This is a genomic window from Pseudomonas macauensis (assembly GCF_047902425.1).
Lineage (GTDB): Bacteria > Pseudomonadota > Gammaproteobacteria > Pseudomonadales > Pseudomonadaceae > Pseudomonas.
On the sequence record NZ_CP138377.1, the window covers coordinates 2,583,717 to 3,506,462 of the forward strand.

A 922,746-nucleotide genomic window follows, 5' to 3' on the forward strand; every position below is an offset into this window, starting at 1 on the left:
GCATCCATGTGGAGTTCTCCCACGCGCGCCTTGCCGCGCTGGGCGTCACGCCGCAGGTCATCGCCGACAGCCTCAGGAGCCAGAATGCCATGCTCCCGGCGGGCCAGATCGACACCGGCGGGGATCGCGTGGTGGTGCGCGTGAGCGGCCAGTTCTCCAGCCTCGACGACATCCGCAACGTGCCGATCGTGGCGGGCGGGCGGACGATCAAACTGGGCGATTTCACCACCATCAGCCGTGGCTATGAAGACCCGCCAAGCTACACCGTGCGCCACAACGGCCAGCCGGTGCTGATGCTTGGCATCTCGATGAGCGACGACGGCAACATCGTCGAGCTCGGCAAGGCGATGGACGTCGCCGTCGCGAAGATCCAGTCCGAACTGCCCCACGGCGTGGAACTGGAGCGCGTGGCCGACCAGCCGACCACGGTCAAGGATGCCATCTGGGACTTCGAGCGCTCGCTGATGGAGGCCCTGATCATCGTGATCGCCGTCAGCTTCGCCAGCCTGGGCTGGCGCACCGGCATCGTGGTCGCCACTTCGGTGCCGCTGGTGCTGGGCGGTGTCGCGCTGCTGATGCTGGCGATGGGCTGGAACCTGGAGCGCATCTCCCTCGGTTCGCTGATCATCGCGCTGGGCCTGCTGGTGGACGACGCGATCATCGCGATCGAAATGATGGTGGTGAAGATGGAGGCCGGCTGGGATCGGGTCAAGGCGGCGTCCTTCTCCTATCAGTCCACCGCCATGCCGCGGCTGACCGGTGCGCTGATCACTGCGGCGGGCTTCATGCCCATCGGCCTGTCGAAATCGACCACGGGCGAGTATGCCGGTGGCATCTTCTGGATTGTCGGCGCCGCCGTGCTGTTGTCCTGGATCTGCTCGGGCATTTTCACGCCCTACCTTGCGGTGAAGATGCTGCCGCAGGATTTCGGTCACCAGCAGCATGCCGGCGATCCCTACGACACGCGCTTCTTCCGCGCGCTGCGAAGCCTGATCGACCTGGCCATCGCGCGTCGCTGGCGGGTCATCGGGGTGACCTTCGGTGCCCTGGCGCTGGCGCTGGCGGGCCTGAAGTTCGTGCCGCAGCAGTTCTTCCCCAGCAGTTCGCGACCCGAACTCGTCATCGACCTGCGCATGAAAGAGGGCGCCTCTTTCGCGGCCACGGCCGAGCAGGTGCAACGCCTGGAAGGGGTGTTGGCGAAGGACGAGGACGTCAGCTTCTACACCGCCTATACCGGCGCCGGCGCTCCGCGTTTCTACCTGGCGCTCAATCCCGAACTGCCCAACCCGGCCTTCGCCCAGTTCGTCGTCATGACGAAGGATCTGCAGGCCCGGGAGCGCGTGCGTTCCCGTCTGCTGGCTCAGGTGGATCAACAGTTCCCGCAGGCCTGGGTGCGTGTCACCCGGCTGGAACTGGGCCCGCCGGTGGGCTTCCCGGTGCAGTTCCGTATCGTCGGCGCCGACACCCAGGTGGTCCGCCGCATCGCCGGCGAAGTGGAGAAGGTGGTGGCTTCGAGTCCGAAGGTGCGTGATGTCCAGCTTGACTGGAACGACCCGGTGCGGGCCTTGAAGGTGGTGCTGGACCAGGACAAGGCCCGTGCGCTGGGGCTCACCCCGGCCGATGTATCGCTGGCGACCCAGACCCTGATGAACGGTGCCACCCTATCGCATCTGCGCGAGCATGAAGACCTCACCGACATCGTCGCCCGCGCGGTGCCCGAGGAACGCCTGGATCTGGAGACGCTGAAGGACATCAACCTCTACACGCGGAAAGGGACGGTCGTGCCCCTCTCGGAGGTGGCACAGGTCCGCTACGAGCTGGAAGAGCCGGTCCTGTGGCGCCGGAACCGCGACATGGCGATCACCGTGCGCGCCGACGTGAAGGACGGCGAGCAAGGGGTATCGGTGACCCAGGAAATCCGCCCGCTGCTCAAGGACATCGAGGCGAAGCTGCCCTCGGGCTATCGCATCGACGTGGGCGGCGCCGTGGAGGAGAGCGACAAGGCCAACCGGGCGCTGCTGGCCGTGGCGCCCTTGATGCTGATCACCATCCTGACGCTGCTGATGCTGCAGTTGAAGAGCTTCTCGCGCATGGCGATGGTGGTGCTGACAGCGCCGTTGGGACTGATCGGCGTGGTGCCGGCCCTCCTGGTATTCCAGGCGCCGCTGGGCTTCGTCGCGATCCTGGGCATCATCGCCCTGGGCGGCATGATCATGCGCAACGCGGTGATCCTGATCGACCAGGTGCAGATCGAGATCGCCGAAGGACGCGACCCGTGGAATGCGGTGCTGGATGCGGCCATCCACCGGACGCGCCCGGTGATGCTGACGGCGTTGGCAACGGTCCTCGCGATGGTTCCGCTGACGCGCAGCGTGTTCTGGGGGCCGATGGCGATCGCGATCATGGGCGGCCTCACCGTGGCGACGCTGTTGACCATCTTCTTCGTGCCGGCGCTGTACGCCGCATGGTTCAGGATCCGCCGCCAGCCGGTTGCCGCTGCCCGGGAGGAAACGTCCAGCGTCGAAATCGCGCACTGAGTAACCAACCTACGGCGGGGCGTCCTGCCCGCATCGACGCCTGAGGTCGGATCGAGGGGAGGGCTCGTTTCCATGGGGGCGTCGGCGATGAGGCCTGGCAAGAATGAGTCATTGCGGTATTGCTGACAGGAAGACAGCAAATCGGAGCCGGGATTCAAGTTCGGGCTCCGTAATCGTCATGCGCAAGGAGCGCATGCCGCCGTCGGTGTCACCAGCACCGCATGGCGCCATTACCCTGCGCCGAGCCTGGGCGGTGTCGGTCACGAGCCGACGCCGCCCAGCTCATGTCAGCGGCAGCTATTGGCCGATTGCAGCCTCTGGAGAGCGCCAGCTACCGACCCATAGCGGCCGTTCACAAAAAGCCGCTATCGGCCAACCAGGCGTAGCGTCGCGCGAACAGGCAGATGCGCATGCTTTCGCAAGTCAGCGCCTGCACGACGCCGAAGCCAGGTCCGGAGCAGCCTCCCCGGATCAGGGCGCCGCAATTTTCGAGCAGGCGTTGCATGAAGTGGGGCCTTCCGTGGCCATCCGCGCCGGCGGTCCTCTGGCCGCCGGCGCGGTGGCGTCAAGCGCTGAGTACGCGGCAGGCATGTTCCGGAATGGTCACCGACACGGCCTGACCTACACGCAGACCAATGTCCTGGCAGGGCGTGCTGAGGGCGGTCAGGGAGACGCCGGAACACTCGACAGTGGTCTCGATGGTCGCGCCGATGTCGCGGATGAAGGTCACGGTAGCGTCCAGGCGATTGGCCGCCGGTGCCTGTGCCGTCGACAGTTGCAGGTCCTCCGGGCGCACCAGCATGCGCACGCTGGCGCCCGGTTGGATGCTGGGGCAATGGGCGGCATGCAGTGCCGCGCCGCCCGGCAATTCGACCCGGCCATGGCCCAGCACGGTCGCCGGGAAGATGTTGCCCGAGCCGATGAAGTCGGCGACGAAGGCGTTGGCCGGGTTGCGGTAGATCTCGATCGGAGTGCCGACCTGCTGGATGCGGTGCTCGCCCAGCACCACCACGACATCGGCCATGGTCATGGCCTCGCGCTGGTCGTGGGTGACCATGATGGTGGTGATATTCAGGCGTTGCTGCAATTGGCGGATCTCCACCTGCATCGACTCGCGCAGCTTGGCGTCAAGCGCCGACAGCGGCTCGTCGAGCAGCAGCAGTTTGGGGTGCGAGGCGATGGCGCGGGCGATCGCTACGCGCTGGCGCTGGCCGCCGGACAGCTTGGCCACCGGTCGGTCGACCATCTGCTGCAACTGGATCATCTGCAGCAGCTCGGCGACGCGCGCCTGCTGCTCGGCCTTGCCGACACCGCGCAGCTTCAGCGGATAGGCGATGTTCTCGCCGACGGTCATGTGCGGGAACAGCGCCAGCGACTGGAACACCATGCCGAAGTTGCGCTGGTGCGCCGGGACGAGGCTGATGTCTTCGCCGTCCAGCAGGATCTCGCCGCCGCTGAGGCTTTCCAGGCCGGCGATCATGCGCAGCAGCGTGGTCTTGCCGCAGCCGGAGGGGCCGAGGAAGCAGACCAGCTTGCCCTGCGGCAGGTGCAGGTTCACGTCCTTCACGGCGCAGGCGGTGCCGTAGTGTTTCTCGACGTTTTGCAGATTCAATCCATTCATTTTTTCACCTCGAATCAGAACGACACGCCACCTTCGCCAACCAGCTTCTCCAGCGCCCAGATGAGGACGAAGTCGATCAGCACGATCAGCACGGCGAACGAGAAAACGGTGGGGTCAAGCGAGGACACGGTGCGGCTGTACATCCAGATCGGCACGGTCATCACGTCGATGTTGTAGAGGAAGTAGGTCACGGTGAATTCGTTGAACGAGACGATGAAGGCCAGCAGCATCCCGGCGAGGATGCCCGAGCGCATCAGCGGCACGACCACATCGACGATGGCGCGCAGCGGCGGGGCGCCGAGCATCTGCGCGGCTTCCTCGACTTCGCTGCCGATGGCGACCATGGCCGCCGTGCAGTTCTTCACCACGAAGGGCAGGGCGAGGATCACGTGGGCGATGATCAGGCGCGAGGTGTCCAGGTGCAGCGGCAGGCTGTCGAACACCAGCAGCAGCGCCAGGCCCAGCACCACCATGGGGAACACCAACGGCAGCGACATCAATTGCAGGGCGACGGCCTTGCCACGGAACTCGCAGCGGGTCAGTGCGTAGGCCGCGGGGACGGCGACCAGGGTGGCGAGGACCATCGTCAGGCAGGACACCAGCAGACTGGTGGTGAGCGCCTTGCCGAGGCTGAGCACGTCGCTGGCGTCGGGCGAGACGAAGGTGTGCCAGGCGGCCTGATACCACTGCAGGCTGTAGCTGCTGGGCGGGAAGTCGAGGTTCGCCGCGCCGCTGAAGGACATCACGATCATGGTCAGGATCGGCAGCACGGCGAGCAGCAGGATGATGCCGGAGAGCACCAGGGCGAAGCGGCCGGTGTCGCCCGGCAGGGTCGGTTGGCGACGGGACAGGTTGCTCATTGCGAGGCCTCCAGGATGCGTCGGCGACGGCCGGTGACGACTTCCGACAGGGTCATGATCGCCAGGGTGGTGACGATCAGCACCACGCCGGCGGCGGAGGCGGCCGGCCAGTTCATCAGCGGGGCGATCTGGTCGTGGACCATCACCGCGAGCATCGGCACGCGCCGCCCGCCCAGCAGCAGCGGAACCACGAAGCTGCTGGCGTTGTAGGCGAACACCAGGGTGGCGCCGGTGAGAATGCCGGGCAGGCTCATGGGCAACACCACCTGGCGGAACACCTGGAAACGGCTGGCGCCGAGGGTCGCGGCCGCTTCTTCGTAGCTGCGCGAGATGCCGCGCATGGCGCTGGCAATGGGCAGCACGGCGAGCGGGAACGCGGTCTGCACCAGCCCCATGAGCACGCCGTTCTGGTTGTACAGCAGCATCACCGGACGCTTGATCAGACCCAGGGCCAGCAAGGCTTTGTTGAGCATGCCCGCCGGGCCGAGGATCACCAGCCAGCCGTAGCTCTGCAGCAGCAGGTTGACCAGCAGCGGCAGCAGCACGGCGGCGAGGAATATCCGCCGCAGCAGGGGCGATTGCAGGCGCGACATGCTGTAGCCGACCGGGATCGCCAGCAGCACGGCGATCAACGCACTGAAGAAGGCCAGGCGCAGCGTCAGCAACAGCGATTTGAGGTAGTACGGCTGCAGCAACTGGGCATAGCTGGCCAGGCTGAAGCCGGTCCATTCGGCGCCTTTCTCGCCGACGCTCATGCGTACCACCAGCAGGCTGGCGGCGATGAGTACGATGAGGAAACACAGGGACGGCGTGAGGAAAAGCCAGGCACGCGCCGTCGGTGAAAACGCCCGGGCCGGGCGCAGCAGCGCCACGCCGACCGGGCGGGTCGGATTGCTCGATTGCATATCGCGTCTCTCGTCAGAACGGAGAATGTCCGCATCGAGCGCAGGTGGTTCCGGCCACTTGCGCGCGACGATTCATGGCCGCCGTGGCGGCCATGGCTGCATCAGGAAGAGAAGATTTCCGTGTAGCGGCGGATCCACTGTTCGTGGACGGTGGAGAGGAAGGCGTTGTCGTGCATGATCGCCTTCTCTGCGATCTGCTCGGGGGTGAGGATGTAGGGGCTCTTGCGCGCTTCGGCGGAAATGACCGCCTTGGCGTTGACCGGGCCGTTGAAGATGTCCTCGGCCATCTTGCCCTGCACGTAGGGGTCGAGGGAGTGGTCGATGAAGGCGTGGGCCAGGTCGCTGTCGCCCGGTCGGTTCTTCGGCAGCACCGAAAGCATCAGGTCGGTGTAGAAGCCTTCCTTCATGCCGAAGGTGGCGCCCAGGCCGTAGTTGGGGTCGCGGATCTGCTTGGGGAAGAACGCCGGCGCGTAGAGGCCGCCGATATCCAGCGAGCCGGTGCGGAACAGTTCGGCGACCTGGTTGGGGTTTTCGCCCAGGGTCATGACGCGGTCCTTGAGCTCTTCGAGCTTCTTGAAACCGGGTTCGATGTTGTGCTCGTCACCACCGGCCAGCTTGGCGGCGATGATGATCAGATCCATGGCCTCGGTCCAGTTCGGCGGCGGCAGGAACAGGCGGCCGGCGTAGTTCTCATCCCACAAGGCCGCGTAGCTGTCGGGTACGTCCTTCACCGTGCGGGTGCTGTAGACCAGGCTGTTGCACCACAGCAGGTAGCCGATGCCGTGGCCGTCGGCGCCGGTCTGGTATTTGGCTGGAACGTCCTTGAGGTTGGGGATGCGGTTGAGGTCGGGTTTTTCCAGCAGCCCGGCGCTGGCCAGGCCTTCGGCGCCGACGCCGGCCAGGGTGATGACGTCGTACTGCGGGCGGTCGCCGCCGGCCTTGAGCTTGGCGACCATCTCCGAGGTGCTGCCGGTACGGTCGGCGATCACCTTGGCACCGGTCTTGGCCTCGAAGGTCGCGGCGATGTTGCGCAGCGCCGCAAGGCCGGTGTCGTCGGACCAGGTGAGCAGGCGCAGGGTCTTGCCCTGGAAGCGATTATCGCTGGCGCTGGCCCGGATGAAAGGCATGGACAGGGCAGCCGCGGCCACCGAGGCAGCGCCTACCGTTTTGATGAATTGCCTTCTGCTGAAATCACGCTCGCCCATCGGGGACTCCTTTGCTCTTATCGCTTTTGTTTAGGAAGGTCGCGGGTGTGCGGCGGGAGGTCGGGGCTGTCGCCCCCCGCCTGCCGGATATGTCTGGCGGTCCCGGAATCCGGGGGGCGCAGGCTGTTCGGCGGGGTCATCCTGCGACCTCGGCGTGGTGCCAACAATCGAAAAAATGTCATCGAAGCCATGTTCTGCATGCATGGCTGGCGTGCGCCCATGCGCGGGCCGCAGACCTTCCCTGAAAGGCCCGCAACAGAGCGGTTCAACAAAAAAAGACGCGCCGTGAAGCCGGCGTGTGGCGGGGAAAGTTCCCCGGAAAGATCCCTGCCGCCCGGGTGCGGCAGGGAGAGGGACGTGTCAGCCCTGGCTGCTCATCCAGGTCGCCTGGTCGATCTCGATCAGGGTCGGCAACGAGCTGGCGCTGGCTTCGCGCAACGCGGCGCGCAGTGCCGCTTCGTCGCTGGCGCGATGTGCCTTGCAACCCAGCGCCTTGGCCGCGCCGACAAAGTCGGGGGTGTAGATGTCGACGCCGACCGGCTCGATGTCGCGGTTGACCATGTAGCGCTTGATTTCCTCGTAGCCGTGGTTGTTCCACAGCAGGACGATCAGCGGTACGTGCGCTTCTACCGCACTGGCCAGTTCCGGCAAGGTGAACTGCAGTCCGCCGTCGCCGATCAGGCACAGCACCGGGCGTCGCGTGGCGTCACCCAGCCAGGCACCGATGGCGGCCGGCAATGCATAACCGAGGGTGCCGTAGCCGGTCGAGGAGTTGAACCAGCGTCGCGGCTTTTCAAGGTCCAGGGTCAGGTTGCCGGTGTACACCGGTTGGGTCGAATCGCCGACCAGTACCGCTTCGGGCAGCTCCTCCAGCGCAACATGCAGGAAGCGGGTCTGGCCGCGCAGCGTGTCATCCAGGGTGGAGAGCACTTTCTCGCGCAGTCTGGCGGCGCGGCTGCTGCCCCAGTGCGGCGTTTCGACGGCCAGGCTCCGGCCTTCCAGGGCGCCCAGCAGGGCTTCCAGAGCCAGCCCGGCATCGGCCACCAGTGCGGCTCGGGGCGGATAGTTGCGTACCGTCTGATCCGGGTCGATATCGATGCGCAGCAGGGCGCCCGGAATCTTGAAGCCGCCGGCGAAGGTCACGTCGTAATCGGTTTCGCCCAGCTCGGTGCCAACCGCAAGCACCACGTCGGCCTCGTTGACCAGTTCGCGGGTGGCGTCGGTGGACTGCGTCGAGCCAATCAGCAGAGGATGTTGCGCGGGCAGCAGGCCCTTGGCGTTGATCGTCAGCGCCACCGGCGCCTGCAGGCGCTCGGCCAGTTGCTGCAGGGCTGGCCCTGCATCGACGGCGCCGCCGCCGGCGAGGATCAGCGGACGCCGTGCGCCTGCGAGCAGGTCGGCCATTTCGGCCACAGCCTCGGGCGCTGCGCCAGCGCGGGCTACCTTGACCGGCTGGCTCGACAGCAGCGCGTCGGCGTTTTCCACCAGCACGTCGAGGGGAATCTCGATATGCACCGGGCGCGGCCTTCCAGCCTGGAACAGGGCGAAGGCGCGGGCCAGTACCGCCGGCAGTTCGTCGGCGGACATCAGCGTGTGAGAGAAGGCGCTGCAACCGGCGATCAGGCCACTCTGCGACGGCAGCTCGTGCAGCTTGCCGCGCCCGCCGCCGAGCTGGCTGCGCGCCTGCACGCTGGAGATCACCAGCATGGGAATGGAGTCTGCATAGGCCTGGGCCATGGCCGTGGCGATATTGGTCATGCCCGGGCCGGTGATGATGAAGCACACGCCGGGCTTTCCACTGGTGCGCGCATAGCCGTCGGCCATGAAGCCGGCGCCCTGTTCGTGGCGCGGCGTGACGTGGCGGATCTTCGAGCGGGCGAGCCCGCGATAGAGTTCCACGGTATGCACGCCGGGGATGCCGAACACCTGCTCGACACCGTAGCCTTCGAGCAATTTCACCAGTACTTCGCCGCATGTGGCCATGGACTTCATCCTTATTGTTGGTCGTCGGTCTGGCGCGCCATCCCGGTGTATCCGCCAGGGAAGCCGGGGCCGAGCATGTACAGGCGAGGTGCGCGCTGGGAGACGGCATTGGACCTGCCGGCGGAGGGCGCTGACAAACCAAAATTTGTCATACTAGGTATGTCTTCACCTCATGCCTGAGCCACGATGAAGCGCTTACCTCCTTTGCCTGCCCTGCACACTTTTCTGGTCACCGCGCAATGCTGCAACTTCACCCGCGCGGCCGGTCTGCTGCACATCACCCAGGGGGCGGTGAGCCGGCAGATCGCCGGTCTGGAAAGCCATCTGGGCTATTCGTTGTTCCAGCGTCAGGCGCGAGGCTTGACCCTCACGCCCCAGGGCCGCGATCTGCTGCCGCGTATCCAGCAGGTGTTCGCGCTGATCGAGGAAGCAGTGGAAGAAGTCGGCGGCAAGCGTGAGGCGCTGCAGCTCAAGGCTCCCACCTGCATCATGCGTTGGCTGTTGCCGCGCCTGTTGCAATGGCAGGCGGAGCGCCCGGACGTGCCGGTGGAGCTGACCACCACCATGCAGCACTCCGTGGATTTCCGTAGCGAGGAGTTCGACGCCGCGGTGGTCTACAGCCTGCAGAAGGAGGAGGAGGGCCCGGCTTGCCACCGTCTGTTCTACGAACAACTGACCCCGGTTTGCGCGCCGCAACTGCTCGACGGTCCGCTGCCGCTGAGCGCGCTGGCGGACCTGGAGCGGCATATGCTGCTGCACCCCACTCGCGACCAGCGCGACTGGGAGGCCTGGTTGCGTGTGGCCGGCACGCGGGTCAGCAACATGGGCAAGGGCCAGCATTTCGACACCCTGGACCTGGCCGTTTCGGTGGCCGCCCAGGGAGCCGGCGTGGCCATGGGCGACTGGGCGCTGATCGGTGACGACCTTCGCGCCGGGCGCCTGGTCACGCCTTTCGAGCTGAAGGTGCATACCGGTGCGGCGTACTACCTGGTTTATCCCGAACGCCGCGAGACGTCGCCGCAATTGCGCGAGCTGATCGACTGGCTGTTGCTGCAAGCGGCCGAGCCACAGGAGCAGCCGGCTGCCTGATGTCGCTTCGGCGTCAGGCGCTTTCCGCCTCACCTTGTGCGGCTCGCCACCATGACGAGCCGCGACTTAGAGAGCCTGTTCGTCGTTGCTTTCGACTGAGCGAATTTTCCACGTCATATAAGGGAAATTACTTTTGAAAAATCTGAAGTAATTATTTGCATCGCGCTATTTTTCCTATCGCACCAAGCTGCGAAAACTGCACCCACACCAAGCCGCAGAGGTCTTGGTTTACGCGGACCGGAGGGTCTGAAAATCTCCGGCCGTGCTGCTGTTCCTTACTGCCAAAGCCCGATGGCGACACGCCAGGGCACACAACAACAATCGGCGAGTACAGGCCCGCGAAGCTGCGGTCTGTCAGAGGAATATCACCATGCCCATCCTTGCGCAGTTCTCCCGTTCGACATCCTCCCCAACGTCCGCTGATTCGTTTCGCCGCCTGACGCTCTCAGCCGTCGCGCCCGTGCGCTGAACTTCCCGCCGAATGCTTCGCCGTGCCTGACGGCGCGGCGCACCCTGCCCGGAGTTCGTTCATGCGACTCGAGATCTTCCGCACCCTGTGGGGCTACACCCATGGCTGGCCGCAGGCCATCGCCGAACTGCGCGAGGCCGGCTTCGACGGCCTGGAAGCGCGCCTGCCGCTGGATCCCGCCCTTCGTGCCGAATACGCACGGCTGCTGGCCGCGGAGGGCGTGCCCTATATCGCGACCCTGTTCACCGCCCACGATGTGCTGCCCGACCAGTCGGCCAGCCCGCAGGTGCATCTGGATGACCTGCAGCGCAAGCTGGGCTACGCCGCCGAGCTGTCGCCGCGCCTGGTCAACACCCTGGCCGGCAACGATCGTTGGCCATTGGCTGCGCAGGTCGACTTCTTCGGCCGCGCCCTGGAGCTGGCCGCCGCGCAGGAGCTGACCTGTCTCTTCGAGATTCACCGTGCGCGCTCGCTGTACAGCCCCTGGGTGACCCTCGAGCTGATCCGCCAGGTTCCCGAGCTGCGCTTCACCACCGACATCAGCCACTGGGTGGTGGTCTGCGAGCGCCTGCTCGACGACCCCGCCGACGACCTCACGCCCTTCGTCGAGCGCGTGCAGCACATCCAGGCCCGCGTCGGCTACGACCAGGGGCCGCAAGTGCCGCACCCCGGCGCGCCGGAATACAGCAACGCACTGGCCTTCCACCAGAAGCACTGGGAAGCCGTATGGCGCGCCCAGCAGGCTCGCGGCCAGCAGATCACCACCCTGACCCCGGAATTCGGTCCGGACGGCTACTTGCATCACCTGCCTTTCACCAATGCCCCGATCGCCGATCTGTGGGCGCTGAACCGCTGGATGGCCGACGAAGAGCGTCGCCACTTCCAGCGGTTCCTCCAATCCGGATTCTGAACTGATGGAGCCATCGAATATGCAGGAGCACGCGAGCAGGGCCTTCACCTCCATTCCCGTCATCGACATCGGCGGGCTGTTCAGCGCACGCCTGGAAGAGCGCCAGGCGGTGGCGGCCGAACTGGGCAAGGCGGCCCGTGAAGTGGGCTTCCTCTATATCCGCAACCACGGTCTTGATCCGAAGCTGATCGAGGGCCTGCAAGCGGCCGCGCGGGCCTACTTCGCCCAGCCGCTGGAAGCCAAGATGCGCCATTACATCGGCGTCTCGGAAAGCCACAAGGGCTTCGTCCCGGAGGGCGAGGAGGTCTACGCCAAGGGCAAGCCGGATCACAAGGAAGCCTTCGACGTCGGCTTCGAAGTGGCCGCCGAGGATCCGCTGGTGCTGGCCGGCACGCCGCTGCTGGGGCCGAACCGCTGGCCGGAAGTGCCCGGCTTCCAGCAGCAGGTGAGTGCCTACTACCAGGCGGTGTTCGCCCTCGGCCGCAAGCTGTTCGACGGCTTCGCCCTGGCCCTGGGCCTGGAGGAGGGCTACTTCGACCCGCTGGTAAGTCGGCCGCCGTCGAAGTTGCGCCTGATCCATTACCCCTTCGATGGCGAAGCGCAGGACGCACCGGGCATCGGGGCACATACCGACTACGAGTGCTTCACCATCCTGCATGCCACCCAGCCGGGCCTGGAAGTGATGAACGAGGACGGCGAGTGGATCGACGCACCGCCGGTGCCGGGTGCCTTCGTGGTGAACATCGGCGACATGCTGGAGGTGATGACCAACGGCGCCTTCGTGGCCACCGCGCACCGCGTACGCACAGTGCGCGAGGAGCGCTACTCGTTCCCGCTGTTCTACGCCTGCGACTACCACACGCAGATCCGTCCGCTGCCGCAGTTCGACAACGGCAGCCGGGAGTACGAAACCATCGCCATCGGCGAGCACATGTGGAGCCAGGCGCTGCAGACATACAGCTACCTGCGCCGCAAGGTCGCCGACGGCGAACTGGCACTGCCGGAGCGGGCGCGCAAACCGTCCAGCTTCGGCCACCTGAAAAAACAGACGCAGCCTTACTGAGCCGCGCGCAACCCTAGACTGGAGCAATCACCATGCTGAAAACCACCCGCACCCTCCTGGCCGCAGCCGTTGTCGGCGCCACCCTGTTGTGCACCCTGCAATCCGCCAGCGCCGCCCTGACTGCCACGCCGGGGCAGTTCAAGGTCGGCATGGAAATCACCTATCCGCCCTTCGAGTCCTATGACGGCGACAAGGTGGTGGGTTCCGACCCCGAGCTGGCCGAACTGCTGGCCAAGCACATGGACCTCAAGACGAGCTTCGTGAACACCAAGTTCTCCGGGCTGATCCTGGGCCTGAATGCCGGCCACTTCGACGCGGTGATCTCCGGCATGTACGTCACCCCCGAGCGTGCCACCCAGGCCATGGCGATCCCCTACGCGCAGACCGGCGCAGCCATCATGGTCCCGGCCGACAGCAAGGAGCGCCCGGCGAAGCCTGAAGACCTCTGCGGCAAGAAGATCGGCCTGGAGAAGGGCACCACCTGGGTGCCGAAATTCGAGGAGTTGTCCAAGACCTACTGCGTACCCAACGGCAAGGGTGCCATCAGCGTGAGCGAATACCCGTCCGCGCCGGAAGTGACCCAGGCGTTGCTGTCGAAGAACGTCCAGGCTCAGGTGGAGATTTCCGGCGCCGCGCACATGATCGCCGAGCGCTCCAAGGACCGCGTGGTGGTCAGCTCCACCGAGCTGATCTACAAGCAGACCCTGGGCATGTACGTGAAGAAGGGCAACCAGGAGCTGTACGACGCACTCAAGACCGCCTTCCAGAAGACTAAGGACAGCGGCGAATTCGCTGCCCTGCTGAAGAAGTACGCTCTCGAAGACGCTCCGGCAACCGAGTGATTCCGCTTTAACGCAACATGAAAGACGGGGCTGGCCTCGCGCCAGCCTCGTTCGCCGAGGTCTCCATGCAATTCGACTGGTCCTACTTCTTCTCCCTTTTCTCCTTGCCGGATTTCTGGAAGGCCTGCGTCACGGTGATCGAACTGAGCGCCCTGACCTGGCTGATCGGCATGGTCCTGGGTTTCCTCCTCGCCTGTGCCAAGCTCTCCGGCTCGCGCTGGCTGCGCATGCCCACGGCCTTGTACATCTGGTTCTTCCGCAGCGTGCCGCTGCTGGTGCTGGTGGTGTTCGTCTACAACCTGCCGCAGCTCTTCCCGGCCAGCGGCGCGCTGCTGTCCGATCCGTTCATTTCCGGCCTGCTCGCCCTGGTGCTGACCGAAGCGGCTTACATGGCCGAGATCCATCGCGGCGGCCTGATCTCCGTGGCCAAGGGCCAGAAGGAAGCCGGTCGCGCCCTGGCCATGGGCGGCATTGGCATCCAGCGCCTGATCGTCATTCCGCAGGCGTTCCGCATCTCGCTGCCGACGCTGATCAACGAGTACGTCACCGTGGTCAAGCTGACCTCGCTGGTCTCGGTGATCTCCCTCACCGAGCTGCTGCAGGTCGGTGAGCGCCTCTATGCGCAGAACTTCCTGGTGATGGAAACCCTGTCGGCGGTCGCCATCTACTACGTGCTGATCGTGACCCTGTTCGGCTGGGGCCTGCAGTACCTGGAGCACCGCCTGGACCTCAACGCCCGCAAGCCGGAAACCCTGGCCGGCGAGCGCCTGGAACGCCTGCGCAAGAACCTCCCGGCAACTCCCGTGGCCAGCCGCGAGGCCGCCCCGGCCGGTGCACCGCCCGCGTTGCAGCTCAAGGGCATCCGCAAGAGCTACGGCACCCACGAAGTCCTCAAGGGCGTCGACCTGAGCGTCGGCAACGGCGAGGTGGTGTCGATCATCGGCCCGTCCGGCTCCGGCAAGACCTCGCTGATTCGCACCGTCAACGGCCTGGAAGGCATCGACGGCGGCGCCACCCAGCTCTTCGGCAAGCCCTACATCGAAGCCGGCAGGCCGAACCCGGCGCGCCTGCGTGAAGGCGTGCAGCACATCGGCATGGTGTTCCAGAACTTCAACCTGTTCCCGCACCGTACCATCCTCGACAACGTCACCCTGGCGCCGCGCTTCCACGGCCTGGCCGGGCGCGACATCTGCGAGCAGAAGGCCCTGGCGCTACTGGACAAGGTCGGCTTGCTGGCCCATGCCAACAAGTACCCGCACCAGCTCTCCGGCGGTCAGCAACAGCGTGTGGCCATCGCCCGCGCGCTGGCCATGGCGCCGGCGATCATGCTATTCGATGAGCCGACCTCGGCGCTGGACCCGGAACTGGTGGGCGATGTGCTCAACGTGATCCGCGACCTGGCAAAGGAAGGCATGACTATGGTGATCGTCACCCACGAGATGGACTTCGCCATGTCGATTTCCGACCGGGTGCTGTTCATGGAGCACGGCCAGGTGCAGGTCGATGCCGCACCGGCAAGCATCCGCAATGGCGAATGCGGCGAGCGGGTGATGCGCTTCATCGGCCTGGAGCGCCAGGTCGAGCAGGACGAGGCGCAGCGCCGGGAGTTTCTCGCCAGCTGACGTCACGCCTGACTGACGGGTGTTTGCCGGGCTGTGCCGGATCGATGTCTGCAACGATGTAAAGGAGCGCGCCCATTCTGGGCGCGCTTTTTCATTCGAAGCGGAAGGACGCGCCGTAAGCGCTCTGTGGCAGGCGATCACTGCGATCGGCACGCAGGCGTGAACGGAAGGTCCCGCTTTGCGCGTTGGTGCGATAGAGACCGCGCTTCTGCAGTTCGGGGATCACCAACTCGGCGAAGTCATCGAAGGTGCCGGGACTGATCAGCGGATTGAGCATGTAGCCGCTGGTGCCGGAGAGGCGGGCGTGCTCTTCGATGCGGTCGGCCACCTGCTCCGGGGTACCAACCAGGATCAGGTCGCTGCCCCGGGTCACCTGGGCGAAGCGCTTGCGCACATCGCCGGCGGTGAGCGGCTGGCCGCTGCCGTCGGGGCGCATGACGTAGGACGTCAGCCCCTGGGTCTCGGTGGTCAGCGGCTCGTTGTCGGCGTAGCGGTCGAGATCGATGCCAGTGTCCCCGGCATAGCTCACCAACTGCGCCTGCAGGTGATAGTTGCTCTGCAACTGGTCGTACTTCTTCTGCGCCTCGATGGCTGTGCGGGCAGTGACGATGCGCAGCACGGTCAGCGATTTGATGTCATCCTGGGCACGGCCACGTGCCTCGGCCTGGGACCAGATGTCTTCCAGGCCGGCGCGGATTTCTTCCGGACGCGACTTGGCGATGAAGATCAGTTCGGCATGCTTGGCCGCGAAGGCGCGGCCGCGCTCGGACCAGCCGGCCTGGATCAGCACCGGCGTGCGCTGGGGGGAGGGTGCGCAGAGATGCGCGCCCTGCACCCGATAGTGCTCGCCGTGGTGTTCGATGGCGCGAACGCGGTCGCCGCGGGCATAGGTCTGCCCGCGCTTGTCGGCCACCATCGCGTCATCCGCCCAGCTTCCTTCCCAGAGCTTGTACACCACATCGAGGAACTCCTCGGCACGGGCGTAGCGGTCGCCATGGCGGATCATCTCATCGAGGCCGAAGTTGCGCGCCGCGCTGCTCAGGTAGGAGGTGACGACGTTCCAGCCAACGCGGCCGTTACTCAGATGGTCGAGGGTGCTCAAGCGCCGGGCGTGGCTGAACGGGTGTTCGTAAGTGGTGCTGATGGTCACGCCGAAGGCCAGGCGTTCGGTCACCGCAGCAAGCGCTGGCAGATGCAGCAGCGGGTCGTTGGCGGGCGCCTCGACTGCCCACTTCAGCGCGGCCTCGTGGGAGCCGCCATAGACGTCATACAGGCCGAGCACGTCGGCGAAGAACAGCATGTCGAGGTTGGCCTGTTCGGCACTGCGGGCCAGGTCGGTCCAGTAGCCGAGGGTGTTGATGCGCAGGCGCTCATCGGCCGGGTGGGTCCAGAGGCTGGGCGCGCCGCCGCAGCCGACGCTGGCTTGTTCATAGAGGGCGAAGAGCAGGGGTTTGGGGTCGGACATCCGGATTTCCTGAATAACGATGGTCGGAGGTGCGCGCGTGGATTCAGCGGCGTGTGTCGTAGGCCCGGCCGTAATGGCGCTCCAGCCGGGCCTGGATCAGCTCCAGCCCGATGGACATCAGCCAGTAGAGCAGGGCGGCGGCACTGAGCATTTCGATGTAGCGGTAGGAGGCGCGGCCGTAGGACTGGGCGAGGAACATCACCTCCCAGACACCCATCACCGAGACCAGCGACGAATCCTTGAGCATCGAGATGAACTGGTTGGTCGTCGGCGGAATGATGGTGCGCATGGCCTGCGGCAGGACGATGCGCCAGAAGGTCAGGGTGCGGTTCATGCCCAGGGCTGCCGCGGCTTCACGTTGCCCATGGGGCACGCCGATGATGCCTGCGCGGAATATTTCGCTCAGGTAGGCGCCGTAGTTGAGCGACAGCGCCAGGATGCCTGCGCTGATGGCACCCGGAACCACACCCAGCTGCGGGAGGCCCAGGTAGATCAGCAGGATCTGGATCAGCAGCGGCGTCCCGCGGAAGAAGGACGCGTAGAAGCTGGCCACGCCGAAGGCGACGGCGCTGCTCGACAACCGGGCCAGCGCCGTGACGAAACCCAGCAGCAACGAGACCCAGATCGAGCAGAAGCTGAGGAACAGGGTCAGCGCCGCCCCCTGCAGGAAACCGTTGGGCGCGAGGTTGACGCCCACCAGGTTGCGCCACTTGTCGAGGATGATCGCCAGCTTCAGGTCGAAGCTGAGGAAAAACGCCACGCACAGGAGGAGCATGACCGCCCAGGTCAGGTACAGCCGGGCACGGAAGCCGAACAGGCGCGCCAGCAGCGGCTCTGCCGGCGCGTCGCGCAGTCTGGAGGGAGGATTCTGGAACGCGCTCATTGGGTGATGTCTGTACCGATCCACTTATTCGAGATGCGGGCGAGCGTGCCGTCCTGGCGCAGCTGGCCGATGATCTCGGTGACCTTGGCGTTCCACTGCGGGTCGCCTTTCTCGATGGCCACCACGTTGGGCTCACCATAGAGCGGCTGGCCGACGATCTTGAAGCGTGGGTCCTGGGCGATCCGTTCGCGTGCCGTCACCAGGTTGGTGACCATGGCGTCCAGGCGCACGCCGCTACCCAGGGCGAGGTCCTGGAAGGCGACGGTCTCGTTGTCGTAGGGCGCGATCTCAACCTGCTCGAAGGGGTAGCTCAGCGGCTTGTCTTCCGCGCCCTCGATGACCAGGTCCTTGCGCAGGTAGCTCTCGTAGGTCGAAGCGCTGATCACACCGACTTTCCTGCCGTCCAGATCCTTGGCCGAGGCAATGCGCGAGTCCTTGGCATTGACCACGATCACCGCCGGCGACTCGTAGTACTTCACCGGGAAATCGAAGACCTGGGCGCGCGCCTGGCTGGGCGTCATGGAGCAGACGCAGACGTCGTATCGGCCGCTCCAGTGGCCGGCGGCGATCACGTCCCAGGATGGCGTTTCCAGGCGCAGCTTGACGCCCAGGCGCTCCGCCACGGCCCTGGCGATGTCGACGTCGAAGCCATCGAGCTGGTTCTGGGCATTGAGGAAGGAAAACGGCGGGTAGTTCTCCATCAGCACGCCCACCAGTTCGCCCTGGTGCTGGACGCGATCGAGGGTAGTGCCGGCGAAGGCGGATGCGCAGCTGGCGGCCAGAGCAAGGCCGAGAACGGGGAGGGACAGTTTCAAAACGGGCTCCAGGATGGGCGGGGAATCGGTAAAGATTAAAACGACATAAAAATTATTTTTCTAATATCTTTGTGGAATTTATTGCTCCGTTCGAGCTATATCTCTCCGTCGTGAGCGCAGTGGAGGACTCGATTGGCAGAGGTGTCCCGATCCTTGCCATGCGAGGGCGTACAAGGTCCTGTCCGACTTCGTACGGCTTGACCCGGAGCCATTAAAAAAAACGCCTCTCAGACCCGGATTCCATCGTTTTTCAGATCCGGAGCGCGTCCCTATAGTCCCCGCAGACCGATCCCGGATCGGTGTAGTCAACTCAGTCGTGCGGGAACTGGATATGAACAAGAACGAAGATGTCGAGCGCAGCAGCGGTGCCGGAGTCGGTACCCGGGTGGTCTGGAGTGGAGAGCAGGTCCAGCACCCCTACAATGCGACTCAGACTCCGATCGTGGTAAGCGCCGCCTACGGCTACCAGGACATCGATGCCTGGTACGACGTCGCCCTGGGTAAACTGCCCGGCTATATCTACAGCCGCATGAGCAACCCGACCGTCGCCACGCTGGAAGCCAAACTCTGCGAGCTGGAGCAGTCGGAATCGGCGGTTGCCTTCAGCAGTGGGATGGCCGCCATCAGCGCGGTGCTGCATACCTTCCTGTCGAGCAGCAAGCGGGTGGTCTCGACCCGTGACAGCTACGGCGGCACCAACAAGATCTTCGAGGAGTTCCTGCCGCGCATGGGCGTGCAGGTGTGCCTGTGCGACACCCTGGATACCGAGGCCATCGAGCGCGAGATCGCCGCCGGCTGCGATCTGCTCTACCTGGAAACCCCCACCAATCCCACGCTCAAGGTGCTGGACATCCGCCGCCTGGTCGCGGCGGCGCGGAAGGTCGGCGCCCTGGTGGTGGCCGACAACACCTTCGCCACTCCGCTGAACCAGAACCCGCTGACGATGGGCGTCGACGTGGTGGTGCACAGCGCGACCAAGTTCCTCTCCGGGCATGGTGATGTACTGGGTGGCGTGGTCTGCGGTGCGGAGTCGCTGATGTCGCAGGTTCGCCATTACCGGGAAATCAACGGGGCGTCACTGGACCCGTTTTCCGCCTACCTGATCATCCGCGGCATCAAGACCCTGGCCGTCCGGCTGCGCCAGCAGCAGGCCAGTGCGCGGGCGTTGGCCGAATACCTGTGCACCGAGCCCCTGGTGGAGGCGGTCAACTATCCCGGTTTGCCTCAGCATCCGAGCCACGCGATAGCCCGATCGCAGATGCGCGGCTTCGGCGCCATCGTCAGTTTCGTGCTCAAGGGCGGCATGGAGACCGTGGCCCGCCTGCTGCCGCGCCTGAAGTACGCCCACCGCGCCGGCAACCTGGGCGCCGTGGAAACCATCTACGGTCCGGCGCGCACCACCAGTCACGTCGAGAACACCCTGGAGGAGCGCCTGGCCCTGGGCATTTCCGAAGGGCTGGTACGCATCTCCGTGGGCATCGAGGACACCGATGACCTGCTGGCGGACCTCGCACAGGCGTGCGCCGCGGTTCGCCGGGAACAGGCCAGGGACGGCGAACCGGAAGGGCACGGCGACGTGGCCAGCCGGTCGATCGAGCTGCAGGTCTGAGACCTGCGGCGTGGCGCTCGCCGATCGCGGCGGGCGTCACTTCATGAAATCGAACAACAACAAGACGCAAGGCAACTCGATTCGCTCTGCCCAGACGAGGTCGTAGCAACGTCCTTGCCCGCCAACTTTCATGAGAGTCCAACCATGTCCGTGCAGACAACAACAAGCAAAAATGCTTCGGCGCATTCCTTCAAGCAGGATATGCAGACCCGCCACATCGTCATGCTGGCGCTGGGCGGTGTCATCGGTACCGGCCTGTTCCTGACCTCGGGCTACACCGTCAACCAGGCCGGTCCGCTGGGTGCGGTGATCGCCTACATCATCGGCGCGGTCATGGTCTACCTGGTCATGATGTGCCTGGGCGAACTGGCCGTGCAGATGCCGGAAGTTGGTTCCTTCAGCAGCTATGCGACCCGCTACCTGGGGCCGGGCACCGGCTACACGGTGGCGTGGATGTACTGGCTGACCTGGACGGTTGCCATCGGCTCGGAATTCACCGCCGCCGGCATGCTCATGGTGCGCTGGTTCCCGGATACGCCGGTGTGGATCTGGAGTGCGCTGTTCGGAGCGGCCGTGTTCATCAGCAACATCGTCTCGGTGCGGACCTTCGCCGAGACCGAGTTCTGGCTGTCGCTGGTCAAGGTGCTCGCGGTGATCGCCTTCCTGATCGTCGGCGGTGGCGCCATCCTCGGCGTCTTCGAAATCAAGCAGGCGCACAGCATCGGGCTGGGCAATTTCACCCGCGAGGGGCTGTTCCCGACGGGCTTCTGGTCCATCGCCATGACCCTGCTGGCGGTGTCCTTCGCCTTCTCCGGCACCGAGCTGATCGGTATCGCCGCCGGCGAGACCCGCGATCCGGAGAAGAACGTGCCCAAGGCCATCCGCACCACGGTGCTGCGCCTGGCGCTGTTCTTCATCGGCACCATCTTCGTGCTGGCGACCCTGCTGCCGCGTGAGCAGGCTGGCGTGGTGGAGAGCCCGTTCGTGATGGTCTTCGAGATGATCGGCATTCCCTACGCCGCGGACATCATGAACTTCGTCATCATCACCGCGCTGCTGTCCGCCGCCAACTCCGGGCTTTACGCCGCCGCGCGCATGCTCTGGACGCTCAGCGACCAGGGCAACATGCCGCGCAGCTACGCGTCGCTGTCGCGCCGGGGCACGCCGTTCAACGCCATCGTCCTGAGCATGGCCGGCGGCATGGCGTCGCTGCTGAGCAGCGTCTTCGCGCCGGACACCATCTACCTCGCCCTGGTCTCCATTTCCGGACTGGCCGTGGTGGTGGTGTGGATGAGCATCGCCGCCAGCCAGATCGCCTTCCGACGTCACTATGTGGCCAACGGCGGCAAGGTCGAGGACCTGAAGTTCCGCGTGCGCGGCTATCCCTTCGTACCGCTGGCGGCGCTGTTCTGCTGCGTGCTGTCCTGCGTCGGCATCGCCTTCGACCCGGCCCAGCGGGTGGCCCTGTACTTCGGCTTGCCCTTCATCGCCTGGTGCTACTTCGTGTTCTGGCTGACCCGCAAGGGCCGGGAGCGTCGGCAGATGTCGCTGGAAGTCGTGGCGCGTGGTTCCGAGGCCGCCTGAGCAGCGCGATACTAGGCCGCTTGAACAGTTGCCATGAGGATCCGCCGTTGAGCCAGAAAGCCTTGCCCCCACTGAACTGGCTTCGAGCCTTCGAGGTGTCGGCGCGTTACCTGAACTTCACCCACGCGGCGGAGGAGCTGCACCTCACGCAGGGGGCCGTGAGTCAGCAGATTCGCCAGTTGGAGAGCCAGCTCGGGGTGGCGTTGTTCAAGCGCCTGCCCCGGGGGCTGGGGCTGACGGAGGAGGGGCAGTCCTACTTGCCGGTCGTGCAGGACGCCATCAGCCGGCTGGCGGTAGGCACCAACGAAATCTTCGGGCAACGCCAGCGGCGGCCATTGAAGGTGCGCGGCAGTCTCTCGTTCCTGCACTTCTGGCTGGCGCCCCGGCTGGCCGAGTTCCGTCGTGCTCATCCGCAGGTCGATATCCGCTACATCAGCAACCTGTGGGTCAAGGAGCTCGATGCCGAGGACGATCTGGAGATTCGTTGGGGCAGCGGGCAGTGGCCGGGTGTCGAGGCGCAGCGCCTGACCTGGGACCTGCTGGTTCCGGTCTGCTCGCCCGCGCTGATCGCCGACCGGCCCTTGCGCGAGGCGCGCGACCTGGCGCACCTGCCGCTGCTGCATGTGCTGGGCTACGAGGAGGGCTGGGGCTACTGGCTGAAGCGGGCCGGCGCCGATGATGTCGATTATTCGAGCGGCCTGCAGTTCGACACCCTGGTCTCCACCCTGCGCATGGCGGAGTTGGGCTTGGGTGTTGCCCTGGCGCGCTCGTCACTGGTCGAGGACCTCCTGCGGGAAGGGCGCCTGGTGGCGCCCTTTGCCCAGCGCATCGAGGCCAGCGAGTCGTTTTACCTGGTGCGCGGTTTGGGGCAGGCGCTGTCCCCGGATGCCCAGGCCTTTTCCAACTGGCTGGTGACCTTGGTTCACCGCCAATCATGAGTACCCACCTGGAGTGACGATGCAGTACACAACCACCCGTGGCGCCGAGACAAGCGTGGACTTCCGCACGGCGCTGCTTTCCGGGCTCGCCGGGGACGGCGGGCTCTACGTGCCTTCGTCGCTGCCGCTGTTCAGTCCGCAGGAGATCGCCAGCTGGTCCTGGCTGCCGTTCGACGAACTGGCCTGGCGGGTGATTGCTCCCTTCGTCGGCGACACGCTCGACGAGCCGAGCCTGAGGGCACTGGTCAGCGACAGCTATCGGGGGTTTCGCCATCGCGCGATTGCGCCGCTGCAGCAGATCGGCCACAACGAGTGGGTCCTGCAGTTGTTCCACGGCCCGACCCGCTCCTCCAAGGATTTCGCCGCGCAATTACAGGCCCGGCTGATCAGGCACTTCCTGGGCCAGGATTGCGAGCGGGCGGTATTGGTCGGGGCCAGCAATGGCGATACCGCCGTGGCGGCCATCGAGGCCCTGGGGCACTGTCCCACGGCTCGCCTGCTGGCGCTCTATCCGCTGGCCGGCACGCCGGCGGATCGGTCGGAGGTCATGCGCAGGGCGGATTCCGATAGTGTTTACAGCGTCGCCGTGGAGGGCAGTTTCGACGATTGCCAATCGCTGGTTTCGCGATTGCTGCGCGAATGGCCCTGTCCCGAGCTGATTCCGATCAGCTTCAACTCGACCAACTGGATCGGCGTGCTGGCGCAGATCGTCTTCTACTTCCATGCGGCCCTGCAGTTGGGCGGCGGCATCCGCCCGGTCGGCTTCAGCATTCCGGCGGCCAGCTTCGCCGAGATCTACGCAGGTTTCATCGCGCAGAAAATGGGGCTGCCGATCAACCAGATCATCGTCTCTACCAACCGCAACGATGCCTTGCACCGGTTCATCCATTGCAATCGCTACAGCAGGGGTTCCGCCAGCCGCACCTTGTCGCCGGCGATGGACTTCTCGCTGTTCTCCAACCTCGAACGCTTCGTCTGGGAGCTGTATGAGCGTGACGGCGAAGCGACGCGGACGCTGATGGAGCACTTCGACGACTGTGGCGAGCTGAGCATCGGTAACCGCCAGTGGTTGCAGGCGCGCATGCTGTTCGACTCCTATGCCGTGGACGATGCGCTGATCCGCGAAGAGATCATCACGCTGTTCCGCGAGACCGGCAGTGCGGTGGACCCCCATACCGCGACGGGCGCCTACGCCGGGCGGCTGCACCGGCGCAACATCGGCGCGCCCATCGTGACCCTGGGGCAGTTCGCGCCGGAGAAGTCGGCGGCGCTGCTGGCGGAGCTGGGGGCCTGGCACGGTGCAGTGCCGTCGCCCACAGGCGGCGAGGCCACTGGACCCGTGCTGGCGCGCGATGACCTGGCGGGGTTGCACGAGGTACTGATGCAGATGCGGGCCGGCCGATGAAGCGCATCCTCGACCCCCTGGACGAGCGCATCCTCGCCGAACTCACCGCCAACGCGCGCATCGCCCATGCGGAGCTGGGGCTCAAGGTCAACCTGTCGCGCAACGCGGTGCGCCAGCGCATCGAGCGCCTGGAGCGTGACGGCGCCATCCAGGGTTACACCCTGCGGGTGGGCGAGGGGCGGCGTCCCTCGTCGCTGATCAATGCGGTGATCTTCGTCTACCGCTACGATCGCATGCGCGGCGAGGAGGTGCTGGCCGCGCTGCGAACGATCCCGGAGATCGTGCAGTGCGAAGTGCTCAGTGGCGAGTTCGACCTGATGCTCCGTGTCGAGGCCGCCAGCCCGGAACGCGTGCACCACGTCTGGCGGGAGATCGCGGCGATGCCGGGGGTCGAGAACACGGTGACATCGTTCGTGCTGTCCACCGTGATCTGAACCGCCCAACGCGGCCGTACCCTGCTGCCAAAGCCTGCGGGAATACCGACGCCGCCCGGACCTTCGTCCGGGCGGCGTTTTTCATTCTGCGCCCAGGTATTGCGTCGGTCCGGCACTGGTCAGATTGCCCAATAAATACAGCGCTTTGCCATATTCAACTGGCATGGGACGACTCTTAGGCTGAGCGACATCGAACAACGCCTGAGAAGGAAGGCAAACCATGACCGAATACAAGATCGCCCTCGTTGGCTTTGGCGGTGTGAACCGCGCCCTGGCTCAACTGATCGCCGAGCGCAACGCTCGTTGGCAGCAGGAGCTGGGTTTCAGCCTGAAGATCGTTGGCGTCACCGATCTCTTCCTGGGCTCGGTGATCGACCGCAATGGCCTGGATGCGGCCAGTCTTGCCGCGCTGCCGGCCGTCAAGGGCGCCTTCGCGCAGATGCCCGAAGGCACCGCGCAAGCCTTCAACGAGTCGGTGATCAAGCAGTCCGGGGCCGACATCATCGCCGAAGCCACCTTCACCAATCCGAAGGACGGCGAGCCGGCGGCGACCTTCTGCCGCTGGGCCCTGGAGGCGGGCAAGCACGTGGTCACCACCAACAAGGGCCCGATCGCGCTGCACGGCGAGGAGCTCAAGCGCCTGGCCAAGGCCAATGGTGTGTCGTTCGAGTACGAAGGCTCGGTGATGAGCGGCACGCCTGTGCTGCGCCTGGCACGGCAGACCCTGGCGGGCTCCGGCGTCCAGGGTTTCGAAGGCATCCTCAACGGGACCTCGAACTACGTGCTGACGCGCATGGAAGAAGGGCTCGGCTTCGCCGAGGCCGTGGCCAAGGCGCAAGAGCTGGGCTACGCCGAGGCGGACCCGACGGCCGACGTGGAAGGGCATGACGTGCGCCTGAAGGTCGTGATCCTCGCCAACGAATTGCTCGGCGCGCACCTGCAGGTCAGCGATGTCGCCTGCAGCGGAATCAGCGGCATCAGCAGCAGCGATATCGAGAAGGTCCGCGAGTCGGGGGCGCGCTGGAAGCTGATCGGCTCCGCCCGCCGCGAAGCCGATGGCGCGGTGAGTGCCAGCGTGGAGGCCCGCCTGCTGCCGAGCTGGCATCCCCTGCTGGGCATTTCCGGCGCCACCAACGCCGTCGCCTTCGACACCGAGTTGCTGGGTGCGGTGACGGTCTCCGGCCCCGGTGCCGGCCGTGTCGAGACGGCGTTCGCCCTGCTGTCGGACATCGTCGCCATCCATGCGTCCGGCCGTCAGGCCTGAGGAGTGAAGTGCATGAGCCTGACTTCCGTATCCCTTGTTCCCGAGGCGACTCAGATCGACGTGTTCAGCCCCTTCGACGGCACGCTGGTCGGCAGCGTTCCGAACCTGGGCGCCCAGGACGTCCCCCGACTGCTCACGCTCGCTCGCCAGGGCGTGCGTGACAGCGCCGCGCAGCCCCGGCATCGCCGCGCCAGCATCCTCGAACGGGCTGCACAGCTCATCGAGCGAGACGCTGCGGATTTCGCCGGCCTGATCGTCGATGAAGCCGGCAAGACGCTGCGCCAGGCGGAAAAGGAGGTGAAGCGCTGCATCAACACGCTGAAGCTCTCCGCGGAAGAAGCCCGCCGCAACGCCGGCGAGGTGGTGCCCTTCGATGCCTACGAAGGCTCGGAATCGCGCCAGGGCTGGTTCACCCGTGAACCCCTGGGGCTGATCCTGGCGATCACCCCGTACAACGACCCATTGAACCTGGTGGCTCACAAGCTGGGGCCGGCCATTGCCGGCGGCAATGCGGTGATCCTCAAGCCGTCGGAGCTGGCGCCGCTGTCCGCGCTCAAGCTGGTGCAGTACCTGGTCGAGGCCGGTCTGCCCGAGTCCGTGGTGACGGTGGCGACTGGAGGCGTGGAGCTGGGCAAGGCCCTGGTCGCCGTGCGCGAGATCCGCATGATTTCCTTCACCGGCGGCTTCGCCACGGGCGAGCAGATCGCCCGCAATGCCGGCCTTAAGAAACTCGCCATGGACCTGGGCGGCAACGCGCCGGTGCTGGTGCTGGAGGATTGCGACCTCGAGGCCACCGTGGAGTCCTGCGTTTCCGGCGCCTTCTGGGCCGCGGGGCAGAACTGCATCGGGACCCAGCGGATCCTGGTCGATGCGTCGATCTATGCGGCCTTCCGCGAGCGCTTCGTCGAACTGACCCGCGCGATGGTGCTGGGTGATCCGGGGCGGCGCGAGACCGACATGGGGCCGATGATCACCGAAGCCTCCGCTCGCCGGGCCGAGCATCTGGTGAACCAGGCGCTGGGCGAGGGTGCCCGCCTGCTCTGCGGCCACCAGCGCCAGGGAGCCGCCTATGCCCCCACGGTGCTGGAAGGTGTCGACCACGGTAGTCAGCTGTGGCGCGAGGAAGTGTTCGCGCCGGTGGTGATGCTGGCGCCGTTTGAGGATCTGGAACAGGCGATTTCCCTCGCCAACGCGCCGGAGTACAGCCTGCACGCAGGGCTGTTCACCCGTGATCTGTCGAAGGCGCTCAGCCTGTCGCGGCGCATTGAGGCCGGCGGGGTGATGGTCAACGACTCGTCGGACTATCGCTTCGACGCCATGCCCTTCGGCGGCTCCAAGTACGGCAGCCTGGGGCGCGAGGGCGTGCGCTTCGCCTACGAGGACATGACCCAGCCCAAGGTGGTGTGCATCAACCAGCTGGGATGACGTTTCGGGAGACGACCCTTCACGGCCGTCATTTTCACCGGGTGGGTCGCTCGCCGCGCCGCCCGGTGCTTTTTTCCGCTACTTGATGGATAAGGGAGTCGTCGATGATCACGCGTTATGCGTCGGGCAACAGGATGTCCATGGCGGTCAGCTACGGCGCCATGTTCGAGACTGCCGGGGTGGCGGCGGACGATACGCGCGAGGATGTTCAGGGGCAGCTGCGGCAGGTACTGGCGACTATTGACGCGCTGATGGCCGAGGCCGGCGTCAGCAAGGAGCAACTGACCCGCGTACAGATCTGGATCGCGGACTACAGCCACTTCGATCGGGTCAACGAGATTTACGACGCCTGGCTGCAGGGCTACCCGAAACCGGTTCGCGCTTGCGTTGGCGCTGACCTGGGGGAGGGGTACCTGGTCGAGGTGCAGGTGTTTGCGGTTCGTGGCGGGTCGATTGCGAAGCGGGGATAATGCCGCCTTCAATCGGGTGAGTTGATCACCCTGCACCCGCAGCCGTCCGGATACGGCTGCCAGCACTCCAGGAAGGAACGCTCCTATGTCATACCGACTTGCCATCTTCGACTTCGACGGCACGCTCGCGGATTCCTTTCCTTTCTTTGTCGCGGTGTTCAACCAGGTCGCTGACAAGCACGCGTTCAGCCGGATTCACCCGGAAGAGTTGGACTCTTTGCGCAAGCAAGGGGCCCGGGAGATCATGTCCCATATCGGAATGCCGCGCTGGAAGCTGCCTCTGGTGGCGCGAACCTTCATGGGCCTGATGAAGAGGCATCGAAGCTCCATCCGGCTTTTCGAGGACATTGCCGATACCCTGAGCCATCTTGATGAGAAGGGCGTGATTCTCGCGGTGGTGTCCTCCAACTCCAGAGAGAATGTCACGCAGATTCTGGGCTCCAGCTGTCGGCATATCCGTGCCCTCGAGTGCGGGGTTTCCATTTTCGGCAAGGCATCGCGCTTGCACCGGGTCATGCGGAAGTTTGGCGTGGCGCGAGAGGAGGTCATCTACATCGGTGACCAACCGACGGATGGGGAAGCGGCATCAACGGCCGGTATCGCGTTTGGCGCGGTTGCGTGGGGATATGGGACATATGAAGCATTCCGCACGCTTCAATCCCATGAGTGGTTCGCCGATGTGAGCGAATTGCGGCGGTTGGCGGGCAGTCATGAAGGCCTGGAGTCATCCCCACGCTGATGCCCCATTGCAGTGTTCTGCCGTCCCGTCGCGGGGCGATTGGGGGCTGGCCTTCTGATAGGCGATTACACTGGCCGTCTCCCATCCATTACAGAGTGCAGCAATGGTTCCCCAATCAAGCGTACGGCTCGCCCAGGGCGACGACCTCGATGCTCTATTTGAACTGGACGCGATCGCCCGGCGCGAACCGGGGCGACGGACATACATTGCACACGCGGTAGCCAATGGCCAATGCTGGGTAGCAGCGGATGCAAGCGACGCCACAGTACTGATGGGGTACGGCGTACTGAACGACTCCTTCTTTGAGCAGCCCTTCATCCCGCTCGTCGTAGTGAGGGACTCGGCGCGGCGTCATGGTGTCGGGTCCGCCATTCTCCGCGTACTGGAGTCGCAGTGCAGGGGGCCGAAACTGTTCACCTCGACGAACCGCTCGAATGAGCCGATGCAGGGGCTGCTTGGGAAGCTCGGCTTTATCAGGAGCGGCCAGATAGAGAATCTGGATGAGGGCGATCCTGAACTTGTTTTTGTGAAGTTCCGATCCTGAATCCGAGACGGGACTGAAGACGACTGGCGTTGGTCGCGCTGTTGCCGCTCGTCGCTTGAATGCTGGCTCAACGCCAGTTCCTACATTCCTGTCTAGACTGCGATGCAGGGCCTTATCGAGCCCCGCCTTAGCCGCCATCCCTCATCCCCAGAGGCGCGGCCGCCAGGGAAAGGACAGGAGACTACATGGACGGACGTCAATTCCCACCATCCCGCCAATACCTGCTGCCATTGCTGGTAACCCTCGCCCTGATGCTCGTTTTCGGGGGGCTGGTGCTCTGGCAGTGGCTGGATCTGGAAGCGCGCAACCGTACCGAGTACGAGCAGCGTTTCAAGCTCGAGGCCGAGGAAATCGCCCATCGCGTCAGCAACCGGATGCGCTCCTACGAGATGGTTCTGCGCGGTATGTCCGGCCTGATCGTCGGCACTAACGCGGTGTCGGCCGAGGACTGGGCGCGGGCCACTGACCAGTTGCAGTTGCAGGACCGCTATCCGGGCATCCAGGCGCTGGCGTGGGCGCGCTACCTGAAGCGCGAAGAAGCCAACGAGTTCGTCAGCGAGATCTGGGAGCAGGGCCGCCGCGATTTCCGCATCATCCCTCCGGAGCCGCGGGACGAGTACATCGTGGTGCAGTACAGCAGCCCCATGGACTGGCGCAACCGCCGCACCCTGGGTTTCGACATGCTCACCGAGCCGGTGCGCCGGGCGGCTCTCGACCTCGCCCGGGAAAGCGGCGAGGTGAGTCTCACCGGGCCGCTGAAACTCCGGCAGGAAACCGAGCAGCAGGCGCAGAGCGGTGTGATCCTCTATATGCCGGTGTACCGCCCGGACGCGCCCAGCACCTCGGTCGACGAGCGCCGCACCGCGCTGCTTGGCATGGTCTGCGGTGCCTTTCGAATCAACGACCTGATGGCCGGCATCCTGGGGGCCCAGAGCAACCTCTATAGCATCGATCTCAGGGATGTCGGCAGTTCCGAGTCCATGCTGCAGGTATCCGACAAAGGTCACCAGCCACGCTTCCACCAGGTCGAGGAGCTGAAGCTGTTCGGCCGCACCTGGGCCCTGGGAGTGGGCAGCACGGCCGAGTACGAGGCCATGCTGAGCAACAATCGCATCACCTTCAGCCTCTGGACCGGCCTGTCTGCCGCGCTGTTGCTGGCCCTGTTGGTCGGGGGCTATCTCTACCAGCGAGAGCGGAGTCTGCAGCTCAGCCTGTCGGCGACCGCCGAACTGACCGAGCGCGAGGAGCGTTTCCGCCTGCTGCTGCAGCATCTGCCGGTGGCCACCCTGACCTGCGGGGAGAATGGCCGCATCGAGATGGCCAATGCCCGCGCCGGAGAACTGTTCGCCTGCGCGGCGGAGAGCCTGGTGGGGCAGAACCTGCGCCGGTTCGTGCCGAGCCTGGCGGACCTGCCGCAACAATTGGCCAGGCAGGCTCCCACCGACCTGACGGAGATCGAGGCCTTGCAGGAGGATGGTGAGCGGGTTGCCGTGGCTTTCAGCCTGAGCACCTTCAACCACGGCAATGACCGGCGCTACCTGCTCAGCCTTGTGGACCTGCAGGCGCGCAAGAGCGCCGAGGAGCGTTTCCGCCTGGTGGTCGAAGCCTCGCCCAACGCCATCGTCCTGGTGGATGCCCGTGGTCGGATCGCCATGGTCAATCGCCAGACCGAACAACTGTTTGGCTATAGCCGTCATGACCTGCTCGAATCGTCTGTGGAAATGCTCCTTCCCGAGGCTCTTCGCGAGGCCCATGTGGCATTGCGCGAAGGCTTCCAGCGCAAGCCCGAGCAGCGGCGCATGGGCAGCAACCGGGAGCTGTTCGGCCAGCATCAGGACGGCCACATGATCCCCCTGGAGGTGGGCCTGTCGCCGATCCGCGCCGGCCGCGAACGGCTTGTGCAGGCAGTGATCATCGACATCAGCGAGCGCAAGGCCGCCGAGCAGCGACTGCGTGACCAGGCCGAGCAACTGATGCTCGCCAACCGCTACAAGTCGGAATTCCTCGCCAACATGTCCCATGAGTTGCGCACGCCGCTGAACAGCATCCTGATCCTCAGCGATCAGCTGCGACAGAACATGGCTGGCAACCTCACCGAGAAGCAGACCCGCCACGCCGATATCGTCCACCGCGCCGGCAGTGACCTGCTGCAATTGATCAACGACGTGCTCGACCTGGCCAAGGTCGAGGCAGGGCGCATGCAGCTCAAGCTGGAGCCACTCAATGTGCAGGACATGCTCGCCGAGCTGGACGGCAGCCTGCGGCCCATGGCCGAGGTCAAGGGCCTGCGCCTGTCCACCCATGTCCAGGCCGGCGTGCCAAGGGTTATCCATAGCGACCGGGTGCGCATGCATCAGATCCTGCGCAACCTGCTGTCCAACGCCCTCAAGTTCACCGAGCAGGGCGAGGTGGAGCTGTCCGTGGAGCTGGACCCGGCGGCGGCGGTCGATGAGCGCGAAGTGTTGTGCTTCGTCGTCCGTGATACGGGCGTCGGTATCCCCGAGGACCAGCACGAACGCATCTTCCAGGCCTTCCAGCAGATCGATGGTTCCACCAGCCGGCGCTTCGGCGGCACCGGCCTGGGCCTGGCCATCACCCGTCAGCTGGTGCTTGCCCTGGACGGCACCATCACCCTGGAAAGCGTGCCGGGGCAGGGTTCGAGCTTCAGCGTCCGGCTGCCGGTGGCTGTGGGTGCGAGCCAGCCGAAGGCCGATGAGCCCCCCGCACAACCGGTGCGTGGCGGCCAGGGGCCGGCGGTGCTGATCGTCGAAGACGATGTCAACTTCGCCTCGGTGATAGCCGAGGAAGCCCAGGCCCGTGGCTTCTCCAGCGTCCATTGCCGCAGCGGTAAGCAGGCTATCGAGTTGCTGCAGAACGAGCGCTTCGCTGCCGTCATCCTCGACATCCTGCTGCCGGACGTCAGTGGCTGGCAGATCTACCGGCGTGTGCGTAGCCATTCGAACCACCGCGCGACCCCGGTGAATATCATTTCCTGCGTGCCCCAGCCCCAGGACTGGAACGAGGACGCTACCCGCTACCTGGTCAAACCCATCGCCCGCGAGGACCTGGAGCAGGTGTTCCAGGACCTGGAGGGCGGCCGTCCGCCGGCGGAGCACAAGCTGTTGCTGGTGGAGGACGTGGACGTGGAGCGTGAGCACTATCGCGAGCATCTGGAGCAACTGGGCTTCAAGGTGGTGGCCAGTGCCAATGGCGAGGGTGCCCGCAAGGCCTACGCGGAGGACAATTTCTCCGCCCTGGTGATCGACCTCGACCTGCCTGACCAGGATGGTTTCGAGCTGCTCGACAGCCTTCACCGCGAACGCCCGCTGGATGGTTCGCGGGTGGTCATCAACACCGGTGTCGACGTCAACCAGCAGAACCTGCAACGCTTGCGCCGCTATTCGGCGGTGGTTGTGCCCAAGGCGGGCGGGGACCTCAAAAACCTCAGCTCGGCGGTCCAGGGATTCCTCGCTGGCCTGCGCGAACCGCAGACCAGCTCGTGGTCGGACCCGCTGGAAGGCGGCCGCGTCCTGCTGGTGGACGATGACGTGCGCAACATCTACGCCCTCAGCGCCCTGCTGGATGAAACCGGCTTGAAGGTCACCGCCGCCCGCGACGGGCTGGAGGCCATCGACTGCTTCCAGCGCGAACCCTTCGACCTGATCCTGATGGACATGGCCATGCCCAACATGGACGGCTACACCGCCACCCGCGTGCTCAAGCAGGAGCACGGCTGCAGCATCCCGATCATCGCCCTGACCGCCCATGCGATGAAGGGCGACCGGGAGAAATGCATCACCGCCGGCGCCGACGATTACCTGGCCAAGCCGGTGAGTCGCCAGGAATTGCTGGACATGCTTTACCGCTGGCTGGAACAACCGGGAGCACGCCATGGCGCACCTGCAGCTTAAGGAGGTCCCCGCAGCCAACACCCTGCTGGTGGTGGATGACCGCCGGGAAAACCTCGCCGCCATGGAAGCGTTGCTGGACCACGGTGAATGGCAGGTGCTTACCGTGGATTCCGGCGAGGCAGCGCTGAAATGCCTGCTGGAGGAGGAGGTCGGCCTGGTGCTGCTGGATGTGCAGATGCCGCACATGGACGGTTTCGAAGTGGCGCGGCTGATGCGCAGCAGTCCGTTGACCCGCTATACGCCGATCATCTTCATTTCCGCCATCGCCCACACCCATGAAGCCGTGCTGCACGGCTATTCGTCCGGGGCGGTGGATTTCATCCTCAAGCCCTTCGACCCTGAGGTGCTGCGCCTCAAGATCCAGTCCCTGCTGGCCCATGAGCGCAACCGGCGCGACCTGCTGCAGCTCAGCCAGCAACTGGACAGCGCCCGCGCCTTCAACGCCTCGGTGCTGGAGAACGCCGCCGAAGGCATCCTGGTGGTCGGCGAGGACGGCCTCATCAGCTTTGCCAACCCGGCCTCGGCGCAAATGTTCCAGGGCTCGGTGGGGGATCTGGAGGGCAAGCCGCTGCTGAACCTGATCGCCCACCCGGAGATGAGCGGCGAGTGGAAACTGTCGGATTTCTACCGCCACTGGAAGCGGAACGAGACCTACCGCCTGCACGACGCCAGTCTCAAGACCATGAGCGGCGAGCGCCTGCCGGTGGCGCTGTCGGCGTCGCCCCTGCCACGGCTGCAACGCTCGATGGTGGTCATTGCCCTGGATATGTCGGTGGTGCACCACCTCCATGCGCAACTGGAATCCCAGGCCATCACCGATGCCCTCACCGGGCTGCTCAACCGCCGCGGCTTCCACAATGCTCTGGAAGCGTCCCTGGCTCGCGTCGAGCGCAATGGCAAGCGCATGGCGGTGCTCTACCTGGACCTGGACGGCTTCAAGCTGATCAACGATTCCCTCGGCCACGAGGCCGGCGACCGTGTGCTGCGGCGGGTAGGGGAACAGCTGAAGAGCTGCCTGCGCCCCTATGACATCCTGGCGCGCATGGGCGGCGACGAGTTCACTGCGTTGCTCGACAGCCTTGACCACCCCGAAGACGCCGCGCGGGTGGCGGAGAAGCTGATCGAGATGGTTTCGGTGCGTCATCGCATCGAAGGCATCGATGTCACCATAGGTGCCAGCGTCGGCATCGCCAGCTTCCCCGAGTGCGGGCAGAGTGTGGACGGCCTGTTGCGTGCGGCGGATATTGCCATGTATGAGGCCAAGCGCGCCGGCCGCCAGCAGTACCGCTTCTACTCGCCGGAAATGAACGGCCGCGCCCGCTCCCGATTGATGCTGGAAGAGAGCCTGCGCAATGCCATCGAGCAAAACGACTTTCATCTGGTCTACCAGCCCCAGATCCACCTCGAGACTGGCCGCCTGCGTGGCTTCGAGGCGCTGCTGCGCTGGGAACACCGGGTGGCCGGCACGGTGGCGCCCAATGTGTTCATTCCGCTGCTGGAGGAAACCCGCCTGATCAACCGCCTGGGCGACTGGGTGCTGCGGGAGGGGGCTAGCCAATGCAGTGCCTGGAGGCAGAGCTTCGGCGACGACCTGGTGGTCAGCCTCAATGTCTGCCCGCTGCAGTTCGGCATGCCGCAACTGGTGGACGACCTGCGGCGGGTGCTGGACAACTTCAGCCTGCGGCCCTCGCAACTGGAAGTGGAGGTTACCGAAAGCGCATTGATGCAGGACCTGGAGCTGACCCGCGAACAACTCCGGCAACTGCGCGCCCTGGGCGTGCGCATCGCCATCGACGACTTTGGCACCGGCTATTCGTCCCTGGCCTACCTGCGCCATTTCGAGCTGGATACCCTGAAGATCGACCGCCTGTTCATCTCCAACATGCTGGAATCGCGGCGCGATGCCGCGGTGGTCAGCACCATCATCGACCTCAGCCGCCACCTGGGCCTGGAAGTCATCGCCGAAGGTGTGGAAACCGCAGCCCAGCGCGACTGGCTGCTGGAGCATGGCTGCACCTACATGCAGGGTTTCCTGGTGGCGCCGGGGCTGCCCGTGGCCGAGGCCGGGGCCTTTCCTCGCATAGTGGACTGGCGCGCTTTGCAGGAAGCGGCCCTCGCTCCCAGCCGCTCTCCCTGAAGTGGAGAGGGGCGTTCTCTTCAAGCGTGGTGCCAGTCTTTCCCCGGCTTCTACCTTTACGCTTCAGCCACGGCGCAATTGTCGTGGGGTCGCGTTCAGCAGGCGGCGCAGCAAGCGCCGGAGAGCCGTTGGATCCTGATAGCCGACCTGCGCCGCAACCGCTTCGACAGAGTACTGGCCGGATTCGAGAAGCGCTCGCGCCTTGTTCAGCTGCACCCGTTGGATGAGCTGCCGAGTGGAGTGCCCCGTCGCCTTGTGGACGTGGCGCGACAAGGTCCGCTCGGACATGCCGACACTCGCGGCGAGCGCCTTGACTCCCGCAAGCTCCGGCAGCGATTCCTCGATCTGCGCGGTCAGGCGCGAGATCAGGGCATTCCCTTGCACCAGCATGGCGGGGATGACGAAGGGCGACTGCAGTTGCCGACGGTCGAGCAGCAGCGCCTTGCTCACCGTGTCGGCGATTTCAGGGGAAAGGCGCCGGCGTAACAGGTGCAGCATGAGGTCGGTCTGAGCGAAGGCGGCACCCGCCGTAGTCAATGGTGGGTCGGCCAGCACCATGAAGTCCGGGTCTACGCGGCAGCCCGGTGCGAGTGTCTGCAGGTGCGGTGCCAGCCACCAGGAGGTTGTCGCCCGCCTGCCATCCAGGAGCCCGGCTGCATGCAGAAGAAAGACGGCCGAGCATGACGCGGCAACTTCCTTGCCGTTCGCGATGTGGTTGCTCAGTGCCGAGAGGAAGGGAGCTACCCATGGTTCCGCAAGGCGTCGCTCGAGCTGGTCGAAGTCACTGACGCCAATGCCCGGTATGACCCAGCAGGAGCTGTCCTCAACGCCTGGCTCCATGGGGGCCACGTGCAGCAGCAAGCCATGACCCAGCGTCACCGGTCCCGGTTGAGGACCGCAAATCCGCCAGCGCGGTGTGGCCAGGCCGCGTCGCTCGCCGACGTTTGCCGCAGTGGCGAGGATGTCCAGGGTGGAGGCCACGCTCGAGGCGAATGCTCCTGGTATGACCAGAATGGTGAAATCATGCATTGGCTGATTATGCTCGAAAGAGGACAGATCGGACACTTTTGCAGGAAGCGAACGCCAGGCCCAATAGTGATCCAATCCATCGCCAAGGTTTCAGCCATGCCCAACATCCTGATCAAGGTACCCACCGGAGCTTTCAGCGAGCCGCAACGTGAGCGCCTGTTGAAGCGCGTCAGCGAGGCAGCCATCGCGCATGAGCGCATAGGCAGCGATCCACGGCAGCGCAGCCTGTGCTGGGTGCTCATCGAGGAGGTTCCGGCTGCCGATTGGCTATGCGGCGGCGCGAACGTGCACGCTCAGGCCATTCCCTGCATCGTCATGGTCAAGGTGCCTGCCGGCGTCCTCGATGAGCAGATGCGCAAGGAATACGTGCTGGGCCTGCACCAGGCCATCGAGCAATGCGCAGGGCCGGATGATGGGCGGATGTTGATGACGTCGATACAACTGACGGACATCGCCGATGGCACATGGGGTGCGAACGGAAGTCTCTGGCGCCTGGCCGATTTCACTCGCGCTGCCGGTTATGGGCATCTTCTCCCCAGCATCTAGAGGACATGCCAGGCCGGAGCCGGGAGCGAGGAACGGTTTCGACCCTTCCTCTCACAGAAGTCCGCCTCTGGCCGTTGGCTGCCCTCGACCAGTGGCTGCTACCGACCCGGAGCGGATGTCTCCCGCTCCAACTGGCGTGGAGTGCTACTCATCTGCCGCCTGGTTGAGTCGCTGTTGCTGGACAGGCAGTGCATTGCCATGTCGAGCAGATGGTTTTTAGTATATGCATAAATAATATTAAAAATATGTTGATTCGATTCATTTAGAAATAAAAGAATCGCCGGGAATTCCCACGGCGAAGCTCTGAAACGGCGCTCTCGCTCTTGTGTGTCGCAGCGAGATCTCCATGCCCGGCCAGCCCGACTCCACTGTGTTTTTCCGCCTTCAGAATCTGAGCAAGGCGTTTGCGGGCAATCGGGTACTGGACGAGGTGAACCTGGATATCCGTCAAGGCGAGGTGCTTGCGCTGCTGGGCGCCAACGGTGCGGGCAAGTCGACCCTGGTGAAGGTATTGGCCGGCTCCCATTCGCATGACGCCGGGCAGCTGTGCATCGACGGCCAGGTTGTGCGCTTCACCTCGCCTCAGGACGCCAGGCGCCACGGGATAGTCGCGGTGCACCAGCAGGTCGAGCAGGGCGTGGTGCCTGGGCTGAGCGTGGCGGAGAACCTCCTGCTCGACGAGCTCTGCGGCGCATCCGGCTCGCTGCTGTTTCGACCGCGTACGGCCCTGCAACGCGCCGCCGAAATTGCCGCCGGGCTTGACCTCCAGTTGCCGCTGGAGGCGCCCATCGAAACACTGGGGACCGCCGAGCGGCAATTGGTGATCCTGTCCCGCGCGCTGGCGCTCAGGCCACGTCTGCTGATCCTCGACGAACCCACCGCATCGCTCTCGACCCACGAAGCCGAGCGCCTGTTCGCTCTGATCGACCGGCTGCGCGAGCGCGGCGTGGCGATCCTCTACATCTCCCACCGGCTGTCCGATCTGCAACGCGTGGCGGACCGTGCGCTGGTGCTGCGCGACGGCCGTCTGGTGGGCGAATTCACGGCGCCGTTGGACCTTGCTGCCGCCGTGGAATCCATGCTCGGCGCTGCGTTGGGCGAGGTGGAATTGCAGCCTCTGGAGCGGGGCGAAAGCGTGCTTTCCCTGCGCGGCTGGCAGCTCGAAGCACAGAGCGCGGCCTTCGACCTGGACCTGCATGAAGGCGAAGTGGTTGCCCTGACCGGCCTGCTCGGTGCCGGCAAGAGCGAGATCGCCGAAGTACTGTTCGGCCTGCGCAAGCACCACGCCGGATCGATCCGCCTCGACGGGCGCGATTGGCTGCCGCGCACCCCGCGTGAAGCCATCTCCGCCGGCGTGTTCTTTGCCGCCGAGGACCGCGCGCGCAACTCGCGAGTGCCGGGATTCTCGGTGCGCGCCAGCATGACGCTGCCGCTCCTGCGCAGCTTCACCCGTTTCGGCTTCATCGACCGTGACGCGGAGCGCGCCAAGGTCGCCGAGCAGATCGCCGCACTCGACATCAAGGGGCCTGGTCCTGAACACCCGCTGGATCTGCTCTCCGGCGGCAACCAGCAAAAAGTCATTCTTGCCCGCTGGCTGCTGGGGCGGGGCCGCGTGCTGATCCTCGACGAACCCTTCCAGGGCGTCGACGTTCGCGCCCGCCGCGACATCGGCCAGCGCATCCGCGCCAGTGCTACAGGCCGCGCGACGCTTGTGATCTGCAGCGATCCGGACGAGGCCCTGGAAATCGCCGACCGCATCCTCGTCGTGCGCGACGGGGCGGTGGTCGCCGAACTGCCTCGGCAGAACCTGCAGCGCAGCGAGATCGTCGCCCATCTCACCCCGTCCATTCCCTCACGCCAAGGAGCCGTGTGTGTCTAGAACTGCCGTGGGCAGCCCGGCGACGTCACCCGTCGCACGCTTGCTCGACTTCCTCATCCACTACGCGCTGCTCCTGCTGCTGGCCCTGCTGGTACTGGTGTTCGCACTGCTGGAGCCGGCCTTCCTGCGGGTCGGCAACCTGTTCCTGGTGCTGCAGTCGGTTTCCATCGTCGCGCTGCTTGCCCTGGGTGTGACCCTGAGCATGGCCGTGGGCGGGCTGGACCTGTCCATCGGCGCGGTCGCCGCGCTGAGCCTGATGACCGCCAGCTACGTGATGGTGGTGCTGGACTGGGGCCCGCTGGCGGCGATCCTCATCAGCCTCGGCCTCGGCACCCTGGTCGGGCTGCTCAATGGCTGGCTGATCGTGCGCATGCGCGTGCCGGACATCCTCGCCACCCTCGGCAGCATGTTCCTGGTGGTCGGCGTGCAACTGATCCCCACCGGCGGCCGCTCCATCGCCGTTGGCATGACCCTGCCCAACGGCGATGAAGCGCCGGGTGCCTTCGCCAGTTGGTTCCTCGCCCTCGGCCGCGCCCAGCTATGGGACCGCGTGCCGGTGCCGGTGGTGATCATGCTCGGCTGCGCACTGCTGGTCTGGCTGTTCCTCGAACGCACGCGGCCTGGGCGGTTGTTCTACGCCATCGGCGGCAACGAACAGGCCGCGCGCCTCGCCGGCGCGGCGGTGGAACGCTACAAGCTGCTCGCCTACGTGCTTTCGGCGCTGCTCGCTTCGCTGGGTGGACTGCTGCTGGCAGCGCGCCTCGGTCGCGGCGACGTCAGCTCCGGCAACGGCCTGGTTCTCGACGCCCTCGGCGCCGCGCTGATCGGCTTCGCCGTGCTCGGCGCGCAGAAGCCCAACGCCTTCGGCACCCTGGTCGGCGCGGTGCTGGTGGCGACCCTGCTCAACGGCCTGACCATGCTCAACGCGCCGTATTACGCGCAGGATTTCGTCAAAGGCGCCGTGCTGGTTTCGGCCCTGATGTTCACCTTCGGTCTGGCCCGGCGCGGGCGCTGATCGTCACCTTATTTCGGAGATTCAACGGATGAAGTTCACCCCCGCCAAATCCCTGCGCGCGCTGTTCGCCGCCGGCCTGCTTCTGTCCAGCGCCGTCTCGGCCGAAGCGGCCGGGCTGCCCGGCGCGCCGGCACCCTTCGACAAGGGCGGCGTGCAGATCGCCCTGGTCGGCTACCTGTTCTCCGGCGACTTCCCCGAGGCCTATCTGCGCGGGGTGGAGAAGCAGGCCAGCGCGCTGGACGTGAAGCTGCGTGTGTTCGATGCGCGCCAGCAGGCGGCCACCCAGCGCGAGATGCTGGAGCAGGCCATTGACCTGGGCGTGGACGGCATCATCGTCCAGCTCGGTCTCGCCGAAACCCTCAAGGATTCGATCGACAAGGCGTTGGCCAAGGGCATCAAGGTCGTGACCTTCGACGTCGACGTGAACGACCCGCGCATCACCCGCGTCGAGCAGGATCACCGCGAGCTGGCGCGCCTGGCGCTCAAGCAGGTGCTGCAGGACAACGGCACCGCCTTCGAGGCCGGCTACGTGTACATCGACGGCTTCACCCCCATGGAGCGCCGCGACGAAATCTGGCGTCAGGTGAAGGCCGAGAACCCCGGCATCGTCGAGAAGGCGCGCTTCGGCACGCTCAACGCGCCCATCGCCAACTCGGTGGCCGACCAGGCCAGCGCGGTGCTGCGCGCCAACCCGGACATCACCGTGTTCTTCGCGCCCTTCGACGAGTTCGCCAAGGGCGTGAAGATCGCCGTGGACGAAGCCGGGCTGGGCAAGAAGGTGAAGATCTACAGCGCCGACATTTCCACCGCCGACATCCAGATCATGAAGGAGGAGGGCAGCGCCTGGAGCGCCACCGCGGCGGTCAATCCGGAAGTGGCCGGCGCCATCAGCGTGCGCAGCCTGGCGCTGCGCATCGCCGGTGAGAATCCGGGCGAGCAGGTACTGGTGCCGCCGACCCTGATCACCCGCCAGCAGCTGCTGGACCTGGACGTGAAGAACGTCCGCGACCTGGCGCACAAGGTGCCGGCCTTTGGCGAGGCGCAGAAGGTGGCGCAGGCGCCGTGGATTCCGCTGGCGAACTGAAGGGGCAGGGTATGCACGACAAGGCCGGGCGCCTGAAGAAGGCGCGCTCGCCCAAGGGCGACACGCGTTACGGCGCGCGCCTGCCTCCGGGGCAGGTGCTGACCGAGCGCTTTCCCATCCTCCATGAGGGCGAGGTGCCGGACTATTCGCGCGAGACCTGGCGTCTGCGTCTCACCGGTGCTCTGTCGCAAGCGCTGGAGTTGAGCCTGGACGACCTGCTGGCGCTGCCGCAGCGCGAACTGGTCTGCGATATCCATTGCGTCACGCGCTGGTCGAAGTTCGATACCGCCTGGCGCGGCGTGCACCTGTCGGACCTGCTCGAACACTACGGCGTGAAACCGTCCGGGGCGTTCGTCATGGCCCACGCCGACCACGATTACCAGACCAACCTGCCGCTGGAAGACCTGCTGCGCCCGGATAGCCTGCTCGCTACACATTACGCCGGAGAGCCACTGACCCCGGTGCATGGCTGGCCGCTGCGGCTGGTGATCGCCGGGCGCTATTTCTGGAAGAGCGCGAAGTGGCTGCGTGAACTGGAGTTCAGCGAGGTTGACCGCCCCGGATTCTGGGAGCGCAACGGCTTCCACAACGAGGCCGACCCTTTCCGCGAGGAGCGTTTTTCCGGTGAGGCGCTGGCTATTCCTGAGGACGAATGGACCCGCAAGGCGTTCGATTGAGCGTCGCGCTGTTGCTGCCGAGACAGCAGGCACTGTTGCGCTGGAAACACTGGGGACTGGTTATAACCAAAGCATTTTTTATTCGTTTAAAAGCATTCTGCCACTGGCTAGGATGACGCCTTCCCCATCTGGTCAGGGATGACCGGCGATACCGAGAAGCCGCGCCTTTTCGCACGAAGAGTGACCGGCCATGACACCTGGAGCGCTTTCCCGAGCACTGTTTTCTCCAACCTGAGGGGAACAGTCGCTCGCGGTTTCCGGACTTCCGACACCAACCGCTCGAGCCAAAAAATATCCCAAGCGGAGTTCCGGACTCGCCGCCAACGGCGAGTGGCGCTCTTTAAGCGAGACAGGAGTATTTCGCGTGTTATCCCGTTCCCTTATTGCCGTTGCGGTGGCCTCGGTCATCGCCCAGGCCTCCGCACGCGCCGAGGAAACCCCGGCGACCCCCGAGGCCACCACCAAGCTGGAAACCGTCCTGGTCACCGGCGCCCGCGGTAACCACCGCACCCTGTTGGATTCCCCGGTGCCGGTGGACGTGCTCACCGCCGATGACCTCAAGTCCACCGGCGCGGTGGGCGGCGAACTGGGCCAGGCCCTGGCGACGCTGCTGCCGTCCTTCAACTTCCCGCGCCAGTCCAACTCCGGCGGCGCCGACCACGTGCGCGCCGCGCAGCTGCGCGGAATGAGCCCGGACCAGGTGCTGGTGCTGATCAACGGCAAGCGCCAGCACACCTCGGCGCTGGTCAACGACTCGTCGAAGATCGGCCGTGGCACCGCCCCGGTGGACTTCAACTCGATCCCCATCAGCGCCATCAAGCGCATCGAAGTGCTGCGCGATGGCGCCGGTGCGCAGTACGGCTCCGACGCCATTGCCGGGGTGATCAACATCATCCTCGACGATGCCCCGGAAGGCGGCGAAGTCTCCACCAGCTATGGCGCCTACCATACCCATCAGGACGCCATCGACCGCACCACCACCGACGGGCAGAACTCCTACACCAGCGCCAAGGCTGGCACCCAGCTGGGCGAGGAAGGCTTCATCCGCGGCGGCGCCGAATACATCGACCGCAACCCCACCAATCGCGCCGGCTTCGATGGCTTCGCCGACACCCCGGGGCAGCGCAACTACGTGATGGGCGATGGCGTGGCACGGGACGTCAACGCCTGGTTCAATGGTGACCTGGCATTGGGCAACGGCAAGGCCTACGCCTTCGGCCTGTACAACGAACGCCACACCACCGGCGCGGAGTTCTACCGTTACCCGGACGAACACCCGGAGATCTACCCCAACGGCTACCTGCCGCAGTCCCTGGGGGACAACCTGGACCTCTCCACCAGCCTCGGCTACAAGGGCCTGATCGCCGACACCTGGGACTATGACGCCAGCGTCACCCACGGTCGCAACCGCTTCGAGTCGTCCACTCGCCGTACCCTCAATGCGTCCCTTGGCGAAGACACGCCGACGAAGTTCGACACAGGCGACTACGAACTGCGCCAGAGCGTCGCCAACCTCGATCTCAGCCGCGAGCTGAGCCTTGCCGGGCGGCCGTTCGTGCTGGCGCTGGGCGGCGAGTACCGCTACGAAAACTACATCACCACCGCCGGCGATGCGGCCTCGTACTACGGTGTCGGCGCGGACGGCGCCGCCGGCCTGCGCCCGAGCGAGGAGGTGGACATCGACCGCAACGTCTTCGGCACCTATGTCGATCTCTCGGGCGACATCACCGACCAGTTCTTCGTCGATGCCGCCGCGCGTTGGGAGCGTTACGACGACGCCGGCAGCAAGCTTACCGGCAAGCTCAGCGGGCGCTATCAGCTGACCCCGGTACTGGCCCTGCGTGGCGCGGCGTCCACCAACTTCCGCGCACCGTCGCTGGCCCAGGTTGGTTTCCAGAACACCACCAGCAACTTCGGTGACGGCGGCACGCTCACCGATATCCGCGTGCTCTCGGTGAACGATCCCATCGCCCGCGCGCTCGGTGCGGAAAGTCTCGACCCGGAAACCTCGAAGAACTTCAGCCTGGGCCTGACCGCACAGCTGAACGACCGCTTCGATCTGTCCTTCGATGTGTTCCGCATCGACGTCGACGACCGCATCACCCTGTCCCAACGCATCGGCAGCGATGCCATGGAGCAGTTCATCCAGGACAACTTCGGCGTGGCCGGTGTGCATGACGTGAACTTCTTCACCAACGCTGCCGACACTCGAACCGATGGCGCGGAGCTGGTACTCAACTACCACCAGCCCTTCGTCGGCGGCCAGCTGGGCGTGACCACCGCGTATACCTACAACCACACCAAGGTACGCAGCACCAAGGGCACCCCGCAGCAACTGACGGACCTGGGGATCGGCGAAGACGCGCTGGTGGGCGTGGAGGAGCGCAACACCCTCACCGATGCCGCGCCCAAGGACCGCTTCATCTTCACCACCACCTGGAGCAATGCGCAGTGGAACCTGCTCGGCCGCCTGACTCGGCAGGGCGAGACCACCCGCGTGTTCGACTTCGGCGACGGCTACCACCCGGAGCAGACCTATGGCGCCGTGTGGCAGCTGGATACCGAGGTGGCCTACAAGTTCACCCCGCAGTTCAACCTGGCAGTGGGTGGCAACAACATCACCGACAACTACCCGGAACGTTCCAGCTCGGAGATCAACTACGGCGGCAACCTGCCGTACGACGTGCTTTCGCCGATCGGCTCGAACGGTGCGTATTACTACGCCCGCGCCACTTACTCCTTCTGATCTGACGCAGGGGGCCGCGTTGCGGCCCCGCTGCTTTCCGGAGTCGATTCATGGCTGACAACGACGCCGGCCCGCGCCGGCACCTGGGCGCCATTCACGCGCTGCTGCTGACGCTGGGCATGGTGATCACCAGCGACATTCTGAAAACCGCGCCCACCGTGGCGCTCAACGTCGGTCAGGAGCACTTCTACGGGGTCTGGATTCTCGGCGGCCTGCTGTCGATGGTCGGCGCGCTGTGCTACGTGGAGATGGCCTCGGCCTTCGCCCATCCCGGTGGCGACTACCACTTCCTCGAACGTGCCTACGGCCAGCGGGTGGGCTTTCTGTTCGCCTGGTCGCGCTTCGCCATCCTGCACACCGGGTGGATCGCGCTGATGGCGTTCCTGTTCGCCGATCACTTCAGCGCCTTGCTCGGCCTCGGCCAGCTCGGCAACGTGCTGCTGGCGGGCGGGCTGGTCGCCGCGCTGGTGGCGCTCAATCTCATCGGCTGGCGCGTTAGCCTCGGCACTCAGGCCGGATTGGTGGCGCTGGTGGCGGCCGGTTTCCTCGGCATCGTCGGTGCCGGCCTGTGGCTGGAGTGGCGCGGCTTCGTCCCGTCCCCTGTGGCGCCGGTCGAGCCGGAGCAGGTGGGTGTTGCCGGTTTCTCCGCTGCGCTCATCTATGTCTTCCTCGCCTTCGGTGGCTGGAGCGACGCGGCGACGCTGTCGGCGGAGTTGCGCGACAGCCGCCGGGGCATCTTCACCGCCATGCTCGGTGCGCTGGCGGCGTTGTTGCTGATCTACCTGGCGCTGAACTGGGCGTTCATTCGCGGCCTGGGCTTCGACGGTCTGGCCGCCAGCGGAGCGCCGGCGCTGGAGTTGCTCGGGCTGGCCTTCGGCGCGCCGGGTATCGGCCTGATCATGGCGGTGGTAGTGGTGTCCGCCGTCGCCAGCATCAACTCGACGCTGATCGTCGGCAGCCGCACGACTTATGCCGCGGCGCGGGATGTTCCGGCACTGCGCGCCCTCGGCCGCTGGGATGTGCGTCACGGCGTACCGCGCGCGGCACTGCTCGCCGAAGGCGTGGTGGCCTTGCTGCTGGTCCTGGTGGGTGGCTGGAGCGGCCATGGCTTCAACACCATGGTGGAGTACATGACGCCGGTGTACTGGCTGTTCCTCAGCCTGAGCAGCGTGGCGCTGATCGTCCTGCGCCGCCGCCATCCGGACGTGCCCCGGCCGATCCGCGTGCCACTCTATCCCTGGTTGCCGCTGGGCTTCCTCGCGGTGTGCCTGTACATGCTGTATTCCAGCGTCGCCTACGTCGGCTGGGGCGCCTTGCTGGGCCTGGCGGTACTGGCGCTCGGCGGGCTGCTGCAACTGATCCTGCGCCCGCGTACGGCGCAATCCGAAGACTGGCAGGGAGAGGGTGCCTGATGCGCGCGAAGCGACTCTGGCGCAACGGCGCCGTGACCGTTTTGCTGGCGGCCCTGGTAGGGCTTTGGCTGAACGAGCCTACGCTCAGTGCCAGCGGTGAGGCGAGCGGCCGGCGCATGCTGCGCACGGAGCTGTACCTGGAGGCGGTGGAGCTGTCGCAGTGGGAGGACTTCCTCGCCCGCGAGGTGACGCCGCGCTTCCCCGATGGCCTCAGCTGGCTCGATCTGCACGGCCAGTGGCGCGGCCCCAGTGGCGGGCCGGAGAAGCTGCCGTCGCGGATGCTGATCCTCATCCATGCCGACAACCCCTACACGCGCCAGGCCATCACGCAGATCGGCGCGGACTTCAAGAAACGCTTCGGCACGGCGGTGCTGCAGGTCAGCAGTCCGGTTCGCGCTCGCGACCCGGACTGGACGCCGCAGCGCCTGGGCAACCCTCAGCTGTCGCGCTGAAGCCCTGCCTCGATCAGGTCGAGCATGTAGCGCGGCAGGGCGAACGCCGCCTGGTGTACCTCGGGGGTGTAGTAACGGGTCACCAGGCCGCTTTTTGCGAAGCGCTGGCGCAGGGTTTCCAGCGCGGTGCGGCGGGCCTTCTCGCTGTTGGACGCCCAGCCGAACGCCATGCTGCCGCCGATGTAGGTCGGCACCGCCGCGTGGAAGAAGCCCCAGTCGGCGAAGGACTCCGCCAGTCGCCGCGCCGTGCCGCCCAGTTCCTCCGGCTGGAGGAAGGGCACGCCATTCTGCGTGGCGAGGATGCCATCGCCGCCCAGGCGCTGCTGGCAGTTGCGGTAGAAGGCGTCGGTGAACAGGCTCGCCGCCGGACCGCCCGGGTCGGTGGAGTCGCAGAGGATCAGGTCGAAGGTTTCGCGGCTCTGCGCGAGGTACTCCAGGCCATCGGTGTAGATCAGCCGCAGGCGCGGATCGTCCAGCGCGCCGGCCGAATGCCTCGGCAGCAGCTCGCGGCACAGCTCGACCACCTGCGGATCGATCTCCACCGCGATGATTTCCTCGATGCCGGCGTGGCGCACAATCTCTCGCAGGATGCCGCCGTCGCCCACACCGATCACCAGCACGCGGCGCACCGCACCATGGGCAAGGATCGGCACATGGGCGAGCATCTCGTGGTAGACGAACTCGTCGGCCTCGGTGGTCTGCACCACGCCATCCAGGGTCAGCACGCGGCCGAAACGGCGGTTGCGGAATACCTGCACGGCCTGCTGGCCGGTGTGGCCCTGGTAGATCGGCTCATCGATGGTCAGCGCCTGCGCGTAACCGTCGTGCAGCGTCTCGCGGAACATCAGAACGACACCTGCGCCGGTTGCGACAGCCGCAGCACGGAGAGGTCGCCGGTGATGCGCTTCCACGCCAGGCGAATGGCCTCGATGTCCTTGTCGTGCGCGGCGCTGTCTTCATGCAGGATCACGATCACCTTGGTGCTCAGCCGTTCCGGCGCCGGCGCGCCGTGGTCACGCCACTGGCCGTAGGCGTCGTAGGCGGTGAAACCGTCCGGGAAGCGCGGCGTCACTTCCTGGTCGAGGAACTGTCGCCAGCGCTGCTCGCTGGTCCTGTCCTTGCCGTCCTCCTGGCCCAGCGCGAAGTACAGCTCGGTACGCAGCCACTGCGCCTGCGCCGGCCGGGTCGGGTCGCCCTGCAGGGTCGAACTGGAAGGGTTGGTGGTATGAACGGAAGGGGCGGGCGGGGTGGCGCAGCCGAACAGCGCCAGGGCGAGGCTGGCGGCGAGCAGATGGCGGAACATGGGACTTCCTTGCGGTGATGACAGTTGAACCAAACCGCCACTATAGAAGGTCGCCTGTTATTTCATTAAATATTAAAAACGCATTCTCATATGCCTGATTTTGCATTCATGGAATGTGCATCGAAGCGCTCTAGGCCGTGGGTTATGGCCAGCCACGAAGTTTTTGCGAGTTGGTTAGATTCAATATTCACTACGGTTCTTTGCTAAGCACTGGATGAGATATCCATATCGCCGAAAAGATCGCTCTTGAAGTGTTGGAATTCGTTATCGCGACGAAAATGAAACCATAACGAACATCCCCGGCATCATCGAGACAGAATCGCGAGTTGATGCAGCGAAACCCGCCGCTCCCTCGCCATCTTGTTCCGCCGCTGCGCATTCCTAGAATCGGCCCCATTCGCAGTCACTCAACTCTATCGATTCAGGGAGCTCCACCATGATGAACGCCATGCAGATGCCGATGAACAGCAACGCCATGATGCCGATGATGGGCATGCCGATGATGATGGCGACCATGGAATGCGAGATGCTCGACGACGGCATGATGTGCAAGATGAAGCCGGCCATGGGCATGGAAATGGCCATGTTCCGCAACAGCGCCGAGATGATGGCGATGATGATGAACTGCGGCATGCCGATGATGATGCACTGCGGCAACATGATGATGATGGGCATGTCCCAGTCCGCCATGGCCATGATGCCGATGATGGGCATGATGAACCTGCCGATGATGATGGGCATGAACATGGGCATGCCGGCCATGAAGTGCATGATGGAGTGCTCCATGCAGGGCGACATGATGATGTGCAAGATGATGCCGATGCAGGGCATGAACATGGAGATGTTCAAGAACTGCTGCATGCTGATGAACAAGATGATGGAGTGCGGCATGCCGATGATGATGAGCTGCAACGGCATGCCGATGATGTGCTGCACCTGCTGATAGCGGCGCACTGAAATGAAAAGGCCCGGTGGGGAAACCCGCCGGGCCTTTGGCTTTTTGACGGTTGGAATCAGTCCAGCCGTTCGGCGTAGGTGGTGACGAGGTAGGCGACCGCGTCGCTGTCGGCGGGGTTGCGGTAGCTGTGCGGCTGGTCGGCGAAGAACAGGATGGAGTCGCCAGTGCCGAGGAGGAAGCGTTCCTCGTTGACGCTGATCTCCAGCACGCCCTGGGCGACCACCAGGTTTTCCTGGGTGCCCGGCGCGTGGCCGGTGGAGTGCTCGATGGCCAGGCCCTGCAGGCGCAATTCGTAGAATTCCACCTGGCGCGAGACGTCGAAGGGAAACAGCGCGCGGCTGACGAAGGCGCCGTCGCCGCTGACCAGGCGTTTGCTCTCCCGTGCCGGCAGCACGGCCACGCCTTCGAAGGCGCGGTCGTCGAGGAAGGCGGCGACCGAGACTTTAAGGCCCTGAGCGATCTTGCACAGCACCTTGATCGACGGAACGCTGCGGCCGGATTCGATCTGCGCGAGCATGGTCCGGCTCACGCCGGAGAGGCGCGCCAGGCCGTCGAGGGAGAGGTTGCGCTTGGCGCGCAGGCGCAGCAGGTTGCTGGCGACCCGTTCGCCGATGGGGTCGTCGGGCGTGCCGGTCGTGGCGTCGAACGCCACGGCAGGCAGCTCCGTGGCGAGCGGCAGGCCCACGGCTCAGGCCTCGTGGCGGCCGCTGTCGCGGCTCTGCTGGACGATCTGGAAGGCGTCGTAGCCGGCGCGCTGCGCGTACATCATCCACATCAGCTCGGCTTGGCGGCGTGCCTGGCGGCGCGTGCGGTGGCGGGCGAGGTCGATGACGTTGTCGGTGCGGTCCATGGCGGCTCCAGAAGGCTTTCAGACAAGCCGGTTGCGGTGAAGTTGGAGCTAGCCTAGCCGCGATCCTGTTAGAACCAGAAATACTGAATTAGCATTTGGTAATTACTTATTCAGCTATAACGGCCGCGACGGGAAATCCGCCTGCACCGCCACGGATACCGCGTCCGGCCGCCAGAACTCCTGGTCGAACTCCACCAGCAGGCCGTCCTCGGCGTAGTTCAGCCGTTCCAGCACCAGGTTGCTGGCGCCGGAGGCCAGTTGCAGCAACTCGGCCTGGTCGTCGTTCACGGTGCCCAGGCGCAGGTTGAGCGTGCAGCGCGTCTGCACCTTGCCGAAGCGCTCGCGCAGCACGGTGGTCAGCGAGCGATCCAGGCGTGCGTCGAGCAGGTCGGGGCACCAACTGGCGAGCAGGGTATTGATCTCCACCAGCACCGGGCGGCCGTCGATCAGCCGGCGGCGGTGCAGGCGGAAGACGGGTTCGTCCGGTGACGGCAGGTTCATTCGCGCGGCCAGCCAGGCGCCGGCGCGGCAGCGTTCGGCGCTGAGGCACTCGGTGAGGGGCTCGCGGCCCTGCAGGCGCACGTAGTCCATGAAGCTGACCAGCCGCGTCGGGTCGTAGTCGATGCGCGGCGGGCTGAGGTACCAGCCGCGACGGTTTTCGCGGTAGATCAGGCCTTCGGTTTCCAGTTGCTGCAGGGCCTGGCGCAGGGTCACACGGGTGCAGTCGAAGCGCTCGGCGAGGTCGCGCTCGGGCGGCAGCTTTTGCCCGGCGAGGAAGCGCTTCTGGGCAATGTCCGCGGCCAACTGGTCGCGGATGCGCGCGTAGTGCGGCGGGATGGCCTGGTAGAGCATGGCGGCCCTCAGTTGCCGGTGGCCAGCGCCGGCTGCTCATCGCGCAGTTCGCGCTGCCAGGCCAGCAGGCCGTAGATCGCCAGCACCACGAAGCCGGCGTAGAGCCCGGCAGTGAGGTACAGCGCCTTGTAGAGGAACACCCCGGTGTAGATCACGTCGAGGATGATCCACAGCCACCAGCTGGCGACGTACTTGCGCGCGGCCCAGAAGCTCGCCACCAGGCTGAAGGTGGTCAGCGCGGCGTCCAGCCAGGGCAGGGCGGCGTCGGTGTGGGTGTGCATTGCCCAGCCCAGGGCGAGGGCGCCGACGGCGCCGGCCAGGCAGCTGGAGACGGCGGTAGAGAAGGGCAGGCGTTCCACGCGCACCTTGTCGTGGTCGCTGCCGCCCTGGCTCCATTGCCACCAGCCGTAGAACTGCAGCACCACGAAGACCAGTTGCAGGAGCATGTCGGAGTAGAGCTTCACGCTGAAGAAGATCCACGCGTAGAGCAGCACCGCCACCACGTTCACCGGCCAGCACCAGCGGATGCGCCGGGCGGTGAGCCAGACGCCGAGCACGTTGACGATCACCGCGATGATTTCCAGAGCAGACATGTTGCGCTTACCTCAGAAGTTGACGCTCGCCGTCAGACGAGCCGTGCGCGGCGCACCCTGGAACAGGTAGCCGTCGCCGAAATATTCACCGACATCGCGCCAGTAGCGCTTGTCGAACAGGTTGTCGACGCTCAGCCGCAACACGGTAGGGTAGCCCCCGATCTGCGTGCTGAAGCGCGCGCCGGCGTCATACAGGGTGTAGCCGCCAACCTCCACCGCGCCGTCGCGGTCGGCGTACTTGGCGCCGCTGTAGCGCGCCGCGCCGAGCAGCGAGAGCCCCGGCACGCCGGCCAGAGCGTAGTCGGCCTGCAGGCTGGCGCGCAGACGCGGGACATTGATCGCCTGGTGGCCTTCGTAGTCGTCCGTGCCGCTGTTCACCACCCGCGAACGGATCGCCGCGAGGCTGCCGCTCAATTGCAGCGCGGAGGTTACCCGGCCACTGGCCGACAACTCCAGCCCGCTGTTCTTCTGTTGGCCCTGCTGCACGTAGGTAAAGGTGCCGTCGCCGTTGGGCCGGGCGAACTGGTACGCCTGGTGGATCTGGAACAGCGCGGCGCTCCAGTCGAAGCCGGCCAGCTCCTGCTTGATGCCGAACTCCACCTGGCGCGAGGAGGTGGGCGCCAGGGTGTCGCCGGCGTTGCTGGCGAACCAGGGGGCCTCGCCGCCCAGAGAAAGCCCCTTGCTGTAGCTGCCGTAGATCGAGATGTCCTCGCGCGGCTTGAAGATCACCGCGCCGTTGGGCAGGAACTCCGAGCGGCGGGTGTGCCGGGTGGTGTTGCCTTCGCTGTCGAAGGTGCGCTCATCCAGGCGTACCTGGCGCCCGCCAAGGACCACTTGCCACTGGTCATCGAGGATGAGGCGGTCGCTGGCGAACAGGCCGTACTGGCGGCTGTCGAGGTGGCGATAGCTGTGGCCGGGCTCGCCATCGGCAGGCGCCACGGCGCCGATGCCGGTGTAGATGTTGCCGGTGCCGACCCACTCGTTGAGTTCCGGACGGCTGTCCAGCACGCGGCGGAAGGCCGAGGTGCCGACGGTCAGTTCGTGGCGCAGCCAGCCGGTGGCGAACTGGCCGTGCAGCGCGGCCTCCAGTTCGTCGTTGCGGCGCGTGTCGTCCGGGCTGCGGAAGTCGTAGAGGTCGTAGTCGCCTTCGGGGCTGAAGTAGTTGGGCACGGCAGAATCCGCACAACTGGGCACGCCGTAGCAGCCCCAGGGGAAGGCGCTGTAGTCGTCGATCACCACGCGGCTGCGCGAGGCGCTGAGGGTGCTGGTCCAGGCGTCGTCGAAGCGGTATTCGAAGCGCGTGTTGAGGTTCAACGACTCGATGCGCACCGGGTCGGCCCAGCTCTGGTAGCCGATGCGGTCGTGTGGGTCGATGCCATGGGGCAGTTCGGTCCCGCCGAGCAACTGGTAGCCGGGTGCCGAGGGCTGGCGGCGGTTCTGGTATTCGGCGTCGAACTGCCAGAGGGCGTTGGGCGAGAGGTTCCAGTCCAGCGCCAGCGAGGCGAAGTCGCGATTGCCGTCGGTGTGGTCGATGTAGGAGCGCAGGTCCTCGTGGGCGAGGTTCACCCGTACGCCGACGCTCTGCTCACTGTCGAGCCAGGCGCCGACGTCGGTGGCGACGTAGCGGCCGCCTTCGTCGTCCGTGCCCAGGGTTACCGAGCGCACGTCCTGGGGGCGCTTGGTGACGTAGTTGATCAGGCCGCCCGGTTCGGACACGCCGCTCTGCAGGCCGGAAAGCCCCTTGAGCACCTCGACCTGCTCCTTGTTCTCCAGCGCCACGTTCTGCTCGCCGGTGATGGTGCGGCCATTGATCTTGTAGCTGCTCGCGGCGTTGAGCGAATAGCCGCGAATCTCGAAGTTCTCGTAATAGCCCACCGGCGCGTAGGCCTCGCCGGTGGAGGCGTCGTTCTTCAGCACGTCGCTGAGCAGGCGCGCCTGCTGGTCCTTGAGCAGGGCCTGATTGAACACCGAGATGGACGCGGGCGTGTCCAGCAGCGGCGCCTCGCCGAAGCCACCGACCGAGGCGCGGTTACTGGCGTAACTGTCGGTGTCGTGGCCGGTTACCGTGACGGTGTCCAGGGTGGTGTCCTCGGCATGGCCGGGACTGCTGGCCAGCAGCACGGCCAGGGTCAGCAGGCTGAGGGGAAATCGCGTGCGCGCGGGGCGCGGCAGGTACTGCATGGAACGCTCCTGAAAATCGCCAGGGCGTGCGCCGGGAATGCACGGGGCCGAGCCCCTCCCGCGCGAAACGGATGGCCTTGGGTGTTGGTCGTGATCGCCCGCTGACGGGGTCTCAGGCCGGAGCTGCTCCGGTGGTCAATGGCAGGGAAGGCTCTGCGGCCCACTCCTGCAGCGAGCCGTCGTAGATCGCGACTCGGGTTTCCCCCGTCAGGGTCAAAGCCAGGGCGAGGGCGGCGGCGGAGATACCGCCGCCGCAGTACAGCAGCAGTGGCGGCTCGGCCCCACGCAGCCCGGCGAGGGCTTCGTGCAGTGCCGCGCCACGCCGGTAGCAGCCGTCGTCGTCGAACAGGCTGCGTGCGGGCAGGTTGCGGCTGCCGGGGATGTGCCCACGGCGGGCATAGCGGGTGACGGCGCTGCCGTCGAACAGGGCGGCGGACAGCGCGCAGACCAGCGTGCCGCCAGCTTCGCCCGCCACGACGTGTTCAACGTCGCGGCGGTCGATCCAGAAGCCATTCCGGTACTGCGCCGGCGCCGACAGTTTCCCGCGTCGGGCAGCGGGCGATTCGCCTGCTTCCAGCGAAAAACCGGCTGCGATCCAGGCGCGCAGGCCGCCATCCAGCACCGCCGCGTCGATGCCCAGGCTGCGCAGCATCCACCACAGGCGCGCGGCCCAGAAACCGTCGCTGCGGTCGTAGATCACAATCAGCGAGTCGTCATGGATACCCAGTCCCTGCAAGGCATCCAGCGCTGATTGCGCCTCCGGCAAGGCGAAGCTGAAGGGCGCATCGGCAGCGGCCAGATCGTCCAGCAGATCGGCATGGCGCGCACCGCGAATGTGCCCGGCGAGCCAGCCGGCGTATCCGCTTTCAACGCGGTAGTCGCCATCGAACTGCGGTGCGGCGAGTTCGACGCTGGCATCCAGCAGGCACAGGCGCGGGTCGTCCAGCGCGGCAGCCAGCCAGTGCGCGGTGACCAGGGGTTCGCTCATCTCAGTTCACCTTCGCCGCAAGGTGGCGAACGTGATTCAGCAGGCGCTGGCCTTCGCTGTCGAGGAACCAGCGGGTGTGGCCGATCAGGTAGTTGTCGTACGCCAGCGAAGCGCTCTCGGCCGAGCCGAGGATGCCGTGGAAGTAGATGACTTCCGACAGCGCGAAATCCGCGTGCACCAGCGGCAATAGCGCGGCCAGCGCGAGCAGGTCGTCGCGGCTCAGCGGGCGCACGCTGGCGTAGCCCTGCAGCAGGGAGTCCAGTGCATCGAGGTCGGCGATGGCGGCGCGGCCCTGGTCCAGCTCCAGCCAGGGCACCAGGTTGCGTTCGATGGCGGTGGCCAGGTCGAACAGCGCGAAGCTGCGGTCGCTCAGGCCGAAGTCCAGCACCGAGACCACCTGCGCCTGCGGGCCGTCCTCGCTCCACAGCAGGTTCGAGGCGTGCCAGTCGTTGTGGGTCCACAGCGCTGGCTGGCGCTGCAGGTAGGGCAGCAGTTCGCGTTGCAGCGGCAGGTGCAGCTCGCTGAGGGTTTCCTTCCATGGGCGCGCCTGCAGGTAGTCGGCGAGGGCGGGCGCCTGGGGGAAGGTCGCCTCGATGGCGGCCAGCGGGTCCGCCGCGCCGAACAGGTTCAGGTTGCTCAGCAGCACACCTGCGCTGCGCGAGGGGGCATCGAAGCCTTCGGCGGCGCGGTGCAGTGTTGCCAGCGCGGCGCCGGCGGCGAAGGAATGGGCGTTGTGCTGGAACGGCGTCCAGGACAGCGCGTCGCGGTACGGGTCCAGGCCCTCGGCCTTGCGGTGCACTTCGTAGGTCCAGCCGTCGCGCTCGATGGCGCTGCGGCCCTGGCCATCGCGCAGCACCTGGGCGACCGGTGCGCCACGGCGCGCCAGGTGGTCCAAAAAGGCATGCTCCTCCGCCAGCCATTCAGCCGTGCGCACGCTCGGGTGGTGGCGTTTGACGAACAGCGGGCCGCTGCCGGTCTCCACCAGCACGGCGGCCGAGAAGGGCCGGGGGCTGTGCCAGGTCAGGCGGGCCTCGTCGCCGGCGGCCGGAAAGTCAGCGAGCAGCGCGCGGACTTCCGCTTCGGTCAGCGCCGGCCAATCGGGCTCCACCGGGTCCAGGCCCATGCCGTGGCTCAGGCGTTTCGTCATGCTGGGTTCTCCACTTGCCAGGCGTTGCTGGTGGCGCCGCGCCAGATTTCCGGGTCGCGCAGCACGCCGTATTCATGCAGCCACTGGGCGTAGGGCTGCAGTAGTTCCTCGCGCTGTTCGCCCCAGCGGCCCTGGTGCAACCAGCTGGGCGCGATGCGCCGCAGGGATTCTGCCAGCATCTCGTGGGGAAAGTAGGGAATGGTGCGTTCGTAGACCGGCAGCGCGGCTTCGGGATCCGCCGCTGCCGCCAGGAAACCGCGTGCCGTGGCGGCGAGGAAGCGCCGCGCGATGTCCGCATTGGCGTCCAGCCAGTCCTCGCGAGCACCCAGCAGGTAGCTGTGATAGGGCGGCGCGCCGATCTCGTCCACCGGCAGCACCACGCGGCGTTCGTTGGCGATGGAACTGGGCAGCAAGGCTTCCCAGGCCCAGTAACCGCCGAAGCTGGCGTCGGCGAGGCCGGCGGCCAGGTCCTCGGGGCGCAGCTCGCGGAAGCCGGCATCCACCAGCTCCACTGCATCGGGATCGCCGCCGTCCTGGCTTACCAGATGGCGCACCATGGCCAGGCCGCGCGGTGTAGGGTTGAGCGCCAGGCGCTTGCCCTGCAGGTCGCGTGGCCGTTGGATGCCGCTGTCGGTGAGGGTCTGGATCGACTCCAGGCCACGGTGGTTGATCGCCGCCACGCCAATCAGCGGCTGGCCCAGCTCGCGGCGCACCAGCAGTCGGTTGCTGGGGAACACGCCGAACGCGGCGGCGCCACGCGCCAGGTGGTCGAGGGTGTCGCCGTGGTAGGGGTCGTGCACCACCAGTTCTACGTCCAGCCCCGCCTCGCGGTACCAGCCGCGTTCACGGGCGAGGTAGAAACCGGCCGAATTGGGCCAGGGGTGGAAGTATTCGAGCATGACCCGCAAGGCAAACATGGAACCTTTCTCCGATACGGCCAGCGGCCGGCAACTGCGATGGGGCGTATTGAAGGGGAGAGTATTTGGTATATACCAATATGATTTTTACTGGTTTTTATAATTGAAAGGAATAAAAAGGTCGCCGGACGCTCGTGCTGATCAACACGCTTCGCAATGCAGCCACTGCCATGCTGAACGGCAAGGATCGCTCTGGCTCAGGCCTTCTGGCCTCCCGCCGGGTTATTACCTCATGCGATTAAGGTATTTAGGGTTGTGCAGGGTCGTCGATAGAGTGGCGGCCTATTCCACTCCAGCAGCCTCTGCGACCTTTCATGACCGATACCCGCGACGCACTCACCCAGCAGATCATCGAAGCCGGGCGCTTCCTCTACGGCCGCGGCTGGTCGCCGGCCACCAGCAGCAATTATTCGGCGCGCCTGGCGGCCGACCGTGCGCTGCTCACCGTGTCCGGCAAGCACAAGGGCCAGTTGGGTGTCGATGACCTGCTGGAGACCGATCTCGCCGGCAACAGCCTGGAGCCGGGGAAGAAGCCCTCGGCGGAAACCCTGCTGCATACCCAGCTCTATGCCTGGCGCACGGAGATCGGCGCGGTGCTGCACACCCATTCGGTGAATGCCACCGTGCTTTCGCGTCTCACGCCCGGCGATCGCCTGGAGCTGGAAGACTACGAACTGCAGAAGGCCTTCGCCGGCGTCACCACCCACGAAGGCCGCGTCACCGTGCCGATCTTCGACAACGACCAGGACATCGCCCGCCTGGCCGCCAAGGTGCAGCCCTGGCTCGACGCCCATCCCGACTGCCCCGGTTATCTGATTCGTGGCCATGGCCTGTACACATGGGGGCCGCGCATGAGCGACGCGCTGCGCCAGATCGAAGCCTTCGAGTTCCTCTTCGAGTGCGAGCTGAAGGTGCTGAGCCTGCGTGGCGCCCGCTGAACAACCTTGAGAATCGAGTAGCCCGACCATGAGCAGCCTGACCGTCTACCACGAATCGAGCCCCGAGCAGCCGCTGAAGCTGCTGACTCATGCCGAGGACATCGCCTCGACCCTGAACGCCGTCGGCGTGCGCTTCCAGCGCTGGCAGGCCAACGCACCCATCGCCCCCGGCGCCAGCCAGGAGGAGGTGCTCGCCGCCTACCAGCACGAGATCCGCCGCCTGCAGGAGGAGGAGGGCTACGTCACCGTGGACGTGGTCAGCCTGAATGCCGATCACCCGCAGAAGGACGAGCTTCGCGCCAAGTTCCTCGACGAACATCGCCACGGCGAGGATGAGGTGCGCTTCTTCGTGGCCGGTCGCGGGCTGTTCACCCTGCACATCGAGGATCACGTCTATGCCGTGCTGTGCGAGAAGAACGACCTGATCTCGGTGCCGGCCGGCACCCGCCACTGGTTCGACATGGGTGAGCGCCCGCACTTCGTGGCGATCCGCCTGTTCAACAACGCCGAGGGCTGGGTCGCCACGTTCACCGGCGATGACATCGCCAAGCGTTTTCCGTTGCTCGGTCTCTGAAACAGGAGAGGTTGCGGACGCCATTGGCTGCTCCAATGCGGGTACTGGCGATGGGGGATCCCGTTCCGTCCGACATCGAGCGGTAAGGATCAACCATGCCGCCGACAATCCTTTCTTCTCGGTCTTATACGTCCGCTCCTGGCCGGAATCTGCCTTTGCTCGGCGTGGCCCATGGCGAACTTCAGGAGAGCCACATAACAAGAAGGCCGCATCGATAGGTGCGGCCTTTTCCATTTCTGGAGGATCAAGCCTCCGGCTTTTTCTTGCCTATGGTCCACTCGGCCCGCTTGAACGGCTCCTTGCGGCCGTACCTGCCGGCGGGAATTTCCTGAATCTCTCCGCCTTTAGAAAGAAATGCTGAAATTTTCTTATCCAGCTCCGAACGCTCGGTTTTAATTTCTGAATTGGACATCAGTTCACCTGAGGTGATGAGCCACCACGTTGGTGGCTAGCGACCCACTATACGCACATATTGTGCTCACTCCCGACCGTCCGACCGATATCGGCAAATTCCTGAGATTTCCCTATCTATTCCATGCAAAGTCTGTATGGTGATCTCCCTGCCTGCTCGGTTTAGCGGCACCGATCGATGTTTTGTCTTCGTGATTCTCCATCTTTGCGGCCCCTCTTCACTTCGCATCCAGTCGTGCCTTGCATGTTGCATGGCATGAACTTTTTGGAGATTCATCATGACTACTCGTCAAACAGGTACCGTAAAGTGGTTCAACCCTGAAAAAGGTTTTGGTTTCATCACCCCTGAAAGTGGTGCGGACGTCTTTGTTCATTTCCGAGCGATCGAGAGTACCGGTTATAAAACGCTGGACGAAGGTCAGCGCGTCAGCTTTTACGTGACTAACGGCGCGAAAGGCCCTCAGGCCGATCAGGTGCAAGCTTTGTAACGGCCAAGCCCATGTCGAAAGCCCCGCTAATGCGGGGCTTTTTCGTTTCCAGGTCGGTTGGATTTCATCCAGCAAATACACCGCCGCCATTTTGATGTCGAATGTGTGATCTCTCCTGCTCGGTCTGCGTCAAGGATGCTGCCCCGTGCCGTCGTCTGGGGTCTTATAACAGGGCCTTCCATGCAAACGCTGTTGAACGAGATTCTCGAAGAAGTACGTCCCTTGATCGGCAAGGGCAAAGTGGCTGACTACATCCCCGCGCTGGCTGATGTCCCGGCGCATCAGCTGGGCATCGCCGTTTATGGCAACGATGGCAGCTATTACTGCGCAGGCGACGCGTTGGTGCCGTTTTCGGTGCAAAGCATTTCCAAGGTGTTCAGCCTGGTTCAGGCGATTGGCCACTCCGGTGAGGCCATCTGGGAGCGGCTGGGTCATGAGCCGTCAGGCCAGCCGTTCAACTCGCTGGTGCAGTTGGAGTTCGAGCGCGGGCGCCCGCGTAATCCCTTTATCAACGCGGGGGCGTTGGTGATCTGCGACATCAACCAATCGCGTTTCGCAGCCCCCATTCTGTCGATGCGCGATTTCGTGCGGCGCCTATCGGGCAATCCCCACATATCGATCGATACCCGTGTAGCCGATTCGGAGTATCAGTTCCGCGCGCGCAACGCTGCCATGGCCTACCTGATGCAGTCCTTCGGCAACTTCCATAACGAGGTCGAGACCGTACTGCGCAGTTATTTCAGCTACTGCGCGCTGCAGATGAATTGCCTCGATCTGGCCCGAGCCTTCTGTTTCCTGGCCAACGATGGTTTCTGCAAGCACAGTGGCGAGCAAATCCTGACCCGGCGCCAGACCCAGCAGGTGAATTCGATCATGGCCACCAGCGGGCTGTATGACGAAGCAGGGAATTTCGCCTACCGCGTGGGACTGCCAGGCAAGAGTGGCGTGGGCGGCGGGATCGTGGCGATCGTGCCGGGTCAATTTAGCGTATGCGTGTGGTCGCCGGAGTTGAATGCCGCGGGTAACTCCTACGCCGGGATGGCGGCGCTCGAGCTGCTTAGTTCGCGGATTGGGTGGTCGGTGTTCTGATCAGCGGACTGGCCCATGGCGCGCGCCAGAACAGAAGAGGCCACCGCGTTGGGATTTACGGGCGCAGCCTTCGTACTCTGGCAGGTATCTGCGTGCCCCTCCAAGTGGGCTTGCAAGCAGCCTACGCCCCCGACCGGCTGGCGTGTTCGAGCAACGCCAGGCTTTCGCCATCAAGCTTCAGGCGACTGGCGCGAACCAGGGCGGCCAGCTGGGTTTCGCTGGTGGCGCTGGCGATCGGCGCGCTGACCCCCGGTTTTTGCCGCAACCAGGCCAGGGCGACCTCCGCAGGGCTGGCGCCATGCTCATTGGCGACCCGGTCCAGCGCCGTGAGGATATGCATGCCGCGTTCATCGAAGTATTTCTCCAGGTCTTCGCGGCGGGCGCTGTCGCCGAGGTCGGCGAGGCGGCGGTACTTCCCCGAGAGGAAACCGGAGGCGAGGCTGAAGTAGGTGACCACCGCGCAGCCCTGGTCGATGGCCATCGGCCGGATGTCGGACTCGAACCCGGCGCGGTCGTAGAGGTTGTATTCCACCTGCAGCGCCGAGTAGTGCGGCAGATTCAGCTCGTCGGCGGTTGCCCTGGCCGCCTGCAGTTGCGCCGGGCTGAAGTTGGAGGCGCCGATGGCGCGCACCTTGCCGGCGGCGATCAGCTCCTCGTAGGCGCGCAGGGTTTCCTCGTGCGGCGTTTCCGGGTCCGGGTAGTGCGAGAAGTAGAGGTCGATGTAGTCGGTCTGCAGGCGCCGCAGAGAATCCTCTGCGGCCTGCAGTATCCAGCGTCGCGACAGGCCCTTGCGGGTCGGCGAGAGTTCGGCGCCGACCTTGCTGAACAGCGTGATGCGGTCGCGCTGGCCGGGGTGGCGTGCGAGCCACTTGCCGATGATGCACTCCGACTCGCCGCCGCTGTGGCCCGGCACCCATGCCGAATACATGTCCGCGGTGTCGATGCTGTTCAGGCCGGCGTCGATGAAGGCGTCGAGCAGGCGCAGCGAGCGGGTCTCGTCGATCGTCCAGCCGAACACGTTGCCGCCCAGGACGAGCGGGGAAATGGCCAGTTCGCTGGCCGGCATGGCTTTGAGGGTCATGTTGGCTCCTGGCCAATGGCTGTCAGCAGACCGCGATATGCGAGTCGGCCCTGGGTTCCGTACCGCCGCAGAGCACGCCGGTCTCCGGGTCGCGGACGATGATCTGGCCGCGTCCATAGTCGGTCAGGTCGCAGGTCACCTCTACCTGGTGGCCGCGGCGGGCGAGGGCGAAGGCCAGGTCGCGCGAGGCTGTCTGCTCGATGCCCACCTTCATCCCGCCCAGCCACTGCCAGCGCGGGGCATCCAGTGCGGCTTGCGGGTTGAGGCCGAAGTCCACCAGGTTCATCACCATCTGCACGTGGCCCTGGGGCTGCATGTAGCCGCCCATCACGCCGAACGGGCCGACGGCCACGCCGTCCTTGCTGAGGAAGCCGGGGATGATGGTGTGGAAGGTCTTCTTGCCCGGCGCCAGGGCGTTGGAATGCGCCGGGTCGAGGCTGAATTCCGAGCCACGGTTCTGCAGGCCGATACCGCTGTCGGGCAGCACCACGCCGGAGCCGAAGCCGTGGTAGGCGCTCTGGATGAAGGAGACCATGTTGCCTTCGCCGTCGGCGGCGGCGATGTACACGGTGCCACTGGCGTGTGGGTCGCCGTGCCTGGGCTCGGCGGCCTGTTCGCCGATCTCGGCGCGGCGGCGCGCGGCGTAGTCGTCGGAGAGCAGCGCCGCGGTGCTGACGCGCATGTGCTCGGCGTCGGTGATGTAGTGCAGGCCGTCGGCGTAGGCCTTCTTCATCGCTTCCAGCTGGCGGTGCCAGGTGAGCTGGCTGTCGCGCTGGTCGAAGTCGTAGCCCTGGAGGATGTTCAGGGTCATCAGGGCGATGAGCCCCTGGCCGGCGGGTGGGATTTCCCAGACGTCGTAGCCACGGTAATTGGTCTTGATCGGCTCTACCCACTTGGGCTTGTAGCCGGCCAGGTCCGCCGCGCTCAGCTCGCCACCGGTGGCGGCGGAGTGCTCGGCCAGGCGCGCGGCGAGGGCGCCCCGGTAGAAGCTTTCGCACTTCGTCTCGGCCAGTTCGGCGAGGGTTTTCGCCTGGGCCGGGTTGCGGAACAGTTGGCCGGCGCGCGGCGCTTCGCCGTTGACGGTAAAGGTGTCGAACCAGGCTTCCAGCGCCGGCACGGCAGCGCGGCTTTCCTGGTATTCGCGGCGGGCGATTTCCCACTGGTGGGCGACCACCGGGGATACCGGGAAACCGTCGCGGGCGAGGGCGATGGCCGGTTGCAGCAGATCGGCGAAGGGCAGCTTGCCGAAGCGCGCGGACAGCTCGGCCCAGGCCGAGGGGATGCCTGGCACCGTGACCGGCAGCCAGCCGTGTACCGGCATCTTCTCAAAGCCGGCGGCTTTCACCTTGTCGATGGAAATGGAGGCGGGCGCATGGCCGCTGGCGTCGAGGCCGTGCAACTGGTCCTTGAACCAGACCAGGGCGAAGGCGTCGCCGCCGATGGCGCAACCGGTGGGTTCGACCACGGTCAACGCGGCGGCGGTGGCGATGGCGGCGTCGATGGCGTTACCGCCGGCGCGCAACATGGCGATGCCGGCCTCGGCCGCCAGCGGCTGTGAGGTGGCGACCATGCCGTTGCGGGCAAAAACGCTCTGGCGCTGGGAGGCGTAGGGGTATTCGTGGGCAGAGAAGCTCAGCATGGAAAACTCTCTTTGGTTCAGCGGTCAGTCTTGATTCGGGTCCATTCGCGGGTGATCACGCGCTGGATTTTCGGCGGCAGGTCGGCGGAGACGTAGAGCTTCTCGATCACTGCGTCGCTGGGATAGATGCCGGGGTTGTCGCGCACCTTCGGGTTGAGCAGCGGGGTGGCGTCCGGGTTTGGGTTGGCGTAACCGACGTAGTCGCTCACCGGGGCGATCACTTCCGGGCGCAGCAGGTAGTTCACCAGCTCGTGCGCGCCTTTGGAGTTCTTCGCGTCACGCGGGATGGCGAGCATGTCGAACCACAGGTTGGCGCCTTCCTTGGGGATCACGTAGCGCACGTCGATCTTCTTGCCAGCCTCCTGGGCGCGGGTCTGCGCCTGCATCACGTCGCCCGAGTAGCCGACCGCCACGCAGATGTCGCCGTTGGCCAGATCGGTGGTGTACTTCGAAGAGTTGAAGTAGGTGATCGACGGACGCAGCTTCTGCAGCAGCGCCGAGGCCCTGGTGTAGTCCTCGGGGTTGCTGCTGTTCGGGTCCAGGCCCAGGTAGTGCATCGCCTGCGGAATGATCTTCACCGGCGCGTCGAGAAAGGCCACGCCGCAGCCGTGCAGCTTGGCGAGGTTTTCCGGCTTGAAGATCAGGTCCCAGGAATCCAGCGGGGCGCTGTCGCCCAGGGCGGCCTTGACCTTGTCGAGGTTGTAGCCGATGCCCACGGTGCCCCACATGTAGGGCACGGCGTACTGGTTGCCCGGGTCGGCGGCTTCCAGGCGCTTCATCAGGCGCGGGTCGAGGTGCTTCCAGTTGGGCAGCTGGGCGCGGTCGAGTTTTTGATAGACACCAGCATTGATCTGTTTGGTGAGGAACTGGCTGGACGGCACCACCAGGTCGTAGCCCGAGTGGCCGGAGAGCAGTTTGGCCTCGAGCATCTCGTTGGTGTCGAAGACGTCGTACTGGACCTTGATGCCGCTGTCCTTCTCGAAGTTCTTCAGGGTGTCCGGGCCCATGTAGTCTGACCAGTTGTAGAAACGCACCAGCTTGTCGTCGGCGTGCGCGGCGGTGGCGCAGGCGAGCAGGGTGAACAGCAGAACTCCATTACGCATGAGCTTTCCTTTCATCATTCGTTAGAGAACACGGCTGAGGAATTCCCGCGTACGCGGGTGGTGCGGATTGCCGAAGACCTGCGCGGGCGGGCCTTCCTCGATGAGTTCGCCCTGATGCAGCACCACCACGCGGTCGGCCACTTCGCGGGCGAAGCCCATCTCGTGGGTGACCACCACCATGGTCATGCCTTCGTCGGCCAGCTCCTTCATCACCTGCAGCACTTCGCCCACGGTTTCCGGGTCAAGGGCGCTGGTGGGTTCGTCGAAGAGCATGGCCTGCGGCTTCATCGCCAGGGCGCGGGCGATGGCCACGCGCTGCTGCTGGCCGCCGGAAAGCTGGCCGGGGTAGTGCTCGGCCTTGTCCGACAGGCGCACGCGGGCGAGCAGCCGGCGCGCCTGCTCCAGCGCTTCGCTCTTGGACACGCCGAGCACCTGGGTCGGCGCTTCGATGATGTTCTCCAGCACGGTCATGTGCGGGAACAGGTTGAAGCGCTGGAACACCATGCCGATGTCGCGGCGGCGGCGGGCGATGTTGCTTTCCGAGTCGCGCACCAGCTTGCCGTCCGGGCGCTCGCGGTAGCCCATCAGCTCGCCGTTGACGCGGATGCTGCCGCCCTGGATGTCTTCCAGGTGGTTCATGCAGCGGATGAAGGTGGTCTTGCCCGAGCCCGAGGCGCCGATCAGCACCACCACTTCGCCACGGCGCACTTCCAGGGAGACGCCCTTGAGGATTTCCAGCTCGCCGAAGGCCTTGTGCACGTCGCGGGCCTGGATCACCACGTCTTTCATGTCCGGGATCATCTCAACGCCCCCTCAGCAGTTTCATCGCCTGGCGGCCGAACATGCGGTTCGGTGCGGCGGCCTGGCCGTCGGATTTGCCGAAGCGCGCTTCCAGCCAGCGCTGGAAGAAGCCCCACAGCGTGGTCAGGGCGAGGAAGTAGATGGCCACGACCAGGTACAGCTCGAACACGCGGAAGGTCGCCGAGGTGACCATCTGGGTGCTCAGCAGCAGTTCCTGCACGCCGATCACGCTGACCAGCGTGGTGTTCTTCAGCATCACGTTGAACTCGTTGCCCAGCGGCGGAACGATCACCCGGAAGGCCTGGGGCAGCACAATGCGCCGCATCAGCTTGGGGAAGGTCATGCCGAGGGACTTGCCGGCTTCGTACTGGCCCTTGTCCACTGCGCCGATGCCGGCGCGGATGATCTCGGCCATGTAGGCGCCTTCGTTGAGGCCCAGGGCGATGATCGCCGCCTGGATGTTGCCCGGCAGGATGAACAGCCCCAGGTCCAGGTCCTCGAAGCGGAAGATGCCGCCGGCGGCCAGCGCGGTGTAGAGGAAGACGATCTGCACCAGCAGCGGCGTGCCGCGCATCAGCCACACGTAGAAGCGCACCGGGTATTGCAGCAGCGGGTTGGAGGACAGCCGCATCAGCGCCGCCAGCAACCCGAGCACGCAGCCCAGGAGCATGGCGCTGACGGCGATCACGCAGGTCAGCCACAGGCCGTAGAGGTAGATGTCGCTCGGCCGCAGCAGGTACTGCCAGAACACGTCCCAACTGAAGTTCATGTCTCGTTACCTCAGTCCAGTTTGTCGCCTTCGATGTGCCACTTGGCCAGGAGCGCCGCGTAGCTGCCGTCGGCCTGCATGTCCTTGATGACCTGGGTGACGGCTTCGCTGAGCTGTTTGTCTTCCTTGCGGATGCCCAGCCCGGTGAGGATGCGCGCGAAGGCCGGCACGCCGATCTCGAACAGGTCCGGCGCCATGCTCTGGTAGTAGCCGGCGGTTTCCACGGTGGTGCCGTAGGCGTCGGTCTGGCGGATGCGCAGGGACTGGAAGGCGTCGGTGTCGGTGTTGTAGACCACCACCTTCATCGGCGGCTTGCCGGCCTTGGTCAGTTTCTCGTTGTGGGCGTCGAGCAGGGTGCGGATGGTGGAGCCGTTGAGCACCGCGACTTTCTTGCCGGAGAGGTCGTCCAGGCTGCGAATGCCCTCGGGGTTGCCCTTGGCGACCACCACCGCCTGGCTGGAGTACATGTAGTTGACCATGTCGATCACTTCGCGCCGTTCGGGCTTGTCGAACAGTTGGTCCACCAGCATGTCGCACTGCTTGGCCAGCAGCGCCGGGATCAGCCCGGAGAAGGGCGTGATGCGCCATTCGATCTTCTTGTCGCCCAGTCGCTTGGCGATGGCCTCGCCCAGGTCGATGGTGACGCCGGTGAGCTTCTGGTTGGCGTCATAGAAGCCCATGGGCGGGGAGTCCATGCCGCCGCAGAATGTCACCTTGTCGACGTTCTGCAAGCGATCGGGAATCTTCACATCGGCATGCGCCAGTGGGGCGGCCAGGCAAAGGGCGAGAAGGCACTGCGGGATCCTGCGTTCGAACATGTTGCTCTCCGGGGTGGGTTGCCAGGGGCAGTTCAGGGACACAGAAGTACGGGTCTAGGCGCCCGTTGCTTCGAAGGACTTGCTCGGTTTTCAGAAGGCTTGCGCCTCAGGAGGTCCGCGCCTCCAGGAATTTCGCCAGGGAGGGAATGGTTCCCTCGATGTGATCGCGGATCACCCGCTCGGCCTCGCGGGCATCGCCCGAGCGCAGGGCTTCGAGGATCACGGCGTGCTCCTCGCGGGCGCTCATGGGCTTGTCGACGTGCTGCAGCCACAGGCGCATGTGCGGTTCGATCACCGAGTACAGCGCGGTGATCTGGCGCATCAGCCGCGGGCGTCCGGCGAGGCTGCACAGGTATTCGTGGAAGGCGCGGTGACGGCTGACCCACTGGGCGCTGTCGTCGCGGTAGTCGTCCATCTCGTCGAGCATGCGCTCCAGGCGCGAGAGGTCACGGTCGGTCAACTGCGGCGCGGCGATGCGGATAGCCAGGCCTTCCAGGGCGCTGCGCATCTCGAAGACTTCGCGCATCTCCTCGATGTTCAAGCCGCTGACGATGGCGCCGCGGTTGGGCCGCAGGGTCACCAGGCCCTCGGCATCCAGGCGCTTGAAGGCACCTCGCACCGGCATGCGGCTCATGCCGATGTCGTTGGCGATGTCTTCGGCAACGAGGCGGTCGCCCGTCTTGAACCGGCCGGTGCAGATGGCCTCGAGGAGGTAATCGTAGGCCTCGTCTTCGGCACTCATGGGTTGGCGCGGCGTGGGTACCAGGCGCATGGGATCGCTCCTTTGGATTTTTGGATCCAATTATCCATGGATTCAAAAAGCACGAGCCGTGCCAGGTGCGAGAAACACACTCAAGTAATTGATTTGAATGAGATAGGCAGGGAAGGGCGGTGATGCGGGGTCGGTGCGGCCTGGGGCGGAACGTAACCGCGCTGCCTTGTTCCGGTGCGCGGCGAGCGCCTTCGTAACACCGGCCGATTCCCAGTCTGAGCTCACCCGACCCCATCGGCCGATACCTGCTGTGCATGAGCGACCGTTTGGGGGAAGTAGCGGGTTCTGGCCAGGGACAGCCTCCGACCCGAAGCTGGTGGAGGCTATTCAAGGGAAGACGAACCGCTGTTCGCATGGGTCGTTAGTAGCTACGAGGTGTTCGTAGTCGGGCCGAAGAGCTCTCGATCGTCACCTGATAATCGTTGGGATAAATCAGGAGGCGGTCGTGAAGCTTGAAAAGCGAAGTATTGAGTTTGTCCCTCACTCTGAGCGCTATGGCACGCCCAGGCGGTTGTTCACTATCTGGTTCAGCTCGAATTTCCAAGTGACTGCTCTGGTCGTCGGCACCCTGGGTATCGCTTCAGGGTTGAGCTTCGCCTGGACATTGCTCGGCCTGCTGATCGGCAATCTCGTCGGCACCATCTTCATGGCCGCACACTCCGCCCAGGGCCCACATTTGGGCGTCCCGCAGATGATTCAGAGCCGCGCGCAATTCGGTGTCTACGGCGCTGCGATTCCCTTGCTGGTGATGGTCACGGCGGCGGTGCTGTTCCTGGCCGCCAGTGGCGTCCTGATGCGCGATGCCTTGAAGGCACTGGTCCCCATCAGCGATGACCAGGCCATCGTGGTGGTGGGCATCCTGACCTTCATCATCGGTTTCGTAGGCTATGAGCTGATCCACCGCCTAGGGGCGTGGATGAGCCTGATGTCGACTCTGGTATTCGCCAGCGCGCTGGCATTGATCCTGTTGCACCCCAGCGATGCGATATCGACAACGGCAACGGGCGCGGGATTTTCGCTGACGGCCTTCAACCTGGTTGTCGCCCAGGCGGCATCCTGGACGCTGGGTTACGGCCCCTACGTCGCGGATTACTCGCGTTACCTTCCGGCCAATGTCAGCACTCGCGCCACATTCTGGACAACCTACTGCGGCTGCGCGCTGGGCTCTTTCGCCATGATGGCCCTCGGCGCTCTAGTGGCCGTTGCGATCCCGGCGGCGCTTGGGCATGACCCTGCAACCGCAATTGCCACGCTGTTCGGCCCCTGGGCGCCATTGGCGTTGGGCGTGATTGCCCTCGGGGTGATCCAGTACAACGTGCTCTGCCTGTACAGCGCCTACATGTCTTCGGTGACGATCTTCGGAGCCTTTGGCGGGCTGCGATACGTCACCGCTTCTGCAAAGGCGCTGGTGATGGCCGTGCTGACCATAGCCGCAACCCTGATCGCCATCGCCACCCAGTATCGCTTTGACACCTTCTTTGCGGACATTCTGATTGGACAGCTCTATCTGCTGATCCCCTGGAGTGCGATCAACCTGGCTGACTACTACTGGGTGTGTCGCGGTCAGTATGAGGTGGGCGAGCTGTACCATCCCAAAGGTCGGTATGGGCGCTTCAATCGGCGAACGCTAATGGTGTATGCCGTCTCGATCATCGGCACGGTCCCATTCATGAAGCTTTCGTTCTTCACCGGCTTCGTAGCGGACTGGCTGGGGGCGGACATCAGTTGGGCGGTGGGCCTGGTACTCGCAGGGGCGCTCTACTGCATGGTGAACAGCCAGCCTTCGATCAAGCCGCATCAATTCCAATCTCCTGTTCCGGACTGATTCCAAAGTGGCGTGGGTGATACGGAGATGATGAAGTCGATGGCAGCTTGCCCATGGTCTGTTTCTGCCAGGTTCGTTCGGACCATGGCAGGCCGTGGATCGTCCATGGGGCTCCAGACGTCTGGATGGGGCAGCCATTGATTCGCTGTTGCGCCGGCCTGGCGGGAGCCGGCGCAACAATAGATCGATCCGCTGATCGTGGCAGCACACCCGTGGGCGGCGACCTCGACAGGTCGAGAAGGGGCGTGGCGTTATCCGCGACGTGTTAACCACGCCCGCCAGCCACCGAAGCGGCTGATGTCCTCGGCGCCATCCAGTCCCCAGGCGTCGCAGATGAATCCGGTCTCCCAGCTGCCATCCTCCAGCTGCACCTTGCCCAGCCCCAGCGGCGCCGGGATGCCGGTAAGGAAGGAACCCAGCTCGGCGCTGGGCAGTTCCCAGACTTCCACTTCGATGGCCACGCCACCTTCGGCCACGCGCAGCATGCCGGGGCGTAGCGGCGGGCCGCCGGCGAGGGCGTAGAGCTTGTAGGCCGGCGCGCTGTGAGTGGCGCGCAGCAGGCGAGCGCCGCGCTGGCGCAGTTGCCCGTTCAGCGCCAGGCCATCGAGGTGCGCGCCGCATACCACCAGTCGCGCGCGGTCATTGCGCGCAGGGTTGGCGGAAGAGGCGGGGCAGACCGGGTTACCGCCGGTGAGCGGCAGGTTGTGCTGGCGCTGCAGTGCGTCGGCCACGCCGAGCAGGTACTGGTCGGTGAAGGCGCGGCCGAACAGCGTCACGCCCCAGGGCAGGCCGTTGTCCATGATCGCGCTGGGCACGGCGACGGCGGCGTAGTCCAGCAGGTTCATGAAGTTGGTGTAGTAGCCCAGCTCGGAATTGCGCTTCACCGGTTCGGCGTGCAACTCGTCCAGCGTCACCGGGCGGCCGATGGTGGGCGTCAGCACGCAGTCGAGGTCGGCGAGGATCGCGTCGCACTGCGCCTTGAGCTCCTGCAGCCGGTACTGCGCGCGGAAGGCCTGCACGGCGGTGGCGCCGGGGGCTTTCGCCAGTACGTCGCGGATCACCGGCAGCACCGCCTGCGGGTCCCGTTCGATCAGCTCTCCGGCCACGCTGTAGCGCTCGGCCACCCAGGGGCCTTCATAGAGCAGGCGCGCAGCTTCGAGGAAGGGCGCGAAGTCGATTTCTCGCGCCTCGCCGCCGAGGGCCTTGAGCTGATCGAGGGCGTCGGTGAACAACACCGGGCCTTCATGGCAGCCGAAGAACTCCAGCTGGTCGGCGCGGGGGACGCCGAAGCGGAAGGGCCTGGGCGCACCGAAGGCGCTGGCGTCATTCCAGGCGGGATTGGCGCGGCTGTACCCGTCCAGCGGGTCGGGCCGGGCGGTGAGGGCCAGCAGTTCGCTGGCCTCGGCGGCGCTGGCGGTGAAGTAGGTGATGCAGTCCAGCGTACGGCAGGCCGGCACCAGGCCGTGGGTGGACAGCAGGCCCTTGCTCGGCTTGAGCCCCAGCAAGCCATTGAGGGCTGCCGGCACGCGGCCGGAGCCGGCGGTGTCGGTGCCCAGGGCGAAGCTCGCCACGCCCAGCGCCACGGCCAGCGAGGAGCCGGCGCTGGAACCGCCGGACGGGTACTCCGGCAGCACGCTGTTGCGGCATTCGCCGTAGGGCGAGCGGGTGCCGTTGAGGCCGGTGGCGAACTGGTCGAGGTTGGTCTTGCCCAGCGGGATGGCGCCCAGGTCGATCAGCTGTTGCAGCAGCGTCGCGGAGGTTGCCGGCGTATAGGCGAAGGCGGGGCAGGCGGCGGTGGTGGGGATGCCGGCAAGATCGATGTTGTCCTTGATGGCGAAGGGGATGCCGTAGAGCGGCAGGCTGTCTGGGGATTGGTTGTCCAGCGCGGCGAGGTAGGGTTCCAGTTCGTCCAGGGTCAGCAGCTGGATGAACAGGTGATAGTCCGGGTTCAGCGCGGCGGCCTTGTTGCGCAACTCAGCGATCAACTGGCGCGGCGTGGTGCGGCCTTCGCGGTAGGCGGTGCGCAGGGTGGCGAGGCGGAGGTCGAAGGTGGTGGACATGGTCGGGATTCCTGTGCTGGGCGGATACCCTCTCCCCGGCCCTCTCCCTGAAGGGAGAGGGGGAAGAGCGCTCCGGCGCGGTGTCGGGGTCGATCCACAGCTTGTCTCTTGGCGCAGCTGTAGTTTCCGGTTGCTTCGAAAGGTGCCGCTTGCTCCGGACTGCTCCCTCTCCCTTCGGAGCGGGGCGCGTAGCCAGGGCTGGGGAGAGGGCGCTCTTCAGTTTTTGATCACGCCTCCTCCATCACCACCACCCGCTGCCCGGCACGCACCGGCGACCCGGGCTGCACGCGGACCTCGCGCACCACGCCGTCGCGCGGGGCGGTGAGGGGGATTTCCATCTTCATGGATTCGAGGATCACCAGGATGTCGCCGGCCTTCACGCTGGCGCCGGCTTCCACCTGCACCTGCCAGAGGTTGCCGGCGATGTGGCTTTCGACGGCGTGCTGGCCGGCGCCGAGCGGGGCGTCCTCGCCGCTGTCGATGGCGGCTTCCTCGCTCTCGAAGTGCGCCTGGCCGGAGGCAATCCATCGTTCGCGCTCGGCGTCGAAGGCGGCGCGCTGGTGGCTGCGGAAGGCGGCGATGCTCTCGGCTTCCTCGGCGAGGAATTGCTGGTAGTCGGCCAGGCGCAGTTCGCTTTCTTCGATGCGCAGAGGGTAGCGCCCCAGCGGGAAGTCGCGGCGGATGCGCAGCAGTTCGTCCGCCGACACCGGGTAGAAGCGGATCTGGTCGAAGAAGCGCAGCAGCCAGGGCTTGCCGTTGAACGCAGCGACTTCGCGGTAGCGGTTCCACATCTGCAGGGTGCGGCCGACGAACTGGTAGCCGCCGGGGCCTTCCATGCCGTAGACGCACATGTAGGCACCGCCGATGCCCACGGAGTTCTCCGCCGTCCAGGTGCGCGCCGGGTTGTACTTGGTGGTCACCAGGCGGTGGCGCGGGTCCAGCGGCGTGGCCACCGGCGCGCCGAGGTAGACGTCGCCCAGGCCCATCACCAGGTAGCTGGCCTCGAACACGGTGCGGTATACGGCTTCCAGGTCCGGCAGCTCGTTGATGCGGCGGATGAACTCCAGGTTGCTCGGGCACCAGGGCGCGTCCTTGCGCACGGTAGTCATGTATTTCTCGATGGCCAGCTGGCAGGCCGGGTCGTCCCAGGACAGCGGCAGGTGGACGATCCGTGACGGCACCTTGAGGTCCTGGGCGGCGCACACGGCATCCCACAGGCCGGCGACGGTTTCCAGCAGCACTTCCAGTGGCAGGGTTTCCGGCTGGTAGTGCACCTGCAGTGAGCGGATGCCGGGGGTGAGGTCGATCACGCCGGCCAGGGCCTTCGCTTCCAGCGCCTGCATCAGGGCGTGGGCGCGGAAGCGCAGGACCAGGTCCAGCTCGGGCTGGCCGATTTCCAGCAGCAGGTGGGTGTCGCCGGAGAGGCGGGCGACCAGGCGGGTGTCGTCCTGGCCGAGGTCGAGGACGATGGGGGAGGTGAGCCAGGTGCTCGGGCTACCCTCACCCCCCGCCCTCTCCCGCAAGCGGGAGAGGGGGCTGTCCGTGCTGCCGGAAAACACCGTGCTCGCCGACAACGCCGAACTGCTCCCTCTCCCTGAGGGAGAGGGTTGGGGTGAGGGGAAACCGGCGGCGCCGGAGCTGGTCTCTCCTGTAGGAGCGAGCTTGCTCGCGAACCCGCCCAGCTCCTGGACCGCCGGCAGAAAGCGTTCGCGAGCAAGGGCTGAGGCGCCCCCCTCGGTCCTACGAAGAGCCGCTAGTTCACGGGCTTCGAAGATGGAAGCGGGCACGAACCGCACCTTGTCCCCCGCCTTGAACTGGCCAAGTTGCCAGAGGTCGGCCTCGATCACCGTCACCGGGCAGACGAAGCCGCCCAGGCTCGGGCCGTCCGGGCCGAGGATCACCGGCATGTCGCCGGTGAAGTCCACCGCGCCGATGGCGTACGGATTGTCGTGGATGTTCGAGGGGTGCAGGCCGGCCTCGCCGCCGCTCTCGCGGACCCATTCCGGTTTCGGGCCGATCAGGCGCACGCCGGTGCGGCTGGAGTTGAAGTGCACTTCCCAGTCGGTGGCGAAAAAGGTGTCGATGTAGGCCGGGGTGAAGTATTCCGGCGCACCGTGGGGGCCGTAGATCACGCGGATCTCGCGCACTAGCGGCAGTTCGGTGCGCAGGTGCGACGGCAGGCTCGCGCCGTGGCTGTCGTCGGCCAGCTCCGCGAGATGCAGTACGTCGCCGGCGCGCAGGGCGCGGCCGCCGTGGCCGCCGAACTGGCCGAGGGTGAAGGTGCTCTTGCTGCCCAGATAGTCCGGCACTTGCAGGCCGCCGCGCAGGCACAGGTAGCTGCGGGCGCCGGCGCCGCCGACGGTGCCTAGGCTGAGCGTAGAGCCGGCGGCGATGAACAGTGCGGTATCCATCGGCTGTTCGACGCCGTCCAGACTGACCGGCAGCGCTGCGCCGGTGACGGCCACGACCGCGTCAGTGTTGAAGCGCAGGGTCGGGCCGCTCATGGTGATTTCCAGCGCGGCAGCGCCTTCGGTATTGCCAAGAAGGACGTTGCCCAGGCGCAGCGCGCGGTCGTCCATCGGCCCGGACGGCGGCACGCCCACGGCCCAGTAGCCGAGGCGGCCAGGGTAGTCCTGCACGCTGGTCTGGGTGCCGGCGCTGAGTACTTCGAAAGTCTGCGCGCGGTAGCGCAGGCCTTCCAGGCAGCGCGTCCAGGGCGAGCCGTTGGCGAAGGGCGCGTCTGCGAGGATCTGCCGCAGGTAGTCGCGGTTGCATTCCACGCCATAGAGCTGGCTGCCTTCGAGGGCGCGGTCGAGTCCGGCGCTGGCCTGCTCGCGGGTCGGCGCCCAGGCGATGAGCTTGGCGATCATCGGGTCGAAGTAGGGCGGAATCTCGCAGCCGGCCTCGACCCAGGTGTCGATGCGCAGGGTCTTGCCGTCGGCCGCCGGGAACTGCACGGCGGTGAGCAGGCCGGGGCAGGGCTGGAAGTCGCGGCCGGGGTCTTCCGCGTAAAGGCGTGCCTGGATGGCGTGGCCGCTGGGCTTCAGCGCGGCGGCCAATTCGGCCAGGGGCGGCAGGTCACCGGCGGCCAGCTCGATCATCCAGCGCACCAGGTCGACGCCCCAGACCTGTTCGGTGACGCCGTGCTCCACTTGCAGGCGGGTGTTCACTTCGAGGAAGTAGAAGCGCTGCGCCTGGCTGTCGTAGACGAATTCCACGGTGCCGGCGCTGCGGTAGCGGACGGCTTTCGCCAGCTGGATCGCCGCCGCGCACAGGGCCTCGGCCATGCCGGCGGGCAGGTTGGGCGCCGGGGTTTCTTCCAGCACCTTCTGGTTGCGTCGTTGTACCGAGCAGTCGCGCACGCCAAGGGCGATCACATCGCCCTGGCCGTCGCCGAACACCTGCACTTCCAGGTGGCGGGCGCGCTCGATGTACTTCTCGATGAACACGCCCGAATCGCTGAAGTTGTTCTGCCCCAGGCGCTTCACCGCGTCGAAGGCGTCGCGCAGTTCGTCTGCCGAGCGGCACACGCGCATACCGATGCCGCCGCCGCCCGCGGTGCTCTTGAGCATCACCGGGTAGCCGACCTGTTCACCGGCGCGGAGGGCGGCTTCGAGGTCGGGCAGCAGGTCGGTGCCTTCGAGCATCGGCACACCCTGTTCGCGGGCCAGGGCGCGGGCGGTGTGCTTGAGGCCGAATACCCGCAGTTGCTCCGGCGTCGGGCCGACGAAGGCGATGCCGGCGGCTTCGCAGGCTTCGGCGAAGGCGGCGTTCTCGGAGAGGAAACCGTAGCCGGGGTGGATGGCCTGGGCGCCGCTGTAGCGGGCGGCGGCAAGTATCTTCTCGACCATCAGGTAGGTGCTGGAGGCCGGGCCATCGCCGAGGCTGATGGCCTGGTCTGCCTGCTGGATGTGCAGGCTGGCGGCGTCGGCTTCGGAGTAGACGGCCACGCCGCCTATGCGCAACTCACGAAGAGTACGCAGGATGCGGCAGGCGATGGCGCCGCGGTTGGCGATCAGGAGCGTGTCGAACATGAGGGCGTCCCCATGGGGTGGCGGGCCGTCCCGCCATGATTCGGTGTGCACCACGGTCGTCCATGGCGCTGAAGCGCTTTTCGTAGGAGCGAGCTTGCTCGCGAACCCGCTTAGCGCCGGCGTGCCAGGGGATCTTGTTCGCGAGCAATAACGATGGCGTCCCCCTCGCTCCTACAGGTTCCGGTCACACGCAGCGTCGGGCTGCATTGGGCGCTGCGGCTCTGGCTGAGGGCGAACAGCCAGCGCCGCAGCGCCTGCAGCCCAACGCCTGCCGCCTGCCGCCGATTCAGTCCCATACCAGCAGCTCCGCCGGCGTCGGGTTCCAGCCGTTGCAGGGGTTGTTGAGCTGCGGGCAGTTGGAGATCAGGACGATGACGTCCATGTGCGCGAGCAGCTCGACGTACTTGCCGGCGCCGGAAATGCCGTCCTCGAAGGTCAGGCCACCCTCGGCGGTGACCGGCACGTTCATGAAGAAGTTGATGTTGTGGCTGATGTCGGCCTTGGTCAGGCGACCGTCGTGCAGGCTGGCGCGCAGGAAGTTGTCGCGGCAGCTGTGCATGTAGCGCTTGTCCAGGGCGTAGCGCACGGTGTTGCTTTCCTGGGCGCAGGCGCCGCCGAGGGTGTCGTGGCGGCCGCAGGTGTCGGCGGTGATGGTCAGCATCGGGTTGCCGAGATTGGACCAGAGCACGCTGCCGGCGCTGAGGTAGACCTGCCCCTGCTTGCGCAGGGTGCGCTGCACGTCGTAGCGCTCGCGCGGGTTGGCGGCACTGAAGAACAGCGTGTCCACCGCCTGGTTGCCTTCCAGGTCGAGGATGCGCAGGGTCTGCCCGGCTTTCAGTTCGGTGAGGCTGGGTTCGCCGGCGGGAATCAGGGTGCGCGAAACGCAGGCTTCGGGATGTTTGTCGCTGGGGACGATGGGCATGCTCGCGCTCCTTACAGGTACTGGCGTTCGGTGTTGTGGAAGCCGCGGCTGTTCTCTGCGCGGGACGTACGGCAGAGCACGCTGATGCCGTCGGACGCGACCTGCTGCCAGGTCAGGCCGATGGGCTTGGGGGCGTACTGCGGGTTCGGGTCCAGCGGATGTTGCAGGGCGGTGAGGACGACGAGGGTGTCCATTGGCGCGTAAAGCTCCACGTAGTCGCCTGCCCTGGAGTTATCGGGGCTGAAGCGGAAGCAGCCGTCGGCATCGACGGCCACGCGGCTGAACAGGTTCAGGCACATCAGCAGGTCCTGCAGGCGCATGTCCCACTTGCCCATTTCCACCAGCAGGTTGTCCGCGCCGTTGCGGTAGAAGCCGTTGCGCAGTTCCTGGTAGCGGCCCGCGCCGTATTTTTCCTGCACCTCGGCGGCGTTGAGCACGCCGCCGAAGCTGTCGTGCCAGCCGCAACTGTCGGCGGTGATGGCGGCCAGCACGCGGCCCATGTCCGAGTACAGGCAATGGCCAGCGGTCAGCCTGGCGGTGTGCTGGCACTTGAGGCTGTCGGGCAGGTTCAGCCGCTCGCTTTTCTCGGCGGCGTTGAACAGCAGGAGGCTGACGTTGCCGCCGCCTTCCAGGTCGGTCAGGCGTAGAACCTGGCCGCGCTTGAGGACGAAGGAGGTGTGGCCGCCGCCGGGGACGGTTTCTTCATAGAGAGTGGTGCGCAGGTCGTTCATGTCGGTTCCTCAGTAGGCCGGCGTGAGCAGCGGCGCGGCTGTTTCCAGGCGCGCGGCGAGCGGTTCGGGCAGGGCGGCGCGGGCGGCCTTGCGGTCGGCGTTGAGCGGGATGTCGTAGGTGATGCGGGCGCCATAGGCGGTGGGCGCCTGCGGGTCGTGGCGGACCTTGTCGAAGACCAGCAGGCGGGTGCCCAGACTGAAGCCCTCGGCCAGGTCATGGGTGACCATGAACACGGTGAGCCGGGTTTCCTGCCAGAGCTCCAGCAGCAGAGCGTGCATGTCCTTGCGGATGCCCGGATCGAGCGCACCGAACGGCTCGTCGAGCAGCAGCACGCGGGGCTTCATCACCAGCGCCTGGGCAATCGCCAGGCGTTGCTGCATGCCGCCGGAGAGGGCGCTCGGGTATTGCTTGAGCGCATGGCCGAGGCCGACGCGTTCGAGCAGCGTGGCGGCCTGTTCGCGGGCCTCGCGCTTGGCGCTGCCCAGCAGCCGGCCGAGCAGCGGCGAGCGCGGCAGTTCCAGGCCGAGGGTGACGTTGTCCAGCACGGATAGGTGCGGGAATACCGAGTAGCGCTGGAACACCACACCCCGGCTCGGATCGGGTTCGCCCGGCAGCGGCTGGCCTTCGAGCAGCAGTTCGCCACGGCTGGGGCGCTCCTGGCCGAGCAGCAGGCGCAGGAAGGTGGACTTGCCGCAGCCGGAGGCGCCGACCAGGGTGCAGAACTCGCCTTCGTTCACCTCGAGATTGAGGCGTTCGAGCACCACGTTGCCGTCGTACTCCTGCCAGACGTTGCGGACCTGAATGAAGCTCATGCCTTGCCTCCTTCGTACCAGGGGAAGGCGCGGCGGGTGAGGGCGCGCAGACCCCAGTCCATCAGCCAGGCCAACGCGGTGATCCACACCACGTAGGGCAGGATCACGTCCATGGCCAGGTAGCGGCGTACGAGAAAGATGCGGTAGCCCAGGCCGTCGGTGGAGGCGATGGCTTCGGCGGCGATGAGGAACAGCCAGGCCGAGCCGAGCATCAGGCGCAGGGAGATGAGCAGGCGCGGCATCAACTGCGGCAGCACCACGCGCAGGATCAGCGTCCAGGTGCTGGCGCCCAGGGTCTGCGCCTTGATCAGCAGCTCGCGGGGGATTTCCCGGGCGCGCTGTTCGATGTCGCGGGCGATGCAGGGGGCAACGCCGATAACGATCAGCACCACCTTGGACAACTCGCCGAGGCCGAAGACGATGAACAACACCGGCAGGATTGCCAGTGGCGGGATCATCGACAGCACAGTGAGCAGCGGCGAAAGCGGCGCGCCGAACAGCGGAACGCTGCCGGCAGCGATGCCCAGCACCAGGCCGAGCAGCGCGGCAATGCCAAGACCCACGCCCAGGCGTTGCAGGCTGGCGCCGGTGTCCTTCCAAAACAGTACGTCGCCGGTGCGCTTGTCTTCGCTGAAGGCCAGGCGATTGACCGCGTCGGCCATCTGCGCGGCGCTGGGCAGCAGCTTGTCGTTGGGGTTCTCCGCCAGCCGTGACGCCGACCCGGTGAAGTAGGCGAACAGCAGCAGGGCGAAGGGCAGCAGCACCAGGAACAGGCGGCCGCTGCGGTCGGGAGTTCGGTTGATCAGGCGCATGGTTAGTACCTGTGGATTTCCGTGGGAAGCGTTCCCTCTCCCCCGCCCTCTCCCTGAAGGGAGAGGGAGCTGTCCGTGCCGGCTGACGCCAAGATTTCAACCTGCACCGAACGAGTCCCCTCTCCCTTCAGGGAGAGGGTTAGGGAGAGGGCGCTTCGACTACGAGCAAGGTCTTGTCCGAAGGCGCCTCAGAGCTTGCCGTCCGCCGCCATCTGCACGTACGTCGGGTCGAAGCGCAGCTTGAGGTTCTTCGCATCCCCGGTGGACAGCCCACCGGCGAAGCTCATGCCCACCGCTTCGGCGCTCTTGGCGCCTTCGCCGAGCAGGCCGTGGGCGAAGGAGAAGGCCGCGACCTTGTCCATGGTCGCCGGCAGCTTCGGACTGGTGGCGAAGGCCAGCGCCTCCTGCGGCGTGGCAAACAGCCTGGTGGTGGCGAGCTGGCTCTGATAGCCGGCGAGGTCCGTGCCCGAGGCCTTGGCCATATGCTCCAGTGCGGCGCGGGTCTGGGCGCTGTCGCCCTGCATCAGCGCCACGGTTTCGAACCAGGCTCCAGTCAGGGCTTTGCCCAGCGCCGGGTTGTCCTTCAGCACGGCGCTGTTGACCACCATCATGTCCATGATCTCGCCGGGGATCTGGCTGGAGTTGAACACCTCGGTGGTGCCCGGCTTGGCGCGGGCTTCGGCGAGCATCGGGTTCCAGGTGGTCACCGCCTGCACGTCCTCGGTGTTGAAGGCAGCGGCGATGTCGGCGTCGGAGGTATTCACCGTCTTCACGTCCTTCTCGGTCAGGCGGGCGTTTTCCAGCGCGCGGGCGAGCAGGTAGTGGGAGACCGAGAGTTCCACCAGATTGACGTTCATGCCCTTGAGGTCGGCCAGGGATTTGCCTTCGCCCTTGAGGACGATGCCGTCGTTGCCGTTGGAGAAGTCGCTGACGATCAGCGCGGTGGAATCGACGCCGCCGGCCGCGGGAATGGTCAGGGCGTCCATGTTGGTCATGGTGCAGCCATCGAACTGGCCAGCGGTGTACTGGTTGATCGACTCGATGTAGTCGTTGAGCTGGGTGACCTTGATCTCGATGCCGTACTTCTTCGCCCACTTGTCGACGATGCCGTGGCTGGCCGCGTATTCCCATGGCATCCAGCCGGCGTAGATGGTCCAGCAGAGGTTGAAGCTGTTCTTCGCGGCGGCGCTGGCGCCGAGACTGAAAGCGGCGAGACCGGCGGCGAGCAGAGCGGTCAGAAGGGGCTTGCGCATGGACAATCTCCAGGTCGGTTGTCGGGCGGGCAGGAGTCGGGCGGCACGTGTCGCTCTCGTCTCCCGGGCTTTTGTCCCGCCGTGTAACCTCGTTGGAGGTCGATGACTCTCGGACCAGCCGCTCGCTGCGCGAGCCGGAACCCTAGTCATCCATTGTCAGATTGTGGTGCCGCTTTCCGGTGGTCCGGATGACTCCTGCACGCATCGGTAAAAGCGAATGCCGTGCCAACTCCGGAAAACCGCCATTGCAGCGCAGCTGCAATGCGCCCAGGTGGATTGCGAAGAGCTTTTTCCTGTGATCTGCGCTCCTGAAAGAGGCATTGCGCTGCTTTCTGGTGCATGAGTGGCTGCATTGAGTGTCTGAGCGCCCGGACAGCTCGCTCACTGGCACATCAGCTCCCGTAGCGGCTCAGGACGTCAGAGCAATCCTGTGTAGGAGTCGCAAAGCGAACTACGCTCCATCAGTCGACACCCCGGAGATGCCACGATGATTCGCACCCTGCTGAGCGCTTCGCTGCTGGTGACCCTGAGCATTCCGGCCCAGGCCGGGGTAGTTGCGTTCCCGGCCTCCTTTCGTACCCAGGACGTTGCGGTAGAGGGCGCAACCCTTCACGTGCGCGTTGGTGGAGCCGGGCCGGCCGTGGTGCTCCTTCATGGGTTTGGCGATACCGGCGACATGTGGGCTCCGCTGGCCACGGATCTGGCCAAGGATCACACCGTCGTGGTCCCGGACCTGCGCGGCATGGGCTTGTCATCGATCCCGTCCGGCGGCTACGACAAGAAGACCCAGGCAGGCGATGTCCGCGCCGTGCTGGCGTCGCTGGGTATCGAACATTCGGTGGTCATCGGCCATGACATCGGCACCATGGTGGCCTACGCCTATGCGGCGCGTTATCCGCAGCGGACCGAGCGGCTGGTGGTCATGGACGCTCCGGTCCCCGGAATCCCGCCGTGGAATGACATCGTCCGTTCCCCGCTGCTCTGGCACTTCGACTTCGGTGGGGCCGATATGGAGCGACTGGTGGCCGGGCGCGAGCGGATCTATCTGGATCGCTTCTGGAATGATTTCGCCGGCGATCCGCATAAGGTGGATGAGGCCACTCGCGAGCATTACGCGAAACTTTACGCCCGCCCTGGTGCGATGCACGCCGCCTTCTCCCAGTTCCGCAGCATCCGCCAGGATGCCGTGGACAACGAAGCGTCGAACAAGAAGCGCCTGACAATGCCGGTGCTTGCGGTCGGCGGTGAGAAGTCCTTCGGCGCCAACGAAGCCATCGTCATGCGCAATGCTGCCGATAACGTCACCGAAGTGGTGGTGCCCGGCGCCGGGCACTGGCTGATGGAGGAGGCGCCTACTCAGACGATCCAGGCGATTCGCAAATTCCTGTCACCTTGATAGGCGTTCCCTGTCGGTTTCAAGCGCACGCGGGCTGATGGAGGCTATACAGCAAGGCCTCCTCGATGCCCCATTTTGGGGTGATGAGGTCTTACAGATGCCATTCCAGGTTCAGGAACGGTGTATTGGCCTCGGTGCCGGGCGTATTGGCGGAGTTGTTGCCGAACTTGTTTTTCCAGTATTCGTAACCCACCCCGGCGAAGAGGGTGTTTTTCTTGCCGAACGTCAGCTCGCCCACGTCTACGAGCACGGCAGCGTGTACCAGTGTCTCGCTCACGGTGTCGTGACCGAAGCCGTCCTTGCCCTTGGGCGGGACGAAGTTGGCAAAACCCTTGAATTTGAGGGATACCGAGCCGAGCTGGAAGGGAGTGTCCCAAGCGGTTTCCACGTAGTAGGTATCGTCGAAGCGGATATCGTGCTCGCGGGCGAAGGGCAAACCATTGTGGTTCTTCTCGGTGCGGTACATCAGGCTCAGGTCCCAGAAACCCGGTACGTCGAAATTGATGGTCGGGCCGACGACGAACATGCGTTTCTCTGGCGCGAAAGCGGTGTTCTTGGTGTTCCAGTCGAGGCCGGCCGATAGCGACCAGTCCCGAACAGGTCCCCACTTGAAGTCCCGGCCGGAAATTTTATTGAGCGACAGTTGGTGGCGATAGACCACATACACTTCCGTGGCGCCGTCGTCGCTATCTTCGGCGGGATCGTTGCTGTCAGAAAACAGCGCCTGTATGTCGAGAAAGTTGCCGCCGTACTGGTACCCATCAACATAGGTGAATTCGACGATGTTCTTGGCGATCGAATCATCGATGCCCGGCTCGGCAAAGCGAGTGCCGTACAAGTAGCTGATAGAGCTGTCGCTCCACTCGGACGCCTGCGCTGAACTGGCCGCAGCCAACGACAGAACACCGACGGCAATGGCCTGCCAGGCAGGTAACGTGCATTTCTGCATCTTCTGTTTTCCTTGAGTCATCACCCCGTTCGACTCGGGGAATTTCTTGTTCTTCTCGGTGAGGCTTTGCGCAGGACGTGCGTCTACTGGCACGGCGCAGGGAGCCGGACATATCGAGTTGTCCCGAGGGGGAGCGCCGTAGGAGTCCGGCCTGAAGGCCAGCCAGCGCTGGCAAGCCGGCTCCTACGAGGGAGTGGATCAGTCGTCGATCTGCATCAACTGCTGCACCCCTTCCCAGGCCTCGGCGCGCATGCGCTCCAGGTCCAGGCCAGGAATAACGCCGTCGTCGACCACCAGCCGCCCCCCGACCATGCTGTAGCGCACGGTAATCGGCTCGCCCGCGGCCACAGGTGCCAGCGCGGTATCGTGGAAACCGAAGAAGCGCGGGTGATCGAGGCTGTAGATCACCAGATCGGCCGCCTGCCCGACTTCCAGTGTGCCAACCGAGCCCAGTCCCAGCACCTTCGCCCCCCCGGCCGTCCCCCAATGGATGACATCCTCGGCCGTGGTGGCCGATGCCCCTTGCTCGGCGCGATGGATCAGCCATGCGGTATGCGCTTCGCCGACCATGCTCCCGGACTCGTTCGAGGCCACCCCGTCCACCCCCAGGGAAATCGGTACGCCGGCCTCGTACATCTGTGGCACCGGGGCGACGCCGCTGCCCAACCGCGCGTTGCTGACCGGGCAGTGGGAAATGCCGGTGCCGGTCTGCGCGAGCATGCGGATCTCCGCCGGCTGCATATGCACCGCATGGGCGAACCAGACGTCAGGGCCAAGCCATTCGTGTTCGGCGACGAATTCGACCGGCAGGCAGTTGTACTTCTCGCGGCAGAAGTTGACGTAGTTCTGCGTCTCCGAAAGGTGCGTGTGCAGCCGCAGACCGAGGCCGCGTGCCGAGTGGGCCAGTTCGCGCAGCAGTGTCGGCGGTAGCGAGAAGGTCGGCGTGGTCGGCGCCACCACCACCCGGCGCATCGCATCCGAGGTGTCCTGGTGATACCGCGATTTGAGGCGCTCGATGTCGCCGACCATCTGGTCCAGTGTCTCCGGTTGCAGCGCTGTTTTCGAGAACCCCGGATGGGCGCTTGCCGACTCCAGCGCGCCCCCCCGGCACAGGACGAAGCGCATGCCGAACTCGGTGGCCATGTCGAACAGCAGGTCGCCGGACTCGGTGGTGCCGTTGGCGTGGTAGAGGTAATGGTGATCGGCGCAGGTCGTCACCCCGGAGAGCAGCAACTCGGTCATGCCCAGGCGCGCGGCGATTCGCGCCAGTTGCGGGGTAAAGCGGTTGAGGCGTGGATAGGGCACGCTGGCCAGCCAGCCTTGCAGGTCCTGGTTCAAACCCTCCGGCACCGCCTTGAGCAGGTTCTGGAACAGATGATGGTGGGTGTTGATCCAGCCCGGATACACCACCGATCCACGGGCGTCGATCACCCGCTCGCCGGGTTGCGCCGTCAGGCCTTCCGCCATTTCGGCGATGCGCCCGTCGATGATGCGGATGTCGACGTTGCCTGCCCGGGCGAGCGGGCCGCGCAAGCCGGTCATCACCGCCTGCGGGTTCTTGATCAGGGTGTTCTGAAGTTGAGTCATGGGCTTCTCCAGTCAGAGGGTGTGGGAGGCGGACTTGCTGGCTGTACTGTCGGGGGCGCTGACGCCGTTGAGCGCCGCGTTGAGCAGCACCGACACCAGGCAGGCGATCACCACGCTGCTGTGCAGGAACGGCTGAGACCACTCGGGCAGTTGCTTGAACAGGGTCGGCGCCATCACCGGCACCAGGGCGGCCACGATGGTGAAACCGACGATCAGGACGTTGTAGCGGTTGCGTTCGTAATCGACCTTGGCCAGCGTCTGGATCCCGGCTGCCGCGACCACACCGAACATGGCGACCCCGGCGCCACCGAGGGCTGCGGTGGGCATCGAGGCGATGATCGCCCCGGCCTTGGGCACCAGCGCCACCGAGCACATCAGCAGCCCGCTGATCGCCACCACCCAGCGGCTGCGCACCCCGGTGAGGATCACCAGCCCGACGTTCTCCATGAAGGCAATGAAGGGAAACGCTGCGAACATGCCGGCGATGGTGCTCGCCAGTCCGTTGGCCCGCAGGCCGCCGATCACCTGTTTCTCGCTCACTGGCTTGTCGACGATGTCGCCGATGGCGACGAACAGCCCCATGGACTCGACCATCTGCACGATCATCACCACCACCATGGTCGCGATGGGAATCAGGCTGAAGGTCGGCAGGCCGAAGTGGAACGGGTAGGGCACGGTCAGCCAGGGCGCTTCCTGAACGCTATGGAAACTGCCCATGCCCAGTCCGTAGGCGAGCCCCGCGCCCACCAACATGCCCATCAGCACCGCCATGTTGCGCATCAGCGGGCCGCCGTAGCGGTTCACCAGCAGGATGGTCGCCAGCACCACCACGGAGACGACCAGGTAGGTCGGCGCGCCGAAATCGCTGGCGTGGCGGCCGCCGCCGATCCATTCATAGGCAATCGGGAAGAGTTGCAGGCCGATCACCGTGACGATGCAGCCGGTGACCACCGGCGGGAAGTACCGCCGCAATCGACCCACGAGCGGCGCGGCGAGCAGGGTGAAGATCCCCGCGCCGATCACCGCTCCGCAAACCCCGGCGAAACCTACCTGCGGGTCGCTACCGATGGCGATGACCGGGCCGACGCTGCTGAACGCCACGCCCTGGAGGATCGGCAGGCGCACGCCGAATTTCCAGAAGCCGACACACTGCAGCAGGGTGGCGATCCCGGAGCAGAAGAGTGTGGTGCTGATCAGTACCACGGTATCGGCTTCGGACATTTTCAAGGCGCTGGCGACAATCAACGGCACGGCGATGGCGCCGATGTACGAGACGGCCATGTGTTGCAGGCCGAGGGTGAGCATTTGGCGGACCGGCAGTATCTGGTCGACCGGGTGGACGGTGGAGACGGTACTGGCTGACGACATGGGGAATCACCTCTTGCTGTTTTTATTGGGTAGAGAGGGGTATTCGTTCTGCGTGCCCGGAGCCGCCATCCACCGGCGCCGATGCTTTTTTCTCAGCCGGCCAGACAGGCCGCGAATCCTTGGTTCAGCGCCGCACGATCCAGGTCGCGGCCGATGAACACGATCTTGCTGGAGCGCGGTTCCGCGCCCCATGAGGTGGAGGCGCGGAACTCGATGAGGCTGTGCACGCCTTGCAGCACGTAGCGCTGGTCCTGATCCTCGACCGCCAGTACGCCTTTCATGCGGTAGAGGTTGTCGGCCTGCTGGACGCGCAGTTCGCTGATCCAGCGGTGGAAGGCGCCCAGGTTCACCGCGCCATCCACGGCGATGCCGACGGAGGAAACGCTGGGATCATGCTCATGCGCCAGATCGTCGTGATCGTGATCGTGATCGTGATCGTGGTCGTGATCGTGATGATGCTCATCGGCGTGGTGATCGTGGTTGGAGCCGATTTCCATCAGCTTCTGGGTGGCTTCGAACGCTCCGACGCCGAAGATCTTCGACAGGTCGATTTCGGCGTAGCTGGAGGTCACCAGATCCGCGGTGGCATTCAAGCCGCGAATCTTTTCGCTCAGACTCGCCACTTCGGCATCGCTGACCAGATCGATCTTGTTGATGACGATCCGATCGGCACAGACGATCTGGTCCACGGCCTGGTTGTCGGCGCCGTCGAGTTGCAGATCTTCCAGGTGCTGGGTGATGTGCTTGGCGTCGACCATGGCGACGATGGCGTCCAGCTCCACTTCTTCGGAAATCGGGTCGTTGATGAAGAAGCTCTGCGCTACCGGGTACGGATCGGCCAGGCCGCTGGTTTCGATCAGGATGTGATCGAGCCGCACCGGGCGTGCCACCAGTTCGCGGACGATGCGCACCAGGTCCTCGCGGACCTCAGCGGTGCAGCACACGCAGCCGTTGACCATCTCGTAGATTTCTTCGGTTTCGGAGCTGAGCACCAGGTCGCCGTCGATGCCGACTTCGCCGAACTCGTTTTCGATTACGGCAATCTTGCGACCGTGGTTTTCCTTGAGGATGTAGTTGAGCAGCGTGGTTTTGCCGGCGCCGAGGAAGCCGGTGAGGATGGTCACCGGAATCTTGCGGTTCGGGGTCGGTTGCTGGAGTGGACTGTTCATGCGAGCTCCTTCGATGGGGAGAAATGGCCAGTGGGCGCTGGGCCGGGTTCACCCCAGCGCAGCGTGGTACCGGCGTCTAGGCCGAACAGGTCGAGGACACGGCCAAGGCTGTGATCGACCATTTGCGAAAGGGTCTGCGGACGGGCATAGAAGGCGGGAACCGGCGGGGCGATGATTCCGCCCATCTCGGTGACGGCGGTCATGTTGCGCAGGTGCGCCAGGGTCAACGGCGTCTCTCGGGCCATCAGCACGAGAGTCCGGCGTTCCTTGAGGGTGACGTCGGCGGCGCGACCGATCAGGCCCGTGGAGGTACCGGTGGCGATTTCCGCGAGGGTACGCATGGAGCAGGGCGCGACCACCATGCCCAGGCAGCGGAACGAGCCGCTGGCGATGCCGGCGGCCACGTCGTCGGCGCGGTGGTAATGGCTGGCCAGTGCCGTGACGTCCGCCAGTTTGTAGTCGGTTTCATGGGCCATGGTCAGCAGCGCGGCACGGCTGATGATCAAGTGGCTTTCGATGTCCAGCTCGGCCAGCAACTCCAGCAGCCGCACGCCGTAGATGAAGCCCGACGCACCGCTGATGCCGACCACCATCCGCTGGCGGTTCATGACTGGATGCTCCTGAGCAGATCATGCGCGCGCTCGACCACCTTCTGGTCCAGTTGCGCCTTGATTCCGTCGAATCCCGAACCACGGGTGGCATCCAGGCCCATCCGCGACGTGGTGCCGTTGACGGAGGATGAGGGATCCAGCGGGCTGCCGGGCAAACCGTCGACAACGAAGATGTCCTGGTGGGGCTGGAAGTGCGTGGCCAGCGCCCACAGCACCTGGCTGTCATCGGTGATGTCGATGTCACCGTCTACCGCGATCACGGTTTTCAGGTACGGGTCCCAACCCAGCAGTGCGAGCATGATCTGCCGCGCTTCGCCATCGCGGCTTTGATCCAGTGCCACGTAGCAATGAAAGTGAGTACCGGAGTTGGGGTAGTGCACCGCAGTGACGGCGGGGAAGCGCGCCTTGAGTTTCTCGCTCATCTCCGCTTCCCGCGGCAGCCTCGCCAGGGTCAGGTGCTCGGCATAGCGCCCTCCGACCACGTCCACCAGCCAGGCGTCCTTGCGGCGCATCAGGGTGTCGACCCGCAGGACGTTGTTGGTCGAGCGGTCCGAGGAGTAGCCGCTGAACTCGCCGAATGGACCTTCTTCGGCATACCCGGCCGGGTCTATCGCGCCTTCCAGCACGAACTCGGCGTAGGCCGGCACGCCGATGCCATAGCGCGGGGTCTTGACCAGTTCCAGCGGCGCACCGAACAGTCCGCCTGCCACTGCGCGTTCGTCGCTGCCAAACGGCAGCCGCGCGGCGGCGGCCAGCATGAACAGCGGGTGAGCGCCGACCACCATGGCCACGTGCAGTTCTTCGCCGCGCTCACGGGCGCTTTGCAGCATGCGCCACAGGTGGCCACGGGAATGCAGGCTGGTGGCGAGGGTCTGCCGGGCGTGGCGCATCGAGCGGTGGTAGCTCATGTTGGCGATGCCGGTGACCGGGTCTTCGGCGATGATGATCGCGTTGGTGATGTACGGCCCCCTGTCACTGTCGAAATGCTTGAGCATCGGCAGCAGCGCCAGGTCCAACGCTTCGCCCTCGAAGATCTCGTCGAGTACCGGACCGGTTTCGACGTAGCGCGGCGGGATCGGATGGTTGGCGCGGTTCTGAAAGGTTTCGTGCAGCTGCGCCGGGCTAACGCCGAAGATTCGTGCGATGCGGGTCCTGGACGCGAACAGGTTGGTGGCCACCGGCACGCCGAGCGTGCCGACGTTTTCGCAGATCAACAGCGGGTCGCGGCCTTGCGCGGCCAGGGCATCGACCAGGGCGGTGACCTCCTGGTCGGCGGAAAGGGGGGACTGAACGGTGAGTACATCGTCCGGATACTGCCGGCGATAGGTATCGATGAAGGCGTGGAAGTCCTGGGTATCGCCGAGCGTTGAGAGGGGCATAGCTTCACCTCTTGAAAAAGCAGGCGCGCAGGGCTGAGGGCGACGTTTGATCGAGAGGCCGTCGGCCTGCTCGATCGAACGCCGGTTCATCTGTGCGCCTGGAAGTTGCCGCTGTGTTACAGGTAGGTCGTGCTCAGACGGAGGTCCGCCTCGATCAGGTCCTTGGGTGGCGGTGTAGGCTCGATGCCGCACAACCGGGCGATGTTGTTGCCCAGGTAGTCCTCAAGGTGGTCCTCGTCGATCCCCAGGCCCTGGGGAGCAGGCGAGCACAGCACTTCCAGTTCTCGCAGCCACATGCCGGGCTCGTTCGGCGGTGAGTCGGTGCCGAACACGATCTTGTTGCGCGGCAGGTCCTTGGCGAACTCGACGATGCGCGACTGGAAGCACCAGCCGGACTCGCAGTAGACGTTCGGCGTGTCCATCGCCATCCAGAACGCCTCGAACGAGTAATTGCCGCCGGTCTGGATACCGAAGTGGCCGATGATGAAGTTGACCATCGGGAACTCGCGGATGATCGGGTAGAACATCGTCGGGATGGTGTAGGGCCCGTCGCCGGTGTGGATCAGCACCACGATGTTGTACTTGGCGCAGACCTTCATGGCCGGGCGCAGCCAGTCGAGTGCGCGGTCCGGGCGGTAGCCGTGCATGTTGGCGTGCAGCTTGAGCATCTTGAAACCGTATTCCTTGACGTGGAATTCCAGCTCCGCCGCACCGTTTTCCGGGCCCCAGCGCGGGTTGAAGGTGAAGTTGCCGATGAAGCGGTCCGGGTACTTCACGCAGAGTTCGGCGACATAGGACATGTAGTCGCGCACGCCTTCACGGCCCCGGCGGTTGCCGTCGCGATAGCCGGTGTTGCCCGGTGGCGGCTGGATGAAGCCCATGTCGATGCGGCGTGGTTTGCCGTTGATCATGTAAGGGCCGTCCATCAGCTTGAGCATGCGCTCGCCGGTGAAGGGTTCGCCGGTGTGGCGCCAGGCCTCGTCGACCAGGTTGGTGGGGTGCAGATGGGTATCGATGATCATCGGTTCAGCTCCTGGCCAGTTGAGTGGTGACAGGGCGCTTGAGTTGCGCCTCGGCTTCGGAAACGGAACGCGGCGGCGGGGTCGGTTCGAGCCCGATCATCCGTGCGGTGTTGTTGCCCAGGTAGTCTTCGAGGGTGTCCTCATCGAGGTTCAGACCTTGGGGCGGCTCATGGCAGAGCACTTCCAGCAGGCGCAGCCACATGCCCGGCTCGTTCGGCGGCGTGTCGGTGCCGAAGAGGATCTTGTGCGTCGGCAGGACCTTGGCGAACTCGACGATCCGCGATTGCAGGCACCAGCCCGACTCGCAGTAGACGTTGGGCAGTTCCATCGCCCATTGCATCGGCTCGAACACGTAGACCCCACCGGTCTGCACACCGAAGTGGGCCATGATGAAATCGACGTTGGGGAACTCCTTGATCATCGGAACCCATTCCGATGGGATGCTGTAAGGCCCATCGCCGGTGTGCAGCTTGACCGGGATACCCAGTTCCGCACATTTCTCGAAGGCCGGGCGCACCCAGTCCAGCGCACGGTCCGGACGATAGGCGTGCATGTTGGCCTGCATCTGGACCATCTTGAAGCCGTGTTCCTTGACGTAGCGCTCGATCGCTTCGACGCCGTTTTCCACGCCGCAGCGCGGGTTGTAGACGAAGCAGCCGATGAAGCGGTCCGGGTAGGTCTGGACCATCTTCAGGGTGTAGGCCATGTAGGCGTCGATGGATTCGCGACCGCTGAGTTCGCCGTCGGTCCAGGTGTAGATGGTGTTGCCTTGCGGCGGCTGGATGAAGGCTTTGTCGATGCGGCGAGGCTTGCCGTTGACCATGTACGGGCCATCCATCATCTCCAGCAGACGCTCGCCGGTGAACGGGTCGCCGTCATGCCGCCAGGCTAGGTCAACCTGATCGGTTGGATAGCAGCTGATATCGATGATCATTGAAGTCGATCTCCTGATAGCGGGAAGGGAACCTTGCGGTTCGCAGCAACCACGTCCCGGAAAATCGGCCGTTTCTATGCGCAAGAGACGTGCGCATTCCCCCGCCTGGTCGCATCCGACGTGGGACGCTGGCTGCTGGGGGGGGAGTATTGGAAGGCGGTGAGGCGTTCGTACAATATTAATTGGGAGGGGTGTTGATATGCGCTCGATATGGGGAAGGCCGACCCGGGGAAAGCGTCGCTTCCCCGCCATGGAGAAGCGGCGTTTTCGAGGGCAGCCTGGGAGCGAGTGTGCTCGCAACCTGCAAGGAACACGCTGCCATAGGGGGCACCAACCGATGGTGTCCGCCCATTCCGGCTGATGGGGTTCTTGCTTTCGTGGTTTTGCCGCCGGCCGCTGGCGTGCCGGCGACGGGGTCAGCGCCGTGTTTGCGAAGCCAGCTGCTTGATCGCCTCGACCACCGGCGCCACTCGCTCGGCTTGCCCCGGCGGCCATACCGCATACAGGTTGTAATGCGCTGGAATTTCGGCCGCGTTCAGTTTCACCAGACGCCCGGCGCGCAATGCGTCCGCCGCCAGCAGGCCGCGTACCAATCCTGCGCCGACCCCGGCCTCGGCTGCTGCGATCAGGTTCGCCGCATTGTCGAACACCACCCGTGCGCCCGGTTCGACCGGCGCCATCCCTGCCGCATCCAGCCATGGAATCCACGAGCGTCGCGTGTATCCCAGCAGCGGCAACTCCAGTACCTGGGCCGGCGTGATCGGCAACTGCAGTCCATGGCGCTCGATCAACGCAGGGGAGGCCACCGCCATGACCCGATCACCGCAGATCTGCGTCATCTCGCAGTCTTCCCAATCGCCATAGCCGTAGCGCAATGCCAGGTCCACTCGCTCGAAGGCGCCGCGATCCGTGCGCGGCTTCGAGAGCAGCACCACCTCATGGTCAGGCAGCGAGTCGAGCAATTCCGGTAGCCGTGGATTGAGCCAGCTCTGGGCCAGCTCGCTGTCCACATCGAGGGTCAGTCGTTGCGCCACCCTTCGGTTCTTGACCGAAGACAGCGCCCGGTCGATCTGCGCCAATCCGTCTGACAGGACACTGGCGAACAACTGCCCGGCGTCGGTCAGCTTGCTGCCGCCGCCTTCGCGCACGAACAGCGGCTGGCCAACGAAGTCTTCCAGGGTCCGGATCTGCTGGCTGATCGCGCTGTGGGTCAGGTCGAGTTTGCGCGCCGCGCTCGAGAAGCTGCCGCTGCGCGCGGCCTGGATGAACGCGCTCATGGACTGCACCGACGGGTATCGCTTGTACATGCTGTTAGTCCTGCTTACAGACGATGGCAGAAATCGTTGCTGGCCCGAATTTCCTCGGGTTCCCACTATGCGGTCACCAGGCCCGCGCAAAGACGGGCCGCTCTCCTGGAGCCTGACAATGATCGAACTGACGGTAAACGGCGAACGACACGAGCTGGCGGGGACATCGCCTTCCATGCCGCTGTTATGGGTGTTGCGCGACCACTTGATGCTCACCGGCACCAAATTCGGTTGCGGCATGGGCCTGTGCGGCGCCTGTACCGTGCACCTGGACGGTGTCGCGGTGCGTTCCTGCCAACTGCCGGTCGCCGCCGCGGCGGGACACAGCATCACCACCATCGAGGGCCTGTCGCCGACTGGCCAGCATCCGTTGCAGCTGGCCTGGGTTGCCGAAGATGTCCCGCAATGCGGTTACTGTCAATCCGGCCAGATCATGTCCGCTGCGGCGTTGATCAACACGGGCGCGGCAGTCACCGATGACTCGATCCGCAACGCCATGTCCGGCAACCTGTGCCGCTGCGGTACCTACGGGCGGATCAACAAAGCCATCAAGCGTGCGGCGTCCGCGCCGAAGGAGGCGTGATGAGACTTGTCGACGACATGCCTGTCGAACCGTCGCGCCGGCGTTTTCTCAAGCAGGCGGCCACCGTCGCTTCCGGTCTGGCGATTGCGCTGTATCTGCCCACGGACGCGGCGGCGGCCCCCAAGGCCACGACCGGTGAATTCGAGCCCAATGCCTGGGTCCGGGTGCTGCCCGACGGTACGGTGAAACTGGTGGTGCACAAGCACGATTCCGGCACCGGAACCCAGACCGCCCTGGCCGCGTGCGTGGCGGAGGAACTGGACGTCAACCCGATGACCGTGCAGGTGATCACGCCGGAAAATCCGTTCTTCGAGGCCTACATCCATCCGATCTGGAAGGTTTACTCCACGGGGGGCAGCACCAGCGTTTCGCTGGAGTACGAGCGCTTGCGCATGGCTGGCGCGACCGCCCGCGCGCTGCTGATCGCCGCGGCGGCCAGGCAGTGGGGTGTCACTCCGGACAGTTGCTCGACCGAAGACGGACGGGTGCTGCATGCCGCCAGTCAGCGTAGCTGCGGTTACGGTGAACTGGCGGGGCTCGCCGCGCAATTGTCGGCACCGGCCAAGGTCACGCTGAAGGATCCGAAGCAGTTCAAGTACATCGGCAAGTTGCGGCACAAGCGGGATGCGGCGGCCAAGGTCTGCGGGCGATTCACCTACAGCATCGACGTGACGCTGCCGCAGATGCTGGTGGCGGTGGTCCAGCGCGCGCCGGTGATCGGGGCGAAAGTGCTGAAGCTGGATTCCAGCGCGGCGCTGCAGGTGTCAGGCGTGCGCAAGGTCATCGCGATTCCGGGCAGGCCCGATGTGCTGGGCGGCAACCAGGAAGGTGTCGCTGTCCTGGCCGACAACTACTGGGCTGCCCGCCAGGGGCGCGAGTTATTGCAGGTGCAATGGAGCGATTCGCCCCTGGGCGGGTTCGACAGCGATCAACTGGCGGCCGCGCAGGCAGCGGCCATCGACGACAAGGCCGCGCAACGGGTTACCGCACTGGCGGCGGGGGACGTGACGGCGCAATGGCCGAAAGCCGCGAAGCTGCTCGAAGCCGACTATCGCATGCCGTACAAGGTGCAGAACCCACTGGAGCCGGTGTGCATCACCGCACAGGTATCGAGCGACGCCATCACCTACTGGGGCGGGGTGCAGGTACCGTCGTCGGCGTTGGAGGCCGCGGAAAAGGTATGTGGGATCGCCAAGGACAGGGTCACCATCCATGAGCTGGTGTCCGGCGGCAGTTTCGGTGCGCGCGAGTCCAAGTACTGGCTGTTCGAGGTGGCGTATCTGGCGAAACAGGCCGGGGTGCCGGTCAAGCTGATGAACAGCCGCGAAGATGAAATGCGCGCGCTGTTCATGCACCCGGCCACCTTGCACCGGGCCAGGGGCGCTCTGGACGCTGACGGACGCCTGACCGCCTTGCAACTCAACGCGGTATCGCCGGCCTCGCCGGAGCAGTGGGAGCCGGGCTATTTCGAGCGTCCGGACCACATGGACTACAGCACCACCGAAGCCATTACTGCGTGGGATTTCGCCTATCGCCCGGCGAACCTGGACCTGGCCTGGGTCAGGCATGAAAGCGGAGTGCCCAGCGGCTGGTATCGCTCGGTGAGCTTCATCCCCAACGTGTTCGCCGTGGAAAGCTTCATGGACGAACTGGCCCATGGGGCCGGGCAGGATCCGCTGGCGTTTCGCCTGGCCAACATGCACGAACGGCCCCGGCATGTCGCGGTGCTCAAACGCGCCGCCGAGCGTGCCGGCTGGGGCCAGCCATTGCCGGAGGGAACGGCACTGGGAATTGCCACCAACCAGGGCTACACCAGCTTTATTGCAGTGGTCGCCAGGCTTTCCAGAAAGGACGGGGCAATCAGCGTCGACAAGCTCACCTGCGTGGTCGATTGCGGTCTGGCGGTGTCGCCGGCGGGTGTCGAAGAGCAGATCTACGGTGGCCTGATGTGGGGCCTCGGCCACGCGCTGTTCGATCGCATGGACATCAGGCAGGGGCGGGTGGTGCAGAGCAACTTCCACGACTACCGGGTGGCTCGCATGTCGGACATGCCGGCCGTGGACATCCTGGTGCTGGACGGCGAGCCGGGCAGGCCCGGCGGCGTCGGTGAGCTGGGCAGCCCGGCGGTGGCGCCGGCCATCGCCAATGCCCTGTTCAGCCTGACCGGCGTGCGCCAGCGCTCGACACCACTGACCCTGGGGTAACCTTCATGGACCTGCGTTTGCTGCGGTATTTCATGGCCCTGGCCGAGGAGCTGCACTTCGGGCGCGCTGCCGCGCGTTTACACATCTGCCAGCCGCCGCTGAGCCAGCAGATTCGGCTGCTGGAAGAGGAACTGGGGACGCCGCTGTTCGAGCGCAGCCACCATCGGGTCGAGTTGACAGCGGCCGGGCAGATGCTCAAGGAGCAGGCGCCACTGGTGTTCGAACAACTTGAGCGTGCACTGGCCTTGACTCGCCAGACCGGTCGAGGCCAGGTGGGCGAGCTGGAAATCGGCATGATCAGCTCGGTGATGATCGGCGTGCTGCCACGGGCCCTGCACCTCTTCCGCGAGCGCTATCCGCAGGTGTCCTGGCGCCTGCATGAAATGACCCCCGCGGCACAGGTCAAGGCGTTGAAGGAAAAACGCATCGATGCCTGCGTGTTCCGGGTCGGTTACGACGATCCACAGTTGCGTAATGAATTGCTGCTCTACGAGCCGATCCGGGTGGTCATGCCGGCCGATCATCCCTTGGCCCGGCGCGACAGCCTGGCGCCGGCGGACCTGGCGCAGGAGCCCTTCGTGGCGCTGGAGCTCAAGCAGTCGCGCTTTGCCGACTTCCTCTATCAGTGCTGCATCAAGGCTGGGTTCACACCACAAATCCGCCAGCAGGTGATCGAGGTGCAAACCTTGCTCAGCCTGGTGCGGGCCGGTTTCGGCGTGGCGCTGTTGCCAGCGTCCATCGAGCCGATGGCGCCCGCTGGGCTGGTGTTTCGACGTCTGACACCCGCGCTGCCGGAAGTGCCCCTGTATGCCACCTATCGTGCGGACGACGACTCGCCGGTGATCAAGCTGTTTCTTGATACGTTGCGGGAGTTGGTCACCGAGGATGAAAGCAAGCTCAAAGGGGCGTGCCCGCCGGTGGAAGCATCAGCATAAGCAGCAATGTGACGACGCTTTTCCCGGCAATGGCAGGCAGCGCGGTGAGTTCGGCAGCAGTGGCTACCCTCGGTGAGGGAGGGTGGGGCGGCGCCTGAGCAGGTAGATCCGCGCTGCACGCCGCTTCCGGCTCCTGTATCCGGGGCGCTGTCGATGAAGCAATCCTTCAGTACTGTCAGGGTGACGTTGAACAGGCTGAGGGCATCGCGTAATCCCGTCGCCAAAAATACGACAGTTGCCGTATGGGGTGGCCCTGTGCGTCTGGGTATCTTGCGGTGGCTCATCCCATGCCATCGCGGACAAAAGCGGCTGTTGAAACTGTCCTGCGTGATTACGGAACTGCACGCCCTCCATCAGCGTTTTCTTGTGAATCTTTGGGGGCACTCGAACCGCTCCAGGGCAGCATTCCCGAAAAATGGCCAAGTGATATCAAACAGGCGTTGATTTGATCTGCCCTGGCGCTCCGCGACGCCAGCCCATCCCGTTGCGGTGGGAAGTCGTTTCAAGTCACAAGGAAGTGCACGCGATGAACCATGTTTTCGCCTTGGTCTGGAATGCCTCGTTGGGTTGCTGGACTGTCACCCACGAATACAGCAAGCGCTGCCGCAAAGGCACTCGACCTCTCGGCAAGCTGGCGCTACCGGTCTTGCTGCTGGGGGCCTCACTCACCCAGCCGGCGCAAGCCACCTGTTCGACCGCCGGCATTACTGTCACCTGTACCGGCGTTCCGAGCCTGCCGCTGTTTCTCAACGATTTCAGCAGCGCTACGAGCGGCCTGACGATCAACGTCAACTCCGGTGCGCAGATGAACGCGGCGGCCGGTAGCAAGGTGCTCAACCTGACTGGCGTCAACATCAGCCTGAACAACTCCGGCACCATCGACCCGGCGCTGCTGGGCCTGGTGTCCGAGCTCAGTGGCGGCGCGTTCATCGGAACAGGGGCCGCCAGCGCAGTCAGTGTGACCAACAACGTCAGCGGGATCATTCGCGGCACCGGCATGCTGCTCGGCCAGAGCCTGACCAGCATCGATGGGCTGGCGATTGGGGTAAACAACGCGGCGGGGGGCGCCACCAACATCACCAACGACGGTACGATCACCTCGACCGGTTTGTCGGTGGGTGGAATCACCCTGGCCGATACCCCGGTGGTCGGCGTGTACGGCGGCTCGCAGGTCAACATGAGCAACAGGGCCAACGGCACGATCAACGGCCGGGTGGCGTTCGAGACCTCGGCTGCGGGCAACACCTTTACCAACGCCGGTAACATCAACGGCGGCGTGTCGCTGGGCGCGGGAAGCACCAACACCTTCTACGCCATAACCGGTTCGAGCGTTAACCTCGGAGACGGCGTGCAGACCAGTCAGGGCCTCGGTGGCCTGAACGGCGTCGGCCTGACTTTCGCTCCCACCGGGACCATCGACGGTGGTGCGGGCGGCAGCAACACCCTGATACTACAGAACCCGCTTGGAGTCGTCGGAGGTACCTCCGGCACCGGCACGGCGTCCAGCGCCACCTACGTCAACTTCAACAACCTGACCCTCAACAGCGGCACCTGGACATTGCTGGGGCCGTTGGTCAGTGGGGCGACCACGCTCAATGGCGGCATCGCGCTGTTCAACAACGATGGCGCGTTCGGCAGCGGTGTGCTGACCTCCAACGGCGGGATCCTCCAGGCCAGCAATGCCGGTTTGTCGCTGTCCAACCCGATCAACCTGGGCGCGGGCGGCCTGACCCTGCAGGGCACCAATGGCCTGACCCTGTCCGGCGTGCTGTCCGGCACTGGCGCCCTCGTCAAGAACGGCCCCTCCAGCCTGACCCTGAGCGGCAATAACACCCACAGCGGCAGTACGGCACTGAACGGCGGCAGCTTGTTGGTCGGCAGCAACACCGCTCTCGGTACGGGTACTTTGAATGCGGCGGCTGGCACCACCCTGGATGCGGCCACCGCAGTGGCTCTGGCCAACCCGGTCGCATTGGCGGCCGACCTGACCGTTGGCGGCACTCAGGCGCTGGGCCTGAACGGCGTCATCAGCGGCGCCGGCAAACTGATCAAGAACGGCACCGCGAACCTGACCCTTGGCGGCCCCAACACGTTCTCCGGTGGCACCGAGCTGAATGCCGGGACGCTGACCCTCGGCTCCAACACAGCGCTGGGTCTCGGTGGGCTGACCACGGCGACCGGCACCACGCTCGACGCGAGCACCACGGTGGCGCTGGGCAACGCCGTCAACCTCGGCGGCAACCTGAACGTCTCCGCCAGCAATAACCTGACCCTGGGTGGCGTGGTCAGCGGCAGCGGCGGGCTGACCAAGAACGGCACGGCCAATCTCACTCTCAACGGCGCCAACACCTACTTCGGTGGCACCACACTGAACGCCGGTACTCTGATCGTTGGCAACGCCGGCGCACTTGGCAGCGGTAACCTGACCGTCGCCGGCGCCGCGACCCTGGACAGCAACACCGCCGTCAGCCTGAACAATAACGTCGCGCTCAATGGCAACCTGCACCTCGGCGGCAGCAACGGCCTGAGATTGGGTGGCGTCATCAGTGGCGCTAGCCAATTGGTCAAGAACGGCACGGCCAACTTGACCCTCGATGGCGTCAACTCCTTCACCGGTGGCACCGCGCTCAACGCCGGCAGCCTCACGGTCGGCAACGCTGCAGCCCTTGGCAGCGGCACGCTGACAGTGGGAGGTTCGGGCGGCACGCTCAACAGCAGTGCCAACTCAACGCTGAACAACGCCATTGCGCTGAACGCCAACCTCACCGTCGGCGGGGCCAATCCGCTGGCCCTCGGCGGCGTGATCAGTGGCGGCAGCAACCTGATCAAGACGGGGTCCTCGATCCTGACCCTGACCGGCCACAACACCTACACCGGCCCTACGACGGTGAACGCCGGGACACTCGTCGTTGGTTCCGACACCGCTCTCGGCACCGGTGTGCTCAATGCAGCCCACGGCACCACGCTGGACGCCAACATCGCATCGAGCCTGGCCAACAACGTCAACCTTGGCGGCAACGTGACCCTCGGGGGCAGCAACGAACTGACCCTTACGGGTGTGATCGCCGGTGTCGGTAGCTTGATCAAGAGCGGCCCCGCCGACCTGGTTCTCAACGGCGCCAACACCTACTACGGCAACACCGCCTTGAACGCCGGCAAACTGGTCGTCGGCAACAACACCGCCCTCGGCTACGGTGTGCTGAGCGCGGCGACCGGCACCACGCTGGATGCCGGCACTGCCGTCAGCCTGGGCAACCAGATCAACCTCGCCGGCGCGCTCAATATGGGCGGCAGTGCTGACCTGACCCTCGTCGGAACCGTCGCCGGAGCCGGCAGCCTGGTGAAAAACGGCACGGCGAATCTGAGCCTCAATGGCACCAACACCTACGTCGGCGGCACCACCCTGAACGCTGGAACCCTGACCGTCGGCAATAGCGCGGCACTGGGTAGCGGAGCCTTGACGGTCAACGGTGCGGCGAGCCTGGACAGCCGATCAGTGCTGGTCAGCCTGGGCAACTCTGTCGTCCTCAATGCCGGGCTGAACGTCGGTGGCACTCAGGATCTGATCCTCGGTGGCGTGATCAGCGGCACAGGTCCGTTGACCAAGACCGGCGCGACCAACCTGACCCTCAGCGGCGCCAACACGTTCAGCGGCGGCACCGTGCTCAATGCGGGCACGCTGACACTGGGCTCGGCCGGGGCCTTGGGCAGCGGCACCCTGACTGTCGGCGGAGCCGGTACACTGGTCAGCGGCGGCGCCTACAGCTTCGGCAACAACATCACGCTCAACGCCGATCTGACTGTGGCCGGCAACAATAACCTGATGCTCGGCGGCGCGATCAATGGTGCCGGCAACCTGGTCAAGAACGGCCTGAATGATCTGACGCTCAGCGGCAACAACACCTTCACCGGCGCGCTGGACATCCTCTCGGGCAGCGTCATTGCCCTGGGCAGCGGTGCGCTGGGCAATACCTCTGGAGCCTATATCAATGCTGGCGCCAGCCTTGGCCTGGGCGGCAGCGTCAACCTCAAGGCACTGAGCGGCAGCGGTAGCGTGCAGATCGCCAGCGGTAGCACCCTGACCGTGGGGGGAGGGAGCAGCACCAGCACCTTCGACGGCGACCTCCGTGGTGGCGGGGGCCTGACCAAAGTCGGCAGCGGAACGCTGAACCTCACCGGTATCAATGGTCTTACCGGCAACACCACCGTCAACGGCGGCACGCTGAATCTTGCCGGCTCCCTGGCCAGCGCCCAGATCAATGTCAACAACGGCGGCACCGTTAGCGGCAACGGATCGGCGCTGGGCGCGATGACCATCAACGATGGTGGTCGCCTGGCGTTGTCTTCGGGCGACACCTTGTCCGCCGCGTCGCTGGTGCTCAGTGCCAACAGCAATGTCGACACCAGTCTCGCGGCGCCGTCGACATCGTCGCTGATGGAGATCGGTGGCCACCTGACCCTCGATGGCAACCTCAACGTTACCGATGCCGGCGGTTTCGGCGTGGGTGTCTACCGCCTGTTCAACTACACCGGCTCGCTGATCGACAACGGCCTGATCGTGGCCAGCGTGCCTGCGGGTTATGGCATTGGCGATATGGTGGTGCAGACCTCGGTCGGCAACCAGATCAACCTGCTGGTGTCCGCGCCGAATGCCCCTATCCGCTTCTGGGATGGTGGCGAGACAATCCCGAATGGCGTGGTGCAGGGCGGCAGCGGCACCTGGAGTGCCATCGGCACCAACTGGACCAACGTCGACGGTACGCTGAACCAGACCTGGGCCGGTGATTTCGCGGTGTTCCAGGGCTCGGCCGGCACGGTATCGGTCAACGGCACGCACCTGTTCACCGGGATGCAGTTCCTCACCGATGGCTACAACGTGGTGAGCGGCACGGCGGGGCAACTGACCGCCGTTAACGGCAGCGGCGGTACCACGGCGCTGCGGGTCGATCCAGGCGTGACTGCCACGCTCGGCGTGAACATCAATGGCCGCGGCATCCTCAACAAGCTCGACAGCGGCACCTTGGTGCTCAACGGTGCCAACAGTTACAGCGGCGGCACGCAGCTGGATGGCGGCACGCTGGTTGTCGGTAATAACAGCGCGCTGGGCACCGGCACGTTGGTCGCCAATGCTGGCACGCAGCTCGACAGCAACACCGCTGTAACCCTGGCCAACGCCACCATGCTCAACGGCAGTCTCACCGTACTGGGTAGCAATGCGCTGGCCCTCAGCGGTGTGCTCGACGGCAGCGGCGGGCTGATCAAGAATGGCGCGGCCAACCTGACCCTCGGCGGCAACAATACCTTCCTCGGCCCAGTGGCGCTGAACGCAGGCGGATTGATTCTGGCGTCGAACTCGGCGCTGGGCTCCGGCACCCTCAACGTCGCGAATGGCACCACCCTGGATGCCAACGGTGCCTTCAGTGCGAGCAACGCCATCAACCTGGCCGGCAACCTCGGCATCACCGGCAGCAACGACCTGACATTGAACGGGACGATCAATGGCGCTGGCAGACTGACCAAGAGCGGTGCGGCCAGGCTGACGCTCTCCGGCGCCAACAGCTTCCTCGGTGGCATTACCCTCAATGCCGGCACCCTGGCCACCGGCAGCAATGGCGCACTTGGCCTGGGCAACCTGACCGTGGCTGGCGCCTCGTCGCTGGAGAGCGACACTGCAGTGTCGATGGGCAACAACGTAGTGCTCAACGCCAACCTGACCAATACCGGCACCAACGACCTGGTTCTGAGTGGCGTGCTCAGCGGTAGTGGCGCGCTGATCAAGAACGGCGCGGCCAACCTGACCCTCAACGGAAGCAGTAACTATTCGGGCGGCACGCGGCTCAACGCCGGCACCCTGACCCTCGGCACATCGTCAAGCATGGGCTCCGGCGCGTTGACCGTGGCTGGCAATTCTACCCTCGGTACCAGCGCGCCGCTGGTCCTGGCAAACAAGGTCAACGTCAATGCCAGCCTCAATGTGGCAGGCAACAACAACCTGACCCTCGGCGGAGTGATTGCCGGGGGCGGCACCTTGACCAAGAGCGGCCTCGCCGACCTTACACTGAGCGGAGACAACACCTTCAGCGGTACCTTCGACGTGCAGGCCGGCAGCCTGACCACGCTGGGCAACTCGGCGCTGGGTAGCAACGCCGGGGTCAATCTCGGCAACGCCGCCACCCTCAACCTGGGTGGTTCGGGCAGCGTGGCCAGCCTGACCGGCGGCGGTACCGCACTGATCGGGTTCGGCAACACCCTTAGCATCGGCAGCACCAACGCCAGCAGTATTTTCGACGGTGTCCTGGCCGGCAACGGCTTCCTTGGCAAGTTCGGCACGGGCACACTGACCCTGGCCGGCAACAATACCCTTGCCGGCGGCACCACCGTCAACGCCGGCACGCTGCGAGTCAACGGCTCGCTGGATAGTGGCATAGTCCAGGTCAACAACGGTGGCACGCTGGCTGGTAGCGGCTCGCTCGGCGGAGCAGTGACCATCGCCGACGGCGGTCACCTGGCGGGTGCCAGCGGTAGCACGTTGTCGGTGAACTCACTGGTGTTCAACGCCAACGCCAGCTTCGATGCCGGCCTTGGCGCGCCGCGCTCCGGTGGTGGTAGCGCGCTGGTCAATGTCGGCGGCGACCTGACCCTCGACGGCACCCTTAACGTCAGCGACGCCGGCGGTTTCGGCAGCGGCGTGTACCGTCTCTTCGACTATGCTGGCGGCCTGACCGACAACGGCATGCTCCTCGGCAGCCTGCCCGGTAGCGTCACGTCGGGCGACCTGAGCCTGCAAACCGCACTGGCCAACCAGGTCAACCTGCTGGTGTCCATGCCGGGTACCACCGTGCAGTTCTGGGACGGCAACCTGTTGACCGCCAACGGTTCAGTGGAGGGCGGCAGCGGCACCTGGAACAGTGGCAGCAACAACTGGACCGACGTCAACGGCACCACCAACCAGGCGTGGGCCAACAGCTTCGCGGTGTTCCAGGGCGCTGCGGGCACCGTGACCGTGAATGGCACGCAAACCACCAACGGCCTGCAATTCGTCACCAACGGCTATCGCCTGCAGAGCGGCACGGCAGGGGGGCTGAACCTGGTCAACGGTTCGCTGGGCACTGCCGCGATTCGCGTCGATCCGAACGCCACGGCCATCCTCGACGTCACCCTCGGCGGCAGCGCTACGCTGGGCAAATACGACAGCGGCACCCTGGTGCTCAACGCGGCCAACAGCTACTGCGGTGGTACGCAACTCAATGGCGGCACGCTGGTGCTTGGCAACGCCGGCGCCCTGGGCAGCGGCGGCCTGATCGCCGCCAACGGCACCACGCTGGACAACAGCGCAGCGCTGGCCCTGGGCAATACGCTCAGGCTCGATGGCGGACTTGGCGTGGCCGGCAGCCACGACTTGACCCTGAACGGCGACGTCAACGGGAACGGCTCTCTGACCAAGAACGGAAGCGGCACCCTGGCGCTCAACGGCGCCAACACCTACAGCGGCGGTACCCTGCTCAATGGTGGCAAGCTGGTGCTGGGCAACGCTGGCGCCCTGGGCAGCGGCAAACTGATTGCTGCGAGCGGCACTACGCTGGACAACAGCGCGGCGCTTACTCTGCACAATTCCGTCACGCTCGCCGGTGAACTGACTCTGGCCGGCAGCAATGACCTGAGCCTGGCCGGAGTCGTCAGCGGTAGCGGTGCGTTGACCAAGCAGGGCGCCAGCAACCTGACCCTGAGCGGCGACAATAGCTTCAGCGGCGCGCTGAACATCCTCGACGGCAGCCTGACCCTGAGCGGCGACAATGCCCTGGGCAATGTCAGGCTGAACGTCTGCGATGCCGCTACCGTCAGTGTCGGCGGCATCACCGTCCTGGGCGCCTTGAGCGGCGAGGGTGATCTCGCACTGGGCTCCGGCAGCGAGCTGCAGGTCGGCAGCAATAACGCCAACAGCCTCTACGACGGCAGCCTCAGCGGCGCCGGCGGCCTGCGCAAGACAGGCAACGGCAAGCTGCTACTCAACGGCCAGTCCCGCGTCGCCGGTGGCACCCAGGTCAACGCGGGCAGCCTGATCATCGGCGGCCACAGCGGCAGCACGGCGAGCCTCACCAGCGACGTGCAGGTCGCCAGCGGCGCGCTGCTCGGCGGCCACGGCAATATCATCGGCCGCGTCGACCTCGCCAGTGGCGCCACACTCAGCCCGGGCAACTCCATCGGCACCCTGCATGTCGACGGCAACGTCAACTTCGCCGCCGACTCGAACCTGGAAATCGAAGCCAATCCCGACGGCCGCTCCGACAAGCTGATCTCTACCGGCACCGTCAGTGTCGCCGGCGCCAACCTCAAGGTTCTCGCCGGCGCGGGTGACTGGGCGCCCAGCACCCCCTACGGCATCATCCAGGCCGAGGCGCTCAACGGCACCTTCGCGAGCGTCAGCAGCAACCTGGCGTTCCTCACGCCGGAGCTGGCCTACAGCGCAAACGGTGTAGAACTGACCCTGGAGCGCAACGAGGTCAGTTTCATCGCGGTCGGCCGCACCTACAACCAGCGCTCGGCCGCTGCCGGCGTCGAATCGCTGGGCTCGGGCACGCTGTACAACGCCGTCAGCGCGCTCACCGTCGAGCAAGCGCAAGGCGCCTACGACAGCCTCTCCGGCGAGCTGCATGCCAGCACTCAGGGCGCCTTGTTCGATGACAGCCGCTATGTGCGCGATGCCATTGGCCAACGCCTGCGCGCGGCCCAGGGACAAGCGTCGACCGATGCCATCCTGCACACCGACGCCGACAGCGGCATGACCTTCTGGCTGCAAGGGTACGGCGGTTGGGGGGACAACGGCGGCAACAGCAACACCGCGCGCCTGGACCACGACAGCCGCGGCACTCTGCTGGGCATCGATCTGCCGGTGGGCGATAACTGGCGCGTCGGCGTGGCGGCGGGCTATGGCTCCAGCAATCTCGACGTCGACGCTCGCAGCTCCTCGGCCGAGATCGATAGCATCTCGCTGACGCTGTTCGCTTCCGGGCAGTGGGATGCCATCAACCTGCGCCTGGGCGCCTCGCACGCCTGGAACGACATCGACAGTAGCCGTCACGTCCAGGCTGGCGGCCTTGTCGAGCACGAGAAGGCGAGCTACGACGCTAACACCGCGCAGCTCTTCGGTGAGTTGGGCTACGCCATCGCCGCCGGCGACTTCACCCTGGAACCCTTCGCCGGTCTGGCGTACGTCAAGGTCGACAGTGACAGCTTCAAGGAACACGGCGGCAGCACAGCCCTGCGCGGCGACAGCGAGAAGGACGAGGTGACCTACGGCACCCTCGGCCTGCACGCCTCGACGGCGCTGACCACGGTGGGCTCGGTTCCGCTTGCGTTGCAAGGCACGCTCGGCTGGCAACATGCGTTCGACGACCTTGACCCGAAGCGCCAACTGTCGTTTGCCGGTGGAGACGCGTTCACCGTCAAGGGCACGCCGCTGGCTCAGGACACTGCGTTGGCGCAACTGGGCGTAACCGCGCAGGTTGCCAGCGGCACCACGGTGGGCTTGGGTTACTCCGGGCAGTTCGGCGACGGCTACAAGGACAACGGCCTGCGCCTGGGGCTCAACGTGAGCTTCTGAGCCTGATCCCGTATCGCCAATCCGTGGCACCTGGCATTGGAAATCCCAGAGGCTCTCGCGTAGTCGCGAGAGCCTCTGGGCGTTTGGCTATCCAGCGTCGCAAGGCGCAGTTCCGGTGACGCAGAACGACCTCTACTGCTGAATCGACGCCCGTTTCCGACCTGAAGCGGACGTATCGCACGAAAACTCAGCGGTCGATTGGAGCTCTGGTTGTTTTGCAGTTGCACCTGCGAAGTCAGAGCCAACTCATCGCGCATCGAGGTTACGGCAGCCCCGCGTCAAGCATTGCGGGCCATTGATGCGCGCCGAGAGCATGGCCAGGCCTGGCCCGCTCTGGAGGCTTACTACTCAGTGTCGAGCTTGCCGCCGGACTCGGGTCTCACTGCGTCGGGGTGTCGTCTTTGAGTCGGGGTGGAAGTGGTCCGAGGAACATTTTCCTGAGTCGCTCATGACCGATCACGCGCGCCAGTTCCGAGATGACGCAGTACATGAAGATCAGGGTGACGAGCAGTATCTGGACGGCCCAGAAGCGCGGCCAGTTCATGGACGTCCATAGCATTGAGTTGGCGTCTATCAGGCTGGGGGCTTCTTTCCAATATTCGTAAAGCCGCTCCAGGTAATGCACGAACAGGGCGACCAGGGCGTACATCACGGTCTTCCAGGTGACGTTCCAGATCAGCGGCTTTTCGGGAAAGCGATTGATGAAAGGCAGCATGTCCGCCACCAGTACCGATTTGCCGAGCACCAGGGAGGCGATCAGAACCGAGGCAGTCACCGGCAGCGGAACACCGGAGCCCTTGAGCATGAGCGCGCGAATGGCGGCAACGATGTGCAGGATGACAAAGAAGAAGATCGTCGGCGGCAGCGCCTTGATGAACTCGTGCTTTACCTTGAGCAGTATTGATGTCATGGAGTCCCCCTCTGGTTGTCGGATTCTCGGGCCTGAGTGCGTTGGTAGAGCATTCCGGCTCAATGTCCGACGCCGGCCGGAAATGCCTTGCTGCCAAGCAGCACGCCATCGACGGATTGGCCGTAGTAACCCTGATCGGAGCCATGGAAGCGTTTGGCCGTGCTGGCGACATCGCCGTCGAAGCGCGGGTCCTGTGGCCGTTCCCGGCTGTTCAGGTAGGCTGCCACGTCCCAGGCTTGCTGGACGTTCAGTTGCACGGCCTTGCCCAGCGGCATGTTTTCGTAGATGAAGGTGGCCGCCGTGTTGACGCGGTGCATGCCCGCGCCCCAGTTATACGAGTCGGCTCCCCATAAGGCCGGGATCACCGGCACGTCAGCCATCTTGCGCCCTTCGCCCTGCTCGCCGTGACAGACGGCGCAGTGCTGTGCGTAAACCTGTTCGCCGCGCTGCGGCGAGTAGGTCTGCGGTGGCTCGGGCAGGGCGGCAAAGGCGCGTCCGGGCATCCGTTCGCGCCCTTCCATCTTCACCTTGCCGGTCAGGGGGCCAGGCAGCTTGAAGGATTCGTCGCGGCCACCGTGTTGCAACGCTTCATCGCTGAGCTCGGGTACCGGCTTGTCCTGCATGCCATACATGTCCAGCAGGCCGCCCATCAGCAGCCAGTAGGAGTAGGCGGAGATAGCCACCAGCTCGGGCGAGCCCAGCTCGGGAGCCTTGCCGTTCATGGAGTAGTTGAAGCAGCCCTGGACGCGCTCGGCGAAATTGTTCACCCGATTGTCTTTCTTGCGGAAGGCCGGATAGGCCAGGTAGGCCGCCCACAGAGGGGCGGCATAGGCCTTGGTGCCAGCATCGAGGTGGCAGTTGGTGCAATTCAGCTGGTTGCCGACATAGCGCCCCTTGAGCTGCTGGGTATTGACGATCAGCTGATAGCCGAGGCGAATCTTGTCACCAAAGGCACCGTCCGGGATTTTCGAAAGGTCCCGCGGAGTGAAGTAATGGGCGTCCCTGGCCTTGGGGTGCGCGGCGATTTCTTCCATGGCGGTGGTCACTGCGTCGGCCGCCTGGACGGGCAGCGCGATGCATCCCGCGAGCGACAGGTAGAGTATGGGCCTGTTCATGAGCGTTCCTCAGCGAATCGCCGCCAGATAGCTGGCCAGCGCAGTGATGTCCTTGTCGTTCAGGCGCTGGGCGATGGCTGCCATCATGCCGTCGGGATCGCCGCTGCGTTCACCCTTGCGCCAGGCGTGCAGCTGGGCTTCCAGATAGGCCGCCTGCTGTCCGGCGAGTCTGGGGAAGGGCCCGCCTCCGATGGCGGAGGGGCCGTGGCAACTGAAGCAGGCTGGAATGTCGCGCGCCATGTCGCCCTGGTAATAGAGCTTTTCCGCCGGAGTGGCAGCGAGGTTCTGGCCTCGCACCTGCAGCATGGGTGGTGGCTTGCCCTGAGCCGCAAAATAGATTGCGGCAGGCTGCAGCAGATCGGCCGAGGCGTAGGCTTCAGCCATCGGCCCCATCAGCGAGTTGCTGCGCCGTCTTGAGTTGAAGTTCGCGACTTGTGCGGAGATGTAGCTGGCCGATAGCCCGGCCAGCACCGGACCTTGTGCGGTCCCCTCGCCATGCACTCCATGGCAGACCGCGCAAGCTTGAACGGCATTCGGTACGTCGTCGGCAATGGCCGCTGCGGCAATAGATGAAAGAAGTACGACAGAAGGCCATCTGAGCATCGAGTTTCCTGCCTCTACATGCTGTGACTGCGCTGAGTGTAGACGGCCTGATCCAGCTTGAAATGATTCTCTTTGGGACTGTGGTTCATCTATCTAGGACGAAACCTGATCACGGTCAGCTACCGACCCGAAGCGGCCACTTGTGAGGAGCAAAAATCGGCCTGAAGCAGACTCTCAGCCTCGTCGCTGGTTAGTGAACGCGATGACTGTAGCCATGCACATAGATAAACCCGTCTTTTTCTTCGAGCGGTAGGACACCAAGTAGCGATGCTTCCGCTAGGAATTGGTCGCTTACTCCAGTGCTCGGTAACCTCTCACCCGTTTTGGGATTCTGAATCAGCGATATTTTCGGAATACGTATGGAGTAAATATCCGAATATTCTGTCGGGCCACCAGCCAGGCCTGGATCAGCGATGTAGGTATTTTTCAGCAAGCTCTCGGGGGGAGCGTATGCGGTCTGGAAGCGCTCCTCGCCTACGTATGCCACCTCAAACTGAATGCCAATACGACGAATGAGGCTCAGTAGCTCGCGCCACTTTGTGTTGTTCATGAACGCGGCTGAGTAATTAGGACGGCGCATGGTGATCTCTCACAATTCAGTAGGTTGAATAGCAGATTTTCGCTTCGCTAAGCAAAGTCCGCTCCTGGCCGATTGTTGCCTCTGAGGAGAAGCAGCTACCGACCCATAGCTGACATCCGGATTTTCAGGACATTGAGTAGACTTGGCTCCCACGTCATCTATTTCGAATACAAATGAACAGCGAGTCTTCCCGAAGCAAGGCGTGCGTCCGTGCTCAGGCACATGGTTCCGGGCCACTGTCTGTTGAGGGCTATCAGCAGACTGTGGAGGTTTGCGGCCGTCTCCCCAGCGGCTGGCTGTTCCGCTACCGGACCGTTTGTAGCTTGAACATACCTGCACATGAGCAGGAGTTGTTTGCCGGCGCTGCAGGTTGCCTAGTCGCTGATGATGGGCAGGTACATGATTTGTCGTACCCGATGTTCATGGACATGCTTCGCTCGCTGGAATAGCTCACGCGTCTGCTTCCAGGCTATTAAAAATTGCCGCGTTGACTCATGCCTCCCTGAACGCAGGGTAGCAATTCAGATGATGGAGGAGCTCATGTATACGGTGGTGGTCGTTGCAGATCGTCCAGACTTCAGGTGCTTTCTGGATCTACTTTTTGGCCCTGGACGAAACGTGGACACAGAAGGTGATTCGTACCCTGTGAACAGTCGCTCTTGGACGTTACTGCATATGAAAGACAGAGAGAGCGATGCCCCTTCCGTAGAGATCCATGCCTGTGAGGTAGATGAATCGCGGTTCAAGGTGCAATCCGAGTCGTCAAGACTCGAGGAGTTAGCTGCGTTGTACCTGTACCTGACTTGTGGTGAGACGATCTCAAATTCGGATCAGGCGCTTGATAAAGCAGTTATCGAGTCGCTTTGCAAAAGATACGATGCAGAGCTTGGTCGAGCTCGTGATTCTATTTGGCACCGGTCGACAGATGACTTGCCTTATCCACATGAGTGAGCGAAAGGTTGTTTCTGTCCGGCGAGCGTCCGCTTCTGGCTGTGGATTCAACCAATTGCAGCCCTTTGCAGAATCATCGCTTTGGCATTTCAGGTTCTTGCGATACAAACTGAACCGCTGACCGCAGGGAATAAGGCGAAATGAGTCAGCTGAGCCCTAAGCTACATGCAGACCTCTGCGAAGTGTTGAATGAGGTCTCTGCATTGATGTCCGCTGCCTATGCGCAACTCGGCCCCATACCTGATGACCATCCACTGGCTCAGGCGGGTCTTGAGAATGGGGCAGAAATCGTTCTGGACTACCTTGCACACGGCGAGGCGGGCATCGCCATTGATCATCTGTTCTACATGATCAAAGAGCCGCCTCTCGCTATTTCTGCCAAGTCCGCTGAGAAGCTGGCTCGTGTTGCAGAAGCGTTTGGAATGCCTTTGAGCTGGTGTCCTTGAAGCTGGTTGTACAACGAAATACGTACTCGCTGCGAGAGGCCGCTTCTGGCCGATTGCAGCCTCTGGAGAGCGCCAGCTACCGACCCCAAGCGGTCGTTCGCAAAATGCCGCTATCGGACAAAGCAGCCGCTCCAAGGCGGAAGCTCCACCCTGTGAGGCGTTTCTTCAAACCAACCGAGATACCCAAGCACGGCCGAACTCCTGGAGTTTGGATTGCTCAATCCAGGCGAAGGTTTTTCGAATACTCAGTGGAGTTAGGCCAGTGGGTGAAAGCCTCACACGGCCCTCTTTGTCGGGTTTGTTGCACGACAGGCAGGCCCAAGAAAACCTGCCGGGTTTCCACCAAACGACGCTTCCGGCGCGTGCTTCGCATAAAAAGCTGGCCACCTGTAATGCATATTGGTGCTGGACGTTCAATTTCCAATTGCCTGCCGTGCCGATCTCGATAGAAAACAGATAACCACCTGGGGTGCTTTGCACGTACATGTAGGTCGGGAACCATTTTCCTGCACTGCACGCAGTGACCAAAGCGGGTGACGTTTCCATTTTTACCTCCATCCCTTGTGGTCACTGCAGCGTAGCGAGTCAGCGCGAGCGGAAAACCCTTCAATTCTGGCTAATGAGAACGTGGCACCCTGCCTCGTGTGTGAGTTTCTGATGGACAACTACCGACCCGAAGCAGACGTCATGTTCAGATTCAGGCCCGTCGCTGACGGGCCTTTTCATTCCATGGCTCAGCAGCTCTGCGGCATCTCGCCCCGCGCCAGGCGGGCGTTGATGTCGATGATCACCGCCGGCAGATCGGCGATGGCGTCGATCAGGTAGTGCGGGCGCGAGCCTTCGAACATCTGCCCGATGCGCTTACGTTCCTGTTCCAGCTGGTGCGCCGGCAGCGCCTTGTACTGCTCATAGGTCAGACCCAGGGCGTTGCCCGAGCAGGTCAGCGCCACGGTCCACATGCCGGCGCTGCGGCCTTCGAGGATGCCCGGCCAGGTGTCGTCGACCTTCACGCAAGCCGCGACATCGTTGACGCCCAGGGCGATCACGTTGGCCAGCGCCTGTGCCGGGTGCGGACGACCATTGGGCACTTCATCGGTGGCGACGACATGGTCGGCGATGTAGCCGTTGGTCTTCGCCAGGGCGACGACCTTTTCCATGACCACCGCCGGGTAGCCGGAGCAGGAACCGATCTTGAGTCCCTGTTTGCGCAGCGTGGCAATCGCGTCCAGCGCGCCTGGGATCAGCGCCGAGTGCTCGGCAATCTTCTCGATCTGCAGCGGCATGAAGCGTTCGTAGATGGCGGTGACGTCGTCGTCGGTAGGCAGATGACCGAACGCCGCGCGGTAGCGTTCGCCGATGGCGGGGATGTCGCACAGGGTGCGGATGTGGTCCCACTTGCCCATGCCCATCGGGCCGCGCGCTTCTTCCAGGCTGACCTGGACGCCGAATTCGGCGAAGGCTTCGACGAAGATCTGGGTCGGGGCGAAGGAGCCGAAGTCGACCACGGTGCCGGCCCAGTCGAGGATGGCGGCTTGCAGTTGCTTGGGTTGCTGGTAGTGCATGGCAATACTCCAGTGAGGGGTTTATTCGTTAAGAGGCAGCAGGATGAGCGAGGCCCGGCCGGCGAGGCGCGGGCTCGCCGGTTCATGGGGTCTTGAAAGTGAGCGTCAGGCCGTGGAGTCGAACAGCTCGGCGATGATCGGCCGGTTGCGGCGAATGCCCAGGCAGCACAGGTAGTAGCTGATGTGGAACGGGTCCTCGGCGAAGGCGATGGAGCGTGTGCCGGGCCGGTCGGCGTATTCCACCGCCGACACGAAGCCCACGCCGATGCCGTGCACCACTGCATGGACGATGGCTTCGCGGCTGTTCAGCTGCATCGCGCAGTCCAGTTCCACGCCGTGCCGCCGGCAGCCTTCCTCCACCAGTTGTCGGGTGCGCGAGGCCGGTTCGCGCAGGACCACGCGCTCCTTCGCGATCTCCTGCACGCTGACCGAGTCCTGCTGCGCCCACGGATGGTCGTCGCGCACCACCGCGAGGATCGGGCAGGTGCGGTAGAGCTGCGTGCTCAGACGCTGGTCGAATTCCGAGAGGGCGAGGATCGCCACGTCGATGTCGAAGTTGTACAGCCGCTCCAGGGTGCCGGCCTCGCTGGTGAAGGAAGTTTCCAGCTCGATGTCCGGGTAACGCTGCATCAGCGAGTAGGTCAGGCTCATGGCGATCGGCGGCGACACCGCACCCAGGCGCAGCATGCCCTGCTTGCGCTGCTGGAAGCTCTGCAGCAGTTGCAAGGCTTCGTCCTCCTGGCCGAACAGGCCCTGGGTGATCGCGTAGAGCTGCTCCCCAGCCGGGCTCAGCTCGATGAAGCGTCCCCGCCGGTGAAACAGCTCCACCGAAAAGCGCTTCTCCAGGCCGCTGACCTGCTCGCTGATGGTCGGCTGGCCGACGCTCAGCAGCGCCGCCGCCTGGGTGAAGCTGCCGGTGCGGGCCACGGCATGAAAGGAGCGCAACCACTTGTGGTACTGGTACATGAAGGTTCTCTTTCAGGAAGGCTTGCCGCATGGCCGTGCCCTCAGCGTCGGACGAACAGGGCAACCACTGCGCTGCACACACAGGCCGTGGTGACCACGATGAAGATCAGTGAAGTATTGCCGGTCGTGTCCAGCATGCGACCGATCAGGGGTTCGGCCAGACCCGCAAAGAGGTACGAGGAGAAGTTCATGATCCCGGTGGCGGTGCCAGCGCGGCGCGCGCCGACCAGGTCAGGGCAGAGCGCCCAGAAGCTCGAGGCCGGGCCGTAGACGAAGAAGCCGCAGAGGAACAGCGCGAGCAGGCCGACTCCGCTGTGCGCCGGCAGGCTCCACATCCACAGGCTGGTGAGGGCGCCCAGCACCATGTAGAGCATGATCGCGCGGTAGCGCTTGCTGCCGAACAGGCGGTCGGACACCCAGCCGTTGCTCAGCGCGCCGACGGCCATGCCGACGGGCAGGGCGATGGTGATCCACTTCGGGTCGATGAAGCTCTGGCCTTTCTGCCAGTTGGCGCCGAGGAAGTGCACCGGCACCCAGACGATAAGCCCGTAGCGCGCGGCGTTCTGGAAGCCCAGGGACAGCGCCGCCACCAGCAGGCGCGGGTTCTTCAGCACGGCGAGGTAGCGCTGCGTCGAGGATTCTTCTTCACCGTGAGCAGCTTCGCTGGCGCGGTCTTCGGCGTTTGCCACGCCGGTGTCTGTCAGCGGTTCGAAGCCCATGTCCTGCGGGCGTTCGCGGGCCACCAGGTAGAACACGATGCCGCCGGCGAGCATCAGCAATACCGGCAGGCGGAAGATCCAGCGCCATTCCAGGTGCAGGACGTCGATCACCACCACGGAGGTGACGTAGGACAGCACCGAGGCGCAGCCGGCGGCGAACACATAGAAGCCATAGACCTTGCCGCGCTCGGCGGCGCTCCACCAGTTCGACAGCAGGCGGCTGCCCGGTGCCCAGCCCAGGGCCTGGAAGTAGCCGTTGATGCCCCAGGGCAGGACCAGGCTGGCGAAGCCGCCGGCGAAGCTGGTGACCCAGTTCGCTGCACAGGACAGCGCCGCGCCCAGGCTCATGATGCGCCGTCCGCCGAACTTGTCGGCGAGGTTGCCGTTGATTGCCTGGCCGATGGCGTACATCCACAGCATGGCGCTGGAGGCCCAGCCGAGGGTTTCCTTGCTCAGGCCGAATTCGGCCTGGATACCGGGAATGGCGAAGCCGAAGGTCTGGCGGCCGGTGTAGAAGAACAGGTAGCAGAACATCGCGGCCAGCAGCATGCGCCACTGGGCGACGCGGAACGGTGTTACGGCGGAGACGGGACCAGACAGGGTTTGTGCACGGTTCATGGCGGTTTCCTTCTTGTTCGCTCGCGCCGGCGCAAGGCTCGGCGTGTCGGCACTCTTGTTCGGTGCAACAGGAAATGGCGGCGCTGGGGCCGCCCGTTGGGGGACGGCGTCAGGCGGCTTGCGAGCCGATGAAGTTGCGTCCGCGCGCGCCCTGCATGGCGAAGTCGATCATCGCTTCGGCTTCGGCGGCAGTCACGCCGTAATCGCCGAACTCGGTCTTGACCCCGAGGCGATGGAGGAATTCACGCAGGCGCTGCTGCGCGCCGGCGCGGTCGCTGCCGAACACCCGCTGCAGGGTGTGGTCGCGGTCGGCGTCGCGGCCCCAGGCCAGGCCGAGCACCAGCGGCAGGGTGAAGGAGCAGGCGATGCCATGGGGCAGGCCGTGGCGCAGGGTCATTTCGTAGGAGATGGAGTGTGCCAGCGCCGTCTTGGTGTTGGAGAAGGCCATGCCGGCCTTCAGTGCGGCCAGCGCCATGCGCGAGCGCAGTTCGCGGCTGCCCAGGTCCTGCTGCAGGCGCGGCAGGCAGTCGAGGATGTCCTCGATGGCGGAGACGGCGAAGGTGTCGGAGATCGGGTTGGCGTTGTGATTCCAGATCGATTCCAGCGCGTGGGACAGCGCGTCCAGCCCGGTGGACACGGTCACCCCGGCGGGCACGCTGAGCATCAGGTCCGGATCGATCAGCGCCACCTTCGGCCAGGTGCAGTCCAGGTGCAGGGAGTATTTCTTCTGCTGCTGCGCGTCCCAGATGGTCGCCCAGGGTGTCACTTCGCTGCCGGTGCCGGCGGTGGTCGGCGCGGCAATCAGCGTCTTGTGCCGCGCCGGGACGAAGGGCTTGCCGGCGGCCAGCAGGTCGAGCAGTTCGTCGAAGCGGCCGGAAGCGGTGCCGACGATCAGCGCCTTGGCGGTGTCGATAGCGCTGCCGCCGCCGAGGGCGAACACGGTGGTGCAGTCCGCCGCTTCGCGCCAGAAACGTTCGTGCACATCACGCAGCCAGGCCACGTCGGGGTTGGGCTGCACGTCGTCGATGACGTAGGCGAGGCGTTCGCCAAGCAGGCCACGGACGCGCTCGATCAGCCCCAGCTGCGCGGCTTCAGGGAAGGTCACCAGGGCGACCTTGCCCTGGCAGAGGTCGGCGATGCGGTCCAGGCTGCCGCCGCCGAAAACGGTGGCGACCGGATTGTGGAATCGGGCAGGCATGGGCAGTTCCTTGTTGTTGTTTGAACGTGCGGCCATGCTCGGGGTCTTGTCGTTTTCGTTCCAATCGATTGATCGCAGGTGGGCATCGGCCAGGCCGATAACGGCGGGTGCGAGCGCAAGGCTTGTCTTGCGGGCCGGGTACCGGGTTATCCTGCGGGCCCCGTCGCCGTCACGAGACTGTCATGTCGTCCGCTGCCGAGCTGGCGCCGCTGCGCCGCGCCGACCGAGATTCGCGCAACTCCGCCCAGGTGCTCGGCCTGTGCCTGCCCGCCGACGTGCTGCTCTACCTGCTGCTGCCGATGTACGCCGCGGACTTCGGCGTGACCCTGGTGGAAGCGGGCATCCTGCTGGCGGCGAATCGACTGGTGCGCATCGTCGGTTATGGCTGGGTGGTGCGCTTCTACGGTCGCCATGGTGACCGCACCGCCTGCAGCCTTGCCGCGTTCGCCACGGCCCTTTGCGCGCTGGCCTCGGCGACGCTCTCCGGTTTTGCCGTGCTGCTGGTGTTCCGCCTGGTCTGGGGCCTGTGTTTCGCCACCTTCAACCTGAGCACCCAGACCCTCGCCACCGCCGAGGCCCAGGGCGCCGCACGCCGCGCCGGGCGTTCGCGGGCGACCCTGTCCATCGGGCCGATGCTGGCGTTGCCGCTGGGCGCGGTGATGGCCCAGGCCTTCGGGCCGCGCAGCGTGTTCTTCGTGTTGTGCGTGGCAGCCCTGTGCGGGCTCTGGCGCGCCCGCGCGCTGCCTGCCACGGGCCACCAGATTCCGGTCAGTAACGGGCGCCGCCTGCGCCTGCCGGACAGCATTGCCACCTGGTCCTTCATCGAGGGTGTCACGCTGGACGGCCTGTTCGTCTTCGGCCTGTCGCTGTACGCGCAGACGCACCTGGGCGGCACCGGCGTGCTGGTAGCCGGCATCCTGATGGCGGTGCGTTACCTCAGCGAGATGCTCTTCAGCCCCTTCGGCGGGCGCCTGGCCGATCGCTTCGGCGCGCTGCGCATGCTGGTGGTGCTGTCCCTGGCTACCTCGCTGGCGTTGCTGATGTTCGGCAGCTACTGGCTGTTCGTCGGCGCCTTCTTCGTGCTGGTGCTGCGCGCGCTGCAATTGCCGCTGGTGGTGACGCTGGTGGCGCAGCGCAACCCCCAGGCGCGCATCCAGGCATTGGCTGGCAACGCCGTGTGGCGGGACATCGGCGCGGGACTCGGGCCAATCCTCGCCGGTGTATTGTTGCCGCAGGTGCCGGCGTTCTGGGCCTACGCGGGCGCGGCGCTGATCCTGGCGCTCAGCGCGTTGGGGTGTGCCTGGCGGCGCTGAGCAGGGAACATGCGCGGATTGTTCAAGCGCGGCTGACGGCGCGGCGGCAACACTGGCGACTCCCACTGCACTGGAGTTGCCCCATGCGATACCTCTACGCCCCTGCGTTCTTCTTCGGTTTCATCGGCCTTGCCCTGTACCTTGTCGGCGAAGGCGTGTCACTGATCTGCCTGCCGGCGCTGTTGCCGCTGGCGATCCTGCTGGCGTTCCTGGCGGAGCGGCTCCGGCCCTATCGAGCCGCCTGGAACGAGAGCCACGGGGATGGTGGCCGCGACCTGTTGCATGCGCTGGTCAATGAGACGCTGAACGCCCTGGGGATTGCCGCGATCCCGCTTGTCGCCCTGTGGCTGCCGCACTTCGGGTGGTGGCCCAGCGGCTGGCCGTTGGCGTTGCAGTTGCTGGCGGCGCTGTTGATCGCTGATCTCGGCATCACTCTGGTTCACTACGCCAGCCACCGTTCGCCGCTGCTGTGGCGCCTGCATGCAGTGCACCACAGCGTCGCGCGGATGTACGGCTTCAACGGGCTGATGAAGCACCCTCTGCACCAGGCGCTCGAAGCCTTGGGCGGCACGCTGCCATTGCTGTTGCTGGGGATTCCCGTGGAGGTTGCGGCGCTGCTGGCGTTCGCCATCGCCATCCAGTTGCTGCTGCAGCACAGCAACGTCGACATGCGTATCGGCGCATTGCGACACCTGTTCGCCTGGGCGCCGCTGCATCGTCTGCACCACCTGAAATACGGCACGGCGGGGGATGTGAATTTCGCGCTGTTCTTCAGCTTCTGGGATCGCCTGCTGGGTACCGCGCTGTACCTGCCGGACTACCGGCTGGCGGAGGACGACCTGGGGATCGGCGACCGCCCCGACTATCCGGTGGGGTACCTCGCGCAACTCGCCGAGCCGTTTCGCCGTGTCGATGCAGCACATCAGGCGGCAGCGTTGCCCCCGCAATTGTCGGCAGAGCTGCGTCGCGCGCTAATCGAGTAGGCGCAGCTTCAACTGGCGCAGCGTCAGGTCGGCGCGAATGCCGAACTGGCTGCGCACGCTGCGGGAGAAGTGCGCGGAGTCGGCGAAGCCCGCCGCGATGGCTGCGCTGGTCAGGCTGTCGCCGGCCATGGCCAGCCGCAGCGCCTGGCGTAGCCGCTGCCAGAGCACCAGGCGACGCACCGACAGACCCAGCGTGCCGCTGAACAGCCGCTCCAGCTGGCTCAGCGAGAGTGAGGCTTCCTCGGCCAGGGACTGGGCGGGCAGGGCGCCGTCATCCAGCGCGCGGAGCCGTTGCAGCGCCTTTTCCAGGCGTGGATCGAGCTCGCGCCGGGGCAGTGCCCGCAATTGCGCGGCGAGGGCTTCCAGGTCCGGTCCGGTTTGCCGGCAGACGCTTTCAAGGTCGTCCAGCGTGAAGGCCAGCGGCTCGGCGAACAGCGTGACGGCGTGCTGGTGGCTGTCGAGAATTGCATGGCGCTGGTTCGAGGCGATGATCAGTAAAGGCCCCTGCCAGGGTTGCTCATCGATCAGCACCTTCACATCGCCCGCGCGGGCCATCAGCACCTGGTGAGCATAGTGGGCGTGGGGCCGCGCGTGGCCGGTGGTGCCGGCGACGAGGCAGAAGTCCGCACCCAGCCAGAGTTCGCCCTGCCAGGCCTGTTCAGTCGGCTGCATGGCGCGCCAGCCACTCTTCGCGGGTCAGCTCCCAGGTTTCCCGTGGCAGCACGCCACTGACGAAGTGACCTTCGTCGCGGCCCACCCGGCGCATGCCTTCGCGCTCGGAGATACGCCTCGACCCTTCGTTGACGATGGCCTTCGGCACTTGCATCAGCGGCCGCCCCAGCGTCACGAACCAGAAGCGATTGACCGCTTCGCAGGCCTCGCTCATGTAGCCCTGGCCCTGCCACGCTGGCGCCAGCCAGAAGCCGCGATGGTTGCCGGGCTGATCGAAGAGCGAAATGCTGCCAATGGCGCCTTCCGGCTCGCTGTCCAAGCGAATCATCCAGTGCCACTCCTCGCCACGGGCCATGGCTGGCAGCACCACGTCGCGCACATAGACCCGCGCGCCGTCGTCCGGATAAGGCCAGGGCACGCGGCGGTCCAGGTAGCGCACTACTTCCCAGTGCGGGAACAGGCGCTGGATGGCTGGCGCATCGGTGAGTTGAATGGGCGTGAGCAGCAAACGCGCGGTGCGCAGGGTGGGCGGGCTGTGGCTGTCCATGGCGGGCTCCTGGAACTTCATGGACAGTCTGCCGTTTCCTGGCGGCCGCTGGCCAGCCCTCGTCACCCGCGGTCATCGACCCGAAGGGGCACTTGCTTGTCCTGGCGAATGCCCCGTGGTGGTTCGCAGCATTCGGGATCAGTGGGCGTGTGCGCCGCGCACTTCGCGGGCGGTGCAGCCGAACCGCTGGCGGAAGGCCCGAGTGAACTGGGCCTGATCGTTGAAACCCCAGTGATACGCCAGTTCGCCGATGGAGAGGTGGCAGTGCGGGTCGCGCAATTGGCGATGCACGGCTTCCAGGCGTTGCTGGCGCACCCATTCGCCCAGGGTGTAGGGCGTGGCGGCGAAGAGCTTGTGCAGGTAGCGCAGCGACAGGCCGCAGGCGTTGGCGATGGATTGCGGGGAGAGGTTCGGGTCGCCCAGGTTCTGCGCTACGAACTGTTCGACCCGTTGCAGGTGCAGGGCGCTGAGGCTGGAGCTTTCGCTGTTGAGCACGCGCTCGTCCTGTTGCAGCGCCAGCAGCAGGATGGACAGGGTCTGTTCCAGCAACAGGTGGTGGGCGGTGGGCGGGCAGGCGTCGAAGTGGGTGGCGCACAACGCCAGCTGCTCGACGAACAGCCGGCCCAGGCCACGCTCGGCATCGAAGCAGTAGCGGGTGTAACGCTCGGGCCCGCGCAGTTGGCCCTTGAGCGCACGTTCGGGGAGCTTGAGCACCCAGAGATCGTTCTGGGCAGCGTAATGGAAGCGGTACGGCGCATCGCCGCGTTCGACGATGAAGCCGCCAGGGGAGCAGCTCAGCTGTCGGCCGTCCTGTTCGAAATGCACGTCGGTACAGCGGGGCACGGTGACCAGGTAGAAGGCTTCGCGGTCTTCGCCGGCTTGCACCTTGCTGCGCGAATAGCCCAGCGTGCTGGAGCGCAGGCGGGACAGACTGACGGGGCTGCTGGGGGTATCCCACACCTGCAGGTGGCCGTCGAAGGGCTGGTCGCCGTCGAACTGCAGCGACAGCGGGAAATAGGTACTGCTGATTGCCTCGGCCCAGCGCGCCTGGCGTTCATGCTGCGACCAGCGGGCGGTCGACAACTCATGGGGCATGGCGTGTCCTCGTGCTTATTGCTCTTGTGAGGACAGCGCGGCAGGTCGAGCCTGCCGCGCTGTGTATCGGCCAATGATCCGCGTGATTCAGGACTGCATCAAGCGCAGCGCGTCACCCGGTAAGTGGCGGAAGGTTCGAGCGTCGCCTGCCAGAGCGGTGGAACCACGATGTTGGTGGTGTCCTCCTCGATCACGCAGGGGCCCTGGACCGTCTGGCCCGGCTGCAGGCGGTTGCCGTTGAACACGGCGGTTGACTGGAACTCGCCGTCGGCGCTGAACAGCATCGGACGCAGGCTGTCCGGAACCGCCGGCGGCGGGTTGGTCGGGCCTTGCAGTTCGAGTTGCGGCGGACGCGGCAGGTGGCCGATCACCGAGCACTCCAGGTTGACCAGTTCCACCGGGCTTTCGCGTTCGCTGTAGGAGAACAGCTTCTGGTGGCGGTCGTGGAAGGACTCGCAGAGGGCGGCCAGGCCGGCCTCGTCGAGCTGGTGCGCCTCCAGCTCCACGCTGCACTCGTGGATCTGCCCGAGGTAGCGCATTTCCAGGGTGTAGTGGCAGCTGCTGCTTTCGTCGCCGAAGCCGTCGTCGCGCAGGTTGACCAGGCCTTGCTGGCGCAGGTCGGCCAGGGCGCGGTTGAGCTGCTCCAGGTCGACGTGCCCGGCGTCCAGGCGCATCGGCAGGGTGGTCAGCTGGTCATAGCGCACGTCGGAGAGGATCTGGCCGAAGGCGCACAGACCGGAGGCGACCTTGGGGATCAGCACGGTCTGGATGCCGATTTCCTCGGCCAGGCGCACCACGTGCATGCCCGCCGCGCCGCCGGCGCCGATCAGGGCGAAGTCGCGCGGGTCGTGGCCACGTTCGATGGACACCCGGCGGATGCCGTTGACCATGTTCAGGTTGACCAGGGTGGTGATGCCGAAGGCTGCGCGTTCGATGCTGATGCCCAGTGGATCGGCGATCTTCTGCCGGATGGCGTCCAGCGCGGCCTGGCGGTTCAGGCGGATGGTGCCGCCGAGCAGGGCGCCGTCCGGCAGGTAGCCCAGGGCCAGGTTGGCATCGGTCACGGTCGGTTCGCTGCCGCCCTTGCCGTAGCACACCGGGCCCGGCTTGGCGCCGGCGCTGCGCGGGCCGACCTGGAGCATGCCGAACTCGTCGAGGTGGGCGATGGAGCCGCCGCCGGCGCCGAGGGTTTCCACCTGGATCATCGGCACGCCGATGCGCTGGCGGAGGAAGTCCACGTCCTTGCTGAAGTTGGTGCGCCCGGCGTTGGTCAGGGTGATGTCGAAGGAGGTGCCGCCCATGTCCACGGTGATGATGTTGTCGATGCCGAAGGGGCGCGCCACCGAGAGGCCGGCCTGGGGCGCGGAGGCCGGGCCGGAGTTGATGGCGTTCACCGCCCGCTCGCGCATCACGTTGCCCGGCGCCAGGCCGCCGTTGGACTGGAAGTAGCGCACCGGCTGCTGGGTGCCGAGCTCCTCGAACAGCGCGTCGATGCGTTCGACGTAGCGCGCCATCACCGGGCTCAGGTAGGCGTTGACCACGGTGGTGGATGTGCGGGTGTACTCGCGGATCTGCGGGAAGACTTCGTAGCCGGTGCAGATGAACACGCCCGGCAGCGCGGCGCGCACCAGTTCGGCGGCGCGCTTCTCGTGGCTGGGGTTGCGCACCGACCAGACGAAGGAGATGGCCACGGCCTCCACACCCTCGGCGCGGAAGTAGTCGATGGCGTCGTGTACCGCGCGTTCGTCCAGGGGGCTGTGCTCGCGGCCGTCGCCGAGGATGCGGCCGCCGACGGGGCGGCGCAGGTGGCGCGGCACCAGCATGTCCGCCGGCGGGTAGTGGGCGTCGTAGCGGTGGCCTTCTTCCTTGTGGCCGAGGCGGATTTCCAGGCTGTCTTCGTGGCCGGCGGTGCAGAGCAGGCCGACTTTCACGCCGGTGCGTTCGATCAGCGCGTTGAGGGCGACGGTGGTGCCGTTGATGCACAGGTCGCAGTTGGCAATGATCTCCGCCGGGGTGCGGCCGGTGGCGTCGGCGATCTGCGCCAGGCCGGCGCGGATGGCCAGGGTGCCGTCCTGCGGGGTGGAAGGTGCCTTGAACAGCTGCACGCCGCCGTCGCGGTCGGCCAGGATGAAGTCGGTGAAGGTGCCGCCGGCGTCGATGCCCAGGCGATATTGGTTGCGCATGTTGGATCTCCGGTCAGAACTGGCCGCGGGCGGCGCGGGTGGCGGTTTCGTCGAGGTGGCCTTCGGCGTCGAGGATCACGCCGTACTCCAGGGCCGCGCCCTGGGGCGAGACCAGGCCATTGCGGACGTCCTGCAGGACCGCCGCCACCGGGCGGCGCAATGGGTCGCCGTAGCCGCCGCCACCGGGGTTGATGTTGATGATCCGCTCGCCGGGCTGGATGGTGAGCATCGGGTTCTGTACGTAGTGGTCCTCTTCGCCGTCGGCATGGCGATGGATCAGGCGGCCCAGCTTGGGTTCGGGCATCGCGTTGCGCGCCCCGGCGGCGCCGGCGGTGGGCAACTGGCGGCCTTCGCCGAAGCCGACCACGGTCATGGCGTGCTCCAGCGGTTCGATCTCCAGGCGGGTGCCGGAGCCACCGCGGAATTCACCGGCGCCACCACTGTCGGCCATCAGGCTGTAGCGGTGGATCAGCACCGGGTAGGCATGCTCCAGCAACTCGATATCGCCGCTCATCAGGGCGCCGAAGCAGCACAGCGGGCCGCAGGCGTGCCAGCCGTCCATCACCTTGTTGGCGCCCGCGCCGGCGATGATCGAGGCCAGCACCATGGTCACGTATTCGCTGTTGGCGTTGCGCGGGTCCAGGCCGGCGATGTTGATGCCGCTGGCATGCCCCCAGGAGGCGGTGACGCGCTGCGGCGAGGCCTGCTCCAGCGCCAGGCGCACGGCGTCGGCCAGGGTTTCCATCGGCGTGGTGGTGCAGTTGACGTGGGGTGCGGGTTCCTGGGCGTTGCACAGGGTGCCCCGGGGGCCGACGTCGACGCTGACGCAGCGGTACAGGCCTTCGTTATAGGGCGGGGCGACCTGGGCGAACATCATCAGCCCGAGGTAGACGCCGGAGACCGAGTTGCCCTCATAGGAGTTGATGAAGTAGGGCACCTGGGGCGGGCTCTCGATGCGGATGCGAGCCTCGTCGCCGCGGATTTCCACGTGGGCGGTGATGGCCAGTTCGCCCAGGCCGTGGCCGGAGTCTTCCAGCACGGCGGTGCCACTGTAGTGGCCGTCCGGTACGTCGCGCAGCAGGGCGCGCATGTGACGGTCGGCCATGTTCTTCAGCTCGGCGATGCAGGCGCGGACCTGTTCGACGCCGTACTTGTCGAGCAGCTCCAGCAGATGGCGCTCGCCGACCTTGCAGGCGCCGTACTGGGCGTTGAGGTCGCCTTCCTGGTAAGGACGGGCGCGCATGTTGGTGAGCATCAGGTTGATCACGTCTTCGCGACGCTTGCCCTTTTCCCACAGCTTGACCGGCGGGATGCGCAGGCCCTCGGCGTAGATTTCCTTGGCGTCGGGGTTGTAGCCGGCCGGCACCGGGCCGCCGATGTCGGTGAGGTGGCCCTTGCAGACGGTCCAGAACACCAGTTCGCCCTTGTAGAACACCGGCTTGTACATGCAGCAGTCGAGGATGTGGCTGCCCTTGTAGGCCGGGTCGTTGTGGTAGATCACGTCGCCTTCGGCGATGTCGTCACCGAAGAAGCCGGCCACGCACTTCATGGCGGGAATCAGCGAGCCCAGGTGGATCGGGATGTCCTGGCCCTGGAGGATCATCTCGGGGAGGTGGTCGAACAGGGAATTGGAATAGTCATGGGCCAGGTTGAACACACTGGATCGGCCGGTCTTTTCCAGGGTCAGGGTCATCTCGCGCTGCGCTGTTTCCAGCGCGCCGCGAACGACCGCGAGAGTGATGGGATCAACTGTTTTCATGGGGCACCAACGCTTGTTTTTATGTTTCGGGTGAGGGTCGTTCTTGTACGACCCTTGCTGCATACGCTACGGCCGGCGGGGGCGGCTGGCTTGTCGCTGGGTGCACTGGTTGTTGCGTTCTGGCGCACTGCGCAGGCGGGCGATCAGTCAGCAAGGGGATGCCCCCGCGAGGCGGGGGCGAACGCGCGGATCCAGGCGCGGGACGGGCGCCGACATCGCTTGTGAAGGCGCATGTCAGCTGCCCGGGCGCACCTCAGAAGTAGTAACCGATGTTGCTGTACAGCTGGTTCTCCCAGTGGTCGGTGCCGCCCGCACCCAGGCTCTGGGTGTAGCTGCCGCCGCCGATGTACGGGTCGTTCCTGCCGTGCAGCCATTCCAGGGCGATCCACAACGGGCCGAGGGTGAAGGAGCTGCCGGCGATGAAGCGCTGGGAGTCGCGGAAGTCCGACTCGTCCTTGTCGAACAGGCTGTAGTTGGCGTAGAGCTTGACGCCCGAGAACCAGCCGTACTGGCCGGGCAGGCTGTAGCTGAGGTCCGCCACGTAGAGGTTGCCCTTGGCGGCGACGTTGAAGGTGCCGTCGAAGCTGCCGAAGCTCACCAGACGGTCGTCGCCGGGATTCTCCGGGGTCATCTGCTGGCGCGCGGCCTGAACCTGGAAGCCCCAGGGACCGTTCTGCGCGGTAGCGTGCAGGGCTGCGGCGGTGCGATGGCCGTCGCGGCCAGTGTCCTGGTTGTCCAGGGTGGAGGCCAGCAGCGAAACGCCAGCCTCGCCGCTCCAGTCGCCGGCCTGGTAGGTCCGCGCCAGGCGGCCGACGAGGATGTCCTGCTCGTGGTTGTCGCTGCCGTCCACCACGTAGTCATCGGCGCTGGCGACACTGGTGCCGTAGGTGCGACCACCCCGGCTGGTGCCGCGGCCCTGCTCGGCGGGAATGGGGTAGTACGCCGCCTGCAGGTCCCAGCTGCCGTGCCGGGCAAGGTACTTGAAGCCGATGTCCTGGGTGTCTTCCAGGCCGATCACGTTGCCCAGGGTCTCGAAGAAGGTGCTGCCGAAGTAGGGCGCCAGGCCGAAGGGGATCGCGGTCTGGCCGACCTGCAGCTGCTGCTCGGGGGTGAAGCGGTAGCCGACCCAGGCGTATTCGGCGAAGGCGATATCGCCCACCCGGTCGGTGTAGTCGTAGGGGTAGTCGCCACCGTAGAAACGGTACTTGGCGGCCGCTATCCAGCTGTCGGAGTGGTAGTCGGCGGTGAGGAAGAAGGTGTCGAAGCTGAACTCGGAAATGTCGCGGTCGGGGTCATGGTCCAGACGCCCGCGCAGGGCGCCGCCGAGGTCGAGGTTGTCGGTGATTTCCACGGCGTCGGCGGGCTGCCCCAGGCCGAGGGCGAGGACGGACAGCGTGGCGAAAATCGAGATAAGCCGAGTGCGTTGCGGGTGCATGAACCGCTCCAGATGTTCTTGTGGTTGTAGAAACGTTCGCTTGCAGGGAGGGGCCGCCCGGCGGGCGGCCGAAGATCAGCCCAGGTCGCCCTGGGGCTGGGCACGGCGCGACAGCAGGGGCGCGAGATAGCCGAGGAAGGCCACGAGGAAGGCGGCCGGCGCCGAGGCGGTGGCGAGCTCGGCGATGCCGCACAGGTGCAGCCCGATGCCCACGGCAGCGGAAGCCAGCCAGGCGAACAGGCCCCTGGCCCGGAAGGCGGGAAGACCGTCGAGCCGATAGCGGGTATTGCGGGTGACCAGCAGGTGGGCGAGGGCGATGGCGACCCAGCCGACGATCAGCAGGCTCTGGTAGGCCAGCGCCTGGAGGATGTAGCTGAATACGTCGAACAGCATCAGCAGGTAGACCAGTGCGCCGGTCAGCAGCGCCCAGGCCACGTAGGGAACCCGAGCCAGGCCGAGGTGACCGGCGAACGCCTGCAGGTTGGTGGCGGCGAGGAAGAAGTTGCCGGTGTTGATGCGGGTCTGGCTGATCCAGACGAAGAGCAGGCCGCCCAGCCCCATCAGCTGGATGATCGCCAGTACCACCGAGACCTCGCTCAACCCGCCCTCGGTGGGGATGGTCGCGGCGAGGAAGATGCCCACCAGGCCGTTGAGCAGGAAGGCCACGCAGTAGAAGGGCATGCCGAAGTTGATTCGCGCGTGGTAGCGGCTGTCTTCCTGACGGCCGAAGCGGGCGTAGTCCCAGGTGTACATCATCAGCACCCAGACGCCCATGAAGTAGGTGAAGCAGTTCCACCAGCCGTGGGGCACCGGTCCGCCCTCGGGCGCCAGGGCCAGCCAGGCGGAGGAGTAGCCGTATTCGCCGATGGCCATGACCACCGCCGCCACCAGCCCGAGCAGGTAGAAGGGCAGCAGTACGCCGTTGAGCTTGTCCAGCCAGCGCAGGGCATTGCCGAAGATCAGCAGCACGCTGTAGACCACTACCAGCAGGAATGCGGCATGCAGTTCGAGGCCCGGCAGGTAGCGATGCAGCGCTACCGCCATCACCGAGCCTTCGAAGACCGCGTAGTAGATGGCCGTGGCGCTGAACACCAGCGTGGCCAGCGCGGCGCCGGTGCGGCCGAACAGCACCTGGGAGAACTGCGCCACCGACAGGCCGGTGGCGATGGCGTGGCGGCTGATGACGGCGTTGATCAGGCCGTAGCTGATCACCGACAGCACCAGGCCGATGATGGCGTTCAGCGTGCCGTAGCCCATGGCCAGGGCGGCGGCCACCACCAGGTAGAACATTGCGCTGCAGATGCCCCACCAGGCCATGGTCAGGGAGCCGCGGCCGAGCCGTTGCGAGTCCGGGACCGCGCCTTGGGAATGGGACTGTTCAGGGGATGATTCGTGATTCGAGAGTGCTCCAGCCATGACCGTACCTTTCTTGTTGTTGGAGTTGGGAGGCTCCAAGACGGTAAGGAAAGTCGGTCGGGCGGGATTGCCGTTGGGTGTACGGCTTTTTGCGCCTGGATGCACAGGCGCTCTGGGACGCGGATCGGGCGAAGGGGCGTGGTTTCAATCGCGATGCGAAGCGGCGCCTCGAGCTATCGCGATTGAGCGTGTACCCAGCCCGCAGGGGCTCAGCGTGTGCCGTTCGCCTGCATGATCTGGGCGATGATCGGCACCGGGGTCATCAGGTGGGTGCGCATCATCTCGCTGGCGCGCTTGGCGTCGCGGGTGAGGATGGCGTCGACCAGCGCGGCGTGCTCCTGGCGCTTGAGCTCAAGGGCCTGTTCGGAGAACACCGTCTGGGTCAGCCACAGATGGCGATAGCGCTCGGCCTGGTCGAACAGGTAGGTGCGCGCCTGCAACAGGTGCTTGGAGCCGCAGCCGGAGGCGATGGCGGTGTGGAAGGCCTTGTGGCGCTGGTCCCAGACGTCCAGACGCTGCTCGCGGGTCTTCACTTCCATCACCTTCGCCAGGGTGTGGGACTGGGCCAGCACCGAGGCTTCCCAGGCATCGTCGCCGCGTTCGATGGCGAGGCCGACGATCATCGCCTCGAGATTGGCGCGGGCATCGTAGATGTCCTGCATCTCTTCCAGGGACATGGGCGCCACGCGGTAGCCCTTCTGGCTGATGGCGACCACCAGTTTTTCCGCTACCAGCTGCGAAAGGGCTTCGCGCAGGGGGCCGACGCCCAGGTCATAGCGCTCTTTCAGGGCGCTCATCAGCAGCTTTTCACCGGGCTTGAACACCCCGCGGATGATGTCCTGCTTGAGCCACTCATACCCGCTGAATGCCGAGTTTTGACGGGGAGCGAGAGCTTCCAAAGTCCTGTTCCTCAAAGCGTTTTGCGGATCATACCGAAACGTCGTATGGACGAAAAACAATAGACAGATTAGAGAATTGAATTTGTTTTATAAAAATGTAGACATTTTGTTTTGATGGCGATATTTTTTGATCGCCCGCCTGATCCAGGTCATTGCTGGACGGCCCAATCCATCCCCTATGCCAGGACACCGCCATGAACGCCTTTACGAAGATCGAGGACCTTGTGATGCCGCTGCCGCACGAGACCCGGGGTTACACCGTCGCCCCCTCGAAGCAGTCGCCCCGCCTGTTGGAGTTGACCTTCGCCCGCGAAACCGTCGACGCCTTCGTCAAGGCCGTGGCCGAGTGGCCGGTCCAGGCGCTGGAGTACAAATCCTTCCTGCGCTTCCGTTTCGGCGAGATCCTCGACCAGCTTTGCGAAGGCACCCTGCGCCCGGTGCTGCTGAACACCATCCTCGGTCGTTCTACCGGCGGCATGCTGATCAAGCCCGTCGGCCTGGATGACGTGAGCCAGGCCGAGGACATGGTGAAATTCACCACCGCCTGCGCCCACCTGATCGGCCGCTCCAACTACGACGCCATGAGCGGCCAGTTCTACGCACGCTTCGTGGTGGTCAACACCGACAATTCCGACAGCTACCTGCGCCAGCCGCACCGCGTCATGGAGCTGCACAACGACGGCACCTTCGTCAACCAGATCACCGACTACGTGTTGATGCTGAAGATCGACGAGAAGAACATGGAAGGCGGCAACTCCCTGCTGCTGCACCTGGACGACTGGGAGCAGTGCGACGAGTTCTTCCGCCACCCGCTGGCCCGCCGCGACATGCGCTGGACCGCGCCGCCGAGCAAGAACGTCACCGAGGACGTGTTCCATCCGGTGTTCGATACCGACGCCGAAGGCCGCCCGACCATGCGCTACATCGACCAGTTCGTGCAGCCGGCCAACTTCGAGGAGGGCATCTGGCTGAACGCGCTGTCCGAATCCCTCGAGGGCAGCGCGCAGAAGCTGTCGGTGCCGGTGCCGGTGGGTAGCTTCCTGCTGATCAACAACCTGTTCTGGCTGCATGGCCGCGACCGCTTCACCCCGCACGAAGGGCTGCGCCGCGAACTGATGCGCCAGCGTGGCTACATTAGCTACCAGAAGCCGCGCTACCTGCGCGGTCAGTAATCAGGCAAGCAGGCTGGAGGGCCGCCCCGGGCGGCTCTTCGCCGTGTCCGGAAACGTCGGCCCCGCCATCGAGGCGGCTGGGCCGATGCGGACCGCGTATCGATTTGCAGCGCCCCGGCGCGAGGTAATGGCTGTGTACGATTTCATCATCATCGGCGGCGGCATCGTGGGCATGTCCACGGCCATGCAGCTGACCCAGGTTTACCCGGACGCCAGGATTCTCCTGCTGGAGAAGGAATCCGGCCCGGCCCGGCACCAGACCGGCCACAACAGCGGCGTGATCCATGCCGGCGTCTACTACACGCCGGGCAGCCTCAAGGCGCGCTTCTGCCTGGAAGGCAACAAGGCCACCAAGGCCTTCTGCAACAAGCACGGCATCCGTTTCGACGAATGCGGCAAGCTGCTGGTGGCCACCAACGAGCTGGAAATGGAGCGCATGAAGGCGCTCTGGGAACGCACCGCCGCCAATGGCCTGGAGCGTTCCTGGCTGTCCGCCGCCGAACTGCGCGAGCGTGAGCCGAACATCGTCGGCATGGGTGGCATCTTCGTGCCCTCCAGCGGCATCGTCAGCTACGCCGAAGTCACCGCCGCCATGGGCCGCGAGTTCCAGGACGCCGGTGGCGAGATCCGCTACAACGCCGAAGTCACCGGGCTCGACGAGCGCGCCGACGAAGTGGTGGTGCGCACGGGCAGCGACGAATTCCACGGTCGTTACCTCATCACTTGCTCGGGCCTGATGGCCGACCGCGTGGTGCGCATGCTCGGCATCGAGCCGAACTTCATCATCTGCCCGTTCCGCGGCGAGTACTACCTGCTGCCCAAGCAGCACAACCAGATCGTCAACCACCTGATCTACCCGATTCCGGACCCGTCCATGCCGTTCCTCGGCGTGCACCTGACGCGGATGATCGATGGCACCGTCACCGTCGGCCCGAATGCGGTGCTGGCCATGAAGCGCGAGGGCTACCGCAAGTCCGATATCTCCGTCGCCGACCTGTTCGAGACCCTGACGTCCCCCGGCATCCTCAAGGTGCTGGCAAAGAACCTGCGCCCCGGCCTGATCGAGATGAAGAACTCCCTGTTCAAGGGCGGCTACCTCAAGGAAGTGCAGAAGTACTGCCCGAGCATCACAAAGGCCGACCTCACTGCCTACCCGGCGGGTGTTCGCGCCCAGGCAGTGTCCCGCGACGGCAAGCTGATCGACGATTTCCTCTTCGTGAACACCCCGCGCAGCATGAACGTGTGCAACGCACCGTCGCCCGCTGCGACCTCGGCGATCCCCATCGGCGCCTACATCGTTGGCAAGGTTCGCGAGCAGATCGACGGCAGCCAGGCCGGCTTCACCGTCAAGGCCACCGATAACAAGCAGCGGGCCGCCGGCTGAGCCGACGTCACCGCCGTCCAACCCCGAGGATGACACGCGTGCAACTCAAAGATCCCACTCTGTTCCGCCAGCAGGCCTACATCGATGGCGCCTGGGTCGATGCCGACAACGGCCAGACCGTCCAGGTCAGCAATCCGGCCACCCACGAGATCATCGGCAGCGTGCCGATGATGGGCGCCGCCGAGACCCGTCGCGCCATCGAAGCCGCCGACAAGGCCCTGCCGGCCTGGCGTGCGCTGACCGCCAAGGAGCGCGCCAACAAGCTGCGCAAGTGGTTCGACCTGATGATCGAGAACCAGGATGACCTGGCTCGTCTGATGACCATCGAGCAGGGCAAGCCGCTGGCCGAAGCCAAGGGCGAGATCGCCTACGCCGCCTCCTTCCTCGAGTGGTTCGGCGAAGAAGCCAAGCGCGTCTACGGGGACATGATCCCCGGCCACCAGCCGGACAAGCGCCTGATGGTGATCAAGCAGCCGATCGGCGTGACCGCCGCCATCACCCCGTGGAACTTCCCCTCCGCGATGATCACCCGCAAGGCCGGCCCGGCCCTGGCCGCCGGCTGCACCATGGTGCTCAAGCCCGCCTTGCAGACCCCTTACTCCGCCCTGGCCCTGGCCGAGTTGGCCGAGCGCGCCGGTATTCCGAAAGGCGTGTTCAGCGTCGTCACCGGCAATGCCGGTGCAATCGGTGGTGAGCTGACCGGCAACCCGATCGTGCGCAAGCTGACCTTCACCGGCTCGACCGAAATCGGTCGCCAGCTGATGGCCGAATGCGCCAAGGACATCAAGAAGGTGTCCCTGGAACTGGGCGGCAATGCGCCCTTCATCGTGTTCGACGATGCCGACCTGGACGCCGCCGTCGAAGGCGCCCTGGTGTCCAAGTACCGCAACAACGGCCAGACCTGCGTCTGCGCCAACCGCCTGTACATCCAGGACGGCGTGTACGACGCCTTCGTCGAGAAGCTGCAGGCCGCCGTGGCCAGGCTGAACATCGGCAACGGCCTGGAGCAGGGCATCACCACCGGTCCGCTGATCGACGCCAAGGCCGTGGCCAAGGTCCAGCTGCATATCGACGACGCCGTTTCCAAAGGCGCCAGGGTGGTCGCCGGCGGCAAGCCGCACGCCCTGGGCGGCACCTTCTTCGAGCCGACCATCCTGGTTGACGTACCGAAGAACGCCCTGGTGGCCAAGGACGAGACCTTCGGCCCGCTGGCGCCGCTGTTCCGCTTCAAGGACGAGGCTGAAGTCATCGCCCTGTCCAACGACACCGAGTACGGCCTGGCCGCCTACTTCTATGCCCGTGACCTGTCCCGTGTGTTCCGTGTCGGCGAGGCGCTGGAGTACGGCATCGTCGGCGTCAACACCGGGATCATCTCCAACGAAGTCGCCCCCTTTGGCGGCATCAAGGCCTCGGGCCTGGGCCGCGAAGGTTCGAAGTACGGCATCGAGGACTACCTCGAGGTCAAGTACCTCTGCCTCGGCGTGTAAGCACGGCCAACCATCCACCTTCCCTGCATGGGCCGTGGCCCGTGCAGGGCGATCGCACTACCGGAGTCAACGATGAATACCAACCAGAGCCTGCAACAACGCCGCATGGACGCCATTCCCCGTGGCGTCGGCCAGATCCACCAGATCTTCGCCGAGCGCGCCGAGAACGCCACCGTGTGGGATGTCGAGGGTCGTGAGTACCTGGACTTCGCCGGCGGCATCGCCGTGCTGAACACCGGCCACCTGCACCCGAAGGTGATGGCCGCCGTGCAGGAGCAGCTGGCCAAGCTGACCCACACCTGCTTCCACGTCTTCGGCTATGAGCCCTACGTGGCCCTAGCGGAGAAGATCAATCAGCTGCTGCCGGGCAACTTCGAGAAGAAGACCCTGCTGGTCACCACCGGCGCCGAAGCCGTCGAGAACGCCATCAAGATCGCCCGCGCCGCCACCGGCCGCAACGGCGTGATCGCCTTCACCGGCGCCTATCACGGCCGCACCCAGTACACCCTGTCGCTGACCGGCAAGGTGGTGCCGTACTCCGCGGGCCTGGGCCTGATGCCCGGCGGCGTGTTCCGCGCCCAGTACCCGAACGCGCTCCACGGCGTGTCGGTCGACGAATCCCTGGCCAGCATCGAGCGCATCTTCAAGAACGACGCCGCACCCCGCGACATCGCCGCGATCATCCTCGAGCCGGTGCAGGGGGAGGGCGGCTTCAACGTGGCGCCGAAGGACTTCATGGCCCGCCTGCGCGCCCTGTGCGACGAGCACGGCATCCTGCTGATCGCCGACGAAGTACAGACCGGCGCCGGCCGTACCGGTACCTTCTTCGCCATGGAGCAGATGGGCGTCGCCGCCGACCTGACCACCTTCGCCAAGTCCATCGCCGGCGGCTTCCCCCTGGCGGGCGTGGCCGGCCGCGCCGCGGTCATGGACGCCGTGGCCCCTGGCGGCCTGGGCGGCACCTATGCCGGCAGCCCGGTTTCCTGCGCCGCCGCCCTGGCGGTGATCGAGGCCTTCGAGAGCGAGAAACTGCTGGATCGCGCCAAGTCCGTGGGGGAAATCCTCAGCAGCGGCCTGCGCCAGATCGGCGAGCGCCACAAGAGCCTGGTGGAGGTACGCAACCTCGGCGCCATGGTCGCCGTGGAACTGTTCGAGGGCGGCGACCTGAACAAGCCGGCCGCCGAGCTGACCGGCAAGGTGGTGGCCAAGGCGCGCGAGAAGGGCCTGATCCTGCTCTCCTGCGGCACCTACTACAACGTCCTGCGCATCCTGGTTCCGCTGACCGTCAGCGATGCCGACCTGCAGCGTGGCCTGGCCATCATCGGCGAGTGCTTCGACGAGTTGGCATAAGGCTTTAGAGCGTCACCCCTGGTCCCCTGCTCAACCCGTTTCTGCCCCGGCTACCGGCCGGGGCAGGGCGGGCTTTTTGGGCTCGCGCCAGGTGATCACGGAGAGCCGCGCCGTTCTCCGGGCACGACAAGAACAAAGGTAATGCCATGCAGACAGACAAGAACAACCTGAGTCACGGGCTGAAGTCCCGCCACGTGACCATGCTTTCCATCGCCGGTGTGATCGGCGCCGGCCTCTTCGTCGGTTCCGGCCGCGCCATCGCCGAAGCCGGCCCCGCTACCATCCTGGCCTACATCTTCGCCGGCGCCCTGGTGGTGCTGGTCATGCGCATGCTGGCCGAAATGGCCGTCGCCTCGCCGGATACCGGTTCCTTCTCCACTTACGCCGACCATGCCATCGGCAAGTGGGCCGGCTACACCATCGGCTGGCTGTACTGGTGGTTCTGGGTACTGGTGATCCCCATCGAAGCCAACATTGCCGCCACCATCCTCAACTCCTGGATACCCCAGCTGGATATCTGGGTACTGTCGCTGGCCATCACCCTGCTGCTCACCGCGACCAACCTGTTCAGCGTGAAGAACTATGGGGAATTCGAGTTCTGGCTGGCCCTGGTGAAGGTGGCGGCCATCGTCGGCTTCATCATCCTCGGCGCCTGCGCCATCCTCGGCCTGCTGCCCAATACCGGCGTGAGTGGCGTTTCGCGCCTGTGGGATACCGGCGGCTTCATGCCCAACGGCTTCGGCGCCGTGCTCAGCGCCATGCTGATCACCATGTTCTCCTTCCTCGGCGCCGAAGTGGTGACCATTGCCGCCGCCGAATCCGACGCGGCCGAAAAGCAGATTTCCAAGGCCACCAATTCGGTGATCTGGCGGATCACGCTGTTCTACATCCTGTCGATCTTCATCGTCGTCGCCCTCGTGCCCTGGACCGACCCGCGCCTGGCCAGCGAGGGCTCCTACGCGACCGTACTGGAGATCCTCGGCGTGCCCCACGCCAAGGCGCTCATCGATGTGGTGGTGCTGACCTCGGTCACCAGTTGCCTGAACTCCTCCCTCTACACCGCCTCGCGCATGCTCTATTCCCTGAGCCGCCGTGGCGATGCGCCGGCGTGCGTCCAGGCGACCACCAGCAGCGGCACGCCGATCTACGCCGTGCTGTTCTCCACCGGTGCGGCGTTCCTGACCGTGATCGCCAACTACCTGGTTCCATCCAAGGTGTTCGGCTTCCTCATGGCCAGCTCCGGCTCCATCGCCTTGCTGGTCTACCTGGTGATCGCGATTTCCCAACTGCGCATGCGCAAGCGCCTGACCGCCGAGGGCAAGGCCATCCAGTACCGCATGTGGCTGTTCCCGTGGCTGACCTGGGGGGTGATCGCCTTCATCCTCAGCGTGCTGGTGGTCATGTTCTTCCGCCCCGACCACCGCATCGAAGTCATCGCCACCGGTTTGCTGACCCTCGTCGTGGTCTGTTCCGGCCTGCTCGTCTCCCGCCGCAGGGCTCGGGAAGAGCTGGCCGGGAAATCCGGTGGATTGGCGCGCATCACGGACATCTGAACGCGGGGCGCACGGCTGCTTCGGGGAGAAGAAGCAGCCGTGCGGCCGCGATCGACCCGAGGCTGACGATTGCCCGCAGGCCAGAAGGCGGGTTGGCTGCGCTCATGTGCCCAGCAACCCTTGTTTGTCATAGAGGCGGGGGCGGCGGTCCTGGTGGAGATGGTTGTGGCGACTGATTCGCTTGTTTCGTGCTTCTGCCAGGTTCAGCGTGGCCAGTAGTATCTGCTCGCCGCCGTCCTCTGCCGGACCCGCTTGCGGGAAGCCATCCGCATCGACGATCACCGAGCCTTGTACCCAGTCCACTCCGCGTTCGTTGCCGTGTCGGTCGCATGCGGCGATGAACAGTCGGTTGACCGACGCGTTGGCCTGTACGCGAACCACTTCCGCCGGGCGCTCCTGGTTCGGGCGAGGACCCCAGGGCCAGTTCACCGGGGCGCACAGCAGTTCGGCACCGGCCAGGGCGGGCAGGCGCACCCATTCGGGAAACTCCAGGTCGTAGCAGATCATCACCGCGATTAGCCCGAAGGCCGTTTCAACGACCGGCGGCGCGTCATTGCCAGCGGTGAAGATGGCGTTTTCGCCGTCCCACAGATGAGCCTTGCGATAGACCGTACGCACGCCAGTGGCATCAACCAGTGCTGCGCTGTTGGCTACCCGGTCACCATCCAGCCGCTCGCAGAAGCCGCCAACGATGACGATGCCCAACTCCCGCGCCAGTCCCTGCCACAGCTGTAGCGTCGGACCTTCCTGCGTTTCGGAAAGCGCAAGCGCCTCGGCCAGGTCGCGGAACACGTAGCCGCTCTGCGCCAGTTCGGGCAATACGATCACCTGTGCGCCCCGCAGTGCGGCGGTGCGTATGGCCCGTTCGCTGGTGCGTCGATTGTGGGCGGGGTCCCCCACGCTCGGCGCCAACTGGCAACAGGCCACGGTGACAGGTTTCGAAGCAATCATGGATGAGGTTCCTGCTGTTGGAGTCACTGGCGCTCGCCGGCCATGGCGAGGATGTCAGATTCGCTGATGGCGTCGACCACCCGGCGCTCCGCGTCCAGGTCCAGGGAGCGGCTGAGCATGAAATAGGTCAGGCCGGATACCAGCAGGCCTACCAGCCAGGCCACGTCCACGCCATCGAGCATCCGCGCGATGGGGCCTACGAAGACCTCCTTTCCGGCTGCGGCGTCGTAGATGTAGAAGAACGGGATCATGCAGACGAAACCCACCACATAGGCCAGGATGCCGCGCATCTGCCAGGCGCCATAAATGCCGTTGGGGGTGAAGAAGTGAGGGATGGCGTAGCGGCCCTTGCGCACGCCGAAGTAGTCCACCAGGTTCACCGCGGTCCAGGGCACCAGGAAGTACAGCATCAGCACCAGGAAGGTATTGAGAATGGAAATGCCGTTGCCGCGAATCGACAGGACGCACGCCAGGAGGACCAGGGTAATGACCAGGATCGACAGCACCCGGACGCGTGGCGTGGGAGTGATTCGACGCACGGAATCAACTCCGGTGAGCAGGGTCAGCATGGCGCTGTAGGTATTCAGGGCGATCACCGGCAGGAATCCGGCCACCGATACCAGCACCAGGACATGGCCCAGCCCTGGCAGCAGCGAAGACCCGACCCGATCCAGCGCCACCAGCGCATCGGATGCTTGCAGCAACTGCGCCAGCCAGGCGCCCAGACCGATCATCCAGGCCCCCGACAGCGACGCGCCGAGGAACACCGCGGCAATCAGCCTGGCGCGGCTGGTGTGCCTGGGCAGGTAACGCGAGTAATCCGACACGTAGGGTGCGTAGGAGATGTTGTAGCTGGCGGCAATGGCGAACTGGGTGGCGAAGGCGACCCAGTTGAAGCCCAGGTGGCTCGATTGTGCGGCCGGTACATCGCTTTGCCCGGCGCCGAACATCAGCGCAAGCGTCACCAGCGAGTAGAGCGGCAAAGTCAGTATCAGCGCCCACTTGAATGCTTTGTGCATCAGGTCGTGGCCATAGATCGACAGCAGGGCGCCCACGGCAATGACGGTACAGGCCACCGGCACAGGTTCAAGGCCGAAGACATTGTGCAGGCCGTCCATGATCAGCGAGACGTTGACCACGTTGAAACCGACGAATACGAAAAGCGTGGCCAACAGGGCCAGCACGACTCCGCGATAACCGAACTGGGCTCGCGACTGGATCATCTGCGGCAGCCCCATCTCCGGTCCCTGGGAACCATGGAATGCCATGAACAGGGTGCCGAACATGATTCCGAGCGCACCGGCCAGGGTCGTCCACAGTGCCGAAAGGCCCAGGCCCGGTCCGACGAAACCGATGGAAATGGTGAAGAAATGGAAATTGCCCAGGAACCAGAATGGCCCCTGGCTGGAGAGTCGGGCATGGCGCTCGGACTGCGGGATGTAATCGATGGAATGGCCTTCGATGGCCAGCCCTGTGCCGGTTTCGGCAGTATGGGCGGTATGGCTGGACCCGGACATGGGAGCGCTCCTGCTAAACGCAATATTGTTCTTGTGGAGGATTCGATACGGTCACTTACATATGGAGTCCATCTATGCTGCGCGTCTAGCGGCTGGCAGCGACGGGGAATGGCGCGCGCGTCGTGCGCAGCCGAGCCTGAACCGCCGGTGACAGCTGCCTTTTGCGTCCCTACACTTGCGCAAATCCGTGCCGTCGAAGTCAGAATCTAGGCGTAGTCACCGCGCCATAAAATAACGCGCACCCACTGTTCACATAGATCGCTGTCTATATAAGCCGCCTGAGGTTCGAGATGCTGGGTAACGTATCGGAACTGGATATCCGCCTGATCCGGGTGTTTCTCGCCGTGGTCGAGGCGGGCGGTATCTCCGCCGCGCAAGGGGCGCTCAATACCACTCAACCGACCATCAGTGCCCAATTGGCATCGCTGGAGACACGCCTTGGCTTCCGGCTCTGCCAGCGCGGTCGTGCGGGCTTCGCCCTGACGCCCAAGGGCAGCCAGTTCCTCGATGCGGCGCGACGTCTGCTCGCTGCCGCCGAGGGCTTTCGGCTCGAAGTGCAGCAGATCAACCGTACCCTCAGTGGCACCCTCAATATCGGCCTGCTGGGGCAGATCGACCCGCAGGCGAACAAGCAGATCGCCCTCGCTGTCGCACGCTTGCGCGCGCGCCATCAGGGCCTGTTCTTCCAGTTCACCGAACTGTCCTCGTCCTTTCTTGAAGAGAAGCTCATCAACGGGCATCTCGACCTTGCCATCGGCTACTTCTGGCGCCGCCTTGACACCCTGGACTATCAGCCGTTGTTCCGTGAGACCCAGATCGCCTACTGCGGCGTCACCCATCCCCTGTACCGGTCTGCTGGCGAGCTGGGCCACAGCGATGTCGCCGAGCACGAATGGGTCTGGCCCAGCCATCCGCTTCCGGAAATGCCGGCTCCCACGGCACTGGAGCGACTCACCGCGCTGACCGACAGCATGGACGGTGCAGCCCTGCTGATACTTTCCGGCCAGCACCTGGGCTTCTTGCCCGAGCATTACGCAACCAGGCACGTCGAGCAGCAGCAACTGTGTGCGTTGAATCCTGATCTCCTGCGTTATGAAGTGGACTTCCAGGCCGCCATGCGTCGCTCATCCCGTCCTGGTGAGCTGGTAAGCGCCTTTCTTGAGGAGTTGATGGAAGTGTTCGGCGTGCAGAAGGCGCGTCCCGGCGACCGATAACCAGTCCCAGTTCATTGCGTAGGCGTTGGCTTGCGCAATGAATTTCCGGGCTACCCTGGGGAACTGGCCAGGATTGTTCCTGGCCGATTACAAGCGCTGGGCATGAGGCCTTCCTGCTGGCTCTACGAACAGTCCGCGCGCAGCAGCGGCTCCAGCAACGCCCGCATGCTGCGCCAGTGGGAGCCTTGCCAGAACACCTGGTCACAATGGTCGCAGGACAGGAACCGCGCATGCCGCTCGGCCACCTTCGGCGGCACCCGTAAGCGTGCCTGTTCCGCCGGCAGTTCGCGCAGCGGGTGGTTGCAGCGCAGGCAGCGGCTGAAGGGGCGGGCGCTGCGGGCCAGGTCCAGTCGTTCGAAGAGCTCCGCCAGTTGCTCCCGTGACTTGCGCGCGTGCAGGTAGCAGCCGTGGCTGATAATCCGGCGCTTGAGCAGCTCGCGGTCGCGGGTGAGCACGATGCGTCCCTGGTGCGCGCTGATCTCGGCGATCTCGCCGTCGTCGAAGGCGTTCTCGTACAGGGTGTCGAAGCCGCTCATGCGCAGCAGCGCCGCCAGGCCGCCCAGGTGGGCGTCGGCGACGAAGCGCAGGACTCGCAGGGGGCTGGCCCGCACGCGCAGCAGCGGGCTGATGTCCAGGCGTTCGAACATGGGGTAGACCGCCAGGCGGTCGCCATCGAGGATCGCGCGGTCGAAGTTCACCGATTCGCCATCGAGCAGGATCAGCTCCACCTCGGTGTGGGGCACGCCCAGGGCCTCGATCATGTGCTTGACCGTCGCCCCGTCCGGGCAGGCGCAAGCGAACTCGCACCGGCGGCGGTCGGCGGGCAGGAAGTCGTTGAGCTCCTCGTAGAAGCGGAAGATGGCGCGGTTCATGCCATTGAGTATGGCAGCCGCGAAGGGGCGGAGCCTGGGCGCCGCCCGGAGTGCGACGTTAGAGCGTGTACTGGCTGGTGAGCACCACGCCCAACTGGTCGAAGTCGATGAAGCGCTGGCAGCTGTCCATCATCATCGCGAGGTTGCGCTGGAACTTCTCCTCGTCGCCCGGAGCGTCGAAGAAGGCCATCGGGTCAGTCATCGCTGCCGGCGGGAAGCATTCCTCGACGATTGCCGCCAGGGGCGTGGCGCCGGGGGTGAGTACCTGCACCACCAGGTTCTGTACGTAGAGGAAGTTGTCCTGGGTATCGATGGCGACCCGCATGTGGTGGTTCTGCCAGATGTCCAGCCAGGCCGTGTGCGTCAGGCGCGGCGGCAGTTGCAGGAAGGCCAGCTGGGAGAAACCGTGGGTGCGCTGGCCGGCCTGGGCGGGAAAGCGGGTATTGGGGATCGGCACCGATTCGCAGACCAGGTAGCCGGCGATCCGTGAGCAGGCAGCCTGCAGCGCCTCGTCGTACGGGCGGCGGAATTCGCCCACGGCGCTGTCGAGCCAGAAGCTCACCACCGCGTGCGGCAGCGCGCCGGCCTGTTCCTGGCGCAGGCCGTCGGCCGGGCGCACGTCGGCGTCATCCAGGTTGAGTTGCACGTTGTGCGCACCCAGGCGGACCAGACGATCGGTCAGCTCCGTGCGCAGCTGCCGGAAGAAATCCTCGGCGTCGGTGCGACTGTCACGCCAAAGTAGATAGATGACCTTCTGCATGGCAAAGCTCCTCGTTCTCGACATGACCCGTTCGGGCGAAGAGTTGCAACCATGCATGGGGTGCCGGCCGGCGCCATCGTCTGTGCGGACTAGCCGGCCGGTGAAGCGCCTTCCTCCCGCTTCCGGGAGGGCCGAGGGCGTCACTTGGGCTGGGCGACCACCCGCAGATATGGCTTGAGGGTCTTGAAGCCTTGCGGGTACTTCTTCTGCGCGTCTTCGTTGGACACCGAAGTCGGGATGATCACATCGTCGCCCGGCTTCCAGTTCACCGGCGTCGCCACCGTGTGCTTGGCGTTGAGCTGGATGGCGTCGAGCAGACGGAGGATTTCGTCGAAGTTGCGTCCGGCGCTCATCGGGTAGGTGAGCGTGGCCTTGATCTTCTTGTCCGGGCCGATCAGGAACACCGAGCGCACCGTCGCGTTGTCCACCGCCGTGCGCGGGCCGCCGCTGGCGTTGGGGTGGATCATGTCGTAGAGCTTGGCCACCTTCAGGTCATCGTCGCCGATCAACGGGAAGTTCACGGCGTGGCCCTGGGTTTCGGCGATGTCGCCGACCCAGGCGAGGTGATCGCTGACCGGGTCGATGCTCAGGCCCGCCACCTTGGTGTTGCGCTTGTCGAATTCCGGCTTCAGGCGGGCCACGTAGCCCAGTTCGGTGGTGCAGACCGGGGTGAAGTCCTTCGGGTGGGAAAACAGGATCGCCCAGTGATCGCCGATCCACTGGTGGAAGTTCAGGGTGCCTTCGGTGCTGTCTGCGCTGAAGTCGGGGGCTTCATCGCCTATTCGTAGGGACATTTCCGTTCTCCGTGTGGGCTTGGGGTGTCTGGACCGGCCGCGGGAGCCAACGGCCGGTCCCTGGGCTGAAAAGTATAGGTGGGCGTTCGGCGCTCGCCCTTGGGGCAACGGATCAGCGGTCGTGCAGGGCCCGCTGGGGCTGCTAAGCCTGTTCTATGGAGGTCGTCGGATGGGTGATGGTCGACGTGGCTCGCGATGGCAGGGATGTCGCGTGCATGCACGTCGGGAAGGGTGGCGGTCTTCTTCCGGTGCAGTGGCTTCCGCACCCTCGACCGTCGCCGCTGCATTCGACAGGAGCTGAACCATGGCTACCTTCATTTCCCTGGTGAATTTCACCGACCAGGGCATCCGCAACGTCAAGGACTCGCCGGACCGCTACACCGCCTTCCGGGCAATGGCCGAACAACTCGGTATCTCGGTAAAGGCTGCCTACTGGACGACGGGCGGCTACGACATGGTGCTGATCGTGGAAGGCGCGGAGGACGTGGCCACCACACTGCTGCTCAAGGTGGCGTCACTGGGCAACATTCGCACGCAGACCCTGCACGGCTTCTCGGAGCAGGAGTTCCGCGGGCTGATCGACGCAATGCGCTGAGGCAAAGCGCAAACGGGGCGGCCCGAAACCGGCGCCGCCCCGTGCAGTGCATCCCTTGTCCGACCCGCCAGGAGCGGGTCGGATCCTCGAATCAGGCGTTCCTGGCCTTGTCGCGGAAGTAGGGGATGACCTTCTCGCCGATGTTCTTCAGCGTTTCCAGCTGCGCCCACTGCGGCACGGTGCCCATCTGGCAGATGAAGAGGATTTCATCGGCGCCGGCGTCGATCAGGCGCTGCACGTAGCCGATGCAGTCGTTCACGGTGCCGTAGGCGTGGTTGGGGTTCATCATCGCCATGGTCGGGTCGGAGAAGTCCACGGAGACTTCCTCGGAGGCGAAGCGCGAGCGGATCACCGCCTGGCCGTTGCCGTCGACGAAGGTGTCGTCCTGCCACTTGGCCGGGTCCGGGCGCTCGCCGCCGGCGTACCAGTAGGCCAGGGATTCCATGAAGTAGCGCTGGCCACGGATACCGATGGCGCGCGCCTTCTCGTTGTCGTCCAGGACGATGGCCGGGCAGAGCGCGGCGATGTGGCGGTTGGGGCGGAAGCCGACCTGGTCCGCTTCGTCACGATTGTCCCAGGCTTCGTGGTACACGGCCACCTTCTTGGCGATCTCTTCCGGGCCGCCGAAGCCCAGCACCAGGGCACCCATGCCACGGCCGCCGGCGTTCTTCAGCGACTCGGTGTTGGTGCAGGCCAGGTACATCGGCGGGTGCGGGTCCTGATAGGGCTTGGGATGGATCGGTCGCTTGGGGATCTTCACGTATTCGCCGTTATGCTCGATCTCGTCCTGCACGAACATCTTCGGGATGAGGTACATGGCTTCGTCGATCTGCGGCTGCAGGGTGGCCAGGTCGTAGCCGAAGGTGCCGGCTTCCTGCTGGGTGCCGCCCTTGCCGACGCCGAAGTGCACGCGGCCCTTGGACAGCAGGTCGAGGGTGGCGATGCGCTCGGCGACCTTCACCGGGTGGTTCATCGCCGGCGGCAGGCAGACCACGCCGTGGCCGATGCCGATGCGCTCGGTCTTGCCGGCGACGAAGGCCAGCATGGTCTCCGGGGCGGACATGTGGGAGTAGTTGGTCAGCGCGGTGTGCTCCACGCACCAGAAAGTGTCGAAGCCGAGCTTGTCGGCCAGCACGGCCTGTTCGACGGTGTCATCGAAGACACGACGGTCGCCTTCACGGGTGCTGTCCAGGGTCTGGGCTTCGTAGATCAGAGAGAATTTCATGGGATGCGTCCCTTGTTGGAATTGTTGGCCGACGGGATCAGCCTCGTGGACCATGTTCTGTGTTCGCCGGCACCTCGGAATCGCCCGAATGGACTACGCCGAAATGCCGGATGGTTCTTGAGCCCCAGGGGGCTGCGTCAGAGGAAGAAGTCCGTGGAGTCCGCGCCCATGCTCACGCCGCCCAGGTTCCAGGCGTACTTGGCCGGGCTGTTGGCGACGTGCGCGCGACCGGTGTGGATGTCGCGGAAGGCGCGGTTGATCGGGTGCTCGCGGAAGATGGTGGAGGCACCGCTGTTGAACATCAGCGCGCCGGCTGCGCGGGCGCACTTGTCCGCCACCAGGGCGGAGTCGTAGCGCATCTTCACCCGCTCGGGCATGGTCAGCGGCTCGCCGTCACGGGCGCGCTGCATCATCAACTCGAAGTTGCGCAGCAGCACGGTGCGGCACTCGTCGGCCACCACCATGGCGTCTGCCAGCGCCTGCTGGGCGCCCGGGTCCTGGCCCATCTTGCGGCCATCGTTGACGCCGACGCGGGCACGGTTGTGCTCGACGAACAGGTTCACCGCGCCCTGCAGCGCGCCGATGGCCGAGGAAGACACCGCGCGCACGAAGATCTGCCCGAACGGCAGGCGGAACAGCGGCGCGGTGTTCACCGCATTGCCCGGGCTGTTCTGCATGAAGCCGTCGAGGGCGCGGTGGGTGCGGTAGTCGGGGACGAAGGCGTCTTCGACGAGCACGTCGTGGGAGCCGGTGGCTTCCAGGCCCATCACGTTCCAGTTGTCGAGGATCTGGTAGTCGCTGCGCGGCACCAGGAAGGTACGGTAGTCCGGCGCGCCGCCCGGTTCGCTCGGCGGCACCATGGCGCCCAGGAAGGCCCACTGGCAGTGCTTGCTGCCGCTGGAGAAGCCCCAGCGACCGGACAGGCGGAAGCCGCCTTCCACCGGGGTGACCTTGCCCACCGGCATATAAGAGGAGGAGATCAGCACGCTGGAGTCCTTGCCCCAGACGTCCTGCGCGGCGCGGTCATCGAACAGCGCCAGCTGCCAGTTGTGGATGGCCACCACGCCCAGTACCCAGGCGGACGACATGCAGCCCTCGGCGAGGGTCATCTGCACTTCGAAGAAGTCCTTGGGCTCCAGCTCGTAGCCTTCCCAGCGCGCCGGTTGGAGGATGCGGAAGAAGCCGGCTTCGTGGAAATCACGGAGGGTTTCCTCCGGCAGCTGGCCCTGGCGTGCGGCGTCGGCGGCGCGTTCGCGCAGCACCGGCACCAGTTCGCGGGCGCGCTGGCGGAGGCGCTGGCGGATCAAATCCTGGTCGAGCATCTTGTTGTTCTCCTGTGGTCGCCCCGCAGGGCCTGCGCTTGCCCACCGCGCAGCTACGCAGGGGCCTTCACGGGCATTTGAACAACGCACAACGGGCTCGACATCCTACAAACGGACCATATCCGCCGAGGCTTCGGCACGCCGGGGCGACTAGTCCCCTCGGACGATGTTGCGGCCCGGGGCCGGTCACAGAATTCATCGCACAACACCAAGAGCCAACCAGCCCAGCGAGGTCCCGTGCGATGAGCCAAGACAATCTGAAAGCCGACATGATCCAGGCGATGCGCCGGCTGGCCAAGTCGGTGACCATCATCACCACCAGCGATGGCAGCGAGCGTTTCGCCATGTCCGCCACTGCCGTCGATTCGCTGTCGACCGAGCCGCCGTCGCTGCTGATCTGCGTGAACAAGACCGCCTCGCTGCACCGCGTGCTGGATTCCGGCGCGGACTTCTGCGTGAACATCCTCGGCCAGGAGCAGGAGCATCTGTCGCACCTGTGCAGTGGCCCGGTGAAAGGCGAGGGCCGCTTCGCCAGCGGCGACTGGCGCGCCTCCGAGTGCGGCGTGCCGTACCTGGCCGACGCCCAGTCCAGCGTGATCTGCGAGCAGGACGGCAAGTTCACCTACGGCACCCACACCATCTTCATCGGGCGTATCCGCGAGATCCGCAACAACCCGCGCATCACCCCGCTGATCTACGTGAACGGCACCTACACCACGGCCGTCGCCGTGCAACCGGTGAACGTGGCGGCCGCGGGTTGAAAACCATGAACGGCGTCGGGCCGATCGCTCCGCTGCGTATGGGCGAGGGCGCGCAGCCGAACTGGCACGCGCAGACCGACCTGCTGGTGGTCGGCTTCGGCGGCGCCGGTGCCTGCGCCGCCCTGGAGGCCCGCGAGCGCGGCCTCGAGGTGCTGGCCCTGGACCGCTTCACCGGTGGCGGCGCCACCGCGCGCAGCGGCGGGGTGGTCTATGCCGGCGGCGGTACGCCGTACCAGGCCCGCGCCGGCTACAACGACGACGCAGACTCCATGTTCAGCTACCTGCGTGGTGAAGTCGGCGACGCCGTGCAGGCCGAGACCCTGCGCGATTTCTGCGAGCGCAGCGTCGAGCAACTGGCCTGGCTGGAGCGCCACGGCGCGCGCTTCGAGGCCAGCGTGCCGCCGCACAAGACCTCCTATCCGAGCGATCGCTACTACCTCTACTACTCGGGCAACGAGTCGGTGCCGGCCTATGCCAGCCTGGCTCGTCCGGCTCCGCGCGGGCACCGCACCAAGGGTGCCGGCATGTCCGGGGCGGCGCTGTTCAGTGCCTTGCGCGCCTCCGCCAAGGAAAAAGGCGTGCAGCTCTACAGCCAGTGCCAGGTGCGCCGGCTGGTGCAGGATGCCAGCGGCGCCGTGGTCGGCGTCGAAGCCTGGCGCCTGCCGCCGGGCAGCCTGGCGGCGCGCCGCCATGCCTGGCTGGGGCGCATGGCCACCGCCGTGCATCCCTACGCGCCGCCGCTGGCCGAGCGCCTGATCGCCGCGCTGCGCCGTATCGAACTGAATCACGCCGAGCCGATCCTGATCCGCGCACGCAAGGGCGTGCTGCTCAGTGCCGGCGGCTTCGTCTTCAACCGCGAGATGGTCGCCGAGCATGCGCCGCAGTACCTGCCCGCGCTGCCCCTGGGCACGCCGGGGTGCGACGGCAGCGGCATCCGCCTGGGGCTTGGCGTGGGCGCCGCGGCGCAGCGCCTGGAGAAGATCAGTGCCTGGCGCTTCATCAACCCGCCGCTGGCCTGGGCCCGTGGGGTGATCGTCAACGCCCGGGGCGAGCGCTACTGCAACGAAGAGGTCTACGGCGCCACCCTCGGCCACGCCATGGTGGAAGAGCAGGGCGGCCGCGCCATCCTGATCCTCGACCGTGCGCTGCTCAAGGAATCCCTGCGCCAGGTGGGGCCGGGCAAGGTCTGGTCGTTCCAGCGCCTGCCGGTGCTGCTCAACCTGTTGTTCAACCGCCGCCGTGGCGATACGCCTGCCGCCCTGGCCCGCGCCATCGGCGTGCCGGCCGAGAACTTGCGGCACACCCTCGAGGAATACAGCCGCGCCGCCCGCGGCGAGCATACCGATGCCTTCGGCAAGTCCCCGGCGATGCTCGCCGACCTGGACGACGGCCCCTGGTACGCCCTGGACCTGTCCGTCGACAGCAAGCTCTACCCGTGCCCGGCCATCACCCTCGGCGGCCTGCGCATCTGCGAGCGCAGCGGCCGCGTGCTGGACAACGCCGGTACGCCAATTCCGGGGTTGTACAGCGCCGGCCGCAACGCCGTGGGTGTTGCCTCCAACCTCTACATATCCGGCCTGTCCATCGCCGACTGTGTGTATTCCGGCCGTCGCGCCGCCGTCCATGCGGCGTCCCGCGTGCCTGCCGCCATCCCTGAAACCGCCTGAAGGAAAACAAGCATGAATCGAGTTCAAGGCAAAGTGTGCATCGTAACTGGCGCGGCCAGCGGCATCGGCCGCGAGGACGCCCTGCTGCTGGCCGCCGAAGGCGCCCGCGTGGTGATCACCGACCTCAACGAGGAGGCCGGCCGCGCCGTGGCCGCCGAGATCGGCGACAACGCGCTGTTCATCCGCCATGACATCGCCAGCGAAAGCGACTGGAAACACGTGATCAGGACCACCGTGGAGCGCTTCGGCCGTCTCGATGTGCTGGTCAACAACGCCGCCATCCTGGCCGTGGCCAGCATTGAGGACACCAGCCTGGAACTGTGGCGCAAGGTGCAGACCATCAATGGCGACGGTTACTTCCTCGGCTGCAAGTACGCCATCGAAGCGATGAAGGAAACCGGCGGCGGCTCCATCGTCAACATGTCCTCGGTGGCGGCCCTGGGCGGCATGGCGGCGTTCTGCGCCTACTCCGCCTCCAAGGGCGCGGTGGCGGCCATGACCCGCTCCATTGCCGTGCACTGCAAGCAGCAGGGCTACCGCATCCGTTGCAACAGCGTGCACCCGGACGGCGTCAACACCCCCATGACCCAGGCCCTGGCCGGTGGTCAGCCGATTCCCCAGGAGGCGCTCGACGCCGACCCGATGAACCGCATGTGCGCGCCGCGGGATATCGCCAACGTGGTGCTGTTCCTCGCCTCGGATGAGTCGCGCTTCATCAGCGGCGCCGAGCTGCGTGTGGACAACGCCCAACTGATCAGCGGCGTCTGACGGAGCGTGGCGATGGGCAGTGCGCAGACCCTGGCGCCGCAAGCGGAGCCAACCGTCGCCGGCACCTTCCGCCTGGAGGTGGCCGACGTCATCGAGGAAACCGCCGACGCGCGCTCGCTGGTGCTGCGTGTGCCGGCGGAACTGGCCGGGCGCTTCAAGTACCGCGCCGGGCAGTTCCTCAGCTTCCGCGTGGCGCTCGACGGCAAGACTCTGACGCGCTGCTACTCCATGTCCAGCACGCCCGGGCTGGACGAGACGCTGCGGGTGACGGTCAAGCGTGTGGCCGGTGGCCGGGTGTCGAACTGGATGAACGAGCGCGTGCGTCCGGGCGACGAACTGGACGTGCTGCCGCCCGCTGGCCACTTCCATCTCGGCGAGGTGACGCGCGACCTGCTGCTGTTCGGTGGCGGGTCGGGGATTACTCCGGTGTTCTCCATCCTGCGCGAGGCGCTGGCCCATCGCGACTGCCGCATCCGCCTGGTGTACGCCAACCGCGATACCGACTCGGTGATCTTCCGCGACGCGCTGCGTCGCCTGGTCTCCGAGCATGGCGAGCGCCTGCAGGTGATCCACGTGCTGGACAACCTGCAGGGCTTCCTCGCCGCCAGCGACGTGCGTCATCTGCTGCGCGGCTGGGAAGAGGCCGAGTGTTTCATCTGCGGTCCCGGTCCGTTCATGGATACGGTGGAAAGCACGCTGCTGCGTGAAGGCGTCGACTCGGCGCATATCCATGTCGAGCGCTTCGTTTCGCCGCCCGATCCGGACGCGCAGGAAGCTGCTAGCGAAGAGGCCCGCAGCGCCGCCGTCGAATCCGGTGCGGAAAGCCTGGTGGTGGCGCTGGACGGTGCCGAACACCAGGTGGCCTGCATCCCCGGTGAAACCCTGCTGGAAAGCTGCCGCCGCGCTGGCCTTGCGCCGCCGGCCTCCTGCGAGGAGGGCTTCTGCGGTGCCTGCATGTGCAAGGTGGAGCAGGGCGAGGTGCTGCTGCCGCGTAACGACGTGCTCAGCGCCGCCGAGATCGCCGAAGGCTGGACGCTGGCCTGCCAGGGTCGCGCTGGCAGCCGCGAGGTGCGGGTGCGCTTCCCCGATTGATGGTTTTTGTTGAATTGCTCTCGAGTGTGGGGCTTGTGCCGCCCCTTCCTTCACCCGGCTTCGGCCGGGTTTTTTTTGCCTGATTTATGGACGGTCGGGCGAATTGACCGGGGGACTCGGGAGGTCGGCCTGGCTGGCAGTGGGGTGAGTGCTGTGGTGCCAGCGGTGGCTGGCGATTGGCCTGGCGAGAGGTCTGGCGAGAGGTTGTGCGGGCAGCCCCTTGGTCCGGGGCTGCCCGCAGCAGCTCAGATCGGCGAGCCCGGCAGGCCCGGGTAGTAGGCGCCGGCCGCCACGCCGCCATCCACCGATAACTCGCTACCGTTGCAGTAGCTGGCGTCGTCGCTGGCGAGGAACAGCGTGGCGCGGGCGATTTCCTCCGGCGCGCCGATGCGCTGCTGCGGCACCGTGCGGTACTGCCCGGCCAGTTCGTCGCGCGTGGCGCCGGTGGGGTTGGACATCAGGGTATCGACGCCGCCTGGATGCACCGAGTTGACCCGCACGCCGTGTGGCCCGAGCTCCAGCGCCGCGACCTTGGTCAGGCCGCGCACGCCCCACTTGCTCGACACGTAGGCGGCCAGGGCGTTGACGCCGCGGAGCCCGTCCACCGAGGAAATGTTGACGATCGAGCCGCACCCCTGTTCGCGCATGATCGGCGCCACGCTGTGGATGCCGAGGAAGGTGCCGGTCAGGTTGATCGACAGCGCTCGTTCGAACTCCGCCTTGGACAGTTGCTCGATGGCGCCGAACACCAGCACGGCGGCGTTGTTCACCAGCACGTCGATTCGCCCGTGACGCTCCAGAGTGGCCTGCACCAGGCGCTGCCAGTTTTCCTCGCAGCCGACGTCCAGGCGCTGGAAGCTGGCTGCTTCGCCCAGCTCAGCGGCGAGGGTCGCACCTTCCTGCTCCAGGAGGTCGGCGATGATGACGTGGGCGCCTTCGGCGACGAACAGGCGGGCGGTTTCGGCGCCCATGCCACGGGCGCCTCCGGTGATGATGGCGATCTTGTTTGCCAGACGTTGCATGGAAATCTCCTTGTTCAACCCCAGTAGGCCTGGCCGCCATCCAGCGGGATGGTGGCGCCGGTCAGGTAGCGGGCGTTGTCGCTGACCAGAAAGGCCACGGTGCGGCCGATGTCGGCCTCGCAATCGCCGACGCGCCGCAACGGAATGCTCTGGAAGAACGCCTCGGCCTCTGCCGGATGGGCGTCCACCCAGCCGCGCAGCCCTGGCGACAGGGCGTGAGGAGCGATGACGTTGACGCGGATGCCGTCCACGCCCCATTCGCAGGCGGCGGCGCGGCTCAGGGAGCGGATGGCTTCCTTGGTGGCGGCGTAGTGGCCGTAGCCGGAGGCATCCCAGCGCACGGCGGCGGAAGAGGCCAGATTGACGATTGAGCCGTTGCCCTTGAGGTGGGGGTAGCAGGCGCGCATCAGGCGCAGGGTGGCCATCGGCCCCGAGTCGATGCCCTTCATGAAGTCCTCGTCGCTGACGTCGAGGATGCGCCCCAGCGGCACGATCTGCGCGTTATTGACCAGGATGTCGAGGCCGCCGAAGGCCTCCACTACCTGGGCCACGCTGCGATCCAGATCGGCTGCGCTCATCACGTCGCATTCCACCGCGAGGGCCTCGCCACCGCGCTGGCGGATTTCTTCCACTGTTTGCTCCAGCGTGGCGCGGGTGCGACCCGCCACGGCGACCCTGGCACCCTCGGCGGCGAGGGCGAGGGCAATGCCCTGGCCGACACCCTGGCCACCACCGGTGACCAGCGCCACCTTGCCTTGCAGCATGTTCATGCGTGATGTCTCCTTATTGTTGTTGTAAGGAGGCGGCACCGCCCGTAACCACCCGAGCGTCGCGGATGGGGCGGCGGCGAGCCTCCTGGCAGGACCTGCGGTGAGGCAGGGAAGGGCAGACTTGCATCGTTCGGGATGGTGGAAATCGGCCGATCGGACTAGGGCTAGTCCCCTTGGACGATGATCGGCTGCAGGCTCGCTGACAGGCTCGTGATTCCCCCCTCATCGGAGACAAGCAGATGGCCGAGTCCGTCGAAGTCCTTCTTGAGATTGAGCAGATCCGCCAACTGAAGTACCGCTACTTTCGCGCCATCGATACCCACGACTGGGCGCTGTTCGCCAGCTGCCTCGCCGAGGACGTCACCACCCAGCTGGACAGCGGCAACTACGCCTTCGTCGGCCGCGACGCGTTCATCGCCGGGCTGAAAGGGATGATGGATCGCCCGACCCTGTTGTCGAAGCACCAGGGACACCATCCCGAGATCGAACTCGTCGGCCCCGATCGCGCCCGTGGCGTGTGGTACCTGGAAGACCAGGTGATCGATCTCGATAACGACTGGATCGTGCAGGGCACGGCGTTCTACCAGGACGAATACGTCAAGCGCGATGGCGCCTGGCTGATCCTGTCGACCGGCTACCGCCGCGTGCTCGACAACTTCACGACGCCCATCCCGGCGGATTTTCGCGTGGTGAAGAGCTGGTTTGGCGTAGCGGGTTGAGACGCCGCCGGGGCCATTGCGTTCCCGGCGGGCGTGAGCGATGTCCGGGCTTGCCACCTGGCTAGTCTCAATGGACGATCACCATCCTCCTACGGCTGATTAGACTTTCTCCGCAGGACACCCTCAGAACAACAAGACCAGAGGTACGCAATGAATCGACTGCAAGGCAAGGTCGCGGTGATCACTGGCGCGGCATCGGGCATCGGCCTGGCGTGCGCGCGCTGCTTTTCCGCGGAAGGCGCCCAGGTAGTGGGGCTGGACGTGGGCAGCGCTCCCGCCGAGTTCCCCGGCCTGTTCATGGCCCTGGACGTGCGCAACGAGAGCAACGTCGAGCAGGTGATGGGCGACGTGGTATCGCGCTACGGTCGCCTCGACGTACTGGTCAATGCCGCCGGCGTCGCCAGCCAGGGTAGCGTTACCAGTTCGCCCACCAGCGAGTGGCAGCGCGTGCTGGACATCAACCTCACCGGCAGCATGCTCACCAGCAAGCACGCCGTGGCGCAGATGGTTGCCCAGCGCAGCGGCTCGATCATCAATATCGGCTCGATCTTCGGTCTGCAGGGTTGCGACGGCAACGTCGCGTACAACGTCGCCAAGGGCGGCATCAATCAGCTGACCCGCTCCATGGCCATCGACTACGGCCATGCCAACGTGCGCGTCAACGGCCTCTGCCCGGGCCTGATAGAAACCCCCATGACCCAGATGGTGCGCGAGCAGGAAGCCTTCCACGCCTTCTTCGCCTCGCAGCACATGCTCAGCCGCGCCGGGCAGCCAGAGGAGGTGGCCAAGGCCGCGCTGTTCCTCGCCTCCGACGACGCCTCCTTCGTCAGCGGGCAGATGATCGCCGTCGACGGCGGCTTCTCCGCCGGCCGCCGCTTCGCTCCGCCGCAGGCCTGAGTCTTCAAGGCATCGGGCCGGCATTACGCCGGCCCTTCTTCGGTTTTCGTTCGTGAGTTCCCTGCCATGACCTGCCCGCAATCCGCCCTGACTATCCCCCAGTTGCTTAGCGCCGCGTCGACTGCCTATGGCGAACAGCCGGCCATCGAGGACGGCGACGTCCGCCTGAGCTACCGCCAGCTTGACCGGTGGCGCCGCCGCGCCGCTCGCGCGCTCCTGGCGCTGGGCATCGGCCACGGCGAGCGGGTCGCGGTATGGGCGCCGAACCATTGGGAATGGATAGTCGCGGCCACCGCGTTGCACAGCGTGGGCGCCGTGCTGGTGCCGCTGAACACCCGCATGAAGGGGGCCGAGGCGGGCCTGGTGCTGCGCGAGAGCGGCGCGAGCCTGCTGTTCGTCATCGGCGACTTCCTTGGCAACGATTACCCGGCGCTGCTCGATGGCGAGGAGCTGCCGGCACTGCGCCAGCGGGTGATCCTGCGCGGCGAGCGTGCTGGTGCCCTGGGTTGGGAAGCGTTCCTGGCGCTGGCCGAGACGGTTGAGGAAGCGCAACTGGACGAGCGCCAGGCGCAGGTCACGGCCGATGACCTGTGCGACCTGCTGTTCACCTCCGGCACCACCGGCAAACCCAAGGGCGTGATGACCGCCCACGGGCAGAACCTGCGCCTGGTGTCCGACTGGAGCGAAATGGTCGGCCTGCGCCAGGGCGACCGCTACCTGATCGTCAACCCCTTCTTTCACAGCTTCGGCTACAAGGCCGGCTGGCTGGCGGCGCTGATGCGCGGCTGCTGCATCCTGCCGCAGGAGGTGTTCGACGTGAACGTGCTGCTCGAACGCGTGGCCGCCGAGCGCGTCACCGTGCTGCCCGGCCCGCCGACCCTGTACCAGTCGCTGCTGGCCCATCCGCGCCGTGGCGACCATGACCTGAGCTCGCTGCGCGTGGCCGTCACCGGCGCCGCCTCGGTGCCGGTGGAAATGGTCCGGCGCATGCGCAGCGAACTGGGCTTCGAGACCATCGTCACCGCCTACGGCCTCACCGAGACCTGCGGCTTCGTCACCATCTGCCGTCCGGGTGACGACGCCGAGACCATCGCCACCACGAGCGGCCGCGCCTTCCCGGAAGTCGAGGTTCGCTGCGTGGACGCCCAGGGCCGCAGCGTTCCGACCGGCGAGCCGGGGGAAGTGGTGGTGCGCGGCTACAACCTGATGCGGGGTTACTTCGGCAACCCCGAGGCGACCGCCGAAGCCATCGACGCCGACGGCTGGCTGCACACCGGCGATGTCGGCGTGCTCGACGAGCGCGGTTACCTGCGCATCACCGATCGTCTCAAGGACATGTTCATCAACGGCGGCTTCAACGTGTACCCGGCGGAGATCGAGCAGACCATCCTCGGCTATCCGGGCGTGGCCCAGGCGGCGGTGATCGGCATCCCCGACGAGCGCCTGGGAGAGGTGGCCATGGCCTTCCTGCTGCCGGCGGCGGGGCAATCCATCGACCTCGACGCCTTCCTCGCCTGGTGCCGCGAGCGCATGGCCAACTACAAGGCCCCGCGCCGGGCCATGCTGCTCGATGCGCTACCGTTGAACGCCGCGGGCAAGGTCACCAAGGCTGCCCTGCGGGAGCTGGCGGCGAGCTGATACAACCGAATCCTTTGGCTGGTCATGCCCCGCGGGGGAATCTACCCGCGGGGCTTTTTTTTGCCTGGTGGTTGTCTCCTACATCCCGACATCCGGGTCTTCGCTTCGCTCAGACTTCCCTCGCTCCGGTATCGCTCCGAGGGTCGGCGTAGAAGGGCCATCCCTGGCCCTTTACGCCTCTCGCGGCATCCATGCCGCTGGCCCCTCTGCGCAATACCTCCACTCGGCCTCCTGACGGGACTCTGCGCGCGCCTGATACCTTGGCTGCTTCATGCTGGATTTCTCTTCGTAGGATGGCGTGGAGCGAAGCGATACCCATCACGGCGCATAACGCTGCGCGTTATGCGCCCTACGGGCGTTCATCCTGCAGCGTGGGTGCTCGCGGACAAGGGCTAGGCGCCCCGTCTCTCCTACGGGAGCGCAGCTTCTGCTCTGGCTCTATAAGACTTCCAGAGAAATATCCGCACACTCCAGAACGCCCCTTCAGGAGGCCGAGTGGAATCGGAGTTTCAGGGGTTGAGCGGCATGGATGCCGCGAGAGCGCTGTCGGGCCAGGGATGGCCCGTCAGCGCGTGCCCCTGAAACTTCGATGGAACGAGGGGAGTCCCGCGAAGCGGGACCCGGATGATGGGGCAAAGACCTTTGGTTACTTTCTGTCGTTTGAGAAAGTAACTCGCCCGAGGGGGCGAAACAAAATCTTCCAGCACACGCCGAAGCGGCGCAGAAACACCGCCCCCAAAACGGCGGATAACGCCTAAGGCGTTGTCCGCCCTACGAAAAACAAAGGCCCGCCCCGGTGCGGGAGCGGGCCTGGATGCCTTACCGCTCGGATCAACCCTTGAGCAGAATCTCCACGATCCGCTCCGCAGCCGCTTCCGCCGATTCATGGCGGGTGTCGATGCGGATCTCTGGCGTCAGCGGCGCCTCGTACGGCGAGTCGATGCCGGTGAAGTTCTTCAGCTCGCCACGCCGGGCCTTCTGGTACAGCCCCTTGGGATCGCGCTCCTCGGCCAGGCTCAGCGGCGTGTCGACGAAGATCTCCAGGAAGTTGCCTTCGCCCGCCAGGTTGCGCGCCATGTCGCGTTCGGCGCGGAACGGCGAGATGAAGGAGACCAGGGTGATCAACCCGGCATCGAGCATCAGCTTCGCCACCTCGGCCACGCGGCGGATGTTCTCCACGCGGTCGGCCTCGGTGAAGCCCAGGTCGCGGTTCAGGCCGTGGCGCACGTTGTCGCCGTCGAGCAGGTAGGTGTGCCGGCCGAGGGCGTGCAGCTTGCGCTCCACCAGGTTGGCGATGGTCGACTTGCCGGCACCGGACAGCCCGGTGAACCACAGCACCCGCGGCGTCTGGCCCTTGAGCGCAGCGTGGGCCTCGCGGTTCACGTCGATGGCCTGCCAGTGCACGTTCTGCGCGCGGCGCAGGGCGAAGTGCAGCATGCCGGCGCCGACGGTGCGGTTGCTCAGTCGGTCGATGACGATGAAACCGCCGGTGTCGCGGTTATCGGCGTAGGCATCGAAGGCGATCGGGCGGTCTAGGTTGAGGTTGCACACGCCGATCTCGTTCAGCTCCAGGGTGCGCGCGGCCAGGTGTTCCAGGCTGTTCACGTCGACCCGGTGCTTGAGGCTGGTGCAGCTCATGCCGACGGTGCGGGTGCCGATCTTCAGCAGGTAGGGGCGGCCGGGCAGCAGGGCGTCCTCGTCCATCCACACCAGGGTGGCCTCGAACTGGTCGGCCACTTCCGCCGGGGCGTCGGCCGGGGTGATCAGATCGCCACGGCTGATGTCGATCTCGTCTTCCAGGGTCAGGGTCACCGCCTGGCCGCAGACCGCTTCATCCTGCTGGCCGGCGGTACCGAGGATGCCGCTGACCACGCTCTGCTGGCCCGAGGGCAGCACGCGAATGCGCTCGCCGACGCGGATGCTGCCGGCGGCAATGTTGCCGCTGAAGCCTCGGAAGTCCAGGTTCGGTCGGTTTACCCATTGCACCGGCAGGCGGAACGCGGCCTGGCTCTGCCGTGATTCCTCCAGCGGTACGCTTTCCAGGTATTGCAGCAGGCTCGGGCCCTGGTACCAGGGGGTGTTCGGGCTGGCTTCGAGCATGTTGTCGCCGCGCAGCGCGGAGAGCGGGATGCACTGGATGTCGTCGAGGCCGATCTGCGTGGCGAAGGCGCGGTAGTCGCGTTCGATGCGCTCGAAGACTTCCTGCGAGTAGTCCATCAGGTCGAGTTTGTTGATCGCCAGCACCACCTTGCGGATACCCAGCAGGGACACCAGGTAGCTGTGCCGGCGGGTTTGCACCAGCAGGCCCTGGCGGGCATCGACCAGGATCACTGCGAGGTCCGCGGTGGAGGCTCCGGTGACCATGTTGCGGGTGTACTGCTCGTGGCCGGGGGTGTCGGCAACGATGAACTTTCGCTTGTCGGTGGCGAAGAAACGGTAGGCCACGTCGATGGTGATGCCCTGTTCGCGCTCGGCGGCCAGACCGTCCACCAGCAGGGCGAAGTCCAGTTCCTCGCCCTGGGTACCGAGCTTCTTGGAGTCCGCTTCGAGCTGGCCGAGCTGGTCCTCGAAGAGCACCTTGGACTCGTAGAGCAGGCGGCCGATCAGGGTGCTCTTGCCGTCATCGACGCTGCCGCAGGTGATGAAGCGCAGCAGTTGCTTGTGCTGTTGCTGCGCCAGGTAGGCGCCGAGGTCGTCGCGCGCCGATTGGGTGATGGCGTTCATCAGAAGTACCCCTCTTGTTTCTTCTTCTCCATGGAGCCGGCCGAGTCACTGTCGATCAGGCGGCCCTGGCGTTCGGAGGTGCGGCTGACGAGCATCTCCTGGATGATTGCCGACAGGTCGTCGGCGTCGCTGTCGATGGCACCGGTGAGCGGGTAGCAGCCCAGCGTGCGGAAGCGCACCTTGCGCATTTCCGGGGTCTCCCCGTCGCGCAGCGGCAGGCGGTCGTCGTCGACCATGATCAGGGTGCCGTCGCGGCGCACCACCGGGCGCTCCTTGGCGAAATACAGCGGCACGATGGGGATCTGTTCCAGGAAGATGTATTGCCAGATGTCCAGTTCGGTCCAGTTCGACAGCGGGAACACCCGCAGGCTCTCGCCCTTGCGTTTGCGCGTGTTGTAGAGCTTCCAGAGCTCGGGGCGCTGTTGCTTGGGGTCCCAGCGGTGCTGCTCGGAGCGGATCGAGAACACCCGCTCCTTGGCCCGTGATTTCTCCTCGTCGCGGCGCGCGCCGCCGAAGGCCGCGTCGAAGCCGTAGTGGTCCAGCGCCTGCTTCAGGCCCTGGGTCTTCCAGATGTCGGTGTGCAGCGCCGAGCCGTGCTCGAAGGGGTTGATGTTGCGCTCGACGCCCTCGGGGTTGATGTGCACCAGCAGCTCCAGACCCAGGCGCCTGGCGGTCTGGTCGCGGAACTCGATCATTTCGCGGAACTTCCAGGTGGTGTCCACGTGCAGCAGGGGGAAGGGCGGCTTGCCCGGGGCGAAGGCCTTCATCGCCAGGTGCAGCATCACTGCGCTGTCCTTGCCGATGGAGTAGAGCATCACCGGGTTCTCACACTCGGCGACCACTTCGCGGATGATCTGGATGCTTTCCGCTTCCAGCCGTTGCAGATGACTCAACATCACTTACCTCCTCGTGTCTTGCCGTCCTCGGGGTCGGCGTGACACCACGGTAGGTAATGCGCCGTCGCGGGTTCTTCGTCCGAGCGGACGAAAAAACCGCGACGGCCAAACTCAGGCCGGTACCGCGTTCAATGCCTCGGCACGCGCTTTGACCGCCAGGGCCACGGCGTCGAAGCCCTGTTTGACCCACGGGCCATGGTTGGCCATCACCTGATCGGCGGTAGGGCCGAGGAACTGATCGGTGGTCTGGTAGCGGCAGCTGTTCGGGCCGGTGGATTCGATGATTTGCTCGCGGCGCGCGGCATCCGGGTTGTCGGCGCTGGCGATCATTTCCCAGGCGAGCAGGCGATGCGGTTCGAAGTCGGCCAGGTACTCGACCACGTGCAACAACTCGCCGGGACGGGTCGGGTCGGGCAGGAACAGGTTGACCGGGTCGCCCAGGCGCAGGCTCGATTCCACCTTGACGGTGTAGGGGTTCCACTGCGGGTAGCTCGGCAGGTCGACCAGGATCGACCAGACCAGCTCGGCAGGCGCCGCGATCTCCACGCTCAGCGAGCGCACCAGGTTCTTCTCTGTGCTCATGGGAGTCTTCCTCCAGACGTGCGCATCGCACCGCGCGACGCGTCAGAGTCGATACTCGGCGCAAGCGTCTTCGCGCTCCTCGTCCGCTCGGACGAAGAATCCGCATGCCGCACCTCCCTATGGTCTGTACAGGCCCACTGGAGGAGACCGAAATGCCCACCGACAGGATCGAACACGAGGTCATCAGCGGCGAAAGCTGGAACCTCTTCTGCGAACAACTGCGCCGCAGCGGCGAACAGATACTGCGCGCCGAGGCGCCCGCCGACGGCCAGACCCGCGCCGAAGGCTTCCGCTACCTGACCCGCCTTTTGCGCATCGCCCTGGAAATGCACCTGGAGTTCGCCGACCCGGACTTCCCTGGCTTCATCACGCCCTCCCACGAGACGGCGAAGATCGGCGCCGACAACCCGGACAACCTGTACCGCTACGCCCGCCTCAATGGCGAGCACCAGTACCGCGTCAGCGGCAGTCGGGGCAGCGTGTTCTACCTGAGCTTCGGCACCCAGAAGGGCGGCTACGAGACCGACGGCAAGATGATCCAGACCGGCTTCATCGACGCCAGCCAGCTGCAGTTGGACGCCGATGGCAACTTCGAGATCATCCTCAGTCAGCACCGGCCGGCCCTTGGCAACTGGCTGCCGATGGAGGCCGCGAGCAACGCGCTGGTGGTGCGCCAGACCTTCCTCGACCGCGCCGCCGAGCAGCCGGCGCAACTGCGCATCGAGCGCCTCGATGGCGGCCAGGCCCCCGAGCCGTTGACCCCGCAGCGCCTGCAGCAGGGGCTGACCCGCGCCGCCTCGTTCGTCGAGGGCACCGCGCGGCTGTTCGCCGACTGGGCCCAGGGCTACCAGGCCCACGCCAACCAGCTGCCGCTGGCGGACCAGGGGCTGTGCCAGTCGGTCGGCGGCGACCCGAACATCATCTACTACCACTCCTACTGGGCGTTGGCCGAGGACGAGGCGCTGGTGATCGAGGTCGACCGGGTGCCCGAGTGCGACTTCTGGAACCTGCAGATCAACAACTACTGGATGGAGTCGCTGGACTACCGCTACCACCGCATCTGCCTGAACAAGCATTCGGCGCAGCTCGACGGGGAGGGCGGCGTACGCATCGTCCTCAGCGCTCGCGACCCGGGCCTGCCCAACTGGCTGGAAACCGCTGGCCACCCCCACGGCACCCTCTGTCTGCGCTGGGTTGGCGCGAAGCAGCCGGTGCACCCGACGACCCGCGTGCTCAAGCTCGCCGAACTCAAGGACCTGGTGTGATGGACGATTTTTCCGCAAAAGCCCTGCTGGCCGAGGCCAGCGCGCGTACAGGGGGGCTCGCTGACTTCGGCGAAGGCGACTTCCGCGAGGCGCTGGACGTGCTCGCCGTCGCCCTGCGTGACGAGGCCAGACTCTCCGCCCAGGGCCGCGCGCTGCTGCGCGAGAAGCTGCTGGCGCAACTGGTCAACCGCCTGGTGCTGGAGGACTACTGCAAGCGTCACCCGGAAATCCTCCAGCAGCCCATCGACGACCCGCTGGTGATCGTCGGCCTGCCGCGCACCGGTACCACGCTGCTGCAGCGCACCCTGGCGGTGGACCCGCAGTTCAGCAAGGCGCAGTGGTGGGAAACCCGCTACCCGGCGCCGCTTGCCGGCGAGGCGGTCGAAGCGCCGGTCCAGCGCATCGAGCGGGCGCGCATGGAGGTGGCGGGGATGATCGAGTTCCTGCCGCAACTGCTGGCCATCCACCCGCTGGACGCCGAGCAGCCGGACGAGGAATTCATGCTCATGGAGCACTCCTTCCTCTGCGCCATGGACTCCTACGTTAACGTGCCGAGCTACACCGCCTGGCTCGACCGCCAGGACCAGGCCCAGGTCTACCGCTACCTGAAGAAGACCCTGCAGTTCCTGCAATGGCAGCAGGCCCTTCGGGGCGTCGCGCCGGGGCGCCGCTGGCTGCTGAAGAGCCCGCAGCACCTGCACACCGTCGAGCTGCTGTTCGAGGTCTTCCCCCGCGCCCAGGTGGTGCTGACCCACCGCGATCCGGGCAAGACCATTCCGTCCCTGGCCAGCTTTATCCATACCCTCTGGCAGCTCTACAGCGAGCAGGTGGACCCGCGCGCTGTCGGCAGCCAGTGGAACCAGCGCATGGCCCGCGCCCTGCGCCACACCATGCAGGTGCGTGAAGACTTGCCGGCCGGGCGCTTCCTCGACGTGCGCTTCGAGGACACCTTGAGCGACCCGCTCGGCGTGGTCGAGCGCATCTACGCCTTCGCCGGCCTCGACCTGACGCCGGACTGCCGCGCGGCCATGCAGCGCTGGCTGGCCGACAACGGCCGCGAGAAGCGCGCCGCCCACCAGTACAGCGCCGAACAGTTCGGTCTCGACGAGGCCGCCCTCGAACGCGACTACGCCGAATACCGCCGCCGGCATATCCAGGCCTGATCCCTACACAGGAGAGATTCCCATGTTGCTGAAAGACAAGGTTGTGATGGTTTCCGGCATCGGTCCGGGGCTGGGCATCAAGCTGGCCCTGGAAGCCGCCCGCGAAGGCGCGCGCGCCCTGGCCATCGGCGCGCGCAACGAAGCGCGGCTGATCGAGGCCGAGGCGCGCATCCACGCCATCGCCCCCGACTGCGAAGTGCTGCGCCTGCCCACCGACGTCACCGATCCCGCCGCCTGCAATGACTTCGCCCAGGCCACCGTGGCGCGCTTCGGGCGCATCGACGCGCTGATCAACAGCGCCTTCTCCCACGGCGGCTTCCAGGCCGTGGAGGAGGGCGACAACGAGCCGCTGCGCGAGGCCCTGGAGGTCAACCTGCTGGGTTCGCTGAACATGAGCCGGGCGGTGCTGCCGACGATGCAGGCGCAACGCGACGGCGCCATCGTCATGATCAACACCCTCGGTGTGCGCAAGCCCTACCAGGGTGGCGCTGCCTACGCGGCGTCCAAGGCCGCGCTGGCGGCTTCGGTGCGCTACCTGGCGAGCGAACAGGCGGTGCACGGCCTGCGCGTCAACGCCCTGGCCTGCGGCTGGATGTGGGGCGAGCCGGTGCAGGCGGTGGTGCGCCAGACCGCCGCTGCGCGGGGCGTCAGCGAGGAACAGGTGCGCGCCGAGTTCAGCGCCGGCGTTCCCGGTGGGCGCATGCGCACCGATGACGAGTGTGCCCGTGCCGCGCTGTTCCTCGCCTCGGACTACGCCAGCGCGATCAACGGCGCGCAGCTCGACGCCAATGGCGGCGAGCTGATGTACTGAGGTGCGGACATGAGCCTGATCGACCACTGCGCCTTCAACGGCGACGCCGACGGCCTCTGCGCCCTGCAACAGCTGCGCCTGGCCGGGGAGCTGGACGCCGGCGTGCGCCTGGTCAGCGGGGTGAAGCGCGACATCGACCTGCTGCGCCGGGTCCAGGCCGGCCCTGGCGAGCGGGTCACCGTACTGGACATCTCCCACGCGCAGAACCACGACGACACCCGACGCCTGCTGGAGGCCGGCGCGCGCCTGCGCTACTTCGACCACCACCATGCCGGCGAGCTGCCCGAGCACGCGGCGTTCGAGTCCTTCATCGACACCGCCGCCGACGTCTGCACCAGCATCCTGGTCGATCGCTACCTCGACGGCCGCTTCCACCGCTGGGCGGTGGCGGCGGCCTTCGGCGATGGCCTGGCCGGTCCGGCGCGGGCCCTGGCGCAGCGCCACGATCTGGCCGCCGCCGATGTCGCGGCGCTGGAGGAACTGGGTCTGCTGCTGAACTACAACGCCTACGGCGAAAGCCTGGCGGACCTGCACTTCGACCCGCTGCGGCTGGCCGCCGAGCTGCTGCCCTATGAGGACCCGCTCGACTTCATCCGGAACAGCCCAAGCTTCATCACGCTGCGTGCCGCCCACGCCGCCGACATGGCGGCGGCGCAAGGCCAGAGCCCGTGGCGCGAGGGGGCGGGCGCGCTGCTCTACCGCCTGCCCACTGAAGCCTGGGCGCGGCGGGTGAGCGGGGTACTGGCCAACCAGTTGGCGAGCCGCGAACCGCAGCGGGCCATCGGTTTGCTCAGCGCCAAGGCCGAGGGCGGCTGGCTGTTCAGCCTGCGCGTTCCGGCGGGCGCAGCGCTGGCAGCGGACGCCTTCTGCCGGGGCTTTCCCACCGGCGGCGGGCGGGCCCGCGCGGCCGGCATCAATCATCTCGACGACGCACAACTGGACGAACTGGCCAGCCGCCTGCTGGCTGGCTATCCGCAAAAGGCCGGGCAGGCCGCCGAGGAGGCAAGAGCATGAAGCGACTGGAAGGAAAGGTAGCCCTGATCACCGGCGCCGCGCGCGGGCAGGGCGCGGCGGAAGCGCGTCTGTTCGTCGAGCAGGGCGGCCGGGTGGTGATCGCCGACCTGCTGGACGAGGAGGGCGCGCGCCTGGCCGACGAGCTGGGTGATGCTGCGCTCTACCAGCACTTGGACGTGACCTCGGCGCAGCAGTGGGATGCGGCGGTGCAGGCGGCTGAAGCGCACTTCGGCCGGCTCGACGTGCTGGTCAACAACGCCGGCATCCTGCTCCTGGCGCCGCTGGAAGAGTGCTCGCTGGAGAGTTACCGCAAGGTCATTGAAGTCAACCAGGTCGGCTGCTGGCTGGGCATGAAGGCTGTGCTGCCGGCGCTCAAGCGCGCCGGTGGCGGCTCCATCGTCAACCTTTCCTCGACGGCGGGCATGGAAGGCGTGGCCGGTGGCAGCGCCTACGTCGCCAGCAAGTTCGCCGTGCGCGGCATGACCAAGTCCGCCGCGCTGGAGCTGGGCCGCTACGGAATCCGCGTCAACTCGGTGCATCCGGGCGGCATCGACACCCCCATGGCGCGCCCGCCGGAGATGGCCGAGTTCGATCCTTCCGCTTTCTACAGCGGCCTGCCGATTCCGCGTATCGGCCAGCCGGAGGAGGTGGCCCGGCTGGTGCTGTTCCTCGCCAGTGATGAATCCAGCTACTGCACCGGCGCCGAGTTCGTGGTCGATGGCGGCATGCTGGCTGGTGCCACTTTCGGCTGAGGCTCCGGGGTTTTCGCTTGCGTCGTGGTCGAGCTTTGCAATGGTTTCCAGCTTGATCTCGTGCGAGGCGTGACCCTGGCTGATCGGCGTATAACGCGGAGCGTTATACGCCCTACACAAAGCTCAATCTCGGCGTAGGGCGTACAACCGTTTGCGGTTGTACGCCGCTGCTCCGGGGTTATCGCTCACGTCGTGATTGAGTTCGGAGGAGGATGACATGCTGTCCCTGCAGGAAATTTCGGATCGGCTGGAGATCCAGCAACTGGCGGTGGACTACTCCGCCGCCATCGACAGCCGCGACTTCGATGCGCTGGACCGGGTGTTCAGCGTCGACGCCTACATCGACTATCGCGCCATGGGTGGCATCGACGGGCATTACCCTGCGATGAAGAACTGGCTGCGCGAGGCGCTGGGCCTCTTCCCGGCCTATCAGCACATGATCTCCAACTTCGCCATCCAGCTGGATGGCGACCAGGCCAGCGGGCGCATCCTCTGCTTCAATCCGATGCAGATGGACCTGGCTGATGGGACTCGGCAGACCTTTTTCCTCGGGCTTTGGTATCACGATCGGTACCGGCGGACCGCTGATGGCTGGCGCATCGAGCGGCGCAGCGAGGAGAAGAGCTATGCGTTCAATGTGCCGGAGGGGCTGCCGGTCTGATTGTTGTAGCCCCGTAGGAGCGGACTCCGTCCGCGATGCTCTTTCTTTTCGTAGGGCGAATAACGCCTAAGGCGGTATCCGCCGCTTTGGCTTTGGGTGTTTCTGCGCTGCTTCAGCGTGTGCTGAGAGATTTTGTTTCGCCCCCTCGGGCGACCTACTTTGGCAAACGACCCAAAGTAGGCAAAGGTCTGTGCCCCTGCATCCGGTTTTTCGCTTAGGCGAAAAATACCCTCGCTCCATCGAAGTTTCAGGGCACGCGCTGACGGGCCATCCCTGGCCCGACAGCGCTCTCGCGGCATCCATGCCGCTCAACCCCTGAAACTCCGATTCCACTCGGCCTCCTGAAGGGGCGCTCCGGTGCGTGTGGATATTTCTCTGGAAGTCTTTAAATTCAGAGCCAGAGTGGAAGCTGCGTCCCCGTAGGAGAGACGGGGGCGCCTAGCCCTTGTCCGTGAAGTCTCACCACTGCACCCACGTTACAGAATGAACTGGGCGAATAACGCGCAACGGTTGAGCCTGGCGTAGGGCGTACAACCGTTCGCGGTTGTACGCCGATACACCGACGCTATCGCTTGCGTCGTGGTCGGGCTTGGCGAGGGGGGGGCCGGCTCTACCCCGTGCAAGGCGTGGCCAAGGCCAATCGGCGTATAACGCGGAGCGTTATACGCCCTATGCCAATGACGCCACGCTGTTGAGCAGCGTCTTCACCAACTCCGCCTGCCTCGTCACGCCAGTCTTGGCGAAAACGCCGCGCAGGTGCGCACGCACGGTATTGCGCGATACGCCCAGGGCGTCGGCGGTCTCGTCGAGGGTCAGGCCGTCCATCATCTGCATCGCCACCTCGGTTTCCGTGCGGGTCAGCTGGAACAGGCTGCGCAGCAGGGTACGCGAGGCGCGGGGCGAGTCGGCCGGGTTGCGGATGAACACCACCAGCGCCGGCTGGCGGGCCTCGCCGTGGCTTTCGTGGTTCAGCGCCAGGGGCCGCAGCAGCAGGTTCAGCGGCATCCCGCCGCTGGGCCGGGATAGCGCCAGAACTTCCACATCGTCCGCCCCTTCGCGCCGTTGCAGCACGGCCTGGATGGCGTTCTGCAGGTTGCGGTTGTCCTGGCGGCCGAAGGCGTGCAGGCGTTCCTGCCGGCACTCCAGGCCGTCGCGGCTGTCGAGCAGGCGCTGCGCGGCGTCGTTGCAGCGCATCAGCCGGCCCTGGGTATCGAGGATCGCCGTGCCCACCAGCAGGCGGTCGATGGTCACGGCATAGAGGCGGCGTTCGGATTCCAGCTGGTCCACCGTGGATTGCAGGTCCACGGCCTGCTGCAGGTGTGGCAGCAGCAGGCGCACCAGGGCCCGCTCCGCCTCGTTGAAGTCTTCGCCCTCGGGGCCGCGGCAGGCAAATAGCGCGCAGTGCATGCCGCCCGGCGTACGCATGTGGGCGACCAGTACATAGCGCAGGTCTAGCGGCGCCAGGTACTGACGGTAGAACTCATGCTCCAGCCAGACCTCGGTGCCCATCACCTGGTCGGCGCTGGCCACCTGGCCTACCGGCCAGTCGAGGAAGGGGCAGATGGAATAGTAGTGCTCGCTGTACGACGGCTCGCCGGGCAGGTGCGGGCCGTGCACCGAGGCGTTGACGATCAGCCCCGGCCGCTGCTGCGCGGGGTTGCGCAGTACCAGGGTGAAGTAGCTGGCGCCGCAGCGTTGGCGCAGGTGCTCCAGCAGGCTCGCCCAGGGCGTGCTCTCCTGCGGGCCGCGGTAGACCAGGTCGAGCAGCTCGCCCAGGGCGGCGGCGTCGATGCCGGCGCGGGCGCACAGCGCCTGGCTGTCGGGAGTGGATGGGTTCATGTGCCGTGCCCGTCCTTCTTATTGTCGTGGGCGGAGTATCGATGCGGCCAGCCGACGGCAAATCGTCCGTTTGGCCTATGCCGCGATGCCCCTTCGGTTATCCCGTCGTTGCCCTCAATCGCCCGCAGCATGCCCCTTTGGCGCTAGTCCCATCGGACGATGTTCGGGTAAGCCCGCGCTGTTTGAATCCTCATCACCGGCCATTCCGCCAGGCGGAGCGGCAATAACGATGAGGAGAACACCATGGATATCCGCGGACTGGGCTACGTGACCGTCCTGGCCAGCGATCTTGCGCGCTGGAGCAGCTACGCCAGCCAGGTGCTGGGCATGATGGTGGATGACGCCGCGCCCGAAGGCGCGCTGTACCTGAAGATGGACGAGCGTCACTACCGCGTGCTGGTGCTGCAGGACGAGCGCGACGGCTACGGTGCCAGCGGCTGGGAAGTGGCCGGCAAGGCCGCCTTCGAGCAGGCCATTGCCGAGTTGGCCCAGGCCGATGTCGAGGTCGTCCGTGGCAGCGCCGCCGACTGCGCGCTGCGCAAGGTCCAGGAACTGGCGCTGTTCCGCGATCCCGACGGCAACCGCCACGAGCTGTTCTGGGGTCCGTGCCAGGACTTCCGTCCCTTCGTTTCCCCGGCGGGTGTCAGCGGTTTCGTCACCGGCTCCATGGGCATGGGCCACGTGGTGCTGCCGGCGCCGGCCTTCGAGCGCTGCCGCGATTTCTATGAGCAGGTGATGGGCTTCGGCCTCTCCGACCTGATGAAGGTGCGCTTCACCCCCGATCCGCAGGAGCCGGAGAAGCGCATCCACTTCATGCACTGCAACAACGCCCGCCACCATTCCCTGGCGATCTTCGAGTGCCCGATCCCCAGCGGCTGCGTGCACATGATGCTCGAGACCGCGTCGCTGGACGACGTGGGCCGCGCCCTGGACCGCATGCACGCCAACGGCGTGAAGCTCTCGGCCACCCTCGGCAAGCACACCAACGATCACATGGTCTCGTTCTACATGCAGAGCCCCGGCGGGTTCGACATCGAGTACGGCCACGGCGGCCTGGAAGTGGACTGGGAGGCGCACACGCCCTTCGAAAGCACCGTGGTCAGCCATTGGGGCCACGACTTCAGCGTCGGCCGCCAGTAAGGAGTTCAACATGGATAAACGCATGACGGCGGCCGAGATGGTCGCCCAGCTGCGCGACGGCATGACCATCGGCATCGGTGGCTGGGGCCCGCGCCGCAAACCCATGGCCCTGATCCGCGAGATCGTTCGCTCGGACCTCAAGGACCTTACCGTCGTCGCCTACGGCGGCGCCGATGTCGGCATGCTGTGCGCCGCCGGCAAGGTGAAGAAGCTGGTGTTCGCCTTCGTTTCGCTGGACTTCATCCCGCTCGAACCCTACTTCCGTAAGGCCCGCCAGGCCGGCGAGCTGGAGGTGATGGAGATCGACGAAGGCATGATGCTGCTGGGCCTGCGCGCCGCAGCGATGAATGTGCCGTTCATTCCCACCGCGGTGGGCCTGGGCACCGACGTGCTCAAGCACAACCCGCAGATCAAGCTGGTGTCCTCGCCCTACGCCGACGGCCGCGACTGGGTCGCGATGCCGGCGCTGAAGCTGGACGCGGCGCTGGTCCACGTCGACCGTGCCGACGCCCGTGGTGTCTGCCAGATCGAAGGGCCGGACCACTACATGGATGACCTGTTCGTCCGCGCCGCGGCGAAGACCTTCGTCAGCTGCGACGAGCTGGTGGAGTCCGCGCACTTCCACGCCAACCCGCAGGCGGCACGCACCGTGTTCTGGGAACGCAACCTCACCGACGGCGTGGTGCACGTCCCCGGTGGTGCCCATCCCAGCTCCTGTGCCCCGCTGTACGGCTTCGACATGCCGCACTTCCAGCGCTACAACGCCTCCGCCCAGGAAGACGACGGCTGGCAGCGCTACTACGACGAATTCATCCGCGACGGCGAAGCCGCCTACCTGGAAAAGGTCGGTGGGCTCGAGTCTCTCCGCAAGCTGCCCCTGCCGGTGTTCTGACCATGACTGACGCAAACGCTTCCTGCAGCCTCGCCGAGCTGTTGATCTGCGCCGCCAGCGAGTGCTGGCGTGACGACGGCGAAGTGCTCGCCACCGGCATCGGCGTGGTCCCGCGCCTGGCCGCTTCCCTGGCCATGCTGACCAGCAACCCGGACCTGCTGATGACCGATTCCGAGGCCTTCATGGTCGCCGAACCGGTGCCGCTGGGCGCCCGCAACGGCTACGTGCCGAAGTTCGACAGCTGGATGGGCTTCTCGCGCATCTTCGACAACGTCTGGGGCGGCCGCCGCCACGCGCTGGTCGGCCCGACCCAGATCGACCGCTTCGGCCAGGCCAACATCTCCTGCATCGGCGACTACGCCAAGCCCAAGGCGCAGATGCTCGGCGTACGCGGCTTCCCGGGTAACTCCATCAGCCACGCCAACTCCTTCTTCGTGCCGTCGCACAGCCGCCGGGTGTTCGTCGAAGGCGAAGTCGACATGGTCGCCTCGGTCGGCTACAACCCGGCGCGCCTGGCCCGTGGCTGGTCGCTGGACGACATCGACATCCGCCTGATCGTCACCGACCTCTGCGTGCTCGACTTCGGCGGCCCGCAGCGCCAGATGCGCGTGCGCTCGCTGCATCCGGGCGTGGAGCTGGCGCAGGTGCTGGACAACACCAGCTTCGACCTGGCCCTGCCGGCGCAGATCCCGACCACCGCGATGCCGTCGGCCGGGCAGCTGGCGATCCTGCAGCAGCTCGACCCGCACAACCTGCGTGGCCGTCAGCTCAAGGACAACCCGCCGGCGCTGCGCAGCGCCAAGGAAGCGTAGTCATGAGCGAAGTCGAAGAGGTCGTTCTCTACGAGGTGCAGGGGCCGGTGGCCCTGGTCACCATGAACCGCCCCGAGTACCACAACGCGCAGAACTCGAAGATGACCTACGCGCTGGACGCGGCCTTCCGCCGCGCCTGCGACGACGATTCGGTCAAGGTCATCGTCCTGCGTGGTGCCGGCAAGCACTTCTCCGCCGGTCACGACATCGGCACGCCGGGCCGTGACGTGAACGAGAGCTTCGACCGCGCGAGCCTCTGGTACGACCACGTGAACAAGCCTGGCGGCGAGTTCCTCTATGCCCGCGAGCAGGAGGTCTACCTGGGCATGTGCCGGCGCTGGCGGGACATCCCCAAGCCGACCGTGGCCATGGTGCAGGGCGCCTGCATCGCCGGCGGGCTGATGCTGGCCTGGGTCTGCGACCTGATCGTCGCCAGCGACGATGCCTATTTCCGCGACCCGGTGGTGCGCATGGGCATCCCCGGCGTCGAGTACTTCGCCCATGTGCATGAACTCAGCCCGCGCATCGCCAAGGAATTCCTCTTCCTCGGTGAGCGCCTGGGCGCCGACCGCGCCTGGCAGCTGGGCATGGTCAACAAGGTGGTGCCGCGCGACGTACTGCTGGACGTGACCCTGGACATGGCCCGCCGCGTGGCCGAGATGCCGCGCCTGGGCCTGCAGCTGGCCAAGCAGGCGGTGAACAACGCCGAGGACCTGATGGGCAAGCGCGCCACCATGGACATGGTGTTCGGCCTGCACCACTTCGCCCATGCCCACAACGAACTGGTCAGCGGCGACCGCCTGGGCGGCTACGATGCCCGCGCCATGGCCAGCTCGCAGCGCGAGCCGGTGGAGGGCGGTCGATGAGCCTGGACCTGAGCACCCGCGTTACCCAACTGCTCGGCTGCCGCTACCCGATCATCCAGACCGCCATGGGCTGGGTGGCCGATCCGCGCCTGGTGGCCGCCACCGGCAACGCCGGCGCCTTCGGCTTCCTCGCCGGCGCCACCATCGAACCGCACCAGATGGAAGCGGCGATCCTCGAAACCAAGTCGCTGACGTCGGCGCCGTTCGGCGTCAACTTCCACATGTACCAGCCCAACGCCGCCGAGATCGTCGAGCTGGTGCTGCGCCACGGTGTGAAGGCAGTGAGCTACAGCCGCTCCCCGGGCAAGCAGATGGTTGCCCGCCTGAAAGAGGCCGGGGTGATCTGCATGCCCACCGTCGGCGCGCTCAAACATGCGCAGAAGGCCGTGGAGATGGGCGCCGATATCGTCACCGTGCAGGGCGGCGAGGGTGGTGGTCACACCGGTTCGGTGCCCACTTCGCTGCTGCTGGCCCAGGTGCGCGAGGCCGTGCAGGTGCCGGTGGTGGCCGCCGGCGGCTTCCATGACGGCGCCGGCCTGGTGGCCGCGCTGTCTCTGGGCGCCGAGGGCGTGGCCATGGGCACGCGGTTTCTGATGAGCCAGGAAAGCCCGGTACCGGACGCCACCCTGGCGCGCTACCTGGGTGTGAAGGACCCGGCCAAGGTCATCGTCAGCCGCGCCCTCGACGGTCTGCCGCAGCGGATGATCCGCAACGAATTGCTCGACGCCCTGGAGGCCGCCGGCCCCTGGCGTCGTCTTGGCCTCGCCGTGCAGTGCGCGCTGGCCTACCGCCGCCACTCTGGCATCAGTCCGGCGCAGATGCTCCAGGCCCTGCGCAACCGTGGCGAGCTGACGCTTTCCCAGGCGCTGCTGGCCGCCAACGCGCCCATGGTGATCCAGAAGGCCATGGTCGACGGCCAGCCCGAAGACGGCGTGCTGCCCGCCGGCCAGGTCGCCGCGCTGCTCGGCAGCCGTCCGCCGTGCGCCGAAATCATCCAGAACATCGTCGCCCAGGCCGAGGCACGGCTTTCCGAGCTGGCCCGCCGGGTAGAACCGCAACCCTCCCAGGAGAGCCTCCATGCTGCCGTTTCGCGTTGAGATCAACGAACACATCGCCGAGATGGTGTTCGACCGTCCGCCGGTGAACGCCTTCAACTGCGCCGGCTGGGCGGCCATCGCCGCCGAGCTGGAACGCCTGGGCCGCGACGACGCGGTGCGGGTCATCGTCATCCGCGCCGAGGGCCGGGGCTTCTGCGCCGGCGTCGACATCAAGGAACTGGCTGCCGACGGCAACCTGATCGTCGCGGTGAACAAGGGCAACTATGACAGCTTCAAGGCCGTGCACCGCAATCCCAAGCCGGTGATCGCCGCCGTGCATGGCTTCGTCCTGGGGGGCGGGATCGGCCTGTGCGGCGCGGCGGACATCGTCGTCGCCAGCGAATGCGCGACCTTCGGCGTGCCCGAGGTGGACCGTGGCGCTATGGGCGGCGGCGCCCACCTGCAGCGCCTGTTCCCGGTGCAGAAGGTGCGCCACATGTACTTCACCGGCGAACCCATCGACGCCTACGAGGCCTACCGCCTGGGCGCGGTGGAGCGCGTGGTGCCGCGCGACAAGCTGCGCGACGCAGCGCTGGACGTGGCGCGCAAGATCGCCGCCAAGAGCCCGGCGATGATCGCCCTGGCCAAGGAGGCGCTGACCGGCATCGAGGACGGCAACCTCGAAGACAAATACCGCTGGGAGCAGGGCTTCACCCTCGAGGCCTACCGCTCGCTGGATTCCCAGGAAGCGCGTGACTCCTTCGTGGAGAAGCGCGAAGCGCAATTCAACTGATCAACCACAGGCACAGCCCATGGACCTTAACTACAACAAAGAGCAACAGGCCTTCCGCGAGGAAGTCCGCGCCTGGCTGGCGGCCAACGTGCCGAAGAACCCCTTGCCCTCGTACGACACCGAAGAGGGTTTCCGCCTGCACCGCGAGTGGGAAGCTCGCCTGCATGACGGTCACTGGGGCATGGTGACCTGGCCGGAAGCCTACGGTGGCCGCGGCTGCGACCTGATCCAGTGGCTGATCTTCGAAGAAGAGTATTACCGCGCCGGCGCCCCCGGCCGGGTCAACCAGAACGGCATCTTCCTGCTCGGCCCGACCCTCATGGAGTTCGGCACCGAGGAGCAGAAGGCCCGCTTCCTGCCGCGCATGGCGCGTGGCCAGGACGTCTGGGCCCAGGGCTGGTCCGAGCCGGGCGCCGGCTCCGACATGGCGGCCATCCGCTCCCGCGCCGAGCGCGTCGGCGACCACTACGTGATCAACGGCCAGAAGACCTGGTCGACCCGCGCGGTCTGGGCCGACTGGCTGTTCGGCATGTTCCGCACCGACCCGGCCTCCAGCCGCCACCACGGCCTGACCTTCATCCTGGTGCCGCTGAGCTCGCCGGGCATCACCGTGCGCCCGATCGCCCAGCTCGACGGCCTGCCAGGCTTCGCCGAGATCTTCTTCGACGATGTGAAGGTGCCGGTGGAGAACGTCCTCGGTGGCGAAGGGCAGGGCTGGCACGTGGCGATGTCCACCGCCGGCTTCGAACGCGGGCTGATGCTGCGCTCCCCGGCCCGTTTCCAGGAGACCGCGCGGCGCCTGCTGCAGCTGTACCTGGAGAACCGCGAAGCCGCCGACCGCGACCCGGCCATCGGCGAGGCGGTGATGCGCGCCTGGCTGGACGCCGAGGCCTACACCCTGAGCACCTACATGACCGCCTCGCGCCTGCAGCAGGGCGGCCGCATCGGCCCGGAATCCTCGACCAACAAGATCTTCTGGTCGGAGCTGGACCAGCGCATGCACGACACCGCCCTGAGCATCCTCGGCGCCCGCGCCGAACTGCTGCCCGAAGCGCCGCTGGCGGGCGAGGTCGGCCGCTGGCTGGACGGCTTCCTGTTCTCCCTGGCCGGCCCGATCTACGCCGGCACCAACGAAATTCAGCGCAACATCATCGCCGAACGCATGCTCGGCATGCCGCGCGCCTGAGGAGCCAGGACCATGGACTTCACTTTCAACGATGACCAACTGAGCTTCCACGACAGCGTGCGCGCCTTCCTCACCAACCAGGTGACCCCGGAGCGCCTGCGCGAACTGTGGGACAGCGAAAGCGGCCGCAGCGACGAACTCTGGGCGCAGCTCGCCGAGCTGGGCCTGACCGCCCTGAACCTGCCGGAGAGCTACGGCGGCCTGGGCCTGGACGAAACCGACTGGATGCTGCCGGCCCAGGAGTGCGGCTACGCCGCCCTGGCCGAGCCGTTGCTCGACACCGTACTGGTGGGCGCGCCGCTGCTGGCCGCGCTGGGCGCCGAACAGGAAGCGCTGAAGAGCCAGTGGCTGGGCCGTATCGCTTCCGGCGAGGCACGCCTGGCGGTCGGGCACCCGGACAACCTGCTGGTGGCCGACGCCCACGTCGCCGACCTGCTGATCCTCGGCAACCACGACGAAATCCACGCGGTACCGCGTGACGCCGTGCAGCTTACCCGCAACCCGGCGCTGGACCCGTCGCGCCATCTGTACAGCGTGACCTGGACGCCCAGCGAAGCCACCCGCGTGGCCAGCGGCGATCAGGCCCGCGCCTTGTGGGCCGCTGCCTTCGAGCGTGGCGCCCTGGCCTGCGCCGCGCAGCAGTTGGGCCTGGCTCGGCGCATGGTCGACCTGGCGGTGGACTACAGCTTCGAGCGCAAGCAGTTCGGCAAGCCCATCGGCAGCTTCCAGGCGGTCAAGCACCTGATGGCCAACGTCGCGGTGCTCATCGAGTTCGCCAAGGCGCCGCTGTACCGCGCCGCGCAGTCCCTCGCCCAGGGCCATCCGCAGGCCGACCTGCACGTGTCCCAGGCGGCCCTGGCCTGCTCCGAGGCGTCCCAGCTGGCGGCCAGGAACGCCATCCAGGTGCACGGCGCCATGGGTTACACCTGGGAAGTCGACCTGCAGCTCTACATGAAGCGCGCCTGGGCCCTGGACAAGGTCTGGGGCGACCGCAGCCTGCACAAGGCGCGGCTGTGCCAGGCGCTGTTCGGCGGGGCGATCAGCGCCGGCGCCGGCCACACCTTCGCGGTTTGAGGAGAACGAAATGGCAGAAGCCTACATAGTCGACGCCCTGCGCACGCCCACCGGCAAGCGCAAGGGTGGCCTGTCGCAGATCCACGCCGCCGACCTGGGCGCCCACGTGCTGCGCGAACTGGTGCAGCGCAACGGCATCCCCGACGCGGACTACGACGACGTCATCTTCGGCTGCGTCGACACCATCGGCCCGCTGGCCGGCGACATCGCCCGCACCTGCTGGCTGGCCGCCGGCCTCGACCAGGGCGTGCCCGGCACCACCATCGACCGCCAGTGCGGCTCCTCGCAGCAGGCGGTGCACTTCGCCGCCCAGGCGGTGATGAGCGGCACCCAGGACGTGGTGATCGCCGGTGGCGTGCAGACCATGACGCAGATTCCGATCTCCTCGGCCATGACCGCTGCCGAACCGCTGGGCTTCACCGATCCCTTCAGCGGCTCCGAAGGCTGGGTGAAGCGCTATGGCTCCACGCCGCCGAGCCAGTTCCGCTCGGCGCAGATGATCGCCGAGAAGTGGCAGCTCAGCCGCGAGGCGCTGGAAGCCTACTCGCTGGAGTCGCATCGTCGCGCGCTGCGCGCCATCGAGGCCGGCCACTTCGCCCGCGAGATCGTCCCGCTGGCCGGCGTGCTGCACGACGAGACGCCGCGCCAGACCAGCCTTGAGAAGATGGCCGAGCTGGAAGCGCTGTTCGGCTGTGACCGCGTCACCGCTGGCGTATCGAGCCAGACCTGCGATGCGGCAAGCGCCATGCTGATCGTCTCCGAGCGCGCCCTGAAGCGTTACAACCTGACGCCGCGCGCGCGCATCCACCACATCAGCGTACGCGCCGACGACCCGGTGTGGATGCTCACCGCACCGATCCCGGCCACCGAGTACGCGCTGAAGAAGGCCGGCATGCGCCTGGACGACATCGACCGGGTAGAGATCAACGAAGCCTTCGCCTCGGTGGTCATGGCCTGGTTGCAGGAAACCGGCTACCCGCACGAACGCACCAACGTCCACGGCGGCGCTATTGCCCTCGGCCACCCGCTGGGCGCCACCGGCACCCGCCTGATGACCACGCTGCTCCACGAGCTGGAACGCAGCGGCGGCCGCTACGGCCTGCAGACCATGTGCGAAGGTGGTGGGCAGGCCAACGTGACGATCATCGAACGGCTGTAACGCGACCACTCTCCCAGGACGCGACGTGGGCGGGCCGAGCGACAGGCCTTCTCCGCTGCACGGACGGCCCCCTCTCCCTTCAGGGAGAGGGTTGGGGAGAGAGCGCTCGCGGCCTGCACTCAACTCTCAGGAGAACCCCATGTCCATCTGCAAAGACCGCGTCGTGATCATCACCGGCGCCGGCGGCGGCCTCGGTCGCGCCTATGCCCTGGCCCTGGCAGCCGAAGGCGCCAAGGTCGTGGTCAACGACATCAACCGCGAAGCCGTCGCCGGCGTGGTCGCCCTGATCCGCGACCAGGGCGGCCAGGCCATCGGCGACAGCCACGACATCACCAACTACGCCGAAGCCGGCGAAATCGTCCGCGCCGCCATCGACGCCTTTGGCGACCTGCACGCCGTAGTCAACAACGCCGGCATCTGCCGCGACCGCATGTTCGCCAGCCTCACCGAGGCTGACTGGGACGCCGTAATGAACGTGCACCTCAAGGGGCACTTCTGCATCGCCAGCCACGCCGTGCACCACTGGCGCGACCAGGCCAAGGCTGGCGTGAAGGTACAGGCGCGCATCATCAACACCAGCTCCGGCGCCGGACTGCAGGGCTCCATCGGCCAATCCAACTACTCGGCGGCCAAGGGCGGCATCGCTTCCCTGACCCTGGTGCAGGCGGCGGAACTGGCGCGCTACGGCATCACTGCCAACGCTCTGGCCCCGGCCGCGCGCACCGGCATGACCGAGCAGGTATTCGCCGACGTGATGAAGAAGCCCGAAGACGGCTTCGACCACTTCGCCCCGGAAAACGTCGCGCCGCTGATTGCCTGGCTGGTTTCCGAAGGCTCCCAGCACGTCACCGGCCGCCTGTTCGAGGTGGAAGGCGGCAAGCTCTCCATCGGCGACGGCTGGCGCCGCGGCCCGGAGCGCGACAAGGGCGCGCGCTGGCTGCCGGAAGAAATCGGCGGCGTGGTGGACGAGCTGATCGAACGCGCCGTGCCGGCGCAGAAGGTGTACGGCACTTGATCCACCGCGCGACCTTGTAGGAGCGGATTCATCCGCGATGGTCCGCATCGCGGACAAAGTCCGCTCCTGCCAGATCAAAAGCCCCTCACCCTAACCCTCTCCCGCAAGCGGGAGAGGGGACGGTTCCGTGCAGGAGGAGGCCACGGTGTCAGCCGGTACGGACTGCTCCCTCTCCCAGGGGGAGAGGGTTGGGGTGAGGGGGAAAGCCCAGCTCGGGACTCGCCGGAAAAGACAGTTGCTCCCACAGGTTGAACGTCGGACCATCCCCAACGCGCTGAACGGCTCCTTCTCTCTATGGCCAAGGGCTCGCGAGCAAGCTCGCCCCTACACCATCCCCAAAAAATCATCGCTTTCCCCCACGTCCATTCGGACGATTCCCGCCCGGCCATCTCCCGCCAGACTGCCCTGCATCTGAACCCACAGGGCCGCTTCCCATGGAATTCGCCTTTACCGACGAGCAGGAGATGATCCGCGACAGCGCGGAAAGCTTCCTCGCCGATGCTTCACCCTCCAGCGCCGTGCGCGCGGCGATGGCCGCCGGCGGTCATGACCTGGCGCTCTGGCAGCGCATTCGCGATGAACTCGGCTGGCAGGCGCTGCTGGTGCCCGAGGCCCACGGCGGCCTGGGACTGGGCTTCGTCGAGCTGGCCATCGTCCAGGAGCAACTGGGCCGTCGCCTGGCGTCGCTGCCGTTCTTCGCCAGCACCCTGGCCGTGTGTGCGCTGCGCGTGCTCGGCAGCCAGGCGCAGCAGGCCCGCTGGTTGCCCGGCCTGGCCGAAGGCAGCCTGACCGCCACCCTGGCGCTGGGTGCCGAAGGTGCGCCGGAGGCCGGCTCGGTCCAGGTGCAGGTTCGCCCCGAAGGCGACGGTTTCGTCCTCGACGGCCGCCTGCGTCCGGTGCTCGACGGCCATAGCGCCGACCTGCTGTTGATCCCCGCACGCCTGGCCGGCAGCCAAGGCGAGGAGGGCATTTGCCTGTTCGCCGTGCCTGCCGCCAGCGAAGGTCTGCAGCGCCGCGCATTGCCGACGCTGGATCAGACCCGCCAGCTGGCCGAGGTCGAGCTGAACGGTCTCTACCTGTCCGCCGAGGCCCTGCTGGGCGCGGCTGGCACCGCCTGGCCGGCGCTGTGCAAGGTGCTGCAGCTGGCCGCCGTGACCCTGGCCGCCGAGCAGGTTGGCGGCGCCCAACAGGCGCTCGACCTGACCGTCGCCTACACCCAGGAACGCCGTCAGTTCGGCCGCCCGGTGGGCAGCTTCCAGGCGCTCAAGCACCGCATGGCGGACATGATGCTGCAGGTGGAATGCGCGCGCTCCGCGCTCTACTACGCCGCCTGCGTGGCCCAGGAGGCGCTGGACGAACAGGGTGATGCCGCGCTCGCCGCCGAGCTGCCGCTGGCCGCTGCGCTGGCCAAGTCCCAGGCCTCGGAAGCCTTCTTCCATGGCGCCGCCGAGTCGATCCAGCTGCACGGCGGGGTCGGCTTCACCTGGGAATACGACCCGCACCTGTATTTCAAGCGCGCCCGCGCCAGCGAGAGCCTGTTCGGCACGCCGGCCTGGCACCGTGAGCGCATTGCTGCCGCCATCCTGGAGGACCGCCCATGAAGATCGGATTCGACGCCGCCGACGAGGCCTTCCGCGCTGAAGTCGCCCAGTGGCTGGCGGACAACCTGCGTGGCGAGTTCGAGCCGCTGCGTTTCCGTGGCGGCCCGGGCGACGAACACAGCTTCCCCGAGGAGCGCAAAGCCTGGGAACGCAAGCTCGCCGAGGGCGGCTGGACCTGCGTGGGCTGGGCCAAGGAGCACGGCGGGCGCGGCCTGTCGATCAACCAGCAGGTGATCTTCCACGAGGAATACGCCCGTGCCGGCGGCCCCGGCCGCATGGGGCACATCGGCGAGGGCCTGGCTGGCCCGACCATTGCCGCTTTCGGCACCGACGAGCAGAAGAGCCGCCTGTTGCCGGGTATCGTCAGCGGCCGTGAGTTCTGGTGCCAGGGCTACTCCGAACCGGGCGCCGGTTCTGACCTTGCTGCCGTTAAGACCCGCGCCACTTTCGACGCCGAGCGCAACGTCTGGCGCATCAACGGGCAGAAGGTCTGGACCTCGCTGGCCCACGAATCCGACTGGTGCTTCGTCATCGCCCGCTCCGAGCAGGGCAGTGTCGGCCATCACGGCCTGGCCTTCCTGCTGGTGCCGATGAACCAGACGGGCATCACCGTGCGGCCGATCGAACAACTGACCGGCACCTCCGAATTCAACGAGGTGTTCTTCGACGACGCCGAGACCGCCGCCGAGAACCTGCTCGGCGCGCCGGGTGACGGCTGGAAGATCGCCATGGCGCTGCTGGGCTTCGAGCGTGGCGTGTCCACCCTCGGCCAGCAGATGCAGTTCCAGAACGAACTGGACGAGATCATCCGCATCGCCCGCGCCAACGGCGCCGCCCGCGATCCGCTGCTGCGTCAGCGCCTCGCCGAGGCCTGGGGCGGGCTCAAGGTGCTGCGCTACAACTCGCTGCGCATGCTCTCGGGCGACCAGAACACCGGCCTGCGCCGCGAAGCGCTGATCTACAAGCTGTGCTGGTCCGACTGGCACGCGCGCCTGGGCAAGCTGGCCATGGACGTGCTCGGCGCCGAGGCGGAAATCCTCGACGGCGGCCCCTACCAGCTGAGCCGCCTGCAGGGCCTGTTCCTGTTCAGCCGCTCCGACACCATCTACGGCGGCAGCAACGAGATCCAGCGCAACCTCATCGCCGAGCGTGCCCTCGGCCTGCCCAAAGAACCCAAGGTGGCCCGCCAGGTCCCGCAGTAAGGAGACATACCATGCTCAAACCCGAATACGTATCCGGCCGTGGCCTGCTGCGCGCCAAGTCGGTGCTGATCACGGCCGCCGCGGGCGCCGGCATCGGCTTTTCCGCCGCCCTGCGCGCCGCCGAGGAAGGCTGCCGCGCGCTGATGATCAGCGACATCCATGAGGGCCGCCTGAACGAGGCTGTTGAGCGCATCCGCCAGGCCTGCGGCCTGCAGGCGGTGTACGGGCAGGTCTGCAACGTCACCAACGAGGAACAGGTACGCGCCCTGGTGGCCGCCGCCGAGGAGCGTCTGGGCGGCGTCGACGTGCTGATCAACAACGCCGGGCTGGGCGGCTCCCGCTCGCTGGTGGAGATGACCGACGAGGAGTGGAACCGCGTCCTCGACGTCACCCTCACCGGCACCATGCGCATGACCCGCGCCATGCTGCCGTACATGATGGAGCGCCGCGCCGGCGCCATCGTCAACAACGCCTCGGTGCTCGGCTGGCGCGCGCAGAAGGAGCAGAGCCACTACGCCGCGGCCAAGGCCGGGGTGATGGCGCTGACCCGCTGCGCCGCCGTGGAAGCGGCCGAGCACGGCATCCGCATCAACGCGGTGAGTCCGAGCATCGCCCTGCACGACTTCCTGCGCAAATCCGCGCCGCAGGAGCTGCTGGACAAGCTGGCCGCCAACGAAGCCTTCGGCCGTGCCGCCGAGGTCTGGGAAATCGCCAACGTGATGATGTTCCTGGCCAGCGACTACAGCTCCTACATGACCGGCGAAGTGCTGTCGGTCTCCAGCCAGAGGGCCTGATATGGCACGCGTCTTCGAACATCCGCAAGAGCTGCTGGCCTGTGTCGGCGAAGTCCTCGGCGAGAGCGACTGGATCACCGTCGAGCAGTCGCGCATCGACCAGTTCGCCGAAGCGACCGGCGACCATCAGTGGATTCATGTCGACCCTGTGCGCGCGGCGAGCGGCCCCTACGGCACCTGCATCGCCCACGGCTACCTGACGCTGTCGCTGGTCAACCTGTTCCTGCCGCAGATCGTCGAGGTGCGCGGCATTTCCATGGGCGTCAACTACGGCTGTGACCGCGTGCGCTTCCCCAACGTGGTCAAGGCCGGCGCCCGCGTGCGCGGCCGCGCCGAGCTGGTCGCCGCCGAGGCGGTGAAGGGCGCGGTGCAGTCCACCGTGCGCGTCAGCGTAGAGATCGAGGGCGAAGACCGCCCCGGCTGCGTGGTGGACACCATCAGCCGTTACTTCCCACTTTGAAGAGCTACCCCGTCTGAGGAGCTGCTCGTAGGGCGAATAACCTGGAACAGGTTATCCGCCGGCCTTGGGTCGGCGGATAACGCTGGCGCGTTATGCGCCCTACGAAGGCTGAAACCCGGAACTACCTGAGGATTCGCAATGAGAGAAGCCGTCATCGTCTCCACCGCCCGTACCGCCATCGGCAAGGCCTTCCGCGGAGCCTTCAACGACACCGAGGCGCCCGCCATGGGCGGCGCGGTGGTGGCCGAGGTGGTGCGTCGCGCCGGCGTCGAGCCGGGCGAGGTGGAGGACGTCATCATGGGCGCCGCCGCCCAGCAGGGCACCCAGGCCTACAACCTCGGCCGCCTCTGCGCCATTGCCGGTGGCCTGCCGTCGAGCGTGGCCGGCATGGCGGTGGAGCGCCAGTGCGCCTCCGGCCTGATGAGCATCGCCATCGCCGCCAAGTCGATCGCCTGCAACGAGCTGGACATCGCCGTGGCCGGCGGCCTGGAGTCCATCTCCCTGGTGCAGAACAAGCACAAGAATGCCTACCGCAACCAGTCGCAGATCGTGCTGGAACGCGACCCGGCGGCCTATATCCCGATGATCGAGACCGCCGAGATCGTCGCCGCCCGCTACGGCATCAGCCGCGAAGCCCAGGACGCCTACTCGCTGCGCAGCCAGCAGCGCACCGCCGCAGCCCAGCGCGACGGCCTGTTCGCCGACGAGATCCTGCCGATGCGCGCGCAGCGCCTGGTGGTGGACAAGGCCACCGGCGAGAGCCGTCACGAAGCCGTGCTGATCGACCGCGACGAATGCAACCGCGCCGACACCACCCTGGCTAGCCTCGCTGCGCTGGAGCCGGTATGGCAGGGCGGCCAGTGGACCGGGGCGGGCCAATTCATCACTGCCGGCAACGCATCGCAACTTTCCGATGGCGCCTCGGCCTCGCTGCTGATGGAAGCCCGCGAAGCCGAGCGCCGTGGCCTGCAGCCGTTGGGCATCTACCGTGGCCTGGCGGTGGCCGGCTGCAACGCCGACGAGATGGGCATCGGCCCGGTCTTCGCGGTACCCAAGCTGCTCAAGCGCCACGGCCTGAAGGCGGACGACATCGGCCTGTGGGAGCTCAACGAGGCCTTCGCCTGCCAGGTGCTGTTCTGCCAGGACAAGCTGGGCATCCCCGACGAGCGCCTGAACGTCAACGGCGGCGCCATCGCCATCGGCCATCCATTCGGCATGTCCGGCGCGCGCATGGCCGGTCACGCGCTGCTGGAAGGTCGTCGCCGCGGCGTGCGCTACGTGGTGGTGAGCATGTGCATCGGCGGTGGCATGGGCGCGGCCGCGCTGTTCGAGGTGGCCTGATGGACGCGCAACTGGTCCGCCGGCGCATGGCGCGTTACGTGGAACTGGTGGATGCCGGCGACATCGACGGCATCCTGTCGCTCTACGCCGATGACGCGGTGGTCGAGGACCCGGTGGGCGCCAAGCCCCTGGTCGGGATCGAGGCCATCGCCCGTTTCTACCGCGAGGGCCTGGGCCGCGCCGAGGCGAGCGCCCAGCTCACCGGGCCGGTGCGGGTCACCGGCAACGGCTGCGGGGCGATGCCGTTCCGTGTCGACCTGATCTGGAACGGCGAACCCTGCAGCCTGCACGTGATCGACGTGATGGAGTTCGACGCCCACGGCCGCATTCGTTCGATGAAAGCCTACTGGGGTGACCTCAACGTGGAACGGAGACCGGAATGAACCTGGAACAACGACTCGAGCGCCTGGAGGCGCTCGAAGCCATCCGCCAACTCAAGCACCGCTACCTCAATGCCTGCGACCTGAAGGACGTGGAGGCGATTCGCGCGTGCTTCGCCGGCGGCGAGGTGCTGATCGACTACGGCCCGCTGGGCGTATTCCGTGACCGCGAGCCGTTCCTGGCGCTGTACCAGGAGTTGGCCTGCGTGCCACGGGTGATCGACCTGCACCACGCGGCCAACCCGGAGATCGAGCTGGAGGATGCCGACAACGCCCGCGCGCGCTGGGCCCTGCATTACCAGAACCGCGACGGCGAGACCGGGTCAACCCGCCAACTGGGCGGCTTCTACCAGGACCGCTACCGGCGCGTCGACGGCCAGTGGCGGATCGTCGAGACGACCTTCCGCGGGCATTTCGAGGTGGCACGGGACTAACCGCCGGGACGTGCTTTTGTTCTTCGTAGGAGCGAGCTTGCTCGCGAACCCAGGCCCCGCAGCGGGGATTGTTCGCGAGCAAGCTCGCTCCTACAGGGATGCTGCGCTCCTGCGCACGTCCATCTCACGGACGACACTCAAGGTCAGCCAGCGTAATCCGGATTCTGGCTCTTGCCCGTTTCGTAAAACGCCTTGAGGTTCACCGCGATCTTCGCCACGGTCTTCTTCAGCGCACCAGCCAGCAACCATTCGCCAAGACGACCGCCACGCAGCTCGCCATCCAGGCTCAGGCTCAAACGGGTACGCCCACCGCTTTCAGGGTGCAGCGCGTAGCGGAAACTGGCCTCGCGGAAGGGGAAGGGCGGTCCCTGCTCGGCGCGGTGCAGGCGCAGCACCAGGCCCTGGCCTTCGCGCCACTCGACCACGCTTTCATCGAGGAAGCCGCGCTTCATCAGCACCCGGCGGCTGGCGCCCAGCCCGTCACGGGGGCCGGGGTGGAATTCGCAGCCGGTCAGGCCGGGCACGTAGTGCGGCGCCAGGCTCAGGTCGCGCAGGCGGTTCCAGGCCGCGTCCGGGTTGAGGTCGAGGATGAGTTCGTGACGGGCGCTGAGCATGTGCTTACCCCTGCGCCGCTTCGAGGAAGGCCGGCCGCTCGCCGCCGCCGTGCACGGCGATTTCGGCGCCGCTGACATACGTGGCCATCGACGAGGCCAGGTACAGGCAGGCATCGCCGATGTCGCCCGGCTCCGCCAGGCGCGCCAGCGGAATGGTGTCGGCCACGCGCTGAATACCGTCCTCGTCGCCATAGTGCAGGTGGCTCTGTTCGGTGCGGATCAGGCCGCCGATCACGGCGTTCACCCGTACCTTCGGCGCCCATTCCACCGCCAGCGAACGGCCCAGGTTGAGCAGCCCGGCCTTGGCCGCGCCGTAGGCGGCGGTGCCGGGGGAGGGGCGCACGGCGCTGACGCTGCAGATATTGACGATGGCGCCGCCGCCGGCCTGCTTCTGCATGCGCTGGTTGGCCAGCTGGCAGAGGTTCAGCGGGGCCAGCAGGTTGAGCCGTACTATGGCCTCGGAGAAGCGCGGCGAGGCATCGGCGGCATCGGCATAGGGTGCACCGCCGGCATTGTTGATCAGCACGTCGAGGCGCCCGTGGCGCTCGTCGATGGCGGCCATCAGCGCCTGCAACTGCTCGAAGTCGCGCACGTCGCAGGGGATGAACCAGGCTTCGCGCCCCGCGTGGCTGGGCAGTTGCGCGGGGGCTTCGCGTCCGCAGATCACCACTTCGGCGCCCTGTTCCAGGAATCGCTGGCTGATGCCCCGGCCAACGCCCTTGCCGCCGCCGGTGACCAGCACCACCTGGCCGCTGAAATCCAATGCTCGTGTCATGTCCGCTCCTCGATGGGGAAGGCTTCCAGCCTAGGCGCGCCGGCCTCTCGCGCCCACGTCCGAAGGGACTAGGGCGGCGCCTATGTTCGACCATGGTGTTGGCGGTAGGCGAGGTAAATCGGCGTACAACCGCGAACGGTTGTACGCCCTGCGCCAGGGTTGAGCCTGGCGCGTGGCTGGCCTTCGGCCCCTCACCCTAGCCCTCTCCCGGAGGGAGAGGGGACCGTTCGGTGCAGGAGGTAACCATGGCGTCAGCCGGTTCGGACGGCTCCCTCTCCCGGAGGGAGAGGGCTGGGGTGAGGGGGAATCGTAGGCACGGACTTTCCTGGCGGCATCAGCCCGTAGGATGGGTGGTCATCGCGCACGAAATCCCCCGTAGTCCTCTCGGACGATGTGTCGCCCTCCCAGGCGCCGAAATAATCCCGGCACATTCCCCTCCCTGGAGCGACGCCATGGCCGCCTTGCCGCAAGGGCACTTCGTCACCCTCAACGACGGACTCCGATTGCATTACCTGGACAACGGCAGCGGCGACGCCGTGCTGTTCATCCATGGCAGCGGCCCCGGCGCCAGCGGCCACAGCAACTTCAAGCTGAACTACCCGGAATTCGCCGCCGCCGGCCATCGCGTGCTGGTCCCGGACCTGCCCGGCTACGGCGCCAGCGACAAGCCGGAAACCGACTACACCCTGGACTTCTTCGTCGACGCCATGTTCGGCCTGCTCGACGCCCTGGACATCCCGCGCTGCACCCTGGTGGGCAACTCCCTGGGCGGCGCCATCGCCATCAAGATGGCCCTCGACCAGCCGCAGCGCATCGCGCGCCTGGTGCTGATGGCGCCCGGCGGGCTGATGGAGAAGGAGCAGTACTACCTGCAGATGGAAGGCATCCAGAAGATGGGCGCCGCCTTCGCCAACGGCGAGCTGAACGACGCCGACGGCATGCGCCGCCTGCTTTCGCTGCAGCTATTCGATCCCTCGCAGATCAGCGACGAGACGGTCAACGAGCGCGTCGCCGTGGTGCTGGAGCAGCCGCGCTGCGTGCTGACCCGCATGCAGGTGCCGAACCTGGCCGGGCGCGTGGCCGAACTGTCCTGCCCGATCCTCGGCTTCTGGGGCATGAACGACAAATTCTGCCCGTCCAGCGGCGCGCAGACGCTGATGGACGCCTGCCGCAACATCCGCTTCGTGCTGCTCAGCGAGTGCGGGCACTGGGTGATGGTCGAGCACCGTGCGCTGTTCAACCGCGAAGTGCTGGCCTTCCTCGAGGAGACCCCGGCATGAGCGAGGTTCTCCAGCGGCAGCACGCCGACGAACTCTACGCCGCCCTGGTCGAGGGTCGCACCCTGGCGCCGCTGACCGAGCGCTGGGCGCAGATCGGCATCGAGGACGCCTACCGCATCTCCCAGCACATGCTGCAACGGCGCCTGGCCGACGGCGACGAGCTGGTGGGCAAGAAGATCGGCGTCACCTCCGAGGCCGTGCAGCGCATGCTCAACGTGCACCAGCCGGACTTCGGGTTCATCACCCGCAAGATGTGGTTCGCCAACGGCGCCGACATCTCGCTGTCGGAAAACCGCCTGATCCAGCCGCGCGCCGAAGGCGAGATCGCCTTCCGCCTCAAGCGCGACCTCAAGGGTCCCGGTGTCACCGAGGCCGACGTGCTGGAGGCCACCGAATGCGTGATGGCCTGCTTCGAGATCGTCGACTCGCGCATCCACGACTGGAAGATCCGCATCCAGGACACCGTGGCCGACAACGCTTCCTGCGGCGTGTTCGTGCTCGGCGAGGTGGAGCGCGACCCGCGTGAGCTGGACCTGCCCAACCTGCACATGCGCGTGCGCAAGAACGGCGTGCAGATCAGCGAGGGCCTGGGCTCGGCGGTGCAGGGCAATCCGCTCACCGCCGTGGCCTGGCTGGCCAACACCCTGGGCGCCTTCGGCATCCCCTTCAAGGCCGGCGAAATCATCCTCTCCGGCTCGCTGGTACCACTGGAACCGGCGAAGGCAGGCGACCGTTTCGAACTGGACATCGACGGCCTGGGCAGCGCCCAGGTGTCCTTCCGTGCATAGGAGTCATCCATGAGCAAGAAACTCAGGGCCGCGATCATCGGCCCCGGCAACATCGGCACCGACCTGCTGATGAAGATGCGCAGGTCCGAGTGGATCGAACCGGTCTGGATGGTCGGTGTCGACCCGTCTTCCGACGGCCTGGCGCGCGCCCGTGAATTCGGCCTGAAGACCACTTCCGACGGCGTCGACGGCCTGCTGCCGCACGTGCTGGACGACGACATCCGCATCGCCTTCGATGCCACCTCCGCCTACGTCCACGCCGAGAACAGCCGCAAGCTCAACGCGCTGGGCGTGATCATGGTCGACCTGACCCCGGCCGCCATCGGCCCGTTCTGCGTGCCGCCGGTGAACCTCGCCGAGCACGCCGGCAACCTGGCGATGAACGTCAACATGGTCACCTGCGGCGGCCAGGCCACCATCCCGATGGTGGCGGCGGTCTCAAGGGTGCAGCCGGTGGACTACGCCGAGATCGTCGCCACCGTGTCCTCCCGTTCGGTCGGGCCGGGCACGCGCAAGAACATCGACGAATTCACCCGCACCACCGCCGGCGCCATCGAGCAGGTGGGCGGCGCCAAGCAAGGCAAGGCGATCATCGTCATCAACCCGGCCGAGCCGCCGCTGATGATGCGCGACACCATTCACTGCCTGACTGCGACCGCGCCGGACCAGGCGGCCATCCGCGCCTCGGTGCACGAGATGATCCGCGAGGTGCAGCGCTACGTGCCGGGCTACAAGTTGATCAACGGCCCGGTGTTCGATGGCAACCGCGTCTCGGTGTACCTGGAAGTGGAAGGCCTGGGCGACTACCTGCCCAAGTCCGCCGGCAACCTCGACATCATGACCGCCGCCGGTCTGCGCACCGCCGAGATGTTCGCCGAACAAGCCCACCAGGGCGCCCTGCAATTGCCGGCCCGCTAAGGAGAATCAGCATGAACCTGCAAGGTAAGAAGGTCCGCCTGCACGACATGAGCCTGCGCGACGGCATGCACGCCAAGCGCCATCAGATCAGCCTGGAGCAGATGGTTTCCGTCGCCACCGGCCTGGACGAGGCCGGCGTGCCGCTGATCGAGATCACCCATGGCGACGGCCTGGGCGGCGCCTCGGTGAACTACGGCTTCCCGGCCCACACCGACCGCGAATACTTCGAGGCGGTGATTCCCAAGCTCAAGCAGGCCAAGGTCTCGGCGCTGCTGCTGCCGGGCATCGGCACCGTCGAGCACCTGAAGATGGCCCATGGCTGCGGCGTGTCCACCATCCGCGTGGCGACCCACTGCACCGAGGCGGACGTCTCCGAGCAGCACATCGGCATGTCCCGCGAGATGGGCCTGGATACCGTGGGCTTCCTGATGATGGCGCACATGGTCAGCGCCGAGCAGCTGCTGGAACAGGCGCGGCTGATGGAAAGCTTCGGCGCCAACTGCATCTACTGCACTGATTCGGCGGGCTACATGCTGCCCGATGAAGTCAGCCAGAAGATCGGCCTGCTGCGCGCCGAGCTGAAAGCGAACACCGAGATCGGCTTCCACGGCCACCACAACATGGGCATGGCCATCGCCAACTCCCTGGCCGCCATCGAGGCCGGTGCCGCGCGCATCGACGGTTCGGTCGCGGGCCTGGGCGCCGGCGCCGGCAACACCCCACTGGAAGTCTTCGTCGCCGTGCTCAAGCGCATGGGCGTGGACAGCGGCGTGGACCTGTACCGCATCATGGACGTCGCCGAAGACCTGGTGGTGCCGATGATGGACCACCCGATCCGCCTCGACCGCGATGCACTGACCCTGGGTTATGCCGGCGTGTACAGCTCCTTCCTGCTGTTCGCCAAGCGCGCCGAGGCCCGCTACGGCATCTCCGCCCGCGAGCTGCTGGTGGAGCTGGGTCGCCGTGGCACCGTGGGCGGCCAGGAAGACATGATCGAGGACCTGGCGCTGACCATGGCGGCCAAGGCGGGTCTGCTGCCGACCTGATACGTGGCAATACAGGCAGGGTGATTCCTGGGCGACCAGGGTCACCCTGTTTTCATTTCTGCGCCATTCAATGGGCGTCGGCCGACGGCTGCGACGGCGGGGCGATCTTGTGCATCAGCGGGATCAGCAGCAGCGTGACCGCAAAGCACACGCCGATGATCAGGAAGGCATCGGAGAAGGTCATGGTCTGCGCTTCGCGGAAGGTCAGGTTCCACAGCTGCCGCAGGGCCTGCTGGCTGACTTCCCCGGCGGATTCCCAGTGCGGCGCCAGCCAGTCGCCGAGGGCTTCGTTGCGCGCGTTCAGGTGTTCGGCCAGGCGCAGGAAGTGCAGGTTGGTGCGGTCGTTGAGCACGGTGGCGCAGGCGGCGATGCCGATGGCCCCGCCCAGGTTGCGCATCAGGTTGAACAGCCCGGAGGCCAGTTTCAGTCGTGCCGGCGGCAGCGAGCCGAGCGCCAGGGTCACGGTGGGGGCCACGCTGAACTGCTGCGCCATGCCGCGCAGCGCTTGCGGCAGCATCAGCTGGGCGGCGCCCCAGTCATGGGTGATGGGGGAGAACTCCCACATCGACAGGGCGAACATGCCCAGGCCCAGCGCCAGTATCCAGCGCAGGTCGAAGCGCTTGGCCAGGGCCGCGTAGATCGGGATGCTCATGACCTGGAAAATGCCCGTGGAGAACACCGCCAGGCCAATGTCCAGGGCGCTGTAGCCGCGCACCCGGCCGAGGAACAGCGGGGTCAGGTAGATGGTGGCGAAGATGCCGATGCCGGTGACGAAGGAGAACAGGCAGCCCAGGGCGAAGTTGCGCTCCTTGAGGGCGCGCAGGTCGACGATGGGGTTCTTCGAGGTCAGGCTGCGGGCGATGAAGGCCACGCCGGTAAGGCCGGAGATCCAGGCGGTGGCGAGGATGGTGTCATCGCTGAACCAGTTCCACCGCGGGCCTTCCTCCATGGTGTATTCCAGGCAGCCGAGGAATACCGCCATCAGCAGCATGGCCGGGTAGTCGGCGCCTTTCACCAGCGACCAGTCAGGCTTGTCGATGCGCACCATGATCGGCACCACGATGGCGACGAACAGGCCGGGCACCAGATTGATGTAGAACAGCCAGGGCCAGGAGGAAATGTCGGTGATCCAGCCGCCGACCACCGGGCCCATGGTTGGTGCGAGGGAGGCAATTCCACCGATGGTGGCGGCCACCACCACGCGCTGCTTGCCGTCGAAGTAGAGGAAGCCGGTGGTGAACACCATGGGGATCATCGAACCGCCGAGAAACCCTTGAAGCGCGCGGAAGGCGATCATGCTCTGGATGTTCCAGGCCATGGCGCAGAGCAGGCTGGTGAGGGTGAAGCCCAGGGCCGAGGCGGCGAACAGCCAGCGGGTGGACATCACCTTGGACAACCAGCCGGACAGCGGGATGACGATGATCTCGGCGATCAGGTAGCTGGTCTGCACCCAGGCGATGTCGTCCGCACCCGCCGAGAGGCCGCCGCCGATGTCGCGCAGCGAGGCGGAGACGATCTGGATGTCGATCAGGGCGATGAACATGCCCACGCACATGCAGGCGAAGGCGATCACCTTCTGCCGGGTGGACAGGCTCTCGACCGCCACCACGTCATCCGACCAGAAGTTCACGGCCGCTGCTCCTGGGCCACGCGCGGATCGACCTCGTGGCGGTGTTCGCGGGTGTCCACCTCGACCACCACCGAGAGGCCGGGGCGCAGGTCGCCGAGCTTGCCGTCCGCCGCGTCGAGGTGCACGCGCACCGGCACGCGCTGGACGATCTTGGTGAAGTTGCCGGTGGCGTTCTCCGGCGGAAGGATGCTGAACTGCGCGCCGGTGGCCGGCGCCAGGCTGTCCAGGTGGCCGTGGAAGACCTTGCCCGGCAGGATGTCGGCCTCGATGGTCACCGCCTGGCCGGCTTTCATGTGCGCCAACTGGTCCTCCTTGAAGTTGGCGTCCACCCACAGTCCTTGTGCGGGCACCACCGCGAGCAACTGGGTGCCGGCGGAAACATAACCGCCCACCCGGCCCCGGCGGTTGCCGATGTAACCGTCCACCGGCGCGCGCAGCTCGGTGTAGCCCACGTCCAGCCGGGCCCGGTCGCGTTCGGCGACGGCCTGCTCCAGAGCGGCCTGGGCCTGCTGCCGCTGGCTCTGGATCACGTCCAGCTGGCGGCGCGCGGCGAGCAGGGTGGCACGGGCCTTGTCACTGTTGGCGCGAGCGGTTTTCCAGCTGGCGTCGGCGCGTTGCGCGGCCTCCACCGAAACGGCGTTGGTGCGCACCAGGGTGGCGTAGCGGCGCTGGTCGTCGCGGGTGCGGGTTTCCTCGGCGCTGGCCGCATCAATTTCCGCCTGGCTCTGGCGGATCAGCGCGTCCTGCAGCGCCGCCTGGGCATCGACGTTGACCAGCAGCGCCTGCTCGGCATGCACCGCGCCTTCGGCCTTGGCCAGTGCCGCGCGGTAATCGCGGTCGTCGATGCGCGCCAGCAGGTCGCCGGCGTGGACGAACTGGTTGTCGCTGACTTTCAACTCGGTGATGTAGCCGGCCACGCGTGGGCTGATGACGGTGACGTCGCCACCGACATAGGCATCGTCGGTTTCCTCCAGGAAGCGGGCGTCGAGCCACCAGTGACCGGCATAGGCGGCGACGCCGAGCAGCGCCGCGCCAACGACGGCCAGCTTGAGCGCCTTGCGCGATCTGGGTTTGACCGTGTCGGCGGCCGGGGCGGAGACAATGGAGACGGGCTGGTTCATGGCGGCTACCGTTCGTTCAGGCGTGGGTGGGGGAAAGCAGGGCGCCGTCGCGACGGCGGATCTGGTGCTGCGGCCCGATGGGCTCGCCGCTCTCGGCATCGACCAGGGCGATCTGTACCGGCTGGCCATTGCGCGTATCGATCAGTTGCACCGCGCCGCTCCCAGCGGCGTGGCGCTGGCCCCACTGCAGCAGGGTCAGCAGCACCGGACGCAGCTCACGGCCGGCGTCGGTAAGCAGGTACTCGTAACGCGGCGGGTGGTCGTTGTAGCGGCTGCGCTCGAGCAGGCCGCTGTCGACCAGGGCGCGCAGCCGGCGGGTCAGCACGTTGCTGGCGATGCCCAGGTGGGCGCTGAACTGCTCGAAGCGGCTGGAGCCATAGAAGGCTTCGCGCAGGATCAACACGTTCCAGCTGTCGCCGACCAGGTCCAGCGCCTGGGCGACGGGGCAGGGCATGTGGTCGAAGCGGCTTTTGCGCATGGCGGTCAACCTCTTTAGATTAATATCGTCATCTAATCAGGGCGCTCTGAAACGGCCTCTGCAAAGCGGAGGGGAAAGCGCCTTGGCTAAATATTATGGTTGTAATCTAATCCGGTGACTTGCTTTGCGCAAGTGACTCCGAAAGGAAGGGACGAACGGCGGAAGCGGGCATTCGCCGGCCACTGGGACGACCCTGATGCTTCGCCAGGCAAGTGGCCCGATCCCGTGGCGGAACATGTGGGAACCGGCGCTTCAGTTCAGCGCGAAGAGCAAGGCTTGATTCGAATAACAACTCGCGAAGTGCTGCCGATAGTTCATCGCGTGAAACCCCCGATCAATAACGGAACGTACGTCCTGAGCATTTTTGCGGGCAATAAAAAAAGCCGCCTGGGGGAGGCGGCCAAACCAAAGGACGATGAAGTGGAGCAGTCTGCCGACCGCTCTGGAGCGGGCGTCCGGCAGCACGTGCTGTTCATCTGGGCCAATCTTAATGGCCTACCCGGCGGATACTGAATCGATTGTTCTGATATTGAGTATCGACGTGGCTTGTTGGTGGCGAAGTACCCGGATTGTTATCTCTTGGCCCGTTCTGTGACGTGCAGAAACAGCATAAGAACCATTGCGTCAGTTGCGCTTGAACACCTGCCAGGATAATTCCAACAAAGGGGTAGAAGATGTCCGCGTTCCGTCTCTCCATGCTCGGCGCATTGGTCGCCGGCATTCCGTTCCAGTTGGCCCATGCGGCCGCCGTTTCCGACCAGTCCGAGGCCACCGGCTTCATCGAGGGCAGCAGCGCGAACCTGCTGTTGCGCAACTACTACTACAACAGCGACCGCAAGTCCGGCGCCCGCGACCGCCGCGACTGGACCCAGGGCTTCACCCTCAACTACAGCTCCGGCTTCACCCAGGGCACGGTGGGCTTCGGCGTCGAGGCGTTCGGCAACTGGGGTATCCGCCTGGATGGCGGGGCGGGCACCTCCGGCACCGGCAACCTGCCGGTGCGCGACGACGGCTCCCCCGAAAGCGAATACGGCCGCGCCGGAGGCGCGCTGAAACTGCGGGTGTCGAAGACCGAACTGCGCTGGGGCGACCTGCAACCCCAGGCGCCGGTGTTTGCCGCTGGCGGCAGCCGCCTGTTCCCGCAGACGGCGACCGGTTTCAACCTGCTCAGCAGCGAGATCGACGGGCTGGACCTGGACGGTGGCCACTTCACCGGCGGCAACGGACCGGTCACTACCAATGGCGACCACGGTATCTGGGCCTCCTACGCCAACGTCGAGGCCAGCAGCATCGACTACGTCGGTGGCAAATACGCGGTCAACGAAAGCCTGAGCCTGTCGCTCTACGCCTCCCAGTTGGAAGACGTGTGGCGCCAGTACTACGGCAACGCCAACTACACGCTGCCGCTGGCCGATCAGCAGTCGCTGAACTTCGACTTCAATATCTACCGCACCAACGACGACGGCAGCGCCAAGGCCGGCGAGATCAGCAACACCACCTGGTCGTTCGCCACTGCCTACAACTTCCTCACCGCGCACACCGTCACCCTGGCCTACCAGAAGGTCCACGGCGACACGCCGTTCGACTACGTCGCCTTCGGCCTCAATGGGCCTGGCGATACCGCCGACTCGATCTTCCTCGCCAACTCGATCCAGTACTCGGACTTCAACGGCCCGGAAGAGAAATCCTGGCAGGCGCGCTACGACCTCAACATGAGCAGCTACGGCGTACCCGGCCTGAGCTTCATGGCGCGCTACGTCAACGGCCATGGCATCGACGGCTCGAAGATGGCAGCCGACAGCCAATACCGTGGCTACAACTACGGCGAGGACGGCAAGCACCACGAGACCAACCTGGAAGCCAAGTACGTGGTGCAATCCGGGCCGGCCAAGGACCTGTCGCTGCGCCTGCGCGAGGCGATCCACCGGGGCAACGCCGACCAGGCCGAGGGTGACGTCAACGAGTTCCGGCTGATCGTCGACTACCCGATCTCGATTCTCTGATCACGACCAACCCCGCCTCGCCGGCGGGGTTTTTCGTTCATGGTGGTGCTCAGACGGCCTTGCGATAGTCCGGCGTCAGCCGCGCCAGCAGCGCGGCGGCGAGGTCCAGCGCGGAGCACAGCACGAAGTAGAGCAGGGCGACGAACAGGAAGACTTCCGTGGGATGCACCATCACCCGGTTGCTCACCTGGGTGGCGACGAAGGACAGCTCGCCGACGCCGATCACGTAGGCCAGCGAGGTGTCCTTGATCAGCGAGACCCACTGGTTGAGGAAGGACGGCAGCATGATCGGCAGCGCCTGCGGCAGGATCACCAGGCGCAGCACCTGCCACGGGCGCAGGCCGAGGGCGCGGGCGGCGTCCCACTGGCCTTTGGGCAGGCTCTCGATGCCGGCATGCACCGAGTGCGCCAGATAGGCCCCGCCGATCAGCGACAGCGCGCAGACCACGGTGCCCAGCGCCGGGACGTCGATGTGCAGGACGATGGGCAGCAGGAAGTAGGTCCAGAAGATCAGCATCAGCACCGGGATGGCGCGGAAGAACCCGAGGAACGCCACCAGCAGCAGGCGTGGTTTGCCGCGCAATACCGACAGCGCGATGCCCAGCACCAGGCCGATGATGGCCGAGGCGATGCCGGAGGCCAGCGCCAGGATCACGGTCAGCGCGGCGCCGCCCAGCGGGCCGTCCGGGTACGCGCCGATGAGGAAGTAGGACAGGTTGTCCTGGATGACGGAGAAGTCCATGTCAGGCTCCCTGGCGGTAGCGGCGGGTCTGCTGGAGCGCCTGGCCCAGCGCCTCGATCAAGGCGATGGCGCCGATGTACAGCAGGGTGGCGATGCCGAAGGCCTGGAAGGTCTTGAAGGTCTGCGTCTCCACCTGGCGCGAGGCGTAGGACAGCTCGGCGAGCCCGATGGCCATGGCCAGCGAGGAGTTCTTCAGCGCGTTCATGTACTGGCCCATCAGCGGCGGCAAGGCGGTGCGCAGCGCCTGCGGCAGGATCACCCAGCGCCACAGCTGCAGCGGACGCAGCCCTAGCGCCATGCCGGCTTCACGCTGTTGCGGGCTGACCGAGGCGATCCCGGCGCGGAACTCCTCGGCGATGAAGGCGGTGGTGTAGAGCGTCAGGCCCCAGGCGGCAGCGAGGAATTCGAAGGACGGCCAGCTCAGCCCGCCCAGCTCATGGGGCGTGTTGAGCCAGACTACGAAGTCTTCCGGCAGCAGCGCCGGCACGCCGAAGTACCAGAAGAACAGCTGCACCAGCAGCGGCGTATTGCGAAACAGCGCGAGATAGGCTCGCGCAGGCCATGACAGCCAGCGAGATTTCGCCTGCCGCGCCACGGCCAACGGTGCGCCGAGCAAGGTGGCAAGCGCGCAGCAGAACAGGGAAATGCCGAGGGTGAGCAGGAAGCCGTCGAGCAACCAGCTCAGATAGGTTTGGGCGAGCAGTTCGCCGAACATCGGAAGGTTTCCATCGACAAGGGGAAGAAACGGCAACGCCCCACGGTGCGTGGGGCGTGCGGTAGTGCGGTGCGGGCGGCGGAATCAGCTCTTGTCGCCGATCCTGTACAGGCGCGCCAGCGGGGTCTTGGTGTCCGGGCCGAACCAGGTGTCGTAGATTTTCTGCGCCTGGCCGTTCGCTTCCAGGTCCTGCAGGCTCTGGTTGACGAACTCGGTCAGGGCCGTCTCGCCCTTGGGAATGCCGACGCCGATCAGGTCATTGGAAATGGTGAAGGGCGGCACTTCGTACTTGTCCTTGTCCGGCACGTTGGCCAGCAGGCCGATCAGCTTCGGGCCGTCCTGGGTGATGGCCTGGACCTGGCCGTTGCGCAGGGCGGTGAAGGCGAAGGGGGTGTCGTCGTAGGCGATGACCTTGGCGCCGGGGAATTTCTCCCGCAGCACGCCTTCGTTGACCGTGCCCTTGTCCACGCCGACGCGCCATTTGTTCAGGTCTTCCGGCGATTTCAGGCTGCCTTTCTTGACGATGAACTGCTGGCCGGACGAGAAGTAGGGGATGCTGAAATCCACCTGCTGGGCGCGCTCGGGGGTGATGGTGAAGTTGGCCAGCACCAGGTCGACCTTGTTCGCGGTCAGCAGCGGGATGCGGTTGGCCGGGTTGGTCGGCAGCACCTGCAGCTTCACCCCCAGCTTGTCGGCCAGGGCCTTGGCGTAATCCACGTCCAGGCCTTCGATCTGCTTGCTTTTGGCATCGACGAAGCCGAACGGCGGGTTGCTGTCGAACGCGGCGACTCGCAGTACGCCGGCCTTCTTGATGTCCTCCAGACGGTCGGCGTGGGCCAGGCCGGAGAGTACGGCCAGGGCGAGGGCGGTAACGGCAGTGAGTTTCTTCATGGATTTCCAGCTCCTTTCGGAACGCGCCAATCCGGCACGCTTCCCTATGATCGAGAGCGGGCGTTCAGGGTGTGAGAGGCCCGCGATAGAGCCGCGGGGGTGGCCCGTCGGCGAGGCCGAGTCTGGCAGGAAGCGGGGGATGCGGAGAAAGAATGAATCGGTCTATCTGATAACCTGATGGAATATATATTTGAATTTTCTTGGTATTTAAGAAATAAAAGACTGTCGCGCCGAGACACCTGCCCACTGCATCAGCGGCGGACAGGTGCTGCCCTCAGCTGGGCGTCATTGCTTGCGAATGTTCACGATCGACGCGCCGCCGTTGCCGGTACGGAAGTCGAACGCCACCTTGTCGCCCACCTTCAGGCCGTCCAGTTGCCCCGCACGGGTCTTGAACGCCATGGACATCGGCGGCCACTGCAAGGCCGGCACCGCGCCGTGGGCCAGCGTGACCGTGCCGTGGGCGGCATCGATCGCCCTGATCGTGCCTTCGGCGTGGGCGGCGGGCGTCGCTTGAGGGGTTTCCATAGACATGCCACTCATGTCCGTGCCGTTCATCTTCATGCCGCTCATGTTCATACCAGCAGTGTCCTCGGCGATCGCCGGGGCGGAAAGGGCGAGCAGTACGGCGGCTGCCGAGAGGTAGCGAATGTTCATGCGATTTCTCCAGAGTGGGGTTGGGTTGCCGCAGCGGCCTGGCGACGGCGCATCAGCCAGTAGGCGGCGGGGATGACGAACAGGGAGAGGAGCGGGGCGGTGATCATGCCGCCGACCATGGGCACGGCGATGCGGCTCATCACTTCGCTACCGGTGCCGCTGCTCCAGAGAATCGGCAGCAGGCCGGCGACGATCACCGCCACGGTCATGGCCTTGGGGCGTACACGCTGTACCGCACCCTCGCGGATGGCCGCGAGCAGCGCCGTGGCGTCGCCCGGACCTTGGCGTTCGGCCCAGGCGTTCTTCAGGTAGATCAGCATGATCACCCCGAACTCCGCCGCGACCCCGGCCAGGGCGATGAAGCCGACTCCGGTGGCGACCGACAGGTTGAAGCCCATCAGGTACAGCAGCCACACCCCGCCGGTGAGGGCGAAGGGCAGGGTGGCCATGATCAGCAGCGCCTCGTCGAAGCGGCCGAAGGTCAGGTAGAGCAGCACGAAGATGATCGCCAGGGTTGCCGGCACCACCAGCTTGAGCCGGGCGTTGGCGCGTTCCAGGTACTCGAACTGGCCGGAGTAGCTCAGGCTCGTGCCCGGCGCCAGCTGTACGTCACGCTCCACCGCCTGGCGCAGGTCCGCCACCACCGAGGCCAGGTCGCGGCCGCGCACGTCGACGTAGACCCAGCCGGAGAGGCGGGCATTCTCGCTCTTGAGCATCGGCGGTCCCTCGCTGATGCGCACCCGCGCCACGCTGCCCAGGGTGATCTGGCCGCCCTGGGCGGTGTAGATCGGCAGTTGCTGCAGTGCATCGAGCGAGTCGCGCCACTCGCGTGGGTAGCGCACGTTGATCGGGTAGCGGGCGAGGCCCTCCACCGTCTCGCCGACGTTCTCGCCGCCGATGGCGCTGCCGACGATGGCCTGCACGTCGGCGATGTTCAGGCCGTAGCGGGCCGCCGCCTGGCGGTCGATGTCGACATCGATGTAGCGCCCGCCGGTGAGGCGCTCGGCCAGCGCCGAGGTCACCCCGGGAATGCCCTTGGCCACCCGCTCCACCGCCTGGGCGGCACGGTCGATCTCGGCCAGGTCGGTGCCGGCGACCTTCACCCCGATGGGGCTCTTGATGCCGGTGGCGAGCATGTCGATGCGGTTGCGGATCGGCGGAATCCAGATGTTGGTCAGGCCCGGCACCTGCACGACGCGGTCCAGTTCCTCCACCAGCTTTTCGCTGGTCATGCCCGGCCGCCACTCATCCCTGGGCTTGAAGCGGATGGTGGTTTCGAACATCTCCAGCGGCGCCGGGTCGGTGGCCGACTCGGCGCGCCCGGCCTTGCCGAACACGCTGGCCACCTCCGGCACGCTCCTGATCAGGCGGTCGGTGCTCTGCAGCAGCTCCGAGGCCTTCTGCGCGGAGAGGCCGGGCAGGGCGGACGGCATGTACAGCAGGTCGCCCTCGTCCAGCGGCGGGAGGAACTCGCCGCCCAGCTGGGACAGCGGCCAGAGCCCGGTGAGGAAGATCACCACCGCGGCCGCCAGTGTCGCGCGCGGCCGGCGCAGCACCGCATCCAGTGCCGGTTGGTAGAGGCGAATCAGCCAGCGATTGAGCGGGTTGCGCTGCTCCGAGGGCAGGCGGCCGCGAATCCAGTAGCCCATCAGCACCGGCACCAGGGTCACGGAAAGTCCGGCCGCCCCGGCCATGGCGTAGGTCTTGGTGAACGCCAGCGGGCCGAACAGGCGGCCCTCCTGCGCCTGCAGGGTGAACACCGGAATGAACGACAGGGTGATGATCAGCAGACTGAAGAACAACGCCGGGCCGACCTCCACGGCCGCCTCGGTCATCACCCGCCAGTGCTGCTCGCCCGTGAGTGGCGTGTCCGGGTGCTTTGCGTGCCAGGCCTCGACGCGCTTGTGCGCGTTCTCGATCATCACCACCGCCGCGTCGACCATCGCGCCGATGGCAATGGCGATGCCGCCCAGGGACATGATGTTGGCGTTGATCCCCTGGTGGCGCATGACGATCAGCGCGATGAGCACCCCCACCGGCAGCGAGACGATGGCCACCAGCGACGAGCGCAGGTGCCAGAGGAACGCGGCGCAGACCAGCGCGACCACGATGAATTCCTCGATCAGCTTGTGGCTGAGGTTGGACACCGCGCGGTCGATCAACTGGCTGCGGTCGTAGGTGGTGACGATCTCCACGCCCTCGGGCAGGTTCCTCTTCAGCGCCTGAAGCTTGTCCTTCACCCGGACGATGGCTTCGCGGGCGTTCTTGCCGCTGCGCAGGACGATCACTCCGCCGACCGCTTCGCCTTCGCCGTCCAGCTCACCGATGCCCCGGCGCATTTCCGGGCCGAGCTGGATGCTGGCGACGTCGCCCAGGGTGACCGGGCTGCCGTTGGTGGCCAGGCGCAGGGGAACCGCGCGGAAGTCCGCCAGGGTCTTCAGGTAGCCCGAGGCGCGCACCATGAACTCGGCCTCGCCCAGTTCGAGCACACCGCCGCCGGTTTCCTGGTTGGCCTTGCCAAGCGCCTCGATCACCTGCCCCTGGGTAATGCCCAGGCTGGCCAGCCGCACCGGATCGAGCAGGACCTGATACTGCCGGACCATGCCGCCCACGGTGGCCACTTCGGCCACGTCCGGCACCGTCTTCAGCTCGAACTTGAGGAACCAGTCCTGCAAGGCGCGCAGCTGGGCGAGGTCATGCCGGCCCGTGCGGTCGACCAGGGCGTACTGGTAGATCCAGCCGACGCCGGTGGCGTCCGGGCCCAGCGCCGTTTTCGCGGTGGGCGGCAGGCGCGACTGCACCTGGTTGAGATACTCCAGCACCCGCGAGCGCGCCCAGTAGAGGTCGGTGCCGTCCTCGAACAGCACATAGACGAAGCTGTCGCCGAAGGAGGAGAACCCGCGCACCGTCTTCGCCCCAGGCACCGACAGCATGGTGGTGGCCAGCGGGTAGGTGACCTGGTTCTCGACGATCTGCGGCGCCTGCCCCGGATAGCTGGTGCGGATGATCACCTGCACGTCGGAGAGGTCCGGCAGCGCATCGATCGGCGTGCTGCGCAGCGACCACAGGCCCCAGGCGACGATGAACAGCGTGGCCAGCAGCACCAGGAAACGGTTGGCCACCGACCAGCGTATGAGTCGGGCGATCATGGCCGGTCCTCCTGCTTGCTGACCTGCTCGATGACCAACCCCGCATCGCCCTGGCTGACGCCGAAGCGGACGCGGTCGCCGGCCTTCAGGCCCGCCGCCAGTTCCGGGCGGGCGAGGGCGAAGGTCATGGTCATGCCGGGCATGCCCAGGGTGTTGAACGGGCCGTGGCTGATGGTCAGGCCCTGGTCGGAGATTTCCACGATGCGGCCATTCGCCTCATGCACGGCGGGCGCCGTGGCCGCAGGCTCGGCGGTTCGCACTTCGATGCCCTTCAGGCTGGCTTCCGAGTCGATCAGGAACTGCCCGGAAGCGACCACCCGCTGGCCTTCGTCCAGCCCGTGCAGGACCGCCACCAGGCCGTCGTTTTCCTGGCCCAGGCGAACCTCGACCGGACGGAAGCGGCCCTGGTCTTCGGCCAGCATCACCAGGTTGCGCTTGCCGGTGCGGATCACCGCTTCGCTGGGAATCTGCAGCACGCTGGCCTGGCCGGCGAGGTCGAGGCTGACCTGGGCGGTCATGCCGGGGCGCAGTTGGCCGTCGGGGTTGGGCAGTTCGATGCGCAGGCGCAGGGTGCGGCTCTGCTGGTCGTTTTCCGGCAGGATGCTGGCCAGGGTGCCGCTCACCGGGCGATCCGGGAACGCCGGAAGACGGGCATCGACGCTCTGGCCGACCTTGAGTCCTCCGGCCTGGCTCTCCGGCACCGCCGCTTCCAGCCAGACCTGCCCCAGGCCGTTGATCCGCGCCAGGGGTGCGCCGGCCGCCAGGCTCATGCCGGGGCGCACCTCCAGTTCGCGGATCACTCCGGCGATCGGCGAGCCCAGAGTGATCACCGGACGGGCTTTGCCGCTGCGGGCGACCTGCTCGACCAGCGCGGCCGGCATTCCCGCCAGCAGCAGGCGTTGCCGTGCCGCCGCCAGCAGCGCCGGCTCCCCGGCGCCGCGCAGGGCGAGGAATTCCTCCTGCAGGCCGGCCCATTCCGGCACCAGGATGTCGGCGATGGGCGCACCGGCCTTCACCACATCGCCCGGCGCCAGGGCGTAGGCGCGCTCGACGAAGCCGCCGGCGCGCGCCTGCAACAGGGCCACGTCGCGGTCATTGAAGGTCAGCAGGCCAGTGACCTGCAGCGTACGGTCGAGCTTGCCACGACTGACCGTGGCCAGGCGCATGCCGAGGTTCTGCTGGATGCCCGGTTCGATGCGCACCGATGGCGTGCTGTCAGTAGCAGCAGCGGAATCGGCATACTTGGGTACCAGTTGCATATCCATGAATGGCGACTTGCCCGGCGCGTCGAAATGCTGCTGCGGGACCATCGGGTCGTACCAGTAGAGCGCCTTGCGCTCGGTGCTGGCGGGAGCCGCGCTCGCCGGGGCGTGCCCTTGCTGGGCGAGCCAGTAGCCGCCAGCGCCGCCGGCGGACAGCGCGAGGACCAGCAGGAGGGAGGTTTTCAAGGGGAAACGGCTCATGCGCGGCCCTCCTCGTAGGTGAAGTAGAGACGCGCCGCGACCAGTGCCAGGGCGCCTTGCAGGTCGATCTGCCGCAGCCGTGCCTCGACCTGTTGCTGGCGCGCGCTGACCACCTCGTCGAGCCCGGTCTTGCCGGCGCGGTAGCCGGCCAGGGCCAGCCGAACCTTTTCCTCGGCCAGCGGCACCAGGGTTGCGCTGCTGCGCTCGACGGCGCGTTGCAGGCGCCGGTATTCGGCCAGGTCGTCCTCCAGTTGCTGCTCGTGCTCGCGGGCCAGCGCCTCGCGCTCGGCCTCCAGCTGCCGGACCTGGGCGCGCCGCGCGGCGATCTTCGGGTCCTGGCGCGTGCCGGTGAACAGTGGCAGGTCGAAGCTGACCTGCAGCGTCATCATGTCGCCGAACTCACGGCCACGGCGCTGGTAATCCACCTCCCAGCTCCAGTCCGGTTTCTTCTCGGCCACCGCCTCGCGCACCAGGGCTTCGGCCTCGCGGGTCATGGGGCCGTAGGCGGCGAGTTCCGGGTGCTGGTGCAGTGCCTGCAAGGAGTGGGAGGCATCGATGGGCCAATGCGGGAAGTCGCCCGCCAGCTCCGGCGGCGCATCCTGGCCGATCCAGCGCTTGAGCGCCGCCCGCGCCTGGGCGGCCTGGCGCAGCAGGTCATCCTTCTGCTCATCCAGCAGCGCGGCTTCCTGGCGCGGCGCCACCGCATCGACCGTGCTCGCGCCGCCACTGGCGAGGCGGGCGCGGACGGTGGCATCGAGCAGGCGGTTCTCGCGGTAGAAATCATCGAACATGGCCAGCTTGCGTTGCAGCGTATAGGCCGCGATCCAGGCTTGCGCCGAAGCGCTGCGGACCTTCAGGCGCTCGACGCCGGCCTCGGCGTCGGCGCGTTCCACGGCGGCCTGCGCGGTCTCGATGCGGGCCTTGCGCTTGTCGCGGTTGGGCACCTCCTGCATCAGGCCCACCACCTGCATCGACATGTTGTCGCGCTGGGTGGTCCAGCGCTCATCGCCCTCGATGGGGACGTTCTGCAGGCCCAGGTTCAGCTTGGGGTCGGGCAATTCCCCGGCGGGGATGGCGGCGCTTTTCGCCGCCGAGACTTTTTCGCTCTGCGCGAGCAGGGACGGGGCGTTGCGTTCGGCCAGCAACAGGGCGTCGTCCAGCGACAGGGACGCACCCTGGGCGGACAGGCTGGACAGCAGGGCGAACAGCATCCAGCCCGGATGGAGTCGGATGGGCGTCACGATGTGGATTCCTCTGGAAAACCAGCGCATAGGCGCAAGCCACCCGGCAGCCACCAGGGGCGCGGGCGGGGTTCAGATCGAGAGAGGAATCAGGTGCAGGGAGGTCGCCAGAGGTCGGCAGGCGCCTGGCTGAGGACTACTTCGGTATAGGGCGCGGGGCGCTGGGGCGTAGCGGCGGGAGGCGCGGTCTTCAGGACGCTGACCTGCAACAGGCTGCCGGTCTTGCATTCCTGCCCGCTCTTGCAGTCCTTCTTGCCGTGCTGGGTCATCTTGCCCAGGTCCTGGCAGCAGTCCTGGTCCATGCCCGCCATCTGGGTCATGTCCAAGCTCTGCATCGGGCAGGGTTCGGTCGGCGCCTCGATGCCCGCCATCCCGGTCAGGGGAAGCGCAAGGCTGAGCAGCAGGATGATCAATAACCGCAGGCGACGACTCATGGTGCGCAGTGTAGAGGGCGGCCTGGTGCGGCGGCAACGATTGAATCGGCAGGATTACCGAATCGTCATGCTGGCCTCAGCTTGCCGTTAGGGACCGCGCCGTAAGGTGGAGTCATTCCCCACCACACCGACGAGGTGACTGCCATGAAACTGCAACGCGTACTCCTGCTCGCCGCCCTGCTGGGCACGTCCACCCTGGCGCTGGCCGATGGCGGCGGCGATATCACCTTCGCCCGCATGGAACAGGCCCGCCTGCAGGTCATGCAGGCTCGCCAGACCAGCGCGGAGCAACTGGCCGAGGTGAAGCAGTACACCTACGGCATGAACCTGGACATCGCCGAAGTGGTGGCAGTGACGCCCATGAGCAGCGACTGCGGCGTGGTGCCGGTGCAGATGAGCTACAAGGATTCCTTCGGCGACCTGCAGACCATCGAGTACCGCGCCGAGCGGGTGGCCTGCCGCACCACCCGTTGAGGACTTCACTCCGGCAAGGGCGGAAAGCTGAGGCAGAAGCGCGTCGGGCCTTGCTCCGAACTCTCGGCGCTGGCCGTGCCCTGGTGCAGCTCCATGATCGAGCGCACGATGGCCAGCCCCAGTCCGGTGCCGCCGTCGGCGCGCGAGCGGCCCTTGTCCACCCGATAGAAGCGCTCGAAGAGTTGCGCGAGGTGCTGTGGCGCGATACCCGCACCGGGATTCTCCACCCGGAGGGCTACCGCGTCCTGAGCCGCTTCGACGCGCACCCGGATGCGCCCGCCTGCGGGCGTATGGCGGATGGCGTTGGACAGCAGGTTGGAAATGGCCCGCTGGATCATCAGGCGGTCGCCCAGCACCCAGCCGTGGCCGTCGATATCGATCGCCAGGGCCTTCTCTTCCGCGCTGAAGGCGAACAGCTCGGCGACCTTGTGCGCTTCCTCATCCAGCCGCACTGGTTCCCTGGGCAGCAACGCCTTGGGGTGGCTGACCTGGGCGAGGAACAGCATGTCGCTGACGATGCGGGTGACCCGCTCCAGCTCCTCGATGCCCGAGGCCAGCACCGCCTCGTATTCTTCCTTCTGCCGTGGCCGCGACAGCGTCACCTGGGCCTTGCCCAGCAGGTTGCTGATCGGCGAGCGCAGCTCATGGGCGAGTTCGTCAGAGAACTGGGTGAGCTGCTGCACGCCATTGTCCAGACGGTGCAGCATCAGGTTCAGCGCTCGCGCGGCGTCGCCCAGTTCACGGGGCAGGCGCTGCACCGGGATGCGATGGCTGAGGTCCTCGGTGGAAACCAGCGAAGCGACCTTGCCGAAACGCCGCAAGGGTTGCAGGCCACGCTTGGCCACCAGACGCGCGCCCAGGGCGATCAGCAGCAGCAACGGCGGCATTGCCAGCAGCGCAGAGCGCAGGAAGGCGCCGAGCAGGGCGTCGTCGTCGCGGCGGTCGAGGGTCAGGAAAACCCGCACGGAATTGCCGTCGCGCAGTCGCACCAGGCTTCGTCCGGTCAGCAGGCGACGGCCATCCTCGGTGCTCCAGCCGAAGGGCGGGCCGCTGCCGGCGAAATCGTCCAGGGTGGCGAGGTCCGCCTCCCGGCCACTGTTGAAGAGCGCCGGCTGGCCGTGCCGTACCCCCAGCAGCGCGGCGCTGAGGGTGTCGTGGCCCATCAGTTGATCCTTCAGCGTGTAACCGCGCAGGGGTAGGGCTGCGAGGCCGGGGTCGACGTCCAGGCTGTGGCGCAGTTGTCCCAGCTTGTCCTCCAGGGCGCGCATGGCGCGGACATCCAGCTGGTGATCGAGCGCCAGGTAGGCCAGCGCCACCAGCAGGAGCATCAGCACCGAGCCGAGCAGCCCGACCCACAGGCCGATGCGCAGCGACAGGCTGGCCGGCTTCACGTCCGTGCTTCCAGCACGTAGCCGACGCCGCGCAGGGTGTGGATCAGCTTGTCCGCGAAGGGATCGTCGATCTTCGCCCGCAGACGGCGGACGGTGACCTCCACCACGTTGGTGTCGCAGTCGAAGTTCATGTCCCAGACCAGCGAGATGATCTGGGTGCGCGAAAGCACTTCGCCGCTGCGACTCATCAGCAGGTGCAGCAGAGCGAACTCCTTGCTGGTCAGGTCGATGCGCTGGCTGTCGCGATAGGCACGGTGACGGCCAGGGTCGAGCTCCAGGCCGCCGATCTGCAGCACCTGAAGCTGCTCGATACGTTCGCTGCGGCGCAGCAACGAGCGTACCCGTGCCAACAGTTCGGGGAATTCGAAGGGCTTGAGCAGGTAGTCGTCGGCACCCAGGTCGAAGCCCTTGACGCGCTCGGTGAGGCGGCCGCGGGCGGTCAGCATCATCACCCGCATGTCGCTCTGCTGGCGCAGGCTGGCCAGCACTTCCCAGCCATCCATCTGCGGCAGGTTCACGTCGAGGATCAAGAGGTCGTAGGCGCACTGCCGGGCCAGGTGCAGGCCGTCGACGCCGTTGTCGGCGCGGTCGACCACATAGCCGCTTTCGGTCAGTCCCTGTTGCAGATAATCGGCCGTCTTGTGGTCGTCCTCGATGAGCAGGATCTTCATTGGTGAGTTACCCGGTAATGACTTCGATAATGGCGCCGCGCTATTTCAGACCGGCAGGAAAGTTCGCTGCGGCGGGTGGAGGGCGCGCAGTCTAAGAGCTGTAGCGACTTCAGGGTCAACCGTGTCGGCAGTGCGCGAAGTGTTGCGTATTAATTCTGTAAGTTGTTGATTTAACGAGGATGTAATGGTTGTCCGGAGGGCGCTTGAAACTCGCCAATTGTTTCCTGAAGTTACATGGAACAGCGCAAGGTCCTTTTTAAATACATACAACGAGAGTGAGTCGGCTGGCTAATTACATGTTTGTAATTATCCAGTCACCTTGTCGCTAGAGAGGCGCTTCTAGATTCGCCGGTGGAAATGACGGTGCGCCGTCGAAGTTAAATCCACTGCGCGAGGTTCACTGTGCGTTCGAGTCGTTCTGGAGAGGTTTTCCGCTGGCCGCCGAGGGCCTGTTGGGTCATGGCCCTGGTGCTGTTCTGCGGCGCGGCCCAGGGCCGCGAGATTGGCGTCGACGAGGCCCTGCGGGCCGCCTTCGCCAACAATCCCGAGCTTGCCGCCAGCGGCCGCGACATCGGCATCGCCCAGGGCCTGCGGGAACAGGCCGGGCTGCTGCCCAACCCGACCTTGTCCTGGGAGCAGGAGGGCACCGAATCCGCCAACCGCACCACCACCGTCGGCATCAGCCAGCCTCTGGAGCTGGGCGGCAAACGCGGTGCGCGGGTGGCGCTGGCCGAACGCGGCCAGGACGCCGCCGCGCTGGGTGTTCAGGTGCGCCGCAATGAGCTGCGTGGTGCGGTGATTGCCGGCTTCTACGGCGCCTTGCGCGCCCAGGAGCGAGAGCGCCTGGCGCAACAATCAGAGGCGCTGGCGCAGCGCGGCGTAACGGCGGCGGAAGGGCGGGTGCGTGCCGGCAAGGCCGCGCCGCTGGAAGCCAACCGTGCGCAAGTGCAACTGGCCGAGGTGCGCCTGGAGCAGGAGCGGGCGCGGCGCGAACGGGCCGATGCCTATCAGAACCTGGCCGCCTTGATGGGCCTGCCGGCAGCGGATTTCAGCGCGGTACGCAGCGCCGTCGCCGACCGCCTGCCGCGCCTGCCCGGCAGCGATGAGTTGCTGCGCCGCCTGGGCGACAGCGCGGAAATGCGCCTGGCGCGGACCCGCATCGACGAGGGCGAGGCGGCCCTGGCGCTGGCGAGGACCCAGCGTATCCCCGACCTCGACGTCAGCCTCGGCAGCCAGGAGGCCATCGAGGATGGCAGGAGCGACCGCATTGCGGTGATCGGCCTGAGCGTGCCGTTGCCGCTGTTTGACCGTAACCAGGGCAACATCCTCGCCGAGGCTCGCCGCGCCGACCAGGCGCGCGACCTGCGCAACGCCACCGAACTGCGCCTGCGCCAGGAAACCCAGCAGGCCCTGCAGCAATGGAGCACGGCGCAGGTGGAGGTGACAGCCTTCCGCAGCACCATCCTGCCCAGCGCGCAGACTGCCGTGGAAAGCGCCACCCGTGGCTTCGAGATGGGCAAGTTCAGCTTCCTCGAAGTGCTCGACGCCCAGCGCACCCTGATCACCGCCCGCGACCAGTACCTCCAGGCCCTGGCCCAGGTCAGCGATGCCTGGGGGCGGATCGAGCGGGTCTACGGCGATGTCGGTGCGGCGGCGCCCTAGTGGCTGGCGCGCCGGCCTGGGCCTCGCGCTCGCCCTGCTGGCCACGCCCGCCGTTGCGCCGACCCGTCAATGGCCCACCGGACACTGGTGCATCCACGACCTGATCCGGTACCTGAATCCCCTATTCATCAGTCCCGGCGCCTGACGCCCGCGCGTCGCCGCCGGACCTTCCGCGGAGTCCCCATGATCAAGAGAACCCACCTCGCCGGCGCCCTGATACTGGCGTCGGTACTGGGCGTCAGCGCCTTCACCTGGCAGATCGGCGAGCGTCCGCCGGCCGGGCACCAGGACGATGCGGCGCATGCCGATGGTGAACACCACGGCAGTTCCGCCTCGGCCAGTCATGGCGAATCCGCCGGTCACGCCGATAGCGAGCATGCCCATGCCGAGTCGGCCGAGCCGGAGGGCGAAGGCCTGCACCTGAGTGCCGAGCAGATCGGCGCTGCCGGTATCCAGCTGGTGAGCGCCGGCCCGCAGTCCCTCGACGAGGCCTTCAGCCTGCCAGGGGAAATCGGCTTCGACGAGGACCGCACCGCCCACGTCGTGCCGCGCACGCCGGGCGTGGTGGAGTCGGTGGCAGTGGAACTCGGGCAGCGCGTGAAGCAGGGCGCGCTGCTGGCGGTGATCGCCAGCCAGCAGGTGTCCGAACTGCGCAGCGAGCTGGCCGCGGCCCAGCGCCGGGTGAGCCTGGCGAGCAAGACCTTCGCGCGCGAGCGTGAACTCTGGCAGGAGAAGATCTCCGCCGAGCAGGACTACCTGCAAGCCCGGCAGGACCTGGAGGAGGCGCAGATCGCCCTGGCCAATGCTCGGCAGAAGACCAATGCCCTGAGCGGCGTGTCGGCCAGCGCCGGCGGCAATCGCTACGAGCTGCGCGCGCCCTTCGACGGCGTGGTGGTGGAGAAGCACCTGGTGCCGGGCGAGGTGGTCAGCGAGGCCACCGCCGCCTTCACCCTGTCCGATCTGTCGCGGGTCTGGGCCACCTTCAGCGTCGCCCCGCAGGACCTGGCGCGGGTGCAGGTGGGCAAGCCGGCGCGGGTCGAGGCGGCGGACCTGGGCATGCAGGTCGACGGCCGCGTGAGCTATGTCGGCAACCTGCTCGGCGAGCAGACCCGCAGCGCCGTGGCCCGCGTCACCCTGGCCAACCCCGACGGCGCCTGGCGCCCCGGCCTGTTCGTCAACGTGCGGGTCAGCGATCGGGCACGGCAGGTGGCGGTGGCGGTGCCGGAACAGGCGATCCAGGAGGTGGAGGGCAAGCCCAGCGTCTTCGTGCGCAACGCCGAAGGCTTCGCCGTGCGCCCGGTCGACCTGGGCATGCGCAGCGCCGGCAAGGTGGAGGTGCTCGCGGGGCTTGCGGCAGGGGACCAGGTGGCGGGCGAGGGCAGCTTCGTCCTCAAGTCGGAGCTGGGCAAAAGCTCGGCTTCCCACGCTCACTGACGGGACGCCAGCATGTTCGAACGCATCATTCGTTTCGCCATCGAGCAGCGCTATCTGGTGTTGCTCGCCGTACTGGGCATGGCCGGCCTGGGTATCGCCAGCTACCAGAAGTTGCCCATCGACGCGGTGCCCGACATCACCAACGTGCAGGTGCAGGTCAACACGTCGGCGCCGGGCTTCACCCCGCTGGAGACCGAGCAGCGCGTCACCTACCCGGTGGAAACCGCCATGGCGGGATTGCCGGGGTTGCAGCAGACCCGCTCGATCTCCCGCTCGGGGCTGTCCCAGGTGACGGTGATCTTCAAGGACGGCACCGACCTGTTCTTCGCCCGCCAACTGGTCAACGAGCGCCTGCAACAGGCCCGCGAACAGTTGCCCGAAGGCGTGGAATCCGCCCTCGGGCCGATCTCCACCGGCCTGGGTGAAATCTTCCTCTGGACCATCGAGGCCGAGGAGGGCGCGCGCAAGGAGGACGGGACGCCCTACACGCCCACGGACCTGCGGGTGATCCAGGACTGGGTGGTCAAGCCACAGCTGCGCAACGTACCCGGCGTGGCCGAGGTGAACACCATCGGCGGCTTCGCCAAGCAGTTCCAGGTCGCCCCGGATACCCGCCGGCTGGCCGCCTACCGCCTGACCCTGGCGGACGTGATCGCCGCGCTGGAGCGCAACAACGCCAACGTCGGCGCCGGCTACATCGAACGCAACGGCGAGCAGTTGCTGGTGCGCGCGCCCGGGCAGGTGGGCAGCCTGGAAGACATCGCCAACATCGTCGTGGCCAACGTCGACGGCACGCCGATCCGCCTGCGCAACGTCGCCGAAGTGGAGCTGGGCCGCGAGCTGCGCACCGGTGCCGCCACCGAGAACGGCCGCGAAGTGGTGCTCGGTACCGTGTTCATGCTGATCGGAGAGAACAGCCGCACCGTCGCCCGCGCCGCCGCCGAGAAACTTGCGGAGATCAACCGCACCCTGCCGACGGGGGTGAAGGCAGTCACCGTCTACGACCGCACCCAGCTGGTGGACAAGGCCATCGCCACGGTGAAGCGCAACCTCACCGAGGGTGCGATCCTGGTGATCGCCATCCTCTTCCTGTTCCTGGGCAACATTCGCGCGGCACTGATCACGGCGATGGTGATCCCGCTGGCGATGCTCTTCACCTTTACCGGCATGTTCGGCAACCGCATCAGCGCCAACCTGATGAGTCTCGGTGCGCTGGACTTCGGCATCATCGTCGACGGCGCCGTGGTGATCGTCGAGAATGCCATCCGCCGCCTGGCCCACGCGCAGCAGCACTACGGCCGCATGCTGACCCGCAGCGAGCGGATGCACGAAGTCTTCGCCGCCTCGAAGGAAGCGCGTCGCGCGCTGATCTACGGGCAGTTGATCATCATGGTGGTGTACCTGCCGATCTTCGCCCTCACCGGGGTCGAGGGGAAAATGTTCCACCCCATGGCCTTCACCGTGGTGCTGGCGTTGCTGGGGGCGATGATCCTCTCGGTGACCTTCGTGCCGGCGGCCATTGCGCTGTTCATCAGCGGCAAGGTCAAGGAAGAGGAAAACGTCCTGATGCGCAGTGCGCGCCGTGCCTACGAGCCGGTGCTGGACGCAGTGATGGCGCGACGTGGCTGGGTGTTCGCCGGCGCCACCGTGCTGGTGGTGCTCTCCGCATTGCTGGCCAGCCGCATGGGTAGCGAGTTCGTGCCCAGCCTGGGCGAGGGTGACTTCGCCCTGCAGTCGCTGCGCACGCCGGGCACCAGCCTGTCGCAGTCGGTGGCGATGCAGGAGCGCCTGGAGCAGCAGGTGCTGGCCAAGGTGCCGGAGGTCGAGCGCATGTTCAGCCGCACCGGCACCGCCGAGATCGCCTCCGACCCAATGCCGCCGAACATCTCCGACGCCTACGTGATGCTCAAGCCCAAGGACCAGTGGCCCGACCCGGACAAGTCCCGCGCGCAGCTGGAAGCGGAAATCCAGGACGCCGCCAACGGCGTGCCAGGCAGCGCCTACGAGCTGTCGCAGCCGATCCAGTTGCGCTTCAACGAGTTGATTTCCGGCGTGCGCAGCGACGTGGCGGTGAAGGTCTTCGGCGACGACATGGCGGTGCTCAACCAGACAGCCGAACAGATCGCCGGCGTGCTGCGCCGGGTGCAGGGCTCCTCGGAAGTGAAGGTCGAGCAGACCAGCGGCCTGCCGGTGCTCACGGTCAACATCGACCGCCAGCGTGCGGCCCGCTACGGGCTCAACGTCGGCGACATTCAGGACACCGTGGCGGTGGCCGTGGGCGGTCGCCAGGCCGGCACGCTGTTCGAGGGCGACCGCCGCTTCGACCTGATCGTGCGCCTGCCGGAGAACCTGCGCAGCGACATCGATGCGCTGTCGCGCATGCTGATTCCGGTGCCGGCCCCGGCCAGTGCCACGGACTCGCGCATCGGCTTCATCACCCTGGGCGAAGTGGCGCGCCTGGAACTGATCCAAGGGCCGAACCAGGTCAGCCGCGAGAACGGCAAGCGCCTGATGGTGGTCAGCGCCAACGTGCGCGGGCGGGATATCGGCTCCTTCGTTTCGGAGGCCAGTGGAAAGATCGAGCAGCAAGTGAAGCTGCAGGCCGGCTATTGGACCACCTGGGGCGGCCAGTTCGAACAGCTGCAATCGGCCGCGCAACGTCTGCAGGTCGTGGTGCCGGTGGCGCTGCTGCTGGTCTTCACACTGTTGATGATGATGTTCAACAACCTGCGCGACGGCCTGGTGGTGTTCACCGGCATTCCCTTCGCCCTGACTGGTGGCGTGGTGGCGTTGTGGCTGCGGGACATCCCGCTGTCGATCTCCGCCGGCGTCGGCTTCATCGCCTTGTCGGGCGTTGCGGTGCTCAATGGGTTGGTGATGATCTCCTTCATCCGCAGCCTGCGGGAGGAGGGCCGCAGCCTCGACGCGGCGATCCGCGAGGGCGCGCTGACCCGGTTGCGACCGGTGCTGATGACGGCGCTGGTGGCTTCCCTGGGCTTCGTGCCGATGGCCCTGGCTACCGGCACCGGCGCGGAAGTGCAGCGGCCGCTGGCCACGGTGGTGATCGGCGGCATTCTCTCGTCCACCACCCTGACGTTGCTGGTGCTGCCGGCGTTGTATCAGTGGATGCACCGCAAGGCGGAGGATGCGGATGCGGCCGAAGCCTGATCCGCCCAGGGCGTAAAACCGCTCGCGGTGATACGCCGTTACCCCATCGCATTGCCAACTTCGTTGCCGAGCCCGGCGCCTTCACCGCTCCGGGCTCGGACCCGAGCGGACCGGCAGCCAAGGTCAAACGACGGATAACCTCGAACTCCGCCCCACGTGCGTGGCCAGCGTGGTGATTGGCAGCATCCTCGACCATCTGCCGGGTTGCCGTGCTCCGCCTTGTGAAATCGGCGGACTCCCATATTCTTCAGTACAGCCTCACAAGGATGTGCTGATGGACAAGACCTGCCTGAAATGCGGCTACGTGCATCAGTTCGCTGATGCCCAGACCAGCAATGCCTGCCCCAACTGCGGGGCCATCTATGCCAAGGTCGAGCAGGCGCTCGCCGCCCAGGCACGGGCGCGGGCCGCTATTGCCAGCGCACCGCCTGCGCGTCCGCAAGATGTCCTGGTCTGGGTGCTCCTCGCCACCTGCCTGGCGCTGATCATGGCCACCGCCGCCCTGGCTTACTTCTATTACCAGGAGCACCGGCTGAACCGCGTGCTGATGAGTCAGCGCTTGAGTCCCCCGGCAAGGCCGATCGTCAATCCGGCAGCCTCCGTGCCCGCTGCTGCGCTAAGGCTCGACGACGGTGCGCTCCCACAGTCCGTGGCTAAGCCACCCGCGGCCCTGGCTGAAAATGCCGAAGTCGTGGTCATTTCCGGGTATGAGGCCAAGGACCAGGCAGCCAATGGAACGGTGGTGAATGTGTTCATCAATCGCCCTGGCAAGTCCGTCCTGCTGGTGCTGACCAGCTACGAAAAGATCGCCTGGAGGGTAAACGCCGGCGAAGGGACGCTCATCAATGGCATCTTGATCTCGAGCTATGAGCCTTCGAGCGTGCGCAGCAATCCCCCGGTGCCCGTCTACCGCACCAAGCTGCCCTATAGCTACAGGAAGGACAGCGCGGACTTCGCCTCGCTTCTCAATGGCGTGAACAGTCTATTCGGCATCCAGAAGGTGGATGTCTTCCGTGGTGAGTACTCGCTGCCCAATATCATTACCGTAGACAGGCTCGACCCTCCGCAAGCCAGCCTCACCGTGCAAGGTGAGCAACCTCAGGCGCCTGTCAGGGGCATGCGCTTCGATCTCACCGATGGTGATTTCGACAAGGTCCGATGGTCGCTGGAGGGGCCTGTGGATGGCACCGCGCAGGTCATCCTGTCCCCCGATAAGTCCGTCAAGTCAGAGCAGGACAAGCGCATCTACCGGATCGTCAGCCATAGTTTCACTGTGTTCGACCCCGCCAGCTCGAGGCAGGTGGAATTGCAGATGCCGGACAACTTCCCGCGCCTTTCCTGGCCGACAGCGGTTGCCTACGACAGCAAGCGCCATTTTGTCACTCTCGTCTCGCTTGGCGGTGAAGGGTTCCTCTATCGCTACGATACCAACGCAGGGCGTTGGCTGGACTTCCGCTCCCTGGACAACATCGACATCAATTCACTGGCCTATGACGAAGTGGCTGATCGCTACGTCGCCTGGACTACCGACGGCAGCCTGCTGTTCATAGCCTCTGACGGTATGCCCCTGCATACCAAGTCGGTGCTCGATCGCATGACGGACTTTCGCCGCCAGTATGCGGGAGGCAGTCCGCTTTCCAGTAGCCCGCGACTGGTTCCTCGGGGGGACCAGATCGCCTTTGTCCAGTTGCAGGGTGGCATGGTCGAGCGGATCTGGTACTACGACCTCCAGTTGGATGTCTTTCAACTGACCTACAGGCGACAGCGACCGGGGAGCTGATCGCGTTGAAGTTGCCCAGCGGTGCCGGCCCGGGGAGTGGAGGGGGGCAGGGCCAAAAAAAGGCGCCCATTCGGGCGCCGAGTGTTCCTCTCTCTCCAAAGGGGCACGTGGAGCGCCAGAAAGAGGAGCGGTACTGCGGGGAAGATCATCACCATGACCGTGGGGTGGTGATGCTTTCCGTTATACGCCTTGGTACCTAACAGGACGCTGAGCCGCAGCTGACAATTCCGACATCTGTCCGCCAGGCGCCACGGCGTATCGGCTTACATCAACGACAGCGGGTACTCCACGATCAGGCGCACCTCATCCAGATCCGACTCGAAGGCCGTCGCCCGGGTAGTGGCCTGACGTACGCGCAGCGACAGGTCCTTCAGGCTGCCGGTCTGGACCACGTACTTGGCCTCGACGTCGCGCTCCCAGCGCTTCTGGTCAGTGAGCGGATTGCCGTTGTCGTCCTCACGCATGTACACGCTGTTGGCATTGGAATAGTCGGCGTCGCTACCGCGTGCATAGCGGGTCATGAAGCTCAGGCCGGGCACGCCGTAGCTGGCCATGTCGAGGTCGTAGCGGGCCATCCAGGACTTCTCCTTCGGCGAGTTGAAGTCGCTGTACTGGATGGAGTTGTCCAGGTAGATCGAGTCGGCCTGGCGCAGGTAGTCGAAGTCGTTGTCGCCGTTGTTGCGCTGGTAGCTCAGGGTCACGCGGTGCGCGCCGAAGTGCACGCCGGTGTTGGCACTCCAGATGTTGGTGTTGAACTCGCCGAGCAGCTCGCGGCCTTCGTCCTGCGACTTGTAGTAGTTGAAGCCGCCGAACAGCTCCACCGACTCGGTCAGCGGGAAGTTCAGCGCGCTGCCGAAGTAGTACTGGTTCCAGGCGTCCTTCAGCCGGCTGCTGTAGAGACTGACGCTGGCGTGGTCGTTGATGCTGTAATCGCCGCCGCCGTAGGCGATCCACGGCGAATCCACCGGGCCGGCATAGAAGGTCTCGAAGCCGTCGTCCATCTGCCGCGACTGCGGCTGGCTCATCGAGTGCAGGCGGCCGCCCTGCAGGGTCAGCCCGTCGAGACTGGTGTTCTGCAGGGTGAAGCCACGGAAGCTTTCCGGTAGCAGGCGCGAGTCACCGTAATGCACCACGGGCGTCTCCGGGAATACGTCGCCGACCTTCAGCACCGTGTCCCACAGGCGCACCTTGGCGGCGCCGCCGGCCTTGGCGTAGTTGCTCTCGGTACGGCCATCCTTGTCGGTGGGCAGTACATCCACCGAACTGCCGTCGCCGTTGCGGCCGTCGCCGGTATCGAGCTGGAAGCCGAGCATGGCGAAGGCGTCCACGCCCACGCCGACCGTGCCCTGGGTGAAGCCGGACTCGAACTTGCCCATGACTCCCTGCGCCCAGACTTCCGAGTAGCCGTTGCCGCGAGGCGGCATGGACTGGCCCTTGCGGGCGTCGCGGTTGAAGTAGAGGTTGCGGGTGAGGATGTCCAGGCTGGCGCCTTCGAGGAAGCCTTCGGCCTTCTCTTCGGGTTGAGCCTCGGCGTGGACTGCCGGCGTGGTGACGCCCAGGACCAGCAAGGATGTGGCCAGGGGGAGTTTGCGTCGGTACATGTTGTGCTCCTAAGGGCAGGGTGGTTGTCACCGCCTGCTGTTGTTGTTTTCGCCCAGGCGTGGCGAGGGCCACGGGCATCGTGAGGGAGCGCGGATAACGGCTGGATGAGGCGCAGGTGACAAATCTGTCAGCTTCGGGGCTGGGGAGGTCGGGCGGGGGCGCCCGCGAGGGGGAAATGCGTGTTCGATCCAGGTCGATGACCAGGCGGCTTCTACACGGTGCCGGGACTGGATAGGATGCCAGCCAGACCGCAGCGCCCCACCCGCGAGCCCCCTGGAGTAACCATGGCCTGGATCATCACCAAATACTTCCTGACCGCCGGCATCGTGGTGCTGGTGTCCGAACTGGCCAAGCGCAGCGACAAGCTCGGCGGTCTGGTAGCCGCACTGCCGCTGGTCACGGTGCTGACGCTGATCTGGCTCTACGTCGAACAGCAGAGCCAGGAGAAGATCGCCAACCACGCCTGGTACACCTTCTGGTACGTGGTGCCCACGCTCCCGATGTTCCTGGCCTTCCCGCTGCTGCTGCCGCGCCTGGGCTTCTGGCCGACCCTGATCGCCTGCATCGTGATCACCATGGCGTGCTTCGGGCTGTTCGCGCTGTTCGTGCGGCGGTTCGGCATCGAGTTGCTCTGAGTGGCGCTCTGACGGGGTAGTGAGGGGATGTGGAATGGGCAGATCCATGTATGTCTGCCACTGACCAACTACCGCTTGTTGTGAGTGGCTGAGGCCGACCCAAAGCGGACTTCCAACGCAACTCAGATACCCAATCGCTCCACTCACTGTTGCGATTCTGAAACACTGGGCTATGGTTGCCTTACAATTGCCGACGGCGGAAGTGCGCGACGAGAAGGGAGGTACGACGTGCGGTCGAGGCAGCGACTGCCACTGAAGTATCCGGAACAAGGAGGTTCGCCATGCCCCCGCCAACCGTGCGGCATTCCAGCCCTCACGCCGTCAAGACTGCACTTGGCATTGCCATCGCCAATGCCTTTGCCCTGGCCCTGTTGCCCGAGTCAGCGCATGCAGTCTGCGGCCAACAGAGCGGAATCTATACGACCACCCAGACATGCACTCCTGCGAGCGGGACCGCAGCGGAAATCACGACCGTTTCCGGCACCCAGGTCACAACCAGTGCGGGCAACTCGCTGCTCAGTCGATCGACCAACGCAGCCTCCACCATCCTGCTCAACGGCACCAGTATTCAGAGCTCGCCCCCGACTGCGGCAAGTGCCGTTCAGGCCCAGATACTTGGCGGTAGTGCCGGGCTCGGACAGGCGTTAATCAATTTCCAAAGCGGAAGCAACCTTGTCCGTCTGGCTGGCAGTGGCCAGGATGCAGTGGCCATCATCAATACCAATTCCGGAACCTCGTCCCTCGTGGTGAGCGATGGCGCTGAAGTGAGCATCGAAAACCGCGTGCCAGGCACTGAGCACGACGGGATCGATATCAATGCCAGCGGAGGTGGCGACATCAGCTTCCAGCACGGGGGAACGGGCTCCATTACCACCTATGGCGGCAACAACATCTGGTTGAAGGCTGCTGGCAGTGGCAACGTAAATGCCACTGTCGGGGCAGGCGTGAAACTGACTGTCGACAACAACGACCCGCTTTCCGGCGGCGATCCGAACATTGACGACGAGAACGACCCCCAGGCCGGCACCGGTAATCACGCAGGCCTGCACACCAGGGCCATCAACGGCAACACGGCGGTGAGCAACGCCGCCACCATTAGCGGTAGGGGGCTCAACGCTTTCGGCATCTTCACGGAGGGTGGTACGGGTACTACCAACCTCAGCAATACAGGCCGCATCACTACCGACGGCAAGAACGGCTTCGGTATCCGCTCTCTCTCAACCACCGGCAGCATCCATATCGTCAACAGCGGCGACATCACGACGACCGGCGACAACGGCCACGCCATTTACGTCAACGACAACGTCGGTGCGACTGGCGATATCAGTATCCAGAACGACGGCGATCTGGTGGTGGGGAACTCCACCGATCTGGTCGGCTCGCGCGGGATCTACGTCATCAAGCGCGGTACGGGCAACTTCAGCCTGACCGGCAGCGGCGACATCACCGTGCTGAACGGGCCCAATTCGACTCGGGGGGCCGGCATCATCATCGCGGCTGCCCAGGACGCGCAGGTTAACTACAGCGGCGATATCACCACTGCCGGACCTGGGGCGGGCGCCATCCGTGCGGACTCGACCGATGGCGACGTGACGGTGAACTACACCGGCAACAAGCTCGAAACACTCAGCACCCAAGCCAACGGCATCTACGCCACCTCGCTGCAAGGAAGGGTAACGGTCAGTTCCACCGGTACCATCACTACGCATTCCGAGGGCTCGGGCGGAGTAGGCACCGGCATCGACGCTTATGGCTTGCAGGCGCAGAGCAGCGGGAAGGATGTGAGTGTCACCTTCACTGGGACTCGGATCGATGTGAATGGATCAGGTGCCGCCATCCTCGCCGGCACTACCTACAAATCGGGAACCGGTGAAGGCCTCGTCACGGTGGACAACAGGGGTGAGCTGATTGCCAGGGGCGACAGGCAACGGGGGATCCGGGCCCTGTCGGTGACCGGCAACCAGACGATCATCAACCGGGGGGCAATTACCACTCTGGGCGACACCAATAGTCAGGGGATACTGGCCCAAGCCTCTGGAGCAGCCAGCATTGACGTGCAGAACAGCGGCAATATCACGACCCACGGCAGCGTCGCCTCGGGCATCGACGCACTGACTGTCGGGGGGGCGGTAAGCGTCAGCAACAGCGCGGCGATCCTCGGTGGCTGGGGCCAGAGTACGGGCGTGTCCCTGGCCGGTGAGACTCAGACACTGACCAATACCGGATCCATCGGTGCACTCAGTGATCGGGCTGTTCTGGGAGATGCCAGCGGCCCCGATGCCACCGTGACCATCGACAATGCCGGGGCGATTGTCGGGTCGATCAATGCAGGGACTTCGCAGGTCAGTATCGCCAACCAGGGCAGTTGGGCATTGCGCAACTTCGTCGACAGCAACGGCGATGGCACCCGTGATACCTGGGGCGTGGCAGTCAGCAATCTCGGCACTGCCAGCGGCAACAGTATCGACAACAGCGGTACGCTCACCCTGGCGGCCCAGCCGGGCAGTGGTATCCAGACCTTCGACACGACGGGCGCCTACCTACCCCTGGGACAAACCGCCAATGCCCCGGTGCAAGGCGGGGCGGTGCAGGGCCAATTGCTGGGCGTAGGCAACTTTATCAATAGTGGGCTTATCGATCTGACGGGTGGGGGCGGCGCGGTTGGGAATGTGCTGCTTATCAGTAACGCCCAGGTAGCCGGCAGCAATGGAGGTGGTGTGTTTGTCTCCAATGGCGGTCGCCTGCTGCTCAATACCGAACTCAACGAGGGGGGCATCAACAGCCGCTCGGACATGCTGGTGGTGGATTCCACCGCTACGGGCAGTGGCGGCGCCACCGGACTGCTGGTGAACAACGTAGGAGGCAGAGGCGAACTCACCGAAGGCAACGGCATTGCCGTGGTCAACCTTCTGAATACGGCCGTCGCTGCCAGCGACGCCAACGCCTTCAGCCTGGCCAGGCGTGTGGTGGCTGGCCCCTACGAGTACCAGCTCTATCGTGGCGCGCCGGATGGTACGGGCACGCAGACCTGGTACCTGCGCTCGGATATCGAACCGACGCCTCCTGATCCTCCCACTCCGCCGGAGCCTCCGACCCCGCCACCGGAGCCGCCCACCCCGAATTTCCGTCCCGAGGTGTCCTTGTACGGGGCAATTCCGGCGATGGCCCTTGTTTACGGCCGCACGATGGTCGATACCCTGCACGAGCGTGTGGGTGAGGAGCGACCAACCGCCTGGCAGGAACGACCGGCAGAGGATGAGGCGAGTTGGGGCCCATCTCTGGGCTGGGGGCGGGTTATCTATCGGAGCGGCAAGCAGGACGGCGACCGGAAGGACGCTGTCGGCGACACCCCTGAGTACAACTACGATTTGACGGCCTTCCAGGTCGGCGCCGATCTGTACCGGAAGGAGCGAACCGACGGTAGTCACGACCAGGCCGGCTTATCCCTGGCCATTGGCAGCATGGATGCCGGTGTCAGCCATTACACCGGCGGCAATGCCGGTGACGATACGCTGCGGGCATACAGCCTGGGTGGTTACTGGACGCACTTCGGCCCGGAGGGCTGGTATCTGGACGGCGTGCTGCAGGTTACCCGGTACGACATCGAGGCTCGCCCGAATGAGCTGTCCAAGCTGAAAACGGATGGATGGGGCTACACGGCATCATTGGAAGGAGGTTATCCGTTCGAGGCGGACAAGGACCTGTGGATCGAGCCCCAGGCTCAGGTGATCTATAGCTACGTCGATCTCGACGACAGTGACGACGTCGGAGCCGATGTGCGCTTCCGGGACGTGGAATCCCTGATTGGTCGTCTCGGTGTGCGCATCGCGAAGGACTGGGAAACAGAAGGTAGCGACAAGAGCCGCCGTCGTACTCAGGGCTGGATCCGTCCCAGCGTCTGGCACGAGTTCAAGGGCCAGCCGAAAACCGAGTTCTCGTCGCAGTCGGGATACATCCCCTTCGAGGCCGACATTGATGGCACCTGGGGTGAGGTGAACCTGGGCGTCGACCACCAGGCCAGTGAGAAAGTGACCTTCACCGTCTCCGCTGGCTACCGCGAGGCCTTCGACGGTGACAGCCACGGCTACGATGCAATGGTGGGGTTCAAATATCTGTTCTAGGGGCGCAGAAGCAGCCGCTGGCCTGATGGCTTGCGGCTGCAGCCACCCACTCAGCGCAGCGCATGACCGCACCGCCGACTGCTGCCATTGGCCAGCGAAGGCTCTCGCACCAAGGCGGTCACTCGCTCTGCGGCCAGTGATCCGACAGCTCGAACCAAGGCGCCTTAGAGGCGACTTGAACATGCCTTTGCTTGTGCGAGGCGAACGCCGTGTCCAGGGTGCCGAGGGCTATCGAGATCCACTCGGAAAACTCCCCCTGACTCTTCGACCAGAACAGCGACGAGCCGCAATGGCTGCAGAACTGCCGCAATACGGATTCGGACGATGCGTAGGATTTGAGTGCATCCGCACCCTTGAGGAGGCGCAGGTCGCTGCGCGGCACGCTGGCGTAACTGGCGAATGCCGCACCGTGGCTTTTCCGGCACTGGCGGCAATGGCAGTGGCTCAACGCCTTGGGCGGGGAGAGCAGTTCGTAGTTGATCGCGCCGCACAGGCAGCTTCCCTGATAAGACCCGGCCATCCTGCTGGCACTCCTTGTGAAGGGGGGCGGCAGCTTAATCGTGGCTGGCCTGTCTGTCGAACAGCCCGGACATCCGAAATTGGTACGGGGCCGTGCCCCTTGTTGTCCGCTCGCATGGCTTGCGAATAGGATGACTCCCCGACCTGCCTATCGCCCCGACCGCCGATGAACCCAAGCCACCCAGTGCCAGATGAGGAGTCGCTCGAGCACGTGCTCAAGCCTGACCTGCGGGTTGCCATCGTCCTTATCGATCAGTTCACCCTGACCCCGGTGGCCGGTTTCGTCGACGCGCTGCGCTTCGCCGCCGACCGTTCCTTCGACAGCCGGCAGATCCTCTGCCAATGGGAATGGCTGAGCGTGACGGGGGCGCCGGTCAGCGCGAGCTGCGGCCTGCCGATTGCGCCGACCAAGCGTCTGGACCCGGATGCGGAATACGACTACGTGGTGCTGGCCGGCGGGCTGTTGTCCGGGGTGATGAACCCGGAGCCTGCGCTGCTCGACTACATCCGCCGCCTGCACGCGCGCAAGGTGCCGCTGGTGGCGCTGTGCGCTTCCTACTTCACCCTGGGCCTCGCCGGCATCCTCAAGGGGCGCCGCTGCGCGGTGCACTTCACCGTGCAGGAGCAGTTCGCTGCGATGTTCCCGGAGACACAGACGGTGGTCGACAAGAGCTACATCGAGGACAACGGCGTATTCACCTGTCCTGGCGGTTCGGCGTTCGAACTGGCGGCGGAGATCATCGGCCGTCACTGCGGCAAGCGCCGCGCGCAGAAGAGCCTGGAATACCTGCTGGTGGCCGACGAGGACATCCGGCGCGGCACCGACAACAGCGTGGCGCATGTCTACCAGGACCCGCTGGTGCACCGTGCGCTCGACTACATGCGCGCGCATCTCGACAGCCATTGCACGATCCGGGAGCTGGCCCTGCAACTGGGCAGCAACGAGCGGCAGTTGAATCGTGCCTTCCTGGCCAATGCCGGCCAGCCGCCCGCGCAGTTCTGGCGCAAGCTGCGGCTGCAGGAAGCGCGCAAGCTGCTCAGCGACACCAGCCTGCACGTGACGCAGATCGCCTATGCCACGGGCTTCTCCGACGCCTCGCATTTCATCCAGCAGTTCCGCAAGAGCTATGGCGAGACCCCGCACCTGTTCCGCAAGCTGCGGCACAACGCCGAACGTCTGCAATGAGAGAACGCCAACGGCCCGCCAACGTATTGCGCTGGCGGGCCGGGTTGGCGCAGTGGATCAGCCCACGTAGCGCGGGTTGGTTTCCGGCGCCCAGCGCTGACAGACCAGCGCGCCGATGACCAGCGCCGTGACGCAGATGCCAATCGCCGCCGAGGCGCCGAAGCGTTCCATCACCACTGGCAGGATGAAGGTGCAGGAGGCGGCGCCGATGCGGCTGGCGGCCACCGAGATGCCGACGCCCGAAGCGCGCAGTTCGGTGGGGAACAGCTCGGAGGTGTAGGCGAACTCCAGCACCCCGGAGGCCGCCATGACGAAGGCGAACACCGCGAACACGCCCACCACGTACAGCCCCGGCATGCCGCTCCAGCTCGCCAGGACGAACAGCGCGACGGCGTTGATGCTGAAGGTGCCGATGAGGAAGGCGCGACGAGTGAGCAGGTTGATCAGCAGCAGGCCGACCACCGATCCGGCCAGCAGGAAGATGTTGTAGATCAGCCCGCCGGTGTAGCTGTCCTCGATCTTCAACGCGTCGAGAATCCTCGGGATGAAGGTGCTCATGGCGAAGTAGGGGATCACCTGGCAGGTGTAGAACACCATGCCGACCAGGGTGCGGCGCCGGTGTTCCGGGCTGAACAGCTGGCCCCAGGAGGCCTTCGCCTTGCCGCGTTCGTCCTCCGGCAGGTCACAGCCGCCCAGGCGTTCGATGACCCGCTGCGCTTCGGAATGGCGGCCCTGTTTCATCAGCCATAGTGGCGACTCCGGTGTGCCCTGGCGCACCAGCAGCACCAACAGGGACGGCACCGCGCTGCTGGCGAGAATCCAGCGCCAGGCGTCATCGCCCCATGACTGCATCAGATAGCCGACGATGTAGGAGAGGGTGAAGCCGAGCGTCCAGGACACCGCCATCAACGCCAGCAGGGGGCCGCGGAAACGCCGGGGCACCAGCTCCGCCACCAGCGAGACGCCGACGACGAAGTCCGAGCCCAGGGCGAAGCCCAGCAGCAGGCGCAGGACCAGCAGCTGCTGGGCGTCCTGGACGAAGAACTGGGCGATGGAGGCGCCGAAGAACAGCGCCATGTTCCAGCGATAGATGTGCTTGCGCCCGTAGCGGTCGGCCAGCGGGCCGGTGAGCAGGCTGCCGAGGAACAGGCCGATCAGGGCCGCGCCACCGAGCAGGCCGAGCCACAGGGCATCCAGCCCCAGCGGGGTGGTCGCCAGGCTGATGGCGATGCCGATGATGCCCAGCACATAGCCATCGCAGAACTGGCCGCCGACACCGCCGACCGCGGCCTGGAGGTGCAGCGGGCGTACGCGGGAGTGTTCGGAGGCAGGGGAATTCGAGATATCGACGCTTTGCATGACTTACCTCTTGTTGTTCTTGTCAGGGTAAGGAAGGGCGATCAGGCCGTCCGGGTGACGAAGGCCGTGACATTGTCCAGCGCGGCATCCAGCAGCCCTTGCATGGCTTCGGCGCTGCTCCAGGCAACGTGGGGGTTGAGGATCAGGTTGTGGGTGGCGGCCAGGTGCAGCAGCGGTTCATCGAGCGTGAGCGGCTCATGGGTCACGACATCGAGCGCGGCGCCGGCGATCTCGCCGTTCTGCAGTGCCCAGATCAGGTCCGGCTCGTTGATCACAGCACCGCGTGCGGTGTTGATCAGCACCGCATCTTTCTTCATCCATTCGAACTGCTGGCGGCCCAGCAGGCCGCGGGTCTGCGGTGTCAGCGGGCAGTTGAGGGAGACCACGTCGCTGCGGGCGAGCAAAGCCTGCAGGGGTAGGTAGCGCTCGCCCTGGTAGTGGCCGTCGCGGTCGTGGAAGTACACGTCCATCTCCAGGCGCGAGGCGAGGTCGGCCAGGCGCTGGGCGATGGGGCCATGGCCGACGATGCCCAGCACCTTGCCGCGCAGGTCGCGGATCGGGTAGTCGAGGTAGAACGGCTGCAGCGCCTGGCCGCGCTGGCGTTCATCCATCAGCAGGCGGTGGTAGCGGCCGACGTTGCGCAGCAGCTCGAAGATCATCGCCAGCGTGTGTTCGGCCACGGTGTGGGTGCCGTAGCCGGGGACATTGGTGACGTGGATGCCGCGCCGGCGGCAGTAGTCCAGGTCGACGATATCGGTGCCGGTCAGGGCCAGCGAGATCATGCGCAGCGACGGCAGTTGCTCCAGTTGCGCCACCGAGATCGGCACGCCGCCGGTGATGGCCACGGTGGCGGTGGACAGGCGCGCCACCATCTCGTCGGGCGCGGTGTAGTCGTGGCAGCTCCACCGGTGGGGGAAGGGCAGTTCCCGGATCTTCACGCTCGCGGAGAAAGCGTCACGGTCAAGGAAGACGACGTCATGCAGCACAGGCACCTCCAGGTGTGGTTGTTCTTCTAATGAGGGGGAGAGCTGTTACGGAAAGGGCTGTCAGGCCGCCGCGCTGGCCTGGATCTCCAGGCGGTAGCGGCTGTCGGCCAGGGACGCGCCGACGCAGGCGCGCGCCGGCGGATGTTGCGGGTCCACCCAGGCGTCGTAGATGCGATTCATGGCGTCGAACTCGGCCATGTCGGCCAGCCAGATCTGCACCCGGATAAGGCGGCCCCTGTCGACGCCGGCCAGGGCCAGGACGGCCTCCAGTTGTTCCAGCACATCGCGGGTCTGCCCGGCGATGTCCAGGCTCGTATCACGGGCGACGATGCCCGAGGTTTCGATGCAGTCGTTGAAGCGCACGCACTGGCTGTAGCGGGCGTTGCGGCCTTTGCGCTGTATGTCCACGGCGGTCCCTCCTGTCTTGTCAGCACGGCCGATGTGTCCGGCCTGGGCAGATTGTTCGGGGGCCGGCGAGCGGTCGGCTAGGAAGAAAAGGACGATAAATAGGAGAAATCTGCTTTGTTAAAAAATAACTTATAAATTTTCTCAAAGTAAAAAATATCGTTGTTTTTTAGATTGCCTGCGGATAGCCTCCGGACCCATCGCCAGCCACCGGGTTGTCCTGCCGGGATGGGTATCGCCTGGCTGGCGCGACCGACGATTTCACCTGCCAAGGGACCTGCCATGAAATTCCCAGCCGTGCCGCCGCTGAAACGCAGTTTCTGGATGCTCTCCGCCGAGCCCGACTTGAAGTTGCCGTCCCCGCTCTCGGGCAACCATCGGGCCGATATCGTGATCGTCGGCGGAGGCTTCGTCGGCCTCTGGACTGCGCTGACGATCAAGGAGCACGAGCCCGATTGCCGGGTCCTGGTGCTGGAACAGGACATTTGCGGCGGTGGTGCGTCGGGACGCAATGGCGGGTTCGTGATGTCCTGGTGGCCGAAGATCCAGTCGCTCACCTCGTTCTGTTCCAGCGAGCAGGCGACCTTCCTGGCGACCAGCGCGGAGCGCGCGATCCAGGAACTGGGCGAGTTCTGCGAACGCCACCGGATCGACGCCGCTTTCCGCCAGAAGGGCTGGCTCTGGACGGCGACCTGCAAGGCCCACGTCGATAGCTGGAACGCCACCCTGGCCGCCTGCGAGCGCCTGGGTTTCCACCCGTTCGAACGGCTGTCCCGCGAGGAGGTGGCCAGGCGCTCCGGGTCCGACGTGCACATTGCCGGCGTGCTGGAGCGCAGCAATGCCACCGTGCAGCCGGCCGCCCTGGTCCGTGGCATGCGGCGCGTGGCGCTCGAAGCGGGCGTCGAGATTTTCGAGAACACGCCGGTTACCGAGATTCAGCCGGGGCGCCCGGTGCGTCTCCTCACGGCGAACGGCCGGGTTGAAGCCGGACAGGTGGTGCTGGCGACCAACGCCTGGTCTGCCGCCATCCCGGAGCTTGCGAAGCTGTTCGTGCCGGTGGGCAGCTCCATCGTGGTGACCCAGCCGCTGGGCCAGCGCCTGGAAAGCATGGGGTGGAGCGGGGCGGAAGCCATCACCGACTCGCAGCTGCTGGTCGACTACTACCGCACCACGCCCGACGAGCGCATCGCCTTCGGCAAGGGCACCGGCTCGCTGAGCTACGGCTCGAAGATGGGGCCGGTGTTCAGCGAAGACCGTGAGGGCATCGCCCTGACCGAAGCCGACCTGCGCCGCGCCTACCCGATGCTCAACGACGCGCTGATCACCCATTCCTGGTCCGGCCCGATCGACCGCACCTACGACAGCCTGCCGGTGTTCGGCCGCATTGCCGGCAGCGACAACATCCACTACGGCATCGGCTGGAGCGGCAATGGCGTCGGCCCGAGCCGCCTGGGTGGGCGCATCCTGGCCAGCCTCGCACTGGGGCGGAAGGACCCGTGGAGCGGTTGCGCCCTGGTCGGCCGCCGCTGCAAGCCGTTCCCGCCCGAGCCGGTGCGTTTCATCGGTGGCTCGATGGTGCGCAAGGCCGTGATTCGCAAGGAACGCGCCGAACTCAACGGCAAGCCGGCGAATCCGTTCGACTTACTGATGGCCCGGTTTGCACCCGCTGGACTTGAAGACAAAGCCTGAGGAAATCCCATGACCCCCGTACTGTTCCGTCTCGACAATGCCCAGTTCTCCGAGCCCGCGCGGGCCGGCATCCCGATTGGCGAACCGATCCCGATGGCCAGCACTGCCGCGCATCAGGAACTCGCCTCGCAGAATGCTTCCAGCGGCTTCTGGGAGTGCTCTCAGGGCCGTCTGCGCCGCGCCATCATGCAGGCCGAGTACAGCTACTTCATCGAAGGCCGCGGCGTGTTCACCCCGGACGGCGGCGAGCCCATCGCCTTCAAGGCCGGGGACTCGATCTACTTCGCCGCGAATACCCAGGGCGAGTGGGAAATCATCGAGAAGGTGCGCAAGGCGTATCTGATTCTGGGGTGAGTACGGGGCGTGGCACCTGTCCACGAGGGACATCGTGCCGTGCGGTTCGCGAGCAAGGACTAGGCGCCCCCGTCTCTCCTAGGGAATGATCGGAACGGCCGGGAGCGTAGGGCGTACAACCGTTCGCGGTTGTACGCCGATACACCTCGTTCGTCAGTCGTGCCGCGATCGCCCCCGGAGCGTTATACGCCCTACGCCAGCTTGCCAATGCGGCGAGGCTCACCGAGCCTTGCGATAGTGGTCCCGGATGAATACGGGGAGATCGTTCGAGGGTGGGGTGAAGGGAATCTGATACATCATGTCGCCGACGAAACCGCGGTGATAGGTGGCGTGATTGACCAGATGCAGCACGATTTCTTCCTGTGTCATGACGCCCTTTCCCCCTCCGACGAACTCGAAATGGACGACTTTCGACAGGTCCTTGGCCGACCAGGAGTCGACGAGCTCGATGTACCAGCGGTCCATCGCCTGAACCGCGTGCCAGAGGTCGCCCAGCGGAGACGGATGTTCGGTGTTGCGGGCGGTGTAGGGGTGCTTCCTGCCTTGCAGGTGATGCCTGAAGATGTCGTCCACTACGTAAACGTGGTTCAGCGTATGCACCATGTTTCCAAAGCGCGTTTGCCTCGGGCGAAGCGCCTCGCCAGCGGGCAGGTTCATCACGCTTTCGAACGTCAGCTGATTCGCCCAGGCCTTGTAGCGCACCAGCATTTTCAGGGTGCCCGTGGCGGATACGGGGTGGCTTTCCGGAGCCGAAGACATGTTGGGCAGTCCTTGTTTGAACTCAATCGATGAGTGGGTGACTTTCTTCGAAGCGGCCTTCGGCGCTTGCCGGGACCACCCTTGTTTCCCGCGCGGCTTGCACCATACCTGACGCTCACGGGAGCCCCTGGAGTCGGCCGCTAACCTGTGTGTGGGTCTTGCCGCCGATCCAGAACTGGCCGTCGCTGTCGCGCGCCACATGAATGCGTCCTTTGCGGTCGAGGCGAGTGCCCTGGGCGGCGATATAGGCCTCTTCGATCACGCCGGTGGAGGACAGCCACTGCGCCAGCGAGGCGTTGAGGCTTCCCGTGACCGGGTCCTCGACGATGCTGCCCAGATGATTGTTGAAGAACGCGCGAACTTCGAACGCGGCATCGCCATGGGAATGCGCTCCGACCACGCCGATGTCGATCCTGCGCGGCCAGTGGCGTTGCGGATTCAGGGCGAGCACCTGTTCCGCCGAGGCCAGCCTGATCCCCAGCCAACCAGGACCGTTGTCGACCCAGGCGGCATCCATGACCTCGTGCGGCTCGATCCCGAGGAATTGAACCGCTTCGCTCAATTCTTCCTGCGAGGGAGCACCGGAACGAATCAGCGGCGGCGCACCAAAGGACAGCAGCCCCTGGTCACGGCGAATGGTCACCAGCCCAACGCCGCACTCCTGGACGATTTCAGCCTCTTTCATCGGCGCCTGCCCAGTGGAAAGCCAGGCATGGCAGCTGCCCAATGTCGGGTGCCCGGCAAAAGGCATTTCTCTTTCCAGCGTGAATATCCTGACCCTGTAGTCTGCCGCCGGGTGCGTAGGCGATAGCAGGAAGGCTGTCTCCGACAGGTTGAACCAGCGGGTCAGGCGCTGCATGTCATCGGTCTTGAGCGCATCGGCACCCATGACGACCGCCAGCGGGTTACCGGAAAGAGGTTCCGCGCCGAAAACGTCGATCATCTGAAACTCATAGGTCACAACAGCGCTCCTCACATTCGTGGCGATATGGGTATTGATGGGGCAATCGATTCGACTCGCATCCGGGCATCAGTCTGGGGATACCAGAAGCTTCAACCCCGCGACGGCGAACAGTGCCGAGAAGAGCCCTTGAATCCAGCGGCCGAGCCTGGCGTAGAAGGCAATCATCCGGGTGGTCGAAAAGAGGATGGCGTAGCCACCGAATATGATGATCCCGAGCACGGCACAGCCGCCGATGATTGCCGGCAAGGTGCCGCTGGGGGCGTTCTCCCGCAGTCCCAGCGACATGATCGCCATCCAGGACATGATCGCCTTCGGATTGCCGAGGTGCATGAGCACGCCTTGGCGGTACAGGGGCAGATAGCGCGGCGGCGTTCGTGACGTGTCCGCGCGGGAGATATCCAGGGTCTGCTGCAAGGCGGACCTGCCGGCGCGCACCGCCAGGTAGAGCAGATAGAGGCCGCCAAGCACCTTGATGACGACAAGCGCCTTGGCATAGGTGGCCAGCAGGGTGGAGATGCCGGTCGCCGCCAGGATTGCCCAGGCGAGCGAGCCCGTCATGACCCCGCACGCAAGGATGAGGGCGGGGATGCGCCCGTCCCGCATTGCAGTCCCCATGATTGCCATGTTGCTGGGGCCCGGACTGGCAGCGGCCAGAAAGTAGGAGCCAAAGGCGAGGGCGATAGGGCTGCCGATCATTGAGGCAACCTCCGTGACGCATGCAGGAGGCCGGACGCGCGCGACTGCTGCGTCATGCCTGGATGTCTCCGCGATAGACGATGTGGACCTTGTTCCCCTCGGGATCGCGCAGGTACGCGCCGAAATAGCCAGCGCCATAGTGCGGACGTGGTCCTGGGACGCCATCGTCCATCCCTCCACTCGCAAGGCCCGCCGCGTAGGCGGCTTTCACCGCCGCTTCCGAGAGGGCCAGAAAGGCGACCATGCTGCCGTTGCCAACCGTGGAGGGTTCGCCATTGCGCGGGATATAGACGTAGAAGCGTGGCAGCGGGGCCGTCGCTGTCACCCAGCAAAGCGCCGGAGGTCCGCCGTCGGGCACGACAGTGCGGCGCGTCAGGCCGAGCGGTGCGAGGGTGGCATCATAGAAACGGCCGGCCCGCTCGAGGTCCCGCGCGCCAACAGTCACATGGCTGAACATCTGACCCTCCGTTGCCCCGTCATTGCAGCGAGGCGGTTGGTGAAACGGTTGCATGTCGCAGACAACCCTAATGCACGTTACACTTTTGATCTATTTAAATAGTGTCACGCGACACTATTAATCACTGGACGGTAAACATGCTTCTTCAATCTCCCTGGATGCCGCGCCTCGCGGAGATCGACGCGAGTGTCGCCGAGCGGCTGGTACTGGCACTGGCCGACGACATCATCGAGGGGCAATTGAAGGGGGGCGATCGTCTGCCGGCCCATCGCGATCTCGCCTGGCAGCTGGGGGTCGGCCTGGGGACAGTGACAAAGGCCTACGCCGCCCTCGAACGGCGGGGACTGGTGCGCAGCGTCAAGGGCCGGGGCATGTTCGTGGCAATCCGCCAGGCCCATGAAGACCGGGAGATCGATCTTTCCTCCAATGTGCCGCCGGCCATGCTGTCGGCGCGACTTCTGGCCCGGACCCTGGCCGGGGTCGCGCGGAAGATCGACGCCGATCATCTCAATCTCTACTCGCCGCCCGCCGGGCACCTGGAGCATCGGCGCCTGCTGGCGCGCTGGCTTGAAACGCTCGGTGTCAGGGTCGAACCGGCGAACCTGGCGCTGACGAGTAATGCCCGCCAGGCCATTTCGCTGGCCTTCGATCTGGCCTGCGGCCCTCACGGGGTGATCCTGACTGAACGCGTCACCTATCCCGGTGCGATAGCGCTGGCGCGGCGCAAAGGCTATCGGATGCAAGGCGTCGCGATCGATGCAGAGGGGATGCTGCCGGAGGCGCTCGCAGCAGCGCTCGAAGGCCTCGCATCCACCGCTATCAGAGCGGTCTACCTCACGCCGACGCTGCACAACCCGACCACGGCAACCATGGGCATGGCGCGCAGGCAGGCTATCGTCGATGTCTGCCGGAGGTCGGGAGCCTGGATCATCGAGGATGGCGTCTACGCGCTGGGGCCGCCCGTGGCGCCAGCGCTCGTTGCACTGGCTCCCGAGCGTGTCTTCCACGTCAATGGGCTGTCCAAGTCGATCGGACCGGGACTCCGGATCGGTATGCTCACGCTGCCGGCGGAAATGACCGCCGCAGCGCAGGAAGTCCTGCAGGACGTCCCGATGGCGCCGTCGCCATTGTCCTGTGCCGTGGTGGAGGAGTGGTTATCCAGCGGCGTCATCGCGGCCATCCCGCAGGACTTGCGCCATGAAGCGCGCCGGCGGTCGAACCTGGCGGTTTCGCTCCTTGGCGCGGTCGAGTTCGTTGCGCATCCGGATGCCTATCACATCTGGCTGCCGATGCCCCGTGACGCTTCCGATCGCCTGGCGACTGCGGCCGCCTCGGTGGGGATCAGGGTGACACCGCCCGAATCGGTCATGGTCGACCCGGGTGACCAGGCGGCAGGTATTCGCCTTTGTCTCGGTGGCCCGTCGCTCGAAGAGCTGACGGAAGGACTGACGCTTCTGGCAAGGCTCATGACGAGCACTACCGCACCGGCCACATGAAGTTCGGGCCGGCACGGTACCTTCTGTCGATGATGGGGCGTCGTGGTCATGCCCGATAGGGTCGCCCCGTCCGTACGAATCGAGAGGTAGGGGGGAGCCGGCCAGTCGGGCTGGCCGGCAGGGCGATCAGCCGCGCAGCAAATGCACCGCCAGCCCGGCCAGGGCACAGGCGAACAAGACCTGGATCACGCCGCGCTTGAAGCGGAACAGGGCCACGGCCGCAGCGATGGCAATCACGGCCGAAGGCCAGTCGAAGGCGCCGCTGAAACCCTTCGGCCAGAGCACGTGATAACCAAAGAACACCGCCAGGTTGAGAATCACGCCGACCACCGCCGCGGTGATGCCGGTCAGCGGCGCAGTGAATTTCAGCTCGTTGTGCGTCGACTCCACCAGCGGCCCGCCGGCGAGGATGAACAGGAAGGACGGCAGGAAGGTGAACCAGGTGACCAGGCTCGCGGCGATGGCACCGGCGAGGAAGGGGTGGTCTGCGCCGAACATCGGGTGCACGTAGCCGCCGACGAAACCCACGAACGCCACCACCATGATCAGCGGCCCCGGCGTGGTTTCGCCCAGGGCCAGGCCATCGATCATCTGCGTGGGCGACAGCCAGCCGTAATGGCCGACCGCGCCCTGATAGACATAGGGCAGCACCGCATAGGCGCCACCGAAGGTCAGCAGGGCCGCCTTGGTGAAGAACCAGCCCATCTGCGTCAGGGTTCCTTCCCAGCCGAACGAGGCCGTCAGCAGCCCCATGGGCAGTAGCCAGAGGGCGGCGCCGACCAGCGCCAGGCGCAGCAGGCGCCCCCAGCGGAAGCGCGCATGTTCGGGCGTCGGGGTGTCATCGTCGATCAGCGCGGGGCCGTAGCTGGCCTTCGCTGCACCATGGCTGCCGCCAATGGCGAACTGGCTCGGCAGCAGTCGCCCGCCGATGTAGCCGAGGATCGCGGCCATCAGCACGATAACCGGGAAGGGCACGTTGAGGGCGAAGATGGCGACGAAGGAGGCCGCCGCGATAGCCCATAGCCAGGCGTTCTTCAGGGCCCGCGAACCGATGCGGTGCGCCGCATGGACGACGATGGCCGTCACTGCGGGTTTGATGCCGTAGAAGATGCCCTCCACCACCGGCACTTCGCCGAAGGCGACATAGACCCAGGACAGGCCGATCAGGATGAACAGCGACGGCAGCACGAACAGCGCACCGGCGATCACGCCGCCCCAGGTGCGATGCATCAGCCAGCCGATATAGGTGGCGAGCTGCTGGGCTTCCGGTCCCGGTAGCAGCATGCAGTAGTTCAGGGCATGGAGGAACCGGCGCTCACTGATCCAGCGGCGGCGCTCCACCAGCTCCTGGTGCATGATCGAAATCTGTCCCGCCGGGCCGCCGAAACTGATGAAGCCCAGCTTCAGCCAGAACAGGAAGGCCTCGAACAGGCTGATGGGCGCCCCAGGGGCGATCGCCTTCTCGGCGGCAGGCGTGGTGGAGTCAGTCATGGTTCTTCTCGTCAGTAGCGAATGCGGTCAACAGGCCATCGAAGATGCCGCTGGCTGCCTGTAGCAGCAGGTCATCATCGCTGATGCTTTCTCGCAGCCCGGCCAGGACGCGCTCGATGCCCGATGCCTCGGCGGGCTGGCTGCCACCGATGTCCAGGTAGTGCACGAGGGCGGCGGTACGCTTGAGGGCGGGGCTTTCGAGCTGGAAGCTGGCCAGCAGGGTTTCGAAGGTGACGCGCTGTCCGACATGGCTGAAGGTGGCGCCGTCGAAGTCGAAGCCCAGCGCATCGGCAGGGCAGTCGCGCGGGGAGTCCAGCCAGAGGATCTGCGCGGTGGGGTCGATGAAGCGGCGAATCAGCCAGGCGCTGGCGAGGCGATCGACCCAGGGGCGTTTGCGTGTCGCCCAGCGGCGACCCCGGAAGTCTTCCGGTGCCAAGGGCGTGATGGTCTCTTCATGGCTGCTCGGCTCGTCCGGCGCGAGGGCGCGGCTGATGGCGGTTTCCAGCGCCTGCAGGGCCGAGTCGGTGAGCTGCCTGGCTTCGCTGGGGAAGAAGTCGATGGCGGTCAACTGGGCAAATGCCTTGCGCAACTTGCGGACCTGCCGTGCGGTCTGCAGGGCGTTCTCGTCCGTCAGTTCGCGGAGGCAGTTGGCGATATCGGCGCGCAACCTGGCGTATTCCTCGCTGCGGTCGAACAGCGGGATGAATCGCTCGCCGGGTTCACTGATCGTCAGCAGGTAGGCGGTGCCACTGATGGCGAGCACCTCCTGCTCGATGGCTTCGAGGGCTTCCCGTCCGCCGACGCGCTCTGGCAACAGGTACACCCCGTCGCGCAGCACCGCCGCGCCGCAGGCCTTGAGCGCTCGCCAGGCACGCATGCGCTCGGTCGAATTGGCAGTCGGCAGGCCGAGCACCAGAAGCAGCCAAGTATTCATGTAGAGTATTCAACGTATTTGGTTGTGATATCTACTATAGTGATACTTCATCCAAAGGGTAAGCCGTATTCGAGAGACGGATGCACCTCGGGAGGCCGGCCATGGTTCCACTCATCACACGCCTAGGATCAGGGCTGGCGCTGACAGGCGTCGAGGCCGGCGTATGGCGGCTGCTGCTGGCGAGGAGTCTGCGGGGCTTTTGCGACGGTTTCGTTGCGGTGCTGCTGCCGGCCTATCTGCTCGCACTGGGCATGTCGACCCTCTCGGTCGGGCTGATCAGCACCTCGACGCTGCTGGGCTCGGCGATCGCCACGATGCTGGTCGGCATGCTGGGCAATCGCTTTGCGCGTCGCTCGCTGCTGCTGGTCGCTGCCGGGGTGATGGTGGCAACGGGCATCGGCTTTTCCAGCTTCTCGACGCTCTGGCCGCTGCTCATCGTGGCATTCCTTGGCACCATGAATCCCAGTGCGGGGGATGTCAGTCTGTTCCTGCCCATCGAGCATGCCTGCCTGGCCGAAGCCTCGGAAGCGCGGGCGCGCACGTCGCTGTTCGCACGGTACAGCCTGGTCGGAGCGCTCTCCGGCGCCCTCGGGGCATTGCTGGCCGGAGCACCGGAATGGATTGCCGGACATCTCGGCGTCGACGCGCTCCCGGCCATGCGCGGCATGTTCGTCCTCTACGCACTGGCGGGGCTGGCGATCCTCGCGCTGTACCGGCAGTTGCCCACGCACCCTTCGGCCTCGACCGCCGCCCACGCGCCGCTGGGACCATCGCGCTGGATCGTCGTGCGCCTCGCGCTGCTGTTCAGCGTCGACGCGTTCGCCGGCGGCCTGGTGGTCAATGCCTTGCTGACGCTCTGGCTCATGGCGCGCTTCGATCTTTCCATCGGCGCGGCCGGTCAGTTCTTTTTCTGCACGGGCCTGCTCAGCGCCGGCTCGCAACTGGCGGCGGCGCCACTGGCGCGCAGGATCGGCCTGCTGAACACCATGGTTTTCACGCACATTCCGTCGAGCATGTGCCTGATCGCGGCAGCCTTCATGCCGTCGTTGCCGCTGGCCTTGCTCATGTTGTTGCTGCGTAGCGCCCTGTCGCAGCTCGACGTGCCCACGCGCAGCGCCTACGTCATGGCCGTCGTCACGCCGGCCGAACGAGCGGCTGCCGCGAGCCTGACGGCGGTACCGCGCAGTCTTGCCGCTGCCATCGCGCCGACCATCGCCAGCGGATTGATCGGGCTGGGGTGGCTCACCGCGCCGCTGCTTGCCTGCGGCGTGCTCAAGATCCTCTACGACCTGACGCTGCTCATGGCGTGCCGGCATGTGCGGCTCGAGGGGGAGCATTCGTGACTACACCGCGAAATGGTCTGTATTGGCCTGATCGTATTCGCGGTTTGCAAACGCAAAATCTCGTCCGGTCCCGCGCGTCATCGTGGCGTAAAAATGGTGCCATTACTCCTGGAGCTTGGATTGCTCAATCCAGGCGAAGGTTTTTCGAATGCTCAGCGGGATTAGTCCAGTTGGTGAAAGCCTCACCCGGCACTCTTTGTCGGGGTTGCTGCACGACAGGCAGGCCCGGGAAACCTGCCGGATTTCCACCAGACGGCACTTCCGGGGCGCGCCTCGCACAGGAAGCTAGCCACCTGTAACGCACAGTGGTGTGGGACTTTCAATTGCCCCTTAGTGGTCATCGCAGAGTAGCTGGTTAGCGCGAGCAGCCAATCCTTCCATTCCGGCTAACGAGAACGTCGCGTCTCAGTTGCTGAATGGCAACTACCGACCCAAAGCGGACACTCGTGTGCGGCTCAGACCTGCCGTTACCGGGTAAATGCATTTGCTCTGCTTAGGCACGGCCGATATGGTCAGTTGATAACCGCGGAGTTCTATGATGCCAACTGATCCACTATGCCTCGTTTTTATTCCCCCGTTGGTGGCCCTACTTACCGCCGCCGAGAGCAAAAAAGGCTCCCCGCTCACAGAAGATGAGGTCTGCGCTATTCGCGACCAGGCGACCTGCGTCGCAGTCCCTTTCAGCACTGCACTCGAGATGGAAGGCAAGCGCGGTTATGCGGATATTGTCGCGGAGGACTGTTGGAGCGAATGGCGAAAGCTACGGGCTTAGCAAGTCTGACGCTGGTTGGGTCTCGTCCAAGGCTGCGTCGGTACATGTCCGCTATTGGCCGATAGCGGACTATGGTTCGTGTGCTGATTACGGACCACAGTCTGCCAATTTTCGCTCTGCCCTGATGACCGATGCGGCCTCTGGAGAATGCCTCGCTGTTTTTATGGGCGCTCATGGCCAGGCCCTGGAGTTGTTGCATTCTCAGGCAGAACCCAGCAGTTCGTTCGTCATGCGTTGCTGGTCCTGTCCGCGTGCGATCAGCCAGCGCTGGAAGTCCCGGCATTGTGCCTTGTGGAAATTGTTCCGGTTCCAGGTCAGATAGTACGACGCGGGCATTGGCAGAGCGCGAAGACATGGAACGATCAACTGGCCGCGCGCCAGATCCCCGCTGATCATCGAGTACTGGGCCAGCACCAGACCCTGCCCCTGGATGGCCGCCTCAATGGCCATGGATGAAAGCGAGTAGACCCTGCTGTTGCTGATGGATGCGCCATGCACGCCATTCAACGCGAACCACTCCGCCCATGAGGGTGGCGAGTCGAACCTGGGGCGCCAGTCGATGGTTAGCAGCGGATACTCGAGCAGGCTACCGGCAGCTTCCGGCGGCACCGCGGTCGCAAGCAGGGCAGGGCTGCATGCGGGTACCACGCAATCGCGAAAGAGTTCGATGGTGTGCTGGTCATCGTGGATGCCTTCGCCATAGCTGATGCGAAAGTCCGCGCCATTGGCCTCGGACTGAGACGGCTCGGTGTGGGTGCCGTCGAGGTAGACGCTCAGTGCCGGAAACTCCCTCTGCCACTCGGTCACCAGCGGCGCGAGCCATTTGGACAGCAGCGAAGGCAGGGCGCTGACGTAGAGATTGTTGGCGTTCTTCGCGCGCTCCAACTCTGCTGTCGCGGCCCGCAGTCGCTCGAAGGCCTGATTGCAGCCTTCGTGAAAGCGCTGGCCAACCGCGTTGAGGCGCAGGCGCTGACCATCCTTGACCGTGAGGCTGATACCGACAGCGTCTTCCAGCAGCTTCATCTGCTGGCTGACCGCGCCGGCGGAAATCCCCAGGCGCTTGGCGGCCTGGGAAATGCTGCCACAGAGGCCGACGGCCTCGAATATCTCCAGTGCGCGCAAAGGGGGGAGGTGGCTCATGGTGGCTCCTGAGGGCTCAAGAATCGCGCCATTTATATTTTAGAAAATCTTAAATAAGCAACAGGAAAGGATATCTATTCTTTTGGGTCTCACGCTCCTACGCTCTCCCTCAAGAAGCTCGCTTCGAATAACAACAAGAGGAGCCATGAGACATGTTCCTGAAAAACGCCTGGTACGCAGCCGCCTGGGACAGTGAAGTGAAACAGGCCCTGCACGCGACCATTCTGCTGGGTGAGCCCGTCGTTCTCTATCGCAAGGCCGACGGCACTGTCGTCGCTCTGGAAGACGCCTGCCCGCACCGCAAACTGCCGTTGTCCATGGGGCGCCTGCAGGGTGATCTGGTCGAGTGTGGTTACCATGGACTGACGTTCGACTGCTCCGGCGCCTGCGTGAAGGCCAGTTGCGTGCCGCGGGTGCCGCAGGCCGCGCAGGTTCGCAGCTATCCAGTGGAGGAGCGCTACGGCCTGGTCTGGCTGTGGATGGGCGATCCGCAGTTGGCCGATCCGGCCAAGCTGCTCGATATCCCGGAGTGGGACGATCCGAACTGGGGCGTCAATCGTGGCGACTCGATGACCGTCGAGTGCAACTACCTGTACATGACCGACAACCTGCTCGATCCCTCCCATGTCGCCTGGGTACACCAGAGTACCTTCGGTACCTCGGCTTGCGAATCGGAGCCGCTGCAAACCCGGGTCAACGACAACGGTGTGGTGGTGTCACGCTGGCTGCATGACATTGAAGTGGCGCCGTTCTATCGGCAGTACCTGAAGTTCCAGGGCCGCTGCGACCGGCTGCAGTACTACGAGGTGCGCTATCCGTCCCACGCCATCATCAAGGGCGTGCACACCCCGGCCGGTAGCGGTGGCGAAGGGGCGCCGATGCACGAGCAGGCGTTCCTGATGGATTCGTACAACTTCATGACGCCGGTCGACGAGAATCGCACCCGCTATTACTGGTTCCAGTTGCGCAACTTCGACGCTGACGACGAGGACGTGTCCCGGCGGTTCGCCGCCGACGTGCGCCGTGCCTTCGAGGAAGACCGTCTGGTGCTCGCCGCCGTGCATGCCGGGATGAAGAACCGCCAGACGCCGAACATCGACCTGGCCATCGACTCCGGCCCGCTGCGTTTCCGCCGAGGCATCGAGCGACTGATCCGTGAGGAGCAGGAGGCCGTTGGCCTGCGCAAAGTCGACGAGGTCACAGTCCATGCGTGAGCCGACTCCCGCCGCGAAGGGTTTCGCGCGCTTCCAGGTGACCGGGAAGGTACGGGAGAGCGCGTCGATCACCTCGTTCGTGCTCAGGCCCGCGATGAACGACGCGCATGTGGAGTTCCGCCCGGGACAATTCATCATGGTGCGGATTCCACAACCGGGCGGTCCGGAGGTCCTGCGGGCCTACAGTTTGTCCGGTGACCCGGATGACCATTCGCAATTGCGTATCTCGGTGAAGCACGAACTGCCCCCTGCGCATCTTCCCGACCTGCCGGCGGGTATCGGCTCCAGCTTCCTGCACCATGCGGTGGAGATCGGCGGAGAGCTGGATATCGCCGGACCGTCCGGTGAGTTTGTCCTCGACGAGAGCAGCGAGCGGCCGGTCCTGCTGTTCAGCGGTGGTGTGGGGCTGACGCCGATGGTGAGCATGCTGCATCGCCTGGCGACCCGATCGGCGCGTCCGGTGTACTTCATCCACGCCTGTGAGAATGGCGCCGTCCACGCGCTGCGCGAAGAGGTGCTGGAGTTGGCATCGACGCGTGCCGGGATCGTCGTGCACTTCTGCTATCGCGTGCCGACGGCGGAGGACCTGGAGCGCGGCTATCACCATAGCTGCGGGCTGGTCAGCAGAGAGACCCTGCAGGCATTGCTTCCGCTGGACGACTACGACGTCTACCTGTGCGGGCCTCGCCCGTTCATGCAGGCGAACTGGCGCCTGCTGCGCGGCCTGGGCATCGACAGGGCGAGGATTCGCTACGAATTCTTCGGTCCGGCGACCATTCTCGAGGCCGACGAAGCACCAACCGCGCCGGCACCCGTAAAGCCGCAGCCACTGCTCGATGGCGAATTGACGGTGCGCTTCGAGCCCTCCGGCCGATCCGTTGCCTGGGATGCGTCCTGTCCATCGCTGCTGGAGTTCGCCGAGCAGGCGGGCTTCGCGCCGCCCTTCAGTTGCCGGGCCGGGCTGTGTAATTCATGCCTGACGCCCCTGCTCAGCGGCAGCGTCGAGTACAGCGAAGCGCCGCTGGAGGCCCCCGAACCGGGACAGGTCCTGCTGTGCTGCGCAAGGCCGACCGCCCCGGTGGTACTGGACCTGAAGAAGTGATGTCGGCGGTGCCGACCGAAAATCGACCTTGTATGGATGGAGCGCCTATCGACTCGACCATTGCCCATGCAACAACCGACCTGTGATTTGCCTTGCCGCGCGTGCCCTTTACGACCCTCACCGGATTCGCATCGGAGAATACAAAAATGAAAAACAAGAAAGTCGGATTCGCAGCCTGCTCGTTGTTGATGATGTTCGCTAGTTACTCGCTGAGCCCCCTGGCCAAGGAACTGGACAGCATCCAGATCGCTACAGAAGGGGTCTACGAGCCCTGGAACCGCACGCTGCCGGATGGCAGCTTCGATGGCTTCGAGCCGGAAATGGCCAAGGTGCTCTGCGAGCGCATGCAGCTCCAATGCAAAATCGTCGCCCAGGACTGGGACGGGCTGATCCCCGGTCTGCAGGCCGGAAAATTCGACGTGGTGATGGACGCTCTGGCGATCAGCGAGACGCGCAAGAAGGTCATCGATTTCTCCCGCCCCTACACCAAGGCTCCGGCCACCTTTATCGCCCTGCAGTCCAGCGGCATCGACCTGGGCAAGGGGACCCTGCACCTGCGCGGCAATCCCGAACTGGATACGCCAGCCGTCGAGGAATTGCGCGGCAAGCTCAAGGGCAAGCTGATCGGCATCGTCTCCGGCACCGTGTACAGCAAATTCATCCACGACCAGTTCGGCCAGGTGGCGACCATCCGTGACTACAAGACGCCGCCGGAGCCGCTGATGGATCTGAAGAACGGGCGGGTAGACCTGGTGTTCGAGGATCTCGGGTTCCTCGCCGGAGAAATGCAGCGGGCCACGGACAGCGGGCTCACGCTGGTTGGCCCGGCGATCAACGGGCCGATTTGGGGCGAGGGCGAAGCCTTCGGCATCCGCAAGGGCGAGCCGGAGCTCAAGGCCAAGCTGGATGCGGCAATCGAGTCGATGATTGCCGACGGCACGATCAATCGCCTGAGCACGAAGTGGTTCCATCACGACTTCACGCCACCCAGCCAGTGACCGGGTGATCCATCGGCGGACGCCATCACGCAGGGCGCCGCGCCGATGGAGTGGGTACTCCCGCGGCCGCGCATGCCGGCCGCTCTCCTGACGCAGTTCTCGGTGGGTGTACACGTGATCGATTTGATTGGTTTTGGCGAGAAAGGCTGGGGCAGTGTGCTGCTCATGGCCGCGCTCATGACGGTGCTGGTGACGCTGGGTGCGTTACTGGTCGGCGCCGTGCTCGGTGCGCTGGTGGCCGCGGCGAAGCTGCACCACAGCAGTCTGCTGCGCATGCTTGGCAATGCCTACACCACGGTGTTCCGTGGTGTGCCGGAGCTTCTGGTGATCTACCTCTTCTACTACGGCGGCTCGGCGCTGGTGAGCAGCGTCGGCCGGTTGTTCGGCACCAGCGGCTTCATCAGCATGCCCGCCTTCCTGGTCGGTGCGCTGGCGGTTGGCGTGGTGTCCGGGGCCTACCAGGCCGAGGTCTATCGCGGTGCCTTCCAGGCGGTGTCGCGCAGCGAACTGGAGGCGGCCAGAGCGATCGGCATGCCGACCCTGCTGCGCTTCCGGCGGATCATCGTGCCGCAGATACTGCGCTTTGCGCTGCCAGGTATTGGCGGGGTCTGGCAGATCAGCCTGAAGGATTCGGCGCTGATCTCCGTCACCGGGCTGGTCGAGTTGATGCGTGCGAGTCGGGTGGCGGCCTCGTCCACCGGGCAGTTCGTACTGTTCTTCCTGAGTGGCTGCGCGCTGTACCTGATGCTCACCGCGCTTTCCAACCTGGTCTTCTCGCGAGCTGAGCTGCGAGTCGGCAGAACTTTCCGCCGCAGCTGAATAGGAGCGGGCCATGTCCATCGATTTCGCTTTCCTCTGCGACACCCTGCTGCAACTGCTGCAGGCCTTGCCCACCACGCTGGTGCTGTTCGTCGCTTCGGTCACCCTCGGTACGCTGCTGGCGATGCTGGTGGTCTGGGCGCGTGTATGCGAGTTCGCCGTGCTGCGGCACCTCGCGCGTGGCTACATCTTCCTGTTTCGCGGCTCGCCGCTGCTGATCCAGATGTTTCTGCTCTATTACGGACTCAGCCAGTTCCCGGCAGTGCGCCAGAGCCTGCTCTGGCCGGTGCTGCGCGAGCCGGCCACCTGCGCGGTGATCGCGCTGGCGCTGTGCACTGCTGGCTATATGGCGGAAATCTTCCGTGGCGGCCTGCTGACGGTGCCGGCGCAGCAGATCGAGGCTGGACGCGCAGCGGGGATGTCCGGTTGGCTTCTGGCGAGACGGATCATCATCCCGGTGGCGTTGCGCAACTGCCTGCCGGCCTATTCGACGGAAATCATCCTGATGATGAAGGCGACCTCGCTGGCAAGCCTGGTGACTGTCTACGAAGTCTCCGGCGTAGCGCAGCGAATCATTTCCGAGACCTATCGGACGATGGAGGTGTTCCTCTGCGCTGCGCTGATCTACCTGGTTCTCAACTACCTGATCGTCCGCTCACTGGCGCTGGTAGAGCGCTGGCTGTCCCCGAAGGCACCCGCTACCACCCGTCCTACAACAAGAAATTACGCACTTGGCGTGCGCAGAGGGTAACTGGCATGGCTACTGGCAACGATCCGATCCTGCAGGTGAAGCATATCCGCAAGTCGTTCGGCGACCTCGAGGTACTCAGGGGTATCTCGCTGGACGCCTACGAAGGCGATGTGGTTTCGATCCTCGGCTCAAGCGGCTCCGGCAAGAGCACCTTCCTGCGCTGCATCAACCTGCTGGAAATCCCCGACGCGGGGGAGATCCGTGTCGCTGGCGAGCAGGTAGCGCTCAAACGCGGATGCAACCAGATGCTGGTACCCGCCGACCGGCGTCAGATCGACCGCATCCGCCCGGAACTGGGCATGGTGTTCCAGAACTTTGGCCTGTGGTCGCATATGACCGTGCTGCAGAACGTCATCGAAGGGCCTGTGCATGTACAGAAGCGCCCGCGAGCAGAGTGCATCGCCGAGGCGGAGACGCTGCTGGAGAAGGTCGGCATGGCGGACAAGCGCAATCACTACCCGGCGTTCCTGTCCGGCGGTCAGCAGCAGCGCGTGGCCATTGCCCGCACCCTGGCAATGCGGCCGCGGGTGATCCTGTTCGACGAACCCACTTCGGCGCTCGATCCGGAACTTGTCGGCGAGGTGCTGAAGGTCATGCGCAGTCTGGCCGAAGAGGGCCGGACCATGCTGGTGGTGACCCATGAAATGGGTTTCGCACGCAACGTCTCCAACCGTGTGGTGTTCATGAACCAGGGGCAGATCGAGGCCCAGGGTACGCCGGACGAGATGTTCAGAGAGCAGCGCTCGGAGCGCTTCAGCCGGTTCATCCTGAGCCAGGCCTGACACCCGACCAACCCCATTGTTTTTTCGCCTGTCTTCGCACGGGACGGGCTTCCTACGCCCTGAAAAAGGCTAATGAGCAGAGAGAGCAACGCAATGCGTATTCATCCGAAAGACATTTCCAATGTGGTACTGGACAACGCCAGACCTTCCATCGAGGAGGTCATCGCCGTCGCCCGCTACGGGGCCAAGGTGAGTTTCTCCGACGCCTATCGCGCCCGAGTTGACCGTTCGCGCCGGCTGATCGAGCGTTTCCTCGACGAGAACCGCCTGGTCTACGGCGTGACCACCGGCTTTGGCGACAACGTGCGTCACGTAATCTCGCCGGAGGACGCCCAGACATTGCAGGTGAACATCGTTCGCTCCCACGCGGTATCGGTTGGCGAGCCGCTCAATCGCGAGCAGGTGCGCGCCATCCAGTTGATGATTCTGGTCAGTCTCGGCAAGGGCTACTCGGGCGTGCGCATCGAGTTGCTGGAGCAGATCGCCGGTCTGCTCAACAACGATGTGCTGCCTTTCGCTCCCGGCGAAGGCTCTGTGGGCTACCTCGGCCCGGAAGGTCACCTGGCGCTGGTGTTGATCGGGGAGGGCAAGGCCAGCGTCGCCGGCGGCGAGTGGGTTGACGGCGCGACTGCGCTGCGCCAAGTCGGCATGCAGCCGATCTCGCTGCAGTGCAAGGAAGGCTTGGCGATGCTCAACGGCACCACTTCGGTGACTGCCATCGCCACACTCGCACAGTACAACGCCAACCAGGCCGCGCAGGCAGCGGACGTCGCCGCGGCAGTCTCGCTGCAGGCGCTGAAAGGCACCATTCGCGCCTTCGATGCGCGTTACCACTCGGTCAAGGCGCATGCCGAACAGGCGCAGACCGCCCAATACATCAAGCGCCTGCTGGATGACAGCCGGCTGATCGAGGAAAACATTGACTACCGCCTGCAGGACACCTACAGCCTGCGCGCTATTCCCCAGGTGCACGGCGCCTCGAAGAAGTTCATCACCTATGCCCAGACCTGCGTCGATAACGAGATAGCCTCGTCGGGCGACAACCCGGTGATCTACCCGACCAGCGAGGACGATGGCATTGCCATATCCGGGGCGAACTTCGATGGCTCCTATATCGGCATCGCCGCCGACACGCTGTGCAACGCGCTGACCAACCTGGCGAAGATTTCCGAGCGGCGCACGGACCGCATGGTCAACTCGCACTTCAGTGAGATGCCGGCTTTCCTCGTGCGCAAGCCGGGCCTGAACAGTGGCTACATGATCATCCAATACACCGCCGCAGGGCTGCTCGGCGAGATGAAGGTGCTGTCGCATCCCTCCACCATCGACAGCGTGTCCACATGCGGTAACCAGGAGGACCCGGTGAGCTTCGCCTTCAATGCTGCGGTCAAGGCTTACCAGGTGTCGCGCAAGCTGGAGTCGGTGCTGGCCATCGAGATCATGGTTGGCTGTCAGGCACTGGACTTCCACGATCTCGGCAAGGCTTCCAGCGCCACCCGTGCGCTCTATGACCTGGTACGCAGCCGTGTGCCTCGCGCCGACGAGGACCGTGCTTTCTATCCGGACATCGTCGCGGTGACCGAGCAACTGCGCTCCGGCGAAATCCTCTCCACCGTCGACCGAGTCCTCGCCAACCAGTGAATCCGTGCGGCCGCCCCGGACTACAGGCCGGGGCGGCCCGGACCAGGAGATACAGGCATGATCAAATCCCGAGCTGCCGTCGCCTTCGAACAGCGGCAGCCATTGCAGATTGTCGAGGTGGACGTGGCTCCGCCCAGCGCCGGTGAGGTGCTGGTGCGCATTGTCGCCAGCGGCGTCTGTCATACCGACGCGTACACCCTGTCTGGCGCCGATCCGGAGGGTATCTTCCCGAGCATTCTCGGCCATGAGGGCGGCGGCATCGTCGAGGCGGTCGGCCCTGGAGTGACCTCGGTGGCGGTCGGCGACCACGTGATCCCGCTGTACACACCCGAGTGCGGGCAGTGCAAGTTCTGTCGCTCCGGCCGGACCAACCTGTGTCAGGCGATCCGAACGACCCAGGGGAGAGGCCTGATGCCGGACGGCACCACGCGGTTCTCCTACGAAGGGCGCCCGCTGTTCCACTACATGGGCTGTTCGACCTTTTCCGAGTACACCGTATTGCCGGAAATCTCATTGGCGAAGATTCCCCGGAGCGCCCCGCTGGAGAAGGTCTGCCTGCTCGGCTGCGGTGTCACCACCGGAATCGGCGCGGTGCTCAACACCGCCAAGGTGCACGCGGGTTCCAGCGTGGCGATCTTCGGCCTGGGCGGTATTGGTCTGTCGGCAATCATCGGCGCGGTGAAGGCGAATGCCGGGCGGATCATCGCCGTCGACATCAATCCAGCGAAGTTCGAGATCGCTCGCCAGCTTGGCGCCACCGACTGCATCGACCCGCGCGACTACGACAAGCCGATCCAGGACGTGATCGTCGATCTCACCGATGGGGGGGTGGACTATTCCTTCGAGTGCATCGGCAACGTCCAACTGATGCGCGCGGCGCTGGAGTGCTGCCACAAGGGCTGGGGCGAGTCGGTGATCATTGGCGTGGCCGGGGCAGGCCAGGAGATCTCCACCCGGCCGTTCCAGCTGGTCACCGGGCGTGTCTGGCGCGGCTCGGCCTTCGGCGGTGTACGCGGCCGTAGTGAACTGCCGAGCTACGTGGAGATGGCACAGAAGGGCGACATTCCACTGGACACCTTCATCACTCACACCATGGGTCTGGACGACATCAACCAGGCGTTCGAACTGATGCATGCGGGCAAGAGCATTCGCAGCGTCATTCATTTCCAATGACCAGTAAGGAGAGATCAATGTCTATCTACACACATGTAACAGTTGGCACGAACGACTTGCCCAAGGCTCGGGCCTTCTATGACGAAGTCCTCGGCAAGCTGGGGATGAAGCGTCTCGCCGACCTCGGCGAGAATGGCTCCATCTGGGGCGTCGACGCTCCCTCGTTCTTTGTGCTGAAACCTGCCAACGGCGAGCCCGCGACTGTCGGCAATGGCGTCACCGTGAGCTTCGAGGCGCCCGACCGGCCCGCTATCGATGCCGCTCACACTGCCGCCCTTGCCTGTGGTGGCAGGGACGAAGGTACCCCCGGTCCCCGTAATTGGAAGGAAAACGCGTACGCGGCGTACTTCCGTGATCTGGATGGCAACAAGATTGCCGCCTATTGCTTCCAGCAGACTTGAACCTGGACCGCTCGCTTGAGCTCAGCCCGTCAATGGAAGTCGTGGCGTCGGATTGATGTGCCTCACGTCTGAGGCACCGCCAGACCGCAAGCCAAAATCAAAGATCCCAGGTATTCACCTGGGGTCTTGTCGCATCGGGTGACCGCGGTCGACCCACCGATGGTGCATTGACGATCAAACGGATGAGCTGGCAGCGGCTACTCAGTCAAGTAGCCGCTCTGCTGCGGGCGCCGAGGCTTATCTTCCAGCTTGCCGCGCAATCAGCTCTGCCAACGCTTCGCTGATAGCTTGGGAGTTGGCCTCCAGGACCATCAGATGGCGCCGGACGGCTTCTGAAGTGTCTACAGAACCGCTTGCCTCTGCCCAGGCTGCAAGCTCCCGGATAGCGGCACTGGTGGCATTGATGTTCTGGTTTATGCGGCAAACGAGCGAGGGGAGAGGGGCGGTGTTCATGATGACCTCCGCAGAGAGACTTCAGAGCACTCGGAAGCAAGAAAGGCCGTACCCCATCGATACGGCCTTGTGCCGCGTGGTTGCTGCTCTCCAAACCACACGGCAGGAAAAATTTACCAAAAACGGATTCGGATTCAAGCCCCCGCCACGCACCTTGGACGAACTCGCCTGCCGTCCGTTTCTGCTCGAATTCGCGCTTTGCTCGGCTCTTGTGCTCCGGCCTCGATGCTCAGGGCTGCACTGGGGGGCGAGCCGCCCGCTCAAGGCTCGCCCGAGCTCCTGAGCACGGCATCGGATCGAGTGTCTGGCGCATGGAGAAAATGACGGACTGATAAATTTCATGCATCAATGCATGCAAACATAGCACTTATCGTTTCAAAGTGTGTCGAGCAGAATCCAGCGACCACAAGCGCCAACAAGCCTAAATAAGATCGCTGGAGAAACTACCTATGCATGCCTCCCTCAAACAGGGCTCGTCATCCACACGATCCAAGGCGGGCGCCGTGTTTCGCGTCACCTCGGGCAACTTCCTCGAACAATTCGATTTCTTTCTCTTTGGCTTCTATGCCACGCAGATAGCCGCCGTTTTCTTCCCCGCTTCGAGTGAATTTGCTTCGCTCATGATGACGTTCGCTGTCTTTGGCGCGGGCTTTCTGATGCGCCCGCTGGGGGCGGTGATTCTTGGGGCTTACATTGACGATGTCGGCCGCAGGAAGGGGTTGATCGTCACGCTTTCGATCATGGCCAGTGGCACCTTGCTGATCGTTCTGGTGCCGGGCTATTCCAGCATCGGTTTCTGGGCGCCCCTGCTGGTGCTTGTCGGACGATTGCTCCAAGGCTTTTCCGCTGGCGCTGAACTGGGAGGCGTCTCGGTCTACCTGGCGGAAATGGCAACTGCCGGGCGAAAAGGCTTCTATACCAGTTGGCAGTCCGCGAGCCAGCAGGTGGCGATTGTCGTTGCGGCCGCCTTGGGCTACGGGCTCAACCAACTGATGCCGCCCGCGATGATCGCGGATTGGGGCTGGAGAATCCCCTTTGCGATCGGCTGCCTGATCGTTCCCTTCATCTTCGTGCTTCGTCGCAGCCTGGAGGAAACCGAGGAGTTCGCCCGGCGTTCCCAGCGTCCGACCATGAAGCAGGTATTCGCCACGCTGGGCGAGAACTGGCGCGTCGTCCTGGCAGGTCTGCTGATGGTGGCGATGACGACCACGGCGTTCTATCTGATCACGGTATATGCGCCTACGTTCGGCAAAACGGTACTCAACCTGAGCACCACTGACGCCTTGCTCGTCACTCTGCTTGTCGGTATCTCTAACTTCGTCTGGCTGCCCATCGGCGGGCATCTGAGTGACAGGTTCGGACGCAAGCCCATGCTCATCGCAATGACTGCGCTGGCCATCTTCACCGCTTATCCTGCGCTGTCATTCCTGGCTCAGGCCCCGAGCTTCGGGCACATGCTGCAGGTACTGCTCTGGCTTTCGTTCATCTACGGCCTCTACAACGGGGCGATGATTCCGGCGCTCGCCGAAATCATGCCGGTGGAAGTCCGGGTCGCTGGTTTCTCGCTGGCCTACAGCCTGGCGACCGCCGTGTTTGGCGGATTCACTCCCGCGATTTCCACTTGGCTCATTCATCTGAGCGGCGATAAAGGCGCGCCTGGCTACTGGATGACCTTCGCCGCTATCTGTGCGCTTTGCTCGACCCTGGTGCTTTACCGCGGAAGCTCCTCGCGTACTCCCATTCCTGTCTGATCGAGGAGCGTCCTGAATGAACGTACTGAAAAAGCATCTTGCCGTATTAACAATTGGCCTTTGTACGCTCAACACTGCCGCGCATGCAGAAGAGCTGAACGTCATGACCTCGGGAGGGTTCACTGCGGCCTTCCAGCGGCTGAGCCCGAAGTATGCGCAGGCCAGCGGTGACACGATCCAGACCATTCTCGGTCCATCCATGGGCAAAGCTCGCGAAGCGATCCCCAATCGTCTGGCGCGGGGGGAAGATGCCGATGTGGTGATCATGGTCGGCTACGCATTGGATGACCTCATCAAGCAGGGCGTGGTGGATCCGGCTTCCAAGGTGGAACTGGCGGATTCGCGCATCGGCATGGTGGTCAGGCAGGGAGCTCCCAAGCCCAGGATCGATACGGAAGAGGCATTCAAGAAAAGCCTGCTGGACGCAGGGTCGATTGCCTATTCGGACAGCGCCAGCGGGGTCTACATCAAGAGCCAATTGTTCCGGAGACTTGGGCTGGAGTCGCAGGTCGGCTCGAAAGCGAAGATGATCGAGCGGATTCCGGTTGCCTCGGTTGTTGCGTCGGGCCAATACGAGGTCGGTTTCCAGCAGGTCGCCGAGCTGCTGCCTGTTCCTGGGGTTACCTTCGTCGGCAAGATTCCTGAAAGCCTGCAATCGGTTACCCGCTACTCCGCCGGCGTCCCCCGCAATGCGAAACACCCGGAGAAGGCGAAGGAGCTGCTGTCGTACCTGTCGTCTGCGGCAGCGCAACCTATCGTGCAATCCACAGGTCTGGACTCAGTCCCCCAGTGATTTCACCGGCGTACTTCTGACAAGCCGTTCCAGCTCAAGCGCAGCGGGCGTCAGCGTGCGTCCGCGGCGCTTGATCAAACCTACGCTGCGTACGACCTCCGGCTCCTCCAATGGAACAGCCTTGAGTACGGGGTGGTGGGTGCGGGGCATGGCTATGGACGGTACGGCTGCCACGCCCAGCCCAGCTTCCACCAGCCCTATCGCGGTCGTGACATGTCGCGTTTCGCAGATGCTGTGTCGGGATGGGGACAGGCGCTTCAAGGCCTGGCTCAGGATGAGTCGGTTGCCCGATGTCTTGTCCAGTGAGATGTAGTCATGCTCATACATTTCGGACCAGCTCACCGCGTGTCGATTCGCCAGGGGATGATCGCGCCGGCATGCCATCACGTAGCGCTCTTCGAGTAGCAGCTCGAAGGTCACTTCCGGGCTCAGATTTCCACTGAAGGTGACGCCAAAATCGGCTTCGCCACTCGCTACGGCAACGTTTACCTCATGCGCGCTGGAGTCCACCACCATGATCTTGATGCGTGGATACAGGCGATGGAATTCGCTGATCACGTTTGGCATGAAATAGTAGGCGGCCGACGGTACGCACGCGATGGTGACGCGCTCCATTCGGCTGGAGGCGACATCCGCAATGCTCATCAACGCATTGTCCAGCTGGTCGAGCACGCGCTCGACCTCCGGCACGAAGGCGCGGCCCACGGCCGTCAGGCTGACCTTTCGGGTAGTCCTGTCGAACAGGCGCACGTTCAAGGCGGATTCCAGCTTCTCGATACGACGGCTAAGAGCCGGCTGAGTGATCTTCACCGCCTCAGCGGCCTTGCGAAAACTGCCATTTTCAACGATGGCCCGGAACGCTTGCAGATCGTCTAGATCGAAGTTGATGCTCATCGGGGCGAACGGAGGATTGATGATTGAAAGACATCAATAACACTTTCGGTCGCGGTCGGAAAAGCGCAACGACGCCGATGATGAGGTCTCCATCCGAAATCCTTCGTAGTTTTTAACCCTCGGTTGCCGTTGGGCCGGCTCGTCCAGACAAAGGCGAGCCGAGGTCAAGGACAACGTTCGATCCTGGAGCACGCGGGCATCCCTGCCCGAGCCATCAGCGAATGCTGTTGCCGTGCGCCTGCTGGTCGGCATGGTACGAGGAGCGCACCAGCGGGCCGGAAGCGACGTTCTTGAAGCCCATCTTCGCGCCTTCCTCGGCGAACCAGGCGAAGGTATCCGGGTGGACGAAGCGCTGCACCGGCAGGTGGTTGCGCGAGGGCTGCAGGTACTGGCCGAGGGTGAGCATGTCGATGTCATGCTCACGCATACGCTGCATGACTTCGATGACTTCCTCGTCGGTTTCGCCCAGGCCGAGCATCAGGCCGGACTTGGTCGGTACGTGGGGGACCATCTGCTTGAACTTCTGCAGCAGGTCCAGCGACCACTCGAAGTCGGAACCCGGACGCGAGGACTTGTACAAACGCGGCACGGTTTCCAGGTTGTGGTTGAACACATCCGGCGGCTCCTGGGCGGTGATCTCCAGGGCGATATCCATGCGGCCGCGGTAGTCCGGGACCAGGGTTTCCAGTTGGATGCCGGGAGACAGCTGGCGGATCTCGCGCAGGCAGTCGGCGAAGTGCTGGGCGCCGCCGTCACGCAGGTCGTCGCGGTCCACCGAGGTGATCACCACGTATTTCAGGCGCAGGTCGGCGATGGCGATGGCGAGGTTCTTCGGCTCGTCGACGTCCAGCGGCTTCGGCCGGCCGTGGCCGACATCGCAGAAGGGGCAACGGCGGGTGCAGATGTCGCCCATGATCATGAAGGTGGCGGTGCCGCCGGAGAAGCATTCGCCCAGGTTCGGGCAGGAGGCTTCCTCGCAGACGCTGTGCAGCTTGTGCTTGCGCAGCAGTTGCTTGATGCGGGCGACCTCGGGCGAGGCGGGGATGCGCACGCGAATCCAGTCGGGCTTCTTCGGCAGTTCCTCGGTGGGGATGATCTTCACCGGAATGCGCGCGACCTTTTCTGCGCCGCGCAGCTTCACGCCGACTTCCACCTTGTGCGGTGCTGTTGCTGTGCTCATGGAGGCTTCCTGACAGCAGGCGTTCCGGGGCGAGCCCGGAACGCGGGTGGGGATCAACCGCGGTAGTAACGCTGCGGCACGAAGGGCGTACGGGCCACCTGCATGGGCACGCGCTTGCCGCGCACCACGGCCCAGACTTCGGTTCCCAGGGTGCTGTATTCGGCAGGCAGGTAGCCCAGGGCGACCGGCGCGCCCAGGCTGGGGCCGAAGCCGCCGCTGCACACCTGGCCGATCACCTGGCCGTCGGCGTCCACCAGCTCCGCGCCTTCGCGTACCGGCATGCGTTCCTGGGCCAGCAGGCCGACGCGCTTGCGAGCAGCGCCTTCGGCTTGTTGCGCCAGCACCCGCTCGGCGCCGGGGAAGCCGCCGGCACGTGCGCCTCCGGCGCGACGGTCCTTGGAGATCGCCCAGCCGAGCGAGGCTTCGATTGGCGTGGTCTGGGTGTTCATGTCGTGGCCGTAGAGGCACAGGCCGGCTTCCAGGCGCAGCGAGTCGCGCGCGCCCAGGCCGATCGGCTGGACTTCCGGCTCGGCCAGCAGGGCGCGGGCCAGGGCTTCGGCGTGTTCGACTGGCACCGAAATCTCGAAGCCGTCCTCGCCGGTGTAGCCGGAGCGGCTGATGTAGCAGTCGGCTCCGAGCAGTTGGGTGCGGGTGAACTGCATGAAGGTCATCTGCGCCACCTGTGGCGCCAGGCGGGCCAGCACGGTGACCGCCGCCGGGCCTTGCAGGGCGAGCAGGGCGCGTTCTTCGAACAGCGGCTGGATTTCGCAACGGTCGCCCAGGTGCTTGCGCAGGTGCGCCAGGTCCTGCTGCTTGCAGGCGGCGTTGACCACCAGGAACAGGTGGTCGCCGGCATTGGCCACCATCAGGTCGTCGAGGATGCCGCCCTCGGCATCGGTGAACAGCGCGTAGCGTTGCAGGCCGACGGGCAGGCCGATGATGTCGACTGGCACCAGGCTTTCCAGGGCCAACGCGGCGTCTTCGCCACGCAGGATGATCTGGCCCATGTGCGAGACGTCGAACAGGCCGGCCTGCTCGCGGGTGTGCAGGTGCTCCTTGAGCACGCCGAGGGGGTATTGCACCGGCATGGAATAGCCGGCGAAGGGCACCATGCGGGCGCCGAGTTCCAGGTGCAGGGCGTGCAGCGGGGTGTGTGCGAGGGTTTCGGTGGTCATGTCGGGCTCCGGTTCCAAATCGTACGGACTGTCAGTGGGCGCGCGGCCGGGTCAGCATTCGATGATGTTGACTGCGAGGCCGCCGCGCGCGGTTTCCTTGTATTTGCTCTTCATGTCGGCGCCGGTCTGGCGCATGGTGCGGATCACCTTGTCGAGCGAGATGAAATGCTGGCCGTCGCCGCGCAGCGCCATGCGCGCCGCGTTGATGGCCTTCACCGCGCCCATGGCGTTGCGTTCGATGCAGGGCACCTGGACCAGGCCGCCGACCGGGTCGCAGGTCAGGCCGAGGTTGTGTTCCATGCCGATCTCGGCGGCGTTCTCCACCTGCTGCGGGGTGCCGCCGAGAACTTCGCAGAGTGCGCCGGCGGCCATCGAGCAGGCCACGCCGACCTCGCCCTGGCAGCCGACCTCGGCGCCGGAGATGGAGGCGTTCTCCTTGTAGAGGATGCCGATGGCGGCGGCGCAGAGCAGGAAGCGCTCGACGCCGTCGTCGCTGGCGCCGGGCACGAAGCGGCTGTAGTAATGCAGCACCGCCGGGACGATGCCGGCCGCGCCGTTGGTGGGCGCGGTTACCACGCGCCCGCCGGTGGCGTTTTCCTCGTTCACCGCCAGGGCGTAGAGGTTGACCCAGTCGAGGACGCTCAGGCTGTCGCGCAGGCTGGCTTCGGGACGCTCGCTGAGCTGGCGGTAGAGGCCGGCGGCGCGGCGCCGCACCTTGAGTCCGCCGGGCATGATGCCTTCCTTGCGGCAGCCGGCGCGCACGCAGTCCTGCATCACCTGCCAGATGCGCGCCAGGCCCGCGCTGGTCTCGGCGGCGCTGCGCCAGGCCAGTTCGTTCTCGCGCATCAGGTCGCTGATCGACAGGCTGTGGGTCAGGCACTGGTCGAGCAGTTCGCCGGCGGTGCGGAAGGGGAAGCGCAGCGGCGTGCGGTCGGCGACGATGCGGTCGTGGCCGGCCGCTTCCTCGTCGACCACGAAGCCGCCGCCCACCGAGTAGTACTCGCGGCTGCGCACTTGCAGGCCGGCCTGGTCGAAGGCGCGGAAGATCATGCCGTTGGGGTGGTAAGGCAGCGGCCGGCGGATCAGCGCCAGGTGCTCCTTCTCGACGAAGCCGATCTGGCGTTCGCCGCCCAGGTGCAACTGGCCGCTGCGGCGGATTTCCTGCAGGCGCGGCTCGACGCTTTCGGTGTCGACGCTATCGGGCTGCTCGCCTTCCAGGCCGAGCAGCACCGCCTTGTCGCTGCCGTGGCCCTTGCCAGTGGCGCCCAGCGAGCCGTAGAGCTCCACACGCAGGCTGTGGGTGGCGTCCAGCAGGCTGTCGCGGCGCAGGCCATCGACGAAGCGCGCGGCGGCGCGCATCGGCCCGACCGTGTGCGAACTGGAGGGGCCGATACCGATCTTGAACAGGTCGAAGACGCTGAGTGACATGGGGGAGGCTCCAGAAGTCTCGGATCGCTGCGCTTTACCTGTAGGAGCGAGCTTGCTCGCGAACCAGTCCCGCTGCGAGGCCGTTCGCGAGGCCGAATCCGTTCCCTACGGATAACGGCATTCCCCACATCCCTGTGGGTCACAAGCTCGCTCCTACAGGTCAGGCCAATCTCAGCGGTAAACCGGATAGTCGGCGCACAGACCAGCGACCTGGCCGGCCACCTTGGCCTCGACGTCGGCGTCGCCCAGGTGGTCCAGTACGTCGCAGATCCAGCCGGCCAGTTCGCGGCACTGCTGTTCCTGCAGGCCACGGGTGGTGACCGCCGGGGTGCCGATGCGGATACCGGAGGTGACGAACGGGCTCTGCGGGTCATTCGGCACGGCGTTCTTGTTCACGGTGATGCCGACGCGGCCCAGGGCGGCGTCCGCTTCCTTGCCGGTCAGGCCCTGTTTCACCAGGCTGATCAGCATCAGGTGGTTGTCGGTGCCGCCGGAGACCACGTCGTAGCCGCGGTCGATGAACACCGAGGCCATGGCCTGGGCGTTCTTGATCACCTGGGCCTGGTAGTCCTTGAAGCCGGGTTCCAGCGCTTCCTTGAAGCACACCGCCTTGGCGGCGATCACGTGCATCAGCGGGCCACCCTGGGCGCCAGGGAAGACGGCGGAGTTGAGCTTCTTCTCGATCTCTTCGTTCGACTTGGCCAGGATCAGGCCGCCACGCGGACCGCGAAGGGTCTTGTGGGTGGTGGTGGTGACCACGTCGGCGTAGGGCAGCGGGTTGGGGTACAGGCCGGCGGCGACCAGGCCGGCGACGTGGGCCATGTCGACGAACAGCAGCGCCCCGACCTTGTCGGCGATGGCGCGGAAGCGCGGGAAGTCGAGGGTCTTGGAGTAGGCGGAGAAGCCGGCGACGATCATCTTCGGCTTGTGCTCCACGGCCAGGCGCTCGACTTCGTCGTAGTCGATCAGGCCGGTGGCGGTGTCCAGGCCGTACTGGATGGCGTTGTACAGCTTGCCGGAGGAGGAGACCTTGGCGCCGTGGGTCAGGTGGCCGCCGTGGGCCAGGCTCATGCCCAGGATGGTGTCGCCGGCGTTGAGCAGGGCGAGATAAACAGCGGCGTTGGCCGAGGAGCCGGAGTGCGGCTGGACGTTGGCGTAGTCGGCGCCGAACAGCTGCTTGGCGCGGTCGATGGCCAGCTGCTCGACCTTGTCGACGTGCTCGCAGCCGCCGTAGTAGCGCTTGCCCGGGTAGCCTTCGGCGTACTTGTTGGTCAGCCCGCTGCCCTGGGCCTGCATGACGCGCTTGCTGGTGTAGTTCTCCGAGGCGATCAGCTCGAGGTGGTCCTCCTGGCGAGCCTCCTCGGCGTCCATCGCCGCGAGCAGTTCGTCGTCATAGCCCTGGATCTGGTCGTGCTTGCTGAACATGGGGTTACCTCACGAATGTCGGGTGAGGCGCGCCCGGCCACCGCCGGGCGCGCCGTGCGGCTTCAGGCTTCCTGGTAGCTTTCCAGGGACGGGCAGGCGCAGATCAGGTTGCGGTCGCCGTGGACGTTGTCGACGCGGCCCACCGGCGGCCAGTACTTGCCGTCGACCAGGCTCTGGACCGGGAACACCGCCAGCTCGCGGCTGTAGGGGTGTGTCCATTCGCCGACCAGTTCCGCCGCAGTGTGCGGGGCGTTCTTCAGCGGGTTGTCGCTGGCGTCCAGCTCGCCGCTTTCCACCGCGCGGATTTCCTCGCGGATGCGGATCATGGCGTCGCAGAAGCGATCCAGTTCTTCCTTCGACTCGCTCTCGGTGGGCTCCACCATCAGGGTGCCGGCCACCGGGAAGGACATGGTCGGCGCGTGGAAGCCGTAGTCGATCAGGCGCTTGGCCACGTCGTCGACGCTGATGCCGCTGCTGTCCTTGAGCGGGCGCAGGTCGAGGATGCATTCGTGGGCCACCAGGCCGTTGCCGCCGCTGTAGAGGATCGGGTAGTGCTCCTCCAGGCGACGGGCCACGTAGTTGGCATTGAGGATCGCCAGCTGCGAGGCGCGCTTGAGGCCGGTGCCGCCCATCATGCGGATGTACATCCAGGTGATCGGCAGGATGCTGGCGCTGCCGAAGGGCGCCGCGCTCACCGCGCCGACCTTGCGTTCCAGCTGCTCGCCGTGGCCCGGCAGGAAGGGCGCCAGGTGGGATTTCACGCCGATCGGGCCGACGCCCGGACCGCCGCCGCCGTGGGGGATGCAGAAGGTCTTGTGCAGGTTCAGGTGCGAGACGTCGCCGCCGAACTTGCCTGGCGCGCAGAGGCCGACCATGGCGTTCATGTTGGCGCCGTCGATGTACACCTGGCCGCCGTTGTCGTGGATGATGGCGCAGATCTCGCGAATGCCTTCCTCGAACACGCCGTGGGTGGACGGGTAGGTGATCATCAGCGCCGCCAGGCGGTCGCGGTATTCCTCGGCCTTGAAGCGCAGGTCGTCGATGTCGACGTTGCCCTTGGCGTCGCAGCCGGTGACCACCACGCGCATGCCGGCCATCTGTGCGGTGGCCGGGTTGGTGCCGTGGGCGGAGGAGGGGATCAGGCAGACATCGCGGTGCGCTTCGCCACGGCTGGCATGGTAGGCGCGGATCGCCAGCAGGCCGGCGTACTCGCCCTGGGAGCCGGCATTGGGCTGCAGCGACACGGCGTCATAGCCGGTGGCGGCGCAGAGCATGGCCTCCAGTTCCTGGGTCAGGGCGCGGTAGCCCTCGGCCTGCTCGGCCGGCGCGAAGGGATGCAGGTTGCCGAATTCCGCCCAGGTGATCGGGATCATCTCGCTGGCGGCGTTGAGCTTCATGGTGCAGGAGCCCAGCGGGATCATGCTGCGGTCCAGCGCCAGGTCCTTGTCCGCCAGCTTGCGCAGGTAGCGCATCAGCTCGGTTTCCGAGTGATAGCGGTTGAACACCGGATGGGCGAGGAAGGCCGACTGGCGCAGCAGTTTGGCCGGCAGACGGCTGGCGGCGGAGGCGGCGAGGGTGGTGAAGTCCGGTACGGCCTGGCCGTTGGCGAACAGCCCCCAGAGTTGTTCGACATCCGCCAGGGTGGTGGTTTCGTCGAGGGCGATGCCGACGCGCAAGGCGTCGATCCGGCGCAGGTTGATCCGCGCGGCGACCGCCCGCTCGTGCAGGGCGGCGACCTGCCCGGCATCGCCGAGAACCAGGGTCAGGCTGTCGAAGAAGTGGTCCTGCTCCACGCTGACGCCCAGCTTGGCCAGGCCCAGGGCCAGGGTGGCGGTCAGCTGGTGGATGCGCTGGGCGATGCGCTTGAGCCCCTTCGGGCCGTGGTAGACGGCGTACATGCTGGCGATGTTGGCCAGCAGCACCTGCGCGGTGCAGATGTTGCTGGTGGCCTTCTCGCGGCGGATGTGCTGCTCGCGGGTCTGCATGGCCAGGCGCAGCGCGCGGTTGCCGAAGCGGTCGATGGAGACGCCGACCAGGCGGCCGGGCATGTCGCGCTTGAAGGCATCGCGGGTGGCGAAGTAGGCCGCGTGCGGACCGCCGAAGCCCAGCGGCACGCCGAAGCGCTGGGCGCTGCCCAGGACTACGTCGGCGCCGAATTCGCCCGGCGGAGTGAGCAGGGTCAACGCCAGCAGGTCGGCGGCTACCGCCACCAGGGCGCCGGTGGCATGGAAGCCGGCGAGGGGCGCGCGGCAGTCGAGCACGTCGCCGTGGCTCGCCGGGTACTGCAGCAGGGCGCCGAAATAGGGGCTGAAGTCGGTGAGCGCCTGCTCGTCGCCGACCACCACCTCGATGCCCAGCGGCTCGGCGCGGGTGCGCAGCACGTCGAGGGTCTGCGGGTGGCAGTGCACGGAGGCGAAGAACGCTTGGGCGGCCTTGTTCTTCGACAGGCGCTTGCAGAAGGTCATGGCCTCGGCGGCGGCGGTGGCTTCGTCGAGCAGCGAGGCGTTGGCGATCTGCATGCCGGTCAGGTCGCTGACAAGGGTCTGGAAGTTCAGCAGCGCTTCCAGGCGGCCCTGGGAAATTTCCGGCTGGTAGGGGGTGTAGGCGGTGTACCAGGCCGGGTTTTCCAGCAGGTTGCGCAGGATCGGCGCCGGGGTGTGGCAGGGGTAGTAGCCCTGGCCGATGTGGGTCTTGAACAGCTGGTTCTTGCTGGCGATCGCCTTGATCGCGGCGAGGGCTTCGGCCTCGCTCTGGCCGGCCGGCAGGTCGAGCACGGAGGTGCCCTTGATGCTGTCGGGGATGACGCTGGCGGTCAGTGCGTCGAGGTCGGCGTAGCCGAGCAGTTCGAGCATGGCGCGGACATCGCTGTCGCGCGGGCCGATGTGGCGGGCGACGAATTCGTCCTGGGTGCCCAGGGCATTGTCATGGCTGGCCATGGTGGGTTCCTCAGGCGCTGATCAGTTGCTGGTAGGCGACTTCGTCGAGCAGCGCGTCGAACTGGCCGGCGTCGCTGGGGCGCATGCGGAAGAACCAGCCGCCGTTCTGCGCGTCTTCGTTGACCAGCTCCGGGGTGCCTTCGAGGGTGGTGTTCACTTCCACCACTTCGCCGTCCAGTGGCATGAGGATGTTGCTGGCCGCTTTCACCGATTCCACAGTCGACACTTCGTGGCCGGCGCTGTAGGTGCCCGGTTCGGGCAGTTGCACGAAGACCACGTCGCCGAGGGCTTCCTGGGCATGGTGGGTGATGCCGACAGTGATCAGGCCATCGGCATCCAGACGCAGCCATTCGTGTTCGACGGTAAAGCGCACTTGGCTCATGGGAACTCCTCGGGGTCAGACTCGCCGCTTCTTCGGGCGGGCTTTGGGATGGGCTCGTGTCGGGTAACGAGCGGTGTCGAGGAGGAAAGAGCAAGGCGGATGCCAGTTTTATATTTTATTTATAAATCAATAAGTTAGGCGTTATTGAGGGTGATCTGGATGATGATTCTGTATTGAATTCGATACGACTTGTCCTGATCGGCCTCCAGCGCCCGGCAGATAGGCCGCGCCGGGCGTGGTGGAGATGCTTTTGTATGGAAAACGATACGATGTATTTAAATCAATACGGTCGCGCTCAAGGCCCGTCCTTGAGCGCTTGGCGCGGGCTCAGGCCTTGCCGGGAATGCCGTACTTGCGCAGGCGGGTGGCGATGGCGCTGTGGGAGGTGCTCAGGCGCGCGGCCAGTTGCCGGGTGGAGGGGTAGCTGCCGTAGAGGCGGCTGAGCAGGTCCTTCTCGAAGCCTTCGACGGCTTCCTCCAGGCTGCCGATCTCGCCACTGGCCAGGGGCGCCACGGCGGTGGCGATGTCCAGGTCGTGGATCTCCACCAGCGTGCCCTCGCACACGGCGGCGGCGCGGAAGATCACGTTCTGCAACTGGCGCACGTTGCCCGGCCAGCGGTTGCCGAGCAGTGCGGGGAAGGCACTGGCGGCCAGTCGGCACGGCGGGCGCTGGATCTGCGTGCAGGCCTGCTGCATGAAGTGCCGGGCCAGTTGCAGGATGTCCTGGCCGCGCTCGCGCAGCGGCGGCACTTCCAGGTTGAGCACGTTGAGTCGGTAGAACAGGTCCTCGCGGAAGCTGCCTTCGCCGACCATCTTCTCCAGGTCGCGGTGGGTGGCGCTGAGGATGCGCACGTCGACCTTCACCTCGCGGTCGCCGCCGATGCGGCGGAAGCAGCCGTCGCTGAGGAAGCGCAGCAGCTTGGCCTGCAGGTAGGGCGACATCTCGCCGATCTCGTCGAGGAACACCGTGCCCTGGTGGGCCAGTTCCAGCAGGCCGGGCTTGCCGCCGCGCTGGGCGCCGGTGAAGGAGCCGGGGGCGTAGCCGAACAGTTCGCTCTCGGCCAGGCTTTCCGGCAATGCAGCGCAGTTGAGCGCGAGGAACGGCTGGGCGCTGCGCGCGCTGGCGGCGTGGCAGGCGCGGGCCACCAGTTCCTTGCCGGTGCCGGTTTCGCCGTGGATCAGCAGCGGTGCGTCCAGTGCGGCCACGCGCATGGCGCGTGCCTTGAGGGCGCGCACCGGCTGCGAATCGCCGATCAGCGCATCGAAGCCTTCGGCATGGTCGTGATGCAGCGCGGCCAGGCGGCCGCCGATGCGGTTCGGCGGATAGAGGGTGAGCAGGGCGCCGGTGAGGTTGTCGTTCTCGTGGATCGGCACGGCGTCGAGCAGCAGCGCCTGGCCGCGCAGGGTGACTTCGCCCAGCGGCAGGCGGAAGCCCTGCTCCACCAGGGTGGCGGCCAGCGTCGGGTCGTCGAACAGTTCGGCCAGCAGGCGGCCCTCCGGCGGCTGCTCGCAGAATTGCAGCAGCGCCGGGTTGGCCAGCAGCACGCGGCCTTCCGTGTCGACCGCCAGCACCGGGTCGCTCATCGCTTCCAGCAGCGCGTCCAGCTGCAGGCTGCGGCGCTGGCCGGGGAGGATGTCGACCACGGTCACCGCTTCCACCCCGCGCACTTGCAGCAGCGCACCGCGCAGTTCGTCGAGCACCGTGAAGCTCAGCGCCGGGGCGTCGATGTAGACGTTCGGCGGAACCATCTCCACCGCGTCGAGGTTGAGGTTGCGGCCGACCAGCAGGGCCAGGACTTCCTGGGTGATGCCGACGCGGTCGATGAAGCTGACGTGGATGCGCATTTAGGGTCCTGCGAAAGGCTGAATCGGGTGTGGGGTCAGGCGTGGCCGCTCTGGCGCGAGGAGGCCGCCAGGTCTTCGAGGAAGGCGCGCAGGATCGGCGGCGGCGCCACGCCCCGGCGGGTGATGGCGTCGAACGGCGACATCAGGTTCAGCGCGCTGGCGCCCAGGCGGCGCATCTCGCCGGTCTTCACCCACTGTTCGGCGAAGTGTGCCGGAAGAAAGCCGATGTAGGCACCGGAAATGATCAGGATCGCCGCCGCCTCGATGTTCTCCACCGTCGCCGCCGCCTTGCTCACGCCCAGCTGTTCCAGATCGTACTGCTGCATGTAGCCGCGCGCGACGATGCGGCAGGCGCGGACTTCCTCCAGCAGGCGGCCGTTCTTCTCCTGGCTGGCGAACAGCGGGTGGCGGCGGCCGCAGTAGAGGCCCAGGGCTTCCTGGTACAGCGGCAGGTAGGAGAGCCCCGGCACGCGCAGCGGGAAGTGCCCGATGGCCAGGTGCAGTCGGCCGTCCAGCACGCGCTCCTCCAGTTCCGCCGGGGCGCCGATGTAGACGTTCAGGTGGGCATCGTGGCCGCGCGAGACGAAGCGTTGGGTGGTGCGCGGCAGCGGCGAGTCGGGGTCGGTCAGGGTGGAGTCGATGATGCCGAGGTTGAGCTTGCCGCTGATGTGCTGCTTGAGCACGTCGGCGTCCATGCAGAAACCCTCCACGGCGGACAGCAGGCGCTGGGTGGCCTCGTGGATGGCGACGCCCTGCTCGGTGAGGCGGAAGCCGCTGCGGCCGCGCTGGCAGAGCTTGACCCCCAGGCGCGTCTCCAGGTGCGTCATCTGCTCGCTGATGGTCGACTGGCCGGCATTGAGCGCGGCCTGGGCGGCGGAAAAGCCGCCGCAGCGGACGATGGTGGCGAACACCCTGAGGAGCTTCAGGTCGACGTCGTGCAGCTGGATCACGCAGGCCTCCCGTCCGGTTTCACATCGCAGAAGCTGATATGAGCCCTGGATCGAATTGTTTTTGCCAAGGTAAACCGGCGCCCCGGCGCGGCGCAACGCCAGGCGCCGCTGCGGTATCGCCGGAATATTACTGAAACACGCGCCCGGTGCTGGCTTCGGTGAGCGGAAAGACAGGCCGAAAGCGCCGCCGTAGAGGGGCGCGCGCGGGCGCGAGGAATAGGGAAGGGCTGTTGCGAATACTTCGGGATAGCCGATGTGAGTATCTGAACTTGCGCATTTTTCCATCACCCATCCGCGCCCATAGTCGATCCAACGGCGGTCGACCCGTCGGCACGCCTCCCGCCAAGAACAAGAACTGGAGAAGCAAGAACATGGCAAAGCACGGTTATGAATCCGGCCGTCTGAACCTGCCCTTCGTCGGGCACTGCACGTTCGCCAAGTCGCCCATCTGTACCGACTGGAACGCCATCGACGCCGACGTCGCCATCCTCGGCGCACCGAACGACATGGGCACCCAGTGGCGCTCCGGCGCCCGCTTCGGACCGCGCGGCATCCGCGAGGCATCCACGCTGTTCTCCTTCGGCCACTCCGGCGCCTACGACCACGAAGACGACGCCACCTACCTGACCGAAGACCAGGTGCGCATGGTGGATGTGGGCGATGCCGACATCGTGCACACCGACATGGAAACCAGTAACGCCAACATCGAATCGGCCGTACGGCAGATCCTCGCGTCCGGCGCCATGCCGGTAGTGCTGGGTGGCGACCACTCGATCCACGCGCCGGTGATCAAGGCCTTCGAAGGGCGCGGCCCGATCCACATCGTGCACTTCGATGCGCACCTGGACTTCGTCGACGAGCGCCACGGCGTGCGCTTCGGCCACGGCAACCCGCTGCGCCGCGCCTCGGAGATGGACCATATCGTCGGCATGACCCAGATGGGCATCCGCAACGTGTCCTCGTCCAACCGCGCCGACTACGACGCCGCCCGCGACGCCGGCTCGCAGATCCTCTCGGTGCGTGATGTGCGCCGCCTGGGCTGCGACGCAGTGGTGGACATGATCCCGCAGGACCGCAACTACTACATCACCATCGACATCGATGGCTTCGACCCGTCCATCGCGCCGGGCACCGGCACCCCCAGCCACGGCGGCTTCCAGTACTACGAGGTGCTGGAAATCATCCAGGCGCTGGCCAAGCGCAGCCACGGCCGCATCGTCGGCATGGACCTGGTGGAAGTCGCGCCGGCCTATGACCCCGCCGGTGTCACCTCGATCCTCGCCGCGCAACTGCTGATGAACAGCATCGGCTTCATCTTCCACGCCCGCGCCCAGGTTCGCTGAGCCCGGCCCACCGCCCTGCAACCGGCGGGCGCGAGTGCCCGCCCCGCAACGAGGACACCCGAGTGGACACCAAGGTCAAAGAGTATCTGCAGCGCTACGGCATCTCCGAAGCCACCCAGCGCTTCCTCTCCAAGCCGCAGAAAATGTTCATCGCCGGCGCCTGGGTAGACGCCAGCGACGGCGCCACGGCCCAGGTCATCGAGCCCTTCACCGAGGCCGCGCTGACCCGCATCCCCATGGGCACCGCGGCCGACCTGGACCGCGCCGTGCAGGCAGCCCGCGCGCAGTTCGACGGCGGCGCCTGGAGCCAGCTCAAGCCGCTGGAGCGCGAGCGCCTGCTGCATCGCCTGGCCGACCTGATCGAGGCCAACGGCGATGAGCTGGCCGAGATCGAATCGGTCGACATGGGCAAGTCGGTGGCCCAGGCGCGGGCCGTGGACATCCAGGGCACCATCGACACCTTCCGCTACTTCGCCGGCTGGGCCAGCAAGATCCACGGCCGCACTGTCGAACCGTCGCTGCCGGGCAACTATGTGGCCTACACCCGCAAGGAGCCGGTGGGCGTGGTCGGCGTCATCGTGCCGTGGAACTTCCCGCTGCAGACCATGGCCTGGAAGCTCGGCGCGGCGCTGGCGGTCGGCTGCACCGTGGTGGTCAAGCCGGCGGAGCTGACTTCGCTGTCGGCGCTGCGTTTCGCCGAGCTGGTGCAGGAAGCCGGGATTCCCGATGGCGTGGTGAACATCGTCAGCGGTCGCGGCAGCGTGGTCGGCGCGGCGATGGCCGAGCACCTGGGCATCGACAAGCTGAGCTTCACCGGTTCCACCCCGGTCGGCTGCAACGTCGGCAAGTCCGCCATGGACCAGATGAAGCGCCTGACCCTGGAGCTGGGCGGCAAGTCGCCGGTGATCGTCTGCGCCGACGCCGACATCAAGGCCGCCGCCCAGGCGGTGGCCAACGGCGTGTTCTTCAACTCCGGGCAGGTTTGCGACGCCGGCACCCGCGCCTACGTGCAGCGCAGCGTCTATGACGAATTCCTGCGCGAGCTGGCCGACTACACCGCGAGCCTGAAGCTGGCGCCGGGGCTGGACCCTGACTGCTTCATCAGCCCTATGGTGTCCCGGCAGCAGCAGGAGCGCGTGCTGGCCTACATCCAGGCCGGCAAGGAGGAGGGCGCCGAGGTCTATTACGGCGGCGAGGCGGTCGAAGGGTCGGGCTTCTTCGTGCAGCCGACCATCTTCGCCAACTGCCGCAACGACATGCGCGTGGTCCGCGAGGAAATCTTCGGCCCGGTGCTGGTCACCGCACCCTTCGACGACGAGGAGGAGGCGCTGGCGCTGGCCAACGATTCCGAGTTCGGCCTGGCCGCGGCCCTCTACTCGAACGACCTGGGCAAGGTTCACAGCCTGATCCCACGCCTGCGTGCCGGCACCGTCTACGTCAACGCCCACAGCACCCTCGACCCGAGCATGCCCTTCGGCGGCTACAAGCAGTCCGGCTACGGCAAGGACATGGGATCGGAACAGCTGGATTACCTCCTGGAAACCAAGGCGGTGTGGATCACCTTGCCCTGATCGGGCCGCCTGGCAAATCGCCATACCGTTGATGCACGGGGCGCTGTACCTGCAGCACGGGTCGTAACAGACTCGATCTCAGGTGCAGTGCCTGCTGGTGAGACTCCATACAAGAACAATCCGGAGAGAACCATGAAAGCAGATTCGCAGTCAGCTCCCCTTGCCGAAGGCGCGCGCGGCTTGGAAATTGAAGGGCACTCCATCGATTTCATCGAGGAGCACGAGCGCACCGACAAACTGTCGACCCAGGGCCCGTTCTGGTTCGTCGGCAACTTCACCTTCTTCACCATGACCATCGGCTTCGTTGGCCCCAGCGTCGGCCTGAACGCCCTCTGGACCATGATCGCCGGCACCCTCGGCATCATGTTCGGCACCCTGTTCATGGCCTTCCACGGCTCCCAGGGCCCGCACCTGGGCCTGCCGCAGATGATCCAGTCGCGCGCGCAGTTCGGTTATCGCGGGGTCATCCTGGTGCTGTTCGCCACCCTGTTCGTCTTCGCCGGCTTCAACATCGTCAACCTGGTGCTGATGATGCAGGGGCTCAACACGCTGTTCCACTGGGGACCGATGCAGGTGGCCCTGGCGGTGACGGTGCCGGCGACCCTGCTGGCGATCCTCGGCCACGACTGGATGCACCGCACCTTCAAGTGGTCGCTGTTCCTCTCGCTGCCGCTCTACGGGCTGCTCTCGCTTGCCGTGCTGATGGGCTGGGTCCAGTCCGCGCCGCCTCCGGCGGGCGGCACCGAGGCCGTCGCCCTGGGCTTCACCTGGGTCGGCTTCGTCGCCCAGTTCGCCGCCGGCGCCAGCTACAACATCGCCTATGCACCCTACGTCTCGGACTACTCGCGCTACCTGCCGAAGAACACCTCCAGCGGCAAGCTGATCCTCGCGGTGTTCCTCGGTGCTTCGCTGTCCGGCGCCTGGATGATCGCGGTCGGCGGCTGGCTGGCCGAACACCTGCACGCCACCGATGTGCTGGTCGCGCTCAATGCCGTGGGTGCCGGGTTCGCACCGCAGCTGGGCACCCTGATGGTGGCCGTCACCATCCTGGCCTTCCTGCCGGTCATCGCGATGAACATCTACAGCGCCAAGCTGACCACCCTCACCGGCGTCGACTCGTTCAGGAAGATCAAGCCGACCCCCCGCGTGCGCATCTGGGCGATCCTCTTCGTGGTGGTGCTGCAACTGGGCATGGCCGTCACCATCAACGCCTCCGGCTCGGGCCTGTCGGTGCTCAACATGTACCTGGTGGTGATGCTGTACTTCCTGGTGCCCTGGACCGCCGTCAACCTCACCGACTACTTCTTCGTGCGCAAGGGCCGCTACGCCATCCCGCACTTCTTCCTGCCGAACGACAACATCTACGGCCACTGGGGCAGCCGTGGGCTGATCGCCTACCTGATCGGCTTCGTGGTGATGATCCCGTTCTTCACCCTCTACAACGGCACCGACGAAGTGTTCGTCGGCCCTCTGGCGAAGATGATTGGTGGCGTCGACATGGCCTGGCTGGTCGGGCTGATCGTCTCCGGCGTCGCCTACTACCTGCTGTGCCTGTCGCTCGACCTGGCGAAAGAGGAACGCCTCATTCGCGACATCGAGAGCACCACTCCGCACTTCTCCACGGGCAAGGCCTGGTAACCGAAGGGCGCGCCCCCCGCGCCAGAGAGATCCGAAATGACCAACAAATACGACTACATCATCATTGGTGCGGGTTCGGCTGGCTGCGTCCTGGCCAATCGCCTGAGCGAAGACCCGCGTACCTCGGTCCTGGTCCTGGAGTTCGGCGGCAGCGACCGCAGCGTGATAATCCAGATGCCCAGTGCCTTCTCCATCCCGATGAACACCAGGAAGTACAACTGGCGCTACGAAACGGCCGCCGAGAAGCACCTCGACAACCGCCGCCTGCATTGCCCGCGCGGCAAGGTGCTGGGCGGCTCCTCGTCGATCAACGGGCTGGTCTACATCCGCGGCCATGCCTACGACTTCGACGAGTGGGAATCCCTCGGCGCCAAGGGCTGGGGCTATCGCAACTGCCTGCCGTACTTCAAGCGCGCCGAGGGCTACAAGTTCGGCGGCGATGACTACCGGGGCGCCGACGGCCCGCTCTCCACCAACAACGGCAACAACATGCAGAACCCGCTGTACGGCGCCTGGGTCGAGGCGGGCGCCGAGGCCGGCTACATCAAGACCGATGACTGCAACGGCTACATGCAGGAAGGCTTCGGCGCCATGCACATGACGGTGAAGAACGGCGTGCGCTGGTCCACCGCCAACGCCTACCTGCGCCCGGCTATGGAGCGGCCGAACCTGACCGTGGTGACCCACGCCATGAGCCGCCGCATCCTCCTCGAAGGCAAGCGCGCCACCGGCGTGGAGTACGACCAGGGCGGCAAGACCCACACCGTCTACTGCAACCGCGAAGTGCTGGTCAGCTCAGGCCCCATCGGCTCGCCGCACCTGCTGCAGCGTTCCGGCATCGGCCCGGCGGCGGTGCTGCGCAAGGCCGGCATCGAGGTGCTGCACGACCTGCCCGGTGTGGGCGAAAGCCTGCAGGACCACTCGGAAATCTACATCCAGTACGCCTGCAAGGAGCCCGTGACCCTCAACGGCAAGATGAGCCTGCTGGGCAAGGCGCTGATCGGCCTGCGCTGGCTGCTGTTCAAGGATGGCCTGGGGGCGAGCAACCACTTCGAGGCCGGCGGCTTCATCCGCTCCTCCAAAGGCCTGCGCTGGCCCGACATCCAGTTCCACTTCCTGCCGGCGGCGATGCGTTACGACGGCGACAAGCCGTTCAAGGGCCACGGCTTCATGATCCTCACCGGGCCGAACAAGCCCAAGAGCCGGGGCTACGTGCGCGCCGTCTCCGCCGACCCCTACCAGCACCCGGAAATCCGCTTCAACTACCTGGAAAGCGAAGAGGACCGCGAAGGCTTCCGCCGCTGCGTGCGCCTGACCCGCGAGATCATCGGCCAGCCGGCCATGGACCGCTTCCGTGGCGAGGAACTGGCGCCCGGCCCGCAGGTGCAGACCGACGAGGAGATCGACGCCTTCGTCCGCGCCAACATGGAAAGCACCATGCACCCCTGCGGCTCCTGCCGCATGGGTGAGGACGAACTGGCGGTGGTCGATTCCGAACTGCGCGTGCGCGGCCTCCAGGGCCTGCGGGTGATCGACTCGTCGGTGTTCCCCACCGAGCCCAACGGCAACCTCAACGCACCGACCATCATGCTCGCCGAGCGCGCCTCCGACCTGGTGCGCGGCCGCGAGATGCTGGCACCGGCGGACGTACCGGTGGGCGTGGTGGGCGACTGGGAGGAGCAGCAGCGCAGCCGGGCGCCGGTGCGCCAGGTCAGGGCCTGAGGGGCAGAGCGGTGCCGGTCGTTCGGGCCGGCGCCGCGTTTGGCAAGCGGCTAGGGCTGGGTGAGGTGCAGGTTGTTGTTGATGATGCCCTGCACGATTTCCACCGAGCCGTTGATGGCGAACTGAACGCCCATGCAGACGAGCAGAAAGCCCATCAAGCGGGAGATGGCGTCGATACCGGATTCGCCCGTCATCTTCATGATCCAGTCCGAGGCGCGCAAACAGAGCCAGAGCGTCAGTGCCGCCGACAGGAAAATCAGTGGCGGCGCGGTCAGCAACACCCACTGCGGAAAACTCGTGTTGTGCTTGAGGGTGGCGGAGGCGCTGATGATCATCGCGATCGTGCCCGGGCCGGCCGTGCTGGGCATGGCCAGCGGGATGAAGGCAAAGCTGCTGCGTTCGGCATTGCCTTCCTGCGAGGAGGAGGGGGGAAGGGGCTGGGGAAACAGCATCCTGCCGCCGATGATGCAGAGGATTCCGCCCCCGGCGATGCGCAGGCCGGGGATGGAGATATTGAAGACATCCATGATCAGTTCACCGATGTAGTAGGTGAGCATCATGATGATGAACACGTAGAAGGCGGTCAGCAGCGCCTGCCTGTTCTTTTCCTCCCGGCTGAACCCATGGGACAGGGCAAGGAACAGCGCCACCGTCGTCGGTGGATTGATCAAGGGAAGTATTGCCAGCAGACCGAGAACGATAGCGTCGAACAAACTGCTCATATCCGGGCGTCCTCGTAGTGTTCCGGATGTTCTGTTCTCCGCAGGCCACACCGCTGGCTTGTGCGAGAAGGGTTGCGAGGAAGTTTAGGCATGAATCTGCCACTGGCTACCCAAGGACGCTCCCGAACGACCGAATCGGATCAGTTCGATGAAATACCCGCCGTTCCCTGTGCTGGAGAGATTCTGTTCGCCAAGGCAAGCGCGAGTGGGTCGCAGCGTCTTTACTTGCCTGGAGCCATTGATTTTCGCCGCAACGGCGATTGGCCTACGGACCGCCGGGTACCTTCCGTACAACGGCTTGCGCAGTCTCTGATTCAGCGAATGCATGGCGGACGGCACGCTTCGTCCGCCGCTCTGGAGAGGGTGCGATGGACAGACCTCGAGTTGGAATGTGGCAGCGGGTTCTCGACCCCGTGGACCGGGTTACCGAAGTGATCTTCGGTTTGCTGATGGCAATGACCTTCATCGGCTCGCTGAGCGTTGCCACGGCGGGCCGCGAGGAGGCGCGAACCATGCTGATCGCGGCCCTGGGTTGCAACCTCGCCTGGGGCCTGGCCGATGCCGTGATCTACCTGCTGCGCACCTGGACCGAGCGCACGCGTAGCCGGACCCTCCTGTCCCGGCTGGGCAGCGGCGCAGACCCGCGCGAAGGCCAGGACCTCATCGCCGATGCCTTGCCGCCACGCATCGCCCAGGCCGCGGGAGCGGACGCACTGGAGATGCTGCGGGTTCGCCTGTTGGCCAACGCAAGCCCGGTTCGCGCGCGGCTGGACCTGGAGGATTTCAAGGGAGCGCTGGGCACCTTCCTGCTGGTGGTGCTGGCGACCTTCCCGTTGGTCATTCCGTTCCTGTTGATCGACCAGACCGGACTGGCCATCCGCCTCTCCAACCTGGTGGCGCTGGGGATGCTCTTCCTCGCCGGCTGGGTGCTGGCACATTACTCCGGTGGGACGCCCTGGGTGGGCGGCGGGGCGCTGGCAGTCGTGGGCACCGCCTTGCTGTTCGCGATCATCGCCCTGGGCGGCTGACAGGCTGTTGCCGGGTCGAGCATGCCGCCGCGCGTGAGACGGTCGGAAACATCTACAAGTACTACGTGGCCTACCGGCTGGTCGGCGAGGCGAGCCAGCGCCGCCAGCAGGCACATCAGTGATCGAGGCTAGTGGAAGGGGTAGATGTAGTTCAGCCAGGAGGACATGCGCAGCAGGATCTTGCGCATCACCGCCAACTCGTGGGCGTGCTCGCTGTACACCGCGGCCTGGCCGAAGGAGCCGCCGGGCAGGCCGGCGCGATACTGCTCGAAGGCAGGGTCGGTAATGTCGAGGATCACCGGCACCCGGCCGGGGGGCGGTGAGTTGCTGAAGCTGACCAGGCTGCCGCCCGGCTGGATTTCGCCTTCGCCGATCACCGGCAGCATGCGCCGGACCTTGGCCTGGAAGACCTGGCCGGGCAGGCCGTCGAAGGCGATCTCCGCCGCCTCGCCGGGCTGGATACGCAACTGGCCGTTCTGCCGCATCCAGGCGACGTAGTAGCGCTCCTGGTCGGGGATGAAGACCATGGAGGGGCGGGTTGCGAAGCGGGTTGCGCGTACGCCGGGGCGCAGGAACAACTGCGAGACGATGCCGTCCGCCGGCGCTCGCACGGTGGTGCTTTCGAGGTTGTAGCGGGCGCCCATCAGCTGCGCCTCCAGATCGTTGACCCGGGCAGTGGCCTGGTCCAGGTCGCGACGGTTGCCGACGTTGCGCTCGACCAGGGTAGCGGCGCGCTGGACATCGGCCTTGGCCGAGACCAGTTGCGCCTCCAGCGATTTCACCTTGCTCTCGAAGGGCGTCGGGTCGAGTCGGAACAGCACCTCGCCTTTCTTCACCGAATGGTCGCGCTCGACCGGCACCTCGATGACCTGGCCGCTGACGTTGGGCGAGATCGGCGTGCTGATGAAGTAGGCGCGGGTGACTTCCGAGTAGGGGTGGTTGTAGTTCATCAGGAAGACCAGACAGCCAACCAGCACCACACCGCCAAGGGCGGCGGTCGGGATGGTCCACTTGTTCTTCGGAATCTTGAAGATCTTGAAGATCGCCACACACAGGGCGGCATAGCTGAGCAGCAGCAACGTTTCCATGTCAGACGTCCCCGTGCGGCTGTTCGTGGCTGGTGCCGAGCGTGCGTTTGAGCTCCAGCAGCTCGGCCTTGAGGGCCTCCAGCTCGCCCTCGGTGGCGGGTATTGATGAACTGCTCATGCCCCAGCCGCGGTCTTCGCGGTAGAGGGTCGCCCAGATCCATAGCAATGGCCAGATCGCATGCAGGGTGAAGAGGCTTACCCAGCCTGCGACGTGGATGGCGTCCTGATGGGGATGCTTGCGTTCCTTGGCGATCTCGTAGGGGATGTCGTGGAGAACGATGATGCCGTAGAAGAGGATCAGGGCAACGGCGATAAGGATTCCTAGCGCGACGTAATTGAGCATGCGTATTTCCTTCAGCGGACTGAAACGACTCGGTCGTCCGGCCACCGGGATTGTTCATCGCGCAGGGCCGCCGGCGTTTTAGGGTCACCGGAAAGGGTATGCGAACGTGCTCGTCGCCTATATAAGCATTTGACGACAGTGTTGCGTTCAGATGCGAACAAGACCGCCAGTCAAGCTGAATCACAGGAAGCGATTGATGATTGTGTTGCCTCCTCCAACTCAAGAGTGAGGATGAATCGCTGCACCTGTGGGCCGGCTCGCCGTTCGAGCTGTCCTCCCAGCCCTTTGGCCAGCAATTCGGCGATACGGAGCAGGATCGCCGAAGGCTCAGGGTCGGGCAGTCGGCCTGCCAGGGTCAGGCGGATCTCTATCACGCCATGGCTGCTGCGGCGCAGGGTCAGTTCCGCCGCCGGTGCCATGCCAGTCATCTGGCACAGCGTTTCCAGCAGTTCCCGATACCTGTCCACGGCGATCCAGGCGTGGGCCGCCGCTGCCCCCTGAGTTCTCAGTCTGGCCTGGTACCGCTTCAGCAGCGGAACGCTGATGCCGAGAACGTCGCACGCCTCTTCGGGAGGGTTGTGCGCCCTGGCCAGGTGGGCGAGATGTGCAAGGCGCTGCATGAGCCTCTCGAGCGCCTCCAGCGAGCGGGTAGCGCCAGCCTGGTCGCGCGCGATGGCCAGCGCATCGTCAAGTTCCGTCATGATCGATTCGAACAGCTCGAACCTTGCCTCACTGGCAATTTCCGCCTGGCGACGCCCATGGCGCAGCTCGGCCATCAGCTGCGCCTGTTCCGTCATGTCGCGTATGCCGCCGACGATGCCAATGACCTGCCCGCTGGCGTCCCGGAACGGCATGCCCCAGATGTGCAGCAAGCGCAGGGCCCCGCGCACTGTCAACGTGCGCTCCAGGTTGAAGGGTTGTTCTTCCGAGAGGAGTCGTTCGTAGCCCATGCCGATACGCTGGCGCTCCGGTTCGTCGAACCACTGGGCGGCCAGGAAATCCTGGCCCGCCACCTCTTCGGCGCCGACCTGGTAGAAGTCCAGGAACGATTGATTGCACAGCAGCAGCCGACCGTCCCGGTCCCGCAGGAACATCGGGTGCCCCGCGGCATCGAGCATCGCCCGCAAGCGTACGACCTGCTCGTGCCACTGGGCTGGCAGATCCTCCGTGACATAGCCGTTCGCCTGGCCCGGTTCCCCCAGGCCATGGCGGCGCGCCAATTCCACCAACTCCAGACGCGAGCGCACGTGGAGCTTTTCCTGCAGGTGGGTCTTGTGGGTGCTCACGGTCTTGAAGCTGATGGACAGGGTGTCGGCGATCGCCTGGTTGGATTTGCCTTCGGCGAGGAGCTGGAGGACGGAGAGTTCCCGCGGAGAGAGCGCTGCCAACTCGCCGCCGTCGGGCATCTCCAGGGCGACGGCGGGGTAATGGCTGCGCCCCTTCAATACGCTGTCGATGGCGGCTTCGAGCACATCGAGATCTTCCTGCTTGCTGACGAAACCGCTGACGCCCTCCTTGAAGCACAGCGGCGCGAACTGCTCAGCGTTCAGCGCGGTGTAGACGAGGATACGTCCGTCCGGATGACGGCTGGCGGCGCGGTGCACCAGGTCCAGGCCGCTCCTCCCCGGTGTGGAAAGCGCGAGGATCGAGAGGTCCGGCTGGCAGCGCCGGATCAGATCCAGCCCCTCGCGGCCATCCGCGACACTGCCCACCACACTATGCCCCATCCGTTCGAGCAGCGACTCCAGGCATTGGCGGATTGCCGGCAGCGCCTCGACCACTACGACCCGAGCCATGTCCGTCTCCTTGGTACGCGACATGCCTAGCGTAGACGATCCGCACTCCGACAAGCTCCGAGGCGCGGATAAGGCAACTCCGACAGATATATGAAAAGAGGAGGCGAACACTGATGACCTAACCACCCATTTCGTGGAGGTCATCATGAAATCCAACCATTCTTCCCTGTTCCTCGAGCGCATGCGGAAAAACCGCCTGGCGCACTCCATTGGCATGGCAATGGCAGCCTTGTTCTCCCTCAAGGTCGCTGAAGTGGAGGCTGAAGATGCCGTCGTCAGTGTCGATGCCGAGGACCTGAAACAACCATCATCGGCAGGGCTGGACATCGGGCCGCAGCCCGAACCACTGGCCTCGCCACGACTGCTGGGCGCTCCCCCGCCCATGGTGCTGGACAATCCCGATACGGTGGGCGTTCGGGCAACCGGCAATAGCGTTTCGGTCAGCGAGATGAATATCCAGGCCAATGCGACAGGTACCGTCGGCGTCCTGGCCGAACAGGGGGGCGCGGTCCGTATAGACGATTCGACGTTATATACATCGGGGGCTGCCGTCTGGCCTTCCGGCCAACCATCGGTTGCCATCCTGGCGACGGGAACTGACAGCGTGGTGGACGGGGAGAACCTCGATATCAGCGCGGACCCCGGTAACTACATGACGGGGGCAGCGGTAGCCATCGATGGCGGTACGGTTAACTTGCGCAATTCCCATGTTTCCGATCATTCGATCGTGATTGCGCAAGGTGCGGGCTCGAGTCTCAACCTGATGGGCAGTGAGGTCGACTGGGTCATGGGCGGTGACCAGGGCAAAGTGACGGTGAAGGATTCCACGGTGCATGGCGCGGTGCAGCTCGATGGACCGTCGCACGCGGAAATCAGTGGTTCCACCTTTGATTACGCCACTTCTTCGTCGCCCTTTGCCTATCTGCAAGGACATAATGAATCGTTCAACTCGGAGCCCTCGCCCATACAAACCTTCAAGGTCGACAATAGTCAGTTCGGCAGCGAGGACGGCCTGAATGCGGGCCGTGGCGTGGAGATCAGCGGTAACGTAGAGCTCGAAATGACAAACAGCACCCTGCATGCCGATGACATGGGGGTGTGGTTGTCAACTGGCATGTCGATGGACTCCGAAAATACCGCTTCCGCCACCATTGAAAACTCGCAAATACAGGTGGGTAGCGAAAAGGGAGGGCTATTCGGTGTCGGGGTGGATAACTCGTCCCCCACATCTCAGGCACAAGTGATATTGAAGAATACCGATGTGACTGTGCACTCCGGTTTCAACGATGGCTCCCAGTATCAAGGGGCCACGTCGGGGCTGGACATCTGGGGTAGCGGCAAGACGGATATCCAGCTGGACGGATCGCATATCGCCGCGAGCACCGACAATTCGGAGGAAACCGCCATAGGCGCGAACCTCCATAACGCAGCCGCCACGGTCACCTTGCGCAATGACAGCAGCGTGGTCGGGCAGGATGTCGGGATTCGAGCCTCCAATCAGTATTTTCCAGAACTCCCCGCCGACAACACGGTGACGGTCGATAACAGCCTGGTGAAGAGTGAACAAGGCACGGCCGTGGAAGTTCAGGACTTCGCCCAACTGACCGTCGATGTCAAAAACAACGGGCGGGTCGAGAGCGGCAATGGCGTGCTGGCGGATGTCATCAACCAGGGCAAGCTGACGCTGAATGTCGATGGCAGCCAACTGTCGGGGGACATCCGAAGCGACCGTGCCGAAGGAGAAGTAACCCATTGGGTGCAGGAGGGCGACGATTGGGTGGAGGAAAGCCTCTTCACCACGTCCAGCTCCGCCAACGTTAATCTCCAAAACAGCGCGCAATGGACCGGCACCGGCAGCAACATCGACGCCATGCGTATCGATCCCACCAGCCAGTGGACCATGACCGGCAACTCCAATGTCGGCCAACTGGACACCCAGGGCACGGTGGCCTTCCAGCCGGGCAACGGCTACAAGACCCTGACCGTGGAGGGGGACCTCGACGGCAGCGGCACCTTCGCCATGAACACCGACATCGCCGAACGCCAGGGCGATCAGTTGGTGGTGCAGGGCACCGCCCGCGGCGCTCACCAGTTGGCCATCGAGGACAGCGGCAAGCAGCCCGCGCACCTGGATGCGCTCAAGGTCGTCGACACCAACGGCGGCTCCGCCAGCTTCGATCTGAAGGGCGGCCATGTTGACGCTGGCGCCTACCGCTACAACCTGACGCAAAGCGCGGATGACTGGTACCTGGCCTATCACGACCTGGTGCCCACCGATCCCGTAGTGCCGACCGAGCCGGGTGAGCCGAGCGATCCGACTCGCCCTGTGGATCCAGTCGATCCGCTTGATCCTACCGAACCAGGCGAACCCGCCGATCCAACTGGTCCGGACGATCGAGTCGCCCCGATCCCGCCGGTCACCCCCGCGCTTCCCGAACCCCGTCCTCAGGACCTGTCGAAGGGCGCCAACGCCGCCCTGGGGATGCAGAGCGCAACCAGCCTGTTGTTCAACGCGGAAATGGACAGCCTCAACCAGCGCCTGGGCGATATCCGTGGCGAGAAGGGAGAAGGCGGCGTCTGGGTACGTGGCCTGGGCAAACGCTTCGAAGTCGACAGCGGCAAGAGCCGTGAATTCGACCAGGACATCCAGGGCGTGCAGGTCGGTGCCGACAAGGCCATTCCCCTGGCCAGCGGCAAGCTGCACGTCGGCGGGATGGTCGGCGCCAGCAAGGCCGACATGGACTTTGGCGAGGGCGCCAAGGGTGAGGTCGACGCCACCAGCGTAGGCGCCTATGGCACCTACCTGCGCGAGGACGGCTGGTACGTCGACGGCGTGGCGAAGCTCCAGAACTTCGATGCCGACGTGAAGATGCCGAACAACCTCGGCCGCTCGGTCAAGGGCGACTACTCCGGCAAAGGCGTCGGGATCAGCGTCGAGGCGGGCAAGCACATCAAGCTGGAGAACGATTGGTTCGTCGAGCCGCAGGCGCAACTGAGCGCATCGCGTGTCGACGGTCCCGACTACACCTCCAGCGATGGCATGAAAGTCGACGGCGAGGCCATGGACAGCCTGCAAGGACGGATCGGCGCGCGCTTCGGCAAGTTCATCCCGCTCGACCAGGGCCGCAGCCTGCAACCCTTCGTCAAGATCAACCAGATCCACGAGTTCAAGGGCAATGCGGACGTGAAGGTCAACGACGTCGTGAAGCTGGACAACGCCTTGCCCGGCTCGCGGACTGAGATCGGTGTCGGAGCCCAACTGAACCTGGGCGAGAAGCACAAGGTGTACGTCGAAGCCGAGGCGGCGAAGGGCGACGAGGTCGAACAACCGGTTGGCGTCAACATCGGCTACCGCTACGACTGGTAGCCCGTCATGGAGGCCAGGCCCACCCTGGCCTTGTCATCGGCTTAGTGGTCTGTCGCGGGCTGAGTGGACACTGACTTTTGGAGGATAAGTCCACCATAAGGGGGCATGACCCAGACCAGAAGATGTTTCCTGATTCCTTCAAACGCGAAGCGGTCGAACGGGTGCTGTGCCTTGGACCTGCTCGCCGAACCTTGTGCACTCCTTGGCCGACGCCCCTTCGTTGCCTTCTGGCCGACTGAGGGCCCGTTGCTTTCCTGAACGCCAAAGCGGGGCTTCACTGAAAGAAACAGCCCTGGGTTTTTCGGCACGATGAGGCGATCACGATGAGCGACGAACAGGTGGCACCCGACACGCGTGGTGTGACGGTGGAGTTGTTGGCGGCGATCGACCTTGGCCCGGAGATCGAGGGCATGGCCGGGCGGCAGTTGCGGATGCGCAAGGTGACCATCGAGCCGGGCGGCGTGTTCGGGCCGGTCCATGACCACAAGGACAGGCCCGGCACGGTGTTCATCCTGCAGGGCACCATCACCGACCATCGCAATGGCGTCGCCACGGACTACGGGCCGGGTGTGGGTTGGCCCGAGGACCGGAATACCACTCACTGGCTGGAGAACCGGGGCACGGTGGCGGCGGTGGAGATTTCGGTCGATATCGTCCGGCAGGGGTGAGTTCGAGGGGCGGCCGGCTGGGGGTATTAAAGCGGAACGAGGCAACGCCGCGCCTGCCCGGAACGGTGATTCCGGACAGACACGGCGCAGGCGAGGGGCTACGCCTTCTCGGTCGACTCCGTCAGCGCGGCCCGCACCAGCGGGTGCAGGTCGCCGTCGGGGTGTTGCTCCTGCCAGGCCATCAGGTCGCGGCGCATGGCCGGAGTCCAGAAGTTCTGCAGGTGCTGCTGCACACCGCGCACGGCCTGTGCGCGGTCCGGCTCGCTGGCGAAGTACAGGCCGATCTGGTTGGCCATCTTGATCAGGTTCTCGATGCTCATCGGCGGGCCTCGGCTTTCTCCGCGTGGCGACGTTCCTTGAGCAGGCGCCGCTGTTCGTCACTGAACGACTGGAAGCGCTTCTGCCACTCGGAGGGCTCGTAGACACGCGTGACTTCCACCGCCGTGACCTTGTATTCCGGGCAGTTGGTGGCCCAGTCGGAGTTGTCGGTGGTGATCACGTTGGCGCCGGATTCCGGGAAGTGGAAGGTCGTGTAGACCACGCCGGGCGCCACGCGCTCGCTGACCTTGGCGCGCAGCACCGTCTGCCCGGCGCGGCTGCCCACGCCGACCCAGTCGCCATTCTGGATGCCACGTGTCTCGGCGTCGCTGGGGTGGATCTCCAGGCGGTCTGCCTCGTGCCAGGCGACGTTGTCGGTGCGCCGGGTCTGGGCGCCGACGTTGTACTGGCTGAGGATGCGCCCGGTGGTCAGCAGCAGCGGGTAGCGGGCGTTGACCTTCTCGTCGGTGGGCACGTAGCCGGTGAGCATGAAGCGTCCCTTGCCGCGCACGAACTCTTCGATGTGCATGGTCGGGGTGCCGTCGGGCGCAGCGTCGTTGCACGGCCACTGCAGGCTGCCATGGCGGTCGAGTTCGGCGTAGCTGACGCGGGTGAAGGTCGGCGTCAGGCGGGCGATCTCGTCCATGATCTGCGACGGGTGCGTGTAGTTCATCGGGTAGCCCAGGGCATTGGCCAGGGCCACGGTGCCTTCCCAGTCGGCCTTGCCGCCCAGCGGTTCCATTACTTTGCGAACCCGCGAGATGCGGCGCTCGGCGTTGGTGAAGGTGCCGTCCTTTTCGAGGAAGGAGCTGCCCGGCAGGAACACGTGGGCGAACTTCGCCGTCTCGTTGAGGAAGATGTCCTGCACCACCACGCATTCCATGGCCGACAGGGCGGCGGTGACGTGCTGGGTGTTGGGGTCGCTCTGGGCGATGTCCTCGCCCTGACAGTACAGCGCCTTGAAGGTGCCGCCCAGGGCTGCCTCGAACATATTGGGGATGCGCAGGCCCGGATCGGGCTGCAGGGTCACGCCCCAGGCCTGTTCGAACTGCGCGCGCACGGCCTCGTTGGAGACGTGGCGGTAGCCCGGCAACTCGTGGGGGAAGGAGCCCATGTCGCAAGAGCCCTGGACGTTGTTCTGGCCGCGCAGCGGGTTCACGCCGACGCCTTCGCGGCCGACGTTGCCGGTGGCCATGGCGAGGTTGGCGATACCCATCACCGCGGTGCTGCCCTGGCTGTGCTCGGTGACGCCCAGGCCGTAGTAGATGGCCGCGTTGCCACCGGTGGCGTAGAGGCGGGCGGCGGCGCGGATTTCCTCGGCGGGCACGCCGCAGACCGGGCCAAGCACCTCGGGAGCGTTCTCCGGCAGGCTGACGAAGTCGCGCCAGCGGGCGAATTCCGCCGCCTCGCAGCGGGCATCGACGAACTCCTGGTTGACCAGGCCTTCGGTGACGATGACGTGGGCCAGGGCGTTGAGCATGGCCACGTTGGTGCCGGGGCGCAGCTGCAGGTGCAGTTCGGCGCGGGCGTGGGGCGAGTCCACCAGGTCGATGCGCCGGGGGTCGATGACGATCAACTGGGCGCCTTCGCGCAGGCGGCGCTTGAGCTGGGAGCCGAATACCGGGTGGGCGTCGGTGGGGTTGGCGCCCATCACCAGCACCACGTCGGCCTGCATCACCGAGTCGAAGCTCTGGGTGCCGGCGGATTCGCCCAGGGTCTGCTTGAGGCCGTAACCGGTGGGTGAGTGGCAGACGCGGGCGCAGGTGTCGACGTTGTTGTTGCCGAACGCTGCGCGCACCAGTTTCTGCACCAGGTAGGTCTCTTCGTTGGTGCAGCGGCTGGAGGTAATGCCGCCGATGGAGTCGCGCCCGTATTTCTGCTGGATGCGGCGGAATTCGCTTGCGGCGTAGGTGACGGCCTCGTCCCAGCTGACTTCCTGCCACGGGTCGCTGATGTGCTTGCGGATCATCGGCTTGGTGATGCGGTCCGGGTGGGTGGCGTAGCCCCAGGCGAAGCGGCCCTTGACGCAGGAGTGGCCGTGGTTGGCCTGGCCGTTCTTGTCCGGGACCATACGTACCAGCTGGTTGCCCTTCATCTCGGCGCGGAAGGAGCAGCCCACGCCGCAGTAGGCGCAGGTGGTGATGACGCTGCGCTCGGGCTGGCCGATCTCGACCACGCTCTTTTCCATCAGCGTGGCGGTGGGGCAGGCCTGCACGCAGGCGCCACAGGAAACGCACTCGGAATCGAGGAAGTTCTCGCCGCCGGCTGCCGCCACGCGGGATTCGAAGCCGCGTCCTTCGATAGTCAGGGCGAAGGTGCCCTGGGTTTCTTCGCAGGCACGCACGCAGCGGTTGCAGACGATGCACTTGCTCGGGTCGTAGTCGAAGTAGGGGTTGGAGACGTCCTTCGCATCGCTCAGGTGGTTGGCGCCTTCGTAGCCGTAGCGCACTTCGCGCAGGCCCACCTGGCCGGCCACTGTCTGCAGTTCGCAGTTGCCGTTGGCTGGACAGGTCAGGCAGTCCAGCGGGTGGTCGGAGATGTACAGCTCCATGACGTTGCGCCGCAGGCTGGCCAGTTTCGGCGTCTGGGTGCGCACCACCATGCCTTCTGTAACCGGCGTGGTACAGGAGGCCGGGTAGCCGCGCATGCCGTCGATCTCCACCAGGCACATGCGGCAGGAGCCGAAGGCTTCCAGGCTGTCGGTGGCGCAGAGCTTGGGAATGCTGGTGCCTGCCAGCGCCGCGGCGCGCATCACCGAGGTGCCGGCGGGGACGCTGATTTCGCGGCCGTCGATGCTCAGGCTGACCTGCACGTCGCTCTCGCGGGCCGGGGTGCCGAGGTCGAGTTCGCTGCTGCTGGAGCTGGCGGGGTCGAAGTAGTTGATCATTGGTCGGCCTCCTGGGACTCCAGACCGAAGTCGGCGGGGAAGTGCTTGAGGGCGCTGGTCACGGGGAAGGCGGTCATGCCGCCAAGCGCGCAGAGCGAGCCGTAGGTCATGGTGTCGCAGAGGTCCTTGAGCAGGATCACCTGCTCGTCCCGCGCACGGGCGTCGGGCGCCGCCAGCAGGCGGTCGACGACTTCCACGCCACGGGTGGAGCCGATGCGGCACGGGGTGCACTTGCCGCAGGATTCTTCGGCGCAGAACTGCAGGGCGAAGCGCGCCATGCGGGCCATGTCGAGGCTGTCGTCAGCCACCACCACGCCGCCGTGGCCGAGCATCGCGCCCATGGCGGCGAAGGCCTCATAGTCCAGCGGCGTATCGAACTGCGACGGTGGCACCCAGGCGCCCAGCGGGCCGCCCACCTGTGCGGCCTTCAGCGGCCGGCCACTGGCGGTGCCGCCGCCGTAGCCGTCCACCAGCTCGCGCAGGGTCAGGCCGAAGGCGCGCTCGACGAGCCCGCCGTGGCGGATGTTGCCGGCCAGCTGGAAGGGCATGGTGCCCAGCGAGCGGCCCATGCCGAAGTCGCGGTAGAACTGCGCGCCCTTGGCCAGGATGACCGGCACCGAGGCCAGGGTGAGCACGTTGTGCACCAGCGTCGGCAGCCCGAACAGGCCTTGCAGCGCCGGCAGCGGCGGCTTGGCGCGAACCACGCCGCGCTTGCCTTCAAGGGAATCCAGCAGGGCGGTTTCCTCGCCGCAGATGTAGGCGCCGGCGCCCATCCGCACTTCCAGGTCGAAGGCGCGGCCGCTGCCGCACACGTCTTCACCCAGGTAGCCGGCGTCGCGGGCGATCTGGATGGCCAGGTTGAGGGCGGTGATGGAGTCGGTGTACTCGGAGCGTACATAGATGTAGCCCAGGGTCGCGCCGACGGCGAGGCCGGCGATGGCCATGCCTTCGATCAGCAGGAAGGGATCGCCTTCCATCAGCATGCGGTCGGCGAAGGTGCCGGAGTCGCCTTCGTCGGCGTTGCACACCACGTATTTCTGGGCGGCCTGGGCGTCGCGCACGGTGCGCCACTTGATGCCGGCCGGGAAGGCCGCGCCGCCGCGACCGCGCAGGCCGGAGTCGAGCACTGCAGCGACCATCTCGGCGCCGTCCAGGCCGATGGCGCGGGTCAGGCCTTCGAAGCCGCCGTGGGCGCGGTAGTCGTCCAGCGACAGCGGCCGGGTTATGCCCGCGCGGGCGAACAGCAGACGCTGCTGGGTCTTCAGGTAGGGGATGTCTTCCACCGGACCGAGGGCGCGGGGATGGCTGGCGGGGTCACCGGCCAGGGCGTCGAGCAGAGCCGGAACCTCGGCTGCGGTGATGGGGCCGAAGCCCAGGCGGCCATCGGCGCTTTCCAGTTCGACCAGCGGCTCCAGCCAGTAGAGGCCGCGGGAGCTGGTGCGTTGCACCTGAATCGACAATTGACGACGCTCGGCCTCGGCGGCCAGCGCGGCGGCGACCTCGTCGGCGCCCACCGAGCGGGCGACCGAATCGCAGGAAACGAACAGCTTCAGCATGCTCCGTCCTCCAGGCAGCCGTTCACCAGCTCACGCAGGCGTTCGGGGGTGAGGCGTGCATGCACGCGGCCGTCCAGCTCCAGGGCCGGCGAGCAGGCGCAGGCGCCCAGGCAATACACCGGGCGCAGGGCGATCTGGCCGTCGGCGCTGGTACCGTGGTCGTCCAGCGCCAGTTGCTCGCGCAGCTGCGCGGCGAGGCCTTCGGCGCCCATGCTCTGGCATGACTCGGCCCGGCACAGGCGCAGGGTATGCCGGGCGGGCGGGGCGGTACGGAAGTCGTGATAGAAGCTGATCACCCCGCGTACCTCGGCGACGCTGAGGTTGAGGGCGTGGGCGATCTCGGGAACGGCGACATCGGGGATGTACCCGAGGCCGTCCTGGATGGCATGGAGGATCGGCAGCAAGGCACCGGGAGTGGCCTTCTGGCGTTCCAGCACGTCGTGAATCAGGGGCAGGTGGAGCGAGTCATCAGACATTCAGCGAACCTCGACATCGCGAACGCGCCTGCCGTCCCCCGGCAGCGGTTCGGAACTCTTCGGCTGCGGCGTGCCGGCCACGTCACGGGCGCGTGGCTCTTCGGAGCGCCATTCTTGTTATCCGGCCAGGCATCTGGGCGCACCTGGTCCTTAACAGTATGGAAGCTTGCCATCCCCCCTGCCGGCGGATTGCACCTGAACGACACGTCGCATCCTGAAACCGACAGCGGGCCGTAGAGAGGCGCGGAGAGGGGGCGCTGACCGCCCGCGAGAGGGAAGAAATGGGCCTGCCGCAACCGCCGGAGCCGTCCTGGTCCTGTTCCGGCTTCGGCGGTTGGCGAGGGCGGTCAGGCGTCGCGGTAGGTGCCTTTCTGCTTGGCGGCGTGGCTGGCCAATGCGTCCATCAGCGGCGGCGACAGGCAGTCATAGGGTTCCAGGTGAAGCTCACGCAGGCGCTGGCGGATGGCTTCCATCTGCGAGGGCGGCGTGCCGCTCTCGATCACCGAGGATACGAAGGCGGCGAACCCAGGCGCTGACCAGCCTTCCTGCGGGGAGAGTTCGGTGTGCACGAAGTCGAGGCCATAGAAGGCGTGCCCCTTGTTTTCGATGCGGCCGAACAGGTGCACGCCGCAGTCTCGGCAGGCGTGCCGCTGGATGACGGCGCTCTCGTCGACGATCTGCAGCTTTTCGGGATGGGCTACCACACTGACCTTGTCGCGCGGTACCACGGCGATCACCGCGAAGGTCGCCCCCGCGGGCTTCCAGCACTTGGTGCAGCCGCAGGCATGGTTGTGCAGGGTCTGGGCGCCGACCGTGACTTCCACCTTGTCGGTCGCGCACAGGCACTGCAGCGTGCCGCCGGCAAAGCCGGGCTGTTCCGGGCGGATGCCGTTGTCCACTGACGGATGAATGTGAATTGCGCTCATGTACGTGTTCCTCCTGGCGTTCGGTCCGGCAGGGAGGGCGCAGCCACAGGCCGCGTCCAGGGCCCGGCCCGTCGAAAGGGATGACGGCGCATCAGGATGGGGCTGTGCATCATACCGAAGACCGGATCGATGCCTTCGTGGTCCAGGGTGGGTTTGCGGCGAGTGGGATGTGGCCTCCCATCGCGTCCTTCACCCTGCCGGGAAGCGGGGTGCGCCGCCGACAGCCGACTCCCCGTCCCCGCGGCCGCTAAGCCACAGGAAGGGGCGGGGCGATCTTCGTTGCGGTGCCGGAGTCTCCGACAACGATCGACCGCCATCATTCACGATAGGTGAGTTTCAGCGGGATACGGGCAGGGGGCGAAGGGAAAACCGGGGAGGGCCCACAGGCGCGGATGGACGGTGCGGTGCGGCGCGAATGGAGAGGAAACACCGGCGGCCGGGAGCGGCGCGCCGGTGTTTCGGGGTTACTGCGGCTCGACGCTGACAGCGACGGCGGAGGTGATGCGCAACACCACCTGGCGGCCGATGTAGTCGGGTTTCATTTCCACGTCGGGGCGAACCTTGACGGTGTGCAGGCCGCCATCGGCGAGCTGCAGGGTGGCGGTGCGCTGGGTGGTGTCGAGGGATTTGACCAGGGCCGTGATCTCGATGGTGTCGGCCGAGACCATGGCTGGCTTCGCGCCGAGCTGCGAGGTGGCCAGCATGCCGGCGGCGCCGTCCACGGCGGCTTCGCCGGGCTTGCGCAGGTAGACGACGCGCTCCATGACCACAACTGCCTTGACCCGGTCTCCGACCTTGAGCTGGTTGAAGTTGCGCATCTCCGGCGGTGCCTGGATGGTGCGGCTGTTGCCCTGGTCGTCCTTGAGGGTGAAGGTGCGCTTGCCTGCGTCAATGGCCGAAACGGTGGCCTGCAGCTCTTCTGTCTCGGTGATCGCGCCGCCCGGTACGCCCTTGGCGACGGTCTCGGTACGGTCGTACTCGGTGTTCAGCGGCTTGTCGGCCTGGGTCTGGCAGCCGACCAGCACAGCGGCGGCCAGCGGCAGGAAGAGAAAACGGGATGCACTCATGGTGAGTCCTTGCTTCATGGTGTTTGAGGTTCGGTTTCGCGGATCTGGTAGATGGCGTCGTCGGGACGCATGGGCGTCACGCGGATCAGGTAGCTGGGACCGGGGTTGCCGAGCATCATCTCGTTCAGGTTGAAGCGCACGTCGAGCTTCAGGTACTTGATCTCGCCCGGCGCGATGCTGAAGGCCTGCTTGATGTCGCGGGGTTCCCAGCTCGCCTTGCGGGTCAGGCCGGTCACGCGCAGGTTGTGGTTGCCCGGCGCCAGCTCGATGCGGCGATAGGAATTGAACTCGAGCGTACCGACGCTCTGTTCGTCGATCAGGATGTCCGGATAGGAGAAACGCAGGGGCTGCCTGCCCGGATTATCGGCCTTGGGACGGAACAGGTAGAGCGTCGCGCGATCCGGAGTGCTGGGGGGAATGGGTTCGAAATAGCCGGGGCCGCTACAGCCCGTGAGCAGGAGCAGGGAGACAAGAAAAATGGAGAGCCGGCGCATGACGGTCCTTCGTGGCGGCCTGGATCGGCGCAGCGTAGCAGAGCCCCCGAACGTCGTTCAATGCACGTTTGCTCGATTGTTGGGGGCCTGTTGGAAATTGCCCGTCCGTCGACTTGGACGGGTACCGAGAGCCGCTGACTTCACCCTGAAAACGCGATATAGAGCGTCTGCGTTTCCCTCGGGTTTGGCCGGCGGATGTCGTGAGCGTGGCGGTTGAGGGGGGGGCTAGTCCATTTGGACGAGGCGATACGTCGCACCTTTTTCATAGTCTCGAACCACCCCTGGTTCTCCCTGAAGGGCGGTGAAGGCAATGAAAACAAAAAAAATCTGCCTGGCTGCGGTTCTCTGTGCACTCTGCGCGGCCTATGTCCTGCTACTGGTCCAGCCCAAGCCGGCTGCCCTGGCCAGTACCGTCTATTGCAACGCCAGCTACCCCAGCTGCTACGTGCCGGTGCCTTCCATCAGCCGGCTGTTGCCCTGATCGCCGACATCCATCGCCTGCATCGTCTGGAGGTACGGCTGCTTGCGCGGCGTTTTCCTCCGAGCGGTGCAGGGCGCAGTCGCCCCTGACTGAGCCCGTGTACGGCCGCTATCGCCCACGCCTGGTGACGTATCGACGTCGAGCCGGGCGCGGCATCTCGCCTGCTGACTGCTGACGGATTCGCTCCGTTTCGAGCGCTGATTTGCGCTGCGCCTGGATAACCGCCGCAGGGCCAGATCCGTGTTCCGCCAAACCGCGTGGCCGCGGAGTGATGCCGAGCTTCTGGCGCGTCACCCCGTTGCGCTGGCGTCCTGTCCCCTGAAATTCTCCATGATTATTTTTGTTAACTAACAGCGCTGTCTCGCTAAGGGTGCAGCGATGTCGGTGGCGATCTCCTTGTTGACCCTTGATACCGAGGTTTTCATCTCGGCCGTTCGCCAAGGCAGGTGCTCGCGTCAAATGAATTGGCAAATATAGTTAATTGACATAACTAATTGGGCGAGATAGTTTTCCCTCACCAAGCCAAACAAGAACACAGGTGAGACATGAACAAGTACGAAGGCCGCTGGCAGACCGTAACCGTGGAAGTGGAGGGCGGCATCGCCTGGGTTACCCTGAACCGTCCGGAAAAGCGCAACGCCATGAGCCCCACGCTCAACCGCGAGATGCGCGATGTGCTGGAAACCGTGGAGCAGGATGGCGACGCGCGTGTTCTGGTGCTGACCGGCGCCGGCACAGCCTGGACCGCGGGCATGGACCTGAAGGAATACTTCCGGGAAGTGGACGCCGGTCCGGAGATCCTCCAGGAACGCATCCGCCGCGACGCCTCCGAATGGCAGTGGAAGCTGCTGCGCCTGTACTCCAAGCCGACCATCGCCATGGTCAACGGCTGGTGCTTCGGCGGTGGTTTCAGCCCGCTGGTGGCGTGCGACCTGGCCATCGCCGCGGACGAGGCGGTGTTCGGCCTCTCCGAGATCAACTGGGGCATCCCGCCGGGCAACCTGGTCAGCAAGGCCATGGCCGACACCGTGGGCCATCGCGAGTCGCTGTACTACATCATGACCGGCAAGACCTTCGATGGCCGCAAGGCTGCCGAGATGGGCCTGGTCAACCGCAGCGTGCCGCTGGCGCAACTGCGCGAGGCGGTGCTGGAACTGGCCGCAGATCTTCTGGACAAGAACCCGGTGGTGCTGCGCGCGGCGAAGAACGGCTTCAAGCGCTGCCGCGAGCTGACCTGGGAGCAGAACGAGGACTACCTCTACGCCAAGCTCGACCAGGCCCAGCTGCGTGACCCGGAGCATGGCCGCGAGCAGGGCCTCAAGCAATTCCTCGACGAAAAGAGCATCAAGCCGGGCCTCCAGGCCTACCGCCGCTGAGCCGCCGCCGCGGGGCACAGGCCCCGCGGCCATAACAACGACAAGAGGAATCGCTGCATGAACGAAGTCTCGCTGTTGATCGGCGGACGGGCCTTGCCTGCCAGCAACGGACGCACCTTCACCCGGCTCGACCCGCTGACGGGCGCGCCGGCCAGCGTCGCGGCTGCGGCCACCCTCGACGATGCCGATGCCGCCGTAGCCGCCGCTGCTGCGGCATTTCCCGCCTGGTCCGCGCTGGGCCCCGGCGAGCGTCGTACGCGCCTGCTTGAGGCGGCGCGGCTGATGGACGCGCGCAGCGCCGAGTTCATCGCCGCCGGCGCCCGCGAAACCGGCGCCATGGCCAACTGGTACGGCTTCAACGTGCACCTGGCCGCCGGCATCCTGCGCGAAGCGGCCGGCATGACCACCCAGGTGCTGGGCGAGGTGATCCCCTCCGATGTGCCCGGCTCCCTGTCCATGGCCATGCGCCAACCGGTGGGTGTCGTACTGGGCATCGCTCCCTGGAACGCCCCGGTGATCCTGGCGACCCGTGCCGTGGCCATGGCCCTGGCATGCGGCAACACGGTGGTGCTCAAGGCGTCCGAACAGTGTCCGGCGGTGCACCGGCTGATCGGCCAGGTGCTGCATGACGCGGGCCTGGGCGATGGCGTGGTCAACGTGCTGAGCAACGCTCCGGAAGACGCCGCCGCACTGGTCGACCGGCTGATCGCCAATCCGGCGGTCAGGCGCGTCAACTTCACCGGCTCGACCCGTGTCGGACGCATCATCGGCGAGCTCAGCGCGCGTCACCTCAAGCCCGCGCTGCTGGAGCTGGGCGGCAAGGCACCGCTGCTGGTGCTGGACGATGCCGATCTGGACGCCGCCGTTGAAGCTGCTGCCTTCGGTGGCTACTTCAATCAGGGGCAGATCTGCATGTCCACCGAGCGCGTGATCGTCGATGCGCGCGTGGCAGACGCCTTTGTCGAACGCCTGGCGAAGAAGACCGCCAGCCTGCGCGCCGGCCATCCCGCCGCGCCGGACTCGGTGCTTGGCAGCCTGGTGGACGAAGCCTCCGCCCGGCGCATTCGCGCGCTGATCGACGACGCGGTGGAGAAGGGGGCACGCCTGCTCTGCGGCGGTGAATGCGAGGGTGCGGTGATGCAGCCGGCGCTGCTGGACGGGGTGACACCGGACATGCGCCTGTATGCCGAGGAGTCGTTCGGCCCGGTGCTTTCGGTGATCCGCGTGGACGGCGACGAAGAGGCCCTGCGGGTGGCCAACGACAGCGAGTACGGCCTGTCGGCGGCGATCTTCAGCCGCGATCAGGCCCGCGCACTGAACCTGGCGCGGCGCGTCGAGTCGGGTATCTGCCATATCAACGGCCCGACCGTGCACGACGAGGCGCAGATACCTTTCGGTGGCGTCAAGGCCAGCGGCTACGGTAGCTTCGGCAGCCGCGCCGCGCTCGATCACTTCACCCAACTGCGCTGGATCACCCTGCAGACCACGCCGCGCCACTATCCAATCTGAGTTTCCGATCCGAGCGCCCGGCAGGACGCCGAGCAGAACAAGAACAAGATTTCCGCCGCCGCGCCGAAGGGCCCGGCGGCGTGTCTCGATGGAGAACACTCCATGAACCTCGAATCCAATACCCGGCCGCGTTATCGACCGGTCGCCATCGGCCATCCCGAAGTGGAAGTCCGGCGCGAGGCCGACGGTACCCTCTACATGCGCGCCCGCGAAGCGCTGGAGCCGCTGCCCGAACGCTTGCTTGAACGCCTGCAACTGTGGGCCGTCGAGCGGCCGCAACAGACCTTCGTCGCCGCCCGCGACGAATCCGGACAGTGGCGCCGCATCAGCTACGCGCAGATGCTCGACAGCACCCGGCGTATCGCCCAGAACCTGCTGGCCTATGGGCTCGGTCCGGAGTGCCCGCTGCTGATCCTCTCGGGCAACGACCTGGAGCACCTGCAACTGGCCTTCGGCGCGATGTACGCCGGCATTCCCTATTGCCCGGTGTCGCCAGCCTATTCGCTGGTTTCCCAGGACCTGGCCAAGCTGCGCCATATCGTCGACCTGTTGCAGCCGGGCCTGGTGTTCGCCGCCGATGCCACGCCGTTCCGTCGTGCCATCGAAACCGTGATCGATGCCCAGGTGCCGCTGCTGTTCGGCCGGGGCGAGATCGCCGGCCGGCAGTGCCGCGCCTTCGCCGACCTGCTGCAGGCCGGGGATTGCGCCGAGGCGGATGCCGCCTTTGCAGCCACCGATGGCGACACCATCGCCAAGTTCCTCTTCACCTCCGGCTCGACCAAGCTGCCCAAGGCGGTGCCGACCACCCAGCGCATGCTCTGCGCCAACCAGCAGATGCTGTTGCAGACCTTCCCCGAGTTCGCCAGGGAGGCGCCGGTGCTGGTGGACTGGCTGCCGTGGAACCACACCTTCGGCGGCAGCCACAACCTCGGCATCGTGCTCTACAACGGCGGCAGCTTCTACATCGACGGCGGTCGGCCGACGCCCCAGGGCTTCGCCGAAACGCTGCGCAACCTCAAGGAAATCTCGCCCACCGCCTACCTCACCGTACCGCGCGGCTGGGAGGAACTGGCCGGGGCGCTAGAGACCGACGCACAACTGCGCGAGCGCTTCTTTGCCCACATTCGCCTGTTCTTCTTCGCCGCAGCGGGGCTGTCCCAGGATATCTGGGACCGCCTCGACCGCCTGGCCGAGGCCCATTGCGGCGAACGCATCCGCATGATGGCCGGCCTGGGCATGACCGAGGCGGCGCCGTCCTGCACGTTTACCACCGGTCCGCTCTCCGTGGCGGGCTACGTCGGGCTGCCGGCACCGGGTTGCGAGGTCAAGCTGGTGCCGCTGGAGGGCAAGCTGGAAGCGCGCTACCGGGGCCCGAACCTGATGCACGGTTACTGGCGCAGCCCCGAGCAGAACGCCGAGGTCTTCGACGAGGAAGGCTTCTACTGCTCCGGCGACGCCCTGCGCCTGGCGGACGACGCCAAACCGCAACTGGGTCTGATGTTCGATGGCCGCCTGGCCGAGGACTTCAAGCTGTCCTCCGGCGTGTTCGTCAACGTCGGCCCGCTGCGCACCCGCGCGGTGCTCGCCGGGGCGCGCTACGTGCAGGATGTGGTGGTGCTGGCGCCCAACCGTCCGAGCCTGGGGTTGCTGGTGTTTCCGCGCATGGCCGAGTGCCGTGCGCTGGCCGGCCTGGGGGCGGATGCCAGCGATGCCCAGGTGCTTGGCAGCGTGCAAGTGCGCGCCTGGTTCAGCGAGTGGCTGGGGCAACTCAACCGGGAAGCGACCGGCAATGCGAACTTCTTCGGCTGGGCTGCGCTGCTCGATGAGGCGCCGTCCATCGATCGCGGCGAGATCACCGACAAGGGCTCGCTGAACCAGCGCGCCATCCTGGCCTCGCGGGCCGAGCTGATCGAAGGCCTGTACCGGGGTGAAGATGCACGGTTGATCCCCGCCCCCTGAGCCTGAGCGAACGAAACGGGCCGCCTTGTGATAGCACGGCGGCCCGTTTTTTTATGTGTGAAATTTGGCCGGAAGAAAGGCGGCGCCAGGAGGGCGCCGCACAGCAGGGGCTCAGTTGAAGGCGCTGGGCTGCGGGTTTTCCAGCAGCACGGCCATGCCCTGGCCGCCGCCGATACAGGCGGAGGCGATGCCATAGCGACGGCCGCTGGCGGCCATCTGCCGGGCCACGGTTTGGGCCAGGCGCAGGCCGGTGGCGGCCAGCGGGTGACCCAGTGCGATGGCGCCGCCATGGATATTCAGGCGTTCGTCGTCCAGTTCCAGTTCGCGTTGCACGGCAAGCACCTGGGCGGCCTGGGCTTCGTTGATCTCGAAATGGCCGATCTGCTCCAGACGCAGCCCGCAGCCGTCGAGCAGACGGCGGATCGCCGGCGCCGGGCCGATGCCCATGTACGCCGGGTCGACACCCACCACGGCGGCGCCACGCACGTGGGCCAGAACCGGCCGGTTGCCAGCTTCCGCACGAGTCATCAGCAGCGCGGCGGCGGCGCCATCGACCACGGCGCAGCTGTTGCCGGCGGTCTGCACGCCGTCCGGGTAGAGCGCGTTCAGGCGTCCCAGTGCTTCGGCGGAGGTCTCGCGAATATGGCTGTCCTGGGCTGCGCGCGCCTGGCGGCTGGCCAGCTTCAGCCGGCGCGGGACGAGGCCGGGCTGCTCGAAACTCTGCTCGATCACCTCCTGGATTTCTCCGGCGAACCAGTCTTCGGCCTGGGCGCGCAAGGCCCGTTCGAAGCTACGCAGGGCATAGGCATCCACGTCCTCGCGGCGCAGGCCGTAGCGGCGGGCGAGATTCTCGGCGGTCTGCATCATGCTCAGGCCCACGGCCGGGTCGAGCAGCGCCTCCCAGAGAAAGTCCTTGAACTCCACCGGCTGGCCCAGGGCGAAACCGTTGCGATGGCTGTAGCTGACGATCGGATTGCGCGACATCGACTCGCTGGCCACGCAGAGCACGCTGCGGGCCTGGCCTCGTTGGAGTTGCTCGGCGCCTTGGCGCAGCAGTTCCAGGCCGGTGCCGCAGATGCGTTGCACGCCCAGCGCCGGGACGTGCTGGGGAACGCCGCAGTACAGGCCGATGTGGCGCGGCAGCATGTAGGCATCGAAGCTGGCCTGGGCCATGTTGCCGGCCAGTACGCTGTCGATGCCGGCCGGGTCCACGCCGCCGCGTTGCAGCGCAGCGCGGCCGGCGTGGATACCCAGGTCGGTCGGCGAGACGGTGGAGAGGGCGCCCCGGTAGTCGATCCAGGGTGTGCGGACGGCTTCGACGAGCAGGGCGTCGTCGAAGGCGCTGAAGAGTCCGGGTAGGGGCATGGGGGATTCCTGATTGATTAGGTTTCTTAACGATCACCACAGCGCAAGGCTGTAATCGATGGTCACGCGCACTTCGTCCACGTCACGGGCGAAATCGCTCTGGTAGTGCCCTTGGCGCAGTCGCAGTCCGAGACCGGCAAGGCTGCCGGACTGCACCACGTAGCCGAGTTCCAGGTCGCGCTCCCATTCGCGGCCGCGCCAGTCGTACTGCGGCAGCTGCACGTTATCGCCGTGCACCACCCGCGCCAGGGCGGTCAGGCCGGGCAGGCCCTGGGCGGCGAAGTCGTGCTCGTAGCGCAGTTGCCAGACGCGCTCGTCCGGATTGACGTACTCCGAGACCAGGCTGCCGCCGACGATCAGGTAAGGGTCGGTGCCGGACAGGTAAGGCATCCCGGTGTCGCCGCTCAGGCGCATGTGGCCCAGGCGCAGGGTGTCGGCGCCCAGCTGGTAGGACAGGTTGAGGTTGAGGTTGCCGTTGTCCACCGGGCCGGCTGCGGCGGCGCCATCCTCGGTACTGCGGAAGTAGAAGGCTTCGCCCTTGAGCCGGCCGGGCCCCAGCGGACTGGTGTAGGTCAGGCCGGCGTAGTGCTGGCGGTACAGATCGCGCAACTGGGCGAAGTAGTAGCTGCCGGTCAGTTGTTCGCTGATCCGGTATTCGCCGCCGCCGAAGCCGAAGAAGTCCGACTCGGCGGTGCCGTTGAAGCGCTTGTTCGGCGCGCTGACCCGCAGCTTGTCGTCGTTGCTGGAGTCGCGGAATTTCTGGCGGTCGAAATAGCCGCCATGCAACGTCAGCGCGTCGAACTCGCGGGACTGCAGGAAGGCGCCACGGAACACCGGCGGGAACAGCCGTGCGGTGATCGGGTAGGCGATCGGCAGCAGCGGTTGCACGGTTCCCAGCTGCAGCTCGCTGCGCGATGCCTTCAGGCGCGCCGTAAGGCCAGCCTTGGCGTACTGGTCGTCCACTTCGCGGCTGACCGGGTCGTAGGCCAGTAACCCGGTGCCGGTGCGATCCGGGCTGGAGTCGAGCTTGTAGCCGGCCATGCCCAGAAAGCTCAGGCCGAAACCGACGGGACCGTCGGTATAGCCCGAATCCAGCTTCAGGGTGAAACCCTGGGCCCACTCGCGGGCCTGGGACTGCCCGCTGCCACTGCGAAAATCACGATCCATGTAGAAGTTGCGCAGCGCCAGGCTGCCCTTGCTGTCGTCCAGGAAACCGCCTGCCAGCGCGCCAGGCGCCAGGCAGGCGGCGAGGACCGCCACGAGGTATCTGTCCATCGGGGGCTCGCTTCTTGTCGTTATCTTCGGCGGGGTGTCAGTCGCTGGCAGTGCCGGATCGGTGGCGGAGCAGAAGAATGATCCCGGCGGCGGCAACCACGATGCCGGGGGCGGCAACCGCCATCAGGCCTGTTGCTCCGGCGCCGGAGGCGAGCATCTGGCCTGCCAGCAGGGGCCCGCCGATGGAGCCCAGGCGGCCCACGGCGACCGCCGAGCCGACGCCGGTGGCGCGGATGCCGGCGGGGTAGAACTGCGGCGCCAGGGCATAGAGCACCAGCTGCGCGGCGAGCACGAAGAAGCCGGCGGCGAAGCCCACCAGCAGCATGCTGACAAAGCCGTCCAGCGAGCCCAGACCGGCCAGGGCGAGGAGGATGCCGGCGTAGATCAGGGTCACCAGCAGGGTCGGCCGCCAGCGGTCGAGCAGCACGCCGGCCAGTACCGAGCCCAGCGCCATGCCAAGGTTCAGCAGCAACTGCACGCTGCCGGCCTGGGCGCGACTGAAGCCCTGACCCATGAGCAGCGAGGGCAGCCAGTTGAGCAGCATGTACACCACCATCAGGGTGAAGAAGCAGCTCAGCCACAACAGCAGGGTCGGCAGGGCCTGGCCCGAACGGAACAGCCCCTGGTACACGCCGATGCGCTGGCGCTCGTTGCCCGGGCGCAGGTAGGCCGGGGACTCCGGCAAGCGCAGGTAGAGCAGCGGCGCCACCAGCAGTGGCGCCCAGCCGCCGATGTGGAACACCAGTTGCCAGCGCTCCGCACCAGCCGACATCCCCGCCAGCGAGGCCAGCGCCCCGCCCAGCGGCACACCGCAGTACATCAGGCTGACTGCGGTGGCGCGCTGGGCGCTGCCGGCGGCCTCGGAGGTCAGGGCGATCAGGTTGGGCAGTGCCGCGCCCAATCCCAGTCCGGTCATGAAGCGCGCCGCCAGCAGGCTGTCGAGGCTCCCGCTCTGGGTGGTGAGCAAGGAGAACAGGCCGAACAGCGTTACTGCGGCGGTCAGCACGCGCTTGCGGCCGATGCGATCAGCCAGCCAGCCGCCGACGAAGGCACCGGGCAGCAGGCCGAGGATGCTGGCGCTGAATACCCAGCCGAGCTGGACCTTGTCCAGGCCGAAATGCGCGGCGATACCCGGTCCGGCGATGCCGGAGGACTGGATGTCGACGCCCTCCAGCAGGGCGACGATGAAGCACAGCAGGATGGTGAGGCGAGTGGCAGCGGTTTGCCGCGCCAGTGGAGCGGACGGGATGTCGTTCATGCCAGAAGTGCTCTTGTAATTGTTGTAGGAGAATCTAGTTAATTTAATTAACTAATTTTGATGCTAGGAGGCTTGAACGGATTCGTCAACGCCACGGCCGTCCACCGCCGGGGGCGGTAGACGGGGCGCGATCAGCGAACGGCAGGGCGAACGGAGAGGGGAATTACGCGGGGGTATGGATTTTCTGCAGCAGGCCGAGCAGTTGCTCACGTTCGGCGTCGGAGAGGCCGGCGGTGGCTTCGAGGTCGCTCTGCAGGGCGACGTCCTTGAGTTGCTTGAGCAGGGTTTCGCCCGCCTTGCTGAGGAAGATCCCGTAGGAGCGCTTGTCCGGCTTGCAGCGCACGCGCACCGCAAGGGCACGGGTTTCCAGCTTGTTCAGCAGCGGCACCAGTTGCGGCGGCTCGACGCTCAGGGCGCGGGCGAGGTCAGCCTGCATCAGCCCGGGATTGCTCTCGATGATCGCCAGGGCGGTGAACTGCGCCGGGCGCAGGTCGAACTTGGCCAGTTCGTTCACCAGGTGCTGGAAGACGGACAGCTGCGCACGGCGCAGGGCGTAGCCGACGTAGTTGTCCAAAGGCGAACTCAGGGCCGCGCTGGCGGCCTCCTGAGGCGCGTCGTCGAGGGGCAGGGCGGAAGCGCTTTTCTTGGCCATGCGGTCACGGTTACTCGTGTTAACGATTTTGGGCGATCTTCGCACTTTTTCGGCGTGCCTGGCCAGATGGGGCGGATTTTCGCCCGTGGGGATGCACGGGAACTCAGGATCTGGGTGGCTCGTCCCGGAATACCTGGCGCATGAGATCGAGGTAGCGCCGGGCACCCAGGCCCAGCGGCCGGGACTTCATCCAGATGACATCGACCCAGAGCCGCAGCCTGCTGGCCATGTTGTCGAAGCGGACTTCCGTGACCGCGCCCGAAGCGATCAGCGGTTGTACCAGGGGCTGCGGCAGGTAGGCCCAGCCGAGGCCGGACTGGATGAACTCCAGGGTGGCCAGGTAGCTGTCGGTCAACCAGATGCGCCGCGACAGCACCATGCGTGGGTCCGACCCGGTGGGCGTGCCCGAAGACACGATGATCTGCCGCTGTTCGGCGAGCATTTCCTCGCGCAATGGCCTGTCACCCTGCCGGGCAACGGGGTGCTGCGGAGACGCGACCGCGACGAGCAACTGGCTGCCCGCTTCGAGGAAGGACTCGCGCTCATCGATGCCGGGGCGCTCGAACACCAGCGCCAGTTGCACGGCGCCTTCGTGGAGCATGCGTACGGCTTCGGCTTGCGTGGCCGAGCGGACCTCGATTTCCAGTCCGGGGAACTCCTCGGCCAGTGTCGCCAGCGGCTCGCCCCAGCGCCCGGTCTGCAGCTCCGGGGCAATCGCGATGCTCAGCCGTTGTTCGAGCCCCTTGTGCAGCTGCAATGCCTGGGCATCCAGCAGGTTCAGCTGGCAGATCACCTGCCGGGCCTGGGGCTCCAGGGCCAGCGCGGCGGCGGTGGGCAATGCCTTGCGTGTGCTGCGGTCGAACAGCGTGAGGTCCAGCTCCGCTTCCAGCTGGGCGATGGCCATGCTGACCGCCGATGGCACGCGACCGAGCTTGCGCGCCGCAGCGGAGAAAGAGCCGCTGTCCAGCACGGCGAGGAAGATCGAGAGGGAGTCGCTGGAGAAGGCCATTGTTTTCAATAATCCTGATGATGATCCCCGCCGACATGGGGATGCACGGCTTTGATATGGCCGATACGCACTGAATACCCGATGCGAGCCTGGTCGGTTGTCAGAATAACTGATGGTAATCGTCTTTTTCGATGGCCAGGACGAGCCTAATCTGGCTCGCACTATCGCAATCGAAGGAGGCTGAGATGCTGAATGCACAATGGCAGGGCCAGGTCGCGTTGATCAGCGGCGCCGGCAGCGAACAGGGAATCGGAATGGCGATCGCCCGGCGGCTCGGGCAATGCGGGGTGAAGCTCATCGTTACCGCCAGCAGCGCCCGCCTGTTCGACCGTGTGGCACAGCTGCGCGCCGAAGGTTTCGAGGTCGAAGGACGCACGGCGGACCTTACCGATGAGGCCCAGGTGAACACGCTGGTGGAGTGGGCCGAATCCGTCTGGGGCCGGATCGACATCCTGGTCAATAACGCCGGCATGGCCATGCAGGGCAGTCCGGAGCCCTTCGCCGATGTGGCCGATACCGACCTCGCCGCATGGAACCTGTCACTGTCCCGGAACCTGACCACCGCCTTCCTGCTGACCCGCGGCGTACTGCGGGGCATGCAGGCTCGGGGTTACGGACGGGTCGTGCAGATCAGCTCCACCACCGGCACCCGCGGCAGCAACCCCGGCGAGGCGGCCTACAGCGCGGCCAAGGCCGGGATGGTGGGGATGAACATGGGATTGGCGCTGGAAGTCGCCCGATACGGCATCACTGTGAACAGCGTGGCGCCCGGCTGGATCGCCACCGAATCCTCCACCGAAGAGGAGGCCGTCGCCGGCCGTCATACTCCCGTCGGCAGGGCCGGGCGCCCGGAGGAAGTCGCCGCCGCGGTGGCCTTCCTGGCGTCGCCGGAGGCGAGTTATGTGACCGGTGAAGTACTGGTCGTCGACGGCGGCAACTGCCTGATCGAAAACAAGGCGCCATGAGCGTCCAGGCGCTTACCCGGTCGCCTGGTGCGGCTGTCGGTTCGCGCCCGAGTTCTTGAAGGAAGATATCGATGAGCAAGCCAGTGGTTCTGGTAACCGGCGCCTGCGGCGGCGTGGGGCAGGCATTGGTGCAACGCTTCGCCGCTTCAGGGTGGCAGGTGTTCGCCACCGACCTGGACGACGAGGCGTTACGGCGCCTGGACGAGTCGAAATGGTTGGCCGGCTACAGCGCGGGAGACATCCGCCAGCCCGCCGAGTGCCGGCGGGTCGTGGCCGATGCGGTGCAGGCGACGGGGCGTCTCGATGCGCTGGTCAATGCCGCCGGAGTATGGCGCGAGGGGCCGGTCGAGGCCTGCAGTGAAGAGGATTTCGATATCGTTCTGGACGTCAACCTCAAGGGCACCTTCTTCATGTGCTCGGCGGCGATTCCGCATCTCAAGGACAGCGAAGGGGCGATCGTGAACATCTCCAGCGATGCCGGCCGCCAGGGCAACAGCAATGCCGCCGCCTACTGCGCGAGCAAGGGCGGGGTGACCTTGCTGAGCAAGACGCTGGCCCTGGACCTGGCGCCCTTCGGCGTTCGTTGCAACACGGTGTCGCCGGGCGACATCGAGACGCCCATGTTGCGCTTCCAGGCGGAGCGCTACGGCGCCGGTGACCCCCAGGGGTACTATCGCGAGCTGCTCGCCAAGTATCCCCAGGGCGACAGGGCCGCGTTCATCCAGCCCGGCGAAGTGGCCGAACTGGTGTTCTTCCTCTGCCAACCGCATGCGCGCTCGATCACGGGGGCGGACCTGGCGATCGATCGCGGCGTGTCGGCCGGCAACTGAGTGTCCCGATCCACCCCAGCCATCCGAGCCGCAAGGAAGCTCTCGTCCATGAACAACCTGCACCCCGAAAAGGAGTCGCTTGTGCACCGTCCCATCGCCTGGCACGTCACCCACTGGAGCCATGATCCGTATTCCCTGGGCGCGTACAGCACGCTTCTGCCCGGCGGGACGCCAGCGCATCGCTCAGTCCTGGGCGAGTGCCTGGGCGGTTGTCTGGCGATCGCCGGCGAGGCCTGCAACCCCAAGGCGCCGGCCATGGTCCATGGCGCCTGGGACGATGGTATTCGCGCGGCGGACCTGGCGGTGCGTGCCGGCGCCCGACGAGTCATCGTCATCGGCGCCGGATGTGCGGGCCTGGGTGCCGCCCGCCACCTTGGCGCGCAGGGTATCGACTGCGTCGTGCTCGAAGCGCGGGAGCGCATTGGCGGCCGCACGCACAGCCTGCAACTGGGGCCGGTGACCGTGGATGTCGGCGCCGCCTGGCTGCAGCAGTTCGGCGACAACGCCGTGGCCCGCGAGGCGGAACGGCTCGGGGTGCGCCTGGTCGGGACTGACTTCAACCAGCCTTTGGCGGCGGCCAGCGACGGACCGGTCGATGGCATCGAGGCCGCCTGGGAGGCGCTTCGCCAGGGAATAGATCGGCGTCTTCCCTTGGCCGAGGGCGTTGAGCGCTACCTGGCCGGTCTGACGCCGGAGCAGGCGCGCGCGACGCGTTACGCCATCGACGGCAACCTGATCATCGAGGCCTGCCGGCCGCTGGCGGAATTGTCGGTGGAGTCGCTCGACGAGGAGGGGGTCGGCAACGACGATCATTTCCTTCCCGACGGCTATCGCCAGGTCATCGACCATCTGGCGACCGGGCTCGACATCCGGCTCGGGCAACCCGTTACTCGGATCGACTGGCACAACGGCGACGTGCGGGTGAATGACGAGCGCGGCGACTTCTGCATCTGTACCGTGCCGCTCGGCGTGCTCAAGACCCTGGAGTTCCTCCCCGAGCTGCCGCAGCCCCAACGGGAGGCATTGTCCCATCTGGGCATGGGGATGCTGGAGAAGGTCGTGCTGCAGTTCGACCAGCGCTGGTGGCCATGCTCTCCGAGCGGCTATCTGCGCTGGTACGACACGCCGGCGAGCTGGGTCGAGTGGCTGGACCTGACCGATGCGGTCGGCCAACCCACGGTCGCCGGGCTTATCGCGGCGGATGCGGTGGAGCGGCAGTTCAGTGGCCGCAGCGATGAGGAGATTGCCCTGGCCGCCTGTGAGGCCCTGCAGGCCTGGGCTCGTGCCGTCGAGGCGACACCGTAAGTCGTCACAGTCTTTCCGTCGCTCCCGTTAATCCGGGGATAATGGGGGCTCGCGAAGCCTGAAGGGCTTTCTCGTAAACAGCCCTGACACGCGATGTCAGAGGAGGTGCAGCGTGGAACGATTCACCGGCGGTTGCCTGTGCGGCAACGTCCGCCTTGTGGCCACAGGCCGCCCCTACCGGGTCGGCCTGTGCCACTGCTTGGATTGCCGCAAGCATCATGGCGCGCTGTTTCACGCGTCGGCGATCTTTCCCCAGGACGCGGTGACGGTCGAAGGCGAAACCCATGAGTACGCCGGGCGGCATTTCTGTCCCCGTTGCGGGTCGTCGGTGTTCGGGCGCAGTGGCGATGAAATCGAGGTGAATCTGGGCTCGCTGGACGCCCCGGACCAGTTCAAGCCCACCTACGAACTCTGGACCATCCGCCGCGAGGCCTGGCTGCCAGCGTTCCCGCTTTCGCGGCACTACGAGCGAGACCGGGATAGCACTGAGCGCTCCGAAGAGTAGGCTGTCAGTGTGAGTCGTCTTCCGCCTGCTTCTTCAGGTGGAAACGGCAGACTTCGCCGTCGCGGTGGATGCATTCGAGGTGTTCGACGGGGTGCCCGCCGAGGGTGCCGATCAGCGTCAGGTCCAGCTCGCAGACTTCGGGGTAGCGATCGGCCAGGTGGTGGAACACGCAGTTGTGCGCGACGATCTCCAGCTCGCCGGAGCTGCGGGCGATGATCTGCGCTTCGTAGCCGGAGTCGTTCAGGTGTTCGACGATCCGTGGCTCCGCTACCTGCTCGGACTCCAGCTCAGCCGCGAGGCGCGCGCCGAGCTTGCGCATTATCCCGAGCAAGGCGTCATGCCCGATGAGCTGCGCGATCTCGCCGATCAGCAAGTCGGCGAGCAATTGGTACTGGCGGGGGAACAACTCCCGCCCGTGAGCGCTGAGCAGGTACAACTGCTCCGGACGCCTCCCCGTGGGGCGGGTGGGGCCGCGTACCACCAGGTCGTCGCGCTCCAGCGCCGCCAGGTGCTGGCGCACGGCGGTACGGGTGACCGCCAGTTGTTCGGCCAACTCGTCGATGCTCATACCGCCCGCCCGGTAGAGCAGGGCGGCGAGCAGGTCTTGCTGGGTGCGGCCCATTCCTTGAAGCATTCGTGTACCTCGCTCAGAACTTGTCCGGGAACTGCTTGACCAGGGCGGCGCTCAGCTCGTCGGCGAGCATCAGGATGTGATGCCGCATGGCCTGCCAGGTCTTGGCTTCGCCGGCGTAGTCATGGGCGCCGAACTGGTCGATCTGGGCAATGTGCTGGGCGCCATGGGTGCTGAGCATGGCCACCAGGTCCTTCTCGGGCAAGTTGGGGTTGGCCTTGGCGAGGAATTTCGCAATGGCGCCGGCATTGCCGGTGAGCTCGGAAACCGCGGCTTTGCGCCCGGCGGCATCTTTCGCGACGCTGGCGTCGCTGTAGTGCTTCACGGCGGTCCAGTGGCCGGCCAGCAGCTTGAGCAACTGGTCGGCGGCGGGTTGGCCGTAGAGCGGCGCGATGGCGTTGGCAATGGTCGTGGCGTTTGCCACCACCTGGTCGGCGGCGACTTTGGCCTGGGCCTTGTCGCCGGCCTGGTTGGCCTGCACGTAGTCGCGAATCCAGAAGATGTGTTCCTGCCACAGGTCGCGCAAGGCCAGACGGTTGTCCAGGGCTCCGGCTGAGGCCGTGGGTGCGCTGGTGCTGGCATAGCTGGCGGCGAAGGTCGGGGCGCAGAACAGGGTGACGAGCACGAGGAGTATCGATGATCCGAGTTTCATGACGGTGGCCTCTGGTGGTCGGTGATACTGCAAAATCAATTTAGGCATATAAAAATGCCGTAATTGTTTTATCCGACGAGAGGCGCTGATCGTGGCGAGCAGGCGGACATTCGCCAAGCGCTGTTCATGCAGGCCGTGTCTTCGTGGACTCATGTGAATTGCAAGTTAACTTGCATTGTTTGACTTAATGCCAGAAATCCACCATTGTTGCTCCCACCTCGAAGGAGCACCCATGGACAGTTCGATCAAGCAACGCCTGAAGGACAACCTGACCGCCAAGGCCGCGTCATCCCGGGCGATCGCCCATTACATGCTGGCGAACCTGACCGAACTGCCGTTCGAGACCTCGGCGTCCATCGCCGACAAGCTGGGCGTGAGCGAGTCCACCGTGGGCCGTTTCTGTCGCGCCCTGGGTTATGCGCATTTCAAGGCCCTCAAGGCCGACCTCAAGGATGACCTGGGCGACAGCCCCTGGCTGATCGGTGATCGCCTGGAAGAGTTCCGCCGACAGGAGGATGCCGCGCCGCTGGCTGCCTCGAAGAGCCTGGAGCTGGAAATGGCGGCCCTGGTGCGCGTCTACGAGTATTCCCGGACCGAGCAATGGCAGGCGCTGTGCGAACGCCTGGCGAGCCGCACCTGGCTGTTCGCCGCGGGCTTCCAGACCGAGCGCGGCATCGCCATGTCCTTCGTGCACCTGATGCAGTACCTGCGCGAAGGGGTGCGCCTGGTGGACGGCGCCGCCGGCAACTTCAGCGATGTGCTGCTCAGCGATCCCGCCCAGAGCGCCTTGCTGGTCTTCGACACCCGGCGCTATTCCCGTCACGCGATGTTGCTCTGTCAGCGCGCCACCGAGGCCGGCATTCCGGTCACGCTGATCACCGACGAGTACTGCGACTGGGCCGAGCCCTGCGTGAGCGAGGTGTTCCGCGTGCCCACGGAGCTGAACCTGTTCTGGAGCTCCGACGCGCCGATGCTGTCGCTGGTCAACCTGCTGGTCAACGATGTGTTCAAACGCATGGGGCCGGAGGTGGAGAAACGCCTGGAATCCATCGCCGAGTTGCACAACGAGTTCGTCGGCTACACCACGCCCTTCAACCCATCCCGGTAACGGATACGCGGGAGTTCCCATGAAGCACTTCGGTATCTGGCGCGTCGGCTGATCGCGCCTCCGGCATCACGCCAGCCTGACCGGTTCAGGCACCCAGACTGAGTTGAATTTTTCGCGCCGGGACAGCTCCTGCGGGCCGGCCTGCGCGCGCGACGAAAATCTGCATGCCCACGGGCAGGCGCGGGGAGGGCGGAGCTTTGCCCATCGCGCCCCAACATGAGGAAGGTTCATGGATTGCGATGTGATAGTGCTCGGGGCCGGGATAGTCGGGGTGTGCACAGCGCTCCATCTGCAGGAGCGCGGTCGCAGTGTCTGCCTGGTGGACCGGGCGGCGCCGGGATCGGGCACCAGCCACGGCAATGCCGGGTTGATCGAGCGCTCCAGCGTGGTGCCCTACGCCTTTCCGCGCGATCCCCTGGCGCTGCTGCGCTACGGCCTGAACCGCGAACCGGACGTGCGCTACAACCCTCTGTTCCTGCCGAAGATCGCCGGCTGGCTGCTCAGCTACTGGCGCAATTCCTCGCCGCGTCGACTTCAGGAAGCTGCTCGCGACATGTTGCCCCTGGTGGAGCGCAGTGTGGAGGAGCACGACCGCCTGGTGGCCGAGGCGCGGCTGGAGTCGCTGATCCAGTCGCGCGGCTGGCTGGACCTGTACCGCACCCCCAAAGCCCTGGCGCGGGCCGCTGCGGAGGCCACTGAGCTGGAGCGCTTCGGGCTGCGCTCCAGCCTGTTGGACCGCACGGCACTGGAACGGCAGCAATCGGCCCTGGGCAGCGCGGCCTTCGGCGCCATCCACTGGCACGACCCGAAGACGGTCCGCGACCCCGGCGCCCTGGTGCGCGGCTATGCGGCGCTGTTCGTCAATCGCGGTGGGGTGCTGCTGCATGGTGACGCTGACAGCCTGGGCAGGAGAGGGCGCCTGTGGCGGGTCGGCAGCAGCGATGGTGACGTGGTAGCCACTGACCTGGTGGTGGCCCTGGGCGCGGACTCGGCCGAGGTCTGCCGGCGCTTGGGCTATCGCATCCCGTTGGCGGTCAAGCGCGGATACCACATGCACTACGCCGCCGCCGAAGCGGAGCTGCAGCACACCCTGTGCGACAGCCAGCGTGGCTACGTGCTGGCGCCGATGAGCCAGGGCATCCGCCTGACCACCGGCATCGAGTTCGCCGACCCCATGGCGGGGCCGAACGAGATCCAGCTGCGCCGGGTGGAGCGGCTCGCCCGGGGACTCTTCCCCCTCGGCAGTCGCCTCGACGCCGAACCCTGGCTGGGCCGCCGGCCCTGCCTGCCGGACATGCGCCCGGTGATCGGCCCGGCGCCGCGTCATCCGGGGCTCTGGTTCAACTTCGGCCACGCCCACCACGGACTGACGCTGGGCCCCGTCAGCGGGCGCCTGCTGGCCGAGATCATGTGTGGAGAACCCACCTTCACCTCCCCCGAACCCTTCGCCGCCCAGCGCTTTGCCTGAAGTGCGCTGAGCGACATCCCAGGCGATTCGCCGAAAACCACTGCCGATACGCAATAAAGAGGACAACAAGATGTTATCGAGCATGACCCATGAGGTGGTTTCACTGATCTGCCCGCCGTACCACGGCCTCGATTCGTTCCAAGCCTTACCCTCGCACGCCCTGCCCGGGCGAGAGGAGGTGCGCCATGATTAAGTCACGGGACGGCGCACAACTCACCCGCGCCCTGAAGCGGCGCCACGTCTTCATGCTTTCGCTCGGGGGCGTGATCGGCACCGGCCTGTTCATGGGCTCGGGCGTCATCATCAACCAGGGCGGGCCGATGGGCGCGATACTCGCCTACCTGGTTGCCGGCCTGCTGATGTACCTGGTGATGGCCTGCCTCGGTGAGCTCTCGGTGGAAATGCCGGTATCCGGCTCGTTCCAGGTCCATGCCACGCGCTACATCGGCCCTGCCACGGGCTTCATGATCGGCTGGGTGTACTGGATGAGCTGGGTATCCACCGTGGGCCTGGAGTTCACCGCCACCGGCATGCTGATGGAACGCTGGTTCCCCGACGTGCCGATCTGGGTCTGGTCGGCCATCTTCGTGGTCCTGCTGTTCTCCCTCAACGCCCTGGCCACCCGCGCCTTCGGCGAGGCGGAATACTGGTTCGCCGGGGTCAAGGTGGTGGCCATCCTGGCCTTCATCGTGATCGGCGTGCTGGTGATCTTCGGCGGCATCCGCCTGGGCAACGGCGCGCCGGCGCCGATGCTGAACAACCTGCTGGGCGACAGCCTGTTCCCCAACGGCTTGTCGGCGGTGTTCGCGGTGATGATGACGGTGGTCTACGCCTTCCAGGGCTGCGAGATCCTCGGCATCGCGGCGGGGGAGGCGGAGCAGCCGGAGAAGAGCATTCCGCGCTCGGTGCGCAACGTGGTCCTGCGTATCCTGATCTTCTACGTCCTCGCCATCGTGGTGCTGTCGGCGATCATTCCCTGGCAGCAGGCGGGCCTGGTCGAGAGTCCATTCGTGCAGGTATTCGACATGGTCGGCATTCCCTACGCCGGGGACCTGATGAACTTCGTCATCCTCACCGCCATCCTGTCAGTGGCCAACTCGGGCCTGTACGCCTCCACGCGGATTCTCTGGTCCATGTCCAAGAGCGGGATGGCGCCCAAGGTCCTGACCCGGCTGAGCAAGCGCGGCGTACCGCTGTACGCGCTGCTCATCACCCTGGGTTGCTCGCTGCTTTCGCTGCTGACCAGCGTGGTTGCCGCCGACACCCTCTTCATGGTGCTGACCGCGGTGAGCGGCATGGCCGGTACCGTGACCTGGATCGTCATCGCCTACGCCCAGTACCGCTTCCGCCGCGAGCACATGGCCAAGGGCGGCACCGTGGTCGACCTAAAGTACGCCGCGCCCCTGTTCCCGCTGCTTCCGGTGGCGTGCATCCTGATCTGCTGCTCGCTGTTCGTCTTCCTCGCAATGGATCCGACCCAGCGACCCTCGCTGTACTGGGGTTTCGGCTTCATGGCGGTGTGCTACCTGGCCTTCTACCTGATCAAGCGCAAGAGCCCGGAGCACGCTACCCGCGTGGCGCTGGGGCAGGAGGGCTGACCTGATCTCGCCAGGGCCCTCGGGTGGCTGCCCGAGGGCTCTGGCGTGATCGCTCAGGCAACGACAGCGTCCTTCGGGATCGGATAGTCGGTGTAGCCGCGCCATCATCACCGAAGAAGGTTTCGCGCGGGGCGTCGTTCAGCGGCGCGTTGGCCTTCAGTCGTTCGACGAAGTCTGGGTGGGCCTGCGCCATCTGCCCGCAGGCTTCCAGGTCGGCCAGGCGCGGACGCTTTATCGAACTGTTTCCGCCCCAAACAGCCGAAGGGCATGCTTCTGCCATGCCTCAGTCGTCAGGCTTTGCGGGCGCGCTCTCGATAATTTTTATTGAAACAAAAGAAATCAGATAGACCGCTATCGCGTTGATGGCAGCAAAGCTTAGGAAATAGCCTAAAGCAGCAGCCAAGGTCACATGCTTTGAGAAGGCTGGAATGAACAAAAAACTAAGGAGACAAACGCCAACAGCGATCCTCTGCATGTACTGATCTGTTATTTTTCCATAGTTGTCTTTGATGTGGTTGAATAACAAGCCAGCCAGCACAGTCAGTTGTGCAAACAAGTGAAGAAAAGTGCTATTTCCGGATCGGCCAAAATTTATGGACGCCAATAAAACTGCAACCAGAAGACTTACAAAGAAGTACTTTATCAAGAATTTGCTAGCTTTCATTTTCCCTCCTTGGTATCAGTCAGCTCACGCCTTCGGCAACGGCCGGGGACGGTGGTCGATTCTTGCTGGTCACGACGGGCAGAGAGCGCCCAAGAATCATCGCTCCAAGATGGGAGCGCGAACCCCGCGACCAACTGAGGTCCATCATTCTTGTGGATCAATTGGAAGCATGCAGCGAAGAGCGCCGCACGCGGCGCCTGCCACAATGCATAATAGATAGAAAGAACCAGCGCTAGCTCCTTTGGTGAATGCTTGAAAAATAAATGCTGAGATTAAGCCGGCTATTCCGCCAATCAATGCGCCCGAGCTGTATCATATGTATTCTGGCTTGAATATCTTGGTGGTAGTGATAAAAAGTACGGAAAAAACAACTCCAGCCAAAGCAGCTGCGGGAGCGCCAAGAATGAATGCGCCAATAATGGTGAATGGAAAAACTAAAACCACCGGGTTTCCATGAAAGGCAACTAGAAGGCCAATTACCGGGCCGGCAATTGTAAAGACCAGAACCGATATGATCCCTGACTTCACGATGATGTCTTCCTTGTGCGTCTGCCGAGACGCGTGTTCTGTAGCCATAGGTAAGCGAAACGGCCTGATTGCAGCTTAGGAGGTCATCGGCAGTGTGTCCATGGAGCACTTTTGCGCCGATTTCTGCCCCTCTCGACTGGCAGCTAAGGGCCGGAAACGGCCCTTTCATGCATAGACAATCGAACCCTGATTTTCCGGCCGCCCGCAAAAAGTCCTTGGCAAAGCCCACCACTGACCTATAGTTAGCCATATGGCTAACTATGAAGCGGCAATCAGCGACGTGTTCCAGGCGCTGGCGGACCCCACCCGCTGCGCCATTATCGGCGCGCTCGGTTTCGGCGCGCAGTCGGTGTCGACGCTGGCGGCGCCGTTCGACATGGCGCTGCCGTCCTTCATGAAGCACCTGACGGTGCTCGAACGCAGCGGGCTCATCCGCAGCCGCAAGAACGGTCGGACCCGCACCTGCGAGCTGGTGCCGGAACGGCTTGCCCAGGCCGAGCAATGGTTCGCCGAGCAGCGTGCCCTGTGGGAAGCGCGCTCGGATCGCATGGCCGAATTCGTCGAACAACTTCACCAAGAGGAGCAGGACCATGACCCGGAACACTGAACGCGACGACTCGCGCGACCTGATCATCACCCGTGTGCTCAACGCCCCGCGCAGCGCCTTGTGGCGCGCCTGGTCGGAACCCGAGTTGCTCAGGCAGTGGTGGTGCCCCAAGCCCTGGACCACCGAGGTACTGGCCTTCGACCTGAAGCCCGGCGGCGCTTTCCATACCTTGATGAAAGGGCCGGATGGCGGCGTCAGTGACAACCCCGGCAGCTTCCTCGAAGTCGTACCGGGCGAGTGCCTGGTGTTCACCTCGATGCTCACCGCAGGCTGGCGGCCGAACACGCCCTGGATGGGCTTCACCGCGATCATCACGATGACCGACGAAGGCGCCGGCTGCCGCTATACCGCCCACGTCATGCACCCCGACGACGCCTCGCGGGAGCAGCATGAGCAGATGGGCTTCTTCGACGGCTGGAACACTGTCATCACCCAGCTCGAAGAACTTGCCGCCACGCTGGGGTGATCAGATTTGCGTTCGAATCACGTGCAATTCAACCACTCATGATTTGAAGTCAAAAGACTTTGCCGCGCCGGCGCCTTAATCGCTGACAGCGAAGCCGGCAGACTGGGCTCCATCGGAACGATCAACCTTCCTGGAGCCCCAACATGAGCATTCCTTCCTTCGGCCTCGGCACCTTCCGCCTGACCGGCCAGGCCGTCATCGATTCGGTACGCACCGCGCTCGAGCTGGGTTACCGCGTCATCGACACCGCGCAGATCTACGGCAACGAGGCCGACATCGGCCAGGCCATCGCCGAGAGCGGCGTGCCGCGCTCCGAGCTGTTCCTCACCACCAAGATCTGGGTGGAGAACTACGCCGCCGACAAGCTGGTCCCCAGCCTGCGCGACAGTCTCGCCAAGCTGCGCACCGACCACGTCGACCTGACCCTGATCCACTGGCCTGCGCCGGGCAATGGCGTCGAGCTGAGCGAGTACATGGCTGCGCTGGCCGAAGCCAAGAAGCTGGGCCTGACCCGCCAGATTGGCATCTCCAACTTCAACATCGAGCTGACCCGCCAGGCCATCGCCGCCGTGGGCGAGGGCGAGATCGCCACCAACCAGATCGAACTCAGCCCCTACCTGCAGAACCCGGCCCTGACCGCGTTCCTGAAAGAGCAGGGCATCAAGGTCACCTCCTACATGACCCTGGCCTACGGCAAGGTGCTGAAGGACCCGCTGCTGGCCGAGATCGCCGCCAAGCACAACGCCACCGTCGCGCAGGTCGCGCTGGCCTGGGCGCTGCAGCTGGGCTACGCGGTGATCCCGTCCTCGACCCGCCGCGAGAACCTGGCCAGCAACCTGCTCGCCCAGGAGCTGCGCCTGGATGCCGACGACATGGCGAAGATCGCCACGCTGGAGCGAAATGGCCGTGAAGTCAGCCCGGAAGGTCTGGCTCCGATCTGGGATTGATCGCCATGTCCGCACCTATGGATCGCCTGACTGCCGGCGGCTTCAGCGTCGGCCTCGAAGCTCCGCTGGACAACGACTGGACGCCTGCCGGTGAACTGGCGCGGCAGCAGGCCGGACGCCGCCACGGCGAGCCGGACCTGGCCCAGCACGCGAAGCTCGCCCAGCTTGCCGACCGCCTCGGCTTCCGTGCCCTGTGGGTGCGCGACGTCCCACTCTATGACCCGTCGTTCGGCGATGCCGCCCAGGTTTTCGAGGTGTTTTCCTACCTCGGTTACCTGGCTGGCGTCACCCGCGACATCCTGCTCGGCACCGCTGCCGTGGTGCTGCCGATCCGCGAGCCGCTGCTGACCCTGAAGTCGGCCGCGACCGTGCAGCGCCTGAGCGGCGACCGCTTGCTGCTCGGCGTGGCCAGTGGCGACCGGCCGGTGGAGTACCCGCTGTTCGGCCGCGACTTCGAAGGCCGCGGCGGCAACTTCCGCGAGCAGATCGCACTGCTGCGCGATGCCGCGCGGTCGAGCCTGCCCGAAGGCATGGCCGTGCTGCCTGCTCCGACTTCACCGCTGCCGTTGTTGGTGGCGGGGCTGGCGCAGCAGAGCCCGGCCTGGATCGGCGCGAACCTCGACGGCTGCCTGGCCTATCCCGGCACGCCGGAAGACCACCAGCGTCGCGTCGCCAACTGGCGTGCGGTGGCCGGAGCCAAACCCTATTCGAGCTTCATCCACCTGGACCTGGCCGAGCGCGCCGACGAGCCCCTGCGGCGCTGGCGCTTCGGTTTCCGTGGCGGCCGTGACGCGCTGGCTGCCGAACTGCGTGCGCTGCGTGCCGCCGGCGTCGACCACGTCGGCCTGCAACTGCGCCGCAACCTGCGGCCCCTCGACGAGACCTTGCAGGAGATCGCCGAGTGCGTGCTGCCCGAATTCCATGCCCAATCGACCACGGCGGCCGCGCCGCTGGAGGAGATCTGCAATGTCTGAGAATGCATCCCCGCTGTTCCAACCCCATTCCCTGGGCGGCCTTGAACTGCCCAACCGCATCGTCATGCCGCCGATGACCCGCTCCCGCGCCAGCCAGCCGGGCGACGTGCCCAACGAGCTGATGGCCGAGTACTACGCCCAGCGCGCCAGCGCCGGCCTGATCGTCAGCGAGGGCACCTGGATTTCCCCGCTGGGCAAAGGCTATGCCTGGACCCCAGGCATCCATTCGCCTGCACAGGTCGCCGGCTGGCGCAAGGTCACCCAGGCGGTGCACGCCGCTGGCGGGCGCATCTTCGCGCAGCTCTGGCATGTCGGCCGGCTGAGCCATATCAGCCTGCTCGATGGCCAGGCGCCGGTATCCTCGTCGGCCATGCAGGCCGAGGGCGTCAACGTCTTCGTCGCCGAGACCGACGGCACCCCCGGCTTCGTCCAGGCCTCCAAGCCGCGTGCGCTGAAGACCGAGGAAATCCAGGGCATCGTCGATGAGTACCGTCAGGCCGCGCGCAATGCCATGGCTGCCGGCTTCGACGGTGTCGAGCTGCACGCCGCCAACGGCTACCTGGTCAACCAGTTCATCGACTCCAATGCCAACGACCGTACCGACCAGTACGGCGGCTCGCTGGAGAACCGCCTGCGCTTCCTCGGCGAAGTGGCCCAGGCGCTGATCGAAGGCACCAGCGACAAGAGCCGCGTCGGCATTCGCCTGGCGCCGCTGACCACCCTCAACGGCTGCGTCGACGCCGATCCGCAAACCACCTATCTCGCCGCCGCACGTCTGCTGGGCGAGATCGGCGTGGGTTACATCCACATCGCCGAAGCCGACTGGGACGACGCCCCGCACATGCCACTGGAATTCAAGCAGCGCCTGCGCGAGGTGTTCCCCGGCACCCTGATCTACGCCGGCAAGTACACCGCCGAGCGCGCCAACGCCGCGCTGAACGAAGGCTGGGCGGACCTGATCGCCTTCGGCCGGCCCTTCGTTGCCAACCCCGATCTGCCCGAACGCCTGCGCCAGGGCGCGCCGCTCAACCCGCACCAGCGCGAAACCCTGTTCGGCGGTGGTGCCCATGGCCTCACCGATTACCCCAGCCTGGCCGTCGCCGCGACCGCCTGAACCCACCCAGGAATTCGAAGATGAAAGCCCTTGCAACACTCACCCTGGCCGCTGTGCTGCCGCTGGCCGTGCAGACTGCTTCCGCCGCGGACTGGTACCCATCCGCCTACGGCGCCAACGATGAAATCGGTGCCGCTAACCTGCTGACCCCCGAAGTGACGAAGCAGGCCGTGCAACTGGTCAGGACCGGCAAGACCTACCCGCTGGCCGTGCCCGTGGACAAGAACCTGCCGGCCTTCCGCCACCGCAGCTTCAACCTCTACAACATCCAGCCGGGCGAGCAGGGTGGGCAGTCCCTCGGCCCGAACAAGTTCACCTTCAACGATGAACTGGTGAACGCCTGGACCGGCGTTGGCACCCAGCTCAACGGCATTGGCCACATCGGGATCGACAACCTTTACTACAACGGCAACAAGGCCGCCGACTTCGTCACCGTGGAAGGGGTGAAGAAGCTCGGCATCGAGAAGGTCCCGCCGTTCGTGACCCGTGGCGTGGTGCTGGACATGACCGCGCACTACGGCAAGGCCATCGTCCCCGGCGGCACCGAGTTCAGCGTCGCCGACATCCAGGCGGTGCTGAAGAAGGAAGGCCTCACCCTGCGCAAGGGCGACGTGGTGCTGTTCAACACCGGCTGGCTGGAACTGATCGGCAAGGACAACCAACAGTTCCTCGAAGTCGAGCCAGGCATCGGCATGGAGGCCGCGAAGTGGCTGGCCGACCAGGGTATCGTCGCCTTCGGTGGCGACACCTGGGCCTCGGAGGTCTACCCCAATCCCCATGGCAAGGACGAGTTCCCGGTCAACCAGTACCTGCTCGCCAAGCGCGGCATCTACAACCTGGAACTGATCGACAGCCGCGCCCTGGTGCGCGACCAGGCCTGGGAGTTCCTCTTCGTCCTCGGTCAGCCGCTGTACGTCGGTTCGACCCAGGTCAACATCAATCCGGTGGCGATCAAATGAGCAAACCTGACCAAACCTCGCACCCGCTATTCGCCGGCCGCGGCTTCCGCGTCGACTACGACGGCTTGTCCGCCCACAACCTCTATTCGGCGGACGGTAACAGCATCCGCTACGCCATCGTCTCCGGCCCCTACGCCGGTGCCCGTGGCGAGGCGGCCTGCCAGTGGCAGGAAATTGGCGATGGCGTCTACGTGATCTCCTGGCAGGAAGCCGACGGCGCTACCGTGGTGCACGTCGACGACTTCGCCAACGGGCGCTCGCAGGCGTTCTTCACTGCCACGGACCTCAGCTTCTACCGCATGCAGGGCCCGCTGACGGAAATCGACCCCGCCCAATACGGGGCCCAGGAGAGCGGAAAATGAAATCCGGTCGGGTTCTGTTCGCCCTGGCCATTGGCGCGTTCGGCATCGGTACCACCGAGTTCACTCCGATGGGGCTGTTGCCGGTGATCGCCGATGGCGTGCAGGTCAGCATCCCCACGGCGGGGATGCTGGTCACCGCCTACGCGGTCGGCGTCATGGTTGGCGCTCCGGTGATGACCCTGCTGTTCAGTCGCTTCGGCAAGCGCGCCGCATTGATGGCATTGATGGCCATCTTCACGGTCGGCAACCTGCTTTCGGCCATGGCGCCGGATTACTACACGCTGCTCGCCTCGCGGCTGGTCACCAGCCTCAACCATGGCGCCTTCTTCGGCCTTGGCGCGGTGGTGGCGGCGAGCGTGGTGCCCAGGGACAAACGGGCGAGCGCGGTGGCGACCATGTTCATGGGTCTGACCATCGCCAACATCGGCGGGGTCCCGGCGGCCACCTGGGTTGGCCAGCAGGTCGGCTGGCGCCTGGCCTTCGCCGGCACCGCCGGGCTCGGTGTGCTGGCCATGGCGGCGCTGTGGTTCGCCTTGCCCAAGGGCGAACGCGGCATGGTGCCTCACGTTCGCCGTGAGCTGGCAGTGATTGCCCGGCCCAGCGTGCTGCTGGCGATGGCGACCACGGTGCTGGGTGCGGGCGCGATGTTCACCCTTTACACCTACGTCGCCCCGGTGCTGGCCGAGCTGACCGGCGCCTCGAACAGCTTCGTCACCCTGGCGCTGGTGCTGATCGGTGTCGGCTTCACCCTCGGCAACAGCCTGGGCGGCCGTCTTGCCGACTGGTCGCTGGATGGCTCGGCACGCATCTTCCTCGGCGCGCTGGCGGTGATCATGCTGCTGTTGCCGCTGATCCTGAGCAGCCATGTGGGCGCTGCCGTGGGCCTGCTGCTGTGGGGCGTGGCCACCTTCGCCGTGGTGCCGCCGCTGCAGATGCGCGTGATGCACGCCGCCGCCGAGGCCCCGGGGCTTGCCTCGTCGATCAACGTGGGTGCCTTCAACCTTGGCAATGCCGTGGGCGCGGCACTGGGCGGTGGGGTAATCAGCCTGAATCTTGGCTACGCAGCGGTGCCAATGGCCGGCGGCTTGCTGGCCGCTGCCGGGCTGCTGCTGGTATGGCTGGGGAAGGCGCAGAAGGTCACGCTTGAAACGGCGGATAGCGCGTCGCGCGACAGTGCCTGATTCCGCTCGCGAAGGCTGTTCGAGAAGGCCGTCTCCATGCGAGGCGGCTTTTTTCGTTTCCCTTATTGCTGGTGGTCTTCAGCCTCGGGCGCGTCGCGTCCGGGGCGTTCTTGTTGTGTTATGTCGGGTCATTGGCTCGATGGGGGAAGGAAAGGACCGCGCGGCTCGGGTTGAAACAAGTGCCTGCGTGATGCGCGCACAAACAAAAAGCCCCGGCCTGCTGGCCGGGGCTTGGTTCAGCGGATCAGACGAGGTGACGCCTGAGGTAGTCGGCTCAGATCGCCAGGCTGTCCACTACGCCGCCATCCACGCGCAGTGCCGCGCCGGTGGTGGCGGAGGAGAAGGGCGAGGCGACATAGGTGACCAGGGCGGCCACTTCGTCGACTTCGGCGACGCGCTGGATGATCGAGCTGGGGCGTTCGCGGCGTACGAATGCGTCGGCTTCCTCGCGCGGGGTACGGCCGGACTCGCGCACGGCGTCGGCCACCAGGTTGGCCACGCCTTCGGTGAAGGTCGGACCGGGGAGAACAGCGTTGACGGTCACGCCGGTGCCGGCCAGGCGTTTGGCCAGGCCATGGGAAACGGCCAGATTGGCGGCCTTGGTGACGCCGTAGTTGATCATCTGCGCGGGGATGGCGACGCCCGACTCTGACGACAGGAAGATCACCCGGCCCCAGCCGCGCTCGACCATGCCAGGGGTGTAGTGGCGGGCCAGGCGCACGCCGGAAAGCACGTTGATTTCGTAGAAGTCCAGCCAGTCCTGGTCGTCGGTGTCGTAGAAATCGACATCGTTGTAGATGCCCAGGTTGTTCACCAGGATGTCGGCGTGGGGCTCGGCGGCGAACAGGGTTTGCGCGCCGGCGGCATTGCCCAGGTCGGCGACTACGCCACGGGCCTTGCCCTTGGCTACGCGGATGCCGGCCACGGCCTCGTCCACGGAGGCGGCGTTGCGGCCGACGATGACGACTTCGGCGCCGGAAGCGGCCAGCTGGCGGGCGATGCCCAGGCCGATGCCGCCGGTGGAACCACTGATGATGGCGGTCTTGCCGCCGAGATCGATCTGCATGTTGGTAATCCTCATCCAGGGGGCACGGGATGCGCCGGTAATCGACTGGATCTGGCGGCATCCTAGGGGTGGCCTGTAAGATCGTACATAACTTAATTCGACATACTTGAGTCCTAGAAGGTCATATGCTGGATCTCAGACAGCTCCGTTATTTCGTTGCCGTGGCCGAAGTCGAACACGTGGGCAAGGCGGCGGAGCAATTGCACATTTCCCAATCGCCGCTGAGCCGGCAGATCGCCCAACTGGAGGAGCGCCTCGGCCTGCAACTGTTCGAGCGTAGCCAACAGCGACTGCGCCTGACGTCCGATGGACGCACTTTCCTGCATGAGGCCAAGGCGCTGCTCAAGCACGCCGAGCGCCTGGAGTCCCTCGGCCGCCGGCTGGGCCGGGGCGAGACGGGTGGGCTGTGCGTCGGCTACGTCAGCCATGCCATCCATGCCGGAGTGCTGCCCGATGCGCTGCGCCGGGTGCGTGAGGAGCGACCGGGCATCCACATCGCCCTCTACAACCTCTCGGCCCAGGAGCAGTTCGAAGGCCTGCGCCAGCGCAGCCTGGATATCGCCCTGGTCTGCGAGCCGCCGATGGCCGACGACCCGGACCTGCTGGCCTCGCCGGTGTTCAACGACCCGCTGCACCTCGCTTTGCCGCTGGGGCATCCCCTCGCCGACAAGGCCGTCATCGAGCCGGCCGACCTGCACGAGCAGGACTGGATCATGGTCGAGGGTCACTTGCAGCAGAGCCGTCGCGAGCAGTTCCTGGCCAGTTGCGTGGAAGCCGGCTTCACCCCGCAGATCCGCCTGGAGGCGGCCGAGCCGCTGAGCGCCCTCGGGTTGGTGTCCGCCGGCCTGGGCCTGGCGCTGATCCAGCAGAGCATCGGCGGCGAGCGCAATCCCAACGTGGTGCTGCGCGAGCTGCCGTGGCTGGGGCAGAGCACCGGCCTGTGGGCGGCCTGGCACCGGGTTGATCTGCGGCCGATCGTGAGCGAGTTCCGCGAGGTGGTGCTGGCCTGCTCGCAAGCCTGAGCGGCGCTTCCCGGCAAAATCACCAGGGCTGGGCAGGGTGAGGGATATGACATGATGGGTCTCAAGTCTGTCAAATTATGACTTGGACGGTCTCGGTTGGGCGGGCATAGGATTGCCGCCACTGGAGTTCACAAGCGACTCCCCCCAACCCGGAGAACCCCGTCATGAGTCTCAAGTCCCTGATCCCCACCCGCCTTGGTTTCGGCACCGCGCCGCTGGGCAACATGTTCCGCGCCGTGCCCGCCGAGGAGGTACAGGCCACCGTCGACGCCGCCTGGAACAACGGCGTGCGCTACTTCGATACCGCGCCCTTCTACGGCGCCGGCCTTTCCGAAACCCGCCTGGGTGCCGCCCTGGCCAACCGTCCGCGTGACGAGTACGTACTCAGCACCAAGGTCGGCCGCATCATCCTCGACGAACTGGAAGACCCGGCGGCCCGCGAACTGGGCGAGAAGAGCGGCCTGTTCGAACACGGCAACCGCAACCGCATCGTCAACGACTACAGCGCCGACGCCACCCTGCGCTCCATCGAAGACAGCCTGAAGCGCCTTGGCACCGACCGCCTGGACATTGTCTGGATCCACGACATCGCCCAGGACTTCTACGGTGACGAATGGCTGACCCAGTTCGAGATCGCCCGCACCGGCGCCTTCCGTGTCCTCACTCGCCTGCGTGAAGAAGGAGTGATCAAGGCCTGGGGCCTGGGCGTGAACCGCGTCGAGCCGATCGAACTGACCCTCGACCTGGACGAGCCGCGCCCGGACGGCTTCCTCCTCGCCGGCCGCTACTCGCTGCTGGACCATGAACGTGCCCTGCAACGCGTGATGCCGCAGGCGCTGGAGCAGGGCGTCGGCATCGTCGTCGGCGGCCCGTACAGCTCCGGTGTGACCGCCGGTGGCGAGCACTTCGAGTACCAGAAGGCCAGCCCGGCCGTGCTGGCCAAGCTCGAACGCATCCGCGCAGTGGCCCGTGCCCATGGCGTGGACGTGAAAGCTGTTGCCTTGCAGTTCGCCCTGGCCCATCCGGCCGTGGTGGCCGCGATCCCCGGCTCGACCCGCCCGCTGCACGCCAACGAAGACCACGCTGCGCTCAGCGCCGCCATCCCGGCCGCGTTCTGGAGCGACCTGCGCGCCCAGGGCCTGATCAGCGCCGTGGCGCCGGTCCCCACCGTTTGACCTCCGCGCCGCCGGGCACAAGGCCCGGCGGCCAGCCTCGAATCCTCAGTTCACTGAATCATCGAATCATTGGGGCCAGAGCCCCGGGAGAAACATCATGGCCAAGGCCACTGCATTCATCGATCTCAACACCGACGCCGACAAAGTCTGGCAACTGATCGGCGGCTTCGATTCGCTGCCCGACTGGCTGCCCTTCATCCCGCAGAGCGCCCTCAGCGAAGGGGGCCGCGTGCGCACCCTGAAGAGCGTCGACGGCGACACCATCATCGAGCGCCTGCTGGACTTCAACGAAGCCAGCCGCAGCTACAGCTACACCATCCTCCAGGGCCCGGCGCCGGTGCGCGACTACCAGTCGACCCTGCGTGTGGCGGCTGGCAGCGATGGCAAGGGCGCCCGCGTGGAATGGTTTGGCTCGTTCACCCCCGAAGGCATCAGCGACGCGGAAGCCACCACGCTGTTCACCGGCATCTATGTCGATGGCCTGGCGGCGCTCAAGCAAAGCCTGGAAGGCTGATCGCCCTCGAAGAAAAGCCCCTTGCCCAGCCCAGGCAAGGGGCTTTTTTCGTTTTGCCGGGCCCGGATGATGCGCCGTCGCCGGCCAGGGCAGTGGCTATACTCTCGGCTGCGCCAGGGCTGGATCTGCCGCGGGCGCGTCCACTTCGGCGGAGGATGGTCAATGAATGCACCTGGTCCCGTTGTCAGGCCGACGATCCTGATCGTCGACGATACGCCCGAGAATCTCACGCTGCTGACCGAGCTGCTCAAGCTGCCTTACCGGGTCAAGGCCGCCAGGAGCGGTGAGAAGGCCTTGCAGATCGCCAGTTCCGACGAACCACCGGACCTCATCCTGCTGGATGTGATGATGCCGGGCATGAGCGGCTTCGAGGTGTGTCGGCGCCTGCGGGAGCAACCGGCCACGCGGCATATCCCGGTGATCTTCATCACCTCCCAGGGCGCCACCGATGACGAGGTGCGTGGCCTGGAGCTCGGCGCGGTGGACTATCTGACCAAGCCGATCAACCCACCGACCGTGCTGATGCGCGTGGACAACCAGCTGCGCATCAAGGCTGCCAACGACTTCCTGCGCGACCAGAATGACTTCCTGGAACAGGAAGTGCAGCGGCGCACCCGCGAGGTGGCGGCCATCCAGGACGTGACCATTCTGGCCATGGCCTCCCTGGCGGAGACCCGCGACAACGAAACCGGTAACCATATCCGCCGCACCCAGCACTACGTCAGCGCACTGGCCGAACACCTGAAACAGCATCCGCGCTTTGCCGCCGAACTGGATGAGGAAACCCGCCACCTGCTGTTCAAGTCGGCGCCGCTGCACGATATCGGCAAGGTCGGTATCCCGGATCACATCCTGCTCAAGCCCGGCCGCCTCACCGCCGAGGAATTCGAGCTGATGAAGACGCACACCACGCTGGGGCTCGAGGCCTTGGAGACGGCAGAGGCGCGGCTGGGCATGGATGTTCCCTTCCTCCGGCTGGCGAAGCAGATCGCCTATGGACATCACGAGAAATGGGATGGCTCGGGCTATCCCCAGGGTCTGGCGGGCGATGCGATTCCGCTGTCGGCACGGTTGATGGCGGTGGCCGATGTCTACGATGCGCTGATCAGCCGGCGGGTCTACAAGACCGGGATGCCCCATGAGGGCGCCGCGGAGTTCATCCGCTCCCAGCGCGGCCTGCATTTCGATCCGGACATCGTCGATGCCTTCATCGCCTTGCAGGATGAGTTCCGCGGCATCGCCGAGCGCTTCTGCGACCGTGACAGCGATCTGGCCGGGAAGACCTGACCCGGCCGAAACACGCCAGCTCTGCCAGGAGGCGGCACGATGGTGACACCGCTCGACTATCTTCAGCGTCTGCGGCTGCGTACCCGGTTGGTGCTGGGTTTCGGTGGCATCCTGCTGCTCGCGCTGTTCCTCGGGCTGTACAGCCTGAACGTCCAGCGCAAGCAGAACGAACAGATCAACCAGATCTACGAGCAGGAAATGCTCGGCCTCTCGCACATCGAGGCGGCCCGCGTCGCGCTGGCGGGTATGGGTAGAAACGTCCGGCAGATCGTGCTCGCCACCAATGAGAGCGGGAGAGAGCAGGCGATCAGGGATTTCAACGAAGGCAAGGCGACCCTCCGCGAGGAAATCGAACAGGCCCGCCCGCTCATCTCTCGAGCCCGCGCTCAACAGGAACTGATCCGCTTCGAATCCGCCTACGAGGAGTACCAGGCGCAGGTGGATCGGGTGGTGGAGCTGAACGACCAGCCTGCCGGTGAAGGAAAGCCTACCGACCTTGCGGCTATCTCGCTGCTTTCGTCCACGGCGTTGCAGCGTCCTGCCGAGGTGGCCAACCAGGCCTTGGCCGAGGTGGCTCAGATCAAGCGCAAGGGGGCGGACCTGGAGGTCAATCTCGCCTCGGAACGCTTTCACCACAGCGTCCAGCTGACCTTCTGGCTGCTGGCGTTGGGCGTGGGCGGCGGCGTGCTGTTCGGCATCCTGATCAGTCTGTCGATCCGCCGCCCGGCCGACCAGCTGCGCTACTCGGTGGATGCCCTGAGTAAGGGGGAGCTCGGCGTCGAGGTTCCGTTCCAGGATTACCCCAACGAAGTCGGCGAGATGGCGCGGGCGATCACCGCGTTGCAGTCCGAGGCCCGGCAGATGGCCAACCAGCGCTGGGTGAAGACCCAGGTGGCGACGCTGAGCAGCGAAATGCAGTCGGTTGCCGGCTCCAATGCACTGGGCGACCGGACCCTGGCGGCACTGGCTCCGCCCCTGGGGCTGCGCCGCGCCTCGGTGCATGTCCATGAGGAGGGCAGCCATGAACTGGTACTGCTGGGCAGCTACGCGGCGCCGGCCGATCTGCCCCGGCGCCTGCCAGTGGGACAGGGGCTGATCGGCCAGTGCGCGAAACAGCGGCAGCCGATCCACCTGCGTAATCCCGAGCGCGCCCTGGAGGGAGAATACGCGCCTCCGCAGTTCCTCGAAGTGCTGCCGCTGATACACGGCGAGCGCCTGGTGGGCGTGCTCGCGCTGGAGGTGCTGGAAGGTTTCAGCCCGAGCCGACGCACGCTGCTCGACGAATTCCTGCCGTTGCTCGCCATGAACCTGGAAATCCTCGAACGCACCTCGCGCACCCAGCAGTTGCTGACGGAAACCCTGACCCAGGCCGAGCTGATGGAGCGCCAGGCCGCCGACCTTCAGGCGCAGAAGCAGGAGTTGGAGTCCCAGCAGCAGGAAATCCAGGCCACCAAGGCCTGGTACCAGGGCATCCTCGAATCGGCGCCCGACGGCATGCTGGTGGTGGAGCAGAGCGGCCGGATCATCCTGGCCAACCCCAAGCTGGAAGTCTTGTTCGGCTATGCCCAGGGCGAGCTGCTCGGGCGCTCGGTGGATGAACTGGTGCCCGAGGTTCATCGCGAGCACCATGTGCAGCAGCGCCACGGCTTCATGGACGAGCAGGGCAGCCGCCAGATGGGCCGGGGCATCGCCGACCTGCATGGCCTGCGCAAGGACGGTAGCCGGTTCTCCGTGGAGATCGCCCTGGCGCCGCTGCCGGACCTGCTCGGCCACGGCGTCTGCGTGTGCGCCTCGGTGCGCGACATCAGCGAACGGCGCGCTATGGAAGCGGCCCTGCAGGAGAGCGAAAAGCGCCTGCAGTACATCCTCGACTGCAGCCCGGTCAGCGTTGCTATCTCGACCCAGGAGCATCTGCATCTGGTCAATCCAGCCTTCCATGAGAACTTCGGGCTCCAGGCTGGCGACGAGGCGCGCGGACTCTATGTCGACCCGGCCGAGCGCGAGACGATCTGGAGCCACATGCTTGCCGGTGAGCGGATGCTGGAGCGCGAGGTACGCCTGTACGACCGCAAGGGGGGCGAGCGGGACATCCAGGCGACTTACCTGCCCATCCGCCACCACGGTGAATTCGCCGTGCTGGGTTGGTTGTACGACATCACCGAGCGAAAGCTGGCCGAGCAGCAGATGCGCCGCGCCAAGGAGCTGGCCGAGGAGGCGACGCGGGCCAAGAGTGAGTTCCTGGCCAACATGAGCCATGAAATCCGCACGCCGATGAACGTGATCATCGGCATGAGCAGCCTCGCCTTGAAGAGCGGGCTCGACGCGCGGCAGCACAACTACGTGCAGAAGGTGCATCGTTCCGCCGAAGGGCTGCTCGGCATCATCAACGACATCCTCGACTTCTCGAAGATCGAGGCCGGGATGATGTCGGTGGAACATGTCGAGTTCCGCCTGGAGGACGTGCTCGAACAGTTCTCCGGCCTGGTCGGTTTCAAGGCGGAAGAGAAGTCGTTGGAGCTGCTGTTCCAGCTCAGCCACGATCTGCCCACGGCCCTGGTGGGTGATCCGCTGCGCCTGGGCCAGGTCCTGCTCAACCTGGGCAACAACGCGGTGAAGTTCACCGAGCGTGGGGAGATCGTTCTCGGCATCGAGCCGGTCGCGCTCGGCGAGGACGAGACGGAGCTGCACTTCTGGGTCCGCGACACCGGTATCGGCATGACAGCCGAGCAGTGCGGGCGCATGTTCCAGTCCTTCATCCAGGCCGACTCCTCGACCTCGCGCCGTTACGGCGGCACCGGCCTGGGGCTGTCGATCTGCAAGAGCCTGGTGGAGCTCATGGGCGGACGCATCTGGGTCGACAGCGAGCCGGGCAAGGGCTCGGTCTTCCATTTCCATGCACGCTTCGGCGCCCACCCGGCCGCTGCGCCACGGCGCATGCTGCGGGCGGACGAGTTGCTCGGTGTGCGGGCGCTGGTCGTGGATGACAACGCCTCGGCCCGCGAGATCCTCTCGGGCATGGCGCTGAGCTACGGGCTGGAGGTGGACATCGCGCGCAACGGCGCTGAAGCCCTGGAGTGGATCGCCGAGGCCGAGCAGAAGCGCCTTCCGTATCAACTCGTGCTGGTCGACTGGCAGATGCCGGTGGTGGATGGCATCGAGGTCGTCGCGCGCTTGCAGACGGGCCATTGCGAGAGCGTTCCGGCGGTGATCATGGTGACCGCCTTCGGCCGCGAAGAAGCCCTGGATGCCGCGCAGGACCGGGGTGTCGAACTGGGCACGGTGCTGACCAAACCGGTAACGCCCTCGACCCTGCTGGAAGCGATCAACATCGCCCTGGGCAGGGAAAGCACCGCCGAGCCGCGCAGCCGCGAGCGGGAAAGCGCCACGGCGGAGGCCCTGGCCGATGTTGCCGGCAGCCGCGTGCTGCTGGTGGAGGATAACGAGCTGAACCAGGAACTGGCCCTGGAGCTGCTGGGTGACGCCGGCATCGAAGTGGTGCTGGCCTGCAATGGTCAGGAGGCACTCGATCGCCTGGCGGCCGACCAGGCTTTCGACGGCGTGCTCATGGACTGCCAGATGCCGGTGCTCGACGGCTATTCGGCGACCCGCGCGCTGCGCCAGCGTCCGGAGTTGAGCCAGTTGCCAATCATCGCGATGACCGCCAACAACATGGCCGGTGACCGGGAAGAGGCGTTGCTGGCCGGCATGAACGATCACATCGCCAAGCCGATCGACCCGCCGGCGATGTTCCTCACCCTGTCCCGCTGGTTGCCCCCGTACCGCGCGCAGAGGTCGAAGGCTGTGCAGGTGCCGAGCGAAACGAAACCGCAGGAAGTCAGCCTGCCCGGCATCGACGTGCAAGCCGGCCTTGTGACCTGCTCCGGCAAGCAGGCGCTCTATGAGCGGTTGCTGCGCCGGTTCCAGTCCAGTTACGGCGACTTCATCGCGCAGTTCCAGGCCATCGATGGGCAAGACGACCCGACGGCGGAACGCAGGGCCGCCCACTCGCTACGCGGCGCAGCCGCCAACATTGGCGCTGCCGCGCTGGCGGGTGCCGCGGCGGCACTGGAGGAGGGCTGCCGTATACAGGCGCCCGCAGAACGCATCGCCGAGCTGCTGGGGGATGTGCAGACGGAGCTGACACCTGTGCAGAACGGACTCGCGAGCTTCCTTGCCAGTACCGAGGCCGAATCGGTGGCTGGTGCTGCCGATCCGGGCCAGGCCGCGGCCCTGATGCGCCAGTTGCGGGAGCTGCTGATGCGCAGCGACACCCGCGCCGGGGAGCTTGTCGGTCGACTCTGCAGCCTTTACCGGGGCCAGGACGAACTGGCGGCCCTGCGGGAGCTGGCCACGGCTATCGAAGACTTCGACTACGACCTGGCCCTGGAGCGACTGGGTGGGATTCCGGTTGCAGCCCAGTAGTCGGTGGGCACAAGGTCACCGGGCCGGCGCTGCCGCCCGGCTCACGGGGTCTCCTGCGGAAACACCAGCGGCGGCTGGTCCAGGTCGATGGCGCTCTGGGTGGTGGCGGCGACGCGGGTCTTGAGCCATTCGCTGAAGGCTTTCACCACGGCGCGTTCGGCCTTCACCGGGTCGGTCACCAGGTAGTAGTTGCGGTTGGACTGGATGGTGATGTCGAAGGGGCGCACCAGCAGGCCGCGGCTTAGGGCGTCGCCGCTGAGCAGGTTGTCGCCGATGGCCACGCCCTGGCCGGCGATGCAGGCTGCGATGGTGCTGGTGGCGTCGGCGAACAGCACGCCGGAGGTGAACTCGATGTCCCGCGCCCCGACCGCACCCAGCCAGAGGCGCCAATCGGCGAAGTCGTTCATGTGCAGCAGGGTATGGCCGGCCAGGTCGGCCGGGGACTTCAGACTGTTGCGGACGTTGAGCAGGCGGGGGCTGCAGACCGGGAAGAAGTGCAGGGCGACGAGGGGCTCGACGATCTGGTTGGGCCAGTCGCCGGCGCCGTAGGCAATGAACAGGTCGGCCTCCGCCGCGCTGGTGTCCTGCGGCACGCGGGGCGTGACCACGTGCAGTTGCACCTGCGGGTACTGCGCGAGGAAGTCGCCCAGGTGCTGGCACAGCCAGTAGGTGGCGAACCCTGGATTGGAACTGACGCACAGGCGGCCGATGACCTGCTGCTCGTCGAAGCTGCTGCCGGCCAACTGCACCTCGGCGAGGATGCGCCGCACGTCGCGGGCGTAGCGCTCGCCCCGGTAGGTGAGGCGGATGCCGCGCCCGGTGCGCTCGGTGAGGGCGAAGCCCAGGCGTTCCTCCAGGGTCGCGATGCGGTGGCTCACCGCGCTGCGGGTGAGGTTCAGTTCCGTGGCGGCGGCGGAGACGCTGCCCAGCCGCGCCACGGCGTCCAGCGCGCGCAGGGCGGTCATCGAGGGAAAGTGCATGGGGCTTCCTGGCCGGTGTCTTACCGGTGAATGGTGAAACTATCTGGACAAAGAGGCCAAATTGTTTCGCTTGTTGTGAGTTTGGCTTCACCAATACTAGGCCACACGACAACAACAACAGGCAACGATGAGGAAGCCCGCCATGTCGAAGTTCAAGGCCTACGTCCAGCAGTGGATCGACGAGCACCGCCAGCAGTTGTCCGACTGGCACCAGGTGATCTGGCATTTCGCCGAGCCGGCTTTCCGCGAGTACAAGTCCTGCGCCTGGTACGTGGAGCTGCTGCGCCGCGAAGGCTTCACGGTGGAAGAGGGCAGCGGCGGCATGCCCACCGCCTTCGTCGCTACCTTCAGCAATGGCGAAGGCCCGGTGCTCGCCACCTACGCCGAGTACGACGCGGTACCCGGCAACTGCCAGGCGGCGGCGACCCGGCCGATGCCGCGCGAGGGCCTGTCGAAGTACGCGCCGGGCCACACCGACCCGCACTCCGCGCTGGGCATGAGCGCCCTGGGCGGTGTACTGGCGGCCAAGGCGGCGATGCTGGAGTTCGGCATCAAGGGCACCCTCAAGTTCTTCGGCGAGCCGGCGGAAAAGCTCCGTGCCTCCAAGCCGGTGCATGCCGCCAAGGGCTACTACGACGACATCGACGCGGCCGTCAGCTTCCACCCCACCTACATGCTGCCGCTGAACAACACCACCACCTGGGACACCCACTGCGGCATCGCCTATTCGTACATCTACACCTTCACCTGCGAAGACCCGCAGAACTGGATCGCCGCCGACCGCTACAGCCCGATCCCGCAGAACCACCTGGCGGCCCGTGCGCCGGGCGCCAACGACGCGCTGGTGCACTTCTACACCCTGAACGAAAGTCTGCGCCGCTCGACGCTGCCTTTCACCGGGCTGTGGAGCTTCAACGAAGCCATCCTCACCGCCGGCCAAGCTACCGCCGACAACCTGCCGCCGCACATCTCGCAGATCCAGTACCTGCTGCGCTGCGACTCCATCGAGCAGGCCGAGACTATCTCCACGGTGATGGACAACAACGCGGCCGCTGCCGCACTGGCCACCGGCTGCAAATGGAAGAAGACCTGGGTCTGCAAATCCCGCGGCGGCCTGGCCAACCACGCCCTGGCCCAGGCCTGCTACGACAACCTGGCCGAAATCGGCGCGCCGACCTGGGGCGAGGCGGCGATTGCGGTTGCTCGCGAAATCCAGGTGAACCTCGGCCTCGAGCCGATGGACGAGCCCTTCCTGCCGGCCACCGAAGCCCTGGTCGAACCCCAGGAGTGCGAGCGTCAGCTGCGCCTGCAGATGCCGGCCTGGCAGAAGTACCTGACCTCGGACGATTACCCCGAGTACACCTGGCATTGCCCGACCGTGCGCCTGTATGTGGCGCGGCCGATGCTGTCGGCGCCGGCCGGCTACACCTACCCGGACTGGGTCGCCAACGCCCTGGGTGGCATCCGCGAGACCATCGACCCGATGATCGAGGTGGCGTCGAAAACCATCGGCAGCACGCTGATCGAACTGTTCACCGAGCCCGACCTGCTGGCCGAGGCCACCCGCGAGTTCAACGAACGCACCGGTGGTGGCATTGGCGGCACGCAGTGGCAGGCGCCGCTGTTGCCGAAGGACTTCCAGGTGCCGCACCGCTTCCGCTGGCCGGAGTACATCCGCACGGTGCGGGGCGAGGAGTGGTGGATTCCCGCGCGGGACGATGAGTGAGCACCGAGGACTGACGAAACTGGCACCCGGCATTGAGCCGGGTGCTGGCAGGTTGCGCGGGGGCGCTGGCCCGACGGGCGGCCATTTGTCCCGGAGGATTATTGACTCAGGTCCATGAATAGCCGAAGACGCGTTGTCCTGCCGCGTTTCGTCCTACAGACTTTTGCCTCATGTATACACTTTGAGGCTTGAATCATGCGCAAATCATTCACTGCACTGGCATTTTCCATTCTGGCGTCACAGGGCGTCGTCGCGGGTGAAACCGCCAACACGGCGGTCGGCGGCGGCCTGGGTGGGGCTCTGGGAAGTGTGGTCGGTCAGGCCGTTGGTGGAAGCACCGGTGCGGCGATCGGCGCAGGCGTCGGTGGCGCCGCGGGTGGCGCGGTGACGGCGAAGGACGGCAAGAAGACCGAAGCGGCCATCGGTGGCGGGCTTGGCGCCGCCGGTGGGCAGGTGATCGGCAACAGCATGGGGGGCTCCACGGGCGGCGCGATCGGTGCCGGCCTGGGTGGTGCTGCGGGCAGCGCCGTTGGCAATAGCCTGGCCGATGACAACGACCACCATGACAACCACAAGTCGAGCCACAAGCACAAACATAAGCACAAGTAGGGCCACGGAGCCTGGACACTCACGCTGACAGGCCATCTTTCGATGGCCCTGCAGCCTGAGTACGAGGCAGAAGAGCTCTCCATTCCAGGGGAGGCGAAGTCTGGCTGGAACTGAGGGCGTCGCCCGAGTGGACGACGCCGCTGAAGACAAGCAGCAGCGATCAGTGGACCGAGAGTTCCAGGATGTCGTCGCCGTACTCATCCCGTTCCCCAGTCGGCACCCAGCCCAGGTATCGATAGAAACCATGGGAGCGAACCTTCGGATCGCTGGAGCAGGCCAGGAACAGGCGCTTGAATCCTTGGCGCGCCAGCGTCTCTATCATCAGTCCGAGCAAGGTCTTGCCGATTCCCTGTCCCTCGTAGGCGGGGAGCAGGGCGAGAACGACGATCTCACCGGATTCCACGTCGCCGAAGCAGTAGCCGATCATCCGGCCTTCCCGGCAGGCTACAAAGCCGGGACAACTGCCATCCTGGATACCACGGCTCCATGACTCGGCGGTGATGCCCAATGCACGCAGCTCCTCCTCGGAAAAGGCGTTTTCTCTCGTCAGTCCGCGGATCGTGATGCACAGGGCAGCGTCATCAGGTACGGCAGGGCGATACGTCAGGTCGGTCATGGGGCGATTTCACTGTAAGGGCGAAGACAGGATGCATCCGCTATCGGTTCACGCGTGCATCGGCGAGGACACAAAGCAGCTCGAACATCAGCGTCGCGGCATTGAGGGCAGTTATTCCGGAAGGGTCCAGGTCCGGAGCGACCTCCACCACGTCGCCTCCGATGAGGTTGAGTCCGCGCAGTCCTTTCAGCAGGCGCATGGCTTCCCGCATCGAGATGCCGCCGGCTTCGGGGGTGCCGGTTCCGGGTGCGAAGGCAGGGTCGAGTCCGTCGACATCGAATGACACGTAAGTCTGGCCGTCACCCACGACCCTGCCTACTTCCCTGAGCACGCCCTCGACGCCGAGGTCGTCGAACTCCTCGATGAAGATGACCCGCATGCCGCATTCGAGGCTGTAGTTCGGGGTGCCCGAATGTTCGGAGCCACGGATGCCGATCTGGATGGTGCGCAGTGGATCGAGAAGGCCGTCCTCGACCGCTCTGCGGAACGGCGCCCCGTGGAAGAATTTCGACCCGTAGAGGCTGTCCCAGGTATCGGTATGCGCGTCGATGTGGACCATGCCGATAGGGCCGTCCTTCGCCAGCGCCTTGAAGATCGGGTAGGTGATCGAATGGTCCCCGCCAACCGTGAGCGGCATGATATTGCGCGCGCAAATCTCCCGGTAATAGTTCTCGATGCAGGCATGGGCGTCCTCGATGTTGTACATGCGATCGAGGTAAACGTCGCCCAGATCGCGAATGTTGCACAGGTCGAACGGGGCAATGCCCGAGGCGTGATTCCGGGTGCGCATCAGACAGGATTGCTGCCGGACTCCACGGGGGCCGAGGCGCGCGCCAGGCTTGAACGAGGTGCCGCCATCGAACGGCACGCCAATCAGGCCGATATCGACCCCATCCAGCGTGTCCGCGACCGGGGCACGCATGAAGCTCGCGATTTCGTTAAATCTCGGGCGCTTCTGCGGGTCGTATGAAGTCCCGTCCGAGAAGTTGGTTTTGAGTCTGGAGTCGGACATGGTTACCCCCGCAGTTGTCGCAAGCCTGGAAAGCGTTGCCGTTTCTTGTTGTTCAGTGCCAGGCAACAGTCTTGAAACATATGCATTCAGCGCAATGGACTGTCGATATGGCGTCGCGCTTCATTTAATCGGCTGTTCAGTCCGGGATAAATAGCGGATCGTGAAGCGCTTGGTTAATGATATTGTGAATATAATTCCATGATTCTTGACAGGCTTTCGGCATTGTGCGAACAAGGCGGGTCAATGGCGTGCTCGGTGCAGGATGAAAGAGAACATATACAACATTCGTCTGCTGCGGGTTTTTGTTGCCGTGGTCAGGAACAAGGGATTTTCTGCGGCGCAGCAGGACCTGAACATGTCGACGCCGGCCATCAGCGGCTATATGAGCCAGCTCGAAGCGCAGCTTGGCATGCAACTGTGCAGCCGCGGCAGATCAGGGTTCAGCCTGACCAGTAAAGGGCAGTTGATTTACGATGAGGCGCAGAATCTCTTGAACCAGATCGATGGTTTCGAGAACTATGTGCTTGAATTGAAGGGCGAGTTACGCGGGACGATTTCAATAGGGATACTCGATTCCATGATCACCGACAAGCAGGTCAACATAGTGGATCTGCTTGGGAACTTTGCATCGAAGCACCCCAAGGTGCATGTCAATCTTAAAGTGCTGAGTCCTTTCGAACTTCAACGGGAAGTCCTGGAAGGAAAGATCGATCTGGCAATCGGCTCGTTGCCGACGAAGATGAGCGGATTGAAATATATCGATCTCTATATCGAACAACATTGGCTGTATTGCAGCGACAGGCATCCATTGTCACGGGAGTTGCGCAAGACCCCGGAGACGATCAGGCAGCACGCCCTGGTCAAACGGGGCTACTGGTCGAGCGCGGAAGTGGCACGGCACGGATTCAAGGAGTGCTCCGCCACTATCGACAGCATGGAGGCCGAGCTGATCCTGGTGTTGTGCGGGAGCTATATCGGCTATCTGCCGGATCATCTGGCTCAGCAGTGGGAGATGCAGGGCCGGCTGATCAGGCTCCTACCAGAGCACTTTGGCTATCAGGCCGAATTCTCGCTCATCATGAAGAACGGGCGAACCCGCGAGCCGCTGATCCAGGCGTTCAGGGATGAAATGACGGAGCTCTATGACAAGGACGTTGGGTAGTCGGTCAGGTAAAGCGTGCTGGATTCCGGCGTATTGGGTCATAATCCTGCCGTGTGCAGAACATTGACGATCCATGATGATTGGCACCGCCCTGGTTGCGTGCGGATGTCACCGATTGGTAGTCTAATAGTTAATAATATTAATAAATATCCGGGTGTGTGATGGCGATCAAGGTGATGGAGGCTCGCGAGGTTGACGAGCCGCGTGCGGTGCTGCCGGGTTGGGAAGAGCAGTACACGCAGATGTCAGCTGGTCGCTTTTGCGGTCGCCTCGTGCACGCGGAGACGGGCGCGGTCCAGCTCTACGAAGAACGCATGAACCTGCGGGTCGAGCAGGAATTCCATGCCCCCGCCGATACCCTGGTGTTCAGCTTCGACATGAACGACAGCGCCCTCTACCTGCTGGATGGGCACACGCACAACGCCTGGGTCACTCCCGAGAATTACCGTGAAGTCGCTGTGGTCCTGAAGGACGCCTCCACCTGGGGACGCTCCGCCGCAGACTTCGAAGGCCTGGTGCTGCAGCCGCTGCGCTCGGCGAATTGCAGCGCCTTTGCCACCTCCCTGAGCCAGTTGCTGGCCGGGGCCGTGGAAGGCAACGTCAATGTGGATGCGCCCGGATTCGCCCAGCAGGTTGCCGAGGGTTGTTTCTCGTTGCTGGACGAGGCCGTGGAGGTAGGGCAGCGCCGTCGCTCCGACCGCAGTGCCAAGCGGGTCGTCGAGCGGGTGAAGGAGGTGGTCAACGACTGTCCGCAGGACAGCTTCGGCGTCCCGGAGCTGGCGCAGATTGCCGGCGTCTCGGTGCGGCAGTTACAGCAGTCGTTCGTCCAGTATGCCGGCATGCCGCCCACCGTCTGGTTGCGCAATCGCCGCCTGAACGCTGCCCGGCGTGACCTGCTGGCCGCCGGTGGCGCCGGGGTCAATGTCGCGGAGATCGCGATGCGCTGGTCGTTCTGGCATCTGGGGCGATTCTCCCAGGCCTACCAGGCGCTCTTTGGCGAGTATCCGAAGGCGACGCTCAAGCGCGGAGCCGAGCGCTGCGCCGTGAGCATGCTGCCGAGCTGAAAAAAAGCGGAGCCCCCTCGGCATTGCAAGGCTCCGCCTGGCTTATTCAGCCAATTGCCTCTCGAATCCGGTACCAGAGCATTCCCATCGCCAGCAGGGGCGAGCGCAGCAGCTTGCCGCCCGGGAAGGTCAGGTGCGGCACCGCGCTGAACACATCCAGTCCCTGGCTCTGGCCTACGGAAATCGCTTCGGCCAGGAGTTTGGCGGTCCAATGGGTCACGTTCAGGCCGTGCCCCGAGTACCCCTGGGCGAAGTACACATTCGGGTGCTGGGCCAGACGGCCCACCTGCGGGAAGCGGTTGGCCGTGATGCCGATCATGCCGCCCCACTGGTAGTCGATGCGCACATTGGTCAGCTGCGGGAAGACCTTCAGCATCTTCGGCCGCATGTAGGCGCCGATATCCGCCGGGTCCCGCCCGGAGTAGTGGCAGGCACCGCCGAACAGCAGGCGACGGTCGGCGGTCAGCCGGTAGTAGTCCAGCCCCACTTTCTGGTCGCACAGCGCCATGTTCTGCGGGATCAGCTTCGCTGCGACCTCTTCGGCGAGCGGTTCGGTGACGATGACGTAGCTGCCCGCCGGCAGGACCTTGCCCGTCAGGCGCGGCTCGAGTTCTTCCAGGTGGGCGTTGCAGCCTAGCACCAGCTTGTCCGCCCGCACGCGGCCGTTGGCACAGTGCACCGTGACCGAATTGCCGTGGCTGATGCGCAGTGCCGGGCTCTGCTCGAAGATCTTCACCCCCAGGCTACTGGCCGCCCGTGCTTCCCCTGTCACCAGGTCGAGCGGATGCAGGTGGCCCGAGCCCATGTCGATCAGCCCGCCGGCATAGCAGTCGCTGGCCACCACGTCATGGATCTGGCCGGCGCCTACAAGCCTGGTCTGATGCGCATAGCCCATCGACTGCAACTCGCGCTGCTCCTCCGCCATGGCGGTGAACTGCGCAGGCGTATTGGCCAGCTCGCAGAAGCCCCAGCGCAGGTCGCAGGCGATGTCGAACTGCTTGATGCGCTCCGCCACCAGCTTCACAGAATCGAAACCGGCCTGGTCCAGATAGCGGACGCCATCTTCGCCGACATACTTGGCGAAGCCGCTGACGTCGTGGCCGATGCCGCGGATCAGTTGCCCACCGTTGCGGCCACTGGCTCCCCAGCCAATGCGACGGCCTTCCAGGAGCACCACGGAGTGGCCCCGAAGGGCCAGCTCCAGTGCCGTGTTGACGCCGGTCAGACCGCCACCGATGACGCAGACCTCCGCCTGGACCTCACCCTCGAGGGCTGGGTAGGTCTGCTTGTCGCGCGCAGTGGCCGCGTAATAGGACGCGGCGTGTTCGCCGGCATGATTCATGGGACGTTCTCGGGTCATTGGTTGAACTTGATCTTGCTCCAGCTGCGAGTCATCAGACGCATGATCTTCGGCGGCGGAGCGTTGGAGATGTACAGCTTGTCGAGCACGGCCTGGCTCGGGTAGACCTCGGGATTGTTCAGCGTCTCCTGGTCCAGGAAGGCCTTGGAGTCGGCGTTGGCGTTGGGATAGCCGACGTACTCGCTGACCCCGGCGATGACCTTGGGCTCCAGCACATAGTTGATGAACGCCAGGGCCTGGTCCGGGTTCTTCGCGTCCGACGGGATGGCCATCAGGTCGAACCAGAGGTTGGCGCCTTCCTTGGGAATGCTGTAGGCGATCTCGATGCCGTTCTTGGCTTCCTTGGCCCGAGCGGCCGCCTGGAACACGTCGCCGGAATAGCCGAAGGCCACGCAGATGTTGCCGTTGGCGAGGTCGGAGATGTACTTCGAGGAATGGAAGTAGGTGACGTAGGGGCGCAGCTCCATCAGCCTGGCCTCGGCCTTCGCATAGTCCGCCGGGTTGGTGCTGTTGGGGTTCATGCCCAGGTAATTGAGCACCGAGGGGATCAGTTCGTCGGCGGAGTCCATGAAGGCGACGCCGCAGGCGTTGAGCTTCTTCAGGTTCTCCGGCTCGAACAGCACCGACCAGGAGTCGATCTTGTCGACGCCCAGCACCTGCTTGACCTTCTCGACGTTGTAGCCGATGCCGTTGGTGCCCCACAGGTAGGGTACCGAGTGCTTGTTACCCGGGTCGTTCTGCTCCAGCAGCTTGAGCAGCGTCGGGTCCAGGTGCTTCCAGTTCGGCAGCTTGCTGCGGTCCAGTTCCAGGAAGACCCCGGCCTGTACCTGGCGGGTGAGGAAGTGGTTGGACGGCACCACCACGTCGTAGCCCGAGCGGCCCGCCAGCAGCTTGCCTTCCAGGGTCTCGTTGGAGTCGAAGACGTCGTAGACCGGCTTGATGCCGGTGGTCTTCTGGAAACCGGCGAGGGTGTCGGGGGCGATGTAGTCGGTCCAGTTGTAGATGCTGACCGTCGGCTCAGCGTGGGCGTTCTGCGCCAGCGCGGCAAAAGCCAACGCCGCAAGGGGTTTGAGCAGTCTCATGCGGACTCCTTTTCTTGTAGGTATTCCAGGAACCTGCCGGCGGGCTCGCGAGGCCGCCGGTAGGCTTTGGCGGGCGGGGGCGTCAGACGCTCAGCAGCAGGAACTCGCGTTCCCAGGAGCTGATCACGCGCTTGAAGTTCTCGTGCTCGGCGCGCTTAACCGCGACGTAGCCCTGGACGAACTTGCGGCCCAGGTAGTCTTCCAGTACCTGGCACTCTTCCATGTGCGCCAGCGCGTCCTCGATGGTGATCGGCAGGCGCAGGTTGCGGCGCTCGTAGGCGCGGCCTTCGACCGGGGCGCTGGGGTTGATCCGCTCGACCATGCCCAGGTAGCCGCACAGCAGGCTGGCGGCCAGCGCGAGGTAGGGGTTGGCGTCGGCGCCGGGCAGGCGGTTCTCCACGCGCATGGCTTCGGGGGACGCAGCGGGGACGCGCAGGCCGACCGTGCGGTTTTCCACGCCCCACTCGACGTTCACAGGTGCGGAGGTGTCCGGCAGGAAGCGGCGGAAGGAGTTCACGTTTGGCGCGAACATCGGCAGCACTTTCGGGATGTACTTCTGCAGGCCGCCGATGTAGTGCAGGAACAGCTCGCTCATCGAGCCATCGGCATTGGCGAAGATGTTCTTGCCGGTGGCGATATCCAGCACGCTCTGGTGAATGTGCATGGCGCTGCCGGGTTCGTCGGTGATCGGCTTGGCCATGAAGGTCGCCGCCACGTCATGCTTGAGCGCCGCTTCACGCATGCTGCGCTTGAACACGGTGATCTGGTCCGCCAGGCTCAGGGCGTTGCCGTGACGGAAGTTGATCTCCATCTGCGCCGGACCGTCCTCGTGGATCAGGGTGTCCAGGTCCAGGCCCTGGGCTTCGCACCAGTCGTAGACGTCTTCGAACAGCGGGTCGAATTCGTTGGCCGCGTCGATGGAGAAGCTCTGCCGGCCGCTTTCCGGACGGCCCGAGCGGCCCACCGGGGCTTCCAGCGGGAAGTCCGGGTCGCTGCTGCGCTTGGTCAGGTAGAACTCCATTTCCGGCGCGACGATCGGGTTCCAGCCCTTGTCCGCGTAGAGCTTCAGCACGCGCTTGAGCACGTTGCGCGGCGACAGCTCGACGGGGTTGCCGTACTTGTCGTAGGTGTCATGGAACACCATCGCGGTCGGCTCGATGGCCCAGGGCACCACGAACACCGCGTCCGGATCGGGACGGCAGACCATATCGATGTCCGCTTCGTCCAGCAGGTCGTAGTAGATATCGTCGTCGACATAGTCCCCGGTGACCGTCTGCAGCAGCACACTCTCGGGGAGACGCATGCCTCCCTCGCCGAGGAACTTGTTGGTCGGGGAAATCTTGCCGCGGGCGATACCGGTCATGTCACTGACGACGCACTCGACTTCGGTGATCTGGTGTTGCTTCAGCCAGGAACTCAGCTGATCGGCGGGGGTGCTCATGCAAGCCTCTAATGGTTGGATGGAAGGCACAGGAAGGAAGTCGACCTCGTTGTGGGTCGACGCATGGCTAGTGTTGGGGAGAGCCGGGTTCTCGTTCTATCCACTTTCCGCAGATTCGAGCGGAGCGCTGCGTCCAAGAGCATGAATGAGGGGCGGGGCAGGTCATCCGTTTTCTTGACCTGCTTTTGACTCGTCCTTGACGCACCGGCCCCGATCATGGCCGCACACAGTCAACCGACGAGCCATAGCCGTGCCGATCAATTCCCTCTCAGCCGCCATGCTTCTGCTGGCCCTTGCCACCCCGATGAAAGCCCACTCGGAAGAGCTGCCGGTTCGGGGCTGGATCGAGGAAGCGAAAATCTATCCCGAGGGCATTCCGGTCAAGGCCAAGCTCGACACCGGCGCGCTGACCTCGTCGATGGATGCCAAGGACATCGGATACTTCGAGAAAGACGGCAAGAAGTGGGTACGCTTCAAGGTCGTCGCCAGGAACAGCGACACCGGGGAGGAGAGCGTCCAGGCGTTCGAGCGCGCCGTACTGCGCAAAGTGAAGGTTCGCGGCGCTGGCGGAGCGGACCACCGGCCGGTGGTGTCGATGAAGATCTGCATCGGCAATCAGCTGCTCGACGAAGAGTTCTCTCTGCGTGACCGCAAGAACATGATCTACCCGGTGCTGATCGGTCGAAAGACCCTTGAGCACGTGGGCCCGGTGGACGTGCGCCGCACCTTCACCCAGCAGCCCAGCTGCAAGGCCTGACCTAGCCCCATAGCCACCGGTAGCACAGCACGGCCAGCAACAGCCAGATCGCGACGATCACCTCGGCGGCGGCCGTGCTGCGGGGGCGCTGTGAGCTGGCGCGCTCGAAGTCATCCGCCTGCTGCTTGCTCTGCGCATACACCGGCGCGGGAATGAGGCGGATGATCAGCCAGATGGACGCCGGCAGGATCACCAGGTCATCCAGCAGCCCCAATACCGGAATGAAGTCCGGAATCAGGTCGATGGGGCTCAGCGCGTAGGAAACCACCAGCAGGCACAGCAGTTTGACGGGCAGGGGTGTTTCCGGGTGCTTCCAGCAGAACCACAGGATCATGGTTTGCCGTTTGATCGAGCGGGCCCACTGCTTGAGTCTTGCGTACATGGATGACGCTTCGCCGATGAAAGGGAGTGATCAAGCTACACCTTTCACTGTGAAAACCCGGTTGGTTAGTGGAGGACCGCGCGGAACAGCGACACCAGTGCGGCGCCGATGATCGGTGACAGCCACAAGCCCAGGGTCTGGCGGATGAAATCCTGCAGATAGGTGGCCAGGTGAAGGTCATGCGGGGGCATGTCGCTGGAGTACCGGGCATAGCCGAACATGGCCAGGACGAAACATGCAGCGGAGAAAAAGCCGGCCATCCTCGGCACTACGCTTTTACCTTGGGTGTAGGCGAACAACGCTCCGCAAAGAATTCCGCAGAAGGCGGCCAGGGCTTCAAATCCGTATTCGGGCTCCGCAAACCACTCATCGCCGTACAGGCCGACCAGCCGACCGACGTACCAGCCAACCAGGCCCCCGAACAGCAGTGCGGAGGACAACAACGAAGGATTGCGCACGCCCGGACTGAACCGCATTTCGCCAATCACCTTAGGGCTCAAGCCCAATGAAGTGGCGGGATTATACGTCTATCTCTGCACTGGAAGCGCATTGCACTTTGAGCCAGATTTCGCTCCATCCAACCGTCAGCCGTTGGGCCTTGGAGCCGCTCATGGAAGGCTTGGTCGCGGTACTCAACCGTAGGAGCGGATTCATCCGCGATGGTGACCAGAAGCCCCGTGCCGAACCATCGCGGACGGAGTCCGCTCCTACAAGAGCGGTGCAGCGTCAGTGTCGCAGCCTGCGCCCCCTCCAACGAATCGGGCATGGGGTGTTATCATGTAACGATCATGGAGAGCGTTTGAGCAGGCGGGCCGACAGCCAGGCCAGTCTGTGTCGATTCGGCGACAATCCTGGTAGGTAGACAGATGGAAGTGCGGACGTAGCAAGGTGATTTGAGTGAAGCGCAACGATGTGAAAGCCCGGAATGCCGCAGGCATATCCTTCGACACGCACGTGATCGCAAACCCGACCAATACGAAAGAGTGGATCGTGTTCTTCAAGAAGGACGCGGGGCGCAGCTTTTTCCTGGTGGATGAGAGCGAGCAGGTCGAGTCGTTTGCGCACCTGGATGGCCTGATCGTCGAGCTGCGCGAGCTTGGCATCAAGAACGTGGAAATCCATCTCTGAACCCGCCGAGCCATTTGGAGGCGCCGCCATGCCAGTGAACGATCCCTATCCGCGAATGCCGGCCAACGTTGTGGGCTGGGACATCCTGTGAGTTGCACGACCCGTCGAAAGATCGACCATTTGCGCCGGCAGATCCCGAGTTTCGCCTGCGTGCCGGGCTGCCACGATTGCTGCGGGCCGGTGACCGCGTCGTCCGAGGAGATGTCGCGCCTGCCCGTGAAGAGCGACGCCGAGCATGACGCCGCCCTGGCGCATTGGAACTGCGTGCACCTGGGGCCGCAGGGCTGCGAGGTGTACGAGGAGCGTCCGTTGATCTGCCGCCTGTTCGGCACGACGCCGAGCCTGCCATGCCCGCGCGGCCGGGGACCGGAAAGCCCCACGGACGAGCAGGTCGAGCGCCAGGTGCACGAGCTGATCGCCACCACCCGGCAGGTGCTCGTCTAGCGGGGCATGTAGCCCAACTGCCAGGAGCGCGGGACGAAGTAGACGATCACGGCCAGTGCGCAGGCCAAGGCACTGCTCACGGCCATGGCGCCCAACCCCAGGTGATGTTCCAGGAAGGCACCCGCCGCACCGCCCAGCAACATGCCGCTCCAGGGTACGAGTTGAACCCGCCAGCCATTGTTGCGCTCGCCCAGCAGCCAGCGCCCGAGACCACGGCCGAAGCGGGACAGTGCACCGGTCACGTAGGTGAGGCCGATGGGCATGCCGTTCACCTGTTCCACCACCGCGTTCAGCATCCCCATCGACACGATTGCCGCAACGAAGGCCGGGAGGTTCCGCGTCTCGGGCCAGACGGCGGCGAAGCCAAGCAGCACCGCGACGACGATGAGCAAAGGCGTGGCGCGCCGCTTGAAACCGCGGGCCAGGACGACCCCCAGGGCATTGCCGGCCACGAAGCACAGCACTGCGAGCGATAGCCGTCCGAGCGTAGTCAGGTCGTGGTCATTCACGGCGACGGCGAGCCGGGTGGTATTGCCGCTCATGAAGGACACGAAGTCGCCCGTGGCCAGGAACCCGATCGCATCGGTCATGCCCGCCAGCACGGAAAGGCCGGCGACGAGCCCAAGCCCGACGCGCCCGCGCAACAGGTGAAGACGCGATCTCTTGGCGCTGCGAGGCTTGGGAACATGAGGGAGCATCTAGGGGCGCCTGGCTGGATAAGGGGAGGGCGACGGGGAGGGCGTCAGCATTGCGCCTTGGGCACTTCGTCTTCGCTGATGCAATGCTCGATTTCGGTCACCTTGCGCAACGCGAGATCGGCATCGGGATAGGCGCCGAACAGGCGTCCCTGGTAGAAGACCACCCAGACGAAGCCCGACGGTTCCATGCCGGGACACTCTCGCAGCAGGGCCTGGAATCGGGCGGGCAGGTCGTCGATGTGCATCTGTGCCATACCGCGCAGGATCATGGCGGGTCACCTCTCTTTGGGTCGGCGCTATTTTCGATTGCCGATGGCTATTGAGCAATACGACGGAAGTTTGTCCCGGATTGATTGCGGCCAGCCGTCAGCGGGGCGACGGCGACGGATAGAGGCCGGCCAGCCGTGCGATCAGGACGCCGACGTAGAAGACCCCGGTGAACTCTTCGATCATCACCAGTGAGCGGGCGTGATTGGTCAGCGGCACGATGTCACCGTAGCCGGTGGTGGTGAGAGTGGTGAAGCTGAAATAGATCAGCTTGAAGAAGGTGCCGGTCTGCGTGAAGTCCAGGCGGGTGGGGCCGAACGAGGCAGCTGCGTCCATTTCTGTCAGGGCATAGATAAAGGCCCAGGCAAAGGCCAGCATGATGTACCCGGACAGCGCGCCGTGCAGCTTGTCCGCAGTGATCAGCCCGCGCTTGAGCACATAGCGGAGCACGCCGGTTATCGATACCAACAGTGATACCGCATAGGCCATTCCGGCGAGGTGAAGGAGCGCCAGGTTCGAGGTCCACAGCGCCGTCCATTGAAGGCCGATCCCCAATAACGCCAAGCCCAGTTTGACGACGAGCCCGCGCTGGGACTGCGGAGTTGCAAATGCCCCTACCAGCAGCACGCTTGAGAACAGGATGCCGAGCAGGGTGCGGGGGAACAGGCCTTCTTCGAGGAAGGGGAATACGAGGATCAGGGCAATCAGAAGTAGCAGCAGATAGGTGCAGGGCCCGAGACCTATGATCATCTGCGACAGGTCTCCGTCGGCTTCCGTCCTGTCTTTCGAGTCTGTCATGGCGAACTTCCTGAAGAATGAATCGGCGTCTGCAATGGTGCGCCCCCTATTGAATGGATCGTCAGGCCGGGTCCTTCGCGTGGAGGTAAAGAACGACGATCCACATACCCAGTGTGGCGACGAAGTTGATGGTGAAGACCAGGCCGCGCAACCGAATATTTGTCGTAAGTATCTGCACACAACTGTGAGCCACGCGTCCGGCAATGAAAGCCCAGGCAAACCAGGCTGCAGCCTCGACCTCGAGATGGCTCTGTATCAGCAGCAGGCAAGCGGCGTAGAAGAACACCGGCCATTCGAACTGATTGGACAGGTTGGCGCTGATGCGGGGTTCTACCGTTGCCCAGGGATTGCTCCCATCCGGACTCTTGCCGATACCCCAGACTTTCGGCGCCCGCGCGATGGTTAGCAGCACGTAGAGAAAAGCGGTAAGCGCTACATGGACGGCCATGGGGAGTATGAGTGGATGCACCTGCCGTTACCCTCCTTGGGCGATGTTGCTGAATCCGCCATTGACGGGAAGCCTGCCTGGCGCCCTGAACGAGGGGGCGCCCGTTCTCTCGGCATCCCGACAATTCCCTTGGCTCGATGCGTTCAGCCAACGTGAGACTAGCTCAATTCCAGATGCCATGGCCTGCGCCAGCCGCCCGCTGTTGACCGAGAACAGCCGCCGCAAACCGCCATCTCTGATAGTCTCAACCGCACCCAGTCCGATGACGAGTGATGGAAAAATGACCAACGATTCACCTGTACCCCAAGCGGTCGATAGCCCGATCACCCGTAGCGCGATCTTCCTCGTCGCAACCTTGACGCCCGGCGAGGAGCACCTGGATTCGGTGCGTTCGCTGTGCGGCGACGTGGCGGCCCTGGTCCGTTCGGTCGGCAAACGCGTACCCAGTGGCAACCTGTCCTGCGTGGTGGGCTTTGGTTCCGAGGCATGGGATGCCCTGTTCGGTGCGCCGCGTCCTGCGTCGCTGCACAGGTTCCGCGAAATCGGCGCTGGCGAGCGTGTCGCCGTTTCCACACCGGGTGATCTCCTGCTGCATATCCGCGCGGAGCAGATGGACCTCTGCTTCGAACTGGCGACACTGCTGCTTTCCAGGCTGGGGGATGCCGTCAGCGTGGTGGATGAAGTCCATGGATTCCGCTATTTCGACATGCGCAGCATGGTCGGCTTCGTCGATGGCACCGAGAACCCGGTCGGCCGCGAGGCGGCGCACTTCACCCTCATTGGCGAGGAGGATGCGGGCTTCGCCGGTGGCAGCTATGTGCTGGTGCAGAAATACCTGCATGACATGGCGGGCTGGAACGAACTCTCCACTGAAGCTCAGGAGCGCATCATCGGGCGCACCAAGCTGTCGGACATCGAGCTGGACGACTCGGTGAAACCGAGCTGCTCGCACAGCTCCCTGACCACCCTGGAGAAGAACGGGCAGGAGGTGAAGATCCTGCGCGACAACATGCCCTTCGGCCGCCCTGGGTCAGGGGAGTTCGGCACCTACTTCATTGGCTATGCCCGCTCGCCGCAGCCGATCGAGGAAATGCTGCAGAACATGTTCATTGGCCGGCCGGCGGGCAACTACGATCGCCTGCTGGACTACAGCAAGGCGGTGACGGGGAGCCTGTACTTCGTGCCGTCCGCCGATCTTCTGGAGTCGCTGGCCGACAAGGCGCCATAGCCAGGCGCCACAGCTCACGCCCAGGGCGCGCCGCTGACGAAATGTTCCTCGATCCAGCGGCGAAACGCTTCGGCGGTGGCCGTGTCGTAGCGCGATGACGGGCGGACGAGGTAGACCCCAGCCTCCGCGTCGAGTCGCCAGCCGGGCAGCACGCGGACCAGCCGCCCGGCATCGAGGTCGCGCTTCATCAGCCATTCGCCGCCGACCAGGATGCCGATGCCGGTGCGCGCGGCTGACAGCAGCGCCTCATTGTCATTGCTGGTAAGGGTGCCGTTGATCCTGACGGTCTGCTGGGTGCCGTCGCAGGTGAGCTTCCAGTCGGGATAGGACTGCAGGCCGGTGAAGCCCAGGCAGTTGTGCCCGGTCAGCTCGGCGGGCGTAGTGGGGCTGCCACGGCGCTCCAGGTAGTCCGGCGCGGCGCAGAGGATGCGGTGGCTGGCGCAGAGCTTGCGCGCGACCAGGCGGCTGTCGGGCAGTTCGCCAACCCGGATGGCGGCATCGAAGCCTTCGGCGACCAGGTCGACGATGCGCTCGGAGTACTCCATGTCCAGGGAAACCTTCGGGTGCGCGAGGGCGAAGCCGGCGATGATCGGGCTCAGCCAGAGCCGGCCCATCGCCGACGGCAGTGCGACGCGCAGGCGTCCCTGCACCTGGGCGGCGTTGTGCGTGGCTTCTTCCTGGGCTTCCTGGATCAGGCTGGCGGCGTGGCGCAGGCGCTCGGCCAGGCGCAAGCCTTCGCCGGTGAAGCGCAGTTGCCGGGTGGTGCGTTCCACCAGCCGTATTCCCAGGCGCAGCTCCAGCGCGCTCAGCCGTTTCGACAGCACCGAGGGGTGGCGCTGCAGGGCCCTGCCCGCGGCGGCGAAGGAGCCGTGCTCGAACAGCGCCAGGAGGGTGGCGAGTTCATCCGCCTGTCGACTATCGAACAGATCCATAAGGCTCCCAGCTTGGTGAATCCATTGATCGGGCGCACACGCTTCACGGCACCAGCACCATGGCTCCTTCGGAGCGCCCGGCCTCCAGGTCGGCATGGGCGCGTGCGGCGTCGGCGAGCCGGTAGCGCTGCCAGACCCGAGGCCGGATGATACCCGCGGCGACGGCCTGCAACACGTCCCCCGCGCGCTCCTGGTATTCCTCGGTGGTCGCCGTGTGCGCCGCCAGGGAAGGGCGGGTGAGGAACAGCGAACCCTTGGCGTTGAGCGTGGCCAGTTCCACCGCTGGTGGTGCGCCGCTGGTCATGCCGAAGCTCACCAGCAGGCCTCGGGGGCGCAGGCAGTCCAGCGAAGCGGCGAAGGAAACCCGGCCGATGGGATCGTAGACCACGTCGACCTTCCGGCCCTGGGTGAGGTCGAGCACTTGTCCGGCCAGGGTCTGGGCATCGAAGACCAGTACCTCGTCGCAGCCTGCCTCCCATGCCCGCTCGACGCTTTGTTGGCGGGATACGACGCCGATGACGAAGGCCCCCAGGTGCTTCGCCCAGGACACCATGATCTGCCCGAGCGCGCCGCCGGCGCCGTAGATCAGCACCCGCGTGCCGGGGCCGACGGGGTAGGTGGTCTTGAGCAGGTACTGCGCGGTGATGCCCTTGAACAGGACTGCCGCCGCCTCGTCGAAACCCAGCTCCTCAGGCAGCCTGACCAGCCGCTCCGCCGGATAGAGGCGCCCGCTCGCATAGCCGCCCAGGGGGCCGGTGGCATAGGCGACCCGGTCGCCGACCGCTACCTGGGTGACACCCGCGCCGACGGCGGCCACGATGCCCGCGCCTTCGAGCCCCGGCGTGGCCGGCAGGGGAATCTTCACCGCTCCCGAGCGCTGGCTGGCGTCCAGCGGATTGACGCCGATGGCCGCCTGTTCCAGCCAGACCTCGCCCGGGCCGGGTTGCTGGCCTTCGACCTGGCTGATCCGAAGCACCTCCGGTCCACCGAACTGTTGCAGCGTTACACGAGCGATCATCGTTTTTCCCTCTGACTGTGAACGATGATCGGCAGTCTAATTATCCAGGCTATAAGCACTAGATGGGGGAATTGCAGATGATAAGTGCATTGTGTGCAGCAATGTTGAGGCGCGCGATGGGCGCTTCGGCCGGTAGGGTTCTGGGTTTGGACGCGGTGCCGGGTTACGGCAGCTGCCGCAGGCAATTGCCCACGCTGCACGGCGCGTCCAGGCGGGCCTGCTTCGCCGAGGCTTCGTACCTGTCCAGCATGTAGCGGGCGGCCAGCAGGCTGCCGCAGATGACAATCGTGATCAGCAGCGGAATGAACCTCGACATGACTTCGGCCTCATCGACTAACCCCGGGTTTCGAACGGTAGTCGCGGAGGCCGATGAGCAAATCGTCCGCTGGGACTAGCCCAGGGAGGCGACGCTGCGCAGTATCAGGCGGACCAGCATGGTCTGCCGGGTCACCCCGGTCTTGGAGAAGGTCGAGCGCAGGTGGGCGCGCGCGGTGTTGCGGCTGATGTTCAGCTCGTCGGAGGCTTCGTCCAGGGTCAGGCCGTTGGCCAGCAGCATCGCCAGTTGGGACTCGGCCGGGGTCAGGTCGAACAGCGCCCGGACGATTTCCTGGGGTGCGCGGGCCTCCTGTTCCGGGTCGCTGACGAAGATCACCACCGAGGGGCAGTGCTTGCCTTCGTTCCACTCGCTCAGGGGGACCGAGCGCACGATGATCCCCAGGTCCGAGCGCCCCGAGGGACGCTGCACGCGCATGGCCTCGACCACCGAGGGCTGCGAGCCTTTCTGCGACTGCAGGGCCTGCTTCACCAGCCGGCGGAATTCCTGGCAGTCGCGCGGGGTGCCGACCTGCAGGTTGTCGCCGCTGATCTTCAGCCCGTCCTTTTCGCGCAGCAGGTTCTCGGCCACCTGGTTGGTCTGCAGGATCTTGCCGGTCTCGTCGAGGATGATGGTGCCGACGGCGAACTGGTCCACCGCGCCGGCGTAGAGGTTGCGTTCGGTCTCGATACGGTTCATCTGCGTGTGCAGTACCACCGAGCGCTCCAGGTGCGGCACGAAATACGCCAGCCGCGCCTTGTCGTTCTCGGTGAAAGCGGGGGATTCGATGCCGCGGCAGACGCGGATGCGGCAGAGGGCGCCGTCGCTGGTGCGGATGTCGGCGCCGAGGATATGGAACACCCCCGCCGGTGCGGCGAAGTTGCGGTAGAACTCCGAGGCCAGCCAGGCCTCCTGGGAGATGAATTCATCGATGGTCACGACCTGGCCGCTGGGCAGGTCGACGAACGGGTCGAGGCTGAAATAGTACTGGCTGTAGGAGGCCACGATTTCGGCCGAACTGCCGTTGGCATTGACCATCAGTCCTTCGTTCTCGTCACTGGGTGGACGCAGGATGAAGGTGACGTACTTGGCGTCGAGGAACTGGTTGAGCTGGTTGAGAAAGGATTGCCACGGCGTGGACTCCAGAGGGCCCTGATAGAGATTGCCGAGCATCCCGCTGAACTGGTCGAGCGAAAGCGAGTGTGCCATTTGGAACCATTTCTTATTTTTGTTGTAGGAAAGCGCCGACGAGATTAAGCGGCGCTTCCTGCAAAAGGCAATCCGTCCCGCCCGGCGGCAAAGGCCGCCATCCAGCCGTGGCCCGGCAGTACATCATCAGCGTGCCCATGCCGGGTTGCCCCGTGGCTAGTTCAATCGGACGAGGGCCGTCCTTACCGCAGTCGGTAAGGTGGGGCGTCCCTGCCCGTCGGGGCGGTACGGCGTCGGCCTCCGTTTTCGCCCGATCTCCGCTGCTTCTGTTCGACCTCGGCCCGCAGGTCCATTTGCCAGAACAACAAGAAGAAGGAGCATCTGCATGTCATCCCCGTTCTCCGTGAACCGCCCCTGTCGTCTGCATGAGGTCCCCGCCTGGGACCAGGAAACCGAGGTGCTGGTGGTTGGCTTCGGCGCCGCCGGCGCCTGCGCCTCGATCGAGGCCGCCGGTGCGGGGGCGGGCGTCGTGCTGCTGGAGGCCTCCTCCGGCAGCGGCGGCACCAGTGCCCTTTCGGGTGGCGAGATCTACCTCGGCGGCAATGGCGGCACCCCGGCCCAGCGCAACGCCGGCTTCAGCGACGACACCGAGGACCTGTACCGCTACCTGATGATGGCCGGCGGGCCTGACGCCGACGAAGCCAAGGCGCGCCTCTACGCGGACAACAGCCTGGACCACTACCACTGGCTGGTGGCCCAGGGCGTGCCCTACAAGAACACCTTCCTCCCGCAGAAAATGGTGGAGCCGGTCACCGACGATTGCCTGATCTGGTCCGGCAGCGAGGAGGCCTGGCCCTTCGCGGCCGGAGCCAGACCCTGTCCGCGAGGCCATACGCTGCAGTGGGAGGGCTGGGGTGGCGGTCGCCTGCTGATGGACATTCTGGCGGCCCGTGTCGTCGAGCTCGGCGTCGAGGTGAGCTATGACAGCCGCGTACTGGCCCTGATCGCCGACGACGCGGGCAAGGTCCACGGCGTGGTGGCGCGCTGCGATGGCCAGCAGCGCTTCATTCGCGCCAGCAAGGGCGTGATCCTCTGCGCCGGTGGCTTCGTGATGAACCGCGAGATGGTGCGTCGCCATGCCCCGCAGCTGATGCACAACGACAACCCGATCGGCACGCCGGGGGACGATGGCAGCGGCATCCAGCTGGGCATGAGTGTCGGCGGCGCGGCGATCCACATGGACGAGGCCTTCGTCAGCCTGCCGTTCTATGCGCCGGAATCGCTGGTCAAGGGTATCTTCGTCAACCAGCGTGGCCAGCGCTTCATCAACGAAGACTGTTACCACGGCCGCATCGGCCATCACATTCTGCGCCAGGGCGGGGACCGGGTCTTCCTGCTGGCTGACAATGCCTGCTTCGAGCGTCCGGCCGAGTTCACCCGCATCGACATCGGCGCCGTTGGCGAGACCTGGGAAGAGGTGGAGCAGGAGCTGGGGCTGCCTTCGGGCACTCTGTCCGAGAGCGTCGCGTTCTTCAACCGGCATGCCGCCGAGGGCCGCGACCCGCTGTTCCACAAGGCGGAGAAATGGCTCAAGCCGCTGGACGAGCCGCCTTTCGTGGCCCTGGACTGCCGCTTCGATTACGCCTTCTACCCGCACTTCACCCTTGGCGGGCTCGACACACTGCCGACCGGCCAGGTGCTGACCCAGCAGCGCGACCCCATCGCCGGGCTCTACGCCGCCGGTAGAACCACCTGCGGCTTGCCGCGTTGGGGCGGCGGCTACAGCTCCGGTCTGTCGCTGGCGGATTCCAGTTTCTTCGGCCGCCAGGCCGGCCGTCACGCCGCGATGCAGGGCTGACGGCAGGAGGCTCCCCGGTGTTCGATACCGGGGAGTCTTTGCATTGGCGCTTCGGCGCTGCGCTTGCTGAGCGGAGTCAGCCGGCCGAGGGATTGCCGCAGAGAAAGGCAACGCTGCCGTGCAGCGTGCACGCCAGTTCGCTCTGCCGGTTGACCCCGGCCTTGCCGAAGATCGCCCGCAGGTGCGACTTGGCCGTGTTGCGGCTGATGCTCATGCGCGCGCAGGCATCCTCCAGCGACAGCCCGTTGGCCAGCTGCGCCGCCAGCTCCGCCTCGGTCGGGGTGAAGCCGAACAGTTGGCGCAATGGCTGCTGCGGCACGCTGGCGGTCTGTTCGGGATCGCGCAGGAACACCGCCACCCGGGCTTCTCCACTCTCCATCTGTTCCCGGCCCGGCAGGCACTGTACGACCACGCCCAGCGCCGGGCGGCCGGAAGGGCGCGTCAGCATGATCGCTTCCGCCACTTGCGGGCCGTTGGGCTGGCGCCGTTGCTGGGCCTGGCTGATCAGCCGCTGTAGGGCCTGGTTGTCGCGGCCGACGCTGGCTTGCAGGCAGCCTTCGAGCACTTGCAGGCCGTCGCCGGCCGCGAGCAGCTCCTGGGCAGCCTGATTGCTTTCGAGCACCTGCTTGTGGCCGTCGAGGATCAGGGTGCCGATGCGCATCCGCTCCACGGCGGAGGCATACAGGCGCCGCTCCACCTCACTGCGTTCCAGCCGTTCATAGAAGCTCAGGGCGCGTTGCAGGTGGGAGAGCAGGCGCGTGCAGAACGCCTTGTCGGCGGCATCGAAGGCCGGGGCCCCGTGCGAGCGGCTGATGCGCAGGCGGCATTGCCCGCCGTCGGGGCCGGGGATGTCCGCTCCGAGGATGTGAAAGATGTCCAGCGGGGCGTTGAACTGCTGGTAGAAGGCCGATTCGCGCCAACCGTCCTCACCGAGGATTTCCGTCACCGTATGGACCTCGCCCGAGGGCAGGTCGATGAAGGGATCGAGGGCGTAGAAGGTGCCTTCGTAAGCGTCCACGGCCCAGGTCGAGACTGCGCCGGCATTCACCATGAAACCCGGCGCGCCGGGTTTCGCCGGGCGCAGGATCAGGGTCGCGTAGCTGGCGCCCAGGGCCGCGCGCAGGCGCTCCAGGCTCTGCTGCCAGGGCAGGGCTTCGGTGGCGCCTTCGTAGATCAGGTCGATCAGGGCGCTCAGGCTGTCCAGCGAAATATCGGTGCCGTGCATGTTCTTCCCTCCACCGGGTGAGCCTTCTGATGGGCTCCCCAAGGCTGGTTTGCCCGGAGTTCGTCGACATCGTCCGTATGGAGGATGTGCGGTGGCGCGCGGGGCGTCGGGCCATCTCACCCGTGTGGGCTAGTCCTCGGCGGGGATGTTGCCCGCTGGGCCCTGTTCGATAGTTCGGCACGACATCCATCACCCTGGAGAACAGCATGGAATCGCCGACCAATGCGCCCGCACTCTACCCGCAACGCTTCGCCCGTGGCTGGCACTGCCTGGGCCTGGCCGCTGACTTTGCCGACGGCAAACCGCATCGCCTGGACATCTTCGGCACCCGTCTGGTCGCCTATCGCGGCGAGGACGGCACCATTCGTATCCTCGACGGCTACTGCCCGCACATGGGCGCCGATCTCAGCGGTGGCGAGGTGCGTGGCAACGACGTGGTGTGCCCGTTCCACCATTGGCAGTGGGGCGCCGACGGCAAGTGCACGGCCATCCCTTACTGCCAGCGCATTCCGCCACGCGCACGGATCAAGGCGTGGCCGACCCTGGAGGAAAACAGCCTGCTGTTCGTCTGGCACGACGCCGAGGGCGGCGCGCCCGATCCGGCGGTGCGCATCCCGCGCATCGAGGCCTGCTTCTCGCGGGAGTGGACCGACTGGCGCATGCGCAAGATGGTGATCCAGACCAATTGCCGCGAGCTGGTGGACAACCTCGCCGACTGCGCGCATTTCGGCCCGGTGCACGGCTCGCCGGCCAGCTACTTCTGCAACACTTTCGACGGCCATATCGGCTACCAGATGTTTCAGGGCGAGGAGAGCGAACTGCTCGGCAATGGCCTGCGCGCCGACAGCGCCTACTTTGGTCCGGCCTATCACGTCACCCGGATGAGTGCGCAGACCGGTGGCCAGACCATCGACACGCTGCTGCTCAACTGCCACGTGCCGATAGACCAGAACAGCTTCGAGCTGCGTTACGCAGTCAAGGTGCGCAAGCAGCCGGGTTTCTCCGAGGAGCAGAACCTGGCCATTGCCGAGGCCTATGCCGAGCAGGCGCACAAGTCGTTCTTCCAGGACGTGGAGATCTGGCATGGCAAGCGCCGGATCGACAAGCCGCTGCTGTGCGATGGCGACGGCCCGGTGTACCAGCTGCGCGAGTGGTACGAGCAGTTCTATACCGACGTCGCCGCACTGCCGGCGCCAACCCTCAAGGTCTTCGAGCGTCACGCCAGCGGCTGGCGCCAGCTCGACGAAGTGCCCGAGCAGGCGCGCAGCCAGCTGCACCTGATCTGAGCGGAGGGCAGCCGATGAAACTCAAGGACAAAGTCGCGCTGGTGACCGGCGCGGGCTCGGGCATGGGGCGCGCCACCGCCGTCCTGTTCGCCGAGCAGGGCGCCAGCGTGGTGCTGGCGGATATCGATGGCGCGGCGGCGGAAAGCGCCCGGCAGGCTTTGACGGGTAGCGAGCGCTGCATGGCGGCGGCCTGCGACATCGCCGATGGTGCGGCCGTCGAGCGCCTGTTCGCCGCAGTGCGCGAGCGCTACGGCCGGCTCGATGTGCTGGTCAACAACGCCGGTCTCGGCCAGGTGCCGGGCGATGGCTTCGAGCACTACCAGCGGCGGCTGGGCGAGCGCACTGCGCAGCTCGCCGCGGGGCAGGAGCCGGATGTATTCACCGACATGATCGTCGACCTCACAGATGACGGCTGGCAGCGCATCCTGAAGATCAACCTCGACGGCGCCTTCCACTGCAGCCGCGCGGCGGTGCGCCTGATGATCGCCTGCGGCAGCCGTGGCTCGATCGTCAACATCGCCAGCCTGTCGGCGCTGACCGGCGAGGGGCCGCTGGCCTACTGCGCGTCCAAGGCGGCGCTGCTCGGCTTCTCCAAGTGCCTGGCGCGCGACCTCGGGCCGCGCGGCATCCGCGTCAACACGGTGTGCCCGGGGCCGACCCGCACGCCGATGATGCAATCCATTTCCCGCGAATGGGCCCAGGCCCTGGAGCGCGCGATACCCCTGGGACGAATGCTGGAGCCGGAGGAGATCGCGCAGACCTGTCTGTTCCTCGCCAGCGACGATTCCAGCGCTTTCACCGGACAAACCCTCGCCGCCAGCGGCGGCATGTTGATGCTTTGAAGAGGAACAAGTAGATGACTGGACGACTGCAAGACAAAGTGGCACTGATCAGCGGCGCCGGTACCGGCATTGGCGCGGCGGCGGCGCAGCTGTTCGCTGCACAGGGCGCACGGGTGATGGTCTGCGGCCGGCGCCGCGAGCCGCTGGAACTGGTGGTGGCGCAGATCCGCGCGCGGGGCGGCGAGGCCGACTGGGTGCAGGCCGACGTCACCGACGAGGCCTCGGTGGACAACGCCGTGGCGGCGACGGTGGAGCGCTTCGGGCAGCTCGATGTGATGGTCAACAACGCCGTGAACTACACCTGGGGCACGCTCTCCGGGCTGGAAACCTCCGAGTGGCACAAGTGCCTGCGCGGCAGTCTCGACGTGGCCTTCTTCGGCACCCGCGCGGCGTTTCGCGCCATGCAGGGGCGCGGTGGCTCCATCGTCAACCTCGGTTCGGTGGCCGGGCTGCTCGGTAGCCCCGGACTGAGCGCCTACGGCGCGGCCAAGGCCGGCGTACTGAATTTCAGCCGCGCGGTGGCCCTTGAAGGGGCGATGCAGAAGATCCGCGTCAACGTGGTGATCCCCGGCATCGTCTGGAGCGAGGGTACCCGCGAGGCGATGCGCAATCCGCAGATGGCCGAGGGCACCGCCCGCGCCGTGCCGCTGGGGCGCATCGGCGAACCGGAGGAGGTGGCCAACGCGATCCTCTTCCTGGCTTCCGACGAGGCCTCCTACATCACCGGCCAGAGCTTGGTGGTGGATGGTGGCAAGACCTGTGAACTGAATGTGGGCGCCACCGACTACACCTCGGCGACCTCGACTGAAATCCGCGCGGCCGCCCAGGAGGCATGATCCGATGAATATCCAGCTCAATTCCCCCGCCAGCCCGGTGGTGGTGACCGGCGGCGCTTCCGGCATCGGCCTGGTCTGCGCCGAGGCGCTCGCCGCCGTCGGCCGCCCCGTGGCCATCTGGGACCTGCAGGCCGAGAAGGCCTCCGAAGTCGCCACGCGCCTGGGCGAAACCTTCGGCGTGCGCTGCCTGGGTCTGGGCATCGACCTGTGCGACGCCTCGGCCATCGCGCCGGCCCTGGTGGCGTCCCGCACGGCACTGGGTGCGCCGGGCGGCCTGGTGCATGCCGCCGGCATGGTCGACCAGAGCGGCATCGAGCAACTCACCGTGGAGCGCTGGAACCGAGTGCTCGACGTCAACCTGCGGGCCATGGCGCTGCTGGTCCAGGAAATGCTGCCCGACCTGCGCGCCAATCCGGGTTCCTCGGTGGTCGGCATCGCCTCGATCAACGCCACCCTGGGCAACGGCCTGATCCCGTCCTACAGCGCTTCCAAGGGCGGCCTGCTGTCGCTGGTGCGCTCCCTGGCCGATGCCCTTGGCGCCGACGGCATTCGGGTCAACTCGGTGTCGCCGGGGCAGATCCTCACGCCGATGGTGGAGCCGATCGCGAAAGCCAACCCCGGTGTGTTCGAGCGGCGCATCCTGCTCGGCCGCCTTGGCCGCCCCGATGAAGTGGCCCGCGTGGTGCGCTTCCTGCTGTCCGATGAGGCCGGCTACATCAACGCCGCGGAAATCGTCGTCGACGGCGGCAACATTTCCTCGCAGCGCTGAGCCCAGACCATGGAGAAACCGATGAATGAAATGAGCCTGGAACAGCGCCTGGATCGCCTGGAGTCGCTGGAGCAGATCCGCATGCTGCCGGCCAAGTACGCCCTGGCCCTGGATATGCGTGACCTCGATGCCTGGGTCGGGTTGTTCCCGGAGGACGTGCGGGTCGGCAAGGACCAGGTCGGCCGCGCCCACCTCAAGGCCTGGATGGACGACACCCTGCGCCTGCAGTTCAGCACCACCTCGCACCATATCGGCGGGCACATCATCGAGTTCCGCGATGCCGACAACGCCAGCGGCGTGGTCTATTCGAAGAACGAGCATGAAGCCGGCCCGGAATGGGTGATCATGCAGATGCTCTACTGGGACGACTACCAGCGCATCGACGGGCGCTGGTACTTCCGCCGCCGCCTGCCGTGCTACCTCTACGCCACCGACCTGAACCGCCCGCCGATCGGCGAGAAGAAGATGCGCTGGCCGGGCCGCGAGCCCTATGACGGCTCCTGGCACGACCTCTGGCCGACCTGGAAGACCTTCTGGAGCAACAAACCCGACGATGCCCTGCCGCAGGTGGCCGAGCCGGCGCCGCTGGAGCAGTTCCTCGACACCATGCGCCGGGGTTCCAGCGCACCGCGGATCAAGGTGCGCTGATGGCCGGCTCTTCCTCTCGCGCGCTGGACGCGCTGTTCGAACCGCTACAACTGGGCGAGCTAGGACTGGCCAACCGCATCGTGATGGCGCCGATGACGCGCAGCCGCGCCGATGCCGACGATGCCCCCGACGCGCTGCACGCTCGCTATTACAGCCAGCGTGCCGACGCCGGATTGATCATCGCCGAAGGCACCTACCCGAGCGTGCACGGCAAGGGTTACTGCCGCACGCCGGGTATCGCCACGCCCACGCAGATCGGCGCCTGGGGACGGGTCAACGCCGCCATCGGCGAGCGGGGCGGGGCCAGCCGCGTGCTCCAGCTGATGCACGTCGGCCGGGCGGCCAGCCGCCACAACAAGCCGGAAGGCGCCGAGACGCTGGCACCGTCCGCCATCGCCGCACGCGGCAGCCTGTACAGCGACAGCCACGGCATGGTGCCGATGGAGGTGCCGCGCGCGCTGGAGACCAGCGAGGTCGCAGGCGTCGTCGATGAGTACCGGCAGGCCGCGCTGAACGCCCGCGCGGCCGGCTTCGACGGGGTGGAACTGCACTGCAGCAGCGGCTACCTGCCGATGCAGTTCCTCCTGGCGGGCAGCAACCAGCGCAGCGACGGCTACGGCGGCTCGCTGACGCGGCGCATCCGCTTCGTCGTGGAAACCCTCGAAGCCATGGCCGAGGCGATAGGGGCAGGGCGGGTCGGCCTGCGCATCTGCCCGGGCAATCCGTACAACGACATGCAGGACGACGATCCGCTCGCCACCTACGGGGCCTTGCTCGACGCCGTCGATCCGCTGGGCCTGGCCTACCTGCAGGTCAGCCGCTCGCCGCAGCCGGGGCTGGATGCCTTCGCCTTGGCGCGACGGCATTTCAGCGGAGCGCTGATCCTCAATGACGGCTTCGACGGCGCCAACGCCGCCCGGGCCATCGCCGCGGGGCAGGGCGAGGCGGTGTCGTTCGCCCGCCATTTCATCGCCAACCCCGACCTGGTGGCGCGCCTGCGTGAGGGCCATCCCCTGGCAGGCTTCGACCGCGCCACTCTCTATACCCCGGGGGCCGGTGGCTTCACCGACTACCCGGTGTACGCCGACGCGGTGGAGGTGCAGCCATGATGCCGGCGCGGAGCATTCCTGCAGCGTTGGTACGCAGCGCGCGTCGCGCTCCCGAGCACATCGCCGTCGACGAGGGCGACCTGCGCCTGACCTACGGCGAGCTGGAAAGCCGCTCCCGGCAGATGGGCAAGGCCTTGCTCGCGCTGGGCCTGACGCCGGGGGAACGGGTCGCCGTGTGGGCACCGAATGGGCACCGCTGGCTGCTGGCGGCCCTCGGTGGCCTGATGGCCGGCGCGGTGCTGGTGCCGCTGAGCACGCGGCTGAAGGCAGCCGAGGCGGCGGACATCCTGCGGCGCAGCGGCGCGCGGGTGCTGTTCAGCGTCGGCGAGTTCCTCGGCAGCTATTACCCGGAGCTGCTGGCCGGCCAGGTGCTGGTCGATCTGGAGTGCACCGTGGTCATCGAACAGGCGCGCGACAGTGATACCAGCTGGGACGATTTCCTCGCCGGTGCCGAAACGATCCCCGAAGCCGCGCTCGACGCACGCATCGACGCGCTGGACGAGAACAGCCTCAGCGACCTGATGTTCACCTCCGGCACCACCGGCTATCCCAAGGGCGTGCTCTGCGCCCACGGGCAGAACCTGCGGCTGTTCGATAACTGGGGCGAGACTGTCGGCCTTGGTGCCGAGGATCGCTACCTGATCGTCAATCCGTTCTTCCATGCCTTCGGCTTCAAGGCCGGTTGGCTGGCGGCGCTGATCCGTGGCGCGACCATCCTGCCGCAGCGCACCTTCGACGCCGAAGAGGTGTTGCGGCGCGTCGAGCGGGATCGGGTGACCTTCCTGCCCGGACCGCCAGCGCTGTATTCGGCCATGCTGGAACACCCACGGCGCGGCGACTTCGACCTGTCCTCGCTGCGGGTGGCGGTGACCGGCGCGGCCTCGGTGCCGCCGGTGCTGGTGCAGCGCATGGGCAGTGAGCTGGGCTTCGCCAGCGTGCTGACCGCCTACGGCCTGACCGAGAGCTGCGGGTTGGCGACCCTGTGCCGGCCCGGTGATGACGTAGAGACTGTGGCCAGCACCTGCGGCCGGCCTCTGGAGGGCATCGAGATCCGCTGCGTGGACGACGAGGGGCGGGCGCTGCCCAGCGGCCAGGTGGGGGAGGTGCTGATCCGGGGCTTCAACCTGATGCGCGGCTACTTCAACGACGTACAGGCCACCGCCGAAGCCATCGACGCCGAGGGTTGGTTGCATACCGGTGATGTGGGTGCCATCGACGAGCGGGGGTACCTCAGGATCACCGATCGCCTCAAGGACATGTTCATCGTCGGCGGCTTCAACTGCTACCCGGCCGAGGTAGAGCGCCTGATGATGGAACATCCGGCGGTGGCGCAGGTGGCGGTGATCGGCGTTCCCGACGCCCGCCAGGGGGAGGTGGGCAAGGCGTTCGTGATACTGCGCCCCGACCTCGACCTGACGGCGGATGCGCTGATCGCCTGGTGCCGGCAGCACATGGCCAACTACAAGGTTCCGCGCCATGTCGAGTTCGTCCAGAGCCTGCCGCTGAACGCCTCGGGCAAGCTGCTCAAGCGCGATTTGCGCACGGTGTGACGAGGCGCCTGCAGGGATGACCCTGGGCGAGTTGTGCTGTCTGGGAGTCATTCCTGCCACCTTGGCGCCAGGCAACTCAACGCTGCCTGGCGTGTCAGGCGGAATTTAGCGCCCCTTAAGACCTCGGATCGAACCCGAAGACGCGGAGCTCCTGTTGGCAGCGGCAGGCTTTCGCAATACGCGCGGCCCATGCGACGGCCTCCTCGAGAGAGGGCAGTTCCAGCACGGTGAAGCCGCCGTTCAGCGGGGGAGCCCAAGGGTAGCCGCCCTTGGCGACCGAACCGTCAGCCGAGACAAGCATGGGCGGCACGTCTTCGTCGATGCCGCCGCCAAAGATATATACGCCGGCGGCCTTCGCCTCATCGATTACTGCGTGCGCGTCGCGGCTTACTGCCTCCAACTCGCCGTCGGGGACAATCATTGCCGCGCTGGGGAAGGAAATCAGGTATTTGGCCATGGTGCGCTGTCCTTGGGGTTGATAACGGTCGTGAAGTGCGTGGCCTGACGATTATGGTCCAAGAACTTCCGTCCATGAGTGCCCACTTCTGGCGCTGGCCGCCAGTGACACCGTCCGCTCGAAAACGGCATGAGTGCCGTCCACTCCCGAAAACCTATGAGAGCCGCATAGCGCTACGATGGGTCGGGCTGTTCTACGCTGAAGGACGGAAAGGTCTCCATTGCGCGATGCCTTTCCTGCGCCGTTCTTGCCCTGGAGCCATTCGTTCATGTCCGATACGTCCCATCCGGGATCCTCCTCGCGTCCGCAACACTCAGGTTTCAACTGGCAGCGCTGGCTGCCGGGGCTTGTCACCCTGCGGCATTACCAGATGGCGTGGTTGCCGAAGGACCTGGCGGCCGGGCTGGTGCTAACCACCATGCTGGTGCCGGTGGGCATCGCCTACGCCGAGGCTTCCGGCGTGCCGGGTATCTATGGTCTGTACGCAACCATCATCCCGCTGCTGGCCTATGCGCTGTTCGGCCCGAGCCGGATTCTGGTGCTCGGTCCGGACTCGGCGCTGGCCGCGCCCATCCTCGCGGTGGTGGTGCAGTACGCGGCGAGCGATCCGCAGCGCGCCATTGCCATTGCCAGCCTGATGGCGCTGGTGTCCGGGGTGGTCTGCATGGTCGCCGGGTTGCTGCGCCTGGGCTTCATCACCGAGCTGTTGTCCAAGCCGATCCGCTACGGCTACATGAACGGCATCGCCCTGACGGTGCTGATCAGCCAGTTGCCCAAGCTGTTCGGCCTGTCGGTCGACAGCCAGGGGCCGCTGCGCGATCTCTGGAGCCTGGGGCAGGCATTGCTCGATGACCGCGCCAATTGGGCGAGCTTCGCCGTGGGTGCCGGCAGCCTGGTGCTGATCCTGCTGCTCAAGCCTTACCAGCGTCTGCCGGGCATTCTTATCGCGGTGGTGCTGGCGACCTTGTCGGTCAGCCTGTTCGACCTCGGCAGCCTGGGCGTCAAGGTGCTCGGCGAGTTGCCCCAGGGGCTGCCGTCCTTCTCCATACCCTGGTTGACCGGTATCGATCTGATGGAAGTGGTGCTCGGCGGCGTGGCGGTGGCGCTGGTGTCCTTTGCCGACACCAGCGTGCTGTCGCGCACCTACGCCGCGCGGATGAAGACGCCGGTAGACCCGAACCAGGAGATGTTCGGCCTGGGCGTGGCCAACCTGGCTTCCGGGCTGTTCCAGGGCATTCCGATCAGCAGCAGCTCGTCGCGCACGCCGGTGGCCGAGGCCGCCGGCTCGAAGACCCAGCTCACCGGCATCATCGGCGCCCTAGCGGTTACCCTGCTGCTCCTGGTGGCGCCCAACCTGATGCAACACCTGCCCAACAGCGCGCTGGCGGCGGTGGTGATCGCGGCGGCGCTGGGGCTGTTCGAGTTCGCCGACCTCAAGCGCATCTTCCGCATGCAGCAGTGGGAGTTCTGGCTGTCCTTCACCTGCTTCGTCGGCGTTGCGGTGTTTGGCGCCATTCCGGGGATCTGTATCGCGGTGGTGATCTCGGTGATCGAGTTCCTCTGGGACGGCTGGCGGCCGCACTTCGCGGTGCTCGGCAGGGTCGAGGGCACCCGTGGCTACCACGATGTGGCGCGCTACCCGCAGGCCCGGCGCATCCCGGGGCTGGTGCTGTTCCGCTGGGACGCACCGCTGTTCTTCGCCAACGCCGAGCAGTTCCAGAACACGGTGCTGGAGGCCGTCGACCAGTCGCCCACGCCGGTGCAGCGCCTGGTGATCGCGGCTGAGCCGGTGACCAGCATCGACATCACCTCCGCCGACATGCTCGCTGAACTGGACAAAGCCCTGGAGGCGCGCGGCGTGGAGCTGCAGTTCGCGGAGATGAAAGACCCGGTGAAGGACAAGATGAAGCGCTTCGAACTCTTCGAACGCATGGGAGAAAGCGCCTTCCACCCCACGGTCGGCGCGGCTGTCGATGCCTACCTCAGCGACTCCGGGGTCGACTGGCAGCCCTAGGCCGTACCCGTCCGCGCGCGGCGGCTGTCGATCCAGATCAGCATGCCGCTGGCGTACAGCGACACCGCGAGGAACAGTGCCATGCGCACGGCGAAGGCGCGGTAGACGTCCTGGCCTGACGCGCTGTCCTGCACGGATTGCCCGAGCAGGATCAGCATGGTGGTCAGGCAGCTGACCCAGAATGCCGGGCTCTGCCGGGTGGCCACCGCTGCGTAGAGCCGGCGCCCCTGCCAGAGGGCGAACAGCAGCACCCAGAGGAAGAACATCCAGAGGTCGACGAACAAGCTCAACGCGCCCCACACCAGGATCGCCAGCAGCCCGGCCAGCAGGGTGGAGCCGATCAGTTCGCGGCTGGCGTGGCGCGCGCGGGTTTCGCCGGCCTGCTGGCCGAGGCTCACCGACTTCATGATCAGCGGCATGAAGCGATCCGGCGCGATCATCGCCAGCAGGAAGGCCGGCATCACGATCAGCACGGCGCGCAGGGCGATCCAGCCGGCGTCTTCCTCGGTGGGCAATGGCGGGGCAGGGGGCGAGGGCGCATTGGCCGGCTCGGGGAACAGCGCATGGGCCACGGCGGTGCACAGCACGGCCAGCAGCATGCCCTTGGCCAGCGCCTCGACCACCGACAACGCCAGGGTGAAGTCGCTGGTGCCCGCCGCGGCGATCATGGTCAGGCCCACCACCAGCAGGTTTGCCAGCAGGCCATTGCCGCCGCGCAGGGCGTAGCGGAAGACCAGGTACAGCCCAACGCCCACCAGCAGCACGCCGCTCAGCGGGGCATGGCGCAGTAGTGGGATCAGCAGCAAACCGATGCCGCAGCTGAGCAACACCAGTATCGCCAGGGCGGGTGCCGCCTTGAGCGGCAGAGCCTGCGCGCGCATGGCCAGCAGGAGGACTGCGAGTACCGGTGCGAGAAAGGGAATCGGCAGCCCGATGCCGTAGCTGGCCGCCAGGCACAGCGCGACACCCCAGGCCAGCCTCAGCGCGCGCCGGCGCCGCAGCTCAATAGGCATAGCTCAGCCAGCTCATCAGCCACATGAACAGGCGGCCGATCAGGTTCAGCGGATTACCTTCGCTGGGCAGCGCCATGACTTCCGCCTGGCCGCCCACGCGCAGGGCGGCGGTGTTCAGCGGCTGGTCGCGGTCCAGTTCGACGATCACCGGGAAACGCTGCGCCGAACGTAGCCACTCGCGGCTGTTCTGCACCGTCGGCAGCGAGCCCGGCGGGGTGCTCTGGCCGACGCTCACGCCGTAGCCGATGCTGCGGATGCGGCCGCGCAGGAGCTCGCCGGGCAGGGCGTCGAGCACCACCAGCACCGGGCTGCCGGTGCTCAGGTGGCCGAGGTTGTTCTCGGTCATGTCGGCGCTGATCCATACGTCATGGATGGCGATCAGGGTCATCACCGGGCTGCCGGGGCCGACGTAGTGGCCGACGTCGGTGCGCAGGTCGGTGATCAGTCCGTTCGAGTCGGCGCGCACCACGGTGCGGGCCAGGTCGAGGCGGGCTTTCTGCACGTTCGCCGTGGCGCTGCGCAACTGGGCGTTGTCCTCGTCATGGCCGCCCTGTTGTTCGCGGGCGCGTTCGACTTCGGCGCGTGCGGCCGCCACCTGGCTGGCCGCCTGTTCGCGGTTTGCCTGGGCATTTTCCAGGCGACGCACGGAAACGGTGCCGGGGTCTTCCTGGTACAGCCGCTGCAAGCGTTCCGAGTCCTGCCGCGCCTTGCGCTCGTTGGCCTGCGCCGCGGCCAGCCCGGCCTGGGCGGAGTCGATGCCGGCCGTGCTGGCGCCGATCTGCCGGCGCACCGTATCCAGGTCAGCCTCGGCCCGCGACAGGGCGATCCGGTACTGCTCCTGGTCCAGCTCGAAGAGCACGTCGCCCTTGCGCACTTCCTGGTTGTTGCCCACCGCTACGCGCTTCACCTGGCCCGCCACCTCGGCACTCACCGGGACCACGTAGGCCTGCAGGCGCGCCTGCTGGGTGTAGGGGGTGAAACGGTCGGCGAGCAGGTACCAGATCAGGCTGACGACGATCAGCAGCAATACCACGCGCATTCCACGGTCGGGGGAGGACTTGCCTGGGGTAGGGGCCGGCTGTTGTGCGGTCGGCGTGCCGGGGGCGTCGCTCATTTCTGCTCACCTTTTCCTGCGGTGCTGGTGGGGTTCTGGGGGGCAGGCTCGTCGAGCAGGTCGCCCCAGTCGGTTCGTTGTTGCATCTGTTGGCGAGTGGCCGGGTCGATGGGCGCGCGTTGGCTATCCCAGCCGCCACCCAGGGCCTTGTACAGGGCCACCAGGCTGCTGACCGCGTTGCCCCGGCTGACCAGGTAGCCGTCCTGCTGTTGCAGCAGCAGTTGCTGGGCGTCGAGCACGCGCTGGAAGTCGGCGAAGCCTTCGCGATACTGCGAGCTGGCCAGGCTCAGGGAGCGCTGGGCGGCCTGTGAGGCCTGCTCGCGGATGCCCGCGCTCTGCAGCGAACGGACCAGGCCGCTGGCGGCGTCGTCGGCCTCGCGCGCGGCGTTACGCACGTCCTGGTGATAGAGCTCGATCAACTGCTGCAGGCGCGCGTCTTCCACGCGCACGGCGTTCTTGCGCCGGCCATAGTCGAAGGGGTTCCAGATCAGGCTCGGGCCAGCGGCGAGGTTGAAGCTGTCCGGCAGGTTGTTGGCCGACACGAAGCTCCAGCCGATGCTGCCCAGGAGGCTGATCGACGGATACAGGTCGGCTTCGGCGACCCCCACCAGCGCCGATTGCGCGGCCACCGCCTGCACGGCGGCGCGGATGTCCGGGCGGCGCTGCAACAGGTTGGCCGGCACGTCCTGGAGAATCGCCCGGTCCGGCAGCGGCAGTCGGCCGTGGCGCGCGGCCAGCTCCGGCATCGCTCCCGGCGGTCGCCCGAGCAGCGCGCAGAGAATGTTGCGCAGGGCGTTCACCTGGTTCTCGAACTCGGGGATGGTGGCCTGGGTCGCCAGGTATTGGGTGCGGGCCTGCTGCCAGTCGAGTTCGTCGTTCTCACCGTGGCGGAACAGCCGCTCGGTAATCTCCAGGCTGCGCTCCTGGCGCTTGGCGTTCTCGCGGGCGATGTCCAGGCGTGCCTCGGCGGTGCGCAGGCCGAAGTAGGTGTCGGCGACCTGCGCACGCAGCAGCACCATGGCGTCGGCGTAGTTGGCCTCGGAGGCAAAGTAGGCGGCGTCGGCGGATTCGATGGCGCGGCTGAAACGGCCCCAGAAGTCGATCTCCCAGCCGATGTCGAAGCCCGTGCTGGATTGCCAGAACACCGAGTCACGGGCGGTCGGCGCGCCGGACTGGTTCTGCTTGAGGTAAAGGCTTTCGCCACGGATCTGCTGCAACTGCGGATAACGCCCGGTTTCGGCGATGGCCAGCTGCGCGCGCGCCTCGGCGATGCGCAGGCCGGCCACCCGCAGATTGGTGTTGTGCGCGTCGGCTTCGGCGATCAGCGCGTCCAGGGTCGGGTCGGCGAACACCGTCCACCACCGGCGCAGGTCCGGGGCATTGGCATTGCGACCCGCCTGCTCCAGCAGCGGCGTTTTCCAGCCGGCCAGCCACGGGTCCTGCGGCGGCTGGAAGTCCGGGCCGACCTGGGTGCAGCCGGCCAGGAGGGTGGCGAAGATGAGTGTGCAGCGTCTGACACGCTTTGGCATGGCAATCCTTGGCTTATTCGGGCGACTCGGAGGCGCTTTCCGGTTCCTGCTGGTCGACCCATTGCCAGAACAGGTTGTAGGCCACGGCGAGGATCACCGGGCCGATGAACAGGCCGATGATACCCTTGACCACCATGCCGCCAAGGGCGCCGATCAGCACCACCGGCATCGGCACGTCGACACCGCGGCCCAGCAGCAGCGGCTTGAGCACGTTGTCGGCGAGACCGGCGACGAAGGAGTAGATGGCGAAGGTGATGGTCGCGGCAGTGAAGCCTTCGGTAGAGAAGACGTAGGCGATCACCGGGAGGGTGATCAGGGTCGCCGGCGCCTGGGCGATGCCCAGGATCAGGATGGCAATTGCCAGGATGCCCGCACCCGGCACGCCCTTGATCACGAAGCCGACACCAATCAGCAGCATCTGGATGAAGGCGATACCGATCACCCCCTGGGCGACCGCGCGGATGGTGGCGGTGCACAGGGTTGCGATGTGCTTGCCGCGTTCCACGTTGGAGACCCGTATGGCGATGCGTTGCGCCGCGCGTTCGCCGTTTTCACCGAAGGCCATGATGATGCCGGAGATGATGACCGCCGCGATGAATAGCAGGAAGGCGCCGCCGGCGCTGGCGGCGGCACCCAGCAGCACGCGACCGGTGCCCTTCAGGTAAGGCAGCAGGTGTTGCGCCACCTCGCTCAGGCCGCCGGATACCGACTGCCAGGCCGCGTACAGGCGCGGGCCGATCAGCGGCCATGTGGCCACTGACTCGGGCGGTGCAGGAATGCTCAGGGTGTCGCTCTTGAGCAGCGTCACCACGCTGTCCAGGGAGTCGCCGATGTTGATCGCCAGGAGGTAGATCGGCACCAGCAGCACCAGCAGGACGAACAGGACGATCAGGGTCGCCACGTGGCCGTCCTTCAGCCCGGTGCGCGCCTTGAGCCAACGCTGCAGCGGGTAAAGGGTGACCGCGAGGATCACCGACCAGATCATCAGTTCCTGGAAGGGCTGGAACACCTGGAAGGAGAAGATCACCAGGACGGCGATCAGCCCGGCCTTGATGAGGACGTCGAGCATCCCTCGCGACAGGGCGCTATCGAGCTTGAAACTGGGTTGCATGGTTTTCCTCCAGAGCGACCCTTCAGGTCGGACGGTCATCGCGCCGAGCGGCGCTTTCCAAGGGTTGATTCCGGGGCTGCGATGTCACACCGGCGACGGGATTGCTGTCGTCGCCGAAGCGACCATCCGGATCGTCGCTGCGGCCTTGCCGGTGCAAATCCAGCAGCCATTGCGCTTCCTGCTGTCGGTAGCGGCGCACCCACGCGGCGGCCTGTTCCTCGCTCACACCCAGCTCGATAAAGGCCCGGCGGCCCATTTCCAGGCTGGAATGGAAGGTCTCGCGCACCGGGTTGGCGCCCCGGTCGAGCAACTGCAGGACCTGCTGGCGGTTGTTCGCCCTGGCGATCACCCGGGTATGTGGATAGAGGCGGGCGAGGGCATCGACCGTATTCAGGTTGATCTCCGGATCGTCGGTGGCGACGATCACCAGCTCGGCCTCGCCGACCTTGGCGGCATGGAGGATTTCCGGGCGCGTCGGGTCGCCGTAGAAGACCGGCACGCCACCTTCCTTGCCCTGGCGGCGCAGCGCGTCCACCGAGGTGTCCAGGGCTACCACCGGCACGTCCTGGGCTTGCAGCAGTTTGGCGATCACACGCCCCATGCGGCCCATGCCGGCGATCACCACCCTGGGCTGGTCATCCACCTCCGGTGTTCCTTCCGGAGCCTCAGTCTCTGTCGTCTCGTCGCTCATCCGGCGCGCCAGGGCCATCATCACCAGCGGCACCACGGCCATCGACAGGGTGATGGCGAGCACCAGCACATCGTGCACCTGCTGCTCCAGCAGGCGGTGATCCAGTGCCAGCTTGAACACCACGAAGGCGAATTCGCCGCCCGATGCCAACACCACGCCCAGGCATATCGCGCCGGCACGGTTCAGGCCGCCAAAGAGGCGGCCCAGGCCGACCAGCAGCGGCAACTTGATGCCCACCAGCAGCAAGGTCACGCCCAGAACCAGCAGCGGCTGGCCGATCAGCAGGCGCAGGTCGGCAGTCATGCCCACGCCGACGAAGAACAGGCCGAGCAGCAGGCCCTTGAGCGGTTCGATCTGCGATTCCAGTTCATGGCGGAACTGCGACTCGGCCATCAGCATGCCGGCGAGGAAGGCGCCCAGCGCCATGGACACGCCGACGTGCTCCATGATCCAGGCAGTGCCCAGGACCACCAGCAGGGCGGTGGCGGTGGAGAGCTCGCGCAGTCCGGAGCCGACTGCCCAGGTGAATACCGGCCGCAGCAGGTAACGGCCGCCGATGATTACCACGCCGATCCCGACTGCTACCGCCAGCAGCGGCCGTATACCGGCATCCGGCGCGCTGTCCCCGGCGCCGCCCAGCAGCGGCACGATGGCGATCAGCGGAATGGCGGCGATGTCCTGGAACAACAGGATGCCCACGGCCGTGCGGCCATGGGGCTTGTTCAGTTCCTTGCGCTCGGCCAGCACCTGCAGGCCGAAGGCGGTGGACGACAACGCCAGGCCCACGCCCAGCACCAGGGCGGCGGCCGGTGACTGGCCGAACAGCAGATAGGCCAGCAGGCCAAGGACTACGGCAGTCACGCCAACCTGCAGGGAGCCGACCCCGAACAGCGAGCGGCGCATCATCCATAGCCGGCGCGGCGAAAGCTCCAGGCCGATGATGAAGAGCAGCATCACCACGCCCATTTCGGAGAGCTTGCCGACGTTCTGCGGATTGCTGATCAGACCCAGCACCGAGGGGCCGATCAGGATGCCGGCCAGCAGATAGCCCGGCACCGCACCAAGCTTCAGGCGCTGTGCCAGTGGCACCAGAACCACCACGGCCAGCAGGAAAATCACCGTCGCCTGCAACAGGCTTCCATCATGTGGCATTCATCAGCTCCCTTGCGGCTCCTCGGGATTCGCTGCCCCGAGTGCCGATTCTGTTCTCAAGCCCGGTCGGAACGTCGTCCGGCCGGGTAATCCGAGTAACGCTCACTGCTGCGCGCGCAACTTGGTGTAAGACAGGCGCATGTCCTTGGCCCAGCCGTCGAGCACGCCTTTCACATCGTTGGCGGTCATGGCCTGCTTGTCGTTCTCCAGCGACTGTCCGGTGCCCTTGCGCACGACCTGGGCCACTTCCTTGCTGGTGCGGCCATCGAGGAAGTCGGCTTCGGTGGCGATCACCGTGTCCTGGTCGCGGATGCCGGTGGCGGTGCTCACCCCGGCGGCGATCAGGGCGATCGGGATGACTTCGTAGGCATGCAGGGATTGAGTATGGCTGCTCACCCCGGTGATGGCGGCGCGCACCACCAGCGAGTCGCTGGCAGGCTGGTTGACCACCGGCAGCACCTGGCCGAACTCGCGCTTGAGCACCTGGGTGTAGTAGGCGGAAATCTGGTCGAGGGTCTGCTGGGAGACCTTGTCGGTCGGCGCCGGTTTGGGGAAGTACTGCGTCGGTTCGATGTAGACGCTGGTGTAGCGGCTCAGATTCAGGTTCGGGTCGACCCAGGACATGACCTTGGCGCCGGAGGCGTTTTCCTGCTCGCTCAGGTGCGAGTAGTCATTCAGGAAGCCGGAATAGTCTTCGCTCGAGACCTTGTTGCTCGAGCAGCCGCCCAGCAGCAGCGGAAGGACGAACAGGGGAAGCAGTGCCGCGTGTTTCTTCATGTTTTCTCCAAATGTATGTGGCGATAGCGATGACGACGGGGCCGCAAGCGTTCCTCGACCTGCTGAAAGCCGCAGGTTGTCGGCCTCGCTGCGCCTGCCCAGCTCCACGCACTCGCTGCGGGAGTCCCTTGCAAGGGACCCGCGGCAGAAGCGGCAGATGATGTTCAGGCGTGAGGCACGTGTCGTTGGAATGCGCCACAAATCAATGACGTAGGGTGAGTATGGGTGATCCGTGGCAATTTGCCGGCCGGCAAGCTTAGGGGAGATAAGCCTGCCTCGTAATGCAACGTCAAGAGATTCAAAGGTTTACGAGGCCTGGGCGTTGCTGGTTCGGTCCGTGGGTCCTGGCTGCGGCAGGTCGCGGCGGAGCGTCTGGATCAGATCTTCCAGATGGGGCCGTATGAGCCGAAGCAGGCATTCGACAGGGCTTCAGGCCGGACGCCGTGGGTTTCGACGGCGCCCCATTCATTGATTTCCAGGGTCAATTGGGGGGTGAGCTCCTTTCCATTCTTCAGACGAACGCTGTCGAAGACCTGGATGTTCCTCCCCCTGTTGACCACGCTGGTTTCCATCCAGGCATCGGGCGTGTTTGCTTCATTCAGTCGCGCGAGCAGAGCGTTGTACAGCGGGAGGTAGCGGCCGTCCGGGGCCCGGCAGTCGATGTTGATCTTCTTGATGATCGTCTCCGCCGTGGGCGAGCTGAAATAGATTCGCTGCCCGAAATCGCGCTGCAAGCGGTCGACGTATGTCGAGCTTTGCCCAAGGGGGGCGGTTTTCACTGGCATCGATGTGGCGGCTACGAGTGGAATCGATTCCGGCCTTCTGGAAAGGTCCTTCTGGCAGGCTTCCCTGCTTTTATAGAACGAGTGGGAGACCACCTCTCCGGTGGGCTTGTAGGTTGCCGAGGCAATCAGGACTGCACCATTGCCCATGAGCTTCTCCGTCTTCTGCCCATAGTCCCCGCCATTGCCCCAGACGCCATTCGGCAAGCCGGTTGCCCATTCGTAGCAGAACGGCGGCGAGGTATCCCGGCGCAGTTCATAAACACGGCCTTGCAGGAATGTCTGAGGGCTTTCGGCAAAGGCGAGGAGTGAAGTCGCTGACAAGCAGGAGGCGATGAGCAGTTGAATCCGATTCACACAGGGTCTCCTAGTAGACCATCCGGCCCAGGGAGCGGGTGGGCGCCGCCATCATGATAGCTCGGCGGGCCATACAAGCTGCTCGAAGTTCGTGCCGTTCACTTGGGGCAATTTCCGTGGTGTCTTCATTCATTGGTTATCTGCTCTTCTATATATAGAGAACGGCAGGCAGGTATTTGTCATCTTTCTGCAAAAAGTCGTTGACGGGTCTTTTTAAGTCCCTATAATGCGCACCACTCCCAGCGACGAAGCGCTGAAAGAGCTTGAAAATCAAGCACTTACAAAGATTCGAAGCTGAGAGTGGTGGTCCGGCAGGTGAATCACTTGCCACTGTTCATTCGCTGCTCCGGCAGTGAGTCGAAAAGAAGATCATCGAGGTGCTTGACAGTGAGTTTGATCACTGTAGAATGCGCCTCCCGCTGGTGAGAAGGTTTCCTTCTCCGAAGCGCAAGCGGTTGAGTAGAAAAGAAAATTTTCGAAAACAACGCTTGACAAGATGAGGTGCTGCTGTAGAATGCGCGCCTCGGTTGAGACGAAAGCCTTGACCAACTGCTCTTTAACAAGTCGAATCAAGCAATTCGTGTGGGTGCTTGTGATGTAAGACTGATGATCGACTGATTATCAGCAACGCAAGTAACACTCGTGAATTCGAGAGTTTTAGCTCTTTAAATAGAGCGTGCGATTGCTGAGCCAAGTTTAGGGTTTTCGCAAAACCCAAGCAGTATTGAACTGAAGAGTTTGATCATGGCTCAGATTGAACGCTGGCGGCAGGCCTAACACATGCAAGTCGAGCGGATGAGTGGAGCTTGCTCCATGATTCAGCGGCGGACGGGTGAGTAATGCCTAGGAATCTGCCTGGTAGTGGGGGACAACGTTTCGAAAGGAACGCTAATACCGCATACGTCCTACGGGAGAAAGCAGGGGACCTTCGGGCCTTGCGCTATCAGATGAGCCTAGGTCGGATTAGCTAGTTGGTGGGGTAAAGGCCTACCAAGGCGACGATCCGTAACTGGTCTGAGAGGATGATCAGTCACACTGGAACTGAGACACGGTCCAGACTCCTACGGGAGGCAGCAGTGGGGAATATTGGACAATGGGCGAAAGCCTGATCCAGCCATGCCGCGTGTGTGAAGAAGGTCTTCGGATTGTAAAGCACTTTAAGTTGGGAGGAAGGGCAGTAAGTTAATACCTTGCTGTTTTGACGTTACCAACAGAATAAGCACCGGCTAACTTCGTGCCAGCAGCCGCGGTAATACGAAGGGTGCAAGCGTTAATCGGAATTACTGGGCGTAAAGCGCGCGTAGGTGGTTTGGTAAGATGGATGTGAAATCCCCGGGCTCAACCTGGGAACTGCATCCATAACTGCCTGACTAGAGTACGGTAGAGGGTGGTGGAATTTCCTGTGTAGCGGTGAAATGCGTAGATATAGGAAGGAACACCAGTGGCGAAGGCGACCACCTGGACTGATACTGACACTGAGGTGCGAAAGCGTGGGGAGCAAACAGGATTAGATACCCTGGTAGTCCACGCCGTAAACGATGTCGACTAGCCGTTGGAATCCTTGAGATTTTAGTGGCGCAGCTAACGCGATAAGTCGACCGCCTGGGGAGTACGGCCGCAAGGTTAAAACTCAAATGAATTGACGGGGGCCCGCACAAGCGGTGGAGCATGTGGTTTAATTCGAAGCAACGCGAAGAACCTTACCTGGCCTTGACATGTCCGGAACCTTGCAGAGATGCGAGGGTGCCTTCGGGAATCGGAACACAGGTGCTGCATGGCTGTCGTCAGCTCGTGTCGTGAGATGTTGGGTTAAGTCCCGTAACGAGCGCAACCCTTGTCCTTAGTTACCAGCACCTCGGGTGGGCACTCTAAGGAGACTGCCGGTGACAAACCGGAGGAAGGTGGGGATGACGTCAAGTCATCATGGCCCTTACGGCCAGGGCTACACACGTGCTACAATGGTCGGTACAGAGGGTTGCCAAGCCGCGAGGTGGAGCTAATCCCACAAAACCGATCGTAGTCCGGATCGCAGTCTGCAACTCGACTGCGTGAAGTCGGAATCGCTAGTAATCGTGAATCAGAATGTCACGGTGAATACGTTCCCGGGCCTTGTACACACCGCCCGTCACACCATGGGAGTGGGTTGCTCCAGAAGTAGCTAGTCTAACCGCAAGGGGGACGGTTACCACGGAGTGATTCATGACTGGGGTGAAGTCGTAACAAGGTAGCCGTAGGGGAACCTGCGGCTGGATCACCTCCTTAATCGAAGATCGCAGCTTCTTCATAAGCTCCCACACGAATTGCTTGATTCACTGGTTAGACGATTGGGTCTGTAGCTCAGTTGGTTAGAGCGCACCCCTGATAAGGGTGAGGTCGGCAGTTCGAATCTGCCCAGACCCACCAATTGTTGTGGTGTGCTGCTGATCCGATGGGGCCATAGCTCAGCTGGGAGAGCGCCTGCTTTGCACGCAGGAGGTCAGGAGTTCGATCCTCCTTGGCTCCACCATCTCTAAATCGTCGAAAGCTCAGACAGGAATGTTCGGTGTAACGAACCTTGCTGTCTGGACTTTGTGCCAGAACTGTTCTTTAAAAATTTGGGTATGTGATAGAAGTAGACTGAATAATCTCTTTCACTGGTGATTATTCAAGTCAAGGTAAAATTTGCGAGTTCAAGCGCGAATTTTCGGCGAATGTCGTCTTCACGTTCGAGACAATAACCAGATTGCTTGGGGTTATATGGTCAAGTGAAGAAGCGCATACGGTGGATGCCTTGGCAGTCAGAGGCGATGAAAGACGTGGTAGCCTGCGATAAGCTTCGGGGAGTCGGCAAACAGACTTTGATCCGGAGATCTCTGAATGGGGGAACCCACCTAGGATAACCTAGGTATCTTGTACTGAATCCATAGGTGCAAGAGGCGAACCAGGGGAACTGAAACATCTAAGTACCCTGAGGAAAAGAAATCAACCGAGATTCCCTTAGTAGTGGCGAGCGAACGGGGACTAGCCCTTAAGCTTCTTTGAATCTAACAGAACGCTCTGGAAAGTGCGGCCATAGTGGGTGATAGCCCCGTATGTGAAAGGTTCTTTGAAGTGAAATCGAGTAGGACGGAGCACGAGAAACTTTGTCTGAATATGGGGGGACCATCCTCCAAGGCTAAATACTACTGACTGACCGATAGTGAACCAGTACCGTGAGGGAAAGGCGAAAAGAACCCCGGAGAGGGGAGTGAAATAGAACCTGAAACCGTATGCGTACAAGCAGTGGGAGCCTACTTTGTTAGGTGACTGCGTACCTTTTGTATAATGGGTCAGCGACTTATATTCAGTGGCGAGCTTAACCGTATAGGGAAGGCGTAGCGAAAGCGAGTCTTAATAGGGCGATTTAGTCGCTGGGTATAGACCCGAAACCGGGCGATCTATCCATGAGCAGGTTGAAGGTTAGGTAACACTGACTGGAGGACCGAACCCACTCCCGTTGAAAAGGTAGGGGATGACTTGTGGATCGGAGTGAAAGGCTAATCAAGCTCGGAGATAGCTGGTTCTCCTCGAAAGCTATTTAGGTAGCGCCTCACGTATCACTCCAGGGGGTAGAGCACTGTTTCGGCTAGGGGGTCATCCCGACTTACCAAACCGATGCAAACTCCGAATACCTGGAAGTGTCAGCGTGGGAGACACACGGCGGGTGCTAACGTCCGTCGTGAAAAGGGAAACAACCCAGACCGTCAGCTAAGGTCCCAAAGTTGTGGTTAAGTGGTAAACGATGTGGGAAGGCTTAGACAGCTAGGAGGTTGGCTTAGAAGCAGCCACCCTTTAAAGAAAGCGTAATAGCTCACTAGTCGAGTCGGCCTGCGCGGAAGATGTAACGGGGCTCAAACCACACACCGAAGCTACGGGTGCATCGCAAGATGCGCGGTAGAGGAGCGTTCTGTAAGCCTGTGAAGGTGAGTTGAGAAGCTTGCTGGAGGTATCAGAAGTGCGAATGCTGACATGAGTAACGACAATGGGTGTGAAAAACATCCACGCCGAAAGACCAAGGGTTCCTGCGCAACGTTAATCGACGCAGGGTTAGTCGGTCCCTAAGGCGAGGCTGAAGAGCGTAGTCGATGGGAAACAGGTTAATATTCCTGTACTTCTAGTTACTGCGATGGAGGGACGGAGAAGGCTAGGCCAGCTTGGCGTTGGTTGTCCAAGTTTAAGGTGGTAGGCCGAACACTTAGGCAAATCCGGGTGTTCAAGGCCGAGAGCTGATGACGAGTCGTCTTTTAGATGATGAAGTGGTTGATGCCATGCTTCCAGGAAAAGCTTCTAAGCTTCAGGTAACTAGGAACCGTACCCCAAACCGACACAGGTGGTCGGGTAGAGAATACCAAGGCGCTTGAGAGAACTCGGGTGAAGGAACTAGGCAAAATGGCACCGTAACTTCGGGAGAAGGTGCGCCGATGAGGGTGAAGCATTTACTGCGTAAGCCCATGTCGGTCGAAGATACCAGGCCGCTGCGACTGTTTATTAAAAACACAGCACTCTGCAAACACGAAAGTGGACGTATAGGGTGTGACGCCTGCCCGGTGCCGGAAGGTTAATTGATGGGGTTAGCGAAAGCGAAGCTCTTGATCGAAGCCCCGGTAAACGGCGGCCGTAACTATAACGGTCCTAAGGTAGCGAAATTCCTTGTCGGGTAAGTTCCGACCTGCACGAATGGCGTAACGATGGCGGCGCTGTCTCCACCCGAGACTCAGTGAAATTGAAATCGCTGTGAAGATGCAGTGTATCCGCGGCTAGACGGAAAGACCCCGTGAACCTTTACTGTAGCTTTGCACTGGACTTTGAGCCTGCTTGTGTAGGATAGGTGGGAGGCTTTGAAGCGTGGACGCCAGTCTGCGTGGAGCCAACCTTGAAATACCACCCTGGCATGCTTGAGGTTCTAACTCTGGTCCGTCATCCGGATCGAGGACAGTGTATGGTGGGCAGTTTGACTGGGGCGGTCTCCTCCTAAAGAGTAACGGAGGAGTACGAAGGTGCGCTCAGACCGGTCGGAAATCGGTCGCAGAGTATAAAGGCAAAAGCGCGCTTGACTGCGAGACAGACACGTCGAGCAGGTACGAAAGTAGGTCTTAGTGATCCGGTGGTTCTGTATGGAAGGGCCATCGCTCAACGGATAAAAGGTACTCCGGGGATAACAGGCTGATACCGCCCAAGAGTTCATATCGACGGCGGTGTTTGGCACCTCGATGTCGGCTCATCACATCCTGGGGCTGAAGCCGGTCCCAAGGGTATGGCTGTTCGCCATTTAAAGTGGTACGCGAGCTGGGTTTAGAACGTCGTGAGACAGTTCGGTCCCTATCTGCCGTGGACGTTTGAGATTTGAGAGGGGCTGCTCCTAGTACGAGAGGACCGGAGTGGACGAACCTCTGGTGTTCCGGTTGTCACGCCAGTGGCATTGCCGGGTAGCTATGTTCGGAATAGATAACCGCTGAAAGCATCTAAGCGGGAAACTAGCCTCAAGATGAGATCTCACTGGGAACTTGATTCCCCTGAAGGGCCGTCGAAGACTACGACGTTGATAGGTCGGGTGTGTAAGCGCTGTGAGGCGTTGAGCTAACCGATACTAATTGCCCGTGAGGCTTGACCATATAACACCCAAACAATTTGTGTGTTCGATGGTGAAGTCGACGAACCGAAAGTTCGTGTGAACCGCAAATGACTGTCACATACCCGAATCTGGATGAGCGTGTGCGAATGCCACGAGCGTCCTAAAGAATTGCTTGACGACCATAGAGCGTTGGAACCACCTGATCCCATCCCGAACTCAGCAGTGAAACGACGCATCGCCGATGGTAGTGTGGGGTTTCCCCATGTGAGAGTAGGTCATCGTCAAGCTCCTATCCCAAAGCCCCTGGTTAGCGAAAGCTGGCCGGGGGCTTTGCTTTTGCGCGCGGGAAAGTTGGGCTGGGTGCGGGGGGCCTCCAACCCAACCCGAACCCGTAGTGCGTGTTGAGACGGCGGCCATCGCGGACGGGGTCCGCTCCTGCGGGTGCAATGTCCAGATCGGAGCGCATGCGACGCTGCGTGCTGTGGCGTCATTTCATCGATTATGACGGTGTGGCTGCCTGCTAAGGCTCGCGAGCAAGCTCGCTTCTACAAGGGATCGGCGGGCCTGATCCGTTCCTTCACGTACAGGCGCAGGGTAACTCTTCCGACGGGTATCTCGTAGGTGTAGAGGAACGGCGTTTGCCTGAGAGGCGAGGGAAACGTAAATTCGCGATCGTTCAGACGGCATGGCATCACCATCGGAGTGGTGATGCCATGCGTCGATGGCTATCGGGCGGGGAACAGGTGGGCGCCGCCGCTGACGCCAATATGCACGCGAGTCCCGATGTCGGGACAGTCCATCGCCGGTACCCTGACGTGAATCGACAGGGCAGGTGAGCTGCCGGGGGATTCTTCTTGCGGCGCTTCAAGCTGAACCATGACCGAACACTTGTCGCCGCCGAAGTCGCTGCTCAGCACCGTACCAAAGCAGCCGTCCGCGCCGTGGGCAAGCCTCTCGCCGTGTCGCAGGTGAATCTGCTCGGGACGCAGCATTATCTGCGCGAATCCGTTGGCTTTCGGGCTGTCGACCCGGATCCTGCCGAGCGGGGACTGTGCCCAGCCATTCTGGACATCGGCGGAAAACACCAAGGCGTCTCCCAGGAAGGTGGCTGTGTCTTCGTCGACCGGTCGGAAGTACAGCGCCTTGGGGGCGCCTGCCTGGATCAGGCGCCCCTGGCGGATAACCGCGAGTTGATGGCCGAACGAGAGCGCCTCTTCCTGATCATGCGTGACCAGGATCGCGGTGACGCCGGCATCGCCCAGGACCTGGGTGACTGCCTTGCGCATGGAGGCGCGCAGGCCGCTGTCCAGGGCGGAGAAGGGTTCGTCGAGCAGCATCAGCCTGGGGCTTTGCGCCAGGGCCCTGGCCAGCGCCACTCGCTGTTGCTGTCCACCTGAGAGTTCGTGGGGCCAACGCTGCGCCATATCGCTGTTCAGGGATACCATCTCCAGCAACTCGTCGATGCGCTGCGAGCGGGTAGCCATGTTCCTGGGCAGTCCGAAGCCGATGTTCTCGGCCACCGAGAGGTGCGGGAACAGCGCGCCATCCTGCGGCACATAGCCGATGAGACGGCGATGTGCAGGAATGAAGGTGGTCGCGTCCGCCAGCGTCGTATCGCCGAGGGTGATGGTGCCCTGGTCGGGGACTTCGAATCCGGCGATCAGGCGCAGCAGGGTGGTCTTGCCGGAGCCGGAGGGACCGACGATTGCTGCCCGGCCGCCCGCCGGTACCGACAAACTGAAGTCTTCGATCGCTGTGAATGCGCCGAAGAACCGAGAGACGGACTTGAGTTCAAGAGGGCTCATCGGCCTGCTACTCGCTTGGATTGTTGGTAAAGAAGCCCGGTCAGCGGAACGGACAGCAGGATCATCATCAGTGCGTACGGCGCCGCGGCGACGTAGTCGATCTCGCTGGTCTTCGCCCAGAAGGCCGTGGCCAGGGTTGCGGTGCCGCTGGGTGACAGCAGCAGCGTGGCGGTGAGCTCGTTGACGATCGCCAGGAACACCAGGGCGACGCCCGCCGCAGCGCCGGGTGCGGCAAAGCGGATGGTGACACCCCAGATGGCCTGCATCGGGGAGCGGCCCAGGCTGCGGGCGATGTTCTCAAGCTCCACGGGCGCCTGGGAGAGCCCGGCGCGGAGGCTGACCAGCGCGCGGGGCAGGAACATCAGCACGTAGGCCAGCAGCACGGTGAATACGGTCTGGTACAGCGGCTGGGCGAACTTGATCGTCAGGCTGACCAGCGCCAGCGCGACAACGATTCCCGGTAGCGAGCTGGCCACGTAGTTGCTGCCTTCGAGCAGGCGCTGGAGCTTGCTCGGCGCGCGCACGGAAATCCAGGCGATCGGCACCGCGGCGATGGTCGTGAGCAACGCTCCTGCCGCGCCGAGCAGCACCGTCTGCCCCAGGCAGACCAGGAGTTCCTCGGAGCGCCAGACCTCGATCCCGCCTGCGGCGAGCCAGCGCCCCAGAGTGACCAGTGGAACGCCGAGCGAAAGGGCGGTGAAGGCTGTGCACAGCAGCAGAGCGATGCCTGAGCAGGCTTTGCCCAGCGGGTACTGTCGGGGCGCTCGCGGGCTGCCGGCGCCGATGCGCGCGTAGCGGGCCGAGCCGCGGGTGCCCGATTCCAGGGTGAGCATCAGCAGGCAGGCCAGGGCCAGGACGCCGGCCAGCATGTTCGCGGCGGGGCCGCTGAAGGACGACTGGAACTGGTCGAAGATCGCCGTAGTGAAGGTGTCGAATCTGATCAGTGCGAAGAGGCCGTATTCCGCGAGCAGATGCAGGCCCACCAGCAGCGATCCGCCCCAGATGGCGACACGCAACTGCGGGAGGACGACACGCCGGAACACGGTGAAAGGCTGTTCTCCCAACGACTCGGCCACGTCTTCAAGGACTGGGTCCAGGCGTCGGAGAGCGGCTGCCGCCGGTAAATAGATGAAGGGGGAGTAGGCGATCACCGAGACCAGAACGGCCGGGAGCAGGCCGTGCAACGATGGCACGAGGCTGACCCAGGCGTAGCTGTGGACGAACGCCGGAATCGCCAGCGGGGCGACGACCAGCAGGGACCAGAGCCGCCGGCCGGGAAGCCGGGTTCGTTCGGTCAGCCAGGCCATCGCTACGCCATGGAGTACGCAAAGCGGGACGGTCAGTGCGATCAGCAGGAGCGTGTTGTACAGCAGCTCTGCGACCCGTGGCCGAAACACCAGCTTGGCGATGAGCGGAAAGCCGGCCTGAACGCCTGCGCTCGCAACGAAAACCAGCGGGAGTACCGCGAACGCCGATACCAAAAGCGCGACGGCCAGCATCCATTGCTGGCCGGAACCATTGCGCAGTCGGCGCCGAGTGCGCGCCACCGCTGCGGTTGTCGCCGCCCCCGTGGCGTTATCGGTACGGGCCCGTGGCCCGAACTGTTGGGCAGTCACTTACAGCAGGCCCGCCTGGGTCATCAGGTCCACGACCTTCTGGCTATCGAGCTTGGACACGTCGACGAGCGGAGCGTCCAGCTGATCCAGCGGGACGAGCTTCGGGTTCGACTGCGCGCCTTCACCCACGGCATATTCGTACGATTTGCCGTCGCGCAGGACGGCTTGGCCCTGCTTGCCGGTGATCCATTGCAGGAACGCCTGGGCCTCCTTGGGGTGCTTGCTGGACGCCAGGACGCCAGCGCCGGACAGGCTGGTGAAGGCGCCCGGGTCCTTGTGCTTGAAGTAGTGGAGTGCGGCGTTGTTGCTGTTCTCGCCGGTCTTGGCCTGATCGCCGACGTAGTAGTAGTGATAGATCACGCCACCATCGATCTGACCTGCGTTGACCGCCTTGAGCACGGCGTTGTTGCCCCGGTAGACCTTGGCTCCGGCCTTCATCGCCTCGAGCCATTCGAGGGTTGCAGCCTCGCCCTTCAGTTCCAGCAGAGCGCCGACGATGGCCTGGAAATCTGCGCCAGCAGGAGAAGCAGCCCAGCGGCCGATCCATTGCGGCTCGGCCAGGTCGAGGAGCGATTTGGGCAGGTCGGCTTCCTTCACCATGTTCTTGTTGTAGACGAAGACGGTGGAGCGAGCCGCGATGCCAACCCAGCGGCCGTTGGCTGGCCGGTAAGGCGCGGCAACCTGGGAAAGGGTGGCGGGTGCGACCGGGGCGAAAAGTCCGGCATGGTCGACGAGGACCATCGACGGGGAGTTTTCGGTCAGGAATACGTCGGCCGGGGACGCCTTGCCCTCCTGGACGATCTGGTTGCCCAGTTCGCTATCGTCGCCGTTGCGCAAGGTGACCTTGATGCCGGTTTCCTTGGTGAAGCCTTCGACCCAGGCCTTGGTCAGGGACTCGTGCTGGGCGTTGTAGACCACGATGCCGTCGCTGTCCGACGCGGCGAAGGATGGGCCCGCGCCCAGCAGTGCCGCTACTCCAACTGCTCCCAGGAAGACCCACGAGGCACCGCGTACTTTCATCAATCGTCACTCCGGATAGGTGATGTCACACGCCCGATCGAGGGCGTGGCAGGGTGAATGCGGGGATGATCGCTTGAAGGCTGTTAAAAAATTGTCATTCTCATTTGATAGGCGAGCGTTACACATGCGTGGATGCGCGCCGGGCAAGGCGTGAGGGGCAGGAGTGTGCGGGAGACTGCGCGGAAGCCTCGTTGGGATCAGCTACTTCCTGAGTATGTAAACGCGAATGCCATCCACGCCGGGCAGGAAGTTGTAGTGCTTGATCTGCGAGAAGCCGACGTGCTGAAACGCCTGCTCCAGGGCCTTGGCGCTGGTGGGGGGCTGAGTCGTGGCATGGGACTCGGAGTCCGACCCGCAGGGGCAGGGTTGCTCCACTTCTTTCGCCGAGCGCTGGCGGCCGACTCGGGCGAAAAGGATCACGGTGTCCCGGGTGATGGGGTGCAACTGACCCAGCAAGCCGATGGTGGCTGCGTTGCATTCCGTCGGAGGGACGTCGGAGATCAGGACGCAGTCGACCGAACCCGCCCCCAGTTCGGAGTAGTCCAGGGGCCCCGGCATGGCCTTGATGCGTTGCGCCATGGCATTGGGCAATTTCTGGTGGGTGGCGAGCAGGGACTCGGCGGCTGGGGAGGTCGCGACGATGATCCGGTTGCCGTGCTCCAGCAGCACGGGCCAGAAGGTGCCTGGTGATTGCGAGACATCGAGCATGAGTATCGGCTCTTCCGCAACGCGCAGGGCCAGCCGAAGCAGGCGTTTCTTCCGCCACTCGGCAATGCGGGTGCGTATGAAGGCACGCAGCGTGTTGTTGGCAACGCCATCGTTCTCGCGGTCTGTGGCAGAGGCAATCAGGCGTTGGGGTTCGTTCATGGGCGCGGGCTCGACAGATGCCGCCATTATCGAGTGGCGCGATCAAGGTCTCGTCAAGGGCATGTGAAAAAGTCGTGGTGACACCGGTCGGCAGGGCCAGACCTCAAGCGAGCGATGGCACCCGAGGGTTTGGCTGAATACCGGATATCACGGCGAACCGTGACCGCTCCTGGCTCGCATCCTATTTGACAATTTCTTTTCCTTCCATGGCGTACAGTCTCGGCCACTTGCCGGTTTCGGCACATTAAAAGCGCTGGAGACCGCAAGGGCCTGCGCATAACGATAAGGAAGTACCCATGCAATTTCTCCGTTCGGCCCCGACGCGCTTCCTCGCGCTGATCGCCGTGTTGTGGCTGATCGTCTTCTTCCTGACACGTGTGGTTCTGATGGTGGGTCACCTGTCGGATCTGGGGGCGGCGCATGTGGCGGTCTTCGCCATTGGCCTGCTCTACGACCTGAGCTTCCTGATCTATGCGCTGCTACCTCTCGGAGTAGTGCTGCAGATGATGCCGGCACGACTCTGGCGCAAGGCGTCCTGGCGCTGGATTCTTGCTGCAGTGGTCTTCGCCAGCGTTTACCTGATGCTGTTCACGGCAGTGGCCGAGTGGTTGTTCTGGGATGAGTTCGGGGTTCGCTTCAACTTCATCGCCGTCGATTACCTGGTCTATTCCGATGAAGTCCTGAACAACATTCTCGAGTCCTATCCCATTGGCCTGCTCCTGAGCATCCTCGCCGCGGCTTCGCTGGTCGTGACCCTTGGACTGTTCAAGGCCTTGCGGGCTATCTGCGCCTCGGAAGTCCCGGCGTTCCGCCGTCGTCTCCTGGGTTGTGTGGGGCTTGTGCTGATGGCATTGCTCGCCGGGTTCCTGGTTGACCAGGACCGCCCGCGGACCCAGGGTGGCAACACCTACGCCCGCGAGCTGGAGAGCAACGGCCCGTATCAGTTCTTCGCCGCATTCCGCAACAACGAGCTGGACTATCCGCAGTTCTACGCGACGCTGCCCGCAGAGGAAGTGGCTCAGCAGATGCGCGCCGAACTGGCCGAGCCCAATGCGCGCTTCATCGGCACCGACCCGATGGATATCCGCAGGACCATTTCCAACGAGGGCGCGCCGAAGAAGCACAACATCGTTCTGGTGACGATCGAGAGCCTCAGCGCCAAGTACCTGGGCAGTAACGGCGACGGGCGAAACCTCACACCGAACCTGGATGAATTGCGCCGCAACAGCCTCTACTTCAACAATTTCTACGCCACCGGCACCCGCACCGACCGTGGCCTGGAAGCCATCACGCTGTCGATTCCGCCCACTCCGGGCCGCTCGATCGTCAAGCGCATTGGCCGCGAAAGCGGCTTCGGCAGCCTGGGCCAGCAGCTGAGCGCCATTGGTTACGACGCGGTCTTCCTGTACGGCGGCCGTGGTTATTTCGACAACATGAACGCCTTCTTCGGCGGTAACGGCTATCGAATCGTCGATCAGTCGAGCGTCCAGGAATCCGATATCCACTTCAAGAATGCCTGGGGCATGAGCGACGAGGACCTCTACGCGCAGGCCGTCAAGCTCGCGGACGAGGACTTCGCGAAGAACCAGCCGTTCCTGCTGCAGCTGATGACCACGTCCAACCACCGTCCTTATACCTACCCGGATGGCCGTATCGACATCCCTTCGGGCAATGGTCGTGACGGCGCGGTCAAGTACACCGACTACGCAATCGGCAAGTTCCTCCAGGCGGTGAAGGACAAGCCGTGGTTCGACAACACCATCTTCGTCTTCGTCGCCGACCACACTGCCGGCAGCGCGGGCAAGGAAGACCTGCCGGTTGCGAACTACCAGATCCCGCTGTTCATCTATGCGCCCAAGCTACTGCCCGCCGGGGAGCGCGGGGAGCTCGCGAGCCAGCTCGATCTCGCGCCGACCTTGCTGTCGATCCTGAACGTGAGCTACGCGTCGACCTTCTACGGTCGCAACCTCATGGCGGAAAACACGCTGCCGCCGCGTGTGGTGATCGGCAACTACCAGCACCTGGGACTCTTCGACGGCAAGGACCTCGCGATCCTCAGCCCGCGCGCAGCGCTGCGCCGTCACAACCAGGCCCTTGGCGCCAGTGAGGAGGTGTCTGCGAAAGCCGACGATCCCCTGGTGGAGCGAGCGATCAGCTACTACCAGTCGGCCAGCTTTGGGTTCACCCATCACCTGCTGGACTGGAAGCCGGTACAGGCACAGTAAGCCCCGAATCGGGCAGGGCGCCGCCGTTGAGGAGAGCCCTGTCCGATGCGGCCAGCACCTATCCGGTGTCGCCGGGATTGCCGCTCACAACGCCCTGAGCAGCCGCCGGTGTTCGAGCGGCGGCATGCCGAACCAGCGTTGATGAGCACGGCAGAACGAGGTGGCCCGCCGATAGCCCAATTCATGGGCTATCTGTCCGACGCTGAGATCGGACTGCCCCAGCAACTGCTCCGCTCGGCGCCGGCGGATTTCATCGACGTGTTCTTCGAAGTCGATACCATCGTTGGCCAGGCGTCGTTGCAGTGTCCGGGGATGCAGGTCGAGGATCTGCGCGATCTGCTCCAGGGTGCAGCGATACTTGGGCAGTAGCGCCTGAATGTGCCGGCCCACTTCGAAGCCGAGTTTTTCGTCGGGGTTGGCGTGGGCTTCGAGGTAGAACTTCACGATCGAATGCAGCATGGGATCATGCCGGACGCAGGGACGTTGCATGTCCCGCAGGCTGATCGCCAGCGCGTTATGGTCCTGGCCGAACAGCGCCGGGCAACCGAAGTAACGTTGATAGACCGAAGCCGGCGCCTGCGGCTGGTGACGCAGCAGCACTGCGGTCGGCTTGAGTGGCATGCCCAGCAGTTCGGTCATCAGCAGCCTGCCGTGCAGCAGGGATTTCTCCACGATCTGCGGGATTTCCTGGATGCAGGGCAGGGCATTGTCGAAGCAGAGCAGGGTGCTGTCGCCCCGGCGCTCCATATGGAAAATGATCGAGGGGCTGTAGACACGCATGTAGCGTACGGCCGCGATCAGGCCGTCACCGGCCGTCGGCGCGGTTTGCGCCAGGTGCTGGATCGGCCCGAGCAAGGTGGATTTCTGCCGGGTCGCCAGTTCCATTCCCAGCTCAGGCATCGCCAGGGCATGGGCGCTGCCTTCGAAAATCTGCACCAGGCTTCTGTAGGAGAACTTCTTCTCGTAGTCGCCGACGACATCCATGCCGATGCGATGGGGCGCGAGGTGCGTGCGCAACGACGCGCCACGTTCGGAAAGCAGTTCGCCAAATTGTAGAAAGGCCGTGCCGCGAATTGTGTCCATGATCTGTAGCTTCCTGCTTGACGCGTCCGGCGCTGGGGGCCGTGCGAGTCCCGGACTGCCCCATGACGCCAGTCCGTCGTGAAAAAAGGCAAACCACCGGCCAGGGCCGATGGTTTGCCAGCGATGCCTCCAGGCATCGGTAGGAGCGTCAGGGAGTGACGATGTTGAACCAGAAGTCGAAGTTATCCATGTAGCTCATCAGCTCCGTGAGCTTGTCCTGGTTGCCGTCGACTTTCAGCTCGCCCGAGGCCACCGCGTCCTTGAGGGTGGTCTGCTTGAGCATCAGCTTGTTCAAGGTGTCGCGGGTCAGCTTGAGCGTGGCGTCGGCGTCCTTGGATTGCAGACCTTCGGTGTGGTTCAGCACGCCGTTGCCCATCTCCAGCAGGTACTTCTTCTTCAGGTCGGTGAAGTCCAGGTTGAGGGCGATGTGCTTGTCCGCCACCTCCGGGCCTTTCAGACGCATGGCCAGGTAGTCGAAGAACAGGTCCAGGTCCATGGCCTTCACGGTGTCGGGGCTCGCGGTGTCCGGGGTCGGCAGCTTCTGCACGCCCTCGCGCAGCTCTTTCGCACCGGTGAGGTAGAAGTTGCGCCACGGGCCGCTTTCAGCCTGGTAGCCCAGTTGCTCCAGAGCGTCTGCCTGCAGGTTCTTCGCGGCCTGGTTGCTCGGGTCGGCGAACACCACGTGGTTCACCACTTCGGCCACCCAGCGGTAGTCGCCCTTGTCGTAGTACTCCTTGGCCTTCTTCAGCACGGCATCGGCGCCGCCCATCATGTCGACGTAACGCTTGCCTTCCTCGTCCGGCGGCAGCTCGTTGAGGGTGGCGGGGTTGCCGTTGAACCAGCCCAGGTACAGCACGTAGGTGGCCTTGACGTTGTGGTTGAGCGAGCCGTAGTAGCCACGGTTGGAGAATCGGGAGGCGATCGACTTGGGCAGTTTCACCTGCTCGGCGATCTCGGTCATGGTGAAGCCCTTGTTGGCCAGGCGCAGGGTCTCGTCGTTGATGTAGCGGTACATGTCGCGCTGCGACGACAGCTGCTCGCGGACTTCCTTGTTGCCCCAGACCGGCCAGTGGTGCATGGCGTACATCACCTGTACGTCGTCGCCCCACATCTTCAGCGCTTCGTTAAGGTACTTGGACCAGGGCAGCGGCTCGCGGATCTTCGCGCCACGCAGCGAATAGGTGTTGTGCAGGGTGTGGGTGGAGTCCTCGGCCGTGTTCAGGGCCTTCTTCTCCTTGATGTAATACATCATCTCGGCCGGCGCCTCGCTGCCCGGCGCGTAGAGGAACTCGTAGGTGAGGCCGTCGATCACCCGCTTCTCACCGGTCTTGCTGATGATGTCGGTCGGCGGAATGAGCGTCACGGTACCGGCGGAGGTGGTGGTACCCAGGCCGGCGCCCAGCTGGCCGGTCTCGCTCGGCGGCAGCAGGTTGCCGTACATGTAGCTGGCGCGGCGGCTCATCGCGGTGCCGGCCATCACGTTCTCGGCCACGGCGTGTTCGAGGAAGCCCAGCGGCGCGTAGATCTTGACCTTGCCGGCCTTGACGTCTTTCTCGTCCACCACGCCGCGAACGCCACCATAGTGGTCCACGTGGCTGTGGGTGTAGATCACCGCCACCACGGGCTTCTTCGGCCGATGCTTGTAATACAGCTCCAGCGCTGCCTTGGCGGTTTCGGAGGAAATCAGCGGGTCGAAGATGGTGATGCCGCTCTTGCCCTCGACGATGGTCATGTTCGACAGGTCGTAGTTGCGCACCTGGTAGATGCCGTCGGTGACCTGGAACAGACCGGAAATATTGATCAGCTGGGACTGCCGCCACAGGCTCGGGTTGGTGGTTGCCGGAGCTGCTTCACCTTCCTTGATGAAACCATACTTGGCCGGGTCCCAGATCATATTGCCGGACGGCCCCTTGATCGGCTCCTGAGGCAGCGGCGCGATGAAGCCCTTGTGCGCGAGTTCAAACGACGTCTTGTCGTTGAACGGCAGCTCCTGGAGCAATGCGTCGTTGGCAGCCTTGGTGGCATCCGATGCCGGCTTGGCTGCCTCGGCAGCCCAGGCCTGGGTGGTCATCGAGATGGCGGCGGCGAGGAGGAAGGACGTGCTGAACTTCCAAATGCCTGCTGCCTGGCTACCGGACTGGATCGAGGATCGAGCGGTTACTTTCATTTCAAGCTCCTTCTTGCTTCTTACGCTGTACCTTCCAGGTAACTGCCAGCGATATTTGAGGTGGTACTTCTTTGACTGGGGCACGTCTGGGCCCCGTCTGGGAATGCAGGAGCCCCCGGCCTGGGCCGGGAGCGGGTTCGTCAGTCCGGGGTCAACGGCGCTTCAGCGCCTGGAAGGACTTCAGCATGTCCGAGGCCCAGCCATCGAGCACGGCGCGGGCATCCTTGGCCTGCATGACCTGGGAGGAGTTTTCCAGCTCCGCGCCTGCGCCCTTGCGCACGACCTCGGCCACGACCTGGCCGCTGCCGCCGTCGAGGAAGGCCGCTTCGGTGGCGATGCTGGTGTCCTGGTCGCGAATACCGGTGGCAGTGCTGACTCCGGCCGCGATCAGGGCGATCGGGATCACTTCATAGGGCTGCAGCCCCTTGGTCGAGGCGCTGACGGCGGTGATCGCCGGGCGCACCACCAGCACGCCCGGGCCGGGGCCGGTGGCCAGCGGCAGGGCCTTGGAGAATTGGGTCTTCAGTGCCTGGTCGTAGTACTGGGTGATGCCCTGCAGGGTGCTCGCCGGGATCTTCTCGGTGGGCTGGGGCTGCGGGTAGAGCTGGCTGGGTTCGACATAGACGCTGGAGAAGCGGTTCACGTTCAAGTCCGGCTGGATCCAGCGCATGACCGGCGCACCGGTGGGCGACTTGTCTTCTTCAAGCGCGCTGTAGTCTTTCAGGAAACCCGAATACTTCTCGGGCTCAACGTACTTGCTGGCACACCCCGTGAGGGTCAGGGCCGTCAGGCAGAGCGGCAGCGCCAACAGTTTCCAGTTCATTACAACGTTCCTTGTGGAGGGTTTCGGTATTCAGTGGGGTCAAGAGGGAGCCGCTAGAAACGCCAGGTCGCACCACCGCCGATGATGTGCAGGGCCGCGTTCTTGTAGGTGCCCGACAGCGTGGTGCCCGAGCGCGACTTGGTCTGTTCGTCGTCCATGTCGCCCAGCCACACCAGGGTGTAGGCCAGGTGCAGGTCCAAGCCTTCGTCGACCTGGTAATTCATCCCGGTCGCCAGGCGCCAGTTTTCGGCCATGGGGTTGTCGACGGTGCGGTCCTTGTCGTCGACCGCCGAGCTGTCATAACCCAGCCCCATGTTCCAGCGCAGCCTCGGCGTGGCCTGGTATTGCGCGCCGACGGAAGCGTGCCAGGTATCCTTGTATTGACGGTCGACGGTGCGGTCGACACCCGCGGCGTTGGCGTCCACCTCCACGCCGATCTGCCCGAAGTCGCTCCAGTCCTGCCAGCCCAGGCTGCCGAGCAACTTCCACTGCGGGTCGAGCTGATGAGCCACGCTCAGCACCACGGTCTGCGGCACGTTCATGTCCAGTTCCAGCGAGTCGACATCAAGGCGGTTCAGGGCCGCGTTGATGATCGGATTGCTGACGTTGCGCACGTCCGGGCTGTCCTCGAACTCCAGCTTCACCTTGCTGGTGTAGGCGAGGCCGACCTGGGTGCGCTCATTGAGCTTGTAGAGCAGCCCGAGGTTGACCCCGACGCCAGTGTCCGTGTCCTTGTATTCCAGCTGGCCGTCGGGCCTGTCCACCAGGCCCAGCAGGTTGTTGTTGATGGCCATTTCGCTGCGGTAATAGCCGTAGAGGATGCGCGGGCCGATGCCGATGGACAGGTCGTCGGTGAACTTGTGCGCGATGGTGGGCTGGAAGGAGACGCCGATGATTGCGGTTTCCTGGCTGAAATAGCGGCCCGCCCAGTCATCGTCGTAGTCCAGCGCCAGGCCGAAGTTGCCGTACATGCCAAAGCCGATCGCCGAGCGCTCGTCGATCTGGTGGCTGATGAAGAAGCTGGCGCCGGGCAGCCACTGCAGGGCGTTGCCCCCTTCGTTGCCGCTGAACTGGTTGTTGTCATCACGGGAGAAACGGACGTCCCCCAGGATGACCTGTGCGTTGGCGCTGATCTGCGTACCGGAAAGCTCAGTGATACCCGCGGGATTGCTCATCAACACGCTGGGGTCGCTGGCCAGGGCGGCGGAGCCGGCGTTGGCCAGGCCGGCGCCTTCCTGTCCGGCTTCGTAGATCAGAATGCCGCCGGCAAACGCCTGTCCGGCAAACAGTCCACACAGAGACGCCAAACTGATCCGTGCGACATGGTTCCTGTTTCCCTTCATGAGCATCCTCTGCTGTTGACTCTGGCTGATGGCTCCCCGCATCCGGATGGGTGGGAGGCTCTGCCTCGCAGGTCTTGCAGGGCAATGAGCCAGTATGGGGCGGGTACCAGTGTTGGACGACAGCCTAGAAGCTGAGAGATGAGATGCAAATCGATTCGGCCGGCGGTGCACATTTTGCGACAGTCATTGGTGTTCAGAGAGAACTTTTGTGGCATTGCAGGATCGTGCGATTTCCATGAAAAACGCTGCTGTTTATGGTGAATTCTTCTCAATTCCCGAAAATCGGTTGTCGTGAAAAGAAACAAGTTCTGAAACGTCCCGGGATGAGTGGCGCAGGCAGGAGCTCCTGGCTCTTTCCCGCAAGCGGAACGGTGAGCCGGGAGAAGCGGGGCTCGCCGGTGTCACCGTCCCGTTGCACGGCTAGGCCCGGCGGATCAGCAGAAGTTCGCGCTGGGCGATGGATTGATACAGGGCCTCCAGCGCCCGGGCGTCATCATCCATGTGCTGCACGATGTCCAGGATGCGGGCGGCGAGGGCGGGTGGCGGACGGTAGCGGCGCTGCAGCTCCAGCAACAGTTCGGCCGCGATGTCGTTGTTGAAGGAGGCGCTACGGATGGTACGGGGCGGGTCGAATGGCGGTTTCATGGCATTGTCCTCCCGTCCCTAGAACAGCTTCAGGAAGTTGATGTAGAAGCGCGGCGCCTTGCCGTTGTCATGGTCGATCTCCTTGGCAGACACCGAGCGGGTCAGCGGGAAGGCGACCTCCGGCGAGACGTAGGTATCCGGGTAGACGTTGTAGTGGGCGCCGACCCCGGTGGAGGACAGGCTTTCGCTGCTGACCCAGGTGGGGTCCTTGCTCCAGACCTTACCGAAGTCCCAGAAGGTGTAGTACTGGGTCGGGACCGCGTAGTTCTTCAGGGTGTGGATGCGGTTGTACTGCAGCTCGGTCTTGAGCGCGAAGCCGCTGTCACCAGTGATCTCGGACGGGTCGTAGCCACGGCCGAACTCGCTGCCGCCGACGCCGAATTGCTCGGGCGAGAGCAGCCGCTGACCGAAGGCGGTCTGCGCGGTGCCGGCGATGTACAGGTTCAGGCCATCCATGAGCATCGACAGGTCCTGCAGGCGCTGGGCGTCGACCTGGAGCTTGCTGAAGTCGGTTTCGCCACCCTCGCGGGACGGGTTCGCGCGCCCCTCGTTGCTGGCGCCCATGATCGCCAGCCCCTTGCTCAGCTCGGCCTTGACCAGGTTCTTTCCGCCGAAGGCATCGAACCAGTCGTAGCTTGCGCCGAGGCGGACCGCACGGATGCGGTCTTCGCTGGAGGGCGGCAGGCTCTTGTCGTCCAGGTACTCGGAAGTGCCGTTGTAGTAGGTGAAGGCCGCAGAGGTCTTGAAGGTCTCGTCGCGCTGACGGATCCAGGGTCGAGTGATACGCACCGCGAAGGTATCGCCGGAGCTGTTCGCGTTGAGGAACGAGTAGGTGTCGGCATGGCCATCGTTGTGCTGGGCCAGGAAGCTCACCACGTCCCCTTTGCTACCCACCGGCAACTCGTACTGACCCTCGAAGAAGGTCATCTTGTCGCCTTCAATCGATTTGCCGGCGCGGATACCCAGGTGGTCGCCACGCCCTGAGAGGTCGTTGACCCCGACCCCACCGTAGACCTGCCAGGGCCCAAAGTAGCGACTATCTCTGTTGTCGAAGCCGAAAAAGCCTTCGTACTTACGGAGGGCGTTTTCGACAGCGAGGTCGGTGCCGTTCTCTACAGGAGATGCCTGAAGCATCCCACGACTATCGTTACCCGAGACGTCGTTCATGAGCAGTAGGTTGCGCTCGATGGTCTTGCTCGTAGGGGGTGTCTCTTTGCGGATGTTGTCGGCGTAACGCTCCAAAGCTTTGTTTGTCGGGCCAGTGAAGGTCACATCGTTCACATTGCCCTCAAAGACCTGAATGGTGAGGACGCCGCCCTCCAGGCGCTGCTGTGGGATGTAGGCCTTGGCAAGCAGGAAACCAGCCTTGCGATAGCGGTGCGTGATCGTGTCGACCACAGCATGGATCTCCTGCAGGTTGACCTGGTTTCCTTCCAAGCGTTTGGCCACCGAGTCAAAGGTGCCGACGGGATAGCTGTTCGCACCTACGATGTTCACCTTGGTTACCAGGAATCGGGTCATGTGGCCGGGTAGGGCGGTCATCTCCTGCGGGGCCTCTTCAATTTCAGGAGTGATGACGGTTTCAGGCAGTTCCAGCGTGCCGGGCATCTGCGTAGCAGAAGAGCGGTTGCCAGTCCTGTCCGGAACCTCTACCCGGCCGGGGTTGAGCTGCCCCAACGGGGCAGCGATTGCGTTGGTTCCACTGATGAGCAGCAGTCCTGAAAGCACTGCCACAGCCAGCCTACTCAAGTTCGACGGATGCGTTTTCATGGCTATTTCCCTCCCTTGGCCGGAGCCTTGAGGTCATGCGGGATCACGCTCCGGTTCCAATCGGGGACGATGAACTTGCCATCCTTGAAGTGACTGTTGGCGTAGCTCAGCACGTCCTGGATGTTCGGCACGGTGCTGGTTTTTTCGCCGTAGGAGCGAGGTTTACAGATCAATTGCACGGCGTAGGTGCGAATCACGGCCGGCGAGACCGAGTAATTGGCTGAGACAGCAGATGGCGATTCGACGGCGATACAGCGCGCGTTACCTGGGGACTGCGAGGTGACCGGCAACAGCGGCACGCCGGGCTGCTCAGGAGGAATTGGCGCCAGCTGGCCGGTGATGGTCATCGCACCGTCTTTGAAGGTCACGGTGTAGTTGGTGCCGGCGCTGAAGCTGCCTTCCTGACCAATGCGATACTGGCCAGCTTCTTCACCAGGTTCTCGCGACAGCTGTCCTTGCACGAGGCTTGTCGACTCGCCGCGCTTCATGCCTGAGACGCTGTAGGTCAGTGCAGGATCGCTTTCGCCCTGGCGCTTGGTCTTGTTGTCTGCCGTCACTTGCAGCGGGGCGGGCGTGACCTGCAGATTGCCGTCCTTGAACACCATGGTGTAGTTGCTGCTGGTGAGACGGACATTGCCCTGGGTGATGGCGTAACCCTCAGGCGTGACGTTTTCTCCAGAGATGCGCGCCAGGCTGCCAGTGGTGACCGAGGCGGCGCTGTCGCCGTTCTTCAGGCCGGCGACGCTGTAGGTGAGCGTCGGGTCGAGGTCGCCGTAGACCTTGGTCTTGTGGTCGGCGGTGACGGTCAGCTCGGCCGGGGTGATCGCCAGCTTGCCCTCGTTGAAGGTCAGGATGTAGTTGCCGTTTGAGCCCAGCGAGCCTTGGCCGATGCCGTAGCTGCCGACGTTCTCGCCGGCTGCGCGGCCTGCACTTCCGCTGATCACGGAAGCCGCACTGTCGCCGTTCTTCAACCCGCTCACGCGGTAGGTCAGGGACGGATCGATTTCGCCGTAGACCTTGGAGTGGTCGTCGAAATCGATCTGCAGGGTGGCAGGCGTGATGGTGAAGGTGCCGTCCACATACTGCAGAAGGTAGTTCTGACTCGTGCTCTTCAGGTCGCCCTGGCCGATGGCGTAGCCTCCGGCCTTCACATCCTCGCCGGCCTGGCGAGCGATGTTACCGCTGAGCACTGAAGATTGCTGGTCGCCACCCTTCAGCCCGCTGACCTGATAGCTGAGCGCAGGATCGATCTCGCCATAGACCTTGGTCTTGTCGTCTGCGCGCACCATGAGGGTGGCGGGGGTAATGGTGAAGGTGCCGCCCTGGTAGTTGAGGATGTAGTTCTGTGAAGCTTTGCCAGTCAGTCCCAGATCACCCTGGTTGATGGCATAGCCCCCATCTTTCACATCCTCACCGGCCTGGCGTGCCAGTTGGCCTGCCAGCGCCTGGGTTGCTGTGTCCGCTCCTTTAAGGCCACTGACCTGATAGCTCAACGATGGGTCGAGATCGCCATAGACCTTGCCCGTGTTATCCGCAGTTACCGTGAGGCTGGCGGGGGTAATGGTCAGCTTGCCGTCCTCGAACTCCAGAACGTAGTTCTTGCCCTGGGTATTGTTCAGGCCAAGCTCGCCCTGGTGGATTGTGTAGCCACCCGCACGGACGTCCTCGCCGGCTTCCCGACCGAGCGCGCCTTTCAGCACGTCGGCTGCTGTATCGCCGTTTTTCAGCCCTGAGACGATCTGGGTCAGCGCAGGGTCGGCATCGCCATAGACCTTGGATTTGTCCTCAGCCTTGACCTTCAGGGTGGCCGGGGTGATGGCGAGTTTTCCGTCAACGAAGGTCAGCACATAGTTGCTGTTTTCACTGAGCCCCAGCTCTCCCTGGCGAATGGCGTAGTCACCCACGTTCTGACCGGGGTCGCGGCCGAGCCCCTTGCCATCGAGCACGTCGCTCTGTTTGTCGCCATTTTTCAGGCCCGAGACCTTATAGCTCAGTTCAGGATCGAGTTCGCCATACACCTTTGTCTTGTCATCGGCGGACACTGTCAGTGTCGCGGGCGTGATTTTGAAATCGTTGCCCGTGAAGCTCAGGACATAGTTCTGGCCTTTCCCAGACGTCAGATCGAGATCTCCCTGACGGATGCCATAGGTGCCAACATTCTGGCCCTGGTCGCGCGCCAGCCCACCGCCGAGAACGTCGGCCTGGGTATCCCCATTCTTCAGACCGCTGACGATGTAGGTGAGGGCTGGGTCGAGATCGCCGTACACCTTGGTCTTTCCATCGGCCTGGACTGTCAGCGTGGCGGGGGTAATGTAGAAATCTCCGTCCACGTAGCGCAGCACATAGTTCTGACCGGCTGCTGCGTTCAGATCCAAGGTGCCTTGGTGAATGCCATATCGACCGACGTCAGTGCCGGCATCCCTTTGCAGGGTGCCGCCGTTCAGCACACTCGACTGGGTGTCGTCGCGCTTGAGCCCAGTCACCTCGAAGGTAAGTGCCGGGTCAGAATCACCGTACTCCTTGGACTGCTTATTGGCCGTGACAGTCAGCTCGGCCGGCGTGATGCTGAAGATCCCGTCGTGGAATCGCAGGATGTAGTTGCTGCTGAGTAGTGCCAGGTCGCCTTGGGTGATCCCGTAGGTACTCACGTTCTCGCCGGCATCGCGTTTGAGTCCACCACCGCCGACAACGTCAGTCTGCTTATCACCGTTCTTCAGACCGGTGACCTGGTAGGTGAGCGACGGATCGGCATCGCCGTAGACTTTGCTCTGGTTATCCGCCTGGACATCCAGTGTCGCGGGGGTGATCTGCAACTGCCCGTCGACGAACCGCAGCCTGTAGTTGCCACCCAGGCCATTGTTCAGATCCAGCTGCCCTTGGTCGATGCCGTAGCGGCCAACATTCTCGCCAGCCTGGCGGGAAAGGGCTCCGCCGTTGAGCAGGTCGTCCGAGGTATGGCCGAGTTTGGCGCCGGAGAGTTCATAGTCCAGCTTCGGATCGGCATCGCCGTAGATCTTGCTCTTGTCCTTGGCGGTCACGGTGAGTTCAGCCGGGTTGACGATCAGCTGTCCCGCCTGGACAGAGGTCTGGTAGCGGTTACCAACGAAGCCGTCTGCCAGCACCTTGCCTTCGACTTGATACTGGCCAACATCGGAATGTTCGTTGGCAGCAGTGCTCGTTTCGACCTTGGTGTCAAAACGGTTCTGGTTGAGCTGACGATCTACGAAGTCGTCCACACCCTTCACCGCTTTGCTGTTTTCGGATGCGCCGGCAGTCAGTCCCACGGAGGCCTGAAACTCAGGGTTGGCGTCCCCATACTCCCGTTGGACGTCATGCACTTTTCCTTCAAGTTGAGCGGTTTGATTTTTTAGCGTGACCCCGCCGACCTTGCTGGTGTCTTGCCCACTCAGGAAAGTCACAATGGCTTGGTCATAAGGGTTGCCGTTGGAAAGCCCTGCGAGATCAGCGGTGACTGATTTTGTTGAACTACCGAGGTCAACGAGTAACTTGTCCGATGTGCCGCTTGCATAGTTACGGTTGATGCCGTCGGGGTTGACTGGATTGTTGATGTCTCCAGCACCATTTTGAACGCCAATGCCATTGTTTGTGTACGATACCTGGCCTTGATTAGTCCCAAAACTAAATCCTGGCGGTAGCACGCCGTTGGTATTCACGCCATTTCGAGTAACGGTTACACCGCCGCTCGTTGCGCTTATGACCCAGGTGACGGGATTTACACCTGGCTCGACGAAGGTGAGCGAGGTGATGTAATAGAAAGAGTCTTTGGCTACTTCATTACCTTTGTTATTAACAACAGCGCCCGCCTCGAAGACAAGGTATTGGAATTCAGAGCCATCGGCAGGAGCCAGAGGATGAACTTCTTGGTTGTGCTCTCTGAAAACAGTTTCACCCACTTTTTTGATAGTGGTAGAGCCAACCCCCGTCATGCTCTCGCCACTGACTCCTGGGTTCTCAACTGTTCCAGTATTTACCTGTGAGGCAGAAGAGGTTTGGTTGTAAATGAATTTGCCGTTGCTAGCTTTCCCGGCTAACGTACCGGCATGATTCAGTGAACTGTCAAGCAGAACACTGGCACCTTCAGCGGCAATCTTTTTGCCTATGAGCGCCGTTCCGTCATCCTGGATAATTGAGCCACTATTAGATGTCTTGATCCAAATGGTTCCGCTGCCAACGTCGATGATTGCGCGCCCCATATATCCCGCATCACCAGCTGCTTGCCCCGTAGTGTTTTTGAGCATGACATCGCCAGTTGCCAGAATGACGAGATGTCCGTCTTTCAGGAGAATGGGTGCATTGATGTAAATCGAGCCGCTGTCGTTACGTTTGGCATCATTGAATGGATTATTGGTGTCAACATAATCAGTCAATGGTTTAACTGTGCCGTTTGCTTGTAGCTTTAGTACATGGAAGCCAGCATCTTGGGCGACTATCGCAGAATTGACGTTGATCCGATTATTCGCGCTGATGGTTATGTTTTGGTTTTTCAGGGAATTAACAATAGCGGCTGCAGAAACTGTATCGCTGCCAGGGGCGCCACCATCTGCTTCAATATTGACCGTTTCCGGATCGAGCAGCCATGTGCCCGATTGTTGGCCGCCTGAAGCGTTGACCTCTGCTTCTGGCGATATTGTCAGCTGTTTGCCAGATGTCTCGACCTCGCCGCCTTTTTGGGCGCCCTGGGCACTGGCTGTCCCGCCGAAATGGGTCTTGCCGTCGCTCCAGACGACCACCTGGCCGCCATCGGTTTTGCCGTCCGCTTTGAGCTGAGCGCCTTTGGCAACGGTTGTGTTCTTGGCCGCTTGCTCGGGCCCTTTGCCCTGGAAGCTTCCGCCTACCAGCACCTTGCCGCCGCTGCCCTGGGTGCCGCTGGCATCAATTTTCGCGGTGCCGGCAACGTTCACTTCATCACCCAGCACCTTGATCTGGCCGCCATTCACGCCTTTAGCGCTGAGGTTGCCCGTGATGTTGGTCTGAGCGGAGCTGCCCAGCACGATGGTGCCGCCATCATTGGTGACCGAGTCGGCCACGACGTTGCCGCCGATGTTGATCACCGAGTCCAGGTGTTTGGCCGCGCGGGCGGCGCTCATGGCCACGGTGCCGTTGCCGACGTCGATCTCGCCGCTGTTGTGCACGCCACCGGTAACGTCCGAATTGACGCTGCCTTTCTCGCCAGGCTCGCCGCTCACGGCAATGTTCAACAGGCCGTCACCGTGGAAGTCCAGGGTGGCCTGCGGCCCGGTTGCCAGCTGCACCATGCCCTTGCGTGCCTGGATGATCCCGGCGTTGTTCACCTGGGCGCCAAGCAGGGCCACCATGCCATTGTCGTGCACCGTGATGCGGCCCTGGTTGGTGACGTTGCCGGTGAGGGCGATGTCCAGCTTGCCGGTCTGCGCGAACTGTTTGGCCTGCTCCTCGGTCAGGAAGCCGGCGCTGGCGACTAGCGCGCTTGAAGAGATATGCGCCTTGGGCCCGACCATGATGCCATTGGGGTTGACGAGGATCAGCTGGCCGTTGGAGGTGACCGCCCCGTAAATCTTCGACGGGTCGCTGCCGATGACGCGATTGAGGGTGACCGATTTGCCGTCTGGCTGGTTGAAGGTGATCTTATGATCCTCACCGACGTTGAAACGTTGCCAGTTGATCGCAGTGCGGGCCGTGGACGTATTGACGTCCATGCTGTTGCCCTGCTGGGTGATGGTCGCCTGGCCGCCGATGACCTGGCCTCCTTGCGGCAGGTTGTCGGCGAGTACATAGGTCACCGGGAAGCTGGCCCCGGCCGAAGCCAGGGCGACAGCGATGCAGAGTGTGGTGAGCGGTGAACAAGGGTGTCCTTTTCCCGCCTTCGATTGAGTGCTCATCGAATTCTCCTGAGTGCGTTAGCTAGGAGAAATGATTCGCCTCGGGCCGAAGCCGGGTAAGCGTGCGTTCAGGCAATGCCTTGTAGTGCGATTCCTATCCTGGGGGCTTCATGCGATGGGGACGTTCATCACGACGACTGCCTCGAAGACCTGCGCATCGTCCCTGGTGACCCGCAGGCTGCCGTGCAGCAGATCGCTCAGCTCATCGGCCAGGGCGAGGTAGATGATCGGCGCGTCGCGCTTGCCGTCCGCTGCGATGTCACCTTTGAGCTGCAGAGTCCACTCCACCTGTCCGGCCTCCTGTTCGAGGGACTCGAGTCGGATCGCAGCGCCCACAGCCCCCACATGCCGCATGTGCAGGAGCAGGGCCTTGAGCAGAGAACCGTAGCGAACCGCGTCGATCCACCCACGGGGACGGGAGGGCGCTTTGGCGAGAGTCCAGGGGGGAACCATTTCGCCATCCAGGCCCTGGAGGTGACGCTGGGTCAGTTCGTTCAGGTCCTCGGGGAAGGGGGCCAACGGCATCTCGCGCTGTTCCAGGCGGATCAGCTCGGAGACGATCGCCACGGCCTCCAGGATGCGCTCCAGGAGCGTGTCGATCTCGTCGCGGCCGTGCTCCCGGCGGATTCTTCGCACGCTGGCGATGTTGCCGGCGATTTCCTCGCCCTGCTGCAGCAGGTAGTGGCCGCGGCGTTTCTGGATCGACGAGACATAGGTCAGCTGGTCGCGCAGGGACTGGACCTGCTGGGTCTCCTCGTCCAGGTCCACGGAGGAACACAGCATACCCAGCAGCTCGCCGTTTTCGTCCAGTACCGGATAGCCACTGTGCCTGAAGACCCGTCGTTGGCCGCGTACATAAACAACGGCCACCATCATGTAGGGGATGCGCTTTTCAACGGCGGCTTCGAAGGTCTTGCGCGCGTATGCCAGGTGCTCCTCATCAATGATGCCCAAATCGCGCTGCCGGGCGTCCAGCACCTGGTCCAGAGTCAGATCGAGACTCTGCAGGAAGGCCTGGTTCGCCGCGAGAATCCGGGTATCTGGCGCGCGCAGGCAGATGGGAAAGGGAATCTGGTTGAGCAGGTCATTGAAGGGGGCGGCGAGCTTGCCGGCGGCGGCGACCTGTTTCGGCAGGCCCGGGCGCTCCTCGAGCAAGCCGCGTTGCGCGGCGACCTGCAGCAGTTCGACCAGCGAGCGGGTGCCGGTCTTTTCCAGCAGGCGGGTCTTGTAGGTGCTGACGGTGCGGTCGCTGATCGCCAGCTCACCGGCGATCTGCTTCACCCGGTAGCCTTCGGCGAGGTAGTGCAGCACGGTCACCTCCCGCGCCGTCAACTGTTCCCCGGCGCCCTCGGCTGCGCTTGCGCCAGTTTCGAGGTGAATGGCCTTGGCCTGGAAATAGGTGCGCCCGGACAGCACCTTGGCTACCGCATCGAGGAAGGATTCGAGCGAGTCGTCCTTGGGCACGAAGCCCGCCGCCCCGGCCGCCAGGCAGAGGTGCTCGTACACATCGGCGGGCAGCGAGGTCAGCACCAGCACGCGGGTGGCGGTCTTCCTGGCGACGATCCGCTTGATGACATCGAGGCCGCCCAGCTTGGGGATGTCGAGTTCCAGCACGACCAGGTCGGGTGCACGGGTGCGGAATTCGGTGAGTCCGTCGAGGCCGTTCCGGGCGACGCCGATTACGTCGTGGCCGGCGTTGCGCAGGGCGGTCTCGGCGCCCAGGGCGCTCAGCGGCTGCTGATCGATGAGGAGTATGTTGGCCATGCTTCGATCCGTGAGTCTGACGGCAACCGGGCTTGATGATAGACGCTGTATGACACGGATCGTTGAGTCACGGCTGCTCGCTCAGGCGATGCTGCCACCTATGGCGCCGATCAGTCGTTCGCCGACTCGAGCCTATGCAGCGGGCACTTGCCATGCAGGCGACGGTGCTCCAGCGGTGACATGCCAAACCAGCGCAGGTGCGCACGGCAGAACGACGCCGTACGGTTGTAGCCCAGCTCGCTGGCGATCTGGCCCACTGTCAGGTTGGTGTGGCGCAGCAACTGCTCGGCCTGCTGGCGGCGGATCTGCTCGACGTGGCCCTCGAAGTCGACGCCTTCGCTGGCCAGGCGCCGCTGCAGGGTGCGTGGGTTCAGGCCCAGGTTGCGGGCGACCTGCTGGAGATTGCAGCGGCTCCTGGGCAGCAGCATCTGGATATGGCGCTCCATCTTGCTGCGCAGGTTTTCGTCCTCGCTGCTCTGGGCCTCTAGGTAGAAGCGCACGATGGCGTGCAGCACCGCGTCGTGCTGGATGCACGGGCGTTGCAGCGACACCGGCGAAAGGGCCAGGGCGTTGTGGGCCTGGCCGAACAGGACCGGGCAGCCAAAGTAGCGCCGATAAACCGCGATATCGGCCTGGGGCTGATGACGCAGCAGCACCGAACGCGGGCGGAAGGCCGCGCCCATCAGTTCGGAGATCAGCAGTTTGCCTTGCAGTACCGACTTCTCGACGATCTGCGGGATGTCCTCGTTGCAGGGCAGGGTGTTCTCGAAATACAGCATCGCGCTGCCGGGTCGACGCTCCAGGCGGAACTGGATCGACGGGCTGTACAGGTGCATGTAGCGCAGCACTGCAACCAGTCCATCGCCCACAGTGGGCGCCGAGCGTGCCAGGTGCTGCAGCGGGCCGAGCAGTGAGGAGCCCTGGCGGGCCGCCAGCTCAAGCCCGAGCTCCGGCATGTTGATGGCGTGGGCGCTGCCCTCGAAAATCTGCACCAGGCTCTTGTAGGAAAACTTCTTCTCGAAATCGCCGACCACGTCGAGGTTGACGCGGTGGGGGGTAAGGTGGTCGCGCAGTGATGCGCCCTGCTCGGAGAGCAGTTCGCCAAACTGGAGAAAAGCGGTGCCGCGGATACTGTCCATGTGATCACACTGATTCGAATTACGGTCGAGCGGGGCGCTGCAAGCCCTGGTACCTGCCAGGAGCTCGGCTACGGAGTAGGAAAAGTATTACGGGCTGACACAAAAGCGCAAACGAGGCCCGGACGCGCGGTCGCGTCCGGGCCGGTCGGCTTACTTGTTCTTGAGGGTCTGGTAGGACTTGAGCATATCCGAGGCCCAGCCATCGAGCACGGCGCGCGCGTCCTTGGCCTGCATGACCTGGGACGAGTTCTCCAGCTCGGTGCCGGCACCCTTGCGCACGACCTCGGCCACCACCTTGTTGCTGCCGCCGTCGAGGAAGGCGGCTTCGGTGGCAATGCTGGTGTCCTGGTCGCGAATGCCGGTGGCGGTGCTGATGCCGGCCGCGATCAGGGCGATCGGGATCACTTCGTAGGGTTGCAGGCCCTTGGTCGAGGCGCTGACGGCGGTGATCGCCGGGCGCACCACCAGCACGCCCGGGCCGGGGCCGGTGGCCAGCGGCAGAGCCTTGGAGAATTGGGTCTTCAGCGCCTGGTCATAGTATTGGGTGATGCCCGTCAGGGTGCTCGCCGGGATCTTCTCGGTGGGCTGTGGCTGCGGGTAGAGCTGGCTGGGTTCGATATAGACGCTGGAGAAGCGCTTCACGTCCACGTTCGGATCGATCCAGCGCATGACCGCTGCGCCGGAGGGCGATTTTTCTTCCTTGAGAATGCTGTAGTTCTTCAGGAACCCGGAATATTGCTCAGGCTCCACGTACTTGCTCGCACAACCTGACAGCGCAAGGGACGCGCCGCACAGCGTGGCCAGCAGAAACTTCGACTTCATCGTAATGCTCCTTAACGGTCATGGGATCAGGCAAGGGAGGTGATAGCAGTTTGCTTGTCATGAATATGTTGCGGCTGGTCTCAGAATCACCACGTTGCACCGTCGCCCAGTGCCTGCAGCGCGCCGTTCTCGTAGCCCCCGATGACGCAGTGCCGGTATGCGAGTCGGATCGCTCGCCTTCAGATCGCCCAGCCACAGGAGAGTGTAGGCGGCGCGTGCAGGCAGTCCATCGTCAGAATGGCAAATACTTTCAGCGACAGAACGGCGCCCCGACAGATACTCCTGATCGTTGACGTCTTCATTACATCCTTAAGAGGCTCCTGCGGCCTGTCAGCCTCTCAAGGAGAACCGGGCCGCGATTTACGCCAATTGATCTATTCATTTCGCGACACGTTGCAGGAAGACTCCAGGCTTTGCCTGCCGGCTGAACAGGCTATGCTAACGCGTCACTTGGGGGCGTCGGAGCGCGCCACAGCGGCCGCACAACCGACTCGAACGAACGCAGAACAAGGAAGAACAAGGTGAACACTCGCGAGCAGATCGCCAACCTGGAAGCCAGCATCGGATCGCAGGTACTGGGCCAGCAGCAGGGCATTCGACATATCCTGCTGGGTTTGCTGGCCAACGGCCATGTGCTGTTGGAGAGCCTCCCGGGGCTGGCGAAAACCCGCACGGTCAAGGCGCTTTCCACGCACCTGGATGCGCAGATGAGCCGTATCCAGTTCACGCCGGACCTGTTGCCTTCCGACATCACCGGCGGGGAGATCCTCCAGCAGACCGAGTCAGGCAACCAGCTCAAGTTCCAGCCCGGCCCGCTGTTCGGCAACGTTATCCTCGCCGACGAGATCAACCGCGCGCCGGCCAAGGTCCAGGCCGCACTGCTGGAGGCCATGGAGGAGCGGCAGATCACCGTGGCAGGGCAGACCCACGTCATGCCAGGGCTGTTCATGGTGCTGGCCACACAGAACCCCATCGAGCAGGAAGGCACCTATCCGCTGCCCGAGGCGCAGATGGACCGTTTCCTGATGAAGTTGCTCATCGACTATCCCAAGGTCGAGGACGAGACCCAGGTATTGCGCCTGGTGCGCGAAGAGGAGCAGCGCCAGCAGAGCGGCGGGGTGCCGCAACGGCCCGAGCAACTGCCGCAGGAAGTGATCTTCGCCGCGCGCCGCGAAGTGGGCCGGGTGCATGTGTCCGAGCCGCTGGACCGCTACCTGATGGATCTGATCAACGCCACGCGCCGGCCCGCCGACTACGACGCGGACCTGGCGCGCTGGATCAGGGTTGGCGCCAGCCCTCGCGGCGGCATCAGCCTGGACCGGGTGGCGCGCGCCCACGCCTGGCTCGACGGCAACGACTATGCCTCGCCCGACGACGTTCGCGCCGTGCTGCATCCGGTGCTGCGTCACCGCCTGCTGCTGTCCTATGACGCGGTGGCCGATGGCGTGAGCGCCGACCAGGTGCTGGATCGCCTGCTCGATAAAGTGGCGGTTCCGGCGTAAGGACGCGGCCATGCAGGAGCAACGCCCCGACGCCGACGGATTCGTCTACGCCTCGCTGCCGCAGTTGATGCTGCTGGAACACCGGGTGCGCGACCTGAGTTTCCTCTCGCGGCAACCGCTGTCCAGCGTGCTGTCCGGCAACCACGCCGCGCGCCTGCGGGGCCGTGGCCTGAGCTTCGACGAGCTGCGCCAGTACAACCCCGGCGACGACCTGCGCCACCTGGACTGGCGCGCCTCGCTGCGCTACGGCAAACCCTTCGTACGCAGCTATACCGAAGAACGCGACCGGCCGACCCTGCTGCTGGTCGACCAGCGCATGAGCATGTATTTCGGCTCCCAGCGCAACTTCAAGTCGGTGACGGCCGCCGAGCTGGGCGCCATCGGCGCCTGGATGGCGTTCCACGCCGGGGACCGGGTGGGCGGCATCGTCTTCGATGACCATCACGTCGAACACGTACGACCGCTGCGCAGCCGGGCGCGGGTCGAGGCGCTGTGCTCGTCCATCGTCCGCTACAACCACGCGCTGCGGGCCACGCGCACCGAAGACGCATCGCCCGGCCAACTGGACCGGGTACTGCGCGAATGCCTGGGCATCGCCGGGCACGACCACCTGATCGTGATCGTCAGCGACTTCGCCGGGGTTTCCGAGCAGACCCTGCAGCTGCTGCGCCAGCTCAGTCGTCACAACGACGTGCTGGCCCTGCAGGTGTTCGACCCCATCGCACTGAAGATCCCCGATCGCGGACGGGTGACGGTGACCCAGGGTGAGCTGCAGGTCGAGCTGGAAGTGGAGCGGCGCCAGGTGCACCGCCCCTTGGGCGAATTCCTCTCCGGTCGCCTGAAGGGCGTGGCCACCCTGCTGCGGCGCAGCCAGGTGCCGCTGATGATGTTCAGCACCGGGCGTGACAGCCTCGACCAGCTGCGCGCCGAGCTGGGCCGCCTGACCGGGGGGCTGCGATGAGCACGGCGAACGTCCCCAGCATCGATCAACTGCGCGAGCTGGCGCTTCCGGTACCGCCAGCCAGCTACTGGCCGCAGACCTGGGGCTGGCTGGTGCTGGCGCTCATTCTGCTGGCGCTGCTGCTGGCCGGGTGCGTCTGGCGTTATCTGCGCTGGCGGCGCGATCGCTACCGGCGCGAGGCACTGGCGCGGCTCGACGAGCTGGCGCAGGCGCTGAACGACCCGCAGGGCCGTCTGGGCGCGCTGCGCGAGCTGCCGCAACTGGTGAAGCGCGTAGCCCTGTCGATGCCGGCGGGGGAAGCGGCTGCGCGTCTGGGGGGAAGCCAGTGGCAGGTATTCCTTGAGCGCCATGGCACGGCGCCAGTGCCGGCGGATTTCGCCCAGCGCCTGGCGCTGCTGGCCTACGCCCCGGCGGAGCGCATTGCGGCGCTGGCGGATCACGAAGTGCACGCGCTGCTCAGCGTGAGCCGGCAATGGATCGAGGCTCACCGTGTGGCAGTTTGACTATCCCTGGCTGTTGTTCCTGCTGCCGCTGCCCTGGCTGGCGTACCGCTATCTGGGGCGCTATGCCGAGGCCCGCAGCGCGCTACGCGTACCGTTCTTCGCGGCCATGAGCCAGGCCGCCGGGCAGGTACCGGGCAGCGCCAGTGCCAGCGGGGGGCGCTGGCAGCTGCCGCTGAACCTGCTGGTGTGGGCGCTGGTCCTCGCCGCGTGTGCGCGGCCGGTACTGGTGGAAAAGCCCATCGAGCACGAGCAGCCGATCCGCGACCTGATGCTGGCCATCGACATCTCGCAGTCCATGCAGACCACGGACTACAGCGCGCCGGACGGTACCCGGGTGGATCGCCTGACGGCCGTGAAGGACGTGGTCCGCGACTTCATCGCCAAGCGCAAGGACGACCGCATCGGCCTGATCGTCTTCGGCACTGCGGCCTACCCGCAGGCGCCGCTGACCCTGGACCACGGCAGCCTGGGCATCCTGCTCGACGAAGTCGGCATCGGCATGGCCGGGCCGAACACCGCCCTGGGCGATGCCATCGGCCTGACGGTGAAGCTGCTCGACAACGCCCAGGAACAGGAGAAGGTGCTGATACTGCTCACCGACGGCAACGACACCGGCAGCGCCATCACCCCGGACCACGCCGCCGCTATCGCCCGCGACCATGGCGTCGTGGTGCACACCATCGGTATCGGCGACCCCGAGGCCACCGGCGACGCCAAGGTCGACCTGAAAACCCTGCAGGACATCGCCACCACCACCGGTGGACGGTTCTTCCGCGCCGGCGACCGCGATGCCCTGGAACAGGTCTACACGACTCTCGACCAGATCACCCCGCACCGCGTGAAAACCCTGAGTCACCAGCCCAAGCGAGACCTGTTCTGGCTGCCTTTGGGGGCGGCGTTGCTCGCGCTGTCGCTGGCCCACGGTGTGGCGGCCCTGGCCTCGCGAGTCAGCGCGCCGCGCCGGCGGCGAGCCAGGGTAGAGGAGGGCTGAGATGGACATCGACCTGAGCGCCTTCCACTTCCTGCGTCCGTTGTGGCTGCTGGTGCTGATCCCCGGCGTGCTCCTGCCGCTGCTGTGGGCGCGTCGCCATGACCTGGTACGCCGGCTCGATGGCGTTATCGCGCCGCATCTGCTGAAGCACCTGGTCATCACCCCGCGCGACAACCAGCGCCTGCGCCCGGTGCATCTCCTGGCCGCGCTGCTGGTGTTGGGCGGCGTGGCGGCCGCCGGCCCGACCTGGGAGCAAGACCGCCCGGACTTCCTCGACAACCGCGCGCCGCTGATTCTTGCCGTGGACCTGTCCGCCTCGATGGACGCCGACGACGTGCCGCCCTCGCGCCTGGCAGCCGCCAAGCACAAGCTGCACGACCTCATCCAGCGCCGCGCGGGCAGTCGCGTCGCGCTGCTCGCCTATGCAGGCAGCGCCCATCTGGTGCTGCCGGCCACCGACGATCCGGCGTTGCTCGACAGCTTCCTGCAAGCCCTGTCGACCCGCCTGATCGAGCGCAGCGGCAAGGACGCACTGGGCGCCATCCGCCTCGCCAAGCGCCTGCTGGCGGCCGAACAGTCCCCGGGCACCCTGGTGCTGGTCACCGACGGCGCCGATGCCAGCCAGTTCGATGCGATCGGCCAGGAGCTGCAGGGCAGCGACCTGCAGGTGCTGGTGCTGGCGGTTGGTAGCCAGGATGGCGGCCTGTTGCCTGGTGCCAATGGCCAATCGCGGCTCGATGACCAGGGCCGGCCGCAACTCGGCCGCTTCGACGCGGAGGGTCTCAAGGGTCTGGCCGATGCGGCGAATGCGCCCCTGGGCAGCCTGACCTTGAATGACGACGTGCTGGACTGGATCGAGCTGCACGCTCAGCAACACTTCCAGGCGGTGCGCGGTGACGATCAGACGGTGCACTGGAAAGACGCCGGCTACTGGCTGTGCTGGCCGCTGTTATTGCTGGCGTTGTTCAGCGTGCGCCGTGGCTGGCGGGTGCACTGGCTGAGCGGCGTGCTGCTGGCCCTGGGCCTGGGCTTGCCGCCGCAGCCTGCACACGCAGGCGCCCTGGCGGATGCTTTCTTCACCCCGGATCAGCAGGGCCGCTGGGCCTTCGAGCACGGGCACTATCCGCAGGCGGCCGAGCATTTCGACGACGCCTACTGGAAGGGGCTGGCCGCCTACCGCGCCGCCGAATTCGACGTTGCGCTGGCCAGTTTCGCCCGCCTGGACAGTGCGCCGGGGTATTTCTACCTGGGCAATACCTATGTGCGCCTGTCGAAGTTCGAGCAGGCCATTGCGGCCTATCAGCAGGCGCTACGGGTACAGGCGGACTTCCCCGAAGCCCAGGCCAACCTTGCCCTGGCCCAGGCGCTGCTGAAGGACCGCGACGACCAGCAGGAGGCCGGGCCGCCGGACGAGAAGGCCGACAAGATCGAGTTCGACAACAAGACCGGCAAGGGCAAAACGGTGCAAATGAAGAGTCAGCAGGCCAGCTCGGACCAGCTGTGGCTGAACAACCTGACGACGTCGCCGGAGCAGTTCCTGCGGCGCAAGTTCCAATTGCAGGATGCCGCCAGGGAGACCGCGCCATGAGGCTGCTCGCCGTCCTGCTGATGCTGCTGGTGCCGCTTTGGGGCCTGGCCGCGGAATCCGAAAACACCGCCGGACCGGACGTCAGGGTACGCAGCCAACTGCTGCCAGCGGACTCGGCCCTGGTCGGCGGCACCGTCAGCCTGCAGGTCGATCTGCTGGTGGACACCTGGTTCAGCGCTGCGCCCCGCTTGCCCAAGCTGAACCTGGACGGTGCGGTGGTCTCCGACCCCGGCGGCGAAGCCGTTCACCTGAACGAGGAGATCGACGGCAAGCCGTTCTTCGGCCTGCGCTTCACCTACCAGATCACCCCGCAACAGGCAGGCTCCTTCGTGATACCTGCGCTGGACATCCAGGTCACGCCCGGCCAGGGCAACGGCCCGGTCACCGTGCACAGCGCTGAACAGCGCTTCGTCGCCCGGCAGCCGGCGGGCGCAGGGGAGGGCGTACAGCGGCTGGTGGCGCGGCAGGTCACCCTGACCCAGACGCTCAAACGCTCCCATGAGCCGCTGCGGGTCGGCGACAGCATCGAGCGACGCCTGCACGTCGAGGCCGTGGGCGCGCAAGCGATGCTGATTCCACCGCCCGGTTTCGCCGAGATCAGCGGCTTGCAGCGCTACGTCCAGCCGCCCAGCGTTCGGCCCCTGAGCGACGGTCGTGGCGGTGTCAACGGCGGCATGCGTGACGATGCGGTGAGCTATGTGGTCAAGGAGGCGGGCAAGTACCAGCTGCCAGCCATCGAGTTGCACTGGTGGGACGCCGCCAGCGGCGAGGCTCGTACGGTTTCGGTGCCGGCGCTGGAGATCGAGGCGGCGGCCGCCGCTGGCTACCAGGCGCCGTTCTCGATCACCGAGGACCTGCGCGAACTGGGCCGCAAGACGCAGGTGCGCATCGCCGGGCACTGGCTGTTCCTGCTCGGCGCCTTGCTGTTCGTGGGCGGGGCGGGCTACGCCTGGCGCACATGGGGAGGCGCGCTGATTGGCACATGGAGGCGCTGGCGTCAGGTGCGCCGCCAGGCCTGGCTGGAGTCTCCGGAATACGCCTGGCAGCAGGTTCGCAGCCAACTCGAAGGCACGCCGACCGAGCTGGGCGCGCTTTACCTGTGGATTCGTCGGACCAGCGGTTGTCGTGAAATGAGTAAACACATGTGCGATCTGTCCGACGCTGTGCGCAAACCTTTGCTAGGTTTTCTCAGGACTCGCTACGGGCGCGGTCGCAGCGAGGGCGCCCCGGCCGAGCTGATCGACGCTCTGCCGAAGCTGCGGCAGGCCACTGCCCAGCACTCCAACATCTCCTCGGGGAAACACGGCCTGAAGCCGCTGAACCCGTGAGCCATTGAACCGGGCCGGTACCCATCAAGGACGTTACATGCACCGTCACGCTGCTTCACGCTGGTTGTTCACCCTCCTGCTGGCCTTGCCGCTGCTGAGCCAGGCCGCCGACCTGGCATCCTGGAACGACGGCAAGTCGCGCCAGGCCATCGAGGGCTTCGTCGAGGCGGTGACCCGCGAGGGCGGCCCGGATTACGTACCGCCGGCCGAACGCATCGCGGTGTTCGACAACGACGGCACCCTGTGGAGCGAACAACCGATGTATTTCCAGGTGCTGTTCGCCCTGGAAGAGGTCAAGCGGCAGGCGCCGCAGCATCCGGAATGGAAGACCCAGCAGCCGTTCAAGGCCGTGCTGGAGAACGATCAGAAGGCGCTCGCCGAAAGCGGCATGAAGGGCATCCTGGAAATCGTCGCCGTTACCCACGCGGGCATGAGCACCGACGAGTTCATCGGCAATGCCCGCCGCTGGTTCGCCAGCGCCAAGCATCCCCGCAGCCACAAGCCCTACACCGAAATGGTGTTCCAGCCGATGCTGGAGCTGCTCGACTACCTGCGTGCCAATGGCTTCAAGACCTACATCGTCTCCGGTGGCGAAGTCGCGTTCATGCGTGCCTTCGCCGAGGAGGTCTATGGCATTCCGCCCGAACAGGTGATCGGCACCACGCTGGGCGGCCGCTTCGAGGACCACAACGGGCAGTTGTCGATCCAGCGCCTGCCCAAGCTGGTCCATAACGATGACGGTCCGGGCAAGCCGGAAAGCATCGACAGCATCATCGGCCGCCGGCCGATCCTGGCCTTCGGCAACTCCGACGGCGACCTGCAGATGCTGCAGTGGACCATGGCGGGCAAGGGCAAGCGCCTGGCCGCGCTGGTCCACCACACCGACGCCCAGCGTGAATGGGCCTATGACCGGCAAAGCAAGGTCGGTCGCCTGGACAAGGCGCTCGATGAGGCGAAGAGCAAGGGCTGGGTGGTCGTGGACATGGCCACGGAATGGAAGCGCGTCTATCCGTTCGACCAGTAACAGGGCAAATGCCAGGACACCGCAGGGGTACGGGGGATTCCAGCCGAGCTGTTGGCGTCTCCCTGCGCGCAGTCGCGGATACGACTCAGTAAGAGAAATGGAGAAACATCAATGAAGCGCACGGGAAAATGGATATCGCGGTTCGCCCTCGCGGCGACGGCGATAGTGGGGTGCTCCGTAGCCCAGGCGGCCGACAAGCCGAACATCCTGGTGATCTTCGGTGACGATATCGGCCAGACCAACATCAGTGCCTACTCGTTCGGCGTGGTTGGCTACCAGACGCCGAACATCGACCGCATCGCCAAGGAAGGCATGATGTTCACCGACTACTACGCGGAGAACAGCTGCACCGCCGGGCGATCCACCTTCATCACCGGCCAGGCGATCCTGCGTACCGGCCTGTCGAAGGTCGGCATGCCAGGCGTTCCGGTCGGCCTGCAGGCGCGCGACGTGACCATTGCCCAGGCGCTCAAGGCCCACGGCTATGCCACCGGCCAGTTCGGCAAGAACCACCTGGGTGACCGTGACGAGTACCTGCCGACCAACCACGGTTTCGACGAGTTCTTCGGCAACCTCTACCACCTCAACGCCGAGGAAGAGCCGGAACGCCCGTACTGGCCGAAGGATGACCAGGCCTTCGTCAAGGCCGCCTCGCCGCGCGGCGTGATCCATTCCTTCGCCGACGGCAAGATCGAGGACACCGGCCCGCTGAACAAGAAGCGGATGGAAACCATCGATGACGACACCACCCAGGCCGCCATCAACTTCATGGACAAACAGGTGAAGGCCGACAAGCCGTTCTTCGTCTGGATGAACACCACGCGCATGCACGCCTTCACCCACGTGCGCGAGTCCATGCAGGGCCAGAGCGGCATGCCGGGCAACGATTACGCCGACGGCATGCTGGAGCACGACGGCGACGTCGGCAAGCTGCTCAAGGCGGTGGACGACCTGAAGATCGCCGACAATACCATTGTCGTCTACACCACCGACAACGGCCCGAACCAGTGGTCCTGGCCGGATGCGGCAACCACTCCGTTCCGCAACGAGAAGAACTCCAACTGGGAAGGCGCCTACCGGGTGCCGGCGATGATCCGCTGGCCGAACCACATCAAGCCGGGCTCCGTTTCCACCCAGATGTTCTCCGGCCTGGACTGGTTCCCGACCCTGCTGGCGGCCGTGGGTGATACCGACATCAAGGAACGCCTGCTCAAGGGTGCGGATATTGGCGGCAAGAACTTCAAGGTGCACCTGGACGGCTACAACCAGCTGGACTACCTGACCGGCAAGTCCAACGAGAGTGCACGCAAGGAGTTCTATTACTTCAACGACGAGGCAGAGTTGGTAGGCATGCGCTTCAACGACTGGAAGATTGTCTGGTGCGAACAGCGCGCACCGGGTGGTCTGCAGGTCTGGAGCGAGCCGTTCACCTGCCTGCGCGTGCCTAAGCTGTTCAACCTGCGCATGGACCCGTATGAGCGGGCGGATGTGGTCTCCGACCAGTACTACGACTGGCTGACCAAGAACGACTACCTGCTCTTCCAGGGCACTCGCAAGGCTGCGGCCTTCCTGCAGACCTTTGTCGACTATCCGCCGAGCCAGCGTCCGGCGAGCTTCAGCATCGATCAGATCCGCAAGGATGTGGATGCGAAGATCGAAGCGAAAATGAAACAAGCCAAGTAACCTGTTGTGCGTAGTGGACGCCTGCGCAGGCGTCCGAATCAGGCCCGCGACGGACTTGTCCGTCGCGGGCTTTCCTCTGTCTGACAAGGCGTACCCGATGTCCTCAGCCGCCGACTCCTCTCGCATGAGTTCTTCGCGCAGCGCAGAACGCACCACTCGCCAGGAAAAACAGGCGCGTTTGCTGATCCCCGCGCTGTTGCTGTTCGTGTCCGGAGGCGCCGCACTCGTCTACCAGGTGCTGTGGGTCAAGCAGCTGTCGCTGGTGGTCGGGGTCGAGGTCTTCGCCGTGACCACGGCGATCAGTGCATTCTTCGCCGGCCTCGCCCTGGGTGGCCTGGCCTTCGGACGCTGGGCCGATCGCCTGCGGCGTCCGGTTCTCCTGTATGCGGGCCTTGAATTGCTGGTGGCGATTCTCGGCGTCGGCGCCACGCTGGCCCTCTCGGCGTCGGCAGAACCCTTCGCGCGGCTGGAGGACAGCGTCGGCCTGCTGGCCTGGCTGCTGCCGTTCCTGCTGGTTGGCGTACCGGCCTTCTTCATGGGCGGCACGCTGCCGGTGCTGATGCGCGCCGTGCAACCTGACACCCAGCAGATGGGCCGTGCCGGCGGCGGGCTGTACGCCGCCAACACCACGGGCGCCATCGCGGGAACCCTGCTGGCAGCTTTTCTGCTGCTGCCGGCGCTCGGCGTAATCGGCAGCGCCTGTGCTGCTGCCGTCCTCAACCTGGTGGCCGCGGTGGGTGCGCTGATCGCCCAGCGCGGTGCCGTCGAGACTGTGGCCGAGCCCACCGCAGCGACCGGGAAGCGCAGCCCGGCGGCGCGCCTGGCAACCGCGTTGTACTGCCTCGCCGGCGGTGTCGCCCTGGGCTACGAAGTGGTGTGGACGCAGTCCATCGTGCAATTCATGAGCACCCGCGCCTTCGCCTTCGCGGTGGTGCTGGCCACCTATCTGCTCGGCCTGGTGCTGGGTAGCGCGTTGTATGCCCGCCGAGCGGACCGCCTGCGCGACCCTTGGGGTGTGTTCGCGGTGCTGATCGCGGCGGCCGGCCTGCTCGCCATCCTGCAGATCGCCGGCCTCGGCCAGTGGCTGGTGGCGGCGCAGAGCGGCGTCGAAATGATGGTGCTGAGCCTGGGCGGCAGCGAGCTGGCGGGGATGTCCGCGCGCTTCGCGGTGGCCGCGCTGTGCGTGGTGTTCCTGCCGACCACTCTGCTGGGCGCGGCATTTCCCCTGGCGCTGCGCCTGTCGGTGGACTCCGGGCATGTCGGCCGCGATGTCGGGCTGGTGGTGGCGCTGAACACCCTGGGCGGCATCCTCGGCGTGGTGCTGACCGGCTTCGTGCTGGTGCCGGCGGTGGGCCTGGTGCGTACCCTGGCGCTGCTCGCCATCCTGGCCGCCGTCATCGGCCTGCTGGCTGTCTGGCGCGGCGTCGGCGTGGGCAGGGGCGGGCGCATTGCGGTCTTGGCGATTGCCGTCGCGACCCTGGCGACCGCAGTGCTGACGCCGCCACGCCACCTGGCCGAACTGATGCCGGCGGCGCGCAACGGGCAGATCACCTTCTACCAGGAAGGCCGTGGCGGCACCGTCGCCGTGGTGGAGCAGGGCAAGGGTGACCGGCGCTTCAACCGCCTGTACATCCAGGGTGTGTCCAATACCGGTGACGCCATGCCGTCGCTGCGCTACATGCGCCTGCAGGCATTGCTGCCGCTGCTGATCCACCGGGGCGAGCCGCGTTCCTCGCTGGTGATCGGTTTCGGCACTGGCATAACCGCCGGCGCCATGCTGCGCTACCGCGACCTGGAGCATCCGGTGGTGGCCGAGTTGCTGCCCGAAGTGCTGGCCGCCGCGCCGAATTTCCAGGGCACCTTCGGCGCGATCAAGGACCCACGCCTGGAGATTCGCCTGCGTGACGGCCGCCGCGAGTTGCTGCGCAGCGACGAACGCTACGACATGATCACCCTGGAACCGCCGCCGCCTTCGGCCGCCGGCGTGGTCAACCTGTACTCGCGGGACTTCTACCAGCTGGCCGCCCGCCGCCTGCAGGAGAATGGCGTGGTCGCCCAGTGGCTGCCGCTGCCGACGCAGAACGACGAAGACAGCCGTTCGCTGGTGCGCAGCTTCATCGACGTATTCCCCTATGCGTCACTGTGGACCACCGAGTTCCACGAGATGCTGCTGGTGGGCTCGCTGCAACCGCTGCAGCTCGATGTCCCGCGCATCCGCCAGCGCTTCGAGCAACCCGAGATCGCGGCGGCCCTGGGCGCAGTGGGGGTCGATTCGCCGCAAGCCCTCCTGGCCACCTGGATCACCGATCGCAACGGCCTTGAGCGCTATGCCGGCGACGCCCCGGCAGTGACCGACGACCAGCCACGCATCGAATACGCCCCCTGGGTGCGCTCGCGGGAAATCACCCGCGTACTGCCGACACTGCTCGCCCTGCGCTCGGCGCCGCCCCTGGAAAACGCCGAACCCTCGTTCCGTGGCGCGGTGGATAATGAATGGCAGAGCCTGCGCCGCTTCTACGGCCTGAGCCTGCACGCCTACCGTGGCGAGCGCGAGGCCTGGGCGCGGGACGTCCGGCAGATCGCCCGGGAGGAGGGGGATAACCCGTACTATCGCTGGTTCCTCGGCGGGCCCTGAAGCAAGCAGGCCCCTGGGCGTTGCTTGATGCCCAGGGGCCTTGGTTGCCAGTAGAGAGACGATTTACCGGCCGTCAGGCTCCAAGGCGCTCAATGAGCGCTGTCACCCTGTTCGGCTTTATCGTCGTCGGGCTCCGCTACCGGCGGACTCACCACGAGCTGGTCCACCCAGGAGTTGAACAGCTCATAGCCAACGGCGAGCACTACGGGCCCGATGAACAGGCCGATGATGCCGTTGCTGATCATTCCGCCCAGCGCGCCGATCAGTACCACCGGCATCGGCACGGCAACGCCGCGTCCCAGCATCAGGGGTTTGAGCACGTTGTCCGACAGGCCGGCGGCGAGGGTCCAGATGGCGAAGATGATGGTGGTGGCGCCGACGCCATCCTGGCTGAAGACGTAGAGCACCACCGGCAGGGTGACCAGCAGAACCGGCAGCTGCATGATGCCCAGCAGCAACACGAACAGAGCGATCAGGCCCGCACCGGGTACACCCATCAGCACCAGTGCCACGCCTATCAGCAGCATCTGGATAAAGGCGATACCCACTACGCCCTGGGCTACCGCACGGATGGTGGCCGCGCACAGTGTGGCCAGTTCCTGACCCCGTTCCGGACTGAAAATACGCTGGGCAATGGCCGTGGCACGGTGGGCGCCGCGTTGGCCGTTGGCCATGATCACGCCGGCGATGATGAGGGCCGCGACGAACACCAGAACCCCGGTGCCGACTCCGGCCAGTTTCACCAGCAGCGCCTTGCTGAGGTCCTTCAGGTGCGGCGCTACCTGCTGCAAGGCCCAGCTCAGGTCGCCGGAGGCGTGGTTCCAGATGCGGAACAACGGCTCGCCTATCACGGGCCACTCCTGCACCGACGGGGTGGGCGGGGGAATTTCCAGCTTCCAGTCCTGGGCTGAGTGCAGGGCCACTTGCACGGAGCTGGCGATGGATTCGCCGAGGAAGGCCAGCGGGGCGATCAGGCACAGCAGGGCGAGCAGCACCAGCAGTGTGGCGGCCTTGCCGGGGGAGATGCCGATGCCGTTGGCGATACGGGTATTCAGCGGATACAGGGTGACCGCCAGGATCACCGCCCACAGCATGACGCCGAGGAAGGGGCGGAAGATCTCGTAGCAGAAGATCACCAGGCCGGCGATCAGGCCCGCCCGGATCAGCACGTCCAGGTAATCGCGGGCGCTGCTGATCTCGAGGAATTTACGGCTGCTCATCGTGGGGGCTCCTTTTGCCTGGGGGCGACGGCGCGTGGCCTGTCCGTGTCGTCTGTTTCGCTATGTGCAGGCTAGACCAGCGCCTCTGTGGTTCAAATGCCAAGGGGTATGGGGTTCTCATTTGGCGACAGTGATCGCTCAGCCGGCCGTCAGCGCGACGATGATCGGCCCGCACACCGCCAGCAGCACGTTGGAGATGGCGTAGCACACGGTGAAACCGACCACCGGGGTATTGCTGCCGGACTGCTCGATGATCCGGTTCATCGAGGCCGCTTCAGTCTGCGCCCCGGCCAGGGCGCCGAACAGGATCATCGGGTGCAGGCGCAGCACGTAGCGTCCGAAATACAGCGCCACCAGTGGCGGGATCAGCGTGACCATGGCGCCAGCGACCAGCAGCGCCAGGCCCTGGTCGCGGATGGCGGCAAGCGCCGCCGGGCCCGCCAGCAGGCCGACCACGGCGCCAAATGCGGTGAGGCCGAATTCGGAAAAGGCCCACTGTGCCGCGGGAGGCAAGGAGCCCCGCTCGGGGTGGCGCGAGTTGTACCAGCCGATCAGCAGGCCGGCGAGCAGCACGCCGCCGCCGATGCCCAGCTCCACCGGGATCATGCCGATGTGGGTGGACAGCAGCCCCACCAGCGAACCCAGCACCATGCCCAGAGCATGGATGGCGATATCGCTCTTGTAGTTGCTCTCGCGGATGCGTCCCAGCTGGGCGGCCAGGGCTTCGACACTGGCGGTACGGCCGGTGAGGCTGATGACGTCTCCGCGGCGCAGTACCGTCTCGGGCAGTTGCGGCAGCTCCAGGCCCTGGCGGGTAATGGTGGTGATGAAGCAGCCCATGCGCTGGGCGCCGACCAGGTCCGCATGAATCTGGTGGATGCTGCGGCCGGCCAGTCGGCGCGACGTCAGCACGATATCCGCGCTGCGGGTGGGGAAGGACAGGCTTTCGGCGTGATCCACCTCCGGCCCCACCCAATGACTCAGGTCGCCCACCGCCTCGCGCAAGGCATAGACGCCGAGAATGTCGCCGGCCTCCAGGCGCAACCCCGGGTCACGCTCGAGGATGCGTTCGCCGCGCACCACGCGCTCCACGCTCAGCGCTGGATGCAGCGCCTCGATATCCGCGATGCTCAGGCCGATCGCCGCCGGCGTCTCCAGGCGATGGGCGCGCACCACGATGCGGGTGTACGGGATGCTGATGGCGTCCTCGTTGCGCTCGATGCCTAACTCGCGCTCCAGCTCGCGTGCCGAGGTGCGCAGGTCGACCCCCAGCAACCAGGGCGCGACGCTGCCGACGAAGACCACCAGGCCGATGGTGCCGAACAGGTAGGTAATGGCATAGGCCACCGCCATGTGGCTGTTGAGCTGGGCCTTGGCCGCTGCATCGATGCCCAGTTGGGCGATGGCGCTGCTGGCGGTGCCCATGATCGCGGTATCGGTCAGCGCACCGGCGCCCAGGCCGGCAGTGAAGCCCGCGTCGAAGCCGTAGAGCGCGTACATCGCCAGGATGGTGGCGAGGGCCGTGGCGCACAGCACCACCGAGAGCAGCACCAGTTTCAGGGTGCCGCGGTTGAGGCTGCCGAAGAACTCCGGCCCGCTCTTGAAGCCGACCGCGTAGATGAACAGGGCGAAGAACACCGCCTTCAGCTCATGGGGCACCTCCAGGCCGAGCTGCCCGATCAACAGCCCCATCAGCAGCGCGCCCGCCACCGAGCCGAGGTGAAACCCGGCGAAGTGCAGGCGCCCCAGCAGCACCCCCAGGGCGATGGCGAGGAAGACTGCGATCTCGGGGTTGGTACGCAGTGCATTGAGCGTGAAGTCGAGCATGAAACCTCTCCGTGGCGATTCATCCGGCAGGCGATGCCCTGCTACCGGCCCGAAGAGTATGGCTGGATTGACGGTCTGCTACGGGGTTGTCGCGAAATGAAAACGCAGGGGATGCCTGCACCAGGCAATGCCGTCACTGCGCGCTCACCGCGCGCTGCCTGGTGCGGGCTGGAGGGCTTTGGCTGTTGGGAGGGGATGCCACGCCCCGGCGGGGCGTGGCGGGTGGATCACTGCTTCTGTGGAGCGGCTTGCTGCTGTTTCATCTTCTCGGCGATCTTCTGGTAGATCGACTGCTGCACCTGGTCGATGGTGAAGCTGGCCGGGCGCTGGCTCGGCGGCCATTCGAGGAAGGTCTGCAGGAACTGCGTGGATTTCATGGTGCCGATGCCTACCAGATAGGCGTTCTTGGTCAGCCAATCGTAGTACTGGTCGGAGACGATGTCGGCGGTTTCATAGGGGTCCATGCGCAGGTTGTACAGCTTGGGAACGCGCAGGCAGGTGAAGGGCTCGCTCCACACTTCGAAGCCGCCAGGCTTGCGCTGTTCGCAGAACACCACCTTCCAGTCGCCGAAGCGCATGGCCACCAGTTGGCCGTCGTCGTTGAAGTAGTAGAAATCATTGCGCGCGCTCTTCTTCGCCTTGCCGGTGAGGTAAGCGAGCTGGTCGTAGCCATCCAGGTGCACCTTGAAGGTCGGCCCGCCGGACGAAGGCGCCCAGCCCTTGAGCAGCTTCTCCTTGGCGTCGGGCACGCCCACGGCGGAGAGCAGGGTGGGGAACCAGTCCAATCCGGAGAACATCTCGTTGGACACCTGGCCCGCTCCGATATGCCCCGGCCAGCGGATCATCGCCGGCACCCGGAAGGCGCCTTCGTAGTTGGAGTTCTTCTCGTTGCGGAACGGCGAGGTGGCGGCATCCGGCCAGGTGAAGCGGTTCGGGCCGTTGTCGGTGGTGTAGATGACGATGGTGTTGTCCGCGAGCTTCAGGTCATCAAGGGTCTTGAGCAACTTGCCGACGTCACCGTCGTGTTCGAGCATGCCGTCGGCGTACTCGTTGCCGGGCATGCCGCTCTGGCCCTTCATCGAGTCGCGCACGTGGGTGTAGAGGTGCATGCGCGTGGTGTTCATCCAGACGAAGAACGGCTTGTCGGCCTTGGCCTGCTTGTCGATGAAGTTGATCGCCGCCTGGGTGGTCTCGTCATCGATGGTTTCCATGCGCTTCTTGGTCAGCGCCCCGGTGTCCTCGATCTTTCCGTCGGCGAAGGAATGGATCACTCCACGCGGGGAGAAGTGCTGGACGTAGGGGTTCTGCGGGTCCTTCGGCCAGTACGGACGCTCGGGCTCCTCTTCGGCGTTGAGGTGGTAGAGGTTGCCGAAGAACTCATCGAAGCCGTGCTTGGTGGGCAGGTATTCGTCGCGATCGCCCAGGTGGTTCTTGCCGAACTGGCCGGTGGCGTAGCCTTGCCCCTTGAGGGCCTGCGCCAGGGTGATGTCGCGATCCTGCAGGCCCACCGGCGAGCCGGGGATGCCGACCTTGGTCAGGCCGGTACGCAGCGAGGCCTGGCCAGTGATGAAGGTGGAGCGCCCGGCGGTGCAGCTGTTCTCCGCGTAGTAGTCGGTGAACAGCATGCCCTCCTTGGCGATTCGGTCGATGTTCGGCGTGTGGTAGCCGACGACCCCTTGCGAATAGGCGCTGATGTTGGTCTGGCCGATGTCGTCGCCGAAAATCACCAGAATGTTCGGCTTGTCGGCGGCCTGGGCTCCGGCGCCAGCCAGCAGGCCGACGGCCATGGCGAGCCGCGGTAGCCAGCTGCGATTGCGAGTCATAGCACGGTTCTCCGTGATGCTTGTTGTTGTGGTTGGCTGGCCCTTGCCGCAGGGGATTGGGCACTGGGCGTCATTGAACGCGGCAAGGCAGAGCGTGCAAATCACCCGATGGGGTGGTTCGCCAAGGGCGCGGGAGGGGTGTTTCTGGCGGGTGTTACGCAGGGTATCGCGGGTTTCGCTGGCGTCGGAAGCAACGCACGACGCCAACGGGTGAATGGCTGTGAAACCGGTTTCTGCCACCCACTCGGGTGAGGCGAAAAATCACCTGTTCAGGCGGTTTTTCGCGGTATCGGCGGCTGACAGCATGCGTACTCCAACACAAGGATCACTGGAGTACCGCATGCCAACAATAACAATGCGCGGAAGCTTCCGACCGCAGGCCCTGGCCGTTGCCGTGGCGCTTGCCTGGACTGCACAGGCGCAAGCCGTAAGCTTCAACATCGGCGAGATCGAAGGGCAATTCGACTCGTCGCTTTCCCTGGGCACCAGCTGGGCCCTGCGCAATCCGGACCCGAAGTTCGTCTCCAACTTCAATGTGGTCGGCGCCAAGGGCACGGCTGCCTCGCGGACCAACGACGATGGCCGGCTGAACTTCAGCAAGGGCGATACCTTCTCGAAGATCTTCAAGGGCACCCACGACCTGGAGCTCAAGTACGGCGATTCAGGCGCCTTCCTGCGCGGCAAGTACTGGTATGACTTCGAGCTCAAGGACGAGGACCTGCGCTACTACAACATCGACGACCGTGGTCGCGACCAGGCGGCCAGCGCCTCGGGCGCCCAGTTCCTCGACGCCTTCGTCTATCACAACTACCAGCTGGGCGATCTGCCGGGCAACGTGCGTTTCGGCAAGCAGGTGGTGAGCTGGGGTGAGAGTACCTTCATCCCCAACTCGATCAACTCGATCAACCCGGTGGACGTCTCCGCACTGCGTCGCCCCGGCGCCGAGGTCAAGGAAGCGCTGGTGCCGGTGCAACTGTTCTATCTCTCCCAGGGGCTGAGCGAGAACGTCACTGCCGAGGGCTTCTACCAGATCAAGTGGGACAAGACGGTCACCGAGAACTGCGGCACCTTCTTCGCCGCCGATGCCGTGGCCAAGGGGTGCAACGACCGACTGGTGATCGCCGGCCCGGACTTCGCTCCCGGTGATCCGCGCGCCAACAGCGGTACCATTCTCGATGTGGCGGGCAACCGCGCCAACGCCTACATCCCGCGTGTCGACGACAACGAACCGGGCGATTCCGGTCAGTACGGCCTGGCCCTGCGCTGGTTCCTGCCGGAGCTCAACGACACCGAGCTGGGCGCGTACGTGATGAACTATCACAGCCGCAACCCCTACCTGAGTTTCACCCGCACCACCTTTGCCGGTGCCTCCACGGCACTGACCACAACCAACCGCGTGCGGGGCGCCAATTACTTCGTCGACTACCCCGAAGACATCCACCTGTACGGCCTGAGCTTCCAGACCAACGTCTCCGGCGTCGCACTGGGCGGTGAGATCAGCTACCGGCCGAACATGCCGATGCAGATCAACACCGGCGACCTCAACCTCGCCGCGGTGAACCAGGTTGGCAAGGTCAACGGCGTGACCACGGCGGTGTCGCCGGTGTTCCTCGACGGCCAGGCGGTCAACGCCCCCGGCGCGGACATCCAGGGCTACAAACGCCTGCCGTTCACCCAGATACAGGTCACTGCCACCAAATTCATCGACCAGGTCATGGGCGCCGAGCGCCTGACCCTGGTGGGTGAGGTGGGTTATGACCATATCAGCGGCATCGATGACTCCCTCGGTAGCCTGCGCTTTGGCCGCAGTCCGACCTTCGGCGCCGGCGAATTGGTCGATCAGTCGGTTTGCGTCGGAACCAACCCCGGCAAGCCCAACGCCAGCAACCCGCAGCAGGAGTGCAACAACAAGGGCTTCTATACCAGCGAGTCCTGGGGTTACCGGGTGCGCGGCGTCCTCGACTACCCGAACGTGATCGCCGGCATCAACTTCAAGCCCAACGTCGCCTGGTCGCATGACATCAACGGTACCGGACCGAGCTTCGAGGAAGGCGCCAAGGCCATCAGCCTGGGCCTGGATGCCGACTACCAGAACACCTACACCGCGAGCCTGAATTACACCAACTATTTCGGTGGCGATTACAACACCATGACCGACCGCGACTACATGTCAGTCAGCGTCGGCGTGAACTTCTGAGCAGGTGAACAGCATGCACATGATGAATTTGATGAAGGGCACGATCCTGGGTCTGAGCCTCCTGGCGAGCTCGGTACACGCCGCAGTTTCGACTGAGGAAGCGGCCAAGCTCGGCGCCACCCTGACGCCGCTGGGCGGCGAGAAGGCGGGCAACGCCGACGGCAGCATCCCGGCCTGGACCGGCGGCCTGAAGCCGGGCGCGGCAGCGGTGGAGAATGGCTTCCTCAGCGATCCGTTCCCCGATGACAAGCCGCTGTTCGTGATCACCGCCGCCACGGCGGAGAAGTACAAGGACAAGCTGAGCAACGGCCAGATGGCCATGTTCAAGCGCTATCCGGACACTTACCGCATTCCGGTGTACGTGACCCGCCGTACCGCCTCCAGCCCGCAGTCGATCTACGACGCGGTGAAGGTCAGCGCGCTGAATACCGAGGAAGTGGACGGCGGCAATGGCCTGGCCAATTTCAAGGGGCGCAATTATGCCTTCCCGATTCCCAAGAACGGCGTTGAAATCGTCTGGAACCACATGACCCGTTACCGCGGCCCCAACCAGCGCCGCCTGAGCGCGCAGGCCACGCCGCAGACCAACGGCTCGTTCACGGCGGTGGAGTTCGAGGAAGACCTTGGCTACCCGCAGCTGATCAAGGATGCCGATCCGAAGCAGACCGAGAACGTGCTGTTCCTCTACAAGCAGCGGGTCACCGCGCCGGCGCGCCTGGCAGGTAACGTGCTGCTGGTCCACGAGACCATCGACCAGGTCAAGGAACCCCGTCTGGCCTGGGTCTACAACGCTGGCCAGCGCCGCGTCCGCCGGGCTCCCCAGGTGGCCTACGACGGTCCCGGCACCGCCGCCGACGGCCTGCGCACCTCCGATGACGCGGACATGTACAACGGCGCACCGGACCGCTACGACTGGAAGCTCGTGGGCAAGAAGGAAATGTACGTTCCCTACAACAACTACCGGCTGTGGTCGCCCAAGCTCAAGTACGCCGACATCCTTCAGGCCGGTCACATCAACCCCGACCTGGCGCGCTACGAGCTGCACCGGGTGTGGGAAGTGGTCGCCACCCTGAAGCCTAACCAGCGGCACATCTACGCTACCCGTCGCTTCTACTTCGACGAGGACACCTGGCAGGCCGTGGAGTCCGAGGCCTATGACGGACGCGGCCAGCTCTGGCGCGTCGGCGAAGGCTTCGCGGTGAACGACTACCAGCAAGGCACGGCAGTCTACGCGGTGAATGCGCTCAATGACCTGATCGCCGGCCGCTACCTGGCGATGGCGATGATCAACGAGTCGCGGCGCGGCATCGATTACACCGCGCAGCCAAGCATGACCGACTTCACACCAGCGGCCCTGCGCAACGCCGGTATCCGCTAAGCCCCACGGCGCCGTCTGCCGGTAAGGGGCGGCGCCATACCTCGGACTAGTCCTCTCGGCTAGTCCGAACGACCGATTGTTCCCCGCCATTGCCGAATGCTCTGCTGACACCCAGACGCAGCACGAATTACAACGAAAACGGGTGTCGCCATGTCCAGTTTCTCCGCCATTGCCGCCGGTGCGCCGGTGTCCTTGCCTGCCACGCAACTGCCGCGCGAGCCGCTGCTGCTAGCTCTGCTGGAATCTCCTCGCCGCCTGAACCTGCTCTGCGCTCCCGCCGGTTACGGCAAGAGTGCGCTGGCCCGTGCCGCGCTGGAGCGCCTGCCGGCCAGTTGTGCACGAATCTGGTTGGATTGTGCCGGTCAGCGGCTGGAAGTGGCGGCCGCATGCGCCCGGATCGCCAAGAGCCTGGGCCTGCAGGAGGCAGACCCGACCAGCGTGCTGCTGGCCTTGCAGTTGCGGCGGCAACCGCTGTGGCTGGTCCTGGACGACTATCCGCAAGACCCCGACGCGGACCTCGACGCCTGGCTCCAGCGCCTGCTGAGCCTCAGCGAAACACCGCTTTACCTGCTGGTCAGCTGTCGCCAGCGCCCGCAATGGAATCTCTCGCGCCTGCTGCTCGACGAGCGCCTGTGCGAGCTGGGCATCGCGCAGCTGGCGTTCAGCCGCGAGGAAAGCGACACGCTGGCGTTGGCTCAGGGGTACGACGCGGACTGCCGCGAGCGTTTGTGGGCCGCCACCCAGGGCTGGTGCGCCGGCGTGCGCCTGCTGCTCAGCGCACGCGACGGCGTGCATGCGCCGGGTGAAGTGGCGTCCTGGCTGCGCTCGTACCTGTCGCAGGAGCTGCTTGGCCGCCTCGACGCAGAGACTGGCGACATGCTCTGCGGCCTGGCCTACCTGCCGCGCTTCAACCGGGAAATCTGTGCCGGCCTTTGGGAGGAGGGGGGCGGTGAGCGCTTCGACCAGCTGCGCCACGGCCAGGGGTTCTTCCTTGCGCTGGATGGCGAAGCCACTTGTTTCCGCCTGCCACCGCTGGTCGCCAAGGCACTGCAGGGCCACCTGCAGGGGCCGGCGCTGACCCGCCTGCGCCTGCGCGCCTGCAACGTGCTGAGCCAGGCCGGCTGGCTGAACGAGGCGATCGAGCTGGCGCTGGGCGCTGGCCAGCCGGAAGTCGCCGCCAGCTACATGGACCGCCTGGACATGGACTGGCTGTTCGCCGGCGACCACCTGCGACTGCTGCTGGATTGGCGCGAAAAGCTCCCCGCCGCGCTGATGGAAAGCACTCCCCGACTGATCTGCCTGAACGCCCGTGCGCTGCTGTTCAGCTGGCGTCTGGACGAGGCGGAGGCCTGCATCGAGCGCCTCAGCGACTTCCTGCCGCAAGCCCAGGCCGCGCGCAACCGCCGCCTGCTGGCCAACTGGCTGGCCCTGCGGGGCGCGCTGGACGGCATGCGCGGGCGCCTGGATGACGCGCGCGAACGCTGCAGTGCCGCCCTGCAAGAACTCGACCCGAGCGACTGGCGCTCGGTGCTGTTATGCCAGACCACCCTGGCGCGCCTGGACATGGCCGGGGGCCAGCCGCAGGCAGCGCGACGCACACTGCAGGACGCGCTGGAACTGGCGCGCCGCCGTGGCTGCCTGGCCAGTGAAGTGCTGCTCGACTGCGACCGCATCCGCCTGGCCCTGCTCGGCGGCGAGGTGGGGCAGGCCCGGACGCTGCTGGACGCCTGCTGCGAGCGCGTCGCGGCGACCAGTCAGGAACACGGGTTGCTGATCGGGCGCCTGGCCTTCCTGCGTGGCGAGCTGCTGCTGATCCAGGGCGACATGGCCGGCGCCGAAGCCGTCCTCGAAGGCGGCGTGGCGCAGGCTCGCGCCTGCGCCGATCCGTGCATCCTGCATGGCCTGATCGGTCTCGCCGAAGTCGCCTCGCGAGGTGGCGATGCACTGGGCGCCGATCGCAGGATGGAGGAAGCCGAACGCTGCATGCATCGTTGGCGGGTGCAGCCGGTTTGCTATGCGCTGCCGCTGCAGGGCCTGCGGTTGCGCCTGCTGGCGCGCCAGGGGCAGTGGCAGCGCCTGCGTCAGGAAGGCCAGGCGCTGGCTGCGCAGAAAGCGGTGCCGCCGCTACACACGCCGTCGCTGCCGCAGCGCCTGCGTTATCTGCTGGCGCTCGCCGAGGCCGGCTGCGGCAACCCGGAGGTGGCATGCGAACGTCTGCGCCGGCTACAGGAGGAGTGCCAGTGCCTGGAACTTCATGGCCTGGCGCGCGAAGCGCAGCACGCGCTGGAGCGCTTGGCCGGCAGCCTGCCGATCGAGCAGCTTTCCGGCCTGCTGCCGGCGGGGCCAGGCGGTACGCCCGATGGCTCCGGGCACGGCCTCACCGCACGCGAGGTGGCGGTGTTGCGGCTGCTGGCCGAGGGCCTGTCGAACCAGGAGATCGGCAACAGCCTGTTCATTTCCCTGAATACCGTGAAGACGCACACCAAGAAGATCAACGTGAAACTCGGGGTGCGCCGGCGCACCCAGGCCATCGTCCGTGCCAAGTCACTGGGGTTGCTCGGTTGAGCGACCGTCGCCGGTCTGCCGCAGCAGGTCCACCAGCGCCCGGGCACAGCCGGGCAGGGCCTCGCGGTCACGCAGCAGCACGCTGCGTTCGCGTACCACCCAGGGCTCGTCCAGGGCGAGGATCTGCAGGTTCATGGTGCGGCTGTGGCGACGCGCCGCCGTCTCCGGGATCACCCCAATGCCCACCCCGGCCTCGATCATCCGGCAGATGGCTTCGAAACTGGCCACCTGGATGCGCAGGTTGAGGTTGCCGCCGACGCGCTCCACCTGCTCGCGCAGGAAGCTTTGCAGGGTGCTGCCTTCATGCAGGCCGATGTGGGCGAAGTCCAGGGTGTCAGCCAGGGTGAGCCGGCGCAGCCGGCCCAGTGGATGCCCCGGTGGCACCGCCAGGACCAGTCGGTCGGTGCTGAAGTGCACCACCTGCAGCCCCTCGGCGCGCACCGGTCCGGCGACGATGCCAAGGTCGGCCGAGCCGTCGAGGATGGCGCGGACGATATCGCGGTTGAGGCGTTCCTGGAGGTCGACGCTGACGCCAGGGCGCACGGCGAGGAAGCCCGCCAGCAGCTCGGGCAGGAACTCGGTGACCGCCGTGGTGTTGGCGAAGATGCGGATGTGCCCGACCTGGTCCCCGCCCTGTTCGCTGAAGTCGTCCTTCAGGTGCTCCACCTGGCGCAGGATCAGCCGCGCATGCTGCAGCAGCCGCTGGCCCGCCGGGGTCAGTTCGACGCCACGGTTGTCGCGGTACAGCAGGCGGCAGTCGAGCTGACCTTCGAGAGCCTTGATCCGCGCGCTCGCGGCGGCCGCCGAGAGGTGCGCACGGCGGGCGCCCTGGGTCAGGCTGGGGGCTTCGGCGATATGGACGAAGAGGCGCAGGTCGGCGAGATCGAAATGCATGGGCGGCCCTGAAATTGGCGTTCGGATTTGCTTAACGCTGGATTATGAAAATGCAGATTCTCGGAACGCAAGAGGCACTGCATGCTGCATGAAATTTTCAACACGGAGAGCCCTGCGATGAGCGATTCCCCCTATACCGCCTGGATCGGTCGTAGCCAGGAGCGCCACGAGGAACTGAGCGAGGTGCTGGTCCGTCGCCTCGCCGCCACGCTCGGCGAGGCGGCTCCAGGAACCGGCGAAGCACTGCCACCGTTGTGGCAGTGGGCATTCTTCCAGGATGCCGAGCCCGAATCCGGCCTGGGCGCCGACGGACACCCGGCGCGCGGTGGATTCCTGCCGCCGGCGGACGGGCGCAACCGCATGTGGGCCGGTGGCCGCCTGGAGTTCCATGCGCCACTCTGCGTAGGCCGCAAGGCCAGCCGGCTGACCACCATCCTCAAGGTCGAGGAGAAGCATGGGCGTACCGGCTCGCTGCTGTTCGTCACCCTGCGCCACGACTACCTGCAGGACGATCACCTGGCGATTCGCGAGGAGCAGGACATCGTCTACCGCGAACCGACGCCGCCCAAGCTCGCCAGCGGCGAAGCCCTGCCGTCCGGCGCCTGGCGCGAGGCCATGGAGCCCTCGCCGGTACTGCTGTTCCGTTACTCGGCGGTGACCTTCAACGGCCACCGCATCCATTACGACTGGCCCTATGTCACCGAAACCGAGGGTTATCCGGGGCTGGTGGTCCACGGCCCGCTGATTGCCACCCTGAACCTGCGCGCCTTCTGCCGCGCCAACCCGCAGGCACGCCTGCGGCGCTTCGCCTTCCGTGGGTTGCGCCCGCTGGTCTGCCCGGAAGCCTTCGAGCTCGGCGGGCGCCTGCTCGCGCCGGGCAAGGCCGAGGTATGGGCCGGCAATGGCGCCGGCATCGCCCAGAGCGGCGAAGTGGAATTCGACTGAAACCTGACGCGGCCGCATGGCGACCGCCCGACGTACCGAGGACATCGCATGAGCAGTACCCCCGAAGAAATCCAGGCCATCCGCGACGGCGTGCGCGCCCTTTGCGCGGAGTTCCCCGCCGAATACTGGCGCAGGATCGACGACGAGAAGGGCTTCCCCGAGGCCTTCGTCAGCGCCATGACCGAAGCCGGCTGGCTGTCGGCGATGATCCCCGAGGAATACGGCGGCTCCGGCCTTGGCCTGGCCGAAGCCTCGGTGATCCTCGAGGAAGTGAACCGCTGCGGCGGCAACTCCGGGACCATCCACGGGCAGATGTACAACATGTTCACCCTGCTGCGTAACGGCAGCGAGGAGCAGAAGGCCTACTACCTGCCCAAGCTGGCCAGTGGCGAGTTGCGCCTGCAATCCATGGGCGTGACCGAGCCCACCACCGGCACCGACACCACCAAGATCAAGACCACCGCCGTGCGCCAGGGCGACAAGTACGTGATCAATGGCCAGAAAGTGTGGATCTCGCGCATCCAGCACTCCGACCTGATGATCCTGCTGGCCCGCACCACGCCGCTGGCCGAGGTGAAGAAGAAGGCCGAGGGCATGTCGATCTTCCTGGTCGACCTGCGCGAAGCCATCGGCAACGGCCTGACCGTGCAGCCTATCGCCAACATGGTCAACCACGAGACCAACGAGCTGTTCTTCGACAACCTGGAAGTCCCCGCCAGCAGCCTGATCGGCGAGGAGGGCAAGGGCTTCCGCTACATCCTCGACGGCCTCAACGCCGAGCGCACCCTGATTGCCGCCGAGTGCATCGGCGATGGCCGCTGGTTCATCGAGAAGGCCAGCCAGTATGCCCGCGATCGCGTGGTATTCGGCCGCCCCATTGGGCAGAACCAGGGGGTGCAGTTCCCCATCGCCGAAGCGCACATCGAAGTGGAAGCCGCCGACCTGATGCGCTGGAAGGCCTGCGCGGACTACGACGCCGGTCGCAATGCTGGGGCCGCGGCGAACATGGCCAAGTACCTGGCGGCCAAGGCCAGCTGGGAGGCGGCCAATGCCTGCCTGCAGACCCACGGTGGCTTCGGCTTCGCCTGCGAGTACGACGTCGAGCGCAAGTTCCGCGAGACGCGCCTCTACCAGGTGGCGCCCATCTCCACCAACCTGATCCTGTCCTACGTGGCCGAGCACCTGCTCGAACTGCCGCGTTCCTTCTGATGCTGGCGTGCCCGAGAGCGAGAACACCATGAACAATACCCACGCCCTGGCCGAGTTCCTTGCCGGCCTGCGCTTTGAGGACCTGCCGCAGGCAGTGGTCGAGCGCACCGAAGACCTGTTCCTCGACTGGCTGGGTTCGGCCCTGGCCAGCCAGGGTCGTCACCCGATCCCGCTGTTCCAGCGCTACGCCCGCCAGATGGGCCCGGCGGACGGCAACAGCCGCATCCTGGTCGATGGCACCAGCAGCAGCGCCTATTTCGCCGCCCTGGTGAACGGCGCCAGCTCCCACCTGGTGGAGCAGGACGACCTGCACAACAGCTCCGTGCTGCACCCGGCTACCGTAGTCTTCCCGGCGGCCCTGGCCGCCGCCCAGGATCTGGGCAAGTCCGGCCGCGAACTGATCCTCGCCAGCGTCGCCGGTTACGAGGCCGGCATCCGCATCGGCGAATTCCTCGGCCGCTCGCACTACCGCATCTTCCACACCACTGCCACGGTCGGCACCCTGGCCGCAGCGGTGGCAGTGGGCAAGCTGCTGGGCTTCGACAGCCGCCAGTTCGTGCATTGCCTGGGCAGCGCCGGGACCCAGGCTGCCGGGCTCTGGGAATTCCTGCGCGACGCCGCCGACTCCAAGCAGTTGCACACTGCCAAGGCCGCCGCCGATGGCCTGCTGGCCGCCTACCTGACCGCCGAGGGTCTGACCGGTGCGCAGAACATCCTTGAAGGCGAGCAGGGCATGGCCGCCGGGATGTCCAGCGACGCCGACCCTCGCTGGTTGGTGGACGGTCTGGGCACGCGCTGGGCGTTGGCCGAAACCTCCTTCAAGTTCCACGCCTCCTGCCGCCATACGCACCCGGCCGCCGACGCGCTGCTCGCGTTGATGCAGCGCGAAGGCCTGGGTCATGAAGACATCGCACATGTCACCACTCGCGTGCACCAGGGCGCCATCGACGTGCTCGGTCGCGTGGTGGTGCCGCAGAGCGTGCACCAGGCGAAGTTCTCCATGGGCACCGTGCTGGGCCTGATCGCGGTGCACGGCAAGGCCGGGCTGGTGGAGTTCGAGGAGTTCGCCCTGCAGGACGCGCGCGTCGCGGCCTTCCGCGACAAGGTCTCCATGCAGCTCGACCCCGAGGTCGACGGCGCCTACCCGCAACGCTGGCTGGGCCGGGTCGAGGTGCTGGCCACCGACGGCCGCCGTCTCGAAGGAGCCATCGATGAGCCCAAGGGCGACCCGGGCAACACGCTGACCCGCGGGGAACTCGAGGACAAGTTCCGCCGCCTGCTGACCTTCGCCGGCGCTCGTGGCGACGCCGAGGCTACGCGGCTGATCGACGCCACCTGGCGCCTGCATGGACTCCAGCAGGTCAACGTCTTCGCCTGAGTTCGTCCCGGGCGGCGATGCCGCCCGGATCTTCCGAATCATCGTGCCGGCCAATGGCCCGGCGCCTGGAGTTGTCCATGAGTTCGCGTCCCCTTGACGGGATCACCGTCATCAGCCTGGAACACGCCATCGCCGCGCCGTTCTGTACCCGCCAACTGGCCGACCTCGGCGCGCGGGTGATCAAGGTCGAACGCCCCGGCGTCGGCGACTTCGCCCGTGGCTACGACGAACGCGTGCGCGGCATGGCCTCGCACTTCGTCTGGACCAACCGTTCCAAGGAAAGCCTGGCCCTGGACCTCAAGCAGGAGCCGGCGCAAGCCGTGCTGGAGCAGTTGCTGGAGCGTGCCGACGTACTGGTGCAGAACCTCGCGCCGGGCGCCGCCGCGCGCATGGGGTTGTCGTTCGAGGCCCTGCACGAACGCTTTCCGCGACTGATCGTCTGCGACATTTCTGGCTATGGCGAGGGCGGACCTTACGAGCAGAAGAAGGCCTATGACCTGCTGATCCAGAGTGAAAGCGGCTTCCTCTCGGTCACCGGTGGTCCCGGTGCCGACGGAATGGCCAAGGCCGGCTGCTCCATCGCGGACATCTCCGCCGGCATGTACGCCTACAGCGGCATCCTCTCGGCACTGCTGCTGCGCGGACGCACGGGGCAGGGCAGCCGGGTCGAGGTGTCCATGCTGGAGAGCATGGCCGAGTGGATGGGCTTCCCGATGTACTACGCCTTCGAGGGCCAGAACCCGCCGCCGCGCGCCGGCGCCGCCCACGCCACCATCTATCCCTACGGCCCGTTCCCGGTGGGCGATGGTGGCAGCGTGATGCTCGGCGTGCAGAACGAACGTGAGTGGAAAGCCTTCTGTGACATCGTGCTGCAGCGGCCGGAACTGGCCGACGATGTCCGCTTCACCGCCACCAGCCTGCGGGTCGCCAACCGCGATGCATTGCGCGCGCTGATCGTCGAGGCCTTCGCCGGCCTGACGGCGGAGCAGGTGGTCGAGCGTCTCGAACAGGCGCAGATCGCCAATGCCCATGTCAACGACATGCGCGGCCTGTGGCAGCACCCGCAGCTTGCCGCTCGCGACGGCTGGCGCGAGATCGACAGTCCGGTCGGCCGTTTGCCGGCGTTGTTGCCGCCCGCTCGAAGCAGCGCCTTCGCCGCGCGCATGGACCCGGTGCCGGCCCTCGGCGAGCACACCGACAGTCTGCTGCAGGAACTGGGCTATACCGCCAGTGACATCCAGCGCCTGCATGAGCAGGGTGCGGCATGAACCAGGAGAACCTGATGAATTCGATTGTCCGAACCGCCCTGTTCGTACCCGGCAGTCGCCCGGAGCGCTTTGCCAAGGCCCTGGCCTGTGGCGCGGACGCGGTGATCATCGACCTTGAGGATGCCGTGGAGTCCGCGCTCAAGGCCAAGGCGCGGGACAATCTGGCGGCGTTCCTTGCCGCCGAGCCGGCCGCGCGGGTGTTGGTGCGGGTGAATGCCGCCGGCGATCCCGAGCAGGCCGCCGACCTCGAACTTTGCGGGCGTCTGCCGGGCGTCGCCGGCATTCTTCTGCCCAAGGCCGAACGAGCCGCCCAGGTTCGCGTGGCGGTGGCTTGTGGCAAACCGGTCTGGCCCTTGATCGAGAGTGCGCGGGGCCTGCTCGCGCTGGGGGAAATCGCCGCCTGTGAAGGTGTGGAACGCCTGACCTTCGGTGGGCTCGACCTCGCCCTGGACATCGGCATGAGCAACGGCACCCCGGCCGCCGCCAGCGTCTACGATCAGGTTCGCCTGAGCCTGTTGCTGCACTCGCGGGTCAATGACCTGCAGCCGCCACTGGATACGGTCTACCCGGCATTCGACGACGCCGAAGGGTTGGCGGCGACCATTCGCCATGGTCGCGATCTCGGTCTGGTGGGCGCGCTGTGCATCCATCCGAAGCAGGTCGGTGTCGTCCATGCGGCGCTGGCGCCCAGTGCCGAGGAGCTTGACTGGGCCCGGCGCGTACTGCAGGCCGCGCAGGGTGGTGCGGCGGCGTTCCAGGTCGATGGGCAGATGGTCGACGCTCCGGTGCTGGGGCGGGCCCGGCGCCTGCTGGCCAACGCTGGCGGCTGATTCGCCGTTCGCGCTGGCCGGCCCGGCGCGCCCGATCCGGGACGCGCCGGGTGGCGCAAGCCTATCGACTAGACCGGCGACCGGTCAGAAGCCGCCTCGGCCGCCACCGCAGATGATGGTTTGCCCGGAAACGAAGTTGGATTCGGGAATGCAGAACATGAACACCGATCCGGCGGCTTCCTCTGCGGTTCCGAAGCGACCCAGCGGCGTGTCGCGATAGACCGCGGCAATGCGATCGGGGTGTACGCCGACCTTGATGTCGCGACCTTCCACGGCCACAGTCTTTTCTTCGGTTGTCGGCTGGGTGAGCCGAGTCTCGATGGCGCCAAAGGCAACGCAGTTCACATTGATGTTCATGCGCCCCCATTCCTTGGCCATGGTCTTGGTCAGGCCCATGATGCCGGCCTTGGCCGCGGCGTAATTGATCTGGCCGGCGTTGCCCTGGGTGCCGGAAACGGAAGAAATGTTGACCACCTTGCGGTACACCACTTCGCCCGCTTCGGCCTCGGCCCTGGAGGCTTCGCGGAAGTAGGGGTAGGCCGCTTTCAACAGCAGGAATGGAGCTTTCAGGTGGCAGTCGACGACCGCATCCCACTGCTCTTCCGACATCTTCTGGATCACGTTGTCCCAGGTGAAACCGGCGTTGTTGATGATGATGTCGAGACGGCCGAAGGTATCCAGGGCAGTTTTCACGCAGCGCTCGCCGAAGTCCGCGGCTGTCACGTTGCCACAACAGGCGACCGCCTCGCCGCCGAGGGCGCGGATCTCCGCGACCACCTCGTCGGCCGGCTCCTGGTCGAGGTCATTGATCACGACCTTCGCCCCTTCACTGACGAATTTCAGCGCGATGGCGCGGCCGATGCCTCGACCGGAACCAGTAACGATGGCGACTTTGCCTGAGAGTTTCTTGCTCACGGGATTCTCCTGGGTAAAAAGGCCGTGATCGACACGGCCGTGCTATGGGTCAGTTCTTGCCGAACAGGGTGACGACGCAGGCGCCGCCCAGGCCGAGGTTGTGCTGCAGGGCGATGTTCAGCCCTTCGACCTGGCGCGCCCCGGCGCTGCCGCGCAGCTGGTGGGTCAGCTCGTAGCACTGCGCGAGGCCCGTGGCGCCCAGCGGGTGGCCTTTGGACAGGAGGCCGCCGGAGGGATTGGTGACCACACGCCCACCGTAGGTGTTGTCGCCGTCGAGGATGAACTTCTCCGCGCCGCCGATCGGGCACAGGCCAAGGGCCTCATAAGTGAGCAGTTCGTTGTGCGCGAAACAGTCGTGCAGTTCGACTGCGCGGATGTCCTTGGGCCCATAGCCGGATTCCTCGTAGACCTTTTGCGCCGCGGCCTGGGCCATGTGGAAACCGACATAGCTGATCATCGACGGTGGATCGAAGGACTCGACCGGGTCGGTGGTCAGCGCCTGGGCGAGGATCGCCACGTCGCTGCGCAGGCCATGCTTCTTCGCGAAGGCCTCGGAGCAGACGATCGCTGCAGCGGCGCCGCAGGTGGGCGGGCAGGCCATCAGGCGGGTCATCACGCCCGGCCACATGACCTGGTCGTTCAGGACGTCTTCGGTGGTGACCACCTTGCGGAATAGCGCCAGCGGGTTGTTGGCCGCGTGGCGACTGGCCTTGGCGCGGATCGCCGCGAAGGTCGACAGCTGGGTGCCGTACTTGAGCATGTGTTCGCGGCCGGCGCCGCCGAAAGTGCGCAGGGTGCCCGGCAAGTCGCCGGCGTCACTGGTCAGCGTATCGACGATGGGCAGGAAACGCTCGCGGGTCACCGGACGGTCGTCCCAGTTGGACTTGAGCGCGCCCGGACGCATCTGTTCGAAGCCCAGCGCCAGCACGCAGTCGGCCTGGCCGCTTTGTACCGCCGCCCGCGCGAGGTACAGCGCGGTCGAGCCGGTGGAGCAGTTGTTGTTGACGTTGACGATCGGAATGCCGCTGCGACCCACTTCGTAGATGGCGGTCTGACCGCAGGTGGAGTCGCCGTAGACATAGCCGGCGAAGGCCATCTGCACCTTGTCGTACTCGATGCCGGCATCCTTGAGCGCCAGGCGCAACGCCTCGGCGCCCATCTCGGTGTAGCTGGGGCTCGCGCCCGGCTTGGTGAAGGGGATCATGCCGACGCCGGCCACGATGACTTTATCGCTCATGGGGAAAGGCTCCTGTGCGGAATGCCCGCTGGGCTTGGGAAAGCGGAGCGCCTCGGGGCGCTCCGGAGAATGGTTCAGAGGCTGCGTTCGCAGAGGCCGTTCCAGAAGCCGGCGGAGCCGGCGTCTATCGCCGCTTCGCCGAGCTGGAGGGCCCATTGGCTGTCGCTGCCGAATTCATCGCGCCAGGACCACAGCCGGCGGGTCGCCTGGTGCAGGCTGTGCTCGCGGGTGAAGCCGATGGCGCCGAACACCTGGTGCGCCACCGAGCAGGCCAGGGTCGCCGCTTCACCGGCGCAGACCTTGGCCACCGCGACGTCGAACCGCAGACGGTGGGCGCCGCCGGGCTCGCCGGCAAATGCCGCGTCGGCGCTGTCCAGGGCCACCTGGCAGGCCATGCGCGCGGCGCCGATGGCCCCGGCCAGTTGCGCCAGGTATTGCTGCAGGGCCTGCTGGCGGCCAATGGGCTTGCCGAACTGGACTCGCTGGTTGGCGTACTCCACGGTCTTGTCCAGGGTCGCTTCCAGAGCGCCCCAGAGCATGCAGGCACGCGCCAGGGCGCCGAGGGTCCAGAGTGGCGCATCGATTTCGCCGAGCGGTTGTGGCGCCAGCGCTGCGATCTCGGCGCCTTCGAAGTGCAGGCGGTCGAGAGGTTCGGCGGCGAAATTGCTGCCCCTATCCAGGCGGATCGCCGCCTGCCGCAGGTCGACCAACGCCAGTTGCCGGTCCAGACCGCTGACCACCAGCCAGCGGCAGTCGCGGGCCCATGGCACGCGCGCGAGAACGCCGTTCAGACGCTGGCTGTCAGGGCACAACCGCAATTCGCCGTGGCGACCGGTCTCGGCAATGGTCAGCGGACCGTCTGGCAGCGCCAGCCCGGCGCGGTCCAGCAAGGCCCCGGCCAGCATGCTTTCCGCCAGCGGCAACGGCGCCTGCCAGTAGCCGATGGCCCGCAGCAACGGGCCGATTTCGCTCCAGCGGGCGCCGCTGCCACCGGCGCTTTCGCCGACCAGTGCGGCAGGCAGACCCTGTTCGGCCACGCGCTGCCAGAGTTCGGGGTCATGGTCGCCGGCCTCGAAGGCTGCCAGGTGTTCGGCGTCGATCAGGTCGGCGAACAGGCCCTCGACGCTGTCAGCGATCAGGCGTTGCAGTTCGGACGGCTCGCCAGCGGCGGCCTCCGGTTTCACGGGAGTCGGATTCATCGCAGTCCAAGGCCTCTGGCAATGATGCCGCGGAGGATTTCGCGGGTGCCGCCGCGCAGGGAGAAAGAGGGCGCCACCTGGGTGACGTAGCGCATCACCTGTTCCAGGTTGGAGCCGGGTTCGCAACGGCCGCCGAACAGGTCGTGGGCAAGGTCCGGCAGCGACTGTTCCAGCAGCGCCCCTTGGTCCTTGACCAGCGCCGCCGCGACCGCCGGGTTGTCGCCACGGGCGAGCATGCCGGCGATGCCCAGGGACATCTGCCGCAATGCCGCGTAGCGCGCGACCACGCGGCCCAACCCGATGCTCTGGTGGCTGTCGCCCTGGGCGGCGGCGTCGAGCATTTCCAGGTACAGCTGGGTGCTGCTCAGGTAGCGCTCCGGGCCGCTGCGCTCCAGGGCCAGCTCCGCGCCGACCTGACGCCAGCCATCACCGGGCTGGCCGATGACGAAGTCGTCGGGCACGAAGACGTCCTCGAGGAAGACCTCGTTGAAGTCGTGTTCGCCGAGTAGGTTGTAGATCGGCCGCACCGTCACGCCGGGCGAGCTCATGTCGATCAGCAACTGGGACAGTCCGGCATGCCGGTTCGCTTCGTCGCGCGGTGCGGTGCGTAGCAGGGTCACCATGTACTGGCAGCGTTGCGCACCGGTGGTCCACACCTTGCTGCCGTTGACGATCCAGCCGCCGGTGGTCTTCACCGCGCGGGTGCGCACCGCCGCCAGGTCCGAGCCGACGTCCGGCTCGCTCATGCCGATACCGATGTAGATTTCACCGCGCGCGATACCGGGGCAGATGCGCGGTGCCAGCACTTCAGGGGAGAAGCGCATCAGCAGTGGCCCACTCTGGCGCTCGGCGATCCAGTGGGCGTTCACCGGCGCGCCGGCGGCGAGCAGTTCCTCCAGCACCACGTAGCGCTCCAGGGCGCTGCGCTCGTGGCCGCCGTAGCGCCGCGGCCAGGTCATGCCGAGCCAGCCGCGCTCGCCCAGCCTGCGGCTGAAGGCGGGGCAGGCGCCGTTCCAGTTCTTGGCGCGCTCCGCCGGCGGCATATCCTGCAACGCCTCGGCGAGGAAGGTGCGAACCTGCTGGCGCAGTACCTCGCAGTCGGCATCCAGGCGGCAGGGACGTATGTCGAGTGCCTGCATCGTTGTCGTACTCCAGAAGAGGGGAGATGTATCTTCATTAAACTTGCTTGTTAGCAAGCAAGTAAATAACCTATCAGCAACTTTCATATCCGGGCAAGCTGTGTCCGGTCGTTACATCGTCGAGGAGAGCAAGATGCCAGTGACGCCAGGATTCACCCCGGGGCGCGGTCTGTCCCTGGAGTTGCAGGGCCATATCGCCGTGCTGGAGTTCAGCCGCCCGCCCTACAACTATTTCGACAAGGAGCTGATCGAGGACCTGGCCGCCGCCTTCGATTACCTCGATAACCTGGAGCAATGCCGGGTCACCGTGCTGCAGGCGCAGGGCAAGGTGTTCTGCGCCGGCGCCGACTTCTCCGGCGATGAACAGCGCGACCCGGAGTTCCCGCGACGCCTGTATCGCTTCGCGGTGCGGCTGTTCCGCGTGCGCAAGCCGGTGATCTGCGTGGTGGAGGGCGCGGCCGTCGGCGGTGGACTGGGCCTTGCACTGTTCGCCGACTTCCGCGTGACCAGCGAACGGGCGCGCTTCTCGGCGAACTTCAATCGCCTGGGCATTCATCCCGGTTTCGGTCTTTCCGTCACACTGCCGCGCCTGCTCGGCCAGCAGCAGGCGGCCCTGCTGCTGGCAACCGGGCGTCGTATCGATGGTGCCGAAGCAGTGCGCATCGGGCTGGCCGACGTACTTGCGCCGGCCGGCGAGGAACGGCAAGCTGCGCTCGCCCTGGCGCGCGAGATCGCCCTGTGCGCGCCGCTGTCGCTGATGTCGACCCGGGAAACCCTGCGCCAGGGGCTGGCCGAGCAGGTCGAACGGGCGGTCGAGCGCGAGGCCGACGAGCAGGCTTGGCAGATCCGCAGCGATGACTTCGCCGAGGGCACCCTGGCCATGGCCGAACGGCGCGAGCCACGATTCACGGGCAGATGAGGTAGTTTCCCCATGCAAACCCCCGCAGCGAAACCGGCGCCGCAGCGGCGCACCCAGCAGGAGCGCCGCAGCGAAGCCGAGCAACGCATGCTCGAGGCGGCACGGCGCATCGTGGCGCGCAAGGGCTGGGCCGGCATGACCCTGGCCGAGGTGGGTATCGAGGCGGGCTACAGCCGTGGCCTGGCGACCCATCATTTCGGCACCAAGGCCGAGCTGTTGCGAGCCCTGGCGGGGCACGCCAATGCCTGCTTCATGGACCAAGTGCGCGCTGCGCCGCGCTTCGCTCGTGGCCTGCAGACGCTGATCGGCTTCGTGGGCGTCTATCTTTCGCCGGACGAGGACGAGTGGCTGAACAACCGCTGCCTGCTGGCACTGATGGCCGAGGCGGTGACCGAGGATTCGGACACCGCCGAAGTGCTGGGCGAGTACAACGCGCAGGTGGTCGACTATCTGGCCGGGCAGGTCCGGCATGGCATCGAGAAGGGCGAGATCCGCGCGCAGATCGACCCGGCCGCCGGGGCCGCGCTGGTCCTGGGGGCCATGCGCGGGGTGATGTTGCAGTACCTGCTCAACCCGGCGCACATTGACCTGGCGCTGGTCCGTCGCCAGTTGCAGGATTTCGTCGGTGCTGCGCTAGGCAACTGATCGGCTTCACACCAGGGCCGCGTGGTGTCGGGCCTTTCGCGGATAAGATCCGCTCCTACAAGATCAAGGGCCCCTCACCCTAACCCTCTCCCGCAAGCGGGAGAGGGGACTATTCGGTGCAGGATGAAACCGTAGTGTCAGCCGGCACGGACGGCTCCCTCTCCCTGAGGGAGAGGGCTGGTGTGAGGGGGAAGCGCAGGCAGGGATTAACCCGGTAGAAGACAGTTGCTCCTACGAGAGCAGCGATGGGAACGCAGGGCGCATGACGTTCTGCGTCATACGCCGTTTGACTTTGGTTCCGGCCAGACGGACTTCAAGCTGAGCATCTGTCTTCAGGCTCGGCCAATGCGCCAACTGATGGACCTGGCGTATCGGCGTACAACCGCGAACGGTTGTACACCCTACGACAGCGGCCTCAATCCAGTAGTCCCCGCGCCCGCGCAATTGCCACCGCTTCGGTTCGTCCCTGCGCCCCCAGCTTGGCGTTGATGTTGCGCAGGTGCGATTTCACGGTGAATTCGGAGAGGAACATCTTCTCGGCGATCACCTTGTTCCGATGGCCGGCGGCCAGCAGGCGGATTACCTGGATCTCGCGGCTGGTCAGGGCGTCACCGCCGGCCCCCGCTGCCGTGCCCGCCGTCTGGGTTTCGCCGGTGCCGGCGAAGCGTTGCAGCAGGGTCGCCAGGAAGCGCGGTTCGATGCCCAGGGCGCGGCTCTGCGCCTGGCAGGGTACGGCCCAGCGTTGCAGCAGGGCGCCCAGGCTCTGGCCTTCGTCGAGGAAGGTTCGCAGGAAGCCTTCGTGACTGGCGAAACGCAGTGCCTCGGTCAGTTCTTCGAACGCTGCCTCGCTCCGGCCAAGGCCGTCCAGTGCAAGGGCATGGAGCAGGCGCAGCTTGAGTTCGCGGCGATGCTGTTGACGCTGTTGGGCGGTGGCCATGGCTTCACTCAGCAGCCGCTCCGGCTCGGCGTAGTCACCCTGGGCGATGCGCAGGCGTAGGCGGGCGATACTCGGTGTGTCGACGTTGTTGCCGTTGAACAGGATGCCAGGGCGCTCCCAGTCGCCGTGCAGCTCGGCGTAGCGCAGCGACTGCGCGGCCGCGTCCAGGCGGTTCTCCAGGGTGGCGATGCGTGCGCGCTCCAGCCAGGCCGAGCAGATCGCCCGCGCCGAGCCGGCCTGTTGGCCGATCTGTTCCAGGTCGGCCAGATGGCGCAGCCAGCTGTCGCGGTCGCCGTGCAGCAGGGCGATGCGTGCCAGCAGCACGTGGGAGGAGATCAGCGAATCCGGCGGGCTGCTTTCCTTGGCGGTGGGCAGCACTTCGCCGAGCAGTTGTGCCACTTCTTCCAGTGCATCGGTTTCGTAGAGCGCCGTGGACAGCGTGATTTCCAGCGACGGGCGCCCGGCCAGGACTTTCTCCACTCCGCCTTCCGATTGCCGCTGCGCGGCCGCCTGGAGGCGCGCCACGGCATTGCCCAGGCGGCCCTGGATCATGTCCAGCACGCCTTCGATGCAACTGGCGACGCTGCCCATGGACTCGGTGCGGCTTTGCGAGCAGCGCAGGATGGCCCGCGACAACAGGCGCCGCGCCTCCTCGTAGCGGCCGGTGGAAACCAGGCTGTAGGCCAGGGAGTTGGCGATCACGCCGTACTGGAATTGTTCGTCGTCAGGTATGCGCTGGATGTGGGCGAGGCCCGCCTCGCAGCATTCCTCGACCTGGTCGGTGAGCGCCAGCAGCAGGCAGCGGATGGTCTCCGCTTCCAGCGCTACCGGCTGTTCGCCGTCGGCCGTATCGCGCTTGAGCAGGCCGATGCTGCGCAGGGCGTCGGCGTAGCGGCGGTGCAGGGCGAGGGTCCAGGAATAGCCCAGGCACAGGGTCGGGTAGTCCTTGAGCACCTCGGCGGGTATCTGGTCCAGCCAGCGCAGCAGCAGGCGCGAGCGGCCGACGTCCATGAAGTCGGCGATATGCCGGGCCAGGTGGCGGGTGGCATCCTCGCGGGCGCCGGCGCGCAACAGATGGTCGATGGCCGGCACCGGACGTTGCTGGGCCAGGTACCACTGCGCCGCGGTACGGTGCAGTTCGATGGCTCGGCCCGGCTGGCGGCGTTCCAGGGCATCGCGCAGGTAACTGGAGAACAGGCTGTGGTAGCGGAACCACTGGTGCTCGTTGTCCGCCGGGAAGATGAACAGGTTGGCGCGTTCCAGATAGGCGAGCATGGCCTGCCCGTTGCCCTGGCCGGTGACGGCGTCGCACAGCGGCGCGCTGAGCTGGTCGAGCACGCTGGTCTGCAGGAGAAAGTCGCGGCATTCGTCATTCTGCCGGGCGAGGATGTCTTCGGCCAGGTATTCGGCCAGCTCCAGGTTGCTGCCGGAGAAGCTGGCGACGAACGCCGCGTGGTCGGTCCGACCCTGCAGTGACAGGCTCGCCAGGTAGATGGCGGTGATCCAGCCCTCGGTGCAGCGGTGCAGGGTGGCGATCTCGTTGTCGCGCAGCGGCAACTGGCGTTTGTCGCGGATGAAGCGGGTCGCCTCTTCGATGGAGAAGCGTAGCGCGGCAGGGTTTATCTCCAGCAGTTGGCCACGGGCGCGGATGCGGCCCAGGCCGATGTCCGGCGTCGCCCGCGAAGCAATCAGCAGTACGCCGCAGGAGGGCAGGGCGTCGATCAGTTGCTGGACGAAGCTGAGCACCGCCGGGTTGTGCACGGCTTCGAACTCGTCGAACAGCAGGGCGAAGGGCAGGGTGCGGTCGGACAACTCTTCCAGCAGGTCCTGCATCGCTTGCGTGCGCCCCGGCTCCTCGATGGGCGCGGCACCGTCCAGCTGGCGCAGGCCGGTGGACAGGTGTGCGACGAAGCGCAGCAGGTCGTTGTCGGCGGCGTCGAGGTTGAGCCAGAGCGCCTGGCGGCCGGTGGCCAGGCAGCGCTCGCGGTACTGCTGCAGCAGGGTGGTCTTGCCGAAACCAGCGGCGGCACGGACGAGGATCAGGCGCGCGGCATCGGCCTGTTCCATCTGGTCCAGCAGGTGCTGTCGGAGCAGGTGGGTACTGGCAGCCACAGGTACGGCGAACTTGCTCGCCAGGATGCGCGGCGGATGGACTTGGGCAGACATGATGACTCCGCTGGCCGGTCGGTTGGCGGCTCTGGGGCGCCACCTCCGGCTTATTTGTTGTTCTCAAGTACGGCATCTTGCCACGGGCGGCGCAAGAGACGCAGTCGTCCATTCGAACTAAGCGAAGTTTGAGGCACGCCAGTCGCCCGAAGAACTAGCTGGGACTTTCGTCCCTTCGAACCATTGTTGGCTGATGGCGCGCCGCTAGGCTGGGTAGCCGCCGGATGATCCGGTGATTGCGCAGCCAGACAGGAGCGATGCGATGGCGGGCCCGCTGACGGGAATGAAGTTAATCGAAATGGTTGGCCTGGGGCCCGCGCCGTTCTGCGCCATGCTGCTGGCCGACATGGGCGCCGAGGTCATCCGCGTGCAACGCCCCGGCCAGGCCTTGGGCGAGCGAGCGCGCTTCGACGTGCTTAGCCGTGGCCGCCGCGCCATATCCCTGGACCTGCGCCAGGCCGAAGGCGTCGAAACCCTGCTGCAACTGGTGGAAGGCGCCGATGCCCTGATCGAGGGTTTCCGCCCCGGTGTGATGGAGCGCCTCGGCCTGGGGCCGGAGCCGTGCCTGCAGCGCAATCCGAAACTGGTCTACGGCCGCATGACCGGCTGGGGCCAGGAGGGTCCGCTGGCCCAGGCTGCGGGCCATGACATCAACTACATCGCCCTGGCCGGCGCGCTGCACGCCATCGGCCGGCCCGGCGAGAAGCCAGTGGTGCCGCATAACTACATCGGTGACTTCGGTGGTGGTGGCATGCTGCTCGCCTTCGGGCTGCTCTGCGCGCTGCTGGAAGCAAGGCAGTCCGGGCACGGCCAGGTGGTGGATGCGGCCATGACCGACGGCACCGCGCTGCTCTCGGCCATGATGTACGGCTTCCGCGCCGCCGGCCGGCTCAGTGACGAGCGTGGCGTCAGCCTGCTCGATGGTGGTGCGCATTTCTACGACACCTACCAGTGCGCCGACGGCCAGTACATCGCCCTGGGCGCCATCGAGCCGCAGTTCTATGCCGAGCTGCTGCAACGCTGCGGCATCGACGATCCGCACTTCCAGCAGCAGATGGACAAGCGCCAGTGGCCGGAACTCAAGGCGAAGCTCACCGCGTTGTTCCTCCAGCGCAGCCGCGCCCAATGGTGCGAGCTGCTGGAAGGAAGCGATGCCTGCTTTGCCCCGGTGCTGGACTGGGCCGAGGCCGCCGAACACCCGCACAACCGAGCGCGCGGTACCTACCTGGAACTCGGTGGTGTGCTCCAGCCCGCGCCGGCTCCGCGCTTCAGCCGCACGCCGGCGGCAACCCCGACCCTGCCTCAGGGTGAGCCGCAGAGCGAAGCCGTGCTGCGTGACTGGGGCGTGCCGGACGCGCGCATTGCCAGTTTGAAGAGCGCCGGAATCATCTGACCCGCGCCCCGTCCTCAACAACAAGAAAGGTGAAAAAGATGGAACGGCTATTCGATTACATCGTGGTCGGCGCGGGCTCGGCCGGATGCGCCGTGGCGAGCCGCCTGGCAGACGCCGGCTGCACGGTGGCGCTGCTGGAAACCGGCGGCCATGATCACCACGGCAAGGTCACGGTGCCAGTGGGCCTGGCACTGACCATCCCGCGCAAGTGTGACTACAACTACGCCTACGAAAGCACCGCACAGCCGAGCCTGGCCGGGCGCGCGAGTTACCTACCGCGCGGCCGGGGACTGGGCGGCAGCTCGTCGATCAACGGCATGCTGTACCTGCGCGGCACTCCGTCGGACTACGACGGCTGGGCGCGCCTGGGTTGCGAGGGCTGGAGCTGGAAGGAGGTGCTGCCGTACTTCAAGCGCGCCGAGAACAACGAGCGCGTCGCCGGCCGTGATGACGAACTGCACGGCGGCAGCGGCCCGCTGCATGTGACCGATCCCCGTTCGCCGTGCTCCTGGGCGCGGCACTTCATCGAGGCGGCGGCTACTGCCGGCCACCCGTACAACCACGACTTCAACGGACCGCGGCAGGAGGGGGTAGGGTACTTCCAGGTCACCCAGTTCAACGGCGAGCGCTGGAACGCGGCGCGTGCCTACCTGCACCGCGGCAAGGCCGACGATGCGGCGCACAGTGGCGGCCGCGCCAACCTGCATGTGCTTACGGGCACCCGGGCATTGCGCATCCTGTTCCAGGACAAGCGGGCAACCGGCGTGCTGGTGGAGCGAGAGGGCAAGGAACTGGCGCTGCACGCGTCGCAGGAAGTGATCGTCTGCGCCGGCTCCCTGATATCACCACAGCTGCTGATGGTCTCCGGAGTCGGCCCGGCCGCGCATCTGCGCCAGATGGGCATCACCCCGCTGCACGATGCGCCCGAGGTAGGGCAGAACCTGCAGGAACACCCGGACCTGATCCTGCACAAGCGCATCTTCAGCACCGACCTGTTCGGCGTGACCGTTCGCGGTGCGCTCAGCTACCTGTGGCAGTGGCGCAAGTACAAGCGCGAGCGCGGTGGCCTGTTCACCCGCACCTTCACCGAGGCCGGCGCCTTCCTCAAGACTGATCCCGCCCTGGCGGATCCGGACATCCAGTTGCACTTCGTGATGTCCTCCGGCGACAACCATGGGCGCACCTTCCACTACGGCAGCGGCTATTCCGTCCATGTCTGCGTGCTGCGTCCGCACAGTCGCGGGCAGATCCACCTGGCCAGCGCCGACATGCGCGATGCCCCGCAGATCGAGCTGAACCTGCTGAAGGACGAGCGCGACATGGCCACCATGCTCAAGGGCGTCAAGCTGGTGCACGAGATACTCGAACAGCCGGTGCTCGCGCGCTTCGGTGGACGGCCGCTGTTCCATGGTCACCTGAAGTTCGACGGCAGCGACGACGAGGCGGTCAAGCAAATGATCCGCGAGCATTGCGACAACGTTTACCACCCGGTGGGTAGTTGCCGGATGGGCGGCGACGAGCACTCGGTGGTCGACCCGCAGCTGCGTGTGCGGGGTGTGCAGGGGCTGCGGGTGGCGGATGCTTCAGTAATCCCGCTGCAGGTGGGCGGCAACACCAACGCGCCGACCATCATGATCGGCGAGAAGTGCGCCGACCTGGTGCTGGCCGACCGGACCAGCATGGAGCCGGGCCGCGCGGCTTCGCTGGGGGAAGTGCTGGCGAGCTGAGACAGGGTTGTACGGGGGAGGGCCGGGCGGCTTCGGACGCCCGGCCCTTTTTTATTCGCTCCTACGAAAGCCGTGCAGAGCTAAACCCGTAGGAGTGGATTTTATCCGCGATCCGCCGACAAGGCCGACGTCATTGGCAGGTTCGCGAGCAAGCTCGCTCCTACAGGCATGCGCCGGACCGCTCTTCGTAGGAGCGAGCTTGCTCGCGAACCACCCGACGCCGTCCGACTCCCAGCTTCTAGTTCATTCGAACCACCCGCCAAACCACCGCAGCTTCATCCCTTCGACCGACGCCGTCGCCGGCGGCGCTCCCTAGTATCGAACCCACAAGAACAACATCCATTGGAGACCTGCCATGTACCTCACCCAAGGCCTGCAGCGCATGCTGCAGCAGGACCCCGACCACGTCGCGACCATCTTCCGCGGTCGTACGAGGACCTTCCGCGAGCAGGGTGAACGCGTCTCGCGCCTGGCTGCGGCCTTGCAGGCGCTGGGTATGCGCAGCGGCGACCGGGTCGGCATGCTGGCCCTGAATTCCGACCGTTACCTGGAGTACATGCTGGCCACCTGGTGGGGTGGCGGCGTGCTCAACCCGGTGAACATCCGCTGGAGTGTGCCCGAGATCGTCTACTCCCTGGACGACTGCCAGACCGAGATCCTGCTGATCGACGACCATTTCCTGCACCTGGCCGAAGGCATTCGCGCCGGCGCCAAGTGCGCCCCACTGCTGGTCCACGTTGGTGACGGCGAGGCGCCCGAGGGCATGCACTCCTTCGAGGACCTGATCGCCCGCCACGAGCCAGTCGCCGATGCCATGCGTGGTGGCAACGACCTGGCTTCGATCATGTACACCGGCGGCACCACCGGTTTGCCCAAGGGCGTGATGCAGTCGCACATGAACCTCTGGTCCTCCGCCGTGGCGCGTCTTGCCGAGTTTCCGACGGAGGAAAACTCCCGGACCCTGCACGCGGCCCCAATGTTCCACACCGCTGCGATGGCGCGCTGCCTCAGTCAGGTCATCAGCGGCGACGTCAACGTCTTCATCCCGATGTTCGATGCGCTGGAAGTGATCCAGACCATCGAGCGCGAACGCATCAACGAAATGCTGCTGGTGCCGACCATGTTGCAGGCGGTGATCAACCATCCGGATTTCGAACGCCATGACCTGAGCTGCCTCAAGCGCATGGCCTACGGCGCCTCGCCGATTTCCCTGCCCGTGCTGGAACAGGCACTGGCGAAACTTCCGGGCGTGGCATTCATGCAGGCCTATGGCATGACCGAGTCCTCGCCGGTGATCTCCATCAGCCCGGAGTGGACCCACGAGGCCGAAGGTATCGCCAGCGGGCTGGTGCGCAGCGCTGGGCGCGGCGGCTATGGCGGCCTGGTCAAGGTGGTGGACGAGGACGGCAACGAGGTGCCCCGCGGCACGGTCGGCGAGGTCATCGTCTGCGGGCCCAACGTCATGCTTGGCTACTGGAATCGCCCGGAAGAAACCGCGAAGACCTTGCGCAATGGCTGGCTGCACACCGGCGACGGTGCCTACATGGACGAGCGCGGCTTCCTGTTCATCGTCGATCGCCTGAAGGACATGATCGTCACCGGCGGCGAGAACGTGTATTCCGCCGAGGTCGAGAACGTGGTGGCCCGCCACCCGGCCGTGCAGAGCTGCGCGGTGATCGGCATCCCCCATGAGCGTTGGGGCGAGGCGGTGCACGCGGTAGTGGTGCTGCGCGAAGGCAGCGACGTCTGCGCCGACGACATCCGCGCCCACTGCACCCAGCACATCGCCGGCTACAAGTGCCCGAAAACCGTCGAGTTCGTGACTGCGCTACCGCTTTCGGCGGCCGGCAAGGTCCTCAAGCGCGACCTGCGCGCCCCCTACTGGAAAGACCAGAAACGTGCCGTCAACTGATGGCGCGCTGCACGAAGCATCCCCAAGGAGAACGACATGAATAACAAAGTAGTGGTGGCCGGGGTCGGCATGATCCCCTTCACCAAGCCTGGCGCCAGCGACGAATACCACATCATGGGCGCCAACGCGGCCAAGGCCGCGCTGGCCGATGCCGGCGTCGATTACGCCCTGGTGCAACAGGCCTACGTCGGCTATGTCTACGGCGATTCCACCTGCGGCCAGGCCGCGGTGTACGGCGTGGGCCTCACCGGCATCCCGGTGATCAACGTCAACAACAACTGCGCCACAGGCTCCACCGCACTGTTCCTGGCGCGCCAGGCGGTCGAGAGCGGGGCGGTGGAATGCGCTATCGCCGTGGGTTTCGAGCAGATGGTCCCCGGCGCGCTGAAAGGCGCCTATACCGACCGCACCGGTCCGATGGACCGCTTTGCCAAGACCATGCAGCAGGTGCAGGGCTTCGACGAGCAGGCGCCGCGTGCCGCACAGTTCTTCGGCGGCGCCGGGCGTGCCTACATGAAGGAGTACGGCATCAGCCGCGAGACCTTCGCCCGCATCCGCGTCAAGGCCAGCCAGCACGCCGCGCGCAACCCGCTGGCGGTATTCCGCAACGTGGTGAGCGTCGAGGAAGTCATGGCTTCGCCGATGATCTTCGATCCGCTGACTCGCCTGCAGTGCTGTCCGCCGACCTGCGGCGCGGCCGCCGCCATCGTCTGCTCCGAGGCCTTCGCGAAGAAGCATGGCCTGCGCACCGACGTGGTGATCGCCGCCCAGGCCATGACCACTGACCGCAACAGCACCTTCGACGAAGGTGACATGCGCAAGGTCGTTGGCTACGACATGACTCGCAACGCTGCTGCCGCCGTGTACGAAAAGGCCGGCGTGGGTCCGCAGGACATCCAGGTAGTGGAGCTGCACGACTGCTTCACCGCCAACGAACTGATCACCTACGAAGGGCTGATGCTGACCCCCGAAGGCACCGCCGAGAAGTTCATCCTCGACGGCGACAACACCTACGGTGGTCGCATCGTCACCAATCCCTCCGGCGGCCTGCTGTCCAAGGGCCACCCGCTGGGTGCCACCGGCCTCGCCCAGTGCTTCGAGCTTACCCGTCAGCTGCGCGGCACCGCTGACTCCACCCAGGTGGACGGCGCGCGCTTCGCCCTGCAGCACAACCTGGGCCTGGGCGGCGCCTGCGTCGTCACCCTGTTCCAGCGCCAGTGATCCGGGAGACGCGAGCATGATCGACAAGAGCCATATCGGCGCGGTGGTTTCCAGCCACACGCAATTGGTCGAGGCGGGGCGCCTGCGCTTCTTCGCCAAAGCCACCGGCCAGGCGGATGCGCGCTACAGCGACGAGACCGCCGCCCGTGACGCCGGCTACCCCGGCCTGCCCGTGCCGCCGACCTTTCTCTTCTGCCTGGACATGGAAGCCGGCGGTTCGGGTTCGGTGCTCAAGCGCCTGAACATCGACCTCGGTCGCATCCTGCATGCCGAGCAGAGCTTCACCTACCACCGCATGGCCTTTGCCGGCGAGCGCCTGTCCTTCGAGACAAAGATCGTCGACATCTACGACAAGAAGGGCGGCGCCCTGGAGTTCGTGGTGCGCGAGACCCGCGTCACCAACGGCGCAGGCGAGCTGGTGGCGGAACTGCGCAACAGCCTGGTCGTACGCAACTAACGAGGAGCCGAGCGTGAACCTGAATGCAATTGCCGTCGGCGACGAACTGCCGAGCTTCACCACCGAGCCGGTGAATCGCACCACCCTGGCGCTGTACTGCGGCGCCTCGGGGGACCACAACCCGATCCACGTCGACATCGACTTCGCGAAGAAGGCGGGCATGCCGGACGTGTTCGCCCACGGGATGCTGTCCATGGCCTACCTGGGCCGGCTACTGACCAACTGGGTGCCGCAGGAGCGCCTGCGCGGATTCTCCGTGCGCTTCGCCGCCATTACCCACCTGGGCGACGCCATCACCTGCTCCGGCCGCGTGCTGGAGAAGGACGAAGCCGCCGGCACCGTACGCGTGGAAATCACCACCCGCAACCAGGCGGGTGAAATCAAATTGTCCGGCGAAGCCGTAGTGGCCCTGGACGCCTGAAACAGGAGAACGCAATGAACAAGAAACTCGACGGCAAAGTCGCCCTGATCACCGGCTCCGGCCGCGGCATCGGCCGTGAAGTCGCGCTGCAGCTGGCCGCGCTGGGTGCGCGGGTGGTCATCAATGACCTGGACCAGGAGCCGGCGGAACAAACCGTCGCCGATATCCGCGCCGCCGGTGGCGATGCGATCGCCTGCATCGGCAGCGTCACCGCAACCGATTTCGCCGATCGTTTCCTGAAAACCGCCATGGATAACTTCGGCAGCGTCGACATCATCGTCAACAACGCCGGTTTCACCTGGGACAACGTGATCCAGAAGATGTCCGACGAGCAGTGGGGCGCCATCATCGACTGCCACCTGACCGCACCGTTCCGCATCCTGCGCGCTGCCCAGCCGATCCTCAGCGAGCTGGCCAAGAAAGACGCCGCCGAGGGCCGCGAGGTCCTGCGCAAGGTGGTCAACATCTCCTCCGGCGCCGCCGGGGGCAACGCCGGGCAGGCCAACTACTCCTCGGCCAAGGCCGGCATCCTCGGCATGACCAAGGCGCTGGCCAAGGAGTGGGGCCGCTACAAGGTCAACGTCAACGCGGTGGCCTTCGGGGTGATCGATACCCGCCTGACCCAGGCGCTGGCCGGCGAAGACAGCAAGACCGTCAACATCGAGGGTCGCGAGATCCGGGTCGGCGTGCAGAAGGCCCGTCTCGACGCGCTCAGCACCACCATTCCCCTCGGCCGTCCGGGCAAGGCGGAAGAGGCTGCCGGTGCCGTGGTGCTGTTCTGCCTGCCGGAATCCAACTACTGCTCCGGCCAGACCATCTACTGCGGCGGCGGCCCCGGCGGCAACTTCTAAGCCCCTCCGTCAAGCGCCCTGCGGTACCTCCTCGGTATCGCACGGCTGCACGTCCGATACCCGATGCAAGCGTCTCCTGAGGAATGCCCCATGAGTGCCTACAAATCCCCCTGGATCACTGAAGACCTGAACATCTTCCAGGAATCCGTGCGGCGCTTCGTCGCCGAAGAACAGGTGCCCCACGAAGAGCGTTGGGCCAAGCAGCAGCACGTCGACCGTGAAACCTGGCGGCGCGCCGGCCAGTGCGGAATGCTGCTGTTGAGCATTCCCGAGGAGTACGGCGGCATGGGCGGCAACTTCGCCCACGACGCGATCCTGACCCTGGAGCAAAGCCGCCAGGTGACCGCCAGCCTGGGCACCAACGTGCACAGCGGCATCGTTGCCCACTACATCCTGCGCTATGCCAGCGAGGCGCAGAAGCTCAAGTGGCTGCCGAAGATGGCCAGCGGCGAGCTGGTCGGCGCCATCGCCATGTCCGAGCCGGGTGCCGGTTCCGACCTCAAGAGCATCAAGTGCCGCGCCGTGAAGGATGGCAGCGACTACGTCATCAACGGTTCGAAGACCTTCATCACCAACGGCTACCACGCCGACCTGATCCTGGTGGTGACCAAGACCGACCCGGAGAAGGGCGCCAAGGGCACCTCGATCATCGTGGTCGAGACCCAGGACCTGCCCGGATTCCGTCGTGGCCGGATCCTCGAGAAGATCGGCCAGAAGGCCCAGGACACCGCCGAGCTGTTCTTCGACGACGTGCGCGTACCGCAGGAAAACCTGCTGGGCCCGGAGGAGGGCAAGGGCTTCATCCAGCTCATGCAGCAGCTGCCGCAGGAGCGCATGATCATCGCCCTCGGCGCGCTGGGCAGCATGGAGCGCGCGCTGAACGACACCGTCGAGTACGTGCGCAACCGCAAGGTATTCGGCCAGTCGCTGCTGGATATGCAGAACACCCGCTTCAAGCTCGCCGAGATGCGGACCACCTACACCATCGCCCGTACCTTCATCGACGACTGCATGGTCAAGGTGCTCAACGGCGAACTGGATGCCGAAACGGCGGCCATGGCCAAGTGGTGGGCCACCCAGCGCAATTGCGAAATCATCGACGAGTGCCTGCAGCTGCACGGTGGCTACGGCTACATGATCGAGTACCCGATCGCGCGTCAGTTCGTGAACTCGCGGGTGAGCAAGATCTTCGGCGGTTCCAACGAAATCATGAAGGAAATCATCGCCCGCACGCTGTAAGCGATCCGCCCGCCGCGGTCCCTCGGGGACTGCCGGCGCGCTCGACCACCGACCCACCGCCCCCTGGAAACGGAATGAGACCTGCCATGAATGCGTCGACCATCGACCTGTCCATCGACAACGGCCTGGCCACTCTGGTCATGGCCCGTCCCGAGCGCAAGAACGCCCTGATCCCGCAGATGTTTGCCGAGCTGCTCGACGCACTGACGGATCTGCGACGCAATCCTGAAGTGCGAGCGGTATTGCTCACTGGCGCTGGAAACGATTTCTGCTCCGGTGGCGACATCGGCAACATGCAGGGCGATTACATCGAGGCCGCGAATGTCCGGCGCCGCATGGAGGAAAACAATCGCCTCCTGATGGCCATGGTCGACTTTGACAAGCCGATCATCGCTGCGGTTGACGGTGCTGCCTACGGTGCAGGTTTCAGCATCGCGCTCGCGGCGGATTTTCTGATTGCCTCTGAGCGGGCGCGTTTCTGCATGTCCTTTGCCCGCCTTGGCCTGGGGCCGGATCTGGGGGCGTCCTATACGCTGCCGCGTATCGTCGGACTGCAGAAAGCCAGGGAAATCATCTTCTCCGCCCGCGAAGTTTCCGCGCAGGAAGCCCAGCAGTTGGGCATCGCCCTTGAAGTCCATCCGGCAGACAGCTTCCGCGCTCGCGCCCAAGAGCTGGCCCGAGCCATGGCCAACCTGTCGCCCACTGCCTTCAGCATGACCAAGCGTCTTCTTGGCGTCTCACTGGAGAGCGACCTGCTCACGATGCTCGATGCCGAAGCCAGTAACCAGGCGGTGAGCATGGCCTCTACCTACCTCAAGGAGGCTGCCGGGCGCTTTGCTCGCAAGGAGGCGCCGCTCTATCAGTGGCCCGCCGCCAAGCGCGATAACGCCTGAGCGGTGAAACCAGACACAACAACAATGAGGGGTTTGCAATGAGCGCGTATGACCACCCGAACGGCACGGAGATCCGTGCGCTTCTCGACAGGCAGCGCAGCGCCTTTCTCGCGGCCGGCCCGTCTTCGGCCGAGCAGCGTATCGAACTGATCGACCGCGCCATCGGCCTGCTGGTCGATCACCAGGAAGAGATCGTCGAGTCCGTGGCCGCCGATTTTGGCCATCGAAGCAAGGACTTCAGCCGCGTGACCGAGGTCCTGTCGCCGCTGATGACCTTGAAGCAGACGAAGGCCCAATTGGCCGAGTGGATGAAGCCGGAGCAACGTCACAGTGATCGTGGCGACGCCTGGGTGCAGTACCAGCCCCTGGGTGTGGTGGGTATCGTCAGTCCGTGGAACTTCCCGGTAAACCTGGCCTTCGGCGGCCTGGCCGGCGCCCTGGCGGCGGGCAACCGGGTGATGATCAAGCCCTCCGAGTTCACGCCCCGGACCTCGGCGCTGATGGCTCGGATGATTCGCTCGGTGTATGCCGAGGACGAGGTCGCGGTGGTCACTGGCGGAGCGGATGTCGGCCAGGCGTTCTGCACCCAGCCATTCGACCATCTGCTGTTTACCGGCGCCACCAGCATCGGCAGGCAAGTGATGCGCGCCGCCGCCGAGAACCTGGTACCGGTGACCCTGGAGCTGGGCGGCAAGTCGCCCACCATCATTTCCCGTTCGGCCGACTTCAAGGCCGCGGTGACCAAGGTCATCACCGGCAAGATGCACAACGCCGGGCAGATCTGCCTGGCCCCGGACTACGTCTTCGTTCCCGAGGAATCGCTGGAAGAGTTCATCGCCATCGCCAAGGCGGTACTGGCCGGTTACTTCCCGACACTCAAGGACAATCCGGATTACACCTCGGTGATCAATGCACGGCATTTCGAGCGCCTGCTGGGGTACTTGAGCGAGGCTCGGGAGGCCGGTGTCGAACTGGTCGAGCTGAATCCCGCTGGCGAAGACTTCAGCGACCAGGCCCATCACAAGATCGCGCCGACCCTGCTGATCGATCCGGCGGACGGGTTACGCGTCATGCAGGACGAAATCTTCGGTCCTCTGCTGCCGGTCAAGCCGTACAAGGAGATCGCCGACGTGGTCGCCTATGTCAACGCACATCCGCGTCCGCTCGGCCTGTATTACTTCGGTAGCGACGCGGCGGAGGAGGAGTACGTGCTCACCCGCACCACCTCGGGCGGCGTCACCCTCAACGACGTGCTCAAGCATGTCGCTGTCGAAAGCCTGCCATTCGGCGGCGTGGGGCCCAGCGGCATGGGCGCCTACCACGGCCGCGATGGCTTCCGCACCTTCAGCCATGCCAAGGCGATCTTCCGCCCGGCCGAGGGCCCGGACCTGATGCGCCCGCCCTACGTCGATCAGTTGAAACAGATCGTCGCTTCGCTCATCACCCGCTGATTCCGGCCCGGCCGCGCCGGACGGGTTCCGTCACGCCGGGCCGATCTCTTTTCGAGGTAGTCATGAAAGCAGCTGTATTGCGTCAACCGGGCACCCCGCTGGTCATCGAGGACGTCGCCATCAGCAAGCCGGGACCGCGCGAGGTGCTGATCCGCACCGTGGCCGTGGGCGTGTGCCATTCCGACCTGCACTTCGTCGATGGCACTTATCCGTTCCCCATGCCGGTGGTCCTCGGTCACGAGGCGGCCGGCATCGTCGAGCAGGTCGGTTCCGAGGTGCGCTCGGTGAAACCGGGCGACCATGTGGTGACCTGCCTGTCGGCCTACTGCGGGCATTGCGAGCATTGCGTGACCGGCCACCTTTCGCTGTGCGTGTCACCCGACACCAAGCGCGGCAAGGACGACGAGCCGCGCCTGAGCGAGATCCAGAGCCTCAAGCCGGTCAACCAGTTCATGAACCTGTCGTCCTTCGCCGAGCAGATGCTGGTGCACGAGAATGCCTGCGTCTCGATCCGCAAGGACATGCCCTTGGACCGCGCGGCGCTGCTCGGCTGCGCGGTGATCACTGGCACGGGGGCGGTGTTCAACACCGCCAAGGTGCGCCCTGGCGAAACCGTGGCGGTGATTGGCTGCGGCGGCATCGGCCTGTCGGCGATCAATGGCGCCGTGCTGGCCGGGGCGGGGCGGATCATCGCCATCGACCGGCTCGACTCAAAGCTGGAGCTGGCCCGTCGTTTCGGCGCCACCGACGTGATCAACGCGAGCGAGGGCGACGTGGTCAAGCAGGTGCTCGAGCTGACCCGTGGTGGCGTGCACCATGCCTTCGAGTGCATCGGCCTCAAGCAGACCTTCGAGCAGGCCTTCGGCATGCTCGTCCGCGGCGGCAGCGCAACGGTGATCGGCATGATCAAACCGGGGCAGAAGATCGAGCTGCACGGCTTCGACATCCTCGGCGAGCGCCGCATCCAGGGCTCCTTCATGGGCTCCAATCGCTTCCCGGTGGACATGCCGCGGCTGGTCGACTTCTACATGCAGGGCCGCCTCAAGCTCGACGAGATGATTTCCCAGCGCCTGAAGCTGGAGCATATCAACGAAGCCTTCGATGAGCTGCGCCGTGGCGAACTGGCGCGCTCGGTCATCGTTTTCGACCAGTGATACGCGGAGAACTCTCATGAAGACACGCATTACCGAACTGCTCGGCATCCGCTATCCGATCATCCAGGGCGGCATGATGTGGGTTGGCCGTGCCGAGATGGCCGCCGCCGTCTCCAACGCCGGCGGCCTGGGCATCCTCACCGCGCTGACCCAGCCGACCCCGGAGGCGCTGGCCGCCGAGATCGAGCGTTGCCGCACGCTGACCGACCAGCCGTTCGGGGTCAACCTGACCCTGTTGCCGTCGATCAACCCGCCGCCCTACGAGCAATACCTGGACGTCATCATCGCCAGCGGTGTGAAGGTGCTGGAGACCGCCGGCAACAACCCCGGCGAGTACATCGCAAAGGCCAAGGCCGCCGGCATAACGGTGATCCACAAGTGCGTGGCCGTGCGCCATGCGCTGAAGGCGCAGAGCCTGGGGGTGGACGCGGTGTCCATCGACGGCTTCGAATGCGCCGGCCACCCCGGCGAGGACGACGTACCCGGCCTGGTGCTGATCCCGCTGGCCGCGCGCCGCCTGCAGGTGCCAGTGATCGCGTCGGGCGGCATCGCCGACGGCGACGGCATGGCCGCCGCCCTGACACTGGGGGCGGAAGGGGTGAACATGGGCACACGCTTCTGCGCCACCCGCGAGGCGCCGATCCACGAGAACATCAAGCGTGCCCTGGTCGGCGCTACCGAGCGCGATACCCGGCTGATCTTCCGCACCCTGCACAACACTGCACGGGTGCTGCGCAACCCGATCTCCGAGGAAGTGGTGAGCATCGAGCAGCGCGGCAACGCGAAATTCGAGGATATCCGCCACCTGGTGGCCGGCGCCCGTGGTCGTGCCGCTCTGGAGAGTGGGGCGTCCGACGACGGCATCGTCACCGCCGGCCAGTGCGTCGGCCTGATCGACGACATCCCGACCTGCGCCGAACTGCTCGAACGCATGGTCCACGACTGCCGCGCCGCTCTCGAACGTGCGCGGGCACTGGCTTGCTGAGGCCGCCATGGACTTCGAACTGACGATGGAGCTGAAACTGCTGCAGGACAGTCTGCAGCGATTCCTCGACGAGCATTACGGCTTTGCCCAGCGCATGGAAGCGGTGAACTCCGCTGACGGTTGGCGGCCGCAATGCTGGGAAGCCCTGGCGGAGGACCTGGGTGTCCTGGGGGCATCCTTCGCCGAGGAACATGGCGGGCTCGGTGGCGGCCTGCTGGAGAACCTGCTGGTCATGCAGTCCTTCGGCGGCGCGCTGGTGGTCGAGCCGTACCTGTCCACCGTGGTGATTGGTGGCGGCCTGCTCCAGCGGGTGGGTGGGGCACAGGCGCAGCGACTGATCCCGCAGATCATCGCCGGTGACCTGCGTATCGCCCTTGCGCAGCGGGAAGAGCAGGGGCGCGACTGCCTGCACGATGTTGCCTGTCGCGCGCAGCGGGAGGCCGAGGGCTACCGTCTCAACGGCAAGAAGTGCCTGGTGCTGGGCGCACCCTGGGCCAGCCATCTGCTGGTCAGCGCGCGCACCGCGGGCACCTCGCGCGAGCGCGACGGCATCAGCCTGTTCCTCGTCGAGAACGATGCCAAGGGGCTGCGGCGCCTGGACTATCCGACAGTGGATGGCAGCCGCGCCGCCGATATTCATTTCGACAACCTGTGGGTGCCGCAAAGCGCCTTGCTGGGGCCGGAAGGTCAGGGCTTTGCCCTGTTGCAGGGCGTGCTCGACGAGGCCCGGCTGGCGCATTGCGCCGAGGCGGTCGGCTGCATGCAGCGGATGCTCGCCGACACCCTGGCCTATGCCCGCGAGCGGCGGCAGTTCGGCGTGCCCATCGGCAGCTTCCAGGTGCTCCAGCACCGCATGGTGGAGATGCATATCCAGATCGAGCAGACGCTGTCGCTGACCTATCTGGCGGCCATGCGCGCCCTGGCATCACCCGCCGATCTCGCGCTCGCTGCCTGCGCGGCAACGGCGCAGGCCATCAAGGCCCTGCGCTTCGTCGGCCAGGCCGCGGTGCAGATCCACGGCGGCATGGGCATTACCGAGGAGCTGGCGTTGGGGCACTACTTCAAGCGGGCCACGGTGATGGAGCAGCAGTTCGGCTCCCTCGACCACCACGTGCGCCGGTACGCCAGCCTGGCGCTAACGCGGAGGGCACAGGCATGAATCTGCAATTCGGCATCGAAGAACAACGTTTCCGCGAAGAAGTGCGAGCCTGGATCTACGAGGCCTTCGACGACGAGCTGCGCGCGCTGATGCGACGCTCGAAGAACGGCTTCCTCGACAAGCTTGGCCAGCAGTGCTGGCAGAAGAAACTCCACGCTCGCGGCTGGGCCGCGCCAGACTGGCCCGCCGAGCATGGCGGCCCGGGCTGGACGCCGACGCAGCGCTACCTGTTCCAGTGTGAAATCGCCGCTGCCGGCTGCCCGCCGATTTCGCCGATGGGCATCAAGATGGTGGCGCCGGTGATCATGCGTTTCGGCAGCGAAGCGCAGAAGGCGCGCTTCCTGCCGCCGACGCTGTCGTCCGATATCTTCTGGTGCCAGGGCTACTCCGAGCCAGGAGCGGGCTCCGATCTTTCGGCCCTGAAGATGCGCGCGGAGCGCGACGGCGACGACTACCTGCTCAATGGCTCGAAGATCTGGACCACCCACGCGCAGTGGGCGGACTGGATGTTCTGCCTGGTTCGCACCAGCCGGGAGGCGAAGCAGCAGGCCGGCATCTCGTTCCTGCTGGTGGACATGAAGAGCCCCGGCATCCGCGTGAGTCCGCTGCCTTTGCTGGATGGCCCCTACCCGGGGGAGCAGGAGGTCAACGAGGTGTTCTTCGACAATGTGCGGGTACCGCTGGCCAACCGCATCGGCGAGGAAGGTCAAGGCTGGACCTGCGCCAAGTACCTGCTCGAATTCGAACGCGGCAACAGCTACGGACCAGCACTGCGCTACCAGCTGGGGCAGGTACTGCAGCTGGCCGAACGCCTGCCCGGCGACGACGGCCGGCCGATGGCCGAGGACCTCGATTTCCAGCGGCGCTATTGCGAACTGGCGATTCGCGTCGAGGCCGTGGAGGCGACCGAACTGCGACTTTTTTCCGGGCAGCGCTCCGGCAGTTCGGTGGGTGCCGCCTCCAGCATGGTCAAGCTGGTCGGCACCGAAACCAAGCAGGCCATCAGCGAGCTGGCGATCGAGGTGGCCGGACCACGGGGCTGGCCCTTCGTTCGTGACACCTGGGCCGAGAACCGTGGTCGCGACGTGGAGGCCAATCCCGGTTCGCCCGAGCTGGCGGCGTTGCTGCCGCGCTACTTCAACTACCGCAAGACATCCGTCTACGGCGGCACCAGCGAGATCCAGCGCAACATCATCGCCAAGCAGATACTCGGACTCTGAGCATTGCCATGAATCTTCCCGTGAATTCGCAAGACCCTGTCGAGCCCGGCTGCGAGCCGGAGCTGCCGCCTGGCTTCCAGCCGATGGCCCGTCCCGGCTTCGTCAACAACTGCGGTGGCATGTACGTGAACCTGGAACGCCGGATGGTCGCCGCGCGCATCCTGCCGGAACATCTCAACCCGCTGGGCATCGCCCATGGCGGCTTTCTCGCCACCCTGGCCGACACCGGCTTTGGCACCGCGATCAAGCTGACCGCAGGTTCCGAGCTGCCGCCGGCCACCATCAACCTCGACATGGACTACCTGAGCCCGGCGCTGCCCGGGCGCTGGATCGAGGTCCAGGTGCAGATCCACAAGCTTGGCCGCAGCATCAGCGTGGCCAGTTGCAGCCTGCTCGACGGCGACACCCTGGTGGCGCGGGGCAAGGGCACCTTCATCAACAACACGCGCAGCCTGCACGGCCGGACGCAGTGACCCAGGAGCCAGACATGGCCGAGACTTCCCAAGCCACCGCGCCCGTTGGGCCGGAGGCGCAGTACCAGCGGTTCCTCCAGCAGGGCCGCTTCATGCTGCAGCGCAGCGTCTCCAGTGGCCGCTACGTGTTCTACCCGCGGGTGGCCATCCCCGGCACCGGCGAGACCGACCTGGAATGGGTCGAAGCCGCCGGCACCGGACGCATCTACGCCATCACCGTGAACCGCTCGCGCAACGCCAGCCACAACGTGGCATTGATCGACCTGGACGAGGGCGTACGCATGATGTCGCGCATCGAAGGCCGCGAAACCGCGCCCATCGGCAGCCGCGTGAAGGCCCGGGTGATCGAGGAAGACGGGCAGGCGCTCGTGGTGTTCGACGTGATCGATGAGGTGCAGGCATGAATTCGTCCCTCCGCGGCAAGACCGCCATCGTCGGTATCGGCAGCGCCGGCATCGGCGAGGCCCACGGCTTCAGCGCCATGGAACTGCTCGGCGAGGCCTCGCTGAAGGCCATCGCCGATGCCGGGCTGAAACTCTCCGACGTCGACGCGGTATTCGCCGCCACCAGTTCCCATGCCTTCCCGACGCTGTCGGTGTGCGAATACCTCGGCATCAAACCCAAATTCGTCGATGGCACCAATGTCGGCGGCTCCAGCTTCGAATGGCACTTGCTGCAGGCGACCCTGGCGCTGCAGGCCGGGCTGTGCGACGTGGCGCTGATCTGCTACGGCTCCAACCAGCGCACCGCCGGCGGCAAGCTGGTGTCGATGAGCGAACCGCAGTGGCACGAGACGGCGTACAAGCCACGCCATCCGATCACTTCCTATGCGCTGGCGGCCAGCCGGCACATGCACCAGTACGGCACCACCCGCGAGCAACTGGCGGAAGTGGCGCTGGCCGCGCGGGGCTGGGCCAACCTCAATCCCGAGGCCTTTGCTCGCGGTCCGCTGACGATGGACGACGTACTCGCGGCGCGGATGGTCAGCGATCCGTTGAGCGCCGCCGACTGCTGCCTGGTCACCGACGGCGCCGGCGCCTGCATCATGGTCCGCGCCGATCGCGCCCGAGATTTGCCGAACAAGCCGGCGTACTTCCTCGGCGCTGCCGGTGCGCAATGGCACCGCTCGGTGGTGTGCATGCCCGACCTGACCGTCACCGCCGCCTCGGAAAGCGGTCCGCGTGCCATGCAGATGGCCGGCGTGAGCCACGCCGATGTGGACCTGGTGATGCTCTATGACGCCTTCACCATCAACACCATCCTGTTCCTCGAAGACCTCGGTTTCTGCGCCAAGGGGGAGGGCGGCCACTTCGTCCAGGGTGGGCGTATCGCTCCCGGCGGCGAGCTGGCGGTGAATACCAACGGTGGCGGCCTGTCCTGCGTGCATCCGGGGATGTACGGGATGTTCCTGATCCTCGAAGCGGTAACGCAGATTCGTGGCCAGGCAGGCGCGCGACAGCTGAAGAAGGCCGATATCGCCCTGCTGCATGGCAATGGCGGCACGCTGTCGAGCCAGGTCACGGCCTTCCTGGGGAGTGAAGCGGTGCTTTGAGACGTCGGGCGTATAACGTTCGACGTTATACGCCGTTTGGCCTTGGCCTCAGGGCGTTCCGGGATCGGCTACGAAGCGCCCTGCAATCCTGGTGAATCGGCGTACAACCGCGAACGGTTGTACGCCCTACGTGATATTCCGCGTGCCTGGATAGCCCGCTCGGCCCTGTGCCGCGCGGGCTTTCTGCTTTTTCGGCAGCCGAAAGATCCACCCCGAAATTGGTCCGAACGAACTACAGCCAGCCCCGCGCCGCATCCCGATACTCGACGGCAGAACCCAACCCGTCGCGCCTGCGCGGCCGACAAGAACAACAGGTCTGAGGAACACCTCGATGGACATCCACTACACGCCCGAAGAGCTGGCCTTCCGCGAGGAAGTGCGGGCCTTCCTGCGCGACAAGCTGCCGGCCGAGTTGGCCGCCAAGGTCAAGCTCGGCAAGCGCCTGAGCAAGGAAGACAACGTCTTCTGGATGCGCACCCTGAACGATCGCGGCTGGCACGCCTCCCTCTGGCCCGTGGAGTACGGCGGTACCGGCTGGAGCGTGGTGCAGAAGTACATCTTCGAGGAAGAATGCGCGATTGCCGGCGCGCCCCGTGTGCTGCCGTTCGGCGCAGTGATGGTCGGCCCGGTGATCATCAACTTCGGTACCGAGGAGCAGAAGGCCCATTACCTGCCGCGCATCCTCGACATGACCGATTGGTGGGCGCAGGGCTACTCCGAGCCGGGCTCCGGCTCCGACCTCGCCAGCCTGAAGACCCGCGCCGTGCGCGAGGGCGATCACTACATCGTCAACGGCCAGAAGACCTGGACCACCATGGGCCAGCATGCCGACTGGATTTTCTGCCTGGTGCGCACCGACCCGCAGGCCAAGGCCCAACGTGGCATCAGCTTCCTGCTGATCGACATGAAATCCCCAGGCATCACCGTGCGCCCGATCATCACCCTGGATGGCGAGCATGAGGTCAACGAAGTCTTCTTCGACAACGTAAAGGTGCCGGTGGCCAACCTGGTCGGCCAGGAGAACGACGGCTGGACCTGCGCCAAGTACCTGCTCACCCACGAGCGCACCGGCCTTGCCGGCATCGGCTTCTCCAAGCAGTTGCTGCGCCAGCTCAAGGCCATCGCCGCCCGTGAGCGGAAGGGGGGCAGGGCGCTGATCGACGATCCGCTGTTCCGTGCCCAGATCGCCGAGCTGGAGATGCAACTGATGGCCGCCGAGATGAGCAACCTGCGCATCCTTGCCGCTGCCCGTGAAGGCGGCGGCAGCGGCGCCGAAAGCTCGATCCTCAAGGTGCGCGGCACCGAGATCCGCCAGGCCATCACCCACCTGCTGCGCAAGGCCGTCGGCCCCTACGCACTACCGTTCCTCGAAGAGGAAATGGAAGCCTGCTCGGGCGACCTGCTGCACACCGACTACAGCGCCACCGCTGCCAGCCAGTATTTCATCATGCGCAAGCTCTCGATCTACGGCGGCTCCAACGAAATCCAGAAGAACATCGTTTCCAAAGTGAACCTCGGACTCTGAGAGGCAGCCGACCATGGACTTCAAACTCACTGAAGAGCAGCAGATGCTGCAAGACACGGCGGCGCGTCTGGTGCGTGATGCCTACGGATTCGAACAGCGCGAGGCCTATCGCCGTGGCGAGCTGGGCTTCAGCGCCGACTTCTGGCGCCAGCTCGGGGAGCTGGGCCTGACCGGCGTGTCCCTGCCCGAAGCCTACGGCGGTTTCGGCGGCGGCGTGGACAGCATGCTGGTGCACACCGAGCTGGGCCGTGGCCTGTGCCTGGAGCCCTACCTGCAGTCGGTGGTCTTTGCCGGCGGCCTGCTGGCCCAACTCGGCAGCGACGCGCAGAAGGACCAGCTGCTCACTCAGGTTGCCAGTGGCGAGCTGCAGTTGGCGGTGGCCTTCGAGGAACCGCAGAGCCACTACGAACTGAACACCGTGGCGACCCGCGCCGAGCCGGTGAACGGCGGCTGGCGGCTGTCCGGGCGCAAGGTCGCGGTGATCGGCGGGCACAGCGCCGGGCTGATCCTGGTGTCCGCCCGCGTCGCCGGCGGCGAGCATGACCAGCAGGGCATCGGCCTGTTCCTCCTCGATCCGGCCGAAGCGGGCGTGAAGCGTCGCGTCTACCCGACCGCCGATGGCTTCAAGGCTTGCGAACTGTTCCTGGACGGTGCCTTCGTCTCCGCCGAGCACGTGCTGGGCGAGCCGGGGCAGGCTTTCGACGCGCTGCGTTACCAGCAGGGACGCGCCATCGCCGCCCAGTGCGCCGAGGCGGTGGGCGCCATGGAGGCGACCTGCGAGCTGACCCTGGAGTACCTGAAGACCCGCAAGCAGTTCGGTGTCGCTATCGGCTCCTTCCAGGTGCTGCAACACCGCATGGTGGACATGCGCGCCGAACTTGACCAGGCCAGCAGCATGGCGATCCTTGCCGCCTGCGTCGCCGACCAGCCGGACAGCGCCGAACGCAGCCGCGCCCTGGCTGCCGCCAAGTACATCGTCACCCGCGCCGGACGCTTCATCGCCGAGCAATGCATCCAGCTGCACGGTGGCATCGGCCTGACCGACGAATACCTGGGTTCGCACTACGCCAAGCACCTGGTGATGATCAGCCACCAGTTCGGCGACGACGACCATCACTTGGAGGCCTTCGTCCATTTGATGGATGTGGCCTGACACCATTCGCGAGCAAGCTCGCTCCTACAAAAAATCGCACCGGCGCAAGCCCGGATCTGTAGGAGCGAGCTTGCTCGCGAAGCTCCCCAACCGCAGCGCCGATGCAAGCCGGCGTTAGCCGAGGAAATAACTGATGAAAGTACTGGTCGCGGTAAAGCGCGTGGTCGATTACAACGTCAAGGTCCGCGTCAAGGCGGACAACTCCGGCGTCGATCTCGCCAACGTCAAGATGTCCATGAACCCCTTCTGCGAAATCGCCGTGGAAGAAGCCGTTCGCCTGAAAGAGAAAGGCGTTGCCACCGAGATCGTTGCGGTCTCCGTCGGCCTGACTGCCGCCCAGGAGCAACTGCGTACCGCGCTGGCTCTGGGTGCTGATCGCGCCATCCTCGTTGAAACCAACGAAGAACTGAGCTCCCTGGCTATCGCCAAGTCGCTGAAAGCCCTGGTCGACAAAGAGCAGCCGCAGCTGGTCATCCTCGGCAAGCAGGCCATCGACAGCGACAACAACCAGACCGGCCAGATGCTGGCTGCGCTGTCCGGCTACGCCCAGGGCACCTTCGCCTCCAAGGTCATCGTTGCTGGCGACAAGGTCAACGTCACCCGTGAAATCGACGGCGGCCTGCAGACCGTTGCCCTGAACCTGCCGGCGATCGTCACCACCGACCTGCGCCTGAACGAACCGCGCTATGCGTCGCTGCCGAACATCATGAAGGCGAAGAAGAAGCCGCTGGACGTGGTGACCCCGGACGCCCTGGGCGTTTCCACCGCTTCCACCGTGAAGACCGTGAAAGTCGAAGCTCCGGCTGCCCGTAGCGCCGGCATCAAGGTCAAGTCCGTTGCCGAACTGGTCGAGAAACTGAAGAACGAGGCGAAAGTAATCTGATGGCTATCCTGGTAATCGCTGAGCACAACAACGGCGCACTGGGCGCTGCCACCCTGAACACCGTCGCTGCTGCGCAGAAGATCGGTGGCGATATCGCCATCCTGGTCGCTGGCCAGAAGGTCGGTGGCGTGGCCGAAGCCGCCGCCAGGATCGCTGGTGTTTCCAAGGTGCTGGTCGCCGACAACGCTGCCTACGCTCACCAGCTGCCGGAGAACGTTGCTCCGCTGCTGGCGTCCATCGCCCGCGATTTCAGCCATGTGCTGGCCCCGGCGACCACCAATGGCAAGAACTTCCTGCCGCGCGTCGCCGCCCTGCTGGACGTCGACCAGATCTCCGAGATCATCGAAGTGGTCAGCGCCGACACCTTCAAGCGCCCGATCTACGCCGGTAACGCCATCGCTACCGTGCAGTCCTCGGCTGCCGTCAAGGTCATCACCGTACGTGGCACCGGCTTCGACGCCGCTGCTGCCGAAGGTGGTTCCGCTGCTGTTGAAGCGGTTTCCGGCCCGGCTGACGCCGGCAAGTCCGCCTTCGTGGGCGAAGAACTGGCCAAGTCCGACCGTCCGGAACTGACCGCTGCCAAGATCGTCGTTTCCGGCGGCCGCGGCATGGGCAATGGCGACAACTTCAAGATCCTCTACGCCCTGGCTGACAAGCTGGGCGCCGCTGTCGGTGCTTCCCGCGCCGCGGTCGACGCCGGCTTCGTGCCGAACGACATGCAGGTCGGCCAGACCGGCAAGATCGTCGCACCGCAGCTGTACATCGCGGTGGGCATCTCCGGTGCCATCCAGCACCTGGCGGGCATGAAGGATTCGAAAGTGATCGTTGCGATCAACAAGGACGAAGAGGCGCCGATCTTCCAGGTTGCCGACTACGGTCTGGTCGCCGACCTGTTCGAGGCCGTGCCGAGCCTCGAAGCGGCCGTCTGAGGCTTGCCGCCGCTCCGGGACCTTGCGGTCCCGGAGCTTCGTTCTCTGTAGCTGCGGCTCCTCAGGCGCTCTTGAGGTAATGCCGGATGCGGATGTCCACCCCCTGAGTCTGGAACTGGCGCGCTGCCGCTTCGATCTTCAGTTCGCCGCGGGTGACCCGCTGGTGGTGGCGCAGGTGCTCCAGCCAGGACTCATCAATGAAGAATTCCAGCCAATGGCGCGGGTTCTCGCTGTCCTGCACCAGTTCCCAGGAAATCGCCCCGTTGCGCCGGCGCATGCCGCGCACATCCTTCATCGCCTGCTGGAAGGCGTCGGCCTTGGCCGGATCGATGTCGTATTCCAGGGTGATCAGCACCGGGCCGCGCTCCTGGTCCACGCCTTCGACGAGGATCGGCGCCGGCCAGTGTAGCGACGGCGCCAGGTCTTCCGCCTCGGTGACGGGCAGGCGGAAGCGCAGGCTGGCGAGCAGCCCCGCCAGCAGCACCGCGCTGGCGCACAGCAGCGCGAGGGTGATCGAGGCGCGGCTGGCGACGAACCCCCACAGGGTGCCCCCGGCGGCCATGCTGCCGAAGAACACCAGGATGTACACGGCCAGCGCCCGCGCCCGGACCCAGGCCGGCACCGAGGTCTGGGCCGCCACCTGCAGGCTGGACAGCACGGCGATCCAGGCCGCGCCGCTGAGCAGCATCACCGGGACCAGCAGGTACTGGTTGCGCAGCAGCGCCAGGGCAATCAGCACCAGCGCATAGACCACGCTGGAGAACACCACCAGGCGGTCGCTCCCCAGGCGCTCGCGCAAAGCCGGCAGGAACGCGGCGCCCAGTACCGCGCCAACGCCGACGCTGCCCAGCAGCAGGCCGAAGTCCATGGCGCTGCCGTGCAGCTCTCCGCGCACGATCAACGGCAGCAACGACATGCCGGCACTGGCGCCGAGGAAGAACGCCAGCGCGCGCACCAGCACCGCCTGCAGGGGGCGGGAGCTGCGGCTGTAGCGCCAGCCGGCGCGCAGTGCGCCGAGCAACCGTTCAGCGGGCAGCACCGATGGCCTGGTTTCGCGCTTCCAGGCCCAAAGCACGCCGATCACCGCGAAGAACGACAGGGCGTTCAGGGCGAAGGTCAGCCAGGGACCGACGAGGCTGACCAGCACGCCGGCGATGGCAGGGCCGACCGCCCGTGCCAGGTTGACCCCGACGCTGGACAGCGCCACCGCCGCCGGTAGTTCGCCCTTGTCCACCAACTCGGGAGTCGTCGCGCTCCAGGCCGGCATCATCAACGCGGTGCCGATGCCCATGCACAGGGTCAATCCCAGCAGCAGCCAGACCGTGGTCAGGCCGAGCAGGGTGAGTGCGGCCAGCAGCGTGGCGACCGCCGCCATCCACAGTTGCACGCCCAGCAGGTAGCGGCGTTTGTCGACGATATCGGCCAGGGCGCCGGCCGGCAGCGCGAGGAAGAACATCGGCAGGGAGCCGGCCACCTGCACCAGGGCCACGTTCAGGGGGCTGGCCGACAGTGACGTCATCAGCCAGCCGGCGCCCACTTCGTGCATCCAGGTGCCGATGTTCGAGGCGATGCTGGCCAACCACAGCCAGCGGAAGGTGGTCTGGCGCAGCGGGCTCCAGGGAGACGAGGCGGTCGAGGATTGGGACATGGTCAGCGCCAGGGTTTGGGAAGGGATTGGTGAGTCAGGTATAGGCGATCGCCGAGAAGGCGCTTCAGGACAGCCACGCTGGCACCGCCCGCCCTTCCGAGAATCTGCCGCTCAGAGAGAGTCCACCGGGCCCGGCAATGAGCAGGGTGACGAAGATGATCAACAGCAACCAGGCGAACTGCCCTTCGGCCACGCTCCATTCCGGATGCACGAAGACCAGCGCCACCAGCAGCACGCTGAGGATCGGCAGGCAGGCGAGACGGGTCAGCACGCCCAGCATGATCGGCAGGGGACAGATCACTTCGGCGAAGATCGCCAGGCTCAGCGTCGGCACGGCCCCCAAGTGGAACGGGTCCTCGATGACGGTCAGCTCATGGCTGAAATTCAGCAGCTTGGGCAGGCCATGGACCCAGAGCAGGAGCAGGCAGCCGGACACGCGCAGGTACAGCAGCGCCCAGTCGGTCGAGGAGCGGGGCATGGCGTCACCTTCCAGATCTGTTGAGGAATCTTGAGGATGGTCCATGCGCCGCCGGGTGTCTTGTATCGATGTGCCGGATTGGCCAATGGCGCGATGGTTGCCCGGTCGTGCACTGCCGGCCGCCCGCGCGCCATTACTCCTGCGCACGTTGGGCGGGGTGTTTCAGTGTGCAGATGATGCCAGTACGGTGGATCGCCGATGCGTGCGGCAATGAAGTCGACGAATGCCCGGACCTTCTTCGAATTGCGTCGGTTCGGCAGGTAAGGCGCAGCACCTGCGAGCTGTTGGCGAGCAGCGCTCCGCGCCTTTTCGGCGCTGTTCAGCGCGAGCCACGGTCATTACACCCTGCTGTTCGCCATGGCCGCCGGCGCTATTGCACTGGCACTGGCACTGGTGATGGAGACGGAGCTGCTGTTCCGGGCTGAAGCGGAGGCGGGCGAGGCTGTCGATAACGGATTCAGAGCACAGCCTTGAGGGGGTATTCGATGACTAGTTAAAGGAAAGGGAGCGGCGGTGCCGCTCCCTGCTCAGGTTCAGTGACCTTCGCTGGCGTTGAACATGGTCTTGGCGTAGATCAGGCCCAGGCCATAGGCGCCGCCGTGGGCGATGGAGGTCTTCACGGTCTGGTCGTAGGTCTCGCCACGGGCCCAGTCGCGTTGCAGTTCGAGCAGGTATTGCAGGGACGTCATGGGGCGGGCGCCGAGCTGGATCATACGCTGCAGGGCCATCTCATGGGCCTCGGTGGACACGTCGCCACAGGCGTCGGCGATCACGTACACCTCGAATCCCTGGTCGATGGCCGAGAGCGCCGGGCCGACGATGCACACCGAGGTCCAGAGGCCGGCGAGGACGATCTTCTGCTTGCCGTGCTTGTTCACCTCGACGGCGATGCGCGGGTCTTCCCAGGTGTTCATGCTGGTGCGGTCGATGACGTTGTGCTCCGGGAACACCGACTTGATCTCGTCGAAGATCGGGCCGGAGAAGCTCTTCTCGGCAACGGTGGTGAGGATGGTGGAGACGCCGAATTCCTTCGCCGCCTTGGCCACCAGCGCTGCGTTGTTGCGCAGGGTCACCGCGTCGATGGACTTGGTCGCGAAGGACATCTGCGACTGGTGGTCGATCATGATCAGGGTGTGGTCGGTCGGGTTCAGCAGGGTCTTGCCGGGAACGGCGGAAGCGATAGCCATGGATAGCTCTCCTGGGACGGTGGCGCGCCGGCTGGCGCAGAAGGGCGCGCCAGCTGGTCGCCGGCGCGATGGAATCACTATCACCGACGGGGCGTAAGGATTATTGGACTGATGTGCTCGGCGCAGACGCGCTGTGTACGTCGCAGGTAAGATGGCTGTTTTGTGTAGGTTGTTACGCAGTCCAGCCATTCGGCGCTGCGATCTTGTGATGGTGTGAGGGTGGTTGGAGTTGGACGGTAGTGCGATGAAAACAGTTGTGATGGTGCTTTACAGTGATGTGCTCATGCTCGATGTATCGGGGCCGATGGAGGTGTTTTCCATCGCCAATCGCTTTCTCGCTCCGGAGCATCACTACCGCCTGCTGACCGTCGCAGAGAGCCGCGAGCCGGTTCGTAGCTCCTGTGGCGTGAAGATGCTGGCCGACCTGCTTCTGGATGAACTGCAAGCTGACGTCGATCTGCTGCTGGTGCCAGGTGGACCCGGTGCCTACAACATCCCTCAACCGGCGCTGAGTGCCTGGCTGCCAAAGGCGGCGGGACGTGCGCGGCGCTACGGGGCGATCTGCACGGGGACGTTCCTGTTGGGCGACGCCGGCCTGCTCGACGGGTACCGTTGCACCACCCACTGGAATTACCAGGAACGCCTGGCACAGCGCTTCCCCTGCGCGCTGGTGGAGGCCGAGCGGATCTACGTGATTGACCGCAACCTGATCACCACCGGCGGCATCACCGCCGGAATCGACATGGCTCTGGCGGTGCTCGGTGAGGACCATGGCAAGGAACTGGCGCTGGAGGTGGCGAAGGTGCTGCTGGTAGTGATGAAGCGCCAGGGCGGTCAGACCCCTTTTGCACCGCTACTGGCCACGGTGATGCGCGATGGCTCGGCGATCGCGCGGGTGCAGGCCTATGTGGCTGATCACATCGAGGAGCCCTATACCATCAAGCGCATGGCCGAGCTGGCGGCGATGAGCCCGCGCAACTTCTCCCGCGCCTTCCAGCGCGAAGTGAAGCTGACGCCCATGCAGTACCTGCAGAATGCCCGCATCGAGCACGCGCGGCGGTTGCTGGAAAGGACCGACCTACCACTGAAGGTGGTAGCCTGCCGCAGCGGCTTCGGTAGTGCCCGGCACCTGCGCGCGGTGTTCAGCGAGCGCATCGGCATGACGCCCAGCCAGTATCGCCAGCAGTTTGGTGCTGCTTGACCGTCTGACGTAGCCTTCTTGGCCGTCTCCTTCCCTCTGGCCGAATTGCGCCGTCATCCAGAGACCGGAGAATAGGGTTATCGACAGACAGGAGCCGCCCCCAGAATCGCCCGGATGCTCCGTACTAGAGCGCTCGGAGCGGGCAAGGCGCGAGATGACATGAGCGCACCCACGCAGATCGGCACAGAAACGGTACTACAGTTCGGCCGCTTCCAACTGCACCCTTACAAACGCCAACTGCTGCAGGGTGACCGCCCGGTGCGCATTGGCAGCCGCGCCCTGGACATTCTTCTGGTACTGGTGGCTCAGCCCGGCGAGATCATCGCCAAGGAGACCATCATTGCCCGTGTCTGGGGCTCCACCGTGGTTGAGGAAATCAACCTGCGGGTGCACATCGCCGCGTTGCGCCGCGCCCTGGGCGAGGGCCACACCGGCGAACGCTACATCGCCAACGTGCCGCTGCGTGGCTACGGCTTCGTCGGTGTTGTCGAGACGCTGCAGGCGCAGCCGAACCAGGGAGCGCCCGTCGGCAATCTGCCTGTGCTGTTGGTGGGGCTGGTGGGGCGCAGGCGACTGACCCGGCACCTCTTTGAACAGCTGCCGGGCACCCGCCTGCTGACCCTGGTGGGGCCGGGCGGAATGGGCAAGACCTCGCTGGCGATCCAGGCCTGCGAGTCGCTGCAATCTCAGTACAGCGCCATCCTGTTCCTCGACCTGTCGCCGGTTTCCACGCCAGAGGCCCTGGCCGATTTGCTCGCCACGGAGCTCGAAGTGGCCGGCAAGGGGCGGCTGCTGCTGGTGTTGGACAATTGCGAGCACTTGGCCTGTGCCTGCGCCGAGCAGGTCGAGCGACTATTGCGCCAGTACCCTGCACTCAGCGTGCTGGCCACCAGCCGCGAACCGTTGCGGGCGGAGGGTGAAAACGTACTGCGCCTGCCGCCGCTGGAAGTGCCCGCCGACGACGAGGTATCGCTGATCGGGGCGATGTGCTGTTCGGCAGTGCAACTGTTCGTGGAGCGCGCTCGCGATGTGCACGGCCGCCTGGGGCTGAGCCCGGTCCAGGTGCGCGCGATAGTCGAAATCTGCCGACGTCTGGATGGCATCCCACTGGCCATCGAGATGGCCGCCCGGCAGATCGATGCCCTGGGCCTGGCCGGGCTGCCGGAGCTGCTCGACAGCGGTTTCCTTCTGCATATGCCCGGCCGCCGGACTGCCCCTGCGAGGCAACGCAGCCTGGGCGCCACATACGATTGGAGCTTTGACCTGCTCAGCGACACGGAGCAGGTTTGCCTGCGCCTGCTCGCGCGACTGGGCGGCAGCTTCACCCCGGATGCGGCCGTGAGCGCGCTGGAGGACAGCCGCCTGTGCCGCGAGCGGATCCTGGCGGTGCTCTGCCAGTTGGCCGACAAGTCGCTGCTGCTGGTGGAGGAGGGCGAGCGCGGCGTGCGCTACCGGATGCTCCACACAGCCCGCGCCTATGCGCTTGACGGCAACTCCGGCGGCTGGCGGGACGCCGCCAGCCCGGCGGCGTGACGCAGGGTTCGATAGAGCGCGCTCCAGGACTGCCGATGTGGAAGAGCGTTGCCGGCAGTCCTCCCCCAGTCGCCCAGCGGCACGGTTATCAATCGGCGCCGGGGGAGCAGGCCCGCGCGTGGTGTATCCAGCCTCTGGGAGAAATGCCCGTCAGGCGGTTGAACACGCGACAAAAATGCGCCTGGTCGTAGAAGCCGCATTCCAGCCCTATTTCCGCCAGTGGCCGATCGGCTTCGGCCAGCAGGCGCTTGGCTTTTTCCACCCGCTGGAGCCGAACCCATTCCTGCGGCGAGTGGCCGGTGCTGACCTTGAACTTGCGCGAGAAGTCGCTTCTGGACAGTGCGCAGGCGTCCGCCAGCCAGGTGACAGTGATGCCGCTCTCCAGGTTCGTGAGGATGAGCTTCAACGCGTGCTCTTCCTGTTGACAGGAGAGCTTGCGTGGTTCGGCGTGCCGGGTGAATCGCTCGATACTCGGGTTCGGCATGGGTGTTCTCGCTGGTCAAGACGTATCGCTATCTTTCTCAGGGAGGAACGGAGTAGCCAGTTAAGGCCGGTTAAAGCTCATTAAGCGGGCGCTTGCCTGGCGCCCAGGCGCGTTGTGATGGCGCGGCCGTCATACAGCACGAGCGCGGCAAGGGGTTGTTAATTTTTATGAAGAGCCCTCGGCAGCTCACCCTTTTTGCAATAAAACGAAGACGGCAGCTCTGCTGAGTTGCATTGCAGGCCTCTCGCCAGAAAGAGGCCGGCACCCAGCCTGCCTGCAGGACTTGTTGGTAACGATGAGAAAAGAACAACTGATACCGGTCGAGTCCGCATTGTGCTTCGGCCCCTACGTGGTCTATCCCGCGTCACGCTCGATCCTGGACAGTGGCCGACCGCTGCGTCTGGGGCAGCGAGCCTTCGACCTGCTTCTCGTGCTGATGGAGAATGCCGGCGAGGTCGTCGCCAAGCGCAATCTGATGGCCAGGGCGTGGCCCGGCCTGGCGGTCGACGAGGGCAACCTTCGCGTGCACATGGCCGCCTTGCGAAAGGCATTGGGGGATGGCCAGGAAGGGCGCCGCTACATAGTGACCGTGGCGTTGCGGGGCTACAGCTTCGTCGCTCCGATCAGCCGGGTTGGCAGCATCCCGCCGATGGCCAGCATGGACCCCTCGGGCCAGCACAACCTGCCCGCGCGGCGCAGCCGCCTGGTGGGCAGGGAACAGGAGGTCGCGCATATCATCAGCCAGTTGCAGAGTTGCCGCTGCGTCTGTGTGGTGGGCAGCGGGGGAATCGGCAAGACCAGTGTCGCCCTGCTGGTGGCTGAGCAGCTGATCGGCCGCTATCGCGATGGGATCCGCATGCTCGACCTCACGCTGCTTCAGGATGCCGGGCCACTCGCCAGCACCGTCGCCGCGCTGCTGGGCATACCCGGGCAAGCAGGCAGTTCGCTTGAGACGCTCTGCGAGCAGGTCGGCACACGCCAGATGCTCCTGCTGATCGACAACTGCGAGCACCTGGTCGGGGAGGCGGCGCACCTTATCGAGTGCCTGGCGTGCTCCGCTCCGGGGATTCATGTGCTTGCCACCAGTCGGGAGGCATTGCGTACCGCGCACGAGCGCATCTATCGATTGCCGCCGCTGGCCATTCCGCCGATGCAGATCACCGAGGTTGCCGAGGCGCTCGCTTACCCCGCGCTCGCACTACTGGTCGAGCGGGTCAGGAGCATCGACGAAAGCTTCGAGCCCGGTGCGGCAGAGCTGCCGCGCCTGGTCGATATCTGCCATCGACTGGATGGCATGCCGCTGGCGATCGAACTGGCCGCGGGTCAGATCGCCGGCGAACGGGACATCGGTGCGAAGCTGCTTGGCGGCGGAGACTACCTGGACTATCCCATCGGCGCCCAGGGCGACCATCCACGACACCGGCATTTGCGCGCAGTGTTCGACTGGAGCTACGCGCTGCTGTCCGCCGAGGAGAAGGCGAGCCTGCGTCGCCTGGGAGTGTTTCGCGGCAGTTTCTCCCTGGATTCCGCCGCGACGCTACTTGGCCACTCGGGTGATCCCGGGGCCGGTTGCCTGATGATCCTGCAGTTGACGATGAAGTCGCTGATCAGCGTCGAGGTCAGCGATGACGAGTGCGCTTATCGCCTGCTTGAGCCGGCCCGGTTGTATGCCCTGGAAAAACTGAGCGAGGCGGGTGAGCTGCATGAGACCCGGGTCAGGCACCTCGGGATCTGCATGGCGCGCATGAAACAAGCGCAGCTCGAATGGGAGAGTCTGCCAACCAGCCGCTGGCTGGAGCGATATGCCAGGTGGCTGGGTGACCTGCGCTCGGCGTTGAAATGGGGACTGGATGCCGGGGTGAGCCACCCCTTGGCCATCCGCTTGACGGCCTGCTCGGCGCCAATCTGGCAGGAGATGTCTCTCCTGCACGAGTTTGGTTCCTATGTGGTCAGTGCCCTCCGGCTGCTTACCGCGGCTTTCGACGCTGAAAGCGACGAGGCTCTGCAACTGGCGACGCAGTTGCAACTGGCGCTGGGCAACTGCTCCTACCACGGTCAGATCGCTTCCGCGCAAGCCATCGGGGCCTTCCAGAGCGCCAGGGCGCTCGCGGAGAGAGGCGGTGACCTGGGCGCGATGCTCCATGCCATTTCGGGCCAGGTCGCGGCCAACCTGCGCTCCGGACTGTACTTGCATACCCTCGCGCTGAGCGAAGAGTTTGACCAGTTGGCCCAGGGCCGTGGTGAAGAGCTGGCGGTCAGCTCGCAACGCCTAAAGGTCCTCGCGCTCCATTACTCGGGGATGCAGGAGCAGGCCCATCGCCTGGCTGAAACAGTGCTGGAGACGCTCGAGCGTGAAAACCGTCCGAACCGCTTCGCGCTCTGCATGGGCGTGCAATACGAGCAGCGGGTGGCATCGCTCACCGTCCTGGCACGTATCCTCTGGCTGCGCGGCTACCCTGAACGGGCCGAACAGCGAGTGCAGCAGGCCCTGGAACTGGCCTGCCAGCTGGAGCACACCCCATCGATAGCCTACTCGCTGGCCACCGCCGGCTGCGTGATTCCCTACTACAACGGCGACTACGAGACGGCTTCCCGCCGCCTGCAACTCCTGTTCGACTCCTCCTCGCGCCACTCCATCCCGTTGTTCACCGACTGGGCGCAGCATTATGCCGGGGTGATGCACTGCGAGGCGCTTCCCGAGCCCACGCTGCCGGCAAGTGGGTTGGTCAGGGATATCGTCATGACCCTCAGGGGGACGGAGGCGTGCGAGGGCCCGCCGGTATCGATCAGGCGCAGCATCGGCGCCACTGGATGGTGTGCATCGGAGATGCTTCGACTTGAGGCTTGCCAACTGCTTGAGGCGGATGCGCAGGGGGCCGAGGCGCTGTTGGCCCGATCATTGGAGCTGGCGCGCAGAGGCGGCGCGCTTGCCTGGGAGCTTCGCAGCGCGACCACCCTGGCCGAGGTATGGCGTGACCGAGGGCAGGGACAGGCGGCGATGGCGCTGCTGGACCCTGTCTACCGTCGCTATGAAGAAGGCCTGGGGACGCCCGACCTCATGGCCGCGCGCGCGTGCCTGGAGACGCTGCGCTGAAGATGGCATCCGACTGACCGCTTCCCTATTCATCCAGGGCAATGAGCTGAACCCGGCCGCCGGAGGTGATGCAGCACATGCATCCAATAGCGCCCCCGGCCACACCGTCATAGTGGCTGCATCTACCTCAGCCGCCGGGAATTCCATGAGCGCCGAAGCGATCGATCTGAACAGCGTGGTGACGCTGGTGGTCCACCACAAGGTGCGCTGCGAGGCCTTGCCCGGCTATGAGGCCTGGCTGCGCCGTACCGTGGCCGCCGCGCGCCGGCAGCCTGGCCATCTGGGGGTGAACGTGATCCGCCCGGACGCCGAGGGCGCGATGTTCACCACCGTGGTGCGCTTTGCCCAGGCAGCGCAGTTGCAGGCCTGGATCGATTCCGCCGAGCGCGCGGCCCTGATCGCCGAGGTTTCGCCGCTGCTGGAAGAGGGCGATCACCCACTGATCCACGATGACGCCGAGTTCTGGTTCACCCCGGTCCGTGGCAACGTCCGCCCGCCACCCAAGTGGAAGCAGGCAGTGCTCACCTACCTGGTGATCTGCCCGCTGACCATGTTCGTTCCGCACCTCTGGGCTCCGGTCTTCGAGCGTTACCCGGCGCTGCGCGGCGTGGTGCCGAGCAACCTGCTGATCACATTCTGCATCGTGGTGCCGGTGGTGTTCCTGATCATGCCCTGGGTGACCCGGTGCTGCGCCGGCTGGCTGCGCGCCAACTGATTTTCCCCTCCAAGGCGTCCTGCGTGGCGCCCGTCCCACAACGACCTGCACGGCAGGCAAAGGAGTTTTCCATGAGCACTTTCGTAACCCGTGACGGCACCGAGATCTACTACAAGGACTGGGGTAGCGGCAAACCCGTGCTGTTCAGCCACGGCTGGCCGCTGGACGGCGACATGTGGGAATACCAGATGGAGTACCTGAGCAGCCGCGGCTATCGCACCATCGCCTTCGACCGTCGCGGTTTCGGTCGCTCCAGCCAGCCGTGGAACGGCTACGACTACGACACCTTCGCCGATGACATCGCCGGCCTGATCGAACACCTGGACCTGCGCGACGTGACGCTGGTCGGATTCTCCATGGGCGGCGGCGATGTCAGCCGCTACATCGGCCGCCATGGCACTTCGCGTGTGGCCGGCCTGGTGCTGCTGGGCGCGGTGACGCCGATCTTCGGCCGCACCGCCGATTTCCCCCAGGGCGTGGACGCCGCCGTGTTCGACGGTATCAAGGCCGGCCTGCTCAAGGACCGCGCCCAGTTCATCGCCGATTTTGCTGCGCCATTCTATGGTACCAACCATGGCCAGGAGGTCTCCGAAGGCGTTCTGACCCAGACCCTGAACATCGCCCTGCTGGCCTCGCTCAAGGGCACGCTGGATTGCGTCACCGCCTTTTCGGCAACCGACTTCCGCGCAGACCTGGCCAAGGTGAATGTGCCGACCCTGGTGATCCACGGCGACGACGACCAGATCGTACCGTTCGAGACCACCGGCAAGCTGGCCGCCGCGCAGATTGCGGGCTCCGAACTGAAGGTATATGCCGGCGCGCCCCATGGCTTCGCCGTCACCCACGCTCAGCAGCTCAACGAAGACCTGCTGGCCTTCCTCCAGCGCTGAGGATTTGAGCATGAACCATGCCGACCTGATCCTGACCAACGGCCGCTTCCATACGGTCGATCGCGAGAAGCCCTACGCCACCGCCGTAGCCATCGCCGATGGCAAGTTCGTCGCCGTGGGCACCGACGCCGAGGCCATGGCCCTGCGTGGCGGCGCCACCCGTGTCATCGACCTGAAAGGGCGCACGGTGATTCCCGGCCTCAACGACTCGCACCTGCACCTGATCCGTGGCGGCCTGAACTACAACCTGGAGCTGCGCTGGGAAGGCGTGCCGTCCCTGGCCGACGCCCTGCGCATGCTCAAGGACCAGGCCGAGCGCACGCCCACGCCGCAGTGGGTGCGGGTGGTAGGCGGCTGGAACGAATTCCAGTTCGCCGAGAAGCGCATGCCCACTTTGGAGGAAATCAACCGCGCGGCGCCGGACACCCCGGTGTTCATCCTCCATCTCTACGACCGCGCGCTGCTCAATCGCGCCGCGCTCAAGGCCGTGGGCTACACCAAGGGCACGCCGAACCCGCCCGGCGGCGAGATCGTCCGCGACGGCAACGGCGAACCCACCGGCATGCTGATCGCCCGGCCCAACGCGACAATCCTCTATGCCACCCTGGCCAAGGGGCCGAAGCTGCCGCTGGAATACCAGGTCAACTCCACCCGTCAGTTCATGCGCGAGCTGAACCGCCTCGGGCTGACCAGCGCCATCGACGCCGGTGGCGGCTACCAGAACTACCCGGACGACTACCAGGTGATCCAGGAACTGGCCAAGCAGGGCCAGCTCACCGTGCGCATCGCCTACAACCTGTTCACCCAGAAGCCCAAGGAAGAACTCCAGGACTTCCAGAACTGGAGCAAGATCGTCAAGCCGGGCGACGGCAGTGACTTCTTCCGCCACAACGGCGCCGGCGAGATGCTGGTGTTCTCCGCCGCCGACTTCGAGGACTTCCTCGAGCCGCGCCCGGACCTGCCGCAGACCATGGAGCAGGAGCTGGAGCCGGTGGTGCGCCACCTGGTCGAACAGCGCTGGCCGTTCCGCCTGCACGCGACCTATAACGAATCCATCTCGCGCATGCTCGACGTGTTCGAGAAGGTCAACCGCGACATTCCGTTCAATGGCCTGCACTGGTTCTTCGACCACTGCGAGACCATCACGCCGCAGAACATCGAGCGCGTTCGGGCCCTGGGCGGCGGAATCGCCATCCAGGACCGCATGGCCTTCCAGGGCGAATACTTCGTCGACCGCTACGGCAAGCAGGCTGCCCAGGCCACGCCACCGATCCAGCGCATGCTCAGCGAAGGCGTCCCGGTGGGCGCCGGCACCGACGCCACCCGCGTCTCCAGCTACAACCCCTGGACCTCGCTGTACTGGATGGTCAGCGGCAAGACCGTGGGTGGCATGGAGCTGTACCCGCAGGGCCTGCCGCGCGCCACTGCGCTGGAGCTGTTCACCCACGGCAGCGCCTGGTTCTCCACCGAACAGGGCAAGAAGGGCCAGATCAAGGTGGGCCAACTGGCTGACCTGGTGGCGCTGTCGGCGGACTTCTTCAGCGTCGAGGAAGAAGCCATCAAGTGGATCGAGTCGGTGCTGACTGTGGTCGATGGCAAGGTGGTGTATGCCGCCGCCGAGTTCGACAAACTCGGCCCGCCGCAATTGCCGGTGCTGCCGGACTGGTCGCCGGTGGCCAAGGTGCCGGGGCACTGGCGCCCGCAGGCGCCGCTGCAACAGGCCGTGCACCAGTGCGCCGGCTCCTGCGGCGTGCATGGCCACAGCCACGAGCGGGCGCGCCAGTCCAATGTGCCAGTGAGTGACTTCCAGGGCTTCTGGGGCGCCTTCGGCTGCTCCTGCTTCGCGTTCTGACCTGCTGCGGGCTTCTGAGCGGCACCCGCACTCCCTGATGGCGGGTGCCGCTTCAGGCGTCTGTTTCGTGGCATGCCAGCCTGATCGTCTCCGTGACCCAGTTCGGCTACGCCCTGGGCCTGCTGTTCCTGGTGCATTCGCGCACGACGAAAAGCACAGTGCAAGTCAACTGAGGCTCGGAAGTCCGATGCGGAGCCTGGGCGCTGACCCTCAGGCCCCCGGCTCGGCCATGTGTTCGACGATCTTGTTGCGCAGCCAGCGCTCGGCGGGGTCGTTGTCGGTGACTTCGCCCCAGACCATGGACAGCTCCGAGGTGGCGATGGGGAAGGGCGGGTCGTCGGCACGCAGGCGACTGCCGTCGATGAGAGCCGCCGCCGCATAATCCGGGACGCAGGCGAGCAGTTCGGTGCCCGGCAGTATCGAGCGCAGGCCGCTGAACTGCGGGACCGCCAGCGCCACGCGGCGAGTGCGTCCGACTCTGGCCAGGTCGTTGTCGATGTTGCCGCACAGGTCACCGGAGAACGACACCAGCGCATGGGGGCGCTCACTGAAGTCATCCAGGGTGAGCGCCTCGGGACGATCGTCGCCGCGCAGCACCTTGGCCTTCATGTCGCGCAGCTTGCGGCGCTTGGCGTTGGCCGGCAGCTCGGTGGTGTAGCTGACGCCGACGGAGATTTCCCCCGAGGCCAGCATCGCCGACATCAACAGGAAGTTCACCCGCCGCACCACCACGACCACGTCCGGTGCTTCCTCGCGTATCTGCCTGAGCAACTGCGGAAAGAGGCCGAACTCGGCGTCATCGGACAGGCCGATGCGGAAGGTGTCGCGGTTGGTCGCCGGGTCGAACTCACGGGCGCGGCTGACGGCGCTGGAAATGGTGTCCATGGCCGGCTGCAGTTCACGGAGGATCGCCAGGGCACGCTGTGTGGGCTCGTAGCCCTTGCCGTTGCGCACCAGCAGCGGGTCGTCGAAGAGGTCGCGCAGGCGGGCCAGCGCGGCGCTGACGGCGGGCTGGCCGAGGAAGAGCTTTTCGGCGGCGCGGGTCAGATTCCTTTCGAACATCAGCGACTCGAAGATCACCAGCAGGTTCATGTCGACGCGGCGCAGATCGTTGCGGTTCATCCCGGCTCCTCGTGGGTTTTTCGTTGAGCTGGCAAGTATCGTGCGCGCCGGGCGGTTGTCTTGGACGATTGTGTTGAACTCTCTGGGCGCAGCTTCGTGCTCGGCCCATTACGCCCCGGATTCAGCAGCCCCAGGCCGGTCGGCCATCACCCGGCGAGCATCGCGGCGTACCGCCTGCGGGGGGACGCCGAAGCCGCGGATGAAGGCTTCGCGCAGGTGGCGACGATCGCGGAAGCCGGCTTCCCGTGCCACTACGTCCAGGGAGTGGCGGCTCTGTTCGATCATCAGCCGGGCGGCTTCCAGGCGCAGTCCCTCGATGGCCTTGGCCGGGGATTGTCCTGTTTCGGCAGTGAATACGCGGGTGAACTGGCGCGGGCTCAGGTGCACGAAGTCCGCCAGCTCCTCGACGCTGAGCGGGCGGCTCAGGTGGTTGCGCGCGTAGTTCAGGGCGCTCTGGATACGGTCCGACTTGGGCGCGAGGTCGAGCATTTCCGAGTGCTGCGACTGTCCGCCGGAGCGGTGCTGGTGCATCACCAGCTTGTGCGCCACCGAGCGGGCCACGTCCGCGCCCAGGTCCTTCTCCACCATGCCGACGGCGAGGTCGAGCCCGGCGGTCATGCCCGCCGAGGTCCAGATAGGGCCGTCGACGATGTAGATGCGGTCGTCCTCGACGGTGATGTCCGGATGGCGCTTGTGCAGCGCCTGGGCGTAGGCCCAGTGGGTCGTCGCGCGGCGCCCGGCCAGCAGGCCCGCCTCGGCGAGAATGAAGCCGCCGGTGCAGACGCCGACGGTCCGCCGCGCCTGGCCGCCAGCCCGGCGCACGAAATCGAGCACGGCGGTAGGCGTCTCGCTGGTGACGGGATCGTTGACCCCGACCACTATCCAGGTATCGGCCAGCCCCGGCGCCTGCAGGGGGCGGGTTTCCAGGGCAAGTCCCAGCGAGGAGCGCACCAGGCCGCCGGCCGGGGAGAAGTTCTCGACGCTGTAGAACGGCTCCCCGGCGACCAGGTTGGCGAATTCGAAGACCGTCTGGGTGGCCAGGGAGAGCACCTGGAAACCGTCAGTCAGCAAGTAGCCGATGCGATGCATAGTCGATACTCCTATGTCCTGAATCACTACCTTATACGTCATTTGAGATATCGCCAAGCCGTCGCATCCTGATCTCCAGTACCCCCCAACCTGGAGAACCGACATGACCCAGTCCCATCCCGGCACCGCCCTGATCACCGGTGCATCCTCCGGCATTGGCGCCATCTATGCCGAGCGCCTGGCCCGCCGTGGCCATGACCTGATCCTGGTCGCCCGCAATCGCGGCCGCCTGAATGCACTGGCCCAACGCCTGAGCGACGAAACCGGCCGCTCCGTCGAGGTGGTGGTCGCCGACCTGGCCGACCGAGCCGACCTGGCGCGGGTCGAAGAGCTGCTCAGGACCGATGCCAGCATCTCCCTGCTGGTGAACAATGCCGGCGTCGGCGCGACCCGGCCGCTGCTGGAATCCAATGTCGACAAACTGGAAGAGCTGCTCACGCTCAACGTGAACGTGCTGACCCGCCTGACCTATGCGGTGGTGCCGGGTTTCGTCGCCCGGGGTGGCGGCACCCTGATCAACATCGCGTCCATCGTCGCCATCGCCCCGGAGGTGCTGAACGGCGTGTACGGCGGCTCCAAGGCGTTCGTCCTGGCGTTCAGTCAATCCCTCCGCCATGAGCTGGCGGACAAGAACGTCAGGGTGCAGGTGGTGCTGCCCGGCGCAACGGCCACCGATTTCTGGGGCGTGGCGGGAACCCCGCTGGAGTATCTGCCGGAAGCCATCGTGATGAAGGCGGAAGACATGGTGGATGCGGCGCTGGCCGGCTTCGACCAGGGCGAGTTCGCCACCATACCGGCCCTTCCGGAAATCACCGACCTGAACGACTACGAGGCGGCGCGCCAGAAGCTGATGCCCAACCTGTCGCTGAGTACGCCTGCTGCACGCTATCGCAATTGATGTCGCGGTAGCAGACATTGGAGTACAAGGAATGCGGGCCTACTTAACGCAGGCCCGCATTCTTTCGTGCCCGCCAAAGAGCGGGATGCCAGGAGCAGGGCGCATATCCGCCCCACCGCCGAGATCGTGCGAGGTAGCCATGCACATCGCCATTGTGACCTTCGAAGGGTTCAACGAACTGGACTCCCTGATCGCCTTCAATCTGCTCAATCGCGTGAAGCGCCCGAACTGGCGGGTCTCCATCGCCAGCCCCAAACGCTCGGTGCGCTCGATGAACGGGCTGGCGCTCGAGGCGCAGGCCACGCTGGAGGACGCCTGCCAGGCGGATGCGGTGCTGGTGGGCAGCGGAGTCAATACGCGCGACGTGGTGGCGTCGCCCGAACTGATGTCGCGGCTCCGCTTCGACCCAGCGCGGCAGCTGCTGGGCGCGCAATGCTCGGGAACGCTCATCCTCGCCAGACTCGGCCTGCTGGACGGCGTTCCTGCCTGCACCGACCTGGTCACCAAGCCCTGGGTGGAGGAAGCGGGCATCGCCGTGATCAACCAGCCGTTCACCGCCAAGGGCAACGTGGCGACGGCTGGCGGGTGCCTGTCCTCGCAGTACCTGGCGGCCTGGTTCATCGCCCGCCTGGCGGATGTCGAGGCGGCGCGGGGCGTGTTGTTCCATGCCGCGCCGGTGGGGGAGAAGGAGTTCTACGTCAGCCGTGCCCTGGAGAACATCGCACCCTTCCTGCGATGACGGCGGAGGGGCGCCGCGCATGGCAAGACTGCACCCTGCCCAAGGAAGTATTTTTCTTCCCCTGCAATGCCGCTAAGGTGGCGACAGTTGTACCGCCACCGGAGCCCGTCAGCGAAATGACCGCCGTTTCCGCCCCGACACGAGAGTTGCGCCTGGCCAACGGCCTGCGCGTCGTGCTCGTGCATGCGCCGGATTCGCCGAAGGCCGCCGCCCTGGCGCGGGTCGCAGCGGGGAGTCATGACGAGCCGGAGGATTTTCCGGGGCTTGCGCATTTCCTCGAACACCTGCTGTTTCTCGATAGCGCGAACCACCGTTCGGCGCAGCGGCTGATGCCCTGGGTGCAGGGGCGCGGCGGGCGATTGAATGCCAGCACCCAGGCGCGCACCACCGATTATTTCTTCGAAGTGGCGCCCAACGATCTGGGCGATGGACTGGCGCGTCTCGTGGACATGCTGGCCCGGCCGTTGCTCGATCAGGCCGCGCAACTGAGCGAGCGCGAAGTTCTGGAGGCCGAGTACATCGCCCGCTCGGCGGATGCCGGCACCTTGATCGATGCGGCCTTGGCCGCCGCCGTTGCCAAGGATCATCCGCTGCGACGCTTCGTGGCCGGCCGACGCGCCAGCCTTCCGGTGGAGAGCGAGGCTTTCCAGCACGCACTGACTCACTTCCATCGCGAGCACTATCATCCCGGCAATATGGAACTGTGGTTGCACGGCCCGCAGTCGCTGGATGCGCTGCAGGCACTGGCCGAACGGGATTGCCTGGGCTGGCCGGCGCAACCTGTAACGGAGCGGGCGGCCGCGCTGCCGTTGCTGCCGCTGATCCAGGACTCGCTCGCCCTGCAACTGCCCGGAGCCCCGCGCCTGGTGCTCGCGCTCGTGCTCGATGGCCTGGATGCCTGCGCCGAGCAGGCCCTGGAAAATCTGGGTGAGCGCCTTGGCGACGACTCTCCCGGCAGCCTATTGGCCTGGCTGGGCGAGCGTGGGGTGGCGGATGAGGCCAGCCTGAGAGTCGTCTATCGCGCCCAGGAACAAACGCTGCTGGCGGTGACCTTTGAGTTGGCGGATGTCGGTGCCGCCGCTGTCGTGGAGGCCGCCTTTCTCGATTGGCTTCGGGCCCTGTGCGAATGCGGCACGGCCAGCCTGGGCGATCTCCAGCGTCTGCCAGCGCTGGAGCAACTTCGCCTGCGTGTGCGTGGCCTGCCGGCTGCTGCGGACGCCAATTGGCTGGAAAGGCTCGCCAGGGCGCCGATGATTCGCCTGCTGGTGGCGCCGGATATCGAGGGGCTGCCGGTCGAGGTCGCCGGCTTCCCGCTGATGCTCGCCGAAGCGAGCCTGCAAAGCGTTGTTCCGGGATCACACTCCTGGCGCTTTCCTGCGCCTTTGCCAACCAGCACTGCCAAGGCGGGCGCGCTGCACCTGCGCTGGCGTTTCCCGGCGCGCCCTTGCCGCAGCTACTTCCTCGCCATGCGCCTGGCCTTGCGGCCACTCGTTGGCCAGGCGCGGTTACGCGGTGTGGCGTTGCGGCTTGAGGAGGAGGGCGCCGACTGGGCCCTCTCGGTAAGCGGACCGGTCGACCGGCTGGACGAGCCCTTGGTCGAGGCGTTGAGGGTGTTACAACAGCCACCTTCGGCGGTACTGCAGCAGGGCGAGCGTCTGCTTCAGCGTGAGCGCCAGCGTCAGGCCGCCGAGTTGCCGATACGCCAGTTGCTCGCCGCATTGCCCTCGGCCCTGGCGGGAAACGCCATGGCAGCTCCCGACTGGGCGGTTGCCCGCTGGGATCTACTGGAGCAGCACGCAACGCTTCCGACAAACGCCCCGGTGCCCGGCGCGCCTGCCGCCGAGCCGCTACTTCCTCCTGCGCTGCCCGGCGGGCGCCACTGGCAGCGCGGGGCGGGCGGGGGGGAAGCGGCTCTGTTGCTGTTCTGCCCCGTGCCCGATCGGGACGCGGCCATCGAGTCCCGTTGGCGGCTGCTCGCCCGTGTGCTGGAGCCCGGCTTCCATCAGCGTATGCGCGGCGAACTGAACCTGGGCTATGCGCTGTACTGCGGCTTCCGCCAGGTTGCCGGTTGGCGTGGCGTGCTGTTTGCCGTGCAATCGCCCCACGCAGGCCCTGACGAGTTGCTGCAGCACTTGCAGGACTTCCTTGATGCTGCGCCGCTGGATGGCATTTCCGAACAGCACCTGCAGAGTCTGGCCGCCACCCTGGCAGGCCCCGTCGACGCCTGGCAGGACCGCCTCGCCGGTGTCGCCGACGATCACCACGAACATCTGATCAACGCCGCACGCCGCCTGACCCGCGCCGACCTCAAGGCAGCCCACACCGAGCTGCTGGCTGCCAGCGGCGGTTGGTGGCTGCTCGCCAACCGCACCTGACCTCATCCTTGTGACACCTCCGGGCCCCATCGTGACGGAGGCCTTCGTGCGACTTTTGTCCGCCTCCGGACGGGCTGCCACCAAAGTGCCGCTACCGGTTCCGTCCAAGGTCCCTGGCCTGCCGTCGGGGGCGTTTCATGGCCTTGCGCAGCAGTCCCCACGCCCCGGCCAAGGCAGCAGCGAACCGCGCCCAAGGCAGCGTATGGGCGGCGCAGTCGCGTTTCGATAATCGCCTCCGCCACGACTGAACCGCAGTCGTCCCACCCACGCGGAGCGCGTCATGAACAAGAACAACACCGCCATTCGCCGTTTCCTGCCCCTGTCCCTGGTCTCCCTCGGGGCGCTGGGTTTCCTGCAGGCGGCCGTCGCCGACATCAAGCTGTACGACAAGGACGACACCACCTTTTCCACCGACGGTTACTTCAACGCCTTCTACGTCAACAGCGACGTGGACCGTAACGGCGAAACCTACGACCGCCGCCAGTCGCGGGTGAAGATGGGCTTCCTGCCGAACTACATCGGCTTCAACTTCGGCAAGAAAGTCGACGACCTGACCCTCACCGGGCGCTCCTCGTTCTGGGTGACCATCAACGACAGCGAGCAGGACGGCACCGATACCGCCATCGACGTCCGCCAGTTCTACGGCAACGTCGCCGGCGACTGGGGCGAGGTGCTGATCGGCAAGGACTTCGGCCTGTTCTCGCGCTCCAACATCTTCCTCGACGAACTGCTCGCCGGCTTCGGCAACGCCAGCGATACCCTGGGCCTGGTGGACGGCAAGGGCGTGTCCTTCGGCAACATCGGCACCGGCTACCCGTACCCGTTCCCGACCTCGCAGATCACCTACCGCAACAACAACCTGGTGGACGGCCTGCGTGTCGCGGTCGGCATCATGGACCCGATCGACACCAACCAGATCGACAAGGACGCCAGCGACGGCCTCGACGACAAGGCCTACCAGGACAACCCGCGCTACGAGAGCGAGGTGAGCTACCAGTTCGACCTGGCCGGCGCGCAGATCTACAGCTGGGTCAACGGCGCCTACCAGACCTCGAAGAACACCAACGACGAAGTCGACAACGTCACCTCCAAGGGCCTGGGCTATGGCATCCAGGCGAAGATGGGCGGCGTCTCGCTGACCGGCTCTGGCTTCACCGCCAAGGGCATCAACCCCTTCTTCACCAACAACGCCGGCGAAGCCGCGCTGCGTGAAGTGGACAGCAACGGCATGCTGCTGCAGGGCTCCTATACCTGGGGCAAGAACCGCATGGCGCTGTCCTTCGGCGAGACCCGCGACGACGGCAACGGCCTGGGCACCGCTGCCGATTACTCGACCAAGGGCGTCGCCTACTTCCGCACCATCAACGACAACCTGAAGCTGGTGGCCGAGTACAACGTCTACGAGATCGACGGGCGCAAGGGCTCCACCGTCAGCGAGGACACCGACACCTTCGCCGTGGGCGCGGTGCTCAACTGGTAACTCCCCCAAAACTCCTTTGGCTCCATTTCGGCGGGTCGACCTTCGGGTTGCCCGCCTTTTTTCTTCGTCTCACGGAAGGTTTCCCATGATCGGACTGTGGAGCGCGCATGCGCAGAGTTACCTGCTGGTTCTAGCCATCGCCACTACGCTGGCGTTCGCCTTGCCCATCTTCCTCGTGCCGCTGACGTGGGCGCGGGTGATGCAGTGGACCTTGCCGGAGCACACGGACCTGGCGGCGTACTTCGGGCGTTGCCTGGGGGCATTCATCCTGATCGTCGAGGGGCTGATGCTGCGGGCGGCGCTGACGGGGGAGGCGTTGGTGACGACGTTCGAGGTGCTGGCAGCGGTGGCGGGGTTCATGGTGGTGGTTCATGTCTACGGCGCGCTGCGAGGGATTCAGCCGTGGACGGAGACGGTGGAGACGGGGTTCTATGCGGGGATGTTGGGGGTGACGTTGATGTTTTGGCCGGTGGGATGACCCGGTGCTGACCCTTGTCCGCGGTCATTTTCGTTTGGGTGTTCTGCGCCGCTTCTGTGTGCTCGGATGTTTCTTGTTTCGCCCCCTCGGGCGACCTACTTTGCCAAACGACGCAAAGTAGGCAAAGGTCTCTGCCCCATCATCCGGCCCCGGCTTCGCCGGGGTTCCCTCGCTCCATCGAAGTTTCAGGGGCCCGCGTCGACGGGCCATCCATGGCCCAACGACGCTCTCGCGGCATCCATGCCGCTCAACCCCTGAAACTCCGATTCCACTCGGCCTCCTGAAGGGGCGTTCTGGAGTGTGCGGATATTTCTCTGGAAGTCTTATAGAGCCAGAGTAGAAGCTGCGCTCCCGTAGGAGAGACGGGGCGCCTAGCCCTTGTCCGCGAGCACCCACGCTGCAGGATGAACGCCCGTAGGGCGCATAACGCGCAGCGTTATGCGCCGTGATGGGTATCGCTTCGCTCCACGCCATCCTACGAAGAGAAATCCAGCATGAAGCAGCCAAGGTATCAGGCGCGCGCAGAGTCCCGTCAGGAGGCCGAGTGGAGGTATTGCGCAGAGGGGCGAGCGGCATGGATGCCGCGAGAGGCGTAAAGGGCCAGGGATGGCCCTTCTACGCCGACCCTCGGAGCGATACCGGAGCGAGGGAAGTCTGAGCGAAGCGAAGACCCGGATGTCGGGACGAGCCCTTTGGTTACTTTCTGGCGTTTGAGAAAGTAACTCGCCCGAGGGGGCGAAACAAAATCTCCCAGCGACGCCAAAGCGGCGCAGAAACACCCAAAGCCAAAGCGGCGGATAACGCCTTTGGCGTTATGCGCCCTGCGAAAAGAAAGAGCATCGCGGACGAAGTCCGCTCCTACGAAAGCAGCTCGCAGCGCGGCCACACCGTATGAACGGACTCCGCCCGCGATCCGCCGGTATGGCCTGCACGTCCTACTTTCGGAGGTGCCCACCACGCCCCAAGTAGCATGGGTCACACCCCCGGCGCTTCGTAGAATGCCAACGTCGATATCCTGACCAGGCGCACGCCATGCACGAAACACAAGGGGTCGTTCGCGGCATGTCCAGTGCCCGCGACGTCGAGGAAGTCGCCCAGGACCTGGCGCGCCAGCTGATCCATCCGCATCTGGGCTTCGTGCTGTTCTTCTGCTCGGCCGAGTACGACCTGCCGGGCCTGGCCGGCGCGTTGGAGCAGTATTTCGGCGGCATCGACCTGGTGGGCTGCACCACCGCCGGGGAGATCACCCCACAGGGCTACGGCCGCGGCTGCATCACCGCCGTGGGTTTCGACCTGCGCAGCTTCGCCATCTCCTGTGCGCTGGTGGACGAGATGGAGCGCTTCAGCCTGATCGACGCGCAGCAGATGGTCGAGTCGCTGGTGGCCGACTGCCGCAGCGCCGGGCTGGCGCCGATCAAGGACCACAGCTTCGCCCTGACCCTGCTTGACGGCCTCTCCAGCCGCGAGGAAGTGGTGCTCGCCGCGCTCAGCGCCGCCTTGGGCGCCATCCCGCATTTCGGCGGTTCGGCCGGCGACGACAACCGCCTGACCCACACTCACGTCTACTACCAGGGCCAGTTCCACACCGGCGCCGCGGTGGTGGTGCTGTTCAATACCTGGCTGGACTTCGAGGTGTTCACCACCCACCACGTGCTGCCCAGCGAGGAGAAGCTGGTGGTGACCCGCGCCGACAGCGACAGCCGCCGCGTGCTGGAACTCAACGCCGAGCCCGCCGCGCTGGAATACGCGCGGCTGGTCGGGACGCCGCTGGAACAGCTCGATTTCGCCCTGTTCCCCAGCCATCCGCTGGCCGTGCGGGTGCGCGACCAGTTCTACGTACGCTCGATCCAGCAGATCAACGACGACCTCAGCCTGACCTTCTACTGCGCGGTGGAGAACGGCATCGTCCTTACCGCCATGCGTACCGGGCCGCTGCTGCCGGGGCTGCAGGCGCAGTTCCAGCGCCTGCACGAACGCCTCGGCCCGCCACTCCTGACCATCGGCTGCGACTGCTTCCTGCGCCGCCTGGAGCTGGAAGTGGCCGGCGATACCGAGGCCACCGCCGAGTTTCTCCGAAGCCAGCAGGTGATCGGCTTCAACACCTACGGAGAGCAGTTCAATGGCATGCACATCAACCAGACCTTCACCGGTGTCGCCATTGGCCGTCCCAGGGGCAACGGCGGACGCTGAACTGCGGGCGCGCATCGAGGAGCTGGAGCGCGACAACCGCAAGTTGCAGCGGATCAACGCGGCGCTGATCGAGCGGGTGGAATCGGCCACCTCGCGTGGCGACAACGCCTACGGCGCCTTCCAGCACTCCGTGGTGCTGGCCGAGCAGGTGCGCGAACGTACCGACGCATTGAGCGAGGCGATGGTCGAGCTGAAATCCAGCAACCAGTTGCTCAGCGATGCGCGCCTGCGCGCCGAGACCGCGCACCAGCACCTGCTGGACGCCATCGAAAGCATCTCCGACGCCTTCGTGCTGTTCGACCCGCAACAGCGCATCGTCCTCTACAACGAACGCTTCCGCGCCTTCTGGGCGCAGACCCGCGCCCGCGTCGGCGCCGGCACGCGGCTCACCGAAGTCCGGCGGCTGGCGCAGAGCAGCGGGCTGATCGTCGAAGAGCAGCGCAGCAGCGACGACGAACACACCCTCTATCGGCTGCGCAACGACCGCTGGGTGCGCGTCACCGAGCGGCCGACCCGCGACGGCGGGCTGGTGGTGCTCTACAGCGACATCACCGAGATCAAGCAGAGCGAGATGGCCCGCCGCGAACAGGCGGTGGCGCAGAAGTCGCACCTGTTGCAGCGCGCCGTCGACAACCTGTCCCAGGGCGTGGCCATGGTCGGCGCCGATGGCGCGCTGGAGTTGTGGAACCGGCGTTTCCTGGAACTCTGCGGGCTGGCGCCGATCGAGGCGCACCGGCCCTTCGCCGAGGTCATGGCCGACAGCGAACTGCCCTTGCTGACCCCGCGCAGCCGCGCCCGCCACGGCAGCGCGGAAGGCGTGCTGGAGCAGCGCCTGTTCGATGGCCGCATGCTGGAAATCCGCACCCACGCGCTGCCCACCGGCGGTTTCGTCAACACCTTCACCGACATCACCGAGCGCTACCGCAACGCCGAGGCGCTACGCGAGAGCGAACGCTGGATACGCCTGATCACCGACCAGGTGCCGGCGCTGATCGCCTACCTGAGCGCCGAACTCAACTACGAATTCACCAACAAGGTCTACGAGGAATGGTATCGCTGGCCCAGCGGTTCGATGCTCGGGCGCAACCTGCGCGACGTGCACAGCGAGGACCATTGCCAGCGCCTGGAACCGTACTTCGAGCGCGCGCTGTCGGGCGAGAGCGTCACCTTCGAGATCGCCGAGACCAATCTCTCCGGGCAGGAGCGCTACATGCAGCGCTCCTACGTGCCCAACCGCCAGGCCGACGGCACGGTGTGCGGGCTGTTCGTGCTGATCCGTGACATCACCGAGCGCCGCCGCACCGCCGAGGCGCTGCACCAGGCCTACCAGAACCTCGAACAGCGGGTGCGCGAACGCACCGCCGAGCTGACCAGCCTGAATGACCAGCTCAAGCGCGAGATCGACGAGCGCAGCCAGGTCGAGGCGCGCCTGCGCGAGGCCAAGCGCGAGGCGGAGCAGGCCAACCTGTCGAAGACCAAGTTCCTCGCTGCCGTCAGCCACGACCTGCTGCAACCGCTGAACGCCGCGCGGCTGTTCACCAGTGCGCTGCAGGAGCGCAGCGGCGAAGCCCTGGTGCGCAACATCAGCCAGTCGCTGGAAGACGTGGAGAACCTGCTCGGCACCCTGGTGGAGATTTCCAAGCTGGACGCCGGGGTGATCAAGCCGGACATCGCCTCGTTCGACGTCGGCGAACTGCTCGACAACCTCGCCGCCGAATACCGCCAGGTGGCGGCCAGCGAAGGGCTCGCGCTGGATTTCGTCGCCTGTGGCGCGCAAGTCCGCAGCGACATGCAGCTGCTGGCGCGCATCCTGCGCAATCTGCTGACCAACGCCATCCGCTATACGCCCTCGGGCCGCGTGCTGCTGGGCTGCCGGCGCCGTCGGCACAGCCTGTGGATCGAGGTCTGGGATACCGGCGTGGGCATCGCCGTGGACAAGCTCGGCGAGATATTCCAGGAGTTCAAGCGCGGCGACGTGCAACGCCTGAACCAGGACCGTGGGCTGGGGCTGGGCTTGGCAATTGTCGAGAAGATCGCGCGGATGCTCGGCCACCGCATCCAGGTGGAATCGGTGCCTGGCAAGGGTTCGCGCTTCGCCATCGAAGTACCCCTGGCGCGCCGCGTGGCCCGCGCCACACCGGAGCCGGAACGCCCGGCGGCGGATCTGGTGGAGCGCCTGCGCGGCTCGCGCGTGTGGGTGCTGGATAACGACGCCTCGATCTGCGCCGGTATGCGCACCCTGCTGGAAACCTGGGGTTGCCGCGTGGTGACCGCGCTGTCGGAAGAGGACCTGGCGCGCCAGGTGGACAATTTCCACGCCGAATCCGACCTGCTGATCGTCGACTACCACCTGGATGACGGATTGAACGGCGTCGATGCGGTCGCTTCGATCAACGCCCGGCGCGGCACGCCGCTACCGGCGCTGATGATCACCGCCAACCACAGCAACGAGCTCAAGCAGCAGGTCCGCGAGCTGGGCCACATGCTGATGCACAAGCCGGTCAGGCCGATGAAGCTGAAGACCGCGCTCTGTCACCTGCTGGACCGTACCGACTGAGCAGGGCGACACGCGGCGGCAAACGGCTGGCGAACATTCCGATGTTCGCCAGCCGTTTCGTTTGTGGGGGGATGAGGTGTCAGCGGCGCAGGTAGGCGGAGAAGTCGATGTCGCTGGCGCTGAGGATGGCCTGCACGCGGTTGTGCACCTTGAGCTTGTGCAGGATCGCCGAGACGTGGGCCTTCACCGTGGTCTCGGCGATCTCCAGGTTGTAGGCGATCTGCTTGTTCGACTCGCCCTTGGTCATCCGCTCCAGCACCAGGAGCTGCTTGCGGGTCAGCGCCTGCAGCAGCTCCGACGGGATGCCGTGCTCCTCGTGGTTGCTGCGCCGCGGCGAGCTCTGCTGGGTGCGGATGATGTCCGAGGGCAGGTAGACGTTGCCATTGAGGATCTGCTCGATGGCTTCGGTCATCTGCACCCGTGGCGAGGACTTGGTGATGAAGCCCACGGCGCCGTAGGTGATGGCTTGCAGCACCACCTGTTTGTCCTGCTCGGCGGAGACGATCACCACGGGAATGGTCGGGGCCTCGTTGCGCAGGCTCATCAGGCCGTTCAGGCCGTGCATGCCGGGCATGTTCAAATCGAGCAGGATCAGGTCGAGATCGTCGTGTTCCTGAGTCAGGCCCAGGGCGCTGTCGAGGTCGGCGGTTTCCATCACTTCGCTGCCGGGGAAGCCCTCGGCGATGACGTTGTGGATGGCCTCGCGGAACAGCGGGTGATCGTCGGCGATCAGGATCTTGTACATGGCCTACACCTCGTTGTTGTCGTTATGGGTGGCGAGCGGCTTGCGGTCGCAGGCTACTTCAAGTGTCACGGAAGGGGTTGCGGTTGCGCATCCTGCAGGGGCAGTCCCGCCTGTTCCCAGGCGTCGATACCGTCACGGTACCAGTAGAGGCTGGCATAGCCCAGCGCATGCGCTCGGCGGATGGCGTTCCAGCTCATCCAGCAGTCGGAACGGCAGTAGAACACCAGCGGGCGTTTCGCATCACCCTCGGTGAGGCGCGCAAGATTCTGCTCGAAGTAGGCCTGCCACCGTGGCTCCAGGGTGCCGGTGCCGACGTTGGCGAGCCACAGGCTGCCGGGCAGGTTGCGGTGTTTTTCGTCCTCGACGAACTGGCCATTGAGGAAGGTACGGCGGTAGACATCCACCAGCTTGGTCCGTGGCTCGCGCTTGAGCAGCGCCTGCAGGGCGGTGGTGTCGAGGGTGGTGGCGTGGTCGGCGGACGGCGGTGTCGGGCTGCGGTACTGGGTCAGGCGATAGCCATCGGCGGAAAACAGCGGCGCATCGTCGGCCTGCGCGGTCGGGAGCGCGAGGGCCAGGCTGAGCAGGCACGCGGACAGGCAGCCGCTCACGTGGCCATTCAGGGCAGTGGCAAGGCGAGGCATGGCGGATTCTCTAATCGTTCTTTTTGTAGTGGCCATTACATGCCAGCTGTGGGGCTTTGGAAATTCGACGTCCGGAGGGGCGAACCAGTACCAAAGTAGTAGATTTCACCCCTTGCGCAGCGCCGCGTGTTGCGGGTTGAAGGTCAGCACGGCGAGCCCGGCGAAAAGCAGCGTCAGGCCCAGGCAGACGCCCGCCGCCAGCGGGTTGAAGCGCTCGTAGAGGGCGAAGCGCACCAGTTCCACGGCATGGCTGAACGGGTTGAGCGCACACAGCCAGTAGAGCCACTGGCTGGCTTCGCGCATCTTCCACAGCGGGTAGAGCGCGGAGGAGAGGAAGAACAGCGGGAAGATGACGAAATTCATCACCCCGGCGAAGTTCTCCAGCTGGCGGATGCCATTGGACAGCAGCAACCCCAGCGCGCCCAGCAGCAACGCGGCGAGCAGCAGCGCGGGCAGCGCCGCGAGCAACCCCAGCGCCGGCGGCTGAACGCCATAGAGCCAGGCGATCAGCAGGAAGGCGTAGACCTGCAGCAGCGACACCAGAGCCGTCGCCAACAGCTTGCTGGCCAGCAGGAAGGCGCGCGGCAGCGGGCTGGTGAGCAGCACGCGCATGCTGCCCATCTCGCGGTCGTAGACCATCGACAGCGAGCCCTGCATGCCGTTGAACAGCAGGATCATGCAGCACAGCCCCGGCACTATGTAGGTCTCGTAGGTGACGTAGGTGTCGTACGGCTCGATGATCGAGATACCCAGCGCAGCGCGGAAGCCGGCGGCGAACACCAGCAGCCAGAGCAGCGGCCGCACCAGCGCGCTGAGGAAACGCGAGCGTTGCAGGACGAAGCGCAGCCACTCGCGCACGACGATGCCGCGCAGGCATTGCCAGTAGGCGGCCGGGCCGAAGCGCGGGCTTTCCAGGGCGCTCATGCGCAGGCCTCCAGGCGGGTCAGGCGGTCGAAGGTGCGTTCCAGGTCGCCGGCGTCCGGCGCGCAGATGTCCCGCGCTTCGCCCCGGGCGACCAGGCGGCCACGGTCGAGCACCAGCAGTGCGTCCTCGCCACGGACTTCATCCAGTAGGTGAGTGGTCCAGAGCACCGCCAGGCCATCGTCCCGGCACAGCCGCCGTACATGTTCGTTGAGCGCCTGGCGCGCCGCCGGGTCGAGGCCGACGCTGGCCTCGTCGAGCAGCAGCAGGCGCGGGCGGTGCAGCAGGGCGCGGGCGATTTCCACCCGGCGGCGGTGCCCGCCATTGAGCGCGCGGACCTTGTCGCGACGGCGCTCCTGCAACTGCTGGCGGGCCAGTTCGGCGTCGATCCGTTCGTTCGCCACGCGGCGCGGCAGGCCGTGCAGGGCGGCGTGGTAGCGCAGGTTCTGCTCCACGCTCAGGTCCAGGTCCAGGGTGCTCTGCTGGAACACCACGCCCAGTTCGCGCAGGGCCAGGCGCGGCTGGCGGCGCAGGCTGCAGCCGAGCACCTCGATCTCGCCCTGCTGCAGGTCGTAGAGGCGGGTGAGCAGGGCTACCAGGGTGGATTTTCCGGCGCCGTTGGGCCCCAGCAGTGCGGTGAAGCGCCCGGCGGGCAGTTCGAAGTCCAGCCCGTCGAGGGCGCGTCGTGGGCCGTAGGCAAAGCTCAGGTCGCGGACAGTGAGCGCGTTCATGGCGTCACCACCACGCCCCAGGGATAGCGGCCGACCTTGATGGATTTGCTGACCTTGCGCGAGGCCACGTCGATCACCGACACATCGCCGCTGACGCCGTTGGTGGCCAGCAGGGTCTTCTCGTCCGGGGTGAACGCCAGGTGCCAGACGCGGCGGCCCACCAGCAGGTAGTCGAGGACCTCGAAGGTCTTGGCATCGACCACCGCCACATGGTTCGCCGGGCCGAGGGCGACGAAGGCGGTCTTGCCATCGTCGGTCAGCTTCACGCCCACCGGCTGCACCTTGTCCGGGTGCACGCCCTGGATGGCGAAGCGCAGGGTCTTGAGAATCTTGCGGCTGGCGGTGTCCACCACGCTGACGGTGCCGCCGATCTCCGCCGAAACCCAGACCTGCGAGCCGTCGCGGGTGAACTCCGCGTGGCGCGGGCGCTGGTCCACCAGGGTGCTGTCCACCAGCTTCTGGGTGGAGGTGTCGATCCAGTGCAGCATGTTGGTGGTTTCGCTGGTGTTCACCGCCCACTTGCCATCCGGGCTCACCGCCATGCCTTCGGGCTCGACACCAACGTCGATCTGCCCGAGCACCTGGGCGGTCTGGGTGTCGACCACTGTGACCAGTGCATCGTCCTCGTTGGAGATGTACAGCCAGCGGTCGTTGGGGTGCAGGGCGAACTGCTCGGGGTCGGCGCCCGAGGGCAACTGCCTGATGATCTTGCGGGTGGCGAGGTCCAGCACCTGCACGGTGTCCGAATCGCTCGCGCATATATAGAGCAGCTTGTTGTCGTGGGACAGCGCCAGGCCGCGCGGGCGCTTGCCGGTGTCGATGGTACCGGTGACGGTCATGCTGTCCAGGTCGATGACGCTGAGGTTGTTGTCCTTCTCGTTGGACACGTAGGCCGTGGCGGCGAAGGCCGGCGGCGTCTGGTAGAGCGCGGCGCCCAGGCAGGCCAGGGCCAGCAGGCGGGGCAGGGCGGGGCAGGGCATGGCAGCGGTCCTCATGGGCAGTTTCCTTATGGCTGGGCGTCGGCGAGGTGGCACTGGCTTTCCGGAGCATCGAGGCCAAGGCTGTCCAGTTCGCTGGCGGGGTGCAGGAAGCCTTCCTGCGGCGAGGTGCTGACCAGGGCACGCGGCTGCACCAGCGGGATCGGTTGGCGCAGCTGGCCGTCCCAGGGGCGGAAGCCGAGCTTGTAGCCCTTGAAACCGTCCAGCGGTAGCTCGGGGGAGAGCGACAGCTTGCGGACCGCCATGGGCTCTGCGTCATGCAGGCGGGTGACCGCGCTGGCGACGCTGCGCACGGCGATCCAGGCGGCGAAGTCGCGGTCGTTCATCCAGCGCCCGGCGTGTTCCTCGAAGCGTTTCTGCAACTGTGCGGCGCCGTAGGTTTCCACGGTCTTGTGCCAGCCGGTGGCGACCAGCCCCTGGGTGCCGGCCACCGGGCGCGGCAGCCAGGTGTTGTAGGGCACGTATTCGCCGAAGTCGCCGTGCTCGTCGGCCACCAGCACGGCGTCGTAGTCCTCGCTGGACTGGGTGAACAGCGCCATGTCGGCCTGGGCGCTGCGGCGCTGGTCGTTGGCGAAGGTGAAGGGCTTTTCCTCGACGATCTTCGCGCCGAAGCGCTTGGCCGAGCGGCGCAGGGCGTTGGCATAGGCGGCGTCTTCCGGGCGCTGGCCGACGATCAGCAGCCAGCGCGTCCACTTGCGCAGCACCAGGAACTGGGTGAGGGCGTCGGTCAGCATCAACCGGCTGGGCAGGGTGTGCAGCACGTTCGGCGCGCACTGGCTGGCGCGCAGCTCGTCATCGGCGGCGCCGGCGTTGAACAGCAGGCTATCGGGCAGGGCGGCGGCCAGTTGGCGCAGGGTGTCGGCGGGGGCGTTGACCACGAACAGGCGCAGGCCGGCGTCGTGCAGGCGTTTGGCTTCGGCCAGCAGCTTTTCCGGGCTGTCGGTGCTGGCGGCTTCGAGGCTGTAGCGGTGCTTGAGGAAACGCCCGGTGCTGTTGCTGTCGGTGATCGCCAGCTCCGCGCCGCGCAGGCCTGCGTCGGTGGGCTCGGGGATGACGTTGGACAGCAGCGGGCCGGGATCGGGCGTGTAGCCCAGGTAGCCGATGCGGACCTCCAGGACGGGCACCTCGCCAGCGCGCACGCCGAGGCTGAGCGAGGCGGCGCAGGCCACTGCGAGCAGGTAGGCCACGCCGTGCAATAGGAACTGGCGCATGGGCGACTCCTTTGGGGCCGGCTTGTTGTTGTGCGGCCAGCATAGGAATCGCGCGGGGTGCGGCAAATATGCAGAAAGTACCGTTGAGGCAGTACCAAGGTAGTAGGTTGCGCGCCACGCCCGCGACCTAGGATGGCCCTACAAGAACCCGAAGAGAAAGGTCGCCATGCGTATCGCCGTCACTCTCGTCCTGCCGATCCTGCTGATGCTCAGCCTGCTCGGCTTCGATTTCTTCTATGCCCGCAACAGCTATCCGAGTCCGGTCGAGCGGCATGCCCCGGCGGGGTGTGTCGACAGCTGTCGTGGTGCGCCTTAGCCGCATGCTCGGGGAAACCCCTCCACATCGCGTGGTCGCCAGGAGCGTAGGGCGTATAACGCTCCGCGTTATACGCCGATCAGCCTGGGCTCCAGGGCGCTCCGGGTCTGACCCAGGGGGCGGTTCCATGGCGAGGTGTATCGGCGTACAACCGCGAACGGTTGTACGCCCTACGGGCGCTCCTGCGTAGCAGAGGCCCCTGGCCTCCCACTCGTAGGGCGTATAACGCTCCGCGTTATACGCCGATCAGCCTGGGCTCCAGGGCGCTCCGGGTCTGACCCCAGGGGGCGGTTCCATGGCGAGGTGTATCGGCGTACAACCGCGAACGGTTGTACGCCCTGCGGGCGCTGTGGCCCCTGGCCTCCCGTCGCCCTAGTACCAAGGGAGTAGATGGCATCACCCAAAGCAGGATTCGGCCTGCGAGCAAGCGTTCTTACCATCGTCATCACGGTCGCCGCTCCGGGCGCCGAGCCTTGCCAAGCATCTCGATGAGAGGATGAAGTGATGAACAACAAGAACGTGCTGTGCGGCCTGCTGTTGCTGGCTGGCCTGAGTGCCTCGGGCCTGGCCCTGTCCCACGGCAATGTGACGCCCCAGGCAGTGGATACCACGGGGCTGGAACCTCTGGGCAAGGAATGGCGCGACACCAACCCCTACCGCGAACCCTACGCCAACCACGCCAAGGCGGTGGAGATCGGCGCCTCGGCCTACAACCAGAACTGCGCGCGCTGCCACGGCCTGGAAGCCAAGTCCGGCGGCATCGCCCCCGACCTGCGCAAGCTCGACGTCGGCGCCGAGGGTGACGAGTGGTTCAAGGAGCGCGTGATCAACGGTGCGGTGCGCGACGGCGCCGTGTACATGCCGAAGATGGCCGACTACATCAGCCAGGAAGGCCTCTGGGCGATCCGCACCTACCTGGACAGCGTGCACGTAGACGAGTGACCGCCATGCGCCTGCTCAAGCTGCTGTTCGGCGTGGTCCTGAGCCTGCTGCTGGGGCAGGCTCAGGCACAGGTCCGCCCCTACGAGGACATGGTCGCCAGCGGCGTGCTGCGGGTGGCCGTGTACGAGAACTTCCCGCCCTACAGCTTCATGCAGGGCGGGCAGCCGCGCGGCATCGATATCGACCTGGCGACGCGCCTGGCCAGCGGGCTGGGTCTGCGCGCGGAATTCCTCTGGGTCACGCCGGGCGAGCGTCTGGATGACGACCTGCGCAACTTCATCTGGAAGGGCCATTACCTGCGCCCCGGCGTGGTCGCCGACGTGATGCTGCGCGTGCCCTACGACCGCGAATACGCCAACCGGCGCAACGACGTGGGCGAGTTCGCCAATGAGCAGGTGGTGATGTTCGGCCCCTACCAGCGCGAACGCTGGCAGGTCGTCAACGATGACCGGCGGCTGCCGAAGGTGGACACCATCGCGGCCTTCCGCGAACACCCCATCGGCGTTGAACTGGACAGCGTGCCGTCCTTCTACCTGACCTCGGTGCTGGGCGGCCAGCTCAGTCGCATGACCGTGCATTTTCCCAGCACCCAGGCGGCCTTCGACGGCATGCGCGCGGGCAAGGTGGATGCGGTGATGGCCCTGCGCGGCGAGCTGGACTGGATGCGCGCCCAGGCCGCCGATGAGCACCTGAAGAACGCCGAGAATACCTACCCCAACCTCGGCCAGCCCGAGTGGGACATCGGCATGGCGGTGCACGAAAGCAACCGCCAGCTCTCCAATGCCCTGGACGGCGAACTGGAAGAACTGGTGCGCAGCGGCGAGATGGAAAAGCTCTATGCGGCCTACGGCGTGCGCTACGAACTGCCGGGGCTTTATCAGGACGTGCAGTGAGGGAAACAGGATGCACAGGCGCCACGTGCTGCTCGGGATGTGCGCACTGCCGCTGCTGGCGGCGGCGGTGGAGGGCGACCCGCTGCCCTCGGTGATGTGGGAGTACCACCACAAGCGGCTCCTCAATGGTGAGCCCTATGTCTTCGACGAGCGCGTGAAGCTGGGCGTGCCGCCGTTCGCCGAGGATTCCCGGCAGGTGCCGGTGGAAGTGGACGCCCGTGCCTTGCCGGGACGCTTCGACCGCCTGCTGCTGTGGGCCGAGCTGAACCCGATTCCCCATGTGCTGACACTCTATCCCGGCGAGCACCTGGAGCCGCTGCTGGCGGTACGCATCCGCATCGAACAGGCCACGCCGATCCGCGCCGCCCTGCGGGACGAGAAGGGCGTCTGGCATGTCGGCTCAGCCTGGATCGACGCCGCCGGCGGCGGTTGCACGGCGCCCAGCGTAGTGCGCGCACAGCCGGGGTGGGAGGACAGGCTCGGCCAGGTCCACGGCGAGTCCTATCCCAGGGGCGAGTACAGCCGGGTGCGCCTGTCGGTGTCGCACCCGATGGACAATGGCCTGGTCGGCGGCATCCCCGAGTTCTACCTGGACCACGCCGAGCTGCGTGGGCCGGGCGGGGAAGTCTTCGCCCGGCTGGACCTGTTCCCGGCGGTGAGCGAGAACCCGACGTTCACCTTCGAAGTGCGCGGCCACCCGCACACCGAACTCTGGCTGCACGACAACAACGGCAACGAATTCCAGGCCGCTCTGCCTTGACGAGGTGTCCATGCGTTTCCTGCTGATCGCCCTCGCGTGCCTGTGCCTGCCGGCGCTGGCCGACCTGCAGTACCACCTTCAACCCCGGCAGATCGCCGACGGCACCTGGCTGGTGGAAGGCAGCACCGACAACTTCGGCAAGGACAATGGCGGCGCCATCGTCAACGTCGTCTTCATCGACACCGGCGATGGTGTGCTGGTGATCGACACCGGCCCCTCGAAACGCTATGGCGAAGCCTTGCGTACGGTGATCCAGCAGACCACCGGCAAGCCGGTGAAGGGGGTTCTGCTGACCCATCATCACCCCGATCACGTGCTGGGCAACCAGGCCTTTATCGACGTGCCTATCGGGGCGCTGGCCGGCACCGGCAAGTTGCTCAAGGAGCAGGGCAACGCCATGGCGGAGAACATGTACCGCCTGGTGGGCGACTGGATGCGCGGCACGGAAGTGGTGTTGCCTACAGAGACGGTGGAGCCCGGCATCGTGCAGATGGGCAGTCACAGGTTCCGGCTGGTGGGGCTGCGCGGGCATACCGGTGCGGACCTGGCAATCCTCGACGAGAGCACCGGCGTGCTGTTCGCCGGAGACATCGTGTTCTACCAGCGTGCGCTGACCACGCCCAACAGCCCAGGCCTCGACGTTTGGCTGGGCGATCTCGACACCTTGCAGAAGCTGCCGTGGAAACTGATCGTCCCTGGCCACGGGCCCATCGCCACGGATGCTGCGCCGTTTGCCCAGATGCGCGACTACCTCGGCTGGCTCGATAACGTAATGCGCGACGGCATCGCCCAGGGCGCGGACATGAACGACCTGTTGCGCACGCCGATCCCCGAGCGCTTCGCCGGGGTCAGCCTGACGCGCTATGAGCTGATCCGCAGCGTCAGCCATCTCTATCCGCGGTATGAGCAGAAGGCTTTACCCCGCGTGGACAAGCAGTAAAGCCTTGCCGGATGTTCCGGCGCACCGGCGTTGCCCTCACCCCAACCCTCTCCCGGAGGGAGAGGGGGCTGTCTGGAGCGGCCTTGCTGATTGCCGCTCCGACCCTGTTGTAGGAGCGAGCTTGCTCGCGAACCTTCCAGCAGGATGAACTCCTGTGTCCCCCCCTTCGCGCCGAATGACTCCCTCTCCCTCTGGGAGAGGGTCGCCGAGTTCATCCAGGGCACCATGACCGCCGGTCAATCCGGTTCGCGAGCAAGCTCGCTCCTACAAGGGGACATCCACCCTCTGAGCTCCTACGCAAGCCCCGAATTTCGCGCCTCTGCAGCCCGGTATTGCTACCAAGGAACTAGGAAATTCGGCACTGCGTTCAATTGTTGGCCCGCCGCACCAAACCAAGAATCTGCGGCAGACCGGGACATTTTCCCGGGTACAACAACAATCGCAGAGGCGCACGCCATGAGACAGCTTCAACCTTTCGCCCGCACCGTGCTGTTCACCGCCATCAGCCTGGCCACCCTGGGCGCTCACGCCGGGGTCACCGACCAGGACATCAGTGATTCCGCCAAGCGCACCGACCAGGTCGTGGTCAACGGCATCAACCAGCAGGGCCAGCGCTTCAGCCCGCTGAACACGCTGAACAGCGACAACGTGAAGGAGCTGCGGCCGGTGTGGGCGCTGTCGTTCGGCGGCGAGAAGCAGCGCGGCCAGCAGGCGCAACCGCTGATCAAGGACGGCGTGATGTACGTCACCGCCTCCTACTCTCGGGTGTTCGCCGCCGACGCGCGCACCGGGCGCAAGCTGTGGCAGTACGATGCGCGCCTGCCCGACGGCATCATGCCCTGCTGTGACGTGATCAACCGTGGCGTGGCCCTGTACGGCGACCTGGTGATCTTCGGCACCCTCGACGCCAAGCTGGTCGCGCTGAACAAGGACACCGGCAAGGTGGTGTGGAAGAAGACCGTGGCCGACTACAAGGCCGGCTACTCGATCTCCGCCGCGCCGCTGATCGCCAAGGGCAAGCTGATCACCGGCGTGGCCGGCGGCGAGTTCGGCGTGGTCGGCAAGATCGAGGCCTACAACCCCACCAACGGCGAACTGCTGTGGAGCCGCCCGACCGTGGAAGGCCACATGGGCTACGTCTACAAGGACGGCAAGGCCATCGAGAACGGCATCTCCGGCGGCGAAGCGGGCAAGACCTGGCCGGGCGACCTGTGGAAGACCGGCGGTGCCGCGCCCTGGCTGGGTGGCTACTACGATCCGAGCACTGACTCGCTGTTCATCGGCACCGGCAACCCGTCGCCGTGGAACTCGCATCTGCGTCCGGGCGACAACCTGTTCTCCTCCTCGCGCCTGGCGCTGAACCCGGACGACGGTTCGATCAAGTGGCACTTCCAGACCACCCCGCACGATGGCTGGGACTTCGACGGTGTGAACGAGCTGGTGTCCTTCGACTACCAGGACGGCGGCAAGACCGTACAGGCCGCAGCCACCGCCGACCGCAACGGCTTCTTCTACGTGCTGGACCGCACCAACGGCAAGTTCATCCGCGGCTTCCCCTTCGTCGACAAGGTGACCTGGGCCAAGGGCCTGGACAAGGACGGCCGCCCGATCTACGACGACGCCCACCGCCCGGGCGCGCCGGGGCAGGGGACCGAGAAGGGTTCCTCGGTGTTCGTCTCGCCGTCCTTCCTGGGCGGCAAGAACTGGATGCCCATGGCCTACAGCCAGGACACCGGCCTGTTCTACGTGCCCTCCAACGAGTGGGGCATGGACATGTGGAACGAGAACATCGCCTACAAGAAGGGTGCGGCGTACCTGGGCGCGGGCTTCACCATCAAGCCGCTGAACGAGAAGTACATTGGCGTGCTGCGCGCCATCGATCCCAAGACCGGCAAGCAGGTATGGCGCTACGAGAACTACGCGCCGCTGTGGGGTGGGGTGCTGGCAACTCACGGCAACCTGGTATTCACCGGCAACCCCGAGGGCTTCCTGATGGCCTTCGACGCCAAGACCGGCAAGAAACTCTACGAGTTCAACACCGGCTCGGGCGTGATCGCCTCGCCGATCACCTGGGAGATGGATGGCGAGCAGTACGTGACTGTGCTCTCCGGCTGGGGTGGTGCGGTACCGCTGTGGGGTGGCGAGGTGGCCAAGCGGATCAAGGACCTGGACCAGGGCGGGATGATCTGGACCTTCAAGCTGCCGAAAGACCTGGTGGCGAAAAAGTGAGGTTGCTGTGAGGTGAGCAGGGGGCCGGCCGTTGAGCCGGCCTTTTGTTTTTGCGGGCTAGGGATGTGCTCCTACGCGAGCCGGTCCGCCGCATTGCCCTGGCTCTTATGAGACTTCCAGAAAAACATCCGCACGCTCCGGACTGCCCCTTCAGGAGGCCGAGTGGAATCGGAGTTTCAGGGGTTAAGCGGCATGGATGCCGCGAGAGCCGCGATGGGCCCCTGAAACTTCGATGGAACGAGGGGAGTCCCGCGAAGCGGGACCCGGATGCAGGGGCAAGCCTTCTTGGTTACTTCTTCGGCGTTTGGAAGAAGTGACTCGCCCGAGGGGGCGAAACAAGGACTTTCAGCACACACCGAAGCGGCGCAGAAACACCCAACCAGAAAGCATCGCGGACAAAGTCCGCTCCTACGAAGAGCCCACGCTCCACATCTACTACCAAATGAGCACCGTAGGGCGCATAACGCGACAGCGTTATCCGCCGTGGTTGCGTCGGCGGATAACCCGTTCCGGGTTATCCGCCCTACAACCTGCGACGCTCGCCGCCTCTACTACCAAATGAGTACCCCATCACTCCCATGGGTGCATTCCGGGCCGGGAAGGGCGCTGCCTAAGATCGCTCCATGACCCGGCCGATTCAGGCTGGGACCCGACAGGAGAGCTTTTCCATGATCTACGCCCCACCCGGAGCCCCCGGCGCCGTTGTCACCCTCAAGCCGCGCTACGGCAACTACATCGGTGGCGAGTTCGTCCCGCCGGTTCTGGGCCAGTACTTCAGCAACACCTCGCCGGTGAACGGCGAAGTCATCGCCGAGTTCCCGCGCTCCACCGCCGAAGACATCGAGCTTGCCCTGGACGCCGCCCACGCCGCAGCAGACGCCTGGGGCCGCACTTCCGTGCAGGACCGCGCGCTGATCCTGCTGAAGATTGCCGACCGCATCGAACAGAACCTGGAACAACTCGCCGTCGCCGAGACCTGGGACAACGGCAAGGCCGTGCGCGAAACGCTGAATGCCGACGTGCCCCTGGCCGCCGACCACTTCCGCTACTTCGCCGGCTGCATCCGCGCCCAGGAAGGCGGCGCCGCCGAGATCAACGAGAACACCGTCGCCTACCACATCCACGAACCGCTGGGCGTGGTTGGGCAGATCATCCCGTGGAACTTCCCGCTGCTGATGGCCGCGTGGAAGCTCGCCCCGGCCCTGGCCGCCGGCAACTGCGTGGTGCTCAAACCGGCCGAACAGACGCCGCTGTCGATCATGCTGCTGGCCGAGATCATCGGCGACCTGCTGCCGCCGGGCGTGCTGAACATCGTCCAGGGTTTCGGCAAGGAAGCGGGCCAGGCGCTGGCCACCAGCAAGCGCATCGCCAAGATCGCCTTCACCGGCTCGACGCCAGTCGGCTCGCACATCCTGCGCTGCGCGGCGGAGAACATCATCCCGTCCACCGTGGAGCTGGGCGGCAAGAGCCCGAACATCTTCTTCGAGGACATCATGCAGGCCGAGCCGGCCTTCATCGAGAAGGCCGCCGAGGGCCTGGTGCTGGCCTTCTTCAACCAGGGCGAGGTGTGCACCTGCCCGTCGCGGGCGCTGGTGCAGGAGTCCATCTTCGAGCCGTTCATGGCCGAGGTGCTGAAGAAGATCAAGGCGATCAAGCGCGGCAACCCGCTGGACACCGAGACCATGGTCGGCGCCCAGGCGTCGCAGCAGCAGTACGAGAAGATCCTGTCCTATCTCGACATTGCCCAGAATGAAGGCGCCGAGCTGCTCGCCGGTGGCGCCAGCGAGCGCCTGGAGGGTGATCTGGCCAGCGGTTACTACATCCAGCCGACCCTGCTCAAGGGGCACAACGGCATGCGCGTGTTCCAGGAGGAAATCTTCGGCCCGGTGGTGGGCGTGACCACATTCAAGGACGAAGCCGAAGCCCTGGCGATCGCCAACGACACCGAATTCGGCCTCGGCGCCGGTGTGTGGACCCGCGACATCAACCGTGCCTGGCGCATGGGCCGGGGCATCCAGTCCGGCCGTGTGTGGACCAACTGCTACCACCTGTACCCGGCGCACGCCGCCTTCGGTGGCTACAAGAAGTCCGGCGTCGGCCGCGAGACCCACAAGATGATGCTCGACCACTACCAGCAGACCAAGAACCTGCTGGTGAGCTACGACATCAACCCGCTGGGCTTCTTCTGATCCCCGGCTGATCCGAGTAGCAAGCCGGCGAGCCTTCCCCCATCGGGCTCGCCGGTTCCCACCTCCGGTGTGCCCGCCGACCGGGCATCCCTTGTCTCGACGCGCCCGTTCGGGCGGCCGTCCGCTTCCGTGCCCACTTCCTCGGGCGACGGTCTTCGTCGAACGCGACTCCGGTCGCGTTTTCTTTTTTCCGGATGCCTCTCTGTTCGCGAGCAAGCTCGCTCCTACGAAAAGCGGGCCCGGTGCTTTTCTGTAGGAGCGAGCTTGCTCGCGAACCGCCGACCTTCAGGCAACTCCGAAGTCGACCAAGGCGCCAACGGCGAACTAAGGTTTAACGGCGTACCACCGCGAACGGTTGTACGCCCTACGCCGCAAGGCGCGCACTCACTACCAAATCAGGGGGGAATCTCCTTCGAAAGTATCATTCGGCCTCTCTGCCCCCGGTGTTTAACTCGATCTACCGGAACAACCGGTGCGATGCCAGTACGACATCCCTACAACAAGAGGACAGACCCATGTGGACCAAGCCTAGCTTCACCGACCTGCGCCTTGGCTTCGAAGTGACCCTGTACTTCGCCAACCGCTGATCCACTCGGCCCCGGTCCGCCGGGGCCCCTGCCCACGGGGCACTGTCATGCACATCCGAATTCTCGGGTCGGCCGCCGGCGGCGGTTTTCCCCAGTGGAACTGCAATTGCCGCAACTGTCGCGGCGTACGCGACGGCAGCGTGATCGCACAGCCACGCACCCAGTCGTCCATCGCGCTGTCCGACGATGGCGAGAACTGGATTCTCTGCAACGCCTCCCCCGACATCCGCGCCCAGCTGGCGTCCTTCCCGGCGCTGCAGCCGGCGCGGCGCCTGCGTGATTCGGCGATTGCCGCCATCGTCCTGCTGGACAGCCAGATCGACCACACCACCGGCCTGCTCAGCCTGCGCGAGGGTTGCCCGCACGAGGTGTGGTGCACGGAGATGGTCCACCAGGACCTGTCCACGGGCTTCCCGCTGTTCCCCATGCTGTCGCACTGGAACGGCGGGTTGAAGCACAACCTCATCGCGCTGGATGCCGAGCCCTTCGTCATCCCGGCCTGCCCGGGCCTACGCATCACCGCCATTGCCCTGCGCAGCAGTGCGCCGCCGTATTCGCCGCATCGGGGCAACCCGCATCCGGGCGACAACATTGGCCTGTTCGTCGAAGACCTCTCCACCGGCGGCAAGTTGTTCTACGCGCCCGGCCTGGGGCAGGTGGACGACGAGCTGCTTGCGTGGATGCGCCGCGCCGACTGCCTGCTGGTGGACGGCACGCTGTGGCGCGACGACGAAATGCGCGTCTGCGAAGTGGGCGACAAGCTCGGCAGCGAGATGGGCCACCTGGCCCAGAGCGGCCCCGGCGGCATGATCGAGGTGCTCGACGGCATCGACGGACCGCGCAAGGTGCTCATCCACGTCAACAACACCAATCCCATCCTCGACATCGCCTCGCCCGAGCGCGCCGAACTGGACGCGCACAGCATCGAGGTGGCGTTCGATGGCATGAACATCTACCTCTGACGGCCCTTGTAGAAGGAGCGCCGCGATGCCCCGTGAAGCCATGAGCCCCGCCGAATTCGAGCAGGCGCTGCGCGCCAAGGGCGCCTGCTACCACATCTTCCACCCGTACCACGTGGCCATGTACGAGGGCCGCGCGAGCCGCGAGCAGATTCAGGGCTGGGTGGCCAACCGCTTCTACTACCAGGTGAACATTCCGCTGAAGGACGCGGCGATCCTCGCCAACTGCCCGGACCGCGACGTGCGCCGCGAGTGGCTGCAGCGCATCCTCGACCATGACGGCGCGCCGGGCGAGGAGGGCGGCATCGAGGCCTGGCTGCGCCTGGCCGAATCCGTGGGACTGGACCGCGAGCAGGTGCTGTCCCAGGAACTGGTGCTGCCCGGCGTGCGCTTCGCGGTGGACGCCTACGTCAACTTCGCCCGCCGCGCCAGTTGGCAGGAAGCGGCCAGCAGTTCGCTGACCGAGCTGTTCGCCCCGCAGATCCACCAGTCGCGCCTGGACAGCTGGCCGCAGCACTACCCCTGGATCGACGCCACCGGCTACGACTACTTCCGCAAGCGCCTGTCCCAGGCGCGTCGCGACGTGGAGCACGGCCTGCGCATCACCCTGGAGCACTACCGCACCCGCGAGGCCCAGGAGCGCATGCTGGAAATCCTGCAATTCAAGCTCGACGTGCTCTGGAGCATGCTCGACGCGATGAGCATGGCCTATGAACTGGAGCGCCCGCCGTACCACACGGTGACGACCGAGCGCGTATGGCACAGGGGGTTGCTGTGATGAGTCTGCCTTCGCTGGACAGCGTACCGGTGCTGCGCCGGGGCTTCCGCCTGCAATTCGAACCGGCCCAGGGCTGCCACGTGCTGCTCTATCCTGAGGGGATGGTGAAGCTCAACGACAGCGCCGGGGCGATCCTCGGCCGTGTCGACGGTCAATCCGACGTCGCCGGCATCATCGACGGCCTGCGTTCCGATTTCCCCGGTGTGCCGGGCATCGACGAAGACATCCTGGCATTCCTCGAGGTGGCCCATGCGCAATTCTGGATCGAGCTGCGCTGAGGCGCCGGTAGGGCCGCCGCTCTGGCTGCTGGCCGAGCTGACCTACCGCTGCCCACTGCAGTGCCCTTACTGCTCCAACCCACTGGACTTCGCCAAGGGCGGCGAGGAGCTCTCCACCGAGCAGTGGATCGAGGTATTCCGCCAGGCCCGCGAGATGGGCGCGGCGCAACTGGGTTTTTCCGGCGGCGAACCATTGGTGCGCCAGGACCTCGCAGAGCTGATCGCTGCCGCGCGCGAGCTCGGCTTCTATACCAACCTGATCACTTCCGGCATCGGGCTCAACGAGCAGCGCCTGAAGGAGTTCGCCGACGCCGGGCTGGACCATATCCAGATCAGCTTCCAGGCCGCCGACGAGGAGGTGAACAACCTGCTCGCCGGCTCGCGCAAGGCCTTCGCCCAGAAGCTAGCCATGGCCCGCGCGGTGAAAGCCCACGGTTATCCGATGGTGCTCAACTTCGTCACCCACCGGCACAACATCGACAGCATCGACCGCATCATCGAGCTGTGCATCGAACTGGAGGCCGATTACGTCGAACTCGCCACCTGCCAGTTCTACGGCTGGGCCGAACTGAACCGCGCCGGGCTGCTGCCGACCCGCGAGCAGCTAAAGCGCGCCGAGCGCATCACCGCCGAGTACCGCGAGCGCCTGGCCGCCGAAGGCAACCCGTGCAAGCTGATCTTCGTGGTGCCGGACTACTACGAGGAGCGCCCCAAGGCCTGCATGGGCGGCTGGGGCAGCGTGTTCCTCGACGTCACCCCGGACGGCACCGCGCTCCCGTGCCACAGCGCGCGGCAACTGCCGGTGAAATTCCCCAACGTGCGCGAGCACAGCCTGCAGCACATCTGGTACGAGTCCTTCGGCTTCAGCCGCTTCCGCGGCGATGCCTGGATGCCGGAGCCGTGCCGCTCCTGCGATGAGAAGGAGCGTGACTTCGGCGGCTGCCGCTGCCAGGCCTTCATGCTCACCGGCGATGCCGAGGCGACCGACCCGGTGTGCGCCAAGTCGGCCCACCACGGCATCATCCTCGACGCCCGCCGCGAGGCCGAGGAGGCGCCGTTGGCCCTGGACCAGCTGACCTGGCGCAACGAGCGCGCCTCGCAGTTGATCTGCAAGGCCTGAGCGTGGGCCGCGACGACTGGAGCGCCGAACGCGCGGTAGCCGCCGCCGGGGACTTCGCCGAGCTGCACGTTGCCCACGGCGGCCTGTTGTGGGCCGCCTTCGACCCCGCCAGCGCACGCTGCCGGCTGTTCCTGCGCTGTGAAGGGCAGACCCGCGAACTGACTCCCCCCGGCGCGTCGGTGCGCAGCCGCGTCTACGAGTACGGCGGCGGTTCCTGCTGCGCCACGGCCGACGGCGTGGCCTGGGTGGAAGAGGGCGACCAGCAGGTGCGCTGGCTGCGCCTGGGCGGCGAACCCCGCGCCATCACCCATCGCAACGACTGCCGTTACGGCGACCTGCATTACGTCGCCGCCTGGAACGCGCTGCTGGCGGTGGAGGAGGAGGGCGGTAGCGGCGGGGTGCAGCACCGCATCGTCCGCCTGGATGCCGATGGCCGGCGGCGGGTGATCGCCACAGGCGCGGATTTCTATGCCTCGCCCGTGGCCGACGGCAGTGCCGAACGAATCGCCTGGGTGGAATGGGACCGTCCCGAACAACCCTGGACACGCACCCGCCTGGTCGAGTCCTTCGCCGGCGAACAACGCTGCCTGGCCGGGCAGACCCGGCACGAATCCATCCAGCAGCCACGCTTCGCCGACGATGGCCGGCTGCACTGGCTGAGCGACCGCGCCGGCTATTGGCAGCCGTACCACGAAGGCCCCGGCGGCTGGCAGGCTGCGGCTGCGGACCACGCCAGCGCGCCCTGGCAACTGGGCGGGCGCACCTTCCTGCCGCTGGCGGACGGCAGCCTGCTGGCAACCCGTTACGAAGACGGATGCGGTGTGCTGATGCTTTATGACGGGCACGGTGGCGAACGCCGGCTCGCACCGGAGTACAGCCGCTTCCGCTCCCTTGCGGCGGATGAGCGGCACTTCTACTGCATCGCCGCCGCGCCGGATCGCCTGCCGACGCTATTGGCCATCCGCCGGGTAGACGGCGCCACCCAGGTACTGGCCGGCGGTGAGCAGCCGCTGGCCGAGGCCGAGCTGTCCCGTGGTGAAACCTTCCACTATCCGGTGGGTGAGGACGAGTGTGGCCATGGCTTCTTCTACCCACCCTACGGCGACGTAGAAGCACCGCCCCTGGTGGTGTTCCTGCACGGCGGCCCGACCTCGGCCAGCTACCCGGTGTTCGACGGGCGCATCCAGTTCTGGACCCGTCGCGGCTTCGCCGTGGCGGACCTCAACTATCGCGGCAGCAGCGGCTACGGCCGCGCCTATCGCGAGCGCCTGCACCTGGGCTGGGGGCAGGTGGAAGTGGAGGACATCGGCGCGGCGCTGGATTTCCTCGCCCAGAGCGGGCGCATCGACCGCCAACGGGTCTTCGTGCGCGGCGCCAGTGCCGGTGGCTACAGCGCGCTGATGGCTCTGGCGCGCCTCACGGGTCTGCGCGGCGGCGCCAGCCTGTATGGCGTCAGCGATCCGCAGGCGCTGGCCCGGGTGACCCACAAGTTCGAGGCGGATTACCTCGACTGGCTGATCGGCGACCCGCAGCAGGACGCCGAACGCTACCGGGAGCGCACGCCGGTGCTGCTGGCCGGGCATATCCGTGCGCCGGTGATCTTCTTCCAGGGTGAGCTGGACGCCGTGGTAGTGCCGGCGCAGACCGACGCCATGGCTGAGTCCCTGCGCCAACGCGGTGTGCCGGTGGCGGTGCACCGCTATGCCGGTGAGCGCCATGGTTTCCGCCAGGGCGCCAATCTCGCCCATGCGCTGGAGGCGGAGTGGCGTTTCTACCAGGCGCTGCTGGCTGTCTGAAGCGTCTGCCAAGGTCGCATTGCAATACCTGACGGATGCAGTAGGCTGCCGGAAATATCCCATAACAATAACGACAGAGCCCCCGATGTCCCACGAGCTCAGCCAGCTGCGCAAATTCGTCTCGCCAGAGATCATTTTCGGTGCCGGATGCCGGCACAATGTCGCCAATTACGTGAAAACCTTCGGCGCCCGCAAGGTGCTGGTGGTGTCGGACCCCGGTGTACTCGCCGCCGGCTGGGTCGCCGACATCGAAGCCAGCCTGGCCGCCCAGGACATTCCCTTCTGCCGCTACACCGACGTTTCGCCCAACCCGCGCGTGGAAGAGGTGATGCGCGGCGCCGACTTCTATCGTAGCCAGGGCTGCAACGTCATCGTCGCGGTGGGCGGCGGCAGCCCCATGGACTGCGCCAAGGGCATCGGCATCGTCGCCGCCCACGGCCGCAACATCCTTGAATTCGAGGGTGTGGATACCCTGCGCGTGCCCAGCCCGCCGCTGATCCTGATCCCGACCACCGCCGGCACCTCGGCGGACGTCTCACAGTTCGTGATCATCTCCAACCAGGACGAGCGGATGAAGTTCTCCATCGTCAGCAAGGCCGTGGTGCCCGACGTGTCGCTGATCGACCCGGAAACCACCCTGACCATGGACCCGTTCCTCTCCGCCTGCACCGGCATCGATGCCTTGGTGCACGCCATCGAGGCCTTCGTTTCCACCGGCCACGGCCCGCTCACCGACCCCCACGCACTGGAGGCCATGCGGCTGATCAACGGCAACCTGGTGCAGATGATCGCCAACCCCTCGGACATCGCCCTGCGCGAGAAGATCATGCTGGGCAGCATGCAGGCGGGGCTGGCGTTCTCCAACGCGATCCTCGGCGCGGTGCACGCCATGTCCCACAGCCTGGGCGGCTATCTCGACCTGCCTCACGGCCTGTGCAACGCCGTGCTGGTGGAGCACGTGGTGGCCTTCAACTACAGCGCGGCGCCCGAGCGCTTCAAGGTGATCGCCGAGACCTTCGGCATCGACTGCCGTGGTCTCAACCACGCCCAGGTACGCCAACGCCTGGTAGAACACCTGATCGCCCTGAAGAACGCCGTGGGCTTCCACGAGAGCCTCGGCCTGCACGGCGTCGGCAGTTCGGACATTCCCTTCCTCTCGCGCCATGCGATGCAGGACCCGTGCATCCTCACCAACCCTCGCGAATCCAGCCAGCGCGACGTCGAGGTGGTGTATGGCGAGGCCCTCTGACGAGCAACAGCAACAACAGGCCCTGGCCGGGCTGCTCGGACTGGGCAGCCACTCCGCGCGCAAGAGCCACTACCCCGAGCTGGTGGCGCGCCTGGACGAGCTGGAAACCGAGCGCAACCGCTATAAATGGCTGTTCGAGAACGCTGTCCACGGCATCTTCCAGGCCAGCCTGAGCCAGGGACTGCGGGCCGCCAACCCGGCACTGGCGCACATGCTCGGCTACGACGACCCGCAGCAGGTGCTGTGGAGCCCCCAGGACATGGCCAGCCAGCTCTTCGCCGGCGGCGAGGCGGAGCTGCGCCGCATCCGCGACCTGTTGCAGGAGCGTGGCGGCCTGTTCGGCTACGAGACGCGTCTGCTGCGGCGCGACGGCAGCCACGTCGACGTGCTGATGAACCTGCTGCTCAAGCCGGACGAAGAAGGCCTGGTGGAAGGCTTCGTCGCCGACATCACCGAGCGCGTCCAGGCCCAGCAGCGCCTGCAGAGCCTCAACGAGGAATTGGAGCAGCGCGTCACCGCCCGCACCCGCGAACTGGAGACACTCAACCAGCAGCTGCGCGAAGCCCGTGACGCCGCCGAATCGGCCAACCTGTCCAAGGACAAGTACCTGGCGGCGGCCAGCCATGACCTGCTGCAACCCCTGAACGCCGCGCGGCTGTTGCTCTCGACCCTGCGCGAGCGGCAGTTGCCAGCATCCGAGCGGCAGTTGGTGGAGCGTACCCATCAGGCACTGGAAGGAGCGGAGAACCTGCTCAGCGACCTGCTGGAAATCTCCCGCCTGGACCAGAGCGCGATCCGCGCCGAGCCGGAATCGCTGAACCTCGGCGAGCTGCTCGGCCCGCTGGCTTCGGAGTTCGACAGTGTGGCCCGCGCCTCCGGCCTGCAACTGCGCGCGCGCATCCCCGACCTGCGGGTACGCACCGACGCGCACCTGGTTTCGCGCATCCTGCGTAACTTCCTCAGTAACGCCTGCCGCTATACCCAGCACGGCGGCGTACTGTTGGCGGCCCGCCGTCGCGGTGACAGCGTGCGCCTGGAGGTCTGGGACACCGGCCGGGGGATTCCCGCCGATCAACTGCAGGCGATCTTCCGCGAGTTCAACCAGCTCGATGTCGGCCGCGCCGCCGAGCGTCAGGGCGTCGGCCTGGGCCTGGCGATCGTCGACCGCATCGCCGGCCTGCTGGGCTGCAGCGTCCGGGTGAGTTCGACCCTGGGGCGCGGCTCGCTGTTCGCCATCGAAGTCCCTCTGGCTGACGAAGTTCCGGTCCATCAACCGGCGCCCAGCACGCCACGCCCGGGTATCGGCGACCCGCTGCCGGGAAGACGCCTGCTGGTGATCGACAACGAAGAGGCCATCCTCTACAGCATGTCCGCGCTACTGGGCCAATGGGGCTGCGAAGTCCTCACGGCGACGGACTTCGAAACTGCGGTGGCCGCCCTGGACTCCGAGGCGCCGGACATCATCGTCGCCGACTACCACCTGGACTACGGCCTCACCGGCTGCGAGGTCGTGAAGGCGCTGCGCGAAAAATACGCGATCAGCATTCCCGCGGTGATGATCACCGCCGACCGCAGCGACGAGTGCCGCCGCGCCCTGCAACGGCTGGACATCCCATTGCTGAACAAGCCGGTACGCCCCGGAAAGCTGCGGGCGGTGTTGAGTTCGTTGGTGCAAGGGTAGGGGGAGGGCGCACAGCACCTGCCGTCTGGTATCGGGGCGGCCCAGAGCTGAAGTTCCCGTCAGTCAGGGGCCGGATGACGCAACGTCTGCTCGACTAGACTCACCCAGCGCAGCTCAGGTCAACGTAAGGCTCGCGTGCTCCGCATGGACCGTTGAGGGAAATCCCTCATTGTCTGGCGGTGTTACGCCTCCCTAGCATTGCTCCAGTAATCGACCCGATCGACGGAGAAAACCATGGCTACCGTACCGACTGACGACAAGCGCCCGACCCCTGACCTGGCCGAGGACAATGCTTTTTTCCCTTCGCCGTACTCGCTCAGCCAGTTCACGTCCCCCAGATCCGACCTCAGTGGCGCCGACTATCCGAATCCCTATCGCGGCGGGCGTTGGAAGGTCCTGATGATCGGGGCCGATGAGCGCTATTTGCTGACGGACAACGGCACCCTGTTTTCGACGGGAAACCACCCCGTAGAGACCTTGTTGCCCATGTACCACCTGGACAAGGCCGGGTTTGCCTTCGATATCGCCACCCTGTCCGGAAACCCGGTCAAATTCGAGTACTGGGCCATGCCCTCCGAAGATGCCGAGGTGAAAGGGCAGTACGCCAAATATCGCGGCCAGTTCAAGACTCCACTCAAGCTGGCCGATGTGATCGAGCAGAAGCTGGGCGAAGACTCCGACTATATCGGCGTGTTCATTCCTGGCGGGCACGGCGCCTTGATCGGTCTGCCCAAGAGCGAAGACGTGAAAAAGGTCCTTCAGTGGGCTACGGCCAACGACAAATTCGTGATCTCTCTTTGTCATGGCCCCGCAGCTCTGCTCGCAGCAGGCATCGGTGAAAGCCGGGACACCTGCATCTACAACGGCTACAAGATCTGCGCGTTTCCCGATGATCTGGACGCGAAGACCCCTGACATCGGTTACATGCCCGGCCATCTGACCTGGAAATTCGGGGAAGAACTGAAGGCGCTGGGCCTTGAGATCATCAACAAGGACATCTCGGGTGCAACCCACCAGGACCGGAAACTGCTCACCGGCGACAGCCCACTCGCGGGTAACGCCCTGGGCAAGCTGGCGGCCGCCGCGTTGCTGAAAGAGGTCGCAGCGGGGTGACTCAGGACGTGGCCGAGGCGGCATTTCGAGCCGTCCTTGCGATCGAGAGTGCTCAAACGCTTTCGGTGATCCAGGAGTCGGTCCGCGCCTTTGCCACACCCTTTGGTTACGACCGCTTCCTCCTGTTTTCCGCTACATCGGCACGGGACGAAGTGGTCGAACGCATCTACTGGGTGGAGGGTAACTGGTTCGATGACCAGGCTACGGTCGACGCACAGACCTATGTCCGGCGCTGTCCGGTAACCCGCCATATCCTGGAGGCCCGCGAGCCCTTTTACTGGAGCAAGGTGAAGGGTAATGGTGGCGAGCTTTACCGGGTGGTACGTACGCCGGTGGGACCAGGCGTTCATGGATTGCAAATACCGGTATTCGGTCCGCTGGGGCTTGAAGGCGCCATGAGTCTTGGCGGAGAACAGGTGGAATCGGCTCCCCGGGTTCGCCTGGCCTTGAGCATTGTGGCCAGGGCTGCGTTCTTCTCCGCACGCCGGATGCTCGAGGCGCCGGTAGGCGAGGTGTACAGGAAACTTTCCGAGCGTGAGCGCGAAGTCCTGGCGTGGACTGCAGCAGGCCGACGTCAGGCTGATATCGCCGCAACCTTGGGGCTGTCGGAGCGCACGGTAGAAAACCATCTGCGTTCGGCGCGTCGCCGTCTTGGCGTTGCAACCACGGCCCAGGCCATCACCATCGCCATTCGCCACGGTGATCTCGAAGGCTGAGGAGGAGGGCGCCAAACGCAGGGGTAGGGCACGAGACTCTCCGCCGACTCGTACGACCACAGATCGGTTATTCCACAGCGCGATGGGGATGAAACTAGAGTTGCGGTATTGCTGCAGACGACGCTCCGGCATGGAGCGCTTGCTGCCGCAAGGAGGTCGGCATGAAAGCGCTACTGCTGTTGCTCAGCGTCAGCCTGTTCACCGCACCTGCCGTGGCCAGTGAGTGGAATCGCGACGATCGGAAGCCTGACCAGCCCAGCCCGGTCGAGAATCCGGCACCATCGGACGAAGTCTCCCCACCGAACGACCTTCATCCAGCGTCAGCGAGTACCGTACCGATACCCCCCTCAACCGCTATCACCAATAGCGCTGGGGATAGGGTGGGGCTGGAGGAGGCGCGCAAGATCTTCAGCACAAGGATAGGCGGCAAGCCTCGTCGCTGTGATGCTGCCGTCATCGACTTTCCTCGCTGGGAAGGTTTTCCCGTACAACGCTGCGATTACTACGACACTGGGGTGCGCGTTAAGACCTACATGCTCAACCCCTCGATCTATCAGCTATCCCGGTGGACGGTGACGGCCTGTAAAGACGCAGGAGCGAGCAACATGCGCGCTTGTGTCAACGCCGTGGCCGAAACCATCATCATGGCCTCGACCGGCGTCTTTCCCGTCTCGGGATTCATACCGGAGCCCGCCAAATCCGCAGGCGGGCATGGCAATCAAATGCTGTGCCTCCTGTTCAGGGACGGTGTGACGGTGCATTCCGCCCAGTTCGTCGAGGCTCCCGCTGCGATCAACGGAACCTGTCCATCCGTGGATCACGGATCACTGGTAACCCGTGCGATGCAGTTCGCTCGAGTCGCATCGACCACCCGTGATGAATATCGTGCCCATGGTGGGGCCATCTTTGTGGGGACCGACGGGGACGGTAGCGCGCACTGGCTGGATGTTGTCCGCGAACTTTATCAGAGAGCCTGGACCAGTGAGCGCAACGAGCTGATTTCAGCGAAAGCCGTAGCGATGCATGCACAACATCTTTTTGAGTGAGACGAGAGCAGAGCAAGGAAGTCCGTTGATCAGAACACCGACCACCTGATCCGCGAACTCAGCAGCTCAAGCGCCGCCATCCCGGCGTACGAATTGCCCGCAGCATTCAACTCCGGCGACCACACGTATACGCTAATTCGTCCGTCAGCAGATCGCCGATACGGTGCATGTTCGATCCTGAAATGTCCTGAATCACGACCCTATACGTCATTTAAGCTATTGCCAAGGCGCTGCATTCTGCTCTCCAGTTCCACCCAACCTGGAGAGTCACCCTCTGCTGAACAGCATCGTAGGTGACGCCGGATTGGTTCGACCCAAATCCTAGAGGGCTGCCTCGATGAACGATGAAAACTGCGATCTGCTGGATCGCGTGGTATCCGCCCACGGCGGGCTGGATCGCTGGAATGAGCTCAGTACAGTACGCGCCAGCATTGTGACTGGCGGCTCGTTGTGGGGTATGAAGGGGCTGACCCAGGACAGCACCGCGAGGGAGATGGCTGTCTGGCTGCATGAGCAGCGAGCCTCGGTCATGCCATTCGGGGCACCGAATCAACGTACGGCTTACACGCCCAATCGCATCGCCATCGAGAACACCAATGGTGACGTAGTGGCGGAACGGTGGAACCCCCGGGAGTCATTCCTCGGGCACGGCGAAACGACGCCGTGGGACCCGCTTCATCGAGCGTATTTCAACGGCTATGCGCTCTGGTCCTATCTCACCATGCCATTCCTGTTCACCCTTCCAGGTGTCAAGGTGGAAGAGCTTTCTCCATGGGAGGAGGGTGGCCAACACTGGCGTCGGTTAAGGGTGTATTTCCCGGAGAACGTGGCTACGCACTCCTCGACGCAGGACTACTATTTCGGCGAGGACTTCCTGTTGCGGCGGCACGACTATTCCGTCGACATCAGCGGAACGCTGCCTGCTGCCCAGTATGTTCACGATTATATAGAAGCCGATGGGCTGCGCATTCCTGGCAAACGGCGCGCCTATCGACGAGATGAGCGCGGCCAGGCGATCGAAGAACAATTGTTGGTTTCCATCGATATCACCAACCTTCGGTACACATGAATTGACTGGTCAGTTCGGGGCGAAAGGTGTTGCGTTCACCGGTTGAATCCCCAATGAAAAGGGGACGTACAGCCCGAGCCATCTACGTCCACATGCAGGAGTAGGCAGCGTAGCCGAGACCGTTGCACATGGCGCGAGTACATCCGGGACAAGGCTTTGTATTCCATTGTGTCGTTAGGTTGCTCTGACACCTGAGCACATGGCGGCACTTCTTTTCGACACTCTAGAGATACCTCGACGGCATTCAATGGGCCCCATCAGGAGATCGGCGTACGCCACGGAGCACAGCTCCCGGCTGCCTTCGATCCTGTCCTGATTTCCCTTCCATGCTCGAGGATCAATGCCATGAACAACCTGAAAACCTGCCTGACCGCCATCGCCTTCGTCCTGTCCGGTGTTGCCATACACGTGAACGCTGCCGAGAAAAGTTGCGCGGACGGCAACGTCTGCTTCCAGCTGGCGCCCATGGCTGGCAAGAGTGGAGCACCGCAACTTGCAGAAGATGGCTTCAGCAGAACGCCTCTGGGCACGCACCTGAGCCCGGAAGAGCCGGCACAGCAGACTTTGGCCGCAGATGGTTTCGGCAAGACTCCGCTGGGCAAGCATCTGGTGGGGCAACAGGACTCCAGCGTTGCCTGATCTGATTGGAGGGGCCCGGACGGAGAACTGATCTCCATCCGGGTGGCTGGGGCGTCAAGAGAGAGTATGAGCTTTGTGCTGCGCGACAGCGCTCACGCCACATAACGGAGCTGCTGGCAAACCCGGCGGCGTTTAACTGCGTCGGGAAGACTGCAATGAAACACCTCTGGCAGCACCGTCCACGTAGCAAACATGAAGGACGGACGCACTCGATCATCGAGGACGCCACGATCATCACCGAAGGTGAGTGCATTACCTGGATCGGTCCACGCGCCGATTACGCAATATGCAATTTAACATAATATACATTATGCGAATCTAAGGATTGGCCGATGCGAGGCTTCCCCCTATGGATTTCACGCCAGGAACCTGGCCAATTCCATTGGATCTCGTTCGTTCGCTTGCAGTCTGCCTCACCGACTTGCCTGCTTGCCCTGATTAAACCCGATACCTGATTCACTTCAGTCGCCGCCGACTTCCGACACGTCATTCGCAACACTCGACGCAATTTGCATTCGGCTCAGGTTATTGCGAACTGGCCTGGCAACGAACCTGCTGGATCAACATAGCGCAGCGCCGATTTCGGATCTCGCCAGCCCACGTAACTCATCAGCGTCTTCTGATCCCAACCGCTGCGAGTTGCCCAGGTCGCGAAACCACGCCTTAGTGAATGACTGCTGTAACGTTCTGCAGGAATGCCGCATTCGCGCAATGCTGTGCGCAGTATCGGAATGACGCTGTTTGGATGCAGCGGACCTTCGCTCGCGTGTCCCCAGCGATCGATGCTTCGGAAAACCGGCCCTTGCTGTCCTCCAAGCTCGGCTATCCAGTCCTGGTAAGCCTGTACCGGGCACAAACGGGCCAATGCCGGCGTATGAAAGGTCTGGCCGAGGTTTTCCCGATCGGTCTTGCTCCACGGCAGATAGATCGTCATGCCTTTTCCTGGCGTGACCTCGATGTGTTCGATCTGCAACCGGCAAAGCTCTTCGCTGCGGAACGCCCGCCAGAAGCCCATGAGGATCAGTGCCCGGTCACGCAGGCAGCGCCGGCGCCGTGGCGCATCGTCCGCTTGGTGAGCTGACAACGCGGATTGCTCCAGGTACTGAACGCACAGCTCCAGTTCCTGCAGCTGCAACGGTTGAGCCTGCTTCTCCGGCCTTGGATGTAGCACGCGGATCCCCTTCAGTACCTTGCGCACGATCGGTGCTTTGGTGGGATCGGGAAAGCCCTGGCTGACATGCCACTGTGCCAGCGCCGCCAGCCGGGCCTTGAGCGTGTTGGCGCTGAGCACCCCGGCATGGTCGGCCAGGTAGCGGGCAATGGTGTCGCTGGTCGTCGGCAGGAAGCCTCCCCAACTGACTTCGAAGTGCTCGATGGCGGCCTGGTAGCTCCGCCGCGTATTGCTGCGCGTGGCCGCTTCTATATACCGCTCCAACCCCTGGGGCATCACCGCCCTCCTCCTTTATCTGTACCGGTCCTTGGCGCCATTGACGCTGGTTTCGGCCATCACACGTGATAATTCGTGATTATCCAAGCTCAGTTTCTTCAGTACAAACATTGATTATCCTTGATAAAATGCTATGTATTTACATATTACATACCACACTACGAAATCGTCGGAGACCCCATGGCGCGCGGCGGAATTACCAAGGCTCTGGTACAGAAGGCACGCTCATCCATACTGGCGCGCGGAGAAAATCCGAGCATCGATGCCTTGCGCGTCGAGCTGGGCAACACGGGGTCGAAGTCCACGATCCATCGTTATCTGAAGGAAATAGAAGCGGAAAATGCGCCTCGTAGCGGGCAGCCTCGTTCGCTCAGTGACGACCTGACCGAACTGGTGGCGCAACTGGCCGGCCAGTTGCAGCAGGAGGCTCGGCAGTCCGTCGCGGAAGACCGGGCTGCCCTCTCCCGCGAACGCCTGGACTACCAGCAGCAGGTGCGCAACGCCCAGGCGCAGATCGATCTGCTGAAAGGCTCCCTCCAGGCCATGGAAACCCAGCTGCAGGATGCTCGCAGCCAGCTCCAGGCCGCCCAAGAACAGAAGCATCAGGCTGACCTGGCCAACGCCCGGCTTCGCCAGTTGGGCAGCGACCTGGAGACCCGCCTGCGGGAGCGGGATGCACAGATCCTTTCGCTCGAGGAAAAGCACAATCATGCCCGTCTGGCGCTGGATCACTTCCGCCAGGCAGCCAAGGAGCAGCGGGAGCAGGAACAGCGGCAGCACGACGGCCAGGTCCAGCAACTGGGTGCCGAGCTCCGGCAATTGCAGCAATCCATGATCGTGCGCCAGGACCAACTGACCCAGCTCAATCGCGACAACGAGCGGCTGCTCACCGAGGCACGGCTACTGCGCAACGAGCAGGAAGCGAAGCACCAGCAGCTCATGCGCGAAACGCTGGCCTCCGAAGTGCTCCGGCAGGACAAGGCGCGGCTCGACGGGCAGCGCATCGAGATCGAGGAGCGAAACCAGGAACTCACCGATGAGCTTCGCCTGTCACAACAACTGGCAAGAGACCAGGCCATCAGGATTGCCGCGCTGGAAGAGCAGCTTCAGCAAGCCGCTCTGCGTGTAGAGGCGGCTACGGCGCCTGAATAGCCTGAATAGCCTGAATAGCCTGAATAGAAAGAAACCAGCAGGTTGTTCAGGAAGCCACCGGCTCCTCTTCAAATGCCTCGGCAAGAAAGTCGATCAGCTTGCGCACCGCGGGCATGAGGCCTCGCCGGGAGGGGAAGATCGCGACCACGTCTCCCATTTTCGGTGCCCAGTCGTCCAGTACATTGACCAGCCTGCCGCTGGCCAGGTCCTCGCGCACGACCTCCTCCGGAAGCAGCACCACCCCTACCCCCGCCAACGCCCCTTCGCGCAATACGGATACGTCGTCGGACACGATGCGTGGACGCAGGTGGATGGACGCCGAGGCGCCGTTCGGCCCGTCCAGTTCCCAGACATAATCCTGGACATTCGGCCCCCAGCAGAGGCTGGGCAGCTCGACCAGATCCGCCGGGCCCAGCGCCGGGCCCGCGCTGGAAAGCATGCTGGGTGCCGCCACGAGGCAGTATCGGCACTGTGCCAGCTTGCGCATGATCAGTTCGCTACTTTCCAGTGGCTGATGACGGACGCTCAGGACCAGATCGAAGCCTTCGCTGATGACATCGACACGGCGATTGAAACTCTTCACCAGCAATTCCACTACCGGGCATTCGGCCATGAACCGCGCCAACATAGTGGCAACTCGCGCATCCAGCAGCGCTGTCGTGCAGGCCACCCGGACCATGCCGCGCGGCTCGGCCCGGCTGCGTTCGATGGTGTCCTCGGCGGCGAGGGCCTGCTCCATCATCGCCACGCAGTGCTGGTAATACTCCTGGCCGATTTCAGTGACCGCGAAGTGCCGGGTCGAACGCTGGATCAGGCGTACGCCCAGGCGCTCTTCCAGCCGTGAAACCCGTCGGCTCAAGCGCGACTTGGGCAGCCCCAGCATCCGCCCGGCGGGTGCGAAGCCACCGTGCTCGACCACCTTGGCGTAGAGGAACAGGTCGTTCAGATCAAACATGGACACTCGCCAACAACATTTCGAACCTGCTCATGAACGGTGACGCCCCGCCCTCGGGACGGCGGCAACAGGAGTCCGCCGGGCAAACGCTGCCCAGGGATTGCCAATCGGCCTGCGGAAACTGATCAGGCATTCAGTGCGAGGGCCCAGTGCGCTTCGGCTACCGGAGCTTCGGGATCGCAAGACGGGAAAAACAGCCGATACGCCATCTCAGAACAGGCTGACCGGGTAATCGACGATCAGGCGGTACTCATCGGCGCTGGAGTTGCCTCGGGTGTTGCCCGGCGCGGTATAGCCGTCACCTTCGCGATGGGCGGCCCAGCGCACGGTCAGCGACAGGTCCTTCGCCGCTCCGGAAGGCACTTGGTACTTGAAGGCCAGGTCGCGTTCCCAGTGCTTGGCGTTCTTGCCGTCCGGGTTGTAGATGTAGCCATAGCCGGCGCTGTTGGGATCGACGCGGGTCAGGTCCGCCTCACCCCGCGTATAGGCCGCGATGAATTGCAGCGTCGGCGCGCCCAGGAAAGCCAAGGGCGTTTCGTACTGCACCCGCCAGGATTTTTCTCCCGGGCCGTTGAAGTCGGCGAACTGCTGGGAGTTGCTCAGGTAAAGGAAGATCCGGTCATTCTGCGCCAGGTAGTCGAAGGGCGTCCGGCCATCGACCTTCTGCAGCCCAAGGGTCACGGTCTGCCCATAGGCGGTCGCAGCGAGCCCGGCGCTGTAGGTGTCGTTGTCGATCGTCCCCAACTGGCTGCGGCCCTCGTCTCGCGTCTTGAAGTAGTGCAGGTAAGGCTTGAGCACCAGCTTGTCAGTGACCGGGATGGCATCGGAGATGCCCAGGTAGTACTGATTCCAGATATCCGTGAGCTGCCCGGCATAGGTCGAGAGCTGCACGCCCCAGGGGCCGCTGTAAATGGCGCCCGCCCACCCCACGTGGGGGCTTTCGCGATCCGCCAGCACGCCGGCCTTGTTCCGCGCGCCGTAGGCGGTGACCAGGTGGCTGTGGCCGCTCTGATTGCGCAAACGCGTGGACTCCACGAAACCCGCGTCCAGCCAGAGGTCCTGCAGGCCATGGTTCTTCAGCGTGACGCCACGATAGGCCTGGGGAAACAGGCGGCTCGTTCCGCTGGCCACCAGCGGGTTTTCCACCAGTTGATCGCCGGCCTTCACCAGGGTGTCGAGGTACCTGAGTTTGAGCGCGGCTCCCGCGCTGGAGAACTCGTCCTCGGGCTTGCGGGATGAGTCCAGGGGCAGCAGGCCGGCACCGCCGCTGCCGCCACCGCCGTCCAGCTTGAGCCCCAGGAAGCCGTGGGCATCGACCCCGACGCCAATCGGCGTGTCGGTGAAGCCGGACCTGAAGGAGAGCAGGAAGCCTTGCGCCCACTCGGTGGGATTGCTGGTGACCAGGTCGGAATGGTTGTCGCGCTGCAAATAGTAATTCCTCACCAGGCCATCCAGCCGCGAACCTTCCACCAGCCCCGGCGGGATGGTCAGCTCGACGGCCTGCCGGTCGTTGACGCCGGTGAAGATGTTGTCCTTCTGCCCCAGGGAGTTGTCGGCCTGGGCGGGTAACGCCAGCAGCAGGCCAATCCCCAATGGGCACAACAGCACGCCTCGCTCGACAAGCGGGGTCTTCATGGTCGCCATCCTCAGGCACGCCAGGGAAGCGGAGGAGCAACCAGGCGAGGCCCGTCGAACTCCGCCACCTCGCCGAATCGGGCACTACCCTCCTCCCATTCGCGCTGGGCCTGGGCGATCTCCGCCTTGCTGTGCCCGACGAAGTTCCACCAGAGGAAAATCTCCTCGGCAAAGGGTTCGCCACCGAGCAGCACGGCACGGGCGCCGGCCGGTGCCTCAAGATCAAGCGACGTCAGGCCGCGACCGAGATAGGCGAACTCGTTGGCGGCAAAGACCTCGCCATTGATACTCCACTCTCCGGTCAGCGGTAGGACGCCGTATTCATGACGCTGTTCCAGGGCCAGCCGGGTCCCTGCCGAATTCTTCGCGGCCAGGTCGAGCCCCACCAGCGGCGAGAAGGTACGGGCGGGCGCGGTGTATTGCCCGAAACTCCCGGCCAGCAGCGTCAGCTCGAAGCCGTCCGCCTGCCATTGGGGCAATTGCGCGTAGTGGTCGAACATCGGCGGCCGGTCACGCTCGGCGGCCGGCAGGGCGATCCACAACTGCACCGCATGCAGCTGCGCCTCGCCCGGCAGGGATTCTTCGGTATGGGTAATGCCATGACCCGCGGTCATCAGGTTCACCTGACCCGGGCGGATCACCTGGACATTGCCCAGGCTGTCGCGATGGAGCACTTCACCGGCGATCATCCAGGTGAAGGTCTGCAGGCCGATATGCGGATGCGGCCCGACCCGCAGCCCACTTCCGGAGGTGAAGACAGCCGGCCCGGCATGGTCCAGGAAGCACCAGGCCCCGACCATGCGTCGCTGCCGGGAAGGCAGCAGCCGACTGACGGGAATGCCACCGCCGACCTCGGCAGTGCGCGAAACGACCCGCTGAATCGCCCGAACGCCGTTATTCATCGGGCAATCGGCGGAAGATGACAGCTCGCATTGGGTTTCGTGTGTACTCATCATCAGATCTCCCCAGCCACCGGGATACTCACGACCAGGACTGTCGGCTGCACTGACCTCACTCGACCAACTGGCTGGTGATGACGATTTCACCACTCAGCACCTTGTGAATCGGGCAGGCATTGGCAATCTCCAGCAAGCGCGTGCGCTGCTCCTCAGTCAGCACACCGGCCAGGCGAATGTCGCGCCCGATCTCCGTGTGCCCTGGCCGCTCCTGCAGCACCTTCAAATCCACATCGATGGACTCCAGCGGCAGGCCCTTGCGCTGCGCATACATGGCCACCGTGATGGACGTGCAGGCGCCCAGGGCGGACAGCAGGAGCTGGTGAGGCGAAGGGCCGGTGTCGCCACCGCCCAACCCGGCGGGAACATCGCCGAGCCACTCATGCTCGCCGTCACTCAATTTCACCTGGAATGCCGCGCCTGCAAAGGACGCACGGACTGTCGGTTCTGCCATGGAGAAATTCCCAATTCGATAGGGCCTGTCAGGCCGGGCGAGGAGCCATGCACTCAGGCATGGCTCCTCGCGGTTGGATCACTTCGCTGCGGTCAGCAGGCTGTAGCTGGTGATCAGGTTGCGGTAGTCCGGAATGTGCGCGGAGAACAGCGCGGCCAGACCCTCGATGTCGTTGCGCCAGTCGCGGTGCAGCTCGCAGGCCACGCCGAACCAGGTCATCAGCTGGGCGCCGGCGGCTTCCATGCGGCGCCAGGCGGCATCGCGGGTGACTTCATTGAAGGTGCCGGAAGCGTCCGCCACGACAAACACATCGAAGTCTTCGGCCAGCGCCGAGAGTGCCGGGAAGGCCACACACACTTCGGTCACCACGCCGGCAATGATCAGCTGCTTCTTGCCGGTGGCCTTGACCGCCTTGACGAAGTCTTCGTTGTCCCAGGCGTTGATGTTGCCCGGACGGGCGATGTAGGGAGCATCCGGGAACATTTCCTTGAGCTCCGGCACCAGCGGGCCGTTGGGGCCGTTTTCGAAACTGGTGGTGAGGATGGTCGGCAGCTTGAAGTACTTGGCCAGGTCAGCCAGGGCCAGGACGTTGTTCTTGAACTTGTCCGGCTCGATATCCCGAACCAGCGAAAGCAGACCGGTCTGGTGATCGACCAGCAATACGGCGGCCTGGGTCTTGTCGAGACGGACGTAGGGCTTGCTCATGGCGTTTCCTCGTTCTCAGGTTGAATGCCCAGCGTGGTTCGCTGGGCAAGGGGGATTCAGCGTTGCGAGTCCAGCACTTCGTGATTGGCCACGACCTGCTGTGCCTTGGTGTAGCTCTCGATCAGCAATTGGTAGTGCGGGAACACGGCGCTATACGTCTCTGCCCATTGGGCGGCATCCGCGCGGTTCCAGGTTTGCTGAACTTCGGAACACACCGCGGCGGTATCCATTGGCACCACGCCGGCCTGGACCACGCGGGCCAGGGTGATTTCCTGGGCCATCTTCGAATAGGTGCCGGACGCATCGATGACCGCAAAGACCTGGTAACCGGCGTTGACCGCGCTGATGCTGGGGAACGCCATGCACACGCTGGTGATGGTGCCGGCGATGATCAGTTGCTTGCGGCCGGTTTTTTCCACCGCGGCGACGAAGTCCGCGTTGTCCCAGGCGTTGATCTCACCCTTGCGCGCCACGTACTAGGCATGCGGCGCGGCTTCGTGGATTTCCGGGATCAGCGGGCCGTTGGGACCTTGCGGCACGGAGGCGGTGGTAATGACCGGGATCTTGGCGAGCGTGGCGATCTTCGCCAGGGTGATGGCATTGGCCCGCAGCGTGGTCATCGGCATGTCCTTGACCGTCTGGAACAGACCACTCTGATGGTCAATCAACAGCATCGCGGCGTTATTGGGATCGATCTTGGGAATCTGGCCGTTGAAGTTGGCGACTTGTGCAAAATTGCTCATGGTCCTCTCCTCTTTCGCAGGATCAAGGCCGTCCAGGCCCCGGCGGCTGAACCGCAGGCCCCACATTCCAGTGCGGGGGATTTATCAGGTTAGATACGCACCTGATCGACACCGTGACCGTCAGTCGTTCAGCTGGCCGAACCGACCACTCTCGAAGTCCTGAATCGCCTGACCTATCTCGCTTTCACTGTTCATCACGAAGGGGCCGTAGCCGACGATCGGCTCGTCAATGGGCTCACCGGCCAGCAGCAACACATGCGCCTCGCCGTTCGCCTCCAGCACCACCTCCTCCCCTGCCCGGTCGAACAACACCGTCTGCGCCTCGCGCACGACTTCGCTGCCGTTCACCAGCAGCGTGCCGTGCAGTACCACCAGGGCCGCAGTGCGTCCCGGCACCACGGGCAGGCTGACCGGCATGCCCTGCTTGATCCGCAGGTCCCAGACATCGATCGGTGTGAAGGTCTGCGCGGGCCCCTGCCGGCCGTCGAACTGCCCTGCGATCAGGCGCAGCGTGCCGGCGCCATTGGCCAGTTCGATGACGGGAATGGCGCTGTCGAGCAGGGTCTGGTAACGCGGCGCCGACATCTTGTCCCGCGCCGGCAGGTTGACCCACAGCTGCACCATTTCCAGGGTGCCGCCGCTGCGGCCGAAGGCTTCGGAGTGGAACTCCTCGTGGAGGATGCCCGCGGCCGCCGTCATCCATTGCACGTCGCCAGGGCCGATACGCCCGCCGGCTCCGGTGGAGTCGCGGTGCTCCAGTTCGCCCTGGTAGACGATGGTGACCGTCTCGAAACCACGATGGGGATGCTGCCCTACGCCCCGGCGCGCGGTGGTCGGCGGGAAGTCCTGCGGGCCGGCGAAGTCGAGCAGCAGGAAGGGGCTGATGTGCTTGCCAAGGCTGTCGTAGGAAAACAGCGTGCGGACCGGAAATCCGTCACCCACCCAATGGGGCCTGGGGCTGGAATAAACACCGAGAATCTTCTTCATTGCGCACCTCCCGCAACTGACGGCAGTAACGGTAGTTGCGCAACGACGCTCCCGCTAGATCCACGAAGTGGCCCTCACAGTTCCATTCCTGGAACACTGAAACCACCCTGATTGGTGGTAGAAAAGCGCCGCCGCTGCCGATGCCGGAAACAAAAGAGCCGCACGTTGTTCAGGTGCGGCTCTCTGCCTTGCTCACCAGTGTCCGGTCACGCCACCACAGGGATCAGCGGGTCGGCTGCGGCCAGCGCAACCGCGCGATCGGCCGCCGGCGGGTAGATCCACTGGGTGTTGATCTGGGTCTTGAGCTGCTTGCCCTCCTCCCCCGTCAGCTTGATCTGGCGGTCCCAGCCCTCGGTGTACACCGCGCCCCAACCGCCCAGGTCCAGGCAGGTGACGTACTTGGGCTGGCTGTAGGGAATCGGTGCGATGCCCAGCAGGTCGGCGGCGGCGTTGTTGCCCGCCGAGCGGCCCAGGGAGATGGCGTGCTGGCAGGTCATCAGCGCGTAGTTGCCCAGGTCGTCCGTCGCGGCGTAGGCGGTGTCGCCAGTGGCGTAGATCCGCTCCTGGCCCAGCACCTTGAGGTTGCGGTCGACGTGCAGGCGACCACGGGGATCACGCGGTGCATCGATCTGCGCGGTGAGCGGAGAAGCTTTAACCCCGGCGGCCCAGATCACCGTGCGGGTCTCGATGCGCTCGCCATTGGCCAGGGTCACGCCGTGCTCGTCCACCGAGCTCACCGGGGCGCCCAGGCGCCAGGACACGCCAAGGGTCTCGCTGGCGTGGGCAATGATCTCGGCGATCGAGTCGCCCATGGCGGCGCCGATGCGCTGGCCCGGATCGACGATGATGACGTTCACCGCAGCGTCCTCACCGAGGATCGCCCGCAGCCGGCCGGGCATTTCGGTGGCGGTCTCTATGCCGGTGAAGCCACCGCCCACCACCACCACGGTATTGCGTGCCGGGCTTTCCGGCAGGCTGGCCAGCGCATGCAGGTGTTCTTCCAGCTTCAGCGCCGACTCCAGGCTGTCCACGTCGAAGGTGTGACGCTCGATGCCGGCGGCCGCCGGGCGCGCCACTTCGCTGCCGGCCGCCAGCACCAGGCGGTCGTATGCCAGCTCGCCCACCTGACCGTTGACGCTGCTGTAGCGGACGCGCTGTGCGTGACTATCGATGCCGGTGGCGCTGCCCTGGACGAAGTTCACGCCGACCGCCTGGAACAGCTCACCCAGCGGCGCGGTAGTGCCGGCGACGTTGTGTTCGTAGAAGCGCGGGCGGATGCGCAGTTCGGCCTGCGGCGCGAGCAGCGTGACCGCTACGTCCGCGCGCTGCTGGTCGAGCAGGCGCACTGCGCTGAGGGCACTCCAGAGGCCGCCGAATCCGGCACCGATGATCAGAATCTGTTGTTTCATGATGTGCTCCAGAAAGAGGTCGTGGGGAGGGGACTCACCGGCCTGATGCCGGACTACGGGACGCATTGTGCGGGCGAGTGTGGCCAGCGTATTGATCCAATTCCCTCTAAAATGACTGGTCCACTTCGAGAGACCGGTCATGCCCGCCAACAAGAACGCTCCCCTGGTCGTTTCCCTTCCCCTCGGCGCCCCGGAGCCGGGCGTCACCCTGCAACGCTGGCTGTACGAAGCACTGCGCGAAGCCATCCTCAGCGGGCGCCTGCCCGGCGGCAGCACCTTGCCCAGCACCCGCGCGCTGGCGGAGCACTACAAGGTCGCCCGGGGCACGGCGCAGGCGGCCTACCAGCAACTGCTGTCCGAGGGCTACCTGAAAGCGCGCACCGGCAGTGGTACCCAGGTCAGTGAGGTGCTGCCGGATGCAACCCTCGGCAGTGGCTATGTCCGGCGCAAGATCACCCCCACTGCCGAACTGCCTGTCCCGCCGCCGGACACGCCATGGATAGAGCGGCTGAATGCGATCAAGCCGATCTTCGCCCGGCGCAGCGTCACGCCGGGGATGCGGCCGTTCTTCCCCCATCGGGGCGATGTCGGCGCCTTCCCGGTGGACCTGTGGCGCAAGCTGCACCTGCACCAGTTGCGCAGCTCCAGGCTACCGGCCCTGCTGGACGCGGACCCGGCTGGCTTGCCTGCGCTGCGCGAAGCGGTCGCCAACTACCTGGCCATTGCCCGCGGCGTGCAGGTGGGCGCCGACTGCATCGTCATTCTCGGCAGCGTGCAGCAAGGGCTGGACCTGTGCCTGCGGCTGCTGGTGCCGCCGGGGGAAGAGGTCTGGATGGAGGACCCGGGATATCCCGGCGCCCGGCAACTGATGGAAGTCTCCGGCGTTGCGCGGGTGGACGTGCCGGTGGACCACGACGGCCTGCGGGTGGAGGACGGCATCCGCCTGGCTGCCGACGCTCGCCTGGCCTACGTTACGCCGTCGCGGCAGGCGCCATTGGGCGGCGAGATGTCCCCGGCGCGCCGACTCGCCCTGCTGCGCTGGGCCAGCCAGCGCAATGCCTATGTGTTCGAGGACGACTACGACAGCGAGTACCGCTTCATCGCCAAACCGATCCCGGCGCTGCGCTCGATGCCGGGAGCGAGCCACTCGGTGATCCTCGCCGGCACCTTCAGCAAACTGCTGTTCCCGGCGATCCGACTGGCCTACCTGGTGCTACCGCCGCAACTGGTGGAAAGCTTCACCCGCGCCGCCGCCCTCACCGCCCGACACGCCAACAGCCTGGGCCAGGCAGTGCTCGCCGACTTCATCAGCGAGGGCCATTTCGACCGGCACGTACGCCGCATGCGCAAGCTCTATGCCTCGCGAGCGGAAGCCTTCGCCGAGGCCGCCGAGCGACACTGGCGCGGCTTGATCCGGGTGCCGGAAATCCGCGCCGGCCTGGACATCGCCGTGGAATTGGAGCTGGACGACGAAGCCGCCGCCTACGCCCGAATCAGCGCCGCCGGCATCGACCTGCTGCCGCTCACGCCCTACAGCGCCAGGCCCCGCGCGCCGGGGCTGGTGATGGGCTTCGCGCCCTACGACGAAGCCTCCATCCACGCGGCAGCCGAGGTACTGGGGCGCGCCTTGAGAAACTGACCGGCACTCAGGCCATATCGCTGCGAGCGAACTCCTCGGCCAGGAAGTCGATCAGCGTACGCACCGAGGGCAACAGGCCGCGCCGTGACGGGAAGATCGCATGGACGATGCCGCAACGGGGCATCCAGCCGGGCAGCGGCTCCACCAGCGCGCCGCAGGCCAGGTCCTCGCGCACGGCTACACGTGGCAGGTGCGCGATGCCCACGCCCGCCACCACGCTGTTGCGCAGGGCCAGCAGATCGTCGGTGACCATGCGCGGCCGGTGCGGGATCACCAGCCGTTCCCCCTCGGGATTGAACAGTTCCCACTGGTATTCGCGCTGCGAGCCGCCCCAGTGCAGGCTCGGCAGAGTGCCGAGGTCCTCGGGACGGAAGTCCGCCGGCAACCGGGCCAGCAGGTCCGGGTGTCCTACCAGGCACTGGGTGCTGTTGGCCAGCACCTTCATCACCATGTCGGTGTTCTCCAGCGGCGGGAAGCGTACCCGCAGGGCCACGTCGAACCCTTCGTGGAGCAGGTCGACACGCCGGTTGGTGCTCTCGATGAACAGCTCCACCGCCGGGTACTCGAGCATGTAGCGCGACAGCATCGGCCCCACCCAGGAGTTCAGCAGCGTCGTCGGGCAGGCCAGGCGCACCAGCCCGCGCGGCTCGCTGCGGTTGCGCTCGATCACCTCCGCCGCGCCCTCCGCTTCCACCCGCATTGCCAGGCAGCGCTGGTAGTAGGCCTGGCCGATCTCGGTCAGCGAGCAGTGCCGGCTGGTGCGCTGCAGCAGGCGCACGCCGAGGCGCTCCTCCAGCTCCGCGATGCGCCGGCTGAGCTTCGACTTGGGCATGTCCAGCGCACGCCCGGCCGAGGCGAAACCGCCGTGCTCCACCACCTGGGTGAAGTAGTACAGGGAGTTCAGGTCTTCCATTTCCGTTCCTTAAATAGAACGCTAGAGATGATTTTTGCAGTCTAGCGCACCAAGGGTGTCGATTTTAATCTTTTCCCCATGCAGTGACGCACTGCAGCGAGACTCCGGTACGCCGGGCACCCACTGAAAGCAAATCGAGGATTTCAACATGACCAACACCACCTACAACCGTCTGGACAAAGACAACGCCGCCGTCCTGCTGGTCGACCACCAGGCCGGCCTGCTCTCCCTGGTTCGCGACATCGAACCGGACAAGTTCAAGAACAACGTGCTGGCCCTGGCTGACCTGGCCAAGTACTTCAAGCTGCCGACCATCCTCACCACCAGCTTTGAAACCGGCCCCAACGGCCCGCTGGTGCCGGAGCTGAAGGAAATGTTCCCGGACGCGCCCTACATCGCCCGCCCAGGCCAGATCAACGCCTGGGACAACGAAGACTTCGTCAAGGCGATCAAGGCCACCGGCAAGAAGCAACTGATCATCGCCGGCGTGGTGACCGAGGTCTGCGTAGCCTTCCCGGCGCTGTCCGCCCTGGCCGAAGGTTTCGACGTCTTCGTGGTGGCCGATGCCTCCGGCACCTTCAACGAAATGACCCGCGACGCCGCCTGGCGCCGCATGGAAGCCGCCGGCGCGCAACTGATGACCTGGTTCGGCGTGGCCTGTGAACTGCACCGCGACTGGCGCAACGACATCGAAGGCCTGGCCGCGCTGTTCTCCAACCACATCCCGGACTACCGCAACCTGATCACCAGCTACAACCTCCTGAGCGGCGCCAAGTAAGGCAACGCGCAAGCCCCACGGGCCGGCACCTCCAGCGAGGTGCCGGCCTTTTTGCGTGCTCCGGCGCCGCCATGGAAAGCCAGCTAGAGTGGTTACGACTGGGGATTTTCTTCCTCATCGGGAGCGTGGTCGCCTCTCGGGCCGAAGGTTCAGTCCAGGTACTGCGCAGAACCTTCCGGAGAGCCGGCCCAATGACACACCCCATCCTCTCGCGCTTCATCGAACACGCCGTCGAACTCAGCCACGCCGAATCCGAGCCGTGCCAGTGCGTCATGGCGCTCGCCCCGTCGATGATGGAGCTGATCGACCACGCGGTGGACTTCCTCGAACCCGAGCACTACCGGGCAGACCCTGCGCACTACTCGCGCAACCTCATCTACTGCGCCGAGGATGCCGGCCTGTCGCTCTTTGCGCTGGTCTGGTCACCGGGACAATGGACGCCGGTGCACGACCACGGCAGCTGGGGCGTGGTCGGTATCGTCGAAGGCGTACTGGAAGAACGCAGTTACGTGTGCCTGTCGCCCGACCGCAGCCGCGACGACGGCATCGAACTGGTACGCGGCGGCGTCATCCTGCTGCCGCCGGGCTCGGTCACCAGCTTCGTGCCCAACCCCGACCACATCCACATCACCGGTGTCCCCGCCGAACGCCCGCGCGCCGTCAGCCTGCACCTGTACGGGCGGATGATGAACAACTACCACATCTACGACGTGGCGGCCGGAACGCGGGAAATGGTGCAGGTGGAGTACAACCCGCGCTGATTTTGCATGCTGCGAGCTGATAGCCGAGGTAGAAAACAAAACGCCCCGCGAGCCGGATAGCGCTCGCGGGGCGTTGGTTTTACCAAAGAGTTGCTTTTACCGAGGATCAGCGCAGATCGAAGCGATCCAGGTTCATCACCTTGGTCCAGGCCTTGACGAAGTCATCGACGAACTTCTGCCTGGAATCGCTGCAGGCATACACCTCCGCCAGGGCGCGCAGCTGTGCGTTGGAGCCGAACACCAGGTCGATACGGGTGCCGCTCCACTTCACGTTGCCGCTCTTGCGGTCGCGGCCTTCGTAGAGGTCGTTGGCGGACGAGGTCGGTTTCCACACCGTGCCCATGTCCAGCAGGTTGACGAAGAAGTCGTTGCTCAGGGTGCCCGGCTTGCTGGTGAACACGCCGTGGGGCGACTGCCCGACGTTGGCACCCAGTACGCGCAGGCCGCCGACCAGGACGGTCATTTCCGGCGCGGTCAGGGTCAGCAGCTGGGCCTTGTCCACCAGCAGGTGTTCCGGCAGCACCGGGTACTTGGCCTTGAGGTAGTTGCGGAAGCCATCGGCGCGCGGTTCGAGCATGCCGACCGAGTCCACGTCGGTCTGCTCCTGGCTGGCGTCCATGCGACCCGGTGTGAAGGGTACGGTCACGTTGTGGCCGCCGTCCTTCGCCGCCTTCTCGACGGCTGCGCCGCCGGCCAGCACGATCAGGTCGGCCAGGGAGATCTTCTTGCCAGCGGAGGCGGACTTGTTGAAATCAGCCTGGATGCCTTCGAGCACCTTGAGCACCTTCGCCAGTTGTTCCGGCTGGTTGACCGGCCAGTCCTTCTGCGGTGCCAGGCGGATGCGCGCACCGTTGGCGCCGCCGCGCTTGTCGGAGCCGCGGAAGGTGGAGGCCGAGGCCCAGGCGGTGGAAACCAGCTCGGAGACAGTCAGACCGGAGGCCAGCACCTTGGCCTTCAGCGCGGCCACGTCGTTGGCGTCCACCAGCGGGTGGTCCACGGCGGGGATCGGGTCCTGCCAGATCAATTGCTCGGCGGGGACTTCCGGCCCCAGGTAGCGGGCGCGCGGGCCCATGTCGCGGTGGGTGAGCTTGAACCAGGCGCGGGCGAAGGCGTCGGCCAACTGGTCGGGGTTCTGGTGGAAGCGCCGGGAGATCTTTTCGTAGATCGGGTCGGTGCGCAGCGAGATGTCCGTGGTGAGCATGGTCGGGTCGCGGCGCTTGTTCGGGTCGAACGGGTCCGGAATGCTGCCGGCCCCGGCGCCATTCTTCGGCTTCCACTGGTGGGCGCCGGCCGGGCTCTTGGTCAGTTCCCATTCGTAGCCGAACAGGATGTTCAGGAAGTTGTTGCTCCACTGGGTCGGGGTGTTGGTCCAGACCACTTCCAGGCCGCTGGTGATGGCATCGGCACCGACGCCGGTCTTGTAGGTGCTGCGCCAGCCCAGGCCCTGTTCTTCCAGGGGGGCGGCTTCGGGGTTGGCGCCGACGTTGTCGGCCGGGCCCGCACCGTGGGTCTTGCCGAAGGTGTGGCCGCCGACGATCAGCGCCACGGTTTCTTCGTCGTCCATCGCCATGCGTGCGAAGGTCTCGCGGATGTCGACGGCGGCGGCCAGCGGGTCGGGGTTGCCGTTGGGGCCTTCCGGGTTCACGTAGATCAGGCCCATCTGCACGGCGGCCAGCGGGTTTTCCAAGTCGCGGTCACCGGTGTAGCGCTCATCGCCCAGCCAGGTCTTCTCGTCGCCCCAGTACACGTCCATGTCCGGTTCCCACACGTCCGCACGACCGCCGGCGAAGCCGAAGGTCTTGAAGCCCATGGATTCCAGCGCGACGTTGCCGGTGAGGATGATCAGGTCGGCCCAGGACAGTTTGTTGCCGTACTTCTGCTTGATCGGCCAGAGGAGCCGGCGGGCCTTGTCCAGGCTGACGTTGTCCGGCCAGCTGTTGAGCGGGGCGAAGCGCTGTTGCCCACGCCCCGCGCCGCCCCGGCCATCGCCGATGCGGTAGGTGCCGGCGGCGTGCCAGGCCATGCGGATGAAGAGTGGGCCGTAGTGGCCGAAGTCGGCCGGCCACCACTCCTGGGAGTCGGTCATCAGGGCCGTCAGGTCCTTCTTGACCGCAGCCAGGTCGAGGCTCTTGAAGGCCTCGGCATAGTTGAAGGATTCCTCCATCGGGTCGGACTTGGAGGAATGCTGGTGGAGCAGGTCCAACCTCAGTTGGTTCGGCCACCAGTCACGGTTCGTCGTACCGCCGCCAGCGGCGTGGTTGAACGGGCAGCTGGCTTTCTTCTCGTCACTCATCACAGGCTCCTCGTCTGCGCCCATGCGAAGGCGCTATGGATTCGCTTAACCCATCAGAAGATAGATCAAATGAGCGACAGCGCTATGACCGATCCATTGGAGTTATCGATCGGCCGGTGCGGTAAAAAGCTATGAGTGCCGGATGGTGCGGCCTTGAGCGCCCCCTCCTCGTTCAGCGGTGGTTCAGGCCCAAGCCGGCCGCGATGTTCGACAGGCGCCGGACGGGTCGCAACGCTGGGCTGCGTCGATCTGAGCCCGCAGGGCAGCGGCGCCTTGCACCGCCGCCCTGGCCGTCAGCGCCCGCTGTCCAGCGCCATCCGATACTCGATCACCCCAGGTCGCTCGGCGATCCAGTCATACAGGCGCTGCGCCGTATGGTTGGTTTCCTGAGTGTGCCAGTACAGCCGCTCGCACTGCCGCTCGCGGGCCTGGCACTGCACGTATTCGATGAGCTTCTTGCCGATCTTCTGCCCACGCACGCTCGGCGAAACGTAGAGATCTTCCAGATAGCAGAAGTCGTTGCGCCCCCAGGTCGAGCGATGGAAGACGAAATTGACGAACCCGAAGAGCCGCTTGCCGTCGGTGGCCACGGCGCAATGCACCGGTTCGGCGGTATCGAAGAAGCGCGCCCAGGTGGTCCGGGTCGTCTCCTCGCCCAGGTTCACGGCGTAGAACTCCTGGTACTTGCCCCAATACTCGGACCACGTCTCGAAGTCCTCCTGCACCACCGGGCGAATGGATATGAGCTGTTGTATGGCGGTCATGTCACCTCTCCTTCCCTACTGCGGGAACTGTCCCTTCCTGTATACGCGACGTGCGGCCGGCTGCCGCTCACATCGCCCGGGCCAGAGCCCTTCGGCTTGACCGGGACTGATTTATAGCGCCCTAATGGAATGGATAGCCCTGCCAATAGATGAATAACGAGCAGACCAATTGTTCAGGAACTCCCTACTCGAATCGGTCAAGGCGCGGCTGGTCCTTCCGGAACTGCTGGCGCTGCCGCTGCACGCACGGATCCAGCGCGCCATTCGCCAACTGATCCTCGACGGTGCGCTCACGGCGGGAACGCCGCTGCCCGCCTCGCGCCAGTTGGCCAGTTCCCTCGGCGTTTCCCGCGACACCATCGAATCGGCCTACAGCCATCTGCACGCCGAGGGCTTCATCGAGCGCCGGGTCGGCAGCGGCAGCTTCGTCGCCGAAGCCACCCGCCTTTCCCCCGGCCGGCGCGCCCCCAGGCGGCCGCGCCAGGCCAGCGCGGGCACGGCACGGCTCAGCCTGCGAGGCCAGGCAATGCTCCATCACGGTGGTGTCCGCGAGCAGCTAGCGCCGCGCCCATTCGCGCCGGGCGTACCGGAAACGCGCACCTTCCCGCTGCCGACCTGGGAGCGCCTGCAGCGCCAGGTGCTGAAGGAGTTCGGCGCCAGGGCCCTGATGCACGGCGATCCACAGGGCGCCGAACCACTGCGGCGCGCGATCGCCGACTATGTGAACCTTGAGCGTGGTGCGCGCACCACGGCGGAACAGGTGCTGGTGCTGACCAGCTCCCAGCAGGCCCTGAGGCTGTGCGCCAGCGTCCTGCTGGACGCGGGCGAGCGGATATTCGTCGAGGACCCGGTGTATTACGGCGCGCGCAAGGCATTCGTCGCCGCGGGGCTCGACTGCCAGGCCATTCCGGTCGACGAGCATGGCATCGAGGTCGACCGGCTGCTCGCCCAGCCTCACTCCGCCAGGGCGGTATACCTGACGCCATCGCACCAGTTTCCCACCGGCGCAACGCTCTCGCTGGAGCGCCGGCTGGCATTGATCGAGTGGGCCGAGCGAGCGCAGGCGTGGATCATCGAGGACGACTACGACAGCGAATTCCACTACGCCGGCAAGCCGACCGCCTGCGTCCAGGGCCTGGACGCCCATGACCGTACGCTCTACATCGGAACCTTCACCAAGTCCCTGTTCCCGGGGCTGCGTGTCGGCTACCTGGTGCTGCCGCCCGCACTGGTGGAGCCCATGACCATCGCCCGCTCCCTGCAGGATGGCCACACCGCCTCCGTCGCGCAGTTGACCCTGGCGCGCTTCATCAGCGGCGGGCACTTCGGCGCCTACGTGCGCCACATGCGCGGCCTCTACGCCGAACGCCTCGCCCTGCTGTCCGAGCTGCTGGAGCGGCGACTCGGCGGGCTTGTGCAGCCCCGCGTGCCTGCGGGCGGCCTGCAGATGCCCTGCCTGCTGTCCACCGCGCTGGAGGAAGACGTCGTCATCGCCGCCGCGCGCGGCGCGCGTATCGAACTGCTGGGCCTGAGCGGCCTGTACGTTGCCCGGCCGCCGCAGCCGGGCTTCCTCATGGGCTTCGCCGCCTACACGCCCGATGAACTCGAGCGTGCGGTCGATGGCCTGGCGCGATGCCTCGAAAAACGGGTCTGAGCCACAAAGCACAAGGCCCGCCATTGGCGGGCCTTGCGTATCGAGGAGACGACGGATCGTCGTTCAGAGCGCCATGTCGTTGGCGGCCTTCTCGGCCGGTGCTGCAGCGGCGGGCTGCACGGCGGGAGCCGGGGCAATGGCCGGCGGCGGGTCCAGTTGCAGGACTTCGCTGGTGTAGGCCCATTCCTGCTGGGTCTTCTCCGGGCTGTCGTTCAGCTTGGTGCCGTAGCTGGGAACGATCTGGTGGATCTTCGCCTGCCATTCCGGGCTGGCGACCTTGTCCTTGAACACCTTCTCCAGCACGCTGAGCATGATCGGCGCGGCGGTGGAGGCGCCCGGCGAAGCGCCGAGCAGGCCGGCGATGCTGCCGTCCGCGGAGGAGACGATCTCGGTGCCGAGCTTCAGCACGCCGCCTTTCTCGGCGTCACGCTTGATGATCTGCACGCGCTGGCCCGCCTGCCACAGGCGCCAGTCTTCGGCCTTGGCTTGCGGGAAGTACTCGCGCAGCGCGGCAAGGCGGTCCTCGTCGGAGAGCATCAACTGGCCGGCGAGGTATTCCACCAACGGGTACTCGTCGATGCCCACGCGGGTCATCGGCCAGACGTTGTGCACGTTGGTGCTGGCCAGCAGGTCCAGATAGGAGCCTTCCTTGAGGAACTTGGTGGAGAAGGTGGCGAAGGGTCCGAACAAGATCACGCGCTTGCCGTCGAGCACGCGGGTATCCAGGTGCGGCACGGACATGGGCGGCGCGCCGACCGACGCCTTGCCGTAGGCCTTGGCCAGGTGCTGCTGGGCGATGGCGGGGTTCTCGGTGACCAGGAAGGAGCCGCCCACCGGGAAACCGGCGTAGTCCTTGGCCTCTTCGATGCCGGATTTCTGCAGCAGGCGCAGCGCGCCGCCGCCGGCGCCGATGAAGACGAACCGGGCGTCGGTCTCGGTAACGCTGCCGTCCTTGAGGTTCTTGTACTCGACGCGCCAGGTGCCGTCGTCGTTGCGGGTGATGTTCTCCACCTCGCTGGACAGCTTCATCGCGAAGTTCGGCTTGCTTTGCAGGTAGCCGGCGAACTGGCGGGTGATCTCGCCGAAGTTGACGTCGGTGCCCAGCGGCGACCAGGTGGCGGCGACCTTCTGCGCGGGGTCGCGGCCCTGCATCATCAGCGGCACCCACTTGGCGATCTGCGCCGGGTCCTCGGAGTACTGCATGCCGCGGAACAGCGGGCTGGCCTGCAGCGCTTCATGGCGCTTCCTGAGGAAGGCGACGTTGTCGTCGCCCCAGACGAAGCTCATGTGCGGCGTGGAGTTGATGAAGGAACGGGGATTCTTCAGCACGCCGTTCTTCACCTGCCAGGCCCAGAACTGGCGGGAAACCTGGAAGGATTCGTTGATTTCGATGGCCTTGGCGATGCTGACCTTGCCGTCCTTGTCTTCCGGCGTGTAGTTCAGCTCGGCCAGCGCGGAGTGGCCGGTACCGGCGTTGTTCCAGCCGTTGGAGCTTTCCAGGGCGACGCCGTCCAGGCGCTCGACCATCTCCATCGACCAGCCCGGTTCCAGCTCGTTGAGCCAGACGCCCAGGGTGGTGCTCATGATGCCGCCGCCAATCAGCAGCACATCGACCTTCTTGGATTCGGCCGCGAAGGCCGGCGCGCAATTCACTGCCAGGGCGAGGCCGAGCAGCGCCCCGCTCACTTTCTTGATCATGGGATGAATCTCGTCGTTAGGGCTTGGCCTGCCCCACCGGCGTCATGCAGCGTGAAGGCCCGGACTTCATGGGAAGCCAGGGCGACAGTACGACGGGATGGAAACAGGGCTCACCTCCCTCCTCCGCCGGCTTCTGGGACCGGTTCGATGGAGCGGGAGACACGTCCTGCGCAGAGAGACACGCAAAGCCTTCGGCTTTGGCTTTTGTTGTGGGAGGGATGCATGGTCTGCTGAAACGTTTGCGCATTCTATAGAAACAGGGCGGCTTCACCAACCATTGCAGTCAACTAATCGTTGCCCTTCCATATAACGATATGCAAATTGGTTCCTTCATCTTTCGCGGTTATTCCATCTATAGTCACTCAACTCGTCATAACAAGTTATGAGCTATGGCCGAATTACTCCCGCTCTCCCCCGTTCCGCTCTACAGCCAGCTCAAGGAGCTGCTGCGTACCCGCATCCTCGACGGCACCTATCCGCCGCTCAGCCGCATGCCCTCCGAGGCCGAGCTGGGCAAGGCCTTCGAGGTCAGCCGCATCACCGTGCGCCAGGCGCTGGGCGACCTGCAGAAGGAAGGCTTGATCTTCAAGATCCACGGCAAGGGCACCTTCGTTGCCAAGCCCAAGGCCTTCCAGAACGTCAGCACCCTGCAGGGCCTGGGCGAATCCATGAGCCAGCGCGGCTACGAAGTGATCAACCGTCTGCGCAGCTTCAAAGTCATCCCCGCCGACGCCCAGGTCGCCACGCGCCTGCAGGTGACCGAGGGCGCGAACGTGGTGCAGATCAAGCGCGCCCGCCTGGTCAACCGCGAGCTGGTGTCGCTGGAAATCACCTACCTCCCCGAGGCCGTGGGCAAGCGCCTGGAGAAGGCCGACCTGGTCAGCCGCGACATCTTCCTGATCCTGGAAAACGACTGCGCCCTGCCCCTGGGCCATGCCGACCTCGCCATCGACGCCATCCTCGCCGACGCGGAACTGGCTGGCGCGCTGGAAGTGGAAGAAGGCTCGCCGGTGATGCGCATCGAGCGCCTGACCCACACCGCCGACGGCACGCCGCTGGACTACGAACACCTCTACTACCGCGGCGATGCCTTCCAGTACCGCCTGCGTATCGACCGCCACAAGGGACAGCATCAATGAGCCAGTTCGACCTCTCCCAGGTTCCCGAGGACAAGCAACTCGCCTACGACATCGTGGTGATCGGCGGCGGCACCGCCGGCCCAATGGCCGCGATCAAGGCCAAGGAAGCCAACCGCGAGCTGCGCGTGCTGCTGGTGGACAAGGCCAACGTGAAACGCAGCGGCGCCATCAGCATGGGCATGGACGGCCTGAACAACGCCATCATTCCCGGCCACGCTACGCCCGAGCAGTACACCAAGGAAATCACCGTCGCCAACGACGGCATCGTCAACCAGGCGGCGGTCTATGCCTACGCCACCCACAGCTTCGAGACCCTGCAGCAGCTGGACCGCTGGGGCGTGAAGTTCGAGAAGGACGAGGTCGGCGACTACGCGGTGAAGAAGGTCCACCACATGGGTGCCTACGTGCTGCCCATGCCCGAGGGCCACGACATCAAGAAGGTGCTGTACCGCCAGCTCAAACGCGCGCGCATCGAGATCACCAACCGCCTGGTGGTCACCCGCCTGCTCACCGATGCCGAAGGTGCGGTCAACGGCCTGCTCGGCTTCGATTGCCGCACCGCGCAGTTCCAGGTGATCCGCGCCAAGGCCGTGGTCCTCGCCTGCGGCGCCGCCGGCCGCCTGGGCCTGCCCTCTTCCGGCTACCTGATGGGCACCTACGAGAACCCCACCAACGCCGGCGATGGCTATGCCATGGCCTACCACGCCGGGGCGGAGCTTTCGAACCTGGAGTGCTTCCAGATCAACCCGCTGATCAAGGACTACAACGGTCCGGCCTGCGCCTACGTTACCGGCCCGCTGGGCGGCTACACCGCCAACTCCAAGGGCGAGCGCTTCATCGAATGCGACTACTGGAGCGGCCAGATGATGTGGGAGTTCCACCAGGAACTCGAAGGCGGCAACGGCCCGGTGTTCCTCAAGCTGGACCACCTGGCCGAGGAGACCATCCAGACCATCGAGGAAATCCTCCACAGCAACGAGCGCCCCAGCCGTGGCCAGTTCCATGCCAATCGCGGCACCGACTACCGCCAGCAGATGGTGGAGATGCATATCTCCGAGATCGGTTTCTGCTCCGGCCATTCCGCCTCGGGCGTGTGGGTCAACGAGAAGGCCGAGACCAGCGTGAAGGGCCTTTACTCGGCCGGCGACATGGCCGCCGTGCCGCACAACTACATGCTCGGCGCCTTCACCTACGGCTGGTTCGCCGGCAGCAATGCCGCGCAGTACGTGGCCGGCCGCGAGTTCACCGAGGTCGACTCCGCCCAGGTCGAGCGCGAGCGCGAACGCGTCTTCGCTCCGCTCAAGCGCGAACACGGCCTGCCGCCGGCTCAGGTGGAGTACAAGCTGCGCCGGATGGTCAACGACTACCTGCAGCCGCCCAAGGTGACGAAGAAGATGGAGATCGGCCTGCAGCGCTTCGCCGAAATCGCCCGCGACCTCGACCAGCTCAAGGCGAACAACCCGCACGAGTTGATGCGCGCCATGGAAGTCAGCGTGATCCGCGACTGCGCCGAAATGGCCGCCCGTGCCTCGCTGTTCCGCACCGAGAGCCGCTGGGGCCTGTACCACCACCGTGTGGACTACCCGCTGCGCAACGATGCCGAGTGGTTCTGCCATGCCCACCTGAAGAAGGGTGAGGACGGCGAGATGACCAGCTTCAAGAAGCCCATCGAGCCTTATGTGATCTCGCTGGATGAGGATGAGCAGCAGGCGTATGAGCGGCTGCGGGTGAAGAGTGAGGCGGCTTGAGAGTTTTCGGCGGACCGAAGAGCCCCTCTCCCCCCGCCCTCTCCCGCAAGCGGTAGAGGGAGCTGTCCGGCGCCAGCGGCGATATCGGAGTCAGCCGGCGAGCACGGAAACATCCACCACTCCGAACAGCCCCCTCTCCCTTCTGGGAGAGGTCTGGGGAGAGGGTCACGAGCCACCGCGCCGAACCCACGACCTGAACAACCAGCCCGCCGCCACGGCGGCCGGCAAAGCAACACGATGAGGACCGCGTGCAATGGCCTACCAACCCCAGGAAATCTTCTTCCGCTCCAGCGCCCCGGTGACGGTGGACGAGGACAAGTGCATCGCCGACAAGGGCTGCACCGTCTGCGTCGAGGTCTGCCCGATGGACCTGCTGGCGATCAACCCCGCCACCCAGAAGGCCTACATGGCCTTCGACGAATGCTGGTACTGCATGCCCTGCGAGAAAGACTGCCCGACCGGCGCGGTGAAGGTGGAGATTCCGTACCTGCTGCGTTGAGTTTCCGCAACGAAGTTTCCCTGTAGGAGCGAGCTTGCTCGCGAACAGCCCCCGCAGCGGACCTTCATTCGCGAGCAAGCTCGCTCCTACGAAAAGAAAAAAGCAACCGGCCAACGACCGGACGCCTGATGCACCGCCCCTCGTTTCCCACCGCAAGGCCTGCGGCGGAGACGATTCCAACACTCACGATTCGAGGGGAACACCCATGACCTTGCGCACCACCCTGGCCGGCCTCGCGCTTGCCATCGCCAGCCTTTCGGCACACTCGGAGACCATCCGCGTCGCCATCGGCACCCAGGACACCACCATCAACTGCGCCGCCGGCGGCCTGTTGATCCGCGAACTCGGCCTGCTCGACAAGTACCTGCCCCACGACGGCCCGTACAAGGACGCGCAGTACGACGTGCAGTGGAAGAACTTCACCAGCGGCGCGCCGCTGACCAACGAGATGCTCGCCGGCAAGCTCGACTTCGGCGCCATGGCTGACTTCCCCGGCTCGCTCAACGGCGTCGCCCACGAGGCCGCCGGCAAGCGCAGCCTGTTCATCAGCGTGCTTTCGGGCAGCATCGAGGGTAGTGGCAACGGCATCGTGGTGCCCGCCTCGTCCAAGGTGCAGTCGCTCGCCGAGCTCAAGGGCCAGACCATCTCCGTGCCCTTCGCCTCCACCGCCCATGGCCTGCTGCTGCGTGCCATCGCCGCCCAGGGCTGGGACCCGGAGAAGGACGTCACCATCATCGCGCAGCCGCCGGAAGTCGCCGGCTCCGCCCTGCAGGCCAACAAGATCGCCGCCCACGCCGACTTCGTGCCCTTCGCCGAGCTGTTCGAAAGCCGTGGCATCGCCCGCAAGATCTACGACGGCTCGCAAGCCAAGGCGCCGACCTTCCATGGGGCGCTGGTGGAAGCCGACTACGCGCAGAAGTATCCGGAAATCGTCGAGGCCTACCTGCGCGCCACTTACGAGGCCAACCAACTGCTGGCGAAGGACCCGGAAAAGTACAGCGAGCTGATCGAGAAGGTCGCCGGCATCCCCGCGGAGGTGAACTACCTGTTCCACGGCCCGCTCGGCCTGCAGACCCGCGACCTGACCTGGAAGCCGGAATACCGCCAGGCCGTAGCCACCGCCATCGACACCCTGAAGCTGCTGAAGAAGGCCGACCGCGGCCTGAACGTCGAGCAGTTCGTCGACGACCGCTACATCCGCGCCGCCTTCAAGGCTGCCGGTGCCGACTACGACCAGGCGCTGCAGAACTACGCGCAGCAGCCGCTGCTGGGCAACGATGCGCTGACCCACAAGCCGATCACCGACACCCGCAAGGTCGCGCAGATCTGGGTTCGTGGTGAGCCGAAGGTGCGCAGTTATGCCTCCGCCAAGGAAGCACTGGGCCAACTCGCCGAACTGAAGAAGCAAGGCAAGGACATCCGCGCGGTATATGCCCAGGCCAGCGACAGTGGCATCAAGCTGCTCGCCGGGCAGGCCTGGTTCGTGCGCGGCAAGGACGGCGCGCTGGATGCCTTCCTGCTACGCGAGCAGGCCGACGCCTTCGCCCGCCAGCACGGCGGCGAGGTGGCCGACTTTGCCGGCGCCAGCCAGCAGGCCGTGGCCAGCCGCTGACCTGAAGACCAGCCCCGGTGCCAACCCGCCGGGGCTGCAGGAGATACGCAGATGAACACACCCACCCTCACCCGCTGGAGTCTGCGCCTGGCCTCGCTGCTGGTGTGCCTGGCGCTGTGGCAGGTGCTCAGTGCGCGCCACGTGAACCTCGGCGTGGTCACCTTCGCCAACGTGCCCGGCCCGCGCGACGTGCTGGACGCGGCATGGAACCTCGCGCAATCGAGCAAGCTCGGCCGCCACCTGGGCAGCAGCCTGCTGCGGGTGCTCACCGGTTACCTGCTGGCCGCCGTCGCCGGCATCCTCCTCGGGCTGATCATCGGCCGTGGCCGCTGGGCCCGCGACAGCCTGCTGCCGCCTCTGGAGGTGCTACGGCCGATCCCGGCGGTGGCGTGGATCCCGCTGGCGATCCTGATGTTCCCCAGCTCCGAGCTGTCGATGATCTTCATCACCTTCACCGGGGCTCTGTTCCCCATCCTGCTCAACACCATCCACGGCGTGGAGGCGGTCGACCCGCGCCTGCTCGCCTCCGCCCGCAGCCTGGGAGCGAGCCGTCTCGCGCTGCTGCTCGAAGTGGTATTGCCGAGCGCGACGCCGAGCATCATCACGGGGCTGGCCATCGGCATGGGCACCTCGTGGTTCTGCCTGGTGACCGCCGAAATGATCTCCGGGCAATGGGGCATCGGCTACTACACCTGGGAGTCCTACACCTTGCAGAACTACCCCGACATCGTTGTCGGCATGCTGCTGATCGGCGTGCTCGGCATGGCCAGCAGCCTGCTGGTGCGCCAACTGGGCGCCTTCGTCACACCTTGGCAGCGCCAGGCCGGAGGCAAGCCATGACATTGCCCGCCAGCGCGCCGGGGCGCGTGCGCGTCGACGGCCTGTCGATCCACCTGGGCAGCGGTCGCGACGCCTTCGAGGCCGTGCAATCCCTGAGCTTTGCCATCGAGCCAGGCGAGTTCGTCTGCGTGCTCGGCCCGTCCGGCTGCGGCAAGTCCACCCTGCTGGGCGCACTGGCCGGGCATCTGGCGCCCAGCGCCGGCCAGCTGGAAGTGGACGGCCGCGCCGTCGCCGGCCCCTCGCCCGAGCGCGGCATGGTGTTTCAGCACCACACCCTGCTGCCCTGGCGGCGGGTGCGCGACAACGTCGCCTTCGGCCTGAAGATGCGCGGCGTTCCCCGCGCCGAGCGCCATAGGCAGGCCGATGAAATGCTCCAGCTGGTCGGCCTGAATGGCTTTGCCGATCGTTGGCCGTCGCAGCTTTCCGGCGGCATGCAGCAGCGCGTGGAAATTGCCCGCGTGCTGATCAACCAGCCGCGCCTGCTGCTGATGGACGAACCCTTCGGCGCCCTCGACGCGCAGACGCGGATGATGATGCAGGAGCTGCTGCTGGACATCTGGACGCGCCTGCGCACCAGCGTGCTGTTCATCACCCACGACATCGACGAGGCGCTGTTCCTCGCCGACCGCATCCTGGTGATGAGCCCGCGGCCCGGACGCATCCTCGAGGACATCCGCCTCGACTTCCCGCGCCCGCGCCACGCCGACCTGCTCACCACGCCGGAATTCTCCCGGCTCAAGCGTCACTGCCTGGAACTGTTGCGCCACGAAGACGGCCGTCAGCTGCCACGCTTGACGCCCCTGGGCCTGCCCACTTCACAACGGATACCGCGATTCGCCATATGACTGCCTTCAACTTGAGCACCGACAACCCCGACATTCTCGACCTGCAACCGCGCCTGCAGGATGCCGACGCCGGCGTGCGCCGCATCGCCCTGATCGAACTGGCCGACCTGGAAGATCCCGACGGCCTGCCCTGGCTCGCCGCGGCCCTGATCGGTGACGAAGCCGCCAACGTCCGCGCCGAAGCCGCACGCCTGCTGGAAGCCTGGGAAGAACCCGAGGTGGTGGACGCCCTCTGCCAGGCCCTGGCCGACAGCGACGACGACGTTCGCACAGCCGCCGCCCAGAGTCTGAGCGAGCTGAAGACCGCCGAAGCTGGCGTGCGCCTGCTTCCCTGGGCAACTCACGCCGATATCTTCGTGCGCCGTAGCGCCTTGCGGGCCCTGCGCGAGCTGCGCCTGGAAGAGGCTGCCGAGCCTGCGCTCAACGCACTGGTAGACACCGACGCCGGCGTACGCCGCGAAGCCGTGGGCATCCTCGGCTGGCTCAAGCGCAGCGACGCCCTGCCGCACCTGGCGCGCCTGACCCGCGACGACCCGGACGCCGAAGTCCGCCGTGCCGCCGCCGGCGCCCTGGGCCTGGCCATCGACGCCAGCGTGCTGCCCGCCTTGCAGGCGGCGCTGGCCGATCCGGCCTGGCAGGTGCGCGAAGAAGCCGCCGGCACCCTCGGCAAACTGGCGCTGCCGGAAGCCGGCGATGCCCTGGTGCGGGCACTGGAAGACGACTTCTGGCAGGTGCGCCTGCGCGCCGCGCGTTCGCTGGGCAAGCTTCGCTATCTACCGGCGCTGGAAGGCCTGAAGGTGGTACTCGGCCACGGCATCAGCAACCTGCGCAAGGAAGCCGCGCTGGCCCTGGGCGAGCTGGGCAGCGGCGACGCCATCGACGCGCTGCGCAATGCCGAACACGATGGCGACCCGGAAGTCCGCAAGGCCGTGCGCATCGCCCTGACTCAATTGGGACAATCGGCATGAACACGCCCGTCACGCTGCACCGTTCCAGCACCGACGCTGAATTGCGCATCCGCTGGAACGATGGTGTCGAACAGTGCATCGCCTTCACCCGCCTGCGCGGCGCCTGTCCCTGCTCGCAATGCCGGGCGGCGCGGCTGCAGGGACGGATCGATCTGGTCCCGGCGAGCGTCGTCCTGCAGGAGCTGAACCTGCAAGGCTACGGCGTGCAACTGGTGTTCGATGACGGCCACGACCGGGGTATCTACCCGTGGGAGTACCTGCGCGGTCTGGGAGCTCGATAACGGTTAGTCCGGTGCAATACCGGCTCGCGATTCCGCCGGTTAATCCGGTTCCATCTCGGGTTCGCGACACGAAGCCAGCCACGGAAGAAGCCCGCTCCTTTTCACGCATGCCAGCAGCGGTACCAGCCATCCTGCTCGGTGACTTTCAGCGGCACGTGGTACAGCGCGGACAGGTGTTCACTGGTGAGGATCTCCGCCTTGGGCCCGTCGGCGACCACCTTGCCCTGGGCGATCAGCACCACCCGCTCGATCTCCGGGATGATCTCGTCGATATGGTGGGTGGTGATGATCATGGCGTGCTCTTCGCCACAGAAGCGCCGCAGCAGCTTGAGCATCTGCAGGCTGGCGCCCATGTCCAGGCCGTTGGCCGGCTCGTCGAGGATCAGCGCGCGGGGTTCGTGCACCAGGGCGCGGGCCAGCAGCAGGCGACGCTTCTGCCCGGTGGAGAGGCGCTGGAACATGCGATCGGCGTAGCCATCCATCTCCACGGTGGAGAGCAGCTCGCGCGCCTTCTCGACCTGCTCCGGCGTGGGCTGCAGGTGACCGTGGCTGCCGATGGCGCCGAAGAAGCCGGAAATCACCACGTCCAGCGCCTGGGTGAAGGGGGTGTAGTCTTCCTGCAGGTCCTGGGAGACGAAACCGATGCGGCTGCGCAGGTCCCAAAGCGTGACGTTCTGCAGGCCGAACAACGACAGCGAACTGCCCTCGCGATCCACCGGGTAGAGCTCGCGGCTGATCAGTTTGAGCAGCGTGCTCTTGCCGGCGCCGTTGGGGCCTAGGATGGCGACTTTCTCGCCTTCGCCAATGTGCAGGGAAAAACCATCCAGCACACGGGTCTGCTGCTGGTAGGCGGTGACGTTGTTGAATTCGATCATGCGGGTCATTCATCGACGGTCAGCGGGGCGCCAGTTCTACCACGAGCCATGCTGCCCCGGAAACGCCCGCCCTGACATAGTTCCGCGCCGATGGTGAAAACTTCCGCCCTCCTGCGCAGGTCCATTCTTTAGCGCCCCCAAAATGCCTCCCGCTCGATGCAGGAGGTGCTGGATTCCCCGGTATCCGCCTGAGCGTGGACCGACGCCTCCCGACCGCACAGCAGGCTGCACAGGAGTTCCGAAATGAGTGAATACATCGCCCCCCTGCGCGACATGCAGTTCATCCTGCGCGAGCTGCACCTGCTGGACGCACTGGCCGAGCTGCCCGGACAGCAGGACATGAACGCCGAACTGGCGGCGGCCATCCTCAACGAAGCCGGACGCTTCGCCCAGGGCGTGCTGTCGCCGCTGAACGTCGTCGGCGACCGCCACGGCGCACGCTGGCAGGACGGCCAGGTGAGCACCGCCCCGGGCTGGCGCACGGCCTACGAACAGTTCGCCGCCAATGGCTGGAACGCCCTCTCCGGCCCCGCCGACTTCGGCGGCCAGGGCGCGCCAAGGCTGATCTCGACGCTGGTTGAGGAGATGTGGAACGCCGCCAACCTGGCCTTCGGCCTCTGCCCGATGCTCACTCGCGGTGCCATCGAAGCCATCGAACTGCGCGGCTCCGACGAGCTCAAGCGCACCTGGCTGCCCCGGCTGGTCAGCGGCGAATGGACCGGCACCATGAACCTCACCGAGCCCCAGGCCGGCTCCGATCTCGCCGCCGTGCGCAGCCGCGCCGAGCCGCGTGGCAATGGCACCTACAAGCTGTTCGGGCAGAAGATCTTCATCACCTACGGCGAGCACGACCTCACCGACAACATCGTTCACCTGGTGCTGGCCCGCGTACCCGGCGCGCCGGAGGGCGTGAAAGGCATCTCGCTGTTCGTGGTGCCCAAGGTATTGCTGAACCCCGATGGCAGCCTGGGCGAGCACAACGACGTGCGCTGCGTGTCCATCGAACACAAGCTCGGCATCCACGGCAGCCCTACCGCCGTGCTGGCCTTCGGTGACCACGGCGGCGCCACCGGCTGGCTGGTAGGCGAAGAGAACCGTGGCCTGGAATACATGTTCATCATGATGAACGCTGCCCGCTTCTCGGTCGGCATCGAAGGCATCGGATTGGCCGAGCGCGCCTACCAGCGCGCGGTGAGCTACGCCCGCCAGCGCATCCAGGGCGTCGAAACCGGCAGTTCCAGCCGAGAAAAGGTGGCCATCCTGCGCCACCCGGACGTGCGCCGCATGCTGATGTCGATGCGTTCGCGCATCGAGGCCATGCGCGCCCTGGCCTGCGAAGTGGCGCTGGCCATGGACCAGGCCCACGGCCATCCCACTGTCGCTGTGCGCCGCAGGAAACAGGCCTTCGTTGAGCTGATGATCCCGGTGATCAAGGGCTGGTGCACGGAAAACGCCGTGGACATTGCCTCCCTGGGTGTACAGGTCCACGGTGGCATGGGCTTCATCGAGGAGACCGGCGCCGCCCAGCACCTGCGCGACGCGCGGATCACCCCGATCTATGAAGGTACCACTGGCATCCAGGCCATCGATCTGATCGGTCGCAAGATCGCTCGCGACCGGGGCGAAGCGGCGGCCGCGCTGATCACGGCGATACGCGATACCCAACGCGGCCTGCCGGACGAGGACGCGCAACTGGCAGGCATCCGGCACCACCTGTTCCTGGCCGTCAATGCCCTGGATGACGCCGTGACCTTCGTCGTCAATCACTACGACCACCAGGTGCGCCTGGTTGCGCTCGGCTCCGTACCGTTGCTGGAGCTGTTCGGCATCGTTGCCGGCGGTTGGCAGTTGGCACGCGCCGCGCGGATCGCCCAGCAGCACCTGGCCACCGGCAGCGGAGACGCCACCTTCTACCGCGCCAAGCTGCGCACCGCGCAGTTCTACGCCGGGCATGTCCTGACCCGCGCACCGGGACTGGCGCAGAGCATCATCGACGGCAGTGATGCCGCCCTGGCCATGGATGATTTCGCATTCTGACGACCATGCCTTAGCCGCCCGTCCGAAGTCCAGGTGGGCGGTGACGAGGTGTAACGTCAGCTTTACACCCCTCGCATAATCCGTCGTTCCTGCTCCTGGCCCGCGCCACGCCATACGGCAGAGCGCTTGGCTATTTCCGTCTCCGCCCTTATGCGGGATTGCTCATTGACAGTGCGCCGGCGCTTAAGTGAGATGGCTTTTCGTTCAGGAGAATGGCATTGCCGGCTGACTGATGTGTGCGTTGTAGTTGCTGCAATGCCGCGATGACGAAACCCACGCGATCCCGACGCTCGCAGCGGGTTTCATTGATTCATCGACACAGGAGAGGCCGGCGATGCATAACCAGGCAACCCGGAACACCCCGGAAGTCGATTTCGACGATCAGTTCTTCCTCGCCTTCGAAATCCAGGTCCTGCAGAAGGCCCTGCCCGCATTCGAAGAAGCCTCACGCTTCGCCCGCGACCGAGGCCTGCGCTGTAGCGTGGAGCTGATCACCAATGCCGATGGCCACCCCGAACTCAGCCTGCTCGCCAGGCAGCGCGAGGACCTGCCGGACAGTTGTTATCGCCTCATCGCCGACCCGCTGACGCAGGGCATCGTCCATGAGGAATTCACTGCCGTCAGCCGGCGTACCCGGCGGCAACCTTCGCACCTGGCATCGCTCAACGCGCAGACGCTGGAACTGCAGCTGTCAGCGTTCTTCATGCATGCCTTCGGTATGCGCCTGGACTACGCCACAGAACGTTGACCGCCTTGCGACCCGCCGGTCGTCGGATCAGTTGTCTGCGCAGCCCGGTAAAGGATGATTTATGGCAACGCCAGGACAGCGGGAGCCGCTATCATTCGTGGCCTGTGCGCCACTTTGTGCGTGTTTCTCCGCTGTCGCTTCGCCATGAATGAATTCCTCGTACATTTTCAGGACGGTCACTGCCTGGGCAAGACCGTTCTCCGCTCGTTCTCCCGTCACATGACCCTCTCCGAAGCTCGCGTGCGCCTGCAGGCCTGCTACCCGCTGCGTGTCCCGCACCTGCTGAACATCCTGCACCTCACCCCGATGCTGCCGGGCCGCTGAAGCCACTACTGAAGGCTTTCCTGTGCCAGCCTTTCCCCGGTTGTAACGCAAGGCGTTCACAGGGGCCGAGAGCCACCATGACCGCTCGGCCGAAAAATCGACACGGCAGGGCGAAGTCCGGTCAAAGCCAGCACCCCCGACGAAGGAAGGAGTGCCGGTATGAACGTGAATATCGACAACCTCAATATCGCGCTGCCAGTGGGAAAGACACCTACCGACACGCTGGCTATTGAAGTTCCCGGTCCCGTGGCTCTAGAGCAGTATCCGGAGCTGGTCACCCGGCTACCGGACGGCAGCCTGCAGCTCACTGCGCCGACCAAGGGAGCGGCGAGCAAGAGCGTCCACCGGACTCGCTGCGAATGGAAGGAGCCCATCTACTGGAGCCTGACCGGCGCTACCGAGCATGTGAACCATCAGTTGATGAAGGTGACCCAGGTGAATTCGGCGCAGAAGGTGGTGGTGGCCCAGATGCACGTGAAGAACGACGACAGCCCGCTGCTAAAGGTGTTCTGGCAGAAGGGCAAGCTGACCATGGGCTTTCGCCAGAACTTCAACCAGACCACCCCGGTGAACAGCACGGTGCTGGACAACGTGCCGCTGGGTTCGGACTTCGACATCCTGATCCTGGCCACGTCCAGCCTGATGCTCAGCGTGCAGGCCAGTTGCAACGGCCGCACCTCCAGCGTGCCCTCAATGCCGCTGGACGCCAGTTGGGCAGCGCAGACCTTCGATTTCCATGGCGGCGTCTACAACCAGGTAGATTTCACCGACACCACGCTGGCCACCGATGCTTCGGTCTGCGTGATCAAGGACCTGCAGATCTGGCATATCTGAGGGCGGGCCTTGGGCGGCGGCCTGCGGCTGCCATCGCGGCGGGAGTCCGTTCCTACGTAGGGATCGGCTCTCGCAGGAGCTCACTACGTTCGCGAAATCCTGACATGGCACCAAGCTGTCAGGAATGACTCCCATGGATCTGGCGCCCGTCCAAGACAGTCACCTGCAAGGTTTCAATCCGCGGCATGTACTTGTGTGGGCAAGACCCGCTCCTTCGAAACGCACGCCGTTTCCGGTAGGCTTCAGGCTCGTTCCGCCCAGAGCTCAACAGCATGCCCGCCCTCGCCTGCCCGCACCTGCCCGGCAATCATGTCGAACTCATCCCCCTGCGCGCCGAGCACGCCGACGCCCTGCTCGCGGCCGCCGCCGATGGCGAATTGTGGAACCTTAAAGTCACCGTGGTGCCTGGCCCGGACACCGTGGGAAGCTACCTTGCCAAGGCCGAAAAAGGCCTGGAGGAAGGCACCGTCCTGCCCTTCGCCATCCTCGACCGTCGCACAGGGAAGATCGTCGGCAGCACCCGCTTCTGGAAGGTCGACCGTATCAACCGCAAGCTGGAGATCGGCCACACCTGGCTCGCCCTGTCGGCGCAGCGCACGCCGATCAATACCGAGGCCAAGCTGCTGTTACTCACTTACGCTTTCGAGGAACTCGATTGTGTGCGCGTGCAGTTCACCACCGACGAGCTGAACGAAAAATCCCGCGCCGCCATCCTGCGCCTGGGTGCAGTGCAGGAGGGCATCGTCCGCCACGAGCGCATCATGCCCGACGGCCGCAAGCGCAACTCGGTGCGCTTCAGCATCATCGACAGCGAGTGGCCCGAGGTAAAGACGCGACTCCTGGAAAGACTGGGCCGCGCCTGAGCCTCATTTCAGCCCTGGTAGAACACCTCATCCCCGTAGGGGTACCACCAGGAGTGAATCTGCGGCTGGTGGTCGATGATCACCATCTTCGAGCGGCGGAACGCATCCAGGCCCTGGCGGCCCAGTTCGCGGCCCATGCCGGACATCTTCCAGCCGCCAAAGGGCAAGGCGTCGTTGTCGATCAGCGGGTTGTTCACCCAGACCATGCCAGCTTCCAGGCGGTCCGCCGCTTCCATGGCCTCGGCCAGGTCGGTGGAGAACAGCGAAGCGCCCAGGCCGAACGGCGAATCGTTGGCCAGGCGCACGGCCTCGTCGAAGTCCTTCACCTTGCAGATGGCCGCCACTGGGCCGAAGCACTCCTCGTGGAAGATCGCCATGGCCGGGGTGACGTCGGTGAGGATGGTCGGCTCAAAGTACCAGCCCACCGGGAATTGCGGCGGAATTCGCCCGCCGCAGACCAACGTGGCGCCCTTGGCCACGGCGTCGTCCACCAGGCGGATGACCTTGGCGCGGGCCGCTTCGCTCACCAGCGGACCGATCTCCGAGCGTTCCAGCCCATGGCCGATGCGCAGTGCGCGGGTGCGTTCGGCGAAGCGCGCGACGAACTGGTCGTGAATCTCGTCCACCACGAAGAAGCGCTCGGCCGAGGTGCAGATCTGCCCCGTCAGGTGGAAGGCAGCGGTCACCGCGCCGGCCGCCGCCACTTCCAGCGGCGCGTGGCGGGAGATGATCATCGGGTCGCTGCCGCCCGCCTCGATCACTGCAGGCTTCATCCGCTCGGCACAGGCCACCGCCACTGCCTTGCCGGCGGCGACGCTGCCGGTGAAGGCCACGGCGTGGGTGCGCTCGGACTGCACCAGGCGCTGCGCGGTGCTGGCATCGCCCGGCACGCAACTGACCATGCCCGCCGGCAGCACCTTGAAGTGCTCCATGAATTTCAGGGTGCACAGTGTGGTGCTTTCCGCCGGCTTGACGATGCAGGCGTTGCCCGCCGCCAGCGAGGCCGCCAGAGTCCAGCACATCAGCAGGATGGGGAAGTTGAACGGCATGATGTGCACGCTCACGCCATAGGGCTCGTAGCGCACATGCTGGAACGAGCCGAGCTGAGTGGTACCGGCCACCTTGCCAGCCTCGTCGCGCGCCATCTCGGCGTAGTAACGGAAGATCGGCGCGCAGTTGGCCAGCTCGCCCATGGCCTCCGGGAATGGCTTGCCCATTTCCAGGGTCATCAGCCGCGCCACTTCGCGCTGGGTGGCCTGGTCGGTTTCGATGGCGTTGGCCAACTGATGGAGGATCGCCGCGCGGGACTTCGCATCCACGCGCTTCCACTCGCGCTGGGCGGCGTTGGCGGCGTCGATGGCGGCATCCACGTCCTCGCCATCGCACAGGGCAATGCGGCCGACCGTGGTCAGGTCGGCGGGATTGATGATGTCGCGCAGGCGATGCGTCGCGGCGCGCTGGTAGTGCGGGCCGATGAAGCGCAGGGGCGAATCGGGATGGAAAGCGCTGTGGAATTCGGTCATGGAATGCTCCGCAAGATTCAGTGGGTGGCCAGACGTTCGGCGAGCAATTCGCCGGGCAGCGGCTGGCGCCAGGAAGGGAGTTCGGCATCGAGCAGGTCGCGCAAGGGGTGCAGGGGCTCGCTGTCCAGCGCTCGCCGGAACAGCCCGAGCACGCGCGGCAGGTGCTTCAGGTAGCCACTCTTGCCGTCCCGCCGGGCCAGGCGCACGAAGATGCCCAGCACCTTGGCGTGGCGCTGCGCGGCCAATGCCTGGTAGTCGGCCATGAAGCGGCGGCCATCGACTTCCGGGCGCTGGCTCAGGTAGCGGGCCAGCAAGGACACGCGCAGCGTTTCAGACACGTCGCGACGGGCGTCTTCGAGCAGGGACATCAGGTCATAGGCCGGTGAGCCGCAGAGGGCATCCTGGAAATCCAGCAGGCCGCAGGCGGCGACGCCTTCGCGGTCGGCCAGCAGCATCAGGTTGTCGACGTGGTAGTCCCGCAGCACCAGCACCTCGCGGCGCATGGCGACGTCACGACAAACCCTGGCGAAGGTGTCGAGGTAGGCCTCGCGCAGTCGCGCGGTGTTGCGCTCCCCCGCCAGCAGCGGCGCGTACCAGTCGATGAACAGCGCCGCCTCCTCGCCCAGCTTCTGGCCGTCATAGGCCGGCACGCCTTCGGCGGCCTGGGGGCCGGCGCGATGCAGGCGCACCAGGGCGTCCACGGCGAGGCGGTACAGCGCCGCTTCATCATGGCCGACGGCGAGCAGCCGGGTGTAGGTGGCGTGACCGAAGTCCTCCACCAGCGCCAGGCCCAGCTCGACATCCGCGGCCAGCACCTTCGGCGCCGACAGCCCGCAGCCGCGCAGCAATTGCGCCACCCGCAGGTAGGGTGCCAACGGCTCGGCGCCGGGCGGCGAATCCATCAGCAGCAGACCTTGCCCCTCCAGGCGGAAGTAGCGTCGCGCGGAGGCATCCGCCGGCAGCGCGAGCAGGGGCCGGCCAGCATGGCCGCAGCCGGCGAGAAATATCTCGCGGGCTGCGGCACGGGTGGTTTCCAGGGGCAGGTTCATGGCATCACCGGATCATGTAGACCTTCTTGATGGTCTCGTGCACGGTGCACACGCCCTTCCAGTCCTTGGGGAAGAAGGCCGCGGTGTCCGGCTCGATCTCGATTACCTCGCCGGACTCGTGCACATAGGTGCAGCGGCCTTCGAGGAAGTGGCAGAACTCGTCGCTGGTGACGTGGCAGAACCACTTGCCCGGCGTGCAGTGCCAGATGCCGCATTCGGACTGGCCTTCGGGCCCCTTGTGCAGCACCACGCCGCTGACGTGGGACTCACCCTCCAGCATGGTCGGGATCACGCCCCAGTCCTTGAGTTCGGTGACTTGCAACGGGCGGTGGATAACGGGGGTCTTCATGTCTTTCTCCAGCAATGGCCACCCACTTGGGCGGTCGGATAAGGCGTAGGGCGAATAACCGCTTGCGGTTATCCGCCGAGGGGTTCGGCGCAGGATCGACGGCGGATACCGCTTGGGGCGTTATGCGCCCTACGAAATCACGCCAGCATGTAGAGATTGCGCAACGTGGTATGCACGGTGCATTCGCCAGTCCAGCCGGCCGGGAACAGAACCAGGGTGTCGGGCTCGACCTCGATCACCTCGCCCTCGTCGGAGCGGTAGGTGGCGCGGCCGGCGACGAAGTGGCACAACTCGTCGCGCGGGATCGACAGCCGCCAGCGTCCAGGGGTGCAGACCCAAAGGCCGGTTTCCGGGCTGTTGTTCGGCCCCTTGAACAGCAGGCGGCCGCTGGAGTGCGAGACGCCTTCCAGCGCGTCGGACTGCACGCCCCAGTCCACCAGGTCGTCGTATGCGCGGGCGCCGCGGATGTGCGGCGCACTGCTGTCGGCCTTGAACTCAGGCATGGTTCACCGCCTTGCCCTGCATGAGCTGGTCGAGGATACGCGCGGCGTCCTCCGGCCCTTTGCGCGAGCGCATGTAGTCGCTGGTGCGCGCCAGGCGCTCCTTCATCAGGTCATCGCCCAGCAGCTGGGCGATGTTGCGCGCCAGGTCCTCCTCGCTCCACTCGTAGCGGTCCATGCGCAGGCCGTGGCCACTTTCCTGGGCGCGCATGGCGTTGTCGTGGCCGTCCCACACGTAGGGCATGACGATGGCCGGTTTGCCGAAGAACAGGCACTCGGTGAAGCTGTTGTTGCCGCCGTGGTGGATCACCGCGTCGACCTGGGCGATCACCGAGGGCTGCGGGTACCAGTTGGAGACGATCACGTTGTCCGGCAGGTCGGTGTACTTCTCCACGTGCTCGCCGACGTTGAACAGCGCGCGGTACGGCAGCTTGCCGATGGTGGTGACCAGGCGCTTGAGCAGATCGACATCGCCCGAGCCCAGGCTGCCGAAGCTGACATAGAGCAGCGGCTTGTCGTTGTGCGCCTTGAACTGCGGGATCTCGTAGGGCTTGTCGGTGCGAACGCAGCCCTGCAGGTAGTGGAACTGCCGCGCCGGCAACGGATGGCGGCGCTGGAACTTCACCGGGTCCGGGTACAGCAGCAGGTTCATGTAGGGCGACTCTTCGAAGAAGGTGCCCAGCGGATAGGGCCGCTCGCCGCACTGGGCGAGGAAGTCGTTGAAGTCGGCATGGATCGGCGCGATCACTTCTTCGAAGCGTTTCTGGAAGCGCGCGTGACCGTCCTTGTCCTCCACGCTCATGCCCGACAGATACGGCGGGATGTCCGGGTCATGCACTTCGTTTTCCGAGCAGGAGATGATCCGCACCCACGGCTTGCCGTAATGCTTGATGGCCGGGAAGAGGATCACGTTGTCCACGCAGATCAGGTCCGGCTTGATCCGGTCGAGGATCGCCGGCAACTCCTTCTGCGCCCACTTGGAGGTGGAGACGATGGCCTCCCAGCATTCCTTCACGTAGTTGTCGAGCTGGTCGATCGGCGCCTTGCGGAAGTTGGGGATGTGGCCATTGATGAAGTCGGACCAGTAGCGCGCCATCTCCTCGGCCGGCATCGGCTCGGACATGTTCACGTAATGCTCCTCGAAGCCGTAGGCGGAATAGACCCCGGTCATCCCCGGATCGGTGAGGAACACCGCCTTGTGCCCCAGCGCCTCGCAGGCCTGGGCGATGCCCACGGAGTTCAGGGCCGGGCCGTAGGCGGCCTCGGGAAAGAAGGCGATGACCTTGCGTTCACTACTCATGGTGCTCTCCTGTAAGTCTTGTTCTTGAAGCAATCAGTGAGTCAGCACGCGGCCGTGCCGCGCATCCCAGCCCAGGCGCACCGGCATGCCGGCGGCAAGGCGCAAGAAGTCGTAGTCCGAAGACGGCACGCGGACGATCAGCGGCTTGCTGGAGAGCGCCGTGTTCACGTGCAGGTTGGTGTCCAGGCCGTGGTAAGCGACCTCCGCCACCTCGCCATGGACCTGGTTGTCGGTGGTCGGCGTGGCGTCGGTGAGCACGCGCAGACGTTCCGGGCGCAACGCCAGGGTCACGCTCTCGGGGCTCGACTCGGCGGTGGTCTCGATGCTGAGCACCTGGTCGCCGGCCTGCAGGCGGTTGGTGCCCACGCGGCGCCCTTCGATCAGGTTGCTGACACCGATGAAGTCGGCGACGAAGCGGCTGCCCGGGTTCTCGTAGAGCTCGCTGGGGCTGCCGCACTGGCAGACCTTGCCGTCGCGCAGCACGGCCATGCGGTCGGACATGACCAGGGCTTCTTCCTGGTCGTGGGTGACCATGATGAAGGTGATGCCGCTCTCGTGCTGCAGGCGCTTGAGTTCCAGCTGCATCTTCTCGCGCAGCTTCTTGTCCAGCGCACCGAGGGGTTCGTCCAGCAGCAGCACGCGCGGACGCTTGACCAGTGCGCGGGCCAGGGCGACGCGCTGGCGCTGGCCACCGGAGAGCTGGTCCGGCCGGCGGTTGGCGAGCGGACCGAGCTGCGCGGTGTCCAGCACCGCATCCACACGCTGGCGGATTTCACCAGCGGGCAGCTTCTCCATCTCCAGGCCGTAGGCGATGTTGCCGCGCACGGTCATGTTGGGGAACAGCGCGTAGGACTGGAACATCAGGTTCAACGGGCGCTTGTTCGGCGGCAGCGGCGAGATGTCCTGGCCGTTGAGATAGATGGCGCCGGAGGTCGGTGTCTCGAAGCCGGCGATCATCCGCATCAGCGTGGTCTTGCCACAGCCGGACGGGCCCAGCAGCGCGAAGAACTCGTTCTCGCGGATCGCCAGGGACACCTGGTCCACCGCCGTCAGGCCCTCGCCGTAGGATTTGCTCACCTGGTCCAGCACGAGCAGGTCGGATGACTTAGTCATGGGCTTTGGGCACCTTGTTCAGACGTTGGGAAGCGAACAGCGCGGTGAAGCTGACCAGCATCACCAGAGTGGCGAGGGCGTTGATTTCCGGGGTCACGCCGAAGCGGATCATCGAGTAGATCTGCATCGGCAGCGTGGTGGACGCGCTGCCCGAGCCGGAGTTGAAGAAGGCGATGATGAATTCGTCCACCGACAGGGTGAACGCCAGCAGCCCGCCCGCCAGTACGCCGGGGAAGATCGCCGGCAGCAGGACCCGGCGTGCGGTGGTGAACCAGCCGGCGCCCAGGTCGATGCTGGCTTCGAGGATCGAATAGTCGAAGTGCTTGAGCCGGGTGCGCACCACCGCGCAGACGAAGGCGATGTTGAACACCACGTGACTGAGGATGATGGAGTGCAGCCCCAGGCTCATCTTCAGCAGGTTGAAGAAGCTCAGCAGCGCGATGGCCAGGACGATGTCGGGAATGATCATCGGCGCCATCAGCAGGGTGTCGGCGAGGTTGCTGCCTTTCTTGCCGCTGTTGCGCGCGCGCATCTCCACGCCGAGGGCTAGCAGCGTACCGAGCACGCAGGCGATGAAGGTGGAGGTCAGTGCGACGATCAGCGTGTTCAGCGCCGCATGCTGGATCGACGCGTTGGCCAGCAGCTTGGCGTACCACTTCAGCGACGCGCCGCCCCACGCGGTGGGCAGGCCGCTGGCATTGAACGACAGCAGGATCAGCACCAGGATCGGCACATAGAGGAAGGCGTACACCAGCCACAGGTGTGTGCCGAGGGCGATGCCGGATGAGTTACGCATGGCGTTCGCCCTCCGCGCCCTGGGCCCGGCGCGAGACCATGGCCTGGATGAACAGCAACAGCAGCATGATGCCGATCAGGAAGAAGCTCAGCGCCGCGCCGAAAGGCCAGTCCCGCGCGGTGAGGAATTGCGCGTAGATCAGGTTGCCGACCATCTGCACCTGCTTGCCACCCAGCAGGTCGGCGGTAATGAAGTTGCCGATGGAGAGTACGAAGACGAATACCGCGCCGGCGGCCACGCCCGGTACCGACAGCGGCAGGATCACCCGGCGGAAGGTGGTCCAGCCGGAGGCGCCGAGGTCTCGCGAGGCTTCCCAGAGCTCATTGTCGATGCGCGACAGCGAGCTGTAGATGGCGAGGATGACGAAGGGGATGTAGTTGTAGACCAGCCCGAGCACCACAGTGGCGTCGGTGTAGAGCAGGCTGATCGGCTCGCCGCTGTAGCCCAGCAGGCTGAACAGTCGGTTGAGCAGGCCTTCGCGGTTGAGCAGCACGATCCAGGCGTAGGTGCGGATCAGGTAGTTGCTCCAGAACGGCAGCATCACCAGGAACAGGTATACCGCCTGCCGGCGCGGCGTGGTGCGGGTGATGGCGTAGGCCGCCGGGTAGCCGATGAGCACCGCGAACAGCGTGGCGAGGCCGGCGATCTTGGCCGAGCGCAGGAGGATATCGAGGTACAGCGGGTCCACCGCGCGGCGGTAGTTTTCCCAGGTGAACACGTAGTCGATGCCACCATAGGCACCGCGCTCCAGGAAGCTGTAGAGCAGCACCAGCAGGCACGGCAGCAGCAGGAACAGGGCCAGCCAGCCCAGACCGGGCGCGAGCAGCCAGGCCGACAATTTGCGGTCGGCGGATAAAGCGGTCATGCGTAGTTCCCCCAACCCCACGCCAGGCGGGGTGCTTCAGGGTTATTCCGGAGAGAATTGCGGGGCGCCAGTGCGACGCCCCATCGGCCTTACTGAGCGGCCATGATTTCCGTTACGGCGCGGGTGTACGCCTTCTGCGTCGAGCCACCCACATCACGCAACTGCTGCTGCTTGACCAGTTCGGCCGGCGTGGTGGTGAGGTTCGGGTACTTAGCCAGCAGATCGGGCTTCAGGGTCGCCATCGCCGCCTGGTTGGGCACCTTGTAGAGGATGTTCTCCGCGACCCAGGCGTGGTTCGCCGGCTTCAGCATGTAGTTGATGAAGCGGTAGGCGGCGTCGGGATTCTTCGAGCTTTTCAGCACGACCATGGTGTCCACCCAGAGGTCGGAACCCTCCTTGGGTACGACGAATTTGATCGCCTCGTTGGCCTGGGTGCCGTAGTTGCACCAGCCGTCCCAGGCATGGGCCATCAGTGCTTCGCCCGAGGCCAGCTTGGAGTAGAAGGTGGTGTCGTCGAAGGACAGCAGGCGTTTCTTGGTGGCGATCAGCTGGTCGCGCACGGTGTTGATCTGGTCCGGATTGCCGTCGTTCACCGACCAGCCGTTGGCCAGGAAGCCAGCGCCCAGCAGCCAGCGGTCGGTGGCGAGCATGGTGGTCTTGCCCTTGAGGGCGTCGGACGGTTTGAGCAGGTCGCTCCAGCTGGTCGGCGCCGGGCTGACCTTGTCGGAGCGGTAGCAGATGCCGGTGGTGCCCCAGGTGTAGGGCACGGAGAAGTGGTTGCCCGGGTCGTATTCGAGCTTCTGCGCTTCGGGGTAGAGATTCTTGAGGTTCGGCACCTTGGCCGGATCGATCTCGGCGAGCAGGCCCTGCTTGTGCAGGATCTCGGCGAAGGGCGAGGAAACGAACACCACGTCGTAGCCTTCGCCGCCGGAGGCCATGAGCTTGCCCATGATCTCTTCGTTGGTGGCGTGGAGGGATTTGTCGGCTTCGAGGCCGGTGGCCTTCTGGAATTTCTCCAGGTTGTCCGGGGCCATGTAGCCGTCCCAGATGGAGATCACCAGATCCTTGGCGCTGGCGGTGGTGGCGGACAGCGTGAGCGCGAGGGTCGCCCCTGCGTAGAGCATGGTCTTCAGCTTCATCTTGCGCACCTGACGATTGGTTGTTGTTGTGTCGACGGCAGCGGAACGAAAAGCGTACTACATGTCTTTTTTTCAAAATAAAAACCGAACCACTGGCGAAGTCAACAATTTCCTACAACCATTTCCACATTCTTGTTGGACCACCCTCGCTGTGGCATAAGGGGTCGCCCCTTTACCACGGGCCCCGCTGGAGAACGCCGCTTGAGCAAGGACACCGAGAAAAGACCGCGCACCAACCACCTGGAACTGGCCCGGCGGATCATCGAGCACGCCCAGGACACCGGCCTGGGCGATGGCGACGGACTGTCCGAGCAGCAACTGGCGCGCACCTTCGGGGTGTCGCGCACACTGATCCGCGCGGGGCTCGACCTGCTGCTGGAGCAGCAACTGGTGGCCCATGAGCCCGGCAAGGGCTACCGCCTCGCCGCCGACCCTTCCGCCCAGGTGCTCGGCCCCGCCCTGCCCCAGGCCGAAGAGGAAGCCCTGGCCGCCTCGGTGCTGCGCGACCGCATGGCCGGACGGCTGGGCAACAGCCTCAGCGCCAGCGAGCTGATGCGCCGCTACGACATCAACCGCGCCGCCGCGCAGAAGGTGCTGGCGCAGCTCAGCGAGGACCAGGTGCTGGAGCGCGGCGCCGGACAGAGCTGGTCGTTCCGCCCGCTGCTGAACAACCTCGCGGCGCTGGAAGACAGCCTGCGCTACCGCCTGATCCTCGAACCCGAAGCCCTGCTCGCCCCCGGCTTCGACCCGGACCTGGCGCGCCTGGCGCTGATGCGCGGCGCCATGGAAGAGCTGCTGGCGGCGCCCGTCGAACGCTTCGACGTCGCGCAGTTCCGCGAGCTGGACATCGGCTTCCACGAACTGATCGCCCAGGGCTGCGGCAACCGCTTCGTCGGCGACGCCCTGCTGCAACACCAGCGCCTGCGCCGCCTCCCTAACCTGCTGCCGATGGTCAGCGTGCACCGCCTGCAGGAGGCCTTGCGCGAGCACCTGCGGATCATCGAGCAGATCGAGCGCGGCCAGCTGGAAGTCGCCGCCGACCTGATGCGCCTGCACCTGCGGCTGTCCGCGGCGCAGCGTCCGCAGACCGCCAACCGCGGGATTCCGCAGTCCTTCGCCGGGGCACGCCGGTAACTATTTTTCGATCACGGTGTTTTTTTTAGCGAAAAAATGCAGTATCAGTTTCACGCAGTGCCCGTGAGAGCCTGTTTACGATCTCGCGAGCTAGAGCAGAACAAGGCAAAAACAGGCGAGGATGCGGAGTTTACGAGCTGTAAATGAGCAATCCGAGCCTGTTTTTAACGCAGTTATGCCGACGCGCAGCAGATCGTAAACAGGCTCTGAGCAACTCCCGGATGCGCCCATGACGCAAAGAACAAGAACCATCGCCTTCTTCCCCGAGGCCAGCTTCGGCGCCGCGCTGAACTGCATCGGCATCGCCCAGGCGCTGCGCGAGCTCGGCGCGCGCCCGGTGTTCATCTGCCACTCGCACTTCCAGGGCATCTTCGCCGAGTACGGTTTCGCCGAGTACCCGCTGCAACTGGACTCGCCGCTCTCCGCCGCCGACCACCAGCACTACTGGGAGCGCTTCATCGAGCGCAACGTGCCCTACTTCGACCAGACGCCGCTGGCGCAGATCGACAGCTACGTGGCGCCGGCCTGGGAAGCCATCATCGACACCGCCATCGAGTCGGAGCGACCGCTGCAGCAACTGCTCGCCCGGCTCAAACCCGACGCCATCGTGCTGGACAACGTGGTGGCCTTCCCCGCCATCGCCGCTGCCGGCTGCCCCTGGGTGCGGATGGTCTCCTGCGCCGAGACCGAACTGCCGGACCCGGCCGTACCGCCCTATCTGTCTGGGGCCAGCAGCCAGGACCCACAGGCCTGCGCGACCTTCCGCGAACGCTATTTGCAGGCGGTGAAACCCACCCACGAGCGCTTCGCCCGCTTCCTCGCCGAATGCGGCCATCCCGCTCTGCCCGCCGGCCAGTTCCTGGAAGACTCGCCCTGGCTCAACCTGCTGCTGTCGCCGACGCCGGTGCGCTACGAGCGCACCAATCCGCTGCCGGCCGAGCGCTACCTGTACCTCGACGGCTGCGTACGCAGCGAGGCGCCCTACATCCCGCCGCAGTTCCCCCGGCACGATGACGCCCCGCTGATCTACGTCAGCTTCGGCAGCCTCGGCGCCGCCGACGTGGCAATGATGCGCCGGCTGATCGACGCCGTGGCGCAATTGCCCTACCGCTTCCTGATCAACGTCGGTGCCTACCGCGAGCACTACGACACGGTGCCGGACAACGTCTATCTCGACAGCTGGTTCCCGCAGCCGGCGGTATTGCGCGAATGCCAGCTGTTCATCCACCACGGCGGCAACAACAGCTTCTGCGAGGCGCTGTATTTCGGCCTGCCGTCGGTCATCATCCCCTACTGCTGGGACGGCCACGACAACGCCCGGCGCGCCGAGGAAGTGGGTGTGGCGCGCTACCTGCCGCGCTACGAGGACCCGCTCGCCGCACTGCCCGAAGCGCTGGCCGAACTGCTCGCCGACCCGTCAATGCGCCAACGCCTGGCCGCCGTACGCGAGCAGATGCAAGCCTCGCGCGGCACCACGGCGGCGGCGCGGGCCATTCTCGACATCTGCACCGACTGAGCACACCGAAGGCAATGTCCAAAGACCCAGCCAGGAGCTGCCGCGCGAGCGGCCGGGAACCCGGCGCAGACCTGTAGAGCCGGTGAGGGCCGATCAGTTGGCCAGTTCGATCAACTCGCCACGAATCGCCTCGGGGATGCTGGCTGATCGCTGGCTGTCCCGCTCGACATAGACGTAGACCACTTCCCCCCGCGCGCAGGCTTCGTCCTCGTCATTGCGGAACACACCCAGTTCGTACCGCGCGCTGCTGTTACCCAGGTGGGCGATGCGCAGGCCAACGGTGACCCGGTCGGGAAAGGTGATCGAGGCGAAGTAGGTGCAGTTGGATGCGACTATCAGACCGATGACCGGGCTGCTGGCGATGTCCAGCGTGCCGCACTCGACCAGGAACTGGCTGATGGCCGAGTCGAAGAACGAGTAATAGACGACGTTCTGCACATGGCCATAGGAGTCATGGTCGCCCCAGCGCGTGGTGATCTCGTAGCAACGCACGAAGTCACCACGGCGCGGACGCGGCTTGCGGTCGCTCATAGCACCTCCCGGTAGATCGCCCGCACGTCGTCCAGGCTGACCACGCGCGGATTGTTGCCCAGCAGGCGTGTCTGATTCATGGCATCCCGCGCCAGGGCCTCGAGGTCCTGTTCGGTAATCCCGACTTCACGCAGACGGGTCGGCAGGTTCAGCCGCGCCGGCAGCTCGGCGAAATGCTCGGCGAGCGCGCGGGCCTTGCCATGGGCGTCGCCCTGCAGGCCGGGAAGGACGATGTCCGCAAGTTCGGCATAGAGCGGCGCCACGACGTCCAGGTTGAAGCGCAGCACCGGAGCCAGCACCAGCGAGTTGGACAGCCCGTGGGGCACATGGAAGCGCGCCCCCAGCGGATAAGCCAGCGCGTGCACGGCGGCGACCGGCGAGTTGGCGAAGGCCATGCCCGCCAGGCAAGCCCCCAGCAGCATGTTCTCCCGCGCCTCGACATCGGCGCCGTTGCTGCACGCGCGTTCGAGGTTGCCCGCCAGCAGGCGCAAGGCTTCGCGTGCCAGGCAATCGGAAATCGGGTTCTTGCGCTCGCGGCTGGTATAGGCCTCGATGGCGTGCACCATCGCGTCGATGCCGGTCGCGGCGGTGACGTGAGTGGGCAGCCCAAGGGTCAGGCTGGCGTCGAGCACCGCCAGGTCCGGCAGCAGGATCGGCGAGATGACGACGTTCTTTTCTCCCGACGCGGTGGTGACGACGGAAACGGCGGTGACCTCCGAACCGGTACCGGCGGTGGTCGGCACCAGGATCAGCGGCAGGCGCGGGCCACGGGTCTGTTCGATGCCGTACACACTGGCCAGGGACTCGCCGCTGCGCGCCAGCAGCGCCGCCAGCTTGGCCGCATCGAGGGAACTGCCGCCGCCGAAGCCGATCACGCAGTCCGCGGAGCAAGCCAAGGCGGCCTGCACGGCGGCCTGGATGACGTGTTCCGGCGGGTCGGCCTGAACGTCACTGAACACGCGCAGCGGGATATCGGCCTTGGCGAACCCGTCGATCAGCGGCTGCATCAGCCCGGCGGCGAGCACGCCCGGGTCGGTGACCAGCAGCACCGAGCGGCAGTTCATGGCGCGCACGCGCTCGGCCAGGCGCCCGGCGGCGCCACGCTCGATGCAGATCGAAGGGGTCGTGTTGAAAGTGAGGGTCCGCATGGTGCCTCCGTTTTCCTGGATGACAATCGCAGAGCGATCCGCCCTTCCCCCTGGGCTGAAGCGGACCGCTCGGTTGGCGTACTTAGGGATGGGGCTGGGCCTCAGACGGCCTGTTCCAGCTCCGGCACGGCTTCGAACAGGTCGGCGACCAGGCCGTAGTCGGCGACCTGGAAGATTGGCGCCTCTTCGTCCTTGTTGATCGCAACGATCACCTTGGAGTCCTTCATGCCCGCCAGGTGCTGGATGGCACCGGAGATGCCCACGGCGACGTACAGTTGCGGCGCGACGATCTTGCCGGTCTGGCCGACCTGCATGTCGTTGGGCACGAAGCCGGCGTCGACCGCGGCGCGGGAAGCACCGACAGCGGCGCCGAGCTTGTCAGCGAGGCTGTAGAGGAATTTGAAGTTGTCGCCGTTGCCCATGCCCCGGCCGCCGGAAACCACGATCTTCGCAGCGGTCAGCTCCGGACGGTCGGACTTGGCCAGCGCCTCGCTGACGAAGGACGACGTGCGCGAGTCGAACACGCTGTTGAGCGTCTCCACGCTGGCCGATCCACCCTCGGCACTCACCGCGTCGAAGCCCGTGGTACGTACGCTGATCACCTTGACCGGCGCCGAGGACTGCACGGTGGCGATAGCATTGCCGGCGTAGATCGGACGCTTGAAGGTGTCGGCGCTGACCACTTCGATGATCTCGGAGATCTGGTCGACATCCAGCAGGGCGGCGACGCGCGGCAGGAAGTTCTTGCCGTTGCCGGTGGCAGCAGCCAGGACATGGCTGACGTCCCCCAGGGAGGCCACCAGCGGCGCGATATTCTCCGGCAGCTGGTGGGCATAGGCGACATTGTCGGCGACCAGCACGCCGGAAACCCCGGCGATCCTGGCGGCGGCCTCGGCGACGCCTGCGACGTCGTGGCCCGCGACCAGTACGTGGATGTCGCCACCGATCTTCTGTGCGGCGGCGACGGTGTTCAGGGTGGCGGCGCCCAGCGCGCCGTTGGAATGTTCAGCAACAACCAGGACAGCCATCAGATCACCTTCGCTTCGTTCTTCAGTTTCTCGACCAGTTCGGCCACCGACTTCACCTTGATGCCGGCGCTACGGGCAGCCGGAGCTTCGACTTTCACGGTCTTCACGGTGGAAGCGGTGGAAACGCCCAGGGCGTCCGGGGTCACCACGTCCAGCGGCTTCTTCTTCGCCTTCATGATGTTCGGCAGCGACGCGTAGCGCGGCTCGTTCAGGCGCAGGTCGGTGGTGACGATCGCCGGCAGGTTCAGCGCGACGGTCTGCAGGCCGCCGTCGATTTCGCGGGTGACGTTGATCTTGTCGCCGCAGACCTCCACCCTGGAGGCGAAGGTCCCCTGGGCGAAGCCACAGAGTGCGGCGAGCATCTGGCCGGTCTGGTTGTTGTCGCTGTCGATGGCCTGCTTGCCGAGGATGACCAGCTGCGGCTGCTCCTGGTCCACCAGCGCCTTGAGCGCCTTGGCGATGGCCAGCGAGCCGAGTTCCGCCTCGGTTTCCACCAGGGTGGCGCGGTCGGCGCCCAACGCCAGCGCGGTACGCAGTTGTTCCTGGGCAGCGTTCGGGCCGACCGAGACCACCACGACTTCACTGGCGACGCCCTGTTCCTTCAGGCGCACGGCCTCTTCCACGGCGATTTCACAGAAGGGGTTGAGGGCCATCTTCACATTGGCGAGATCGACGCCGCTCTGGTCCGCCTTGACGCGGACCTTGACGTTGAAATCGACCACGCGCTTGACCGCTACGAGGACTTTCATCGGGGGCACTCCTGAAAAAAGAACCGGGCCTTGCGGCCCGGTCACGGAAAGGGGGACAGCCCCGAGGTGGGCCAGCCCCAGCCAGCGTGGCCACTATAGGGGCGGGCCTCGCCGTGGCTCCCCTCCCCCTAAGGGAGGCTGGGGGGATGGCCGGCTCAGTTGCCAGCGGCCGAGGAGGACAGCTTCTGCAGCTGCGTCAGCGCCCGCTTCACTTCCAGGCTCTGGTAGTTGATGCCCGCGGCGTTCATGCTCACGCCCGGCTGGAACGGGTATGGCGCAATGGTCGCCATGAACTTCTGCAGCTCGGCCTTGATCGGCACGAACAGCCACATCTGGTCGCCCATCCAGCGGGTGAACATCTTCGACTCCTCCTCGGCGGACTCGAACGGGTCGGCCTTGAGGTTGGTCAGGGCCGGCCAGTTGGAGACGCTGCGGCTGCCGGAGGCGATGCTGCCGTTATTCTTCGCGAAGCTGACCTTCCAGTCCTTCCAGCGCACGGCGTTGAGCTCGCCGTTCTGCGAGAAGTAGAAGTACTCCTCGCGCGGGCTGTCCCGCGTCTCGCCCTTGAAGAACGGCAGGAAGTTGTAGCCGTCCAGGTGCACGCGGAACTGCTTGCCGTTGAGCGCGCCGCCCTTGGCCATTTCCGCCACCAGGTCAGGGTCGCCGGCCGCCGCGGCCAGGGTCGGCATCCAGTCGTTGTGGGCGATCATGTTGTTGAAGTGGCTGCCCGGCTTGATCACGCCCGGCCACTTCACCAGCAGGGGCACACGGTGTCCGCCTTCGAAGGTGCTGCCCTTTTCGCCATGGAACGGCGCGGTGCCGCCGTCCGGCCAACTGACCTTCTCGGCGCCGTTGTCGGTGGTGTAGATGACGATGGTGTTGTCGGCGATGCCCAGATCATCCAGCTTCTTCAGCAACTGCCCGACCAGCGCGTCATGCTCGACCATGCCATCGGGATACAGGCCGATGCCGGTCTTGCCCTCGGACTCCTTCTTCAGGTGCGTCCAGACGTGCATGCGGGTGCTGTTGAACCAGACGAAGAACGGCTTGTCGGCCTTGTGCGACTTGTCGATGAAGTTCTCCGCGGCCTGCAGGAACTCGTCGTCGATGCTCTCCATGCGCTTGCGTGTCAGCGGGCCGGTGTCCTCGATCCTGCCGTCGGCGTAGGAGTGGATCACCCCGCGCGGCCCGTACTTCTTCCGGAACTCCGGGTCCTTCGGGTAGTAGTAGGTCTCGGGCTCTTCCTCGGCGTTCATGTGGTAGAGGTTGCCGAAGAACTCGTCGAAGCCGTGGTTGGTCGGCAGGTGCTTGTCGCGGTCGCCCAGGTGGTTCTTGCCGAACTGCCCGGTGGCGTAGCCCTGCTGCTTCATCACGTCGCCGATGGTCGGCGCCCAGTCGGGGATGCCGTGCTCGTCGCCGGGCATGCCGATGGTCAGCAGGCCGGTGCGGAACGGGTGCTCGCCGAGGGCAAAGGCGGCGCGGCCGGCGGTGCAGGACTGCTCGCCATAGGCATGGGTGAACAGCGCACCCTCCCTGGCGATGCGGTCTATGTTGGGCGTCTCGTAGCCCATCATCCCCTGGTTGTAAGCACTCAGGTTGAAGTAGCCGATGTCGTCACCGAAGATCACCAGGATGTTCGGTTTGTCGGCGGCCTGGGCGAAGGACGCCGCGCCCGCCAGGGTTGCCGCCAGGGCGAGCCCGGCCAGGCGTTTTCCGATTGTCTTCATGCTCGTTCTCTGCAAGTGCGTAGGCCGGCCCCCTGTGGCCATGGAGCCGTCGGGACCGCTCGCCGTCGATGGTAGCGACGCAGTTGCCCCGCCTGGTCCCCACTAATGGAGGGGGGCGCCGGCACCGTCCTGCCCCGCACGCTGCCATGGCCTGCCTGCCGCCCCCGCGAACGCCCGGCCATCCCGCCGCCCTCTCATAAAGGGGGGAACGCCACCTGCCGCTCTCCTGTTTCACTGGACGCCAACCCGGCCGCGGGTCCCGTGGCCGCCATCACGCGCGCCTGCCAACGAGGGCCCCCATGACCGATCAGCTGCTCAACGAACGCGAGCTGGACTTCCTGCTCTACGAGTTGCTCGACACCACCGCGCTGCTCCAACGCCCGCGCTACGCCGAACACGATCGGGCGGTCTTCGATGCGACCCTGCAGACGGCGCGCGGCATCGCCGCCGAATACTTCGCACCGCACAACCAGAAAGGCGACCAGCAGGAACCGACCTTCGACGGCGAGAAGGTCCGGCTGATCCCGGAAACCCGGCGCGCCTGGAACGCCTTCGCCGAGGCCGGTTTCCTCGCCGCCCACCACGACTGCGCCGACGGCGGCCTGCAATTGCCCGAGGTGATCCTGCGGGCCAGCATGGCCTACTTCAACGCCGCCAACATCGCCACCGTCGCCTACTCCTTCCTGACCATCGGCGCAGCCAACCTGGTCAAGAGCTTCGCCGACGACAGCCTGCGCCAGCGCTTCCTGCCGGCCATGCTCGACGGCCGCTTCAGCGGCACCATGGCGCTGACCGAGCCGGGCCAGGGCTCGGCGCTGGGCGACCTGCGCACAAGCGCACGGCCTGCCGCCGATGGCAGCTTCCGGTTGTTCGGGCAGAAGATGTTCATTTCCGGCGGCGACCACGACCTGACCGAGAACATCGTGCACATGGTCCTCGCCCGCATCGAGGGCGCGCCGGCCGGCACCCGCGGCATCTCGCTGTTCCTGGTGCCCAAGTTCCTCGACGACCGCACGCGCAACGACGTGGCCCTGGCCGGCCTGCTGCACAAGATGGGCTACCGCAACACCACCTCGACCGTGCTCAACTTCGGCGAACGGGACGGCGCCGTCGGCTACCTGGTGGGCGAGCCGAACAAGGGCCTGGCGTACATGTTCCAGATGATGAACGAGGCGCGCATCGGGGTTGCCCTGGGCGCCTCGGTGCTGGCCTACCAGAGTTTCATCCATGCCCTCGACTACGCCCGCGAGCGCCCCCAGGGCCGCCTGCCGGGCGCCAAGGACCCGCTGGCCCCGCAGGTGCGCATCGTCGAGCACGTCGACGTGCGCCGCATGCTGCTGCAACAGAAGGTCTACGCCGAGGGCAGCCTCGCGCTGTGCCTGTACGCCAGCAGCCTGTTCGAGGATGCTCACACCGCCGAAAACGCCGACGAGCGCCAGGCCGCCGCCGACCTGCTCGACCTGCTGATCCCGATGGTCAAGTCCTACCCCTCGCGCTACGGGGTGATCGCCTCGGATATCGGCATCCAGGTGCTGGGCGGCTCCGGCTACATCCGCGAGTACCCGCTGGAACAGTACTACCGCGACAACCGCCTGAACCCGATCCACGAAGGCACCGAAGGCATCCACGGCCTGGACCTGCTGGGCCGCAAGCTGGACCAGCGCGACGGCGCCGGCTACCGGCAGTTTCTCGCCCTGGTGCGCATGAGCATCGACGCAGCACGGGACGACGCAACCTGCGCCCCGCTGGCCCACGCCCTGGCCGCCGCCCTGAAGCCGCTCGAACAGGCGACCGCCGCGTTACGCGAACAGGTCGCCGCCGACGCCAACCTCGGCCTGGCCAATGCCACCGCCTACCTCGACCTGTTCGGTCGCGTGCTGGTCGGCTGGTTGTGGCTGCGCATGGCGGTCATCGCCAGCCGCGCCCTGCAGGTTGGAACCGCCGGCGGCGAGGCCGACTTCTACCGCGGCAAGCTGCAGGCGGCGCGCTACTTCATGGACTGGGAACTGGCGCCCATCGAGGCCCAGGCCCGCCTGCTCATCAACGGCAACCGCCTGAGCCACGACATGCAGGACCGCTGGTTCTGACACCCGCTCCACCCCGACGAGGAAACATCATGAATCCCCTTGTGCATTACCGACTGGACGGCCAACTGGCCCTGATCGGTCTGAGCCGCCCGCCGGTCAACGCCCTCGGCCAGCCGCTGCGCGCGGCCCTGCTGGAAGCCTGCGAGCGCGCCGCCGCCGACCCCGCGGTGCGAGCCATCGTGCTGCATGGCACCAATGGCCTGTTCAGCGCCGGCGCGGACATCAGCGAATTCGGCAGCCCCGCCTCCCACGCCGCCCCTGACCTGCCCGGCCTGCTGCTGCGCCTGACGCGCATCGACAAGCCGTTGATCGCCGCCGTCGGCAAGCTCGCGCTCGGCGGCGGCCTGGAACTGGCGCTGGCCTGCGGCTACCGCATCGGCGAGCCCGGCGCGCGCATAGGCCTACCGGAGATCAACCTCGGGCTGCTGCCGGGAGCCGGCGGCACCCAGCGCCTGCCGCGGCTGATCGGCGCCGAGTCGGCGTTGAACATGATCCTCTCCGGCGAGCAGCTGGACGCCTCGCGCGCGCACCTGCTGGGCCTGTTCGACTGCCTGGCCGACGGTCCCGAGCAACTGCTGGAGCAGGCCTGCGGCTATGCCCGCGACCTGCTGGCACGGGGCGCCCCGGCGCAGCCCGCCGCGCCCTACCCCAACCCGGGCGCAGAGCTGCCGGAGGACTTCTTCGCCTTCTACCGCGCCGAGCACGAGGCGCGCTGGAAAAGCCGCCTCGCCCCGCGCCTGGTGCTGGCCGCCCTGGAAGCTGCCTGCGTGCTGCCGCTGGATGAAGGCCTGGTCCGCGAGCAGGACCTGTTCCGCCAGGCCGAAGCCTCCCGCCAGTCGCAGGCGCTGCGCCACGTGTTCTTCGCCGAGCGCGAAGCCGGCCGCGTGCCCGGCATCGACCCGGCCATCGAGCTGCGGTCGATCCGCCAGGTCGCGGTGATCGGCGCCGGCACCATGGGCGGCGGCATCGCCATGAACTTCGCCAACGCCGGCATCCCGGTGACCGTGCTGGAGCAGCAGGCCGACGCCCTGCAGCGTGGCCTGGGCAACGTGCGGCGCAACTACGAGATCAGCGTCCAGCGCGGCAAGCTGAGCCAGGAACAACTGGAGCAGCGCATGGCCCTGCTGCGGGGCACGCTCGAGTATGCCGACATCGCCGACGCCGACCTGGTGATCGAGGCGGTATTCGAGAAACTGGAGGTCAAGCAGCAGGTGTTCCGCACCCTCGACGAGGTGTGCAAACCGGGCGCCATCCTGGCCACCAACACCTCCAGCCTCGACGTCGACGCCATCGCCGCGGTGACCCGGCGCCCGCAGGACGTCATCGGCCTGCACTTCTTCAGTCCGGCCAACGTCATGCGCCTGCTGGAAGTGGTGCGTGCCCGCGAGACCGCGCCGCAGGTGCTCGCCACCACTCTCAAGCTGGCCCGGCGGATCGGCAAGCTGCCGGTGGTCTCCGGGGTGTGCTTCGGCTTCATCGGCAACCGCATGCTCGAACCCTATGCCCGCGAAGCCATGCGCCTGGTGCTCGAAGGCGCCACGCCAGCCCAGGTGGACGCGGTGCTGACCGGCATCGACCTGAACATGGGCGTGCTGAGCATGCTCGACCTCGCCGGCATCGACGTGAACTACCTGGTGCGCCAGGCCAACCGCGCCGCCTTCGCCGACGATCCCAGCTACTGCCGCCTGGGCGACGAACTCTACGCCCAGGGCCGCTACGGGCAGAAGACCGGCTCCGGCTTCTTCCGCTATGAAGGCCGCCAGCGCCTGGACGACCCGGCGGTGACGACGCTGGCCGAACGCCTGGCTGGCGAGCTACGGATCCCCAGGCGCCCGATCGATGCCAGCGAAATCCACGACCGCTGCCTGTTCATGCTGATCAACGAAGGCATCCAGTTGCTCGACGAGGGCATCGCCCTGCGCGCCAGCGACATCGACCTGGTGTGGATCAACGGCTACGGCTTCCCCGCGCACCTCGGCGGGCCGCTGCACTACGCCGAGCAACTGGGCCTGGACAAGGTGCTCGCCGGCATCCTGGCCTACCAGGCGAGCCTCGGCGAGCACGGCCAGCGCTGGTTCCAGCCGGCACCGCTGCTGCAGCGCCTGGTGGCCGCCGGGCGCACCCGCATCGAAACCTTCTGACCTTCCCGCCGCCACCTCCGGGTGGCGGCACCTGCCCCAAGGAAAATCCCATGAAAGAAGCCGTCATCCTCTCCACCGCCCGCACGCCCATCGCCAAGGCGTTTCGTGGCGCCTTCAACATCACCACCTCGCCCAGCATGGCCGCCTTCGCCATTCGTGCCGCCGTCGAACGCGCCGGCATCGAGGCCGCCGAGGTCGAGGACCTGGTGATGGGCACCGCCATGCCTGCCGGCACCGCCGGCTGGAACCTCGGGCGCATGAGCGCGCTGGCCTCCGGCCTGCCGCAGTCGGTCAGCGGCCAGACCCTCGACCGCCAGTGCGCCTCCGGGCTGATGGCAGTGGCCACCGCCGCCAAGCAGATCATGGTCGACGGCATGCAGGTGGCCATCGGCGCCGGCCAGGAGCACATCAGCCTGGTGCAGAACCGCCACATGGAATGGGTCGGCGAATACCACGACGCGCAGGTGCTGAGCCTGGCGCCCAGCGCCTACATGCCCATGCTCCGCACTGCGGAACTGGTGGCGGCGCGCTACGGCATCAGCCGCGACGCCCAGGACGCCTATGCCCTGCAATCCCAGCAGCGCACCGCCGCGGCACAGGCCGCCGGCCTGTTCGCCGACGAGATCGTCCCGGTGAGCGTCACCCGCCAGGTACTGGACAAGGCCACCGGGGCTACCCGCCACGAGCAGGTCAGCCTGTCGCTCGACGAGGGCAATCGCCCGCAGACGGTGCTCGGCGACCTGCAGGGCCTGAAGCCGGTGATCGAGGGCGGCTGCATCACCGCCGGCAACGCCAGCCAGCTGTCCGACGGCGCCAGCGCCTGCGTGCTGATGGACGGCCGCCTGGCCGAACAACGCAACCTCGAACCGCTGGGCGCCTACCGGGGCATCGCCGTGGCGGGCCTGGCGCCAGAGGAAATGGGCATCGGCCCGGTGCTGGCCGTACCCAGGCTGCTCCGGCAGCACGGCCTGACGGTGGACGATATCGGCCTGTGGGAGCTCAACGAGGCGTTCGCCTGCCAGGTCCTCTACTGCCGCGACAAGCTGGGCATCGACAACGACCGGCTCAACGTCAACGGCGGCGCCATCGCCATCGGCCACCCCTACGGCATGAGCGGTGCGCGCATGGTCGGCCACGCCCTGCTGGAGGGCCGGCGCCGCGGTGTGAAGTACGTGGTGGTGACCATGTGCGTCGGCGGCGGCATGGGTGCGGCCGGCCTGTTCGAGGTGTTCCCATGAGCGAGCGCTTCTCCCTCGCCGGCCGAACCGTGCTGGTTACCGGCGCGTCCAGCGGTATCGGCGCGCATCTGGCCAAAGTCGCCGCACAGTCCGGCGCGCGGGTGGTGCTCGCCGCTCGGCGGGTAGAGCGCCTGGCGCACCTGGCCGAGGACATTGCCGCCCAGGGCGGCAGCGCCCTCGCCGTGCCCCTGGACGTCACCTGCCGCGACAGTGTGGAAGCGGCCTTCAACGCCGCCGAGGAGGCCTTCGGCGTGGTCGATGCGGTACTCAACAACGCCGGCATCGGCAACGGCCAGCGCGTGCTGGAAGTCAGCGAGGATGACTGGCGCGCCATGCTCGCCACCAACCTCGACGGCGTCTGGCGCGTTGCCCAGTGCGCGGCCCAGCGTCTGGTCCGTGCCGGCGCGCCCGGCAGCATCGTCAACATCGCCTCGATCCTCGGCCTGCGCGTAGGCACTGGCTACAGCCACTACTGCGCGGCCAAGGCCGGGGTAGTCCAGCTGACCCGCTCGCTGGCCCTGGAACTGGCACGCTACGAGATTCGCGTCAACGCCATCGCCCCGGGCTACTTCAAGACCGAGATGAACGATGCCTACTTCGACAGCGCCAAGGGCCAGGCCTACATCAACGACGCCGTGCCGCTGCGCCGCCTCGGCCAATTGGCCGAGCTGGAAGGTCCCTTCCTGCTGCTGGCGAGCCAGGCCGGCGCCTTCATGACCGGCAGCGTACTGGCGGTGGACGGCGGCCACCTGGTCGGCAGCCTCTGAGCCCTTCACCGGGCGGCGTCCTGCCGCCCGGTTCCTTCTTTCTCTGGCTGAAACGAAAACCGGGGCCCAAGGGCCCCGGTTGTCTTTTGCTCAACCGCGAAAGGTCTTAACGGATACCGGCGCCGGCGAGGCTGTCGGGGGTCCACTGGTTGTCCGAGGTCATGGTCTCGGAGACCTTCAGGCCGTTTTCGCTCGGCCACAGGTTGATGTAGTAGCTGCCGGCGATCAGGTCGTAGTGGCCGGTATTGGTGGAGTTGATCGCCTGAACGTCGTAAAGCGGCGCCAGATAGGCAAAGCCAGGGCGCCACAATTGGCCGCGACCGTCGTACTGGTCATCGGCGAGCACTGCCCAGCTGTCCTCGTCGAGGTAGAAGGTACGCTTGGCGTAGATGTGGCGCGCGCCGGGCTTGAGGGTCGCCTCCACCACCCAGACGCGGTGCAATTCCCAGCGCACGTAGTCAGGGTTGATGAATTTGGCGCCGAACACCTTGTCCGGGTCGGCAGCGTAGGTGAAGCGGTAGGTGTTGTAGGGAACGTACATCTCCTTCTTGCCCACCAGCTTCCAGTCGTAGCGGTCCATGCGGCCGTTGAACAGGTTCACGTCGTCCACGGTGGACATGCCCGAGGTGCTCGGGTTGGGCGTGTCGTAGGCCAGGTCCGGGGCCAGGCGCACGCGGCGCTGGCCGGGCAGGTACTGGTAGGCGCGGCGGCCCTTCAGGCCTTCGATGCTCTCGAAGGTCATGATCGCCTCGCCGACACGGCGGGCCGGGCCGGTGTAGTTGGCGCGAGCGCGGGTGTAGATGCTCGGGTCGGGGTTGCGGGAAACGTCGTAGAACGGGCTTTCCAGGGTCCACACACCCTGAGTCGAGAGCACGCGCTTGCCGGCGGCGTCGATGTTGAAGGCCAGGTATTTGGGAATGACGTAGGAAATCCCCTGGTAGCGCGCGATGTGGTTGATCATCGCCTCTACGCCGCTCTTCGGGATCGGGAAGGGAATCCCACCGGCGGCGTTCAGCGGCGTGTAGCCATCGCTGGCCAGGGAAGCGCGGGTGGCGTTCTTCACGCTGTTGTCCAGGACGAACTGCGGATAGGCCACGGTGCGGTGCGTCGGGTACACGTCGATGCGGTAGCCCGGCAGCTTCTTGATCAGCGCCTTGGCGCCCTCGGTGAGCTTGTCGGCGTGGCTGTCGACGTTCTTGGCGTCGATCGACAGCACGGGCTTCTCGTTGGCGAAGGGATCGGGGCGCACGCCGGAAGCCTTGTCGAAGCTGGCCGGCGGCGTGGTCAGGCCGCCGCTGTAGGCCGGGATGCTGCCGTCCTGGTTGCCGGCCTTCTCGGCGCCGATCGGCGTCAGGGTAGTGCCCAGTGCCTTGGCCTCCTCCGCCGATACCGCCGCATGGAGCACGCCTGCATGGGCGACCAGCAGGGCGGCCGCGAGCAGGGTTCTTGTCGGTTTTTGCATGTCTCCACCTATTCGTCTTGGGGGGTTGAGCGTCGCCCTGGGGCGCGCGCTGCCTACGGGATCGGCGCCGGCGGCTGCCGACCGGGCGAAGGAGCGTGACGCCCGGTCGACTCGCGCAAGCCGGAATGGCCGGCTCCTGGATGATGTTTTATCCAAGCCCCCTGCCCCCTCGCCCCCCCCGATAGGCATGGGGGTGGGAGGGGCCCGCCGGGCGTCCGCCCAACCCCCACGCAAAAACGCCGCAACCCTTGCGGGCTGCGGCGTCAAGCGCGGGTCGAACGGGGCTTGCAGGCGTTGTCTAGAGCCGGAACGGCGCCTTGGCGACGCTGACTTCCGGGCTCTTCATGCGCACCGGCAGGAAGCTGATACCGACCTGCTTCTTCACGTCGGTGCCGATGCGCGCCAGCGGGGAGTCGCGGACCTCCAGGCGGAACGCCTCGAGCCCGGCACCCGGCTGAAAATCCATCTCGGCCCGTCAGTCGTTGCGGTACAGGGTGACCACGCAAGCACCACCGATGCCGATATTGTGCTGCAAGGCCACGCGCGCGCCTTCCACCTGGCGCTGTTCGGCCTGGCCGCGCAGCTGCTGGACCAGCTCGGTGCATTGCGCAAGGCCGGTGGCGCCGATCGGGTGGCCCTTGGAGAGCAGACCGCCGGACGGGTTGACCACGTAGCGGCCGCCGTAGGTGTTGTCGCCGTCGTCGACGAACTTCTGCGCGCCACCTTCCGGGCACAGGCCCAGGGCCTCGTAGGTCAGCAATTCGTTATGGGCGAAGCAGTCATGCAGCTCCACCAGGTTGACGTCCTCGGCGCCGAGGCCGGCCTGCTCGTAGGCCTGCTGCGCCGCCGCCCGCGACATGGAGTAGCCGGCAATGTTGCGCAGGTCGTCGCCGAAGGTCTCCGGGCCGTCGGTGGTCAGCGCCTGGCCGGCGATCCACACGCTGCCGTCAAGGCCGTGGCGCTTGGCGTAAGCCTCGCTGCACAGCACCACCGCCGCCGCGCCGCAGGTCGGCGGGCAGGCCATCAGGCGGGTCATCACGCCGGGCCAGAGGACCTGGTCAGCCAGCACGTCCTCGGCGGTCACCACCTTGCGGAACACCGACTTGGGGTTGTTCGCCGCGTGGCGGCTGGCCTTGGCGCGGATCTTGGCGAAGGTTTCCAGCGGCGTGCCGAAGCGCTTCATGTGCTCAAGTCCGGCGCTGCCGAAGATGCGCAGCGCGGCAGGCAGCCCCGCGGCCTCGGGTACGCGCTCGGCCTGGCGCAGGAACAGGTCGGCCGGTGACGGGCGGTCATGGAAGGTGTCGCCCAGCGCGCCGGGATTCATCTGTTCGAAGCCCACCGCCAGCACCACCTCGGCCATGCCGCCGGCAATCGCCTGGTTGGCCAGGTACAGCGCGGTGGAACCGCTGGCGCAGTTGTTGTTGACGTTGATCACCGGGATGCCGGTCATGCCGACGTTGTAGAGCGCCCGCTGGCCCGAGGTGGAGTCGCCGTAGATGTAGCTGGCATAGGCCTGCTGGATCGACTCGTAGCCGACGCCGGCATCGGCCAGCGCCAGGCGCACGGCCTGCTCGCCCATGGCCACATAAGTCTCGTTCTGCCCCGGCTTCATGAACGGGATCATGCCGACGCCGGCGACTACGACTTTCTGACTCATCTGTGCTTGTCCTCAGTTCTGGTAGGTCCGTGGCCCGCTTGCCTTGCGGCTGGCGCGCCGTGCCGGGGTCGAGCATAGGCGCCCGGCGGCCGGCGCCTCCCCTCCCCAACAGGACGGATCGGCGCCGGCCAGGGGCGTTCAGACGAACGCCGAGATGCCGGTCAGGGCACGGGAGATCATCAGTTTCTGGATCTCGGTGGTGCCGTCCGGAATCGGGATGACGATGGCTTCGCGGGCCAGGCGCTCGACGTCGAACTCCTTGGTCAGGCCGTTGCCGCCGTGCAGTTGCACCGCGTCGCGGCACACCTTCACCGCCATCTCGGTGGCGAACCACTTGGACATCGACGACTGTACGTCGCACCGCACCCCTTCATCCATCATCGAGAACGCGCGGAAACACATCAGCCGCGCGGCATCGAGCAGGGTCGCCATCTCCGCGATCTTGGCCGCCACCAGTTGGTGCGCGGCGATCGGCTTGCCGAACTGGTGGCGCTCCTGGGAGTAACGGATCGACGCTTCCAGCGCCGCGCGCATCAGCCCCACCGAGAGCATGCCGACGTTGGCGCGGGCCTTCTCGAACAGTTTCATGGTGTTCTTCAGGCCCGAGCCCTCCTCCCACACGACGTTGCGCGCCGGCACCCGCACCTGGTCGAAGAACACCTGCGCGGTGGACTGGCCGTTGAGGGCGATCTTGTCGATGTTGGCGCTCTGGTAGCCGTGCTCCTCGCGGTCCACCAGGATGTGCGACAGCTCGTTGGGGCCGGTGCGCACGGTGGTGATCAGGAAGTCCGAGTAGTGGCCGTTGGAGATCCAGGTCTTCTCGCCGTTGACGATGAAGCTGTCGCCATCGCGCTTGCCGGTGGCCTTGATGTCGATGACGTTGGAGCCCACGTCCGGCTCGCTGATGCAGAAGCCGCCGAAGGTGCGCCCGGCCATGATGTCGGTCAGGTAGCGCTCGCGCAGGTGCGCCTGCGACGGGGGCAGCTCGGCCAGGGTGACCGCCATGCCCTTGTTGATCATCACGCACAGGCCGACATCCACCGACACCGCGCAGAGTTCCTCGAACAGCATCGCCTCGGTGACCAGCGACAGCCCGAGGCCGCCGTGTTCCTCCGCCACGCTGACCCCGGGCAGGCCGAACTCGGCGATGCCCTGGGTGATCTCGCGCATGCGCGCCTTGGGGATGTGCTGGTCGCGGAACTCCCGCACCACGGGGCGGACTTCCGCCTCCAGGTACTTGCGGAAACTCTCCACCGCCAGCTTCTGTTCCTGGCTCGGCAAATTGACTTTCATCGGTCCTGCTCCTTGTACTGTCGTGACCGCCGCCGCTCGATGTGGCGGCCTACTCGCGGAGCCCGGCGCTGCGCTTGAGGCAGCCACCGGGCATGGACTCGACAGTACCGGGCCCCACCCCGCTCCCTCCCCCCCATCTACGGAGGGGCCGGGAGAGGCGCTCAGGACGCTTCGAAGAGGATCGGCTCGCCCGCCGCCAGCCAGGCGGCCGCGCGATGCTGGTACTGATCCTCGATGACGCTGCGCTTGATCTTCAGCGTCGGCGTGAGGAAGCCGTTGTCGACCGTCCAGACGTCCTTGACCACCACCAGGTAGTCCAGCTGCTCGTGGGGCTCGAGGCTGGCGTTGACCTGCTCCAGCAACGCCAGCAGCTCGCCGCGCAGGATCTCCCTCCCGGCCTCATCGGTCAGCCGCGAACGGCCGTCGGGTGACAGCAGCAGCAAGGCGAACGGCTGCGGCTGGCCCATGCCGGTAACGCAGGCGGCTTCCACCAGGTCGTTGACCAGGCGGTTCTCCACCGGTCCGGGCGCGACGTACTTGCCCTTGCTGGTCTTGAACAGTTCCTTGAGCCGCCCAGTGATCCGCAACCGGCCCTGCTCGTCCAGTTCGCCACGGTCGCCGGTGTGGAAGAAGCCGTCCTCGGTCAGGGTCTGCGCGGTGAGCTCCGGGTCGCGATAGTAGCCCATCATCTGGGTCCGGCTGCGCACCAGGATCTCGCCTTCCGCCGAAAGCCGGCACTCCACCCCGGGCAGGGCCTGGCCGACGTAGCCCAGGCGCACCTGGCCCGGCCGGCTGTAATGCGAGTAGCAGAAGTTCTCCGACATGCCGTAGACCTCCAGCAGCTCCAGGCCGAGGTTGCGGTACCAGTCGACGATCTCCGCCGGCAGCGGCGCCGAACCGGTGAAGGCGATGCGCGTGCGGTCCAGGCCGAGCATGCCGAGGATCTGCCGCTTCAGCGGCCCCGCGTCGGGGCCGGCCAGGGCCTCGCGCTGCTCATGGCCGAGCCTGGCGCAGACGCCCTGGTAGAACTTGGTCCACAGTCGTGGCATGGAAATGAACACCGTCGGCCGCGCCCGGCAGAGGTCGCGGGCAAAGGTCTCCAGGCTTTCGTTGAACAGCACCCGCACACCGTGGCAGAGCGAGTTGGACTCCACCGACGAACGCTCGGCGGCGTGCGCCAGGGGCAGGTAGGACAGCATGCTGTCGTCGGGCGTCAGCTGGCAGAAGTCGCCGCCGCCCAGCTGCGCGTAGGTGTACATGCTGCCGAAGCTGTGCATCACGCCCTTGGGCATGCCGGTGGTGCCGGAGGTGTAGATGATGGTGGCGAGCTGCTCGGGACGCGGCAGGCTCAGCTCGCGCAAGGGCGCGTGGCTGGCGGCCAGTTCTTCCCAGCTCGGCGCCTGCAGCGCCGGCGCCAGCGGCAGGGCGACTTGCGGCACTCCCGCGATGGCGGCCTGGCGGCCCTCGTCCCAGACGTCCAGGCGACCGATGAAGGCCAGCCGTACGTTGGCGTGATCCAGCACATAGGCAAGGGATTCGGCGCTGAGGGTCGGATAGAGCGGCACCGAAACGTGGCCGGCCATCCAGATGGCCAGGTCGGCCATTATCCAGTGCGCGCTGTTCTTGCCGAGGATGGCCACGGCGCTGCCCGCCGGCAGGTCCAGGCCGCGCAGGTAGGCGGCTATGCGCCGGGCCTGGTCGCCGACTTCGCGCCAGCTGTAGTCGAATACGTCCTCACCCACCGGCTGGCTCAGGTAGACGGCGTCGGGCAGGGTCTCCTCCCAGTGGAGGAATCGATGGAGCAAGGTCGTCGTATTGTTGTTGTCCATGCATCGCTCCTAAAGCGTTTCAGCGCCGCCGGAAGTCACCGCCCGGCGGCGTGGGGCGCGGCGTTGCGGCCGCGCCTGGGTGGTCCGCTCAGCGCAGGTTCCAGTCGCGCAAAATCTCCTCGCCGGCCGCGCCGCGCACCGGCACGGGCCCCGGTGCGGCCGCCGGGGTCGCCGAGAAGCGCGGCGCCGGGTTGGCCTGCAGCACACCGTCGACCCGCGAATAGACGCCCCGCGCGGTCATGTGCGGGTGCTGCGCGGCTTCGTCGATGTCCAGCACCGGGGCGAAGCAGGCGTCGCTGCCTTCGAGCAGCTCGCACCACTGGTCGCGGGTGCGGGTGGCGAACAGTTCGGCGAAGCCCTGGTGCAGCGTCTCCCAGCGCGACGGATCGTAGGCGTTGGCGTAGTGCGGATCGTCAGCCAGGCCCAGCTTCTCCAGCAACAGCTTGTGGAAGCGCGGCTCCACCGACCCCACGGAGATGAAGTGGCCGTCGGCGCAGCGATAGGTCCGGTACCAGTGCGGGCCGTCCAGCAGGCTGCGGCCGCGTTCGTTGTGCATCTGCCCGGCCGACTTCAGGCCGAGCATCAGGTTCAGCATGTGCGCGCTGCCATCGACGATGGCGGCGTCCACCACCTGGCCCTGGCCGGTGGCGCGGGCGTTCATGACCCCGGCGAGGATGCCCACCGCCAGGTACAGCGCGCCGCCACCGATGTCGCCGACCAGGCTGGGCGGCGTCATCGGCGCCTCGCCCGGCTGCCCGGACCACCACAGCGCGCCGGAGAGCGCGATGTAGTTGAGGTCATGGCCGGCCGCCTGGGCCAGCGGCCCTTGCTGGCCCCAGCCGGTCATGCGGCCGTAGACCAGCGCCGGGTTGCGTTGCAGGCAGACCTCCGGGCCCAGACCCAGGCGTTCCATCACGCCCGGGCGCATGCCTTCGAGCAGCGCGTCGCAGTTGGCCACCAGGTCCAGCACGGTGGCCACGCCCTCGGGGCTCTTCAGGTCCACGGCGATGGAGCGCTTGCCGCGGTTGGTCACGGCGTGGCGCTCCAGGTCGAGGTCCTCGGGACCGGCCTGCAGTCGGTCCACCAGCACCACGTCGGCGCCCAGGTCGGCCAGCAGCATGCCGCAGAACGGCGCCGGACCCAGGCCGGCGATCTCCAGGATGCGCAGCCCGTGCAGCGGGCCGCGGGGTTGTTGTTCTTGACTCATGATGGGTTCTCGCACTTCGGTTCGCCGGCCACGGGGCTCAGGCGAACACCCGCAGGATGGCTTCGGCGACGCAGGCCGGCTTGGCCGCACCCTCGATCTCGATGGTCATTTCGTAGGTGATCTGCGCGCCGTTGCCCTCCAGCGGCTCCCACGCCTGCACCCGGAAGTGCCCGCGCACGCGGCTGTCCACTGGCACCGGCTGGACGAAGCGCACCTTGTTCAGGCCGTAGTTGACGCCCATCTTCACGTCGCGGATCTCGAAGGCGTCGGTCATCAGCGGCGGCAGCAGGCTGAGGGTCAGGAAACCATGGGCGATCGGCTTGCCGAACGGCCCCTTGGCAGCGCGCTCGGGGTCGACGTGAATCCACTGGTGGTCGCCGGTGGCCTCGGCAAAGGTATTGATGCGCGCCTGGTCGATGGTCAGCCACTCGCTGCTGCCGATGACTTCGCCCACCAGGGCCTTGAGTTGCGCGATGCTTTCGTAGCTCTTTTTCATTGTTTTCACTCGCAAGGATTGGGGGCGTCAGCCACGCAGTTCCGCCTGCAGGGCGGCGGCGCAGGCGGCTTCGTGGCGGTCGCTGCTGCCCAGTTGCAGGTCGGCGACGATCGCGCGCTTGTAGTAGTGGCCGACCAGGTATTCCTCAGTCATGCCGATGCCGCCGTGCAGCTGGATGCCCTGGCCGCAGACGAACTTGGCGGCGCGGCAGACCAGCATCTTCGTGGCCGACAGGGTCTTCTGCCGGGTCGCCTCGTCGTCGTTGGCCAGCGAGGCCAGCGCCCCGTGCAGCATCGAGCGGGCCAGTTCCAGTTCGGCGGCCATGTCGGCCATGCGGTGCTGCAGGGCCTGGAAGCTACCGATGGCCACGCCGAACTGCTGGCGAACCTTGAGGTATTCGGCGGTGACTTCGATGGTTTTTTCCATCGCCCCGATCAGCTCGGCGCAGAGCACCACGGTGCCCTGGGCCAGGCCCACGCGCAGTGCTGGCAGGCCCTGGCCGGGCTGGCCCAGCAGCGCCTCGGCGCCGACCTGCACACCATCGAAGGTCAGTTCTTCGACCCAGGTGTCGTCATGCAGGCGCAGCGCCTGGCGACCCAGGCCGGCACTGGCGCCGTCCACCAGCAGCAGGCTGATGCCCGGCACGCCGGGGATGCTGGCCGAGACGATGAACGCCGAGGCATCCACCGCACCCAGCACCAGGGTCTTGCGCCCGCTCAGGCGGTAACCCTGGCCCTGGGGCTCGGCGACCAGGCCCACAGGCTCCGGCATGCCACGGGAAGCCGGCTCGGCGTAGGCCAGCGCGATGCGCAGGCTGCCGTCGGCCAGTTGCGGCAGCAAACGTGCCTTCTGTTCCTCGGCGGCGCTGGCCAGCAGCGTCTGTGCGGCCAGCACGGCGCAACCGAGGAAGGGTTCCAGTACCAGGCCGCGGCCCAGCTCCTGGGCGATGATCACGCTGTCCAGCACCGAGCCACCCAACCCGCCATGCTCCTCGGGCAGCGCGGCCATCAGCCAGCCATTGGCTGCGAAGATGCCCCAGTTGTCGGCGCTGCCGTTGCGCCCGGCCTTTACCAGCGCGGTGCGCGCCTCGAAGCTGTACTGCTTGTCGATATAGCGTCGAACGCTGTCCTGGAGGAGCTGCTGCTCAGAATTCAATACGAAGTCCATAACCCCATCCTGATCAAAGTTGGAACAGCATCTTGACGATGATGCCGCGCTGCACCTCACTGGTGCCGCCGTAAATAGTGGAAGCGCGACGGAAGAACATGTCGTTGGCAATGCCGCGCGCCAGTTGCTGCAGGGGGTACGGCCGCTCCGGCGCCTCGGCATGCGGATGCGCATAGGCGACGGCGCCATAGCTGCCCAGTGCCTCGACCTGCGCCTCGGTGAGGCGCTGCTGCAACTCCGTACCGCGCATCTTGAGCATCGACCCCAGAATCGGCGATGAGGGATCGTGTCGCTGCTCCAACTGCGCAACCCGCTGCACCAGCATCCCGATCGCTTGCAGCTCCGCATCCAGCCGTGCCAGCTTCAAGGCGAACTCCGGGCGCTCGATCAGCGGCGTGCCGTCCACCGGCAATTTGCTGGCGAACTCACGGAGTTCGCGCATATAGCGCCGGAGCGCGGGCAAGTCCGCCGCAAAGGCGTGTTCGTTATTGAGCAGGAACTTGGTAATGGCCCAACCCTGGCCCTCCGCGCCCACCAGATTCGTGACGGGAACCCGGACGTTATCGAAGAAGGTTTCATTCAGGTGATGGGCATCGTCGATGCTGCGAATCGGCCGCACGCTCACACCCGGGGATTTCATGTCCACCAGCAGGAAGCTGATTCCCGCCTGTTTCTTCACCTCGGTATCCGTGCGCACCAACAGGAAGATCCAGTCGGCTTCGTGGGCATAGCTGGTCCAGATCTTCTGGCCGTTGACGACGTAATGATCGCCGTCTCGCACCGCGCGGGTTTTCAGCGACGCGAGGTCCGATCCGGAACCCGGCTCGGAAAAGCCCTGGCACCACAAGCGCTCACCCCGGAACACCGCGGGCAGATGCTCGTCACGCTGCTCCTGTGTCGCAAAGACATTCAACACCGGCCCGAGCAGGGTGTGCACGAATCCATCGAGCGTGGGCGTGCCATGGGCGACGCATTCTTCATCGAAGATCAGCTGCTGCTGCACCGTCCAGCCGTTGCCGCCGTGCTCCTTGGGCCAATAGGGAGCGCTCCAGCCCTGTTCGCTGAGCAATTTCTGCCAGCGCAGCACTTGATCGCGAGGTGAACGCGTGCAGCGCGGCAACCCCGTCAGTTCCTTCGGAACGCGCGACGCGATGAACGCCCGAACCTCCTCGCGGAAGGCCTGCAAATTGGCATCAGGTTGAAAATCCATCATCGCCTCCGGTCAGTCTTTGCGATACAGGGTGACCACACAGGCACCGCCGATACCAATGTTGTGCTGCAGCGCCACGCGCGCGCCTTCCACCTGGCGTTGTTCCGCCTGGCCACGCAGTTGCTGGACCAGTTCGGTGCACTGCGCAAGGCCGGTGGCGCCGATCGGGTGGCCCTTGGACAGCAGGCCCCCGGACGGGTTGACCACGTAACGGCCGCCGTAGGTGTTGTCGCCATCATCGACGAATTTCTGCGCACCGCCTTCCGGGCACAGGCCCAGGGATTCATAGGTCAGCAGCTCGTTCTGGGCGAAGCAGTCGTGCAGCTCCACCAGGTTGACGTCCTCGGCACCGAGGCCGGCCTGCTCGTAGGCCTTCTGCGCCGCAGCGCGGGACATGGAGTAACCCGCCACGTCGCGCATGTCGCCGGAACGGAAGGTCTCGGCGCCGTCGGTGGTCAGCGCCTGGCCGGCGATCCACACGCTGCCGTCGAGGCCATGCTTGCGCGCATAGGCTTCGCTGCACAGCACCGCTGCCGCCGCGCCGCAGGTCGGCGGGCAGGCCATCAGGCGGGTCATGACTTCCGGCCAGACCACCTGATCAGCCATCACGTCCTCGACGCTGACCACCTTGCGGAACACCGCCTTGGGGTTGTTCGCCGCGTGGCGGCTGGCCTTGGCGCGGATCTTGGCGAAAGTCTCCAGCGGCGTGCCGAAGCGCTTCATGTGCTCGACGCCGGCGCTGCCGAAGATCCGCAGGGCCGCCGGAATCTGCGCGGCGCCCGGAATGGCCGCGTCGCACTGGTCGAGGAACAGCTCCAGCGGGCTCGGACGGTCGGCGAAGGAACTGGGAATGGCGCCCGGCACCATCTGCTCGAAGCCGAAGGCCAGGACGATGTCGACCATACCGCTGGAGATCGCCTGGTTGGCCAGGTACAGCGCGGTGGAACCGCTGGCGCAGTTGTTGTTGACGTTGATCACCGGGATGCCGGTCATGCCGACGTTGTAGAGCACGCGCTGGCCCGAGGTGGAGTCGCCGAAGACGTAGCTGGCGTAGGCCTGCTGGATCGACTCGTAACCGACGCCGGCATCGGCCAGCGCCAGGCGTACGGCCTGCTCGCCCATGGCCACGTAGTTCTCGTTCTGGCCCGGCTTGACGAACGGGATCATGCCAACCCCGGCGACCACTACTTTCTGCCCCATCTGCTTCTCCTCGATCTCTGCGTTGGCGGCGCCCGCGGCGGGTTCCACACCCGGCCTGCGCCAGTGAGCCTCCAGCATAGGGATACCCACCATGGGCGGCCCCTCCCCAATAGGATGGGGTGGCGGCCGCCCGGCCTCCGCATCTTCCCCATCCTGACATGGCGCCGGCCGCATGGGCGCCCAGGCGACGTGGCGCAATAATGGCAAAAGCCGGGTTTCCCTGGGAAACCCGGCTCCTTGTACCGCAGGCACCGGCGCTAGCCGGGCAGTACCGCCCCGGCGTAGGCCGGCCCCTGCTTGCCAAGGAAGCGCCGCACCGCCTCGGCATGGTAGAGACTGTTGCCGCACAGCGACTGGGCTGCGGCTTCCAGCTGGGCCATGGCCTCGCGGTCGGTCTCGAAGGCGCGATTGAGCAGGGTCTTGGTCAAGCCCAGGGCCCTGCGCGGTGCCTCGTCGAACTGCCGGGCATAGGCCAGGGCCGACTCCAGCAGGCTGTCCTCGGGCAGTATCGCCTGGGCGATGCCCAGCTCCAGCGCTTCCTGCGCCGCCACCGGGCGTGCCGAGAAGAGGATTTCCTTGGCCTTGGCCAGACCCACCAGGCGCGGCAGGCTGTACAGCAGCGACAGGTCGGGAACCAGGCCGATGCCGACGAAGGACGGCAGCAGCCGGGCGCGCGGCGTCATGAAGACGAAGTCGGCGGCCAGGGCCAGGGAGAACCCCGCGCCCACCGCGGCACCGTCCACCGCGGCGATCACCGGCATTTCCAGTGTCGCCAGGGCGGTGTGCCAGCGCTGGTGGCTCAGCACCAGGTCACGGCCGAAGAACGCCGGGTCCTCATGGGCGCCGTCATCGGCGAGATCGGCCCCCGAACAGAAGGAGCCACCGGCGCCGGTGAGCACCAGCGAGCGTAGCGAGTTGTCCGCCCGCACCGCCTCGACGCCCTCCAGCAAGGCCTGGGCCAGGCTGGCGTCCAGCGCGTTGCGGCGCTGCGGGCGGTTCAGGGTGAGCAGCGCGGTCCTGCCGATCTTCTCAAGGCGTAGCGAAGCGTCGGTCATGCGATTCTCCCAATGCGCGCGTGCCGGGCTCAGCCCAGATTGCGCGCGATGATCAGCTTCTGGATGTGGCTGGTGCCTTCGTAGATCTTGGTCACGCGGGCATCGCGGTAATAGCGCTCGACCGGGAAGTCGTTGAGGTAGCCATAGCCGCCGTGGATCTGCAGCGCGTCGGAGCAGACCTTCTCGGCCATCTCGCTGGCGAACAGCTTGATTGCCGAGGCTTCCTTCGAGCAGCGGATGCCGGCCTGGCACAGGCGCGCCGCATGCAGCATGTACACGTGCGACACTTCCACCTGGGTCGCCATGTCGGCCAGATCGAAGGCCACGCCCTGCAGATTGATGATGGGCGCGCCGTAGGCTTCGCGTTCCTTCGCGTATTTCACCGCGGCTTCCAGAGCGGCACGGGCAACGCCGGTCGCCAGCGCGGCGATGGCCACGCGGCCTTCGTCCAGGTTGGCAATGATGTGTTTGTAGCCGGTCCCTTCCGCGCCCAGCAGGTTGCCCGCCGGCACACGGCAGTTCTCCAACTGGATCGCGGCCAGGTTGGCCGTGCGCTGCCCCATCTTTTCCTCATTGCGCGCAACCACGTAACCCGGGGCGCTGGGGTCGACCATGATCAGACTGACGCCCTTCTTGCCGGCGTCCTTGTTGGTGACGCTCACCACGATGGCCACGCCCGCTTCGCCGCCGTTGGAAATGAACTGCTTGCTGCCATTGAGCACATAGTGATCGCCGTCGCGGCGGGCCGAGGTGCGGAAGGCCGCGGTATCCGAACCGGCGTGCGGTTCGCTCAACAGGAAGCAGCCGATCCTTTCCCCGCGGATCATGGCAGGCAACCATTGTTGTTTCTGCTCCTCCGTACCCTCGCGGAAGATCGACAAGGCGACGGAGTTGTGCACGTGCAGGACGGTGGCAAAGCCCGCGTCGACGGCGGCGAATTCCTCGATGACGAGGCAGTACTCCACGAAGTCCATGCCGACACCGCCGTACTCTTCCGGGATGTGCAGGCCGAGATAGCCGAGTGCGGCGATGGCATTGAGTTCGTTACGCGGCCAGGCGCCGGTGCGGTCGCGCTCGGCGGCAGTCGGCGCGACCACTTCCTGGGCCACCTTGCGGGCGGCGTCGCGGATCATGACTTCCTGTTCACTCAGGAACACTGCGGATGTATCGCTCATATTCTTCCTCACGAAGGGGGCGGATTGCCGATGTGGTGCTTTGCGACGAGCCGGGCAGGCACGTGCGCCATGTGGCCAGAGTGCCCGCCGGCCACATGGCGCGCGCCTCCCCTCTTGGTAGGGGAGCGGCCGGACGTCAGGGAATCACCCCCTGCTGGCGAGCCAGGGAAATCGCCGCATAGCGGCTGGATACGCCGAGCTTGGCGAGGATGTTCTTCACGTTCCATTTCACCGTGCCGAAGGTGATGTTCAGGGTCAGGGCGATACGCTTGTTGGACATGGCCTGGGCGATCAGCCCGAGGATTTCCACTTCGCGCGGGGTCAGGATGCTGCGCGGCTCGGCACCCGGCGCACGGCGGGCGGTTACCGGTTCCACCTCTTCCGCGTCGCGCCCGCCACGGGCCAGCAGCTCGTCGAGGTAAGCGGCACAAGGGCCTTCCAGCCCGCCCTCCTCGGCCAGTCGTTCGAGCAGTGCCAACAGGCGCGGCCCCTCGTCGAGCAGGGTGCGCACCAGGCCGAAGCGCGCGGCGTCCTGCAGCACTGCCGCCAGGCAGTCCATGGCCTCCTGCTCCTGCCCCAGGTCGGCATGGGCGATAGCCGCCAGCAGCCGCGCCTTCACCGCCGTGCGGCCACGGCCATAGCGCTCGGCAAAACCGCCCACTCGCGCCAGGCACTCCAGCGCCCGGGCCGGCTCGCGCTCCGCCAGGGCCAGGCGCGCCCTGGCGAAGGCGGCAATCGTGGCTACTTCGTCGCGGCAATCGCCACGGTAGCCCTCGGCCAGGGTTTCCAGACGCACTACCCGCTCCGAGGCGCGGCGCAAGTCCCCCTGGCCCAGCCAGGTCTTGGCCTGCTCGGCCAGCATCAGCGCCTGCGGTCGATCCAGACCGAGCTTGTGGAAGTGCGCGGTCTGGGCCTCGAGGAACTCCTGCAGCGCCTGGGGCGACTCGCGCAGCGCGGCGATCCGTGCGCGACACACCGAGGCACGGGCCATCACGTCAGGCATCGACGACTGCAGGATGCCGTTGCGGTTGGCCAGCACCGCCAGGGCCTCGTCGATGCGGTCCAGTTCGTAGTAGGCGTCGCAGAGATTGGCCGCGCACAGGCTGGCCGACACCGAGCTGCGCCCATAGCCCGCCTCGGCGCGCGCCAGCAGGTTGCCGCCAAGGCGCGCCGCCTCGGCGGCGTCGCCCCCGCGCAGCAGGGCGAGGATCAGGGTGCTCTCGTAGACCAGCGCCATGTCGTTGTCGCGGTCCTCGGCGAGGATCGGGTTGTCTTCGTGCAGCCGGTGTACGGCGTCCACCCGGCCCAGCAGCAGATAGGCGGTGGCCAGGGCCGACAGGCTGATGTAGCGCAGCGAGCGGTTCTCCAGCGGCGCCCGCTGCGCCGGCTCCAGCAGGCCGATGACCCTCCGGGGATTGTCCAGCTGCAGGGCGATGGCGGCGTCGGCCAGGGCAAAGCGCGAGGACAGCGCGGGATTCTTCGCCGCCTCGGTGCGGCGGATCTGCTCCAGCCAGCGCTCGGCCTTCTCCGGGCGAGCGGTGAAGGCGTAAGTCAGGCAGCCGACGATGAACAGCCGTGGATGGTCGAACAGCGTCTCCTGCGGCAGGCGCTCCAGCAGGTGCAGCATCGGGCTGATGCAGGCCATGCTCCAGGCGGTGCTGGCGGCCTGCTCCATGGCCGCGACGGCGAAGTCGAGGTCGCCGCCCAGGTTGGCGTGGCGCACTGACTCCACCAGCAGCTCATGTTCGGCGAACCACTGACTGGCCCGGCGGTGCAGCGCCTCCACCGCCGCCGCGCCGCGCATCGCCAGGCGCTGTCCGAGGAATTCGCCGAACAGTGGGTGGAAACGGTACCAGGGCATGCTGTCCTCGGAGTCGACCCGGTAGATCAGCAGGTTCTCGTCCTCGGCACGCTGGATCAGCGCGGCGGCCTGGGTGCTGCCAGTGACGAAGGTGGCCAGGTCGGCGTTGAAGCGACGGAATGGCGACAGCTGCTCCAGCAGCCCGATCAGTTCCGGCGCCAGGCACGCCACCACGTCCTCGGCCAGGTAGGCCTGCAGGTCGCTGGACTTCCACAGCAGCGAGCGCAGCTTGGGGCGCCGCGCCGGGCGGATGCGCAGCATGGTGGCAATGGGTTGCAGGCTGGCCGGCCAGCCGCCGGTCAGCTCGTGGATCAGTTGTTCCTCGTCGGCGGTGAGCCTGAGGCTGCCCAGGTTGCGCTCGAAGAAGGCACGGGTTTCCTCCAGGTCGAAGGGCAGCTCGGCGAAGTCGATCTCCGCCACCTGGCCCTGCATGCGCAGGCGCCCCAGGCTCAGTGGCGGCGTGCTGCGCGAGGCGATCACCAGGTGCAGGTTGGCCGGGCAATGGTCCAGCAGCTTCTGCAACAGACGGTGGGCCAGCGGCGCCTCGACGTGGTGGTAGTCATCAATCAGCAGGTACAGCTCGCGCCCGGCCTGCTCGGCCTGGCGGGTCACCAGCGCCACCAGCGCCGCCAGCGTGGATTCCCCGGCTTCGTCCAGGGCCAGCCCGGACTCCACCGCGATGCCCAGGCGCTGCAGGGCGGCCAGCAGGTAGGCGAGGAAGCTGGGGTACTGGCGGTCGTCATGGCTGAGCGACAGCCAGGCGACGTCCAGTCCTTCTTTGAGCAGCGCCTGGCGCCACTGCGCGAGCAGCAGGGTCTTGCCGAAGCCGGCGCCGCCAGTGATCAGCGTGAGGTTGCCCAGGCGCGCCTCGTGCAGCCGCTCCAGCAGCTGGGCGCGCGGAATGTGCCGGGTATTGAGGCGCGGCGGGGAGAATTTGGTGGCGACCAGCAGGTCGTCGGAGTTCATCAGCGAGCTTTGCATCTTCTTGTTAGCCCTTGCTCTGGCGTTAGGCGGACGGCGGTAGCGCACGCAGACCCGTGGCTCCGCTCTTCTGGGTACTGGCCAAAGGCACGGTGGGCCCGGCGCATGCCGTCCGCCCCGCCGCGCCCTTTCCTCGACGGCCACGTCCATCCTGCACCAGCCCCTGCGCCGCCGACCCCGTCCGCAAGGGGGGGGGAGCGGCGCCGATTGGCTGGCGTAACGTGCAAATCGACCGTATCGACCCCCGTCCGCGAGGAGCAGAAATGAGCGAATCCGTTAAGTTTGAAGTGAAAGGCCAGGTAGGCTGGATCACCCTCTCCCGTCCCAAGGCGATGAACGCCCTGAACCCGGAGATGCTCCAGGCCATGGTCGAATGCCTGAAGGCCTGGGAAGTCGACGCCGACGTGCGCGTGGTGGCGCTGACCGCCACCGGCACGGCGTTCTGTGCCGGCGCCGACCTCAAGGTCGCCGGCGCTCCGCAGCCCGGCGAAATGGACCTGCTGGACAACATCGTCGCCTTCTTCGACCGCCTGCGCGTGTTCCCCAAGCCGGTGATCGCCGCGGTCAACGGCCTGGCCCTGGCCGGCGGCCTGGAGACCGTGCTGTGCTGCGATTTCGTGATCGCCGCCGAAAGCGCCCGCTTCGGTGACGCCCACTCCAACTTCGGCGTGTTCCCCGGCGGCGGTGGCGCGGCCATCCTGCCGCGCAAGATCCCGGAAAACGTCGCCAAGTACCTGCTGTTCACCGGCGACTCGCTGCCGGCGCAGGATATGAAGACCTACGGCCTGGTCAGCGAAGTGGTGCCCGACGGCGAATTGCTGGCCCGCGTCCAGGCCATCGGCGACAAGCTGGCGGAAAAGAGCCCGCTGGTGCTGCGGCGGATGAAGCGCGTGGCCGACGAGGCCGCCGACAAGTCCCGCGCCGATGCCCTGCGCCACGAGCTACTGGAACTGCGCAACCACCAGCGTTCCTACGACATCGCCGAGGGCCTGCGCGCCTTCGCGGAGAAGCGCAAACCGGCCTTCAAGGGCTATTGATCCCGCCCCACCACCGAGCATTTCGAGGAAGCGATGGAAAACATCTATATCGTCGGCGTCGGCATGACCGCCTTCGGCCGACACGCCGACAAGAGCGTCAAGCAGCTCACCGCCTGGGCCGTCGAGGACGCCCTGAAGGACGCCGGCTGCGATCGCCGGTCGATCCAGGTCGCCTTCTACGGCAACTGCACCCAGGGCCATTTCGACGGCCAGCACATGATCCGTGGCCAGGTCGCCCTGCTGCCCCTGGGCCTGGACGGCATCCCGATCTTCAACATCGAGGGCGCCTGCGCCTCCTCCAGCCACGCCTTCAACCTGGCAGTCACCCAGCTGCGCGCCGGCGCCGCCGAGGTGGCCCTGGCCGTCGGTGCGGAGAAGATGTTCTACAGCGACAAGCAGAAGATGTTCTCGGCCTTCGAGTCGGCCTGGGACATCGAGACCTTCGAGGACAACAGGAACTACCTGGCCGCCATGGGCAAGGGCATCATCCCGCCGCCCGGCTCGCAGTCCGAGAAGCCCTACAGCCCGTTCATGGACGTCTACGCCGCCCTCGGCCGCGGCGGCCTGATGGAGCGCTTCGGCATCACCCAGCGCCAGCTGGCGGCGGTGTCCTCGAAGAACCACGGGCACTCGGTGCACAATGAGCGCTCGCAGTACCGCAATGCCATGAGCATCGAGGAAATCCTCGCCGCGCCGCCGATCACCTACCCGATCACCCTGCCGATGTGCTCGCCGATCTCCGACGGCGCTGCCGCCGCGATCCTCTGCACCGAGTCGGCGCTGAAGAAATACGGCTTCGACAAGAGCCGTGCGATCAAGGTCCTGGCCAGCGTGGTGCGCTCGGCGTCCGCGCGCGCCGCCGACGATTTCGCCAACGGCTGCACGCACCTGGCCGGCAAGGCCGCCTTCGAACAGGCCGGCATCGCCCCGCAGGACGTCGACGTGGCCGAAGTGCACGACGCCACCGCCATCGGCGAGCTGCTCTCCATCGAGGCCCTGGGCCTGAGCGAGCCGGGCATGAGCGGCGTGATGGCCGAGCGCGGCGACTTCACTCTGGGCGGACGCCTGCCGGTCAACCCCTCGGGCGGCCTGGAATCCAAGGGCCACCCGATCGGCGCCACCGGCATCGGGCAGATCTTCGAACTGGTGGAGCAACTGCGTGGCAATTGCGGCAAGCGCCAGGTCGAGGGCGCGCGCATCGCCCTGCAGGGCAACGGCGGCGGCCTCTGGCGCGTCGAGGAGTCCACCGAGCACGTCGGCATCTTTGCCCGCGCCTGATCACTATCCTTGACGGGAGCGGTACCTCGCTCCCGTCGCGACAACAACAAGATCCATGAGGAACCACAGCATGACCATTCGTTTCGATGATCGCGTCGCCATCGTCACCGGCGCCGGCAACGGCCTGGGCCGCATCCACGCCCTGCAACTCGCCGCGCGCGGAGCCAAGGTGGTGATCAACGACTTCGGCGGCAGCCGCGACGGCACCGGCAGCTCCTCCGACGCCGCCCAGGCCGTGGTCGAGGAAATCCGCAAGGCCGGCGGCAACGCCATCGCCAACGGCGCCAACGTCGCCGACTACGAGCAGGTCCAGGCCCTGGTCCGGCAGACCGTCGAGGCCTTCGGCCGCGTCGACATCCTGATCAACAACGCCGGCATCCTGCGCGACAAGTCCTTCGCCAAGATGGAGCTGGCCGACATCCATGCCGTGCTCAACGTCCACCTGCTGGGCTCGATGTACTGCTCCAAGGCCGTCTGGGACCTGATGAGGGAGCAGAACTACGGGCGCATCCTGATGACCACCTCGGCCGCCGGCATGTTCGGCAACTTCGGCCAGGCCAACTACGGCGCGGCCAAGATGGGCCTGGTGGGTCTGATGAACATGCTCGCCATCGAGGGCCGCAAGAACAACATCCACGTCAACACCCTGGCGCCCATGGCCGCCACCCGCATGACCGAGGACGTGATGCCGGAAGAGCTGCTCAAGGCCAGCCGCGCCGAGCAGGTCAGCCCGGGCGCGCTGTTCCTGGTCAGCGAGCAGGCACCGACCAAGCTGGTGCTGGGCGCCGGCGCCGGCGTGTTCTCCGCCGTGCGCATGGAAGAGACCACGCCGGTGTTCCTGGGCAGCGAGCTGACCCCGGAAGACGTGCAGGCACACCTGGAGCAGATCACCGACTGGAGCAGCGCCGGCCCGCGCAACGATGCCAACCAGCAGGTCGGCCTGTTCATCGATACCGCGATGAAAGCCCTCAAGGGCGCCTGATCGGCGCGGGCGACTGCCAACGCAAGCCCGGCCCGCGCGGCCGGGCTTTCGTACATCCGCGCAACGACCAAACGCCATGCGGCGCCCCCAGGGGCGCGGTTATCATGGGCCGGTTCCGCGACGGCCCCGAGATGGAGAACAACAATGACAACCATGAATTTCTCGCGAACCATCGGCAACCTGGCGGTCCGCTTCGGCGAGCGCGAGGCCCTGGTCAACATCGAGCGCAACCGCCGCTACAGCTTCCGCCAACTGCACGCCCTGACCAACCGCATCGTCAACATGATGCGCGAGCGCCTGCAACTGCGTCGCGGTGACGCCTACCTGTGCATCCTGGAAAACGACAACATCGCGCTGCTGCACGCCTGGACCGCGCTCAAGGGCGATGCCGCGGCGGCGTACACCAATTACCGCGATGCTTTCGACGAGCACCGCTGGCAGGTCGAGTTCATCCGCCCGAAGGTGGTGTTCATCGAGAACGCCCTGCTCGACAGCCATTTCCCCATGCTCCGCGAACTGGGCATCGTGGTGGTGTGCATGGACCCGCCGGCGACGCCACGCGACGGCCTGCTGTATTTCTGGGACCTGCTCGAAGGCGTCTCGGACGCCAACCCGGACGTCGAGAACGACATCCAGCATGACGCCCTGGTCTACCGCTTCACCGGCGGCACCACCGGCCAGGGCAAGTGCGCCACCTACACCACCGACAACTGGCTGGCCCTGCGCGACTCGATGTACATGGAGAGCGAGCAGCCCTACCAGCCCGACACCCGCTTCCTGCACATGGCGCCGATCAGCCACGGTTCCGGCCTGGGCCTGCTGCCGACGCTGTTCCGTGGCGGCTGCACGGTGACCCAGAACGTGCCCGACATGGTCCAGCTGTGCCGCAACATCGAGGCGGAACGCATCACCATGACCCTGCTGGTGCCGACCATGGTCTATCGCCTGCTGGAAATGCCCGAGGCCAGCCACTACGACCTGAGCTCCCTGCAGACCCTGGCCTACGGCGCCGCGCCGATGAGCCCGGCCAAGCTGCGCCAGGCCCAGGAGCGCTTCGGCAACATCTTCATGCAGATCTACGGCGCCACCGAGAGCCTGCATGCGGTGGCCATCCTGGGCAAGGCCGAGCACCTGAGCGCCAGCGAGCAGCAACTGGGCTCCGCCGGGCGCATCGCGGCGGCCGCCGAGGTGATCATCGTCGACGAAGACGGCAAGGAGCTGCCCCTGGGCCAGACCGGCGAGCTGTGGGTGCGCTCGCGCGGCACCATCGGCGGTTACTACCGCAACCCCGAAGGCACTGCCAACGAGTTCAGCAATGGCTTCTGGAAGTCCGGCGACCTGGGCTACATCGACGACCAGGGCTTCCTGTTCCTGGTCGACCGCAAGAAGGACATGATCATCACCGGCGGCTTCAACGTCTACGCGGTGGAAGTCGAGGCGGCGCTGAACGCCCACGCGGCGGTGTCCAACTCGGCGGTGGTCGGCATCCCCCACGAGGAATGGGGCGAGGCGGTACACGCCGAGGTGGTGCTCAAGGCCGGTGTGCAGGTTTCGGTCGAGGAGTTGCAGGCCTACGTCAAGGAACGCCTGGGACGCTTCAAGGCGCCCAAGTCCATCATCCTGGTCGATGCCCTGCCAGTGAGCGTGGTGGGCAAGGTGCTGCGCCGTCAGGTGCGGGACAAGTACTGGAAGGACAAGGCGCGGCGAGTGTCCTGAGGCCCGAGGGCCCGCCCTGCTTTTGTAGGAGCGAGCTTGCTCGCGAACCAGCCCCACTGCGGATCCGTTCGCGAGCAAGCTCGCTCCTACAGATACCTGTGAAGCATGGCATCATGGGGCAACTTCCCTTTCCGGGAAGTCCGCAGTTGGGTGTCCCCCCTCACCCCAGCCCTCTCCCGGAGGGAGAGGGAGTTGTCCGTACAGGCTGACACCGCGGCTTCATCCTGCGCCGAATGGTCCCTCTCCCGCGTGCGGGAGAGGGTTAGGGTGAGGGGCCCTTGCCCCCGTAGGAGCGGACTCCGTCCGCGATCCGCCAGCCGCACCTCAGGACAGCGGTTGCGGCTCCGGCATCTTCCAGCCGCCATCGAGAATCACCGGCTGCGGCAGGTAGTAGCGGATCATGTAGTTCCACCCCGGCATGATCGGCAGACAGTTCACCACCCCCGCCTTGCAATCACCGAAGCGCACGCTGACCTTGCCGCCCTCGCCCTTCTGCGCCGTCAGGTTGTTCAGGGTATAGGCGCCCAGTTCGTTGCGCTGGAAACGGCCCTGCGCATCGTAGACGCTGATCGACCAGAACGCCCCCACCGGAACCGCCGGCACGTCCAGGCGGTAGGCGGTGGCGCCGTCGTTCCGTGGCGGCGTGACGATCTGGTAGAAGGCGTCCCGCTCCGGGTTGCCGCCCCAGGCGATGGCGCTGCCGACCAGATGCCGCAGCGGATCGACCTGTCCCGGCGCGCCGAACATGCCACGCGAATCCCCCACTGTCGTACCAAGGACGATCAGCGCGGCGCGCAGGCGGTCCTGGCTGGCCTTGTCCCAGGCGGGAACGGCGAACTGGCCGGGGCCGCCGGGCTGGCTCACGCTGATGCGGTCCTGCAGTGCATGCGCCTGCTGCAGATCCTCCTTGCTGGAGGGGTCGATCAGGGTCCGTACGCCGAGCAACACATAGCGCGTGCCGACGTCCTCGCGGGCGATACGGTAGCGTCCTGCGCGGTAATGCATGGCGAGCACATGGTGATCTTCATCGATCACCGCCAGCGAACGGTAGCGCTTGCCGGCCTCCGGCAGCTCCACGGTGACCGGCCCGGCGTCCAGGTCGAAGACCGCGGTGGAATACAGGGTGTCGCGGTTGGGCCGCACCACCGTCTTGGCATCCACCGGCATCAGCTCGCGCCAATGGACGAACTGGCCGAAGCCGCCGCGCTGCGCGGTAAGGGCGAAATAACGATCCGACTCGGCACGCACGAAATTGTCGAGCGTGACCGGCACCGGTGCATCAGCGGCATGGGCGGCGCCCGCCAGCAGCAGGGCCAGCGTGGTCGCCAGGCGCAGGGGTTTGAACATGGGACGTTCTCCTTGTCGATATGTCATCAGGAACCTTTGACGATGGCCGGCGGGAAGTAGCTGCCGTCCGCTACCGCGCCCTTGGCGCCGTAGTAGCGGAACACCAGGCGGTATGGCAGGTCGGCGCGGGTCGGCAGCCAGTTGCCCTCGGGTGCGCCGGCGGGTTTCTGCGGGGCGAAGTAGAGCGTCAGCGACCCGTCCGCGTTGTAGGTCAGCGGCGAGTGGTTGTTGAGCAGGAAGCGCTGCAGCGGATTGGGCAGTACGCGGAAGCTTTTCGCGTCGGTCGCGGTAATCGACCAGAAGTACTCTGCCTGGCTGGCTGGCAGTTGGTCTGCCGGGAAGGTCAGGCTGTAGCTGGCGCCGCCGTCGAGGGGCTTGCCGTCGGCATCCAGCGCACCGCGGAAGTAGTTCACCTCATTGCGGGTGTTGGCCCAGATGCCGCCGTAGTTCACCAGCGTGCGGGTCAGGTAGTTGCTGCCATAGGTGCCGCTGACCGGCGGCCGCGACCAGCCGTTGCGCTGGGTGCCGCCGCCCAGGGTCGGCGAGGCCTTGGCGAGATCGGCGTAGGCGCGGCTGCGGATGATCTGGTCGATGCGCTGGCGCTGTTGCGGGTCACCGATCGCGGCGGCAACGGCGCGCACCTTGGCTTGCAGCGGCGCCATGCCGGGGTTGATATCGGGTTCGGCCAGGGCCGCCTCGGCGCCGTCGAAGATTTCCACGCCGGGCAGCTTCGGCCAGGCGAAGTCCGCTACCGACGGCACCTGGGGCAACGCCGGCTTGCCGGTGGGCTGCAGGGTGAAGGCGCGTTGCAGGCGTTCGGCGCCCTGCGGGTCGGCGCCCAGTTCGACGCGGGTCAGCAGGCGCGCGCTACGTACCGGCAGGTCGATTCGACGGACATCGGCGGGCAGCTTCACCTGCGCGTCCTTCAGGCAGAAGGCGAACTGGCCGTCGGGGCGCTCGGGGTAGGTGCGCTCGTTGACGTTGGCCAGGGTCTCGCCCCAGCCGTTGAGCACCTGGGCGGTGTAGTAGCGGCCCTGGACCTTCGGCACGCCGAGCAGCGTGCAACTGTGCTCGTCCAGCGCCAGCCAGGCTTCGGAATAGGCGACATCGAGGTTGGGGTTGGGCCAGTCCACCGCACCGGGCTTGCGGTGGACCAGGTTGTTCCAGCCCATGCCTTCGCTCAGGTCGATGCGCTGCTGGCGCAGCACCAGCGTGCGGCCGAGCAGGTAGACGTAGGCGTCGCTGATCGCCTGCGCGTCCACGGCAGGCGCGGCCTCGCTGGCCAGGGCGACGGGGCAGGTCGTCAGCAGTACGCTTGCCGCGACGGCGCTGAGGGCATGGGGCATCCGCATGGGGGTTTTCTCCGGCATGAATGAAAGGGCAGAGTAGTCCGCCCTTCCCTTTCACCGGCCCCTCCCCTTGTGGGGGGATCGTGCCTGTGCCTCAGTCCCGCAGCGAGGCCATGTCGATGACGAAGCGGTATTTCACGTCGTTGCGCTCCATGCGCTCGAAGGCCGCGTTGATGTCCTCCATGGCGATCAGCTCGCACTGCGGCAGCACCTCATGCTCGGCGCAGAAGTCCAGCAGTTCCTGGGTCTGCGCCAGGCCGCCGACCAGCGAACCGGAGATGGAGCGGTTGTTGCGCGCCAGCAGCGCACCGTGGATCGGCTCCAGCGGTTCCAGTGCGCCCACCAGCACCAGCTTGCCGTGGCGGCCGAGGAGCATCAGGTAGGGGTTGAGGTTGTGCTGCCGGGGGATGGTGTCGAGGATGAAGTCGAAGCGGTTCGCCGCCGCCTTCATCGCCTGGGCATCGCTGGACAGCAGCACGTCGTGGGCACCGAGGGCACGGGCGTCGTCGGCCTTGCCGGGGGAGCTGGTGATGACGGTCACCTCGGCGCCCAGGGCCACGGCCAGCTTCACCGCCAGGTGGCCGAGGCCGCCCAGGCCGAGCACCGCGACGCGACTGCCCTGCCCCACGCCGTGCTCGCGCAGGGGCGTCCACACGGTGATGCCGGCGCACAACAGCGGGCCGGTGAAGCGCATGTCCAGCGCTTCGGGCACGCGCAGCACGAAGCGCTCGCTGACCACGATGTTCTGCGAATAGCCGCCGAGGGTCACTTCGCCGTTCTGCCGGTCGCGGCCGTTGTAGGTGGGCGTGGCGCCGTGTTCGCAGTGCGGCTCTTCGTTCGCCTCGCAGGCGGCGCAGTGCTGGCAGCTGTCCACCAGGCAGCCGACCGCCACCCGGTCACCCACCTTGTAGCGGCTGACCGCCGGGCCGACGGCGCTGACCAGGCCGACGATCTCGTGGCCGGGCACGCAGGGGAAGAGGGTGTTGTTCCAGTCGTTGTGCGCGTAGTGCAGGTCGGTATGGCACACGCCGCAGTAGGCGATTTCGATGGCGACGTCGTCCGCGCGCAGCTCGCGGCGGTCGATGCGCAGCGGAGCCAGCGGTGCGCGGGCAGCGCTGGCGGCGTAGCTGAGGCATTGGGACATGGATGACTCCTGATACGAAAACCGGGCCGGCGGCGCCGACCATGCAAGGTTGCGCCGCCGCCCGGTGCGGGTGGCGGCGGGATCGGGGTTCAGAGCGACGGACGCAGCCAGGGCGCCGGGGTGGTCTCCGGCGAGGCGATCTGGTTGCTGATCCACTTGCCCATGCGGCGCATCGGCTCGATGGCGTCCTGCGGGGCGGCGAACTTCATCGCTGCCGCGTAGCCCAGGGATACGATGCGCTGCGCGCCGTACAACGGCAGCACATCCTTGATCCGGTCCTTGATCGCCTCGGGGTAGACGCCGACGGTCTGGGTGTAGGCGTCGACCGCATCGAGCATCTGCTCCAGCGAATCCACCGGCACCAGGTTGGCGGTGCGGTCGTCCAGGCTGGCGGCGAAGGACACCGCCTCGGGCAGCTGCGAGCAGATGATCGCGCCCTCGCCTTCGCGGCCGCCGATCACCCGGTACCAGTCGTCATCCAGGCGCAGCGCGTCGACGTGGGCCTTGAGCCCCGGGTCATAGCGCTTGGGCCGCGTGCTGACGGTGTTGGGCAACGCCAGCAGCGCCTCGTAGACGTACTGGCCGAAGCGGTTGAGGCGCTCCAGCCCGGCGCTGTCGGTGCCGCTCTGCACGTAGGCCACCCGCGAGCAGACGCAGCCCTTCTGGTTCAGCACGCCGATATCGGTGGCCAGGCGCACCGTCGCCTCGCGCAGGCTGGCCTCGCTGGCGAAGGCTTCGCTGCCGATGATGCTGGCGCTGCGCTTGGGATCCAGGGAGATCAGCTCCAGCCCCGGCTGGATGTAGCGGGTGACGTGCTTGAGCGCAGCGAAACCGCCCCAGGCGACGATCTTCTCGATGTTCTGCGGCTGGTACAGGCGCTGCTCCAGGGCCTGGTCGCCGCCCTTCCAGTAGGCCACGCTGAGGTGCTTGGTCAACGGGTGGTCGGGCGCCATGTCGATCATGGTGCGGGCGATGGCCAGGGCGGTGAAGGGGTCGTTGGACGGCGCCTTGATGATCGCATCGCTGCGCAGGACCATGTTGCGCACGATGGTCCACAGGGACAACGCCACCGCGTTGCCGGCCACGATGTGCAGCGCACGGGAGCCGAAGCAGCGGGTCTCCAGCTCGGTACCGTCGAGCAGGCGCTGGCGCACCCAGCCCTCCAGGTAAGGGATGCCGACGGTACTCTCGGCCATCTCGATGATCGCCTCGCGGGTCAGCAGGTGGCGCAGGTTCATGTAGGCGCCGCGCACCATGGTCGGGGTGGTCGGTGCGGTCAGGTAGGACAGCTCGCAGGCTTCCTGCAGGTAACGGTTGCTGGCGAAGTCCAGGCGCTCGGCGAGGGCCTCGCAGTAGTCGAGGATGTCCTCGAAGCTCAGCGCGTAGAGGTCGGCCAGCTTCGCCGGGTTGCCCAGCGGCAGGCGGTCCAGGTAGCGGTGCGCGTCGGGGGTGAGGAAGGTCAGGTCGCCGCCGCGGCCGCCGACCTCGATCAGGTGATCGGTGATGACCTCGCCACGGATAATCATCGGTGCGATGGGATGGCTCATGGCTCAGGCCTCCAGCGTGCTGAGGAAGTCCATCGCTTCGCGATGGGCCTGTTCGGACGCGGCGCAAGTGATCTTGTCGTCGCCGCCGTTCTTCTCGCTGTAGCGCTGCACGGGCCCGACCACATAGCGGCTGTGGCGCCCGCAGGGGCAAGGCGCGTCCCACTCGACGGTGACTTCGTCGCCGGTGATGAAGCCGCCCCAGCGCAGTTCCGCACCCAGGTCGAAGAAGGCTGCGCGGCCGGTCTGGCGGCCGCTGCGCGGCAGGGTTCCACCGGTTTCCGGATCGAGCACGAAAGGAATCGCGGTGTGCGCGAAGTGGTAGTTGCCGTGGTCGCACAGGGCGTGGGAACCGCTGACCACCTCGGACATCGCGTAGGTCTCGTTGATGCGCTGGGCGCCAGTGAATCGCAGCACCTCTTCGCGCCAACCCTCCGGTTGCACGACACCCTTGGCGCCGCCGGTGGTGGCGATGAAGGAACCGGGGTGGAAGACCCCTTCCAGGCCGCGCGCCAGCCCTGCCTTGGCCATGTTGTGCAGCAGGTTCCAGGTGCCGCCGATATAGACGCGCTGGCCCTTCAGGCGCTGGGTCATCTCCTCGAAGAAGGCCGCCAGGTGCTGCGGCATCTCGGCCTGCAGCTGGTCGTAGGCCTGTTTCTTCGCCAGCAGCGCCGGGCTCAGTTGCAGGCGGTCGAGGGTGCCTCGGGCCTGGGCCGCGCGGACCTTGGCGCCCAGGTGCAGCACGTCGCTGGAGAGGGTCGCAGGATAGGCCGGGTGGAAGTTGTCCAGGCTCGGCAGCAGGCCGCGCATCAGCGCCATGTTGCCGCGCACGTGGCTCAGGTAGCCCTTGCGGTAGTACGGGTACAGCGCATGCAACTGCGGATCGGGGGTATCCGGGCCCTGCATGTCCCAGGCGAACAGCCGGCGCACGCTCGCCGCCTTCTCGAATTCGCGGGTGCCCAGCGGCAGGAACGACAGGGTTCCGGAAGTGCCCGAGGTATGGCTCAGGCACAGCTGCGGCACCTGCGCGTCGATCGCCTCGAACCAGTCGTCCAGCCCCTCGCAGCCGCTCACGTCAGCGGCCAGCAGGGCTTCGCCGATCTCCGGAGTCACCAGCTTGGACAACCAGCGGTTGATCGCGGCGAAGTTGTTGTTGTCCAGCAGTGACGGCGGGTAGGACTTGAAGACGGTGTGCTCGAACAGCAGCGGGACGACATCTTCGAGCCGCTCGATGCGCTCCACGCCCTCGGCATCGGCCAGGCGCTTGAGCACCGGGATGCGCTCGCGCAGTTGCGTGAAGCGGCGTTGCAGGGCGCGTATCTGCAGGGCGTCGATCTCGGTGCGGGGCAGTTCGTTCCAGGCCTGGCGGGAATGGCCGACCAGGGCGACGGGGTCGCTGAGCAGCAGGTCGACCTTTTCGTCGATTGTTCTTGTCATTGTTCCGGGTCCTCGCTTGCACCCTTCGTACCGCCGCCGGCACGAAGGACCGGCTGCCCGCCGCGGGCAGCCTTCATGGCAAACCCAGTCTAGGGACTGGCAGGCCTGTGCTGTTCCGGATTCCCGATGTTTCTTGTGATAGACAAGCCGTTGAATTAAAACGACTTTTATCAGGATTCGGAGACGCTTTCCGAATCCGCGGTGAGCAGCCCATGGAGCATGCGCGCCAGCAGGCGCACGGTCTGTTCCTGCTGCAGGAAGTCGGGGCGCTCGATGACCAGCGCGCGCGGCAGCGCCGTCACCGCCTGGTAGGCGAGAAAACCTGCCAGCTCGCGGTCGCGCACCCGCACTTCGGTGGAAAATCGCTCGACCAGCGCGGGGATCACCTGGGACACCCAGAAGCCATCCCCGCGCACCATGTCCAGGCGCACCAGCTCCGCCTGGTAGGCGGTCTTGATGCTCAGTTCGGAGTCCAGCCGCAGCCAGCGCTGCAGCGCGGCCAGGCCGGTGTGCAGGAGCAGTTCGATGCCATCCATCAGGCAGGCGGAATCCGGCAGCGCGCGAATGCTGGCGATGACCTCGACCCGCGCCTCGCTGCGGTAGTCGTCGAAGATCGCCGCCACCAGCGATTCCATGGTGGGGAAGTATTCGTAGATGGAACTGATGGCCACCCCGGCGTGTTCGGCGAGGCGGTGTACGGTGAGCGCCGCCCTGCCCTCGCGTTCGAGGATCTCCCGGCCGGTGATCTTCAGCGCCGCCACCAGCGCCACCGAGCGCGCCTGGCGCGGGCGCTTGCGCTGGGGCGCCGGCAGCGCCACGCGCAGGACCGGCTCGGCCGGTTCCTGCGCGGGTTTGTCGATGGGCTTGCGGGGCATGGACACTCAGGGGGTGACGATGTTGAACATGGGGTCGAAGCTCGACATCGCAGCCATCAGTGCCTTGAACTTGCCGGCATCGCCCTCCAACTTGAGCGCATCCTGCTTGAGTGCGGTGGGGAAGTCCAGCTGCTTCAGGGCGATTCGGTCGAGGGTCGCCTTGCTCATCCGCAGGCTGACGTCCGGCTTGGCATGGCTGGCCCCCTCTCGGTAGGTCAGCACGCCATTGCGCAGGGTCAGGGCGAAGGACTGCGCCGGCTCGTCGAAGTCCCAGTTCAGGGTCATGTCGTGGCCCAGGGCCTTGTCCGAATCCAGGCGCACGGCCAGCAGGTCGAAGAACATCGCCGGGGTCGCGGCGCGCACCAGGTCTTCCACCGGGCGGCCCTTGTAGGGCGGCAGGCCGTTGCGCAGCTCGCTGGCGCCGACCAGGTACATGTTGCGCTGCACGCCCGACTCGGCGGCGTAGCCCAGCTGTTCCAGGGCGGCGGCCTGGGCCTCGCGGGCGGCGCGGTTGTCCGGCTCGGCGAAGACCAGGCGGTTGCCCAGCTCGGCGGCCCAACGGTAGTCGCCCTGCTCCATGGCCTGGCGCACCAGGCCCAGCACCTTGTCGGCGCCGCCCATGGCCGCCACGTAGCGCTTGTCGGCCTGCTCCGGCGGCAGCGGCGCGAGGTTGGCCGGGTTGCCGTCGTAGAAGCCCAGGTAGCGCTGGTACACCGCGCGCACGTTGAAGGCCAGGTTGCCGTAGTAGCCGCGCAGGTACCACTTGCGGTCCAGCTCGCCGGGCAGCTGCTTGACCGCATCGGCGATCTCCAGCGGCGTCAGTCCCTGGTTCAGCAGGTGCAGGGTGCGGTTGTTGATGAAGGCGTACATGTCGCGCTGGTCGGCCAGTTCGGTGCGAATCCGCTCGCCACCCCAGGTCGGCCAGCTGTGCTGGACGAACATCACCTCGGCCTTGTCGCCGTAGCGCACCAGGCTGTCGTCGAGGAATTTCGACCAGGCCTTGGCGTCGCGCACCTCCGCGCCGCGCGGGGTGAGCACGTTATGCATCATGCGGGTGGCGTTCTCGGCCATGCCCAGGGCGTGCCATTGCGGCAGGTACAGGTTCATCTCCGCCGGCGCCTCGGTGCCGGGGGTGAGCTGGAATTCCAGATCGACCCCGGATATCCGCAGAGTTTCCTGAGGCTTGCGGATCAGTTCGGTGGGGGCGATCAGGCCGACGCTGCCGCCTCGCGGCGCCGCCTTGCCCAGGCCGCTGTCCACCAGCGCCTGCTCGCCACGCGGCAGCAGGCTGCCGCCCTGGTACATGGCGCGGCGCAGCATGGCGGTGCCGGCCAGCACGTTCTCGCTGATGGCGTGGTCCATGAAGCCATCGGGAGCGATCACCCGCACCTTGCCGGCTCGCACGTCGGCCTCGTCGATCACCCCGCGCACACCGCCGAAGTGGTCGAGATGGCTGTGGCTGTAGATCACCGCCACCACCGGCTTGTGCGGACGCTTGCTGTAGTAGAGGTCGAGGGCCGCGCGGGCGGTCTCGGCCACCATCAGCGGGTCGATGATGATCAGGCCGTCGTCGCCCTCGATGATGGTCATGTTGGCCAGGTCCAGCCCGCGCACCTGGTAGAGGCGCGCGGCGACCTGGAACAGCCCGGCATGGGTATTGAGCTGTGCCATGCGCCAGAGGCTGGGGTTGACGCTGTCCGGCGCCTTCTCGGCGGCGAGGAAATCGTACTGGTGGGTATCCCACACCACGTTGCCCTGGGCGTCCTTGATGCTCCCGGCGAAGGCTGCCACCAACCCGCGCTTGGCGTCGTCGAAGTCCTGCCGGTCGGCGAACGGCAGGCGGCCGAGCACGGCGTGGTTGGCGGCGATCGTGGCCGGGCTCGCCGGCAGCGGCGCGACGGGCTCGGCGGCCGAAGCCTGGCCGGTGAATGCCACCAGGGCGGCCAACAGGGACAGCGGGAGATATCGGCATTGCATGGTCATTACGTCCTTATCGTCGATGTCCGACCGGCGCGCTGCGCTTCGGATCGGCGTAGCTCATATCGGTGTAGAGATGCCCAGCAAGGTCCGGGCGATCAGCATTTTGTGAGTATCGGTGACGCCGTCGCTCAACGGCAGGCTGAGGGCCTCGCGCACCAGGCGTTCCACCTCGCCGGCCCGCGACAGGCCGTCGGCGCCCTGCAGCTGCACGGCGTTGCGGCAGACCTGCACGGCCATTTCGCTGGCATACCACTTGGCCATGGACACCTGCGGATCGTACGGCAGGCCTGCATCGATCAGCCCATAGGCCCGCCGGCAGAGCAGGCGCGCCGCGTCGGCCAGGGTGGCCATCTCGGCGAGCTGGGCGGCGAGCAAGGTGTCCGGCGCGCCCGCCAGGCGCTGTCGGGCAGGTTCGAGGCTGGCCTCCAGCGCGGCGCGCATCAGCCCCACGCAGAGCAGGCCGGTATCGATGCGCGCCACGTCCAGCGCCCGCAGGCTGTCCTGCAGGCCCACGCCATCCTCACCGAGCAACTGGCAGCCCGGCACCCGCGTCTGGCTGAAAAAGACCTGGGCGGTGGATTGGGAATGCAGCGCAATGCACTCGGCGTTGCGCGTGACGAAGCCATGGGCGCGGCGGTCCACCAGCAGGTGCACCCACTGGTCGTCGGTGCGCGCGGCGACGATGACGAAGTCCGCGTAGTGCCCGTTGGCCACCCAGGTCTGCTCGCCATCGAGGATGAAGTCCTCGCCTTCGCGGCGGGCCGTCACTCGGGGCGTATCCGTCGAGGCACCCGCATCAAGGCAGAAGGCACCGAAGCTGCGGCCGCCGAGGACATCCGGCAGGTAGCGTTCGCGAATCGCGGCCCGCTGCGCCGGCAAGCCGGCGAGGAAGGCGGCCACGGCCTTGTTGGTCTTCACGCACAGGGCCACGTCCGCCGACAGCGTCCCCAGCTCCTCGAACAACATGGCTTCGGTGAGCCGCGCCAGGCCCAGGCCGCCCTGCTCTTCGGCGATGCTCGCGCCGGGCAGGCCGAATTCGGCGATGCCCTGGGCCAACTCGCGCATGCGCCCCTTGGGCAGGCTGCGGTCGCGGAACTCCCGCGCCACCGGCACCACCTCGCTGTCGAGGAACTTGCGGAAACTCGCTACCGCCAGACGCTGTGCTTCGCTCGGCATCTCGTTATGCATCTGCCCTCTCCCTTCCCCAGTGCGGTGCCACCGTGCAACTCCGGCGCCGGTCCGGCCTGAGCCGGACCGTGATGCGCATCCTCCCTGTCGGAGGGCGCGCCTCAAGCCAGGTGGCGAGCGATGATGAGTTTCTGGATGTGGCTGGTACCTTCGTAGATCTTGGTCACCCGTACGTCGCGGCAGTAGCGCTCCACCGGGAAGTCCGCCAGGTAGCCGTAACCACCGTGGATCTGCAGCGCGTCGGAGCAGACCTTCTCGGCCATCTCGCTGGCGAACAGCTTGGCCATCGAGGCTTCCTTGGCACAGGGCACGCCCATTTCGCAGAGGCGCGCGGCATGCACCAGGTACTGGTGCGACAGCTCGACCCGGGTGGCCATGTCGGCCAGGTCGAAAGCCACGCCCTGCAGCTGGATGATCGGCGCGCCGTAGGCTTCGCGCTCCTGCGCATAACCGACCGCCGCCTGCAATGCGGCGCGGGCGGTGCCGGTGGCCACGGCGGCGATCGCCACGCGGCCTTCGGACAGCGAGCCCATCACGTTGCGGTAGCCGGAGCCCTCGGCTCCCAGCAGGTTTTCCGCTGGCACCCGGCACTCGTCCAGCTGGATGGCGGCGACCTGGGCCGAACGCTGGCCCATCTTGTGTTCCACGCGGGTCACCACGTAGCCGGCGTGAACCTTCGGCTCGACGATCAGCAGGCTGCTGCCCTTCTTCCCGGCGTTGCGGTCGGTCACCGCCAGCACCAGTCCGACGCCCGCCTCGTTGCCGTTGGAGATGAACTGCTTGCTGCCATTGAGCACGTAGTTGTCGCCCTCACGCCGGGCGCTGGTGCGGAAGGCCGCGGTGTCCGAACCGGCGTGGGGCTCGCTGAGCAGGAAGGCGCCGATCCGGCTGCCGTCGGCGATGCCCGGCAGGAACTTGCGCTTCTGCTCTTCATTGCCCAGGCGGGCGATGGTCAGGCCCACCGAGTTGTGTACGTGGATCAGGGTGGCGAAGCCGGTGTCGACGGCGGCGAACTCCTCGATCGCCAGGCAATACTCGACGAAGCTGGCGCCGGAGCCGCCGTAGGCTTCGGGCACCAGCATGCCGAGGAAGCCCAGCTCGGCCACGGCCGCCAGCTCCTCGCGGGGCCAGGCGCCGGTGCGGTCGCGCTCGGCGGCGGTTGGCGCCAGAACCTCGGCGGCAACCTTGCGGGCGCTGTCGCGAATCAGCCGCTCCTGTTCGTTCAGGAAGATCGCGGACGTATCACTCATCTTGCTTACCTCACAGTGCAATTCATCAGGGACGCCGTTCGCGGCGGGTTCAGACGCAACGGGCGACGGGTTCGTCGCGCCGCTCGCTCACGCTCGCCTTCGGCGTGGTAACGACGCTGCACGCGGCGCGGAGCCCGGAGGCACCGACGCCACGCAGCAGGAAATGGGAAAGCGCCGGGATGAGCACCAGTGCGCCCAGCATGTTCCAGACGAACATGAAGGTGAGCAGGATGCCCATGTCAGCCTGGAACTTGATCGGCGAGAAGGCCCAGGTGATCACGCCGGCGGCCAGGGTCACGCCCACCAGGGCGACCACCTTGCCGGTGAAGCGCAGGGCGTGGCGGTAGGCCTCCACCAGCGTGGCGCCGGCGCGCTGGCTGGCCAGCTGGATGCTCAGCAGGTAGAGCGCGTAGTCCACGCCGATGCCCACGCCGAGGGCGATCACCGGCAGGGTGGCGACCTTCACGCCCATGCCCAGCACCACCATCAGCGCCTCGCAGAGCACCGAGGTGATCACCAGCGGGACCACCGCGACGATCACTGCGCGCCAGCTGCGGAAGGTGATGAAGCACAGCACCACCACTGCCGCATAGACGTACAGCAGCATGCTCAGGTTGGCCTTCTTCACCACGATGTTGGTGGCCGCTTCGATACCGGCGCTGCCGGCGGCGAGGAGGAACTGGTGCTCTGCCGTGCTGTGCTCGGCGGCGAAGCGCGCGGCGGCCTCGACCACTCGTTCCAGGGTCTGCGCCTTGTGGTCGGCCAGGTAGGCCACCACCGGCATGATCGAGCACTCGGTGTTGAACAGCTCCGGGTTGGTGGTGCTGGCGGTGCGCGCCGCGTAGTTGAGCACGTCCTGGTTCGGCGACAGGGTCAGCCACTTGTTGCTGCCCTCGTAGGAACCGGCGGTGATCTTGCGCACCGCGTCGGCCAGCGACACCGTGCTCTGCACCCCCGGCACCTGCTGCAGGGTCCAGCCCAGGCGGTCGGCCTCGACCAGCGTCTGGTAGGCCAGGCAGCCTTCGGCCGGGGTCTTGACGATCACCGCGAACTGGTCGCTGGACAGCGAGTACTTGCTGGTGATGTAGGCGTTGTCCAGGTTGTAGCGCGAGTTCGGACGCAGCTCGGACGCCCCGGCGTCGAGGTCGCCGATCTTCAGCTGCGTGCTCAGGGCAAAGCCACCGGCCCCCAGCAGAGCGGCGCCGATCAGCAGCGGCGTGGCCCAGCGGCGCTCGGTGAAGCGCTCCAGCAAGGCCCAGACGCCACCAGCGCTGCGCTGTTCGGCACGCAGGCTGCGCGCGGCGGCGCTGGCGCTGACACCGGTATAGGACAGCATCACCGGCAGCAGGATGAGGTTGGTGAACACCAGCAGCGCCACGCCGATCGAGGCGGTGATGGCCAGGTCCTGGATCACCGGGATGTCGATCAGCATCAGCACCGCGAAGCCCACTGCGTCGGCGGCCAGCGCCGTCAGCCCGGCGAGGAACAGGCGGCGGAAGGTGTAGCGCGCCGCCACCAGGCGGTGGGTGCCACGGCCGACGTCCTGCATGATGCCGTTCATCTTCTGTGCCCCGTGGGACACGCCGATGGCGAACACCAGGAACGGCACCAGGATCGAGTACGGGTCCAGCTCGTAACCCAGCAGCGCGATCAGCCCCAGTTGCCAGAGCACCGCCACGCAGGAACAGCCCAGCACCAGCGCGGTGCTGCGCAGGCAGCGGGTCCAGCCATAGATGATCAGCGCGGCGATGATGGCGGCCACGGCGAAGTACAGGACCATCTGCCGCAGACCGTCGAGCAGGTCGCCCACCACCTTGGCGAAGCCGACGATGCGCACCTGGATGTCGGCGCCGTCCTGGGCTCCGGAATACTTCGCGCGGATCGTCTCCAGGCGCTTGGACAGCTCCCAGTAGTCGATCGGCTTGCCGCTGTCGGCGTCCTTGTCCAGCAGCGGCACGAACACCATGCTGGAGCGGTAGTCGCCGCCCACCAGGTTGCCCAGCAGCTGCGCGCGGCCGATGTTCTGCCGCAGCTGCTCGATGTCCTGATTGGTGCCGGAATAGTTGTCGGGCATCACCGGGCCGCCGGCGAAGCCCTCCTCGGTCACCTCGTTCCAGCGCACCACCGGCATCCACAGCGACTTGACGTTGGCGCGGTCGACGCCCGGGGTGAGGAAGAGTTCGTCGTTGATCTGCTTGAGGGCCTGCAGGTAGGCCGGGTCGAAGATGTCGCCCTTGCGGTTCTCCACCACCACGCGCACGGCGTTGCCCAGGCCCTTGAGTTCGTCGCGGTACTCCAGGAAGTTGCGGATGTACGGCTGGTTGTGCGGGATGGTCTTTTCGAACGCCGCGTTCAGCGTCAGCCCGCGTGCCTGCCAGGCCAGCAGCGCGGTGGCCAGCAGGCACAGCAGCACCACCACCAGGCGGTGGTTGAAGATCAACCGCTCCAGACGGCTGCCCGACGCGTGATCGAAATCGCGCAGGTCGGCGATGGTCTGCAGGTGGTCGGTGGAATTGTCGATAGCCATCACGTTACCCCGAATGCTGGTGTTCTCATTGCAGGCTTTCCAGGCGCACGCCGCCCAGGCCGACCAGGGCCACCTTGGCGCCCGGCGCCGCGGCCACGGCGAAGTTCGGCGCCGCGCGCGCGACCTTCAGCGGGTGGAAGCTGGCGCCCTGGTCGGTGGAGCGCAGCAGCTCGCCGGACTGGCTGCCCAGGACGATCGAACCGTCGGCCAGCACGGTGCCGGCGTTGAGCCCGGCGTCGGTGCCGGTCTGTACCTTGTGCCAGCTGGCGCCACCGTCGGTGCTGCGCAGGGCGTTGCCGCGCAGTCCGTAGACCAGCACCACCTCGGGCGTGCCGACGATGCCGAACAGGGTGCCCTGGTAAGGCAGCTCCAGTGCGCGGAAGCGTTGCTGCCGGGCGTCGAACTTGAGCACCAGCCCCTGCTCGCCCACCATGAACAGCGTGCCGGCCGCCGGGCGCATGGCGTACAGGTGCATGCCACGCGGGTTTTCCACGCGGTCGAGCCAGGGCGTCCAGTGCTGGCCGCCGTCCTCGGTGCGCAGGATCAGGTTGAAGGCGCCGATGGCGTAGCCGCGTTTGTCGTCTTCGAACCACACGTCCAGCAGCGGCTTGTCCGCGCCCTGCGCAACGGCCAGCTCGGCCTCGTGTTGCAGGCGCGCCGCGTCGGGGTCGTCCGGGTTGGCCGGTCGGCCGTACTGGCGCTGCAGCAGTTCGGCGATCTGCGGGCCGTCGAGCTGGCGCGTCCAGCTGTGGCCGCCGTCGGCGCTGTGCAGGATCACGCCTTCGTGCCCCACCGCCCAGCCCTGCTGGGGGCTGGGAAACGCCAGGGCGTTGAGGTCGGAGCTGACCGGCACCGCGGCCTGGGTCCAGCTCTGACCGTCGTCGGAATACAGGATGTGCCCGCGCTGCCCGGCGACCACCAGGCGCTGCCCGGCCACGGCCAGTGCGTTGAGCGGCGCCTTCAGCGCCAGGGCGCTTGCCGGCGCCGGAACGTCCATGGGTGCGACGAAGGCCGGCTGCGCCGTGACCGCACCCGCCAGTACGGCCAAGCCTAAAGCCAGCGGAACGCCGAGGATTCTTCTGAACATCTGTTGCCCTCACATCGGTTGTGCCCCGGCAGGAAGTCGCCGGGGCGGTGCGGCGGACGCCGGGCGCCCGCCGCCGTTTCACGCGTGGAGCCGGGCTGGCTCCGCACGCGACACGCTCTGCACTCAGATACTGGTCTTGAAGGTGAAGTACAGGGCGCCACGGTCCTCGAGCAGGGACTGACTGCCGCTGGGAGTGAGGGCCGCGCCGTTGGCGTTCTTCGAGAAGTCGCCGAAGTAGTCGACGTACTTCAGGTCGAAGCGGTAGCGGCTGTACAGGTCCAGCGCCATGCCGACGGCATAGCTGCCGGCGTCCTCGTTGCCGCCGGAGGCGACCGCCGAGTTGCCCTGCAGGCCCACCGAGTAGCTCAGCGGCATGCTCAGGTCGCCGCCCGGGAACACCTGGTACCAGGTCGGCGTGAAGTTCACCGCCATGGTGTAGGCGTTGCGGGTCACGGCGTCGATGTTGGTCGACACGGCCTTGTACTGCGAGCTGCCCTTGAACAGGTTCAGCGGGTCGTCATTGACCGACACCCAGCGGCTCCAGGTCAGTTCGGTGGCCCAGGAAGCGGCGTCGAACAGCGGCGTGGAGCTGACCGAACCGATGGCGTTGAGCACGCCGTGCACGGTGTCGCCACGGGCGCCGAGGATGTCGCCACGGTCCGGCAGCGCGGACAGTTTGGTCACCCGCGCCGGACTGCTCACCAGCGGCATGTTGTGGCGATAGTTCAGGTCCAGGCCGAAGCTGATGCCGGCGACTTCCTTGGACAGGCTGAAGCCGTACATGTCGATGTCCGACCCGTAGTCCATGAAGTACTGCGGCTTGCGGGTCTGCAGCAGGATGACCTGCGGCAGGGTGTCGGAGAAGCGGCGCACGTAGAGGCCCAGGGTGGCGTCCAGCGCCTCCGGGGTCCAGCGTGCCATGACGCCCCAGTCGCCGGAGTCATGCGGCTCGATGTCGTCGCCGTGGGTGGCGCGCAGGTTCGGGGTGAGGATGAACGACTCGCCACCCTGCAGGTAGATGTCGGAGAAGCCCAGGTAGGTGCCCGCCTCCGGCACCCGCGACGGCCGCCATTCGAGGAAGTACTGGGCGGCGAACGACAGCTCCGGGTTGACCTGCAGCTGCGTCGACAGCTGGGTGCGCGGGATGTACAGCTCCTTGGCCTCGATGCCGGGCAGCGCCAGGGCCTTGCCCTGGTCCAGCGGCGCCTGGCCGTAGGAAATGCCGTGGATCGCGCCGCTGCCCAGCAGCGATTCGCCCCAGTTGACGGTGTGGCGGCCGGCACGCATCTGCAGCGGCGAGTCACCCAGGTTGAAGGAGCCGAACACGAAGGCGTCGAGGATTTCGCCCGAGGGGCCTTCGTAGTAGCGGTTGGCGTAGCGGCTCAGACCTTGCGCCGGCCGGCCGTCGCCGTTGAGGTGGTTGGACGTGGCGGTGTTGTCGCCGTCCAGGCTCCCGGCATAGGCATCGTCGTACCAGAGCGCGGCGCTCACGCGCGCACCGTACTTCTGCTTGTAGACCAGGTCGCTCTCGCTGAGGATGTCGATGCGGTTGGCGACGATGCTGTTCTTCTTGAAATTGCGGTCGCCATCGTCGTTGTTGGGGTTCTTCAGGATCGCCTGCTTCTGGTCGTCGATACGCTTGCCGAGGTTGTAACGGAAGGTATTGTCGAAGCGCAGTTGCAGGTCCGGGTTACCGGTATCGATCTCGATGGCCCGGGCATTGCCCGCACCCAAAGCGCACAACACCAGGACGCTCGCGCTCAGTGCCTGGGATACAGCTGGCTGATTCTTCATCATCTTGTTCTTGTCGTTGGCCATGTGTGTGTCCTCTCTCCCCTCGATATCCAGGCCGCGGGCCGATGGCGCGAAGCCAGGAAGACGCTCAATCAGTGATCGAGTGGAGCAAGGGTGCCAGCGGCCGACGAAAGCACTCCCCCCCTTTTTTTGGGGGCACTCCCCCCCTCCTCGCGCGGCCACCCTGACAACCTGGCCGGCGCGCACAGCGGCCGCCGGCAGGCGATCACCAAGGAGCGACGATGGACAACGACAACCGGCCCCGGCACGACGGCGGGCTGACCTATCCCTGTGGCCCCCGTCCGGCCTTCGGCGAGATGCGTGAAGTGGCGCCCGGGGTGCAGTGGACCCGCATGCCGCTGCCACTGTCCCTGGCAGCGATCAACCTGTGGCTGCTGGACGACGACAGCGGCTACACCCTGGTCGACACCGGCATCAACAGCCCCGAGGCGCGCCAGACCTGGGAGCAACTGTTCGATGGTGCACTGCACGGGCGGGCGCTGCAGCGAGTGCTGGTCACCCACCTGCATCCGGACCATGTCGGCCTCGCCGGCTGGCTCTGCGCGCGCTTCGACTGCCGCCTGTGGATGACCCGCCTGGAGTATATGCAGTGCCGGGTACTGGCCGGCGATACCGGACGCGAGGCGCCACCCGAGGGGCTGGCCTTCTACCGCCGGGCCGGTTGGGACGAGGATGCATTGGCGATGTACCGCTCACGCTTCGGCAATTTCGGCCGGATGATCTGGCAGTTGCCCGACAGCTTCCGGCGCATCCGCGACGGCGAGTCCGTGCGGATCGGCAATCACCACTGGGAAGTGGTGGTCGGCGCCGGCCACACCCCCGAGCACGCCTGCCTGTACGATCCAGCGCGGCGCCTGCTGATCACCGGCGACCAGGTGCTGCCGAGGATTTCGTCGAACCTTTCGGTTCACCCCATCGAACCCGACGCCGACCCGATCGGCGACTGGCTGGTCTCGCTGGTGGTGTTGCGCCAGCGCATCGCCGACGACGTACTGGTGCTGCCCGCCCATGGCGAACCCTTCCATGGCCTGCACGCCCGCCTGGACCAGTTGCGCGACAGCCTGCTCGCCACGCTGCAACGGCTGCGCCAGGGCTTGCAGCGGCCACGGCGCGCGATCGATACCTTCGAACTGCTGTTCTCCCGGCCGATACCCATGACCGACGGCAGCCTGATGAGCCTGGCGACCGGGGAAAGCCTGGCGCACCTGAACCACCTGCTGCATCGCGGCGAACTGGAAGTCGAGACCGACAGCGACGGCGTCGCCTGGTATCGCCTGCGCAGCGAAGCCGCCACCGAGGAAACCTCAGCATGAGCAAGCCACAACCCGAAGTCCTGGAAGCCTACGCCTACGCCCAACCAATCCCGACCCGCTGGATGGACAACGACGTCTATGGCCACGTCAACAACGTCGTCTACTACAGCTACTTCGACACCGTGGTGAACAGCTACCTGATCCGCCATGGCGTCCTGGACTACCTGGCCGGCGACACCATCGGCCTGGTGATCGAGACGCAGTGCAACTACTTCGCTTCGCTGAGCTTCCCCGATACCGTCAACGCCGCACTGCGCGTGGCGAGCATCGGCAACTCCAGCGTGCGCTACGAGATCGGGCTGTTCCGCAATGACGAGCGGACCTGCGCGGCCAAAGGGCATTTCGTGCACGTCTACGTCGACCGCGAAACGCGCCGCCCGGTGCCCCTGCCCGCAGCGTTACGCCAGGTGCTGGAAGGCCTGCAGGTTCAGGCCGAGCCGGCCTGAAGGTTCGGGCGGCGCCAGCCAGCGCCGCCCGGCGGTTTCAGCGGGTGCCGCACTGGATGTCGAGGGTCAGCGCGTTCAGGTAGGAATTCTCGGCCACGTGGCGAACCAGCGCCGCGAACTCCTCGGGCCGGCCCATGCGCCGGGGGAACAACAGGCTGTTGACGATGGTTTCGGAGACCTTCGCCGGCATGCCGGCGGACATGCCCGACTCGAACAGGCCCGGCGCCAGGCTCACCACGCGGATGCCATGCTCGGCCAGGTCACGGGCGATCGGCAGGGTCATGCCGATAACCCCGGCCTTGCTCGCGCTGTAGGCCGCCTGGCCCATCTGCCCTTCGCGCGCGGCGCCGGACGCGGTATTGATGATGACGCCACGCTCGCCGCCCTCGTCCGGTTCATTGGCGCTCATCGCCAGGGCCGCATGGCGGATGACGTTGAAGGTGCCGGTCAGGTTGACCGCCAGTACGCGGTTCCACAGTTCGGTGGGGAACAGCTGGCCCTTGGAGAGTGTCTTGCTTGGGCCGAGGATGCCGGCGCAGTTCACCGCCACGTGCAGGCCACCCAGCTCGCCCACCACCTGCTCGATGGCGGCACTGACACTGGACTCGTCGGCCACGTCGACGGCGATGCCGCGGATTTCGCCGCCCAGCGCGGCGTCCAGGCGCTCCTGCTGCAGGTCCAGGCCGACCACCCGCGCGCCGGCGGCAGCCAGGGCGCGACAGGTGGCGAGGCCGAGCCCCGAAGCGGCCCCGGTGACGATGGCGACCTTGTTGTGCAGATTCATGCGCGTGCTTCTCCCAGGTTCGTGATTCGTACGGCCACTGCGGCCGGCCGTCGAGCTTAGGCAGCGTCTGGCGCGGGCGTCCCACCCCCTTTTTAGGGGGTAGCGGACGTCCGCCGGGGCCTCGAAAAAGCGCGGGATTGACGGTCCTTGACGCTCTCCAGACACTCCAGTACGGTCGCCTTTGCACCTTCATGCCTGACCGCGCCACCGCCCCCGAGAAGGGCCGGCGTTCGCGGCCAACCATCAAGCGTCAGGGAAAAAATGACAATAAATCCCGCCCGACACCTGGTGTCGACCAAGTTCTCCCCGCCGCGCATCGGCACCAAGCACGTGCCGCGCGCCAACCTGATCGCCCAGCTCGACCAGATGCACGAGTGCCGCCTGGCGCTGATCACCGGCGCCGCCGGCTACGGCAAGACCACCCTGCTGGCGCAATGGCGCCAGGCCCGCCTGAAGGCCGGCGCCGAGGTTGCCTGGATCTCGCTGACCGCCGACGACAAGGGCTACGCGCCCTTCTGCACCGCGCTGATCGAAGCGCTGCGCCGGCTGGGCGTCGGCGTGGAGTTCGACCTGCTGCAGGAAGACGGCACCGCCACCGCGATGGACGCCACCATCGCCGCCATCGTCGATGCCGCGGAGAACCTGTCCAAGGAGCTCTACCTGATCCTCGACGACTATCACCATGTCGAGGTGCCGCTGGCCCACAAGCTGGTGCAGAAACTGCTCGACCAGGGCCCCGGCAACCTGCACCTGGTGATCGCCTCTCGGGTCGCGCCACCGCTGAGCCTGTCGCGCCTGCGAGTGATGCAGCAGGTGGTGGAGATCGAGAGCGTCACCCTGCCCTTCGACCCCGCCGAGACGCGTACCTTCGTCGAGGAGAACCTCGGCCGCGACAAGCTCAACGCCGACGAACTGAACCTGATCCACGAACTCACCAGCGGCTGGCCGTCCTGCCTGCAGCTGATCGTGATCATGCTGAAGAACCGCCCCGACACCCGTTCCATCCTGCATGACCTGATCTGGCGCTCCAGCGACCTGCAGACCTACCTCAGCGAAGAGGTGGTCGAGCACCTGCCGGCCGAACTGGTGGAGTTCGCCGAGGCGCTGTCGCTGTTCCGCCGCTTCAACGCCGCCATGGCCCGCGCGGTGACCGACAGGGCCGACGCCGCCGAGCTGATCAAGCGCATGGAGGACGAGAACCTGCTGATCTACCGTGTCGACTCCGACGACCGCCTCGCCTGGTACCGCCTGCACCCACTGTTCGGCGAGTTCCTCGCCACCCGCCTGGCCCGCCACGGCGGCGACCTGCAGAAGCAACTGCACCAGCGCGCGGCACGCTGGTTCGCCGAGCACCGCTGCCTGACCGAAGCCGTGCGCCACGCAAGCCTGGGCGAGGACCTGGACTTCGCCACCCAGGTCATCGAGCGCACCGCGCCCTCGACCTGGAGCCTGGAGTACCTGGGGCCCACGCTACACCTGCTGGAGCGCCTGCCCGAAGAGGTGCTGCTACGCCACAAGCGCCTGCTCTTCCTCGCCTGCCTGACGGTGTCGCTGACCTCGCGGCCGGCTCGGGCCAAGGCCTGGCTGCAACACCTGAGCACGGCGGACCTGCAGGGGCTGCCGGAAATCGCCAACGGCCTGCCGATGATCCGTGCCGCCATCGCCGTGCAGGACGACGACACCGATCTGGTCATCGAACTGCTGGAGCCGCTGCGCGATGCCAGCGTGGAGAACCCCTTCCTGCGCTACGTGCTGCTGTCGGCGCTGACCGTCGCCTACTCCGCGGCCGGCCGTTACAGCGACGCCCGCCGGCTGTTCGACCAGCACCCGATTCCTCCCGAGGACCGTGGCAACGACATGGCCATGGTCGCGGAGTTCTCCAGCGCCACCAACCTGGTCGCCGCCGGCAACTTCCGCGATTTCGAGAAGGTCGGTTCGCAGCTGCTCGAGCACTCCACCCGTGAGGGCGGCAACCGCTCCATCTGCGCCAACCTCTGCGCCAGCGCCCTGACCGAGGTCTTCTACGAACTCGACCGCATCGACGACTCCCGCGAGACCATCGCCAACCGCTTCGGCCTGCTGCATTCCTCCGTGCCGGACGTGATCGTGCGCACCAACGTCACCCGCGTACGCCTGGATCTTTTGCAGAAGGGCTCCGAGGCCGCGCTGGCGTTCCTCGAACAGCAGATCGCCCACCTGCGTTGCCTTGGCCAGGTCCGCCCGGTGGCGCAACTGCTGGGCGAGGAAATCCGCGTACTGCTGCTCAAGGGCAGCCGCGGCCGGGCCGGCGAACTGCTGGAAACCCTCGACGAACTGGCACGCCAGCATGGCACCGAGCGCGGCGCCCGTGCCGAACTGCCGGCGATTGCCGCACTGGCCCGCGCCCGCGTTCTCAAGGCCGAGGACTCGGAACAGACCCTGGCCCAACTGGAGATCGTTCGCGCCTACGCCAAGGCCTTCGATCGCGGCCGCATGGCGGTGCTGGCCGACCTGCTCGCGGCCTCCACCCTGGAGGACCTCAAGCGACCCGACGAAGCCCTGCAGCGCGCACGCCAGGCGGTCAGCGACGGACAGCGCTTCGGCCTGGTCCGCACCTTCATCGATGAAGGTCCGCTGGCGGAAAGACTGCTCGCCCGCCTGGTCGAGGAGCAGGCGGTGGAAGGCGAGGTGCTGGCCTACACCGAGGAACTGCTCGCCAAGCTCAACGACCCCTTCGCGGTCAACGCCAGCGCTCCCCGCCCGCGCCGCGCCCTACCGACGAAGACCCAGGCCGTGCTGACCAAGCGCGAGATCGACATCCTCGCGCTGGTGGCCCAGGCCATGTCGAGCAAGCGCATCGCCCATACGCTGGACATCACCCTGGAAACGGTGAAGTGGAACCTGCGCAACATCTTCGCCAAGCTCGGTGTTTCCAGCCGTTACGACGCGATGATCTGGGCGAAGAACCACAACCTCATCGAATAGCCGCTAGCTGACGAGCCGCCGGCCAGAATCGCCTCGCCGGCATAGCTGATCCTCCGCGTCTGCCGTGCGGGCCTTCTGCTTACCGACACCGAGGCCAGATCAGCGTATCGCAGTCGTGAAAATGCGAGGTGTTTTCACACCTCGCAGGTTCACTTCAAGCGCCGCCTTCGTTCAGTACTGCTCCTTATCCAGCCGCTGGGTCACTGCCTCGGGGTAGTAGGCGATCTTCAGCGTGCGGCGCTGCCCCATCAGTTGGCCCTCCCCGTACCAGGTGATGTTGTCCTGGCGCAGGGTCATGCCATCGTTGCTGTACTCGTACTCCCCACCATTGGAAGTGCCGAAGGCGAACCGCTGGCTATCGAGGCGCTTGATATTGAAGCGCGTACCCGGCAAGGGCATCTGCTGCTTTACGCGCTGGAGGAACGCCGGCGCGAGTTCGGAGAACAGCTCGCGGGTGCGCGCCTGGTACTGGGCGTCGGTCAGGCCCGGAGTCTGCTGCAGCTTGTCGGCGATCAGGCTGAAGTACTCGGCGTCGGTACGAGCCAGGGCGATACGCACCGCCATGACCTCGGCCAGCCGCGCCTGGTCGATCCGCAGCTTGCCATCAGTACTCTTGCCATCAGCGAGGAACTCGTTGCCGTCGACCTGGATCAGCGGCGCGGTCGCCAGGTAGGCGGCACAGGCGATCTGCTGCCCGGTACGGTTGCCGCTGACCAGCAATGCGGTCACGCCGCCCTTCTTCTTCAGGTTCTCGCTGTTTTCACCGCTGGCCGCGACGAAGCGATCGACCTCCGCCTGGCTGGTCTCGCCGCGGGCCAGGCCGCAGATATGCTGCATCACCGCCGGATTGCGCTTGCCGTCCACCAGGGGCGTCATGCTGAACAGCGCGTTACGGATCACCGGCAGCGCCGGGTATTCCAGCGTGCCGAGGGCCTTGGCGGGTGTGACGTTGGTTGCGGCAGTCTGGTCGCTGCCCTTGCAGCCGGACAGAAGGCAGAACGGCAGGAGCATCGCGGTCAGCCATTTGCTGTGAGTAGTCATGGCTCGTTCCTCACTCTTGATGGGTTTGCGCCAGGCTGGCGCTGGATTCAACGACGACCCGGCGGTCCGCCGCCAGGCAACGGATCAACTGAGCGCGCGGTGCATCCGGGCAGGCAGCAAGCGGCTCGGCCGCACCGACGCCACGCACCTGCATCAGCGCCGCCGGCACGCCGGCAGCGGCCAGGTAGTCGCGCACGGCCTCGGCGCGCTGGCGCGACAGGTCGAGGTTGTAGGCCGGCGATCCGAGGCGGTCGGTGTGTCCGGTAATGCTGATCCGTTGCGGATGCTGCGCCTTGAGCTGTACAGCCAGGCGTCCGAGGCTGTCACGGCCGGCGTCGCTCAGGCTGGCGCTGCCGAAGGCGAAAGTCGCGTCGCCGGCCAGGGTGACGCGCTGCGCCGGTTGGACGGCGGGCTCGGCAACAGGCGCGGGCTTGAGCTGGCCGAGGCAGTCGGCGGGCAGGAACAGGAAGCTCTGCGCCTGCATGTCCTTGTCGAACAGCACCTTGTACTGGCAGACCAGGTCAGCCTGATTGGCACGACGGAAACGCAGGATGTAGTCCCACTCACGTACGCCGAACAGGCCTTCGTTGAAGTGAGGGGCGCCGAGCAGTTCGTAGAGCTGCGCCTTCGCCATGCCCGGCTGAACCTTGAACAGGTTTTCCAGGTTCACGTAGCTACCCTGCGGACGATAGGAATCACCGATGGCGGGGAACTTCGGTGCACTGCTGTGGCCCTGCTGGTCGACGGTGCTGAGGTTGCCGCAGGCCGCCAGAAGCAGGCCGGCGCAGGCCATGGCCAGGGTACGTACGACGGGGGATTTGAAAGTGTTCATCTTGATCTCCTGGGGACGGCCCGGCCGAAGCCGGGCCCGGATGGAAAAACTCACCACTGGTAACCGACACCGGCGGCAATGCCGGCATCACCCTGAGTGCTGGAAGTGGCCTGCAGCTTGGTCACCCACTTGCCGTTGTCGGATATCCGCGAGACGCCGACGGCCAGCGCGCCCTGTCCGCGGTAGTTGCCCAGGCCGACGGCGGCCATGCTCGCGCCCGGTACGTAGGGTTGCGGCAAGGTCGCCATGGCCATGGCCCCGGCGATGCCGGCGCTGAGGATGTCGTCCTGTTTCTTCAGGTCGTGGCGCAGCGCGTTGTAGCGGGAGTCGGTGTAGTCGTAGAACTGGTTGGAGATGTCACCCATGCTCTGTTGCAACTGGCTGACGTTCACCGCATCGCTCGGCGCCGTGCCTGCGGCCACGTTGGTGATCTGCCGTTCGTTGCCGGCACTGCCGACGGACACGCTGTTGGCGCGATCGGCCGTCGAGTTCGCACCCAGCGCCACCGAGTTGTCTGCCCCAGCCTTGGCGCCATTGCCCAGTGCCGTGGCGTTCTGGCCGCTCGCCCGCGAACGGGTGCCGATGGCCGCGCTGTTGGCGCCGGCAGCCTCGGCGCCGGCACCGCCGGCAACCGAATCAGCCCCGGTGGACTTCGGCTTGGGCAGGTGGCTGGTGTTGTTCACCTGGAACATGCCGTCGGTGCCGTTCTGCACCTTGCTCACGTCGCCCTCGACGTTGGTCACCCGGTTGTCGAGCTTGCTGACGTTGGTCGTGACGTTGGCGACCTGGGTGTTGACGTTCTGGATGGAGTCGTCGGTGTACTGCTTGGACTCGGCCACGGCGCCGTCGAGCTGGCGCAGGTTGACCGCATCGGTGGCTTGCTTGCCATCGGCGACGTTGCTGAGGGTACGGGTTTCACCGGTGGCGGCATTGCCCACCGAAACGGTGCCGACGCTGGCGTTGGCCGCGTTGGAGTACTTGCCGATGTAGCTTTCCGCGCCACGGCCGTTGTCGCTGGCGCCTTGCCCCAGGGCCACACTGCCATCGGCCGTGGCACTGGCGCCCTCGCCCATGGCGACGGAGCCATTGCCGCTGGACTGGGCGTTCGGACCCACGGCGACGGAATCGGCACCACTGGCAACCGAGTCGGCCTTGGTCGAGTTGGCGTGGAAATACTTGATGCCGCCACCATTGTTGATGCTGGTGATGCTGCCCTCGACGTTGGTGACGCGACCATCGATGTTGCTGACCTGGGCGTTGGTCTCGTTGAGCTGGGACATGTTCACCGCGTCGCTGTCGTTCTCGCCGCGAGCGACGTTGGTGATCCTGGTACCGCCATTTTTGGTCAGGCTGTTATAGGTTGGGCCGCCCAGGGTGATGCTGTCGTGGCTGCTGTTGTCGTACATCACCGCATCAGCCACTGCACCGCTGGTGATGGCCTTGAGCTGGGCGACGTTGACCGCATCGGTGTCGTCGGCACCGGCCGACAGGCCGGTCACGCGGCGGTCGCCGATGTTGACTTCGCCCGTGGCGGTACCGCCCACCAGGTAGGCTTCGTGGCCCAGGGTGCTGCCGTTGGCGATGGAGCCGGCGCCCAGGGCAACGCTGCCGTCATGGCTGGCGATCGCGCCCATGCCGATGGCCACCGAGTCCACGCCAGAGGCGATCGAATCGGTGCCGGTGGAGTTGGCGTGGAAGTACTTGGTGCCGGTGTCGTAGATGTTGGTGACACGACCGTCGAGGTTGGTCACGTCGCCCTGCAAGTTGGTGACGTCGCCTTCCACGTTCGTCACCCGGCCATCCAGGTTGGTGATCTTGTTGGTATTGGCATCCACCTGCTGGTTGGTCGCGTTCAGTTGCGAGCCGTTGACCGCGTCGGTCGAGTCAGCGCTGATGTCGCCTGCGGCTACGTTGGTGATCTTCTGCGCATCGCCCGAGCCATGGCTGGCATCGTAGGCGCCCAGTGCATCGCTCCACTGCAGCGCATCCTGCTGCAGGCTGGTGATGTTGGTGGTGTTCTGGGTTACGCGACCGTCGATGTGGGTAATGGCGTCCCCGACGTTGTTGACCGTCATGCCATCGACGTAATAGGTCGGGGCGGAGATCGAGCCGTCCGGGTTGACCGTCGAACCTCCCCCCATGGCGTTGGCGGTGGAACTGGCCAGGCCATACAACTGGGAACCGTTGACCGCATCGAGGGAGCTCGAGTTGACCGCACCGTTGGCCACATTGTTCAGTACCTGGGCGTTGCCAGGGTTGAGAGCATCGCCGCCGGAGGCGATCAGCGAGAGCTGGTCGGTGCCCGTGCGCTGCACCGGGCCGGCCGTGCCATTGCTGTAGTTGTTGATGGTGTTGGTGACATTGCTGATGTCACTGGTGTTCTGCTCCACCTGCTGGTTGGTTGCATACAGCTGCGAACCATTGACCGCTTCGGACGAGTTGGCGCTGAGGTCGCCGGGGTAGACGTTGATGATCTTCCGGTTACCGGCATCGATGCCATTGAAGGTCACGCTCGGACCGCCATTGATGGTCAGGCCGTTGCCGTCGATCAGCGTATTGCCGGTGGTCACCGAGTTGAACACGGGGTCATCGGCCATCAGCAGTTGCAGGTTGCCGGCGCCATCCACTTCGGTCCGCAGGTTGTTGCCCGAGTAGTTGCCCGTTGTGCTGGCGGCACCCTGGATGACCATTGCCTCACCCAGCTTCTTCTCCACCGAACCGGCGTTGCCGACAAAGGTCAGCGGGGTATTGGCCAGGTCGTTGAGTTGCGAGACGTTCACCGCATCGCTGTCGTTCACCCCATTGGCCAGGTTGGTGATGGTAGTGCCGCCGGTGTGGGTGCTGTTGTCATAGGTGTTGCCACCCAGGGTCACGGTGTTGTGGCTGCCGTCGTCATACATCACCCCGTCGGCGGTGGCACTGCCGACCAGGCCCTTGAGTTGCGCCACGTTGACCGCATCGCTGTCCTGGGTACCGGCGGCAAGGCCGGTGATCTGGCGGAATTTGCCGCTGGCGGCATCACCGACGGCCACGGCGCCCAGCGTACTGCCGGTGGCATTGATGGCGTCGGCCTGAGCTTGTGATGCACCTACAGGGACATAGCCGGCCACGCCGGCTTTGGTCTGGGCAATCGAGCCGGAACCGATGGCGACGCCATCCTGGGCTTGCGCCTGAGCACCGGTGCCCAGTGCCAACGCGTTCTGCTGGCTGGCCACCGCGTTGTTGCCGATGGCAACCGAGTCGACAGCGGTGGCGCGAGTGCCGGTGGGATTGCCCAGCGCATCGGTGCCTACGTTGCCGATTGCCAGGGAGTTGCTGCCGTCGATCTTGTTGTTCAGACCGATGCGGCCACCGTTGACGTACAGCTCGTTACCGAGGGTCAGCGAGTTGGTGCCGTCGGCCTGGCTACCGGTGCCGTAGAACAGCACCCGGCCGGTCTGGGTCGCCTTGTCGTTGGACTTGCAGTTGGTGTTGTTGCCGTCGTACTTCCAGCCCATGTCGCCGCTGACACCGGTGTCATGCACGAACACGCAGCCCGAGTCGGTGCTGTCGTTGACGTACAGGCCGGCATTCCCGGCGATGGCCCGTTCCGTGGCGGAACCGGCGGCAGCCTGGGAATCCATGCCATACAGTCCACCCAGTGCGCCGAGGCTGAGCACGGCCAGTGCGCGCCCTCCCTTGCCGGCGCTGCGGGCGAATTCCGAGGCCACATGCCAGCAATGCTGGGCTTTGGACCAGACGACACGATAAATCCTGTTCATGAGGGGCTCCTTCCAGGGGGCAACCCTGGGGCGGGTAGTGAGAATCCGGGGGAATGAATCAGCGCGAGGACAGCTGCAGGGCGCGGCTGGTCTGGATCAGCAGGGGGCGCTCCATTGCCGTGGGGCGGGACTGCTGAAGGGCTCGCTGGTAAGTGCGCAGCGCAGAGGCGTGGTCCTGGCGGACGTAATCGAGATAGGCGCCGGCAAACAGCCCGGCTTCGGTGCGCAGGTCGCGCTTCACCGCATCGGGGGCTTGCAGGGCGTCGATTTCGGCGAAGACCGCGGAGACGTCGGTCTTGCCCTGATACAGGGCCAGCAGTGCGCGCTGCTGCGCGGTGGCCGGCTGGATGGCGCGGGCCAGCTTCTGCACCCGTGCCTTGGTGGTTTCGGGTTTCACCCCGGCATCACTGGCGGTGCGGGCGGCCAGCCAGAGTTTCCAGAGCCCCGCATAAGCCTTCACCTGCGCGTTGGCCGATTGCCGTTGCAGTTGATCGAAGGCCTTGCGCGATGACTCGAAGCGGCCGAGCTCGGCCAGGTTCACCGCAGCGGGGACGGCAATGACCGCTGCCTGGTCGCTGTCCTTGAGGGCGTCGTAGAACTGCCGGGCGCGCATGTGACGGCCGCTGGCGTCTTCGATGAAGGCCTGCTCGGCCAGGGCGCGGGAGCCGCCCTGCCCTTGGGCGCCGGCCTGGCGGAGCAAGGCCTGGGCGGAGGCAAGGTCGCCCTCCAGCAGCTGCTGATGGGCCAGCAGCACCAGGGGCTGGATCGCTTCGCGGGCGGGGCTGGTCTGGGACGTCGGAGCGGCTTTCTGCGGTGCGCTGTCCGGGGCGCCCAGGGCCGAACCGGTGGCGACCAGCAGGGCCAGCGCCAGCGCGGAAAGCACGCCGGGGCGGCGGGTAACGGAGGCATTCGAGAAGCGGTTCATGGTGGCAACTCCTGAAAGTTTTCGAGTTGCACACATGCTATTAAGCGCTCCGCGCGAGCGAACTCAGAGTCCTCCGGGTACCGCCATCAGAGTTATTCCTCAATCACTCATGCCGGGCCTGCCTGGGGCAGCATCAGTTCGAGCTCGATTTCCACGCGATCATCATGCCGCCCGTGGGCGAAGCTTCCCTCCAGGTACTCCGCCATCCGCCTGCAGTGGTTGAGATCGATGATGCTTTCCGGTGCGGGCTGGCCGCTCAGCTCCATCCTTGCGTGGACCCGGCCCTGTTCACGGACGCGCATGTCGAGGTGGATCAGCGCCGGATGGTCGATATCGGGTTGCAGCAGCCCGAGCGCGGTCGCCATCCATTCGGTGAACGCGCCGGTGTCCAGCCAGACGCGCCGTGCATCGATGCGTTGAACGCCGAACAGCGTTTCCGGCTGGCCGGCCAGGCAGCGCTCGATGAGGGCTGGCAGGTCGCAGGCCTGGGTGGCCGTGGCGACCGATTTTTCCGGCAACTGGCACAGGCGTCGCAACCGTTCCAGGCGGACGTTCAGCGCGGAGAGTCCAGGCGTGGCCGGGTGCAGCCCGAGCGCGGCGACACGCCCGGCCAGCTCCTGCAGCGAAGCCTCGTAGAATTCTGCCTGACGGCGCTCATGCGCCTCGGCGGCAAGCAACTGATCGCGCAGCGTCACCAGTTGCCCCTCGCTCTCGGTGACGTCCTGCAACCCGCCGAGGATCGCACTGGCCCGCCCCTGGTCATCGCGGTACGGCACCATCCAGTAATGCATGACCCTGGCCTCGCCGAATATTTCCACGCGCGTGGTGACCGCCATCGGCACGCCTTCACGGGCGACGCGGGCAAAGCCGTCGGGAAGCGTCTTGCGCACGGCGGGAGGGAACCAGTGGGCATCGGCGAATCCCGAGCCCAGTGCCTCCTCGGCACTGATGCGGTAGTAGTCGAGGAATTTCTGGTTGCAGAACAGCAGTTGCCCCTCTGTCGATCGTACGAACATCGGGTTGGGAGCCGCGTCCACCAGGTGGCGCAACAGGCCCAGCTCCGCCGGGAGCGCAGCGGCCACCACGGAGCCCCCCGCGGGCTCATGGCCGGCCACCAGGCCATTGCGCCGAGCCACTTCGGCCAGTTCGACGTTCGAACTGACATGGAGTTTTTCCAGCAGGTGCGCCTTGTAGGTGCTGACCGTCTTGAAGCTGATGCGCAGCTCTTCGGCGATGCGCAGATTGGTCTTGCCTTCGGCGATCAGCTGCAGCACGGCGGACTCGCGCCGCGTCAGGCAATCCAGCTCGTTGCCACCGCCTGGCTGCATGTGCTCGCGGGCGAAATGGCCGCGCCCCGCGAGGACGTCGGCGATCGCCTTGCGCAGGATCGCCATGTCCTCCTGTTTGCTGACGAAGCCGCTGGCGCCCGACTGGAAACACAGGGGGGCGAAGTGCGCGGCGTTCTGGCGGCTGTAGACCAGCACCTTCTGCGAGGCATCGCGCGCGCGCAGGCGGCGCAGCAGGTCGAGCCCGTCGGAACCGGGCAGTGCGATCTCCAGGATCACCAGTTGCGGCTTGCACTCGCGCGTCAGGCTGAGCGCCGTCGGCACGTCGGCTGCTTCCTGCACGACCTCGTGCCCCATATCCTCCAGCAGATCACGCAGCGCGCTACGCACAATGGGCGTGGCGTCGGCGAGCAGCACCGTAGCCATAGCATCCTTCCCGGCTCGTCCTTCAAGTGCTCAAAGCATAGGCGATGACCGCGCGTTGCAGGCTGTCAGCAACGCGCAGCGGTATCCACTGCATGATGGGCTGCGACTCAGTGCGCCGTTCCCGCCACCTCGTCGCGGCAGGCGGACGGGCTGCGGCCGGTCCAGCGCTTGAAGGCCCGGCGGAAGCCGCGCACGTCACTGTAGCCGAGGGCCTCGGCGATGCGCTCGATGGGCAAGTCCGGGTTGCTCAGCAGACTCATGGCCCGCGCCCGGCGCACCCGCTCCTGCAGCGCGTCGAAGGTCGTCTCGTGTTCGCCCAGGCGCCGGCGCAGGGTGCGGCTGCTCATGTTGAGGTCGGCGGCGACCTTGTCGATGTGGCTGCCATGAGCCAGGTCTCGGGCGATGGCGCGCTCGACCGTTTCCAGCAGGTCCATCTTCTGCTGCACCTGGGCGCACTCCACCTCAAGCAGGTTGAGCGCCTGGCGAAGGGCGACCGGCTGGTGGCTGGGCAGTTGCAGGTCGAGCCAGTGGCTGGCGATCACCATGCGGTTGTGCAGGCAGCCGAAGCGCAGGTTCGGCCCCAGCAGGCGCCGGTACTCGTCCTCGTAGCTCGGCGCGGCATGGGTGAACTCGAAGCGCAGGGGCTGGAACTCGCTGCCGATCAGCGTGCGGTTGTAGACCAGCAGGCTGGCGAAGAACTCCTCCACCGCGAACACCTGGACATCGGCATAGGGCAGGCGGCATTCGACTTCGACGAAGCTCTCCGCGGGGCCTTCGATCAGGTTGCACACCGCCATGCTGCCGGTGGTGTGCTGGAAGCGCCGGCCGATCTCGAAGGCATCGCGCAGGGTCTTGCACAGGGACAGCACGTGGCCGAGCAGGCCGAGGGTGCCGAGCACGTTGTGGTTGCCCACCCAGAGTCCCAGGCCGCGCTCCGGCAGCGCCGCCAGCGCGCGCTGGATCATGCTTACGGCCTGGCGGTAGGAGATGCGCTGGGCCGGGTCCTGCAGTTCCTCGACCGTGAAGCCGAGCCCCAGGCACAGGCGCTCGCTGCTCACGCCCTTTTCGCTGGCGACCTCGGCGAGGGTCTGCAGCAGGAAGGGCGAAACCAGGGCCACGTCGAGCTGGGTGTCGATGGGTGTGCTGGGCATGAAGGCTGTTCCCGAATGCGGGCGCCGGGAGTTCTTGTTCTGGGGGTGGCGCGCGGCGCGGCCATCATAACGCGTTCGCGGGGATGCCAGGACCGGGCGTAACAGAATATTGCAGGCTGTCCGGCAAAGCCCCCCTGATTGTCCGGCAATGCCCTGCTTCATCGAGCCGCCAGCGCTTATTTCTATGGCGCGGTCCGGGCCACGCCCCGGAGCCGTCCGCCAACAAGAACAATGAGCTAACGCATGAACACTATCCGTCTCCCCAGGCTGCCGCTGGCGGCCTCCCTCTTCATTGCCTCGTCCCTCTCGCTGCCGGTCCAGGCCACCGAAAACGGCGTCGACAACATCGGCCCCGGCACCGACGGTTTCTTCGTCCTGCCGCTGGACGTGAACAAGCTGCCGGACCACATGTTCGCCTTCAACCTCTACTACAACCACTACGAGGCGAAGAAGCTGGACATCAGCTCCCTCGGCGGCAAGGTGCCGGGGGTCAAGATCACCTCCGACGCGATCATCCCCCGCCTCGACTACCTGAGCCCCCTGCGGGTATTCGGCGGGCGCCTCGGTGGCTACGTCGCGCAGCCCTACATGCGCCAGCAGGTCGAGATGTTCGGCATGCAGGACCGGCGCGAGAGCCAGGGCGACACCACGGTGGCGCCGATCATCCTCTGGGACATGGGCAAGGACCTGACCATCGGCGCCGCGCTGGAAATCACCCTGCCCACCGGCGACTACGACGCCACGCGCCTGGCCAACACCAGCAACAACTTCTACACCTACAAGCCACTGCTTTCGGCGACCTGGCTGCCCAGCGAGCGCACCGAGCTGTCGGTCAAGGCCACCTACAGCTTCAACGAGGAAAACCCCGACACCGACTACCGCTCCGGCCAGCTCTTCCACTTCGACTACTCGGCCAGCTACCGGGTGACCGACAACCTGCGCCTGGGCGTGAACGGCTACTACCTCAAGCAGACCACCGATGACGAGCAGTACGGCAAGACGGTGACCTTCATGGGCGAGAATGTGGATGACGGCGTACGCGGCCAGGTGTTCGCCATCGGCCCCGCCCTGCACCTGACCTTCCTCAAGTACGCCAGCTTCGAGGTGCGCTGGGCCAAGGAATATGCCGTGGAAAACCGCCCCGAGGGCGAGATGCTGTGGGCCAAGCTGAACCTGCCCTTCACCCTCTGAGTTCTTCGCGGACAGAAAAAAACCTCAGGTCATCGACCTGAGGTTTTTTATTGGGCGGAGCCGGCGTTCAGCTATAGACCGGCCAGTGCTCGACGATGCGGCCGCCGCGCACCGCCAGCAGGTTGCCGAACTGCAGCAGGATCGACTCTGACTGGGTCGGCCGCAGGAACACCTGGTCGTCCACCTTGAGCCCCACGGCGCTGGAGCCGTTGACCATCTCCTGGTTGGAGCTGCGCCCGTACAGGCCGTTGAATTGCAGGCCAGCAGGCGACTCGGGCTCGGCCAGCCAGTTGCCGCCGTAGATGAAGAAGGTCCCGCGCTGGTTCGGGTCCCACCAGGAGAGCAATGCCGACCTGTCGTCCAGCGCCGGAATCTCCACCGCCCCGGTACTCTTGAGCACTGGCGTGGCGATGAAGGCTGCGGGCTGGTGCTCCACCAGCGACGGCAGGTCGTAATGAGTCGGCTTGACCAGCGCCGAACCCACCGACACCTCGCTGCTGGTGCGCTCGTGCTCGTGCATGCGGTAGCTCGGGCTGCCAGCGGTGTTGAGCGTCAGCCCCGGTTTCCAGAGCGCGGCATGTTGCGTGCGGGCGTAATCGACGAAGCCATCGTAGAGCTTCATGACTTTGGCGAAGAGTTCTTCCGGCGAACCGAGGATGCCGGGCACGCCCATGCCGACGAAGGGGTCGTAGCCCATGAAGCCGGCGAACTCCAGGTGCTGCGGATTCGCGCCGATCATCGTGAGCATCCGCCCCAGGGTTGCGTGATCAGCCACGCCGCCACGGTGCAGGCCGACGTCCAGCTCGATATTGATCCGCATCCGGGTGTTCAATCCCTGCGCCAGCGCCAGGTACTGCTGCAGGCGCTCGGGGGTGTCCAGCAGCCATTGCAGCTGGGTCGTCGGATCGAACGGGCCGCGAAGGTTCTGGTAGAACTCCTGTGCCGAGCGCACCGGCAGCGGCTTGCCCAGCAACAGGTCGGCGTCGGGGAAGCGCTCGGCATCGTGGTTGAGGAAAGGCTGGTGGAACGACATCAGCCGGCGGGTGCCGGCGCGCCTGGCGATGTAATCGAGCAGTTGCGGCGATGGCAGGGACTTCTCCACCAGCCGCAGCTGCTTGCCGGCGCGGCGAACCGACTGCATCACCACGTCGACGTTGTGATCCAGCCGGTCCAGGTCGATCAGCATCACCGGGCGCATCGGCCCGTGCTCGCGCAACTCGCGGTTCAGCCGGGCGAAGTAGTCGCTGTACGGAGCGCCCTTGTCAGACGGGCGCAGCCAGGCGCCGGCACCGGCGAGCAGGACGCCCGCTCCGGCCGCGCCGACGATGAAGTGGCGTCGCTTCATGCACTCTCCTTCCTTGTCAGGCCACACCCAGGATCGAGGCCAGGTGGGCATTGAGGAACTTGCCCTGCGGGTCCAGCGCCTGGCGTACCTCGGTGAATTCCTTCCAGCGCGGGTAGAGCGGTTGCAGGGTCCGCGCGTTCAAGGTGTGCAGCTTGCCCCAGTGCGGTCGCCCCGCATACTTCCAGAAGATCGGTTCGATCGCCGCGAAGAAGTTGTGGTGGTCCATGCTGTAGTGCTGGTGCACGGAGATGGAACAGCTGTCGCGGCCCTCGAACATGCTCAGGGGAATGTCGTCGGCCTTCACGTAGCGGTACTCGATGGGGAACCAGGTGCGCAGGTCCTTGTCGCGGATTTTCTTGAGGATTTCCCGCAGGCAGGCCGGGCCGTGCTCCGCCGGCACCGAGTATTCCATCTCGTTGAAGCGCACGTTGCGCACGTTGGCGTAGATCTCGTAGGAGTCGCCGACGCGGTCGTCGAAGCTGGCGATGTGGCGCAGGCTGTTGAGCAGAGCCCGGCGCGCGGCCGGGAAATCGCTGCCGTACTTGTCGAGGCTCTCGATGATGCTGACGAACTCGTTGCCGCCCTCCTCGGCAGGGTCCAGCGGCGGTGTGGCCGGGTCGGTGGTCTCGTTCAGGGCGACGGACAGCGCGTAATCGGAATGGGTGATCACCAGCATTTCCCAGTGCCGGTTCTCGCGGGTGTTCTTCTCCACGTCCTCCAGCAGCTCCTCGGTCTTCGCAATCCACTGCCGCTCGCGCAGGCGATAGGCCTCGCGGTTCTGCAGGCGTACCCGGGTGGCCACACCGAAGGCACCGAGGGACACCCGCGCGGCATTGAATACCTCAGGGTGGCGCTGGGCGTCGCAGTCCAGCACTTCGCCGCTGGCGGTCACCAGTTGCAGTCCGGTGACGTGGGAGGAATAGGAGCCGAAGCCAACGCCGGTGCCGTGGGTCGAGGTAGAGATCGCCCCGGCCAGGGTCTGGTAGTCAATGTCGGCCATGTTCGGCAGCGCCTGACCGACCGCCTTCAGCGCCGCGCCCATCTGCGACATCGGCGTGCCGGCGGCGAATTCCGCCTGCAGCGTCCTGGTGTCGTGGCCGAGCAGACCGTTGAAGTAGCTCAGCGACACCAGCGTGCCGTCGGTAGGCACCAGGGCGCTGAAGGAGTGCGCCGAGCCCACCGGGCGCACCTTGCCCTGGGCCTGGCGGATGACCTGCACCAGTTCGTCCAGGTTCTGCGGCGCCAGGCGCGCCTGGGGCAGGCAGCTCTGTGCGCCGGACCAGTTGCGCCAGGGGATCAGGCGTGGCGTGCGGGCCAGCTCGGCCGCCATCGGAGTGGTGGAAAGCGCCGCGAACGCGCCGGCAACGCCAGCGCGCTGCAGCAGTTGGCGGCGGGTGAGATGAATTGCCATCGAGAGGACCCTGTACTTATTGGATTGGCTGGCCGGACATGAAGGAAATCAGCGCGAGGAACTCGTCCTCCGAGCACTGCATGCACATCCCCATCGGCGGCATGCCCTTGTAGCCATTGATGCTGTGGTCCAGCAGGCTGTCCGCGCCCTGGGCGACGCGGGGGCTCCAGGCCTTGGCATCGCCAACCAGCGGCGCCCCGGAGGCCGGGTTGGCGTGGCACAGTTTGCAGCTGCTGTCGTAGATCTTCGCCAGGGCGGGGTCGGCGGGAACCAGGGTGGCGGTGTTGCGAGGAGTGGGTGGCGCGGCGTCTTCTCCGCAGCCGGCGAGCAGTCCGGCCAGGGCCAGCAAGGCAGCCGGCAGCAGCGGTGTTCCGGGTTTTGGCATAGTGCTCCCCTCTTCTACCGCGCCGGGTGGCGGCACGGATTCTTGTTGTCATGGGCAGGGAGCAACGTTAAGTCAGGCGCCAATCGTGGCGGAGGGCATTGGCGGACAGCGAAGGGGGTTAAAGGGGACAGCAGGAAAACCCATCGCCGGGCCTGCCGCCCTCGCCTCCCGGCAACCCAGGCCCCGAGGACCCGATTGCAGCGCGCCGGCAGATACCGCGACGGCGCGCTGCGCGGTCATTTCAGTAGCGCCACCACCTGCTCCGCCGTCGCCTTCGCGGACTGAGGGTTCTGCCCCGTAACCAGTCGACCGTCGACGATGACATTGGAGACGAATGGCAGCAAAGCCTTCTCGTAGCGGGCGCCCCGGCGCTTCATCTCCGCTTCGGAGTTGTAGGGCACTTGCCTGGCAACACCGGCCAGCACTTCCTCGTTCCAGGAATAACCGGTGAGCCGCCGACCGGCGACCAGCAGGCTACCGTCCGACAACCTGGTATTCAGCAACCCGCAGTAACCATGGCAAACGGAAGAGACGACGCCTCCTCGCTCATGGATTTCGCGAGTGAGCCTCTGCAATCCGGAGTCGTCGGGAAAGTCCCACATCACGGCATGGCCGCCGGTGAAATAGATGGCATCGAAGTCAGCGGAGTCGATCTCCTCCGGTCGCGCGGTCGTCGCCAGGCGCCGCATGCTCGCCTCGTCGTTCAACCACGCCTTGGCCGTGCGGTCGAGAAGCGGCCATTTCAGCGAGCGCGGCTCCAGGGGCGATACGCCCCCCTTGGGGCTCACCAGGTGCTGTTCATACCCGTTTGCGGCAAAGACGTGGTACGCATGGGTCAGCTCGCCCAACCACAATCCGGTCGGCTTGGACGGGTCAGCGTAGTGGGCGACGTTGGTAACGACGTGAAGAATGCGCTTGCTCATGTTCTCGAGTGCCCTCTGTTTCCCCAGCTTGTGCCTTGAATCGTCCACGGAGTCGGCGGGTTCGATGCGATCCGCGCATCCCTGCCTGCGGACCGCGCCGCTCCTCGCCAGCCACAATCACTCTAAGGTTGAACTCAACTTCAAGGTCAAGGCTGCGTTTCCTTATTGCGGACATTCACGGGATTTATCGAGGCCGCCCCATGCATGACTCAAAAACCCGGAAATCGCCTCGAATCCCCCTGATCCACGCGCCTCGCCGCCCGACTCTCCAGAAACGAAAAGCCATGTCCTGGCGACCTTGACCTTAAAGTTCAGTTCAAGGTTAGGGTGCCACCGGCAAGCCGCTCAATAGCGTGCCGCAAGTGCCACGCATGACTCTGGAGATACTCGAACCATGAAACTCGGAAGTGTTGCCGCAATAGCCGGACTTTTCGTGAATGCCCTGGCGGCCCACGCATGGGCTGACGTCCCGGCAACGAATAGCCAGGCGGAAAGTACGATCATCACTATCGCCGGCCATGAAGTACCCGTGGTCAAGGGCGGCCTGTATGACCGATACCGTTCAAACCCACCGCTCTCGGTGATTGCCGCCGAAGCTCCGGATGTCGACCTGAGCTGGTTCAAGGGGCTGACCAAGACCAGGGTGGATATCGGCTTCGAGTCCTATTCGCCTAACTTCTACTACCGGAACAGCAGGGTGACAGCTGTCTTTACGGCGGACATCGAGAAGCTGAAGGAACTGATGCCGGCCAGGGTCCTGGAGAAAGTGCAGCCACTCCAGGTATGGCCGGGGCGCGGCCTGGTCGCCTTCACTGCCTACTCCTATCACTACTGCGACAATGACAGCTACAACGAAGTCGCACTCTCCGTGGTCACCAGCAAGCCCGGCAATGCCAATCTTGGTCCCATCACGCTGATCGGCCAGTCGATATCCAAGGATTACTGGGGGTATGTACTCAAGCTCCCGGTGAACACCGAACTGGCAAGGGTCCGCGGGGTCGTGGGCTACAACCTGCCCAAGTGGCTTACCGGTATCAACGTCAGGGAAGACGACCACACGGTCTCCTACGACATCATCGATAGCCAGACCGGCAAAGTGGATGTCGTCTTCAAGGCCGACAAACTCTCCGGTCTCTCGAAGGACGACGAGCTGGTAACCAACAGCTTTACCAATACCGACAGGAACGGCGAGTTGACCTATGGATACGCGGTTTCGCGACAACTCAGCCATGCAAGCAGCACCGATGGCGACGCGGCGACACTGATCCTCGGCGACGGAAGTCTCTCGGAGTACATCAAGCCGCTGAAACTGGGGAAAATGATGAAGTACGAGTACGTTCCGGAATTCCAGAGCGCGCTGTATGCCCCCAGGCCGCTTGCCACGTTGATCGGCAAGGACTGAACGTCCGGCGGATGAAGCCAGGCCCATCGGGCCTGGTTTTCCAGGGCAAGCCCCCCCAATCCTCATGCCGCCCCACAAAAAGCATTGACCTTAAAGCTTACTTTAATCCTAGAGTGATCTAACGGCTCAGCGTTGGGGCGCCTTGCGCAGTACGACCGACAACGCCACCGCCGCTCATGGAAGAGGCCCCGACAAGCGCCGACCGGCAACGCCCCGGAAGGCGCGCCGTTCCCGGGGGAGCCTGGACAAGGCCGTTCGCAGCGCAGGCGTCAAAGCCACTGCGGCCCGTCGCCTCGATCGAACCGCCACCTGTCCGGCGAGAGCGGAAAAGAACTCCCGTTACGAGCGGCAATGACCAGCACTGTTGATTGCTGCGTGCCGAACTCCACCCACCACAGGAGATGCAAACATGGGATACGTCACGACAAAGGACGGCGTAGAAATCTTCTACAAGGACTGGGGCCCGCGCGATGCCCAGGTGATCCACTTCCACCACGGTTGGCCACTCAGTGCCGACGACTGGGATGCCCAGATGCTGTTCTTCCTGGCCAATGGCTTCCGCGTGGTCGCACACGATCGTCGCGGACATGGTCGGTCGAGCCAGGTGTGGGACGGACACGACATGGATCACTACGCCGATGACGTGGCCGCGGTGGTCCAGCATCTCGGCACCCAGGGGGCCATTCATGTCGGCCACTCCACCGGCGGCGGCGAGGTCATCCACTACATCGCCCGTCACCGCGAGGACCCTGTGCCCAAGGCCGCCATCATCAGCGCCGTTCCGCCGCTGATGGTGAAGACCGCGAGCAATCCCGGCGGCCTGCCCAAGGAGGTCTTCGATGACCTCCAGGCCCAGCTCGCGGCCAACCGCGCACAGTTCTATCACGACATCCCCGCCGGCCCCTTCTATGGCTACAACCGCCCGGGTGCCAAACCTTCGGAAGGCATCATCCGGAACTGGTGGCGGCAAGGCATGATGGGCGGCGCCAAGGCACACTACGACGGCATCGTCGCCTTCTCGCAGACGGACTTCACCGAAGACCTGAAGAGCGTGACCATCCCGGTCCTGGTGATGCACGGCGATGACGACCAGATAGTGCCCTATGAGAACTCGGGCCTGCTGTCGGCGAAGCTGCTCAGGAACAGCACGCTGAAAACCTACTCCGGCTTCCCCCACGGAATGCCAACCACCCACGCCGACACCATCAACGCCGATCTGCTCGCCTTCGTGCGCGGCTGACAGGCGCGGGAGCCAGGAGCTTGCCGCCTGGCTCCCCTCTTTTCGCCATTTGCGCCATTGCCAGGGTGGGTGATTCGCTGGGAGCCTGTCCCTTCTCAGGCCCGGCCGGCCTGCATGACCTCCAGGCAGACCGTTACTACCCGGCCACCTTTCGCTGCTGCTTCACCTTGTACATTTCCCGATCGGCCAGCTTGATGGCCTCATCCACGTCCACGTTATCGGGTTGCACCGCAACGACGCCGACGCTGGCGCCGCTGTACTGGATGTCCCCGTGTCCAACCCCCAACTGGTAACGCCCGATGGTCGCGTTCGCCAATCGATCCTGCAGCAGATGGGCTGCATGCAGCATGTCGTTCTCGGGGGCCTGCCGCGGGTCGAACGAGCCGAGCGCGATCACGATGAACTCATCGCCACCGGTACGCCCCAGAATGTCGCTGGAACGCAGGCTGTCCTGCAGCCGGCCGGAAACGCCCTGCAAAAAGGCATCTCCGGCGTGATGACCATGGGTATCGTTGATGTACTTGAACCCATCCAGATCCACGACGCCGACCAGCACGTACATCCGCTCGCGCCTGGCCAGCGCGAACGTACGCTCGAGTTCGCCCAGGATGGCGCGCCGGTTAGGCAACCCCGTCAGGGAGTCCGTCAGCGCCAGCTTCGCCAGTTCCGCGTTCGCGGTTTGCAGCCGTTCGACCAGCAGCTCCCGCTCCAGGGAATACCCCAACAGTCCGGAAAGCAGCCTCAGGATCGGCTCCACCTCTGGCGTACGGGCGATCTTCGATGAACTGGCAGCGCAAACCGTCCCGAGCACCCGGCCATCCTGGGCGGTGATCGGGGCGCTCACATAGGTTTTGATGCCCAGCGCCTTGGCGGCATCCGAATCCCCCCAGCACTGCGCAACGTCGTCGGAGTACAGACGCTTCTCCTCCAGCGCGCGCTTGCACAAGGTGTCTTCCCAGGGCACCACCAGCCCCTCGGGAATTTCCATCTTGCCAATGTTGCGCGCGAACTCCACCCGCTGCACGCCGTGCTCGATGTCGATGGTCGTCAGGTAGGTGGACTCCATTCCCGTCACCCTTTCGAGCAGGGCCAGCAATGGACGTGTGAGTTGCTCTACGGTTTTGGCTTTAGGGACGGTCTCGGACAGGAACGACAGAATCTGATCCATGCGGGAGCTTCGGCAGCAGTGTGAAGGTATGGCGATTGATAGCAAAACACCTGGGCCATGAACAGCCATTCGAGAAGCACCCGGCAGCTCGGCGAAGAAGAAATCCCCCGACAAAGGCGAACGGTTCGCAGAAAGGTGCGGCAGAACTGGACGACTCACCAGTGCAATGGCTTCGCAAGCGTGAGTAAAGCGACGCAGGCAGACAGAGAAACGTCGATCTACCGCCTTCCCAAGGATCACGGACGACCGGCAAGATAGTCCGACTCGCCGCCGCGCTTCGGTGGCCCAACTTCCTGCCTTGGAAACTCCATGCAACCGCGCGACCTTGCCGCCTACCTGTTCCTCGCGATCGGCTGGGGGCTGTCCTTTCTGGTGTTGCTAAAGGCCATTGCCGGCTTCGGCTGGGTCGGCGCAGTGAGCTTCCGTGCGTTGATCGCCAGCTTCACGCTGCTGGCAGTGGCGAAGCTATCCGGGCGCAGGATGAACTTCGAAGGGCTGTGGAAGCCGCTGTGCGTGGTGGGCGCCACCACGGTGGCCGGCCAGTTGATCGGCATGACCTACGCCACCCCGCGCATCGGCACCGCCATGGCGGCCATCTTCGTTGCAGGGATTCCGCTGTTCTCCATGCTCATCGGGCGCGTCTGGGGGCTGGAACGGATCACCTGGAGCGGCCTTGGCGGGCTGCTTCTGGGCTTCTTCGGCATGGTGCTGCTGGTGGGTTTCCCGGCGGTGCCGGTGACCCATGAGTTCATCCTCGGTTGTGCGGCATCCGTGTTCGGCGCCATCTGTGCGGCCTTCGGCAGCAACTATGCGAGCCTGCGCCTGCGCACGGCGGGTCCCTGGGAAGTAACCTGCGGGGCCTTCCTCATCGGCGGCCTGCTGACCCTACCGCTGCTGGTCTGGGTGCCGGTGCCCGGCACGCCGCAGCTGATGGACTTCCTCTACCTGCTGCTGTGCGGCTGCGTGCTGAGCGCGGTGAACTACGTGGTGTATTTCCAGCTGGTGGCGCGAATCGGGGCGACGCGCACCATCAGCGTGGAATTCGTGGTCACGGTAGTAGCCGTGCTGGTCGGCGCGCTGGTGCTGGGCGAAAGCCTGTCGCTGGTCCAGGGCCTGGGCGCGCTGACCATCCTGGCCGGCTGCGCCCTGGTCCTGGGGCTGGTGCCCGGCGCCAGACCGCGCGCAGCCCGTTAACCCACCTGCACTTGCGCGGCGCCCGGCGCCGCGTCGTCACGGTCGATCTCTTCCATCGGCAAGCGCGAGGTTTCACGCAGCATCCAGGAGCAGAACGCCACCAGCGCCAGGGCCGCCGCGCCATACAGCGCCACGCCGAAGGGATTGCGCCCGGTGGCGATGAGGATGGCGGTGGCGATGCTCGATGCCGTGCCGCCGCCCACTGCAGCGCCGATCTGGTAGCTGAAGGAGATCCCCGAGTAACGCATCTCACGCGGGAACTGCTCGGCCAGGAACGCCGGGATCGGCCCCTGGGTCGCGCCCATGAAGAAGCCCACGGCAATGTAGGCCAGCAGCGCCAGAGCCAGGTTGTGCGCACCGATCATGGGGAAGAAGGCGAACAGCCCCAGGGCCATGATGGCCGCACCGAAGATCATCACGTTACGACGGCCGAAACGGTCCGACAGATGCCCGAAGAACGGCGCCGAGACGACGATGGCCACCGACAGGGAGAAGTCGAACAGCAAGGCTTCGCTGCTGCTGTAGCCGATGTCGGTCGCGTAGGCGAGGAAGAAGGTACTGCCGATATAGGCGATGGTGACGTAGCCGAAGGCGATACCGATGCACAGCAGCAGCTCGCGCGGGCGACGGCGGAAGGCTTCCATCAGCGGCATGCGCGCCTGGACCTTGGCTGCGGCCTTGGGCTGCGGCTCTGCGCTGTTCTGCAGGCGCGCGTAGAGGCCTATCAGCACCAGCACGCCGCCGAGCCAGAACGGGATGCGCCAGCCGATGCCGGTGAGGTCGTCGTTGAAGGCGAAGCTGACGATGGCGAACACCGCCGAGCCGAAGATGCCGCCGATACCGATGCCCATGCTGGTGAAGCTGCCCCATAGGCCGCGTCGGCCCTTAGGTGCTACTTCAATGCCGAACAGCGCCGCCCCGCCCCACTCGCCGCCGGCGGCGAAGCCCTGCACCAGGCGTAGCAGCACCAGCAGGATGGGGGCGGCGGCGCCGAGCGCCGCATGGGTCGGCAGGAAGCCGATCAGCAAGGTGCTGGTGCCCATCAGCACCAGGGTGGCGACCAGCGCCTTCTGCCGGCCGTAGCGGTCGCCCAGGTGGCCGAACACCACGCCGCCCAGGGGACGGGCGAAGAAGCCCGCGCCGAAGGCCGCGAAGGCGATCAGTACGGCGGTGAGGCGATCCATGCCGGGGAAGAACAGCTGCGGGAAGACCAGCGCGGCGGCGTAGCCGTAGATGATGAAATCGTAGAACTCCAGCGCGGTACCCATGCCGGAGACGCAGAAGGTGCGAAAGGCCGAACGGGACCCCGGTGCGGCGGGTGTGTGATCGATCATGGCGGTTCACTCTTGTTTTTGTGGCAACACGAAACCCGCGTAGCGGCCGGAGGGCCGCCACGGGGCGCAAGGGTGGAGCGGGAAGGAAAACGTCAGAAGCGCAGGAAACCTTCGTCCGCCAGCTTCTTCGGCGTACCGGCGACGTACTCCAGGGCACAGCCCACGGTGTCGATGCCGACGCTCAGCAGGGTTTCCCAGCGCTCGGTGTCCGGCTCGGACATATCCGGGTGGAAGCACACGATGGCCTGGTCGCCCTCGGCGCCGCAGAAGGCGGCGGCGCGTTCGCGCAGGCCTACGCCTGTCATCCCGGCGGTGCCGGCCTTGAGGTGGTCCAGGCGCGCGTAAGTGGTGGACACGTCGGCGGTGCGCTCGCCCCAGCTCAGTTCTCCGTCGAGGAAGTGGTTGGTGTGCAGCAGCCAGCCATCCTCGCGAGGCACCACCACGGAGGTGTGCGCCGGACTCATCTCGATGCTGGCGGCACGGGCGCGCACGTCTTCACGGGTGAACACGCTGAGCACGGTGGACGCGCTGACCCGCGCCGAACGCGCCATCTCGACGGCCTCGGTGACGCTGGTGGCTTCCTCCAGCACGCGGCGGGCGATGGCGTGGACCGGTACGCCGGCGCTGCCGTTGTCGCTGGCGTGGTGCAGGATGTTGAAGTGCACGCCCAGGCCCGCACTGTTCACGCCGATCTTGCCGAGCATGCCGAACTCAGTGAACAGCTTGGCGGTCAGGCCGGTGGCGCCGGGGAACTGCAGCAGCAGGCCCTGGGGCACCAGGCTGTCGTGCCAGTCCCAGGTCTGCAGGCTGCGCGGCGCGGCGGCGCCGGCGGGTGCATGGATGGAGGTGGAGCACTCGCCTTCCACCGGCTGCTGCGGCATCACCGCCAGTACTTCGGTGCGTGCGTTCAGCGCGGCCAACTGCCACAGCGGCAGGCCGACGCCCAGGGCGAGGCCTTCGACTTCCTGCGCCAGCGCCGGGCACCAGTCGGCCAGCGCAGCCAGGCTGCCTTCACCGATGGTACGGGCCTTGTCGATCTCCACACCTGCGCGCGGAAAGAAGTCCAGGTACAGCGCCACGGTCTGGCGGATCTGCTCGGCGAAGGTTTCGCCGATCTGCCGGCCACGCTGCAGCGGGTCGCGGATGTCGGTGGTGAAGGTATGAAGAATCACGGCAAGGCTCCTGCAATTGCTATTTCAACGACGGGTATTTCAATGACTGCTGTTTCAATGAACAGGAGCGCCGGAGCGCTCCGGGTGGATCAGGGTTTGTCGTCCGTCCTTGTAACTATGGGCGACTATAGACTTCGCGGCCGGCGAACCAGGTCTTGAGCACCTGGGTATCCCGCAGGGCCTCGGGTTTGACCTTGAACACGTCGCGGTCGAGCAGGATCAGGTCGGCCTGCTTGCCCGGCTTGAGCGAACCGATGCTGTCTTCAAGACGCAGGGTGCGCGCGGCATTGAGGGTGTAGGCCTGGAACATGGTCATGCGGTCGACCTCTTCGCCGGCGTTGAGTACGCCTTTGGGGCCTACGCGCTCCAGCGCCTGGTAGATGGCCTTCCACGGGTCGGGCGTGGTGATCGGCCAGTCGCTGGCGCCGGCGATGGTCGCGCCGTTCTTCAGCAGCGAATGAGCCGGGTACAGGGTCTTGAAGGTCGCGGCGCTGACGTAGGGCTTGAGCAGGTCGACGCTCATTTCGTCGGCGGCGGCCCAGAACAGTTGCATCGAAGCGATCACGTCGAGTTGCTTGAAGCGCGGGTAGTCTTTCGGGTTGACCACTTCCAGGTGGGTGATGGAGTGCGGGATGCCGCTGTGGCGATCCTTGCGCGCCTGCTCGATGCCATTGAGCGATTCGCGCACCGCGCGGTCGCCGATGGCATGGATGTGCACCAGCCAGCCGCGGGCGTCGGCGGCGCTGACCAGTTCGCCGAAGTGTTTCGGGTCGATCAGCAGCTCGCCGGATTTCTTCGAGTTGCTGTAGGGCTCGAGCATCGCCGCGCTCTGCGCCGGCATCTCGGCCACGCCGTCGGCAAAGATCTTGATGCCCGGCAGGGTCAGGTTGTTCACGCCGCGGAACTGCTGACGCACCTTGTCCAGCTCGTCGAGGTCGGCCGGAGTGGCCTTGGAGTCGGCCATCAGCAGCGCGGCGACGTGCGCGGTGAGTCCGCCCTGTTCCGACAGCGCCTTGTAGGCCGGCAGCACGCCGACAGAGTCGTTGTGGATGTCGCCACCGGGATTCTCGTTCGCCAGGGGCTCCATCCAGGCGGTGATGCCGAGGCCCAGGTAATAGCTCTGGGCGTCTTTCAGCGCGGCGAGAAGTTCATCGTCGGTCGGCAGGGGCAGCAAGGCCTGGACCGGGTAAAGGCCGGCATCCACCAGGAAGCCGTTGGGCTTGCCGTCGGCGCCGTGGCCGATGGTGGCCTGTTCTTCCCCTTGCAGCGACTTGACCTTGGCAGCGTCGACCCCGGCCAGGTCCAGCAGCGCCTGGTTGGCCCAGCCGGTATGGTAATCGCCGCCGGCCAGCAGGATCGGCTGCTTGGCCCACTCGCCCTGGTTGAAGCGCTGCTGCAGTTCGTCGATCCGGTCCCAGTACGAGGTGGGAATGCCACCGACATAGAGGAACTTCCCGCGCCGCGCGCGGCCATCGTCGCGCCACTGGCGCAGCTTGTTCTCCAGTTCGGCGAGCGGCAGGTCCTCGTTGTTCAGGTTGGCCTGCAGCATCTGCAGACCGCCCTTGACCAGGTGGGTATGGGAATCGATGAAGCCGGGCATCAGCACCTGGCCGTGCAGGTCGATGACCTTCGTTTCCGGCTGCTTGAGCTTGAGGATCTGCGCATCGGAACCGACCGCGAGGATGCGGCCGTTCTCCACCGCCACCGCCTGCTGCAGCGCTTGCCCCGGCTCGGCGGTATAGACCTTGCCGCCATGGAGGATAAGGTCGGCGGCGGCCATACTTTCCATCGAGGAAAAAGCGCAGGCCGCGGACAGCAGCGTCGGAATCAGTAGTTTCATCGCAGATCCTTAGTTATTGTTGATCTGTAACGAAGGTTAAGCAAAAGCCCTTGCGGCTTTAACACTGACTTCCCGCACAACTTCTATTCCCATCAGGAAGTAATCCTTGGACAAGATGACTGCGCTCACCATGTTCGTCGCCACCGCCGACCACGGCGGCTTCAGCCGCGCCGCGGAGCAGCTGGGCAAGACGCCCTCGGCGATCACCAAGGGCGTGGCGCAACTGGAGGCCGAACTGGGCCAGCGCCTGTTCGAGCGGACCACGCGACGCATGGCGCTGACCGAAGCCGGGCATATCTATCTGGAGGGTGCGCGCCAGGCGTTGATGCAGTTGCAGCGCGCCAGCGAGGAAGTCGAGCAATTGCAGACCGAGCTGCGCGGCAGCCTGCGCATCGCCGCCCCGCCCTCCTTCGCCCCGGCGTTCTTCAATGCCGTGTGCTGCCGCTTCCTGCGCGAGCATCCGCAGGTGCGCCTGGAAGTGGACCTGGCTGACGAATTCGCCGACCTGGTGGAAGGCGGCTACGACCTCGCCCTGCGCGACGGGCCCATCGACCTGCCCGACGTCATCGCCCAGCCGCTGATCGAGAACCGCCTGATGCTCTGTGCAAGCCCGGCCTACCTGGCCAGCAAGGGCATGGACGTGACCCTGGACAACTACGAGCAGCACGACTGGCTGATCTTCCGCCACCCGCTGCTGAACCGGAACTTCTGGTGGGTACAGCGCGACGGCGAGCGCATCCGAATCCGCCAGCCGGTGCCACGGCTGTCCAGCGACAACTACGACTTCCTGCTGTCCTGCCTGCTGGACGGCCAGGGGCTGCAGTTCCTCCCGCAATGGAGCGCGCTGCCCTATATCGAGCGCGGCGAGCTGGTGGAGCTGCTACCGGATTGCTGGCGCGACCAGAGCGCCTTCGGGCCCTGGGTGCATGTGCTGTACCTGCCGCACCGCAGGAGCACGCGCAAGGTGCGGGTGTTCATCGAGTACCTGCGGGAGCATTTGCAGGGGAAAGGGTTGATCTGAGCGACCCCGTAGGGCGTACAACCGTTCGCGGTTGTACGCCGTTGCATCATGCGCCGCCTCCCGCTTCGACGTTGAACCTGGAGCGCCCTGATACCGAGGTCAAACGGCGTATAACGTCGAACGTTATACGCCCTACGTCGGCATGAGACTCCATCGTCCACCTGTGAGAATGGAGTCATCCGCGCTGGATTTCGCCGGCAAGGCCTGCGCCAGATCGGTTCGCGAGCAAGCTCGCTCCTACAAAGAGCCCTCGACTTGTCATGCTGTAGGAGCGAGCTTGCTCGCGAACAAGAAGCCCCTGCCGGCGAGCCTCAGCTTACTTGATGTACCAACCCCACGGCTGGTCGCTGAGGTACTCGGTGACCTGCTTGGTCTCCAGGTAATTATCCAGCCCCCACACGCCCAGCTCGCGGCCGATGCCGCTCTGCTTGTAGCCGCCCCAGGGCGCCTGGGTGAAGGTCGGCTGCGAGCAGTTGACCCAGACGATACCGGCGCGCAGGCCGCGGCTGACGCGCTGGCAGCGCGCCGGGTCGGTGGACATCACCGCCGCCGCCAGGCCGAACTGGCTGTCATTGGCCAGGCGCAGCGCCTCGGCCTCGTCCTTGAAGCGACGCACCGCGAGCACCGGACCGAAGATCTCCTCGCGCCACAGGGCACTCTCCAGCGGCGAGTCGACGAACACGGTCGGCTCGACGAACCAGCCCTTATCGCGATGCGCCGGACGCTTGCCGCCGGTGGCCAGCTTCGCCCCGTCGCGCACGCCGGCTTCGATGGCTTGCAGCACCTTGGCATGCTGCCCCGCGCTGACCAGCGGGCCGAGCAGCACGCCCGGCTCCAGGCCGTTGCCGATGGTGATGCGGCGGGTTTCCTCCACCAGGCGCTCGATCAGCCGATCATGCAGGCCGTCCTGTACCAGTAGGCGCGAGGTGGCGCTGCACACCTGGCCCTGGTTCCAGAAGATGCCGAACAGAATCCACTCCACGGCGGCCTCGACATCGGCGTCGTCGAACACGATGAAGGCCGACTTGCCGCCCAGCTCCAGGCTGACGTTCTTGATGTCCTGGGCGGCCGCCTGCATGATCGCGCGCCCGGTCGGCACGCTGCCGGTGAAGGCCAGCTTGTCCACCCCCGGATGCGCCGAGAGCGACGAGCCGGCGTCACGGCCCAGGCCGGTGACCACGTTCAGCACACCTTTCGGCAAGCCGACTGCATCGGCGGCAGCGGCCAGCTCCAGCGAAGTCAGCGGGGTCAGTTCGGAAGGCTTGAGCACGGCGGTGCAGCCCGCGGCCAGCGCCGGTGCAACCTTCCACGAAGCCATCAGCAGCGGGTAGTTCCAGGGAATGATCTGCCCGGCGACGCCCACCGGTTCGCGCAGCACACGGCAGGCGAAACGCTCGTCGGGCAGCGCGACCACTTCACCCTCGCCGTTCAGCCCTTCGGCCAGCTCGGCGTAGTAGTCGAAGCAACCTATGGCATCGTCGATATCCCACTGCGCCTCGGGCAGCGGCTTGCCGTTGTCCTGCACTTCCAGACGGGCCAGGTCCTCGCGGCGACCACGCAGGTTGTCGGCGATGGCGCGCAGGTAAACCGCGCGCTCCTTGCCCGTGCTGCGCCCCCACTCGCCCTCATCGAAGGCCCGGCGCGCGGCCTGTACGGCACGGTCCACGTCCTCGCCGGTGGCGGCAGCGACTTCCGTCAGCACCGCTTCGCTGGACGGTTCGTACACCTCGAAGCGGCCGCCTTTCGCGGGTGCCTGCCATTGGCCGTCGATATAGAGCTGGTCGCGCATGCGAAGGTCTCCTGAGCGTATTGGAATACTTGTCGGCCGAGCATAGGGAAATGGGCGCGGGATTGATAACGCGGGCGCCATGCATGCGGGCACGCGCGGAGCGGCCATTCGGGCACATGGCACCCCGTAGGATGGGTGGAGCTTGCGATACCCATCGCCGGGGTCGCCAGCGATTGATGGGTATCGCTTCGCTCCACGCCATCCTACGAGAACGATCCGATCACGAAGCCGCCTTCTGCTCCAGATACGCCTTGGGCGACAGTCCCGTCTCCTCGCGGAAGCAGCGGTAGAAGGTCGACAGCGAACGGAACCCCGCTGCCCGCGCCAGTTCGTCGATACGGGTGACGCTGGTGGCGCCGCCCAACTGGCTCAGCAGATGGCGCAGGCGCAACTGGTTCAGGTACTGGTAGAAGCTCAGGCCCAGCACCTGGTTGAGGAAGTAGGAAATCTGGTTGCGCGTGTAACCGGTGGCCGCCGCCACCTGGGGCATGTCCAGGTCGGGATTGAGGAAAGGCTGGCTCTGCTGGAAGTACTGCTGGATGTCGCCACCCAGTTGGCTCAGTTGCCGCGCGGAAAGTCCCAGGCGGCTACCGGCCATGCGCTCCGGCGCCTCGCTGGCGGTTTTCTGCGGCTGGCCGACCAGGGCCGTGTGCTCGTTGACCCGGATGATCCGCCCGTCACGCACGGTGTACGCCTCCGTGGCGCGGTAGGACACCAGCCCCTGGGTGCCGCGCAAGGTCACCTGGTACTGCAGGAACGCCGTGTCGCCATCCACCCGCAGGCGGTCGGTGTAGACCTGCGACTCGTCCCCCGCCGCCGGCATGCTCGACTGCAGATAGCCGCGCAGTTCCTCCGGCGCGATGCGTCGGCCCTGGAAGAAGTCATTGTATTCCACCTGCGGGTCGAACAGCGCCATCAGCGCGTCGATGTCATGCCGGCGCCACGCCTGGTGGTAGCGCATCACCACGGCATGGGTAGCGGCGCTGGCCGGGTCAGGCTGGTAGGTCGCGCCTTCGAGGGTGGCGCTCCAGCCCTGTTCGTCACTCATTGTTTTCCCCTGCCGGTCTCGGCCGGCTTTTCCTGCTCCGGGCGTGCCCGCAAAGAGCGGCGGACCGTATGCCTGGCCCCCGTGAGCGTTACAAGATTTCGGACGCGGCCCGCTGGCCGCTTTTTCTTCCGACATTCTGCCGGAGTTTTCCGATGACATCCGCCTCACTTGCACGCACCACTCCCAGACCCTTCTGGCTCGACACCCTCGATCCCGCTCCTGCTGCCCCTGCACTGGAGGCCGATCGCAGCTTCGATCTGGTGGTGGTCGGCGGCGGCTTCACCGGCCTGTGGACCGCCCTGCACGCCCGTCAGCGCCGGCCCGGCGCGAGCATCGCGGTGGTCGAGGCGCGTCGTTGCGGTGGCGAGGCCAGCGGGCGCAACGGCGGTTTCTGCGCTCCAAGCATTTCCCACGGCGTAGGCAACGCCCTGCGCCGCTGGCCGGAAGAAGCCGAAACCCTGGTACGCCTGGGCCGACAGAACCTCGATGAGTTCGAGGCGGACCTCAAGCGCTTCGGCATGAACGTCGAGTTCGAACGCCGCGGCAAACTCAACGTCGCCGCCCAGCCCTGGCAGATCGACGGCCTGCGCGGCATGCAGCGCAATTACGAACGTTTCGGCATCGAGTGCGAATTTCTAGGCAAAGCGGAACTGGCCGGCAGGCTGGATTCCCCCGCCTACCAGGCCGGCGTCTTCGAGCCCAACTACGCGCTGCTCAACCCGGCGAAGATGGCCGCCGAGCTGCGCCGGGTGTGCCTGGAACAGGGCGTCGAGCTGTTCGAGAACACGCCGGTCCACGAACTGCACCAACGCGGCGACCGACTGATGCTGCGCTGCGACCGTGGCGAGCTGGAAGCCGGGCAGATCGCCCTGGCCACCAACATCGCCCCGCCGCTGCTCGGCCATCTGAATTCCAGCGTGATCCCGGTGTACGACTACTCGCTGGTCACCCAGCCGCTGACTGACGATCAGCTGCGCGCCATCGGCTGGGTCGACCGCTACGGCATCGCCGATGCCGGCAACCAGTTCCACTACCTGCGCAAGACCGCCGACAACCGCATTCTCTGGGCCGGCTTCGACGCCATCTACCACTTCGGCAGCCGCCGTGACGAAGCCCTGACCCAGCGTCCGGCAAGCTTCGAGCGCCTGGCCGGCCAGTTCCGCGAGGCGTTCCCGCAGCTCGGCCCGGTGCAGTTCAGCCACGCCTGGGGCGGCATCATCGACACCTCGGCGCGCACCACGCTGTTCACCGGCTGCGTGCTCGGCGGGCGCGTGGCCTACGCGCTGGGCTTCACCGGCCAGGGCGTGTCGGCCAGTCGCTTCGCGGCCCTGAACATGCTCGACCAGTTGGGCGGCGAACGCACCGAACGCACCCAGCTGCGCATGACCTCGCAGAAGCCCTTCCCCTTCCCGCCCGAACCGCTGCGCTACCTCGGCGTGCGCCTGGCCCAGCGCTCACTAGCCAAGGAAGACCGCACCGGCCGCCGCGACCTGCTGCTCAAGACCTTCGATGCCTTCGGCGTCGGTTTCGATTCCTGATGGAGAACTTCATGTCCACCCTGCCCCGCCACGTCATCGACTTCGCCAACCCCGACCTCGCGCCCCAAGAGCGCGAAATCAACGACCCGGCCATCGTCGATGCGCCCTACCAGAGCCGCAGCTGGCGGCACTTCAGCGCCCCTGAAAAGAACGCCATCGCCGGCATCTGGGAAGCCGGTGTGCACCTGGAGCGCTGCGAGTGCGATTACGATGAGCTGTGCCACATCCTCGAAGGCACCGTGCGCCTGACCGACGCCGACGGCGTGGCGAAGACCTTCGGGCCCGGAGATTCCTTCGTGGTGGCGGCGGGCTTCAAGGGCACCTGGGAAAATCTCACGCCGGTGCGCAAGGTGTATTTCATCCTCGGGTGAGTTCAGCGCTCAGGCTGCCCTCACCCTAACCCCCTCCCCAGGGGAGAGGGGACCGTACGAAGCAGGATGACACTGTCGCGTCAGCCGGTAAGGACTGCTCCCTCTCCCTCAGGGAGACGACTGCAGGGATGCAGGGGGTAGGGCGACGCAGGATGCCAAAGCCGAGGGCTGGGGTGAGGGAAACCACAGGCATAGGCATCAAGCGCCTGCAGGCCGTACGTCTGCGCAAATTCCACGGCGAGTTGAAAGGGCTATAACTACCCGAACGAAGCGGCTGGTCGGCCAGGACACCCCTGCATCGACCGCCCCTGTTGGCGTTCCCCTTGTCCAGGTCAGGCCTCCTCAGCCTGATTGGCGCCCGCGCGCGGAGCGGTGTGATGACTTCCAGAGCATGGCGATGGGCTCGCAGGAGCCTTCCTGGCTGCATCGTGCTGGCGCTGCTGGTCGCTCCGATTCACGCCAACGCCCTGTTCAAGTGCCAGGCCCGGGACGGAACCATCAGCCACACCAGCCATGCCATTCCCGGCGCCCGCTGTACTCTCCAGAAAGGCAAGGTTAGCCAGAACGGAAAGGCTGGAACCGGTATCGGCGCCCGGTCACAGGGCGCGCCAAGGTTCGAGCGGAGCAACGCTCCAAGGGCAGTGCCGATTCGGATCTACACCTTCGTTCACAAGGGTATTCGTCAATATGTGAGCCGACGCCCTGTCGGTATCTCCGAGCGGGTCGATGTCATCGAGGTGTATTACGTCAAGGGCTGCTACCTGTGCATGGCGCCAAAGGACTTCAACGTCGCCTCACTGCGCCTGGACACCCGTTCCTATCGCCGGGAGATCGAGGCCGCTTCGACGCTTTACGGTGTCGACCAGGCGCTGGTCCGCGCGGTAATCCATGCCGAGTCGGCGTTTCAGCCCAACGCCGTTTCCGTGGCCGGCGCACAGGGCCTGATGCAGTTGATGCCCGACACTGCGGAGCGCTTCAACGTGGCTGATCCGTTCGACGCACGGCAGAACATCCGTGGCGGCGTGCGCTACCTGGCCTGGCTGCTCAAGCGTTTCAACGGCAACCAGACGCTGGCGTTGGCCGGTTACAACGCCGGAGAAGCGTCCGTGGACGAGTACAACGGCGTGCCGCCCTTCGCTGAAACGCGCTACTACGTGTCCCGCGTGCAGTCCCTGACCGAGCGTTATCGCAACCATCGCTGAAGGGTCTGATTCGGCGTTGGTTCGCGAGCAAGCTCGCTCCTACAAAAGAGCACGCCGGAGTTTCCCCTGGCTGTAGGAGCGAGCTTGCTCGCGAACCGCATTTGAAGGGACGTAGGGCGCAAAACCTGGAACAGGTTATCCGCCGGGCCATCCACGGCGGATAACGCTGGCGCGTTATACGCCCTACACAGGCGGTTAGCCCTGCGCGAACACGTCGCGCCGCAGGCTCAGCCGAACGTCCACCCCGCCGTCGCCAGCCGCGTATCCAGCGCGGCGAGATCGGCTTCGACCCGCGCCACCGGTTCCGGCATGTAGGCCAGCGGATCGGGCAACGTGGACGGCTGCCTCAGGAAGCCTTCGGTTGCCGCGTGCAGGCAGTAGGCGCTGTAGGCCGGGTTGTAACCGCCCTCCTGCACCACCAGCAGTCGCCCCTTGCAGAGCTCGTCGGCCAGCGCGCGGGCGCGGCGGGCCAGGCGGTTGAAGCCCTGCATGGTCACCAGTTGGCGGCCGTTGGGGTCGAACTGCGAGGCATCCAGGCCGTTGGCGATGATCAGCAGGTCCGGCTTGAACGCGCGCAGCGCCGGCTCGACGAAGCGTGCGAAAACCATTTCGTAGAGCTGGTCGCCCGACCCCATGGGCAGCGGCAGGTTGAGGTTGCTGCCCAACCCCGCGCCGTAGCCGCGCTCGTCCACCGCGCCGGTCTGCGGATGGCTCGGGCCCCAGGCGCCGTGGTCCATGTGCAGCGATACGGTGAACACCGACGGATCGTCGTAGAAGCCTTCCTGGGTTCCGTTGCCGTGGTGCACGTCCCAGTCGACGATGGCGACGCGCTCCAGACCGGCCGCCTGGGCTGCACGCGCGGCAATCCCGGCATGGTTGAAGAAGCAGTAGCCGTCGGCCATTGCGGGCGCGGCGTGGTGGCCTGGCGGGCGCACCAGGGCCATGGCCGGGTTGCCGCTCGCCAATACGCTTTCCAGCGCTGCCAGGCTGGTGCCGGCGGCGGCCAGCAGCCCGGCGAGGCTGCCGGCGGACATCAGGGTGGTGCTGCTGAAGCGCTTGCCCGCAGCGTCCGCTTCGAAGATGCCGCGCAGGTAGTCGGCGTCATGGAAACGCAGCAGTTCTTCTTCGCTGGCATGGCGGCCTTCGTGCCAGCGCAAGGAGCCTGCCACCGGCCCGCGCTGGAGGATGGCGCGCATGTTGAGCAGCCGGGGATTGCTCTCCGGGTGCTGCAGTTGCTCTGCCAGCAGGTCGCTGGGCGGCGCCTCGAATACGCCGGCCGCGGTGTCGTGGCGCAGCACGTCGTCGTGCCAGAAAACATCCATCGTGTGACTCATCAGAAGCCCTCGGTTTCCATCACTGCGCCCGTAGGCGCAGACACGCAACACGGCTTCGCCCCCTGCCCGGCAGAGGCAGGGAGCGAACCTCCATCAGTCAATGATCGTCAGCTCGGGCGCAAGCTCCGACAGGCTCGCCGAACCCTTCTCGCCGCACAGCACGGTGTCGCCGAGCTTGATGCCGAAGCCTTCGTTGTACAAGGACAGGTTGGGCTCGATGGAGAACGACATGTTCGGCTGGAACACGTGGTCGTCGGCCTCGTCCACCATCATCGCTTCCAGCCAGGTCGGCGGGTAGGCAAGACCGAGGCTGTAGCCGATGCGGTGCACGCGGGTGCGCGAGAGGTCGATGCGGTCGAGGATCTGGTTGCACACGCGGTTGGCCTCGCCCACCGGGGTGCCCGGCTTGGCGATGTCGATGGCGGCGTTGAAGGCCTCGGTGAGCAGGGTCGCGACTTCCTTCACCCGCGGACTGGGTTTGCCGATCACCGCGGTGCGCATGAGGATGGCGTGGTAGCGGTTGCACACGCCGGCGTGTTCGAGGATCACCACGTCGCCGTGGCTGATGGTCTGGCGGTGCGGCATGGCGTGGGTCATGGTGCTGCGGCGGCCGGTGGCGCACATCGGGCTGATCGCCGAGTACTCGCTGCCGGCACGGCCCAGGGCGTTGGCGACGATGCCGGCCACTTCCACCTCGGAGATGCCCGGACGCAGCGCCTCGAAGGCGGCCAGCATGCCCTGGTCGGCCATGCGCGCGGCGCTGCGCTGGTATTCGATTTCCTCGGCGGTCTTGATCAGGCGGTTCTCGGCGACCAGAGGGCCGGCGTCTTCGAAGCGCGCCTCGGGCATGTAGCCCAGCAATGCGTTGTACTGCGCCGGGGAGAAGGTCGAGGCGGTCATTTCCAGGCCGATGCGCGCCTGGCTCAAACCCGCCTGGGCCAGCACGTCGGCAACGATCTTCAGCGGGTCCTGCTTGGCGATGTCATAGAAGATCGCCTCGTTGATGCACGACAGCTCCCAGGTGCAGGGCTCTTCGCTGGTGCGGGTGAGGAACACCGGCTCGGCCAGCTTGGGCGAGATGATCAGCGCCTGGTACCAGAGGAAGCCCAGGCTGTCGAAGCCGCTCAGGTAGTTGATGTTGTCCGGGTAGTTGACCACCAGGGCATCCAGGCCACGGTCGGCCATGCGGCGTTTGACGGCTTCGACGCGTTGACGGTAGGTGCGAGCGGGGAAAGCAGTAAGCATGGGGACTCCCTCCTCAGGGACAAGGTGCAAGCGACACAGGTGTTCTTGTTTGGGGCCGCCATCAGGCGGCCGTATGCGGGGTTGAAACAGTCAGCTGGGTGGTTGCTGTCGCGCCAGGTACAGGCGCACCAGCATCACCACCAGGGTGAGGACGATCATCAGGGTGGACACGGCGGCAATGGCCGGGTCGAGGTTGTAGCGCAGGCCGTCCCAGATACGCTTGGGCAGCGTCACCACGTTCAGGCCGCTGGTGAACAGCGTCACCACCACCTCTTCCCAGCTCATCACAAAGCCCATGAAGAAACCGCCGGCGACGCCACCACGCACATTGGGCAGCAGCACGTTCCACAGCGTCGGCCAGAGCCCGGCGCCGAGGGAACGCGAGGCCTTGTACAGGCTCTGGTCGAGCCGTGCGTAGGCCACCAGCAGGGCGATCACCGAGTACGGCAGCGCCATCAGCAGATGGCCGAAGCCCACACCCAGCAGGCTGTCGAGCACACCCAGGCGTGCATCGAGGTAGTAGATCGACATGGCCGAGACCACCTGCGGGACGATCATCGGCAACAGCACGATGGCGGTCAGCAAGGTGCGGTACCGGCGCTGCAGCCAGATGCCGGTGGCGAACAGGAAGGCCAGCGCCGTAGACAACGCGCCGACCACCAGCGCCAGGCCGAGGCTCTGCAGGATCGACACCAGCCAGGCGCCATCGAACAGCGTCGCGTAATGGCGCAGCGACCAGCCGCCGTCCGGGAAGGCCAGGTAGCGCTGGTTGCCGAACGACAGCGGGACGATCACCAGGATCGGCAGCAGCAGGAACAGCGCGGACAGCGCCAGGGCGGCCCAGGACAGCCAGCGGCCGACCTGCGGGCGTGGCAGTTGCGGCTTTTTCACGCCCTTGGGCATGGCGGAGAGATAGGTTCCCTGCGGAGTCACAGCTCAGCCCTCCCGAGCAGGCGGCGGTAGCCGATGAGTTGTCCGAACAGCAGCGCGCAACCCACCACCAGCAGCATCAGCACGATGCTCAGTGCGGCGCCCAGGCCCCAGTTGGAGAGCTGGAACATCTGCACGTAGATGTACTCCGCGAGCATCGCCGCCTTGCCGCCACCCAGCAGTGCCGGGGTGACGAAGCAGCCGAGGCTGAAGACGAAGACGATGGCCGATGCGGCGACCACGCCGGGCAACGTCAGCGGAATGAAGATGTCCTTGAGCGTCTGCCAGTGGCTGGCGCCCAGGCTGCTGGACGCCCGCAGCAGGCTGTCGTCCACCTGCTTGAGCGAGGACAACAGCGGCAGCACCGCGTAGGGCACCATGAAGTGCACCATGCCGATCAGCGCGCCCAGTTCGTTGCGTACCAGCGGCGGCGGCGCGTCGAACCAGCCCGTGGCCATCAGCCCCTGGCTGACCAGGCCGCCGTTGCGCAACAGCACCAGCCAGGCGAAGGCGCGGATCAGCATCGACAGCCAGAACGGCAACAGCACGAACAGTTCGATCAGTTGCCGGCCACGCGGCGTCGCAAAACGCCAGCGGTAGGCGATCAGGTAGGCGATGGCAACGCTGATTGCGGTGGTCAGCAGGCAGATGCGCAGGGTGCGCCAGATCACTGCCTGCAGGTTGGCGTTGTCGGCAATCGCCGCATAGTTCTGCGTGCCCCACTCGGGCAGGCTGAAGCTCCAGCCCAGCACGCCGAGGGTCGGCAGCAGGTAGCCGACCACGACGAGCAATGGTAGCGGCAGGATCAGCAGGCCGTAGACCGGCAGCACACCCGGTGCGAAACGTCGCATCTCAGCCACCGATCAGCGCGAGGTAGCGCTCCAGGGTTTCACCGTAGTGTTCGGCGTGCCACTTGTTGTTGAGCGACACCTGCTTCTTCAGGTTGTCCGGCGCGGTGGGGTTGATCGCCTGCAGCTGGGCGCTGAGCAGATCGTTGGCCTTGAGGTTCACCGGGCCCATGTTGTAGACCTCCATGAGCTTGGCCTGGACCTCCGGGCGCAGCGCGTAGGCGATGAACTCCATGGCCGCCTTGGCGCCGGCCGGGTTGCCCTTGGGCACCATCCACACCGAAGGCGAGACGATGCCGCCGTCGAAGCTCCAGTCGATCTTGCCGCCGGTGTCGCTCTTCACCAGCTCGGCGCGGGTGTGCCACAGCTGCGCCATGCTCACTTCGCCATCGCGAATCAGCTGCTGCGACTCGGCGCCGGTGGACCAGTGGGTGGCGATGTGCGGCAACAGTTCCTCGATCTTGCGCAGCGCGCGGTCCACATCCAGCGGGTAGAGCTGCTCCGGCGGCACACCGTCGGCCAGCAGCGCGCATTCGAGGTTGGCGCTCATCCATTTGTAGAGGGTGCGTTTGCCCGGGTACTTCTTCACGTCCCAGAAGTCGGCCCAGGACTTGGGCGGGTTCTTGCCGAACTGCTCGTGGTCGTAGCCGATCACGTAGCTGTAGGTGTAGTTGGCGAGGCCGAAATCATGCACGTCGCCGTAGCCGATCAACGACTTGTCGACGATGCCGAAGTCGATGGGCGCGAGGAACTTGTCCTTGCCCAGGCGATAGGACGAATACATCTCGCCGTCGCACACATCCCAACGCACCGCGCCGCTGCTGACCTGGGTCTTCAGCGCGCCCTCGGTGGGGCCGCTGCCGTCCACTTTCAGGGTAAGGCCGGACGCCTGGTCGAAGCCGCCGAAGCTCTTTTCGAAAGCCGGCACCGCATCGCCGCCCCAGTTGGCCAGCACCAGGTTGCCGCCAGCAGCGAAGGCACGACTGCCGGAGCCGAATGGGAAGGCACTGGCGGCGGCGAACAACAGCAGGCTGCGGTTGAAATCGCGACGGCTGATGCCGGCGCGCTCGCTTTTCTCGGCGGCGATTTCGATGGCGTCTTCGATGAAGCCTTGGCGTTCTTTCATTGTGATTGCTCCCCGATCGTTTGTTTTCGTTATGCGTGTGTCAGGCGGACAACAGGTGGCAGTGCTGCGGCGACCAGCTGCACCAGTAGCGCTGGCCGCTGCGCAGATCGGCCAGCAGCGGGTGCGCGACCGGCAGGCGCAGGTCGAGGCGCTCGCCCTGCTCCAGGGTCAGTTCGAGGTTGACGTGGGCACCCTGGTAAGTGGCGTTGCCGACGGTGGCGCAGAGGCCGTTGTCGCGGCCGGCGTCCTGCAGCGGGCGCAGGTCGATGTGCTCCGGGCGCACTGCCAGCCAGCTCTTGCCGCCCTGGCTTGCCTGGGCCGAGTGGGCCACGCGCAGGTGCTGGCCGCGAAAATCACAGAGCGTGGCTTCTGCCTCGCGGCCCACCACGCCGACCTCCAGCAGATTGGTATCGCCGAGGAAGTTGGCGACGAATCGGCTGGCCGGACGTTCGTAGACTTCGCGCGGTGTGCCGACCTGCTCCAGGCGGCCCTTGTTGAACACGGCGATGCGGTCGGACAGCGCCAGCGCTTCCTCCTGGTCGTGGGTGACGAAGACGAAGGTGGTGCCGAAATCCTTGTGCATGCGCGCCAGCTCGCCCTGCATTTCCTGGCGCAGGCGGCGGTCGAGGGCGGACAGCGGCTCGTCGAGGAGCAGGAGTTTGGGCTTGAACACCAATGCACGGGCCAGCGCCACACGTTGCTGCTGGCCGCCGGAGAGCTGGGCGATACCGCGATTGCCCATACCGGCCAGCCCGATGCGCTCCAGCACCTCGGCCACCCGGCGCTTGATCTCCACGCCCGGCACCTTGCGGATGCGCAGGGGGTAGGCCACGTTCTGCGCCACGCTCATGTGCGGGAACAGCGCGTAGCCCTGGAACACCACGCCGAAATCGCGCCGGTCCGGCGACAACTGGGTGATATCGCGGCCGTCCATCTCGATATGCCCTTCGCTGGGCTCGACGAAGCCGGCGAGCATCATCAGCGTGGTGCTCTTGCCCGAGCCCGAAGGCCCCAGAAGCGTGAGGAATTCGCCCTGGCGGATGCTCAGGCTGAGGTCGCTCAGGACCTGCAGGTTGCCATAGCGCTTGCCCAGGCCGAACACGTCGACGAAATGATGCATGGCGGGTCTCCAGCCGTTTGTTCTTGTGTTTGGGTGTTGGCTTGGAGTCATCTTCTGTGCAAATTTAACTAACGACAATTCAATAGATTTCCACCTGAATCGTTAGCCAAATTCACGGAAAAGGTCTCTCATGCGTCAGAACAGTGCGTTCCGAATGCCCTCCCTCATCGCCCTCCGCGCTTTCGAGGCACTGGTCCGCCAGGGCAGCATCAGCCGCGCGGCACTGGAGCTGCACGTCACCCACGGCGCGGTCAGCCACCAGGTGAAGAAGCTTGAGGAAGAACTGGGCATGGCGCTGGTGGAGCGCCAGGGCAAGGGCGTCAAGCTGACTCCGGCCGGGCGCCAGCTGAGCCAGCAGATCAGCAGCGCCTTCGACCAGCTGCGCGACATCCGCCGCGCATTGCCCAACGAGGAGCCCGCCGGCGAGCTGCGCATCGCCTGCGCTCCCGCATTGCTGGCACGGGTGTCATCGCTGCTGGAGAAATTCCTGCGTAATTACCAGGAGGTCGCTCTGCACCTGCTGCCGATGAGCAGTGACCTGGGCCAAGTGGACATGGTGATTTCTTTCGGCGAGACGCACATCGAGGGCCAGCGCTTCGCCGCGCTGGGCGATATCCGCTATTTCCCGGTGTGCAGCCCGCGCCTGCTCAACACCCAGGAGCACCTGCGCAAGCCGCGCGACCTGGCGCGCCAGGTGCTGCTGCACGAGGACGACGGCTTCGACTGGAGCCGCTACTTCCTCGCCGCTGGCGTGCCCGGTTTGCAGGCACGGCAGAACGTCTTCCTGCCCGACGCCTACCTGACCATCCGTGCCGCCGTGGCCGGCGGTGGCGTGACCATCAGCGACCATATCCTGGCTGGCGAGGAACTGCACCAGGGCCGGCTGGTGCGCCTGTTCGACATCGACTTCCCGGCGCCCCACCCCTACTTCCTGATCATCCCGCCCCACGGCAACCAGGCCCTGGCGCGGGAGTTCGCGGACTGGCTGCTGCATGAGCTGGAGGCGATTCCGGCGTTTGATTGAGGGGCTGCGGGCACGGCGCAGATTCAATCGCGGACAAAGTCCGCTCCTACGCAGGAGCGGACTCCAATGAGCCGATGGGGATCTCAGCCCTTCCGCTCATTCAACAGGAAGTGCGACAGCGCCGGGATCAGCAACAGCGCCCCCAGCATGTTCCACAGGAACATGAAGGTCAGCAGAATTCCCATGTCCGCCTGGAACTTGATCGGCGACCAGGCCCAGGTGATCACCCCGGCGGCCAGGGTCACGCCCACCAGTGCCACCACCTTGCCGGTGAAGATCACCGCCTGGCGGTAGGCCAGCGCCAGCGGGAAGCCAGCACGCTGCAATTGCAACTGCACACTGAGCAGGTACAGCGCATAGTCCACGCCAATGCCCACGCCCAGGGCGATCACCGGCAGGGTCGCCACTTTCACGCCGATGCCGAGGAACACCATCAGCGCCTCGCAGAGCATGGACGTCAGCACCAGCGGCAGCATGGCCACCAGGGTTGCGCGCCAGCTGCGGAAGGTGATCAGGCAGAACAGGCTGACCGCCCCGTAGATGTACAGCAGCATGGTGCGGTTGGCCTGGTGCACCACGCTGTTGGTGGCGGCCTCAATGCCGGCGCTGCCCGCGGCGAGGAGGAACTGGCGGTCCGGCGTGCTGTTGGCCTTGGCGAAGTCTTCGGCAATGGTAGTCACTTCCTCCAGGGTCCTGGCCTTGTGGTCCTTGAGGAAGGCGATCACCGGCATCACCGAGCAATCGGTGTTGAACAGTTCCGGCGTATTCACCGAGGCCTGCTGCGCCGAGTAGTTGAGCACGTCCTGGTTGCGCTGCAGGCTGGCGAACTTGGGGTTGCCCTCGTAGGTGCCGGCGGTGATCTGGCGCACCGCGTCGGCCAGCGAAACGCTCGCCTGCACGCCCGGATGCTGTTGCAGCGCCCAGCCCAGGCGGTCGGCGAGGATCAGGGTCTTGTAGTTCAGGCAGCCTTCGGCGGGCGTCTTTACCATCACCGCGAACAGGTCGCTGGAGAGCGCGTAGTGGCTGGTGATGTAGGCGTTGTCGCGGTTGTAGCGCGAGTCCGCGCGCAGCTCGGGCGCGCCGGCGTCGAGATCGCCGATCTGCAGGCGCTGGCTGACCAGGAAGCTGCCGGCGCCGATCAGCGCGGCGACCGCCAGGGCAATGCTTGCCCAGCGCCGTTCGGTGAAGCGGTCGAGCAGGCTCCACAGGCGGCCCAGGCCCTGCTCGCGGGCTTCCTGCTGCTCCTCGCGCAGGGCGCGGGCGGCGGCGCGCGGGCTGACGCCGATGAAGGACAACGCCACCGGCATCAGCAGCAGCGAGGTGAAGACCAGCACCGCCACGCCGATGCTCGCGGTGATCGCCAGCGCCTTGATCACCGGGATGTCGATCAGCATCAGCACACCGAAGCCCACGGCGTCGCACAGCAGTGCGCTGACCCCGGCGAGGAACAGGCGACGGAAGGTGTTGCGCGCCGCCACCAGGCGATGGGTGCCGCGGCCGATGTCCTGCATGATGCCGTTCATCTTCTGCGTGGCGTGGGACACGCCGATGGCGAAGATCAGGAACGGCACCAGGATCGAGTAAGGGTCCAGCGCATAGCCCAGCCAGGCGATCAGGCCCAGCTGCCAGATCACCGCGAGCAGCGAGCAGACGATCACCAGCAGGCTGCTGCGCAGGCAGCGGGTATAGAGCAGGATGATGACGAAGGCCGAGATTACCGCTAGGCCGAAGAACATCATCACCCGCAGCAGGCCGTCGATCAGGTCGCCGACCAGCTTGGCGAAGCCGATCGCGTGGATGCGCACGGCGCCCTTGCCCGGCTCGCCGGCGTCGAAGGCACGCTGGTCGCCCAGGTACTCGTACTTCAGGCGCAGCGCGTCGAGCTGGTGGGAGAACTGCTGGTAGTCGATGCCCTTGCCGGTGGCCGAGTCATGATCCAGCAGCGGCACCACCAGCATGCTCGAACGGAAATCATTGGCCACCAGGCTGCCGACGATGCCGGCGCGGGCGATGTTCTGGCGCAACGTAGCGATGCTCGGGGCGTCGCCGGCATAGCCGTCGGGCATCACCGGGCCGCCCTGGAAGCCCTCCTCGGTCACTTCGGTCCAGCGTACCGCCGGCGACCACAGCGACTTCATCCAGGCGCGGTCGACGCCGGGGCTCAGGAACAGCTGGTCGTTGATCTGCTTGAGGGTGTCCAGGTAGGCCGGCGCGAAGATGTCGCCGTCGCGGCTCTCCACCACCACTCGCACGGAGTTACCCAGGCCGCGCAGCGCCCCACGGTTCTCCAGGTAGTTGCGGATGTAGGGGTGGCTCTGCGGGATCATCTTCTCGAAGCTGGGCTTGATCTCCAGGCGGGTCACCGCCATCCAGCCGAGCAGCAGCGTGACCAGGGCAATCAGGCTGATGAACAGGAGCCGATGGTTGAACACCAGGCGCTCCAGCAGGCTGCCGCTGTGCGCGTCGAAGTCCCGCAGATCGCTGATGACGGGCAGCTGCCCTTGCTTGAGGTCGACCATAGGAGGCTGTCTCTTCGTCTTGTTCTTATTGGGAGAGCGGCAACGCGCTGCGTTGCAGGCCGCGGTTGCCCACCAGCAGCAGGCTGTCGCCGCTGACCAGGGCGCCGCTGACGGGCGTGCGCTGGGCCAGGGTCAGCGGCCTGAAGGTGGCGCCGTCGTCGCGGCTGACCAGCCCCTGGCCGGCCTGGCTGAACAGGTAGAGGCCGCCGTCGGCGCCCTCGCTGGCCGCCGTGAGGCTGACCGGCAGGCCGGTGGCCACCGCACTCCAGTTCGCGCCGCCGTCGACGCTGCGCACCGCGTTGCCGCGCAGGCCGTAGGCGAACAGCAGGCCGGGCTTGCCGAGCACGCCGAAGAAGGTGCCCTTGTAGGGCGAGTTCAGCGCCACGAAGCGCTGGTCCGCCGGGTCGAGCTTGAGCAGCAGGCCCTGCTCGCCGACGATGAACAGGTCCCCGCCCACCGCCGACATGGCGGTCAGGTGCAGCGATTGCGGGTTGTCGATGCGATGGTTCCAGGGCTCCCAACTGCGCCCGCCATCGGTGGTGTGCAGGATCAGGTTGAAGGCACCGATGACGAAACCCTCCTGGGCGTTGCGGAACCAGAGATCGAGGAACGGCTTGTCCGCCCCCTCCTCCTTCATGCGCCGCGACTGCTCCAGCAGGGTTTCGTTATCCGCCTGTGGGTTGGCCGTGTAGTAATCCAGCATCAGCTGGCCGATGGCGCGGCCATCGAGCTGACGGATCCAGTGTTCGCCGCCGTCGGCGCTGTGCAGCACCACGCCGTCGTGGCCCACTGCCCAGCCGTCGCGCGGCGTGGGGAAGCGCACGGCGGTGAGGTCGGAGCTGACCGGCACCTCGGCCTGCCGCCAGTCCTTGCCGTCGTTGTCGGAATAGAGAATGTGGCCGCGCTGGCCGACCACCACCAGGCGCTTGTCGGCACGGGCGATGGCCGCCAGCGGGCTGCTCATGGCCAGTGCGGTGGGCTGCGAGGGCAGGTCCAGCACGTCGACGAATTCATCGGCGTCGGCGTGACCGGCGAGCAGCGCCAGCCCCAGCCCGGCGGAGGCCAGGGCGAGCTTGAAGGGAAATTGCATACGGCTACCTCGATCTGAAATGCACGGCGGCCTTGTGGGCCGCCGCGAACTCATCCGCTTAGCGAATACCGCTGCCGGCAAGGGCTTCAGGCGACCACTGGGTAGCGGCCAGCGGATCGATGTAGGTGATGCCGCCGTACGGGCCGACGACGCCGTTGATGTTGTAGGAGCCGGCGGTCAGGTCGTAGATCATGAACGGCGTGGCGTCCGGGATGCGCTTGTCGTAGCTCTGGCTGAGGAAAGCGAAGGAGCCGCGATAGAGCTGGCCACGGGCGTCATACTGGTCGGAGGCCAGGGCCACCCAGCTGTCCTCGTCGAGGTAGAAGCGGCGCTTGGCGTAGATGTGCCGCGCACCGGACTTCAGCGTGCCTTCCACGACCCACACGCGGTGCTTCTCCCAGCGCACGTAGTCCGGCGACAGGTGATTGGGCGTGACCACTGGCTTGATGTCGCTGGTGTAGGTCAGGCGGTAGGTGTTGTAGGGCACGATCATTTCCTGCTTGCCCACCAGCTTCCAGTCGTAGCGGTCCAGCGCGCCATTGAAGACGAACACGTCGTCGTAGGTGCCGGCGCCGGCCATGCCGGGGTTCGGGGTGTCGTAGGCCAGGTTCGGCGCCAGCTTCACGCGGCGCTGGCCGGGCAGGTACTGCCAGGCGCGGCGCGGCTGCTGCAGCGGGTTGGCGGCGTCCTTGAGCATCATCGCCTCGCCGGCGCGGCGGGCCGGGCCGCTGTAGTACAGCTTCATCTGGTAGTAGACCTCGGAGCCCTTCACCGGCTGGGTGAGGTTCTCGTAGATCGGATAGTTGATGAAGGCCTGCCCGGTGGTGGCGAGGTTGGCGCTGCCCGAGGCGTCGACGTTCCAGGAGTCGTACTTGGCCTTGATGTTCACCCCCTGGTAACGCAGCAGGAAGTTCCACATGGCCTCGGCGCCGGTCTTCGGCATCGGGAACGGCACACCCGGCAACGCGTTGTCGATGGCGGTGCCGCCTTCCAGGGACTGGGTGGCGACGGCGTTCTTCCTGCTGTTCTCCAGCACCGCATCAGGCAAGGCTGCGGTGCGGTGGGTCGGGTAGACGTCGACGCGGAAGCTCGGGTAGCGCTTGGCGAGTTCGACGGTGGTGGCGGAGAGCTGGTTCTTGTACTGGTCGACGTTCTTGCCGTCGATCACCAGCAGCGGCTTCTCCCCGGCGAAAGGGTCCGGGCGCATGCTGTCGCCGGCCTTGAAGCTGGCCGGGGCGCTGGTCAGGCCACCGGTGTAGGCGGGAATCGAACCGTCGCTGCTGGCGCCCTTTTCGGCGCCGACCAGGGTCAGGGTGGTGCCCAGCTGGGCGGCGTCCTGGGGCGAGACGGCGGCCTGGGCCGCGCCGCACAGGGCCAGACCGAGGGCCGTGGCGATCAGGGTAGGTTTGAAGTTCATGCTGTTTTTCTCCTGCTCCGGGTAAGGAGCCTGGGGTGAAATCAGAAGGTCGCCTTGAGGGACGCGGTCACCATGCCGCGGTCCTTCAGCAGGGGTGCGAGGCCGCCCTGCGAGGTGATCTGCCCGGGGATGCACTGGTACTGCCCATTAGCCCCGGGGGTGTTGTTGTCGTGTCCGCTTTCGCAGGTATCGAAGGGACCGAATGCGTCGACGTACTTCAGGTCGACGCGGTACTTCTGGTGGAAGTCCGCCGCCACCCCGATCGAGTAGCTGCCGGCGTCTTCGTTGCCGCCCAGTTGCACCGCCGAGTTGCCGTGCAGGCCGACGTTGTAGGCCATCGGCATGGACAGGTCGACGCCGGGGAAAGCCTGGTACCAGGTCGGGGTGAAGTTGGCGGACATGGCGTAGGCATTGGTGGTGACCTTGTCCACGCCGTGGTAGCTGGAGTCGCCCTTGAAGGTCTGCTCGCCTTCGGTGACGTCGATCAGGTGCGTCAGGGTGCCCTCCACCGCCAGCGACGAGGCATCCCACAGCGGGGTCGCGCCGAAGGTCACCAGGCCATTGAGCACCACGTGGAAGGTCTTGCCGCGTGCCAGGCCGGTGTCGCCGTCGCTGGGCAGCGAGCCGATCAGGTTGGCGCCGTTGATCAGCCCTTTCTGCGCGGCGTTGTAGAGCGTGGAGTTGACGGTGGTGAAGTTGCTTGCCAGCGGCATGTTCTCGCGGTAGTTCAGGTCCATGCCGACGCTCACCCCACCGACTTCCTTCGACAGGCTGATGCCATAGATGTCGATGTCGTCGGCGTAGGCGGTGAAGTAGTTCATCCCCTTCAGGCCGGCCAGACCCGGCTTTTGCAGGTTCGGCGCATCCACCAGCACCGCCGGCAGGGTGTCGGAGGTGTTGCGGTAGTAGAAGCCGAGGGTGCCGTCGAGCCACTCCGGGCTCCACTTGGCCATCAGGCCGAAGTCGCCGGTGTTGTCCGGCTCACGGTCGTGACCGCGCGGCGCGCCGTAGAAGGCATTGAGCGCGGGCAGCGGCAGCCAGAACACGTTGCCGCCATCGTTGAGCATGTCGTACGGCCCCATGTAGGTGCCGCCTTCGGGGAAGCGCGAGTTCTCGAACTCGAGGAAATACTGCGCAGCCAGGGTCAGCTCCGGGTTCACCGTCAACGACGCGGAAAGCTGGTTGCGCGGCATGAACAGCTCTTTCGCCTCGGTGCCCGGCACGTTGTACAGCTTGCCCAGGTCCAGGGCCGACTGGCCGTAGTTGATGCCGTTGGCGGCGCTGAACAGGGTCTCGCCCCAGTACACGGTGTGGCGGCCGAGCTTGCCGCTGAGCAGCATGTCGTCACCGACCTGGTGGCTGGCGAAGACGAAGGCGTCGAGCAGTTCGCCGGAGGGACCGTTGTAGTAGCGGTCGGCGAAGTTGCTCAGGCCGTGGGTGGACGCCTTGGCGCCCGGCGGAGCGATCACGGTGCCGTTCTTGGTGACCAGGTGGCCGGCGTTGCCCTTCTGGCCAGGGAACGGGTTGCTCGAACCAACGTCTTCGTAGGCGTTGTCGTACCAGCCGGCGGCGCTGACGCGGAAGCCCATGCTGTCGCGGTAGACGAAGTCCAGCTCGCTGAGCAGGTCGAAGCGCTGGGTCACCGGGCTGCCGGAGGAGAAATTGCGGTCGCCGTCGTTGGTGTTGGCGGTGCCGGCGATCTTGCTGTTGGCCGCTTCCACCCGCTGCCCGTAGCTGAGCTTGACGGTGTTGTCGAAGCGGACGGCGATGTCCGGGTTGCCGGTGTTCAGTTCGAACGCCTGGGCCGAGGTGCCGCCGAAGGCGCCGATGATTGCCGTGGCGAGCAGGCAGCGGCGCAGCCGCCGCGGTGGGTTGCTCTGGTAGTGCATGCGTGTGCTCCGTTTCTTGTTGTAGTCGGGACGCTATCCGGGCCCGTCCCGCGGCCCTCGCCCTCGCCGCCGTCAGGGCGTACGGGGGCCAAACCCCGGCGCCAGGCGCCGGAGCGTTAACTTCCTATCGGGGATCAGCGATCCAGCATCTGGATCAGGTTGTCCGCCTCCGGCCAGTCACCAAAGCCGGATGCCGGGTTCATGTGGCCGACGCGCCCCAGCTCCACCAGGCTTGCGCCCCAGGCGCTGGCCATGCGCTGCACCGCCTCTGGCGTGGCGAGCGGATCGTTGTCGCTGGATGCCACCAGGGTCGGGAACGGCAGAGGTTGCTGCGGCAGTGGTGCCCAGCCACGCTCGGCGAGGCTCGCCGGGCTCGGGTAGTGCTCCGGCCATTGGCCTTCGAGGTCCGGCGGGGTCACCAGCAGCGCGCCCTTGATCGGACGGTCGTGGCGGGCGGCCCAGTGCGCCACCATCAGGGTGCCGGCGCTGTGGGCGACCAGGATCACCGGGCCATCGATCTGCGCCAGCTCGTGCTGGATGGCAGCGACGCGGGCATCGAGGTCAAGCTTGTCCTCGGTCAGCGGCGGAACACTGCGCGCATTCGGCAGGCGGGCCTGAAGATGGGTCTGCCAGTGTTCGGCCACGTGATCGCGCAGGCCGGGAACGATGAGGACGGTGGTGGAGTTGTTGTGTTTCACCGGGTCACCTTGCAGCTATTTCGAACTTGTTGGACTAGACAGTAGAGGCAGCCCGGCGGCGTTGCTTTGCATAGAACGTCAGGCACTTCGCAATTGATGACAGCTCGGACGTCATCCGGCATGCGATTCATCAGGCGGATCCCACGCACCACGCGAGCTAGGGCCTCCCGGTGGCGCTAAACGGCGCTGGGTGATATACAAAAGTTCGTACACGCTTTACTGAACTCGCCGATAGAATCTGTCGTCATCGAACAAGCCAAACGCGCTCCGGTGAGAGTTCGGCACCTGTCATTTCGTGACAGCCCCACCGGCGCGACGCAGCCACAAGAACAAGAAGGCGATCGGCATGACACCAATGGTTCGTATTGCGGCCCTGACCAACTACCTGGAGGTGGCCCGCCACCTCGGCTTGAACCCCCAGCAACAGCTCAGCCGGGTGGGTCTGAGCCTGTCCATGCTGGAGCACCCCGAGCAGCGCGTGCCCATCACCCCGGTCGTCAGCCTGCTGGAGGAATCGGCCCGCGCCTGCGGCTGCGAGACCTTCGGCCTGCGCATGGCCGAGTCCCGCCAGCTCGCCGATTTCGGCGTGATCAGCCTGCTGATCACCCACCAGGCGACCCTGCGCGAAGCCATCGACACCATCGTCCAGTACCGCCACCTGATCAACGAATCGCTGGCCCTGTACGTGGACCAGGAAGGCAAGACCGCAATCCTGCGCGAAGAGATCATCACCGTGCCGCCGATGCCCATGCGCCAGGGCATCGAACTGGCCATCGGCACCCTCTACCGCCTCTGCGCCGCCCTCCTCGGCCCGCACTGGCGGCCGATCAGCGTGAACCTCACCCACGACGCGCCGGCCGACCTGCAGGTGCACAAGCGCCTGTTCGGCTGCAAGATCGAGTTCGGCAGCGAGTTCAACGGCATCGTGATCCCGGCGGCCGACCTGGACGCCGCCAACCCCATGGCCGACCCGGCCATGGCCCGCCACGCGCGCAGTTTCGTCGACTCGCTGCCCGGCGCCACCGACGGCAGTACCCTGAACGAGGTGCGCAAGGCCATCTACCTGCTGCTGCCCATGGGCCGCGCCACCATCGAGCAGATCGCCCAGTCGCTGGGCCTGAACGTACGCACCCTGCAGCGCCGCCTGGAGGAGAACGGCGTGACCTTCTCCGACCTGATCAACGAAGTGCGCCGGGAGCTGGTGCTGCGCTACATGGAGAACCCGCGCTACTCGCTCAGCCGGATTGCCGACCTGCTCGGGTATGGGATGCCCAGTTCGTTCACCCGCTGGTTCACCATTCAGTACGGCATGTCGCCGGCGGCTTGGCGGCGGGAGCATATGGGACGGGAGTTGGAGTGAGAGTTCGCTAGGGTGGGCTTTTGTAGGAGCGGACTTTGTCCGCGATGCTCCTGCTCTTCGTCTGGCGAATGACGCTTCAAGCGTTATTCGCCGTCTTGTTTGGTGTTTCTGCGCCGCTTCGGCGTGTGCTGAGAGATTTTGTTTCGCCCCCTCGGGCGAGTCCCTTTTGGAGCCCCAAAAGGAACCAAAAGGGCTCGTCCCGACATCCGGGTCTTCGCTTCGCGAAGACTCCCCTCGCTCCGGTATCGCTCCGAGGGTCGGCGTAGAAGGGCCATCCATGGCCCTCTTAGCGGGGACGCCTAGTCCTCTCGCGGCATCCATGCCGCTCGCCCCTCTGCGCAATACCTCCACTCGGCCTCCTGACGGGACTCTGCGCGGCCTGGGACTTTGGCTGCTTCATGCTGGATTGCCCTTCGTAGGAGGCGTGGAGCGAAGCGATACCCATCACGGCGGATAACGCTGCGCGTTATTCGCCCTACGGAATACGGCCCGCGCGAGGCTCCTGGCTTTTCGTAGGAGCGAGCTTGCTCGCGAACAGAATTATCCGGCCGCATCGGTGTTGGGCGGTTCGCGAGCAAGCTCGCTCCTACAAGTTGGCGGCAAACATCTGCGCTTTCCTGGAAGCGCAAATTCCGCCGCTATAGATTTCGCGGACAAGGTCCGCTCCTACGAAGAGCATGACCGCTCTGGCTCTTGAAGATTTCCAGAGAAATATCCGCACGCACCGGAGCGCCCCTTCAGGAGGCCGAGTGGAATCGGAGTTTCAGGGGTTGAGCGGCATGGATGCCGCGAGAGCCGCGATGGGCCAGGGATGGCCCTTCGCGGCGGGCCCCTGAAACTTCGATGGAAGGAGGGAACCCCGGCGAAGCCGGGGCCGAATGATGGGGCATAGACCTTTGCCTACTTTGGGGCGTTTGCCAAAGTAGGTCGCCCGAGGGGGCGAAACTAAATCTCTCAGCACACGCCGAAGCGGCGCGGAAACACCCAACCCAACAGCCCAAAAGCATCGCGGGCATAGCCCGCTCCTACAACGGTTCTCCCGTAGGAGCGGGCCATGCCCGCGCTTGGTGCCAATAAGGCACAACGACCAGCTGCCGACCGATCAACCCGCCAGGCGCAACATCCCCAACACCAGCACCGCCAGGAACACCGTCTCCCCCACCATCAGCAGGATCGGCTTGATCCCCACCGTGGCCAGGGCGCGCAGCTGGGTCTTCATGCCCAGCGCCGCGATGGCGATCACCAGGCACCATTGCGACAGCTTGCTGCCCGCCTGCTGTACCACCGGCGCCAGGACTCCGGTGCTGTTGACCGCCGCCAGCAGCACGAAGCCCACGGCGAACCAGGGCAGCAGCGGCGGTCGCTTGTCGCCCGGCTCGACACCGCGGGCGCGGGTGATCATCGCCGCGCAGAGGATCACCGGCAGCAGCATGGCCACGCGCATCAGCTTGACCACCGTGGCGCTGTCGCCGACTTCCGGCGAAATGCTGTAGCCGGCGCCGACCACCTGGGCCACGTCGTGGATGGTGCCGCCGAGGAAGATGCCCGCCTGCAACGGCGGCAGGCCCAGGGCATGGACGATCATCGGGTAGAGGATCATCGCCAGGGTCGAAAGGGCCGAGACACCGAGCACGGTGAACAGTGTGGCCTTTTCCTTCTGCGTATGGGCCGGCAGCGCCGCCGCCAGGGCCAGGGCCGCCGAGGCGCCGCAGATGGCCGTGGCGCCGCCGGTGAGCAGGCCGAACAGGAAGTTGAAGCCCATGGCGCGGGCGGCAGCGATGGAGACCAGGATGGTCACCGTCACCAGCACAACCACCATGACCACCGGCTGCCAGCCCAGCTCGGCGATCTGCCCGAAGGTGATGCGGATGCCCAGCAGCGCCACACCCAAACGCAGGATCTCGCGGGCAGTAAATTCGATTCCGGCCTTGCACACGCTGTCGGTGGCGAGAAAGTTCAGCGCCAGGCCCAGCAACAGCGCGAACAGCATCACCGGCGCGCCGTAGTGTTCGGAGAGGAAGGTCGCCGCGGCGGCGACCATGGCGCTGACCAGCAGCCCCGGCAGCAGCGTGCGGCTGCGGGTGCCGAGCGCCGAGATGACGGCGGTGCTCATGCGGAAACTCCCTCGGCGATCGTTTCGTCGAGCAGCAGGAAGCACTCGTCGGCGCGCCACTCGATGGGATAGCGACGCACGCCAAAACCCTTGATGCCCGCCGGGCAGCCGGTGTCCAGGTCGAACTTCAACCCGTGCGCCGGGCATTGCAGCCAACGGCCGTCCAGGCGGCCGGTGAACAGCGAGGCCCCGGCATGCGGGCAGCGGTCGTCGATGGCGTACAGGCAGCCTTCCACGTCGAACAGCAGGACGATGCCCTTGTCATGGTGGAACAGGCTGCGGCCGCCCCGTGCGGGCAGCCGTTCGCTCGGAATGTGCAACGCGCCACTCATGCCGACAGCGCCTCCTGCCGATCGAAGGCCCGCAGCAGGGCCACCAGCAGCTGGTCCGGGCTCTGCCCACCAAGGGCGAAGGCGCGCCCGTCGAGCAGGAACAGCGGCACGCTGGAGTCCGCGAGTCCCACGCGGCGGCCGATGAAGGCACGTGCGCCGTCGGTCAGTGCCTCCTCGAACTGCTCGGGAATGTAATCGCAGGCGCGCAGCAGGCGCCGCAGGGTGTCGCGCTGGCCGATGTCCTCGCCGAGCTGGAAGTGCGCGCGGAACAGCAGCTCCAGCAGGCGCTCCAGTTGCGAGTGGCTGCCCAACTGGGCGGCGCGCTGGAACACGCGGTGGGCGTAGGTGGTATTGGGCATGCTGCGGATGCGCTCGAAGTCGATCTCGACCCCGGCCTGGCGCGCGGCGTCGCGCACTTCCATCTGGCGCGCGCGCACCGCCCGCTTGCCACCGAGGCGACGCTGGTAGAACGCGGCGAAGGGTTCGCCCTCCATCGGCACCTGGGGCAGCAGTTGCAGCCCCAGCCAGTTCACCCGCACGTCCAGTTCCGGACGCTGCCGGGCCAGCAGGCGCAGCGCGGTGTCCAGGTTGCGCTTGCCGATCAGGCACCAGGGGCAGATGAAGTCGAAGGTCATGTCCAGGTTCAGCGTCGGCATCATGCGCCCTCCTCCTCGCCGCGCAGGCGGCGGATATCGCTGTGGTAGTGGCGCCGGGCGTAGATGAACACCAGCGCGGCGAAGATGCTCAGCAGCGGGACGATCTGGAACGCGCGGTCCAGTCCCACGGCGTCGGCCAGCACGCCGGTGAGCAGCGGGCCGGGCGCCAGGCCCAGCAAGTTGTTGGCCAGGGTCAGGGTGGCGAAGGCGGTGCCGTGCACGGCCGGGCTGGTGAGGTTGGCCACCATGGCGCCGGACGGCCCGGAGGTGCCGGCCGCCACCAGCATGCCGAGGGCGAGCAGGCTTAGTTGCATCGTGCCCGGCGGCAGGTGGAACGCCACCGACAGCAGCAGGCAGCTGGCCAGGCAGAAACCGATAGCGAGGACGATCTTGCGCGGCGGATTGGCGCGACCCAGGCGGTCGCATAGGATGCCGCAGAGCACCATGCCGCTGCCGCCCACCAGCACGATCACCGCCGAGATCAGTCCGGCCTTGTCGGTGTCCAGGTGGTAGTAGCGGTTCAGGTAGCTGGGAATCCACACCATCACGGCGGCGGCGACGAACAGTTGCAGGCCGCTGCCCAGGTAGGCGGCGATCACCGAACGGCTGCCGAACAGGCTGCGCAGCGAGCGCCCGCCCACCTGGCGCGGCGCTTCGGCGGCGGCTACCGGGGCGATGCGCTTCTCGCTCACCACCAACGGATACAGCAGCGCCAGCAACAGGCCGAACAGCGCCATGCCGGCGAACGCCCAGCGCCAGCCCAGGTGGGCGGCCAGCACGCCGCCCAGGCCCATGCCCAGCACCGAGCCGAACATACCACCGGCCATGAAGGCGCCGGTCAGGGTGGCGCGCAGGTGCGCCGGGAACACCGAGATCACCACGGCGATGCCAACGCTGCCGTAGGCCGCCTCGCCGACGCCGACGAAGAAGCGTGCGGCGAACATCTGCGGGAAGGTCTGCGCCAGCGCGCAGCCCAGGGTCGCCAGGCTCCAGAGCATGGCCATCAGCGACAGGCTGCGCACCCGGCCCCAGCGGTCGGCGAGCAGCGAAAGGGGGAAAGTCAGCAGGCCGACCATGACGGCGACGATGCCGCTGAGCAGGCCGAGCTTGGCATCGCTCAGGGCCCATTCGCCCTTGATCAGCGGAAAGACGGCGTTGAGCACCTGGCGCGACATGTAATCGGAAATCAGCAGGCCGAACGTCAGGGCGAACACGACCCAGGCATAACGACGCGGCACGCTGGGCGTGGTGGCGGAAATGTCGCCCAGGGCGACGGAGTGGATGGCCATGACGCTACCTCTCCAGGCGAGTAATCGGGTTCTTGTTGTTCTTCTGGGGTAAAAGCCGGTGCGGGTTACTGGCAGAACCCGCACCGGAGCCTGTCACGCGCGAAGCGGGACGGACTTCTGGCCCGGCTGGCGGTTGGGCGCCATGCCGTTCATGCGCAGGGTTTCCTCGACGCTGTCGTACTGCACGCCGATCTTGTAGATGGCGCGGGCTTCCTGGCCGCTGGCGACCTCACGGCCCAGTTCGTGGGCGACGCGCACGCACTGCTGGATCTGCTCGACCGAGGTCATGCGCTGGCCGTGCTGGCCGATGATGGTGTCCTCGATGCCGCAGCGCGGGTGCAGGCCCATCGCCATGGCCATCATGTTGAACGGCAGGACGTTCTTGAGCAGCGACTCGGCGGTGACCGTGGCGCCGTCCGGTGCGCGGTGCACGAAGTTCATGAAGTTGAACGGGTTGGGGCCGTCGAAGCCGCCGCCGATGCCGATCCAGGTCAGGTTCAGCGGGCCCTTGTAGACGCCCTTGCGCACCAGGCGCTCGAGGGTTTCCAGGGCGTGCATGCCGGTGAGCTGGAAGTGCGGCTGGATATTGGCCGCCTGCAGGCGTTTCAGGTGTTCCTCGACCCACGCCGGGCCGGCCGGCACGGTCATCTCGCTGTAGGCCGCCTGGTAGGCCGGGTGCTCCAGGGAAGTGCCCTTGAGGTACTCCGGGTAGAGCAGCTCCATGATGTTCATCTGGGTGGTGTTGATCGCCACCGTCACCTGGTCGGGCTTGGGGGTCAGCTCGGCGAGCATGTGACGGGTATCGTCGGACAGCCACTTGGCCGCCTCGCCGTCGCTTTCCGGGGCGAAGGAAATCGAGCCGCCGACCTGGATGATCATGTCCGGCACGGCTTCGCGCACGCCGGCGATCAGCTCGTTGAACTTGGACAGGCGCTTGGAGCCCTTGCCGTCCAGCTCACGCACGTGCAGGTGCAGCACGGTGGCGCCGGCTTCGTAGCAGTCCACGGCCTTCTGGACCTGTTCGTCCATGGTCACCGGGATGTCTTCGGGGAAGTCCTCGGGCATCCATTCCGGGCCGTAGGGGGCCACGGTGATGACTACCTTGTCCTGGTTCTCCGGGTGCAGGGAATCGTCGAAAAATTGCATGTCAGTCTCCGTAAATTGTTCTTGTAGAGCTCTTTTTTCCGAGGATCAGAACGGCTTGTCGCCGATGATTCCGGCGCGCTCCATGCGGCGCACGCAGGGTGGGTAATCCATCACCGCGTAATGCTGGGTACTGCGGTTGTCCCAGATCGCCACGCTGTTCTTCTTCCAGCGCCAGCGCACCTGGTACTCGGGGATGTAGACCTGGCTCACCAGGTAGCGCAGCAGGTCCAGCGCGCCGGGGTTGGCGTCCTGGCCGAAGCGCACGCTCTGCGGGGTGTGGTAGTTGGTGAAGTGGGTGGTGAAGGCGTTGACGAACAGCACCTTCTCGCCGGTCTCCGGATGGGTACGCACCACCGGGTGCTCGGCGTCCGGGTACAGCGCCTTCAGCGCCAGGCGCTTCTCGATCGGCATCGCCGCGCCGAAGCTCGCCTCGATGCTGTGGCGGGCGCGTAGCTCGGCGATCTTGCTCTTGATCTCGGCCGGCAGCATTTCGTAGGCCAGCGCCATGTTCGCCCACATGGTGTCGCCACCCACCGGCGGGCATTCCACGCAGCGCAGCACGCAGCCCATGGGCGGCGCCTCGCGCCAGGTGGCGTCGGTGTGCCAGGCGTTCTCGTAGCGGTCGTTGGGCAGGTCCGGGGTCTTGTAGATGCGCACCAGGCCCGGATGCTCCGGGTCGCTGCCGGCCACCGGGTGGTCCTCCAGCTCGCCGAAACGGCGAGCGAAGGCCACATGGTCGGCGCGGCTGATGTCCTGGTCGCGCAGGAACAGCACCTTGTGTTTCAGCAGCAGGCTGCGCATTTCGTCGAACAGTGCATCGTCACGGGCGGCATCGCCCAGGTTCACGCCGGAAACTTCAGCGCCGATGCTGCAAGTCAGTTGCTCCACGTGCATGACGAGTCACCTCAGATGACGAAGATCGACGAGCCGGTGGTCTTGCGCGACTCCAGGTCACGGTGGGCCTGCACGGCATCTTCCAGCGCGTAGTGCTGGTTGATCTCGATGCGGATGTCACCATTGCCGACGTGGGTGAACAGCTCATCCAGCAGCGCGGCCTTCTCCGCCGGGTCGGCGATGTAGTCGGCCAGCGCCGGGCGGGTGAGGAAGATCGAGCCCTTCATCGCCAGCAGCACCGGGTCGAACGGCGGGATCGGCCCGGACGCGGTGCCGACGCAGACCATCAGGCCACGGCGCTTGAGCGAGTCCAGGGAGGACATGAAGGTGTCCTTGCCGACGCTGTCGAACACCACGTCCACGCCGCGGCCATCGGTCAGCTCGCGAACCCGCGAGGCAACGTCTTCGCGGCTGTAGTCGATGACTTCCGAGCAGCCGTGGGCCAGGGCGACCTGGGCCTTGGCTTCGCTGGAAACGGTGCCGATCACCCGCAGGCCGAGCAGGCGCGCCCACTGCGAGACGATCAGGCCCACGCCACCGGCGGCGGCGTGCAGCAGGATGCTGTCGCCGGGCTTGAAGTCATGGATGCGGCGCATCAGGTAGGCCGAGGTCAGGCCGCGCATGGTCATCGCGGCGGCGGTCTCGAAGGCGATGCTCTCGGGCAGGCGGATCAACGGTGCGGCGGGCACCAGGCGCTCGGTGCTGTAGGCACCCAGGGTATTGATGAAGCCGGTGTAGGTGACCCGGTCGCCCGGTACGACGTTGTGCACGCCCTCGCCCACCGCCACCACCACCCCGGCGGCCTCCACACCCATGCCGCTGGGCAGGGGCACCGCGTAGGTCCCATTACGGAAGTAGGTGTCCGCGTAGTTCAGCCCTACGGCAACGTGGCGCAGGCGAACCTGCCCCGGGCCGGGATCGCCGACCTCCACGTCCTCGTAACGCAGGACTTCGGGACCCCCGGTTTCATAGAAACGAACGGCTTTGGCCATGCCGGATTCTCCAGTTTGTCTTGTTTTTTTTAGAGGGCGGATGCCCATGGATCGGACTCTAGGGAGGGGGCCGGACAGCCGCTTCACATCGAACGACAGGGGCTTTTCATTTCGTGACAGGGAGGTGGCGCCGTTCGTCAGGCACTTGGGGGGACAGGCGCCAGGGCGCGTTCACTGGAGGGTGGGACAGCCAACGGGAGGACGCGGACATGCCGAGATTCATCGCGCTGCTACTGGCGGGCGTACTGGCCCTCGCCCTGGGCGGATCGTCCTGCAGCGGCCACAGCGGGCCCGCCGACCACAACGTCGCGCCGCCGCCCAAACCGCAGATGTCCGACGACATCAATATCGGCGACCGGGGAATCGACCCGCAGCGGATTCAGCCGCAAACGCCGCAGCGCTGAAACCGCCGGCTCTATTGCAGGAGCGAGCTTGCTCGCGAAGCGCCCAGCGCCGGTGCTGCCGGTAGCCTCCCTTCGCGAGCAAGCTCGCTCCTACGAAAAGCTGTCCGTAGGGCGTACAACCGTTCGCGGTTGTACGCCGATACTCCTTGCCCTATTGCTGGCGCCATGACTGAACCCGGAGCGGTCTGAGGCTCAGGCCAAACGGCGTATAACGCGGAGCGTTATACGCCCTACGGATGCTGCTTGCGCAGGCAAGCCATCGCGATGAAGCGCGCCGACACCATCGCCAGCAGCCCGAGCCCACCGAAAAGCACGATGGTCGTCATGCCCTCGCTGTGGGTCAGGAAGTCCGTCAGCGCGGCCAGGCCGATGGCCAGGACGAACATCACCATGCCGGACCACTGCATCAGCTGCGCGCGACGCAGGCAAGAGGACTGCTTGGCGGCCTGAGAACCATTCACTTGATCGCTCATGACAGCGCTCCCGTCAAAGGTTGCCTCTTCACGCTAACAGCAATATGCAACTACGGCGGCGCAACTGACGAAACGATGCCCGAAACCCCTCTGCGACGCACCGTAGCCGTGATTTTGCTGCTCCGGGGGGCGAATAACTGGCTATCCTTCACCGGGCTGTCACGAAACAGGGAAGCTTTACATGCCGAAGAAGCTGTTGCTGGTCGTCATTCTGGTGCTGTTGCTGGGGGGCGGGTCATGGTGGTACCTGCAATCCCGCGAAAGCGGAGATAAAGGACTGGTGCTCTACGGCAACGTCGATATCCGCCAGGTTTCGCTGGCCTTCATCGGCAGCGAGCGCATCGCCCGGATGAACGTCGATGAAGGCGACCAGGTGAAGGCTGGCGACGTGCTGGCCAGCCTCGACACCCGCACCCTGCGCCTGCAGATCGACAAGGCCCGGGCGCAGATCGCCGCCCAGGAGCAGAGCCTGTTGCGTCTGAAGAACGGCACGCGCCCCGAGGACATCGACCGCGCCCGCGCCCAGGACCAGGCCGCCCGCGCCCAGCTCGACCTCGCCAACACCCAGCTGCGCCGCCTGCAGAACATCCGCGCCAACAGTCCTGGCGGCCGCGCCGTGAGCCAGCAGGACATCGATAGCGCCACCTCCCAGCAGAAGGTCGCCCAGGCCCAGCTGGAAGATCGGCAGAAATCCCTGCGCCTGGCCCGGATCGGCCCGCGCGCGGAAGACATCGCCCAGGCCGAGGCGCAGCTCGCCGCCGCCCGCGCCGACCTCGCCCTGCTCCAGCACAACCTCGACGAAGCCGACCTCAAGGCGCCACAGAACGCCACCGTGCGTTCGCGACTGCTGGAACCCGGCGACATGGCCTCGCCGCAACGCCCGGTGTATTCCCTGGCGCTGACCGACCCGAAATGGATTCGCGCCTATGTCAGCGAAGTCAACCTGGGGCGGCTCAAGCCCGGCATGAAGGCCGAGGTCTTCACCGACAGCCACCCGGACCAGGCCATCGACGGTCACGTCGGCTTTATCTCCTCGGTCGCCGAATTCACCCCGAAATCGGTGCAGACCGAAGAGCTGCGCACCAGCCTGGTCTACGAAGTCCGGGTGCTTGTGGCCGACCCCGATAACCGCCTGCGCCTGGGCATGCCGGCCACGGTACGTTTCGCCGACGAGCCGCGCTGATGGCCCCGGTTCAGGGAATCCACGACGAAAGCCCGGTCATCCGCGCCGCGGGCCTGGCCAAGCAGTTCCTGGTCAAGGAGTCGGGCAAGACGGTACAGGCGCTCAAGGACATCAGCCTGGACATCCCGCGCGGCCAGCTCACCGCGCTGGTCGGCCCGGACGGCGCCGGCAAGACCACCTTCCTGCGCCTGGTCGCCGGGCTTCTGCAGGCCGATGCCGGCAGCCTGACGGTGCTGGACCTGGACGTCCACACCCACCCGCAGCGGGTGCAGGACCGCATCAGCTACATGCCGCAGCGCTTCGGCCTCTACGAGGACCTCAGCGTGCAGGAGAACCTCGACCTCTACGCCGACCTCCACGGCGTGCCCCACGGGCAGCGCGAGGAACGCTACCAGCGCCTGCTGGAAATGACCGACCTGTCGCGCTTCACCGAGCGCCCGGCGGGCAAGCTCTCCGGCGGCATGAAGCAGAAGCTGGGCCTGGCCTGCACCCTGGTGCGCTCGCCGGACCTGCTGCTGCTCGACGAACCTACGGTGGGCGTCGATCCGCTGTCGCGCCGCGAACTCTGGGAAATCATCCAGCAGTTGATCGAGCAGGAGCAGCTCAGCGTACTGGTCTCCACTTCCTACATGGACGAGGCCGAGCGCTGCGCCGAAGTCTTTCTGCTGCACCAGGGCCAACTGATGGCCAAGGGCGACCCGGCGTCGATCCGCCAGCACGCCGACCACCTCTGCTTCATCGCCACGCCGCCGCCGGAACAGCCCGCGCGCACCCTGCAGGCGCGGCTGCTGGAGGACCACCAGAACATCGTCGACGCCGTGCCGCAATCGGGCGAAGTGCGCTTCATCCGCCAGCCCGATGCCGAGCAATCGAAGCTCGACCAGTTGCTCGGCGGCGCGCCGGTCCGCCCGGTGGAGGCGCGCCTGGAAGACGGCTTCATGTTCCTCCTGCGCGCCCGCAGCGACGCCGAGGCGGTGGACATGGAATCGCTCAAGAGCGGCACGCAGCGTCATGAGGATGGCGAGGAAGCGGTGATCGAAGTGAAGGACCTGGTACGCAAGTTCGGCGACTTCACCGCCGTGGCCAGCACCAGCTTCAGCGTGCGCCGCGGGGAAATCTTCGGCCTGCTCGGCCCCAACGGCGCCGGCAAGACCACCACCTTCCGCATGCTCTGCGGGCTGCTGCCGGCCACCAGCGGCACCCTGCAGGTGGCCGGGGTCAACCTGCGCCACGCGCGGGCCCAGGCGCGACGCAAGGTCGGCTACGTGTCGCAGAAGTTCTCCCTCTACGGCAACCTCTCGGTGGCGGAGAACCTGCGCTTCTTCGGCGGTGCCTATGGCCTGATCGGCAAGCGCTTGAGCCAGCGGATGGACGCGGTGTCGCGGCAGTTCGACCTCGCCGGCCAGGAAGACGCGCCCAGCGGGCAACTGCCGGGGGGCTTCAAGCAACGCCTGGCGATGGCCGTGGGCCTGCTCCACGAGCCGGAAATCCTCTTCCTCGACGAACCCACCAGCGGCGCCGATCCCCTCGCCCGCCGTGGCTTCTGGCAACGCATCACGGCGCTGGCGGCCTCCGGCACCACCATCATCATCACCACCCACTTCATGGAAGAAGCCGAGTACTGCGACCGCATCGTCATCCAGGACGCCGGCCGGCTGCTGGCCATGGGCACCCCGCAGGAAGTGCGCGAGCAGGCCGGCGGCAAGGGCAGCACGCTGAACATGGAGCAGGCATTCATCGAGATCGTGGAAAGCAACCGCGAACGGGCCAGGGCGGGCGCGGCATGAGTGCCGGCGGCTTCTGGCGGCGCCTCGCCTCGCTGACCCGCAAGGAAGTGCGGCAGCTGGTGCGCGACCGCAGCAACCTGCTGATCGGCATCGGCCTGCCCATCGCGCTGATCCTGATCTTCGGCTACGGCCTGTCGCTGGACGTGAAGCGCGCCATCGTCGCCATCGTCCTCGACGATCCCTCGCCCATCGCCCGCGACGTCGCCGCCAGCATCAGCCGCACCGACTACCTGGTGCCACATCATGTGCGCTCCCTTGCCGAGGGCGAGGCGCTGATGAAGTCCCGCGAGGTGGACGCGCTGGTGCAGGTGCCCTCCGACTTCACCCGCCGCCTGAATGAAGGCAACGCGCAGATCCAGGTGCTGGTGCAGGGCTCGGACGCCACCCGTGCGGCCAGCGTCGCCACCTACGTCGGCAGCGCCCTGGCCGGCTGGGGCGAGAAGCAGGCCGACCGAAGCGCCGGTGCTCAGAGTCGGGGCGGCGCCGTTACCATCGTCCAGCGCATGTGGTTCAACGCCGCCAACACCAGCACCTGGTACCTGGTGCCGGGGCTGATCGTGCTGATCATGACCCTGGTGGGCGCCTTCCTCACCGCCCTGGTGATGGCCCGCGAATGGGAGCGCGGTACCCTGGAAGCGCTGTTCGTCACCCCGGTGCGGCCGGTGGAAATCCTCCTGGCGAAGATCATCCCCTGCTTCGGCATCGGCATGGTCGGCCTGGCGCTGTGCCTGATCGCCGCGCGCGTCCTGTTCGACGTGCCGCTGTACGGCTCCTTCGTCGTGCTGGTGGTCGCCTCCATGCTCTACATGCTGGTGGCCCTGGGGATCGGCCTGCTGATCTCGGCGATGACCAAGAACCAGTTCCTCGCCAGCCAGATCGCCCTGCTCGCCAGCTTCCTGCCGGCCATGATGCTCTCGGGTTTCATCTTCGACCTGCGCAACGTGCCGACCGCCATCCGCGTGGTGGGCGACCTGCTGCCGGCGACCTACTTCATGGAACTGGTGAAATCCCTGTTCCTGGCCGGCAACTTCTGGCCGATGATCCTCAAGGATTGCGCGATCCTCGCCGCCTACGCCGTGGTCCTGCTGGGCCTGGCGCGGCTGGTGACGCGCAAGCGACTGGACTAGAGCACGATGGAATTCTTCTGGCGCATCCTCAACCTCTGGCGCAAGGAACTGCTGGTGATCCTCAAGGACCCGGCCAACCGCATCGTGCTGGTGGTGCCGGTGCTGCTGCAAAGCGTGCTGTTCGGCTACGCGGTAACCTTCGACCTCAACGACGCGCCCTACGCCCTGCTCGACCTCAGTAATGGAGAGGCATCCCGCGAGCTGGCCTCGCGCTTGGACGGCAGCGGCATCTTCCACCGGGTGGCGACCCTCACGCGGGTGGAGGAAATCCAGACGGTAATCGACGAGCAGAAGGCGCTGCTGGTGGTGCACATCCCTTCCGACTTCCAGACCCGCCTGGCCCAGGGCGACCCGGCACCGATCCAGGTCATCCTCGACGGGCGCAACTCCAACACCGCCGGTTCCGCCGCCGCGGGGCTGGCCAGCATCGTGGTCGACTTCAACCGCAGCCGGGGCCTGGCGGCACCACCGCTGAGCGTGGTCAGCCGCGCCTGGTACAACCCCAACCTGGAAACCCGCTGGCCGCTGATCCCGGCGCTGATCGCCACCCTGAGCATGATGCAGACGCTGATGCTCACTGCCCTCTCGGTGGCCCGCGAGCGCGAACAGGGCACCTTCGACCAGCTCCTGGTGACGCCCTACACGCCGCTGGAAATCATGCTCGGCAAGGCCATACCGCCGACTCTGATCGGCCTGGCCCAGGCCAGCCTGGTGCTGCTGATGGCGCTGTTCTGGTTCCGCATCCCCATGGCCGGCTCGCTGCTGGACCTGTACGGCGGGCTGGCGGTGTTCACCATCGCCTGCGTCGGGCTGGGCATGTCGATTTCCGCCATCTCGCTGAACATGCAGCAGGCGATGCTCTACACCTTCGTGCTGATCATGCCGCTGACGCTGCTCTCCGGCCTCGCCACGCCGGTGCGCAACATGCCGGAGTTCCTGCAGATCGTGACCTACGCCAACCCGCTGCGCTTCGGCATCGACCTGATCCAGCGCGTCTACCTGGAAGGCGCCAGCCTCGCCAGCGTGTCGTTCAACCTCATCCCCATGCTGGTGGTGGCGGCCGTCACCCTGCCACTCGCCTCGTGGCTGTTCCGCCACCGCCTGACGTGAGAGAAACGCCATGAAACATTCCCTCACTCCCCTCGCCTGCTGCCTGATCCTGCTCGGCGGCTGCGCCGTCGGCCCTGACTATGAAACGCCGCAGACCAAGAGCCCGGCCAGCTGGCAGGCGGCCCACTCCGGCGAAGCGGCGCTTGCGCCCAGCGCCGGCACCACCCAACTCGCCGAGGACTGGTGGACGCTGTTCAACGACCCGGTGCTGAACAACCTGCAGCGCCGCGCGGACAAGGCCAGCCCCGACCTCAACACCGCCGTGCTGCGCTTCGCCCAGAGCCGCATGCAGCGGCAGATGGTGGCGTCCCAGCGCGGCGTGGACGTCAACGCCTCGGCGGCAGTCAATCGCCAGCGCATGAGCGAGAACGGCGCCAACGCGCTGATGATCCAGCGCATCGCCCCCGGCGCGAACAGCGAGCAGATCAGCAAGGTTCTCGCCGAGCCCTTCACCCTCTACCAGGCCGGCTTCGACGCCTCCTGGGAGCCGGACCTGTGGGGCCGCATCCGCCGCTCCATCGAGTCCGCCGACGCCAGCGTGGCAGCGCAGGCGGCGATGCTCGACGAAGTGCGCCTGGGCGTCGCCGCGGAACTGTCCCGCGCCTACTTCGAGCTGCGCGGCGTGCAGCAGCAGATTGCGGTGACGCGCCAGGACCTGGCCGCCACCGAGGAAACCCTGCAACTGATCCAGGTGCGCGCCGATGGCGGCCTGGTGGACGACTTCGACGTCGAACGCCAGCGCGGCCAACTGGCCGATCTGCGCTCGCGCCTGCCGCAACTGCTGGCCAGCGAAAGCGCGGCGATCAACCAGATCGGCGTGCTGATCGGCGCCGAACCCGGCAGCCTGCGCGACGAACTCAAACCGGTTGCGCAGACCGAGCCGCAGACGCCGGACCTCAGCCTCGGCCTGCCCTCGGAGCTGGCCCGGCGCCGCCCGGACATCCGCGCCGCCGAAGCCCAGCTGCATGCCGCCACGGCCAATATCGGCGTGGCCGTGGCCGATCTCTACCCCGCCATCCGCCTGGGTGCGCGCTTCGGCTTCGAATCCACCGAGGACGGCCATATCAGCGACTGGGGCAGCCGCACCTGGAGCGTCGGCCCGAGCCTCTCCGTGCCGATCTTCGACAATGGCCGGCGGCGCTCCAGCATCAACCTGCGCAAGCTGGAACAGCAGGAAGCCGCCGTGGCCTACCAGCAGACCGTGCTCAAGGCCTGGCAGGAAGTCGACGACAGCCTCAGCCAGTACGGCGCCGAACGCCAGCGCAACCGCCAGTTGCAGGACAAGCAGCGCAGCGCCGACATCGCCTATGGCATGGCCAAGGCGCGCTACGCCGGCGGGATGACCGACTTCCTGGTGGAGCTGGACGCCCAGCGCGCCTACCTGCAATCGCGCCGCGACCTGGTGGACAGCGATACCCAGCTGCGCCTGACCCTGATCGCCCTGTGCAAGGCGCTTGGCGGCGGTACGCCGGTGCCGGAAGCCGCCGCCGGGGAGTCCGCGAGCCGCTAGTGCTGCGCGGCGGCCGTCTGCTGGCTGTCGCGCAGGTCCTTGGCTACCTTGCGCTGCATCGCGTAGGCCGGCGACTCCACGGCATCGTAGTCCTCGCTGTAGCGGCTAGCGAAGCCCTGTACGCCCCACTCCTGGAACTGCTTCACGTGCCACAGTTCGTGGGCCCAGAGGGCGACGTCCTTCTGCGCGTCTTCCTCGCGGCGGAAGACGATCACGTCCACCAGGGTGACGGCCTCGGTGTCGGGGTTCTGCATCATGGTCTGGGCGGCGTTCAGCTCATCCAGCGCGCCGGTGGAATAGCGCGCCGCCATCAGCACCTCGTCGGGGAAATAGGCCTGCAGCTGCGCGCGGATTTCCAGCGGGATCGGCTGGGTGCCGCCCTGCTCCGCCTGGTCGCGGGACTGCTGCAGCCAGACGCCCAGCGCCTGTCCGGCCATCTTGCGGGTGTCGGCGATCACCGGGCCGAGCACGGCGCCCAGGTCCGGCAGGCAGACGCAGGTATCCAGGCAGACCTGCCGCTGCCCCTGGGGACAGGTAACGGCAGGGGTTTCGACGGACACGACCAACCCGGCGAGCAGCGCCAGGGCGCGCAGGATGAGGGTCGGGATGAGGGATGGCATGGGGTGCTCCGCTACAACGTGGAGATAGGCATGGCGGTTTGACCACGGCGGGGCGCGATCATGCCATGCCGCCAGCAAAAAAAGACGCTGGCGCGACGTATGAAACTTCTGCTAGCTTCTGAGCCCATGAATGCCGCCAACCGCACCTTCCAGCAGATTATTACCACCATCGCTCCGATGGTGGGTTAGCGCATTCAAGCGAACAACCAAACCCGCCTCCCGGCGGGTTTTTTAATGCCCGCCGTCCGAGGTTCCCTGACCAGGAGACACCGATGGAACCGGCATTCCCCCCTACTCTTTCCCAGGATCTGCACCCCCTGCAAACGCTCATCCAGGCCGCCGACGAAGCCATCGGCCGCGAGGATTTCGACGCGCTGCTGGCGTTCTACACCGACGACGCACTGCTGGTGGTCAAGCCCGGCCTGCTGGCGCGGGGCAAGGAGCAGATCCGCCGCGCCTTCGCCGCCATCGCCGAACACTTCGGGCACAAGCTGCGGGTGCGCCAGGGCCGCCTGGAAATCCTCGAAACCGGCGACACCGCGCTGGTGGTCGCGCAAACCCTGCTGGACACCCGCCACGGCAAGCTGACCCGCCGCGCCACCTACGTCTTCCGCCGCGAAGCCGACGGCGCCTGGCGTTGCGCCGTGGACAACTCCTACGGTACCGACCTGTTGGAGGCGACGACATGAGTACGGGCACATTGCACCTGCTGTGTGGCAAGGCGGCGTCGGGCAAATCCTGCCTGGCGCGGCAATTGGCCGAGGCGCCGGGCACCGTGATGCTGGCCGAGGAACAATGGCTGGCCGAGCTCTTCCCCTGGGGCATCAGCAACCCGGACGACTACCAGCTCTACGCCCGCCGCGTGCGCAAGGTCATGGGGCCGCACGTGGTCGGCCTGTTGCGCGCCGGCACCAGCGTGGTGCTGGACATCCCCGCCAACACCCTGGCTGACCGCCGCTGGCTGATCGACCTGGCGCAGCAGGCCGGCGCCGGGCACTGCCTGCATTTCCTCGACATCGACCCGGACACCTGCCGCAACCGCCTGCTCGCCCGCCACGCCCTGGCACCGCTGGCCGCACCGCTGGACCCGGCCGGCTACGAGGCGCTCAATCGTTTCTTCGTCGCCCCGCGTCCGGAGGAAAAACTGCGGGTGCAGCGCCATGGCGCCTGAGCGCGTAGAATCGCCGCCCCGATTGGAAAGACCCAGACAATGAACACCGACGCCATCGCCACCCTGCGCGAGCAACTGCTCACCGCCCTGAACCCCGCCCCCGTGGAAACCCGCCGTCTGTTCCACGGCCGCGGCCGGCGCTGGCCGGGCCTGGAGCAGGTGACCGCCGACTGGCTGGAAGGCGTGCTGCTGGTGTCGCTGTTCCGCGAACCGGCCGAGGACGAACTGGCGGCGCTGCGGGCGATGCTGCTGGAACTGGCGCAAGGCGCAACCTGGCGCGCCACCGGCGCCCGCAGCCTGATGCTGCAACACCGCTACACCCTGGAAAGCACCATGGAAGTGCTGTTCGGCGAAGCCTTCGACGGCTGGCAGATCACCGAACACGGCCTGCGCTACCAACTGGACCTGGGCCGCAAGCAGAACAACGGCCTGTTCCTCGACATGCGCTACGGCCGCCAATGGGTGCAGGCCAACGCCGAAGGTCTGCGCGTGCTCAACCTGTTCGCCTACACCTGCGGCTTCTCCGTGGCGGCAATTGCCGGCGGCGCGCAGAAGGTGGTCAACCTCGACATGGCCCGCGCCGCGCTGAGCCGTGGCCGCGACAACCACCGCCTGAACGGCCACGACCTGTCCAAGGTGAGCTTCCTCGACCACGACCTGTTCAAGTCCTGGGGCAAGGTGAAGAAATCCGGCCCGTACGACCTGATCATCATCGATCCGCCGAGCTTCCAGAAAGGCAGCTTCGTCCTCGACAAGGACTACGCCCGCGTTCTGCGCCGCCTGCCGGAGCTGCTGGACGGCGCCGGCACCGTGCTGGCCTGCGTGAATGACCCGGCGGTGGGCGTGGATTTCCTCCTCCAGGGCATGGCCGCCGAAGCACCGCAGTTGCGCTTCGTCGAGCGCCTGGAAAACCCGCCGGAATTCGCCGATATCGAGGAAGATAGCGGCCTGAAGGCGCTGGTGTTTCGCCTCGATTGATCCGCCGTCCGGGCACGGTCCTACAGCCATCCTGAAAACCCAGCGCAAGGCATCTCCCGATAAAAGGCCGCCACAACCCTTGCGGCCAAGCCCCCATCACGCCATCCTTGGCACTGTATGTAAAACCAGTGCCCGCCGATGCCTGCGCCGCTCGACCCCAGCCTCTACTACCTGACCAACTTCCACCGCGCCCTCGACTGGATCGACGAACGCTACGCCGACCTGCTCGACGCCGAGGAAGCCCGGTTCATCGCCGACTTCCGCGCGCTGCCGCTGCCGTCGCGGGCGCTGCTGGTGCGGCTGGTCATGCGCAAGGGCCCGCACTTTCGCGCCGGCAAGCTGAGCTATGCCGAGATCGGCGACATTCCCGCGGCCGCCGCGCCACTCCTGGAACTGGGCTGGCTGGACGATACCTACCCGCTCGCACTCGAAGAACTGCTGCCACTGCTGCTCAAGGACGAACTGCTCGCCCGCTTCCGCGATGACCTGCCACGCAGCACCCTGAAGAAGGCCGAGCTGTACGAGCACCTGCACGCCTACCACGAGCAAGTGCAGCCGTTCGGAACCTGGTATCCGGACCTCGACCAGCTCTACACCCTGATACTGACGCCGCTTTGCGACCGCCTGCGCCTGCTGTTCTTCGGCAACCTGCAGCAGGACTGGTCCGAGTTCGTCCTCGCCGACCTGGGCATCTTCCGCTACGAAACCGTCCCTTTCACTGCCGATTCCCGCGCCTTCCGCCGCCGCGACGACCTGGAAGCCTACATCCACCTGTGGAACGGCGCCGTCCGCTTCGAAACAGGCGAACCCATCGCCGACCTGCTGGCCGAACTGGGCGATTTCCGCAGCGACAATCCCTACCTGCAAGCGCGTCACGGTCGCCTGCTGTACCGCATGGCCTACCAGCTGGAGCGCGACGGCGAACTGGACGCCGCATTAGCGCTGTACCGGCGCACCGCTGCCGGAGGTTCGCGGCAGCGGCAGATCCGCGTGCTGGAACGCCTGCAGCGCTTCGAGGAAGCCCACGCACTGGTGCAGGCCGCGCTGGCCGCGCCGGAAAGCGATAGCGAGCTGCAACTGGTGGAGCGCGCGCTGACTCGGCTGGTCCGCCAGCTCGGCCTGCCGAAGGAAAAGACCGCCAAACCGACGCCGCCGCTGCGCATCGACCTGGAGCTGCCGCGCCCGGACGTCGACGTCGAGTTCGCCGTGCAGGCCGTGCTGCACGAGGACGAAGCACCGGTGCACTACGTGGAGAACGCGCTGATCTGCAGCCTGTTCGGCCTGCTCTGCTGGGAAGTGATCTTCGCCCCGCTGCCCGGCGCCTTCTTCCACCCCTTCCAGGCTGGGCCGAGCGACCTGTACCGCGGCGACTTCGTCAGCCGTCGTGCTGAAGCCTTCGCCGCGCGCCTGGCGCTGCTGGACAGCGACGCCTATCTGACGGCGATCCGCGACACCTACACCGCCAAGTTCGGCATCCTCTCACCCTTCGTGCACTGGGAATTGCTCGACGAGAACCTGCTGGACCAGGCCCTGCACTGCCTGCCGGCCGCGCACCTAAAGCTGTGGTTCGAACGCCTGCTGGCCGACCCCAAGGCCAACCGCGCCGGCATGCCCGACCTGATCCAGTTCTGGCCCAGTGAGGCCCGCTACCGGATGATCGAAGTGAAAGGCCCGGGTGATCGCCTGCAGGACAACCAGAAACGCTGGCTGGCCTTCTGCGCCGAGCACGGCATACCGGTGGAAGTCTGCTACGTGCGCTGGCAGGGCGAAGCGGAAGAGGCCCAATGAGCTACGCCATCGCCGTGCGCGCGCTGTGCGAATTCACCGCCAAGGAAGGTGACCTCGACCTGCGTTTCACGCCCGCCCCAACCGCCCAGGAAGGCATGACCGGGCACGCCACGGTGGTCTCCCGGCGCGGCCTGGGCTACATCGCCGAACTGCCGCTGCGCGGCGAATATCCCGGGCTGGTAGTCAGCGGCCGCGCCGACGGCTACGACCCGGACGCCAACCTGCTGGAAGAGATCAAGACCCACCGCGGCGACGTCGCGCGCATCCCGCAGAACCACCGGCTGCTGCACTGGGCGCAGGTGAAGGTGTACGGCTGGCTGTTGTGCCAGACGCTGGAGATCGACGCCATCGACCTGGCCGTCGTCTACTTCAACGTCATCACCCAGAAGGAAACGGTATTCCGCGAGCGCTTCGCCGCCGAGGACCTGCGCGCCTTCTTCGAGCTGCAGTGCAGCCGCTTCGTGCAATGGGCCGAGCAGGAAAGCGCGCACCGCGTCGAGCGCGACCAGGGCCTGGAAGCGCTGCGTTTCCCCTACGCCGACTTCCGCCAGGGCCAACGCATGCTTGCCGAATCGGTCTACCGCGCCGCCCGCGACGGCCAGACGCTGATGGCCCAGGCCACCACCGGCATCGGCAAGACCCTCGGCACCCTGTTCCCGCAGCTCAAGGCCTTCCCCGGACAGAAGCTGGACCGGCTGTTCTTCCTCACCGCCAAGACGCCGGGCCGGCGCCTGGCCCTCGACGCCCTGGCGACCCTGCGCCAACAGGACGCCGGCCAGCCGCTGCGAGTGCTGGAGCACGTAGCCCGCGACAAGGCCTGCGAGCACCCGGACAAGTCCTGCCACGGCGAATCCTGCCCGCTGGCCAAGGGCTTCTACGACCGCCTGCCCGCCGCCCGCGAAGCCGCGCTCAAGCACCGCTGGCTGACCCAGGAAGCGTTGCGCGACGTAGCGCTGGAGCACCAGGTCTGCCCCTACTACCTGAGCCAGGAACTGTGCCGCTGGGCCGACGTGGTGGTGTGCGACTACAACTACTACTTCGACATGACCGCCCTGCTCTACGGCCTCACCCTGCTCAACGACTGGAAGGTCACGCTGCTGGTGGACGAGGCGCACAACCTCATCGAGCGTGGGCGCGGCATGTACAGCGCCGAGCTGGACCAGTCCGAGTTCAACGCCCTGCGCAAGGTCGCCCCGGCCGGCCTGAAAGGCGTGCTGGAGCGCGTCGGCCGGCATTGGAACCAGATGCACCGCGACCAGGAGGTCGACTACCAGATCTACCCGACGGTGCCCGACCTGTTCATCGCCGCGCTGCAGAAGGCCGTCAGCGCCATCACCGACCACCTCACCGACCAGCCCACCGGCAACGAGGCCGAACTGCTGCGCTTCTACCTCGACGCCATGCTGTTCTGCCGGCTGGCCGAGGCCTACGGGCCGCACTCGCTGTTCGACATCACCCGCCACGACGGCAGTGGCCAGCGCACACTGTCCACGCTGTGCCTGCGCAACGTGGTGCCGGCGCCTTTCCTCGAGCCACGCTTCGAAGCCGCGCATAGCAGCACGCTGTTCTCCGCCACGCTGAACCCGGCCAATTACTACGCGGACCTGCTCGGCTTGCCGGAAGACACCACCTGGCGCGAGGTGGAATCGCCCTTCCGCGCCGAGCAGCTGGAAGTCCACGCACTGAGCAACCTCTCCACCCGCTACCAGCACCGCGAGGCCAGCCTCGCACCGATCAGCACCCTGATGGCCCGCCAGTTCCGCGCCCGCCCCGGCAACTACCTGGCCTTCTTCAGCAGTTACGCCTATCTGCAACAGGCGCTGGAGCGCTTCGCCGCCGAACACCCGGACATCCCCCGCTGGGTGCAGTCGCGGAGCATGAACGAGATCGAGCGCCAGGCCTTCCTCGACCGCTTCACCCCACACTCGCAGGGCATCGGCTTCGCCGTCCTCGGTGGCGCCTTCGGCGAAGGCATCGACCTGCCCGGTGATCGCTTGATCGGCGCCTTCATCGCCACCTTGGGCCTGCCGCAGGTGAACGAGGTCAACGAGGAGATCAAGCAGCGCATGCAGGGCATGTTCGGTGACGGGTATGACTACACCTACCTGTTCCCCGGCCTGCAGAAGGTCGTCCAGGCCGCCGGCCGGGTGATCCGCACACCGACGGATTCGGGGGTGATCTATCTGCTGGACGATCGCTTCAACCAGCCGGCGGTGCGGCGGTTGCTGCCTAGTTGGTGGAAGACGCAGCGGCTGAAGTTCGTGGCCGATCCGCCGAAGTCGAAGGAGCCGCAGGGGTTTCTGTTGTTGTAGGAACGGACTTTGTCCGCGCGGCTTTTGGGTTTAGTGTTCTGCGCCGCTTCCGCGTGTGCTGCGAGATTTTATTTCGCCCCCTCGGGCGAGTCCCTTTTGGAGCCCCAAAAGGAACCAAAAGGGCTCGTCCCGACATCCGGCCCCCGCTTCGCCGGGGTTCCCTCCTTCCGGTATCGCTCCGAGGGTCGGCGTAGAAGGGCCATCCTTGGCCCTCTACGCCTCTCGCGGCATCCATGCCGCTCGCCCCTCTGCGCAATACCTCCACTCGGCCTCCTGACGGGACTCTGCGCGCGCCTGGAACTTTGGCTGCTTCATGCTGGATCGCTCTTCGTAGGATGGCGTAGAGCGAAGCGAAACCCATCACGGCGGATAACGCTGCGCGCTATTCACCCTACAGGTGTTCATCCTGCAACGTGGGTGCTGTGGCAAGCCTTCGCGGACAAGGGCTAGGTGCCCCCGTCTCTCCTACGGGAGCACAGCTCCGCTCTGGCTCTGGCTTTAAAGACTTCCAGAGAAACCTCCGCACGCACCGGAACGCCCCTTCAGGAGGCCGAGTGGAATCGGAGTTTCAGGGGTTGAGCGGCATGGATGCCGCGAGAGCGTCGTTGGGCCATGGATGGCCCGTCGACGCGGGCCCCTGAAACTTCGATGGAGCGAGGGAACCCCGGCGAAGCCGGGGCCGGATGATGGGGCAGAGACCTTTGCCTACTTTGCGTCGTTTGGCAAAGTAGGTCGCCCGAGGGGGCGAAACAAAATCTATCAACACATGCCAAAGCGGCGCAGAAACACCCAGACAAAAACAAAAATCATCGCGGACAAAGTCCTCCACTCCTACGGAAAGCCCCCACGCCCCCGATCAACCACCATTGACGGCACCATTCCACTGGATAAACTGTATATCTATACAGTTATTTCCGAGCCCCCCATGCGATACCCGCCCATCCTCCTCCCCCGGCCCACCCGTCGGGCACATGACCGTCGCCGCTCGCCGGCCGGGAGGCCGTGATGGGCAGTGTGGTCGCACTCGATACCCTGTTCCATCAGCGCCAGGTCTGGAAAGGCCAGCCCCAGGGCCTGCCACCCAGCCAGCAGCCCACCGGTCACGCCGTGCTGGACGCAGCCCTGCCCACCGGCGGCTGGCCGGAAGCGGCACTCAGCGAAATCCTCCTGGCCCAGGAAGGCACCGGCGAACTGCAACTGGTCTGGCCGACCCTCGCACGACTCAGCAAGGCCGGCGAACGCATCGTGCTGGTGGCCCCACCCCACATCCCCTACCCGGCCGCATGGCAGGGCGCCGGGGTTGTACTGGATCAGCTCGCCATCGTGAAAGCCTCCGGCCGCGATGCCCTCTGGGCCACCGAGCAATGCCTGCGTTCGGGCAGCTGCGGCGCCGTGTTGTGCTGGCCGCAGCAGGCCGACGACCGCACCCTGCGCCGCCTGCAGGTGGCCGCCGAAACCGGGCAGACCCTGGCCATCGCCTACCGCTCGCAGCGCGAGGCGCTAAACCCATCCCCGGCCGCATTGCGCCTGGCGCTGGACGCCACCCCCGCGCAGTTGCGTGTGCTCAAGTGCCGGGGCGGCCTGGCGCCGGCGCGGCCCATCCCGTTGCCCTGGCACTGAGGCCGTCATGCTCTGGGCCTGTATTCTTCTACCGCAGCTGGCGATGGACGGCGTACTGCGCGGTCGTGCCGAGCCGGACGCCCCCCTGGCGCTGCTCGCCGGTCCGCCCCAGCGCCGCGTCTTGCAGGCGGTGAACCCGGCGGCGCGGGCGCTGGGCCTCAAGCCCGGCCAGTCGCTCACCGCAGCCCAGGCTCTGAGCCGCGATTTCACCACCGCCGAATACGACCTGCGCGAAGTGGAGCACTGGCAGAACCTGCTGGCGGCCTGGGCCTACGGTTTCAGCTCGCAGGTCAGCCAGCACTATCCGCGCGCACTGCTGTTGGAGGTGCAATCCAGCCTGCAACTGTTCGGTCCCTGGCCGCGCTTCGAGGCGCGCCTGCGCGAAGAATTGAACGGCCTGGGCTTCCGCCATCGCATCACCGCCGCGCCCAACCCGGCCGCCGCGCGCATCCTCGCCAACGGCCACGACGGGCTGGCGATTCACGATAACGAGCAGTTGCGTCAGTGCCTGGGCAGGATGCCCCTGGAGCGCCTCGGCCTGGACCGCGACGCCGCCACCTCGCTGGGCCGCATGGGCCTGCGCAGCCTGCAACAACTACTCGCCCTGCCCCGCGAAAGCCTGGCCCGGCGCTTCCCACCGCAGGTGCTGCGGCAGGTAGACACCTTGCTCGGCCAGCGCCCGCTGGCCCTAGAGTTCTACCGGCCGCCAGACCGCTTCGAATCGCGTATCGAACTGAACTTCGACGTGGAATCCACCCAGGCGTTGCTGTTCCCGCTGCGCCGCCTGACCGCCGATCTCGCCGCCTTCCTCGCCGGGCGCGACAGCGGCGTGCAGTGCTTCATCCTCCATCTGGAACACCACGAAGGCAGCGACACGCAGATGCCCGTCGGCCTGCTCAGCGCTGAACGCGAGGCGGCCATGCTCTTCGAACTGACCCGTGGCCGCCTGGAGCAACTGCAACTGCGCGCCCCGGTGCACAGCGTGCGCCTGGTGGCCGACGACCTGCCGCCCTTCGTGCCGCAGCACCGCGAGCTCTTCGACGATCGCCCACAGCAATCGCTGCCCTGGGAACAGCTGCGCGAACGCCTGCGCGCGCGGTTGGGCGACGACGCCGTGCACGGCCTGGGCGGCCTCGCCGAGCATCGCCCGGAGCGCGCCTGGCAGGACCATTCCACCCCGCGCCTGCCGATCGCCGACGTCCCGCGCCCCGGCTGGCTGCTGACGGAACCGCAGCCACTGCGCGAGTTCGCCCCGACCTTGCTGGCCGGGCCCGAACGCATCGAATCCGGCTGGTGGGATGGCGAGGACATCCGCCGCGACTACTACCAGGTACGCACCCGCAGCGGCCAGCGTGCCTGGGTGTTCCGCCCGGTGGGCGACGAGGGGCCGTTGCTGCTGCACGGCTGGTTCGCATGAACATGCCGGATGAAGGCATCGGCTATGCCGAGCTGCACTGCCTGTCCAACTTCAGCTTTCAGCGCGGCGCTTCCAGCGCGGCCGAGCTGTTCGCGCGGGCGAAGAAGCTGGGTTACCGCGCCCTGGCAATCACTGACGAATGCAGCCTCGCTGGCATCGTACGCGCCTGGCAGGCATCGAAAGAAACCGAGATTCCCCTGATCACCGGCAGCGAGCTGAGCCTCTCGCAAGGCCCGAAGCTGGTGCTGCTGGCGGAGAACCTGAGCGGCTACGAGAACCTCTGCCGCCTGCTCACCCACGCCCGCCGCCGCGCGGAGAAAGGCAGCTATCGCCTGGTGCACGCGGACTTCGACGGCAGCCTCGACCACCTGCTGGCGATCTGGCTGCCGCGCGACGATCGGGACGACGACGGCCTCTGGTTGCGCGAACGCTTTCCTGAACGCCTGTGGCTCGGCGCCGAACTGCACAAGGGCCCGGACGACGCCGGCAAGCTGCATCGTCTGCGCGAACAGGCGGCGCGCCTGGGCATCCCTGCCGTGGCCTGCGGCGACGTGCACATGCATATCCGTGGCCGTCGCGCCCTGCAGGACTGCATGACCGCCATCCGCCAGCACCTGCCGGTGCACGAGGCCGGGCAGTATCTCTATCCCAACGGCGAACGCCATCTGCGACCGCGGGAGGCGCTGGCGTCGATCTACCCCGCCGAGTTGCTGGAGGAGACGGTGAAGATTGCCGAGCGCTGCACCTTCGACCTCGACCAACTGCGCTACCAATACCCCCGCGAGCTGGTGCCCGAAGGCCATACGCCCACCACCTGGCTGCGGGAGAAGACCGAGGAAGGCATCAGGCGGCGCTGGCCGGATGGTGAGAGAGAAAAGACACGCAGCCAGGTGGAATATGAGCTGGAGCTGATCGCCGAACTGGAATACGACAGCTACTTCCTCACCGTCCACGACATCGTCGCCTTCGCCCGCAGTCAGAGCATCCTCTGCCAGGGTCGCGGCTCGGCGGCCAACTCGGTGGTCTGCTTCGCTCTAGGGATCACCGAGTTGGACCCATCCAAGGCCAATCTGCTGTTCGAACGCTTCATCTCCCGCGAGCGCAACGAGCCGCCGGACATCGACGTGGACTTCGAACACGAGCGCCGCGAGGAAGTCATCCAGTACATATTCCGCCGCTACGGCCGTTCGCGCGCCGCGCTGACCGCCGTGGTCAGCACCTATCACGGCGCCGGCGCGATCCGTGATATCGCCAAGGCCCTCGGCCTGCCGCCCGACCAGGTGGGCGCACTGGCCGCCTGCTGCGGCCGCTGGAGCGACAAGCCGCCATCCTCGGAACGGCTGGTGGAAGCCGGCTTCGACCCGGAGAGTCCGATCCTGCGCCGCGTGCTCGCCCTGACCTCGCAACTGGTCGGCTTTCCCCGGCACCTGTCACAGCACCCCGGCGGCTTCGTCATCTCCCAGCAACCGTTGGAAACCCTGGTGCCGGTGGAGAATGCCGCGATGCCCGAGCGCACCCTGATCCAGTGGGACAAGGACGATCTCGACGCCGTCGGCCTGCTCAAGGTCGACGTGCTCTCGCTGGGCATGCTCAGCGCCCTGCGCCGCTGCTTCGACCTGATCGAGCGCTATCGCGGGCAGCGCTACACACTGGCCACGCTGCCGTCGGAGTGCCCAAAGACCTACGCAATGATCAGTCGCGCCGACACCATCGGCGTGTTCCAGATCGAATCCCGCGCGCAGATGGCCATGCTGCCGCGCCTCAAGCCCAAGGAGTTCTACGACCTGGTGATCGAAGTGGCCATCGTCCGCCCGGGACCGATCCAGGGCGACATGGTGCATCCCTACCTGCGTCGACGAAACGAGCAGGAACCGATCGTCTATCCCTCCGAGGAATTGGAGCCGGTATTCAAACGCACCCTCGGCGTACCGCTGTTCCAGGAGCAGGTAATGCAACTGGCGATCATCGCGGCCAAATACACGCCTGGCGAGGCCGACCACCTGCGTCGCTCCATGGCCGCCTGGAAGCGCCACGGCGGGCTGGAGCCGCACCGCAAAAAACTGTTCGAGCGCATGACCGCCAGGGGCTACGAACAGGAGTACATCGCGCGCATCTTCGAGCAGATCAAGGGCTTCGGCAGTTACGGCTTCCCCGAATCCCACGCCGCCAGCTTCGCCCTGCTCACCTATGCCAGCAGTTGGCTGAAATGCCACGAACCGGCGGCCTTCACCTGCGCCCTGATCAACAGCTGGCCCATGGGCTTCTACAGCCCCGACCAGCTTTTACAGGACGCCCGCCGCCACGGCCTGGAAACCCGCCCGGTGGACGTGCGCCACAGCCACTGGGACTGCACTCTGGAGCCCATCCCCGGACGCCAGCCGGCGATCCGCCTGGGTCTGCGCATGGTGCGCGGACTGCGTGAAGAGGCAGCCGGGGCCCTGGTACAAGCCCGCGCACAGCAGCCGTTCCGCGATGTCGCCGACCTCTGCCTTCGCGCCAATCTCGACGGCCGCGCCCGCGAACAGCTGGCCGATGCTGGCGCCCTGCGCGGCCTCGCGGGCCACCGGCACAAGGCGCGCTGGGCGATTGCCGGAGTCGAGCAGCAACTGCCGCTGTTTGCCGGCCAGGTCACCGAGGAAGCGCCGGTCAGCCTGCCGCTGCCCAGCCGTGGCGAAGACCTGCTCACCGACTACGAGACCCTGGGCACCACCCTCGGCCCGCACCCGCTGGCCCTGCTGCGCGGCGCGCTCAGGGCCCGCCGCTGCCGTAGTTCACGCGATCTCGCCCGCCTGGAGACCGAGCGCCCGGTACGTGTCGCCGGCCTCGTCGTCGGCCGACAGAGACCCGGCACCGCCAGCGGCGTCACCTTCATCACCCTGGAAGACGAGTTCGGCATGATCAACGTGATCGTCTGGCGCGACCTCGCCGAACGCCAGCGCCGCCCCTTCCTCAGCGCCCGTCTGATGCAGGTGGACGGCACCCTGGAAGCCAAGGACGGCGTTCGCCATGTGATCGCCGGGCGGCTGACGGATTTGAGCGAGTTGCTGGAGGGGCTGGATGTGCGGAGTCGGGATTTCCACTGAGAACAGCTACGCGAAACGAATCTCGCAGCCCCCATCACGGCGGATAGCGTTGCGCGTTATGCGCCCTACGGGTTGTGTGCCGGCTGCTTTTCGTAGGAGCTTGCTCGCGAACAGATTTTCCGGCCGCATCGGTGTTGGGCGGTTCGCGAGCAAGCTCGCTCCTACAGGTGGGCGATAAACCCAGGCGCGTCCCTGTCAGCACGAATTTCGCCGCGATGGATTTCGCGGACAAGGGCTAGGCGCCCCCCATCTCTCCTACGAAAGCATACGCACCGCATAGCTCTGGCTCTGGCTCTGGATTTAAAGACTTCCAGAGCAGCATCCGCACGCGCCGGAGCGCCCCTTCAGGAGGCCGAGTGGAATCGGAGTTTCAGGGGTTGAGCGGCATGGATGCCGCGAGAGCGTCGTTGGGCCAGGGATGGCCCGTCGACGCGGGCCCCTGAAACTTCGATGGAGCGAGGGAATTTTTCGCCTGAGCGAAAAACCGGATGCAGGGGCAAGACCTTTGCCTCCTTTGGGTCGTTTGCCAAAGGAGGTCGCCCGAGGGGGCGAAACAAAATCTCTCAGCCCACGCCGAAGCGGCGCGGAAACACCGAACAAGACGGCGGATAACGCCTTAGACGTTATCCACCCTCCATGACTATTTCCGCCGATAGCTCTTGTTGCCACTGGGCGTCAGGCAATAAACCCCACCGCGCGGGCCGGTGCAGAAGGTGCCGCTACTGCAGGAGCAGGAACCATCATCGGCAGAGAAGCGTTGAAGTGAAGGCGCGGTGGAACTGCCTCCACCCAGATAGGCCGGGCAACTCTTCTTCGAGCCACTGATGGAGCCATCGTTGCACAGGAAGAGCTCGCCCTGGCAGCGGGCGATGCCACCCTTGCTGCCGGAGCAAGGCGTATTGCCCGCCACCGCCAGCGTCGTGACGACCACCAGCGCCATCCCCATCAACCAAACCAGAACCTTGCGCATCCTGCGTCCACCCACAAAATAGTGGCGCAATGCTATAGCGTGATGCCGATCTTGTCAGGAAGGGTCTGAAGGCAATGGCCCTCAAGGCATCAGAATTTGCCCGCAGAGCCCGCGCCCCTTACCCTCCCGCTATCTCCCCTTCGGCCAGCCCCATGATCACCCTCCGCCACATCGAAGTCTTCCGCGCGGTCATGACCACCGGCAGCGTCACCCGCGCGGCGGCGTTCCTGCATACCAGCCAGCCCACGGTCAGCCGCGAGCTGGCGCGACTGGAGCAGTTGATCGGTTTCGAGCTGTTCCTGCGCGAGCGCGGGCGGCTGGCGCCGACGGCGCGGGCGTTGATGCTGTTCGAAGAGGTGGAGCGCTCCTTCACCGGGCTGGACCGCATCGTCGCCTTCGCCGGGAGCCTGGGGCAGTTCGCCGAGGGCAAGTTCTCCATCGGCTGTCTGCCGGCGCTGTCCCAGGCTCTGCTGCCGGAAGCCTGCAAGCGCTTCACCCTGGGCAACCCGGCGATCAGCCTGGAAGTGGCGGCGCTGGAATCCCCCCATCTGGAAGAGCAGCTCAGCGCCCAGCGTCACGACATCGGCCTGATCGAGAACGAGGAAGCGCCGCGCGGCACCGAGTTGCAGCGGCTGCTGGCGGTGGACGAGGTGTGCATCCTTCCGGACAGCCACCCGCTGCTGGCCCGCCAGCGTCTGCAGGCGGAGGACTTCGCCGGCCAACCCTTCGTCAGCCTGGCGCCGGGCGATCACTACCGGCACCTGATCGACAACGTGTTCCTCGCGGCCGGCGTGCAGCGGCAGATGCAGGTGGAAACCCACAGTGCCGTGTCCGTGTGCAGCATGGTGCGTGCCGGGCTGGGCGTGGCCGTGGTCAACCCGATCACCGCGCTGATGTTCCAGGGCCAGGGCATCCAGCTGCGCCCGCTGGCGTTCTCGCTGCCCTTCCAGGTCAACCTGGTGAAGCCGCTTTACCGCCCGGCCACGCCGTTGCGCGAACGCTTCGTGGAGGCGCTGCGGGAGGAAGCTGCGCTACTGGTCGCCCGCCTGCGCGAGGCTGGCGTGGACTGCACCCTATATCCAATTTGAATGAATAAAGCAAAAAGCAGCATTATCTGATCTTCGAAACGCCCGGTAGACTAGCGCCATCTACCTTCGGAGCTCATTCATGCCCTTCCTCGCCCTGCCCCGCGCCGAACAGCTCGCCCTGAAATTCGGCACCCCGCTGTGGGTCTACGACGCCGCCACCATCCGCGGCCAGATCGAGCGCCTGAAGAGCTTCGACATCATCCGCTTCGCCCAGAAGGCCTGCTCGAACCTGCACATCCTGCGCCTGATGCGCGAACAGGGCGTGAAGGTCGACGCCGTGTCCCAGGGCGAACTGCTGCGCGCCCTGGCCGCCGGCTATTCGTGCCGCGAGGATGAATCCGAGATCGTCTTCACCGCCGACCTGCTGGACCGCGCCACCCTGGAAACCGTGGTCGAGCACGGCATCCCGGTGAACGCCGGTTCCATCGACATGCTCCGCCAGCTGGGCGAAGTTGCCCCCGGCCACCCGGTCTGGCTGCGTATCAACCCTGGTTTCGGCCACGGCCACAGCAACAAGACCAACACCGGCGGCGAGCACTCCAAGCACGGTATCTGGCACAGCGACCTGCACGCCGCCCTGGACGTGATCCGCGAGCGCGGCCTGCGCCTGGTGGGCCTGCACATGCACATCGGCTCGGGCGTCGACTACGGCCACCTGGCCCAGGTCGGCGAGGCCATGCTCGGCCTGGTGCGCCTGGTGAAGGACGCCGGCCATGACCTGTCCGGGATTTCCGCTGGCGGCGGCCTGTCCATCCCCTACCGTGACGGCGATCCGGAAGTGGACACCGCGCATTACTTCCAGCTCTGGGACAACGCCCGCAAGGCCGCAGAAGGCGTGGTCGGCCACAGGCTGCACCTGGAAATCGAGCCGGGCCGCTACCTGGTCGCCCAGGCCGGTTGCCTGCTCAGCGAAGTGCGTGCCACCAAGGACGCCGGCCGCAACCACTTCGTGCTGGTGGACGCCGGCTTCAACGAGCTGATGCGCCCGTCCATGTACGGCAGCTACCACGGCATCAGCGTGCTGGCCGGCGACGCCGCCAGCCGCGAGGTGATCGACACCGTAGTGGCCGGCCCGCTTTGCGAGTCCGGCGACGTGTTCACCCAGGGCGATGGCGGCGTGGTCATCCCCCGCGCGCTACCGCGCGCCCAGGTTGGCGACCTGCTGCTGATCCACGACACCGGCGCGTACGGCGCCTCCATGTCGTCGAACTACAACAGTCGTCCGCTGATCGCCGAGGTGCTGCTGGAAGGTGCCGATGCCAGGCTGATCCGCCGTCGCCAGCGCGTGGAAGAACTGCTGGCCCTGGAAGAAAACCTGGGCTGATCCCGTAGGGCGTACAACCGTTCGCGGTTGTACGCCGGTACGCCTGCATTACAGGCGCCTTCGGGACCGGGGTCCGGAGCGCCCTGAAACCACGGTCAAACGGCGTATAACGTCGAACGTTATACGCCCTACGAGTACGCGCGCTCAGTCCCTCACGCCTGCTCCAGCGCGCGGAAGGTCGCGCGGTATTGTTCCGGCGTGGTGCCGGAGAGCCGGCGGAACATCGCGATGAACGCCGACGGGCTGCTGTAGCCCAGGTTGAAGGCGATCTGCTGCACCCCTTCCCCCGATGCCAGTGCCTCGATCGCGGCGAGAAACCGCAGGCGCTGGCGCCACTCCCCGAACGACATCCCCAGCTCCCGCTGGCAGGCCCGCGCCAGGGTCCGCTCGGTGCTGTGCACGTGTTCGGCCCACTGGGCCAGCGTGCGGTTGTCGCCGGGCTCGGCCTGCAGGGCGGCCAGCACCTCGCCCAGCGCACCGCCACTGGCGTAGGGCAAGTAGTCGTCGTGGGGCTGCGCCGCCTGCAACTGGTCAATCACCACTTCCGCCAGACGGCGGTCCGCGTCACTTTGCGGGATATTCACCTGGCGCGCGGCAAAGTCGGAAAGGATGGCCTTGAGGATGTCGCTGATCGCCAGGGTGCAGGGCGACGCCGGCAATTTGCGCGACAGCTCGGTGGACACGTAGAGCGAGCGGTAGACGATGGCCTGGCGGTTGTAGCAGCTGTGCTCCCGCCCCGGCGGCACCCATACGGCGTACTGCGGCGGCGAGAGGAAGCGCTGGCCGTCCACCTCCAGTTCCATCACGCCGTGGGAGGCGTAGTTGAGCTGGCCCCAGGCATGGCGATGGCTGGGCGAGTGGGTGCCGGCGTCGAACTCGTCGTAGCGGAAGTAGAGATCGGCGGGCAGCCGGTCGATGCCGGGAAGCGGGAGCGACAGTGCGCGGGTCATGTCCGAATGCCGGGGTGGATTGTCTGAATTTCATTATACGTCTCGATTCGGACGGGCGGACAATACGCACCGTTATCCCCGGAAGCGTTCCACCATGAATTACCTGTTCCCCCTGCTGGCCGTGGTCATCTGGTCCGGCAATACCGTCGTCAACAAGCTCGCCGTGGGGCAGATCGCCCCAGCGGAGATTGGTTTCTTCCGCTGGTTGCTGGCCGGCCTGCTGCTGACGCCCTTCCTGCTGCGCGCCACCCTTGCCCACTGGCCGACGATCCGCGCCAACCTCTGGAAGATCGTCACCCTCGGCCTGCTCGGCATGGCGGTCTACCAATGCCTGGCCTACTACGCCGCCGCACTGACCTCGGCGACCAACATGGGCATCATCCTGTCGCTGATGCCGTTGATGTCCCTGGCTCTCGCCGCCCTGCTGCTGGGCCACCGGATGAGTGTCGCGGCGCTGCTCGGCGCCCTGGTCTCGCTGGCCGGCGTGCTACTGGTGATCACCCAGGGCAACCCGCACCAGTTGCTCAGCCACGGTGTGAACCTGGGCGACGGCATGATGATCGTCGCCACCCTCGCCTACGGCGTTTATGGCGTGCTGCTGAAGAAGTGGGCCCTGCCGCTGCCACCGCTGGTGATGCTCTACCTGCAGGTACTGGTGGCGATCCTCGCGCTGCTGCCGCTCTACCTGGCTTCGCCGCACCAGGGGCTGAACGCCGCCAACCTGCCGCTGGTGCTCTATGCCGCCCTGTTCGCCTCGATCGTCGGCGCGCTGTCCTGGATGCAGGGCGTGGCGCGCATGGGGCCGAGCCGCATGTCGCTGTTCTTCAACCTGCTGCCGGTGCTGACCACCGCCATCGCCGCCGTGGTACTGGGCGAGCGGCTGACCAGCTACCACCTGGTCGGCGGCGCCCTGACCCTGGCCGGGGTACTGCTGGCCGAGCTCTGGCGGCCACGGGAGAAACCCGCAGGCGCCGTCAGTGCCCGCTGATTCAGCCGCTCATAGCCAACGCTCCTACAGGCCGGCACCAGTGCCAGGACCGACACGGAACTCGGCCATGAGAGTTCTCACCAGTTCCGCCGCCGGCATTTCCCGCGCCAGAGGCGCGCCCTGCCCGGCCCATTGCACGGCGAAGTCGGTGTTGCCCTTGGCGGTGGCCGCGGCCGTCAGCGCCTTGGCTGCATCGTAGGTGATCGGATAATCCGGCAGTGTCGGCGCATCCGCGCTACCGACGTCGGTGAACAGCCGGTTCACCATCCCGCGCGCCGCCCGACCGGAAATGGCTGCCGTCACCTCGGTACGCTCCGCCCGCTCACTGCGCAGCGCCGCGCGGTAGGCGGCATTGGCCGAGGACTCCGGCGCCAGGATGAAGGCGGTGCCCAGTTGCACCGCTTCGGCACCCAGTTCGAACACCGCGCGCATACCCTGCCCATCCATGATCCCGCCCGCTGCGATCACCGGCAGATCGACCTTCTCCGACAAGGTACGCACCAGTGCGAAGGTGCCAATGCGCGCGTCCTTCTCCGGCTCGAACACGCCGCGATGGCCGCCCGCTTCATAGCCCTGGGCGACGATGGCATCGAGGCCAGCCGCCGCGATGGCGCGGCCTTCCTCCAGGCAGGTGGCGCTGGCCAGCAGGCGGACGCCGGCGGCCTTCAGACGGTCGATCCAGCCCTGCGGCGGCAGACCGAAGTGGAAGCTGACCACGGCCGGGCGCGCGTCGATGAGGAACTCCAGCATTTCCGGGTCGTCCAGAAAGCTGCGGTAGATCTCGGTGATTCGCTGCGGCGGCTGCGCATCGAACTCGGCGAACAGCGGACGCAGGTGCTCCAGCCAGGCGGATTCCCGCGTCGGGTCGGCCTGGGCCGGGCGGTGGCAGAACAGGTTGAGGTTCAGCGGCTTGTCGGTGAGCGCGCGGGTCTGCTCCAGCAATGCGCGGGCCTGGGTGGCGTTGCTCGCCCCCAGGCCGATGGAGCCCAGGCCGCCGGCATTGGACACCGCCGCCGCCAGTGCCGGCGTGGATACGCCGACCATGGGCGCCTGGATGATGGGGTGCTGGATGCCGAGCAGTTCGGTAATGCGCATGACGGGGTCCTCGTCGTCGATCCGGCAGTATCGCCGCTTGACTTACCATCTCACGGAGAGAATATTTGTCGCAACACATTCTCTACTAAAGATTGATCATGGATCTCTCCAGCCTGGAAATCTTCCGTTGCGTGGCCGAGGAACAGAGCGTCACCCGCGCCGCCGCCCGCCTGCAACGGGTGCAGTCGAACGTCACCACGCGTATCCGCCAGCTCGAGGACGACCTCGGCGCGGCGCTGTTCCTGCGCGACGGCAAGCGCATGACGCTGACCGACCAGGGCCGCGAGTTCCTGGTCTACGCCGAACAACTGCTGGCCCTGGCCGCCGAGGCGCGCCAGTCGCTGCACCCGGACAACGCCAGCGGCAGCCTGCGCCTGGGCAGCATGGAGGCCACTGCCGCCAGCCGCCTGCCCGAGCCCCTGGCGCGCTTCCATCGCGACTATCCCGAGGTGGAACTGCGGGTCGGCACCGGCCACAGCCAGAAGCTGCTGGACGAGGTACTGAACCGCCAGCTCGACTGCGCGCTGATCGCCCACCCCGACATCCTGCGCGCCGAACCCGGTTTCGAGGCGGCGCTGGAGCGAGGCCTGCGCGCCGCACCGGTATTCCGCGAGGAACTGCTGCTGGTGCTGCCCGGCAACCACCCGCCGGTAAGCAAGCCTGAAGATGTGCAAATCCGCACCCTCGCTGGCTTCACCCGAGGTTGCACCTATCGCCTGCTGGCCGAGCGCTGGTTGAAAGGCGCGCCGCTGGCGGTGCAGGAAGTAGGCTCCTATCACGGCATCCTCGCCTGCGTGAACGCCGGCTCCTGCATCGGCGTGCTGCCGCGCTCGGTACTGGAACTGCAACGGGAAACGCCGAACCTGCAGGTTGTGTCGATGTTGGAAGTGGACACCCTGCTGATCTGGCGCGACGGCTACGCCACCGGCGCCTTCCGGCGCTTGCGGGAAACCCTGGAGGCCCGTCCGTGAACGCCTCGCGCCGCCTGCCCGCCGCATTCTCGGCGGCGCTGATCCTCGCCGTAGGGATGGGCTTCGGCCGCTTCGCCTTCACCGGCCTTTATCCGCTGATGGTGCGCGACGGCCTGCTCAGTGTCACCGGCGGGTCGCTGGCCGCCTCGGCGAACTACGCCGGTTACCTGCTCGGCGCCCTGCTCCTGGCGCGCAGCCATGAGCGCCATGCCGCGCGCATCAGCGTACTGGCCCTGGCCGGTACATTGGTCGCCCTGGCCGCGATGGCCATTCCGGCGCCGACCGGGTTCGCCATTGGCGTACGCCTGCTGGCCGGCGTGCTCAGCGCCATGGCGCTGGTCGGCGCGGCGCAATGGCTGCTGCAATGCATGGGCGAAACCCACGGCGCGCCGATGATGTTTGCGGGCGTGGGTATCGGCATCCTCGTCTCGGCGGAGCTGATCGTCGCCGGCAACGCCTTCGGCCTGGGCAGCGCGGCGATCTGGTGCGTGCTGGCAGTGGCCGGACTGCTGCTGGCACTGCTGGCCGTGCCGGCGCTGCGGCACTCGGCCCCTACCACCGCGCGGCATGCCGCGTCCCCCGAAGGCCTGTCGCCGCAGATCGGCGCGCCGATCATCCTGCTGGTCTACGGGCTGGCGGGCTTCGGCTACATCATCACCGCCACCTACCTGCCGCTGCTGATGAAGAGCAGCCTCGGCGCCATCGACCCGCTGCAGGTCTGGGCAGCGTTCGGACTGGGTGCGGCGCCGTCGTGCTTCCTCTGGCACCGCTTGCACCTGAAGCTCGGCAGCCGCCGCGCGCTGGCGCTCAACCTGCTGGTGCAGGCGCTGGGCGTGATGCTGCCGGCGCTGGGCGAGTCGGCCGTTCTTTACCTGGGCAGCGCTGTGCTGGTGGGCGGCAGCTTCATGGGCACCGTGACCATCGCCATGCCGGCGGCCCGCGCGGCGGCCAGCCAGGTGCGCTTCAACATGCTGGCGGCGATGACCGCGTTGTATGGCGTCGGGCAGATCGTCGGGCCTCTCGTTGCCAGCGGCCTGCACGGCCTGACCGGCAGTTTCATCCCGGCCTTGGGCACCGCTGCCGGGGCCTTGCTGGTAGGTGCGCTGTGCTGCCTGCCGTTGCGGCGGGCGACGACCCTCTGCCGGACGGTGTAAGAGCAACGGTTTCCACGGGCAAGATCGTGCCTGCGTATCCCCCTCACCCCAGCCCTCTCCCTCAGGGAGAGGGAGCCGACCGTACCGGCTGACGCTGAAGTTTCATCCTCCACCGAACGGTCCCCTCTCTCGCTTGCGGGAGAGGGTTAGGGTGAGGGGCCCTTATGTGCTTTCGCGCCATGGCTGTCCCGCCTGATTGCTTCAGACTGGCGGCAGCTGGCGGAAGGAGACGCCCAGGCGGTTCCACACATTGATCGCGCCGATGGCGACGGTGAGGTCCACCAGTTCGCGTTCGCTGAACTGTTCCCGCGCCTGCAGGAACACCGCGTCCGGCACCTTCGATTCGGACAGCAGCGTCACCGCCTCGCACCAGTCCAGCGCCGCCCGTTCGCGCTCGGTGAAGAACGGCGATTCGCGCCAGACGCTGACGGCGAACAGCCGTCGCTCCGTCTCTCCGGCGCGCCGGGCTTCCATCGCGTGCATGTCGGCGCAGCAGGCACAGTTGTTCACCTGCGACACGCGCAGGCGCACCAGCTCCAGCAAGGGCCGCTCGACGGACAGCTCGAAGATCGCGGCCTCCAGGGCCAGTACCGCCTTCAGGGCCTCGGGCGATGCGGTGTAGTAATCCAGGCGCGGCTGCATGGCGCTTTACTCGGGGATGGGACAGCCCCATTGTGCGCGGCAGCGGGCGCCCGGCCGGTGGCCAATTCGCGGAAAATTCCTCACGCAACTTCACCGGCCAATCCGCCCGGCGCTACTCTTCCTGCTCTGCCAAGCCTGCCGGAGCCCGCTTTGGAGCTTCATCTGATCATCCACGGCCAGAAAGACCTGGCCGGGCAACTCTATCGCCAACTGCGCGAGGCCATCGACTCCGGCCGACTCGCCGCCGGCACCCGGCTGCCGCCCAGCCGCCTGCTAGCGGAGCAACTGGGCATCTCGCGCAAGACCATTTCCGACACCTACGCGCAGCTCACCTACGAGGGTGTTCTGGTGGGCAAGGTCGGCAGCGGCACCTTCGTCAACACGCGGATACCCCGCAACGACCGGCGCCAGGAAAACTTCCGCTTCGCCAGCCAGGCCAACATCGACCACTGGGCCAACCTCGATACGCGCCTGAGCCACCCCGGCGCCGAGGGCACGGCGCGGGCCGACTTCATCGGCGGCGCAACTACCCAGCTGCAGTTTCCCCAGGAGGAATGGCGGCGCTGCGTGAACTATGCGATGCGCCAGATGAACACGCCGCGCGGGCACTACAGCCGTCCCGAGGGCATCGCCCCGCTGCGCGACGGCATCGCCCGGCACGTCGCCTATGCGCGCGGGGTGAACTGCCAGCTCGACGACGTGATGGTCTGCAACGGCGCGCAGCAGGCGCTCGACCTGCTGGCGCGGGTGATGCTGCGTCCCGGCGACAAGGTCGCCATGGAAGACCCCGGCTACCCACCGGCGCGACTGCTGTTCCGCATGCTCGGCGCCGAGGTGGTGAGTGTGCCGGTGGACGCCGAGGGCCTGCAGGTGGAGCGGATTCCCGACGGTACGCGGATGATCTACACCACGCCCTCGCACCAGTTCCCGCTGGGCATGCCGATGAGCCCGGCGCGCCGCGAGGCGCTGCTGGCGCGGGCCGTCCAGCTGGGCGCGCTGGTGATCGAGGATGACTACGACAGCGAATTCCGCTACGAAGGGCGCCCCACCGATGCCCTGCAAAGCCTCGACCAACACGGCGTGGTGGCCTATATCGGCACCTTCTCCAAGGTGCTGCTGCCGGAGCTGCGTCTGGGCTACCTGATCCTGCCGCCCACGCTGTTCCCCGCGGTGGTGCGCGCCCGGCAGATTTCCGACTGGCACAGCTCGACCCTGCCGCAATGGGCGCTGGCCAAGTTCATGGCCGAGGGCTACCTGCTCAAGCACATCCGCCGCTGCCACGGCATCTACGCCGGCCGCCGCGAGCGCATCCTGGCCCGGCTGGATGGTGACCTGTCGCCCTGGCTGGAAGCGGTGCCCACGGTGGCCGGCTTCCACCTCACCGCGCTGCTGCGCCAGCCGACCAACGTGCCGCTGCTGATGGAGCTGGCGCGCAAGGTCGAGGTCGGTCTCTATGGCCTGGCGCCCTTCTACGACCGGGCGCCGGTGCGCGACGGGCTGCTGCTGGGCTTCGGCGCCATCGACACCCTGGACATCGACCCGGCGCTGGACAAGGTGCGAGACCTGTTGCAGCAGTTGGGCTGACACGCGATCTACATCTGCTACGTAGGATGGCGTGGAGCGCAGCGATACCCATCCTATAAAGGCTCTCAGCGGACGAATCGACGTAACGGATTGGCCCGGCGGTTTTCCCCGGAATTGGCGGTTCAGCCGACGATGCAGGGCGCTTAACCTTTCAGCGTCGACTTTGAAAGCCGGTTCCGGCCTTTACCGCCGCCCGGCACCAGCGCCCAATGGCCGCCCACCCTGCAGAAAGGAGCCTCGCCATGTCCCCGTCCGCCATTGCCATCGTTCGTGTCCAGGCACTCCCCGGCCAGGCCTCTGCACTGGGCGCCTACCTGGGCGAGCTGCTGGATCAGGTTCGCCAGCAGCCCGGCTGCCAGTCCGGCGAACTGAAACCCCTGGGGAGCGACCGCTGGCAGGTGCAGACTCGCTGGGCCAGCCAGGCCGAGCTGGAGGCGCACCTGTCCGGTCCGAAAGCCCAGCAGTGGCTGGGCCGTCTGGGCTGTGGCGACCTGGCGCTGGGCCTGGCATTCGAGAGCCGCAGCGCCGATTGAGTCGGTCCCGGCGCGCTATTCATTTCGCGACATATCATCGGCCGGCGGGCGTGCCGGCGCGCTGTACCACTGCTCCCTGGGCACCCACTTGGGCTGCTGCGGATCGCCCAGGTAGTGCGGCGACATGATCTGCACGCCGTATTCGTTGAACACGTCCTGGATGTTGGCGTGCAGCACGCTCAGCAGCTCCGCGCGGGGCCGTGGCTCGCTGGGGATGGCCTGGGCCACCAGGCGGTACTCGGGGTAGAAATCCGACAGCGCGGTCTGGAAGACGTGGGGCGCCGGCTTTTCGAGGATACCCTCGGTGCGCCGCGCCGCCTCGATCAGCATGGCCTCCACCTGGCGCCACGGCGTGTCGTAGCCGATGGTCACCACGGTATCCACCACATAGCCCTGTCCCTGGACGATGCGCGAGTAGTTCTTGGTCACGGAGCCGGTGATCATCGAGTTGGGCAGGGTCAGCACCTCGCCCAGGCCGGTGCGGATGGTGGTGTTGAACATGCCGACCTCGGTCACCGTGCCCTCATGTTCGCCGACGCGCACGAACTCCCCGGCGCGCAGGGTCCGCGAGTAGGTAAGGATCAACCCGGCGGCGGCCTGGCCGACCACGCTGGAGGCGCCAAGGGAGATCATCAGGCCGATCAGCACCGAGACGCCCTTGAAGGCTTCGGTGCCCGAGCCCGGCAGGTAGGGGTAGGCCATCACCAGGGCGAACAGCCAGATCGCCAGGGAGGTCAGCCGGGTGGTCGGCTGCAGCGTCTCCTCAGTCAGCCAGCCCAGGGTGCCGGGGCGCGCCAGGCGTTGCAGCAGGCGCCGGGCAAAGCTGCTGATGGCCCGCGCGATCAGCACGATGCACAGCGCCACCGCCAGCCCCGGCATGGCGTCGAGAATGCCGTTGAGCAGGTAACGCGCCAGGTCGATCAGGTGCACGTTGAGACTCTCGCCCCACGGCCGGGTATAGGGGAACTGCGACAGCACGAAGCTCAGCCACTGGTAGCTGAGCAGGAACACCACCACCCAGTAGACCAGCCAGACCAGGCGACCGAACAGGTAGTAGAGGTACTGCATGTCGAACAGCGGCGTATGTCCGAGCTTGAGCCACTGCTTGTGCCGGCTCATCAGGCCCGGCAGGCGGCCGAACAGCCAGCGCCGTCCGACGCTGACGCCGCGCAGCAGCAGGAGGTAGATCACCGTGGCCAGCGCCGAATAGCCCGCCGCCATGAGCAGGAAGCGCAGGTTGCGCGCCTGGCCGCTCTCGGTCACCACGCGGCGCAGGTTGTCCGCCGCCTGCTCCGCCGCGACGCGCACCGAGCCGCCCGGCGGATCGACATCCTGCGGCGTGACGATGAAGGCGCGGCTGTAACCCAGCAGCACGATGTAGCTGTTCTGGATCGGATCGATGTTGACCTTCAGCTCGCCGCCGCCCTGCAAGGCGTCCTCGATGGCCAACTTTGCCCGGCGCGCCCGTACCTCCGGGGTTTCGCCAAGCAAGGTACCGCGAAAGGTCATGACCACGCGGTTCTCGATCTTCAGTTCGACCGGCGCCAGTTCACTGCTCGCACTTCCGGCATCGCCCACCGGTGCATCGGCCAATCCCGCCAGCGGCCAGATCACCAGTGCACACAACAGCAACATCGCGTAACGCATTCCCCGCTCTCCCCTTGCCCTGAATTCGGCCTGCCTCTTGTTCACTGGGACGTTGGCCGCTCCCTGAAGCGCAAGCGTAGCCATTCGGGAATTGGCTGGAAAGCGGGAACCCGGCGCAGCGCTTCATCCCATCCGTTTGTCTGATCAGTCAGAAACTGACTATCCGAATGTCGCGAAATGCACACGCATATTCCTATTCGCTATCGAGAATCTGTGGCTAAGCTTTCCGCTCGTATGTGCTTGAGATTGCGTTCCAAGCCGTGATCAATGACCGATCCGATGGGTACTGAAATGGATAATCAGGGCAAGGCGCGCGCCGCATTCCTTCTTCGCCCCCACACCCACGCTCTGGCACTGGAGCAGCGAATTCTCTTCGACGGCGCCGCCGCGGCGGCGGTCGACCAGCAGCACCACGACTCCCAGGCCACCGAAGCCAAAGACAGCACCCCGCCCGCCACCGCCGTGGAGGCTCGCGCCCAGGCCGCAGCGCCCGCGCCGGCCCCGCGCAACCTGGTGGTGATCGATGCCCGCCTGGAAAACCGCGATCAACTGGCGGCCAACCTACCGATTGGCAGCACGGCGCTGGTGGTCGACGCCGGACAGGACGCCATCGCCGCCATCAGCAATGCCCTGGCGCAACTGGGCCAGGTGGACTCCATCCAGGTCTTCTCCCATGGCGCCACCGGCCAGTTCACCCTGGGCAACCAGACCTTCACCGCGCAGACCGTCGACCAGCTCGGCGAACGCCTGAGCGCCTGGCGCAGCGAACTCAGCCCCGGCGCGGACATCCAGCTCTACGGCTGCGACGTGGGCGCCGGCAGCGCCGGCCAGGCCCTGGTCAACGAGCTGGCCCGCTGGACCGGAGCCGACGTCGGCGCCTCCAGCAATGCCACCGGGGCCAGCAGCGCGGGGGGTGACTGGAACCTGGAAGTGCGCAACGGCGACCTGGACAAGGCCATCGCCCTGGGCGCGGACACCCTGACGGACTTCCAGGGCCTGCTGGCCAATGCCAGCCCCACTGTAGCCATGGGCAGCGGCGGCTCGACGGTGCGCCTGGGCGATACCTTCACCTTCGACGTGATCTTCAGCAACCCGTCCACCCAGGTCGGCTATGCCCCCTACATCGACCTGTTCATGCCGGCCACCGGCCGTGACGGCAATGATGGCGCCACCTTCGTTTCCGCCACCTACCTGGGCCAGGTGGTGAGGTTCACCCCTGTCATCTTCGACGCCAACGGCAATGCCACCCATCCATTCGCCAAGGACGCCAATGGCAATGCGCTGGTGATCAACGCCGCCAGCGTAGGCATGAAGCCCGGCGACCAGATGATCGTGCTGCAACTGCCCTATGGCAGCGTCACCAGTGGCCAGCCGGCCATCGACATCCAGGTCACCGCGCAACTGAGCAACCTGGCCGACACCATCTACTCCGACGGTGCGCCGAACCTCACCATCAACGCCCGCGGCGGTTTCGAGTACGGCAACGACTCGCTGAACAACCCCACGCAGGACCCGAGCCTGGTGGAAGCCGCACTGCACAGCTTCGTGGTCACCCCGACCCTGCTATCGGTCACCCAGACGGTGGACATGCCCGAGGGCGAGACCGTCACCGGTCCGAACTTCACGCGCACCGAGACGGTCACCGTGACCCCGGCGCCCGGCCAGACCCTGACCAACGTGACGGTCACCCAGACGGTGCCCGACCAGGTCCATGTCAGCTCCATCACCCCTGGAGCCGGCGGCACCCTGACCTCCATCACCCTGCACGACGGCACCGTGCTGACCAACCCGACGCTGATCGCCGCGGCACTGAACAACCCCAACGTCTTCGTCGCCAGCTACAGCATCCACTACGACACCCTGAGCGCAGCCAGCACCACCACGGTCGGTTTCTACGTGCCGGAGATCGACGCCGCCGGGCGACCGGTGCTCGACCCTGCCACGGGCAATCCACGCACCATCACCTTCGGCACCGCCACCGTGAGCGGCGACTGGAACCCGCTGGACGTGCGTGATCGCCCGACCGACCCGGACGGCTACCCCTTCACCGTCACCGGCAACGGCGCGGGTGTCACCTTCGTCGCCAAATCCATCACCCTGCTCAAGACGGTGAACCTGCAGAACGACGTCGGCACCACCGGCATCACACCCGGCGACACCCTGCGCTACACCATGGACGTGGCCATCTCCGACTTCTACGCCTTCGGCAAGAACATCCTCGGCCAGGGCAGCTTCACCGTCACCGACCAGCTCAGCGACGGCCAGACCTTCTCCGCCACCAACCCGCCGAGCATCGTCATCCAGCAGCACGGCGCGTCGCAGGTCATCCCAGTGATCTACACCGCCACGGTGAACGCCGACGGCAGCACCACGCTGGTCTTCGACATCGCCCAGTCCATTGCCGCCGCCATTCAGGGGCCGGGGCTCTATGCGCTGTTCGGTGACCAGTGGGACGGCGACGCCCAGGAAGGCGCCACGCGGATGTCCATCATCTATGACGCGACCATCGACACCACCTACACCTCCGACCACCCGCCCCACGACCAGCTCAACGAAGGCGACAGCGTCAGCAACAATGCGCTGGTGGACGCCACCGTGCTGCGCGACTCGCTGAACATCGGCGGCGAGCAGACTGACGGCTCCAGCACCACCAGCACCATCAAGACGTCCAACATCGACATCCAGCTCACCCAGGTGAACGGCGGCGCCCCGCCGGGCAACGGCGAGCTGCGCCCCGGCGACGTGGTGACCTTCACGATCACCTATGACCTGCTGGTGGCCGACTACGAGAACTTCACCCTCACCGCCTACCTGCCCCTGCCGCTCCTCGCCTCGCAGGTCATCGACTGGACCCAGGGTACCGGCGTGGGCCAATGGACCTTCGGCGCCGGCAACAACATCGGCGATGTGCCCGACAGCGTACGCACCGGCCCGGGCAACTCGATCATTTTCAACTTCGGCAACTATGTTTCCGGCGGCCTGAACGGCGGCCGGGTGCAGGTGCAGTTCACCATGCGCGTAGGCGACCAGCCCTTCGCCGACCGGCGCGAGCTGGATGTGCTGGCACAGTCCAGCCAGACCACCACCATCGACAAGACAGTACTGATCTCATCGGACGTGGCGGTCATCGAGTCGGTCGCCGAACCAGTGCTGGATATCAAGCACGGTGTGGTCTCCAGCAGCAACGGAACCGTCACCGGAACCACTGGTAACTGGCTCCCGACCGACCAGACCGGCACCAGGCCGTTCAACGGCAGCATCACCGATCTCGCCGCAGTCGACGGCAACGTCAGCGGCATCGATGGCGGCGATACCCTGCGCCTGGCCACCGCGATCAAGAATACTGGCGGTGGCGGCGCCTACGATGTCACCACGAGCATTAACCTGCCCGCCGGCGTAACCTTCGTCGGCGGCAGCCTGAGCCTTGCCAACCTGCAGATCTACCGGGGCGACGGTACAAAGCTGATTGCCGGGGCGGATTACAGCGTCAGCGGCAACACCATCACCTTCCTGGATGCCAACGGCCAGGCGACCTTCCTCGCCGGCCGCGCCAACGCCGCCGACGGCAACGATGCTGCCGGCCGCAACCTGGTGGTGATCACCTACGATGTCACGGTGAACAACGCCATCCTCGCGTCGAGCAGCCTGCAGAGCAGCGCCGCACTGACCAACTACGCGAGCGTCAACGGCGGCCAGGACTTCACCCCCACCGACCTGGTCGACCTGGCCAACCAGCAGGTCGCCGCGCCGACCATCACCAAGGTCTACAAGGACGGCAGCCTGACCGCCGACGACTCCAGCGCCAGCCACACCACCGACAGTAACCTGGTGATCGGCGAGAAGATGACCTATGACATTGTCGTCACCCTGCCTGAAGGCTCCACCGCCAACCTGCGTCTTTCCGACCTGATCCCACCGGGCCTGCGCCTGGATACCACGGCTTTCAACGGAGCGGGCTACCAGGTCATCGTCAATAGGGCCTCCATTAACGGGGAGCCGTTCAGCCTCGCGCTCACAGACAATTTCAACGGTACCGTCACCGTTGTTCCGTCTTCTCCCGACGGCAGCGATGGTGTCGATCTGCAACTGGTGTTCAGTGCCGCCGGCGCCAACGCCGACAACAACGTCGGCAACAATGCCTTCGTCATCCGCCTGGTGCTGGTGGCGAGCAACGTGCAGGGCAACCAGCAGGGCGTCACCCTGAACAACGGCGCGCAGCTGACCTACAGCGACCCCGATGGCGATACGCCCAACGGCACCACGGCCGTGGACCGCACGGTCGCCAGCCCGCAGCAGCCCTCGGTGACCATCGTCGAGCCCACCCTGACGGTGAGCCAGCAAGTCACTTCCACGCCCACCTACGGCGGCTTCGACGAAGGCGACACGGTCACCTTCACCATCACCATCAGCAACACGTCCGGCACCAATGCCTTCGATCTCAGCCTGCTGAACATACTGCCCACGCAGATGGACAACATCGTGATCACCGGCACGGTCTACAACGGCGGCGCCACCAATAACGGCGGCGTGGACTTCATCATCCAGAATGGCCAGTTGGTCACCGCCAACGGCGCCAACATCGATATCGCCAATGGCGGCAATATCGTCATTACCCTGTCGGGCGTGGTGAACGCCACGGCGGCTGGCCAGGCGGTTATCCCGAACAACGTCGCGGTACGCTGGACCAGCCTGGACGGCACCAGCAATGTCACCGATACCCAGGCCGGCGAGCGCGGCGGCGACGACGGCGTGCTCAACTCCGGGGTGCTCAACGACTACCGCGTGGCCAACTCGCTGCTGATCCCGGTCACCAATGGCATCCAGGTGTCCCGCGTCGGTGGGGTCGATGCCACGCCGCCGGCGACCAACTCATCGGGCACCACCGATACTTCGGGCCTGCAGGAAACTGTGGTGGTCGGCGAGATCATCCGCTACCGCGTGGCGGTCGTCGTCCCCACCGGCGACAACCCGAACTACCAGATCCGCATCGAACTGGCCCCCGGGCTCGAGTTCATTCCCGCCGACCTCAACAACATCCTCATTGCGCTGGGCTCCACCGGCGGCGGCCTCACCACGGACGCCACCAACCTGATCAGCAGCGGCTCGCTAACCATGTTCGGCAACCAGAACAGCGATGTATCGCTGCCGATCCACCCCGACCTTTCCGGCGACAGGCCCACCGGTGTCTTCAACATCAACAGCGGCCGGCTGCAGATCGTAACCAACGCCAACGGTAGCCAGACCATCACCTTCAGCCTGGGCAACCTGACCAACACCGAGGTGAACGACGGCGACATCGAAGGCGTGATCCTGGAATTCAACGTGCGCGTCGCCAACGTCACCAGCAATCAGAGCACCGCCCCGGCGCTCGGGATGACCGCGTTCGAGCATGTCGGCCTGAATGGCGGCGTCGACCGCGGCAAGAGCGACACGATCTTCGAGAAGGTGGTGGAACCCGGTTTCAGTGATCCCACCAAGTCGGTGGTCGGCCTGACCCTGAACGCTGACAACACCACCAATGCCACGCTGGAAGTCGGCTTCCAGCAGAACGGCAACGTGACCGCCTACGATGTCCACCTGCAGGACAAGCTGCCCAACGGTAGCGGCTACCAGTTCATCAGCCTCACTATCACCACGGCCGCCGGTACCACCGTGACCTATGGCCTGGGCGATTTCCTTCCCGGTGGCGCAGCGACCCTTGCCGGCCTGACGCTGAACATCGACTCCAACCCGGCCAACGGCATCGGCGTGGACTTCGCGTCACTCAACGTCGGCGACAAGGTCAGCTTCCGCTACAGCGTCACCGTGCCGGACACTCCCATCGCCAACAATGCCGCCAGTTCCGCGGTGCTGACCTGGACCAGCCTGCCGCAGAGTTTCACCGGCTGGGGCGATTCGGCGGTCGGCACGGCCAGCACCGCCACCGGCGAGAGGACCGGGCAGGATGGACCGGGTCCGGATGACAGCGTGCTGAACAACTACGTGAAGAGTGTCGGCATCGCCTTCGGCGTGGTGCGCGGTACCCTCTGGGACGACACCGGCTCGGCCACCAGCAGCACGACGCCGGACGGCCCCGGCCTGGCCGGTCAGACCGTCACCCTTACCTGGGCCGGCGCGGACGGCCTGTTCGGCACGAGCGACGACGCGCAACTGGCGACCACCACCACCGATGCCAACGGCCAGTATGTATTCAGCATCCTGCCCAGCGGCCTGTACCGAGTGGACGTCGCGGCGCAGGTCAGCAACCCGGTGGCCGGTGATCCGGGCAACACACTCAAGGTTCGCATCGATACCGACGGAGCCGGCAACACCTTCAACCGGGTCCAACTGACCCTCGATGGCGGCACTGCCAGCGACGGCCCGACCGGCCAGGCGAACTTCGGCTACGTGCACCTCAACGAAGCTCCGGTGAACACCTTCGCCCCGCAACATGGCCAGGAAGACACCGTGCTGCACATCGGCGGCCTGGCCATCAGCGACGTGGACGCGGGCAACGGCGAACTCACCGTCACCCTCTCGGTGCTCCACGGCGTACTCTGGACCAGCGCCACCACGCCTGCGCCCGACGCGTCCCCTCCGACTGGCGCCAGCAACACCCTGGTGCTGCGTGGCACTCTCGCCCAGATCAACGTGCTGCTCGGCCAGCTCTATTACAAGGGCAACCAGGACTTCAACACTTTCCGTAACACCGAAACGCTGAAAATGGTGACCAATGACCAAGGCAACTTCGGCGACCATCCCACGAGCGGGGATGGCATCCCCGGACAGAACCCTGCTGATGCATTGAGCGATACCGATGAAATGAACATCATCATCGACCCGGTGAATGATGCGCCCATCGCCCATCCCGACCTCGCTGTCGCGGTGGAAGCCGGCGGCCTGAACAATGCCGACCCCGGCGTCGACCCCACCGGCAACGTGCTGGATAACGATACCGACGTGGACATCGCCACCAACGGCGACGTACTGAGGGTCACCCGCGTGGAGAACTCCATCGGTGGATCCACGACGGTGGCGGCTACAGGCGTAACCCCCCTCGCTGGCCGCTACGGCACGCTGTACATCACGGCCACGGGCGGCTTCCAGTACGTGGTCGACAACACCAACGCCGCGGTCCAGGCGCTACGCAGCGCGGGCGACGTACTGCGCGAATCCTTCGGCTACTTCGTCACCGACACCGGCGGGCTGAGCAGCTCCACGTCCCTCACCATCGACATCCACGGCGCCAACGACACTCCGGTTGCGCGCAACGATGCGGGTACCGCCGTCGAAGCCGGTGGCACCAACAACGGCAGCCCCGGCTCGGACGCCATCGGCAACGTGCTGCTCAACGACAGCGACGTGGACTCCACGACCTACGGCGAGACCAAGGCCGTCAGCCTGGTGCGCTACGACGGCATCGGCGGCGGAAGCATCTTCCCGGTGGCGCCAGGCGCGCCGGCAACCCTGCAGGTCCTCTACGGCACCCTGACCATCAATGCTGACGGCTCCTACCGCTACGTTGTGGACAACAGCAACCCCGTGGTGCAGGCGCTTTCACCCGGCCAGACCCTGCCCGAACGATTCACCTACCAGGTCACCGACAAGGGCGGCCTGAGCGCCATTGCCACCCTGACCATTACCATCCAAGGCGCCAACGACGCGCCGGTGGCGGTGGACGATCACAACACCGCCACCGCCGGCGCCAGCGACAACAGCCCGGCTCCAGTCAACGCCAGTGGCAACGTGATCACCGGGGGGCTCGGCGGGGTCGGTGCCGATACCGATGTCGACAACCTCGACCAGCCCACGGCCTCCAAGTTGAAAGTGGATGGCGTGCGCAGCGGCCTGGAAAGCGCCGGCACCTTCATCCCCAACAACGTCAACGACGGCGTGCCAGGATCCATCAGCGGCACCGTGGCCCGGCTGGCCAACGGTACGATCATCAGCGGCAACTTCGGCCAGCTCACCCTCAGCGCCGACGGCACCTATCTCTTCGTGGTCAACAGCGCCGATCCGGCCATCCGTGCGCTGACCGCCAACCAGACCCTGGATGTGGTCTTCACCTACCGCATCCACGACTCCGGCGGCCTGACCGACCAGGCGCAACTGGTGATCACCGTGACCGGCGTGAATGATCCACCCATCGTGCAGCCGGTAGTAATCCATGCGACCGAAGCCGGCGGCCTGCTCAACAACGTCCCGGGGCTGGACCCGACGGGCAGCGTCCGCGGCTCCTACACCGATCCGGACGGCGATGTCCTCACCATCACCGCCGTGGTCAGCCCCACCGGTGCCAACGGCACCGTGGGCGCAGACCTGGCCGGCAACCATGGCGTGCTGCTGCTCAACGCCGATGGCAGCTACCGCTTCGTGGTCAATAACCTCGACCCGGCCGTGCAGTCCCTGCGTACCTATAACGACACGCTCACAGAGGTCTTCACCTATACCGTCAGCGACGGCAACGGCAAGTCCATCACCCGCACCTTCACCGTCATCGTCCATGGGCAGAACGATATCCCCATCGCCCAGGACGATACGGGCCGCGCCATCGAAGCCGGCGGCACACTCAACACCACCCCCGGCGCCCCCGCTGCCGGCAATGTACTGCCCAACGATCTCGACGTGGACGGCGCAGCCTATGGCGAAACCAAGGTGGTCGACGCTGCGCGCCTCGGCGACCGCAATGCCGGCGGCGCACTGGTCGACCTGAGCACCAGCGGTGGCGTGGTGGCCGGCGCCTACGGCACTTTGGTGCTCAATGCCAACGGCACCTACACCTACACAGTGAATGACAGCCTCGCCGCGGTGCAGGCGCTGAAGCTCGGCGACAGCCTGGTGGAAGTCTTCACCTACCGCATGCACGACACCGATGGAGCCACCTCCATCGCCCAACTGACCATCACCATCGAGGGCCGCTACGACGCCCCGGTGGCCAACGACGACATCAACTACGCCGTGGCCAACCTCGACGGTAGTGGCGGGCGCAACCCCACCGGCAACGTCATCGCCGGTCTGACCGGGATTTTCGCCGGCATCGGCGCCGATACCGACGTCGATGCCGGCGATCACCTGGTCGTCACCGCCATCGCCAAGGGGCCGGAAGGCTCGCAGGTGAACACGGTTCCGGTGGTGCCGGGCATCCCGCAGACCATCCAGGGCGCCTTCGGCACCCTGGTGATCAACGCCGACGGCCGCTACCAGTACTTCGTCGACAGCACCAACCCCACTATCGTCTCCCTCGGGCCGCTGGCCTTCGCCATTGAGGAGTTCACCTACCAGGTCACCGATGACGGCAACCTCAACGATCAGGCCACCCTCATCATTCTCATTCGCGGACGCAACGACCCGCCCGTGACTGAGCCGGACTTCGGCACCGCCGTGGAGGACGGTGGCCTGCATAACAACGCGCCGGGCAGCAATCCCTCCGGCAACGTGCTGGCCAACGATACCGACCCGGACACCATCACCACGATTCCCCAGGATGTGATGTACGTGGTGTCGTTCTGGACCGGAGACCGCCCGCTGCCTGCCGATGCCAGCGCGCCCGGCCAGAGCCTGCGCGGCCAGTACGGAACCCTGACGCTGAACGATGACGGCAGCTGGAGCTATCAGCTGGACAACTCCCTGCCCGAAGTCGAAGCCCTGCGCGCCAGCGGCCAGATCATCCAGGACAGATTCACCTACCTGGGTGCCGACATCTGGGGCGGCGCCACTCCCGGTCTGCTGACCATCACCATCGACGGGCGCAACGACACCCCAATCGCCAACGACGACACCGCGATCGCCGTCGAGGCTGGCGGCGTGAACAACGGCACTCCGGGGATCGATCCGCGCGGCAACGTGCTGGACAACGACACCGACGTCGACGGCGTGCAGTACGGCGAGACAAAGAGCGTCGTGCACTACACCAGCCAGAATGGCGCCACGGTCGCCGCCGGCAGCATGCTGCAGGGCCTGTACGGCAAGCTGGTGATCAACGCCGACGGCAGCTTCGAGTACCGGGTGGACAACGACAACCCTACCGTGCAGGCGCTGCGCACGGCAGGCGAAACCCTCACGGAAGTCTTCACCTACCGCATGCACGACACTGCCGGAGCCACCTCGGAAGCGCGCCTGACCGTGACCGTGCGGGGCGCAGACGACAACCCGACCGCGCGCGACGACAACAACTTCGCCAGCGACGAAACTCCCGCGCCGCAGGCGACCGGCAACGTGCTGCCCAACGACAGCGACGTCGATGGCGGCGACCAGCTCACCGTCACCGGCATCCGTACCGGCGAGGAAAACGGCAGCGGCACCGCCGGTGTCGTCGGCCAGCCCATCGCCGGCCGCTATGGCACCCTCGTGCTCAATGCCGATGGCAGCTACACCTACACCATCGACCTGAGCAACCGCGAAGTGCTGGCCGCCGCCGGCCTCGGGCAAGTCCTCAAGGACTACTTCACCTACACCATCAGCGACCTGACCGGGCTCACCGATCAGGCGCAGCTGACCATTACCCTCGACATCTCGACGCCCTACATCCCGCCGGGCCCCTATGTCGGCCTCTTCGCCGAGGACGGTCGCCCGCACGAGCCGCCATTGGGCTTCGACCCGGCGATCTTCGTGCAACCGGTGGTGGAGCGCATCGACCACAACCTGTCGCTGTCCGCCTGGGGCGCTGACGGCAGCAACATCGATATCTTCGCCACGCCGGAAATCGAGAGCCAATCCATCGGCGCCCAGCTCGGCCAGGTCAAGGGCCAGTTCGTCGCCCGCGCCGTGGGAGAAAGCCGGCGCGCCAGCGACCTGGACAAGCGCTGGGTGGAGGGCCGCCATGGCGTCACAAGCCTGAGCGCCGACGGCCTGCTCCCCGATCCGTCGCTGTGGGCGCCCCTGCCCGGCGACATGGTGGCCAAATCCGACAAGACCGCGCAGACCGCACGGGGCTTCCGAGCCCAGCTGCGCGACGCCGCCCAGCGCCGGAGCGGCAACCCATGATGCGTACGCAAAAATCACGGAAGGACCAAGGACTGAACATGCCCGCATACGCCCTGAAATGCCTGAGCGCCACGATCGCCAGTACCGTACTGCTGGCCGCCTGCTCGCAGTTCGAGCCCAAGCCCTACACCCAGGACGAGATGCGCCAGCGGGTCATCGAAGACCAGGCGCGGATGTACAAGGAACAGGAGCCGGTGAACGGGCCGATCACCTTCTACGAAGCCTCGGCCCGCGCGTTGAAATACAACCTCGACTATCGCCTCAAGCTGCTGGAAAGCGCGCTGGCCTCCGACCTGCGCGACGTCACCAGTCACGAGATGCTGCCGCGCGTGGTGGCCTCCGCCGGCTACGCCGGGCGCAACAATGACTCAGGCGGCACCTCCATCGGCATCGAGGACCGCCAGGTCAGCTTGCGACCCTCCACCTCCGAGGAGCGCTACCGCACGCTGTACAGCCTCGGCCTGTCGTGGAGCCTGCTGGACTTCGGCGTCGCCTACTACCGCACCCAGCAGAAGAACGACCAGATGCTGATGGCCGAAGAGCGCCGCGAGAAGGTCGCGCAGAACGTCCTGCAGGACGTGCGCAACGCCTACTGGCGCGCCCTGGGCGCCCAGCGCCTGCTGCCGGAAGTGGACGGCCTGCTGATGCGCACCCACCGCGCCCTGACCTCCGCCCGCGAGGCCGAGGGCAAGGGCCTGCTGCCGCGCCAGGATATCCTCGCCTACCAGCGCGCCCTGCTAGACTCGGTGTACATGCTCACCGTGCGCCGCCAGGACCTGGAGTTCGCCCGCGCCGAACTGGCCGCCCTGATGTCGCTGCCGCCCAACACCAAGATGGTGCTCGCCGACGTCAGCGAGCAGCCGCTGCCGCTGGTGACCAACAACACCGACCAGCTGGAGCGCCTGTCCCTGGAGCACCGCCCGGAGATCATGGAAGAGTGGTACCGCAAGCGCGTCGACATGAACGATCTGAAGATCGCCAAGGCGCAGCTGTGGCCCAACATCAGCTTCAACTACGGCTACGAGTACGACTCCAACAAGTACCTCTACAACAACGACTGGAACCAGACCGGCGTCCAGATTTCGATGAACCTGCTGCGCCTGCTGCAGTACCCGGACATCAAGGCCGCCGAGGAGAGCCAGGAGAAGACCGACGACATGCGCCGCACCGCGCTGTCCATGGCCATCCTCACCCAGGTCCGCGTCGGCCTGCTGCGCTACCAACTGGCGCGCCAGGAGGTGGAATTCGCCGACGAAAGCCTGCGGGTTGACAAGAGCCTGCTCGACTACGCCCAGTCCGCCCGTGGCGCCGCCCTGGGCAGCGAGCTGGAGCTGATCCGCGCCGAAGGCCGCTACCTGCTCTCGCGCTACCAACGGGAGGCCGCCTACTCCGACGCCCAGGCCGCCTGGGGCCGGCTGTACAACTCGGTAGGCTTCGAAGTGATGCCCAAGGAAATCGAGAACCACGACGTGAAGACCCTCGCGCGGGAAATCCAGCGCACCCTCGAACAGCAATCCAGCACCAACCTTCTGGCCAGCAGTGGCCTTGGTAGTCAGGAAGGAAGCGCCAATGCCGCACCTGCGCAGTAAATCGTCGTACCTGTTCCTCCCGCTCTGCCTGGTGTTCCTGCACCCGGCGCTGGCTGCCGACGCCAGCGCCACCCTGCCGACGACCCCGGACAACGATCCGGGGGCGATCCGCGTGCTGCTGGTCTCCGACCTGGAAACCACCCTCTCCGCGCAGATGAACGGCACCCTCGGCGCGCTCAAGGCCAGCCTCGGCGAGAAGGTTGCCAAGGACGCGCAGCTCGCCCAGCTGGGCTGCACCGAAGTGAACGCCCGCGCCAAGGTCGCCGCCGCCGAGCTGAACATGGCCCGCGCCAACCTCGCGGCCAAGCGCAACCTGCGCAAGCTCGACGCCGTGGGCGATCTGGAAGTGGCCATGGCCAACACCGAGGTGGAAAAGGCCGATGGCGCCCTCACCCTGGCCCGCGCCCAGGCCGGCTACTGCCTGGTCGACGCGCCCTTCTCCGGGCGCATCGCCAAGGTCTACGTCAAGCCGTACCAGACCGTCTCCGCCGGCACGCCGCTGTTCGACCTGGTCAGCGACGGCGCCCTGAAGGTCCGCCTCAACGTGCCCTCCTCCCTGCTGCCGCGCCTGCAACCGGGCATGCCGCTGCAGGTGGACATCCACGAAACCGGCAAGCTCTACCCGGCCAAGGTCAGCGCGATCAACGCGCGGGTCGACGCCGTAGCGCAGACCGTGGAACTGGAGGCCAAGCTGGATGCCAGCTACCCCGAACTGATCGCCGGCATGAGTGGGGTCGCGCGCTTCCCCGAAAGCCATGAGTGAGCTGCTGCCTCCACCCCAGCTGCTGCTGAGCCTGGCCAACGTACGCGACCGGGCGCTGGCGGCCGACTCGCTGAACGCCCTGGCGTTCAGCATCGCCAACGATCTGTTCCCGCTGCTGCGCTTCCACCAGGCACTGGTGTTCGCCTGCCACGACATGCGCAACGAGCTGCTGGCCGTCTCCGGCCTGGCCAAGCCCACGGAAGACTCGCCCTACCTGGTCTGGCTGGAACGCGCCAGCCAGTGGGTCGCCGCGCAATTGCCCGACACCGCCCCGGCCTGGCTCGCCCGCGAGGCCCTCGATCCGCCGCCGGACATCGCCGAAGGCTGGGCCGAGTGGTGGCCCGCCGGGCTCTGGTGCGTGCCCCTGCACGACCGCGCTGGGCAACGCCAGGGGCTGGTGCTGTTTCTCCTCGACGAAGCCCCCGCGCGCAACCTGCAACCGCTGCTGCAAGGCATCTGGCAGACCTGGGCGCACGCCTGGGCCGCCTTCGGTCCGCGCCCGCGCCTGCGCTTCTGGCGACCGAGCAAACGCCAACTGCTCATTGGTGCGATCGCTCTCGGCGCGCTGCTGCTGGTCCCGGTACGGCAGACCGCCCTGGCGCCGGCCGAAGTGGTCTCGCGCAACGCCCAGGCGATCAGCTCACCCATCGACGGGGTGATCGCGCGGATGCTGGTGCGGCCCAACCAGCCGGTGGACGTCGGCACACCCCTGTTCGAACTCGACGAAACCACCCTGCGCAGCCGCGCCGAAGTACTGGCCAAGGAAGTCGCGGTAGCCGATGCCGAACTCATGGCCGCCAGCCAGCGTGCCTTCGACAACCCGCAGAGCAAGAGCGAACTGACGGTGCTCGACGGCCGCGCCCGCCAGCGCCGCGCTGAACTGGCCGCCGTGCAGGCGCAACTGGCGCGCACCCGGGTACTCTCGCCGCGCGCCGGCGTCGCCGTGTACAGCGACCCCAACGACTGGCTGGGCAAGCCGGTGGTCACCGGCGAGCGCATCCTCCAGGTGGCCGACCCGAGCGAACCGGGCATGCGCATCCAGCTGCCGGTGGCCGACGCCATCGCCCTGGAACCGGGAGCGAAAGTTGCCCTGTTTCTCACCGCCTACCCCCTCGACCCGCTGCACGGAGCCATCCTCGAAACCAGCTACCAGGCCAAGCCCAGCGACGAAGGCGTGGCCTCCTACCGTCTGCTGGCCAGTGTCGAGAACGCCCCGCCCCACGCCCGCCTCGGCCTGCACGGCACGGCCAAGCTCTATGGCGAGCGAGTGGTGCTCGGCTACTACCTGCTGCGCCGCCCGCTGGCCTCGCTGCGCGCCTGGACGGGCTGGTGATGGACGTCGCCGTCGAAGACCTGCCCACCCCGCCGCTGCGCGACGACCTGCGCCTGTCCGAAGCCGCCCCCGGCCCGGACGGCGAGCCGGTGTGGGTGATCCAGGACAGCGTGCTCAACCGTTTTTATCGCATCGGCTGGCTGGAGTTCGAATGCCTGCTGCGCTGGGAGCAGACGCCCCGGCAGATCAGCGAGCAGATCGCCGAGCAGACCGCGCTCAACCCCGACGCCGAACAGGTGCTGGGCTTTCGCCAGTTCCTCGAACACCACCAGCTGCTGCGCTCGGGCCCCGAAGCCCTGGCACGCCTGCAGGCCCGCAGCGAAGGCAACCAGTGGACCACCTGGAAGTGGTGGCTGCACCACTACCTGTTCTTCCGCATTCCGTTGATCCGCCCGCAGCGCTTCCTGCGCGCCATCGCCGGGAGCCTGGACTGGCTGTTCAACCGTTACGTGGCGCTGCTGGTGCTGCTCCTGAGCCTGGCCGGCATCGTGCTGGTGGCGCACCAGTGGGACACCTTCACCCATGACGTGGTGGAGTCCTTCTCCTTCGAAGGGCTGCTCAGCTTCGCCGCCGCCCTGGTGGTGGCCAAGACGCTGCACGAGATGGGACACGCCCTGGTGGCGACGCGGCTGGGGCTGAAGGTGGCGCACATGGGCGTCGCCTTCGTGGTGATGTGGCCGATGCTCTACACCGACACCGGGGAAAGCTGGAAGCTGCGCAGCAACCGCCAGCGCCTGGCGATCGCCAGCGCGGGGATCGTCACCGAACTGGGCCTGGCCGGGCTTTCGACATTGGGCTGGGCGCTGGCCGATCCGGGCCCGCTGCGCAATGCCCTGCTGTACCTCGCGACCACCAGCTGGGCGCTGTCCCTGGCGCTGAACGCCAGCCCGTTCATGCGCTTCGACGGCTACTTCATCTTCTCCGACCTGCTGGACTTCCCCAACCTGCACGAACGCGCCGGCGCCCTGGCCCGCACCACCCTGCGACGCAACCTGCTGGGGCTGGACGAGCCCTGGCCGGAGCACTTTCCCACCGGCAAGCGCCGCCTGCTGGTGGCCTTCGCCTTCGGTACCTGGGTCTATCGCCTGCTGCTGTTCCTCGGCATCGCCGTGGCGGTCTACTACTTCTTCTTCAAACTGCTGGGGATCTTCCTGTTCGCCGTGGAAATCAGCTGGTTCATCGTTCAGCCCGTGTGGCGCGAACTCAAGGTCTGGTGGGAGCGCCGCGCGGAAGTGAAGTCGCGGCGCAAGGTGGTGTTCCTGGGGATTCTCGCCGCGGTGCTGCTCCTGCTCGCGGTGCCCTGGCGTACCCAGGTGCACGCCATGGGCGTGGCCCGCGCGGCGCAGCAGTTGCACGTCTACGCGCCCTTCCCTGCGCTGCTGCGCGACGTGCGCCCCGGCGGCGCAGTAGCCAGAGGCGAGACCCTGGCGGTGATGGAGGAACCCGACATTGCCGCCAAGGTACGCGGCAGCGAGGCAAGCATCCGAGGCTACGAAGGCCGTCTGGCCGGCATGCTCGCCGACCCGTCGGGGCTCTCCGAGGAAGCCGTCACCCGCCAGCGCCTGGGCGTCGAATACCAGCAAGCCCGCGCCGCCCGCAACGAGATGGCCCGCCTCACGCTGCAGGCACCCTTCGACGGCCGCTGGATGGACGTGAACCCGGAGTGGAAGGCCGGCCAGTGGATCAACACCCGCGAGCCCATCGGCGTGCTGGTCGACCCGAGCTCCTGGCTGGTGGACGCCTACGTCAAGCAGGACGAGGTGCAGCGCCTCACCGACGGCGGCCATGTGCGCTTCTACCCCGAAGGCGTACCGAGCGCCATCGACGGCCAGGTAGTGCTGATCGGCACCACCCGCGTCAGCCAGCTGGAGCAACCGATGCTCGCCTCGCGTTACGGCGGCCCGCTGAACGTCAACGCCCAGGGCGAGGCGCTGGTGCCCAACCCGGCGCTGTTCCATGTGCTGGTGAAGCTCGATGCGGCTCCGCCGAACCTGCACGAGACGCGGGGGCACCTGCAGATCGATGGAGCGCGGCGCAGTTGGCTGGGGGAAGGTGTTACCCGGCTGCTGGCGGTGGCGTTGCGGGAGAGTGGGTTCTAGGTCGGCTCCTACGCAGGGCATGAGCGGGAACGTAGGGCGTATAAAGCCTCTGGCGTTATCTGCCGTTTTAGGGTTGGGTGTTCCTGCGCCGCTTCGGCGTGCTCGGATATTTCTTGTTTCGCCCCCCTCGGGCGAGTTACTGCTTTCAAACGTCGGAAGGCCGCCCCCCAAAGAAGTAACCAAGAAGGCTCGTCCCGGCATCCGGGTCCGGCTTCGCCGGACTGATTCGCTTCGCTCACCCTTCGGGCCAGCCTTCGGCTGTTACTTCGCTTCGCTCCGTTTCCCTCGCTCCGGCATTGCTCCGAGGGGCGGCGTAGAAGGGACATCCCTGGCCCTCTTAGCGGGGACGCCTAGTCCTCTCGCGGCATCCATCCCACTCGCCCCTCTGCGCAATACCTCCACTCGGCCTCCTGACGGGACTCTGCGCGCGCCGGGGACTGTGGGTGTGCTTCGTAGGATGGCGTAGAGCGAAGCGAAACCCATCACGGCGGATAACGCTGCGCGTTATTCGCCCTACAAGAGCATCGCGGACGGAGTCCGCTCCTACGGATACATGTGGCTCTTGTAGGAGCGGACTCCGTCCGCGATTAGCCGTGGTTCGCGAGCAAGCTCGCTCCTACAGGTTGGCGACAAACCCGGGTGCTGCCCTGTCAGCGCGGATTTCGCCGCGATGGCTTTCGCGGACAAGGTCCGCTCCTACGGGCGCCGTGCCCCCGCATTGGCTCTGGCTATTGAGGACTTCCAGAGAAACATCCGCGCACTCCGGAGCGCCCCTTCAGGAGGCCGAGTGGAATCGGAGTTTCAGGGGTTGAGCGGCATGGATGCCGCGAGAGCGTCGTTGGGCCAGGGATGGCCCGTCGACGCGTGCCCCTGAAACTTCGATGGAGCGAGGGAATTTTTCGCCTAAGCGAAAAACCGGATGCAGGGGCAGAGACTTTTGCCTACTTTGCGTCGTTTGGCAAAGTAGGTCGCCCGAGGGGGCGAAACCAAATACATCAACACACGCCGAAGCGGCGCGGAAACACCGAACAAGACGGCGGATAACGCCTTAGGCATTATTCGCCCTACGAAAAGCAAAAGCATCGCGGACAAAGTCCGCTCCTACCGATCGCTCAAGCTCTCCATTACATAACACCCCGCCTCGCCCGCCGCATCGCCCTGATCGAGCTTGGCCATATACCAAAGCATCCCCCATAAAAAAGCCCGAATGCCAAAAGACATCCGGGCTCGCCGTCCCCAGCGCCGAGCGCGTGGCTACGGCTGTACCGGTGGCAGGTATTGCAGGGTGGTGCCCAGCGCCCAGAGCAGGAACAGCACCAGCGGCACGTGAACCAGCAACTGCACGAAGCTGAACCCGATCAGGTCGCGCGCCTTCAGGCCCAGTACGCCCAGCAGCGGCAGCATGTAGAACGGGTTGATCAGGTTCGGCAGCGCCTCGGCGGCGTTGTAGATCTGCACCGCCCAGCCCAGGTGGAACTGCAGGTCATTGGCCACCTGCATCACATAGGGCGCCTCGATGATCCACTTGCCACCGCCGGAAGGGATGAAGAAACCCAGCACGGCGGAGTACACGCCCATCAGCAGCGCATAGGTGTCGTGGGAGGCGATCTGCACGAAGAAGGTGGAGATGTGGTGCGCCAGGGTCGAGCCGTCGCCGCCTTTCACGGTGGTGAGGATCGCCGCGATGGAGCCGTACAGCGGGAACTGGATCAGCACCCCGGTGGTGGTCGGCACGGCGCGGGCCACGGCGTCGAGGAAGCTGCGCGGGCGCCAGTGCAGCAGCGCGCCAACCATGATGAACAGCAGGTTGTAGGTGTTCAGGCCGGAAATCGCCAGGATCGCCGGCTTGGTGCTGAACTCGTTGACCAGCCAACCGGCAGCCAGCGCCACCAGCAGCAGGATCAACAGCGGGCTGTGCTCCAGCCACTCGCCCGGGCGGCTCGGCTTGGGCGTGCTCGGCGCCGCGAAGCTGACGTCCACGCCGCAGGCCTTGGCGTCACGGGCGCTGCTGGCGCCGGGAGCGGTCATGTAGGCGATGACCAGCGATACCAGCACCAGGGCCAGCAACATCACGCCCGACTGCCAGAGGAAGATGGTCTCGGTGAATGGGATGACGCCGGTGATCGCCAGGATCGACGGCGGCAGGCTGGCCGGGTTGGCCTGCAGCTGCGCGGCGGAGGACGACAGCCCCAACGCCCATACGGCGCCCAGACCCAGGTAGGCAGCGGCGCCGGCGGCGCGGTAGTCCATCTTCAGGTCTTCGCGGCGCGCCAGGGCGCGTACCAGCAGGCCGCCGAATACCAGGGACAGGCCCCAGTTGAGCAGCGATGCAGTCATGGAGATCAGCGCGACCCAGGCCACCGCCGAGCGGCCGTTCTTCGGCACGCGGGCGAACAGGTCGATGAGTCGGGAGGCGGGGCCGGAGCTGGCCACCACATAGCCACCGATGACCACGAAGGCCATCTGCATGGTAAAGGGAATCAGGCTCCAGAAGCCATCGCCGAAGGCCTTGGCCGTGGCAGTGGCCGGCGCCCCCATGGCCAGGGCGGCGACGCTGACGATCAGCACCGCGAGGGCCGCGAACACCCAGGAGTCGGGGAACCAGCGCTCGGCCCAGTTGGAACAGGCCATGGCGAAGCGCGCGGAGCGGCTGTCCTGCAAGGCCGTGCCGGAGGTGTGCACGTGGGAATTCATAAGGGTCTACCTCGTTGTTCTTGTAATGGTTCATCGTCGAAGGGCGCTTGTGACATGCCCGTTCTGGAATGAAAAACCGCCCGGCCTGCGTGGGGCCGGGCGGTGACGCAAGGACCTTGGCGGATGCCGGGGAACATCGCCTGGCCCGTTCAACCGTGATGCCGTCTGTCGGTGTCGCCACCTCCCATCACGCTGACCGGGCCGGTCGGGGAACCAGGCCCGGAACTCGCCAATAACGCGTTGCGCGCGGCCGTCAGTCGCGCGCCAGTGCCAGGGCGACGCCCTGGCCGCCACCGATGCACAGGGTCGCCAGACCTTTCCTGGCATCGCGGCGCAGCATTTCGTGGAGCAGCGTGACCAGCACGCGGCAGCCCGAGGCACCGATGGGGTGGCCCAGGGCTACGGCGCCGCCGTTGACGTTGACCTTCTCGGCGTTCCAGCCCAGCTCCTTGCCGACCGACAGCGCCTGGGCGGCGAAGGCCTCGTTGGCTTCGATCAGCTCGACCTCGTCCAGCGACCAGCCGGCCTTCTCCAGGCAACGACGGGTGGCGGTGACCGGGGCGATGCCCATGATCGACGGATCGACACCGCTGCTCGCATAGGCTTGGATGCGTGCCAGGACCGGGAGGTTCAGACTGCGTGCACGCTCGGCGCTCATCAGCAGCACGGCGGCGGCGCCGTCGTTGAGGGTAGAAGCGTTGCCGGCGGTGACGGTGCCATCCTTCTTGAACGCCGGCTTGAGCTTGGCCAGGGACTCGGCGGTGGTGCCGGCGCGCGGCTGCTCGTCGGTGTCGAAGGACAGAGGGTCGCCCTTGCGCTGCGGAATCAGCACCGGGGTGATCTCGTCCTTGAAGCGACCGGCTTCGATGGCAGCGGCGGCTTTCAGCTGGGATTGCGCGGCGAAGGCGTCCTGCGCCTCACGGCTGATGCCGAACTTTTCCGCCAGGTTCTCGGCGGTGATGCCCATGTGGTAGTCGTTGAAGGCGTCGACCAGGCCGTCGCGCAGCAGGGTGTCCTGCAGCTCGGCGTGCCCCATGCGCAGGCCGGTACGGGCCTTGGGCAGCACGTAGGGTGCAAGGCTCATGCTTTCCTGGCCGCCGGCGATCACCACGTCGGCGTCGCCGCAGCGGATGGCCTGGACGCCGAGGAACAGCGATTTCAGGCCCGAGCCGCAGAGCTTGTTGATGGTCATGGCCGGCACTTCCACCGGCAGTCCGGCGCCGATGGAAGCCTGGCGAGCGGGGTTCTGCCCGGCGCCAGCGGTGAGCACCTGGCCGAGGATCACTTCGTCGATCTGCTCGGGCTTCACGCCGCTGCGCTCAAGCAGCGAGCGGATGACCAGGCTGCCCAGCTCATGGGCGGGAATGTTCGCCAGGCTGCCCTGGAAGGCGCCAATGGCGGTACGGGTGGCGGCAACAATTACGACGTCTTGCATCTGAATTCTCCGGGGCGGTCGGACTTTGTAGGAGCGAGCTTGCTCGCGAACCGACTGAGGCACCCAAGCCAGAGCGTTCGCGAGCAAGCTCGCTCCTACAGGGTATCAGTGAGTCAGAAAGTCATTTCCTTCACATCGTCCGGCACGATCAGGCGGCCGGCGGTCTTTTCGGCGATCTCGGCGATGCTCACGCCCGGCGCGGTCTCGCGCAGGATGAAGGCGCCGTCCTCGATTTCCAGGTAGGCCAGATCGGTGAGCACCTTGCGGATGCAGCCGGCGCCGGTCAGCGGCAGCGAGCAGCGCTCCAGCAGCTTGGACTCGCCGTCCTTGGAGGCGTGGGTCATGGTGACGATGATGTTGTCCGCGCCGGCCACCAGGTCCATGGCGCCGCCCATGCCCTTCACCAGCTTGCCGGGGATCATCCAGGAGGCGATGTTGCCCTGCACGTCCACTTCGAAGGCGCCCAGCACGGTGAGGTCGACGTGGCCGCCGCGGATCATCGCGAAGGATTCGGCGGAGGAGAAGATCGACGCGCCTTTCACGGCGGTGACGGTCTGCTTGCCGGCGTTGATCATATCCGCGTCCACTTCGTCTTCAGTGGGGAACGCGCCCATGCCGAGCAGGCCGTTCTCCGATTGCAGCATCACTTCCATGCCCTCGGGCACGTAGTTGGCGACCAGGGTCGGAATGCCGATGCCCAGGTTCACGTAGAAGCCGTCCTGCAGCTCGCGCGCCACGCGCTGAGCCATTTGTTCGCGGGTCAATGCCATCTTCTTGTCTCTCTTGTCCGGTGGGCTCAGGAACGAACGGTGCGCTTTTCGATGCGCTTCTCGAAGGTGCCTTGGATGATGCGGTCGACGTAGATGCCGGGGGTGTGGATCTGGGTCGGGTCCAGTTCGCCCGGCTCGACGATCTCCTCCACCTCGACCACAGTGATGCGGCCCGCGGTGGCGACTACCGGATTGAAGTTCTGCGCGGTGTGGCGGTAGATGACGTTGCCGTAATGGTCGGCCTTCCAGCCCTTGACGATGGCGAAGTCGCCGGTGATGGCGCGTTCCATCACGTAGTGGCGGCCTTCGAACTCGCGCACTTCCTTGCCTTCGGCAACCGGGGTGCCGTAGCCGGTGGCAGTGAAGAAGGCCGGGATGCCGGCGCCGCCAGCGCGGAGTTTTTCCGCCAGGGTGCCCTGCGGGGTCAGTTCGACCTCCAGTTCACCGGACAGCAGCTGCTGCTCGAACAGCGCGTTCTCGCCAACGTAGGACGCGATCATCTTGCGAATCTGGCGGTCCTCCAGCAGCACGCCGAGGCCAAAGCCGTCGATGCCGCAATTGTTGGACACCACCGTCAGGCCCTTCACGCCCATCTTGCGGATCTGCGCGATGAGGTTTTCCGGGATGCCGCAGATGCCGAAACCACCGGCCACCACCGTCATGTCGTCGGTGAGCCCGGCCAGGGCTTCCTCGTAACTGCCTACACGCTTGTCGAGTCCTGCCATGTTGCTGCCTCTTTCTTATTTGGGGTGTCCGACCAGCCGGTCAGAGAGCGGTTGCAGCTTCACCGGCGCAGACTGATTTGTTAAGTTTGTTTTTCCAATTGATTGATCCGGTTTTCTTATCAATGACAGTCAAGCAACTGCGCGCCTTCCTCGCCGTCGCCCAGAGCCTGAGCTTCGCCCAGGCCTGCGAGCGCCTGCATCTGTCACAGCCGGCGCTGAGCCTGGCGATCAAGAGCCTGGAGGAATCCCTCGGCGGCCAGCTGCTGGTGCGCACCACCCGCAGCGTGGCGCTGACGCCCGAAGGCGAGACGCTGCTGCCGCTGGCCCGTCGCCTGCTGGCGGACTGGGACAACGCCGAAGAACTGATGCGCCAGCACTTCACCCTGCAACTGGGCAAGGTCTCCATCGCCGCCATGCCCTCCTTCGCCGGCAACCTGCTGCCCGCCGTGCTGCGCACCTTCCGCGACCGCCACCCGAAAGTGAACGTGGCCGTGCACGACGTGATCAACGAGCAGGTGCTGGAGATGGTGCGCAATCGTCGCGTGGAGCTGGGTATCGCGCTGGAGCCGGACAGCCTCGACGGCCTGGTATTCACGCCCTTCTACACCGACCGTTTCGTCGCCGTGCTGCCGGCGGATTCGCCCTTGGGGCAATGCAGCCAGGTCACCTGGGATCAATTGCTGGAAACGCCCTTCATTACCCTGCAACGCCCGTCGGCCGTGCGTTTGCTGCTGGAAGACAAACTGGCCTCGCGACACGGGCGCTTGCCAGTTGCGTTCGAAAGTCATCAGTTGGTGACGGTCGGCCGGATGGTCGCGGAAGGCTTGGGGGTGAGTGCCGTACCGCGCCTGTGCCGGCAGCAGATGGAGGAACTGGGTGCGCGTTGCGTGGCCCTCGACGAACCCTGCATCGAGCGGCGTGTCGGGCTGTTCTGCCTGGCGGAGCACAAGCTCTCCAGCGCGGCGCAGGCGTTGAGCGACGTGCTGGTACAGGGCACGGATTGGGAGGGGATGGAGCGGGAGTGACTTCCCGCCGACGTCCCGCAGCTCAACGTCACGGCGGCTAACGCTGCGCCTTTTCGCGACGAAGATCGTCGCGGACGAAGTCCGCTTCTACGAGGTACATCTGCACTCGGGACGGGCCTCACCCTAGCCCTCTCCCAGGGGGGAGAGGGAACCGTTCGGAGCAGGATGAAACCTTGGTGTCAGTCGGCGCGGACTGCCCCCTATCCCTGAGGGAGAGGGCTGGGGTGAGGCGGAAAGCCCTGGCACAGATTCAGCCGGGACAAGACAGTTGCTCCTACGAGAGCCGTGCTGCCGATACACGGCTCACTCGGGCGTTACAGATCCAGCACCAACCGCGCACTGCGGGCCCGCGACACGCAGGCGCAGATCTGCTTGTTGGCGGCCTTTTCCTTGTTCGACAGGCAGTTGTCGCGATGGTCCGGCTCGCCGTCGATGACCTCGACGATGCAGGTCCCGCAGATGCCCTCGCGGCATTCGGTGTCGATGTCGCAGCCATGGGCCTGCAGCACGTCGACCAGGCTGGAATCCGCCGGCACCTGCAGCACCACGCCGGAGCTGGCCAGCTCGACCTCGAACGAACCTGCCGGAGCGGAACTGGCCGTCGGGGCCGCCTGGAAGTGCTCCAGATGGATGTTGTCCTCGGAGCGTGTGCGCGAAGCGACTTCCACCACCTTGCTCATGAACGGCGCCGGGCCGCAGGTGTAGACGTGAGCCGCCGTGCCGGCCCGCTCCACACAGGCGGACAGCTCGCCATCGAGATCGGCCGGGTCGACGCCGTAGTGGAACTCCACCTTGCCGGCGAACGCCTCGCTCTCCAGCAGGCGGGAGAAGGCCGCGTGCTCCGGCGAGCGGGCGAAATAGTGCAGGCGATACGGCTGGCCGCTGGCGTTGAGCTTGTAGGCCATGGAGAGCAGCGGGGTTACGCCGATGCCGGCGGCGAACAGCACGTGCTCGCTCGCCTCGGGGGCGATGCGGAACAGGTTGCGTGGCGCACCCATCTCCAGCTCCATACCCTCGCTCACCTGCTCATGCAGCGCGCTGGAGCCGCCGCGCGAGGCGGCCTCCTTCTTCACCGCCACCAGGTAGGCGACGCGGTCGTCCGGCGGGCTGCACAGGGAGTACTGGCGGGTTACCCCGGTGGGGCCGGTCACATCGACATGGGCACCCGGCTCATAGACGTCGAACGGCTGGCCGTCACTGCGCACGAGGCGGAAGGAACGGATATCCAGGGCTTCGTCGACGATCCTTTCGATTCTTACCTTCATCATTGCATCACCCTGCAAGGCATTGGTGCGGGCTCTGTGGCCCCTTCCCGGCCCCTTCGGAGAGCGGACGGGTTCGTCGGTTAGGTAACGGAGCGAGGGTTTTCCCTCACCCCAGCCCTCTCCCGGAGGGAGAGGGAGCAGTCCGTGCCGGCTGATACCGCGGTGTCATCCTGCGCCGTACGGTCCCCTCTCCCTTCAGGGAGAGGGTTAGGGAGAGGGGCTCTTAAATCCCATCTCCCGCGCCAAAACCTCAGCGCATGAACAACCCGCCATTGATGTCCCAGCAGGCGCCGGTCACCGAGGCGGCGTTGTCGGATGCCAGCAGCAGCACGGTGTCGGCGATGTACTCGGGCGAGCCGAGGGTTCCGACCGGGATCATCTGCAGGATCTGCTCCAGACGCTCCGGTGCCACGGTCTCGCGCACCACCGGCAGGTCCAAGGGACCGGGGGAAATGCTGTTGACCGTCACGCCGCGCCCGGCCAGTTCGCGGGCGAAGACCTTGGTCAGGGTCGCCACGCCGCCCTTGGCTGCCGCGTAATGCGCGCCGGTGGCGGTGCCGCCGTTCTGCCCGGCCAGCGAGGCGATGTTGACGATCCGGCCGAAGCCGCGCTCGGCGAAGTGCGCGCCGAACACCTGGGACGCGACGAAGGTGCCCCGCAGGTTGACCGCCATCGAGGCGTCGAACTCTTCCGGGGTGATCTCCATCAGCGGCGCGACCTTCGACACCCCGGCGTTGTTCACCAGGATGTCGCAGCCGCCCCAGCGCTCCGCGAGCAGGTCGCGGGCGCGCTGGAAGTCGGCCTTCTCGCGCACGTCCAGTTCGACGGCCAGGGCCGTTTCACCGGAGGGATCGAGCAGGTCGGCGTTGCGCTGCACGGCATCGAGCCACACATCGGCCAGCGCCACGTGGTAGCCGGCGGCGTGCAGGCGGCGGGCGATGCATTCGCCCAGGCCGCGCGACGCGCCGGTGATCAATGCGACTCGAGACATGGCTTTCTCCTTACAGCAGGAAGCCGAGCGCGCCGAGCGCATCGGTGGAGTTGATCAGGCGCACCACCTTCTGCTCCAGGCGGGCAACGCCGTTGCTGAAGCGGATGCGGTGGGTCAGGTCAGCCACGAACGGGGTGTGCACGCCGCGCTTGTAGGCGTAGAGGATCTGCGCCGAGTTCACTTCAACCACATCGCCGGCGGCTTCCACCAGGCGGAAGCGCGAGACGCTGCGCACGGTCTTCGCCGCATCCACCGCCGAGGGCGAATGGCCGGAGGTCAGGCGCTCGATGCGCAGGCCGCGCATGCGGGCGTCGTCATAGGCGTAGTTGAGGCTGGCCGCGAAGTCGGTGGTCTCCGGGTCGATCGGCACCACGTAGATGCCCTCCTCGCTCCACAGCGACGCCCACTCGGCATAGGCCTTGCGGTCCAGCAGCTCGGCCTCGCGCCAGATGAATTCGATGGCCTGGGCCAGCGGGCCGGACAGACCGTTCAGGGAGTCGAGGGTGCTCATTGGCTCATCATCCTTTTCCACATGTCATAGGCTTCGCGCATGCCGCCTTCATCGGTGGCGTGGGATACCTTGTCGCCGTTCTCGGCTGTCACTTCGCGATTCAGGCCGCGATTGACCAGGATCGGCGCGTTCGGGCCGGCCTGCGCGCCGCGCTGCACGCGGTCCCAGGCTTCGGCATCATCCGGGCTGCCGAAGCCGAACGGGCCCTGGAAGTGTTCGTGGATGCGCATCCGCTCGCGGTTGGCGATCTCCGGGCCGCCGTCCATGCCCAGGGCCACGTGGCGGATTTCCGTCTCGGTCACCGAGATCGGTCGCAGCACGCGGAAGAACGACATCGACATGGCGACGTTGGGGAACAGGTTGAGGTTGAAGCCGGCGCCGTGCAGCGAACGCACGATGCGGCGCACCTGTTCCGGCGGCATGGTCCTGGAGAGTTCCTCGGTGACGTGGGCGAAGCGCTCCTGCAGCTGCTCGGTACCGTCGTCATGGTCGAGGTCGACGTGCTCGGGGACCATCACCATCACGCTGTGGCCGTTGCCCAGGGCGTGGGTCACCGCCTGCGGGTCGGTCATGAACGAGAGCATCTCGCTGGTCTCGTCATCCACCGAGCTCATCCACGACTTGTGGACGATGGGGAAGTGGTAGCCATCGGTGGTGTTCTCCAGCTGGATCTTCCAGTTGCCCTTGAAGGTGAACTTGTGTTCGCCCTGGGTCTTGATCGGGTAGCCGGCGCCCTGCTTCATGAACAGGTCCATCCAGTGCTTGGCACCGCCGAGGAAGTCTTCCAGCGGTTCGGCCTGGTCGTTGTAGGTGGCGAAGATCATCCCGGCGTAGCTGCCCACGCGCAGGCTGGTCAACGGCAGCTCGGACTTGTCGAGGATGTCCTCGTAGCCGTCCGGATACGGCAGCGCGCGCAGCTTGCCATCCAGGCCGTAGGACCAGCTGTGGTACGGGCAGGTAAAGCCGGTGGCGTTGCCCTTGTGCTTCTCGCACACGGTGGCGCCACGGTGACGGCAGCGGTTTTCCAGGACGTTGATGCTGCCCTTCTTGTCGCGCACCACGATCACCGGGCGGCGGCCGATGGTGGCGGTCTTGAAGTCGCCAGGATTGCGAACTTCGCTCTCGTGGGCGACCCACACCCAGGTGCGGTAGAAGATCTTTTCCATCTCGGCCTCGAACAGCGCCGGGTCGGTGTACAGCGAAACATCGACGCGGTCGCCCTGGACCAGTTCGTCGGTGCTGCGCGAGGTGGCGATAAGGCTCATGCGCTTCTCCTCAAGCCGTTTTCTTGTTGGCCGGCCGCTCGGCGGCCAGTGCTTGTTCCAGTTGCGCGCCAAAGGCGCAGATGCGCTCGTCGGCGCCCTTGCGGCCGACGATCTGCAGGCCGATCTTCAGCCCGCCGCTTTCCAGTTCCACCGGCACCGTCAGCGCCGGATGGCCACTGAGGTTGAAAGGCCGCACCAGGGCGGTCAGGCCGGCGATCATCCGTCCACCGGCACGGGCTTCGCGCAGCAGCGGCGGCAGGCCCGGCAGGGTCGGCAGCAGCAGCACGTCGTAGTCCTCAAGGGCCGAATCCACCGCCTGGCTGAAGCGCCGGCGCACGGCTTCTGCCTCGGCCAGCGCCACGGCGTCGGTGAGGCTGGCGGCCAGCAGGCGCTGCTCGATGTCGGCGCCCAGCAGGCCCTTGCCGGTCAGGCTGCCAAGGGCCGCCCAGTTCTCGTGGTTGATCACCGTCAGGCCGGCGGCGAAGGCTTCGTCGAAGCCCTCCAGGCGCAGGCTGTCGCGCCGCCAGCCGGCGCGGTCGGCGGCGACGCCGATACGCGACAGCAGGTTCGGTTCGGCGGCCACCTCCAGCAGCGCCACGCGGGCACCCGCTTCGGGGGCGACGATGTCGCCGAAGTCCGGGCAGATCACCTGCATCGCGGCGATCAGCCGGTCCATGCTCGCGGCGAACGGACCGACGCAGTCCAGACTGCTGGCGGCAGGATGCACGCCGGCGCGGCTGACGCGGCCATAGGTCGGTTTCAGGCCGGCGACCCCGCAGCAGGCGGCAGGCACGCGCACCGAGCCACCGGTGTCGGTGCCCAGGGCGATATCGGCCAGGCCGGCGGCTACCGCCACCGCCGAGCCGCTGGACGAGCCGCCCGGCACGCGTTCCGGCGCCTGCGGGTTGCCCGGCGTACCGGTCCAGTCGTTGATGCCGGTGACGCCGAACGCCAGCTCATGAAGATTGGTCTTGCCGACGATGCGCCAGCCGGCGTTCAGCACCGCGTCGACTACCTCGGCGTTGCGTCCTGCCGGCGCGGCGTCCGCCAGCGCACGGCTTCCGCAGCGGGTCGGCAGGCCGGCGATGTCGATGGTGTCCTTGATCGCGACGCGCAAACCGTCGCCGCCAAGCTGAAATTCGCTGACGAATACGCTCATGCAGGTTGCTCCTCGCGGGCCGCGCCGAGCGGCTGCTGATACAGGCGCTGAGTGCGGAAATGGCTGATCAGCCAGGTGCCGTCGATGCAGCGGAAGTCGATGTCCAGGCGCGTGCCGAACAGCTCGCTACGCCCACCTTCGTAGGTGGAAATCTGCTGCATCAGCCACTGCCCCCGCGCGCCCTCGCCTTCCACGCGAATCGCTTCGCTGGTGAGGAAGTGCAGGTTCAGCGCGAAGTGCGGCGACGGCGGCAGGTAGGCGGCGACGAAGGCCGCCACCTCCGCGCAGCCCTGGTGGCAGCCGAAGGTCTGTGCGGTCTCGCGGCCGACGCCTTCCCAGACCGCATCCTCGCTGAACAGCGCGGCCAGTTCGGCCTCGCTGGCGCGGGGGCTGCGCGGCACGTCGCAGAGGTCCATGTAGCGCGCCATCAGGCGACGCACCTGGCCCTCGGCTTCGAGCACGGCCAGGCGGCGTTGCAGGTTCGCCAGATCGCTCATGGCTCAGGTCCGCGCGGCTTCGGGAATGGTCAGCGGTCGGCCGATGCGAGCCTCGACCTTGGCGTACTTCCACAGGCTGTATTCGTTTACCGGGGTGGTACGGAACAGGTTGCAGGCGTCGATCACGGTCTGGTGGCAGTCGACATCGGCCATGATGTAGACGGTCCACGGCGAGGTGGTGGAGGCACCAACCATCAGGCGGTCGTCATCCAGCGCGCCGAGCACGGTCACGCCGGGCAGCGCGCCGAGCGAGCCCATCATCTGGCTGAAGCCCTTCCACACGGCGAGGCCTTCGCCGGTGGGCAGGTCGAAGAAGTTCTGCGTGATGCCGATGCAAAACAGTACGCGCAAGGGTTCCTGGGTGGCTTGGGTCATGCTGAAAATCCTTGATCTTGTAGTGGGCGATTACAGGTAACCGGGAATCGGCGGCACGCCGAGGAACACCGCGCCGGCGCCGTCGTACATGCCGTCGCTGAGGAAGGCGTGCTGGGTGACCACCATGGAGTCGCGCAGGTAGCGCTGCAGCGGGTTGCCCAGGTAGATCGCCGAGGTGCCGGCCAGGCCATAGGCTCGCTGCACGGCGGCGGCGCCGGCGCGGGATACGTGCACGGCGGCCAGGCGCAGCAGGCTGACCTGCTCGGGAGTGACCGGGTTGCCGGCGAGGATCGATGCCCAGACTTCTTCGGTGGCGTCGTAGAAGAAGCTGCGGGCGCCGCGCAGGTCGGCTTCCGCCTTGCCCACTTCGATGCGCACGTAGGCGCGGTCGGCCAGTTTCGGCGCGCCGGTAATGCCACCGCCGGAGGCCATGCGGGTCACTTCGTCCAGCGCGGCGCGGCCCAGGCCGAGGTTGACCACGGCGAGCACCTGGGCGGCGTAGGCGATGGTCGGGTAGCGGTAGAGAGGTTCGTCGATGGTCGCTTCGCCGCCGCGGATGAAGGTCCAGCGGTCCTCGACGAAAACGCCGTCCAGACGCAGGTCGTGGCTGCCCGTACCCTTGAGGCCGACTACCTCCCAGTTCTCGACGATGTCTACCTGGCTGGCCGGCAGCAGCGCGGTGCGCGGACGCCCGCCAGGGCCGGCGGCACCGATGCCGACGCCAAGCACATCGGCACCCTTGCAGCCGCTGGCGAATTTCCAGGTGCCGGTGACCTTCCAGCCGCCTTCCACCTGCTCGGCCGGTTGCAGCGGGAACAGGCCACCGGCGAACACCAGGTCCGGGCCCTTGGCGTACAGCTCGGCCTGGCTTTCCCTGGGCAGCGCGGCGAGGTAGGTGCTGGCGCTGCCGAAACTGGCGACCCAGCCGGCGGAGCCATCGGCTTCCGAGATGCGCTCGATCAGGCGCAGGAACTCGGCCGGCGGCATCGCCGAGCCACCGAAGCATTTCGGGGTGGCGGCGCGATAGATGCCGACCTGCTTGAAGCGCTCGATCATGTCGCGCGGGACGTGGCTGCGCAGGTCGAATTCCTGGCGGCGCTGACGCACCTCGTCGAGAACCTGCTCGAAGTCCGCGACGGCTTCGCGGGGCGCTTCTGTTGCGGCGACGGCTGGGCTCAGCATGGGCGTCATCTCCGTTGTTGTTCTTCGTTCTGGGCCATGCCGCTTGGGCGGCGATTGAGGCCAGTGTAGGGAGCCCGGACGAGGCCCCTCTATTGGGGCGTGCAGCCCGGCCACTAAGGGATTCCCCTAGCCCCGCGACGGTAAATTCCAAGCGTCGCCCGATGCCCACTCGGGTATAACGGGCGGGTACACCGCGAGAGCCACGCCATGCAGCCCGCCGAGAAAGACTTCCAGCAACTGATCGAAGCCATGCCGCTGTGCATCCTCCTGCACGATGCGCAGACCAAGGAGATCCTCTGGGCCAACCGCGCCGCCCTGACGGTGCTGGGTTTCACCCTGGAGGAACTGATCCCGCTGAAGGCGCCGGACATGACCAAGCACGCGCCGCAGTACCGCCGCTCGGTCGGTCTGCGCTGGCTGGAAGGCGCGGCGCGCACCGGCCAGCGCGCCATCGAGTGGTGCTATCGCTCAAAGCAGGGCGAGGAAATCCTCGCCGAGGCGGTCGCCACCCTGGTCCATCTGGCCGAGCGCGACGTGCTGATGGTTCAGTTCCGCGACATCTCCCGCGAAGAACAGGTCAAGCGCGACCTGAAGCGCACCGAAAGCCGTCTGCGCGCCTTCATGCAGGACCTGGCCGAGGGCGTGGTGGTGCTCGGCCCCGGCGGCGACATCCGCTTCCTCAGCGAGTCGGCGGCACGCCTGCTGGAAGGCGATGAACAGGAGCTGCTGGGCGAGAACTTCCTCGCCTGGTGCGACGAACCCTCCCGCGAGCGCCTGGCCCCGCGCCTGGCGCTGGACGTTCCCGACAGCGAGCCGTACAGCGTCCACTACCATCTGCAGCGGCGCGACGGGCAGTGGCGCTGGCACCACGCAACCTGCCGCCACATCGAGATCGAGGATGATCTGGAGGGCCACCTGCTGCTGTTCCGCGACGTCACCGAACAGGTACGCGCGGAGGAAGCGCGCCGGCAGAGCGAGCGCAAGCTGGAATACCTGGCACGCTACAACGCCATGGGCGAGATGGCCGTGGCCATCGCCCACGAACTGAGCCAGCCGCTGGCGGCAACCCGTAACTTCATCGAAGGCACCAGCATCCGCCTCGCCCAGCGGGGCGAGGTCGAACCGTCGGTGGCCTGGGGCCTGGACAGCGCGGTGCGGCAGATCGAGCACGCCTCGCTGATCATCAAGAGCGTGCGCGAATATGTGGTCAAGCTGGAGCAGGCGGAACAGGTGGTCGACCTCAACGACCTGCTGCACGAGGCCCGCTACTTCATCAGCCTCAAGGCGCAGGACGCCGGGGTTCGCCTGGAGATGGAACCTGGCGCCGAGCCGCTGCCGGTGAGCTGCGAGAAGGTGCTGATCGGCCAGGTGATCCTGAACCTGGCGTTCAATGCCATCGAGGAAATGGCCGGGCTGCCGGCCGAACGCCGCGCGCTGCGCGTGCATACAAGGGTCAGCGATGGCAAGGCGCTGCTCTGCGTGGAGGACCGCGGCCGCGGCATCGACGCCGGCGCACGGGAGAAACTCTTCGACGGTTTCTTCAGCTCCAAGGTCAGCGGCAACGGCATAGGACTGGCGCTGTGCAAGAACATCATCGGCCGTCATCGCGGGGATATCTGGGCGCAGAACGTCGAGCCGAGCGGGGCGATGTTCTGCTTTACCTTGCCGTTGGCCTGAGTGCTACGAATTTTCCTGTAGGAGCGATGATTCTGGTTTTTGTTCGGGTGTTCAGCGTCGCTTCGGTGTGTGTTGGGAGATTTTGTTTCGCCCCCTCGGGCGAGTCACTTTGCCAAACGACGCAAAGTAACCAAAGGTCTTGCCCCTGCATCCGGTTTTTCGCTTAGGCGAAAAATTCCCTCGCTCCATCGAAGTTTCAGGGACACGCGTCGACGGGCCATCCATGGCCCAACGACGCTCTCGCGACATCCATGTCGCTCAACCCCTGAAACTCCGACTCCACTCGGCCTCCTGAAGGGGCGCTCCGGAGTGCGCGGATATTTCTCTGGAAGTCCTCAGTAGCCAGAGCCAATGCGGGGACACGGCGCCCGTGGGAGCGGACTCCGTCCGCGATGCTCTTGCAGGGCGAATAACGCGCAGCGTTATCCGCCATGATGGGTATCGCTTCGCTCCACACCATCCTACGTCTGCGGCTCCCGGTGACCATAGGACCGGGCCACGCCCCTGGGCCTCCCTACAGCTTTCATCCAAAAAAAACGGGCCCGAAGGCCCGCTGCTAAACGAGGGTGTTGCTCTCACCATCAATCAGTGCGCGATGCACACCGACTTGATCTCGGTATAGGCCTCGACCACGGCACGGCCGAATTCGCGGCCCATGCCCGACTGCTTGACGCCGCCGAAGGGCATGCTCGGGTCGAGCAGCACGTGGGCGTTGACCCACACGGTGCCGGACTCGATGCGCGGCACCAGGTTCATGGCCTTGTTCAGGTCGTTGGTCCACAGGCTCGCACCCAGGCCGTATTCGCTGTCGTTGGCCATCGCGATGGCCTCGTCGTCCTCGTCGAACGGCAGGACCGCCAGCACCGGACCGAAGACTTCGTCGCGGGCCACCGCCATCTGCATGGTCACATCGGCCAGCACGGTGGGCTGTACGTAGAAGCCGTTGCCGCCGACCTGTTCGCCACCGCAGACGATGCGCGCGCCCTGCTCGCCCGCGCGGGCGATGTGATTCAGCACACTACGTTGCTGCTTGGCAGACACCAGCGGGTTGATCTGCGCGGTCGGGTCCATACCCTCCCCCAGGCTCATGCCGGCCACGGCGGCGGCCAGCTTCTCGACGAACTCGTCGTAGCGCGAACGGTGCACGTAGAAGCGCGAGGCCGCGGCGCAGACCTGGCCGTTGTTCAGCAGGCCGCCCAGCAGCGCACCCTGCACGGCGTTGTCGATGTTGGCGTCGGCCAGCACGATCATCGGGTTCTTGCCGCCCAGCTCCAGGGCGAAGCGGGTCATGTTCTGCACGGCGGCCAGGCCGACGCTGCGGCCCACGGCAGTGGAACCGGTGAAGGAGACCTTGTTGACCAGCTTGTGGCTGGCCAGGCCGCCACCGATGCGCGGGCCGTCGCCGGTCACCAGGTTGAACACGCCAGCCGGCACGCCGGCCTCGAAGGCCAGCTCGGCCAGGCGCAGGGCGGTCAGCGGGGTTTCCGAGGCGGGCTTGATCACTACGCTGTTACCGGTGGCCAGTGCCGGAATCAGCTTCCACACGGCGATCATCAGCGGGAAGTTCCACGGTACGATGCCGGCGACCACGCCCAGCGGCTCGCGGCGGGTATAGGCGGTGAATTTGGCACCCGGCGGCAGCGGGATGGAGACGTTCAGCGACTGGCCTTCGATCTTGGTCGCCCAGCCGGCCATGTAGCGCATGAACTCGACGGTGGCGCCCACGTCCAGCATGCGCGAGATGTTGATCGACTTGCCCTGGCTCAGGGTTTCCAGCTGGGCCAGTTCCTCGCCGTTGGCTTCCACCAGGTCGGCGAAGCGCAGCAGGATACGCTCGCGGTCGGCCGGGCGCAGGTCGGCCCAGACGCGGGACTTGTACGCGGCCTGGGCGGACTGTACCGCACGGTCGAGCAGTTCGGTGTCGATGTCGGCGACACTGGAAATGGCCTGGCCGGTGGCCGGGTTCAGTACGTCGGTGCGCGCGCCCTCGGGCACCACCCAGGCACCGTCGATGAAGCAGCCGTGGCGGCGGCTGAGGAATGCGCTTACCTGCGGCAGAATATCAGTCGTGCTCATGTTCACTCCTGGCTGGAAGCGGGCCCGATGGCCCGTTCGGGAAAGGGGGTCAGTGCTGCTGGCTGAGCCAGCAGGTCACGGCTCGGCGCTCGGCGGCGTCAGCAAGGCCGGCGAACGGCATGTAGGTGCCGGGCACCGCGGCCTGCGGCTGGGTGATGAAGGCATCGATGCTGTCGCGGGACCAGGCGGCGCCCCTGGTCTTCATGGCCTCGGAATAGCTGAAGCCAGCCAGCGAGCCGGACATGCGGCCGACTACGCCGTGCAGGTTGGGCCCCATCATTCCCGGACCATCCTTCTGCGCGGAGTGGCAGACGGAGCAGTCGCGGGCGAATACGCCCTGGCCCTGCTCGGCTTCGGCGGCCGGACAGGTATCCGCCATTGCGACAGCGCCCTGGGTGGCGGCCAGCGCCAGCAGCAGTGCGCCGGCGGCGGCCTTGAGGGATTTGTGGATAGACATCTGGCTCCACCTCGAAGCAATCAGGCCGGCGCGGGAAAAACGCCGGCATACGCGAGGAATTCGCGCTTTACGAGGGGCGATTGTCACTGGTGCCGGAATGGCAGGACTTTTTCTGTGTGCCAGTTGGTTTGGCGGGGGTGCCAAGAAGCAGGATGCCGGAGTCAACAGCGGCGCAGACGATAACGCCGGTGTATCGGCGTACAACCGCGAACGGTTGTACGCCCTACGCCAGGGTTGAACTTCGGGTAGGGTGTATAACGCTCCGCGTTATACACCGAATGGCCCTGGCCTTACCCCGCTCGGGATCGACCGTCGGGTCAGGCGGCCCGGCTCAGCCTCGGCGCAGGTGATGACGCCGGCGTATCGGCGTACAACCGCGAACCGTTGTACACCCTACTGCGCGTAACGCTTGCGGTACTCGCCCGGGGAAACCCCGAAGCGCGACTTGAACGCCGTGGAGAAGTAGCTGGAATCCGAGAAGCCCCAGGCATACCCCAGCGCCGACAGTTTCTGCTCGAAATGCGCGTTGCGCAGCGACTCGGCACAGAAGTCCAGGCGGCGGTTCTTGATGTACTGGGCGACGACCATGCCCTTCTTCGAGAACATGCGGTACAGGCCTCGCACGGAAACGCCGACCTCGCGGGCGATCAGCTCCGGACAGAGTTCCTCGGCGCTGATGTGCTCGTCGATGAACGACACCGACTTGCGGAACAGCCGCTCATGGCTGTCGCACTCGCTTTCCTGGCCGCTGATGGCCGGACGCAGCAGGCTGACCAAGGCGTCCAGGGTGGCTTCGCTTTCCTGCATGCCGATTCCGTCGTGGCGGCTGATCTCGCCGACCATGCCGCTGGCCAGCGCGGCGATCGGCGCACTGCCGGGAATCCGCGTCGCGCAATTCACCGTGGTGATCCGCGCACGCTCGAACACCTGGCGGGGCACGATCAGCGAGACCTGGCGGGCCCTCTCCAGGTAAGTCATGTTGCTCGGCTGGCTGGCGTCGATCAGGGTGATATCGCCCCGCGACAGTTCCACGCGATTGTCACCCTGCTCCAGGCGCGACCGGCCATCGAGCTGGAACACCGCGTAATAGTTGTTGCTGCCGCCGGCCGCGATTTCCTTGCTGGTCCGGTAGAGGCTGATTTGGGCCAGTTCGACCTGGCTCAGCTTGATGGCGCCGCCCTGAAATTCCTTGAGCTCGCTTCTGAACTCCGACCCCAGGGGATGCGCGGCGAAACGCCCACATGCCTGGTTGATCCGCGCAAGCCATGCCTCGAAGGCATCGCCGCGTGCTTGGGTTGAGGTATTCATGACCAGCAAAGCCTCGCGCTTTCTTGTTGTTATCAGCGTCCACCTCGGTGGGCGGATCGACGTTGATCGATATCTGGATCGATCACTTGGCCCGCGCCACCGATCGGTGACACAGGCCAAGGCACATTTCAGGCCAACTTCACTTCAATCCGCCGAAACGGCGGTAGAAGCTTTCGCCAACGTCCGGCAACGGACCGTCAGCGGTTTCCAGATTACTGTTCAGCCACTCTTCGGCCTTGGCGAAGATCAGCCGGTAGATATTGCGACACAGTTGTCTCGCGGCACGCCCTTCCCAGTCGCCGGGCAACAGTTCGTCCGGCAGCTGCGGGTCACGCAGGAGCAGCCGGCGGTATTCGTGGATCAGCAGGATGCGCGCCAGGAAGCAATCCGCCGGCTGCAGGTTGTCCTGCTCGCGCAACTCCTGCCAGAGCGGGCGGAACAGGCGGATGAACTCGCTATAGTGGCTGGCCAGCTCGTCGATGTTCCAGCTCTCGCGCACCTGCAGACGCATGGCGCGGGAGGCCAGCACGTCCTGGGCGTGGGTATCGAAGATGATGCTGTCGTCCAGTGCGTCCAGGTCCTGCAGGGTCGTCACCAGGTCGGCGCGGTCGCCGCGCGGGCAGGCCAGCACGGTCGGGGCGATGGCGCCGAAGCCCTGCCATTCCAGCTCTTCGCGCACCTGCTTGCGCTTGTCGGCAGACAGTTGGGAGAGCATCACCAGGGTCCAGGCACCATCCCACGCCGGCAGGCTGGAGCTGTACACCCGCTTGAAGGCCTTCTCGAAGCGCCGCCGGCCGGTGCCGGTCAGGCTGTAATAGCTGCGCCGGCCGACCTTCTCGGCGGTCAGCCAGTCTTCCTTGGTCAGCCGGAAGATCGAGGTACGGATCAGCCGCTCGTTGATGCCGATGGGCTCCAGCAGATTGATCAGGCTGCCCAACCAGACGGTGCCGCCATGGGGTTCGATGGCATCTCCGTATAGCGTGATGATCAGCGAACTGGCGCGGATCGGCGTCTGTTCCTGGAAGCGGGTAATCAGTTGGTTCAGCGGTGCAAGGGCAGTCATGGTCTGGCTGGGCGCGGACAAAGGCCCGACTATACCTGCCCGCCGGGCCGCCTTGCCATTGGTGTGAACCCCAGTGGTCATAGGGAATTGTTCCCTTTCGGGCGGAACCCCGAGTCGCCCATGTGCGGGCGGTCCGCCTCCACCTCCGCCAGCGGCGCGCACTCCACCAGGCTCGCCAGGCAGCGCCGGGTCAGCGCCTGGTATTCGCGGGTGCCGCGCTGCTTCCAGGCCACCTCCTCGTCGCTCAGTGCACGCTTCACCGCGGCCGGCGCACCCATCACCAGGCTCTGCGGCGGGCATTCGAAGCCGGCCTTGACGAAGGCGGCGGCGGAAACGATGGAGCGTTCGCCAATCCGCGCGTTGTCCATCACCACCGCGTTCATCCCCACCAGCGCGTCGGCGCCGATGACGCAACCATGGAGCACCGCGCCGTGGCCGATATGGCCATGGCGCTTGACCACCGTGTCGCTGTCGGGAAAGCCGTGCATCACGCAGGTATCCTGCAGGTTCGCTCCTTCTTCGAGGACAATCCGCCCGAAATCACCCCGTAATGCAGCGAGCGGGCCGACATAGCAGCCCGGGCCGACGATCACGTCGCCGATCAGTACGGCGGTCGGATGGACATAGGCGGTCGGATGCACCACCGGGATCATCCCGTCCAGGCTGTAGCACGGCATCTCAGGCGCCCTCCAGCGGTGCATGGCGGCGGCTCTGCACCACCACGAAGCGCCGCGTCACGAAGGCGCCATCGGTGATCGAAGCGTTTGCCGTGGGGTTGCCGCCGGTGGCATGGAAGTCGCTGAAGGCGGCCGACTGGTTGACGAACACGCCGCCGTCGAAGTTCACCGACAGCGACACCGCCACGTCCTGGGCGAAGGTTTCCGCCCGGTCGAGGAATTCCGCGTCCGTGGAATAGACGCCAAGGGTCATGGCGCCCTTCTCTTTCAGGACGTCACCGGCCACCTGCAGACTGTGGTCGCTGTCATCGGTGGCGATGACGAAGGCGATCGGGCCGAAGCGCTCCTCGCCAAATGCCGAATGGTCAGCGGCATCGACCTTGAGCAGCAGCGGCGTGCACACACGAGCGCCGGGGAACTGCGGGTGTTCGCGGCGCTCGCTGTCCAGCAGGACCTCACCCAGCTCGCGGCAGGCCAGGATGCGTTCGGCGGTCGCCTCGGACTGGATCGCACCGAGCACACTGCAGGCGCGTTCGTTGTCGGAAAGGAAGCTGCGCACGGCCCCGGCCAGCGCCTGGGCGACCTCGTCGAAGCTGACGTGCTCCTCGCCAACGCGGATGCCACCGCGCGGCACGTAGATGGCCTGGGTGGTGGTGCACATCTGCCCGGAATACAGGCTGAGGCTGAAGGCCAGGTTGCGCGCCACGGCCTTGAGGTCGCGCACGCTGTCGATGATCACGCTGTTGACGCCGGCCTTCTCGGTGAATACCTGGGCCTGCCGGGCGTTCTCTTCCAGCCAGTTGCCGAACGCGCTGGAGCCGGTGAAGTCGACCAGCTTCACGCGGGGATCGAGGGCCAGCACCTGGCTGACCGGAGCTTCGGCGCTATCCACCACCAGGCTGACCAGCGCCGGATCGAAGCCCAGTTCGCCGAGAACGTCCTGGGCCACCCTGACGCTCATCGCCACCGGCAGGATCGCCGCCGGGTGCGGCTTGACCAGTACCGGGTTGCCGGTGACCAGGCTGGCGAACAGGCCTGGGTAGGTGTTCCAGGTCGGGAAAGTGGCGCAGCCGATCACCAGCGCCAGGCCGCGCGGGACGATATGCCAGCGTTTGTCCAGCACCAACGGCTCGGCCTTGCTCTGCGGCTTGCTCCAGCGCACCGCTTCCGGCACTTCGGCCATGGCCCGCCAGGCATAGGCCAGCGCCTCCAGGGCGCGGTCCTGGGCATGGGCGCCGCCGGCCTGGAACGCCATCATGTAGCCCTGCCCGCTGGTATGCATCACCGCGTGGGCCATGGTCGGGCTCAGGGCGGCAAGGCGCTGGACGATTTCCAGGCAGGCACCGACACGCGCCTTCGCCCCGGCATCCCGCCAGGCCGGTAGGGCCTGCTGCTGGCGGGCCAGCAGCTGCTCGGCGTCGTACTGGTCATAGCTCACGCCGAGGTCGAAGCCATAGGGAGAGCGCTCGGTGCCGATGCGGCCGATGGCTTGCGGCCCCTGCAGTTCGAAATGGCGGTTCAGCAATCCCTCGAATGCCGACTGGGCGCCCTTCACCGACTCCTCCGGATACTGCTTCAGGCTCTCCCCGTGGGGCGACCAGTAATCACGGCGGGTGATGGCTTCCACCGCGTGCTCGAGGGTGGCGCGGTGATGCTCGAACAGTTCGAGGGCGGCGGCCTGGGCGGCGGACGACATGGGGGACTCCTCTTCTAGTAGTTGTGGCGATGAACGCACGCAAGGGACGCGATATTTCGCAAAGCGATCCACTTGCCCTCGAATTTTGTATCACATCATTTTAGAACATGAAAGCACCGTCTGCCGTATCGCTTTTAACACCCACCGCCAGAGCCACCGACAAACGGCTGAGATGGCGCAAAGCCTCGCGATAACTGGCCTACGATTAGAAATCCAGCCTTGAGGCGCTTTCGAAAATCAACCAACACGGGACACATAAATACATTCAATGCTTGTTGTTTTGTATCGCTTTAGGCATATACTGCGAAAACCCGGGAGACCTCCGCCTACCGCGCAGGCCATACCCGCGATTCCAACAATGAGCCGGCCAGCGATGCCGTGCGTGCAGCCTGAGGATATGCAGATGCCTCGTACCCTCGTCGTCTCGACACCCCTGCCGGGCGTCCGCCTGATCACCCTGCAGCGCCCGGAGGCGCTGAACGCACTGAACACCGAACTGCTTGGCGAACTGGCCGCCGAACTCGATGCTGCCGAGCAGGACAGCGAAACCCGCGCCGTGGTACTCACCGGCAGCCGCAAGGCCTTCGCCGCCGGCGCCGACATCAAGGAAATGGCCGAGCGCGACCTGGTCGGCATCCTCAACGACCCGCGCGTCGGCTACTGGCAGCGCATCGCCGCCTTCTCCAAGCCACTGATCGCCGCCGTCAACGGCTTCGCCCTGGGTGGCGGCTGCGAGCTGGCCATGCACGCCGACATCCTCGTCGCCGGCGAAGATGCCCGCTTCGGTCAGCCGGAAATCAACCTCGGCATCATGCCCGGCGCCGGCGGCACCCAGCGCCTGCTGCGCGCCGTGGGCAAGCCGCTGGCCATGCAGATGGTGCTCACCGGCGAGGCCATCGACGCCCGCCACGCCCAGCGCGCCGGCCTGGTCAGCGAGGTCACCCAACCCGAATTCACCGTCGAGCGCGCCCTGCAGATCGCCAGAAGCATCGCCGCCAAGGCACCGCTCGCGGTGCGCCTGGCCAAGGAAGCGTTGCTCAAGGCCCAGGACACCGACCTGGCCAGCGGCCTGCGCTTCGAACGCCACGCCTTCACCCTGCTGGCCGGCACCGCCGACCGCGATGAAGGCATCCGCGCCTTCCAGGAAAAACGCAAAGCCACCTACCAAGGCCGCTGAGCGAGCCCACTTTCTTTTTCTGGCAAAAGCCTGCCCATTGATGGAGCGAGTCCGCCCATGAACTTCGAGCACATCCTGTTTTCCATCGAGGACGGCGTCGCCCTCCTCAGCCTGAACCGCCCGGAGCAGCTCAACAGCTTCAACACCGCCATGCACGGCGAAGTGCGCGAGGCGCTCAAGCAGGTCCGGCAGAGTCCGGAAGCCCGCGTCCTGCTGCTGACCGGCGAAGGCCGCGGCTTCTGCGCAGGACAGGACCTGTCCGACCGCAACGTCGCGCCGGGCGCCGAGATGCCCGACCTGGGCCAGTCCATCGAGCAGTTCTACAACCCCCTGATCCGCACCCTGCGCGACCTGCCGCTACCCGTCATCTGCGCGGTCAACGGCGTGGCCGCCGGCGCCGGCGCCAACATCCCGCTGGCCTGCGACCTGGTGCTGGCGGCGCGCTCGGCCAGTTTCATCCAGGCCTTCTGCAAGATCGGCCTGATCCCCGATTCCGGCGGCACCTGGACCTTGCCGCGCCTGGTCGGCATGGCCCGCGCCAAGGCACTCGCGCTGCTGGGCAATCGCCTCTCCGCCGAACAGGCCGAGCAATGGGGCCTGATCTACCAGGTGGTGGATGACGCCAACCTGCGCGAGGAAGCGCTCAAGCTCGCTCGCCATCTGGCCACCCAGCCGACCTACGGCCTGGCGCTGATCAAGCGCAGCCTCAACGCCAGCCTGAACAACAGTTTCGACGAGCAGCTGGAGCTGGAGCGCGACCTGCAGCGCCTGGCCGGCCGCAGCGAGGACTACCGCGAGGGCGTCTCCGCCTTCATGGAAAAACGTACTCCCAGCTTCAAGGGCCGCTGATCGATGAGCGCACTTTCGAACGACGCAAAAGTCGCGGTGATCGGCGCCGGCGCCATGGGCGCGGGTATCGCCCAGGTCGCCGCCCAGGCCGGCCATTCGGTGAAGCTCTACGACAACCGCCCCGGCGCCGCCGCCCAAGCGATCGATGGCATCGATCGCCAGCTCGGCCGGCTGGTGGAGAAAGGCAAGCTCGACGCCGCCGCCCGCAGCGCCATCGTCGCGCGGCTGCAACCGGTGGAAGCCATCGAGGCGCTGGCCGATTCGAAACTGGTGATCGAGGCCATCGTCGAAAACCTGGAAGTCAAGCGCGGCCTGTTCCAGCAGCTGGAAACGCTGTGCGCCGAGGAGTGCATACTCGCCAGCAACACCTCTTCGCTGTCCATCACCAGCCTCGCCGCCGGCCTCAAGCGCCCGCAGCAGGTGGTCGGCATGCACTTCTTCAATCCGGCGCCACTGATGGCGCTGGTGGAAATCGTCTCCGGCCTCGCTACCGATCCGGCACTGGCTGACAACCTGTATGCCACTTCGTTGGCCTGGGGCAAGAAGCCGGTGCATACCAAGTCGACCCCCGGCTTCATCGTCAACCGTGTGGCGCGCCCCTTCTATGCCGAAAGCCTGCGCCTGCTGCAGGAAGGCGCCGCCGACTGCGCGACGCTGGATGCGCTGATGCGCGATGCTGGCGGCTTCCGCATGGGCGCCTTCGAGCTGACCGACCTGATCGGCCATGACGTCAACTACGCCGTCACCTGCTCGGTGTTCGCCGCCTACTACGGCGACTTCCGCTTCCAGCCTTCGCTGATCCAGAAGGAGCTGGTGGATGCCGGTCGCCTCGGTCGCAAGACCGGCCAGGGCTTCTACGACTACACCGAAGGTGCCGAGCGCCCGCAGCCGGCCAGCCTTAGCAGCACCACCAGCGTCGCCTCGTGCGTGCTGGAAGGCGATCTGGGCGTCGCCCAGCCGTTGATCCAACGTCTGAAAGAGGCCGGCATCGAGATTATTCAGCGCGCCGGCAATGGCCTGCTGCGCGCCGGCGATGCAGTGATCGCCCTGTCCGATGGCCGCCTCGCCAGCCAGCGCGCCCAGGAGGACGGCCTGCGCAACCTGGTGCTGATCGACCTCGCGCGGGATTACGCCAAGGCTTCGCGCCTCGGTATTTCCTGCTCGGTGGACACCACGCCCGATGCGCTGGACCAGGCTGTCGCCCTGCTGGCCAAGGCCGGAATCGCCACCAGCCGCCTGAGCGACACTCCCGGCCTCGCCGTGCTGCGCACCGTCGCCATGCTCGCCAACGAAGGCGCGGATGCCGTGCTGCAAGGCGTCGGCAGCGCCGGCGACATCGACCTCGCAATGCAAGCCGGGGTGAACTACCCGCAAGGCCCGCTGGCCTGGGCCGGGCAGATCGGCCTCGGCAACTTGCTAGACGTGCTGGACAACCTTCAGGCCGCCTACGGCGAGGACCGCTATCGCCCGTCCCTGCTGCTGCGCCGCCTGCACGCCGAGGGGAGAACTTTCCATGACTGACGCCACCCAACTGGCCCGCGCCTGCGCCGAGGCCATGTACGAGCGCGACCAGGCCACCCGGCGCATGGGCATCCAGTTGCTGGATGCCGGCCCGGGTAGCGCGAAGCTGTCGATGCGCGTGCGCGAGGACATGATCCAGGGCCACGGCACCTGCCACGGCGGCTACCTGTTCGCCCTCGCCGACTCGGCCTTCGCCTTCGCCTGCAACAGCTACAACGACGCCACCGTCGCCATCGGCTGCAGCATCGACTACGTGGCGCCGGCGCGCGAAGGCGACCAACTGGTCGCCAGTGCGTTCGAGCAGAGCCGCAGCGGCCGCACCGGCAACTACGACGTGCGTATCGAGAATTCCCAGGGCCAGCTGATCGCCCTGTTCCACGGCAAGTCCTACAAAGTGCGCGGCACCGTGCTGGCGCAGGAGACCTCCGCATGACCAACCTCACTGACGCGCTGATCATCGACGCGGTACGCACGCCGATCGGCCGCTACGCCGGCGCCCTGTCCAGCGTGCGCGCCGACGACCTCGCAGCGATTCCGATGAAGGCCCTGATGCAGCGCCACCCGGAGCTGGACTGGAGCGCCATCGACGACGTGATCTTCGGCTGCGCCAACCAGGCCGGCGAAGACAACCGCAACGTCGCCCACATGGCCTCGCTGCTGGCCGGCCTGCCGGTATCCGTGCCCGGCACCACCCTCAACCGCCTGTGCGGCTCCGGCCTGGACGCCGTGGGCAGCGCCGCCCGCGCCCTGCGTTGTGGCGAGGCCGGACTGATGCTGGCCGGCGGCGTGGAATCGATGTCCCGCGCACCGTTCGTGATGGGCAAGTCCGAGCAGGCCTTCGGCCGCAGCGCGGAGATTTTCGACACCACCATCGGCTGGCGCTTCGTCAACAAGCTGATGAAGCAGCAGTTCGGCATCGACTCCATGCCCGAGACGGCGGAGAACGTCGCCGAGCAGTTCAATATCAGCCGCGCCGACCAGGACGCCTTCGCCCTGCGCAGCCAGCACAAGGCCGCTGCCGCACAGGCCAATGGCCGCCTGGCGAAGGAAATCGTTCCGGTGGAAATCCCCCAGCGCAAAGGCCCGGCCAAGGTCGTCGAGCAGGACGAGCATCCGCGCGGCGATACCACCCTGGAACAACTGGCCAGGCTCGGCACGCCGTTCCGTGAAGGCGGCAGCGTCACCGCCGGCAACGCCTCGGGCGTCAACGACGGCGCCTGCGCCCTGCTGATGGCAACCCCGGCCGCCGCCGCGCGTCACGGCCTGAAGGCCCGCGCCCGCGTGGTCGCCATGGCCACCGCTGGCGTCGAGCCGCGGATCATGGGCATCGGCCCGGTACCGGCGACCCGCAAGGTGCTGGAACTGGCCGGCCTGTCACTGGCCGCCATGGACGTGATCGAACTGAACGAAGCCTTCGCCGCCCAGGGCCTCGCCGTACTGCGCGAGTTGGGCTTGAACGACGACGACGCGCGGGTAAACCCCAACGGCGGCGCCATCGCCCTCGGCCACCCGCTGGGCATGAGCGGCGCGCGCCTGGTCACCACTGCACTGCATGAACTGGAGGAGCGCGGCGGCCGCTACGCCCTGTGCACCATGTGCATCGGCGTCGGCCAGGGCATCGCCCTGATCATCGAACGGATCTGAACCCACGGAAGGTTCGAACCCCGCACCGCCAGTCGCGAAAGCCGCCGTCTGGCAGGCAGAGCAACGTCTCTGACAGGGGTTCGAAACTTTCCGCGAACGGGGGCGTTATCCTGCTCCCATGACACTCGCAACCCGCACGCGGGCTGGCGTACAAGAACAAATCGAGTGAACTCATGAACATGTACCATGATGCCGAACGTGCCCTGCTTGACCCGATGGAAACCGCCAGTGTCGACGAGCTGCGCCAGCACCAGCTGGAGCGCCTGCGCTGGAGCCTCAAGCATGCCTACGACAACGTCCCGCTGTACCGCCAGCGCTTCGACGCGGCGGGCGTCCACCCCGACGACCTGAAAACCCTGGAAGACCTGGCGAAGTTCCCCTTCACCGGCAAGAACGACCTGCGCGACAACTACCCCTACGGCATGTTCGCCGTGCCGCAGAGCGAGATCGTGCGCCTGCACGCCTCCAGCGGCACCACCGGCAAGCCCACGGTGGTCGGTTACACGCAGAACGACATCGACACCTGGGCCAACGTGGTCGCCCGCTCCATCCGCGCCGCCGGCGGCCGCAAGGGTGACAAGGTGCACGTGTCCTACGGCTACGGCCTGTTCACCGGCGGCCTGGGCGCCCACTACGGCGCCGAGCGCCTGGGCTGCACCGTGATCCCGATGTCCGGCGGCCAGACCGAGAAGCAGGTCCAGCTGATCCGCGACTTCCAGCCGGACATCATCATGGTCACCCCGTCCTACATGCTCAACATCGCCGACGAGATCGAGCGCCAGGGCGTCGACCCGCACAGCCTCAGGCTGCGCCTGGGCATCTTCGGCGCCGAACCCTGGACCGCCGAACTGCGCCGTGCGGTCGAGGAGCGCATGAGCATCACCGCGCTGGACATCTACGGTCTCTCGGAAATCATGGGGCCGGGCGTGGCCATGGAATGCGCCGAGACCAAGGACGGCCCGACCGTCTGGGAAGACCACTTCTACCCCGAGATCATCGACCCGGCCACCGGCGCCGTGCTGCCTGACGGCGAATACGGCGAGCTGGTGTTCACCTCGCTGTCCAAGGAAGCGCTGCCGATGATCCGCTACCGCACCCGCGACCTGACCCGCCTGTTGCCGGGCACCGCGCGGCCGATGCGGCGCATCGACAAGATCACCGGGCGCAGCGACGACATGCTGATCATCCGCGGGGTGAACGTATTCCCGACGCAGATCGAGGAACAGGTGCTGAAGATCAAGCAGCTCGCCGAGTGCTACGAGATCCACCTGCACCGCAACGGCAATCTCGACTGCATCGACGTCCACGTCGAACTGCGCCACGACCTGCAGGGGCTCTCGGCGGACGAGCAGAAGGCCATCGGCAGCGAGCTGGGCAAACAGATCAAGACCCACATCGGCGTCAGCGCGCGGGTGCTGGTGCAACCTTCCCACAGCCTCAAGCGCTCGGAAGGCAAGGCCTGCCACGTCTACGACAATCGGCCCAAGGGCTGATCGGTCCGCATCGTCAAAAAGCCCCGCTTCGGCGGGGCTTTTTGCTTTTTCGCTTTTTGTAGAAGCGAGCTTGCTCGCGAACCCGCCCAACACCCACGCCACCGACAAGACCGTTCGCGAGCAAGCTCGCTCCTACAGGTCACATGACACACCGGCGCGAGAATCCCCCGCCCAGGAATCACTCGCCACACCGACCACCCGTCGCCTCACCACCGGTCGCTGTCGATTTCCCGCCACGCCCTTCGACTATCCCTCAAAGGCAGCCGGCATCCGCCGACCGCCCACTCGCAGGAGATGAACGATGAACTATGTCGATGGCTTCCTCGTACCGGTACCCACCGCCAGCCGGGAGCGCTACATGGAGGTGGCACGCAAGGCGGCGGCGCTGTTCAAGGAGCATGGCGCCATCAGCGTCGTCGAGTGCTGGGGCGATGACGTGCCCGAAGGCAAGGTGACCTCCTTCCCCATGGCAGTGAAGCTCAAGGAGGATGAAACCGTGGTGTTCTCCTGGATCACCTGGCCCAGCAAGGCCGCACGGGACGAAGGCATGAAGAAGTTCATGGAAGACGCCCGGATGAAGACCGACTTCAACGACATGCCCTTCGACGGGCAACGCATGATCTTTGGCGGCTTCGAGGTGATCGTCCAGGCCTGACGCCTTCCGGCTCTTCGTAGGAGCGAGCTTGCTCGCGAACCATGCTTTCCGGCGGCGATGGAATTGTGCGGTTCGCGAGCAAGCTCGCTCCTACAAACCCACACAACAATCAGCAATAAACTCATATAAACATATTTTTTGTATCACTTCGTCGCCTTCCCGGCCCAGAACAGCCCGCCATTCAAGCGAAGCAAGCGCGCAGACAATCCCCGCAAATTACCTTCATTTTTAATGCAATTCGCCAGATTAATCGCGAAAAACCAACCGTTTCTCGCTAATCCAAAGCCCCCTACACCCGCCAAAGCGATACAAAATCCAATTACGACACATCATTTAGTGTTAGACATTCATTTCTGTATCATTTAAAACTACAGCCATGGCCAAGGCCGTCCCACGAACACGACAAAAGGCTGGAGACACAGCATGTACGCACAACTGGTTGAGACCGGCGTGAAGCGCATCAAGGCGCTGGACGAGATGTCGCCGGAAGAACGCGCCTTCCAGGAAAAGATCGATGCTGAGATCAAGATCGAGGCGAAGAACTGGATGCCCGACGCCTACCGCCAGACGCTGATCCGGCAGATTTCCCAGCACGCCCACTCCGAGATCGTCGGCATGCTGCCCGAGGGCAACTGGGTCACCCGCGCGCCGACCTTGAAGCGCAAGCTGCAACTGATGGCGAAGATCCAGGACGAGGCCGGCCATGGCCTCTACCTGTACAGCGCCATGGAAACCCTGGGCGCCGACCGTGACACCGAGATCGCCAAGCTGCATTCGGGCAAGGCCAAGTACTCGAGCATCTTCAACTACCCGACGCTGAACTGGGCCGACATGGGTGCTGTGGGCTGGCTGGTGGATGGCGCGGCGATCGTCAACCAGGTGGTGCTCCAGCGCACCTCCTACGGCCCTTACTCGCGCGCCATGATCCGCATCTGCAAGGAAGAGAGCTTCCACCAGCGCCAGGGCTACGAAATCCTCCTGACCATGATGCGCCACGGCAACCAGGCGCAGAAGGACATGGTCCAGGACGCCATCAACCGCCTCTGGTGGCCAGCCCTGATGATGTTCGGCCCCAGCGACGCCGACTCCCCCAACAGCGCGCAATCCATGGCCTGGAAGATCAAGCGCCAGAGCAACGACGAGCTGCGCCAGCGCTTCATCGACCAGACCGTGCCGCAACTGGAGCTGCTCGGCTGCACCGCCCCGGACCCGCACCTGAAATGGAACGAGGAGCGCGGCCACTACGACTTCGGCGACATCCAGTGGGAAGAGTTCTACGAAGTGCTCAAGGGCAACGGCCCGTGCAACACCGAGCGCGTCGCCACCCGCCGCAAGGCCATCGAAGACGGCGCCTGGGTCCGCGAAGCCGCGGTCGCCTACGCCCGCAAACAACAACAGAAAAAAGACGCTGCCTGAGCCGCGAGGAGAGAAAAGTCATGTCCGAGTGGACCCTTTTTGAAGTGTTTGTCCGCAGCAAGCACGGCCTGAACCACAAGCACGTCGGCAGCGTCCACGCCGCCGACGCCGCCATGGCCATCGAGAACGCCCGCGAGCTGTACACCCGCCGCAACGAAGGCGTGAGCCTGTGGGTGGTGCCCTCCGCGCTGATCACCGCCTCCTCCCCCGACGAGAAGGATCCGCTGTTCGATCCGTCGCAGGACAAGGTCTACCGCCACGCCAGCTTCTACGAGCTGCCGCCCGAAGTCGGCCACATGTGAGATCGCGTGCATGAATCCGCATAACGACAAGATCGAATACCTGCTGCGCCTCTCCGACAGTGCCCTGATCCAGGGCCAGCGCTTGTGCGAATGGTGCGGCCACGCCCCGGCGCTGGAAGAAGAACTGGCGCTGATGAACGTCGGCCTCGACCTGGTGGGCCAGGCACGCAACTGGTACGAGTACGCCGTGGAACTGCTGGACGACGGCCGCGACGCCGACGCCCTGGCCTTCCGCCGCGACGAGCGCGCCTTCCGCAACTTGCTGCTGGTCGAGCAGCCCAACGGCGACTTCGCCGTGACCATGACCAAGCAGTTCCTCTATGACGCCTGGCACTTCCATGTGCTGCACGCGCTGAGCAGCTCCAGCGACGAGCGCGTCAAAGCCATCGCCGCCAAAGCTCTGAAGGAAGTCACCTACCATCTGCGCCGTTCTTCCGAGTGGGTGCAGCGCCTGGGCGACGGCACCGAGGAAAGCCATGCGCGCATGCTCGCGGCGATTCCGCAGGTGTGGCGTTTCACCGTCGAACTCTGCAATGCCGACGAGATCGAGCAGCGCCTGTTCGAGGCCGGGGTCGCGCCGAATCCGACCGAGCTGGCTGCCGCCTGGAAGTCCAAGGTCGCCGACATCTTTGCCGCCGCGACCCTGCCTGTGCCCGAGCCCGCGGTGAATTTCTACCTCAGCGGCCGCCGCGGCCTGCACACCGAGCACCTGGGCATTCTCCTGGCCGAGATGCAGTTCCTCCAGCGAGCCTACCCCGATGCGACCTGGTGAGCTGATTACCAGCGATCGCGGCGCCCGTGCCGGCACGGCTGACGACCTCAGCCGCGCCTGGAGCGTGCTCGGCGCAGTGATGGACCCGGAAGTGCCGGTGGTCAGCGTGGTCGATCTGGGCATCGTGCGCGGGCTCGACTGGCAGGACGGCCACCTGCATGTGGTGGTCACCCCGACCTACTCCGGCTGCCCGGCCACCGAAGTCATCGAGCAGGACATCCAGCACGCGCTGGAACAGGCCGGCTTCGCCGCGCCGCAACTGGAGCGCCGGCTGAACCCGGCTTGGACCACTGACTGGATCAGCGACGAGGGCCGCAAGGCGCTGCGCGACTACGGCATCGCTCCGCCGGCCGGCAGCACCAGCAAGCGCAGCCTGCTCGGCGAGACCCCGGAAGTGCGTTGCCCGCAGTGCGGCAGCCTGCACACCGAGCAGCTCAGCCAGTTCGGCTCCACCGCCTGCAAGGCGCTGTACCGCTGTGTCGATTGCCGCGAACCGTTCGATTACTTCAAGTGCATCTGAGTGACCGCGTCACCGGAGAAGAACAATGAGCAAATTCCATAGCCTGAAAATCAAGGAAGTGCGCCCGGAAACCCGCGATGCGGTGTCCATCGCCTTCGATATCCCGGCAGACCTGCAGGACAGCTTCCGCTTCACCCAGGGCCAGCACCTGGTGATGCGCACCCAGCTCAACGGCGAGGAACTGCGCCGCTCCTACTCCATCTGCAGCGGCGTCAACGATGGCGAGCTACGCGTGGCGATCAAGCGCGTGGCCGGCGGCCTGTTCTCCGCCTACGCCAACGAAAGCCTGAAGGCCGGCCACAGCCTGGAAGTGATGCCGCCCTCCGGCCACTTCTGCGTCGAGCTCGATCCTGCGCGCCACGGCCACTACCTGGCGGTCGCCGCCGGCAGCGGCATCACGCCGATCCTGTCGATCGTCAAGACCACCCTGGAAACCGAGCCGCACAGTCGCGTCACCCTGATCTACGGCAACCGCTCCAGCAATGCCGCGATGTTCCGCGAGCAGCTCGAGGACCTGAAGAACCGCTACTTGCAGCGCCTCAACCTGATCTTCGTGTTCAGCCGCGAGCAACAGGACGTGGACCTCTACAACGGCCGCATCGATGCCGACAAATGCGGCCAGCTGTTCAGCCGCTGGCTCGACGTGAAGAGCCTCGACGCCGCCTTCATCTGCGGCCCGCAGGCAATGACCGAGACCGTGCGCGACCAGCTCAAGGGCAATGGCATGCCGGCCGAACGCATCCACTTCGAACTCTTCGCCGCCGCTGGCAGCAACGAGAAACGCGAAGCCCGCCAGGCCGCCGCCGCAATCGACAGCGCGAAGAGCCAGATCACCGTGATCAGCGACGGCCGCGAGCTGTCCTTCGAACTGGCGCGCAACAGCGTCAGCGTGCTCGATGCCGGCAACGAACACGGTGCCGAACTGCCTTACTCCTGCAAGGCCGGCGTGTGCTCGACCTGCAAGTGCAAGGTGGTGTCCGGCGAGGTGGAGATGGACAGCAACTTCGCCCTGGAGGACTACGAAGTGGCTGCCGGCTACGTGCTGAGCTGCCAGGCGTATCCGGTCAGCGACAGCGTGGTGCTCGATTTCGACCAGCTCTGATCCAGAGCCTGTAGGAGCGAGCTTGCTCGCGAACCGCACTCTGCCGTTGCTTCGGCGTGCGCAGAAGGATTCGCGGACAAGGTCCGCTCCTACAGAGTGAGCCCGGCGCGCTTCTCGTAAGAGCGGACTCTGTCCGCGATTCGCCGGCAGGGCCGGCGCCAATCAGGTTCGCGAGCAAGCTCGCTCCTACAACAAACAGCTCCACCGTCATCGGCCCACAAGGTCTTGGCGGACCTTATCCGGCGGCTCGTACCGCCACCTTACAACGCGCCGCCGATGCCCACCCGGCGCGGCGGTCACCGGCAGCAGCCGGCACCCTTGCGTAGCGATCCGGAGGAAGACAACCATGGCCCAAGAGCCAATCCTGCAAAGTTTCATCGGCGGCCGCTGGGTCGGCCAGCATGGCGCCCAGGCGCTGCGTAGCGCGCTCAACGGGCAGACCGTGGCGCGCACCCACGAGGAGGCGCTGGACTTCGCCGAAGCCGTCGCCCATGCGCGCGAGCAGGGCCTCAAGGAACTGATGTCCATGGACTTCCAGCAGCGCGCCCAGCGCCTGAAGGCCCTGGCGCTGTACCTGACCGAGCGCAAGGAACAGCTCTACGAGATTTCCCGCCACAGCGGCGCCACCCGCGCCGACAGCTGGATCGACATCGAAGGCGGCGCCGGCACCCTGTTCGCCTACGCCGGCGTCGGCGGCCGCGAGCTGCCGTCCGGCAACGTGGTCCATGAAGGTCCGGCAATCCCGCTGGGCAAGACCGGCAAGTTCGCCGGCAGCCACATCCTGGTGCCGCGCGGCGGCATCGCCGTGCACATCAACGCCTTCAACTTCCCGATCTGGGGAATGCTGGAGAAGTTCGCGCCGAGCTTCCTCGCCGGCATGCCGTGCATCGTCAAACCGGCCACCGCCACCAGCTACATCACCGAAGCCGCCGTGCGCCTGATGCACGAGTCCGGCCTGCTCCCGGCCGGCAGCCTGCAGCTGATCATCGGCGGCACCGGCGACCTGCTGGACCGCCTGCAGGGCCAGGACGTGGTGACCTTCACCGGCTCCGCCGACACCGCCGCCAAGCTGCGGGTGAACCCCAACCTGATCCGCAATTCCGTGCCGTTCAACGCCGAGGCCGACTCGCTGAACTGCGCCATCCTCGCCCCGGACGTCACCCCGGACGACGAGGAATTCGACCTCTTCGTCAAGGAAGTGGCCCGCGAGATGACCGTCAAGGCCGGGCAGAAATGCACCGCCATCCGCCGCGCCATCGTTCCCGCCAGGCACATCGATGCAGTCGCCGAGCGCCTGCGCGAGCGTCTGGCCAAGGTGGTGGTCGGCGATCCGTCGGTGGACGGTGTGAAGATGGGCGCCCTGGCCTCCCACGCCCAGCAGGCCGACGTGGCCGAACGCGTGGAAGCCCTGCTGAAGTTCAGCGACCTGGTATTCGGCGCCAAGGATGGCTTCGCCCCCCGCGGTGACGGCGTCAGCGAAGGCGCGTTCTTCGCCCCGACCCTGCTGCGCAGCCGCGACCCGCACGCCGAGGGCGGCGCCCACGACATCGAAGCCTTCGGCCCGGTCAGCACCCTGATGGCCTACGACGACATCGACGAAGCCATCGCCCTCGCCGCCCGCGGCAAGGGCAGCCTGGTGGCGAGCCTGATCACCCGTGATCCGCAGGTGGCCGCCAAGGTCGTTCCGGCCATGGGCGCGCTGCACGGCCGCCTGCACATCCTCGACCGCGAATCCGCCACCGAATCCACCGGCCATGGCTCGCCGCTGCCAGTGCTCAAGCACGGCGGCCCGGGCCGTGCCGGTGGCGGCGAAGAACTGGGCGGCCTGCGCGCGGTGAAGCACTACCTGCAACGCACCGCCGTACAGGGTTCGCCGACCATGCTGATGGCCGTCACCGGCGAGTACGTGCGCGGCGCCCGGGTCTACGAGACCGAGGTACACCCGTTCCGCCGCCATTTCGACGACCTGAAGATCGGCGAGTCGCTGCTGACCCACCGCCGCACCGTCACCGAGGCCGACCTCGTCAACTTCGGCTGCCTGTCGGGCGACCACTTCTACATGCACTTCGACGAGTTGGCCGCCAAGGACTCGCAGTTCGGCAAGCGCATCGCCCACGGTTATTTCGTGCTTTCAGCGGCGGCCGGCCTGTTCGTTTCCCCCGGCGTCGGCCCGGTGCTGGCCAACTACGGACTGGATACCCTGCGCTTCATCAACCCGGTGGGCATCGGCGACACCATCCAGGCGCGCCTGACCTGCAAGCGCAAGATCGACCAGGGCAAGAAGAGTCCAAAGGGCGAGCCACAGGGCGTGGTGGCCTGGGACGTGGAAGTCACCAACCAGCTCGGCGAGCTGGTGGCCAGCTACGACATCCTGACCCTGGTGCTCAAGCGCGCCTGAGGCTCGACGGTTTCCACTCCGGTGTAATCCTCGACCGGCCTTCGGGCCGGTCTTTTTTTTTGCGTGTCGCTTGAGGGGGAATCGTGGCTTGCTGTGGGAGCGGACCCTGTCCGCAAAAGCCCGCCACTGCACCCGGCCTGCCAGATGAACACCCGTAGGAGCGAGCTTGCTCGCGAACCGCCCAGCACCGATATCGCAGGGGGGCTCTGTTCGCGAGCAAGCTCGCTCCTACAAAAATCACCTGCCTAGGGCGTACAGCCCTGCCCCATCTGGCAAAAAATCAAACCCCTGCGCCCCTCCCCGCCATAGCACCGCAAAGATTCCCCAAGCCCCCACGCCAACGTGCTCTACATTCATCTAGACCCATCGCAGCGCGCCCCGGACAAGCACGCCTTTCGCCCACCCGCCGACCGTGACCATTCAGGCAGCAGTGGCACGGCCAGACAACCGATTGGCACGCAGAACAATTCCCCCGCGAACCGTCGCGGGCAGACTTGATCCGTAGAACCCTGCCACCTCTGACGCTCCACAATTCCAATAAATCCAGGGAGTCCACCTGATGCGAATAAACAGGATCCTCGCCAAGACAACGCTGGCCCTCGGCGTGGCGCTTGCTTGCGTGCACGGCGCGTTCGCCGACCTACCGGCCGACAAGGGCATCGGCCAGACCACCCTCCCGTTCCCGCCCAGCCCGCACCGCGCCTACGTGGTCGACGTCGAGTTCGACAGCTTCGTCGCCGGCCGGGTAACCGTGATCGATGCGGACCAGAAGCGCCTGCTGGGCATGGTCAGCACCGGCTTCGCCGCGCCCTCGACCCTGAGCCGCGACGGCAAGCTGCTGTACAGCGCCGACCTGTTCTATTCGCGTGGTACCCGTGGCACCCGCACCGACGTGCTGACCGCCTGGAACACCTCGACCCTGTCGCCGGACTGGGAAGTGGTGATCCCGTCCAAGCGCGCCGAGTCGCTGACCCAGCGTTTCGGCATCGGCACCAGTTCCGATGACCGTTTCGTCTACGTCTACAACTTCACTCCGTCGACCTCGATCACCGTGGTCGACACCCAGGCCAAATCCGTCACCAGCGAAATCGCCATTCCCGGCTGCGTGCTCAGCTACCCGGTCGGCAAGCGCGGCATCGCCTCGCTGTGCGGCGACGGCAGCGTCCAGCTGGTGACCCTCGGCGACGACGGCAAGGAAACGGCCCGCACCCGCACGCCGTTCTTCTCCCCGGACAAGGAGAAGCTGGTCGAGCGCGCCGTGAACGTTGGCGACACCTACTATTTCACCACCACCACCGGCACCGTGCGTGGCATCGACCTGTCCGGCAAGCAGCCGAAAGTCCTGCCCGAATGGTCGCTGGTCACCGACGAAGAGAAGAAGGCCGGCTGGGCGCCGGGCGGCTGGCAGCTGATGGCCGTCGCGCCGAAGCTGGACCGCCTCTACGTGCTGATGCATGACGCCCACGAGCCGATGAAGTGGGAAGACCCGAGCCCGATCATCTGGGCCTTCGACCTGAAGACCCACAAGAAGGTCGGCACGCTGGAAGGCAAGGCGCCGATCTGGAGCCTGCAGGCAACCAGCGACGCCAACCCGCTGCTGCTGGGCATCAACGTCGAGGGCGGCGTGGACATCTTCGACCTGAAGACCGGCAAGCTCACCGGGACCATGGAAAAGCTGCACAAAACCGCGACTCAGATCATGAGTCACTGAGCGAGGCACAGCTCATGAACATCGATCCCATCTACGTCATCGCCAGCGCCGTCTCCATCTCGGTGATCCTGGCCAACGCCGCGACCCACAAGTTGCGTGCGCCGGGCCGCTTCACCCGGCAACTGGAAGACTACCAGCTGCTGCCCAGGGTGCTGCTCAAGCCGGTCGCCCGTGGCCTGCCGCTGCTGGAAATCGGCGTCGCCTTTGCCCTGCTGGTTCCGGCCAGCCGGGCGGGTGCCGCGCTGATCGCCGCGCTGCTGCTGGCGCTGTATGCCGCCGCCATTGGCTTCAACCTGTGGCGCGGCCGCCGTGACATCGACTGTGGCTGCTCCGGCCCTGACCAGGCGCAACCGCTGCGTCCGGTGCTGCTGGCCCGCAACGCCATCCTGGTCGCCCTGGCACTGGCCGCCGGCCTGTCGCCGCAGACCCGCGAGCTCGGTCTGTTCGACGGCTTCGTGGTCATCGCCGCCAGTACCACCGCCCTGCTCATCTATGCCGCCGCCGAAGGCCTGCTGTCCAACGGCCCCCGTCTGTTCAAACTCATTGGAAGGTGAACCATGGAAGCTCTGATCGTTTCCAACATCCTGCTCTGGGCGCTGCTGATCGCCCTGGCCTTCGCTGTCATGGGTCTGGTTCGCCAGATCGGCGTCCTCCACTCGCGCCTGGCCCCGGCCGGCGCACTGATGGTCGACAAGGGCGTCGCGGTCAACGAACCCGCGCCCCAGGTCACCGCGGCTGATCGCAAAGGTCGCCCGGTCAACTTCGGCTATGCCGGCGAGAAAGCCCAGCTGTTGTTCTTCCTCTCGCCGACCTGCCCGATCTGCAAGTCGCTGCTGCCGGCGATCAAGTCCATCGCCAAGCAGCAGGCCGACCGCCTCGAGGTGGTGTACGTCAGCGATGGCGACATGGATGCCCAGCAGGCACTGATCCGCGAACACAAGCTGGAAGACGCGACCTACGTGGTCGGCCCGGAAGTCGGTATGACCTACCAGATCGGCAAGCTGCCCTACGCGGCGCTGATCGACCAGAACGGCATCCTGCGTTCCAAGGGCCTGGTCAACTCCCGCGAGCACCTGGACAGCCTGTTCGAGGCCGAGCACCTGGGCAGCGCCACCCTGCAGCAGTACCTGCACGGCCATGCCCACGCGCACGACCACGACACCCCGCACTCCCACGCATAACGATAACGAAAGGAGATCCCCATGAAACTCCTCGACCTCCTGTTCGAGCGCTCCGCCCGTCACGTGGCCGACACCACCTCCCGCCGCAAGCTGCTCGGCCGCCTCGGCTCGCTGATGGTCGCCGGCGCCGCACTGCCGGTCCTGCTGCCGATCGACCGCACCAGCAAGGCGCTGGCTGCCGAAGCCCCCAAGGCCGGCGATCCGGGCGACCCGAACAGCTGCGACTACTGGCGCTACTGCTCCATCGACGGCTTCCTCTGCTCCTGCTGCGGCGGTAGCGTGACCTCCTGCCCGCCCGGCACCGAGGCTTCCCAGGTGACCTGGATCGGCACCTGTCGCAACCCGGCTGACGGCAAGGACTACATCATTTCCTACAACGACTGCTGCGGTAAGCACAGCTGCAACCAGTGTGCCTGCACCCGCAACGACAGCGAGGAACCGGCCTACCGTCCGTTCAACAACAACGATGTGAACTGGTGCCTGGCCGCCAAGTCGCACATCTACCACTGCACCGTTTCGATCATCCGCGGCGTCGCGGTGTGAGGCGCCCATGCGCTCGCTGCTGATCGTCGGACTGGTCTGCGCCATGGCGGCTCCGCTCGCCATGGCCCGGGCCATCCCCAATCCGAACCAGAAACACGCGCCGGGCAACGAGTCGCCGCAGACGCCGATTGCCCAGGCGCACTACAGCACGGCGGTGAACTACCAGCTGCAGTGCGCCGGTTGCCACCTGGGCGACGGCGAAGGCTCGGCCGCCAACGACACGCCGCGAATGAAGGGCTTCGTCGGCAACTTCCTCAAGGTCGAAGGCGGGCGCCAGTTCCTCGTGCGCGTGCCGGGGATGTCGCAGTCGGCGCTGAGCAATGCGCAGCTGGCGGACCTGATCAACTGGATCATGCGCGAGGACGGCATGGCCGGTAAGAGCATGCCGGCCAACTACCAGCCGTACACCGAGCAGGAAGTCGCGGCGATCCGCCACGAAGCCATGCTCAACCTGCCCTCGACCCGCGCCGGGCTGATCAGCCAGATGCGCGCGAAAGGCATCGCCATCGACGATGGCATCAGCAAGCCGTGATTCCTTTGGTCTCCTGCAGCCCGCCTCTGGCGGGCTTTTTTTTTGCGTGCGGTGTATCGACGGCAGCGTGTGAGATGACCTGCAGGAGCAACTGTCCTGCTCCGGGCGGACCGTGTCTGCGCACTCCCCCTCACCCGAGCGCAAATGCTTCTTAAGAGCGGATCTTCTCCGCGATCCGCTGACAAGGCCGGAACCAGGCTCGCACCCGCAAATGCCCCCACTCCGCGACTTTGCGCATTTCTGATATCGCCCCACCCCGCGCCATTCGTACCTTCTCCCTGCCCGCCGCACCTGACGGCGGGAGCGTGCTTACCCCATAAAACAACAAGAAGGGCCCATTCCATGACTCCACGCATCCAACCGTCGGCCGACGCCGGCGCACTCCCTTGCCCGCTGCGCTCCGGCGCGCGCGGCTGACTGCCGTTCACCCCACATCACTCACAGGCAAGGGATAATCACCATGCTCAAACAAGGCGTACTTCGCTGGCCCCAGATCGCCGGGCTCGGCATTTCGCTGGTCATCGCCGGGCAGTTCTCCGGCTGGAACTACGGCCTGGCCAGCAGCGGCTGGGCCAACATGCTCGTCGCCACCCTGCTGATGGCCGTACTCTGCGGCGGCCTGGCGCTGTGCGTGTGCGAACTCTCCACCGCGCGGCCCCACGCCGGCGGCGTGTTCGCCTACGCGCAGCTGGCGTTCGGGCCCTTCGTCGGCTACCTGGTCGGCGCCGCCTGTGCGCTGGCGCTGACCATCGGCACCGGCGGGGCCGCCAACTTCCTCGCCGCCTACATGGAATCGGTGTTCGGCTTCGGCGGCTGGCCGGTGCGGATCGGCCTGTTCGCAGTGATCATCGGCATCCACATCATCGGCGTCGGCGAGGCCCTCGGGCTGACCCTGCTGGCCGGCGCCATCGCCGCCGTCGCGCTGCTGGCCTTCGGCGGCGCCATGCTGCCCCACGTGCACTGGGAAAACCTGCTGCCCAGCGCCAGCGCGACCTTGCCGGGCGTGAGCGTCGCCGGCGTATTCGCCTGCGTGCCCTTCGCCATCTGGATGTTCATCTGCCTGGAGCAGGTCGCGTCCGCCGCCGAAGAAGCCGCCGATCCGGGTCGCAGCATGCCGCGCGGGATCATCGCCGCCGTCGGTACCCTGCTGCTGACCGCCCTGACCGTGGTGATCAGCGCGCCGGGCGCCGCCGGGGTGCAGGTGGTCGGCAACGCCGGCGACCCGTTGTACGCCGCCATGACCCACGGCGGGCTCTACGGCGAGCGTGACTGGCTGCCGCTGCTGGTCGGTTCCGGTGCCGTGTGCGGCCTGCTGGCGACCTTCTTCTCGGTGGTGTTCTCCGCCTCGCGCCAGCTGTTCGCCCTCGCCCGTGACGGCTTCTTCCCCGCCGCGCTGGCCCGCACCAACCGCCGTGGCGCGCCCTACGTCGCGCTGCTGGTGCTGACCGTGATCGGCCTGCCGCTGACCCTGGTGCCGCCGGAAAAGCTCCTGCTGTGCATCGTCCTGCTGTTGGGCAGCTGCCACCTGGTGCTGTTCGCCGCCTACCTGCGCCTGCATCGCAGCCAGCCGGGCCTGGCCCGCCCGTTCCGCCTGCGCGGCGGCCCTGTGGTGGCGGCCGTCGGCATGCTGCTGACGCTGGTGGTGATCGCCGCCTGCTTCCAGCTGGAAGTGGCCATGCTCAGCGCGCTGGCCCTGGTGGTCGCCGCGCTCATCCTCAATTACCTGCTGCGCGCCGCCCGCGCGGGCAAACCACTGGAGAATGCCGAACATGTCTGAACCGACCCTGCTGCAACGCCGCCACCAGGTGATGGGCGACGCCTCGCCGCTGTTCTACGACGAGCCGCTGGAGCTGGTGAAAGGCGAAGGCGTCTGGCTCATCGATGCCGCCGGCAAGCGCTACCTGGACTGCTACAACAACGTGCCCTGCGTCGGCCACTGCCACCCCAGGGTGGTGGCGGCCATGGCCGAGCAGGCGGCAACGCTGAACATCCACACGCGCTACCTCAACGAGCGCGTGGTGCGCTACGCCGAGAGCCTCACCGCAACCTTCGCCGAGCCGCTGGACACGCTGATGTTCACCTGCACCGGCAGCGAGGCCAACGAGCTGGCCCTGCGCATGGCGCGCTTCGCCACCGGCAACAAGGGCGTGATCGTCAGCGACTACAACTACCACGGCAACACCACCACCCTGGCGGCGGTGACCACCGCGCTGCCCAGTTCCGAACCGTTCTCGGCCCATGCCCGTGCCGTGCCGATCCCCTGTCTCTACCATGCGGACGGCACACCCGAGCAGGTCGCCGACCGCTATGTGGCGAAGGTCGCCGAGGCCATCGCCGAACTGCAGGCGGCCGGCGTCGGCCTGGCCGCCATGCTGATCGACACCCTGTTCGCCAACGAAGGTATCCCGCGCCTGCCGGCCGGCTACCTGGAGCGCGTGGCGAAACTGGTGCGCGAGGCCGGCGGCTTGTTGATCACCGACGAGGTGCAATCGGGCTTCGCCCGCACCGGCGACCACCTGTGGGGGCACCAGTCGCACCCGCTGGTGCCGGACATCGTCACCCTCGGCAAACCCATGGGCAACGGCTTCCCCCTGGCGGGCGTGGTGACCAATCGCGAGCGCGTAGAGACCTTCGGCCGCAGCAACCTGTACTTCAACACCTTCGGCGGCTCGCCGGTGGCCGCCGCCGTCGGCCAGGCGGTGCTGGACGTGATCGCCGAGCAGGACCTGCAAGGCAACGCCCGGCGCCAGGGCGCGAAGATCAATGCCGAACTGCACCGCCTCGCCGAGCGCCACTCGATCATCGGCGACGTGCGCGGCCAGGGCCTGTTCTTCGCCGTGGAGCTGGTGCGCGACCGCGCCAGCCGCGAGCCGGCCGGCATCGAGGCGCGGCGCATCGTCAACGCCATGCGCCAGCGCGGCGTGCTGATCAGCAAGATCGGCGGCGACGACAACATCCTCAAGATCCGCCCGCCGCTGGTGTTCGACGCCGAGCATGGCGAGCTGTTCATCGACACCCTGGACCAGGTCCTGAGCGAACTCTGAGGAGCCACCATGGACGACTTTTCGAGCCTGACTCACGACCAGCAGATCGCCTGCCTGCGCGACCTGGCGCTGGACGCCCTGCGCCACTGGGACGGCGATTTCGTCGGCCTGGAGCTGCTCAAGTACCGCGAGAACGCGGTGTTCTGCGCCACCCGCAGCGACGGCACGCGCAGCGCCCTGCGCGTGCATCGCGGCGGCTACCACAGCGAGGCGGCGCTGCGCTCCGAGCTGACCTGGATGGAACAGCTGGCCGCCGGCGGCATCGGTGTGCCCAGCATCATCCGCACCCGCAGCGGCGAACACCTGGCCGAAGTACGCAGCCAGGCACTCGATGAATCGCGCTTCGTCGACATGCTCGGCTGGCTGTCCGGCAGCACGCTGGGCTCCGCCGAACAGGGCCTGAGCGCTGATGGCGATATCGAGGCGCTGTTCCACCAGGCTGGCGCCGTGGCCGCGCGCATCCACCTGAACTCGGCCCAGTGGCGGCAGCCCAACGAATTCACCCGGCACGCCTGGGATGAGGAAGGCCTGGTGGGCACCAACCCGTTCTGGGGGCGTTTCTGGGAGCTGGACCTGCTCAGCGACGGGCAACGCGAACTGCTCCAGCGTGCCCGCCAGGAAGCCCGCCTGGACCTGCGCCGCTACGGCCGCAGCCTGAGCAACTTCGGCATGATCCACGCCGACCTGGTGCCGGAAAACCTGCTGCTCGAGGACGGCCAATTGCAGCTGATCGACTTCGACGATGCCGGTTTCGGCTGGCACATGTTCGAGCTGGCTACCGCGCTGTACTTCTGCCTGGACGACCCGCGCCTGGCGCAGATCCAGGCGGCGCTGCTGGCCGGGTACGATTCGGTCAAGCCACTGTCCGCCGCCGACCGCGCCACGCTGCCGCTGTTCCTCGCCTTGCGCGGCACCACCTACCTGGGCTGGGTGCACACCCGGCGCAACAGCGAGACCGCTCGGGAACTGGCCCCCATGCTGATCGAACGCGCCTGTACACTGGCCGGCGCCTACCTCGCCGGCCACTGAATCTGGCAGAGCGCCGCAAGCCTCTGGCGCGCAGGCACAAGCCTGCGCGCCAGCACTGACCGATACTCGGCGCACCACCGAGGTAAACCGCCATGACCGGCATAGCCCGCCACCAGGCAACCGACTCCGATGAACTGGCCTGCGCCCTCACCGGCTGGAGCCAGGACTACACCCAGCTCGGCCATGGCCGCCTGCAGGCGGAGCTGCTGCATGTACAGCTGCCCGGCGCCTCGCTGATCTACGAACATTCCAACCTGCACCTGCACGAGAACATGGCGCCGCCCGCCGGCCATCTGGTCATCGGCATTCCGCTGCGCGCCAGCGGCGATTCGCGCTTCAACGGCCAGGCCCTGCACGACGACACCCTGCTGGTGCTCGAAGGCGGCCGCGAGCTTGAAATCTGCGCCGCCGGGGAAATCCACATGCTCGGCCTGACTTTCAGCCAGCCACAGCTGGACTGTCTCCTCGGCGCCGAGGAACGCGAGCTGTTCGAACGCGCACTGCAACAGCGGCGCCTGCAACTTTCGCCGACCGGTGCAGGCGACCTGCGACGCAGCCTGTGCGACGCCATCACCGCCTTCGAGGGCGAGCCGTGGCGGGTGGACGACCCGCAGCAGGCCGGCCACGCCGTCGCTCTGGTATTGAGCAACGTGCTGCAGGCACTGGAGGAAATCCTCCCGGACAGCGCCCGTGACGGCGCACCGCGCTCGCTGCAGCAGCATCGCCGTCTGGTGCTGGCCGCCATCGAACGCATGCAGGCGGACCTCTCCGAGCCACTGTCGCTACTGGAACTGAGCCAGAGCCTGAACACCAGCCAGCGCACCTTGCAGTACTGCTTCCGACAGATCTGCCAGAGCACGCCGCAGCAGTTCTTCCTCAGCCTGCGCCTGGCCGAGGCGCGGCGCCGGCTCAAGCAGGAGCCGCAGCAGAGCATCACCCACCTGGCGCTGGACCTGGGCTTTGCCAGCTCCAGTCACTTCTCGGCCTTGTACAAGCGTCTCTACGCCGAACAGCCGTCACTGATCTCCCGCTCGCGCTAAGTCCTGCCCCCCTGTAGGAGCGAGCTTGCTCGCTCCTACAAAGACGGCGCGGCAACGGCCCACCGATCTGGCAATCACACACAATCACTTGGCAGACAGGAGCAACGGCACAGCGCCAGCCCTTCCTTAGCATCGGCAGAAGTCACATCCCCTCAATCGACAATAACGAAACGGATGCCTTCACCATGACCCACGCCGCCCTGCTGCGCCCCACCCTGCTCGCCCTGCTCATCGCCGGGGCCGGCAATGCCAGCGCCTACGAACTGTACTCCGACGACGACACTCACCTGAACGCCAACCTGGAAGCGACCTTCGGCATCTTCCACAGCCAGGAGAACTACGCGCCCAGCGGCCGGCTGAGCGAAGGCTCGTCGTCCTGGCGCGAAGGCTACGTGAAGTACGGACTGAGCTTCGACCAGGGCCTGGCCGGCGCGGGCACTACCTACGGCGCCTTCGGCCTGCTCAGTTCCGGCACCTGGGGTGACGGCGACGCCGCGGGCTTCAGCGACGGCTCCGAGCGCACCACCAAGATCGAGGACGCTTCCCTCGGCTGGCGTTCCGGCGGCCTGTTCCCGGCATTGGGCGAAGACGGCGTGGACCTGTCCTTCGGCCGGCAGAACATCGTGGTCGGCGACGGCTTCCTGATCGACGGCGACGCGCTGAACCTGGGCAAGGGCGTGGCCGACGGTGAGTTCAACCGGGGCGGCGCCTACTACCTGGCGGCGCGCAAGAACTTCGACGAAACCGCCGTGCTGCGCCTGGGCGGCAAGCAAGGCTGGCGCAGCGACCTGATGTGGCTGAAATCGGACAACCGCGCCCAGGCCAAGTCCGAGCTCTACGTCGGCACCCTGGAGCACGTGGCGGACGCCGGCACCGTCGGCCTGACCTACATCGACGTCACCGACATCGACGAGCAATACGCCTCGCCCCTCCAGCTCGACCGTCGCGACATGAAGACTTACAGCCTGCGCGCCACCGGCAATGCCGGCGTGGAGAACCTGTTCCTCTCCGGCGAATACGCCGAGCAGGACAAGCGTCACGTGGATAACGAGAACGCCTGGTACCTGGAAGCCGGCTGGACCTTCAAGGACGTGGCCTGGACGCCGGGCGTCAGCTACCGCTACAGCCGCTTCTCGGAGAACTACGACACCCTGTTCTACGGTTTCAGCCGCGGCTACGGCACCTGGTTCCAGGGCGAAGTGGCGGGCAACTACGCCGGCCCCTTCAACAGCAACAGCAAGATCCAGCAGCTCACCTTCAAGGTCTCCCCGCTGGAGAACCTGAACCTCGGCGCCATGCTGTTCGACTTCAAGACCCTCGACAAGGACCTGGGCAACACCGACGGCCAGGAACTGGACCTGTACGCGGAATGGGGTGTCACCCAGAACCTGATGGTGATGCCGCTGATCGGCCTCTACCGGCCGGACAAGAGCGCCGAGCAAGGCGGCACCCAGCTGGGCAACGACGACACCAACCTGTACAGCCAGGTGGTCTTCGCCTTCATGTACTGACCACGGTCGCGCATGACGCCACGGGGCGGTCGCTGCAAGGCGCCGCCCCGTTCCTTTTTCCGCATCAGGTACCTCCCCATGCCCGCTCCCATCCTGAATATCCAGCGCAAGATCGTCCTGCTCGCCGGCCTGTGCCTGACCCTGGTGGTCACCCTGCTGGTCGGCCTGTCGCTGTACCAGAACCAGCAGAGCACCGCCCGCGTGAAGGACGCCAGCCGGCAGATGCTCGCCGGCGCCGCACAAACCAACCTGCAGGCCCAGGGCAAGGTGCAGGCGCTGCAACTGCAACGCCTGTTCCTGCGTACCTACGACTATGGCCTGGGGGTGAGCCGCCAGCTGCTGAGCCTGCGCGCCCAGTCCGCGCGCGGCGAGATCGATGCACGCACGCTGCGCCAGCGCCTCACTCATGAGCTGCGCGATGCCATCGCCGAAAAGGCCGACCTGCTCGGTCTCTACCTGGTCTTCGAGCCACAGGCGCTGGACAACGCCGATGCGCAGTTCCACGGCGACGCCGAGGCCGGCAGCAACGAGACCGGGCGCTTCTCCGTCTACTGGGTACGCGGCGAAGGCGGCGTGCCGACACCGGTGATCGGCGACGAGAAGACCCTCTCCGACACCTCCCCCGGCCCCAGCGGCAAGCCCTACAACGCCTTCTACACCTGCCCGCGCGACAGCCGCCAGGCGTGCGTGCTCGATCCCTACAACGACGATGCCTCCGGCACCCGCCGGCTGGTCACCAGCATTGCCTTCCCGCTGCTGGAGGATGGCCGCGTGATCGCCGTGGTCGGCCTCGACATCAGCCTCGACAGCCTGCAGCAGAATGCCCGCACCAGCGCCGCCGGCCTGTACGACGGCAGCGGCCGCATCAGCATTCTCAGCCCGGCCGGGGTGATCGCCGGCAACAGCCAGGACGCCGCCACTGTCGGCAAGCGACTGCCCGACGTGCAGCCTGCCAGGGCGAAGGATCTGCTCGCCGCGCAGCAACGCAACCAGCCGTTCACCCTCAGCGATGCCGAACAGATCCAGGTGCTCGAACCGCTGGAGCCGATCACCGGCGCCGCGCCGTGGGGCGTGCTGCTCAGCGTGCCGCACGACACCCTGATGGCGCCCGCCGTGAGCCTGCAGCGTGCCATGGATGACGAACGCGCCCACGGCTCGATGGTCGAGTTCGGTGTCGGCCTGCTGCTGAGCCTGCTCGGCATCGCCCTGGTCTGGCTCACCGCGCGCGGCGTCACGCGCCCGCTGCTGCGCCTGGCCGGCATGGTCGAGGAGATCGCCGATGGCGACGGCGACCTCACCCGGCGCCTCGACTACAGCCGCCGCGACGAGCTGGGTCGAGTGGCGCAGGGCTTCAACCGCTTCCTCGACAAGCTGCAGCCGGTGATCGGCCAGTTGCAGGGCGCCGTGAGCGACGCCCGTTCCACCGCCGACCAGTCGGCGCTGGTCGCCCGCCAGGCCAGCGACGGCATGCAGCAGCAGTTCCGCGAGATCGACCAGGTGGCGACGGCGTTGCAGGAGATGTCCGCTACCGCCCAGGACTCCGCGCGCAACGCCGCCCAGGCTGCGGCGGCCGCCAGCCAGGCCGACCATGCCGCGCGCGAAGGCCTCGGCCTGATCGCCCATGCCACCGATGGCATCGGTGAACTCGCCCAGGGCATGACCGCCGCCATGAGCCAGGTGCAGGACCTTGCCGAACGCAGCGAGCAGATCGGCCAGGTGCTGGAGGTGATCCGCTCCATCGCCGAACAGACCAACCTGCTCGCCCTCAACGCCGCCATCGAAGCCGCCCGCGCCGGCGAACAGGGCCGGGGCTTTGCCGTGGTCGCCGACGAAGTACGCGGGTTGGCGCAGCGCACGCAGAGCTCGGTGGAGGAAATTCGCCAGGTGATCGCCAACCTGCAAGCCGGCACCCGCGACGTCGCCCAGGCCATGCACGGCAGCCACGGCCTGGCGCAGCACAACGTCGGCCAGGTGCAGCAGGCGGTGGAGGCGCTGCAGCGCATCGCCACGTCGGTCAACCTGATCAGCGAGATGAACCTGCAGATCGCCAGCGCCGCGGAGGAACAGAGCTGCGTCGCCGAGGAGATCAACCGCAATATCGAAGCCATCCGCGACGTGACCCATTCGCTGTCGGGGCAGGCGGAACAGTCGGCGCAGGTCAGCCATCGGTTGAACGAGATGGCGGATTACCAGCGGCAGTTGATTCAGCGGTTCAGGGTTTGAGACACGGATCGTGTCCGCCGTTGGCGGGACGATCTTTCGCAGGAGCAACTGCCCGCTTCTGGACAGTCCATGCCTGCACTTTTCCCTCACCCCAGCCCTTTACTTCAGGGAGAGGGGGCAGGCCGTGCCGGCTGACGCCGCGTTTCCATCCTGCACCGACCGGTCCCCTCTCCCGCTTGCGGGAGAGGGCTAGGGTGAGGGGCCTTTGATCTTGTAGCAGCGGCAGAATCAGGCGCCCTGCACCTGCAACGCCCGCGGACGCTGGCTGCGCTGTTCGGCGTCGGCATCCACGGCCTTCTGAAGCTGGAAGTTGAATTGCAGGTCGGCATAACGCCCCGCCACACCGCGAGCGCCGTCCTCGCGGAACGCCACTTCGCCCACCAGCCCGTCACGGGTCGCATAGGCGAAATCGTCCCACAGGTACTCATCACCCGACAGGTTGATCTGCGTGGTCAGGTGGCGATACCCCGGCGCCGAGATGAAGAAGTGGATGTGCGCCGGACGCTGGCCATGGCGGCCGAGCAGATTCAGGGCTTCCTGGGTGGTGCCGCTCGGTGGGCAGCCGTAGCCGCTGGGCACGATGCTGCGCGCCTTGTAGCGGCCCTCGGCGTCGGTGACGATGCGGCGACGCAGATTGAACTCCGACTGGCTCTGGTCGAAGTAGGAGTACATCCCCTTGGTGTTGGCATGCCAGAGGTCGACGGTGGCGCCGGCGATGGGGTTGCCGTCCAGGTCCAGCACCCGGCCCTCGAGGAACATCGGCGTGGCGACGCCCGCGTCGCTGCCATCGTCCATGCGCGCCTCGCCCTGGAACAGCGGCGCGCCGGCCACGTACAGCGGACCTTCGATGGTGCGCGGGGTACCGCCGGTGAGGCCGGCCTCTTCGTCACGGGCGTCCTGCAGCAGGTCGAGGAAGTGTTCGAGGCCCAGACCGGCCACCAGCAGGCCGGCCTCCTGACCCGCGCCCATGCGGTTGAGGTAGTCCACCGCCTTCCAGAATTCGTCGTCGGTGACCTGCATGTCCTCGATGATGCGCACGGCATCGATGAGGATACGGTTGATCAGCGCCTTGAAGCGTGGGCTGCCCCGGTCGTTGCCGAAACCTGCGGCCTCCTGGAAGAACTTCTGGATGTCGGCGGACTGGGAAATCTTCACGGTCATTCGGGGTTACCTCGTCTTGTTGTTATTGACGGTCGGCGGATGCCCGGCAGGTCGGCGATGATCGACTCGATGCGTTCGCTGACGGCGCTGCTCCTGGCGGTGTTACCGTTCGGGTTCAGGGGGCGGGCGTCGCGGCGGTACGGTCGACGCGATGGAACAGGCGGTTGAAGTACACAAGGCTGTCGCCCTGCTCGCGCACGGCGACCTGGTCCAGCTCGACGAACATCACCGAGTGCGAACCCACTTGCTTGCACTCGCTGATCCGTCCGCCCAGGGTCACCAGCGCGTCGCGCAGCACCGGCGCCTCGGGGCAGGCGTTGTCCCACAGGTCCCAGGCGAAGCGTTCTTCCATCGGTACGCGGGTCATTCCGGCGAAGTGCCGCGCCAGCTCTTCCTGCTCGCCGCGCAGCACGTTGACGCAGAGGTAGCCGTTGTCGCGGAACACGTCGTGGCTGGCGCTGTTGCGGTTGATGCAGACCAGTACGGTCGGCGGCGAATCGGTGACCGAGCACACCGCGCTGGCGGTGATGCCGCAGCGCCCGCCAGGGCCGTCGCTGGTGATGATGTTCACCGCCGCCGGCAGCTGCGCCATGGCGTTGCGGAAGTCGATCTGGGTCTGGCTAAGGTCGGCCATCTCGGCACCCTTCCTCTCGGGGGACCGCGCGCAAGGCGGTCCGTGACTGATGGAACGAGAGTAAGCGCCGGGACCAGGCGGAAATATTCGGACGAACTCCATGCCGGGGGGAGATCGCCGCTAGTCATCTAGGGGGTTTCTTTATCGTCAGCGAGGGTTCCAGTGGTTATTCTCCCTGACATGCCTTGCGCCCCTCGGGGTGAAAAATAATTAGAAATGCCGTGGTAGCCCGAAATGGAACCCCGTAAACCCGTTGTGTACATCGTCGACGACGACAAGGACCTGCGCACCTCGCTGGCCTGGCTGCTCGAATCGGTCAGCGTGCAGGCCCTGTGCTTCGCCGGCGCCGACGAATTCCTCAGCCACTACGACCCCGATCAGCCCGCCTGCCTGGTGCTGGACGTGCGCATGCCGGAGACCAGCGGCTTCCAGCTGCAGGAGATCCTCAACGAGCGCGGTATCGCGCTGCCGACCCTGTTCGTCTCGGCCCACGGCGACATCCCCATGTCGGTGAAGGCGATGAAGAACGGCGCCATCGACTTCGTCGAGAAGCCCTACAACCCGCAGCAGATGCTCGAACGCATCCAGGCCGCGCTGAAGGACGCCGTGCAGGTCCACGCGGGCGCCACCCAGCGCCAGCACTTGCAGAGCAAGCTCGACCTGCTCACCGGCCGCGAACGCGAAGTGCTGGGTATGGTGATCGACGGCAAGGCGAGCAAGGTCATCGCCCGCGAGCTGAACATCAGCGTGAAGACCGTCGATGTGCACCGCACCAAGATCAAGGAAAAGATGGGCGTGTCGAGCATCGCCATGCTGGTGCGGGAAGTGCTCGACCTGGGCGGGAGGGATGCGGCGGCGAAGCAGGTTGGGCGAGGCTAAGGTACCCAATACCTGTAATACCGGTAGGAGCGAGCTTGCTCGCGAACGGCCCTCCCGGCAGCATCGGAGCTGGGAGGTTCGCGAGCAAGCTCGCTCCTACGAAGAGCAGGTTCAGACCTCCCCTCCCATCCGCAAGCTGATCTCCCGCGCCGCCTCCAGCAATCCCCGCGCCGCCTCGCCGTGCAAATCGGCCGAGAAGCTCGCCTCCGACCCCACCACCGTAATCACCCCCGCCAGCTCCCGCCCGGTGGCGAACAGCGGCACCGACAGCGCATTCACCCCCGGCATCAGCAGCCCATGGATCGAATGCAGCCCCTCGGCACGAATGCTCTCCAGCACTGACTGATCCGCGCCCTCCTCCAGCCCCGGCCGGAACGCCGCGAACACCAGCCCGGTGGACGACCCGTGCACCGGCAGCACCGAACCCACTTGAGTCACCAGGGTGACCATCCCCTGCGCCGGTTCCACCTGCACCACGGTCGGGCCGTGGCTGCCCCAGATGGCCAGGAAGCAGGTCTGCCCCAGGCTGTCGCGCAGCTCGGCCAGCGCAGGGCTGGCGACCTTCACCACATCCAGCCGGCGAATCGCCGCCAGCCCGACATAGAGCGCCTCGCGGCCCAATCCGTAATGGTTGGTGACCGGGTCCTGCTCGGCGAAACCGCTGGCGATCAGCGCCTGCAGATAGCGATGAACCTTGGCCACCGGCATCTCCAGGTACTCGCCCAGGCGCTTGAGCGAGGTGCTCGGCGCCAGGTCCGCCAGGGCCTTGAGGATCTCGGTGCCGACCTCGGCGGACTGCACCTTCTTGCCCTTCGTCGGGGCGGACTCTTGCGGTTCGTTCTGGGTCTTCAACTTAAAGGGACTCCCTGGTGGGCTTGACGGCCTGCCAACATGAAATTACGTTAATCGTAATTCAATTACGATAAAAAGAGTGAAACCACCATGACTGCCTCCCGCGCCCCGGCCTACCTGTCCGGATTCGGCAACGAATTCGCCAGCGAGGCCCTGCCCAACGCATTGCCCGTCGGGCAGAACTCACCGCAGCACGTCCCCTACGGCCTCTACGCCGAACTGCTCTCGGGCACCGCCTTCACCGTCCAGCGCAGCGAGGCCCGGCGCACCTGGCTGTACCGCATCCGCCCGTCCGCCGCACATCCGCGCTACGAGCGCCTGGAACGGCAGATCACCGGCACCGCCCTGGGCCCGGTGACACCCAACCGCCTGCGCTGGAACAGCTTCGAGATGCCGCAGGAGCCTACCGACTTCGTCGACGGCCTGCTATGCATGGCCGCCAACGCCGAAGCCGAAGCCACCAGCGGCGTCAGCGTCTATGCCTACCGCGCGAACCGCTCCATGAGCCGGGCCTTCTTCAACGCCGATGGCGAGCTGCTGATCGTGCCGCAAGCCGGCCGCCTGCGACTGGTCACCGAACTGGGCGTATTGGAAGTCGAACCGCTGGAGATCTCCGTGATCCCGCGCGGCATGCGCTTCCGCGTCGAGCTGCTGGAAGCGTCCGCCGCCGGCTACGTGGCGGAGAACCACGGCGCCGCCCTGCGCCTGCCCGACCTCGGTCCCATCGGCAGCAACGGCCTGGCCAACCCGCGCGACTTCCTCACCCCGGTGGCGCATTACGAGGACGTCGAAGGCCCGGTGCAACTGGTGCAGAAATTCCTCGGCGAACTCTGGGCCACCACCCTCGACCATTCGCCGCTGGACGTGGTCGCCTGGCACGGCAACAACGTGCCCTACAAGTACGACCTGCGCCGCTTCAACACCATCGGCACGGTGAGCTTCGACCACCCCGACCCGTCCATCTTCACCGTGCTCACCTCGCCCAGCGACACCCACGGCATGGCCAACATGGACTTCGTGATCTTCCCGCCGCGCTGGATGGTGGCCGAGAGCACCTTCCGTCCGCCGTGGTTCCACCGCAACCTGATGAACGAATTCATGGGTCTGATCCAGGGCGTGTACGACGCCAAGGCCGACGGCTTCGTCCCCGGCGGCGCCTCGCTGCACAACTGCATGAGCGCCCACGGTCCGGACAACGCCACCACCCGGCAGGCCATCGCCGCCGACCTGAAACCGCACAAGATCGATCACACCATGGCCTTCATGTTCGAGACCGGCCGCGTGCTGCGCCCCAGCCGCTTCGCCCTCGATTGCCCGCAACTGCAGCGCGACTATGATGCCTGCTGGAGCGGCATGCAGAAGACCTTCGCCCCCTCTTCGGAGCAATGAAATGAGCGTCTCCCACAACGCAAAAAGCTGGATCGAATCGGCCAACGGCCACCCGGACTTCCCCCTGCAGAACCTGCCCCTGGGCGTGTTCAGCCCACCGGGTGACTCGGCGCGAGGCGGCGTCGCCATCGGCGACTACATCTTCGACCTGAAGACCGCCTGCGAAGCCGGCCTCTTCCACGGCGCCGCCCACCAGGCCGCGCTGGTCGCCAGCGGCGACAGCCTCAACGCCTTCTTCGCCGCCGGCCCCACCGCCCGCCGCACCCTGCGCGATGCGCTGATCCACCTGCTCAGCGAAGGCAGCAGCGAGCAGAAGCGCATGGAGCACCTGGGCGCCGCGCTGCTCAAGCCCCAGGCCGCGTGCCGCCTGCACCTGCCGGCCAAGGTGGGCGACTACACCGACTTCTACGTCGGCATCCACCACGCCAAGAACGTCGGCAAGCTGTTCCGCCCGGACAATCCGCTGCTGCCCAACTACAAGTACGTGCCCATCGGCTACCACGGCCGCGCCTCCACCATCGTGCCCTCCGGCACCGAAGTGCGCCGCCCCAACGGCCAGACCCTGCCCGCCGGCCTCGACGTACCGGTATTCGGCCCCTGCGCGCGCATGGACCTGGAGCTGGAACTGGGCATCTGGATCGGCCAGGGCAACGAACAGGGCAAGGCCATCCCGATTTCCGGCGCCGCCGGGCACATCGCCGGCTTCTGCCTGCTCAACGACTGGTCCGCACGCGACGTGCAGGCCTGGGAATACCAGCCGCTGGGGCCCTTCCTGTCGAAGAGCTTCGCCACCACCATCTCGCCCTGGGTGGTGACCGCCGAGGCGCTGGAACCCTTCCGCGCCGCCCAGCCGGCCCGCCCGGAAGGCGACCCGCAGCCGCTGCCGTATCTCTATGACGAGGCCGACCAAAAGCACGGCGCGCTGGACATCGAACTGGAAGTGCTGCTGCTCACCTCGCGCATGCGCCACGAGCACCAGGCGCCGGAACGCATCGCCCTGAGCAACACGCTGAACATGTACTGGACCGTGGCGCAGATGGTTGCCCACCACAGCGTCAACGGCTGCCGCCTGCAACCGGGCGACCTGTTCGGCTCCGGCACCCTCTCCGGCGAAACCCCGGACAGCTTCGGCAGCCTGCTGGAACTGACTACCGGCGGCAAACAGCCCGTGGTGCTGAGCAATGGCGAGGAGCGCCGCTTCCTCGAAGACGGCGACGAAATCATCCTGCGCGCCCGCTGCCGCCGCGACGGCTACCCGTCGATCGGCTTCGGCGAATGCCGTGGGCGGATTCTGCCGGCGCATTGATCGCTTTGCTTTTCGTAGGAGCGAGCTTGCTCGCGAACAGTGCTAGCCGACGACTCTGTAGCTGGGCGGTTCGCGAGCAAGCTCGCTCCTACAGGAAAACCGCCATGTCGCTCCCGTAGGAGCAACTGTCTTGTCCCGGATAATCCGTGCCTGGATCGTCCCCCTCACCCCAGCCCTCTCCCTCAGGGAGAGGGAGCTGATCGTGCCGCCTGACACCAAAGTTTCATCCTGCACCGAACGGTCCCCTCTCCCCCTGGGAGAGGGCTAGGGTGAGGGCAGGCCCGAGTACAGGGCTATCTCGTAGGTCCTTGTCCGCGAAAAGCGCCGACAGGCGCTCCTGCACAGGCGCCCTCAGCTGCTTTCGCGCACCATCAGCTCGAACCCCAGGTCCATCACCGGCGCGCTCACCGGCTTGTCGTTGATCAGGTCCAGCAGGCGCTCCGCCGCATGCGTTCCGATGGCCTTGCGCGGCGTGCGGATGCTCGACAGGCGCGGCACCATGAATTCCGAACTGGGCAGGTCGTTGAAGCCCAGCACCGCCACTTGTTCGGGGATGCGAATCCCATGGCGCATGGCCTCCAGCAACGCACCCTGGGCCAGGTCGTCGTTACCGAAGAAGATGCCTTCCACCTGCGGCTGGCTGGCCAGCAACTGGCGGAACAGCTCGCCGCCCAGGCCAACCGAGGACGGACGCGGCGTCAGCACCTCCAGCGCCGGGTCATAGACGCCCGCCTGCTGCAGCGCGCGACGGTACCCCTCGCCCCGCAGCAGCGTGCGCTGGTCCAACTGCGCGCCAATGTAGGCCAGCCGCTTGCGCCCACTCTTGAGCAGGTGCTTGGCCGCCGCCTCCCCCGCGCGAATCTGCGAGAAGCCCACGCAATGCAGGCCGGCGCCGGGGTCCAGGTCCATCATGTAGACCGCCGGCACACCGCTGGCCTCGATCATCCGCCGCGCGCTCTCGGTGCGGTCGAAGCCGGTCAGCAGCAGGCCGCGCGGCTGGTACGCGAGGTAGTTGCGCAGCAGGTTCTCTTCTTCGTCGCGGGAGTAGTGATAGTTGCCGATCAGCACTTCCAGGCCGCGCGGATGCATCACGGCATGGATGGCTTCGAGCGTTTCGATGAACAACTGGTTGGCCAGCGACGGCACCAGCACCACGACGTTGGGGCTCTGCTTGGAGGCCAGCGCGCGGGCGGCGGGGTTGGCCACGTAGCCCAGTTCGCTGGCCGCCTGTCGGACCTTCTGCGCCAGTTCCTCGGCCACCGTGCTCACTCCGCGCAGGGCGCGCGAGGCGGTGATGGGGCTGACGCCCGCGCGGCGCGCAACCTCGTCGAGGGTGGGTCTGCCGGTGGTGCGGGAGCTTCTGTCGTTCTTCTTGTCTTTGTTCTGAGCGGTCATCGGGCAGCTTGCCAAACAAAAATCGAGGCACTAAGGTAGCGCTGTCTCGCGACCAGGGCAATTGCCTGAGACCGGCCCCCACCGGTCCCTCGCCCGCCGGCCCCTTGCTTGTCATCAAGCAGCGCCGAAGCCGCCAGAACAGACCGACTAGAATGACAAGAATACGGAGGCAGCCAATGCTTTTCGTTACGCCCAACAAAGATAGCGCTGTCTCAACACCGAGGCCCTGCATGCTCCCCGCCATCGATGCCGTACTCATCATGGGTGTCGCCGGATGCGGCAAGTCCAGCGTCAGCGAGGCCCTGTGCCTGCGCAGCGGCGCATTCGCCATCGAAGGCGACTCCTTCCACCCCGAAGCCAATATCCAGAAGATGAGCGCCGGCGTCCCGCTGACCGACGAGGACCGCGCCGGCTGGCTCGACACCCTCGCCGCCGAGCTGCAGAAAGCCATCGCCGCCGGCCAGCGCCCCGTGCTCACCTGCTCCGCGCTCAAGCTCATCTACCGCGAACGCCTGCGCCGCGCCGTGCCCGGCCTGGGCGTGGTGTTCCTCGAACTCACCCCGGAAACCGCCGCGAAGCGCGTCGCCACCCGCCCCGGCCACTTCATGCCGGCCAGCCTGATCGACAGCCAGTTCGCCGCCCTCGAACCACCGGTGAGCGAACCGCTGACCCTGCGTCTGGACGCCACCCGCCCGCTGGAAGAACTGGCCGAAGCCGCACACCTCTGGTGGCGCCAGCACTCCCACGACTGAGCCGATAGCGCCTGCCCGCCAAAGATAGCGCTATCTCTATTAACTGAAGAAGAAAAGCCGCTCCGGCACAACGACAACAACAGGAGAGCCCCATGCTCGGCATGTCCCATGACACTTATCTGCTGCTGGATGCGGTAGTCACCATCATCGGCCTGATCCTGCTGATCACGCGCCTGAAGATTCACCCCTTCATTGCCCTGATCATCGCCGCCGGCTTCCTCGGCCTGACCTCCGGCATGCCCGTGGCGACCATCGTCAAATCCTTCCAGGACGGCTTCGGCAGCGTGCTCGGCTTCGTCGGCATCATCCTCGCCCTGGGCACCATGCTCGGGAAGATGATGGCCGAGTCCGGCGGCGCCGATCAGATCGCCCGCACCCTGATCCAGGCCTTCGGCAAGCAGCGCGTGCACTGGGCGATGATGCTCGCCGCTTTCCTGGTCGGCATCCCGCTGTTCTTCGAGATCGGCTTCATCCTGCTGGTGCCGCTGGTGTTCATCGTCGCCCGCCGCAGCGGCGTGTCGCTGATCAAGATCGGTATCCCGCTGCTCGCCGGCCTCTCCGCCGTGCACGGCCTGGTGCCGCCGCACCCGGGCCCGCTGCTGGCCATCGGCGTGTTCGGCGCGGACATCGGCAAGACCATCTTCTATGGCCTGCTGGTCGCCCTGCCCACCGCCGCCATCGCCGGCCCGATCTTCGGCGCGTGGATTTCCAAGGTAATTCCCGGCCAGCCCAATGAAGAGCTGGTGGCGCAGATCGCCCATGAGCCGGACACCAGCGACCTGCCGAGCTTCGGCGTCACCCTGTTCACCGTATTGCTGCCGGTGTTCCTGATGCTGCTGAAAACCTTCGCCGACGTCATGCTCGCCGACGGCCACATCGTCCGTGCCTGGCTGGACATGATCGGCCACCCGATCACCGCCCTGCTCCTGGCCCTGTTGTTGTCGCTCTACACCTTCGGCTACGCCCGCGGCTTCGACTCGAAGAAGATCCTCAAGCTGCTCGACCACAGCCTCGCGCCCACCGCCGCCATCGTGATGATCATTGGCGCCGGCGGCGGCTTCAAACAGATGCTGGTGGCCAGCGGCGTGGGCGACGTGATTGGCCACATGGCCGTGCAGGCGCAGATTTCGCCGATCCTCCTGGCCTGGCTGGTGGCCGCGGTGATCCGCATCGCCACCGGCTCCGCCACCGTCGCCACCATCACCGGCGCGGGCATCGTGGTGCCGGTGATCAACCTGATCCCCGGCGTCAACCGCGAACTGCTGGTGCTGGCCACCGGCGCGGGTTCGCTGATCCTCTCCCACGTCAACGACGCCGGCTTCTGGCTGGTGAAGCAGTACTTCAACATGAGCGTGATGGAAACCTTCAAGACCTGGACCGCCATGGAAACCATCCTCTCGGTGGTCGGCCTGGGCTTCATCCTGCTGCTGTCGCTGTTCGTCTGAACCCAACCGGGTTGCGCGCGCCACCGCCGCAGCCCGGTCATGAAACAACCGGCGGATGACTCCGAAGGCTCATCCGCCCTACCGGCTTCCTGCAACGAGGTATCGCCCATGACTTCCTCCGCAACTCCGCAAGCCCAACCCGCGCAACCCACCTGGCCCCGCGACTTCGACATCCGCGCCCGCTACGCCGAGCAGCAGGAACTGCTGCAACCGGCCCCCGCGCCGACTCCCACGCCCTCGCACCCGTAGGGCGCATAACGCAGCACGCGTTATCCGCCGAATCCCAACCTCCGAAACCACCGGCGAATAGCCAAGTTCGGCTATTCGCCCCACGAAGGGCCCCACTCCGGCCCATTCGTCGCATTGCTTGCTGAATCGATTTACCTAATCACCCGCACGGACTAAAACAGACCTGTTACCCACCGTTCCCGAAGGATGAGTCATGCCTGACAACAACAAACTCGACCGCCTCTTCCCCTGCCTCACCGACATCCCCGAAACCTGGCGCCCCGACGCCCCCGTCGAGCAGCGCGAATACCTGGTCAACGGCCAGTTGCTCCGCTGGGACGGCCCGCTCGCCCCGGTGCGCAGCCCGATCTTCCTCGCCACCGAGCAAGGCGATGAACAGGTCATCCTCGGCAGCACCCCGCTGCTGGATGCCGACGCCGCCCTCGCCGCGCTGGACGCCGCCGTCACCGCCTACGACAACGGCCAGGGCCTGTGGCCCAACCTGCGCGTGGCCGAGCGCATCGCCCACGTCGAACGCTTCCTCGCCCGCATGCGCGAACAGCGCACCGCCGTGGTCAAGCTGCTCATGTGGGAGATCGGCAAGAACCTCAAGGACTCGGAGAAAGAGTTCGACCGCACCTGCGACTACATCGTCGACACCATCGAGGCGCTCAAGGAACTGGACCGCCGCTCCAGCCGCTTCGAGCTGGAACAGGGCACCCTCGGGCAGATCCGCCGCGTGCCGCTGGGCGTGGCGCTGTGCATGGGCCCGTACAACTACCCGCTGAACGAAACGTTCACCACCCTGATCCCGGCGCTGATCATGGGCAACACCGTGGTCTTCAAGCCCGCCAAGTTCGGCGTGCTGCTCATCCGCCCACTGCTCGAAGCCTTCCGCGACAGCTTCCCGCCGGGCGTCATCAACGTCATCTACGGCCGCGGCCGCGAGACCGTCAGCGCGCTCATGGCCAGCGGCAAGGTCGACGTCTTCGCCTTCATCGGCACCCACTCCGGCGCCGCCGACCTGAAGAAGCTCCACCCGCGCCCGCACCGCCTGCGCGCCGCCCTGGGCCTGGACGCCAAGAACCCCGGCATCGTCCTGCCCAGCGTCGACCTGGACAACGCCGTCAGCGAAGCCATCACCGGCGCCCTCTCCTTCAACGGCCAGCGCTGCACCGCGCTGAAGATCCTCTTCGTCCACGAAGACGTGCTGCCCCGCTTCCTCGACAAATTCAGCGCCCAGCTCGCCGAACTCAAACCCGGCATGCCCTGGGAACCCGGCGTAGCGCTGACGCCGCTGCCCGAGCCGGGCAAGGTCGACTTCCTCAATGGCCTGCTGCAGGACGCGCTGGCCAAGGGCGCCCAGGTCATCAACCCCGGCGGCGGCGAAAGCCGCGAAAGCTTCTTCTACCCGGCGCTGCTCAGCCCGGTCAGCGCGGACATGCGCCTTTACCACGAAGAACAGTTCGGCCCGCTGGTGCCCGTGGTGCCCTACCGCGAGCTGGATGAAGTGATCGACTACGTGCTGCAGTCCGACTACGGCCAGCAACTCAGCCTGTTTGGCAACGACCCCGCGCAGATCGGCCCGCTGGTGGACGCCTTCGTCAACCAGGTCGGCCGCATCAACATCAACGCCCAGTGCCAGCGCGGCCCGGACAGCTACCCCTTCAACGGCCGCAAGAACTCCGCCGAAGGCACCCTCTCCGTCCACGACGCCCTGCGCACCTTCTCCATCCGCACCCTGGTCGCCACCCGCTTCACCGACGCGAACAAGGAACTGATCAGCCAGATCATCCGCGACCGCGACTCCAACTTCCTGACCACGGACTACATCTTCTGATCAGCCCACCCACCGGCTGACGCCAACCCCGAACCCCACGCCAATCGGCCCCCTCTCCCTCCGGGAGAGGGCTGGGGTGAACGCAACCCCAACTCCGAACTCCCCACGGCAGCACCGCTCTTCGTAGGGGCGAGCTTGCTCGCGAACCCGCCCCACTCCGCACCCGCCATTACTCCCGCCGCCACCATCGCCCGCGACGCTCTTCCCGCATCAACCTCGGCACCTCCCCCATCGGCACCCACAACTCCCCCTGCCAATCCAGCACCGCAATCGGCCGTCCTTCTCCCTTAGCCTGCATCCGCTTCGGACTACCGGCCGCCATCAACCCCTGATCCCGCAACACCGGCAACACATACCCGGTAATCCACTTGCGCAACTCCCGATGCTCCGGATCGCGAAAGCGGTTCAACACATGGAAGGCGCCATAGTCGCTCACCAGCAACACGACCTCCTCGCCGCTGCCCGTCACCAGGCGCGCCTCGCGAAACAGATCATCATCCAGACGAAGAACATAAGACTCGACCCGCTCGCGGATCAGATAGCCCAACTCGCGGGCGACCAACCAGGGCTGGTTGTCGATCAACACGCCGCGCAGGGAACGGTTGTAGCGGTGGAAAACGGTGGGAATGTAGATGTCGTCCATGTGCTTATTCCTAGGTAGTTTCGAAAAACCACCGCCCTGATCGTCGCCAAACGATTAGGGAGGCAGAGCCACACAGGGTTGGCGAACCGGCTACCTAGGTCCCGGCAGACCCGAAGGTCTCCCTGTGCGGCCCGCCATAGCAAAGAACCGTGGACGTGTAGATACGTCACGGTCTGACGAAGCGTCACCGCGCCTAGGTAGTTTTTCGAGTCGCCAAACCCGGCCCCTGTCGTTTTCACAGGGGCGTCGGGAGGTTATGAGGAAGGTGTACAGCGGTCAAGAGGACGCTGTTCGACGTCGGTACATCAGCCTAATTACGTGAGGATCTGCAGCCGACATCTAAAAGCCCGAAGCAATCTGGAGCCATTATATTAGGCAACCTATAAGGTCTTGCTTGTTATTCGACCTCAGCACTTCTCCAATGAGTTGGAATTAAAGCATTACCATCTCGGAACGCCGGGAGAAGGTAGGTATTCTCCAAACCATCGAACATAGACGCCGGCACGTGTTCGAACATAATCATCTGGAACTGCTGCCCATACTCTTCATTTATATATTCTATAAAATTATTTAGCATCTCAAATGCAGTTCTAATTTTCACTCTATCACTGTGAATCAAGTTTCCGGGATTTACTTCTTCCTCCTCCCCCCAATAAGGGCGACTTGGCTGATCGACCACTAGAAAGCTAGGAACAAACTTGGAATTCTTGTTCAGCGCCACTTCATGAAGAGCAAGAAAGTGAATCAAATGCAAAAACATATGATTGGAGCTGCTACCAATATTCTCAATAAGAGTTGACCTCGGCTTTCTAAGTTGAATTTTCTTTTCTTTATAATTAAAGCTTGCGTACCAAGTTGCATAATTCTCTAGCGCACTCTTCGCTTGCACCATTAATCCCGCTGCAACCTCATCAATTAGACTAATAGTTGCCGCCCGCTCCGCTTCTACATCTTTTACCTGGATACTATCAAATTCAGCAGTCAGCCGTGTAAGATCAGTAGACTCAGGCTTATCAGCTAGCTTCTCGTCCATGCGCGAATAGATACTGAGTTTTCCCCGGGCCTCACCTAGAAACACCCACATATCTTGGAGTTCCTGAAAGGAACGGGGTGTTTCGGGAAGAACCTGAAGCTCTTCTGTCAATACTTTTTTCTTATCCTCAAGCTGTCGTATTGCACCATTTACTTGACTCTCAACCGGGCGCCTAGCCTTAATTGACTCATCAATTGTGCGAAGGTCAGCCTGAAGGCTGCTGATCAACTCATCAAAGACCTCTGACTTTACAACTTCCCTAGAGCGCTCCATTAGCACTCTTAGCGGCCGCAAGCTATCTTGCGAATTTTTAATTGTTGCTTTGTAGCTCTTATATTCCTCATTAAATTGAGAATATTTTCTAATCTGCCTATTAATTGAAAATAATTGAGAATTAATATCCGACCGGCGTTTTGTCGATGCATCATAATTTGGTGTAATACTGGGCTTATCCAGCATATCGCGCAGGCTTGATGCAGAAACATCCCTATTTAACTCAGGGGTCAACCCATACTCAGCCGCTTTTGCCGCTATATCTCGAACTTCGGCCCCAAAAGAGCTTTTACTCTCTGTTAATGAAAGCTTCTTACGCTCGAGCCTTGCAATTTCCTTACTCAGTGATTCTTTACGCTCTCTGGCAGCTATGTTCTCTAAGTCATCAATCCCCAGCGCCAAGTCAAATATCCTTGGAAGCGCCTCGCGATATCGATCAATCCCTTGTTTATCAAAGAAGCTTTTACTGTTAAGAATAATGTCATCAGAAATTGTATTAAAAAGAAAGAAATAGCGAAAGGACACTCGAGAACCAGATTTTATAACTTTCCCACCAAAAGGCATTCGAATCCTATCATCAATGGAGAATTCCGCCTCTAGTATCCCCCGTAAATCCTCCTGCTTAATATTAGGGACTGGCACCTCTGGAACCTCCCCCATAGACGAAAAGAAGTACTCAGAAGAAACGACATTACCGACCGGACTGCGTCTAGCTAAAAAATAGCTCTTATCGTTCGCGTAAAACCTTATTCCGTACCAACTTACATTATCATTAATAACATCATGAGGTATGTCATGCTCACTGGCCAGGAAGCAGTAATCAAATATTTTAAGTATGGTTGACTTCCCGGTTTGGCTTTCTCCAGTTATGACATTTACTTTATTTCTCTTAAATTCGATCGAGCGAGTCTCACCAATAGATGACCACAGGATAATCTCATCAATTCCGAAATTCACAGTTTCACCCTAAAGTTTAAGTAAAGCTCGTCTTCTGTTTCGAGAAGAAGCTCTGCGATTTTCTGGGAAGCCTGGTCAATTTTCTTTGCCCTCTTCCCGAAATCCGAATCTATTGGAAGCCGTCTTTTACGAACCAGAGTAGCGCCCAACTCTGCGTATCCAAGATGTATAAGAAGCTGAATAGAATTGACGGATAGTGGAAGACTGCTTTCGAAGCGCTCATTGAAGTTAACCAAGAGTTGCGGATACCCCGAAGCCAGCGCAGCCGAACCTCGCTCCAAAGTCGCCTTACTCCCCATATACGCAAGAGTAGGACTATGCATTATCATAGGAATAATTAGCAGCGTCTTGGGAATGGAAAGGCTGCCCAAATGATTTAAAACTGACCCTACGGCCACTACACCAATGCCAACATTGTTATATCCTTCCCAAAATCCTTTGCCGGCACTTCCCGTCTTTAAAATCACAGAGTCTTCCAATCTCGATGCCATCCAATAAGTTGCTCATCAGAAAGATGATATAGCTCCCCATTGCTCAACTCAGTATTAAGTCTACTGCTAGCTATAGAGAACTCAAGCTTACGAAGATCATAGAGCAATGCCTTTGCCTTGCTAATTACTTCATGATCAAGGCAATCTTCGCACCAATGCTCAAATGCATTTCGCCATTTTGAACTTACATCCGAATGGAAGTCGGCAATCTCGTCAGCCACCAACTCCCCCGACTGTAGCCAGTCATCTAGAAAACGAGATATTTTTAATTTATTTGTTGTGTACTCAAACGCCCTTTCTACATCATCTATTTTTATCGCATTCACTGCGAGAAGTTGCCTGATGAAAATTTGTGAAAAAACATCCTCAGGGAATGCCGGCGTAAACGGTCTGCCTAGCTGTAACGGCTCCCTAGACGCAGAAAAAATAGCTCTGTACCGGCCATAGAATGAGTCAAAGTCCAACTCCACTTTCTGACCAGCCTTGATTTTAATGTAATTATCAGTCCGAATATTTGAGTCAAGCCTTTCAAAAACCCCATCAACCTTGGAGCTTTCAATCATCTTTTCCATAATTGCCGTCTTGATCAAATAGTGAAGATCATCAATATCAAGTTCGAGATGAATTTTCCGAAGAAAAATGGCAAGTATATCGTTATCAAGAGCAAGCACTGCCCCCAAATAACCCTTGATGATTTTATCCTTTGTTTTTTCGTGCAGAAAAACCATATACTCCCGAAACTCCTCAAAGCCAAAGTCTTCAGACTTGTAAGCTTCTAGGTTTTTCAGAAAAACATTTCGATCACTTTCCGATTTATTTGAGACAAGATGAAACTCCGTCTTTTTGACGAACTCACTCTGCCTTGCTTTCTGATCACGACCAACCGATTTGTCGGATATTATTTTCGCCCAGTTATGCAGCGTCTTCCATAGATCGCCATCCAACTCAGTAAGGGCAATATATTTTCCGGCGGCATTATGCTGCACCGTATGTTTGAGTTGAAAAAGTATTTGCGCATCATTATCTAGATCGGTATGAACGTCATCTTTGACCTCCAACCCGACAGACTGACCAGTCTTCAAATTCAACAGGCGATAAAGAAAATAATAGTACTGATAGTGAAAGCCAATTTCGGTAGTATCGGCACTGGTCTGCTCAGCGAAGCTCTTTGTATTGGCCACGTCTTAATTCACTCGCCCCATAGCTGAATATTGATCGGGGAGTGCGCGATAGTGTCCACGATCCTCCCTGACCGGCTAGTGATATATAAAGCCATGCACCCGCATCGGTTGCAAGCACATTGCCACTGTCGAGAAGTGGGGCAAATTTATTCCTCCCGCCCATCCTCTTTGGGTCGAACGAATGTCGTATCAGTAGAAAAGCAGAGAAAAGGGGACACCCATTAGCCGGCCTCCCCACTTCCGTGAGGTGGGGAGGCCGGCTAGATGATTCTCAGATTTATTTTTTCGCTCTAAAGTCAGCCGACGTATCGTGCCCCGTCGAGTCAAGTCGCCTCGCGTCAGCCACACCCTCTTTTGACATTAAGAATTATTCCCAATTACCATTGCAGACACACTGAGTCCGATGCATGGCCTGCGCGTTCAGCCCCACCACACGACTTGCATCGCCGAGCCCCGGCACCACCGGCGAGCCACTCCAAGAACAAGAGACAACCCATGCATTTCTTCCAGCCGGTCACTGCGCCGTGGCAGCCCGAAGCTACGCTGAAGCTCATGAGCCTGAGCGCTGCAGACGCGCACTGGATTGCCGATTGCGCCGCGCTCCTGGCCTGCTCCGATCTCCAGCCCCCTGCCCTTCGCCGAAGACTCACCTGCCGTGGATGATCTCCTGCCGTTCCATAGCCACCTGACCACCCTGGTGATCGATCCAGTCGTCCACCGCTTCGCCGGTCTTTTCGACCTGAACGGTCGCGTCGGTGTGTTGTTTCTCGTCCTCTCCTATGCGGTCGCCTATGGTCTGTTCCGCTTCAGGAAGTACCGCGGGCTGACGGAGGCGCGTTCGTTCTGGCAGTTCATTGGCGGCAACCGGGTGCATTTCCATCGTTCGGCGTTGCTGGATTACCAGTACTACTTCGTGCGGGGCATCCTGCATGCGGCGTTGATGGTGCCCATCATCGGTCTGGTCGATCCCTACATCCTGCGCTCCGGCGATTACATGGCCTTCTTCACCAGGCTGTGGGGCGCGCGCCCGCAGGTGGGTGAGAACCTCGGCCTGTCCCTGCTCTATGGGCTGGGGGTGTTCCTGGTGGGCGACTTCAAGAATTACTGGGTGCACCGGGCCTTCCACTCGCGCTGGCTGTGGGCGTTCCACAAGGTGCATCACTCGGCATCGGTGCTGGTGCCGGCAACGGCCAGCCGCGTCCATTTCGTGGAGAAGCTCGCGGCGAAGCTGGCCGGGGTCGTGGCCCTCGGCGCCTATGCCGGTGCCTTCTGGTACGCCTGCGGCGGGGAGATCAGCCGTTACACGCTGTTCGGCGTGACCTATCTGATCTTCATCTTCAATGCGCTGGCGGTGAACCTGCGGCACAGCCATGTGTGGCTGTCGTTCGGGCCGGTGGTCGAGCACGTACTGAACAGTCCGGCCCAGCACCAGATCCATCACAGCGATGCGCCCCGGCACTTCAACAAGAATTTCGCGATCAACCTGTCGCTGTGGGACTGGATGTTCGGCACGCTCTACGTCACCACCCCGACGCCGGAACGCATCCAGTTCGGCGCCGGGGAGCGTGATGATCACCGTTACCTGACGCTGTACAGCCTGATCGTCACGCCCTTCGTGGAGACGGCCCGCAAGCTGCGCAAGGCAAGGCGCTCGCAGTCGATGCCACACGGTACGTCCCAGGCGCCCAATTCCTAGCCCGTGATCACGATCACCTGACGCCCGAGTCCGCTTCCGGAGCCGCGCCACCCTGCTCGGGCTGGGCCGTGACCTGCTCGGTGGCGCGTTGCTTCGCCGCCCGCGCGTCGAGGATCAGCCGGTAGGCGATGTAGTACTTGTAGATGTTGCTGACGTAGGTGACGGTCTCGGCGCCGATCTGGTCGGCGGCGACGTATTCGACGTTGTGGAACCAGACGTTGGGGTCGAGCCCGCGCCGCGCGGCCTCCTCGCGCAGCCGCGCCACCCTGGCCGGGCCGGCGTTGTAGGAGGCGAAGGTGAACAGGGCCTTGTCCAGGTCGGTCATGGGTTCGTCGCCGTAGTAGCGGTCGATCATCAGGCGCATGTACTTGGTCCCGGCTTCGATGTTCGACCGGGTCTTGCGGATGTCGCCGACCTTCAGTTCCTTGCCGGTCGCGGGCATGACCTGCATGACACCGATGGCGCCCACGGGGCTCCGGACGGACTGGTCGAGCCGCGATTCCTGGTAGCCCTGGGCGGCCATCAGCAACCAGTCCACGCTGTACTTGTCGCCGTATTGCCTGAAGAACTGCACCAGCTTGAGGAACTTCCGCCGCTCGGATTCGGAGGCGGCATCCTCGATGTATTTCGCATTCTTCAGGTAGCGCATCAGGATCAGGTTGCCCGCAAGGCTGCCTTCGCGGTGACGCATGACGAAGTCGTCGACAGCGGCCTTGAGTTGCGGGCTGTTCTTGCGCAGGGCCCAGGCGATTTCGCCGCCCGTGCGGAGGGCGATGGCGTCATGCACGGTCACGTCGGGGAAGACCTGCTTCCACAGGTCCGCCTTGTGCTTGTCCATGACGATGAGCGGGATCAGCCCGGAGTTGAGCATCTCGACCAGGTCTTCGTCCTCCAGCGCTTCCGGCGCCGGTTTGATGTTCACCGGGGCGCGCCCCTCTGTGGCGAAGCGCTGGTTGAGGGCAAGCAGGCTCTCGTAGTAGCTGGATGACTGGCGGACGAAGACGTCCTTGCCCGACAGGTCGTCCAGGGTGGCGACCTGTGGCGAGGCGGGACCGGAGAGGATGACTTCGCTGACGTTGGTGTAGCCGGGCACGGAGAAATCCACCTGCTCCCGCCGTGCCGCCGTGGTGGTGAGGTTGGACGCGGCGATATCGCCCTGGCCGGCGATCAGCGCCGGGATCAGTTGGTCGCGCCGGACCGGAACGAACACGACGTGAACCTTCAGGTGCCGGGCGGCGCCCGACGCGGTGGAGGCCAGTTGCTTGTTCAGCTCCTGCTCGAACAGCGTGAACCACTCGTAGGTCACGCCGCGCTGCACGCCCATGTCGGTGAAGTAGAAGGTCTTGCTGTAGATGGTGAGGACGCGGATGGTCTTGCGCTGGATCATCCCGTCCAGGTCGCCGGTCCAGGGCTTCTGGATCTCGTTCGGGTCGAGGGTGAAGGTTTCCGCTTGCGGCGGCGCCGAGGGCTCCGGCGCATCGGCGGCGGGAAGCGCTCCGACGGACAAGGCCCAGAGCAGCGTGGCCAGCCCCGCGAGCGACGGCCGCCAAGGGGTTACGCGATGAGCCGAGGGGTGAAGTTGAAACGGCAGCTTCCTCAACATGATCGCGCTCCGGGACGGTGGCGGATGCACCGCTACCGCGATGTGCAGACGTGCGCGCTGAGCCGTGGCGGCTGTTCGGACGTGCAGGCCAGTACGATGCCCGGCGAAACCGCGAGCCCGACATAACCGACCACACGCGGGACCGCGCCCCGTCCCTACCAACAAGTTTAGGAGCCGCGCAGAAGGGAGCGGATCAATATTTCCGGCGGGGAAATTGTCCAACCGCAGCAAGATTGTTCAAGCCAGCGAGCGCCCCGTTCTGCCACCCTGTCGGCACGAAAGACTGCAAAGAATCACCATGTCCCAATCCACGCTCCCCTCCCGCGCCTTCCTCAAGGGCGCCATCGACATCATGCCGCTGTCCCTCGCGGTGCTGCCCTGGGGCCTGCTCGCCGGCTCGCTGGCCATCGACGCCGGGCTCTCGCCGCTGCACGGCCAGGGGCTGTCCGCCATCGTCTTCGCCGGCGCCGCGCAGCTGGTCGCCATCGGCATGCTCAAGGGCGGCGCCGGGTTCTTCTCGATCATGATCACCACCCTGCTGCTGACCTCCCAGCACCTGCTCTACGGGATGACCATGCGCCCGGTGATCTCCGGCCTGCCGGGCCGCTGGCGCGCGGGCCTGGGCTTCCTGCTCACCGACGAGTTCTTCGCCCTCACCAGCAACCACGACCGCGAAACCTTCAACCGCTGGTACGCCCTGGGCGTGGGCCTGACCTTCTACATCGCCTGGAACCTCTTCACCCTCGCCGGCGTGCTGCTGGGCAGCAGCATTCCTGGGCTGGAGCACCTGGGCCTGGACTTCTCCATCGCCGCCACCTTCGTCGCGCTGATCGCACCGGTGGTGAAGAACGTGCCGACCGTGGTCTGCGTCGCCGTCTCGCTGTTCTGTTCGGTGCTGTTCAGTTACTGGCAGCTGGGTTCGGCGCTGGTGCTGTCGGGCCTGGCGGGAATGTTTGCTGGCTTCGTCTGCCAGAAGTTCTCGGGGGTGCGCGCATGATGGTCTGGGCAGTGATCTTCGGCATGGGCCTGATCGTGTTCTTCAACCGCTACGTGTTCCTGGAGCCGCGCCTGCCGATCCGCCTGAGCAGCAACGTGCGGCAGTTCCTCGGCTTCGCCGTACCGGGGATGCTCACCGCGATCTGCGGGCCGATCGTGTTCCTCCCCGACCACCAGTTGAACCTGCGGCCGGACAACCCCTACCTGCTCGGTGCCGTCGTCGCCGTGGCGCTGGTGCTGTGGACGCGCAACGTGCTGCTCAGCGTGATCCTGAGCATGGGAGCGTTCTACCTGTTGCGCTGGTGGTTGTAAGTCTCGTGCTGAATTCCGGCTCCTCCCGCCCAGGCGAGGAGCCGAGGCAATGCCCCGCATCACTCCGCCCCGTTCCAGCGCCGGCCGGCGCAACCTGACTGCCATCACGACTACCCCTACGGCGTCTATGGCCTGTGACTGCGGCCGTTCTGCCCGCATCGTCCCGTTTTCGCCGCGCGGGATCGGCCGGTGCCCTGTCCCTGCCTGAAAGCCCCGGATTCCCGTATACCCAGGCGATACGCTGCCGCCCATCGACGCCCCTGGAATCGGCACGCGGGTACCGCTTTTTGTTTTTGACAGTAAGAATTATTTACAAATAATATTGCGCCTCACATGGATTAATGTGCACGGCAGCTCGCAAGACCCTCCCCCACCCGACGCTTCGTCAAGGCCCCGTACAGCCGGCGGCCCATTCCAAGAACAAGAGACAATCCATGGAATTCGTTCACGTAGTCACTTCGCTGCTGGCGCAGGAAGCAGCGATGGAGTTCGTTCGCCTGGGTGTGGTTTACACCCATCTGATCGCCTGTTGCGTTGCAATCGGCCTGGTCCTGACCAGCGACTTCGCGATGGTCAAGCAGCTCCTGAAAGGTTCGGATTCGGTTCATCTCGAGCAAGGAAACATGGAGACGCTGAAGCGCACCATCACCCTGGCGCTGCAGGTACTCTGGTTTTCCGGCGCGCTCATCGTCCTGCTGGATATGTCTGCCAAGGGGCTGACGTACCTCCTCAATCCCAAGCTCCAGGCCAAGGTCCTCATCGTCGCCCTGCTCACGGTCAACGGCAGCCTGTTGCATTCGGTGGTCATGCCCGTCCTGATCCGGGCGGGATCCCTGCTCCAGCTCGAACCGGGCATGCGCGCCCTGTCCATTTTCGCGGGCACGGTCTCGGCCGTTTCCTGGTTCTACGCGGCCTTGCTCGGCGTAGGCCGTCCCCTGGCCTGGAAGTACAGCCTGGGCGAATTGCTGTACGCCTACCCCATGCTGATCCTCGCGGGCTTCATCGCCATGAGCCGACTGGTCAAATGGGCGCGAAAACGCCAGGCGCGCGCGGTGCCCCAGCCTGCTCCGAGTGTGCGGGAAAGCGGGCCCCTGCCGGATGAATCGCGCGGCTACTGACTGGCTCTTCCCCTCGAACCCAATCCCCTGCCACGTCATGGCACCTGCGCGGCGTCGATGAACAACCCTCGGCGCCACCGCCAACGGGCAATCCCCCTCCCCCAAATCCCCCTCGCCAAGGCACAATCCGCCCCTCTCGTCTCGCTATCGCGCAAGGCACACCCCGAATGAAGACGCCCGGCGGCATGCTGCTCACCGGCATCGAGCTGGATCGCTCCAGCCCGATTCCCCTCTATCGCCAGTTGTACCTGCAGGTGCGCAAGCAGATCCTCTCCGGCCGGCTGCCCGGCGGTACGCGGCTGCCGTCGACACGGACGCTGTGCAAGGAGCTGGGGCTGTCGCGTATCACGCTGCTCAATGCCTTCGACCAGCTGACTGCCGAGGGCTTCCTGGCGTCGCGCACGGGCGCCGGCACCTATGTCGGCAGCGAGTGGGAGGGGCGCAGCGCCGCCGATGCGCCGCGCAAGCCGCCGCGCCTGTCGAACCTGAGCCAGGCGGTGCATTCGCTGCGCAGCGAGCATTTCAGCGGGGTGTCGTACAGCACCTGGGCGCCGGATTGCCCCACTTCCTTCCTGCCCAGCCACCCGGCCTATGACGCCTTCCCGATGCGGGTGTGGAAGCGCCTGATGAACCGCCACCTGCGCAAGGGGACCAAGGATTCGCTCGGCTACGGCGAGCTCAAGGGCTTGCAACGGTTGCGCGAGGCCATCGTCGAGTATGTGTTCGATGCGCGCGGCATCGAGTGCAGCACCGATCAGGTGGTCATCACCTCCGGCGCGCAGCAGGCGTTCAACCTGCTCGGCATGTTGCTGCTCAACCCCGGCGACAGCGTGTGGATGGAAGACCCCGGCCATATCGCCGCGCGCATCGCCTTCCAGGCGCAAGGCTGCGAGCTGGTGCCGCTGCGCATCGACGACGAGGGGCTGGATGTGCAGCAGGGCCTGCGCGAACGCCCCGACGCGCGCCTGGCGTTCACCACGCCGTCGCGACAGCACCCGCTGGGTACCACCATGAGTTATGCGCGCCGACAGGAGTTGATCGACTGGGCCGGGCGCAACCAAGGCTGGATCGTCGAGGACGATTGCGACAGCGAGTTCCGCTACGTGGGCCGCACGCTGCCGGCGCTGTTCGCGCTGGATGCCTGGGAGCGTGTGATCTATGTCGGCACCTTCAGCAAGGTGCTCTACCCCTCGCTGCGCCTGGGCTATGTGATTCTGCCGGAGGCGCTGGTGGAGCCGTTCTGCGCCATCCGCGCGGTGATGGATCGCAGCCCGTCGACGCTGCACCAGGCGACCACCGCGGACTTCATGGAGGACGGCCACTTCCTCGGCCATATCCGCCGCATGCGCAATCTCTACCAGGCGCGCCAGGCCAGCGTGCTGGAGGCGCTGCAGCGCGAGCTGGGCGGCTTCCTCACGCCGACGCCCGCCGAAGCCGGGCTGCACCTGATCGGCTGGCTGCCCGAGGGCAGTGACGATACTGCCGTCGCGAGGGGCCTGGCCGAGCACGAGGTGTACACCTACGCCCTGCGCGACTACTGCGTGCGCAACCAATTGCCGCCGGGGCTGCTGCTGGGCTTCGCCGCGGTGCCCGAGGAGCAGGCCGGGCGGCGCGTGCAGGAGTTTGCCCAGGCCCTGAAAGCCCTGGGCTGGAAGCTCTGAAGCCGACCTAGAGCGGCCGGCAAAGTGGCTATACGAACAAAACAATAATGGCTATAGGGATAGCACCATTCCGGAGCGATAAAAGCACCGCCGGCCACCCCGGCGTCGCTATCAGGAATGACAATAATGAATGCTATCCAAGCCCGATTCGCCGACTTGCTGGCGCGTAACGCCGCGCCCGCAGATACGCCCCCGCCTCTGCTGACCCCCGAACTCGCCCGCCGTCTGCTCGACCGTCTCGACAGCCTGCGCCTGTTCGCCCACGGCTACCCGCTGCTGACCAACCTCACCCACGGCCAGGTCACGCCCCAGGACATGCTCGACTTCGCCTACCGCCATGAGCTGGACGGCCTCTCCCTGCACCTGCTGGACGGCGAGCACAACAGCCTGTCGCAGATGACTGCGGAACAACTGGCCGCCTTCGGCGAGAAGGCCCGCAGCCTGGGTCTTGCCCTGCACGTGGAAATCAGCAGCACCCGTCCCGAGGACGTCGACCAGGCGGTCGCCGTGGCGCTGGCCATCGGCAGCCGCAACATCCGCGTCTACTCGCGCTACGAGGGGCACCTGTCGCGAGTGATGGACCTGATCGAGCTGGACCTGCGGCGCCTGGCGCAACTGGCCGATGAGCACGACCTGAACTTCGACTTCGAGCAGCACGAGGAGCTGAAAAGCGACGAGATCGCCGCCCTGCTGCGCAAGGTCGGGCATCCGCGCCTGAATGCGCTGTTCGACTTCGGCAACATGATCAACGCCTGCGAGCGGCCGCTGCCGGCGCTGACCCACCTCGCCCCCTTCATCCGCCAGGTGCACCTCAAAGGCGTGCGCGTGGTGCCCGAGGCCAACGGCTTCGGCCATTACGGCGTGCTGCAGGGCAGCGCCGAGGACCAGTTGCCCGGCGCGCGGATGCTGCTGGAACTGCTGCTGCTCGGCGACAGCGCGCCCCAGGTGGTGGCGTTCATCCTGGAGCAGGAGAACCACTACATCGCCCCGGCCTTCCGCCAGAGCGACGAGGCCGCCGACCCCTTCATTCCCTACCGCGAGATGAGCGAAACGCCGCTGCCGCCGGGCTACAGCCTGGAACGCATGCTGGCCGACGAGCACCGCTGGGCGAACAACCAGGTGCGCCACGTGCGCGGCCTGCTGAACGAATTGCGCCTGCTGGCCGAACTGACCCTGGCCGACGCCGCCTGATTCCGACGGCCGCCCCGGCGGCCACCCCTCATCCGTAAACGGTGGAGAACAACAATGACAGCACAGGCTAAAGCCAAGTGGCTCCGTTTCATCGTCCTGGTCCTGGGCGGCGGTACCATCTACAAGCTCGCCAACCTCAAGGACGCCTTCTACATCCCCATGCAGGAGCACATGGGGCTGACGCACACGCAGATCGGCACCCTGCTCAGCGTCAACGCCATCGTCGCCACCGCGCTGTTCGTGGTCGGCGGCTTCCTTGCCGACCGCTTCGAAACGCGCCGGCTGATCCCGGTAGGCCTGATCGGCATGGGCGCGCTGGGCGTGTACCTGGCCACCTTTCCCGGCTACAGCCAGTTGCTGATCGTCTTCAGCCTGCTGGCGATCTGCGCCGACTGCATCTTCTGGCCCTCGCTGCTCAAGGCGATCCGCAATCTGGGCAATGACGACGAGCAGAGCCGGATGTTCGGCTTCCTCGAAGGCGGACGCGGCGTGGTCGATACCCTGGTGGCCTTCTCCGCACTGGGCGTATTCGTCGCCCTAGGCTCCGGCGCCGCCGGCCTGAAAGCCGCGATCCTGTTCTACTCGGGCATCGACATCCTGGTCGGCGTGCTCACCCTGTTCCTGCTGCGCGAAGCGCCGAAAGCCGGCGCCGCCGCTGCCAAGGCCGAACCCCAGGGCCTTTCCGGCCTGCTGGAAGCGGTCCGCACGCCGGGGATCTGGCTGGTCAGCCTGAACGTGTTCATGGTCTACATCGTCTACTGCGGCCTGACCTACTTCATCCCCTACCTGAAGGACATGTACCAACTGCCGGTAGCGCTGGTGGGGGCCTACGGCATCATCAACCAGTACTTCCTCAAGGTGCTCGGCGGCCCGCTGGGCGGCTACATCGCCGACAAGCGCCTGAAGAGCCCGAGCCGCTACCTGAAGTGGGCGTTCGTCGCGCTGCTGCCGCTGATGCTGGTGATCCTCAGCATTCCCCGTGGCGAGAGCTACATCTACGCCGGCATGGCCGCCACCCTGTCCTTCGCCCTGGTGGTGTTCACCATGCGCGGGGTGTTCTGGGCGCCGATGAGCGAAGTGGGCATCCCCTCGCGCATCACCGGCTCGGCCTTCGGCATCGGCTGCCTGATCGGCTACGCACCGGGCATGTTCGCCTACATCATCTACGGCTCGCTGCTCGACCAGTATCCGGGTGAGCAAGGCTACACCTACGTGTTCAGCCTGATGAGCGTGCTGGCGGTGGTCGGCGTGGTGGTCTCCGCCCTGCTGCAGCACCTGGTGAGCAAGCGTGCCAATGCTCCGGTGGCGCAAGCGCTGGCCTGATCCGTTGAAGTGAACTGCCCGCCACCTTCGGGTGGCGGGTTGGTTTCCGCCGGTTTCGAACGCTAGCCTCCAGCGCCGGAAATCCTTCCAACGGCCGTGGCGCATACGACCTTCTTCCACGTCCCCTCACCTGCTGTTTCATGGCACTCTGCACGGCACCGAAGAACAACAATCGGGGCCGCTGCACCTTGCAGACGTCCCCGGCGCACGCGACGCGACCCCGCGAGCCAGGACGCCCATGCCTCAACCCCGCTATCTGCTTCTGACGCTGCTCGCCATGCTGGCCTTCGCCGGCAATTCCCTGCTCTGCCGCCTCGCCCTGCGCGAGACGAGCATCGATGCCGCCAGTTTCACCGGCCTGCGCCTGGTGTCCGGGGCGATCACCCTCGCCTTGCTGCTGCGCCTGCGCGACGGCGGCTGGCGCGCGGGGGGCGACTGGCGCAGTGCGTGCGCGCTGTTCGTCTACGCCGCCGCGTTTTCCCTGGCCTATGTGCAGATGAGCGCGGCCAGCGGTGCACTGCTGCTGTTCGGCGCGGTGCAGGTGGGGATGCTGGTGGCGGGCTATCTGAACGGCGAGCGACTGCGCGGCTGGCAGTTGCCGGGGCTGGTTCTGGCGCTGGGTGGGATCGTCGTGCTGCTGTTGCCGGGAGCCAGCGCGCCGCCGGTGGGCAGCGCGGCGCTGATGATCCTCGCCGGTCTGGCCTGGGCGCTGTACAGCCTGCGCGGACGGCGTGGCGGCGATCCGCTGGCGGCCACCACCGGCAACTTCCTGCGCAGCGTGCCGATGGCGGCCGCGATGTGCCTGGCGCTGTCGATGAAGCTCAATGTCGACCTGCACGGGGCGATCTACGCAGTGCTCTCCGGCGCGCTGGCCTCGGGCGTCGGCTACGCCATCTGGTACAGCGCGCTAACCGGCCTGGGCGCGCTCCAGGCCGCGTCAGTGCAGCTCAGCGTGCCGGTGTTCACCGCGCTCGGCGGCGCGCTGCTGCTGGGTGAGCACCTGACCCTGCGCCTAGGCCTGTCGACCCTGGCGGTGCTGGGCGGCATCGCGCTGATCCTGGCCGGCAAGCGCAAGGCCGCCTGAGCGGCGCCGGCTCATTTCTCGTTGCCGCAGAACAGCCCCCACGCCGGGTAGCGCAGGCGGTGCAATTGCCCGGCGCTGTCCTCGTAGACCATCTCCACTTCACGGATGCCGCAGAAGTCCAGGTCCGCCGGCTGCACCACGCGCTTGATGTCGAGCGCCTGGCCGTAGCGGTAGTCCTGCGCGGGCGGCACGTCCTGTGCGGCGAAGGCCGCGCCGGTGAAGGCGAGGCAACCCAGTGCGATCAGCGCCCTCATGGCCGCTCTCCGCTCGTGTCGGGAGGCATGGGTGCGCCGGTCATGCTGGGCAGGACTTCATCGCGACGGATCAGCCCGTGGAACAGCGCGGCGGCGAGGTGCAGGAGGATGGTGGCGAGCAAGGCATAGGCGATGACGCTGTGGGCGCCGCGCAGGACAGTGTGGAGCTCGACCGATGGCGAAACCAGCGCAGGCAGTTCGAACCCGCCCCAGAGCACCACCGGGTAGCCGCCGGCGGATTGCATGGTCCAGCCCACCAGCGGCTGGGCGAGCAGCAGGCCGTAGAGCAACAGGTGCGAGAGGTGCGCGGCGCCGCGCTGCCAGCCGGGCATGTCGTTGGGCAGCGGCGGGACGCGGTGGGTCAGGCGCACGGCGATGCGCAGCAGGACGAGGACCAGCAGCGCGGCGCCCAATGGTTTGTGAATGGCCACCAGCGCGGCGTGGCGCGGGGAGACACTGGCGACCATGCCCAGGCCGATGAGCAGCATGGCCAGCACCAGGGGCGCCATGAGCCAGTGAAGGACGCGCAGGGAGAGCGGGAAGTAGGTCGGTTTCATCAGTGGGTCTCCTGGGCCTGCTCACGGGTGCGGCGGTTGAAGGATTCCGAGTAGGCGGCCGAGCGTGCGCTGAGCAGCGGGTCGTCGGAGGCGCGGATACCGTCGGGGAGGATCAGCGGGTCGTAGTTGACGTCGCGGCAGTCGCCGCCGATTTCCGCTTGCAGACGTTCGATCACCAGTTCCCCGGCGTCCACCTGGCGACGCTCCTTGGGCCAGGCCTGGGTGGCGTCGGCGGTACTGTCGCCGGGTTCGCCCAGGGTGAATTGCAGGCGCCAGCGCAGCGGGCCGGCGGCGAGGCGCTGGGCGACTTCATCGGCGAGGAAATTGGCGTCGCCGCGCTTGTCCGCCGCCAGCGGCTCGTAGGGTGCGACGGGCTGCACAGACCAGCGCACCGGCTGTTCGCGCCCTTCCCGGTCCACCAGGTAGAAGGCATTGAGCCCGTAGTAGGCGCTGTTGGCGTAGCTGGAGGACGGCGTGGAGGACTTCGCCCAGTCGCGGAAAGCCTGGGTCTCCGGGTGTGCCTTGAAGAAGGCGCCGGCCTTTTCCGGGTCGGGTTTGCCGGTGCCGTGCTGCGGGGCGGTCGCCTTCTGCAGGTCGTAGAAGCTGGCGACATCGCGGACGACGAAGACCGGCATGGCGTTCATCCCGGTGCGCCACTCCTGGCCGTCCTTGGGCAGGAAGCGCAGGGCCAGGCTGCGGATCGGCGCGGCGCCGTCGCTGGCCGCCGGGTTGCCGCCGGGAATCGCCAGGCGGCCCACGACAGGTACACTGCCCGGCGCGAAGATACTGGCCCGCGACAGCGCAGCGGCACCGCCGTTGCTCTCGAAGTGGCCGATCACGCACAGGCCCTTGGCGTGATTGCGCCGGTAGCCGGGATGGACACCGCCGTTGGCTTCCAGGGTATCGATGACTTTGGCCGGGGTGAGGCGCTGCGGATCGAGCCAGCCGGCCGTGTAGGCGAAGACGGCGGCCACGCCGAGCACCACGGCGCCGATGACGGCCAGGCGCAAGGGTGCGTTGGGGGGAGTCTCTGTCATTTCCAGCTCCTCAGGCTTAGGCTGAATGCGTTGAGCGGGTACGACGCACCGTGTGCCGGGTTATTCCCGAGGGCTGCGAAAGATTTATTTTTTCGTACCGCGGGAATAGATCGCCGGGGCATTCGTCCTTACCGCTCGAACCCACCACTGCCTGACGTTGCGATGCACTCACTGGACGACCATTCACTGCGCGAACTGCTGCCCCGGCTGCGGCGCTTCGCCCTGTCGCTGACGCGCAGCGCGAGCAGCGCCGACGACCTGGTCCAGGCGACCCTGGAGAAGGCGCTGTCGGCCTGGACCGGCCGGCGCGAGGACGGCGACCTGCGCGCCTGGCTGTTCTCGATCCTCTACCGCCACTTCATCGACGGGCAGCGCCGCGCCCGGCGCTACGCACGCATCCTCAGCCTGTTCGGCGCGGACAGCGCGGTAAGCGCCTCGCCCGAGGAGATCGTCAGCGCCCGTTCGACCCTGGAAGCCTTCGAGCGCCTGCCTGCCGAGCAGCGAGCGCTGCTGGCGCTGGTCAGCGTCGAGGGGCTGAGCTACCGCGAGGCGGCCGAGGCACTGGATATTCCCCTGGGCACCGTCATGTCCCGCCTGTCGCGCGCCCGCCAGGCGCTGCGCGCACTGAGCGAAGGACAGGCGGCGACTCCCTCTTTGCGGGTACTGAAATGAACGAACGCATTCCCGACGAGCACGACCTGCACGCCTATATCGACGACCAGCTCGACCCGGCCCGCCGCCAGTGGGTGGAAGCCTGGCTCGCGGCCCACCCGGAGGACGCGCGGCGCGTGGAAGGCTGGCGGCAGGATGCGCAGCAATTGCGCGCCGCCTTCGCCGGCCAGGGGCGAGGACCAATGCCCGAGCAGCTCGAACCGACGCGGATTCGCCGTGAGCTCCGGCAGCGGCGGCGCTCACGGCTGGCCACTGCGGCGGCGCTGCTGGTGGCGCTGGGCGTGGGTGGAATGGGCGGCTGGCAGATGCGCGGCGATAGCCTGGCGCGCAGCACGGTGCCGATGCAGGACGCGGTGCAGGCTTACCGGCTGTTCGCCGATGCCAGCCAGAATGGTCTGGACCTGCGCGATGGCGGCGACCTGCGCACCTGGCTGGCCCGCTACCTGAAGGACGCCCCGCCGCCACCGGCGCTGGATCGCGTGGGCCTGAAAACCGTCGGCGCGCGCCTGCTCGCCACCGAACAGGGGGCGGCGGCGCTGGTGATCTACGAGGACGGCCAGGGCCGCCGCCTGACCTTCTTCATCCGCCCACCGGGCCCGCGCCACGAAATGCTGCCCCAGGGGCAGCGCACCGATGGCGACCTGCTGACGCGCTACTGGAGCCAGGGCGGGTACAACTATGCGGTGGTGAGCCGCAGCGACGATCCGCAGGCGGGGGTCGTGGGGGAGATGGTGGGGTTCTAGCGGGTGGTGGCGTAGGAGCAACTGTCTTGTCCCGGCTGAATCTGTGCCGGGGCTTTCCCCCTCACCCCAGCCCTCTCCCTCAGGGAGAGGGAGCCAGATCGTGCCGGCTGACAGAGTGGTTTCATCCTGCTCCGGACGGTCCCCTCTCCCCTTGGGAGAGGGTTAGGGTGAGGGCCAACCCGACGCAGATGCATCTCGTAAGCGAACTCACCGGAGGAAAGATGCAGCCGTGCTATGCGGTTCGCGAGCAAGCTCGCTCCTACAGGTACGCACGCCCCTGAGCGACGCGCGTTAACGGATCAGCCGTCGACCCGCTCACCACACAGGTCGAGGGCGAACAGGCGTTCCACCTCGGACGATGCAAGACCGCTGCCGATCAGGCTGAACAGCTTGCCCAGCGCAGCTTCGCGGGTCAGGCCGCCGCCGGAGACCAGACCGGCATCACGCAAGCGGCTACCAGCAGCGTAGATGTCGAACGCCACATGCCCTTGCGGGCACTGACTGATCGCCGCCAGCACCACGCCGCGTGCATGGGCTTCGCGCAGCACGGCCAGCAGCTCTTCATTGTCCGACGGACCGGTGCCGCTGCCATAGCACTCCAGCAGCAGCGCCTGCACGCCGCTACCCAACAGCGCGCGCAGGTGTTCGGCGCGCAGGCCGGGGAACAGCGGCAGCACCGCGAGGTTCACGCTTTGGCGCGCCTGGCGGTAATCCAGTGCGGCAGGAATCGATTCGGCGCGCTCGCCATGACGTTCACGCGGCAGGACCGCAAAAGCGTCGAAGGCCTCGCTGCGCAGCTTGGTGACGCGGGCGCCGTGCATCAGCTCGCCGTTGAAATACAGCCAGACGCCGGGCTGAACGCCGGCTTCCAGGGCCGTCAAACTGCCCAGCAGGTTGGCCGGCGCATCGCTGCCCGGCACGCCCATGGGCTGCATGGAGCCGGTCAGCACCACCGGCACGTCCAGGCCGAGCAGCAGGAAGGACAGCGCGGCGGCGCTGTAGGCCAGGGTGTCAGTGCCGTGCAACACCAGCACGCCGTCGTGGCCGCCCTGCTCCACCGCCTCGACGATGGCGTCGCGCATGGCCAGCCAGTTGGCCTGGGTCATGTTGGCGCTGTCGAGCAGCGGCTGGAGCTCGGCGAAGGACCAGTCGAGGCGAATCTCGCCGTGGCCTTGCAGTTGTTCGCGCATGCGCGCTTCGAAGCCGCCAGCCGGGGCCAGGCCTTCGGCAGTCTGCAGCATGCCGATGGTGCCGCCGGTATAGAGGACGAAGAGGTTCTTCACGCGACGCATGCCAGTGCTCTTGTAGGAAAGTTCAGAGGATAAACCGCGAGGCCGGGAGAAGTCCCGGCCTCGCGTGTCAGACCTTGGTCCGAGGAGCAGGGTCGGACGGCTATCAGCCCTGAGCCGGCAGGCTGCCGTGGGCCGGAGCGGTGCTGTTGATCTTGTGGGCGTCGCGCCAGGCATCGTGGTCGATGTCCAGGTCGGCGAACTTGGCCGCGTCGAACACCGGGCGCTCGATGCCGGCGGCGCGCTGTTCGTCGTAGTCGCGCATCACGCGCAGACCGACCTTGATCAGCATCGCCAGGGCCACCAGGTTGACGAAGGCCAGGCAGGTCATGGTGATGTCGGCGAAGGCGAACACGGTGCCCAGGTTCTGCATCGAGCCCCAGAGGATCAGACCCAGTACCAGGACGCGGAAGGCGATCAGCGCGGTGCGGCTGCGGCCGACGATGAACTGCAGGGCGTTCTCGCCGAGGTAGTAGTTGTAGGTGATGCAGGTGAACACGAACAGCGACAGCGCGACGCTGACGAAGATGCGGCCCCAGTCACCAACCACGGCGGCCAGCGAGTTCTGGGTCAGGGTGATGCCGTCGCCTTCGAAGCCGGGGGTGTAGAAGCCCGAGAGCAGGATCAGCAGCGCGGTGCAGGTGCAGATGACGAAGGTGTCGAGGAACACGCTGAACGCCTGGACCACACCCTGGGACGCCGGGTGACGCACGGCGGCGACGGCGGCCACGTTCGGCGCACTGCCCAGGCCCGCTTCGTTGGCGAACACGCCACGCTTCACGCCCATGACGATGGCGCTGCCCAGCAGGCCCGCGAAGGCCGGCTCAAGGCCGAAGGCGCTCTTGACGATGGTGGTCAGCATGCCCGGCACCAGTTCGATCTGGGTGACGATCACGTACAGGGTCACGGCGATGTAGGCCAGGGTCTTGACCGGCACCAGCAGGTCGGAGACCGCTGCGATGCGCTGGATGCCGCCGAAGAACACGATGGCCAGCAGCACGGCCAGGCCGATGCCCGAGTACAGGACCGGGATGTCGAAGGCGTTCTGCAGCGAGTGGGTCACGGTGAAGGCTTGCAGGCCGTTGAAGGCGAAGCCGTAGGTGACCAGCAGCAGGACTGCGAAGGTCATGGCCATCCAGCGCAGCTTCAGGCCGTGCTGGATGTAGTAGGCCGGGCCGCCACGGTACAGGCCATCGCCGTCGCTGCGTTTGTAGACCTGGGCCAGGGTGCACTCGAAGAAGCTGCTGGACATGCCTACCAGCGCGGTGACCCACATCCAGAACACGGCGCCCGGACCACCGAGGGTCACGGCGATGCCGACACCGGCAATGTTACCGGCACCCACGCGGCCGGCGAGGGACAGCATCAGGGCCTGGAAGGAGCTCAGTTGGCCAGCCTGGCCGCGGATCGATTCCTTGAACACACCGAACATGTGGCCGAAATGGCGGAACTGGACGAAGCGGGAGCGAATGGTGAAATACGCGCCGAGTCCGACGATGAGGACGATGAGGACTTTCCCGGAGAGGAAATCGTTGATCGCGTCGAGCATGTGCTGGGGCCTCGATTGTTATTGTGGGAGCACGGGCCTGGGGCTGGCCCGCTCACTGGGGGCGCATGGTTGCGCTCGAAGCTTGCTGAAACAATTTCGCGGCTTGTTCCGAGTTGATGCGACCTGACGCTATAATTGCGCCAGTCGCATCACCTGGACCTGGCACAAATGTCCGAAAACCTCGGCCCCAATCTCAAACTGCTTTGCGCTCACTACCGCTCTATCTCGGAGGTTTGCCGCAAGCTCGCGATCAATCGCGCGCAGTTCAACAAATACCTCGGTGGGCAGAGCCAACCCACCGCGTACAACCTCAAGAGAATTGGGGATTTCTTCGGCGTCGAGGACTACGAGCTGCAATTGCCACCGGAACAGTTCGCCCGCCTGATCGGTGCACGGAGCACCTCGCCGGCGAACGTGCAGCGCGACGATCCGCTGATGGAGATGCTGCGCCCGCTGCGCGAGCACGCAGGCAACCTGTCACGCTACTGCGGTTACTACTTCGAATATTCCAACTGCATGTCGGTGCCCGGCTCGATCCTGCTGTCGCTGGTGCACCTGTACGAGGAGGACGGCAACTTCCTCTTCGAGCGCCAGGAGCGCCAGGAACGCTCCAGCAGCACCGACGTGCAGGCCGAGGACTGGGTGCGCTGCCGCTACCTGGGCGCGGCGTTCCAGCTGCAGGACCGGGTGTTCCTGCTGGACTACGAGTCGCTGACGGTCAACGAGATGAGCCAGACCATCCTCATCCCCAGCTTCAAGAGCCGCATCACCCGCCTGAACGGCCTGAAGACCGGCGTCTCCAGCGGCGACCGCCGCACCCCGGCGTGCACCCGCGTGGTATGGGAATACCTGGGTCCGGAGATCAACCGGATCGCCGCCTACCGCCAGGTGAAGCTGTACCAGCCGGATGATCCGCGCATCGACGACGACGTGCGCCAGCGGTTGTCGGTGGGGCCCATCCGGCATGGCCTTTTCGAGATCGAGTAGCTCTGGCTCTTCGTAGGAGCGAGCTTGCTCGCGAATGGATTAACCGGCGATTCGAAACTGGGCGGGGTTCGCGAGCAAGGACTGGGCGTCCCCCTCGCTCCTACAGGGACTGTGCCCGCCCTACCCCTTGCGGCTCTGCAACCAGGCCGCCGCCAGCCCGCTGCCGCAGATCACCGCGATACCCAGCAGCGCCGAAGGCTCCGGCGTGTGGCCGAAGATCACGAAGCCCAGCAGCCCGGCGAAGACGATCTGGCAGTAACTGAACGGCGCCAGCAGCGCCGGCGCGGCGTGCTTGAAGGCCTGGGTCAGGAACAGGTGCGCCGTCATCCCGCAGGTGCCCAGGGCCAGCATCATCAGGCCATGGACCAGCCCCGGCCATTGCCAGAAGAACGGCACCAGCGCGCTGACGATCAGGGTGTTGCACAGCCCGGCGAAGAAGTTGCTGGTGGTCGGGCTGTCCACCTGGCTGAGCTTGCGCGTCAGCAACTGGTAGAAGCTGAAGCACAGCGCCGAGCCGAATGGCAGCAGCACCGCCGGAGTGAACAGGTCGCCACCGGGGTGGACGATGATCAGCACGCCGATGAAGCCAACGATCACCGCCGCCCACTGCTCCACGCTGACCCGCTCGCCCAGCAGCGGCACCGACAGCGCCGTCACCAGCAGTGGCGCGAGGAAGTTCACCGAGGTCGCCTCGGCCAATGGGATGTACTGCAGGCCGGTGGTGAACAGGAAACTGGTGCCCAGCAGGCACAGTGCGCGAGCCGCCTGGAGGAACGGATGGCGGGTGCGCAGCACGGCGAAGCCGGCGCGCGGCAGGAAGATGCCCGCCATCAGCAGCGTGTGCACCACATAGCGCGCCCAGACCACCATGACGATGGGGTAGATGCTCGCCAGGTACTTCGACAGCGCGTCGTGGCTGGAGAACAGGAAGGTTGCCAGGACGATGAGCAGGATGCCCTTGAAAGGCTGGTGGACGCCGGACAGCGGCGATTGGCTGGTACTCATCGGGTCACGGGAATCAATGGACGAAAATGGCTGCGCGAGCGGCAGTACAGCCTAACAAGTTGCGTCGGGGAAAGAACCCGCTCCACCGCCGTACACGGACCCCGCGGGTCCGCTGCTACACCGGTGCACGGCATCCTACGCGGAATCCTGCCGGCAGAATGTTCTATTTGGTTAATTAGCGTTCGAACAGCGAACGGTTACGCCCGGGACGAATTGCGGCGAGTCGTCGGGCGGAACCACTATGGCTCCAGCCGCCACCTCGATGCGGCGCCAACAACTATAAGAAAGGTCCGTTCACATGCTCACGCTCTCCCTGGCACGCCGTCGCGCGTGCAACGCCCTCAGCGCCCCACCCTCCGCTTCCGTCGCGCCTGGCTGATCGCCTGATCCATGCCCGTTGATCGTTTCACCGCCCATCCGCCGAACTGTGCGGAGGCCCCCGTTCGCCCGCGAACAACGACAAGAATGCCGAGGGAACACCCATGATCCGCCGCTTGCCCCATCTCACCGTCGCCGCCTGCCTGCTGCCCGCCCTGCCGGGCCTGGCCAGCGCCGATGACGCAGGCTTCCTCGAAGACGCCAAGGCCAGCCTGCTGCTGCGCAACTTCTACATGAACCGCAATTTCGTCGGCGACACCCGTCAGGGCAAGGCCGAGGAATGGACGCAGAACTTCATTCTCGACGCCCGCTCCGGTTATACCCAGGGCACTGTCGGCCTGGGGCTGGACGTGCTCGGCCTGTACAGCGTCAAGCTTGACGGCGGCAAGGGCACCGCCGGTACCCAGCTGCTGCCGGTGCACGACGACGGCCGCCCCGCCGACGACTTCGGGCGCCTGGCAGTGGCCGGCAAGGCCAAGGTGTCGAAGACCGAACTCAAGGCCGGCGAGTGGATGGTGGTGCTGCCGATCCTGCGCTCCGACGATGGTCGCTCGCTGCCGCAGACCTTCCAGGGCGCCCAGGTGACGTCGAAGGAAATCGACGGCCTGAGCCTCTACGGCGGCCAGTTCCGCAAGAACAGCCCGCGCAACGATGCGAGCATGGAAGACATGTCGCTGTTCAGCCGCCCCGCTTTCACCTCCGACCGCTTCAACTTTGTCGGCGGCGAGTACCGCTTCAACGGCGAGCGCACCCTGGTCGGGCTGTGGAATGCCGAGCTGAAGGACATCTACCAGCAGCAGTACCTGCAACTGCAGCACAGCCAGCCGCTGGGTGACTGGGTGCTCGGTGCGAATATCGGCTACTTCTGGGGAAAGGAGGACGGCAGTGCCCGCGCCGGCGACCTGGACAACCGTACCTTCTCCGGGCTGTTCTCGGCGAAATACGGCGCCAGCACCTTCTATGTCGGATTGCAGAAGGTCATGGGCGAGGACGAGTGGTTCCGCGTCAACGGCACCAGCGGCGGCACCCTGGCCAACGACAGCTTCAACTCCAGCTACGACAACGCCAGGGAGCGCTCCTGGCAGCTGCGCCACGACTACGACTTCGCCGCCTTCGGCATCCCCGGCCTGACGCTGATGAACCGCTACATCAAGGGCAACGACGTGCACAACAGCAGCACTGACGACGGCCATGAATGGGGCCGCGAGAGCGAGCTGGCGTACACGGTGCAGAGTGGCACCTTCAAGACCCTGAACGTGAAGTGGCGCAACTCGACCATGCGTCGCGACTGGGGTAGGACCAACAGCTTCGACGAGAACCGGCTGATCATCAGTTATCCGTTGTCGTTGCTGTGATAGTCCTGATCGCGGACAGAGTCCGCTCCTACGAAGAGCAACACCACGCCGCCCGGCGACTGTAGGAGCAACTGTCTTCCACCGGGTTAATCCCTGCCTGCGCTTCCCCCTCACCCCAGCCCTCTCCCTCAGGGAGAGGGAGCCGTCCGTGCCGGCTGACACTACGGTTTCATCCTGCACCGAACAGTCCCCTCTCCCGCTTGCGGGAGAGGGTTAGGGTGAGGGTGAGGGCCCTTGATCTTGTAGGAGCGGACCTTGTCCGCGAAGGATCAGCTTCGCTCAAGAGCATCGCGGAGAAGCTCCGCTCCTACGAGGTCCTGAGCGGGAGCGTAGGGCGTATAACGTTCGACGTTATACGCCGTTTGACCTTGGTTTCCGGTTGCACGGACTGCGACCGGCTGGCGCTTCGAATTCGGCCAACACGCCAGCCGATGATCCAGGTGTACCGGCGTACAACCGCGAACGGTTGTGCGCCCTACGAATGCGCAGACAGTTGTTCCTACGAAAGCACTCCGTGCAAACCCATTACCCATGAAAAAGCCCCGGCATGCCGGGGCTTCTTTTCAAGCGGAACTCGGCTTATTGCCCAGCCGGCTTGCCTTCCGCGTCTTCGGCCTCGATCTCTTCCAGCGCCAGTTCCAGCCCCCAGCTGGAGGAGTCCGCTGCCGGGGCAGGCGCTGCGGCGGGTGCCGGCGCGGGGCTGGCGGCAGTGGCTGCGGCGGAGTTGGTCACCATGGCCGGGTTGTCCTTGTACAGCTTGAGCTTCAGGCGCAGGTTGTTCGCCGAATCGGCGTTCTTCACCGCTTCTTCTTCGCTGATCGCCCCCTCCACCGCCAGGTCGAACAGCGCCTGGTCGAAGGTCTGCATGCCCAGGGCGCGGGACTTGTCCATGATTTCCTTGATCGAGCTGAAGTCGCCGCGCTTGATCAGGTCGCTGATGGTGGCGGTGCCCAGCAGCACTTCCACCGCTGCGCGACGCTTGCCGTCCTGGGTGCGCACCAGGCGCTGGGAAACGAAGGCCTTGAGGTTGTTGCCCAGGTCGTTGAGCAACTGCGGCCGGCGCTCCTCGGGGAAGAAGTTGATGATGCGGTCCAGCGCCTGGTTGGCGTTGTTCGCGTGCAGGGTGGAGATCGCCAGGTGCCCGGTGTCGGCGAAGGCCAGGGCATGTTCCATGGTCTCGCGGTCGCGGATCTCGCCGATCAGGATCACGTCCGGCGCCTGGCGCAGGGTGTTCTTCAGCGCGGCATGGAAGCTGCGGGTGTCCACGCCCACCTCACGCTGGTTGATGATCGACTTGCGGTGCCGGTGCACGTACTCGATGGGGTCTTCGATGGTGATGATGTGGCCGCCGCTGTTGCGGTTGCGGTGGTCGATCAGCGCCGCCAGGGAGGTGGACTTGCCCGAGCCGGTGCCGCCGACGAAGAGCACCAGGCCGCGCTTCTCCATGACCACCTTGAGCAGCACTTCCGGCAGCTTCAGGTCCTCGAACAGCGGGATGTCCAGCTTGATGTTGCGCGCCACGATGGACACTTCGTTGCGCTGCTTGAACAGGTTGATGCGGAAGCGGCCGACACCCTGCACCGAGATGGCCAGGTTCATCTCCAGTTCCCGTTCGAACTCGGCGCGCTGTTCCTCGTCCATCAGGCCGTAGCCGATGCGCGCCACGTCGCCCGCCTTGAGCGGCTCGTTGGACAGCGGCTTGAGCACGCCGTTGAACTTGGCGCAGGGTGGCGCGCCGGTGGACAGGTAGAGGTCGGAACCATCCTGGGTGGCCAGGATCTTCAGCATCGACTGGATATCCATAAGAACTGCATCCGTTCGCAAGGAGGGGGGCGGACACCGCCGATTCAGCGGCGTCCTACATGTCGGAATTTTCCGTCGACTCTAGGCAGCGGCCAAGTAAGGCACAATGCCACCCACCAGAAAATGCGACGTACGTCACCGCTCCCGTACAATGCCCATTCCGCCTGACTTTCCGAGGTAATACCGATGCCCGTCGCCATGGCCCGCCATATCCTGGTCAAGACCGCTGCCGAAGCCGAGCAGATCAAGCAGCGCCTGGCCCGCGGCGAGGATTTCGCCGCCCTGGCGCGCAAGCATTCCACCTGTGCCTCCGGCAAGCGCGGCGGCGACCTGGGGGAAGTCCGACCGGGGCAGATGGTGCGCAGCATCGACCAGGTGATCTTCAAGAAGCCCGTCGGCGTGGTACACGGCCCGGTAAAGAGCCAGTTCGGCTACCATCTGGTCGAAGTCTATTTCCGCGACTGAGCCCGGTATGACCCCACAACAGATCGCCCGTTTCTGCCTGCAACTGCCCGGCGCCCGCGAGGACATCAAGTGGGGCAGCAACCGCGTGTTCTCGGTGGCCGGCAACAAGATGTTCGCCATCCTCGACTTTCTCGACGAAGGCGCCGGCGGCCTGGCCTTCAAGGTCGGCCCGGAGCTGTTCCTGGGCTATGTGGATCGCCCCGGCATCCGTCCGGCGCCCTATCTGGCGCGGGCCTTCTGGGTCGCCATGCAACGCCCCTACCCCATGGGTGAAGCGGAACTGCGCGAGGCGCTGACCCGCTCGCACCAGTTGGTGGTAGCCCGCCTGCCCAAGCGCCAGCGACTGGGCCTGCTGCTGGACGAAACCCCATGAAGAGCCTGAGCTGGGAAGGCATCTGGCAGGCCCCGACAGCCAGCTGGGAGTCGCTGCAACTGGGCGATGGCTGCGCGCAAAGCCAGCTGCGCGCCATCGACGAAAACGGCGGCCCGTCCTACCAGCTGGACTACGAACTGAACTGGGACGAGCACTGGCGCCTGCGCGAGGCACGCTTCAGCGTCGAGGGCGGCCGGGGCGTGCGCCACCTGCACCTGCTGACCGATGGCGAAGGTCATTGGCGCACCGGCGAGGGCGAGACGCTGGGCGAGCTGGACGGCTGCCTGGATATCGACATCTGGCCGACGCCCTTCACCAACACCTTCCCGATCCGCCGCCTGAAGCTTGCCGACGGCCAGCGCGTGGAGTTGGCCGTGGTCTACCTGGAAGCCCCGGCACTGAAGCCCGTGCGCATGCGCCAGGGCTACACCCGGGTAGATGCGCGGCACTACCGCTACGAAAACCTCGAAGGCACGAATTTCCAGGCGCTGCTGACGGTCGACGATGACGGGCTGGTGCTCGACTATCCGACGCTGTTCCGGCGGATCTGAATTCAATCGGCGTACGCCCAAGGTCGAGCCCGACGTAGGGCGTACAACCGTTCGCGGTTGTACGCCGACTCACCCAAGCCATCGCCCACGCCTTCGTCCAACCCTGGCAACACTCCTACAAGAGCATCTACGACGGGTTCACACGAGACATCCGGCGCATTCCCTGTAGGACCGAGGGGGACGCCCAGTCCTTGCTCGCGAACAATGCCCCGCCACGGAGCCAGATTCGCGAGCAAGCTCGCTCCTACAAAAGCCCCAAGGTAGTTCGTTAGCTTGCTTTCCTACACGCTGGGGCGGGTCCATCATGTCCTACCCACCCGCCGCTCCGATCAAGCCTGCGCATGTCCACCCAATCCCCCTCCAGCGCCGCAACCACCCTGCAGGTGGTTTCCGTCGTCCTCTTCACCTTCCTCGCCTACCTGACCATCGGCATTCCGCTAGCGGTGCTGCCGGGCTACGTGCACACGGACCTGGGCTTCGGCTCGGTGCTGGCGGGCCTGGTGATCAGCATCCAGTACCTGGCCACCCTCCTCACCCGGCCCTACGCCGGGCGGGTGATCGACACCCTCGGCCCCAAGCGCGCGGTGCTCTATGGCATGGCCGGATGCGCCGGCAGCGGCGCACTGATGCTTGCCTCCTGGGCAACCCAGGGCGTGCCGTGGCTCAGCCTGGCGACGCTGATGGTGGCACGGCTGGTACTGGGCACCTCGGAAAGCCTGGTGGGCAGTGCCTCCATCAGCTGGGGCATCGACCGGGTCGGCGCGCCGAACACCGCCAAGGTGATCTCCTGGAACGGCATCGCCAGCTATGGCGCGCTGGCCATCGGCGCGCCGCTCGGGGTGCTGATGGTCCAGCACCTGGGCCTGGCCAGCATGGGCGTGAGCATCATCCTGCTGGCGGCGCTGGGTTTTGCGCTGGCCTGGCCGAAGCGGCCAGCAGCGCTGGTGCACGGTGAGCGGATGCCCTTCCACCATGTGCTGGGCCGGGTGTTTCCCCACGGCATGGGGCTGGCACTGGGCGGCATCGGCTTTGGCACCATCGCCACCTTCATCACCCTGTACTACGGCAGCCGTGGCTGGAGCGACGCGGTCTACTGCCTGACGGCCTTTGGCGTCTGCTTCATCGGCGCGCGCCTGCTGTTCGCCCAGGCGATCAACCGCCACGGCGGCTTCCGCGTCGCCATCGCCTGTCTGTCGGTGGAAAGCCTCGGGCTGATGCTGCTGTGGCTGGCGCCCTCGCCCTGGCTGGCGTTGGCGGGCGCGGCGCTGAGCGGCTTCGGCTTCTCCCTGGTGTTCCCGGCCCTGGGCGTGGAAGCCGTCGGCCTGGTGCCCGCCTCCAACCGTGGCGCCGCGCTGGGCGCCTACTCGCTGTTCATCGATGTCTCGCTGGGCATTACCGGCCCGCTGGTGGGTGCCATCGCGGGCGCCTTCGGCTTCGGCTCGATTTTCCTCTTCGCCGCACTGGCGGCGATCAGCGGGCTGGCGCTCAGCCTGGTGCTGTACCAGCGCTCCTTCGGCGACTGATCGAACGCCAGGGTACGTAAGCCGGTACTCAGGCACAGCGGGAAGAGCGCCCCACTCCACTGATCAGCCACATTGTCAACTGTGTGAGCATCGAGTCCGAAAAGTTTCGATCCTCTGCTATCATCGCGCCGCTGCGGCCCACCAGAGGCCGACTACAACCAAAAGAACTAGCCAGCACAGGACGCCACTTCCCTGATGACACACATCGGGGGCGGGACGCCTTTTTCGTCTTGTCGGCGCTGCACCATTAGCACAAGGAAAACAACATGCTGCAACACCGCATCAGCCTGCTCGCGCTGGGCATTCTCGCGTCCAGCGCGGCCCTGGCCGAAGACCAGTCCACCGCCAAGGGCTTCATCGAAGACAGCCACATGGACCTGTTCTTCCGCAACGGCTACATGTACCGCGACTACAAGCATGGCAACGATGACAAGTCCGAGTGGGGCCAGGCCGCCACCGCGACCTTCACCTCCGGCTTCACCCAGGGCACCATCGGCGTTGGCGCCGATGTCTTCGGCATGTACGCGCTCAACCTGGACGAGAATGGCAAGCGCGCCGGCGCCGCAGGCATCGACTTCTTCAAGCGCGACAGCGATGGCAACCCGGCCAGCGATCTGGCCCGTGCCGGTGGCGCGGTGAAAGCCCGCCTCTCCAACACCGTGATCAAGTACGGCGACCAGATGCCGTCCCTGCCGGTGCTCAGCTACGACAACTCCCGCCTGCTGCCGGAAACCTACTCCGGCACCCTGATCACCTCCAAGGAGATCGAAGGCCTGGAAATCAACGTCGGCCGCTTCACCTCGGAAGTCCGCAAGAGCGCTGAAGGCCACGACAGCGGCGGCCTCAAGCGCATCGACGTGTACGGCGGCAGCTACAAGTTCACCGACAACTTCAGCGGCGCCCTGTACGCCCAGGACAACGAAGACGTTGCCCGCAAGCAGTACATGAACCTGAACTACGTCATCCCGATGGCCGACCGCGAGTCGCTGACCCTCGACTTCAACGGCTACAAGACCAAGCTGAACCAGGACTGGGCCGACGAGTTCAACCACGGCAACCGCGACAACACCATCTGGAGCCTGTCGGCCGCTTACAACATCGGCGTACACACCTTCATGGTCGCCCACCAGCGCAACAACGGCGACACCGGCTACCTGTACGGCGGTTACCAGAGCGGCGACTACATCGGCGACGGCGGCACCACCATCTGGCTGGCCAACTCCTACTGGTCGGACTTCAACGGCGAGGACGAGCGTTCCTGGCAAGGCAGCTACAGCCTGGACTTCTCCGAGTACGGCGTTCCGGGCCTGAGCTACACCGTGGCCTACGTCTACGGCGACAACATCAAGACCGACGAGACCAGCAACGGCAAAGAGCGCGAAATCTTCAACCAGCTCAAGTACGTCGTACCGAGCGGCCCGGCCAAGGACCTGTCGGTCAAGCTGCGCGGCTCCTGGGTTCGCGTATCGAACGACGCCCGCTCCTACAACGACGATGGCAACGAAGTCCGCGTATTCGTCGAGTATCCGGTCAACATCTTCTGATGTGCTGATCGACGCCTGACGTAAAACGCCCCGTGGCAGCGATGCCACGGGGCGTTTTTCATTCCAGGCCGCGGCGAACGCGCGAGCGCGAAGGGCTCAGCGGCGGCAGCGACATGCGCAGGATATGCAGGCACAGCAGCAGGATCAGCGCGCCGGCCACGCAGGAGCCCAGGCGCAGGCCCATCTCCAGCGTTTCGTTGAGGGAATTGAGCAGCAGCATCGCGCTGCCGCCCAGCATGCAGGCCAGCAGGAGGATCGACAGGATGTGGACCTTCAGGGTCACCAGACGCCAATGCCAGCGCATGCGCCGACGCGGGGGAACTTCATCGAAGCGAGGGGTGGGCATGCTCCATTGCCTCCTGTCAGTTTTCCGTCGAAGTCGACCGACACCATCAGTCGGCGCCGACATACTGGCAGAAGGCTAGCTAGCCCGGGCGAAAAAGCCAGGCGCACACCGCAAACCCGAGGCCTGCGGCGGCGCCGGCCGATGAACGGAAGGACTCAGCGCACCACGCTGTTGATGTCGTGGCGGTTGAGCGAGGTGCGCATTTCCTCGTACCACTCCGGAATCGCTTCCTTCAGGCGCTCCTTGGCGTCTTCCAGCTTGAACGGCTGGGTGTAGCGCTTCTTGCGGTACGAATAGATGTAGTAAGTGCCGTTGCGATAGAGGATACGGTCGAAGGTGTAGAAGCCGATGTTCGTGCCGTTGCAGCGCGCGGTCAGCACCATGTCGCCCTCTTCGTAGGGCAGCACACCCTCGGCGCATTCATAGGTGAAGAACTCGCGCACATCGTCCCAGTCCACGCCATCACTGCTGGCCCGCAGGAACGCCTCGGCCTTTTCCTCGGAATCATCGGAATGATCGCTGTACCAGATGAACAGCGGGATGCTCTGGTTGGTCTCGTCACCCAGCCAGCTCTCGCCGTCCAGGTACTGCGCGCCACGCGCCAGGCTCGCCTGCATGCGGCGATGGGTCTGGCGGTACTCTTCCAGCGCTTCGTCGAAGGCCGGGCTGTCTTCGCCCAGCATTACGCCTTCGCTACCCTTGATCGCCGCCGCGCGGGCCAGGTAGTCGGCGTACAGCGCGGCGTCCTGGATGACAGTGCAGGTGTCGCGGGTCAGGCCCAGGCCGATCTCGGTGAAGTTGGCGCTGCCCAGGATCACCACGTCCGGCTCCACCAGGATCAGCTTCCAGTGCACGCTGTTCTGCGCCCGGAAGTCCACGTGCAGGGTCACGTTGGCGCCGCTGTCGCGCACGCAGAAGTCGATGAAGTCCGGCGAGGTGAAGGCATTGATGGTGCCGACCAGCAGATCGACCTTGTTGCCGTTCTCCACCAGGGTCTCGACCAGCGCCTCGGTCTCACTGGCAGAGGCCGAGACAATGGTGATCAGTTTGTCGCTGACCTGCTCCAGGTACTGCTTGAGCGAGTTTTGCGCGTTAAGGATTTTCATACAGCCCCCACCGGAATTCTGAACACCCGAATTCTGAGGCAGGACAATGGCGGGTTTCAACTGCCTCGTTTCTCCCCTGCCCCCGCAGAATGGGCGCTTCAGGCGTACGGCATGCAAGGAGCCGCCCCTCTGTGGCATAATAGGCGGCTTTGCCAGGCGCGCCTCGACCTGCTCGACCGCAGCGCCCTTCCCGCACGCCCGCGCCCGGCGCGCACCATGTCCAGCCAAGGGTTACCCAGTTGATTTCCACTGCGAACATCACCATGCAGTTCGGCGCCAAGCCGCTGTTCGAAAACGTTTCCGTCAAATTCGGCAACGGCAACCGCTACGGCCTGATCGGCGCCAACGGTTGCGGCAAGTCGACCTTCATGAAGATCCTCGGCGGCGAGCTGGAGCCCTCCAGCGGCCAGGTGATGCTGGAAAACGGCGTGCGCCTGGGCAAGCTGCGCCAGGACCAGTTCGCCTATGAAGAATTCAGCGTGATCGACACCGTGATCATGGGTCACGAGGAGCTGTGGCAGGTCAAGGCCGAGCGCGATCGCATCTACTCCCTGCCGGAGATGAGCGAGGAAGACGGCATGGCCGTGGCCGAACTGGAAGTCCAGTTCGCCGAGTTCGACGGCTACACCGCCGAATCCCGGGCCGGCGAGCTGCTGCTGGGCCTGGGCATTCCGCTGGAACAGCACTTCGGCCCGATGAGCGCCGTGGCTCCGGGCTGGAAGCTGCGCGTGCTGCTGGCTCAGGCTCTGTTCTCCGATCCGGACCTGCTGCTCCTCGACGAACCGACCAACCACCTGGACATCAACACCATCCGCTGGCTGGAAAACATCATCACGGCGCGTAACAGCACCATGATCATCATTTCCCACGACCGTCACTTCCTGAACAGCGTCTGCACCCACATGGCGGACCTGGACTATGGCGAACTGCGCCTGTTCCCGGGAAACTACGACGAGTACATGACCGCCGCCGAACAGGCCCGCGAGCGTCTGCTGTCGGACAACGCCAAGAAGAAGGCCCAGATCGCCGAGCTGCAGACCTTCGTCAGCCGCTTCTCGGCCAACGCCTCCAAGGCCAAGCAGGCCACCAGCCGCGCGCGCCAGATCGACAAGATCCAGCTGGAAGAGGTCAAGCCGTCCAGCCGCGTCAGCCCGTTCATCCGCTTCGAGCAGTACAAGAAGCTGCACCGCCAGGCGGTGACCCTGGAGAAAGTCAGCCAGGGCTTCGACGGCGTGGCGCTGTTCAAGAACCTGAGCATGCAGGTGGAAGCCGGCGAGCGCATCGCCATCATCGGCCCGAACGGCATCGGCAAGACCACCCTGCTGCGCACCCTGGTCGGCGAAATGGCGCCCACCGCCGGTGAGGTGAAGTGGACCGACAGTGCCGACGTGGGCTACTTCGCCCAGGACCACGCCGAGGACTTCGAGGACGACTACAACCTGTTCGACTGGATGGCCCAGTGGACCCAGGGCGGCGAGCAGTTGGTGCGCGGCACCCTCGGCCGCATGCTGTTCTCCAACGACGACATCAAGAAGTCGGTGAAGGTCATCTCCGGTGGCGAACAGGGCCGCATGCTGTTCGGCAAGCTGATCCTGAAGAAGCCCAACGTGCTGGTGATGGACGAACCGACCAACCACCTGGACATGGAATCCATCGAGGCGCTCAACCTGGCGCTGGAGAACTACCCGGGTACCCTGATCTTCGTCAGCCATGACCGCGAGTTCGTGTCCTCCCTGGCCACCCGCATCATCGAGCTGTCGGAAAACGGCGTGACCGACTTCAGCGGCACCTACGACGACTACCTGCGCAGCCAGGGCGTGATCGTCTGACGTTTCGCCATCGATGAAAAAGCCCCGCCGATGCGGGGCTTTTTTCTGCGCGCCGTTCGTAGGGCGTACAACCGTTCGCGGTTGTACGCCGACACACTCATGTCCTCGCCGGCGCGGTGGTCAGGATTGGCCGATTAGCCAGACCGGCCCCGAGCGGGCTACGGCCAAGGTCAATCGGCATATAACGCGGAGCGTTATACGCCCTACGCTGCCGGACAGAATCGTTCTCACCGCCCCGAAGTCTGCATCGTCGCGCTGCCCAGACTCACGTCGAAGAACTCCGCCGCCGACGCCGCGAGGTCGCGGTGGATGGCCTTGCGGTCCAGCCCCTGGTTGTCGGTGCACAGGTCCGGCGTTGCCTCCAGTTCCTCCTCGGAACAGGGCGACATGAACACGAAGTGCCCCGCCCCATCGAGCACCCGCAGGTCCGGCTGCTGCGGCAGCTTGCGCGCCAGGGCGCCGGCGTTCTTCTTCCAGTCGAGGATATGGTCCTGGTTGCCGGTGTAGAGCAGCACCGGCACCTGTACGTCCTCCAGCTCGCGGGCGCCGTACATCAGGCTCAGCGGCGCCAGCAGCAGCAAGGCGCCGACGCGGGGGTCGGCCATCGGCGCCAAGTCGCTGCGGTCGGCGCGCAGCTTGCCCTTGTCGCTGCAGGCGTCGGCGTCATTCGGGTATTTCTCGCAGTACTTGATCAGGCGGTCCAGGCGCGGTTGCGCGCCCGCGAGGATCAGCGCCGTCTCGCCGCCAGCGGAGTAGCCGATCACGCCGATCTTGCGCGGATCGACGACGCCCGCCACCTCGGGATCGAGCAGCGCGGCGCTGATGGTTTCCGAGACCTGCAAGGGTCGGCCATAGAGATTGCTCAAGGCGCCCAGACGGCTGTGGTCATGCAGGTTGTCGCCAGGGTGCAACAGCGCCACCACGACGAAGCCTTTGCGCACCAGCGCCTCGATCAGGTCACGGTGCGCCAGCGGCGTGCCGTAGTTGCCGTGGGACATCACCAGCAGCGGGAAGTGGCCGTTGGCGGTCTTGCCTTCGTAGGCGACATCGAGGATGAAGTTTCCCAGGTGCAGCGGCCGCTCCGGAGCGCGCGTCGGGTAGAAGGCGATGGCCTTCATCGGCGCCAGGTCCAGCGGGTCGCTCACCTGCAGACGGTGAAAGCCCACGTTCCAGCCCGAGACCGCCCAGGCCCCGCTACTGAAGGTAACGAGCAACAGAATCCACAACAGACGCCTCGCCATGGTGCAGTCCACCCCGATGCGCATCCAGCTCAGGCGCCACGGAGCTCCACCGCACAGGTTGCGGGGCTTCGGACGCCGCCTGGGAGATTCCTTGCATACTACGCGCCAGCCCGGAACTGCCTGGATCGCCAGATGAGTGGTCTCTCTCTCAAACGCCGGAAATGAAAAAGCCCCGCTATGCGGGGCTTTTCCTGGTGCGTCAACCGATCAGGCGGCGGCGAACTGGCTGGCGATGCTTGCCTGGGCGCCGGCGATGGCGTTGCGGCGAGGCTCGTCACCGTAGGCCAGGCCTTCGGCGCGCACCACTTCGATGTCGGTGATGCCGAGGAAATTCAGCACCAGCTGCAGGTAGTTCTCGTGGGCGACACCGGTCGGCTGGCCGGCGTGGATGCCACCGGCGGTGGAAACGATGATCACCTTCTTGCCACCGGCCAGGCCGACCGGGCCGCTTTCGGTGTAGCGGAAGGTCTTGCCGGCGACGGCGATGCGGTCGATCCACGCCTTCAGCTGGCTGGGCACGGAGAAGTTGTACATCGGCGCGCCGATGACGATGGCGTCGGCGGCCAGGAACTCTTCGATGCTGGTTTCGCCCAGGGCGGCTTCATGCTTCTGCGCGGCGTCGCGCATTTCAGCCGGGGTGCCGGCGGCGACCAGGCTGGCGGCAGACAGGTGGCTGATGGCGTCGGCGGCCAGGTCGCGGTAGGTGACTTCAACGCCCGGCTCGGCGGCAACCCAGGCGGCTACGAGTTCGGCACTGAGCTGACGGGAAGCGGAGTTGTCGCCAAGGATGCTGGAATCGATGTGCAGAAGTTTCATGTGTGAGCTCTCCAAACGGGTTAGCCAGGTGGCTGGCGGGAGTAATTCGTCGTTGGAAGCAAGACTACGCATGTAGCCAATCATCGATAAGTCGGCAAAAATGCGATGATTCGTCTCACCAGTAGGACAATCCCATGCAGGACCTCAATGACCTCTTCTATTTCGCCAAGGTGGTGGAGTGCGGGGGGTTCGCCGCCGCCGGCCGCCTGCTGGGGCTGCCCAAGTCGCGCCTGTCGCGGCGCGTGGCGGAACTGGAGGCGCGCCTGAACGTGCGCCTGCTGCAACGCACCACGCGCAAGCTGGCGCTCACCGACCTCGGCGAGCGCTACTACCGGCACTGCCAGGCCATGCTGGTGGAGGCGGAAATGGCCGATGAAGTGGCCGCCCAGCTCAGCGCCGAGCCGCGCGGTCGGGTCAAGCTGTCCTGCCCGGTCGCGATGGCGGAAACCTCGCTCAACGAGATGCTGCCCGGATTCCTGGCGGCCTATCCGCAGGTGAACCTGGAGTTGCTGCTGACCAACCGCCGCGTCGACCTGCTCAATGAAGGCGTGGACGTGGCCCTGCGCGTCCGCGCGCCGGGCGATGAAGACCTGTCCCTGGTGTCCCGCCGCCTGCGCCGGGCGAAGGCGGTGCTGGTGGCGGCGCCCGCGCTCCTGCAGGGACGGCAACTGACCCACCCGCAGGACCTGGCCAGCCTGCCCGTCCTCGGCGCGATCGAGAACGACCGCAAGGTGCACATGAAACTGATCGGGCCGCAGGGGGAAGTCTGCGAGCTGGCGATGGAAGCTCGCCTGGCGGCGGAAGACTTCAACCTGCGCAAGAATGTCGCCCTGGCCGGGCTGGGTGTGACCGTGCTGCCGAACTACTACTGCATCGAAGAACTGGCGGATGGCCGCCTGGTACGCGTGCTGCCGGAATGGCACGAGCCGGAAGCCAACCTGCAGGCGGTCTATCCGCACCGACGCGGCGTTCTACCGGCGGTGCGGGCGTTGCTGGACTATCTGGCGGAAGAGTTCTCGAAGGACGACTCGCCGTTATGAAGCGCCCTGCCCCAGCCCCATCAGCACACCGACCCAACCCAGCAGGCGCCCGCCACTGAGCCAGTCGATCCAGAACAGCTGGTGCACCACGACGATCGCCCAGAACACCAGCTGGAACGACAGCTTGCGGGTCTTGTGGCGGAACAGCTGCTGGGCGAGCAAAGCGCCCGGCCAGCCGCCCAGCAGCTCCAGCAGGTGCAGGCTCTGCTCGGGGGTGCGCCACGCGTCCCGCTCGGCGCTGCGCTTGTCCCGCCAGTAGGCGAAGAACGCCAGCACGCTGAACAGCGGGTAGAGCAGCAGGAACCAGGCGAAATAGCCGTCCTTCAGCCATACCACGGCGCCCGTGACCGGCAGCGCCAGCAGCACCGCCAACAGCAGCAGGACGCGGCCGATGGAGCGCCGCGGCGGCGTCGGGAAAGCCACTTCCCGCCCGTTGCGGGCCCGCTCGCGGGTCGCCGGCGCTCCCGGCTTGCGGCGGATATCGGGCATGTCGATGGCCAGGCCGGCCAGGCGCGCGTGCTCCGCCCGCGGCCGGCCCTGCTTGTCGCTGCCCGCGACGTAGCACACCTGATCACCACTCTGCGGACGGCGATCGCCGCGAAATGCCGAAATGTGCAGGAAGAGTTCTTCGCCACCGGATTGCGGACGAATGAAGCCGAAGCCCTTGTCGTCGTCCCAGCGGCTGATGGTTCCGTTTCTTTCCATTGCCCTCAGACTCAAGGTTTGACGCTGCTCCAGTCGATCAGGCCGAATTGCCAGGTCGCCAGGATCAGCAGGCCGAAGGCGATACGGTACCAGGCGAACGCCGCGTAGCTATGGTTTGCGATGAATTTCAGCAGGCCGCGCACGGCGATCATGGCGAAGATGAAGGAAGTCACGAAGCCGATGGCAAATACCGGCAGGTCATCGTGTTGGAACAGATGGCGGTACTTGTACCCCGAGTAGACCGCCGCACCGACCATGGTCGGCATCGCCAGGAAGAAGGAAAACTCGGTAGCCGCCTTGCGCGACAGCCCGAACAGCAGGCCGCCAATGATGGTCGCTCCCGACCGCGAGGTACCGGGCACCAGCGCCAGGCACTGGGCGCAGCCGACCTTGAGGGCGTCCTTCCAGGTCATGTCGTCCACGCTTTCGGCACGGATCACATGCTGCCGATTCTCGGCCCAGAGCATGATCACGCCGCCCACCACCAGGGCCACGGCCACGGTGATCGGGTTGAACAGGTAATGATGGATGTAGTCGGCGAAGGCCACGCCCAGCACCACGGCCGGGAAGAAGGCGATCAGCAGGTTGACGGTGAAACGCTGGGCCCGCGCCTGGGTTGGCAGGCCAACAACGATGTCGAGGATCTTGCGGCGGAACTCCCAGACCACCGCCAGGATGGCCGCCAGCTGAATGATGATGTTGAAGGCCTCGGCACGCTCGCCGCCAAAGCCGATGATGTCCGCCACGATGATCTGGTGGCCGGTACTGGAGATTGGCAGGAACTCCGTCAGCCCCTCGACCACCCCGAGAACGAATGCCTGGAAGGCACTCCACAAATCCATACTGCTTCCCCCGCGCGGCTCGATGGCTCGCTTTTTAATGATGTGCTCCGACTGGGTCGGCCCACGAAGTCAGGACACGGACCTCGACAAGGCGTCGGCATGCTAATGCATTGCCTGCCGCTTGCTGCGGATTTAACGAAAAATTCTCATCCAGCCAGCAGCCCCAGCCCGGCCAACTATCGCCCGCGTGAAGCAGACCACCCGAGGCGGCGTGCGTTCGCCGGTCTGCGAAAAATGTCTGATCCAGGGCGATGCCATTCCGCAGCCGCTCTGGCAAGCCGATGGCCAGGTCTGACTGTAAAGCCAGTGCAACAGGTCACCCCCGCGCAACACCCGGCGAACCGGGAAAGGCCAGCCTCGGCACGACATTGTGTTTCAGCCACGATACACAGGCTGATTCATCCATGATCCAGGCCCGATTCCAGAGCCCTCGCCGGGATTTCCCTCCGATGCCGGTGTAATGACGGCGCAACAGTTGCTTCACCGCTGTCCCGACTGAAATCTCCAAGTCACTGATTCTGCAAGGCAACTCAATTTCGGCACAGCAACTGCTTCACAGCTGTATCGCTGAGCGAGGATCAGCGCTTCACGCAGGAGTCACTGGCATGTCGGGGAGTATTGCAAGGACAGTCACCGCCGGCTCGTCATGGTTCGCAGTCTTTTGCGCCGCGCTTGCTCTGCTGCCATCGGACGCGACTCAGGACGGCAGCCCCAGCCACGCTCATGGCGATCTGATCAGCCATCCCGGCGTCATGCGGGTTGCTGATGACGATGACCGACAGGCCCGCAACGCGCAGGACAGTGTGCCTCCGGCCACTTCTATCCGGACACTGGAAAACGCCCACAGCCGCACCACCGACACCTTCCGCACCATCCTGATCGCGAACTGCGATCACCCACAGAAAAACAACAGAGCGGCAGCCGTTCCCTACGGTCAGCACGCCAACCCCGCTGGCAGCGCAACGCAGCCCAGCACTGGCAACATCGCCGTCGACAACGCCATCATCCAGACCGGACTTGCATCAGCCGGCATGACCTTCGCTGCTGACGGCGGCTACTGGGGTATCACCCAGCACATGGCGATACCTATCCCATTACCTGGGGCGGCCCGCGCCGCCCCGGGGGCAACGACGCCGGCCATGCGGAGCGCCAGGCCCAGTACACTCCGGGCCATCTGACCGGCTCCGACACCGACAACGCAAGCGTCTACCTGGCAGCCCGTGGCGGCTCCCCGCACAACCACCCGCTGCCATCGACGCCGGCTGCCCAGCCAGCGTATACGCCGGCACGTCATCCTGTGCAAAACACGAAGGCCCCGATTGCGGGGCCTTCGTCTATTCCTGCAGGGGATATTCCGATCCACGTCCAGAGCGCCATCCCTGCACACTCCTGCAGGACCGAGGTGGCGCCCAGTCCTCGCTCGCGAACGGGCTGGCAGGGTGCGAGATTGTTCGCGAGCAAGCTCGCTCCTACGAAGAGCCGTACCGCCTGGCGAACCAGGGCGTGGGCTTGTGGCGCCCTAGCGCAGCTGATGCTTGTGCAGCAGCCGATAGAAAGTCGGCCGGGAGATGCCCAGCATCCGCGCCGCCACGCTGAGGTTGTCACCGTGCCGCGCCAGGGCATCGCACATCGCCTGGCGCTCGGCGCCGAGCTTGTACTCTTCCAGGGTCACCAGCGGCTGGTACGTGGGCTTGCCCTTCTGGCGTTCCAGGCCCAGATCGCGCGCCTCGATCTGCCGGCCCTCGGCCAGCACCAGGCCTCGGCGCACCCGGTTGGCCAGTTCGCGCACGTTGCCGGGCCAGTTGTGCTCCGCCATCGCCGCCAGGGCATCATCGGAAAAACGCCGTGGCCGGCGACCGGTCTCGACGCTGTACAGGTGGGCGAAGTGATTGGCCAGCAGCGCCATGTCGCCATTGCGGTCGCGCAGCGGCGAGGTCGAGACCTGCAGGACGTTGAGGCGGTAGTACAGGTCCTCGCGGAAGGTTCCGGCACGGATCGCCGCCTCCAGGTCGATGTGGGTCGCCGCCAGGACCCGCACGTCGACATCGATCGGCTGACTGCCGCCGACCCGCTCGAACTGCTTCTCCTGCAGCACCCGCAACAGATTGGCCTGCAACTCCAGTGGCAGGTCGCCCACCTCATCGAGGAACAGCGTGCCGCCGTTGGCCTGTTCGAAGCGGCCGATCTTGCGCTGGTGCGCGCCGGTGAAGGCGCCCTTCTCGTGGCCGAACAGTTCCGACTGGATCAGGTTCTCCGGAATCGAGCCGCAATTGATCGCCACGAACGGCCGTGCCGCGCGCCGCGACAAGCGGTGCAGGGTGCGCGCCACCAGCTCCTTGCCGGTGCCGCTCTCGCCACGGATCAGCACGGGGGATTCGGTCGGCGCGAACTTCGCCAGCAGCTTGCGCAACTCGCGCACCTCGCGGCTTTCGCCGAGCAACTCGTGCTGCCCTTCGTCGCTGTGCAGGCCGCCGCGCCCGCGCAGGCGCGCCATGCCGAAGGCGCGGCCCAGGGTAACCTGCACCCGCGCCACGTCGAATGGCAGGGTATGGAAGTCGAAGAACCACTCGCTGACGAAATCGCCGACCTCATGGATCGGCAAGATGTCCGGACTGAGCACCGCAATCCACTCGGTGCCGCTGCGACTGATCAGCTCCTTGATCGATTCGGGGCGATCCAGGTGCTCGGGCTGCAGACGCAGCAAGCCGACGTCGCAGCTATGCTCGCCGGCCGAATCCAGCTCGCAGCTGTCCACCTCCCATCCCGCTGCCCGGAGCCCGGGCAACAGCCGCCGACAGTCATCGCAAGGATCGACTACCAGCAGGCGTCGAAGACTCGATGCCGCCTCAAGCATGCTCCCTTCCTTGGCGCCATTTTTTTGAAAAACTTTAAAAAACAGTCGTTTGGCGCTCTAAATTGTAAAGCTAGCAATATCTTGACGGCGTCTATCGACCGTTTTCCTATAAGGTCAATGCCGAATCGGTCTCACCAGCCGCGTCCGCGGCGCTTGACCTCCAACCGGCGGATGAACTCCTCGAGCACCAGCTTGTAGAGGTCGTCGCCCAGGTACACATCCTCCACCCCGCAGTCGATATTCGGGTTGTCGTTCACTTCGATCACCACCACGCGATCACCGGACTGCTTGAGGTCCACCCCGTACAGCCCATCGCCGATCAGGTTGGCGGTCTTCACCGCCAGCTCCACGACCTTGCGCGGTGCCTCATGGACCGCCATGGTGCGGAAATCGCCGCTGAGCTCCTCGGCATCGGGGCTGTGGTCGTAGATCTGCCAGTGGCCCTTGGACATGAAGTACTGGCAGGCGAAGATCGGCTTCTGGTTGAGCACGCCGATGCGCCAGTCATATTCGGTATAGAAGAACTCCTGGGCCAGCAGCAGCACCGAGCGCTCGAACAGCTCGGCGCTGGCCTTGAGCAGCTCCTGCCGGTCGCTTACCTTGATCACCCCGCGGGAGAAGCTGCCGTCGGGAATCTTCAGCACCAGCGGGAAGCCCAGGCGTTCGCCGACCTTTTCCAGCTCCTGCGGGTTGTCCTTGTAGAGAATCTCGGTGGCCGGCATGCCCAGCTTGTGGCTCCGCAGCAGGTCCGCCAGGTAGACCTTGTTGGTGCAACGCAGGATCGACACCGGGTCGTCCATCACCACCATGCCCTCGCTCTCGGCCTTCTTCGCGAAGCGATAGGTGTGGTCGCTGACGCTGGTGGTCTCGCGGATCAGCAGCGCGTCGTACTCGGCCAGCCGCGAGTAGTCCCTCCTCTCGATCAGCTCGACGTCTATGCCCAGGCTGCGGCCGACGCGGATGAAGTTCTTCAGCGCCTTGGCATCCGACGGCGGGAAGGCCTCCTCCGGGTCGTGGAGAATCGCCAGGTCATAACGGTACTGCTTGCGCGAGCGCGGCTTGCGCCAGATCTGCCGGCTGAAGCTGTCCAGCGCATTGGCGAACAGGTCTTCCTGGTCCTCGCGCAGCTTGTGGATGTTGCCCGGCTTCACCCCTTCGATGTGCCAACCGCGGCTCTTGCGGAACTCCACCAGCAGCAGCGGACAGGGAAAGGCCTCGAACAGCTGGCGCGCCAGGTCCTGCAACGGCTCCATGTCGGTGCGGCCGAAGTACAGGGTCAGGGTGAAGCCGTCTGTGTTGCCGTAGGGATGGTCCGCCAGCGCCTTGTCGAGGGTCTTCTCCAGATCCTCCAGGGCCAGGCTGTAGAGGGATTTCTTCGCCAGCTCGCTGATGCTGCGCACCGACGGAATCACCCTGTGCCCGCGCGCCTCGGCCAGCAGCGAGCAGTAATAGCCGTGGCCCAGGTATTTGTAGTTGCGGCACAGGTTGATCACCTGCACACGCTTGCCGCTGTCGTCATCGATGGGCATCTCCAGGTACTCCTGGGCGCTGACCACATCTTCACTGGGGTAGTAGGACGACCAGTCTTCCTTGCGTTCGACGATGATGAACAGCTTGCTCACGACACCTCCAGGGCACTCGGGATAGCGCTTGCCGCGCATAGAGCCAGGGACAATACTCCGCTGAACGCTGCTTCGACCGCGGGGCCGGGCGGTACGTTCGCGCCCGTCACCCAACCAACGTGCTCCTTACAGGTTAACGAATCCTTACCGGTATGAACCTGCAACTTCGCGCCGCCACCGCCGACGACCTGACCGCCCTGGTCGAGCTGGAAAACCGCTGCTTCGAGTACGACCGCCTGTCCCGGCGCAACTTCCAGTGGATGATCAGCCGCGCCCACGCCTCACTGGTCGTCGCCGAGGCCGACCGCAACCTGCTGGGCTATGTGCTGGTGCTGTTCCACCAGGGCACCTCGCTGGCCCGTCTGTACTCCATCGCCCTCGACGAGCGCGCCCGCGGCATCGGCCTGGGACAGAAGCTGCTGGACCGCGCCGAGGCGGAGGCGCTCGAACACGACTGCGCCTACATGCGCCTGGAAGTCCGCCCGGACAATCGCGGCGCCATCATCCTCTACCAGCGCAACGGCTATCGTCCCTTCGCCACGGTGCGCGACTACTACGAAGACCATAGCGAAGCGCTGCGCTTCGAGAAACGCATCCGCCAGATCAGCGGCCAGGCGCCACGGCACGTGCCCTTCTACCACCAGACCACCGAGTTCACCTGCGGCCCCTCCTGCCTGCTGATGGCCATGGGCGCGCTGGAGCCCGAACGGGTGCTGGAGCGCCGCGAAGAACTGCGCCTGTGGCGCGAAGCCACCACCATCTACATGACCGCCGGCCACGGCGGCTGCAGCCCGCAGGGTCTGGCCCTGGCCGCCTGGCGCCGGGGCTTCCGCGTGCAGCTGCAACTGTCGGAGGACGGACCGCTGTTCCTCGACGGCGTACGCAGCGAGGAGAAACGCGCGGTGATGCGCCTGGTGCATGAGGACTTCGCCCACGAACTGGCGCAGAGCGACGTGGAGCAACTGCTGGTCAATCAGCTCGACATCGGCAGCGCGCTGGAGGCCGGCGGCCAGCCACTGGTGCTGATCAGCAGCTACCGCCTGACCCGCTCCAAGGCGCCGCATTGGGTGGTGGTCACCGACTGCGACGAGGACTTCGTCTACCTGCACGACCCCGACGTCGACCACAGCAAGCACCGCCAGCCGCTGGACTGCCAGCACATCCCGGTGAGCCACGGGGAGTTCGAGCAGATGAGCCGGTTTGGCCGCAGCAAGTTGCGGGCGGCGGTAGTGCTCTACAAGCGCTAAGGCGTTTGCCTTTGTAGGAGCGGACTTCGTCCGCGATCATACCCCGTGCCGTACGGTTCGCGAGCAAGCTCGCTCCTACGAAGAGCGCGCCGCAGTCTCCCTTGTAGGAGCGAGCTTGCTCGCGAACGAACCTTTGCTGCGAGGCTGATCGCGGACGAAGTCCGCTCCTACGAAACCGTCGTTTCGTGCGAGCCGGCCCCGCAAATACGAAAAAGGCGCCCGCAGGCGCCCTCTTCCATTGGCCCTGGCTCAGGGCACCAGTGCCATCCCCACGCCAAAGCGGTTCCATGCATTGATGGTGGCGATCGCCAGCGTCAGATTGACGATCTCGGCCTCGCCGAAATGCTCGCGCAGGGCTTCGAACTGATCCTGGGGCGCATGCTTCTCGGCCAGCAGCGTCAGGCTTTCCGTCCAGGCCAGCGCGGCGCGCTCGCGTTCGGTGAAGAAGCGGGTTTCCCGCCAGGCGCTCAGGGTCTGCAGGCGCGCCTCGGTTTCGCCGGCCTTGCGCGCGTCGTTGGCGTGCATGTTCATGCAGTAGGCGCAGCCATTGAGCTGCGAGGCGCGCAGGCGCACCAGTTCCAGCAGCGGGAGCTCCAGGCCGGATTTCTCCAGGGCCTGCTCCAGGCCGAGCATGGCCTTGTAGGCATCGGGGGACTTCTTGGGCCAATCGATACGTGCACTCATGATCTTCTCCAGTGGGTCCGCGAGTTGCGGGAATGGCGATACGTTACCGCCACAGGTCGGCGCTTCGAATAGCCAATTTCCGCCAATACCGGCAGACCAATGGGGCCAATCGGCCTGGGTTTCCGGACTGGGCACCTGTCGCCGGGCGCTTCGAATTCAACCGATGCGCCGACGGATGATCATGGCGGAACGGCGTACAACCGCGAACGGTCGTACGCCCTGCGCGGACGCTGGTGGCGGGGCCAGGCTCAGCGATCGATCCGCGTCGACAGGATGATCGACGACATGGTCCGCTCCACCCCGTCCAGCGCGCCGATGCGGTCCAGCACCGCATCCAGATCGCGGATCGACTGCGCCTCGACGATCACGATCATGTCGAAGTTGCCGCTCACCGAATGCAGGGTCTTCACCTCGGCGATCTTGTCCAGCGCCTGCACCACCTGGTGCGACAGCTTCGGCAGCGCCGTCACCAGCACATGAGCGCGCACCAGCGACTGCGCATAGCTGTCCGACACCTTGATCGAATAGCCACTGATGATGCCCTGCTGCTCCAGCCGCTCGATCCGGCTCTGCACCGTGGAGCGCGATACGCCCAGCTTGCGCGCCAGCTCGGAAATCGACTCGCGGGCATTGGCGCGCAGCAGGCTGAGCAGCATGGCGTCAGCGTTTTTCGTTATTTTGTTCATTTAGTCAATCAATCTGCCTGAAAGGTCTTGAGCATTCTGCAGATTTACGGATTCATTTCAACGGCCGCCTTTGTAATAGTGAGCGCCAAGGCGAGCCCTCACAGCTCGCCATTTCTTTGCCCGCGCGCCATCCATCGACTGGCCTCTGCGGGCCGCGAAAAGCCTTGCCAAGCTGGTTGATGAAAACCGGCATGCCGAACAAACGGGAGCCTCCAATGCACAAGAACCGCCATCCCCACACCCCCGGCAAGAAACCGGTGACCATCTTCGGTCCGGACTTCCCCTTCGCCTTCGACGACTGGATCGAGCACCCTGCGGGCCTGGGCAGCATTCCTGCCGACAAGCACGGCCAGGAAGTGGCCATCGTCGGCGCCGGCATCTCCGGCCTGGTGGCGGCCTATGAGCTGATGAAGATGGGCCTCAAGCCCGTGGTCTACGAGGCCTCGAAGATGGGCGGCCGCCTTCGTTCGGAGAGCTTCGAAGGCGCCGACGGCATCATCGCCGAGTTGGGCGGCATGCGCTTCCCGGTGTCCAGCACGGCCTTCTACCACTACGTCGACAAGCTCGGCCTGGAAACCAAACCCTTCCCCAACCCGCTGACGCCCGCCTCCGGCAGCACCGTGGTCGACCTGGAAGGCACCAGCCACTACGCCGAGAAGATCGACGACCTGCCGGAAATCTTCCGCGAAGTCGCCCAGGCCTGGGCCGACGCCCTGGAAGACGGCGCACGCTTCTCCGAGATCCAGGACGCCATCCGCGAACGCGACACCGTCAAGCTCAAGGCCCTGTGGGACGAGCTGGTACCGAAGTGGGACGACCGCACCTTCTACGACTTTGTCGCCACCTCCAAGGCCTTCTCCCGCCTCTCCTACCGCCACCGCGAGATCTTCGGCCAGGTCGGCTTCGGCACCGGCGGCTGGGACTCGGACTTCCCCAACTCCATGCTGGAAATCTTCCGCGTGGTGATGACCAACTGCGACGACCACCAGCACCTGGTCGTCGGCGGCGTCGAGCAGGTGCCGCGCGGCATCTGGAACCATGTGCCGGAGAAATGCGCGCACTGGCCGGCCGGCACCTCCCTCGCCTCGCTGCACAACGGCGCACCGCGCCCGGGCGTGAAGAAGATCGCCCGCGCCGCCGATGGCACCTTCGCCGTCACCGACTACTGGGGCGATACCCGCCACTACGCCGCCGTCCTGGCGACCTGCCAGACCTGGCTGCTGACCACCCAGATCGAATGCGAGGAAGCACTGTTCTCGCAAAAGATGTGGATGGCCCTGGACCGTACCCGCTACATGCAGTCCTCGAAGACCTTCGTGATGGTCGACCGCCCGTTCTGGAAGGACAAGGACCCGGAAACCGGCCGCGACGTGATGAGCATGACCCTCACCGACCGCCTCACCCGTGGCACCTACCTGTTCGACAACGGCGACGACAAGCCGGGTGTGATCTGCCTGTCCTATTCCTGGATGAGCGACGCCATGAAGATGTTGCCGCACCCGGTCGAGAAGCGCGTGCAACTGGCCCTGGATGCACTGAAGAAGGTCTACCCGAAGGTCGACATCGCCAGCCACGTCATCGGCAACCCCATCACCGTCTCCTGGGAAGCCGACCCGCACTTCCTCGGCGCCTTCAAGGGCGCGCTGCCGGGCCACTACCGCTACAACCAGCGCATGTACGCGCACTTCATGCAGGACGACATGCCCGCCGAGCAGCGCGGCATCTTCATCGCCGGTGACGACGTGTCCTGGACCCCGGCCTGGGTGGAAGGCGCGGTGCAAACCTCGCTCAACGCCGTTTGGGGCATCATGAAGCACTTCGGCGGCGCCACTCATCCGGAGAACCCCGGCCCGGGTGATCGCTTCGCCGAGCTCGGCCCGATGGAACTGCCGGACTGATTCCCGCCACTCATTGAACAGCGGCTCGCGCGGGGCCGGGATCGGGTGCACACTGCCTGATCCCGGCCTTGCGCGTTTCGAAGGAGAACTCCATGTATCTCGCCCTCTACCAGTGCCCACCCGGCCCGGACGACGTCGCCGGCAACCTGCGCCGCCTGGAGCAGGCCGCGCAGCAGGCGGTGCAGAATGGCGCGGACCTGCTGGTCCTGCCGGAAATGTTCCTCAGCGGCTACAACATCGGCGCGAAACGCGTCGCCGAACTGGCCGAAGCCAGCGACGGCCCCTCGGCGGCCCGCATCGCCGAAGTCGCCCGCCAGCACAGGATCGGCATTCTCTACGGCTACCCCGAGCGTGACGCAGGCGGTGCCATCTTCAACAGCGTGCAACTGATCGATCGCCAGGGCGAGCGCCGCGCCAACTACCGCAAGACGCACCTCTACGGCGATCTAGACCGCACGCAGTTCAGCGCCTCCGACACGCCGCCGGCGATCTTCGAGCTGGACGGCTGGAAGATCGGCCTGCTGATCTGCTTCGACGTGGAATTCCCCGAGGCCGTGCGCACCCTGGCCCTGGCCGGCGCCGACCTGGTGCTGGTGCCCACCGCCAACATGCGCCCCTATGAATTCGTCGCCCAGGTGCTGGTACCCACCCGCGCCTACGAGAACCAGGTGTTCCTCGCCTACGCCAACTACGTCGGCAACGAAGGCGAGCTGGAATACTGCGGCCTGAGCTGCGTCGTCGCGCCGGATGGCCAGGTCATGGCCCAGGCCAAGCACGGCGAGGAGCTGCTGGTGGCGGAGCTGGACCCGCAACGCATTGCCCTGGCGCGCGAGGGGTACAGCTATGTGCACCTGCGGCGGCCGGTGCTGTATCGCAGCTGAAGAAAAGCCCGGCGCAATGCCGGGCTTTTTTTGTGCGTGATCCGCGCGGACTATGCGTGCTCGCGCAGGAGCGCAGCTCCGATCTGGCTCTGGCTTTAAAGACTTCCAGAGAAACCTCCGCACGCACCGGAACGCCCCTTCAGGAGGCCGAGTGGAATCGGAGTTTCAGGGGTTGAGCGGCATGGATGCCGCGAGAGCCGCGATGGGCCAGGGATGGCCCTTCGCGGCGGGCCCCTGAAACTTCGATGGAGCGAGGGAACCCCGGCGAAGCCGGGGCCGGATGATGGGGCAAGACCTTTGCCCACTTTGGGTCGTTTGCCAAAGTGGGTCGCCCGAGGGGGCGAAACAAAATGTCCCCGAGCACACCTAAGCGGCGCAGAAACACCCAAGGACAAAGTCCGCTCCTACGAGAGCCGCCCCCCACAATGAACAACGGCGCCCTCGGGCGCCGTCGTTCATCCAGCCACGATCACCCATTGGCCTTCTTGATGATCGCCTCGGCAATATTCGCCGGCGCCTCGGCATACTTGGTGAACTCCATCGAGTAACTCGCCCGCCCCTGGGACATGGAGCGCACGTCCGTGGCATACCCGAACATCTCGCCCAGCGGCACCTCGGCGCGGATCACCTTGCCCGCCGGCGTATCCTCCATGCCCTGGATCAGGCCGCGCCGGCGGTTGAGGTCGCCCATCACGTCGCCCATGTAGTCCTCCGGCGTCACCACCTCGACCTTCATCACCGGCTCCAGCAGCACCGCGCCGCCCTTCTGCGAGAGCTGCTTGGTGGCCATGGAGGCGGCGATCTTGAAGGCCATCTCGCTGGAGTCGACGTCGTGGTAGGAACCGTCGAACACCGAGGCCTTCAGGCCGATCAGCGGGTAGCCGGCGAGCACGCCGTTCTGCATCTGTTCCTCGATGCCCTTCTGGATCGCCGGGATGAACTCGCGGGGGATCACGCCGCCCACCACTTCGTTGACGAACTCCAGACCGTCCTTGCCTTCCTCGCCCGGCTCGAAACGAATCCAGCAATGGCCGAACTGGCCGCGACCGCCGGACTGGCGGACGAACTTGCCCTCGATCTCGCACTTCTTGCGGATCGCCTCGCGGTAGGCCACCTGCGGCTTGCCGATGTTGGCCTCGACGTTGAACTCGCGACGCATGCGGTCGACGATGATGTCCAGGTGCAGCTCGCCCATGCCGGAAATGATCGTCTGCCCGGTCTCCTCGTCGGTCTTGACGCGGAACGAGGGGTCCTCCTGGGCCAGCTTGGACAGGGCGATGCCCATCTTCTCCTGGTCGGCCTTGGTCTTGGGCTCCACGGCCACCGAGATCACCGGATCGGGGAAGTCCATACGTTCAAGGATGATCGGCTTGTCGATGGAGCACAGGGTGTCGCCGGTGGTGACGTCCTTCATGCCGATCAGCGCGGCAATGTCGCCGGCGCGCACTTCCTTGATTTCCTCGCGCTGGTTGGCGTGCATCTGCACCATCCGGCCAACGCGTTCCTTCCTGGTCTTCACCGAGTTGAGCACGGCGTCGCCGCTGCTCAGTACACCGGAATAGACGCGGGCGAAGGTCAGGGTACCGACGAAGGGGTCGGTGGCGATCTTGAAGGCCAGCGCGGAGAACGGCTCGCTGTCGTCGGCATGGCGCTCCAGGTGCTTCTCTTCGTCGTCCGGGTCGGTGCCGTTGATCGCGGGAATTTCCGTGGGCGCCGGGAGGTAGTCGATCACCGCGTCGAGCACCAGCGGCACGCCCTTGTTCTTGAACGAGGAGCCCAGCACCGCCGGGACGATCTCGTTGGCCAGGGTGCGCTGGCGCAGTCCGGCCTTGATTTCCTCGATGGAGAGTTCCTCGCCTTCGAGGTACTTGTTCATCAACTCTTCGTTGGCTTCGGCGGCGGCCTCGACCATGTGCGCGCGCCACTCCTCCGCCAGCGCCTGCAGCTCGGCCGGAATCGGCTCCTCGGTGTAACTGGTGCCCTGGTCGGCCTCGTTCCAGACGATGGCCTTCATCTTCACCAGGTCGATCTGCCCGGCGAAATTCTCTTCCGCGCCGACGGCCAGCTGGATCGGTACCGGGGTGTGGCCCAGGCGCTGCTTGATCTGCGCGACAACGCGCAGAAAGTCGGCACCCTGGCGGTCCATCTTGTTGACGTAGGCCAGACGCGGCACGTGGTATTTGTTGGCCTGGCGCCAGACGGTTTCGGACTGCGGCTCGACGCCATCGGCGCCGCTGAATACCACCACGGCGCCGTCGAGCACGCGCAGGGAGCGCTCCACCTCGATGGTGAAGTCAACGTGGCCGGGAGTATCGATGATGTTGAAACGGTACTTGTGGTCGTACTGCTTGGTGGAGCCCTGCCAGAAGGCCGTGGTCGCCGCCGAGGTGATGGTGATGCCGCGCTCCTGCTCCTGCACCATCCAGTCCATGGTCGCCGCGCCGTCGTGTACCTCACCCATCTTGTGGTTCACCCCGGTGTAAAACAGGATGCGCTCGGTGGTGGTGGTCTTGCCGGCGTCGACGTGGGCGACGATGCCGATATTGCGGTAAAGCTCGATGGGCGTGGTGCGAGCCATGGCGTGCTCCGTATCTGCTGGTTGACTGCCGGGCCTGCAGCTGCGGGTCCGTTGCCTGCGCGGGGACGGCGGGAAGCGATGCGCGACGAAAAAACTCTGCGCACAACAGGCTCAAGGTAGCGCGTCTTCGTGGCAATTCCAGTATCGCGACGCGGCAGTCGTGATCGTCCGACCGACTGCGTCGGCGCCCGCCCCGTTGGCATTCGACAGCGGCAGCTATCGCCTTCCGGGAGCCACCCGGAGCGCCTGTGAACGCCCGCCGCGGCAATCTCGTCATCCAAAGAAAATAATCAATCTAAATCATATGCTTACACAATTAACTTAATTCCCTACATGATCTATAGGTTGCACACTCCAGCCGGCCTATACGCGTCAGAAGGCCGGAATTCCAGGGCTTTGCCTCCCGCAGACGAGCCTCAGGCAGCCGCCCTTGTTAAAGTCATATCTCAAGAGATTTAATTCATTTAAATTCATATAGTTACGATACATTAAGAGAAACAACATTAAACACACCCTCAACCTGCCAATCCCACCACTGGATTGAACCGCCCTTCCGGGTCCATCCTTGAACCATGCCCATTTGCCGGAGATCGCCACCATGAGCGATAGCATCACCATAGATTTCGTCTCCGACGTGGTCTGTCCCTGGTGCGCCATTGGCCTCAACGGCCTGCTGGAAGCCATCCGCCGCGTGGACGACGAATTGACCGTGGAACTGCACATCAAGCCCTTCGAGCTCAATGCCGACATGCCCGCCGAGGGCGAGGACCTGGTGGAACATCTGCAGCGCAAATACGGCAGCAGCGCCGAAGAGATCGCCCGCAACCAGGAACACCTGCGCGCCATGGGCGAAGAAGTCGGCGTGCACTTCGACCTGAAGAAGCGCAACCGCATCTACAACACCTTCGACGCCCACCGTCTGCTGCACTGGGCGGCGGAATCGCACCGCGACGTCGCCCTCAAGCAGGCCCTGCTGCACGCCTACTTCGGCGAGGGACGCGACCCGAGCGATGCCCAAGAGTTGCTGGACGTAGCCGTCAGCGTCGGCCTGGACGCGGTCCGGGCGCGAGAAATCCTCGACAGCGACGCCTTTGCCGACGAGGTGGTGGCCGAAGAGGACTTCTACACCAGCCACGGCATCCGCGCCGTACCGGCGGTGATCCTCAATGGTCGCCAGTTGATCTCCGGCGCGCAGAGCGTGGACTACTACGAGCAGGCACTGCGCCAGGTGGCGCGCAACGCGCCGCTGCCGGAGTAACTGGCAGCCCCATGCCGGAGCGGCCCAGCGTCGCTCCGCCGGGCGCTTCGATATCCCAAATCCCGGAACCTTGCCGCAGCCAAGAGGCGCCCGCATAGCGCGACAAGGCTGCCCTCCCTTCGACGGCAACTTCCCCCGTGAACCCCCGGTCGGCTGCCACTTCACCGCACAATGCCTCTGCTAGCGTTATTAATCAGGGCAGATGCTGCTTCAAACCCATGCAGCGAGGAGGTGAGCCATGGCAATGGCTGACTGGCGCCTTGAAGGCGTCGAGTTTGCGTCCTGTAACTGCAACTGGGGTTGTCCGTGTCAATTCAGCTCACTCCCGACCCACGGCAAGTGCGAAGCGGTGGTGAGCATGCGAATCGACAAGGGCCACTTCGAAAACCAGGTGCTCGATGGACTCTGCTGGGTCGGCACCTTTGCCTGGCCTGGCGCCATCCATCAAGGCAATGGCCGCTGCCAGGTCTTCATCGAGGAGCGCGCGACGCCAGAGCAACGCGCAGCCCTGCTGACCATCCTGTCGGGTGCGGAAAGCATGCCGGGTGCGACGGTGTTCCAGGTATTCAGCACTACCCTGAGCGAAGTCCTCGAGCCTTGTTTCGTCCCTATCGAAATGCAGATCGACGTCGATGAACGCAGTGCGCACACCCGCATCGCTGGCGTACTCGAAGCCACAGGCGAACCGATTCGCAATCCAGTGACCGGTGAGCCGCAGCGGGCCCGACTGACGCTGCCGGACGGCTTCGAGTTCACCGAGGCGGAAATGGGCAGTGGCAGCTTCGACGCACAGGGCGGCATCAGGATCAGCTCACAAGGCGGCCACGCACATCTGGCACACCTGCACTTGACGGGACAGGGCGTGGTGCGCTGACGGTGTCGTCGGAGTCCAGCTCCAGCCCCCGTGCGGCCCCAAGGTGGTTGAGCCGGCAATCGGCATTGCTGGTGATGCTGCTGTCTGCCCTTACCGGGGTCGCCTGGCTATTCCTGCTGGACCTCGCACGGCGCATGGCTGCTCCCGGGGGCATGCTGGAGATGGCCATGGAAGGCATGCCGATGCCGTGGACACTTCGCGACGCCCTGCTGATGTTCGCCATGTGGAGCATCATGATGGTCGGCATGATGCTCCCCAGCGCTACGCCGATGTTTCTCCTTTATCAGCACAGCATTCGCCGGCGACTCCCCGCCGACCAGCAGAACCTGGCGCTGCTGCTCTTCTGCGCCGCCTACCTGCTGGTGTGGGGCGGGTTCAGCCTGGTCGCCACGCTGCTGCAATGGCTGCTGGACCAACGAGCCCTGCTCAGCACGGAGATGCGCAGCCAGAACCACTGGCTGGGAACGGCATTCCTGCTGGGCGCTGGCGTCTATCAGTTCCTGCCCGCCAAACGCGCTTGCCTGCGTCGCTGCCAGTCTCCCCTGCAGTTCCTGCTGGCTTACTGGCGGCCCGGCCCGTCCGGTGCGTGGCGCATGGGGCTGGCTCACGGGCTGTATTGCCTGGGCTGCTGCTGGGCGTTGATGGGCGTGCTGTTCGTCGTGGGACTGATGAACCTGCTCTGGGTCGCCCTGATTGGCGCTTATGTGCTGCTGGAAAAGTATCTGCCCGGCGGCACCTGGCTCAGCCGCGCCTCGGGGATATTGCTGGTGCTGTGGGGACTCCTGCTGCTGTACGGCAGCTAGTCACGGCTTTCCATTCCCCAGAAACACCAGCGCCCCGAACCTGTCGGGGCGCTGGCCTGGCCTTGCAGTCAGTGCGTTTTCACACGGTCTGCAAAGCGCCGTTTCTCATGGCGCGTCAGCCGCTCAGAGCGCCGACCAGCCGTCCATCTGGCCGCCCAGGTCGGCGGAGTGCTCGGACAGCAGCGCGGCATAGCCGCTGATGTGCTCGTGGCTGAGCTCCATCACCGGGTAGGCCAGGACCTGCCAAGGCAGCTGGTCGTTGCCGTCATATTCCGAGTAGGCCACTTTCTGCCCGTTCTGCAGCAGCATGATGGCGAAGTCCAGGGCGGATTGTTCGTCCGGGAAGATCACCGCGAACTCTACCTCGTGCTCGACGGAAAGGTCCTCACCGTCCTCCTGCAGGGCCCACAGGGCGTCACCGATTTCGTCGTCCGGGAAAAGCTGCTTGTCGCGGCTCATGTCACTGCTCCAGTTGTAAGTCAGCGTGGCCGTCTGGACACGCCCGTGCAGGATACCCGTCCTGCGTGACAAGTGCCGGAAAATCTCGCCGGCACCATCGCCAGCCGTGATGTTCACCATCACGGCTATTCACTTCAACCCTAGCCCACCCGGCGAGATTATTCCGCCATCGGGCCCGCGGCCCTCCCACATCGAGTAGCCGACCATGAACCGCACCGACGAGGCCTACCGCATCACCTACATCACCCTGGACGACCTGCAACTGCAGTTCGAAACCCAGATCGCGATCACCGAAGCGGACGGCAGCCTGGCCCTGCATCACGCGGCAACCCCGCCAGCCGAACGTCGGGCGCTGCGTGAACTGATTCGCCAGGAGCCACTGGGCTCCGCGGCCTGAAGGGTACTTGTGCCGCCAATACATCCCGTCCTCATCTGATCACCCCGGTTCGCGAGCAAGCTCGCTCCTACAGGCATGCACTGACCCGCTCTTCGTAGGAGCGAGCTTGCTCGCGAACCATGGCCTGCACCTCGCGCACAGGGCGCGCTCCTACAAGCAGCACCTGCGGACCAGAAAAGCATTCGAAAGAAAAACGGCGAAGCGGGTAGCTTCGCCGTTGTGCCGGGCGCCAGGCCCGATACGGAGTGCGCAATTGCGCGAGGGAAGCGGACTGCCCGGAGCGGATAGCTCCACCCGAAGGCTGGCAGGCCGGATGGCCATCGAGCGATGACCGGAAAGCTCGCCGGGAGCGCACCCGTGGGGCACGCTCCCGGCGCGGACGTCAGCCGATGGTCATCAGGCTGGCGTTGCCGCCGGCGGCAGCGGTGTTGACGCTCAGGGCGCGCTCGATCAGCAGGCGCTCCAGCGGAATGTCGGTTTCCCCACGATTCAGCCCGGTAACGCCAACGATGGCACCCTTGCGCTTGGAGGCCTGCTCGCAGACCGCACGCAGCTGATCGGAGTCGCCGTGGTGCAGGATGGCGTCGAAGGCGCTGTCGGTGGCGGCCCAATCGGCGATCAGATCGATGCGCTTCTGCACCTCCTTCGGCAGACTGGTGACCAGCTCGCTCTGCGCCTGCAGGACCAGCGCGCGGCTGCCCACGGACAGCACCGCAGCCAGCTGGGCCAGCAGGTCAGCACGATCCTCGGCCAGGCACAGCACGTGTTCGCGCGGCAGCAGACTGTAGGTGTTGCGCTCGCCGGTCGGGCCGGTCAGCACTTGCACGGTATAGCTCTGCGACAGCTCGGCATAGCCTGCGATCAGCGCGGTCAGCGCCGGCTCGTTCTGCCCGGCCCACTGGGTCAGCGCCTCCACCGCCTTGCTCGCCTCGGCCGGACGCCCCACCGCCTGCGCACCGTCGCCCTGCAACTGCTTGGCCACCGCATCCTGCGGACGGGTGGAGAGCAGGCGGTACAGGTACAGTGGGCCACCGGCCTTCGGACCGGTGCCGGACAGGCCTTCACCACCGAACGGCTGCACGCCGACCACGGCACCGACCACGTTGCGGTTGACGTAGAGGTTGCCGACATGGGCGCTCTCCACCACCTGGGCGATGGTCTCGTCGATGCGGGTGTGCACGCCGAGGGTCAGGCCGTAGCCGCTGGCGTTGATCTGCGCCAGCAGTTGGTCCAGCTCGGAACGCTCGTAGCGCACCACGTGCAGCACGGGACCGAAGATTTCGCGCTTGAGCTCGCTGAAGCTGTCCAGTTCGATCAGGGTCGGCACGACGAAGGTGCCGCGCTTGATTTCCTCGGCATCCACGCGGGCGCTCTGGAACACCTTGCGGCCTTTGTCGCGCATGGTCTGGATGTGCTTGTCGATGTTGCCCTTGGCTTCCTCGTCGATCACCGGACCAATGTCGGTGTGCAGGCGCTCCGGCGCACCGACGCGGTACTCGGCCATCGCGCCCTTGAGCATGGCGATCACGCGGTCGGCCACGTCAGCCTGCACGCACAGCACGCGCAAGGCCGAGCAACGCTGACCGGCGCTATCAAAGGCAGAGTTGACCACGTCCACCACCACCTGCTCGGCCAGCGCCGAGGAGTCGACGATCATGGCGTTGAGGCCACCGGTCTCGGCGATCAGCGGGATGGTGCGGCCCTGGGCGTCCAGGCGGCCGGCGATGTTGCGCTGGAGAATGCCAGCCACTTCGGTGGAACCGGTGAACATCACGCCACGCACACGCTCGTCTCCGACGAGACGAGCACCGACGGTTTCACCACGGCCCGGCAGCAGCTGCACGGCGCCGGCCGGCACGCCGGCGTCCAGCAGGATGCGCACGGCTTGGGCGGCGATCAGCGGAGTCTGCTCCGCCGGCTTGGCCAGCACGGTGTTACCGGCGGCCAGGGCAGCGGCTACCTGGCCGCTGAAGATCGCCAGCGGGAAGTTCCACGGGCTGATGCACACCACCGGGCCCAGTGGGCGGTGGCTGTCGTTGGCAAAGTGAGTACTGGCCTGGGCGCCGTAGTAACGCAGGAAGTCCACCGCCTCGCGCACTTCGGCGATGGCGTTGGCGAAGGTCTTGCCCGACTCCCGCACCAGCACGCCCATCAGCGACTGGATTTCGGCTTCCATCAGGTCGGCGGCGCGCTGCAGGATGGCGCCGCGCTCGGCCGGCTGGGTGGACTGCCAGATCTGCGCGCTGGACAGCGCGCCGAGGATGGCGTTGTTGACGTCGGCTTCGCTGGCTTCACGCACGTGGCCCACCACGTCGCGCAGGTCGGCCGGGTTGCGCACCGGCTGCGGCTCGCCAGGGGCGGCGTCGGCCAGACCGAGGATCGGCGCGGCCAGGTAAGCCTGGTTGGTGCTCGACAGCAGCGCCGAGGACAGCGAGCCCAGGCGGTGCTCGTTGGCCAGGTCGATGCCGGCGGAGTTCAGACGCGATTCGCCGTACAGCTCACGCGGCAGCGGAATGCGCGGGTGCGGCAAGCCCAGGGTGCCCTCCTGCGCGGCCATCTGCTCGACCTGCAGCACCGGGTCCAGCACCAGGTCCTTGAGGGAGATGCTGTGGTCGGCGATGCGGTTGACGAAGGAGGTGTTGGCGCCGTTTTCCAGCAGGCGACGAACGAGGTACGCCAGCAGGGTTTCATGGCTGCCCACCGGAGCGTAGATACGGCACGGGCGGTTGAACTTGCCGTCGGCGACCTTGCCCACCACCTGCTCGTACAGCGGCTCACCCATGCCGTGCAGGCACTGGAACTCGTACTGGCCCGGGTAGTAGTTCTGCCCGGCCAGGTTGTAGATGGCCGACAGCGAGTGGGCGTTGTGGGTGGCGAACTGCGGGTAGATGGCTTCCGGCACGGCCAGCAGCTTGCGCGCACAGGCCAGGTAGGAAACGTCGGTGTACGGCTTGCGGGTATAGACCGGATAGCCTTCCAGGCCGTTGACCTGGGCCATCTTGATCTCGCTGTCCCAGTAGGCGCCCTTCACCAGACGGATCATCAGGCGGTGACGGCTGCGCTTGGCCAGGTCGATCACGTAGTCGATCACATAGGGGCAGCGCTTCTGGTAGGCCTGGATGACGAAGCCGATGCCGTTCCAGCCGGCCAGGCTCGGCTCGAAGCACAGGCGCTCAAGCAGGTCGAGGGAGATTTCCAGGCGGTCGGCTTCCTCGGCGTCGATGTTGATGCCGATGTCGTAGTCGCGAGCCATCTTCACCAGGCCGAGGACGGTCGGGTACAGCTCGTCCATCACGCGGTCGTACTGGGCGCGGCTGTAGCGCGGGTGCAGTGCGGAGAGCTTGATCGAGATGCCCGGGCCTTCGTAGATGCCGCGACCGTGGGAGGCCTTGCCGATGGCATGGATGGCCTGCTCGTAGGAAGCCAGGTAACGCTTGGCATCCTCGTCGGTCAGCGCGGCTTCGCCGAGCATGTCGTAGGAATAGCGGAAGCCCTTGGACTCCATGGTGGCGGCATTGGCCAGCGCCTCGGCGATGGTCTCGCCGGTGACGAACTGCTCGCCCATCAGGCGCATGGCCATGTCCACGCCCTTGCGGATCAGCGGCTCGCCGGACTTGCCGATGATGCGGTTGAGTGCCGAGGACATGCCGGCCTCGGTGTGGGTGGACACCAGCTTGCCGGTGATCAGCAGGCCCCAGGAGGCCGCGTTGACGAACATCGATGGGCTCTGGCCCAGGTGCTGGCTCCAGTTGCCGTTGCTGATCTTGTCGCGGATCAGCGCGTCACGGGTGGCCTTGTCCGGAATGCGCAGCAGCGCTTCGGCCAGGCACATCAGCGCCACACCTTCCTGGGACGACAGGGAGAACTCCTGCAGCAGCCCCTGCACCAGGCCCTGGCGGCCGCCAGCGTTCTTCTGGTTGCGCAGCTTCTCGGCGATACCCAGGGCCATCTTGTTGGCAGCGTCGGCCTGCTCCTTGGGCAGACGGGCCAGGTCCAGCAGCATCGGCAGCGCCTCGGTTTCCGGACGGCGGTAGGCGGAGGTGATGGCGGCGCGCAGCACCGACTGCGGCAGGATGCTTTCGGCGAAATCGAGGAAGACCTGCAGGCCCTGCTCGCTCAGCGAGTCCACGGATTCTTCGCCTGCAGCGGCGGCCAGCCCGGAGTGCTCGGCGGGAGTCAGCCCACCCTCGACCTGTTCGAGGTACGTGAAGATCGCCTGCTTGATCAGCCAGTGCGGGGTACGGTCGAGCTGCTGGGCGGCGAGCTTCAGACGTTCACGGGTGGCGTCGTCGAGCTTCACGCCGAGGGTAGTGGTGGCCATGGGTCGTCCTATTGTTAAAAGTTTGGAGCGTGCAAAGCGGCGCAAGGTTAAACCGCCGCCAACAAAGGTGCAACCAGGTGCAACCACTCTTTCGCGACCTGCCCGGAGCCCTGGAATTCAGCGCACCCGCACGGTGCACCGAACCCTGTCGCGAGCCACACCCTGGATCAGGCCGACCGGCGGATACGACCAAGGTATAACCCGCAGGGCGAACAGGTTGCACCTCAACGCAAGGCGAACCCGGACAGCATAGGCCAGGGCACGACAGGTTGCGCTCTCGGAGGCGACCGAGGAGATGAAGAACGACAGGACTCGGCGCCCTGCCCTGGCCGCCGGGCAGCACCGGCAGCACGCGAGGTCGACCGGTGCAACCGGCCACCTCGCCGAATTGGTTTACTTCAGGCGTCGTTCCGCGGCGATTTCCGGGAGATCAGTGCGGCGCAGATAGGTGAGCAGCGCTTCGCCGAAGTTGAGGCGGTCGTTGATGTTCTGCTCGGCGAGAATCTGCAGGCATTCGCGGCTCAGGATCATGACATCCCCCGCCCTGGACGCCCAGACGAACTCGCAGGCCGGCTGGATGCTGTCCTCGACCACGTCCATGCCGAAGGAGTCTTCGCTGAAACGCACGATGTACTTGCCCGTCTTGCGATTGAAACCGACAAAGCCGCAAAGGCCGTCGGCAGCCTTGCAGATGTCGCTGGAAGTGATGGCCATGGTTCCCCCTGGATCGGATTGTTATGGATTGCGCACGCAGGAGGGGCCGCTCTGACGGCGGCTGGATCGTTCATTCCGCTCCAAAACACGGAGCGGACCGGCGCGGCGGACAGCTCTTGTAGGAGCAACGGTCTTGTCCCGGCTGAATCTGTGCCAGGGCTTTCCCCCTCACCCCAGCCCTCTCCCCCAGGGAGAGGGAGCCAGATCGTGCCGGCTGACAGAGTAGTTTCATCCTGCACCGGACGGTCCCCTCTCCCCCTGGGAGAGGGTTAGGGTAAGGGCCAACCCGAGCACAGATGCATCTCGTAGGAGCGGACTCTGTCCGCAAGGGCCACCGCGAACGCACCCGCCCCAACACGGAAATATCGGGGACGTAGGGCGTACAACCGTTCGCGGTTGTACGCCGATTCACCTCGCCTCGCCATGTGCGCCAAGGCCAAGTTCGGAGCTCCGCAGATCAAGGTCAAACGTCGTATAACGTCGAACGTTATACGCCCTACGCGTCGTCACGCCCCCTGCGCCAGATGCCGCGCGATCACCTGCCGCAGCGGCGGCAGGCCCTGCGCCAGGCGCAAACCGGCATTACGCAGCAGGCGCGCCGGCGGGCGTGGATCGGTGTACATGCCGACGATCAGGCGCGTGGCCTGGTACAACGGCCAGGTCGCCAGGCGATGGGCCGTGGCGTAACGGCGCAACGGCCAGGCGCCGCCGATGTCGCCGCCGCGTCTATGGGTGGCCAGCACCTCCGCGGCAAGGCGGCGCTGGCTCTGCAGGCCGAAGTTGAAACCATGAGCAGTGACCGGATGCATGCCCACGGCGGCGTCGCCGATCAGTGCGCTGCGCGGGCCGGCGAAGCGATCGGCGAATACGCCCACCAACGGGTAGCTATGGCGCGGCCCGAGCAATTGCATGGCGCCCAGGCGGCGGTCGAAGCGCCGCTCCATCTCATGGGCGAAGGCTACCTCGTCCAGCTCCAGCAGCGGCGCCATCTCCCGCTGCGGCAGGGTCAGCACCACCGAGGAACGATCGCCATTGATCGGCAGCAGCGCCAGGGTCTGGCCGTAGCCGAACCACTCCCAGGCCACGTTGTGGTGTGGCCGCTCGTGAGCCATGCGGCAGACCATCATGGTCTTGCCGAAATCCTCCAGGCTCGCGCCGATGCCAAGCATCCGCCGCGTCTCGGAGAAGCGGCTATCGGCGGCGACCAGCAGGCGCGCGTGCACCTGGCTGTCATCGTCCAGCGTCAGTTGCACGCCCTCGCGCTCCACCTGCAGCGAGCGCAAGGCCCGGCCGCATACCAGCGATACATCCGGGCACTCGTGCACCGCATCGAAGGCCGCGCGGCGGATCGCCTGGTTGGCCACGAAGTAGCCCAACTGTTCGGCGCCCGCCTGCCCCGCCTCAATGCGCAGTGCGAACAGCGACGGGCCGTTGAGTACCTGGGCATCGCGCAATGGCGAGACTTCCTGCGAGTCGATGCGCGACCACATCCCCAGCCGCTGCAGCTCGGCGCGTGAGGCGTGGGTCAGGGCGATCTCGCGGCCGTCCTCAGCCGGCTCGGCCAGGCTCGCCAGCGGCTGGCGTTCGATCAGCTGGACCGACAGGCCGCTGCCGGACAACGAGCGGGCCAGGCACAGCCCGGCAGGGCCGGCGCCGACGATGGCGATGTCCACGTGCATGGGTGACTCCTTTCGCGGGGATGGGCGGTCCCGGAGTCTAGGTTGGCCGCCCGGCGCTTTCGTTGCCGTGGATCAGTACGACGCAGCGCCGCCCCTGCGGCGGCACGGCGCATACCTCCGAGGAGGCATGCCGCCGCTCAATGAAACAGCCGGGTGCCCAGCTCGCGACTGGCCTCCAGCAGCACCGGCAGGAAGCGCGTCTCCAGTTCCTGGCGCGACACCCGTCCGGCATGGGTGCCGACGTTCAGCGCCGCCAGCACCTGGCCGGCGGAATCCTTCAGCGGCACGGCGATGGAACGCAGGCCGACCTCCAGCTCCTGATCGATGATCACCCAGCCCTGCTGGCGAATCTCGGCGATACTCGCCCGCAGCATGTCCGGCGTGTGCACGGTGCGGCTGGTCTTCACCTGCAGGTCGGCGTGGGCCAGGTAGTCCTCCAGCGCCTCGTCGTCCAGGCCGGCAAGCAGAATGCGGCCCATGGAGGTGCAGTAGGCCGGCAGCCGGCTGCCGACGCTGAGGTCTACGGAAATCAGGCGCTGCGGCGTCGCGGAGCGGGCGATATAGAGGATTTCGTCGCCTTCCAGCGTCGCCATCGAGCACGCCTCGTGCAGTTGCTCGCTCAGGCGGTCGAGGATTGGCTGGGCGGTGACCGCCAGCGGCGTGGACGACAGGTAGGCATGGCCAAGGGTCAGCACCTTGGGCAGCAGCGAATAGGTACGTCCGTCGGAGGTGACGTAGCCGAGCTTCATCAGCGTATGCAGACAGCGGCGCACGGCGGCGCGGGGAATCTCGGTGCGGTGGCTGATCTGCGCGATGGTCAGGTGGCGCTTGCGCTCCTGGAAGGCGTGGATCACCGCCAGGCCACGAGCCAGCGAGGTCATGAAGTTCGGATCGCCGGTGAAGGCTTCGATGCGCTTGGCCGGCGAGGCAACGATGGGCGGCGCGAGGGGCGGCAGGCTGGCACGAGGGGCGTCGGTCATTTCTTGTTGGTCCTGGCAGGCGGGCTCCGGGCGATTATCGATACGGGCGAGCGATTATCGCAACACGGATGGTCGATTATCGAACGGAGGTTGAGTGGCGCGCCGGCCGCCCGGTTTTCGCGGGACCGAGAGGGCCTTCTGATCACTGCTCGGGAACTGTGTTTTTCCTGAACACATCGGCGCCAGACGAAACCTTTCGCGGATAAGATCCGCTCCTACAAGATCAAGGGCCCCTCACCCTAACCCTCTCCCGCAAGCGGGAGAGGGGACTGTTCGGTGCAGGATGAAACCGTAGTGTCAGCCGGCACGGACGGCGCCCTCTCCCTGAGGGAGAGGGGGAAGCGCAGGCAGGGATTAACCCGGTAGAAGACAGTTGCTCCTACGAAAAGCAACGCCGCGCGCCGATCTGCTCCCGTAGGAGCGGACCTTGTCCGCGAAATCCCACAGCAGCACCCGGCCCCGTAGGTGAAACTCGCGCTTAAAGCGGCTCCAGCTTCAACTGCCGCAACCGGCTCAACGTCCGCGCAAAATCCACCGCCGCCCCGCCGGCTGCCAATTCTTCCAGCGACACCGAGGCGAACAGCTGCAACCGTAGCTGCCGGTCATAGGCGATATCGATGAAGTTGAGGAAACGCATGCTCACATCTGGCGGGTAATCCGCCAGGGGGCCGAGACCGCTGACGGCCATGCGCGGGAAGTGCTCGATCAGCCACAGGTAGTCGCTGGCCGAACGCGGCCGCTCGAACATCTCGCTGAAATCCATCCAGGCGCTGTAGCCATCATGGGCGTGGATTCTCAGCGGATGATGGTTGACGTTGAGCACTTCGTTGAAGTTCGCGTCGTCCGCCAACCTCAAGCGGTCATGGATCAAATCGAAATCGTCCGTCGTTGCCGGCCAGACGAAACTGCCCCACTCCTCCAGTGCGCTACTCTGCTCGCGGTAGTCATGGCCGCCATCCAGCGACACCACGTCGAAGCGCTTTTCGATCAGCTCGATGGCCGGGCGGAAGCGTTCGCGGTACAGCGGGTTCGGGCAGAGGTTTTCCGGCTGGTAGTTGGAGGTGCAGACCAGCCCCACGCCCTCGTCCACCAGCACCTTGAGCATGCGCCCCAGCAACATGGCGTCGCCGATGTCATGCACATGGAACTCGTCGAAGCACAGCAGCCGGGTCTCCTCGGCGATGGCACGGGCTACCCGTACCAGTGGGTCGGACTGCCCGGTGATCGCCAGCATGCGGCCCTGCAACTCCTGCAGGAAGGCGTGAAAGTGCACACGGCGTTTGGCCTGGATGGGCGCCGCCGCGAAGAAGTGATCCATGACGAAGCTCTTGCCCCGCCCCACACCGCCCCACAGGTAGACGCCGGCCACCGGCTTGCGCAGGAAGCCATGGCGGCCGGCGAGGAAATCGTCGAGCCAGCTGGCGAGGTGGTCCACCGCCGCCAGCTGGGCCTCGTCCGCACGGTAGCCGCGCTCATCGAGCGCGGCGGCGAAGTGCCGCCGGACGCGGTCTGCGACCGCTTCGGCGGATATTTCAATATCAAAAGTCAAAGAACACCGTTTCCGCATCACCCTGGACGCGGATATCAAAGCGGTAAGCGAGCTTCCCGTCTACCTCGCAGCGTTTGGCGATCAGCGTCTGCCGACGTTCGGGCTGCTCGATCCGGTTCAGCACCGGGTCTGCCGCGTTGGCCTGCGCCTCGTCCTCGAAGTAGATGCGCGTCTGCAGGTGGATGTTGATCCCGCGGGCGAACAGCGAAACGTTGATGTGCGGCGCCATGGGCACGCCAGCGGCGTTCTTCACCACGCCGGGCTTGATGGTGCGCACCTGCCATTCGCCAGCGTCGAAGGTGGTCGCCGTGCGCCCGAAACCGTTGAAGGGCTTTTCCAGGTCGTAGGCGCTGTCGTACACGCCTTCGTGATTGGCCTGCCACAGCTCCAGGAAGGAATCGCGGATCAGGTGGCCGTTACCGTCGTAGACGTTGCCGAGCAGCACGATGTGTTCGCCGGGCGCGCCGGGCTTGGCCATCTCGCTCCAGATTTCCTGGTCACGGGCGGGGTTGCCGGCAGCGGCCAGGGCGAGGCCGATGTGCACGTAGGGGCCGGCGGTCTGCGAGGGGGTTTCCGGCAGCAGTTCGATAGGCATCTTTTGTTCTCCTCCGAAACCGTTTCGGGCTGAGCGAGCTAGCGCGGTGCAAGGCGAAAGCGACTGAAGAAGCGGAGTTCAGTTGCCCTGAATGAGCATGACTCGCTCCGCTCGCCCCTGGCGGGGCCGCACTGAAGTGCGTTAGCCGCAAGCGGCTTCTGAAGTCGTTTTCAACGCCGCACCGCCGACGCGCAGCCGGCCCGACACGGTTTCTCAGCGGTTCTCGAAGTGAGTCTTGCGTTGGCCACGCAACACGATGTCGAAGCGGTAGGCCAGGCAGTCCATGGGGTTGGCGTTGCTCATGTCGAGCTTGGCGATCAGCGTCTGCACCGCGTCCGGGTTGGCAATGGACTTGACGATGGGGCACATGGGGATCAGCGGGTCACCCTCGAAGTACAGCTGGGTGATCAACCGGGTGGAGATCGACGGACCGCTGATGGAGAAGTGGACATGCGCCGGGCGCCAGTCGTTCGGGCCGTTGCCCCAGGGGTACGGGCCGGGCTTGATGGTGCGGAAGATGTAGCGCCCTTCGCTGTCGGTCAGCGCGCGGCCGACACCGCCGAAGTTCGGGTCCAGCGGCGCCAGGTAACGGTCGTTCTTGTGGCGGTAGCGGCCACCGGCATTGGCCTGCCACATCTCCACTAGGGTGTGCGTCACGGGCTTGCCGTACTGGTCCATGACCCGACCGGAAATCAGGATGCGCTCGCCGATCGGCAAACCGCCGTGGTTGAAGTTCAGCAGCAGGTCGTTGTCGTGCTCGCCCATTTTCAGGTGCGAGAAGTCCGGGCCGCTGGTTTCGGAGATCGACTGCGGAATGCTCACCAGCGCCTGGCGCGGGGAGCGGGTGATAGACGTCTTGTAGTCGGGCGTGAGGGCTTTGGGGTGCCAGTTTCGGTCACGAATGACGAAGCGGCTGTTTTCCGCGTCGGACATGTCGGTCTCCTGTTGTTGGATTTATAGGAGCCTGTTGCATCAGGCAGTGCGACGCAGTGTCCCCTGCCCGGTCGACGCGGAAAATTGAAAAGATGCCCGGAATCCATAACCAAAAGGTTATGGATAAGTCCCCTCGCGGTACGCCTCGCCCACCTCGCGCAGCACCTCCAGGCACCAGTGCGCACCGAGGGACAACGGCAGCGTCGAGTTGCTGCACACCCCCACCGAGCCGCCCGGCTCCTGCACATCCAGCGGCAGCTCGACCATCTCGCCGGTGCGCAGGTCCAGGCGCACCGAATCCAGCGGAGCGATCCACAGCGCATCGCTGCTCAGCACATAACGGCGGCCGAGTACCGTGGACAGGGTTTCCAGCCGCCGGCGCGGCTGGCCCAGGCCGCTCTGCACCAGCAGGCTGTCGGCGGACTTGCGGATGGTGGTGCCGGCCAGCGGCAGCACCAGCGGCCAGTCGTCCAGCGCCGACGGCGTCAGCGGACGACCCAGCAGCGGGTGCCCGGCGCGGGCCACCAGGGTCATGGATTCGCTGTACAGGTGCTCGAAGGCCAGCCCCTGGATCTGCGGACTTTCTGTCATGCGGCCGACCACCAGGTCCAGTTCGCCGACCCGCAGTTGCGACAACAGGTGCGCGCTGGGCCCGCCGACCACGCTGACCACCATCGCCGGATGGCGCTCGTGCAGGCGCCGCACGACCTCCGGCATCAGCAGGCTTTCCACGGTGGAGAGCACACCCAGGCGCACCGTACTGGAGGCGTACTCGCCGCCGCGCAGGCTGTTCACCCCGTCACGCAGCGCCTGCACACAGGGGCCGGCGTAACGCAGGAAGGCCACGCCCGCCTCGGTCAGGCTGGCGCCGCTCTTGCCGCGTTCGAACAGGCTGGCCTCCAGCAAATCCTCCAGCTCCTTGAGCGTCTTGGAGATCGCCGGCTGGCTCACCGCCAGGACGTCCGCCGCGCGGGCCAGGCTGCCCTGCCGGGCCACTTCGAGAAAACACACCAGGTGGCGGAACTTGATACGCGAATCGATATTCATGGCGGCTCAACGGGGCTGGCGGAACGCGCGGGGCGAAACCCCGGCGTAGCGCTTGAAGAATCGGGAGAAGTAGGCGGGCTCGGAAAAGCCCAGGCTGTCCGACACCTGCTGCACGGTCAGCGTCGTGTACACCAGGTGCCGCTTGGCCTCAAGCAGCAGGCGCTGGTGGATCATCTGCAACGCCGACTGCCCGGCCAGGCGCCGGCACAGGGCGTTCAGGTGCGCGGCGCTGATGCCCAGCTTCGCCGCGTAATGCTCGATTGGCCGGTGCTCGCGGAAGTCCCGCTCCAGCAGGCGGGCGAAGGCCTGCACATGCTCGATGCCGCGATCCTGCTGGCTGGCCTCGGCGCGGGACTGCTCCTGGGAACGGCGGCTGAGCCAGACCAGCAGCATATTCAGCAGCGATTGCAGCATCAGGTCGCGGCCCGGCGCCTGCTCCGCGTATTCGCGGTCGATGGACTCGAACAGCGCATCCAGGTGGCGCTTGCCCTCGCCCACGGCGAAGCACGCCGGTTGCTCCAGCACCGTGCTTTCCAGCAGGCGACCGAGCTGCTCGGCCAGCGGCAGGCCCATGCTCAGCACCCAACCCTGCACGTCCTCGGCGAAGCGAAAGCCATGCACCGCCAACGCTGGCGTGACCTGCAACGACGCCTCGCGAACCGGCATCACCTGCCCCTCCACCTCCAGCTCGGCCTCGCCGGACTGCACATAGAGCAGTTGCACCAGATCACCGTGACGGTGCGGGCGAATTTCCCAGTCATGCAGGCGGCTGCGCGAGGCGATGGATTCGCAATGAATCAGGTCCGGCGTCGGCCAGGCGGCGGTCTCGCCATACAGGCGGAACACCGGGACCGGATTGTCGCGCGCTTGTTCGATCACCGAACACATCCACGAAAAGTCCAAGAAGACTGTTGGAAATTACCTTCAAAGCCCAATCCGATCCACAAAAAATGCAGGTAACAAAAACAACAGGCCACTCGAAAGGACCTTCCCCATGAAAACCCAGGTCGCCATCATCGGCGCCGGCCCGTCCGGCCTCCTGCTCGGCCAGCTGCTGCACAAGGCTGGCATCGACACCGTCATCCTCGAACGCCAGACCCCCGACTACGTACTCGGCCGCATCCGTGCCGGGGTGCTCGAACAGACCACCGCCGACCTGCTGCGCGAAGCCGGCGCGGGCGAACGCATGGACGCCGAGGGGCTGCTGCACGACGGCTTCGAACTGGTACTGAACGGCCGTCGCGAACGCATCGACCTCAAGACCCTCACCGGCGGCAAACGGGTCATGGTCTACGGCCAGACCGAAGTCACCCGCGATCTGATGCAGGCCCGCGCCGCCAGCGGCGCGCTGAGCGTGTACGAGGCCGTCGACGTGGAACTGCACGAGGTCACCGGCAATGCGCCCTACGTCACCTTCAGCCACCAGGGCGAGCGCGTGCGCCTGGACTGCGACTACATCGCCGGCTGCGACGGTTTCCACGGCGTGGCGCGGCGGACCATCCCGGCGGAGCGCCTGAGCATCTTCGAACGCGTCTACCCCTTCGGCTGGCTCGGCCTGCTCAGCGACACCCCGCCGGTCAACCACGAACTCATCTATGCCAGCAGCGAGCGCGGCTTCAGCCTGTGCAGCCAGCGCTCCGCTACCCGCAGTCGCTACTACCTGCAGGTGGGGCTGGAGGAGAAGGTGGAAGACTGGTCTGACGAGCGCTTCTGGGAAGAACTCAAGCGCCGCATTCCGGAGGACGCCGCGCACCAGCTGATCACCGGCCCCTCGCTGGAGAAGAGCATCGCCCCGCTGCGCAGCTTCGTGGTGGAGCCGCTGCAGTACGGCCGCCTGTTCCTGGTCGGCGACGCCGGCCACATCGTCCCGCCCACCGGCGCCAAGGGCCTGAACCTGGCGGCCAGCGACGTGAACACGCTGTACCGCATCCTGGTGAAGGTCTACGGCGAAGGCCGCACCGAGTTGCTGGAGCAGTATTCGCCCATCGCCCTGCGGCGCATCTGGAAGGCCGAGCGTTTCTCCTGGTGGATGACGTCGATGCTACACAACTTCCCCGAGAACGACGCCTTCACCCGGCGCATGCTGGAGACCGAACTGGACTACTTCGTCGGCTCCGAGGCCGGACGCACGACCATCGCGGAGAACTACGTGGGGTTGCCGTTCGAGGACGTGATCTAACGGCGAAGCGCCGCCCTTATTGTAGGAGCGAGCTTGCTCGCGAACAGAGCTTGCCCGGCACTCCGCTGCCATGCGGTTCGCAAGCAAGCTCGCTCCTACGAAGAGCAACCCGGAGCCGTGTCTGAGTAGTGCGCACAACCATTGCCGGGATGAAGGAAAGCCGAGGCAGGAAGCACCGCGCGCCCCACCATCTATCCTTACCCTCCACACGCAGCCCCGCTCGCCGCGTCACCGCCGGAGGGCAGCATCGAACAGGACGAAGAAAACTTCCTCAGCCACCTGCTCGCCGAGAGCGGCGACGGCGACCTGCGCGCCTTCTCCACCCTCTACCGCTGCGTCGCACCGCGACTCTACCCGCTGGCGTTGCGCCTGCGGCCTCGGCAGGAGGAGGCGGATGCCCTGTTCGTCGACACCTTCCTGCACATCTGGACCGACGCCGACGGCTACCATCCCACCCGCAGCGCCGCGCTGGACTGGATGATCGCCCTGCTCTACCAGCGTGCCGCACTGCCGCCGCCCACGCCCAGCGACGAACCCTGGCCAGAGCTACCGCCGCCGGACGAACTCTGGCCTGCCATCCGCGCCCGCCTGCCCGACGAGGAAGACGACAGCAGTAGCCTGCGCTGGCCGCTGATCATCGCCTGCGTGATGGGCGTGCTGATCGGCGTATTGCTCAGCCTCAGCCTGCTGCTCGACCTGCGCCCCGCTCCCTGAACCGCGCCGGCCCAACCGCCCTACGAGTCCACTCCCGACAGATAAAACCCTGACTCCTGCATGCCATCACCTTGCCAATCCGCCACACACTTGGCATAAACGTCCGAATCTTTTCGCGTAAATAACAAGGAAGTTTCGATGCGCATTCTTGGCCGCGTCCTGCTTGCAGTCCTGTTTCTGCTTCTTCTGATCGGCGCCGTCATCGCCTGGTACACCGCGCATCCCAACCTGCCGCAGTACACCCCGCCGGAGAAGATGATCCACCTCGACCAGTGGACCAAGGCCGATCGCGAAACCTACTACTACACGCCCCAGGGCACCCAGGTGAAAGGCCTGCGCTACGACTGGTTCACCCATCTGGAGCAGCCCTTCTCCAGGGAAAAGTTCGCCAGCCCCGAGAACCTCGCGCGCTTCGGCTTCCTCATCGAGCCCGAGCAGATCGGCCGCGACGCCGAAGACACCCAGGCCGCCAACCCGACCAACCCCGGCAACCTGCCCGTCGGCTTCGCCCGTCACCAGGACGGCGAGACCGGCGCCTGGTACCTGGACATCACCTGCTCCGCCTGCCACACCGGCGAGCTGCGCTATAAAGGCACCGCCGTGCGCATCGACGGCGGCGCCGCCATGCACTCCATCGCCTCCACCGTGCCTACCCTGCGCGGCGGCGCCTTCGGCCAGGCGCTGGGCGCGAGCCTCGCGGCCACCTACTACGTGCCGTGGAAGTTCGACCGCTTCGCCAAGGGCGTGCTCGGCGACCGCTATCCCAAGGGCAAGGCCACGCTCAAGCGCGACGTGCGCAACGTACTCGGAACCCTGCTCTCCACCGCCTGGAACGACACCCACCGCGGCCTCTACCCGACCCTCGAAGGCCCTGGCCGTGCCGATGCCTTCGGGCGCATCGCCAACAGCGTGTTCGGCGACGCCATCGACGCCTCCAACTACCGCGTCGCCAACGCCCCGGTGAACTACCCGCAGGTCTGGGACATCTGGAAATTCGACTGGGTGCAGTGGAACGGCTCCGCCATGCAGCCCATGGCCCGCAACATCGGCGAAGCCCTCGGCGTGGGTGCCACCCTGCGCCTGTTCGAAGCCGACGGCAAACCGGTGCAGGGCGACCAGCGCTACGCTTCCAGCGTGCGCCTGCGCGACCTCTACACCCTCGAAGAAACCCTCAAGCACCTCAAGCCGCCAACCTGGCCGAAGGAAGTCTTCGGCGAGATCGACCTGGCCAAAGCCTCCCAGGGCCGCGCCCTGTTCCAGGCCAACTGCGTCTACTGCCACGGCCCGCACGTGAAGGAGCCCGGCGCCAAGGACTACATCGCCCCGGCCCGCGTGCCCGAGTGGCGCATGAAGATGGTCCCGACCAAAGAGATCGGCACCGACCCGACCACCGCCGACAACATCGCCGACCACACCTTCGACATCCGCCCGCTGAAGCTCAAGGCCGAAGAACTGCAGGGCATGAACGTCCACCTCTACCCGCAGAGCGACGTACCGCTGGACCTGTCGAAGATCTCCGCCGCCAAGGGTCTGGCCTACGTCACCGCCTTCGTCGAACAGCGCGCCTACCGCGACGCCCACATCGGCGCCGAGCAGCAACAGGACATGAACGGCTACGGCCTGCCCATCGGCGTGCAGGAACTGCGTGCCTACAAGGCCCGCCCGCTGGATGGCATCTGGGCCACCCCGCCCTTCCTGCACAACGGCTCGGTGCCCAACCTGTTCCAGCTGCTCTCTCCGGTGGCCGAGCGCGACAGCCAGTTCTGGGTGGGCAGCTTCGAGTACGACCCCAAGTACGCCGGCTACCGCACCGAACGCTTCCCCGGCGGATTCCTCTACAAGACCAGCGTGACGGGCAACGGCAATGGCGGCCACGAATTCCGCGACGGCTGCCGCAAGGACGGCGCCATCGGCCGCGCCCTCAGCCCGGAAGAGCGCTGGGCGCTGGTGGAGTACCTGAAGGTGCTGGGCAACCCCGAGTACGAAACCAAGCTCGACCCGAACGTCACCACCCAACCCTGGACGCCCGGACCGAAGTGCGAATAACCACCCAGCGCTGAACTGCTTTTTGCTTTGTGTAGGAGCGAGCAAGCTCGCTCCTACAAGTCAGGCCACGGCGTTGACGCATCACCGCTCGGCCCCCTCTCCCCTTGGGAGAGGGCTGGGGTGAGGGCAAGTCCCCGCTCCAATCCATCCAGCAGTCCCCTCTCCCCAGAAGAGAGGGTCAGGGAGAGGGAAGCCCCTGAAGCCCTCTCCATAAAAAGAGAACACGAAAGGACCCCGTGCCATGCAATCCCTGCTCACCCGCCTCTGGCTCCTCCTCGGCAAACTGCTCGGCCGCCTGCTGCTCGCCCTCGCCGCCATCGGCCTGCTTGGCTGGGGCATCGGCAGCCTCTACTACGCCTGGAAATTCTCCGGCCCCGTCTCCGCCCAGGAAGAAATCCCGCCGGGCGAAGCCCAGCTCACCCAGGCCATCATCGAAGACGCCCTGCGCATCGTCGAACAGCACCGCGACAACACCCGCGTCCTGCGCGACGCCCACGCCAAGGCCCATGGCTGCGTGAAGGCCCAGGTCACAGTCGCCAGCGACATCGCCCCCGGCCTGCGCCAGGGCGTGTTCGCCGAGCCGGGCCACAAGTGGGAGGCCATGGTCCGCTTCTCCAACGGTAACGCCTACCCGCAGTTCGACAGCGCCCGCGACGCCCGCGGCATGGCCATCAAGCTGCTCGACGTCCCCGGCGCCAAGCTGATGCCCGGCAAGGGCCACGACACCGAGCAGGACTTCGTCATGTTCAACCACCCGGTGTTCTTCGTCCGCGACGTCGCCGAATACCGACAGAACTTCGCCGCCCAGGCCAGCGGCCAGAAAGTCGGCGCCTTCTTCCCCAGCTGGAAGCCCAATACCTGGGAACTACGCCACCTGATCATCGCCCTGCAAACCCTCGCCCCCGCGCCGGACAGCCCGCTGCAAGCCGGCTACAACGGCATCGCCCCCTACAAACTGGGCGAAGCGAACAACATCAAATACCGAGTCATCCCCATGACCGAAGGCTGCCCGGCCTACCAGCTACCCAAGCTCAACGAAAAGCAGCCCAACTTCCTGCGCACCGCCATGTACCAGCAACTCTCGGTCGACCGCGTGCCCGCCTGCTTCGCCCTGCAAGTGCAAAAGCAGGACCCGAGCCAATACATGCCCATCGAAGACACCAGCGTCGAATGGAGCGAAAAGGACGCCCCCTTCCAGACCGTCGCCACCGTCAGCATCCCCGCCCAGGACTTCGACAGCCGCGAGCAGAACCTCGCGTGCGACAACCTCTCCTACAACCCCTGGCATGCGCTACCCGAGCACCGGCCGATTGGTGGCATCAACCGTTTGCGAAAGGCGGTTTATGAGGCGGTGAGTGTTTATCGGCATCAGAGGAATGGTGTGGGCGGGGAATGAGCCCCGCCCAGCACATAGAGACGCACCACCCGAAATTTAGCGGCAAGAGAGTTCGCGGGAAATGACGTTTCAAGATTGGCTGATCGCCCAGGGCAAAAGCACCAAGACCATCAAGCACTGCACTGGTGCCATTGACGGACGCCTTAAGGATTTGGCTACGCACTTTGAAAAAGGCGACTTCTCACTTGATGATATTAAGTCCGCCGCAGCTTTCGCCGATATTTGCCAAAAATTCGATCCGACTGAGGAAATCCTTCCCCTCAATACGCGTGGGAAGGACATGTACCGCCGCGCCCTAGTGATGTACGCGGAGTATCAGCAATACTCGCTGAACGCAGCTGCAGCCTTGCAGGAAAGCTTCCTGCAATCTGTACAAAAAGCGCTGCAAGACTCAGCCGAACAGCGAAGAGCCCGTCTAGCCAAAGCCCCTAATAAACCGAGCAAAAAAACCGTCACCACAGTGGTGTTCAACCGAAATCCCGATGTGGTTGCCGAGGTATTGGTACGGGCAAAGGGAAAATGCGAGGGCTGCAAAAAGCCAGCGCCCTTCTTACGTAAGTCCGATAAGTCGCCTTACCTAGAAGTACACCACCAACTACCGCTCGCCGATGGCGGCGAAGACACAGTGGAGAATGCCATTGCTCTATGTCCGAACTGCCATCGAGAGAAGCACTTTGGCTAAACAGGCCCAAGGAGGGAGCCTCCATGCATCAACTGACATCGATTCGTTCCGTTAATGCGATAACCCACAACAGTCGAATCGACCTTCCCGAGGAGCCCGGAGTGTATGCGTTTTGGTGGATAGCTGATCGCAGCAAGCTACTCACTGCAAACCGTCGGATTGTTCTAAAGGGGCCAGGCGAAAGACCTGTTGAAGTTGAGTACGGTGAATGGTGGCCGCATGATCTTGCATATCCGTGTCTCTACGTAGGCAAAACAACAAACATTCGAAAGCGATTCGCGCTGCACATCAAGCGTGGCTCCCCTGGCCGCTTACATGAGCCGCATCCCCAGCACCACAAAGCAAAGCCCAATACAACCTCCTGCCAACTACGGTGGGGCATTGAGCACATCTTCCCGAATGATCCTGCACCACTCGAATTGATTGGCCACTGTGTCGGATTCTCGTATCGAACAGATTTCGCGGAGAATGCCATTGCTGAACGCTTCTTCGAAGAAGACCGGCTTGTTGGGACTTGGCGTCCTTGGTTCAACATCGACTCTGAGCGCTAATTTCAACAGCACGGTGATGCATTCCGTCTGTCGTCGTAGTTAAAGAAGCAGTGCCTGAACGTGCGGAATTGGCAGGATCAGGACTGGATGAGCGTGGACGACCTGCCACGTGTGGTTCGCGGGCATTCGCCCATTGAAGGGCGCATGGGCTGGCGCAGGTGGGCGAAGCGATTCCGTTCGCCTCTACTTCAAAGAAGAAGCCGTGCATCACGAACTGAAGACGCGATATCTGGAGGCCCTACAAGGGCTCGACCCGCAGTTGCTCGGCAACGAGCGCAAGCTGGCCGATTTGTCCGGGCTGTTCCTCTCCGGCGCTCCCATCGAAATTGCCCAGGCGAGGCAACGGGTCATGGTGGTTGGCAGCGAGACTCGTGCATGGATCAACACGACTGCTTTCTCGAACATCGAGGACTACGTGGATTTCGCCATGTCAAGGCATCGGGAGTTCTTCGACAAGGAGCTAAATGCCTCCAACGACCGTGGCAAGTCGTTCCACAACCTCACCCGCGCACTGTCGAAGGTCGTGGACAGGCGCGGATTGATCTATTCGAACCTGTTCTGTTTTTCCTGGAAAGGCGGCAGCCCACTACGCACTGCGCCGGAGTTGCTGAACATCATTCAGCATTACTCGAAACGACTGCTCGAGGTGCAGATCCACCATTTCGCACCAGACATCATCATCTTCGCCAACGGTATGAATTCGGTCGCCCAGCGCCGCGCGTTCTTCCCCATCAGCGGACCGGATCAGGTATGCACCGGTGGCAAGGATTACTCCAGCCAAGGCATCGCCAATCGGCAGCTTTGGGAGTTCCAACTTTATTGCCGCATTCGCTGCTTCCGCATCCAGCATCCGTCCAGCCGTTCACCAGAGGCGCCCAAAGCCCGGCGCTTCCTGCTTGATCTGTTAGCGAAAGAGCTTGGTGCCTCGGCGCCGGATTCAGAGTAGAAGCCCGAAATTGCATGCAGGAGCGGACCATACACGAATCGCGGGCATGGCCCGCTCCTGCCGGGAGATGAGTCAGTAGAACTCCGGCACCAGCAGCTCTTCCGGCGTGGGATTGCGGCGGTAGCCGGTGTGGCGCTGGCGTTCGGGGAGTTGGACGCCAGGCTGGGGGACTTCTTCGTAGGGGATCTGGCTCAGGAGGTGGTGGATGCAGTTGAGCCGGGCCTTCTTCTTGTCGTCGGCGTGCACCACCCACCAGGGCGCTTCGGCGATGTGGGTGCGCTCGATCATGATTTCCTTGGCCTTGGTGTAGGCCTCCCAGCGCCGTCTCGACTCCAGGTCCATGGGGCTGAGCTTCCACTGCTTGAGCGGGTCGTAGATGCGGCTGAGGAAGCGGTCGTGCTGTTCTTCGTCGGAGATGGAGAACCAGTATTTGATGACCTGGATGCCGGAACGCGCCAGCATGCGCTCGAACTCGGGAACGCTGCGGAAGAACTCCTCGTACTGGTCGTCGGAGCAGAAACCCATCACCCGCTCGACGCCGGCGCGGTTGTACCAGCTGCGGTCGAACAGGACGATTTCCCCCGCCGCCGGCAGGTGCGAGACGTAGCGCTGGAAGTACCACTGGGTGCGCTCGCGGTCGTTCGGCGCCGGTAGCGCGGCGACCCGGCACACGCGCGGATTCAGGCGCTGGGTGATGCGCTTGATCACCCCGCCCTTGCCCGCCGCATCGCGGCCTTCGAAGAGGATCACCACCTTGTGGCCGGTCTTCACCACCCAGCTCTGCAGCTTCACCAGTTCGGCCTGGAGGCGGAACAGGGTGTGGAAGTAGCGCTGGCGCACCAGGCGTTCTTCGTGGGTTTGCAGGCTGCCCGAGTGCAGGCCTTCGAGGTCGTAGAGTTCGTCGAACAGTTCCAGCTCGAGTTCTTCGTCGTGGTCGTCGAGCAGGTCGCGCTGGATGCGCCGGGGGAAGTTCTTGTCATCGAGCAGCATGAGTGTTGCCTTGTGCCGTCACTGGCTTATTCGTCCGTGGGTGACATTTTCATGACAGAAAAATGTAGTTACGTTGTATGACGAATTCGTGACAACAAGGCAAGGAAATATCCTTCAGAGCCCGAATTAGAGCCTTCTCAGGTCTGACAGCCGAGGGTCAGGAAGTCCTTATGACGTTGGATGGCAGATGACTGCGCTGGCAACCGCCCCGGCCGGCGCGGCCGATCAGGCGTCGGCCACCGGACGCGGCGCGTTGACGTACTTGAATGTGCCGGATGCGGAAGCTACCACCACGCCGGCGCTGTTGCGCAGCTCGGCCTCGCAGAAGGCGATGGAGCGCGTGTGGTGCCGCACGCTGCCGTGGGCTTCGAGCACCTCGCCCACTTCGCCGCCGGGGCGCAGGAAGTTGGTCTTCATCTCGATGGTCACCACGCCGCGATAGGCTTCATCCGCCGCGCTGGCGTTGACCGCCATGGCCACGTCGAGCAGGGTCATGATCAGTCCGCCATGGGCGTTGGCCCAGCCGTTGAGGTGGTGTGGCTCGACCCGCAGGACGATGCAGCCCGGCCCCTTGCCGTCCGCCGCCGGGGCGTGGCGGAACTGCAGGAGGTCGAGCAGGGGGATGGAGAGGCCACGGTGGGCGGTGTAGAGCTTGAGCTGGTCGACGTCGAGGGGCATGGCGTTTCCTGGCGCTGCGGGCGGACCCGGCGATGTTCCCCGTTCCGGTTGGCCGACCGCAAGCCCGGCGGCGCCCAATTGGCGCCGGGAATGCCGGGCGATTGCAATGCGCGCGCAAGAGTTCAGCGAGATTTGCGGGTGCCGCGCTTCTCGGTCTGGCGATCCACGGCCTGGACGAAGAGTTCCTCGACCAGCAGGGACTGGAGAGGCGACTGGGTTTCCAGCGACAGGCTCATGGATTCGAGCTTCTGATTGACGCCCAGGCGGGCGATGCCGCACAGCAGGATGCGCTGGCCGCCGAAGATCTTGCTCTTGTCGAGCCGCACTTCGCGGGTCCGTTCACCGTCCTGGTAAGTGACCTTGAGGGTTATCGGCGTTTCGTCGCGAACGCTGAGGTTGAGCCAGGTGGCGACATTGAATTCGACCACCCAGCCCAGGCCGGTTTTCTTGGCTACAGCTTCGCGAATCAGGTGCGCCGGTACCGGCCCGATGGGGGTGTTGTGGGTATCCATGAGCGCGTCAGACTACCGGGGTAAAACGGGATTAAGCGGAAGACTCGATTCTATGTGATGCGGTTCCGGTTTTCAGGTGCTTTTTTGCATAAGACCGGTTACAGGGCAAGCGTCGGGCACAAATCGAAACAGCTCTATCTCAATGCTTTCAGAAGGTCGCGAGGGGAATATGGGCGAGCTGGCGCCCCGTTGCCGGACGCGCAATCCGATAAAGGGTCTTTTGCGCTACGGATGCGTGCCGGGACTGAAGTCGATACCTTGCTGCCGCCGGCACCGGCCTGGATGCCAACGCGGCAAGCGGGAAGATCAGCTCCGCCGCGCCGCCTCGACCAACGCGCCCAGCGCCCAGCGGGTCACTTCGCGGGCGTCGGCGTCATCGAGTTGCAGCACGTCCTTGAACACCACCCTCGCCTCGATGCCGAAGAACAGCGCCAGCACCTTGCCCAGGCGCTCCAGGGCCTGCGGCTCGAACTGGTCGCGGACCGGTTCCAGCGCGGCGTCGATCAACGGGCTGCGGCGGTTCTGGCGCACCGGTGCGGCGCCCTCCTCCTCACCGCTGTCCGGCAGCCGCAAGCTGTTGGCAAGCAGTGCGCGCATCGCGCCTTCGTTGTGCTCGATCAGTTCGCTGAAGCTGCGCTCGAGGCACTGGATGCGGGCCAACGCGTCATCCTTTGGCGCGCCGGCGAAGACTTCGGCAGCTTCGGGGACACTGAGGTCCAGCGCGGCTTCCAGCAACAGCGCTTCGACGCCGGGGAAGTAACGATAGGCCGTGGCGCGGGAGACCATGGCTTCCTCGGCGATCTCTTCCAGGCTCGGGTTGCGCCCTTGCCGCAGCAGGCGGTTGGCCGCCTGCAGCAGGTCCTTGCGGGTGCGGCGCTTCTGGTTCGGACGTTCGGCCTTGCGGCTTTCCATGCATCACTCCTGGGGTAATTGGCGCTGGATGGCGCCCAGGTCGACCCATACGTTTTCGCGCTGGATCGCCCCTGAATCGGCGAATTCGACGACATGCAGCAGGCGGAACTGCAATGCCCGCCCCTGCCCCTCGAGGCCGAAGGGACGACCCGCTGCGCGACCGCTCCAGAACGATTCGTCGACCACGAAGTTCTCGCCGTAGAGTCGGCGCAGGGTTTCCACATGGCCTTCGGCGAGGTCGGCGAACAGGCCTTCGTAGAACGGCCGAGCCGCCTCGCGCCCATACGTGGGGCCGCCGGGATGGCCGACGATGTCGTGTTCGACGTCACCGGCCAGGGTGGCCAGCACGCCGTCGACATTGTCGTCAGCTTCGAAGCGGAAGTGTTCGTCGATCCTGCGATCCATTTCTTCTCGCGGCAGCGCCATGGTCGGACCCTCCGGGGGTTGGGCGATGAAATGACGCTAATGAGATTTTTGTCTCATTGCAAAACAAATATCTCAATTCGATATTTTCATCTCATAGATTTTCGCCAATGCATGGGCGCAGCGAAGGACCGCGAGCGGCGTTCCGAATGAGTTGGGGGGGGATGGCCGGGAAATCAGATCACGGAGGCCGGTCCGGCGAGTGGCGCCGGATCGGCCCTGCCGTGTTTCCCGAATGGCTTGCGCCAGTGAGGATGGGCCCTGGGGCCCTGTTGATCAGGCCACCGCGCCTGCGTAGGTGCGAGGCCTGTGTTCGCCCGAGCGGTTCTTGCGCACTTCACGGCGCTCTCTGAAGTCCAGTTCTTCCATGGCGTCCATGCGCTCCTGCAGGTCTTCGATCTCCTGCGGGGTTAACAGCTTCCGTTGTCGATTCATACGCACCTCCTTCGTGCGAATGCCTCAACCTTTGGACTAGCAGCTGCGTCGGAAGATTCAACGAATTTCGAGGGCGGATTGATCGAACGGTCAGTTCGGGGGGCCTGTAGGATGGGTGGAGCTTGCGATACCCATCAGCGAATTCACATGGAAACTGATGGGTATCGCTTCGCTCCACACCATCCTACCGGCGGCCACAGGCAGTCGCGCAGGAGCGAGCCATGCCCGTGACAGGCACCCAATGGGCGCCCTCTATCTCAGCGCAACTCGTCGAGCAGGCTGGCGACGGTGGTCAGCACCGCGCCGGCAAGCGCCTTGGAGCGAGCGCCGTTCCAGCCGGTGCGTGCGTTGGGCGACAGGTTGTGGTCCTTGAACGGCATTTCCAGGGTCAGCGAAAGGCAGTCGTAGGTGCGGCCGACGTGGTTGCAGGCCAGGGTCAGGTTGGCCTTTCCCGGCGCGTCCTTGGGATAGCCGTGCACGCTCTGGAATTCGCCGTTGGCTTCCAGGCGTTCGCGGAACAAGCTTTCCAGGCGGTCCAGGCGCGGGGTGAACTCCGGGTTGCCTTCGCAGCCGGCGGCGAACACGAAGGGGATTTCCTCGTCGCCGTGGATGTCGAGGAACAGATCGACGCCGTACTTCGCCATCTGCTCCTGCACGAACAGCACTTCCGGGCTTTCCTCGGCGCTGGGCGCGGCCCAGGCGCGGTTGAGGTCCTTGCCGGCGGCGTTGGTGCGCAGGTGGCCGTGGAAGGCGCCGTCGGGGTTCATGTTCGGCACCAGGTAGAAGTCGGCGCGCTCCAGCAGGCGCTGGATATCGGCATCGCCGGATTGCAGGCGCTCGATCAGGCCTTCCATGAACCACTCGGCCATGTGCTCGCCGGGATGTTGCTGGGCGATCAGCCAGATCTTGCGGGCGCCCGCCGCGCCCTTGCCGATACGCAGCAGCGGCAGTTCGCGGCCTTCCAGGCTGTGGCCGGTGGCGAGCAGCTCGGCGCCGTTGGCCTGGGCGCGCATCACCAGTTCGGCGTGACGCTCGCGACTGTAAGGCTCGAAGTAGGCGAACCAGGCCTGGGGCTGCTCGGCGTCGAGGCTGAAGTGCAGGCCGTTGGAGTCGTAAGTGCTGGGCACGCGGAACCAGTCGCGCTGGTCATAGGAGGCCACGGCGTTGTAGCCCGGCCAGCCGCCGGTGTAGCTGGAGCCGGGGGCGTTGGTCAGGCTGAACTGGTACTGCTGGCCGGGCTCAAGGCCCTCGGCCTTGAAGTGGAACCACTGGAAGTGCAGGCTCCGGGTATCCGGGCGCAGCGCCAGGCGCACGTGGCGCGGGTCGCTGTTGTCGATGACCTGGATGTTGCCGCTGTCGAAATCGCAGTCGATCTTCATGAATTCTCCGTAGGCGCGCGAAACGGAAGCGCCAAAGCCCTGCATTCTCGCCCTCCCCGTCGCGCCTGTCATGTGCGGGTGACTTGCACGAACCAATATATTATGGTCGAAATATAAATTGAGTAACGCTATTCCAGAGCCCTGCGCTGGTGATCCCACGAGCACGGGCTAACCTCGATTGACCTCTTTTTCCATCCCGGAGAGCACTGCATGAGCACTTACGATGTGATCGTCATCGGCGGCGGCCCCGGCGGCTACAACGCCGCTATCCGCGCCGGCCAGCTGGGTATGAAGGTCGCCTGCGTAGAGGGCCGCGAGACCCTCGGCGGCACCTGCCTGAACGTCGGCTGCATGCCGTCCAAGGCGCTGTTGCACGCCTCTGAGCTGTTCGAGGCAGCGGCCGGCGGTGAATTCGCCAACCTCGGCATCCAGGTCAAGCCCAAGCTGGACCTCGCGCAAATGATGAAACAGAAGGCCGAGAGCGTTGCCGCGCTGACCAAGGGCGTGGAGTTCCTGTTCCGCAAGAACAAGGTGGACTGGGTCAAGGGCTGGGGTCGCATCGACGGGCCGGGCAAGGTGGAAGTAACCGCCGCCGACGGCAGCAAGAGCACCCTGACCGCCAAGGACATCATCATCGCCACCGGCTCGGAACCCTCCCCGTTGCCGGGCGTGGAAGTCGACAACCAGCGCATCCTCGATTCCACTGGCGCGCTGTCGATCCCCGAAGTGCCCAAGCACCTGGTGGTGATCGGCGCCGGGGTTATCGGCCTGGAACTGGGTTCGGTGTGGCGCCGCCTGGGTGCGGAAGTCACGGTGATCGAGTACCTGGACCGCATCTGCCCCGGCATGGACCTGGAAACCGCCAAAACCTTCCAGCGCACGCTGACCAAGCAAGGCATGAGCTTCAAGCTGGGTTCGAAAGTCACCCAGGCCAAGGTCAGCGGCAAGCAGGTGACCCTGAGCGTGGAGCCGGCCGCTGGAGGCACGGCGGAGTCGATCCAGGCGGATTACGTTCTGCTCGCCATCGGCCGCCGTCCCTATACCCAGGGGCTTGGGCTGGAAAGCGTGGGACTCGCCACCGACAAGCGCGGCATGCTGGAGAATCACGAGCACCGCAGCAGCGTGCCGGGCATCTGGGTGATCGGCGACGTGACCTCCGGCCCGATGCTGGCGCACAAGGCCGAGGACGAGGCCATCGCCTGCGTCGAGCTGATCGCCGGCAAGGCCGGGGAAGTGAACTACGACGTGATCCCCAGCGTGATCTACACCCACCCGGAAGTGGCCACCGTGGGCAAGACCGAGGAGCAACTCAAGGCCGAAGGTCGCGCCTACAAGGTGGGCAAGTTCCCCTTCACCGCCAACAGCCGGGCGAAGATCAACCATGAGACCGAAGGCTTCGTAAAGGTGCTGGCGGACGAGCGCAGCGACGAGATCCTCGGCGTGCACATGATCGGCCCGAACGTCGGCGACATGATCGCGGAATACTGCGTGGCCATGGAGTTCCGCGGCGCCGCCGAGGACATCGCGCGTACCTGCCACCCGCACCCGACCCGTTCCGAAGCGCTGCGCCAGGCGGCGATGAACGTGGACGGCTGGGCCATGCAGGCCTGACCTCCCGTCGCCTCTGACGAACGGTGCGTGCGGCGCGGTGGCGCACCCCGCATGTCGCTGCAGGCCCCGGCTGACGGGGCCTGCAGCGAACCATTCGGATTAATTTGCGACTACTTTGTGTACGAACGCGACATGGGCTGTGACTTTCTTCGCTTCTGAAAACATCAATTGCGTGAACGAACACGATGGTGGATGGACCGCCATCGCCATCTTCGCAATGGATTACCGCGCAGAGAGATCACACCATGAATGCGACCCTTCGTTTCAACGAGGCTCTGCTGATCACCGGACGAGCCTTCCAACCCTTCCAGTGCGTGACCTGGGTTTATCAGGGGGGCGACGGCAGCCTCGACCTGTCCGTCATCGACCGGACCGGCACCCGTCTGCTGGGGCTCACCCGCATCCCCAGCTCCGCCTATTCCGACCCGGAACAGCTCGAGGACCTGCTGGTCCAGGCCCGCGATGAGCTGAACCGCGAAGGCTACCGCCTGCAAGAGTGGCACATGCCTGCCTGATCCCAGGTGCAGCCCGAAAAAAGCCCGGTCACAAACCGGGCTTTTTCGTTTCCGCTGAAATGGATTGTGGTTTCGTCGGATGGGGCCCCCTGCGAGAGCCGGCCTACCGTGTAGGAGCGAGCTTGCTCGCGAATGTTCTCCCGGCGGCTCTGGAGCTAGGCGGTTCGCGAGCAAGGACTGGGCGTCCCCCTCGATCCTACGAAGAGCAAAAGCAGCTCTGCAGCCCGGCCTCAAGCTCAGCGCGCAACTGCCCGCCTTTCTCCGCGATGAATACCAATCGTGCGCCTTGCGCCGCCTCGGCGTCGGTCGCCGGCCGGAACTGGTAGCGGCCGCCCACGTACTGCAGCCACAGCGCCCCATCCTGCCCGGCCAGGCGCACCAACCCCTTGAGCCGCAACAGCCCGCGCGGCAGCGTCTCCAGCCAGTGCTTCAGCCGCGCACCATCGAAGGTCATGTCGCCCTGCCAGTTCCAGCTCTCGAACAGGTCGCCGTGATCGACACCCTCCTGCCCGTGCGGACGCAGCTTGCGCGACGATTCGCCCAGCAGCAATTCATCGGGAATCTGCGCCTGGATGGTCTCCAGCACCCGAGCGCCACGGCCGAAGCGCTCGCGTTGCGCCGCCAGCGTTTCGGCATCCAGCAGGTCGCACTTGTTCAGCAGCAGCAGATCGGCGGCGGCAGCCTGCATGCGTTCCAGCCGGGCGTACTCGCCTTCCAGCGGTTCGCGGCGGGCGGCGTCGACCACCGTGAGCACCGCGTCCAGATGCAGGCGCTTGCGCAGTTTGGGATAACCCAGGGTCTGCACGATGCGCTGCGGATCGGACACGCCGCTGCATTCGATCACCACCTGCTCCAGCGGCGGGTTCATGTTCGCCAGGCGCTCCAGCTGCGCCAGCAGGTCATCCTGCACGCTGCAGCAGATGCAGCCGTTCTCCAGGCTGTACACCGCCTCGGTCTGCTCGGCGATCATCCCGGCGTCGATGTTCAGCTCGCCGAAATCGTTGACGATCACCGCCAGCCGCCGGCCCTCGCAGCGCTCCAGCAGGTTGCGCAGCAGCGTGGTCTTGCCGGCTCCGAGAAAGCCGGCGACCACCGTCACCGGAATGCTCGCCGCACTCATGCGTTGACGCCTTCGATGCGTGGCGGCTCGCCCTTCCATACGGCTTCCAGCGGGGTGTCGCTGAACTGGCCGAGACGGTCGTACACCGGGCGCCCTTCGACGAAGGTCAGTTGCACCTCGGTGCGGTGGATGTAGTTGCGCGCAGGCGCCGCGAACAGGTCGCGGTCGAGCACGATGAAGTCCGCCGACTTGCCCGCCTCCAGGCTGCCGGTCAGGTGCTCCAGGCCCATGGCGTAGGCGCCATTGAGGGTCGCCACGCGGATCGCCTGCTCCAGGCTGATCGGCTCGCCGAAGCAGGCCGGGTCGTCGTTCCAGGGGTTCTGCCGGGTGACCAGGGTTTCCAGCGCCAGCCAGGGGTCGATGGACGCCACCGGCCAGTCGGTGCCGAACACCGCGATGCCGCCGGCGGCCAGTACGCCCTTGAAGTCGTAGATGCGCTTGAGGCGCTCCGGGCCATAACCGGAGCGCGCGCCGCTGGCGAAGGGCGTCGGGTACCAGGCCGCCGGGGAGAACTCGGCGATCACGTCCAGTTCGCGGAAGCGCTTGAGGTTGCCCGGATGCAGGATGGTGCTGTGCGCGCACTGGTGGCGTACGCCGCTGAAGCCGTTGCGCCGGCGCGCCTCGGCCACCGCGTCGAGGAATACGTCGGACGCCGCATCGCCGGTGCAGTGAGCGATGACGCGGATGCCGCGGCGGTCCATGTCCACCACCATGTCGGTGATGTGTTCGGGGGTCAAGTTGAGCTTGCCGCGCCAGGCGTTCCCGCCCGGCCCGTCTTCACCTGGCCAAGGCGTAATCAGGAAGGAAGAGCGCGGCTCCACGGTGCCGTCGAAGTGGAACTTCACCGCGTTCGCCGACAGCCGCGCGCTGCGGTAGTAGTGACGCTCGCCGCTGAGCAGCTCCCAACGGCGGCGTACCGGGAAGATGTCGTCCTGCCAGCTGATCGCCGCTTCCACGCGCAGGGTCAGTTGCCCGGCGTCGTCCAGGTGCTTGAGGGCGTCCAGGCGGTTTTCGCAGACGTGCACATACTTGGCTGCGGTGACGCCACGGGAGCTCTGGAAGTGCACGCCGTCGCGGTAAGACTGGCGCAACACCTTGGCCGGGGTCGGCGGCATGGCGGCGTGGATCAGCGCGTAGGCGCCGTCGATCATCAGGCCCTTGGGCTCGCCGGTGAGCTCGTCGCGCTCCAGGTAGCCATTGCGCGGATCGGGCGTGTCGGCGTCGATGCCGGCCAGCTCCAGCGCGCGGGAGTTGACCATCATGGTGCCCCACATGCGGTCGAGCAGCGCCACCGGGCGGTCCGGCATGATGCTGTCGAGCCACTCGCGGCCCGGCTTCAGCCCCGCTTCGCGGAAGGTGTAGCGGACCCAGTACTGGCCGTAGATCCAGCCGTCGCCGGGGTGGCTGGCGGCGTAGTCGCGGATGGCCTTGGCCAACTGCTCCGGGGTCGGGTCCTCGATGCCGACGTCGAGGTCGTCAGCGTAGCGCGGCGCCAGGGCGAGGTCCGGGTGGGTGTGCATGTCGTGCAGGCCGGGCATGCAGAAGGCGCCGTCCAGATCGCGCACCAGGGTGTCGGGGCCGACCAGGTGTTCCATCTCCTCGCGACGCCCCACCGCCAGCAGGCGGCCATCGCGAATGGCCACCGCCTCGGCCCAGGGCTGGGCGGGGTCGAGGGTGTAGAAGCGGCCGTTGTGCAGCAGCAGTTCGGCGAAGCGGTCGGTGGGGGAATTGGAGGAGCGGAAGCGGTCCGGAGCGGTCATGGGAAGCCCTTGTAGTTCTTGTCCGTAGGCGCAGTATAGGGCTCGGCTTTTACCGCTCGACTAGCATAAGATGACAACTCGCTAGCACAAGATGACAATCTCTTAGCCGACCAGAACGCCGCCATGCCCACCGCGTCCTTCGACATCGATTACGCCGCCCGCCAGCTGTTCCGTCACTTCCTTGAAGAATGGCAGGCGCGCCCCGCCCTGCCGGCGCTGGCACCGCTGCTCGGCGGCCTGGGGCTGCCGCCAGGCGGTGAAGCGGCCGCCGCCGAGATGAACTTCGCCCGCTATTACCGCCTGCTGCAACAGGCCGCCGGGCTGCTGGGTTCCAGCGACTTCTTCCTGCGCCTCGGCCAGCGCTACAACCTCTACGACCTGGGCGTGATCGGCTATGCGCTGATCAGCGCGGCCAACCTGCGGCGCTCCTGGGACATCTCCCTCGGCCAGCCGTCCAGCCTGATGCCGCACCCGATCCACACCCAGCGCGACGAGGACGCCAGCCACATCCGCCTGACCCTGCAACTGCCGCCGTTCAGCGAGGTGGAGCGCAACGCGCTGTGCGAGGAGTGGCTGAGCAGCACCTGGCGCTGGCTGTGCCAGCGGCTGCCGGAGCTGGAAGACTGCACCGGCATGCAGGTCCACCTACCCTACCCGCCGCCGGCCCATGCGAAGGTCTACCAGGAACTGTTCCCCGGACAGTGCCGGTTCAACGCCGCCCAGGCAGAACTGTGGATTCCCCGGGAATTCCACGACCGCCCCTTTTCCACCGCCAACCCGACGGTGACGCGCCTGTGCCAGGCCCAGGGCGCGGCGACCCTGGCCAGTTTCGAGCGCGGCCAGACGCTGCCGGACGACGTGCGCTTCTATCTGCTGCAGAACGCCCGCATCCCCCTGCCCGACCTGGAGCAGACCGCCGCCTGGCTGCGCATGCCGCCCTACACGCTGCAACGGCGGTTGCGCGCGGATGGGCTGACCTTCAAGGGCATCGTGCTGGAGGTGCGCATGGCGCTGGCCCAGCGCTACCTGCTGGCCAGCCGCATGGCCTTGCAGGAGATCGCCTTCCTGCTCGGCTACGAGCATGTGACCAGCTTCCACCGGGCATTCCAGCGCTACACCGGAACGACGCCGGAGCGGTTTCGCGCCGAGGGTGGGAAGCGCGAGGCGTAGGCTGTGGAGCCGCCCCTCTCCGTCTCACGGGAGAGAGGCGATCCGGTGCATCACGCCTGCAACTGATTGCCGATCGGCAAGGTGCGGATGCGCTTGCCGGTGGCGGCGAACAGCGCGTTGGCCAGCGCCGGCGCCAGCGGCGGCACGCCGGGCTCGCCAACCCCGGTCGGCGGTACCGCGGACGGCACGATGTGCACCTCCACCACTGGCATCTCGTTGATGCGCAGGACCTGGAAGTCGTGGAAGTTGGACTGGTCGACCTTCCCGTCCGTCAGGGTGATGGCGCTGTGCAGCGCCGCCGACAGGGCGAAGCCGATGCCGCCTTCCATCTGCGCCGTGATCACGTCCGGGTTGATCGCCAGGCCGCAGTCCACCGCGCAGACCACGCGGTCCACCTTGAAGCTGTGGTCCGCCTTGACCGTCACCTCCACCACCTGGGCCACGAAGCTGCCGAACGACTCGTGCACGGCGATGCCACGGCCGCGCTGCTCGCCCTCGGCGCCCTTCGCCAGCGGCGCCTTCCAGTTGGCCTGCTGCGCCGCCAGCTCCAGTACGCCGCGATGGCGGGGATGGTCCTTGAGCAGGGCGTGGCGGAACTCGTAGGGGTCCTTGCCAGCAGCGATGGCGGCCTCGTCCACCAGCGTCTCGGTGGAGAACGCCGTATGGGTATGCCCCACGGAGCGCCACCACTGGGTCGGCACCGTGACGTTCTCGGCCAGCGCCTGCTCGACGCGCAGGTTGGGCACCGCATAGGGCAGGTCGTCCGCGCCCTCCACGGCGATCTTGTCGATGCCATCCTTGACCATGATCTTCTCGAACGGCGTGCCGAGGATGAAGGACTGGCCGACCAGGCGCTGCTCCCAGCCCACGAGGTTGCCCGAAGCATCCACCGCCAGCCGTGCGCGGTGCAGGAACGCCGGGCGGTAATAGCCGCCACGGGTATCGTCCTCGCGGGTCCAGACCATCTTCACCGGCGCCTTGATGCCCTGCTCATGGGCGGCCTTGGCGATCGCCGCAGCCTCCAGCACGTAGTCCGAATGCGGATTGGCGCGCCGGCCGAAGCTGCCGCCGGCGTACAGCTGGGTGATCGACACCTGCTCCGGCTTGACGCCCAGCAACTGCGCCACCGCCGCCTGGTCGGCGGTCTGCCACTGCTCGCCATTCCAGATCTGGCAGCCACCGTCATCCTTGAGCTGAACCACGCAGTTCAACGGTTCCATCGCCGCGTGGGCCAGGAACGGGAACTCGTACTCCGCCTCGATGAGCTTGGCCGGCTGCTTCAGGGCCTTGTCGACATCGCCCACGTTGCGCGCCACCAAACCGGGCTTGCCGGCCATCTCGCGGTACTGGGCGAAGATTTCCTTGCTGCCCATCTTGAACGCCTTGCTCTCGTCCCACTCGACCTGCAAGGCATCGCGCCCCTGGCGGGCGGCCCAGGTGTTCTTGGCCAGCACGGCCACACCGGCGAAGCGCCTGTCGCTGCCGGGGAACTGCACCACCGCGACCACGCCGGGCACCGCCTTGGCCTTGGTCGAGTCAACCTTGGCCGGCACCCCGCCGAAGCGTGGCGGGTGGGCGACCACGGCCACCAGCATGTCCGGCAGGTGGATGTCCTGGGTGAACACCGCCGAGCCATCGGTCTTGCCGCTGCTGTCGATGCGCGCCAGCTTCGCCTGGCCGATCAGCTTGAAGTCCTTCGGGTCCTTCAGCTTCACTTCGGCGGGCACCGGCTGCTTGGCCGCCGCCTCGGCCAGTTCGCCGAAGCCGGCCTTGTGTCCGGAAGCGGCGTGGGTCACCACGCCGTCATGCACTTCGATCTGAGCGGCGGGCACCTTCCATTGCTCGGCGGCGGCGGCCACCAGCATGGCGCGCGCGCTGGCGCCGGCCTTGCGCATCTGCTCGAAGGAGTTGGCGGTGGCGGTACTGCCGCCGGTGCCCTGCAGATTGCCGAAGGCCAGGTTGGCGTAGCGCTTGGCATCGGCCGGCGCGCCTTCCACGCGCACATGGGCCCAGTCGGCATCCAGTTCCTCGGCCACCAGCGTGGCGAGGCCCGTATAGCTGCCCTGCCCCATTTCCACGTGCTTGGCGATCACCGTCACCGTGCCGTCGGGGGCGATGCGCACGAAGGCGTTGGGTTCGAAATCACCGGCCGCCTGCGCCTCGCCCATGCGCGCGAGCAGCGGCGCGAAGTAGATGCCCAGAGCCAGGCCACCGGCGCCCCGGAGGAAATGCCGGCGGCTGAGATTGAAGATGCCGCGCTGCTGCGCCTCTTCCTGATCGATGCGGGTATCGCGCATGTCGAAGCTCCTCAGGCCAGGGTCTTGGCGGCGTCGTGGATGGCCGCGCGAATCCGCGCGTAGGTGGCGCAGCGGCAGATGTTGCCGCTCATGGCCGTGTCGATGTCGGCATCGCTGGGCGCCTTGTTGGAGGCAAGGAGCGCGGTGGCGGACATGATCTGCCCGGACTGGCAGTAACCGCACTGCACCACGTCCAGCCGCCGCCAGGCGTCCTGGACGGCCTTGCCGGCGGGCTGCTCGTTCACCGCCTCGATGGTGGTGACCTTCTTGCCCGCCACCGCCGCCAGCGGCGTGACGCAGGAGCGGGTCGGCTGGCCGTCGATGTGCACCGTGCAGGCGCCGCACAGCGCCATGCCGCAGCCGTACTTGGTGCCGGTCAGCCCGGCGACGTCGCGCAGGGCCCAGAGCAGCGGCATCTCGCCGGGCGCGTCGAATTCATGGTCCTTGCCGTTCAGGTTCACGGTAATCATCTGCGAGTTCACCTCTTCCTCGGGTGATAGGGCGGCCAGAGCCCGCAGGCTCCGGCACGGATCGATTCAGCCTAGGCGCTATGCCCGGCACGCGCCGCGACGATACGCGAAGAAAGCGCCGAGCGGTTTGCCTGGTCCTGCGCAGACTTGCCTGAAACTGCCGGCGTTCGACTCAGGCCTCCGCGCCCTCGCCCAGCGCCAGCGATGCCCGTGAACGCGGTCGCTCGCTGCGATCCCAGCCATAGCGGCGCGCAAACCAGCCCTTCACCGCCTGGGTCAGCACCATGTATCCCGCCAGGATGCCCGCCAGCCACGGCCAGTACGCCAGCGGCAGCGCCTGCATGTGGAACGAATGGGCCAGCGGCCCCATGGGCAGGAAGATCGCCACGGCAACCAGCGCCAGGGTCATGCCCAGCAGCGGCCAGGCCGCGCGGCTCTGCAGGAACGGAATGCGCCGGGTGCGGATCATGTGCACCACCAGCAGCTGCGAGATCAGCCCCTCGACGAACCAGCCGGATTGGAACAGCGCCTGGTGCTGCGGCGCATTGGCGCCCAGGGCGAACCACAGGACCAGGAAGGTGGCAATGTCGAACAGCGAACTGATCGGCCCGAAGAACACCATGAAGCGCCCCAGCCCGCCGGGATTCCATTGCTGCGGGCTGCGCAGCTGCTCGTCATCGACGTGGTCGAAGGGAATGGCGATCTGCGACAGGTCGTACAGCAGGTTCTGCACCAACAGCTGCAACGGCAGCATCGGCAGGAAGGGAATGAAGGCGCTGGCCACCAGCACGCTGAACACATTGCCGAAATTGGAACTGGCGGTCATGCGGATGTACTTGAGCATGTTGGCGAAGGTACGGCGGCCTTCGATCACCCCTTCTTCCAGCACCAGCAGGCTCTTTTCCAGCAGGATCAGGTCGGCGGCTTCCTTGGCGATGTCCACCGCAGAGTCCACCGAAATGCCGATGTCCGCGGTGCGCAGCGCCGGGGCGTCGTTGATGCCATCGCCGAGGAAGCCCACCACGTGCCCGCGCTCGCGCAGCACGCGCACCAGCCGCTCCTTGTGGCCTGGGGTGAGCTTGGCGAACAGCGTGGTGCGCTCGGCCCGCTCGCCCAGCGTCGGGTCATCGAGGCTGTCCAGCTGCGGGCCGAGGAGCACGCCCTGCACCGGCAGACCGACGTCGCGGCAGACCTTCAGGGTGACCCGCTCGTTGTCGCCAGTCAGCACCTTCACCGCCACGCCGTTTTCCGCTAGCGCGCGCAACGCCGGGGCGGTGGTTTCCTTCGGCGGATCGAGGAAGGCGATGTAGCCGGCCAGACACAGCCGCGCCTCGTCGGCCACGCCATAGCCTTCGCGCTCCGGCGGCAGTTCGCGGGTCGCCACCGCGACCACTCGCAGACCTTCCTGGTTGAGCCCCTCGGCCACCGCGCGAATGCTCGCCAGGTGCTCGCCGTCCAGCGGCACCACGGTGTCGCCGGCCTCCACCGAAACGCAGACGTCCAGCACCTCTTCCAGTGCGCCCTTGCAGATCAGCAGGTGGCGGTCGTCCGGCTCGCGGACCACCACCGACATGCGCCGGCGGGCGAAGTCGAAGGGAATCTCGTCGATCTTGCGGTAGCGGCTGTCCACCCGCAACGCATGGCGCAACTCGACGTGCTCCAGCACGGCCACGTCCAGCAGGTTCTTCAGCCCGGTCTGGTGGTGGCTGTTGAGGAAGGCCAGTTGCAGGACGCGGTCCTGGGCCTGGCCAAAGGCGTCGGTATGGCGCTCCAGCACGATGCGGTCCTGGGTCAGGGTGCCGGTCTTGTCGGTGCAGAGGATGTCCATCGCCCCGAAGTTCTGGATGGCGTCCAGGCGCTTGACGATCACCTTGCGCCGGCTCAGTGCCACCGCGCCCTTGGCCAGGGTCGAAGTGACGATCATCGGGAGCATTTCCGGGGTCAGGCCGACCGCGATGGACAACGCGAACAGCGCCGCCTCCAGCCAGTCGCCCTTGGTGAAACCATTGATCAGCAGCACCAGCGGCGCCATCACCAGCATGAAGCGGATCAGCAGCCAGCTGACCTTGTTCACCCCGGCCTGAAAGGCTGTGGGCTCCGGGTCCGCCGCGATCACCCGCTCGGCCAGCGAGCCGAAATAGGTCCGTGCGCCGGTGCCAACCACCACGGCCTGCGCCGAGCCACTGATGACGTTGGTGCCCATGAAGCAGAGGTTGTCGCGCTCCAGCGGGTTGCCCTGACGGGCGTCGCGCAGCTGGGCGAACTTCTCCACCGGCAGCGATTCACCGGTCAGCGCCGCCTGGCCGACGAACAGGTCCTTGGCGCTGAGCAGGCGCACGTCCGCCGGCACCATGTCGCCAGCCGAGAGCCACAGCACATCGCCGGGCACCAGTTGGCGAATCGGCACCTCAACCCGGCTCGACGGCCCTTCGCCATCGGGGCTGCGGAACACCGTGGCGGTGTTGCTGACCATCGCCTTGAGGCGCTCGGCGGCGCGGTTCGAGCGCTTCTCCTGGACGAAGCGCAGCAACGTGGAAATCCCCACCATGCTGCCGATCACCACGGCGGCCTCGGCGTCCTCGGTCGCCCAGGAGATCGCTGCCAGCAGGCTCAGCAGCAGGTTGAAGGGATTGCAGTAGCAGTACCAGAGGTGCAGCCAGGCACCGATCGGGCGGTCCTGTTCCACCTCGTTCGGCCCCAAGCGTACGAGTCGCTCTTGCGCCTCCGACTCGCTGAGTCCTTCGCGGCGGCTGTCCAGGCGATCGAGCGCGTCCTGGGGTTCCAGCACCGACCACTCCAGCAAGGCTCCGGCCAGCGGCGCGGGCGCCCGCCGTCCCGCCGCAGCCCCGCGCAACAGGTCGCGTGCAGCCAGACGGCGCAACTGACGGGCCGGAAAGCCCTTGTTGATGAATTCGAGCAGGTGGGTCCTGAGGTGGTCCAGGCGCATGTTGACTCCCCGTAACCGTCGGAAAATCGACGGCACAGGAAGTCTGTAGAGCCTTTCTTAAGGCGCAATGAAGGCTGGCGGCAGTGCCTGCCGGGCCCCCCAGACCCAGGGCATCAGAAGTCGCGCTTGTAGAAGATATCCAGCGAGCTGGCCAGGCCGCTGGCCGCCTCCAGATACACCTTCTTGCTCAGCAGGTAGCGCAAGGCGATGGTATTGGCCGGCTCGAACACCCCCACGCCATAGCGCAGGCTGAGCTTGTCGGAGAGCTGGCCGCTGGCGACCACGCTGGTGCTGTTGCCGGTGCCCTCGGTGTCCAGCTGGAAGTCCTGGATGCCCAGCTTCTGCGCGACCTCGCCGGTGAGCGGCGCGCTTCCGGCCAGGCCCAGCGCCAGCGCCGCCTCGCCCATCATGTTGCTGTCCTCGCCGGTGCTCATCGGCCGGCCCAGCACCAGGTAGGACAGCGCCTGCTGCTGGCTCATCGCCGGTTCCGAGAACACCTCGCTGCGCGGCTGCTCGGCGTTACCGGTCAGGCGCAGGCCGGCGATCACGTCGTCGACCTTGCGGATCGCCTCGATATCCAGGTACGGCTGGTCGATGGGTCCGGCGAACAGCAGGCGCGCACGGCGGATGGTCAGCTTCTGCCCGTAGGCACGGTAGCGGCCCTTGTTCAGGCGCAGCTCGCCACGGGTGTCGAGGTTGTCGCCCACGTGCACCTGGCCGGCCAGCTCCGCGTTCAGGCCAAAGCCGGAGAAGGTCAGCTTGTCCTCACCGACGATCACGTCGACGTCCATGTGCAGTGCGGCGGCGGCCTTCTGCTCCTGCTTCTGGCCGACGATCACGGTGTCGTCCGACACCTTGACCGTCGACGGCGGGAGCTGGCGAATGGTGATGGCGCCGCTGGGCACCTGCACCTTGCCGGAAACGGCCAGGCCCTCGCCGGCCATGCGGATCGCCAGGTCCGGCGCGACCTCCAGTTCCGCGTACGGGTCGATCGTCACCGGCAGACGGTTGCCGCGCACGTTCAGGTCGACATCCAGCGCCTCGTTCCAGGCGATCCGCCCGGACAGGTTGCCGTTGCCATGCTCCCCGGCCGTCCAGTGGCCGCTCAGGTCCACCTGTTCGCCGGCGATACGCGCCTGCACCTGCAGCTGTTCCAGGCGCGTCGGCAGGTCGCCGCCGGAGATCTCGCCATCGACCAGACGCAGCTCGCCGTCCACCCGTGGCGCCAGCAGCCCGCCGGAAATCCGCCCGTTACCGTGGAGCCGTCCCTTGAGGGTTTCCACCGCGGGCACGAAGGGCCGTGCGATGGACAGGTCCAAGCCGTTGAGGCTGAAGCTGCCGCTCAGCGGCTTGGACTTCGGCCGGGGGTCGAGCTGCACCTGGGCATCCAGCGTGCCCAGCTTCTCGCCATGGAACTGCAGGCTGGTATCGATGCGCCGGGGTGTCAGGCGGCTTTCCAGTTGCAGGCTCTGGTAGGGGAAGTCGACCCAGTCGTCCTGTTCCTTCAGGCGCAGCGTGCCGCTGCCGGCATTGAGCAGGATCGAACCGTTCGGGCCGCTGGCCGGCAGGTCCAGTTGCACGTCGCCGTCCAACTGGCCGCGCCAGGCGAAGTCTTCTGGCAGCCAGCGCGCCAGGCTGTCCAGCGGGAACTGGCGCAAATGCAGACGCAGGCGCGGGTCGGGCATCAGGCGCTGGTCTTCGGCGCACAGGCTGGCCGGGCCCGAGGCCCAGCAATGCGCGCCCAGGGTCAGCCGGCCATCGGCCAGCCGCTCCAGCTTCGCCGGCTGCTGCAGGCGCCAGTCCTGCCCGCCGCTCTGGATGTCACCCTGCGCCAGGCGGCCGCGCCAGTCGCGGCCGTTCCAGGTGCCGTCGAGGTTCAGCGCAAGGACCACCGGCTTGCCTTGCAGGTTCAGCGAGAGCTGCTGGCGCTGCTTGTCGCCGCTGCCTTCCAGCTTGAGCGTGCCCAGGCGCGTGTCGCCGCTGCGCAGGCCCTGAACCTGCAGGTCCAGGCGGCCGCGCTGGGCGGCATCCAGTTTGGCGTCCAGCGCCAGGCTGCGCAGGCTCTGGCCGGCGTAGGCGACGCGCTGGCCGTTGAGCGCCAGTTGCCCCTGCGGTGCCTGCAGGGTGCCGGCCAGGTCGAGTCGCCCGCCCAGTTGGCCGGCGAGCTGCGGCCACAGTTGGCCCAATTGATTCAGGGCGAGGTCCAGCTTGCCGGAGAGATGTTGGTCCAGCGCCGCTTGGCCGGTGATGCGGTTGTCGCCCAGTTGCAGGGTCAACTCGTCGGCCTTCCACGACTGCCCGGCACCCTCGGCACGTGCCCTGAGCAAGGCTGGCTGACCACGCAGCCGCCCTTGCAGATCGAGGTTCGCGGTCAGGTTCAGGCTGCCGCCCTTGAGCGAGCCCTGGCTGCGCAGCGGTCCGCCCAGGCGGCCCGGCATCTGCTCCAGCCAGTAAGCGGGGTCGAGGTCGCGCAGGTCGAGGTCGGCGTCCCAGCTGACGGTGTCGGCAAAGCCGACCTTCACATGGCCCTCGGCCTTGCCCTGCCCCGCCACCAGTTGCAGCGACGGCAGGAAGACTTCCGAGAGATTGCCGGAGACCGGACTGGCCAGGGTGAACGCGCCCGCCGGACCGTTCAGCGCGGCATCGAAATTGCCCAGGTAGGCGCCGTCGCGATACTGCACCTCGGCCTTGAGGCTGTGCACGCTCACCGGCGGCTCCTCGATGGCCGGGTACAGGCGCCGCCAGGGGAAGTCCAGCCAGTCAAGGGTGGCGTCGGCGGCGAAGCCCTCCTTCCAGTCGAGCCGTCCCTGCACGCCCAGGCGCTGCACCTGGGCGGCCGTCAGATCGAGTGCGGCGATATCCGCCCCCTGGGCATCGACGCGGCCACGCAGGGTCAGCACCACCGGACTGTCTTCGGCCGGCAACAGGGCCGCGCCGGCGATCTGGTAGCCGTTCTTCAGATCACCATTGGCGTTCAGGCGAACCTGATTCAGCGTCAGCGTATCGGGCAGCGCGGCATCCGCCTTGAATCCGTCGGCCAGCACCAGGGCCTGGGCCGGCAGGTTCTCCGCCAGCGGCTGCACATCACCCTGCAACTGGCCATTGAGGTAGCCGCTGCTCTGTGCCTGCAACTTCAGGTGACCTTGCAGTTCGCCATCGACCTGCAGCTTCAGCGACCAGGGCTTGCCGCCCACGGCCGGCAGATCGAGGCTGCCCTGCGCCTGCAATGGCCACCCTTGGGTGGGCTTGAGCAGGCCGGAGAGCGACAGGCGCAGATCACCCCGCGCCAGCGTCGCCGACTGGATGTGCAGACCTTCAGGGTCCCAGTTCGCCACCAGGTTGGTGTCGCGCAGCTGCTCCTGGTCATCGAGCAGGAAGCGGCCAATACGCACGTCGCCCAGCTCCAGGGCCAGCGGCAGGTTCAGGCTCGGCAACTGGATCGGCCCGGAAGACTCGCTCGACTCGCTTGGCGGCAGGGTCAGCCGTATCTCCTTCGCCGCCACGCGGCTCAGGCACAGCGCCATGCGCAGCAGGCAGCCCGGCGACCAGTCGATATCCGGCTCGTCGAGCACCAGGCGGGTGGCGCCGTCGCTCCACTCCAGGCGCCTCGCGGTGAAGGCGCCGGCCAGGCGGCCGCTGAAGCCATCCAAGGTCAAACCCGGCACCCGCTGCAACGCCATTCGGCTACCCGCTTCGGTGCCCAGCAATGCCGACAGGCCCGCTATCGATAGCAGGATCAGGCCGAGCAGCCCGCCCAGCAGCCAGCGCATGGTGCGCATCCAGCCCGCACGGTTCACAGTTCAGGCCCCATGGAGAAGTGGATACGGATGCCGCCGTCCTCGTCCAGACCGTCGGCGAGATCCAGTCGCAGCGGCCCGACTGGGGAAACCCAGCGGATACCGATACCCACGCCAGTCTTGATCGACGGGAAGTCCAGTGAGTTGAAGGCGTTGCCCTGATCGACGAAGGCCGCCAGCCGCCAGCGCTCGGCAATCGGGTACTGGTACTCCACGCTGCCGGCGACCATGTAGCGCCCACCGATGCGATCACCCTCGGAGTTCTTCGGCGACAGTGTCTGGTAGTCGTAACCGCGAACGCTCTGGTCACCACCGGCGAAGAAGCGCAGCGACGGCGGGATCGAGGAATAGTCGTTGGTGGCGATACCGCCGACCTGGATGCGCCCGAGCAGACGCTGGCCGCCCCAGAAGCTGGTCAGCCCCTTGGCCAGCGCATTGACGTGGGCGACGTCAGCATCGGCCAGAAAACCTTCCTTGGCGCCCTTCACGTCGAATTGCAGGCGATAGCCGTGGCTGGGGTCGACCTTGTTGTCGGCTTCGAGGATCGAATAACCGATCCCCGGCATGAGGAAGCTACTCAGGCCCGAGTCGTCGCCCAGCTTGTATTCTTCGCGCTGCCAGTTCAGCGACACCACCCGCTGCCAGCCGCTGTCGAGCTTGTGGTGCCATTCGCTGCCGAGGGTGAGCAGCTTGCTCTGGGTGTCCACCAGGTCTTCGTTCTGGTAGCCGCTGGTGAAGCGCAGCTTGTCGGTCAACGGCGGGTCCAGGGGAATCTCGTACCAGGCGCCGATGTTCTGCCGGGGGGAGGAGACTTCCGCCTCCCAGCCCAGGCTGTGCCCCTGCGGGTTGACCCAGTGGCGCGTCCAGTTGGCCTTGGCGCGCGGCCCGACGTCGGTGGAGAAGCCCAAGCCGAGGCCCATGGTCCGCGGCTTGCGCACCTGCAGGTGGACATTCACCGGAATCACGTCGGAACTGGCCTTGGCCTGCGGCGCCGCGTCCACGCGCACACCGTCGAAGTAGCCGGAGGATTGCAGCGCCTGGTTGAGGTCGGCGATCAGCTCGGAGTCGTAGGGAGTACCGTCCTCGAACGGCACCATGCGCTGCAGGAGTTCGTCGTCGAAGGGGTAGTCGCCGCTGAATTCGACCTTGCCAAGGGTCGAGCGCGGGCCGCTGACGTAGACCAGCTCGATGTCCGCGACGCCGGCCACCGGGTCGACCTGTAATTGCTGTTGGCTGAACTGCCCGCGGAAGAAGCCGAAGCGTGACGCCTGGTTCTGGATCAGCCGCTTGGCATCCTCGTAGGCGCCGTGATTGAGTTGCGCGCCGGGCTTGAGGGCGTCGCCACCGGGCACTCGGAAGCTCTTGAGCTTGGCCGCCGGGCCCTCCACCCGGATGGTGACGTTGCGCAGGTGCACCGGCTCCCCTGGCGTCACGTTCAGGCGCAGGGTCGGCGGTTGCCCGTCGCGCACCCGGCTGCGGATGCGCGCCTGGTAGTAGCCCAGTGCCTGCGCGGCTTTCTGCGCCTGCTCTTCGGTGGTGCGCCGCATGCGCCGCAATGCCGCCTGATCACGCTCGCCAAGGCTGCCCACATAGGCCTCGATATTGGCCTTGAGCGCAGGGGTGGCGGGAGTGATGCGAACGTCGAGATGGGCTTCAGCCGCCAGCGCTCTCTGCAAGCAGAACGCCATCAACAGCAGCAGCCCAAGCAATCCTTGGACAACTCTCATGGCGCGGAATGCTAGCACGGGAAATGACGATCAAGCCGTTTCCCAGAGCGCTGGAACCCTCAAAAGTGCTATCCGCCCTGGCTGGCCAGTTGGCTTTCCGGTCTCGGGTTCGGATGGAACAGCACATGCTCCCGGATCGGACCCAGGGCCACCTCGCCCAGCTCCTCGTAGCCGTGGCGGCGGTAGAAATCCAGGTAGCGCGAATTCCCAGTGTCGAGCACCAGCCCCTGGGAACTACCCTCCTCCGCGCACCAGGCATGCAGCGCATCGAGCAGTTGCTCGCCCAGGTGCTTGCCCTGGAACTCCGGATGAATGCCGATCAGCGGCAGGATGTGGTAAGGCCCCGGCGGCAGGCAGCCGAGTACGGCGGCGTGATAGTCCAGGTAACGGCGGGTACAGCGAAAACCGGTAGTGAGCAGCATGCGCATGCGCCAGGCCCAGCTCTCGGTGATATCCAGGCGTTGCTGGGGCGGCGCGATCAGGGCCACGCCCACCAGGCGGTCGTCGCGTAACAGTCCTATGGCCGGCAGTTCCTCGAGGAAATGCTGGTTGGTCAGCTCGCGCACCGTGGCGCGCACGCGCTGGTCGAAACCGGGACGGTCGGCTTCGAAGAGGTAGGCGAAAGTCGGTTCATGGCGATAAGCGTGATACAGCAACGAGCGGACTTCGCGGCTGTAGCCGCTGTCGAGCAGACGCACTTCGGCGATCGAATCAGGCATGCGGACGCCTCTTCTTGTGGTGTCTTCTTATGGTTCGCGCTCCAGCCACGAAACACTAGCAGCGGCGTGCCAGGGTCGCCAGAATCGGCCACCATGGGCTAGCATCGTTCTTTTGCCAGGACGTCCAGGATGAAAATCGTCTCCTTCAATATCAACGGCTTGCGCGCACGTCCCCATCAACTGCAGGCCATCATCGAGCGCCATCAGCCGGACGTGATCGGCCTGCAGGAAACCAAGGTCGCGGACGACCAGTTCCCGCGCGAGGAAGTCGAAGCCCTCGGCTATCACGTGCATTACCACGGGCAGAAAGGCCACTACGGCGTTGCCCTGCTCTCCCGCCAGGAGCCGCTGGAGCTACAGCGCGGCTTCCCCAACGATGGCGAAGATTCGCAGCGCCGTTTCATCTGGGGCACCTTCAAGGATGCCCAGGGCGAACTGATCACCGTAATGAACGGCTACTTCCCGCAAGGCGAGAACCGCGAGCACCCGGTGAAATTCCCTGCCAAGCAGCGCTTCTACGCCGACCTGCAGAACCTGCTGGAAACCCGCTTCCAGCCCAGCCAGCCGCTGGTGGTGATGGGCGATATCAATATCTCGCCGGAAGACTGCGACATCGGCATCGGCGAAGAGAACCGCAAGCGCTGGCTGAAGACCGGCAAGTGCAGCTTCCTGCCTGAAGAGCGCGAGTGGTTGGCGCGCCTGAAGAGCTGGGGCCTGGTGGACAGTTTCCGCCTGCAGAACCCGGCGGTGACCGATCGCTTCAGCTGGTTCGACTACCGCAGCCGCGGGTTCGAGGACGAGCCCAAGCGCGGCCTGCGCATTGACGTCATCCTCGCCTCCGAAGCCCTGCGCGGGCGCATCGCCGATACGGGCGTGGACTACGAAATCCGTGGCATGGAAAAGCCGTCGGACCACGCACCGATCTGGCTGCAACTGAAGTAATCCAAGCAAACGACAAAGCCCGGCGATGCCGGGCTTTGTCGTTTCTTCAGCCAAATCTCTTCACAGCGCCGGCTGCAACAGTGCCAACACCCTGGCAGGAAAGAGCGGCCGTTGCGGCGCCAGATGAACGCCGCTACAGCAGCCCGATCTCTTTGCAGATGCTGAAGAGTTCATCCAGGGAGCTGGCGGAAAGCTTTCGCATCAGTTGCCTTTTATGCTGCCCGACGCTCGCTCCCGACGACTCGAGAAGCTCCGCCAGCGCCGACACCGAATCGCCTCGATGCAGGCCATGCAGCACAGCCACCAGATGGGTGGAAAACGCCAGCGAAGCTTTCAGCCTGGGATCATCGCCCAACGGTAATCGCGCGTGCTCGGGAAAGATCGTGCCTCCCGCCAGGACGGTCTCGATGGCGCGCCCGATCAAGGCCGGGCGATCGGCCATCCGCAGGAAGCCGGATACACCGCCGCGGATGGCACGCTGAATATTCAGCGAAGTGTCGAGACTGGAGCACACCAGCACCGGCGTTGCGGCTTCGAGCTGACCGTTACGGCGAAGCGTCGCGAGCAGCTCCATTCCGTGGATATCCGGTAGTTCCAGCGTCACCACCAGCAGATCGCAATCCCCAGCCTTCAATTGATTCAGCGCCTGCCGCCCCAGCTTGAAATGCAGATCGCACTGGTGACCGCTGGCCTGCAACAGCCGGCGGATAGCCGTGAAGTCCCGCCTTGACGGTTCGATGATTACGATTCGGGCCATGTTGGTCCTTGTTGCGAAGACCTCGTTTCGCCAATCGCGGACGTACAGGCCAAGCGCGCAGGGTTCCGTTGAACATTCCGCGAGCGTCGGTGGACGCAACCGGAGGACATCGAACAATCCCTTGTCCTGGGCAACATCTGTGCATCTGTGCGATGCCCATCGGCGCAAGAACGGTCAATGCCCGCTCTTGCGCCGGAACTACTCGATTACGTTCTTGGAAATGGCGGACAAGGTGCTGTTGAACTGCACCGTCTCGTTGAAACTCTTGACGATGGCGCTGAACTTGTCCTTCGCACTCTGCAGTTGCTTGAGCCGCATCCCCAGCTCCTCACTCTTGCGCTTGAGGGAGCTTTCGCGCTCATCCAGCTCGCTGGCACGGGCGCGCAAGCTGGCCGACTGCTCGTCGATACGCTGTTGTTCGAGCTGGATCGATTCGGCGCGCTTGAGCGTGGCCTTGTCGCGCAGGTCGACCGTCTGGGCCAGCTCCTTGAGCGCTTCGCTACGCTCGGCCAGCAAACGATTGTTCTCGGCGGCCATGCGGTCCAAGTTGGTCTTGGCTTCCTTGAGATGATTCTCCAGTTGCAGCAGCCGCGCCTCCTTGTCGTTGGCCAGGCGCTCGCGCTCCTGCAACTGGTTGGTCCGCTCGTCCAGCTCCTCCTGCAGACGCCCCGCCGCCTGTTTCTGCTGACTCAGCCCCTGAGCCATGCCGGCGAGCGAGTTGAGCGTGCTCTGTACATCGGAAAGAACGTCATCGGGATCAGCGTCGAGTTGGGGAACGCTCAGGGCGGCCGCTACCTCCTGCAACTCCGCCGAGGTGATCGGAACAGAGGCCCCCGGCATATCGGTTTCAGGCATCACATCGTGCATTTCGGTCATTACGGATTCCTTCTGGATCAAGGTCCCCTGAAGCGCTGCTTCAAGGTTGCTGTTTTTCGCCTCGGGGGCTTCCACTACGTGCGCTGCCGGCTCGCCCGAGGCAGCCGTTGACGCTGCGCCAATCGCGGCTGAGTGGCCCACCGTCTCCAAACTCGACACCATCGCCTCGAGGTACTCGAACACGCTCAATTCGTCAGGGTTGGAGACTGGGTCCGGAGACTGATCGGCCCCGGTGGGTTCGATCTTCGGTGACTCGATCTGCTGGTCCTGCTCCAACGCCGCGCCTTGCACGACGACGTCCGGCGTTTCCGTTTGCGCGCCAGCAGCCACCGGCGCCGTGGGCTCCTGCGGTTCGAGCGGCGCAGTTTCCACGGCGGACGAATCGGCCTGTCCGACAGGAAGACTTCCAACCGGCTCCGCCTTGGCAGCACGCGACTCCATAAGCAAATCGTCCAGGTCCACCGGGGCCGGCAGAACGACCTCTGCCTGCGGCTCCTCCGTTCCCACATCCGCAGAGGGAAGTGCCTGGCCCTGCCCGGAAACATCCGGCTCCTCGCTGGAATGGGCCGACTGCGCTGCTTCGTTTCTCAGCCTGGACAAACGAGCCACCTGGGCGAAATCGAGAGTGACGTCCGTGCACAGTTCGAACCCCAGGCTGGAAAGTGCCGGGGGCCCGTCTGGCTCAGACGGCCATATCGAGGGCATGGCGGGCGCCGGGCGCCTGCTCAACAGACCTGCCTTTGCCAGTAGAGATAGCCACGACTGCAGAGACTGCGCAGGCAGCCGGAGTCCCTTGAACGTCGTGTCATGCGGGGCCGGCAGACTCAGCGCGTGCCGACGCCAGGGACGGCCCCAACACGTAACGGCGGGGTTGTGTACAGCCAGCGGAATCAGCCTGACGCCATGGCCGGGGCCGGCCGGGCGTGGCCTGGGAGCCGAACGGTTTTGAGTCATGGTTTCCTTCCAGCGGGGAGGTTGAAACGGCGCAAGTGTCACCTGGTCGGTGAACCGGCGTAATCAGGCTCCCCCGATGCGTCCAAGGAATTTTCCCAACCCCGATGAGCACTGCTGCAGGATCAGCCGCGACGAGATTGCTTCGACAAAAAGCCGCCCACTGAACGGCCCCGAATGAGGCTCGCCAGATCCAGCAGCGTCGCCAACACGAACAACGGCGCGATGAGCATGAGCATCGACGGGACGAACCCACCTGCCCTGTCCGGCAGCACGACAAACGAACCGGCCATCATCAGCAGCGTCAGGATGATGACCAGCTTCATCAGTACCGACGCAAAGTCGACGATCTCGCGCATCTCGATCTCCAGAACCTCAACACGAACGCCTGTATAGCGGCGCTCCAAAGGAACGGGAATCGGAAACTTCCTGCATTTCATCAGTCATGTCCGAGGATCGCGGCAACAGCTCTGCAATGCAGCCAAGCGTCATATCGATGCAATGATTCCGACTTATTCTGCCGCGCCATCGATGCCTGAAATGGAAGTTGCTCAATGTCGTACAAGCCGAGCGCCAGCGATGCCCAAGCCTGGCCCGTGACCATCGCCTGGCTCATCATCGGATTCATCTGCTACGCGTTCCCCTGGCAGGCCTTCGCCGCGCTGCCCTCGTCCCATGCCGGGGAGCCAGTACTGCGCGTACAGGGCTCCAACACCATCGGCGCGCATCTGCTCCCGGAACTGGTGAAAGGCCTGCTGCAAAGCGAGGGCTACGCCAACGTCAGCGTCCAGCCGGGCAAGGCGGAAAACGAGCAGCGCATCATCGGCCGCAGCGCCGACGGCAAGGAAGCCATCGTCGACCTGGCGGCCCATGGCTCCAGCACCGGCTTCGTCGCCCTCAAGGACAACAGCGCAGAACTGGCGGCTGCATCGCGACCGATCAAGGACGCGGAAGCGGCAGGCCTTTCGGCCTCGGGAAACCTGCGTAGTGCCAAGGCCGAGCAAGTGATCGGCATCGACGGCCTGGCGATCATCGTCAACCCGGCGAACGCCCTGGACGAGCTGACCACCGACAACCTGGCGCGCATCTTCTCCGGCGAAGTGAAGACCTGGGAGGAGCTCGGCGGCCGCGGCGGTGCGATCCATCTTTACGCCCGCGATGACAACTCCGGGACCTTCGACACCTTCAAGGAACTGGTGCTGACCAGCCACGGCAAGGCCCTGGCCAACGGTACGCAGCGCTTCGAGTCGAGCGACCAGTTGTCCCAGCAGGTCAGCGCCGATCCTCAGGGCATCGGTTTCGTCGGTCTGTCATCGATCCGCAAGGCCAAGGCGCTGCGCATCGCCGACGGCGCCTCCCAGGCGATGCCGCCGTCGACCACGCTGATCGCCACCGAGGACTATCCGCTGTCGCGCCGCCTGTTCCTCTATATGAAGCCCGAGGAGAGCAATCACTGGGCCCATGCGCTGCTGCAGTTCGCCCAGGGCGACCAGGGCCAGGCCCTGGTCAGCAGCAGCGGCTTCGTCGGCCAGCGGGTACAAGCGGTGAAGATGACGCCGCGGGCCGGTATGCCCCAGGCGTACCAGAGCCTGGCGCGCGATGCCCAGCGACTGTCGGTGAACTTCCGCTTCCGCGAGGGCAGCGCCACCCTCGACAACAAGGCCCAGCGCGACGTGGAACGCCTGCTGGCCTACCTGCAGCAGAACGGCAAGATGAACAAGCAGGCGGTGCTGGTCGGCTTCGGCGATCCGAAGCAGGATCCCGCGCGCGCCGAACTGCTCTCCAAGCTTCGCGCCATGGCGGTGCGCCGCGAGTTGGCCAAGGATGGCGTGATGTTCCGCGAGATCAGCGGCATGGGCGATGCCTTGCCGGTTGCGGCCAACAACGACGATGACGGGCGGGTCAAGAATCGTCGCGTCGAGGTCTGGGTCTACTGATCCCTTCCGGCGATCGGCGTACAGACTTCTTGCTGGCGCCGATCGCCGCAGCCTGAGCGGATGTAGGAACTTGTTACGTTCCTTCGCTTGTCTGCACCAATCGCTCTGCTATGTTCCCGGAGTGACGCCGGGCCCCTCTGACGGTTGCCAACCGCCATGTCGGAGTCACTTTTCGACAACGACACTAAGGGAGGGGCCAAATGACAGCTCTGCACGCCTTTTTAACCGAACCATTCCTCGGAACCGCTACCTGGTTCTGGCTGGCCTTCCTGGCCATCGTGATTCTCCTGCTCGTACTCGACCTGGGCGTTCTGCAACGCGATCACCATGAGATCGGCGTGCGCGAAAGCCTGCTGCTTTCCGCCGGCTACTTCGCCTGCGGCCTGGCCTTCGGTGGCTGGGTCTGGTACGAGTTCGGCGCCACCAGCGCGGTGGAGTACTACACCGGTTTCCTCGTCGAACAATCGCTATCGATGGACAACGTGTTCGTCATGGCGATGATCTTCGGCTTCTTCGGCATCCCCCGCCGTTACCAGCACCAGGTACTGTTCTGGGGCATCCTCGGCGCCATCGTCATGCGCGCGCTGATGATCGGCCTGGGCGCCGCGCTGGTGAAGGAATTCGAGTGGATCATGTACGTGTTCGGCGCCTTCCTGCTGTTCAGTGGTGTGAAGATGCTGTTCAGCAAGCATGGGGATGAGCCTGACCTGGCGAACAACCCGGTATTGAAGTTCCTGCGCAAGCGCATCCGCATGACCGACAAGATCCATGAGCATCACTTCTTCGTGAAGATGCCGGACGCCTCGGGCAAGCTGGTGCACTACGCCACTCCGCTGTTCCTGGCGCTGATCCTGATCGAGCTGGCCGACCTGGTGTTCGCGGTGGACAGCGTGCCGGCGATCTTCGCCATCACCCAGGACCCGTTCATCGTCTACACCTCGAACATCTTCGCCATCCTCGGCCTGCGCGCCCTGTACTTCTCGCTGGCGGCGATGATCCACCGCTTCGTCTACCTGAAGTACGCCCTGGCCCTGGTGCTGGTGTTCATCGGCACGAAGATCTTCCTGCACGGATTCATCGGCAAGGTTCCCGCCGCCCTGTCGCTTGGCGTAACCTTCGGCCTGCTCGCCGGTGGCATCCTGCTATCGTTGATCAAGACCCGCCGGACCAGCGAGCAGCCGCTGGAAATCGTAAGCCAGGAGAGGGTGCATGCAAGCACTGGAGGTGAGGATCGAGGCCATTGAGTTTCGCGGCCAGGCCTACTGGCAGGTCCGTCTCGGCCGTCGTGCGCTGCGTTTTCCCCACGAGGCCGCCGCACGCGCCTTCGCCGCCCAATTGCATACCCGGCGGGAATGGTGGCTGGCACAGATGAAGGAAGACGGACCGGAGCCTTCTCCCGAGCAGTGAAACGACAAGGCCAGCGAAAGCTGGCCTTTTTGTTGGAGCGGCACCTTGTAGGAGCATGCGGCGCGAAAATGAAAAAGGCCCGCATCTGCGGGCCTGTTTCGTTGCGGAGTGCGATCAGCGACCGCTGCGCAGCATCTCCTTGGGCACGTACTTGCCGACTTCATATTTGCCAATGGCCGCACGGTGCACTTCGTCCGGGCCGTCGGCCAGGCGCAGGGTGCGCTGCATGGCGTAGAAGTACGCCAGCGGCGTGTCGTTGGAGACGCCGGCGCCACCATGGATCTGGATGGCACGGTCAATCACCTGCAGGGCAACGTTGGGCGCCACGACCTTGATCTGGGCGATTTCGCTCTGGGCGATCTTGTTGCCGGCGGTGTCCATCATGTACGCGGCATTGAGGGTCAGCAGGCGAGCCTGGTTGATCTCGATGCGCGAGTTGGCGATGTGGTCGATGTTGCCGCCCAGGCGCGCCAGCGGCTTGCCGAAGGCGGTGCGGCTGACGGCGCGCTTGCACATCAGTTCCAGCGCGCGCTCGGCCATGCCGATGGAGCGCATGCAGTGGTGGATGCGGCCCGGGCCGAGGCGGCCCTGGGCGATCTCGAAGCCGCGGCCTTCGCCGAGCAGCACGTTTTCATAAGGGACGCGGACGTTCTCGAACACCACTTCGGCGTGGCCGTGCGGGGCGTCGTCGTAGCCGAATACCGGCAGCGGGCGGAGGATTTTCACGCCGGGGGCGTCGGTGGGCACCAGGATCATCGAGTGCTGCTGGTGGCGCGGCGCGTCCGGGTTGGTCAGGCCCATGAAGATCATGATCTTGCAGCGCGGATCGCAGGCACCGGAGGTCCACCACTTGCGACCGTTGATGACCCACTCGTCGCCGTCGCGTACCGCGTTGGCCTGCATGTTGGTGGCATCGGAAGAGGCCACGCCCGGCTCGGTCATGGCGAAGGCGGAGCGGATCTCGCCGCGCAGCAGCGGCTCCAGCCAGGTGCGCTTGTGCTCTTCACTGCCGTAACGCACCAGCACTTCCATGTTGCCGGTGTCCGGCGCGGAGCAGTTGAACGGCTCGGAGCCGATCAGCGAACGACCCATGATCTCGGCCAGCGGCGCGTATTCCATGTTGGTCAGGCCGGCGCCCAGTTCGGACTCGGGCAGGAACAGGTTCCACAGGCCCTCGGCCTTCGCCTTGGCCTTGAGCTCTTCCATGATCGCCGTGGGCTGCCAGCGGTCACCCTGGGCCACCTGCTCATCGAACACCTTCTCGGCGGGATAGACGTAGGCTTCCATGAACGCAGTGACGCGCTCACGCAGATCCTGAACCTTGGCGGAATAAGCGAAATCCATGGGTGGCTACCTTCTGGCGGCGAGTTGTTTGTCGTGGTGATGATGCTAGAACAGCGACGAGGATTTACCCAGCCTATTATCCGAATCAATGAACATTCATAACCCGTATGGACCTGAGCGTCGGTTCGGGTATGATCGGCCCCAGAACAACTACAAGCGGAGCCCTGGAATGAACCTCAGCAAGGTCGATCTGAACCTGTTCATTGTCTTCGACGCGATCTACACCGAAGCCAACCTGACGCGCGCCGGACAGATCGTCGGCATCACCCAGCCCGCCGTCTCCAACGCCCTCGCCCGCCTTCGCGAAACCTTCAACGATCCGCTGTTCGTGCGTACCGCACAGGGCATGGTGCCCACGCCCATGGCGCAGAACATCATCGGGCCGGTGCGCAACGCGTTGCAGCTGCTGCGGGTCTCGGTGCAGGAAAGCCGCACCTTCACCCCCACCCAGGCGAACAAGACCTACCGCATCAGCATGACCGACCTCACCGAGGCCATCGTCCTGCCGCCGCTGTTCCAGCGCCTGCGTCGCCAGGCGCCGAACGTGCATATCGAGAGCTTCCTCTCCAAGCGCCGCGAGACCACCAAGGAACTGGCCGCCGGCCGCCTGGACTTCGCCGTGGACGCCCCGCTGAACACCGACCCGCAGGTGCGCCACGTCAAGCTGATGGAGGACCGCTACGTCTGCGCCATGCGCCAGGGCCACCCGCTGGCCAAGGACAAGCTGACGCTGGAGGAATACCTGTCGGTGGCCCACATCCAGATTTCCAGCCGCCGCAGCGGCCTGGGCTACGTCGACCTGTCGCTGGGCAAGATGGGCCTGCAACGCAAGATTGCCCTGCGCTCGCAGCACTACCTGATGGCTTCCACCGTGGTGCAGCAGACCGACATGGTGGTGACCGTGCCCGAACGCTTCGCCCGTCATCATGGCCTGCACTTCGTCAACCTGCCGGTGAACGACGTGCCCAAGCTGGAAACCCACCTGTACTGGCACGAAAGCACCGACCAGGACCCGGCCAACCGCTGGATGCGCGAGCAGATCATCGAGTTGTGCCAGCAGGTGACGGCGCGGGAAGCGCGCGAGGCGGCGGAGCGGGCGTGATAGTCCCGGCGATATCGATCGATGGGTATCGCTTCGCTCCACGCCACCCTAGGTTTCCCACGACTGGATCGCGTGATGCGGCTGACCTTGTAGGAGCGAGCTTGCTCGCGAACCGCCCAGCCGCAGAATTACCGGCGAGCACCGTTCGCGGGCAAGCTCGCTCCTACGAATAGCAATCAGTCCCGCCTGATAAGCCACCCGCAAACCCCGCCCTGCCGAAGTGCCTGTCCAACGAACAGGCCAGGGTTTGCGGGCGAACCTTTTACAGACTCCGTGCGATCACCAGCCGCTGCACGTCGCTGGTGCCTTCGTAGATCTGGCACACCCGCACGTCGCGGTAGATGCGCTCCACCGGATAATCCTGCAGATAGCCATAACCGCCGAGGGTCTGGATCGCGGCGGAGCACACGCGCTCGGCCATTTCCGAGGCGAACAGCTTGGCCATGGAGGCTTCGGTCAGGCATGGCAGGCCGGCTTCGCGCAGGCTGGCGGCGTGGTGGACCATCTGCCGCGCCACGGCGATCTCGGTGGCCATGTCGCTCAGGCGGAAGGCCACGGCCTGGTGCTGGATGATCGGCTTGCCGAAGGTCTCACGCTCGTGGGCGTAGTCACGGGCGTATTCGAACGCCGCGCGGGCCATGCCGACGGCTTGGGAAGCGATGCCGATGCGCCCGCCTTCCAGGTTGGCCAGCGCAATGGCGTAGCCCTGCCCCTCTTCGCCCAGCCGGTAGCTGGCCGGGATACGCACGTCGTCGAAGGCGATCTGGCAGGTGTCGGACGCGTGTTGGCCGAGCTTGTCCTCGACGCGCACCACGCGGTAGCCGGGCGTGTCGGTGGGCACGATGAAGGCGCTGATGCCCTTCTTGCCCGCCGCCGCATCGGTCACCGCGAAGACGATAACCACGCCGGCGTGGCTACCGGAGGTGATGAACTGCTTGCTGCCGTTCAGCACATAATGATCCCCGTCGCGGCGCGCGCGGGTCTTGAGGAAGCTCGCGTCGGAGCCCGCTTGCGGCTCGGTCAGGGCGAAGGCGCCGATCATCTCGCCACGGGCCAGGGGCACCAGGAACTGGCGCTTCTGCTCGTCGTTGCCGAACTTGGCGATGGGCATGCAGCCCACCGAGTTGTGCACGCTCATGATGGTCGAGCAGGCGCCGTCGCCGGCGGCGATTTCCTCCAGCGCCATGGCGTAGGCCAGGTGCCCGGTCTGCGCGCCGCCCCACTCCTCCGCCACCAGCATGCCGAGGAAGCCGAGGTCGGCCATTTCCTTCAGGGCTTCGGCGGGGAAGCGGTGCTCGCGGTCCCAGTCAGCGGCAAAAGGCTTCAACCGCTCCTGGGCGAACTGGCGGGCAACGTCGCGGATCTGGATGTCTTCTTCACTGGGAATCATGGAACTCTCCTAAGATCAGCCTCAGCTCAACCGCTCGACCGCGATGGCCGTGGCTTCGCCACCGCCGATGCACACGGCGGCGACGCCGCGCTTGAGGTCGTACTGCTTGAGCGCCGACAGCAGGGTCACGATGATCCGCGCGCCGGACGCGCCGATCGGATGGCCCAATGCGCAGGCGCCGCCGTGGACGTTGATCTTGTCGTGGGGGATGTCCAGCTCGCGCATGGCGGCCATGGCAACCACGGCGAAGGCTTCGTTGACCTCGAACAGGTCGACATCGTGCAGCGCCCAGCCGGTGCGTTGCAGCAGGCGGTTCACCGCGCCCACCGGAGCGGTCGGGAACAGGTTCGGCGCATCGGCGAAGGACGCATGGCCACGGATCGCCGCCAGCGGGGTGAGACCGCGCTTTTCCGCTTCGGACAGGCGCATCAGCACCAGCGCGGCAGCGCCGTCGGAGATGGAGCTGGAGTTGGCCGCGGTTACGCTGCCACCGTCGCGGAACGCCGGTTTGAGGGTCGGGATCTTGTCCAGTCTGGCCTTCGGCGGCTGCTCGTCCTGGCTGACTTCACGGGTTTCCTTGCCGGCCTTGACGGTGAGCGGAACGATCTCGTCGGCGAAGCGGCCGTCGCTCATGGCCTTCTGCGCGCGGGTCAGCGAGGCGATGGCGTAGTCGTCCTGCTGCTGGCGGGTGAAACCATACTTCTCGGCGCAGTCCTCGGCGAAGGTGCCCATCAGGCGGCCCTTGTCGTAGGCGTCTTCGAGGCCGTCGAGGAACATGTGGTCGAGCACCTTGCCGTGGCCCATGCGGTAGCCGCTGCGGGCACGTTCCAGCAGGTACGGCGCGTTGGACATGCTCTCCATGCCGCCGGCCAGGGCGATGCGGGCGCTGCCGGCGAGCAGCGCGTCATGGGCCATCATCGCGGCCTTCATGCCCGAGCCGCACATCTTGTTCACCGTGGAGCACGGCGTGCCACGCGCCAAGCCCGCACCCAGCACCGCCTGGCGCGCCGGGGCCTGGCCTTGCCCGGCGGAGAGCACGCAGCCGAGCACGGCGTCGTCCACTTCTTCCGCGCCCAGCCGGGCGCGTTCGACGGCGGCACGGATGGCGGCCGCGCCGAGGGTGGCGGCATTCACGTCCTTGAAGTCGCCGAGAAAGCCGCCCATGGGGGTGCGGACGGCGCTGACGATGACGATGGGATCGTTCATGAGCTTTCTCCTCTTACTTCGCGGCCATGCGGATGGCGCCGTCGAGGCGGATCACCTCGCCGTTGAGCATGGTGTTTTCGATGATGTGGCGGGCCAGCGCGGCGTATTCGTCCGGGCGACCGAGGCGCGGCGGGAACGGTACGCTGGCGCCGAGGGAGTCACGCACTTCCTGGGGCATGGCGGCCATCATCGGGGTCTCGAAGATGCCGGGGGCGATGGTCATCACGCGGATGCCCGAGCGCGCCAGCTCGCGGGCGATCGGCAGGGTCATGCCGACCACGGCGCTCTTGGAGGCCGAGTACGCGGCCTGGCCGATCTGCCCGTCGAAGGCGGCCACGGACGCAGTGTTGATGATGATGCCGCGCTCGCCGCCGGCGTCCGGCTCGTTCTGCGCCATGGCTTCGGCGGCCAGGCGCAGCATGTTGAAGGTGCCGATCAGGTTGATGTTGACGGTGCGGGTGAAGCTCTCCAGCCCGTGCACGCCGTTGCGGCCGATGACCTTCTCCGCCGGCGCCACGCCCGCGCAGTTGGCCAGGCCGTGCAGCGCGCCGAAGGTATCCAGGGCGAGCTGCACGGCAGCTTTGCCGTCAGCCTCGCTGCACACGTCGGTGCGGATGAAGCGCGCATTGGCCTCACCCAGTTCGGCAGCCTGGGCCGCGCCCGCTTCGGCATTGACGTCCGCCAGCACCACCTTGGCGCCGGCGCCCACCAGCATCTTCGCGGTGGCCGCGCCCAGGCCGGAACCACCGCCGGTGATCAGGAATACCTTGTTCTGGATCTGCATGAAGTCTCTCCGCTGGACTTAGTGAGCCGCCGCTTTCTCGGCCGCTTCGCGTTGTTTGGCGATCTCCTGGTTGCGCAGGAGGAAGCGCTGGATTTTGCCGCTGGGGGTCTTGGGCAGTTCCTCGACGAACTCCACTTCCCGCGGGTAGCTGTGCGCCGACAGTCGCTTGCGCACGTACTGTTGTAGTTCCTCGGCCAGCTCCGTGCTCGGCCGGTAGGACGAACAGAGCACCACGAAGGCTTTGACCAGTTCGGTGCGCTCCGGGTCCGGCTTGCCGATCACCGCCGCCTCGACCACCGCCGGGTGCTCGATCAGCGCGCTCTCGACATCGAACGGACCGACGCGATAGCCGGAGGTGGTGATCAGGTCATCGGCGCGGCCGACGAAGCTGATGCTGCCGTCCTCGTTCAGCTCCACGGTGTCGCCGCTCAGGTAGTAGTCGCCGACGAAGGCCTTGGTCTCCATGCCCTGGTAGCCGGCGAACCACATCAGCGGCGACTGGCGGCGGTCCATGGCGAGGATGCCGGGCTGACCGACCGGCAGCTCGTTGCCCTGCTCGTCCAGCACCACCACGCGGTGGCCGGGGATGGAATAGCCGGCGGCGCCCAGGTGCACGGGGTGCTCCAGTTCGTGGTGGTTGGCCAGCACCATGCCCAGCTCGGTCTGGCCGTAGTGGTCATGGATAGTCACGCCCAGCTCGCTGGCGAACCAGCGGATGACTTCCGGCGTCAGCGCCTCACCGGCACTGCTCACGGCGCGCAGGCGACCCTTGAGCGGTTTGGACACCGCCTCGCCCGCCGCGATCAGCAGGCGGTACGCGGTAGGCGAGCCGGCCAGGTTGGTGATGCCGTACTTGCGCACGATGCGGCAGGTGCTTTCCACCGTGAACGTGCCTTCGTAGAAGGTGATCGGGTGCCCTATGGCCAGCGGGCCGGTGACCCCGTAGTAGAGGCCGTAGGCCCAACCCGGATCGGCGAGGTTCCAGAAGGAATCCTCCTCGCGCAGCCCCACTGCATCACGCATGTAACCGACGAAGGCAACGATGGCCTTGAGCGGCACGGCCAGCGGCTTGGCCAGCCCGGTGGTGCCGGAGGTGAACATCAGCAGGAAGGTGTCTTCGCCGCTGCGCAGTACCGGCTCGAAGTCCGGCGAGTGGCGTTCCAGTTCGGCCCAGAAGCTGTAGTCGCCATGACGGATGCCCTGCCCCTTCGACCCACCGACGGTGACCTGCGTGGGTGCATTGGGCACTTCGTCGAGCTTGCCGCGGTTGGCGCCGTCGGTGACCACCACCTTGCTGCCGGCCAGCTTCACGCGGTGCTCGATGGCCTTGGGGCCGAAGGCGGTGAACAGCGGCTGGTAGACCGCGCCCAGGCGCCAGGTGCCAAGCACGGTGATGAGCAGTTCCGGGGTGCGCGGCAGCATGCCGGAGACCACGTCGCCGGGGCGCACGCCGAGGCTGTGCAGGAAGCTGGCGAAGCGGCCGGAAAGTTCTTTCAGTTGGGTAAAGGTGTAGGAGGCGCTGTCGCCGTCCTTGCCCTCCCAGAACAGCGCGACGCGGCCGGGAATGGCGTGGCGGTCGCAGCATTCGACGCAGGCGTTGAGGGCATAGAGGTTGCCGGCCAGGGTGGCGTCGGCGGTGGCGCGGTAGTCGAACTCGGCCGTGGCGGCGGTATGGGAACGCATCGCTTGGGACTCCCGGGTTGTTCTTGTTGGAGTTCCCTGATGTTCCCGCCGCGCAGGCGTGCGGGCAATGTCGAAAGCCGCCAATCTGGATGAGCGGATTGGACAGCGGTTGTGCTACTGGGGCGTTCCGTACGCGGGCTGCCCTCTCCCTAACCCTCTCCTTGAAGGGAGAGGGAACTGCTCGGAGCGCTCTGATAGCACTGCGCTTGCCGGCGGACTATGCACGTCGCATCACGCCGAATGGCTCCCTCTCCCTTCAGGGAGAGGGCTGGGGAGAGGGAAAAGCCCGAGCACCAACAGCAAGCATCAAACCCTGAACTGATCCATCAGCCCCTGCTGATGGTTCGCCAGCTTGTTCAGCGACTGGCTCACCTGCGCCGATTCCTGCGCCTGGCTGGACAGCGACTCGGTGACGTCACGAATCCCCGCCACGTTGCGGTTGATCTCCTCGGCCACCGCGCTCTGTTCCTCGGCGGCGCTGGCGATCTGCAGGTTCATGTCGGTGATCACGCTCACCGCCTCGCCGATGCGCTTGAGCGCAGCCACGGCCTGCTCGACCTGACTCACGCTGTCCTGCGCTTGGCGATGGCTGTTGCTCATCGCACCGACCACGTCGCGGGTGCCGTTCTGCAGGCCTTCGATGACCTGGCGGATTTCCTCCACCGAGTCCTGGGTGCGCCGGGCCAGGTTGCGCACCTCGTCGGCGACCACCGCGAAACCGCGTCCTGCCTCACCGGCACGAGCCGCTTCGATGGCCGCGTTGAGGGCCAGCAGGTTGGTCTGCTCGGCGATACCGCGGATCACCTCCAGCACCGAGCCGATCTGCTCGCTGCTCGCCGCCAGGCCTTCGACCTGGCTCATGGCGCTGCTCATGTCGCTGGCCAGCTCGTCGATCAGGCGCGTGGTGTTGTCGATCACGCTCAAGCCATCGCGGGTTGCACCGTCGGCGCCACGGGCTGCGTCGGCGGCCATGGCGGCACTGTTGGCGACGTCGTGGGCGGTGGCGCTCATCTCCTGGGAAGCGGTGGCGACCTGATCGACTTCGCGGAATTGCTGCTGCATGCCGGCGCTGGTCTGGCTGGCGATTTCCGAGGACTGGTCGGCGGTGGCGCGGGCGTCGTGTACCGAGGATTTCACGTCACGGATGATCGGCTGCAGCTTGTCGAGGAAGCGGTTGAACCAGCCGGCCAGCTCGCCCAGTTCGTCCTTGCCGGTGTAGTCCAGGCGCTTGGTCAGGTCGCCTTCGCCGCTGGCGATGTTGCGCAGCATGGCGGCGACATTGAGGATCGGCCGGGTCACCCCACGGGCGGTGAGCCACACCAGCAGCAGGCCGACCACGGCGGCGATCAGGCCGAACAGGGTCTGCCACAGCGCGCCGCTGGCGTTGCGTTCATCCAGCTGTTTCTGCAGTTCCAGCGCCGGCGCCAGCAGCACGTCCTGCGGTACATCGAGCACCACGGCCCAGGGCTTGGCGGCATCCGGGATCGGCAACAGGGGCTGGACCACGCGCAGCTGGCCATCCTTCTCCAGCACTTGCGGGCGGCCGCTGGCCTGCAGGGAAAGCAGCTCGGCCGCCTGGCTGGGAATGGCTTTTTCCAGCGGCTGGCCGAGCAGCGCTTCGTCGCTGCTGTAGCCGGAGAGCAGGCCGGCCGGGCTGACGATGCTGACGCTGCCGGCACCGTCGTACAGCTGCCGGTCGCCGTCGACGGCCAGTTGTTGCAGGCGGCTGAGGCTGATGTCGATACCGATCACGGCGATGACCTTGCCCTGGTCGAGCAGCGGGAAGGTGACGGTGGTCATCAGCACCTTGGTGCCCGAGGCGCTGTCGAAATACGGGTTGAGCACGCAGGCCTTGCGGGTCTGCAGCGGGCATTGCTGCCAGGTGTTGAACGGGCTGCCATCGAGCATCGGCGTGATGTCGGCGATCATCTCCTCGGTCACGGCGAGACCGGTCATTTCACCGGAGGCCTTCTGCGCCCAGTAGGCGCCGAAGCGGCCCTTCTCGTTGCTGCCGGCGTCGGCCTGGTCGTGGAACGCGGCGTCCTGGCCGTCCAGCGCGTCGGGCTCGAAGACCACGTAGAGACTGAGCAGGTCCGGGTTGCTCTTCAGGCCATCGCGCACCAGCAGGTTGAGGTCCTTGCGCACGCTCAGCGCGTCCGCGCCCTGCTTGGCGGACTGCTCGCGCAACTGGCTGACCTGGCGGGAGAACTGGTTGCCGAAGTGGTACACATCGGAGAAGAAGCGCTGGATGATCTCCGCCTGCTGCTCACTGCGAGCCTGCATCCGCGACTTGGCCGCGTCCTTGAGCATGTCGGCGTTGGCCGCCTTGATCAGTTGGGCGTCATGGTTCATCCGCAGCAACGAGAAGCCGACCAGCAGGCTGACGATGCAGAGCAGGCACAGGCCGGTCAGCAGCGTGATTTTCCACTGGATCGAAAGGCGGGACAGGGGCATGGAGTGGCGTCCTTGGGCAAGAGCGGTTCTGTGACGTTCTATCGGCTTGAAAGGCGGCTACTTGAACCGCCCTTTGAATTTCAAGGCTCCTGGCGCATCAGCGCGCGGTACTGCCCCGGCGTCGAGCCGGTCCATTTGCGGAAGGCCTTGTAGAAGGCGCTGGTGTCGGCGAAACCCAGTTCCTCGGCGAGATCGGCGAAGTTGCCGTCGCCGCTGTCCAGCCGGGCGATGGCGAGATCGCGACGCAGCTGGTCCTTGAGCGCCTGGTAGGACTGCCCTTCTGCTGCCAGCTTGCGACGCAGGGTCGAGGGCGCCATGTAGAAGTGCCCGGCGAGGGCGTCGAGGTCCGGCCAGCGCTCGAACTTCAGGCTGCGCAGGTAGGCCTTGGTGCGCGCGGCGAGGCTCTGCGGGTCGCGGTATCGCACCAGGATGTTGGCCGGCGCGCCGCTCAGGAAACGGCGCAGCTCGCGCTCGTCGCGGCGCACCGGCAGGTCCAGCGCCTCGGCGTTGAACAGCAGGCGCGACTGGCGGCGGGCGAAGCGCAGGTTCTCGGTGAACATCACGCGGTAGTCCGAGAGATAGTCCGGCTGCGGGCAGCGCAGTTCGATGGCGAGGATCGGGATGCGCCGGCCCACTAGCCAGCAGGCCAGGCCGTGCAGCATCAGCCACAGGGTGAAGTAGCAGAAGGCGCGCGGCGCGGGACCTTCGGGTTCGTCGAGGACGATCGCGGCGAAGCCGTCCTGGCGGCTCAACTGCGGGGTGAAATCATCGAAGATCAGTCCCATGAAGCGCAGCGCGGCGTTCAGCGCCGCTTCCAGGGTCGGCTCGCGGATCGCCGCGGCCGCCATGAAATTGAAGCTGCCCGACTTCATCCGCCGGGCATTCATGCCGAAGAACTCGTCGTCCATCGCCCGCGCCAAGCGCCGCCAGAGCCGCGCGTAGGCCTGGCTGGAAACCCGCGCGTAGGGCTTGTCGAACAGCTCGGCGGGAATGCCGGCGGCGACCAGCAGCGGTCGCTCGTCCCCGCCATGGCGACGAAACTCCGCCAGCGCCTCGCTCACCAGGCGGATGGAGATGGTGCCCTTTTCTACGCCCATGCCGCCTCGCGGACATGGGCGTGAGGGTGCATCGATCGATCAGCCACGCTTGCTGCGTACCTCTTCGATGCTGATCTCGCGCATGCGGAACTTCTGGATCTTGCCGGTCACCGTCATCGGGAAATCGTCGCAGAAGCGGAAGTAGCGCGGCACCTTGAAGTGGGCGATGGCGGCCTTGCAGAAGGCGCGCAGCTCGTCCTCCTCGACGCTGTGGCCGGGGTGGAACTTGACCCAGGCCACCAGCTCTTCGCCGTATTTCTCGTCGGGGATGCCGATCACCTGGGCGTCGGCCACGGCGTGGTGGGTGTAGAGGAACTCCTCGATCTCACGCGGATAGATGTTCTCCCCGCCACGGATGATCATGTCCTTGCTGCGACCAACGATGCGCACGTTGCCGGCGTCGTCCATCTCCGCCAGGTCGCCGGTGAGCATCCAGCGCGCCGGACTGATGGCTTCGGCCGTCGCCTGCGGGTTGTTCCAGTAGCCGAGCATCACGCTGTAGCCACGGGTGCACAACTCGCCGATGGTGCCGCGCGGGACGATGCGGCCATCGGCGTCGATGATCTTGCTTTCCAGGTGCGGCTGGGTGCGGCCAACGGTGGTGACGCGGGTTTCCAGGTCGTCCTCCGGGCCGGTCTGCAGCGAAACCGGGCTGGTCTCGGTCATGCCGTAGGCGATCTGCACCTCGGCCATGTTCATCTCGTCGATCACCCGGCGCATCACTTCGATCGGGCAGGTGGCGCCGGCCATGATGCCGGTGCGCAGGCTGGAGAGGTCGAAGTCGCGGCGATTGGGGTGGTCCAGCTCGGCGATGAACATGGTCGGCACGCCGTACAGTGCGGTGGCCTTCTCTTCCGCCACCGCTGCCAGGGTCGCCTCGGGCTCGAAGCTGGGCGCGGGGTAGATCATGGTGGAGCCGTGGGTCAGGCAACCGAGGTTACCCATCACCATGCCAAAGCAGTGGTACAGCGGCACCGGGATCACCAGGCGGTCGTGCTCGGTGAGACCGAGGCTGTCGCCGACCATCAGGCCGTTGTTGAGGATGTTGTAGTGGCTGAGCGTGGCGCCCTTGGGGAAGCCGGTGGTGCCGGAGGTGTACTGGATGTTGATCGGCTCGTCGAACTGCAGCAGCGCCTGGCGCTCGGCGAGTTCGGCTGCGGAAATCGCGACACCCAGCGGCGCCAGCTGGCTCCAGCGCAGGAAGCCGGCGGGCGCGCTGTCGGACAGGCTGATCACCCCGCGCAGCTCCGGCAGGCGCTCGCTGGACAGCTCGCCCGGACGGCCTTGCCCCAGTTCTGGCAGCAGGCCGGTGAGCATGCCGTGGTAATCGGAGGTCTTGAACGCATCGGCGCATACCAGCCAGCGGCAGCCGGACTGCTTGAGCGCGTACTCCAGCTCGTTGCTACGGTAGGCCGGGTTGATGTTGACCAGCACGGCGCCGACCTTGGCGCTGGCGAACTGGGTCACGCACCACTGCGCGCAGTTGGGCGCCCAGATCCCCAGGCGATCGCCGGGGCGCAGGCCCAGGGCGAGGAAGGCACGGGCAATGCCATCGACCACCTCGGCCAGTTCGGCCCAGGTGTAGCGCAGGTCCTGGTGGCGCACGACCAGGGCCTCGCGCTGCGGGAATCGCTCGACCGTGGCATCGAAGGCAGCGCCGACGGTCATGGCCAGCAGGGGCTTGTCCTGGCGGCCGCGGGTGTAACTCAGGTGGTTCATGGCTTTCCCTTGTTGTGCTTGTTCTGGGATCAACGCTGAACGTTCGACCACGGCGGAGACTGCAGCCGGGCTTGCTTGCAGGTGGCCGACCGGTCTGACCGACTGGTCGCGGGCTGCGAAGCATGTTTACGTTAACGTAAAGGTAAACGCAACCCCAGAGCACCGTCATCGATGCCGTACAGGCAATCCGTACATCGGAGGATAGCCAGTCACAAAGCGTGCCATCAGATGGAAAACCCATAGCTGACGAGGGTTTGACACGTTTTTCAACTACCGGGGCCTATCCTGTGCCGGTTGCATTTCGCAACAGCTGGAAAGCCGCCCGCCCCGCGCTGCCACCGACTATCCGCGCACCTGGCCGACCGTCGAACACGCTGTCTCAAGCCGTCGCAAAGTGATACAGCAGGTTCCTCACGCCGCCAGGTGCGCAGGATCGGGGCATGAATTAAAATCCGGCGAAATTACCTACATGGATGTAGAGAATTTCCCACTCACGCCTGCGAATCACATTCATGACTAGTCGTCGTTCGATACTGAGCCTGCTGTTTGCCTGCGCCGCTGTTGTCTGCACATCGAACTCCCTCGCCGCCACGCCTCCCAAGGCGACACAACCCAATCAACTGGTCCTGGCCTCCGGCAGCGCGCTGGTGGTGGACCTGCAGACCGACAAGGTCATCTACTCCAGCAACCCCAACCTGGTCGTGCCCATCGCCTCGGTGACCAAGCTGATGACCGCGATGGTGACGCTGGACGCCAAGCTGCCGATGAACGAGATGGTCACCGTCGACATCTCCGAGACCGCCGAGATGAAGGGCGTGTTCTCCCGCGTGCACCTGGGCAGCCAGATCAGCCGCGAGAAGATGCTGCTGCTGGCGCTGATGTCCTCCGAGAACCGTGCCGCCGCCAGCCTCGCGCACAGCTATCCGGGCGGCTCCAAGGCCTTCGTCGCGGCGATGAACGCCAAGGCCAAGTCCCTGGGGATGAACCACACCCACTACGTGGAGCCCACCGGCCTCTCGATCCATAACACCTCCAACGCCCAGGACCTGATCCGCCTGGCCAAGGCCGCCTACACCTACCCGCAGATCCGCCAGATGAGCACCACGGCGACCAGCGACGCGCGCTTCAGCAAGCCCGGTTACTCGCTGAGCTTCTTCAACACCAACCCGCTGGTGCGCAACGGCAAGTGGGACATCCGCCTGACCAAGACCGGCTTCACCAACGACGCCGGCCACTGCCTGGTCATGGTCACCATGATGAACGGCCGCCCGGTCGCCCTGGCCTTGCTGGATGCCTTCGGCAAGCGCACCCACGTGGCCGATGCCGGCCGCATCCGCCGCTGGGTGGAAACCGGCAAGGCCTCGCCGGTGCCCGCCGTCGCCCTGCAGTACAAGGCCCAGCGCAACCAGGCCCGCGCAACCAGCGTCACCGCCACCACAGAGTAATCCCCTGGCTGGCGGAGTCCGCTCCGCCAGCCGCCTTGCCTCCCCCTCGTCCCTGTCGCTTTCGCCCTATGGGATGGCGCTTCCATCACTTATATGTCGCTTATCATTCAATGCTAGTATGACGATCGTAATATTTAAATAAGCTGCTGGAGTCCCGCAATGAATGACATGAGCCGAGAACAGAAGATCGCCGTCTGGGAGGCGGCCGCCGCCGAGATGCGCCAGCGCCTCGCCGACCCCGGCGTGATCGGGCTGCAGGCATTGCGCAGCATGAGCCCGCTGGCCTTCTTCGAAGGCATTGGCAACGGTGAATTACCCTCCCCGCCGATCAACGAGCTGATTGGTTTCGTCCCCATGGAATGGTCGCCCGGCCGCTTCATCTTCCAGGGCACCCCGGACCTGCGCCATTACAACCCGCTGGGCACCGTGCACGGTGGTTATGCCGCCACCCTGCTCGACTCGGCCATGGGCTGCGCGGTGCACACCCAGCTGGAACCCGGACTGGGCTACACCACCACCGACCTGCGCATCAGCTACATCCGTGCGTTGACCCGCGACACCGGGCCGATCCGCGCCGAAGGCACGCTGATCCATCTCGGCCGCTCCACCGCCCTGGCCGAAGGCCGCCTCTACGACGTGGATGGCCGCCTCTACGCCACCGGTTCCACCACCTGCCTGATCCTCGGGCGCTGACAGGCCATTCGATCCAGGAGACCGACCATGACTTCCGTCGTCATCGCGGGTTATGCCCGCTCCCCCTTCCACTTCGCCAGGAAGGGCGCGCTGATCGACGTGCGCCCGGATGATCTCGCCGCGCAGACGGTGAAGGGACTGGTTGCGCGCAGCGGTCTGGACGCCCGGCTGATCGAGGACCTGATCATGGGCTGCGCCTATCCCGAGGCCGAACAGGGCATGAACCTGGCGCGCATCACCGGCTTCCTCGCCGGCCTGCCGGAGACGGTGGCCGGCGCCACGGTGAATCGCTTCTGTGGCTCGTCCATGACCGCGATCCACTTCGCCGCCGGACAGATCCAGTTGGGTGCCGGTGATGCATTCATCTGCGCCGGCGTGGAGTCCATGACCCGCGTGCCCATGGGCGGTTTCAACGTTTCGCCCAACCCGCGCCTGCTCGAGGAATTCCCCCAGGCCTACATGCCCATGGGGCAGACCGCCGAGATCGTCGCCGAACGCTTAGGCATCTCCCGCGACGATCAGGAAGCCATGGCCGTGGACTCCCATGCCAAGGCCGCGCGCGCCCGTGAGCAAGGGTTGCTGGCCGCGGAGATCGTACGGATCGACACGCCCAACGGCGTGGTCGGCGAAGACGGCTGCATCCGCCCCGGCACCAGCCGCGAAGCCCTGGCCCAACTCAAGCCGGCCTTCGGCGGCAGCGTCACTGCGGGCACCGCCTCGCCGCTCACCGACGGTGCGGCGGCCGTGCTGGTGTGCAGCGAGGAATTCGCCCGTGAACACGGGTTGGACATCCTGGCGCGGATCAAGGCGGTTTCCGTGGTCGGTTGCCCGCCGGAAATCATGGGCATGGGCCCGCTCCATGCCACCCGCAAACTGCTCGACCGCGCCGGCCTGCGCATGAGCGATATCGACCTGGTGGAAATCAACGAAGCCTTCGCCAGCCAGGCCCTGGCCTGCCTGCGCGGGTTGGAACTGGATATCGATCGGGTCAACCTGCACGGCGGCGCCATGGCCATCGGGCATCCACTGGGCGCCACCGGCGCGCGGATCACCGGCAAGGCGGCGGCGCTGCTGAAGGAAAGCGGCGGGCGCTATGCCGTTGCGACCCAGTGCATCGGTGGTGGACAGGGCGTGGCGACGCTGCTGGAAGCCGTGCGCTGAACCTGAAGGAGCGCACCCTGTACGCGATCGCAGGCATGGCCCGCTCCTACGGGTGATTCCGATGTCCGCCTGACTTGTAGGAGCGAGCTTGCTCGCGAACCAGACTCCGCTGCGAGGGTTCGTTCGCGAGCAAGGACTAGGCGTCCCCCTCGCTCCTACAGTCGTCCCTCGTTCCTGCCCTGAATCACCTCCCATCGCCCACCCTGCGTTAGAATGTCACCCAGCATTCCATGATCCGCAGGAGACCGGTCATGCGTTACTCCGAAGACCACAAGGCCCAGACCCGCGAGCGCATCATCAACGAGGCGGCGCAGCGTTTCCGCAGCGAAGGCGTCGACGCCACCGGCCTGCAGACGCTGATGAAGGCGCTGGGCCTGACCCACGGCGGTTTCTACGCGCACTTCAAGTCCAAGGACGAACTGGTGGAGATCGCGCTGCAGCAGGCCGCCGCGCAGCTGCGCCCGATCGTCGACCAGCAGTTCGAGAAGAAAGACCCGCTGCCAGGGTTCATCGACCAGTACCTGTCTCCCGGGCACCGCAATACGCCGGGCAAGGGCTGCCCACTGCCGACCATGTCCGCCGAGCTGGGCGCCCGTGGCCACGCCAGCGCCACCACCGATGCCATCGTCCAGGCACGCATCGATGCCATCGAGCAGGCGCTGCCCAGCGAACATGCCGAGGATGAGAGCGTCGCCCTCCTCGCCACCCTGATCGGCGCACTGGTGCTGTCGCGTAGCGTGGCCGACCCGGAACTGTCCGACCGCATCCTGGAAAGCACCCGCCGGCACCTCAAGCGCGAGATTGGCGCAGCGGAGTGAGCCGGTGACTGTAGGAGCGAGCTTGCTCGCGAACAAACCCGCAGCGGGCTGACAGGTTCGCGAGCAAGAACTGGGCGTCCCCCTCGCTCCCACGAAGAGCACCCCGCGCGCATAAAAAAGCCCCGGCGCGAGGCCGGGGCAAGCTTTTCGCCACTCAACGAATCATTCAGTCGACCGCTACGCCATAGCGCTGCGCCGGGACGCTGCGGGACAGGTTCGGTGCCATCTTCAGCCGTGCGGCGGTGAAGGCGTCGAACTCGCCGGCATCCGGCAGCGCCGGCAGGGTCACCACCTCGCCCTGAGCCAGGCCTGCCAGGGCGGCGTCCACCATGTGGTTCACGTCCATCAGCATTTCCGCCGGCAGCGCGGAGATGTCGGTACCGGCGCGGTCCCAGATCTCGGTGCGGGTAGCTCCGGGCAGCACGGCCTGGATGCGCAGACCCAACGGCGCGAGCTCCTGCTGCATGGACAGGGTCAGGTTGAGCACGAAGGCCTTGGTGGCGCTGTAGCTGCCGTTGAACAGCTCCGGCGCCAGGGCCAGTACCGAGGCGACGTTGATGATGGTGCCGCGCCCACGCCCGGCGAAGGCCTTGGCGGCGGCGCCGGCCAGGCGCGCGGTGGCGGTGACGTTCAGTTCGATCATGCTTTCCAGGCGGTCCAGGTCGGTCTCCAGCAGGGTGCCGTTGATCGCGACGCCGGCGTTGTTCAGCAGCAGGCTGATGCTCTCGTCCTCACGCAAGCGGGCCTCCACGCTGGCGCGATCTTCCTTGCGGGTCAGGTCGGCCTTCAGCACCTGCACCGAGACGCCATGCTGCTCGCCCAGGCGTGCGGCCAGGGCGTCGAGGCGTTGCTGGTCGCGGGCCACCAGCAGCAGGTCGTAACCCTGGGCGGCGAGGCGCTGGGCGTAGGTGGCGCCGATGCCGGAGGAAGCACCGGTGATCAGTGCGCGGCCCAGTTCGGATTTGGCATTCATGGTTCTTCTCCAGTGGGGGCGACGCGCCCCCGCATGCAAGGCTGATCAGGGCCCGAGGGCCGTCTGGAATGTCCGGCAATAGGATTACAGCCGTCATCTGACGATTAATATTATGCATGTAATATTATCTGTCAACACCTCGTCGAAAGAGGCAGATGGAAGGAGAGCAAAGGAATCCAGCGCTCCGACGTCAGTCGTCGGAGCGTGGCGAAGTGAAGGTGGGCAACGGGCCGAGCAACAGAGGGAGCGGAACGACTTCCGCCTTTCAGCCCGGTCCCGGCGGCCGGCGCTCTCGGCACCACGCGGCGGGTCGCTTAGCGGACATCATCGAGGCAGACGCCCGGCAGGTGTTATTCCTGGACAGCCCAGCGGTTGAGCCAATTCCAGCTGTGCGGGAAGCGCGCCTTCAGGCCCAGGCGGTCGACGCGCCAGAACGCCGGCCATTCGCCCTTGACCCGAGCCAGCAGGCGCAGGTTGCGGTTCGGCGCGCTGAAGGCCTCGCGCAGTTCCACCGGCACCGGGGCCGCATCTTCCACCATGCGCACCACTTCCGCCGGCAGCCATTTTCCGTCCGGCAGGCGAATCCGGAACGGCTGGCCGGGCGAGGCGTAGGCGGCATAGCGCGGATCGAGGTAGATCCAGATTTCGGCATCGCCCAGGCGCTGCAGACGCATCAGCAGGGTACCAGGGCCGACGTTCTCGCCCTCGCCTACCAGGACTTCGCTGATCACGCCGGAGTCGTTGGCTTTCAGTTCGAGCCCTTGCAGGCGCGACTGCAGCCAGTCGCTTTCCAGCCGACGCTGGCGATCCAGGGTGTCGTCCCCCGGCTGCGCCTCGCGCCGGTCGAACTCCACCAGATCGCGCTGGCGACGGTCGCGTTCATCCTGGGCCAGTTGCACCTCGCCCCGGGTCGCCGCGCCGGCGGCGAGCAGGCCACGCAGTTGCTGCAGGCGGCTTTCCGCGCTGTTCAGCAGACGCACCAGAGGCTCGCGCTCGCGTTCGCTGAGGGTCTTCCGGCCGGTCACCGTGGGCGCCGCCTTCGACGGATCGGCCAGCAGCGCCAGGCGCGCACGCCACTCGGGATTGTCCATCCGCATCAGCAACTGGCCGACCTCGACCTTGTCGCCGGGCCGCACCAGTACCTGCGCCACCTGCCCCGCCTCACGGGCGCGCAGTTCACTGGACGGCAGGTGCAGTTGCGCGGGCGCCTCGATCAGCCAGAGGCCGAGCATTTCGCGCCCCACCAGGAACAGCAGAGGACTGGTCACCACCAGCAGGATCAGATACCAGCGCAGCTTGAACGCCATGCGCTTGCCCGGCGCGTAAAGCACCTTGAGGCCCTGCTCCTGAGTGGGCTGTTGTTCCTTGGGGCTGGAGAATCGAATCTTCATGGGATGCTCAATGCGGGTAATGGGACCAGTCCTGCCAGTCAATGCCGGAGACTCCGGCCGACTGCAGACGCGTACGCCAGCGCTCCACCTGCTGCCGCAGCTGGGTGCTCGACGCTCCGGCCCAGGATTCCTCGGCCGGCAATTGCGGCTCGACACTCTGCGCCAGACGGAAACGCAGCTCCGGCCAACGGCGGGCGATGGATTGCGCAAGTTCCGCGCTGCGTTCGGGGTTGCGGGTATAAATCATCAGGCTCACCTGGCGCACGCCGCGCTGCGGCAAGGCGCAGGGCACGCAGGTGCCACTGGCGGGCTCGGCGAACCAGCGCGGATGACTGGACAGTTCCAGCGGCCAGTAGTCGAGCCGGGCGACCGCGCCGAGTGTATCCAGCCAGTCCCGCAGGCGGCTGTCGGGTACCGGCCAGCCGAGCTGCTCGACCTCAAGGTCCAGGTGCACGGCGTCGAAGCGCACTTCGCGCAGTTGACCCAATAGGGCCAGCAGGTCCTTGCGTCCGCTGGCCGACAGCCAGGCCGGATCGCCCAACAGCAGCACGACCTGCATGCCCTGGGCGCGGGCGTCGGCCAGGGTGCCCTGGAGCTGCTTGCGCAGGGTCGGCATGTCCGCCACCTGGCGGGCATCGAGCCCCACATACAGGCGCTGCATGCCGGCGCTGCGCAAGGCATTCAGTTCGGCGCGCCGGGTCTCGGGCTGCAACAGGGCCTGGCTCTTCCACAGGTAGACGCCCTGGTTCCAGGCCGACTCACGGGCCGGACTGGCCTTGGCCGGGGCGTTGGCCTGGGCGCCTGCCGGCGGCTGCCAGCTCAGGTTCTGCACGCCAAGCAACGGGCTCAGCGCCTGGTCATCGTCGACGAACATGCGCAAGGCGGCTTCGCGCAACCAGGCGGCATGCCACGCGGCGATCAGGCGCAGGCCGTTGTCGTAGCGCTCCAGCTCCACCGCCTGCACCTCGGCCAGCGAGCCTTCGGCCGAACGATCCGCACGCAGGCGCTGCTCGCGCAGGGCCACCGACGACACGGCGAGCTGCTCGCGTTCGCGCTCCAGGTTTTCCACGGCCTGCCGCTGCCCCTGCAGGGCCTTGCCCAGGTCCTGCAGCAACTGCTGGCGCTCGGCATTCAGCCTGGCCAAGGCCGCCTGGTGGCGCGCCTCCCCTTCCCGCCCACGGGCCTGGCCGTAGGACATCAGGTCGAACGGTGCGGAGAAGTTGAGACTGGCGACCAGGCCATTACCGGAGCTGGTGGCCCCGCTGCGGTTCTCGTAGCTCTGCGCGACGCTGAAGCTGGAATCGATGCTGTCGTACCAGGGTGACTTGCGGTTCTGCTCGGCCAGGCGCAGCTCATCCCGGCGCTCCTGCAGGCGCGGATGGCCTTCCAGCGCCTGGCGCCAACTGGTCAGGGGTTGCACCTGCGCCGCCAGCGCTTCCGCACGGGCCTGCTGGCTGGCGGTGATGTCCAGACCGGAGAGTTCGGCCAGGCTTTCACGGGTATCGTCCATCAGCCGGGCGCTCGACTCACAACGCCGCTGCAAGGCTTGCCAGCGGCCGTCCAGCAGTCTCGCCTGGGACGGCAACAGCCAGCCCTGGCGCTGGCGCAGGGCCAGACGCTCGCGGGCGCTGGCCGCGTCGGGCAGCAATGCCTGACACCAGCGGCTCTCCTCTTCCGCGCGCCACCAGTCGGCGTAGGCGCTGCGCAGCGCCAGCCGCTGTTCGGCCTTGTGCAGCAGGCGGCGGGACTGCTGCCGCTGCTGTTCCAGTTCGACGGCGGAGACCGCCTGCACCTGGCGCCGCAAGCTGCCCAGCAGGGGGTGGCGCAAGCCGAGCGCCATGTTCCGTCCGTAGTAGGTATCGATCTCGTCCTCGGTCACCAGCTCGCGATAGTGACCCGCGCTGCCCGAACCGAACCACTGCCAGCCGGCTTCGGCCTCACGCTGCTCCTTGAGCGCATCCAGGGCCCGCAGGTCGGCGGCGTTGGCTTGCAGCACGGCACTGTCATCGACGCTGTCGAGCACCCGCGACAGCGGCAGCACATCGGCCTGGGACAGGCCGCTAGCCAGCAGCAGGGAGCCAAGGAGCAGGGAACGCATCATCGAATCAGAACCTCTTTGCCTTACGCAGCACCCACCAGGGCGCCATGCTGGTTTCTTCATGGCCGCGGCGCAGTGCCTCGTTGAGCATGGCCACCGCGCTCCACAGACGCATGACCAGCATGAACAGGGGGAAGACGAAAACCACCGGGAACAGCTTCAGGTCCTGGCGCGGACGCTCGGACACCAGCACCAGCATCGCCAGGTACAGCAGCAGGGTCATGCCCAGGTAGACCAGGTAGATCAGCGACGCCAGGGCGAGGAAACGCGGCAGCGGCACGACCAGGGGGCCGATCACGCAGTAGCCGAAGATGATGAACGGCAGCACCAGCTGGAAGAAAAAGCCGGTGATCAGCGTCATCAGGAAATTGGGCCAGCCCAGCAGGCGCGGGTTGAAGCTGTGGCGATGCTTGCGGATGTAGAGGAAGTACAGGTCGCCATCCCAGCGCAGGCGCTGCTGGAGGAACTGCAGGAACTTCACGGGCGCATCGGTATGCCCGATGGCGCCGGGCTCGAAGGGGATGCGCAGGGGCCTGCGGCCGAAGTAGTTCTTGATCCGCAGGGTGATGTCCAGGTCTTCGGCGGTGTGGGTGTCCCAGCCGCCGATCTTGTCGAGGAAGCTGCGGCGGAACGCGCCGAAGGCCCCGGACACGTTGTTCACCAGGTTCCATTCACTCAGGCCGATCTTGGCCATGTGGATCGACAGCTGGTACTCCAGCGCCTGCATCGCCGTGGTAAGCGATGCCCAGGCGTTGCGCACCCGCAGGCTGCCCGCCACCGCCGGCACGTCCGGGTCGGCGAAATGGCGGACCATGCGGCTGACCATGTCGTTGTCGAACGAAGTGTCGCCGTCCAGCGCCATGATGATTTCGCCCGTGCAATGGGCGAGGCCGGCGTTGAGCGAGGAGACCCGGCCACCACGCTGCCATTTGGCAATGGGCCGCAGCAGGCGCCGCGGATGCAGCGTCGGGTCGACGCGGAAGTCCCGCACCGCCTGCATGGTCGGTTTGTTGACCGCCGCGCCATCGACCACCGGGATCATTTCGATGTAGCCCGGATAGGTCTGCTCGCACAGGCTCAGCAGGGTCTTCTGCACATCCAGACCTTCGCTGTAGCAGGTGATGATGCAGGACACCCGCGGGCGATAGCCGTTGTCCTTGGGCAGCTCGAACGGCTTGCGCATGAACCAGCGCAGCACGCCGATCAGCACCATCAGGTTGAGCGGCACTTCCAGCAGCAGGAAGGCCGGCAGCAGCATGAACGCAGCCTGGAAGAACCCGTCAGTGCGGGCGAACTCCCCGAGCAGCAGCAGCCATTGTTCGACGAAGGCTTCCATGCTTCAGCCCAGATCTCCCCCCAGCCGGGCCAGCAGCAAGGCGGCGTCTTCCTGCTCCAGCTGATCGTCCGGCGCGGTGAAGGCCACGAGGCGGACCTCGATGCGCGTCGCCTTCTCCTGCGTCAGGCGCTCGGCGCCCTTGGCCAGGCGCTGACGCACCACTTCCACCCCGGCGGCGTCGGTGTGGGGCATGAGCACCCAGAGCACTTCTTCGCTCATGCGCGAGCAGCGATCCGTCTCGCGCACGGCTTCCTGCAGGCGCTCCACCAGTCCGTCCACCAGGGCGTGGCCACGCATCTCGCCGAGTTCGGCGAGGGTTTCCAGCAGGTTGACGAAGCGCAGGCCAAGCAGGGAGAACGGCGGAGTGCGATGGCGGGTGGTCAGTTGCAGCTGCCAGGTGAGCAGGTCCAGGAACGCCTGGCGCGGCAACAGGCTGAGGCTGCCGAAGCGTTCCATGTTCGCCGAGGTGGCGGCGAAGCCCTCGCGGCAGCGCAGGCGCCCGGCCTCGGCAATGCGGAAGTGGCGCACCTCGCGCACCCGCAACTTGTCCGGATCATGGGTCTGCCCGCAATCCAGGCAGCGCGCCTGCACGGCGGCGTCGACGAAGAACGCCTGGCAACTGCGGCAGCGGTAGTTCTCCAGCGGGCGGTCGTAGTCACTGCCGATATGGCGCAGGCGCGTCAGGCAGTTCGGGCACATCAGCAGGCCGTCCTTGAGGAAGTGCTCCTGAGGCCCGACGTGTCCGCAGGTGAAGCAGTGCAGCGACGGCTGGCGACCGATGTCCAGGGCCTGGCACTCCGGACAGACGTCCACGTAGTTCAGGCGCCCCGAGCCACAGGCGGTGCACAGGCGCAGGCGGTCCAACAGCTCGCCCTCTTCCAGCCAGCCCTGCTGCCCCATCAGTTGCAGCCAGGAAAACGGATGGACTTCCTCGCTGTCGCCCAGGGCCTCGAGAATCGGATAACGGTAATGCTGGGGCACGGCGGTATCGCGCACGGCATGCACGTCGCCGCGCGAACGCAGCCAGAGCCAGGCCAGCACGCGCTCCTCGAAGCGCGCCGGCGCCTGTCCCTGGTTGAACAGGCTGAAACGCTCGCGCCACAGGCGCCAGAGCGGCGTGATGGCGCCAATCTCGGCCGGCGGTGCGCCATCGCCCAGCGCTTCGCACCAGGGGTCAAGATCCTGGCAGCAATAGATCAGGGCGAAACGATAACGCGGGTCCTGGCGCAGGCTACGCAGCATCTGCCCCGCCTGGGCGCCGGGAAGGTCGAGGAGCAGCACATCGTAGGTCGATGCCGACTGCAGGCTGGCCAGATCAGCGAAATGATCCAGTTCACTGTCGCGATAGCGGGAAGACGTGCTGCCAACAATGGCGGCCAGGGGTGACGCGGTATTCATGGAAAGTCTCTGCAAGCTGTCCTTAACCTGGGAGTCAATCATAGCAAAAAAGCATCAGGATCGCGGCGTTAATTTGTCGCAACAATTGTCACATATCAATACTTCGCCAAAACATTGACGATCACGAACACAATTCCTGCGAACCCGGAACGGTGCCGCTCGACACCGCGAGGTCCGGGCACTGCACCGTCCCCCTCACTGCGCGCAATGGCGCAGGAACAGCCGGCGCCCAACGCCGTCCGGCACTTTAGATTGTCCATTCTAGACGGCTGGCGGGAGGCTGCTAGCCGCCTGCACACAAGAACAAGCCAGCAGCATCACCGCCCTTTCTATCTGTCTACAAACCGGGAATACCCGGAGGAGGACATATGCGATTGCGCTGCTTTTTCCTGGGATGCCATTGGGACGAAGGGAGTCCGACCGACGTAGGCCACGTGCCGATGCTGTGCCAACGCTGTGCGCGCTGCGGAGCCCAGAGGTACCTGGCGCTGGAAAGACTGGAGACAAAAAGCCTGAGCCCAGAGCCAGAAATCTGACGCTTCAGCCGGAGGGCTGATATTCCAGAGGAAACTGCCCGGGGCCTTGCGCCCCGGGCAGCCCGATCCTGCCGATCAGTTGGCCACGAAGGCCTGGCTGGTGGTGATCGCCATGTCGCCGCCGGGCAGCTTCAGATCACCGAGGCGCTCCAGGCTGTTGGCGTCGAAGATGGCCACGTCATTGAAGGTACCGGAGAGATACAGCTTGGTGCCGGCCTTGTTGACGGTCAGGCAGTAGTAGGAGTGGTCCAGGTTCGCGGCCTTGACCAGCTTCTGCTCCTTGATGTCGTACTTGGTCAGGCGGTTGAGCACGCCGTAGATGACATTGCGGTCGGTCGGCGAGCGCATGCCGCTGAAGTACACCTCGGTGACCGGGCCGAAGTCGAGGGTCTCGGTCTTGCCGGTGGCCAGGTCCACGTTGAAGAAACCATAGCGGAAGTCGGCGGTGGCCGGGTCCTGCTTGTCATCCTTGAACTTCGCGGCAGTGTAGAACAGCGAGAAATCACGGGAGTAGGTCTGCTGGTTCCATACGTAGAGCACGTCCGGCGGCGAGTAGTTCGGGCGCTTCCAGTTGCGGCTGGGGATCGCCACGTCGAACTTGCCGGTCTTCACGTCCACCTTGTAGATGTCCGGGCCCGCCACGTAGAGGGTGCCGTCGTCGCCGGTCTGCATGATGGTCAGCTGGCGTGGCGCCGGGAAGGTGCGCACGGGCTTGGCATTCATGCCGTCAGCCACCGAGTAGATCTGCAGGCGCGGCTGCTGCACCTCGTAGTGCTCGGCGAGGATCTTCGTCGGGTTGGCGATGGCGTAGATCTCCTTGCCGTCATGGCTGACGGTCATGGAGAACATCGCCCGCGCGTTCTCGCCCGGCTTCTGCGCGATGGTGGCGTGGAACACCGGCTGGCAGTCATCGAGCTTGATGCCGTAGATGTCCGCGTAGTGGTTGCTCAGGATGTAGACCACCTTGCGGTCCGGCGACAGCTGGGTCATACCCGGGCCGTAGGCGCCGGGGATGGTGCAGGTCTTGAACAGCTTGTCGGTCTGCATGTCGACGACGTGCAGGTTGTTGGGGTAGTTGGTGCTGATCAGGTACTCGTGGCCACTTTCCAGCGCCTTGCTCTTATCGAAGTCGGCGTCTGCGGCGATGGCTTGCAGCGCGCCGGCCAGCGAGAGGCTGCCGAGCGCGGCGGCGAATGCTTTTCTGGACATGCAGGTTTTCCTCTTGTTCTTCTGTCCGCTCATTTGTCGTCCGGGAATACGGTGCCGAGGTTGCGCCAGTTCTCGGCCGAGGCCTGCGCGTCCTTGTTCCAGTCGGGGTAGGTACTCATCATGTCCGGCACCTGGGCCGGCCACCAGCAAGGGTCGGAGCAGCCGTAGAGGTCCGCTTCCATCGGCTGGCAGAGCGAGGACACGCCGCCGAACACGTCGATTTCCCAGCCCGGGTCGGTGGTCGAGGCGCAACCGGCCACGGAGTTCATCGCCACCACGTCTTCGATGCGGTCCTCGGCGGCGGCCTGTTCGAGCTTCTGTGCTTTGTTGTTGATGGCTTTCAGATGTTTCATGTCAGTGCGCCTTCCGCGGAGTGATGTGGCGGTCGATGAAGCCGGGGTTGGCAGCCATGATCCGGCTGTAGACCTCGATACCGAAGTCGACCCAGTCCCTCATCAGTTCGCAGTAGTGGTAAGTGGGATGCGCCGGGTCGCCGTAGCGGGCGTAGCTCTCGTGGTAGCAGCCGCCGGAGCAGAGGTTGCGGATGCGGCAGCTGGCGCAGCCGGTGTCGGTGCGGTCCAGGCGCTGCGACAGGAACTCGTTCAGCTCGGCCTGCTTCACCCCTTCATGCACGTTGCCGAAGGTCGGCAGGGATGAACCGGTGAAGCGGTGGCACAGGTTCAGCTCGCCCTTGTGGTCCACCGCCAGCATCTTCAGGCCGGCGCCGCACGGCAGGGCCTTCTTCTGCCCTTCGTGGATGTCGGTGATCAACTGGTGCAGGTTGGAGAAGCCGATGTTGCGCCCCTGAAGCGCCTCGTCCAGATACCGACGGCCGAGGGCCTTCATGTTGGCGAAGACGTCCTTCAGTTCTTCCCCGGTGAGGTTGTAGCTGCTGATGTCGCCCGAGGTGACCGGGGCGAAACCGACTTCGGCGAAGCCCATCTCGTTGAACAGGTGGTTCCAGATGGTCTCGACGTCGGTGACGCCGGTGGTCAGGGTCACCCGCGCGCCGACCGGCCGCGCGGTGTAGCGCGACAGCAGCATGTCGGCCTTGCGCCGCACCACGTCATAGGTGCCCTGCCCGCCCACGGTGATGCGGTTGCGGTCGTGCACCGTCTTCGGTCCGTCGATGCTGATTGACAGTCCGAAGCGATGGGCGTTGAGCCAGTCGACGATTTCCTCGGTGAGCAGTGTGGCGTTGGTGGTCATGACGAAGTCCACCGTCTTGCCCAGCTCGCCGAAGCGACGCTCGCAGTACGCGACCATGTGCTCGATCAGCGGGCGGTTGGACAGCGGTTCGCCGCCGAAGAACACCACGGTGTAGCGCGGCTCGTCGGGGGATTCCTGGATCAGCATTTCCACCGAAGCCTCGGCGGTTTCCACGCCCATCTTCTTGCCGGCGGAGGGCTTGTCCAGGTCTTCCTTGTAGCAGTAGGTGCAACTGAGGTTGCAGCCGGTGTTGACATTCAGCACCACGGTGTTGAGGGCGGTGCGGTCGACTTTCTTGATGCCGATTTCAGGGGTGAGCGGCGAGCCGTCGCTGACCAGTTCCAGCGCGATCAGCTCGCGCAGGGTCTCGTCGATCTCCTCGGCAGCGAAACGACCGCCGAGACGCTGGGTCAGCTCGTCCGGCGAGCAGGCATGCCCGCGCAGCGCGTCGATGATCCCACCGGTCAACTCGTCGCTGGCGAACAGCGAGGAGCTGGGGATGTGGAACAACAGGCGGTCGGCGTCCACCCGCACTTCGTGCAGGTTGCGTTCGACCAGATTCAAGATGGCGCCCATGGCGACCTCCCGGAACTTTGTTGTTTTTCCCGCCCGAAGGCGGGATTCACGTATTCAGTTCATCCGATCCCGACGGTTACGGGATCGGCGGGTTGTTCCAACGCTGCACGGTCACGATCATGTGCCCCTCGCCCTTGTGCGACTGGCCCGCGTCGTCCACCGCGGCGATCACCTTCAGGTTGCCGGCGTTGTTGGTCATCATCTTGCGCGCCGGGTTCGGGCCGGCGTCGCCCGGGGTGAAGATGCCGGTATCGGCGTCCATCTCTCCGGCGAACTTCACGTCCTGGTCTTCCTTGGCGCGGTCATCGAACGGCTCCACCGACCATTGCGCGGGGAACACGCCGATACGGAACGGCTTGCCGTCGGCGCCCTTGCCCCAGGCCTCGGCATCGAAGCTGCCCTGGACCTTGGGCGTCGAACCGCCATTGCCGCCGATGCGGGCGACGGAGAACTCCGGCACCACCTTCACTTCGGCAATGTCCTTGTACACGGCCAGGTTGCCGCCCTTGGCGGTGCCGACGGTGACGTCATGGTCGCCGACCGCCGCCGCATCGCTGGCCTTGACCTTGACGGTCAGGCGCTCGGGCGTCTGCGAAACCAGCGAGACCACTTCCACGCCCTTGCCGAACGATGGCTTGCCCTTCAGGCCGGTGCCGACGACCGTGACTTCAGCCTCGCTGCCCGCCTTGATATACGCCGGCTGCACGCCCAGTACGCGACTGGTGTCGCTCTTGGCCGCGACGAAGTCCAGGCCACGCTCGTCGTGGGCCTTGTCGAACATGCGGCCCTGCATCTGGCCGTCGAGGGCGGCGAACACCTGGCGCATGCTCAGGTCGCCCACGGTGACGTTGCCGCGCCACTCGTAGCCGTTGTACAGCACCGCACTGCCTTCGCCGTTGAAGGCCTCGCCGTCGGCGTACTGGCCCTTCACACTGACCTTGAACGCATCGTCGCCGCTCTTGGCCACGCTCATGGTGCCGGCGAGGTCGCCCTTGCCCGGCATGTGCCCGGCGAAGCTCCACTCGCCCGCCAGCGACTCGGCCTTGGGACGGTGCTGCTTCCAGTCGCTCCAGGCCTTGCTGTCCAACGGGTAGCGCTTGGCCAGTTCCGGGACCATTTCTTTCTTGGCCAGGTCGAACCAGTCGCGATCGCGGGACAGCGCCTGGTATTCCAGCGACGGCCAGCGGCCCAGGTGGAAGTTCACCAGCTTCTCCCACTCCGCCGCCGGGCGGCGCTGCAGGGCGATGCGCGCGCCGGAGTGGCAACGGGCACACATCTGCTCGAAGTTGGTATCGAATTTCTCCACGGTGTTCAGCCGGCGCTCCAGGGCGTAACGCACACCCTCGGTCTCGCTCGGCGCCAGGCCCTGCTTGTCGGCGAGGAACTTGACCACCGAGCGGCGTTCATCGTCGCTGATCTTCAGGCCGTACATCACCTGCATGCGCGCAATGCTCATCAGCCAACCCTCGGGGGTCTTGCGCTGATGGCTGATGCGGCTCAGGGAGTTGTTGCCTTCGGGCGTGTGGCACGCCTGGCACTTGGCGTTGATGATCGCCTGGCCATCGGCGGCGTTGGCCGGCTGGTGCAGCGCTAGGGCCAGTGCGGCCAGGGTTCCGGCACCCAGACAGTGCCGAAGTCGTGTCATCTTCAAGGTCAGGCCTCCTCGGTATTCTTGTTGGTTATTCGTGCCCACCGATGGGCTAAGCGCGATTGCGTCGAACGCTTGGTAGCGATTTAGCAGGTTGTGTGCCAGTCCTTCGCGGGGCCCGTCGTATCAGGCGTACGACGGGATTTCCAGGGGCCCTCGGCGCTCCGGCCGAGGTTCGATGCGTCTAATTTCGCGATTGCTGTCTAACTCTGAGACACGGCCCGTGCGACGCCGTCCGAAGCAGTATGGCCGCGCTTTGGCAGAGCGCCGCCCGCCGGCAGCAACAAGGCGCCGGACAGCATCGCCAGCAGGCCGACCCAGACCAGCGAGAGGAACGGATAGCGGCGGATCACCACCACGCTTTCGATCTCGTCATCGGGCTGCTTCAGCAAGCGCGCCGAGGCCGGCACCCAGACCTGCAGGTCGCCGCTCCAGCCACGCACGATGAACGGGTGCAGCACGTAGCCACGGTCCGAGGCGAAGCGTGCGTAGTGGTAGTCGAGAATCTCGCAGAGCTGGCGCACCGGGCCCTGGTAGGCCGGCGGATTGCCGCGGCTGTCCTGGAACAGCGCGTGGCCGGCGAGCGTACGGTCGCCATCGCGCAGCTCCACCTTCGCCACCGCGTGGTAGCCGGAGAAGTCCGGACGGCTGGCATCCGGCAGCACGCGCATCTGCATCCCGCCGATCACCGCGTGCCACTGCTCGAAGGAGGTGCCGGGCGCAATGCTGATCTGCTGGTAGGTATTCAGCGCCGTGGCCGCCAATCCGCCCACCAGGGCGATCACCGCGCCGCCATGTACCAGGGCCAGCCCGCCGCTGTAGCGCAGGTTACCCAGGCGCCGGCTGCGCCACAGGCTCAGCGCGCCCCAGAGCAGGCAACAGCCCATCAGGAAGGCCCCGCCGAGCAGCGCCGCGTCCAGCCAGGGCAACACCGCCACCACGCTCTGGGAGAGCATGCCCTCGCCGTTGTAGCCGCCGCTCAACCAGCCACCGCGCCAGCCGACCCAGAGCATCACGCCGGCCATCGCCAACGTTGCCAGCAGCGCGAGCCGGGGCCGGGCACAGCGGCGCAGGAAGCTGTAGCCGCCGATCAGCCCGAGCAGCGCCAACACCGGCAGCAGCCCCTCTGCCAGTCCGTAGCCATTGACGTCCCACTGGTCGAAGGCGCGGCGCAGGCTGTCCATCTCCTGGGTGGTGGCCCAGGCGGTCAGGGTCTCGAAGAAGGGTTTCAGCTCGTTGGGCCGCTCCAGGCCCAGCCACTCGTACAGATGCGCCTGTACCAGCGCGCCAAGGGCCAACAGCCCGGTGCCGGCAAACAGGTAGATGGCCACGTCCAGCGTCCAGTCCGATGCCCCGCGCCGGCGCATTTTCTCGCCGCGCCTGCCGGCAACGAGGTAGAAGGCTGCGAGGATCAGCAGGATCAAGGCCAGCGCCAGATGACTGAGCCACGACGTCGTGCCGATGTAACGGTGCGAGCTGGCCAGCACCGTGCTGCGGGTCACCGCCATCGCCACGCAGGCCATGGCCGCCGCCAGCAGGCTGAGCAGCGGCAACAGGCGGCGGTTGGCGCCGTCGGCGCGCCAGCGGCGAGCACCGTGCAGCACCGCGCCGAGCAGCGCCCAGATGACGAAGGCCGAGGTCTGCACCGGGTCCCAGTGCCAGAGCTGGCCGAAGGTGAAGTCCTCCATGGCCCAGGCCATGCCCGCGCCGATACCGGCCGTGAGCACCAGCCAGGCGCGCCGGCTGTAGCGCGGCATCACCCAGGCATAGGCGCCGCCGCCCTGCCCCAGCGCGCCGAGCGCGGCGCCGGCGGGCGCCAGGGCCCAGGCGTAGGCACAGAGAATCAACGGCGCGTGGAAGGACATCCAGAAGGTCTGCAGGTGGGCGTTCATGCCCTGGCTGGGCTGGTGCGCCAGCCACTCCATGGGCGTTGCGCTGAACGGCCCGAGCCAGGCGGCGGTGGCCGTGTACCAGGCGGCGATCAGCGCCATCCCGCTGCCGGCCCAGCCGTCCAGCTGGCGGCCACTCAGGGCGGCGACCATGCAGAAGGTGGCCAGCAACAGCACCGTCCCCTCGTCGCCACCCCAGAGGTTGGAGAACTTCAGGTACGCCGGCAGCGCCGCGCTGCTGTAGAGCCACGCGTAGCGCAGCTGGAAGTGGTCGGCCAACAGATGCAGCGCCAAAGCCAGGCAGGCTCCGCACAACACCCCCAGCGCCAGCGGCCAGCCCGGCAGGCGCAGGCCCGGTCGCAGCGCCCCCAGGGCGATCAGCGCGGCGACCGCCCAGAGCAGCGCATTCCCCAGCGACGGCAATAGCCAGAGCAGCGCGCAAGCCGCAAGCGCGGCGCACAGCCCGGCAAACAATGACGACATCTTCTTCAAGCGAGCCTCCCTTCCGAAGGCGCCTGGCGTGGCAGGCGTGCTGAGCCCTGCCCTCACACATTGCGTGCCAGTAGCAAAAACCCTTGGGAAACAATCCATTGGCCCACGCCCTGGGACGCGCGAGCGTGGCAATTCGCGACGGCTGTATCAGCCTGAGACATCCGGGACAGTTTTAGACGATGGTCGAATGACCGGGTCGCGAGCGCCGCAATGCGGGCGTGGAAAAGCCTGCCGCAGCGGCATTATCCGACCCCGTGCGTCGGAAATAACGTTCTCATTCGCGCCAGCCGTGGGTTTGCGGGTCATAGAAGTGGATATCCGAGTCATGCCGGTTATGCTTTTTCATGACCTTGCCCCGTGGCAGGGCCGCCTGTTTTCACGCTTCGCGCAATCCGTATGACCATGACATCAGCCCCTGGGCCTGAGTGCGGCAACGGTAGGGAAGGACTCCGGCCTTTCACAAGAACAAGACGGAGAAGAACATGGCGCAGACATACAGCCCGGCCGCGGGCAACGCACCCCACAGCGGCATCACAAAGGAGGAGCGCAAGGTCATCTTCGCCTCCTCCCTCGGCACCGTATTCGAGTGGTACGACTTCTACCTGTACGGTTCACTGGCGGCGATCATCGCCAAACACTTCTTCGCCGGGGTCAACGAGACCACCGCCTTCATCTTCGCCCTGCTGGCCTTCGCCGCCGGCTTCGCGGTGCGCCCGTTCGGCGCCATCGTGTTCGGCCGCCTGGGCGACATGATCGGCCGCAAGCACACCTTCCTCATCACCATCGTGATCATGGGCACCTCCACCGCCGTGGTCGGCCTGCTGCCGGCCTACTCCACCATCGGCGTGGCGGCACCGATCATCCTGATCACCCTGCGCCTGCTCCAGGGCCTTGCCCTGGGTGGCGAGTACGGCGGCGCAGCGACCTACGTGGCGGAACACGCGCCGCAGGGCAAACGCGGCTTCTTCACCTCGTGGATCCAGACCACCGCCACCCTCGGCCTGTTCCTCTCGCTACTGGTGATCATGGCCTGCCGCACCGCGCTGGGCACCGAAGCCTTCGAGTCCTGGGGCTGGCGCGTACCTTTCCTGCTGTCGATCCTGCTGCTGATCGTCTCGGTGTACATCCGCCTGCAACTCTCCGAGTCGCCGGTATTCCAACGCATCAAGGCAGAAGGCAAGGCGTCCAAGGCCCCGCTGACCGAATCCTTCGGCCGCTGGGACAACCTCAAGGTGGTGATCATGTCGCTGCTTGGCGGTACCGCCGGGCAGGCCGTGGTCTGGTACACCGGACAGTTCTACGCGCTGTTCTTCCTCCTGCAGATCCTCAAGATCGACGCGCAGACCGCCAACTTCCTGATCGCCGGCTCGCTGCTGCTGGGCACGCCGTTCTTCGTGTTCTTCGGCAGCCTCTCCGACAAGATCGGCCGCAAGCCGATCATCATGGCCGGCTGCATCCTCGCCGCGCTGACTTACATCCCGATCTTCCACGGGCTGACCCAGTACGGTAACCCGGACGTGTTCGCCGCCCAGGAGAAGAACCCGGTGACCGTGGTCGCCGATCCGGCCCAGTGCTCGTTCCAGTTCGACCCGGTGGGCAAGGCCAAATTCGTCAGCTCCTGCGACCTGGCCAAGAGCCTGCTGGCGAAGAAGGCCATCCCCTATGAGAACGTCAAGGCTGACGCCGGCGCCGTGGCCCAGGTGCACATCGGCGACAAGACCATCGCCAGCTTCGAAGGCGCTGGCCTGCCGGCCGGGGACTTCAAGGCGCAGTCCGATGCCCTCACCGCGCAGTTGGGCACCGCCCTCAAGGACGCCGGCTACCCCGAGAAGGCCGACCCGGCGAAGATCAACCACCTGGCCATGCTGCTGCTCCTGACCGTGCTGGTGATCTACGTGACCATGGTCTACGGGCCGATCGCCGCCTGGCTGGTGGAACTGTTCCCGGCGCGCATCCGCTACACCTCCATGTCGCTGCCTTACCACATCGGCAACGGCTGGTTCGGCGGCTTCCTGCCCACCGTGGCCTTCGCCATGGTGGCGGCCACCGGGGACATCTACTACGGCCTCTGGTACCCCATCGTCATCGCGGTGATGACGGCGATCCTCGGCACCTTCTTCCTTCCGGAAACCAAGGACCGGGAGATTCACCACGGCTGAGTGGCGCCCCTGCGGCGTACGACCGATCGCGGTTGTACGCCGCAGGGAGGATCGGCTCTCTCGTAGGAGCGGAGCTTCTCCGCGCCCCACCGGCAAGACCGGTGCCGGGTCGGTTCGCGAGCAAGCTCGCTCCTACGAAGAGCTAACCCGTCGCCCCTGTAGGACCGAGGGGGACGCCCAGTCCTTGCTCGCGAACAGCACAGCACGAGGTCAATCGCGGACAGAGTCCGCTCCTGCGACCAATCCGGGCCCCCGCCGTCTCAGCCGCTGTCGCAATGTGCGACAACGGCTTTCCTCCCGACCGCCCCTTAAATCAATAAATTCTTTTAATTTCAAATAGTTGAATAACCCTTCAAGCCTTGGCACAGCCGTTGCGATGCTCCGCCTCAACCTGCTCCTAACGAACAGACCAACAAGAGGCAATCGCAATGCTCGCTTCCCTGCCCATCAAGCCCGAATCCCGCGCCTTCCTGCAGCGCGCACCGAAGATGCTGATCGGTGCCGACTGGACCTCCGCCAGCGACGGCGCCCGGATGGACCTGCGCAACCCGGCCACCGGCGAAGTGCTGTGCCAGGTGCCCGCCGGCACCGCCGCCGATGTCGACCGCGCCGTACGTGCCGCACGCCAGGCCTTCGATGATTCGGCCTGGAGCCGCACCCGCCCGCGCGAGCGGCAGAACCTGCTGTGGAAGCTCGCCGACCTGATGGAGCGCGACGCCGACCTGCTGGCCGAACTGGAATGCCTGAACAACGGCAAGAGCGCCGCCGTCGCCCGCGTGATGGACGTGCAACTGGCCATCGACTTCCTGCGCTACATGGCCGGCTACGCGACCAAGATCGAAGGCACCACCGTGGACGTGTCCATGCCGCTGATGCCTGACGGCGACTTCCACGGCTACATCCGCCGCGAAGCCGTCGGCGTGGTCGGCGCCATCGTCGCCTGGAACTTCCCGCTGCTGCTGGCCTGCTGGAAACTCGGCCCGGCGCTCGCCACCGGTTGCAGCGTGGTGCTCAAGCCCGCCGACGAAACCCCGCTGTCTGCGCTGAAACTCGCCGAACTGGTGCTCGAAGCCGGCTACCCGGCCGGGGTGTTCAACGTCGTCACCGGCACCGGTATCACCGCCGGCGCCGCCCTCTCCCACCACCCGCTGGTGGACAAGCTGACCTTCACCGGCTCCACCCCGGTCGGCAAGGAAATCGGCAAGGCGGCCATGGACAACATGACCCGCGTGACCCTGGAGCTGGGCGGCAAGTCGCCGACCATCGTGATGGCCGACGCCGATCTGGCCACCGCCGCTGCCGGCGCCGCCCAGGCGATCTTCTTCAACCAGGGCCAGGTCTGCTGCGCCGGCTCGCGCCTGTACGTGCAGCGCAAGCACTTCGACAACGTGGTGGCCGATATCGCCGGCATCGCCAACGGCATGAAGCTGGGCAACGGCCTGGACCCGAGCATCGACATGGGCCCGCTGATCTCCGCCAAGCAGCAGAAGCGCGTGTTCGACTACATCGAACTGGGCCGTGACAAGGGCGCCACCATCGCCTGCGGCGGCGAGCAGTTCGGCCCCGGCTACTTCGTCAAACCCACGGTGATCGTCGACGTCGACCAGAAGAACCCGCTGGTGCAGGAAGAAATCTTCGGCCCGGTGCTGGTCGCCATGCCCTTCGACGATATCGACGATGCCCTGCGCCTGGCCAACGACAGCCCCTATGGCCTGGGCGCCAGCATCTGGTCCAACGACCTGGCCGCGGTGCACCGCATGGTGCCGCGCATCAAGTCCGGCTCGGTGTGGGTCAACTGCCACAGCGCGCTGGACCCGGCGCTGCCCTTCGGCGGCTACAAGATGTCGGGCCTGGGCCGCGAAATGGGCGCCGCCGCCATCGAGCACTACACCGAACTGAAATCGGTGCTGATCCGCCTGTAAGCCCCTGCTGTCTACCTCGACCGGAGATCCCTTGCTCCGGTCCCTTGCATCCCCCGGTTGCCACAGTGGCCGGGGGATTTTTTTGGTCGTTCGCAGTGTCACCGCCCCTGCATTAACGACATCTCCGGTGACCGCCCGCCAAAGCAAAAGCCGCGTTGCAGAGCGGCCCATCGCCACTACCCAGCCATGCACCATGTCGTTTTTGGCCATGCCCGTGGCGATCCTGAACAACTGGGAAGACACCCATCTGGCATAGCTTGAGCCCCGCGTAATACTGGCTGCGCTGCGCGGCATTCCCGAGCCCCCATCGACCCGCGAGGAACGGGATCGCGGCTTGGCGGAAACCCGCACCCCCGGCCCGTGGCTACGCGCCCTCCATAACAACAATTTCAATAAGAAGGCCGACAGATGAGTGCTCCCAGTGCAAAAGGCGCCAATGGCGATCTGGTGCAGGGCTTCAAGCCCCGCCACGTAACCATGCTTTCCATCGCGGGAATCATCGGCGCAGGGTTGTTCGTCGGCTCCGGCCATGCGATTGCCGCCGCCGGACCCGCCGCCATAGTGGCCTACGCCCTCTCCGGGCTGCTGGTGGTACTGGTGATGCGCATGCTGGGGGAAATGGCCGTGGCCAGCCCCGACACCGGCTCCTTCTCCGCTTACGCCGACCAGGCCATCGGCCGCTGGGCCGGCTTCACCATCGGCTGGCTGTACTGGTGGTTCTGGGTGCTGGTCATCCCCATCGAAGCCATCGCCGCCGGGGTGATCCTCAACACCTGGTTCCCGCAGGTCGAGACCTGGGTCTTCGCCCTGTCGATGACGCTCCTGCTGACCATCACCAACCTGTTCAGCGTCGCCAAGTACGGCGAGTTCGAATTCTGGTTCGCCATGCTCAAGGTCGCCGCCATCGTGCTATTCATCGGCCTGGGCGCGGCGGCCCTGTTCGGCATCCTGCCCGGCCACGAGGTCAGCGGCCTGCAGAAGATCATGGGAGAGCACGGCGGCTTCATGCCAAACGGCTGGACGGCGATCTTCAGCGCACTGATCACCACCCTGTTCAGCTTCATCGGCACCGAGGCGGTGACCATCGCCGCCGCCGAATCCAGCGACCCCAGCCGCAATATCGCCAAGGCCACCCGCTCGGTGATCTGGCGCATCAGCGTGTTCTACCTGCTGTCAATCGCGGTGATCATCTCGGTGGTACCCTGGAATGATCCGCGGCTGGTCGAACTGGGCTCCTACCAGCGCGCCCTGGAGCTGATGAACATCCCCCACGCCAAGCTGATGATGGACCTGGTGGTGCTGGTCGCCGTGGCCAGCTGCCTGAACTCCTCGGTCTACATCGCCTCGCGGATGATCTACTCGCTGAGCCGGCGCAACGACGCGCCGGCCTTCATCCAGCGCACCTCGGCGGCCGGCGTGCCGCGCGCGGCGGTGATCGCCAGCACCCTGATCGGCATGGCCACCACCCTGCTGAACTTCTTCGCCCCGGGCCGCCTGTTCGACTTCCTGCTCGCCAGCTCCGGCTCCATCGCCCTGCTCGTCTACCTGGCCATCGCCGTCTCGCAGCTGCGCATGCGCGGCATCCTGCGCCGGCGCAACCATGAACTGGTGTTCCGCATGTGGCTGTTCCCCTGGCTGACCTGGCTGGTAATCGGCATCATCAGCTTCATTCTCACGGTGATGTTCATCATGCCTTCGCACCGAGTGGAAGTCGGCTCGACCCTGGCGCTGACCGTGGTGATCATCCTGCTGAGCCAGACCAGCCGGCGGACCGCGGGCCACGGCGCAACGTCGCTCGGCCAGCGCGCCGCGACCGGCGCGGGCAACTGATCCGGGCCTGGCGCGTCACAGCGACGGCATCTGACAAACGAGGTGGCGATTGGTCGAACGGCGGCAATTCAGTGGTGCCATGCAGGGACGCAACCTGCGCTTCATCGGCGAACAACAGAAGGAGCCCACCCGCCAGGCGCGGGTGGGCTTTCTGTTGCTCGAACACTTTTCCCTGCCGGCCTTCACCCAGGCGCTGGATACCCTGGTCACCGCCAACCTGATCCGCGCCGAGACCTTCGCCACCCAGACCTACAGCCTCGACGGCGAGTCGGTCACCAGCGACCTCGGCCTGGTGATCTGCCCTGGTGCTGCGCTGAGCTCGGCGCAGCTCGCCGAACTGGACCTGCTGGTGGTCTGCGGTGGCCTGCGCACGCCGCTGCGCGCAACGCCGGAAATGACCCGTCTGCTGCAGATCGCCGCCGACCGGGGCATCACCCTGGCCGGCTTGTGGAACGGTGCCTGGTTCCTCGGCCAGGCAGGGCTGCTGGACGGCTACCGCTGCGCCATCCACCCCGAGCACCGCGCCGCCCTGGCCGAGATCGCCCGGCACAGCGAGGTCACCAGCGAGAGCTACCAGCTCGACCGCGACCGCCTGACCGCCGCCAGCCCCACCGGCGCCTTCAACCTGGTATTGGAGTGGATCAACGCACGCCACGGCCGCGAGCTGGTGGACGCCATCGTCGACATCCTCGCCTTCGAGGAATCGCGCTTCCGCCGCACCCGCCCCGCCCTGCACGAGAAGCTCAGCGAGCCGCTGCGCGAAGCGATCAACCTGATGAGCGCGAACATCGAGGAACCGCTGAGCCAGGACCAGCTGTCGCAATACGTCGGCCGCTCCAAGCGGCAGATCGAGCGGCTGTTCCAGGAGCAACTGGGGACCACCCCGGTGCGCTACTACCTCGAACTGCGCATCACCGAGAGCCGGCGCCTGCTGCAGCACTCCACCCTGCCGATGTACGAAGTGGCGCTGGCCTGCGGCTTCGTCTCGCCCAGCCATTTCAGCAAGTGCTACACGTCCTTCTACGGCTACTCGCCGTCCAAGGAAGTGCGCTACGGCAATGTGAAGTCGGCGAAATGAGCGCGGGACGGCCCCAGGGTGATGCGCGCTCGTAGGAGCAACTGTCTTGTCCCGGCTGAATCTGTGCCAGGGCTTTCCCCCTCACCCCAGCCCTCTCCCTCAGGGAGAGGGAGCCAGATCGTGCCGGCTGACAGAGTGGTTTCATCCTGCACCGGACGATCCCCTCTCCCCCTGAGCGGGGCGCGCAGCCAGGGTTAGGGTGAGGGCCAACCCGAGCGCAGATGCATTTCGTAGTCCGTAGGATGGGTGGAGCGAAGCGATACCCGTACTGTCGGGGGTCAGGATCGATGGGTTTCGCTTCGCTCTACGCCATCCTGCAAAGCCAATGCGCCAGGTCCCCGGAGAGGGCTGGGGTGACGGCAACCTCCCGCGCCGGAACTTCCCCGAATCACCATGAAAAATGCCCGCACAAGGCGGGCATTTTCTTCAGCGACGAACCGATCAGGCCAGCGGCGGCGTCAGCGGCGGCACCAGGCGCTTGGAGCCGGTGGCCTCGAAGGCCGCGGCGAAACGCAGCAGCGCCGAGTCGTCATAGGCGCGACCGGCGAAGGTCAGGCCCACCGGCATGCCGATGTCGGCCATCACGCCCATCGGCACGGTGACGGTCGGCACGCCCAGGTGACGGATCGCCAGGTTGCCGTTAGCCACCCAGACGCCGTTGCTCCAGGCGATATCGGCAGACTCCGGATTCACGTCGGCATCGGCCGGGCCAACGTCGGCCACGGTGGGGAACAGCACGGCGTCGAGCTTCAGGCCGTCCATCCAGTCTTCCAGGTCCAGCTTGCGGGTCTTCTCCAGGCCGCGCAGGCCGTCCGGCAGGGTCTCGATCTGGTCCCAGGTCTTCAGGCCGCGCTTGGCCATGTTCACGTACTCGTCCATGCCGGCGCAGAGGTCACCCTCGCGGTTCGGCAGGGTGCCCGGGTCGTGGGGGAAGATCTGCGGACCGTCGACATCGGCCAGCTTGTTCAGCTTGGGATCGCCGTTGGCGCGCAGGAAGTCGTCGAAGCCCCAGCCCGACAGCTCCCACAGTTCATCGTGGAGGAACTGCTCGGAAACGATGCCGCGGTTGAACACGGTCGGCGCGCCAGGACGGTCGCCCTCGCAGTTGGAGACCAGCGGGAAGTCCACTTCGATGACTTCGGCGCCGGCCGCTTCCAGGGCCTTGCGGGCCTGTTCCCAGAGGTCGATGACCGAGGCGCGGGTGTTGATGCGCTGGCCGGTCGGGCCGCCGATACCGGGCTTCTCGCTGGTGCCGGCTTCTTCGTCCTTGTTGATGTACATGCGCGGAACGCCCAGACGCTTGCCTTTCAGGGCGTCGGGGCCGACGGCCAGGTCCAGGTAGGACGCCGGGCGGACTTCGCTCACCGCCGGGATCGGCACCCACGGCTGCAGGCGCCACAGATCGCCGCGCTTGTCGGCGTCTTCGGCAACCACCACGTCGAGCACTTCCAGCAGGTCGGCCATGGTGCGCGCGTACGGCACCACCACGTCCATGGTCGGGGTCAGCGGCCAGTTGCCGCGTACCGAGATCACGCCACGGGATGGGGTGTAGGCGCACAGGCCATTGTTCGAAGCCGGGCCACGGCCGCTCGACCAGGTTTCCTCGGCCAGGCCGAAGGCGGAGAAGCTCGCGGCAGTCGCGGTGCCGGCGCCGTTGGAGGAACCGGAGGCGAACGGCGCGGTGAGGTATTTCGGGTTGTACGGGCTTTCCGCGCGACCGTAGACGCCGCGCTGCATGCCGCCATTGGCCATGGGCGGCATGTTGGTCTTGCCCAGGCAGATGGCGCCGCCGGCGCGCAGGCGCTCGATGGTGAAGGCATCGCGGTAGGCGATCAGGTCCTTGAAGGCCGGGCTGCCGGAGGCGGCGGTCAGGCCTTTCACCAGGTAGCTGTCCTTGGCGGTGTAGGGAATGCCATCCAGCGGGCCGAGGGTCTCGCCACGGGCACGACGGGCGTCGGAGGCTTCGGCCTCCTTCAGCGCCTCGGGGTTGCGCACGACCACGGCGTTGAGCTTGGTCGGGCCATCGTAGGCATCGATGCGCGCGAGGTAGGCCTTGACCAGTTCGACCGCGGTGGTGCGGCCCGACTCCAGGGCTTCACGCAGCTGCGCAATGGAAACTTCGGTTACCTCGATCATGCTTTCACCGTCGGCTGAAGGTTGGTGGGAAGGGACAGGTCTGCGTCGCGAAGGACCCAGACGGCGCAAGTCAGGAAATGCGTGTTCATCTCTATTCTCTTGTACTTCTGTTGCGCGACGGGTGTGAGTTTACCGTCGGCCGGCGGCCTTCATCAGCGCCCGGAGGACAGACCGGGACCTGAAGTATGGCAACTGTGGCGAATAAGGCCGCCAGGGCGCACACACTGGCACGTCCGATCAGAATACACAACACGCGTAAATTAAAAAAAACGCCCGCCGACAGGGGAATCGACGGGCTGAACGGGCGCTTGGGGGTCGCCCGCAGGAAGGAGGTCAGCGCACCGTTGGGGTCGGGCGCTGACGGGTGGCGCAGATCAGAAGCGGAAGTAGGCCGACAGCGTGGTCTGGTCGAGGTCGACGTCACCGACCTTCAGGGTCTCCTGCTCCAGGCGCACGCCCAGGCCGCCCAGCACGTCCATCTCGGCACCGTAGCCGTACAGGGCGTCCAGGTCCTCGGAATTGCCGGTTACATCATCGTCGTCGGAACGCCAGCCATGCACACCGGCGGTGCCGAACAGACGGATACGCTCCCCGACCGGGACGCCCAGGCGCACGTTGGCCTGCACCGACTGACCCTCGAACTTCTTGTCGCCGTCGCTCATCTCGCCGAAATCGACGACCGCGCCTTCGAAGGCCAGGTAATTGTTCAGGCGGTACCCCGCGTAAACCTTGTAGCTGTTGTCCTTGTCGTCGAAGCGCGACTCATCGATCTCACCCTGCGTGACACCGCCACCGACATACAGTCCCCTGTCATCGGCAAACGCCAGCGCCGGGGCCGACAACAGGAACAGGGTGGAAAGCACTTTTGCGACACGCATGAAAACTCCTTACCAGTGACATCCACCGTCACCGGCACAAACTTGAAATGAATTGAATTCGGACAGGCGCCAACTTCCCCGAGTGGAAAGCGCGCACTTATCGCCGGATGGCGGAACGAATGAATAAGCGGAACTACATCGAACCCGTTTGAATCACCCTCTTTATCCAGAACACAAGGCGAGGCAATTAAATCCAACGGGATATTCGGCTGACCATCGTAGGTTCTCGATAGTCGGGATAAGGTGCTGGGAACTGGGCGAAAGGGCCGTCTTACAGCGCTTCGACACAGTCAGACGGCAAACCGGACAGTTGTCGCCGCATCGGCATCTTCGAAGAGCATTGCACTCTTGCGTGACTGCCCGAATGCACTTCGACCATTACGGAGTTGATTCGCAGCACCCGTGCTGACGGAAGAACAGTTCGATATTCAAGTATTTCGAAATTGTTCGCGGGCAATACGGCCTGTATTGCCCGTCATTGCGCAAGGACGCCACCGGGCGCGATCACCTCCCACACATTTCAAATCCTTTCGGCCATCGAAGCAGCGAATCAGTCCCCTGCTCCAACCAGCCGCTGCTCCACGTTCACGCCGGGCATCATCCGTTGCAGCCCGTCGACCAGGCTGTCTCCCGCTGCCTGCAGGGCCTCCAACGGCATTTCCGGCAGGCTTTCGAGGATGAACCACATCCGCTGCGCCTCGGCATCCAGGCGGGTGCGTACGCCCTGGCGCCAGTTCCAGCGGCGGCAGGTGACGCCCGCGTCGTCGCGCCAGATCACCTCGCCAGCCTCGGGGTGTTCGTGGGCCGGCACGCCCTCCTTCATCGTGTCGAAGACTTCGCTGCCGTCGGCGACCACCAGCCTTGGCGCGCCGGCATAGGCGGCCAGGTTCTCGCCGCCGACCGGGATGGCGAAGCGCAGGCTCACGGCGTTGTACAGGTCCACCACCGGGTCGATGCTCGGCAGGCTGCCGTCGCGTAGTACGCGCTTGCGCAGGGCCAGTGCCGAGCAAGGCGTGCGCTGGGGCTTGGCGCCGAATCGGCGGAACACCTCGCCCCATGCCTCCAGGTGCGCTTGCGCCCAGGCCGGCTCGTCCGCCGCCAACTCCTGACAAGCGCGCTGCAGCGCCTCGTCGGCCACTTCCGGGCGGGTGATGGGCGCTGCCTCCACCGTGATGCTCAGGGCGCGGAAGCCCGGCGCGATGTCAGTAATGGCGGGATCGATGATGGGGGTGACCGGTTGCATGGCGGGGTCCTTGGCGTGTTGCGGGGTAGCTCGTCCGGGTTACGGACAGGTGGGGAAAACAGCTAGTCGCGGCAGCGTTCAGCGGCGAACGAGATTGCGCATCCGGTAGTCACCCCAAGCGATGGAAAGTGTATTCAGCACGCGACGAAAAGCAGTCCATCCGAACGTCATCGGATTTCTCCTGAGCAGCGGGAAAGGGCTTGCGGGCACAGGCGCCTCGCCCGGAAACTTCTAACACCGAGCCGCCCACCGCTGCCATGAAATCCCCGAATGATTGATTAGTCCTGCTTATGCGGAGCCGAGTGGATCAGGGGCGCTAATGACTCCGAAGCGTTGTTCTGTCGCCATTTTCGTGCGCCAGCACAGAAAGGGTTCCGGGTGATACATACGAAATCGCCTGTTCCAGCTACTGCAGGAAGCCAGCGCGGAACGGCCGACAGGAAAGTAGTGCCGTCTGAGCGTTGCCCTGGGTGCGGGCGTGAGGAAGATCGCGGCTGCCGCCCCTTGCAGCGGGTCGCTTTCCTAGGAGCGGATCTTTTCCTCGAAAGCCCGTGCGCCGATGCCTCGCCTGGTCCTTGCTCGCGGACGAGTCTCCCGGCGGCTTCGGCTCCGGGCGGGTTCGCGAGCAAGCTCCCACAGGTGACCTTCTTCCCTCAGCGCGGGGGGGCAGATGACCTTCGACGTTTTCGGTCGATTGGCCGTGATCGGAGGACTCCGAGGCATGCCCTGGAGTCGCGGGTGCGGTGGGGCGTATCGGCGTACAACCGCGAACGGTTGTACGCCCTACCGATAGGCAAACCGCAGCTTCCCGATGGCTGGAAGCCTCCCCGAAATCAGTCGCCTACCTGCCGGCGAACGGCCGAGTGTACTCATGAGTCTAGAATTTTGTATTCGATACTAACGATTATCGTACACATAAATATCAACACAGCCCACTACACGAAATTCCCATCCCAGAGCCCCGTCGCGACTCGTCATTCGATAACCGACCGGTCAGATTTCGGACCACCGGACAAAAACATGTATACAAACTAGTAGATATTTCCTACTGATTTTGTCTACAGTGCTCGCACAACAAAAACAAGCGAGTCCTCAGCCATGAATGATCGTTCAGCTGTAGCGTCCGCCGGAGCACGTCCGGAAGACGAGAACCTCGGTGTCGGCGCCAACCTGGCGTACGGCCTGCAACACGTTCTGACCATGTACGGCGGTATCGTCGCCGTGCCCCTGATCCTCGGCCAGGCGGCCGGGCTCTCACCCAGTGAGGTCGGCATGCTGATTGCCGCCTCACTCTTCGCCGGTGGCCTGGCCACCCTCCTGCAAACCCTTGGCCTGCCCTTCTTCGGTTGCCAGTTGCCGCTGGTGCAAGGCGTGTCCTTCTCCGGTGTGGCCACCATGATCGCCATCCTCTCCGGTGGCTATGAGGGCGGCGGCCTGCCCGCCGTGCTCGGGGCGGTAATGGCGGCGTCGTTCATCGGCTTCCTGATCACCCCGGTGTTCTCACGCATCACCCGGTTCTTCCCGCCGCTGGTCACCGGCATCGTGATCACCACCATCGGCCTAACGCTGATGCCGGTTGCGGCGCGCTGGGCCATGGGCGGCAACCCCAAGGCTCCGGAATTCGGCAGCATGGCCAACATCGGCCTGGCGGCCATGACCCTGGTGATCGTCCTGCTGCTGAGCAAGCTGGGCAGCGCCTCGATCTCGCGCCTGTCGATCCTGCTGGCCATGGTGATCGGCACCGTGATCGCCGCCGCCCTGGGCATGACCGACTTCTCCCGCGTGACCGAAGGCTCGATGGTGGCGATTCCGTCGATCTTCCACTTCGGCATGCCGACCTTCCACATCGCCGCCATCATCTCGATGCTGATCGTGATCATGGTGACCCTGGTGGAAACCTCGGCGGACATCCTCGCCGTCGGT

Annotated in this window: 760 protein-coding genes, 2 tRNA genes, 3 rRNA genes, 5 pseudogenes and 1 riboswitch (2 of these 771 running past the window's edge); of the genes and pseudogenes, 386 read left to right on the forward strand and 384 right to left on the reverse strand. The window is 65.7% G+C overall.

Annotated elements, in window-relative coordinates:
• On the forward strand, window positions 1-2,537 hold the 3' portion of the coding sequence (locus tag SD196_RS12165) for an efflux RND transporter permease subunit (protein ID WP_416311526.1). 559 nt of this gene lie to the left of the window's left edge; the window shows 2,537 of its 3,096 coding nt (coding positions 560-3,096); the start codon falls outside the window, past its left edge; its stop codon occupies window positions 2,535-2,537.
• A 352-nt stretch (window positions 2,538-2,889) separates the two neighbouring features.
• On the opposite strand, the gene SD196_RS12170 is transcribed toward SD196_RS12165, so the two are convergent.
• From SD196_RS12170 to SD196_RS12195, 6 genes are all read right to left on the reverse strand, one after another.
• Window positions 2,890-3,042: a hypothetical protein gene (locus SD196_RS12170; RefSeq protein ID WP_275607422.1), complete on the reverse strand. Its 153-nt coding sequence runs from the start codon at window positions 3,040-3,042 to the stop codon at window positions 2,890-2,892.
• Window positions 3,043-3,102: 60 nt separating this feature from the next.
• Window positions 3,103-4,158, reverse strand: coding sequence for an ABC transporter ATP-binding protein (locus SD196_RS12175; RefSeq protein WP_275607421.1), 1,056 nt, complete (start codon window positions 4,156-4,158; stop codon window positions 3,103-3,105).
• Window positions 4,159-4,172: 14 nt separating this feature from the next.
• The gene (locus SD196_RS12180; protein WP_416311527.1) at window positions 4,173-5,018 is read right to left on the reverse strand and encodes an ABC transporter permease; all 846 of its coding nucleotides are present in this window, start codon (window positions 5,016-5,018) and stop codon (window positions 4,173-4,175) included.
• The gene (locus SD196_RS12185; RefSeq protein WP_416311528.1) at window positions 5,015-5,923 is read right to left on the reverse strand and encodes an ABC transporter permease; all 909 of its coding nucleotides are present in this window, start codon (window positions 5,921-5,923) and stop codon (window positions 5,015-5,017) included. The genes SD196_RS12180 and SD196_RS12185 overlap by 4 nt, the downstream gene beginning before the upstream one ends.
• Before the next feature lie 101 nt (window positions 5,924-6,024).
• The gene (locus SD196_RS12190) at window positions 6,025-7,128 is read right to left on the reverse strand and encodes an ABC transporter substrate-binding protein (RefSeq protein ID WP_331314447.1); all 1,104 of its coding nucleotides are present in this window, start codon (window positions 7,126-7,128) and stop codon (window positions 6,025-6,027) included.
• Between the two features lie 360 nt (window positions 7,129-7,488).
• A complete protein-coding gene (locus tag SD196_RS12195) occupies window positions 7,489-9,111 on the reverse strand; it encodes a 5-guanidino-2-oxopentanoate decarboxylase (protein ID WP_416311529.1) in 1,623 nt (540 codons plus the stop codon).
• A 186-nt stretch (window positions 9,112-9,297) separates the two neighbouring features.
• Here SD196_RS12195 and SD196_RS12200 point away from each other — a divergent pair, with 186 nt between their 5' ends.
• The 5 genes from SD196_RS12200 (at window position 9,298) to SD196_RS12220 (ending at window position 15,106) form a co-directional block, all read left to right on the forward strand.
• On the forward strand, window positions 9,298-10,200 hold the full coding sequence (locus SD196_RS12200) for a LysR substrate-binding domain-containing protein (protein WP_331314451.1): 903 nt from the start codon (window positions 9,298-9,300) through the stop codon (window positions 10,198-10,200).
• Window positions 10,201-10,730: 530 nt separating this feature from the next.
• Window positions 10,731-11,579: a sugar phosphate isomerase/epimerase family protein gene (locus SD196_RS12205; protein ID WP_275607416.1), complete on the forward strand. Its 849-nt coding sequence runs from the start codon at window positions 10,731-10,733 to the stop codon at window positions 11,577-11,579.
• A 4-nt stretch (window positions 11,580-11,583) separates the two neighbouring features.
• The gene (locus tag SD196_RS12210) at window positions 11,584-12,642 is read left to right on the forward strand and encodes an isopenicillin N synthase family dioxygenase (RefSeq protein ID WP_370601422.1); all 1,059 of its coding nucleotides are present in this window, start codon (window positions 11,584-11,586) and stop codon (window positions 12,640-12,642) included.
• Window positions 12,643-12,677: 35 nt separating this feature from the next.
• Window positions 12,678-13,484 (forward strand): ABC transporter substrate-binding protein, encoded by an 807-nt coding sequence (locus SD196_RS12215; protein WP_416311737.1) that lies wholly within the window; start codon window positions 12,678-12,680, stop codon window positions 13,482-13,484.
• Between the two features lie 65 nt (window positions 13,485-13,549).
• On the forward strand, window positions 13,550-15,106 hold the full coding sequence (locus SD196_RS12220; RefSeq protein ID WP_416311530.1) for an amino acid ABC transporter permease/ATP-binding protein: 1,557 nt from the start codon (window positions 13,550-13,552) through the stop codon (window positions 15,104-15,106).
• A gap of 91 nt (window positions 15,107-15,197) precedes the next feature.
• Here SD196_RS12220 and SD196_RS12225 read toward each other — a convergent pair whose 3' ends face one another.
• From SD196_RS12225 to SD196_RS12235, 3 genes are read right to left on the reverse strand one after another with little or no spacing between them, the layout of a single operon-like run.
• Window positions 15,198-16,571, reverse strand: coding sequence for an LLM class flavin-dependent oxidoreductase (locus tag SD196_RS12225; protein WP_416311531.1), 1,374 nt, complete (start codon window positions 16,569-16,571; stop codon window positions 15,198-15,200).
• A 43-nt stretch (window positions 16,572-16,614) separates the two neighbouring features.
• On the reverse strand, window positions 16,615-17,454 hold the full coding sequence (locus tag SD196_RS12230) for an amino acid ABC transporter permease (RefSeq protein WP_331314457.1): 840 nt from the start codon (window positions 17,452-17,454) through the stop codon (window positions 16,615-16,617).
• Entirely contained in the window at window positions 17,451-18,269 is an 819-nt protein-coding gene (locus SD196_RS12235) for a transporter substrate-binding domain-containing protein (RefSeq protein WP_331314458.1), read from the reverse strand. The genes SD196_RS12230 and SD196_RS12235 overlap by 4 nt, the downstream gene beginning before the upstream one ends.
• 331 nt (window positions 18,270-18,600) lie before the next feature.
• Here SD196_RS12235 and SD196_RS12240 point away from each other — a divergent pair, with 331 nt between their 5' ends.
• From SD196_RS12240 to SD196_RS12295, 12 genes are all read left to right on the forward strand, one after another.
• Window positions 18,601-19,878 carry a cystathionine gamma-synthase family protein gene (locus tag SD196_RS12240; protein WP_416311532.1) on the forward strand — a complete coding sequence of 426 codons (1,278 nt, stop codon included), beginning with the start codon at window positions 18,601-18,603 and terminating at the stop codon, window positions 19,876-19,878.
• 144 nt (window positions 19,879-20,022) lie between these two features.
• Entirely contained in the window at window positions 20,023-21,462 is a 1,440-nt protein-coding gene (locus SD196_RS12245) for an amino acid permease (RefSeq protein WP_370601426.1), read from the forward strand.
• A gap of 47 nt (window positions 21,463-21,509) precedes the next feature.
• Window positions 21,510-22,400 (forward strand): LysR substrate-binding domain-containing protein, encoded by an 891-nt coding sequence (locus tag SD196_RS12250; protein ID WP_275607407.1) that lies wholly within the window; start codon window positions 21,510-21,512, stop codon window positions 22,398-22,400.
• Window positions 22,401-22,419: 19 nt separating this feature from the next.
• Complete coding sequence (locus SD196_RS12255) at window positions 22,420-23,805, forward strand: threonine synthase (protein WP_275607406.1); 1,386 nt, start codon at window positions 22,420-22,422, stop codon at window positions 23,803-23,805.
• Window positions 23,802-24,239, forward strand: a complete 438-nt coding sequence (locus SD196_RS12260; RefSeq protein WP_207886659.1) for an Lrp/AsnC family transcriptional regulator — start codon at window positions 23,802-23,804, stop codon at window positions 24,237-24,239. Before SD196_RS12255 ends, SD196_RS12260 begins: the two co-directional genes overlap by 4 nt.
• Window positions 24,240-24,459: 220 nt before the next feature.
• The gene (locus SD196_RS12265; RefSeq protein WP_416311533.1) at window positions 24,460-25,503 is read left to right on the forward strand and encodes a homoserine dehydrogenase; all 1,044 of its coding nucleotides are present in this window, start codon (window positions 24,460-24,462) and stop codon (window positions 25,501-25,503) included.
• Window positions 25,504-25,515: 12 nt separating this feature from the next.
• Window positions 25,516-26,928 (forward strand): aldehyde dehydrogenase family protein, encoded by a 1,413-nt coding sequence (locus SD196_RS12270; RefSeq protein ID WP_275607404.1) that lies wholly within the window; start codon window positions 25,516-25,518, stop codon window positions 26,926-26,928.
• A 104-nt stretch (window positions 26,929-27,032) separates the two neighbouring features.
• Window positions 27,033-27,398 carry a RidA family protein gene (locus SD196_RS12275; protein WP_275607403.1) on the forward strand — a complete coding sequence of 122 codons (366 nt, stop codon included), beginning with the start codon at window positions 27,033-27,035 and terminating at the stop codon, window positions 27,396-27,398.
• Window positions 27,399-27,483: 85 nt separating this feature from the next.
• A complete protein-coding gene (locus tag SD196_RS12280) occupies window positions 27,484-28,137 on the forward strand; it encodes an HAD hydrolase-like protein (protein ID WP_370601429.1) in 654 nt (217 codons plus the stop codon).
• Between the two features lie 103 nt (window positions 28,138-28,240).
• Window positions 28,241-28,681, forward strand: coding sequence for a GNAT family N-acetyltransferase (locus tag SD196_RS12285; protein ID WP_275607401.1), 441 nt, complete (start codon window positions 28,241-28,243; stop codon window positions 28,679-28,681).
• 185 nt (window positions 28,682-28,866) lie between these two features.
• Window positions 28,867-32,592, forward strand: a complete 3,726-nt coding sequence (locus tag SD196_RS12290; protein WP_370601430.1) for a response regulator — start codon at window positions 28,867-28,869, stop codon at window positions 32,590-32,592.
• Entirely contained in the window at window positions 32,573-34,729 is a 2,157-nt protein-coding gene (locus SD196_RS12295; RefSeq protein WP_275607399.1) for a putative bifunctional diguanylate cyclase/phosphodiesterase, read from the forward strand. The genes SD196_RS12290 and SD196_RS12295 overlap by 20 nt, the downstream gene beginning before the upstream one ends.
• 63 nt (window positions 34,730-34,792) lie before the next feature.
• Here SD196_RS12295 and SD196_RS12300 read toward each other — a convergent pair whose 3' ends face one another.
• The gene (locus SD196_RS12300) at window positions 34,793-35,758 is read right to left on the reverse strand and encodes a GlxA family transcriptional regulator (RefSeq protein ID WP_275607398.1); all 966 of its coding nucleotides are present in this window, start codon (window positions 35,756-35,758) and stop codon (window positions 34,793-34,795) included.
• Between the two features lie 96 nt (window positions 35,759-35,854).
• On the opposite strand from SD196_RS12300, the gene SD196_RS12305 reads away from it, so the two are divergent.
• From SD196_RS12305 to SD196_RS12340, 8 genes are all read left to right on the forward strand, one after another.
• On the forward strand, window positions 35,855-36,304 hold the full coding sequence (locus SD196_RS12305) for a tautomerase family protein (RefSeq protein ID WP_275607397.1): 450 nt from the start codon (window positions 35,855-35,857) through the stop codon (window positions 36,302-36,304).
• Window positions 36,305-36,650: 346 nt separating this feature from the next.
• Window positions 36,651-38,183 carry a sugar ABC transporter ATP-binding protein gene (locus SD196_RS12310; RefSeq protein ID WP_416311534.1) on the forward strand — a complete coding sequence of 511 codons (1,533 nt, stop codon included), beginning with the start codon at window positions 36,651-36,653 and terminating at the stop codon, window positions 38,181-38,183.
• A complete protein-coding gene (locus tag SD196_RS12315; protein WP_416311535.1) occupies window positions 38,176-39,198 on the forward strand; it encodes an ABC transporter permease in 1,023 nt (340 codons plus the stop codon). The genes SD196_RS12310 and SD196_RS12315 overlap by 8 nt, the downstream gene beginning before the upstream one ends.
• 28 nt (window positions 39,199-39,226) lie before the next feature.
• On the forward strand, window positions 39,227-40,282 hold the full coding sequence (locus SD196_RS12320) for a substrate-binding domain-containing protein (protein WP_416311536.1): 1,056 nt from the start codon (window positions 39,227-39,229) through the stop codon (window positions 40,280-40,282).
• Between the two features lie 11 nt (window positions 40,283-40,293).
• Window positions 40,294-40,959, forward strand: a complete 666-nt coding sequence (locus SD196_RS12325) for a sulfite oxidase-like oxidoreductase (protein ID WP_331314486.1) — start codon at window positions 40,294-40,296, stop codon at window positions 40,957-40,959.
• Between the two features lie 364 nt (window positions 40,960-41,323).
• Window positions 41,324-43,705: a TonB-dependent receptor plug domain-containing protein gene (locus tag SD196_RS12330; protein ID WP_416311537.1), complete on the forward strand. Its 2,382-nt coding sequence runs from the start codon at window positions 41,324-41,326 to the stop codon at window positions 43,703-43,705.
• 50 nt (window positions 43,706-43,755) lie between these two features.
• On the forward strand, window positions 43,756-45,117 hold the full coding sequence (locus SD196_RS12335; protein WP_416311538.1) for an APC family permease: 1,362 nt from the start codon (window positions 43,756-43,758) through the stop codon (window positions 45,115-45,117).
• Window positions 45,117-45,569 carry a DUF3574 domain-containing protein gene (locus tag SD196_RS12340; RefSeq protein ID WP_275607390.1) on the forward strand — a complete coding sequence of 151 codons (453 nt, stop codon included), beginning with the start codon at window positions 45,117-45,119 and terminating at the stop codon, window positions 45,567-45,569. Before SD196_RS12335 ends, SD196_RS12340 begins: the two co-directional genes overlap by 1 nt.
• Here SD196_RS12340 and speE read toward each other — a convergent pair.
• Window positions 45,554-46,414, reverse strand: a complete 861-nt coding sequence (speE, locus tag SD196_RS12345) for a polyamine aminopropyltransferase (RefSeq protein WP_416311539.1) — start codon at window positions 46,412-46,414, stop codon at window positions 45,554-45,556. The genes SD196_RS12340 and speE overlap by 16 nt on opposite strands.
• Window positions 46,414-46,872: a DUF3574 domain-containing protein gene (locus tag SD196_RS12350; protein WP_370601439.1), complete on the reverse strand. Its 459-nt coding sequence runs from the start codon at window positions 46,870-46,872 to the stop codon at window positions 46,414-46,416. The genes speE and SD196_RS12350 overlap by 1 nt, the downstream gene beginning before the upstream one ends.
• 436 nt (window positions 46,873-47,308) lie before the next feature.
• Here SD196_RS12350 and SD196_RS12355 point away from each other — a divergent pair, with 436 nt between their 5' ends.
• On the forward strand, window positions 47,309-47,815 hold the full coding sequence (locus tag SD196_RS12355; protein WP_416311540.1) for a hypothetical protein: 507 nt from the start codon (window positions 47,309-47,311) through the stop codon (window positions 47,813-47,815).
• Window positions 47,816-47,885: 70 nt separating this feature from the next.
• Here the strand turns inward: SD196_RS12355 and SD196_RS12360 are convergent, their stop codons facing one another.
• From SD196_RS12360 to SD196_RS12395, 8 genes are all read right to left on the reverse strand, one after another.
• Entirely contained in the window at window positions 47,886-48,482 is a 597-nt protein-coding gene (locus SD196_RS12360) for a helix-turn-helix domain-containing protein (protein WP_370601666.1), read from the reverse strand.
• Window positions 48,483-48,518: 36 nt separating this feature from the next.
• On the reverse strand, window positions 48,519-48,680 hold the full coding sequence (locus SD196_RS12365) for a hypothetical protein (protein ID WP_416311541.1): 162 nt from the start codon (window positions 48,678-48,680) through the stop codon (window positions 48,519-48,521).
• A 114-nt stretch (window positions 48,681-48,794) separates the two neighbouring features.
• Window positions 48,795-49,532 (reverse strand): UTRA domain-containing protein, encoded by a 738-nt coding sequence (locus tag SD196_RS12370; protein WP_416311542.1) that lies wholly within the window; start codon window positions 49,530-49,532, stop codon window positions 48,795-48,797.
• Window positions 49,533-49,540: 8 nt separating this feature from the next.
• Window positions 49,541-50,125, reverse strand: a complete 585-nt coding sequence (pnuC, locus tag SD196_RS12375; RefSeq protein WP_416311543.1) for a nicotinamide riboside transporter PnuC — start codon at window positions 50,123-50,125, stop codon at window positions 49,541-49,543.
• 12 nt (window positions 50,126-50,137) lie between these two features.
• Entirely contained in the window at window positions 50,138-52,306 is a 2,169-nt protein-coding gene (locus SD196_RS12380; RefSeq protein ID WP_416311544.1) for a TonB-dependent siderophore receptor, read from the reverse strand.
• A 112-nt stretch (window positions 52,307-52,418) separates the two neighbouring features.
• Window positions 52,419-53,294, reverse strand: a complete 876-nt coding sequence (locus SD196_RS12385) for a sulfurtransferase (RefSeq protein WP_416311545.1) — start codon at window positions 53,292-53,294, stop codon at window positions 52,419-52,421.
• A 1-nt stretch (window position 53,295) separates the two neighbouring features.
• Window positions 53,296-54,441: a phosphotransferase enzyme family protein gene (locus tag SD196_RS12390; protein ID WP_416311546.1), complete on the reverse strand. Its 1,146-nt coding sequence runs from the start codon at window positions 54,439-54,441 to the stop codon at window positions 53,296-53,298.
• Complete coding sequence (locus SD196_RS12395; protein ID WP_275607380.1) at window positions 54,438-55,358, reverse strand: ABC transporter substrate-binding protein; 921 nt, start codon at window positions 55,356-55,358, stop codon at window positions 54,438-54,440. Before SD196_RS12395 ends, SD196_RS12390 begins: the two co-directional genes overlap by 4 nt.
• 314 nt (window positions 55,359-55,672) lie before the next feature.
• Between SD196_RS12395 and SD196_RS12400 the strand changes: the two genes are divergently transcribed.
• Entirely contained in the window at window positions 55,673-56,296 is a 624-nt protein-coding gene (locus tag SD196_RS12400) for a methylthioribulose 1-phosphate dehydratase (protein WP_416311547.1), read from the forward strand.
• Between the two features lie 28 nt (window positions 56,297-56,324).
• Window positions 56,325-56,870, forward strand: a complete 546-nt coding sequence (locus tag SD196_RS12405; protein WP_416311548.1) for a 1,2-dihydroxy-3-keto-5-methylthiopentene dioxygenase — start codon at window positions 56,325-56,327, stop codon at window positions 56,868-56,870.
• Between the two features lie 244 nt (window positions 56,871-57,114).
• Here SD196_RS12405 and SD196_RS12410 read toward each other — a convergent pair whose 3' ends face one another.
• Window positions 57,115-57,282: a hypothetical protein gene (locus SD196_RS12410; RefSeq protein WP_275607377.1), complete on the reverse strand. Its 168-nt coding sequence runs from the start codon at window positions 57,280-57,282 to the stop codon at window positions 57,115-57,117.
• A 277-nt stretch (window positions 57,283-57,559) separates the two neighbouring features.
• On the opposite strand from SD196_RS12410, the gene SD196_RS12415 reads away from it, so the two are divergent.
• Both SD196_RS12415 and glsB read left to right on the forward strand, forming a co-directional pair.
• Window positions 57,560-57,769, forward strand: coding sequence for a cold-shock protein (locus SD196_RS12415; protein WP_207887261.1), 210 nt, complete (start codon window positions 57,560-57,562; stop codon window positions 57,767-57,769).
• Between the two features lie 180 nt (window positions 57,770-57,949).
• On the forward strand, window positions 57,950-58,858 hold the full coding sequence (glsB, locus tag SD196_RS12420) for a glutaminase B (RefSeq protein ID WP_275607376.1): 909 nt from the start codon (window positions 57,950-57,952) through the stop codon (window positions 58,856-58,858).
• A gap of 121 nt (window positions 58,859-58,979) precedes the next feature.
• On the opposite strand, the gene SD196_RS12425 is transcribed toward glsB, so the two are convergent.
• The 7 genes from SD196_RS12425 to SD196_RS12455 form a co-directional block, all read right to left on the reverse strand.
• Window positions 58,980-59,939 (reverse strand): aldo/keto reductase, encoded by a 960-nt coding sequence (locus SD196_RS12425; RefSeq protein WP_416311549.1) that lies wholly within the window; start codon window positions 59,937-59,939, stop codon window positions 58,980-58,982.
• Window positions 59,940-59,961: 22 nt separating this feature from the next.
• Complete coding sequence (locus SD196_RS12430) at window positions 59,962-61,578, reverse strand: gamma-glutamyltransferase family protein (protein ID WP_331314526.1); 1,617 nt, start codon at window positions 61,576-61,578, stop codon at window positions 59,962-59,964.
• A gap of 17 nt (window positions 61,579-61,595) precedes the next feature.
• Entirely contained in the window at window positions 61,596-62,681 is a 1,086-nt protein-coding gene (locus tag SD196_RS12435; protein ID WP_416311550.1) for a polyamine ABC transporter substrate-binding protein, read from the reverse strand.
• Between the two features lie 21 nt (window positions 62,682-62,702).
• Entirely contained in the window at window positions 62,703-63,482 is a 780-nt protein-coding gene (locus SD196_RS12440) for an amino acid ABC transporter ATP-binding protein (protein WP_370601450.1), read from the reverse strand.
• Window position 63,483: 1 nt separating this feature from the next.
• Window positions 63,484-64,251 carry an amino acid ABC transporter permease gene (locus SD196_RS12445; RefSeq protein WP_275607372.1) on the reverse strand — a complete coding sequence of 256 codons (768 nt, stop codon included), beginning with the start codon at window positions 64,249-64,251 and terminating at the stop codon, window positions 63,484-63,486.
• An 11-nt stretch (window positions 64,252-64,262) separates the two neighbouring features.
• A complete protein-coding gene (locus tag SD196_RS12450) occupies window positions 64,263-65,069 on the reverse strand; it encodes an ABC transporter substrate-binding protein (RefSeq protein ID WP_331314532.1) in 807 nt (268 codons plus the stop codon).
• A gap of 106 nt (window positions 65,070-65,175) precedes the next feature.
• Window positions 65,176-65,841 (reverse strand): GntR family transcriptional regulator, encoded by a 666-nt coding sequence (locus tag SD196_RS12455; RefSeq protein WP_331314534.1) that lies wholly within the window; start codon window positions 65,839-65,841, stop codon window positions 65,176-65,178.
• Between the two features lie 445 nt (window positions 65,842-66,286).
• On the opposite strand from SD196_RS12455, the gene SD196_RS12460 reads away from it, so the two are divergent.
• Window positions 66,287-67,666 (forward strand): purine-cytosine permease family protein, encoded by a 1,380-nt coding sequence (locus SD196_RS12460; RefSeq protein ID WP_416311551.1) that lies wholly within the window; start codon window positions 66,287-66,289, stop codon window positions 67,664-67,666.
• Between the two features lie 251 nt (window positions 67,667-67,917).
• Here SD196_RS12460 and atzF read toward each other — a convergent pair whose 3' ends face one another.
• The 7 genes from atzF to SD196_RS12495 form a co-directional block, all read right to left on the reverse strand.
• Complete coding sequence (gene atzF / locus SD196_RS12465) at window positions 67,918-69,726, reverse strand: allophanate hydrolase (protein ID WP_416311552.1); 1,809 nt, start codon at window positions 69,724-69,726, stop codon at window positions 67,918-67,920.
• A gap of 227 nt (window positions 69,727-69,953) precedes the next feature.
• Window positions 69,954-73,760 (reverse strand): 5-oxoprolinase/urea amidolyase family protein, encoded by a 3,807-nt coding sequence (locus SD196_RS12470; protein WP_416311553.1) that lies wholly within the window; start codon window positions 73,758-73,760, stop codon window positions 69,954-69,956.
• A 286-nt stretch (window positions 73,761-74,046) separates the two neighbouring features.
• On the reverse strand, window positions 74,047-74,682 hold the full coding sequence (locus SD196_RS12475) for an urea amidolyase associated protein UAAP2 (RefSeq protein ID WP_416311554.1): 636 nt from the start codon (window positions 74,680-74,682) through the stop codon (window positions 74,047-74,049).
• An 11-nt stretch (window positions 74,683-74,693) separates the two neighbouring features.
• Window positions 74,694-75,413: an urea amidolyase associated protein UAAP1 gene (locus tag SD196_RS12480; protein ID WP_416311555.1), complete on the reverse strand. Its 720-nt coding sequence runs from the start codon at window positions 75,411-75,413 to the stop codon at window positions 74,694-74,696.
• Between the two features lie 9 nt (window positions 75,414-75,422).
• A complete protein-coding gene (locus tag SD196_RS12485) occupies window positions 75,423-76,226 on the reverse strand; it encodes an ABC transporter ATP-binding protein (RefSeq protein ID WP_416311556.1) in 804 nt (267 codons plus the stop codon).
• Window positions 76,223-77,038 carry an ABC transporter permease gene (locus SD196_RS12490; RefSeq protein ID WP_275607363.1) on the reverse strand — a complete coding sequence of 272 codons (816 nt, stop codon included), beginning with the start codon at window positions 77,036-77,038 and terminating at the stop codon, window positions 76,223-76,225. The genes SD196_RS12485 and SD196_RS12490 overlap by 4 nt, the downstream gene beginning before the upstream one ends.
• A gap of 188 nt (window positions 77,039-77,226) precedes the next feature.
• Window positions 77,227-78,291: a putative urea ABC transporter substrate-binding protein gene (locus tag SD196_RS12495; RefSeq protein WP_370601460.1), complete on the reverse strand. Its 1,065-nt coding sequence runs from the start codon at window positions 78,289-78,291 to the stop codon at window positions 77,227-77,229.
• A 58-nt stretch (window positions 78,292-78,349) separates the two neighbouring features.
• A riboswitch (guanidine-I (ykkC/yxkD leader) is annotated at window positions 78,350-78,448 on the reverse strand.
• A 330-nt stretch (window positions 78,449-78,778) separates the two neighbouring features.
• Here SD196_RS12495 and SD196_RS12500 point away from each other — a divergent pair.
• Entirely contained in the window at window positions 78,779-79,687 is a 909-nt protein-coding gene (locus SD196_RS12500; protein ID WP_331314553.1) for an alpha/beta hydrolase, read from the forward strand.
• Window positions 79,688-79,778: 91 nt separating this feature from the next.
• Here SD196_RS12500 and SD196_RS12505 read toward each other — a convergent pair whose 3' ends face one another.
• From SD196_RS12505 to SD196_RS12545, 9 genes are all read right to left on the reverse strand, one after another.
• Window positions 79,779-80,636, reverse strand: coding sequence for a hypothetical protein (locus SD196_RS12505; RefSeq protein WP_416311557.1), 858 nt, complete (start codon window positions 80,634-80,636; stop codon window positions 79,779-79,781).
• 198 nt (window positions 80,637-80,834) lie between these two features.
• Window positions 80,835-82,223 carry an amidohydrolase family protein gene (locus tag SD196_RS12510; protein WP_275607359.1) on the reverse strand — a complete coding sequence of 463 codons (1,389 nt, stop codon included), beginning with the start codon at window positions 82,221-82,223 and terminating at the stop codon, window positions 80,835-80,837.
• Window positions 82,224-82,235: 12 nt separating this feature from the next.
• Window positions 82,236-83,591, reverse strand: a complete 1,356-nt coding sequence (locus SD196_RS12515) for a nucleobase:cation symporter-2 family protein (protein WP_416311558.1) — start codon at window positions 83,589-83,591, stop codon at window positions 82,236-82,238.
• A 92-nt stretch (window positions 83,592-83,683) separates the two neighbouring features.
• Window positions 83,684-84,760 carry a CobW family GTP-binding protein gene (locus tag SD196_RS12520; RefSeq protein WP_416311559.1) on the reverse strand — a complete coding sequence of 359 codons (1,077 nt, stop codon included), beginning with the start codon at window positions 84,758-84,760 and terminating at the stop codon, window positions 83,684-83,686.
• Window positions 84,757-85,368, reverse strand: a complete 612-nt coding sequence (locus tag SD196_RS12525) for a UbiX family flavin prenyltransferase (protein ID WP_331314561.1) — start codon at window positions 85,366-85,368, stop codon at window positions 84,757-84,759. The genes SD196_RS12520 and SD196_RS12525 overlap by 4 nt, the downstream gene beginning before the upstream one ends.
• On the reverse strand, window positions 85,365-86,750 hold the full coding sequence (locus SD196_RS12530; protein WP_331314563.1) for a UbiD family decarboxylase: 1,386 nt from the start codon (window positions 86,748-86,750) through the stop codon (window positions 85,365-85,367). The genes SD196_RS12525 and SD196_RS12530 overlap by 4 nt, the downstream gene beginning before the upstream one ends.
• Window positions 86,751-86,866: 116 nt before the next feature.
• Window positions 86,867-87,772, reverse strand: coding sequence for an amidohydrolase family protein (locus SD196_RS12535; protein ID WP_275607354.1), 906 nt, complete (start codon window positions 87,770-87,772; stop codon window positions 86,867-86,869).
• Window positions 87,773-87,776: 4 nt separating this feature from the next.
• Window positions 87,777-88,706: an amidohydrolase family protein gene (locus SD196_RS12540; protein WP_275607353.1), complete on the reverse strand. Its 930-nt coding sequence runs from the start codon at window positions 88,704-88,706 to the stop codon at window positions 87,777-87,779.
• 416 nt (window positions 88,707-89,122) lie between these two features.
• Entirely contained in the window at window positions 89,123-89,983 is an 861-nt protein-coding gene (locus SD196_RS12545) for a LysR substrate-binding domain-containing protein (RefSeq protein ID WP_331314567.1), read from the reverse strand.
• 148 nt (window positions 89,984-90,131) lie between these two features.
• On the opposite strand from SD196_RS12545, the gene SD196_RS12550 reads away from it, so the two are divergent.
• Genes SD196_RS12550 through SD196_RS12560 form a run of 3 tightly spaced genes read left to right on the forward strand, consistent with a single transcriptional unit; the run spans window position 90,132 to window position 93,735 of the window.
• Window positions 90,132-90,596: a (2Fe-2S)-binding protein gene (locus SD196_RS12550; RefSeq protein ID WP_275607351.1), complete on the forward strand. Its 465-nt coding sequence runs from the start codon at window positions 90,132-90,134 to the stop codon at window positions 90,594-90,596.
• On the forward strand, window positions 90,596-92,800 hold the full coding sequence (locus SD196_RS12555) for a molybdopterin cofactor-binding domain-containing protein (protein WP_416311560.1): 2,205 nt from the start codon (window positions 90,596-90,598) through the stop codon (window positions 92,798-92,800). The genes SD196_RS12550 and SD196_RS12555 overlap by 1 nt, the downstream gene beginning before the upstream one ends.
• Before the next feature lie 5 nt (window positions 92,801-92,805).
• Window positions 92,806-93,735, forward strand: a complete 930-nt coding sequence (locus tag SD196_RS12560) for a LysR substrate-binding domain-containing protein (RefSeq protein ID WP_416311561.1) — start codon at window positions 92,806-92,808, stop codon at window positions 93,733-93,735.
• Between the two features lie 122 nt (window positions 93,736-93,857).
• Here the strand turns inward: SD196_RS12560 and SD196_RS12565 are convergent.
• A pseudogene (locus SD196_RS12565) lies at window positions 93,858-93,938 on the reverse strand (hypothetical protein); the annotation flags it as partial.
• 323 nt (window positions 93,939-94,261) lie between these two features.
• Here SD196_RS12565 and SD196_RS12570 point away from each other — a divergent pair.
• Window positions 94,262-103,336: an autotransporter-associated beta strand repeat-containing protein gene (locus SD196_RS12570; protein ID WP_416311562.1), complete on the forward strand. Its 9,075-nt coding sequence runs from the start codon at window positions 94,262-94,264 to the stop codon at window positions 103,334-103,336.
• A 379-nt stretch (window positions 103,337-103,715) separates the two neighbouring features.
• On the opposite strand, the gene SD196_RS12575 is transcribed toward SD196_RS12570, so the two are convergent.
• From SD196_RS12575 to SD196_RS12590, 4 genes are all read right to left on the reverse strand, one after another.
• Window positions 103,716-104,246 (reverse strand): hypothetical protein, encoded by a 531-nt coding sequence (locus tag SD196_RS12575; protein ID WP_275607347.1) that lies wholly within the window; start codon window positions 104,244-104,246, stop codon window positions 103,716-103,718.
• A 59-nt stretch (window positions 104,247-104,305) separates the two neighbouring features.
• A complete protein-coding gene (locus SD196_RS12580; RefSeq protein ID WP_275607346.1) occupies window positions 104,306-105,361 on the reverse strand; it encodes a c-type cytochrome in 1,056 nt (351 codons plus the stop codon).
• Window positions 105,362-105,370: 9 nt separating this feature from the next.
• The gene (locus SD196_RS12585) at window positions 105,371-105,964 is read right to left on the reverse strand and encodes a c-type cytochrome (protein WP_416311563.1); all 594 of its coding nucleotides are present in this window, start codon (window positions 105,962-105,964) and stop codon (window positions 105,371-105,373) included.
• Window positions 105,965-106,154: 190 nt separating this feature from the next.
• Window positions 106,155-106,544: a hypothetical protein gene (locus SD196_RS12590; RefSeq protein WP_275607344.1), complete on the reverse strand. Its 390-nt coding sequence runs from the start codon at window positions 106,542-106,544 to the stop codon at window positions 106,155-106,157.
• Window positions 106,545-107,635: 1,091 nt separating this feature from the next.
• Between SD196_RS12590 and SD196_RS12595 the strand changes: the two genes are divergently transcribed.
• The gene (locus SD196_RS12595; RefSeq protein WP_275607343.1) at window positions 107,636-107,941 is read left to right on the forward strand and encodes a hypothetical protein; all 306 of its coding nucleotides are present in this window, start codon (window positions 107,636-107,638) and stop codon (window positions 107,939-107,941) included.
• Between the two features lie 165 nt (window positions 107,942-108,106).
• Here the strand turns inward: SD196_RS12595 and SD196_RS12600 are convergent, their stop codons facing one another.
• From SD196_RS12600 to psrA, 5 genes are all read right to left on the reverse strand, one after another.
• Window positions 108,107-108,487: a hypothetical protein gene (locus SD196_RS12600; RefSeq protein ID WP_416311564.1), complete on the reverse strand. Its 381-nt coding sequence runs from the start codon at window positions 108,485-108,487 to the stop codon at window positions 108,107-108,109.
• A 188-nt stretch (window positions 108,488-108,675) separates the two neighbouring features.
• Complete coding sequence (phnX, locus tag SD196_RS12605; protein WP_416311565.1) at window positions 108,676-109,503, reverse strand: phosphonoacetaldehyde hydrolase; 828 nt, start codon at window positions 109,501-109,503, stop codon at window positions 108,676-108,678.
• A 105-nt stretch (window positions 109,504-109,608) separates the two neighbouring features.
• Entirely contained in the window at window positions 109,609-110,469 is an 861-nt protein-coding gene (locus tag SD196_RS12610) for a LysR substrate-binding domain-containing protein (protein WP_275607340.1), read from the reverse strand.
• A 41-nt stretch (window positions 110,470-110,510) separates the two neighbouring features.
• Window positions 110,511-111,806 (reverse strand): MFS transporter, encoded by a 1,296-nt coding sequence (locus SD196_RS12615; protein WP_370601472.1) that lies wholly within the window; start codon window positions 111,804-111,806, stop codon window positions 110,511-110,513.
• A 109-nt stretch (window positions 111,807-111,915) separates the two neighbouring features.
• Window positions 111,916-113,004, reverse strand: coding sequence for an iron-containing alcohol dehydrogenase PsrA (psrA, locus tag SD196_RS12620; protein WP_331314585.1), 1,089 nt, complete (start codon window positions 113,002-113,004; stop codon window positions 111,916-111,918).
• A gap of 182 nt (window positions 113,005-113,186) precedes the next feature.
• Between psrA and SD196_RS12625 the strand changes: the two genes are divergently transcribed.
• Window positions 113,187-114,317: an MFS transporter gene (locus tag SD196_RS12625; RefSeq protein WP_416311566.1), complete on the forward strand. Its 1,131-nt coding sequence runs from the start codon at window positions 113,187-113,189 to the stop codon at window positions 114,315-114,317.
• 83 nt (window positions 114,318-114,400) lie between these two features.
• A complete protein-coding gene (locus SD196_RS12630) occupies window positions 114,401-115,300 on the forward strand; it encodes a sterol desaturase family protein (protein ID WP_416311567.1) in 900 nt (299 codons plus the stop codon).
• Here the strand turns inward: SD196_RS12630 and SD196_RS12635 are convergent.
• The 8 genes from SD196_RS12635 to csiR form a co-directional block, all read right to left on the reverse strand.
• Window positions 115,289-115,972 (reverse strand): helix-turn-helix transcriptional regulator, encoded by a 684-nt coding sequence (locus tag SD196_RS12635; RefSeq protein WP_416311568.1) that lies wholly within the window; start codon window positions 115,970-115,972, stop codon window positions 115,289-115,291. The genes SD196_RS12630 and SD196_RS12635 overlap by 12 nt on opposite strands.
• Window positions 115,959-116,519: a GNAT family N-acetyltransferase gene (locus tag SD196_RS12640; protein WP_416311569.1), complete on the reverse strand. Its 561-nt coding sequence runs from the start codon at window positions 116,517-116,519 to the stop codon at window positions 115,959-115,961. The genes SD196_RS12635 and SD196_RS12640 overlap by 14 nt, the downstream gene beginning before the upstream one ends.
• Window positions 116,520-116,657: 138 nt before the next feature.
• Window positions 116,658-117,614 (reverse strand): helix-turn-helix domain-containing protein, encoded by a 957-nt coding sequence (locus tag SD196_RS12645; RefSeq protein ID WP_331314591.1) that lies wholly within the window; start codon window positions 117,612-117,614, stop codon window positions 116,658-116,660.
• Window positions 117,615-117,712: 98 nt separating this feature from the next.
• Window positions 117,713-119,797 carry a hydantoinase/oxoprolinase family protein gene (locus tag SD196_RS12650; RefSeq protein WP_416311570.1) on the reverse strand — a complete coding sequence of 695 codons (2,085 nt, stop codon included), beginning with the start codon at window positions 119,795-119,797 and terminating at the stop codon, window positions 117,713-117,715.
• A 13-nt stretch (window positions 119,798-119,810) separates the two neighbouring features.
• A complete protein-coding gene (locus SD196_RS12655; protein WP_370601667.1) occupies window positions 119,811-121,490 on the reverse strand; it encodes a hydantoinase B/oxoprolinase family protein in 1,680 nt (559 codons plus the stop codon).
• Window positions 121,491-121,809: 319 nt separating this feature from the next.
• Complete coding sequence (locus tag SD196_RS12660) at window positions 121,810-122,991, reverse strand: hypothetical protein (protein WP_370601479.1); 1,182 nt, start codon at window positions 122,989-122,991, stop codon at window positions 121,810-121,812.
• A gap of 75 nt (window positions 122,992-123,066) precedes the next feature.
• Window positions 123,067-124,407, reverse strand: a complete 1,341-nt coding sequence (locus SD196_RS12665; RefSeq protein WP_416311571.1) for a purine-cytosine permease family protein — start codon at window positions 124,405-124,407, stop codon at window positions 123,067-123,069.
• A 209-nt stretch (window positions 124,408-124,616) separates the two neighbouring features.
• Complete coding sequence (csiR, locus tag SD196_RS12670; RefSeq protein ID WP_275607329.1) at window positions 124,617-125,306, reverse strand: DNA-binding transcriptional regulator CsiR; 690 nt, start codon at window positions 125,304-125,306, stop codon at window positions 124,617-124,619.
• 194 nt (window positions 125,307-125,500) lie between these two features.
• Between csiR and glaH the strand changes: the two genes are divergently transcribed.
• From glaH to gabP (SD196_RS12695), 5 genes are all read left to right on the forward strand, one after another.
• Window positions 125,501-126,478: a glutarate dioxygenase GlaH gene (gene glaH / locus SD196_RS12675; protein ID WP_275607328.1), complete on the forward strand. Its 978-nt coding sequence runs from the start codon at window positions 125,501-125,503 to the stop codon at window positions 126,476-126,478.
• Window positions 126,479-126,611: 133 nt separating this feature from the next.
• Window positions 126,612-127,862 (forward strand): L-2-hydroxyglutarate oxidase, encoded by a 1,251-nt coding sequence (lhgO, locus tag SD196_RS12680; RefSeq protein WP_275611958.1) that lies wholly within the window; start codon window positions 126,612-126,614, stop codon window positions 127,860-127,862.
• Between the two features lie 38 nt (window positions 127,863-127,900).
• A complete protein-coding gene (gene gabD / locus SD196_RS12685) occupies window positions 127,901-129,349 on the forward strand; it encodes an NADP-dependent succinate-semialdehyde dehydrogenase (RefSeq protein ID WP_331314602.1) in 1,449 nt (482 codons plus the stop codon).
• 72 nt (window positions 129,350-129,421) lie between these two features.
• Window positions 129,422-130,699, forward strand: coding sequence for a 4-aminobutyrate--2-oxoglutarate transaminase (gene gabT, locus SD196_RS12690; protein ID WP_275607326.1), 1,278 nt, complete (start codon window positions 129,422-129,424; stop codon window positions 130,697-130,699).
• A 146-nt stretch (window positions 130,700-130,845) separates the two neighbouring features.
• A complete protein-coding gene (gene gabP, locus SD196_RS12695) occupies window positions 130,846-132,252 on the forward strand; it encodes a GABA permease (RefSeq protein ID WP_416311572.1) in 1,407 nt (468 codons plus the stop codon).
• Between the two features lie 102 nt (window positions 132,253-132,354).
• On the opposite strand, the gene SD196_RS12700 is transcribed toward gabP (SD196_RS12695), so the two are convergent.
• On the reverse strand, window positions 132,355-133,203 hold the full coding sequence (locus SD196_RS12700; RefSeq protein WP_275607324.1) for a nitrilase family protein: 849 nt from the start codon (window positions 133,201-133,203) through the stop codon (window positions 132,355-132,357).
• 23 nt (window positions 133,204-133,226) lie between these two features.
• Window positions 133,227-134,720, reverse strand: a complete 1,494-nt coding sequence (locus tag SD196_RS12705; protein ID WP_275607323.1) for a purine-cytosine permease family protein — start codon at window positions 134,718-134,720, stop codon at window positions 133,227-133,229.
• A 290-nt stretch (window positions 134,721-135,010) separates the two neighbouring features.
• Here SD196_RS12705 and SD196_RS12710 point away from each other — a divergent pair, with 290 nt between their 5' ends.
• Window positions 135,011-135,934, forward strand: coding sequence for a LysR family transcriptional regulator (locus SD196_RS12710; protein WP_370601484.1), 924 nt, complete (start codon window positions 135,011-135,013; stop codon window positions 135,932-135,934).
• A 122-nt stretch (window positions 135,935-136,056) separates the two neighbouring features.
• Here the strand turns inward: SD196_RS12710 and SD196_RS12715 are convergent, their stop codons facing one another.
• The 3 genes from SD196_RS12715 to SD196_RS12725 form a co-directional block, all read right to left on the reverse strand.
• On the reverse strand, window positions 136,057-136,806 hold the full coding sequence (locus SD196_RS12715; RefSeq protein ID WP_331314613.1) for a Mut7-C RNAse domain-containing protein: 750 nt from the start codon (window positions 136,804-136,806) through the stop codon (window positions 136,057-136,059).
• Window positions 136,807-136,864: 58 nt separating this feature from the next.
• Window positions 136,865-137,566, reverse strand: a complete 702-nt coding sequence (locus SD196_RS12720) for an EthD domain-containing protein (RefSeq protein ID WP_275607320.1) — start codon at window positions 137,564-137,566, stop codon at window positions 136,865-136,867.
• Window positions 137,567-137,706: 140 nt separating this feature from the next.
• Entirely contained in the window at window positions 137,707-138,360 is a 654-nt protein-coding gene (locus SD196_RS12725; protein WP_370601486.1) for a peroxiredoxin, read from the reverse strand.
• Window positions 138,361-138,664: 304 nt separating this feature from the next.
• Between SD196_RS12725 and SD196_RS12730 the strand changes: the two genes are divergently transcribed.
• Window positions 138,665-138,955, forward strand: coding sequence for a GYD domain-containing protein (locus SD196_RS12730; protein WP_275607318.1), 291 nt, complete (start codon window positions 138,665-138,667; stop codon window positions 138,953-138,955).
• Window positions 138,956-139,046: 91 nt separating this feature from the next.
• Here SD196_RS12730 and SD196_RS12735 read toward each other — a convergent pair whose 3' ends face one another.
• Both SD196_RS12735 and SD196_RS12740 read right to left on the reverse strand, forming a co-directional pair.
• Complete coding sequence (locus tag SD196_RS12735) at window positions 139,047-140,180, reverse strand: LLM class flavin-dependent oxidoreductase (RefSeq protein WP_275607317.1); 1,134 nt, start codon at window positions 140,178-140,180, stop codon at window positions 139,047-139,049.
• Between the two features lie 137 nt (window positions 140,181-140,317).
• The gene (locus SD196_RS12740) at window positions 140,318-141,502 is read right to left on the reverse strand and encodes an acyl-CoA dehydrogenase family protein (RefSeq protein ID WP_275607316.1); all 1,185 of its coding nucleotides are present in this window, start codon (window positions 141,500-141,502) and stop codon (window positions 140,318-140,320) included.
• A 242-nt stretch (window positions 141,503-141,744) separates the two neighbouring features.
• Between SD196_RS12740 and SD196_RS12745 the strand changes: the two genes are divergently transcribed.
• The 4 genes from SD196_RS12745 to SD196_RS12760 are packed head-to-tail and all read left to right on the forward strand — an operon-like array spanning window position 141,745 to window position 145,790.
• Entirely contained in the window at window positions 141,745-142,263 is a 519-nt protein-coding gene (locus SD196_RS12745; RefSeq protein ID WP_275607315.1) for a flavin reductase family protein, read from the forward strand.
• A 38-nt stretch (window positions 142,264-142,301) separates the two neighbouring features.
• Window positions 142,302-143,930, forward strand: coding sequence for an FAD-binding protein (locus tag SD196_RS12750; RefSeq protein ID WP_416311738.1), 1,629 nt, complete (start codon window positions 142,302-142,304; stop codon window positions 143,928-143,930).
• Window positions 143,931-143,942: 12 nt separating this feature from the next.
• A complete protein-coding gene (locus SD196_RS12755; protein WP_331314627.1) occupies window positions 143,943-144,698 on the forward strand; it encodes a glucose 1-dehydrogenase in 756 nt (251 codons plus the stop codon).
• Between the two features lie 12 nt (window positions 144,699-144,710).
• The gene (locus tag SD196_RS12760; RefSeq protein ID WP_416311573.1) at window positions 144,711-145,790 is read left to right on the forward strand and encodes a 2Fe-2S iron-sulfur cluster-binding protein; all 1,080 of its coding nucleotides are present in this window, start codon (window positions 144,711-144,713) and stop codon (window positions 145,788-145,790) included.
• A 245-nt stretch (window positions 145,791-146,035) separates the two neighbouring features.
• Here SD196_RS12760 and SD196_RS12765 read toward each other — a convergent pair whose 3' ends face one another.
• Together SD196_RS12765 and SD196_RS12770 are read right to left on the reverse strand one after the other, a co-directional pair.
• Entirely contained in the window at window positions 146,036-146,812 is a 777-nt protein-coding gene (locus SD196_RS12765; RefSeq protein WP_416311574.1) for a glucose 1-dehydrogenase, read from the reverse strand.
• A gap of 14 nt (window positions 146,813-146,826) precedes the next feature.
• Window positions 146,827-147,582 (reverse strand): SDR family NAD(P)-dependent oxidoreductase, encoded by a 756-nt coding sequence (locus SD196_RS12770; RefSeq protein ID WP_275607311.1) that lies wholly within the window; start codon window positions 147,580-147,582, stop codon window positions 146,827-146,829.
• A 239-nt stretch (window positions 147,583-147,821) separates the two neighbouring features.
• Between SD196_RS12770 and SD196_RS12775 the strand changes: the two genes are divergently transcribed.
• The 3 genes from SD196_RS12775 (at window position 147,822) to SD196_RS12785 (ending at window position 150,836) form a co-directional block, all read left to right on the forward strand.
• Window positions 147,822-148,301 carry a nuclear transport factor 2 family protein gene (locus SD196_RS12775; protein WP_331314636.1) on the forward strand — a complete coding sequence of 160 codons (480 nt, stop codon included), beginning with the start codon at window positions 147,822-147,824 and terminating at the stop codon, window positions 148,299-148,301.
• Window positions 148,302-148,451: 150 nt separating this feature from the next.
• Complete coding sequence (locus SD196_RS12780; protein ID WP_331314638.1) at window positions 148,452-149,198, forward strand: SDR family oxidoreductase; 747 nt, start codon at window positions 148,452-148,454, stop codon at window positions 149,196-149,198.
• Between the two features lie 66 nt (window positions 149,199-149,264).
• Window positions 149,265-150,836, forward strand: a complete 1,572-nt coding sequence (locus tag SD196_RS12785; protein ID WP_416311575.1) for a FadD3 family acyl-CoA ligase — start codon at window positions 149,265-149,267, stop codon at window positions 150,834-150,836.
• 831 nt (window positions 150,837-151,667) lie between these two features.
• Here SD196_RS12785 and cysN read toward each other — a convergent pair.
• The 3 genes from cysN to SD196_RS12800 all read right to left on the reverse strand — a co-directional run bounded on the left by cysN (window position 151,668) and on the right by SD196_RS12800 (window position 155,038).
• A complete protein-coding gene (gene cysN / locus SD196_RS12790) occupies window positions 151,668-153,560 on the reverse strand; it encodes a sulfate adenylyltransferase subunit CysN (RefSeq protein ID WP_370599508.1) in 1,893 nt (630 codons plus the stop codon).
• Complete coding sequence (gene cysD, locus SD196_RS12795) at window positions 153,560-154,456, reverse strand: sulfate adenylyltransferase subunit CysD (RefSeq protein WP_416311576.1); 897 nt, start codon at window positions 154,454-154,456, stop codon at window positions 153,560-153,562. The genes cysN and cysD overlap by 1 nt, the downstream gene beginning before the upstream one ends.
• 111 nt (window positions 154,457-154,567) lie before the next feature.
• Window positions 154,568-155,038 carry an SRPBCC domain-containing protein gene (locus tag SD196_RS12800; RefSeq protein ID WP_416311577.1) on the reverse strand — a complete coding sequence of 157 codons (471 nt, stop codon included), beginning with the start codon at window positions 155,036-155,038 and terminating at the stop codon, window positions 154,568-154,570.
• Between the two features lie 152 nt (window positions 155,039-155,190).
• Between SD196_RS12800 and SD196_RS12805 the strand changes: the two genes are divergently transcribed.
• From SD196_RS12805 to SD196_RS12830, 6 genes are all read left to right on the forward strand, one after another.
• Window positions 155,191-156,303, forward strand: coding sequence for a DUF1214 domain-containing protein (locus SD196_RS12805; protein ID WP_416311578.1), 1,113 nt, complete (start codon window positions 155,191-155,193; stop codon window positions 156,301-156,303).
• Window positions 156,303-157,466: a sulfotransferase family protein gene (locus SD196_RS12810; RefSeq protein ID WP_416311579.1), complete on the forward strand. Its 1,164-nt coding sequence runs from the start codon at window positions 156,303-156,305 to the stop codon at window positions 157,464-157,466. Before SD196_RS12805 ends, SD196_RS12810 begins: the two co-directional genes overlap by 1 nt.
• 22 nt (window positions 157,467-157,488) lie before the next feature.
• Entirely contained in the window at window positions 157,489-158,277 is a 789-nt protein-coding gene (locus SD196_RS12815) for an SDR family oxidoreductase (RefSeq protein ID WP_416311580.1), read from the forward strand.
• A 9-nt stretch (window positions 158,278-158,286) separates the two neighbouring features.
• Entirely contained in the window at window positions 158,287-159,291 is a 1,005-nt protein-coding gene (locus tag SD196_RS12820) for an acetyltransferase (protein WP_416311581.1), read from the forward strand.
• Window positions 159,288-160,043, forward strand: coding sequence for a glucose 1-dehydrogenase (locus SD196_RS12825; protein ID WP_275607300.1), 756 nt, complete (start codon window positions 159,288-159,290; stop codon window positions 160,041-160,043). The genes SD196_RS12820 and SD196_RS12825 overlap by 4 nt, the downstream gene beginning before the upstream one ends.
• Window positions 160,044-160,260: 217 nt before the next feature.
• Window positions 160,261-160,704 carry a nuclear transport factor 2 family protein gene (locus tag SD196_RS12830; RefSeq protein WP_416311582.1) on the forward strand — a complete coding sequence of 148 codons (444 nt, stop codon included), beginning with the start codon at window positions 160,261-160,263 and terminating at the stop codon, window positions 160,702-160,704.
• Window positions 160,705-161,373: 669 nt separating this feature from the next.
• Here the strand turns inward: SD196_RS12830 and SD196_RS12835 are convergent.
• Window positions 161,374-162,543, reverse strand: a complete 1,170-nt coding sequence (locus SD196_RS12835; protein WP_416311583.1) for a helix-turn-helix transcriptional regulator — start codon at window positions 162,541-162,543, stop codon at window positions 161,374-161,376.
• 243 nt (window positions 162,544-162,786) lie between these two features.
• Here SD196_RS12835 and SD196_RS12840 point away from each other — a divergent pair, with 243 nt between their 5' ends.
• From SD196_RS12840 to SD196_RS12920, 17 genes are all read left to right on the forward strand, one after another.
• The gene (locus SD196_RS12840) at window positions 162,787-163,683 is read left to right on the forward strand and encodes a VOC family protein (RefSeq protein WP_416311584.1); all 897 of its coding nucleotides are present in this window, start codon (window positions 162,787-162,789) and stop codon (window positions 163,681-163,683) included.
• A gap of 10 nt (window positions 163,684-163,693) precedes the next feature.
• On the forward strand, window positions 163,694-164,575 hold the full coding sequence (locus SD196_RS12845; protein ID WP_416311585.1) for a CoA transferase subunit A: 882 nt from the start codon (window positions 163,694-163,696) through the stop codon (window positions 164,573-164,575).
• 2 nt (window positions 164,576-164,577) lie between these two features.
• Complete coding sequence (locus tag SD196_RS12850) at window positions 164,578-165,387, forward strand: CoA-transferase subunit beta (RefSeq protein WP_370599501.1); 810 nt, start codon at window positions 164,578-164,580, stop codon at window positions 165,385-165,387.
• A gap of 2 nt (window positions 165,388-165,389) precedes the next feature.
• Window positions 165,390-166,253, forward strand: coding sequence for an enoyl-CoA hydratase (locus tag SD196_RS12855; RefSeq protein WP_416311586.1), 864 nt, complete (start codon window positions 165,390-165,392; stop codon window positions 166,251-166,253).
• Window positions 166,250-167,350, forward strand: coding sequence for an NAD(P)H-dependent flavin oxidoreductase (locus SD196_RS12860; RefSeq protein WP_416311587.1), 1,101 nt, complete (start codon window positions 166,250-166,252; stop codon window positions 167,348-167,350). The genes SD196_RS12855 and SD196_RS12860 overlap by 4 nt, the downstream gene beginning before the upstream one ends.
• The gene (locus SD196_RS12865; RefSeq protein ID WP_331314668.1) at window positions 167,331-168,083 is read left to right on the forward strand and encodes an enoyl-CoA hydratase family protein; all 753 of its coding nucleotides are present in this window, start codon (window positions 167,331-167,333) and stop codon (window positions 168,081-168,083) included. Before SD196_RS12860 ends, SD196_RS12865 begins: the two co-directional genes overlap by 20 nt.
• Before the next feature lie 19 nt (window positions 168,084-168,102).
• On the forward strand, window positions 168,103-169,269 hold the full coding sequence (locus SD196_RS12870) for an acyl-CoA dehydrogenase (RefSeq protein ID WP_331314670.1): 1,167 nt from the start codon (window positions 168,103-168,105) through the stop codon (window positions 169,267-169,269).
• Between the two features lie 12 nt (window positions 169,270-169,281).
• Window positions 169,282-170,343, forward strand: a complete 1,062-nt coding sequence (locus tag SD196_RS12875; protein WP_416311588.1) for an acyl-CoA dehydrogenase family protein — start codon at window positions 169,282-169,284, stop codon at window positions 170,341-170,343.
• Window positions 170,344-170,353: 10 nt separating this feature from the next.
• Window positions 170,354-171,502: an acetyl-CoA C-acetyltransferase gene (locus tag SD196_RS12880; protein WP_416311589.1), complete on the forward strand. Its 1,149-nt coding sequence runs from the start codon at window positions 170,354-170,356 to the stop codon at window positions 171,500-171,502.
• Window positions 171,503-171,641: 139 nt separating this feature from the next.
• The gene (locus SD196_RS12885) at window positions 171,642-172,517 is read left to right on the forward strand and encodes an SDR family oxidoreductase (RefSeq protein ID WP_331314676.1); all 876 of its coding nucleotides are present in this window, start codon (window positions 171,642-171,644) and stop codon (window positions 172,515-172,517) included.
• 434 nt (window positions 172,518-172,951) lie between these two features.
• A complete protein-coding gene (locus SD196_RS12890) occupies window positions 172,952-174,118 on the forward strand; it encodes an acyl-CoA dehydrogenase family protein (RefSeq protein WP_370599497.1) in 1,167 nt (388 codons plus the stop codon).
• The gene (locus tag SD196_RS12895) at window positions 174,115-175,320 is read left to right on the forward strand and encodes an acyl-CoA dehydrogenase family protein (RefSeq protein ID WP_416311590.1); all 1,206 of its coding nucleotides are present in this window, start codon (window positions 174,115-174,117) and stop codon (window positions 175,318-175,320) included. Before SD196_RS12890 ends, SD196_RS12895 begins: the two co-directional genes overlap by 4 nt.
• Window positions 175,321-175,331: 11 nt before the next feature.
• Window positions 175,332-176,114, forward strand: a complete 783-nt coding sequence (locus SD196_RS12900; protein ID WP_416311591.1) for an SDR family oxidoreductase — start codon at window positions 175,332-175,334, stop codon at window positions 176,112-176,114.
• 1 nt (window position 176,115) lies between these two features.
• Window positions 176,116-176,574: a MaoC family dehydratase gene (locus tag SD196_RS12905; RefSeq protein WP_416311592.1), complete on the forward strand. Its 459-nt coding sequence runs from the start codon at window positions 176,116-176,118 to the stop codon at window positions 176,572-176,574.
• Between the two features lie 138 nt (window positions 176,575-176,712).
• The gene (locus SD196_RS12910) at window positions 176,713-177,915 is read left to right on the forward strand and encodes an acetyl-CoA C-acyltransferase (protein WP_275607283.1); all 1,203 of its coding nucleotides are present in this window, start codon (window positions 176,713-176,715) and stop codon (window positions 177,913-177,915) included.
• Window positions 177,912-178,298 carry a nuclear transport factor 2 family protein gene (locus tag SD196_RS12915; RefSeq protein WP_331314883.1) on the forward strand — a complete coding sequence of 129 codons (387 nt, stop codon included), beginning with the start codon at window positions 177,912-177,914 and terminating at the stop codon, window positions 178,296-178,298. The genes SD196_RS12910 and SD196_RS12915 overlap by 4 nt, the downstream gene beginning before the upstream one ends.
• Complete coding sequence (locus SD196_RS12920) at window positions 178,295-178,729, forward strand: nuclear transport factor 2 family protein (protein ID WP_275607281.1); 435 nt, start codon at window positions 178,295-178,297, stop codon at window positions 178,727-178,729. Before SD196_RS12915 ends, SD196_RS12920 begins: the two co-directional genes overlap by 4 nt.
• Before the next feature lie 143 nt (window positions 178,730-178,872).
• On the opposite strand, the gene SD196_RS12925 is transcribed toward SD196_RS12920, so the two are convergent.
• Entirely contained in the window at window positions 178,873-179,343 is a 471-nt protein-coding gene (locus tag SD196_RS12925) for an SRPBCC family protein (protein ID WP_416311593.1), read from the reverse strand.
• A gap of 4 nt (window positions 179,344-179,347) precedes the next feature.
• Window positions 179,348-180,118, reverse strand: coding sequence for an SDR family oxidoreductase (locus SD196_RS12930; RefSeq protein WP_416311594.1), 771 nt, complete (start codon window positions 180,116-180,118; stop codon window positions 179,348-179,350).
• 452 nt (window positions 180,119-180,570) lie between these two features.
• On the opposite strand from SD196_RS12930, the gene SD196_RS12935 reads away from it, so the two are divergent.
• Genes SD196_RS12935 through dmpG form a run of 4 tightly spaced genes read left to right on the forward strand, consistent with a single transcriptional unit; the run spans window position 180,571 to window position 184,150 of the window.
• Window positions 180,571-181,398: an alpha/beta fold hydrolase gene (locus tag SD196_RS12935; RefSeq protein ID WP_275607278.1), complete on the forward strand. Its 828-nt coding sequence runs from the start codon at window positions 180,571-180,573 to the stop codon at window positions 181,396-181,398.
• A complete protein-coding gene (locus tag SD196_RS12940) occupies window positions 181,395-182,186 on the forward strand; it encodes a fumarylacetoacetate hydrolase family protein (protein WP_275607277.1) in 792 nt (263 codons plus the stop codon). Before SD196_RS12935 ends, SD196_RS12940 begins: the two co-directional genes overlap by 4 nt.
• 9 nt (window positions 182,187-182,195) lie before the next feature.
• Window positions 182,196-183,104: an acetaldehyde dehydrogenase (acetylating) gene (locus SD196_RS12945; RefSeq protein WP_243807799.1), complete on the forward strand. Its 909-nt coding sequence runs from the start codon at window positions 182,196-182,198 to the stop codon at window positions 183,102-183,104.
• Window positions 183,105-183,115: 11 nt separating this feature from the next.
• Window positions 183,116-184,150 carry a 4-hydroxy-2-oxovalerate aldolase gene (gene dmpG / locus SD196_RS12950; protein WP_370599491.1) on the forward strand — a complete coding sequence of 345 codons (1,035 nt, stop codon included), beginning with the start codon at window positions 183,116-183,118 and terminating at the stop codon, window positions 184,148-184,150.
• 67 nt (window positions 184,151-184,217) lie between these two features.
• Here the strand turns inward: dmpG and SD196_RS12955 are convergent, their stop codons facing one another.
• From SD196_RS12955 to SD196_RS12965, 3 genes are all read right to left on the reverse strand, one after another.
• The gene (locus SD196_RS12955) at window positions 184,218-185,705 is read right to left on the reverse strand and encodes a DHA2 family efflux MFS transporter permease subunit (protein ID WP_416311739.1); all 1,488 of its coding nucleotides are present in this window, start codon (window positions 185,703-185,705) and stop codon (window positions 184,218-184,220) included.
• A 71-nt stretch (window positions 185,706-185,776) separates the two neighbouring features.
• Window positions 185,777-186,901, reverse strand: coding sequence for an HlyD family secretion protein (locus SD196_RS12960; protein ID WP_275607275.1), 1,125 nt, complete (start codon window positions 186,899-186,901; stop codon window positions 185,777-185,779).
• Between the two features lie 16 nt (window positions 186,902-186,917).
• A complete protein-coding gene (locus SD196_RS12965) occupies window positions 186,918-187,379 on the reverse strand; it encodes a winged helix-turn-helix transcriptional regulator (RefSeq protein WP_416311595.1) in 462 nt (153 codons plus the stop codon).
• Window positions 187,380-187,604: 225 nt separating this feature from the next.
• On the opposite strand from SD196_RS12965, the gene SD196_RS12970 reads away from it, so the two are divergent.
• On the forward strand, window positions 187,605-187,892 hold the full coding sequence (locus tag SD196_RS12970) for a hypothetical protein (protein WP_275607273.1): 288 nt from the start codon (window positions 187,605-187,607) through the stop codon (window positions 187,890-187,892).
• A 161-nt stretch (window positions 187,893-188,053) separates the two neighbouring features.
• Window positions 188,054-189,382, forward strand: coding sequence for an OprD family porin (locus tag SD196_RS12975; protein WP_416311596.1), 1,329 nt, complete (start codon window positions 188,054-188,056; stop codon window positions 189,380-189,382).
• A 49-nt stretch (window positions 189,383-189,431) separates the two neighbouring features.
• Here SD196_RS12975 and SD196_RS12980 read toward each other — a convergent pair whose 3' ends face one another.
• From SD196_RS12980 to SD196_RS13015, 8 genes are all read right to left on the reverse strand, one after another.
• The gene (locus tag SD196_RS12980; RefSeq protein ID WP_416311597.1) at window positions 189,432-190,124 is read right to left on the reverse strand and encodes an amino acid ABC transporter permease; all 693 of its coding nucleotides are present in this window, start codon (window positions 190,122-190,124) and stop codon (window positions 189,432-189,434) included.
• Between the two features lies 1 nt (window position 190,125).
• On the reverse strand, window positions 190,126-190,839 hold the full coding sequence (locus SD196_RS12985; RefSeq protein WP_416311598.1) for an amino acid ABC transporter permease: 714 nt from the start codon (window positions 190,837-190,839) through the stop codon (window positions 190,126-190,128).
• A gap of 84 nt (window positions 190,840-190,923) precedes the next feature.
• Window positions 190,924-191,730 carry an ABC transporter substrate-binding protein gene (locus tag SD196_RS12990; protein WP_275607269.1) on the reverse strand — a complete coding sequence of 269 codons (807 nt, stop codon included), beginning with the start codon at window positions 191,728-191,730 and terminating at the stop codon, window positions 190,924-190,926.
• A 285-nt stretch (window positions 191,731-192,015) separates the two neighbouring features.
• Complete coding sequence (locus SD196_RS12995) at window positions 192,016-192,387, reverse strand: copper-binding protein (RefSeq protein WP_416311599.1); 372 nt, start codon at window positions 192,385-192,387, stop codon at window positions 192,016-192,018.
• Window positions 192,384-195,536 (reverse strand): efflux RND transporter permease subunit, encoded by a 3,153-nt coding sequence (locus SD196_RS13000; RefSeq protein WP_416311600.1) that lies wholly within the window; start codon window positions 195,534-195,536, stop codon window positions 192,384-192,386. Before SD196_RS13000 ends, SD196_RS12995 begins: the two co-directional genes overlap by 4 nt.
• Entirely contained in the window at window positions 195,533-196,999 is a 1,467-nt protein-coding gene (locus SD196_RS13005) for an efflux RND transporter periplasmic adaptor subunit (RefSeq protein WP_416311601.1), read from the reverse strand. Before SD196_RS13005 ends, SD196_RS13000 begins: the two co-directional genes overlap by 4 nt.
• Entirely contained in the window at window positions 196,996-198,240 is a 1,245-nt protein-coding gene (locus SD196_RS13010) for a TolC family protein (protein WP_416311602.1), read from the reverse strand. The genes SD196_RS13005 and SD196_RS13010 overlap by 4 nt, the downstream gene beginning before the upstream one ends.
• An 89-nt stretch (window positions 198,241-198,329) precedes the next feature.
• Entirely contained in the window at window positions 198,330-198,674 is a 345-nt protein-coding gene (locus SD196_RS13015; protein ID WP_275607264.1) for a hypothetical protein, read from the reverse strand.
• Window positions 198,675-198,818: 144 nt separating this feature from the next.
• On the opposite strand from SD196_RS13015, the gene SD196_RS13020 reads away from it, so the two are divergent.
• Complete coding sequence (locus SD196_RS13020; protein ID WP_275607263.1) at window positions 198,819-199,148, forward strand: DUF2790 domain-containing protein; 330 nt, start codon at window positions 198,819-198,821, stop codon at window positions 199,146-199,148.
• Between the two features lie 5 nt (window positions 199,149-199,153).
• Here the strand turns inward: SD196_RS13020 and SD196_RS13025 are convergent, their stop codons facing one another.
• Both SD196_RS13025 and SD196_RS13030 read right to left on the reverse strand, forming a co-directional pair.
• Window positions 199,154-200,539 (reverse strand): heavy metal sensor histidine kinase, encoded by a 1,386-nt coding sequence (locus SD196_RS13025; protein ID WP_275607262.1) that lies wholly within the window; start codon window positions 200,537-200,539, stop codon window positions 199,154-199,156.
• Window positions 200,536-201,210, reverse strand: coding sequence for a heavy metal response regulator transcription factor (locus SD196_RS13030; protein ID WP_416311603.1), 675 nt, complete (start codon window positions 201,208-201,210; stop codon window positions 200,536-200,538). Before SD196_RS13030 ends, SD196_RS13025 begins: the two co-directional genes overlap by 4 nt.
• A 459-nt stretch (window positions 201,211-201,669) precedes the next feature.
• Between SD196_RS13030 and SD196_RS13035 the strand changes: the two genes are divergently transcribed.
• From SD196_RS13035 to SD196_RS13050, 4 genes are all read left to right on the forward strand, one after another.
• Window positions 201,670-202,872: a TolC family protein gene (locus SD196_RS13035; protein WP_416311604.1), complete on the forward strand. Its 1,203-nt coding sequence runs from the start codon at window positions 201,670-201,672 to the stop codon at window positions 202,870-202,872.
• 183 nt (window positions 202,873-203,055) lie between these two features.
• Window positions 203,056-204,306 (forward strand): efflux RND transporter periplasmic adaptor subunit, encoded by a 1,251-nt coding sequence (locus tag SD196_RS13040; protein WP_275607259.1) that lies wholly within the window; start codon window positions 203,056-203,058, stop codon window positions 204,304-204,306.
• A gap of 12 nt (window positions 204,307-204,318) precedes the next feature.
• Entirely contained in the window at window positions 204,319-207,474 is a 3,156-nt protein-coding gene (locus SD196_RS13045) for a CusA/CzcA family heavy metal efflux RND transporter (protein ID WP_416311605.1), read from the forward strand.
• Between the two features lie 274 nt (window positions 207,475-207,748).
• Window positions 207,749-209,254 (forward strand): hypothetical protein, encoded by a 1,506-nt coding sequence (locus SD196_RS13050; protein WP_416311606.1) that lies wholly within the window; start codon window positions 207,749-207,751, stop codon window positions 209,252-209,254.
• Between the two features lie 263 nt (window positions 209,255-209,517).
• Here SD196_RS13050 and SD196_RS13055 read toward each other — a convergent pair whose 3' ends face one another.
• Complete coding sequence (locus SD196_RS13055; protein ID WP_416311607.1) at window positions 209,518-210,855, reverse strand: OprD family porin; 1,338 nt, start codon at window positions 210,853-210,855, stop codon at window positions 209,518-209,520.
• A 285-nt stretch (window positions 210,856-211,140) separates the two neighbouring features.
• Here SD196_RS13055 and SD196_RS13060 point away from each other — a divergent pair, with 285 nt between their 5' ends.
• The gene (locus SD196_RS13060) at window positions 211,141-211,491 is read left to right on the forward strand and encodes a DUF3147 family protein (protein WP_275607255.1); all 351 of its coding nucleotides are present in this window, start codon (window positions 211,141-211,143) and stop codon (window positions 211,489-211,491) included.
• A gap of 281 nt (window positions 211,492-211,772) precedes the next feature.
• The gene (locus tag SD196_RS13065) at window positions 211,773-215,612 is read left to right on the forward strand and encodes an autotransporter outer membrane beta-barrel domain-containing protein (protein ID WP_416311608.1); all 3,840 of its coding nucleotides are present in this window, start codon (window positions 211,773-211,775) and stop codon (window positions 215,610-215,612) included.
• 118 nt (window positions 215,613-215,730) lie between these two features.
• Here SD196_RS13065 and SD196_RS13070 read toward each other — a convergent pair whose 3' ends face one another.
• A complete protein-coding gene (locus SD196_RS13070) occupies window positions 215,731-216,132 on the reverse strand; it encodes a GFA family protein (RefSeq protein ID WP_275607253.1) in 402 nt (133 codons plus the stop codon).
• 210 nt (window positions 216,133-216,342) lie between these two features.
• Between SD196_RS13070 and SD196_RS13075 the strand changes: the two genes are divergently transcribed.
• The gene (locus SD196_RS13075) at window positions 216,343-217,317 is read left to right on the forward strand and encodes a GlxA family transcriptional regulator (RefSeq protein ID WP_275607252.1); all 975 of its coding nucleotides are present in this window, start codon (window positions 216,343-216,345) and stop codon (window positions 217,315-217,317) included.
• Window positions 217,318-217,374: 57 nt separating this feature from the next.
• Here the strand turns inward: SD196_RS13075 and SD196_RS13080 are convergent, their stop codons facing one another.
• Genes SD196_RS13080 through SD196_RS13090 form a run of 3 tightly spaced genes read right to left on the reverse strand, consistent with a single transcriptional unit; the run spans window position 217,375 to window position 220,070 of the window.
• The gene (locus tag SD196_RS13080; RefSeq protein ID WP_331314738.1) at window positions 217,375-218,676 is read right to left on the reverse strand and encodes an MFS transporter; all 1,302 of its coding nucleotides are present in this window, start codon (window positions 218,674-218,676) and stop codon (window positions 217,375-217,377) included.
• Window positions 218,677-218,717: 41 nt separating this feature from the next.
• On the reverse strand, window positions 218,718-219,662 hold the full coding sequence (locus SD196_RS13085) for an NAD(P)-dependent oxidoreductase (RefSeq protein ID WP_275607250.1): 945 nt from the start codon (window positions 219,660-219,662) through the stop codon (window positions 218,718-218,720).
• A gap of 60 nt (window positions 219,663-219,722) precedes the next feature.
• Entirely contained in the window at window positions 219,723-220,070 is a 348-nt protein-coding gene (locus tag SD196_RS13090; protein ID WP_275607249.1) for a RidA family protein, read from the reverse strand.
• Between the two features lie 279 nt (window positions 220,071-220,349).
• Between SD196_RS13090 and SD196_RS13095 the strand changes: the two genes are divergently transcribed.
• A complete protein-coding gene (locus SD196_RS13095) occupies window positions 220,350-221,756 on the forward strand; it encodes an NAD(P)/FAD-dependent oxidoreductase (RefSeq protein WP_416311609.1) in 1,407 nt (468 codons plus the stop codon).
• Window positions 221,757-221,765: 9 nt separating this feature from the next.
• Window positions 221,766-222,110, forward strand: a complete 345-nt coding sequence (locus SD196_RS13100) for a cupin domain-containing protein (protein WP_416311610.1) — start codon at window positions 221,766-221,768, stop codon at window positions 222,108-222,110.
• Window positions 222,111-222,329: 219 nt separating this feature from the next.
• Here the strand turns inward: SD196_RS13100 and SD196_RS13105 are convergent, their stop codons facing one another.
• The 4 genes from SD196_RS13105 to SD196_RS13120 form a co-directional block, all read right to left on the reverse strand.
• On the reverse strand, window positions 222,330-222,869 hold the full coding sequence (locus SD196_RS13105; RefSeq protein WP_416311611.1) for a DinB family protein: 540 nt from the start codon (window positions 222,867-222,869) through the stop codon (window positions 222,330-222,332).
• 115 nt (window positions 222,870-222,984) lie between these two features.
• Complete coding sequence (locus tag SD196_RS13110) at window positions 222,985-223,812, reverse strand: PhzF family phenazine biosynthesis protein (RefSeq protein ID WP_416311612.1); 828 nt, start codon at window positions 223,810-223,812, stop codon at window positions 222,985-222,987.
• Between the two features lie 87 nt (window positions 223,813-223,899).
• A complete protein-coding gene (locus SD196_RS13115; protein ID WP_275607245.1) occupies window positions 223,900-224,529 on the reverse strand; it encodes a LysE family translocator in 630 nt (209 codons plus the stop codon).
• A gap of 52 nt (window positions 224,530-224,581) precedes the next feature.
• Entirely contained in the window at window positions 224,582-224,986 is a 405-nt protein-coding gene (locus SD196_RS13120) for a VOC family protein (RefSeq protein ID WP_275607244.1), read from the reverse strand.
• A gap of 137 nt (window positions 224,987-225,123) precedes the next feature.
• Between SD196_RS13120 and SD196_RS13125 the strand changes: the two genes are divergently transcribed.
• Entirely contained in the window at window positions 225,124-226,482 is a 1,359-nt protein-coding gene (locus SD196_RS13125) for a PLP-dependent aminotransferase family protein (protein ID WP_416311613.1), read from the forward strand.
• Window positions 226,483-226,608: 126 nt separating this feature from the next.
• Here SD196_RS13125 and chrA read toward each other — a convergent pair whose 3' ends face one another.
• Both chrA and SD196_RS13135 read right to left on the reverse strand, forming a co-directional pair.
• Entirely contained in the window at window positions 226,609-227,973 is a 1,365-nt protein-coding gene (gene chrA, locus SD196_RS13130; RefSeq protein ID WP_416311614.1) for a chromate efflux transporter, read from the reverse strand.
• A complete protein-coding gene (locus SD196_RS13135) occupies window positions 227,966-228,907 on the reverse strand; it encodes a chromate resistance protein ChrB domain-containing protein (protein ID WP_416311615.1) in 942 nt (313 codons plus the stop codon). Before SD196_RS13135 ends, chrA begins: the two co-directional genes overlap by 8 nt.
• A 101-nt stretch (window positions 228,908-229,008) precedes the next feature.
• Here SD196_RS13135 and SD196_RS13140 point away from each other — a divergent pair, with 101 nt between their 5' ends.
• Both SD196_RS13140 and SD196_RS13145 read left to right on the forward strand, forming a co-directional pair.
• Window positions 229,009-230,250 carry an MFS transporter gene (locus SD196_RS13140; protein ID WP_331314757.1) on the forward strand — a complete coding sequence of 414 codons (1,242 nt, stop codon included), beginning with the start codon at window positions 229,009-229,011 and terminating at the stop codon, window positions 230,248-230,250.
• Window positions 230,251-230,788: 538 nt separating this feature from the next.
• Window positions 230,789-231,022, forward strand: coding sequence for a hypothetical protein (locus tag SD196_RS13145; protein ID WP_083196073.1), 234 nt, complete (start codon window positions 230,789-230,791; stop codon window positions 231,020-231,022).
• A 201-nt stretch (window positions 231,023-231,223) separates the two neighbouring features.
• On the opposite strand, the gene SD196_RS13150 is transcribed toward SD196_RS13145, so the two are convergent.
• A complete protein-coding gene (locus tag SD196_RS13150; protein WP_275607209.1) occupies window positions 231,224-232,162 on the reverse strand; it encodes a LysR substrate-binding domain-containing protein in 939 nt (312 codons plus the stop codon).
• A gap of 152 nt (window positions 232,163-232,314) precedes the next feature.
• Here SD196_RS13150 and SD196_RS13155 point away from each other — a divergent pair, with 152 nt between their 5' ends.
• The 9 genes from SD196_RS13155 (at window position 232,315) to SD196_RS13195 (ending at window position 241,043) form a co-directional block, all read left to right on the forward strand.
• Window positions 232,315-233,376, forward strand: a complete 1,062-nt coding sequence (locus tag SD196_RS13155; RefSeq protein ID WP_275607208.1) for an aromatic ring-hydroxylating dioxygenase subunit alpha — start codon at window positions 232,315-232,317, stop codon at window positions 233,374-233,376.
• On the forward strand, window positions 233,369-234,478 hold the full coding sequence (locus SD196_RS13160) for an FAD-binding oxidoreductase (RefSeq protein ID WP_416311616.1): 1,110 nt from the start codon (window positions 233,369-233,371) through the stop codon (window positions 234,476-234,478). The genes SD196_RS13155 and SD196_RS13160 overlap by 8 nt, the downstream gene beginning before the upstream one ends.
• Window positions 234,479-234,624: 146 nt before the next feature.
• Window positions 234,625-235,476 (forward strand): transporter substrate-binding domain-containing protein, encoded by an 852-nt coding sequence (locus SD196_RS13165; RefSeq protein WP_275607206.1) that lies wholly within the window; start codon window positions 234,625-234,627, stop codon window positions 235,474-235,476.
• 114 nt (window positions 235,477-235,590) lie between these two features.
• Entirely contained in the window at window positions 235,591-236,295 is a 705-nt protein-coding gene (locus tag SD196_RS13170) for an ABC transporter permease (RefSeq protein WP_275607205.1), read from the forward strand.
• Between the two features lie 13 nt (window positions 236,296-236,308).
• Complete coding sequence (locus SD196_RS13175; protein ID WP_275607204.1) at window positions 236,309-237,046, forward strand: ABC transporter permease; 738 nt, start codon at window positions 236,309-236,311, stop codon at window positions 237,044-237,046.
• Between the two features lie 5 nt (window positions 237,047-237,051).
• Entirely contained in the window at window positions 237,052-237,828 is a 777-nt protein-coding gene (locus SD196_RS13180; RefSeq protein WP_416311617.1) for an ABC transporter ATP-binding protein, read from the forward strand.
• Window positions 237,829-237,921: 93 nt separating this feature from the next.
• Window positions 237,922-239,469 (forward strand): HAL/PAL/TAL family ammonia-lyase, encoded by a 1,548-nt coding sequence (locus SD196_RS13185; protein WP_416311618.1) that lies wholly within the window; start codon window positions 237,922-237,924, stop codon window positions 239,467-239,469.
• Between the two features lie 57 nt (window positions 239,470-239,526).
• Entirely contained in the window at window positions 239,527-240,642 is a 1,116-nt protein-coding gene (locus SD196_RS13190; protein ID WP_416311619.1) for an S-(hydroxymethyl)glutathione dehydrogenase/class III alcohol dehydrogenase, read from the forward strand.
• A 17-nt stretch (window positions 240,643-240,659) separates the two neighbouring features.
• Window positions 240,660-241,043: a VOC family protein gene (locus tag SD196_RS13195; protein ID WP_275607200.1), complete on the forward strand. Its 384-nt coding sequence runs from the start codon at window positions 240,660-240,662 to the stop codon at window positions 241,041-241,043.
• Between the two features lie 237 nt (window positions 241,044-241,280).
• Here SD196_RS13195 and SD196_RS13200 read toward each other — a convergent pair whose 3' ends face one another.
• Window positions 241,281-241,496: a hypothetical protein gene (locus SD196_RS13200; RefSeq protein ID WP_275607199.1), complete on the reverse strand. Its 216-nt coding sequence runs from the start codon at window positions 241,494-241,496 to the stop codon at window positions 241,281-241,283.
• Window positions 241,497-241,945: 449 nt separating this feature from the next.
• Between SD196_RS13200 and SD196_RS13205 the strand changes: the two genes are divergently transcribed.
• On the forward strand, window positions 241,946-243,247 hold the full coding sequence (locus tag SD196_RS13205) for an MFS transporter (RefSeq protein ID WP_416311620.1): 1,302 nt from the start codon (window positions 241,946-241,948) through the stop codon (window positions 243,245-243,247).
• Between the two features lie 16 nt (window positions 243,248-243,263).
• Entirely contained in the window at window positions 243,264-244,040 is a 777-nt protein-coding gene (locus tag SD196_RS13210; RefSeq protein WP_416311621.1) for a substrate-binding domain-containing protein, read from the forward strand.
• On the opposite strand, the gene SD196_RS13215 is transcribed toward SD196_RS13210, so the two are convergent.
• The 9 genes from SD196_RS13215 to SD196_RS13255 all read right to left on the reverse strand — a co-directional run bounded on the left by SD196_RS13215 (window position 244,026) and on the right by SD196_RS13255 (window position 256,255).
• On the reverse strand, window positions 244,026-244,934 hold the full coding sequence (locus SD196_RS13215) for a LysR family transcriptional regulator (RefSeq protein WP_416311622.1): 909 nt from the start codon (window positions 244,932-244,934) through the stop codon (window positions 244,026-244,028). The two genes, SD196_RS13210 and SD196_RS13215, sit on opposite strands and share 15 nt — an antisense overlap.
• Window positions 244,935-245,148: 214 nt before the next feature.
• Window positions 245,149-246,114, reverse strand: a complete 966-nt coding sequence (lipA, locus tag SD196_RS13220) for a lipoyl synthase (RefSeq protein ID WP_275607195.1) — start codon at window positions 246,112-246,114, stop codon at window positions 245,149-245,151.
• A 53-nt stretch (window positions 246,115-246,167) separates the two neighbouring features.
• Window positions 246,168-247,289, reverse strand: coding sequence for a glycine cleavage system aminomethyltransferase GcvT (gcvT, locus tag SD196_RS13225; RefSeq protein WP_416311623.1), 1,122 nt, complete (start codon window positions 247,287-247,289; stop codon window positions 246,168-246,170).
• 51 nt (window positions 247,290-247,340) lie between these two features.
• Window positions 247,341-248,717 (reverse strand): L-serine ammonia-lyase, encoded by a 1,377-nt coding sequence (locus SD196_RS13230; RefSeq protein ID WP_416311624.1) that lies wholly within the window; start codon window positions 248,715-248,717, stop codon window positions 247,341-247,343.
• Between the two features lie 171 nt (window positions 248,718-248,888).
• Window positions 248,889-250,142, reverse strand: a complete 1,254-nt coding sequence (gene glyA, locus SD196_RS13235) for a serine hydroxymethyltransferase (protein WP_416311625.1) — start codon at window positions 250,140-250,142, stop codon at window positions 248,889-248,891.
• Between the two features lie 62 nt (window positions 250,143-250,204).
• Window positions 250,205-253,078: an aminomethyl-transferring glycine dehydrogenase gene (gcvP, locus tag SD196_RS13240; protein WP_416311626.1), complete on the reverse strand. Its 2,874-nt coding sequence runs from the start codon at window positions 253,076-253,078 to the stop codon at window positions 250,205-250,207.
• A 10-nt stretch (window positions 253,079-253,088) separates the two neighbouring features.
• Complete coding sequence (gene gcvH / locus SD196_RS13245; protein ID WP_416311627.1) at window positions 253,089-253,460, reverse strand: glycine cleavage system protein GcvH; 372 nt, start codon at window positions 253,458-253,460, stop codon at window positions 253,089-253,091.
• Between the two features lie 327 nt (window positions 253,461-253,787).
• Window positions 253,788-255,305: a sigma-54-dependent transcriptional regulator gene (locus SD196_RS13250; protein WP_275607189.1), complete on the reverse strand. Its 1,518-nt coding sequence runs from the start codon at window positions 255,303-255,305 to the stop codon at window positions 253,788-253,790.
• Between the two features lie 35 nt (window positions 255,306-255,340).
• Window positions 255,341-256,255: a LysR family transcriptional regulator gene (locus tag SD196_RS13255; protein ID WP_275607188.1), complete on the reverse strand. Its 915-nt coding sequence runs from the start codon at window positions 256,253-256,255 to the stop codon at window positions 255,341-255,343.
• 371 nt (window positions 256,256-256,626) lie between these two features.
• Here SD196_RS13255 and speB (SD196_RS13260) point away from each other — a divergent pair, with 371 nt between their 5' ends.
• The 4 genes from speB (SD196_RS13260) (at window position 256,627) to betA (ending at window position 262,529) form a co-directional block, all read left to right on the forward strand.
• On the forward strand, window positions 256,627-257,598 hold the full coding sequence (speB, locus tag SD196_RS13260; protein ID WP_275607187.1) for an agmatinase: 972 nt from the start codon (window positions 256,627-256,629) through the stop codon (window positions 257,596-257,598).
• A 62-nt stretch (window positions 257,599-257,660) separates the two neighbouring features.
• A complete protein-coding gene (locus SD196_RS13265) occupies window positions 257,661-259,169 on the forward strand; it encodes an aldehyde dehydrogenase family protein (RefSeq protein ID WP_416311628.1) in 1,509 nt (502 codons plus the stop codon).
• A 132-nt stretch (window positions 259,170-259,301) separates the two neighbouring features.
• Window positions 259,302-260,807, forward strand: coding sequence for a purine-cytosine permease family protein (locus tag SD196_RS13270; RefSeq protein WP_370599431.1), 1,506 nt, complete (start codon window positions 259,302-259,304; stop codon window positions 260,805-260,807).
• A 36-nt stretch (window positions 260,808-260,843) separates the two neighbouring features.
• The gene (betA, locus tag SD196_RS13275) at window positions 260,844-262,529 is read left to right on the forward strand and encodes a choline dehydrogenase (protein WP_416311629.1); all 1,686 of its coding nucleotides are present in this window, start codon (window positions 260,844-260,846) and stop codon (window positions 262,527-262,529) included.
• A 50-nt stretch (window positions 262,530-262,579) separates the two neighbouring features.
• Here betA and SD196_RS13280 read toward each other — a convergent pair whose 3' ends face one another.
• On the reverse strand, window positions 262,580-263,251 hold the full coding sequence (locus SD196_RS13280; protein WP_416311630.1) for a MarC family NAAT transporter: 672 nt from the start codon (window positions 263,249-263,251) through the stop codon (window positions 262,580-262,582).
• Between the two features lie 389 nt (window positions 263,252-263,640).
• On the opposite strand from SD196_RS13280, the gene SD196_RS13285 reads away from it, so the two are divergent.
• Window positions 263,641-264,279: a hypothetical protein gene (locus SD196_RS13285; protein WP_416311631.1), complete on the forward strand. Its 639-nt coding sequence runs from the start codon at window positions 263,641-263,643 to the stop codon at window positions 264,277-264,279.
• Between the two features lie 128 nt (window positions 264,280-264,407).
• Here SD196_RS13285 and SD196_RS13290 read toward each other — a convergent pair whose 3' ends face one another.
• The 3 genes from SD196_RS13290 to SD196_RS13300 form a co-directional block, all read right to left on the reverse strand.
• The gene (locus SD196_RS13290; RefSeq protein ID WP_416311632.1) at window positions 264,408-265,367 is read right to left on the reverse strand and encodes an HlyD family secretion protein; all 960 of its coding nucleotides are present in this window, start codon (window positions 265,365-265,367) and stop codon (window positions 264,408-264,410) included.
• A gap of 1 nt (window position 265,368) precedes the next feature.
• Complete coding sequence (locus SD196_RS13295) at window positions 265,369-265,710, reverse strand: DUF3302 domain-containing protein (protein ID WP_275607180.1); 342 nt, start codon at window positions 265,708-265,710, stop codon at window positions 265,369-265,371.
• Window positions 265,711-265,880: 170 nt separating this feature from the next.
• Window positions 265,881-267,506: a LuxR C-terminal-related transcriptional regulator gene (locus tag SD196_RS13300; protein WP_416311633.1), complete on the reverse strand. Its 1,626-nt coding sequence runs from the start codon at window positions 267,504-267,506 to the stop codon at window positions 265,881-265,883.
• Between the two features lie 145 nt (window positions 267,507-267,651).
• Here SD196_RS13300 and SD196_RS13305 point away from each other — a divergent pair, with 145 nt between their 5' ends.
• Window positions 267,652-270,873 carry an autotransporter outer membrane beta-barrel domain-containing protein gene (locus tag SD196_RS13305; protein WP_416311634.1) on the forward strand — a complete coding sequence of 1,074 codons (3,222 nt, stop codon included), beginning with the start codon at window positions 267,652-267,654 and terminating at the stop codon, window positions 270,871-270,873.
• 323 nt (window positions 270,874-271,196) lie between these two features.
• Entirely contained in the window at window positions 271,197-271,541 is a 345-nt protein-coding gene (locus SD196_RS13310) for a cupin domain-containing protein (protein WP_275607177.1), read from the forward strand.
• Between the two features lie 98 nt (window positions 271,542-271,639).
• Here the strand turns inward: SD196_RS13310 and SD196_RS13315 are convergent, their stop codons facing one another.
• The 7 genes from SD196_RS13315 to SD196_RS13345 form a co-directional block, all read right to left on the reverse strand.
• Window positions 271,640-271,861 (reverse strand): formate dehydrogenase subunit delta, encoded by a 222-nt coding sequence (locus tag SD196_RS13315; protein WP_275607176.1) that lies wholly within the window; start codon window positions 271,859-271,861, stop codon window positions 271,640-271,642.
• Window positions 271,858-274,746, reverse strand: a complete 2,889-nt coding sequence (fdhF, locus tag SD196_RS13320; protein ID WP_416311635.1) for a formate dehydrogenase subunit alpha — start codon at window positions 274,744-274,746, stop codon at window positions 271,858-271,860. Before fdhF ends, SD196_RS13315 begins: the two co-directional genes overlap by 4 nt.
• Complete coding sequence (locus SD196_RS13325; RefSeq protein ID WP_416311636.1) at window positions 274,743-276,302, reverse strand: formate dehydrogenase beta subunit; 1,560 nt, start codon at window positions 276,300-276,302, stop codon at window positions 274,743-274,745. The genes fdhF and SD196_RS13325 overlap by 4 nt, the downstream gene beginning before the upstream one ends.
• Window positions 276,296-276,778, reverse strand: coding sequence for a formate dehydrogenase subunit gamma (locus SD196_RS13330; protein ID WP_275607173.1), 483 nt, complete (start codon window positions 276,776-276,778; stop codon window positions 276,296-276,298). The genes SD196_RS13325 and SD196_RS13330 overlap by 7 nt, the downstream gene beginning before the upstream one ends.
• A gap of 347 nt (window positions 276,779-277,125) precedes the next feature.
• Window positions 277,126-277,704, reverse strand: coding sequence for an S-(hydroxymethyl)glutathione synthase (gfa, locus tag SD196_RS13335; protein ID WP_275607172.1), 579 nt, complete (start codon window positions 277,702-277,704; stop codon window positions 277,126-277,128).
• 464 nt (window positions 277,705-278,168) lie between these two features.
• Window positions 278,169-278,771, reverse strand: a complete 603-nt coding sequence (locus tag SD196_RS13340; RefSeq protein ID WP_416311637.1) for a hypothetical protein — start codon at window positions 278,769-278,771, stop codon at window positions 278,169-278,171.
• 14 nt (window positions 278,772-278,785) lie between these two features.
• Window positions 278,786-279,265 carry a hypothetical protein gene (locus tag SD196_RS13345; protein ID WP_370599421.1) on the reverse strand — a complete coding sequence of 160 codons (480 nt, stop codon included), beginning with the start codon at window positions 279,263-279,265 and terminating at the stop codon, window positions 278,786-278,788.
• 310 nt (window positions 279,266-279,575) lie between these two features.
• On the opposite strand from SD196_RS13345, the gene SD196_RS13350 reads away from it, so the two are divergent.
• The 4 genes from SD196_RS13350 to SD196_RS13365 all read left to right on the forward strand — a co-directional run bounded on the left by SD196_RS13350 (window position 279,576) and on the right by SD196_RS13365 (window position 284,590).
• Window positions 279,576-279,746, forward strand: a complete 171-nt coding sequence (locus SD196_RS13350) for a hypothetical protein (protein ID WP_416311638.1) — start codon at window positions 279,576-279,578, stop codon at window positions 279,744-279,746.
• Between the two features lie 545 nt (window positions 279,747-280,291).
• Window positions 280,292-281,122 (forward strand): p-hydroxycinnamoyl CoA hydratase/lyase, encoded by an 831-nt coding sequence (locus SD196_RS13355; protein WP_275607168.1) that lies wholly within the window; start codon window positions 280,292-280,294, stop codon window positions 281,120-281,122.
• Between the two features lie 57 nt (window positions 281,123-281,179).
• Entirely contained in the window at window positions 281,180-282,631 is a 1,452-nt protein-coding gene (locus tag SD196_RS13360; RefSeq protein WP_275607167.1) for an aldehyde dehydrogenase, read from the forward strand.
• Between the two features lie 102 nt (window positions 282,632-282,733).
• Window positions 282,734-284,590: a feruloyl-CoA synthase gene (locus SD196_RS13365; protein ID WP_416311639.1), complete on the forward strand. Its 1,857-nt coding sequence runs from the start codon at window positions 282,734-282,736 to the stop codon at window positions 284,588-284,590.
• A gap of 111 nt (window positions 284,591-284,701) precedes the next feature.
• On the opposite strand, the gene SD196_RS13370 is transcribed toward SD196_RS13365, so the two are convergent.
• The 5 genes from SD196_RS13370 to SD196_RS13390 form a co-directional block, all read right to left on the reverse strand.
• Window positions 284,702-285,955 (reverse strand): thiolase family protein, encoded by a 1,254-nt coding sequence (locus SD196_RS13370; protein ID WP_416311640.1) that lies wholly within the window; start codon window positions 285,953-285,955, stop codon window positions 284,702-284,704.
• 33 nt (window positions 285,956-285,988) lie between these two features.
• Window positions 285,989-287,230, reverse strand: a complete 1,242-nt coding sequence (locus tag SD196_RS13375) for an OprD family porin (RefSeq protein ID WP_416311641.1) — start codon at window positions 287,228-287,230, stop codon at window positions 285,989-285,991.
• 37 nt (window positions 287,231-287,267) lie between these two features.
• The gene (gene mhpT / locus SD196_RS13380) at window positions 287,268-288,488 is read right to left on the reverse strand and encodes a 3-(3-hydroxy-phenyl)propionate transporter MhpT (RefSeq protein WP_275607163.1); all 1,221 of its coding nucleotides are present in this window, start codon (window positions 288,486-288,488) and stop codon (window positions 287,268-287,270) included.
• A 163-nt stretch (window positions 288,489-288,651) separates the two neighbouring features.
• Entirely contained in the window at window positions 288,652-289,140 is a 489-nt protein-coding gene (locus SD196_RS13385) for a MarR family winged helix-turn-helix transcriptional regulator (RefSeq protein ID WP_275607162.1), read from the reverse strand.
• Between the two features lie 103 nt (window positions 289,141-289,243).
• Window positions 289,244-290,149, reverse strand: a complete 906-nt coding sequence (locus SD196_RS13390) for a LysR family transcriptional regulator (protein WP_275607161.1) — start codon at window positions 290,147-290,149, stop codon at window positions 289,244-289,246.
• Window positions 290,150-290,334: 185 nt separating this feature from the next.
• Between SD196_RS13390 and SD196_RS13395 the strand changes: the two genes are divergently transcribed.
• The 4 genes from SD196_RS13395 to SD196_RS13410 all read left to right on the forward strand — a co-directional run bounded on the left by SD196_RS13395 (window position 290,335) and on the right by SD196_RS13410 (window position 293,754).
• On the forward strand, window positions 290,335-291,114 hold the full coding sequence (locus tag SD196_RS13395) for an SDR family NAD(P)-dependent oxidoreductase (protein ID WP_275607160.1): 780 nt from the start codon (window positions 290,335-290,337) through the stop codon (window positions 291,112-291,114).
• Window positions 291,115-291,185: 71 nt separating this feature from the next.
• Window positions 291,186-291,944 (forward strand): SDR family NAD(P)-dependent oxidoreductase, encoded by a 759-nt coding sequence (locus tag SD196_RS13400; protein WP_416311642.1) that lies wholly within the window; start codon window positions 291,186-291,188, stop codon window positions 291,942-291,944.
• Between the two features lie 48 nt (window positions 291,945-291,992).
• Window positions 291,993-293,249, forward strand: coding sequence for an FAD-dependent oxidoreductase (locus tag SD196_RS13405; protein ID WP_416311643.1), 1,257 nt, complete (start codon window positions 291,993-291,995; stop codon window positions 293,247-293,249).
• A gap of 112 nt (window positions 293,250-293,361) precedes the next feature.
• Window positions 293,362-293,754: a GFA family protein gene (locus SD196_RS13410; RefSeq protein WP_416311644.1), complete on the forward strand. Its 393-nt coding sequence runs from the start codon at window positions 293,362-293,364 to the stop codon at window positions 293,752-293,754.
• Between the two features lie 4 nt (window positions 293,755-293,758).
• Here SD196_RS13410 and SD196_RS13415 read toward each other — a convergent pair whose 3' ends face one another.
• Together SD196_RS13415 and SD196_RS13420 are read right to left on the reverse strand one after the other, a co-directional pair.
• A complete protein-coding gene (locus tag SD196_RS13415; RefSeq protein WP_331320134.1) occupies window positions 293,759-294,388 on the reverse strand; it encodes a helix-turn-helix transcriptional regulator in 630 nt (209 codons plus the stop codon).
• A gap of 13 nt (window positions 294,389-294,401) precedes the next feature.
• Complete coding sequence (locus tag SD196_RS13420) at window positions 294,402-295,037, reverse strand: hypothetical protein (protein WP_416311645.1); 636 nt, start codon at window positions 295,035-295,037, stop codon at window positions 294,402-294,404.
• A gap of 232 nt (window positions 295,038-295,269) precedes the next feature.
• On the opposite strand from SD196_RS13420, the gene SD196_RS13425 reads away from it, so the two are divergent.
• The 3 genes from SD196_RS13425 (at window position 295,270) to SD196_RS13435 (ending at window position 299,211) form a co-directional block, all read left to right on the forward strand.
• Window positions 295,270-296,145, forward strand: a complete 876-nt coding sequence (locus tag SD196_RS13425) for a MurR/RpiR family transcriptional regulator (RefSeq protein WP_416311646.1) — start codon at window positions 295,270-295,272, stop codon at window positions 296,143-296,145.
• 229 nt (window positions 296,146-296,374) lie between these two features.
• The gene (locus SD196_RS13430) at window positions 296,375-297,613 is read left to right on the forward strand and encodes an NAD(P)/FAD-dependent oxidoreductase (RefSeq protein ID WP_416311647.1); all 1,239 of its coding nucleotides are present in this window, start codon (window positions 296,375-296,377) and stop codon (window positions 297,611-297,613) included.
• Window positions 297,614-297,798: 185 nt separating this feature from the next.
• Window positions 297,799-299,211 carry an amino acid permease gene (locus tag SD196_RS13435; RefSeq protein WP_416311648.1) on the forward strand — a complete coding sequence of 471 codons (1,413 nt, stop codon included), beginning with the start codon at window positions 297,799-297,801 and terminating at the stop codon, window positions 299,209-299,211.
• 283 nt (window positions 299,212-299,494) lie between these two features.
• Here SD196_RS13435 and SD196_RS13440 read toward each other — a convergent pair whose 3' ends face one another.
• Both SD196_RS13440 and SD196_RS13445 read right to left on the reverse strand, forming a co-directional pair.
• Window positions 299,495-299,875: a hypothetical protein gene (locus SD196_RS13440; protein WP_416311649.1), complete on the reverse strand. Its 381-nt coding sequence runs from the start codon at window positions 299,873-299,875 to the stop codon at window positions 299,495-299,497.
• A gap of 312 nt (window positions 299,876-300,187) precedes the next feature.
• A complete protein-coding gene (locus tag SD196_RS13445) occupies window positions 300,188-300,403 on the reverse strand; it encodes a hypothetical protein (RefSeq protein WP_416311650.1) in 216 nt (71 codons plus the stop codon).
• A gap of 250 nt (window positions 300,404-300,653) precedes the next feature.
• On the opposite strand from SD196_RS13445, the gene SD196_RS13450 reads away from it, so the two are divergent.
• From SD196_RS13450 to SD196_RS13485, 8 genes are all read left to right on the forward strand, one after another.
• The gene (locus SD196_RS13450; protein ID WP_275607154.1) at window positions 300,654-301,010 is read left to right on the forward strand and encodes an ArsR/SmtB family transcription factor; all 357 of its coding nucleotides are present in this window, start codon (window positions 300,654-300,656) and stop codon (window positions 301,008-301,010) included.
• On the forward strand, window positions 300,994-301,476 hold the full coding sequence (locus tag SD196_RS13455; RefSeq protein ID WP_370599407.1) for an SRPBCC family protein: 483 nt from the start codon (window positions 300,994-300,996) through the stop codon (window positions 301,474-301,476). Before SD196_RS13450 ends, SD196_RS13455 begins: the two co-directional genes overlap by 17 nt.
• 143 nt (window positions 301,477-301,619) lie before the next feature.
• Complete coding sequence (gene dkgB, locus SD196_RS13460; protein ID WP_370599406.1) at window positions 301,620-302,423, forward strand: 2,5-didehydrogluconate reductase DkgB; 804 nt, start codon at window positions 301,620-301,622, stop codon at window positions 302,421-302,423.
• Window positions 302,424-302,428: 5 nt separating this feature from the next.
• The gene (locus SD196_RS13465) at window positions 302,429-303,397 is read left to right on the forward strand and encodes a TIGR03571 family LLM class oxidoreductase (protein ID WP_275607151.1); all 969 of its coding nucleotides are present in this window, start codon (window positions 302,429-302,431) and stop codon (window positions 303,395-303,397) included.
• Entirely contained in the window at window positions 303,390-304,511 is a 1,122-nt protein-coding gene (locus tag SD196_RS13470) for an alkene reductase (RefSeq protein WP_416311651.1), read from the forward strand. Before SD196_RS13465 ends, SD196_RS13470 begins: the two co-directional genes overlap by 8 nt.
• A 20-nt stretch (window positions 304,512-304,531) precedes the next feature.
• A complete protein-coding gene (locus SD196_RS13475; RefSeq protein WP_416311652.1) occupies window positions 304,532-305,470 on the forward strand; it encodes a cyclase family protein in 939 nt (312 codons plus the stop codon).
• A complete protein-coding gene (locus SD196_RS13480) occupies window positions 305,467-305,832 on the forward strand; it encodes a MoaF-related domain-containing protein (RefSeq protein ID WP_416311653.1) in 366 nt (121 codons plus the stop codon). The genes SD196_RS13475 and SD196_RS13480 overlap by 4 nt, the downstream gene beginning before the upstream one ends.
• Entirely contained in the window at window positions 305,829-307,013 is a 1,185-nt protein-coding gene (locus tag SD196_RS13485; protein WP_275607147.1) for an MFS transporter, read from the forward strand. Before SD196_RS13480 ends, SD196_RS13485 begins: the two co-directional genes overlap by 4 nt.
• 274 nt (window positions 307,014-307,287) lie before the next feature.
• On the opposite strand, the gene SD196_RS13490 is transcribed toward SD196_RS13485, so the two are convergent.
• The gene (locus tag SD196_RS13490; protein WP_416311654.1) at window positions 307,288-308,079 is read right to left on the reverse strand and encodes an SDR family NAD(P)-dependent oxidoreductase; all 792 of its coding nucleotides are present in this window, start codon (window positions 308,077-308,079) and stop codon (window positions 307,288-307,290) included.
• A gap of 125 nt (window positions 308,080-308,204) precedes the next feature.
• On the opposite strand from SD196_RS13490, the gene SD196_RS13495 reads away from it, so the two are divergent.
• The 5 genes from SD196_RS13495 to SD196_RS13515 all read left to right on the forward strand — a co-directional run bounded on the left by SD196_RS13495 (window position 308,205) and on the right by SD196_RS13515 (window position 316,499).
• Entirely contained in the window at window positions 308,205-309,101 is an 897-nt protein-coding gene (locus tag SD196_RS13495) for a LysR family transcriptional regulator (protein WP_416311655.1), read from the forward strand.
• A gap of 164 nt (window positions 309,102-309,265) precedes the next feature.
• Window positions 309,266-310,276: an aldo/keto reductase gene (locus SD196_RS13500; RefSeq protein ID WP_416311656.1), complete on the forward strand. Its 1,011-nt coding sequence runs from the start codon at window positions 309,266-309,268 to the stop codon at window positions 310,274-310,276.
• A gap of 97 nt (window positions 310,277-310,373) precedes the next feature.
• Window positions 310,374-310,790 (forward strand): SRPBCC family protein, encoded by a 417-nt coding sequence (locus SD196_RS13505; RefSeq protein ID WP_416311657.1) that lies wholly within the window; start codon window positions 310,374-310,376, stop codon window positions 310,788-310,790.
• A 162-nt stretch (window positions 310,791-310,952) separates the two neighbouring features.
• Window positions 310,953-312,077: an HD-GYP domain-containing protein gene (locus SD196_RS13510; RefSeq protein WP_416311658.1), complete on the forward strand. Its 1,125-nt coding sequence runs from the start codon at window positions 310,953-310,955 to the stop codon at window positions 312,075-312,077.
• 39 nt (window positions 312,078-312,116) lie between these two features.
• A complete protein-coding gene (locus SD196_RS13515; RefSeq protein ID WP_416311659.1) occupies window positions 312,117-316,499 on the forward strand; it encodes a response regulator in 4,383 nt (1,460 codons plus the stop codon).
• A 41-nt stretch (window positions 316,500-316,540) separates the two neighbouring features.
• Here the strand turns inward: SD196_RS13515 and SD196_RS13520 are convergent, their stop codons facing one another.
• Window positions 316,541-317,479 carry a LysR substrate-binding domain-containing protein gene (locus SD196_RS13520; protein ID WP_275607140.1) on the reverse strand — a complete coding sequence of 313 codons (939 nt, stop codon included), beginning with the start codon at window positions 317,477-317,479 and terminating at the stop codon, window positions 316,541-316,543.
• A gap of 142 nt (window positions 317,480-317,621) precedes the next feature.
• Between SD196_RS13520 and SD196_RS13525 the strand changes: the two genes are divergently transcribed.
• Window positions 317,622-319,205 carry an amidohydrolase gene (locus SD196_RS13525; protein WP_370599397.1) on the forward strand — a complete coding sequence of 528 codons (1,584 nt, stop codon included), beginning with the start codon at window positions 317,622-317,624 and terminating at the stop codon, window positions 319,203-319,205.
• A gap of 195 nt (window positions 319,206-319,400) precedes the next feature.
• Complete coding sequence (locus SD196_RS13530; RefSeq protein WP_275607138.1) at window positions 319,401-319,814, forward strand: glycine zipper domain-containing protein; 414 nt, start codon at window positions 319,401-319,403, stop codon at window positions 319,812-319,814.
• 160 nt (window positions 319,815-319,974) lie between these two features.
• Here the strand turns inward: SD196_RS13530 and SD196_RS13535 are convergent, their stop codons facing one another.
• Window positions 319,975-320,430 carry a GNAT family N-acetyltransferase gene (locus tag SD196_RS13535; protein ID WP_370599396.1) on the reverse strand — a complete coding sequence of 152 codons (456 nt, stop codon included), beginning with the start codon at window positions 320,428-320,430 and terminating at the stop codon, window positions 319,975-319,977.
• A 40-nt stretch (window positions 320,431-320,470) separates the two neighbouring features.
• The gene (speB, locus tag SD196_RS13540; protein ID WP_370599395.1) at window positions 320,471-321,442 is read right to left on the reverse strand and encodes an agmatinase; all 972 of its coding nucleotides are present in this window, start codon (window positions 321,440-321,442) and stop codon (window positions 320,471-320,473) included.
• A gap of 262 nt (window positions 321,443-321,704) precedes the next feature.
• On the opposite strand from speB (SD196_RS13540), the gene SD196_RS13545 reads away from it, so the two are divergent.
• A complete protein-coding gene (locus SD196_RS13545; protein WP_416311660.1) occupies window positions 321,705-322,604 on the forward strand; it encodes a LysR family transcriptional regulator in 900 nt (299 codons plus the stop codon).
• Window positions 322,605-322,765: 161 nt separating this feature from the next.
• A complete protein-coding gene (locus SD196_RS13550) occupies window positions 322,766-323,668 on the forward strand; it encodes an AraC family transcriptional regulator (protein WP_370599394.1) in 903 nt (300 codons plus the stop codon).
• Between the two features lie 46 nt (window positions 323,669-323,714).
• On the opposite strand, the gene SD196_RS13555 is transcribed toward SD196_RS13550, so the two are convergent.
• The 3 genes from SD196_RS13555 to SD196_RS13565 form a co-directional block, all read right to left on the reverse strand.
• Complete coding sequence (locus tag SD196_RS13555; protein ID WP_275607133.1) at window positions 323,715-325,010, reverse strand: NAD(P)/FAD-dependent oxidoreductase; 1,296 nt, start codon at window positions 325,008-325,010, stop codon at window positions 323,715-323,717.
• Between the two features lie 14 nt (window positions 325,011-325,024).
• A complete protein-coding gene (locus SD196_RS13560; RefSeq protein WP_275607132.1) occupies window positions 325,025-326,110 on the reverse strand; it encodes a polyamine ABC transporter substrate-binding protein in 1,086 nt (361 codons plus the stop codon).
• 82 nt (window positions 326,111-326,192) lie between these two features.
• Entirely contained in the window at window positions 326,193-327,551 is a 1,359-nt protein-coding gene (locus SD196_RS13565) for a glutamine synthetase family protein (RefSeq protein ID WP_275607131.1), read from the reverse strand.
• A 277-nt stretch (window positions 327,552-327,828) separates the two neighbouring features.
• Here SD196_RS13565 and SD196_RS13570 point away from each other — a divergent pair, with 277 nt between their 5' ends.
• The gene (locus tag SD196_RS13570) at window positions 327,829-328,308 is read left to right on the forward strand and encodes an ATP-dependent zinc protease (RefSeq protein ID WP_416311740.1); all 480 of its coding nucleotides are present in this window, start codon (window positions 327,829-327,831) and stop codon (window positions 328,306-328,308) included.
• Between the two features lies 1 nt (window position 328,309).
• Here SD196_RS13570 and SD196_RS13575 read toward each other — a convergent pair whose 3' ends face one another.
• A complete protein-coding gene (locus SD196_RS13575) occupies window positions 328,310-328,690 on the reverse strand; it encodes a YkvA family protein (protein WP_416311661.1) in 381 nt (126 codons plus the stop codon).
• Between the two features lie 65 nt (window positions 328,691-328,755).
• Entirely contained in the window at window positions 328,756-329,166 is a 411-nt protein-coding gene (locus SD196_RS13580) for a hypothetical protein (RefSeq protein ID WP_416311662.1), read from the reverse strand.
• A 421-nt stretch (window positions 329,167-329,587) separates the two neighbouring features.
• On the opposite strand from SD196_RS13580, the gene SD196_RS13585 reads away from it, so the two are divergent.
• Window positions 329,588-329,818, forward strand: a complete 231-nt coding sequence (locus SD196_RS13585; protein WP_331320002.1) for a hypothetical protein — start codon at window positions 329,588-329,590, stop codon at window positions 329,816-329,818.
• A gap of 87 nt (window positions 329,819-329,905) precedes the next feature.
• Complete coding sequence (locus tag SD196_RS13590; protein WP_275607127.1) at window positions 329,906-330,262, forward strand: YkgJ family cysteine cluster protein; 357 nt, start codon at window positions 329,906-329,908, stop codon at window positions 330,260-330,262.
• On the opposite strand, the gene SD196_RS13595 is transcribed toward SD196_RS13590, so the two are convergent.
• From SD196_RS13595 to SD196_RS13610, 4 genes are all read right to left on the reverse strand, one after another.
• The gene (locus SD196_RS13595) at window positions 330,259-330,960 is read right to left on the reverse strand and encodes a YoaK family protein (protein ID WP_275607126.1); all 702 of its coding nucleotides are present in this window, start codon (window positions 330,958-330,960) and stop codon (window positions 330,259-330,261) included. The two genes, SD196_RS13590 and SD196_RS13595, sit on opposite strands and share 4 nt — an antisense overlap.
• A gap of 44 nt (window positions 330,961-331,004) precedes the next feature.
• Window positions 331,005-331,229, reverse strand: a complete 225-nt coding sequence (locus SD196_RS13600; RefSeq protein ID WP_275607125.1) for a hypothetical protein — start codon at window positions 331,227-331,229, stop codon at window positions 331,005-331,007.
• Between the two features lie 97 nt (window positions 331,230-331,326).
• On the reverse strand, window positions 331,327-332,025 hold the full coding sequence (locus SD196_RS13605; RefSeq protein ID WP_275607124.1) for a potassium channel family protein: 699 nt from the start codon (window positions 332,023-332,025) through the stop codon (window positions 331,327-331,329).
• Between the two features lie 61 nt (window positions 332,026-332,086).
• Window positions 332,087-332,473 (reverse strand): MAPEG family protein, encoded by a 387-nt coding sequence (locus SD196_RS13610; protein ID WP_275607123.1) that lies wholly within the window; start codon window positions 332,471-332,473, stop codon window positions 332,087-332,089.
• Between the two features lie 280 nt (window positions 332,474-332,753).
• On the opposite strand from SD196_RS13610, the gene SD196_RS13615 reads away from it, so the two are divergent.
• On the forward strand, window positions 332,754-333,701 hold the full coding sequence (locus SD196_RS13615; protein ID WP_416311663.1) for a Dyp-type peroxidase: 948 nt from the start codon (window positions 332,754-332,756) through the stop codon (window positions 333,699-333,701).
• 14 nt (window positions 333,702-333,715) lie between these two features.
• Here the strand turns inward: SD196_RS13615 and SD196_RS13620 are convergent, their stop codons facing one another.
• From SD196_RS13620 to SD196_RS13635, 4 genes are all read right to left on the reverse strand, one after another.
• Entirely contained in the window at window positions 333,716-334,633 is a 918-nt protein-coding gene (locus tag SD196_RS13620) for a LysR family transcriptional regulator (protein WP_416311664.1), read from the reverse strand.
• A gap of 43 nt (window positions 334,634-334,676) precedes the next feature.
• Complete coding sequence (locus tag SD196_RS13625; RefSeq protein ID WP_416311665.1) at window positions 334,677-335,651, reverse strand: quinone oxidoreductase family protein; 975 nt, start codon at window positions 335,649-335,651, stop codon at window positions 334,677-334,679.
• A gap of 163 nt (window positions 335,652-335,814) precedes the next feature.
• On the reverse strand, window positions 335,815-335,967 hold the full coding sequence (locus SD196_RS13630) for a hypothetical protein (protein WP_275607119.1): 153 nt from the start codon (window positions 335,965-335,967) through the stop codon (window positions 335,815-335,817).
• A 75-nt stretch (window positions 335,968-336,042) separates the two neighbouring features.
• Window positions 336,043-337,173: a helix-turn-helix transcriptional regulator gene (locus SD196_RS13635; protein WP_275607118.1), complete on the reverse strand. Its 1,131-nt coding sequence runs from the start codon at window positions 337,171-337,173 to the stop codon at window positions 336,043-336,045.
• Window positions 337,174-337,498: 325 nt separating this feature from the next.
• Between SD196_RS13635 and SD196_RS13640 the strand changes: the two genes are divergently transcribed.
• Window positions 337,499-338,971: an FAD-dependent oxidoreductase gene (locus SD196_RS13640; RefSeq protein WP_416311666.1), complete on the forward strand. Its 1,473-nt coding sequence runs from the start codon at window positions 337,499-337,501 to the stop codon at window positions 338,969-338,971.
• A 76-nt stretch (window positions 338,972-339,047) separates the two neighbouring features.
• On the opposite strand, the gene SD196_RS13645 is transcribed toward SD196_RS13640, so the two are convergent.
• Entirely contained in the window at window positions 339,048-340,196 is a 1,149-nt protein-coding gene (locus SD196_RS13645; protein WP_370599384.1) for a helix-turn-helix transcriptional regulator, read from the reverse strand.
• A gap of 206 nt (window positions 340,197-340,402) precedes the next feature.
• On the opposite strand from SD196_RS13645, the gene SD196_RS13650 reads away from it, so the two are divergent.
• Genes SD196_RS13650 through SD196_RS13680 form a run of 7 tightly spaced genes read left to right on the forward strand, consistent with a single transcriptional unit; the run spans window position 340,403 to window position 347,236 of the window.
• Window positions 340,403-341,482, forward strand: a complete 1,080-nt coding sequence (locus tag SD196_RS13650) for a Rieske 2Fe-2S domain-containing protein (RefSeq protein WP_416311667.1) — start codon at window positions 340,403-340,405, stop codon at window positions 341,480-341,482.
• A 14-nt stretch (window positions 341,483-341,496) separates the two neighbouring features.
• The gene (locus tag SD196_RS13655) at window positions 341,497-342,324 is read left to right on the forward strand and encodes an SDR family NAD(P)-dependent oxidoreductase (protein ID WP_416311668.1); all 828 of its coding nucleotides are present in this window, start codon (window positions 341,497-341,499) and stop codon (window positions 342,322-342,324) included.
• Between the two features lie 14 nt (window positions 342,325-342,338).
• Window positions 342,339-343,160 (forward strand): SDR family NAD(P)-dependent oxidoreductase, encoded by an 822-nt coding sequence (locus SD196_RS13660; protein ID WP_416311669.1) that lies wholly within the window; start codon window positions 342,339-342,341, stop codon window positions 343,158-343,160.
• Between the two features lie 4 nt (window positions 343,161-343,164).
• Entirely contained in the window at window positions 343,165-343,929 is a 765-nt protein-coding gene (locus SD196_RS13665; RefSeq protein WP_416311670.1) for an SDR family NAD(P)-dependent oxidoreductase, read from the forward strand.
• A gap of 21 nt (window positions 343,930-343,950) precedes the next feature.
• Window positions 343,951-344,577 (forward strand): nuclear transport factor 2 family protein, encoded by a 627-nt coding sequence (locus SD196_RS13670; RefSeq protein ID WP_416311671.1) that lies wholly within the window; start codon window positions 343,951-343,953, stop codon window positions 344,575-344,577.
• Between the two features lie 23 nt (window positions 344,578-344,600).
• Window positions 344,601-345,686 carry an alkene reductase gene (locus SD196_RS13675; RefSeq protein ID WP_416311741.1) on the forward strand — a complete coding sequence of 362 codons (1,086 nt, stop codon included), beginning with the start codon at window positions 344,601-344,603 and terminating at the stop codon, window positions 345,684-345,686.
• Complete coding sequence (locus SD196_RS13680) at window positions 345,683-347,236, forward strand: FadD3 family acyl-CoA ligase (protein WP_416311672.1); 1,554 nt, start codon at window positions 345,683-345,685, stop codon at window positions 347,234-347,236. Before SD196_RS13675 ends, SD196_RS13680 begins: the two co-directional genes overlap by 4 nt.
• A gap of 115 nt (window positions 347,237-347,351) precedes the next feature.
• On the opposite strand, the gene SD196_RS13685 is transcribed toward SD196_RS13680, so the two are convergent.
• Entirely contained in the window at window positions 347,352-347,693 is a 342-nt protein-coding gene (locus SD196_RS13685) for a YciI family protein (protein ID WP_416311673.1), read from the reverse strand.
• 268 nt (window positions 347,694-347,961) lie between these two features.
• Between SD196_RS13685 and SD196_RS13690 the strand changes: the two genes are divergently transcribed.
• On the forward strand, window positions 347,962-349,707 hold the full coding sequence (locus tag SD196_RS13690) for a SulP family inorganic anion transporter (protein ID WP_275607108.1): 1,746 nt from the start codon (window positions 347,962-347,964) through the stop codon (window positions 349,705-349,707).
• Here the strand turns inward: SD196_RS13690 and SD196_RS13695 are convergent.
• The 7 genes from SD196_RS13695 to SD196_RS13725 all read right to left on the reverse strand — a co-directional run bounded on the left by SD196_RS13695 (window position 349,704) and on the right by SD196_RS13725 (window position 358,233).
• Complete coding sequence (locus SD196_RS13695) at window positions 349,704-350,720, reverse strand: DUF2955 domain-containing protein (protein ID WP_275607107.1); 1,017 nt, start codon at window positions 350,718-350,720, stop codon at window positions 349,704-349,706. The genes SD196_RS13690 and SD196_RS13695 overlap by 4 nt on opposite strands.
• Window positions 350,710-351,834 (reverse strand): HlyD family secretion protein, encoded by a 1,125-nt coding sequence (locus SD196_RS13700; protein WP_416311674.1) that lies wholly within the window; start codon window positions 351,832-351,834, stop codon window positions 350,710-350,712. Before SD196_RS13700 ends, SD196_RS13695 begins: the two co-directional genes overlap by 11 nt.
• Entirely contained in the window at window positions 351,831-353,363 is a 1,533-nt protein-coding gene (locus SD196_RS13705; protein WP_416311675.1) for an efflux transporter outer membrane subunit, read from the reverse strand. The genes SD196_RS13700 and SD196_RS13705 overlap by 4 nt, the downstream gene beginning before the upstream one ends.
• Before the next feature lie 13 nt (window positions 353,364-353,376).
• Window positions 353,377-354,474, reverse strand: coding sequence for an AI-2E family transporter (locus SD196_RS13710; protein ID WP_331319960.1), 1,098 nt, complete (start codon window positions 354,472-354,474; stop codon window positions 353,377-353,379).
• Between the two features lie 22 nt (window positions 354,475-354,496).
• Window positions 354,497-356,317, reverse strand: a complete 1,821-nt coding sequence (locus SD196_RS13715; protein ID WP_416311676.1) for a monovalent cation:proton antiporter-2 (CPA2) family protein — start codon at window positions 356,315-356,317, stop codon at window positions 354,497-354,499.
• A gap of 102 nt (window positions 356,318-356,419) precedes the next feature.
• Window positions 356,420-357,094, reverse strand: a complete 675-nt coding sequence (locus SD196_RS13720) for a DUF3313 domain-containing protein (RefSeq protein WP_416311677.1) — start codon at window positions 357,092-357,094, stop codon at window positions 356,420-356,422.
• A gap of 377 nt (window positions 357,095-357,471) precedes the next feature.
• A complete protein-coding gene (locus SD196_RS13725) occupies window positions 357,472-358,233 on the reverse strand; it encodes a hypothetical protein (protein ID WP_275607102.1) in 762 nt (253 codons plus the stop codon).
• 726 nt (window positions 358,234-358,959) lie between these two features.
• Here SD196_RS13725 and SD196_RS13730 point away from each other — a divergent pair.
• The 5 genes from SD196_RS13730 (at window position 358,960) to rrf (ending at window position 364,110) form a co-directional block, all read left to right on the forward strand.
• Window positions 358,960-360,495, forward strand: a 16S ribosomal RNA gene (locus SD196_RS13730).
• Window positions 360,496-360,559: 64 nt separating this feature from the next.
• A tRNA-Ile gene (locus tag SD196_RS13735) sits at window positions 360,560-360,636 on the forward strand.
• Window positions 360,637-360,663: 27 nt separating this feature from the next.
• Window positions 360,664-360,739, forward strand: a tRNA-Ala gene (locus SD196_RS13740).
• Between the two features lie 232 nt (window positions 360,740-360,971).
• Window positions 360,972-363,863: ribosomal RNA gene (locus SD196_RS13745) — 23S ribosomal RNA — on the forward strand.
• 131 nt (window positions 363,864-363,994) lie between these two features.
• A 5S ribosomal RNA gene (gene rrf, locus SD196_RS13750) occupies window positions 363,995-364,110 on the forward strand.
• The 16S, 23S and 5S rRNA genes sit together here with 2 tRNA genes alongside, the layout of an rRNA operon.
• A gap of 438 nt (window positions 364,111-364,548) precedes the next feature.
• On the opposite strand, the gene SD196_RS13755 is transcribed toward rrf, so the two are convergent.
• The 4 genes from SD196_RS13755 to SD196_RS13770 all read right to left on the reverse strand — a co-directional run bounded on the left by SD196_RS13755 (window position 364,549) and on the right by SD196_RS13770 (window position 369,131).
• Window positions 364,549-365,628 carry an ABC transporter ATP-binding protein gene (locus SD196_RS13755; RefSeq protein ID WP_275607101.1) on the reverse strand — a complete coding sequence of 360 codons (1,080 nt, stop codon included), beginning with the start codon at window positions 365,626-365,628 and terminating at the stop codon, window positions 364,549-364,551.
• Complete coding sequence (locus tag SD196_RS13760) at window positions 365,625-367,127, reverse strand: ABC transporter permease (RefSeq protein WP_416311742.1); 1,503 nt, start codon at window positions 367,125-367,127, stop codon at window positions 365,625-365,627. Before SD196_RS13760 ends, SD196_RS13755 begins: the two co-directional genes overlap by 4 nt.
• 117 nt (window positions 367,128-367,244) lie before the next feature.
• On the reverse strand, window positions 367,245-368,264 hold the full coding sequence (locus SD196_RS13765; RefSeq protein WP_416311678.1) for an iron ABC transporter substrate-binding protein: 1,020 nt from the start codon (window positions 368,262-368,264) through the stop codon (window positions 367,245-367,247).
• Between the two features lie 201 nt (window positions 368,265-368,465).
• Entirely contained in the window at window positions 368,466-369,131 is a 666-nt protein-coding gene (locus tag SD196_RS13770) for a hypothetical protein (protein WP_275607098.1), read from the reverse strand.
• 296 nt (window positions 369,132-369,427) lie between these two features.
• On the opposite strand from SD196_RS13770, the gene SD196_RS13775 reads away from it, so the two are divergent.
• Window positions 369,428-371,356, forward strand: coding sequence for an LTA synthase family protein (locus SD196_RS13775; RefSeq protein ID WP_416311679.1), 1,929 nt, complete (start codon window positions 369,428-369,430; stop codon window positions 371,354-371,356).
• Window positions 371,357-371,440: 84 nt separating this feature from the next.
• Here SD196_RS13775 and SD196_RS13780 read toward each other — a convergent pair whose 3' ends face one another.
• The 10 genes from SD196_RS13780 to SD196_RS13825 all read right to left on the reverse strand — a co-directional run bounded on the left by SD196_RS13780 (window position 371,441) and on the right by SD196_RS13825 (window position 388,791).
• Window positions 371,441-372,439 (reverse strand): AraC family transcriptional regulator, encoded by a 999-nt coding sequence (locus SD196_RS13780; RefSeq protein WP_275607096.1) that lies wholly within the window; start codon window positions 372,437-372,439, stop codon window positions 371,441-371,443.
• Window positions 372,440-372,587: 148 nt separating this feature from the next.
• Window positions 372,588-374,606, reverse strand: a complete 2,019-nt coding sequence (locus SD196_RS13785) for an alkyl/aryl-sulfatase (protein WP_275607095.1) — start codon at window positions 374,604-374,606, stop codon at window positions 372,588-372,590.
• 151 nt (window positions 374,607-374,757) lie between these two features.
• On the reverse strand, window positions 374,758-375,429 hold the full coding sequence (locus SD196_RS13790) for a DUF3313 domain-containing protein (protein WP_416311680.1): 672 nt from the start codon (window positions 375,427-375,429) through the stop codon (window positions 374,758-374,760).
• A 53-nt stretch (window positions 375,430-375,482) separates the two neighbouring features.
• Complete coding sequence (locus SD196_RS13795; RefSeq protein ID WP_275607093.1) at window positions 375,483-376,772, reverse strand: OmpP1/FadL family transporter; 1,290 nt, start codon at window positions 376,770-376,772, stop codon at window positions 375,483-375,485.
• 420 nt (window positions 376,773-377,192) lie between these two features.
• Window positions 377,193-377,417 (reverse strand): hypothetical protein, encoded by a 225-nt coding sequence (locus SD196_RS13800; protein ID WP_275607092.1) that lies wholly within the window; start codon window positions 377,415-377,417, stop codon window positions 377,193-377,195.
• An 18-nt stretch (window positions 377,418-377,435) separates the two neighbouring features.
• Entirely contained in the window at window positions 377,436-379,187 is a 1,752-nt protein-coding gene (locus tag SD196_RS13805) for a ShlB/FhaC/HecB family hemolysin secretion/activation protein (protein WP_416311681.1), read from the reverse strand.
• Window positions 379,188-379,189: 2 nt separating this feature from the next.
• Window positions 379,190-385,066: an MBG domain-containing protein gene (locus SD196_RS13810; RefSeq protein ID WP_416311682.1), complete on the reverse strand. Its 5,877-nt coding sequence runs from the start codon at window positions 385,064-385,066 to the stop codon at window positions 379,190-379,192.
• 108 nt (window positions 385,067-385,174) lie between these two features.
• Window positions 385,175-386,830 carry a LuxR C-terminal-related transcriptional regulator gene (locus SD196_RS13815; RefSeq protein WP_416311683.1) on the reverse strand — a complete coding sequence of 552 codons (1,656 nt, stop codon included), beginning with the start codon at window positions 386,828-386,830 and terminating at the stop codon, window positions 385,175-385,177.
• A 110-nt stretch (window positions 386,831-386,940) separates the two neighbouring features.
• A complete protein-coding gene (locus SD196_RS13820; protein ID WP_416311684.1) occupies window positions 386,941-387,969 on the reverse strand; it encodes an AraC family transcriptional regulator ligand-binding domain-containing protein in 1,029 nt (342 codons plus the stop codon).
• A gap of 150 nt (window positions 387,970-388,119) precedes the next feature.
• Window positions 388,120-388,791 carry a DUF3313 domain-containing protein gene (locus SD196_RS13825; RefSeq protein WP_275607087.1) on the reverse strand — a complete coding sequence of 224 codons (672 nt, stop codon included), beginning with the start codon at window positions 388,789-388,791 and terminating at the stop codon, window positions 388,120-388,122.
• A 521-nt stretch (window positions 388,792-389,312) separates the two neighbouring features.
• On the opposite strand from SD196_RS13825, the gene SD196_RS13830 reads away from it, so the two are divergent.
• From SD196_RS13830 to SD196_RS13870, 9 genes are all read left to right on the forward strand, one after another.
• On the forward strand, window positions 389,313-390,293 hold the full coding sequence (locus tag SD196_RS13830) for an AAA family ATPase (protein ID WP_275607086.1): 981 nt from the start codon (window positions 389,313-389,315) through the stop codon (window positions 390,291-390,293).
• Window positions 390,294-390,303: 10 nt separating this feature from the next.
• Window positions 390,304-391,254: a DUF58 domain-containing protein gene (locus SD196_RS13835; RefSeq protein WP_416311685.1), complete on the forward strand. Its 951-nt coding sequence runs from the start codon at window positions 390,304-390,306 to the stop codon at window positions 391,252-391,254.
• On the forward strand, window positions 391,251-391,757 hold the full coding sequence (locus SD196_RS13840) for a DUF4381 domain-containing protein (RefSeq protein ID WP_275607084.1): 507 nt from the start codon (window positions 391,251-391,253) through the stop codon (window positions 391,755-391,757). The genes SD196_RS13835 and SD196_RS13840 overlap by 4 nt, the downstream gene beginning before the upstream one ends.
• Complete coding sequence (locus tag SD196_RS13845) at window positions 391,744-392,748, forward strand: vWA domain-containing protein (RefSeq protein ID WP_416311686.1); 1,005 nt, start codon at window positions 391,744-391,746, stop codon at window positions 392,746-392,748. The genes SD196_RS13840 and SD196_RS13845 overlap by 14 nt, the downstream gene beginning before the upstream one ends.
• 1 nt (window position 392,749) lies before the next feature.
• Complete coding sequence (locus tag SD196_RS13850) at window positions 392,750-394,336, forward strand: VWA domain-containing protein (RefSeq protein WP_331320180.1); 1,587 nt, start codon at window positions 392,750-392,752, stop codon at window positions 394,334-394,336.
• Entirely contained in the window at window positions 394,333-395,664 is a 1,332-nt protein-coding gene (locus tag SD196_RS13855) for a hypothetical protein (protein WP_370599363.1), read from the forward strand. Before SD196_RS13850 ends, SD196_RS13855 begins: the two co-directional genes overlap by 4 nt.
• Window positions 395,665-395,701: 37 nt before the next feature.
• The gene (locus SD196_RS13860) at window positions 395,702-396,688 is read left to right on the forward strand and encodes an HAD family hydrolase (protein ID WP_275607080.1); all 987 of its coding nucleotides are present in this window, start codon (window positions 395,702-395,704) and stop codon (window positions 396,686-396,688) included.
• Between the two features lie 111 nt (window positions 396,689-396,799).
• A complete protein-coding gene (locus tag SD196_RS13865; protein WP_275607079.1) occupies window positions 396,800-398,371 on the forward strand; it encodes an arylsulfatase in 1,572 nt (523 codons plus the stop codon).
• A gap of 124 nt (window positions 398,372-398,495) precedes the next feature.
• Entirely contained in the window at window positions 398,496-401,006 is a 2,511-nt protein-coding gene (locus SD196_RS13870; protein WP_416311687.1) for a fused MFS/spermidine synthase, read from the forward strand.
• An 89-nt stretch (window positions 401,007-401,095) separates the two neighbouring features.
• Here the strand turns inward: SD196_RS13870 and SD196_RS13875 are convergent, their stop codons facing one another.
• From SD196_RS13875 to SD196_RS13885, 3 genes are all read right to left on the reverse strand, one after another.
• Window positions 401,096-402,226, reverse strand: a complete 1,131-nt coding sequence (locus tag SD196_RS13875; protein WP_370599362.1) for an AI-2E family transporter — start codon at window positions 402,224-402,226, stop codon at window positions 401,096-401,098.
• A gap of 138 nt (window positions 402,227-402,364) precedes the next feature.
• Window positions 402,365-404,053, reverse strand: a complete 1,689-nt coding sequence (aspT, locus tag SD196_RS13880; RefSeq protein WP_275607075.1) for an aspartate-alanine antiporter — start codon at window positions 404,051-404,053, stop codon at window positions 402,365-402,367.
• 227 nt (window positions 404,054-404,280) lie between these two features.
• Window positions 404,281-405,876 carry an arylsulfatase gene (locus SD196_RS13885; protein WP_275607074.1) on the reverse strand — a complete coding sequence of 532 codons (1,596 nt, stop codon included), beginning with the start codon at window positions 405,874-405,876 and terminating at the stop codon, window positions 404,281-404,283.
• Between the two features lie 340 nt (window positions 405,877-406,216).
• On the opposite strand from SD196_RS13885, the gene SD196_RS13890 reads away from it, so the two are divergent.
• From SD196_RS13890 to SD196_RS13900, 3 genes are all read left to right on the forward strand, one after another.
• A complete protein-coding gene (locus SD196_RS13890; RefSeq protein WP_275607073.1) occupies window positions 406,217-408,073 on the forward strand; it encodes a DUF1302 domain-containing protein in 1,857 nt (618 codons plus the stop codon).
• Between the two features lie 13 nt (window positions 408,074-408,086).
• The gene (locus tag SD196_RS13895) at window positions 408,087-409,451 is read left to right on the forward strand and encodes a DUF1329 domain-containing protein (RefSeq protein WP_275607072.1); all 1,365 of its coding nucleotides are present in this window, start codon (window positions 408,087-408,089) and stop codon (window positions 409,449-409,451) included.
• 150 nt (window positions 409,452-409,601) lie between these two features.
• Window positions 409,602-412,016, forward strand: a complete 2,415-nt coding sequence (locus tag SD196_RS13900; RefSeq protein ID WP_416311688.1) for a LuxR C-terminal-related transcriptional regulator — start codon at window positions 409,602-409,604, stop codon at window positions 412,014-412,016.
• Here the strand turns inward: SD196_RS13900 and SD196_RS13905 are convergent.
• On the reverse strand, window positions 411,996-412,910 hold the full coding sequence (locus SD196_RS13905; protein WP_275607070.1) for a LysR substrate-binding domain-containing protein: 915 nt from the start codon (window positions 412,908-412,910) through the stop codon (window positions 411,996-411,998). The genes SD196_RS13900 and SD196_RS13905 overlap by 21 nt on opposite strands.
• 117 nt (window positions 412,911-413,027) lie before the next feature.
• On the opposite strand from SD196_RS13905, the gene SD196_RS13910 reads away from it, so the two are divergent.
• From SD196_RS13910 to SD196_RS13930, 5 genes are all read left to right on the forward strand, one after another.
• Window positions 413,028-413,855: an FAS1-like dehydratase domain-containing protein gene (locus tag SD196_RS13910; RefSeq protein ID WP_416311689.1), complete on the forward strand. Its 828-nt coding sequence runs from the start codon at window positions 413,028-413,030 to the stop codon at window positions 413,853-413,855.
• A gap of 48 nt (window positions 413,856-413,903) precedes the next feature.
• Window positions 413,904-415,064: an acyl-CoA dehydrogenase family protein gene (locus tag SD196_RS13915; protein ID WP_416311690.1), complete on the forward strand. Its 1,161-nt coding sequence runs from the start codon at window positions 413,904-413,906 to the stop codon at window positions 415,062-415,064.
• A gap of 28 nt (window positions 415,065-415,092) precedes the next feature.
• On the forward strand, window positions 415,093-416,442 hold the full coding sequence (locus SD196_RS13920) for an MmgE/PrpD family protein (protein ID WP_416311691.1): 1,350 nt from the start codon (window positions 415,093-415,095) through the stop codon (window positions 416,440-416,442).
• A gap of 77 nt (window positions 416,443-416,519) precedes the next feature.
• Complete coding sequence (locus tag SD196_RS13925; RefSeq protein ID WP_275607066.1) at window positions 416,520-417,710, forward strand: CaiB/BaiF CoA transferase family protein; 1,191 nt, start codon at window positions 416,520-416,522, stop codon at window positions 417,708-417,710.
• Window positions 417,711-417,721: 11 nt separating this feature from the next.
• The gene (locus SD196_RS13930) at window positions 417,722-418,540 is read left to right on the forward strand and encodes an HpcH/HpaI aldolase/citrate lyase family protein (protein ID WP_370601678.1); all 819 of its coding nucleotides are present in this window, start codon (window positions 417,722-417,724) and stop codon (window positions 418,538-418,540) included.
• An 84-nt stretch (window positions 418,541-418,624) separates the two neighbouring features.
• Here the strand turns inward: SD196_RS13930 and SD196_RS13935 are convergent, their stop codons facing one another.
• From SD196_RS13935 to SD196_RS13950, 4 genes are all read right to left on the reverse strand, one after another.
• A complete protein-coding gene (locus SD196_RS13935; RefSeq protein ID WP_275607065.1) occupies window positions 418,625-419,455 on the reverse strand; it encodes an SDR family NAD(P)-dependent oxidoreductase in 831 nt (276 codons plus the stop codon).
• A 49-nt stretch (window positions 419,456-419,504) separates the two neighbouring features.
• On the reverse strand, window positions 419,505-420,692 hold the full coding sequence (locus SD196_RS13940) for a lipid-transfer protein (protein WP_275607064.1): 1,188 nt from the start codon (window positions 420,690-420,692) through the stop codon (window positions 419,505-419,507).
• A gap of 74 nt (window positions 420,693-420,766) precedes the next feature.
• A complete protein-coding gene (locus SD196_RS13945) occupies window positions 420,767-421,891 on the reverse strand; it encodes an acyl-CoA dehydrogenase family protein (protein ID WP_416311692.1) in 1,125 nt (374 codons plus the stop codon).
• Window positions 421,888-423,030, reverse strand: coding sequence for an acyl-CoA dehydrogenase family protein (locus SD196_RS13950; RefSeq protein WP_416311693.1), 1,143 nt, complete (start codon window positions 423,028-423,030; stop codon window positions 421,888-421,890). The genes SD196_RS13945 and SD196_RS13950 overlap by 4 nt, the downstream gene beginning before the upstream one ends.
• A gap of 133 nt (window positions 423,031-423,163) precedes the next feature.
• On the opposite strand from SD196_RS13950, the gene SD196_RS13955 reads away from it, so the two are divergent.
• Window positions 423,164-423,949 (forward strand): enoyl-CoA hydratase/isomerase family protein, encoded by a 786-nt coding sequence (locus tag SD196_RS13955; RefSeq protein WP_275611865.1) that lies wholly within the window; start codon window positions 423,164-423,166, stop codon window positions 423,947-423,949.
• Between the two features lie 12 nt (window positions 423,950-423,961).
• A complete protein-coding gene (locus tag SD196_RS13960; protein ID WP_275611864.1) occupies window positions 423,962-424,594 on the forward strand; it encodes a TetR/AcrR family transcriptional regulator in 633 nt (210 codons plus the stop codon).
• Window positions 424,595-425,009: 415 nt separating this feature from the next.
• Here the strand turns inward: SD196_RS13960 and SD196_RS13965 are convergent, their stop codons facing one another.
• Window positions 425,010-427,697 carry a LuxR C-terminal-related transcriptional regulator gene (locus tag SD196_RS13965; protein WP_275611863.1) on the reverse strand — a complete coding sequence of 896 codons (2,688 nt, stop codon included), beginning with the start codon at window positions 427,695-427,697 and terminating at the stop codon, window positions 425,010-425,012.
• A 262-nt stretch (window positions 427,698-427,959) separates the two neighbouring features.
• Between SD196_RS13965 and SD196_RS13970 the strand changes: the two genes are divergently transcribed.
• The 21 genes from SD196_RS13970 (at window position 427,960) to SD196_RS14070 (ending at window position 450,295) form a co-directional block, all read left to right on the forward strand.
• Window positions 427,960-429,090 (forward strand): CaiB/BaiF CoA transferase family protein, encoded by a 1,131-nt coding sequence (locus SD196_RS13970; protein WP_416311694.1) that lies wholly within the window; start codon window positions 427,960-427,962, stop codon window positions 429,088-429,090.
• A 38-nt stretch (window positions 429,091-429,128) separates the two neighbouring features.
• Window positions 429,129-430,817, forward strand: coding sequence for a GMC family oxidoreductase (locus SD196_RS13975; protein WP_416311695.1), 1,689 nt, complete (start codon window positions 429,129-429,131; stop codon window positions 430,815-430,817).
• A gap of 355 nt (window positions 430,818-431,172) precedes the next feature.
• Entirely contained in the window at window positions 431,173-432,729 is a 1,557-nt protein-coding gene (locus SD196_RS13980; protein ID WP_416311696.1) for an acyl-CoA synthetase, read from the forward strand.
• A 36-nt stretch (window positions 432,730-432,765) separates the two neighbouring features.
• Window positions 432,766-433,950, forward strand: a complete 1,185-nt coding sequence (locus SD196_RS13985) for a lipid-transfer protein (protein WP_275611859.1) — start codon at window positions 432,766-432,768, stop codon at window positions 433,948-433,950.
• Between the two features lie 16 nt (window positions 433,951-433,966).
• Complete coding sequence (locus SD196_RS13990; RefSeq protein WP_275611858.1) at window positions 433,967-434,407, forward strand: MaoC family dehydratase N-terminal domain-containing protein; 441 nt, start codon at window positions 433,967-433,969, stop codon at window positions 434,405-434,407.
• A 13-nt stretch (window positions 434,408-434,420) separates the two neighbouring features.
• Window positions 434,421-434,828: a MaoC family dehydratase gene (locus SD196_RS13995; protein ID WP_275611857.1), complete on the forward strand. Its 408-nt coding sequence runs from the start codon at window positions 434,421-434,423 to the stop codon at window positions 434,826-434,828.
• A gap of 14 nt (window positions 434,829-434,842) precedes the next feature.
• Entirely contained in the window at window positions 434,843-435,679 is an 837-nt protein-coding gene (locus tag SD196_RS14000) for an SDR family NAD(P)-dependent oxidoreductase (RefSeq protein WP_275611856.1), read from the forward strand.
• A 90-nt stretch (window positions 435,680-435,769) separates the two neighbouring features.
• The gene (locus SD196_RS14005; RefSeq protein ID WP_416311697.1) at window positions 435,770-436,918 is read left to right on the forward strand and encodes an acyl-CoA dehydrogenase family protein; all 1,149 of its coding nucleotides are present in this window, start codon (window positions 435,770-435,772) and stop codon (window positions 436,916-436,918) included.
• Between the two features lie 86 nt (window positions 436,919-437,004).
• Window positions 437,005-437,811 (forward strand): enoyl-CoA hydratase/isomerase family protein, encoded by an 807-nt coding sequence (locus tag SD196_RS14010; RefSeq protein WP_416311698.1) that lies wholly within the window; start codon window positions 437,005-437,007, stop codon window positions 437,809-437,811.
• A 38-nt stretch (window positions 437,812-437,849) separates the two neighbouring features.
• Window positions 437,850-439,262: a coniferyl aldehyde dehydrogenase gene (locus tag SD196_RS14015; protein ID WP_416311699.1), complete on the forward strand. Its 1,413-nt coding sequence runs from the start codon at window positions 437,850-437,852 to the stop codon at window positions 439,260-439,262.
• Between the two features lie 62 nt (window positions 439,263-439,324).
• Entirely contained in the window at window positions 439,325-440,416 is a 1,092-nt protein-coding gene (locus tag SD196_RS14020; RefSeq protein WP_275611852.1) for a Zn-dependent alcohol dehydrogenase, read from the forward strand.
• Between the two features lie 16 nt (window positions 440,417-440,432).
• Entirely contained in the window at window positions 440,433-441,401 is a 969-nt protein-coding gene (locus tag SD196_RS14025; RefSeq protein ID WP_416311700.1) for an NAD(P)H-dependent flavin oxidoreductase, read from the forward strand.
• 7 nt (window positions 441,402-441,408) lie between these two features.
• Complete coding sequence (locus SD196_RS14030) at window positions 441,409-442,560, forward strand: acyl-CoA dehydrogenase family protein (protein WP_416311701.1); 1,152 nt, start codon at window positions 441,409-441,411, stop codon at window positions 442,558-442,560.
• A complete protein-coding gene (locus SD196_RS14035) occupies window positions 442,557-443,780 on the forward strand; it encodes an acyl-CoA dehydrogenase family protein (protein WP_416311702.1) in 1,224 nt (407 codons plus the stop codon). Before SD196_RS14030 ends, SD196_RS14035 begins: the two co-directional genes overlap by 4 nt.
• Window positions 443,781-443,800: 20 nt before the next feature.
• The gene (locus tag SD196_RS14040) at window positions 443,801-444,253 is read left to right on the forward strand and encodes a PaaI family thioesterase (RefSeq protein WP_275611848.1); all 453 of its coding nucleotides are present in this window, start codon (window positions 443,801-443,803) and stop codon (window positions 444,251-444,253) included.
• A 14-nt stretch (window positions 444,254-444,267) separates the two neighbouring features.
• On the forward strand, window positions 444,268-444,657 hold the full coding sequence (locus SD196_RS14045) for a Zn-ribbon domain-containing OB-fold protein (protein WP_275611847.1): 390 nt from the start codon (window positions 444,268-444,270) through the stop codon (window positions 444,655-444,657).
• Window positions 444,654-445,805: a thiolase gene (locus SD196_RS14050; RefSeq protein WP_416311703.1), complete on the forward strand. Its 1,152-nt coding sequence runs from the start codon at window positions 444,654-444,656 to the stop codon at window positions 445,803-445,805. Before SD196_RS14045 ends, SD196_RS14050 begins: the two co-directional genes overlap by 4 nt.
• 331 nt (window positions 445,806-446,136) lie before the next feature.
• On the forward strand, window positions 446,137-447,330 hold the full coding sequence (locus tag SD196_RS14055; RefSeq protein ID WP_275611845.1) for an acyl-CoA dehydrogenase family protein: 1,194 nt from the start codon (window positions 446,137-446,139) through the stop codon (window positions 447,328-447,330).
• Window positions 447,331-447,343: 13 nt separating this feature from the next.
• Window positions 447,344-448,483 carry an acyl-CoA dehydrogenase family protein gene (locus SD196_RS14060; RefSeq protein ID WP_416311704.1) on the forward strand — a complete coding sequence of 380 codons (1,140 nt, stop codon included), beginning with the start codon at window positions 447,344-447,346 and terminating at the stop codon, window positions 448,481-448,483.
• Window positions 448,484-448,616: 133 nt separating this feature from the next.
• Window positions 448,617-449,366 carry an electron transfer flavoprotein subunit beta/FixA family protein gene (locus SD196_RS14065; RefSeq protein ID WP_416311705.1) on the forward strand — a complete coding sequence of 250 codons (750 nt, stop codon included), beginning with the start codon at window positions 448,617-448,619 and terminating at the stop codon, window positions 449,364-449,366.
• Window positions 449,366-450,295 (forward strand): electron transfer flavoprotein subunit alpha/FixB family protein, encoded by a 930-nt coding sequence (locus SD196_RS14070; RefSeq protein ID WP_416311706.1) that lies wholly within the window; start codon window positions 449,366-449,368, stop codon window positions 450,293-450,295. Before SD196_RS14065 ends, SD196_RS14070 begins: the two co-directional genes overlap by 1 nt.
• 61 nt (window positions 450,296-450,356) lie before the next feature.
• Here SD196_RS14070 and SD196_RS14075 read toward each other — a convergent pair whose 3' ends face one another.
• The 3 genes from SD196_RS14075 to SD196_RS14085 all read right to left on the reverse strand — a co-directional run bounded on the left by SD196_RS14075 (window position 450,357) and on the right by SD196_RS14085 (window position 453,608).
• Window positions 450,357-451,943: an MFS transporter gene (locus tag SD196_RS14075; RefSeq protein WP_416311707.1), complete on the reverse strand. Its 1,587-nt coding sequence runs from the start codon at window positions 451,941-451,943 to the stop codon at window positions 450,357-450,359.
• 64 nt (window positions 451,944-452,007) lie between these two features.
• Complete coding sequence (locus SD196_RS14080) at window positions 452,008-452,421, reverse strand: DoxX family protein (protein WP_331319324.1); 414 nt, start codon at window positions 452,419-452,421, stop codon at window positions 452,008-452,010.
• Window positions 452,422-452,954: 533 nt separating this feature from the next.
• A complete protein-coding gene (locus SD196_RS14085) occupies window positions 452,955-453,608 on the reverse strand; it encodes a hydrolase (RefSeq protein ID WP_331319325.1) in 654 nt (217 codons plus the stop codon).
• 244 nt (window positions 453,609-453,852) lie between these two features.
• Here SD196_RS14085 and SD196_RS14090 point away from each other — a divergent pair, with 244 nt between their 5' ends.
• A complete protein-coding gene (locus SD196_RS14090; RefSeq protein WP_331319326.1) occupies window positions 453,853-454,809 on the forward strand; it encodes a GlxA family transcriptional regulator in 957 nt (318 codons plus the stop codon).
• Window positions 454,810-454,968: 159 nt separating this feature from the next.
• The gene (locus SD196_RS14095; RefSeq protein ID WP_416310240.1) at window positions 454,969-456,342 is read left to right on the forward strand and encodes an ATP-binding protein; all 1,374 of its coding nucleotides are present in this window, start codon (window positions 454,969-454,971) and stop codon (window positions 456,340-456,342) included.
• Between the two features lie 88 nt (window positions 456,343-456,430).
• On the opposite strand, the gene SD196_RS14100 is transcribed toward SD196_RS14095, so the two are convergent.
• Window positions 456,431-456,826 (reverse strand): helix-turn-helix transcriptional regulator, encoded by a 396-nt coding sequence (locus SD196_RS14100; protein WP_416310241.1) that lies wholly within the window; start codon window positions 456,824-456,826, stop codon window positions 456,431-456,433.
• A 295-nt stretch (window positions 456,827-457,121) separates the two neighbouring features.
• Here SD196_RS14100 and SD196_RS14105 point away from each other — a divergent pair, with 295 nt between their 5' ends.
• The 4 genes from SD196_RS14105 to SD196_RS14120 all read left to right on the forward strand — a co-directional run bounded on the left by SD196_RS14105 (window position 457,122) and on the right by SD196_RS14120 (window position 463,377).
• Entirely contained in the window at window positions 457,122-459,920 is a 2,799-nt protein-coding gene (locus SD196_RS14105) for an ATP-binding protein (protein ID WP_416310242.1), read from the forward strand.
• A 145-nt stretch (window positions 459,921-460,065) separates the two neighbouring features.
• On the forward strand, window positions 460,066-460,635 hold the full coding sequence (locus tag SD196_RS14110; RefSeq protein WP_370599346.1) for an antibiotic biosynthesis monooxygenase: 570 nt from the start codon (window positions 460,066-460,068) through the stop codon (window positions 460,633-460,635).
• 71 nt (window positions 460,636-460,706) lie between these two features.
• On the forward strand, window positions 460,707-461,525 hold the full coding sequence (locus tag SD196_RS14115) for an alpha/beta fold hydrolase (protein WP_416310243.1): 819 nt from the start codon (window positions 460,707-460,709) through the stop codon (window positions 461,523-461,525).
• A gap of 10 nt (window positions 461,526-461,535) precedes the next feature.
• Window positions 461,536-463,377 (forward strand): amidohydrolase, encoded by a 1,842-nt coding sequence (locus tag SD196_RS14120; RefSeq protein ID WP_416310244.1) that lies wholly within the window; start codon window positions 461,536-461,538, stop codon window positions 463,375-463,377.
• 210 nt (window positions 463,378-463,587) lie between these two features.
• Here SD196_RS14120 and SD196_RS14125 read toward each other — a convergent pair whose 3' ends face one another.
• Both SD196_RS14125 and SD196_RS14130 read right to left on the reverse strand, forming a co-directional pair.
• Entirely contained in the window at window positions 463,588-464,499 is a 912-nt protein-coding gene (locus tag SD196_RS14125) for a LysR substrate-binding domain-containing protein (RefSeq protein ID WP_275611822.1), read from the reverse strand.
• A gap of 108 nt (window positions 464,500-464,607) precedes the next feature.
• Window positions 464,608-465,588: a GlxA family transcriptional regulator gene (locus SD196_RS14130; protein WP_331319333.1), complete on the reverse strand. Its 981-nt coding sequence runs from the start codon at window positions 465,586-465,588 to the stop codon at window positions 464,608-464,610.
• Between the two features lie 103 nt (window positions 465,589-465,691).
• Between SD196_RS14130 and SD196_RS14135 the strand changes: the two genes are divergently transcribed.
• The 7 genes from SD196_RS14135 (at window position 465,692) to nahK (ending at window position 476,305) form a co-directional block, all read left to right on the forward strand.
• Window positions 465,692-466,486: an SDR family NAD(P)-dependent oxidoreductase gene (locus SD196_RS14135; protein ID WP_416310245.1), complete on the forward strand. Its 795-nt coding sequence runs from the start codon at window positions 465,692-465,694 to the stop codon at window positions 466,484-466,486.
• A 139-nt stretch (window positions 466,487-466,625) separates the two neighbouring features.
• A complete protein-coding gene (locus SD196_RS14140; protein WP_416310246.1) occupies window positions 466,626-467,225 on the forward strand; it encodes a DJ-1/PfpI family protein in 600 nt (199 codons plus the stop codon).
• 116 nt (window positions 467,226-467,341) lie between these two features.
• Complete coding sequence (gene pqqF / locus SD196_RS14145; RefSeq protein WP_416310247.1) at window positions 467,342-469,600, forward strand: pyrroloquinoline quinone biosynthesis protein PqqF; 2,259 nt, start codon at window positions 467,342-467,344, stop codon at window positions 469,598-469,600.
• A gap of 280 nt (window positions 469,601-469,880) precedes the next feature.
• Window positions 469,881-471,080, forward strand: a complete 1,200-nt coding sequence (locus SD196_RS14150) for a porin (protein ID WP_416310248.1) — start codon at window positions 469,881-469,883, stop codon at window positions 471,078-471,080.
• A gap of 85 nt (window positions 471,081-471,165) precedes the next feature.
• Window positions 471,166-471,558 (forward strand): hypothetical protein, encoded by a 393-nt coding sequence (locus SD196_RS14155; protein WP_416310249.1) that lies wholly within the window; start codon window positions 471,166-471,168, stop codon window positions 471,556-471,558.
• Window positions 471,559-472,590: 1,032 nt separating this feature from the next.
• On the forward strand, window positions 472,591-473,748 hold the full coding sequence (gene nosP, locus SD196_RS14160; RefSeq protein ID WP_416310250.1) for a nitric oxide-sensing protein NosP: 1,158 nt from the start codon (window positions 472,591-472,593) through the stop codon (window positions 473,746-473,748).
• Window positions 473,678-476,305, forward strand: coding sequence for a hybrid sensor histidine kinase/response regulator NahK/ErcS' (gene nahK, locus SD196_RS14165; protein ID WP_416310251.1), 2,628 nt, complete (start codon window positions 473,678-473,680; stop codon window positions 476,303-476,305). Before nosP ends, nahK begins: the two co-directional genes overlap by 71 nt.
• A 79-nt stretch (window positions 476,306-476,384) precedes the next feature.
• Here nahK and agmR read toward each other — a convergent pair whose 3' ends face one another.
• The 6 genes from agmR to SD196_RS14195 form a co-directional block, all read right to left on the reverse strand.
• Window positions 476,385-477,050: a response regulator AgmR gene (gene agmR, locus SD196_RS14170; RefSeq protein ID WP_416310252.1), complete on the reverse strand. Its 666-nt coding sequence runs from the start codon at window positions 477,048-477,050 to the stop codon at window positions 476,385-476,387.
• Window positions 477,051-477,115: 65 nt separating this feature from the next.
• Window positions 477,116-477,691: a PQQ-dependent catabolism-associated CXXCW motif protein gene (locus SD196_RS14175; protein ID WP_416310253.1), complete on the reverse strand. Its 576-nt coding sequence runs from the start codon at window positions 477,689-477,691 to the stop codon at window positions 477,116-477,118.
• 105 nt (window positions 477,692-477,796) lie between these two features.
• Window positions 477,797-478,615, reverse strand: a complete 819-nt coding sequence (locus tag SD196_RS14180) for an ABC transporter permease (protein ID WP_416310254.1) — start codon at window positions 478,613-478,615, stop codon at window positions 477,797-477,799.
• Window positions 478,612-479,343: an ABC transporter ATP-binding protein gene (locus tag SD196_RS14185; RefSeq protein WP_416310255.1), complete on the reverse strand. Its 732-nt coding sequence runs from the start codon at window positions 479,341-479,343 to the stop codon at window positions 478,612-478,614. The genes SD196_RS14180 and SD196_RS14185 overlap by 4 nt, the downstream gene beginning before the upstream one ends.
• On the reverse strand, window positions 479,340-480,338 hold the full coding sequence (locus SD196_RS14190; RefSeq protein ID WP_416310256.1) for a YVTN family beta-propeller repeat protein: 999 nt from the start codon (window positions 480,336-480,338) through the stop codon (window positions 479,340-479,342). Before SD196_RS14190 ends, SD196_RS14185 begins: the two co-directional genes overlap by 4 nt.
• An 11-nt stretch (window positions 480,339-480,349) precedes the next feature.
• On the reverse strand, window positions 480,350-481,552 hold the full coding sequence (locus SD196_RS14195; RefSeq protein ID WP_416310257.1) for an ABC transporter substrate-binding protein: 1,203 nt from the start codon (window positions 481,550-481,552) through the stop codon (window positions 480,350-480,352).
• A gap of 166 nt (window positions 481,553-481,718) precedes the next feature.
• On the opposite strand from SD196_RS14195, the gene SD196_RS14200 reads away from it, so the two are divergent.
• The 18 genes from SD196_RS14200 (at window position 481,719) to SD196_RS14285 (ending at window position 501,144) form a co-directional block, all read left to right on the forward strand.
• Entirely contained in the window at window positions 481,719-481,868 is a 150-nt protein-coding gene (locus SD196_RS14200) for a hypothetical protein (RefSeq protein ID WP_275611808.1), read from the forward strand.
• 504 nt (window positions 481,869-482,372) lie between these two features.
• Window positions 482,373-482,810 carry a cytochrome c-550 PedF gene (gene pedF, locus SD196_RS14205; protein WP_275611807.1) on the forward strand — a complete coding sequence of 146 codons (438 nt, stop codon included), beginning with the start codon at window positions 482,373-482,375 and terminating at the stop codon, window positions 482,808-482,810.
• Between the two features lie 5 nt (window positions 482,811-482,815).
• Complete coding sequence (locus tag SD196_RS14210; protein ID WP_275611806.1) at window positions 482,816-483,703, forward strand: substrate-binding periplasmic protein; 888 nt, start codon at window positions 482,816-482,818, stop codon at window positions 483,701-483,703.
• A 10-nt stretch (window positions 483,704-483,713) separates the two neighbouring features.
• The gene (locus SD196_RS14215; RefSeq protein WP_416310258.1) at window positions 483,714-484,463 is read left to right on the forward strand and encodes a quinoprotein dehydrogenase-associated SoxYZ-like carrier; all 750 of its coding nucleotides are present in this window, start codon (window positions 483,714-483,716) and stop codon (window positions 484,461-484,463) included.
• A 10-nt stretch (window positions 484,464-484,473) separates the two neighbouring features.
• Window positions 484,474-485,403, forward strand: coding sequence for a quinoprotein relay system zinc metallohydrolase 1 (locus SD196_RS14220; protein ID WP_416310259.1), 930 nt, complete (start codon window positions 484,474-484,476; stop codon window positions 485,401-485,403).
• 456 nt (window positions 485,404-485,859) lie between these two features.
• Entirely contained in the window at window positions 485,860-487,632 is a 1,773-nt protein-coding gene (locus tag SD196_RS14225; RefSeq protein ID WP_416310260.1) for a methanol/ethanol family PQQ-dependent dehydrogenase, read from the forward strand.
• A 668-nt stretch (window positions 487,633-488,300) separates the two neighbouring features.
• On the forward strand, window positions 488,301-489,821 hold the full coding sequence (locus SD196_RS14230) for an aldehyde dehydrogenase family protein (protein WP_275611802.1): 1,521 nt from the start codon (window positions 488,301-488,303) through the stop codon (window positions 489,819-489,821).
• A 515-nt stretch (window positions 489,822-490,336) separates the two neighbouring features.
• Window positions 490,337-490,408 (forward strand): pyrroloquinoline quinone precursor peptide PqqA, encoded by a 72-nt coding sequence (gene pqqA, locus SD196_RS14235; protein ID WP_003106462.1) that lies wholly within the window; start codon window positions 490,337-490,339, stop codon window positions 490,406-490,408.
• Window positions 490,409-490,455: 47 nt separating this feature from the next.
• A complete protein-coding gene (pqqB, locus tag SD196_RS14240) occupies window positions 490,456-491,370 on the forward strand; it encodes a pyrroloquinoline quinone biosynthesis protein PqqB (protein WP_416310261.1) in 915 nt (304 codons plus the stop codon).
• 25 nt (window positions 491,371-491,395) lie between these two features.
• Complete coding sequence (gene pqqC, locus SD196_RS14245; RefSeq protein ID WP_275611800.1) at window positions 491,396-492,145, forward strand: pyrroloquinoline-quinone synthase PqqC; 750 nt, start codon at window positions 491,396-491,398, stop codon at window positions 492,143-492,145.
• The gene (pqqD, locus tag SD196_RS14250; RefSeq protein WP_275611799.1) at window positions 492,145-492,423 is read left to right on the forward strand and encodes a pyrroloquinoline quinone biosynthesis peptide chaperone PqqD; all 279 of its coding nucleotides are present in this window, start codon (window positions 492,145-492,147) and stop codon (window positions 492,421-492,423) included. Before pqqC ends, pqqD begins: the two co-directional genes overlap by 1 nt.
• Entirely contained in the window at window positions 492,395-493,543 is a 1,149-nt protein-coding gene (pqqE, locus tag SD196_RS14255) for a pyrroloquinoline quinone biosynthesis protein PqqE (protein ID WP_416310262.1), read from the forward strand. The genes pqqD and pqqE overlap by 29 nt, the downstream gene beginning before the upstream one ends.
• Window positions 493,544-493,545: 2 nt before the next feature.
• On the forward strand, window positions 493,546-495,339 hold the full coding sequence (locus tag SD196_RS14260) for an alpha/beta hydrolase family protein (protein ID WP_416310263.1): 1,794 nt from the start codon (window positions 493,546-493,548) through the stop codon (window positions 495,337-495,339).
• 85 nt (window positions 495,340-495,424) lie between these two features.
• Window positions 495,425-496,588 carry an alcohol dehydrogenase-like regulatory protein ErcA gene (ercA, locus tag SD196_RS14265; RefSeq protein ID WP_275611796.1) on the forward strand — a complete coding sequence of 388 codons (1,164 nt, stop codon included), beginning with the start codon at window positions 495,425-495,427 and terminating at the stop codon, window positions 496,586-496,588.
• Window positions 496,572-498,269: a NahK/ErcS family hybrid sensor histidine kinase/response regulator gene (locus tag SD196_RS14270; RefSeq protein ID WP_416310264.1), complete on the forward strand. Its 1,698-nt coding sequence runs from the start codon at window positions 496,572-496,574 to the stop codon at window positions 498,267-498,269. Before ercA ends, SD196_RS14270 begins: the two co-directional genes overlap by 17 nt.
• Before the next feature lie 234 nt (window positions 498,270-498,503).
• Window positions 498,504-499,382 (forward strand): glyoxalase III HchA, encoded by an 879-nt coding sequence (gene hchA, locus SD196_RS14275; protein WP_370599328.1) that lies wholly within the window; start codon window positions 498,504-498,506, stop codon window positions 499,380-499,382.
• Complete coding sequence (locus tag SD196_RS14280; protein ID WP_416310265.1) at window positions 499,379-500,098, forward strand: PA1136 family autoinducer-binding transcriptional regulator; 720 nt, start codon at window positions 499,379-499,381, stop codon at window positions 500,096-500,098. Before hchA ends, SD196_RS14280 begins: the two co-directional genes overlap by 4 nt.
• A gap of 161 nt (window positions 500,099-500,259) precedes the next feature.
• Complete coding sequence (locus SD196_RS14285; protein ID WP_416310266.1) at window positions 500,260-501,144, forward strand: hypothetical protein; 885 nt, start codon at window positions 500,260-500,262, stop codon at window positions 501,142-501,144.
• A gap of 29 nt (window positions 501,145-501,173) precedes the next feature.
• Here SD196_RS14285 and SD196_RS14290 read toward each other — a convergent pair.
• Window positions 501,174-501,287 (reverse strand): annotated as a pseudogene (locus tag SD196_RS14290) (glutaminase); the annotation flags it as partial.
• 194 nt (window positions 501,288-501,481) lie between these two features.
• Here SD196_RS14290 and SD196_RS14295 point away from each other — a divergent pair.
• Both SD196_RS14295 and SD196_RS14300 read left to right on the forward strand, forming a co-directional pair.
• On the forward strand, window positions 501,482-502,213 hold the full coding sequence (locus SD196_RS14295) for a hypothetical protein (protein ID WP_416310267.1): 732 nt from the start codon (window positions 501,482-501,484) through the stop codon (window positions 502,211-502,213).
• Window positions 502,214-502,558: 345 nt separating this feature from the next.
• Window positions 502,559-502,852, forward strand: a complete 294-nt coding sequence (locus SD196_RS14300) for a hypothetical protein (RefSeq protein ID WP_275611791.1) — start codon at window positions 502,559-502,561, stop codon at window positions 502,850-502,852.
• Window positions 502,853-503,372: 520 nt separating this feature from the next.
• Here the strand turns inward: SD196_RS14300 and SD196_RS14305 are convergent.
• Complete coding sequence (locus tag SD196_RS14305) at window positions 503,373-504,299, reverse strand: site-specific integrase (protein WP_416310268.1); 927 nt, start codon at window positions 504,297-504,299, stop codon at window positions 503,373-503,375.
• 180 nt (window positions 504,300-504,479) lie between these two features.
• Here SD196_RS14305 and SD196_RS14310 point away from each other — a divergent pair, with 180 nt between their 5' ends.
• Window positions 504,480-505,451, forward strand: a complete 972-nt coding sequence (locus tag SD196_RS14310) for a DNA-binding protein (RefSeq protein WP_416310269.1) — start codon at window positions 504,480-504,482, stop codon at window positions 505,449-505,451.
• 46 nt (window positions 505,452-505,497) lie between these two features.
• Here the strand turns inward: SD196_RS14310 and SD196_RS14315 are convergent, their stop codons facing one another.
• The 8 genes and pseudogenes from SD196_RS14315 to SD196_RS14350 form a co-directional block, all read right to left on the reverse strand.
• Window positions 505,498-506,406, reverse strand: coding sequence for a LysR substrate-binding domain-containing protein (locus tag SD196_RS14315; protein ID WP_416310270.1), 909 nt, complete (start codon window positions 506,404-506,406; stop codon window positions 505,498-505,500).
• 210 nt (window positions 506,407-506,616) lie between these two features.
• Entirely contained in the window at window positions 506,617-508,041 is a 1,425-nt protein-coding gene (locus SD196_RS14320; RefSeq protein WP_416310271.1) for an OprD family outer membrane porin, read from the reverse strand.
• An 11-nt stretch (window positions 508,042-508,052) separates the two neighbouring features.
• Entirely contained in the window at window positions 508,053-508,994 is a 942-nt protein-coding gene (locus tag SD196_RS14325; protein WP_416311743.1) for a pirin family protein, read from the reverse strand.
• 58 nt (window positions 508,995-509,052) lie between these two features.
• Window positions 509,053-509,451, reverse strand: coding sequence for an OsmC family protein (locus SD196_RS14330; RefSeq protein WP_416310272.1), 399 nt, complete (start codon window positions 509,449-509,451; stop codon window positions 509,053-509,055).
• Window positions 509,452-509,529: 78 nt separating this feature from the next.
• Complete coding sequence (gene ycaC, locus SD196_RS14335) at window positions 509,530-510,156, reverse strand: isochorismate family cysteine hydrolase YcaC (protein WP_275611785.1); 627 nt, start codon at window positions 510,154-510,156, stop codon at window positions 509,530-509,532.
• 56 nt (window positions 510,157-510,212) lie between these two features.
• Window positions 510,213-510,899 (reverse strand): annotated as a pseudogene (locus SD196_RS14340) (hydrolase).
• A 120-nt stretch (window positions 510,900-511,019) separates the two neighbouring features.
• Window positions 511,020-511,886 carry a pirin family protein gene (locus SD196_RS14345; RefSeq protein ID WP_416310273.1) on the reverse strand — a complete coding sequence of 289 codons (867 nt, stop codon included), beginning with the start codon at window positions 511,884-511,886 and terminating at the stop codon, window positions 511,020-511,022.
• Window positions 511,887-512,092: 206 nt separating this feature from the next.
• Window positions 512,093-513,295 (reverse strand): NAD(P)/FAD-dependent oxidoreductase, encoded by a 1,203-nt coding sequence (locus tag SD196_RS14350; protein ID WP_416310274.1) that lies wholly within the window; start codon window positions 513,293-513,295, stop codon window positions 512,093-512,095.
• Window positions 513,296-513,434: 139 nt separating this feature from the next.
• Between SD196_RS14350 and SD196_RS14355 the strand changes: the two genes are divergently transcribed.
• A complete protein-coding gene (locus tag SD196_RS14355) occupies window positions 513,435-514,934 on the forward strand; it encodes a PLP-dependent aminotransferase family protein (protein WP_416310275.1) in 1,500 nt (499 codons plus the stop codon).
• Window positions 514,935-514,941: 7 nt separating this feature from the next.
• On the opposite strand, the gene SD196_RS14360 is transcribed toward SD196_RS14355, so the two are convergent.
• Entirely contained in the window at window positions 514,942-515,847 is a 906-nt protein-coding gene (locus tag SD196_RS14360) for a LysR substrate-binding domain-containing protein (RefSeq protein ID WP_416310276.1), read from the reverse strand.
• Window positions 515,848-515,995: 148 nt separating this feature from the next.
• Between SD196_RS14360 and ycaC (SD196_RS14365) the strand changes: the two genes are divergently transcribed.
• Both ycaC (SD196_RS14365) and SD196_RS14370 read left to right on the forward strand, forming a co-directional pair.
• A complete protein-coding gene (gene ycaC, locus SD196_RS14365; protein WP_275611780.1) occupies window positions 515,996-516,625 on the forward strand; it encodes an isochorismate family cysteine hydrolase YcaC in 630 nt (209 codons plus the stop codon).
• Window positions 516,626-516,816: 191 nt separating this feature from the next.
• Window positions 516,817-517,386, forward strand: a complete 570-nt coding sequence (locus SD196_RS14370; protein WP_331319363.1) for a cysteine dioxygenase family protein — start codon at window positions 516,817-516,819, stop codon at window positions 517,384-517,386.
• Between the two features lie 106 nt (window positions 517,387-517,492).
• Here SD196_RS14370 and katG read toward each other — a convergent pair whose 3' ends face one another.
• Window positions 517,493-519,679 (reverse strand): catalase/peroxidase HPI, encoded by a 2,187-nt coding sequence (gene katG / locus SD196_RS14375; RefSeq protein WP_331319364.1) that lies wholly within the window; start codon window positions 519,677-519,679, stop codon window positions 517,493-517,495.
• 293 nt (window positions 519,680-519,972) lie between these two features.
• Window positions 519,973-520,443, reverse strand: coding sequence for a GNAT family N-acetyltransferase (locus tag SD196_RS14380; protein WP_275611777.1), 471 nt, complete (start codon window positions 520,441-520,443; stop codon window positions 519,973-519,975).
• 169 nt (window positions 520,444-520,612) lie between these two features.
• Between SD196_RS14380 and SD196_RS14385 the strand changes: the two genes are divergently transcribed.
• Window positions 520,613-522,097, forward strand: coding sequence for a PLP-dependent aminotransferase family protein (locus SD196_RS14385; protein WP_416310277.1), 1,485 nt, complete (start codon window positions 520,613-520,615; stop codon window positions 522,095-522,097).
• A 63-nt stretch (window positions 522,098-522,160) separates the two neighbouring features.
• Here the strand turns inward: SD196_RS14385 and mqo are convergent, their stop codons facing one another.
• The gene (mqo, locus tag SD196_RS14390) at window positions 522,161-523,795 is read right to left on the reverse strand and encodes a malate dehydrogenase (quinone) (protein ID WP_416310278.1); all 1,635 of its coding nucleotides are present in this window, start codon (window positions 523,793-523,795) and stop codon (window positions 522,161-522,163) included.
• A 389-nt stretch (window positions 523,796-524,184) separates the two neighbouring features.
• Here mqo and SD196_RS14395 point away from each other — a divergent pair, with 389 nt between their 5' ends.
• From SD196_RS14395 to SD196_RS14430, 8 genes are all read left to right on the forward strand, one after another.
• Window positions 524,185-524,934 (forward strand): GntR family transcriptional regulator, encoded by a 750-nt coding sequence (locus SD196_RS14395; RefSeq protein ID WP_275611774.1) that lies wholly within the window; start codon window positions 524,185-524,187, stop codon window positions 524,932-524,934.
• On the forward strand, window positions 524,931-526,682 hold the full coding sequence (locus SD196_RS14400) for a fumarate reductase/succinate dehydrogenase flavoprotein subunit (RefSeq protein ID WP_331319368.1): 1,752 nt from the start codon (window positions 524,931-524,933) through the stop codon (window positions 526,680-526,682). The genes SD196_RS14395 and SD196_RS14400 overlap by 4 nt, the downstream gene beginning before the upstream one ends.
• Before the next feature lie 253 nt (window positions 526,683-526,935).
• A complete protein-coding gene (locus tag SD196_RS14405) occupies window positions 526,936-527,181 on the forward strand; it encodes a 4Fe-4S dicluster domain-containing protein (protein ID WP_081517023.1) in 246 nt (81 codons plus the stop codon).
• Between the two features lie 205 nt (window positions 527,182-527,386).
• The gene (locus SD196_RS14410; protein ID WP_275611772.1) at window positions 527,387-528,793 is read left to right on the forward strand and encodes an ABC transporter substrate-binding protein; all 1,407 of its coding nucleotides are present in this window, start codon (window positions 527,387-527,389) and stop codon (window positions 528,791-528,793) included.
• Between the two features lie 51 nt (window positions 528,794-528,844).
• Window positions 528,845-529,633: an ABC transporter permease gene (locus SD196_RS14415; protein WP_416310279.1), complete on the forward strand. Its 789-nt coding sequence runs from the start codon at window positions 528,845-528,847 to the stop codon at window positions 529,631-529,633.
• Window positions 529,630-530,478 carry an ABC transporter ATP-binding protein gene (locus tag SD196_RS14420; RefSeq protein WP_416310280.1) on the forward strand — a complete coding sequence of 283 codons (849 nt, stop codon included), beginning with the start codon at window positions 529,630-529,632 and terminating at the stop codon, window positions 530,476-530,478. The genes SD196_RS14415 and SD196_RS14420 overlap by 4 nt, the downstream gene beginning before the upstream one ends.
• Window positions 530,475-531,446, forward strand: coding sequence for a HEAT repeat domain-containing protein (locus SD196_RS14425; RefSeq protein WP_416310281.1), 972 nt, complete (start codon window positions 530,475-530,477; stop codon window positions 531,444-531,446). The genes SD196_RS14420 and SD196_RS14425 overlap by 4 nt, the downstream gene beginning before the upstream one ends.
• The gene (locus SD196_RS14430) at window positions 531,443-531,727 is read left to right on the forward strand and encodes a DUF971 domain-containing protein (RefSeq protein ID WP_416310282.1); all 285 of its coding nucleotides are present in this window, start codon (window positions 531,443-531,445) and stop codon (window positions 531,725-531,727) included. Before SD196_RS14425 ends, SD196_RS14430 begins: the two co-directional genes overlap by 4 nt.
• 101 nt (window positions 531,728-531,828) lie before the next feature.
• Here SD196_RS14430 and SD196_RS14435 read toward each other — a convergent pair whose 3' ends face one another.
• Window positions 531,829-532,602, reverse strand: coding sequence for an ABC transporter ATP-binding protein (locus SD196_RS14435; RefSeq protein WP_416310283.1), 774 nt, complete (start codon window positions 532,600-532,602; stop codon window positions 531,829-531,831).
• Window positions 532,603-532,845: 243 nt separating this feature from the next.
• Here SD196_RS14435 and SD196_RS14440 point away from each other — a divergent pair, with 243 nt between their 5' ends.
• From SD196_RS14440 to SD196_RS14460, 5 genes are all read left to right on the forward strand, one after another.
• On the forward strand, window positions 532,846-534,639 hold the full coding sequence (locus SD196_RS14440; protein WP_416310284.1) for an acyl-CoA dehydrogenase: 1,794 nt from the start codon (window positions 532,846-532,848) through the stop codon (window positions 534,637-534,639).
• Between the two features lie 334 nt (window positions 534,640-534,973).
• Complete coding sequence (locus SD196_RS14445; RefSeq protein ID WP_275611765.1) at window positions 534,974-535,387, forward strand: hypothetical protein; 414 nt, start codon at window positions 534,974-534,976, stop codon at window positions 535,385-535,387.
• Window positions 535,388-535,531: 144 nt separating this feature from the next.
• On the forward strand, window positions 535,532-535,711 hold the full coding sequence (locus SD196_RS14450) for a hypothetical protein (RefSeq protein WP_207887598.1): 180 nt from the start codon (window positions 535,532-535,534) through the stop codon (window positions 535,709-535,711).
• A gap of 159 nt (window positions 535,712-535,870) precedes the next feature.
• Entirely contained in the window at window positions 535,871-536,545 is a 675-nt protein-coding gene (locus SD196_RS14455; protein WP_275611764.1) for a polysaccharide lyase family 7 protein, read from the forward strand.
• A 272-nt stretch (window positions 536,546-536,817) separates the two neighbouring features.
• A complete protein-coding gene (locus SD196_RS14460) occupies window positions 536,818-537,408 on the forward strand; it encodes a GNAT family N-acetyltransferase (protein ID WP_275611763.1) in 591 nt (196 codons plus the stop codon).
• Window positions 537,409-537,416: 8 nt separating this feature from the next.
• Here the strand turns inward: SD196_RS14460 and SD196_RS14465 are convergent, their stop codons facing one another.
• The 9 genes from SD196_RS14465 to SD196_RS14505 all read right to left on the reverse strand — a co-directional run bounded on the left by SD196_RS14465 (window position 537,417) and on the right by SD196_RS14505 (window position 546,042).
• Window positions 537,417-538,931: an aldehyde dehydrogenase family protein gene (locus tag SD196_RS14465; protein WP_275611762.1), complete on the reverse strand. Its 1,515-nt coding sequence runs from the start codon at window positions 538,929-538,931 to the stop codon at window positions 537,417-537,419.
• A 17-nt stretch (window positions 538,932-538,948) separates the two neighbouring features.
• Window positions 538,949-539,980, reverse strand: a complete 1,032-nt coding sequence (locus SD196_RS14470; protein WP_275611761.1) for an aminoglycoside phosphotransferase family protein — start codon at window positions 539,978-539,980, stop codon at window positions 538,949-538,951.
• A 4-nt stretch (window positions 539,981-539,984) separates the two neighbouring features.
• Entirely contained in the window at window positions 539,985-540,329 is a 345-nt protein-coding gene (locus tag SD196_RS14475) for a cupin domain-containing protein (protein ID WP_017519228.1), read from the reverse strand.
• Between the two features lie 137 nt (window positions 540,330-540,466).
• A complete protein-coding gene (locus tag SD196_RS14480; RefSeq protein WP_275611760.1) occupies window positions 540,467-540,832 on the reverse strand; it encodes a cupin domain-containing protein in 366 nt (121 codons plus the stop codon).
• Entirely contained in the window at window positions 540,825-542,129 is a 1,305-nt protein-coding gene (locus SD196_RS14485) for a glycosyltransferase (RefSeq protein ID WP_275611759.1), read from the reverse strand. The genes SD196_RS14480 and SD196_RS14485 overlap by 8 nt, the downstream gene beginning before the upstream one ends.
• 33 nt (window positions 542,130-542,162) lie before the next feature.
• Window positions 542,163-543,242, reverse strand: coding sequence for an ABC transporter ATP-binding protein (locus tag SD196_RS14490; protein WP_275611758.1), 1,080 nt, complete (start codon window positions 543,240-543,242; stop codon window positions 542,163-542,165).
• A complete protein-coding gene (locus SD196_RS14495) occupies window positions 543,235-544,038 on the reverse strand; it encodes an ABC transporter permease (protein ID WP_275611757.1) in 804 nt (267 codons plus the stop codon). The genes SD196_RS14490 and SD196_RS14495 overlap by 8 nt, the downstream gene beginning before the upstream one ends.
• On the reverse strand, window positions 544,031-544,903 hold the full coding sequence (locus SD196_RS14500) for an ABC transporter permease (RefSeq protein ID WP_275611756.1): 873 nt from the start codon (window positions 544,901-544,903) through the stop codon (window positions 544,031-544,033). Before SD196_RS14500 ends, SD196_RS14495 begins: the two co-directional genes overlap by 8 nt.
• An 89-nt stretch (window positions 544,904-544,992) precedes the next feature.
• The gene (locus SD196_RS14505; protein WP_416310285.1) at window positions 544,993-546,042 is read right to left on the reverse strand and encodes a spermidine/putrescine ABC transporter substrate-binding protein; all 1,050 of its coding nucleotides are present in this window, start codon (window positions 546,040-546,042) and stop codon (window positions 544,993-544,995) included.
• A gap of 201 nt (window positions 546,043-546,243) precedes the next feature.
• On the opposite strand from SD196_RS14505, the gene SD196_RS14510 reads away from it, so the two are divergent.
• Both SD196_RS14510 and SD196_RS14515 read left to right on the forward strand, forming a co-directional pair.
• Window positions 546,244-547,176 (forward strand): GntR family transcriptional regulator, encoded by a 933-nt coding sequence (locus SD196_RS14510; RefSeq protein WP_275611754.1) that lies wholly within the window; start codon window positions 546,244-546,246, stop codon window positions 547,174-547,176.
• A gap of 229 nt (window positions 547,177-547,405) precedes the next feature.
• A complete protein-coding gene (locus SD196_RS14515) occupies window positions 547,406-548,692 on the forward strand; it encodes a glycosyltransferase (RefSeq protein WP_275611753.1) in 1,287 nt (428 codons plus the stop codon).
• A 93-nt stretch (window positions 548,693-548,785) separates the two neighbouring features.
• Here the strand turns inward: SD196_RS14515 and SD196_RS14520 are convergent, their stop codons facing one another.
• The 5 genes from SD196_RS14520 to SD196_RS14540 all read right to left on the reverse strand — a co-directional run bounded on the left by SD196_RS14520 (window position 548,786) and on the right by SD196_RS14540 (window position 553,875).
• The gene (locus tag SD196_RS14520) at window positions 548,786-549,223 is read right to left on the reverse strand and encodes an acyl-CoA thioesterase (protein WP_331319384.1); all 438 of its coding nucleotides are present in this window, start codon (window positions 549,221-549,223) and stop codon (window positions 548,786-548,788) included.
• Window positions 549,220-550,371: an iron-containing alcohol dehydrogenase gene (locus SD196_RS14525; RefSeq protein WP_416310286.1), complete on the reverse strand. Its 1,152-nt coding sequence runs from the start codon at window positions 550,369-550,371 to the stop codon at window positions 549,220-549,222. Before SD196_RS14525 ends, SD196_RS14520 begins: the two co-directional genes overlap by 4 nt.
• Before the next feature lie 101 nt (window positions 550,372-550,472).
• A complete protein-coding gene (locus SD196_RS14530; protein WP_416310287.1) occupies window positions 550,473-551,399 on the reverse strand; it encodes an electron transfer flavoprotein subunit alpha/FixB family protein in 927 nt (308 codons plus the stop codon).
• A complete protein-coding gene (locus SD196_RS14535) occupies window positions 551,399-552,148 on the reverse strand; it encodes an electron transfer flavoprotein subunit beta/FixA family protein (RefSeq protein ID WP_416310288.1) in 750 nt (249 codons plus the stop codon). Before SD196_RS14535 ends, SD196_RS14530 begins: the two co-directional genes overlap by 1 nt.
• Window positions 552,149-552,303: 155 nt before the next feature.
• Complete coding sequence (locus SD196_RS14540) at window positions 552,304-553,875, reverse strand: arylsulfatase (RefSeq protein WP_416310289.1); 1,572 nt, start codon at window positions 553,873-553,875, stop codon at window positions 552,304-552,306.
• 299 nt (window positions 553,876-554,174) lie between these two features.
• Between SD196_RS14540 and SD196_RS14545 the strand changes: the two genes are divergently transcribed.
• The 4 genes from SD196_RS14545 to SD196_RS14560 are packed head-to-tail and all read left to right on the forward strand — an operon-like array spanning window position 554,175 to window position 560,108.
• Window positions 554,175-555,962 (forward strand): acyl-CoA dehydrogenase, encoded by a 1,788-nt coding sequence (locus SD196_RS14545; protein WP_416310290.1) that lies wholly within the window; start codon window positions 554,175-554,177, stop codon window positions 555,960-555,962.
• A 29-nt stretch (window positions 555,963-555,991) separates the two neighbouring features.
• Window positions 555,992-558,103: a 3-hydroxyacyl-CoA dehydrogenase NAD-binding domain-containing protein gene (locus SD196_RS14550; protein ID WP_416310291.1), complete on the forward strand. Its 2,112-nt coding sequence runs from the start codon at window positions 555,992-555,994 to the stop codon at window positions 558,101-558,103.
• A 50-nt stretch (window positions 558,104-558,153) separates the two neighbouring features.
• Window positions 558,154-559,341 (forward strand): acetyl-CoA C-acyltransferase, encoded by a 1,188-nt coding sequence (locus tag SD196_RS14555; RefSeq protein ID WP_275611745.1) that lies wholly within the window; start codon window positions 558,154-558,156, stop codon window positions 559,339-559,341.
• The gene (locus SD196_RS14560; protein ID WP_331319390.1) at window positions 559,338-560,108 is read left to right on the forward strand and encodes an SDR family NAD(P)-dependent oxidoreductase; all 771 of its coding nucleotides are present in this window, start codon (window positions 559,338-559,340) and stop codon (window positions 560,106-560,108) included. Before SD196_RS14555 ends, SD196_RS14560 begins: the two co-directional genes overlap by 4 nt.
• Window positions 560,109-560,214: 106 nt before the next feature.
• Here the strand turns inward: SD196_RS14560 and SD196_RS14565 are convergent, their stop codons facing one another.
• The 13 genes from SD196_RS14565 to SD196_RS14625 all read right to left on the reverse strand — a co-directional run bounded on the left by SD196_RS14565 (window position 560,215) and on the right by SD196_RS14625 (window position 576,701).
• The gene (locus SD196_RS14565; RefSeq protein WP_275611743.1) at window positions 560,215-561,570 is read right to left on the reverse strand and encodes a DUF1329 domain-containing protein; all 1,356 of its coding nucleotides are present in this window, start codon (window positions 561,568-561,570) and stop codon (window positions 560,215-560,217) included.
• Between the two features lie 298 nt (window positions 561,571-561,868).
• The gene (locus tag SD196_RS14570; RefSeq protein ID WP_416310292.1) at window positions 561,869-562,036 is read right to left on the reverse strand and encodes a hypothetical protein; all 168 of its coding nucleotides are present in this window, start codon (window positions 562,034-562,036) and stop codon (window positions 561,869-561,871) included.
• A gap of 9 nt (window positions 562,037-562,045) precedes the next feature.
• Entirely contained in the window at window positions 562,046-563,227 is a 1,182-nt protein-coding gene (locus SD196_RS14575; protein WP_416310293.1) for a lipid-transfer protein, read from the reverse strand.
• 138 nt (window positions 563,228-563,365) lie between these two features.
• Window positions 563,366-564,520: an acyl-CoA dehydrogenase family protein gene (locus tag SD196_RS14580; RefSeq protein ID WP_416310294.1), complete on the reverse strand. Its 1,155-nt coding sequence runs from the start codon at window positions 564,518-564,520 to the stop codon at window positions 563,366-563,368.
• Window positions 564,521-564,681: 161 nt separating this feature from the next.
• Window positions 564,682-566,349 (reverse strand): AMP-binding protein, encoded by a 1,668-nt coding sequence (locus tag SD196_RS14585; RefSeq protein ID WP_416310295.1) that lies wholly within the window; start codon window positions 566,347-566,349, stop codon window positions 564,682-564,684.
• 88 nt (window positions 566,350-566,437) lie between these two features.
• A complete protein-coding gene (locus SD196_RS14590; RefSeq protein ID WP_416310296.1) occupies window positions 566,438-567,556 on the reverse strand; it encodes a CaiB/BaiF CoA transferase family protein in 1,119 nt (372 codons plus the stop codon).
• Window positions 567,557-567,593: 37 nt separating this feature from the next.
• Entirely contained in the window at window positions 567,594-568,052 is a 459-nt protein-coding gene (locus tag SD196_RS14595) for a MaoC family dehydratase (RefSeq protein ID WP_275611738.1), read from the reverse strand.
• A gap of 27 nt (window positions 568,053-568,079) precedes the next feature.
• Window positions 568,080-569,219, reverse strand: coding sequence for an acyl-CoA dehydrogenase family protein (locus SD196_RS14600; RefSeq protein WP_275611737.1), 1,140 nt, complete (start codon window positions 569,217-569,219; stop codon window positions 568,080-568,082).
• A 13-nt stretch (window positions 569,220-569,232) separates the two neighbouring features.
• Window positions 569,233-570,432: an acyl-CoA dehydrogenase family protein gene (locus SD196_RS14605; RefSeq protein ID WP_416310297.1), complete on the reverse strand. Its 1,200-nt coding sequence runs from the start codon at window positions 570,430-570,432 to the stop codon at window positions 569,233-569,235.
• Window positions 570,433-570,441: 9 nt separating this feature from the next.
• Window positions 570,442-571,629: a lipid-transfer protein gene (locus SD196_RS14610; RefSeq protein WP_275611944.1), complete on the reverse strand. Its 1,188-nt coding sequence runs from the start codon at window positions 571,627-571,629 to the stop codon at window positions 570,442-570,444.
• Between the two features lie 257 nt (window positions 571,630-571,886).
• Window positions 571,887-572,684 carry an enoyl-CoA hydratase/isomerase family protein gene (locus SD196_RS14615; RefSeq protein ID WP_331319395.1) on the reverse strand — a complete coding sequence of 266 codons (798 nt, stop codon included), beginning with the start codon at window positions 572,682-572,684 and terminating at the stop codon, window positions 571,887-571,889.
• 29 nt (window positions 572,685-572,713) lie between these two features.
• On the reverse strand, window positions 572,714-573,859 hold the full coding sequence (locus tag SD196_RS14620; protein ID WP_275611735.1) for an acyl-CoA dehydrogenase family protein: 1,146 nt from the start codon (window positions 573,857-573,859) through the stop codon (window positions 572,714-572,716).
• A 136-nt stretch (window positions 573,860-573,995) separates the two neighbouring features.
• Window positions 573,996-576,701 carry a LuxR C-terminal-related transcriptional regulator gene (locus tag SD196_RS14625; protein WP_416310298.1) on the reverse strand — a complete coding sequence of 902 codons (2,706 nt, stop codon included), beginning with the start codon at window positions 576,699-576,701 and terminating at the stop codon, window positions 573,996-573,998.
• A gap of 263 nt (window positions 576,702-576,964) precedes the next feature.
• Here SD196_RS14625 and SD196_RS14630 point away from each other — a divergent pair, with 263 nt between their 5' ends.
• The 4 genes from SD196_RS14630 to SD196_RS14645 all read left to right on the forward strand — a co-directional run bounded on the left by SD196_RS14630 (window position 576,965) and on the right by SD196_RS14645 (window position 581,714).
• On the forward strand, window positions 576,965-577,738 hold the full coding sequence (locus tag SD196_RS14630) for an enoyl-CoA hydratase/isomerase family protein (protein WP_416310299.1): 774 nt from the start codon (window positions 576,965-576,967) through the stop codon (window positions 577,736-577,738).
• Window positions 577,739-577,771: 33 nt separating this feature from the next.
• Window positions 577,772-579,016 carry a thiolase family protein gene (locus SD196_RS14635; protein ID WP_416310300.1) on the forward strand — a complete coding sequence of 415 codons (1,245 nt, stop codon included), beginning with the start codon at window positions 577,772-577,774 and terminating at the stop codon, window positions 579,014-579,016.
• A gap of 70 nt (window positions 579,017-579,086) precedes the next feature.
• Window positions 579,087-579,998, forward strand: coding sequence for an SDR family oxidoreductase (locus SD196_RS14640; RefSeq protein ID WP_331319398.1), 912 nt, complete (start codon window positions 579,087-579,089; stop codon window positions 579,996-579,998).
• 144 nt (window positions 579,999-580,142) lie between these two features.
• A complete protein-coding gene (locus SD196_RS14645) occupies window positions 580,143-581,714 on the forward strand; it encodes an AMP-binding protein (protein ID WP_416310301.1) in 1,572 nt (523 codons plus the stop codon).
• Between the two features lie 324 nt (window positions 581,715-582,038).
• Here SD196_RS14645 and SD196_RS14650 read toward each other — a convergent pair whose 3' ends face one another.
• The 12 genes from SD196_RS14650 to SD196_RS14705 all read right to left on the reverse strand — a co-directional run bounded on the left by SD196_RS14650 (window position 582,039) and on the right by SD196_RS14705 (window position 599,260).
• Window positions 582,039-583,061 (reverse strand): DUF1254 domain-containing protein, encoded by a 1,023-nt coding sequence (locus tag SD196_RS14650; protein ID WP_416310302.1) that lies wholly within the window; start codon window positions 583,059-583,061, stop codon window positions 582,039-582,041.
• Between the two features lie 26 nt (window positions 583,062-583,087).
• On the reverse strand, window positions 583,088-584,413 hold the full coding sequence (locus tag SD196_RS14655; RefSeq protein ID WP_416310303.1) for a DUF1214 domain-containing protein: 1,326 nt from the start codon (window positions 584,411-584,413) through the stop codon (window positions 583,088-583,090).
• Window positions 584,414-584,504: 91 nt separating this feature from the next.
• Entirely contained in the window at window positions 584,505-585,554 is a 1,050-nt protein-coding gene (locus SD196_RS14660) for an NAD(P)-dependent alcohol dehydrogenase (RefSeq protein WP_275611727.1), read from the reverse strand.
• 89 nt (window positions 585,555-585,643) lie between these two features.
• Window positions 585,644-587,101 carry an acyl-CoA reductase gene (locus SD196_RS14665; protein ID WP_416310304.1) on the reverse strand — a complete coding sequence of 486 codons (1,458 nt, stop codon included), beginning with the start codon at window positions 587,099-587,101 and terminating at the stop codon, window positions 585,644-585,646.
• Between the two features lie 3 nt (window positions 587,102-587,104).
• Window positions 587,105-588,535 carry a hypothetical protein gene (locus tag SD196_RS14670; protein WP_416310305.1) on the reverse strand — a complete coding sequence of 477 codons (1,431 nt, stop codon included), beginning with the start codon at window positions 588,533-588,535 and terminating at the stop codon, window positions 587,105-587,107.
• A gap of 170 nt (window positions 588,536-588,705) precedes the next feature.
• Window positions 588,706-589,410 (reverse strand): TetR family transcriptional regulator, encoded by a 705-nt coding sequence (locus SD196_RS14675; RefSeq protein WP_416310306.1) that lies wholly within the window; start codon window positions 589,408-589,410, stop codon window positions 588,706-588,708.
• 6 nt (window positions 589,411-589,416) lie between these two features.
• Window positions 589,417-591,387 carry an alkyl/aryl-sulfatase gene (locus tag SD196_RS14680; protein WP_416310307.1) on the reverse strand — a complete coding sequence of 657 codons (1,971 nt, stop codon included), beginning with the start codon at window positions 591,385-591,387 and terminating at the stop codon, window positions 589,417-589,419.
• A 60-nt stretch (window positions 591,388-591,447) separates the two neighbouring features.
• Window positions 591,448-592,578 (reverse strand): acyl-CoA dehydrogenase family protein, encoded by a 1,131-nt coding sequence (locus tag SD196_RS14685; protein WP_416310308.1) that lies wholly within the window; start codon window positions 592,576-592,578, stop codon window positions 591,448-591,450.
• Between the two features lie 101 nt (window positions 592,579-592,679).
• Complete coding sequence (locus SD196_RS14690) at window positions 592,680-593,828, reverse strand: acyl-CoA dehydrogenase family protein (protein ID WP_275611721.1); 1,149 nt, start codon at window positions 593,826-593,828, stop codon at window positions 592,680-592,682.
• Window positions 593,829-593,877: 49 nt separating this feature from the next.
• On the reverse strand, window positions 593,878-596,355 hold the full coding sequence (locus SD196_RS14695; protein ID WP_416310309.1) for an efflux RND transporter permease subunit: 2,478 nt from the start codon (window positions 596,353-596,355) through the stop codon (window positions 593,878-593,880).
• A 25-nt stretch (window positions 596,356-596,380) separates the two neighbouring features.
• Entirely contained in the window at window positions 596,381-597,442 is a 1,062-nt protein-coding gene (locus tag SD196_RS14700) for a YCF48-related protein (RefSeq protein WP_416310310.1), read from the reverse strand.
• Window positions 597,443-597,565: 123 nt separating this feature from the next.
• On the reverse strand, window positions 597,566-599,260 hold the full coding sequence (locus SD196_RS14705; protein WP_275611718.1) for a DUF1302 domain-containing protein: 1,695 nt from the start codon (window positions 599,258-599,260) through the stop codon (window positions 597,566-597,568).
• 218 nt (window positions 599,261-599,478) lie between these two features.
• Between SD196_RS14705 and SD196_RS14710 the strand changes: the two genes are divergently transcribed.
• Window positions 599,479-600,570: an MBL fold metallo-hydrolase gene (locus tag SD196_RS14710; protein ID WP_416310311.1), complete on the forward strand. Its 1,092-nt coding sequence runs from the start codon at window positions 599,479-599,481 to the stop codon at window positions 600,568-600,570.
• Entirely contained in the window at window positions 600,567-601,016 is a 450-nt protein-coding gene (locus tag SD196_RS14715; RefSeq protein WP_275611716.1) for an acyl-CoA thioesterase, read from the forward strand. The genes SD196_RS14710 and SD196_RS14715 overlap by 4 nt, the downstream gene beginning before the upstream one ends.
• A 37-nt stretch (window positions 601,017-601,053) precedes the next feature.
• Here the strand turns inward: SD196_RS14715 and SD196_RS14720 are convergent, their stop codons facing one another.
• Window positions 601,054-601,800, reverse strand: coding sequence for an SDR family NAD(P)-dependent oxidoreductase (locus SD196_RS14720; RefSeq protein WP_331319411.1), 747 nt, complete (start codon window positions 601,798-601,800; stop codon window positions 601,054-601,056).
• Window positions 601,801-602,061: 261 nt separating this feature from the next.
• Here SD196_RS14720 and SD196_RS14725 point away from each other — a divergent pair, with 261 nt between their 5' ends.
• Window positions 602,062-604,764, forward strand: a complete 2,703-nt coding sequence (locus SD196_RS14725) for a LuxR C-terminal-related transcriptional regulator (protein WP_416310312.1) — start codon at window positions 602,062-602,064, stop codon at window positions 604,762-604,764.
• Between the two features lie 171 nt (window positions 604,765-604,935).
• Here SD196_RS14725 and SD196_RS14730 read toward each other — a convergent pair whose 3' ends face one another.
• The 6 genes from SD196_RS14730 to SD196_RS14755 form a co-directional block, all read right to left on the reverse strand.
• Window positions 604,936-605,805: a hypothetical protein gene (locus SD196_RS14730; RefSeq protein ID WP_416310313.1), complete on the reverse strand. Its 870-nt coding sequence runs from the start codon at window positions 605,803-605,805 to the stop codon at window positions 604,936-604,938.
• Window positions 605,806-605,815: 10 nt separating this feature from the next.
• A complete protein-coding gene (locus tag SD196_RS14735; protein ID WP_416310314.1) occupies window positions 605,816-606,637 on the reverse strand; it encodes an OmpA family protein in 822 nt (273 codons plus the stop codon).
• Between the two features lie 50 nt (window positions 606,638-606,687).
• On the reverse strand, window positions 606,688-610,398 hold the full coding sequence (locus tag SD196_RS14740; RefSeq protein WP_416310315.1) for a YadA-like family protein: 3,711 nt from the start codon (window positions 610,396-610,398) through the stop codon (window positions 606,688-606,690).
• Between the two features lie 58 nt (window positions 610,399-610,456).
• The gene (locus tag SD196_RS14745; protein ID WP_416310316.1) at window positions 610,457-611,323 is read right to left on the reverse strand and encodes a hypothetical protein; all 867 of its coding nucleotides are present in this window, start codon (window positions 611,321-611,323) and stop codon (window positions 610,457-610,459) included.
• A 107-nt stretch (window positions 611,324-611,430) separates the two neighbouring features.
• Window positions 611,431-613,026, reverse strand: coding sequence for a response regulator (locus tag SD196_RS14750; RefSeq protein ID WP_416310317.1), 1,596 nt, complete (start codon window positions 613,024-613,026; stop codon window positions 611,431-611,433).
• A gap of 116 nt (window positions 613,027-613,142) precedes the next feature.
• Window positions 613,143-614,186, reverse strand: coding sequence for an AraC family transcriptional regulator (locus SD196_RS14755; protein ID WP_275611702.1), 1,044 nt, complete (start codon window positions 614,184-614,186; stop codon window positions 613,143-613,145).
• A 243-nt stretch (window positions 614,187-614,429) separates the two neighbouring features.
• On the opposite strand from SD196_RS14755, the gene SD196_RS14760 reads away from it, so the two are divergent.
• Window positions 614,430-615,377 carry a transporter gene (locus SD196_RS14760; RefSeq protein ID WP_416310318.1) on the forward strand — a complete coding sequence of 316 codons (948 nt, stop codon included), beginning with the start codon at window positions 614,430-614,432 and terminating at the stop codon, window positions 615,375-615,377.
• A gap of 67 nt (window positions 615,378-615,444) precedes the next feature.
• Here SD196_RS14760 and SD196_RS14765 read toward each other — a convergent pair whose 3' ends face one another.
• The 4 genes from SD196_RS14765 to SD196_RS14780 form a co-directional block, all read right to left on the reverse strand.
• Entirely contained in the window at window positions 615,445-616,653 is a 1,209-nt protein-coding gene (locus SD196_RS14765; protein WP_416311744.1) for a DSD1 family PLP-dependent enzyme, read from the reverse strand.
• An 85-nt stretch (window positions 616,654-616,738) separates the two neighbouring features.
• Entirely contained in the window at window positions 616,739-618,052 is a 1,314-nt protein-coding gene (locus SD196_RS14770; RefSeq protein ID WP_416311745.1) for a D-arabinono-1,4-lactone oxidase, read from the reverse strand.
• A gap of 97 nt (window positions 618,053-618,149) precedes the next feature.
• Window positions 618,150-618,518: a c-type cytochrome gene (locus SD196_RS14775; protein WP_275611699.1), complete on the reverse strand. Its 369-nt coding sequence runs from the start codon at window positions 618,516-618,518 to the stop codon at window positions 618,150-618,152.
• 236 nt (window positions 618,519-618,754) lie between these two features.
• Window positions 618,755-619,441, reverse strand: coding sequence for a type 1 glutamine amidotransferase domain-containing protein (locus SD196_RS14780; protein ID WP_275611698.1), 687 nt, complete (start codon window positions 619,439-619,441; stop codon window positions 618,755-618,757).
• Between the two features lie 394 nt (window positions 619,442-619,835).
• Here SD196_RS14780 and SD196_RS14785 point away from each other — a divergent pair, with 394 nt between their 5' ends.
• Both SD196_RS14785 and SD196_RS14790 read left to right on the forward strand, forming a co-directional pair.
• On the forward strand, window positions 619,836-620,843 hold the full coding sequence (locus tag SD196_RS14785; protein WP_416310319.1) for an acetoacetate decarboxylase (ADC): 1,008 nt from the start codon (window positions 619,836-619,838) through the stop codon (window positions 620,841-620,843).
• 409 nt (window positions 620,844-621,252) lie between these two features.
• Window positions 621,253-622,083, forward strand: coding sequence for an alpha/beta fold hydrolase (locus tag SD196_RS14790; protein ID WP_275611696.1), 831 nt, complete (start codon window positions 621,253-621,255; stop codon window positions 622,081-622,083).
• A 136-nt stretch (window positions 622,084-622,219) separates the two neighbouring features.
• On the opposite strand, the gene SD196_RS14795 is transcribed toward SD196_RS14790, so the two are convergent.
• Window positions 622,220-623,251: a sensor domain-containing diguanylate cyclase gene (locus SD196_RS14795; RefSeq protein WP_275611695.1), complete on the reverse strand. Its 1,032-nt coding sequence runs from the start codon at window positions 623,249-623,251 to the stop codon at window positions 622,220-622,222.
• A gap of 309 nt (window positions 623,252-623,560) precedes the next feature.
• On the opposite strand from SD196_RS14795, the gene SD196_RS14800 reads away from it, so the two are divergent.
• Complete coding sequence (locus SD196_RS14800; protein ID WP_275611694.1) at window positions 623,561-624,445, forward strand: DMT family transporter; 885 nt, start codon at window positions 623,561-623,563, stop codon at window positions 624,443-624,445.
• On the opposite strand, the gene SD196_RS14805 is transcribed toward SD196_RS14800, so the two are convergent.
• The 3 genes from SD196_RS14805 to SD196_RS14815 all read right to left on the reverse strand — a co-directional run bounded on the left by SD196_RS14805 (window position 624,442) and on the right by SD196_RS14815 (window position 628,791).
• Entirely contained in the window at window positions 624,442-625,779 is a 1,338-nt protein-coding gene (locus SD196_RS14805; protein WP_275611693.1) for an MFS transporter, read from the reverse strand. The genes SD196_RS14800 and SD196_RS14805 overlap by 4 nt on opposite strands.
• A gap of 92 nt (window positions 625,780-625,871) precedes the next feature.
• Window positions 625,872-626,951: a C45 family autoproteolytic acyltransferase/hydolase gene (locus SD196_RS14810; protein ID WP_275611692.1), complete on the reverse strand. Its 1,080-nt coding sequence runs from the start codon at window positions 626,949-626,951 to the stop codon at window positions 625,872-625,874.
• Window positions 626,952-627,066: 115 nt separating this feature from the next.
• Complete coding sequence (locus SD196_RS14815; protein WP_416310320.1) at window positions 627,067-628,791, reverse strand: amidohydrolase; 1,725 nt, start codon at window positions 628,789-628,791, stop codon at window positions 627,067-627,069.
• Between the two features lie 106 nt (window positions 628,792-628,897).
• Here SD196_RS14815 and SD196_RS14820 point away from each other — a divergent pair, with 106 nt between their 5' ends.
• Entirely contained in the window at window positions 628,898-629,812 is a 915-nt protein-coding gene (locus tag SD196_RS14820) for a LysR family transcriptional regulator (RefSeq protein WP_275611690.1), read from the forward strand.
• 316 nt (window positions 629,813-630,128) lie between these two features.
• On the opposite strand, the gene SD196_RS14825 is transcribed toward SD196_RS14820, so the two are convergent.
• Complete coding sequence (locus tag SD196_RS14825; protein WP_275611689.1) at window positions 630,129-631,601, reverse strand: aldehyde dehydrogenase family protein; 1,473 nt, start codon at window positions 631,599-631,601, stop codon at window positions 630,129-630,131.
• Between the two features lie 220 nt (window positions 631,602-631,821).
• Window positions 631,822-632,562 (reverse strand): helix-turn-helix domain-containing protein, encoded by a 741-nt coding sequence (locus SD196_RS14830; RefSeq protein WP_416311746.1) that lies wholly within the window; start codon window positions 632,560-632,562, stop codon window positions 631,822-631,824.
• 239 nt (window positions 632,563-632,801) lie between these two features.
• On the opposite strand from SD196_RS14830, the gene SD196_RS14835 reads away from it, so the two are divergent.
• The 3 genes from SD196_RS14835 to SD196_RS14845 all read left to right on the forward strand — a co-directional run bounded on the left by SD196_RS14835 (window position 632,802) and on the right by SD196_RS14845 (window position 635,760).
• Window positions 632,802-634,187 carry an NAD(P)/FAD-dependent oxidoreductase gene (locus SD196_RS14835; protein ID WP_275611687.1) on the forward strand — a complete coding sequence of 462 codons (1,386 nt, stop codon included), beginning with the start codon at window positions 632,802-632,804 and terminating at the stop codon, window positions 634,185-634,187.
• An 11-nt stretch (window positions 634,188-634,198) separates the two neighbouring features.
• The gene (locus SD196_RS14840) at window positions 634,199-634,558 is read left to right on the forward strand and encodes a cupin domain-containing protein (protein ID WP_045208850.1); all 360 of its coding nucleotides are present in this window, start codon (window positions 634,199-634,201) and stop codon (window positions 634,556-634,558) included.
• Between the two features lie 377 nt (window positions 634,559-634,935).
• Complete coding sequence (locus SD196_RS14845) at window positions 634,936-635,760, forward strand: lytic transglycosylase domain-containing protein (RefSeq protein ID WP_416310321.1); 825 nt, start codon at window positions 634,936-634,938, stop codon at window positions 635,758-635,760.
• Window positions 635,761-635,987: 227 nt separating this feature from the next.
• Here SD196_RS14845 and SD196_RS14850 read toward each other — a convergent pair whose 3' ends face one another.
• The 6 genes from SD196_RS14850 to SD196_RS14875 form a co-directional block, all read right to left on the reverse strand.
• Window positions 635,988-637,082, reverse strand: coding sequence for a hypothetical protein (locus SD196_RS14850; protein WP_416310322.1), 1,095 nt, complete (start codon window positions 637,080-637,082; stop codon window positions 635,988-635,990).
• A gap of 105 nt (window positions 637,083-637,187) precedes the next feature.
• Complete coding sequence (locus tag SD196_RS14855; RefSeq protein WP_275611684.1) at window positions 637,188-638,339, reverse strand: M24 family metallopeptidase; 1,152 nt, start codon at window positions 638,337-638,339, stop codon at window positions 637,188-637,190.
• 90 nt (window positions 638,340-638,429) lie between these two features.
• Window positions 638,430-639,272 carry an ABC transporter permease gene (locus tag SD196_RS14860; RefSeq protein WP_275611683.1) on the reverse strand — a complete coding sequence of 281 codons (843 nt, stop codon included), beginning with the start codon at window positions 639,270-639,272 and terminating at the stop codon, window positions 638,430-638,432.
• Window positions 639,269-640,120: an ABC transporter permease gene (locus SD196_RS14865; RefSeq protein WP_054909776.1), complete on the reverse strand. Its 852-nt coding sequence runs from the start codon at window positions 640,118-640,120 to the stop codon at window positions 639,269-639,271. The genes SD196_RS14860 and SD196_RS14865 overlap by 4 nt, the downstream gene beginning before the upstream one ends.
• A gap of 1 nt (window position 640,121) precedes the next feature.
• The gene (locus SD196_RS14870) at window positions 640,122-641,243 is read right to left on the reverse strand and encodes an ABC transporter substrate-binding protein (RefSeq protein WP_416310323.1); all 1,122 of its coding nucleotides are present in this window, start codon (window positions 641,241-641,243) and stop codon (window positions 640,122-640,124) included.
• Between the two features lie 40 nt (window positions 641,244-641,283).
• Entirely contained in the window at window positions 641,284-642,363 is a 1,080-nt protein-coding gene (locus SD196_RS14875; protein ID WP_416310324.1) for an ABC transporter ATP-binding protein, read from the reverse strand.
• A 154-nt stretch (window positions 642,364-642,517) separates the two neighbouring features.
• On the opposite strand from SD196_RS14875, the gene SD196_RS14880 reads away from it, so the two are divergent.
• The gene (locus SD196_RS14880; protein WP_416310325.1) at window positions 642,518-643,387 is read left to right on the forward strand and encodes a LysR substrate-binding domain-containing protein; all 870 of its coding nucleotides are present in this window, start codon (window positions 642,518-642,520) and stop codon (window positions 643,385-643,387) included.
• 83 nt (window positions 643,388-643,470) lie between these two features.
• On the opposite strand, the gene SD196_RS14885 is transcribed toward SD196_RS14880, so the two are convergent.
• From SD196_RS14885 to SD196_RS14905, 5 genes are all read right to left on the reverse strand, one after another.
• Complete coding sequence (locus SD196_RS14885) at window positions 643,471-645,906, reverse strand: efflux RND transporter permease subunit (protein ID WP_416310326.1); 2,436 nt, start codon at window positions 645,904-645,906, stop codon at window positions 643,471-643,473.
• A 25-nt stretch (window positions 645,907-645,931) separates the two neighbouring features.
• Window positions 645,932-646,996, reverse strand: coding sequence for a WD40/YVTN/BNR-like repeat-containing protein (locus SD196_RS14890; protein WP_275611678.1), 1,065 nt, complete (start codon window positions 646,994-646,996; stop codon window positions 645,932-645,934).
• 58 nt (window positions 646,997-647,054) lie between these two features.
• The gene (locus tag SD196_RS14895) at window positions 647,055-648,413 is read right to left on the reverse strand and encodes a DUF1329 domain-containing protein (protein ID WP_416310327.1); all 1,359 of its coding nucleotides are present in this window, start codon (window positions 648,411-648,413) and stop codon (window positions 647,055-647,057) included.
• A gap of 41 nt (window positions 648,414-648,454) precedes the next feature.
• Entirely contained in the window at window positions 648,455-650,302 is a 1,848-nt protein-coding gene (locus SD196_RS14900; protein ID WP_331319435.1) for a DUF1302 domain-containing protein, read from the reverse strand.
• 134 nt (window positions 650,303-650,436) lie between these two features.
• Window positions 650,437-651,000 (reverse strand): RBBP9/YdeN family alpha/beta hydrolase, encoded by a 564-nt coding sequence (locus SD196_RS14905; protein ID WP_275611675.1) that lies wholly within the window; start codon window positions 650,998-651,000, stop codon window positions 650,437-650,439.
• Window positions 651,001-651,355: 355 nt separating this feature from the next.
• Between SD196_RS14905 and SD196_RS14910 the strand changes: the two genes are divergently transcribed.
• Window positions 651,356-652,360, forward strand: coding sequence for an AraC family transcriptional regulator (locus SD196_RS14910; RefSeq protein ID WP_370601673.1), 1,005 nt, complete (start codon window positions 651,356-651,358; stop codon window positions 652,358-652,360).
• 1,102 nt (window positions 652,361-653,462) lie between these two features.
• Here SD196_RS14910 and SD196_RS14915 read toward each other — a convergent pair.
• From SD196_RS14915 to SD196_RS14945, 7 genes are all read right to left on the reverse strand, one after another.
• Window positions 653,463-654,473 carry a YeiH family protein gene (locus SD196_RS14915; protein WP_152223791.1) on the reverse strand — a complete coding sequence of 337 codons (1,011 nt, stop codon included), beginning with the start codon at window positions 654,471-654,473 and terminating at the stop codon, window positions 653,463-653,465.
• Window positions 654,470-654,805, reverse strand: coding sequence for a Rieske (2Fe-2S) protein (locus SD196_RS14920; RefSeq protein WP_275611673.1), 336 nt, complete (start codon window positions 654,803-654,805; stop codon window positions 654,470-654,472). The genes SD196_RS14915 and SD196_RS14920 overlap by 4 nt, the downstream gene beginning before the upstream one ends.
• Complete coding sequence (locus tag SD196_RS14925; protein WP_416310328.1) at window positions 654,802-655,464, reverse strand: DsbA family protein; 663 nt, start codon at window positions 655,462-655,464, stop codon at window positions 654,802-654,804. Before SD196_RS14925 ends, SD196_RS14920 begins: the two co-directional genes overlap by 4 nt.
• On the reverse strand, window positions 655,461-656,750 hold the full coding sequence (locus tag SD196_RS14930) for an MFS transporter (RefSeq protein WP_275611671.1): 1,290 nt from the start codon (window positions 656,748-656,750) through the stop codon (window positions 655,461-655,463). The genes SD196_RS14925 and SD196_RS14930 overlap by 4 nt, the downstream gene beginning before the upstream one ends.
• 93 nt (window positions 656,751-656,843) lie before the next feature.
• Window positions 656,844-657,896, reverse strand: a complete 1,053-nt coding sequence (locus tag SD196_RS14935; RefSeq protein WP_275611670.1) for a 3-keto-5-aminohexanoate cleavage protein — start codon at window positions 657,894-657,896, stop codon at window positions 656,844-656,846.
• Window positions 657,897-657,941: 45 nt separating this feature from the next.
• Window positions 657,942-658,790, reverse strand: a complete 849-nt coding sequence (locus tag SD196_RS14940) for a TauD/TfdA dioxygenase family protein (RefSeq protein WP_416310329.1) — start codon at window positions 658,788-658,790, stop codon at window positions 657,942-657,944.
• An 11-nt stretch (window positions 658,791-658,801) separates the two neighbouring features.
• A complete protein-coding gene (locus tag SD196_RS14945) occupies window positions 658,802-659,782 on the reverse strand; it encodes a quinone oxidoreductase family protein (RefSeq protein ID WP_207886245.1) in 981 nt (326 codons plus the stop codon).
• A gap of 209 nt (window positions 659,783-659,991) precedes the next feature.
• Between SD196_RS14945 and SD196_RS14950 the strand changes: the two genes are divergently transcribed.
• The gene (locus tag SD196_RS14950; RefSeq protein WP_416310330.1) at window positions 659,992-660,186 is read left to right on the forward strand and encodes a hypothetical protein; all 195 of its coding nucleotides are present in this window, start codon (window positions 659,992-659,994) and stop codon (window positions 660,184-660,186) included.
• 230 nt (window positions 660,187-660,416) lie between these two features.
• Here the strand turns inward: SD196_RS14950 and SD196_RS14955 are convergent, their stop codons facing one another.
• The gene (locus SD196_RS14955) at window positions 660,417-660,659 is read right to left on the reverse strand and encodes a hypothetical protein (RefSeq protein WP_331319440.1); all 243 of its coding nucleotides are present in this window, start codon (window positions 660,657-660,659) and stop codon (window positions 660,417-660,419) included.
• 181 nt (window positions 660,660-660,840) lie between these two features.
• Between SD196_RS14955 and SD196_RS14960 the strand changes: the two genes are divergently transcribed.
• From SD196_RS14960 to SD196_RS14980, 5 genes are read left to right on the forward strand one after another with little or no spacing between them, the layout of a single operon-like run.
• Window positions 660,841-661,842 (forward strand): HlyD family efflux transporter periplasmic adaptor subunit, encoded by a 1,002-nt coding sequence (locus tag SD196_RS14960; RefSeq protein WP_416310331.1) that lies wholly within the window; start codon window positions 660,841-660,843, stop codon window positions 661,840-661,842.
• Entirely contained in the window at window positions 661,842-663,629 is a 1,788-nt protein-coding gene (locus tag SD196_RS14965) for an ATP-binding cassette domain-containing protein (RefSeq protein WP_416310332.1), read from the forward strand. Before SD196_RS14960 ends, SD196_RS14965 begins: the two co-directional genes overlap by 1 nt.
• Window positions 663,626-664,756 (forward strand): ABC transporter permease, encoded by a 1,131-nt coding sequence (locus SD196_RS14970; protein ID WP_416310333.1) that lies wholly within the window; start codon window positions 663,626-663,628, stop codon window positions 664,754-664,756. The genes SD196_RS14965 and SD196_RS14970 overlap by 4 nt, the downstream gene beginning before the upstream one ends.
• A 6-nt stretch (window positions 664,757-664,762) precedes the next feature.
• Complete coding sequence (locus tag SD196_RS14975; RefSeq protein WP_370601595.1) at window positions 664,763-665,866, forward strand: ABC transporter permease; 1,104 nt, start codon at window positions 664,763-664,765, stop codon at window positions 665,864-665,866.
• Between the two features lie 10 nt (window positions 665,867-665,876).
• Window positions 665,877-667,376, forward strand: a complete 1,500-nt coding sequence (locus SD196_RS14980; RefSeq protein WP_331319445.1) for an efflux transporter outer membrane subunit — start codon at window positions 665,877-665,879, stop codon at window positions 667,374-667,376.
• Here SD196_RS14980 and SD196_RS14985 read toward each other — a convergent pair.
• Window positions 667,373-667,996, reverse strand: a complete 624-nt coding sequence (locus tag SD196_RS14985; RefSeq protein ID WP_416310334.1) for a DUF4157 domain-containing protein — start codon at window positions 667,994-667,996, stop codon at window positions 667,373-667,375. The two genes, SD196_RS14980 and SD196_RS14985, sit on opposite strands and share 4 nt — an antisense overlap.
• Window positions 667,997-668,268: 272 nt before the next feature.
• On the opposite strand from SD196_RS14985, the gene SD196_RS14990 reads away from it, so the two are divergent.
• The 8 genes from SD196_RS14990 to SD196_RS15025 all read left to right on the forward strand — a co-directional run bounded on the left by SD196_RS14990 (window position 668,269) and on the right by SD196_RS15025 (window position 680,365).
• Window positions 668,269-668,685, forward strand: a complete 417-nt coding sequence (locus tag SD196_RS14990; protein ID WP_331319447.1) for a YybH family protein — start codon at window positions 668,269-668,271, stop codon at window positions 668,683-668,685.
• On the forward strand, window positions 668,682-669,167 hold the full coding sequence (locus tag SD196_RS14995; protein WP_275611659.1) for an AAA family ATPase: 486 nt from the start codon (window positions 668,682-668,684) through the stop codon (window positions 669,165-669,167). Before SD196_RS14990 ends, SD196_RS14995 begins: the two co-directional genes overlap by 4 nt.
• A 39-nt stretch (window positions 669,168-669,206) precedes the next feature.
• Window positions 669,207-670,145, forward strand: a complete 939-nt coding sequence (locus tag SD196_RS15000) for a class I SAM-dependent methyltransferase (RefSeq protein ID WP_416310335.1) — start codon at window positions 669,207-669,209, stop codon at window positions 670,143-670,145.
• 138 nt (window positions 670,146-670,283) lie between these two features.
• Window positions 670,284-671,933 carry a VRR-NUC domain-containing protein gene (locus SD196_RS15005; protein WP_416310336.1) on the forward strand — a complete coding sequence of 550 codons (1,650 nt, stop codon included), beginning with the start codon at window positions 670,284-670,286 and terminating at the stop codon, window positions 671,931-671,933.
• Window positions 671,930-674,245 carry an ATP-dependent DNA helicase gene (locus SD196_RS15010; protein ID WP_416310337.1) on the forward strand — a complete coding sequence of 772 codons (2,316 nt, stop codon included), beginning with the start codon at window positions 671,930-671,932 and terminating at the stop codon, window positions 674,243-674,245. Before SD196_RS15005 ends, SD196_RS15010 begins: the two co-directional genes overlap by 4 nt.
• A gap of 1,005 nt (window positions 674,246-675,250) precedes the next feature.
• Window positions 675,251-675,865 carry a translesion DNA synthesis-associated protein ImuA gene (gene imuA, locus SD196_RS15015; protein ID WP_275611655.1) on the forward strand — a complete coding sequence of 205 codons (615 nt, stop codon included), beginning with the start codon at window positions 675,251-675,253 and terminating at the stop codon, window positions 675,863-675,865.
• Between the two features lie 7 nt (window positions 675,866-675,872).
• Window positions 675,873-677,282 (forward strand): DNA polymerase Y family protein, encoded by a 1,410-nt coding sequence (locus tag SD196_RS15020; RefSeq protein ID WP_331319451.1) that lies wholly within the window; start codon window positions 675,873-675,875, stop codon window positions 677,280-677,282.
• A complete protein-coding gene (locus tag SD196_RS15025; protein ID WP_416310338.1) occupies window positions 677,279-680,365 on the forward strand; it encodes an error-prone DNA polymerase in 3,087 nt (1,028 codons plus the stop codon). Before SD196_RS15020 ends, SD196_RS15025 begins: the two co-directional genes overlap by 4 nt.
• A gap of 640 nt (window positions 680,366-681,005) precedes the next feature.
• Here the strand turns inward: SD196_RS15025 and SD196_RS15030 are convergent.
• Window positions 681,006-681,335 (reverse strand): hypothetical protein, encoded by a 330-nt coding sequence (locus SD196_RS15030; protein WP_275611652.1) that lies wholly within the window; start codon window positions 681,333-681,335, stop codon window positions 681,006-681,008.
• Window positions 681,336-681,487: 152 nt separating this feature from the next.
• Here SD196_RS15030 and SD196_RS15035 point away from each other — a divergent pair, with 152 nt between their 5' ends.
• On the forward strand, window positions 681,488-682,423 hold the full coding sequence (locus SD196_RS15035) for a LysR family transcriptional regulator (RefSeq protein WP_416310339.1): 936 nt from the start codon (window positions 681,488-681,490) through the stop codon (window positions 682,421-682,423).
• Window positions 682,424-682,502: 79 nt separating this feature from the next.
• Window positions 682,503-683,747 carry a diaminopimelate decarboxylase gene (gene lysA / locus SD196_RS15040; protein ID WP_275611650.1) on the forward strand — a complete coding sequence of 415 codons (1,245 nt, stop codon included), beginning with the start codon at window positions 682,503-682,505 and terminating at the stop codon, window positions 683,745-683,747.
• 152 nt (window positions 683,748-683,899) lie between these two features.
• Here lysA and SD196_RS15045 read toward each other — a convergent pair whose 3' ends face one another.
• On the reverse strand, window positions 683,900-684,697 hold the full coding sequence (locus tag SD196_RS15045) for an AraC family transcriptional regulator (RefSeq protein ID WP_331319454.1): 798 nt from the start codon (window positions 684,695-684,697) through the stop codon (window positions 683,900-683,902).
• A 94-nt stretch (window positions 684,698-684,791) separates the two neighbouring features.
• Here SD196_RS15045 and SD196_RS15050 point away from each other — a divergent pair, with 94 nt between their 5' ends.
• On the forward strand, window positions 684,792-685,685 hold the full coding sequence (locus SD196_RS15050) for a DMT family transporter (RefSeq protein WP_416310340.1): 894 nt from the start codon (window positions 684,792-684,794) through the stop codon (window positions 685,683-685,685).
• Window positions 685,686-685,709: 24 nt separating this feature from the next.
• Here SD196_RS15050 and SD196_RS15055 read toward each other — a convergent pair whose 3' ends face one another.
• Window positions 685,710-686,780 carry an NAD(P)H-dependent flavin oxidoreductase gene (locus SD196_RS15055; RefSeq protein ID WP_416310341.1) on the reverse strand — a complete coding sequence of 357 codons (1,071 nt, stop codon included), beginning with the start codon at window positions 686,778-686,780 and terminating at the stop codon, window positions 685,710-685,712.
• Window positions 686,781-686,878: 98 nt separating this feature from the next.
• Between SD196_RS15055 and SD196_RS15060 the strand changes: the two genes are divergently transcribed.
• Together SD196_RS15060 and SD196_RS15065 are read left to right on the forward strand one after the other, a co-directional pair.
• The gene (locus SD196_RS15060) at window positions 686,879-687,751 is read left to right on the forward strand and encodes a LysR substrate-binding domain-containing protein (RefSeq protein ID WP_275611646.1); all 873 of its coding nucleotides are present in this window, start codon (window positions 686,879-686,881) and stop codon (window positions 687,749-687,751) included.
• Window positions 687,748-688,905 carry a YbfB/YjiJ family MFS transporter gene (locus SD196_RS15065; protein WP_416310342.1) on the forward strand — a complete coding sequence of 386 codons (1,158 nt, stop codon included), beginning with the start codon at window positions 687,748-687,750 and terminating at the stop codon, window positions 688,903-688,905. Before SD196_RS15060 ends, SD196_RS15065 begins: the two co-directional genes overlap by 4 nt.
• Window positions 688,906-689,106: 201 nt before the next feature.
• Here SD196_RS15065 and SD196_RS15070 read toward each other — a convergent pair whose 3' ends face one another.
• The gene (locus SD196_RS15070) at window positions 689,107-689,547 is read right to left on the reverse strand and encodes a carboxymuconolactone decarboxylase family protein (protein ID WP_416310343.1); all 441 of its coding nucleotides are present in this window, start codon (window positions 689,545-689,547) and stop codon (window positions 689,107-689,109) included.
• 150 nt (window positions 689,548-689,697) lie between these two features.
• Between SD196_RS15070 and SD196_RS15075 the strand changes: the two genes are divergently transcribed.
• On the forward strand, window positions 689,698-691,131 hold the full coding sequence (locus tag SD196_RS15075; RefSeq protein WP_331319458.1) for a PLP-dependent aminotransferase family protein: 1,434 nt from the start codon (window positions 689,698-689,700) through the stop codon (window positions 691,129-691,131).
• A gap of 242 nt (window positions 691,132-691,373) precedes the next feature.
• Window positions 691,374-691,664, forward strand: a complete 291-nt coding sequence (locus SD196_RS15080; protein WP_275611642.1) for a putative quinol monooxygenase — start codon at window positions 691,374-691,376, stop codon at window positions 691,662-691,664.
• Window positions 691,665-691,679: 15 nt separating this feature from the next.
• On the opposite strand, the gene SD196_RS15085 is transcribed toward SD196_RS15080, so the two are convergent.
• Window positions 691,680-693,311 (reverse strand): mechanosensitive ion channel family protein, encoded by a 1,632-nt coding sequence (locus SD196_RS15085; RefSeq protein WP_331319459.1) that lies wholly within the window; start codon window positions 693,309-693,311, stop codon window positions 691,680-691,682.
• Window positions 693,312-693,602: 291 nt separating this feature from the next.
• Between SD196_RS15085 and SD196_RS15090 the strand changes: the two genes are divergently transcribed.
• Genes SD196_RS15090 through SD196_RS15110 form a run of 5 tightly spaced genes read left to right on the forward strand, consistent with a single transcriptional unit; the run spans window position 693,603 to window position 710,057 of the window.
• Complete coding sequence (locus SD196_RS15090; protein ID WP_416311747.1) at window positions 693,603-704,273, forward strand: VCBS domain-containing protein; 10,671 nt, start codon at window positions 693,603-693,605, stop codon at window positions 704,271-704,273.
• Window positions 704,274-704,311: 38 nt separating this feature from the next.
• Window positions 704,312-705,862 (forward strand): TolC family protein, encoded by a 1,551-nt coding sequence (locus SD196_RS15095; protein WP_416310344.1) that lies wholly within the window; start codon window positions 704,312-704,314, stop codon window positions 705,860-705,862.
• Window positions 705,843-706,625, forward strand: coding sequence for an efflux RND transporter periplasmic adaptor subunit (locus SD196_RS15100; protein WP_416310345.1), 783 nt, complete (start codon window positions 705,843-705,845; stop codon window positions 706,623-706,625). Before SD196_RS15095 ends, SD196_RS15100 begins: the two co-directional genes overlap by 20 nt.
• A complete protein-coding gene (locus SD196_RS15105; RefSeq protein WP_416310346.1) occupies window positions 706,618-707,958 on the forward strand; it encodes an efflux RND transporter periplasmic adaptor subunit in 1,341 nt (446 codons plus the stop codon). Before SD196_RS15100 ends, SD196_RS15105 begins: the two co-directional genes overlap by 8 nt.
• Window positions 707,958-710,057: an HlyD family efflux transporter periplasmic adaptor subunit gene (locus SD196_RS15110; protein WP_416310347.1), complete on the forward strand. Its 2,100-nt coding sequence runs from the start codon at window positions 707,958-707,960 to the stop codon at window positions 710,055-710,057. Before SD196_RS15105 ends, SD196_RS15110 begins: the two co-directional genes overlap by 1 nt.
• A gap of 1,254 nt (window positions 710,058-711,311) precedes the next feature.
• Here the strand turns inward: SD196_RS15110 and SD196_RS15115 are convergent.
• From SD196_RS15115 to SD196_RS15130, 4 genes are all read right to left on the reverse strand, one after another.
• On the reverse strand, window positions 711,312-712,751 hold the full coding sequence (locus SD196_RS15115; protein ID WP_275611636.1) for a short-chain fatty acid transporter: 1,440 nt from the start codon (window positions 712,749-712,751) through the stop codon (window positions 711,312-711,314).
• Window positions 712,752-713,004: 253 nt separating this feature from the next.
• Window positions 713,005-714,186 (reverse strand): acetyl-CoA C-acetyltransferase, encoded by a 1,182-nt coding sequence (locus SD196_RS15120; protein ID WP_275611635.1) that lies wholly within the window; start codon window positions 714,184-714,186, stop codon window positions 713,005-713,007.
• A gap of 113 nt (window positions 714,187-714,299) precedes the next feature.
• Window positions 714,300-714,956, reverse strand: a complete 657-nt coding sequence (locus tag SD196_RS15125) for a CoA transferase subunit B (protein WP_275611634.1) — start codon at window positions 714,954-714,956, stop codon at window positions 714,300-714,302.
• A 26-nt stretch (window positions 714,957-714,982) separates the two neighbouring features.
• On the reverse strand, window positions 714,983-715,681 hold the full coding sequence (locus SD196_RS15130) for a CoA transferase subunit A (protein ID WP_275611633.1): 699 nt from the start codon (window positions 715,679-715,681) through the stop codon (window positions 714,983-714,985).
• 122 nt (window positions 715,682-715,803) lie between these two features.
• Between SD196_RS15130 and SD196_RS15135 the strand changes: the two genes are divergently transcribed.
• Window positions 715,804-716,706 carry a LysR family transcriptional regulator gene (locus SD196_RS15135; RefSeq protein ID WP_371228038.1) on the forward strand — a complete coding sequence of 301 codons (903 nt, stop codon included), beginning with the start codon at window positions 715,804-715,806 and terminating at the stop codon, window positions 716,704-716,706.
• Window positions 716,707-717,020: 314 nt separating this feature from the next.
• On the opposite strand, the gene SD196_RS15140 is transcribed toward SD196_RS15135, so the two are convergent.
• The 8 genes from SD196_RS15140 to SD196_RS15175 form a co-directional block, all read right to left on the reverse strand.
• Window positions 717,021-717,974 (reverse strand): PDR/VanB family oxidoreductase, encoded by a 954-nt coding sequence (locus SD196_RS15140; protein ID WP_371228040.1) that lies wholly within the window; start codon window positions 717,972-717,974, stop codon window positions 717,021-717,023.
• 247 nt (window positions 717,975-718,221) lie between these two features.
• A complete protein-coding gene (locus tag SD196_RS15145) occupies window positions 718,222-718,962 on the reverse strand; it encodes an SDR family NAD(P)-dependent oxidoreductase (protein ID WP_416310348.1) in 741 nt (246 codons plus the stop codon).
• 10 nt (window positions 718,963-718,972) lie between these two features.
• Entirely contained in the window at window positions 718,973-719,473 is a 501-nt protein-coding gene (locus SD196_RS15150) for an aromatic-ring-hydroxylating dioxygenase subunit beta (protein ID WP_331319466.1), read from the reverse strand.
• On the reverse strand, window positions 719,470-720,738 hold the full coding sequence (locus SD196_RS15155; protein WP_331319467.1) for an aromatic ring-hydroxylating dioxygenase subunit alpha: 1,269 nt from the start codon (window positions 720,736-720,738) through the stop codon (window positions 719,470-719,472). Before SD196_RS15155 ends, SD196_RS15150 begins: the two co-directional genes overlap by 4 nt.
• 10 nt (window positions 720,739-720,748) lie before the next feature.
• Window positions 720,749-721,897 carry an amidase gene (locus SD196_RS15160; RefSeq protein ID WP_416310349.1) on the reverse strand — a complete coding sequence of 383 codons (1,149 nt, stop codon included), beginning with the start codon at window positions 721,895-721,897 and terminating at the stop codon, window positions 720,749-720,751.
• Window positions 721,894-722,394, reverse strand: a complete 501-nt coding sequence (locus tag SD196_RS15165; RefSeq protein WP_370601571.1) for a nuclear transport factor 2 family protein — start codon at window positions 722,392-722,394, stop codon at window positions 721,894-721,896. Before SD196_RS15165 ends, SD196_RS15160 begins: the two co-directional genes overlap by 4 nt.
• Before the next feature lie 3 nt (window positions 722,395-722,397).
• Complete coding sequence (locus SD196_RS15170) at window positions 722,398-722,769, reverse strand: hypothetical protein (protein WP_207887365.1); 372 nt, start codon at window positions 722,767-722,769, stop codon at window positions 722,398-722,400.
• A 30-nt stretch (window positions 722,770-722,799) separates the two neighbouring features.
• A complete protein-coding gene (locus tag SD196_RS15175; RefSeq protein WP_370601570.1) occupies window positions 722,800-723,951 on the reverse strand; it encodes an acyl-CoA dehydrogenase family protein in 1,152 nt (383 codons plus the stop codon).
• A gap of 207 nt (window positions 723,952-724,158) precedes the next feature.
• Between SD196_RS15175 and SD196_RS15180 the strand changes: the two genes are divergently transcribed.
• Window positions 724,159-725,628, forward strand: coding sequence for a PAS domain S-box protein (locus SD196_RS15180; protein WP_331319471.1), 1,470 nt, complete (start codon window positions 724,159-724,161; stop codon window positions 725,626-725,628).
• Between the two features lie 585 nt (window positions 725,629-726,213).
• On the opposite strand, the gene SD196_RS15185 is transcribed toward SD196_RS15180, so the two are convergent.
• The 6 genes from SD196_RS15185 to paaN form a co-directional block, all read right to left on the reverse strand.
• Window positions 726,214-727,704 (reverse strand): aldehyde dehydrogenase family protein, encoded by a 1,491-nt coding sequence (locus SD196_RS15185; RefSeq protein ID WP_331319472.1) that lies wholly within the window; start codon window positions 727,702-727,704, stop codon window positions 726,214-726,216.
• A gap of 49 nt (window positions 727,705-727,753) precedes the next feature.
• Window positions 727,754-728,161, reverse strand: a complete 408-nt coding sequence (locus tag SD196_RS15190; protein ID WP_416310350.1) for a c-type cytochrome — start codon at window positions 728,159-728,161, stop codon at window positions 727,754-727,756.
• Window positions 728,162-728,554: 393 nt separating this feature from the next.
• A complete protein-coding gene (feaR, locus tag SD196_RS15195; RefSeq protein WP_331319473.1) occupies window positions 728,555-729,469 on the reverse strand; it encodes a transcriptional regulator FeaR in 915 nt (304 codons plus the stop codon).
• A gap of 139 nt (window positions 729,470-729,608) precedes the next feature.
• Window positions 729,609-730,532 (reverse strand): phenylacetic acid degradation operon negative regulatory protein PaaX, encoded by a 924-nt coding sequence (gene paaX, locus SD196_RS15200; RefSeq protein WP_331319474.1) that lies wholly within the window; start codon window positions 730,530-730,532, stop codon window positions 729,609-729,611.
• 77 nt (window positions 730,533-730,609) lie between these two features.
• Window positions 730,610-731,209, reverse strand: coding sequence for a phenylacetic acid degradation protein PaaY (gene paaY / locus SD196_RS15205; RefSeq protein WP_331319475.1), 600 nt, complete (start codon window positions 731,207-731,209; stop codon window positions 730,610-730,612).
• A gap of 1 nt (window position 731,210) precedes the next feature.
• Window positions 731,211-732,905: a phenylacetic acid degradation protein PaaN gene (paaN, locus tag SD196_RS15210; protein ID WP_416310351.1), complete on the reverse strand. Its 1,695-nt coding sequence runs from the start codon at window positions 732,903-732,905 to the stop codon at window positions 731,211-731,213.
• 403 nt (window positions 732,906-733,308) lie between these two features.
• Here paaN and paaF point away from each other — a divergent pair, with 403 nt between their 5' ends.
• From paaF to SD196_RS15330, 24 genes are all read left to right on the forward strand, one after another.
• Entirely contained in the window at window positions 733,309-734,082 is a 774-nt protein-coding gene (gene paaF / locus SD196_RS15215) for a 2,3-dehydroadipyl-CoA hydratase PaaF (RefSeq protein ID WP_416310352.1), read from the forward strand.
• Window positions 734,083-734,139: 57 nt separating this feature from the next.
• Window positions 734,140-734,931: a 2-(1,2-epoxy-1,2-dihydrophenyl)acetyl-CoA isomerase PaaG gene (gene paaG, locus SD196_RS15220; RefSeq protein WP_416310353.1), complete on the forward strand. Its 792-nt coding sequence runs from the start codon at window positions 734,140-734,142 to the stop codon at window positions 734,929-734,931.
• A gap of 3 nt (window positions 734,932-734,934) precedes the next feature.
• The gene (gene paaH / locus SD196_RS15225; RefSeq protein ID WP_416310354.1) at window positions 734,935-736,452 is read left to right on the forward strand and encodes a 3-hydroxyacyl-CoA dehydrogenase PaaH; all 1,518 of its coding nucleotides are present in this window, start codon (window positions 734,935-734,937) and stop codon (window positions 736,450-736,452) included.
• Window positions 736,445-736,885 (forward strand): hydroxyphenylacetyl-CoA thioesterase PaaI, encoded by a 441-nt coding sequence (paaI, locus tag SD196_RS15230; protein ID WP_331319480.1) that lies wholly within the window; start codon window positions 736,445-736,447, stop codon window positions 736,883-736,885. The genes paaH and paaI overlap by 8 nt, the downstream gene beginning before the upstream one ends.
• Window positions 736,882-738,096, forward strand: a complete 1,215-nt coding sequence (gene pcaF / locus SD196_RS15235; RefSeq protein ID WP_331319481.1) for a 3-oxoadipyl-CoA thiolase — start codon at window positions 736,882-736,884, stop codon at window positions 738,094-738,096. The genes paaI and pcaF overlap by 4 nt, the downstream gene beginning before the upstream one ends.
• Window positions 738,097-738,269: 173 nt before the next feature.
• Complete coding sequence (gene paaK, locus SD196_RS15240; protein WP_416310355.1) at window positions 738,270-739,589, forward strand: phenylacetate--CoA ligase PaaK; 1,320 nt, start codon at window positions 738,270-738,272, stop codon at window positions 739,587-739,589.
• A gap of 301 nt (window positions 739,590-739,890) precedes the next feature.
• A complete protein-coding gene (locus tag SD196_RS15245) occupies window positions 739,891-740,244 on the forward strand; it encodes a DUF1428 domain-containing protein (protein ID WP_370601560.1) in 354 nt (117 codons plus the stop codon).
• Window positions 740,245-740,667: 423 nt separating this feature from the next.
• Window positions 740,668-741,660, forward strand: coding sequence for a 1,2-phenylacetyl-CoA epoxidase subunit PaaA (gene paaA, locus SD196_RS15250; protein ID WP_017520940.1), 993 nt, complete (start codon window positions 740,668-740,670; stop codon window positions 741,658-741,660).
• Window positions 741,661-741,680: 20 nt separating this feature from the next.
• Window positions 741,681-741,962, forward strand: coding sequence for a 1,2-phenylacetyl-CoA epoxidase subunit PaaB (gene paaB / locus SD196_RS15255; RefSeq protein ID WP_017520939.1), 282 nt, complete (start codon window positions 741,681-741,683; stop codon window positions 741,960-741,962).
• Between the two features lie 10 nt (window positions 741,963-741,972).
• Complete coding sequence (gene paaC / locus SD196_RS15260; protein ID WP_343573692.1) at window positions 741,973-742,734, forward strand: 1,2-phenylacetyl-CoA epoxidase subunit PaaC; 762 nt, start codon at window positions 741,973-741,975, stop codon at window positions 742,732-742,734.
• Window positions 742,721-743,254: a 1,2-phenylacetyl-CoA epoxidase subunit PaaD gene (paaD, locus tag SD196_RS15265; RefSeq protein ID WP_331319485.1), complete on the forward strand. Its 534-nt coding sequence runs from the start codon at window positions 742,721-742,723 to the stop codon at window positions 743,252-743,254. Before paaC ends, paaD begins: the two co-directional genes overlap by 14 nt.
• A gap of 25 nt (window positions 743,255-743,279) precedes the next feature.
• Window positions 743,280-744,356 (forward strand): 1,2-phenylacetyl-CoA epoxidase subunit PaaE, encoded by a 1,077-nt coding sequence (gene paaE / locus SD196_RS15270; protein WP_416310356.1) that lies wholly within the window; start codon window positions 743,280-743,282, stop codon window positions 744,354-744,356.
• A 346-nt stretch (window positions 744,357-744,702) separates the two neighbouring features.
• Window positions 744,703-746,754: a phenylacetic acid degradation bifunctional protein PaaZ gene (gene paaZ / locus SD196_RS15275; protein WP_416310357.1), complete on the forward strand. Its 2,052-nt coding sequence runs from the start codon at window positions 744,703-744,705 to the stop codon at window positions 746,752-746,754.
• Window positions 746,755-747,313: 559 nt separating this feature from the next.
• On the forward strand, window positions 747,314-748,465 hold the full coding sequence (locus SD196_RS15280) for an amine dehydrogenase large subunit (protein ID WP_331319488.1): 1,152 nt from the start codon (window positions 747,314-747,316) through the stop codon (window positions 748,463-748,465).
• 14 nt (window positions 748,466-748,479) lie between these two features.
• A complete protein-coding gene (locus SD196_RS15285) occupies window positions 748,480-749,019 on the forward strand; it encodes a MauE/DoxX family redox-associated membrane protein (RefSeq protein ID WP_416310358.1) in 540 nt (179 codons plus the stop codon).
• 3 nt (window positions 749,020-749,022) lie between these two features.
• Complete coding sequence (mauD, locus tag SD196_RS15290; protein WP_331319490.1) at window positions 749,023-749,646, forward strand: methylamine dehydrogenase accessory protein MauD; 624 nt, start codon at window positions 749,023-749,025, stop codon at window positions 749,644-749,646.
• A gap of 21 nt (window positions 749,647-749,667) precedes the next feature.
• Entirely contained in the window at window positions 749,668-750,189 is a 522-nt protein-coding gene (locus SD196_RS15295; protein ID WP_331319491.1) for a methylamine dehydrogenase light chain, read from the forward strand.
• A gap of 7 nt (window positions 750,190-750,196) precedes the next feature.
• Window positions 750,197-750,721, forward strand: a complete 525-nt coding sequence (locus SD196_RS15300) for a cytochrome C (RefSeq protein WP_343573674.1) — start codon at window positions 750,197-750,199, stop codon at window positions 750,719-750,721.
• 460 nt (window positions 750,722-751,181) lie between these two features.
• On the forward strand, window positions 751,182-752,498 hold the full coding sequence (locus SD196_RS15305; RefSeq protein ID WP_416310359.1) for an amino acid permease: 1,317 nt from the start codon (window positions 751,182-751,184) through the stop codon (window positions 752,496-752,498).
• Entirely contained in the window at window positions 752,491-753,765 is a 1,275-nt protein-coding gene (locus SD196_RS15310; RefSeq protein WP_416310360.1) for an aspartate aminotransferase family protein, read from the forward strand. Before SD196_RS15305 ends, SD196_RS15310 begins: the two co-directional genes overlap by 8 nt.
• A gap of 9 nt (window positions 753,766-753,774) precedes the next feature.
• Window positions 753,775-754,794 carry a phosphotransferase enzyme family protein gene (locus SD196_RS15315; RefSeq protein ID WP_416310361.1) on the forward strand — a complete coding sequence of 340 codons (1,020 nt, stop codon included), beginning with the start codon at window positions 753,775-753,777 and terminating at the stop codon, window positions 754,792-754,794.
• Window positions 754,795-754,886: 92 nt separating this feature from the next.
• Complete coding sequence (locus tag SD196_RS15320; protein ID WP_416310362.1) at window positions 754,887-755,834, forward strand: helix-turn-helix domain-containing protein; 948 nt, start codon at window positions 754,887-754,889, stop codon at window positions 755,832-755,834.
• A 185-nt stretch (window positions 755,835-756,019) separates the two neighbouring features.
• Window positions 756,020-757,345, forward strand: coding sequence for a hypothetical protein (locus tag SD196_RS15325; RefSeq protein WP_331319497.1), 1,326 nt, complete (start codon window positions 756,020-756,022; stop codon window positions 757,343-757,345).
• 78 nt (window positions 757,346-757,423) lie between these two features.
• Window positions 757,424-759,568 (forward strand): methyl-accepting chemotaxis protein, encoded by a 2,145-nt coding sequence (locus SD196_RS15330; protein WP_416310363.1) that lies wholly within the window; start codon window positions 757,424-757,426, stop codon window positions 759,566-759,568.
• A 228-nt stretch (window positions 759,569-759,796) separates the two neighbouring features.
• Here SD196_RS15330 and catA read toward each other — a convergent pair whose 3' ends face one another.
• Entirely contained in the window at window positions 759,797-760,729 is a 933-nt protein-coding gene (gene catA, locus SD196_RS15335) for a catechol 1,2-dioxygenase (protein WP_416310364.1), read from the reverse strand.
• Window positions 760,730-760,844: 115 nt separating this feature from the next.
• Window positions 760,845-761,363, reverse strand: a complete 519-nt coding sequence (gene hpaC, locus SD196_RS15340) for a 4-hydroxyphenylacetate 3-monooxygenase, reductase component (protein ID WP_331319500.1) — start codon at window positions 761,361-761,363, stop codon at window positions 760,845-760,847.
• A gap of 234 nt (window positions 761,364-761,597) precedes the next feature.
• On the opposite strand from hpaC, the gene SD196_RS15345 reads away from it, so the two are divergent.
• Entirely contained in the window at window positions 761,598-762,242 is a 645-nt protein-coding gene (locus SD196_RS15345) for a response regulator transcription factor (protein ID WP_331319501.1), read from the forward strand.
• 111 nt (window positions 762,243-762,353) lie between these two features.
• Here SD196_RS15345 and SD196_RS15350 read toward each other — a convergent pair whose 3' ends face one another.
• On the reverse strand, window positions 762,354-763,094 hold the full coding sequence (locus tag SD196_RS15350; protein WP_416310365.1) for an IclR family transcriptional regulator: 741 nt from the start codon (window positions 763,092-763,094) through the stop codon (window positions 762,354-762,356).
• A gap of 90 nt (window positions 763,095-763,184) precedes the next feature.
• Here SD196_RS15350 and hmgA point away from each other — a divergent pair, with 90 nt between their 5' ends.
• Both hmgA and fahA read left to right on the forward strand, forming a co-directional pair.
• Complete coding sequence (gene hmgA, locus SD196_RS15355; RefSeq protein WP_416310366.1) at window positions 763,185-764,483, forward strand: homogentisate 1,2-dioxygenase; 1,299 nt, start codon at window positions 763,185-763,187, stop codon at window positions 764,481-764,483.
• Window position 764,484: 1 nt separating this feature from the next.
• Complete coding sequence (gene fahA, locus SD196_RS15360; protein ID WP_416310367.1) at window positions 764,485-765,789, forward strand: fumarylacetoacetase; 1,305 nt, start codon at window positions 764,485-764,487, stop codon at window positions 765,787-765,789.
• 351 nt (window positions 765,790-766,140) lie between these two features.
• On the opposite strand, the gene SD196_RS15365 is transcribed toward fahA, so the two are convergent.
• Window positions 766,141-767,184, reverse strand: coding sequence for a LacI family DNA-binding transcriptional regulator (locus tag SD196_RS15365; RefSeq protein WP_275611627.1), 1,044 nt, complete (start codon window positions 767,182-767,184; stop codon window positions 766,141-766,143).
• 230 nt (window positions 767,185-767,414) lie between these two features.
• Here SD196_RS15365 and SD196_RS15370 point away from each other — a divergent pair, with 230 nt between their 5' ends.
• The 4 genes from SD196_RS15370 to SD196_RS15385 all read left to right on the forward strand — a co-directional run bounded on the left by SD196_RS15370 (window position 767,415) and on the right by SD196_RS15385 (window position 771,449).
• Complete coding sequence (locus SD196_RS15370; RefSeq protein WP_416310368.1) at window positions 767,415-767,936, forward strand: gluconokinase; 522 nt, start codon at window positions 767,415-767,417, stop codon at window positions 767,934-767,936.
• 92 nt (window positions 767,937-768,028) lie between these two features.
• Window positions 768,029-769,381 carry a GntP family permease gene (locus SD196_RS15375; RefSeq protein ID WP_331319505.1) on the forward strand — a complete coding sequence of 451 codons (1,353 nt, stop codon included), beginning with the start codon at window positions 768,029-768,031 and terminating at the stop codon, window positions 769,379-769,381.
• A gap of 108 nt (window positions 769,382-769,489) precedes the next feature.
• The gene (locus tag SD196_RS15380) at window positions 769,490-769,630 is read left to right on the forward strand and encodes a hypothetical protein (RefSeq protein WP_294976924.1); all 141 of its coding nucleotides are present in this window, start codon (window positions 769,490-769,492) and stop codon (window positions 769,628-769,630) included.
• Window positions 769,631-769,823: 193 nt separating this feature from the next.
• Window positions 769,824-771,449, forward strand: coding sequence for an NADP-dependent glyceraldehyde-3-phosphate dehydrogenase (locus SD196_RS15385; protein ID WP_416310369.1), 1,626 nt, complete (start codon window positions 769,824-769,826; stop codon window positions 771,447-771,449).
• Window positions 771,450-771,618: 169 nt separating this feature from the next.
• Here SD196_RS15385 and SD196_RS15390 read toward each other — a convergent pair whose 3' ends face one another.
• The 4 genes from SD196_RS15390 to SD196_RS15405 form a co-directional block, all read right to left on the reverse strand.
• Entirely contained in the window at window positions 771,619-772,092 is a 474-nt protein-coding gene (locus SD196_RS15390) for a Bro-N domain-containing protein (protein WP_416310370.1), read from the reverse strand.
• Window positions 772,093-772,489: 397 nt separating this feature from the next.
• On the reverse strand, window positions 772,490-774,355 hold the full coding sequence (locus tag SD196_RS15395; protein ID WP_416310371.1) for a DUF3732 domain-containing protein: 1,866 nt from the start codon (window positions 774,353-774,355) through the stop codon (window positions 772,490-772,492).
• Window positions 774,352-774,822, reverse strand: a complete 471-nt coding sequence (locus SD196_RS15400) for a three component ABC system middle component (RefSeq protein ID WP_416310372.1) — start codon at window positions 774,820-774,822, stop codon at window positions 774,352-774,354. The genes SD196_RS15395 and SD196_RS15400 overlap by 4 nt, the downstream gene beginning before the upstream one ends.
• On the reverse strand, window positions 774,819-776,027 hold the full coding sequence (locus SD196_RS15405; RefSeq protein ID WP_416310373.1) for an ABC-three component system protein: 1,209 nt from the start codon (window positions 776,025-776,027) through the stop codon (window positions 774,819-774,821). Before SD196_RS15405 ends, SD196_RS15400 begins: the two co-directional genes overlap by 4 nt.
• Before the next feature lie 655 nt (window positions 776,028-776,682).
• Here SD196_RS15405 and SD196_RS15410 point away from each other — a divergent pair.
• Complete coding sequence (locus SD196_RS15410; RefSeq protein WP_416310374.1) at window positions 776,683-777,723, forward strand: sterol desaturase family protein; 1,041 nt, start codon at window positions 776,683-776,685, stop codon at window positions 777,721-777,723.
• A 13-nt stretch (window positions 777,724-777,736) separates the two neighbouring features.
• On the opposite strand, the gene SD196_RS15415 is transcribed toward SD196_RS15410, so the two are convergent.
• Window positions 777,737-779,326 carry a transglycosylase SLT domain-containing protein gene (locus SD196_RS15415; RefSeq protein ID WP_416310375.1) on the reverse strand — a complete coding sequence of 530 codons (1,590 nt, stop codon included), beginning with the start codon at window positions 779,324-779,326 and terminating at the stop codon, window positions 777,737-777,739.
• Window positions 779,327-779,624: 298 nt separating this feature from the next.
• On the opposite strand from SD196_RS15415, the gene SD196_RS15420 reads away from it, so the two are divergent.
• The 7 genes from SD196_RS15420 (at window position 779,625) to SD196_RS15450 (ending at window position 787,011) form a co-directional block, all read left to right on the forward strand.
• Entirely contained in the window at window positions 779,625-780,323 is a 699-nt protein-coding gene (locus tag SD196_RS15420; RefSeq protein WP_416310376.1) for an AzlC family ABC transporter permease, read from the forward strand.
• Window positions 780,320-780,634 (forward strand): AzlD domain-containing protein, encoded by a 315-nt coding sequence (locus SD196_RS15425; protein WP_331319514.1) that lies wholly within the window; start codon window positions 780,320-780,322, stop codon window positions 780,632-780,634. The genes SD196_RS15420 and SD196_RS15425 overlap by 4 nt, the downstream gene beginning before the upstream one ends.
• Before the next feature lie 434 nt (window positions 780,635-781,068).
• The gene (locus tag SD196_RS15430) at window positions 781,069-781,752 is read left to right on the forward strand and encodes a hypothetical protein (RefSeq protein ID WP_416310377.1); all 684 of its coding nucleotides are present in this window, start codon (window positions 781,069-781,071) and stop codon (window positions 781,750-781,752) included.
• A gap of 167 nt (window positions 781,753-781,919) precedes the next feature.
• Window positions 781,920-783,413 (forward strand): PLP-dependent aminotransferase family protein, encoded by a 1,494-nt coding sequence (locus tag SD196_RS15435; RefSeq protein ID WP_416310378.1) that lies wholly within the window; start codon window positions 781,920-781,922, stop codon window positions 783,411-783,413.
• Window positions 783,414-783,536: 123 nt separating this feature from the next.
• On the forward strand, window positions 783,537-784,604 hold the full coding sequence (locus tag SD196_RS15440; protein ID WP_275611940.1) for a sugar phosphate isomerase/epimerase family protein: 1,068 nt from the start codon (window positions 783,537-783,539) through the stop codon (window positions 784,602-784,604).
• A gap of 54 nt (window positions 784,605-784,658) precedes the next feature.
• Entirely contained in the window at window positions 784,659-785,927 is a 1,269-nt protein-coding gene (locus SD196_RS15445; RefSeq protein WP_275611612.1) for an MFS transporter, read from the forward strand.
• A gap of 238 nt (window positions 785,928-786,165) precedes the next feature.
• Window positions 786,166-787,011 carry a DMT family transporter gene (locus SD196_RS15450; protein WP_370601533.1) on the forward strand — a complete coding sequence of 282 codons (846 nt, stop codon included), beginning with the start codon at window positions 786,166-786,168 and terminating at the stop codon, window positions 787,009-787,011.
• A gap of 11 nt (window positions 787,012-787,022) precedes the next feature.
• Here the strand turns inward: SD196_RS15450 and SD196_RS15455 are convergent, their stop codons facing one another.
• From SD196_RS15455 to SD196_RS15465, 3 genes are read right to left on the reverse strand one after another with little or no spacing between them, the layout of a single operon-like run.
• Window positions 787,023-787,265, reverse strand: coding sequence for a DUF2790 domain-containing protein (locus SD196_RS15455; protein WP_416310379.1), 243 nt, complete (start codon window positions 787,263-787,265; stop codon window positions 787,023-787,025).
• Entirely contained in the window at window positions 787,262-787,822 is a 561-nt protein-coding gene (locus SD196_RS15460; protein WP_416310380.1) for a cytochrome b, read from the reverse strand. The genes SD196_RS15455 and SD196_RS15460 overlap by 4 nt, the downstream gene beginning before the upstream one ends.
• Window positions 787,822-788,859 (reverse strand): catalase family peroxidase, encoded by a 1,038-nt coding sequence (locus SD196_RS15465; protein ID WP_416310381.1) that lies wholly within the window; start codon window positions 788,857-788,859, stop codon window positions 787,822-787,824. The genes SD196_RS15460 and SD196_RS15465 overlap by 1 nt, the downstream gene beginning before the upstream one ends.
• Window positions 788,860-789,021: 162 nt before the next feature.
• On the opposite strand from SD196_RS15465, the gene SD196_RS15470 reads away from it, so the two are divergent.
• Both SD196_RS15470 and SD196_RS15475 read left to right on the forward strand, forming a co-directional pair.
• On the forward strand, window positions 789,022-789,531 hold the full coding sequence (locus SD196_RS15470; protein ID WP_275611607.1) for a sigma-70 family RNA polymerase sigma factor: 510 nt from the start codon (window positions 789,022-789,024) through the stop codon (window positions 789,529-789,531).
• Window positions 789,528-790,274, forward strand: a complete 747-nt coding sequence (locus tag SD196_RS15475) for an anti-sigma factor family protein (RefSeq protein ID WP_275611606.1) — start codon at window positions 789,528-789,530, stop codon at window positions 790,272-790,274. Before SD196_RS15470 ends, SD196_RS15475 begins: the two co-directional genes overlap by 4 nt.
• Window positions 790,275-790,573: 299 nt before the next feature.
• Here the strand turns inward: SD196_RS15475 and SD196_RS15480 are convergent, their stop codons facing one another.
• Entirely contained in the window at window positions 790,574-791,566 is a 993-nt protein-coding gene (locus SD196_RS15480; protein ID WP_416310382.1) for an asparaginase, read from the reverse strand.
• Between the two features lie 103 nt (window positions 791,567-791,669).
• Entirely contained in the window at window positions 791,670-793,112 is a 1,443-nt protein-coding gene (locus SD196_RS15485; RefSeq protein WP_275611604.1) for an alanine/glycine:cation symporter family protein, read from the reverse strand.
• 168 nt (window positions 793,113-793,280) lie between these two features.
• On the opposite strand from SD196_RS15485, the gene SD196_RS15490 reads away from it, so the two are divergent.
• Complete coding sequence (locus SD196_RS15490) at window positions 793,281-794,099, forward strand: helix-turn-helix domain-containing protein (protein WP_416310383.1); 819 nt, start codon at window positions 793,281-793,283, stop codon at window positions 794,097-794,099.
• 120 nt (window positions 794,100-794,219) lie between these two features.
• Here SD196_RS15490 and SD196_RS15495 read toward each other — a convergent pair whose 3' ends face one another.
• The gene (locus tag SD196_RS15495) at window positions 794,220-795,104 is read right to left on the reverse strand and encodes a DMT family transporter (protein WP_416310384.1); all 885 of its coding nucleotides are present in this window, start codon (window positions 795,102-795,104) and stop codon (window positions 794,220-794,222) included.
• Window positions 795,105-795,586: 482 nt separating this feature from the next.
• On the opposite strand from SD196_RS15495, the gene SD196_RS15500 reads away from it, so the two are divergent.
• Window positions 795,587-796,837: an OprD family porin gene (locus tag SD196_RS15500; protein ID WP_343573597.1), complete on the forward strand. Its 1,251-nt coding sequence runs from the start codon at window positions 795,587-795,589 to the stop codon at window positions 796,835-796,837.
• Between the two features lie 579 nt (window positions 796,838-797,416).
• On the opposite strand, the gene SD196_RS15505 is transcribed toward SD196_RS15500, so the two are convergent.
• Window positions 797,417-798,640 carry a PilT/PilU family type 4a pilus ATPase gene (locus SD196_RS15505; RefSeq protein WP_275611600.1) on the reverse strand — a complete coding sequence of 408 codons (1,224 nt, stop codon included), beginning with the start codon at window positions 798,638-798,640 and terminating at the stop codon, window positions 797,417-797,419.
• 186 nt (window positions 798,641-798,826) lie between these two features.
• On the opposite strand from SD196_RS15505, the gene SD196_RS15510 reads away from it, so the two are divergent.
• The 5 genes from SD196_RS15510 (at window position 798,827) to SD196_RS15530 (ending at window position 803,096) form a co-directional block, all read left to right on the forward strand.
• Window positions 798,827-799,105, forward strand: a complete 279-nt coding sequence (locus tag SD196_RS15510) for a peptidylprolyl isomerase (RefSeq protein ID WP_152223913.1) — start codon at window positions 798,827-798,829, stop codon at window positions 799,103-799,105.
• A gap of 7 nt (window positions 799,106-799,112) precedes the next feature.
• A complete protein-coding gene (locus SD196_RS15515) occupies window positions 799,113-799,478 on the forward strand; it encodes an MmcQ/YjbR family DNA-binding protein (RefSeq protein WP_275611599.1) in 366 nt (121 codons plus the stop codon).
• On the forward strand, window positions 799,475-800,029 hold the full coding sequence (locus SD196_RS15520) for a putative glycolipid-binding domain-containing protein (protein ID WP_416310385.1): 555 nt from the start codon (window positions 799,475-799,477) through the stop codon (window positions 800,027-800,029). Before SD196_RS15515 ends, SD196_RS15520 begins: the two co-directional genes overlap by 4 nt.
• Before the next feature lie 341 nt (window positions 800,030-800,370).
• The gene (locus SD196_RS15525) at window positions 800,371-801,552 is read left to right on the forward strand and encodes an MFS transporter (RefSeq protein ID WP_370601523.1); all 1,182 of its coding nucleotides are present in this window, start codon (window positions 800,371-800,373) and stop codon (window positions 801,550-801,552) included.
• A 266-nt stretch (window positions 801,553-801,818) separates the two neighbouring features.
• Complete coding sequence (locus tag SD196_RS15530) at window positions 801,819-803,096, forward strand: OprD family porin (protein WP_416310386.1); 1,278 nt, start codon at window positions 801,819-801,821, stop codon at window positions 803,094-803,096.
• A 58-nt stretch (window positions 803,097-803,154) separates the two neighbouring features.
• Here SD196_RS15530 and SD196_RS15535 read toward each other — a convergent pair whose 3' ends face one another.
• Window positions 803,155-803,442 carry a hypothetical protein gene (locus SD196_RS15535; RefSeq protein ID WP_275611595.1) on the reverse strand — a complete coding sequence of 96 codons (288 nt, stop codon included), beginning with the start codon at window positions 803,440-803,442 and terminating at the stop codon, window positions 803,155-803,157.
• A gap of 155 nt (window positions 803,443-803,597) precedes the next feature.
• Window positions 803,598-804,548: a phospholipase D family protein gene (locus SD196_RS15540; protein ID WP_275611594.1), complete on the reverse strand. Its 951-nt coding sequence runs from the start codon at window positions 804,546-804,548 to the stop codon at window positions 803,598-803,600.
• 239 nt (window positions 804,549-804,787) lie between these two features.
• Between SD196_RS15540 and SD196_RS15545 the strand changes: the two genes are divergently transcribed.
• The gene (locus SD196_RS15545) at window positions 804,788-806,377 is read left to right on the forward strand and encodes an ABC-F family ATPase (protein ID WP_275611593.1); all 1,590 of its coding nucleotides are present in this window, start codon (window positions 804,788-804,790) and stop codon (window positions 806,375-806,377) included.
• A gap of 227 nt (window positions 806,378-806,604) precedes the next feature.
• On the opposite strand, the gene SD196_RS15550 is transcribed toward SD196_RS15545, so the two are convergent.
• The gene (locus tag SD196_RS15550; RefSeq protein ID WP_275611592.1) at window positions 806,605-807,618 is read right to left on the reverse strand and encodes an alpha/beta hydrolase family protein; all 1,014 of its coding nucleotides are present in this window, start codon (window positions 807,616-807,618) and stop codon (window positions 806,605-806,607) included.
• A gap of 207 nt (window positions 807,619-807,825) precedes the next feature.
• Window positions 807,826-808,434, reverse strand: a complete 609-nt coding sequence (locus tag SD196_RS15555; protein ID WP_275611591.1) for an FMN-dependent NADH-azoreductase — start codon at window positions 808,432-808,434, stop codon at window positions 807,826-807,828.
• A 134-nt stretch (window positions 808,435-808,568) separates the two neighbouring features.
• On the opposite strand from SD196_RS15555, the gene SD196_RS15560 reads away from it, so the two are divergent.
• Window positions 808,569-809,474: a LysR substrate-binding domain-containing protein gene (locus SD196_RS15560; RefSeq protein ID WP_416310387.1), complete on the forward strand. Its 906-nt coding sequence runs from the start codon at window positions 808,569-808,571 to the stop codon at window positions 809,472-809,474.
• On the opposite strand, the gene SD196_RS15565 is transcribed toward SD196_RS15560, so the two are convergent.
• The gene (locus SD196_RS15565) at window positions 809,469-810,179 is read right to left on the reverse strand and encodes a DUF1294 domain-containing protein (protein ID WP_416310388.1); all 711 of its coding nucleotides are present in this window, start codon (window positions 810,177-810,179) and stop codon (window positions 809,469-809,471) included. The genes SD196_RS15560 and SD196_RS15565 overlap by 6 nt on opposite strands.
• Before the next feature lie 11 nt (window positions 810,180-810,190).
• Window positions 810,191-811,021, reverse strand: coding sequence for an undecaprenyl-diphosphate phosphatase (locus SD196_RS15570; protein ID WP_275611588.1), 831 nt, complete (start codon window positions 811,019-811,021; stop codon window positions 810,191-810,193).
• Window positions 811,022-811,626: 605 nt separating this feature from the next.
• On the opposite strand from SD196_RS15570, the gene SD196_RS15575 reads away from it, so the two are divergent.
• On the forward strand, window positions 811,627-812,199 hold the full coding sequence (locus SD196_RS15575; RefSeq protein WP_416310389.1) for a hypothetical protein: 573 nt from the start codon (window positions 811,627-811,629) through the stop codon (window positions 812,197-812,199).
• A 341-nt stretch (window positions 812,200-812,540) separates the two neighbouring features.
• Here SD196_RS15575 and SD196_RS15580 read toward each other — a convergent pair whose 3' ends face one another.
• Both SD196_RS15580 and SD196_RS15585 read right to left on the reverse strand, forming a co-directional pair.
• Window positions 812,541-813,875, reverse strand: coding sequence for a sigma-54 dependent transcriptional regulator (locus tag SD196_RS15580; protein ID WP_275611586.1), 1,335 nt, complete (start codon window positions 813,873-813,875; stop codon window positions 812,541-812,543).
• 131 nt (window positions 813,876-814,006) lie between these two features.
• Window positions 814,007-815,497 (reverse strand): RimK family protein, encoded by a 1,491-nt coding sequence (locus SD196_RS15585; protein WP_370601517.1) that lies wholly within the window; start codon window positions 815,495-815,497, stop codon window positions 814,007-814,009.
• A gap of 152 nt (window positions 815,498-815,649) precedes the next feature.
• On the opposite strand from SD196_RS15585, the gene SD196_RS15590 reads away from it, so the two are divergent.
• Complete coding sequence (locus tag SD196_RS15590) at window positions 815,650-816,744, forward strand: GNAT family N-acetyltransferase/peptidase C39 family protein (RefSeq protein ID WP_331319537.1); 1,095 nt, start codon at window positions 815,650-815,652, stop codon at window positions 816,742-816,744.
• Window positions 816,745-816,993: 249 nt separating this feature from the next.
• On the opposite strand, the gene SD196_RS15595 is transcribed toward SD196_RS15590, so the two are convergent.
• A complete protein-coding gene (locus tag SD196_RS15595; protein ID WP_371228188.1) occupies window positions 816,994-817,428 on the reverse strand; it encodes a carboxymuconolactone decarboxylase family protein in 435 nt (144 codons plus the stop codon).
• A 248-nt stretch (window positions 817,429-817,676) separates the two neighbouring features.
• Window positions 817,677-818,114 (reverse strand): Lrp/AsnC family transcriptional regulator, encoded by a 438-nt coding sequence (locus SD196_RS15600; protein WP_275611582.1) that lies wholly within the window; start codon window positions 818,112-818,114, stop codon window positions 817,677-817,679.
• Between the two features lie 215 nt (window positions 818,115-818,329).
• Here SD196_RS15600 and SD196_RS15605 point away from each other — a divergent pair, with 215 nt between their 5' ends.
• Both SD196_RS15605 and SD196_RS15610 read left to right on the forward strand, forming a co-directional pair.
• Window positions 818,330-820,012, forward strand: a complete 1,683-nt coding sequence (locus SD196_RS15605) for a flavin monoamine oxidase family protein (protein WP_275611581.1) — start codon at window positions 818,330-818,332, stop codon at window positions 820,010-820,012.
• 92 nt (window positions 820,013-820,104) lie between these two features.
• Window positions 820,105-820,893 (forward strand): carbon-nitrogen hydrolase family protein, encoded by a 789-nt coding sequence (locus SD196_RS15610; RefSeq protein WP_275611580.1) that lies wholly within the window; start codon window positions 820,105-820,107, stop codon window positions 820,891-820,893.
• A 469-nt stretch (window positions 820,894-821,362) separates the two neighbouring features.
• Here SD196_RS15610 and fusA read toward each other — a convergent pair whose 3' ends face one another.
• Window positions 821,363-823,471, reverse strand: coding sequence for an elongation factor G (gene fusA / locus SD196_RS15615; RefSeq protein ID WP_275611579.1), 2,109 nt, complete (start codon window positions 823,469-823,471; stop codon window positions 821,363-821,365).
• Window positions 823,472-824,069: 598 nt separating this feature from the next.
• Here fusA and SD196_RS15620 point away from each other — a divergent pair.
• The 3 genes from SD196_RS15620 to SD196_RS15630 all read left to right on the forward strand — a co-directional run bounded on the left by SD196_RS15620 (window position 824,070) and on the right by SD196_RS15630 (window position 826,406).
• Complete coding sequence (locus tag SD196_RS15620) at window positions 824,070-824,729, forward strand: DsbA family oxidoreductase (protein WP_275611578.1); 660 nt, start codon at window positions 824,070-824,072, stop codon at window positions 824,727-824,729.
• Between the two features lie 238 nt (window positions 824,730-824,967).
• Complete coding sequence (locus SD196_RS15625; protein ID WP_275611577.1) at window positions 824,968-825,603, forward strand: DUF1326 domain-containing protein; 636 nt, start codon at window positions 824,968-824,970, stop codon at window positions 825,601-825,603.
• A gap of 74 nt (window positions 825,604-825,677) precedes the next feature.
• Window positions 825,678-826,406, forward strand: a complete 729-nt coding sequence (locus SD196_RS15630) for a DUF2182 domain-containing protein (RefSeq protein ID WP_275611576.1) — start codon at window positions 825,678-825,680, stop codon at window positions 826,404-826,406.
• 123 nt (window positions 826,407-826,529) lie between these two features.
• Here SD196_RS15630 and SD196_RS15635 read toward each other — a convergent pair whose 3' ends face one another.
• Window positions 826,530-826,865, reverse strand: coding sequence for a ribonuclease E inhibitor RraB (locus SD196_RS15635; RefSeq protein WP_254474578.1), 336 nt, complete (start codon window positions 826,863-826,865; stop codon window positions 826,530-826,532).
• A 205-nt stretch (window positions 826,866-827,070) separates the two neighbouring features.
• Here SD196_RS15635 and ptrC point away from each other — a divergent pair, with 205 nt between their 5' ends.
• A complete protein-coding gene (gene ptrC / locus SD196_RS15640; RefSeq protein ID WP_343573550.1) occupies window positions 827,071-827,262 on the forward strand; it encodes a type III secretion system co-regulatory protein PtrC in 192 nt (63 codons plus the stop codon).
• A gap of 382 nt (window positions 827,263-827,644) precedes the next feature.
• On the opposite strand, the gene putA is transcribed toward ptrC, so the two are convergent.
• The 9 genes from putA to SD196_RS15685 form a co-directional block, all read right to left on the reverse strand.
• Window positions 827,645-831,583, reverse strand: coding sequence for a trifunctional transcriptional regulator/proline dehydrogenase/L-glutamate gamma-semialdehyde dehydrogenase (gene putA, locus SD196_RS15645; RefSeq protein WP_416310390.1), 3,939 nt, complete (start codon window positions 831,581-831,583; stop codon window positions 827,645-827,647).
• 393 nt (window positions 831,584-831,976) lie between these two features.
• The gene (locus SD196_RS15650; RefSeq protein WP_275611573.1) at window positions 831,977-832,297 is read right to left on the reverse strand and encodes a DUF2025 family protein; all 321 of its coding nucleotides are present in this window, start codon (window positions 832,295-832,297) and stop codon (window positions 831,977-831,979) included.
• 506 nt (window positions 832,298-832,803) lie between these two features.
• Complete coding sequence (gene ubiM, locus SD196_RS15655) at window positions 832,804-833,976, reverse strand: 5-demethoxyubiquinol-8 5-hydroxylase UbiM (protein WP_416310391.1); 1,173 nt, start codon at window positions 833,974-833,976, stop codon at window positions 832,804-832,806.
• Window positions 833,977-834,113: 137 nt separating this feature from the next.
• Complete coding sequence (locus tag SD196_RS15660; RefSeq protein ID WP_275611571.1) at window positions 834,114-834,956, reverse strand: IclR family transcriptional regulator; 843 nt, start codon at window positions 834,954-834,956, stop codon at window positions 834,114-834,116.
• A 478-nt stretch (window positions 834,957-835,434) separates the two neighbouring features.
• Window positions 835,435-836,505 carry a cell division protein ZapE gene (zapE, locus tag SD196_RS15665; RefSeq protein WP_275611570.1) on the reverse strand — a complete coding sequence of 357 codons (1,071 nt, stop codon included), beginning with the start codon at window positions 836,503-836,505 and terminating at the stop codon, window positions 835,435-835,437.
• On the reverse strand, window positions 836,495-837,100 hold the full coding sequence (gene pcaG / locus SD196_RS15670) for a protocatechuate 3,4-dioxygenase subunit alpha (RefSeq protein WP_275611569.1): 606 nt from the start codon (window positions 837,098-837,100) through the stop codon (window positions 836,495-836,497). The genes zapE and pcaG overlap by 11 nt, the downstream gene beginning before the upstream one ends.
• Before the next feature lie 213 nt (window positions 837,101-837,313).
• Entirely contained in the window at window positions 837,314-838,033 is a 720-nt protein-coding gene (gene pcaH / locus SD196_RS15675; RefSeq protein ID WP_275611568.1) for a protocatechuate 3,4-dioxygenase subunit beta, read from the reverse strand.
• Window positions 838,034-838,150: 117 nt separating this feature from the next.
• Window positions 838,151-839,080, reverse strand: coding sequence for a pca operon transcription factor PcaQ (gene pcaQ / locus SD196_RS15680; RefSeq protein WP_343573535.1), 930 nt, complete (start codon window positions 839,078-839,080; stop codon window positions 838,151-838,153).
• A 6-nt stretch (window positions 839,081-839,086) separates the two neighbouring features.
• A complete protein-coding gene (locus SD196_RS15685) occupies window positions 839,087-839,968 on the reverse strand; it encodes a helix-turn-helix domain-containing protein (protein WP_331319717.1) in 882 nt (293 codons plus the stop codon).
• A 106-nt stretch (window positions 839,969-840,074) separates the two neighbouring features.
• Here SD196_RS15685 and pobA point away from each other — a divergent pair, with 106 nt between their 5' ends.
• The 7 genes from pobA to SD196_RS15720 all read left to right on the forward strand — a co-directional run bounded on the left by pobA (window position 840,075) and on the right by SD196_RS15720 (window position 847,594).
• The gene (gene pobA, locus SD196_RS15690; RefSeq protein WP_416310392.1) at window positions 840,075-841,259 is read left to right on the forward strand and encodes a 4-hydroxybenzoate 3-monooxygenase; all 1,185 of its coding nucleotides are present in this window, start codon (window positions 840,075-840,077) and stop codon (window positions 841,257-841,259) included.
• A 363-nt stretch (window positions 841,260-841,622) separates the two neighbouring features.
• Entirely contained in the window at window positions 841,623-841,973 is a 351-nt protein-coding gene (locus SD196_RS15695; protein WP_275611564.1) for a hypothetical protein, read from the forward strand.
• Window positions 841,974-842,111: 138 nt separating this feature from the next.
• Window positions 842,112-844,019, forward strand: coding sequence for a di-heme-cytochrome C peroxidase (locus SD196_RS15700; RefSeq protein ID WP_416310393.1), 1,908 nt, complete (start codon window positions 842,112-842,114; stop codon window positions 844,017-844,019).
• 241 nt (window positions 844,020-844,260) lie between these two features.
• On the forward strand, window positions 844,261-845,415 hold the full coding sequence (locus SD196_RS15705; protein WP_416310394.1) for a catalase family protein: 1,155 nt from the start codon (window positions 844,261-844,263) through the stop codon (window positions 845,413-845,415).
• Between the two features lie 61 nt (window positions 845,416-845,476).
• Entirely contained in the window at window positions 845,477-846,097 is a 621-nt protein-coding gene (locus SD196_RS15710; protein ID WP_331319722.1) for an HNH endonuclease, read from the forward strand.
• A 23-nt stretch (window positions 846,098-846,120) separates the two neighbouring features.
• Window positions 846,121-846,648 (forward strand): GIY-YIG nuclease family protein, encoded by a 528-nt coding sequence (locus tag SD196_RS15715; RefSeq protein WP_331319723.1) that lies wholly within the window; start codon window positions 846,121-846,123, stop codon window positions 846,646-846,648.
• A 202-nt stretch (window positions 846,649-846,850) separates the two neighbouring features.
• Complete coding sequence (locus SD196_RS15720) at window positions 846,851-847,594, forward strand: hypothetical protein (RefSeq protein ID WP_416310395.1); 744 nt, start codon at window positions 846,851-846,853, stop codon at window positions 847,592-847,594.
• A 72-nt stretch (window positions 847,595-847,666) separates the two neighbouring features.
• Here SD196_RS15720 and ppk2 read toward each other — a convergent pair whose 3' ends face one another.
• From ppk2 to SD196_RS15755, 7 genes are all read right to left on the reverse strand, one after another.
• Window positions 847,667-848,584, reverse strand: a complete 918-nt coding sequence (gene ppk2 / locus SD196_RS15725; RefSeq protein ID WP_370601509.1) for a polyphosphate kinase 2 — start codon at window positions 848,582-848,584, stop codon at window positions 847,667-847,669.
• Window positions 848,585-848,809: 225 nt separating this feature from the next.
• A complete protein-coding gene (locus tag SD196_RS15730) occupies window positions 848,810-849,262 on the reverse strand; it encodes a PaaI family thioesterase (protein WP_331319726.1) in 453 nt (150 codons plus the stop codon).
• A gap of 122 nt (window positions 849,263-849,384) precedes the next feature.
• Complete coding sequence (locus SD196_RS15735; protein ID WP_275611555.1) at window positions 849,385-849,774, reverse strand: hypothetical protein; 390 nt, start codon at window positions 849,772-849,774, stop codon at window positions 849,385-849,387.
• Window positions 849,775-850,080: 306 nt separating this feature from the next.
• Window positions 850,081-850,686, reverse strand: a complete 606-nt coding sequence (locus SD196_RS15740) for a TetR/AcrR family transcriptional regulator (RefSeq protein WP_416310396.1) — start codon at window positions 850,684-850,686, stop codon at window positions 850,081-850,083.
• Between the two features lie 3 nt (window positions 850,687-850,689).
• Window positions 850,690-851,112, reverse strand: a complete 423-nt coding sequence (locus tag SD196_RS15745; RefSeq protein WP_343573515.1) for an ester cyclase — start codon at window positions 851,110-851,112, stop codon at window positions 850,690-850,692.
• A 273-nt stretch (window positions 851,113-851,385) separates the two neighbouring features.
• Window positions 851,386-851,544 (reverse strand): hypothetical protein, encoded by a 159-nt coding sequence (locus tag SD196_RS15750; protein WP_275611552.1) that lies wholly within the window; start codon window positions 851,542-851,544, stop codon window positions 851,386-851,388.
• Between the two features lie 257 nt (window positions 851,545-851,801).
• Window positions 851,802-852,923, reverse strand: a complete 1,122-nt coding sequence (locus SD196_RS15755) for a M14-type cytosolic carboxypeptidase (protein ID WP_416310397.1) — start codon at window positions 852,921-852,923, stop codon at window positions 851,802-851,804.
• Window positions 852,924-853,133: 210 nt separating this feature from the next.
• On the opposite strand from SD196_RS15755, the gene lpdA reads away from it, so the two are divergent.
• Together lpdA and SD196_RS15765 are read left to right on the forward strand one after the other, a co-directional pair.
• Window positions 853,134-854,534: a dihydrolipoyl dehydrogenase gene (lpdA, locus tag SD196_RS15760; protein WP_275611550.1), complete on the forward strand. Its 1,401-nt coding sequence runs from the start codon at window positions 853,134-853,136 to the stop codon at window positions 854,532-854,534.
• 245 nt (window positions 854,535-854,779) lie between these two features.
• Entirely contained in the window at window positions 854,780-855,049 is a 270-nt protein-coding gene (locus SD196_RS15765; protein WP_275611549.1) for a hypothetical protein, read from the forward strand.
• Window positions 855,050-855,245: 196 nt separating this feature from the next.
• Here the strand turns inward: SD196_RS15765 and SD196_RS15770 are convergent, their stop codons facing one another.
• Complete coding sequence (locus SD196_RS15770; protein ID WP_416310398.1) at window positions 855,246-856,169, reverse strand: CobW family GTP-binding protein; 924 nt, start codon at window positions 856,167-856,169, stop codon at window positions 855,246-855,248.
• The gene (locus SD196_RS15775) at window positions 856,166-857,929 is read right to left on the reverse strand and encodes an amidohydrolase (RefSeq protein WP_416310399.1); all 1,764 of its coding nucleotides are present in this window, start codon (window positions 857,927-857,929) and stop codon (window positions 856,166-856,168) included. The genes SD196_RS15770 and SD196_RS15775 overlap by 4 nt, the downstream gene beginning before the upstream one ends.
• A gap of 123 nt (window positions 857,930-858,052) precedes the next feature.
• On the opposite strand from SD196_RS15775, the gene SD196_RS15780 reads away from it, so the two are divergent.
• The gene (locus SD196_RS15780; protein WP_275611546.1) at window positions 858,053-859,099 is read left to right on the forward strand and encodes an AraC family transcriptional regulator; all 1,047 of its coding nucleotides are present in this window, start codon (window positions 858,053-858,055) and stop codon (window positions 859,097-859,099) included.
• A gap of 50 nt (window positions 859,100-859,149) precedes the next feature.
• On the opposite strand, the gene SD196_RS15785 is transcribed toward SD196_RS15780, so the two are convergent.
• The 6 genes and pseudogenes from SD196_RS15785 to SD196_RS15810 all read right to left on the reverse strand — a co-directional run bounded on the left by SD196_RS15785 (window position 859,150) and on the right by SD196_RS15810 (window position 871,056).
• Window positions 859,150-861,396 (reverse strand): molybdopterin cofactor-binding domain-containing protein, encoded by a 2,247-nt coding sequence (locus SD196_RS15785; RefSeq protein WP_416310400.1) that lies wholly within the window; start codon window positions 861,394-861,396, stop codon window positions 859,150-859,152.
• 11 nt (window positions 861,397-861,407) lie between these two features.
• Entirely contained in the window at window positions 861,408-861,866 is a 459-nt protein-coding gene (locus SD196_RS15790) for a (2Fe-2S)-binding protein (RefSeq protein ID WP_343573500.1), read from the reverse strand.
• A gap of 235 nt (window positions 861,867-862,101) precedes the next feature.
• A pseudogene (mgtA, locus tag SD196_RS15795) lies at window positions 862,102-864,813 on the reverse strand (magnesium-translocating P-type ATPase); the annotation flags it as partial.
• Window positions 864,814-864,926: 113 nt separating this feature from the next.
• A complete protein-coding gene (locus SD196_RS15800) occupies window positions 864,927-868,592 on the reverse strand; it encodes a translocation/assembly module TamB domain-containing protein (RefSeq protein WP_343573497.1) in 3,666 nt (1,221 codons plus the stop codon).
• 14 nt (window positions 868,593-868,606) lie between these two features.
• On the reverse strand, window positions 868,607-870,337 hold the full coding sequence (locus SD196_RS15805; RefSeq protein WP_343573495.1) for an autotransporter assembly complex family protein: 1,731 nt from the start codon (window positions 870,335-870,337) through the stop codon (window positions 868,607-868,609).
• Window positions 870,338-870,405: 68 nt separating this feature from the next.
• Window positions 870,406-871,056, reverse strand: a complete 651-nt coding sequence (locus SD196_RS15810) for a GNAT family N-acetyltransferase (RefSeq protein ID WP_275611541.1) — start codon at window positions 871,054-871,056, stop codon at window positions 870,406-870,408.
• A 129-nt stretch (window positions 871,057-871,185) separates the two neighbouring features.
• Between SD196_RS15810 and xthA the strand changes: the two genes are divergently transcribed.
• A complete protein-coding gene (xthA, locus tag SD196_RS15815; protein WP_275611540.1) occupies window positions 871,186-871,998 on the forward strand; it encodes an exodeoxyribonuclease III in 813 nt (270 codons plus the stop codon).
• 133 nt (window positions 871,999-872,131) lie between these two features.
• Here the strand turns inward: xthA and SD196_RS15820 are convergent, their stop codons facing one another.
• The 3 genes from SD196_RS15820 to SD196_RS15830 form a co-directional block, all read right to left on the reverse strand.
• Window positions 872,132-872,755, reverse strand: coding sequence for a response regulator transcription factor (locus SD196_RS15820; RefSeq protein WP_275611539.1), 624 nt, complete (start codon window positions 872,753-872,755; stop codon window positions 872,132-872,134).
• Window positions 872,756-872,953: 198 nt separating this feature from the next.
• Window positions 872,954-874,231, reverse strand: a complete 1,278-nt coding sequence (locus SD196_RS15825; protein WP_343573492.1) for a hypothetical protein — start codon at window positions 874,229-874,231, stop codon at window positions 872,954-872,956.
• A 476-nt stretch (window positions 874,232-874,707) separates the two neighbouring features.
• Window positions 874,708-874,941 carry a hypothetical protein gene (locus SD196_RS15830; protein WP_343573490.1) on the reverse strand — a complete coding sequence of 78 codons (234 nt, stop codon included), beginning with the start codon at window positions 874,939-874,941 and terminating at the stop codon, window positions 874,708-874,710.
• Between the two features lie 195 nt (window positions 874,942-875,136).
• Here SD196_RS15830 and SD196_RS15835 point away from each other — a divergent pair, with 195 nt between their 5' ends.
• The 3 genes from SD196_RS15835 to SD196_RS15845 all read left to right on the forward strand — a co-directional run bounded on the left by SD196_RS15835 (window position 875,137) and on the right by SD196_RS15845 (window position 877,926).
• A complete protein-coding gene (locus SD196_RS15835; RefSeq protein WP_343573488.1) occupies window positions 875,137-876,519 on the forward strand; it encodes a phosphate ABC transporter substrate-binding/OmpA family protein in 1,383 nt (460 codons plus the stop codon).
• Between the two features lie 200 nt (window positions 876,520-876,719).
• Window positions 876,720-877,763 carry a TerC family protein gene (locus SD196_RS15840; RefSeq protein ID WP_343573486.1) on the forward strand — a complete coding sequence of 348 codons (1,044 nt, stop codon included), beginning with the start codon at window positions 876,720-876,722 and terminating at the stop codon, window positions 877,761-877,763.
• Window positions 877,729-877,926, forward strand: coding sequence for a hypothetical protein (locus SD196_RS15845; protein ID WP_275611534.1), 198 nt, complete (start codon window positions 877,729-877,731; stop codon window positions 877,924-877,926). The genes SD196_RS15840 and SD196_RS15845 overlap by 35 nt, the downstream gene beginning before the upstream one ends.
• 114 nt (window positions 877,927-878,040) lie before the next feature.
• On the opposite strand, the gene SD196_RS15850 is transcribed toward SD196_RS15845, so the two are convergent.
• On the reverse strand, window positions 878,041-879,270 hold the full coding sequence (locus tag SD196_RS15850) for an acyl-CoA dehydrogenase (RefSeq protein WP_275611533.1): 1,230 nt from the start codon (window positions 879,268-879,270) through the stop codon (window positions 878,041-878,043).
• Between the two features lie 169 nt (window positions 879,271-879,439).
• On the opposite strand from SD196_RS15850, the gene SD196_RS15855 reads away from it, so the two are divergent.
• On the forward strand, window positions 879,440-880,372 hold the full coding sequence (locus SD196_RS15855; RefSeq protein ID WP_275611532.1) for a LysR family transcriptional regulator: 933 nt from the start codon (window positions 879,440-879,442) through the stop codon (window positions 880,370-880,372).
• A 262-nt stretch (window positions 880,373-880,634) separates the two neighbouring features.
• Here SD196_RS15855 and SD196_RS15860 read toward each other — a convergent pair whose 3' ends face one another.
• The 8 genes and pseudogenes from SD196_RS15860 to SD196_RS15895 all read right to left on the reverse strand — a co-directional run bounded on the left by SD196_RS15860 (window position 880,635) and on the right by SD196_RS15895 (window position 890,705).
• Entirely contained in the window at window positions 880,635-881,762 is a 1,128-nt protein-coding gene (locus SD196_RS15860; RefSeq protein WP_343573483.1) for an acyl-CoA dehydrogenase family protein, read from the reverse strand.
• 21 nt (window positions 881,763-881,783) lie between these two features.
• A complete protein-coding gene (locus SD196_RS15865) occupies window positions 881,784-882,968 on the reverse strand; it encodes an acetyl-CoA C-acyltransferase (protein ID WP_416310401.1) in 1,185 nt (394 codons plus the stop codon).
• Between the two features lie 13 nt (window positions 882,969-882,981).
• Window positions 882,982-883,752, reverse strand: coding sequence for a 3-hydroxyacyl-CoA dehydrogenase (locus SD196_RS15870; RefSeq protein WP_331319741.1), 771 nt, complete (start codon window positions 883,750-883,752; stop codon window positions 882,982-882,984).
• An 18-nt stretch (window positions 883,753-883,770) separates the two neighbouring features.
• Complete coding sequence (locus SD196_RS15875; RefSeq protein ID WP_343573477.1) at window positions 883,771-885,435, reverse strand: acyl-CoA synthetase; 1,665 nt, start codon at window positions 885,433-885,435, stop codon at window positions 883,771-883,773.
• Window positions 885,436-885,741: 306 nt separating this feature from the next.
• Complete coding sequence (locus tag SD196_RS15880; RefSeq protein ID WP_416311748.1) at window positions 885,742-886,497, reverse strand: methyl-accepting chemotaxis protein; 756 nt, start codon at window positions 886,495-886,497, stop codon at window positions 885,742-885,744.
• Between the two features lie 150 nt (window positions 886,498-886,647).
• Window positions 886,648-887,889, reverse strand: a pseudogene (locus SD196_RS15885) (chemotaxis protein); the annotation flags it as partial.
• A gap of 80 nt (window positions 887,890-887,969) precedes the next feature.
• The gene (locus tag SD196_RS15890; RefSeq protein ID WP_343573473.1) at window positions 887,970-888,986 is read right to left on the reverse strand and encodes an AraC family transcriptional regulator; all 1,017 of its coding nucleotides are present in this window, start codon (window positions 888,984-888,986) and stop codon (window positions 887,970-887,972) included.
• Between the two features lie 39 nt (window positions 888,987-889,025).
• Window positions 889,026-890,705 carry an AMP-binding protein gene (locus SD196_RS15895; protein WP_343573471.1) on the reverse strand — a complete coding sequence of 560 codons (1,680 nt, stop codon included), beginning with the start codon at window positions 890,703-890,705 and terminating at the stop codon, window positions 889,026-889,028.
• A 512-nt stretch (window positions 890,706-891,217) separates the two neighbouring features.
• Here SD196_RS15895 and pbpG point away from each other — a divergent pair.
• The 4 genes from pbpG to SD196_RS15915 all read left to right on the forward strand — a co-directional run bounded on the left by pbpG (window position 891,218) and on the right by SD196_RS15915 (window position 894,822).
• Window positions 891,218-892,150, forward strand: a complete 933-nt coding sequence (pbpG, locus tag SD196_RS15900) for a D-alanyl-D-alanine endopeptidase (RefSeq protein WP_275611524.1) — start codon at window positions 891,218-891,220, stop codon at window positions 892,148-892,150.
• 159 nt (window positions 892,151-892,309) lie between these two features.
• On the forward strand, window positions 892,310-892,843 hold the full coding sequence (locus SD196_RS15905) for a PaaI family thioesterase (protein WP_331319747.1): 534 nt from the start codon (window positions 892,310-892,312) through the stop codon (window positions 892,841-892,843).
• 27 nt (window positions 892,844-892,870) lie between these two features.
• On the forward strand, window positions 892,871-894,004 hold the full coding sequence (locus tag SD196_RS15910; RefSeq protein WP_416310402.1) for a thiolase family protein: 1,134 nt from the start codon (window positions 892,871-892,873) through the stop codon (window positions 894,002-894,004).
• A gap of 251 nt (window positions 894,005-894,255) precedes the next feature.
• Window positions 894,256-894,822, forward strand: coding sequence for a TetR/AcrR family transcriptional regulator (locus SD196_RS15915; RefSeq protein WP_275611521.1), 567 nt, complete (start codon window positions 894,256-894,258; stop codon window positions 894,820-894,822).
• A gap of 166 nt (window positions 894,823-894,988) precedes the next feature.
• Here SD196_RS15915 and SD196_RS15920 read toward each other — a convergent pair whose 3' ends face one another.
• The 5 genes from SD196_RS15920 to SD196_RS15940 all read right to left on the reverse strand — a co-directional run bounded on the left by SD196_RS15920 (window position 894,989) and on the right by SD196_RS15940 (window position 902,018).
• Window positions 894,989-895,795 (reverse strand): SDR family NAD(P)-dependent oxidoreductase, encoded by an 807-nt coding sequence (locus SD196_RS15920; RefSeq protein WP_275611520.1) that lies wholly within the window; start codon window positions 895,793-895,795, stop codon window positions 894,989-894,991.
• Between the two features lie 350 nt (window positions 895,796-896,145).
• The gene (locus tag SD196_RS15925) at window positions 896,146-897,186 is read right to left on the reverse strand and encodes an efflux RND transporter periplasmic adaptor subunit (RefSeq protein WP_331319749.1); all 1,041 of its coding nucleotides are present in this window, start codon (window positions 897,184-897,186) and stop codon (window positions 896,146-896,148) included.
• Between the two features lie 7 nt (window positions 897,187-897,193).
• A complete protein-coding gene (locus SD196_RS15930) occupies window positions 897,194-899,287 on the reverse strand; it encodes a TolC family protein (RefSeq protein WP_416310403.1) in 2,094 nt (697 codons plus the stop codon).
• A 4-nt stretch (window positions 899,288-899,291) separates the two neighbouring features.
• A complete protein-coding gene (locus SD196_RS15935; RefSeq protein ID WP_275611517.1) occupies window positions 899,292-900,620 on the reverse strand; it encodes a glycosyltransferase family 2 protein in 1,329 nt (442 codons plus the stop codon).
• A gap of 3 nt (window positions 900,621-900,623) precedes the next feature.
• Complete coding sequence (locus SD196_RS15940; protein ID WP_343573457.1) at window positions 900,624-902,018, reverse strand: diguanylate cyclase domain-containing protein; 1,395 nt, start codon at window positions 902,016-902,018, stop codon at window positions 900,624-900,626.
• A gap of 368 nt (window positions 902,019-902,386) precedes the next feature.
• Here SD196_RS15940 and SD196_RS15945 point away from each other — a divergent pair, with 368 nt between their 5' ends.
• On the forward strand, window positions 902,387-902,554 hold the full coding sequence (locus tag SD196_RS15945) for a PSPA7_2676 family Cys-rich small protein (protein WP_331319751.1): 168 nt from the start codon (window positions 902,387-902,389) through the stop codon (window positions 902,552-902,554).
• Window positions 902,555-902,629: 75 nt separating this feature from the next.
• Here the strand turns inward: SD196_RS15945 and peaD are convergent, their stop codons facing one another.
• The 5 genes from peaD to ccsA form a co-directional block, all read right to left on the reverse strand.
• Window positions 902,630-903,763, reverse strand: coding sequence for a quinohemoprotein amine dehydrogenase subunit beta (peaD, locus tag SD196_RS15950; RefSeq protein WP_275611515.1), 1,134 nt, complete (start codon window positions 903,761-903,763; stop codon window positions 902,630-902,632).
• A gap of 29 nt (window positions 903,764-903,792) precedes the next feature.
• Entirely contained in the window at window positions 903,793-904,116 is a 324-nt protein-coding gene (qhpC, locus tag SD196_RS15955) for a quinohemoprotein amine dehydrogenase subunit gamma (RefSeq protein ID WP_152223974.1), read from the reverse strand.
• 1 nt (window position 904,117) lies between these two features.
• Complete coding sequence (gene peaB, locus SD196_RS15960) at window positions 904,118-905,548, reverse strand: quinohemoprotein amine dehydrogenase maturation protein (protein ID WP_416310404.1); 1,431 nt, start codon at window positions 905,546-905,548, stop codon at window positions 904,118-904,120.
• A 76-nt stretch (window positions 905,549-905,624) separates the two neighbouring features.
• Window positions 905,625-907,193: a quinohemoprotein amine dehydrogenase subunit alpha gene (gene peaA, locus SD196_RS15965; RefSeq protein ID WP_416310405.1), complete on the reverse strand. Its 1,569-nt coding sequence runs from the start codon at window positions 907,191-907,193 to the stop codon at window positions 905,625-905,627.
• Window positions 907,194-907,399: 206 nt separating this feature from the next.
• Window positions 907,400-909,568, reverse strand: a complete 2,169-nt coding sequence (ccsA, locus tag SD196_RS15970) for a cytochrome c biogenesis protein CcsA (protein WP_416311749.1) — start codon at window positions 909,566-909,568, stop codon at window positions 907,400-907,402.
• Between the two features lie 491 nt (window positions 909,569-910,059).
• Here ccsA and SD196_RS15975 point away from each other — a divergent pair, with 491 nt between their 5' ends.
• From SD196_RS15975 to SD196_RS15990, 4 genes are all read left to right on the forward strand, one after another.
• Window positions 910,060-911,736, forward strand: a complete 1,677-nt coding sequence (locus SD196_RS15975) for an MFS transporter (protein ID WP_275611512.1) — start codon at window positions 910,060-910,062, stop codon at window positions 911,734-911,736.
• A 428-nt stretch (window positions 911,737-912,164) separates the two neighbouring features.
• Window positions 912,165-913,658, forward strand: a complete 1,494-nt coding sequence (locus SD196_RS15980) for an aldehyde dehydrogenase family protein (RefSeq protein ID WP_331319754.1) — start codon at window positions 912,165-912,167, stop codon at window positions 913,656-913,658.
• A 408-nt stretch (window positions 913,659-914,066) separates the two neighbouring features.
• Entirely contained in the window at window positions 914,067-915,488 is a 1,422-nt protein-coding gene (gabP, locus tag SD196_RS15985) for a GABA permease (protein ID WP_275611510.1), read from the forward strand.
• Window positions 915,489-915,567: 79 nt separating this feature from the next.
• Window positions 915,568-916,566, forward strand: a complete 999-nt coding sequence (locus tag SD196_RS15990) for a GlxA family transcriptional regulator (protein WP_275611509.1) — start codon at window positions 915,568-915,570, stop codon at window positions 916,564-916,566.
• 441 nt (window positions 916,567-917,007) lie between these two features.
• On the opposite strand, the gene SD196_RS15995 is transcribed toward SD196_RS15990, so the two are convergent.
• The 3 genes from SD196_RS15995 to SD196_RS16005 form a co-directional block, all read right to left on the reverse strand.
• A complete protein-coding gene (locus SD196_RS15995; protein WP_416310406.1) occupies window positions 917,008-918,702 on the reverse strand; it encodes an amidase in 1,695 nt (564 codons plus the stop codon).
• A 374-nt stretch (window positions 918,703-919,076) separates the two neighbouring features.
• Window positions 919,077-919,580: a porin family protein gene (locus tag SD196_RS16000; protein ID WP_275611507.1), complete on the reverse strand. Its 504-nt coding sequence runs from the start codon at window positions 919,578-919,580 to the stop codon at window positions 919,077-919,079.
• Window positions 919,581-920,130: 550 nt separating this feature from the next.
• Complete coding sequence (locus tag SD196_RS16005) at window positions 920,131-920,823, reverse strand: B3/4 domain-containing protein (RefSeq protein WP_331319757.1); 693 nt, start codon at window positions 920,821-920,823, stop codon at window positions 920,131-920,133.
• Window positions 920,824-921,921: 1,098 nt separating this feature from the next.
• Here SD196_RS16005 and SD196_RS16010 point away from each other — a divergent pair.
• A protein-coding gene (locus tag SD196_RS16010; protein ID WP_275611505.1) for a nucleobase:cation symporter-2 family protein crosses the window boundary here: on the forward strand, window positions 921,922-922,746 show its 5' portion. The gene runs 717 nt beyond the window's last position; 825 of the gene's 1,542 nt are visible here — the first part of the coding sequence; the start codon lies at window positions 921,922-921,924; its stop codon lies off the right edge, out of view.

Coding starts and splice junctions, on each gene's coding strand:
- SD196_RS12170 (WP_275607422.1), bottom strand. CDS start 3,042: ATGCAACGCCTGCTCGAAAATTGCGGCGCCCTGATCCGGGGAGGCTGC.
- SD196_RS12175 (WP_275607421.1), bottom strand. CDS start 4,158: ATGAATGGATTGAATCTGCAAAACGTCGAGAAACACTACGGCACCGCC.
- SD196_RS12180 (WP_416311527.1), bottom strand. CDS start 5,018: ATGAGCAACCTGTCCCGTCGCCAACCGACCCTGCCGGGCGACACCGGC.
- SD196_RS12185 (WP_416311528.1), bottom strand. CDS start 5,923: ATGCAATCGAGCAATCCGACCCGCCCGGTCGGCGTGGCGCTGCTGCGC.
- SD196_RS12190 (WP_331314447.1), bottom strand. CDS start 7,128: ATGGGCGAGCGTGATTTCAGCAGAAGGCAATTCATCAAAACGGTAGGC.
- SD196_RS12195 (WP_416311529.1), bottom strand. CDS start 9,111: ATGGCCACATGCGGCGAAGTACTGGTGAAATTGCTCGAAGGCTACGGT.
- SD196_RS12200 (WP_331314451.1), top strand. CDS start 9,298: ATGAAGCGCTTACCTCCTTTGCCTGCCCTGCACACTTTTCTGGTCACC.
- SD196_RS12205 (WP_275607416.1), top strand. CDS start 10,731: ATGCGACTCGAGATCTTCCGCACCCTGTGGGGCTACACCCATGGCTGG.
- SD196_RS12210 (WP_370601422.1), top strand. CDS start 11,584: ATGGAGCCATCGAATATGCAGGAGCACGCGAGCAGGGCCTTCACCTCC.
- SD196_RS12220 (WP_416311530.1), top strand. CDS start 13,550: ATGCAATTCGACTGGTCCTACTTCTTCTCCCTTTTCTCCTTGCCGGAT.
- SD196_RS12225 (WP_416311531.1), bottom strand. CDS start 16,571: ATGTCCGACCCCAAACCCCTGCTCTTCGCCCTCTATGAACAAGCCAGC.
- SD196_RS12230 (WP_331314457.1), bottom strand. CDS start 17,454: ATGAGCGCGTTCCAGAATCCTCCCTCCAGACTGCGCGACGCGCCGGCA.
- SD196_RS12240 (WP_416311532.1), top strand. CDS start 18,601: ATGAACAAGAACGAAGATGTCGAGCGCAGCAGCGGTGCCGGAGTCGGT.
- SD196_RS12245 (WP_370601426.1), top strand. CDS start 20,023: ATGTCCGTGCAGACAACAACAAGCAAAAATGCTTCGGCGCATTCCTTC.
- SD196_RS12255 (WP_275607406.1), top strand. CDS start 22,420: ATGCAGTACACAACCACCCGTGGCGCCGAGACAAGCGTGGACTTCCGC.
- SD196_RS12260 (WP_207886659.1), top strand. CDS start 23,802: ATGAAGCGCATCCTCGACCCCCTGGACGAGCGCATCCTCGCCGAACTC.
- SD196_RS12265 (WP_416311533.1), top strand. CDS start 24,460: ATGACCGAATACAAGATCGCCCTCGTTGGCTTTGGCGGTGTGAACCGC.
- SD196_RS12270 (WP_275607404.1), top strand. CDS start 25,516: ATGAGCCTGACTTCCGTATCCCTTGTTCCCGAGGCGACTCAGATCGAC.
- SD196_RS12275 (WP_275607403.1), top strand. CDS start 27,033: ATGATCACGCGTTATGCGTCGGGCAACAGGATGTCCATGGCGGTCAGC.
- SD196_RS12280 (WP_370601429.1), top strand. CDS start 27,484: ATGTCATACCGACTTGCCATCTTCGACTTCGACGGCACGCTCGCGGAT.
- SD196_RS12285 (WP_275607401.1), top strand. CDS start 28,241: ATGGTTCCCCAATCAAGCGTACGGCTCGCCCAGGGCGACGACCTCGAT.
- SD196_RS12290 (WP_370601430.1), top strand. CDS start 28,867: ATGGACGGACGTCAATTCCCACCATCCCGCCAATACCTGCTGCCATTG.
- SD196_RS12295 (WP_275607399.1), top strand. CDS start 32,573: ATGGCGCACCTGCAGCTTAAGGAGGTCCCCGCAGCCAACACCCTGCTG.
- SD196_RS12300 (WP_275607398.1), bottom strand. CDS start 35,758: ATGCATGATTTCACCATTCTGGTCATACCAGGAGCATTCGCCTCGAGC.
- SD196_RS12305 (WP_275607397.1), top strand. CDS start 35,855: ATGCCCAACATCCTGATCAAGGTACCCACCGGAGCTTTCAGCGAGCCG.
- SD196_RS12310 (WP_416311534.1), top strand. CDS start 36,651: ATGCCCGGCCAGCCCGACTCCACTGTGTTTTTCCGCCTTCAGAATCTG.
- SD196_RS12320 (WP_416311536.1), top strand. CDS start 39,227: ATGAAGTTCACCCCCGCCAAATCCCTGCGCGCGCTGTTCGCCGCCGGC.
- SD196_RS12325 (WP_331314486.1), top strand. CDS start 40,294: ATGCACGACAAGGCCGGGCGCCTGAAGAAGGCGCGCTCGCCCAAGGGC.
- SD196_RS12335 (WP_416311538.1), top strand. CDS start 43,756: ATGGCTGACAACGACGCCGGCCCGCGCCGGCACCTGGGCGCCATTCAC.
- SD196_RS12340 (WP_275607390.1), top strand. CDS start 45,117: ATGCGCGCGAAGCGACTCTGGCGCAACGGCGCCGTGACCGTTTTGCTG.
- speE (WP_416311539.1), bottom strand. CDS start 46,414: ATGTTCCGCGAGACGCTGCACGACGGTTACGCGCAGGCGCTGACCATC.
- SD196_RS12350 (WP_370601439.1), bottom strand. CDS start 46,872: ATGTTCCGCCATCTGCTCGCCGCCAGCCTCGCCCTGGCGCTGTTCGGC.
- SD196_RS12355 (WP_416311540.1), top strand. CDS start 47,309: ATGATGAACGCCATGCAGATGCCGATGAACAGCAACGCCATGATGCCG.
- SD196_RS12365 (WP_416311541.1), bottom strand. CDS start 48,680: ATGGACCGCACCGACAACGTCATCGACCTCGCCCGCCACCGCACGCGC.
- SD196_RS12370 (WP_416311542.1), bottom strand. CDS start 49,532: ATGCTCTACCAGGCCATCCCGCCGCACTACGCGCGCATCCGCGACCAG.
- pnuC (WP_416311543.1), bottom strand. CDS start 50,125: ATGTCTGCTCTGGAAATCATCGCGGTGATCGTCAACGTGCTCGGCGTC.
- SD196_RS12380 (WP_416311544.1), bottom strand. CDS start 52,306: ATGCAGTACCTGCCGCGCCCCGCGCGCACGCGATTTCCCCTCAGCCTG.
- SD196_RS12385 (WP_416311545.1), bottom strand. CDS start 53,294: ATGAGCGAACCCCTGGTCACCGCGCACTGGCTGGCTGCCGCGCTGGAC.
- SD196_RS12390 (WP_416311546.1), bottom strand. CDS start 54,441: ATGACGAAACGCCTGAGCCACGGCATGGGCCTGGACCCGGTGGAGCCC.
- SD196_RS12395 (WP_275607380.1), bottom strand. CDS start 55,358: ATGTTTGCCTTGCGGGTCATGCTCGAATACTTCCACCCCTGGCCCAAT.
- SD196_RS12400 (WP_416311547.1), top strand. CDS start 55,673: ATGACCGATACCCGCGACGCACTCACCCAGCAGATCATCGAAGCCGGG.
- SD196_RS12405 (WP_416311548.1), top strand. CDS start 56,325: ATGAGCAGCCTGACCGTCTACCACGAATCGAGCCCCGAGCAGCCGCTG.
- SD196_RS12410 (WP_275607377.1), bottom strand. CDS start 57,282: ATGTCCAATTCAGAAATTAAAACCGAGCGTTCGGAGCTGGATAAGAAA.
- SD196_RS12415 (WP_207887261.1), top strand. CDS start 57,560: ATGACTACTCGTCAAACAGGTACCGTAAAGTGGTTCAACCCTGAAAAA.
- glsB (WP_275607376.1), top strand. CDS start 57,950: ATGCAAACGCTGTTGAACGAGATTCTCGAAGAAGTACGTCCCTTGATC.
- SD196_RS12425 (WP_416311549.1), bottom strand. CDS start 59,939: ATGACCCTCAAAGCCATGCCGGCCAGCGAACTGGCCATTTCCCCGCTC.
- SD196_RS12430 (WP_331314526.1), bottom strand. CDS start 61,578: ATGCTGAGCTTCTCTGCCCACGAATACCCCTACGCCTCCCAGCGCCAG.
- SD196_RS12435 (WP_416311550.1), bottom strand. CDS start 62,681: ATGCGTAATGGAGTTCTGCTGTTCACCCTGCTCGCCTGCGCCACCGCC.
- SD196_RS12440 (WP_370601450.1), bottom strand. CDS start 63,482: ATGATCCCGGACATGAAAGACGTGGTGATCCAGGCCCGCGACGTGCAC.
- SD196_RS12445 (WP_275607372.1), bottom strand. CDS start 64,251: ATGAACTTCAGTTGGGACGTGTTCTGGCAGTACCTGCTGCGGCCGAGC.
- SD196_RS12450 (WP_331314532.1), bottom strand. CDS start 65,069: ATGTTCGAACGCAGGATCCCGCAGTGCCTTCTCGCCCTTTGCCTGGCC.
- SD196_RS12455 (WP_331314534.1), bottom strand. CDS start 65,841: ATGCGCCTGGTACCCACGCCGCGCCAACCCATGAGTGCCGAAGACGAG.
- atzF (WP_416311552.1), bottom strand. CDS start 69,726: ATGTCCACCACCTTCGACCTCCGCCTCGCCACCCTGCGCACCGCCTAC.
- SD196_RS12470 (WP_416311553.1), bottom strand. CDS start 73,760: ATGTTCGACACGCTCCTGATCGCCAACCGCGGCGCCATCGCCTGCCGC.
- SD196_RS12475 (WP_416311554.1), bottom strand. CDS start 74,682: ATGCCCATCGTCCCCAGCGACAAACATCCCGAAGCCTGCGTTTCGCGC.
- SD196_RS12480 (WP_416311555.1), bottom strand. CDS start 75,413: ATGAACGACCTGCGCACCACTCTCTATGAAGAAACCGTCCCCGGCGGC.
- SD196_RS12485 (WP_416311556.1), bottom strand. CDS start 76,226: ATGAGCTTCATTCAGGTCCGCAACGTCTGGCAGGAGTACGACGGCAAC.
- SD196_RS12490 (WP_275607363.1), bottom strand. CDS start 77,038: ATGCGCCTGATCAACCGAACTCCCGACCGCAGCGGCCGCCTGTTCCTG.
- SD196_RS12495 (WP_370601460.1), bottom strand. CDS start 78,291: ATGCGCAAGCCCCTTCTGACCGCTCTGCTCGCCGCCGGTCTCGCCGCT.
- SD196_RS12500 (WP_331314553.1), top strand. CDS start 78,779: ATGATTCGCACCCTGCTGAGCGCTTCGCTGCTGGTGACCCTGAGCATT.
- SD196_RS12505 (WP_416311557.1), bottom strand. CDS start 80,636: ATGCAGAAATGCACGTTACCTGCCTGGCAGGCCATTGCCGTCGGTGTT.
- SD196_RS12510 (WP_275607359.1), bottom strand. CDS start 82,223: ATGACTCAACTTCAGAACACCCTGATCAAGAACCCGCAGGCGGTGATG.
- SD196_RS12515 (WP_416311558.1), bottom strand. CDS start 83,591: ATGTCGTCAGCCAGTACCGTCTCCACCGTCCACCCGGTCGACCAGATA.
- SD196_RS12520 (WP_416311559.1), bottom strand. CDS start 84,760: ATGAACAGTCCACTCCAGCAACCGACCCCGAACCGCAAGATTCCGGTG.
- SD196_RS12525 (WP_331314561.1), bottom strand. CDS start 85,368: ATGAACCGCCAGCGGATGGTGGTCGGCATCAGCGGTGCGTCGGGCTTC.
- SD196_RS12530 (WP_331314563.1), bottom strand. CDS start 86,750: ATGCCCCTCTCAACGCTCGGCGATACCCAGGACTTCCACGCCTTCATC.
- SD196_RS12535 (WP_275607354.1), bottom strand. CDS start 87,772: ATGATCATCGATACCCATCTGCACCCCACCAACCTGGTCGACGAGGCC.
- SD196_RS12540 (WP_275607353.1), bottom strand. CDS start 88,706: ATGATCATCGATATCAGCTGCTATCCAACCGATCAGGTTGACCTAGCC.
- SD196_RS12545 (WP_331314567.1), bottom strand. CDS start 89,983: ATGAGCGCGTTCATCCAGGCCGCGCGCAGCGGCAGCTTCTCGAGCGCG.
- SD196_RS12550 (WP_275607351.1), top strand. CDS start 90,132: ATGATCGAACTGACGGTAAACGGCGAACGACACGAGCTGGCGGGGACA.
- SD196_RS12555 (WP_416311560.1), top strand. CDS start 90,596: ATGAGACTTGTCGACGACATGCCTGTCGAACCGTCGCGCCGGCGTTTT.
- SD196_RS12560 (WP_416311561.1), top strand. CDS start 92,806: ATGGACCTGCGTTTGCTGCGGTATTTCATGGCCCTGGCCGAGGAGCTG.
- SD196_RS12570 (WP_416311562.1), top strand. CDS start 94,262: ATGAACCATGTTTTCGCCTTGGTCTGGAATGCCTCGTTGGGTTGCTGG.
- SD196_RS12575 (WP_275607347.1), bottom strand. CDS start 104,246: ATGACATCAATACTGCTCAAGGTAAAGCACGAGTTCATCAAGGCGCTG.
- SD196_RS12580 (WP_275607346.1), bottom strand. CDS start 105,361: ATGAACAGGCCCATACTCTACCTGTCGCTCGCGGGATGCATCGCGCTG.
- SD196_RS12585 (WP_416311563.1), bottom strand. CDS start 105,964: ATGCTCAGATGGCCTTCTGTCGTACTTCTTTCATCTATTGCCGCAGCG.
- SD196_RS12590 (WP_275607344.1), bottom strand. CDS start 106,544: ATGCGCCGTCCTAATTACTCAGCCGCGTTCATGAACAACACAAAGTGG.
- SD196_RS12595 (WP_275607343.1), top strand. CDS start 107,636: ATGAGTCAGCTGAGCCCTAAGCTACATGCAGACCTCTGCGAAGTGTTG.
- SD196_RS12600 (WP_416311564.1), bottom strand. CDS start 108,487: ATGGAAACGTCACCCGCTTTGGTCACTGCGTGCAGTGCAGGAAAATGG.
- phnX (WP_416311565.1), bottom strand. CDS start 109,503: ATGCACTACCAGCAACCCAAGCAACTGCAAGCCGCCATCCTCGACTGG.
- SD196_RS12610 (WP_275607340.1), bottom strand. CDS start 110,469: ATGTACCAGTACCACAAGTGGTTGCGCTCCTTTCATGCCGTGGCCCGC.
- SD196_RS12615 (WP_370601472.1), bottom strand. CDS start 111,806: ATGAACCGTGCACAAACCCTGTCTGGTCCCGTCTCCGCCGTAACACCG.
- psrA (WP_331314585.1), bottom strand. CDS start 113,004: ATGCCTGCCCGATTCCACAATCCGGTCGCCACCGTTTTCGGCGGCGGC.
- SD196_RS12625 (WP_416311566.1), top strand. CDS start 113,187: ATGTCGTCCGCTGCCGAGCTGGCGCCGCTGCGCCGCGCCGACCGAGAT.
- SD196_RS12630 (WP_416311567.1), top strand. CDS start 114,401: ATGCGATACCTCTACGCCCCTGCGTTCTTCTTCGGTTTCATCGGCCTT.
- SD196_RS12635 (WP_416311568.1), bottom strand. CDS start 115,972: ATGCAGCCGACTGAACAGGCCTGGCAGGGCGAACTCTGGCTGGGTGCG.
- SD196_RS12640 (WP_416311569.1), bottom strand. CDS start 116,519: ATGGACAGCCACAGCCCGCCCACCCTGCGCACCGCGCGTTTGCTGCTC.
- SD196_RS12645 (WP_331314591.1), bottom strand. CDS start 117,614: ATGCCCCATGAGTTGTCGACCGCCCGCTGGTCGCAGCATGAACGCCAG.
- SD196_RS12650 (WP_416311570.1), bottom strand. CDS start 119,797: ATGCGCAACCAATATCGCCTGGGCATCGACGCCGGCGGCACCTTCACC.
- SD196_RS12655 (WP_370601667.1), bottom strand. CDS start 121,490: ATGACCCTGACCCTGGAAAAGACCGGCCGATCCAGTGTGTTCAACCTG.
- SD196_RS12660 (WP_370601479.1), bottom strand. CDS start 122,991: ATGCACCCGCAACGCACTCGGCTTATCTCGATTTTCGCCACGCTGTCC.
- SD196_RS12665 (WP_416311571.1), bottom strand. CDS start 124,407: ATGGCTGGAGCACTCTCGAATCACGAATCATCCCCTGAACAGTCCCAT.
- glaH (WP_275607328.1), top strand. CDS start 125,501: ATGAACGCCTTTACGAAGATCGAGGACCTTGTGATGCCGCTGCCGCAC.
- gabT (WP_275607326.1), top strand. CDS start 129,422: ATGAATACCAACCAGAGCCTGCAACAACGCCGCATGGACGCCATTCCC.
- gabP (WP_416311572.1), top strand. CDS start 130,846: ATGCAGACAGACAAGAACAACCTGAGTCACGGGCTGAAGTCCCGCCAC.
- SD196_RS12700 (WP_275607324.1), bottom strand. CDS start 133,203: ATGATTGCTTCGAAACCTGTCACCGTGGCCTGTTGCCAGTTGGCGCCG.
- SD196_RS12705 (WP_275607323.1), bottom strand. CDS start 134,720: ATGTCCGGGTCCAGCCATACCGCCCATACTGCCGAAACCGGCACAGGG.
- SD196_RS12710 (WP_370601484.1), top strand. CDS start 135,011: ATGCTGGGTAACGTATCGGAACTGGATATCCGCCTGATCCGGGTGTTT.
- SD196_RS12715 (WP_331314613.1), bottom strand. CDS start 136,806: ATGAACCGCGCCATCTTCCGCTTCTACGAGGAGCTCAACGACTTCCTG.
- SD196_RS12720 (WP_275607320.1), bottom strand. CDS start 137,566: ATGCAGAAGGTCATCTATCTACTTTGGCGTGACAGTCGCACCGACGCC.
- SD196_RS12725 (WP_370601486.1), bottom strand. CDS start 138,360: ATGTCCCTACGAATAGGCGATGAAGCCCCCGACTTCAGCGCAGACAGC.
- SD196_RS12730 (WP_275607318.1), top strand. CDS start 138,665: ATGGCTACCTTCATTTCCCTGGTGAATTTCACCGACCAGGGCATCCGC.
- SD196_RS12735 (WP_275607317.1), bottom strand. CDS start 140,180: ATGAAATTCTCTCTGATCTACGAAGCCCAGACCCTGGACAGCACCCGT.
- SD196_RS12740 (WP_275607316.1), bottom strand. CDS start 141,502: ATGCTCGACCAGGATTTGATCCGCCAGCGCCTCCGCCAGCGCGCCCGC.
- SD196_RS12745 (WP_275607315.1), top strand. CDS start 141,745: ATGAGCCAAGACAATCTGAAAGCCGACATGATCCAGGCGATGCGCCGG.
- SD196_RS12750 (WP_416311738.1), top strand. CDS start 142,302: ATGGGCGAGGGCGCGCAGCCGAACTGGCACGCGCAGACCGACCTGCTG.
- SD196_RS12755 (WP_331314627.1), top strand. CDS start 143,943: ATGAATCGAGTTCAAGGCAAAGTGTGCATCGTAACTGGCGCGGCCAGC.
- SD196_RS12760 (WP_416311573.1), top strand. CDS start 144,711: ATGGGCAGTGCGCAGACCCTGGCGCCGCAAGCGGAGCCAACCGTCGCC.
- SD196_RS12765 (WP_416311574.1), bottom strand. CDS start 146,812: ATGCAACGTCTGGCAAACAAGATCGCCATCATCACCGGAGGCGCCCGT.
- SD196_RS12770 (WP_275607311.1), bottom strand. CDS start 147,582: ATGAACATGCTGCAAGGCAAGGTGGCGCTGGTCACCGGTGGTGGCCAG.
- SD196_RS12775 (WP_331314636.1), top strand. CDS start 147,822: ATGGCCGAGTCCGTCGAAGTCCTTCTTGAGATTGAGCAGATCCGCCAA.
- SD196_RS12780 (WP_331314638.1), top strand. CDS start 148,452: ATGAATCGACTGCAAGGCAAGGTCGCGGTGATCACTGGCGCGGCATCG.
- SD196_RS12785 (WP_416311575.1), top strand. CDS start 149,265: ATGACCTGCCCGCAATCCGCCCTGACTATCCCCCAGTTGCTTAGCGCC.
- cysN (WP_370599508.1), bottom strand. CDS start 153,560: ATGAACGCCATCACCCAATCGGCGCGCGACGACCTCGGCGCCTACCTG.
- cysD (WP_416311576.1), bottom strand. CDS start 154,456: ATGTTGAGTCATCTGCAACGGCTGGAAGCGGAAAGCATCCAGATCATC.
- SD196_RS12800 (WP_416311577.1), bottom strand. CDS start 155,038: ATGAGCACAGAGAAGAACCTGGTGCGCTCGCTGAGCGTGGAGATCGCG.
- SD196_RS12805 (WP_416311578.1), top strand. CDS start 155,191: ATGCCCACCGACAGGATCGAACACGAGGTCATCAGCGGCGAAAGCTGG.
- SD196_RS12810 (WP_416311579.1), top strand. CDS start 156,303: ATGGACGATTTTTCCGCAAAAGCCCTGCTGGCCGAGGCCAGCGCGCGT.
- SD196_RS12815 (WP_416311580.1), top strand. CDS start 157,489: ATGTTGCTGAAAGACAAGGTTGTGATGGTTTCCGGCATCGGTCCGGGG.
- SD196_RS12820 (WP_416311581.1), top strand. CDS start 158,287: ATGAGCCTGATCGACCACTGCGCCTTCAACGGCGACGCCGACGGCCTC.
- SD196_RS12825 (WP_275607300.1), top strand. CDS start 159,288: ATGAAGCGACTGGAAGGAAAGGTAGCCCTGATCACCGGCGCCGCGCGC.
- SD196_RS12830 (WP_416311582.1), top strand. CDS start 160,261: ATGCTGTCCCTGCAGGAAATTTCGGATCGGCTGGAGATCCAGCAACTG.
- SD196_RS12835 (WP_416311583.1), bottom strand. CDS start 162,543: ATGAACCCATCCACTCCCGACAGCCAGGCGCTGTGCGCCCGCGCCGGC.
- SD196_RS12840 (WP_416311584.1), top strand. CDS start 162,787: ATGGATATCCGCGGACTGGGCTACGTGACCGTCCTGGCCAGCGATCTT.
- SD196_RS12845 (WP_416311585.1), top strand. CDS start 163,694: ATGGATAAACGCATGACGGCGGCCGAGATGGTCGCCCAGCTGCGCGAC.
- SD196_RS12850 (WP_370599501.1), top strand. CDS start 164,578: ATGACTGACGCAAACGCTTCCTGCAGCCTCGCCGAGCTGTTGATCTGC.
- SD196_RS12855 (WP_416311586.1), top strand. CDS start 165,390: ATGAGCGAAGTCGAAGAGGTCGTTCTCTACGAGGTGCAGGGGCCGGTG.
- SD196_RS12860 (WP_416311587.1), top strand. CDS start 166,250: ATGAGCCTGGACCTGAGCACCCGCGTTACCCAACTGCTCGGCTGCCGC.
- SD196_RS12865 (WP_331314668.1), top strand. CDS start 167,331: ATGCTGCCGTTTCGCGTTGAGATCAACGAACACATCGCCGAGATGGTG.
- SD196_RS12870 (WP_331314670.1), top strand. CDS start 168,103: ATGGACCTTAACTACAACAAAGAGCAACAGGCCTTCCGCGAGGAAGTC.
- SD196_RS12875 (WP_416311588.1), top strand. CDS start 169,282: ATGGACTTCACTTTCAACGATGACCAACTGAGCTTCCACGACAGCGTG.
- SD196_RS12880 (WP_416311589.1), top strand. CDS start 170,354: ATGGCAGAAGCCTACATAGTCGACGCCCTGCGCACGCCCACCGGCAAG.
- SD196_RS12885 (WP_331314676.1), top strand. CDS start 171,642: ATGTCCATCTGCAAAGACCGCGTCGTGATCATCACCGGCGCCGGCGGC.
- SD196_RS12890 (WP_370599497.1), top strand. CDS start 172,952: ATGGAATTCGCCTTTACCGACGAGCAGGAGATGATCCGCGACAGCGCG.
- SD196_RS12895 (WP_416311590.1), top strand. CDS start 174,115: ATGAAGATCGGATTCGACGCCGCCGACGAGGCCTTCCGCGCTGAAGTC.
- SD196_RS12900 (WP_416311591.1), top strand. CDS start 175,332: ATGCTCAAACCCGAATACGTATCCGGCCGTGGCCTGCTGCGCGCCAAG.
- SD196_RS12905 (WP_416311592.1), top strand. CDS start 176,116: ATGGCACGCGTCTTCGAACATCCGCAAGAGCTGCTGGCCTGTGTCGGC.
- SD196_RS12910 (WP_275607283.1), top strand. CDS start 176,713: ATGAGAGAAGCCGTCATCGTCTCCACCGCCCGTACCGCCATCGGCAAG.
- SD196_RS12920 (WP_275607281.1), top strand. CDS start 178,295: ATGAACCTGGAACAACGACTCGAGCGCCTGGAGGCGCTCGAAGCCATC.
- SD196_RS12925 (WP_416311593.1), bottom strand. CDS start 179,343: ATGCTCAGCGCCCGTCACGAACTCATCCTCGACCTCAACCCGGACGCG.
- SD196_RS12930 (WP_416311594.1), bottom strand. CDS start 180,118: ATGACACGAGCATTGGATTTCAGCGGCCAGGTGGTGCTGGTCACCGGC.
- SD196_RS12935 (WP_275607278.1), top strand. CDS start 180,571: ATGGCCGCCTTGCCGCAAGGGCACTTCGTCACCCTCAACGACGGACTC.
- SD196_RS12940 (WP_275607277.1), top strand. CDS start 181,395: ATGAGCGAGGTTCTCCAGCGGCAGCACGCCGACGAACTCTACGCCGCC.
- SD196_RS12945 (WP_243807799.1), top strand. CDS start 182,196: ATGAGCAAGAAACTCAGGGCCGCGATCATCGGCCCCGGCAACATCGGC.
- dmpG (WP_370599491.1), top strand. CDS start 183,116: ATGAACCTGCAAGGTAAGAAGGTCCGCCTGCACGACATGAGCCTGCGC.
- SD196_RS12955 (WP_416311739.1), bottom strand. CDS start 185,705: ATGTGCGTGGGCATGTTCATCGCCCTGATCGACATCCAGATCGTCTCC.
- SD196_RS12960 (WP_275607275.1), bottom strand. CDS start 186,901: ATGAACCAGCCCGTCTCCATTGTCTCCGCCCCGGCCGCCGACACGGTC.
- SD196_RS12965 (WP_416311595.1), bottom strand. CDS start 187,379: ATGCGCAAAAGCCGCTTCGACCACATGCCCTGCCCCGTCGCCCAGGCG.
- SD196_RS12975 (WP_416311596.1), top strand. CDS start 188,054: ATGTCCGCGTTCCGTCTCTCCATGCTCGGCGCATTGGTCGCCGGCATT.
- SD196_RS12980 (WP_416311597.1), bottom strand. CDS start 190,124: ATGGACTTCTCCGTCATCCAGGACAACCTGTCCTACTTCCTCATCGGC.
- SD196_RS12985 (WP_416311598.1), bottom strand. CDS start 190,839: ATGTTCGGCGAACTGCTCGCCCAAACCTATCTGAGCTGGTTGCTCGAC.
- SD196_RS12990 (WP_275607269.1), bottom strand. CDS start 191,730: ATGAAGAAACTCACTGCCGTTACCGCCCTCGCCCTGGCCGTACTCTCC.
- SD196_RS12995 (WP_416311599.1), bottom strand. CDS start 192,387: ATGAACATTCGCTACCTCTCGGCAGCCGCCGTACTGCTCGCCCTTTCC.
- SD196_RS13000 (WP_416311600.1), bottom strand. CDS start 195,536: ATGATCGCCCGACTCATACGCTGGTCGGTGGCCAACCGTTTCCTGGTG.
- SD196_RS13005 (WP_416311601.1), bottom strand. CDS start 196,999: ATGAGCCGTTTCCCCTTGAAAACCTCCCTCCTGCTGGTCCTCGCGCTG.
- SD196_RS13015 (WP_275607264.1), bottom strand. CDS start 198,674: ATGAGTCGTCGCCTGCGGTTATTGATCATCCTGCTGCTCAGCCTTGCG.
- SD196_RS13020 (WP_275607263.1), top strand. CDS start 198,819: ATGAAACTGCAACGCGTACTCCTGCTCGCCGCCCTGCTGGGCACGTCC.
- SD196_RS13030 (WP_416311603.1), bottom strand. CDS start 201,210: ATGAAGATCCTGCTCATCGAGGACGACCACAAGACGGCCGATTATCTG.
- SD196_RS13035 (WP_416311604.1), top strand. CDS start 201,670: ATGGCCCTGGTGCTGTTCTGCGGCGCGGCCCAGGGCCGCGAGATTGGC.
- SD196_RS13040 (WP_275607259.1), top strand. CDS start 203,056: ATGATCAAGAGAACCCACCTCGCCGGCGCCCTGATACTGGCGTCGGTA.
- SD196_RS13045 (WP_416311605.1), top strand. CDS start 204,319: ATGTTCGAACGCATCATTCGTTTCGCCATCGAGCAGCGCTATCTGGTG.
- SD196_RS13050 (WP_416311606.1), top strand. CDS start 207,749: ATGGACAAGACCTGCCTGAAATGCGGCTACGTGCATCAGTTCGCTGAT.
- SD196_RS13055 (WP_416311607.1), bottom strand. CDS start 210,855: ATGTACCGACGCAAACTCCCCCTGGCCACATCCTTGCTGGTCCTGGGC.
- SD196_RS13060 (WP_275607255.1), top strand. CDS start 211,141: ATGGCCTGGATCATCACCAAATACTTCCTGACCGCCGGCATCGTGGTG.
- SD196_RS13065 (WP_416311608.1), top strand. CDS start 211,773: ATGCCCCCGCCAACCGTGCGGCATTCCAGCCCTCACGCCGTCAAGACT.
- SD196_RS13070 (WP_275607253.1), bottom strand. CDS start 216,132: ATGGCCGGGTCTTATCAGGGAAGCTGCCTGTGCGGCGCGATCAACTAC.
- SD196_RS13080 (WP_331314738.1), bottom strand. CDS start 218,676: ATGCAAAGCGTCGATATCTCGAATTCCCCTGCCTCCGAACACTCCCGC.
- SD196_RS13095 (WP_416311609.1), top strand. CDS start 220,350: ATGAAATTCCCAGCCGTGCCGCCGCTGAAACGCAGTTTCTGGATGCTC.
- SD196_RS13100 (WP_416311610.1), top strand. CDS start 221,766: ATGACCCCCGTACTGTTCCGTCTCGACAATGCCCAGTTCTCCGAGCCC.
- SD196_RS13105 (WP_416311611.1), bottom strand. CDS start 222,869: ATGTCTTCGGCTCCGGAAAGCCACCCCGTATCCGCCACGGGCACCCTG.
- SD196_RS13110 (WP_416311612.1), bottom strand. CDS start 223,812: ATGATCGACGTTTTCGGCGCGGAACCTCTTTCCGGTAACCCGCTGGCG.
- SD196_RS13115 (WP_275607245.1), bottom strand. CDS start 224,529: ATGATCGGCAGCCCTATCGCCCTCGCCTTTGGCTCCTACTTTCTGGCC.
- SD196_RS13120 (WP_275607244.1), bottom strand. CDS start 224,986: ATGTTCAGCCATGTGACTGTTGGCGCGCGGGACCTCGAGCGGGCCGGC.
- SD196_RS13125 (WP_416311613.1), top strand. CDS start 225,124: ATGCTTCTTCAATCTCCCTGGATGCCGCGCCTCGCGGAGATCGACGCG.
- chrA (WP_416311614.1), bottom strand. CDS start 227,973: ATGACTGACTCCACCACGCCTGCCGCCGAGAAGGCGATCGCCCCTGGG.
- SD196_RS13135 (WP_416311615.1), bottom strand. CDS start 228,907: ATGAATACTTGGCTGCTTCTGGTGCTCGGCCTGCCGACTGCCAATTCG.
- SD196_RS13140 (WP_331314757.1), top strand. CDS start 229,009: ATGGTTCCACTCATCACACGCCTAGGATCAGGGCTGGCGCTGACAGGC.
- SD196_RS13145 (WP_083196073.1), top strand. CDS start 230,789: ATGCCAACTGATCCACTATGCCTCGTTTTTATTCCCCCGTTGGTGGCC.
- SD196_RS13150 (WP_275607209.1), bottom strand. CDS start 232,162: ATGAGCCACCTCCCCCCTTTGCGCGCACTGGAGATATTCGAGGCCGTC.
- SD196_RS13155 (WP_275607208.1), top strand. CDS start 232,315: ATGTTCCTGAAAAACGCCTGGTACGCAGCCGCCTGGGACAGTGAAGTG.
- SD196_RS13160 (WP_416311616.1), top strand. CDS start 233,369: ATGCGTGAGCCGACTCCCGCCGCGAAGGGTTTCGCGCGCTTCCAGGTG.
- SD196_RS13165 (WP_275607206.1), top strand. CDS start 234,625: ATGAAAAACAAGAAAGTCGGATTCGCAGCCTGCTCGTTGTTGATGATG.
- SD196_RS13175 (WP_275607204.1), top strand. CDS start 236,309: ATGTCCATCGATTTCGCTTTCCTCTGCGACACCCTGCTGCAACTGCTG.
- SD196_RS13180 (WP_416311617.1), top strand. CDS start 237,052: ATGGCTACTGGCAACGATCCGATCCTGCAGGTGAAGCATATCCGCAAG.
- SD196_RS13185 (WP_416311618.1), top strand. CDS start 237,922: ATGCGTATTCATCCGAAAGACATTTCCAATGTGGTACTGGACAACGCC.
- SD196_RS13190 (WP_416311619.1), top strand. CDS start 239,527: ATGATCAAATCCCGAGCTGCCGTCGCCTTCGAACAGCGGCAGCCATTG.
- SD196_RS13195 (WP_275607200.1), top strand. CDS start 240,660: ATGTCTATCTACACACATGTAACAGTTGGCACGAACGACTTGCCCAAG.
- SD196_RS13200 (WP_275607199.1), bottom strand. CDS start 241,496: ATGAACACCGCCCCTCTCCCCTCGCTCGTTTGCCGCATAAACCAGAAC.
- SD196_RS13205 (WP_416311620.1), top strand. CDS start 241,946: ATGCATGCCTCCCTCAAACAGGGCTCGTCATCCACACGATCCAAGGCG.
- SD196_RS13210 (WP_416311621.1), top strand. CDS start 243,264: ATGAACGTACTGAAAAAGCATCTTGCCGTATTAACAATTGGCCTTTGT.
- SD196_RS13215 (WP_416311622.1), bottom strand. CDS start 244,934: ATGAGCATCAACTTCGATCTAGACGATCTGCAAGCGTTCCGGGCCATC.
- lipA (WP_275607195.1), bottom strand. CDS start 246,114: ATGAGCACAGCAACAGCACCGCACAAGGTGGAAGTCGGCGTGAAGCTG.
- gcvT (WP_416311623.1), bottom strand. CDS start 247,289: ATGACCACCGAAACCCTCGCACACACCCCGCTGCACGCCCTGCACCTG.
- SD196_RS13230 (WP_416311624.1), bottom strand. CDS start 248,717: ATGTCACTCAGCGTCTTCGACCTGTTCAAGATCGGTATCGGCCCCTCC.
- glyA (WP_416311625.1), bottom strand. CDS start 250,142: ATGTTCAGCAAGCACGACCAGATCCAGGGCTATGACGACGAACTGCTC.
- gcvP (WP_416311626.1), bottom strand. CDS start 253,078: ATGGCCAGCCATGACAATGCCCTGGGCACCCAGGACGAATTCGTCGCC.
- gcvH (WP_416311627.1), bottom strand. CDS start 253,460: ATGAGCCAAGTGCGCTTTACCGTCGAACACGAATGGCTGCGTCTGGAT.
- SD196_RS13250 (WP_275607189.1), bottom strand. CDS start 255,305: ATGCGCATCCACGTCAGCTTCATCGACCGCGTCGGCATCACCCAGGAA.
- speB (WP_275607187.1), top strand. CDS start 256,627: ATGGCAAAGCACGGTTATGAATCCGGCCGTCTGAACCTGCCCTTCGTC.
- SD196_RS13270 (WP_370599431.1), top strand. CDS start 259,302: ATGAAAGCAGATTCGCAGTCAGCTCCCCTTGCCGAAGGCGCGCGCGGC.
- betA (WP_416311629.1), top strand. CDS start 260,844: ATGACCAACAAATACGACTACATCATCATTGGTGCGGGTTCGGCTGGC.
- SD196_RS13280 (WP_416311630.1), bottom strand. CDS start 263,251: ATGAGCAGTTTGTTCGACGCTATCGTTCTCGGTCTGCTGGCAATACTT.
- SD196_RS13285 (WP_416311631.1), top strand. CDS start 263,641: ATGTGGCAGCGGGTTCTCGACCCCGTGGACCGGGTTACCGAAGTGATC.
- SD196_RS13290 (WP_416311632.1), bottom strand. CDS start 265,367: ATGGAAACGTTGCTGCTGCTCAGCTATGCCGCCCTGTGTGTGGCGATC.
- SD196_RS13295 (WP_275607180.1), bottom strand. CDS start 265,710: ATGCTCAATTACGTCGCGCTAGGAATCCTTATCGCCGTTGCCCTGATC.
- SD196_RS13300 (WP_416311633.1), bottom strand. CDS start 267,506: ATGGCTCGGGTCGTAGTGGTCGAGGCGCTGCCGGCAATCCGCCAATGC.
- SD196_RS13305 (WP_416311634.1), top strand. CDS start 267,652: ATGAAATCCAACCATTCTTCCCTGTTCCTCGAGCGCATGCGGAAAAAC.
- SD196_RS13310 (WP_275607177.1), top strand. CDS start 271,197: ATGAGCGACGAACAGGTGGCACCCGACACGCGTGGTGTGACGGTGGAG.
- SD196_RS13315 (WP_275607176.1), bottom strand. CDS start 271,861: ATGAGCATCGAGAACCTGATCAAGATGGCCAACCAGATCGGCCTGTAC.
- fdhF (WP_416311635.1), bottom strand. CDS start 274,746: ATGATCAACTACTTCGACCCCGCCAGCTCCAGCAGCAGCGAACTCGAC.
- SD196_RS13325 (WP_416311636.1), bottom strand. CDS start 276,302: ATGCTGAAGCTGTTCGTTTCCTGCGATTCGGTCGCCCGCTCGGTGGGC.
- SD196_RS13330 (WP_275607173.1), bottom strand. CDS start 276,778: ATGTCTGATGACTCGCTCCACCTGCCCCTGATTCACGACGTGCTGGAA.
- gfa (WP_275607172.1), bottom strand. CDS start 277,704: ATGAGCGCAATTCACATTCATCCGTCAGTGGACAACGGCATCCGCCCG.
- SD196_RS13340 (WP_416311637.1), bottom strand. CDS start 278,771: ATGAGTGCATCCCGTTTTCTCTTCCTGCCGCTGGCCGCCGCTGTGCTG.
- SD196_RS13345 (WP_370599421.1), bottom strand. CDS start 279,265: ATGCGCCGGCTCTCCATTTTTCTTGTCTCCCTGCTCCTGCTCACGGGC.
- SD196_RS13350 (WP_416311638.1), top strand. CDS start 279,576: ATGAAAACAAAAAAAATCTGCCTGGCTGCGGTTCTCTGTGCACTCTGC.
- SD196_RS13355 (WP_275607168.1), top strand. CDS start 280,292: ATGAACAAGTACGAAGGCCGCTGGCAGACCGTAACCGTGGAAGTGGAG.
- SD196_RS13360 (WP_275607167.1), top strand. CDS start 281,180: ATGAACGAAGTCTCGCTGTTGATCGGCGGACGGGCCTTGCCTGCCAGC.
- SD196_RS13365 (WP_416311639.1), top strand. CDS start 282,734: ATGAACCTCGAATCCAATACCCGGCCGCGTTATCGACCGGTCGCCATC.
- SD196_RS13370 (WP_416311640.1), bottom strand. CDS start 285,955: ATGCCCCTACCCGGACTCTTCAGCGCCTTCGACGACGCCCTGCTCGTC.
- SD196_RS13375 (WP_416311641.1), bottom strand. CDS start 287,230: ATGGACAGATACCTCGTGGCGGTCCTCGCCGCCTGCCTGGCGCCTGGC.
- mhpT (WP_275607163.1), bottom strand. CDS start 288,488: ATGAACGACATCCCGTCCGCTCCACTGGCGCGGCAAACCGCTGCCACT.
- SD196_RS13385 (WP_275607162.1), bottom strand. CDS start 289,140: ATGGCCAAGAAAAGCGCTTCCGCCCTGCCCCTCGACGACGCGCCTCAG.
- SD196_RS13390 (WP_275607161.1), bottom strand. CDS start 290,149: ATGGCCTTCTCCAGCGACTCCCTCTCGATCTTCCTCGCCGTGCTGGAC.
- SD196_RS13395 (WP_275607160.1), top strand. CDS start 290,335: ATGCTGAATGCACAATGGCAGGGCCAGGTCGCGTTGATCAGCGGCGCC.
- SD196_RS13400 (WP_416311642.1), top strand. CDS start 291,186: ATGAGCAAGCCAGTGGTTCTGGTAACCGGCGCCTGCGGCGGCGTGGGG.
- SD196_RS13405 (WP_416311643.1), top strand. CDS start 291,993: ATGAACAACCTGCACCCCGAAAAGGAGTCGCTTGTGCACCGTCCCATC.
- SD196_RS13415 (WP_331320134.1), bottom strand. CDS start 294,388: ATGCTTCAAGGAATGGGCCGCACCCAGCAAGACCTGCTCGCCGCCCTG.
- SD196_RS13420 (WP_416311645.1), bottom strand. CDS start 295,037: ATGAAACTCGGATCATCGATACTCCTCGTGCTCGTCACCCTGTTCTGC.
- SD196_RS13425 (WP_416311646.1), top strand. CDS start 295,270: ATGGACAGTTCGATCAAGCAACGCCTGAAGGACAACCTGACCGCCAAG.
- SD196_RS13430 (WP_416311647.1), top strand. CDS start 296,375: ATGGATTGCGATGTGATAGTGCTCGGGGCCGGGATAGTCGGGGTGTGC.
- SD196_RS13435 (WP_416311648.1), top strand. CDS start 297,799: ATGATTAAGTCACGGGACGGCGCACAACTCACCCGCGCCCTGAAGCGG.
- SD196_RS13440 (WP_416311649.1), bottom strand. CDS start 299,875: ATGAAAGCTAGCAAATTCTTGATAAAGTACTTCTTTGTAAGTCTTCTG.
- SD196_RS13450 (WP_275607154.1), top strand. CDS start 300,654: ATGGCTAACTATGAAGCGGCAATCAGCGACGTGTTCCAGGCGCTGGCG.
- SD196_RS13455 (WP_370599407.1), top strand. CDS start 300,994: ATGACCCGGAACACTGAACGCGACGACTCGCGCGACCTGATCATCACC.
- dkgB (WP_370599406.1), top strand. CDS start 301,620: ATGAGCATTCCTTCCTTCGGCCTCGGCACCTTCCGCCTGACCGGCCAG.
- SD196_RS13465 (WP_275607151.1), top strand. CDS start 302,429: ATGTCCGCACCTATGGATCGCCTGACTGCCGGCGGCTTCAGCGTCGGC.
- SD196_RS13470 (WP_416311651.1), top strand. CDS start 303,390: ATGTCTGAGAATGCATCCCCGCTGTTCCAACCCCATTCCCTGGGCGGC.
- SD196_RS13475 (WP_416311652.1), top strand. CDS start 304,532: ATGAAAGCCCTTGCAACACTCACCCTGGCCGCTGTGCTGCCGCTGGCC.
- SD196_RS13480 (WP_416311653.1), top strand. CDS start 305,467: ATGAGCAAACCTGACCAAACCTCGCACCCGCTATTCGCCGGCCGCGGC.
- SD196_RS13485 (WP_275607147.1), top strand. CDS start 305,829: ATGAAATCCGGTCGGGTTCTGTTCGCCCTGGCCATTGGCGCGTTCGGC.
- SD196_RS13490 (WP_416311654.1), bottom strand. CDS start 308,079: ATGCAGATCGATCTCGGCGGCAAGACCGCCATCATCAGTGGTTCCACC.
- SD196_RS13495 (WP_416311655.1), top strand. CDS start 308,205: ATGCTGGATCTCAGACAGCTCCGTTATTTCGTTGCCGTGGCCGAAGTC.
- SD196_RS13500 (WP_416311656.1), top strand. CDS start 309,266: ATGAGTCTCAAGTCCCTGATCCCCACCCGCCTTGGTTTCGGCACCGCG.
- SD196_RS13505 (WP_416311657.1), top strand. CDS start 310,374: ATGGCCAAGGCCACTGCATTCATCGATCTCAACACCGACGCCGACAAA.
- SD196_RS13510 (WP_416311658.1), top strand. CDS start 310,953: ATGAATGCACCTGGTCCCGTTGTCAGGCCGACGATCCTGATCGTCGAC.
- SD196_RS13515 (WP_416311659.1), top strand. CDS start 312,117: ATGGTGACACCGCTCGACTATCTTCAGCGTCTGCGGCTGCGTACCCGG.
- SD196_RS13520 (WP_275607140.1), bottom strand. CDS start 317,479: ATGCACTTTCCCTCGATGACCGCCCTGCGCGCGCTGGACGCCGTGGCG.
- SD196_RS13525 (WP_370599397.1), top strand. CDS start 317,622: ATGTCGAAGTTCAAGGCCTACGTCCAGCAGTGGATCGACGAGCACCGC.
- SD196_RS13530 (WP_275607138.1), top strand. CDS start 319,401: ATGCGCAAATCATTCACTGCACTGGCATTTTCCATTCTGGCGTCACAG.
- SD196_RS13535 (WP_370599396.1), bottom strand. CDS start 320,430: ATGACCGACCTGACGTATCGCCCTGCCGTACCTGATGACGCTGCCCTG.
- speB (WP_370599395.1), bottom strand. CDS start 321,442: ATGTCCGACTCCAGACTCAAAACCAACTTCTCGGACGGGACTTCATAC.
- SD196_RS13545 (WP_416311660.1), top strand. CDS start 321,705: ATGAAAGAGAACATATACAACATTCGTCTGCTGCGGGTTTTTGTTGCC.
- SD196_RS13550 (WP_370599394.1), top strand. CDS start 322,766: ATGGCGATCAAGGTGATGGAGGCTCGCGAGGTTGACGAGCCGCGTGCG.
- SD196_RS13555 (WP_275607133.1), bottom strand. CDS start 325,010: ATGAATCATGCCGGCGAACACGCCGCGTCCTATTACGCGGCCACTGCG.
- SD196_RS13560 (WP_275607132.1), bottom strand. CDS start 326,110: ATGAGACTGCTCAAACCCCTTGCGGCGTTGGCTTTTGCCGCGCTGGCG.
- SD196_RS13565 (WP_275607131.1), bottom strand. CDS start 327,551: ATGAGCACCCCCGCCGATCAGCTGAGTTCCTGGCTGAAGCAACACCAG.
- SD196_RS13570 (WP_416311740.1), top strand. CDS start 327,829: ATGCTTCTGCTGGCCCTTGCCACCCCGATGAAAGCCCACTCGGAAGAG.
- SD196_RS13575 (WP_416311661.1), bottom strand. CDS start 328,690: ATGTACGCAAGACTCAAGCAGTGGGCCCGCTCGATCAAACGGCAAACC.
- SD196_RS13580 (WP_416311662.1), bottom strand. CDS start 329,166: ATGCGGTTCAGTCCGGGCGTGCGCAATCCTTCGTTGTTGTCCTCCGCA.
- SD196_RS13595 (WP_275607126.1), bottom strand. CDS start 330,960: ATGCTCCCTCATGTTCCCAAGCCTCGCAGCGCCAAGAGATCGCGTCTT.
- SD196_RS13600 (WP_275607125.1), bottom strand. CDS start 331,229: ATGATCCTGCGCGGTATGGCACAGATGCACATCGACGACCTGCCCGCC.
- SD196_RS13605 (WP_275607124.1), bottom strand. CDS start 332,025: ATGACAGACTCGAAAGACAGGACGGAAGCCGACGGAGACCTGTCGCAG.
- SD196_RS13610 (WP_275607123.1), bottom strand. CDS start 332,473: ATGGCCGTCCATGTAGCGCTTACCGCTTTTCTCTACGTGCTGCTAACC.
- SD196_RS13615 (WP_416311663.1), top strand. CDS start 332,754: ATGACCAACGATTCACCTGTACCCCAAGCGGTCGATAGCCCGATCACC.
- SD196_RS13620 (WP_416311664.1), bottom strand. CDS start 334,633: ATGGATCTGTTCGATAGTCGACAGGCGGATGAACTCGCCACCCTCCTG.
- SD196_RS13625 (WP_416311665.1), bottom strand. CDS start 335,651: ATGATCGCTCGTGTAACGCTGCAACAGTTCGGTGGACCGGAGGTGCTT.
- SD196_RS13630 (WP_275607119.1), bottom strand. CDS start 335,967: ATGTCGAGGTTCATTCCGCTGCTGATCACGATTGTCATCTGCGGCAGC.
- SD196_RS13635 (WP_275607118.1), bottom strand. CDS start 337,173: ATGGCACACTCGCTTTCGCTCGACCAGTTCAGCGGGATGCTCGGCAAT.
- SD196_RS13640 (WP_416311666.1), top strand. CDS start 337,499: ATGTCATCCCCGTTCTCCGTGAACCGCCCCTGTCGTCTGCATGAGGTC.
- SD196_RS13645 (WP_370599384.1), bottom strand. CDS start 340,196: ATGCACGGCACCGATATTTCGCTGGACAGCCTGAGCGCCCTGATCGAC.
- SD196_RS13650 (WP_416311667.1), top strand. CDS start 340,403: ATGGAATCGCCGACCAATGCGCCCGCACTCTACCCGCAACGCTTCGCC.
- SD196_RS13655 (WP_416311668.1), top strand. CDS start 341,497: ATGAAACTCAAGGACAAAGTCGCGCTGGTGACCGGCGCGGGCTCGGGC.
- SD196_RS13660 (WP_416311669.1), top strand. CDS start 342,339: ATGACTGGACGACTGCAAGACAAAGTGGCACTGATCAGCGGCGCCGGT.
- SD196_RS13665 (WP_416311670.1), top strand. CDS start 343,165: ATGAATATCCAGCTCAATTCCCCCGCCAGCCCGGTGGTGGTGACCGGC.
- SD196_RS13670 (WP_416311671.1), top strand. CDS start 343,951: ATGAATGAAATGAGCCTGGAACAGCGCCTGGATCGCCTGGAGTCGCTG.
- SD196_RS13680 (WP_416311672.1), top strand. CDS start 345,683: ATGATGCCGGCGCGGAGCATTCCTGCAGCGTTGGTACGCAGCGCGCGT.
- SD196_RS13685 (WP_416311673.1), bottom strand. CDS start 347,693: ATGGCCAAATACCTGATTTCCTTCCCCAGCGCGGCAATGATTGTCCCC.
- SD196_RS13690 (WP_275607108.1), top strand. CDS start 347,962: ATGTCCGATACGTCCCATCCGGGATCCTCCTCGCGTCCGCAACACTCA.
- SD196_RS13695 (WP_275607107.1), bottom strand. CDS start 350,720: ATGCCTATTGAGCTGCGGCGCCGGCGCGCGCTGAGGCTGGCCTGGGGT.
- SD196_RS13700 (WP_416311674.1), bottom strand. CDS start 351,834: ATGAGCGACGCCCCCGGCACGCCGACCGCACAACAGCCGGCCCCTACC.
- SD196_RS13705 (WP_416311675.1), bottom strand. CDS start 353,363: ATGCCAAAGCGTGTCAGACGCTGCACACTCATCTTCGCCACCCTCCTG.
- SD196_RS13710 (WP_331319960.1), bottom strand. CDS start 354,474: ATGCAACCCAGTTTCAAGCTCGATAGCGCCCTGTCGCGAGGGATGCTC.
- SD196_RS13715 (WP_416311676.1), bottom strand. CDS start 356,317: ATGCCACATGATGGAAGCCTGTTGCAGGCGACGGTGATTTTCCTGCTG.
- SD196_RS13720 (WP_416311677.1), bottom strand. CDS start 357,094: ATGAAGAAACACGCGGCACTGCTTCCCCTGTTCGTCCTTCCGCTGCTG.
- SD196_RS13755 (WP_275607101.1), bottom strand. CDS start 365,628: ATGAGCCCTCTTGAACTCAAGTCCGTCTCTCGGTTCTTCGGCGCATTC.
- SD196_RS13760 (WP_416311742.1), bottom strand. CDS start 367,127: ATGCTGGCCGTCGCGCTTTTGGTATCGGCGTTCGCGGTACTCCCGCTG.
- SD196_RS13765 (WP_416311678.1), bottom strand. CDS start 368,264: ATGAAAGTACGCGGTGCCTCGTGGGTCTTCCTGGGAGCAGTTGGAGTA.
- SD196_RS13770 (WP_275607098.1), bottom strand. CDS start 369,131: ATGAACGAACCCCAACGCCTGATTGCCTCTGCCACAGACCGCGAGAAC.
- SD196_RS13775 (WP_416311679.1), top strand. CDS start 369,428: ATGCAATTTCTCCGTTCGGCCCCGACGCGCTTCCTCGCGCTGATCGCC.
- SD196_RS13780 (WP_275607096.1), bottom strand. CDS start 372,439: ATGGACACAATTCGCGGCACGGCCTTTCTACAATTTGGCGAACTGCTT.
- SD196_RS13785 (WP_275607095.1), bottom strand. CDS start 374,606: ATGAAAGTAACCGCTCGATCCTCGATCCAGTCCGGTAGCCAGGCAGCA.
- SD196_RS13790 (WP_416311680.1), bottom strand. CDS start 375,429: ATGAACTGGAAACTGTTGGCGCTGCCGCTCTGCCTGACGGCCCTGACC.
- SD196_RS13795 (WP_275607093.1), bottom strand. CDS start 376,772: ATGAAGGGAAACAGGAACCATGTCGCACGGATCAGTTTGGCGTCTCTG.
- SD196_RS13800 (WP_275607092.1), bottom strand. CDS start 377,417: ATGAAACCGCCATTCGACCCGCCCCGTACCATCCGTAGCGCCTCCTTC.
- SD196_RS13805 (WP_416311681.1), bottom strand. CDS start 379,187: ATGAAAACGCATCCGTCGAACTTGAGTAGGCTGGCTGTGGCAGTGCTT.
- SD196_RS13810 (WP_416311682.1), bottom strand. CDS start 385,066: ATGAGCACTCAATCGAAGGCGGGAAAAGGACACCCTTGTTCACCGCTC.
- SD196_RS13815 (WP_416311683.1), bottom strand. CDS start 386,830: ATGGCCAACATACTCCTCATCGATCAGCAGCCGCTGAGCGCCCTGGGC.
- SD196_RS13820 (WP_416311684.1), bottom strand. CDS start 387,969: ATGGACAGTATCCGCGGCACCGCTTTTCTCCAGTTTGGCGAACTGCTC.
- SD196_RS13825 (WP_275607087.1), bottom strand. CDS start 388,791: ATGAAGTCGAAGTTTCTGCTGGCCACGCTGTGCGGCGCGTCCCTTGCG.
- SD196_RS13835 (WP_416311685.1), top strand. CDS start 390,304: ATGCAGGAGCAACGCCCCGACGCCGACGGATTCGTCTACGCCTCGCTG.
- SD196_RS13840 (WP_275607084.1), top strand. CDS start 391,251: ATGAGCACGGCGAACGTCCCCAGCATCGATCAACTGCGCGAGCTGGCG.
- SD196_RS13850 (WP_331320180.1), top strand. CDS start 392,750: ATGGACATCGACCTGAGCGCCTTCCACTTCCTGCGTCCGTTGTGGCTG.
- SD196_RS13855 (WP_370599363.1), top strand. CDS start 394,333: ATGAGGCTGCTCGCCGTCCTGCTGATGCTGCTGGTGCCGCTTTGGGGC.
- SD196_RS13860 (WP_275607080.1), top strand. CDS start 395,702: ATGCACCGTCACGCTGCTTCACGCTGGTTGTTCACCCTCCTGCTGGCC.
- SD196_RS13865 (WP_275607079.1), top strand. CDS start 396,800: ATGAAGCGCACGGGAAAATGGATATCGCGGTTCGCCCTCGCGGCGACG.
- SD196_RS13870 (WP_416311687.1), top strand. CDS start 398,496: ATGAGTTCTTCGCGCAGCGCAGAACGCACCACTCGCCAGGAAAAACAG.
- SD196_RS13875 (WP_370599362.1), bottom strand. CDS start 402,226: ATGAGCAGCCGTAAATTCCTCGAGATCAGCAGCGCCCGCGATTACCTG.
- aspT (WP_275607075.1), bottom strand. CDS start 404,053: ATGCTCGACTTCACGCTCAATGCACTGCGTACCAACCCCGAGATCGCA.
- SD196_RS13885 (WP_275607074.1), bottom strand. CDS start 405,876: ATGACTCGCAATCGCAGCTGGCTACCGCGGCTCGCCATGGCCGTCGGC.
- SD196_RS13890 (WP_275607073.1), top strand. CDS start 406,217: ATGCCAACAATAACAATGCGCGGAAGCTTCCGACCGCAGGCCCTGGCC.
- SD196_RS13895 (WP_275607072.1), top strand. CDS start 408,087: ATGCACATGATGAATTTGATGAAGGGCACGATCCTGGGTCTGAGCCTC.
- SD196_RS13900 (WP_416311688.1), top strand. CDS start 409,602: ATGTCCAGTTTCTCCGCCATTGCCGCCGGTGCGCCGGTGTCCTTGCCT.
- SD196_RS13905 (WP_275607070.1), bottom strand. CDS start 412,910: ATGCATTTCGATCTCGCCGACCTGCGCCTCTTCGTCCATATCGCCGAA.
- SD196_RS13910 (WP_416311689.1), top strand. CDS start 413,028: ATGAGCGATTCCCCCTATACCGCCTGGATCGGTCGTAGCCAGGAGCGC.
- SD196_RS13915 (WP_416311690.1), top strand. CDS start 413,904: ATGAGCAGTACCCCCGAAGAAATCCAGGCCATCCGCGACGGCGTGCGC.
- SD196_RS13920 (WP_416311691.1), top strand. CDS start 415,093: ATGAACAATACCCACGCCCTGGCCGAGTTCCTTGCCGGCCTGCGCTTT.
- SD196_RS13925 (WP_275607066.1), top strand. CDS start 416,520: ATGAGTTCGCGTCCCCTTGACGGGATCACCGTCATCAGCCTGGAACAC.
- SD196_RS13940 (WP_275607064.1), bottom strand. CDS start 420,692: ATGAGCGATAAAGTCATCGTGGCCGGCGTCGGCATGATCCCCTTCACC.
- SD196_RS13945 (WP_416311692.1), bottom strand. CDS start 421,891: ATGAATCCGACTCCCGTGAAACCGGAGGCCGCCGCTGGCGAGCCGTCC.
- SD196_RS13950 (WP_416311693.1), bottom strand. CDS start 423,030: ATGCAGGCACTCGACATACGTCCCTGCCGCCTGGATGCCGACTGCGAG.
- SD196_RS13955 (WP_275611865.1), top strand. CDS start 423,164: ATGCCAGTGACGCCAGGATTCACCCCGGGGCGCGGTCTGTCCCTGGAG.
- SD196_RS13960 (WP_275611864.1), top strand. CDS start 423,962: ATGCAAACCCCCGCAGCGAAACCGGCGCCGCAGCGGCGCACCCAGCAG.
- SD196_RS13965 (WP_275611863.1), bottom strand. CDS start 427,697: ATGTCTGCCCAAGTCCATCCGCCGCGCATCCTGGCGAGCAAGTTCGCC.
- SD196_RS13970 (WP_416311694.1), top strand. CDS start 427,960: ATGGCGGGCCCGCTGACGGGAATGAAGTTAATCGAAATGGTTGGCCTG.
- SD196_RS13975 (WP_416311695.1), top strand. CDS start 429,129: ATGGAACGGCTATTCGATTACATCGTGGTCGGCGCGGGCTCGGCCGGA.
- SD196_RS13980 (WP_416311696.1), top strand. CDS start 431,173: ATGTACCTCACCCAAGGCCTGCAGCGCATGCTGCAGCAGGACCCCGAC.
- SD196_RS13985 (WP_275611859.1), top strand. CDS start 432,766: ATGAATAACAAAGTAGTGGTGGCCGGGGTCGGCATGATCCCCTTCACC.
- SD196_RS13990 (WP_275611858.1), top strand. CDS start 433,967: ATGATCGACAAGAGCCATATCGGCGCGGTGGTTTCCAGCCACACGCAA.
- SD196_RS14000 (WP_275611856.1), top strand. CDS start 434,843: ATGAACAAGAAACTCGACGGCAAAGTCGCCCTGATCACCGGCTCCGGC.
- SD196_RS14005 (WP_416311697.1), top strand. CDS start 435,770: ATGAGTGCCTACAAATCCCCCTGGATCACTGAAGACCTGAACATCTTC.
- SD196_RS14010 (WP_416311698.1), top strand. CDS start 437,005: ATGAATGCGTCGACCATCGACCTGTCCATCGACAACGGCCTGGCCACT.
- SD196_RS14015 (WP_416311699.1), top strand. CDS start 437,850: ATGAGCGCGTATGACCACCCGAACGGCACGGAGATCCGTGCGCTTCTC.
- SD196_RS14020 (WP_275611852.1), top strand. CDS start 439,325: ATGAAAGCAGCTGTATTGCGTCAACCGGGCACCCCGCTGGTCATCGAG.
- SD196_RS14025 (WP_416311700.1), top strand. CDS start 440,433: ATGAAGACACGCATTACCGAACTGCTCGGCATCCGCTATCCGATCATC.
- SD196_RS14030 (WP_416311701.1), top strand. CDS start 441,409: ATGGACTTCGAACTGACGATGGAGCTGAAACTGCTGCAGGACAGTCTG.
- SD196_RS14035 (WP_416311702.1), top strand. CDS start 442,557: ATGAATCTGCAATTCGGCATCGAAGAACAACGTTTCCGCGAAGAAGTG.
- SD196_RS14045 (WP_275611847.1), top strand. CDS start 444,268: ATGGCCGAGACTTCCCAAGCCACCGCGCCCGTTGGGCCGGAGGCGCAG.
- SD196_RS14050 (WP_416311703.1), top strand. CDS start 444,654: ATGAATTCGTCCCTCCGCGGCAAGACCGCCATCGTCGGTATCGGCAGC.
- SD196_RS14055 (WP_275611845.1), top strand. CDS start 446,137: ATGGACATCCACTACACGCCCGAAGAGCTGGCCTTCCGCGAGGAAGTG.
- SD196_RS14060 (WP_416311704.1), top strand. CDS start 447,344: ATGGACTTCAAACTCACTGAAGAGCAGCAGATGCTGCAAGACACGGCG.
- SD196_RS14065 (WP_416311705.1), top strand. CDS start 448,617: ATGAAAGTACTGGTCGCGGTAAAGCGCGTGGTCGATTACAACGTCAAG.
- SD196_RS14070 (WP_416311706.1), top strand. CDS start 449,366: ATGGCTATCCTGGTAATCGCTGAGCACAACAACGGCGCACTGGGCGCT.
- SD196_RS14075 (WP_416311707.1), bottom strand. CDS start 451,943: ATGTCCCAATCCTCGACCGCCTCGTCTCCCTGGAGCCCGCTGCGCCAG.
- SD196_RS14080 (WP_331319324.1), bottom strand. CDS start 452,421: ATGCCCCGCTCCTCGACCGACTGGGCGCTGCTGTACCTGCGCGTGTCC.
- SD196_RS14085 (WP_331319325.1), bottom strand. CDS start 453,608: ATGGCTATCGCTTCCGCCGTTCCCGGCAAGACCCTGCTGAACCCGACC.
- SD196_RS14090 (WP_331319326.1), top strand. CDS start 453,853: ATGAAAACAGTTGTGATGGTGCTTTACAGTGATGTGCTCATGCTCGAT.
- SD196_RS14095 (WP_416310240.1), top strand. CDS start 454,969: ATGAGCGCACCCACGCAGATCGGCACAGAAACGGTACTACAGTTCGGC.
- SD196_RS14100 (WP_416310241.1), bottom strand. CDS start 456,826: ATGCCGAACCCGAGTATCGAGCGATTCACCCGGCACGCCGAACCACGC.
- SD196_RS14105 (WP_416310242.1), top strand. CDS start 457,122: ATGAGAAAAGAACAACTGATACCGGTCGAGTCCGCATTGTGCTTCGGC.
- SD196_RS14110 (WP_370599346.1), top strand. CDS start 460,066: ATGAGCGCCGAAGCGATCGATCTGAACAGCGTGGTGACGCTGGTGGTC.
- SD196_RS14115 (WP_416310243.1), top strand. CDS start 460,707: ATGAGCACTTTCGTAACCCGTGACGGCACCGAGATCTACTACAAGGAC.
- SD196_RS14120 (WP_416310244.1), top strand. CDS start 461,536: ATGAACCATGCCGACCTGATCCTGACCAACGGCCGCTTCCATACGGTC.
- SD196_RS14125 (WP_275611822.1), bottom strand. CDS start 464,499: ATGAACCGCAACGATCTGCGCCGCGTCGACATGAACCTGCTGGTGATC.
- SD196_RS14130 (WP_331319333.1), bottom strand. CDS start 465,588: ATGCATCGCATCGGCTACTTGCTGACTGACGGTTTCCAGGTGCTCTCC.
- SD196_RS14135 (WP_416310245.1), top strand. CDS start 465,692: ATGACCCAGTCCCATCCCGGCACCGCCCTGATCACCGGTGCATCCTCC.
- SD196_RS14140 (WP_416310246.1), top strand. CDS start 466,626: ATGCACATCGCCATTGTGACCTTCGAAGGGTTCAACGAACTGGACTCC.
- pqqF (WP_416310247.1), top strand. CDS start 467,342: ATGACCGCCGTTTCCGCCCCGACACGAGAGTTGCGCCTGGCCAACGGC.
- SD196_RS14150 (WP_416310248.1), top strand. CDS start 469,881: ATGAACAAGAACAACACCGCCATTCGCCGTTTCCTGCCCCTGTCCCTG.
- SD196_RS14155 (WP_416310249.1), top strand. CDS start 471,166: ATGATCGGACTGTGGAGCGCGCATGCGCAGAGTTACCTGCTGGTTCTA.
- nosP (WP_416310250.1), top strand. CDS start 472,591: ATGCACGAAACACAAGGGGTCGTTCGCGGCATGTCCAGTGCCCGCGAC.
- nahK (WP_416310251.1), top strand. CDS start 473,678: ATGGCATGCACATCAACCAGACCTTCACCGGTGTCGCCATTGGCCGTC.
- agmR (WP_416310252.1), bottom strand. CDS start 477,050: ATGTACAAGATCCTGATCGCCGACGATCACCCGCTGTTCCGCGAGGCC.
- SD196_RS14175 (WP_416310253.1), bottom strand. CDS start 477,691: ATGCCTCGCCTTGCCACTGCCCTGAATGGCCACGTGAGCGGCTGCCTG.
- SD196_RS14180 (WP_416310254.1), bottom strand. CDS start 478,615: ATGAGCGCCCTGGAAAGCCCGCGCTTCGGCCCGGCCGCCTACTGGCAA.
- SD196_RS14185 (WP_416310255.1), bottom strand. CDS start 479,343: ATGAACGCGCTCACTGTCCGCGACCTGAGCTTTGCCTACGGCCCACGA.
- SD196_RS14190 (WP_416310256.1), bottom strand. CDS start 480,338: ATGAGGACCGCTGCCATGCCCTGCCCCGCCCTGCCCCGCCTGCTGGCC.
- SD196_RS14195 (WP_416310257.1), bottom strand. CDS start 481,552: ATGCGCCAGTTCCTATTGCACGGCGTGGCCTACCTGCTCGCAGTGGCC.
- SD196_RS14200 (WP_275611808.1), top strand. CDS start 481,719: ATGCGTATCGCCGTCACTCTCGTCCTGCCGATCCTGCTGATGCTCAGC.
- pedF (WP_275611807.1), top strand. CDS start 482,373: ATGAACAACAAGAACGTGCTGTGCGGCCTGCTGTTGCTGGCTGGCCTG.
- SD196_RS14210 (WP_275611806.1), top strand. CDS start 482,816: ATGCGCCTGCTCAAGCTGCTGTTCGGCGTGGTCCTGAGCCTGCTGCTG.
- SD196_RS14215 (WP_416310258.1), top strand. CDS start 483,714: ATGCACAGGCGCCACGTGCTGCTCGGGATGTGCGCACTGCCGCTGCTG.
- SD196_RS14220 (WP_416310259.1), top strand. CDS start 484,474: ATGCGTTTCCTGCTGATCGCCCTCGCGTGCCTGTGCCTGCCGGCGCTG.
- SD196_RS14225 (WP_416310260.1), top strand. CDS start 485,860: ATGAGACAGCTTCAACCTTTCGCCCGCACCGTGCTGTTCACCGCCATC.
- SD196_RS14230 (WP_275611802.1), top strand. CDS start 488,301: ATGATCTACGCCCCACCCGGAGCCCCCGGCGCCGTTGTCACCCTCAAG.
- pqqB (WP_416310261.1), top strand. CDS start 490,456: ATGCACATCCGAATTCTCGGGTCGGCCGCCGGCGGCGGTTTTCCCCAG.
- pqqC (WP_275611800.1), top strand. CDS start 491,396: ATGCCCCGTGAAGCCATGAGCCCCGCCGAATTCGAGCAGGCGCTGCGC.
- pqqD (WP_275611799.1), top strand. CDS start 492,145: ATGAGTCTGCCTTCGCTGGACAGCGTACCGGTGCTGCGCCGGGGCTTC.
- pqqE (WP_416310262.1), top strand. CDS start 492,395: ATGCGCAATTCTGGATCGAGCTGCGCTGAGGCGCCGGTAGGGCCGCCG.
- ercA (WP_275611796.1), top strand. CDS start 495,425: ATGTCCCACGAGCTCAGCCAGCTGCGCAAATTCGTCTCGCCAGAGATC.
- SD196_RS14270 (WP_416310264.1), top strand. CDS start 496,572: ATGGCGAGGCCCTCTGACGAGCAACAGCAACAACAGGCCCTGGCCGGG.
- hchA (WP_370599328.1), top strand. CDS start 498,504: ATGGCTACCGTACCGACTGACGACAAGCGCCCGACCCCTGACCTGGCC.
- SD196_RS14285 (WP_416310266.1), top strand. CDS start 500,260: ATGAAAGCGCTACTGCTGTTGCTCAGCGTCAGCCTGTTCACCGCACCT.
- SD196_RS14295 (WP_416310267.1), top strand. CDS start 501,482: ATGAACGATGAAAACTGCGATCTGCTGGATCGCGTGGTATCCGCCCAC.
- SD196_RS14300 (WP_275611791.1), top strand. CDS start 502,559: ATGAACAACCTGAAAACCTGCCTGACCGCCATCGCCTTCGTCCTGTCC.
- SD196_RS14305 (WP_416310268.1), bottom strand. CDS start 504,299: ATGCCCCAGGGGTTGGAGCGGTATATAGAAGCGGCCACGCGCAGCAAT.
- SD196_RS14310 (WP_416310269.1), top strand. CDS start 504,480: ATGGCGCGCGGCGGAATTACCAAGGCTCTGGTACAGAAGGCACGCTCA.
- SD196_RS14315 (WP_416310270.1), bottom strand. CDS start 506,406: ATGTTTGATCTGAACGACCTGTTCCTCTACGCCAAGGTGGTCGAGCAC.
- SD196_RS14320 (WP_416310271.1), bottom strand. CDS start 508,041: ATGAAGACCCCGCTTGTCGAGCGAGGCGTGCTGTTGTGCCCATTGGGG.
- SD196_RS14325 (WP_416311743.1), bottom strand. CDS start 508,994: ATGAGTACACACGAAACCCAATGCGAGCTGTCATCTTCCGCCGATTGC.
- SD196_RS14330 (WP_416310272.1), bottom strand. CDS start 509,451: ATGGCAGAACCGACAGTCCGTGCGTCCTTTGCAGGCGCGGCATTCCAG.
- ycaC (WP_275611785.1), bottom strand. CDS start 510,156: ATGAGCAAGCCCTACGTCCGTCTCGACAAGACCCAGGCCGCCGTATTG.
- SD196_RS14345 (WP_416310273.1), bottom strand. CDS start 511,886: ATGAAGAAGATTCTCGGTGTTTATTCCAGCCCCAGGCCCCATTGGGTG.
- SD196_RS14350 (WP_416310274.1), bottom strand. CDS start 513,295: ATGAAACAACAGATTCTGATCATCGGTGCCGGATTCGGCGGCCTCTGG.
- SD196_RS14355 (WP_416310275.1), top strand. CDS start 513,435: ATGCCCGCCAACAAGAACGCTCCCCTGGTCGTTTCCCTTCCCCTCGGC.
- SD196_RS14360 (WP_416310276.1), bottom strand. CDS start 515,847: ATGGAAGACCTGAACTCCCTGTACTACTTCACCCAGGTGGTGGAGCAC.
- ycaC (WP_275611780.1), top strand. CDS start 515,996: ATGACCAACACCACCTACAACCGTCTGGACAAAGACAACGCCGCCGTC.
- SD196_RS14370 (WP_331319363.1), top strand. CDS start 516,817: ATGACACACCCCATCCTCTCGCGCTTCATCGAACACGCCGTCGAACTC.
- katG (WP_331319364.1), bottom strand. CDS start 519,679: ATGAGTGACGAGAAGAAAGCCAGCTGCCCGTTCAACCACGCCGCTGGC.
- SD196_RS14380 (WP_275611777.1), bottom strand. CDS start 520,443: ATGACCGCCATACAACAGCTCATATCCATTCGCCCGGTGGTGCAGGAG.
- mqo (WP_416310278.1), bottom strand. CDS start 523,795: ATGATCAAGAAAGTGAGCGGGGCGCTGCTCGGCCTCGCCCTGGCAGTG.
- SD196_RS14395 (WP_275611774.1), top strand. CDS start 524,185: ATGGCCGAATTACTCCCGCTCTCCCCCGTTCCGCTCTACAGCCAGCTC.
- SD196_RS14400 (WP_331319368.1), top strand. CDS start 524,931: ATGAGCCAGTTCGACCTCTCCCAGGTTCCCGAGGACAAGCAACTCGCC.
- SD196_RS14405 (WP_081517023.1), top strand. CDS start 526,936: ATGGCCTACCAACCCCAGGAAATCTTCTTCCGCTCCAGCGCCCCGGTG.
- SD196_RS14410 (WP_275611772.1), top strand. CDS start 527,387: ATGACCTTGCGCACCACCCTGGCCGGCCTCGCGCTTGCCATCGCCAGC.
- SD196_RS14415 (WP_416310279.1), top strand. CDS start 528,845: ATGAACACACCCACCCTCACCCGCTGGAGTCTGCGCCTGGCCTCGCTG.
- SD196_RS14420 (WP_416310280.1), top strand. CDS start 529,630: ATGACATTGCCCGCCAGCGCGCCGGGGCGCGTGCGCGTCGACGGCCTG.
- SD196_RS14425 (WP_416310281.1), top strand. CDS start 530,475: ATGACTGCCTTCAACTTGAGCACCGACAACCCCGACATTCTCGACCTG.
- SD196_RS14430 (WP_416310282.1), top strand. CDS start 531,443: ATGAACACGCCCGTCACGCTGCACCGTTCCAGCACCGACGCTGAATTG.
- SD196_RS14435 (WP_416310283.1), bottom strand. CDS start 532,602: ATGATCGAATTCAACAACGTCACCGCCTACCAGCAGCAGACCCGTGTG.
- SD196_RS14440 (WP_416310284.1), top strand. CDS start 532,846: ATGAGTGAATACATCGCCCCCCTGCGCGACATGCAGTTCATCCTGCGC.
- SD196_RS14445 (WP_275611765.1), top strand. CDS start 534,974: ATGCATAACCAGGCAACCCGGAACACCCCGGAAGTCGATTTCGACGAT.
- SD196_RS14450 (WP_207887598.1), top strand. CDS start 535,532: ATGAATGAATTCCTCGTACATTTTCAGGACGGTCACTGCCTGGGCAAG.
- SD196_RS14455 (WP_275611764.1), top strand. CDS start 535,871: ATGAACGTGAATATCGACAACCTCAATATCGCGCTGCCAGTGGGAAAG.
- SD196_RS14460 (WP_275611763.1), top strand. CDS start 536,818: ATGCCCGCCCTCGCCTGCCCGCACCTGCCCGGCAATCATGTCGAACTC.
- SD196_RS14465 (WP_275611762.1), bottom strand. CDS start 538,931: ATGACCGAATTCCACAGCGCTTTCCATCCCGATTCGCCCCTGCGCTTC.
- SD196_RS14470 (WP_275611761.1), bottom strand. CDS start 539,980: ATGAACCTGCCCCTGGAAACCACCCGTGCCGCAGCCCGCGAGATATTT.
- SD196_RS14475 (WP_017519228.1), bottom strand. CDS start 540,329: ATGAAGACCCCCGTTATCCACCGCCCGTTGCAAGTCACCGAACTCAAG.
- SD196_RS14480 (WP_275611760.1), bottom strand. CDS start 540,832: ATGCCTGAGTTCAAGGCCGACAGCAGTGCGCCGCACATCCGCGGCGCC.
- SD196_RS14485 (WP_275611759.1), bottom strand. CDS start 542,129: ATGAGTAGTGAACGCAAGGTCATCGCCTTCTTTCCCGAGGCCGCCTAC.
- SD196_RS14490 (WP_275611758.1), bottom strand. CDS start 543,242: ATGACTAAGTCATCCGACCTGCTCGTGCTGGACCAGGTGAGCAAATCC.
- SD196_RS14495 (WP_275611757.1), bottom strand. CDS start 544,038: ATGCGTAACTCATCCGGCATCGCCCTCGGCACACACCTGTGGCTGGTG.
- SD196_RS14500 (WP_275611756.1), bottom strand. CDS start 544,903: ATGACCGCTTTATCCGCCGACCGCAAATTGTCGGCCTGGCTGCTCGCG.
- SD196_RS14505 (WP_416310285.1), bottom strand. CDS start 546,042: ATGAAGCTGAAGACCATGCTCTACGCAGGGGCGACCCTCGCGCTCACG.
- SD196_RS14515 (WP_275611753.1), top strand. CDS start 547,406: ATGACGCAAAGAACAAGAACCATCGCCTTCTTCCCCGAGGCCAGCTTC.
- SD196_RS14520 (WP_331319384.1), bottom strand. CDS start 549,223: ATGAGCGACCGCAAGCCGCGTCCGCGCCGTGGTGACTTCGTGCGTTGC.
- SD196_RS14525 (WP_416310286.1), bottom strand. CDS start 550,371: ATGCGGACCCTCACTTTCAACACGACCCCTTCGATCTGCATCGAGCGT.
- SD196_RS14530 (WP_416310287.1), bottom strand. CDS start 551,399: ATGGCTGTCCTGGTTGTTGCTGAACATTCCAACGGCGCGCTGGGCGCC.
- SD196_RS14535 (WP_416310288.1), bottom strand. CDS start 552,148: ATGAAAGTCCTCGTAGCGGTCAAGCGCGTGGTCGATTTCAACGTCAAG.
- SD196_RS14540 (WP_416310289.1), bottom strand. CDS start 553,875: ATGAAGACAATCGGAAAACGCCTGGCCGGGCTCGCCCTGGCGGCAACC.
- SD196_RS14545 (WP_416310290.1), top strand. CDS start 554,175: ATGACCGATCAGCTGCTCAACGAACGCGAGCTGGACTTCCTGCTCTAC.
- SD196_RS14550 (WP_416310291.1), top strand. CDS start 555,992: ATGAATCCCCTTGTGCATTACCGACTGGACGGCCAACTGGCCCTGATC.
- SD196_RS14555 (WP_275611745.1), top strand. CDS start 558,154: ATGAAAGAAGCCGTCATCCTCTCCACCGCCCGCACGCCCATCGCCAAG.
- SD196_RS14560 (WP_331319390.1), top strand. CDS start 559,338: ATGAGCGAGCGCTTCTCCCTCGCCGGCCGAACCGTGCTGGTTACCGGC.
- SD196_RS14565 (WP_275611743.1), bottom strand. CDS start 561,570: ATGCAAAAACCGACAAGAACCCTGCTCGCGGCCGCCCTGCTGGTCGCC.
- SD196_RS14570 (WP_416310292.1), bottom strand. CDS start 562,036: ATGGATTTTCAGCCGGGTGCCGGGCTCGAGGCGTTCCGCCTGGAGGTC.
- SD196_RS14575 (WP_416310293.1), bottom strand. CDS start 563,227: ATGAGTCAGAAAGTCGTAGTCGCCGGCGTCGGCATGATCCCGTTCATG.
- SD196_RS14580 (WP_416310294.1), bottom strand. CDS start 564,520: ATGAAAGTCAATTTGCCGAGCCAGGAACAGAAGCTGGCGGTGGAGAGT.
- SD196_RS14585 (WP_416310295.1), bottom strand. CDS start 566,349: ATGGACAACAACAATACGACGACCTTGCTCCATCGATTCCTCCACTGG.
- SD196_RS14590 (WP_416310296.1), bottom strand. CDS start 567,556: ATGAGTCAAGAACAACAACCCCGCGGCCCGCTGCACGGGCTGCGCATC.
- SD196_RS14595 (WP_275611738.1), bottom strand. CDS start 568,052: ATGAAAAAGAGCTACGAAAGCATCGCGCAACTCAAGGCCCTGGTGGGC.
- SD196_RS14600 (WP_275611737.1), bottom strand. CDS start 569,219: ATGGACTTCGTATTGAATTCTGAGCAGCAGCTCCTCCAGGACAGCGTT.
- SD196_RS14605 (WP_416310297.1), bottom strand. CDS start 570,432: ATGATGGATTTTCAACCTGATGCCAATTTGCAGGCCTTCCGCGAGGAG.
- SD196_RS14610 (WP_275611944.1), bottom strand. CDS start 571,629: ATGGGGCAGAAAGTAGTGGTCGCCGGGGTTGGCATGATCCCGTTCGTC.
- SD196_RS14615 (WP_331319395.1), bottom strand. CDS start 572,684: ATGACCGACGCTTCGCTACGCCTTGAGAAGATCGGCAGGACCGCGCTG.
- SD196_RS14620 (WP_275611735.1), bottom strand. CDS start 573,859: ATGAGCGATACATCCGCAGTGTTCCTGAGTGAACAGGAAGTCATGATC.
- SD196_RS14625 (WP_416310298.1), bottom strand. CDS start 576,701: ATGCAAAGCTCGCTGATGAACTCCGACGACCTGCTGGTCGCCACCAAA.
- SD196_RS14630 (WP_416310299.1), top strand. CDS start 576,965: ATGAGCGAATCCGTTAAGTTTGAAGTGAAAGGCCAGGTAGGCTGGATC.
- SD196_RS14635 (WP_416310300.1), top strand. CDS start 577,772: ATGGAAAACATCTATATCGTCGGCGTCGGCATGACCGCCTTCGGCCGA.
- SD196_RS14640 (WP_331319398.1), top strand. CDS start 579,087: ATGACCATTCGTTTCGATGATCGCGTCGCCATCGTCACCGGCGCCGGC.
- SD196_RS14645 (WP_416310301.1), top strand. CDS start 580,143: ATGACAACCATGAATTTCTCGCGAACCATCGGCAACCTGGCGGTCCGC.
- SD196_RS14650 (WP_416310302.1), bottom strand. CDS start 583,061: ATGTTCAAACCCCTGCGCCTGGCGACCACGCTGGCCCTGCTGCTGGCG.
- SD196_RS14655 (WP_416310303.1), bottom strand. CDS start 584,413: ATGCGGATGCCCCATGCCCTCAGCGCCGTCGCGGCAAGCGTACTGCTG.
- SD196_RS14660 (WP_275611727.1), bottom strand. CDS start 585,554: ATGTCCCAATGCCTCAGCTACGCCGCCAGCGCTGCCCGCGCACCGCTG.
- SD196_RS14665 (WP_416310304.1), bottom strand. CDS start 587,101: ATGAGCCATCCCATCGCACCGATGATTATCCGTGGCGAGGTCATCACC.
- SD196_RS14670 (WP_416310305.1), bottom strand. CDS start 588,535: ATGACAAGAACAATCGACGAAAAGGTCGACCTGCTGCTCAGCGACCCC.
- SD196_RS14675 (WP_416310306.1), bottom strand. CDS start 589,410: ATGCCCCGCAAGCCCATCGACAAACCCGCGCAGGAACCGGCCGAGCCG.
- SD196_RS14680 (WP_416310307.1), bottom strand. CDS start 591,387: ATGCAATGCCGATATCTCCCGCTGTCCCTGTTGGCCGCCCTGGTGGCA.
- SD196_RS14685 (WP_416310308.1), bottom strand. CDS start 592,578: ATGCATAACGAGATGCCGAGCGAAGCACAGCGTCTGGCGGTAGCGAGT.
- SD196_RS14690 (WP_275611721.1), bottom strand. CDS start 593,828: ATGAGTGATACGTCCGCGATCTTCCTGAACGAACAGGAGCGGCTGATT.
- SD196_RS14695 (WP_416310309.1), bottom strand. CDS start 596,355: ATGGCTATCGACAATTCCACCGACCACCTGCAGACCATCGCCGACCTG.
- SD196_RS14700 (WP_416310310.1), bottom strand. CDS start 597,442: ATGTTCAGAAGAATCCTCGGCGTTCCGCTGGCTTTAGGCTTGGCCGTA.
- SD196_RS14705 (WP_275611718.1), bottom strand. CDS start 599,260: ATGGCCAACGACAAGAACAAGATGATGAAGAATCAGCCAGCTGTATCC.
- SD196_RS14710 (WP_416310311.1), top strand. CDS start 599,479: ATGGACAACGACAACCGGCCCCGGCACGACGGCGGGCTGACCTATCCC.
- SD196_RS14715 (WP_275611716.1), top strand. CDS start 600,567: ATGAGCAAGCCACAACCCGAAGTCCTGGAAGCCTACGCCTACGCCCAA.
- SD196_RS14720 (WP_331319411.1), bottom strand. CDS start 601,800: ATGAATCTGCACAACAAGGTCGCCATCGTCACCGGGGCCGCTTCGGGG.
- SD196_RS14725 (WP_416310312.1), top strand. CDS start 602,062: ATGACAATAAATCCCGCCCGACACCTGGTGTCGACCAAGTTCTCCCCG.
- SD196_RS14730 (WP_416310313.1), bottom strand. CDS start 605,805: ATGACTACTCACAGCAAATGGCTGACCGCGATGCTCCTGCCGTTCTGC.
- SD196_RS14735 (WP_416310314.1), bottom strand. CDS start 606,637: ATGAACACTTTCAAATCCCCCGTCGTACGTACCCTGGCCATGGCCTGC.
- SD196_RS14740 (WP_416310315.1), bottom strand. CDS start 610,398: ATGAACAGGATTTATCGTGTCGTCTGGTCCAAAGCCCAGCATTGCTGG.
- SD196_RS14745 (WP_416310316.1), bottom strand. CDS start 611,323: ATGAACCGCTTCTCGAATGCCTCCGTTACCCGCCGCCCCGGCGTGCTT.
- SD196_RS14755 (WP_275611702.1), bottom strand. CDS start 614,186: ATGCCCAGCACACCCATCGACACCCAGCTCGACGTGGCCCTGGTTTCG.
- SD196_RS14760 (WP_416310318.1), top strand. CDS start 614,430: ATGAACACTATCCGTCTCCCCAGGCTGCCGCTGGCGGCCTCCCTCTTC.
- SD196_RS14770 (WP_416311745.1), bottom strand. CDS start 618,052: ATGGCGGCCGAGCTGGCCCGCACGCCACGCCTGATCCCCTGGCGCAAC.
- SD196_RS14775 (WP_275611699.1), bottom strand. CDS start 618,518: ATGCCAAAACCCGGAACACCGCTGCTGCCGGCTGCCTTGCTGGCCCTG.
- SD196_RS14780 (WP_275611698.1), bottom strand. CDS start 619,441: ATGAGCAAGCGCATTCTTCACGTCGTTACCAACGTCGCCCACTACGCT.
- SD196_RS14785 (WP_416310319.1), top strand. CDS start 619,836: ATGAAACTCGGAAGTGTTGCCGCAATAGCCGGACTTTTCGTGAATGCC.
- SD196_RS14790 (WP_275611696.1), top strand. CDS start 621,253: ATGGGATACGTCACGACAAAGGACGGCGTAGAAATCTTCTACAAGGAC.
- SD196_RS14795 (WP_275611695.1), bottom strand. CDS start 623,251: ATGGATCAGATTCTGTCGTTCCTGTCCGAGACCGTCCCTAAAGCCAAA.
- SD196_RS14800 (WP_275611694.1), top strand. CDS start 623,561: ATGCAACCGCGCGACCTTGCCGCCTACCTGTTCCTCGCGATCGGCTGG.
- SD196_RS14805 (WP_275611693.1), bottom strand. CDS start 625,779: ATGATCGATCACACACCCGCCGCACCGGGGTCCCGTTCGGCCTTTCGC.
- SD196_RS14815 (WP_416310320.1), bottom strand. CDS start 628,791: ATGAAACTACTGATTCCGACGCTGCTGTCCGCGGCCTGCGCTTTTTCC.
- SD196_RS14825 (WP_275611689.1), bottom strand. CDS start 631,601: ATGCGCGACCAGCTCTATATCGACGGCCAATGGCAGGCACCCGCGAAA.
- SD196_RS14830 (WP_416311746.1), bottom strand. CDS start 632,562: ATGCGCTACCACCAGGCGTGGCGCCGGCATGACATCGACGCGCTGATG.
- SD196_RS14835 (WP_275611687.1), top strand. CDS start 632,802: ATGACATCCGCCTCACTTGCACGCACCACTCCCAGACCCTTCTGGCTC.
- SD196_RS14840 (WP_045208850.1), top strand. CDS start 634,199: ATGTCCACCCTGCCCCGCCACGTCATCGACTTCGCCAACCCCGACCTC.
- SD196_RS14845 (WP_416310321.1), top strand. CDS start 634,936: ATGACTTCCAGAGCATGGCGATGGGCTCGCAGGAGCCTTCCTGGCTGC.
- SD196_RS14850 (WP_416310322.1), bottom strand. CDS start 637,082: ATGGATGTTTTCTGGCACGACGACGTGCTGCGCCACGACACCGCGGCC.
- SD196_RS14855 (WP_275611684.1), bottom strand. CDS start 638,339: ATGCTTACTGCTTTCCCCGCTCGCACCTACCGTCAACGCGTCGAAGCC.
- SD196_RS14865 (WP_054909776.1), bottom strand. CDS start 640,120: ATGCGACGTTTCGCACCGGGTGTGCTGCCGGTCTACGGCCTGCTGATC.
- SD196_RS14870 (WP_416310323.1), bottom strand. CDS start 641,243: ATGAAAGAACGCCAAGGCTTCATCGAAGACGCCATCGAAATCGCCGCC.
- SD196_RS14875 (WP_416310324.1), bottom strand. CDS start 642,363: ATGCATCATTTCGTCGACGTGTTCGGCCTGGGCAAGCGCTATGGCAAC.
- SD196_RS14880 (WP_416310325.1), top strand. CDS start 642,518: ATGCCCTCCCTCATCGCCCTCCGCGCTTTCGAGGCACTGGTCCGCCAG.
- SD196_RS14885 (WP_416310326.1), bottom strand. CDS start 645,906: ATGGTCGACCTCAAGCAAGGGCAGCTGCCCGTCATCAGCGATCTGCGG.
- SD196_RS14890 (WP_275611678.1), bottom strand. CDS start 646,996: ATGCAATTTCCCTTCAAGCTCGCCCTGGCCTCCGCCGGGCTGGGGCTG.
- SD196_RS14895 (WP_416310327.1), bottom strand. CDS start 648,413: ATGAACTTCAAACCTACCCTGATCGCCACGGCCCTCGGTCTGGCCCTG.
- SD196_RS14900 (WP_331319435.1), bottom strand. CDS start 650,302: ATGCACTACCAGAGCAACCCACCGCGGCGGCTGCGCCGCTGCCTGCTC.
- SD196_RS14910 (WP_370601673.1), top strand. CDS start 651,356: ATGGTTCGTATTGCGGCCCTGACCAACTACCTGGAGGTGGCCCGCCAC.
- SD196_RS14915 (WP_152223791.1), bottom strand. CDS start 654,473: ATGAGCACCGCCGTCATCTCGGCGCTCGGCACCCGCAGCCGCACGCTG.
- SD196_RS14920 (WP_275611673.1), bottom strand. CDS start 654,805: ATGAGTGGCGCGTTGCACATTCCGAGCGAACGGCTGCCCGCACGGGGC.
- SD196_RS14925 (WP_416310328.1), bottom strand. CDS start 655,464: ATGATGCCGACGCTGAACCTGGACATGACCTTCGACTTCATCTGCCCC.
- SD196_RS14930 (WP_275611671.1), bottom strand. CDS start 656,750: ATGGCCATCCACTCCGTCGCCCTGGGCGACATTTCCGCCACCACGCCC.
- SD196_RS14935 (WP_275611670.1), bottom strand. CDS start 657,896: ATGCAATTTTTCGACGATTCCCTGCACCCGGAGAACCAGGACAAGGTA.
- SD196_RS14940 (WP_416310329.1), bottom strand. CDS start 658,790: ATGCACGTGGAGCAACTGACTTGCAGCATCGGCGCTGAAGTTTCCGGC.
- SD196_RS14945 (WP_207886245.1), bottom strand. CDS start 659,782: ATGGCCAAAGCCGTTCGTTTCTATGAAACCGGGGGTCCCGAAGTCCTG.
- SD196_RS14950 (WP_416310330.1), top strand. CDS start 659,992: ATGCCGAGATTCATCGCGCTGCTACTGGCGGGCGTACTGGCCCTCGCC.
- SD196_RS14955 (WP_331319440.1), bottom strand. CDS start 660,659: ATGAGCGATCAAGTGAATGGTTCTCAGGCCGCCAAGCAGTCCTCTTGC.
- SD196_RS14960 (WP_416310331.1), top strand. CDS start 660,841: ATGCCGAAGAAGCTGTTGCTGGTCGTCATTCTGGTGCTGTTGCTGGGG.
- SD196_RS14965 (WP_416310332.1), top strand. CDS start 661,842: ATGGCCCCGGTTCAGGGAATCCACGACGAAAGCCCGGTCATCCGCGCC.
- SD196_RS14970 (WP_416310333.1), top strand. CDS start 663,626: ATGAGTGCCGGCGGCTTCTGGCGGCGCCTCGCCTCGCTGACCCGCAAG.
- SD196_RS14975 (WP_370601595.1), top strand. CDS start 664,763: ATGGAATTCTTCTGGCGCATCCTCAACCTCTGGCGCAAGGAACTGCTG.
- SD196_RS14980 (WP_331319445.1), top strand. CDS start 665,877: ATGAAACATTCCCTCACTCCCCTCGCCTGCTGCCTGATCCTGCTCGGC.
- SD196_RS14985 (WP_416310334.1), bottom strand. CDS start 667,996: ATGCCATCCCTCATCCCGACCCTCATCCTGCGCGCCCTGGCGCTGCTC.
- SD196_RS14990 (WP_331319447.1), top strand. CDS start 668,269: ATGGAACCGGCATTCCCCCCTACTCTTTCCCAGGATCTGCACCCCCTG.
- SD196_RS14995 (WP_275611659.1), top strand. CDS start 668,682: ATGAGTACGGGCACATTGCACCTGCTGTGTGGCAAGGCGGCGTCGGGC.
- SD196_RS15000 (WP_416310335.1), top strand. CDS start 669,207: ATGAACACCGACGCCATCGCCACCCTGCGCGAGCAACTGCTCACCGCC.
- SD196_RS15005 (WP_416310336.1), top strand. CDS start 670,284: ATGCCTGCGCCGCTCGACCCCAGCCTCTACTACCTGACCAACTTCCAC.
- SD196_RS15010 (WP_416310337.1), top strand. CDS start 671,930: ATGAGCTACGCCATCGCCGTGCGCGCGCTGTGCGAATTCACCGCCAAG.
- imuA (WP_275611655.1), top strand. CDS start 675,251: ATGGGCAGTGTGGTCGCACTCGATACCCTGTTCCATCAGCGCCAGGTC.
- SD196_RS15020 (WP_331319451.1), top strand. CDS start 675,873: ATGCTCTGGGCCTGTATTCTTCTACCGCAGCTGGCGATGGACGGCGTA.
- SD196_RS15025 (WP_416310338.1), top strand. CDS start 677,279: ATGAACATGCCGGATGAAGGCATCGGCTATGCCGAGCTGCACTGCCTG.
- SD196_RS15030 (WP_275611652.1), bottom strand. CDS start 681,335: ATGCGCAAGGTTCTGGTTTGGTTGATGGGGATGGCGCTGGTGGTCGTC.
- SD196_RS15035 (WP_416310339.1), top strand. CDS start 681,488: ATGATCACCCTCCGCCACATCGAAGTCTTCCGCGCGGTCATGACCACC.
- lysA (WP_275611650.1), top strand. CDS start 682,503: ATGCCCTTCCTCGCCCTGCCCCGCGCCGAACAGCTCGCCCTGAAATTC.
- SD196_RS15045 (WP_331319454.1), bottom strand. CDS start 684,697: ATGACCCGCGCACTGTCGCTCCCGCTTCCCGGCATCGACCGGCTGCCC.
- SD196_RS15050 (WP_416310340.1), top strand. CDS start 684,792: ATGAATTACCTGTTCCCCCTGCTGGCCGTGGTCATCTGGTCCGGCAAT.
- SD196_RS15055 (WP_416310341.1), bottom strand. CDS start 686,780: ATGCGCATTACCGAACTGCTCGGCATCCAGCACCCCATCATCCAGGCG.
- SD196_RS15060 (WP_275611646.1), top strand. CDS start 686,879: ATGGATCTCTCCAGCCTGGAAATCTTCCGTTGCGTGGCCGAGGAACAG.
- SD196_RS15070 (WP_416310343.1), bottom strand. CDS start 689,547: ATGCAGCCGCGCCTGGATTACTACACCGCATCGCCCGAGGCCCTGAAG.
- SD196_RS15080 (WP_275611642.1), top strand. CDS start 691,374: ATGTCCCCGTCCGCCATTGCCATCGTTCGTGTCCAGGCACTCCCCGGC.
- SD196_RS15085 (WP_331319459.1), bottom strand. CDS start 693,311: ATGCGTTACGCGATGTTGCTGTTGTGTGCACTGGTGATCTGGCCGCTG.
- SD196_RS15090 (WP_416311747.1), top strand. CDS start 693,603: ATGGATAATCAGGGCAAGGCGCGCGCCGCATTCCTTCTTCGCCCCCAC.
- SD196_RS15095 (WP_416310344.1), top strand. CDS start 704,312: ATGCCCGCATACGCCCTGAAATGCCTGAGCGCCACGATCGCCAGTACC.
- SD196_RS15100 (WP_416310345.1), top strand. CDS start 705,843: ATGCCGCACCTGCGCAGTAAATCGTCGTACCTGTTCCTCCCGCTCTGC.
- SD196_RS15105 (WP_416310346.1), top strand. CDS start 706,618: ATGAGTGAGCTGCTGCCTCCACCCCAGCTGCTGCTGAGCCTGGCCAAC.
- SD196_RS15110 (WP_416310347.1), top strand. CDS start 707,958: ATGGACGTCGCCGTCGAAGACCTGCCCACCCCGCCGCTGCGCGACGAC.
- SD196_RS15115 (WP_275611636.1), bottom strand. CDS start 712,751: ATGAATTCCCACGTGCACACCTCCGGCACGGCCTTGCAGGACAGCCGC.
- SD196_RS15120 (WP_275611635.1), bottom strand. CDS start 714,186: ATGCAAGACGTCGTAATTGTTGCCGCCACCCGTACCGCCATTGGCGCC.
- SD196_RS15125 (WP_275611634.1), bottom strand. CDS start 714,956: ATGGCATTGACCCGCGAACAAATGGCTCAGCGCGTGGCGCGCGAGCTG.
- SD196_RS15130 (WP_275611633.1), bottom strand. CDS start 715,681: ATGGCAGGACTCGACAAGCGTGTAGGCAGTTACGAGGAAGCCCTGGCC.
- SD196_RS15135 (WP_371228038.1), top strand. CDS start 715,804: ATGACAGTCAAGCAACTGCGCGCCTTCCTCGCCGTCGCCCAGAGCCTG.
- SD196_RS15140 (WP_371228040.1), bottom strand. CDS start 717,974: ATGATGAAGGTAAGAATCGAAAGGATCGTCGACGAAGCCCTGGATATC.
- SD196_RS15145 (WP_416310348.1), bottom strand. CDS start 718,962: ATGTCTCGAGTCGCATTGATCACCGGCGCGTCGCGCGGCCTGGGCGAA.
- SD196_RS15150 (WP_331319466.1), bottom strand. CDS start 719,473: ATGAGCACCCTCGACTCCCTGAACGGTCTGTCCGGCCCGCTGGCCCAG.
- SD196_RS15155 (WP_331319467.1), bottom strand. CDS start 720,738: ATGAGCCTTATCGCCACCTCGCGCAGCACCGACGAACTGGTCCAGGGC.
- SD196_RS15160 (WP_416310349.1), bottom strand. CDS start 721,897: ATGAGCGTATTCGTCAGCGAATTTCAGCTTGGCGGCGACGGTTTGCGC.
- SD196_RS15165 (WP_370601571.1), bottom strand. CDS start 722,394: ATGAGCGATCTGGCGAACCTGCAACGCCGCCTGGCCGTGCTCGAAGCC.
- SD196_RS15170 (WP_207887365.1), bottom strand. CDS start 722,769: ATGACCCAAGCCACCCAGGAACCCTTGCGCGTACTGTTTTGCATCGGC.
- SD196_RS15175 (WP_370601570.1), bottom strand. CDS start 723,951: ATGCTGAGCCCAGCCGTCGCCGCAACAGAAGCGCCCCGCGAAGCCGTC.
- SD196_RS15180 (WP_331319471.1), top strand. CDS start 724,159: ATGCAGCCCGCCGAGAAAGACTTCCAGCAACTGATCGAAGCCATGCCG.
- SD196_RS15185 (WP_331319472.1), bottom strand. CDS start 727,704: ATGAGCACGACTGATATTCTGCCGCAGGTAAGCGCATTCCTCAGCCGC.
- SD196_RS15190 (WP_416310350.1), bottom strand. CDS start 728,161: ATGTCTATCCACAAATCCCTCAAGGCCGCCGCCGGCGCACTGCTGCTG.
- feaR (WP_331319473.1), bottom strand. CDS start 729,469: ATGAATACCTCAACCCAAGCACGCGGCGATGCCTTCGAGGCATGGCTT.
- paaX (WP_331319474.1), bottom strand. CDS start 730,532: ATGACTGCCCTTGCACCGCTGAACCAACTGATTACCCGCTTCCAGGAA.
- paaY (WP_331319475.1), bottom strand. CDS start 731,209: ATGCCGTGCTACAGCCTGGACGGGATGATCCCGGTGGTGCATCCGACC.
- paaN (WP_416310351.1), bottom strand. CDS start 732,905: ATGTCGTCCGCCGCCCAGGCCGCCGCCCTCGAACTGTTCGAGCATCAC.
- paaF (WP_416310352.1), top strand. CDS start 733,309: ATGCCTCGTACCCTCGTCGTCTCGACACCCCTGCCGGGCGTCCGCCTG.
- paaG (WP_416310353.1), top strand. CDS start 734,140: ATGAACTTCGAGCACATCCTGTTTTCCATCGAGGACGGCGTCGCCCTC.
- paaH (WP_416310354.1), top strand. CDS start 734,935: ATGAGCGCACTTTCGAACGACGCAAAAGTCGCGGTGATCGGCGCCGGC.
- paaI (WP_331319480.1), top strand. CDS start 736,445: ATGACTGACGCCACCCAACTGGCCCGCGCCTGCGCCGAGGCCATGTAC.
- pcaF (WP_331319481.1), top strand. CDS start 736,882: ATGACCAACCTCACTGACGCGCTGATCATCGACGCGGTACGCACGCCG.
- paaK (WP_416310355.1), top strand. CDS start 738,270: ATGAACATGTACCATGATGCCGAACGTGCCCTGCTTGACCCGATGGAA.
- SD196_RS15245 (WP_370601560.1), top strand. CDS start 739,891: ATGAACTATGTCGATGGCTTCCTCGTACCGGTACCCACCGCCAGCCGG.
- paaA (WP_017520940.1), top strand. CDS start 740,668: ATGTACGCACAACTGGTTGAGACCGGCGTGAAGCGCATCAAGGCGCTG.
- paaB (WP_017520939.1), top strand. CDS start 741,681: ATGTCCGAGTGGACCCTTTTTGAAGTGTTTGTCCGCAGCAAGCACGGC.
- paaC (WP_343573692.1), top strand. CDS start 741,973: ATGAATCCGCATAACGACAAGATCGAATACCTGCTGCGCCTCTCCGAC.
- paaD (WP_331319485.1), top strand. CDS start 742,721: ATGCGACCTGGTGAGCTGATTACCAGCGATCGCGGCGCCCGTGCCGGC.
- paaE (WP_416310356.1), top strand. CDS start 743,280: ATGAGCAAATTCCATAGCCTGAAAATCAAGGAAGTGCGCCCGGAAACC.
- paaZ (WP_416310357.1), top strand. CDS start 744,703: ATGGCCCAAGAGCCAATCCTGCAAAGTTTCATCGGCGGCCGCTGGGTC.
- SD196_RS15280 (WP_331319488.1), top strand. CDS start 747,314: ATGCGAATAAACAGGATCCTCGCCAAGACAACGCTGGCCCTCGGCGTG.
- SD196_RS15285 (WP_416310358.1), top strand. CDS start 748,480: ATGAACATCGATCCCATCTACGTCATCGCCAGCGCCGTCTCCATCTCG.
- mauD (WP_331319490.1), top strand. CDS start 749,023: ATGGAAGCTCTGATCGTTTCCAACATCCTGCTCTGGGCGCTGCTGATC.
- SD196_RS15295 (WP_331319491.1), top strand. CDS start 749,668: ATGAAACTCCTCGACCTCCTGTTCGAGCGCTCCGCCCGTCACGTGGCC.
- SD196_RS15300 (WP_343573674.1), top strand. CDS start 750,197: ATGCGCTCGCTGCTGATCGTCGGACTGGTCTGCGCCATGGCGGCTCCG.
- SD196_RS15305 (WP_416310359.1), top strand. CDS start 751,182: ATGCTCAAACAAGGCGTACTTCGCTGGCCCCAGATCGCCGGGCTCGGC.
- SD196_RS15310 (WP_416310360.1), top strand. CDS start 752,491: ATGTCTGAACCGACCCTGCTGCAACGCCGCCACCAGGTGATGGGCGAC.
- SD196_RS15315 (WP_416310361.1), top strand. CDS start 753,775: ATGGACGACTTTTCGAGCCTGACTCACGACCAGCAGATCGCCTGCCTG.
- SD196_RS15320 (WP_416310362.1), top strand. CDS start 754,887: ATGACCGGCATAGCCCGCCACCAGGCAACCGACTCCGATGAACTGGCC.
- SD196_RS15325 (WP_331319497.1), top strand. CDS start 756,020: ATGACCCACGCCGCCCTGCTGCGCCCCACCCTGCTCGCCCTGCTCATC.
- SD196_RS15330 (WP_416310363.1), top strand. CDS start 757,424: ATGCCCGCTCCCATCCTGAATATCCAGCGCAAGATCGTCCTGCTCGCC.
- catA (WP_416310364.1), bottom strand. CDS start 760,729: ATGACCGTGAAGATTTCCCAGTCCGCCGACATCCAGAAGTTCTTCCAG.
- hpaC (WP_331319500.1), bottom strand. CDS start 761,363: ATGGCCGACCTTAGCCAGACCCAGATCGACTTCCGCAACGCCATGGCG.
- SD196_RS15345 (WP_331319501.1), top strand. CDS start 761,598: ATGGAACCCCGTAAACCCGTTGTGTACATCGTCGACGACGACAAGGAC.
- hmgA (WP_416310366.1), top strand. CDS start 763,185: ATGACTGCCTCCCGCGCCCCGGCCTACCTGTCCGGATTCGGCAACGAA.
- fahA (WP_416310367.1), top strand. CDS start 764,485: ATGAGCGTCTCCCACAACGCAAAAAGCTGGATCGAATCGGCCAACGGC.
- SD196_RS15365 (WP_275611627.1), bottom strand. CDS start 767,184: ATGACCGCTCAGAACAAAGACAAGAAGAACGACAGAAGCTCCCGCACC.
- SD196_RS15370 (WP_416310368.1), top strand. CDS start 767,415: ATGCTCCCCGCCATCGATGCCGTACTCATCATGGGTGTCGCCGGATGC.
- SD196_RS15375 (WP_331319505.1), top strand. CDS start 768,029: ATGCTCGGCATGTCCCATGACACTTATCTGCTGCTGGATGCGGTAGTC.
- SD196_RS15380 (WP_294976924.1), top strand. CDS start 769,490: ATGACTTCCTCCGCAACTCCGCAAGCCCAACCCGCGCAACCCACCTGG.
- SD196_RS15385 (WP_416310369.1), top strand. CDS start 769,824: ATGCCTGACAACAACAAACTCGACCGCCTCTTCCCCTGCCTCACCGAC.
- SD196_RS15390 (WP_416310370.1), bottom strand. CDS start 772,092: ATGGACGACATCTACATTCCCACCGTTTTCCACCGCTACAACCGTTCC.
- SD196_RS15415 (WP_416310375.1), bottom strand. CDS start 779,326: ATGTTGAGGAAGCTGCCGTTTCAACTTCACCCCTCGGCTCATCGCGTA.
- SD196_RS15420 (WP_416310376.1), top strand. CDS start 779,625: ATGTCCCAATCCACGCTCCCCTCCCGCGCCTTCCTCAAGGGCGCCATC.
- SD196_RS15425 (WP_331319514.1), top strand. CDS start 780,320: ATGATGGTCTGGGCAGTGATCTTCGGCATGGGCCTGATCGTGTTCTTC.
- SD196_RS15430 (WP_416310377.1), top strand. CDS start 781,069: ATGGAATTCGTTCACGTAGTCACTTCGCTGCTGGCGCAGGAAGCAGCG.
- SD196_RS15435 (WP_416310378.1), top strand. CDS start 781,920: ATGAAGACGCCCGGCGGCATGCTGCTCACCGGCATCGAGCTGGATCGC.
- SD196_RS15445 (WP_275611612.1), top strand. CDS start 784,659: ATGACAGCACAGGCTAAAGCCAAGTGGCTCCGTTTCATCGTCCTGGTC.
- SD196_RS15450 (WP_370601533.1), top strand. CDS start 786,166: ATGCCTCAACCCCGCTATCTGCTTCTGACGCTGCTCGCCATGCTGGCC.
- SD196_RS15455 (WP_416310379.1), bottom strand. CDS start 787,265: ATGAGGGCGCTGATCGCACTGGGTTGCCTCGCCTTCACCGGCGCGGCC.
- SD196_RS15460 (WP_416310380.1), bottom strand. CDS start 787,822: ATGAAACCGACCTACTTCCCGCTCTCCCTGCGCGTCCTTCACTGGCTC.
- SD196_RS15465 (WP_416310381.1), bottom strand. CDS start 788,859: ATGACAGAGACTCCCCCCAACGCACCCTTGCGCCTGGCCGTCATCGGC.
- SD196_RS15470 (WP_275611607.1), top strand. CDS start 789,022: ATGCACTCACTGGACGACCATTCACTGCGCGAACTGCTGCCCCGGCTG.
- SD196_RS15475 (WP_275611606.1), top strand. CDS start 789,528: ATGAACGAACGCATTCCCGACGAGCACGACCTGCACGCCTATATCGAC.
- SD196_RS15480 (WP_416310382.1), bottom strand. CDS start 791,566: ATGCGTCGCGTGAAGAACCTCTTCGTCCTCTATACCGGCGGCACCATC.
- SD196_RS15485 (WP_275611604.1), bottom strand. CDS start 793,112: ATGCTCGACGCGATCAACGATTTCCTCTCCGGGAAAGTCCTCATCGTC.
- SD196_RS15490 (WP_416310383.1), top strand. CDS start 793,281: ATGTCCGAAAACCTCGGCCCCAATCTCAAACTGCTTTGCGCTCACTAC.
- SD196_RS15495 (WP_416310384.1), bottom strand. CDS start 795,104: ATGAGTACCAGCCAATCGCCGCTGTCCGGCGTCCACCAGCCTTTCAAG.
- SD196_RS15500 (WP_343573597.1), top strand. CDS start 795,587: ATGATCCGCCGCTTGCCCCATCTCACCGTCGCCGCCTGCCTGCTGCCC.
- SD196_RS15505 (WP_275611600.1), bottom strand. CDS start 798,640: ATGGATATCCAGTCGATGCTGAAGATCCTGGCCACCCAGGATGGTTCC.
- SD196_RS15510 (WP_152223913.1), top strand. CDS start 798,827: ATGCCCGTCGCCATGGCCCGCCATATCCTGGTCAAGACCGCTGCCGAA.
- SD196_RS15515 (WP_275611599.1), top strand. CDS start 799,113: ATGACCCCACAACAGATCGCCCGTTTCTGCCTGCAACTGCCCGGCGCC.
- SD196_RS15520 (WP_416310385.1), top strand. CDS start 799,475: ATGAAGAGCCTGAGCTGGGAAGGCATCTGGCAGGCCCCGACAGCCAGC.
- SD196_RS15525 (WP_370601523.1), top strand. CDS start 800,371: ATGTCCACCCAATCCCCCTCCAGCGCCGCAACCACCCTGCAGGTGGTT.
- SD196_RS15530 (WP_416310386.1), top strand. CDS start 801,819: ATGCTGCAACACCGCATCAGCCTGCTCGCGCTGGGCATTCTCGCGTCC.
- SD196_RS15535 (WP_275611595.1), bottom strand. CDS start 803,442: ATGCCCACCCCTCGCTTCGATGAAGTTCCCCCGCGTCGGCGCATGCGC.
- SD196_RS15540 (WP_275611594.1), bottom strand. CDS start 804,548: ATGAAAATCCTTAACGCGCAAAACTCGCTCAAGCAGTACCTGGAGCAG.
- SD196_RS15550 (WP_275611592.1), bottom strand. CDS start 807,618: ATGGCGAGGCGTCTGTTGTGGATTCTGTTGCTCGTTACCTTCAGTAGC.
- SD196_RS15555 (WP_275611591.1), bottom strand. CDS start 808,434: ATGAAACTTCTGCACATCGATTCCAGCATCCTTGGCGACAACTCCGCT.
- SD196_RS15560 (WP_416310387.1), top strand. CDS start 808,569: ATGCAGGACCTCAATGACCTCTTCTATTTCGCCAAGGTGGTGGAGTGC.
- SD196_RS15565 (WP_416310388.1), bottom strand. CDS start 810,179: ATGGAAAGAAACGGAACCATCAGCCGCTGGGACGACGACAAGGGCTTC.
- SD196_RS15570 (WP_275611588.1), bottom strand. CDS start 811,021: ATGGATTTGTGGAGTGCCTTCCAGGCATTCGTTCTCGGGGTGGTCGAG.
- SD196_RS15575 (WP_416310389.1), top strand. CDS start 811,627: ATGTCGGGGAGTATTGCAAGGACAGTCACCGCCGGCTCGTCATGGTTC.
- SD196_RS15580 (WP_275611586.1), bottom strand. CDS start 813,875: ATGCTTGAGGCGGCATCGAGTCTTCGACGCCTGCTGGTAGTCGATCCT.
- SD196_RS15590 (WP_331319537.1), top strand. CDS start 815,650: ATGAACCTGCAACTTCGCGCCGCCACCGCCGACGACCTGACCGCCCTG.
- SD196_RS15595 (WP_371228188.1), bottom strand. CDS start 817,428: ATGAGTGCACGTATCGATTGGCCCAAGAAGTCCCCCGATGCCTACAAG.
- SD196_RS15600 (WP_275611582.1), bottom strand. CDS start 818,114: ATGAACAAAATAACGAAAAACGCTGACGCCATGCTGCTCAGCCTGCTG.
- SD196_RS15605 (WP_275611581.1), top strand. CDS start 818,330: ATGCACAAGAACCGCCATCCCCACACCCCCGGCAAGAAACCGGTGACC.
- SD196_RS15610 (WP_275611580.1), top strand. CDS start 820,105: ATGTATCTCGCCCTCTACCAGTGCCCACCCGGCCCGGACGACGTCGCC.
- fusA (WP_275611579.1), bottom strand. CDS start 823,471: ATGGCTCGCACCACGCCCATCGAGCTTTACCGCAATATCGGCATCGTC.
- SD196_RS15620 (WP_275611578.1), top strand. CDS start 824,070: ATGAGCGATAGCATCACCATAGATTTCGTCTCCGACGTGGTCTGTCCC.
- SD196_RS15625 (WP_275611577.1), top strand. CDS start 824,968: ATGGCAATGGCTGACTGGCGCCTTGAAGGCGTCGAGTTTGCGTCCTGT.
- SD196_RS15630 (WP_275611576.1), top strand. CDS start 825,678: ATGCTGCTGTCTGCCCTTACCGGGGTCGCCTGGCTATTCCTGCTGGAC.
- SD196_RS15635 (WP_254474578.1), bottom strand. CDS start 826,865: ATGAGCCGCGACAAGCAGCTTTTCCCGGACGACGAAATCGGTGACGCC.
- ptrC (WP_343573550.1), top strand. CDS start 827,071: ATGAACCGCACCGACGAGGCCTACCGCATCACCTACATCACCCTGGAC.
- putA (WP_416310390.1), bottom strand. CDS start 831,583: ATGGCCACCACTACCCTCGGCGTGAAGCTCGACGACGCCACCCGTGAA.
- SD196_RS15650 (WP_275611573.1), bottom strand. CDS start 832,297: ATGGCCATCACTTCCAGCGACATCTGCAAGGCTGCCGACGGCCTTTGC.
- ubiM (WP_416310391.1), bottom strand. CDS start 833,976: ATGCACGTGGACATCGCCATCGTCGGCGCCGGCCCTGCCGGGCTGTGC.
- SD196_RS15660 (WP_275611571.1), bottom strand. CDS start 834,956: ATGACCGACGCCCCTCGTGCCAGCCTGCCGCCCCTCGCGCCGCCCATC.
- pcaG (WP_275611569.1), bottom strand. CDS start 837,100: ATGCCTATCGAACTGCTGCCGGAAACCCCCTCGCAGACCGCCGGCCCC.
- pcaH (WP_275611568.1), bottom strand. CDS start 838,033: ATGTCCGACGCGGAAAACAGCCGCTTCGTCATTCGTGACCGAAACTGG.
- pcaQ (WP_343573535.1), bottom strand. CDS start 839,080: ATGAATATCGATTCGCGTATCAAGTTCCGCCACCTGGTGTGTTTTCTC.
- SD196_RS15685 (WP_331319717.1), bottom strand. CDS start 839,968: ATGTGTTCGGTGATCGAACAAGCGCGCGACAATCCGGTCCCGGTGTTC.
- pobA (WP_416310392.1), top strand. CDS start 840,075: ATGAAAACCCAGGTCGCCATCATCGGCGCCGGCCCGTCCGGCCTCCTG.
- SD196_RS15700 (WP_416310393.1), top strand. CDS start 842,112: ATGCGCATTCTTGGCCGCGTCCTGCTTGCAGTCCTGTTTCTGCTTCTT.
- SD196_RS15705 (WP_416310394.1), top strand. CDS start 844,261: ATGCAATCCCTGCTCACCCGCCTCTGGCTCCTCCTCGGCAAACTGCTC.
- SD196_RS15710 (WP_331319722.1), top strand. CDS start 845,477: ATGACGTTTCAAGATTGGCTGATCGCCCAGGGCAAAAGCACCAAGACC.
- SD196_RS15715 (WP_331319723.1), top strand. CDS start 846,121: ATGCATCAACTGACATCGATTCGTTCCGTTAATGCGATAACCCACAAC.
- ppk2 (WP_370601509.1), bottom strand. CDS start 848,584: ATGCTGCTCGATGACAAGAACTTCCCCCGGCGCATCCAGCGCGACCTG.
- SD196_RS15730 (WP_331319726.1), bottom strand. CDS start 849,262: ATGCCCCTCGACGTCGACCAGCTCAAGCTCTACACCGCCCACCGTGGC.
- SD196_RS15735 (WP_275611555.1), bottom strand. CDS start 849,774: ATGGATACCCACAACACCCCCATCGGGCCGGTACCGGCGCACCTGATT.
- SD196_RS15740 (WP_416310396.1), bottom strand. CDS start 850,686: ATGGAAAGCCGCAAGGCCGAACGTCCGAACCAGAAGCGCCGCACCCGC.
- SD196_RS15745 (WP_343573515.1), bottom strand. CDS start 851,112: ATGGCGCTGCCGCGAGAAGAAATGGATCGCAGGATCGACGAACACTTC.
- SD196_RS15750 (WP_275611552.1), bottom strand. CDS start 851,544: ATGAATCGACAACGGAAGCTGTTAACCCCGCAGGAGATCGAAGACCTG.
- SD196_RS15755 (WP_416310397.1), bottom strand. CDS start 852,923: ATGAAGATCGACTGCGATTTCGACAGCGGCAACATCCAGGTCATCGAC.
- lpdA (WP_275611550.1), top strand. CDS start 853,134: ATGAGCACTTACGATGTGATCGTCATCGGCGGCGGCCCCGGCGGCTAC.
- SD196_RS15765 (WP_275611549.1), top strand. CDS start 854,780: ATGAATGCGACCCTTCGTTTCAACGAGGCTCTGCTGATCACCGGACGA.
- SD196_RS15770 (WP_416310398.1), bottom strand. CDS start 856,169: ATGAGTGCGGCGAGCATTCCGGTGACGGTGGTCGCCGGCTTTCTCGGA.
- SD196_RS15775 (WP_416310399.1), bottom strand. CDS start 857,929: ATGACCGCTCCGGACCGCTTCCGCTCCTCCAATTCCCCCACCGACCGC.
- SD196_RS15780 (WP_275611546.1), top strand. CDS start 858,053: ATGCCCACCGCGTCCTTCGACATCGATTACGCCGCCCGCCAGCTGTTC.
- SD196_RS15785 (WP_416310400.1), bottom strand. CDS start 861,396: ATGCGCGATACCCGCATCGATCAGGAAGAGGCGCAGCAGCGCGGCATC.
- SD196_RS15790 (WP_343573500.1), bottom strand. CDS start 861,866: ATGATTACCGTGAACCTGAACGGCAAGGACCATGAATTCGACGCGCCC.
- SD196_RS15800 (WP_343573497.1), bottom strand. CDS start 868,592: ATGCGCACCATGCGCTGGCTGCTGGGCGGGCTGCTCGGCCTGATCCTG.
- SD196_RS15805 (WP_343573495.1), bottom strand. CDS start 870,337: ATGAGAGTTGTCCAAGGATTGCTTGGGCTGCTGCTGTTGATGGCGTTC.
- SD196_RS15810 (WP_275611541.1), bottom strand. CDS start 871,056: ATGCCTGATTCGATCGCCGAAGTGCGTCTGCTCGACAGCGGCTACAGC.
- xthA (WP_275611540.1), top strand. CDS start 871,186: ATGAAAATCGTCTCCTTCAATATCAACGGCTTGCGCGCACGTCCCCAT.
- SD196_RS15820 (WP_275611539.1), bottom strand. CDS start 872,755: ATGGCCCGAATCGTAATCATCGAACCGTCAAGGCGGGACTTCACGGCT.
- SD196_RS15830 (WP_343573490.1), bottom strand. CDS start 874,941: ATGCGCGAGATCGTCGACTTTGCGTCGGTACTGATGAAGCTGGTCATC.
- SD196_RS15835 (WP_343573488.1), top strand. CDS start 875,137: ATGTCGTACAAGCCGAGCGCCAGCGATGCCCAAGCCTGGCCCGTGACC.
- SD196_RS15840 (WP_343573486.1), top strand. CDS start 876,720: ATGACAGCTCTGCACGCCTTTTTAACCGAACCATTCCTCGGAACCGCT.
- SD196_RS15845 (WP_275611534.1), top strand. CDS start 877,729: ATGCAAGCACTGGAGGTGAGGATCGAGGCCATTGAGTTTCGCGGCCAG.
- SD196_RS15850 (WP_275611533.1), bottom strand. CDS start 879,270: ATGGATTTCGCTTATTCCGCCAAGGTTCAGGATCTGCGTGAGCGCGTC.
- SD196_RS15855 (WP_275611532.1), top strand. CDS start 879,440: ATGAACCTCAGCAAGGTCGATCTGAACCTGTTCATTGTCTTCGACGCG.
- SD196_RS15860 (WP_343573483.1), bottom strand. CDS start 881,762: ATGATTCCCAGTGAAGAAGACATCCAGATCCGCGACGTTGCCCGCCAG.
- SD196_RS15865 (WP_416310401.1), bottom strand. CDS start 882,968: ATGAACGATCCCATCGTCATCGTCAGCGCCGTCCGCACCCCCATGGGC.
- SD196_RS15870 (WP_331319741.1), bottom strand. CDS start 883,752: ATGCAGATCCAGAACAAGGTATTCCTGATCACCGGCGGTGGTTCCGGC.
- SD196_RS15875 (WP_343573477.1), bottom strand. CDS start 885,435: ATGCGTTCCCATACCGCCGCCACGGCCGAGTTCGACTACCGCGCCACC.
- SD196_RS15880 (WP_416311748.1), bottom strand. CDS start 886,497: ATGCAGCAGCAATTCCGCGAAGTCGATCAGGTCGCCACCGCTTCCCAG.
- SD196_RS15890 (WP_343573473.1), bottom strand. CDS start 888,986: ATGGGCGTAGAAAAGGGCACCATCTCCATCCGCCTGGTGAGCGAGGCG.
- SD196_RS15895 (WP_343573471.1), bottom strand. CDS start 890,705: ATGAACCACCTGAGTTACACCCGCGGCCGCCAGGACAAGCCCCTGCTG.
- pbpG (WP_275611524.1), top strand. CDS start 891,218: ATGACTAGTCGTCGTTCGATACTGAGCCTGCTGTTTGCCTGCGCCGCT.
- SD196_RS15905 (WP_331319747.1), top strand. CDS start 892,310: ATGAATGACATGAGCCGAGAACAGAAGATCGCCGTCTGGGAGGCGGCC.
- SD196_RS15910 (WP_416310402.1), top strand. CDS start 892,871: ATGACTTCCGTCGTCATCGCGGGTTATGCCCGCTCCCCCTTCCACTTC.
- SD196_RS15915 (WP_275611521.1), top strand. CDS start 894,256: ATGCGTTACTCCGAAGACCACAAGGCCCAGACCCGCGAGCGCATCATC.
- SD196_RS15920 (WP_275611520.1), bottom strand. CDS start 895,795: ATGAATGCCAAATCCGAACTGGGCCGCGCACTGATCACCGGTGCTTCC.
- SD196_RS15925 (WP_331319749.1), bottom strand. CDS start 897,186: ATGAAGATTCGATTCTCCAGCCCCAAGGAACAACAGCCCACTCAGGAG.
- SD196_RS15930 (WP_416310403.1), bottom strand. CDS start 899,287: ATGATGCGTTCCCTGCTCCTTGGCTCCCTGCTGCTGGCTAGCGGCCTG.
- SD196_RS15935 (WP_275611517.1), bottom strand. CDS start 900,620: ATGGAAGCCTTCGTCGAACAATGGCTGCTGCTGCTCGGGGAGTTCGCC.
- SD196_RS15940 (WP_343573457.1), bottom strand. CDS start 902,018: ATGAATACCGCGTCACCCCTGGCCGCCATTGTTGGCAGCACGTCTTCC.
- SD196_RS15945 (WP_331319751.1), top strand. CDS start 902,387: ATGCGATTGCGCTGCTTTTTCCTGGGATGCCATTGGGACGAAGGGAGT.
- peaD (WP_275611515.1), bottom strand. CDS start 903,763: ATGTCCAGAAAAGCATTCGCCGCCGCGCTCGGCAGCCTCTCGCTGGCC.
- qhpC (WP_152223974.1), bottom strand. CDS start 904,116: ATGAAACATCTGAAAGCCATCAACAACAAAGCACAGAAGCTCGAACAG.
- peaB (WP_416310404.1), bottom strand. CDS start 905,548: ATGGGCGCCATCTTGAATCTGGTCGAACGCAACCTGCACGAAGTGCGG.
- peaA (WP_416310405.1), bottom strand. CDS start 907,193: ATGACACGACTTCGGCACTGTCTGGGTGCCGGAACCCTGGCCGCACTG.
- ccsA (WP_416311749.1), bottom strand. CDS start 909,568: ATGTCGTCATTGTTTGCCGGGCTGTGCGCCGCGCTTGCGGCTTGCGCG.
- SD196_RS15975 (WP_275611512.1), top strand. CDS start 910,060: ATGGCGCAGACATACAGCCCGGCCGCGGGCAACGCACCCCACAGCGGC.
- SD196_RS15980 (WP_331319754.1), top strand. CDS start 912,165: ATGCTCGCTTCCCTGCCCATCAAGCCCGAATCCCGCGCCTTCCTGCAG.
- gabP (WP_275611510.1), top strand. CDS start 914,067: ATGAGTGCTCCCAGTGCAAAAGGCGCCAATGGCGATCTGGTGCAGGGC.
- SD196_RS15990 (WP_275611509.1), top strand. CDS start 915,568: ATGCAGGGACGCAACCTGCGCTTCATCGGCGAACAACAGAAGGAGCCC.
- SD196_RS15995 (WP_416310406.1), bottom strand. CDS start 918,702: ATGATCGAGGTAACCGAAGTTTCCATTGCGCAGCTGCGTGAAGCCCTG.
- SD196_RS16000 (WP_275611507.1), bottom strand. CDS start 919,580: ATGCGTGTCGCAAAAGTGCTTTCCACCCTGTTCCTGTTGTCGGCCCCG.
- SD196_RS16005 (WP_331319757.1), bottom strand. CDS start 920,823: ATGCAACCGGTCACCCCCATCATCGATCCCGCCATTACTGACATCGCG.